This window comes from Pseudonocardia sp. T1-2H, assembly GCF_038039215.1.
Lineage (GTDB): Bacteria > Actinomycetota > Actinomycetes > Mycobacteriales > Pseudonocardiaceae > Pseudonocardia.
Genome location: NZ_JBBPCL010000001.1, coordinates 4,603,533 through 5,514,542 on the forward strand (window position 1 = coordinate 4,603,533; position 911,010 = coordinate 5,514,542).

At 72.0% G+C, this 911,010-nt stretch carries 831 protein-coding genes, 8 tRNA genes, 61 pseudogenes and 1 riboswitch (2 of these 901 running past the window's edge); of the genes and pseudogenes, 374 read left to right on the plus strand and 526 right to left on the minus strand.

Annotated elements, in window-relative coordinates:
* Nucleotides 1-223, minus strand: the beginning of a protein-coding gene (locus WBK50_RS22685) for a sugar kinase (protein ID WP_341337533.1). 773 nt of this gene lie to the left of the window's left edge; the window shows 223 of its 996 coding nt (coding positions 1-223); its start codon is at nucleotides 221-223; its stop codon lies beyond the left edge, outside the window.
* Nucleotides 224-353: 130 nt separating this feature from the next.
* Between WBK50_RS22685 and WBK50_RS22690 the strand changes: the two genes are divergently transcribed.
* From WBK50_RS22690 to WBK50_RS22705, 4 genes are read left to right on the plus strand one after another with little or no spacing between them, the layout of a single operon-like run.
* Complete coding sequence (locus tag WBK50_RS22690; RefSeq protein ID WP_341337534.1) at nucleotides 354-1,619, plus strand: alanine racemase; 1,266 nt, start codon at nucleotides 354-356, stop codon at nucleotides 1,617-1,619.
* The gene (locus tag WBK50_RS22695; protein ID WP_341337535.1) at nucleotides 1,619-3,199 is read left to right on the plus strand and encodes an N-acyl-D-amino-acid deacylase family protein; all 1,581 of its coding nucleotides are present in this window, start codon (nucleotides 1,619-1,621) and stop codon (nucleotides 3,197-3,199) included. Before WBK50_RS22690 ends, WBK50_RS22695 begins: the two co-directional genes overlap by 1 nt.
* Complete coding sequence (locus WBK50_RS22700; protein WP_341337536.1) at nucleotides 3,196-3,822, plus strand: bifunctional 4-hydroxy-2-oxoglutarate aldolase/2-dehydro-3-deoxy-phosphogluconate aldolase; 627 nt, start codon at nucleotides 3,196-3,198, stop codon at nucleotides 3,820-3,822. The genes WBK50_RS22695 and WBK50_RS22700 overlap by 4 nt, the downstream gene beginning before the upstream one ends.
* Nucleotides 3,822-5,279, plus strand: coding sequence for a GntP family permease (locus WBK50_RS22705; protein WP_341337537.1), 1,458 nt, complete (start codon nucleotides 3,822-3,824; stop codon nucleotides 5,277-5,279). The genes WBK50_RS22700 and WBK50_RS22705 overlap by 1 nt, the downstream gene beginning before the upstream one ends.
* Nucleotides 5,280-5,289: 10 nt before the next feature.
* On the opposite strand, the gene WBK50_RS22710 is transcribed toward WBK50_RS22705, so the two are convergent.
* The 7 genes and pseudogenes from WBK50_RS22710 to WBK50_RS22740 all read right to left on the minus strand — a co-directional run bounded on the left by WBK50_RS22710 (nucleotide 5,290) and on the right by WBK50_RS22740 (nucleotide 14,055).
* A complete protein-coding gene (locus tag WBK50_RS22710) occupies nucleotides 5,290-6,144 on the minus strand; it encodes a M23 family metallopeptidase (protein WP_341337538.1) in 855 nt (284 codons plus the stop codon).
* Between the two features lie 593 nt (nucleotides 6,145-6,737).
* The gene (locus tag WBK50_RS22715; protein WP_341337539.1) at nucleotides 6,738-10,169 is read right to left on the minus strand and encodes an indolepyruvate ferredoxin oxidoreductase family protein; all 3,432 of its coding nucleotides are present in this window, start codon (nucleotides 10,167-10,169) and stop codon (nucleotides 6,738-6,740) included.
* 72 nt (nucleotides 10,170-10,241) lie between these two features.
* Nucleotides 10,242-10,874 carry an IclR family transcriptional regulator gene (locus WBK50_RS22720; RefSeq protein ID WP_341337540.1) on the minus strand — a complete coding sequence of 211 codons (633 nt, stop codon included), beginning with the start codon at nucleotides 10,872-10,874 and terminating at the stop codon, nucleotides 10,242-10,244.
* A 12-nt stretch (nucleotides 10,875-10,886) separates the two neighbouring features.
* Nucleotides 10,887-10,952 (minus strand): annotated as a pseudogene (locus WBK50_RS22725) (hypothetical protein); the annotation flags it as partial.
* Between the two features lie 146 nt (nucleotides 10,953-11,098).
* Nucleotides 11,099-12,163, minus strand: a complete 1,065-nt coding sequence (locus WBK50_RS22730) for a histidine phosphatase family protein (RefSeq protein ID WP_341337541.1) — start codon at nucleotides 12,161-12,163, stop codon at nucleotides 11,099-11,101.
* Nucleotides 12,164-12,200: 37 nt separating this feature from the next.
* Nucleotides 12,201-13,130 carry a catechol 2,3-dioxygenase gene (locus tag WBK50_RS22735; RefSeq protein WP_341337542.1) on the minus strand — a complete coding sequence of 310 codons (930 nt, stop codon included), beginning with the start codon at nucleotides 13,128-13,130 and terminating at the stop codon, nucleotides 12,201-12,203.
* A gap of 10 nt (nucleotides 13,131-13,140) precedes the next feature.
* Nucleotides 13,141-14,055, minus strand: coding sequence for a catechol 2,3-dioxygenase (locus WBK50_RS22740; RefSeq protein WP_341337543.1), 915 nt, complete (start codon nucleotides 14,053-14,055; stop codon nucleotides 13,141-13,143).
* A gap of 109 nt (nucleotides 14,056-14,164) precedes the next feature.
* On the opposite strand from WBK50_RS22740, the gene WBK50_RS22745 reads away from it, so the two are divergent.
* The 7 genes and pseudogenes from WBK50_RS22745 (at nucleotide 14,165) to WBK50_RS22775 (ending at nucleotide 18,866) form a co-directional block, all read left to right on the plus strand.
* Nucleotides 14,165-14,875: a hypothetical protein gene (locus tag WBK50_RS22745; RefSeq protein ID WP_341337544.1), complete on the plus strand. Its 711-nt coding sequence runs from the start codon at nucleotides 14,165-14,167 to the stop codon at nucleotides 14,873-14,875.
* On the plus strand, nucleotides 14,872-15,663 hold the full coding sequence (locus tag WBK50_RS22750; RefSeq protein WP_341337545.1) for an IclR family transcriptional regulator: 792 nt from the start codon (nucleotides 14,872-14,874) through the stop codon (nucleotides 15,661-15,663). The genes WBK50_RS22745 and WBK50_RS22750 overlap by 4 nt, the downstream gene beginning before the upstream one ends.
* A 127-nt stretch (nucleotides 15,664-15,790) precedes the next feature.
* A complete protein-coding gene (locus WBK50_RS22755) occupies nucleotides 15,791-16,588 on the plus strand; it encodes a 2-keto-4-pentenoate hydratase (protein WP_341337546.1) in 798 nt (265 codons plus the stop codon).
* Nucleotides 16,585-17,343, plus strand: a complete 759-nt coding sequence (locus WBK50_RS22760) for a 2-keto-4-pentenoate hydratase (protein WP_341337547.1) — start codon at nucleotides 16,585-16,587, stop codon at nucleotides 17,341-17,343. The genes WBK50_RS22755 and WBK50_RS22760 overlap by 4 nt, the downstream gene beginning before the upstream one ends.
* Before the next feature lie 56 nt (nucleotides 17,344-17,399).
* Nucleotides 17,400-17,624, plus strand: a pseudogene (locus tag WBK50_RS22765) (tautomerase family protein); the annotation flags it as partial.
* Nucleotides 17,624-17,989, plus strand: coding sequence for a Rieske (2Fe-2S) protein (locus WBK50_RS22770; RefSeq protein WP_341337548.1), 366 nt, complete (start codon nucleotides 17,624-17,626; stop codon nucleotides 17,987-17,989). The pseudogene WBK50_RS22765 and the gene WBK50_RS22770, both read left to right, overlap by 1 nt.
* Before the next feature lie 94 nt (nucleotides 17,990-18,083).
* Nucleotides 18,084-18,866 (plus strand): SGNH/GDSL hydrolase family protein, encoded by a 783-nt coding sequence (locus WBK50_RS22775; protein WP_341337549.1) that lies wholly within the window; start codon nucleotides 18,084-18,086, stop codon nucleotides 18,864-18,866.
* 6 nt (nucleotides 18,867-18,872) lie between these two features.
* Here the strand turns inward: WBK50_RS22775 and WBK50_RS22780 are convergent, their stop codons facing one another.
* Genes WBK50_RS22780 through WBK50_RS22795 form a run of 4 tightly spaced genes read right to left on the minus strand, consistent with a single transcriptional unit; the run spans nucleotide 18,873 to nucleotide 22,394 of the window.
* On the minus strand, nucleotides 18,873-19,382 hold the full coding sequence (locus WBK50_RS22780; RefSeq protein ID WP_341339482.1) for a UGSC family (seleno)protein: 510 nt from the start codon (nucleotides 19,380-19,382) through the stop codon (nucleotides 18,873-18,875).
* A 5-nt stretch (nucleotides 19,383-19,387) separates the two neighbouring features.
* Nucleotides 19,388-20,842: a thioredoxin family protein gene (locus WBK50_RS22785; RefSeq protein ID WP_341337550.1), complete on the minus strand. Its 1,455-nt coding sequence runs from the start codon at nucleotides 20,840-20,842 to the stop codon at nucleotides 19,388-19,390.
* A gap of 59 nt (nucleotides 20,843-20,901) precedes the next feature.
* Entirely contained in the window at nucleotides 20,902-21,141 is a 240-nt protein-coding gene (locus tag WBK50_RS22790) for a hypothetical protein (RefSeq protein ID WP_341337551.1), read from the minus strand.
* Nucleotides 21,138-22,394 (minus strand): Rieske 2Fe-2S domain-containing protein, encoded by a 1,257-nt coding sequence (locus WBK50_RS22795; protein WP_341337552.1) that lies wholly within the window; start codon nucleotides 22,392-22,394, stop codon nucleotides 21,138-21,140. The genes WBK50_RS22790 and WBK50_RS22795 overlap by 4 nt, the downstream gene beginning before the upstream one ends.
* 83 nt (nucleotides 22,395-22,477) lie before the next feature.
* On the opposite strand from WBK50_RS22795, the gene WBK50_RS22800 reads away from it, so the two are divergent.
* Nucleotides 22,478-23,272, plus strand: a complete 795-nt coding sequence (locus tag WBK50_RS22800; RefSeq protein ID WP_341337553.1) for an IclR family transcriptional regulator — start codon at nucleotides 22,478-22,480, stop codon at nucleotides 23,270-23,272.
* A 10-nt stretch (nucleotides 23,273-23,282) separates the two neighbouring features.
* Here the strand turns inward: WBK50_RS22800 and WBK50_RS22805 are convergent, their stop codons facing one another.
* The 3 genes from WBK50_RS22805 to WBK50_RS22815 form a co-directional block, all read right to left on the minus strand.
* Nucleotides 23,283-24,212, minus strand: a complete 930-nt coding sequence (locus WBK50_RS22805; protein WP_341337554.1) for an NADP-dependent oxidoreductase — start codon at nucleotides 24,210-24,212, stop codon at nucleotides 23,283-23,285.
* A 99-nt stretch (nucleotides 24,213-24,311) separates the two neighbouring features.
* Nucleotides 24,312-25,445, minus strand: a complete 1,134-nt coding sequence (locus WBK50_RS22810; protein WP_341337555.1) for a PEP/pyruvate-binding domain-containing protein — start codon at nucleotides 25,443-25,445, stop codon at nucleotides 24,312-24,314.
* Nucleotides 25,442-25,933: a PEP-utilizing enzyme gene (locus WBK50_RS22815; RefSeq protein WP_341337556.1), complete on the minus strand. Its 492-nt coding sequence runs from the start codon at nucleotides 25,931-25,933 to the stop codon at nucleotides 25,442-25,444. The genes WBK50_RS22810 and WBK50_RS22815 overlap by 4 nt, the downstream gene beginning before the upstream one ends.
* A 134-nt stretch (nucleotides 25,934-26,067) precedes the next feature.
* Here WBK50_RS22815 and WBK50_RS22820 point away from each other — a divergent pair, with 134 nt between their 5' ends.
* From WBK50_RS22820 to WBK50_RS22845, 6 genes and pseudogenes are all read left to right on the plus strand, one after another.
* Nucleotides 26,068-27,258 (plus strand): hypothetical protein, encoded by a 1,191-nt coding sequence (locus tag WBK50_RS22820; protein ID WP_341337557.1) that lies wholly within the window; start codon nucleotides 26,068-26,070, stop codon nucleotides 27,256-27,258.
* A 220-nt stretch (nucleotides 27,259-27,478) separates the two neighbouring features.
* Nucleotides 27,479-27,637: pseudogene (locus WBK50_RS22825) on the plus strand (Rieske 2Fe-2S domain-containing protein); the annotation flags it as partial.
* Nucleotides 27,638-27,816: 179 nt separating this feature from the next.
* Entirely contained in the window at nucleotides 27,817-28,617 is an 801-nt protein-coding gene (locus tag WBK50_RS22830) for a hypothetical protein (protein ID WP_341337558.1), read from the plus strand.
* A complete protein-coding gene (locus tag WBK50_RS22835) occupies nucleotides 28,614-28,781 on the plus strand; it encodes a hypothetical protein (protein WP_341337559.1) in 168 nt (55 codons plus the stop codon). The genes WBK50_RS22830 and WBK50_RS22835 overlap by 4 nt, the downstream gene beginning before the upstream one ends.
* The gene (locus WBK50_RS22840; protein ID WP_341337560.1) at nucleotides 28,781-29,428 is read left to right on the plus strand and encodes an HAD-IA family hydrolase; all 648 of its coding nucleotides are present in this window, start codon (nucleotides 28,781-28,783) and stop codon (nucleotides 29,426-29,428) included. The genes WBK50_RS22835 and WBK50_RS22840 overlap by 1 nt, the downstream gene beginning before the upstream one ends.
* The gene (locus WBK50_RS22845) at nucleotides 29,425-30,159 is read left to right on the plus strand and encodes an SDR family NAD(P)-dependent oxidoreductase (protein ID WP_341337561.1); all 735 of its coding nucleotides are present in this window, start codon (nucleotides 29,425-29,427) and stop codon (nucleotides 30,157-30,159) included. The genes WBK50_RS22840 and WBK50_RS22845 overlap by 4 nt, the downstream gene beginning before the upstream one ends.
* A 27-nt stretch (nucleotides 30,160-30,186) precedes the next feature.
* Here the strand turns inward: WBK50_RS22845 and WBK50_RS22850 are convergent, their stop codons facing one another.
* From WBK50_RS22850 to WBK50_RS22885, 8 genes are read right to left on the minus strand one after another with little or no spacing between them, the layout of a single operon-like run.
* Nucleotides 30,187-30,612: a hypothetical protein gene (locus WBK50_RS22850; RefSeq protein WP_297501944.1), complete on the minus strand. Its 426-nt coding sequence runs from the start codon at nucleotides 30,610-30,612 to the stop codon at nucleotides 30,187-30,189.
* Nucleotides 30,609-31,442 carry a heavy metal-binding domain-containing protein gene (locus tag WBK50_RS22855; RefSeq protein ID WP_341337562.1) on the minus strand — a complete coding sequence of 278 codons (834 nt, stop codon included), beginning with the start codon at nucleotides 31,440-31,442 and terminating at the stop codon, nucleotides 30,609-30,611. The genes WBK50_RS22850 and WBK50_RS22855 overlap by 4 nt, the downstream gene beginning before the upstream one ends.
* A 25-nt stretch (nucleotides 31,443-31,467) precedes the next feature.
* Nucleotides 31,468-32,340: a heavy metal-binding domain-containing protein gene (locus WBK50_RS22860; protein ID WP_341337563.1), complete on the minus strand. Its 873-nt coding sequence runs from the start codon at nucleotides 32,338-32,340 to the stop codon at nucleotides 31,468-31,470.
* Entirely contained in the window at nucleotides 32,250-32,912 is a 663-nt protein-coding gene (locus WBK50_RS22865; protein WP_341337564.1) for a tautomerase family protein, read from the minus strand. The genes WBK50_RS22860 and WBK50_RS22865 overlap by 91 nt, the downstream gene beginning before the upstream one ends.
* Nucleotides 32,913-32,945: 33 nt before the next feature.
* Entirely contained in the window at nucleotides 32,946-33,362 is a 417-nt protein-coding gene (locus WBK50_RS22870) for a YkvA family protein (protein ID WP_341337565.1), read from the minus strand.
* Between the two features lie 5 nt (nucleotides 33,363-33,367).
* Nucleotides 33,368-34,024 (minus strand): nitrile hydratase subunit beta, encoded by a 657-nt coding sequence (nthB, locus tag WBK50_RS22875; protein WP_341337566.1) that lies wholly within the window; start codon nucleotides 34,022-34,024, stop codon nucleotides 33,368-33,370.
* Nucleotides 34,021-34,602: a nitrile hydratase subunit alpha gene (gene nthA, locus WBK50_RS22880; RefSeq protein WP_341337567.1), complete on the minus strand. Its 582-nt coding sequence runs from the start codon at nucleotides 34,600-34,602 to the stop codon at nucleotides 34,021-34,023. The genes nthB and nthA overlap by 4 nt, the downstream gene beginning before the upstream one ends.
* Before the next feature lie 13 nt (nucleotides 34,603-34,615).
* Entirely contained in the window at nucleotides 34,616-36,040 is a 1,425-nt protein-coding gene (locus WBK50_RS22885; RefSeq protein ID WP_341337568.1) for an aldehyde dehydrogenase, read from the minus strand.
* Between the two features lie 112 nt (nucleotides 36,041-36,152).
* Here WBK50_RS22885 and WBK50_RS22890 point away from each other — a divergent pair, with 112 nt between their 5' ends.
* Both WBK50_RS22890 and WBK50_RS22895 read left to right on the plus strand, forming a co-directional pair.
* A complete protein-coding gene (locus WBK50_RS22890) occupies nucleotides 36,153-37,739 on the plus strand; it encodes a thiamine pyrophosphate-binding protein (RefSeq protein ID WP_341337569.1) in 1,587 nt (528 codons plus the stop codon).
* A 139-nt stretch (nucleotides 37,740-37,878) separates the two neighbouring features.
* Nucleotides 37,879-38,658 (plus strand): PadR family transcriptional regulator, encoded by a 780-nt coding sequence (locus WBK50_RS22895; RefSeq protein WP_341337570.1) that lies wholly within the window; start codon nucleotides 37,879-37,881, stop codon nucleotides 38,656-38,658.
* A 129-nt stretch (nucleotides 38,659-38,787) separates the two neighbouring features.
* Here WBK50_RS22895 and WBK50_RS22900 read toward each other — a convergent pair whose 3' ends face one another.
* The 3 genes from WBK50_RS22900 to WBK50_RS22910 form a co-directional block, all read right to left on the minus strand.
* Nucleotides 38,788-39,183: an SCO5389 family protein gene (locus WBK50_RS22900; RefSeq protein WP_341337571.1), complete on the minus strand. Its 396-nt coding sequence runs from the start codon at nucleotides 39,181-39,183 to the stop codon at nucleotides 38,788-38,790.
* 79 nt (nucleotides 39,184-39,262) lie between these two features.
* Nucleotides 39,263-40,207, minus strand: coding sequence for an ATP-binding protein (locus tag WBK50_RS22905; RefSeq protein WP_341337572.1), 945 nt, complete (start codon nucleotides 40,205-40,207; stop codon nucleotides 39,263-39,265).
* A gap of 91 nt (nucleotides 40,208-40,298) precedes the next feature.
* Nucleotides 40,299-41,603 carry an MFS transporter gene (locus WBK50_RS22910; RefSeq protein WP_341337573.1) on the minus strand — a complete coding sequence of 435 codons (1,305 nt, stop codon included), beginning with the start codon at nucleotides 41,601-41,603 and terminating at the stop codon, nucleotides 40,299-40,301.
* A gap of 143 nt (nucleotides 41,604-41,746) precedes the next feature.
* On the opposite strand from WBK50_RS22910, the gene WBK50_RS35320 reads away from it, so the two are divergent.
* Entirely contained in the window at nucleotides 41,747-42,391 is a 645-nt protein-coding gene (locus WBK50_RS35320; protein ID WP_445942295.1) for a phosphatase PAP2 family protein, read from the plus strand.
* Between the two features lie 138 nt (nucleotides 42,392-42,529).
* Here WBK50_RS35320 and WBK50_RS22915 read toward each other — a convergent pair.
* A pseudogene (locus WBK50_RS22915) lies at nucleotides 42,530-43,834 on the minus strand (polysaccharide biosynthesis tyrosine autokinase); the annotation flags it as partial.
* A 133-nt stretch (nucleotides 43,835-43,967) separates the two neighbouring features.
* On the opposite strand from WBK50_RS22915, the gene WBK50_RS22920 reads away from it, so the two are divergent.
* Nucleotides 43,968-45,383: a polysaccharide deacetylase family protein gene (locus WBK50_RS22920; RefSeq protein WP_341337575.1), complete on the plus strand. Its 1,416-nt coding sequence runs from the start codon at nucleotides 43,968-43,970 to the stop codon at nucleotides 45,381-45,383.
* 17 nt (nucleotides 45,384-45,400) lie between these two features.
* Here the strand turns inward: WBK50_RS22920 and WBK50_RS22925 are convergent, their stop codons facing one another.
* On the minus strand, nucleotides 45,401-46,036 hold the full coding sequence (locus tag WBK50_RS22925; RefSeq protein WP_341337576.1) for a PIG-L deacetylase family protein: 636 nt from the start codon (nucleotides 46,034-46,036) through the stop codon (nucleotides 45,401-45,403).
* 95 nt (nucleotides 46,037-46,131) lie between these two features.
* Between WBK50_RS22925 and WBK50_RS22930 the strand changes: the two genes are divergently transcribed.
* The 8 genes and pseudogenes from WBK50_RS22930 (at nucleotide 46,132) to WBK50_RS22965 (ending at nucleotide 54,565) form a co-directional block, all read left to right on the plus strand.
* Entirely contained in the window at nucleotides 46,132-47,055 is a 924-nt protein-coding gene (locus WBK50_RS22930) for a GNAT family N-acetyltransferase (protein WP_341337577.1), read from the plus strand.
* A 118-nt stretch (nucleotides 47,056-47,173) separates the two neighbouring features.
* Nucleotides 47,174-48,604 carry a hypothetical protein gene (locus WBK50_RS22935; RefSeq protein ID WP_341337578.1) on the plus strand — a complete coding sequence of 477 codons (1,431 nt, stop codon included), beginning with the start codon at nucleotides 47,174-47,176 and terminating at the stop codon, nucleotides 48,602-48,604.
* A gap of 10 nt (nucleotides 48,605-48,614) precedes the next feature.
* Nucleotides 48,615-49,751 carry a glycosyltransferase family 4 protein gene (locus tag WBK50_RS22940; protein ID WP_341337579.1) on the plus strand — a complete coding sequence of 379 codons (1,137 nt, stop codon included), beginning with the start codon at nucleotides 48,615-48,617 and terminating at the stop codon, nucleotides 49,749-49,751.
* Nucleotides 49,748-51,097 (plus strand): O-antigen polymerase, encoded by a 1,350-nt coding sequence (locus tag WBK50_RS22945; protein WP_341337580.1) that lies wholly within the window; start codon nucleotides 49,748-49,750, stop codon nucleotides 51,095-51,097. The genes WBK50_RS22940 and WBK50_RS22945 overlap by 4 nt, the downstream gene beginning before the upstream one ends.
* Before the next feature lie 62 nt (nucleotides 51,098-51,159).
* Nucleotides 51,160-51,378 (plus strand): annotated as a pseudogene (locus WBK50_RS35325) (glycosyltransferase); the annotation flags it as partial.
* A 112-nt stretch (nucleotides 51,379-51,490) separates the two neighbouring features.
* Complete coding sequence (locus WBK50_RS22955; protein ID WP_341337582.1) at nucleotides 51,491-52,111, plus strand: hypothetical protein; 621 nt, start codon at nucleotides 51,491-51,493, stop codon at nucleotides 52,109-52,111.
* A gap of 22 nt (nucleotides 52,112-52,133) precedes the next feature.
* Nucleotides 52,134-53,402, plus strand: coding sequence for a lipopolysaccharide biosynthesis protein (locus WBK50_RS22960; protein WP_341337583.1), 1,269 nt, complete (start codon nucleotides 52,134-52,136; stop codon nucleotides 53,400-53,402).
* Nucleotides 53,399-54,565, plus strand: coding sequence for a right-handed parallel beta-helix repeat-containing protein (locus WBK50_RS22965; protein ID WP_341337584.1), 1,167 nt, complete (start codon nucleotides 53,399-53,401; stop codon nucleotides 54,563-54,565). The genes WBK50_RS22960 and WBK50_RS22965 overlap by 4 nt, the downstream gene beginning before the upstream one ends.
* Here WBK50_RS22965 and WBK50_RS22970 read toward each other — a convergent pair.
* The 8 genes and pseudogenes from WBK50_RS22970 to WBK50_RS23005 all read right to left on the minus strand — a co-directional run bounded on the left by WBK50_RS22970 (nucleotide 54,516) and on the right by WBK50_RS23005 (nucleotide 62,408).
* Entirely contained in the window at nucleotides 54,516-55,949 is a 1,434-nt protein-coding gene (locus tag WBK50_RS22970) for a nucleotide sugar dehydrogenase (RefSeq protein ID WP_341339483.1), read from the minus strand. The genes WBK50_RS22965 and WBK50_RS22970 overlap by 50 nt on opposite strands.
* Nucleotides 55,946-56,338: a Gfo/Idh/MocA family oxidoreductase gene (locus tag WBK50_RS22975; protein WP_341339484.1), complete on the minus strand. Its 393-nt coding sequence runs from the start codon at nucleotides 56,336-56,338 to the stop codon at nucleotides 55,946-55,948. The genes WBK50_RS22970 and WBK50_RS22975 overlap by 4 nt, the downstream gene beginning before the upstream one ends.
* A 73-nt stretch (nucleotides 56,339-56,411) precedes the next feature.
* Nucleotides 56,412-56,972 (minus strand): annotated as a pseudogene (locus WBK50_RS35330) (Gfo/Idh/MocA family protein); the annotation flags it as partial.
* Nucleotides 56,969-58,078: a DegT/DnrJ/EryC1/StrS family aminotransferase gene (locus WBK50_RS22985; RefSeq protein WP_341337585.1), complete on the minus strand. Its 1,110-nt coding sequence runs from the start codon at nucleotides 58,076-58,078 to the stop codon at nucleotides 56,969-56,971. The gene WBK50_RS22985 and the pseudogene WBK50_RS35330, both read right to left, overlap by 4 nt.
* Nucleotides 58,068-58,670, minus strand: a complete 603-nt coding sequence (locus WBK50_RS22990; protein WP_341337586.1) for an acyltransferase — start codon at nucleotides 58,668-58,670, stop codon at nucleotides 58,068-58,070. Before WBK50_RS22990 ends, WBK50_RS22985 begins: the two co-directional genes overlap by 11 nt.
* Nucleotides 58,667-59,254: a sugar transferase gene (locus tag WBK50_RS22995; RefSeq protein ID WP_341337587.1), complete on the minus strand. Its 588-nt coding sequence runs from the start codon at nucleotides 59,252-59,254 to the stop codon at nucleotides 58,667-58,669. The genes WBK50_RS22990 and WBK50_RS22995 overlap by 4 nt, the downstream gene beginning before the upstream one ends.
* 32 nt (nucleotides 59,255-59,286) lie before the next feature.
* Entirely contained in the window at nucleotides 59,287-60,525 is a 1,239-nt protein-coding gene (locus WBK50_RS23000; RefSeq protein ID WP_341337588.1) for a DegT/DnrJ/EryC1/StrS family aminotransferase, read from the minus strand.
* The gene (locus tag WBK50_RS23005) at nucleotides 60,522-62,408 is read right to left on the minus strand and encodes a nucleoside-diphosphate sugar epimerase/dehydratase (protein ID WP_341337589.1); all 1,887 of its coding nucleotides are present in this window, start codon (nucleotides 62,406-62,408) and stop codon (nucleotides 60,522-60,524) included. Before WBK50_RS23005 ends, WBK50_RS23000 begins: the two co-directional genes overlap by 4 nt.
* A gap of 370 nt (nucleotides 62,409-62,778) precedes the next feature.
* Between WBK50_RS23005 and WBK50_RS23010 the strand changes: the two genes are divergently transcribed.
* The 4 genes from WBK50_RS23010 to WBK50_RS23025 all read left to right on the plus strand — a co-directional run bounded on the left by WBK50_RS23010 (nucleotide 62,779) and on the right by WBK50_RS23025 (nucleotide 65,759).
* Complete coding sequence (locus WBK50_RS23010; protein WP_341337590.1) at nucleotides 62,779-63,756, plus strand: methionyl-tRNA formyltransferase; 978 nt, start codon at nucleotides 62,779-62,781, stop codon at nucleotides 63,754-63,756.
* Nucleotides 63,753-64,412, plus strand: coding sequence for a PIG-L deacetylase family protein (locus WBK50_RS23015; protein WP_341337591.1), 660 nt, complete (start codon nucleotides 63,753-63,755; stop codon nucleotides 64,410-64,412). Before WBK50_RS23010 ends, WBK50_RS23015 begins: the two co-directional genes overlap by 4 nt.
* A 38-nt stretch (nucleotides 64,413-64,450) precedes the next feature.
* Nucleotides 64,451-64,696, plus strand: coding sequence for a hypothetical protein (locus WBK50_RS23020; protein ID WP_341337592.1), 246 nt, complete (start codon nucleotides 64,451-64,453; stop codon nucleotides 64,694-64,696).
* A gap of 133 nt (nucleotides 64,697-64,829) precedes the next feature.
* Entirely contained in the window at nucleotides 64,830-65,759 is a 930-nt protein-coding gene (locus WBK50_RS23025) for a PAC2 family protein (protein WP_341337593.1), read from the plus strand.
* Between the two features lie 501 nt (nucleotides 65,760-66,260).
* Here WBK50_RS23025 and WBK50_RS23030 read toward each other — a convergent pair.
* A complete protein-coding gene (locus tag WBK50_RS23030) occupies nucleotides 66,261-68,555 on the minus strand; it encodes a transketolase-like TK C-terminal-containing protein (RefSeq protein ID WP_341337594.1) in 2,295 nt (764 codons plus the stop codon).
* Nucleotides 68,556-68,685: 130 nt separating this feature from the next.
* Between WBK50_RS23030 and WBK50_RS23035 the strand changes: the two genes are divergently transcribed.
* From WBK50_RS23035 to WBK50_RS23060, 6 genes are all read left to right on the plus strand, one after another.
* Nucleotides 68,686-69,159 carry an Lrp/AsnC family transcriptional regulator gene (locus WBK50_RS23035; RefSeq protein ID WP_341337595.1) on the plus strand — a complete coding sequence of 158 codons (474 nt, stop codon included), beginning with the start codon at nucleotides 68,686-68,688 and terminating at the stop codon, nucleotides 69,157-69,159.
* A gap of 88 nt (nucleotides 69,160-69,247) precedes the next feature.
* Nucleotides 69,248-69,799, plus strand: a complete 552-nt coding sequence (locus WBK50_RS23040) for a LemA family protein (RefSeq protein ID WP_341337596.1) — start codon at nucleotides 69,248-69,250, stop codon at nucleotides 69,797-69,799.
* 2 nt (nucleotides 69,800-69,801) lie between these two features.
* Nucleotides 69,802-71,196, plus strand: coding sequence for a DUF2207 family protein (locus WBK50_RS23045; RefSeq protein WP_341337597.1), 1,395 nt, complete (start codon nucleotides 69,802-69,804; stop codon nucleotides 71,194-71,196).
* A 90-nt stretch (nucleotides 71,197-71,286) separates the two neighbouring features.
* Nucleotides 71,287-72,636 (plus strand): serine hydrolase domain-containing protein, encoded by a 1,350-nt coding sequence (locus tag WBK50_RS23050; protein ID WP_341337598.1) that lies wholly within the window; start codon nucleotides 71,287-71,289, stop codon nucleotides 72,634-72,636.
* 231 nt (nucleotides 72,637-72,867) lie between these two features.
* A complete protein-coding gene (locus WBK50_RS23055) occupies nucleotides 72,868-74,637 on the plus strand; it encodes a BCCT family transporter (RefSeq protein ID WP_341337599.1) in 1,770 nt (589 codons plus the stop codon).
* A 153-nt stretch (nucleotides 74,638-74,790) separates the two neighbouring features.
* Nucleotides 74,791-76,515, plus strand: a complete 1,725-nt coding sequence (locus tag WBK50_RS23060) for a hypothetical protein (protein WP_341337600.1) — start codon at nucleotides 74,791-74,793, stop codon at nucleotides 76,513-76,515.
* Here the strand turns inward: WBK50_RS23060 and WBK50_RS23065 are convergent.
* The 7 genes and pseudogenes from WBK50_RS23065 to WBK50_RS23095 all read right to left on the minus strand — a co-directional run bounded on the left by WBK50_RS23065 (nucleotide 76,512) and on the right by WBK50_RS23095 (nucleotide 81,542).
* Nucleotides 76,512-77,522 (minus strand): C40 family peptidase, encoded by a 1,011-nt coding sequence (locus WBK50_RS23065; protein ID WP_341337601.1) that lies wholly within the window; start codon nucleotides 77,520-77,522, stop codon nucleotides 76,512-76,514. The genes WBK50_RS23060 and WBK50_RS23065 overlap by 4 nt on opposite strands.
* Before the next feature lie 75 nt (nucleotides 77,523-77,597).
* A complete protein-coding gene (locus tag WBK50_RS23070) occupies nucleotides 77,598-78,563 on the minus strand; it encodes an NADPH:quinone oxidoreductase family protein (protein ID WP_341337602.1) in 966 nt (321 codons plus the stop codon).
* Nucleotides 78,564-78,642: 79 nt separating this feature from the next.
* Nucleotides 78,643-79,380, minus strand: coding sequence for a hypothetical protein (locus tag WBK50_RS23075; RefSeq protein ID WP_341337603.1), 738 nt, complete (start codon nucleotides 79,378-79,380; stop codon nucleotides 78,643-78,645).
* Nucleotides 79,381-79,516: 136 nt separating this feature from the next.
* Nucleotides 79,517-79,801, minus strand: a pseudogene (locus WBK50_RS23080) (MFS transporter); the annotation flags it as partial.
* A 29-nt stretch (nucleotides 79,802-79,830) separates the two neighbouring features.
* Nucleotides 79,831-80,475 carry a GntR family transcriptional regulator gene (locus WBK50_RS23085; protein ID WP_341337604.1) on the minus strand — a complete coding sequence of 215 codons (645 nt, stop codon included), beginning with the start codon at nucleotides 80,473-80,475 and terminating at the stop codon, nucleotides 79,831-79,833.
* 44 nt (nucleotides 80,476-80,519) lie between these two features.
* Nucleotides 80,520-80,885: a hypothetical protein gene (locus WBK50_RS23090; RefSeq protein WP_341337605.1), complete on the minus strand. Its 366-nt coding sequence runs from the start codon at nucleotides 80,883-80,885 to the stop codon at nucleotides 80,520-80,522.
* 138 nt (nucleotides 80,886-81,023) lie between these two features.
* Nucleotides 81,024-81,542, minus strand: coding sequence for a hypothetical protein (locus tag WBK50_RS23095; RefSeq protein ID WP_341337606.1), 519 nt, complete (start codon nucleotides 81,540-81,542; stop codon nucleotides 81,024-81,026).
* Between the two features lie 163 nt (nucleotides 81,543-81,705).
* Here WBK50_RS23095 and WBK50_RS23100 point away from each other — a divergent pair, with 163 nt between their 5' ends.
* Both WBK50_RS23100 and WBK50_RS23105 read left to right on the plus strand, forming a co-directional pair.
* Nucleotides 81,706-82,740 (plus strand): DNA polymerase IV, encoded by a 1,035-nt coding sequence (locus WBK50_RS23100; RefSeq protein WP_341337607.1) that lies wholly within the window; start codon nucleotides 81,706-81,708, stop codon nucleotides 82,738-82,740.
* Between the two features lie 105 nt (nucleotides 82,741-82,845).
* Nucleotides 82,846-83,622, plus strand: coding sequence for a VOC family protein (locus WBK50_RS23105; RefSeq protein WP_341337608.1), 777 nt, complete (start codon nucleotides 82,846-82,848; stop codon nucleotides 83,620-83,622).
* A gap of 33 nt (nucleotides 83,623-83,655) precedes the next feature.
* Here the strand turns inward: WBK50_RS23105 and WBK50_RS23110 are convergent, their stop codons facing one another.
* From WBK50_RS23110 to WBK50_RS23130, 5 genes are all read right to left on the minus strand, one after another.
* The gene (locus WBK50_RS23110; protein ID WP_341337609.1) at nucleotides 83,656-84,369 is read right to left on the minus strand and encodes an EcsC family protein; all 714 of its coding nucleotides are present in this window, start codon (nucleotides 84,367-84,369) and stop codon (nucleotides 83,656-83,658) included.
* 43 nt (nucleotides 84,370-84,412) lie between these two features.
* On the minus strand, nucleotides 84,413-86,896 hold the full coding sequence (locus WBK50_RS23115; protein ID WP_341337610.1) for a DUF3427 domain-containing protein: 2,484 nt from the start codon (nucleotides 86,894-86,896) through the stop codon (nucleotides 84,413-84,415).
* The gene (locus WBK50_RS23120) at nucleotides 86,829-87,512 is read right to left on the minus strand and encodes a hypothetical protein (RefSeq protein ID WP_341337611.1); all 684 of its coding nucleotides are present in this window, start codon (nucleotides 87,510-87,512) and stop codon (nucleotides 86,829-86,831) included. The genes WBK50_RS23115 and WBK50_RS23120 overlap by 68 nt, the downstream gene beginning before the upstream one ends.
* Before the next feature lie 192 nt (nucleotides 87,513-87,704).
* On the minus strand, nucleotides 87,705-87,932 hold the full coding sequence (locus WBK50_RS23125; protein ID WP_341337612.1) for a hypothetical protein: 228 nt from the start codon (nucleotides 87,930-87,932) through the stop codon (nucleotides 87,705-87,707).
* A 327-nt stretch (nucleotides 87,933-88,259) separates the two neighbouring features.
* Nucleotides 88,260-88,697 carry a hypothetical protein gene (locus WBK50_RS23130; protein ID WP_341337613.1) on the minus strand — a complete coding sequence of 146 codons (438 nt, stop codon included), beginning with the start codon at nucleotides 88,695-88,697 and terminating at the stop codon, nucleotides 88,260-88,262.
* Between the two features lie 209 nt (nucleotides 88,698-88,906).
* Between WBK50_RS23130 and WBK50_RS23135 the strand changes: the two are divergent.
* Together WBK50_RS23135 and WBK50_RS23140 are read left to right on the plus strand one after the other, a co-directional pair.
* Nucleotides 88,907-90,066 (plus strand): annotated as a pseudogene (locus WBK50_RS23135) (peptidase M13); the annotation flags it as partial.
* A gap of 195 nt (nucleotides 90,067-90,261) precedes the next feature.
* On the plus strand, nucleotides 90,262-90,903 hold the full coding sequence (locus tag WBK50_RS23140; RefSeq protein ID WP_341339485.1) for a M13-type metalloendopeptidase: 642 nt from the start codon (nucleotides 90,262-90,264) through the stop codon (nucleotides 90,901-90,903).
* Between the two features lie 89 nt (nucleotides 90,904-90,992).
* On the opposite strand, the gene WBK50_RS23145 is transcribed toward WBK50_RS23140, so the two are convergent.
* Genes WBK50_RS23145 through WBK50_RS23155 form a run of 3 tightly spaced genes read right to left on the minus strand, consistent with a single transcriptional unit; the run spans nucleotide 90,993 to nucleotide 95,008 of the window.
* Entirely contained in the window at nucleotides 90,993-92,801 is a 1,809-nt protein-coding gene (locus WBK50_RS23145; protein WP_341337614.1) for a hypothetical protein, read from the minus strand.
* Nucleotides 92,802-92,824: 23 nt separating this feature from the next.
* Complete coding sequence (locus WBK50_RS23150; RefSeq protein ID WP_341337615.1) at nucleotides 92,825-94,405, minus strand: GMC oxidoreductase; 1,581 nt, start codon at nucleotides 94,403-94,405, stop codon at nucleotides 92,825-92,827.
* 42 nt (nucleotides 94,406-94,447) lie between these two features.
* The gene (locus tag WBK50_RS23155) at nucleotides 94,448-95,008 is read right to left on the minus strand and encodes a TetR/AcrR family transcriptional regulator (RefSeq protein ID WP_341337616.1); all 561 of its coding nucleotides are present in this window, start codon (nucleotides 95,006-95,008) and stop codon (nucleotides 94,448-94,450) included.
* A gap of 105 nt (nucleotides 95,009-95,113) precedes the next feature.
* On the opposite strand from WBK50_RS23155, the gene WBK50_RS23160 reads away from it, so the two are divergent.
* Entirely contained in the window at nucleotides 95,114-95,506 is a 393-nt protein-coding gene (locus WBK50_RS23160) for a hypothetical protein (RefSeq protein ID WP_341337617.1), read from the plus strand.
* 24 nt (nucleotides 95,507-95,530) lie between these two features.
* On the opposite strand, the gene WBK50_RS23165 is transcribed toward WBK50_RS23160, so the two are convergent.
* Nucleotides 95,531-96,088, minus strand: a complete 558-nt coding sequence (locus WBK50_RS23165) for a carboxymuconolactone decarboxylase family protein (RefSeq protein ID WP_341337618.1) — start codon at nucleotides 96,086-96,088, stop codon at nucleotides 95,531-95,533.
* Nucleotides 96,089-96,139: 51 nt separating this feature from the next.
* On the opposite strand from WBK50_RS23165, the gene WBK50_RS23170 reads away from it, so the two are divergent.
* On the plus strand, nucleotides 96,140-97,114 hold the full coding sequence (locus tag WBK50_RS23170; protein ID WP_341337619.1) for a ketopantoate reductase family protein: 975 nt from the start codon (nucleotides 96,140-96,142) through the stop codon (nucleotides 97,112-97,114).
* A 4-nt stretch (nucleotides 97,115-97,118) separates the two neighbouring features.
* Here the strand turns inward: WBK50_RS23170 and WBK50_RS23175 are convergent, their stop codons facing one another.
* From WBK50_RS23175 to WBK50_RS23185, 3 genes are all read right to left on the minus strand, one after another.
* Nucleotides 97,119-98,600, minus strand: coding sequence for a hypothetical protein (locus WBK50_RS23175; protein WP_341337620.1), 1,482 nt, complete (start codon nucleotides 98,598-98,600; stop codon nucleotides 97,119-97,121).
* A 206-nt stretch (nucleotides 98,601-98,806) separates the two neighbouring features.
* The gene (gene ilvD / locus WBK50_RS23180; protein ID WP_341337621.1) at nucleotides 98,807-100,495 is read right to left on the minus strand and encodes a dihydroxy-acid dehydratase; all 1,689 of its coding nucleotides are present in this window, start codon (nucleotides 100,493-100,495) and stop codon (nucleotides 98,807-98,809) included.
* An 18-nt stretch (nucleotides 100,496-100,513) separates the two neighbouring features.
* Nucleotides 100,514-101,269, minus strand: coding sequence for a DUF3152 domain-containing protein (locus tag WBK50_RS23185; protein ID WP_341337622.1), 756 nt, complete (start codon nucleotides 101,267-101,269; stop codon nucleotides 100,514-100,516).
* Nucleotides 101,270-101,591: 322 nt separating this feature from the next.
* Here WBK50_RS23185 and WBK50_RS23190 point away from each other — a divergent pair, with 322 nt between their 5' ends.
* On the plus strand, nucleotides 101,592-101,774 hold the full coding sequence (locus tag WBK50_RS23190) for a hypothetical protein (protein WP_297503219.1): 183 nt from the start codon (nucleotides 101,592-101,594) through the stop codon (nucleotides 101,772-101,774).
* Nucleotides 101,775-101,906: 132 nt separating this feature from the next.
* On the opposite strand, the gene WBK50_RS23195 is transcribed toward WBK50_RS23190, so the two are convergent.
* On the minus strand, nucleotides 101,907-103,124 hold the full coding sequence (locus tag WBK50_RS23195) for a CoA transferase (RefSeq protein WP_341337623.1): 1,218 nt from the start codon (nucleotides 103,122-103,124) through the stop codon (nucleotides 101,907-101,909).
* A gap of 515 nt (nucleotides 103,125-103,639) precedes the next feature.
* On the opposite strand from WBK50_RS23195, the pseudogene WBK50_RS23200 reads away from it, so the two are divergent.
* Nucleotides 103,640-104,014: pseudogene (locus WBK50_RS23200) on the plus strand (C40 family peptidase); the annotation flags it as partial.
* Here the strand turns inward: WBK50_RS23200 and WBK50_RS23205 are convergent.
* Nucleotides 103,993-104,493 (minus strand): hypothetical protein, encoded by a 501-nt coding sequence (locus WBK50_RS23205; protein WP_341339594.1) that lies wholly within the window; start codon nucleotides 104,491-104,493, stop codon nucleotides 103,993-103,995. The pseudogene WBK50_RS23200 and the gene WBK50_RS23205 overlap by 22 nt on opposite strands.
* Nucleotides 104,494-104,496: 3 nt before the next feature.
* Nucleotides 104,497-105,156, minus strand: coding sequence for a hypothetical protein (locus tag WBK50_RS23210; protein ID WP_341339595.1), 660 nt, complete (start codon nucleotides 105,154-105,156; stop codon nucleotides 104,497-104,499).
* 232 nt (nucleotides 105,157-105,388) lie between these two features.
* On the opposite strand from WBK50_RS23210, the gene WBK50_RS23215 reads away from it, so the two are divergent.
* A complete protein-coding gene (locus WBK50_RS23215) occupies nucleotides 105,389-106,030 on the plus strand; it encodes a pyridoxamine 5'-phosphate oxidase family protein (RefSeq protein WP_341337624.1) in 642 nt (213 codons plus the stop codon).
* A 1-nt stretch (nucleotide 106,031) separates the two neighbouring features.
* On the opposite strand, the gene WBK50_RS23220 is transcribed toward WBK50_RS23215, so the two are convergent.
* The gene (locus WBK50_RS23220) at nucleotides 106,032-107,264 is read right to left on the minus strand and encodes a glycosyltransferase (RefSeq protein ID WP_341337625.1); all 1,233 of its coding nucleotides are present in this window, start codon (nucleotides 107,262-107,264) and stop codon (nucleotides 106,032-106,034) included.
* A 267-nt stretch (nucleotides 107,265-107,531) separates the two neighbouring features.
* Between WBK50_RS23220 and WBK50_RS23225 the strand changes: the two genes are divergently transcribed.
* From WBK50_RS23225 to WBK50_RS23255, 7 genes are all read left to right on the plus strand, one after another.
* Entirely contained in the window at nucleotides 107,532-107,771 is a 240-nt protein-coding gene (locus WBK50_RS23225; RefSeq protein ID WP_341337626.1) for a WhiB family transcriptional regulator, read from the plus strand.
* A 10-nt stretch (nucleotides 107,772-107,781) separates the two neighbouring features.
* Nucleotides 107,782-108,684, plus strand: coding sequence for a LysR family transcriptional regulator (locus WBK50_RS23230; RefSeq protein WP_341337627.1), 903 nt, complete (start codon nucleotides 107,782-107,784; stop codon nucleotides 108,682-108,684).
* A gap of 16 nt (nucleotides 108,685-108,700) precedes the next feature.
* Nucleotides 108,701-108,991, plus strand: coding sequence for a hypothetical protein (locus WBK50_RS23235; RefSeq protein WP_341337628.1), 291 nt, complete (start codon nucleotides 108,701-108,703; stop codon nucleotides 108,989-108,991).
* A 180-nt stretch (nucleotides 108,992-109,171) separates the two neighbouring features.
* Entirely contained in the window at nucleotides 109,172-110,311 is a 1,140-nt protein-coding gene (locus WBK50_RS23240) for a zinc-dependent alcohol dehydrogenase (protein ID WP_341337629.1), read from the plus strand.
* A gap of 20 nt (nucleotides 110,312-110,331) precedes the next feature.
* The gene (locus tag WBK50_RS23245) at nucleotides 110,332-110,910 is read left to right on the plus strand and encodes a hypothetical protein (RefSeq protein ID WP_341337630.1); all 579 of its coding nucleotides are present in this window, start codon (nucleotides 110,332-110,334) and stop codon (nucleotides 110,908-110,910) included.
* A gap of 110 nt (nucleotides 110,911-111,020) precedes the next feature.
* The gene (locus tag WBK50_RS23250; RefSeq protein WP_341337631.1) at nucleotides 111,021-111,434 is read left to right on the plus strand and encodes a PPOX class F420-dependent oxidoreductase; all 414 of its coding nucleotides are present in this window, start codon (nucleotides 111,021-111,023) and stop codon (nucleotides 111,432-111,434) included.
* A gap of 309 nt (nucleotides 111,435-111,743) precedes the next feature.
* Nucleotides 111,744-112,262: a DUF1097 domain-containing protein gene (locus WBK50_RS23255; RefSeq protein ID WP_341337632.1), complete on the plus strand. Its 519-nt coding sequence runs from the start codon at nucleotides 111,744-111,746 to the stop codon at nucleotides 112,260-112,262.
* 379 nt (nucleotides 112,263-112,641) lie between these two features.
* On the opposite strand, the gene WBK50_RS23260 is transcribed toward WBK50_RS23255, so the two are convergent.
* Nucleotides 112,642-113,979, minus strand: a complete 1,338-nt coding sequence (locus WBK50_RS23260; RefSeq protein ID WP_341337633.1) for a M23 family metallopeptidase — start codon at nucleotides 113,977-113,979, stop codon at nucleotides 112,642-112,644.
* A 414-nt stretch (nucleotides 113,980-114,393) separates the two neighbouring features.
* On the opposite strand from WBK50_RS23260, the gene WBK50_RS23265 reads away from it, so the two are divergent.
* The 3 genes from WBK50_RS23265 (at nucleotide 114,394) to WBK50_RS23275 (ending at nucleotide 116,898) form a co-directional block, all read left to right on the plus strand.
* Nucleotides 114,394-114,546 carry a hypothetical protein gene (locus WBK50_RS23265; protein ID WP_341337634.1) on the plus strand — a complete coding sequence of 51 codons (153 nt, stop codon included), beginning with the start codon at nucleotides 114,394-114,396 and terminating at the stop codon, nucleotides 114,544-114,546.
* A 266-nt stretch (nucleotides 114,547-114,812) separates the two neighbouring features.
* Nucleotides 114,813-115,526: a response regulator transcription factor gene (locus WBK50_RS23270; protein ID WP_341337635.1), complete on the plus strand. Its 714-nt coding sequence runs from the start codon at nucleotides 114,813-114,815 to the stop codon at nucleotides 115,524-115,526.
* Between the two features lie 7 nt (nucleotides 115,527-115,533).
* On the plus strand, nucleotides 115,534-116,898 hold the full coding sequence (locus WBK50_RS23275; RefSeq protein ID WP_341337636.1) for a sensor histidine kinase: 1,365 nt from the start codon (nucleotides 115,534-115,536) through the stop codon (nucleotides 116,896-116,898).
* On the opposite strand, the gene WBK50_RS23280 is transcribed toward WBK50_RS23275, so the two are convergent.
* The 3 genes from WBK50_RS23280 to WBK50_RS23290 form a co-directional block, all read right to left on the minus strand.
* The gene (locus WBK50_RS23280; protein ID WP_341337637.1) at nucleotides 116,871-117,392 is read right to left on the minus strand and encodes a hypothetical protein; all 522 of its coding nucleotides are present in this window, start codon (nucleotides 117,390-117,392) and stop codon (nucleotides 116,871-116,873) included. The genes WBK50_RS23275 and WBK50_RS23280 overlap by 28 nt on opposite strands.
* A 259-nt stretch (nucleotides 117,393-117,651) precedes the next feature.
* Entirely contained in the window at nucleotides 117,652-118,119 is a 468-nt protein-coding gene (locus WBK50_RS23285) for a hypothetical protein (RefSeq protein WP_341337638.1), read from the minus strand.
* Nucleotides 118,120-118,590: 471 nt separating this feature from the next.
* Nucleotides 118,591-119,184: an antibiotic biosynthesis monooxygenase gene (locus tag WBK50_RS23290; RefSeq protein ID WP_341337639.1), complete on the minus strand. Its 594-nt coding sequence runs from the start codon at nucleotides 119,182-119,184 to the stop codon at nucleotides 118,591-118,593.
* A 221-nt stretch (nucleotides 119,185-119,405) separates the two neighbouring features.
* Here WBK50_RS23290 and WBK50_RS23295 point away from each other — a divergent pair, with 221 nt between their 5' ends.
* From WBK50_RS23295 to WBK50_RS23315, 5 genes are all read left to right on the plus strand, one after another.
* A complete protein-coding gene (locus WBK50_RS23295) occupies nucleotides 119,406-120,293 on the plus strand; it encodes a DUF2332 family protein (protein WP_341337640.1) in 888 nt (295 codons plus the stop codon).
* A gap of 35 nt (nucleotides 120,294-120,328) precedes the next feature.
* Nucleotides 120,329-120,532 carry a hypothetical protein gene (locus WBK50_RS23300; RefSeq protein WP_341337641.1) on the plus strand — a complete coding sequence of 68 codons (204 nt, stop codon included), beginning with the start codon at nucleotides 120,329-120,331 and terminating at the stop codon, nucleotides 120,530-120,532.
* A 30-nt stretch (nucleotides 120,533-120,562) separates the two neighbouring features.
* Nucleotides 120,563-121,441: a cation diffusion facilitator family transporter gene (locus tag WBK50_RS23305; protein ID WP_341339486.1), complete on the plus strand. Its 879-nt coding sequence runs from the start codon at nucleotides 120,563-120,565 to the stop codon at nucleotides 121,439-121,441.
* A gap of 327 nt (nucleotides 121,442-121,768) precedes the next feature.
* Nucleotides 121,769-122,797 (plus strand): LuxR C-terminal-related transcriptional regulator, encoded by a 1,029-nt coding sequence (locus WBK50_RS23310; protein ID WP_341337642.1) that lies wholly within the window; start codon nucleotides 121,769-121,771, stop codon nucleotides 122,795-122,797.
* A gap of 176 nt (nucleotides 122,798-122,973) precedes the next feature.
* Nucleotides 122,974-123,231 carry a helix-turn-helix domain-containing protein gene (locus tag WBK50_RS23315; RefSeq protein ID WP_341337643.1) on the plus strand — a complete coding sequence of 86 codons (258 nt, stop codon included), beginning with the start codon at nucleotides 122,974-122,976 and terminating at the stop codon, nucleotides 123,229-123,231.
* Nucleotides 123,232-123,237: 6 nt separating this feature from the next.
* Here WBK50_RS23315 and WBK50_RS23320 read toward each other — a convergent pair whose 3' ends face one another.
* Together WBK50_RS23320 and WBK50_RS23325 are read right to left on the minus strand one after the other, a co-directional pair.
* Nucleotides 123,238-123,636: an STAS domain-containing protein gene (locus WBK50_RS23320; protein WP_341337644.1), complete on the minus strand. Its 399-nt coding sequence runs from the start codon at nucleotides 123,634-123,636 to the stop codon at nucleotides 123,238-123,240.
* Between the two features lie 199 nt (nucleotides 123,637-123,835).
* Nucleotides 123,836-124,582 carry a DUF6319 family protein gene (locus tag WBK50_RS23325; RefSeq protein ID WP_341337645.1) on the minus strand — a complete coding sequence of 249 codons (747 nt, stop codon included), beginning with the start codon at nucleotides 124,580-124,582 and terminating at the stop codon, nucleotides 123,836-123,838.
* A gap of 163 nt (nucleotides 124,583-124,745) precedes the next feature.
* Between WBK50_RS23325 and WBK50_RS23330 the strand changes: the two genes are divergently transcribed.
* The 6 genes from WBK50_RS23330 (at nucleotide 124,746) to katG (ending at nucleotide 131,530) form a co-directional block, all read left to right on the plus strand.
* Entirely contained in the window at nucleotides 124,746-125,513 is a 768-nt protein-coding gene (locus WBK50_RS23330; protein WP_341337646.1) for an SGNH/GDSL hydrolase family protein, read from the plus strand.
* A gap of 300 nt (nucleotides 125,514-125,813) precedes the next feature.
* On the plus strand, nucleotides 125,814-126,779 hold the full coding sequence (locus WBK50_RS23335) for an AraC family transcriptional regulator (protein ID WP_341337647.1): 966 nt from the start codon (nucleotides 125,814-125,816) through the stop codon (nucleotides 126,777-126,779).
* A gap of 107 nt (nucleotides 126,780-126,886) precedes the next feature.
* Nucleotides 126,887-128,128: a cytochrome P450 gene (locus WBK50_RS23340; protein ID WP_341337648.1), complete on the plus strand. Its 1,242-nt coding sequence runs from the start codon at nucleotides 126,887-126,889 to the stop codon at nucleotides 128,126-128,128.
* Between the two features lie 135 nt (nucleotides 128,129-128,263).
* Nucleotides 128,264-128,575 carry a putative quinol monooxygenase gene (locus tag WBK50_RS23345; RefSeq protein WP_341337649.1) on the plus strand — a complete coding sequence of 104 codons (312 nt, stop codon included), beginning with the start codon at nucleotides 128,264-128,266 and terminating at the stop codon, nucleotides 128,573-128,575.
* Between the two features lie 257 nt (nucleotides 128,576-128,832).
* Nucleotides 128,833-129,264 (plus strand): Fur family transcriptional regulator, encoded by a 432-nt coding sequence (locus tag WBK50_RS23350; RefSeq protein ID WP_341337650.1) that lies wholly within the window; start codon nucleotides 128,833-128,835, stop codon nucleotides 129,262-129,264.
* Nucleotides 129,265-129,328: 64 nt separating this feature from the next.
* Nucleotides 129,329-131,530, plus strand: coding sequence for a catalase/peroxidase HPI (gene katG / locus WBK50_RS23355; protein ID WP_341339487.1), 2,202 nt, complete (start codon nucleotides 129,329-129,331; stop codon nucleotides 131,528-131,530).
* A gap of 166 nt (nucleotides 131,531-131,696) precedes the next feature.
* Here the strand turns inward: katG and WBK50_RS23360 are convergent, their stop codons facing one another.
* The 7 genes from WBK50_RS23360 to WBK50_RS23390 form a co-directional block, all read right to left on the minus strand.
* Complete coding sequence (locus WBK50_RS23360; RefSeq protein WP_341337651.1) at nucleotides 131,697-132,548, minus strand: chitosanase; 852 nt, start codon at nucleotides 132,546-132,548, stop codon at nucleotides 131,697-131,699.
* An 81-nt stretch (nucleotides 132,549-132,629) separates the two neighbouring features.
* Nucleotides 132,630-133,043: an ATP-binding protein gene (locus tag WBK50_RS23365; protein ID WP_341337652.1), complete on the minus strand. Its 414-nt coding sequence runs from the start codon at nucleotides 133,041-133,043 to the stop codon at nucleotides 132,630-132,632.
* Nucleotides 133,043-133,351 (minus strand): STAS domain-containing protein, encoded by a 309-nt coding sequence (locus tag WBK50_RS23370; RefSeq protein WP_341337653.1) that lies wholly within the window; start codon nucleotides 133,349-133,351, stop codon nucleotides 133,043-133,045. Before WBK50_RS23370 ends, WBK50_RS23365 begins: the two co-directional genes overlap by 1 nt.
* 72 nt (nucleotides 133,352-133,423) lie before the next feature.
* Nucleotides 133,424-134,707 carry a PP2C family protein-serine/threonine phosphatase gene (locus WBK50_RS23375; protein WP_341337654.1) on the minus strand — a complete coding sequence of 428 codons (1,284 nt, stop codon included), beginning with the start codon at nucleotides 134,705-134,707 and terminating at the stop codon, nucleotides 133,424-133,426.
* Complete coding sequence (locus WBK50_RS23380; RefSeq protein WP_341337655.1) at nucleotides 134,704-135,552, minus strand: GAF domain-containing protein; 849 nt, start codon at nucleotides 135,550-135,552, stop codon at nucleotides 134,704-134,706. The genes WBK50_RS23375 and WBK50_RS23380 overlap by 4 nt, the downstream gene beginning before the upstream one ends.
* Nucleotides 135,549-136,007 carry an ATP-binding protein gene (locus WBK50_RS23385; RefSeq protein WP_341337656.1) on the minus strand — a complete coding sequence of 153 codons (459 nt, stop codon included), beginning with the start codon at nucleotides 136,005-136,007 and terminating at the stop codon, nucleotides 135,549-135,551. Before WBK50_RS23385 ends, WBK50_RS23380 begins: the two co-directional genes overlap by 4 nt.
* A 194-nt stretch (nucleotides 136,008-136,201) precedes the next feature.
* Nucleotides 136,202-136,534, minus strand: a complete 333-nt coding sequence (locus tag WBK50_RS23390; protein WP_341337657.1) for a histone-like nucleoid-structuring protein Lsr2 — start codon at nucleotides 136,532-136,534, stop codon at nucleotides 136,202-136,204.
* A gap of 660 nt (nucleotides 136,535-137,194) precedes the next feature.
* Between WBK50_RS23390 and WBK50_RS23395 the strand changes: the two are divergent.
* From WBK50_RS23395 to WBK50_RS23400, 3 genes and pseudogenes are all read left to right on the plus strand, one after another.
* Nucleotides 137,195-138,364, plus strand: a pseudogene (locus WBK50_RS23395) (DUF4118 domain-containing protein); the annotation flags it as partial.
* 140 nt (nucleotides 138,365-138,504) lie between these two features.
* On the plus strand, nucleotides 138,505-138,888 hold the full coding sequence (locus WBK50_RS35335; RefSeq protein WP_445942387.1) for an ATP-binding protein: 384 nt from the start codon (nucleotides 138,505-138,507) through the stop codon (nucleotides 138,886-138,888).
* 361 nt (nucleotides 138,889-139,249) lie between these two features.
* The gene (locus WBK50_RS23400; protein WP_341337659.1) at nucleotides 139,250-139,663 is read left to right on the plus strand and encodes a cupredoxin domain-containing protein; all 414 of its coding nucleotides are present in this window, start codon (nucleotides 139,250-139,252) and stop codon (nucleotides 139,661-139,663) included.
* Between the two features lie 280 nt (nucleotides 139,664-139,943).
* Here the strand turns inward: WBK50_RS23400 and WBK50_RS23405 are convergent, their stop codons facing one another.
* The 5 genes and pseudogenes from WBK50_RS23405 to WBK50_RS23425 form a co-directional block, all read right to left on the minus strand.
* Nucleotides 139,944-141,938, minus strand: a complete 1,995-nt coding sequence (locus WBK50_RS23405) for an ABC transporter ATP-binding protein (protein ID WP_341337660.1) — start codon at nucleotides 141,936-141,938, stop codon at nucleotides 139,944-139,946.
* A gap of 101 nt (nucleotides 141,939-142,039) precedes the next feature.
* Entirely contained in the window at nucleotides 142,040-142,624 is a 585-nt protein-coding gene (locus WBK50_RS23410) for a hypothetical protein (RefSeq protein ID WP_341337661.1), read from the minus strand.
* Between the two features lie 699 nt (nucleotides 142,625-143,323).
* A pseudogene (locus WBK50_RS23415) lies at nucleotides 143,324-143,467 on the minus strand (transposase); the annotation flags it as partial.
* Nucleotides 143,468-143,512: 45 nt separating this feature from the next.
* Entirely contained in the window at nucleotides 143,513-143,818 is a 306-nt protein-coding gene (locus WBK50_RS23420) for a DUF3040 domain-containing protein (protein WP_341337662.1), read from the minus strand.
* Nucleotides 143,812-145,272: an ABC1 kinase family protein gene (locus tag WBK50_RS23425; protein ID WP_341337663.1), complete on the minus strand. Its 1,461-nt coding sequence runs from the start codon at nucleotides 145,270-145,272 to the stop codon at nucleotides 143,812-143,814. Before WBK50_RS23425 ends, WBK50_RS23420 begins: the two co-directional genes overlap by 7 nt.
* A 322-nt stretch (nucleotides 145,273-145,594) precedes the next feature.
* On the opposite strand from WBK50_RS23425, the gene WBK50_RS23430 reads away from it, so the two are divergent.
* From WBK50_RS23430 to WBK50_RS23440, 3 genes are all read left to right on the plus strand, one after another.
* Nucleotides 145,595-146,905, plus strand: coding sequence for a vanadium-dependent haloperoxidase (locus WBK50_RS23430; RefSeq protein WP_341337664.1), 1,311 nt, complete (start codon nucleotides 145,595-145,597; stop codon nucleotides 146,903-146,905).
* A gap of 285 nt (nucleotides 146,906-147,190) precedes the next feature.
* Entirely contained in the window at nucleotides 147,191-147,589 is a 399-nt protein-coding gene (locus WBK50_RS23435) for a BlaI/MecI/CopY family transcriptional regulator (protein ID WP_341337665.1), read from the plus strand.
* On the plus strand, nucleotides 147,586-148,539 hold the full coding sequence (locus WBK50_RS23440; RefSeq protein ID WP_341337666.1) for a M56 family metallopeptidase: 954 nt from the start codon (nucleotides 147,586-147,588) through the stop codon (nucleotides 148,537-148,539). The genes WBK50_RS23435 and WBK50_RS23440 overlap by 4 nt, the downstream gene beginning before the upstream one ends.
* A gap of 252 nt (nucleotides 148,540-148,791) precedes the next feature.
* On the opposite strand, the gene WBK50_RS23445 is transcribed toward WBK50_RS23440, so the two are convergent.
* Nucleotides 148,792-149,361, minus strand: coding sequence for a COG4315 family predicted lipoprotein (locus WBK50_RS23445; RefSeq protein ID WP_341337667.1), 570 nt, complete (start codon nucleotides 149,359-149,361; stop codon nucleotides 148,792-148,794).
* Nucleotides 149,362-149,568: 207 nt separating this feature from the next.
* Between WBK50_RS23445 and WBK50_RS23450 the strand changes: the two genes are divergently transcribed.
* From WBK50_RS23450 to WBK50_RS23460, 3 genes are all read left to right on the plus strand, one after another.
* The gene (locus tag WBK50_RS23450; RefSeq protein ID WP_341337668.1) at nucleotides 149,569-150,168 is read left to right on the plus strand and encodes a sigma-70 family RNA polymerase sigma factor; all 600 of its coding nucleotides are present in this window, start codon (nucleotides 149,569-149,571) and stop codon (nucleotides 150,166-150,168) included.
* A gap of 276 nt (nucleotides 150,169-150,444) precedes the next feature.
* The gene (locus WBK50_RS23455) at nucleotides 150,445-150,948 is read left to right on the plus strand and encodes an RNA polymerase sigma factor (protein WP_445942296.1); all 504 of its coding nucleotides are present in this window, start codon (nucleotides 150,445-150,447) and stop codon (nucleotides 150,946-150,948) included.
* A complete protein-coding gene (locus WBK50_RS23460) occupies nucleotides 150,945-151,643 on the plus strand; it encodes a QcrA and Rieske domain-containing protein (RefSeq protein WP_341337670.1) in 699 nt (232 codons plus the stop codon). The genes WBK50_RS23455 and WBK50_RS23460 overlap by 4 nt, the downstream gene beginning before the upstream one ends.
* A gap of 144 nt (nucleotides 151,644-151,787) precedes the next feature.
* Here the strand turns inward: WBK50_RS23460 and WBK50_RS23465 are convergent.
* Nucleotides 151,788-152,615: pseudogene (locus WBK50_RS23465) on the minus strand (MFS transporter); the annotation flags it as partial.
* A 44-nt stretch (nucleotides 152,616-152,659) separates the two neighbouring features.
* On the opposite strand from WBK50_RS23465, the pseudogene WBK50_RS35340 reads away from it, so the two are divergent.
* From WBK50_RS35340 to WBK50_RS23485, 5 genes and pseudogenes are all read left to right on the plus strand, one after another.
* Nucleotides 152,660-152,731, plus strand: a pseudogene (locus tag WBK50_RS35340) (hypothetical protein); the annotation flags it as partial.
* A gap of 97 nt (nucleotides 152,732-152,828) precedes the next feature.
* Nucleotides 152,829-153,194 (plus strand): NmrA family NAD(P)-binding protein, encoded by a 366-nt coding sequence (locus WBK50_RS23470; protein ID WP_341337671.1) that lies wholly within the window; start codon nucleotides 152,829-152,831, stop codon nucleotides 153,192-153,194.
* A gap of 85 nt (nucleotides 153,195-153,279) precedes the next feature.
* Nucleotides 153,280-154,200, plus strand: coding sequence for a DUF5996 family protein (locus tag WBK50_RS23475; protein WP_341337672.1), 921 nt, complete (start codon nucleotides 153,280-153,282; stop codon nucleotides 154,198-154,200).
* A 397-nt stretch (nucleotides 154,201-154,597) separates the two neighbouring features.
* A complete protein-coding gene (locus WBK50_RS23480; RefSeq protein WP_341337673.1) occupies nucleotides 154,598-154,876 on the plus strand; it encodes a transposase family protein in 279 nt (92 codons plus the stop codon).
* A gap of 506 nt (nucleotides 154,877-155,382) precedes the next feature.
* Nucleotides 155,383-155,991 carry a DUF1345 domain-containing protein gene (locus WBK50_RS23485; RefSeq protein WP_341337674.1) on the plus strand — a complete coding sequence of 203 codons (609 nt, stop codon included), beginning with the start codon at nucleotides 155,383-155,385 and terminating at the stop codon, nucleotides 155,989-155,991.
* On the opposite strand, the gene WBK50_RS23490 is transcribed toward WBK50_RS23485, so the two are convergent.
* Nucleotides 155,925-156,620 (minus strand): DUF308 domain-containing protein, encoded by a 696-nt coding sequence (locus WBK50_RS23490; protein ID WP_341337675.1) that lies wholly within the window; start codon nucleotides 156,618-156,620, stop codon nucleotides 155,925-155,927. The genes WBK50_RS23485 and WBK50_RS23490 overlap by 67 nt on opposite strands.
* Before the next feature lie 202 nt (nucleotides 156,621-156,822).
* On the opposite strand from WBK50_RS23490, the gene WBK50_RS23495 reads away from it, so the two are divergent.
* From WBK50_RS23495 to WBK50_RS23510, 4 genes are all read left to right on the plus strand, one after another.
* Complete coding sequence (locus WBK50_RS23495) at nucleotides 156,823-157,614, plus strand: class I SAM-dependent methyltransferase (RefSeq protein ID WP_341337676.1); 792 nt, start codon at nucleotides 156,823-156,825, stop codon at nucleotides 157,612-157,614.
* 197 nt (nucleotides 157,615-157,811) lie between these two features.
* The gene (locus WBK50_RS23500) at nucleotides 157,812-159,335 is read left to right on the plus strand and encodes a DUF2235 domain-containing protein (protein WP_341337677.1); all 1,524 of its coding nucleotides are present in this window, start codon (nucleotides 157,812-157,814) and stop codon (nucleotides 159,333-159,335) included.
* 592 nt (nucleotides 159,336-159,927) lie between these two features.
* Nucleotides 159,928-160,758 (plus strand): hypothetical protein, encoded by an 831-nt coding sequence (locus WBK50_RS23505; RefSeq protein WP_341337678.1) that lies wholly within the window; start codon nucleotides 159,928-159,930, stop codon nucleotides 160,756-160,758.
* Nucleotides 160,656-161,591: a phospholipase D-like domain-containing protein gene (locus WBK50_RS23510; RefSeq protein WP_341337679.1), complete on the plus strand. Its 936-nt coding sequence runs from the start codon at nucleotides 160,656-160,658 to the stop codon at nucleotides 161,589-161,591. Before WBK50_RS23505 ends, WBK50_RS23510 begins: the two co-directional genes overlap by 103 nt.
* 606 nt (nucleotides 161,592-162,197) lie before the next feature.
* Here WBK50_RS23510 and WBK50_RS23515 read toward each other — a convergent pair.
* The 5 genes from WBK50_RS23515 to WBK50_RS23530 form a co-directional block, all read right to left on the minus strand.
* Nucleotides 162,198-162,272, minus strand: a tRNA-Ile gene (locus tag WBK50_RS23515).
* 65 nt (nucleotides 162,273-162,337) lie between these two features.
* Nucleotides 162,338-163,582, minus strand: a complete 1,245-nt coding sequence (locus WBK50_RS23520; protein ID WP_341337680.1) for a protein rep — start codon at nucleotides 163,580-163,582, stop codon at nucleotides 162,338-162,340.
* Nucleotides 163,579-164,508, minus strand: coding sequence for an FtsK/SpoIIIE domain-containing protein (locus tag WBK50_RS35345; protein ID WP_445942388.1), 930 nt, complete (start codon nucleotides 164,506-164,508; stop codon nucleotides 163,579-163,581). Before WBK50_RS35345 ends, WBK50_RS23520 begins: the two co-directional genes overlap by 4 nt.
* 280 nt (nucleotides 164,509-164,788) lie before the next feature.
* Nucleotides 164,789-165,169: a hypothetical protein gene (locus WBK50_RS23525; RefSeq protein ID WP_341337681.1), complete on the minus strand. Its 381-nt coding sequence runs from the start codon at nucleotides 165,167-165,169 to the stop codon at nucleotides 164,789-164,791.
* Between the two features lie 274 nt (nucleotides 165,170-165,443).
* Nucleotides 165,444-165,923, minus strand: coding sequence for a hypothetical protein (locus WBK50_RS23530; RefSeq protein ID WP_341337682.1), 480 nt, complete (start codon nucleotides 165,921-165,923; stop codon nucleotides 165,444-165,446).
* 102 nt (nucleotides 165,924-166,025) lie between these two features.
* Here WBK50_RS23530 and WBK50_RS35350 point away from each other — a divergent pair, with 102 nt between their 5' ends.
* Nucleotides 166,026-166,250: a GntR family transcriptional regulator gene (locus WBK50_RS35350; RefSeq protein ID WP_445942297.1), complete on the plus strand. Its 225-nt coding sequence runs from the start codon at nucleotides 166,026-166,028 to the stop codon at nucleotides 166,248-166,250.
* A gap of 267 nt (nucleotides 166,251-166,517) precedes the next feature.
* Here WBK50_RS35350 and WBK50_RS23535 read toward each other — a convergent pair whose 3' ends face one another.
* Nucleotides 166,518-167,030 carry a hypothetical protein gene (locus WBK50_RS23535; protein ID WP_341337683.1) on the minus strand — a complete coding sequence of 171 codons (513 nt, stop codon included), beginning with the start codon at nucleotides 167,028-167,030 and terminating at the stop codon, nucleotides 166,518-166,520.
* A gap of 922 nt (nucleotides 167,031-167,952) precedes the next feature.
* Here WBK50_RS23535 and WBK50_RS23540 point away from each other — a divergent pair.
* A complete protein-coding gene (locus WBK50_RS23540; protein ID WP_341337684.1) occupies nucleotides 167,953-168,591 on the plus strand; it encodes a hypothetical protein in 639 nt (212 codons plus the stop codon).
* 264 nt (nucleotides 168,592-168,855) lie between these two features.
* Here the strand turns inward: WBK50_RS23540 and WBK50_RS23545 are convergent, their stop codons facing one another.
* The 12 genes and pseudogenes from WBK50_RS23545 to WBK50_RS23590 all read right to left on the minus strand — a co-directional run bounded on the left by WBK50_RS23545 (nucleotide 168,856) and on the right by WBK50_RS23590 (nucleotide 181,020).
* A complete protein-coding gene (locus WBK50_RS23545; RefSeq protein WP_341337685.1) occupies nucleotides 168,856-169,236 on the minus strand; it encodes a hypothetical protein in 381 nt (126 codons plus the stop codon).
* Between the two features lie 144 nt (nucleotides 169,237-169,380).
* Nucleotides 169,381-169,677 carry an HNH endonuclease gene (locus tag WBK50_RS35355; protein WP_445942298.1) on the minus strand — a complete coding sequence of 99 codons (297 nt, stop codon included), beginning with the start codon at nucleotides 169,675-169,677 and terminating at the stop codon, nucleotides 169,381-169,383.
* A gap of 857 nt (nucleotides 169,678-170,534) precedes the next feature.
* A complete protein-coding gene (locus tag WBK50_RS23550; protein WP_341337686.1) occupies nucleotides 170,535-171,275 on the minus strand; it encodes a hypothetical protein in 741 nt (246 codons plus the stop codon).
* 709 nt (nucleotides 171,276-171,984) lie between these two features.
* Nucleotides 171,985-172,194, minus strand: coding sequence for a helix-turn-helix domain-containing protein (locus tag WBK50_RS23555; protein WP_341339488.1), 210 nt, complete (start codon nucleotides 172,192-172,194; stop codon nucleotides 171,985-171,987).
* A gap of 1,645 nt (nucleotides 172,195-173,839) precedes the next feature.
* On the minus strand, nucleotides 173,840-174,559 hold the full coding sequence (locus WBK50_RS23560) for a hypothetical protein (protein WP_341337687.1): 720 nt from the start codon (nucleotides 174,557-174,559) through the stop codon (nucleotides 173,840-173,842).
* 780 nt (nucleotides 174,560-175,339) lie between these two features.
* Nucleotides 175,340-176,236: a tyrosine-type recombinase/integrase gene (locus WBK50_RS23565; protein ID WP_341337688.1), complete on the minus strand. Its 897-nt coding sequence runs from the start codon at nucleotides 176,234-176,236 to the stop codon at nucleotides 175,340-175,342.
* 344 nt (nucleotides 176,237-176,580) lie between these two features.
* A complete protein-coding gene (locus WBK50_RS23570; RefSeq protein ID WP_341337689.1) occupies nucleotides 176,581-177,018 on the minus strand; it encodes an SRPBCC family protein in 438 nt (145 codons plus the stop codon).
* A gap of 101 nt (nucleotides 177,019-177,119) precedes the next feature.
* The gene (locus WBK50_RS23575) at nucleotides 177,120-178,409 is read right to left on the minus strand and encodes a hypothetical protein (RefSeq protein ID WP_341337690.1); all 1,290 of its coding nucleotides are present in this window, start codon (nucleotides 178,407-178,409) and stop codon (nucleotides 177,120-177,122) included.
* 46 nt (nucleotides 178,410-178,455) lie between these two features.
* Nucleotides 178,456-179,031, minus strand: a pseudogene (locus WBK50_RS35360) (DUF3558 domain-containing protein); the annotation flags it as partial.
* Entirely contained in the window at nucleotides 179,028-179,444 is a 417-nt protein-coding gene (locus WBK50_RS23580) for a PE domain-containing protein (RefSeq protein ID WP_341337691.1), read from the minus strand. The gene WBK50_RS23580 and the pseudogene WBK50_RS35360, both read right to left, overlap by 4 nt.
* 50 nt (nucleotides 179,445-179,494) lie before the next feature.
* The gene (locus tag WBK50_RS23585) at nucleotides 179,495-179,728 is read right to left on the minus strand and encodes a hypothetical protein (protein ID WP_341337692.1); all 234 of its coding nucleotides are present in this window, start codon (nucleotides 179,726-179,728) and stop codon (nucleotides 179,495-179,497) included.
* A gap of 95 nt (nucleotides 179,729-179,823) precedes the next feature.
* Nucleotides 179,824-181,020, minus strand: a complete 1,197-nt coding sequence (locus tag WBK50_RS23590) for a DoxX family protein (protein ID WP_341337693.1) — start codon at nucleotides 181,018-181,020, stop codon at nucleotides 179,824-179,826.
* A gap of 111 nt (nucleotides 181,021-181,131) precedes the next feature.
* On the opposite strand from WBK50_RS23590, the gene WBK50_RS23595 reads away from it, so the two are divergent.
* From WBK50_RS23595 to WBK50_RS23610, 4 genes are all read left to right on the plus strand, one after another.
* Entirely contained in the window at nucleotides 181,132-182,085 is a 954-nt protein-coding gene (locus WBK50_RS23595; RefSeq protein ID WP_341337694.1) for an ROK family protein, read from the plus strand.
* Between the two features lie 25 nt (nucleotides 182,086-182,110).
* Nucleotides 182,111-183,529, plus strand: coding sequence for a DUF7800 domain-containing protein (locus WBK50_RS23600; RefSeq protein WP_341337695.1), 1,419 nt, complete (start codon nucleotides 182,111-182,113; stop codon nucleotides 183,527-183,529).
* A 95-nt stretch (nucleotides 183,530-183,624) separates the two neighbouring features.
* Complete coding sequence (locus WBK50_RS23605; RefSeq protein WP_341337696.1) at nucleotides 183,625-183,831, plus strand: hypothetical protein; 207 nt, start codon at nucleotides 183,625-183,627, stop codon at nucleotides 183,829-183,831.
* Nucleotides 183,828-184,391, plus strand: a complete 564-nt coding sequence (locus WBK50_RS23610) for a GNAT family N-acetyltransferase (RefSeq protein ID WP_341337697.1) — start codon at nucleotides 183,828-183,830, stop codon at nucleotides 184,389-184,391. Before WBK50_RS23605 ends, WBK50_RS23610 begins: the two co-directional genes overlap by 4 nt.
* Before the next feature lie 69 nt (nucleotides 184,392-184,460).
* On the opposite strand, the gene WBK50_RS23615 is transcribed toward WBK50_RS23610, so the two are convergent.
* Nucleotides 184,461-185,162 (minus strand): TetR/AcrR family transcriptional regulator, encoded by a 702-nt coding sequence (locus WBK50_RS23615; protein ID WP_341337698.1) that lies wholly within the window; start codon nucleotides 185,160-185,162, stop codon nucleotides 184,461-184,463.
* A 125-nt stretch (nucleotides 185,163-185,287) separates the two neighbouring features.
* Entirely contained in the window at nucleotides 185,288-186,058 is a 771-nt protein-coding gene (locus WBK50_RS23620; protein ID WP_341337699.1) for a maleylpyruvate isomerase family mycothiol-dependent enzyme, read from the minus strand.
* Between the two features lie 67 nt (nucleotides 186,059-186,125).
* On the opposite strand from WBK50_RS23620, the gene WBK50_RS23625 reads away from it, so the two are divergent.
* Nucleotides 186,126-186,425, plus strand: a complete 300-nt coding sequence (locus WBK50_RS23625; RefSeq protein ID WP_341337700.1) for a hypothetical protein — start codon at nucleotides 186,126-186,128, stop codon at nucleotides 186,423-186,425.
* Between the two features lie 126 nt (nucleotides 186,426-186,551).
* A complete protein-coding gene (gene icmF / locus WBK50_RS23630; RefSeq protein ID WP_341337701.1) occupies nucleotides 186,552-189,776 on the plus strand; it encodes a fused isobutyryl-CoA mutase/GTPase IcmF in 3,225 nt (1,074 codons plus the stop codon).
* Between the two features lie 88 nt (nucleotides 189,777-189,864).
* Here icmF and WBK50_RS23635 read toward each other — a convergent pair whose 3' ends face one another.
* From WBK50_RS23635 to WBK50_RS23655, 5 genes are all read right to left on the minus strand, one after another.
* Nucleotides 189,865-190,557, minus strand: a complete 693-nt coding sequence (locus WBK50_RS23635) for a PadR family transcriptional regulator (protein WP_341337702.1) — start codon at nucleotides 190,555-190,557, stop codon at nucleotides 189,865-189,867.
* Nucleotides 190,554-191,510, minus strand: coding sequence for a ParA family protein (locus tag WBK50_RS23640; RefSeq protein ID WP_341337703.1), 957 nt, complete (start codon nucleotides 191,508-191,510; stop codon nucleotides 190,554-190,556). The genes WBK50_RS23635 and WBK50_RS23640 overlap by 4 nt, the downstream gene beginning before the upstream one ends.
* Before the next feature lie 231 nt (nucleotides 191,511-191,741).
* Complete coding sequence (locus tag WBK50_RS23645; RefSeq protein ID WP_341337704.1) at nucleotides 191,742-192,686, minus strand: hypothetical protein; 945 nt, start codon at nucleotides 192,684-192,686, stop codon at nucleotides 191,742-191,744.
* Between the two features lie 459 nt (nucleotides 192,687-193,145).
* A complete protein-coding gene (locus WBK50_RS23650) occupies nucleotides 193,146-194,144 on the minus strand; it encodes a hypothetical protein (RefSeq protein WP_341337705.1) in 999 nt (332 codons plus the stop codon).
* A 548-nt stretch (nucleotides 194,145-194,692) separates the two neighbouring features.
* Complete coding sequence (locus WBK50_RS23655; RefSeq protein WP_341337706.1) at nucleotides 194,693-195,943, minus strand: MFS transporter; 1,251 nt, start codon at nucleotides 195,941-195,943, stop codon at nucleotides 194,693-194,695.
* A 67-nt stretch (nucleotides 195,944-196,010) separates the two neighbouring features.
* Here WBK50_RS23655 and WBK50_RS23660 point away from each other — a divergent pair, with 67 nt between their 5' ends.
* From WBK50_RS23660 to WBK50_RS23675, 4 genes are all read left to right on the plus strand, one after another.
* On the plus strand, nucleotides 196,011-196,940 hold the full coding sequence (locus WBK50_RS23660; protein WP_341337707.1) for a LysR substrate-binding domain-containing protein: 930 nt from the start codon (nucleotides 196,011-196,013) through the stop codon (nucleotides 196,938-196,940).
* Nucleotides 196,937-197,734, plus strand: coding sequence for a helical backbone metal receptor (locus WBK50_RS23665; protein ID WP_341337708.1), 798 nt, complete (start codon nucleotides 196,937-196,939; stop codon nucleotides 197,732-197,734). The genes WBK50_RS23660 and WBK50_RS23665 overlap by 4 nt, the downstream gene beginning before the upstream one ends.
* Nucleotides 197,735-197,852: 118 nt before the next feature.
* Nucleotides 197,853-198,914: an enoyl-CoA hydratase/isomerase family protein gene (locus tag WBK50_RS23670; protein WP_341337709.1), complete on the plus strand. Its 1,062-nt coding sequence runs from the start codon at nucleotides 197,853-197,855 to the stop codon at nucleotides 198,912-198,914.
* 77 nt (nucleotides 198,915-198,991) lie between these two features.
* Nucleotides 198,992-199,591 carry a trimeric intracellular cation channel family protein gene (locus WBK50_RS23675; protein WP_341337710.1) on the plus strand — a complete coding sequence of 200 codons (600 nt, stop codon included), beginning with the start codon at nucleotides 198,992-198,994 and terminating at the stop codon, nucleotides 199,589-199,591.
* A gap of 6 nt (nucleotides 199,592-199,597) precedes the next feature.
* Here WBK50_RS23675 and WBK50_RS23680 read toward each other — a convergent pair whose 3' ends face one another.
* From WBK50_RS23680 to WBK50_RS23690, 3 genes and pseudogenes are all read right to left on the minus strand, one after another.
* Nucleotides 199,598-201,160 (minus strand): GMC family oxidoreductase, encoded by a 1,563-nt coding sequence (locus WBK50_RS23680; RefSeq protein ID WP_341337711.1) that lies wholly within the window; start codon nucleotides 201,158-201,160, stop codon nucleotides 199,598-199,600.
* Nucleotides 201,157-202,721: pseudogene (locus WBK50_RS23685) on the minus strand (APC family permease). The gene WBK50_RS23680 and the pseudogene WBK50_RS23685 overlap by 4 nt, the downstream one beginning before the upstream one ends.
* 60 nt (nucleotides 202,722-202,781) lie before the next feature.
* A pseudogene (locus tag WBK50_RS23690) lies at nucleotides 202,782-204,247 on the minus strand (aldehyde dehydrogenase family protein).
* Between the two features lie 62 nt (nucleotides 204,248-204,309).
* Here WBK50_RS23690 and WBK50_RS23695 point away from each other — a divergent pair.
* Entirely contained in the window at nucleotides 204,310-205,098 is a 789-nt protein-coding gene (locus tag WBK50_RS23695) for an IclR family transcriptional regulator (RefSeq protein WP_341337712.1), read from the plus strand.
* 16 nt (nucleotides 205,099-205,114) lie between these two features.
* Here WBK50_RS23695 and WBK50_RS23700 read toward each other — a convergent pair whose 3' ends face one another.
* The 4 genes from WBK50_RS23700 to WBK50_RS23715 form a co-directional block, all read right to left on the minus strand.
* A complete protein-coding gene (locus WBK50_RS23700; RefSeq protein ID WP_341337713.1) occupies nucleotides 205,115-205,414 on the minus strand; it encodes a hypothetical protein in 300 nt (99 codons plus the stop codon).
* A gap of 681 nt (nucleotides 205,415-206,095) precedes the next feature.
* Entirely contained in the window at nucleotides 206,096-207,253 is a 1,158-nt protein-coding gene (locus WBK50_RS23705) for an aromatic ring-hydroxylating oxygenase subunit alpha (RefSeq protein ID WP_341337714.1), read from the minus strand.
* A 113-nt stretch (nucleotides 207,254-207,366) separates the two neighbouring features.
* Entirely contained in the window at nucleotides 207,367-209,784 is a 2,418-nt protein-coding gene (locus tag WBK50_RS23710; RefSeq protein ID WP_341337715.1) for a GcvT family protein, read from the minus strand.
* On the minus strand, nucleotides 209,781-210,140 hold the full coding sequence (locus WBK50_RS23715; RefSeq protein ID WP_341337716.1) for a bifunctional 3-phenylpropionate/cinnamic acid dioxygenase ferredoxin subunit: 360 nt from the start codon (nucleotides 210,138-210,140) through the stop codon (nucleotides 209,781-209,783). Before WBK50_RS23715 ends, WBK50_RS23710 begins: the two co-directional genes overlap by 4 nt.
* A gap of 302 nt (nucleotides 210,141-210,442) precedes the next feature.
* Here WBK50_RS23715 and WBK50_RS23720 point away from each other — a divergent pair, with 302 nt between their 5' ends.
* From WBK50_RS23720 to WBK50_RS23745, 5 genes and pseudogenes are all read left to right on the plus strand, one after another.
* Entirely contained in the window at nucleotides 210,443-211,312 is an 870-nt protein-coding gene (locus WBK50_RS23720) for an alpha/beta hydrolase (protein ID WP_341337717.1), read from the plus strand.
* A 281-nt stretch (nucleotides 211,313-211,593) separates the two neighbouring features.
* Nucleotides 211,594-212,196 (plus strand): hypothetical protein, encoded by a 603-nt coding sequence (locus tag WBK50_RS23725; RefSeq protein ID WP_341337718.1) that lies wholly within the window; start codon nucleotides 211,594-211,596, stop codon nucleotides 212,194-212,196.
* 160 nt (nucleotides 212,197-212,356) lie between these two features.
* Complete coding sequence (locus WBK50_RS23730; RefSeq protein ID WP_341337719.1) at nucleotides 212,357-213,157, plus strand: class I SAM-dependent methyltransferase; 801 nt, start codon at nucleotides 212,357-212,359, stop codon at nucleotides 213,155-213,157.
* 37 nt (nucleotides 213,158-213,194) lie between these two features.
* Nucleotides 213,195-214,836, plus strand: a pseudogene (locus tag WBK50_RS35365) (choline dehydrogenase).
* Nucleotides 214,837-215,082: 246 nt separating this feature from the next.
* On the plus strand, nucleotides 215,083-215,736 hold the full coding sequence (locus tag WBK50_RS23745; RefSeq protein WP_341337721.1) for an alpha/beta hydrolase: 654 nt from the start codon (nucleotides 215,083-215,085) through the stop codon (nucleotides 215,734-215,736).
* On the opposite strand, the gene WBK50_RS23750 is transcribed toward WBK50_RS23745, so the two are convergent.
* Nucleotides 215,711-216,661 carry an AraC-like ligand-binding domain-containing protein gene (locus WBK50_RS23750; RefSeq protein WP_341337722.1) on the minus strand — a complete coding sequence of 317 codons (951 nt, stop codon included), beginning with the start codon at nucleotides 216,659-216,661 and terminating at the stop codon, nucleotides 215,711-215,713. The genes WBK50_RS23745 and WBK50_RS23750 overlap by 26 nt on opposite strands.
* A 195-nt stretch (nucleotides 216,662-216,856) precedes the next feature.
* Between WBK50_RS23750 and WBK50_RS23755 the strand changes: the two genes are divergently transcribed.
* A complete protein-coding gene (locus WBK50_RS23755; protein WP_341337723.1) occupies nucleotides 216,857-217,807 on the plus strand; it encodes a ring-cleaving dioxygenase in 951 nt (316 codons plus the stop codon).
* Nucleotides 217,808-217,938: 131 nt separating this feature from the next.
* On the plus strand, nucleotides 217,939-218,262 hold the full coding sequence (locus WBK50_RS23760; RefSeq protein WP_341337724.1) for a DUF3140 domain-containing protein: 324 nt from the start codon (nucleotides 217,939-217,941) through the stop codon (nucleotides 218,260-218,262).
* 70 nt (nucleotides 218,263-218,332) lie between these two features.
* Here the strand turns inward: WBK50_RS23760 and WBK50_RS23765 are convergent, their stop codons facing one another.
* Nucleotides 218,333-218,782: an MmpS family transport accessory protein gene (locus tag WBK50_RS23765; RefSeq protein ID WP_341337725.1), complete on the minus strand. Its 450-nt coding sequence runs from the start codon at nucleotides 218,780-218,782 to the stop codon at nucleotides 218,333-218,335.
* Between the two features lie 330 nt (nucleotides 218,783-219,112).
* Here WBK50_RS23765 and WBK50_RS23770 point away from each other — a divergent pair, with 330 nt between their 5' ends.
* Entirely contained in the window at nucleotides 219,113-219,478 is a 366-nt protein-coding gene (locus tag WBK50_RS23770; protein ID WP_341337726.1) for an ArsR/SmtB family transcription factor, read from the plus strand.
* Complete coding sequence (locus tag WBK50_RS23775; RefSeq protein ID WP_341337727.1) at nucleotides 219,475-219,972, plus strand: SRPBCC family protein; 498 nt, start codon at nucleotides 219,475-219,477, stop codon at nucleotides 219,970-219,972. Before WBK50_RS23770 ends, WBK50_RS23775 begins: the two co-directional genes overlap by 4 nt.
* Nucleotides 219,973-219,999: 27 nt before the next feature.
* Here WBK50_RS23775 and WBK50_RS23780 read toward each other — a convergent pair whose 3' ends face one another.
* Nucleotides 220,000-220,266 (minus strand): hypothetical protein, encoded by a 267-nt coding sequence (locus WBK50_RS23780; protein WP_341337728.1) that lies wholly within the window; start codon nucleotides 220,264-220,266, stop codon nucleotides 220,000-220,002.
* Nucleotides 220,267-220,593: 327 nt separating this feature from the next.
* Between WBK50_RS23780 and WBK50_RS23785 the strand changes: the two genes are divergently transcribed.
* A complete protein-coding gene (locus WBK50_RS23785; protein ID WP_341337729.1) occupies nucleotides 220,594-221,325 on the plus strand; it encodes an alpha/beta hydrolase in 732 nt (243 codons plus the stop codon).
* Nucleotides 221,326-221,379: 54 nt separating this feature from the next.
* On the opposite strand, the gene WBK50_RS23790 is transcribed toward WBK50_RS23785, so the two are convergent.
* Nucleotides 221,380-221,619, minus strand: a complete 240-nt coding sequence (locus WBK50_RS23790; protein WP_341337730.1) for a fluoride efflux transporter FluC — start codon at nucleotides 221,617-221,619, stop codon at nucleotides 221,380-221,382.
* A 268-nt stretch (nucleotides 221,620-221,887) separates the two neighbouring features.
* On the opposite strand from WBK50_RS23790, the pseudogene fmdA reads away from it, so the two are divergent.
* The 3 genes and pseudogenes from fmdA to WBK50_RS23805 all read left to right on the plus strand — a co-directional run bounded on the left by fmdA (nucleotide 221,888) and on the right by WBK50_RS23805 (nucleotide 224,092).
* Nucleotides 221,888-223,101: pseudogene (gene fmdA / locus WBK50_RS23795) on the plus strand (formamidase).
* A gap of 28 nt (nucleotides 223,102-223,129) precedes the next feature.
* Entirely contained in the window at nucleotides 223,130-223,402 is a 273-nt protein-coding gene (locus WBK50_RS23800; protein ID WP_341337731.1) for an FmdB family zinc ribbon protein, read from the plus strand.
* A 24-nt stretch (nucleotides 223,403-223,426) separates the two neighbouring features.
* The gene (locus WBK50_RS23805; RefSeq protein WP_341337732.1) at nucleotides 223,427-224,092 is read left to right on the plus strand and encodes an AmiS/UreI family transporter; all 666 of its coding nucleotides are present in this window, start codon (nucleotides 223,427-223,429) and stop codon (nucleotides 224,090-224,092) included.
* A gap of 66 nt (nucleotides 224,093-224,158) precedes the next feature.
* Here WBK50_RS23805 and WBK50_RS23810 read toward each other — a convergent pair whose 3' ends face one another.
* A complete protein-coding gene (locus WBK50_RS23810) occupies nucleotides 224,159-225,259 on the minus strand; it encodes a substrate-binding domain-containing protein (protein ID WP_341337733.1) in 1,101 nt (366 codons plus the stop codon).
* Between the two features lie 102 nt (nucleotides 225,260-225,361).
* Here WBK50_RS23810 and WBK50_RS23815 point away from each other — a divergent pair, with 102 nt between their 5' ends.
* Nucleotides 225,362-225,826 carry a MarR family winged helix-turn-helix transcriptional regulator gene (locus WBK50_RS23815; protein ID WP_341337734.1) on the plus strand — a complete coding sequence of 155 codons (465 nt, stop codon included), beginning with the start codon at nucleotides 225,362-225,364 and terminating at the stop codon, nucleotides 225,824-225,826.
* A 257-nt stretch (nucleotides 225,827-226,083) separates the two neighbouring features.
* Here the strand turns inward: WBK50_RS23815 and WBK50_RS23820 are convergent.
* Nucleotides 226,084-226,156, minus strand: a tRNA-Asn gene (locus tag WBK50_RS23820).
* A gap of 152 nt (nucleotides 226,157-226,308) precedes the next feature.
* Between WBK50_RS23820 and WBK50_RS23825 the strand changes: the two genes are divergently transcribed.
* Nucleotides 226,309-226,497: a hypothetical protein gene (locus WBK50_RS23825; protein WP_341337735.1), complete on the plus strand. Its 189-nt coding sequence runs from the start codon at nucleotides 226,309-226,311 to the stop codon at nucleotides 226,495-226,497.
* 126 nt (nucleotides 226,498-226,623) lie between these two features.
* Here WBK50_RS23825 and WBK50_RS23830 read toward each other — a convergent pair whose 3' ends face one another.
* From WBK50_RS23830 to WBK50_RS23845, 4 genes are read right to left on the minus strand one after another with little or no spacing between them, the layout of a single operon-like run.
* On the minus strand, nucleotides 226,624-227,391 hold the full coding sequence (locus WBK50_RS23830) for a trans-aconitate 2-methyltransferase (RefSeq protein ID WP_341337736.1): 768 nt from the start codon (nucleotides 227,389-227,391) through the stop codon (nucleotides 226,624-226,626).
* Between the two features lie 58 nt (nucleotides 227,392-227,449).
* Entirely contained in the window at nucleotides 227,450-227,953 is a 504-nt protein-coding gene (locus WBK50_RS23835) for a hypothetical protein (protein WP_341337737.1), read from the minus strand.
* Entirely contained in the window at nucleotides 227,950-229,830 is a 1,881-nt protein-coding gene (gene dnaG / locus WBK50_RS23840; RefSeq protein WP_341337738.1) for a DNA primase, read from the minus strand. Before dnaG ends, WBK50_RS23835 begins: the two co-directional genes overlap by 4 nt.
* 43 nt (nucleotides 229,831-229,873) lie before the next feature.
* Nucleotides 229,874-230,065, minus strand: coding sequence for a hypothetical protein (locus WBK50_RS23845; RefSeq protein ID WP_341337739.1), 192 nt, complete (start codon nucleotides 230,063-230,065; stop codon nucleotides 229,874-229,876).
* A gap of 244 nt (nucleotides 230,066-230,309) precedes the next feature.
* Here WBK50_RS23845 and WBK50_RS23850 point away from each other — a divergent pair, with 244 nt between their 5' ends.
* Nucleotides 230,310-231,056 carry an HNH endonuclease family protein gene (locus WBK50_RS23850; RefSeq protein ID WP_341337740.1) on the plus strand — a complete coding sequence of 249 codons (747 nt, stop codon included), beginning with the start codon at nucleotides 230,310-230,312 and terminating at the stop codon, nucleotides 231,054-231,056.
* Nucleotides 231,057-231,453: 397 nt separating this feature from the next.
* Complete coding sequence (locus WBK50_RS23855; protein ID WP_341337741.1) at nucleotides 231,454-231,783, plus strand: DUF732 domain-containing protein; 330 nt, start codon at nucleotides 231,454-231,456, stop codon at nucleotides 231,781-231,783.
* A 155-nt stretch (nucleotides 231,784-231,938) separates the two neighbouring features.
* On the opposite strand, the gene WBK50_RS23860 is transcribed toward WBK50_RS23855, so the two are convergent.
* The 4 genes and pseudogenes from WBK50_RS23860 to WBK50_RS23875 all read right to left on the minus strand — a co-directional run bounded on the left by WBK50_RS23860 (nucleotide 231,939) and on the right by WBK50_RS23875 (nucleotide 235,590).
* Nucleotides 231,939-232,358: a YccF domain-containing protein gene (locus WBK50_RS23860; protein WP_341337742.1), complete on the minus strand. Its 420-nt coding sequence runs from the start codon at nucleotides 232,356-232,358 to the stop codon at nucleotides 231,939-231,941.
* A gap of 115 nt (nucleotides 232,359-232,473) precedes the next feature.
* A pseudogene (locus tag WBK50_RS23865) lies at nucleotides 232,474-233,777 on the minus strand (deoxyguanosinetriphosphate triphosphohydrolase).
* Nucleotides 233,774-234,439: a YdcF family protein gene (locus WBK50_RS23870; RefSeq protein ID WP_341339489.1), complete on the minus strand. Its 666-nt coding sequence runs from the start codon at nucleotides 234,437-234,439 to the stop codon at nucleotides 233,774-233,776. The pseudogene WBK50_RS23865 and the gene WBK50_RS23870 overlap by 4 nt, the downstream one beginning before the upstream one ends.
* Nucleotides 234,440-234,552: 113 nt before the next feature.
* On the minus strand, nucleotides 234,553-235,590 hold the full coding sequence (locus WBK50_RS23875; RefSeq protein ID WP_341337743.1) for an XdhC family protein: 1,038 nt from the start codon (nucleotides 235,588-235,590) through the stop codon (nucleotides 234,553-234,555).
* A 249-nt stretch (nucleotides 235,591-235,839) separates the two neighbouring features.
* On the opposite strand from WBK50_RS23875, the gene WBK50_RS23880 reads away from it, so the two are divergent.
* Entirely contained in the window at nucleotides 235,840-237,210 is a 1,371-nt protein-coding gene (locus WBK50_RS23880; protein WP_341337744.1) for a hemolysin family protein, read from the plus strand.
* On the plus strand, nucleotides 237,207-238,187 hold the full coding sequence (locus WBK50_RS23885) for a hemolysin family protein (protein WP_341337745.1): 981 nt from the start codon (nucleotides 237,207-237,209) through the stop codon (nucleotides 238,185-238,187). Before WBK50_RS23880 ends, WBK50_RS23885 begins: the two co-directional genes overlap by 4 nt.
* 139 nt (nucleotides 238,188-238,326) lie before the next feature.
* On the opposite strand, the gene WBK50_RS23890 is transcribed toward WBK50_RS23885, so the two are convergent.
* Nucleotides 238,327-239,724, minus strand: coding sequence for a glycine--tRNA ligase (locus WBK50_RS23890; RefSeq protein ID WP_341337746.1), 1,398 nt, complete (start codon nucleotides 239,722-239,724; stop codon nucleotides 238,327-238,329).
* A gap of 63 nt (nucleotides 239,725-239,787) precedes the next feature.
* Nucleotides 239,788-240,174, minus strand: a complete 387-nt coding sequence (locus WBK50_RS23895; protein WP_341337747.1) for an antibiotic biosynthesis monooxygenase — start codon at nucleotides 240,172-240,174, stop codon at nucleotides 239,788-239,790.
* 99 nt (nucleotides 240,175-240,273) lie between these two features.
* On the opposite strand from WBK50_RS23895, the gene WBK50_RS23900 reads away from it, so the two are divergent.
* The 3 genes from WBK50_RS23900 (at nucleotide 240,274) to WBK50_RS23910 (ending at nucleotide 241,785) form a co-directional block, all read left to right on the plus strand.
* On the plus strand, nucleotides 240,274-240,657 hold the full coding sequence (locus tag WBK50_RS23900) for an ArsR/SmtB family transcription factor (protein ID WP_341337748.1): 384 nt from the start codon (nucleotides 240,274-240,276) through the stop codon (nucleotides 240,655-240,657).
* Nucleotides 240,654-241,079, plus strand: coding sequence for a Fur family transcriptional regulator (locus WBK50_RS23905; protein ID WP_341337749.1), 426 nt, complete (start codon nucleotides 240,654-240,656; stop codon nucleotides 241,077-241,079). Before WBK50_RS23900 ends, WBK50_RS23905 begins: the two co-directional genes overlap by 4 nt.
* A gap of 103 nt (nucleotides 241,080-241,182) precedes the next feature.
* Nucleotides 241,183-241,785 carry a hypothetical protein gene (locus WBK50_RS23910; protein ID WP_341337750.1) on the plus strand — a complete coding sequence of 201 codons (603 nt, stop codon included), beginning with the start codon at nucleotides 241,183-241,185 and terminating at the stop codon, nucleotides 241,783-241,785.
* Between the two features lie 105 nt (nucleotides 241,786-241,890).
* Here the strand turns inward: WBK50_RS23910 and WBK50_RS23915 are convergent, their stop codons facing one another.
* The 6 genes from WBK50_RS23915 to recO all read right to left on the minus strand — a co-directional run bounded on the left by WBK50_RS23915 (nucleotide 241,891) and on the right by recO (nucleotide 247,003).
* A complete protein-coding gene (locus WBK50_RS23915; RefSeq protein ID WP_341337751.1) occupies nucleotides 241,891-243,033 on the minus strand; it encodes a multidrug effflux MFS transporter in 1,143 nt (380 codons plus the stop codon).
* 7 nt (nucleotides 243,034-243,040) lie between these two features.
* A complete protein-coding gene (locus tag WBK50_RS23920; protein ID WP_341337752.1) occupies nucleotides 243,041-243,451 on the minus strand; it encodes a hypothetical protein in 411 nt (136 codons plus the stop codon).
* Entirely contained in the window at nucleotides 243,448-244,233 is a 786-nt protein-coding gene (locus tag WBK50_RS23925; protein WP_341337753.1) for an isoprenyl transferase, read from the minus strand. The genes WBK50_RS23920 and WBK50_RS23925 overlap by 4 nt, the downstream gene beginning before the upstream one ends.
* A gap of 85 nt (nucleotides 244,234-244,318) precedes the next feature.
* A complete protein-coding gene (locus WBK50_RS23930; protein WP_341337754.1) occupies nucleotides 244,319-246,034 on the minus strand; it encodes an ABC transporter ATP-binding protein in 1,716 nt (571 codons plus the stop codon).
* The gene (locus tag WBK50_RS23935) at nucleotides 245,995-246,231 is read right to left on the minus strand and encodes a hypothetical protein (RefSeq protein ID WP_341337755.1); all 237 of its coding nucleotides are present in this window, start codon (nucleotides 246,229-246,231) and stop codon (nucleotides 245,995-245,997) included. Before WBK50_RS23935 ends, WBK50_RS23930 begins: the two co-directional genes overlap by 40 nt.
* Nucleotides 246,221-247,003, minus strand: coding sequence for a DNA repair protein RecO (recO, locus tag WBK50_RS23940; protein WP_341337756.1), 783 nt, complete (start codon nucleotides 247,001-247,003; stop codon nucleotides 246,221-246,223). Before recO ends, WBK50_RS23935 begins: the two co-directional genes overlap by 11 nt.
* 51 nt (nucleotides 247,004-247,054) lie before the next feature.
* On the opposite strand from recO, the gene WBK50_RS23945 reads away from it, so the two are divergent.
* The gene (locus WBK50_RS23945; protein WP_341337757.1) at nucleotides 247,055-247,765 is read left to right on the plus strand and encodes a HugZ family pyridoxamine 5'-phosphate oxidase; all 711 of its coding nucleotides are present in this window, start codon (nucleotides 247,055-247,057) and stop codon (nucleotides 247,763-247,765) included.
* 66 nt (nucleotides 247,766-247,831) lie between these two features.
* On the opposite strand, the gene era is transcribed toward WBK50_RS23945, so the two are convergent.
* The 10 genes and pseudogenes from era to hrcA all read right to left on the minus strand — a co-directional run bounded on the left by era (nucleotide 247,832) and on the right by hrcA (nucleotide 257,765).
* Nucleotides 247,832-248,758: a GTPase Era gene (gene era / locus WBK50_RS23950; RefSeq protein ID WP_341337758.1), complete on the minus strand. Its 927-nt coding sequence runs from the start codon at nucleotides 248,756-248,758 to the stop codon at nucleotides 247,832-247,834.
* A 76-nt stretch (nucleotides 248,759-248,834) separates the two neighbouring features.
* Nucleotides 248,835-250,058 (minus strand): L-2-hydroxyglutarate oxidase, encoded by a 1,224-nt coding sequence (gene lhgO, locus WBK50_RS23955; protein WP_341337759.1) that lies wholly within the window; start codon nucleotides 250,056-250,058, stop codon nucleotides 248,835-248,837.
* A complete protein-coding gene (locus WBK50_RS23960) occupies nucleotides 250,055-250,417 on the minus strand; it encodes a cytidine deaminase (protein WP_297498239.1) in 363 nt (120 codons plus the stop codon). The genes lhgO and WBK50_RS23960 overlap by 4 nt, the downstream gene beginning before the upstream one ends.
* Nucleotides 250,404-251,819, minus strand: coding sequence for a hemolysin family protein (locus WBK50_RS23965; protein ID WP_341337760.1), 1,416 nt, complete (start codon nucleotides 251,817-251,819; stop codon nucleotides 250,404-250,406). The genes WBK50_RS23960 and WBK50_RS23965 overlap by 14 nt, the downstream gene beginning before the upstream one ends.
* A gap of 37 nt (nucleotides 251,820-251,856) precedes the next feature.
* Nucleotides 251,857-252,408 (minus strand): rRNA maturation RNase YbeY, encoded by a 552-nt coding sequence (ybeY, locus tag WBK50_RS23970; RefSeq protein ID WP_341337761.1) that lies wholly within the window; start codon nucleotides 252,406-252,408, stop codon nucleotides 251,857-251,859.
* Between the two features lie 186 nt (nucleotides 252,409-252,594).
* Nucleotides 252,595-253,620 carry a PhoH family protein gene (locus WBK50_RS23975; RefSeq protein ID WP_341337762.1) on the minus strand — a complete coding sequence of 342 codons (1,026 nt, stop codon included), beginning with the start codon at nucleotides 253,618-253,620 and terminating at the stop codon, nucleotides 252,595-252,597.
* Nucleotides 253,621-253,791: 171 nt separating this feature from the next.
* Nucleotides 253,792-254,325: an isochorismatase family protein gene (locus WBK50_RS23980; RefSeq protein WP_341337763.1), complete on the minus strand. Its 534-nt coding sequence runs from the start codon at nucleotides 254,323-254,325 to the stop codon at nucleotides 253,792-253,794.
* A gap of 392 nt (nucleotides 254,326-254,717) precedes the next feature.
* Nucleotides 254,718-255,487 (minus strand): annotated as a pseudogene (locus WBK50_RS23985) (16S rRNA (uracil(1498)-N(3))-methyltransferase).
* 29 nt (nucleotides 255,488-255,516) lie between these two features.
* Nucleotides 255,517-256,686 carry a molecular chaperone DnaJ gene (gene dnaJ, locus WBK50_RS23995; protein ID WP_341337766.1) on the minus strand — a complete coding sequence of 390 codons (1,170 nt, stop codon included), beginning with the start codon at nucleotides 256,684-256,686 and terminating at the stop codon, nucleotides 255,517-255,519.
* A gap of 59 nt (nucleotides 256,687-256,745) precedes the next feature.
* Complete coding sequence (gene hrcA, locus WBK50_RS24000) at nucleotides 256,746-257,765, minus strand: heat-inducible transcriptional repressor HrcA (RefSeq protein WP_341337767.1); 1,020 nt, start codon at nucleotides 257,763-257,765, stop codon at nucleotides 256,746-256,748.
* 294 nt (nucleotides 257,766-258,059) lie between these two features.
* Here hrcA and WBK50_RS24005 point away from each other — a divergent pair, with 294 nt between their 5' ends.
* From WBK50_RS24005 to WBK50_RS24015, 3 genes are read left to right on the plus strand one after another with little or no spacing between them, the layout of a single operon-like run.
* On the plus strand, nucleotides 258,060-259,172 hold the full coding sequence (locus WBK50_RS24005) for a hypothetical protein (RefSeq protein WP_341337768.1): 1,113 nt from the start codon (nucleotides 258,060-258,062) through the stop codon (nucleotides 259,170-259,172).
* A 13-nt stretch (nucleotides 259,173-259,185) separates the two neighbouring features.
* Nucleotides 259,186-260,151, plus strand: a complete 966-nt coding sequence (locus WBK50_RS24010) for an ABC transporter ATP-binding protein (protein WP_341337769.1) — start codon at nucleotides 259,186-259,188, stop codon at nucleotides 260,149-260,151.
* Nucleotides 260,148-260,978: an ABC transporter permease subunit gene (locus tag WBK50_RS24015; RefSeq protein ID WP_341337770.1), complete on the plus strand. Its 831-nt coding sequence runs from the start codon at nucleotides 260,148-260,150 to the stop codon at nucleotides 260,976-260,978. The genes WBK50_RS24010 and WBK50_RS24015 overlap by 4 nt, the downstream gene beginning before the upstream one ends.
* A gap of 72 nt (nucleotides 260,979-261,050) precedes the next feature.
* On the opposite strand, the gene WBK50_RS24020 is transcribed toward WBK50_RS24015, so the two are convergent.
* Both WBK50_RS24020 and hemW read right to left on the minus strand, forming a co-directional pair.
* The gene (locus WBK50_RS24020) at nucleotides 261,051-261,845 is read right to left on the minus strand and encodes an esterase/lipase family protein (RefSeq protein ID WP_341337771.1); all 795 of its coding nucleotides are present in this window, start codon (nucleotides 261,843-261,845) and stop codon (nucleotides 261,051-261,053) included.
* 139 nt (nucleotides 261,846-261,984) lie between these two features.
* Nucleotides 261,985-263,239, minus strand: a pseudogene (gene hemW, locus WBK50_RS24025) (radical SAM family heme chaperone HemW).
* A gap of 49 nt (nucleotides 263,240-263,288) precedes the next feature.
* Here hemW and WBK50_RS24030 point away from each other — a divergent pair.
* The 12 genes and pseudogenes from WBK50_RS24030 to WBK50_RS24085 all read left to right on the plus strand — a co-directional run bounded on the left by WBK50_RS24030 (nucleotide 263,289) and on the right by WBK50_RS24085 (nucleotide 273,488).
* Nucleotides 263,289-263,390 carry a putative leader peptide gene (locus WBK50_RS24030; protein WP_341337772.1) on the plus strand — a complete coding sequence of 34 codons (102 nt, stop codon included), beginning with the start codon at nucleotides 263,289-263,291 and terminating at the stop codon, nucleotides 263,388-263,390.
* Nucleotides 263,391-263,526: 136 nt separating this feature from the next.
* Complete coding sequence (locus WBK50_RS24035; protein WP_341337773.1) at nucleotides 263,527-265,203, plus strand: nitrite/sulfite reductase; 1,677 nt, start codon at nucleotides 263,527-263,529, stop codon at nucleotides 265,201-265,203.
* A complete protein-coding gene (locus WBK50_RS24040) occupies nucleotides 265,200-265,388 on the plus strand; it encodes an Insertion element protein (RefSeq protein ID WP_297498191.1) in 189 nt (62 codons plus the stop codon). The genes WBK50_RS24035 and WBK50_RS24040 overlap by 4 nt, the downstream gene beginning before the upstream one ends.
* On the plus strand, nucleotides 265,385-266,089 hold the full coding sequence (locus WBK50_RS24045; RefSeq protein WP_341337774.1) for a phosphoadenylyl-sulfate reductase: 705 nt from the start codon (nucleotides 265,385-265,387) through the stop codon (nucleotides 266,087-266,089). The genes WBK50_RS24040 and WBK50_RS24045 overlap by 4 nt, the downstream gene beginning before the upstream one ends.
* Before the next feature lie 61 nt (nucleotides 266,090-266,150).
* Nucleotides 266,151-267,052, plus strand: a pseudogene (cysD, locus tag WBK50_RS24050) (sulfate adenylyltransferase subunit CysD).
* Nucleotides 267,052-268,332, plus strand: coding sequence for a sulfate adenylyltransferase subunit 1 (locus WBK50_RS24055; RefSeq protein ID WP_341337775.1), 1,281 nt, complete (start codon nucleotides 267,052-267,054; stop codon nucleotides 268,330-268,332). The pseudogene cysD and the gene WBK50_RS24055 overlap by 1 nt, the downstream one beginning before the upstream one ends.
* Nucleotides 268,333-268,590: 258 nt before the next feature.
* A complete protein-coding gene (locus tag WBK50_RS24060; protein ID WP_341337776.1) occupies nucleotides 268,591-269,337 on the plus strand; it encodes a sirohydrochlorin chelatase in 747 nt (248 codons plus the stop codon).
* Between the two features lie 243 nt (nucleotides 269,338-269,580).
* Nucleotides 269,581-269,727: a hypothetical protein gene (locus WBK50_RS24065; RefSeq protein WP_341337777.1), complete on the plus strand. Its 147-nt coding sequence runs from the start codon at nucleotides 269,581-269,583 to the stop codon at nucleotides 269,725-269,727.
* Nucleotides 269,728-269,816: 89 nt separating this feature from the next.
* Nucleotides 269,817-270,713 carry a sulfite exporter TauE/SafE family protein gene (locus WBK50_RS24070; protein WP_341337778.1) on the plus strand — a complete coding sequence of 299 codons (897 nt, stop codon included), beginning with the start codon at nucleotides 269,817-269,819 and terminating at the stop codon, nucleotides 270,711-270,713.
* A gap of 27 nt (nucleotides 270,714-270,740) precedes the next feature.
* The gene (locus tag WBK50_RS24075) at nucleotides 270,741-271,817 is read left to right on the plus strand and encodes an ABC transporter substrate-binding protein (protein WP_341337779.1); all 1,077 of its coding nucleotides are present in this window, start codon (nucleotides 270,741-270,743) and stop codon (nucleotides 271,815-271,817) included.
* A 5-nt stretch (nucleotides 271,818-271,822) separates the two neighbouring features.
* Nucleotides 271,823-272,611: an ABC transporter ATP-binding protein gene (locus WBK50_RS24080; protein WP_341337780.1), complete on the plus strand. Its 789-nt coding sequence runs from the start codon at nucleotides 271,823-271,825 to the stop codon at nucleotides 272,609-272,611.
* Nucleotides 272,601-273,488: an ABC transporter permease gene (locus WBK50_RS24085; RefSeq protein ID WP_341337781.1), complete on the plus strand. Its 888-nt coding sequence runs from the start codon at nucleotides 272,601-272,603 to the stop codon at nucleotides 273,486-273,488. Before WBK50_RS24080 ends, WBK50_RS24085 begins: the two co-directional genes overlap by 11 nt.
* Before the next feature lie 70 nt (nucleotides 273,489-273,558).
* Here WBK50_RS24085 and WBK50_RS24090 read toward each other — a convergent pair whose 3' ends face one another.
* Nucleotides 273,559-275,460, minus strand: a complete 1,902-nt coding sequence (locus tag WBK50_RS24090; protein ID WP_341337782.1) for an FAD/NAD(P)-binding protein — start codon at nucleotides 275,458-275,460, stop codon at nucleotides 273,559-273,561.
* Between the two features lie 392 nt (nucleotides 275,461-275,852).
* Here WBK50_RS24090 and WBK50_RS24095 point away from each other — a divergent pair, with 392 nt between their 5' ends.
* From WBK50_RS24095 to WBK50_RS24105, 3 genes are all read left to right on the plus strand, one after another.
* Nucleotides 275,853-276,104, plus strand: coding sequence for a hypothetical protein (locus WBK50_RS24095; RefSeq protein ID WP_341337783.1), 252 nt, complete (start codon nucleotides 275,853-275,855; stop codon nucleotides 276,102-276,104).
* A gap of 116 nt (nucleotides 276,105-276,220) precedes the next feature.
* Nucleotides 276,221-277,381 (plus strand): hypothetical protein, encoded by a 1,161-nt coding sequence (locus WBK50_RS24100; protein WP_341337784.1) that lies wholly within the window; start codon nucleotides 276,221-276,223, stop codon nucleotides 277,379-277,381.
* An 80-nt stretch (nucleotides 277,382-277,461) separates the two neighbouring features.
* Nucleotides 277,462-278,553: an LLM class flavin-dependent oxidoreductase gene (locus tag WBK50_RS24105; protein WP_341337785.1), complete on the plus strand. Its 1,092-nt coding sequence runs from the start codon at nucleotides 277,462-277,464 to the stop codon at nucleotides 278,551-278,553.
* 60 nt (nucleotides 278,554-278,613) lie between these two features.
* Here the strand turns inward: WBK50_RS24105 and WBK50_RS24110 are convergent, their stop codons facing one another.
* Together WBK50_RS24110 and WBK50_RS24115 are read right to left on the minus strand one after the other, a co-directional pair.
* A complete protein-coding gene (locus tag WBK50_RS24110) occupies nucleotides 278,614-279,474 on the minus strand; it encodes an LLM class F420-dependent oxidoreductase (protein WP_341337786.1) in 861 nt (286 codons plus the stop codon).
* 115 nt (nucleotides 279,475-279,589) lie between these two features.
* Nucleotides 279,590-279,985, minus strand: a complete 396-nt coding sequence (locus WBK50_RS24115; protein ID WP_341337787.1) for a PaaI family thioesterase — start codon at nucleotides 279,983-279,985, stop codon at nucleotides 279,590-279,592.
* 87 nt (nucleotides 279,986-280,072) lie between these two features.
* Between WBK50_RS24115 and WBK50_RS24120 the strand changes: the two genes are divergently transcribed.
* Both WBK50_RS24120 and WBK50_RS24125 read left to right on the plus strand, forming a co-directional pair.
* Nucleotides 280,073-280,900 carry a helix-turn-helix domain-containing protein gene (locus WBK50_RS24120; RefSeq protein WP_341337788.1) on the plus strand — a complete coding sequence of 276 codons (828 nt, stop codon included), beginning with the start codon at nucleotides 280,073-280,075 and terminating at the stop codon, nucleotides 280,898-280,900.
* A gap of 29 nt (nucleotides 280,901-280,929) precedes the next feature.
* Complete coding sequence (locus tag WBK50_RS24125; protein WP_341337789.1) at nucleotides 280,930-281,361, plus strand: VOC family protein; 432 nt, start codon at nucleotides 280,930-280,932, stop codon at nucleotides 281,359-281,361.
* Between the two features lie 4 nt (nucleotides 281,362-281,365).
* Here WBK50_RS24125 and WBK50_RS24130 read toward each other — a convergent pair whose 3' ends face one another.
* The 5 genes from WBK50_RS24130 to WBK50_RS24150 form a co-directional block, all read right to left on the minus strand.
* Nucleotides 281,366-281,527 carry a hypothetical protein gene (locus tag WBK50_RS24130; RefSeq protein WP_341337790.1) on the minus strand — a complete coding sequence of 54 codons (162 nt, stop codon included), beginning with the start codon at nucleotides 281,525-281,527 and terminating at the stop codon, nucleotides 281,366-281,368.
* A gap of 147 nt (nucleotides 281,528-281,674) precedes the next feature.
* Nucleotides 281,675-282,094, minus strand: a complete 420-nt coding sequence (locus tag WBK50_RS24135) for a glyoxalase superfamily protein (RefSeq protein WP_341337791.1) — start codon at nucleotides 282,092-282,094, stop codon at nucleotides 281,675-281,677.
* 173 nt (nucleotides 282,095-282,267) lie between these two features.
* Nucleotides 282,268-283,992 carry an alpha/beta fold hydrolase gene (locus WBK50_RS24140; protein ID WP_341337792.1) on the minus strand — a complete coding sequence of 575 codons (1,725 nt, stop codon included), beginning with the start codon at nucleotides 283,990-283,992 and terminating at the stop codon, nucleotides 282,268-282,270.
* The gene (locus WBK50_RS24145) at nucleotides 283,989-285,275 is read right to left on the minus strand and encodes an LLM class flavin-dependent oxidoreductase (RefSeq protein ID WP_341337793.1); all 1,287 of its coding nucleotides are present in this window, start codon (nucleotides 285,273-285,275) and stop codon (nucleotides 283,989-283,991) included. Before WBK50_RS24145 ends, WBK50_RS24140 begins: the two co-directional genes overlap by 4 nt.
* Before the next feature lie 70 nt (nucleotides 285,276-285,345).
* Nucleotides 285,346-286,356, minus strand: a complete 1,011-nt coding sequence (locus tag WBK50_RS24150) for a helix-turn-helix domain-containing protein (RefSeq protein ID WP_341337794.1) — start codon at nucleotides 286,354-286,356, stop codon at nucleotides 285,346-285,348.
* A 128-nt stretch (nucleotides 286,357-286,484) separates the two neighbouring features.
* Between WBK50_RS24150 and WBK50_RS24155 the strand changes: the two genes are divergently transcribed.
* Nucleotides 286,485-287,261 carry an enoyl-CoA hydratase-related protein gene (locus WBK50_RS24155; protein ID WP_341337795.1) on the plus strand — a complete coding sequence of 259 codons (777 nt, stop codon included), beginning with the start codon at nucleotides 286,485-286,487 and terminating at the stop codon, nucleotides 287,259-287,261.
* Here WBK50_RS24155 and WBK50_RS24165 read toward each other — a convergent pair.
* Nucleotides 287,248-291,716: pseudogene (locus WBK50_RS24165) on the minus strand (NAD-glutamate dehydrogenase). The gene WBK50_RS24155 and the pseudogene WBK50_RS24165 overlap by 14 nt on opposite strands.
* Nucleotides 291,717-291,940: 224 nt before the next feature.
* Here WBK50_RS24165 and WBK50_RS24170 point away from each other — a divergent pair.
* Entirely contained in the window at nucleotides 291,941-292,843 is a 903-nt protein-coding gene (locus WBK50_RS24170) for an NAD-dependent protein deacetylase (protein ID WP_341337798.1), read from the plus strand.
* On the opposite strand, the gene WBK50_RS24175 is transcribed toward WBK50_RS24170, so the two are convergent.
* A complete protein-coding gene (locus WBK50_RS24175) occupies nucleotides 292,819-293,016 on the minus strand; it encodes a hypothetical protein (protein ID WP_341337799.1) in 198 nt (65 codons plus the stop codon). The two genes, WBK50_RS24170 and WBK50_RS24175, sit on opposite strands and share 25 nt — an antisense overlap.
* Before the next feature lie 45 nt (nucleotides 293,017-293,061).
* Between WBK50_RS24175 and WBK50_RS24180 the strand changes: the two genes are divergently transcribed.
* Together WBK50_RS24180 and WBK50_RS24185 are read left to right on the plus strand one after the other, a co-directional pair.
* A complete protein-coding gene (locus WBK50_RS24180; RefSeq protein WP_341337800.1) occupies nucleotides 293,062-294,027 on the plus strand; it encodes a zinc-binding dehydrogenase in 966 nt (321 codons plus the stop codon).
* Between the two features lie 89 nt (nucleotides 294,028-294,116).
* Nucleotides 294,117-294,602 (plus strand): MarR family winged helix-turn-helix transcriptional regulator, encoded by a 486-nt coding sequence (locus tag WBK50_RS24185; protein ID WP_341337801.1) that lies wholly within the window; start codon nucleotides 294,117-294,119, stop codon nucleotides 294,600-294,602.
* Nucleotides 294,603-294,677: 75 nt separating this feature from the next.
* Here WBK50_RS24185 and lepA read toward each other — a convergent pair whose 3' ends face one another.
* Nucleotides 294,678-296,519 carry a translation elongation factor 4 gene (gene lepA / locus WBK50_RS24190; RefSeq protein WP_341337802.1) on the minus strand — a complete coding sequence of 614 codons (1,842 nt, stop codon included), beginning with the start codon at nucleotides 296,517-296,519 and terminating at the stop codon, nucleotides 294,678-294,680.
* Nucleotides 296,520-296,625: 106 nt separating this feature from the next.
* On the opposite strand from lepA, the gene WBK50_RS24195 reads away from it, so the two are divergent.
* The gene (locus WBK50_RS24195) at nucleotides 296,626-297,588 is read left to right on the plus strand and encodes a hypothetical protein (RefSeq protein WP_341337803.1); all 963 of its coding nucleotides are present in this window, start codon (nucleotides 296,626-296,628) and stop codon (nucleotides 297,586-297,588) included.
* A gap of 85 nt (nucleotides 297,589-297,673) precedes the next feature.
* Here the strand turns inward: WBK50_RS24195 and WBK50_RS24200 are convergent, their stop codons facing one another.
* Entirely contained in the window at nucleotides 297,674-298,480 is an 807-nt protein-coding gene (locus WBK50_RS24200; RefSeq protein WP_341337804.1) for a TSUP family transporter, read from the minus strand.
* Between the two features lie 170 nt (nucleotides 298,481-298,650).
* Between WBK50_RS24200 and cynS the strand changes: the two genes are divergently transcribed.
* On the plus strand, nucleotides 298,651-299,115 hold the full coding sequence (cynS, locus tag WBK50_RS24205; protein WP_341337805.1) for a cyanase: 465 nt from the start codon (nucleotides 298,651-298,653) through the stop codon (nucleotides 299,113-299,115).
* A 3-nt stretch (nucleotides 299,116-299,118) separates the two neighbouring features.
* Here cynS and WBK50_RS24210 read toward each other — a convergent pair whose 3' ends face one another.
* The 4 genes and pseudogenes from WBK50_RS24210 to WBK50_RS24225 form a co-directional block, all read right to left on the minus strand.
* The gene (locus tag WBK50_RS24210) at nucleotides 299,119-299,865 is read right to left on the minus strand and encodes an alpha/beta fold hydrolase (protein WP_341337806.1); all 747 of its coding nucleotides are present in this window, start codon (nucleotides 299,863-299,865) and stop codon (nucleotides 299,119-299,121) included.
* A 50-nt stretch (nucleotides 299,866-299,915) separates the two neighbouring features.
* Nucleotides 299,916-300,758 (minus strand): transglutaminase family protein, encoded by an 843-nt coding sequence (locus WBK50_RS24215; protein WP_341337807.1) that lies wholly within the window; start codon nucleotides 300,756-300,758, stop codon nucleotides 299,916-299,918.
* A 16-nt stretch (nucleotides 300,759-300,774) separates the two neighbouring features.
* Nucleotides 300,775-301,719: an alpha-E domain-containing protein gene (locus WBK50_RS24220; protein WP_341337808.1), complete on the minus strand. Its 945-nt coding sequence runs from the start codon at nucleotides 301,717-301,719 to the stop codon at nucleotides 300,775-300,777.
* Nucleotides 301,719-303,440: pseudogene (locus tag WBK50_RS24225) on the minus strand (circularly permuted type 2 ATP-grasp protein). The gene WBK50_RS24220 and the pseudogene WBK50_RS24225 overlap by 1 nt, the downstream one beginning before the upstream one ends.
* 308 nt (nucleotides 303,441-303,748) lie before the next feature.
* Here WBK50_RS24225 and rpsT point away from each other — a divergent pair.
* Nucleotides 303,749-304,015: a 30S ribosomal protein S20 gene (rpsT, locus tag WBK50_RS24230; protein WP_341337809.1), complete on the plus strand. Its 267-nt coding sequence runs from the start codon at nucleotides 303,749-303,751 to the stop codon at nucleotides 304,013-304,015.
* A 168-nt stretch (nucleotides 304,016-304,183) separates the two neighbouring features.
* Here the strand turns inward: rpsT and holA are convergent, their stop codons facing one another.
* Nucleotides 304,184-305,167 carry a DNA polymerase III subunit delta gene (gene holA, locus WBK50_RS24235; protein ID WP_341337810.1) on the minus strand — a complete coding sequence of 328 codons (984 nt, stop codon included), beginning with the start codon at nucleotides 305,165-305,167 and terminating at the stop codon, nucleotides 304,184-304,186.
* Between the two features lie 145 nt (nucleotides 305,168-305,312).
* Nucleotides 305,313-305,457: riboswitch (SAM riboswitch) on the plus strand.
* Nucleotides 305,458-305,463: 6 nt separating this feature from the next.
* Here holA and thrC (WBK50_RS24240) point away from each other — a divergent pair.
* Complete coding sequence (thrC, locus tag WBK50_RS24240) at nucleotides 305,464-306,735, plus strand: threonine synthase (RefSeq protein WP_341337811.1); 1,272 nt, start codon at nucleotides 305,464-305,466, stop codon at nucleotides 306,733-306,735.
* Between the two features lie 146 nt (nucleotides 306,736-306,881).
* Here the strand turns inward: thrC (WBK50_RS24240) and WBK50_RS24245 are convergent, their stop codons facing one another.
* The 11 genes and pseudogenes from WBK50_RS24245 to WBK50_RS24295 all read right to left on the minus strand — a co-directional run bounded on the left by WBK50_RS24245 (nucleotide 306,882) and on the right by WBK50_RS24295 (nucleotide 320,667).
* Nucleotides 306,882-308,258, minus strand: coding sequence for a sensor histidine kinase (locus tag WBK50_RS24245; RefSeq protein ID WP_341337812.1), 1,377 nt, complete (start codon nucleotides 308,256-308,258; stop codon nucleotides 306,882-306,884).
* Entirely contained in the window at nucleotides 308,207-309,109 is a 903-nt protein-coding gene (locus WBK50_RS24250; RefSeq protein WP_341337813.1) for a hypothetical protein, read from the minus strand. Before WBK50_RS24250 ends, WBK50_RS24245 begins: the two co-directional genes overlap by 52 nt.
* A 41-nt stretch (nucleotides 309,110-309,150) precedes the next feature.
* Nucleotides 309,151-310,554 (minus strand): hypothetical protein, encoded by a 1,404-nt coding sequence (locus tag WBK50_RS24255; protein ID WP_341337814.1) that lies wholly within the window; start codon nucleotides 310,552-310,554, stop codon nucleotides 309,151-309,153.
* Nucleotides 310,555-312,804: 2,250 nt separating this feature from the next.
* A complete protein-coding gene (locus WBK50_RS24260; protein WP_445942389.1) occupies nucleotides 312,805-315,216 on the minus strand; it encodes a DNA internalization-related competence protein ComEC/Rec2 in 2,412 nt (803 codons plus the stop codon).
* Between the two features lie 98 nt (nucleotides 315,217-315,314).
* Entirely contained in the window at nucleotides 315,315-316,346 is a 1,032-nt protein-coding gene (locus WBK50_RS24265; protein ID WP_341337816.1) for a ComEA family DNA-binding protein, read from the minus strand.
* Between the two features lie 143 nt (nucleotides 316,347-316,489).
* Nucleotides 316,490-317,344: a DegV family protein gene (locus WBK50_RS24270; protein ID WP_341339490.1), complete on the minus strand. Its 855-nt coding sequence runs from the start codon at nucleotides 317,342-317,344 to the stop codon at nucleotides 316,490-316,492.
* A gap of 11 nt (nucleotides 317,345-317,355) precedes the next feature.
* On the minus strand, nucleotides 317,356-318,114 hold the full coding sequence (octT, locus tag WBK50_RS24275; RefSeq protein WP_341339491.1) for a diglucosylglycerate octanoyltransferase: 759 nt from the start codon (nucleotides 318,112-318,114) through the stop codon (nucleotides 317,356-317,358).
* A pseudogene (locus tag WBK50_RS24280) lies at nucleotides 318,110-318,727 on the minus strand (histidine phosphatase family protein); the annotation flags it as partial. The pseudogene WBK50_RS24280 and the gene octT, both read right to left, overlap by 5 nt.
* Nucleotides 318,724-319,122 (minus strand): ribosome silencing factor, encoded by a 399-nt coding sequence (gene rsfS / locus WBK50_RS24285; protein ID WP_341339492.1) that lies wholly within the window; start codon nucleotides 319,120-319,122, stop codon nucleotides 318,724-318,726. The pseudogene WBK50_RS24280 and the gene rsfS, both read right to left, overlap by 4 nt.
* 132 nt (nucleotides 319,123-319,254) lie before the next feature.
* Entirely contained in the window at nucleotides 319,255-319,869 is a 615-nt protein-coding gene (nadD, locus tag WBK50_RS24290) for a nicotinate-nucleotide adenylyltransferase (RefSeq protein ID WP_341337817.1), read from the minus strand.
* 195 nt (nucleotides 319,870-320,064) lie between these two features.
* Entirely contained in the window at nucleotides 320,065-320,667 is a 603-nt protein-coding gene (locus WBK50_RS24295; protein WP_341337818.1) for an alpha-ketoglutarate-dependent dioxygenase AlkB, read from the minus strand.
* Nucleotides 320,668-320,938: 271 nt separating this feature from the next.
* On the opposite strand from WBK50_RS24295, the gene WBK50_RS24300 reads away from it, so the two are divergent.
* Entirely contained in the window at nucleotides 320,939-322,147 is a 1,209-nt protein-coding gene (locus tag WBK50_RS24300; protein ID WP_341337819.1) for an MFS transporter, read from the plus strand.
* Between the two features lie 15 nt (nucleotides 322,148-322,162).
* Here the strand turns inward: WBK50_RS24300 and WBK50_RS24305 are convergent, their stop codons facing one another.
* Nucleotides 322,163-322,747: a TetR/AcrR family transcriptional regulator gene (locus WBK50_RS24305; RefSeq protein ID WP_341337820.1), complete on the minus strand. Its 585-nt coding sequence runs from the start codon at nucleotides 322,745-322,747 to the stop codon at nucleotides 322,163-322,165.
* Between the two features lie 96 nt (nucleotides 322,748-322,843).
* On the minus strand, nucleotides 322,844-323,206 hold the full coding sequence (locus WBK50_RS24310; protein ID WP_341337821.1) for an SPW repeat domain-containing protein: 363 nt from the start codon (nucleotides 323,204-323,206) through the stop codon (nucleotides 322,844-322,846).
* 214 nt (nucleotides 323,207-323,420) lie between these two features.
* Here WBK50_RS24310 and WBK50_RS24315 point away from each other — a divergent pair, with 214 nt between their 5' ends.
* Nucleotides 323,421-324,260, plus strand: a complete 840-nt coding sequence (locus WBK50_RS24315) for a S41 family peptidase (protein ID WP_341337822.1) — start codon at nucleotides 323,421-323,423, stop codon at nucleotides 324,258-324,260.
* On the opposite strand, the gene WBK50_RS24320 is transcribed toward WBK50_RS24315, so the two are convergent.
* From WBK50_RS24320 to WBK50_RS24330, 3 genes and pseudogenes are all read right to left on the minus strand, one after another.
* Complete coding sequence (locus WBK50_RS24320; protein WP_341337823.1) at nucleotides 324,257-325,687, minus strand: vWA domain-containing protein; 1,431 nt, start codon at nucleotides 325,685-325,687, stop codon at nucleotides 324,257-324,259. The two genes, WBK50_RS24315 and WBK50_RS24320, sit on opposite strands and share 4 nt — an antisense overlap.
* A 10-nt stretch (nucleotides 325,688-325,697) precedes the next feature.
* Nucleotides 325,698-326,565 (minus strand): annotated as a pseudogene (locus tag WBK50_RS24325) (AAA family ATPase).
* A gap of 151 nt (nucleotides 326,566-326,716) precedes the next feature.
* The gene (locus WBK50_RS24330) at nucleotides 326,717-327,244 is read right to left on the minus strand and encodes a hypothetical protein (RefSeq protein ID WP_341337824.1); all 528 of its coding nucleotides are present in this window, start codon (nucleotides 327,242-327,244) and stop codon (nucleotides 326,717-326,719) included.
* An 82-nt stretch (nucleotides 327,245-327,326) separates the two neighbouring features.
* On the opposite strand from WBK50_RS24330, the pseudogene WBK50_RS24335 reads away from it, so the two are divergent.
* Nucleotides 327,327-329,463, plus strand: a pseudogene (locus WBK50_RS24335) (DEAD/DEAH box helicase).
* 68 nt (nucleotides 329,464-329,531) lie between these two features.
* Here WBK50_RS24335 and WBK50_RS24340 read toward each other — a convergent pair.
* The 20 genes and pseudogenes from WBK50_RS24340 to WBK50_RS24435 form a co-directional block, all read right to left on the minus strand.
* Nucleotides 329,532-329,819: a hypothetical protein gene (locus WBK50_RS24340; protein WP_341337825.1), complete on the minus strand. Its 288-nt coding sequence runs from the start codon at nucleotides 329,817-329,819 to the stop codon at nucleotides 329,532-329,534.
* Between the two features lie 760 nt (nucleotides 329,820-330,579).
* Nucleotides 330,580-331,155 (minus strand): annotated as a pseudogene (locus tag WBK50_RS35370) (methyltransferase domain-containing protein); the annotation flags it as partial.
* Between the two features lie 45 nt (nucleotides 331,156-331,200).
* Nucleotides 331,201-332,319, minus strand: a complete 1,119-nt coding sequence (gene proB / locus WBK50_RS24350; protein ID WP_341337827.1) for a glutamate 5-kinase — start codon at nucleotides 332,317-332,319, stop codon at nucleotides 331,201-331,203.
* Nucleotides 332,316-333,989, minus strand: coding sequence for a GTPase ObgE (gene obgE / locus WBK50_RS24355; RefSeq protein ID WP_341337828.1), 1,674 nt, complete (start codon nucleotides 333,987-333,989; stop codon nucleotides 332,316-332,318). The genes proB and obgE overlap by 4 nt, the downstream gene beginning before the upstream one ends.
* A gap of 86 nt (nucleotides 333,990-334,075) precedes the next feature.
* Nucleotides 334,076-334,333, minus strand: a complete 258-nt coding sequence (gene rpmA / locus WBK50_RS24360) for a 50S ribosomal protein L27 (protein ID WP_341337829.1) — start codon at nucleotides 334,331-334,333, stop codon at nucleotides 334,076-334,078.
* 12 nt (nucleotides 334,334-334,345) lie between these two features.
* Nucleotides 334,346-334,654, minus strand: coding sequence for a 50S ribosomal protein L21 (gene rplU / locus WBK50_RS24365; protein ID WP_297500744.1), 309 nt, complete (start codon nucleotides 334,652-334,654; stop codon nucleotides 334,346-334,348).
* A gap of 135 nt (nucleotides 334,655-334,789) precedes the next feature.
* Nucleotides 334,790-338,104: a translation initiation factor IF-2 N-terminal domain-containing protein gene (locus WBK50_RS24370; protein ID WP_341337830.1), complete on the minus strand. Its 3,315-nt coding sequence runs from the start codon at nucleotides 338,102-338,104 to the stop codon at nucleotides 334,790-334,792.
* Between the two features lie 181 nt (nucleotides 338,105-338,285).
* Nucleotides 338,286-339,095 carry a TIGR03936 family radical SAM-associated protein gene (locus WBK50_RS24375; protein ID WP_341337831.1) on the minus strand — a complete coding sequence of 270 codons (810 nt, stop codon included), beginning with the start codon at nucleotides 339,093-339,095 and terminating at the stop codon, nucleotides 338,286-338,288.
* Between the two features lie 45 nt (nucleotides 339,096-339,140).
* Complete coding sequence (locus WBK50_RS24380; RefSeq protein WP_341337832.1) at nucleotides 339,141-339,332, minus strand: hypothetical protein; 192 nt, start codon at nucleotides 339,330-339,332, stop codon at nucleotides 339,141-339,143.
* A gap of 45 nt (nucleotides 339,333-339,377) precedes the next feature.
* On the minus strand, nucleotides 339,378-339,935 hold the full coding sequence (locus WBK50_RS24385; RefSeq protein WP_341339493.1) for a GNAT family N-acetyltransferase: 558 nt from the start codon (nucleotides 339,933-339,935) through the stop codon (nucleotides 339,378-339,380).
* Nucleotides 339,918-341,849, minus strand: a pseudogene (locus WBK50_RS24390) (TIGR03960 family B12-binding radical SAM protein); the annotation flags it as partial. The gene WBK50_RS24385 and the pseudogene WBK50_RS24390, both read right to left, overlap by 18 nt.
* A gap of 255 nt (nucleotides 341,850-342,104) precedes the next feature.
* Nucleotides 342,105-342,983, minus strand: coding sequence for a 4-hydroxy-tetrahydrodipicolinate synthase (gene dapA / locus WBK50_RS24395; protein ID WP_341337833.1), 879 nt, complete (start codon nucleotides 342,981-342,983; stop codon nucleotides 342,105-342,107).
* Between the two features lie 58 nt (nucleotides 342,984-343,041).
* On the minus strand, nucleotides 343,042-343,833 hold the full coding sequence (locus WBK50_RS24400; RefSeq protein ID WP_341337834.1) for a hypothetical protein: 792 nt from the start codon (nucleotides 343,831-343,833) through the stop codon (nucleotides 343,042-343,044).
* Between the two features lie 108 nt (nucleotides 343,834-343,941).
* Nucleotides 343,942-344,466, minus strand: a complete 525-nt coding sequence (locus WBK50_RS24405) for a GNAT family N-acetyltransferase (protein ID WP_341337835.1) — start codon at nucleotides 344,464-344,466, stop codon at nucleotides 343,942-343,944.
* Nucleotides 344,463-344,873: a nucleoside-diphosphate kinase gene (ndk, locus tag WBK50_RS24410; RefSeq protein ID WP_341337836.1), complete on the minus strand. Its 411-nt coding sequence runs from the start codon at nucleotides 344,871-344,873 to the stop codon at nucleotides 344,463-344,465. The genes WBK50_RS24405 and ndk overlap by 4 nt, the downstream gene beginning before the upstream one ends.
* Nucleotides 344,874-344,979: 106 nt before the next feature.
* On the minus strand, nucleotides 344,980-345,375 hold the full coding sequence (locus tag WBK50_RS24415) for a DUF4233 domain-containing protein (RefSeq protein ID WP_341337837.1): 396 nt from the start codon (nucleotides 345,373-345,375) through the stop codon (nucleotides 344,980-344,982).
* Complete coding sequence (locus tag WBK50_RS24420) at nucleotides 345,372-346,904, minus strand: bifunctional folylpolyglutamate synthase/dihydrofolate synthase (protein ID WP_341337838.1); 1,533 nt, start codon at nucleotides 346,902-346,904, stop codon at nucleotides 345,372-345,374. The genes WBK50_RS24415 and WBK50_RS24420 overlap by 4 nt, the downstream gene beginning before the upstream one ends.
* Complete coding sequence (locus tag WBK50_RS24425; protein ID WP_341337839.1) at nucleotides 346,901-349,549, minus strand: valine--tRNA ligase; 2,649 nt, start codon at nucleotides 349,547-349,549, stop codon at nucleotides 346,901-346,903. The genes WBK50_RS24420 and WBK50_RS24425 overlap by 4 nt, the downstream gene beginning before the upstream one ends.
* Nucleotides 349,550-349,681: 132 nt before the next feature.
* Entirely contained in the window at nucleotides 349,682-350,374 is a 693-nt protein-coding gene (locus tag WBK50_RS24430) for a hypothetical protein (protein ID WP_341337840.1), read from the minus strand.
* A 187-nt stretch (nucleotides 350,375-350,561) separates the two neighbouring features.
* The gene (locus WBK50_RS24435) at nucleotides 350,562-352,100 is read right to left on the minus strand and encodes an alkaline phosphatase D family protein (RefSeq protein ID WP_341337841.1); all 1,539 of its coding nucleotides are present in this window, start codon (nucleotides 352,098-352,100) and stop codon (nucleotides 350,562-350,564) included.
* Between the two features lie 114 nt (nucleotides 352,101-352,214).
* On the opposite strand from WBK50_RS24435, the gene WBK50_RS24440 reads away from it, so the two are divergent.
* Nucleotides 352,215-352,652, plus strand: a complete 438-nt coding sequence (locus WBK50_RS24440; protein ID WP_341337842.1) for a PPOX class F420-dependent oxidoreductase — start codon at nucleotides 352,215-352,217, stop codon at nucleotides 352,650-352,652.
* A 21-nt stretch (nucleotides 352,653-352,673) separates the two neighbouring features.
* On the opposite strand, the gene WBK50_RS24445 is transcribed toward WBK50_RS24440, so the two are convergent.
* Genes WBK50_RS24445 through WBK50_RS24455 form a run of 3 tightly spaced genes read right to left on the minus strand, consistent with a single transcriptional unit; the run spans nucleotide 352,674 to nucleotide 354,553 of the window.
* On the minus strand, nucleotides 352,674-352,982 hold the full coding sequence (locus WBK50_RS24445) for a DUF6457 domain-containing protein (protein WP_297493521.1): 309 nt from the start codon (nucleotides 352,980-352,982) through the stop codon (nucleotides 352,674-352,676).
* 42 nt (nucleotides 352,983-353,024) lie between these two features.
* Nucleotides 353,025-353,159: an MFS transporter small subunit gene (locus tag WBK50_RS24450; protein WP_341337843.1), complete on the minus strand. Its 135-nt coding sequence runs from the start codon at nucleotides 353,157-353,159 to the stop codon at nucleotides 353,025-353,027.
* Complete coding sequence (locus WBK50_RS24455) at nucleotides 353,156-354,553, minus strand: OFA family MFS transporter (protein ID WP_341337844.1); 1,398 nt, start codon at nucleotides 354,551-354,553, stop codon at nucleotides 353,156-353,158. Before WBK50_RS24455 ends, WBK50_RS24450 begins: the two co-directional genes overlap by 4 nt.
* 139 nt (nucleotides 354,554-354,692) lie before the next feature.
* Between WBK50_RS24455 and WBK50_RS24460 the strand changes: the two genes are divergently transcribed.
* Nucleotides 354,693-355,886 (plus strand): CaiB/BaiF CoA transferase family protein, encoded by a 1,194-nt coding sequence (locus WBK50_RS24460; protein WP_341337845.1) that lies wholly within the window; start codon nucleotides 354,693-354,695, stop codon nucleotides 355,884-355,886.
* A gap of 152 nt (nucleotides 355,887-356,038) precedes the next feature.
* Here the strand turns inward: WBK50_RS24460 and clpX are convergent, their stop codons facing one another.
* The 5 genes from clpX to WBK50_RS24485 form a co-directional block, all read right to left on the minus strand.
* Complete coding sequence (clpX, locus tag WBK50_RS24465; RefSeq protein ID WP_341337846.1) at nucleotides 356,039-357,322, minus strand: ATP-dependent Clp protease ATP-binding subunit ClpX; 1,284 nt, start codon at nucleotides 357,320-357,322, stop codon at nucleotides 356,039-356,041.
* Nucleotides 357,323-357,527: 205 nt separating this feature from the next.
* Nucleotides 357,528-358,142, minus strand: coding sequence for an ATP-dependent Clp protease proteolytic subunit (locus WBK50_RS24470; RefSeq protein WP_445942390.1), 615 nt, complete (start codon nucleotides 358,140-358,142; stop codon nucleotides 357,528-357,530).
* A gap of 17 nt (nucleotides 358,143-358,159) precedes the next feature.
* Nucleotides 358,160-358,768, minus strand: a complete 609-nt coding sequence (locus tag WBK50_RS24475) for an ATP-dependent Clp protease proteolytic subunit (protein WP_341337848.1) — start codon at nucleotides 358,766-358,768, stop codon at nucleotides 358,160-358,162.
* Nucleotides 358,769-358,953: 185 nt separating this feature from the next.
* The gene (tig, locus tag WBK50_RS24480) at nucleotides 358,954-360,432 is read right to left on the minus strand and encodes a trigger factor (RefSeq protein ID WP_341337849.1); all 1,479 of its coding nucleotides are present in this window, start codon (nucleotides 360,430-360,432) and stop codon (nucleotides 358,954-358,956) included.
* A gap of 212 nt (nucleotides 360,433-360,644) precedes the next feature.
* Complete coding sequence (locus WBK50_RS24485; RefSeq protein WP_341337850.1) at nucleotides 360,645-360,941, minus strand: hypothetical protein; 297 nt, start codon at nucleotides 360,939-360,941, stop codon at nucleotides 360,645-360,647.
* A gap of 166 nt (nucleotides 360,942-361,107) precedes the next feature.
* Here WBK50_RS24485 and WBK50_RS24490 point away from each other — a divergent pair, with 166 nt between their 5' ends.
* Genes WBK50_RS24490 through WBK50_RS24500 form a run of 3 tightly spaced genes read left to right on the plus strand, consistent with a single transcriptional unit; the run spans nucleotide 361,108 to nucleotide 362,686 of the window.
* Nucleotides 361,108-361,755, plus strand: a complete 648-nt coding sequence (locus tag WBK50_RS24490; protein ID WP_341337851.1) for an RNA polymerase sigma factor — start codon at nucleotides 361,108-361,110, stop codon at nucleotides 361,753-361,755.
* The gene (locus tag WBK50_RS24495) at nucleotides 361,746-362,324 is read left to right on the plus strand and encodes an Asp23/Gls24 family envelope stress response protein (RefSeq protein ID WP_341337852.1); all 579 of its coding nucleotides are present in this window, start codon (nucleotides 361,746-361,748) and stop codon (nucleotides 362,322-362,324) included. Before WBK50_RS24490 ends, WBK50_RS24495 begins: the two co-directional genes overlap by 10 nt.
* A complete protein-coding gene (locus WBK50_RS24500; RefSeq protein WP_341337853.1) occupies nucleotides 362,321-362,686 on the plus strand; it encodes an Asp23/Gls24 family envelope stress response protein in 366 nt (121 codons plus the stop codon). The genes WBK50_RS24495 and WBK50_RS24500 overlap by 4 nt, the downstream gene beginning before the upstream one ends.
* Here the strand turns inward: WBK50_RS24500 and WBK50_RS24505 are convergent.
* Nucleotides 362,637-363,386, minus strand: coding sequence for a (2Fe-2S)-binding protein (locus WBK50_RS24505; protein ID WP_341337854.1), 750 nt, complete (start codon nucleotides 363,384-363,386; stop codon nucleotides 362,637-362,639). The two genes, WBK50_RS24500 and WBK50_RS24505, sit on opposite strands and share 50 nt — an antisense overlap.
* Before the next feature lie 535 nt (nucleotides 363,387-363,921).
* Here WBK50_RS24505 and gltB point away from each other — a divergent pair.
* Nucleotides 363,922-368,489 (plus strand): annotated as a pseudogene (gene gltB / locus WBK50_RS24510) (glutamate synthase large subunit).
* Nucleotides 368,482-369,933: a glutamate synthase subunit beta gene (locus WBK50_RS24515; RefSeq protein WP_341337855.1), complete on the plus strand. Its 1,452-nt coding sequence runs from the start codon at nucleotides 368,482-368,484 to the stop codon at nucleotides 369,931-369,933. The pseudogene gltB and the gene WBK50_RS24515 overlap by 8 nt, the downstream one beginning before the upstream one ends.
* A gap of 156 nt (nucleotides 369,934-370,089) precedes the next feature.
* Here WBK50_RS24515 and WBK50_RS24520 read toward each other — a convergent pair whose 3' ends face one another.
* Complete coding sequence (locus WBK50_RS24520) at nucleotides 370,090-371,112, minus strand: cation diffusion facilitator family transporter (protein WP_341337856.1); 1,023 nt, start codon at nucleotides 371,110-371,112, stop codon at nucleotides 370,090-370,092.
* 52 nt (nucleotides 371,113-371,164) lie between these two features.
* Here WBK50_RS24520 and WBK50_RS24525 point away from each other — a divergent pair, with 52 nt between their 5' ends.
* Complete coding sequence (locus WBK50_RS24525; RefSeq protein ID WP_341337857.1) at nucleotides 371,165-371,326, plus strand: hypothetical protein; 162 nt, start codon at nucleotides 371,165-371,167, stop codon at nucleotides 371,324-371,326.
* A gap of 234 nt (nucleotides 371,327-371,560) precedes the next feature.
* Here the strand turns inward: WBK50_RS24525 and WBK50_RS24530 are convergent, their stop codons facing one another.
* From WBK50_RS24530 to WBK50_RS24540, 3 genes are all read right to left on the minus strand, one after another.
* Nucleotides 371,561-372,007: a nitroreductase family deazaflavin-dependent oxidoreductase gene (locus WBK50_RS24530; RefSeq protein ID WP_341337858.1), complete on the minus strand. Its 447-nt coding sequence runs from the start codon at nucleotides 372,005-372,007 to the stop codon at nucleotides 371,561-371,563.
* Between the two features lie 90 nt (nucleotides 372,008-372,097).
* On the minus strand, nucleotides 372,098-372,364 hold the full coding sequence (locus WBK50_RS24535; RefSeq protein ID WP_341337860.1) for a hypothetical protein: 267 nt from the start codon (nucleotides 372,362-372,364) through the stop codon (nucleotides 372,098-372,100).
* Nucleotides 372,365-372,426: 62 nt separating this feature from the next.
* Nucleotides 372,427-373,098 (minus strand): DedA family protein, encoded by a 672-nt coding sequence (locus tag WBK50_RS24540; RefSeq protein ID WP_341337862.1) that lies wholly within the window; start codon nucleotides 373,096-373,098, stop codon nucleotides 372,427-372,429.
* Nucleotides 373,099-373,293: 195 nt separating this feature from the next.
* Between WBK50_RS24540 and WBK50_RS24545 the strand changes: the two genes are divergently transcribed.
* A complete protein-coding gene (locus tag WBK50_RS24545) occupies nucleotides 373,294-373,821 on the plus strand; it encodes a DUF1697 domain-containing protein (RefSeq protein WP_341337863.1) in 528 nt (175 codons plus the stop codon).
* A gap of 132 nt (nucleotides 373,822-373,953) precedes the next feature.
* A complete protein-coding gene (locus WBK50_RS24550) occupies nucleotides 373,954-375,285 on the plus strand; it encodes an ABC1 kinase family protein (protein WP_341337864.1) in 1,332 nt (443 codons plus the stop codon).
* Between the two features lie 3 nt (nucleotides 375,286-375,288).
* Here WBK50_RS24550 and WBK50_RS24555 read toward each other — a convergent pair whose 3' ends face one another.
* On the minus strand, nucleotides 375,289-376,449 hold the full coding sequence (locus tag WBK50_RS24555; RefSeq protein WP_341337865.1) for an MFS transporter: 1,161 nt from the start codon (nucleotides 376,447-376,449) through the stop codon (nucleotides 375,289-375,291).
* A gap of 147 nt (nucleotides 376,450-376,596) precedes the next feature.
* Here WBK50_RS24555 and WBK50_RS24560 point away from each other — a divergent pair, with 147 nt between their 5' ends.
* Entirely contained in the window at nucleotides 376,597-378,120 is a 1,524-nt protein-coding gene (locus WBK50_RS24560; RefSeq protein WP_341337866.1) for an AMP-binding protein, read from the plus strand.
* A complete protein-coding gene (locus WBK50_RS24565) occupies nucleotides 378,117-378,539 on the plus strand; it encodes a GNAT family N-acetyltransferase (protein WP_341337867.1) in 423 nt (140 codons plus the stop codon). Before WBK50_RS24560 ends, WBK50_RS24565 begins: the two co-directional genes overlap by 4 nt.
* 45 nt (nucleotides 378,540-378,584) lie before the next feature.
* On the opposite strand, the gene mdlC is transcribed toward WBK50_RS24565, so the two are convergent.
* From mdlC to WBK50_RS24600, 7 genes are all read right to left on the minus strand, one after another.
* Entirely contained in the window at nucleotides 378,585-380,186 is a 1,602-nt protein-coding gene (gene mdlC / locus WBK50_RS24570) for a benzoylformate decarboxylase (RefSeq protein ID WP_341337868.1), read from the minus strand.
* Nucleotides 380,183-381,421 carry an MFS transporter gene (locus WBK50_RS24575; RefSeq protein ID WP_341339494.1) on the minus strand — a complete coding sequence of 413 codons (1,239 nt, stop codon included), beginning with the start codon at nucleotides 381,419-381,421 and terminating at the stop codon, nucleotides 380,183-380,185. Before WBK50_RS24575 ends, mdlC begins: the two co-directional genes overlap by 4 nt.
* Before the next feature lie 471 nt (nucleotides 381,422-381,892).
* Nucleotides 381,893-382,510: a response regulator transcription factor gene (locus tag WBK50_RS24580; protein WP_341337869.1), complete on the minus strand. Its 618-nt coding sequence runs from the start codon at nucleotides 382,508-382,510 to the stop codon at nucleotides 381,893-381,895.
* Nucleotides 382,507-382,821, minus strand: a complete 315-nt coding sequence (locus WBK50_RS24585; RefSeq protein WP_341337870.1) for an ATP-binding protein — start codon at nucleotides 382,819-382,821, stop codon at nucleotides 382,507-382,509. Before WBK50_RS24585 ends, WBK50_RS24580 begins: the two co-directional genes overlap by 4 nt.
* A gap of 29 nt (nucleotides 382,822-382,850) precedes the next feature.
* Nucleotides 382,851-383,867 (minus strand): histidine kinase, encoded by a 1,017-nt coding sequence (locus tag WBK50_RS24590; protein ID WP_341337871.1) that lies wholly within the window; start codon nucleotides 383,865-383,867, stop codon nucleotides 382,851-382,853.
* Between the two features lie 37 nt (nucleotides 383,868-383,904).
* Nucleotides 383,905-384,558, minus strand: a complete 654-nt coding sequence (locus tag WBK50_RS24595) for a hypothetical protein (protein WP_341337872.1) — start codon at nucleotides 384,556-384,558, stop codon at nucleotides 383,905-383,907.
* Nucleotides 384,559-384,876: 318 nt separating this feature from the next.
* Nucleotides 384,877-385,281: a response regulator gene (locus WBK50_RS24600; RefSeq protein WP_341337873.1), complete on the minus strand. Its 405-nt coding sequence runs from the start codon at nucleotides 385,279-385,281 to the stop codon at nucleotides 384,877-384,879.
* 267 nt (nucleotides 385,282-385,548) lie between these two features.
* Between WBK50_RS24600 and WBK50_RS35375 the strand changes: the two are divergent.
* From WBK50_RS35375 to lepB, 8 genes and pseudogenes are all read left to right on the plus strand, one after another.
* Nucleotides 385,549-386,085, plus strand: a pseudogene (locus tag WBK50_RS35375) (response regulator); the annotation flags it as partial.
* A 121-nt stretch (nucleotides 386,086-386,206) separates the two neighbouring features.
* Nucleotides 386,207-387,514 (plus strand): sensor histidine kinase, encoded by a 1,308-nt coding sequence (locus WBK50_RS24610; RefSeq protein WP_341337875.1) that lies wholly within the window; start codon nucleotides 386,207-386,209, stop codon nucleotides 387,512-387,514.
* A 364-nt stretch (nucleotides 387,515-387,878) separates the two neighbouring features.
* A complete protein-coding gene (locus tag WBK50_RS24615; RefSeq protein ID WP_341337876.1) occupies nucleotides 387,879-388,955 on the plus strand; it encodes a lytic transglycosylase domain-containing protein in 1,077 nt (358 codons plus the stop codon).
* Nucleotides 388,956-389,073: 118 nt separating this feature from the next.
* On the plus strand, nucleotides 389,074-390,492 hold the full coding sequence (locus tag WBK50_RS24620; RefSeq protein ID WP_341337877.1) for a multicopper oxidase family protein: 1,419 nt from the start codon (nucleotides 389,074-389,076) through the stop codon (nucleotides 390,490-390,492).
* The gene (locus tag WBK50_RS24625) at nucleotides 390,492-390,650 is read left to right on the plus strand and encodes a multicopper oxidase domain-containing protein (protein ID WP_341337878.1); all 159 of its coding nucleotides are present in this window, start codon (nucleotides 390,492-390,494) and stop codon (nucleotides 390,648-390,650) included. The genes WBK50_RS24620 and WBK50_RS24625 overlap by 1 nt, the downstream gene beginning before the upstream one ends.
* Complete coding sequence (locus WBK50_RS24630; protein ID WP_341337879.1) at nucleotides 390,647-391,153, plus strand: hypothetical protein; 507 nt, start codon at nucleotides 390,647-390,649, stop codon at nucleotides 391,151-391,153. Before WBK50_RS24625 ends, WBK50_RS24630 begins: the two co-directional genes overlap by 4 nt.
* Nucleotides 391,154-391,176: 23 nt before the next feature.
* On the plus strand, nucleotides 391,177-391,380 hold the full coding sequence (locus tag WBK50_RS24635) for a S24/S26 family peptidase (protein WP_341337880.1): 204 nt from the start codon (nucleotides 391,177-391,179) through the stop codon (nucleotides 391,378-391,380).
* Entirely contained in the window at nucleotides 391,353-391,670 is a 318-nt protein-coding gene (gene lepB / locus WBK50_RS24640; RefSeq protein WP_341337881.1) for a signal peptidase I, read from the plus strand. The genes WBK50_RS24635 and lepB overlap by 28 nt, the downstream gene beginning before the upstream one ends.
* Before the next feature lie 106 nt (nucleotides 391,671-391,776).
* Here lepB and WBK50_RS24645 read toward each other — a convergent pair whose 3' ends face one another.
* Complete coding sequence (locus WBK50_RS24645; protein WP_341337882.1) at nucleotides 391,777-392,391, minus strand: TetR/AcrR family transcriptional regulator; 615 nt, start codon at nucleotides 392,389-392,391, stop codon at nucleotides 391,777-391,779.
* A 55-nt stretch (nucleotides 392,392-392,446) separates the two neighbouring features.
* Between WBK50_RS24645 and WBK50_RS24650 the strand changes: the two genes are divergently transcribed.
* Entirely contained in the window at nucleotides 392,447-393,688 is a 1,242-nt protein-coding gene (locus WBK50_RS24650) for an oxygenase MpaB family protein (RefSeq protein ID WP_341337883.1), read from the plus strand.
* 19 nt (nucleotides 393,689-393,707) lie between these two features.
* Here the strand turns inward: WBK50_RS24650 and WBK50_RS24655 are convergent, their stop codons facing one another.
* Nucleotides 393,708-394,922, minus strand: a complete 1,215-nt coding sequence (locus tag WBK50_RS24655; protein ID WP_341337884.1) for a family 16 glycosylhydrolase — start codon at nucleotides 394,920-394,922, stop codon at nucleotides 393,708-393,710.
* A 513-nt stretch (nucleotides 394,923-395,435) separates the two neighbouring features.
* On the opposite strand from WBK50_RS24655, the gene WBK50_RS24660 reads away from it, so the two are divergent.
* The 6 genes and pseudogenes from WBK50_RS24660 to WBK50_RS24685 all read left to right on the plus strand — a co-directional run bounded on the left by WBK50_RS24660 (nucleotide 395,436) and on the right by WBK50_RS24685 (nucleotide 400,424).
* A complete protein-coding gene (locus WBK50_RS24660) occupies nucleotides 395,436-396,713 on the plus strand; it encodes a sensor histidine kinase (RefSeq protein WP_341337885.1) in 1,278 nt (425 codons plus the stop codon).
* A gap of 199 nt (nucleotides 396,714-396,912) precedes the next feature.
* A pseudogene (locus WBK50_RS24665) lies at nucleotides 396,913-397,185 on the plus strand (response regulator); the annotation flags it as partial.
* 158 nt (nucleotides 397,186-397,343) lie between these two features.
* Entirely contained in the window at nucleotides 397,344-397,499 is a 156-nt protein-coding gene (locus tag WBK50_RS24670) for a response regulator transcription factor (protein ID WP_341337886.1), read from the plus strand.
* A 187-nt stretch (nucleotides 397,500-397,686) separates the two neighbouring features.
* Complete coding sequence (locus WBK50_RS24675; protein WP_341339596.1) at nucleotides 397,687-397,872, plus strand: hypothetical protein; 186 nt, start codon at nucleotides 397,687-397,689, stop codon at nucleotides 397,870-397,872.
* Between the two features lie 85 nt (nucleotides 397,873-397,957).
* Nucleotides 397,958-398,365, plus strand: coding sequence for a QcrA and Rieske domain-containing protein (locus WBK50_RS24680; protein ID WP_341337887.1), 408 nt, complete (start codon nucleotides 397,958-397,960; stop codon nucleotides 398,363-398,365).
* 460 nt (nucleotides 398,366-398,825) lie between these two features.
* On the plus strand, nucleotides 398,826-400,424 hold the full coding sequence (locus WBK50_RS24685) for a peroxidase family protein (RefSeq protein WP_341337888.1): 1,599 nt from the start codon (nucleotides 398,826-398,828) through the stop codon (nucleotides 400,422-400,424).
* Nucleotides 400,425-400,483: 59 nt separating this feature from the next.
* Here WBK50_RS24685 and WBK50_RS35380 read toward each other — a convergent pair whose 3' ends face one another.
* Nucleotides 400,484-401,578, minus strand: a complete 1,095-nt coding sequence (locus WBK50_RS35380; RefSeq protein ID WP_445942299.1) for a C40 family peptidase — start codon at nucleotides 401,576-401,578, stop codon at nucleotides 400,484-400,486.
* A gap of 615 nt (nucleotides 401,579-402,193) precedes the next feature.
* On the opposite strand from WBK50_RS35380, the gene WBK50_RS24695 reads away from it, so the two are divergent.
* On the plus strand, nucleotides 402,194-404,341 hold the full coding sequence (locus WBK50_RS24695; RefSeq protein WP_341337889.1) for a multicopper oxidase family protein: 2,148 nt from the start codon (nucleotides 402,194-402,196) through the stop codon (nucleotides 404,339-404,341).
* Nucleotides 404,342-404,379: 38 nt separating this feature from the next.
* Nucleotides 404,380-404,976, plus strand: a complete 597-nt coding sequence (locus WBK50_RS24700) for a hypothetical protein (RefSeq protein ID WP_341337890.1) — start codon at nucleotides 404,380-404,382, stop codon at nucleotides 404,974-404,976.
* A 42-nt stretch (nucleotides 404,977-405,018) separates the two neighbouring features.
* Here WBK50_RS24700 and WBK50_RS24705 read toward each other — a convergent pair whose 3' ends face one another.
* Entirely contained in the window at nucleotides 405,019-407,382 is a 2,364-nt protein-coding gene (locus WBK50_RS24705; RefSeq protein ID WP_341337891.1) for a lysylphosphatidylglycerol synthase domain-containing protein, read from the minus strand.
* A gap of 395 nt (nucleotides 407,383-407,777) precedes the next feature.
* Here WBK50_RS24705 and WBK50_RS24710 point away from each other — a divergent pair, with 395 nt between their 5' ends.
* On the plus strand, nucleotides 407,778-408,620 hold the full coding sequence (locus WBK50_RS24710; RefSeq protein ID WP_341337892.1) for an endonuclease/exonuclease/phosphatase family protein: 843 nt from the start codon (nucleotides 407,778-407,780) through the stop codon (nucleotides 408,618-408,620).
* 57 nt (nucleotides 408,621-408,677) lie between these two features.
* The gene (locus WBK50_RS24715) at nucleotides 408,678-408,884 is read left to right on the plus strand and encodes a DUF4177 domain-containing protein (RefSeq protein ID WP_341337893.1); all 207 of its coding nucleotides are present in this window, start codon (nucleotides 408,678-408,680) and stop codon (nucleotides 408,882-408,884) included.
* A gap of 79 nt (nucleotides 408,885-408,963) precedes the next feature.
* Here WBK50_RS24715 and WBK50_RS24720 read toward each other — a convergent pair whose 3' ends face one another.
* Nucleotides 408,964-411,057 (minus strand): chitobiase/beta-hexosaminidase C-terminal domain-containing protein, encoded by a 2,094-nt coding sequence (locus tag WBK50_RS24720; RefSeq protein WP_341337894.1) that lies wholly within the window; start codon nucleotides 411,055-411,057, stop codon nucleotides 408,964-408,966.
* Between the two features lie 125 nt (nucleotides 411,058-411,182).
* Here WBK50_RS24720 and WBK50_RS24725 point away from each other — a divergent pair, with 125 nt between their 5' ends.
* On the plus strand, nucleotides 411,183-411,452 hold the full coding sequence (locus tag WBK50_RS24725) for a hypothetical protein (RefSeq protein ID WP_341337895.1): 270 nt from the start codon (nucleotides 411,183-411,185) through the stop codon (nucleotides 411,450-411,452).
* A gap of 69 nt (nucleotides 411,453-411,521) precedes the next feature.
* Here the strand turns inward: WBK50_RS24725 and rph are convergent, their stop codons facing one another.
* A complete protein-coding gene (gene rph, locus WBK50_RS24730) occupies nucleotides 411,522-414,119 on the minus strand; it encodes a rifamycin-inactivating phosphotransferase (RefSeq protein ID WP_341337896.1) in 2,598 nt (865 codons plus the stop codon).
* 886 nt (nucleotides 414,120-415,005) lie between these two features.
* Here rph and WBK50_RS24735 point away from each other — a divergent pair.
* Nucleotides 415,006-415,245: a hypothetical protein gene (locus tag WBK50_RS24735; protein WP_341337897.1), complete on the plus strand. Its 240-nt coding sequence runs from the start codon at nucleotides 415,006-415,008 to the stop codon at nucleotides 415,243-415,245.
* Nucleotides 415,246-415,449: 204 nt separating this feature from the next.
* Here WBK50_RS24735 and WBK50_RS24740 read toward each other — a convergent pair whose 3' ends face one another.
* The 3 genes from WBK50_RS24740 to WBK50_RS24750 all read right to left on the minus strand — a co-directional run bounded on the left by WBK50_RS24740 (nucleotide 415,450) and on the right by WBK50_RS24750 (nucleotide 417,357).
* Entirely contained in the window at nucleotides 415,450-415,863 is a 414-nt protein-coding gene (locus tag WBK50_RS24740) for a type II toxin-antitoxin system VapC family toxin (RefSeq protein WP_341337898.1), read from the minus strand.
* Nucleotides 415,860-416,096 carry a type II toxin-antitoxin system Phd/YefM family antitoxin gene (locus WBK50_RS24745; RefSeq protein WP_341337899.1) on the minus strand — a complete coding sequence of 79 codons (237 nt, stop codon included), beginning with the start codon at nucleotides 416,094-416,096 and terminating at the stop codon, nucleotides 415,860-415,862. Before WBK50_RS24745 ends, WBK50_RS24740 begins: the two co-directional genes overlap by 4 nt.
* A gap of 370 nt (nucleotides 416,097-416,466) precedes the next feature.
* The gene (locus WBK50_RS24750) at nucleotides 416,467-417,357 is read right to left on the minus strand and encodes a LysR family transcriptional regulator (RefSeq protein ID WP_341337900.1); all 891 of its coding nucleotides are present in this window, start codon (nucleotides 417,355-417,357) and stop codon (nucleotides 416,467-416,469) included.
* A gap of 99 nt (nucleotides 417,358-417,456) precedes the next feature.
* On the opposite strand from WBK50_RS24750, the gene WBK50_RS24755 reads away from it, so the two are divergent.
* From WBK50_RS24755 to WBK50_RS24765, 3 genes are all read left to right on the plus strand, one after another.
* Nucleotides 417,457-417,822: a YybH family protein gene (locus WBK50_RS24755; protein ID WP_341337901.1), complete on the plus strand. Its 366-nt coding sequence runs from the start codon at nucleotides 417,457-417,459 to the stop codon at nucleotides 417,820-417,822.
* 610 nt (nucleotides 417,823-418,432) lie between these two features.
* A complete protein-coding gene (locus WBK50_RS24760; protein ID WP_341337902.1) occupies nucleotides 418,433-418,906 on the plus strand; it encodes a carboxymuconolactone decarboxylase family protein in 474 nt (157 codons plus the stop codon).
* A 28-nt stretch (nucleotides 418,907-418,934) separates the two neighbouring features.
* Complete coding sequence (locus tag WBK50_RS24765) at nucleotides 418,935-419,858, plus strand: RNA polymerase sigma-70 factor (RefSeq protein WP_341337903.1); 924 nt, start codon at nucleotides 418,935-418,937, stop codon at nucleotides 419,856-419,858.
* A 208-nt stretch (nucleotides 419,859-420,066) separates the two neighbouring features.
* Here the strand turns inward: WBK50_RS24765 and WBK50_RS24770 are convergent, their stop codons facing one another.
* Complete coding sequence (locus WBK50_RS24770) at nucleotides 420,067-421,023, minus strand: cyclase family protein (protein WP_341337904.1); 957 nt, start codon at nucleotides 421,021-421,023, stop codon at nucleotides 420,067-420,069.
* Between the two features lie 756 nt (nucleotides 421,024-421,779).
* Between WBK50_RS24770 and WBK50_RS24775 the strand changes: the two genes are divergently transcribed.
* Together WBK50_RS24775 and WBK50_RS35385 are read left to right on the plus strand one after the other, a co-directional pair.
* The gene (locus WBK50_RS24775; protein ID WP_341337905.1) at nucleotides 421,780-423,420 is read left to right on the plus strand and encodes a flavin-containing monooxygenase; all 1,641 of its coding nucleotides are present in this window, start codon (nucleotides 421,780-421,782) and stop codon (nucleotides 423,418-423,420) included.
* The gene (locus tag WBK50_RS35385) at nucleotides 423,350-423,802 is read left to right on the plus strand and encodes a serine hydrolase (RefSeq protein ID WP_445942300.1); all 453 of its coding nucleotides are present in this window, start codon (nucleotides 423,350-423,352) and stop codon (nucleotides 423,800-423,802) included. Before WBK50_RS24775 ends, WBK50_RS35385 begins: the two co-directional genes overlap by 71 nt.
* Before the next feature lie 32 nt (nucleotides 423,803-423,834).
* On the opposite strand, the gene WBK50_RS24785 is transcribed toward WBK50_RS35385, so the two are convergent.
* The 6 genes from WBK50_RS24785 to WBK50_RS24810 form a co-directional block, all read right to left on the minus strand.
* Entirely contained in the window at nucleotides 423,835-424,662 is an 828-nt protein-coding gene (locus WBK50_RS24785) for a LuxR C-terminal-related transcriptional regulator (RefSeq protein WP_341337907.1), read from the minus strand.
* On the minus strand, nucleotides 424,659-426,488 hold the full coding sequence (locus WBK50_RS24790; RefSeq protein WP_341337908.1) for a hypothetical protein: 1,830 nt from the start codon (nucleotides 426,486-426,488) through the stop codon (nucleotides 424,659-424,661). Before WBK50_RS24790 ends, WBK50_RS24785 begins: the two co-directional genes overlap by 4 nt.
* Before the next feature lie 661 nt (nucleotides 426,489-427,149).
* Entirely contained in the window at nucleotides 427,150-428,058 is a 909-nt protein-coding gene (locus WBK50_RS24795) for an IS5 family transposase (RefSeq protein WP_341335148.1), read from the minus strand.
* A gap of 192 nt (nucleotides 428,059-428,250) precedes the next feature.
* Nucleotides 428,251-428,448 (minus strand): FCD domain-containing protein, encoded by a 198-nt coding sequence (locus WBK50_RS24800; RefSeq protein WP_341339495.1) that lies wholly within the window; start codon nucleotides 428,446-428,448, stop codon nucleotides 428,251-428,253.
* A complete protein-coding gene (locus WBK50_RS24805; RefSeq protein ID WP_341337909.1) occupies nucleotides 428,433-428,708 on the minus strand; it encodes an FCD domain-containing protein in 276 nt (91 codons plus the stop codon). Before WBK50_RS24805 ends, WBK50_RS24800 begins: the two co-directional genes overlap by 16 nt.
* Complete coding sequence (locus WBK50_RS24810) at nucleotides 428,705-429,358, minus strand: GntR family transcriptional regulator (protein WP_341337910.1); 654 nt, start codon at nucleotides 429,356-429,358, stop codon at nucleotides 428,705-428,707. Before WBK50_RS24810 ends, WBK50_RS24805 begins: the two co-directional genes overlap by 4 nt.
* 32 nt (nucleotides 429,359-429,390) lie before the next feature.
* Between WBK50_RS24810 and WBK50_RS24815 the strand changes: the two genes are divergently transcribed.
* Together WBK50_RS24815 and WBK50_RS24820 are read left to right on the plus strand one after the other, a co-directional pair.
* On the plus strand, nucleotides 429,391-429,621 hold the full coding sequence (locus tag WBK50_RS24815) for a hypothetical protein (protein WP_341337911.1): 231 nt from the start codon (nucleotides 429,391-429,393) through the stop codon (nucleotides 429,619-429,621).
* Nucleotides 429,611-430,651: an NAD(P)H-dependent flavin oxidoreductase gene (locus tag WBK50_RS24820; RefSeq protein ID WP_341337912.1), complete on the plus strand. Its 1,041-nt coding sequence runs from the start codon at nucleotides 429,611-429,613 to the stop codon at nucleotides 430,649-430,651. Before WBK50_RS24815 ends, WBK50_RS24820 begins: the two co-directional genes overlap by 11 nt.
* Here WBK50_RS24820 and WBK50_RS24825 read toward each other — a convergent pair.
* A complete protein-coding gene (locus tag WBK50_RS24825) occupies nucleotides 430,632-430,850 on the minus strand; it encodes an AtuA-related protein (protein WP_341337913.1) in 219 nt (72 codons plus the stop codon). The genes WBK50_RS24820 and WBK50_RS24825 overlap by 20 nt on opposite strands.
* A 405-nt stretch (nucleotides 430,851-431,255) precedes the next feature.
* Between WBK50_RS24825 and WBK50_RS24830 the strand changes: the two genes are divergently transcribed.
* From WBK50_RS24830 to WBK50_RS24840, 3 genes and pseudogenes are all read left to right on the plus strand, one after another.
* On the plus strand, nucleotides 431,256-431,999 hold the full coding sequence (locus WBK50_RS24830) for an SDR family oxidoreductase (protein ID WP_341337914.1): 744 nt from the start codon (nucleotides 431,256-431,258) through the stop codon (nucleotides 431,997-431,999).
* A gap of 88 nt (nucleotides 432,000-432,087) precedes the next feature.
* Nucleotides 432,088-432,294, plus strand: coding sequence for a hypothetical protein (locus tag WBK50_RS24835; protein ID WP_341337915.1), 207 nt, complete (start codon nucleotides 432,088-432,090; stop codon nucleotides 432,292-432,294).
* Nucleotides 432,295-432,453: 159 nt separating this feature from the next.
* Nucleotides 432,454-433,345: pseudogene (locus WBK50_RS24840) on the plus strand (IS5 family transposase).
* Nucleotides 433,346-433,359: 14 nt separating this feature from the next.
* On the opposite strand, the gene WBK50_RS24845 reads toward WBK50_RS24840, so the two are convergent.
* The 5 genes from WBK50_RS24845 to WBK50_RS35390 form a co-directional block, all read right to left on the minus strand.
* Nucleotides 433,360-434,598, minus strand: a complete 1,239-nt coding sequence (locus WBK50_RS24845) for a PP2C family protein-serine/threonine phosphatase (RefSeq protein WP_341337917.1) — start codon at nucleotides 434,596-434,598, stop codon at nucleotides 433,360-433,362.
* A 95-nt stretch (nucleotides 434,599-434,693) separates the two neighbouring features.
* Entirely contained in the window at nucleotides 434,694-434,897 is a 204-nt protein-coding gene (locus WBK50_RS24850; protein ID WP_341337918.1) for a hypothetical protein, read from the minus strand.
* 44 nt (nucleotides 434,898-434,941) lie between these two features.
* Nucleotides 434,942-436,594, minus strand: a complete 1,653-nt coding sequence (locus tag WBK50_RS24855) for a C40 family peptidase (RefSeq protein ID WP_341337919.1) — start codon at nucleotides 436,592-436,594, stop codon at nucleotides 434,942-434,944.
* A gap of 44 nt (nucleotides 436,595-436,638) precedes the next feature.
* On the minus strand, nucleotides 436,639-437,361 hold the full coding sequence (locus WBK50_RS24860; protein WP_341337920.1) for a class F sortase: 723 nt from the start codon (nucleotides 437,359-437,361) through the stop codon (nucleotides 436,639-436,641).
* Complete coding sequence (locus WBK50_RS35390) at nucleotides 437,358-438,887, minus strand: ice-binding family protein (RefSeq protein ID WP_445942301.1); 1,530 nt, start codon at nucleotides 438,885-438,887, stop codon at nucleotides 437,358-437,360. The genes WBK50_RS24860 and WBK50_RS35390 overlap by 4 nt, the downstream gene beginning before the upstream one ends.
* Nucleotides 438,888-439,425: 538 nt before the next feature.
* Between WBK50_RS35390 and WBK50_RS24870 the strand changes: the two genes are divergently transcribed.
* Complete coding sequence (locus tag WBK50_RS24870; RefSeq protein WP_341337922.1) at nucleotides 439,426-439,929, plus strand: hypothetical protein; 504 nt, start codon at nucleotides 439,426-439,428, stop codon at nucleotides 439,927-439,929.
* 854 nt (nucleotides 439,930-440,783) lie between these two features.
* Here the strand turns inward: WBK50_RS24870 and WBK50_RS24875 are convergent.
* From WBK50_RS24875 to WBK50_RS24895, 5 genes and pseudogenes are all read right to left on the minus strand, one after another.
* Complete coding sequence (locus WBK50_RS24875; protein ID WP_341337923.1) at nucleotides 440,784-441,986, minus strand: AI-2E family transporter; 1,203 nt, start codon at nucleotides 441,984-441,986, stop codon at nucleotides 440,784-440,786.
* 83 nt (nucleotides 441,987-442,069) lie between these two features.
* On the minus strand, nucleotides 442,070-442,384 hold the full coding sequence (locus WBK50_RS24880) for an alpha/beta fold hydrolase (protein ID WP_341337924.1): 315 nt from the start codon (nucleotides 442,382-442,384) through the stop codon (nucleotides 442,070-442,072).
* Nucleotides 442,385-442,441: 57 nt separating this feature from the next.
* A complete protein-coding gene (locus tag WBK50_RS24885) occupies nucleotides 442,442-443,362 on the minus strand; it encodes a diacylglycerol/lipid kinase family protein (RefSeq protein ID WP_341337925.1) in 921 nt (306 codons plus the stop codon).
* A 458-nt stretch (nucleotides 443,363-443,820) separates the two neighbouring features.
* Nucleotides 443,821-444,653: pseudogene (locus tag WBK50_RS24890) on the minus strand (acyl-CoA desaturase).
* A gap of 866 nt (nucleotides 444,654-445,519) precedes the next feature.
* On the minus strand, nucleotides 445,520-445,921 hold the full coding sequence (locus tag WBK50_RS24895; RefSeq protein ID WP_341337926.1) for a DUF5997 family protein: 402 nt from the start codon (nucleotides 445,919-445,921) through the stop codon (nucleotides 445,520-445,522).
* A 43-nt stretch (nucleotides 445,922-445,964) separates the two neighbouring features.
* On the opposite strand from WBK50_RS24895, the gene WBK50_RS24900 reads away from it, so the two are divergent.
* A complete protein-coding gene (locus tag WBK50_RS24900; RefSeq protein WP_341337927.1) occupies nucleotides 445,965-446,672 on the plus strand; it encodes a LysR family substrate-binding domain-containing protein in 708 nt (235 codons plus the stop codon).
* A gap of 84 nt (nucleotides 446,673-446,756) precedes the next feature.
* On the opposite strand, the gene WBK50_RS24905 is transcribed toward WBK50_RS24900, so the two are convergent.
* Nucleotides 446,757-446,951: a hypothetical protein gene (locus tag WBK50_RS24905; protein ID WP_341337928.1), complete on the minus strand. Its 195-nt coding sequence runs from the start codon at nucleotides 446,949-446,951 to the stop codon at nucleotides 446,757-446,759.
* Between WBK50_RS24905 and WBK50_RS24910 the strand changes: the two genes are divergently transcribed.
* The 6 genes from WBK50_RS24910 to WBK50_RS24935 all read left to right on the plus strand — a co-directional run bounded on the left by WBK50_RS24910 (nucleotide 446,941) and on the right by WBK50_RS24935 (nucleotide 450,978).
* Entirely contained in the window at nucleotides 446,941-447,066 is a 126-nt protein-coding gene (locus tag WBK50_RS24910) for a hypothetical protein (RefSeq protein WP_341337929.1), read from the plus strand. The two genes, WBK50_RS24905 and WBK50_RS24910, sit on opposite strands and share 11 nt — an antisense overlap.
* A gap of 293 nt (nucleotides 447,067-447,359) precedes the next feature.
* A complete protein-coding gene (locus WBK50_RS24915; RefSeq protein WP_341337930.1) occupies nucleotides 447,360-448,403 on the plus strand; it encodes an alpha/beta fold hydrolase in 1,044 nt (347 codons plus the stop codon).
* Nucleotides 448,404-448,654: 251 nt separating this feature from the next.
* Nucleotides 448,655-449,095 (plus strand): FAD:protein FMN transferase, encoded by a 441-nt coding sequence (locus WBK50_RS24920; protein WP_341337931.1) that lies wholly within the window; start codon nucleotides 448,655-448,657, stop codon nucleotides 449,093-449,095.
* A complete protein-coding gene (locus WBK50_RS24925; protein WP_341337932.1) occupies nucleotides 449,095-449,637 on the plus strand; it encodes a ferric reductase-like transmembrane domain-containing protein in 543 nt (180 codons plus the stop codon). The genes WBK50_RS24920 and WBK50_RS24925 overlap by 1 nt, the downstream gene beginning before the upstream one ends.
* Nucleotides 449,634-450,638 (plus strand): SLBB domain-containing protein, encoded by a 1,005-nt coding sequence (locus WBK50_RS24930; protein WP_341337933.1) that lies wholly within the window; start codon nucleotides 449,634-449,636, stop codon nucleotides 450,636-450,638. Before WBK50_RS24925 ends, WBK50_RS24930 begins: the two co-directional genes overlap by 4 nt.
* A gap of 91 nt (nucleotides 450,639-450,729) precedes the next feature.
* Nucleotides 450,730-450,978, plus strand: coding sequence for a ferredoxin (locus tag WBK50_RS24935; RefSeq protein WP_341337934.1), 249 nt, complete (start codon nucleotides 450,730-450,732; stop codon nucleotides 450,976-450,978).
* Nucleotides 450,979-451,232: 254 nt separating this feature from the next.
* Here the strand turns inward: WBK50_RS24935 and WBK50_RS24940 are convergent, their stop codons facing one another.
* Nucleotides 451,233-451,775 (minus strand): hypothetical protein, encoded by a 543-nt coding sequence (locus tag WBK50_RS24940; protein ID WP_341337935.1) that lies wholly within the window; start codon nucleotides 451,773-451,775, stop codon nucleotides 451,233-451,235.
* Between the two features lie 486 nt (nucleotides 451,776-452,261).
* Between WBK50_RS24940 and WBK50_RS24945 the strand changes: the two genes are divergently transcribed.
* Nucleotides 452,262-453,332: a DUF6416 domain-containing protein gene (locus tag WBK50_RS24945; protein ID WP_341337936.1), complete on the plus strand. Its 1,071-nt coding sequence runs from the start codon at nucleotides 452,262-452,264 to the stop codon at nucleotides 453,330-453,332.
* Nucleotides 453,333-454,084: 752 nt separating this feature from the next.
* Here the strand turns inward: WBK50_RS24945 and WBK50_RS24950 are convergent.
* Nucleotides 454,085-455,083 (minus strand): ornithine cyclodeaminase family protein, encoded by a 999-nt coding sequence (locus WBK50_RS24950; RefSeq protein ID WP_341337937.1) that lies wholly within the window; start codon nucleotides 455,081-455,083, stop codon nucleotides 454,085-454,087.
* A 326-nt stretch (nucleotides 455,084-455,409) separates the two neighbouring features.
* Here WBK50_RS24950 and WBK50_RS24955 point away from each other — a divergent pair, with 326 nt between their 5' ends.
* A complete protein-coding gene (locus tag WBK50_RS24955) occupies nucleotides 455,410-456,399 on the plus strand; it encodes a Rieske (2Fe-2S) protein (RefSeq protein ID WP_341337938.1) in 990 nt (329 codons plus the stop codon).
* 384 nt (nucleotides 456,400-456,783) lie between these two features.
* On the opposite strand, the gene WBK50_RS24960 is transcribed toward WBK50_RS24955, so the two are convergent.
* From WBK50_RS24960 to WBK50_RS25000, 9 genes are all read right to left on the minus strand, one after another.
* Nucleotides 456,784-457,668 (minus strand): TetR/AcrR family transcriptional regulator, encoded by an 885-nt coding sequence (locus WBK50_RS24960; RefSeq protein ID WP_341339496.1) that lies wholly within the window; start codon nucleotides 457,666-457,668, stop codon nucleotides 456,784-456,786.
* A 182-nt stretch (nucleotides 457,669-457,850) separates the two neighbouring features.
* Nucleotides 457,851-458,369 (minus strand): sarcosine oxidase subunit gamma family protein, encoded by a 519-nt coding sequence (locus tag WBK50_RS24965; RefSeq protein WP_341337939.1) that lies wholly within the window; start codon nucleotides 458,367-458,369, stop codon nucleotides 457,851-457,853.
* 136 nt (nucleotides 458,370-458,505) lie between these two features.
* Nucleotides 458,506-461,388, minus strand: a complete 2,883-nt coding sequence (locus WBK50_RS24970; RefSeq protein WP_341337940.1) for a 2Fe-2S iron-sulfur cluster-binding protein — start codon at nucleotides 461,386-461,388, stop codon at nucleotides 458,506-458,508.
* Nucleotides 461,385-461,636 carry a sarcosine oxidase subunit delta gene (locus WBK50_RS24975; protein ID WP_341337941.1) on the minus strand — a complete coding sequence of 84 codons (252 nt, stop codon included), beginning with the start codon at nucleotides 461,634-461,636 and terminating at the stop codon, nucleotides 461,385-461,387. The genes WBK50_RS24970 and WBK50_RS24975 overlap by 4 nt, the downstream gene beginning before the upstream one ends.
* A gap of 49 nt (nucleotides 461,637-461,685) precedes the next feature.
* On the minus strand, nucleotides 461,686-462,939 hold the full coding sequence (locus WBK50_RS24980) for an FAD-dependent oxidoreductase (RefSeq protein WP_341337942.1): 1,254 nt from the start codon (nucleotides 462,937-462,939) through the stop codon (nucleotides 461,686-461,688).
* A gap of 97 nt (nucleotides 462,940-463,036) precedes the next feature.
* Complete coding sequence (gene glnT, locus WBK50_RS24985; RefSeq protein ID WP_341337943.1) at nucleotides 463,037-464,389, minus strand: type III glutamate--ammonia ligase; 1,353 nt, start codon at nucleotides 464,387-464,389, stop codon at nucleotides 463,037-463,039.
* A 32-nt stretch (nucleotides 464,390-464,421) separates the two neighbouring features.
* The gene (locus WBK50_RS24990) at nucleotides 464,422-465,855 is read right to left on the minus strand and encodes an FMN-binding glutamate synthase family protein (RefSeq protein WP_341337944.1); all 1,434 of its coding nucleotides are present in this window, start codon (nucleotides 465,853-465,855) and stop codon (nucleotides 464,422-464,424) included.
* 3 nt (nucleotides 465,856-465,858) lie between these two features.
* Nucleotides 465,859-466,542, minus strand: coding sequence for a GltB/FmdC/FwdC-like GXGXG domain-containing protein (locus WBK50_RS24995; protein WP_341337945.1), 684 nt, complete (start codon nucleotides 466,540-466,542; stop codon nucleotides 465,859-465,861).
* Nucleotides 466,530-467,210: a glutamine amidotransferase gene (locus WBK50_RS25000; protein WP_341337946.1), complete on the minus strand. Its 681-nt coding sequence runs from the start codon at nucleotides 467,208-467,210 to the stop codon at nucleotides 466,530-466,532. The genes WBK50_RS24995 and WBK50_RS25000 overlap by 13 nt, the downstream gene beginning before the upstream one ends.
* Before the next feature lie 197 nt (nucleotides 467,211-467,407).
* Between WBK50_RS25000 and WBK50_RS25005 the strand changes: the two genes are divergently transcribed.
* Nucleotides 467,408-468,130 (plus strand): FadR/GntR family transcriptional regulator, encoded by a 723-nt coding sequence (locus WBK50_RS25005; RefSeq protein ID WP_341337947.1) that lies wholly within the window; start codon nucleotides 467,408-467,410, stop codon nucleotides 468,128-468,130.
* Here the strand turns inward: WBK50_RS25005 and WBK50_RS25010 are convergent.
* The 4 genes from WBK50_RS25010 to WBK50_RS25025 all read right to left on the minus strand — a co-directional run bounded on the left by WBK50_RS25010 (nucleotide 468,113) and on the right by WBK50_RS25025 (nucleotide 472,949).
* Nucleotides 468,113-468,952, minus strand: a complete 840-nt coding sequence (locus WBK50_RS25010) for a hypothetical protein (RefSeq protein WP_341337948.1) — start codon at nucleotides 468,950-468,952, stop codon at nucleotides 468,113-468,115. The two genes, WBK50_RS25005 and WBK50_RS25010, sit on opposite strands and share 18 nt — an antisense overlap.
* 8 nt (nucleotides 468,953-468,960) lie before the next feature.
* The gene (locus WBK50_RS25015) at nucleotides 468,961-469,833 is read right to left on the minus strand and encodes a hypothetical protein (protein WP_341337949.1); all 873 of its coding nucleotides are present in this window, start codon (nucleotides 469,831-469,833) and stop codon (nucleotides 468,961-468,963) included.
* A gap of 195 nt (nucleotides 469,834-470,028) precedes the next feature.
* A complete protein-coding gene (locus WBK50_RS25020) occupies nucleotides 470,029-472,458 on the minus strand; it encodes a N,N-dimethylformamidase beta subunit family domain-containing protein (RefSeq protein ID WP_341337950.1) in 2,430 nt (809 codons plus the stop codon).
* 41 nt (nucleotides 472,459-472,499) lie between these two features.
* On the minus strand, nucleotides 472,500-472,949 hold the full coding sequence (locus tag WBK50_RS25025) for a hypothetical protein (RefSeq protein ID WP_341337951.1): 450 nt from the start codon (nucleotides 472,947-472,949) through the stop codon (nucleotides 472,500-472,502).
* A gap of 365 nt (nucleotides 472,950-473,314) precedes the next feature.
* Here WBK50_RS25025 and WBK50_RS25030 point away from each other — a divergent pair, with 365 nt between their 5' ends.
* Complete coding sequence (locus tag WBK50_RS25030; RefSeq protein ID WP_341337952.1) at nucleotides 473,315-474,583, plus strand: PucR family transcriptional regulator; 1,269 nt, start codon at nucleotides 473,315-473,317, stop codon at nucleotides 474,581-474,583.
* A gap of 100 nt (nucleotides 474,584-474,683) precedes the next feature.
* Here WBK50_RS25030 and WBK50_RS25035 read toward each other — a convergent pair whose 3' ends face one another.
* Both WBK50_RS25035 and WBK50_RS25040 read right to left on the minus strand, forming a co-directional pair.
* Nucleotides 474,684-476,978, minus strand: coding sequence for a N,N-dimethylformamidase beta subunit family domain-containing protein (locus tag WBK50_RS25035; protein ID WP_341337953.1), 2,295 nt, complete (start codon nucleotides 476,976-476,978; stop codon nucleotides 474,684-474,686).
* Nucleotides 476,975-477,448, minus strand: coding sequence for a hypothetical protein (locus WBK50_RS25040; protein ID WP_341337954.1), 474 nt, complete (start codon nucleotides 477,446-477,448; stop codon nucleotides 476,975-476,977). Before WBK50_RS25040 ends, WBK50_RS25035 begins: the two co-directional genes overlap by 4 nt.
* A 177-nt stretch (nucleotides 477,449-477,625) precedes the next feature.
* Between WBK50_RS25040 and WBK50_RS25045 the strand changes: the two genes are divergently transcribed.
* Nucleotides 477,626-477,784 carry a hypothetical protein gene (locus WBK50_RS25045; protein ID WP_341337955.1) on the plus strand — a complete coding sequence of 53 codons (159 nt, stop codon included), beginning with the start codon at nucleotides 477,626-477,628 and terminating at the stop codon, nucleotides 477,782-477,784.
* Here WBK50_RS25045 and WBK50_RS25050 read toward each other — a convergent pair.
* The 4 genes from WBK50_RS25050 to WBK50_RS25065 are packed head-to-tail and all read right to left on the minus strand — an operon-like array spanning nucleotide 477,757 to nucleotide 482,385.
* Complete coding sequence (locus WBK50_RS25050) at nucleotides 477,757-478,077, minus strand: transposase family protein (RefSeq protein ID WP_445942391.1); 321 nt, start codon at nucleotides 478,075-478,077, stop codon at nucleotides 477,757-477,759. The genes WBK50_RS25045 and WBK50_RS25050 overlap by 28 nt on opposite strands.
* Nucleotides 478,078-478,119: 42 nt before the next feature.
* On the minus strand, nucleotides 478,120-479,424 hold the full coding sequence (locus tag WBK50_RS25055) for an MFS transporter (protein ID WP_341337956.1): 1,305 nt from the start codon (nucleotides 479,422-479,424) through the stop codon (nucleotides 478,120-478,122).
* 17 nt (nucleotides 479,425-479,441) lie between these two features.
* Nucleotides 479,442-480,842 carry an FAD-dependent oxidoreductase gene (locus WBK50_RS25060; RefSeq protein WP_341337957.1) on the minus strand — a complete coding sequence of 467 codons (1,401 nt, stop codon included), beginning with the start codon at nucleotides 480,840-480,842 and terminating at the stop codon, nucleotides 479,442-479,444.
* 13 nt (nucleotides 480,843-480,855) lie between these two features.
* Nucleotides 480,856-482,385, minus strand: coding sequence for an aldehyde dehydrogenase (locus WBK50_RS25065; protein WP_341337958.1), 1,530 nt, complete (start codon nucleotides 482,383-482,385; stop codon nucleotides 480,856-480,858).
* Between the two features lie 147 nt (nucleotides 482,386-482,532).
* Between WBK50_RS25065 and WBK50_RS25070 the strand changes: the two genes are divergently transcribed.
* Nucleotides 482,533-483,213 (plus strand): GntR family transcriptional regulator, encoded by a 681-nt coding sequence (locus tag WBK50_RS25070; protein ID WP_341337959.1) that lies wholly within the window; start codon nucleotides 482,533-482,535, stop codon nucleotides 483,211-483,213.
* An 816-nt stretch (nucleotides 483,214-484,029) separates the two neighbouring features.
* Here the strand turns inward: WBK50_RS25070 and WBK50_RS25075 are convergent.
* A tRNA-Gly gene (locus WBK50_RS25075) sits at nucleotides 484,030-484,102 on the minus strand.
* A gap of 283 nt (nucleotides 484,103-484,385) precedes the next feature.
* Complete coding sequence (locus WBK50_RS25080; RefSeq protein ID WP_341337960.1) at nucleotides 484,386-485,813, minus strand: amidase; 1,428 nt, start codon at nucleotides 485,811-485,813, stop codon at nucleotides 484,386-484,388.
* A 279-nt stretch (nucleotides 485,814-486,092) separates the two neighbouring features.
* On the opposite strand from WBK50_RS25080, the gene WBK50_RS25085 reads away from it, so the two are divergent.
* The gene (locus WBK50_RS25085) at nucleotides 486,093-487,037 is read left to right on the plus strand and encodes a helix-turn-helix transcriptional regulator (protein ID WP_341337961.1); all 945 of its coding nucleotides are present in this window, start codon (nucleotides 486,093-486,095) and stop codon (nucleotides 487,035-487,037) included.
* A gap of 15 nt (nucleotides 487,038-487,052) precedes the next feature.
* On the opposite strand, the gene WBK50_RS25090 is transcribed toward WBK50_RS25085, so the two are convergent.
* Nucleotides 487,053-487,937: a hypothetical protein gene (locus WBK50_RS25090; protein ID WP_341337962.1), complete on the minus strand. Its 885-nt coding sequence runs from the start codon at nucleotides 487,935-487,937 to the stop codon at nucleotides 487,053-487,055.
* A 528-nt stretch (nucleotides 487,938-488,465) separates the two neighbouring features.
* Here WBK50_RS25090 and WBK50_RS25095 point away from each other — a divergent pair.
* Nucleotides 488,466-489,260, plus strand: coding sequence for a hypothetical protein (locus WBK50_RS25095; protein WP_341337963.1), 795 nt, complete (start codon nucleotides 488,466-488,468; stop codon nucleotides 489,258-489,260).
* A gap of 378 nt (nucleotides 489,261-489,638) precedes the next feature.
* Complete coding sequence (locus tag WBK50_RS25100; protein WP_341337964.1) at nucleotides 489,639-490,703, plus strand: hypothetical protein; 1,065 nt, start codon at nucleotides 489,639-489,641, stop codon at nucleotides 490,701-490,703.
* A gap of 619 nt (nucleotides 490,704-491,322) precedes the next feature.
* On the opposite strand, the gene WBK50_RS25105 is transcribed toward WBK50_RS25100, so the two are convergent.
* The 3 genes from WBK50_RS25105 to WBK50_RS25115 all read right to left on the minus strand — a co-directional run bounded on the left by WBK50_RS25105 (nucleotide 491,323) and on the right by WBK50_RS25115 (nucleotide 492,940).
* Complete coding sequence (locus WBK50_RS25105) at nucleotides 491,323-491,610, minus strand: BRCT domain-containing protein (protein ID WP_341337965.1); 288 nt, start codon at nucleotides 491,608-491,610, stop codon at nucleotides 491,323-491,325.
* 125 nt (nucleotides 491,611-491,735) lie between these two features.
* Nucleotides 491,736-492,341, minus strand: a complete 606-nt coding sequence (locus tag WBK50_RS25110; RefSeq protein ID WP_341337966.1) for an exonuclease domain-containing protein — start codon at nucleotides 492,339-492,341, stop codon at nucleotides 491,736-491,738.
* Nucleotides 492,338-492,940 carry a hypothetical protein gene (locus WBK50_RS25115; RefSeq protein ID WP_341337967.1) on the minus strand — a complete coding sequence of 201 codons (603 nt, stop codon included), beginning with the start codon at nucleotides 492,938-492,940 and terminating at the stop codon, nucleotides 492,338-492,340. The genes WBK50_RS25110 and WBK50_RS25115 overlap by 4 nt, the downstream gene beginning before the upstream one ends.
* Nucleotides 492,941-493,079: 139 nt before the next feature.
* On the opposite strand from WBK50_RS25115, the gene WBK50_RS25120 reads away from it, so the two are divergent.
* Nucleotides 493,080-493,757 (plus strand): spermidine synthase, encoded by a 678-nt coding sequence (locus WBK50_RS25120; RefSeq protein WP_341337968.1) that lies wholly within the window; start codon nucleotides 493,080-493,082, stop codon nucleotides 493,755-493,757.
* A 299-nt stretch (nucleotides 493,758-494,056) separates the two neighbouring features.
* Here the strand turns inward: WBK50_RS25120 and WBK50_RS25125 are convergent, their stop codons facing one another.
* A complete protein-coding gene (locus WBK50_RS25125; protein WP_341337969.1) occupies nucleotides 494,057-494,389 on the minus strand; it encodes a hypothetical protein in 333 nt (110 codons plus the stop codon).
* Here WBK50_RS25125 and WBK50_RS25130 point away from each other — a divergent pair.
* The 3 genes from WBK50_RS25130 (at nucleotide 494,361) to WBK50_RS25140 (ending at nucleotide 496,182) form a co-directional block, all read left to right on the plus strand.
* Nucleotides 494,361-494,894, plus strand: a complete 534-nt coding sequence (locus WBK50_RS25130) for a hypothetical protein (RefSeq protein ID WP_341339597.1) — start codon at nucleotides 494,361-494,363, stop codon at nucleotides 494,892-494,894. The two genes, WBK50_RS25125 and WBK50_RS25130, sit on opposite strands and share 29 nt — an antisense overlap.
* A complete protein-coding gene (locus WBK50_RS25135; RefSeq protein ID WP_341337970.1) occupies nucleotides 494,777-495,178 on the plus strand; it encodes an IS110 family transposase in 402 nt (133 codons plus the stop codon). The genes WBK50_RS25130 and WBK50_RS25135 overlap by 118 nt, the downstream gene beginning before the upstream one ends.
* A gap of 440 nt (nucleotides 495,179-495,618) precedes the next feature.
* Nucleotides 495,619-496,182 carry a dihydrofolate reductase family protein gene (locus WBK50_RS25140; protein WP_341337971.1) on the plus strand — a complete coding sequence of 188 codons (564 nt, stop codon included), beginning with the start codon at nucleotides 495,619-495,621 and terminating at the stop codon, nucleotides 496,180-496,182.
* A 268-nt stretch (nucleotides 496,183-496,450) separates the two neighbouring features.
* On the opposite strand, the pseudogene WBK50_RS25145 reads toward WBK50_RS25140, so the two are convergent.
* The 3 genes and pseudogenes from WBK50_RS25145 to WBK50_RS25155 form a co-directional block, all read right to left on the minus strand.
* Nucleotides 496,451-497,659 (minus strand): annotated as a pseudogene (locus WBK50_RS25145) (IS701 family transposase).
* Nucleotides 497,660-497,884: 225 nt separating this feature from the next.
* The gene (locus WBK50_RS25150; protein WP_341337972.1) at nucleotides 497,885-499,558 is read right to left on the minus strand and encodes a PHA/PHB synthase family protein; all 1,674 of its coding nucleotides are present in this window, start codon (nucleotides 499,556-499,558) and stop codon (nucleotides 497,885-497,887) included.
* Between the two features lie 228 nt (nucleotides 499,559-499,786).
* Entirely contained in the window at nucleotides 499,787-500,653 is an 867-nt protein-coding gene (locus tag WBK50_RS25155; RefSeq protein WP_445942392.1) for an IS982 family transposase, read from the minus strand.
* Between WBK50_RS25155 and WBK50_RS25160 the strand changes: the two genes are divergently transcribed.
* Nucleotides 500,534-500,911, plus strand: a complete 378-nt coding sequence (locus WBK50_RS25160; RefSeq protein ID WP_341337974.1) for a hypothetical protein — start codon at nucleotides 500,534-500,536, stop codon at nucleotides 500,909-500,911. The two genes, WBK50_RS25155 and WBK50_RS25160, sit on opposite strands and share 120 nt — an antisense overlap.
* An 85-nt stretch (nucleotides 500,912-500,996) precedes the next feature.
* Here WBK50_RS25160 and WBK50_RS25165 read toward each other — a convergent pair whose 3' ends face one another.
* Complete coding sequence (locus WBK50_RS25165) at nucleotides 500,997-501,896, minus strand: alpha/beta fold hydrolase (RefSeq protein ID WP_341337975.1); 900 nt, start codon at nucleotides 501,894-501,896, stop codon at nucleotides 500,997-500,999.
* A 390-nt stretch (nucleotides 501,897-502,286) separates the two neighbouring features.
* Here WBK50_RS25165 and WBK50_RS25170 point away from each other — a divergent pair, with 390 nt between their 5' ends.
* Both WBK50_RS25170 and WBK50_RS35395 read left to right on the plus strand, forming a co-directional pair.
* Nucleotides 502,287-502,778 (plus strand): hypothetical protein, encoded by a 492-nt coding sequence (locus WBK50_RS25170; protein ID WP_341339598.1) that lies wholly within the window; start codon nucleotides 502,287-502,289, stop codon nucleotides 502,776-502,778.
* 333 nt (nucleotides 502,779-503,111) lie between these two features.
* On the plus strand, nucleotides 503,112-503,339 hold the full coding sequence (locus WBK50_RS35395) for an ATP-binding protein (RefSeq protein WP_445942393.1): 228 nt from the start codon (nucleotides 503,112-503,114) through the stop codon (nucleotides 503,337-503,339).
* Here WBK50_RS35395 and WBK50_RS25175 read toward each other — a convergent pair.
* Both WBK50_RS25175 and WBK50_RS25180 read right to left on the minus strand, forming a co-directional pair.
* Entirely contained in the window at nucleotides 503,258-503,638 is a 381-nt protein-coding gene (locus tag WBK50_RS25175) for a hypothetical protein (RefSeq protein ID WP_341337976.1), read from the minus strand. The genes WBK50_RS35395 and WBK50_RS25175 overlap by 82 nt on opposite strands.
* An 82-nt stretch (nucleotides 503,639-503,720) precedes the next feature.
* On the minus strand, nucleotides 503,721-503,927 hold the full coding sequence (locus WBK50_RS25180) for a hypothetical protein (protein WP_341337977.1): 207 nt from the start codon (nucleotides 503,925-503,927) through the stop codon (nucleotides 503,721-503,723).
* A 185-nt stretch (nucleotides 503,928-504,112) separates the two neighbouring features.
* Here WBK50_RS25180 and moaA point away from each other — a divergent pair, with 185 nt between their 5' ends.
* A complete protein-coding gene (moaA, locus tag WBK50_RS25185; protein ID WP_341337978.1) occupies nucleotides 504,113-505,162 on the plus strand; it encodes a GTP 3',8-cyclase MoaA in 1,050 nt (349 codons plus the stop codon).
* Nucleotides 505,163-505,628: 466 nt separating this feature from the next.
* Here moaA and WBK50_RS25190 read toward each other — a convergent pair whose 3' ends face one another.
* Entirely contained in the window at nucleotides 505,629-506,030 is a 402-nt protein-coding gene (locus WBK50_RS25190) for a hypothetical protein (protein WP_341337979.1), read from the minus strand.
* An 838-nt stretch (nucleotides 506,031-506,868) separates the two neighbouring features.
* Here WBK50_RS25190 and WBK50_RS25195 point away from each other — a divergent pair.
* The 4 genes and pseudogenes from WBK50_RS25195 (at nucleotide 506,869) to WBK50_RS25210 (ending at nucleotide 509,329) form a co-directional block, all read left to right on the plus strand.
* Nucleotides 506,869-508,104 (plus strand): annotated as a pseudogene (locus WBK50_RS25195) (RNA polymerase sigma factor).
* A gap of 261 nt (nucleotides 508,105-508,365) precedes the next feature.
* A complete protein-coding gene (locus WBK50_RS25200) occupies nucleotides 508,366-508,761 on the plus strand; it encodes a DUF308 domain-containing protein (protein ID WP_341337980.1) in 396 nt (131 codons plus the stop codon).
* A gap of 160 nt (nucleotides 508,762-508,921) precedes the next feature.
* Nucleotides 508,922-509,044 (plus strand): hypothetical protein, encoded by a 123-nt coding sequence (locus WBK50_RS25205; RefSeq protein WP_297656122.1) that lies wholly within the window; start codon nucleotides 508,922-508,924, stop codon nucleotides 509,042-509,044.
* A gap of 57 nt (nucleotides 509,045-509,101) precedes the next feature.
* Entirely contained in the window at nucleotides 509,102-509,329 is a 228-nt protein-coding gene (locus tag WBK50_RS25210) for a hypothetical protein (protein ID WP_297656125.1), read from the plus strand.
* Nucleotides 509,330-509,343: 14 nt separating this feature from the next.
* Here WBK50_RS25210 and WBK50_RS25215 read toward each other — a convergent pair whose 3' ends face one another.
* Nucleotides 509,344-509,604, minus strand: coding sequence for a hypothetical protein (locus WBK50_RS25215; RefSeq protein WP_341337981.1), 261 nt, complete (start codon nucleotides 509,602-509,604; stop codon nucleotides 509,344-509,346).
* A 336-nt stretch (nucleotides 509,605-509,940) separates the two neighbouring features.
* Between WBK50_RS25215 and WBK50_RS25220 the strand changes: the two genes are divergently transcribed.
* Nucleotides 509,941-510,072 carry a hypothetical protein gene (locus WBK50_RS25220; RefSeq protein ID WP_341337982.1) on the plus strand — a complete coding sequence of 44 codons (132 nt, stop codon included), beginning with the start codon at nucleotides 509,941-509,943 and terminating at the stop codon, nucleotides 510,070-510,072.
* A gap of 77 nt (nucleotides 510,073-510,149) precedes the next feature.
* Here WBK50_RS25220 and WBK50_RS25225 read toward each other — a convergent pair whose 3' ends face one another.
* Nucleotides 510,150-510,275: a hypothetical protein gene (locus WBK50_RS25225; RefSeq protein WP_341337983.1), complete on the minus strand. Its 126-nt coding sequence runs from the start codon at nucleotides 510,273-510,275 to the stop codon at nucleotides 510,150-510,152.
* Between the two features lie 85 nt (nucleotides 510,276-510,360).
* On the opposite strand from WBK50_RS25225, the gene WBK50_RS25230 reads away from it, so the two are divergent.
* The 4 genes from WBK50_RS25230 (at nucleotide 510,361) to WBK50_RS25245 (ending at nucleotide 511,680) form a co-directional block, all read left to right on the plus strand.
* Nucleotides 510,361-510,621 (plus strand): GntR family transcriptional regulator, encoded by a 261-nt coding sequence (locus WBK50_RS25230; RefSeq protein WP_341337984.1) that lies wholly within the window; start codon nucleotides 510,361-510,363, stop codon nucleotides 510,619-510,621.
* Between the two features lie 30 nt (nucleotides 510,622-510,651).
* Complete coding sequence (locus WBK50_RS25235) at nucleotides 510,652-510,921, plus strand: hypothetical protein (protein WP_341337985.1); 270 nt, start codon at nucleotides 510,652-510,654, stop codon at nucleotides 510,919-510,921.
* A 286-nt stretch (nucleotides 510,922-511,207) separates the two neighbouring features.
* Nucleotides 511,208-511,519, plus strand: a complete 312-nt coding sequence (locus tag WBK50_RS25240) for a hypothetical protein (RefSeq protein WP_341337986.1) — start codon at nucleotides 511,208-511,210, stop codon at nucleotides 511,517-511,519.
* 17 nt (nucleotides 511,520-511,536) lie between these two features.
* A complete protein-coding gene (locus WBK50_RS25245; RefSeq protein ID WP_341337987.1) occupies nucleotides 511,537-511,680 on the plus strand; it encodes a hypothetical protein in 144 nt (47 codons plus the stop codon).
* 691 nt (nucleotides 511,681-512,371) lie between these two features.
* On the opposite strand, the gene WBK50_RS25250 is transcribed toward WBK50_RS25245, so the two are convergent.
* The 3 genes from WBK50_RS25250 to WBK50_RS25260 all read right to left on the minus strand — a co-directional run bounded on the left by WBK50_RS25250 (nucleotide 512,372) and on the right by WBK50_RS25260 (nucleotide 515,424).
* Nucleotides 512,372-512,815: a hypothetical protein gene (locus WBK50_RS25250; protein ID WP_341337988.1), complete on the minus strand. Its 444-nt coding sequence runs from the start codon at nucleotides 512,813-512,815 to the stop codon at nucleotides 512,372-512,374.
* A gap of 655 nt (nucleotides 512,816-513,470) precedes the next feature.
* Nucleotides 513,471-515,261, minus strand: a complete 1,791-nt coding sequence (locus tag WBK50_RS25255) for a tyrosine-type recombinase/integrase (RefSeq protein ID WP_341337989.1) — start codon at nucleotides 515,259-515,261, stop codon at nucleotides 513,471-513,473.
* 89 nt (nucleotides 515,262-515,350) lie between these two features.
* Nucleotides 515,351-515,424, minus strand: a tRNA-Gly gene (locus tag WBK50_RS25260).
* A gap of 183 nt (nucleotides 515,425-515,607) precedes the next feature.
* Between WBK50_RS25260 and WBK50_RS25265 the strand changes: the two genes are divergently transcribed.
* Nucleotides 515,608-515,684, plus strand: a tRNA-Pro gene (locus tag WBK50_RS25265).
* A 34-nt stretch (nucleotides 515,685-515,718) separates the two neighbouring features.
* Here the strand turns inward: WBK50_RS25265 and WBK50_RS25270 are convergent.
* The 3 genes from WBK50_RS25270 to WBK50_RS25280 all read right to left on the minus strand — a co-directional run bounded on the left by WBK50_RS25270 (nucleotide 515,719) and on the right by WBK50_RS25280 (nucleotide 517,848).
* On the minus strand, nucleotides 515,719-516,852 hold the full coding sequence (locus tag WBK50_RS25270) for a phosphodiester glycosidase family protein (RefSeq protein ID WP_341337990.1): 1,134 nt from the start codon (nucleotides 516,850-516,852) through the stop codon (nucleotides 515,719-515,721).
* 109 nt (nucleotides 516,853-516,961) lie between these two features.
* Nucleotides 516,962-517,255 (minus strand): hypothetical protein, encoded by a 294-nt coding sequence (locus WBK50_RS25275; RefSeq protein ID WP_341337991.1) that lies wholly within the window; start codon nucleotides 517,253-517,255, stop codon nucleotides 516,962-516,964.
* Between the two features lie 449 nt (nucleotides 517,256-517,704).
* Nucleotides 517,705-517,848 (minus strand): hypothetical protein, encoded by a 144-nt coding sequence (locus WBK50_RS25280; protein WP_341337992.1) that lies wholly within the window; start codon nucleotides 517,846-517,848, stop codon nucleotides 517,705-517,707.
* A 78-nt stretch (nucleotides 517,849-517,926) separates the two neighbouring features.
* Here WBK50_RS25280 and WBK50_RS25285 point away from each other — a divergent pair, with 78 nt between their 5' ends.
* Nucleotides 517,927-518,961 (plus strand): DUF6925 family protein, encoded by a 1,035-nt coding sequence (locus WBK50_RS25285; RefSeq protein ID WP_341337993.1) that lies wholly within the window; start codon nucleotides 517,927-517,929, stop codon nucleotides 518,959-518,961.
* 222 nt (nucleotides 518,962-519,183) lie between these two features.
* Here the strand turns inward: WBK50_RS25285 and WBK50_RS25290 are convergent, their stop codons facing one another.
* The gene (locus WBK50_RS25290) at nucleotides 519,184-519,933 is read right to left on the minus strand and encodes an HAD-IIA family hydrolase (protein WP_341337994.1); all 750 of its coding nucleotides are present in this window, start codon (nucleotides 519,931-519,933) and stop codon (nucleotides 519,184-519,186) included.
* A 126-nt stretch (nucleotides 519,934-520,059) separates the two neighbouring features.
* Here WBK50_RS25290 and WBK50_RS25295 point away from each other — a divergent pair, with 126 nt between their 5' ends.
* Nucleotides 520,060-520,788 (plus strand): hypothetical protein, encoded by a 729-nt coding sequence (locus WBK50_RS25295; RefSeq protein ID WP_341337995.1) that lies wholly within the window; start codon nucleotides 520,060-520,062, stop codon nucleotides 520,786-520,788.
* A 284-nt stretch (nucleotides 520,789-521,072) separates the two neighbouring features.
* Here WBK50_RS25295 and WBK50_RS25300 read toward each other — a convergent pair whose 3' ends face one another.
* The 3 genes from WBK50_RS25300 to WBK50_RS25310 all read right to left on the minus strand — a co-directional run bounded on the left by WBK50_RS25300 (nucleotide 521,073) and on the right by WBK50_RS25310 (nucleotide 522,822).
* Nucleotides 521,073-521,885, minus strand: coding sequence for an Fpg/Nei family DNA glycosylase (locus tag WBK50_RS25300; protein WP_341337996.1), 813 nt, complete (start codon nucleotides 521,883-521,885; stop codon nucleotides 521,073-521,075).
* Between the two features lie 6 nt (nucleotides 521,886-521,891).
* On the minus strand, nucleotides 521,892-522,359 hold the full coding sequence (locus WBK50_RS25305) for a ribose-5-phosphate isomerase (RefSeq protein WP_341337997.1): 468 nt from the start codon (nucleotides 522,357-522,359) through the stop codon (nucleotides 521,892-521,894).
* Nucleotides 522,360-522,453: 94 nt separating this feature from the next.
* Nucleotides 522,454-522,822, minus strand: coding sequence for a nuclear transport factor 2 family protein (locus WBK50_RS25310; RefSeq protein WP_341337998.1), 369 nt, complete (start codon nucleotides 522,820-522,822; stop codon nucleotides 522,454-522,456).
* Between WBK50_RS25310 and WBK50_RS25315 the strand changes: the two genes are divergently transcribed.
* From WBK50_RS25315 to WBK50_RS25345, 7 genes and pseudogenes are all read left to right on the plus strand, one after another.
* Nucleotides 522,821-522,982 (plus strand): hypothetical protein, encoded by a 162-nt coding sequence (locus tag WBK50_RS25315; RefSeq protein WP_341337999.1) that lies wholly within the window; start codon nucleotides 522,821-522,823, stop codon nucleotides 522,980-522,982. The genes WBK50_RS25310 and WBK50_RS25315 overlap by 2 nt on opposite strands.
* Complete coding sequence (locus WBK50_RS25320) at nucleotides 522,982-523,761, plus strand: MBL fold metallo-hydrolase (protein ID WP_341338000.1); 780 nt, start codon at nucleotides 522,982-522,984, stop codon at nucleotides 523,759-523,761. The genes WBK50_RS25315 and WBK50_RS25320 overlap by 1 nt, the downstream gene beginning before the upstream one ends.
* Nucleotides 523,762-523,818: 57 nt before the next feature.
* Entirely contained in the window at nucleotides 523,819-524,463 is a 645-nt protein-coding gene (locus WBK50_RS25325) for a TenA family protein (protein ID WP_341338001.1), read from the plus strand.
* Nucleotides 524,464-524,531: 68 nt separating this feature from the next.
* A pseudogene (locus WBK50_RS25330) lies at nucleotides 524,532-525,449 on the plus strand (carboxylate-amine ligase); the annotation flags it as partial.
* A 112-nt stretch (nucleotides 525,450-525,561) separates the two neighbouring features.
* On the plus strand, nucleotides 525,562-527,103 hold the full coding sequence (locus tag WBK50_RS25335; protein ID WP_341338002.1) for a circularly permuted type 2 ATP-grasp protein: 1,542 nt from the start codon (nucleotides 525,562-525,564) through the stop codon (nucleotides 527,101-527,103).
* Nucleotides 527,104-527,147: 44 nt separating this feature from the next.
* Entirely contained in the window at nucleotides 527,148-528,929 is a 1,782-nt protein-coding gene (locus WBK50_RS25340) for an N-acetylglutaminylglutamine amidotransferase (protein ID WP_341338003.1), read from the plus strand.
* 2 nt (nucleotides 528,930-528,931) lie between these two features.
* The gene (locus WBK50_RS25345) at nucleotides 528,932-530,893 is read left to right on the plus strand and encodes a S9 family peptidase (protein WP_341338004.1); all 1,962 of its coding nucleotides are present in this window, start codon (nucleotides 528,932-528,934) and stop codon (nucleotides 530,891-530,893) included.
* A gap of 22 nt (nucleotides 530,894-530,915) precedes the next feature.
* Here the strand turns inward: WBK50_RS25345 and WBK50_RS25350 are convergent, their stop codons facing one another.
* Both WBK50_RS25350 and WBK50_RS25355 read right to left on the minus strand, forming a co-directional pair.
* Complete coding sequence (locus WBK50_RS25350) at nucleotides 530,916-532,511, minus strand: serine/threonine-protein kinase (RefSeq protein WP_341338005.1); 1,596 nt, start codon at nucleotides 532,509-532,511, stop codon at nucleotides 530,916-530,918.
* 31 nt (nucleotides 532,512-532,542) lie between these two features.
* Nucleotides 532,543-534,408 carry an apiosidase-like domain-containing protein gene (locus WBK50_RS25355; protein WP_341338006.1) on the minus strand — a complete coding sequence of 622 codons (1,866 nt, stop codon included), beginning with the start codon at nucleotides 534,406-534,408 and terminating at the stop codon, nucleotides 532,543-532,545.
* 206 nt (nucleotides 534,409-534,614) lie between these two features.
* Between WBK50_RS25355 and WBK50_RS25360 the strand changes: the two genes are divergently transcribed.
* Nucleotides 534,615-535,049, plus strand: a complete 435-nt coding sequence (locus tag WBK50_RS25360) for a CBS domain-containing protein (RefSeq protein ID WP_341338007.1) — start codon at nucleotides 534,615-534,617, stop codon at nucleotides 535,047-535,049.
* A gap of 80 nt (nucleotides 535,050-535,129) precedes the next feature.
* Here the strand turns inward: WBK50_RS25360 and WBK50_RS25365 are convergent, their stop codons facing one another.
* On the minus strand, nucleotides 535,130-535,777 hold the full coding sequence (locus WBK50_RS25365; protein WP_341338008.1) for a mycothiol-dependent nitroreductase Rv2466c family protein: 648 nt from the start codon (nucleotides 535,775-535,777) through the stop codon (nucleotides 535,130-535,132).
* 179 nt (nucleotides 535,778-535,956) lie between these two features.
* Here WBK50_RS25365 and pepN point away from each other — a divergent pair, with 179 nt between their 5' ends.
* The 3 genes from pepN (at nucleotide 535,957) to WBK50_RS25380 (ending at nucleotide 540,164) form a co-directional block, all read left to right on the plus strand.
* Nucleotides 535,957-538,518, plus strand: coding sequence for an aminopeptidase N (pepN, locus tag WBK50_RS25370; RefSeq protein ID WP_341338009.1), 2,562 nt, complete (start codon nucleotides 535,957-535,959; stop codon nucleotides 538,516-538,518).
* A gap of 154 nt (nucleotides 538,519-538,672) precedes the next feature.
* The gene (locus WBK50_RS25375; protein WP_341338010.1) at nucleotides 538,673-539,395 is read left to right on the plus strand and encodes a hypothetical protein; all 723 of its coding nucleotides are present in this window, start codon (nucleotides 538,673-538,675) and stop codon (nucleotides 539,393-539,395) included.
* Between the two features lie 100 nt (nucleotides 539,396-539,495).
* On the plus strand, nucleotides 539,496-540,164 hold the full coding sequence (locus WBK50_RS25380) for a phosphatase PAP2 family protein (protein ID WP_341338011.1): 669 nt from the start codon (nucleotides 539,496-539,498) through the stop codon (nucleotides 540,162-540,164).
* Nucleotides 540,165-540,231: 67 nt separating this feature from the next.
* Here WBK50_RS25380 and WBK50_RS25385 read toward each other — a convergent pair whose 3' ends face one another.
* The 6 genes from WBK50_RS25385 to ctaJ form a co-directional block, all read right to left on the minus strand.
* Entirely contained in the window at nucleotides 540,232-540,594 is a 363-nt protein-coding gene (locus WBK50_RS25385; RefSeq protein WP_341338012.1) for a hypothetical protein, read from the minus strand.
* Nucleotides 540,595-540,717: 123 nt separating this feature from the next.
* Nucleotides 540,718-541,104, minus strand: a complete 387-nt coding sequence (locus WBK50_RS25390) for a sensor histidine kinase (RefSeq protein ID WP_341338013.1) — start codon at nucleotides 541,102-541,104, stop codon at nucleotides 540,718-540,720.
* Entirely contained in the window at nucleotides 541,047-542,210 is a 1,164-nt protein-coding gene (locus WBK50_RS25395; RefSeq protein WP_341338014.1) for a hypothetical protein, read from the minus strand. Before WBK50_RS25395 ends, WBK50_RS25390 begins: the two co-directional genes overlap by 58 nt.
* Before the next feature lie 95 nt (nucleotides 542,211-542,305).
* Nucleotides 542,306-543,001 carry a response regulator transcription factor gene (locus tag WBK50_RS25400; protein WP_341338015.1) on the minus strand — a complete coding sequence of 232 codons (696 nt, stop codon included), beginning with the start codon at nucleotides 542,999-543,001 and terminating at the stop codon, nucleotides 542,306-542,308.
* Nucleotides 543,002-543,201: 200 nt separating this feature from the next.
* Entirely contained in the window at nucleotides 543,202-543,702 is a 501-nt protein-coding gene (locus WBK50_RS25405; protein WP_341338016.1) for a DUF5130 family protein, read from the minus strand.
* A complete protein-coding gene (ctaJ, locus tag WBK50_RS25410; protein ID WP_341338017.1) occupies nucleotides 543,689-543,934 on the minus strand; it encodes an aa3-type cytochrome oxidase subunit CtaJ in 246 nt (81 codons plus the stop codon). The genes WBK50_RS25405 and ctaJ overlap by 14 nt, the downstream gene beginning before the upstream one ends.
* Nucleotides 543,935-544,172: 238 nt before the next feature.
* On the opposite strand from ctaJ, the gene WBK50_RS25415 reads away from it, so the two are divergent.
* Complete coding sequence (locus WBK50_RS25415) at nucleotides 544,173-545,471, plus strand: class I SAM-dependent methyltransferase (protein WP_341338018.1); 1,299 nt, start codon at nucleotides 544,173-544,175, stop codon at nucleotides 545,469-545,471.
* Nucleotides 545,472-545,482: 11 nt separating this feature from the next.
* Complete coding sequence (locus WBK50_RS25420) at nucleotides 545,483-546,592, plus strand: class I SAM-dependent methyltransferase (RefSeq protein ID WP_341338019.1); 1,110 nt, start codon at nucleotides 545,483-545,485, stop codon at nucleotides 546,590-546,592.
* 4 nt (nucleotides 546,593-546,596) lie between these two features.
* Here the strand turns inward: WBK50_RS25420 and WBK50_RS25425 are convergent, their stop codons facing one another.
* Nucleotides 546,597-548,003 carry a DUF2252 domain-containing protein gene (locus WBK50_RS25425; protein WP_341338020.1) on the minus strand — a complete coding sequence of 469 codons (1,407 nt, stop codon included), beginning with the start codon at nucleotides 548,001-548,003 and terminating at the stop codon, nucleotides 546,597-546,599.
* Nucleotides 548,004-548,045: 42 nt separating this feature from the next.
* Between WBK50_RS25425 and WBK50_RS25430 the strand changes: the two genes are divergently transcribed.
* From WBK50_RS25430 to WBK50_RS25445, 4 genes are all read left to right on the plus strand, one after another.
* Nucleotides 548,046-548,789 carry an IclR family transcriptional regulator gene (locus WBK50_RS25430; protein WP_341338021.1) on the plus strand — a complete coding sequence of 248 codons (744 nt, stop codon included), beginning with the start codon at nucleotides 548,046-548,048 and terminating at the stop codon, nucleotides 548,787-548,789.
* A gap of 70 nt (nucleotides 548,790-548,859) precedes the next feature.
* On the plus strand, nucleotides 548,860-549,804 hold the full coding sequence (locus WBK50_RS25435; RefSeq protein ID WP_341338022.1) for a PDR/VanB family oxidoreductase: 945 nt from the start codon (nucleotides 548,860-548,862) through the stop codon (nucleotides 549,802-549,804).
* Nucleotides 549,805-549,812: 8 nt separating this feature from the next.
* Nucleotides 549,813-551,009 (plus strand): cytochrome P450, encoded by a 1,197-nt coding sequence (locus WBK50_RS25440; RefSeq protein WP_341338023.1) that lies wholly within the window; start codon nucleotides 549,813-549,815, stop codon nucleotides 551,007-551,009.
* A 60-nt stretch (nucleotides 551,010-551,069) separates the two neighbouring features.
* Nucleotides 551,070-552,476 carry a hypothetical protein gene (locus WBK50_RS25445; RefSeq protein WP_341338024.1) on the plus strand — a complete coding sequence of 469 codons (1,407 nt, stop codon included), beginning with the start codon at nucleotides 551,070-551,072 and terminating at the stop codon, nucleotides 552,474-552,476.
* Here the strand turns inward: WBK50_RS25445 and WBK50_RS25450 are convergent, their stop codons facing one another.
* Genes WBK50_RS25450 through rfbB form a run of 3 tightly spaced genes read right to left on the minus strand, consistent with a single transcriptional unit; the run spans nucleotide 552,477 to nucleotide 554,580 of the window.
* Nucleotides 552,477-552,971: a MerR family transcriptional regulator gene (locus WBK50_RS25450; RefSeq protein ID WP_341338025.1), complete on the minus strand. Its 495-nt coding sequence runs from the start codon at nucleotides 552,969-552,971 to the stop codon at nucleotides 552,477-552,479.
* Between the two features lie 14 nt (nucleotides 552,972-552,985).
* Nucleotides 552,986-553,585 (minus strand): dTDP-4-dehydrorhamnose 3,5-epimerase family protein, encoded by a 600-nt coding sequence (locus tag WBK50_RS25455; protein WP_341338026.1) that lies wholly within the window; start codon nucleotides 553,583-553,585, stop codon nucleotides 552,986-552,988.
* Nucleotides 553,582-554,580, minus strand: a complete 999-nt coding sequence (gene rfbB, locus WBK50_RS25460; RefSeq protein WP_341338027.1) for a dTDP-glucose 4,6-dehydratase — start codon at nucleotides 554,578-554,580, stop codon at nucleotides 553,582-553,584. Before rfbB ends, WBK50_RS25455 begins: the two co-directional genes overlap by 4 nt.
* A gap of 20 nt (nucleotides 554,581-554,600) precedes the next feature.
* On the opposite strand from rfbB, the gene WBK50_RS25465 reads away from it, so the two are divergent.
* On the plus strand, nucleotides 554,601-555,446 hold the full coding sequence (locus tag WBK50_RS25465; protein WP_341338028.1) for an SDR family oxidoreductase: 846 nt from the start codon (nucleotides 554,601-554,603) through the stop codon (nucleotides 555,444-555,446).
* A 317-nt stretch (nucleotides 555,447-555,763) separates the two neighbouring features.
* On the opposite strand, the gene WBK50_RS25470 is transcribed toward WBK50_RS25465, so the two are convergent.
* Complete coding sequence (locus WBK50_RS25470) at nucleotides 555,764-556,627, minus strand: glucose-1-phosphate cytidylyltransferase (protein WP_341338029.1); 864 nt, start codon at nucleotides 556,625-556,627, stop codon at nucleotides 555,764-555,766.
* Between the two features lie 550 nt (nucleotides 556,628-557,177).
* Nucleotides 557,178-558,521, minus strand: coding sequence for a glutamate-1-semialdehyde 2,1-aminomutase (locus WBK50_RS25475; RefSeq protein ID WP_341338030.1), 1,344 nt, complete (start codon nucleotides 558,519-558,521; stop codon nucleotides 557,178-557,180).
* A gap of 112 nt (nucleotides 558,522-558,633) precedes the next feature.
* On the opposite strand from WBK50_RS25475, the gene WBK50_RS35400 reads away from it, so the two are divergent.
* The 6 genes and pseudogenes from WBK50_RS35400 (at nucleotide 558,634) to WBK50_RS25500 (ending at nucleotide 565,588) form a co-directional block, all read left to right on the plus strand.
* Entirely contained in the window at nucleotides 558,634-559,275 is a 642-nt protein-coding gene (locus WBK50_RS35400) for a dTDP-4-dehydrorhamnose 3,5-epimerase family protein (RefSeq protein ID WP_445942302.1), read from the plus strand.
* A gap of 521 nt (nucleotides 559,276-559,796) precedes the next feature.
* Complete coding sequence (locus WBK50_RS25480) at nucleotides 559,797-562,136, plus strand: UDP-glucuronate decarboxylase (RefSeq protein ID WP_341338031.1); 2,340 nt, start codon at nucleotides 559,797-559,799, stop codon at nucleotides 562,134-562,136.
* A 431-nt stretch (nucleotides 562,137-562,567) separates the two neighbouring features.
* Nucleotides 562,568-562,762, plus strand: a pseudogene (locus WBK50_RS25485) (GMC oxidoreductase); the annotation flags it as partial.
* Nucleotides 562,763-562,856: 94 nt separating this feature from the next.
* On the plus strand, nucleotides 562,857-564,008 hold the full coding sequence (locus tag WBK50_RS25490; RefSeq protein ID WP_341338033.1) for a right-handed parallel beta-helix repeat-containing protein: 1,152 nt from the start codon (nucleotides 562,857-562,859) through the stop codon (nucleotides 564,006-564,008).
* Between the two features lie 56 nt (nucleotides 564,009-564,064).
* Nucleotides 564,065-564,415, plus strand: a complete 351-nt coding sequence (locus WBK50_RS25495) for a hypothetical protein (protein ID WP_341338034.1) — start codon at nucleotides 564,065-564,067, stop codon at nucleotides 564,413-564,415.
* A gap of 213 nt (nucleotides 564,416-564,628) precedes the next feature.
* Nucleotides 564,629-565,588, plus strand: a complete 960-nt coding sequence (locus tag WBK50_RS25500; RefSeq protein ID WP_341338035.1) for a glycosyltransferase family 2 protein — start codon at nucleotides 564,629-564,631, stop codon at nucleotides 565,586-565,588.
* A 79-nt stretch (nucleotides 565,589-565,667) separates the two neighbouring features.
* Here WBK50_RS25500 and WBK50_RS25505 read toward each other — a convergent pair whose 3' ends face one another.
* From WBK50_RS25505 to WBK50_RS35405, 3 genes and pseudogenes are all read right to left on the minus strand, one after another.
* Nucleotides 565,668-566,633 (minus strand): hypothetical protein, encoded by a 966-nt coding sequence (locus WBK50_RS25505; protein ID WP_341338036.1) that lies wholly within the window; start codon nucleotides 566,631-566,633, stop codon nucleotides 565,668-565,670.
* A gap of 182 nt (nucleotides 566,634-566,815) precedes the next feature.
* Nucleotides 566,816-567,064 (minus strand): annotated as a pseudogene (locus WBK50_RS25510) (transposase); the annotation flags it as partial.
* Between the two features lie 277 nt (nucleotides 567,065-567,341).
* Nucleotides 567,342-567,575 (minus strand): annotated as a pseudogene (locus WBK50_RS35405) (IS256 family transposase); the annotation flags it as partial.
* Between the two features lie 399 nt (nucleotides 567,576-567,974).
* Between WBK50_RS35405 and WBK50_RS25520 the strand changes: the two are divergent.
* From WBK50_RS25520 to WBK50_RS25540, 5 genes are all read left to right on the plus strand, one after another.
* Nucleotides 567,975-569,780 carry a polysaccharide biosynthesis tyrosine autokinase gene (locus tag WBK50_RS25520; protein WP_341338037.1) on the plus strand — a complete coding sequence of 602 codons (1,806 nt, stop codon included), beginning with the start codon at nucleotides 567,975-567,977 and terminating at the stop codon, nucleotides 569,778-569,780.
* Between the two features lies 1 nt (nucleotide 569,781).
* A complete protein-coding gene (locus WBK50_RS25525) occupies nucleotides 569,782-571,377 on the plus strand; it encodes a lipopolysaccharide biosynthesis protein (protein WP_341338038.1) in 1,596 nt (531 codons plus the stop codon).
* Nucleotides 571,374-572,723, plus strand: coding sequence for an O-antigen ligase family protein (locus WBK50_RS25530; RefSeq protein WP_341338039.1), 1,350 nt, complete (start codon nucleotides 571,374-571,376; stop codon nucleotides 572,721-572,723). Before WBK50_RS25525 ends, WBK50_RS25530 begins: the two co-directional genes overlap by 4 nt.
* A complete protein-coding gene (locus WBK50_RS25535) occupies nucleotides 572,720-573,715 on the plus strand; it encodes a glycosyltransferase (protein WP_341338040.1) in 996 nt (331 codons plus the stop codon). Before WBK50_RS25530 ends, WBK50_RS25535 begins: the two co-directional genes overlap by 4 nt.
* Nucleotides 573,716-573,936: 221 nt before the next feature.
* Nucleotides 573,937-574,878, plus strand: a complete 942-nt coding sequence (locus tag WBK50_RS25540; RefSeq protein WP_341338041.1) for a polysaccharide deacetylase family protein — start codon at nucleotides 573,937-573,939, stop codon at nucleotides 574,876-574,878.
* Between the two features lie 97 nt (nucleotides 574,879-574,975).
* Here the strand turns inward: WBK50_RS25540 and WBK50_RS25545 are convergent, their stop codons facing one another.
* The 6 genes and pseudogenes from WBK50_RS25545 to WBK50_RS25565 form a co-directional block, all read right to left on the minus strand.
* Nucleotides 574,976-575,635, minus strand: a complete 660-nt coding sequence (locus tag WBK50_RS25545; protein WP_341338042.1) for a phosphatase PAP2 family protein — start codon at nucleotides 575,633-575,635, stop codon at nucleotides 574,976-574,978.
* 83 nt (nucleotides 575,636-575,718) lie between these two features.
* Entirely contained in the window at nucleotides 575,719-576,873 is a 1,155-nt protein-coding gene (locus WBK50_RS25550) for a hypothetical protein (protein WP_341338043.1), read from the minus strand.
* Entirely contained in the window at nucleotides 576,870-577,718 is an 849-nt protein-coding gene (locus tag WBK50_RS25555) for a WecB/TagA/CpsF family glycosyltransferase (protein WP_341338044.1), read from the minus strand. The genes WBK50_RS25550 and WBK50_RS25555 overlap by 4 nt, the downstream gene beginning before the upstream one ends.
* Nucleotides 577,705-578,442 (minus strand): NAD-dependent epimerase/dehydratase family protein, encoded by a 738-nt coding sequence (locus WBK50_RS25560; protein WP_341338045.1) that lies wholly within the window; start codon nucleotides 578,440-578,442, stop codon nucleotides 577,705-577,707. The genes WBK50_RS25555 and WBK50_RS25560 overlap by 14 nt, the downstream gene beginning before the upstream one ends.
* A 52-nt stretch (nucleotides 578,443-578,494) precedes the next feature.
* Nucleotides 578,495-578,668 (minus strand): annotated as a pseudogene (locus WBK50_RS35410) (NAD-dependent epimerase/dehydratase family protein); the annotation flags it as partial.
* 151 nt (nucleotides 578,669-578,819) lie between these two features.
* Nucleotides 578,820-580,376 (minus strand): sugar transferase, encoded by a 1,557-nt coding sequence (locus WBK50_RS25565; RefSeq protein ID WP_341339497.1) that lies wholly within the window; start codon nucleotides 580,374-580,376, stop codon nucleotides 578,820-578,822.
* Nucleotides 580,377-580,418: 42 nt separating this feature from the next.
* Here WBK50_RS25565 and WBK50_RS25570 point away from each other — a divergent pair.
* A pseudogene (locus WBK50_RS25570) lies at nucleotides 580,419-580,532 on the plus strand (IS5/IS1182 family transposase); the annotation flags it as partial.
* Between the two features lie 436 nt (nucleotides 580,533-580,968).
* Here WBK50_RS25570 and WBK50_RS25575 read toward each other — a convergent pair.
* The 6 genes from WBK50_RS25575 to WBK50_RS25600 all read right to left on the minus strand — a co-directional run bounded on the left by WBK50_RS25575 (nucleotide 580,969) and on the right by WBK50_RS25600 (nucleotide 586,355).
* Nucleotides 580,969-582,291, minus strand: a complete 1,323-nt coding sequence (locus WBK50_RS25575; RefSeq protein WP_341338046.1) for an HNH endonuclease signature motif containing protein — start codon at nucleotides 582,289-582,291, stop codon at nucleotides 580,969-580,971.
* 582 nt (nucleotides 582,292-582,873) lie between these two features.
* The gene (locus WBK50_RS25580; RefSeq protein WP_341338047.1) at nucleotides 582,874-583,392 is read right to left on the minus strand and encodes a zinc ribbon domain-containing protein; all 519 of its coding nucleotides are present in this window, start codon (nucleotides 583,390-583,392) and stop codon (nucleotides 582,874-582,876) included.
* 210 nt (nucleotides 583,393-583,602) lie between these two features.
* Nucleotides 583,603-583,779, minus strand: a complete 177-nt coding sequence (locus WBK50_RS25585) for a hypothetical protein (RefSeq protein WP_341338048.1) — start codon at nucleotides 583,777-583,779, stop codon at nucleotides 583,603-583,605.
* On the minus strand, nucleotides 583,776-584,114 hold the full coding sequence (locus WBK50_RS25590) for a hypothetical protein (RefSeq protein WP_341338049.1): 339 nt from the start codon (nucleotides 584,112-584,114) through the stop codon (nucleotides 583,776-583,778). Before WBK50_RS25590 ends, WBK50_RS25585 begins: the two co-directional genes overlap by 4 nt.
* Nucleotides 584,115-584,402: 288 nt before the next feature.
* A complete protein-coding gene (locus tag WBK50_RS25595; RefSeq protein ID WP_341338050.1) occupies nucleotides 584,403-584,777 on the minus strand; it encodes a hypothetical protein in 375 nt (124 codons plus the stop codon).
* A 633-nt stretch (nucleotides 584,778-585,410) separates the two neighbouring features.
* Entirely contained in the window at nucleotides 585,411-586,355 is a 945-nt protein-coding gene (locus WBK50_RS25600) for a GDP-L-fucose synthase family protein (protein WP_341339498.1), read from the minus strand.
* Nucleotides 586,356-586,701: 346 nt separating this feature from the next.
* Between WBK50_RS25600 and WBK50_RS25605 the strand changes: the two genes are divergently transcribed.
* Nucleotides 586,702-587,742 (plus strand): glycosyltransferase, encoded by a 1,041-nt coding sequence (locus WBK50_RS25605; protein ID WP_341338051.1) that lies wholly within the window; start codon nucleotides 586,702-586,704, stop codon nucleotides 587,740-587,742.
* A gap of 626 nt (nucleotides 587,743-588,368) precedes the next feature.
* On the opposite strand, the gene WBK50_RS25610 is transcribed toward WBK50_RS25605, so the two are convergent.
* From WBK50_RS25610 to WBK50_RS25640, 8 genes are all read right to left on the minus strand, one after another.
* On the minus strand, nucleotides 588,369-589,559 hold the full coding sequence (locus tag WBK50_RS25610) for a hypothetical protein (RefSeq protein WP_341338052.1): 1,191 nt from the start codon (nucleotides 589,557-589,559) through the stop codon (nucleotides 588,369-588,371).
* A 69-nt stretch (nucleotides 589,560-589,628) separates the two neighbouring features.
* On the minus strand, nucleotides 589,629-590,669 hold the full coding sequence (locus WBK50_RS25615) for a glycosyltransferase (RefSeq protein WP_341338053.1): 1,041 nt from the start codon (nucleotides 590,667-590,669) through the stop codon (nucleotides 589,629-589,631).
* A gap of 37 nt (nucleotides 590,670-590,706) precedes the next feature.
* Nucleotides 590,707-592,188, minus strand: a complete 1,482-nt coding sequence (locus WBK50_RS25620; protein ID WP_341338054.1) for a hypothetical protein — start codon at nucleotides 592,186-592,188, stop codon at nucleotides 590,707-590,709.
* A gap of 11 nt (nucleotides 592,189-592,199) precedes the next feature.
* The gene (locus tag WBK50_RS35415; RefSeq protein ID WP_445942303.1) at nucleotides 592,200-593,378 is read right to left on the minus strand and encodes a polysaccharide pyruvyl transferase family protein; all 1,179 of its coding nucleotides are present in this window, start codon (nucleotides 593,376-593,378) and stop codon (nucleotides 592,200-592,202) included.
* Between the two features lie 165 nt (nucleotides 593,379-593,543).
* The gene (gmd, locus tag WBK50_RS25625) at nucleotides 593,544-594,539 is read right to left on the minus strand and encodes a GDP-mannose 4,6-dehydratase (protein WP_341338055.1); all 996 of its coding nucleotides are present in this window, start codon (nucleotides 594,537-594,539) and stop codon (nucleotides 593,544-593,546) included.
* Between the two features lie 74 nt (nucleotides 594,540-594,613).
* Nucleotides 594,614-596,035, minus strand: a complete 1,422-nt coding sequence (locus tag WBK50_RS25630) for a polysaccharide biosynthesis tyrosine autokinase (protein WP_341338056.1) — start codon at nucleotides 596,033-596,035, stop codon at nucleotides 594,614-594,616.
* Complete coding sequence (locus WBK50_RS25635) at nucleotides 596,032-597,498, minus strand: polysaccharide biosynthesis tyrosine autokinase (protein WP_341338057.1); 1,467 nt, start codon at nucleotides 597,496-597,498, stop codon at nucleotides 596,032-596,034. Before WBK50_RS25635 ends, WBK50_RS25630 begins: the two co-directional genes overlap by 4 nt.
* A 109-nt stretch (nucleotides 597,499-597,607) precedes the next feature.
* Entirely contained in the window at nucleotides 597,608-598,714 is a 1,107-nt protein-coding gene (locus WBK50_RS25640; protein WP_341338058.1) for an LCP family protein, read from the minus strand.
* Between the two features lie 567 nt (nucleotides 598,715-599,281).
* Here WBK50_RS25640 and WBK50_RS25645 point away from each other — a divergent pair.
* Nucleotides 599,282-600,817 carry a sugar transferase gene (locus WBK50_RS25645; RefSeq protein WP_341338059.1) on the plus strand — a complete coding sequence of 512 codons (1,536 nt, stop codon included), beginning with the start codon at nucleotides 599,282-599,284 and terminating at the stop codon, nucleotides 600,815-600,817.
* A 307-nt stretch (nucleotides 600,818-601,124) separates the two neighbouring features.
* Nucleotides 601,125-601,700, plus strand: a pseudogene (locus WBK50_RS25650) (sugar transferase); the annotation flags it as partial.
* Nucleotides 601,701-601,788: 88 nt separating this feature from the next.
* Here WBK50_RS25650 and WBK50_RS25655 read toward each other — a convergent pair.
* Both WBK50_RS25655 and WBK50_RS25660 read right to left on the minus strand, forming a co-directional pair.
* Entirely contained in the window at nucleotides 601,789-602,430 is a 642-nt protein-coding gene (locus tag WBK50_RS25655) for an arsenate reductase/protein-tyrosine-phosphatase family protein (RefSeq protein ID WP_341338061.1), read from the minus strand.
* A 340-nt stretch (nucleotides 602,431-602,770) separates the two neighbouring features.
* Nucleotides 602,771-603,259 (minus strand): HNH endonuclease, encoded by a 489-nt coding sequence (locus tag WBK50_RS25660; protein WP_341338062.1) that lies wholly within the window; start codon nucleotides 603,257-603,259, stop codon nucleotides 602,771-602,773.
* A gap of 401 nt (nucleotides 603,260-603,660) precedes the next feature.
* On the opposite strand from WBK50_RS25660, the gene WBK50_RS25665 reads away from it, so the two are divergent.
* The gene (locus tag WBK50_RS25665; protein WP_341338063.1) at nucleotides 603,661-603,942 is read left to right on the plus strand and encodes a hypothetical protein; all 282 of its coding nucleotides are present in this window, start codon (nucleotides 603,661-603,663) and stop codon (nucleotides 603,940-603,942) included.
* Between the two features lie 6 nt (nucleotides 603,943-603,948).
* Here WBK50_RS25665 and WBK50_RS25670 read toward each other — a convergent pair whose 3' ends face one another.
* From WBK50_RS25670 to WBK50_RS25705, 8 genes are all read right to left on the minus strand, one after another.
* The gene (locus tag WBK50_RS25670) at nucleotides 603,949-604,599 is read right to left on the minus strand and encodes a hypothetical protein (protein ID WP_341338064.1); all 651 of its coding nucleotides are present in this window, start codon (nucleotides 604,597-604,599) and stop codon (nucleotides 603,949-603,951) included.
* A 145-nt stretch (nucleotides 604,600-604,744) separates the two neighbouring features.
* Nucleotides 604,745-606,046: a glycosyltransferase gene (locus tag WBK50_RS25675; protein WP_341338065.1), complete on the minus strand. Its 1,302-nt coding sequence runs from the start codon at nucleotides 606,044-606,046 to the stop codon at nucleotides 604,745-604,747.
* Between the two features lie 14 nt (nucleotides 606,047-606,060).
* A complete protein-coding gene (locus WBK50_RS25680) occupies nucleotides 606,061-606,990 on the minus strand; it encodes a polysaccharide deacetylase family protein (RefSeq protein ID WP_341338066.1) in 930 nt (309 codons plus the stop codon).
* Nucleotides 606,987-607,865 (minus strand): hypothetical protein, encoded by an 879-nt coding sequence (locus WBK50_RS25685; protein WP_341338067.1) that lies wholly within the window; start codon nucleotides 607,863-607,865, stop codon nucleotides 606,987-606,989. The genes WBK50_RS25680 and WBK50_RS25685 overlap by 4 nt, the downstream gene beginning before the upstream one ends.
* Entirely contained in the window at nucleotides 607,862-608,881 is a 1,020-nt protein-coding gene (locus WBK50_RS25690) for a hypothetical protein (protein ID WP_341338068.1), read from the minus strand. The genes WBK50_RS25685 and WBK50_RS25690 overlap by 4 nt, the downstream gene beginning before the upstream one ends.
* 134 nt (nucleotides 608,882-609,015) lie before the next feature.
* Entirely contained in the window at nucleotides 609,016-610,128 is a 1,113-nt protein-coding gene (locus tag WBK50_RS25695; protein WP_341338069.1) for a cystathionine gamma-lyase, read from the minus strand.
* Between the two features lie 65 nt (nucleotides 610,129-610,193).
* A complete protein-coding gene (locus WBK50_RS25700) occupies nucleotides 610,194-611,192 on the minus strand; it encodes an NAD(P)H-dependent glycerol-3-phosphate dehydrogenase (protein WP_341339499.1) in 999 nt (332 codons plus the stop codon).
* 5 nt (nucleotides 611,193-611,197) lie between these two features.
* Nucleotides 611,198-611,902, minus strand: a complete 705-nt coding sequence (locus WBK50_RS25705) for a lysophospholipid acyltransferase family protein (protein WP_341338070.1) — start codon at nucleotides 611,900-611,902, stop codon at nucleotides 611,198-611,200.
* Between the two features lie 122 nt (nucleotides 611,903-612,024).
* Here WBK50_RS25705 and cofC point away from each other — a divergent pair, with 122 nt between their 5' ends.
* Nucleotides 612,025-612,738: a 2-phospho-L-lactate guanylyltransferase gene (gene cofC / locus WBK50_RS25710; RefSeq protein WP_341338071.1), complete on the plus strand. Its 714-nt coding sequence runs from the start codon at nucleotides 612,025-612,027 to the stop codon at nucleotides 612,736-612,738.
* Between the two features lie 120 nt (nucleotides 612,739-612,858).
* Here cofC and WBK50_RS25715 read toward each other — a convergent pair whose 3' ends face one another.
* Nucleotides 612,859-613,203: a hypothetical protein gene (locus tag WBK50_RS25715; RefSeq protein WP_341339600.1), complete on the minus strand. Its 345-nt coding sequence runs from the start codon at nucleotides 613,201-613,203 to the stop codon at nucleotides 612,859-612,861.
* On the opposite strand from WBK50_RS25715, the pseudogene WBK50_RS25720 reads away from it, so the two are divergent.
* Nucleotides 613,181-615,308, plus strand: a pseudogene (locus WBK50_RS25720) (RNA degradosome polyphosphate kinase). The gene WBK50_RS25715 and the pseudogene WBK50_RS25720 sit on opposite strands and share 23 nt — an antisense overlap.
* A gap of 16 nt (nucleotides 615,309-615,324) precedes the next feature.
* On the plus strand, nucleotides 615,325-616,254 hold the full coding sequence (locus WBK50_RS25725; protein ID WP_341338072.1) for an NUDIX hydrolase: 930 nt from the start codon (nucleotides 615,325-615,327) through the stop codon (nucleotides 616,252-616,254).
* 93 nt (nucleotides 616,255-616,347) lie between these two features.
* Here WBK50_RS25725 and WBK50_RS25730 read toward each other — a convergent pair whose 3' ends face one another.
* From WBK50_RS25730 to leuC, 3 genes and pseudogenes are all read right to left on the minus strand, one after another.
* Nucleotides 616,348-616,971, minus strand: coding sequence for an HU family DNA-binding protein (locus WBK50_RS25730; RefSeq protein WP_341338073.1), 624 nt, complete (start codon nucleotides 616,969-616,971; stop codon nucleotides 616,348-616,350).
* 136 nt (nucleotides 616,972-617,107) lie between these two features.
* Nucleotides 617,108-617,698 carry a 3-isopropylmalate dehydratase small subunit gene (leuD, locus tag WBK50_RS25735; protein ID WP_341338074.1) on the minus strand — a complete coding sequence of 197 codons (591 nt, stop codon included), beginning with the start codon at nucleotides 617,696-617,698 and terminating at the stop codon, nucleotides 617,108-617,110.
* Nucleotides 617,698-619,109 (minus strand): annotated as a pseudogene (gene leuC, locus WBK50_RS25740) (3-isopropylmalate dehydratase large subunit). The gene leuD and the pseudogene leuC overlap by 1 nt, the downstream one beginning before the upstream one ends.
* Nucleotides 619,110-619,188: 79 nt before the next feature.
* On the opposite strand from leuC, the gene WBK50_RS25745 reads away from it, so the two are divergent.
* A complete protein-coding gene (locus WBK50_RS25745; RefSeq protein ID WP_341338075.1) occupies nucleotides 619,189-619,890 on the plus strand; it encodes an IclR family transcriptional regulator in 702 nt (233 codons plus the stop codon).
* Between the two features lie 4 nt (nucleotides 619,891-619,894).
* Here the strand turns inward: WBK50_RS25745 and WBK50_RS25750 are convergent, their stop codons facing one another.
* The gene (locus WBK50_RS25750) at nucleotides 619,895-622,642 is read right to left on the minus strand and encodes an ATP-binding protein (RefSeq protein WP_341338076.1); all 2,748 of its coding nucleotides are present in this window, start codon (nucleotides 622,640-622,642) and stop codon (nucleotides 619,895-619,897) included.
* 339 nt (nucleotides 622,643-622,981) lie between these two features.
* Between WBK50_RS25750 and WBK50_RS25755 the strand changes: the two genes are divergently transcribed.
* Nucleotides 622,982-624,100, plus strand: coding sequence for a class I SAM-dependent methyltransferase (locus WBK50_RS25755; RefSeq protein ID WP_341338077.1), 1,119 nt, complete (start codon nucleotides 622,982-622,984; stop codon nucleotides 624,098-624,100).
* Between the two features lie 307 nt (nucleotides 624,101-624,407).
* Nucleotides 624,408-625,535, plus strand: a complete 1,128-nt coding sequence (locus WBK50_RS25760; protein ID WP_341338078.1) for a hypothetical protein — start codon at nucleotides 624,408-624,410, stop codon at nucleotides 625,533-625,535.
* Nucleotides 625,536-625,697: 162 nt separating this feature from the next.
* Here the strand turns inward: WBK50_RS25760 and WBK50_RS25765 are convergent.
* From WBK50_RS25765 to gltX, 3 genes and pseudogenes are all read right to left on the minus strand, one after another.
* Nucleotides 625,698-625,770: transfer RNA gene (locus WBK50_RS25765), tRNA-Glu, on the minus strand.
* Nucleotides 625,771-625,806: 36 nt separating this feature from the next.
* A tRNA-Gln gene (locus WBK50_RS25770) sits at nucleotides 625,807-625,878 on the minus strand.
* A gap of 98 nt (nucleotides 625,879-625,976) precedes the next feature.
* A pseudogene (gene gltX / locus WBK50_RS25775) lies at nucleotides 625,977-627,472 on the minus strand (glutamate--tRNA ligase).
* 55 nt (nucleotides 627,473-627,527) lie between these two features.
* Between gltX and WBK50_RS25780 the strand changes: the two are divergent.
* Nucleotides 627,528-628,604, plus strand: coding sequence for an FAD-dependent oxidoreductase (locus WBK50_RS25780; protein WP_341338079.1), 1,077 nt, complete (start codon nucleotides 627,528-627,530; stop codon nucleotides 628,602-628,604).
* Nucleotides 628,589-628,798, plus strand: a complete 210-nt coding sequence (locus WBK50_RS25785) for a hypothetical protein (protein ID WP_341338080.1) — start codon at nucleotides 628,589-628,591, stop codon at nucleotides 628,796-628,798. The genes WBK50_RS25780 and WBK50_RS25785 overlap by 16 nt, the downstream gene beginning before the upstream one ends.
* Before the next feature lie 20 nt (nucleotides 628,799-628,818).
* Here WBK50_RS25785 and WBK50_RS25790 read toward each other — a convergent pair whose 3' ends face one another.
* Complete coding sequence (locus tag WBK50_RS25790) at nucleotides 628,819-629,784, minus strand: DivIVA domain-containing protein (RefSeq protein ID WP_341338081.1); 966 nt, start codon at nucleotides 629,782-629,784, stop codon at nucleotides 628,819-628,821.
* Between the two features lie 275 nt (nucleotides 629,785-630,059).
* On the opposite strand from WBK50_RS25790, the gene WBK50_RS25795 reads away from it, so the two are divergent.
* Nucleotides 630,060-630,374 (plus strand): EthD family reductase, encoded by a 315-nt coding sequence (locus tag WBK50_RS25795; protein ID WP_341338082.1) that lies wholly within the window; start codon nucleotides 630,060-630,062, stop codon nucleotides 630,372-630,374.
* Between the two features lie 60 nt (nucleotides 630,375-630,434).
* On the opposite strand, the gene WBK50_RS25800 is transcribed toward WBK50_RS25795, so the two are convergent.
* The 8 genes from WBK50_RS25800 to WBK50_RS25835 all read right to left on the minus strand — a co-directional run bounded on the left by WBK50_RS25800 (nucleotide 630,435) and on the right by WBK50_RS25835 (nucleotide 642,346).
* Entirely contained in the window at nucleotides 630,435-631,475 is a 1,041-nt protein-coding gene (locus WBK50_RS25800) for a 3-isopropylmalate dehydrogenase (RefSeq protein WP_341338083.1), read from the minus strand.
* A 193-nt stretch (nucleotides 631,476-631,668) separates the two neighbouring features.
* Nucleotides 631,669-634,482, minus strand: coding sequence for a S8 family peptidase (locus WBK50_RS25805; protein ID WP_341338084.1), 2,814 nt, complete (start codon nucleotides 634,480-634,482; stop codon nucleotides 631,669-631,671).
* Nucleotides 634,483-635,141: 659 nt separating this feature from the next.
* The gene (gene serA / locus WBK50_RS25810) at nucleotides 635,142-636,752 is read right to left on the minus strand and encodes a phosphoglycerate dehydrogenase (RefSeq protein WP_341338085.1); all 1,611 of its coding nucleotides are present in this window, start codon (nucleotides 636,750-636,752) and stop codon (nucleotides 635,142-635,144) included.
* A 56-nt stretch (nucleotides 636,753-636,808) separates the two neighbouring features.
* Nucleotides 636,809-637,639 (minus strand): class I SAM-dependent methyltransferase, encoded by an 831-nt coding sequence (locus tag WBK50_RS25815; RefSeq protein ID WP_341338086.1) that lies wholly within the window; start codon nucleotides 637,637-637,639, stop codon nucleotides 636,809-636,811.
* Nucleotides 637,640-637,703: 64 nt separating this feature from the next.
* Nucleotides 637,704-638,702: an LLM class flavin-dependent oxidoreductase gene (locus WBK50_RS25820; RefSeq protein ID WP_445942304.1), complete on the minus strand. Its 999-nt coding sequence runs from the start codon at nucleotides 638,700-638,702 to the stop codon at nucleotides 637,704-637,706.
* Nucleotides 638,703-638,839: 137 nt separating this feature from the next.
* Nucleotides 638,840-639,844, minus strand: a complete 1,005-nt coding sequence (ilvC, locus tag WBK50_RS25825) for a ketol-acid reductoisomerase (RefSeq protein WP_341338087.1) — start codon at nucleotides 639,842-639,844, stop codon at nucleotides 638,840-638,842.
* 40 nt (nucleotides 639,845-639,884) lie between these two features.
* On the minus strand, nucleotides 639,885-640,391 hold the full coding sequence (gene ilvN, locus WBK50_RS25830; RefSeq protein ID WP_341338088.1) for an acetolactate synthase small subunit: 507 nt from the start codon (nucleotides 640,389-640,391) through the stop codon (nucleotides 639,885-639,887).
* The gene (locus WBK50_RS25835) at nucleotides 640,391-642,346 is read right to left on the minus strand and encodes an acetolactate synthase large subunit (RefSeq protein WP_341338089.1); all 1,956 of its coding nucleotides are present in this window, start codon (nucleotides 642,344-642,346) and stop codon (nucleotides 640,391-640,393) included. Before WBK50_RS25835 ends, ilvN begins: the two co-directional genes overlap by 1 nt.
* 294 nt (nucleotides 642,347-642,640) lie before the next feature.
* Here WBK50_RS25835 and WBK50_RS25840 point away from each other — a divergent pair, with 294 nt between their 5' ends.
* The 3 genes from WBK50_RS25840 (at nucleotide 642,641) to WBK50_RS25850 (ending at nucleotide 646,102) form a co-directional block, all read left to right on the plus strand.
* Nucleotides 642,641-643,060, plus strand: coding sequence for a PH domain-containing protein (locus WBK50_RS25840; protein WP_341338090.1), 420 nt, complete (start codon nucleotides 642,641-642,643; stop codon nucleotides 643,058-643,060).
* Between the two features lie 64 nt (nucleotides 643,061-643,124).
* Complete coding sequence (gene ilvD / locus WBK50_RS25845; RefSeq protein ID WP_341338091.1) at nucleotides 643,125-644,963, plus strand: dihydroxy-acid dehydratase; 1,839 nt, start codon at nucleotides 643,125-643,127, stop codon at nucleotides 644,961-644,963.
* A 155-nt stretch (nucleotides 644,964-645,118) separates the two neighbouring features.
* The gene (locus tag WBK50_RS25850) at nucleotides 645,119-646,102 is read left to right on the plus strand and encodes an aldo/keto reductase (RefSeq protein ID WP_341338092.1); all 984 of its coding nucleotides are present in this window, start codon (nucleotides 645,119-645,121) and stop codon (nucleotides 646,100-646,102) included.
* Nucleotides 646,103-646,156: 54 nt separating this feature from the next.
* Here WBK50_RS25850 and WBK50_RS25855 read toward each other — a convergent pair whose 3' ends face one another.
* The 3 genes from WBK50_RS25855 to WBK50_RS25865 all read right to left on the minus strand — a co-directional run bounded on the left by WBK50_RS25855 (nucleotide 646,157) and on the right by WBK50_RS25865 (nucleotide 648,593).
* Nucleotides 646,157-647,023 (minus strand): phosphotransferase, encoded by an 867-nt coding sequence (locus WBK50_RS25855; RefSeq protein ID WP_341338093.1) that lies wholly within the window; start codon nucleotides 647,021-647,023, stop codon nucleotides 646,157-646,159.
* On the minus strand, nucleotides 647,020-647,610 hold the full coding sequence (locus tag WBK50_RS25860) for a DoxX family protein (protein ID WP_341338094.1): 591 nt from the start codon (nucleotides 647,608-647,610) through the stop codon (nucleotides 647,020-647,022). Before WBK50_RS25860 ends, WBK50_RS25855 begins: the two co-directional genes overlap by 4 nt.
* Nucleotides 647,611-647,675: 65 nt before the next feature.
* Entirely contained in the window at nucleotides 647,676-648,593 is a 918-nt protein-coding gene (locus WBK50_RS25865) for a 2-hydroxyacid dehydrogenase (RefSeq protein ID WP_341338095.1), read from the minus strand.
* Between the two features lie 96 nt (nucleotides 648,594-648,689).
* Between WBK50_RS25865 and WBK50_RS25870 the strand changes: the two genes are divergently transcribed.
* Nucleotides 648,690-649,859: a PQQ-dependent sugar dehydrogenase gene (locus WBK50_RS25870; protein ID WP_341338096.1), complete on the plus strand. Its 1,170-nt coding sequence runs from the start codon at nucleotides 648,690-648,692 to the stop codon at nucleotides 649,857-649,859.
* Nucleotides 649,860-649,944: 85 nt separating this feature from the next.
* Here WBK50_RS25870 and gatB read toward each other — a convergent pair whose 3' ends face one another.
* The 3 genes from gatB to gatC are packed head-to-tail and all read right to left on the minus strand — an operon-like array spanning nucleotide 649,945 to nucleotide 653,269.
* Nucleotides 649,945-651,444: an Asp-tRNA(Asn)/Glu-tRNA(Gln) amidotransferase subunit GatB gene (gene gatB, locus WBK50_RS25875; protein ID WP_341338097.1), complete on the minus strand. Its 1,500-nt coding sequence runs from the start codon at nucleotides 651,442-651,444 to the stop codon at nucleotides 649,945-649,947.
* Nucleotides 651,441-652,961, minus strand: a complete 1,521-nt coding sequence (gatA, locus tag WBK50_RS25880; RefSeq protein ID WP_341338098.1) for an Asp-tRNA(Asn)/Glu-tRNA(Gln) amidotransferase subunit GatA — start codon at nucleotides 652,959-652,961, stop codon at nucleotides 651,441-651,443. Before gatA ends, gatB begins: the two co-directional genes overlap by 4 nt.
* A complete protein-coding gene (gatC, locus tag WBK50_RS25885; protein ID WP_341338099.1) occupies nucleotides 652,958-653,269 on the minus strand; it encodes an Asp-tRNA(Asn)/Glu-tRNA(Gln) amidotransferase subunit GatC in 312 nt (103 codons plus the stop codon). The genes gatA and gatC overlap by 4 nt, the downstream gene beginning before the upstream one ends.
* 362 nt (nucleotides 653,270-653,631) lie before the next feature.
* Between gatC and WBK50_RS25890 the strand changes: the two genes are divergently transcribed.
* The gene (locus WBK50_RS25890) at nucleotides 653,632-654,291 is read left to right on the plus strand and encodes an ACT domain-containing protein (protein ID WP_341338100.1); all 660 of its coding nucleotides are present in this window, start codon (nucleotides 653,632-653,634) and stop codon (nucleotides 654,289-654,291) included.
* A 13-nt stretch (nucleotides 654,292-654,304) separates the two neighbouring features.
* Nucleotides 654,305-655,471, plus strand: a complete 1,167-nt coding sequence (locus tag WBK50_RS25895) for a PucR family transcriptional regulator (protein ID WP_341338101.1) — start codon at nucleotides 654,305-654,307, stop codon at nucleotides 655,469-655,471.
* Nucleotides 655,472-655,595: 124 nt separating this feature from the next.
* On the opposite strand, the gene WBK50_RS25900 is transcribed toward WBK50_RS25895, so the two are convergent.
* The 6 genes from WBK50_RS25900 to WBK50_RS25925 all read right to left on the minus strand — a co-directional run bounded on the left by WBK50_RS25900 (nucleotide 655,596) and on the right by WBK50_RS25925 (nucleotide 661,962).
* Nucleotides 655,596-655,892 carry a fatty acid desaturase family protein gene (locus WBK50_RS25900; RefSeq protein WP_341338102.1) on the minus strand — a complete coding sequence of 99 codons (297 nt, stop codon included), beginning with the start codon at nucleotides 655,890-655,892 and terminating at the stop codon, nucleotides 655,596-655,598.
* A complete protein-coding gene (locus WBK50_RS25905) occupies nucleotides 655,892-656,818 on the minus strand; it encodes a fatty acid desaturase family protein (RefSeq protein WP_341338103.1) in 927 nt (308 codons plus the stop codon). The genes WBK50_RS25900 and WBK50_RS25905 overlap by 1 nt, the downstream gene beginning before the upstream one ends.
* A gap of 47 nt (nucleotides 656,819-656,865) precedes the next feature.
* Nucleotides 656,866-657,963 carry a ferredoxin reductase gene (locus tag WBK50_RS25910; protein WP_341338104.1) on the minus strand — a complete coding sequence of 366 codons (1,098 nt, stop codon included), beginning with the start codon at nucleotides 657,961-657,963 and terminating at the stop codon, nucleotides 656,866-656,868.
* A gap of 186 nt (nucleotides 657,964-658,149) precedes the next feature.
* A complete protein-coding gene (locus tag WBK50_RS25915) occupies nucleotides 658,150-658,869 on the minus strand; it encodes a 3-keto-5-aminohexanoate cleavage protein (protein ID WP_341338105.1) in 720 nt (239 codons plus the stop codon).
* Between the two features lie 161 nt (nucleotides 658,870-659,030).
* A complete protein-coding gene (ligA, locus tag WBK50_RS25920; RefSeq protein WP_341338106.1) occupies nucleotides 659,031-661,355 on the minus strand; it encodes an NAD-dependent DNA ligase LigA in 2,325 nt (774 codons plus the stop codon).
* A 94-nt stretch (nucleotides 661,356-661,449) separates the two neighbouring features.
* Nucleotides 661,450-661,962 (minus strand): MarR family winged helix-turn-helix transcriptional regulator, encoded by a 513-nt coding sequence (locus tag WBK50_RS25925; RefSeq protein WP_341338107.1) that lies wholly within the window; start codon nucleotides 661,960-661,962, stop codon nucleotides 661,450-661,452.
* Nucleotides 661,963-662,028: 66 nt separating this feature from the next.
* On the opposite strand from WBK50_RS25925, the gene WBK50_RS25930 reads away from it, so the two are divergent.
* On the plus strand, nucleotides 662,029-662,508 hold the full coding sequence (locus tag WBK50_RS25930; RefSeq protein ID WP_341338108.1) for an SRPBCC family protein: 480 nt from the start codon (nucleotides 662,029-662,031) through the stop codon (nucleotides 662,506-662,508).
* 30 nt (nucleotides 662,509-662,538) lie between these two features.
* On the plus strand, nucleotides 662,539-663,159 hold the full coding sequence (locus tag WBK50_RS25935) for a TetR family transcriptional regulator (RefSeq protein ID WP_341338109.1): 621 nt from the start codon (nucleotides 662,539-662,541) through the stop codon (nucleotides 663,157-663,159).
* A gap of 46 nt (nucleotides 663,160-663,205) precedes the next feature.
* Here the strand turns inward: WBK50_RS25935 and WBK50_RS25940 are convergent.
* The 8 genes and pseudogenes from WBK50_RS25940 to WBK50_RS25970 form a co-directional block, all read right to left on the minus strand.
* Nucleotides 663,206-664,361, minus strand: a pseudogene (locus WBK50_RS25940) (methionine synthase).
* Nucleotides 664,362-664,436: 75 nt separating this feature from the next.
* Entirely contained in the window at nucleotides 664,437-665,516 is a 1,080-nt protein-coding gene (gene mnmA / locus WBK50_RS25945) for a tRNA 2-thiouridine(34) synthase MnmA (RefSeq protein WP_341338110.1), read from the minus strand.
* Nucleotides 665,517-665,529: 13 nt separating this feature from the next.
* Nucleotides 665,530-665,916, minus strand: coding sequence for an aminotransferase class V-fold PLP-dependent enzyme (locus tag WBK50_RS35420; RefSeq protein ID WP_445942305.1), 387 nt, complete (start codon nucleotides 665,914-665,916; stop codon nucleotides 665,530-665,532).
* A complete protein-coding gene (locus WBK50_RS25950; protein ID WP_445942394.1) occupies nucleotides 665,820-666,692 on the minus strand; it encodes a cysteine desulfurase family protein in 873 nt (290 codons plus the stop codon). Before WBK50_RS25950 ends, WBK50_RS35420 begins: the two co-directional genes overlap by 97 nt.
* 161 nt (nucleotides 666,693-666,853) lie before the next feature.
* A complete protein-coding gene (locus WBK50_RS25955; RefSeq protein WP_341338111.1) occupies nucleotides 666,854-667,747 on the minus strand; it encodes a lysophospholipid acyltransferase family protein in 894 nt (297 codons plus the stop codon).
* 11 nt (nucleotides 667,748-667,758) lie between these two features.
* Nucleotides 667,759-668,523: a GNAT family N-acetyltransferase gene (locus WBK50_RS25960; RefSeq protein WP_341338112.1), complete on the minus strand. Its 765-nt coding sequence runs from the start codon at nucleotides 668,521-668,523 to the stop codon at nucleotides 667,759-667,761.
* A gap of 736 nt (nucleotides 668,524-669,259) precedes the next feature.
* On the minus strand, nucleotides 669,260-670,210 hold the full coding sequence (locus WBK50_RS25965) for an electron transfer flavoprotein subunit alpha/FixB family protein (RefSeq protein WP_341338113.1): 951 nt from the start codon (nucleotides 670,208-670,210) through the stop codon (nucleotides 669,260-669,262).
* A 30-nt stretch (nucleotides 670,211-670,240) separates the two neighbouring features.
* Nucleotides 670,241-671,026 carry an electron transfer flavoprotein subunit beta/FixA family protein gene (locus WBK50_RS25970; protein WP_341338114.1) on the minus strand — a complete coding sequence of 262 codons (786 nt, stop codon included), beginning with the start codon at nucleotides 671,024-671,026 and terminating at the stop codon, nucleotides 670,241-670,243.
* A 390-nt stretch (nucleotides 671,027-671,416) separates the two neighbouring features.
* Here WBK50_RS25970 and WBK50_RS25975 point away from each other — a divergent pair, with 390 nt between their 5' ends.
* The 6 genes from WBK50_RS25975 (at nucleotide 671,417) to WBK50_RS26000 (ending at nucleotide 676,807) form a co-directional block, all read left to right on the plus strand.
* Nucleotides 671,417-671,557 (plus strand): hypothetical protein, encoded by a 141-nt coding sequence (locus WBK50_RS25975; protein WP_341338115.1) that lies wholly within the window; start codon nucleotides 671,417-671,419, stop codon nucleotides 671,555-671,557.
* A gap of 145 nt (nucleotides 671,558-671,702) precedes the next feature.
* A complete protein-coding gene (locus WBK50_RS25980; RefSeq protein WP_341338116.1) occupies nucleotides 671,703-672,689 on the plus strand; it encodes a DUF302 domain-containing protein in 987 nt (328 codons plus the stop codon).
* A 51-nt stretch (nucleotides 672,690-672,740) separates the two neighbouring features.
* Entirely contained in the window at nucleotides 672,741-673,064 is a 324-nt protein-coding gene (locus WBK50_RS25985) for a hypothetical protein (RefSeq protein WP_341338117.1), read from the plus strand.
* A gap of 763 nt (nucleotides 673,065-673,827) precedes the next feature.
* Nucleotides 673,828-674,454 (plus strand): GNAT family N-acetyltransferase, encoded by a 627-nt coding sequence (locus tag WBK50_RS25990; protein ID WP_341338118.1) that lies wholly within the window; start codon nucleotides 673,828-673,830, stop codon nucleotides 674,452-674,454.
* Complete coding sequence (locus tag WBK50_RS25995) at nucleotides 674,451-675,671, plus strand: FAD-dependent monooxygenase (protein ID WP_341338119.1); 1,221 nt, start codon at nucleotides 674,451-674,453, stop codon at nucleotides 675,669-675,671. Before WBK50_RS25990 ends, WBK50_RS25995 begins: the two co-directional genes overlap by 4 nt.
* Complete coding sequence (locus WBK50_RS26000; RefSeq protein WP_341338120.1) at nucleotides 675,668-676,807, plus strand: glycosyltransferase family 4 protein; 1,140 nt, start codon at nucleotides 675,668-675,670, stop codon at nucleotides 676,805-676,807. Before WBK50_RS25995 ends, WBK50_RS26000 begins: the two co-directional genes overlap by 4 nt.
* 19 nt (nucleotides 676,808-676,826) lie before the next feature.
* Here WBK50_RS26000 and WBK50_RS26005 read toward each other — a convergent pair whose 3' ends face one another.
* Nucleotides 676,827-678,341, minus strand: a complete 1,515-nt coding sequence (locus tag WBK50_RS26005) for a hypothetical protein (protein WP_341338121.1) — start codon at nucleotides 678,339-678,341, stop codon at nucleotides 676,827-676,829.
* 206 nt (nucleotides 678,342-678,547) lie between these two features.
* On the opposite strand from WBK50_RS26005, the gene WBK50_RS26010 reads away from it, so the two are divergent.
* Nucleotides 678,548-680,113 (plus strand): polysaccharide biosynthesis tyrosine autokinase, encoded by a 1,566-nt coding sequence (locus tag WBK50_RS26010; RefSeq protein WP_341338122.1) that lies wholly within the window; start codon nucleotides 678,548-678,550, stop codon nucleotides 680,111-680,113.
* A 504-nt stretch (nucleotides 680,114-680,617) separates the two neighbouring features.
* Here WBK50_RS26010 and WBK50_RS26015 read toward each other — a convergent pair.
* A complete protein-coding gene (locus tag WBK50_RS26015; RefSeq protein WP_341338123.1) occupies nucleotides 680,618-680,749 on the minus strand; it encodes a hypothetical protein in 132 nt (43 codons plus the stop codon).
* Between the two features lie 167 nt (nucleotides 680,750-680,916).
* On the opposite strand from WBK50_RS26015, the gene WBK50_RS26020 reads away from it, so the two are divergent.
* Nucleotides 680,917-681,270 carry a hypothetical protein gene (locus WBK50_RS26020; RefSeq protein WP_341338124.1) on the plus strand — a complete coding sequence of 118 codons (354 nt, stop codon included), beginning with the start codon at nucleotides 680,917-680,919 and terminating at the stop codon, nucleotides 681,268-681,270.
* Here WBK50_RS26020 and WBK50_RS26025 read toward each other — a convergent pair.
* A complete protein-coding gene (locus WBK50_RS26025) occupies nucleotides 681,255-683,921 on the minus strand; it encodes a hypothetical protein (protein ID WP_341338125.1) in 2,667 nt (888 codons plus the stop codon). The genes WBK50_RS26020 and WBK50_RS26025 overlap by 16 nt on opposite strands.
* Nucleotides 683,922-684,185: 264 nt before the next feature.
* Between WBK50_RS26025 and WBK50_RS26030 the strand changes: the two genes are divergently transcribed.
* Nucleotides 684,186-685,307 carry a hypothetical protein gene (locus tag WBK50_RS26030; protein ID WP_341338126.1) on the plus strand — a complete coding sequence of 374 codons (1,122 nt, stop codon included), beginning with the start codon at nucleotides 684,186-684,188 and terminating at the stop codon, nucleotides 685,305-685,307.
* A 25-nt stretch (nucleotides 685,308-685,332) separates the two neighbouring features.
* Complete coding sequence (locus WBK50_RS26035) at nucleotides 685,333-686,595, plus strand: hypothetical protein (RefSeq protein ID WP_341338127.1); 1,263 nt, start codon at nucleotides 685,333-685,335, stop codon at nucleotides 686,593-686,595.
* Nucleotides 686,596-686,617: 22 nt separating this feature from the next.
* Here the strand turns inward: WBK50_RS26035 and WBK50_RS26040 are convergent, their stop codons facing one another.
* From WBK50_RS26040 to WBK50_RS26070, 7 genes are all read right to left on the minus strand, one after another.
* Entirely contained in the window at nucleotides 686,618-687,898 is a 1,281-nt protein-coding gene (locus WBK50_RS26040) for a nucleotide sugar dehydrogenase (RefSeq protein ID WP_341338128.1), read from the minus strand.
* 33 nt (nucleotides 687,899-687,931) lie between these two features.
* On the minus strand, nucleotides 687,932-689,017 hold the full coding sequence (locus WBK50_RS26045) for a GNAT family N-acetyltransferase (RefSeq protein ID WP_341338129.1): 1,086 nt from the start codon (nucleotides 689,015-689,017) through the stop codon (nucleotides 687,932-687,934).
* Entirely contained in the window at nucleotides 689,014-689,994 is a 981-nt protein-coding gene (locus WBK50_RS26050) for a glycosyltransferase (RefSeq protein WP_341338130.1), read from the minus strand. The genes WBK50_RS26045 and WBK50_RS26050 overlap by 4 nt, the downstream gene beginning before the upstream one ends.
* Entirely contained in the window at nucleotides 689,991-690,620 is a 630-nt protein-coding gene (locus WBK50_RS26055; protein ID WP_341338131.1) for a sugar transferase, read from the minus strand. Before WBK50_RS26055 ends, WBK50_RS26050 begins: the two co-directional genes overlap by 4 nt.
* Nucleotides 690,617-691,450 carry a polysaccharide deacetylase family protein gene (locus WBK50_RS26060; protein ID WP_341338132.1) on the minus strand — a complete coding sequence of 278 codons (834 nt, stop codon included), beginning with the start codon at nucleotides 691,448-691,450 and terminating at the stop codon, nucleotides 690,617-690,619. The genes WBK50_RS26055 and WBK50_RS26060 overlap by 4 nt, the downstream gene beginning before the upstream one ends.
* Nucleotides 691,447-692,523: a DegT/DnrJ/EryC1/StrS family aminotransferase gene (locus WBK50_RS26065; protein WP_341339502.1), complete on the minus strand. Its 1,077-nt coding sequence runs from the start codon at nucleotides 692,521-692,523 to the stop codon at nucleotides 691,447-691,449. Before WBK50_RS26065 ends, WBK50_RS26060 begins: the two co-directional genes overlap by 4 nt.
* A gap of 62 nt (nucleotides 692,524-692,585) precedes the next feature.
* Nucleotides 692,586-693,680 (minus strand): Gfo/Idh/MocA family protein, encoded by a 1,095-nt coding sequence (locus tag WBK50_RS26070; RefSeq protein ID WP_341338133.1) that lies wholly within the window; start codon nucleotides 693,678-693,680, stop codon nucleotides 692,586-692,588.
* A 281-nt stretch (nucleotides 693,681-693,961) separates the two neighbouring features.
* Between WBK50_RS26070 and WBK50_RS26075 the strand changes: the two genes are divergently transcribed.
* The 3 genes and pseudogenes from WBK50_RS26075 to WBK50_RS26085 all read left to right on the plus strand — a co-directional run bounded on the left by WBK50_RS26075 (nucleotide 693,962) and on the right by WBK50_RS26085 (nucleotide 697,555).
* A complete protein-coding gene (locus tag WBK50_RS26075; RefSeq protein WP_341338134.1) occupies nucleotides 693,962-694,720 on the plus strand; it encodes a class I SAM-dependent methyltransferase in 759 nt (252 codons plus the stop codon).
* Nucleotides 694,717-696,192, plus strand: a complete 1,476-nt coding sequence (locus tag WBK50_RS26080; RefSeq protein ID WP_341338135.1) for a glycoside hydrolase family 57 protein — start codon at nucleotides 694,717-694,719, stop codon at nucleotides 696,190-696,192. Before WBK50_RS26075 ends, WBK50_RS26080 begins: the two co-directional genes overlap by 4 nt.
* A gap of 74 nt (nucleotides 696,193-696,266) precedes the next feature.
* Nucleotides 696,267-697,555, plus strand: a pseudogene (locus WBK50_RS26085) (glycosyltransferase family 4 protein).
* A 99-nt stretch (nucleotides 697,556-697,654) separates the two neighbouring features.
* On the opposite strand, the gene WBK50_RS26090 reads toward WBK50_RS26085, so the two are convergent.
* A complete protein-coding gene (locus WBK50_RS26090; RefSeq protein ID WP_341338136.1) occupies nucleotides 697,655-698,404 on the minus strand; it encodes an acyltransferase in 750 nt (249 codons plus the stop codon).
* Between the two features lie 78 nt (nucleotides 698,405-698,482).
* Here WBK50_RS26090 and WBK50_RS26095 point away from each other — a divergent pair, with 78 nt between their 5' ends.
* Both WBK50_RS26095 and WBK50_RS26100 read left to right on the plus strand, forming a co-directional pair.
* Nucleotides 698,483-698,695, plus strand: a complete 213-nt coding sequence (locus WBK50_RS26095; protein ID WP_341338137.1) for a hypothetical protein — start codon at nucleotides 698,483-698,485, stop codon at nucleotides 698,693-698,695.
* A 75-nt stretch (nucleotides 698,696-698,770) separates the two neighbouring features.
* Nucleotides 698,771-699,700 carry a nucleoside hydrolase gene (locus WBK50_RS26100; RefSeq protein ID WP_341338138.1) on the plus strand — a complete coding sequence of 310 codons (930 nt, stop codon included), beginning with the start codon at nucleotides 698,771-698,773 and terminating at the stop codon, nucleotides 699,698-699,700.
* A 37-nt stretch (nucleotides 699,701-699,737) separates the two neighbouring features.
* Here the strand turns inward: WBK50_RS26100 and WBK50_RS26105 are convergent, their stop codons facing one another.
* The 7 genes from WBK50_RS26105 to WBK50_RS26135 all read right to left on the minus strand — a co-directional run bounded on the left by WBK50_RS26105 (nucleotide 699,738) and on the right by WBK50_RS26135 (nucleotide 706,093).
* Nucleotides 699,738-700,376, minus strand: coding sequence for a response regulator transcription factor (locus WBK50_RS26105; protein ID WP_341338139.1), 639 nt, complete (start codon nucleotides 700,374-700,376; stop codon nucleotides 699,738-699,740).
* A 133-nt stretch (nucleotides 700,377-700,509) separates the two neighbouring features.
* On the minus strand, nucleotides 700,510-701,163 hold the full coding sequence (locus tag WBK50_RS26110) for a response regulator transcription factor (RefSeq protein WP_341338140.1): 654 nt from the start codon (nucleotides 701,161-701,163) through the stop codon (nucleotides 700,510-700,512).
* Between the two features lies 1 nt (nucleotide 701,164).
* A complete protein-coding gene (gene macS / locus WBK50_RS26115) occupies nucleotides 701,165-702,289 on the minus strand; it encodes a MacS family sensor histidine kinase (protein WP_341338141.1) in 1,125 nt (374 codons plus the stop codon).
* Nucleotides 702,290-702,387: 98 nt separating this feature from the next.
* Complete coding sequence (locus WBK50_RS26120) at nucleotides 702,388-703,347, minus strand: class I SAM-dependent methyltransferase (protein ID WP_341338142.1); 960 nt, start codon at nucleotides 703,345-703,347, stop codon at nucleotides 702,388-702,390.
* 98 nt (nucleotides 703,348-703,445) lie between these two features.
* Nucleotides 703,446-704,378, minus strand: a complete 933-nt coding sequence (locus WBK50_RS26125; protein ID WP_341338143.1) for a ribonuclease Z — start codon at nucleotides 704,376-704,378, stop codon at nucleotides 703,446-703,448.
* Nucleotides 704,379-704,469: 91 nt separating this feature from the next.
* Nucleotides 704,470-705,249: an enoyl-CoA hydratase/isomerase family protein gene (locus WBK50_RS26130; RefSeq protein ID WP_341338144.1), complete on the minus strand. Its 780-nt coding sequence runs from the start codon at nucleotides 705,247-705,249 to the stop codon at nucleotides 704,470-704,472.
* Between the two features lie 79 nt (nucleotides 705,250-705,328).
* On the minus strand, nucleotides 705,329-706,093 hold the full coding sequence (locus tag WBK50_RS26135; RefSeq protein WP_341339503.1) for an ABC transporter ATP-binding protein: 765 nt from the start codon (nucleotides 706,091-706,093) through the stop codon (nucleotides 705,329-705,331).
* A gap of 85 nt (nucleotides 706,094-706,178) precedes the next feature.
* Here WBK50_RS26135 and glgX point away from each other — a divergent pair, with 85 nt between their 5' ends.
* Complete coding sequence (glgX, locus tag WBK50_RS26140) at nucleotides 706,179-708,188, plus strand: glycogen debranching protein GlgX (RefSeq protein ID WP_341338145.1); 2,010 nt, start codon at nucleotides 706,179-706,181, stop codon at nucleotides 708,186-708,188.
* Nucleotides 708,189-708,291: 103 nt separating this feature from the next.
* A complete protein-coding gene (locus WBK50_RS26145) occupies nucleotides 708,292-708,519 on the plus strand; it encodes an FmdB family zinc ribbon protein (protein WP_341338146.1) in 228 nt (75 codons plus the stop codon).
* A 69-nt stretch (nucleotides 708,520-708,588) separates the two neighbouring features.
* Here WBK50_RS26145 and glgP read toward each other — a convergent pair whose 3' ends face one another.
* Entirely contained in the window at nucleotides 708,589-711,126 is a 2,538-nt protein-coding gene (gene glgP / locus WBK50_RS26150) for an alpha-glucan family phosphorylase (RefSeq protein WP_341338147.1), read from the minus strand.
* 400 nt (nucleotides 711,127-711,526) lie between these two features.
* Between glgP and WBK50_RS26155 the strand changes: the two are divergent.
* Nucleotides 711,527-713,498 (plus strand): annotated as a pseudogene (locus tag WBK50_RS26155) (alpha-1,4-glucan--maltose-1-phosphate maltosyltransferase).
* A gap of 58 nt (nucleotides 713,499-713,556) precedes the next feature.
* Here WBK50_RS26155 and WBK50_RS35425 read toward each other — a convergent pair.
* Nucleotides 713,557-714,699 (minus strand): annotated as a pseudogene (locus WBK50_RS35425) (dihydrofolate reductase family protein).
* Between the two features lie 136 nt (nucleotides 714,700-714,835).
* On the opposite strand from WBK50_RS35425, the gene treS reads away from it, so the two are divergent.
* The 3 genes and pseudogenes from treS to glgB form a co-directional block, all read left to right on the plus strand.
* A complete protein-coding gene (treS, locus tag WBK50_RS26170; protein WP_445942306.1) occupies nucleotides 714,836-716,599 on the plus strand; it encodes a maltose alpha-D-glucosyltransferase in 1,764 nt (587 codons plus the stop codon).
* The gene (locus WBK50_RS26175) at nucleotides 716,596-717,990 is read left to right on the plus strand and encodes a maltokinase N-terminal cap-like domain-containing protein (protein ID WP_341338150.1); all 1,395 of its coding nucleotides are present in this window, start codon (nucleotides 716,596-716,598) and stop codon (nucleotides 717,988-717,990) included. The genes treS and WBK50_RS26175 overlap by 4 nt, the downstream gene beginning before the upstream one ends.
* 160 nt (nucleotides 717,991-718,150) lie before the next feature.
* A pseudogene (gene glgB, locus WBK50_RS26180) lies at nucleotides 718,151-720,343 on the plus strand (1,4-alpha-glucan branching protein GlgB); the annotation flags it as partial.
* A gap of 878 nt (nucleotides 720,344-721,221) precedes the next feature.
* On the opposite strand, the gene WBK50_RS26185 reads toward glgB, so the two are convergent.
* The 3 genes from WBK50_RS26185 to WBK50_RS26195 form a co-directional block, all read right to left on the minus strand.
* Nucleotides 721,222-722,490 (minus strand): glycosyltransferase family 87 protein, encoded by a 1,269-nt coding sequence (locus WBK50_RS26185; RefSeq protein ID WP_341338151.1) that lies wholly within the window; start codon nucleotides 722,488-722,490, stop codon nucleotides 721,222-721,224.
* Nucleotides 722,491-722,576: 86 nt separating this feature from the next.
* On the minus strand, nucleotides 722,577-723,494 hold the full coding sequence (locus tag WBK50_RS26190; protein WP_341338152.1) for a tetratricopeptide repeat protein: 918 nt from the start codon (nucleotides 723,492-723,494) through the stop codon (nucleotides 722,577-722,579).
* Between the two features lie 100 nt (nucleotides 723,495-723,594).
* On the minus strand, nucleotides 723,595-724,503 hold the full coding sequence (locus WBK50_RS26195; RefSeq protein WP_341338153.1) for an SCO6745 family protein: 909 nt from the start codon (nucleotides 724,501-724,503) through the stop codon (nucleotides 723,595-723,597).
* A 268-nt stretch (nucleotides 724,504-724,771) separates the two neighbouring features.
* Between WBK50_RS26195 and WBK50_RS26200 the strand changes: the two genes are divergently transcribed.
* Complete coding sequence (locus tag WBK50_RS26200; protein ID WP_341338154.1) at nucleotides 724,772-725,059, plus strand: hypothetical protein; 288 nt, start codon at nucleotides 724,772-724,774, stop codon at nucleotides 725,057-725,059.
* Between the two features lie 295 nt (nucleotides 725,060-725,354).
* Here the strand turns inward: WBK50_RS26200 and WBK50_RS26205 are convergent, their stop codons facing one another.
* The gene (locus WBK50_RS26205; protein WP_341338155.1) at nucleotides 725,355-725,687 is read right to left on the minus strand and encodes a thiamine-binding protein; all 333 of its coding nucleotides are present in this window, start codon (nucleotides 725,685-725,687) and stop codon (nucleotides 725,355-725,357) included.
* Nucleotides 725,688-725,773: 86 nt separating this feature from the next.
* Between WBK50_RS26205 and WBK50_RS26210 the strand changes: the two genes are divergently transcribed.
* Together WBK50_RS26210 and WBK50_RS26215 are read left to right on the plus strand one after the other, a co-directional pair.
* The gene (locus WBK50_RS26210) at nucleotides 725,774-726,277 is read left to right on the plus strand and encodes a MarR family winged helix-turn-helix transcriptional regulator (RefSeq protein WP_341338156.1); all 504 of its coding nucleotides are present in this window, start codon (nucleotides 725,774-725,776) and stop codon (nucleotides 726,275-726,277) included.
* Between the two features lie 496 nt (nucleotides 726,278-726,773).
* On the plus strand, nucleotides 726,774-727,910 hold the full coding sequence (locus tag WBK50_RS26215) for a hypothetical protein (protein WP_341338157.1): 1,137 nt from the start codon (nucleotides 726,774-726,776) through the stop codon (nucleotides 727,908-727,910).
* Here WBK50_RS26215 and meaB read toward each other — a convergent pair.
* Together meaB and WBK50_RS26225 are read right to left on the minus strand one after the other, a co-directional pair.
* Nucleotides 727,876-728,934, minus strand: coding sequence for a methylmalonyl Co-A mutase-associated GTPase MeaB (gene meaB, locus WBK50_RS26220; RefSeq protein ID WP_341338158.1), 1,059 nt, complete (start codon nucleotides 728,932-728,934; stop codon nucleotides 727,876-727,878). The two genes, WBK50_RS26215 and meaB, sit on opposite strands and share 35 nt — an antisense overlap.
* 11 nt (nucleotides 728,935-728,945) lie before the next feature.
* Entirely contained in the window at nucleotides 728,946-730,136 is a 1,191-nt protein-coding gene (locus WBK50_RS26225; RefSeq protein ID WP_341338159.1) for an acetyl-CoA C-acetyltransferase, read from the minus strand.
* A gap of 140 nt (nucleotides 730,137-730,276) precedes the next feature.
* Between WBK50_RS26225 and mce the strand changes: the two genes are divergently transcribed.
* From mce to WBK50_RS26240, 3 genes are all read left to right on the plus strand, one after another.
* On the plus strand, nucleotides 730,277-730,756 hold the full coding sequence (gene mce / locus WBK50_RS26230) for a methylmalonyl-CoA epimerase (protein ID WP_341338160.1): 480 nt from the start codon (nucleotides 730,277-730,279) through the stop codon (nucleotides 730,754-730,756).
* A 244-nt stretch (nucleotides 730,757-731,000) separates the two neighbouring features.
* On the plus strand, nucleotides 731,001-732,332 hold the full coding sequence (ccrA, locus tag WBK50_RS26235; RefSeq protein WP_341338161.1) for a crotonyl-CoA carboxylase/reductase: 1,332 nt from the start codon (nucleotides 731,001-731,003) through the stop codon (nucleotides 732,330-732,332).
* An 82-nt stretch (nucleotides 732,333-732,414) separates the two neighbouring features.
* Nucleotides 732,415-733,494: a hypothetical protein gene (locus WBK50_RS26240; RefSeq protein ID WP_341338162.1), complete on the plus strand. Its 1,080-nt coding sequence runs from the start codon at nucleotides 732,415-732,417 to the stop codon at nucleotides 733,492-733,494.
* Nucleotides 733,495-733,506: 12 nt separating this feature from the next.
* On the opposite strand, the gene WBK50_RS26245 is transcribed toward WBK50_RS26240, so the two are convergent.
* From WBK50_RS26245 to WBK50_RS26255, 3 genes are all read right to left on the minus strand, one after another.
* Entirely contained in the window at nucleotides 733,507-733,770 is a 264-nt protein-coding gene (locus tag WBK50_RS26245; protein ID WP_341338163.1) for a hypothetical protein, read from the minus strand.
* 60 nt (nucleotides 733,771-733,830) lie between these two features.
* A complete protein-coding gene (locus WBK50_RS26250; protein WP_341338164.1) occupies nucleotides 733,831-735,615 on the minus strand; it encodes a 3-hydroxyacyl-CoA dehydrogenase family protein in 1,785 nt (594 codons plus the stop codon).
* Between the two features lie 109 nt (nucleotides 735,616-735,724).
* A complete protein-coding gene (locus WBK50_RS26255) occupies nucleotides 735,725-737,203 on the minus strand; it encodes an aldehyde dehydrogenase family protein (protein WP_341338165.1) in 1,479 nt (492 codons plus the stop codon).
* Between the two features lie 45 nt (nucleotides 737,204-737,248).
* Here WBK50_RS26255 and WBK50_RS26260 point away from each other — a divergent pair, with 45 nt between their 5' ends.
* Nucleotides 737,249-737,455: a hypothetical protein gene (locus tag WBK50_RS26260; protein ID WP_341338166.1), complete on the plus strand. Its 207-nt coding sequence runs from the start codon at nucleotides 737,249-737,251 to the stop codon at nucleotides 737,453-737,455.
* Here WBK50_RS26260 and nucS read toward each other — a convergent pair.
* From nucS to WBK50_RS26280, 4 genes and pseudogenes are all read right to left on the minus strand, one after another.
* Entirely contained in the window at nucleotides 737,407-738,066 is a 660-nt protein-coding gene (gene nucS / locus WBK50_RS26265; protein ID WP_341339505.1) for an endonuclease NucS, read from the minus strand. The genes WBK50_RS26260 and nucS overlap by 49 nt on opposite strands.
* A 65-nt stretch (nucleotides 738,067-738,131) precedes the next feature.
* Complete coding sequence (locus WBK50_RS26270) at nucleotides 738,132-738,869, minus strand: helix-turn-helix transcriptional regulator (RefSeq protein ID WP_341338167.1); 738 nt, start codon at nucleotides 738,867-738,869, stop codon at nucleotides 738,132-738,134.
* A 151-nt stretch (nucleotides 738,870-739,020) separates the two neighbouring features.
* Nucleotides 739,021-739,110: pseudogene (locus tag WBK50_RS26275) on the minus strand (HTH domain-containing protein); the annotation flags it as partial.
* A gap of 102 nt (nucleotides 739,111-739,212) precedes the next feature.
* Complete coding sequence (locus tag WBK50_RS26280) at nucleotides 739,213-741,048, minus strand: alpha/beta fold hydrolase (protein ID WP_341338168.1); 1,836 nt, start codon at nucleotides 741,046-741,048, stop codon at nucleotides 739,213-739,215.
* Nucleotides 741,049-741,178: 130 nt separating this feature from the next.
* Between WBK50_RS26280 and WBK50_RS26285 the strand changes: the two genes are divergently transcribed.
* Nucleotides 741,179-741,667 carry an NUDIX domain-containing protein gene (locus WBK50_RS26285; protein WP_445942395.1) on the plus strand — a complete coding sequence of 163 codons (489 nt, stop codon included), beginning with the start codon at nucleotides 741,179-741,181 and terminating at the stop codon, nucleotides 741,665-741,667.
* Here WBK50_RS26285 and WBK50_RS26290 read toward each other — a convergent pair.
* The gene (locus WBK50_RS26290; RefSeq protein ID WP_341338170.1) at nucleotides 741,644-742,879 is read right to left on the minus strand and encodes a cytochrome P450 family protein; all 1,236 of its coding nucleotides are present in this window, start codon (nucleotides 742,877-742,879) and stop codon (nucleotides 741,644-741,646) included. The two genes, WBK50_RS26285 and WBK50_RS26290, sit on opposite strands and share 24 nt — an antisense overlap.
* A 30-nt stretch (nucleotides 742,880-742,909) precedes the next feature.
* Nucleotides 742,910-743,611, minus strand: coding sequence for a TetR/AcrR family transcriptional regulator (locus tag WBK50_RS26295; protein WP_341338171.1), 702 nt, complete (start codon nucleotides 743,609-743,611; stop codon nucleotides 742,910-742,912).
* A 94-nt stretch (nucleotides 743,612-743,705) separates the two neighbouring features.
* Between WBK50_RS26295 and WBK50_RS26300 the strand changes: the two genes are divergently transcribed.
* Nucleotides 743,706-744,479 carry an enoyl-CoA hydratase-related protein gene (locus tag WBK50_RS26300; protein WP_341338172.1) on the plus strand — a complete coding sequence of 258 codons (774 nt, stop codon included), beginning with the start codon at nucleotides 743,706-743,708 and terminating at the stop codon, nucleotides 744,477-744,479.
* A gap of 23 nt (nucleotides 744,480-744,502) precedes the next feature.
* Nucleotides 744,503-745,384 carry an ectoine/hydroxyectoine ABC transporter substrate-binding protein EhuB gene (gene ehuB, locus WBK50_RS26305; protein WP_341338173.1) on the plus strand — a complete coding sequence of 294 codons (882 nt, stop codon included), beginning with the start codon at nucleotides 744,503-744,505 and terminating at the stop codon, nucleotides 745,382-745,384.
* 50 nt (nucleotides 745,385-745,434) lie between these two features.
* Here ehuB (WBK50_RS26305) and ehuA read toward each other — a convergent pair.
* The 4 genes and pseudogenes from ehuA to ehuB (WBK50_RS26325) form a co-directional block, all read right to left on the minus strand.
* Nucleotides 745,435-746,195: pseudogene (gene ehuA / locus WBK50_RS26310) on the minus strand (ectoine/hydroxyectoine ABC transporter ATP-binding protein EhuA).
* A 4-nt stretch (nucleotides 746,196-746,199) separates the two neighbouring features.
* On the minus strand, nucleotides 746,200-746,871 hold the full coding sequence (ehuD, locus tag WBK50_RS26315) for an ectoine/hydroxyectoine ABC transporter permease subunit EhuD (protein ID WP_341338174.1): 672 nt from the start codon (nucleotides 746,869-746,871) through the stop codon (nucleotides 746,200-746,202).
* Nucleotides 746,871-747,605 (minus strand): ectoine/hydroxyectoine ABC transporter permease subunit EhuC, encoded by a 735-nt coding sequence (ehuC, locus tag WBK50_RS26320; RefSeq protein ID WP_341338175.1) that lies wholly within the window; start codon nucleotides 747,603-747,605, stop codon nucleotides 746,871-746,873. The genes ehuD and ehuC overlap by 1 nt, the downstream gene beginning before the upstream one ends.
* Before the next feature lie 7 nt (nucleotides 747,606-747,612).
* Nucleotides 747,613-748,287 (minus strand): annotated as a pseudogene (gene ehuB / locus WBK50_RS26325) (ectoine/hydroxyectoine ABC transporter substrate-binding protein EhuB); the annotation flags it as partial.
* 439 nt (nucleotides 748,288-748,726) lie between these two features.
* Here ehuB (WBK50_RS26325) and WBK50_RS26330 point away from each other — a divergent pair.
* Nucleotides 748,727-749,665, plus strand: coding sequence for a hypothetical protein (locus tag WBK50_RS26330; RefSeq protein ID WP_341338176.1), 939 nt, complete (start codon nucleotides 748,727-748,729; stop codon nucleotides 749,663-749,665).
* 33 nt (nucleotides 749,666-749,698) lie between these two features.
* On the opposite strand, the gene WBK50_RS26335 is transcribed toward WBK50_RS26330, so the two are convergent.
* A complete protein-coding gene (locus tag WBK50_RS26335) occupies nucleotides 749,699-751,714 on the minus strand; it encodes a protein meaA (protein WP_341338177.1) in 2,016 nt (671 codons plus the stop codon).
* Nucleotides 751,715-751,911: 197 nt separating this feature from the next.
* On the opposite strand from WBK50_RS26335, the gene WBK50_RS26340 reads away from it, so the two are divergent.
* Entirely contained in the window at nucleotides 751,912-752,232 is a 321-nt protein-coding gene (locus WBK50_RS26340) for a hypothetical protein (RefSeq protein ID WP_341338178.1), read from the plus strand.
* 10 nt (nucleotides 752,233-752,242) lie between these two features.
* On the opposite strand, the gene WBK50_RS26345 is transcribed toward WBK50_RS26340, so the two are convergent.
* The 16 genes from WBK50_RS26345 to glyA form a co-directional block, all read right to left on the minus strand.
* Complete coding sequence (locus WBK50_RS26345) at nucleotides 752,243-753,064, minus strand: DUF1206 domain-containing protein (RefSeq protein ID WP_341338179.1); 822 nt, start codon at nucleotides 753,062-753,064, stop codon at nucleotides 752,243-752,245.
* Between the two features lie 168 nt (nucleotides 753,065-753,232).
* A complete protein-coding gene (murA, locus tag WBK50_RS26350; protein WP_341338180.1) occupies nucleotides 753,233-754,501 on the minus strand; it encodes a UDP-N-acetylglucosamine 1-carboxyvinyltransferase in 1,269 nt (422 codons plus the stop codon).
* Nucleotides 754,502-754,613: 112 nt separating this feature from the next.
* Nucleotides 754,614-755,213, minus strand: a complete 600-nt coding sequence (locus WBK50_RS26355; RefSeq protein WP_341338181.1) for a cob(I)yrinic acid a,c-diamide adenosyltransferase — start codon at nucleotides 755,211-755,213, stop codon at nucleotides 754,614-754,616.
* A 159-nt stretch (nucleotides 755,214-755,372) separates the two neighbouring features.
* A complete protein-coding gene (locus WBK50_RS26360) occupies nucleotides 755,373-755,798 on the minus strand; it encodes a DUF2550 domain-containing protein (RefSeq protein ID WP_341338182.1) in 426 nt (141 codons plus the stop codon).
* A gap of 25 nt (nucleotides 755,799-755,823) precedes the next feature.
* Nucleotides 755,824-756,204, minus strand: a complete 381-nt coding sequence (locus tag WBK50_RS26365; RefSeq protein WP_445942307.1) for a F0F1 ATP synthase subunit epsilon — start codon at nucleotides 756,202-756,204, stop codon at nucleotides 755,824-755,826.
* Between the two features lie 12 nt (nucleotides 756,205-756,216).
* Nucleotides 756,217-757,668, minus strand: a complete 1,452-nt coding sequence (gene atpD / locus WBK50_RS26370) for a F0F1 ATP synthase subunit beta (protein WP_341338184.1) — start codon at nucleotides 757,666-757,668, stop codon at nucleotides 756,217-756,219.
* Nucleotides 757,668-758,681 (minus strand): F0F1 ATP synthase subunit gamma, encoded by a 1,014-nt coding sequence (locus tag WBK50_RS26375; RefSeq protein WP_341338185.1) that lies wholly within the window; start codon nucleotides 758,679-758,681, stop codon nucleotides 757,668-757,670. Before WBK50_RS26375 ends, atpD begins: the two co-directional genes overlap by 1 nt.
* Nucleotides 758,682-758,695: 14 nt before the next feature.
* Nucleotides 758,696-760,342: a F0F1 ATP synthase subunit alpha gene (gene atpA / locus WBK50_RS26380; protein WP_341338186.1), complete on the minus strand. Its 1,647-nt coding sequence runs from the start codon at nucleotides 760,340-760,342 to the stop codon at nucleotides 758,696-758,698.
* A gap of 56 nt (nucleotides 760,343-760,398) precedes the next feature.
* Nucleotides 760,399-761,229 (minus strand): F0F1 ATP synthase subunit delta, encoded by an 831-nt coding sequence (locus tag WBK50_RS26385; protein ID WP_341338187.1) that lies wholly within the window; start codon nucleotides 761,227-761,229, stop codon nucleotides 760,399-760,401.
* On the minus strand, nucleotides 761,229-761,780 hold the full coding sequence (locus WBK50_RS26390; protein ID WP_341338188.1) for a F0F1 ATP synthase subunit B: 552 nt from the start codon (nucleotides 761,778-761,780) through the stop codon (nucleotides 761,229-761,231). The genes WBK50_RS26385 and WBK50_RS26390 overlap by 1 nt, the downstream gene beginning before the upstream one ends.
* A gap of 40 nt (nucleotides 761,781-761,820) precedes the next feature.
* Nucleotides 761,821-762,036, minus strand: a complete 216-nt coding sequence (gene atpE / locus WBK50_RS26395; protein ID WP_341338189.1) for an ATP synthase F0 subunit C — start codon at nucleotides 762,034-762,036, stop codon at nucleotides 761,821-761,823.
* Nucleotides 762,037-762,114: 78 nt separating this feature from the next.
* A complete protein-coding gene (atpB, locus tag WBK50_RS26400; RefSeq protein WP_341339506.1) occupies nucleotides 762,115-762,885 on the minus strand; it encodes a F0F1 ATP synthase subunit A in 771 nt (256 codons plus the stop codon).
* A 66-nt stretch (nucleotides 762,886-762,951) separates the two neighbouring features.
* Nucleotides 762,952-763,191: an AtpZ/AtpI family protein gene (locus WBK50_RS26405; protein ID WP_341338190.1), complete on the minus strand. Its 240-nt coding sequence runs from the start codon at nucleotides 763,189-763,191 to the stop codon at nucleotides 762,952-762,954.
* Nucleotides 763,192-763,552: 361 nt separating this feature from the next.
* Nucleotides 763,553-764,005 (minus strand): hypothetical protein, encoded by a 453-nt coding sequence (locus WBK50_RS26410; RefSeq protein WP_341338191.1) that lies wholly within the window; start codon nucleotides 764,003-764,005, stop codon nucleotides 763,553-763,555.
* Nucleotides 764,006-764,012: 7 nt separating this feature from the next.
* Nucleotides 764,013-765,266: a glycosyltransferase family 4 protein gene (locus tag WBK50_RS26415; RefSeq protein WP_341338192.1), complete on the minus strand. Its 1,254-nt coding sequence runs from the start codon at nucleotides 765,264-765,266 to the stop codon at nucleotides 764,013-764,015.
* A gap of 15 nt (nucleotides 765,267-765,281) precedes the next feature.
* The gene (gene glyA / locus WBK50_RS26420) at nucleotides 765,282-766,589 is read right to left on the minus strand and encodes a serine hydroxymethyltransferase (protein WP_341338193.1); all 1,308 of its coding nucleotides are present in this window, start codon (nucleotides 766,587-766,589) and stop codon (nucleotides 765,282-765,284) included.
* 102 nt (nucleotides 766,590-766,691) lie between these two features.
* Between glyA and WBK50_RS26425 the strand changes: the two genes are divergently transcribed.
* Complete coding sequence (locus WBK50_RS26425) at nucleotides 766,692-767,411, plus strand: TetR/AcrR family transcriptional regulator (RefSeq protein ID WP_341338194.1); 720 nt, start codon at nucleotides 766,692-766,694, stop codon at nucleotides 767,409-767,411.
* A 51-nt stretch (nucleotides 767,412-767,462) separates the two neighbouring features.
* On the opposite strand, the gene WBK50_RS26430 is transcribed toward WBK50_RS26425, so the two are convergent.
* The 10 genes and pseudogenes from WBK50_RS26430 to argS all read right to left on the minus strand — a co-directional run bounded on the left by WBK50_RS26430 (nucleotide 767,463) and on the right by argS (nucleotide 779,903).
* Nucleotides 767,463-768,125, minus strand: coding sequence for an L-threonylcarbamoyladenylate synthase (locus tag WBK50_RS26430; RefSeq protein ID WP_341338195.1), 663 nt, complete (start codon nucleotides 768,123-768,125; stop codon nucleotides 767,463-767,465).
* A gap of 32 nt (nucleotides 768,126-768,157) precedes the next feature.
* A complete protein-coding gene (gene prmC, locus WBK50_RS26435) occupies nucleotides 768,158-769,030 on the minus strand; it encodes a peptide chain release factor N(5)-glutamine methyltransferase (RefSeq protein WP_341338196.1) in 873 nt (290 codons plus the stop codon).
* 31 nt (nucleotides 769,031-769,061) lie between these two features.
* Nucleotides 769,062-770,156 (minus strand): peptide chain release factor 1, encoded by a 1,095-nt coding sequence (gene prfA / locus WBK50_RS26440; RefSeq protein WP_341338197.1) that lies wholly within the window; start codon nucleotides 770,154-770,156, stop codon nucleotides 769,062-769,064.
* 143 nt (nucleotides 770,157-770,299) lie between these two features.
* Nucleotides 770,300-770,515 (minus strand): 50S ribosomal protein L31, encoded by a 216-nt coding sequence (rpmE, locus tag WBK50_RS26445; protein ID WP_341338198.1) that lies wholly within the window; start codon nucleotides 770,513-770,515, stop codon nucleotides 770,300-770,302.
* A gap of 144 nt (nucleotides 770,516-770,659) precedes the next feature.
* Nucleotides 770,660-772,909 (minus strand): transcription termination factor Rho, encoded by a 2,250-nt coding sequence (gene rho / locus WBK50_RS26450; protein WP_341338199.1) that lies wholly within the window; start codon nucleotides 772,907-772,909, stop codon nucleotides 770,660-770,662.
* Nucleotides 772,910-773,270: 361 nt separating this feature from the next.
* Nucleotides 773,271-774,176, minus strand: a complete 906-nt coding sequence (gene thrB / locus WBK50_RS26455; protein WP_341338200.1) for a homoserine kinase — start codon at nucleotides 774,174-774,176, stop codon at nucleotides 773,271-773,273.
* Nucleotides 774,176-775,191, minus strand: a pseudogene (thrC, locus tag WBK50_RS26460) (threonine synthase). Before thrC (WBK50_RS26460) ends, thrB begins: the two are co-directional and overlap by 1 nt.
* A gap of 99 nt (nucleotides 775,192-775,290) precedes the next feature.
* The gene (locus WBK50_RS26465; RefSeq protein WP_445942308.1) at nucleotides 775,291-776,694 is read right to left on the minus strand and encodes a homoserine dehydrogenase; all 1,404 of its coding nucleotides are present in this window, start codon (nucleotides 776,692-776,694) and stop codon (nucleotides 775,291-775,293) included.
* Nucleotides 776,695-776,782: 88 nt separating this feature from the next.
* Nucleotides 776,783-778,245: pseudogene (lysA, locus tag WBK50_RS26470) on the minus strand (diaminopimelate decarboxylase).
* Between the two features lie 8 nt (nucleotides 778,246-778,253).
* On the minus strand, nucleotides 778,254-779,903 hold the full coding sequence (gene argS, locus WBK50_RS26475; RefSeq protein ID WP_341338202.1) for an arginine--tRNA ligase: 1,650 nt from the start codon (nucleotides 779,901-779,903) through the stop codon (nucleotides 778,254-778,256).
* 157 nt (nucleotides 779,904-780,060) lie between these two features.
* On the opposite strand from argS, the gene WBK50_RS26480 reads away from it, so the two are divergent.
* From WBK50_RS26480 to WBK50_RS26500, 5 genes are all read left to right on the plus strand, one after another.
* A complete protein-coding gene (locus tag WBK50_RS26480; protein WP_341338203.1) occupies nucleotides 780,061-780,861 on the plus strand; it encodes a DUF3105 domain-containing protein in 801 nt (266 codons plus the stop codon).
* The gene (locus WBK50_RS26485) at nucleotides 780,861-781,619 is read left to right on the plus strand and encodes a DUF305 domain-containing protein (RefSeq protein ID WP_445942396.1); all 759 of its coding nucleotides are present in this window, start codon (nucleotides 780,861-780,863) and stop codon (nucleotides 781,617-781,619) included. The genes WBK50_RS26480 and WBK50_RS26485 overlap by 1 nt, the downstream gene beginning before the upstream one ends.
* A 56-nt stretch (nucleotides 781,620-781,675) precedes the next feature.
* A tRNA-Arg gene (locus tag WBK50_RS26490) sits at nucleotides 781,676-781,750 on the plus strand.
* Nucleotides 781,751-782,034: 284 nt separating this feature from the next.
* The gene (locus WBK50_RS26495) at nucleotides 782,035-782,322 is read left to right on the plus strand and encodes a TIGR02611 family protein (protein ID WP_341338205.1); all 288 of its coding nucleotides are present in this window, start codon (nucleotides 782,035-782,037) and stop codon (nucleotides 782,320-782,322) included.
* 315 nt (nucleotides 782,323-782,637) lie between these two features.
* Complete coding sequence (locus tag WBK50_RS26500) at nucleotides 782,638-783,453, plus strand: methyltransferase domain-containing protein (protein WP_341338206.1); 816 nt, start codon at nucleotides 782,638-782,640, stop codon at nucleotides 783,451-783,453.
* A 304-nt stretch (nucleotides 783,454-783,757) separates the two neighbouring features.
* Here the strand turns inward: WBK50_RS26500 and WBK50_RS26505 are convergent.
* Nucleotides 783,758-785,367 (minus strand): annotated as a pseudogene (locus WBK50_RS26505) (solute symporter family protein); the annotation flags it as partial.
* A gap of 307 nt (nucleotides 785,368-785,674) precedes the next feature.
* Nucleotides 785,675-786,232 (minus strand): GNAT family N-acetyltransferase, encoded by a 558-nt coding sequence (locus WBK50_RS26510; RefSeq protein ID WP_341338207.1) that lies wholly within the window; start codon nucleotides 786,230-786,232, stop codon nucleotides 785,675-785,677.
* A gap of 126 nt (nucleotides 786,233-786,358) precedes the next feature.
* Between WBK50_RS26510 and WBK50_RS26515 the strand changes: the two genes are divergently transcribed.
* Both WBK50_RS26515 and WBK50_RS26520 read left to right on the plus strand, forming a co-directional pair.
* The gene (locus WBK50_RS26515; protein ID WP_341338208.1) at nucleotides 786,359-786,805 is read left to right on the plus strand and encodes a polyketide cyclase; all 447 of its coding nucleotides are present in this window, start codon (nucleotides 786,359-786,361) and stop codon (nucleotides 786,803-786,805) included.
* Nucleotides 786,802-787,134, plus strand: coding sequence for an ArsR/SmtB family transcription factor (locus WBK50_RS26520; RefSeq protein ID WP_341338209.1), 333 nt, complete (start codon nucleotides 786,802-786,804; stop codon nucleotides 787,132-787,134). Before WBK50_RS26515 ends, WBK50_RS26520 begins: the two co-directional genes overlap by 4 nt.
* A gap of 31 nt (nucleotides 787,135-787,165) precedes the next feature.
* On the opposite strand, the gene WBK50_RS26525 is transcribed toward WBK50_RS26520, so the two are convergent.
* Nucleotides 787,166-787,504 (minus strand): hypothetical protein, encoded by a 339-nt coding sequence (locus tag WBK50_RS26525; RefSeq protein WP_341338210.1) that lies wholly within the window; start codon nucleotides 787,502-787,504, stop codon nucleotides 787,166-787,168.
* A gap of 107 nt (nucleotides 787,505-787,611) precedes the next feature.
* Here WBK50_RS26525 and WBK50_RS26530 point away from each other — a divergent pair, with 107 nt between their 5' ends.
* Nucleotides 787,612-787,845 (plus strand): DUF397 domain-containing protein, encoded by a 234-nt coding sequence (locus WBK50_RS26530; RefSeq protein ID WP_341338211.1) that lies wholly within the window; start codon nucleotides 787,612-787,614, stop codon nucleotides 787,843-787,845.
* Between the two features lie 148 nt (nucleotides 787,846-787,993).
* Nucleotides 787,994-788,816, plus strand: a pseudogene (locus tag WBK50_RS26535) (helix-turn-helix domain-containing protein).
* Here the strand turns inward: WBK50_RS26535 and WBK50_RS26540 are convergent.
* A complete protein-coding gene (locus tag WBK50_RS26540; protein ID WP_341338212.1) occupies nucleotides 788,813-789,637 on the minus strand; it encodes an SAM-dependent methyltransferase in 825 nt (274 codons plus the stop codon). The pseudogene WBK50_RS26535 and the gene WBK50_RS26540 sit on opposite strands and share 4 nt — an antisense overlap.
* Nucleotides 789,638-789,810: 173 nt before the next feature.
* On the opposite strand from WBK50_RS26540, the gene WBK50_RS26545 reads away from it, so the two are divergent.
* The 5 genes from WBK50_RS26545 to WBK50_RS26565 all read left to right on the plus strand — a co-directional run bounded on the left by WBK50_RS26545 (nucleotide 789,811) and on the right by WBK50_RS26565 (nucleotide 794,418).
* A complete protein-coding gene (locus WBK50_RS26545) occupies nucleotides 789,811-790,329 on the plus strand; it encodes a VOC family protein (RefSeq protein ID WP_341338213.1) in 519 nt (172 codons plus the stop codon).
* A complete protein-coding gene (locus WBK50_RS26550; RefSeq protein WP_341338214.1) occupies nucleotides 790,326-790,961 on the plus strand; it encodes an alpha/beta hydrolase in 636 nt (211 codons plus the stop codon). The genes WBK50_RS26545 and WBK50_RS26550 overlap by 4 nt, the downstream gene beginning before the upstream one ends.
* Nucleotides 790,962-791,197: 236 nt before the next feature.
* Complete coding sequence (locus tag WBK50_RS26555) at nucleotides 791,198-791,395, plus strand: hypothetical protein (RefSeq protein WP_341338215.1); 198 nt, start codon at nucleotides 791,198-791,200, stop codon at nucleotides 791,393-791,395.
* Between the two features lie 849 nt (nucleotides 791,396-792,244).
* Nucleotides 792,245-793,324 (plus strand): DUF3616 domain-containing protein, encoded by a 1,080-nt coding sequence (locus WBK50_RS26560; protein ID WP_341338216.1) that lies wholly within the window; start codon nucleotides 792,245-792,247, stop codon nucleotides 793,322-793,324.
* Between the two features lie 242 nt (nucleotides 793,325-793,566).
* Complete coding sequence (locus WBK50_RS26565) at nucleotides 793,567-794,418, plus strand: hypothetical protein (RefSeq protein ID WP_341338217.1); 852 nt, start codon at nucleotides 793,567-793,569, stop codon at nucleotides 794,416-794,418.
* On the opposite strand, the gene WBK50_RS26570 is transcribed toward WBK50_RS26565, so the two are convergent.
* Entirely contained in the window at nucleotides 794,415-794,855 is a 441-nt protein-coding gene (locus WBK50_RS26570) for a hypothetical protein (RefSeq protein WP_341338218.1), read from the minus strand. The genes WBK50_RS26565 and WBK50_RS26570 overlap by 4 nt on opposite strands.
* A gap of 45 nt (nucleotides 794,856-794,900) precedes the next feature.
* On the opposite strand from WBK50_RS26570, the gene WBK50_RS26575 reads away from it, so the two are divergent.
* The 4 genes from WBK50_RS26575 to WBK50_RS26590 all read left to right on the plus strand — a co-directional run bounded on the left by WBK50_RS26575 (nucleotide 794,901) and on the right by WBK50_RS26590 (nucleotide 798,130).
* Nucleotides 794,901-795,086 carry an ATP-dependent Clp protease proteolytic subunit gene (locus WBK50_RS26575; protein WP_341338219.1) on the plus strand — a complete coding sequence of 62 codons (186 nt, stop codon included), beginning with the start codon at nucleotides 794,901-794,903 and terminating at the stop codon, nucleotides 795,084-795,086.
* 88 nt (nucleotides 795,087-795,174) lie between these two features.
* Complete coding sequence (locus WBK50_RS26580; RefSeq protein ID WP_341338220.1) at nucleotides 795,175-796,524, plus strand: sodium:proton exchanger; 1,350 nt, start codon at nucleotides 795,175-795,177, stop codon at nucleotides 796,522-796,524.
* 53 nt (nucleotides 796,525-796,577) lie between these two features.
* Nucleotides 796,578-797,603, plus strand: a complete 1,026-nt coding sequence (locus WBK50_RS26585) for a 6-phosphofructokinase (protein WP_341338221.1) — start codon at nucleotides 796,578-796,580, stop codon at nucleotides 797,601-797,603.
* A gap of 113 nt (nucleotides 797,604-797,716) precedes the next feature.
* The gene (locus WBK50_RS26590; protein ID WP_341338222.1) at nucleotides 797,717-798,130 is read left to right on the plus strand and encodes a hypothetical protein; all 414 of its coding nucleotides are present in this window, start codon (nucleotides 797,717-797,719) and stop codon (nucleotides 798,128-798,130) included.
* A gap of 154 nt (nucleotides 798,131-798,284) precedes the next feature.
* Here WBK50_RS26590 and WBK50_RS26595 read toward each other — a convergent pair whose 3' ends face one another.
* The 7 genes from WBK50_RS26595 to WBK50_RS26625 all read right to left on the minus strand — a co-directional run bounded on the left by WBK50_RS26595 (nucleotide 798,285) and on the right by WBK50_RS26625 (nucleotide 805,022).
* A complete protein-coding gene (locus tag WBK50_RS26595; protein WP_341338223.1) occupies nucleotides 798,285-799,253 on the minus strand; it encodes an AIR synthase related protein in 969 nt (322 codons plus the stop codon).
* Nucleotides 799,246-799,839 carry a helix-turn-helix domain-containing protein gene (locus tag WBK50_RS26600; RefSeq protein ID WP_341338224.1) on the minus strand — a complete coding sequence of 198 codons (594 nt, stop codon included), beginning with the start codon at nucleotides 799,837-799,839 and terminating at the stop codon, nucleotides 799,246-799,248. Before WBK50_RS26600 ends, WBK50_RS26595 begins: the two co-directional genes overlap by 8 nt.
* Nucleotides 799,840-800,137: 298 nt before the next feature.
* Nucleotides 800,138-800,485, minus strand: coding sequence for a glycerol dehydratase reactivase beta/small subunit family protein (locus WBK50_RS26605; protein WP_341338225.1), 348 nt, complete (start codon nucleotides 800,483-800,485; stop codon nucleotides 800,138-800,140).
* Nucleotides 800,482-802,308 carry a diol dehydratase reactivase subunit alpha gene (locus WBK50_RS26610; RefSeq protein WP_341338226.1) on the minus strand — a complete coding sequence of 609 codons (1,827 nt, stop codon included), beginning with the start codon at nucleotides 802,306-802,308 and terminating at the stop codon, nucleotides 800,482-800,484. The genes WBK50_RS26605 and WBK50_RS26610 overlap by 4 nt, the downstream gene beginning before the upstream one ends.
* A complete protein-coding gene (locus tag WBK50_RS26615) occupies nucleotides 802,305-802,880 on the minus strand; it encodes a propanediol/glycerol family dehydratase medium subunit (RefSeq protein WP_341338227.1) in 576 nt (191 codons plus the stop codon). The genes WBK50_RS26610 and WBK50_RS26615 overlap by 4 nt, the downstream gene beginning before the upstream one ends.
* Entirely contained in the window at nucleotides 802,880-804,574 is a 1,695-nt protein-coding gene (locus WBK50_RS26620; protein WP_341338228.1) for a propanediol/glycerol family dehydratase large subunit, read from the minus strand. The genes WBK50_RS26615 and WBK50_RS26620 overlap by 1 nt, the downstream gene beginning before the upstream one ends.
* 1 nt (nucleotide 804,575) lies before the next feature.
* A complete protein-coding gene (locus tag WBK50_RS26625) occupies nucleotides 804,576-805,022 on the minus strand; it encodes a diol dehydratase small subunit (RefSeq protein ID WP_341338229.1) in 447 nt (148 codons plus the stop codon).
* A gap of 413 nt (nucleotides 805,023-805,435) precedes the next feature.
* Here WBK50_RS26625 and WBK50_RS26630 point away from each other — a divergent pair, with 413 nt between their 5' ends.
* Nucleotides 805,436-805,837, plus strand: coding sequence for a GlcG/HbpS family heme-binding protein (locus WBK50_RS26630; RefSeq protein WP_341338230.1), 402 nt, complete (start codon nucleotides 805,436-805,438; stop codon nucleotides 805,835-805,837).
* A gap of 38 nt (nucleotides 805,838-805,875) precedes the next feature.
* On the opposite strand, the gene WBK50_RS26635 is transcribed toward WBK50_RS26630, so the two are convergent.
* Nucleotides 805,876-806,643, minus strand: coding sequence for a response regulator transcription factor (locus WBK50_RS26635; protein ID WP_341338231.1), 768 nt, complete (start codon nucleotides 806,641-806,643; stop codon nucleotides 805,876-805,878).
* Nucleotides 806,644-806,916: 273 nt separating this feature from the next.
* Here WBK50_RS26635 and WBK50_RS26640 point away from each other — a divergent pair, with 273 nt between their 5' ends.
* Nucleotides 806,917-808,458 carry a GAF domain-containing protein gene (locus tag WBK50_RS26640; protein WP_341338232.1) on the plus strand — a complete coding sequence of 514 codons (1,542 nt, stop codon included), beginning with the start codon at nucleotides 806,917-806,919 and terminating at the stop codon, nucleotides 808,456-808,458.
* 1 nt (nucleotide 808,459) lies between these two features.
* On the opposite strand, the gene WBK50_RS26645 is transcribed toward WBK50_RS26640, so the two are convergent.
* Nucleotides 808,460-809,629 (minus strand): MSMEG_0565 family glycosyltransferase, encoded by a 1,170-nt coding sequence (locus WBK50_RS26645; RefSeq protein WP_341338233.1) that lies wholly within the window; start codon nucleotides 809,627-809,629, stop codon nucleotides 808,460-808,462.
* Nucleotides 809,630-809,738: 109 nt separating this feature from the next.
* Between WBK50_RS26645 and WBK50_RS26650 the strand changes: the two genes are divergently transcribed.
* Entirely contained in the window at nucleotides 809,739-810,926 is a 1,188-nt protein-coding gene (locus WBK50_RS26650) for an MSMEG_0568 family radical SAM protein (protein ID WP_341338234.1), read from the plus strand.
* Nucleotides 810,927-811,020: 94 nt separating this feature from the next.
* On the plus strand, nucleotides 811,021-811,581 hold the full coding sequence (locus WBK50_RS26655; protein WP_341338235.1) for an MSMEG_0567/Sll0786 family nitrogen starvation N-acetyltransferase: 561 nt from the start codon (nucleotides 811,021-811,023) through the stop codon (nucleotides 811,579-811,581).
* Nucleotides 811,582-811,698: 117 nt separating this feature from the next.
* On the opposite strand, the gene glmS is transcribed toward WBK50_RS26655, so the two are convergent.
* From glmS to WBK50_RS26670, 3 genes are all read right to left on the minus strand, one after another.
* Nucleotides 811,699-813,549, minus strand: a complete 1,851-nt coding sequence (gene glmS / locus WBK50_RS26660) for a glutamine--fructose-6-phosphate transaminase (isomerizing) (RefSeq protein ID WP_341338236.1) — start codon at nucleotides 813,547-813,549, stop codon at nucleotides 811,699-811,701.
* Nucleotides 813,550-813,575: 26 nt separating this feature from the next.
* Nucleotides 813,576-813,845, minus strand: coding sequence for a hypothetical protein (locus WBK50_RS26665; RefSeq protein WP_341338237.1), 270 nt, complete (start codon nucleotides 813,843-813,845; stop codon nucleotides 813,576-813,578).
* Between the two features lie 146 nt (nucleotides 813,846-813,991).
* Nucleotides 813,992-817,804 carry an ABC transporter ATP-binding protein gene (locus WBK50_RS26670; RefSeq protein WP_341338238.1) on the minus strand — a complete coding sequence of 1,271 codons (3,813 nt, stop codon included), beginning with the start codon at nucleotides 817,802-817,804 and terminating at the stop codon, nucleotides 813,992-813,994.
* 97 nt (nucleotides 817,805-817,901) lie between these two features.
* Between WBK50_RS26670 and WBK50_RS26675 the strand changes: the two genes are divergently transcribed.
* Nucleotides 817,902-818,735, plus strand: a complete 834-nt coding sequence (locus WBK50_RS26675) for an aldo/keto reductase (protein WP_341338239.1) — start codon at nucleotides 817,902-817,904, stop codon at nucleotides 818,733-818,735.
* A 19-nt stretch (nucleotides 818,736-818,754) separates the two neighbouring features.
* On the opposite strand, the gene WBK50_RS26680 is transcribed toward WBK50_RS26675, so the two are convergent.
* Both WBK50_RS26680 and WBK50_RS26685 read right to left on the minus strand, forming a co-directional pair.
* Nucleotides 818,755-819,609 carry a hypothetical protein gene (locus WBK50_RS26680; RefSeq protein WP_341338240.1) on the minus strand — a complete coding sequence of 285 codons (855 nt, stop codon included), beginning with the start codon at nucleotides 819,607-819,609 and terminating at the stop codon, nucleotides 818,755-818,757.
* Nucleotides 819,606-820,514 carry an ATP-binding cassette domain-containing protein gene (locus WBK50_RS26685; protein ID WP_341338241.1) on the minus strand — a complete coding sequence of 303 codons (909 nt, stop codon included), beginning with the start codon at nucleotides 820,512-820,514 and terminating at the stop codon, nucleotides 819,606-819,608. The genes WBK50_RS26680 and WBK50_RS26685 overlap by 4 nt, the downstream gene beginning before the upstream one ends.
* Nucleotides 820,515-820,686: 172 nt before the next feature.
* Between WBK50_RS26685 and WBK50_RS26690 the strand changes: the two are divergent.
* The 7 genes and pseudogenes from WBK50_RS26690 to WBK50_RS26720 all read left to right on the plus strand — a co-directional run.
* Nucleotides 820,687-821,040, plus strand: a pseudogene (locus WBK50_RS26690) (AMP-binding protein); the annotation flags it as partial.
* 130 nt (nucleotides 821,041-821,170) lie between these two features.
* A complete protein-coding gene (locus WBK50_RS26695; protein WP_341338242.1) occupies nucleotides 821,171-822,244 on the plus strand; it encodes an AMP-binding protein in 1,074 nt (357 codons plus the stop codon).
* Nucleotides 822,245-822,272: 28 nt separating this feature from the next.
* A pseudogene (locus WBK50_RS26700) lies at nucleotides 822,273-822,671 on the plus strand (LLM class flavin-dependent oxidoreductase); the annotation flags it as partial.
* Between the two features lie 95 nt (nucleotides 822,672-822,766).
* Nucleotides 822,767-823,303, plus strand: coding sequence for an LLM class flavin-dependent oxidoreductase (locus WBK50_RS26705; protein WP_341339507.1), 537 nt, complete (start codon nucleotides 822,767-822,769; stop codon nucleotides 823,301-823,303).
* 199 nt (nucleotides 823,304-823,502) lie between these two features.
* Nucleotides 823,503-824,201 carry a hypothetical protein gene (locus WBK50_RS26710; RefSeq protein ID WP_341338243.1) on the plus strand — a complete coding sequence of 233 codons (699 nt, stop codon included), beginning with the start codon at nucleotides 823,503-823,505 and terminating at the stop codon, nucleotides 824,199-824,201.
* A 202-nt stretch (nucleotides 824,202-824,403) separates the two neighbouring features.
* Nucleotides 824,404-828,120 (plus strand): multifunctional oxoglutarate decarboxylase/oxoglutarate dehydrogenase thiamine pyrophosphate-binding subunit/dihydrolipoyllysine-residue succinyltransferase subunit, encoded by a 3,717-nt coding sequence (locus tag WBK50_RS26715; RefSeq protein ID WP_445942397.1) that lies wholly within the window; start codon nucleotides 824,404-824,406, stop codon nucleotides 828,118-828,120.
* Nucleotides 828,121-828,129: 9 nt separating this feature from the next.
* A complete protein-coding gene (locus tag WBK50_RS26720; RefSeq protein WP_297496241.1) occupies nucleotides 828,130-828,303 on the plus strand; it encodes a DUF6104 family protein in 174 nt (57 codons plus the stop codon).
* 113 nt (nucleotides 828,304-828,416) lie between these two features.
* On the opposite strand, the gene WBK50_RS26725 is transcribed toward WBK50_RS26720, so the two are convergent.
* From WBK50_RS26725 to WBK50_RS26795, 15 genes are all read right to left on the minus strand, one after another.
* Nucleotides 828,417-828,818, minus strand: a complete 402-nt coding sequence (locus WBK50_RS26725) for a hypothetical protein (protein ID WP_341338245.1) — start codon at nucleotides 828,816-828,818, stop codon at nucleotides 828,417-828,419.
* Nucleotides 828,815-831,520 (minus strand): FtsK/SpoIIIE domain-containing protein, encoded by a 2,706-nt coding sequence (locus WBK50_RS26730; RefSeq protein WP_341338246.1) that lies wholly within the window; start codon nucleotides 831,518-831,520, stop codon nucleotides 828,815-828,817. Before WBK50_RS26730 ends, WBK50_RS26725 begins: the two co-directional genes overlap by 4 nt.
* 14 nt (nucleotides 831,521-831,534) lie before the next feature.
* On the minus strand, nucleotides 831,535-831,789 hold the full coding sequence (locus WBK50_RS26735) for a hypothetical protein (RefSeq protein WP_341338247.1): 255 nt from the start codon (nucleotides 831,787-831,789) through the stop codon (nucleotides 831,535-831,537).
* Nucleotides 831,786-832,046: a hypothetical protein gene (locus tag WBK50_RS26740; RefSeq protein WP_297496237.1), complete on the minus strand. Its 261-nt coding sequence runs from the start codon at nucleotides 832,044-832,046 to the stop codon at nucleotides 831,786-831,788. The genes WBK50_RS26735 and WBK50_RS26740 overlap by 4 nt, the downstream gene beginning before the upstream one ends.
* 166 nt (nucleotides 832,047-832,212) lie before the next feature.
* Nucleotides 832,213-832,773 carry a DUF5134 domain-containing protein gene (locus WBK50_RS26745; RefSeq protein WP_341338248.1) on the minus strand — a complete coding sequence of 187 codons (561 nt, stop codon included), beginning with the start codon at nucleotides 832,771-832,773 and terminating at the stop codon, nucleotides 832,213-832,215.
* Nucleotides 832,774-832,925: 152 nt separating this feature from the next.
* On the minus strand, nucleotides 832,926-833,276 hold the full coding sequence (locus tag WBK50_RS26750) for a helix-turn-helix transcriptional regulator (RefSeq protein WP_297496233.1): 351 nt from the start codon (nucleotides 833,274-833,276) through the stop codon (nucleotides 832,926-832,928).
* A 166-nt stretch (nucleotides 833,277-833,442) separates the two neighbouring features.
* On the minus strand, nucleotides 833,443-834,252 hold the full coding sequence (locus WBK50_RS26755) for an MOSC domain-containing protein (protein ID WP_341338249.1): 810 nt from the start codon (nucleotides 834,250-834,252) through the stop codon (nucleotides 833,443-833,445).
* A gap of 27 nt (nucleotides 834,253-834,279) precedes the next feature.
* On the minus strand, nucleotides 834,280-835,212 hold the full coding sequence (locus WBK50_RS26760) for an ABC transporter substrate-binding protein (RefSeq protein WP_341338250.1): 933 nt from the start codon (nucleotides 835,210-835,212) through the stop codon (nucleotides 834,280-834,282).
* Nucleotides 835,213-835,254: 42 nt separating this feature from the next.
* Nucleotides 835,255-835,974: an ABC transporter permease gene (locus tag WBK50_RS26765; RefSeq protein ID WP_341338251.1), complete on the minus strand. Its 720-nt coding sequence runs from the start codon at nucleotides 835,972-835,974 to the stop codon at nucleotides 835,255-835,257.
* Nucleotides 835,971-836,633 (minus strand): ABC transporter permease, encoded by a 663-nt coding sequence (locus WBK50_RS26770; protein WP_341338252.1) that lies wholly within the window; start codon nucleotides 836,631-836,633, stop codon nucleotides 835,971-835,973. The genes WBK50_RS26765 and WBK50_RS26770 overlap by 4 nt, the downstream gene beginning before the upstream one ends.
* 12 nt (nucleotides 836,634-836,645) lie before the next feature.
* The gene (locus WBK50_RS26775) at nucleotides 836,646-837,731 is read right to left on the minus strand and encodes an ABC transporter ATP-binding protein (RefSeq protein ID WP_341338253.1); all 1,086 of its coding nucleotides are present in this window, start codon (nucleotides 837,729-837,731) and stop codon (nucleotides 836,646-836,648) included.
* A gap of 57 nt (nucleotides 837,732-837,788) precedes the next feature.
* A complete protein-coding gene (locus WBK50_RS26780; protein ID WP_341338254.1) occupies nucleotides 837,789-840,467 on the minus strand; it encodes a putative bifunctional diguanylate cyclase/phosphodiesterase in 2,679 nt (892 codons plus the stop codon).
* Nucleotides 840,468-840,481: 14 nt separating this feature from the next.
* The gene (locus WBK50_RS26785) at nucleotides 840,482-840,805 is read right to left on the minus strand and encodes a hypothetical protein (RefSeq protein WP_341338255.1); all 324 of its coding nucleotides are present in this window, start codon (nucleotides 840,803-840,805) and stop codon (nucleotides 840,482-840,484) included.
* Between the two features lie 202 nt (nucleotides 840,806-841,007).
* Nucleotides 841,008-842,186 carry an NAD(P)-dependent malic enzyme gene (locus WBK50_RS26790; protein WP_341338256.1) on the minus strand — a complete coding sequence of 393 codons (1,179 nt, stop codon included), beginning with the start codon at nucleotides 842,184-842,186 and terminating at the stop codon, nucleotides 841,008-841,010.
* A gap of 215 nt (nucleotides 842,187-842,401) precedes the next feature.
* Nucleotides 842,402-842,719 (minus strand): S26 family signal peptidase, encoded by a 318-nt coding sequence (locus WBK50_RS26795; protein WP_341338257.1) that lies wholly within the window; start codon nucleotides 842,717-842,719, stop codon nucleotides 842,402-842,404.
* A gap of 96 nt (nucleotides 842,720-842,815) precedes the next feature.
* Between WBK50_RS26795 and sodN the strand changes: the two genes are divergently transcribed.
* On the plus strand, nucleotides 842,816-843,229 hold the full coding sequence (sodN, locus tag WBK50_RS26800) for a superoxide dismutase, Ni (protein ID WP_341338258.1): 414 nt from the start codon (nucleotides 842,816-842,818) through the stop codon (nucleotides 843,227-843,229).
* A 692-nt stretch (nucleotides 843,230-843,921) separates the two neighbouring features.
* On the opposite strand, the gene WBK50_RS26805 is transcribed toward sodN, so the two are convergent.
* From WBK50_RS26805 to WBK50_RS26825, 5 genes are all read right to left on the minus strand, one after another.
* Entirely contained in the window at nucleotides 843,922-844,503 is a 582-nt protein-coding gene (locus WBK50_RS26805) for a sensor histidine kinase (protein WP_341338259.1), read from the minus strand.
* 1,430 nt (nucleotides 844,504-845,933) lie between these two features.
* Complete coding sequence (locus WBK50_RS26810; RefSeq protein WP_341338260.1) at nucleotides 845,934-846,071, minus strand: hypothetical protein; 138 nt, start codon at nucleotides 846,069-846,071, stop codon at nucleotides 845,934-845,936.
* Nucleotides 846,072-846,233: 162 nt separating this feature from the next.
* Nucleotides 846,234-846,404 (minus strand): hypothetical protein, encoded by a 171-nt coding sequence (locus tag WBK50_RS26815; RefSeq protein WP_341338261.1) that lies wholly within the window; start codon nucleotides 846,402-846,404, stop codon nucleotides 846,234-846,236.
* A 54-nt stretch (nucleotides 846,405-846,458) separates the two neighbouring features.
* Nucleotides 846,459-846,644, minus strand: a complete 186-nt coding sequence (locus WBK50_RS26820) for a hypothetical protein (protein WP_341339601.1) — start codon at nucleotides 846,642-846,644, stop codon at nucleotides 846,459-846,461.
* A 33-nt stretch (nucleotides 846,645-846,677) separates the two neighbouring features.
* Complete coding sequence (locus WBK50_RS26825; protein WP_341338262.1) at nucleotides 846,678-847,298, minus strand: hypothetical protein; 621 nt, start codon at nucleotides 847,296-847,298, stop codon at nucleotides 846,678-846,680.
* Nucleotides 847,299-847,564: 266 nt separating this feature from the next.
* Between WBK50_RS26825 and WBK50_RS26830 the strand changes: the two genes are divergently transcribed.
* Nucleotides 847,565-848,170: a histidine phosphatase family protein gene (locus WBK50_RS26830; protein ID WP_341338263.1), complete on the plus strand. Its 606-nt coding sequence runs from the start codon at nucleotides 847,565-847,567 to the stop codon at nucleotides 848,168-848,170.
* A gap of 9 nt (nucleotides 848,171-848,179) precedes the next feature.
* Here the strand turns inward: WBK50_RS26830 and WBK50_RS26835 are convergent, their stop codons facing one another.
* Nucleotides 848,180-848,680 (minus strand): L,D-transpeptidase, encoded by a 501-nt coding sequence (locus WBK50_RS26835; RefSeq protein ID WP_341338264.1) that lies wholly within the window; start codon nucleotides 848,678-848,680, stop codon nucleotides 848,180-848,182.
* A gap of 120 nt (nucleotides 848,681-848,800) precedes the next feature.
* On the opposite strand from WBK50_RS26835, the gene WBK50_RS26840 reads away from it, so the two are divergent.
* Nucleotides 848,801-849,277: a GNAT family N-acetyltransferase gene (locus WBK50_RS26840; RefSeq protein ID WP_341338265.1), complete on the plus strand. Its 477-nt coding sequence runs from the start codon at nucleotides 848,801-848,803 to the stop codon at nucleotides 849,275-849,277.
* A 12-nt stretch (nucleotides 849,278-849,289) separates the two neighbouring features.
* Here the strand turns inward: WBK50_RS26840 and WBK50_RS26845 are convergent, their stop codons facing one another.
* A complete protein-coding gene (locus tag WBK50_RS26845) occupies nucleotides 849,290-849,721 on the minus strand; it encodes a hypothetical protein (RefSeq protein ID WP_341338266.1) in 432 nt (143 codons plus the stop codon).
* 33 nt (nucleotides 849,722-849,754) lie between these two features.
* Between WBK50_RS26845 and WBK50_RS26850 the strand changes: the two genes are divergently transcribed.
* Together WBK50_RS26850 and WBK50_RS26855 are read left to right on the plus strand one after the other, a co-directional pair.
* The gene (locus WBK50_RS26850) at nucleotides 849,755-850,711 is read left to right on the plus strand and encodes a diacylglycerol/lipid kinase family protein (RefSeq protein WP_341338267.1); all 957 of its coding nucleotides are present in this window, start codon (nucleotides 849,755-849,757) and stop codon (nucleotides 850,709-850,711) included.
* A 482-nt stretch (nucleotides 850,712-851,193) separates the two neighbouring features.
* Nucleotides 851,194-851,445: a WhiB family transcriptional regulator gene (locus WBK50_RS26855; protein WP_297496215.1), complete on the plus strand. Its 252-nt coding sequence runs from the start codon at nucleotides 851,194-851,196 to the stop codon at nucleotides 851,443-851,445.
* Nucleotides 851,446-851,676: 231 nt separating this feature from the next.
* Here the strand turns inward: WBK50_RS26855 and WBK50_RS26860 are convergent, their stop codons facing one another.
* On the minus strand, nucleotides 851,677-853,176 hold the full coding sequence (locus WBK50_RS26860; RefSeq protein ID WP_341338268.1) for a sensor histidine kinase: 1,500 nt from the start codon (nucleotides 853,174-853,176) through the stop codon (nucleotides 851,677-851,679).
* 131 nt (nucleotides 853,177-853,307) lie between these two features.
* Here WBK50_RS26860 and WBK50_RS35430 point away from each other — a divergent pair, with 131 nt between their 5' ends.
* Complete coding sequence (locus WBK50_RS35430) at nucleotides 853,308-853,382, plus strand: 50S ribosomal protein bL37 (RefSeq protein WP_098958692.1); 75 nt, start codon at nucleotides 853,308-853,310, stop codon at nucleotides 853,380-853,382.
* A gap of 90 nt (nucleotides 853,383-853,472) precedes the next feature.
* On the opposite strand, the gene rsrA is transcribed toward WBK50_RS35430, so the two are convergent.
* Nucleotides 853,473-853,808: a mycothiol system anti-sigma-R factor gene (gene rsrA / locus WBK50_RS26865; protein ID WP_341338269.1), complete on the minus strand. Its 336-nt coding sequence runs from the start codon at nucleotides 853,806-853,808 to the stop codon at nucleotides 853,473-853,475.
* Nucleotides 853,805-854,431, minus strand: coding sequence for a sigma-70 family RNA polymerase sigma factor (locus WBK50_RS26870; RefSeq protein ID WP_341339508.1), 627 nt, complete (start codon nucleotides 854,429-854,431; stop codon nucleotides 853,805-853,807). The genes rsrA and WBK50_RS26870 overlap by 4 nt, the downstream gene beginning before the upstream one ends.
* Nucleotides 854,432-854,744: 313 nt before the next feature.
* Here WBK50_RS26870 and ybaK point away from each other — a divergent pair, with 313 nt between their 5' ends.
* Nucleotides 854,745-855,224, plus strand: a complete 480-nt coding sequence (ybaK, locus tag WBK50_RS26875; protein ID WP_341338270.1) for a Cys-tRNA(Pro) deacylase — start codon at nucleotides 854,745-854,747, stop codon at nucleotides 855,222-855,224.
* Here the strand turns inward: ybaK and WBK50_RS26880 are convergent.
* Nucleotides 855,205-855,828 (minus strand): alpha/beta hydrolase family protein, encoded by a 624-nt coding sequence (locus WBK50_RS26880; protein ID WP_341338271.1) that lies wholly within the window; start codon nucleotides 855,826-855,828, stop codon nucleotides 855,205-855,207. The two genes, ybaK and WBK50_RS26880, sit on opposite strands and share 20 nt — an antisense overlap.
* A pseudogene (locus tag WBK50_RS26885) lies at nucleotides 855,825-856,638 on the minus strand (SOS response-associated peptidase). The gene WBK50_RS26880 and the pseudogene WBK50_RS26885 overlap by 4 nt, the downstream one beginning before the upstream one ends.
* A gap of 178 nt (nucleotides 856,639-856,816) precedes the next feature.
* Between WBK50_RS26885 and aroA the strand changes: the two are divergent.
* From aroA to WBK50_RS26905, 4 genes are all read left to right on the plus strand, one after another.
* Nucleotides 856,817-858,094: a 3-phosphoshikimate 1-carboxyvinyltransferase gene (aroA, locus tag WBK50_RS26890; RefSeq protein ID WP_445942309.1), complete on the plus strand. Its 1,278-nt coding sequence runs from the start codon at nucleotides 856,817-856,819 to the stop codon at nucleotides 858,092-858,094.
* A 10-nt stretch (nucleotides 858,095-858,104) separates the two neighbouring features.
* Nucleotides 858,105-859,127, plus strand: coding sequence for a ribosome small subunit-dependent GTPase A (rsgA, locus tag WBK50_RS26895; protein WP_341338273.1), 1,023 nt, complete (start codon nucleotides 858,105-858,107; stop codon nucleotides 859,125-859,127).
* A gap of 61 nt (nucleotides 859,128-859,188) precedes the next feature.
* Complete coding sequence (locus tag WBK50_RS26900; protein WP_341338274.1) at nucleotides 859,189-860,007, plus strand: hypothetical protein; 819 nt, start codon at nucleotides 859,189-859,191, stop codon at nucleotides 860,005-860,007.
* Nucleotides 860,008-860,095: 88 nt separating this feature from the next.
* On the plus strand, nucleotides 860,096-860,239 hold the full coding sequence (locus WBK50_RS26905; RefSeq protein ID WP_341338275.1) for a hypothetical protein: 144 nt from the start codon (nucleotides 860,096-860,098) through the stop codon (nucleotides 860,237-860,239).
* A 20-nt stretch (nucleotides 860,240-860,259) separates the two neighbouring features.
* On the opposite strand, the gene WBK50_RS26910 is transcribed toward WBK50_RS26905, so the two are convergent.
* Genes WBK50_RS26910 through WBK50_RS26930 form a run of 5 tightly spaced genes read right to left on the minus strand, consistent with a single transcriptional unit; the run spans nucleotide 860,260 to nucleotide 865,102 of the window.
* Nucleotides 860,260-861,027: an SDR family NAD(P)-dependent oxidoreductase gene (locus WBK50_RS26910; protein WP_341338276.1), complete on the minus strand. Its 768-nt coding sequence runs from the start codon at nucleotides 861,025-861,027 to the stop codon at nucleotides 860,260-860,262.
* A complete protein-coding gene (locus WBK50_RS26915; RefSeq protein ID WP_341338277.1) occupies nucleotides 861,024-861,926 on the minus strand; it encodes a crotonase/enoyl-CoA hydratase family protein in 903 nt (300 codons plus the stop codon). The genes WBK50_RS26910 and WBK50_RS26915 overlap by 4 nt, the downstream gene beginning before the upstream one ends.
* Nucleotides 861,923-862,732, minus strand: coding sequence for an enoyl-CoA hydratase/isomerase family protein (locus WBK50_RS26920; RefSeq protein ID WP_341338278.1), 810 nt, complete (start codon nucleotides 862,730-862,732; stop codon nucleotides 861,923-861,925). Before WBK50_RS26920 ends, WBK50_RS26915 begins: the two co-directional genes overlap by 4 nt.
* 14 nt (nucleotides 862,733-862,746) lie before the next feature.
* Complete coding sequence (locus tag WBK50_RS26925) at nucleotides 862,747-863,859, minus strand: acyl-CoA dehydrogenase family protein (RefSeq protein WP_341338279.1); 1,113 nt, start codon at nucleotides 863,857-863,859, stop codon at nucleotides 862,747-862,749.
* Nucleotides 863,860-863,887: 28 nt separating this feature from the next.
* Nucleotides 863,888-865,102, minus strand: a complete 1,215-nt coding sequence (locus tag WBK50_RS26930) for an acyl-CoA dehydrogenase family protein (RefSeq protein WP_341338280.1) — start codon at nucleotides 865,100-865,102, stop codon at nucleotides 863,888-863,890.
* A gap of 127 nt (nucleotides 865,103-865,229) precedes the next feature.
* On the opposite strand from WBK50_RS26930, the gene WBK50_RS26935 reads away from it, so the two are divergent.
* From WBK50_RS26935 to WBK50_RS26945, 3 genes are all read left to right on the plus strand, one after another.
* The gene (locus WBK50_RS26935; RefSeq protein WP_341338281.1) at nucleotides 865,230-865,859 is read left to right on the plus strand and encodes a TetR/AcrR family transcriptional regulator; all 630 of its coding nucleotides are present in this window, start codon (nucleotides 865,230-865,232) and stop codon (nucleotides 865,857-865,859) included.
* 142 nt (nucleotides 865,860-866,001) lie between these two features.
* The gene (locus WBK50_RS26940) at nucleotides 866,002-866,973 is read left to right on the plus strand and encodes a DUF559 domain-containing protein (RefSeq protein ID WP_341338282.1); all 972 of its coding nucleotides are present in this window, start codon (nucleotides 866,002-866,004) and stop codon (nucleotides 866,971-866,973) included.
* A 116-nt stretch (nucleotides 866,974-867,089) separates the two neighbouring features.
* Entirely contained in the window at nucleotides 867,090-868,232 is a 1,143-nt protein-coding gene (locus WBK50_RS26945; protein ID WP_341338283.1) for an acetyl-CoA C-acetyltransferase, read from the plus strand.
* A 70-nt stretch (nucleotides 868,233-868,302) separates the two neighbouring features.
* Here WBK50_RS26945 and WBK50_RS26950 read toward each other — a convergent pair whose 3' ends face one another.
* Genes WBK50_RS26950 through WBK50_RS26965 form a run of 4 tightly spaced genes read right to left on the minus strand, consistent with a single transcriptional unit; the run spans nucleotide 868,303 to nucleotide 872,220 of the window.
* A complete protein-coding gene (locus tag WBK50_RS26950) occupies nucleotides 868,303-869,334 on the minus strand; it encodes an ABC transporter ATP-binding protein (RefSeq protein WP_341338284.1) in 1,032 nt (343 codons plus the stop codon).
* On the minus strand, nucleotides 869,331-870,335 hold the full coding sequence (locus tag WBK50_RS26955) for an ABC transporter ATP-binding protein (RefSeq protein WP_341338285.1): 1,005 nt from the start codon (nucleotides 870,333-870,335) through the stop codon (nucleotides 869,331-869,333). Before WBK50_RS26955 ends, WBK50_RS26950 begins: the two co-directional genes overlap by 4 nt.
* Nucleotides 870,332-871,228, minus strand: a complete 897-nt coding sequence (locus WBK50_RS26960) for an ABC transporter permease (protein WP_341338286.1) — start codon at nucleotides 871,226-871,228, stop codon at nucleotides 870,332-870,334. The genes WBK50_RS26955 and WBK50_RS26960 overlap by 4 nt, the downstream gene beginning before the upstream one ends.
* The gene (locus tag WBK50_RS26965) at nucleotides 871,225-872,220 is read right to left on the minus strand and encodes an ABC transporter permease (RefSeq protein ID WP_341338287.1); all 996 of its coding nucleotides are present in this window, start codon (nucleotides 872,218-872,220) and stop codon (nucleotides 871,225-871,227) included. The genes WBK50_RS26960 and WBK50_RS26965 overlap by 4 nt, the downstream gene beginning before the upstream one ends.
* A 662-nt stretch (nucleotides 872,221-872,882) precedes the next feature.
* On the opposite strand from WBK50_RS26965, the gene WBK50_RS26970 reads away from it, so the two are divergent.
* The 3 genes from WBK50_RS26970 (at nucleotide 872,883) to WBK50_RS26980 (ending at nucleotide 876,422) form a co-directional block, all read left to right on the plus strand.
* Entirely contained in the window at nucleotides 872,883-874,205 is a 1,323-nt protein-coding gene (locus WBK50_RS26970; protein ID WP_341339509.1) for an ABC transporter substrate-binding protein, read from the plus strand.
* A 201-nt stretch (nucleotides 874,206-874,406) separates the two neighbouring features.
* A complete protein-coding gene (locus WBK50_RS26975; RefSeq protein WP_341338288.1) occupies nucleotides 874,407-875,903 on the plus strand; it encodes an ABC transporter substrate-binding protein in 1,497 nt (498 codons plus the stop codon).
* 246 nt (nucleotides 875,904-876,149) lie between these two features.
* Entirely contained in the window at nucleotides 876,150-876,422 is a 273-nt protein-coding gene (locus WBK50_RS26980) for a DUF4242 domain-containing protein (protein WP_341338289.1), read from the plus strand.
* Nucleotides 876,423-876,532: 110 nt separating this feature from the next.
* On the opposite strand, the gene WBK50_RS26985 is transcribed toward WBK50_RS26980, so the two are convergent.
* The 10 genes from WBK50_RS26985 to WBK50_RS27030 form a co-directional block, all read right to left on the minus strand.
* Nucleotides 876,533-876,781 carry a hypothetical protein gene (locus WBK50_RS26985; protein WP_341338290.1) on the minus strand — a complete coding sequence of 83 codons (249 nt, stop codon included), beginning with the start codon at nucleotides 876,779-876,781 and terminating at the stop codon, nucleotides 876,533-876,535.
* The gene (locus WBK50_RS26990; protein ID WP_341338291.1) at nucleotides 876,730-877,578 is read right to left on the minus strand and encodes a phosphotransferase family protein; all 849 of its coding nucleotides are present in this window, start codon (nucleotides 877,576-877,578) and stop codon (nucleotides 876,730-876,732) included. Before WBK50_RS26990 ends, WBK50_RS26985 begins: the two co-directional genes overlap by 52 nt.
* Complete coding sequence (locus tag WBK50_RS26995) at nucleotides 877,565-878,332, minus strand: enoyl-CoA hydratase/isomerase family protein (RefSeq protein ID WP_341338292.1); 768 nt, start codon at nucleotides 878,330-878,332, stop codon at nucleotides 877,565-877,567. Before WBK50_RS26995 ends, WBK50_RS26990 begins: the two co-directional genes overlap by 14 nt.
* Nucleotides 878,325-879,143 (minus strand): class I adenylate-forming enzyme family protein, encoded by an 819-nt coding sequence (locus tag WBK50_RS27000; protein ID WP_445942398.1) that lies wholly within the window; start codon nucleotides 879,141-879,143, stop codon nucleotides 878,325-878,327. The genes WBK50_RS26995 and WBK50_RS27000 overlap by 8 nt, the downstream gene beginning before the upstream one ends.
* Nucleotides 879,122-880,048 carry a class I adenylate-forming enzyme family protein gene (locus WBK50_RS27005; protein WP_341338294.1) on the minus strand — a complete coding sequence of 309 codons (927 nt, stop codon included), beginning with the start codon at nucleotides 880,046-880,048 and terminating at the stop codon, nucleotides 879,122-879,124. The genes WBK50_RS27000 and WBK50_RS27005 overlap by 22 nt, the downstream gene beginning before the upstream one ends.
* Before the next feature lie 10 nt (nucleotides 880,049-880,058).
* A complete protein-coding gene (locus tag WBK50_RS27010; protein ID WP_341338295.1) occupies nucleotides 880,059-881,003 on the minus strand; it encodes an SMP-30/gluconolactonase/LRE family protein in 945 nt (314 codons plus the stop codon).
* Nucleotides 881,004-881,044: 41 nt separating this feature from the next.
* On the minus strand, nucleotides 881,045-882,598 hold the full coding sequence (locus tag WBK50_RS27015) for an AMP-binding protein (protein WP_341338296.1): 1,554 nt from the start codon (nucleotides 882,596-882,598) through the stop codon (nucleotides 881,045-881,047).
* 59 nt (nucleotides 882,599-882,657) lie between these two features.
* On the minus strand, nucleotides 882,658-884,049 hold the full coding sequence (locus tag WBK50_RS27020) for a phosphotransferase family protein (RefSeq protein WP_341338297.1): 1,392 nt from the start codon (nucleotides 884,047-884,049) through the stop codon (nucleotides 882,658-882,660).
* A gap of 31 nt (nucleotides 884,050-884,080) precedes the next feature.
* Nucleotides 884,081-884,737, minus strand: a complete 657-nt coding sequence (locus WBK50_RS27025; protein ID WP_341338298.1) for a TetR/AcrR family transcriptional regulator — start codon at nucleotides 884,735-884,737, stop codon at nucleotides 884,081-884,083.
* A 291-nt stretch (nucleotides 884,738-885,028) separates the two neighbouring features.
* On the minus strand, nucleotides 885,029-886,282 hold the full coding sequence (locus WBK50_RS27030) for an acyl-CoA dehydrogenase family protein (protein ID WP_341338299.1): 1,254 nt from the start codon (nucleotides 886,280-886,282) through the stop codon (nucleotides 885,029-885,031).
* A 71-nt stretch (nucleotides 886,283-886,353) separates the two neighbouring features.
* Between WBK50_RS27030 and WBK50_RS27035 the strand changes: the two genes are divergently transcribed.
* Nucleotides 886,354-887,952: a crotonase/enoyl-CoA hydratase family protein gene (locus WBK50_RS27035; RefSeq protein WP_341338300.1), complete on the plus strand. Its 1,599-nt coding sequence runs from the start codon at nucleotides 886,354-886,356 to the stop codon at nucleotides 887,950-887,952.
* 140 nt (nucleotides 887,953-888,092) lie between these two features.
* Here WBK50_RS27035 and WBK50_RS27040 read toward each other — a convergent pair whose 3' ends face one another.
* The gene (locus WBK50_RS27040; RefSeq protein ID WP_341338301.1) at nucleotides 888,093-888,605 is read right to left on the minus strand and encodes a DUF6912 family protein; all 513 of its coding nucleotides are present in this window, start codon (nucleotides 888,603-888,605) and stop codon (nucleotides 888,093-888,095) included.
* Between the two features lie 17 nt (nucleotides 888,606-888,622).
* Nucleotides 888,623-890,032 carry a WS/DGAT/MGAT family O-acyltransferase gene (locus WBK50_RS27045; RefSeq protein ID WP_341338302.1) on the minus strand — a complete coding sequence of 470 codons (1,410 nt, stop codon included), beginning with the start codon at nucleotides 890,030-890,032 and terminating at the stop codon, nucleotides 888,623-888,625.
* On the opposite strand from WBK50_RS27045, the gene WBK50_RS27050 reads away from it, so the two are divergent.
* The 3 genes from WBK50_RS27050 (at nucleotide 890,031) to WBK50_RS27060 (ending at nucleotide 892,432) form a co-directional block, all read left to right on the plus strand.
* Entirely contained in the window at nucleotides 890,031-890,825 is a 795-nt protein-coding gene (locus tag WBK50_RS27050; protein WP_341338303.1) for a TrmH family RNA methyltransferase, read from the plus strand. The genes WBK50_RS27045 and WBK50_RS27050 overlap by 2 nt on opposite strands.
* A 114-nt stretch (nucleotides 890,826-890,939) precedes the next feature.
* The gene (locus WBK50_RS27055; RefSeq protein ID WP_341338304.1) at nucleotides 890,940-892,160 is read left to right on the plus strand and encodes an alpha-hydroxy acid oxidase; all 1,221 of its coding nucleotides are present in this window, start codon (nucleotides 890,940-890,942) and stop codon (nucleotides 892,158-892,160) included.
* 44 nt (nucleotides 892,161-892,204) lie between these two features.
* The gene (locus tag WBK50_RS27060; protein WP_341338305.1) at nucleotides 892,205-892,432 is read left to right on the plus strand and encodes an antitoxin; all 228 of its coding nucleotides are present in this window, start codon (nucleotides 892,205-892,207) and stop codon (nucleotides 892,430-892,432) included.
* 53 nt (nucleotides 892,433-892,485) lie between these two features.
* On the opposite strand, the gene WBK50_RS27065 is transcribed toward WBK50_RS27060, so the two are convergent.
* Complete coding sequence (locus tag WBK50_RS27065) at nucleotides 892,486-892,869, minus strand: HAD-IA family hydrolase (RefSeq protein WP_341338306.1); 384 nt, start codon at nucleotides 892,867-892,869, stop codon at nucleotides 892,486-892,488.
* Between the two features lie 581 nt (nucleotides 892,870-893,450).
* On the opposite strand from WBK50_RS27065, the gene WBK50_RS27070 reads away from it, so the two are divergent.
* Nucleotides 893,451-894,032: an Rv3235 family protein gene (locus WBK50_RS27070; RefSeq protein ID WP_341338307.1), complete on the plus strand. Its 582-nt coding sequence runs from the start codon at nucleotides 893,451-893,453 to the stop codon at nucleotides 894,030-894,032.
* Nucleotides 894,033-894,089: 57 nt separating this feature from the next.
* On the opposite strand, the gene secA is transcribed toward WBK50_RS27070, so the two are convergent.
* The 6 genes from secA to mtrA form a co-directional block, all read right to left on the minus strand.
* Nucleotides 894,090-897,080 carry a preprotein translocase subunit SecA gene (gene secA, locus WBK50_RS27075; RefSeq protein WP_341338308.1) on the minus strand — a complete coding sequence of 997 codons (2,991 nt, stop codon included), beginning with the start codon at nucleotides 897,078-897,080 and terminating at the stop codon, nucleotides 894,090-894,092.
* A gap of 208 nt (nucleotides 897,081-897,288) precedes the next feature.
* A complete protein-coding gene (hpf, locus tag WBK50_RS27080; RefSeq protein WP_341339510.1) occupies nucleotides 897,289-897,957 on the minus strand; it encodes a ribosome hibernation-promoting factor, HPF/YfiA family in 669 nt (222 codons plus the stop codon).
* A 257-nt stretch (nucleotides 897,958-898,214) separates the two neighbouring features.
* Entirely contained in the window at nucleotides 898,215-898,883 is a 669-nt protein-coding gene (locus tag WBK50_RS27085; protein WP_341338309.1) for a ComF family protein, read from the minus strand.
* Nucleotides 898,884-898,979: 96 nt separating this feature from the next.
* Nucleotides 898,980-900,719: an LpqB family beta-propeller domain-containing protein gene (locus WBK50_RS27090; RefSeq protein WP_341338310.1), complete on the minus strand. Its 1,740-nt coding sequence runs from the start codon at nucleotides 900,717-900,719 to the stop codon at nucleotides 898,980-898,982.
* Nucleotides 900,716-902,488, minus strand: coding sequence for an MtrAB system histidine kinase MtrB (mtrB, locus tag WBK50_RS27095; protein ID WP_445942310.1), 1,773 nt, complete (start codon nucleotides 902,486-902,488; stop codon nucleotides 900,716-900,718). The genes WBK50_RS27090 and mtrB overlap by 4 nt, the downstream gene beginning before the upstream one ends.
* Before the next feature lie 22 nt (nucleotides 902,489-902,510).
* Nucleotides 902,511-903,188, minus strand: coding sequence for an MtrAB system response regulator MtrA (gene mtrA / locus WBK50_RS27100; RefSeq protein ID WP_341338311.1), 678 nt, complete (start codon nucleotides 903,186-903,188; stop codon nucleotides 902,511-902,513).
* 235 nt (nucleotides 903,189-903,423) lie between these two features.
* Here mtrA and WBK50_RS27105 point away from each other — a divergent pair, with 235 nt between their 5' ends.
* A complete protein-coding gene (locus WBK50_RS27105) occupies nucleotides 903,424-904,059 on the plus strand; it encodes a dTMP kinase (protein ID WP_341338312.1) in 636 nt (211 codons plus the stop codon).
* 14 nt (nucleotides 904,060-904,073) lie between these two features.
* On the opposite strand, the gene WBK50_RS27110 is transcribed toward WBK50_RS27105, so the two are convergent.
* The 3 genes from WBK50_RS27110 to WBK50_RS27120 form a co-directional block, all read right to left on the minus strand.
* On the minus strand, nucleotides 904,074-904,562 hold the full coding sequence (locus WBK50_RS27110) for an NUDIX hydrolase (RefSeq protein WP_341338313.1): 489 nt from the start codon (nucleotides 904,560-904,562) through the stop codon (nucleotides 904,074-904,076).
* 74 nt (nucleotides 904,563-904,636) lie between these two features.
* On the minus strand, nucleotides 904,637-906,148 hold the full coding sequence (gene ahcY, locus WBK50_RS27115; protein WP_341338314.1) for an adenosylhomocysteinase: 1,512 nt from the start codon (nucleotides 906,146-906,148) through the stop codon (nucleotides 904,637-904,639).
* A 433-nt stretch (nucleotides 906,149-906,581) separates the two neighbouring features.
* Nucleotides 906,582-907,904, minus strand: a complete 1,323-nt coding sequence (locus tag WBK50_RS27120; RefSeq protein ID WP_341338315.1) for a glutamate mutase L — start codon at nucleotides 907,902-907,904, stop codon at nucleotides 906,582-906,584.
* Between the two features lie 179 nt (nucleotides 907,905-908,083).
* Here WBK50_RS27120 and WBK50_RS27125 point away from each other — a divergent pair, with 179 nt between their 5' ends.
* A complete protein-coding gene (locus WBK50_RS27125; protein ID WP_341338316.1) occupies nucleotides 908,084-909,697 on the plus strand; it encodes a long-chain fatty acid--CoA ligase in 1,614 nt (537 codons plus the stop codon).
* Between the two features lie 3 nt (nucleotides 909,698-909,700).
* Here WBK50_RS27125 and WBK50_RS27130 read toward each other — a convergent pair whose 3' ends face one another.
* Together WBK50_RS27130 and WBK50_RS27135 are read right to left on the minus strand one after the other, a co-directional pair.
* The gene (locus tag WBK50_RS27130) at nucleotides 909,701-910,525 is read right to left on the minus strand and encodes a carbon-nitrogen hydrolase family protein (protein WP_341338317.1); all 825 of its coding nucleotides are present in this window, start codon (nucleotides 910,523-910,525) and stop codon (nucleotides 909,701-909,703) included.
* A 17-nt stretch (nucleotides 910,526-910,542) separates the two neighbouring features.
* Nucleotides 910,543-911,010, minus strand: partial view of a carbon-nitrogen hydrolase family protein gene (locus WBK50_RS27135; RefSeq protein WP_341338318.1) — the 3' portion only. 381 nt of this gene lie beyond the right edge of the window; the window shows 468 of its 849 coding nt (coding positions 382-849); the start codon falls outside the window, past its right edge; its stop codon occupies nucleotides 910,543-910,545.

Consider the following 911,010-nt stretch of genomic DNA (forward strand, 5'->3'; position numbering starts at 1 on the left):
CGACGTCGACCCCGCGGCGCTCCAGCTCGGACAGCACGGCCGCGCCGAGCGCGTCGTCCCCGAGGCGGCCGATCCACGCGACGGGGATCCCGGCCCCGGCCAGGCCGAGCGCGACGTTCACCTCGGCGCCCGCGGCGCGCGCCTCGACGGGGGCCGGTTCGCCGGTGGGCACGTCCGGGAGCAGCGCCAACGCCTCGCCCAGGCACACGACCGTCGGTTGCATACCTCGAAACCCCCACACGTTGACGCTCTGCCGGCGGCGATGCTACAACCAGCGCAGCAAATTCTGCAACGTACGTTGCTTCCTACGCAACGCATCAGTTCAACGTGTCTGTCGTCCGAGGAGACGCACCATGAGCGGAACGACCAGCCCGCCGGCGCACGCGGCCACGGACCTCCGACCGGGGCCGCTGGCGAAGTCCCTGCCGGATTCGGCGGGCGACGTGACCGTCGGCGAGTTCCTCGCGACCGGTCCCCGGCTCTCCGCGTTCGGCACCCCGCTGCTGGTGCTCACCGGATCGGCTCTGCGGGAGAACGCGGAGCACATGGCCGCGTGGTGCGCCGAGCGCGGCGTCGGCCTCGCCCCGCACGGCAAGACGACGATGGCGCCGACCCTCTGGGACCTCCAGCTGCGGGCCGGCGCCTGGGGCATCACGCTCGCCACGCCGTCGCAGGTCAAGGTCGGGCTCGAGTCCGGGCTCCGGCGGATCATGCTCGCGAACGCGCTGGTGGATCCGCACGGCGTCGCGATGGTCGCGCGGGCGCGCGATGCGGATCCGGAGCTGGAGGTCCTGAGCTGGGCGGACTCGATCGAGACCGTCGCTGCGATGGAGCGGGCGCTCCCGGAGCCGCCCGCCCGGCCGCTCACCGTGCTGGTCGAGCTGGGCGCTCCCGGCGGGCGCACGGGCGCGCGCAGCCGCGCGGAGGCGGAGGCCGTCGCGGCGGCGATCGTCGCGAGCCCGGTCCTCGCGCTCGGCGGCGTGAGCGGCTACGAGGGCGCGCTCGCCCACGACGCGTCCCCCGCCGCGCTCGACGCCGTGCGGCGCTACCTCGGGGACATGGCGGCGCTGCACCGGAGTCTGCGCCACGAGACGGACGAGGTCGTCGTCACGGCGGGCGGCAGCGCCTACTTCGACGACGTCGCGGACATCCTCGGCCCGCTCGCCGACGACCGCACGCAGGTCCTGCTGCGCTCGGGCGCCTACCTCGTGCACGACGACGGCTTCTACCGCGGCATCTCCCCCTTCTCCCGAGGGGCGTCGACCCCCTTCCGTTCCGCGATGCACACCTGGGCCCGCGTCGTCTCCCGCCCCGAGCCGGGCCTGGCGCTGCTCGACGCCGGGAAGCGGGACGTCCCGTTCGACGAGGGCCTGCCCGAACCGCAGCTCCTCGCGGACTCCCTCGGCGCCCCCGCCACCCCGCTGACCGGCGAGATCACCGCCGTCAACGACCAGCACGCGTTCCTGCGCACCGAGGACCCGATCCGCGTCGGGCAGGTCGTGCGGCTCGGCCTCTCCCACCCGTGCACGGCCTTCGACAAGTGGCGGTGGATCCCGGTGGTCGAGAGCACCGAGGAGGCCGACCCGGTCGTCGTCGACCTGGTCAGGACCTACTTCTGATGCGCACCCTCCTCCGCGGGGCCACCGTCGTCGACGGCACCGAGAGCCCCCGGTACCGCGCGGACGTGCTGCTCGACGACGACGTGATCGCCTCGATCGGCGGCGACGGCACGGCGGACCGGGTCATCGACGCGGACGGGCTCGTCCTGGCCCCCGGCTTCATCGACATGCACGCCCACTCGGACCTGCAGATCCTCACGGAGCCGGCGCATCTCGCGAAGATCAGCCAGGGCGTCACGACCGAACTGCTGGGCCAGGACGGGCTGTCCTACGCCCCCGTCGACGACGCCGCGCTCGCCGTCCTGCGCCGCAAGATCGCGGGCTGGAACTCCGATCCGCAGGACTTCGACTTCTCCTGGCGCAGCGTCGGCGAGTACCTGGACCGCCTCGACCGCGGCATCGCCGCCTACCTCGTCCCGCACGGTGTCGTCCGCGCGCTGGTCTGCGGCTGGGACGACGTGCCCGCGAGCGCCGCGGACGTCGAGGCGATGCAGCGGATCATCCGGACCGCGATGAAGCAGGGCGCCGTCGGCATGTCCGCGGGGCTGACCTACACGCCCGGGATGTACGCGGACAACTCCGAGCTGCTCGCGCTCTGCCGGACGGTCGGTGAGCTCGGCGGGTTCTTCGCGCCGCACCACCGCTCGTACGGCAGGGGCGCACTCGAGGCCTACGCCGAGATGATCGACCTGACGACCCGGGCGGGCTGCCCGCTGCACCTCTCGCACGCGACGCTGAACTTCGGCCCGAACAAAGGCCGCGCGGGCGAGCTGATCACGATGCTCGACGACGCCCTCGCGGCGGGCGCGGACATCACCCTGGACACCTATCCGTACCTGCCCGGCGCGACGACGCTGTCCGCGATCCTGCCCAGCTGGTCGTCCGCGGGCGGGCACACCGCGACGCTGGACCGGCTGCGGGACCCTGCCGCGCTCGCCCGGATCCGGGCGGACCTCGAGGTCCACGGCTCCGACGGCTGCCACGGCGTGGTCGCCGAGTGGGAGACGATCGAGATCAGCGGGGTCGCGAACCCGGCGCTCGGCCACGCCGTGGGCCGGACGATCCGGCAGCTGGCCGAGGGGAAGGACCCCTTCGACGTCTGCGTCGAGCTCCTCCTGGCCGACGACCTCGGCACCGGCATCCTGCAGCACGTCGGGCACGAGGAGAACGTGCAGGCGATCATGCGTCACGCCCGGCACACGGGTGGGAGCGACGGCCTGCTGGTCGGCGCCAAACCGCATCCGCGGGCGTGGGGGACGTTCCCGCGCTATCTCGGCCACTACTGCCGTGACCTGGGCATGTTCTCCCTGGAGGAATGCATCGGGCACCTGACCGGACGGGCCGCGGCCCGGCTCCGCCTGCGCGACCGCGGCCTCGTCCGCGAGGGCTACGCCGCGGATCTCGTCCTGTTCGACCCGGAGGTCGTGGCGGACACCGCGACGTTCGCGGACCCGGCGCGACCGGCCGCCGGGATCCCCTACGTGATCGTCAACGGCGAGCTCGCGATCGAGGACTCGCACCGGACCGACGCCCTGGCCGGGCGCGCGCTGCGCCGCCGGCCGGACGGGAGCACCTCATGACCCACCTGATGCAGGACCGCGCGCTCGCGGTCGTCCGCGCCGAGCGGATCCCGGACGCCCCCGCGCTCTGTCGCGCGCTCGCGGCGGGCGGGATCCGGACCGTCGAGCTCACCTTCACCACGCCGGGCGTGCTCGACCACCTCCGGGCGGCGGCCGGCGAGCCCGGCGTCGACCTCGGCGTCGGGACCGTCCTCACCGGGAACCAGGCCAAGGCCGCGCTCGACGCGGGCGCGACGTTCCTGGTCACCCCGGGTCTCCGACGGGCCGTCGTCGACGTCGGCGTTGCCGCGGGCGTCCCGGTGTACCTCGGCGCGTTCACCCCCACCGAGGTCGCCGAGGCGATGGACCTGGGCGCGAGCGCCGTCAAGATCTTCCCGGCCGGGCGGCTGGGCCCCGCCTATCTCCGCGACCTGCTCGGCCCCTACCCGCACGCGCGGCTGCTGCCCTCCGGCGGCGTCTCCGCGGACAACGCCGCGGAGTTCCTCGCCGCGGGCGCCTCGGCCGTCTGTGCCGGGTCCTCCGTCGTCCCCCCGGCGGCCGTCGCGGCGGCCGAGTGGGATCTGATCACCGATCGCGCCCGGGCCTTCGCGGCCGCCGTCACCCCTTCACGGCTGGAGAGCTGATGTCCTTCGTCGACTGGCTGCAACACGACACGGCAGGCCTGCTCACGCTCGCCGCCGTGAGCGTGGCGGTCCTGCTGCTGCTCATCATCAAGCTGAGACTCGAACCGTTCATCGCGCTGATCGTGGTCGGCGTCGCGGTGGCGCTGGTCGCGGGACTTCCGGTCACGAAGCTGGTCGGGACACCGATCAAGTCCGCGGACTCGCTGCTGGAGACGGGCTTCGGCAGCATCCTCGGGCACATCGCCCCGATCATCGGACTCGGCACCGTGCTCGGCGCGATCATGGAACGCTCGGGCGGCGCGGACGTGCTCACCACGCGCCTGCTCAAGCTCTTCGGGCCGAAGGGCGCACCGCTCGCGATGGGCCTGACCGGCCTCATCCTCGGCATCCCGGTCTTCTTCGACATCGGCATCTTCGTGCTCGCGCCGCTCGTCTACGTGGCCGCCAAGCGCGGTGGGCGCTCGCTGGTGCTCTACGCCCTGCCGATGCTCGCCGGCCTGTCCATGACGCACGCGTTCCTGCCGCCGCACCCGGGGCCGGTGGCCGCGGCCGGGCTGCTGGGCGTGGACATGGGCTGGATCATCATCATGGGCCTGCTCTGCGGCATCCCCGCGTGGCTGGTCAGCGGGGTGTGGTGGGGCTCGTTCGCCGGGAAGCGGATCCAGGTCGCGGTTCCGGAGGAGTACGTCCCCGAGCTGCCCGACGGCGGTCCGTCGACCGCGTCCGACCCCGACGGTCAGGCCGGAGGCGGCGGCACCGCAACCGCGACCGCCGTCCGCACCCGTCCGCCGTCGGTGGGACTGATCGGCGCGATCATCGTCGTGCCGCTGGTGCTGATTCTGGGCGCGACGGTCGGCACGATCGCCCTCGCCGAGGGCTCGGAGTTCCGTTCCGTGCTGCTGTTCCTCGGCACGCCGGCGATCGCGCTGACGATCGCGGTGCTGCTGGCGATGTACCTGCTCGGCATCCGGCGGGGCATGACCGTCGTCGAGCTGGGCCGGATCACCGGTGAGTCCCTGAAGCCGATCGGCATGATCCTGCTCGTCGTCGGCGCGGGCTCGTTCTTCGGCGCGGTGCTGCGGGCGACCGGGGTGGGCGACGCGCTCGCCGGTTCGATGACGGCGATCGGCCTGCCGGTGATCGTCTCGGCCTACCTCGTCAGCGCGGCGCTGCGGCTCGCGCAGGGCTCGGCGACGGTCGCGATCGTGACGACGGCCGGGATCATCGGCCCGACCGTCGCCTCCGGCGGGTTCTCCCAGGCGCAGGTGGCGCTGATCGTCGTCGCGGTGTCCGCGGGCTCGATCATCGCCAGCCACGTCAACGACGGCGGGTTCTGGATCGTGTCCAAGTACTTCAACATGTCCGTGAAGGACACGCTGAAGACCTGGACGGTGCTCGAGACGATCCTGTCCGTGGTCGGCTTCGCGATGGCCGGCCTCGTCTGGCTCGTGGTCTAGAGCCTGCGGATCACGTGTAGCGGAAGCCGTGCTCGTCCAGCCACGGCTGGGGGTTGATCTTCGTCCCATCGGGGGTGATGACCTCGATGTGCAGGTGCGGGCCGGTGGACTCGCCGCGGTTGCCGACCTCGGCGATCTGCTGGCCGGCCTGCACCTGCTGTCCGACGCTCACGAGCGAGCGGTTGATGTGTCCGTAGACGGTGATCGTGCCGTCCGCGTGCTGTACCCGGACCCAGAGGCCGAAACCGCTGGCCGGGCCGGAGCTGATGACGGTGCCGGCCAGCGGGACGTCGATCGGGGTGCCGATCGGCGCGGCGATGTCCATGCCCAGGTGCGGTACGCCGCCGCGGATGCCGAACCCGGACGAGACCTGTCCGACGACGATCTGGACCCCGCCCTCGGCGGCCGCCGGAACGGCTGCCGCGACGGTGTTCGCCTGCTGCGTCCTCAGCCGCTCGGCGGCCTGCGCCGTGGCCTTCTGCTCGGCGTCCACGGCCTTGACGGCCTCGGCCGCCTTCTGCGTCGCGGCGGCGGTCTGCTGGTGAGGTCCGGCCGCCTTGACGAGGTTCGCGACGTTCGGTGACTCGGCGACCGGCGCGGCGGCGACCGGAGCCGTGGCGAGGGCCGCGATGGCGGCGCCGTCCACCCTCGGCAGGGGGTGCGCACCGATCTGGGCCGCTGCGCCGCTCGGGGCCTCTGCACCGATCGGGGGCAGGGCCGGAGCCTCGGCGGCGAGGGCGTCCGTCGTCGTGAACTCGGCGGCGCCGAGCAGCATGGTGCCCACGCCGATGTCCGGGAGGGTGCCGGCGTAGGCGGCCTGGCCCGCCGCGGCCAAGGTGCCACCGGCGACGGTGACCGCAGCCATGCGGGCGAGCAGGGACGGGGTGAGCCCTGGGGTGGCGGACCGGAGCGTGTCGCCGGTCCTCGATGCCGTCACGAGGACGGGCAGCGAGGAACCGACGATCGCGCGACGGCCCCGGGGGAGCGATGCCGTGCCACGTCTTTCCTTCCGGATCACCGGCGGCCGGACGACCCGTGGGGAGCGGGCGAGCGACTGGGGTTCGACTCGTGTCCGTTTCGTGACCGCGCCGTGATCCGGGATGGAACGTAGCGGCGAAAACACGCCCGGCCAGACAGAGGTTGCCTCCGGCAGGACCACCGGATCGTGGACGGCGCCGAGCGGTCGAAACCGGCGCGTCGCGAGGACACGCCGGGCAAGCGTTCCCGTTCGGCGCAGGGAGCAACCCGTTTTCGCACCCAACACTGCTCTTCGTACGTCGATCGTAACTCAGTGTGACAACCGGTGCTGTGCGTCACGCGCCGCACGCCCGCCCGTCGCGCCCGGCCTCGTGGAGGACCGCCAGCGGACTCCACCAGGTGAGCTCGTCAAGCTTCGCGCGCGTTGATCTGCCCCACACGCGCGGACGACACCGCGCGACGCGCCGAAGCGCGCGGGCCTCAGCCGATTCCGAGCTCCGCGAGCCGCGCCCGGTACCGCGCGACCCCCGCGAGCTTGACGTCCTCGTACCCCCGCACCAGGTCGGCCGCCTCCGCCGCGGCTGCCGCGCTCTCGTACGACTCGGGCGTCAGGCCCGCGGCGAGCCGCAGCACCATCGCCCGGTACTCGTCCCGCAGCTCCCGCTCCAGCTTGCGGATCTCGGTCCGGCCGAACGGGTCCAGCGGCGTTCCCCGCAGCACCTTGCCGCGGGCGAGCTGGGTCAGCACCGGCTTCATCCACGGCCCGAACGCGATCTTCCGGTCCCGGCCGAGCGCCTTGAGGATCGGCGGGTGCAGCCGGTAGCGGAGCTTCGCCCCACCCGGCACCTCTGCGGCGAGCGCCGCCTCAAAGGCGGGGTCGGTCAGCAGCCGGGCGACCTCGTACTCGTCCTTGTACGCGGTCAGCCGGTGCAGGCCCCGCGCCACGGCCTCGGAGAACGCCGTCCCGGAACCCACCCGCTGCTCGGCACGCCACACCGTGACGACGTCCGCGACGTAGCGGCGCGCCGTCCGCTCGCCCTGGTACCCGACCAGCTGCGCCGCCCGCACCTCGACGAGCCGCCGGGTCTCCCCCGCCAGCTCTCCGAGCGAGATCGACGCGGGCAGCCCGGGTGCCGTCGCCACCGCCGCCGGCCGGGGCGTCGCCGCCGCGAAGGCCTCGGGGTCCGCGACCGCCACGCGTCCCCACCGGAACGCCGCGGTGTTGGCCGCGACCGCGACGCCGTTGAGCTCGATCGCCCACTCGATCGCCGCGGCGGACAGCGGCAGCGCCCCCGACTGGTACGCCGCGCCCACGAGCAGCAGGTTCGCGGGCATCGTGTCACCGAAGAGGGCCTGCGCGGCCGCCTGGGCGTCGAGCTGCACCACCTCGCGGGACGTGCCGGCGATCCGCGCCACCAGCCCGTCGACGTCCGGTGCGGTGGCCGTCGCGTCCCGCACCATCGTGCCGGTCGGGACCGGGCTGGTCGAGACGACCGCGGTCGTCGAGTCCGGGGAGGCGTAGGTGAGGTACTTCCCGTCCGCGCCGACCAGGACGTCGAAGGCGAGGTAGCAGGCGGCCTGTGCGCTGCCGACCCGGTTGGCCGGGCCGAGCGCGGCCTCGTCCGCGGCGATCCGCAGGTGCGAGACGACCGGCCCGGCCTTCTGCGAGAGCCCGGTCTGGTCGACGCCGTGGACCGCGAGCCCGTCGCGGATCGCGGCCGAGCCGAGCACCTGGTTCACGGTGACGATGCCGGTGCCGCCGATGCCGGCGAGGAAGACGTCCCCCTCCCGGCGCGAGGTCACGTCGGGGACCACCGGCGGCTCGCGACGCTCGGGGCGGGACGCGGCCGAACGAGCGGGCGCCTCCACCGTCACGAACGACGGACAGTCGCCCGCCAGGCACGAGTAGTCCGTGTTGCAGGACGTCTGGTCGATCCGGGTCTTGCGCCCGAACTCCGTGTCGACGGGCTGCACGGACAGGCAGTTGGACTTCACACCGCAGTCCCCGCAGCCCTCGCAGACCGCTTCGTTGATCACGACACGGGTCGCCCGGACCGGGATCGCCCCACGCTTGCGCAGCCGCCGGGACTCCGCGGCGCAGCGCTGGTCGTAGACCAGCACGGTGACGCCCTCGGTGGAACCGAGCACCTGCTGCGCCTCGTCGAGCCGGTCCCGGTGCCACAGGTCCACCCCGCGCGGCAGCGGCGTCAGCGCGCGGAAACGCTCCGGCTCGTCCGCGCACACGATGATCCTCGTGACGCCCTCGGCCAGCAGCTTCGCCGCGAGCTCGGGCACCTCGAGGCCGCCCTCGGCGTCCTGCCCGCCCGTCATCGCGACGGCGCGGTTGTAGAGGAGCTTGTAGGTGATCGTGACGCCCGCGGCGACGCAGGCCTGGACGGCGAGCTGCCCGGAGTGCGCGAACGTCCCGTCGCCCATGTTCTGGAACATGTGCCCGGCGGTGGTGAACGGGGACTGCCCGATCCACTGCGCGCCCTCCCCGCCCATCTGCGTGATCGACGTGACCTCGCTGGACTCGCGGTGGGTCAGCGCGACCATCGCGTGGCAGCCGATCCCGCCGCCGGCGACCGCGCCCTCGGGGACGACGGTCGAGCGGTTGTGCGGACAGCCGGAGCAGAAGTAGGGCGTCCGGGCCACGGGCAGGAGCTCGAGCTTCGGCGGTTCGCGGCGGGCCCCCGGGTCCGGGGCCAGCTCACCGAGCACCCGGCGCAGCGGCCCCGTCAGGGCCCCGGCCGTCAGCTCGCCCGCGACCGGGACCAGCGGCGCCCCGTTCTCGTCGGCGGACCCGATCACGGCGGGCGCGTCGGCGAGCCCGTAGAGCACGTCGCGCACGGCGGACTCGACGAACGGCGACTTCTCCTCCACGACCAGCACGGTCTCGAGCCCTGCGGCGAACTCGCGCAGCTGTCCGCGGTCCAGCGGGTGGATCATGCCGAGCTTCAGCAGCCGGACGGCGCCGTCGGCCACCCCGAGGTCCCGCAACGCCTGCCGGACGTCCGTGAACGCCTTCCCACCGGCCACGATCCCGATCCGCGCGCCGGGCGCCGCGTCCTCGACCGTGTTGATCGGGTTCGCCGCGAGGAACTCCCGCAGCATCGCCCAGCGCGGCCCGTACATCTGCGCCTCGGCCTCGAGCGACGCGGGCGGCACGAGCATCGGGATCTGCCGGTACTCCCACGGCCGCCCGTCCCACTCCAGCTCGGGGACGGTGATCGGGACGTCGGGTGCGCCGTCGAGGGTGTAGACGCCGTCCGCCACGTCGGCGGTGATCTTCATGCCGACCCACATGCCGGACGCCCGGGACATCGCGATCCCGTAGCGGCCGAGCCGGACGATCTCCGCGGCGTCGGAGGGGTAGAGGACGGGCAGGCCGAAGCCGGCGAGGGTGCGCTCGGAGATGCAGGGGATCGTGGAGGACTTGCAGCTCGGGTCGTCGCCGGCGAGGACGAGCACGCCGCCGGACGGGTGGGCGCCGCACATGTTGCCGTGCCGGAACGGGTCCCCGGCCCGGTCGACACCCGGCGCCTTGCCGTACCAGACCCCGACGGCGCCGTCGACGGTCCGCGGGTGCCCGGGCACCTCGACCTGGCTGCCCCAGATCGCGGTCGCGGCGAGCTCCTCGTTCAACCCGGGGACGAACTCCAGCCCGGCCGTCTCCTTCAGCTCGGGCGCGGCGGCCAGCGTCTTGTCCAGCCCGCCGAGCGGGCTGCCCTGGTACCCGGACACGAACGAGGCGGTGCGCAGCCCGGCCGCGGCGTCCGCGGCGTGCTGCTCGACCAGCAGCCGGGCGATCGCCTGCACTCCCGTGACCAGCACGGGGCCGGCCCCGGCGCGGTAGCGGGCGCCCAGGTCGAAGTCGACCTGGGCGTGCGGGGTGGTGTCTTCGAGCGTCATCGCCTCGAGCCTCACTTCGTTCGGCCCGTGCGCGGTGAGTGGTGTCGGGGCACCACTCACCGCGCACGGGCGTCAGCAGTTCGCGAGCATCGCGGACACCGTGGCCGCGGCCCTGCGGACACTCTGTACCACCGCGACCTTCCGCGCCCCGAGGACACGGGACGTCGACCCGACCACCGAGATCGCCGCGACCGCCACCCGCCGGTCCCCGCGCGTGACGACGACCGGCGCCGCGACCGACGACATGCCGATCGTGTGCTCCTCCCGCGACGCCGCGTACCCGTCCGTCCGGACCTGCACGAGGACCTGCCGGTACCGCGCGGGGTCGACGATCGTGAACGGTGTCTTCCGCTCGAACCCGCGCTCGAGGATCGCCCGCGCCATCGCCGGGTTCACCGCGGCCATCGCCTTGCCCGCGCTCGACGAGTGGCCGGGCCCGCGCCGGTACATCTCGGTGTGGAACATCGTCCCGGCCCCGGCACCCTCCAGCCGGTCGACGTAGAGCACGTCCGCCCCGACCGGGATCGCGAGCTGCGCGGTCTCCCGCAGGATCTCCCGCAGCTCGCCGAGCACCGGCAGGGACAGCTCGCGCAGCATCAACCGGTCGACGGCGAGCTGCCCGATCTCGAAGAGCCGCAGGCCCAGCCGGTAGCGGCCGCCGGGCGTCCGCTCCAGGAGGCCGCCGGAGGCCAGCGCCGCCAGCATCCGGCAGGCCGTGCTCTTCGCGACGCCGAGCCGCTGCGCGACCTTCGTCGCCCCAGCTCGGCCTCGTCGCCGAAGCAGTCCAGGACGGCCATCGCGATCGCGACCGAGCGGAGCGGGCCGTCCTGGGCGTCCGGCGCCTCGGGCACCGGGCCGTCCGGGACCAGCAGGGGTGGTGCGTTCTCGAGCGCTGCGCCGACTTCACTGGCGGTGAGCGTCATATCGCGTCAGGCCTCCCAGGCGGGGAACTCGTCTGCGGGCGGGACGTGCACCTCGGTCACGCGGTTGCGGTAGGAGACGAACGCGGTCTTGCCACCCTCGCGGAGCTTGACCCGGATCTCCTCGGTGTTCAAGGGCTCGCCCGGGTCGTAGCCGTGCGCCCAGGTCGCGAACGCCCGCATCGGCCCCGAATGGGTGGCCGCGACGATCCGCCGGTGATCGGGCGACTCGCTCATCAGCCGGTGGAACCCCCGCCAGAACCGCCGCACGCACAGCGCGGGCGGCTCGAAGTACATCATCGGGATGGTCAGCCACATCTCGATCGGGTCCGCCCCGCCGAGCTGGGTCCGGTAGAAGCGGTCGATCTCGACCAGCCAGCGCGGGCGGTCGCCCATCGCCATCCGCTCGAGCTTCTCCATCGTCGACTGGTACTGCCGGAAGGCCGACGTCACGTCGCGCAGGCCGTCCGGGGTCCAGACCCCGAAGTTCCGCAGCTCCGGGATGGGTTCGGGCTCGGACAGCTCGACGTCGTGACCCCACATCTGCAGCCCGTCGAGCGCGCCGCGGTGGATCTGCTCCGCGGTCTGCCGGGCGCGGTTGGTGTTCGCGCAGACGAGCCGGACCTTGTCCCCGGAGTCCCAGCGCCGGGCCAGCTCGTGGCCGCGGCGGTGGGCCTGCCAACCGCCCATCGGCGTCAGGCCCGCATCGGTGGAGTAGCCCTGGGTGATGCCGTGCCGGATGATCGAGATCTCGCAGACGATCTTCTCCGACGCCTTGCGCTCGACCGGCGCCGCGACCTCCTTGCCCCGGGTGGCCTCGGCGAGCGCGGGGGTGAAGGACTTCCCCTCGTACTCGACGACCGTGGGCGCGGACGAGGCCCGCTCCCGGAACCGCCGGAGGTAGAGCGGCGCCGAGTCGGGCGCCTCCTCCGCGGCCCCCGGTTCGACGGGCGCGGCGTACGACCGGCTCGACCCGTTGCCGTCCACGCCCTTGCGGGTCTGCCGGTCCCGGTACTTCGCGAGGTAGTTGGGCGCCTCGTACCGGTCGATCCTGCGCGGGTCCGTGGCCGTCACGACTGCGCCTCCGCGGGAAGAAGAACGTCGGCGCGGCTCATGAGTGCACCGTGAAGAAGCGCTCGTTGACCTGGCGGTGGTAGTAGAAGATCGCCCGGCCCATCTCCTCCTCGGTCCAGGTGATCGGCTCGAAGTCCGGGTCCACCCAGTAGCCGCCGGTGAAGAGCTCGTTGCGGTTGCCCACCGGGTCGAAGAAGTAGGTCGTGTAGCCGCGGGTCACGCCGTGCCGCGTGGGCGCCACGTCGATCGTCACGCCGTGGTAGGCGAGGGTGTCCGCGGCGTCCCGGATGCCGTTCCAGTCGTCCATCCAGAACGCGAAGTGGTGCAGCGCGCCGTTCGGACCGGTGATCACCGCGATGTCGTGCGGGGTGTGGCTGTGCTCCAGGAACGTCGCGAGCTGGTGGCCGTCGTTGGCCACGATCTGCTCGGTGAGCCGGAACTCCAGCAGCTCGGTGAAGAAGCGGGTGAACTCGCCGACGTCCTCGGCCATGACGAACACGTGGTCCAGCCGCGGCGGCGCGATCCCCACCAGGTCCTGCGGGCGGGGCGGGGGGTTGGTCATCGGCAGCATGTTTCCGACCCGCTCCATGCCGTGGACCAGCTCGACGAGGTGCCCGGACGGCGAGTCGAAGCGGATCGCCTCACCCCAGCCCGGTCCCAGCTCGCGGGCGGCGAACCGCTTCACCGGCACGCTGGCGGCCTGCAGCCGGTCCGTGAAGTAGTCCAGGTCCTCGGCGTCGCGGACCTTGAACGACATGTGGTCCAGGCCGTAGGTCGGGGCCTGGCGCAGGATCACCGAGTGGTGCTCGCGCTCGTCCCAGCACTTGAGGAAGACGCGCTCGGTGCCGTCCTTCTGGTCGCGCGCCGTCTCGATCAGGCCGAGGACCTCGGTGTAGTAGGCGGTGCACAGCTCCAGGTCCGGGACGCGGATCTCGACGTGCTGCAGCCGCAGGATTCGGTCGGTCACGATGAGCTCCTCAGGTGTGCATCCGCATGAAGCGCTGGCTGACGACGTTCTCGTAGTAGAAGAGGCCCTTGCCGAAGTTGTCCTCGGTCCAGGTGATGATCTCGGTGTCCGGGTCCACCCAGTAGCCGCCGGTGAAGACCTCGTTGCGGATGCCCAGCGGGTCGAAGAAGTAGATGGTGTTGCCGCGGGTGATGCCGTGCCTGGTCGGGCCCTGGTCGATCTGCACGCCGTTGTAGGCGAGGGTGTCCGCGGCCTTGCGGACGTGGTCCCAGTCGTCGAGCCAGTAGGCCCAGTGGTGCAGCGCGCCGTTGGGTCCGTTGACGATCGCGATGTCGTGCGGGGAGTTCGTCCGGCCGGCCATCCAGACGCCGAGCTGGTGGCCGTTGCCGTCGAGGATCTGTTCGGTCATCCGCATGCCCAGCACGTCGATGAAGAACGACGCGGCCTCGGCGACCTCCTCGGCGTTGACCAGCATGTGGTCCATCCGCGGCGGCGCGATGCCCGGCAGGTCCGGCGGCGGCGTCGGGCTCGGGTTGTGCTTGCCGAGGATGTTCCCGGTCTTCTCGATGTCCCAGACCAGCTCCATGATCTGGCCCGAGGGCACCTCGAACCTGATCGACTCGCCCTGGCCGACCGCGGCGCCCTTGGAGACGCGCGTCGTGGGGCAGCCGTAGGCCTCGACCTTCTTCTCGAAGTCGTGCAGGTCGTCCTCGGACTCGACGCGGAAGGTGAAGGAGTCCATTCCGGTGCGCGGGTTGTAGCGCATGCGCAACGAGTGGTGGTCCTCCTCGTCCCAGCACTTGAAGTAGACGGTCTCGGCGTCGCGCTGCACGGTCTGCAGGCCCATGACCTCGGAGTAGTACGCGGTGGCGAGGTCCAGGTCGGGTGTGCGGACGTCGATGTGGGCGAGGCGCAGGATCCCCACGGGTAGCCCCTCTCTCAGCAGCGGTGCCGGCGGGTTGACGGTGCGACCGTAGGCGGCCTAGCGTTCCGGAAGGAAGCCCACCCGTTCCGGAAATCAGAACGGACGTCGCATGACCCAGACCGATCCGATGCGGATGCGCGAGGCCGTCGCCGAGTACGTCACCGCCCTGCACCGCTCCTACCTCGCCCAGGCGGACACGTTCCCGCCCGCCGCCCGCGGCCGGATGCCGTTGCTCACCGGCGGTCCGCTGCACGTGGTGGCGATCGGGGTGCGCAACCTGCACCTGCTCGCGACGCGGGAGGATCTCGGCCCGCTCCGCGGCCAGGAGGTGCAGCACACCGGCGCGCTGCCGGGCCTGCAGTGGACCCTCCGCTTCTACGACCCGGTCGTCGTGCCGGCACTCGGGCTGGTCGACGAGTCCGTCGAACCGCAGTACGCCGAGGTCAGACACGCTCTCGGGCTGCAGACGACCGTCTACCACGTGGTCGCGCAGCCCGGCTCGGGCCTGACGCCGCACCACGCGGGCCACGTCGGCTCGGGCCTGGCGAGCGGCCACTCGGCCGCGATCCGGGACTTCGACACCATCCGCAGCCGGGTCCGCGGCCGGGAGTCCCTCGTCGACGAGCTGGTGGGTGCCTCGGTGGCCGGCCTCCCCCGCGCCCAGGCGTTGCTGGCCCGCGCCATCGCCCCCCGGGACCCGGCGGTGGCGGCCCTGGCGGAGAGCGCGACGCCGGACCCGGACGAGGTCCGCAAGGCCCTCCTCACCTCCCTCGGCGGCCGCCGCGACTGGACCCCGAGGCCGCCGGAGCCCCCCTCATGACGGACGCCCCCCTCGCCACCGTCACCAACGCCGCCCGCCTCCTGAAGGCCTTCCGCACCCGCGAGGCCACCCTCGGCGTCTCGGAGCTCGCGCGACGCCTGGGCCTGCACAAATCCGTCGTCCACCGGCTCCTCGTCACCCTCGCGGGCGAGGGCATGATCGAGCAGGACCCGCACACCGGTGGTTACCGGCTCGGCGTCGTCATGGTCGAGCTCGGCGAGGCGGTCAAGGTCCACATGGACCTGCACGCCGCGGCCGGCCCGGTGCTCGCCCACCTGCGCGACGAGACCGGCGAGACCTGTCAGATCGGGGTGCTCGACGGCGTCGAGGTCGTCTACGTGGACCGCCTGGAGAGCGCCCACTCGCTGCGCCTGTTCACCGAGACCGGCCGCCGGGTCCCCGCGCACTGCACCAGTTCCGGGAAGGTGCTGCTCGCGCACCTGCCCGAGGCGGAGCGCGAGGACCGCCTCGCCGGGCCCTTCGCCGCGCTGACCCCGCACACGCTCGTCGAGCCCGGGACACTGCGGGACGAGCTCGCGACCGTCCGGGCCCGCGGCTGGGCGGAGGCGGTGGACGAGCGGGAGATCGGGATCGCGTCGATCGCGGCGCCCGTCCGGGACCGCTACGGCGACGTCGTCGCGGCCCTCTCGATCGGCGCCCCGGGAGCCCGGTTCGGCGCCGCGGCCCGGCGGCGGCATGCGCGCTCGCTCGTCGAGGCGGGGGAGGCGATCTCCCGGCGTCTGGGCTGGTCGCCCGAGCCCGCCGAACGCGACGGACGGGGTGCGTGAACGCGAGGCCACCGCGTGCCTCGACTCGCGCGACCGTGGGTTCCGGTGAGCGGAACGGGGGCGGTGACGAGGTGCGCCCCGGACGACAGGATGATCTCGGACTTCGAACGACGAGGAGAGGCCTGCGATGCCCGTGACGGACGCCCGCGAGAAGGCGCAGGCGCTGTACGACGCCCGCCGCACCCGCATCCCGATCCCGCCCTTCACCGACGACGACCCGTCGCTCGGCATGGCGGACGGCTACGCGGTGCAGAAGGAGCTGGTGGCGCTGCTCCTCGCGGACGGAGACAGCGTGGTCGGCTACAAGGTCGGTCTGACCTCGGAGCCGATGCAGAAGATGGTCGGCGTCGACTCCCCGGACTACGGCCCCGTCCTCGCCTCCACCGTCTACCGCGACGGGGACGAGATCCCGCTCGACCGGTTCATCGCGCCGAAGGTCGAGGCGGAGATCCTCTTCGTGCTCGGTGAGCGGCTGCAGGGCCCGGGCGTCACGGTGACGCAGGCCCGGGCCGCGATCGCCGGCGCCGTGGCGGGCATGGAGATCGTCGACTCGCGGATCGCGGACTGGCGGATCAAGCTCGCGGACACGGTCGCGGACCTGGCGTCGAACGGGGCGATGGCGACGTCGAGCCGGATCGTGCCGGTCGAGGACCTGGACACCCGGCTGATCGGGATGACCCTCACCCGCAACGGCGAGCTGATCGACACCGGCGCGGGTGCCGCGGCGCTCGGGGACCCGGTGGCGGTCGTCGCCTGGCTGGCGAACGTGCTGGGCGAGAACGGCATCGCGCTCGAACCCGGCCACCTGGTGATGACGGGCGCGCTGCACGCGGCGGTCCCGATGACGCCCGGCGACGTGTTCCGGGCCGAGTTCGACCGGCTGGGCCCGGTCACGATCCGCGTCGGCGCGGGAGGCAACGCATGAACGTGTCCGAACTCGCGGCCCGGCTGAGCAAGGCCGTCGCGGACCGCACCGCCATCGAGCAGCTCTCCGCGGACGTCCCCGAGCTCGACCTCACCACCGCCTACCAGGTGCAACGCGAGCTGCGCGACGCCGCGGGCCCGCTCGTCGGCTGGAAGCTCGGCGTCACGAGCCGGGCGAAGCAGGCGCAGGTCGGCGTCAGCGACCCGGTGTTCGGCTTCCTGGCCGGGGCCAACGCCGTCGACCTCGGGGAGCCGCTCGACACCTCCGCGCTGATCCAGCCGCGCTGCGAACCGGAGATCGTGTTCGTCCTGGGCCGTGACCTCGCCGGACCGCACGTCACGGCGTCCGACGTCGTCGCGGCCTCGTCCGGCGTGGCCGTCGGTATCGAGGTCCTCGACTCCCGCTACACCGACTACAGGTTCACGATGGCCGACGTCGTCGCGGACAACACGTCGGCCGGCCGGTTCGTGGTCGGCACGCCCGTCCCGCCCGGGTCGATCGACCTCCGGCTGGTCGGCGTGGTGCTGGAGAAGAACGGCAAGGTCGTCGCGACGGCGTCGGGGGCCGCCTCGCTCGGCCACCCGGCCGCCGCGGTGGCGTGGCTGGTCCGCCAGCTCGCCGCCGACGGCGAGGGGCTGAGCGCGGGCGAGATCGTGCTGTCCGGCGGCCTCACCGCCGCGGTCCCGGTGGCCCCGGGCGACGTGGTCGTCGCCTCGATCGACCGGCTCGGCACCGTCGAGCTCGGCTGCAGGTAGAGCCCACCTGTGCGCGTGGAACCTCGTTCTAGCGAGGTTTCACGCGCACAGGGCGGGGTGAGCAGGGAGGACGCGACATGCCGTTGATCCAGGTGACGATCGGGCGCGGGCGCACGCCGGAGCAGCTCCAGGCCCTGGGCCAGGCGCTGACCGACGCCGCCGAGAAATCGATCGGGGCGAAGCGCGAGTCCATCCGCGTGGTCCTCACCGAGTGCGAGCCGGAGCACTGGTTCGTGGGCGGCGAGACCCTCGCGGAGCTGCGGGCGTCCGGGCGCAGGTAGTGAGCCTGGTCCGGCTGGACGGTCCGGGCGTCGTCACCAGCGACGACGGCCGGACCTTCGCGGTGTTCGCCGACGCCGGCGGCTACCGGGTCACCGACGCGCTCTGCCCGCACAACAAGGGCCCCCTCGACCAGGGCTGGCTGCGTAGCGGAGAGGGACAGGGGCGCGGCGCGACCGTGACCTGCCCCTGGCACTGGTACCGCTTCGACCTCGAGACCGGCGAGTGCGACGCCTCGCCCCGGCACCGGCTCGGGGTCTACCCCGTGCTCGAGCGGGACGGGGCGTGGTTCGCGGACGTGGGCGAGCCCGCGGCGGCGCTGTCCTGGGCGGAGCGGCTCCGGGCGCACGCCCGCGGCGACGCCTGACCTGCAGGGACCCGCCCGCCGATCACCGAGGATCACGACGCCGTGACCCCGACGGCGGCTTGTCCGCACGCGCACGCCCTGGCTGGATGAGGGAATGCCCCGGCGTGCCCTGGTCCTCCTGCTGAGCTGTCTGACCCTGCTCGGCGTGGCCACGGCCGTCGCCCCGGCCGCCTCGGCGGACGCCGGGCCGGAGTACGTCGCCCTCGGGGACTCCTACGCCGCGGGCGTCGGCGCCTCCCCCGACGGCGTGAGCGGCGCCTGCCTGCGCAGCCCGCATTCCTACCCCGCCCTCTACGCCCGGCCCCGGCCGCTGACCCACGTCGCCTGCAGCGGCGCGACCACGGCCGACGTCCTGCGCCACCAGGTCGAGGCCGTCACCGCCACCACCGATCTGGTGACGATCACCGTCGGCGGCAACGACGCCGGCTTCTCCCCGGTGCTCACCACCTGCTCCACCGCCGCGGCGGACGAGACGTGCGCGCGGGCCGTCCGGGCCGGGGGGTCGGTCGCGCGCTTCGCGCTCCCGGTCGGGCTCGCCGCCGACTACGGGACGATCCGGCTGCGCGCGCCGCACGCCCGGATCGTCGTCCTCGGCTATCCCCGGCTCTTCGACGAGACGCCGAACTGTGCCGGCGTCCCGAACCAGGCCCGCAGGGTCCTGCTCAACCACGGCGCGGACACCCTGAACGCCGCGATCCGCAGGAGCGCGGCGCGCCTGGGTGCCGAGTTCGTCGACGTGCGCCCGGCGTTCGAGGGCCACGGGGTGTGCAGCGCGGACCCGTGGATCAACGGGCCGGCGGCGGCCGGCGCCTACCACCCGACGGCGCGCGGCTATGCGCTCGGCTACCTCCCCGCGCTGGTCGCCGCGGCGGCCTGACCAGGCCTACTGCTCCCGCGTGACCGCCGCCAGGACCGCGGCCAACGCCCCGTCCGCGAGCGCCCGCATCTCCTCGTCCGTCCGGTCCTGGATCGGGTGCGGGACGAAGACCGACGGCACCTCGCGATAGCCCAGCGCCTTGGCCTGAGCGGCGGCGGCCACGACGAACTCCGTGGACGCGAGGAAGGCCGCGATGACGCCCCGGCCCTCGAGGGCGGCGAAGTCGTGCACACTGCACGACGTGCAGGATCCTCAATCGGCGAGGGCCTCGATCACCACGTCGCACCGGGCGGTGATCTCGCGCCGCAGGTCCGGCGGCATCGGCTTGGCGAAGGTCGGCTTGGCGTAGCGGCGCACGGCGATCCCGCGGCCGGCCAGCAACTCCTCGAGCCGGTCGAGGAACACGTCCCCCCGCGCCTTGGCGATGTCCAGCAGCCCCACCCGCAGGCCGTCGAGCGACGCGGGCCGCTCCAGGGGGGTGCGCGAGTCCGGCGCCCGCTCGTCGGTCGGGTCCATGATCGTCAGCGCCACGGGTCCACCTCTCTCGTCACGGGCCGGCTGCCGCCGGGGCCGCCCGCCCATCCGCCGATCACGGCGGAGAACATCCCCGCCCCTCCCCCGGCGTGCACGATCTGCAGCCCACCGGGCCGGAACTTGGGGAGCGGACGGTCGGAGTCCGACACCGGGACGCCCTCCTCGATGCCGCCCGCCCCGCGCTCGATCTCGGCCCGGTCGAGCAGCAGGAGCGCATCCAGCTCGGCCGTCAACCGCGTGCGGTCCCAGCCCGCGGCCGCGAACACCCGCGCGTGCTCGGGGCAGACGACCAGCGTCGCGTCGAACCCGATCACCAGCTTGGGATGACAGACCGCGCGCAGGCCGAGCGCGAGCGAACGGGCCAGCGACTCCGGCGTCCGGGAGATCTGGTCCACCACGCCGCGCGGTCCCTCGGCCGCGAACACCGTGACCGCCGAGCGGCCCGGGGCGACGCCGTAGGTCTCGGCGAGGGGCTCCCACGGGGAGCCTTCCTCGTCCTCGGCGAAGCAGAAACCGATCTTGCCGGGGTGCCCGAGCGCGGCCCGGTCGACCTCGCCCGGGCGCCCGCCACCGACGTTGCGGATGACGAGCTGCAGCGCGCGGCCGATCGTCGAGTTCGCCCGGTTGCCCTGGCCGAGTGCGTTGCCCCGGGAGTTCATCCCGATCTCGGGCGCGACCGGGCCGTTGACCACGATGGCCGGGCCGGCGCCCCAGGTCGTCGCGAGCAGACCGTGGGCGTTGAACTCGTCCGTGCACGCGGCCTCGACGGCGGCAAGCACCACGGGCAGGTAGTCGGGCTTGCACCCGGCGAGGACGGCGTTGATCGCGACCTTCTCGACGGTCGCCTCGGCGAGGTTCGGTGGGATGACCGCGACCACCTCCGAGGGCGCCCGCGACGTGCCTTCCAGCATCCGCAGGACCCGGGCGGGGGTCGGCGCGACGACCGGCAGGCCGTCGGAGTATCCGCGGTCGAACATCGCCTCGGACTCGTCCTCCAGCTCCGCGATCTCCAGCCGGCGCGACGACAGCGTGCCGCCCCGGGTGCGGACCAGCAGCTCCTCGGCGACCTCCGGATCGTGGGTGCGCGACCCGCAACCCGGCCGGTGCTCCGGCAGGCCGGCGCCGAGGTCGTCGATCCCGGTGAGCGCGGCCCACGACGCGCGCAGCCACCCGACGGTCCGCTCCACCTCGACGCCGCCCGCGAAGCGGATCAGCGTGGGGACGGTGTCGATGTCGAGGGCGAGGCTGCCGTCCAGCGCGGTGTCGTCGCGCAGGTCGGCGACCCCAGCGGGGAACGCGGGGTCGTCCTGGGTGAACACGGCCACCTGCGGCAGCGCGGCGAGGACGGGTTCGACCAGCCGGCACGTCGGACAGTCCTGCTTGACGACGGCGACGAGCCCGTCGGACGGGAGCGCGACCGTCGGATCCGTCTGTGCCGACATGTGATCACGCTAGCCCGCCCGACGACGCGGGCACAGTCCACAGGACGGCCGGCCGGCGGTCAGTGGTCCGGCTCGTGCCCGACCACCCCGCCGTCGGACGTCGTGATCTCCCCGCTCCAGCCGCAGCCGCCGCACCAGCAGTAGAACCGGCGCTCGTCGGCCTCCCAGAACTCCGTCGCCATCGGGAACCGGGCGGCGCACCGCGGGCAGAACCGGGGGGCGTCGCGCCGGTGGGCGTCCGCGTCCTCGGTGAAGCGCCGGTCCGGGCGCGCCCCACCGGGTAGCTCGGAGACGCTCACCCCGCCTTCTCCGCCGCGATCTTGTCCGCCGCGGAGATGTGGATCTTCTTGATCGTGTCCAGCATCGGCGAGAAGCGGGTGGAGCCCATGTCGCAGAAGTCGAGGGCGAACTGGGCGCCGCCGGCGTGGAACTTGTCCTTCTCGCACGGCAGGTCGATGCGCTCGTGCTTCTCCCGGATGGTGCCGAGCGGGTCCTCCCCGCGCTCGACGAGCTCCATCTGCTCGCGGAACATCTTGCGCAGCATCGCGACCCCGATGTCGCTGCGGCCCAGGTGCTCCGTGGTCCGGTCGGTGATCGGCCCCTGCGTCACCCAGGCCATGAAGTCCTGGCCCTCGACGTAGTTGGTGACGTGCCGGCCGGACTTGTCGATCAGCGGCAGCTCGTAGTCCGGGATCTGCGGCTGCTCGACGTGCTCGTAGCCGTCCGGGGCGTGCACGGTGTAGAGGTAGAACCGCGTGGTGGTGCGGTTGACCGGGACGCGGATCTGCATCTGGTGGATCCCGCCGCCGCCGACCCGCATGTTGTACGGGAAGACGAGCGGATGGCCGACCTTCCAGTCGTCGTTCTCCTCCGAGGCACCCTTGAGCACGCGGCGCTTGATGATCCCCCACTCGAACGCGGTGAAGCCGATCTTCACGTGCTCCTTGCCGAACGACGCGGGCGCGGTGAAGCCCTCGTGCCGGCCGACGAACTCGAAGTACCGCCCGTGCAGGAACTCGACGTGGTGCGGGTCGACCGCGTTCTCCATGACCTGCACGTAGTTGCAGGGCAGGTCAGCCCAGCCGATGTCGCGGAAACCCTCCATGACGTAGGTGTCGAAGCGCGGCAGCTCCGGCGCAGGCATCGGGCCGACGTACGCCCAGATCAGCCCGCCCAGCTCCTCGACCTTCCCCGCCTGCGCCCGCACCCGGTCCTGGAAGTTCGTGTTGTCCTTCTCCGCGGGCTGCTCGGTGCACGCGCCGTCGGTGTCGAAGACCCAGCCGTGGTACGGGCAGCGCAGCCCGTCCGCCTCGACCACCCCGTAGGCCATCGACGCCTTCCGGTGCGGGCACGCCTCGGGCATGATCCCGTACCGGCCGCTCGGGCTCTTCCACAGCGCGAAGAACTCGCCGAGCAGCTCGACCCGCTTCACCGGGAACTCCTCGAGCTCGCGGGTGAACGCGACCGGGTACCAGTAGCGGCGGAGGACCTCTCCCATCCGCGTCCCGGCGTCGACCTGGGTCAGCTCGTCGTTCTGCTCGGCAGTGAGCATCTATCGCTCCTCGCGGTGGTGGGGGGTGCGCTGCGAGGAACGCTAGGTAGCGCCGGACGCCCGCGACAAGGAAGCTTTCCCGCATGGAGGGAAGGCCACGCACGGAGGGAAAGCCGTCCTGGGAGCTGACGTCGGTCCGCAACGCGGCCCGGCTGCTCAAGGAGTTCTCCAGGACGGACCGCGAGCTGGGCGTCTCCGAGCTGGCCCGCCGACTCGACCTCGCGACGTCCACCGTCCACCGGCTGCTCGCGACCCTCGCCGACGAGCGACTCCTCGAACGCGGCCGCGCCCCCGGCCGGTACCGGCTGGGCCTGGCCGTCTTCGACCTCGGCGCCGCCGTCGGGCCCAACCTGGACCTGCACGAGGCGGCGATGCCGGTCATGGCGACCCTGCGGGCGTCGACGGGCGAGACGGTCCAGCTGGCGGTCCTCGACGGCCTGGAGTCCGTCTACATCGACCGGCTCGAGAGCCCGCACACGGTCCGCATCTTCTCCCGCGTGGGCACCCGCCTCCCCGCGACGACGACGAGCACCGGCAAGGTCCTGCTCGCCGCCCTCCCCGCCGACGAGCTCGACGCCCGACTCGCCGGCTGGCGGCCGAGCCGGATCACCCCGCGCACGATCGTCGACGCGCGGGTGCTGCGGGCCCGGCTCCACGAGATCGCGGAGCGGGGCTGGGCGGAGAACAACGAGGAGAGCCGGGTGGGCGTCGTGTCCGTCGGGGCGCCGGTGCACGACGCCGACGGGACCGTGATCGCGGCGCTGAGCGTCGCCGCCCCGACGGACCGCGCTGCCCCGGACACGCTGCGTCGCATCCGTTCCGGCGTGATCGACGCCGCGGGGGTCGTGTCCCGGCGGATCGGCGTCCGGCCCGGGTGATCGGCGGCGGTCAGATCGTCAGGACGATCTTCCCCGTCGTCCGGCCCTGCTCGCCGAGCCGGTGCGCGTCCGCGGCCTGCGCCAGCGGGAACGTCTCCGCGACGAGAATCCGCAGCTTGCCCTCGGTGTACAGCGCGACGAGCTCGGCGAGCCCGCTGCCGCCTGCCCGCACGTAGGCGCCGGACGCGTTCACCCCGCGCTCCTGCGCCGCCTCCAGGGCGGCGGCGACCGCGACCGTCGGGAGGCAGATCAGCAGGCCACCGGGCTTGAGGATGTCGAAGGACCGGACCGCCGTCTCGCCCCCGACCAGGTCGTACACGAGGTCGACGGGCTCGACCACCTTCTCGAACGCCGTGCTCCGGTAGTCCACGACCTCGTCCGCGCCGAGCTCGCGGAGCAGCTCGTGCTTGGCCTCCGACGCCGTCCCGATCACGTGGGCGCCGCGGGCCTTGGCGATCTGCACGGCGAGGTGGCCCACCCCGCCCGCCGCGGCATGGATCAGCACGCGCTGCCCGGCCTCGAGCTTCCCGACGTCGACGAGGCTCTGCCAGGCCGTCATCCCGGCGAGCGGCAGGGCGGCGGCCTCGAGCACGGGCATGCCCTCCGGACGCGCGACGAAGTGCCCCGCCGGGGCCGTCACGTACTCGGCGTAGGCGCCGTCCGGGCTCGGGAACCGGGCCATGCCGAGGACCGCGTCGCCCTCCGCGAAGCCGTCGGCGGCCACGTCGACCACGCCGGCCGCGTCCCAGCCCACGATGAAGGGCTTGCCGCCGAAGGACTTCGCCGGCCCGCCGCCGCCGCGGGTCTTCCAGTCGATCGGGTTGACGCCGGCGGCCTCGACCCGCACCCGGATCTCGCCGGGCTCCGGCTCGGGCACCGGGACGTCGACGAGCTGAAGGACCTCGGGCCCACCGGTGGATCCACAGACGATCGCGCGCATGTCCGCTGTCTACCAGGTCCACGGACGACGATGATGCGCACTTCGCCGCTCGTGCGCGGAAAGCGTCGCCCTGGCAACGGTTTCCGCGCACGAGCCGCGTCAGCGGCCGGGGATCGGTTTCCCGCTGAAGACGAACTTCGTCGCGAGGGCGACCGGGTCGTAGGCCGCGGGTGTCTCCTCCTCGGACGTCACGGTCACGGGGCGGGACTGGACGATGCAGACCGGATCGCCGGGGCGGCGGTGCCGGTCGATCACCCACTCGATGTCCACCGGGTAGCCGTAGTGGTCCTCGATGCACCTGACGGCGTCGGCGATCGCGCCGATCTGCTCGTCGTCGAGGACCTGACGGTCCGCCAGCTTGGCGGGCATGTCGATCTCGGTGACCCGGCCCTCGGCGAAGTCGAACGCCGAGACGACCGCCTTGTGCGCGACGTTGTACTTGAGGATGCGGCCGTCGGCCTTGCCCACCTCCACGTGGTCGGGATCGACAAGGCCCTGGACGATCGCCTCGCCCCAGCCCCACGACGTCTCGATGACGATCCGGTCCGTCTTGCCCGTGACCGGGTGCACCGAGAACGCGACGCCCGACGCCCGGGCGTGGATCAGCTCGATCACGCCGACCGCGATCGGCATGTCGTGGTGGCTGATCCCCTTGCGGAGCCGGTACGCCAGCGCCCGTCCGGTGAACAGCGATCCCCAGCAGGCGCGGACGGCATCGAGGACCCGCTCCGGCCCGGAGACGCCGAGGTAGGTGTCGAAGATGCCGGCGAAGCTGGCGTCCGCGGCGTCCTCCCCGGTGGCCGACGAGCGCACCGCGGTGGGCACGTTGACGTCGACGCAGCGCAGGCAGAGCTCCTCGTAGGCCTCGACGATCTCGGCCCTCAGCCCCTCGGACACCGGGGTGGCCTCGAACATCGCGCGGATCTCCCGGGACGCGGCCTCCACCTCCGCGTCCGACGGCCCAGGTCCCGTCGGGCCGCCGCCCAGACCGTCGATCACCGCCTGCACCCGGGCGTCCAGCCCGGACGCCGCGCAGTGCCGCAGGTAGGCGCCGACGCTCACCGCGAACCCCTGGGGCACGCTCACCCCGGCGCGGTGCAGCTCGGTCAGCCGGCCGATCTTGGACCCGGCCGCGGCGACCGCGCTGTCCGTGTCCACCTCGTCGATCCAGACGATCGAGTCCGTGCTGTGTGCGGCCCCGTCGGTCTCCGGCTCCACCAGAACCCCCGTCATCCGGCGACCCCCGCCGTGTCTGCGGCAGTCGCTTCCGCGAGCTCGGCGGCCCGCTTGAGGATCGTGACCCTACCGTTCGTGCCGTCGACCTCGACCGTGTCGCCGTCCTTGATGGCGACGGTCGCGACACCGACCGCGGTCACCGTCGGGACGCCGTACTCCCGGCCGACGATCGCCGCGTGCGAGAGCATCCCGCCGCCGTCGCAGACCGCGCCGGCGATCTTGCCGAACGCCGGGGTCCAGCTCGGCGACGTCGACTCGCACACCAGGATCGACCCCGGCTCGAGGCGGTGCATGTCGTCGCTGGACTGCAGGACGCGGGCGATGCCCGTCGCCATGCCCTTGGCCGCCGCGACCCCGGCCAGCGTGGTCTCCTCGGCCGCGTTCGGGTTCTGCACCGCGCGGATCGCCGCGGGGTTGAGCCCGAAGATCTCGATGAGCACCGGGTCCTCGACGGTGTCCGGGACCGTGCCGAGCACCTTGGGCATCGACGAGCGCAGCGCGCCCCAGTGGTCGAAGTACTGGCGGCGGTCGGCGACCAGGCTCTTCGCTCGCCCTGGTAGGGCTTGCCGTTCGCGACGTCCTGCAGCTCGGGCCAGAACAGGTAGAGCAGGTCGTCCTTGTGGTCGGCGCCGAGCCGGTTCGCCAGCTCCTGCGAGATCCGCCGGAGCGGGATCATGACCTTGAGGTCGATGTAGAAGTTGTGGTCGTCCTGCCACCACGGGAAGTTCGCGTCGAGGTTGGACTGCAGGCCGGCGTCGAAGACCGCCTGCTCCTCCTTGGTCAGCCCCGAGCGCGCCGTGTCGATCGCGGCCTCCCGCTCGGCCATCGCGTTGCGGGCGGCCGCCTCGAAGTCGTGGTCCTCCTCCTTGAGGACGAAGGTCTTGATCAGGTCGAGCGGGATCGTGTTGTCCTCGATCCAGCTGGGCACGCCGACGTCGCAGGTCGCCTCCTGGCGGTGGCCGTAGACCTGCAGGAAGTCGTCGAAGTCGGTGAGCCACACCGACGCGGCACCGCCGTGGGCCGAGAGCGCGGCCCGCAGGTTGCCACCGGTGTGGTCCGCGAACACCTGGCCGAGACCGGCCTGCCGGGCCTTGATCGCGAGCTTGTAGAGCTCCCGGTCGGTCTCCATGATCTTGGTGTCCTCGCCCTGGAGGAACTTGCCGATGTCGGCGGTGTTGATGCCCATCTCGGCACACGCCCCGTAGAAGCCCAGGAAGTTCACCAGCAACGGGTACATCACTCCGAAGTGGATCTCCATCGAGCGCTGGTGGTAGCGCCGGGCCTGGTTGAGCAGGGTCGGGAAGTCAGCGGTGGGCGCGGTGGTGAGGTCGATGCCCTGGAAGTACTGCCACGTGGCCTCCAGCTCGTCGCGGCCCGCCGCCCACGTCTGCTTGTAGTTCTGCAGGAACCGGGGGAGGTTCGTGCCGAGCCGGTTGGCCCGGGCCCCGATCTCGCGGGGGTCGGACTCGGGGATCGCGGAGCCGTAGAGGTGGGTGCCCGCGAAGCGGGACGTGATGCCACGCCCGGGCGGCAGCGGCAGCGCCTCGGCGGCGTGCTGGGTGCCCCAGCAGTAGCCGTCCTGCCCCCAGGCGAAGGCGGCAAGCGGGGTCATCCCGCGCGACCAGTGGAAGTCGAGGTACCAGAACTTGTCCTCGTCCGCACTCGTGAACGGCCCGGTGCCGTCGACGATGTAGGGCGAGGCGATGTGCTCGGGCTTGAAGCCCGGGTACCACTCACCCGTGTAGGGCTCGACTGGGACGACGTTGGCCATGACGATCTCCTGGAGGCTCGCGGTTGCGCAGGACCGTGACAGGCGCCACAACCCCCTCACAACCACCCCGTTCCGCCCTGCCGAACGCTCAAGTCCGTTCGCTCAGGCCGAACGGCGCCCTGTCGGGCCGCTGACCAGCGGATCTAGTTTCGGCGTCATGCTCAGCGCGGAGAAGAACCGACGGCTCACCCAGGTCGGACCGGGCACACCCATGGGTGAGCTGTTGCGCCGCTACTGGTGGCCCGTCGCCACCCACGACATGGCCACGCGCGTCCCGGTGAAGCGCCGGCTGCTCGGCGAGGACCTCGTCCTCTACCGGGACGGGAACGGGACCGTCGGGCTGCTGGCCGAGCAGTGCCCGCACCGCCGGGCCGCGCTGTGGCTCGGCTGCACCGAACAGGAAGGGCTGCGCTGCGGGTACCACGGCTGGCGCTTCGACGCGTCGGGGCAGTGCCTCGAGCAGCCCGGCGAACCCGCGGAGTCGACCTTCAAGGACCGGATTCGGGCGACCGCATATCCGGTGCAGGAGCTGGGCGGGCTGGTCTTCGCCTACCTCGGCCCCGCGCCCGCGCCGGGCTTCCCCGCTACGACCTCTTCGTGTGGGAGGACGCCTGGCGGGACATCGGGCACGCCGAGCTGCCCTGCAACTTCGTGCAGATCATGGAGAACTCGGTCGACCCGTACCACGTCGAGTGGCTGCACGGCCGGTACGGATCGTTCCTCCGGGAGCTCGACGGCCGCGGCGGACCCCTGCCCGTCGTCACGAAGAAGCACGTCAAGGTGGCCTTCGAGGTCTTCGAGCACGGCATCCTCAAACGCCGGGTGCTCGAGGGGCACACCGAGGAGGACGAGGACTGGAAGGTCGGGCACCCGCTCGTCTTCCCGCACATGCTCCGGGTCGGGGCGGCCGGGCTGGCCACCTTCCAGATCCGCGTCCCGATCGACGACGAGAACACCTGGCACGTCTGGTACCAGACGTACCGGCCCGAGGGCGGGGCGCCGCCGCAGGAGTCCGTGCCGGTCTACGAGGTGCCGCTGCGCGACGAGAAGGGCGAGTACCTGCGGGACTACGTCGACGGACAGGACATCGTCGCGTGGATCACCCAGGGCCGGGTGTCCGACCGGACCCAGGAGCACCTCGGGAAGTCCGACCTGGGCGTCATCCTGCTGCGCAAGCTCTACGCGGAGCAGATGGACCGGGTCGCGTCCGGGCTCGACCCGCTGTGCACCTACCGGGAGCCGCACGACGTGATCGACCTGCCGATGGAGAAGGACAAGTTCGGCTCCGCGGTGGAGTTCCGGCAGCTCTGGACCCGGGAGAGCTCGATCCGCTACTCCCCCATCAAGGACGAGATCTTCGAGCTGTTCGGGGACCCCGTGCCCGCCTGGGTGTCATGAGCTTCTGTCCCGGCTGCGGGGCCTCGCTCGACGCGGAGGCCAGCTTCGTGCAGGAGTTCTGGTCGGGCGCGGACCGGAACTTCCTGTGCTGGTGCGCGGCCTGCGACCTGCTGTCCACCGTCGTCCTGCCGGCGATGATCGTCTCCCACGAACCGGAGCACTGATGAACGCTTTGCTGCTCGACGTCGGCGGGGTGATCTTCCGGTCCGGCTCCGAGATGCTCGAGGTGCTCGGCGCCCGCGAGCCGGCCGCCCGCGCGGTCACCGCCCGCCGCGGGCCCCTCGGCCCGGAGCCGGACCCGGACTGGGCGGCGATGCTGCGCGAGGAGATCACCGAGCGCGAGTACTGGGCGCGGCGCTGCGCGGAGGTCGGCGGGGCGCTCGGCCGGGACTGGTCGATGCACGAGTTCATGCACGCCCTCTACGACCTCTCCGGCGAGGAGCTGATCCGGCCCGGGGCCGCCGCCCTGATCGCCGACGCCCGGGCCGACGGAGTGCCGGTCGGGGTCCTGACCAACGACCTGAAGGCCTTCCACGGTGCCGCCATGGCCTCGCATCCGGTGTTCGAGCAGGTCGACGTCCTGGTCGACGCCTCGGTCACCGGGATCCTCAAGCCCGATCCCCGCGCCTACGCCCTCGCGATCGCGAAGCTTGGCGTGCCCCCGCAGGACATCGTCTTCGTCGACGACATGCCCTGGAACGCCGCCGGGGCGCGCCGCGCGGGCCTGCGGGCGATCCAGCTGGACCTGCTCGACCCCGACCTGGCGTTCCTCACCGCCCGCGCCGCTCTGGGCCTGAAGATGGCAGCGTGAGCAGCGAGGTCGCGGTGGTGGTCGGGGCGTCCGGCGCGCTCGGGTCCGCGATCACGAGGCGGCTGGTCGACGCGGGGTTGCCCGTCGTCGCCGTCGCCCGGAAGGCGCCTGCGGACGGGCCCGGCGTCACCGGATGCGCGGCGGACATCGGCACGGAGGAGGGCGCCGCCGCGATCGCCGACGCCGTCGGCGGCCGACCGGTGCGGATGGTCGTGCAGGCGGCGGGGCTGCCGGCCACCGGGCCGCTGGAGACGATCGACCCGGACGCGCTCGGACACGTCGTCGCGCTCAAGGTGGGCGGGCTCCTCCGGCTGGTCCGGGCCGTCGACGGCCGGCTCCGGGAGGGCTCGCGGATCGTCGCGCTGGGCGGGCACTTCGGCAGCGAGCCCGCGCCCTACGCGTGCGCCGCGGGCGTCACCAACGCGGGCCTGGCCAACCTCGTCCGCCAGCTCGCCGTCGCCTACGGGCCGCGCGGGGTCACCGTGCACCTCGTCGCGCCCGGTCCGGCGGACACCCCGCGGCTGCGCGGGCTCGCCGGACAGGCCGCGCAGCGCCGCGGGGTGGCGGTGGAGGACGTGCTGGCGGAGCGGGCCGCGGAGTCCCCGCTGGGGCGTCTGGTCACGCCGGAGGAGGTGGCGTGGGCGGTCACGTCGCTGCTCGCGCCGGAGGCCTCGGCCCTGCACGGGGCCACCCTGGCACTCGACCTCGGCGCCCGGAAGGGGCTGTTCTGACGGGGCCGGGTAGACCTCCCCGTCCGCTCACGGCCGGATCATGCCCTCCAGCGCCGCCCGGGCGGCAGCGTCCCGCGCCGCGATCCGCTGGAGGTCCTCGGCCAGCGCGCGTAGCCACTCGTCGACGCCGAGGGGTCGCCTGCTGATCACCACGCCCCGCACGACCTGACGCAGCTCCGCGGTCAGCGTCCCGTGAGCCGCCTCCCGCAGCTCGAGATCGCGCTCGTGGCCGTGCACCACCATCGCCACGGCCCGGCCCTCCCGCCCGGCGAGCCGGTCCGACAGCCCCCGCCGGTACTCCACCTCGACCATGCCCGGGGGCAGCGCATCCGCCAGCGCACCGGTGAGCACCCGCGCCTGCGACGCGACGTCCGCCCGGTCCGCGCGGAGCATCGCCGCGAGGAGCTGGACGTCCCCGAGGGGGCCCAGACCGCTGGGTTCTCCGGCGTTCATTGGTCCGTGAGGGGCAGGACGAGCTGCGGTGTCGGGATCCGGTGGTCCGGGCGCAGCGGGCGCACGGCCGTCCCGATCGCGAAGAACTCCGTGGTGTGCCCGCCCCAGCGGTGCCCGTGCGAGAGCAGTTGCACCCCGACGATGCCCTCGGCGTGCAACTGCTCGGCCTCGGTCTGCATCCGGCTCATCGCGAGCTCGCGCGCGTCGTAGAGGGCCTCGGTGAACTGCGGGAGCTCCACGTTCTGCCCGATGTTGCCCATCGCCTGCCAGAACCGCTGGTGGGCGATGTGGTAGACGCAGGAGCCCATCGTCATCCCGAGCGGGGCGTAGCCGGCCTGGATCAGCGTCCAGAAGTCCTGCCCGGACAGGTCGGAGGTGAACGGCTGGTTCTTGTTGTTGCGCCAGGAGTGGCCGTCCGGCGTCATCGGCTCGTCCGCCTTCACCGCGGTGCCCACGGCGATGAACTCGGCGAGGTCCGAGCCGAACTCCTTGAACTCGATGTCCAGGCGCACGCCGACGATCCCGTCCGCGCCGAGCTGGTCCGCCTCGGCCTCCATCCGGGTCATCGCGAGCTCGCGGGCGTGGTACATCGCCTGGGACAGGACCGTGAGCTCCTGGTTCTTGTTCCACCGGCCCATCTGGAACCCGACGTGGTAGATGCTGGAGCCGAGGACGAGCCCGAGCGGGCGGAAACCCGCCTCCCGGACCAGCAGGAACTCGTTGACCGAGAGGTCGGAGGTGAACAGGCTGGTCGGCTGGCCCGGGCGCATCTCGGCGAGCCGGCGCATCGCGTCGTCGGGGATGCGCTGCTCGGTGGGGTCGGCGGTCACGCGGACGTCCTTCCGGAACGGGGGCTCATCGAAGAGGCAGGTAGGTCAGGGACCGGGTCGGCGCCGCCGGCCCGGCGTGGAAGCGGACCAGCGACGTGCCGAACACGGTCGCCTCCGCGACGTGGTCCCGGTGGTTCTCCCCGGGCTCGATCTCCCACGTCCGCAGACCCATCGACGAGACGATCGCGCCCTCGGCACCGGTGGCCCGCACGTGCGCGGCGAAGCGCTGCCGGGCGTCCGCACGGGCGTGGGTGACCAGCTCGGTGTACCCGGTGACCTCCACGTTCCCGGCACCCCAGGACGACTGCTGGCGGGTGGCCCAGTCGTCGTGCCGGATGGCGACGGAGATGCCGAAGACCAGGTCCGTGGGCATCCATCCCGCTCGCAGGAGCTTCGCGACGTCCGTCGCCGCCAGGGTGGTGCCGAAGACGCGGGCGGGCCGCGTCCGGCTGCGTGCCCGGACGGCGGTGCCGAGCGCCGTGAACTCGCGGGTGCCGCCCTCCATGTGGTCCTGGCGCACCGTCACGCCGACGACGCCGTCCGCGCCGATCGCGCTCGCCTCCTGTGCCATGCGGTGCATCGCGGTGGCGTAGCCGTGGTCGAGCGCAGCGACGTAGGGACCGAACCCGGCGAACCGCTGCCGGTCCGACGACGTGATCGTCGGCGCCGAGCCGTCGGAGAACGCGCCCCAGCCGGTGTACCCGCAGCCGCGGTACCCGGCCCAGCCGATCTGCTGCACGATGCTGCCCATCACCTCGCCCACCGGATCGAAGCCGGCGGCGGTGAGCCCGAAGGCGGCCGGGGCGGTCAGCAGCGATGTCCAGGCCCCGCCCGCGGCGGCGCGCCGCACCCGTTCCGCGGCGACGGGCGGCAGGCCCCGTCCGTCCCAGTCGGCCATCCGCGACCCCCGTCCGTCACGATCGACACTAGTGCCGCGAACGCCTCGGCGTGGGGAACGGGAAAGACCTCCCGAAGTGCGCCGATGCTCCCGATCGTCCGGCCTCGTCCGCACCCGGCACGTGACGCCCCCGTGCCTGGGCCGCTACCGCTCTTCCCGGGTCGGCTCGACTCGAGACCCCGCGCGGGCGTCGATCTCCGCCCTGCGTGCCGCCGCGGCGGGGACGCCGCCGATCCCCAGTCCGCCGCGTCGACCGGGACGATCTGCCCGCGGACCAGGGACCGTTCGCAGCCCAGCTGCGCGACGAGGACGTCGGTGAGCGCGGCGAGCAGCCGCGCGCGCTGATCGGCGGGGCGGTCGGCGAGCACCAGCGCGGTGAACCACGGGGCCTCGAGGCCGATCTCCCCACCCGTCGCCCAGTGTTTGGGCGCGTGCGGCACGACGGCCGCGCGGATCCGTCCGACCGGGGACCCCAGGACGGCCGCGTACCGCTCGGTCAGCGCGGCGAGCATCCCCGCCAGGCGCTCGGGCGGGTGTCGGCCGTCGAGCAGGTGGACCGTCACGATGGGCACGCCGGCGACGCTAGGCGCGCGCGACGGCCGGGCCTACCACGTCGTTCCCGAACCCGGAACGAACTGCTCGCCGTCGACGACGGACGGCGCGCGCTTCTCCCAGTCCAGGTAGCGCTGGGTCTCCACGAGGACGGCGCCGCCGAGCCAGAGCGCGACGACGCCGTCGTCGACCAGGCCGAACACCGAGAACAGCAGTTCGGGCACGACGTCGACGGGCGAGACGAGGTACGCGACGGCGAGCACGAGCATCGCGAGCCGGCCGCGGCTGAGCTCGGGGTACTTCCCGCTCAGTGCGGCGCCCGCCATCCGGGGGAGTGCTCTCAGCCGGTCCGCGAGCCCGGGGGCACCGGGCCTGCGGCCTTCCGACAGCGCTCGCCAGAGGACGCGCAACGCCGCGAGCTTCTGGGGGCCGTACCTGGTCGTCGCCACGATGCGGTCAACGCCGGACATCTCGCCTACGTTCCCGCGAGGTAGCTCTCGAACGCCTCGATCTCCACCGTGAGGCCCGGATCGGCCGCCTCGCCCCAGAGCTCGCGGCCCGGGAACCGGACCGTGTAGAGCCATTCCGGCTGCTCACCGGCACGGTGGGCGTTGCTGTCCGGCAGGACGTGCGCGCCGTGGACGCGTTCGATCACACCCTCCTTCCCGCGCGCGTACCGCGGCAGCCGGGTGTGGCCGAGCGGGTGGACGTTGCGGGTCCGGACCCGGTCGCCCACCGCGAAGCGCGAGGGCGAGTCGACCGGCCGTTCGGCGGGGCTCCCCGTCGCGAGGACGCCCGGGACCGCCGCCGCCGTGAGCACCGGCCCGGGCACCCCGGGTCTGAGCGCGCGGCGTTCGGCCAGTTCGTCGGCCCCGACCAGCCCCGCGCCGACGAGGAGCCGCTCGAGCGCCTTGATCCAGATCGCGTAGTAGCTCGACGTCAGGTACTCCCCCGGCGGCAGGCTCTCCCGGGCGGAGCGGGAGGCGTCGATGGTCCAGCCGCCGGGAAGGGCCGCGGCGAGGGTCAGCGCGAGCGCGCGGCGTTCCCAGTCGGCGTGGAACCGCTCGTCCTCGGGTTCGGGGCGCACCGGGCCGAAGCCCATCATCCCGCCCAGGTCGGCGACGGTGTTCACGCCGGGCCCTCGACGAGCCCCGTGCCGATCATCGAGTCCCGGGTGACGAGCGCGGCGAGGGCCCCCTCGTCCCAGCCGTCCGTGCCCCGCGGCCGCCGGGGCACCACGAGATACCGCACCTCCGCGGTCGAGTCGTGGACGGTGATCCGGGTGTCCGCGGGCAGGGTCACGCCGAAGTCCGCCAGCACGCCGCGCGGGTCGATCACCACGCGCGAGCGGTAGGCCGGGGACTTGTACCAGGTCGGCGGCAGCCCGAGCACCGGCCACGGGTAGCACGAGCAGAGTGTGCAGACGACGAGATGGTGCTCGTCCGCCGTGTTCTCGACGGCCACCATGTGCTCGCCCTGCCGCCCGCCGTACCCGAGCTCCGCGATCGCGGCGGTGGCGTCGGTGAGCAGCCGCTCCCGATAGGCGGGATCGACCCACGACCGCGCGACGACGTGGGCCCCGTTGCGGGGCCCGACGTCCTTCTCGTAGGTCTCGATGATCACGTCGAGCGCCGCCGGCTCGACGTACCCCTTCTCGACGAGGATCGACTCCAGCGCCTCCACCCGGAGCGTCATGTCCTTCTCGTCCATGCGATCAAGCCTGCTACGGCTGGATCGCCATCACAACCGCCTTGGGCTCGGTGAAGAACTCCCGGCTGAAGTTCCCGCCCTCGCGGCCCCAGCCCGAGTCCCCGACGCCGCCGAACGGGGCGCGCAGGTCCCGGACGAAGAAGCAGTTCGTCCAGACCGTGCCCGCCCGCAGCGCCGCGGCGACCCGGTGCGCGCGCGAGAGGTTCTCGGTGAACACCATCGCGTTGAGGCCGTACGGGGAGCCGTTCGCCAGCCCGACCGCCTCGGCCTCGGAGTCGAACGGGGTCAGCGTCACGACCGGCCCGAACACCTCCTCGCGCTGGATCGGCGCGTCCGCGGGAGCGTCGACGATCACGGTGGGCCGGACGGCCCAGCCGTCGCCGCGGCCGCCGGTCAGCACCTTGCCCGCGGGGTCCTCGAGGTACCCGCACACCTTCTTCCAGTGCGACTCCGAGGCCAGTGGACCGATCTGGGTGCGCGAATCCGCCGGGTCCCCGACGACGAGCGCTTCGGCGGCCGCGACGAACCGGGCGGTGAACTCGTCGAACACCGCGCGTTCGACGTAGAGCCGGCTGCCCGCGAGGCACACCTGCCCGGCGTTGGTGAAGATCGCCTTGATCGACCAGTCCACGGCCGCGGCGAGGTCCGCGTCCGCGAAGACGAGGTTCGCCCCCTTGCCGCCCAGCTCGAGGCTGACCGGCGTCAGGTTCCGCGCCGCCGCCGCGGTGATCACCCGGCCGGTACCGGACTCGCCGGTGAAGGTGATCCGGTCGACCCGGGGATCCGTCGTGAGGGCCTCGCCCGCGGAGTCCGGGCCGTAGCCGTGCAGGACGTTGAGCACGCCCGGCGGCAGACCGGCCTCCACGGCCAGCCGGGCGAGGATCGTCGCCGAGGCCGGGGTGTCCTCCGTGGGCTTGAGCACGACGGTGTTGCCCCAGGCCAGCGCGGGCGCGACCTTCCAGGACTCCAGCATCAGCGGGAAGTTCCAGGGGGCGATCGCGGCGACCACCCCGGCCGGTTCGAAGCGCGCGTAGGCGTGGTGGCCGGTGTCCATCGGGTAGGCCTCGGCGGTCGCGAGCCGGGCGTGGTCGGCGAAGAAGCGGAAGTTCTGGGCGGTCCGGGGGACGTCCTTGCCCGCGGCGTCCGCGACGGGCTTGCCCATGTCCCGGGAGTCCGCCCGCGCGAGCTCGTCCGAGTGCTCCTCGACGAGGTCGGCGAGCCGGTGCAGCAGCGCGCCGCGCTCGGCGTGCCCCATCCGCGGCCACGGCCCCTCGTCGAACGCCCGGCGGGCCGCGGCGACGGCGTCGGCGGCGTCCTCGGCGGTGCCGAGCGCGACGTCCGCCCAGGGTTCGCGGGTCCAGGGATCGACCGAGTCGAACCGGGCGCCGCGGCGCGAACCGCGCTCCTCGCCGTCGATGACATGCCCGAAAGACACCATGCGCCGAGGTTGGCAGCCGCTGCCCGGGCGAGGAACCGGGCCGTTCGCACGGGCGGAACGACCGGGCGCGAGACCGCCGGAGATCCTCTGACAGGCCCTAAGCTCGATGATCGTGAGTGACGTGACGGTCGCCCGGCAGGTGCTCGACGTGCTGGCGGACCACGGTGCGACGACGGTGTTCGGCCTCCCCGGGGTGCACAACCTTGCGTTCTGGGGCCCCGCTCGCGCGGAGCGTGGCACCGACCCCGCACCCGTCGTCGTCCGGCACGAGCAGACCGCCGTCTACGCCGCGGACGGCTGGGCGCGGCGGAGCGGGCGGCTGGGCGCGGCCGTCGTGACGACCGGCCCGGGCGCGGCCAACGCCGTCGCCGCGTTCGGCGAGGCCGCGGCCTCGCACTCGCCCGTCGTGCTCGTCGCGTCCGAGATCCCGGCCGCCGCGGCCCGGTCCGGGCGGTTCCGCGGTGTGCTGCACGAGTCCCGGAACCAGGCGGCGCTGTTCGCCCCGCTGGCCAAGGCGGTGTTCCGGCCGCGGACGCCGGAGGGGGTCGCGGCCGTGATCGCGGAGGCGGCGGCCACGGCGTTGCGGCATCCGCGCGGTCCCGTCTACCTCGACGTCCCGGCGGACGTCCTCGGCCGGCCCGCCGCGGTCGGGCCGGTCGCCGCGGGCCGCGAGGCCCGCAGGACGGAGCCGTGGGCGAGCATCTCCGACGCCGTCGACCTGCTCGCCGGGAGACGTGTCGCCGTCTGGGCCGGCGCGGCCGTCCTCGACGACGCGGAGGCGATCGGTGCACTGGCCGGTCGGCTGGGGGCGCCGCTGGTCACGAGCTTCCACGCGCGCGGGCTCCCCGGCGCCCTGGGTGTCCCGCCGCACGAGCCGGAGGTCGCGGCGGTGATCGGCGACGCGGACGTCCTGCTCGTCCTCGGCGGTGACCTCGACGGGATGAACACCCGGAACTGGACGATGCCGCGGCCGCCGGTGCTGGTGAGCGTCGACCCGGCGCCGCCCGCGGACCCGCCGGAGTGGACCGCGGACGTCGCCCTCACCGGCGAGCTCCGCGGGCTGCTGCGGGTGCTCACCGAGCGGGTACCGGCGCACGAGCCGTGGTTCCCGGCCGACCTCGACACGCGCGTCCGCCGCGGACTGGATGCGGACGCGTCGACCCTGCTCGACGCCCTCGACTCCCGTCCCGACGGCACCGCGCTGGTCTGCGACATGGCGGTCGCCGGGTACTGGGCCGGCGGCTACGCGCGGGTCACCGAGCCGCGCGGGCTCGCCTACCCCGTCGGCTGGGGCACGCTCGGGTTCGGGCTCCCGGCCGCGGTCGGCGTGGCGTCGACCGGGGTGCCGACACTCGTCGTCTGCGGCGACGGCGGTCTGGTGATGGGCGTCGGCGAGCTCGCGACGCTGGTCCAGGAACGCCTGCCGGTGACCGTCCTCGTGGTCGACGACGGCGGGTACGGGATGCTCCGCTACGACCAGGCCCGGGCGGGCGTCGAGCATCGCGGGGTGGATCTGGTGACTCCGGACTTCGTGGCCCTGGCCAGGGCGTTCGGGGTCGAGGCGACCGACGTGCCGGCGCTGGACGGACTCGGCGAGGCACTGCGGAAGGCGATCGGCTCGGGCGCGCCGCACCTGGTCCGGGTGGCGGCCCGGCTGACCCCGCCGCGCACCACGTCCCCGCGCTGGCACGAGGGCTGAGCCGGGGCTCCGAAACTTTCTCCTTGCGCATCAGCGCTATCGCGATATATCGTGATAGCACACGAGCTACTGAGATGGATCCACGATGGATCGTCCAACCCCAGGAGGCTCGATCCGAGAATCATCGAGGAGACATCTGATGAACGCCATGAACCCCGCGTGGGACCCCCACACACTCTTCGCCATGGGTCAGCAGTTCGCTGACCAGTTCGGCCGCGGGCGCCGCGGCCGGCCCCCCTTCGGTCCCCGGCACGGCGGGCCCCGCCCGGACATGCGAGCGGACTCCGACACCACTCCTCCGGAGCGTCCCGAGGGCGAGGAGCGCGGCCGGCGCGGACGTCGCCACGGCGGGCCCCGGTTCGGCCCGGGCTTCGGGCCCGGCGGTCCCGGAGGACCCGGCCGCGGCTTCGGCCCGGGCGGCCCCGGCGGCTTCGGCCCCGGTGGTCCGCGCGGTGGCGGCCGGCGCGGCCGGCGCACCAACCGCGGCGACGTCCGGCTGGCCGTCCTCGCCCTCGTCGCCGAGGCCCCGCGGCACGGCTACGAGATCATCCAGGAGATCGCCGAGCGTTCGGGCGGACGCTGGAAGCCCAGCCCCGGCTCCGTCTACCCCACGCTGTCGCAGCTGGAGGACGAGGGCCTGGTGCGCGTCGAGCAGGTCGACGGCCGCCGGGTCGTCCACCTCACCGAGGCGGGCACGGCCTACGTCGCGGACCACCGGGACGAGCTGGACAAGGTCTGGCAGTCCATGGACGCGGACGGCGAGGAGAACGAGCCCACCGGCGTCCTGTGGCAGCAGCTCGGCCTGCTGCACGCCGCCGCCCAGCAGGTGATCGCCACCGGCACACCGGAGCAGGTCGCCGCGGCGACCGAGGCCCTCACCGAGGCCCGCAAGACGATCTACCGCCTGCTCGCCGAGTGACCTGTGCGCGCGCAGCCTCGTTCTGGCGAGACTGCGCGCGCACGACCCTGGTCGACCTGAGAGAACGAGGGCCCCGACGCTCAGCGAGCGCCGGGGCCCTCGGCATGTCGACCGAGTCGTGGGAACCGATCAGCAGTCGCGCAGCTCGGGCGTCTGGTTCAGCACCTGGCCGCGCGGGGAGACGAACTCCCGGTAGACGGCCGAGTCGACGGCGGCCGGCGCGAAGGCGGCGACCCGGTGGCAGTTCTGGAACGCGAGCACCACGCCGAAGTGCCGCTCCAGGGCGCCGCGGATCGAGTTGCTGGCCAGGGCGCGCAGCAGCTGGCCGCGGGCCTGCTCCGACGGCGGCGGGACCTCGTGCTCGCCGAACGGCGCCTCGGGGCGCGCGGCCTGGTCGTCGGCCGCGGCGGAGATGACCTCCCACGCGTAGGGCAGCGAGTCGCGCACGACGGCGACGAACTGGGCGTCGTCCATCTCGCCGCGCTGGGCGGCGTCGATCACGGCGGTGGGGACGTCGAGGGACACGGGTTCTCCTTGAGTTGCTGGTCGGACGGGAATCGATGGTCGGACTGGGTCGTGAGTGCGCAACCTCGCTAGAACGGGGCTACGCGCTCACAGGGGTGAAGTCGGGATCGATCTGGGTGCTCAGGTCGGTGCCGGTCGCGGTGTTCGCCCAGGCCCGGGCGTTGCGCAGGTGGAACTCGACGGTGCCGCGGTGGTAGGCCGCCCAGTCCCGGTCCCGCGCGTCGAGGTCCGCGTGCAGGGTCTCCAGGACGGCGAGGTTCGCGGGTTCGAGCGCCTCGATCGGGAGCAGGTCCCCGCGCTCGGCGGAGCGGACCCAGGCGGACTGCCCGAGCCAGCCGAGCAGCGCGTCGCCGACCTGGGCCCGCAGGTACTCCACGTCGGTGTCATCGGCGACCTTGTTGCCCAGGACCCGGAGCGCGACGTCGTGGGCGCGCGCGTGCTCGGCGTACTGGGCGTAGACGCCCACGCCGCGCCGGGTCGGCTCGCTGACCAGCACCGTCAGGTCGAAGCGCGTGAACAGGCCGGAGGCGAACGCGTCCGCTCCGGCGGTCATGTCGACCACGACGTACTCCCCCGGCCGGTCGACCAGGTGGTTCAGGTAGAGCTCCACCGCGCCGGTCTTGGAGTGGTAGCAGGAGACGCCGATGTCGGACTCCTCGAACTCCCCCGTCACCAGGTACCGGACGCCGCCGGCCTCTCCTGAGTAGCGGGTGAGCAGCTCCCCGGACGGGTCGAGCCCGACCAGCCGCGATCCACGCCCCGGCGGGGTGGTCTTGATCATGACGTCGGCGGACGGGATGCGCGGGTTGTCGCCGCGCAGGTGTTCCTTCAGCCAGCCGAGGTCCGCGCCGAGCGGCCGCGGCGGGGCCGCCGCCGGGTCCGCCCCGAGCGCCACGCCGAGGTGCTGGTTGATGTCCGCGTCGATCGCGAGCACCGGGTGGCCCCGGGACGCGAGGTACCGGCTGAACATGGCCGCCGCCGTCGTCTTGCCGCTGCCGCCCTTGCCCACGAACGCGATCCGCACGCGTCATCCCCTCCATCCGTCGTACTGACGAGGGTAACGGTAACCATGTTCACTAAAGGCTGACGTCGTCGGGTGACCCCGCGACGGAGAGTCAGCTGGAGCGCGAAGAGCGGCGCGCCGCGAGGGCCGCCCGCAGCGACGGCACCGGGGTCCCGGCGAGGGCCATCCGGCGCCGGGCCCGTCGCCGGGCGACGACCACGCCCACCAGCGCGAACGCCCAGATCACGTACTGGACGGTCCAGGCGACGCGGAACGCCCCCGGGGTGTAGCCGCCCGTGCCGCCGACGGCGCTGAGCACCAGCCCGATCGCCAGCGACACCAGCAGCGACGCGGTGAATCCGCCGACGTTGACGATCCCGACGGCGGTCCCCCGCCGGCGCTCCGGGTTGAAGGTGCGCGCGAAGTCGAACCCGATCATCGAGCCGGGCGGGCCCAACGCGAGGACCACGACCAGCACCACCAGCAGCCACAACGGCGCCGGCGGCGGCACCAGGAGCACGATCGTCCAGATCGCGGCGTTCGAGCCGATCACCGCCATCACCAGGTTCGAGCGGCGCAGCGGGTGGCGGGCGGTGAACCTGCCGAACAGGGGACCGGCAACGATCCCGCCGGCGACCAGCAAGGTCAGCATCAGGCTCGCGGTCCCGCTCGCGACACCCTGGCCCGCCACCAGGTACGGCACGCCCCAGAGCAGGCCGAACACGGTGCCGGAGAACTGCGTACCCATGTGCGTCCAGAGCCCCAGCCGGGTGCCGGGCTCGGACCAGGACTCCTTCAGCCCGTCGAGGACCTCGCGGGGGGTCGGGGCGTCCGGGCGTTCCGTCGAGCCGTCCGGCCGCTCGCGGAAGATCGTCAGCACGGCGAGGGCCGCGACCACGCCGAGCGCCGCGGCGGAGAGGAACGCCGCCGTCCAGCCCGGGCCGTGCAGCAGCGCCGCGAGCGGGACCGCGCTCAGCACCTGCCCGATCTGCCCGAGCTGACCGGTGAGCTGGGTCAGAACCGGCACCTGGCGGGCCGGGAACCAGGCGCCGAGCACCGACAGGACACTGATGAACGTCAACGCGTCGCCCGCGCCGACGAGGACGCGCGCCGCGATCGCAAGCGGCAACGACGTCGCGAGCGCCAGCGCGGCCTGCCCCGCCGCCATCAGCAGCGCCCCGGCGACGACCATCGTCCGGGCGCCGAACCGGTCCAGCAGCACACCCACCGGGACCTGCAGCGCCGCGTAGACCAGCAGCTGCAGGACGACGAAACCGGACAGGATCGCCGGCGAGGCGTGGAACCGGGCCGCGGCGTCGAGGCCCGCCACCCCGAACGACGTCCGGTGCATCACGCCCACCAGATAGGCGAACAGACCGACGGACCAGACCACCAGGGGGCGACGCAGTACAGACATGAGGAGACAATGGTCCCCGATCCGCAGCCGGAACGGGTACGCGGTGCGGGCGGGGTCACGTCGGAGGCCTCGACCGCCGCACCGCGCCGGTACCGTCGGGGGTGGTCCTCCCCGGTGGTGTCCCGGCCGCACGACCGGTGCTGATGCCGCCACTGCGCCGTCCCGCCGTTCTCGCCGTAGTCCTGGCGGTGTCGCTGTTCACCCTGCTGGCGAGGCGGTACGGCGGGCAATCGACCCCGGGCCGGATCGACGCCCGGGTTCAGTCCCTCGTCCGACCGTCGGACCCGCTCCAAGCCCTGCTGCGGGCGTTCGTCGACCTCGGCGACCCGGTGCCCGTGATCGCGCTCGCCAGTGGCCTGGCCGTGCTGGCCCTGGCGCTGGGGCAGCGACGCCTCGCGGTGCTGGCCGTGCTGGGTCCGGGCCTCACCGGAACAGCGACGACGCTGCTGAAACCGGCCGTCGGCCGCACCCTCGAGGGCGACTTCGCCTACCCCAGCGGCCACACCGGGGCGGCCACCGCGCTCGGCCTGGTCGCCGCGCTGCTGGTAGTCGGCGTGTTAGGACCGGGGACGGGGGCTGGGACGGGTGCGGCCGTTCTCGCCGCCGGCGCCCTGCTCGGGGGCGGCGGCATGGCCGGCGCGCTCGTCATCCGCGACGAGCACTACCCCACCGACACCGTTGGCGGTTTCTGCGTCGGCGTGGTCGTGGTGCTCGCGGGTGCGCTGTTCGTCGACCGCTGTGCGGAACGGTGGTCGTTCCGCCGGCCCGGGCCGCGCAGCGGCGCCTGATGACCGGCCGGCCGTTGACGAGCTGGCCCCCGGCGCGGCGGAACCGAGCGAGTCGGACCTGCTCGCGACGGCTCGGGACGGGCCGGTCCGCGAGGCGCCGCGGCCGTACACGCGCTGCTGGTACCGGCGCGTCCCGGCGCGCGGCACCATCGTCAGCACCGATCCGAGCAGCCGCGCGGAGACCGCGTCGATCGCCTGCTTGGCCACCAGGACATGGTTCTCCGTCGTCCGGCCGTGCCTCACGACCAGGATCACACCGTCTGCTCCCGTGGCCACGACCGCGGCGTCGGTGACCGGCAGCAGCGGTGGCACGTCGACGAGCACCATGTCGTACGTCCCGCGCGCCTCGTCGAGGACATCGGCCATCCGCCGTGACCCGAGCAGCTCGCTGGGGTTGTCCGGGACCGGCCCGGCGGGCAGGACGTCGAGTTCCGCTCCCCAGTAACGGATCGCGTTCGTGAGCGGGAGCCCGGAGTCGAGCACCGCGACCAGGCCCGGGCCCGGGTCCACTCCCATCAGGTCGGCGAGCTGGGGCCGGCGGAGGTCGGCCTCGACGAGCAGGACCCGCTTGCCCCCCGCGGCGACGGCGAGGCCGAGTCCCGCGACCGTCGTCGTCTTACCCTCGCCCTCCGACGGGCTCGTGACGACGACGATCCGGGGCTCGCGCTCGTCGGCGAACCGCAGGTTCGTCCGCACCTGCCGGACCGCCTCGGCGAGCGGGGACCGCGGGTCGTCGTGGACGACGAGCGGGTTGGCCGACCGGGAGGGCCCGCGCCCGAAGGCACCGAGGACCGGCACCCCGAGCACCTCCGCCAGCCGCCGGCGGCGCCTGATCGACGTGTCGAGCGCGTTGCGCAACAGGGCGGCTGCGAGACCCGCCAGCAGCCCGAGGCCGAGCCCCGCCCCCAGGTAGAGCACAGGTCGGGGCGCCACCAGGTCCGCGGGTGGGGCGGCTTCCTGGAACACCTTCGCGGCGACGACGGGTGTCGTGGTCGTGTCGGTGGGCTGCTCCAGGTTTGCGACTTCCTCGATGAACTTCTCGGCGACCGTGTTGGCGATGTCGACGGCGCCCTCGGGCGCGCCGTCGGTGACCGTGGCCGTGAGCAGTGCCGTCTCCGGGGCCGAGCTGGCGGTGATCCGGGCGGCGAGGTCGTCGCCCGTGACGGGCAACTCCATCGTCTCCACGACCTCCGTGGCCAGCCTGCGGCTGTCGAGCAACTCGACATAGGTCCGCATCCGCTGCGCCGACAGCTGGCTGCCCTCGAGCGCGGTGGAGGTGTCCGCCCCGGCCGACTGCGCCGAAACGAAGATCGTCACGTCGGCGGAGTACTCCCGCGGCATCAGCACCGTGAGGGCCACCGCCGCCGCGAGCCCGGCCAGCACACCGGCCAGGACGAACCGCCATCGCTCCCGGGCGACCTCGAAATACTGCCGGACCGTCACCTGCTGCCACCCCTCGTCGTACCGTTTCCCGTCCTCGCCGACGGACGCGATGCCGGGAAGGCTGCACCGCTAGGGTCTGCGCGGTGCACCTGCGCGATCTGTCGGCTCATCGGAGCCCGCCCGGAGAACGCCGATGAGCCTCGTCGTCGAGACGCCTCCCGGGCGTGCGGCCGAACGCGGTTACGTGCTCGGCGTGGTGCTCGGCGACCGGCTGGGCCTCGACTGGCGGCTGGAGCAGTCCGGACGTGCGGACGTCCGCCTCCGGTTCGATGCCGACCCCGCAGGTCCCGCCGTGACCATGCCGGACACGCTGCTGGGCATCCCCGAGGAGGAGTGGCTCACCCCGGCCTCGCTCCGCGCCGACCCGCCCGCCACACTCCCGGTCGACGATCCGGGGTCGACCTCGCTCACGGCGGGCCAGCGGGTACCGCTGCTGCTCGGACCGGCGGCGGCCGACGGTCCCCTCGTCACGTTCGGTCCGAGGGGCGCCCGGCTCTCCCTCGACGTCTTCGGCACCGCGTTCTTCATGCTGACCCGCTACGAGGAGGCCGTGCTGCCCGACCGGGACACCTGGAACCGGTTCCCCGCGGCCGCGTCGGCCGTCGACCGGGCGGGCATGCTGCGCACCCCGGTCGTCGACGTCGCCGTCGAGCTGCTGTGGAGCGCGCTGGAGCGCGTCTGGCCCCGGCTCCGCCGCCGTACGGGGCCCGGTTACCGCGTACTGCTGACGCACGACGTCGACGATCCGCTGTCGACACTGGGCCGCGGCCCGCTCGACGTCGCCCACCAGTTCGCCGCGGACCTGGTGCTCCGCCGGGACCCGGGGCTCGCCGCCCGGCGCGCCCGCGCCCTGCTCCGCATGCGGTCGGACCACACCGGGGACCCGCACGACACGTTCGACCTCCTGATGGACGTCAGCGAGCGTCACAGCCTGGCGAGCGCGTTCTATCTCCAGTCGCACGAGCGGGCCGACCCCGGGGGCGGTGCACCCTACGCGCTGACCCATCCGCGGATCGTCGACCTGATGCGCCGCGTGCACGTCCGGGGGCACGAGCTCGGCTACCACGCGGGTTTCGGCACCTACCGGGACGCCGGGCGCACGGCCGCGGAGTTCGCCCGGCTGCGCGGCGCCGCCCGGACGCTGGGGATCGACCAGGAACGGTGGGGCGGACGGCAGCACTACCTGCAGTGGGACCCCACGGCGACCTGGCGGAACTGGGCGGACGCCGGGCTGGACCACGACTGCACCGTCGCCTACGCCGACGCCGTCGGCTTCCGCACGGGGACCAGCCACGAGTTCCCGGTGTTCGACCTCGCCGCAGGACGGCCGTTGCCGCTGCGGGAACGCCCCTTCCAGGTGATGGACGTGACCCTGTCCGGCTACCTGGGCCTCACCCCCGACGCCGCCGCGGACGAGGTCCTGGCGATCGCCGCGGAGTGCCGGCGCTACGGCGGCACCCTGGGCCTGCTGTGGCACAACGACACACTGCGCGGGAGCAGGACGAAGCGGTGGTACGCGGCGCTCGTCGCCGCCGTGTCGGCGGGGTGACGCGGGCGTCGGGGGGTTCAGAGCATCCACCGCAGCACGTCGAAGGTCTCGGCGTAGGTCGTCCCCGCCTGTACGCCGTGGAAGCGGAGCTGGGACCGCAGGAAGCCCGGGTCCGTGTAGGTGCGGTGCCCCTGTGACTTGTAGCAGCTCAGCGCGGTGATCTTGGCGTCGACGTGCCGCTCCTCGAGCTCGACGAACGCGGTGGTGCGGAACGCGAGGGTGTTCCACGCGATCTCGTAGGACAGGACCGAGGTGCGCTTGAACGCGCGCATGCCCTCCTCGGCGATCACCTGGTGGTCCTGGTGGAGATCCTCCAGGCTCGGCAGCAGGACGAGCCCGGGCCGCAGGTCGCGGCCGAGGTCGACCATCGCCTGCAGGATGTCCTGGCGGTCCCGGGTGAACTGCCGCACCTCGAACTCGAGCACGTGCAGCTGCTCGCGGGGGACGCCGAGGCTGCCCGTCGCATCGGCGACCTCGGTACGCAGGACGTCCGCCGGCCAGCCGGGAGGGACCGACGACTCGCACGCCGAGAACGCGACGTAGTGCAGGTCGTGGCCCTCCTCGGCCCATCGCGCGAGGGCACCGCCCGCCCCGAGCTCGCCGTCGTCCGTGTGGGGCGCGAGGACGAGGATCCGTGTGGGTCCTGCCAGCAAGGAGACCAACTCCTCGACATCTGTGATCGCGATTACAGTACTTTTGTCATCGATACGGAACTCAGCAGCGTTACCGGAGCGATCGGTGAGAGTGGGTGCCCGTGGTCCCGTCCGTCTTCCACGAACCGTGGTGGCTCGACGCCGTCGCGCCCGGCGGCTGGGCGGAGGCGCGCGTCGAGGAGGGTGGCGCGGCGGTCGCCCGGATGCCGTATGCCGTCCGGCGGCGGCACGGGTTGTCGCTGCTGCTCGCGCCGCCCCTGTCGAACCGTCTCGGCCCGCTCGTCGACCTCGGCGAGGGGCGCCAGGAGGCGCGGCTGCGCCGCTTCGACCATCTCGTCGACGCGCTCCTCGATCAGCTCCCGGCCGCGGATCTGGTCCGCCAGCCGCTACATCCGGACGTGCTGAGCTGGCTGCCGTTCCACCGCCGCGGTTTCCGGGTGGAACCACAGATCTCCTACGTGATCGACCGGCTGGACGATCTCGACGAGGTGTGGGGCGGCGTCGCGGGACGCACCCGGCGGGTGATCAAGAGTGCCGGGAAGGTGGTCGAGGTCCACCGCGACGAGAATGCGGAGCGGCTCGTGCGGATGGTCGGATCCACCTACCGGCGCCAGGGGCTCGACGTGCCGTACGACCCGCGGGTGCTCGACCGTGCCGTGGAGGCGGCGCTCGGACGGGCCCGTGGCACGGTGCTCACCGCCGTCGACGAGGCCGGGAACGTGCACTCCTCGCTGTTCTGCGTCTGGGACGACCGGCGGGCCTGGTACGTGGGCGGCGGCGGCGATCCCGAACTGCGGTCGAGCGGCGCCGGCAGCCTGCTGATGTGGGAGCTGATCAAGGAGGCGGCGAAGCACGTCCCGCGGTTCGACTTCGAGGGGTCGATGGTGCCCGGCGTGGAGCGCTACTTCCGGAACTTCGGCGGGCGCCAGGAGACCTACCACATGGTCACGCGCACGAGCGCGCGGCTGGCGCCGCTGTGGGCGCTGCGCGGGCTCCGCGAGCGCAGGCGGGCGCGGTAACGCCCCGCGCGGCCGGAACGATTCGGACATAGACGAGGTCGGCGGGCCTTCGAGCCGGCCTGCGTTCCCCGGACGCGGCTCCCCGCGCCGGTGCGGCACACGGGCGACGGAGCTGCGCATGGCGAACCCGGTCGACACCCTCGGGCACTGCCGGCCCACGGCGCGCCTGATCCTGTCCACACCGGACCCGCGTAGCGTCGCGCGGCTGCGCTATGCGTTCAGCGCCTACGCCGCCCTGCACGGTATCCGGGTCGTTGACGACGACTCGGCCGACGTGACCGTCGCGCACGGCGACGTCGACACGGCTGTGCAGGTCAGGCTGCCCGCGGGGTACAGGCTGCGGCCCGACACGGAGCCCGCACCGCCCCCGGTGCAGGTCGACGGGATGCCCTGCTTCCACCTGGCCCCGAGCGGCGAACCGGACGTCCTGGGCGAGGTCTTCGAATGGCTCGCCGCCCCGCACGAGCGGGCCAGTACCGAGCTCGACGACATCGGCCGGATCCCTCCCGAGCACACCCTCGCCGGCACCCACGGACTCGACCGGCGGGTGCCCTGGGCCAACCGCTGGCTCGCCCGGTTGCATCGGGCGGTCCGGACCGCCCTGCCCGGTCTGCCCGGATCCCCGCCCTCACCGTTCGGCGCGTCCCGCACCTTCGTCGCGAGCCACGACATGGACCATCTCTCGTCCCGGCGGCTCGTCAACGGTCACCGGGTGCTGAAGAACGTCGGAGTGGCGGTCGCGGGACGGCGCGACCTGCGAACCGGTGCCGCGATCCTGGGCGCGGCGGCCCGTCGGACGGTGCACGGACGGCCGACGATCGTCGGCGTGGCGGACCTGCTCGCGGGCGAGGCCGCGCGCGGCGTGCGGGCGACCTACACGGTCGTCGCCGAGTCGACGCACCGGCGCGACCCCGGCTACCGGCTCGACGACGACTTCGTCCGGCACACGCTCGCCGACATCGCCGAGGCCGGACACGAACTGGCGGTCCACGGCAGCTACCGCAGCCTCGAGGTGCCCGGCCAGCTCGAGCACGAGTACGCGCTGCTCGCCGACGCGGGCTTCCCCGCCACCGGCGGACGGCAGCACTGGCTCCGTCATCGCGGCGGCGAATTGTTCGCGGCGCTCGAACGGGCGGGAGCGGAATGGGACTCCACCTACGGACATCCGGACCTCGTCGGCTACCGGCACGGCGCCGCTTTCCCGTTCCTGCCGTACGACCTGGACCGCGAGCGGGCCCGCCCCGTCGTGGAGATCCCCATGGTCGTCATGGAGCGCGCCCTGTGCACGGCCGGGAGTCGTCCGGCGGACTGGGCCGCGACCGCGACCGAGGTGCTGCGCGCGGCCGGCGACGACGGCTGGGGCGGTACCGCCGTGCTGTGGCACGACTACGCCTTCCCGGGTGCCGCACTGCCCGCCGGGCTGGCCGAGACCTACTGGGCGGTCCTCGACGCCGGCGACCACTGGGTGACCGCGGCAGAGGTCGCGGCGGCCACCCGGACCCGGTGGGCGGACGCGGGGGCCCTCACCGGGCTGCCCGGCCGGACCTGAGGAGGAGCGAATGCCCGCGCCGAGATCATCCGGCCGCCCGTCCGTCGTCCACGTCTCGTCCGTGCACGCCTGGGACGACTCGCGGATCTTCCGCAGGATGTGCCTTTCTTTGGCGCGCAACGGGTACGACGTCACGCTCGTCGCGGTGGCCGACACCGAACGGACAGTGGAGGGCGTCCAGATCGTGCCGGTGGAGCGGGCGTCGGGCCGGCTGGCCCGGCTCCTGGCGGTCCCCCGCGTCGCGCGCCGCGCCCGATCGATGCGGGCCCGCCTCTACCACCTGCACGACCCCGAGCTCATCCCGATGATCCCGGTCCTGCGGCGAGGGGGCGCCAGGGTCGTCTACGACGCGCACGAGGACCTGCCGCTGCAGGTCCTGGAGAAGGAGTACCTGTCGTCCCGGGTGCGGCCCGCGGTCGCGGCGGGCGCGCGGCTGCTCTGTGCCACCGCGGACCGGTCGGCGGACCACGTGCTGGCGGCGTCGCCGGAGGTGGCCGACCGCTACCGTCCCGGCGGCTGCACGGTGATCCGCAACTATCCGGAACGGTCCGGGAACGGGGCCCCGGACACGGACTACGCCGCCCGGGAGCACCGGGTGGTGTACGCGGGCGGCCTGACCCGGGCCCGCGGCGTCGAACAGATGATCGACGCGATGGGGCACGCCGGGCTGCCCGACGACTGGCGCCTGCGGTTGGCCGGTCCGCACAGTCCGGACGACTTCCTCGACCGACTCCGTGCCCGTCCCGGCTGGGACCGCGTGGAGTTCCACGGGGAGGTCCCGCCGCCCGAGGCGCGGCGGCTGATGGCCGGCAGCCGCATCGGGCTCGCCGTGTTGCAGCCGATCGGGCAGAACGTCGACGTGCTGCCCACGAAACTGCTGGAGTACATGTCCGTGGGCATCCCGGTGGTGGCGGCCGACTACCCGCAGTGCCGCCGGATCGTCGAGAGCGCCGGGTGCGGCGTCGTCGTCGACCCGACCGATCCGCGCGCGATCGGCGAGGCGGTCGGCCGGCTGGCCGCACGTCCGGATCTCGCCGCCGAGATGGGTAGGCGCGGCCGGGCCGCGGTGGCGGAGCGCTACAGCTGGGAGGCCGAGGAGAAGCGTCTGCTCGCCGTCTACGCCGATCTGCTGGGCGCGGCCGTATGACCAGCCCGTCCCGGGCCGGGACCGTGCTCCACGGCGGTGTCCGCCCAGGCGGCCCGCTGAGCCGCGCCCCGCTGATCGCACTCGGCGTCCTCGCCTACGTCGCCGCCCTGCACGAGGTCCACCGGCTCAGCATCGCCCCGGCCTTCACCTACCTGCGCTACTCCTACCGCGAGCCCGGCACGGCGGCCGCGTTGATCGCCCTGGGGCTGGTCGTCGCCCTGGCCCTGGTCCTGCCGTCGCGGCTCTCCCGGCCCTCCCACCTCGTGGCGTGGACGTTGTTCGTGGTCGCGGTCGTCCCGAGCATCGTGGTGCCGCAGTTCTCGGACGTGCTGTCGGTCCCGGACGCGACCGAGCTAGGGCTCTGGGTGGCGGCGAGCTTCCTCCCGGTGGCGGTCCTGGGCACCCGTGGGGCGGTGCACGGGCTGATACCGGACCTCCGGATGTCGCACGGAACGTTCTGGGCGGTCGTCACGGTCACCTCGGGCGCCGTCTACGCCTACATCATCGCCACCGTCGGGGTCAGCTGGGAGCTTCCGTCCCTCGCGGACGTCTACGGCGTGCGGGACGAGTTCGCGGCCGAGGAGACCGCCTCCGGTGCGCTCCGCTACCTCGTGCCGCTGCTCGTGAGCGTGCTGAACCCGCTGATCGTCGCTCGGGGCCTGTTCGAGCGGCGGTGGACGTGGCTCGTCGTGGGCCTCTTGGGGCAGGTGTTCGTGTACTCGTTCACCGGGTACCGCTCCGCCGTCCTGTCGCCGATCGCGCTGCTCGGGGTGTACCTGCTGCTGCGGCGGGGCACGCGGTCGTCCGGATCGTTGCTGTTCGGCGCGGCCGGGCTGGTGGCCGCGATGTGGGTGCTGGACCGGCTGACGTCGTCGATCGAGTTCACGTCCCTGCTCGTCCGGCGCTTCCTCATCACGCCGGGCCTGCTCACGGCCGGCTACGTGTACGTGTTCGCCGACAGCGACAAGGTCGCACTGTCGCACTCGTTCCTCTCGGCCTTCTCCGCCTACCCGTACTCCCAGGAACCGCCGCTGCTCGTCGGAAGCCTGTTCTTCGGCGACCCCGGCACTAACGCGAACGCGAACCTGATGGCCGACGGGTTCGCGAACTTCGGCTACCCCGGGGTGCTGCTCGAGTGCCTGGTCCTCATGGTGCTGCTGTGGATCGTCGACGATGCCGTCCGCGGTGTCCCGTGGCCCTTCGCCGGAATGGTCCTGATCATGCCCACGCTCTCGCTGGCCGACTCGGGGATCTTCACCACGATGCTCACCCATGGTTTCCTCGCGGCGGTGCTGGCGTGCGCCTGCCTGCCCCGGACCGAACCGGACGAGGTCGCGGTCCCGTGAGCGCGCCGAGCATCTCCTTCGTCGTGGCCACCCTGAACGAGGAGCGGGCGATCGAGGAGTGCGTGCGCAGCCTGCTGGCCCAGGACTACCCGGCGGACCGGGTCGAGGTCGCCGTGGTCGACGGGGGCTCGACGGACCGGACCCGCGAGATCGTGGCGGCACTCGCCGCGACGGACGGGCGGGTGCAGCTGCTCGACAATCCCGGGCGGATCGCCCCGACGGCGTTCAACATCGGTGTCGCCGCCACGACCGGGTCCCTGATCAGCCTGGTGAGCGCCCACAGCGTCACGGCCCCCCGGTACGCCGCGCTGCTGGCGGAGGCGTTCGAGAAGCTCGGGCGCGTGGCTCGTGGGCGGGAGGATGGACGCGGCGGCAGGCCCCGGCGCGCCGCCGATGGCGGAGGCCATCGTACGGGCCACCTCGTCCCCGCTGGGCCTCGGCTCGGCTCGTTTCCACTACAGCGACCGACCCGGATGGGTGGACACCGCGTTCCCCGGGGCGTACCGGCGGGAACTGTTCGACCTCATCGGACCGTTCGACGAGACCCTCGTCCGGAACCAGGACGACGACCTGCATCTGCGGGCACGGCTCGCCGGCCGCACCATGTGGTTCGACCCGCGCCTCCGCTCGACCTACCGCCCCCGGGCGAGCCTGCGCGCGCTGTGGCGGCAGTACTACCAGTACGGCTGGTGGAGGGCCGTCACGGTGTGCAAGCACCGGCGGGTGGCCTCGGTCCGGCACCTCGCCCCCGCGGCGCTCGTCGCGGGGCTGGCGGGCGCCTCCACCGCGGTGGTGGCGACCCGCCACCGGTCCGCGCTCGGCGCACTCGGGAGTGGCGTCGCGGCGTGGGCAGGCGTGCTGGTCCTCGCCGGCAGGCGGGAACGCGGGGCGTCGAGCGGCGTCGCAGCGCGGGTGCCGGTGGCCGTGGGCTGCCTGCACCTCGCCTACGGGGCGGGCTTCTGGGCCGGTCTGCTCCGCAACGCGGTACACGGGCTCCCGGGCCGCTCGACGTGAGCGGGTACGCCGGACGTCGGCCGTGAAGCGGCCGCGCGCCCTCGGCGGGATCAGCCGGATCCTGGCGGGCTCCGCCGCGGGCCAGGGCCTGGTCCTCCTGGCCTACCCCGTCCTGGCGCGGCTGTACGACCCGACGGACTTCGGCGTGCTCGTGGTGTTCACGTCCGTGGTCGCCATGGTCGGCGTGCTCTCCACCCTCTCCCTCGAGGCGGCCGTCCTCATCCCGGCCGACGACCGCGAGGCCGCGACCGTGGCCTGGGCGAGCCTCGTCTCCGTGGCCGTCACCGCCGTCGTCACCGCCCTGGTCGGCCTGGCCTTCGGCCCGGCCATCGCGGCGTTCCTCGGGGTACCGGTGCTCGCCGAGCTCTGGTGGCTGGTCGCCCTGACGGTCCTGGCCCTCGGCGTGTACCTCGTCATGTCGGAGTGGATGGTGCGGGTCCGCCGCTACGGGGCGCTCGCCACCCGGAACCTGCTCCAGGGCGTCGGGCAGGTGACGGCGCAGATCGGGCTGGGGGTGGCCGGGGTGCGTCCGGCCGGCCTGCTCGTCGGGCTGGGGGTCGGCAGGCTGCTGGGAACAGGGGGCAGCATCTCGCGGGGCGGGCTGCTGCGGCAGCCCCGGCCGCGGCCGGCCGAGCTCGTCGCGGCCGTCCGCCGCTACCGCCGGTTCCCCCTCGTCGCGTCCTGGTCGAAGCTGCTGAACACCGCGGGCCTGCAGGTCCCCCTGCTCGTCGTCAGCGCTGCCTACGGGGAGGTCGGGGCGGGCCTGCTCGGGCTCACCGTGCGGGTCGTCGGCGGCCCCGTAGCGGTGATCGGACAGGCCGTGTACCAGGTGTTCACCGGCGAGGCCAGCGCGCGGGTCCGGGGGCCGGGCACCGGGCTCGCGCCTTTCACGAGGACGGCTGTGCTGCGGCTGCTGGCGACCGGCGCGGTGCCCGCGGTGCTGCTGATCCTGCTCAGCCCGAGCGTCTTCGGGTTCGTCTTCGGTCCGGAGTGGACCGGATCCGGCCAATTCGCGCAGATCCTCGCGATCGCCTATCTCGCCGAGTTCGCCGTTACTCCGATCTCGCAGACGTTGTTCATCCTGGAGCGGCAGGGCGTACAACTGATATGGGACGCGTCACGCCTCGTGCTGACGGCCGGCGGGGTGGGCCTGTGCTGGGTCCTCGGCGCGCCGATCATCACCGCGGTGGCCGTGCTCGCGGCCGCCCACGTCGTCAGCTACGGAACGCTCTACGTCCTGTCGATGCGGGCGGCAAAAGGGTCCGACCGAGCCGCGGAGGCAGCACCTTGACGCCGACGAGATCGCCGGGACGCGCGGTCGTCATCCTGTTCGTGGTCGTGCTCGCCCTCCTGGCCGCGTGCACCACGACCTCCGGGCCGGACACGGCGCCCGCGCAGCCCACCTATCCGGCCCCGGCGCCGGGACCGGCACCCGAGCCGTCCGGTCCGGTCCTGCACGTCGACCCCGGCGGCACCGACGAGGGCCCGGGCACCGCCCAGCGGCCGTTCCGGACCATCGCCGCGGCCTCGAGAGCGGCCGGTCCCGGCACCACCGTGGTCGTCGCCGACGGCACGTACACCGGGGCCTTCTCGACCCGCGCGAGCGGCACCGCCGAGGCCCGCCTCACCTATGTGGCGGCGAACAAGTGGGGGGCCCGGCTGGTCGGCGACGGCGCCGTCGCCGACGACGGCGTGGACGCCGTCTGGCGCAACTACGGCGACTACGTCGACGTCAGGGGCTTCGACATCTCGGGAACGACGACCGACGGGTACATCGAGACGGGATCCTGGTCCCGGATCCTGGAGAACCACGTCCACGGGTTCAGCGAGGGCACCTGCGTGTCGACCTACCGCAAGGAGTACACGCTGCACGACATCGACATCATCGGGAACGTGGTGCACGACTGCGGGAACTCCGCGCTCGACCACGGCATCTACCCCGGGCACCCCCGCGGGACGATCAGCAACAACATCTCCTACGGCAACGCCGGCTTCGGGATCCATTGCTGGCACAACTGCAACGAGCTGGTGATCACCAACAACCTGGTGTTCCGCAACGGGGAGGGCGGCATCCTCGTGGGCCAGGGCGACGGGCCCAACGACGGCGCCGTCCCCGCCGACAACATGGTGGTCGCCAACAACATCGCCTACGACAACTCCGGGTTCGGGATCCGGGAGAGCGGGGCGACCGGCGGCGGCAACCTGTACCTCAACAACACCGTGGCCGCCAACGGTCAGGACGGCCTCGACCTCGCGGCCGGCAGCGAGAGCGGGACGCTCACCGTCGACCCCGGCTTCGTGGACTACGAGCAGGACGGGTCCGGCGACTACCGCGTGCTCCCGGTCAGCCCGATGGTGGACGCGGGCACGGAGGAGGGAGCGCCGCCGTTCGACATCGACGGAGTCAATCGGCCCCAGGGCGGGAACGTCGACATCGGAGTGTACGAGCGGTAGCGCGGCGGCCGCGGTCACGGCCGCCGCACGACTCGCTCGTGGCCACGCCCTCGTCCTGCGCGGCGCCTCTACGTGGCCCGGTTCCCCCGTCCGAGCGTGAGGACGGACGTTCCCTCCCAGCGGGCGGGGTCGAGCACCCCGCGCCCGTCGAGCACGAGCCTGACGCCGGGCAGGTCGGTGGCTCCGAGTTCCCGGTATGCGGCGTGATCGGTCTGCACCATGGCGGCCGCCACCCGGGTACCCGGGAGGTAGGGCTCGAGCCCCAGGGCGGTGAGCTCGTCTGCGCTGTACAGCGGATCCTGCACCAGCGGCAGGGCACCGTGCCGGCGGAGCGCCTCGACGGTGGCGAACACCCCGAGAACGCCGTCTCCTTGACCCCGCCCCGGTAACAGGCGCCGAGCACCACGACCTGCGCGCCGGCCAGGTCCTCACCGGTCACCGCGGCGTACCGCTCGGCGAGCATCTCCACGCAGCGTGCGGGCATCGCGGCGTTGGCCTCCCGCGCCGTTCGCACGATGCTCGCCGACGGGTCCCCGCCGAGGTAGAGCCACGGGTACACGGGGATGCAGTGCCCGCCGACCGCGATGCCGGGCCGGTGCAGGTGGCTGAAGGGCTGGGAGTTGCAGGCCGCGGCGATCCGGGCGAAGTCGACGCCGATGCCGTCCGCGTAGAGCGCGAACTGGTTGGCCAGGCCGATGTTGACGTCCCGGTAGGTGGTCTCGGCCAGCTTCGCCAGCTCCGCGGCCTCGGCCGAGTCGAGATCCCAGACCCCGTTCGGTTCGGGGAGGTCGGTGCGTTCGTCGAACCGCAACACGGCGGCGTAGAACTCCGTGGCCCGGCGGGTGCTGGCCGGGTCGATGCCGCCGACCAGCTTCGGGTAGCGGGCGAGATCAGCGAACACCCGCCCCGACGAGACCCTCTCCGGGCTGAAGGCGAGGCTGAAGTCCGTGCCCGCCCGCAACCCACTGGCCGCCTCGAGCCGGGGCCCGAGGCGGTTCCTGGTCGTGCCGACCGGCAGCGTCGTCTCGTAGCTGACGAGCGTGCCCGGCCGCAGGCCGCGGCCGACGGAGTCCGTGGCGGCGTCGAGCACCCGGAAGTCCGGTGTGCCTGCCCCGTCGACGTGCAGCGGGACGACCACCACGACGACGTCGCTGGCGGCGACCGCCTCCGCGGTGTCCATCGTGGCCTCGAAGGCGCCGGACGCGACGACCTCGCCGAGCCGCCGGTCGAGGTCCGCTTCACCGGGGAAGGGCGGACGTGCGGCGCGGACGGCGCTCAGGACCCGTTCGTCGACGTCGGCGCCGATGACGTGATGCCCGCGGCCGGCGAACTGCACCGCGAGCGGGAGACCGATCTTGCCCAGCCCGACGACCGTGATCTTCACAGGGCCACCTCGGGCGTCCGGGGGGAAGCGGCCACCTCCACCGTCCGGCCCGTCGCGGCCGACTCGCGCAGCGCCTCGGCCACTCGGACCGTCGCGAGCCCGTCCTCCATGGTGACCAGGCTGTGCTCCTCGCCGCGCACGGCCGCCGCGAAGTTCGACAGCTCCGTCATCAGCGGTTCCGGTTTCGGGATCGCGTACCGCGTCATGTTCCCCTCCGAGACGCCGCGGAACGCCGCGACGCGGTCCCAGGCCATCTCCTCGGTCCCGTTCTGGTAGAAGGTCAGGTCCGCGGTCAGCGTGTCCGCGACGAAGCAGCCCAGCTCCCCCGTCACCGTGGTGACGCGTTCCTTGAGCGGGGAGAGCCAGTTCACCAGGTGCGTGACGACCACTCCGGTCGAGGCTCCCCACCGCGCTGACCAGGTCCTCGTGCGCGCGCCCGCTCCGGTGGGCGACCCTGGCGGACACCGACGTGTAGGCCGAGCCCGTGACCCACGCGGTCAGGTCGATGTCGTGCGTCGCCAGGTCCAGGACCACGCCCGCGTCCGCGATCCGCGCCGGGAACGGCCCCTGCCTCCGGGTGCTCACCTGGTAGATGGTGCCGAGCTCGCCGAGCGCGAGCCTGCGCCGCATGTCCTGCAGGGCAGGGTTGTAGCGCTCGATGTGCCCGACGCAGCCGATCACCCCGTTACGCGCGAACGCCTCGGCGATCGTCTGTGCCGCCTTCCCATCGTGCGCGAGCGGCTTCTCGACGAGCGTCGGGATTCCCGCCTCGGCGAGCTCGAGAGCGAGCGGCTCGTGGAAGGTGGTGGGTGCCGCGATCACGCAGAGATCGATCCGGCGGTCGAGCAGCTCGCGGACCGTGCCCAGCACGTCGACCCGCATCGCGGGGTGCTGAGGCGCGTCGAACCCCCGCGGGTCCACCGCGGCGACCAGATCGATGCCGTCCAGGGACTGCAGGGCCCGGGAGTGGTTGCGGCCCATGGCCCCGAGGCCGACCAGGCCCGCCCGCAGCCGGGCGCTCATTCCGCCACCGCCTGGGCCGTCGCGGCGACGATCCGCTCCAGGCCGTCCTGATCGAGCGCCGGGTGGACCGGTAGCGACAGCACCTCGCGGGCGGCGGCCGCCGTCACGGGGAGGTCCAGGTCGAGGTCGTACGCCGGCAGCCGGTGGATCGGCGTCGGGTAGTAGACGCCGGTCTGCACGCCCAGACCGGCGAGTGTCGCGACGAGCTCGTCGCGCCGTGGCGCCCGTAGGGTGTACTGATGCCAGACGGGCTCCGCCCCCTGGGCGATGGCGGGGAGCGTCAGACCGTGATCGGCCGCGACGTCGTCGAGGGCGGCGCTCAGGAACGTCGCGTTGGCGCGCCGCGTCCGCGTCCAGGCGGGCAACCTGCCCAGCTGGACCCGCCCGATCGCTGCGTGGATGTCGGTCATCCGGGCGTTGTAGCCGACGATCTCGTTGGCGTAGCGGCGCTCCATGCCCTGGTTGCGCAGCAACCGGACCCGCCGGGCGAGCGCGTCGTCGGCGCAGACCACGAGGCCGCCCTCGCCGCAGGTCATGTTCTTGGTCGGGTAGAAGCTGAACGCCGCGACCTGGCCGAGGGTGCCCACCGGCCGTCCGTCCAGCGCCGCCAGGTGTGCCTGCGCGGCGTCCTCGACCAGCGCCAGCCCGTGCCGTTCCGCGACTGCGGCCAGCTCGGCCGAGGCCGGATGCCCGTAGAGGTGCACGGGCATGACGGCCGCGGTGCGCGGTGTGAGGGCGGCGAGCACCGCGGCGGGATCGAGGCAGAAGTGTCTCGGCTCGATGTCCGCGAACACGGGCGTCGCCCCGGTGAGCGCCACGGCGTTGGCAGTGGCCGCGAAGCTGAACGAGGGCACGACGACCTCGTCGCCCCGGCCGATGCCGAGGGCCAGCAACCCGAGCAGCAACGCGCTCGTCCCGGAGTTCACCGCCACGCACGGCCTGTCGTGGACGTAGGCGGCGAACTCGGACTCGAACGTCGCGACCTCCGCGCCCTGCGCGAGCAGGCCCGACGACAGGACCCGGTCCACGGCCTCGCGTTCCTCCGCTCCGATGAGGACCCCGGTCGCCGGGACGAGCCCGACGGGCGTTCCGAGTTCAGATCTCATGCAACTCGCCTTCTTCCTCGACGTGGCCGCGGCCGGTCCGGGGACATCTCCAGATCGAGTCGTGGTCCTTCTCCAGCCGGACGCCGGCGCGTCCCACCCAGCCGACCCGCCGTGCCGGCGACCCCACGACGAGCGCGAAGTCCGGCACGTCGCCGAGCACGACGGCTCCGGCGCCGACCATCGCCCAGCGGCCGATCGTCACCGGGGCGACGCACACCGCGCGGGCGCCGATCGACGCGCCCTCCCGGACCAGCACACCCACCGGGGTCCACCCCTCGGCCCCCTTCGGCCGTCCGTCCGGGTCCACGGCCCGCGGGTTCAGGTCGTTCGTCAGGACCACCGCGGGTCCGATGAAGACGCCCGCCTCGAGCTCGGCGTGTTCGTACACGAGCGCGTAGTTCTGGATCTTGACGGCGTCGCCGACGCGGACCCTCGGTCCGATGTAGGCACCGCGCCCGACCGTGCAGGACGCCCCGAGCACCGCTCCGTCGCAGATCTGGGCGAGATGCCAGATCCGCGATCCGGCGCCGATCTCCGCCGACGCGGCCACGTCGGCCGAAGCGGCCGCCGCACAGGTTTCCGAGGTGGTCATCCGAGCAGCCCTCCCACGGTGCGCGCGAGGATCCGGAGGTCCCCGCGCAAGGTCCACTGCTGGACGTAGCCCAGCTCGATGCGGAGCTTCTCGGGCAGGACCCGGTCGACGTAGAACGCCTCGGTGTCCGCCGGGCCCGCACGCTCGATGAACGCCTGCTCGTCGCCGAACCGCAGGAACGCCAGGCTGGTGACGCCGGGGCGCACCGACAGCACCTGGCGCTGCTCCGCGTCGTAGGTCGCGACGTAACGGGGGTCCTCGGGGCGCGGGCCCACAAGGCTCATCTCGCCGCGCAGCACGTTGATCAGCTGCGGCAGCTCGTCGAGCTTGCTCGCCCGGAGCACCCGACCGAGAGGGGTGATCCGCGGGTCGCCCGCGCGAGTCACCGCCGGTCCTGCGCTGCCCTCCACCATCGTCCGGAACTTGAGAACGGCCAGCGGCCGCATGTCGCGGCCGACCCGATGAGCGCGGTAGAAGACAGGTCCCGGGCTGGTGAGGCGGACCGCGACGGCGATCGCCGCACCCAGCGGAAGCGTGACCGGCGCCGCGAGGAGGCAGAGGACGAGGTCGAGCGCGCGCTTCACGACGGCGGACCGTCGCGACCCGCCCGGCCGCCTCACGATCGCCGCCGGTGAGCGGCGACGACCTGCCGCACGGCGGCGGCCACGTCCTCGACGTCCGCGGCCGACATCCGCGGGTAGATCGGCAGCGAGATCAGCCGCTCGAACTCGGCGGAGGCCACCGGCAGGTCCCCGGACCCGTGGCCGTACCGGTCGCGGTAGTAGGGCTGCTGGTGCAGCGGGATGAAGTGCACGCTGGTGCCGATGCCGAGCCGGCGCAGCTCGTCGATGAACTCGGCGCGGCCGATCGTCAGCTGCGGCAGACGCAGCCGCACCGGGAACAGGTGCCAGGCGTGGGTGACGTGCGGGCGGCACTCCGGTACCTGCACCTCGTCGAGGCCGTCGAAGAGCTCCGTGTAGCGCCGGGCGATCGCGGTTCGGCGCTCCTGAAGGGCCCGCCACCGCCGCAGCTGGGTGCGCGCCAGGGCCGCCTGCAGGTCGGACATGTTGTACTTGAATCCGGGCACCACGACCTCGTAGTCCCACGATCCGCGCGGTCCGTACCGCTGCCAGGAGTCCCGGCTCATGCCGTGCTGGCTCCACAGCCGCGCGGTGTCCACCACCGGCCGGGCGCCGGTCAGGACACCGCCCTCGCCACTGGTGATGTTCTTCGTCGCGTACAGGGAGAAACAGACCGCGCGGTGCTCGTCCTCGCCCGGCACGGCACCGATCGGCGTGCCCCGGAACGCGGCCCCGAAGGCGTGCGCGGCGTCCTCCACCACCGGCAGACCGTGCACCGCCGCGATCCCGAGGATCTCGTCGAGCTCGCACGGGTGGCCGCCGTAGTGCACCGGCAGGATCGCCGCGACATCGTGCCGGCCGTGCTCCAGCGCCGCCCGCACGGCGACCGGGTCGAGGTTCAACGTGCCCGGTTCGACGTCGACGAACACGGGCCGGCAGCCGCTCTGCTCGATCACGTGCGCCGTCGAGCAGAAGGTCAGCGGCGTCGTGATCACCGACCGGCCCGGGGTGACACCGAGCGAGGTCAATGCGAGGTGCATCGCCGCGGTGCCGGAGCTCACCGCGAGCGCGGAGGCCGGGGTGACCTCGGCACCGAGCTCCTGCTCGAACGCCTTGATCTCAGGTCCGGAGGTGAGCCAGCCCGAGCGCAGGACGCCGACGACTTCCTCGATGTCCTCCTCCTCGACGGTGGGAAGGGCGAAGGGCAGGAACCCGGCTCGGCGAGCGGTCTCCGTGAGCGGGGTCTCGGCCGGTGGGATCTCGGTCTCCGTCATGCCGGCTGCCACCTCCACCGGTCACCGGTCACCGCTGTGGGCCGGATCGTGGGCGCCGGCGACGTCAGGTCGACCAGCGCGGCCGACACCCCGACCGCCGCCGCGTGCCTCGCGGCGCGCTCGGGGTCGAGGCAGGGCACGTCGACGTGGGAGACGGCCGGATGAATCGGGGTACGGCCGACCTCGTCGTTGCCGAAGAGCTCCTCGTGCAGCTTCTCGCCGGATCGCAGTCCGGTGTAGACGATCTCGGTCGTCCGGCCCGCGATCTCCATCAGCTGCCGGGCGACGTCGGCGATGCGGACCGCCTGCCCCATGTCGAGCACCAGCGCCTCTCCCGGCGCACCGATCGCAGCGGCGTAGATGACCAGCTGGACGGCCTCGGGGATCGTCATGAAGAAGCGCGTGACATCGGGATGGGTCACCGTGATCGGGGCACCTGCCGCGATCTGTTCCGTGAACGTGGTGAGGACGGAACCGCGGCTGCCGAGCACGTTGCCGAAGCGCACCGAGAGGAAGGTCCCGGGCGCCTCCTCGGCGACATGCGCGACCAGGCGCTCGCCGATCCGCTTGGAGTACCCGAGCACGCTCGTCGGGTTGGCCGCCTTGTCCGTGCTGATGTTGACGAAACGGTCGACCTCGGCGGCGACCGCGGCGGCGAGGACGACACGGGTGCCGACGACGTTGGTCTTCCACGCCTCTTCCGGGTACTGCTGCAGCAACGGCAGGTGCTTCAGCGCGGCGGCGTGGAAGACGACCTCCGGACGCCGCTCGAGGAAGATCGCCTCGATCGCCTCGGCGTCCCGGATGTCCGCGAGGATTATGTCGGGCGAGTCGAGCAGCGCGGTCCCGTAGATCGAGAGCTGGGTGCCGTGCAGCGCGGACTCGTCCCGGTCGAGCATCAGCAGTTCCGCCGGCCCGAACCGATGGATCTGCCGGCACAGTTCGGAGCCGATCGAGCCGCCCGCGCCCGTGACCAGCACGCGCCGGTCGGCGAGGTACCCCGCGACGGCGGCGATGTCGATGTCCACGGGCCGCCGGCCGAGCAGGTCTGTGATGTCGAGGTCCCGCAGGTCCGCGACGCCGACCCACGGGCGCAGCAGCTCGGAGAGCGGTGGCAGCACCTTGATCCCGAGATCGGCCGCCGCGGCGTCGCGGGCGAGGCTCTGCACGATCTCGGGGTCCGTCCCACGGCTGGCGATGACGAGCAGCTCGGCGCGGGTGGCGGCCGCGACCGCGGCGACGTCGCGGTGCGTCCCGCGGACCGCGACTCCGGAGACCCGGCGGCAGCGCGCGTCCGGCTCGTCGTCGAGCAGCCCGACCGGCAGGTATCCGCTGTCCGCATCGGACAGCATCGACCGCACGAGCTGTTGCCCGTCGCGGCCCGCGCCGAAGATGAGGACGCGCTGGGCCGAGCGACCCGGCCTGGAGCTGTGTTCCCGGTGCAGCCGCACCACCACCCTGGCGCCCACGCAGAGCAGCAACGTGATGAAGGTCGCGATCAGTGGGACCGAGCGGGGCAGCAGCGGCGGGGAGCGGAGAGCGTTGACCGTGAAGATCAGGATTCCGACGACGGCCGCGGCCGTGCCGACGTTGATCGCGTCGCCGACGGTGCCGGTGTAGTGCCGTCCCTGATAGGCGCGCAGCGTGCTTCCGACCAGGAGCGCCCCGGAGACCGTGGCGGCGGCGAGAAGCCAGAAGCCGGTGGTGTCGATCTCGTCGAGGTCGAGTTCGAGGCGTAGTGCAGCGCCCAGGAACAGCGCGAACACCCATGCGACGCCGTCCCAACCCGCCAGCGCCGCCCGGCGCAGCCGGTACCCGGAGAAGGTCGGCTCCTCATGTGGTGGGACGTCACCGGGTGGTCCGTGGCGCCTCCGGGTCCACATACGACTCCACGCCCCCACGTTTCCAGACATAGATCCTCCGGACTCAGCGATCGCCGACCTCGTGCCGTCCTCTAGCGGGGGGAGCAATCGGATAATCGAGGATTAACTAGTCTTCGTTACACCGAGTTCACCAGTGGATAATCCAATTTCGAGTGATCGAGGACTGTCACCGTGAATACATGACGAAGCACGGAGTGTGATGTCATTCACCTAGAAAGCGGCGCCGCCTTGCAACGAATGCAGCAGTTCCGAAATGCGCGGACACTCGCTGCACCCCCTCACTTACGCTCTGCTTCCGCGGACCACCGGGTGCGACCGGAGGAAGATTCAGGGGTGATACCGGCGCCGATCTCTGGCATGCTCGCCGATCATGCCGAGCATCGACGGAGCGACCGATGTAGAACGATCTTCGACGCCCCGGATCGTCTTCGTGGGCGCTGTCGCCGAGGGTCGCCGGTGCCTCGAATCCCTGCTCGAACGCGGTGAGCAGTTCGCAGGAATCGTCACCCTCGATCGAGACCTCGCGGAGGCGACGTCGGGGTGGGTCGCGTTCGACGACCTCGCGAAGGATCACGACATCCCGATGATCAGCGTGCGCGACCTCAACTCCGCGGAGAATGTCGACCGGGTCGCGGCACTCCACCCCGATCTGCTCCTGGTGATCGGCTGGACGCGACTACTGGGCGCCGAGCTGCTCCGGCTCCCTCCCCTCGGCGCCGTCGGTTTCCACGCAAGCCTGCTGCCGCGCTATCGGGGACGCGCGCCGGTGAACTGGGCATTGATCAACGGCGAGTCCGAGACCGGGAACACGATGTTCTTCCTCGACGAGGGCGTCGACACCGGCGCGGTGATCGACCAGCGCCGAATTTCGATCACCGATTCCGACGACTGCAACAGCATTTACGAGAAGGTGTCCACCTCCGCCCTCGACATGCTCACCGAGCACCTGCCCCGGTTGAAGGAGGGGACCGCGCCTCGTCACCCGCAGGACGAGGCCCTCGCCACCGTCATGCCGCGCCGCCGGCCGCAGGACGGGGTGATCGACTGGAGTCGCGGGTCGCGGCAGCTCTTCGACTGGGTCCGGGCGCTGACGCACCCCTATCCCGGGGCGTTCACGACGCACGGCGGGCGACAGCTGTTCGTCTGGCGCGCCACCGAGGTGGGGTCCGTGCCCCGGCCGCCCGGCGCGGTGCCCGGGCAGCTGCTGCCCGGGCCGGCGGGCCACGTCGTCACCGGGGACGGTGTGCTCCGGCTCGACCGCGTGCAGTGGGCCGGGCAGGACGAACAGCCCGGCCGGTGCCTCGCCGAGCTCGCCGGTGCCGTGCTCGGCGCCGAGGAGGCGGGGTGAACGTCCTGGTCGTGGCCGCGCACCCGGATGACGAGGTGCTCGGCCCCGGGGGCACGATCCTGCGTCACGTCGAAGCCGGCGACGCGGTGACGGCGCTCGTCGCGTGCACAGGCACGAATCTCCGGTACGACGACGCCGAGGCCGCCGCCCTCCTGGACGTCACCCGCGAGGTGGCCGGCCTGCTCGGGATCCGGCTGGTTCTCGGCGGGCTCCCGGACCAGGGCCTGGACACACTGTCCCTGCCGACCGTCGTCGACGTCGTCGCCCGGGAGATCGACGCCGCCGCGGCCGGCATGGTCTACGTGCACCACTGGGCGGACCTCAACCGCGACCACCGGATCCTGGGTGAGGCGACGGTGGTGGCGACCCGTCCGTACGCCGCCCCCGGCGTCCGTACCGTCCGCTGCTTCGAGACCCCGTCCTCCACCGAATGGGGCGCCCCGGCGGGCCTCGACCCGTTCGTCCCGGGCCTCTTCGTCGACATCTCCGGCACCCTCGAGAAGAAGATCGCCGCGTTCGAGCGCTATCGCAGTGAGGTCCGACCCGCTCCGCACCCCCGGTCCCTCGCCGCGCTCGCCGACCGCGGCCGCTTCTGGGGCTCGGTCTCGGGGTCGGACGCGGCGGAGGCCTTCGTCGTCGTCCGGGACCACTGGTGAGGACGGAATCCGGGGACCATCCGTGAGACACTCGGGCGGTGGCGGCATCTGAATCGGCGGGTGGCGATGCGCGGCTCGACGAGCCGGGCACGCCCGTCCGGGACCTGCCCTCCACTGTCGAGGGCGAACTCGGCGCCCGTATCCCGGGAACCTGGTGCAGCCTCTGCTGGCAGGAGCGGTTCGTCCGGCACGACGGGGTGTGGATGCTCGCCCATCGGGGTCCCCTCGACGAGTGCACCCACGGCTGTCACGACCAGGACGCCCTGCTGCCCTCCGTGAGCTGAGCTCGGCGGCCGGCGGTTCGCCTCGGCGACGATCCCGCCGTCGAAACAGGGATGCGGTACGGGCGGTCTCGCGTTGTCGGTGAAGATGGCGCCACACGTCGCGCATGCTGTCGGAGATTGTCGGAGGTATACGGTGCTGGATCCCGCGGAGCTGTACCGGATCGAGGAGGACGTGCCGAGCCTCGACGGGCCGGTGCTCCTGGTGGTGCTCGACGGTTTCGTCGACGCCGGAAGCGCGGGCGGTCTCGCCGTCGACGCCCTCGTCGAGAACAAGGAGTCCCGCAAGGTCGTCGAGTTCGACGTCGACCAGCTCGTGGACTACCGCTCGCGGCGGCCGCCGCTGCGCTTCGACACGGACCACTGGGCGGGCTACACACCGCCCCGGCTGGACGTCGTCGCGCTGACGGATTCGGCGGAGGCCCCGTACCTGCTGCTGTCCGGGCCGGAGCCGGACACCCAGTGGGAGCGGTTCGCCGCTGCCGTCGCGCAGATCGTCGAGAAGCTGGGCGTCCGGCTGGTGATCACACTGCACGGCATCCCGATGGCCGTGCCGCACACCCGCCCGATCGGGGTGACGGCGCACGCGACCCGGCGCGAGCTGACCGAGTCCCACGAGGCGTGGTTCGCCGAGGCCGAGGTGCCGGGCAGCGCGGCGGCGCTGATGGAGTTCCGGCTCGGCGAGGCCGGGGTCGACGCCATGGGCTTCGCCGTGCACGTCCCGCACTACCTCGCGCGCGCCGCGTACCCGCAGGCCGCGCGGACCCTGCTGGACCACGCCGCGCTCGCGTCCGGGTTGTACCTGCCCACCGAGTCGCTGTCCCGGGCCGCCGAGCGGACCGAGGCGGAGATCGCCGAGCAGGTCCAGAATTCGGACGAGGTGGCGCAGGTCGTGCGGGCGCTGGAGAAGCAGTACGACATGGTCGCGAGCGGGCGGGGCGAGCGCTCCGGCGCCGGGCTGGGCGGGCAGCTGCCGAGTGCGGACGAGCTGGCGGCCGAGGTCGAGCGGTTCCTCGCGGACCAGGACGACGCGGACGGCAAGGGCGAGAGCTGCTTCCCCGGCTGACTCCCCGGCTGAACTGCCGCGGGACCCGGCCCCGCGAGTCGCGATCTGACGCCGGGCGAGTCGCGCTCTCGGTCCGTCCGAGTGGCGGCATGGCGCTCGAGACTCGCGGCCTGGACGCGCACCGCGGCGTCGGGCGGCGGAACGCCGGAACCGAGCAGCTGCCGGCTCTCGTCGTCCTCACCCGGCTGTATCGCGCCCGGCTCCTGGGCGAACGTCACGATCCTGGAGCCCAGCGGCGCCCGACGGAGCTTCTCCGCGCCGGCCATGGCGTAGGTGCAGCATGGCGTAGGTGCAGCCCGGCGAGATCGACGCGAGAGTGGTTCGATCATGACACCGGCCACGCGCCCGTCGAACTCGACTCGTCCGGCCCCGGAGCGAGACCCGGGCGGTCTGGAGAGCGCGACTCGTACGGCCTGAGAGCGCGACTCGCGGGGGCTCGGACCCCGACTCGGGCGGTCTGGGAGCGCGACTCGCCTGGTCTGAGATACCGACTCGCGGGGTTTACAGCAGGTCGAGGGCGGCGGAGAGGATCGCGTCCGCGTCGAGGCCGTGGTGGCGGTAGACGGACTCGAGGTCGCCGGACTGGCCGAACTTCGTGACGCCCAGGTGGGTCGCGCGGACCTGGTTGATGCCGGCCAGGAACGCGAGGGTGTGCGGGTGGCCGTCGAGGACGGTGACCAATGGCGCCGCCCGGCGCCCGGGGAACGCCGCGTCGAGGATCCAGGTGTCGGCAGCACCCCTGCCCGCGCGGGCCTGCACGGCGTCGAACAGCAGGCCCGGGCTCGTCACGCACACGACGTCGACGGCCGTGCCCTGCGCCTCCAGCCGCTCCGCGGCCGCCAACGCCTCGGGCACCACCGCACCCATCGTCGCGATCGTCACGGCCGGAGCGTCCGATGACGACCGCCGGATCGGGTACGCGCCCGCCACCACCTGCTTGCGGCGGCGCTCCCGGGCGGCGGGATCGGCCGGCACCGCGGCGAGGGACTGGTCGATCGGGCGGGTCGAGAGCCGCAGGTAGGCCGAGGTCCCGTCCGGCTTGCCGAGCCGTCCGAGCGAGGCCAGCAGCGTCCACTCGGTGTCGATCGCGAACGCGGGCTCGTAGGCGATGCAGCCCGGCTGCTCCAGGCCCACCGACGGGGTGGTGATCGACTGGTGCGCCCCGCCCTCCGGCGCGAGCGACACCCCGGACGGCGTCCCGACCAGGATCGACTGCCCGCCGGCGTAGATCCCGAACGACCAGGGCTCGAGCGCGCGCTCGACGAACGGGTCGTAGAGCACCCCGATCGGCAGCAGCGGCCGGCCCCACCGCGACCAGGTCGCGCCGAGCTCGCCGAGCGCCCCGACGAGGTTGCCCTCGGCGATCCCGAGCTCCAGGTGCTGCCCGGTCGGCTTCTCGCGCCAGTGCAGGATCGTCTCGGGGTCGTCGTCGAACCAGTCCCTGCGTTCCGCCGGCGACCAGACGCCCACCTTGTTCACCCAGCCGCCGAGGTTGGTCGAGGACGAGACGTCCGGGCAGAGCGTCACCACCCGCCGGGCGGCCTCGGGCGCGGAGCGGGTCAGGTCCAGCAGCGCGCGGCCGAGCGCGGCCTGCGTGGTCGCCTTCCCCGACGGCGTCCGGCCGATGTCCGTGGGCAGTGCCGGGACCGGAACGGGCGCGGGTTCGGAGCGCCGCAGCCTCGTTGCGACCTCTCCGCAGAGCTTGCCCGCGGGCGTCGCCTCGTCGAACGCCACCCACGGCGCGTCGAGGCTCATGCCGACACGCTCCGCCAGCTCCCCCATCTGCTCGGCCGAGAGCAGTGACGAGTGGTTCTGCGGGTGCCCCTCCGACGCCAGCCCGTTGCCCTTCACCGTGTACGCGAAGATCACGGTCGGCCGGGTGTCGTCGATGGCCTCGAAGGCGTCCCCGACGGCGCGCATGTCGTGCCCCCCGAGGTTCCGGACCGCCGCGTGCAGCGTCTCGTCGTCGAGGGAGTCCACGAGGGCCTGCAGCTCGTCGGAGTCCGGGAGACGGTCCCGGATCTGCTCGGGCGTGCAGCGCAGGAGCCGCTGGTACTCGGGGTTGGGCATCTCGTCGATCCGCCGGCGCAGCGCGTCGCCGCCGGGCCGTTCGAAGAGCTCGTGCAGCAGCCGGCCGTACTTGACGGTCAGCACCTGCCAGCCGGCCGCGGTGAACATGCCCTGCAGCCGCGTCGCGCCGATGTTCGGGACGACCCGGTCCAGCGACTGGCGGTTCAGGTCGACGATCCAGCAGACCTCGCCCAGGTCATTGACCATCGGGTCCAGGATCGCCTCCCAGACCGCGCCCTCGTCCAGCTCCGCGTCCCCGACCAGCGAGTACTGCCGTCCGGTGCCGACGGGCTCGCCGAGCGTCGTCACGTAGCGCCGGGCCAGCGCGCCCCAGATCGGGGCGGTCGCCCCGATGCCGACCGAGCCCGTCGAGTAGTCGACGGGGTCGGGGTCCTTCGAGCGCGACGGGTAGCTCTGCAGCCCACCGAACTCGCGCAGCGTCGTCAGGTAGGACTCGTCCAGCTCGTCGAGCAGGTAGTTGATCGCGTGCAGGACGGGCGACGCGTGTGGCTTGACCGAGACGCGGTCCCCGGAGCGCAGGTGCTCGAACCACAGCGCGGTCATGATCGTGACCAGGGACGCGCTCGACGCCTGGTGCCCGCCGACCTTCAGCCCGGTCGGGTTCGGCCGGACCCGGTTCGCGTGGTCGACGATGGCGGTCGAAAGCCACAGCACGCGCTGCTCGATCTCCCGCAGCACGCCGAGCCGCTCGTCGTCGAGTCCCATCACGACCTCCCCGTCAGTGCGCAACCTGCCCGGACAGCCCACCACCGAGCGTACGAGTGCACAAGCGGGCGCCGAGCGACCGTGCAGAATGCTCACGAGACGCGATCGGGATCGGGAGAAGGCGGGCAGGATGCGCACCACCATCGACGAGCTGGACGCCCGCCTGCTCCTGGCGCTCGGCGAGAACCCGCGCGCCACCGTGCTCGCGCTGGCCGAGCGGACGGGCCTGTCCCGCAACACCGTGCAGGCCCGGCTCGCCCGCCTCGAGGAGCGCGAGGTGCTCACGACCTTCGAGCGGCGCGTCTCCCCGGCCGCCCTCGGCTACCCGCTCACCGCCTACGTGACGGTGACCGTGCTCCAGCGGATGCTCACCCCGGTCGCGGACGCGCTGGCGGCCGTCCCCGAGGTGCTCGAGGTGCTCGGCATGACCGGGGAGGGCGATCTCCTCGTGCACTGCGTCGCGCAGGACGCCGACGAGCTGTACCGGATCGCGGGCCGGCTGCTGGCGATCGACGGCGTGGAGCGGACGACGACCGCGCTCGTCATGCGGACCCTCGTCGAATACCGGATCGCCCCGCTGCTGAAGGGTCTCGCGGGTCCCTGACCGGCCGCGTTATGCTCCGCGCGCCGCCGTCCCGCACGGCGGACGGCGCTCGGGGGAGCCGCCTCGGTGCCGGCGTTCGGAGCCCTCCATGAAGACCCTGATCGTCGTGCTGGTGCTCGTCGTGGTCGCGGTGGTGCTGCTCGTCTCCCTCTACAACAAGCTGGTCCGCGGCCGCAACGCCGTGGACAACGCCTGGGCGCAGATCGACGTCCAGCTGCGGCGCCGGCACGACCTCGTCCCGAACCTCGTCGAGACGGTCAAGGGGTACGCCGCGCACGAGCGCGGGACCTTCGAGTCCGTGGCCGCCGCCCGCACCGCGGCGATGACCGCGACCGGCCCGGCGCAGCAGGCCGCCGCCGAGAGCCGGCTGACCAACGCGCTGAAGAGCCTCTTCGCCGTGGCGGAGGCCTACCCGCAGCTGCAGGCGGGGCGGAACTTCGCCGAGCTGCAGGCGGAGCTGAGCGACACGGAGAACCGGATCGCGTACTCGCGGCAGTACTACAACGACGCCGTGCTGACCTACAACAACTCGGTCCAGACCGTGCCGACGAACATCGTCGCGGGCATGACCGGGTTCTCGACGCGGGAGTTCTTCACCGCGCCGGACGAGGAACGGGGCCCGGTCCAGGTCCGGTTCTGAAGGTGCCGTCGATCCCGCTCGCGCTCGCCGTGGGCGTCGCCGTCTTCGCCGTCGCGGCCTGGTTCGGGCTGCTGGCCGTCCTGACGCTGGCCACCCGTACGCCGTCGATCCGGCCCGCGCCCCCGGTCGGCGCACTCGGGCCGGAGTCCCCGGCGCTGGTCGACCTGCTCACCAGCGGCTGGCAGCTGTGCGACGAGGCGGCGTCGGCGACCCTGCTCGATCTCGCGGCGCGCCGGGTCGTCACGATCGAGGAGGTCGGACCGGAGCTGTCGCTCGTGCGGCTCGGCCGCGGCCCGGTTCCCCCGCTGGCCCCCTACGAGCAGCTCGTGCTGGACCACGTGCGGCGGCTCGCCACCGCGGACCGGGTCGTCGCGACCGGCGCGCTGGCGGAGGGCGCCCGCAACCTCGGCAGCTGGTGGAGGTCCTTCACCAGGGCGGTGATCGTCGAGGCCCGAGCGGCCGGACTGTCCGAGCCGCGCTGGACAGCGGCGCACCGCACGGTCCTCGCGGGCGCGGGCGCGGGCGCGGGCGCGGGAGCGGTGCCGGCGGTGGTCGTCGGGGCGTGCCTGGCCGGTTACCTGCCGCGGGACGAGGGCGACGATCCGTTCGGCACGTTCGCGATCGGCGCTGTGCTCGTGTTCGCGCTGCTCAACGGCCTGGTGCAACGGATGAGCGGGGAACGCGGCACCGCCGCGGGCGCGGCCGCGGCGGGGCGCTGGCTCGGCGTCCGGGAGCACCTGCGGACGGGGCGGTTCGCCGAGGCGCCCGCGGCCGCCGTCACGATCTGGGGGCGGCCGCTCGCCTACGCCGCAGTCCTCGGGCTCGCCGGCCGCGCCGTCGTCAGCCTGCCCGTGAGCATCCCGGCCGACGACTCGCGCGCGTGGTCCGCCCAGGGCGGCATGTGGCACGTCGTGCGGGTGGACTACCGCGGGCCGGGGCCGTGGGGCCGGTTCTTCTGGGGCCGGGCGCCGTGGCCGGCCGTCGGGCGGGCCCTCATCGCGACGATCCCCTCGTTCGGGATCGCGTTCGTGCTCGGCATCCTCGGCCGGGCGCTGCTGGGCCTGCCGACCGAGCCGGAGCCGGTCGGGCTGCTCGGGGCCGCGCTCGTCGCCGGGGTTCCGCTGGTGGGAGCGGTGCTGGACCTGGCCACCCGGCACACGGTCGAGGGGCAGGTGGTGCGCTTGCGCCGGTACGTGAAGTCCAGTTCGAACCACTCGACCACGTACCACTACTTCGTCGCTCTCGACGACGGCCGCTCCCGCTCCGTGCACGCGTACGGCGTCGACGCGGAGCGCTGGGCCCGGCTCAGCGAGGGCGACATCGTGCGGGCGACCGTCGGGCGACGGCTCGGGTGGGTCCACGACGTCGAGATCCTGGAGCCGGTGCGGCGTCGCTAGCTCGACCGTCGTGCTCCACGCTGACGCGCCTGTGCGCGGAAACCGTTGCCCTGGCGACGGTTTCCGCGCACGAGCCCTTACCGTTCCGGAATGGCTCCCCTGCTGCCCTCGACCGAACGCACCCTGCTCGCCCGCGTCGCCCGCGCCCAGCGCGACGGGCGGTGCCCCTCGCTGGTCGCGGGGGTCGTACGGGACGGTGCGCTGGTCTGGTCGACGGGCCGGGGTGAGGTCGGCGAGCCGCACACGGACGTCCAGTACCGGCTGGGGTCCATCTCCAAGACCGTCACGGCGATCACCGTGCTCCGGCTGCGGGACGAGGGCCTCCTCGACCTCGACGACCGGCTCGACCGGCACCTCCCCGGCACCCCGCTCGGCGAGCGCACCCTCGGGCAGCTGCTCTCCCACCTCGGCGGGGCCGGGTCCGAGAGCCCCGGCGCCTGGTGGGAGCGGACACCCGGCGGGTCGCTGGACGAGCTCGGCCTGACCGACGCCGACCGCGTGCTGCCCGCGGCACGCCGCTTCCACTACTCCAACCTCGGCTTCGGCCTGCTCGGCGAGCTGGTCGCGCGGGCCCGCGGCCGGTCCTGGGACGAGGTCGCGCGGGACGAGGTGCTCCTCCCCCTCGGCATGACCCGCACCACGCCTCGTCCGGACGGCCGCGCGGCCCAGGGCTACGCGGTGCACCCCTGGGCGGACGTGCTGCAGATCGAGCCGGAGCACCATGCGGGCGTCATGGCGCCGGCCGGGCAGCTCTGGGCGACCGCGACGGACCTCGGCCGGCTGGGCACGTTCCTGCTCGGCGACTCCGACGGCGTGCTCTCCCCGGACACCGTCGAGGAGATGACCCACCCGGCCGGGATCGACTTCTCGTCCCCCGGCTGGTCGTCGTACGGGCTGGGGGTCCAGGTCCAGCGTCCGAGCCAGGAAGGCCGGCCCGGCGTGACGCTGGTCGGGCACGGCGGCTCGATGCCGGGGTTCCTCGCCGGCCTCTGGGCGGACCGCGAGGAGGGCACCGCCGCCCTGGCCCTGGCCAACGTGACGTCCGGACTCGACAGCGCCCTGCCGTCGCAGCTCCTCGCGGACCTGCGGGACGCCGAGCCCCGCGTCGTCGACGCCTGGTCGCCGAGCGGGACCGCGGTCCCGCTGGAGCTCCTCGGGCCCTGGTACTGGGGCCCGTCACCCTACGTCCTGCGCGCGATCGCGGGCGGGCTGCTGCACCTCGGCGGTCTCGGCCGGCCGGGCCGCTCGTCGCGGTTCCGGGCGCGCCCGGACGGCACGTGGGTGGGTCTCGACGGCTACTTCTCCGGCGAGACCCTGCGCCTCGGCGAGGACTCGCTGAACCTCGCGAGCTTCGTCTTCACGCGCACCCCGTACGACCCCGCGGTACCCGTCCCGGGAGGGGTGGACGAGCGCGGTTGGCACGCCGTGACGTTCGGGTAACGATCCGGAGCCTGACCCAGCTCCCATCGGCGCAGGTCAGGCGGGTGTTTCTGCAGCTCGTCCCGTTGCGCAACCCGATGCGAGGTGCGAAACAAGCGGGGCCACTCGGTTGACGGCGCCCGGAACGGGGCCGAAGGTGACGGGGTCAACGGACAACCCGGTCCGACGTGCGTATTCGCCCGTAGGCCCCGATCGACGTGAGGGGGACGCCCGCTCCGGCGGGAACGCCGCATGAGTCTCAAGGAACCCACCACCGGCCCGGCCCCGTCGGATCCACCGGAGCCGTCCGGCCCCGCCGAGGGGGCCGTGAGCGAGGCCGAGCAGCGCAAGCCGACCGACCGGATCGTCTTCGGCGTCGCCGCCGTGCTCGTCGTCGCGTTCATCGCCTGGGGCGTCTTCGGGACCGACTCGCTGAGCAACGCCTCCTCAGCCGCGCTCAGCGGCGTCATGAGCGGCGCGGGCTGGTTCTTCATCCTGACGGCCAGCGGCTTCGTGGTCTTCGCGCTGTGGCTGGCGGTCAGCCGCTACGGCAAGATCCCGCTGGGCCGTGACGACGAGCGGCCGGAGTTCCGGACCAGCTCCTGGGTCGCCATGATGTTCTCCGCGGGCATGGGCATCGGCCTGATGTTCTTCGGTGTCGCGGAGCCGTTGACGTTCTTCACCGATCCCCCGCCGGATACCGCGCTCCCGGGCACGTCGGCGGCCCTCGACACGGCCATGGCGACCACCCTGTTCCACTGGACGCTCCATCCCTGGGCGATCTATGCCGTCGTCGGACTGGCCATCGCCTACGGCACCTTCCGCAAGGGCCGTAGCCAGCTCATCTCCGCCGCGTTCGCCCCGCTGCTCGGCACCCGGCGCACGGAGGGCCCGTTCGGCAAGGCGATCGACGTCTTCGCGATCTTCGCGACCCTGTTCGGCTCGGCGGCGTCCCTCGGCCTCGGGGCACTGCAGATCGGCGGTGGGCTCAAGGCGGGCGGCTGGCTCGACAACCCCACCACCGGGCTGCTGGTCGCGATCATCGCCGTGCTGACGGTGGCCTTCATCGCGTCGGCGGTCAGCGGTGTCGCCAAGGGCATCCAGTGGCTGTCGAACATCAACATGGTGCTCGCGGCCGTGCTGGCGTTCTTCGTCTTCGTCGCCGGTCCGACGGTCCTCATCCTCAACCTGGTGCCCGGCGCGATCGGTCACTACTTCGCCGACCTCGCGTCGATGGCCGCGCGCACCGGGGCCGACGGGGCGCCCACCGCGGAGTGGCTGCAGAGCTGGACGGTCTTCTACTGGGCCTGGTGGATCTCCTGGACGCCGTTCGTCGGCATGTTCATCGCCCGGATCAGCAGGGGCCGCACGATCAAGCAGTTCATCACCGGCGTCATCCTGATCCCGAGCACGGTCAGCCTGATCTGGTTCGCGATCTTCGGCGGTGCGGCGATCGCGCAGCAGCAGGCGGGCAACGACCTGGCGTCGGCCGGCACCGAGGAGCAGCTCTTCGGCCTCCTGCAGTCCTTCCCGCTCGGCTCGGTCCTCAGCGTCGTGGCGATGCTGCTCGTGGCGATCTTCTTCGTCTCGGGTGCCGACGCCGCCTCGGTCGTCATGGGCACGCTGTCGCAGAAGGGCTCGATCGCACCCAGCCGCGGCATCGTGGTCTTCTGGGGCACGGTCATGGGCGCGATCGCGGCGGTGATGCTGCTGATCGGCGGCAAGGACGCGCTGGCCGGCATCCAGAACATCACGATCATCATGGCGCTGCCGTTCGTGGTCATCATGGTGCTGCTGTGCGTGGCCCTCTACAGGGACCTGCGCAACGACCCGCTGATCCGCCGCGACGACCGCTCGCAGGAGGCCATCGAGCAGGCCGTCGAGTACGGCATGAAGGAGCACGACGGGGACTTCGTCCTCAACGTGAAGCCGCTGACCATGGACGAGGGCGCGGACCAGGCGAACGCCCGCGGCCACACCGTCCTCCCGGGCGGCGGCGAACGAAACACGTCCCAGACGTAGGACCCCGAGCGGCAGGAAAGCCACTCTCCCGTCGGATCCCGGCGGGAGAGTGGCTTTCCTGCCATCAGGGGCCGGATGATCGCATCCTCCGGTCCGCGGCGTTATGGGGCCCCCTTGCCCGCGCCCGGGAGGAGCCTGCCAAGGTGGACGACGATGCGTCTCGTGTTCGCCCCAGGGGACGACCAGGGGTACGCCGGCGCGAGGGACCGCCTCCTGGAGGCCTTCCTCACCTGGGCCCGCCGTCAGCGGGTCGACGCCGACGTGTTCCTCGTCGCGGCCGCCCTGGACTACAAGTACGGCCTGGACCGCAGGCTGGGTCGATGGACCCGCGCCCACGTCGCGGACGCCCTCGGCATGTGGTTCCCCCGGCATGTCACCGTGCTGGACGCCGAGGAGGTCCCGGCGGCGTTCCACGCGCTGATCGACTTCCTCGCCGCCTGCGACGGGCTGGACAACCGCTCCGCGTCGCCGGCGGCCCTGCACGCCCAGGTCGTGGACAGCACCCCCGCGCTGCACGACGGGATCGCGGACGAGCGGAACTACGACCTCGGCAAGTTCTGGGGCGTGCAGTTGCGCCGCCACGGCGTGGACCCCGCGGACCCGGGCGCGGTGCAGCGTTTCCTGGACCGCGCCCGCTCGGGCGAGGTGGACATCGACCACGACGCGCTCGCCGAGATCACCCGGCGCGAGGTGAGCTCCTCCCCCGAGCCCGAGCCGGCGCCCGAGCTGCCGCCGGTGCTGCTGCCCAGCGCCGCCTCGATGGTGGCGGCGGCGGAGGAGAGCGTCGCGCTGGACCTGCTGCGCCGGCTCACCCGCTGGGTGCGCGTGCAGCGCCGGCTCACCCGCGAGGGACGCCTGGTGCTCTCCGACGCCCTCTCCCTGGCCGACGAGCTCGGCCTGGACCAGCTCTACCGGGGCTCCGCGCGCACGAGTGACGACCTGCCCGAGACCTCGTTGATGCTGCACTGGGCGAAGGCGGCGCGGCTGGTCCGCACGGTGCACGGCCGCCTGGTCCCGGTGAAGAGCGCCGCACCGGTCCTGAACCGGCCCATCGAGCTGTGGCGACGGGTGTTCGGCTCGGTCGGCCGCCTCGGGGACCACCTCGGCGGCACGGACGTGTTCGGTGCGCCGTCGCTGTTCGGCATGTCCCTGGCGGACGCGTTCCCGATCCTCTGGCTGGAGCTCTACGCGGCCGGCGGCGGCCCGGTCCCCGTCGAGCTGTTCCACCGCCTCGTCCGCGAGGCGGTCAACACGGAGTGCGGCTGCGTCGTCGACGACCTGGCCGGGGACGTCGAGCAGCGCCTCTGGCGCCGCGACGTGACGGCCCTGCTGGACGCCCTCGAGCTGCTGGGCGCGGTCGAGCTGGGCGAGACCCTGGACTCCGACGAGCTCGACGACCTGGTGGACCTGGCCGGGCGGGACGACCCGGACCCGACGCTGGTCTCGCTCACCCCGATGGGCCTGTGGGCGGTGCACGAGACGCTCGTGGACCAGGGCCTGCACGCGCCCCTGCCGGGCGAGCTCGCGGACGAGGACATCGAGTACGTGTGCGTGCGGATGTCGACGGTCCGCGCGGCCGTCGCGGAGGCGGAGCTGGGCGCGTGGGTCGCCGCGCGCGAGGCCCCCGTCGCCGCCCGCGAGCTCACCCGCTTCCTCGCCCGGACCGACGACCCGGTGCACCGCCGGCTCGCGCTACACGCGCTGGCCCGCACCGGTTCCGTCGGGCTGACCGCGGCGAAGCGGCTCCGGGCCCGGGGCGGCGACCTCGGCCGGGCGGCCGCCGCGTGGCTCGCCGCACCGCACCGGATCCCGGCGGTGCCGCAGGCGGGCCCGCCCGTCCCGGACGAGGAACCGCAGCCGGACCTCCAGCCCAGCTAGGGCAGGTAGCGCACCGCTCCCCAGTACTCGGCGTCGAACCGGGCCGGGGTGATCCGGACCGGCGTCAGGTGGTCGTACGCCTCGATCATCATGCCGTCGCCGGTGTACATCGCCACGTGGTGGATCGAGCCGGTGCCGTTGTCCCGCGCGTAGAACAGCAGGTCCCCGGGCTGTAGGTCCGCCCGGTCGACCTTGTGCGCGGCCGGGGAGGCGGACTGCGGGCCGGAGTCCCGCGGGATCGTGATGCCGTGGACCTGGTAGATCGTCGAGGTGAACCCGGAGCAGTCCACGCCGAAGCCGGAGCGCCCGGCCCACAGGTAGTCCGTGCCGACGAACAGCGAGGCGAACCGGACCAGGTCGGCGCCGGTCGGAGCGGGTATCGCGGCGTCGGAGGCGTAGACCTCGGCGACGTCGTCCGACAGCCACCGCGGACCGTCCGGCGTCCCCAGCAGGAGGGCGCCCGGCGTGCGGGCCAGGAGCGGCAACCGGGTGTTCACGCTGATCTCCAGGGCCGGGCGGTGCAGCGCCTGGTCCGCGTAGAGCCGGGCGGTGACGGCCTTGTCCACCAGGGCGAACGGACGCGACGCCACCAGCGCGCCGAACGCCGGGTCCGTCCGGACCTGGCTGCGCGGGATCCAGCCCGGATACCCCAGCGGGTTCTTCGGGTTCGGCTGCCCCGGCACCGCGACCTCGTACCAGTCCCCCTGCGTGCCCAGGATCTCCACGCGCTGCCCGTAGAGGGCCTGGGTCTGGGTCAGGTTGTCGTCGGTGAGGCCCTCCTGCTCGTGCGGTGTCATGTCCGCCAGCCAGCCGGGGATGTCGACGGGATCGGTCAGCGCCTTCTGGTCGACGGGCCGGGGGCTCGTCGGGGAGGTCCAGACGGTGGCGACGGAGACGCCGACGTACCCGCTCGACGGCTGCGGGGCGGCCTCGGCGACGCCCGCCGTGGCCAGGAGGAGCACGGCGACCAGCAGGCCGGCCGGCGCGGGGAGCCGTAGGCGGGACATCCGGTCATTCTGCGGCGACCGGTGTCCCGCCACCAAGGGCCCGTGACCGATCGAGGTACGGGCCCGCAGCCCGGGTCAGGGCGTGACGACGACCTTGCCCAGCACCGTCCGGGTGTCCAGCTGCGCGACGGCCTCACCCGCCCGCTCCAGCGGGAAGGTTCCGCTCACCGGCGGGTTCACCGAGCCCGCCTCGAGGAACGGGATCAGCCGGTCCCACTGGGCGCGGGTGTAGCCCGGGCGAGGCATCGCGTAGGCGCCCCAGCCGACGCCCCGGACGTCGATGTTGTTGAGCAGCAGGCGGTTGACCTTGACCGTCGGGATGTCCCCGGCGGTGAAGCCGACCACGAGCAGCCGCCCGAGCGGGGCGAGGGAGCGCAACGAGTCGGTGAAGCGGTCCCCGCCGACCGGGTCCACGACCATGTCGACGCCCTTGCCGCCTGTCAGCTCCTTGACGGCGTCCTTGAACCCGTCCGCGAGGACGGCCTCGTGCGAGCCGACCGACTTCACGAACTCGGCCTTCTCGGGCGTCGAGACGACGGAGATGACCCGGGCGCCCAGGGCCGCGGCGAGCTCGATGGTCGCCGTGCCGATCCCGCCCGCGGCGCCCTGCACCAGGACGGTCTCGTCCTTCTGCAGCTGGCCGCGGGTGGTCAGCGCGAACGTCATCGTCAGGTAGTTCATCGGCAGGCACGCGCCCGCCTCGAAGGAAACGTTGTCCGGCAGCGGGAACACGTTCCCCTGGTCCACGGCGACGAGCCCGGCGAACGCGCCGATCGCGCTGCTGAATGCCACCCGGTCTCCGGCCGTGAACTCCGAGCCGTCCGGGGCCTCGCGCACCACGCCCGCGCCCTCGCCGCCGAGGACGAACGGCGGCTCCGGCTTGTACTGGTACAGGCCCTTGGTGAGCAGCAGGTCCGGGAAGTTCACCCCGGCCGCCTTCACCTCGACGAGCACCTGTCCGTCACCGCGGACCGGGTCCGCGACCTCGCCGACCTCCACCGCACCCGGACCCTCGAGCCGGACCACCTGGACTGCGCGCACTGCGGGACTCCCTCGTCGTCGTCGACCACGTCATGCACCCGCATCGAATCACGGAACCGCACACGCGTGGACGTGACGTCTACACCGAAACGGTCTCCGCCGGCAGGTGCGCGCGCGAGTGCCGGACGATCACGGCTGTCCCGGCGAGCGCGACGAGCGCCAGACAGCCGAGCAGGACCGGGTAGCTCGCGACCCCGCTGAGCACCGCGAGCAAGGAAGGGACGAGGAAGCCGACGTACGCGAGCGCGTAGTAGGCGCCCGTCAGCCCGGCGAGCTCGTCCGGGCGCGCGAGGCGCTGCAGCTCCAGCAACCCCGAGACGACGGCGATCCCGTAGGCGGCGCCGAGCACGGTCGCGGCGCCGAGCGCGAGCCAGGGCGAGCGGACCTCCGCGGCCACCGCGCTCACCGCGAGCCCCGCGGACATCACGACCATGGAGACGACGACGGCGCGGGCGCTCGTCGTCCGGTCCAGCCGTTTGGCCAGCGGCTGGACCAGCGCGCCGGCCCCGAGCGTGCAGACCGTCACCAACGTCGAGTAGGCCAGCCCCCACGTCCCGAGCCGGTCCCCCACCAGCTGCGGCAGGATCGCGTAGGCGACCCCCGAGGCACCGAAGATCCACGGCGCCATGGGCATGATCACCCGACGGAACCGCGGGTGCCGGACGCCGGTGAGGCGACCGCCGCCGGCGGCGGAGGCGCGGGTCTCCGGAGCCCGCGTCAGGAAGGGGAGCGCGACGGCCGTCAGCACGACGTGGACGAGGTAGGGGAACGCCATCGGCCCGCCGGCCCACACCCGTGGGCCCCACTGAGCCAGCACCCCGGCGACGCCCGCACCGAGCGCGAACCCGAGCGTCAGCCACAGCGCCGCCCGGCGGGCACCGGCGCCCGGGCCGGCGTCCGCGTCGTTCTCGGAGAAGCTCCTTCACCCAGGTCGAGCCGACGGCCATCGCGACCGCCACCCCGACGCCGGTCACGAAGCGGCCCACCGCGATCCACCCCGCGCCGAGCGCGCCGAGCGCCAGCAGCAGGCTGGCGACCAGCGACAACACCGTGCCGACGAGCATGACGGGCTTGCGGCCGTGGCGGTCGGAGAGGCCACCCGCCAGCAGCAGACCCGGGACGAGCCCGAGGACGTAGGCACCGAGCAGCGCGTCGACGGTGAGGACGGACCAGCCCGCCTCCCGGTACATCACCAGCAGCGGGGTGAACTGGTTGCCGCCCCAGCCGCAGCAGAACATCGCCGCGGCGACGCCCTTCCACCTGCCGCTCACCGCCGGTGGGTCCCGTCCAGGTGGGCGCGCAGGGCGAAGGCGAACGCGGCCTCGTCGCCCTGCTCGACGATCCCGATCAGCTCCGCGTGCTCGCGCAGCACCACGGGGATCTGACCGGGGATCGGGCCGAGCGCGTGGACGCTCATCCGCCGCTGCCGGTCCGCGAGAGTGGCGTAGAAGCGCGTGGTCAGCGCGTTGCGCCCGGCTTCGACGAGCGTGCGGTGGAAGGCCTCGTCGGCCTCGGCGAAACCGTGCAGGTCCGCCGCGTCCGCCCGCTCCTGCTGCACGCGCAGCGCCTCTCGCAGCGCCTCGACGGCGGCCGGGACGAGTTCCGGACGGCGCAGCAGCCGACGGACGGCGCCGATCTCGACGGCCTCCCGGGCGTCGAGCACGTCCTCGGCCTCGCCGGGCGGCACCGGCACCACGACCGCGCCCCGCTTCGGGATCAGTCGCAGCAGGTCCTCGGCCTGCAGCCGCAGGAACGCCTCGCGCACCGGGGTCCGGCTCACGCCGAGCCGGTCCGCGATCTCGCCCTCGCTGAAGAGGTGCCCGCCGGGCAGCGCCCCGGTGAGCACGAGCTCCTTGGTCAGCGCGTACGCCCGGTCCGCAGCCGGGGGTGCCTTTTCCTCCGCATCGGTCACACGGTCAGGCTACAACCTGAGATGCAAGCTTGTATCTAAGGGCGTCAGAGGGGTGCGGCGTCTCCGTACCGGACGACGGGTGCGCCGCCGGAGAGCTCGTCGCAGAGGTCGGAGAGCCGGCTGTCGATGCGCTGCTGGACCCGTTCGAGGGCGTCCAGCTCGCACATGACCTCCAAGGCCGTGCGCGGGCCGTCGAGGCCGCTCAGCACTCGTCGGAGCTCGGTGCGCAGCTCTCCGATGCGGGCGCGGCACTCCTCGGCGGTGTGCCGGTGGGCGTCGAGCCGGGCCTGCTGGGAGGCGTCGAGGGACGAGGCGAGGGAGTCGATGCGGTCCTGCAACCGGTGGGGGTTCACGGGCGGGGGTTCTCCTCGGAGCTTGACGAGGGTCCGTGCGGCCGTGATGGCCGTCACGTGACGACGGACACAGCGACCGTAACCGATCGGCCGGACGCCCGACAGCGGGAAGCCGGAAAAGGACCCGTCGGAGACGACGACGCCCCCGCCCGCGAGAGGCGTGCGGGGGCGGGACGGAGTCGTCGCGGCAGTGGATCAGGCGGAGCGGCGGTCCCGCTGCTCGGGGATCGCCGGGCGGACGCCGCGCTGCTGCGGGATCGCGGTCGGCAGGGTGCGCGTCGCGGGGTTCTGCTGGCGCGGGATACGCGATTCGAGGTACGCGCGGTGACGCTCGGCGACGAGGTCCGTCGTCAGGTGGAAGTGGCCGTGCCGTGAACGCTTGCAGACGTAGGCGCGCTGCGGACGGGCACCGAGCTCCTCGAGCTCGCGGGCGGCGGCCTCGGCGGCCTCCCGGTCCGAGTAGATGACCTTGCCGTCGGCTCCGCGGCCCTGCCGGCGCGGGGCGGCGCCCTCCAGCTCGGCGCGGCTCGGCTTGCAGAAGACCGGCCGGCCGGCCGGCAGCAGACGGGCGTACTTGAGCAGCACCTTCGCCCGGGCGACGTCCCGGACCCCCGCGTCCACGCGGCGCACGACGCCGTTGGAGTCCACGACACCCTCGGGTCCGATCGGGCCGGGCGAGACGTCGTCCGCCGGTCCTGCGTAGCTCTCGTCCACTGTCGCCTCCACGAGTCCGTTGCCTGTGGATCGTCCGGACGATCCTCTCCTGTTACGGCTGGGCGTGGGGGTCCCACGATCGTGTCATTGTCGACTCCAAGAACACGCAGAGTCACGTTTCCGAGGCCCCACATGGCCGTGCGTGAGCAGGGAGACTGTCCGCGTGTCCCGCTGGGTGCTCCACGTCGATCTCGACCAGTTCCTCGCGGCGGTCGAGCAGCTCCGGCACCCGGAGCTCGCCGGCCGCCCGGTGATCGTCGGCGGCTCCGCGGACCCGACGGACCGGGCGGTCGTGGCGACGGCGAGCTACGAGGCGCGGGAGTACGGCGTGCGATCGGGTATGCCGCTGCGGCTGGCCGTGCGCAGGTGCCCGGACGCGGTCCTGCTGCCCGCGGACAACCCGACCTACGAGGCCGCGTCCGCCGAGGTGATGGCCGTGCTGCGGGAGTTCCCGGTGGTCGTCGAGGTGATCGGCTGGGACGAGGCGTTCCTGGGCTGGGACGGCGCGGGGTACGCCTCGCCGGAGGAGCTGGCGTTCGCGGTCCGGGCCGAGGTGAAGGAGCGGACCCGGCTGTCCTGCGCGGTCGGGATCGGCGACAACACCCTGCGCGCCAAGATGGCCACGGGATTCGCCAAGCCGGGCGGGATCCACCGGCTGACCGCGCACAACTGGTTCTCGACGCTCGGCGGCTCCCCCACCGAGGCGCTGTCCGGGATCGGCGCCAAGACGGCCCGCAAGCTCGCCGACCTGGGGTTGCACACCGTCAGCCAGCTCGCCGAGGCCTCCCCCACGGCCGTCGGGCGGACCCTCGGGCCGCGGATGGGGCCCTACTACGTCTCGCTCGGCCGCGGCATGGGCCGGACCGAGGTCGAGGGCACGCCGTACGTCCCCCGCTCCCGCAGTCGCGAGACGACCTTCCGGAAGAACCTCGACGACTGGTCGCGGGTCCGGGAGGAGATCTCCGCCCTGGCCCTGCGCGTGGCGGACGACGTCGTCGAGGAGGGCCGGGACGTGGCCCGGGTGGGGGTGAAGGTGCGCTACGCCCCGTTCCTGACCAGGACCCGCAGCATCACGCTGCCGGAGGCGACCCGGGACGCGGCCGTCCTGGAGGCGGCGGCCGCGGAGGTGCTGGGGTGGTTCGACCCGGCGAAGCCGGTGCGGCTGCTGGGGGTGCGGGCGGAGTTCGTGGAGCCCTGAAGGGCGGGGTGATCAGACCGGCCACCGATCGGCCGCAGATTTCTGTCGGGGGTCGGTGCCACTCTCGTCGCACCATCACCCGAGTCGTCCACTGCGGAGGCCGCGATGCCCTTCCACGACACGCCCTGGCCCACCGGAACGCCCTGCTGGGTGGACCTGGCCGTCCCCGATCTGGCCACGGCCACGGAGTTCTACGGCGCCGTCGTCGGCTGGTCGTTCGTCGACAGCGGCGAGGAGTTCGGACACTTCCAGGTCTGCCAGCGCAACGGCCGGGCCGCGGCGGGGATCGGCCCCGTCATGCAGGAGGGCCAACCGAGCGTCTGGACGCTCTACCTGGCGACCGAGGACGCGGATGCCGCCACGAAGCTCGCCGCGGACAACGGGGGCACCGTCCTCGCCCGTCCGATGGACATCCCCGGCAACGGCCGGATGGCGGTCGTCCTGGACCCGACGGGCTGTGCCTTCGGCCTGTGGCAGGCGCAGGGCCAGAACGGTGTCGAGATCTACAACGAGCCGGGGTCGCTGGTCTGGGAGGACGCCCGGGTGCAGGACGTCGTCCGGGCCCGCGAGTTCTACACCGCGCTCTTCGGCTACACCTACGAGCCGGTGCCCGGCCTGCCGCTCGAGGAGTACGGCACGTTCCACCGGGGCGGGGATCCGCTCGGCGGGATGGGCGGGATGATGGGCGCGCCCGAGGGAACGCCCGGGCACTGGATCGTCTACTTCGGGGTCGAGAGTGTCGACGCGGCCGTCGCGGCGGCGCAGGAGCGCGGCGGGCAGGTGATGATGGCCCCGGAGGACACGCCCTTCGGTCGGATGAGCGTCGTCGTGGACCCGTTCGGGGCGCCGTTCGCGCTGCACCAGCCATCCGAGGGCGGCTGAGCGGGCGGTCGCGGCGGTCGCCCGGTCCGGGCGTCACCGCGGGTCGACGTCGACGCGGAGCACCTCGGCGTCGATCGCGTCCGGAGCGTCGACCACGAACCCCGCCCGCGCGGGCAACGGCGGGAAGAGGCGCACCGCGTAGGCGGCGATCGTGCGGCAGCCGATGCCGTCGACCGCCGCGCCGACGGGGCCGCCGACCAGGGGGACGAGCTTGCCCAGGTTGATCACGCCTCGCTGCCCGGCCTTGGTGACGAGCCGGAAGCCGACCCGTTTGTTGATCTCGATCAGGGCCCGTCCGGGGATGCGCGCGAACGCCGCCGTCGTCGACTGCCGGCCGATCTCGATGCCGGCCTTCTTCAGCACCTCGGTGCCGCTGCTGCCGAGCAGCGACACGAGGACGGCACTGCGGACCTCCTCGGAGTCCACGTCGTACCCGCGCAGGTGCGCGATGCCGGCGGCCATCCGGCCGGAGAGGATGTAGAGCCCGGCGAGGGCGGCGGGGATGGCGACGGGCAGGGTCGCGACGCCACCGAGGCCCGTCACGAACCCGGACGCCGCGGCGAGCCGGGTGTGGGTCGCGATCAGCCGCCGGATCGCACGCTCGGGATCGTCCGGCGAGGTGGCGAGGTGTTCCTCGGCGACCTCGACCGCGCCCTTGAACAACCCCGCGCCGTTGATCCCGAGCTTCACGACCTGGCTGATCAGGTTCTCGCCGAGCGCGACGAGCGTCTCGTTCTCCACCGCCATGGGGTGATCGTGCCAGCGGTCCGGTCGTGCGGCACGGAGGCGGTCAGGAAGCGACGACGCTCGCGACCCGGAACGTCTCGCCCGGCATCTCCCGGCGGAGCTTCCAGGTGATGGCGATCGGCCTCTCCCCCTCGTGCTCCACGTAGTCGCAGAGCCCCAGGCAGAGGAACGGCGCCGGGCCGAGATCGTCCGTGGGCGCCTCCCGCACGAACAGCGCCACGTGCGTACCCATCGCGCGGTGGTTCAGGTACCGACGGCCCGTCTCGGAGGCCAGGGAGGTGGCGTTCTGCGATTCCCAGTGGAAGAGATCCGGGCCGAGGGCGAAGTCCCGGTACATCGTGCTCGGTGAGAAGTCCCGTTCCGTCTTGCGGAGGTTCACCAGGAGCGCGTCCGTCCGCACCTCCGGTGCCCACGCCACGCCCTGCGCGTGGCCGTAGGCCTTGCGCGTCATCGACGCCCAGCCCAGCCCCGCCAGGATCTCCTCGCGCCGGTAGTGGGCGTGGCTGCGCAGCGGCACGTGCTGCAGCCCCTCGCCCAGCGGCTTGGGCACGTGCCGGGCCTGATCCAGCGAGTACGCCGTCAGCTCCCGGATCTCCGCGCAGACCGCGGGGTGGAGCCTGAGGTGGGCGAACCCGTCGTCGTAGGACGCGAAGCCCCCGCGATCGGGCCAGAGCTGGAAGAAGAGCATCCGGGCGATCCACTGCTCGCGCTCGGTCAGCTCCGGGTAGGCGGACCCGTGCGGGTCGGCCAGTGCCGCGTAGACCGCGGCCCGCTCGGGATCGTCGACGTGGGCGAGCGTCCCGACCCGCTTGAGCAGCGCGGTCTCGGACGGCCCGGACGCCGCAGCGGGCAGGCCGGCGTCGCGGCGCAGGCCCGTCCAGGACCCGAGCCTGCGGTAGACCTCGGACAGCTCCCGTCCGGACTCGCCCAGGTAGCCGGCCAGCGAGAGGTCGCCGTGGGACCGGACGTCGTGGATCAGCTCCTTGCGGGTCAGGTTGAGCTGCTGGCGGACGTTGTCCAGCACGATCCGCCGGGCGACGCGGTCCAGGACCAGCGCGGATCCGGACGGGAGGAACGGGAAGCCCTGGGCGACGTCGTCGAGGAGGCCCTTGCGGGTGCTGCCGGTCAGGGCGCGGTACCGGAGGTCGAAGCGGAACTCCCGGCGGTGCTGGCCGATGAAGTCGAGCGCGGTCAGGACCGCCTTGCCCTCGGCCCGGCGCAGGCCGCGGCCGAGCTGCTGGAGGAAGACCGTCGAGCTCTGGGTCGGGCGGAGCAGGAGCACGGTGTCGACCTGCGGGAGGTCAAGGCCCTCGTTGAACAGGTCGACGGCGAAGAGGCAGTTGACCTCGCGCTTCTCGAGCCGGCGCAACGCGGCCTCGCGCTGCTCGCGGGGCGTCTGCCCGGACACGGCGAGGCTGGGGATGCCGGCGCGCGTGAAGACCTCGGCCATGTAGTGCGCGTGCGCCACGGAGACGCAGAAGCCGAGAGCCCGCATCTGCCGGACGTCGGTGACCTTGTCCTTGGTCTCGCGGACGATCTTGGCCGCCCGGGCGTCGTTGCCGGTGTAGACCGCGTCGAGCGAGGCGATGTCGTAGGCGCCGCGCTTCCACTCGACGCCGCTGAGGTCGACGTCGTCCGCGATGCCGAAGTAGTGGAACGGCACGAGCAGGTCGGCGCTCAGGGCATCCCACAGCCGCAGCTCGAAGGCACTCCGGCCGTCGAACTGGGCGCGCACGTCGACGCCGTCGCTGCGCTCGGGGGTGGCGGTGAGGCCGAGCAGCTCGCGGGGCTTCAGGTGGTCCAGCAGCCGCCGGTAGGTCGCGGCCTCGGCGTGGTGGAACTCGTCGACGACCACCACGTCGAAGTGGTCGGCCGGGATCCTGTCCACGCCGTACGCGGCGAGGGACTGGACGCCGGCGAAGACGTGGGTCCACCGCTCCGGACGGTCGCCGCCGACATAGGTCTCACCGAAGGTGCCGTCGGCGAGGACCGCCCGGTAGGTGCGGCGGGACTGTTCGAGGATCTCCTTGCGGTGCGCGACGAAGAGCAGCCGGCTGCTCGGCAGCGTCTCCCGCAGCCGGGCGTAGTCCAGCGCGGCGACGACGGTCTTGCCGGTGCCGGTCGCCGCCACGACGAGGTTCCGGTGCCGGTCGTGGACGGTTCGTTCGGCTTCGAGCGCTTCGAGGATCTGCGCCTGGTGCGGGAACGGCTGGACCTCGACCCCGGTGCCCGTGGGGACGCCTCCGGCCGGCGGGAACGACCCGGGCATCGCGCTCTTCTCGAGAGCCTTGCGCAGGCGCGCGGCGTCGACCTCGTCGTCCGGGTCGTAGGACACGAACCCGGGTTCGGCCCAGTAGCTGTCGAAGGTGCTGACGAACTTGCGGATCAGGTCCGGCGTCGCCACCGACGACAGCCGCACGTTCCACTCCAGCCCCTCGACCAGCGCGGACCTGGACAGGTTACTGCTGCCGACGAACGCGGTGTGGAAGCCGGACCGGCGGCGGAACAGCCAGGCCTTCGCGTGCACGGGTCGACCGGCTCGCATAACTGATCTTCATCTCGGCGCCGTAGCGGCGGACGAGCTCGTCGATCGCGCGCTGCTCGGTCGCGCCCATGTAGGTCGTGGTGATCACCCGGAACGGGACGCCCCGCGCGTGCAGGAGATCCAGCTCGTCGGCCAGCACCCGGATCCCGTGCCAGCGGATGAACGCGCACAGCAGGTCCACGCTGTCCGCGGACATCAGCTCGGAGCGCAGCTCCGCCGAGAGCGAGGGTTCGCCCCCGGTGTTGGTGAGCAGCGCCGCCGAGGACAGCGGGGTGACGGGCCGCTTCAGCTCGTGCACCCCGGGCGCGATCTCCCGGCTGAGCACCACGAGATGCTCGATCTCCCCCGCCAGCTGCTCGTCGTGCGCGGCGACGCCGGCCAGCAGGTCGTTGACCAGCGCCTGCCGGCTGTCCGCATCCGGCTGGTCGAGCAGCGCCCGCCGCACCACGGCCGCGACGTGCCGGGCCAGCACGTGCGCCTGGTCGGCGTCCTCGACCTTCGCGAAGCGCGGCACCAGCTCGGCGACCTGCTCGAGCTGCCGCTCCAACCGCGGTGTCCGCAAGGTCTCGTAGACACCGGATTCGAGAGGTTCGGTCACGCCGGAATGGATACCGCACGGCACGGGGGCGGCCGACACCGCGCCGGATCGGCGGCCGCGGCCGAGCGATAAGAGCACATCTGAGACTGCAGAAGGACACCTTCCGCCGCCGGATGCTCGGGGCCCTGCGGGAGACCGGGGCGTCGAGCAGCGGCTCCGGCGGGAAACCCGCGCGGCTGTTCACCCACGGCCTCACCGGGTGGCCGCGCGCTCCGCGCGCACCGCCTCGTCGAACGACTCCCGCGCGATGTCGATCCAGCGGCCCTCGCCCGTGTCGGGGAACCGGTCCGGGGCCAGGTGCTCGGAGTAGACGACGAAGCAGGCCTGGATCCCCTTGATCACCGACTCGAGCAGCGAGCGGGCCGGCCGCACCGGGTCGACGAGGGTGAACCGCGGCTCGTCGTGGGAGTGGGCGTCCACGAGCAGCATTCCCCGCCCGGCCAGGACGGCGGGACCGGCGAGCTTCCCGGGCCACCGCCACCGGGCTCATCTCCTCGACCATCTCGAGCACGTGGACGGCCGTCGTCACGTCGCCTCCCTGGGTCCGTTCGGCCTCCTCCAGGACGCCGACGGGGTCCAGGCCGCTCAGGGCGGCGGTCACGTCCGCGGCCGCGTGCAGCCACGGGATGGCGGCGGTGGCGGCCGCCATCCCGTCGACCTGCGTGAACAGTTCCTCGCTCCCCATCGGCACGTCCCGGAGGAACCCGTCCGCGACGGCGATCTGCGACGGGGACGCGTCGAGCCTGGTCAGAAGCACGGCCTGCCGCCCGCGGCCGGAGAGGTCGCCCCGCACCGCGCGCTCCACGGCCTCGCACTCGGCCTCGACCTCCTGCGCGACGGACCGGGCCAGGCCCGCGCTCCCGCTTCGCCCACCGCGCGCCCGACCTCGTGGGCGGAGTCCACGAGCGGGTCCCCCCGCCGCATCAGCACCCCGTCGAGCGGGAGATCGGGATGTCGCAGCCCGCGGAGTGCGAGCCGGGCGGAGGGCGGCCCGACGAGGTGCGGGTCCGTGTAGGCGTGCCACAGGATCGAGGACAAGCCGGTCATCGCCTTCGCGAGGCGCAGGACCGGCGGCTCCGTGGCGCGGGACGGGACGCGCGCGACCCGCTTCGCCACCGCGCCCGCGCCGGTCTCCCACACGGCGATGATCGACGAGGCGGTGCGGTCGTAGGCGTAGGTCGTCATGGCCGGGAGGATGCGCGGAGACGGGCCGCGCGCGGGGGCGAACGGGGATTCGGGAACCGGCAGCCGCGCTCAGCGCGGCTCTCGGCACCGTGCGGGCGAGGTCGAGAGCAGGCTCGACGAGGTGCTGGCCCTCCTGCGCTCCGTCCACCCCGCCGGGACCGATGTCACGGCTCGTGGCCGCGCGGCCCCGTTCCGGGGCAGGATGTGGCATGACCCTCTCGCCCCAGGCCGAGACAGCCACGTCCGAGCCCAGACCCTCCGGCCTCGACCTCCAGTGGGTCGACCCGGGGGTGCGCCCGCAGGACGACCTGTTCACCCACGTCAACGGCGCCTGGCTGCGCACCCACGAGATCCCCGACGACCGCTCCCAGGACGGCGCCTTCCGCGTCCTGCGCGACCGCGCGGAGGACGACGTCCGCGCCATCATCGAGCGCGCCGCCGAGACCGAGGCCGCCCCCGGCAGCGACGCGCAGAAGATCGGCGACCTCTACGCCTCGTTCATGGACGTCGAGCGGGTGGAGGCGCTCGGCGTCTCCCCCCTGCGTCCCCTTCTCGACGACGTGGCCGCCGCCCCGGACCGGGCCGCGCTCGCGTCGATCCTCGGGCTGCGTCAGCGCGAAGGTCGCGTCTCCCTGTTCGGCGCGTTCGTCAGCACCGACGCCAAGGACTCCACGCGCTACCTCGTGCACCTCTCGCAGTCCGGGCTCGGCCTGCCGGACGAGTCGTACTACCGCGACGAGGCCTCCGCCGGGATCCGCGCGGCGTACGTCGAGCATCTGGAGAAGCTCGCCGGGCTCGTCGGCCTGCCGGACCCCGCCGGCCTCGCCGCGACGGTGATGGACCTGGAGACCGCGCTCGCCGCCGCGTCCTGGGACCGCGTCACGAACCGGGACGCCGAGAAGACCTACACCCTGATGGCGCTTCCCGAACTGCGCGAGCTCGCGCCGGGGTTCGACTGGGACCGGTGGCTGGCGGCGCTCGGCGCCCCGGCCGGCTCGTTCGACGAGGTCGTGGTCCGGCAGCCGAGCTTCGTCGCGGCGGCCGCGAAGCTCTGGGCCGAGCGCCCGATCGAGCAGTGGCGGGCCTGGCTGGCGATCCGCACCGCGTCGGCCACCGCGGACTACCTGAACGCGGCGGTCGTCGAGGAGGACTTCGCGTTCTACGGCCGCACCCTCTCCGGGACACCGTCGCTGCGGGACCGCTGGAAGCGCGGGGTCGAGTCGTCGAGGGCGCGGTGGGCGAGGCGGTCGGGCGGCTCTACGTCGAGCGGCACTTCCCGGCGTCGTCGAAGGAGCGCATGGTCACCCTCGTCGCGAACCTCGTCGAGGCCTACCGGCAGAGCATCTCCTCGCTGGACTGGATGGGCCCGGAGACCCGGGACCGGGCGCTCGCCAAGCTGGACCGGTTCACCCCGAAGATCGGCTACCCGGACGTCTGGAAGGACTACTCCGCCCTCGACGTCCGCGCGGACGACCTGCTCGGCAACGTCCTGCGCGCCGGTGTCTGGCGGACGGACTTCGAGTTCGCCAAGATCGGCAGGCCGGTCGACCGCGACGAGTGGCTGATGACCCCGCAGACGGTCAACGCCTACTACCACCCGCGGATGAACGAGATCGTCTTCCCGGCCGCGATCCTGCAGCCGCCGTTCTTCGACCCGGAGGCGGACGACGCCGCCAACTACGGGGGGATCGGCGCGGTGATCGGGCACGAGATCGGCCACGGCTTCGACGACCAGGGCTCGCGCTACGACGGCGACGGCAACCTCACGGACTGGTGGGACGCCGAGGACCGGGCCGAGTTCGACCGCCGCTCGAAGGCCCTGATCGCCCAGTACGACGCGCTGTCGCCGGCCGGCCTGCCGGACCACAAGGTCAACGGCGCGCTCACGGTCGGCGAGAACATCGGTGACCTGGGCGGCCTGACGATCGCGCTCAAGGCCTACACGATCGCGACCGCCGACGAGGAGCCGCCGGTGATCGACGGTCTCACCGGGCTGCAGCGGGTGTTCTTCGGCTGGGCACAGGTGTGGCGCGCGGTCACCCGGGACGCCGAGGCGATCCGCCGGCTCGCGATCGACCCGCACTCGCCGCCGGACCTGCGCTGCAACGCCGTCGTCACGAACCTCGACGCCTTCCACGAGGCCTTCGGCGTCGAGGAGACGGACGCCCTGTTCACGGACCCGGGCGCCCGCGTCCGCATCTGGTAGTCGCCGACGCCCACGCTCGCGGGCCGACGCGCACGTTCCGGCGTGTGCGTCGGCCCGTGCACCCGTTCCTGAGCGGGAGGGCCTGGGCGTCAGCGGGAGCGGAACTCGCGCAGGTTCCCGGCCAGCAGCATGAGGGCGGTCAGGGTGAGGACCCCGGCGAGCACCCACTGCGCGTTCCGGACGAGCCCGAAGAAGACCACCGCGACCACCACCGCCGCGAGGACCAGCACCGTCAGCCCGGCCAGGTAGGCGAGCACCCGGCGGCGCAGCACGGCCTCCACGCCGACGAACAGCGCGAGGAACCCGGCGAACCCGAGCAGCAGGACCGGCGCCGGCCGGGTGAGCACCACGCCGGTCGCGAGGATGAGCAACGGCGCGCTGATCGCGGCCCACACCCGCAGCAACCTGGTGCGCCGGTCCTGGGCGACGACGTAGGGCACCGGCTTGTGCCGCAGGTGCGCGTCGGGCGGGGTGGGCGGGCCGGGGTTGCCGAGGAACTCGCGGTGCGCCGCGCGTTCCTCGGCGAGCCGGGCCCGGTCCGCGGTGGCCGCCGCGAGCTCCCGCTGCCGTCGCTCCAGCTCGCCGGCCCGTTCACGGCCCAGCGCCCGGGTGTCCTGGCGCGCGTTCAGCGACCGGACCTGTGCGTGCAGGCCGCGCAGCGCATCGCGTCCGGTCTCGACGTCCCGGTCGATCTCGGCGAGGCGCTCGGTGAGCTCCTCGACCCGCTCGGCGAGCATCGCCCGTTCCTCGCCCTCGGTCGGCGGGACCTTCTGCAGCCCGGCCCAGCCGAGGGGATCCGCCCAGGACGACCGGACGGTCCCGTTGCGCTCGTAGCGCGGCCCCGCCGGGGCGCGCTCCCCGCCGAAGCTGTCCCGGGTGTCCAGGCCCCACAGGCCCCGGAAGTCCCGCACCCATCCGGTGTCGTCGTCGACGAGCACGGGCCGCCACGTCCGCGGATGCCCGGGTCCGACGATCTGCCCGTCGCCGCGGGCGTAGTCGACGTACGGGATGCCGAACCCACCGGTCGCGGGCTCGGGCGCCCACGGTGCGAGCCGCCGGCGCACCCGTTCCAGAAGGTGGGTCACCCGGCGCAGCGCGGGAAACTGGACGGACACGACGTAGTCCCCGGGGATGAACGCGCCGGAGTGCGAGCCCGCGCCCGCGAAGACCACGGGATGATCGCCCTCGCGCCGCAGGTCCGGGTCGTCCCAGCGGCGGCGGAGGTCGTCGCCCGCGTAGTCGTGCGAGGAGAAGGCCACCCAGGCGGGCCGGTCGGACCCGTCGGGCCCGGGCGCGAGGTAGACCGACACCATCTCCCAGTCCGCCTCGTGGTCGTTGACGCCGTGGAACGTCGTGCGCCAGTCGTTGCAGGCGTAGAAGTACCAGTACTGCAGGACGGTGTAGCCGCCCTCACGCACCACCCGGCCGTAGTAGGGGCACCGTCCGTCGTCGAGGTGCTCGCGGGTCGTCCGCTCGGCCGCGGCGACCAGCCCGCCGGGCACCTTGCCGCGCACGAGCAGCGAGATCCGCAGCAGCGCGTCGATCAGCCGGGCGAGGACGCCGACCGTCGCGAAGCGGGCGGTGCCGCGCAGCCGCGGGCGCTCCTCCGCGTGCCATCTCCGCAGCTCACGCGCGCGCATCGGCTCCTGCACGAAACGCAGGTGGAGCGGCCGTTCGCGGTAGCGCCGGCCGGCCTCGCACAGGCCGTCGAGGGTCAGCTCGCCGGCCGGGACCAGCGGTGTGTCGCCGGTGGACCACAGGCTGCACTGCGCCACGTAGGGCTCGACGGCGATCGGCAGGAACAGCTCGCCCTCGGTGTGGCGGACGACCGGTTCGTACGCCTGCAGGAGAGCCAGGTCGCTCCGCTCCCGGCGCGGGGTCTCCGGAGTCGGCGTCACACCCCCGAGAGTAGGCGTCGCCGCTAGAAGACAGGGCCCACGTCCTGTGTGACCACGGCGTCCATGTTGCGTTCGGCCAGTGCGGCGATCGTCAGTGACGGATTGCAGGCGCCGGTGGAGCCGGGGATCAGGGCCCCGTCGGTGACGTAGAGGCCGCGCTGGCCGAGCACCCGGCCGTAGGGGTCGCAGACGTCGCCGATGGTCGCCCCGCCCAGCGGGTGGTAGGTCGTGGTGTCGAACGCGGTCGTGTCCAGCGTCGGGTTCAGCACGCCCCCGGTGAGGGTCCCGCCGCCCACGATGCTGCGGATCCGCTCCTGGATCGCGGCGGTGAGCGTCGCGTCGTAGGCCTGGGACCAGTGCAGCACCGCGTCGTCCTGCACCGGGTCGTAACGGAACTCCCCGCGCGGCTCGACGAGCCCGAACCCGATGACACTGGTGGTACCGAGGTCCACCGGGAACGGCACACCACCCTGGATGACCGTCAACGGCGCGGCCGGGTTCGCCCAGTCCTTCACCCCGACGCACGCGGGCCCGCCCTGCAGCGCACCCGGGCTGTCCCCGATCGGCGTCCAGGAGTAGATGCGGTCCCCGTTGTTGCCCCATCGGGAGCCGACGCCGTCCGGCAGGTCCGGCACGAGTTCCTTCGCCTTCGCCTTGACCAGCAGCCGGGTGGTGCCCGCGGACCCGGCGCCGAGGAACAGCGCATCGGTGACGATCCGCTTCCGTTCCTGCACGGCCCCGTCGGTGTCGATCCGATCGACGTGCACGACCCAGCGCCCGCTGCCGTCCCGCTCGATGTCCCGGACGACGTGCAGGACCGCCAGCTCGACGTGCCCGGTGGCCTCGGCGGCGGCCACGTAGGTGACGTCGACGGAGCGCTTGCCGCCGTTGTTGGCGCCGTAGATGACGTCTCCGGTGGTGTAGGAGCGCGCGGCCTCGCCGCGCAGCTCCTTGCGGGCGAACTCCCAGTCGAGCGGCAGCGGGACGCGGAAGCCCTCCAGCCCCGCCGCGGCGACGCGCCCGAGGAACTGCCGCGACGAGCGGTACTCCGGCGCGGCAAGCACGTCATCGGGGATCGGAGCGGGCTGCAGCACCGCGGCGACCCGCCGGTAGTAGTCGCGGTCGAACGCGTCGTGGTCCAGGACCGACGGCAGCGACCGGGCGAAGTTCTCGGCGTTCGGCTGGATTGTCATGCCGTGGTAGACGAGTGATCCGCCGCCGACGCCCGCGCCGCAGAGGATGTCCATGCCCCGGCCGCGGACCCGGTCGAGCACCCCGGTGTAGGGCTTCCAGAGCCCGGGCGGGGAGCCGGTGAGGACGGGGGTCGCGCTCAGCCAGGCGGCGCGTCGGTCCGGGGTGAACATCCGCGGGAACGTGTCCGCGTTCGGGCCGGTCGGCCAGCGGATGCCGCGTTCGAGCAGCAGCGTCGGGACACCGGCCCGGCCGAGCCGGAGCGCGGTGATCGCGCCACCGAAACCCGTCCCGACGACGACGGCCCGACGGCGGTCCTCGACGACCGCGGGCGCGGCGACCGCCCGGCCCGCGGCGCCGACACCGAGCGCCGCGGCGCCGGCGAGACCGCCGAGGAACGTTCGCCTCTTCATGATCCGACCCATGTGACGATCTTTACACAATGCGTCAGACTGTCAGCGGCCGGCCCGCGGCGCCAGCGCCGGGACGAGTCTGCGGTGCAGGTAGGCGCGCAACCGCTCGTCGGAGGCGGACAGGTCGCTCTCGAACATCGCGAGCGAGAGCGTCCACCGGATCAGCGTCTCCGCGATCTCGTCGATCTCCTCGGCCAGCGACGGCTCGTACTCCAGCAGCGGCGTCAGCACCGCCCGCGCCATCGCCATCGCCTCAGGTCCGATCGCCTCGTGGCCCAGGCTCGGGGAGCTGCGCTCCGGGAACGCCAACGGTGCGAGGGCGGGGCGGCTGCGGAACTCGGCGCGGACCGCGATGGTCGCCTCGACCACGAAGTCCGCAGCCGTGCTCGCCCGTCGCGCCTGAGCCGTGACCCGCTCGACCACCTCCCCCGCCTCCTGCCTCAGCGCCTGGGAGACCAGCTGCTCGCGGGTCCCGAAGTGCGCGTAGACCGAGGGTCGGGACAGCCCCGCCAGCCTGGCGACCGCAGTGATCGTCGTCCCGGCGTAGCCTCCGCGACCGAGACACTCGACAGCCGCCTCGAGAATCCTCTCCCGGGCATCCACCGGATCAGTATCGCCACCGCGCCTGCCGGCCCGGCAGGTACCTCGATCGTCCCCGGCCCTGCTCACGTCCGCGGCCTGCCCGCCGCCGTGTGCGAGAGTGCGGCTGTGGGTGAGGTGTCGCAGGGCGAGGTCTGGACGAGTGCGCAGTGCGCCGAGGCGTGGGGCGTGAAGCCGACGACGTGGCTCGGCTACGTGTCCCGCGGTCAGGCGCCGAAGCCGCTCCCGGACGTCGACGCGCAGCGTCGCAGGCTCTGGGACGCCGACGAGGTCCGGGCGTTCCCGCGGCCCGGCGCCGGTCGCTCCCGCGCGGGTTCCACGCCGGAGGCCGAGGCGCTGCTCGGCGAGATGACCGACGTCGCCACCCGGATCGACGAGCTGCGCGCCCGCCAACGCGCGCTGCTCACCGCCGGCCGGGAGCAGGGCCTGGAGATCCGGGCCATGGCCCGCGCGCTCGGGATCTCCCCGCAGACGGCGTACGGCTGGCTCGGCGAACGCTGACCGGGCTCGGCTCCGCGTTCCGGGCTACTCGACGGCGAAGAGCCGCATCTGCAGCGCGAGGGTGGCGTAGTAGCCGATCACGGTGGCGATCTCGAACAGCTCCGCCTCGGACAGCGCCCCGCGGAGCTCCCCGTAGGTCTCGTCCGGGAGCCGTCCGCCGGCGAGCAGCAGGTCCGCCGCACGGGCCACCGCGGCCTCCGCCGGATCGTCGAGCGCGGGGACCCCGCCTTCCGCGAGGGTGCGCAGCTCGGCCTCGGTGAACCCCGCCCGCGCGGCGATCAGCTCGTGCGACCGCTGCTCGAAGCCGCTCTCCCAGTGCGCGGCGACCTGCAGGATCACCAGCTCCCGGCAGCGGTCGGTGAGGATCCCCCGGTACCGGACGGCCGTGCCGAGCCGCTGCAGCGCGTCGCCCAGGGCGGGCTGCAGCAGCATCGCGCCGAACGGTCCGCGCAGGGCGCCGTCGTCGTCGGTGATCGGGAAGAGCTGCGGTCCGGCGGCGCGCGGGCCCCCGGCGATGGCGTCGTACACCGCCCGCTCGTCGGGGTCCAGCTCGTCGGGCCTGCGGCCCGGGATCCTGCTCACGTTCGCTCCAGGGGCTCCTCGGTGTCGACGCGGCGAGCCTAAGGTCGCGGGGTGCGATACGTGGTGATCGGTGCGGGTGCCGTCGGCGGCACGATCGGGGTCCGGCTGCACGAGGCCGGCCGGGACGTGGTGCTGGTCGCCCGCGGTGCGCATCTCGCGGCGATCCGGGAGCGCGGCCTGCGCCTGGACGAGCCGGAGCGCTCCCGGGCCGTGCGGGTTCCGGCGGTCGCGACGGTCACCGAGGTGGGCTGGCGCGAGGGCGACGTCGCCCTGCTCTGCACCAAGACCCAGGACACCCCGCCGCTGCTCGACGAGCTGCAGCACGCGGCGCCGGACGTCCCGGTGGTGTGCGTGCAGAACGGCGTGGAGAACGAGCGGCTCGCGTCCGAGCGCTTCGCGCACGTCCTGGGCGTGTGCGTGATGATGCCGACCGAGCACCTCGAGCCGGGCCGCGTCGTCGCCCACTCCGGCCCGGTCCCCGGGCGCCTCGACATCGGCGTGTACCCCGAGGGCACGGACGAGCTGAGCGCCGCGGTCGCCGCGGACCTCACCGCCGCCGGGTTCGCCTCCCGCCCGGACGCCGCGATCATGCGGTGGAAGTGGTGGAAGCTCGTGGTCAACCTGGAGAACGTGCCCGAGGCGGTCTGCGGGCTCGCCGACCCGGACCTCCGCGCCCTGGTCAAGGCCGCCCGCGCCGAGGGCCGTGCCTGTCTGGACGCGGCCGGCGTCGCGTACGTGTCCACCGAGGAGGCCCGCGAGCGGCGGGTGGCGGGGATGACGGTCCAGGCCGTCGACGGGCACGAACGGACCGGCGGCTCGACGTGGCAGAGCCTGCAACGCGGCGCCGGCTCGGTCGAGGCGGAGTACATCAACGGGGAGTTCGTGGCGCTCGGCGAGAAGTACGGCGTCCCCACCCCGCTGAACCGCCTCCTGCTCGAGACCATCACCACGATGGCCGCGGCCGGGGAACGCCCGGGGGCGCACACGGCGTCGGAGCTGCTGGCCGCCGCGGGGCTGCCCGGCTGACCCGTCAGGTCCGCGAGCGCTCCTCGACCTCGCCCCGCTCTCGGGCGAGCTCGCGACGCAGAGCGTCGAGGATCCGTGCCGCGCTGTCCCCTTCGCCGAACAGCCGCTGCACGATGTCCCGCTGCCGCGACCGCAGCGGGTCGGGTTCGCCGCCGAGGAACTTCTCCGCCAGCCGGCGCACCTCGTCGACGCCCGCCACCGGGTGGACCCCGGCGACGACCTGCTCGCCGACGGCGTTGAACGGCCGATGGCCCTCGCGCTCGAGGAAGAGGACCGGCTTCTCGAACAACTGGTACTCCACCAGCATCGACAGGCCGTCGGTCACCATCAGGTCCGACGCCGCGAGTGTCGGGCCGTAGTCCGCCTCCGTCAGCACGGCGGTGTTCGGCAGTTCCCGCCACGTCCGCATCCACCGGTCGAACTGCGCGCGGCTGATCGGGGAGACGTCGGAGTCCGGCAGCGGCAGCAGCGCCGGATGGGGCATGAACACGAACTCGGTGTCGTCCGACTCCCGGGCCCAGGCGAGCATCTCGTCCGCGACGAGGTGGAAGAGGCCGAAGTCCGTCCAGCCCTGCGCGATCGTGTGGTGGGCGGACCAGACGACCCGACCCGGCCGGTCGTCGTCGGGCGCCGAGCCGACCGGCCACCGCGGTACCGCGGACCGGAGGTGGTCCGCCTTCGGATGCCCGACCACGCGGAACTGGCCCCCGTTGCGGGCGCCGTCCCGGACGGCGGTCTCGAGGACCGCCTCGTTGGCGCAGAACACCAGCCACGCCGCCCGGTGGTAGGCGCTGTCGACGGCGGTGTTGCGCGTCCTCGCGTCCGGCACGTTCTCGACGATGTTCATCGTCTCGTACGGGACGAGGCAGGTCCGGGCGAAACCGAGCCGTTCGGTGGCGAGCTCGTCGGGGAGGTCGGCGTCCCACTGCGACTGGCGGAAGATCACGTCGGGCTCTATGGCCTTGATCAACTGCAGGATGTCGCCGTCGTCGCCGCCCGTGAAGCGCAGATGCGCAACGCCCTCCTCGAGCAGGCCCCGGTGCACGTCCTCCTCGCCGACGAGGCCGGCGGAGCCCCGGAACCGGTGCGGGATCGACGCGACGATCGGGTCGAAGTCCGCGCTGGCGGCCATCGCGTCCACCACCGCGCGGCACGAGCTCCACGAGCCCAGCACGTGGACCAGGAACAGGACCCGGGTACGGCTGCGCCGCAACGCCGTCCGGCGGGCCACGAGATGCACGGAGTCCTGCAGCTCCGCGGTCCGGGCGCGGGTCGCGTCGACCGTCGCCGCCACCGCGTCGAGGCGGGACCGCAGGTCGTCCACGTCCTCGTGCGCGGCCCGCACCACCGAGCCGATCGCCGTCAGATGCCGATCGAGCGCTTCGACCTGAGCGGGAAGCTCCAGCGCGCGGTGGATGCGGACACGAGTCCTCCCGACCCTCTCGCGGAGGCGCCGGGCGCGACGCCCGACGTTCACCGTGGCCATCCGGTGAACGGGAGGTGGACGGACACCGGACCCCCGCCGACGGGAACGCGAACGCTCATGGCGCCGCACGCTAGTTCGATCTCGGCCGCACCGTTGCATCGACGAACGGTTGATCGGTCTCGGGCACTCGTGTGCGGTGAACGGCGCCCTGGGCCCTGCCGGCGGGCCACCGACCGGCAGGAAGGCCACTCCTGCCGAAGGCAGGATCAGCCGCAGACCGCTCCCACACTGGCCGAGCGGACGAGCTTGGCGTACTTCGCCAGCACGCCGCGGGTGTACCCGTGCTGCTTAGGGGCCCAGCCCTCGCGGCGGGCCTCGAGCTCGGCCGGGTCCACGAGCACGTCGAGCAGGCCCTGGGAGACGTCCAGGCGGATCCGGTCGCCGTCCTGGACGAACGCGACCGGGCCGCCGTCCACCGCCTCCGGGGCGACGTGGCCGACACACAGCCCGGTCGTCCCGCCGGAGAACCGGCCGTCGGTCAGCAGCAGGACGTCCTTGCCCAGGCCTGCGCCCTTGATCGCGCCCGTGATGGCCAGCATCTCGCGCATCCCCGGGCCGCCCTTGGGGCCCTCGTAGCGGATGACGACGACGTCCCCGGCGGTGATCGTGCCGTCTTCCAGGGCATCCATCGCGAGCCGCTCGCCGTCGAACACGCGGGCCGTGCCCTCGAAGACGGCCTCGTCGAACCCGGCGGACTTCACGACCGCGCCCTCGGGCGCCAGGGAACCGCGCAGGATGGTGATGCCCCCGGTGGGGTGGATCGGGTCGGAGAGCGCGCGGATCACGGCGCCGTCCGGGGCGGGCGCGTTCAGCTCGGCCAGGTTCTCGGCCATGGTCCGGCCGGTGACGGTCATGGTGTCGCCGTGCATGAGACCGGCGTCCAGCAGCAGCTTCATGACGACCGGGATGCCGCCGATCCGGTCCACGTCGTACATGACGTGCCGGCCGAACGGCTTGAGGTCGCCGAGGTGCGGGACCTTCGCGCCGACCCGGACGAAGTCCTCCAGCGTCAGCTCCACCTCGGCCTCGTGCGCGATGGCCAGCAGGTGCAGCACCGCGTTCGTCGAGCCGCCGAGGGCCATGACGACCGCGATCGCGTTCTCGAACGCCTTCTTCGTCATGATGTCGCGCGCCGTGATGCCCAGCCGCAGCAGCTCGACGACGGCCTCGCCGGAGCGGCGCGCGTACCCGTCGCGGCGGCGGTCGACGGCCGGGGGCGCGGCCGAACCCGGCAGCGACATCCCCAGCGCCTCGGCCGCGCTGGCCATCGTGTTGGCGGTGTACATCCCGCCGCACGCGCCCTCGGTCGGGCAGACGGCCCGCTCGATGGAGTCCACGTCCTCGCGGCTCATCAGGCCGCGGGCGCACGCCCCGACCGCCTCGAACGCGTCGATCAGCGTGACCTCACGCTCGGTGCCGTCGGACAGCGTGGCCTTGCCCGGCATGATCGAGCCCGCGTAGAGGAACACCGACGCGAGATCGAGGCGGGCGGCGGCCATCAGCATCCCGGGCAGCGACTTGTCACAGCCCGCCAGCAGTACGGATCCGTCGAGGCGTTCCGCGCCCATCACCGTCTCGACGGAGTCCGCGATCACCTCGCGCGAGACCAGCGAGAAGTGCATGCCCTCGTGACCCATCGAGATCCCGTCGGACACCGAGATCGTCCCGAACTGCAGCGGGAACCCCTCCGCGGCGTGCACGCCCTCCTTGACCGCGGACGCGAGCCGGTCCAGGGAGAGGTTGCACGGGGTGATCTCGTTCCAGGACGACGCCACGCCGATCTGGGGCTTCGCCCAGTCGGAGTCGGAGAGGCCGACCGCCCGGAGCATCCCGCGTGCCGCGGTGGCCTCCAGGCCCTCGGTGACGTCCTTGCTGCGCGGTTTCAGATCGGCCACTCCGGGACCGTACCGCGATCAGGGGTACGGCCACGGGTTCTGCGTGCACCCGTTCAGCCCCAGCGTCTGCTGCTGCATCACCGGCGCGGGCATGCCGGCGCCGGGGCACGGCTCGTGACGGTGCCCGAGCACGTGCCCGACCTCGTGGTTGACCAGGTAGCGCCGGTAGCCGGTGGGGTTGCCGGCGTAGTCCTCCTGTCCGTTCACCCAGCGGTAGAAGTTGAGGACCGCGCGATTGCCGGAGCGGCAGGAGAGCTCGCCGGTGGTGTCGATCGGGCTGCAGAGCCGGTCCGACGTGCCCGGGCTGGCGAGGAGCACCTGGACCATCGCGTCGTCGGCGCCGGTCCGTACGAAGGTCATCCGGCCGCCCGCGCCCCAGCCGCGCGGATCATCGAGCGTGTCCATGACGAACCCGGCGAAGCGCTGCGCATCCACGGGAAGGCCCTGCTCGGTCTCCACCCGGACCGTCGTCACCGGGCCGGCGCCGGGCGCGGGGACGGTGCCCGGGACGACGTCGAAGGCGCCGGTCAGGGTCTGCGGGACGTCCCGGCTCGTCAGCCCGGCGAGCGCGTCGGGCGTGGGCCCGGAAGGCGTGGGCCCGGAAGGAGTCGCCCGGGCAGGGGGTAGGGCGTAGGCGGGCATGGCCGCAGCCTGCACGAGGACCGAGGGCGGGGCCTGGGGCACGTCACGCCGCGTCACGGCCACCGCGGGCCCGCACGCCGCGAGCAGCACGAGGGCGGCCAGGGCCCGGCGGGCCCCCGATCGTCGATGCATGCCCGACCCCCGTCCCGGACCCGGGAACCGACCGTGACCGCGGGCACCTCACCGGCGGCTGCACCGCGCGGGTTCCCTGCCCGGGAGACCCGTACGGGGCCGCGACCGCAGCGCGTGACCGGCGTGGGTCAACCGGTGCCATCCTCCTACCGGACCGGTCTCCCCCACAGGGGTCTGTTCACCCTCTTGTGGCGTCCGCGCATCCAGCAGGTTGAACGTTCTTGTCCGAACCTCGCCTATCGGGCGATGATGGATGAGCACCGTCCGGATGTCACCGGTCACGGAGCGTGTTTCTGTCGGGGTACACGTGAAGGAGACGATGATGTCGATGGATCAGGACGTCAGCGGTGACTACGGATACGACCTCGCCCACGAGATGAAGATCGCCCTGGGCACGCCGATGACCACGCGTCGGCGCCGTACGGTCTCCGTACCTGCACAGATCCTGCGTCGTGAGCTCGACCCGGACGCGGACTTCGGCTACGACAGCGCACACGAGATCTGACCTTCCACCCCGTCCCGAACTCGACGGGCCGGTGGTGCGGCGCCCTTCCCCCAGCGCCCCACCAGCGGCCCGTCGTGGCATGTCGGGGACCTCCGGGCGTGACGGGCGCGAGGCGCCGGCCTGCTTCCCCGCTCAGGACGTCGCGATGACCCCGCGTTGCCGCAGCCCGCCGATCTCCGCCTGCCCGAGCCCGAGGATCTCCGCGAGGACCTCCTCGGTGTCCCTGCCGAGCAACGGCACCCGGCCCGCCGGCCCGTGCTCGCCGTCGAAGCGCAGGGGTGAGCGCGCGGTGATCGCGGCGGCCCCGGAGCCGGGCAGCGCCATGTCCGCGAGGATTGGGTGCGTTCCGGTCCGATGTGCGGCGACGACGTCGGTCATCCCCTGGTAGCGGCCCCACAGCACCCGGGCGGCGTCGAGCTCGTCGCTGACCTGCTTGAGGTCCCGCGCCGAGAACCACGGCCGCAGGATCGCCGCGATCGTCTCCCGCAGCCGGTAGCGCTCGGACTCCTGGGTGAAGTCGGCGTCCAGCGCCGCCTCCAGCGCCGCGAAGACCTCCTCGGTGCCGGTGACCTTCCGCAGCGCGGACCACTGGCCCTCCGTCAGCGCGACGACCATGACCCGCTGCCCGTCGGAGGTCGCGAAGTCCACCCCGAAGCTGCCGTACACGTGGTTGCCGTGCCGCGGCCGCTCGTGCCCGCGCTCCTCCGCCTCGGACAGCCAGCCGAGGTTGGCGACGCCGGCGAGCGCGACGTCGGACAGGGCCAGCTCGATGAACGCGCCCTCGCCCGTCCGCGCCCGCTTGTGCAGGGCCGCGAGCACGCCCGTCGAGACGCTCAGGCCGGTGACCAGGTCCCAGGCCGGCAGCACGTGGTTGACCGGCGCGCCGCCCTCCTCGGTGCCCGTGATCTGCGGGATCCCGACCTCCGCGTTCACCGTGTAGTCGACGGCCGGGCGCCCGTCCGGGTATCCCTGCACCCGCAGGTGGATCAGGTCCGGACGCTTCGCCTCGAGCGCCTCGTGGGACATCCAGCGCCGCCCGACGACGTTGTCGATCAGCACGCCGCGGTCCTCGCCCGGGGCGGCGATCAGTGCGGTGACCAGCTCGCGGCCCTCGTCGGAGCGCATGTCGACGGCGACGGAACGCTTGCCCTTGTTCAGCGACGCCCAGTAGTAGCTCTCCCCGTCCCGGGCCACCGGCCAGCGCAGATGATCGCTGCCGCCGCCCACCGGGTCGATCCGCACGACGTCCGCACCGAGCTGCGCGAGCGTCATCCCGCCCGTCGGTCCGGCGACGAAGCTCGCGCACTCCACCACGTGCATGCCCTCGAGGGGCCGGTCGGTCCCCGGCATCGAACTCACGCTCCTCCTGATCGACTCCCTCCATCCTGCTCCCGGGGCGGGGATCCGGCGCGCGCGGCCGAGCCTTCGCCGGCGGATCAGCGGGCCGGAGGGTCGACGAGCTCGCGGCGCACCGGGACGCGGCCGAGCTCGCGGGCAGGCTGGATGCGGGCTGACCGACGCGGTGTTAACGCCCCGGCCGGCCGAGGCGAATCACCGGGTATGGCGGACGCAGACCTCCGCCGGGACCGGCGATGAGGCGCCGGCGCCCGGCCCCCGCCCGACACCTGCACCCGCTCACGGCGGGCGGCGCAGTGGTCGCCGTGGTGGGCCTGACGGTTCTCACCGCGTCCTCCGGCCCGAGCGCCGCCGTCCACGGCGGGCGAGCCGGGGAGTTCGGCCTGCCGCAGCCTGCCGTGACCGTCGCGGACACCACGACCGCCGGCTCCGTCCTTCCGGCGAGCACCCAGCCGCAGCCGCCGGCATCGGTCGTCGATCCGGTGCCGGTCTCGTTCACGACCGGGCTGCCGGACCGTCGCGCCGCCACGGCCATCGCCGCGGCGATGGCCCAGATCGGCCTGCCGTACGTGTGGGGCGGTAACGGGCCCACGGAGGGCGACGCCGGGTTCGACTGCTCGGGGCTGACCCACTTCGCCTACGGCGTCGCCGGGATCGACCTCCCCCGCACCGCCCACACCCAGTACTACGAGGGCCCGCACGTGCCCGCCACCGCGGGCCTGCAGCCCGGCGACCTGGTGTTCTACGGTGTTCCGGCCATGGTGCACCACGTCGGCATGTACATCGGGAACGGCAAGATGGTGAACGCGCCGACCTTCGGGGAGCCGGTGCAGGTCGCCTACTACCGCTGGACGGGCGACGACTACCTGGGCGCCACCCGGCCCGCCACCAGCGGCGTACCCGACACCGGACTGCTGTCCGTGGCGCCCGAGCCCCGCCCCGCCGCGCCGCCGGCTCCGGAGATCTTCGAGGCGCCGGTCGCGCCCGTGCCGACCGAGGTGCCGGACCCGAGGGTTCCGGAGCCGCCGCAGTCGGAGACCGCCGCGCTGTCGATCGCACAGTCGGCGACGAGCCCGGCCACGTCACCCGTCTCGCCCAGGGCCGCTGCGGTCGCACCCAGTTCCTCGGGCACGGCGCACGAGGCCCCGGCGGCGTCCTCGTCGGATCCGGGCTCCTCCTCGGCCGTGCCCGGTTCGTCGGCCGCGGCAGCCCCGTCATCGCAGGCACGGTCGACATCCGCCGAATCGGCGCCCCCGACCTCCACGAGCACGACCTCCCCGACCACGACCTCCCCGACCACGACCTCGCCCGCTCCCGCCGCGGCGCCCGCGGCCGTCGTCCCGACGACACCACCGTCGGTCACTCCTCAGACCCCCACGCCTCCGCCCACGACGCCCTCCCCAGCCACGAGCTCGGCGCCACCCACGAGCTCGGCGCCACCCACGAGCTCGGCGCCACCCACGAGCTCGGCGCCACCCACGAGCTCGGCGCCACCCACGAGCTCGGCGCCACCCACGAGCTCGGCGCCACCCACGAGCTCGGCGCCACCCACGAGCTCGGCGCCACCCACGAGCTCGGCGCCACCCACGAGCTCGGCGCCACCCACGAGCTCGGCGCCACCCACGAGCTCGGCGCCACCCACGAGCTCGGCGCCACCCACGAGCTCGGCGCCACCCACGAGCTCGGCGCCACCCACGAGCTCGGCGCCACCCACGAGCTCGGCGCCACCCACGAGCTCGGCGCCACCCACGAGCTCGGCGCCACCCGTCTCGTCCGCCACACCGACGCCGTCGAGCAGCACGACGAGCGCGTCACCCGCTCGCCCGAAGACCGTCACGTTGCCCGGCGGCGCCGTCACCGTCACGTCGGCCCGCACGGGTGCGGACGGCCTGCCGGTGCCCGGCGGTCTGGCGGCGACCAACGGCCGCAAGGTCCTCCGGCTCGCCACCGCCGCGCCCGCGGAGGGGGCGGCCGAGGGTAGCGCCGTGACGGTGACCGACACCGCCGGGGCGACGACATCCTTCACGGTCGCCACCTCCACCGCAGTGACCGATGCGCAGGCCGCGGTACAGGCTGCGCCGGCCGGGAGCCTCGTCGTTCTCATACCCGAGGCGGGGGGCGGTTGGACGGTCCTCGTCGCTTCGTGAGGCCCGTTCGGAGGGTTCCGGATGTTCTTCGCGATGGACGAGGGGTAGCACGGGACGAGAGTGCCGCCGCACCCAAGCCATCGTCCGAGAAAGGCCATAGAGTCCCACCCCGTGGACCGCACCGAGATCACCTCCCTGGACGAGCTCGTCGAGGTCGTGGGCGTCCCGATCCCCCACGTCGCCAAGAAGCAACGCCCTCGGCTGGACCCCGTGGACGTGCAGTGGATCTCCCACTCCCCGTTCCTGCTGATCTCGACGAGCGCGGCCGACGGCAGCTGCGACGTCTCGCCCAAGGGAGACCCCCGCGGGTTCGTCCAGGTCCTGGACGACCGCACGCTGGCGGTCCCGGAGCGCCCCGGCAACCGCCGTGTCGACGGCTACCGCAACGTCCTGTCGAACCCGCACGTGGGCCTGATCTTCCTGGTACCCGGTCGCAACGACACCCTGCGCGTCAACGGCACCGCCCGGCTCGTCCGCGACGCGCCCTACTTCGACGACATGGTCGTCAAGGGACACCGGCCGGTGCTCGCGCTGGAGGTCGACGTCGCCGAGGTCTTCTACCACTGCGCGAAGGCGTTCCTGCGCTCCGATCTGTGGAAGCCCGAGACATGGGAACCCGACGCGCTACCCCCGCGCGCGGCGATCGCCGCCGCCCTGGAGCGCCCGGACATGACCCGTGCCGAGCTCGACCGGTACTACGGCCCGGAGTACGCCACCCGGCTCTACCAGGACTCCATGCCCCAGCCCTCGTGAGTCACGGGCTCCGCGGCCCCGCCATGGCCTGGCCGCTCGCGGCGGCCGCTTCCGTGTGCCCCTCCACCACCTGGCAGTAGGCGGCAGCCGTGGCCGTCGCGATCCGGGGCCAGGCGTAGCGGGCCAGGATGCGGTCCCGGCCGGCGATGCCGTAGGCCTCGGGCATCGTGGCCTCGGACAGCACCGCGCGCAGGGTCCGGGCCAGCTCGTCCGGGCGTCGCGGCGGCACCAGCAGCCCGGTGATCTGGTCGGCGACGATGTCGCGGACCCCGCCGACCGCCGTCGCGACCACCGGACGCCGGCACGCCATCGCCTCCAGCAGCACCGATCCGAACGCGGTGAACCACGGCGCGTCGACGACCGTGTCCGCCGAGCGCAGCAGCGCGGGCATGGTCGAACGCTGTACCGGTCCCAGGAGCCGGACCCGCGCACCCACCCCGACCCGGCGGGCCAGGTGGTACAGCCGGACCAGGTCGGGATCCGGGCCGCCCCCGGCGGGTGGGCGGCCGCCGGCCACGAGCAGCTCGGCGTCGGGAACCGAGGGCAGGGCGCGGATCACGTCGTCGACGCCACCGGCCCGGCGCAGGGAGCCCGCGGTGACCAGCCGCGGCCGGAGGCTGCGCCGGCGCAGGGCCGGGCCGTCCGGGTCGAACGCGTCGACGTCGACGCCCCGAGGCACCACGGACACCGACCCCCGCGGCACCCCCAACCGGACGAGCTCGAACGCGTCGGCCTCGCTCGCCGCGAGCACCCGGTCCGCCCGGAGCGCGACGACCTGTTCGGCGGAGACCCGGCCGCGGGTGGCGGCGGCCCGGCCCACCTGGTCGCGCTCGAGCCGGCCCAGCCCGAGGAACGTCTGGACGAGCGGCAGTCCCCGCTCGCGGACCGCGGCGACGGAGGCGAGCCCCGACATCCAGCCGTGGGAGTGCACGACGTCCGGCGCGTCCGACCGCCAGAGCTGCGTGAGGTAGTGGGCCAGCTGGGGCATCACGGCGACGGCCCGGGATCCCTCCAGCGGCTCGGCCGGACCCGCGGCGAGATACCGGATCCACAACCCGGGCCGCGGGGTGGCGACCTCCGGCACGTTGCGGGCCGTCCGCCGGGCCAGGATCGTCACTCCGTGGCCCGCCTCGGTGAGGGCGACGGCCAGGTCTCCCACACAGGACGCGGGCCCGCACGGCGAGTCGGACACGGTGATCGGGTCGGCGTCGAAGGAGACGAGGGCGATGCGCACGAACCTGCTCCCTACCCGGCGGCCGCCGAGGTGACGGGCCGCTGTCCCAGACGTTCAGAGGTGACCGTGGGGCGTGACCGTGCTGCACGGTTCTAAACCTCCTGGCTCGTACGACTTCGCCCCGACGCGCGGGCCGGGCGGTGTACCGCGCGAGGGCTGGTCGAACGGGCCTGTACGGCACGGCCGAACGGCGCATCTTCCGGTCCTGATGCGTGGACGATCGCGCGGCGGGTAGCCGCGACCTCATCGAGACGAAGGAGCCGCCCCATGGACTGGCGCGAGCGGGGAGCCTGCCGCACCGAGGACCCCGACCTGTTCTTCCCGCTGGGCACCACCCGGCCGGCGCAGGCGCAGGAGGCGCGGGCCCTCGCCGTCTGCGCACGGTGCCCCGTGGTGGATCCGTGTCTCGCGTGGGCGATGGCCCGCGAGGACGAGGGGGTGTGGGGCGGGACCACCGCGCTGCAGCGGCGACTGACCCGGCACCGGAAGCCCGATCGGGTCGCGTGAGGCGCCTGCCGTGGAGCTGAGGCAGCTGCGCTCCTTCGTCGTCACCGCCGAACGGCAGCATTTCGGGCGCGCCGCCCACGCGCTGCACCTGACGACGTCCTCGCTCTCGCAGCAGATGCGCACGCTCGAGCGGGACCTGCAGGTGGCGCTGTTCGACCGGGGACCGCACGGCACGTCCCTCACCCCGGCGGGACAGGTCCTGCTCGTGCAGGCGCGGATCCTGCTCGCCCGGGCCGAACGGACCCGCGACGCGGTGCGGGACACCCAGCCGCCACTCCCGCTGGTCATGGTGCGGCTCGGCACCGGCCTGCCGGCCGTCCTCGCACCCGCGCTCGTCCTCCTGCGCGAGCGGACCGGGTTGGTGGTCGACGGGGCGGAGGCGCCGGAGTGCGATGCGGTCGCCGCGGTGGCCCAGGAACGGGCCGACGCCGCCGTCGTCTGGGCGGGAGCGGACGCCGACGGGCTCGAGCGCAGCCCGCTCGGGACGGTCGGCCTGCTACTGGTGGTCCCGCACGGGCACCCGCTCGACCGGCCGGGCGGCTGCCCGCGGGCGAGCCTCGCCGGGCACCGGATCCTCACCACCCCTCCCCTGCACCGGGCACTGCACCGAGCCGGCTCCGATGTGGACACCGCCTGCGTCACCGACCCGGCGGGGCGGCCCACCGGCGAGCTCCGGCGGCAGGTCCTCAACCGTCAGGGGCTCGGGCTGGTGGTCGATCCCGGAGGCGGGCGGGCCGAGGGCCTGGCGCTGTCTGCGCTGACGCCTCCCGTCCGGCTGCGGACGGAGATCCTCTTCCGCGGCCCCGCGGACGCGATCGTGCGCGAGCTGGCCGAGGCCCTTCGCCACCCGGTCCCGCCGGCGCCCGGCGGGTTCGAGCCGGTCCGCGCGGCCGCCGCCGCTGTCCACCGCTGACGGGACGGGAGCCCGGATGGCCTACGCGGTCGCGGCGTCCAGCCGTTGGGTCGACCCGGACGGTGTCCGCCGTCCCGGCGGGGAGGTCCACGCATGGGAGCCGGGCACGAACCAGACCCTCTGCGGACTGCCGCTGAGCCGGTCCCGGCTGGACCGGTACCCGCACGTCGACTGGGCGGACGTGCAGCCGGAGTCCGGGCGGCACGCCGACGCCGTCAGACGTGTCTGCCCGCGGTGCTCGGCGGCGGCCCGGCCGCGGCGTGCCCGACACACCCGACGCGAGGACCCCCCGCCCTGGCAACGGTAGGGCCGCGCTACCGCCGCGGTTCGTGCTTGACCGATTCCGGGGAGGTCCGAAGGCGAACGCGGGGTTAGACCGAAGGTTTCGGGCTACACGACCACGGCGTGCGTCGCCTCCCCTGAACGGGCGACGTCGAGTGGCCCAGCCAGTCCGACGAGCACGGATCGAGGAGGCACGATGCGAGCGATGGTCTACCGGGGACCGTACAAGATCCGGGCCGAGGAGAAGGACGTCCCGGCGATCGAGCACCCGAACGACGCGATCGTGCGCGTTCAGCTCGCGGCGATCTGCGGCTCCGATCTGCACCTCTACCACGGGATGTTGCCGGACACCCGGGTCGGCATGACCTTCGGTCACGAGTTCATCGGCGTGGTCGACGAGGTGGGCTCGTCGGTGCGGAACTTGCAGCGGGGCGACCGGGTGATGGTGCCGTTCAACATCTTCTGCGGGACGTGCTGGTACTGCGCACGAGGGCTGTACTCCAACTGTCACAACGTGAATCCCAACGCCACGGCCGTCGGCGGCATCTACGGCTACTCGCACACCTGCGGCGGCTACGACGGCGGGCAGGCCGAGTACGTGCGGGTGCCGTTCGCCGACGTCGGCCCCAGCCGCATCCCGGACTGGATGGAGGACGAGGACGCGGTCCTCTGCACCGACGCGCTCGCCACCGGGTACTTCGGTGCACAGCTCGGTGACATCGTCGAGGGCGACGTGGTGGTGGTGTTCGGTGCCGGCCCGGTGGGGCTCTACGCCGCCAAGTGCGCGTGGTTGATGGGCGCGGGCCGGGTCATCGTCATCGACCACCTCGAGTACCGGCTGGAGAAGGCGCGCACGTTCGCGCAGGCCGAGACGTACAACTTCACCGAGTACGACGACATCGTGGTGCACCTGAAGAAGCTCACCGATTTCCTCGGTGCCGACGTGGCCATCGACGCGGTCGGCGCCGAGGCCGACGGCAACTTCACCCAGCACGTCACCTCCGCCAAGCTCAAGATGCAGGGCGGTTCACCCGTGGCGCTGAACTGGGCCATCGACTCCGTGCGCAAGGGCGCGACCATCTCCGTGATGGGCGCGTACGGCCCGATCTTCAGCGCGATCAAGTTCGGGGACGCCATGAACAAGGGGCTGACCCTGCGGATGAACCAGTGCCCGGTGAAACGGCAGTGGCCGCGGCTGTTCGAGCACATCCGCAACGGCTACCTCAAGCCGAGCGAGATCGTGACCCACCGGATTCCGCTCGAGCACATCTCCGAGGGCTACCACATCTTCTCGGCGAAGCTTGACGGCTGCATCAAACCGCTCGTGGTCCCGACCGCCGGCTGAGAGAGAAGAGGAGACCCGCCATGACCTACACGCCGCAGAGGCCCCCGATCTCGGAGTCGAGCGACCAGTTGCGCGCCCGAATCCCCGGCTGGGGGGTGGACCTGGACCCGAAGAACCGGCCGTCGGTGCCGAAGCTGCAGTACCAGGAGGACCTGACCGGTGCGCACTGGGAGTTCCCGGAGCGGCAGCCGGAGAAGTGGCCCCGCGAGCGGTCGCCCGAGCACAAGTTCCTGACGCCCGTCTTCGGCACGGCCTGTCCGCCCCACGGGCTCTCCGGCGCGATCCGCAGGTTCGCCTACCACTACAGCGAGGGGCGCGCCGCGCACTGGCTGCTCCTGATGGCGGCCGACCGGGTCGACGCGGTGGAGAGCCACCTCAAGTCGTTCCTGACCCCGCATCCGGACAACCCCATCACCGAGACCGGGGTGCTGAGCGAGTTCTCCCACCACGGCCTCGCCTCCCGGTTCGGCCAGAAGCGCGCGGACCTGAAGCACCAGCCGCTCGACCCGATCATCGTCGGGGGCCCGTGGATCCTGGCCGGCGGCCTCGTCTACGTCGCCTGCAGGGCGCTCAAGAAGGGGATCGGCAGCCGCTCCTGAGGGAGAGCCGCGGCGCGGGACGACCTCGGCCCACGGGGCCGGGGCGCCGTCCGGGCGTTGGCCTCGCGGTGACCGTGCCGCCGAGAGGGAACCGCCCGGAGGATGACTCCATGCCACCGCCACCGTTGCCGCCCACCATCGTGGAAATGCTCAAGCAGCCCAACCCCGCGGTGATGGGCACCGTGCGCCCCGACGGCGCGCCCGTCACCGTCGCCACCTGGTATCTCTGGGACGAGCCGTCCGACAAGATCGTCGTCAACATGGACGCCAACCGGGCCAGGCTCCGCCACATCCGCAAAGACCCGCGCGTCTCGCTCACCGTGCTCGACACCGACGACTGGGGCACCCACGTCAGTGTCCGCGGCAAGATGACCCTGCTCGACGACCCGGACCTGGTGGTGATCGACCGGATCGCGCAGCACTACACCGGCCACGTGTACGGGGTCCGCGACCGGCCACGGGTGACCGGCTGGTTGGAGATCGAGAGCTGGCACGGCTGGGGCCGGTTCGGCCCCTCCTCCTGAGGCGCCGCCGCCTGCATCCGGCGCCCGTCATCCAGCCGCCGAAAGGCGCAACGCCCTCTTGCATTCAGCCCTCTCCACCTGCCGCTGATCAAGGGTGATGACATCGCCGTGACGATCGCGTCACCGCCGTCCGCGCACGGCTTCCCCTTCCGGGGGACCTCGTTTCCGAACGGTTGCCACCGGAAAACATGCCATCACGGGTGGACCCGGTCCGTTGCCGCCCGGCGCCGCACTCCACCACGCTTCGACCGTTCGGCCACCTGCTGTGCCCGCTTCGAGGGCACCGCACGAGATCGAGGAGTGAACTGGATGAAGCTGCCTGTTGCATTGGCATTGGTGATCGGCGTCATCGGCGCGATCATCACCTACCTGTACGTGGGCCCGCTGGGAAGCCTGGGGCTGATGGTCCCGGCGACGTTCCTCGGCGCCGCGAGCTACTTCGCCGCGGGCGGTGACAAGGCGGCCCTCGCCAAGTCGGTGCCGACGAACGTCTGGGGCATCGTGTGCGGCACGATCACGCTGGTCCTGCTGGGCTACGCGACCAACCCGCTGCTCGTCGGCGTCATCGTCGGCGGCCTGACCGCCGTGTTCATCCTCGGTGCACTGATCCCGGCCCTCGGATTCGTCCCCGGGTCCGTCCTCGGCTTCGCCACGACGGTGATGTTCGGGCTGCTCACGTCCGCCTCGGGAACCGACTTCTCACTCCCGACCGGCCCGTTCACGGTCATGCTCGTGTCGTTCCTGGTGGGTGCCGCCCTCGGCTACGTCAGCAGCATCCTCGCGGGGAAGCTCGTCGCTCCGCAGGTGGAGGCCAGCCCGGTGGCGTGACCGGGGCCGTGCACGAACCGGGATGACGGTGGGCCGCCGGACCACAGGTGGCGGACGGCTCCACCGGGCATCCCGCTCGATCTCCACCGAAGGAAGCATCGCCGGCGCCCTGCTTGGCGGCCCGGAGCCGGCGACACGCGATCGCGGCGATCAGCCGATCACAAGGCTGGTCGCCGCGACCGCCCCTTGTCAATCCACTCAGCGCGAGAGGTAGCGGATCACTGCCACCACCCGGCGCACCCCGAAGACGAGCCATCCGGTCCCCCGCCTCGCCGATCCGGGAGCGGGACAGCCTCAGCTCGTCCTCGCTCGCGGGCAGGTGTGCGGTCAGCCGTTCGTGGTACAGCAGCGCCAGCACGCGCTGCCGCACCGCGAGAGGTCAGGCGGGGAAGTCGACGATCGCACCGAACAGCGGCAGTTCGTTCGTGCGCGGCAGCGGCGTCGGCATCCGCCCCTGCAGGAAGTTCCCGCTGAGGTAGTCGTCGGCGTCGAGGAAGGCCCGGGCCGGAACCTGCCCCTCGTAGGTGAAGCCGTCGAGGACGTAAGGGACCCCGTCGCTGCCGAGCACGGACGGGCCGTTCATCAGGTGGAAGTGCATGTGCGAGGCGTTCGCGTTGCCGGTGTTGCCGAGCTTCGCGATCACCTGGCCCTTCGTCACCACGTCACCTGGCTTGACCAGCAACGATCCCCTCTGCAGGTGGGCGTAGAAGGCGTACAGACCGCCCCCGATGTCCTGCACGATGTGGTTGCCGTCGACCGTCTCGACCGTGATCTGGGGCCCGAGCACGGGGTCGGCGGCGGGCAGGACGCCCGGCGCGTTCGCGTCGAGCTTGTCGACGGTCGAGGTGATCGTCCCGTCGGCGACGGCGTAGATCGGTGCGCCGTAGTCCACGTAGCTCTCGTTCTTCGTCCGGTCGCCCTGGTAGAAGGCGCCGCTCTCGTCGGTCTGCTTCCAGTCGATGGCGAACCGCTGGCCGTTGACGAGCATCCCGTTGAACGTGGCCAGCGAAGTCCGGTGGGGGAACCCGGGCAGGCAGCATCCGTTGGCCGCTATCCACCGGTCGCCCTTGACCGGGGGGCCGATCACCCGCGGAGCCCCGGCGGAGACGGCGAACGGCGCGGCGAGGTAGTCCGTGGCGACCGGCTCCTTCGAACCCGGGTTGACGGCCGCGTGGGCGTAGAGATGGTGCAGAACCGTCACGGGTGCCTGTTCGGCCGAGTCGAGCATGAAGTCGACGAGCATCGCGCGCGACTCCTGCGCGGGGATCACGTTGTCGGCCGCGATCGACGAGGGCAGCCGTCGGAGCCGGTTGCAGTCCCCGGCCGGGCAGTCGGGCGCGACCAGCCTCGTCCCGGCGTAGGACGCGATGACGGTGTCCGGTTTCGCGGCGTCCACGACGTCGATCTTGTCGATCGTGGCCGGAATGGCCGCCGCGTTGGTGAGCTCCAGGTCGTAGACGATGTGGTACTTGCCGTCGGAGCCGAGGAACGGGAACGTCGGTGCCCCGAGCGGCCGCACCACGACCGCGGTGAACGCATCCGGGACGGCGACGTCCGCCGCGGCGTCGACCGGAACGGAGGGTGCCGCTGCCGGAGCCGCGGACGTGCACCCCGCGGCCAGGAGCGCGGCGGCGAGCACCGCCAGGGCGCCCGGTGCACCCCGGCCCGCGGCGGAGCCGGCCGGCCGGCCGGACGAGCTGGGAGGCGCGAGACGCATCGGGCCATGGTGCAGCACGCTGGGCCGAAGGCCAATGGACCAGGTCCCCTGTTCGGGGGCACACCCGAACAGGCTGCCTCCCGGAACCGGCTCGGGCGAAGCCGACCGACCAGCGCCGAACGGCGGGTTCCCGGCGCCCGAGTCCGAGTAGCCTCGGTCGGCGCCGGACCCGGACACGCGAGAGGACACCGATCATGTCGAAGGTCGTGCTGCGGGTCGCGCAGATCGTCGGAATCCTCGTGCTGGCCGGGATCGCGGTGGGCATCGTGGTCGGTCTCGTGCAGTGGCTGCTGGCCGCCGCGGTGATCGTGGCGATCCCCGTCGGCGGTTGGTGGCTGTACAAGCAGGTGTCCGGCCGCAACCGGAAGCCCGCGGTGCCGACCGGCGCGCCGCAGGCGGTGGCCGGTCCGTCCGGTGATCGACGCAGGGGAGCTCGAGGGCCGGGCGGTGCTGGACGCGTCGGGCCGCTGCGGCTGGTGCGGGTCCGCGACCCTGCACAAGGACGAATTCGGCTTCCCGACGACGCCGCTGAGCTACCACCGCGCCGAGATCGACGCGATGCTCTGACGCGGCGTGCCCCCGGCCGCCCCCGCGGGCGGTCCGGGCGCCACCAGCTCCTGCCCCCGGCGTCATAGGCGCAGCGAGGTGCCCACCTTCGTCCCTTCCGGGTCGGACGACATCGACCATGACCGAATGCGTCTTTCGTCCCTCGAGTGGCCGTCGCACACGTCTTTTACGAGCATGAGTCGTCGTCCGAACGGGCCGCGTTCGACGTCTGCCGTGGAAACGAAAAAAACCCGTAGATCATGAAAAGCCCCGGGTAGCATCCCGGAGTGGCAATTGTCCTGATCGTCGAGGACGATGCGACGATTGGCGGAATCGTCGAGTCGAGCCTACGCGCACACGGCTATGACGCCGTCTGGGTGACCGACGGGCGCACCGCGCTGGCCAGGGCAGCCACGATCGAGTTCGACCTCGTGCTGATCGACCTGGGCCTGCCGGATCTCGACGGCATCGAGGTCTGCCGACGCCTGCGGCGGAAGTTGCCGGCTGCGGTTCTCGTCATGCTCACCGCGCGCAGCGCTGAGATGGACGTCATCGTGGGGCTCGACGCCGGCGCGGACGACTACCTGACGAAACCGGTGCATCTCGGTGAGCTGCTCGCCCGTATCCGCGCACACCTCCGCCGCGTGGGTTCGCCGGCGGCGTCGCAGTCGCTGTTCCTCGGGGATCTCGTTCTGGACATGGGCAGCAGGCGGGTCACGATTCGGGGGACCGAGGTGACGCTCCGCACCAAAGAATTCGACCTGCTGGCCCGTCTGGCCCGAGAACCGGACGCCGCCGTGAGCCGGGAGGCCTTGATGGCCGACGTGTGGGACCAGAACTGGATCGGGTCGACGAAGACATTGGATGTCCACGTCGCTTCGCTGCGCAGCAAGATAGGCAGCGGAGGCACTTCTGCGCGTGTGCCGATGATCAGGACATTACGGGGATACGGCTACCGGCTAGAAATTCCGGAAGCGGGACGAAAAAGGCAGGGGGGGTGAGTGAGACATGCGCACCCGAATCGTCGCCCTCGCCGTGGCGGCGGCCACGCTCGCCATCGTACTGTTCGGTGTACCGCTCGCGATCGGGCTCGCACAGTTCGCGTTGACCGAGGAGCGCGGAGCCCTTCAGCAGGTCGCGGACTTCACGGCACAATCGGTCGTCACGGATCTGGCGCACGACGACATCCCGAGCGCCCTGCCCGTCTCGCGCGACGACACCGAACTCGCCCTGTACAACGACGAGGGGAAGCGCATCCTCGGCAGAGGCCCGCGCTCGGGCGATGCGCAGGTCGGTCAGGCGTTGTACGGCCAGATCTCCCAGACCAGGACCGCCCATGATCTGGTCGTGACGGTTCCGGTGAGGGGCGAACACGACATCAACGGCGTGGTCAGGGCGGCCAGGCCGCTCGCGTCGATCTATCGGGGACTCGTGCCGGTGTGGCTGGGAATGTTGGGGCTCGCCGGACTCGTGCTGGCCGTGGTGTGGGCCCTCGCACGGCGCCAGGCGACGCGCCTGGCCCGGCCGTTGAACGACCTCGCTCGTGATGCGGAGAGACTCGGTGACGGGGACTTCAGCGTGCAGTCGTCCGCCGCAGGGATCGCGGAGATCGACTCGGTCGGCCATGCCCTCAACAGCACGGCTTCTCGCCTCGACGCGCTCCTCGCGCGCGAGCGCGCGTTCTCGGCGGATGCGTCGCACCAGCTCCGGACGCCTCTTGCCGGGCTCCGCCTCCGGCTCGAGTCGACGCTGGACCAGCCCAGGCCGGACTGGCGTTCCGCGGTCGCCGACAGCATCGACGTGACGGACCGGCTGGAGAAGACCATCGACGAGCTCCTCCTGCTGGCACGGGAGCACGCGGGAAGGCACGGAGCCCCCGCCGACATCCATGCCCTCGTCGCCGAGATCGAGGGCGGCTGGACCCGACGACTGGCCGACTCGGGGCGAGCACTCGAACTCGTCGTCGCCCCTGCGCTCCCGACACCACAGGCGTCAGCGGCGGCGACCAGGCAGGTGCTGGCGGTTCTGCTCGACAATGCCGAGCTGCACGGGGCAGGCACCGTACGGGTCACGGTGCGGGAGGCGGGCGAAGCCATTGCGGTGGATGTCTCGGACGAGGGCGCGGGGCTCGATCCGGAAACTCTCCCGGCGGCGTTCAGCAGCCGCCCGGAAGGTGCACCGAGACATGGCATCGGTCTCGCTCTGGCCCGTCGTCTCGCCGAGGCGGAGGGCGGCCGTCTCGTCCTCGCGCAGGCGTCGCCCCCGGTGTTCACCGTGTTCATCCCGTCCCGGTGGGAGCAGGAATCGGACGCGGCCGAGGACCATCGGCGGGACGTCCCGGACGTTCAATTGTCCGGCGCCGAACGGGGATAGCCGGAGCACCTCGTCGAGCCGCGTGACAAACGCACATCGAAGACCGCGATCTCCACCATCTTCGGACGCATGCCGATCTCCTCGGAGAAGAACCTTCGATCGATCATGCGGACGAGCAGTCTCGGCCCGTCGATCGCCAGACCGATCAACACGGTCATCGTCCTGTCGAGAAGGATGGAGGGCCTCTCTGCGATCGACTCGCACGCCAGGCCCGATCGCCCGACGTGCACCGAAACCGTCAGGGTCCGGTGCACCGCGGCGCTCGAGATGCGCACGTCATCCTCCCAGCCCAGCACCAGAAATGCTCCGTCGTCCGGTATCGGCATTCCTCCCGAAGCCATGAGAACGCGCCCTCCGCCTATGCCGAGCCCCACGAGGACCGGATCGTCGGCGAGCAGGCGGCGGATCGTGGAGAGTGGCTGAGGAAATCCCGGTTCGCTCGACTCCCGTGCCGGAGGGCGAGGCGAGGACGCCAGACGTTCGAATAGCGCCATGCGCAATCAACCTCGCAATCGCCGACGTACACCCGTGATGACGGCCGCAGATTCCCTATTCATCGTACTGATCGGGCATCAGGCGAAGGAAAACTCGAGGTTAGGCTGATGCAAAATCTGGTTTCGGCCTCGCTGGGACGGCCTTCTTCACCGCGGGGCGGTGGCCGTCACCGCGCACCGTGCCGGCGTTGACGGGCCCTGGGCTACCAGGCGGCGGATCGGAACCCGGCGGTGGTGCGCCGATCCGCTCGCGGAACCGTCAACCGAGCTTCGCCTTGAGCAGCTCAGCCTGCTTGACCCCCACCGCCGTCACCACGTCCGCGGATATCGGGTCCGTCTCGGGGCTGCGGAAGTCCATCGCCACCGACGCCACACCCTGGCTCAGCAGCAGCAGCGTCGACTCCGTCCCGTCCACCCGGTAACCGGTGATGATCACAGCGGAGTCGCCGACCGGCACGGTCGCCGTGGTGGAACCCGGACGCTGGCTCCCGGTCGTCGAGACCGCCCCCTGCATGGCCGTCCGGGCCGCCGCGGCGTCCGGGAGGAGGACGATCGTCTCACCGAGCAGCCGCGTGCCGTCCGCAGTGCCGAACACCGCCGCGACGCCAGTGACAGGGCCCTCGGTGACGGGCCGGACGGACTGCCGGGAGAAGCCGGGCAGCGGGATGTCCCCGGCCTGGATGACCAGCTGACCGACGTCGACGCTCGGTGCGGCCGACGCCGGCACCGAAGTCGCCTGCGCCGGTGGAGGCGACTCGGCATCGGCGGACGAACCGCATGCGCAGACGCCGAGGACGCTGACGGTGAGCACCGCCGCCCTCGACAAGCGATGAGCGACATGACGCGACGAACGAACCACCGGAAATCCCCGTCCCCCGACGATGGTGCGCGGCCAATCGTCCTCCCGGTGTCGGGACGCGGTACAGCACCAGATGGGCCCCATCGCTCGGGAAGCGACGTCCTCGCGACGGCCCGGGCGAACTGGAGCCCGGCCTCACGCCGGACCCCAGCCGTGCCCGGCCGACCCACGGTCGGCCTACAACCGGGGAGCGGACGCGCAACCCGCGCGACGCGCTGCGAGCAGCTACGCCGCGCGAGGCCCTGTCCGAGTACCCGACGGCAGCCGCGCCACACCTCGCCGCCGTCCGCTGCGCCGAGCGGCAGCGGAGCGCCCGAGCAGGCCCTGACGGCCGCGGGCTCAGGAGGACGGATAGAGCCAGCGCCGCAGCAACCGGCTGACGAGCGGCATCACCACGTAGGTCATCAAGGTCAGGATGACCAGCGGGAACATCGCCGCCTTCGCCCAGATCGGCCAGTCGGCGACCCGGGGCACGACGAACGCCTGGAACAGCAGCACGAGCGGGTAGACCGCGACCAGCGAGACCAGCCACTGCTTCCAGCGAGGCGGTGGTTTGATCGTCTCCCCGGCATGGGCGGGGACGTAGAACCAGGTCTCCAGCCCCGTCCGTTGCTGCACGGCCGTGCGTGCCTCGGCGATGTCACGGGTCTTCTCGTGCCAGCGGGTCCGCTCCCGGGAGTTCAGCCAGCACTGCAGCGCCTCCCCGTCGACGAACTGCACGATGATGTGGAAGTCGCGGCTGCCCTGCTCGTGGATGACCGTCGAACCCAGGTTGCCGGGGAAGTGGGCCGCCGCCGAGGTGACGCCCTTGGCCCACTCGGCGAACTCGTTCTCCTTGCCGGGCTTGGCCCGCCAGCTGAAGACCACGGTGACCGGCCCGTCATCGGCCACGTCGTGTCGACGTGCAGATCTCGGGCCGCTCACCGTCGTCATCGCCTCAGTCTGCGCGCTTCGCCCGGGGCCGTTCAGGCGCCGACCGGGGCAGCCGGACGGCCGAGATCCGGCCTCGCAGGTCCTTGACCACCGGACCGCGGCCTGCTGCTCGTTCCGCGCGCGACACGTGCTCCGCCGGGGCACCCGGGTCGAACAGGATCGAAGCCTGATCGCCTTCACGCGCACGCTAACACCGCCTCGCCCACCGGCGAGGTCCGGAGATGACGGCAACCGGACGGTCGGTGGTGGCGGCCCAGGCTCGGGCGATCGCGGACGCGTGGTCGCCACCCGGCGCCCCGGAGAGCTGGTGGCTCACGGCCGCCACGTTGACCGCGATCGCCGAGGAGGATCCACTGCTGGACCTGGCCAGCGCGATCCCGCCCGACCGGCTGCCGCCGCTGTTGCTCGCCGCTGCCGTGAGGTTCCTGGCGTCCGGCAGCGACCTGGCCCGGCACTACCCGCAGCCCGGTGGCCCGCAGCCGCCGCGGGATCCCGCGTTCGGGGCCGAGCTCGCCACCTTCGCCCGCGAGCGGCATGCCGAGCTCGCCGCGCTGTGCGCGGGGCACCGCTACCAGATGAACGAGGTGGGCCGCTCCGCCGACGTCCTCCCGGTGTTGGCGCTGATCGGCGCCGCGGACGACCGGCCGCTCGCCCTGGTGGACCTCGGCACCGGGGCGGGGCTCGGGCTGCGCCTGGACCGTTACCACTACACCTACCGGGCTGCCGACGGCTCACAGCGCAGCACCGGCGACCCCGCCGCGGCGGTGCGGATCGAGTGCGCCGTGCGCTCCGGCGCACCGCCGGTCCCGGCGAGGATCCCCACGGTGGTCGACCGCGTCGGTGTGGACGTCGAGCCGCTCGACCTGTCCGACCCGCACGTGCTGGCCTGGCTCGCGGCGTGCGTCCCGCCCGAGGCGGGCGCGGTCACCCGGTTCGCGGCGGCGTCGGCGCTCGCGCGCGCCGAGCCGGCCCGCTCGGCGCGGGGCGACCTACTCGACGTGCTGCCCGATGTGATCGCCTCGCTGCCGGCGGAAGCGCTGGTGTGCCTGGTGGACACCTACGTGCACGTCTTCCTGCCTCCCCCGACCTGGAACGGTTCGACGGCCTGATCGCGGAGATCGGCCGCGGGCGTGACCTGGAGTGGGTGTCGGTCGACCCGCTCGTGCCGCTGGGACCCGACGCGCGGGCCACCGTGCAGGGTCTCGACGTGCCGGCCGCGTGGGTGCGCGAGAGCCGCGACGGCGGTGTGTCGGGGGTGATCGGCCGAGTCGGTGTGCGGAACGGGGTGCGCCGCGGCACGGTGCTCGGTCGGGCCCATCCCGGCGCCGCGTGGCTGGAGTGGCGGTGACGCCCGGGAAGCTCCGACCGGCGGACACTGCTGATCTCGGTCGCGGCCTCGGCCGCCTTCGCGGTGCTCGCGCTGGCCTGGGGGCTCGTCACCGGATCGCAGCTGATCGTGTTCGACGGGTTGTACTCCTTCGCGAGCGTGGGCCTCTCGCTGCTCGCGGTGCTGGCTCTGCGCACCGCCCGGAAGGGGCCCGACCAGCGCTACCCGTGGGGTCGTGAGGTGTGGGAGCCGCTCACCGTCGTGGTCAAGGCGGCGGCGCTCGGCGGCTTGTGCGTCTACGCACTCGTCGGCGGGGTCGCGGACCTCCTGGGCGGCGGCCGGGACGTGGAGGTCGGCTGGGCGCTGGTCTACGGCGCGGTCGCCACGCTGGGCGGCGCCGCCGTGACGGTGGTGCTGCGCAGGCGGCGCGCGAGGGGCTCCGACCTGGTCCGGGCCGAGGCCGCGGAGTGGGCCGGGGACACCCTGCTGAGCCTGGGTGTGCTCGCCGGCTTCGGGCTCGCGTTCGTGCTCGACGCCGCGGGCCGGGCCGACCTGGCCCGCTACGTCGACCCGGCGATGGTCGTGGTGGTCTCGGCGGCATTCCTGCCGGTTCCGGCCCGGCTCGTGGCGAGCGGCTTCCGCGAGGTGCTGACGATGTCACCGCCTCCTGAGCTGTCCGGCCGGCTCCAGGCCGTCGTGCGTGCGGTGGAGGACGAGCACAGGTTCGCCGAGTCGTTCGTGCGGGCGTCGAAGGTGGGCGGCCGGCTGGACGTGGAGATCGACTTCGTGGTGGCCGACACCTCCGCCGTGCAGACGGTGCGCGGGTTCGACGCCGTCCGGGCGTCGCTGCAGGAGCGGCTGGCGGAGCTGGGGCAGCCGGTGTCGATGTCGGTCGGGTTCACGGCCGACCGAGCCTGGGCCGCGCGGTGACCACTCCGCTCCCGTGGCCTCCCGGAGGCCGGTTCGGTGGTGGAGGACTCGCCGGGGAAGGAGCTTGCGAACGCCTTCGGTCAGGCGGCCGGCCATGCCAAGGTGACAGGAGGCCGGGGCCTCTCCTCACCCCCGACCTTCGCACCGAGCAGGGACGACACAGCGTGAACTCGCGGACGGACCACGCCGGGCTCGGGGTCCTCCCCGAGCCGTCACCCGTGTCGGGCGGAACGGGTCGGCGTAGCTCCCCGCGCCCGGGCCACCGGCCCGGCGGGCGGTTCGGGGACCGCGGACGACGAGCGCGTTCCGTGCGCGCCGGGGTGCGGAGTGGCTGAGCCCGCTTCGGCCCGGCTGCAGGTGGCGGTCGAGGTGGCCGGGATCGCGGCCACGCCGGCCGCTATCGAGGAGCGGGCGGCCGCGCTGCTGGAGTCGCTGCGCCGGGTGCTGCCGTTCCAGGCCGGCTGGATCGCCCTGCTCGACCCGGAGCGCCGCCGGCTGGTACCCCTGGTGAGCCCGGGCTACGACGACACGGCGCGCGCCTACCTCACCAGCCCGGCGGGCGTCGCAGAGATCGAACTGCTCGGCCTGGACCGGGCGCGCCCGCCGATGCGCCTGTGCGATTTCCCCGTCCCGCCCGGCGAGGTGCGCGGCTGGGCGGAGTACCTGCGCCCGGCGGGGTTCCGGGAGGGCCTCGGGGTCGGCCTGTTCGCCCCGGACGGCCGTCACCTGGGGCAGCTGACCCTGAACACGGAGAGCGCGGCGCATCCCACCGACGCCGCCCGGGACCTGATCGGCGTGCTCGCCCCGCTGATCGCACAGGCGGTCGACCCGCTGCGCTCGGTCGCGACCGCCGCGCAGCTCGTCCACGGCGCGCTGGCCGGGATCGTGCTGACCCGCGCCGGGCACCCGCTGCCGCTGCCCGGGCTGGGCGCCCACCCGCTGCTGCGCGAGGACTCCGCGCTGCTCGCGGTGGCCGCCCATCTGGCCGACGGACGCGCGCACACGGTGTTCCTGTGCCCGCAGGCCGGGCCCGACGCGGCCGTCGGGTACCTCCGGGTGACCGTGCTGGCCTGCGCGTCGCAGCCCCCGCACCACCTCGTGGCGGCGGTGCTGGTGGCCCTGCCCGGGGACCTGCACGGTCTGACCCGCCGGGAGCTGGAGGTCCTGGGGCTGCTCATCGAGGGCTGGACCAACGCGCGCATCGCCGCGGCGCTGGTCATCGCGCCGCGGACGGTCGCCACCCACATGGAGAACATCCTGGCCAAGCTCGGCGCCGAGACCAGGGCCCTGGCCGCGGTCCGGGCCCTGGGCCAGGGCCTGTACGTGCCGCGGCCCCTGACCGGCGTGCAGGGGTGAGAGACCGGCACCTCCCCGCCCGCCCCGACCGGGCGGATCGGTAGGTCTGCCGATGGACGCCGCCCGCCGGGCCGAGCAACCTCGACAGGTTCGGAGTCGACGGCTACCCGCGCCTGCAGCGCGGGTGGCGAGCAGCTTCCGCCGTCGACGCCGTCGCAACTGCCGGAGGTTCGCCGATGAAGTCCCGTGGCACACCCGGCGGGTCGGCGCAGCCCACGACCACCCCGGCGGACGAGCGCATGGCGCTGCTGGTGCGCACCCTGTGGGGGTATCGCGAACTCGGGTGCGACCTGGCCCGGGCCGCGGCCGCCCTCGGTGTCCACCGCAGCACGATGCGGTATCGCCTCTACCGCGTCCGCGAACTCACCGGGCACCACCCGGAAGACCCCGGATCCGAAGAGACACTGCACGCCATCGCGGGCCTGCACCCGTAGTCGTGCTCACGGCCGCCGGCTCATCGCGCGGAGCGCGCTGTCGGTGCTGCGGTGGATCTCGAACAGCCGGTGCACGCCGCCGGCAGCGAGGGCCTGGGCCACCGGCCGGTCGACGGCGACCAGGTACAGGCCGATGTCGGCCTCGCCGGCATGGCGGGCCAGCTCGACCAGTGCCGCCACGGCGCCGGGGGCCAGGCCGGTCAGCGCCCGCAGATCCAGCACGACCGCCCACGGGGCCGCGTCCAGCAATCCGCGGACGAGGTGCTGGAACCCGGGCACCGCGGCGTCGTCGAGGCGGCCCTGGACGTGCACGCACGGCACCCCGGGCCGTAGATGGCTGAGGCGAACGGGCGAGCTGCTGCCCTCAGGCGCTGTAGACCCGTCACCGCCGACGCCGTATCCCATCTGAGCCACCTCCTCGAAGCTTCCACAGCCGTCCTGTACCCCGTCGAAGCCGGGGTCACCAGCGATCGATGCGGGTCGGACAGGAGCAGGTTCGGTGCGCGCAGGACCGGACCATGCAGCCCGTCCAGGCCCGCCCGGCCGCGTGATCCAGGTCCGAACCCCTGATCCGACCGCCGCGGCAGGTGCGGTCACGGCCCCCTCAGACGTCGAGTTGGTCGAGCGCGCGCTGCGCCGCGTCGAGCTCGGCGCGCAACCGCTCGACACGTTCGCGCTGCCGTTGACGCGCGCCCTCCAACGACGACGTGATCACCTCGGCGACTGCGGGCGGCAGCGACCGGGAGGCGGCGGCCACGTCGGCCGCCTGCACCGGCACGGAGGGCACGACCCGCTTCGTGCCGACGAGCACCTCGACGCTCCACTCGCCGTCCACCTTCGCGGTGAGACTGACGGTCATCTCGGCCGGGCGGTCGGCCCGTCGTCGTGTGCTGACGGGCCGACGCGGGGCTGCGCCCGCGGACGCGGCAGGCCCTTCGGCCGGCACCGCGGCCTTCTCCTTCGGTTTCCTCGGCGCCGGAGGAGCCACGGACGCTGTCGCCTCGTCCGTGGGCTGTGCGGATACCGCGGCAGGTCGTGGCGTGGTCGGCTGCGGGGCCGGCGGCGTGACGGCCTCCTTCGCCTGCTCCGTCCGCGGGGCAGCCCGGCGGCGCGGAGGCTTGGTTCGCGTGAGCTCGTTCGGCGAGCAGAACATCGTGTCACGCGAGCCCGCCGGCCGGACCTGGATGAAGTCCCCCTCGGCGACGTCGCCGACCGCCACCACCTTGGCCGACCCGCCGGCGGGAACCCCGACCGCGGCCGCGGTGAACCAGACCGTCACCGGGCGGCCCGCTGCCGCTTCCCCGCGCACGGCCACCACGTCCTGCTCCGTGAGCGCACCCTGTGCAGTCATCCCTCGTCATCTCCCTCGACTCGCCCGCCGCATTGTGCCGTGTTGCACCGTCAAGATCTCGCCGCCCGCCGTGAGGCGGCGGGCGCACTCGCCCCCGGCAGTACCGCCCGGCCCGGTGGAGGGGGGTGCGGGATCCGCGCGCCGGTGCAAGGAGGATGTCGTCGTGCGATACGTGGCGATCGGAGACAGCTTCACCGAGGGAGTCGGCGACGAACTCCCCGACGGATCGTCCCGAGGATGGGCGGACCGGGTGGCAGCGGGCCTGGCGGCGACCCGCGGCGAGGGTGTGCGGTACGCGAACCTGGCGATCCGCGGGCGCCTGCTCGAACCCATCGTGACCGACCAGCTCGACGCCGCGCTCTCGCTCGACCCCGCACCCACCCTCCTGACCCTCAACGGCGGCGGCAACGACATGCTGCGCCCACGCACCGACGTCGCCCGACTCGTCGACCTCACCGCACACGCGGTGCGCCGCTGCACCGACGCAGGCATCCGGCTCGTGCTGCTCAGCGGGGCCGACCCGTCGGACCGGCTGCCCTTCGGACGGGCGGTGCGTCAGCGGGGCGAGGCGCTCACCGCGAAGATCGCGGAGCTGGCCGAGGCCCATGGACTCGACTTCGTCGACGTCTTCCACGACGCCGAGATCCGCCACCCCGCCTACTGGTCCCCCGACCGCCTGCACCTCAACGCCGCCGGCCACCAGCGCGTCGCCGCACTCGTCCTCGAGGCCCTCGGGGAACACACCGCTGCGCGGGCGGTGCGCTCCGACTCTCCCGAGACCCGCAGACCGCTCACCGAGCTGCGCTACTACCGCGAGCACGTCCTGCCCTGGATCGGGCGCCGGCTCCGGGGACGCTCCTCCGGGGACGGCCGCACGGGCAAGTACGTCGGCTGGATCCCCGTGCCACCCGGCCAGCCGTCGCATGCGTGACGCCCGCCGGTGCCTCTGCCCGTCCTTTCGTGGCGGCTGAGCCTGCGACCGGTGACGGTTTCCCGCCGAGGCGTGGCGCACTCCAGCCCGGCGACCGGCGATTTCCCGCCTTCGGAGGCGTCCGGAACGGCGGGCGCGATGGCACGATCACGGGCATGCCCTCAACGACGAGGCGGGTACCGAGCACGCCCGGGGCGGACGACGCCGTGGAACCGGTCCGAACGCCGGGACGAGCGGTGAGCGCCTGCCACGCTCCCCCACGGCGTCCGGCCCGAGGACCTGAACGAGGGCGAGGCGACGATGCCCGGCATCTCCATCCGGACCTGTGAACCCGACGAGGCCCGCGACCGCTGCGCGGAGGTGTACTTCCCGCACCGGCTGACCGTGCTGCACGACCGAACCCGCTTCGCGATGTCGCTGTCCGCCACCGACCTCGGGCCGGTGTCGGTCGGGCTGCTCGGCTACGCCGGTGAGGTCCGGCTCGAGACCGCCGAGCTCGAGACCGGCTACGAGGTCAACGTGCCGCTGGGCGGACGGTTGCGCACGTGGACCGGGCGGGACGAGGTGTGCGCGACGCCGGGCCTCGCCGCGGTCTACCGGCCGGACAGCCGGTCCACCCTGCAGGGCTGGGAGGGCGGCGGCCGGCTGCTCGGGTTGAAGATCGACCGGGCGGCCCTGGAGGAGGAGCTGGCCGAGCTCGTCGACGCGCCGGTCCGGTCGGTCGTCCGTCTCGGGCCCAGCCTGGACCTGCGCCGCGGCCCGGGCCGGCAGTGGTGGGCGCTGGCCCGCTCGCTGACCGAGCTCGTCCGGGATCCCGGTGGCCCGATGAGCCTGCCGATCGTGGCTCGCCCGCTCGCGCAGAGCCTGGTCGTCGCGCTGCTGCACGCCGTCGACCACCCCTATCGCGACGCCCTCGACCACCGTCCCACGGTGCCGCGGCCGGCGGCGATCCGACAGGCGGTGGACCTGCTGGAGGCGGAGCCGCAGACCCCGGTGACCGTCACCGACGTCGCGCGGCGGGTCGGGCTGAGCACCCGCGCCCTGCAGGAGGGCTTCGCCCGGCACGTCGGCGTCCCGCCCATGGCCTACCTGCGCCGGGTGCGGCTGCGCCGGGCGCACGCCGACCTGCGAGCCGCCGACCCGGCGCGGCACGGCGTCGCCGAGATCGCCGGGCGCTGGGGGTTCACACACCTCGGCCGGTTCGCCGCCGCCTACCGCGCCCAGTACGGGACGGCGCCGTCGGAGACGCTGCGGCCGAGGCCCTGAGCCGCTCGTGAATCGGCTCCACGCGCCGCGCGAAGTGGATCGCTCGTGACCTGGGTCACTCCTAGCCTTCGGAGCGACCCGTAACGAGCGCGAGGAGGCACCCCATCGTGACCACCCAGGAGGTTCCGGCCGGGCAGGCCGAGGTCGACTTCAACCCGATGGGCTCGCCGCACCGGGAGGACCCGCACCTGTTCTACCGGGCCGCCCGGGCGCGGCCGGTCGCGTTCAGCCCTTCCATCGGCGCCTACATGGTCAGCCGGTACGCGGATCTCCGGACCGTCATCGAGGACCCGGAGACGTTCTCCTCGAAGGTCGCGGTGCCACTGATCTACGGCAACCCGCCGGAGGTCGTGGAGGCGCTCCGCGCGGGCGAGGTGCCCGAGACGAGCATGGTCGTCAACGAGGACGAACCCGAACACGCGGCGATGCGCCGGGTGTTCGACGCCGGGTTCACCGGGGCGCGGGTGCGGGCGATGGTGCCGCGGATGCGGGAGCGGGCCGCGGAGCTGGTCGACGCGTTCTCCCGGGACGGGGCGGACCTGGTCGGCGAGTACGCCGCCCCATTCGTGCAGACGGTGATCAACGCGATCATCGGTTTCCCTGCCGAGGACGACGACCGCGTCCAGGCCTGGACCGACGACTTCGTGCTGCTGTGGAACCCGCTCGCGCCGGTCGACGGCAAGGTGGAGGCGGCCCATCGGATGGCCGACTACTCCCGCTACCTGCAGGCCCTCGTCGAGCAGCGCCGGACCGAGCCACGGGACGACCTGATCTCCGATCTCGTGCACGGCGCGAACGGCTACCCCGGCCTGCCCGACGAGTCCGTGCAGAACATCGTGCGCGGCGCCGCCCGGATCGCGGGCTTCGACACCACCCGCGACGCGATCACCTCGACGATGCTCGCGATGCTGCAGCATCCCGAGGTGGCCGAGCGCGTCCGCGCCGACCCGGCCCGGACGATCCCGAAGCTCACCGAGGAGGTGCTGCGCCGCGACGCGCCCCACCGCGGCCTGTTCCGGATCACCACCCGGGAGACCGAACTGGGCGGCATCACGCTGCCGGCCGGCGCGATTTGCCTGCTGCTGTTCGGTTCGGGCAACCGGGACGAGAACGTCTTCCCGGAACCGGACGCGGTGGATCTCGACCGGCCCAACGTGCGGGAGCACCTGGCGTTCGGCACCGGAGTGCACGCCTGCCCGGGCGCGCCGATGGCGCGGGCGGAGATCCGGGTGGCGTTGGAGACGCTGCTGCACCGCCTGCCCGGCCTGCGGCTGGCCGACGGCTACGAGCCGACCTACATCGCCAGCTACTTCTTCCGCGGGCTGGAACGCCTCGACGTCACCTGGTGACCGGGGCCGAGCGCAAGATCGACGCGCCAGCCCATTTCCCTGCGCTGATCAGCTGTTCCTGCAATGATATCGGTGTGCCCTCCTGCGCGACTCGCTTCGGACGCACGAACGTCCCCGTTCCGGGAGAGTGAGAGAATGTTCGATTCCCCGACCCCTCCGACTCTCCTCGCGAAACTCACCGCGCTGCCGGGCAAGGACAACGAAGTCGCCGCCCTCCTCGCCGAACTCGCCCAGGAGGTTCGTGCGGAACCCGGAAACGTCGTCTTCACCGTTCACCGGCTGCGCGACGACCAGAACGTCTTCCTGGTGTACGAGGTGTACGAGGACGAACACGCATTCCAAGCGCATATGTCCACGACGCACGGCCTCACCTTCAACGAGCGCATAGAAACCCTCGTCGAAGGCGGGGCGTCGCAGCTCACCTGGCTCACGAGCAACGCCACGTAACGGCGCGAAGATCGAACACGTTCGCCCACGAAGATTGCCCGGGTACTTGCCGAGTGTTCCGCCCGGCAGGGGCCCTTCGACCTGGATGCGGCCGTCTTCACCGACGCACATGAATCCGACTGTACGATCACGCCGACGAAGCGGACCCGTGCCTTCGGCCGCCAGCCGGCCACGTTGCGTGTTCTCCCCGCCCGATCAGGGGGTCGAAGGCGCCGCTGTTCTTGATTGATTCCAGGAAATGGGCCACACTTCGGACCGTGCCGACCACTGCGGACTTCGAGCGCATGCTGCGCGGGGTTGCCCTGCGTGTGACGCGTCCTCGACTGGCGGCGCTGTCCGCGGTGCACGACCATCCGCACGCCGACACGGACTCGATCATCCGTGTCGTGCGTGAGGATCTCGGTGAGGTGTCCCACCAGGCCGTCTACGACGTGCTGCGCGCGCTGACGGCCGCCGGTCTGGTCCGGCGCATCCAGCCGGCGGGCTCCCCGGCGCGTTACGAGTCGCGGGTCGGCGACAACCACCACCACGTCGTGTGCCGCTCGTGCGGTGCCATCGCCGATGTCGACTGCGCCGTCGGCGCCACACCCTGTTCGACCGCGTCGGACGACCACGGCTTCGCGATCGACGAGGCCGAGGTCGTCTACCGGGGCCTGTGCCCCGGCTGCTCCACCGCACACCCGTCCTGACCACCACCCCTTCGAGCCAGGAGGACCACCCGTGTCCGAGAGTCACACCACCGTCGAGACGAAGATGAACACGGAGGAAGCCGGCGGCTGTCCGGTCCACGCCGGACGCCTCGGCCACCCCACCGAGGGTGCCGGCAACACCGACTGGTGGCCGAACCAGCTCAACCTGAAGATCCTCCGCAAGCACTCGGCCGTGGCCAACCCCATGGACGCCGACTTCGACTACGCCGCGGAGTTCGCGACCGTCGACCTGGACGAGCTGGCCAGGGACGTCGACGCGGTGCTGACGGACTCGCAGGACTGGTGGCCGGCCGACTTCGGCAACTACGGCCCGTTCATGATCCGCATGGCGTGGCACAGCGCCGGCACGTACCGCGTCGAGGACGGCCGCGGGGGTGCGGGAGCCGGCATGCAGCGCTTCGCGCCGCTGAACAGCTGGCCGGACAACGGGAACCTCGACAAGGCCCGCCGGCTGCTGTGGCCGGTGAAGAAGAAGTGGGGCCGCAAGATCTCGTGGGCCGACCTGATGATCTTCACGGGCAACCGTGCCCTGGAGACCATGGGCTTCAAGACCTTCGGCTTCGCCGGCGGTCGCGCCGACGTCTGGGAGCCGGACGAGGACGTCTACTGGGGCCCCGAGCGCACCTGGCTGGGCGACGAGCGCTACACCGGTGACCGAGAGCTCGAGAAGCCGCTCGGTGCCGTCCAGATGGGCCTGATCTACGTCAACCCGGAGGGCCCGAACGGCAACCCGGACCCGCTGGCCTCGGCCCGCGACATCCGCGAGACGTTCGGCCGGATGGCGATGGACGACGAGGAGACCGTCGCGCTGATCGCCGGTGGGCACACCTTCGGCAAGACCCACGGTGCGGCCGACCCGGACCGGTACGTCGGCGCGGAGCCCGAGGGCGCCTCCCTCGAGGAGCAGGGCCTCGGCTGGAAGCAGAGCTTCGGCACCGGCAAGGGCCGGGACGTGATCACCAGCGGTCTCGAGGTCACCTGGACCTCCACGCCGACGCAGTGGAGCAACGGGTTCTTCGACAACCTGTTCGGCTACGAGTGGGAGCTGACCAAGAGCCCCGCCGGGGCCTACCAGTGGAAGCCGAAGGACGGCGCGGGCGCCGACACCGTGCCGGACCCCCAGGACGGCACGCTGAACCGCACCCCGACGATGCTGACCTCGGACCTCGCGCTGCGGGTCGACCCGGTCTACGAGCAGATCTCGCGCCGCTTCCACGAGAACCCGGACCAGTTCGCGGACGCGTTCGCCCGGGCCTGGTACAAGCTGACGCACCGTGACATGGGCCCGATCCAGCGCTACCTCGGGCCGCTGGTCCCGCAGGAGGAGCTGCTCTGGCAGGACCCGGTCCCGGCCGTCGACCACGAGCTCGTCGACTCCGCGGACGTCGCCGCGCTCAAGCAGAAGATCCTGGACTCGGGCCTGACGGTCTCCCAGCTCGTCTTCACCGCGTGGGCGGCGGCCGCGTCGTTCCGCATCAGCGACAAGCGCGGCGGGGCGAACGGCGGCCGCATCCGCCTCGAACCGCAGCGCGGCTGGGAGGCCAACGACCCCGACCAGCTGGCCCAGGTCATCCGCACGCTGGAGGGCATCCAGGCCGACTTCAACGGCTCGGCGACCGGCGGCAAGAAGGTCTCGTTCGCCGACCTCGTCGTGCTCGCCGGCGTCGCCGCGGTCGAGAAGGCCGCGAAGGACGCCGGACACGCCGTCGAGGTGCCGTTCACCCCCGGTCGGACGGACGCGACGCAGGAGCAGACCGACGTCGAGTCGTTCGCACACCTGGAGCCGATGGCCGACGGGTTCCGCAACTACCGCGGCAAGGGGCAGCGCCTGCCGGGCGAGTACCTGCTGGTCGACCGCGCGAACCTGCTGAACCTGAGCGCGCCGGAGATGGCCGTCCTGGTGGGCGGCCTGCGCGTGCTGGGCGCGAACACCGGACAGTCCACGGCGGGTGTGCTCACCGACAAGCCGGGCACGCTGACCAACGACTTCTTCGCGAATCTGCTCGACATGGGCATCGAGTGGAAGTCGGTGGCCGGCGACGACGACGCCTTCGAGGCCCGCGAACGCGCCAGCGGCGCGGTGAAGTGGACCGGCAGCCGCGTCGACCTCGTCTTCGGCTCGAACTCCGAGCTGCGTGCGGTCGCGGAGGTCTACGCGAGCGACGACGCGCGGGAGAAGTTCGTGCGCGACTTCGTGGCCGCGTGGGACAAGGTCATGAACCTCGACCGGTACGACATCGCCTGATCCGGATGTCCAGGCCGGCCGCTCGTCGGCCGGCCTGGACACACGGATCTCGTATACGCTGATCGGGCGGCCTCCGCGGTCGCGGGGGCCGAGCCCCTCCCCGTCCGGTGCCTCGCCGCCCCGTGAGTTGCCGACGACACCGGTGGGCCGGGCGCCGGGAGCCCGGTCAGCGCCCCGTCCAGCGGCGGATCGTCTCGGCGGTGTGGGTGACGAGCGACCCCAGGCCGCCGAGGAAGTCGCCGGCCCCGCCCGCGGAGTCGCCGTCGGGATCCCGCCACAGGAACCGTCCCCCATCGATGCCAGGTGGCGGCGAGGTGATCGCGTACTCGTCGCCGTAGACCCGCCAGTGCAGGGGGAGATCCAGGTCGAGGTTGCCGGCGTCGAGCCACCACTGCTGGGCGGTGTCGAGCCGGCTCGTGTCGGCGTGCGCCTCCTCCAAGTGCATCACCCGCCTTCGCGCGTCGAGGAAAACGGACAGGTAGGACCGCTCGTCGCCACCCAGTGCCGGTGGCCGGGACGCCGTCACGGCGGCGCGCCGGATGCCGCCGAAACTCTCCTCGTCCTCACCGGGGCCGTGCATCACGAGGGCGTCGTAGTAGACGAGCTGGCCCAGCCCCCGGAGTCCGTCGGCGCGCGCCTGCTCCACGGCAGGCCAGCGGTACTGCTCGTCGATCACCGTGTGCTGAGCCCGTCGGAAGGCCGGGTCCTCCGCGGCCTGGCGCCAGGCCGCCTCGAACGCCCGCCCCAGACCGTCGTGCGAGTCCGACCCGACGACCCGGCGCAGCGCGGGGACGAACGGCGCCAGCGCCGAGCCCCGGGAGTCCGCCGCACAGCGCTCGACGACCTCCAGCATGTCCCCGGTGCCCGAGCAGAAACCGATCAACCCGCCGGTGAGACCGCGGCCGTCACCGATGTCCTCGATGTAGCCGTACTGGGCGCGCCAGTCCAGCGAACTGTTCTCGGCGCTGCACACGATCTGCTGTGCGATGTCGGCGCCCACCGCTCCGGAGAGATCCACCACGGTGGTCCATCGGCCACCGGTGGGACTCCGTTACCGCCCCCCGCTGTCGCTGCCCGGGGCCCGGACACCCGGGCGGCCTCACACCGGGGCCGACTCGTCGCCCCCGTCGCGGGACAGCTCGAACCACACCTGTTTGCCGGTGCCGTGCCGCTCGCTGCCCCATCGGTCTGCGAGCGCGGCCAGCAGCCACATGCCGTGCCCGCCGGCCGCGCCGGGCTCCAGGGTGCGCGGTGGATCGGCGGAGTTGTCGGCCACGCTGACGCGCAGGACGGGCCCGGTCAGGTGAACCTGCACCTGCATGGCGGCGTCACCGACGACGTGCCGCATGACGTTGGTGACCAGTTCGCTCAGCAGCAGCAGCGCGTTGTCGCAGAACGACTCCGCAGCCCACGCGGCGAGCAGCTGCGCCACCACCGACCGTGCGGCGGGGACACTACGCAGCTCCGGGGGCAGGTCGATGGTGGCGCGCAGGGTGGTCGGGGCAACCGACATCACGCGGCACCGTCGGGCGCGGGCTGCGCCCCGGGGAGCACGTCGAGCTTCTCGAGCAGGCCGAGCGCGGCGAAGACCCGCAGAGCCGACCCCTCGCCGAGGCGGACGGCCAGCCGCCGACCCGCCTTGCGGGCCCGCACGTCGGCGAGCAGCACGAGCCGCACGCCGGTGGAGTCCACGAACGTGAGCCGGCTCAGGTCCACGACCAACAGCTCCGGGTTCGCATGCTCGGCCTCCTCGACGCGCTGCTGGGCCGCGTCGAAGGTCGAGATGTCGAGCTCGCCGTCGAGGACGACCTCCACGGTCATGATGCCGCCTCCCCGGGACGACGCACGTCGGCGGTCATGATGCCGCCTCCCCGGGACGACCCACGTCGGCGGTCACGGCGCAACCTCCACCACGAGCAGGGCGACGTCGTCACGCAGCCGCCCGCGCTGGAACGCGACGACGTCGGCCAGCAGCCTCTCGGCCAGCGCCTCCGCGCCACCCGGGGCCGGCGAGCCCACGACCCGTGCCAGTCGATCGGCACCGTAGAAACCGTCCACGCCCCGCGCCTCCGTCACACCGTCTGTGTAGAGCACCATCATGTCCCCAGGATCCAGACGCAAGGTGGTCGCGACGAGATCCACGTCGGGGTAGACGCCCAGCAGCGTGCCGAACAGCGCCACGGCCTCCACCCGGTCACCGCGTCGGATCAGCGCGGGCGGGTGCCCGGCCCCGGCCAGCCGGACGGTGGCTCCCGTTGCGTCGACGTCGACCTGGGCGTGGGCCACGGTCGCGAACCGGGAGGTGCCGGCCGCGGTGTCCAGCAGCATCGCCTCGTTGAGCCGACGCAGGGCCTCGACCGGCGCGAGCCCGTGGGCGACCTCGGAGCGCAGGGTGTGCCGGATCATCGCTGTGAGCGCGGCGGCTTCCGGGCCCTTGCCGCAGACGTCGGCCACCACGACCGACCAGCGCCCGGGCACCACGCCCGGCACGACGTCGTAGAGGTCGCCGCCGACGTGCACGTCCGCGCCCCTGCTCACGCTGTGCTCGACGCCGCCGGCGGTCTGGGCGCGGTAGCGCGCGGCCAGGCACAGCCCCGGCGCGACGGGCAGCGCCGCCGGGAGCAGGGCGGCCTGCAGCGTGTCGGCGATGCTGTGCTGCAGCTGGTAGAGCCGCGCGTTGTCCAGAGCGATGGCTGCCGTGGTGGCAACCTGACCGGCGAAGGCCAGGTCGGCCTCGTCGAAACGCCGGCCCGACTCGGCGTGCACGAGGGTCAGCGCGCCGAGGCTGCGACCGCGGACGAGCAGCGGCACCACCATGGCCGACCGCATGCCGATGGACCGGATCAGGGCGAGGTGCTCCTCGTCGACGGCTGCGGCGACCATCATCTCGTCGGGCAGGTCGGGAAAGAAAGCCGGCTCGCCGCTGCGGCTGACCGAGATCGCGCCGCCCGGGGCGTCCGGGTCCGGCGGGTAGCGCTCCTGCAGTCGGGTGACGAAGGTGATCTTGTCGGGGTCCTCGTGGGCCACCGTGATCTGCTCGACCCGCTCGTCGCGGACGAGGTGCACCGAGCACCAGTCGGCGATCTCGGGCACGACCAGATCGGCGAACTGCTGCAACCGCTCCTCCACCGACAACGGCGCCTCCATGAGACGTCCGGCGTGCGCGAGGAAGGTCATGCGCGCGAGCTGCTGCTCGGCGACCGCCCGCGCAGCCCGCTCGGCGACGAGCAGCCGGGCCCGGTCGAGCGCCTGCGCGCACAGCGCGGCAACGGCCTGGAGATAGTCGCGCTCATCCGGGGGAAGGCGCGCGTCCCGGCGAAGCTGAACACGACCGCCCCGAGGTCGCGATCCTCGACCCGCAGCGGGAGGCAGGCTGTGGCCTGGATACCCGAGGACGTGCCGATCGGGGCCATCTCCGGGTAGCGGGCCCGCCACTGCGCGGCGTCCTCGAGCCATACCGGCTCGCCGCGGAGCGCGGCGTCCGACAGCGGGCGCCCGCGGCGAAGCGCGAGGCGCGCGAACGGGCGCATGGTCTCCTCCGGCCAGCCGGACGCGTGGATGACGTCGAGGGTGTCGGCGTCGGTGCGGGCGTACGCCACGGCTGCGCCGGCGCCGAGCAGCGCCGCGGCCGTCGTCACGACGAGCCGGCCGATCTCCGTCGGCGTCGCGGCACCCAGCAGCTCACCGGCCAACCGCTGGAGGGTGACTCCGCGCTCGCGCGCGCCCGTCACCCCGGCCACGCCCGGGATCCCGTGCAGCACCGCCCCGCCGGCCATGGGCACCAGTCCGACCGTCATCGCGGGCTCGACCAGCTCGACGACGGTGGCCTCACCCCGCTCGACCACCCGGTCCAGCGCGGGCAGCAGGGGCGGCTGCGACCGCGCGTCCCGCAGCGGCCGGCCCACGGCCAGACCGGGCAGAGCGCGCCGCGCGGCCGGGTTCGCCCAGCTCACGACGTGCTGTGGACCGCGTGTCACGACGATCGGGAACGGCAGATCGTCCTGCGCGGTACCGGCGCTCACCGACCCACCTCGTCCACGGCGGGCGGCCACCACGACGCGGGGCCCGACGGCGGTCCGGTAGCAGCCGCACCGCTGACGGTGAAGGCGATACGCGTGCCGGCGTCGCCGGCGTCGAGCTCCACGTCGTGGCCGAGGGTGTCGATGAGCGCCAGGCCGCGTCCTCGGTAGCCCGGGTCAGCCGGCGGCGGGCGCCACCGACCGAAGTCCCGCACCACCGCACGCACCACGCCCTCGGGTCCCGGACTCACCGACAGCTCGAACTCACCCGGCTCGACGTCGCGGTAGGCGTGCTCGACGGCGTTGGAGGCGGCCTCGCTGACCAGCAGCGGGAGGTCCTCGACGGTCTCCTCGGCGAGCCCTGCGAGGACACCCCACTCCCGCACGGCCCGTCGCACCGTGGGCAACACCCGCGCTTCGGCCGGCCACCTCTGCTCCAGCGGGCCTGCGGTGCCCATGCGCCCACTCCTTGACCGCCGTCGTCCGGTTCCACCGCCGATCGGCCTCCGCGCCGAGCCGGGTCAGTGTGCCAGACGCGCCGCATCAGCGCTGGTTCGTGTACCGGTGCCGGCTATCGGCAGTCGCTCATTCGATCAGGCCGGTCCTGCCGCCGTCGAAAGGTGATCCGGGGCGCGGCAGGCAGTCGATGACTTCAGTAGGCTTGATTGTCGTAGCGAATCGCGATCTCCACGGGGATACGACCTCGGGACGACACCTGCATACCCTGTTGCCGAGCCCACTCCCGTATCGCCTGATTCCGCTCCCGATCACCGCCTCCGGCCCCTGCTGTCGGCACAAGTCGACGCCCTCGGCGTTGCCGTCGGCCAGCAGTCACGAAGGGATCGAAGATTGCTCGCAGACTCTCGGCGTTGGCATGCGAGAGGTCGATCTCGTACTGCCTGCCGTCGAGACCGAAGGCAACCGTCTCGTCGGCGGGGCCGCCGTCCTTGTCGTCGACCAGCATCGTGCTGACCTGCTGAGCCATCGCTGTCCTCGCCTCTCGGTTGCCGCTCCTACCGAGAGGTAGTTTCTACGGCAGCGCCCAGCAGACCCCGGACGGGACCTGAAGTTCCCCGCGAGTCGCGCCTACGGACCGGGTCGACCAAGCCGATATCGACTCCGGCGATGAGCCCCGGTCCGAGCAGCGACGACGGTCTGCGCGAGGCTACGAGAGGCGATCTGTGAGTTGGCGAACCGCGATGCCCACCCTACCTGCCAGCAGGAGCCCAGGGACTGCAGCCAGCACCAGGGTGCGACGGCCGCTGGTGGCGATGCACCAGGTCGGCGTTACCGCGACGCTGTCTGCGGCCCGGCGATGCCTTTCCGGTGTTGGAATACCGCGACGAGCACCACGCCGTCGCCGTGGCCGGGCCAAATCGATCCATCACGAGAGAAGCACCCAGAACCATGGCCGTGGACACCATTTCCACTCCCGTCCGGTCGGGCGTCCGTTTCCGTCGAGGAATCCGCGTGGCGGCGCTCCTCACCGAGCGCTGACCGCACTACCCGTCCCATTCCGGGACGTCGTCCGCGCGGGGCACGCCACCCGGCTCGTCTCGGGCGCCGGCCGTCGCGGCCGGCTGGCCCAGTTGCCGATGGGACCGGGCACCGGCGCTACCGGCCGGACGGGAAGGGCTACCCCGACATGCATATCGGCACCCACGAACCCGCGGCGAGTCGACGATGGCGAGCTGCCCGGCGCGCGGGGCTCTCCTGGCGGCGCCGGCTGGCCGGGGCGCTGACCGGGCTGGTCGTCCTTGCCCTGCTCACGGTGGGATTGGCCCAGCTTCGCAACATCCTGGGCCTGGCCAGCCAGACGCTGCTCTACCTGCTCGCCGTCGTGCTCGTGGCGCTGGTCGGCGGGCTGGTTCCGGCGCTGGGCGCCGCGGTCGCGGCCGCGGTGCTGCTGGATCACTACTTCATCCCGCCGCTCTACGACGACTTCGCCGCGGCCGACCCCGACAATGTGGTCGCCCTGGGCGCGTTCGTCCTCGTCGCCGGCGCGGTCAGCTCCCTCGTCGGCCTGGCCGCGCGCCGCCGGGAGGCCGAAATCCTCGCCACCGCGAACGCCGCGAGCCGCGTGGAGCTCCGCGGTCTCGTCGACGAACAGGCCGCGTTGCGCCGGATCGCCACGCTGGTCGCCCGCGGGGTGCCGGCGGCCGAGATCTTCCCCGCCGTTGCGCAGGAGGTCGGGCGCCTCCTGAGTGCCGACTCGACGACCATCGTCCGCCTCGATCCCGACGGCGCGACGACCGTCGTGGCCCGCCTCGGAGCAGAGCCCGACGACCTCCCGCCCGGCAGCCGCTGGGACCCCGAACCGCATCTGGCCGTGACAGCGGTCCTGCGCACGGGCCGCCCGGCCCGTGTCGACGACTTCGGCGAAGCGTCCGACGCGGACGGTGACGCCGTCCGCCGGCTGGGGCTCCTGTCGTCGGTCGCGGCGCCGATCATGGTCGAGGGGCATGTCTGGGGTGGGATCGTCGCCGGGGCGCGGCACGGGCATTTCCCGGCCGACACCGAAGAGCGCATGGCCGGCTTCACCGAGCTGGTCGGTACCGCGATCGCGAACGCCGACAGTCGCGCCGAGCTCACCGCGTCGCGGGCCCGGATCGTCGCCGCCGCCGACGACGCCCGCCGCCGCATCGAGCGCGACCTGCACGACGGCACCCAGCAACGCCTCGTCGCGCTCGGCCTCACACTGCGCCTGGCCCAAACCACTGTGCCTGCCGACCAACTCCGGCTGCAGATTCAGATCGGCCGGGTCGCCGACGAACTCACCGAGGCGACCGAGGAGCTTCGGGAGATCACCCGCGGCATCCACCCGGCGATCCTCTCGGAGGGCGGGCTGGGCCGGCCCTGCGCACCCTCGCCCGGCGCGCCGCAATCCCCGTGGAACTCGCCATCCGCACCGAAACCCGCCCCCCGGACCCGATCGAGGTGGCCGCCTACTACGTCGTGTCCGAAACGCTCACCAACACCACCAAACACGCCCGCGCCTCCCACTCCCGCGTCACCATCGAACAGCGCGACACCCACCTGCACCTGTCGATCCGTGACGACGGCGCCGGTGGCGCCGACCCCGCCGCAGGGTCGGGCCTGATCGGGCTGCGCGACCGGGTGCAGGCCCTGGGCGGGACGTTCGAGGTCATCAGCCGTCCCGGGGACGGGACGGCGATCCTCGTCGAGCTTCCGCTTCAGCCCGACCGACCCCTCGACCCACCGCGCGATACCAGGGCGCCGGTCGTGAAGCCGGCTGGCCTCCGGGGGCGGGGTTCCGGCCCTTCGGACCGATTCGCCCCTGACCCACCGGCTTCAACCCCGTCAAGTCAGGACGAGTAGGTGCGGTTGTTCTGGACGAATTGGTCGGTTCAGGCGTTTCAGCGGCCGTAGGCGGGACAGGACAGCGATCGCGTGTTGTCGCCGGGTTTGTCCCCGAGGGGCGACCGTTCACCCCCCTCGGGTGAGGTCTGCAGGCCGGGGTGATGGCTAGCGTCGCGCGGCGATACACGCGGAGTGGAGCCGGCGAGGGGACCAGATGATCTGGGCGCCGGCGGCGCACCTCCGAAACCGACCGGCCCGGGAGCAGGCGCTCGACGACCTGACCCGGCTTTCGGCGACCGTCCCGAGCGACGGGCACACGGCCACGACCGGCGCGGCCGCCGCCCCGGCGCCACTCCGAAGCGCGGACAGAAAGGTAGTAATGAAATTCTGCGCACGTCCCAGCACCTACCTCGGCGCGCTGTCGACGGCGGTCGCCCTGGCCGCGCTCACCGCCTGCGGCGGGCCGCCAGCCGCCGCGGTCGCGGCACCGCCGGCCGAGCACCCGATGGCCATGCCGGCACCGACGAGCACTGCGGCCATGCAGCCGGTCGCGGCCGGCACCGTGACGATCGCGAACTTCGCATTCTCGCCGGCGGCCGTCACCGTCCCGGCCGGGACCACGCTGACCTGGACGAACAACGACTCCGTGCCGCACGACATCTCCGGCGGGCCCCTTCACTCGCCCACCCTGAGCCAGGGTCAGACCTGGAGCTACACATTCTCGACGGCCGGGACGTACAGCTACATCTGCTCGATCCACCCGTACATGACCGGATCGGTCACGGTCACCTGAACGACGTCCCGAAGGACGCACGGAAATCGTCTACAAGGGCTGGGCACCGGTCAGCCCGTTGCCTTCAGTCATGGCTGGCCACTCACCGTGTTGCGCAATTGTCGGTCTGGGTGTCGTCGAGTGGCCTGGCTCGACCGTTGATCCATTTGTTCCGGCCAGGCGGGTGGCGCGCGGGCGCTGGAGTCGATGGCGATGAACTTCGTGCGCGGGCGTCGAGCCGGCTACGACGCCTGGGGCAAAGCCCGGTGCTAACGGCTGTCGCTCCAGCCGGACCACCGCCTCACACACGATCTTGCTGACAGTCCCCGTCACCGGGTTGGATCAGCGGGCGAGGATGCGGCGTCGGCCGTGGGCTAGAGCTGGGGCGAAGAGGGGGGCCGGGGCAGATCTCCGCGGGTCGTTCAGGCGGGTGCAGCGCCGGTGGTGCCTGATGGAGGCGGTAGAGCCGGGCGTAGCCGGGGCTGCTGGTGAGAAGTTGACTGTGGGTGCCGGCGGCGCTGATGCGGCCCTGGTCGAGCACGACGATGAGGTCGGCGTCGGTGACCGTGAGCAGGTTGTGGCTGATGATGATCGTGGTACGCCCGGCCATCAGCCGGCGCAGCGGTTGCAGGACGCGGCGCGTGGACTCGGCGTCCAGCCCGGTGGTCGGTTCATCGAGCAGCAGCACGGGCGCGTCGCGGATCATCGCCCGGGCGATGGCCAGGCGTTGGCGCTGCCCTCCGGACAACAGCCGACCACGTTGCCCGATCCGCGAGTCATACCCGCCGGGCAGCGCGGAGATGAACTCGTGTGCATCGGCCGCGACCGCCGCGGCGACGATGTCGGCGTCGGTGGCGTCGGGCCGGCCCCAGGCGATGTTCTCACGGACGGTGCCGTCGAAGACGAGAGTCTCCTGCAGCACGGTGGCGATGTTGCGGCGCAGGTCGGCCTCCGACAGGTCGCGCAGGTCGGTGCCGTCGAGCGAGATACTCCCCTGGTTCGGGTCGTAGAAGCGCAGCAGCAGCTTGGCCAGCGTCGATTTGCCGGCCCCGCTGGCCCCCACTATCGCGATGCGTTGCCCGGGGCGTACCTCGAGGTCGATGCCCGCGACCGCGGGGCGGTCGGTGTCGGGGTAGCCGAAACCCACCTCGCGCACGCGGAGGTATCCGCGGGCGCGGGGCAGGGGCACGGGGTGGGTCGGTTCGGTGATGGTGGGGGCGAGGTCGAGCAGCTCCATCACCCTTTCCGCGCTGGCGCTGGCCGCATACAACGAGTTGGTCAGCTGCCCCAGGCCTTGGAGCGGGCCGTAGAGCTGCGTCAGGTAGGCCACGAACACCAGGAGGCCACCCAGGGTGATGTTGTTGGTGCTGAGTTCCCACACCGCCAAGCCCATGACCAGCAGCACACCCACGACCTCGAGCAGCTCGGTGAGCGGGCCGAAGAGGGCCTGCAACCGGGTCGCCCTCATCTGCGCGACGAAGCTGCCCAGGTTCTCCTGGTCGAACCGGGCCGACTCCGAGGCCTGCCGGTGGTAGGCGCGGACCAGGGCGGCGTTGCTGAAGCTCTCCTCGGCGACCGTGGTGAGGGAACTCGCCCGGCGCCGTGTCTCCCGGGAGGCGTCCTTGATCCGGCGGGAGAAGGACCGCGCGATGAGCAGGAACCCGGGGGCGGCGATCAGCGAGGCGAGCGTCATCTGCCAGCTGATGTAGAACAGCGCGGCGGTGAAGAAGACGAGCTGGAAGGCGTAGGTCAAGCCCTGCGCGAGGCCGGAGAGCACGAGCTGCTCGATCGCACTGATGTCCCCGGTGAGCCGGGACAGGATGTCGCCGAGTTGGCGGCGTTCGAAGAACTGCGACGACTGCCGGTGCAGGTGGGTGAACAACCTGCTGCGCAGGTTGAGCACGAACCGCTCCCCCACCCAGGTGGACAGGTACCGGTCGGCGAACGACACGACACCCTCGAGAACCGAGATCCCGATGTAGGCGGCGGCCAGCGCCGGGAAGTAGCGGAAGCTGTGCGGGGTCAGAACGTCGTCGACGAGGATCTTGAACAACCAGATCGTCGCCGCGCTCAGCAACGGGCCGGCCGCGACGAGGAGCAGGCTGGCCCACACCCGCCCGCGGAACGGCCGGGTCTCCGGCCAGAACCGTCGGAAGACCGTCCACAGCCCCACCGCAGGGGTGTCTGCGAGCAGGTTGCTCGACACCAGCAGGCCGGTCACCGACAGCCGCGGCACTCCCGGTGCTGGCGGCCGCGAGGCGACCTCCACAGCCGAACCGGCAGTCGGCTCAGTCATCGCCGGCGCACTCCCCCGTCATGACCCGGGGAACGGCCCCGCCCGGCGTCGGGCGGAGCCGTCCCGAGGATCTACTCAGTTCCTCTCAGATCCCTCCGACCTCACCTGCGGTCGTAGTCCCGGTCGTCGCGGTCGCGGTCGCGGTCGCGGTTGCGGTCGTTCTTGTCGTTGCGACGCCAGTCATTCTTCGCCGGCGTCCAGCCCCACTTGTTGTCGCTCATTTCTCCTCCTTTGAATGGTGTCGGACACCATTCGGCGTCCTCCGAATTAACGTACCCCCGCCGTTTCTTGATCGCCAGGAAACTGAGCCCGCTCTCAGTAATTTCGTAGGTGTGACACAGGCGACTCTTCAGTGACAGATGCGCCCCATTCGTCCCGTTAGTGCAAAGATGGATCGAAAACTCACCGCGCGGGTTCCAATGCATATACCTTGCCGAATCTTTACCGATCCGTGCCACGCCCGTCCGATTTCCGCCGGGTCGTCCTGACGGTGGCCGAATAGGTGAGAACGGACAGAAATCACCGACCGGGGCCACGCTGTCGTCTACGCCCACCGCCACGGCCTCACGGGTCGCTCCGGCACCCCACCACAGACCCGCAGCGACCGCAGCCACGGCACCGGCACCGGCCGGCAACCCGAGCACCAGCAGTACGGCCGTGACCAGCACCAACAGCGCGATCATCATTCGCAGCAGGCGGTCCGGGTACGTGTCCGCGGGAGGCGGCGCTGCCCGTGCCGCAAACCGGCGGCGAACTCACGATCTGCGGCATTGATCTGCGGCTCGCTCTCTCATTTGTCCCGTTCGTCTCTATCAAGCATTTCGGTCTCCGCTGCGCGCGCACTTACCGTCGGTTACCGATCGCCGGCGTGGAGCAGCAGCGAACGCTCCTGGGCGGCGGCACAGCAACGCGAGCCGGGGAGTGGCCGCCCGCGGGCACCGAAGCTGCTCGAGCAGCTGCTCGGTGAGCTCGTCGAGCCGATCACGGATCGACTCGAGGTCCGGCGCGGCGGAGTAGGCCTCCACGGGGGCCCCGAGCGGAACTTCGTTGCGGCCACTTCGTCACTCACGAGAATGCGCTAAACAGCGAGATCGACCAGCGAACCGAAGCCGCCTGGCCCGACCAGGAGTCGACAGCCCTATCAGAGTGCTTACCCTTTCCTGCGTACTCCGTTGAACTCAGCCGACTTCGACGGCGGGGCCGATTACGCACCACACCCGAAAAGCGCGCCTACTCAGCCCACACCACGGATCGTTGTCGGCCCACGAAACACTCTGCGGTAAATCGACTAGCGCTGCGCCTGTCCGGTCATCCATTTCGCGCAGCCGTGAGGCGAGGTCTCTCCGGATTTCGGGATTGTCAAGAGAACGGTGTATCGCCATCTAAACGCACTCGAGGGCGGCCTGCTCGTTCGGGAAGTGCCCGCGGGCTTTGACCGCCCGCCGGATCCTGGCGTGGACCGATTCGATCGCGTTGGTCGAGCAGATGACCTTGCGGATCTCGGCGTCGAAGGCCAAGGACGGCACGAAACGGCAGACCGAGCAGACCGGCGACGATCGCCGGTCTGTTCGCGGTCACGACTCCCAGGTCCGACGGCATCGCAACAGCCCTCGGCCGGTCCGGGCCGGACGGCGTCGTGGTCGTAGGAAGAACATGACGACGGCGAGCACGGCGGCCACGACGGCGGCTCCGTTCACCGACAGCTCCAGACACAGCACAGCGGACAGGACGGCGACCACGACGACCGCGTCGTAGGGGAGGGCCGCCCGGCGCTCCCGAGCCGATATCGAACGTCGCATGGACGCCGCGAACCGGGGGTCCGTCTCCGCGACCCGGTGCTCGATCTCCCGCAAGACCCGACGCTCCCGCTCGCTCAACATGACGGCCTCCCGATTCCACCGGCCGCTGTGCTGTGTCTCGGGGCCTCGACCATCGGGCGATCGGTCGGCGCCGGCCGGCCGGCGCGCGTGCCCGCGGCCTCGGCGTACCGGCCTCGGCCGTCTGCGAACCCGGGCAACCAGCGCTCCGCGAGGCCGCGCGCAGCGGCTGTGCAGTCGAGCTGGGCCAGTGCGTTCGTCCATCCCGACAGCACCCGCACGACCAGCAGGTACTGGGCGGGCAAGGTCAGCGCGCGCCCGGTCTCCCAGTACGCCCGGCCGCGCAGGTTGACCACCCGCTCGCCCTGACGCTTCATCCACGCCCGATGGAAGTGGAACCGCTCGACACGGAGCGGATCGCCTAGCGCGCCGATGTAGCGCAGCACGTCGTCGGCCGCGACGTCCCGGGCGAGGAAGCCTTCGGCGCGCAGCAGGTCCATCATCGCGTCGGGCTCGGCGTCGGCGACGTGCCGCAGGATCCGCGCGAGCACCGGCGGGATCCCGCCGGGCAGGGTCGCGACCGCGCCATAGTCGATCATCGCGAGCCGCCCGTCGGCCAGTGCCAGGAAGTTGCCCGGATGCGGGTCGGCGTGCAGCAGCCCGAGGCGCGCCGGGGAGGAGAACATCGTCTCCAGGACGGTGTGCGCGTACCGGTCGCGGCGGGCCTGATCGGCGCCGTCGACGGCCGGACGCCCGATGATCGTGCCCAGCGAGACCCCGTCCAGCCACTCCGAGACGAGCACCTTCGGCGCCGACGCCACCACCGCGGGTACGACGAGCGCGTCGTCACCGGCGAACGCCGCCGCGAACGCGCGCTGCCGGTCGGCCTCGGCGCGATAGTCGAGCTCGTCGAGCATCCGCTCGCGTAGCTCCTGCATCACGGCCCGCGCGTCGAGCCCGGGGACGATCAGCGTGAACAGCCGGGAGCACCGCTCCAGGGTGCGCAGGTCGGCGTCGAGGGCGAGATCGGCGCCCGGGTACTGGATCTTGACCGCCACCGCTCGCCCGTCGGCCAACACCGCCCGGTGCACCTGTCCGACGCTCGCGGCCGCGGCCGGGACGTCGTCGAAGTCGCGGAACCGCCGCCGCCACTGGCCGCCCAGCTGCTCGTCGAGCGCCCGGTGCACTACGCGCGCCGGCATCGACGGGCCGGACGACTGCAGCCGGCTCAGCGCACGATGGTAGGGCTCGGCGATGTCGGCGGGGATCATCGCGTCGTAGACGCTCAGCGCCTGCCCGACCTTCATCGCCGCGCCCTTGAGCTGCCCGAGCACGGTGAACAGCTGCTCGGCATTGCGCGCCGTAGCCACCGCCGAGACCGCGTCGGCGTCGGCGCCGGCCAGCCGCCGTCCCCAGCCCGCGGCCGCGCGCCCGCCGAAGGCCAGCGGAAGCGCGGCGAGCTTCACCGACCGAGCCATCCCGCCGCTCGGGATCTCGCGGTAGGCCGTGTTCGTCATCGCCGTCCGCTCCCGGTCGCGCCCGGCTCATCCGGGGCCTGGTCAATGGCGTGGCGGCGCAGCGGGGGCGGCATCCCGGGTGCTGGCCTGCGGAAGGGGATGTGGGCGGTGGCCGCCGGGAGTCGCAGCGAACGGGCAAGAGACGTGGTCATGTCTACTAAAACGGATAGTAGCCCGGGGATGTTCAGCCGGCTCCGCGCCGCCAACCCGATGAACAGACGGGGTTCGCCACCCGTGCTAGTGACGTGCGCCGGCACCTCGTCCCCGGCGCCCGGCGTGGGGGAACTCGCGCCGACCCGACACGATCGGCAGGACTGCAGGCATGCGCAGGAGAACCACAACACTCGTCACCCTGGTCGCAGCGGCCGTCGCGGCGGGCATCGCCGTTCCGGCCCTGGCGGCGACGTCCAGCAGCGGCGTGCCGACCGCGGGCCCCGCGGACACCCCCGGATCCGGGCAGTCGGTGATCGACTGGAATCGGCAGCTGATCTCGATCCTCGGCGCCCCGAACGTCCAGCCGGGCACCGTCCATCCCACCCGCAGCTTCGCCATGCTGCAGGCCGCCGAGTACAACGCGGTCGTCTCGATCACCCACGCGGCGCCGGCCTACCGGTCCGCAGTGCCCGCGCCGAGCGGCGCCCGCCCCGACGCCGCGGCCGACCAGGCCGCGCACGACGTCCTCGTCGCCCTGTACCCCTCGATGCACGCCGGTCTGGACACCCAGCTCAGCGGCGAGCTGGCCGGCATGCCCGACGGGCAGGCCAAGCAGGACGGTGTCGGGGTCGGAGCGGCGGCGGCCCGTCAGATGGTCACGCTGCGGTCCTCGGACGGCTCGTCGGCGGCTGCGGCGCCGTTCGTGGCCGGAACCGCGCCCGGTGACTACCGGCAGACCCCGCCCAAGTTCCCCGCGCCGATGTACACCGGCTGGGGATCGGTCACCCCGTTCCTGCTCGACAACGCGAACCAGTTCAGTCCGGCCGCGCCGCCACCGGTGAGCAGCGCCGCGTACGCGACCGCGCTGAACGAGGTGAAGGACCTCGGGCGCGACTCCAGCACCACCCGCACCCCGGATGAGACCGTGGCCGGCAAGTTCTGGAGCGCCTCGCCGGTGTGGAACACCTGGAACCAGGTCGCACAGCAGCTGACCGCCGACCGGCACGCCAGCCTGGCGCAGGCGACCGGGGTGTTCTCGGCCATGGACCTGTCGCTGGCCGACACGACCATCGCGATGTACAACACGAAGTACCAGGACCACGTCTGGCGACCGGTCACCGCGATCCAGCTCGGCGCCACCGCCGGCAATCCGGGCATCGTCGGCGATCCGACGTGGAACCCGCTGACCCCGACTGCCGCCGATCCGTCGTACCCCGGTGCCCACAGCGCGCTCAGTGAGGCGGCTGCCACCGCGCTGACCGCCTTCTACGGCGCCCACCAGGCGGTCGCGGTCACCTCGGCGGCCGACCCCGGGGTGACCCGCAGCTTCGACAGCCTCGCGGCCGCCGCCGACGAGGCCGGCCTCAGCCGGATCTGGGCCGGGCAGCACACCCGGATCGACCACCAAGCGGGGCAACAGCTCGGCGGCCAGGTCGCCAGGCTGGTGCTCGGCGATCTGCACCAGCCCACCACCGGCTGACTCAGGTTCCCGGTCGCCTTCCCCGCCCGCTGCCCGGCCCTCGCCGACGGAGCGGGGTCGGTGGCCACCCGGATGACATCCCGCCGGGGCCCACGGCGTCATCCAGCTCGCCGTGGGTTCCGTCGTCCCGTCCGGCCCGTGACGCCTGTAACCCCTCCCCGTATCCCAAAGCGACCCTCATGCAGAGGGTGCACCGGTGCTGTGATGAACACCTGGGGGTCCCGGACCGTGTGAAGGGGTAGGGAGGCCGTCGGTCCCCCGCTCTGCCGAGTCCGGAGGTGCCCGATGCCGTCCCTGCGCCGATCACGCCCGTTCGGTGACCTGGAGGCCACGGTGATGGACCGGTTGTGGACCGCGGAACGCCCGCTGCTCGTGCGCGACGTGGTCAACCTCATGCGCCCACAGCGAACACCCGCCTACACCACCGTCATGACGGTGCTGGGAAACCTGCACCGCAAGGGATGGTTGCGGCGCTGCCGCGACGGCCAGGCCTGGCGCTACCAGCCGGTGCTCAGCCGACAGTCCTACACCGCCCTGCTCATGCGCGAGGCTCTGGCGGTCAGCGATGACCGGGCCGGGGTCCTGGCGCGCTTCGTCGAGGAGATCGACCCGGAGGATGCCGCGGCCCTCGCCGCGGCGCTGCGCGAGGCGCCCGAGGGGCACCGCCCGGGGACGGCGTCGTGACCGTCGGCGGCACCCTGATCCTCTACGCGATGGTGGTCGGCTTTGCCGGCCCGGCCGGCTTCCGCCGCGCGGTCTGGCCGCTGCGGGCGCCACGATTGGGCGCCGCGGCGGTGCTCGCCGCGGCCTGGTCGGTGCCCGTCGCGCTCATCCTGGCCGGCGTAACGATCGCGCTGCCCGCGAGCGCCCTGTCCACCGACCTCGGCCAGTTGATCGGCGCCTGCCTCGCCCGGTTGCGCGCCGCCTACGGCACGCCGGGCGCAGCCGGGGTCATCACGGCGGGGCAGGTCCTCTCCGTGGCCACCGCAGCGCGCATCGCGTGGGCCGCGGGCCGGGTCGCACGCCGGCGGCGTAGGCAGGGACGCCGCCACCAGTTGCTGGTCAGGTTGGTGGGCCACCGTCGGCCCGACCTCCCGGCGATGGTGCTCGACTGCCCCGGGGCCGTCGCCTACAGCATCGCCGGCCGGCACCCGGCCGTCGTCGTCTCCAGTGGGGCCATCGATCTCCTCACCGAGCCGCAACTCGGCGCCGTGCTCGCCCACGAGAACGCGCACCTGCTCGCCCGGCATCACCGCTGGCAGGTCACAGCGGCCCTCGCCGCCGCCGCGATGCCCATCGTGCCGATGCTGCGGGAGGCCCCCGCCCGGGTGGGCCGGCTCCTCGAGATGGACGCCGACGAGCTCGCCGCGGATCATCACGAGCCACGGGTGCTCGCAAGCGCGCTGGTCGCCGTCACCTCCGCGGGAGGAAGTACAGCAGGCGGCGCCCCGATCCGGCCGGCCGCGACGCCGACCTCCACCGGAGCCGACGCCGCCGCCCGGATCCATCGCCTCCTGTGCCCGCCGGACCAGCTGCCCCGCCGGCGCCGGACCCTGATGCGCGCGGCCGTCGTGGCCGTGACCGTGGCGCCACTCGCCCTCGCGACGGCGCCCGCCCTCGTCGCGCTGCATTAGCCGCCGCAGGCAGCCGCCGGAGCATCGACCGTCAGCCTCGGAGTGAGCGCGGGCCACACCCGTCCGGCGGGCGAGGAGCCAGGTCCCGAGGGGCCGGGGTGAAAGCAGCGCGCCGAGTCCGCGGAAGCCGAGCCAGGCCAGGGAAGGGCCCGGAATCGACGCGGTGAGGAGACGGGCAGCGCGTCGCCCCGGTCGTCCTCACGGAACCCTGACAGCACGCGGCAGCGGGGTTGGCGACCTTCTCCGGGTGGTCTAGTAGCCATAGCCGCTGGCCGAGCGCGCGGGCGCGGGCGGAACAGGCGCGGGCGCCGGGCTCGTCTCAGGTGACCTCTTGGAATCGATCTTGTCCCCGGCAGGGGTGACCACGAACCAGGCGGCGCCGAACTGGTCGAGGCCCTGCCCGCGGGCCTCGCCAGGGGCCTTGTCGCCCGCGAACGAGTAGAGCGGGTGGCCGTTGTAGGTGAGCTGCTGGGTGCCGTCGGCCCGCGGAGCGGTCCCGAACAGCCGGGCCTGCACGGCGCCGGACACGAGCGACGGGGTGCCGTGGGTGACCAGCGGCGGCCACACCTGCGCGCACGGCCCGGTACAGGTGGAGGTGGTGCCGGCATCGGCCTCGAACAAATACAAGGCGTGGCCGGTGCCGTCGACCAGCGCGGTCCCCGGCGCCAGCGTCGCGACACCGATCCCGGTCGCCGCTGCCGGCGCCGCGCCGTAGACCGCCGAGGACGGGCCGCCGTGGCCCGACAGCGCCGCGTCGAGCCCGACGCCGCCGGCCAGCACCGTCGCCGCGATGGCGCCTGCGAGGATGTACCTGCGCTTCATGGACGTTCCTCCTGTCCGGGCGTTCGCCTATCGAGGGTGCGCGGCCCACCGGCGGCGCCACCCCCACCTACTAACACGCCTAGTAGCCGGTCGGCGTTCACGTCTCGCTCGGGCCCGCTCGTCGGAGGGTCGTCGTGCCGACGCGGCGCCACCCCCAGCGACAGGGCAGGGTTGAACGCGGTGTAACTACTACACGTATTAGTAGGCATGACCACGGTTCTCACCCGTCCGCTGCGACCTCCCGCAGGCACCCTCCACGTCCGGACCGCCCCGGTCCGGCCCGACGCCGCCGGTTCCGGGGACGCACTGCGTGTCCTCTACCGCGACCATGCGGCAGCGCTGCTCGCCTACGCCGAGTGGTTCACCGACGACCGGCCGGCCGCCGAGGATGCCGTCCAGGAAACGTTCCTCCGCGCGTGGCGCAACCTGCCTCGTCTGCAGGTCGATGAGCGGCCGCTGCGGCCGTGGTTGCGGCAGGTGCTGCGCCACGTCCTGATCGACGCCGCCCGGGCTGCCCGGGCGCGCCCGGTCGGCCTGCCCGACGACACCCTCATGGACCGGGAGGTCGACGGCGGCTACGAGGACATGCTGGACCGCGGGATGCTCGCCCGGGCACTCCGCCAGCTGTCCCCCGCTCACCGGCAGGTGCTGGTGGAGATCTACTACCACGACGCCCCCGCCGAGCAGGTCGCCGCCGAGCTCGGCGTTCCGGCGGGTACCGTGCGGTCCAGGCTGTACTACGCCCTGCGCGCGCTCCGCCGGCAGCTCACCGACTTCACCGACGCGCCGCTGCCGGTCCGATGCTGAGACGCCGTCCCACCCGCACGACGCTGCTCGCGCGCCGTCTCCGGTGACGCGCAGGTCCCTCGACCTCGAAAGCAGTGCTGAGAATTCGCGCGGTGCAACCCTGCGGCCTCGCCATCGACGGATGCGGTGGCGCACTCCTCGGCAGGGGCAGGGTTCGGGGGTGGGTGGTGGGCCGGCAGCCCAGGTGCGGGCCGTCCGCCGGACGTTCCGTTCGCGACCTGCGCCGTCGTCGACGTCGAGGCTGGTGAGCCATCTGCGGGTGCGCCACAGTGGGGTGTGGTGACCGACGAGGTCTACCCGGACTGGGAGGCGGTGTACCGGGACAACATCGACCGGATGTACCGGTTGATGTTCGCGAAGGTGGGCAACCGGCCCGATGCGGAGGATCTGACGGCGGAGGTGTTCGTGGCGGCGCTTCGCCCGCTGCGGATGTCTGCCAGCGTCGGGGAGGTACGGGCATATCTGCTGGCCACAGCTCGGACGGTGCTGGCCGACTACTGGCGGCGCACCCTGGGAAGAGAGGTGACGACGATCGACGACGAGCACACGGAGACGGTGTTCGCCGATCCACCGGTCCCTTCGCAGGCCCCCGGCCGGATCGCGGCGATCCTGGGCGCGCTGCCCGACCGGTACCGCCGCATCCTCGAGCTGCGATTCCTCGATTCCTACTCGGTACGCGAGGCCGCGGCCGCCCTGGACCTGAGTGTCGCCAACGCGAAGGTGTTGCAGCATCGGGCACTGCGTCGAGCCGCGCAGGTAGCGCAGGAGGTGGACGGATGAGGGAGCGCGGGCTGGGCCGGTACGTCGAGGACCTGCTGCGCGGACGACGGCCCCGCCGCTTTCGCGCGGAGCCGAGCGACATCGCCGACCTCCGCACCGCGATCGGCTTGCGGGCCGCGCGGCCGGGCAGCGATGTGCCGCGGGAGGAGTTCGTCGCCGACCTTCACAGGCGGCTGGCCGCCGATCTCGCCGACGTCGAGCCCACCAGGAGCGTCGCCCCCCTCGTGGGCCGTCGGCGCATGGTCGCGCAAGGCGCGGCGATCGCGGCCGCGGCGGCGGCGGGCGCGGTCGTCGACCACACCCTGACCGCCGGCCGCAAGGACGCCGGGCCGGACACGGGCCGGGCTGCGGACACGCTGATGCCGACCCACGGGGACTGGCGCACAGTGGCGGCCAGTGACCAGGTACCCGACGGCGCGGTCCGGGCCTTCGACCTCGGCACCGTCACCGGGTTCGTGCAACGCACCGACGGCGCGGTGCGGGCGGTCTCCGGTTCGTGCACGCACCAGGGCTGCCGCCTGCAGCTCGACGCGACCTCCCGGCGGCTCGACTGCCCTTGCCACACCACCGTCTTCGCTGTGACCGGCGAGCTGCTCACCCACCAACTGCCCGTCGCGCCCGCTCCCCTGCCACAGTTCGCCACCCGGGAGGTCGACGGCGCCGTACAGGTCTATGCGCCTCCGGCGGCCACCTGACCGAGCCGGGCCCGGATCCTGCCCCGAGCCGCGTCGAACCAATGGCGCCAGGCTCTGCAGCAACAGGACCACCACCCCGGCTGTCGTCGCCGAGCCAGCATCTCAGGCGCCCGCAGTGCTGCGCGGATGCCCGGCGCCCGCCGGTCAACTCCGCTCGTTGCGCATCCTCACCTCGTCCGCGTCCAGCGTTGACGCCTCCGAGGTCTCGCGCATCGTCACGTACACGACCAGCGATACCAGGACACAGCCGGCGACGTAGTAGAAGAACCACGACTCGTGGCCGATCTGCTTGAGCCATAACGCGATGTACTCCGCCGTACCCCCGAAGATCGCGACGGTCAGCGCGTAGGGCAGCCCGACGCCGAGCGCACGGATCCTCGTGGGGAACAGCTCCGCCTTCACCACGGCGTTGATCGAGGTGTAACCCGTGACGATCACCAGCGCGGCGAGCATGATCAGGAACGCGAGGATCGGGTTGCTCGTCCCGGCTAGGATGGTCAACAGCGGCACCGACAACAGGGTCCCGGCGATGCCGAAGAACAGCAGCAGCGGGCGGCGCCCGATCCGATCGGACAAGCTGCCGGCCACAGGTTGCAGGATCACGAAGACCAGCAACGCGACGAAGTTGATCCAGGTGACGGTGCTGGTCTCGATGCCGGACGTGTTCTGCATGAACTTCTGCAGGTACGTGGTGTAGGTGTAGAAGGCGACTGTGCCGCCTAGGGTCAGTCCCGCCACCAGGAGGCATTCCCGTGGGTGGCGCAGCAGCACGCGTAGGTTGCCCCGCGACTCCGCCCGGTCCTCACGCTCAGCTTCGGCGCGGAAGCTGGCCGACTCGTCCATGCCCCGGCGCAGATACATCACGACGACTGCGCCGAGCGCGCCGACCGCGAAGGCGATCCGCCAACCCCAGCTGGTCAGTTCCTGCTTGGTGAGCATCTGCTGCAGCACGATCTGTAGGCCCAGTGCAAGGCGTGTCCGGGGTGTTCGCGCTGACGACGCCGTTCGAGGCCGGCGTGCACGCCGAGGTCCGCCAGGGGCGGGCCGTCGTGGCCGCGGCGCGCCAGGCGCGAGTGCCGCATCTGCTGTTCAGCTCGGTGGCCGGGGCCACCCAACACACTGGCGTGCCGCATTTCGACAGCAAGGCCGTACACCCTCGGGGGAGCTGCCCAGATCCTCGCCGGGGTGCTCGAGCTGCCGCTCTCGTCGGAACGGCCACTGCAGCAGCTGGCCCGACCCGACCTCGGCGCTTTCGCCGCCGAGGTTCTCGCCCATCCCGACCGGTACCTGAGCAGACGCATCGAGTTGGCCAGCGACGCGCCCACGCCCGCACAGATGGCCACCGCCCTGAGCGGCGCGCTGGGTCGCCCGGTGCGGTACGAGCCCGTGCCGCTGGACGCGATCGGCGACCTGGACATGCATGCCATGTGGGAGTTCCTGAACGGACCCGGCTACCGGGTCGACATCACCGCCTTGCGCGGCGCCCACCCTCACCTCAGCTGGACCAGCTTCGCCGACTGGGCCGGCCACGCCTTCGGAGCGGCATCATGACCAACTACATCCCCCGCGAACCCGCCTTCCCGCCGATCCCCCGACTTTGGCTCTCACGCACGCGACCGGCCAGTACGCTGTCCTGGTGTCTTCGAGATGGCCGGGGTGTTCCTACCGGCAGTGGGCCGCGACGTGCGACACGCTGCATGGACATGTCCAGGTTCTGGGCAAGCTCGCGGTCAGTCTCGCGCCGCCGGAACCGCAGCTGCAGCACGCGGCGCTGCGGCTGACGGCACGCGGGTGGGAGACCGCCTCGCTGCCCGCCCCGGACGGCTCGGGATCGCTGGTCGCCGGGCTGGATCTGCGGGCACATCAGGCGGTGGTCGAGCACAGCGGCGGGCAGGCCGAGCGCATCCCGCTGACCCCGGACCGGTCGGTCGGCGAGGTGGCCTCGGACGTGCTCGCGGCGGTGCACCGCCTCGCGGGGCCGGTGGACATCGATCCGACACCCCAGGAGGTGCCCTGGAGCGTGCCGCTGACCGAGGACCAGGAGCACACCCACTACGACCCCGCTCAGGTTGGCGACTATTTCGCCGCCGCGACCCAGGCCGCGCTGGTGCTCGCCGCGTTCCGCGCCCCCTACCGCGGCCGGTCGACACCGGTGAACGCCTGGTGGGGCTCGTTCGACCTGGCGGTGAACCTGTTCTCCGGGCAACCCGCGCAGCCACCTTCGGATGACTTCATCATGCGCAACGCTATGGATGCCCAAGAGGTCGCCGTCGGCTGGTGGCCCGGTGACCCGCGCTACGAGAGGGCTGCCTTCTACGCCTATGCCCATCCGGCGCCTCCTGGCTTTGGTCAGGCCCGAACACCGCCTGCGGGCGCCCGCTGGGACGCGGACCTGGGCGAGTACATCCTGGACTGGGACGACGTCCGCGCGGCGACCGACCCAGAGGCCGCCGCGCTGGAGTTTGCCCGCTCGGCGTTCCAACATGCCTGCGCGTTCTGCCAGTGGGACCCGGCGCTCGCCGCGAGCGCGGCCGGAACCCCGCCTCCCGTGAGATGAAGGACTGATTCGCGCGGGCGAACGCGGCCACGAACCCCGGACGCGAGCGCGACGCGGCCACATCAAGATCGCGCGGTTATCAGGCTCAGGAGTGGATCTCCGCGATATAGCCGCCTGGAAATCGCAGGATGGCTGTGGCCGTATCGCCGACCTTTACAGGCTCATCGTAGCTGAGCATGGTGTGCCGCTGTAGGACTCGATCTTCCGCCGGGGCCTGAACATGGGCCTGGGGCCTCATGATCCGTGGTGTTCAGGACACGGAGTTGGGAGGCCCCAGGTGGAACGAGAGCGTGGTGCCGCGGCAGCGGCGATGTTGGGCATGCCCGGGTTCGTCGTGTTGGCGGTGTCGGACTACGACGGCGAACTCGAGTAGGCGGTCGAGACCACCGCCGATCTGGTGGGCTGCTCGGACTGCGGCGCGGTGGCCGAGTTGCATGATCATCGGCCGTGCTGGGTGCGGGACCTGCCCACGGGCGGTCGCCCGGTGACGCTGGTGTGGATCAAGGGGGTGTGGCGGTGCGCGCACCCGGTGTGCCGGCGGCGGACGTGGACCGAGACCAGCGACCAGATCGCGCGAGCCCGCCTGGCGGGCCACGGTCGAGGTGGCCGCGCTGGGCTCCCTACCGCGGCTACGCCTCAGCGCTGCGCACCGCCCTTCCCGAGGCGGTGCGGGTAGCGGCCCATCGCCGTCGCATCGACGTCCAGCAGCCGCCCGACCTCGGTGGTGACTGCAGCAAACGTCTCCGCAGGTGGCGCCGCGCGAGCGACCAGGAGTGCTACCCGCCGCAGCGCGTCCTGTTCCGCGGCGAGTTCGATGAACCCTGCCAGGCACAGACAAGATGCGTGGCGTTGATGTCCAGCTGGGACAACCGATCGACACCGATGCGACCGACGAAATTGATCAAATTTACGGCGGACGAGATATCGATCCGAGGCGGGCGAAGCCGAGGGGCAAAACGGGCAAACGGCAGGGCGGTGACGTACGGCGACGACTCGCATCGGATGCGCGCACCAATGGACGCGGAATTGTCAGGCGCAGCGAACAAGTGTGGCCGCTCAATCTGCCCCTACGCTTCGGTTGATCGTGGGCAATTGAGACCTGAGGAGGCTGTCGACGTGAACGCACGTATGGGCCGTCCCGTGGGGCCTGTCGGTCGACGCGGGCTCTCGGCGCGGACGGAGGTGGGCGTCGCTTTCCTGGTCGGCGTGGCGGTGGCCGTGCCCACCGCCCTGGTCATCTCGGTTCCGTTGGGGTTGCTGATCGGGTGGGACACGACCGCGGTGGTGTACCTGATCTGGTTGTGGACCGCCATCGGTCCCCGCGATGCCGCGCAGACTGCGGCTCGAGCCACCACCGCCGACCCGGACCGGAGGATCACCGATGTGCTCCTGCTGACAGCCTCGGTCGCCAGCCTGGTCGCCGTCGGCTTCGTGCTGGCCCGTGCCGGGCAGAATCAGGGCGTTGAGGAATTACTCCGGATCGCGCTCGCCGTTGCGTCGCTGGCGCTGTCATGGGCCGTGGTTCATACCGTGTTCGCGCTGCGCTACGCCCTGCTGTACTACTCCGGAGCCGAAGGGGGCATCGACTTCAACGAGCCCGATCCGCCGACCTTTGGCGACTTCGCCTACCTTGCGTTCACCATCGGGATGACCTTCCAGGTCTCCGACACGCCGCTACGGTCCAAGGACATCCGCCGAACCGCGCTGCGTCACGGTCTGCTGTCCTACCTGTTCGGCACCGGAATCCTCGCCTCCGCTGTGAACCTGGTGGCGGGTCTCAGCAGCAGATGACTCGGTGCCAGGGCGGACGAGCCGCGGTCCGCTGTACTCCTGCCTGGTCCGCCCTGGCCACCGACTGTCCGGGCGGATGCCGGCACCACGCCGAGCGCGATCGACACGAGGCCGCCGAACGCCCTGGCCGCGCGCTCCCCGGCTTTCTCGCCGCGGCGGAAGGCCAGAGCGACCTCGACGACCCCGGTGAGGAACGCCCACACCACCACCCAGACGGTCAGTACGACGGCGGTGATCCCGGGCCAGAGCAATGCGCCCAATCCAGCGGCGAGCGACAGTAGAGCGAGCAACACATAGCCCATCACCGTTCCGGCGCGGTCGCTGCGGAACGCCCGAGCGATCGCCTGCTTGTAGGCGTCGAGGTTCGGGATCGCGAGGAGCGTGAAGTTCAGACCTTGCGCGCCTGCGCCGGCTGCGACGATCGTGCCATGAAGGCGTGTCGTCCACCGCGGGTGCCGCGTTACGCCTGCTGCCTTACGCCGAGCTCTACGACGACGCCACCGGGCTGTGGACCCGAACCAACGACGCGCACTATGCCCGGACGTCCCCGCCACGGCGCTGCTCGCCGACGGGCGCGTCCTCGTCACCGGCGGCGGCCGGCCCGGGTCGACGCTCGCCGTGACCGCCACAGCCGAACGGTCAGCCCTACCTGATCACGCACACGTCCCCCAGGCTGGCGACAGGTGGAGGTCCTGCCATGCCCGACAAGTTGGTCTCTCCGCCTTCGCGACCAGTGCGGGTTACCGCCGTCTCATGGGCAGATCCGTCAAGGTAGGTCGACCCAGAAGTCGTCGCGGGCGGCACTACCGGCATGACCGTATCGGAGACCTGATGAGCAGCCAGGACTATCTGTTCGCCAACGTGGCCGACGAGGCGGAGCTGCGTTTTGCCGCGCTGTCGGCGTTGTTCGACCCGGGCACGTTCCGTCACGTCGATCGACTCGGGATCGACCGAGGCTGGCGCTGCTGGGAAGTCGGCGCCGGCGGAGCGTCGGTGCCCAACTGGTTGGCCGCCCGGGCCGGGCCGAACGGGCAGGTCCTGGCCACCGACATCGACACCAGCCGGATCACCCGCGGACTCGATGCGCGTGTCGAGGTCCAACGTCATGACGTGGTGCTCGACGACCCACCGGATGGTGTGTTCGACCTGGTGCACGCCCGACTCGTGCTGAGCCACCTCCCCGCCCGCGACACCGCTCTACAGCGAATGGCGAGTTCGCTGCGCCCCGGTGGCTGGTTGCTGATCGAGGACTTCGACCAAGTACAACCGTTCGCCTGCTTGGACGCCTATCTACCCGAGCACCACCAAGCCAACAAGCTGCGCGATGGCTTGCGCACCCTGCTGACCCAGCGCGGCGCCGATCTGGAGTTTGCACGGACGCTGCCGCGGCGTCTCCGCGCGCAAGGCCTCACCGACGTAGGCGCGGACGCATACTTCCCGGTGGCCTCATCAGATGCCGGCGCACTCGACATCGCCAACCTCACCCAGGTGCGGGCGGCCCTGATCTCGAAGAGACTGGCCAGCGCCGACGACATCGCTGCTCACCTCGCCGCGATCCGCACCGGGCACCTAGATGTGGCGACCTCTCCCCTGCTCTCGGCATGGGCCCGAAGGCCAACGTGAACGTGGCCCCTGTGCCGGACAACGTGTCCGGCACAGGGGCCGAGCTCAGCACGATGCAATCTCGAGTGATGTCTCCGACGCCCGTGAGCCGTGGACGTACACCGCTGATTCCGGCGCGCGCACTACGTACTTCTGCCCCCTGCCCCCTGCCCCCCAGGTCGGAGAGGCTGGGTCTTGTTGTCGGCTTGGGGGGTCTGATGCGTCATCTGGTGGTGTGCTTCGACGGCACCTGGCAGGGCCGGATCGCGGACAGCAATGTGTGGAGGCTGTCGACAGCGTTCGTCGCGCCGGCCGGTGATCCGCCGGCGCATTACGTGCCCGGGGTCGGCGCGTCGTGGATCGGGGCCGCGAAGCTGCGGGCCGGGGTGACCGGGGCAGGTCTGGACGAGGCGATCCTCGACGGCTACGGCTGGCTGGTCGAGACGTTCCGGGCCGGCGACCGGATCTCGTTGTTCGGGTTCAGCCGCGGCGCCTACACCGCCCGCAGCCTCGCCGGCATGATCGGCCGGATCGGGCTGGTCGACGGCACCGGCCTGGACGAGCGGGAGCGGACGGCGGCCGTGCGCCGCGCGTACGCCCGCTACCGGGCGTTACGTGACACGCCCGTCGATGACACCTGGAGCGCGGACCTGCAGTTCGCCTACGCCGCCGGCGACAATGACATCCCGATCGAGTTCATCGGGGTCTGGGACACCGTCGGCGCCCTGGGCATCCCGGCCTACATCGGCGTTCCCGACCTGCTGCACTCCCGCGAGCGCTACGAGTTCCTCGACGTCGAGCTCGACCCACGCATCCCGCACGCGCGCCACGCCCTCTCCCTCGACGAGATCCGCGGGCCCTTCCGGCCCACCCTGTGGAAGGATCCCGCGCCCGGCCAGGACATGCGGCAGGTCTGGTTCCCCGGCGATCATTGCGACGTCGGCGGCGGCCACCCCGAGAAGCAGCTCAGCGACGTAGCGCTGGAGTGGATGACCCACGAGGCGACCGCCGCGGTCGGCCTCGCCTTTGACCTCGGGCTCATCGACGGGTTCGCGCCCTCGCCGCAGGGCCGCGCGCACGGGTTCGACACCGGCCTCAAGGGCGCCGTCCTCGAGATCGGCTACCAGCCCCGGCCCCGCGCGGTCCCGCGGATCGACGCGGCCCATCCGGACCCGACGGTGTCGGACTCGGCCCACGAGCGCCAGCGGCGCACCGGCTACCGCGCCACCGTCACCCCGGCCGTAGGCGACACCGCGACGGCCATCGTCTACGCCGACCGGGCCTGGACCGACACCGGTCTCTACCTGGACGCCGGCGAGTACAAGTTCTCCGCGACGGGCCGGTGGTCCAGCGCGGGGAACTCCAGCGGCCCCGAAGGCGAGACCGGGATGTGGCACCTGTCCGGCGGCACGTTCGCCGGGATCGTCGACCGGATCGAGAACCGGCTGCGGACCGTCCTGAACAACGACAAGGCCGAGCTCCTCGGGACCCGACGGGACAACGACCTGCCCTGGATGTCCCTGGTCGGGCGGGTGGCCAACGAGAGAACGGTGCCGATCGCGGGCGCACGACCGCCACAGGCGACGACCAGGGTCGAACCCGACGACACGCTCGCACTCGGCGCCGCCGGCGCCGCCCACCCCGACCGGCCCGGCTACCTCTACGCCTATCCCAACGACGCGCTCGGCTTCTACGGCAACAACTCCGGAGCCGTGACCCTGACCGTTACCCGGACCGGCTGATGAGCTCCGAGCGGGCGCGCTTGTCGCCGTGCATGCGCGCGTCATGGTTCGGAGTCAGTACGCACTTCTACTACTTGCCCCCTACCTGAGTCCGGAGTAGGAGCACCCGCGACTACGCCATTTGCATCCAGGGCGGCGTCCAACTGACGGCCCCAAGATCCGTCTAGTAACCAGGTCACCAGATATCACTTGAAACCACGTGAATTCAGGAGGATCGTTGCACCTGTGCATCACGGCTTTCGATCAGGATTCTGAAATTCGACCTCTTGTTCGTGCAACCGAATGCTCACCGATGCATGCATTGAGCTACTGATTGACGATCCGTCCAGGTGAAGGCTGTTCGAGGATTGCCGATCGAAGCCAGCCCATGCACCAGCACTCAAGAACGCTCCGCCGGGCCCTCGCAGACGATCTAGCAACCCGTGGGCACACGCTTCGCCGGTTCATCTCTCGGTCACAACCTGCCGCTCAGCCCAGTGGTGTGCACCGCCCGCAAGTGGAACCGGAACGAACATTCGGGGGAAGCGCTCCGCCATCCGGGGCCGGCGCGGAATGCGACAGCCCTAATTCGCACCTGAATGGGGGACCGTGAATGAAGGTCCGGGTTTACCACAACGGTGACGATGTCTTTATTGCCTGGAAACCTGACGGCTTCATATCCGATTGTCGCGGCTTCGCCTTGTTGCGGCGCCGCAATGGGATCGAGGAGACGGTCAGCACCTGGGTCGGCTTCGAGGACGATCAGGCCACGGACGGGGAGCGCCGCGCGTCGACCAACTGGCCGATCCAGAAGTACCAGTGGACGGACTACATGGCCAACCCCGGCGACGCGCTGCAGTACCGCGTCTTGGCGATGGTGGGCCCGAACAAGCAGAACCTGCGCCCGGATCCGGGCTCGGCGAGCGAGTGGACGGACGAGCTGACGCTCAGCCACGAGGTCTCCCCCGGGATCGAAGCCCTGTTCAACCGCGGGATCGTGGCCGCGCAGTGGGTGTCGCGGCGGCTGGGCGTCACCGGCCACGACCTGCAGAACACGAAGCTGGAGACGGTGATCGAGACCCCGGGCGACGCGTTCCGGGACTACCTCGCCGGGCCGCTCGGCTCCCGGCTGTTCGACGTGCTGGCCTCGGCGGCCCGCGAGCAACGGCACGTCTACGCCGCCCTCTACGAACTCGATGATCCACAGCTCTTGGCCGCCCTGACCGGGCTCGGCCCACGCGCGCACGTCGTGCTGGCCAACGGCAGCGTGAGACGGCGGGGGACGACCAGAACGCCGCCGCCCGCACCGCGCTGCGCGGGCAGGTCGACCTGCACGATCGGATGTGCTCACCGCGCGCCCTGGGGCACAACAAGTTCCTCGTCATCTGTGATCACGGCGAGGCGCCGCGCTGGGTGTGGACCGGCAGCCAGAACTGGACCATGACCGGGCTGTGCACTCAGGCCAACAACTCGGTCCTGATCGACGATGGGGAGCTGGCCGGCGAATACCGGCGACAGTGGGACCTGCTGCGCGACGCCGGCGACGCCACCCCGCAGACCTTGCGGGAGGAGAACACCAAGCCCCGCGACGTCCCCGCCGATCCCGCCCGGGTGCGGCTGTGGTTCACCCCCACCGTCGAGCAGGCCGATCTCGCCGACGGCCGCGAGATCATCACCGCGGCCCAGCGAGCCGTCCTGTTCCTGATGTTCAACCCCGGACCGCAGCAGACCCTGCTGAACACGATCCTCGACCTGGCCCGGGCCGGCCGGGACGGCGAGCGGCTCTACATCCGCGGGGTGCTCAACCAGGACCCCGGCACCACGGCTCACCCGGTGCACCTGTTCGACCAACAGAACACCCAGAAGGCCGACTTCGAGGTGGTGCTGCCCGCCGCCATCGACGCGCCCACCACCTTCTTCCGCGAGGAGCTGAAGAAGCTGGACCGCGCGTTCGCGATGGTGCACAGCAAGGTCATCCTGGTCGACCCGCTCGGGCCCGATCCCGTGGTGCTGACCGGCTCGCACAACCTGGGCCCCAAGGCCAGCGGGACCAACGACGAGAACCTGCTGATCATCCGGAACGCCCCCGCCCTGGCCGCCGCCTACGCGACCAACGTCATGGCCGTCTACAACCAGTACCGGTGGCGGTTCCGCCGGCACCTGCAGCCACCGGCCGAGCGGTGGAAGGGACTGGTCGACGGCGACAACTGGCAGCACGGATACCTACAAGCGGACAGCCCGGCGCTGCGCGAACTCAACTTCTGGGTCGGGGAGTAGCGGCAGGGCGTCAACCGGCTCAGCGGGCCGCTCGGCCCGCCCGGGATCAGCACCGGGCGGGTCCTCGACGGGCGAGGATGATCGACATTGACCGCGACCGGCTCAAGAAAGTCGAGCCGAAGCTCACCGCCGCGACCCGTTGCGACGAGCGGGGCCTGTCAGGCACCGCCGCCCACTGCGACCATCTGTTCGTGGCACCCGACGAGGGCGCTTCAATCGCCCGGCTGCGAGCAGGAGCGGCACGCCGTCACGACGCCTCACGCGCACCTGAACTACATCGTCGACGAGCTTGGCCACACTCTTGGCATCCCTCTGGAGCTCGCTCCACTGCACCTCTGTCGCCGCAACCATGGCGCCAGTTCTGAACTTTTCGGAAGTCTGCGCAAGCGAACGCCTGGCGTGCAACAAGCCATCGACAGGCGACCGCCGAAAACCGGCAGCCGACACCAGCTGCATGCGCGTTCGACGGGTGCCGCATCAGCCACGTTCCGCAGGTCTGCGAGGCCGCGGTCACCGCAGGCGTCGACGTTTCCGGGCACAATGATCTTGGAAGACGTTGCCGACGCAAGCACGCAAGGCTCTGACCTGTAGAAACAGTCGGCGGAGTGGGGCAGGTGGGGCTCGAACCCACGACCTGACGGATTATGAGTCCGCTGCTCTGACCAACTGAGCTACTGCCCCTCTGAGCAGCGAAAACGGGCTATCCCGTCGGAGCCACTCAGCCCGAATCCGTTGCTGTCGTGGGTTCAATCCGAAGATCCACCCGAACGGCTCACCAGACCCGGCCCCCCGATCGTATCGAGCGGCTTGCTAGCCACTAGCCGGTAGTCCAACCCTCGGGACCTAAGCCAACGTTCAGCGGCAGGGATGCCGCCCAGCTCGACGGCGTCCAGGAGGTCCGCGACCTCGTCCCGTACGGCCTTCCACGTCTCGGCAGGAAGGGCTATCTGATCCTCACCATGCATGTCCTCGGCGGTGATCTCGTCGTCAGACTTCTCCCGGCCCACGCGGGCCCACTCCCGCAGACCACGGCTGTAGGTGACCTGACGCTTGCCCAGGCTGGTGGCCTCCCAGAGCCACCACAGTTCGATGCTGTCCGCGTCTCCCTGGCAGGCATCAGCCAGGATCTCGAACGCGGAGCGGGAGTCCCCTCGACCCTTCTTGGTAGCGGAGGAAGCCACCTCGAAGGCGGCCTTACTCACGTACTCGGCCACCTGCTCGATTGACTCGCCGGTCATGTGGATCGGCCGCATGTCCAGGCCACCCTTGTCGGCGATGGCATGGAAGCCCTTGCGGGTCAGGGCACGCTCCCAACGGTGGAAGGCCCGATAGCTCATCTCGGCCATCATGTCGGCGCTCGTCAGCTCCGTGAACGTAATGACGGCGTGTACGTGCAGGTGATGCCCCGTCACGGGGCTGTGGGTGTACTCGACGGTTCTAATCCACCCTCTGATCCCGAACGTCTCCTGATCCACCACCCACCCACGGCCGGACGTGACAGAGCCCCAGGCGGCCGACAGAGCCGCCCACATGTCGCGGAGGGTGTCCTTACGGGAGTGGGACATGGTCAACGTCAGGAGGCCAGCAGAGCCTCCGGACTTGGCTACGGCAGTCAGGACGCCGGCAACGTCCTTAGCCCGCTGTGCGGCGATCCTCCGAGCGCATACCGGGCAGCTCCAGGGCGACCCGCACGACATCGTGCCCGCGATCCCTGCACGACGGCCCTGGTCCGTCTCAGACACCCGCAGCACGGTCCCGCCTACCGGGTTGACCGGCACACGGCCACACGCCTTCAGGCGGTCAATCGACGTGAAGCCCTGAAGTCGACGGCGCATCCCGTATGCCTCGGCCCGACGGCCCCGCCGTGCCCGATCCACGTCCTCGGGAAGAACCCGGCGTAGGTGCTTACCAAGAGGGCCGCCTTCGGCGGCCCGGCCTGCCCCTCCGGCCTTCGGCCTCGGGGCGGCCAGCGCCAGGCTGTCCCCTCTCATGCGGCAGCTCCACCGACACGACGGACGTAGTCCGCATACGGAAGCCACGGGGCCCGGACACGAGTGAGGCCCCGGCCTACGGCAGACATCAGCGCGACGCCAGGGAGGGCAGTCGAGTGTCCGGCAGCCATAGCCGGATCAGCGTCGGAGTGCAGGAGCCTCACGGACTCCACGGAATCGCTCCGGAATGACAGCCGTAGCCCCAGCTGTGCCCTCTCGGCCCCGCCAATCAGATTCGCTTCCGGCCTCTGCACGAGCATGAAAACCATCATTCGTACCTTCCTGGCCTCTGCTAGCAGCCTGGCAACGTGCCCACGGACACGAGCGGCAACTTTCTTGTCCAGGGCGTCCAGGGCCCTAAGAGTCGCGGGCCATTCTTCGAGAACGATTAGCGTTAAGGGGTGCTCATCGGTAATCGGCAGAATGTCGGATGCAATAGGCATCGCTTCTAGGCGATTGTCGAGATCCGTCACGAGGCGGTCTAAGGTCCGCTCGATTCGGGCAGGGTCCTTAAGGCCAAGGGAAATGTGTTCGGCGTGAGCCGTACCCGCGAATGGTCTAAGCGTGACTGACGAGGGGTCGACACCTGCGATTCGGATAGGTTCACCAGCCTTAGCGCGTTCCGCTGCCTGAGCCAGGAGTGAGTATCCGAAGGAAGACTTCCCGGAGCCGGTTTGTCCGGACGCAATTGTGTGCGGCATCGTGTAGAGATCCGCCGTGACGTCCTGGGCCTCTTCGTCCCGGGCCAGCAGAACGGGGCCCGTGATAGGGCCACGAGGAAGGGTGTAGACGCCTGCCAGCGGATCGGACGCTAAGAGCGTGATCACGGCATAGGCACCGTGGCCCCTAGATTCGACTCTGAGGCTGTGGCATCCCAGGTGCGGGCACAACCGGTCCGCTAGGTCCCGCACATCAGCCGCAACCATTCCGGGCTCCAGACGAACCGTGAGGACCGTCTGGGCGCCGAGAACGATATACACGATCTCGGGGACCAGCTCGGAGCTACCGACCACACTCTCAATGCGGCGGATAAGTCCGGCGCCACGGCAGGCCCTATCCCAGGCGTGCACAATCGCGTCCACCTCAGCGTTATCGGCAATATCGGCCTTATCGCGGCACCTGAACACAATTCCTCCTCACGGTTTTGGACAAACGAAAGGGCCCCGCCCCATTAAGAGGCGGGGCCCAGTAGGGAGCGGACTAGGCTTAGGCGGCCTTGTTGTCCGCCTTAGGGGCCTGAGCCTGGCCCTCGATTCCGTCGGCCCGCATGGAAAGAGCCACACGGCCACCCTGGTCCACGTAGGGGACCGCAACGAGGTTCACGAACCTGACCGGCTGCCACTTAGCCGTCTTCGGCTCGTCCCACGAGGAGACACGGATTCCAACAACCTCGGCACGGTCTGCGTCGGGGTCGTCGACCAGGACGTCGATCACCCAGACCGGGACGCCAGTGTCGTCCTTAGCCTGGTTTCCGGACCGCTTACGGGAGCCATCGGCCAGCTCCACGTACTCGGCACGAGCGGCAGCCTTACCGGTGCCGATCAGGGCAAAACCGGGACGGTTGGTGTCAACGGGAATGTTCCTCATGGCAGTCTTCTCCTGGGATGTGTTTGTGTGTGGGTTTGGCGGCATTGCCGCGATGATGCGTGGTCTAAGACCACATCGAATGACCCCGCAGGGCAGATATTGCTACTCGCGATTACGTAAGTGGAATCGAGGGGCTTAGCCCGGAAGCTAAGCGGCCGTAAGCGTTATGCGGCTAAGGACCGGTCCGGCATCTCGTCGGGGTGCAGTAGTTCCGCACCGGGGACGTCGGCACCGTGGACGGCACAGAACACCTGATCCCACGGCTCCCGCTCGTTCACCACCACCAGGACAGCCGGGGCCTCGCAGAACTCGCAGAGGTCCGCATCCGGGTCGGGCACCTCGTCGTGGACGTGGACAGGAGTCCCGGGACAGCCGTGCCCTCCCACAGAACCCCATCGGTCGCGCGCCCGTTCAGGGCCACAGCCTTACCGCCCGGCTTCGTGGCCGTGCTGTAGATCCGAGCATCCCGGGTGATCTCCACCGTGACGTCCTCGTGGACGATGGTCGTCCCCGCCTTCACGTCCTCGGCAGGCACCGTGTGCGGCGCGTCGAAGACCTCGGCTTCCATGGCCTCACAGACACGCTTGCCCTCATCGGTGAGGACGACGTCCGAACCGGCCTCCACGGCCAGGCCACGGGACACGAGGGCCTTCCGGGTAGCCGGGGCAACCTTCCTGTTCGCCCCGAACATGGCGGCGATCATGTGAGTGGTCAGCTTCAGCCGCTTAGCGGTCGGTGTCTCGTGGTGCTCCATCGTGGGCCTCCGTGGCTAGGTGATCCGATCTGGTCACCGAAGCTACATGACCCAATTGGGACAAGCAACAAGCGGGTCAGGTAAACCGCTAAGGTGCTGGTCATGCCCACAGGTCAGTACGAACGGCGATGGCAGGTCATCGCTGCTGACCTACGTGCCAAGATCCAGGCTGGGCGCTGGCAGCCGGGCGACAGGCTGCCTCCCATGTCACAGCTCCAAGAGGAGTACGACGCGGCCAAGGGCACCGTGAGGTTTGCGATCAACGCGCTACGAGACGAGGGGCTAGTGACCCCCCGTACCGGGTCTGGGATCTACGTCAACGGTTAGAGGGAAGCCACGGGCCGGCCACACGAGCTCGCGGACCTCGTCCAGGGGAAACGTCTCGCGCCGTTGTGCGAGACATACAAGCCATGCCCTCCGGGCGGGGCCTCTGCTCCCGGGTGGCCCCGCTACCCGCCCTCTTCCGGCCCACGAGGGCTAGCACGACCACGGCAGGTCCCGCACGGCTGGCATCTCGGGCGCCGGTCCCGCTCGTAAGGTGCGGGACCTACCGCGCCCGTGCCAGGGCTACGCCGCCGAAAGCGACCGGGTAGCTCAGTCGTAAGCCTCATAGTTGTGGAAACGACGACGGAACCGCCCCACCGGGCGATCTTCTCGCAAGACGCCGTCAGCCCGCCGCCGCCAGACGGCTCCCGAAGCATCCTTAAATGTTATCGCCAGCAGCGAATCTTTCTTCAGGCCGACATCACTGAAAACGAGCTTCTCGCCTGGACCGAGGACCTCAGCGAAACCGCGTTGCAGACCTACAGGCCCCCATCCCTCAGACGAATCATAAGCACACAGTAGGACATAGTAGATTGGCAGACTACTGTAGTTGTGCGCGGTGTACCGACCGTTCACAGAAGGATCGCCACTTATTACGATGCCATCAGAAAAACGGACCGTATTCCGCCTCAGAATGATCTGGCTGGCCTGCTTGCTGTGGTTATCCGCCACTTGCTGTCGATATACCTTTGCCGCAACGGCAAGGGCTCCTACCGTGCCTATCGCAGCGAACCAATCGGCGAGATTCCCAGTAACATCCCAAACGCTAATGGGGTCAACCACCCTGTTCCTCGTTCAGCTCTAGTGTTCGCCACAGCGAAGCGATGTAGGCGCCCACCCATCGGCCCAAAACAGTTCTTCAGTCTCCAAATAAGCGGACCGGAACGGCGTCCTCGTGAAGATCAATGCCGTAAATATCCGAGATGGTGAACGCTACGTCGTCGGGGCCGACACACAGCCATGCGGATAGTTCGTCAAGCGTCATAGTCATCGCCATAGCTACTCACCTAGCCGGAGGTGAACCCAGCGAGGGGACTTAGACGGTTCCCGGAGCGTCGGACCTAGCCGGAGATCCTGAGCGGCCAGCATCGTCGCACAACGGGCGTAGCCCTCCCGTAGCTCCACACCTCGTCGCACCTCGACCCCTCGACGGACGGTCCAGGCCCACTCTCGGAGGCCCATACGACGGACGAGGGTGGTCACCGGCAGATCATCCACGATGGGCATCCTACGGCTAACGAACGCCCGCCACGTGACGACCTCAAGCTCATGGAACCAGTCATTCTCACAGCTGCATTGAATGTGGCTACTGCCGCGTTGAGGATTGCGGCAATCCTAAGCGATATAAAACGTGCCGCTCTCGGCATTGCGATTATCGCGTTCAGCGTCCTCGGCCTCGCCTGTCTGCTGTTGTCCGGCCTGGTGATATCCAACGAGTGGTGGCGCTCGGTAATGATAGAACTCGGAGTGGGACTGATCTTCGCCGGAGTGATTGACCTGGCAATTCTCGGCTACATCGGAAGAATAGTGAAAGAGAGTGAGTCGTCCGGTCGAGGCTTACGCTTCAAGCCCCCGCCCTCTCAGACAGTCAGATTGCCAGCATCAATGAGCTCTTGCAAACTGGCCTAGTGGACGAGGTGCGCTTCCAGCGCCAATCTCCAGAATCCGCTGCTTAACCCCACCGTTCCTAAGCGAAGAGATTTCTGTGGCAGGAACGATCACGTGGTGGGACGCCTGGAGACTCTGGTTCAGCGGCCAGGAGGTGGACACCCAACTCAGGCTGGGGCCGTGGTCGATCCTCTGGTGGGGCCGGGTTGGCAAGATTGCGAGCTTTCTCGCCGGAGCCACAGTCGTTCTCGACCTCATTGGGCATGAGCGACTCCGAAGAATAGGTGAGACTTTGCCGAAACCTAACCCCGCTCGCAATCTCGGCTATTTTCTCGTCGGAGAGAACTTCGAGCTTTTCGATTGGAGGGTGACGCCTGATCCGACCGCTCGGCTCTACAAGGACGGCGTCCCAGTACCCATCAAGTTGTCCCCGCGAGCCAAGGCAACCTCTTTGGTCCTAGCGATTTTGTCAGTCCCGGTGACGTTAACGGTCCTGGTGCTTCTACCGACATCCTGGTGGATAGACATTATCCTCGCCCTCCCTGTCTACTGCGTAACCTTCTTCGTAGTAGGGCTCATTTTCTCGTCCGTAGTTGCGACTATCGTCTCGATTCCTGCATTTCTCCTTCTATCGGTGGCCCGGACTCTCGCATCTAAAACCCCCGGTCAGGCGCTGCGATACCTAGCCCTGGTTCTTCTAGTCACAGGCTTCCACTTCGACCTACTCGCCTCCTAGCGAGCCTCCCGGTCCTCGGGGAGACTTGCGGCCAGGGCCAAAAAATCAGCCAGGGTCGTCCCTAGTTCCTGCATAACATCTAACGTCCGTACGTCCTGGTGCTGATTATCCCTTAGCCATTCGGCAAGTTCGTAGTGATAGCGGTGGAATGATTCGAAAGCCTGATAGGCCCGAGTCGAGGAATCCGACTCAGGATCGAGGGCGATTACCGGCGTATAGAACCGTTCCGGCAGGTTCTCGGGAACCCTGGGCCTTAGCTGAGATTCACGAATCCGTACCGCCACGGCGGGCCTCCCAAGAAAGGTTTCCGAGCCGACGGAAGTATTCCGACGTTTGTGCAGCGCGCTCTAGGGCGCGTTCCTCATCATCCGGTAGGGATAGCTGACGCATGTAGCGGGCGTATGCGTCCCCGGCAACTCGCATTTCAGCAATTAGCGGGTTAATCACGGGCTGCTTCATAGAACCCTTAACCGTGTACTCCGGATCTGCATTGAATACCGACCGTAGCTCCGCGATCGTGTCTAGCTGACGACAGGCCAGCTCCAAGACCCGAAACTCATCAGACCTGAGCTGTAGCTTTTCATCGTTGACTACTTCGTCCCAAAGGGAGCCACCGGCGTAGCCGAGGTCTGCGGGCTTGTCCATTAATTGTCTCCTAGAATGGTGAATGGACCATTAGAATGGTCCTTTTCTTGAAAATTGGGGCTCTGTTCGTTCACCGAGTGGCTTTCCTGCTATACGAGCCGAGCAACAGGGCCACCGGAGGGGTCCCCCCGTAGGGAGCCTTACCTACTGGCGGCCAGGGTGCCGTTCCGGTCCACGCATTCTCAATTCACGCTTTCGTTTCTGTGCATTCATTCCTTCACGACTCGACTTCTGTGCGTGACAATTCGCACAAGCTGACTGAAGATTGGATTCGTCATTTGTTCCTGAACGCACAATGTGATCAACCTGATTCGCTCTGCCTGTGCACTTAGGTCCACGAATCAGACACTTATAGTTGTCACGAATGAGAACGCGCTTGCGGATGCGAGCCCAATCCCTCGGCAAAGAATCCCTTCGATTCGATGTACTCCAACCGGCCATGCGTACATTCCTCGGTATTGGTGTGGGTATGGGCCTGGCAGTAGTACAAGCCCTCGGCTACCTGACGGCGTGGGTCTTAGCTTCCCGCCAGGCGTCAACACTGGCGGCCACATCGAAGAGCGCCACCCATTGTCGATTAAGATTAGCCAGCTTCTCGACATTGTCCGGCTCACTCGCACGAACACGCCTAATCTTGTTCAATAGTCGACCCTGAGCCAGCATCAGATATCGGCAGAATTCACAGCAGAAATTGCTCTCCCGGCAGGGGTCAATAGTTCCTGGGCACCCCTCTCGACGACAGTCCACGGGGTCTCTCCTTAAGTAGTTGGGTGGGGGAACGAGAAAGGGGCCCCTCGGCAGAGAGGCCCCCTCGTCGTCAGACGTGCTAACAGGCGGGAAGTCCCTGGGTGAGGACAGCCAGCCTCTAGGGCAATAAGGAGGTTCTCCTTCCTCTAACAGGGTTTACCTCCTAGCCGATTGGCAGGAGGGGCTTTCGGGGAGTGACCAGCTCCAGGAGACGTTCCACGCTGTAGAGCGGAATCCCGGCGGTCTTAGCGTCCGGGTAGTGATAGCCCGCTACGTCGAGTACTCCACGTTCCTGCCAGCGCGCTATCCGGCGCGGGGCATTTCGAATGCGGAGGAGGCTCACGGCCTCATCTGACGTAACGAGCGTGGGTAGGTCTGAGTCGTCCATATTTCTCGGTTTCAAAGTCGCAGGTAGGAGGGTTTCCCTTTTGGCTCATTCGCTCTCTAAGGGCCTAGAATCTCGAGCTAGGGTGGTTGTACCGGGCAGGCCGGCGCGGGCCTTAGAAACGGCCTCAGGGGCCTGGTTTGTAGGCCAGGCCCCCCCGGGTCGATTAGTCCACGTCAATTGAACGGGCGAATGCGTCAGCCGGGGAGACGAGGTTAAGCGTCCCGCCTACCCGGATGATTCCCACGTGCGGAGCTAGGCCCCCGAGGAACAGACCACTATCGCCACGCGCATAGGCACGGTGCAGCTCCACGGCCCTGAGGGCCTGGGCCTGGTCCTCGAACGAACCGAGGCGGGCCACCGTGAGGGCCGCCGGTCCAGCCTGCTTCTGAACCCCTACCTCGTGCCCCTCAGCCTTCATGAGGGCCGTATATGCGGCCCATGCCTTAGCCAGCGGTACGACGGTCTGCTTAGCCTCCAGGAGGGCCGCTGAAACATCCGGCGAGATATCCAGCAGTCCCATGCCAGAAAGGTCGGGAATCCGCTCCACGACGGACACGAAAGCGGGTACAGCCGCGTTGTACTTGTCGCAGACAGCGGCAAAGAGTCCGTCCAGGTGCGGAGAGACTGCCGTACGTAGGGCACGCTCTCGGGCTGAACCGACATGTCCGGCCAGAACCTCCGGCAGCATCTGCTTAATCACCGCCGCGTGGGCCAGCTCCAGGACCGCCTTGTCAAACGCCCTCTGGTCCTTGGCCGCTGCTAGAGCTTCCTCAGCCTCATAAGTCGTCGGATGCGTAACCCTGAAGCTGCTTCGCTCTACGGCCGTGCGGATCTCATCCGGAACCGGAATGTCCAGAGCGGCGAAGGTGGAAACGATCGAACGTGCATCGTGGATAAGTGCCATTGTATTTTCTCCCTTAGACGTTGTTTAGACGGCGCCCGCCGTTGCGGGCGATATCGCGTAGCATTCGGTTAAACTGACCTTCGGCGGTATCAAAGTCCGCAAAGGGTGAATCTTCGACAGTCGAAACTCCCAGGCCCTGGGACGGATCGTAAGCCATTCGGCGCCACGATCCGTCAGGCTGTCGGCCGCCCGACTCGATATGGTCGGGAATCTCCACCGTGACAGGCTGTCCCTTATTAAGCTGAGCCTCGATAACGGCGCGTAGTTCGGCCTCAGGGTCAGAGTCGGTATCCGGATTAGCGTCAGCCGATGCCTGAGCTACATCCTGAAGGGTAATCGTCCGGTTAAGCTGAGCCCGGATAACGTCATTAAACGCCTGAAGCTCTGCCGGACTCGGTCCGCTAGTCATGCCTTACTCCTATCGTCGTCAATTAGTCGGCGCAGCCACTCAGCCAATTCTTGCCGGTCGTATTCCGGCAGTAGCCTCACCCAAAGCATTATCTCAAGTAGCGTCACAATCGCATTCCCCGTTAGGGCCGCAGTCATAGGCCCGCGTCATCAAAACGTCATTGATACTCGACACGAGGTGCGGCGACTTGTCGGGACTCTTTCGGAGCGCGATCAGCTCTTGGGTGGACATGCTCTCCAGGATTGCATCGGCGATAATCATTGGTGTCTCCTAATTGTTGGATTGAAACGGGGGGCTAACTCAGTCGTCGGTCTTCAGGTCCCGAACGTCGACCCTCAGGGCCTGGGCCAGCTTTGCCAGATTTTCGTGGTGGGGCTTGCGTAGCCCTGTCATGTATCGATGGATCGCCACATCGGAAAGTCCGATCTTTCGGGCTAGCTGGGCCTGGGAGAGTCCGGACTTATAAATGGCCGCACGGATCTTCGCCGTATCGGCAGGGTTGTTCTTCATCGTCACCCCTTACGGGTAATAGGTAGTTGGTCGGTAACAACCTGGGCATGCCGAAGAGGCCCCATCCCAGGATGGGAGGGGGCTAAGCCTGAGCTGTGGGGGACCGGCCTTACCGAAGGAGTAAGGCCGGTCCGGCTGACATCGCGGAGCGTGAACGTTCTACCGTCCCATCCATAGGGAATTACGGTGACGCTAGGGCTAGTTCCTTCTCGGCCTTCCTGCGTGCCCGATAGTCACGAGACTTCTGCCTGTTCCGTGCCCTCTGGCAGTCGAGGGCCTGGCAGTATTCCCGGGGCCTACCCGCACCCTGCCAATTCGCATTCGCCACGCACCAATTGCAACGGCACGTCTGCCCATTCGGGAAACCCGGCGCTTCCGTGACGTACTTCCCGTTACTGAACTCGCAGATCCAGCGATCAGACGGCACATAGATGCGGGTCTGGCAGTGAGCGCACCGCCTCGGCTCGGACGGGGCCTTAACGGACTCGACCATGAATCCGTGCCCGTTGGATAGAAGATCCGCAACAGCCACAGACCGGCGCTTGCCTAGCCCTAGCTTTACCGATGGATTCACTGACGCGCCGTCTAGGTCCAGATCCTCCGGAGAGCCGATCTCGTGATCATCGAGGTTGCTCCCGTCGTCATAGACGCGGAAGTCATCGGGCTCGGCGTCGAGGGTGCTTAGAGCGGCCTTCACGCTCTCGGGGGCCTCGTCAGGCTCCAGGCCCTTAGGCGGGTCCTGGGGCACTGTGGCGTTAATGCGTGTGTTCATCATGGGTCTCCTTCATGTTGTGTGCGGACAGCAGAGGACCCCGCTAAGCCCTAAGGCTCAACGGGGTCCTAAGCGTGGGTTAGCTCTTAGCTAGTCGGACGGCGACGGTCGGCAGGCTAAGCCCCGGCAGATCGAAACGGTGCGGACGGGATCGGCCGGCCGCTCTTAGAGCGGTGGACAGACCGGGCCTCATCGGGCCCGGAGAAGTTGACTCCCGGGACCTTAGGAGGTGCCGCAGTGGCCGTTAGGTCACGAGGGTCGGTAGCCCTTAGGTCTGCCTCCGGGGACTCTGTGGAGTGGACGAGGCGGGTAGGGGCCTCGTCGTGGTCCGTCCGGCCACCACGCCGGACTAGGAGTCGTGAATCCCGAGGCACCGTCAGGGTGCCTACGGTGGTGGTTAGCACGACGTCGTCGCCGCGTAGGCGACTCTGGATTACGTGCCGTTCAGCGGCACCCCCCATGAGTACTGTGTCGCCGATCTTAATATCGGCGCTAACGATTCGCTTAGCGCTCATCTCGTCCTTACGTAGAGCAGGGCGTTAGGCCCTGCCCCCAGGGTACAGAGGCCCGGCTGTGAGGGCCGACCCTCTCCACTAGGCAGCCCCTCTAAGGGGGCTGCTAAGGATGACTAGCTTGTTCCTTGCCTATTGGGACCTCCCTTGGTTCCGGTCCCTTGGTTGTTCCTTCCTCCATCCTAGGAGACAACCTCGGTTGTTAGACCTCGGTTGTTCCCTTGGTTGTTAGCGTCGTAAGAACTACCACCCTGGGTGGTCAGAACTACCACGGTCAGGGTGGTAGGAACTACCACGGTAGGAGCCTTCCCTGTCATCGCAACCGTGGTAAGAACTACCACCGTGGTAGAACCGACCACGGTTACCTGTGAGCCCCGCAATCACACGAGGGAATCGCCAGCCGGTACACCTTAGCCCGTCCTCGGGTGTCCCCCGTGTCCACGAGCCATCCCGCCTCCACGAGTGCAGCCCTGCGCTTCTTCGTGTTCCGGCGATCCCAGCCGGTTAGCTCGCATACCTGTTCGTTCCCGACGAACACAGTTCCACTGTCCGGATCGTCAGTCCTTACCCGGACGTGCTCGCGGATCACAACGCCTAGTAGCTTCACCATCGGTTGCGTCTTCGTGCACGAGGCAAGGGCAATCGTCCACTCCTTAGCGGACGCCAGGCCCTTAGCGGGGTCCCAGGACCAGGACCCCGTTTCCTCCCGAACCTTCAGAGGAGCCTCTGAGACCTCCGGAGAGGCTGATAGAGGTCCGTGGACGGGTTCCGATGCGTCCTCGGGAGGATCTGCCAGCAGAGGCAGCCTTAGAATCCCGCCCGTGGCGGTGAGCAGACCTAGGCGCCTTAGCTCACCAACGGCAATCGACATGTGCCGTTCCTCGCGTCGTGCCAGGGCCGCCAGCTCCCTAGCCTTGCCCTCCCACGCGAGATCCACTGCGTTCTCGGCCAGGGCATCGGCCACAGCGATGATGATATCCGTCGTACGTGGCGAGATATCCTCGGTCCAGCACTTAGCTGCGACTACTGCACCGTAATCGGTCCGGGCCTTGCCCTCAGGTAGTAGGTCGGCCGTGGTCATTCTTCGTAGTCCTTTGCTTCGCGGTCTTGCGGTCTAGCTGAGTAACGCCATGGGCTGGAATCAATCTGACTCCCACCATCCTCACGGTTTCGTATCGCCACGCGGGGCGCTTAGGCACGTTTAGCGGCGTAGGCATTGTCAACTCCTTTCGTCAGTGCGGTTTGCTTACTTGCGTCGGAACTTACGCATCCCCTCCCTTGCAGTGTTCCTGCGGCACGGGCGGCAACGGAGGTAGCCGCTACCGCACTCCCGGTACGTGTCCGCGTTGTCTCCGCGCGGCCTACCGCAGCACCTGAAGACGGGCGTCATCACTCGCTCCTTACGTGGGTGTGTTAGCCAGAGAAGGGCACGAAAAAGGGGCCGGGGGCCACCTGGTGGTGGCTCCCAGCCCTCTACCTACTACTTTACTCGGGCACGCAACACCCTCTGAACTGCGAGGATGTGCTAGGTGTTCGGGACGATGGTTCCGGACCTGCGGGAAGTAGCCGGCCTACCGCTCGCCCTCGGACCTCTTACGGTCCCTGATCTGCTCCGCCCTGACGGCGCGAACCTTCCCGGTCCCACCACATTCAGGGCATCTCGTCCTTGTGGGCGGGGCCATCGTGAGGCCTTTCAGTCGTAAGGAAACCGCCTGTCGGCTAGTGCCGAACATGCCTGCGATCTCGCCATGGGTGTAGCCCTCGCCAACCAGGCCGACGAGGATTTCCGTGCTCGGGAGCTTGCGATGTCCTGCCATGATCGGACGCTACAGCCGGGGGCCACTATCCCAATGGGACGAGGTCACAGCCGGTCGCCGAGGGCTGCCCTACGGTGGGCCTCCCGGGCTCGCTCATCCGCCGCACTAGCCGCGTATCGGCTAAGCATGTCCCGGGATCTCCAGCCTGTAAGCCTCATGAGGTCTGTCTCCCCTCCCCCGGATGCCAACCAACGGTGGGCGAACGTGTGGCGTAGTTGGTGGGGGTAGATGCGACCTAGCCCGGCCTGGTGACCGCGCCTTAGCAGGGCCTCCCGGATTCCCTGATCTGTCATCCAGCCCTTACGGCCGATCCACAGATACGGAGTATTGGACATAGAGTGCCGTTTCCTGGCCCTCAGATAGCGCGTAAGCGCCTCCCCGGTCTTAACTCCGAACGGAACCATCCGGGGCCGTCTCCCCTTACCCAAGACGGTTGCAACGTCCACGGTGAAGTCCAGGCCTTCAACGGTGATGTTCGATAGTTCAGCCACGCGGACCCCAGTATCGATCAGGAATCGGATTAGGGCGGTGTCCCTAAGCGCGTCAAAGTCTCGTCCCTGACAGGTGGCGAGTAGTCGCTTCAGCTTAGCGTCCGTTAGGACAGGGACGGGCTTCTCCGGAACGTGCGGAGCACTCATCCGAGCGAAAGGCGATTCCGGAATGATGTCCTCGGCCGTTAACCACCGATAGAACTGCTGAAGTGATCGGTAATGCCGTGCCACGTAGGAAGGGCTTAGCGGCTTACCGGTCCGGGAGTTCACCGACCCGCTGAAGGAGGCGAAGTAGTCCTCCAGGCCCTCGCGGTCTGTCCTGCCCTGGTGGACGGTCACGAACCGTTCGGCCGCCTCGACGTAGGAGTCGATCGTCCGGGGTGCCCGGTTGACGGCTCGAAGGTGCCGTCTCCAGTCCGGAATCAGCTCTGCCAGCTCCCGTGTGTCCACGGATCAGCAAAGTACGTTGCGGTAGTTCCAGAAGCCAGTACGCCATGTACGGCATATCCGTTGTGCGACAACGGGTTTCACTGCCTGAGTCTGTCGATCATGTTATGAGTCCGCTGCTCTGACCAACTGAGCTACTGCCCCGTCCGCCCAGGTTAGCGACCCCGCTCGACGTCCGGATCAGCCAGGTGGGCCGCCGCGACGCGCCCCGAAGCGCGTCGCGGGGCGCGCCGCAGCCACGCGACGGTCACGATTCCCGTCCACTCCTCGGCGCTGAGCGCGTCAGCGCGGAAGCGTCACGGGTAGCCGTCGAGGTGCGGAGTCGAGAACGACAGGGCGGACGACAGCTACTTCCCGAAGCGTTCCTGCAGCGCCGCGATGCCCGAACCGTAGACGCCGTTCGCGAACAGGTCGGTGAGCTTCTCCTCGTCCGCTCCTTCGGCGTCGAACTCCGACCACCACTCGACGAACGCCTGGCCGGTGTCCGTCACCGGGGCGACGCGGACGGTCGAGACGTAGCGGCGGCAGCCGAACGGGTTCTCGCCGATGAATGTGTAGGTGTAGCTGCGATCCGCGTCGTCGAGGGTGATCAGCTTCTCCGTGACGACGCCACCGTCACCGAGGGTCAGCCGCCGCACCGCGCCGACGGTGCCCTCGGAGCCCGCGGTCAGCTCGCTGCTCTCGATTGCAGCCAGCCATGCCGGCAGCCCGTCGAACTCGCGGACCACCTCCCACACCGCGTCGGCGGACGCGGGAACGACTCCACTGGCATAGGGACGAGGCATCATCGACTCCTTCGTGTACGGGTGTACTCGAACGCTAGCGCCTCCGCGGTCATCTGGGCGTCGGTGCGGGAGGCGAGCCGGAAGATCGGCCGGTCCCGCTTTCAGGAACGCTCGGGACGGATGACGGGCGGGGCCAGCGGCGGCAGACCCTCGAACCAGACCTTCTCGTCCTCCTCGACCAGCCACGCGGGCCGCGGGTGTTCCGCGCCGCCCGAACGCGCACCGCCACCGCCGGGCAGGAACGGCACACCACCCTGTCCCGCACGTCCCTCCGCCGCAGCCCGAGGACCGGCGGGCGTCGACTCGACAGGTGGTGGGGCCGCAGGCCGCCGGCCCAGTTCGTTGCCCGCCTCGCCCCGCACACCTGCCCCGCCCTCCGGGGAGAGGCGGCTGCTCCACGAGGTTCCGGGGGTCCAGCCACTGCCGCCCGGTGCCCGGGTGACGCCGACCGCGCCGCCCGGACCCGGCGTGGGGCGCGGTCCGCGGGAGGTCGCGCTGCTGCCGGCGAGCCCAGGCCTGTTGCGGAAGCCCCCACCCCCGGTCGTCCCGGCGGACCCGCCGTACCGGGGAAGATCGACGTCGGGCAGGCTTCCCGTTCCGCGTCCCCGCCCGGCCTGTCCGGTGACGCCGGCCGAGCCGCCACTCCGTGAGTTCGACATTCCTGTCGCGGCGACGCCCGGTCGGAACGGCGCCACCGGTCCGGCCGCGCCGGCACCCGTACCCCCAAGCCCGGAAGGCCCGGCGCTGCCACTCGGCGCCACACCCTCACTGCCTCCGGCCGGCAGCGTGCTCTGTCCGGGTCCAGCGCCGAGAGCACCAGCACTGTGCATCCCGACCGAGCCGGTGTCGCCCCCGGCGCCGGGGGCTGACGTGGCCTCCACCATGTTCGGGGTCGCGGCCGGCGGAGGATCGAAGGGCTGGAACGCCTGGTCGAGGTTCCAGTTCGTGTTGCTCTGGTAGAGGTTCGCCGCCTCGACGGCGAGCGGCTGGTTCCTGTCCGACACGAACGAGGTCGCCGGAACCGCCGGGTCTCGCCGGAACCTCTTCAGCGCCTCCATCGACGTCCGTACCCGGGCGTGGTACTCGGCCTGGTCCCCCAGTGCCCGCGCGGCCATGGCCGCTTGCGCAGCACCATGATCACCCTGTGCCGCGACGCTCTCGATGAAGCGTCGGCTCGCATCGGCGGCCTCACCCTCGCTCGCTGCCTGGGCGGCCGACAACGCCGACCGCACCCGCTCCGCGGTCCTCCCGATCTGCTCGCCCAACGCCCGGTAGGCCGCCACCGAGTCCTCGATGACGCCGACGCCGGGACCGTTCAGGACGGGGTCGCGAAGATCCTCCAGCGGAAGGGAGTCGAAGGACAGGTGGGTCTTCGGATACTCGCCGGGCATCGGGTCTCCTCGGGTGCTCAGCGGAGCGGGGAAGATTGGAGAGAATCATCTCCGCCATGCGGCGGGAGCGGGCGCAGGGATCTGGATCCCGGCCTGCGAAGTCGCCATTGGCAACGATTCCTTGGTAATCAGCGATCGCTACGACCAGTGAACAACCCGTCATGGGAGTGCGATCCGCTCGGCGCGCCGGGTAGCCTTTAACTTCTGTCGCCTCGAAGGTGACGAACGATTCTTTCACGAGATCGAGAGATTCGAGCACCGGGATCGCGAAGTCCGTTCGCACCTGGACTGAAGCAACGTTGGCTCGATCATCTGCTCGTTCCCAGCCGCACGTCGGAGCGCGGGAGACAGTGGTGGTGTCCTTCGCGCTCGCCGCGCGGAGACCCACCTCGACGAGTTGTCCTGAGGTGAACAGCTCGCAAGGGTTTCGCCCTCGAACATCTCGAGGATTGACCACGCGCTGGGTCGAGGACAACGGCGGCTGCGCCGACATGACGGCGGATGGTGCGACAGAAGGATCCGCAGTCGTCTCGGCGGCTCCTTCAGATTTCTGCGTCCGACTTACCGAGCAAGCGGCGAGAACCAGCAAGAGGACCACCAACGGTATCTGGCCGTGCCTCATAGTGTCAGAGCGCTCTCTGAATCCTGAGCTCTATACGCCTCCAATTGATGCTGCAGACCGTTTCGCGTGGATTCGAGCTGCGCTATCCAGGCCAGCATCCACTCCTGAGCGCGTGTAGCCATTTCACCAGCGTTCCTGGCCACGTTGATGCTGACCGGATCCTGGGAGGGGGGTGCGAAAGCGAGGGCAGAGCCTGCCGTGACGGCGAATCGCAGATCCCTGATCACCGCAGTCAACTCGTCGATACACGCCTGTGCCTTCTCCGGGTCGACCCGAAACCCCGTCCCCACCCCACCCGGCCCCGGCCGCAGCGACAGCTCGATCGCTACGCGCGACTCCGCGAGATCGTTGAGCACCTTCTGGCGGCTGTGCTCGTACGCCTCGCCCTCGAGCCCACCGGTCGACTCCCCCATGGCGGACATCGTGCCAGCCCGTGATCGATCCCGTGGCCGTTCGCCGAAACTCAGTCGTCGTCGCGGAGCCTGTACTCGCCGCCGTGCCCGGCGACCTCGTGCAGGTCGTAGTGGTGGACGATCTTCGGGCCGTCGTGCAGGTGGACGTGCCGGATCGTCGCAGGCACCTCCTCCTCGGCGGGGCGCTTCTCGGTGCGCCCGTCGAGCGGGCCGCCGACGTACCAGTAGACGTCGTGGGACTCGTCGAGCCCTCCGGCGTCGTTCTGGTCACCGTCCGTCGTCACGACAGGCACGGTACGCACCGCGGCGGGTGAACGCACGACATGACTCGGCCCCGCCACCGGACACAAGGTGGCGGGGCCGATGCTCACGTCAACGCTCAGCCGACGGCGCCGACGCGCTTCTTCGCATCGTGGGCCAGCCCGCGGGCCGCCTTGGCGCTGGCGAGACCGGCGTCGGAGGCACGGGCGGCGACGTCGCCGCCGAACTTCGCAGCCTGCGCTCCGGCCTGCGACGCCAGCGCGGAGAGGTGGTCGGCGTAGGCGGGTGCCTTCTTGCGGGCGATCTTCGCGGCCTTGTTGGCCTGCTTCTCCCACTCCGCGCGCTTCTTCTCGGCGGCCTTCGTCCAGCGGGCCCCCTGCTTGTCCGCGAGCTTCTCCCACTCGGCGCCGCGCTTGTCGACGATCTTCTGGAGCTTCGCCCCGCGCTTCTCGGCCTTCTTCTGGGCCTTCGCGGCACGCTTGGTCAGCTCGACGCCCCAGGTCGAGGCGCGATCCGAGGCGACCGCGCCCAGCCCGGCGGCCCGGGCCTTCACGACCGGCGCCTTCTCGGCGACCGTCCCGGCGACCGCACCGCCCAGCTCGGCGGCACGCGCGGCCACCATCGGCGCCCGGTCGGTGACCGCCCCGCCCAGGACCGCGGCGCGGCCGGCGAGGTCGGCACCGGCGGCGGACGCCTTGGTCGCGATCTCCGAGCCCTTGGACGACGCGAGACCCGCCAGGCCGGAGCCCTTCGACGAGCCGGCCGAGGCAGCGCTGCCGCCGAGACCGCCGACCAGGCCTGCGGCGACCCCGGACACGGTCTCGGCCAGCTCGTGGCCGGTGGAGGAGATCGCGTTGGTCTGCCGCTCGACGGCCTTGGACGCCAGCTTCGCGGCCCGCTTGCTCCGCCAGGCCACCGACGGCTTCCCGCCGGTGTCCGCCGCGGCGATCATGAGGCCGCCGAGCAGGCCGACGTTCTTGAAGAAGTGGATCTGCTGGGCCTGCTTGGCCTCCGGGTCCGTCTCCTCCCAGAACCGGTGGGCGGCGAGCGTGGTCGGGACGATCGAGGAGGCGAGTGCGACGGACGCGAGGCGGGGAGCCTTGCCCAGCGCGAGGAGGGAGCCCGCCGCGATCTTCACGACGCCGTCGATCTTGATCAGTGTCTCGTTGTCCGGCAGCTTCTCGATCGGCGCGACCTCCACCACCTTGTCGAGGGCCGGCGCTGCGTAGTCGAGTACGGGCTTGGCGGCCTCCGCGTGCGCCTGGGAGTAGCGCAGGGAGTTGATGCCGCCCTGGATGAAGATGGCCGCCAACATGGGACGGGCCACACGACGCAACAGAGGCATGGGGCGACATTCCCCGGATGCCCCACGGATCAAACCCGTTGCCAGTTGGCATGCGCCGGGCGGTACGGGAATCATGCCCGCGTGAGCAACGCACGACTGGCGATAGGCCTGGACATCGGCGGCACCAAGATCGCGGGAGCGGTGGTGGCCGAGGACGGCTCGATGCTGGCCGAGCTCACCGAGCCGACGCCGGACGTTTCCGACGCCGCGACGATGACGGCCCTGCTCCTCGACATGGTCGAGAAGCTCCGGGTCCAGCACCCGGACGTCGTCGCCATCGGGGTGGGCGCGGCCGGCACCGTGGAGTGGCCCACCGGGCGGATCCGCTGGGCGCCGAACAACGCCTACCGGGACTGGGAGATCCGCGCCGAGCTGGAGTCCGCGACCGGGCTGCCCGCCGTCGTGGACAACGACGCGAACGTCGCCGGCCTGGCCGAGGCCCGGTTGGGCGAGACCCGGTGGTCGGACATGATCCTGGTGACGGTCGGCACCGGCGTCGGCAGCGGGATCGTCCTCGACGGGAAGATCTACCGCGGCCCGCACGGCCTCGGCGCCGAGCTGGGGCACATCATCGTCAACCCGGACGGGCCGCGCTGCGGCTGCGGCAACTACGGCTGTCTCGAGGCGTACGCGTCGGGAACGGCGCTGACCCGCATGGGCCGGGAGTCCGCGGCGGACGACCCGGACGGCCTCATCGCGAGGCTCGCCCGCGAGGCGGGCGTCGAGGTCACGGGGCAGACGGTCACGAAGGCCGCGCTGCAGGGCGACCAGGCCGCCAAGGAGCTGTTCGGACGGCTGGGGCGCTGGCTGGGCGTCGGCATCGCGTCCATGACGACGATCTTCGAGCTCGAGGCGGTCGTGATCGGCGGTGGGCTGGTGCACACCGGCGACCTGCTCCTGGAGCCGACCCGGCTGGCCGCGCGCGAGTTCGCCTACGCGCTCGAGGCGCGCCCGCTCGTCCCGGTGGTTCCGGGGACGTTCGGCAGCGACGCGGGCAAGATCGGGGCCGCGTTGCTCGCGCTCGACCACGCCTGACCGGCTCACCCCATAGGGTGGCCCGGTGACTCTTGTGCTCGGACCGGTGCTCCGGCATGTCGGGGAGACCACCGCCACCGTCTGGGTGCAGACGGAGCAGAAGGCCCGCGTCGAGGTGCTGGGCTGCGCCGCGGACACCTTCGAGGTCTGCGGCCACCACTACGCCCTCGTCCCCGTCACCGGTCTCGAACCGGACTCGCGCATCCCCTACGAAGTGCACGTCGACGGCGCGAAGGTCTGGCCCCGGCCCAGCTCCCCGTTCCCGGACAGCATCATCCCGACCCGCGGGCCGCTGACGGCCGGGCACGCGCGGATCCTCTTCGGATCGTGTCGGTACGTGAAGGTGTCGGACCGCAAGCAGGCCGCCCTCTACGGCCTCGACGCGCTCGACGCCTACTCCGCGCGCCTCGCGAGCCGGCCCGTCGAGGAGCGGCCGACGGCGCTGCTCCTGCTCGGGGACCAGGTCTACGCGGACGAGCTGACGCCCCAGACGCGTCGCCGGATCGCGGGCCGTCGGGACCGGCACCCGGACTGGCCGGACGACGAGATCGTGGGCTTCGACGAGTACGTCGGCCTCTACCGGGACTCCTGGTCGGACCCGGAGATCCGTTGGATCCTCTCGACCGTCCCCACCGCGATGATCTTCGACGACCACGACGTCCGGGACGACTGGAACACCTCGGCCGCGTGGCGGCGCCAGATGGCGCAGACGCCCTGGTGGAAGGACCGCATCCGCTCGGCGCTGGCGTCCTACTGGGTCTACCAGCACCTCGGCAACCTGCCGCCGGAGGAGCTGGAGGCGGACCCGGACTACCAGCGGGTCCTGGAGGCGGAGGGCGACGTCTGGCCCCTCCTCGTGGAGCTGGCGGACCGCGCGGACGCCGAGATCGACGGCACCAAGGGCCTGCGGTTCTCCTTCCGCTGGGACATGGGCCGCAGCCGGCTCGTCATGATCGACTCACGCAACGGCCGGATCCTCGACGGCGGGCACCACCTGATGGTCGGGGACCACGAGTTCGCATGGATCGAGGAGCAGGCGACGGCACCCGGAGAGGTCGACCATCTGCTGCTCGGCACGTCCGTGCCCTGGTTGATGGCCCCCGCGCTCGGCGACCTCGAGACCGTGAACGAGATCGCCGCGGCCCGGCCCGGGTGGCGGGGAAGCTCGGCGAGAAGCTCCGGCAGGCCGCCGACCTGGAGCACTGGCCAGCGTTCCGGGAGTCGTTCGACCGGCTCGGCCGGCTGGTGGGTCGGGTCGCCGCGGGCGAGGAGGGCCGAAGGCCACCGGCCACGGTCAGCGTACTGTCCGGTGACGTGCACCATAGCTATGCCGCCCGCGCGGAGCTGCCGGACCTGCCGGCGGAGGCGGCCCGTGTGCATCAGCTCGTGTGCTCGCCGGTGCACAACGTCGTCCCGCTGCCCGTGCGGGTGGCGTTCCGGCTGAGCTGGTCCCGACTGGCCCGGCGGGCCGCCCGCCGCTGGGCCTCGCACAACGGCGCTCCCGCACCGGGTCTGAGCTGGCGGAAGCTGGACCGTCCGATGTTCGGCAACCTGATCGCGACGCTGGTCGTCGACGGCCGCGAAGCGGACGTGTTCTTCGAGAAGCCACTCTCGGCCGCGAGCCTGTGCGAGCTCGGCCGATTCGACCTCACCGCCGAGGAGAAGCCGTTGAGCGAGATCGCAAACGGATCGTCGGCTCAGCTGCAGAGCCGAACCCCGAGTTCACGCAGACAGGGAGAACGATGAGTTCGCTGGGACACGTGCCCGGACCCGCGCCGCTCCGCGCGGACGACGTCCCCGAGACCGAGGGCACGGACGCGCTCGCCGGCCAGACCGTCGTCCTGCGCCCGACCGAGCCCCGCCACGTCGGGGAGTTCCTGGCGATCCTGCAGCACCCCGAGGTCGCGCGGTGGTGGGCGGGGTACGACCTCGAGCGCGTCCGCCGGGAGCTCCTCGGACCGCACTGCTACGCCGTCGAGCTGGCCCGCGAGACCGTCGGCCTGATCATCTTCCACGAGGAGGACGACCCGGACTACCGGCACGCGGGACTCGACGTCGCCCTGCACCCGGACGCGCACGGCCAGGGCCTCGGCGCGGACGCCGTACGCGCGCTCGCCCGGTACCTGTTCGACGTGCGCGGCCATCACCGCATCGTGATCGATCCCGCCGCGACGAACGAGCGCGCGATCCGGAGCTACCGGCGCGTCGGATTCCGGGACGTCGGCGTGATGCGCCGCTACGAGCGCGGTGGCGACGGCACCTGGCACGACGGCCTGCTCATGGACCTGCTGCGCGAGGACCTCTGACTCGGGCCGCGAGGCTTAGCAGCTCGCGGCGCCGACCACCCCGCGCCGGCGGCGGACGACCCAGGAGGACTAGTCGGCGAGGGCCGCCAGGCCGCCGACCAGCAGGTCCAGCCCGAAGCGGAAGCGCTCGTCGGCGTCGCCCTGGGTCAGCAGCGGCAGCAGGCCGACGAACGTGGGGAACCGGTCCGGCGGCAGGCTCGCGAAGTACGTCGCCACCTGCCGGTAGTAGTGCGCGGGATCCTGCCCCTCGCCGGCCTTGCGGTCCTCGACGACCGCGCCCTCGACCGCGCTCGCGCTGACGTAGAGCCCGACGACGTCCACGGCCCACGCGACCGCCTGGTCCGGCACGCCGCCCATCCGGAGCAGGACCATCGTCACCTCCGCGATGCGGATGGAGTTCGGCCCCAGCGGGACCGACCCGAGCGCCACCCGGGCGATGTCCCGGTAGCGCTGCATCGCGGCGCGGGAGTCCATCCAGAGCTGCGTGACCTGCTCCCGCCAGCGCGCCGGGTCCGGCTCCGGAAGCGGGATCTCGCCCGCGACCTCGTCGAAGAGCAGTTCCAGCAGCTCATCCTTGTGCGCGATGTGCGCGTAGAGCGAGGCCGGGCCCGTCCCGAGCTCGGACGCGACCCGCCGCATGCTCACGCCGTCGATGCCGTCCGCCCGCAGCACACCGAGGGCCGCGTCGACGATCGTCTCCCGGCTCAGGGACCGGCGGGTGACCTCCTTGCGCGGGGTCCGCCAGGGAGGTTCGGGCATGTCCGTGCTCACGGCGCCGATTCTACTTGAGGCGAACACGGTTCGTGGAAAGAACGGCGTTCGCTTAGAACGCTGTTCGTCGAACGATCACTGTTCGCTCTCAGCAGGGAGGGCTCGTCGATGGGTCGTCGCCACCGTCAGAACGACGTGCGGGCGAGCCAGTCGGTGAGGACGTCCGCCTCGCCGACGACCTGCAGGCGCGGGTCGTCGGCCGGGAGGCGGCCGAGCATCATCGGGTAGAGGACGGCCGCGGGGCCGCGCACGGCGACCGAGCCCTTCGCGTGCCCCGGCTCCCAGGAGACGAGCCCGCCGGCGGGGCGGACCATCCACTCCCCCGCCTCGCCCAGGCCCTCGTCCGTGGCGTGCAGGTGCAGCGTCCTGCCCTCGTCGAGCAGCGGGCCGGGGTTGCCGGGGCGCTCCGCGGTGAGGAGGTCCAGCCACTCCGAGATCCCGTCGGCCGCCAGCCACGGTTCGAGGTCGACGTCCCGGTTCAGCGCGAGCGCGAGGTCCGCACGGTGCCCGGTCTCCTCGTGCAGGCGGCGCCGGATCCACCAGGCCGCGGGCTTCGGGCCGGTGAACGTCCAGATCGGGGTGTCCTCACCGGCGCGGTCCACGGCGTCGAGCACCGCCTGCGCACCGGTCCGCAGCCATTCGTCGAGCCCCTGAGGGTCGCCGGGCGGCTTCCCGTCGGGGACCTTGCGCGGGTCCAGCATCTCGGTGGCCCGGGCGCCGATCATCGTGGCGGCCCAGCGGTGACCGCGTCCGACGTGCGCGGAAAGTTTCGCCACCGTCCAGCCCGGACAGGTCGGGATGTCGATCTCCGGGTCGACGCCCCGGACGAGGTCCCTGAGCAGGGCGTTCTGCTCGATCAGCGCGGAGCGGTAGGCGGTGGTGCCCGGCTCGGTCATGGCCGTGAACCTAGCCCGCCCGCCGCGCGAACGCATACCTCTCGGCCAGGCGGGGTAAGGAATCGACATGGGGCGGGAACATCACGACTGGACGAAGAACGGGCCGGGCCGGGCGCTGCTGTGGTGGCCGCTGATCTCCTTTCTGCTGATGGCGGTGTTCCCGGACGCCGGGATCGTCCCCGTCTTCCTGGCCGGCGCCGCACTGGCGCTGCTCGGTTTCGCGGCCCGCGCGCTGGTGCTGCTCCTTCGCCGTCACCTTCCGGAGGCCACCGCCGGGCGGCCGGTCGTCGCCGCGCGGGAGATCGGCGCCGCCACCGAGGCTCCCGACGCCGACGCGGGCGAGCAGGAGCACCGTCGAGCTGCCTGACACGTCACACCGACTTCTCCCGGGCGACGGTTGTACGTCCGATACTAGGATGCCAAACTAAATCGTGCGGCCCGCTCCTCGACGAGCGCTGCGTCGCGCGACGGCAGCCCGGTAGGAGGAGTACTCATGGCCGAGTCGAACGAGCTCTACGTCCCGAAGAACCCGATCCGCTTCGTGACGGCGGCGAGCCTCTTCGACGGCCACGACGCCGCGATCAACATCATGCGGCGGATCCTGCAGCGCCAGGGCGCGGAGGTCATCCACCTCGGGCACAACCGCTCGGTCGACGAGGTCGTCACCGCGGCGATCCAGGAGGACGTCCAGGGCGTCGCCATCAGCTCCTACCAGGGCGGGCACGTCGAGTACTTCTCCTACCTGGTCGAGCTGCTGCGCGAGCGCGGCGCCGGCCACATCAAGGTCTACGGCGGTGGCGGCGGCGTCATCGTGCACGAGGAGATCGAGCTGCTGCACTCCCGCGGCGTCTCCCGCATCTTCTCCCCGGACGACGGCCAGAAGCTGGGCCTGCCGGGGATGATCAACCTGATGATCAAGGAGTGCGACACCGACCTGACGGCCGAGCCGCCGGCGTCGTACGACGGACTGTTCACCGGCGAGCCGGCCACGCTGGCCCGCGCGCTCACCCTGGCCGAGACCGGCGCGCTGCCGAAGGAGATCCACGAGCGGGTCGCCGCGAACGAGCGGCACGTCCCCGTCCTCGGCATCACCGGCACCGGCGGTTCCGGCAAGTCCTCGCTCACGGACGAACTGGTCCGCCGCTTCCGGCTGGACCAGGAGGACAAGCTCCGGATCGCCGTCCTCGCCGTCGACCCGACCCGGCGCAGGGGCGGCGGCGCGCTGCTCGGGGACCGGATCCGGATGAACTCCCTGAACGGCCACCAGGTCTTCTTCCGTTCCCTCGCCACCCGCGGCAACGACGGCGGCAGCCTCCCCGAGCGTCTCGGCGACACGATCGCGGTGTTGAAGGCCGCCGGGTTCGACCTGGTCGTCGTCGAGACCCCGGGCATCGGCCAGGGCGACGCCGGGATCGTGCCGTTCGTCGATCGCTCGCTGTACGTGATGACGCCGGAGTTCGGCGCCGCGTCGCAGCTCGAGAAGATCGACATGCTGGACTTCGCGGACGTCGTCGCGATCAACAAGTTCGAGCGCCGCGGCGCGGACGACGCCCGGCGGGACGTGGGTCGCCAGCTCGTCCGCAACCGGGATGCGTTCGGCGAGAGCTGGGAGGACATGCCGGTCTACGGCACCTCCGCGGCGACCTTCAACGACGACGGCGTCACCGCGCTCTACCAGCACCTCGGCTCGCTGCTCGCCGAGGACGGCCTGACCCTGCACGAGGGCCGCCTCGCCAAGGTGGACCGCAAGACGTCCAGCGAGTACGCCGCCGTCATCCCGCCGGAGCGCGTGCGCTACCTCGCCGAGATCGCCGACACCGTCCGGAGCTACCACGCCGACACCGAGTCCCAGGCCACGGCCGCACGGACCCGGCAGCACCTGCGCACCGCCCGCGAGATCGTGGGCGACTCGGTCGAGGAGGCGCTGACCAAGGCCGAGAAGGCGCTGCCCGGCGAGGCGGCCGAGCTGCTGGACACCTGGCCCCAGGTCGTCGAGGACTACTCGGGCGACGAGCTCGTCGTGAAGATCCGGGACAAGGAGCTCCGCACCCAGCTCACCAAGGAGACGCTGTCCGGCAACAAGGTCCGCCGGGTCTCGCTGCCGAAGTACACCGAGGACGCGGAGCTGCTGCGCTTCCTGCGCAAGGAGAACCTGCCCGGGAAGTACCCCTTCACGGCGGGCGTCTTCCCCTTCAAGCGCGAGGGTGAAGACCCGGCGCGGATGTTCGCCGGCGAGGGCGACCCGTTCCGCACCAACCGCCGGTTCAAGTACCTGTCCTCGGACTCGGACGCCAAGCGCCTGTCGACCGCGTTCGACTCGGTGACGCTCTACGGGCACGACCCGGCGACCCGACCCGACATCTACGGCAAGGTCGGCACCTCCGGCGTCTCGATCGCGACGCTCGAGGACATGAAGGCCCTCTACGACGGCTTCGACCTCTGCTCGCCGACGACCTCGGTCTCCATGACGATCAACGGCCCGGCGCCGACGATCCTCGCGTTCTTCCTGAACACGGCCGTGGACCAGCAGGTGGCGAAGTTCGTCGAGGAGGAGGGCCGGGAGCCGGACGAGGCCGAGCGGGAGGAGCTCACCGCGTTCGCCTTCGCCAACGTCCGCGGCACCGTCCAGGCGGACATCCTCAAGGAGGACCAGGGGCAGAACACCTGCATCTTCTCCACGGAGTTCTCGCTGCGGATGATGGCGGACATCCAGGAGTGGTTCATCCAGCACAAGGTGCGGAACTTCTACTCCGTCTCGATCTCCGGCTACCACATCGCCGAGGCCGGGGCGAACCCCATCAGCCAGCTCGCGTTCACCCTCTCCAACGGCTTCACCTTCGTCGAGAGCTACCTCGCGCGCGGCATGGACATCGACGACTTCGCGCCCAACCTGTCGTTCTTCTTCTCCAACGGCATGGACGCCGAGTACTCGGTGATCGGCCGGGTCGCGCGGCGGATCTGGGCCGTGGCGATGCGGGAGCGCTACGGCGCGAACGAGCGCTCGCAGAAGCTGAAGTACCACGTGCAGACGTCCGGCCGGTCGCTGCACGCGCAGGAGATGAACTTCAACGACATCCGCACCACCCTGCAGGCCCTCTGCGCGCTCTACGACAACGCGAACTCGTTGCACACCAACGCCTACGACGAGGCCATCACCACCCCGACCGAGGCCTCGGTGCGCCGCGCGATGGCGATCCAGCTGATCATCAACCGCGAGTGGGGCCTCTCGATGAACGAGAACCCGCTGCAGGGCTCGTTCGTGATCGACGAGCTGACGGACCTCGTCGAGGAGGCCGTGCTCAAGGAGTTCGACTCGATCGCGGAGCGCGGCGGCGTGCTGGGCGCGATGGAGACCGGCTACCAGCGCGGCAAGATCCAGGACGAGTCGATGCTCTACGAGCACCGCAAGCACGACGGCACGCTGCCGATCGTGGGCGTCAACACGTTCGTCCGCCCGGACGTCGACTCCGACGAGCCGCTGGAGATCGAGCTCGCGCGCGGGACCGAGGCGGAGAAGAAGAGCCAGCTGGACCGGCTCGCGGACTTCCAGGGCCGGCACAAGACCGACGCCGAGCAGGCGATCCGGAGGCTGCAGGACGTCGCGACGGGCGAGGGCAACGTCTTCGACGAGCTGATGAAGGCCGCCAGGGTCTGCTCCCTCGGACAGCTCACCGAGGCGTTCTTCGAGGTGGGCGGCCAGTACCGACGCAACATGTAGCCCAGGTGAGCTCCCGCGCTCGGCACTTTCGCTCACACCTGGTGAGCGAAGATGCCGGGCGCCGGCCCGCCCCGGGTTCGGAGCCGCCCTATCCCGGTGCGTTGCGGCCGCCCTCGCCGGCCGCCTCGAGCACCGAGTTCATGGCGCGGGAGAACGTCTGCCATTCTCGCCGCCGCGACGCGAGGACGCGCTCCCCGAACGAGGTCAACCGGTAGCGGCGGGACCCGCTCTGCCACGTGTCCTGCATCAGCCGGTCGTTCCTGAGCCGATGCAGCTCGCGGTAGACGGTGGCCGGGGACAGCACGAAGACCCCACCACTGCGGCCTCGGACGAGATCGACCAGCTCGCGGCCCGTGGCGGGACCCCGGGCGGCCATCGCGAGCAGCAGCATGTCGATGTGCTGCCGGTCCCGGATCCGCGTGATGCGAGGACGCCGGTGAGGCGCGGGATCGTGCGAACGCCGGGAGCCGACCGGTCGGCGCACCCGGCCCGCTGAAGGATCGCGCCGGTTCACCGGCACCCTCCGCTCATCCTCCACGACTTCCGGCGGCGGCAGGTCCGGCTCCTCCCGGACGGGCTCCCCGGTCCGCGTCGGGGGCGGGTCCTCGGCCACGTCGTCCGCGCGGGAACGGCGGGCGAGAACGCTGCGCCGCAGTGACGACGCGGCCGCGACGCCGAACGCGGACGAGAGGTCGAGGACGGCGCCGTTGCGGAGGGCACCGTCGCGGACGGCGCCGTTGTGACGGGGGTCCCCGGGCGAGGCCGGGCTCGGCGACGTCATGCGGGCGCCGACGCCCCGCCGGGGGTCCCGGCCCGTTCGGCCTCCTCGGCCGCCTGTAACGCGCTGAGCACCTCGACCCCCAGGGCGCGGTAGTCACCGGCCACGCTGGCGGCGCTCGGCGAGACCCGCGGGGTGCGGATGTCCAGCCGCAACGCCTCCCACCACGCCGGCTGCGCCGCCAGCTCGATCTCGAGTTCGTGTGCGAGCTTGCCGAGGCGACGCGCGTCCTGGGCGGTGCGCTCCGCGTGCCGGATGGTCGTCGCGAACCGCGGCGAGTCGCCACCGAACGCCCTGTCGATGGCTGCACGGGCCTCACTGTGGATCGCGCGTGAGCGGCTGCCGGTGTCGAAGAGCACCACGCCGAGCAACCCCAGACGCGGGTTGATCTCCCGCGCGAGCGTGAACCGTTCCGCGACGAGGCCCATCCCCACGAGGCCCCCGAGATCCGACTTCGTCGGCATCAGCACCCATCGCGACGCCGCGAGCGCCAGGTCGGAGAGGATCGTCGACTCCGGCGGACAGTCCACGAACACGACCTCGTAGTCGGTCGCGACCGGGGCCAGCACGTCCCCGAGCACGCGGAACGCCTTGCGTCCGTGGTGCTGCAGGCGCGACACCATGACCGGGGTCAGGTCCTCGAGCCGCGCGCCACCGCACACCACGTCCAGCTGCGGACGCACGTTCGGCGCCGGGACGAGCGGCGTGCCGGCCAGGACACTGCCGAGCAGACCGGCGCCCTGGTCGTCGACGTCCGTGCCGCGGTAGCCGAGGTCGTCGGCAAGGTTCGCCTGCCGGTTGAGGTCGATCAGGAGGCACCGATAACCCGCCCCGGCGAACTGGCCGCCGAGGTTCGCGGCGATTGACGTCTTCCCGACGCCACCCTTGTCGTTGACGATCGCGATGACGCGTCCCAATGCGAAATCGCGCACCTCGTCCTTCGAGCGCCTGGCCACGGGCACCTCCGCACCGATCGGCGACGGACGCCTTCGTCCGCGTTCCGCACCCCGTGCGCGCAGGGTGCAGCGCAGGCCTACCCGCGGACGAGGATCGACACGCCTCTGCCGCACCAGCACCATCGAAGTTCGCAGCGCTCAGCAGACCGGTCGGAGCAGAGCGCTACGCGGACCGGCCTACCAGGACCGAAGATTCACGCCGTCGGCTCCGCCGGGGCGGCACCCGGTCGCTCAGCGCTTCGGCCTCGCCGCTCGTTCGCTGATGGTCCGCCGACCGGTCTGCGTCCCACTTTCCGGGCGGGCGGCCTGACCACCCTTGCCGCGTCGGATGGGTGGTTGTTCCGCTCCCGACGCCGGCGATCCCGTCCGACGGGCCGGGCGCCCGGCCTGCGGCGCGTCGGCGTCCGCGCCGTCTCCTGCGCCGCTCGGGCGCTCCTCGGAGCTCCCCGTGGCCCGTTCGCGGGGCCGGGGTCGTGCCGGCGCAGGACCCTTGTCATCGACGTCTTCCGCTCGAGCGCCGCTGTCCGTCTCGGCGCTCTCCTTGCGGGCGGACCCACGCCGCCGGGGTCGAGGGCTGAGCAGATGACGGAGACTGCCTCTCTCGGGATCCGCCTCGTCCTGCTCGTCGGGTCCGGCGTCGCCTTCGGCCTGATCCTCGGGCTCCGAGTCGCCCTCGTCCTCGTCCTGCGCCGCGCTCTCGTCCTGGTCTTCGAGGTCGTCCTGGTCGTCGCCCTCCTCGTCGGCGTCCTCGAGATCCGCACCCTCCTCTTCGTCGAGGTCGGAGTCGTCCTCCTCGTCCTCGACGTCCTCCGCGTCCTCCAGTGGCGCGGTGTCCTCCTCGTCGTAGTCGTAGTCCTCCTCCGCGTCGACGGCCTCGTCCTGGTCCTCGACGTCGTCGGCGTCCTCGAGATCCGCACCCTCCTCTTCGTCGAGGTCGGAGTCGTCCTCCTCGTCCTCGACGTCCTCCTCGTCCTCGACGTCCTCCGCGTCCTCCAGTGGCGCGGTGTCCTCCTCGTCGTAGTCGTAGTCCTCCTCCGCGTCGACGGCCTCGTCCTGGTCCTCGAACGCGGCGGCGGAGTCCGTGTCCTCGAGGGTGATGTGGATGTTCAGCTTCTTGGTGCCGAACATGATGTAGCCACTGATGTCGGCGGCGTTGATCGGTGATGGTTCGCTCACGGCGGATGACTCCCTTGGTGCAGTGGCTGTCGGTCGGGGCCGTGCCGAGTTCGGGAGAAGGCCAGGATCGCGAGGCGGCGACCCGGTCGCGAGTCGAATCCCGGCGTCAGCGGTGGGTCCGCCGGACCGAGGGCGACGGAGACGTGATCTCGCGTGGCGCCGGCTCGGGCCGGTACCCGCCCCACGCGGCTCACCAATGGCCTTCTCCGATGCGCCTCGCTCCTCCGGGGACGCTTCTCGCGTGCCGGAGACGGCACACGTACTCGAAAGTCTTGTGTTGTCCGAATCACATACCCGTTCCGACGCCGCCGAACCTTCGGGCCCGGCGGGCCCGGACTCCTGACGCGCCCGTCGGCCGGCAGCGCCAGGAGGGTGCCGCAGGACCGACGCAACGGGTACCGGGACGGCGCCCCGCGACCCTGGTGACGGGTACGAGGCGCCGTCTGCGGAGCTCGCCGGTCAGGCGATGGAGCGCACGCCGGACCGATCGGCCGAGGATGCAGGATCGTCCTCGTTGGTGATCACGACGGCGCGCACCGCGAGGCCGCACTGCAGCTTGACGAGCCGGGAGGTCAGTTTCCGCCAGTACCTGTAGGTAGCTCGCGGGTCGATCACCGTGCGAGGTTTGACATCCACCGCTGCGCGAACCACATTGCGCACGAGTTCGCCGGCGCTCGGCACGGGGAAGGACGGGTGGCCGTCGACCTCCGAGCGACCTTGGACCCCGCGGATACCAGGCGGTCCGGGAGGACCAGCCGGGCCTTGGGGACCCTGCGGACCCTGGAGGCCGTCGATGCCCGGCGGGCCTGCCTCCCCCACCGGCCCACGTGGCCCCTGCATGCCACGTTCGCCCTGCTCACCGGTCTCCCCGATGACGCCGCGCTGCCCCGGCGCCCCCTGCTCACCCTGCTCGCCAGGCTTGCCGGGCGGGCCGGTCTCGCCCTGCGCGCCGGGCAGGCCCTGCGGCCCCACCGGCCCCTTGTCGCCCTGTTCACCCGGGAGGCCGGTGGAGCCGGGAAGGCCACGCGGGCCCTGCTCACCCGTCATCCCCTCGGGGCCCTTGTCCCCCTGCTCACCGAGCGGGCCGGGCGCGCCCTGCGGGCCCTTGTCCCCCTGCTCGCCCACCGGGCCGGGCGCGCCCTGCGGGCCCTTGTCCCCCGGCTCACCCACCGGGCCGGGCGCCCCCTGCGGGCCCTTGTCCCCTTGCTCGCCCACCGGGCCGGGCGCCCCCTGCGGGCCCTTCTCCCCCTGCTCACCGGTTCGACCCGGTACGCGCTTCGTGCGCTTGGACTCCGGCTCTCCGGCCGGTCCGGCTACTCGCTTGACGCCCTTGTCCGCTTTGCTGCGCGGCGCCGAGGCCGATCCGGCCACCCGCCGGAGGCCACGGCCACCGCGCTCGTCGTTCGAACTCCGGCCGCTCTTGCGGTCGTCCCGGATCACGTCTTCTGGTTGAGCCATCGGGTCACACTGCCTCTCGCGTGGTCATACTCGGGTCGCAGCTCGCTGACCTGTTGGTTCCCTCGGATCTTGAATTCCTCGCCCGCGGGCACCGCAATGGGCACCCTGTGCGCAGGCGGTACGCATCCGCCTTCTCCTGGGGGCCCGCATGGCGCCACCCCGCAGTTACCCGGACGAGCGGAACCAAACACGCCGACCCGAAAACAATCTTCGAATTGCCCGTCAGGACGGCGGGACATCCCTGCAGACCACGACGTCGCCACTCGACGATGCACCTTTTCGGACCAGCCCCCGCAAACCACCGACCCACACCGGACTGGTCCAGCTGGAATGGCAGTGAAATGGCCGACAGAATCCCGCGCGAGCCCGGAACGCCATTCCCACACAGGCTCAGGTGCTCCTGCACAGGTCGGACCCTGTGCAGGAGCACCTGAACTTGTGCGTGAGCGCTGGGTGGGCCGGGTGCGGCAAGGGCATCGAGGCGGGCCGCGACGGCTTCCTCGGCCGCATCCTCCGGGAAGCTCGGCACACGGCCGCGGCGGGCGGTCCTAGCGGGAGAAGGCCGCCCGAGGGGTCGGGATCCGGCGGAGCACCAGGGCGAGGCCGAGGGCTCCGAGCAGCAGCAGGCTGATGTAGCCGACGAGCCCGGGCCAGCCACCCAGGTCGTAGGCGATCCCGCCGACGGACCCGCCGATGCTGCTGCCCGCGTAGTAGCCGAACAGGTACAGCGACGACGCCAGGCCCGGCGACCCGCCCGGCAGCATCGACGACCGCCGCCCCACGAAGCTGCTGGCCACCGAATGCCCGGCGAAGAACCCGACGGTCACCAGGACCAGCCCGACGAGCACGCTCGGCAACCAGTCCGGCAGCGTGATCCACGCGCCGGCCAGGGCGACCGCCTCGCCGATCCAGAGCACGGTCCGCCGGCCGTAGCGATCCCCGAGCCGCCCCGCCGTCGTCGACGCCCAGGTGCCGGCCAGGTAGCCCAGGAAGATCAACCCGACGAGGGCCGGGGCCAGCGCGAAGGGCTCGCGCAGCAGCCGGAAGCCGAGGTAGTTGTAGACCGTCACGAACGCCGCCATCAGCAGGAACCCGATGCCGAACAGGCACAGCAGGCCCGGGTCCCGCAGGTGCCGCCGGATCGGCCCGCCGAGCTCCCGCACGCGGACCCTCGGCGGGTCCGGGGCGACCGACGGCGGCAGGAGCAGCCGGAAGGCGACGGTGCAGAGCATCGAGACCAGGCCGATCACGAACAGCCCGGCCCGCCAGCCACCGAGGTCCGCGACCAGCCCGGCGATCAGCCGTCCCGACATGCCGCCGAGGGTGTTGCCCGCGATCAGCATGCCGACCGCGCCACCGAGCCAGCGCGGGTTCACCTCGCGCGTCACGTGCGACATCGCCAGCGCCGGGAGCGCGGCGAGCGCGACGCCCTGCAGCCCGCGGAGGACGACCAGCAGCCAGAACGTGGGCGCCAGCGGGGCGAGCAGGCCGAGCACGGCGGACGCCGCGAGCGCGACGGTCATCACCCGCGCGCGGCCCCAGGACTCCGCGACCGCGGACAGCGGCACGATGGCCAGCGCGAGCATCCCGGTGGTCGCGGACAGCGCGAGGCTCGACGTCGACGACGAGACCCCGAACTCGTCGGCCAGCGCCGGGAGCAGTCCCTGCGCGGCGTAGACCAGCACGAACGTCGCCAGGCCGGCGCACCACAGCGCCGCGCCGAGCCGGCGGTAGCCGGGGCTGCCGCGCTCGTGGCCGGACGGTGCGGTGGCGGCGGGAACGGGCGAGGTCGTTGTCATCGCCAACGACCGTACGAGCCGATGTTCCATGCGTCCAATGCATCAGCCCGTCGTGCATGATGCAGATGTGGATGAGACGACCGTGCTGGCCGCGCTCGCGCCCCGGCTGCGCTGGTTCGCCGCCGTCGGGCGGGCCGAACACGTGACCCGGGCGGCGGACGAGCTGGGGGTGCCGCAGTCCACGCTGAGCCGCGGGATCGCCAGGCTCGAGGAGGAGCTCGGCGTGGCGCTGTTCGTCCGGGCCGGCCGGTCGTTGCGGCTCACCCGCGAGGGCCGCACCCTGCTGCGCGCCGCCGAGCGCTCCCTCGCCGAGCTCGCCACCGGGGCCCGGGACCTGGCCGGGGACGCGGACCGGCTGCGGGGACGGATCAGCCTCGCGTTCCTGCCCACGCTCGGCACCGACGTCGTCCCGCACCTGCTCAGCGAGTTCCGGGGCCGCCATCCCGGCATCCGCTTCGACCTCATCCAGGACGCGCACAGCGTGCTGCTGGCGCGGGTGCGTTCCGGCGAGGCGGATCTCGCGCTGACCTCTCCCCTCCCGGAGGAGGCCGCGCTCGCCGCGCACGCACTCGGGGAGGAGGAGTTGCGGCTCGCGGTCCCGGCCGGGCATCCGCTGGCGGACCGGGTCGACGGGCTGCCGCTCGCCGACGCCGCGAGCGAGGCGTTCGTCGGGTTCCTGCCGGGCTACGGGCTGCGCGGGACCGTCGACGCCTGGTGCCGGGAGGCGGGGTTCACCCCGCGGCTCGCGTTCGAGGGCGGGGACACGGCGACGTTGCGAGGGTTCGTGGGGGCGGGGCTGGGGGTGGCGCTGCTGCCGGTGTCGCACCGGGAGCCGCCGCCGGGCGTCGTCGAGCTCCCGGTGAGCAGCCCGCGCACCAGCCGCGTGATCGGGCTGGTCTGGGCCCGGAACCGGGCCGCGAGCACGCCCACGCGGGCGCTGCGGGACTTCGTCCGCCGCCGTCGCCGGCCGCTCTTCGCGGATAGGGTGACGACATGATCAGGGAGGTCACGGACGACGAGGGCCGTACCGTGCGGGTGTCCGCCGAGGTGCGGCGGGTGGTGTCGCTCGTCCCGTCGCTCACGGAGGCGGTCGCGGAGACGAGGCCGGGGCTTCTCGTCGGTGCGACGGACTGGTGCACGCATCCTGCGGACCTGGACGTCCCCCGGATCCGCGGGACCAAGAACCCGGACGTCGCCGCGATCCTCGCGCTGGCGCCGGACCTCGTCCTGGCCAACCAGGAGGAGAACCGGCTCCCCGATCTGGACGCCCTGCGTGCCGCCGGCGTCCCCGTGTACGTGACGGACATCCGGACCGTCGACGGCGCGATGGGTTCCCTGGGGCGGATGCTCGACGCCTGCGGGCTTCCCGAGCCCGGCTGGCTCGGCGAGGCACGGGAGGCCTGGGCCGCCGCCACGCCCCTCGAACCCCGGCTGCGCGCGGTGGTGCCGATCTGGCGGAAGCCCTGGATGGCCGTGGGATCGGACACCTTCACCGGCGCGGTCCTGCACCGGCTCGGCGTCGACAACGTGCTCGCCGGCGACCCCGAGCGTTACCCGAAGATCGACCCGAAGGACCTCCCGGAGCACGACCTCGCGGTCCTCCCGGACGAGCCCTACCTGTTCACGGCGCGCGACGGGCCCGAGGCGTTCCCGGACGTCCCCGTCGCGCTGGTCAGCGGGCGCCTGCTCACCTGGTACGGCCCCAGCCTCGTCGAGGCGGCGCGGGTGCTGCCCGCGGCGTTGGTGCGATCAGCGCGACACCGCAACACGGACGTCTCGTTCGGCGGGTAGACACGGCTCGTGACGACCACGAACGGACGACGCGTGGCGGAGGCCGAGTTCACCGGGAGGCTGATCTCCGGGATCCGGCTCGGGCGGCGCCGCGGTCCCGGGAGGTAGCGTCCCCGGAATGATCTCGGAACCGATGATCTCGGAATCGGTGCTGGTCCGTCGTCAGGGGGCGGTCGGCCGCCTCACGCTCAACCGGCCGCGCTCGCTGAACGCGCTGAGCCTGGACATGATCCGGCTGATCGCCGCCGCACTCGACGAGTGGGAGCACGACGACGCGGTGCGCACGGTGGTCCTCGACGGCGCCGGCGAACGCGGGCTCTGCGCCGGTGGCGACGTCCGGTTCATGGTCGAGGACGCGGCGGACCCGGCGAGCGAGGGCCACCAGGCCGCGGTGCTGCTGGCCGAGGAGTACCGGCTCGACGCGCGGATCGCCCGGTACCCGAAGCCCTACGTCGCACTGATGGACGGCGTGGTGATGGGCGGCGGGGTCGGGCTCTCGGCGCACCGGCGCCTGCGGGTCGCCACGCCGCGGACCCGGATCGCGATGCCCGAGGTGACGCTCGGGTACGTGCCGGACGTCGGGGGGACCTGGCTGCTCGCGCACACGCCCGGGGAGATCGGCACGCACGTGGCGCTGACCTCGGCCCGGCTCACCGCCGCGGACGCGGTGTACTGCGGGCTCGCGGACGTCGTCGTCGGGGAGGAGACGCTCGGCGCGCTGGTCGAGGGCCTCGCCGCCGGGGGTGATCCCGACGAGGTCGCCGGGCGGCTGGCCGTCGATCCCGGGCCCGCCCCGATCGCGGAGGCCCGGGATTGGATCGACGCGGCGTACTCCGCGGAGGACCCGTCGGAGATCGTCGCGGCGCTGCGGGACGGCGGCCACCACGAGCCGGCGGACGCGATCGGGAAGGCCTCGCCGCTCGCCGTCACCGTCACCCTGCGGGCGCTGCGCGAGGCGCGGGCGCTGCCGGACCTCGAACACGCCCTGGCCGCGGAGTACCGGCTCAGCCGCTGCTGCGTGCGCTGGCCGGACTTCACCGAAGGGGTGCGGGCGACGCTGGTGGACCGCAACCGGGCGCCGCGGTGGTGCCCGAGCACTCCCGAGGGCGTCACCGACGACGTCCTCGCCCGGTTCGCCGAGGGCACCCGGGACTCCGACCCCGTACTCGGCCTGACCTGACACTCGCGTTGCGGCGGCTCCGCGCGGGTCCGGACGCGAGCGGAGCCTCCGGGACGCGAGCGTGGGATCGTGCGCGGATGCTCGTCGTCCTGGACCTGACCGGGGTCGCCGTCTTCGCCGTCTCCGGGGCGCTCGCCGCCGTGTACGCCCGCCTCGACGTGTTCGGCGTCCTCGTCCTGGCCTGCGTCACCGCGCTGGGCGGCGGCGTGGTGCGGGATCTCCTGCTCGGCATCAGCCCGCCCACGACGTTGCGGCAGTGGCCGTTCCTGGTGACCCCGGTCGTCGTCGCGCTGGTGGTGTTCCGGTTCCATCCCGCGGTCGCCCGGCTGCGCCGCGGCACCCAGCTGGCGGACGCCCTGGGCCTCGCCCTGTTCGTGACCACCGCGACCTCGACCGGCCTGGCGACGGGCGCCCCGGGCATCACGTCCGCGATCGTCGGGGTGATCACCGGCATCGGCGGGGGCGTGCTGCGCGACGTGCTGCTCAACGAGGTCCCGCAGGTGCTGCGGCGGGAGATCTACGCGATCGCGGCGCTGCTGGGCGCCACGCTCGTCGTCATCGGGACGCGGCTCGGGATCACCCCTGTGGCCGTCACCCTGGTGGCCGCGGCGGTGGTCGCGGGCCTGCGGATCGTCGCGCTCTGGCGAGGCTGGAACGCGCCGATCCCCAGGTCCTAGGCCGGCCTAGAGAGCGTCGGCCTTCAGCATGTCCGCGCACTTCTCGCCGACCATCATCGTGGTGATGTTCGGGTTGATCGCGGGCAGGAACGGCAGCACGGACGCGTCCGCGACCCGCAGCCCCTCGACCCCCCGGACCCGCAGCTGCGGGTCCAGCGGGGCCGTCGGGTCCGTCGCCGGACCCATCTTCACGGTGCACGCCGGGTGGTAGACGGTGTTGTGGGTCTTGAGGATGTAGTCGATCAGCTCGTCGTCGGTCACCGCGTCGGGCCCCGGGGCGAGCTCGCGGGCGATCCAGTCCTTGAGCGCGGGCTGCTCGCCGATCCTCCGGGCGAGCTTGACCCCGGCGAGCATCACGCCCATGTCGTGGTCCTCGGGGTCGGTGAAGTAGCGCGGGTCGACCCTGGCCCGGTCCCGGAAGTCCCGGCTGCGCAGCCGCACCGTGCCCCGCGAGCGCCCACGGGTCACGTTCGGGGTGAGGCAGAAGCCGTTGTCCGTGGTCGGGTAGCCCCAGCGCACCGTGTTCAGGTCGAAGGGCACCGAGCCGTAGTGCATCATCAGGTCGGGCCGGTCGAGGTCCGGGGTCGTCCGGCTGAACAGCCCGATCTCCCACCACTGCGTCGAGTGGTCGACCATCGGCCGCGCGGCCTCCCACATCACCAGGCCCTCGACGTGGTCGTCGAGGTTGGAGCCGACGCCGGGGGCGTCGACCAGGACGTCGATCCCGAACTCCCGCAGGTGCTCGGCCGGGCCGATGCCGGAGAGCATCAGCAGTTTCGGGGTGTCGATCGCGCCGGCGGAGAGGACGACCTCGCGGCGCGCGTCCACCCGCATCCGGCCCGGCCCGATCCCCTCCTGGTACTCGACGCCGCTCGCCCGGCGGTCCGCGTCGAAGAGCACCCGGGAGGCCCACGCCGCGGTGCGGATCTCCAGGTTGTGCCGGGTCCCCAGGATCGGGTGCAGGTAGGCGTGCGACGACGACATCCGGACGTTGTCCGGTGAGGCGTTGATCTGGAAGAACCCGGCGCCCTCGACGATCGTGACGCCCTCGTTGAACCGTACGGTCGGCAGGCCCACAGCGGCGGCCGCCTCCAGCACCGCCACCCCGCAGGGGTCGTCGGGCGGGATCTGGCGCAGGTTCACCGGGCCGGTGCGGCCATGGCCCTCCCACGGTCCGTCGTTGGTCTCCAGGCGTCGGATGAGCGGCCAGCACTCGTCGGCGCTCCAGCCGGTGCAGCCCTGCGCCGCCCACTCGTCGAGGTCCTCGCGCGGGGTCCAGAACGCGATGCACGAGTTGTGCGAGGAGCAGCCGCCGAGGACCTTCGCGCGGGCGTGGCGCAGGAAGCTGTTGCCGCGCTCCTGCGGTTCGACGAGGTAGTCCCAGTCGTATCCGGAGTCGAGGAGCTCCATCCAGTCCTCGAGCCGCAGGATTGCCGGGTCCCCCACGTCGGACGGGCCGGCCTCCAGCAGGCACACGGTCACGGCCGGGTCCTCGGACAGCCGGGCGGCCAGCGCGCAGCCGGCCGACCCGCCGCCGACGACGACGTAGTCGAAGATCGCTTCGGTCACGTGTGCTCCCGAGGGACGGTGGGATCGACGGCGAGCGCCTCGGCCATGTGTTCCGGGAGGACGCCGACGTGGTGCCGCCCGCGCAACCGGTACCACAGCAGGCCCGCCAGCGCGACGATCCCGACGAACACGAAGGCGATCCACCGCAGGTACCAGGGGCCGTCCCCGTAGACCTCCGAGCGGGGCCAGGCGAGGTTGAGCGCCATCAGCGATCCCCACAGGACCGCCAGCACGTTGACCGGCAGGCCCCACCGGCCCAGCGAGAAGTAGCGCCTGCCGCTCGTGTCCGGGACCGGCCACCTGCCCCGCAGCCTGCTGATCAACATGGGCAGGGTGACCAGCAGGTACGCCAGGTAGACCATGATGATCGCGACGCTGGTGACCGCCGTGAAGATCTCCGGCGTGCGGATGTTGACCACCAGGATCAGGACCGCGACCGCACCGATCAGCACGGCGGGCACGATCGGGGTCTTGTGTCTCGGGTCGATCTTCGCCAGCGTCGCCCCGGCAGGCAGCGCGTTGTCCCTCGCCATCGCGAACATCATCCGGATCGCCGCGGTGTGCACCGCGAGCACGCACACCGTGATGGCGATGGCGATGCAGATCAGCAGCACCTTGCCGAGCGTGCCCCCGAGCACCAGCAGGACGATGTACTGCAACCCTCCGTCCTTCTCCCGATCCTCGGGTCGGCGAGGTCGGGTGCGGCGAGGATGCCGAACATCAGGATCAGTCCGCCCAGCACGAACGAGGCCACGATGGCGCGCAGGATCGCCCTGGGCGCGGTGCGCCGGGGATCGACCGTCTCCTCGCCGAGCGAGGCCGCCGTGTCGAAGCCGTACATGACGTAGGCGGACGCGAGCGCCGCGATCAGGAAGGCGCCGAAGTAGCCGAGCGGCATCCCCGCGCCCTTGTCCTGCGTGTCGAACAGGACGGTCGGCGGGTTATGGATGTTGATCGCCAGCAGCACGACGATCACCACCGCGGCGATCAGCTCGATGAACACGCCAGTGCTGTTGATCCGGGCCATCAGCTTGACGCCGAGTGCGTTGATCACCGTGGTGAACGTGATGAGCACGGTGCCGAGGATGACCGCGTTGATCGCGAAGTCGTACTCGCCGCTGCCGTCGCCGACGAGCTGGAAGCCGGACCAGATCTGCGGCAGTGTGATCTGGTAGGCGAGCGCCGTGGCCGAGATGCTCACGATCGAGGCGATCAGCATCATCCAGCCGGCCATCCAGGAGGTGGTCGGGCCGGCGAGGCGTTTGGACCAGTTGTAGACCGATCCGGCCACCGGGTAGCGGGCGGCCAGTTCCGCGAAGCTCAGCGCGACCATGAGCTGGCCGGCGAACACCATCGGCCAGGACCACCAGTAGGCGGGGCCGCCGAAGGAGAAGCCGAAGTAGAAGAGCTGGAACGTGCCCGTCAGGATCGAGATGTAGCTGACACCCGCCGCGAAGCTGGCGAACTTGCCGATGGATCGCTCGAGGGACTGGTTGTAGCCGAACTCCGCGAGCCCGTGCTCGCTCTCGCCCGTATCCGTGCTGTTCTCGGTCCTGCTCATCGCCTGCTACCTCCGCCTGCTGGAAGGAAAAGCGGGAACGTCACGTACGGGCCGGGTCGATCAACCCTTGAACCACCCCGACGGTTCCGGCGCGGTGTTCTGCCAGATGTGCTTGAGCTCCTGGTACTCGGCCAGCCCGGTGGGGCCGCTGCCCGGCCGTTGCCGGAACGCTTCATCCCGCCCCATTCGGCGCCCGGGACGTACGGGTGGAAGTCGTTGATCCAGACCGTCCCGTGCCGCAGCCCGTTCGCGACCCGGTGCGCCCGACCGATGTCGTTCGTCCAGACCGCGCCCGCCAGCCCGTACTCGGTGCCGTTGCCGAGTGCCAACGCCTCCTCCTCGGTGCGGAACCGCTCGACGGTCAGGATGGGCCCGAAGGTCTCCTCCCGGACTACCCGCATGTCCGTCCGGCAGTCCGCGAGGACCGTGGGCCGGTAGAAGTACCCGTTCTGCAGCTCGGGCTCCTCCGGGCGGCGCCCGCCGGCAACCAGGCGGGCCCCCTCGTCGAGCGCCGACTTCACGAAGTCCTCGATCTTCGCGAGCTGGGCCTCGGACACCAGCGGGCCCGACTCGGTCCCGGGGTCCAGGCCGTTGCCCAGCCGGATCAGCTCGGCGCGGCGGCCGATCTCCTCGACGAGCCGGTCGTGCAGCGGGTCCTCGACGATCAGCCGGGCACCGGCGGAGCAGACCTGCCCGGCGTGCAGGAACACCGCGAGCAGCGCGTAGTCCACGACGGTCTCGAAGTCCGTGTCCGCGAAGACGATGTTGGCGTTCTTGCCGCCGAGCTCCACGGCGAGCTTCTTCACCGTCTCCGCGCTCGCCCGGATGATCGACCGGCCGGTGTTCAGGCCGCCCGTGAAGGACACCATGTCGACGTCCGGGTGCTCGGTGAGCGGGGCGCCGACGCTGCGGCCGTCGCCGAGCAGCAGGTTCACCACGCCGGGCGGGAGCTCCAGCTCGGCCATCAGCTCCACGAGCTTGATCGTGGTGAGCGGGGTGACCTCGCTGGGTTTGATCACGATCGTGTTCCCGGCGGCCAGCGCGGGCGCGACCTTCCAGGACAGCTGCAGCAGCGGGTAGTTCCAGGGGGTGATCAGGACGCAGACGCCGACGGGCTCGTGCACGACCTTGGACACGATGTTCGCCTGCCCGGTGTCGACCAGCCGGCCGGCATCCTTGCCGGCGAGGTCCGCGTAGTACCGGAAGGCGTTCGCGACGTCGTCGACGTCGATCCGGCTCTCCACCAGTGTCTTGCCGGTGTCCAGTGTCTCCGTGTGCGCGATCTCCTCCTTGTCCCGCATCAGGAGCTCCGCGATCCTCCGCAGGATCGCGCCGCGTTCGGCGGCGGAGGTGGCGCGCCACGGGCCCGAGTCGAAGGCCGCCCGGGCGGCGGCCACGGCACGGTCCACGTCGTCCGGCCCGGCCTGGTCCACCTCCTGCACCACGCTCGCGTCGAAGGGGTTGATGACAGGCGCGCGTCCAGCGGACCCCGCGGTCCAGGAACCGTCGATGTAGAGGCTCGGCACGGCGTGAGGCTCCTCCGGGCCGGCAGGTCAGGTCAAGCGGAGGAGTCGCCTATAGTTCCGCCATGAGCAACACGGAGCGGCCCCGTGACTCAGGGGTGCAGTCCGTGGACCGCGCGATCTCGGTGCTCGAGATCCTGGCGCGGCACGGCGAGGCGGGCGTGAGCGAGGTCGCGCTGGAACTGGACGTGCACAAGTCCACGGCGTTCCGGCTGCTCGCAGCCCTGGAGACGCGAGGACTGGTCGAGCAGACCGTGGACCGGGGCAAGTACACCCTCGGCTTCGGGCTGATCCCGCTCGCGGGGGCGGTGTCCGGCCGGCTCGACGTGACCCGGCTCGGCCGCGAGCTGTGCGAACGGCTCGCGGTGGAGTTCGCCGAGACGGTCAACCTCGCCGTCCTGCAGGAGCAGTACGCGGTGAACGTGCACCAGGCGCGCGGGCCGTCCACCGTCCTGACCTACAACTGGATCGGCCGGATCACGCCGCTGCACTGCACGTCGAGCGGGAAGGCGCTGATCGCCTGGCTGGACCCGGCGGAGCTGGGGCACCTGCTCAAGGACGGGATCGCGGCGCCGGCCCGGTTCACCGAGCACACCCGGATCAGCCGCGAGGACATCGAGGCGGACCTCGGCCGGGTCCGCGAGCGGGGGTACGCGCTCGTCGAGGAGGAGTACGAGGTCGGGCTCAACGCCGTCGGCGCCCCGATCCGGGACCAGACCGGCGCGGTGACCGCGGCGCTCTCGGTGTCCGGCCCCGCCTACCGGCTGCCGGCCGAGCGCCTGACGGACATGGCGCCGGCGGTCGTCGACGCGGCGCACGAGATCTCCCGGCGGCTGGGCTGGTTCCCGGGCTGAGCCGCCGGTCGCGGCCTCATCGGGCCATCGCCAGCGCGTGCCGGACGGTGTCGACGACCCGTTCGGGCACCCACAGGTCGTGCCGGGTGACCCGGACGATCCGCCAACCGTCGTCGACCAGGGAGACCAGGCGTCCGGCGTCGCGCAGCACCCGGTCCGCCCGGCCGAGGTCCGAGTACTCGATCCCGATCCGCCGCTCCGGGTAGGCGAGGTCGAGCCGGATCGCGCCACCGCCGGCCGGGTCCGGGACGGCCGGGCGCACCTGCGGCGCCGGCAGCCCGGCGAGCACCAGCAGCAGCCGCAGCCGGCTCTGCATCGGCGAACCGGACCGCGGGTCCGCGAGCGCGACCACCCGGGGCAGCCGGGACCGCCCGCGCGCCCGCGGATACCGCTCGGAGAAGCTCCAGGACCTGCGCCGGGTCGAACGGCCCGACCCTCGCCAGGGCGTCCATCGCCACGACCGCCTCGGTGACGTCCGTGATCCAGCGTCCGATGTCGTAGGCCGTGCGCAGGGCGGTGGTGACCAGCGCGTCCGCGACCTGCGTGACCTCCCGGGGCGCCATCGCGTCGGAGTGCACCACCAGCCCCGGGTGCGCCCGGATCCCGCCGCGCCCGTCCGCGCGGCCGGTCAGGGTGATCTCGGCGGGGGCGCCGCGCGGGGTGCAGTCCGCGCCGAGCAGGGTCGCCGCCGAGTAGCCACACACGACCCCTCGGCCCTCGACGAGCGCGGCTGCGGCCAGGGCCGCCAGCTCCGGACCGAACTCGTCCGCCGCGCGGACGTAGACGTCCGGATGGACCCGCCGGAACCGCGGGGCCCGCAGGTCCCGCTGGGCGAGGAGACCCGCCCGCACCGCCGCCGACCCGCGGAACGCCACGGGCCACCCGAACACACCCCGGCGGGGCTCGGTACTCGCCACGCAGTGATGATCACCCGCCGACGGTGCTCACCGTGGGCGTTCGAGCGAATCCGTGGTGTGAGAATTCCGATCCGGCGAGCTCAGGCGAGCCGGTCCTGGACCCACCGGTGGAACTCGGCGATGTGGTGCTCGCTCGGCACGAGCGACCCGCCGGCGGCGTAGACCCGGCTGGACATGCCCGGCTGGGTGCGCTCGCAGGCGTCGAAGTCCTGGACGTTGACCCGGTGGAACAGCTCCACGGAGCGGTCGATGTCCGCGCCGGAGGCGATGACCTCCGGCAGGAACAGCCAGTCGACCTCGACGAGCGTGCGGTCCGTCGCGAGCGGCGTCATCCGGTGCACGATCACGTGGTCCGGCACGAGGTTCACGAACACCTGGGGCCGGATCGTGATCGCGTAGTAGCGGCGGTCCTGGCCCTCCTCGATCCCCGGGATGCGCGGATGCCCGGCGGACCCGTCGACGGTGAACCCGGCGACGTACTCGCCGAACTCCGCGCCGTGGCCCACGTAGTACTGGGCGGCGTAGCCGTCCGCGAACTCCGGCAGGACCTCGGTGAGCTCGGGGTGGATCGTCGCGCAGTGGTAGCACTCCATGAAGTTCTCGACGATCAGCTTCCAGTTCGCCGCGACGTCGTAGGAGATCCGGCGGCCGAGGGCGAGGTCCTCGATCCCGTAGTGCTCGATCGACTCGACGTCCCCGAGCCGGGTGACCACCGAGCCGATCACCTCCGTCTCGAACGACGGCGGCTCGGGCGCGAGGCAGACCCAGACGTAGCCGATCCACTCCCGCACGGCGACGGGCGCGAGGCCGTTGGCGACCCGGTCGACGTCCGGCATCGACGTCAGGTTGGGGGCGGCGACGAGTTTGCCGGACAGGTCGTAGGTCCAGGCGTGGTACGGGCACTGCAGGCTGCGCCGCACCTGCCCCTCGGGCTCCGTGCAGAGCCGCGCACCGCGGTGCCGGCACACGTTGTAGAAGGCGCGGACGGCCTGGTCCCGGCCCCTGACCAGGACGATCGACTCACGGCCCACGGTCACCGTCCGGTAGGCGCCGGGAGCGGCGAGGTCGCCGACGTGCGCCACGCAGGTCCAGCTCCGTTCGAGGATGCGGTCCTGCTCCGCGGCGAAGATCTCCGGGTCGGTGTACCAGCGGCCGCCCAACGTCGGGACGAGGCTCGAGGTGAGGGGTGGGCCGGTGGCGGGGCTGCCGGGCGCGGGGGCCGGGTCGAGCGTGGTCATGGCGTCTCCGCAGGCGCTGGGTGGTTCGAGTGCTGGGTGGTTCGATGTTTCCGCAGGTCGGATGCCCTTGCGCGCGGGAAACCTCGTTCTAGCGAGGTTTCCCGCGCACAGGGTCAGGTGCGCAGGCGTTTGCCCTCGGGATCGAAGAGCGGCTCGGCGGCGGTGACGCCGGGGAGCCTCTCGCCGAAGTACTCGATCTGCACGGCCGTGCCGGGTTCGGCCAGGGCGGGCGGGAGCCAGGCGTAGGCGATGCTCGCGTCGATCGAGTAGCCGTAGGCCGCGCTGGTCACGTACCCGACGGGCACGTCCCCGGAGTACACCGGCTCGGCGCCCATGACGACGTGCTGCGGGTCGTCGAGCAGGACCGGCACGAGCTTCCTCCGCGGCGGCGCGCCGACCGAGGCCGATCCGACGTACGTGCCCGGCTTCACCGCGAACTCGATCCCGGCCTCGGACGGGGTGTCCTCGCTCGACATGTCCAGGCCGGACGCGCGGTAGCCCTTCTCCAGCCGCAGGCTCGTGAGGGCGCTGCGGCCGGCGGCGACGATCCCGTGCTCCTGCCCCGCCGCCCAGAGCGCATCCCAGAGGGCGAGCCCCAGATCCGCGGTCGTGTACAGCTCCCAGCCCAGCTCGCCCACGTACGAGACGCGCAGGGCGGTCACCGGGACCGCGCCGACGGTGATCCGCCGGGAGCGGAAGTACCCGAACCGCAGGTCGTTGTCGGTCAGAGCGGCGAGGACGTCCCGGGCCCGCGGGCCCCAGAGGCCCAGGCAGCAGGTGCCCGCCGTGACGTCGGCGACGTGCACGTCCGCCGGGGCGAGCCGGCGCAACCGGTCGACGTCGACCTCGCCGTTGGCGCCGACCTGGAACCGGTCCTCGGCGAGCCGGGTCACGGTCAGGTCGGAGAGCACTCCCCCGGCCGCGGTCAGCATCAGTGTGTAGACGACGGCACCGACCGACTTGTCGACGTCGCCCGAGGTCAGACCCTGCAGGAAGGCGCACGCCCCGGGCCCGGACACCTCGACGCGGGTCAGCGGCGTCATGTCGTAGAGGGCCACCCGCTCGCGGGTCGCCAGCGCCTCGGCCCCCGCGATCGGGGACCACCAGCGCGACGCCCACTCCCCACGGCCGGGAATGCGCCCGACCTCGGGCAGCGCGGCGTTGGCCTCGAACCACAGCGGCCGCTCCCAGCCCGCGGCCTCGCCGAACACGGCGCCGAGCTCCACCTGGCGCGCGTGGAACGGGCTGACGCGCAGCGGGCGCGGCGAGGCGGGCGGGTCCAGCGGGTGCAGGATGTCGTAGACCTCGACGAAGTTCCGCGCGCTCCGCTCGGCCACGTAGGCCGGGCTGCGCTGGGCCTCGGTGAAGCGGTTGAGGTCGCACCCGTGGACGTCGAACTCGGGGTGGCCGTCGACCAGCCACTGCGCCATCGCCCGGGCGACGCCGCAGGAGTGCGTCACCCACACCGCCTCGGCCACCCAGTAGCCGCGCAGGCCGGGGTGCTCGCCGAGCAGCGGCATGCCGTCGGCGGTGAAGGAGAAGACGCCGTTGAAGCCGTCCGCGATCTCCGTGCCGTTCAGCGCCGGGAGCAGGGCCCGCGCGTCGTCCCAGGACGGGGCGAAGTCCTCCGGGGTGAAGTCCAGCGACGACGGCATGGACGTGTGCGCCGGCAGGTCCGCGGGATCCACCGGCATGGGCCGGTGCGCGTAGGAGCCGATGCCGATCCGGTCGCCGTGCTCGCGGAAGTAGAGGTCCCGGTCCTGGTGGCGCAGGATCGGGGCGCTCGCCTCCCGCACCGGGTCGGTGCGCCCGGCCAGGTCCGGGAGCGGCGTCGTGGTCACGTACTGGTGGGCCATCGGCAGCAGCGGTGTCGGCAGCCCGACCAGGGCACCGGTCAACGGGCCCCAGAAGCCGGAGCACTGCACGACGACGTCCGCTCCGAACTCGTCGGTCTCGGTGCGGACCCCGGTGACCCGGCCCTGCGCGCGTAGGACCTCGACCACGCGCTGCCCGCCGAGGAAGCGCGCGCCGCGGGAGATCGCCCGCCGCGCCTGGGCCTCGACGGCGCGGGGCGCCTTGGCCAGCCCGTCCGACGGGATGTGCAGCCCGCCGAGGATCTTCTCCTCGCCGAGCAGCGGGTGGAGGGCGGCCGCGTCGGACGCCGCCAGCACGGTGGACTCGACCCCGACCGAGGTCAGGAAGCCGTGCCTGCGGTGCAGCTCGTCGAGCCGCTCGGGGGTGGTGGCCACCTCGAGCCCGCCGACGGGGTTGAAGCACCACTTGCCGTCGACGTCGAGGCCGGAGAGCTTCTCCACCGTGTAGGAGGCGAACCGCGCCATCGTCCGCGACGGGTTCGCCTGGAACACCAGGCCCGGCGCGTGCGACGACGAGCCGCCCGGCAGGAAGAGGGCGCCGCGGTCCAGGACCGTGACGTCCGTCCAGCCGCGCTCGGTGAGCTCGTCGGCCACTGCGGCCCCGACGACCCCGGAGCCGATGACGACGACCCTCGGGATCCGCACAACCGGGGTCATGATGCGACGGTCCGGCGCGCTCCGGGCGGCAGGTACGGGACGGCCTCGGAGACCTGCACGTGCACGGCGCCGTCCTCGATCATCACCCGGTGGGTGCGGATCGGGAACTTCGCGAGCATGCCGTCGGCCTCGCCGGTGCGGAGATCGAAGATCGCCGCGTGCAGCGGGCACTCGACCGCGCAGTCCTCGACGAAGCCGTCGGCCAGCGAGGCGTCCTGGTGGGTGCAGGTGTCGTCGACCGCGTAGAGCTCACCGTCCTCGGTGTGGAACAGCGCCACGGGTGGGCTGCCGGGGACGTCGGTGAGCCGCAGGGAACCGCCTCGCGGGAGGTCGGCGAGCTGGCAGGCGTAGATCATGTCGCGTCCTAGGTGCGGGCCGGGCGAAGCGCAGTGCAGTCGCCCAAGGAGAAGCACAGGGCGAAACACTGAGCACGACACGCAACAAGGTGAGGCTCCACCGCCACCCCTGTCAAGAGCCCTGAGCCGAGCGGAAACGCTGTGCCCGAATTCGTCCCGGATAGGAAAACTGCTGGTAACACCACGAGACCGGACGGGCGACCAGCGAGGAGCCCGGTTGCCGTGGAGCGGCGGCTCAGTACCCCAGGGGCGGGCCTGCTTCAAGCCGTGACCCTGATCACCGCAGCCCGTAGGGTCGCGGCATGGCTCGCTCAGCGTTGATGCTCGGGGCGTCGGACGGCGCCCGCCTCGTCGGACAGCGGTGGTCGTGCGAGAGCGGGTCGCCACGCGCGGCCGTCGTCCTCGCCCACGGCATGGGCGAGCACTCGCTGCGCTACGACCGGCTCGGGGTCGCACTGGCGGCCGCGGGCTACGACGTGCTCGCCGTCGACCACCGGGGGCACGGGCGCACCGCGGGAATCGCCGGCAGCGCACTCGGCGACCTCGGCCCGCGTGGCTGGGACGGGCTGGTGGCGGACTACGCGCTCACCGTCCGCAGCACGCTCGGCGAGGTGGGCGTCCCGGTGGTCGCGCTGGGACACAGCATGGGGTCCTGGGCGGTGCAGCAGTACCTGCTGGAGCACTCGGACCAGGTGTCGGCCGCGGTCCTCTCCGGGACCGGGGCGCTGGACCTGCTCGCGACGATCGTCGATCCCGACGCGGAGGTGGACCTCTCCGCCTTCAACGCCCCGTTCGAGCCGGCGCGCACGGAGTACGACTGGCTCAGCCGGGACCCCGAGGAGGTCGACCAGTACGTCGCCGAACCGCTGTGCGGGTTCGGCCTGGACGGCCCGAGCGCCGCCGGGCTGTGGGCCAACGCGCAGCGGCTGGCCGATCCCGCGGCACTGGCCGCGATCCGGGACGGGTTCCCGCTCTACGTGCTGGCCGGGACCGCGGACCCGGTCAACGCGGCCCTGAAGTGGCTGGACCCGCTGGTGGAGCGGTACCGGGCCGCCGGAGTCGACGTCACGACGTCGATCTACCCGGACGGCCGGCACGAGATGTTCAACGAGACCAACCGGGACGAGGTCGTCGCGGACCTCATCCGCTGGCTGGACGGACTGACCCTGTAGCCGTCGGCACTGCAGCTCTCAGCGACGGCGGCGGCCGCGGTTCCAGCCGCCGAGGATCCCGATGGCCTCGACCATCCCGGTGGTGAACCTGCCGACGGCGCGTCCGAATCCCTTCACGGGGTCCTCCTTGTACTCGTACGTGTGCTGGGGCACCCGACAAGGTCTCAAACGGGTGACGGCCGCGCACGGACGGGACCGGCCACGGCGTGTCACCCCGCGTGACCGACGGTCGTCGCAGGTCACCCGCCCTCCGCGCGGCCGCCCCACCTCGACTCCGGAGGGTGTCCGCGCAGGTCACGTTCCGCGGCGCGATCGTCGAGCGTGCCCGAACGGGCGACGACCGGCACCTGGTCGGGGCCCGCGCCCCGACCGGTCCCGTCCCGGAGAAGATCACCGGGAGCACCGGCACCCTCGCGCGGGCGTCGCGATCGCCACCCCGGGGTGGGCGGTTCGTCGGGTTCGTGTGGTTTGCTCGTCCGTCCGAGACGAACCGGTGGAAGGCGCGAGTGGCCCACAATCGACAGGACCCGGCCGTGGAGTCCCTCGTGCTCCTCGGTGAGCAGCTGGATCGGACCCTGGCCGAGCTGCAGGCCGCCCGCGAACGCGTCGACCAGCTCCTGGAGCTGCGGACCACCGGGCACACCTGGCACGAGATCGTCGCCGCCGAGTCCCGCCCGCTCGTCATCGAGACCGTGACCCGGGCCCTGGACGATCTCGGTACGGTCGGCGGACGCTTCCGGCGGGACGAGGCCGTCGCGTTGCAGCGGGAGAACGTGAGCATCACCCGGATCGGCAAGCTGTTCGGCGTCAGCCGGCAGCGTGTGTCCGCCATCCTGCAGGAGCGCGCACGGCAGCCGGGCGAGGAGACCGCGGAGCCGGCCTGACGACGCCCGGAGCAGGCACGGCCGGGGTAACGCCCGCGGCGGTGATCGATCGGGCTAAGGTTCGGCGCAACGGGGGTTGCGGCTTGTAACCCTGGCGTGCCCTGTGCCGATATCCCCCGGCACACCACGTCCGCTCCCCGGAAAGTCCGAAAGGGTCCCGATGAACGAGCTGCCTCCCGCTCGCGCGCGGCGCGCCGTCCGGAACGCCGCGGACCGCGCCCTGCGCCTCGGCACCGTCGCGATCCGGCCGGCCGCCGCCGCGGGCCGCCCGGGCCCGGAACCGCTCGTCGCGCGCCTGAGCCGGCTCCGGCGGCAGGCCGGCGGTCCGCTCCCGGTCGAGTACCTGCGCACGACCCACGACGAGATCCTCCGGGTGATCGGCGACGGCCCCACCGGCCGCGTCCTCGAGATCGGCTGCGGCGAGGGACTGCTCACCGAACGCCTCGCCCCCGTCGCGGACGCCGTCGTGGCCGTGGACACCGCGGAGGGCCCCGTCGCCCGCGCGGCGGCCCGCTTCCACGAGAACCCGCAGGTCCGCGTCGAACGTCGAGCGCTGCCGTTCGACCGGTTCGACGGCACCTTCGACCTGATCGTCTGCGCGGACTCGCTGCACCACCTGAACCCTGCGCTGTTCCGCCGTGGCCTCGAGCACCTGCTCGCGCGGCTGCGCCCGGGCGGACGGCTGGTCCTGCTGCACCACACGGGCGGCACCGGCCGCGGGAACGCGGTTCACCACGCGGCCGCTGTCCGTGTCGGGGCCGATGCCCGTTTCGTCCACGACCACTGCCAGGCGCTCCCCGGCCTCGGGCCGGACGGCTCCGGGGTCCGGCTGGACGTGTTCCGCCGGGCCGGGGCTACCGTCTCCCCCGCTCCGGTCCGGGTGCCCGACGGCGAGGTCCCCCGTCCCCGCGGCGACGTGACGCGCCAGGACGAGGGCCGCTCCCGCACGACCGTGGCCTGAGCTCCGGAACTCCGGGGTTCGCGGCATCGAGGAGGACATCATCAGCGGGTCGTACGACTTCGTGATCGTCGGCGGCGGCTCCGCCGGACTGGTCCTGGCCAACAGGCTGAGCACCGACCCGGGCACGCGTGTGCTCGTGCTCGAGGCGGGCCGGCCGGACCACCGGTGGGACCCGATCGTCCGGGTCCCGGCGGCGCTCGCCTTCGGCTGGGGCAACCCCCGCTACGACTGGTGTTACGAGTCCGAGGCCGAGCCCGGCCTCAACGGGCGCACCCTGCACGTTCCCCGCGGGAAGCTCCTCGGCGGCTCCAGCTCCATCAACGGCATGGTCTACCAGCGCGGCAACGCGGCGGACTACGACGCGTGGGCGCAGCGCGAGGGCCTGGAGAACTGGGACTGGGCGCACTGCTCGCCGTACTTCCGCAAGCTGGAGAACCGGCTCGTCGACGGCGAGCCCGGCGGTCCGCAGCTGCTCGAGCAGGCGGATGCCGAGGGCCCGCTGTACGACGCGTTCTTCGAAGCCGTCCGGCAGGCCGGGCACGCCGTCCTGGACGACGTCAACGGCCCGCGGCAGCGCGGGTTCTCGCGGACCACCCGCACGATCCACCGCGGCCGCCGCTACTCCGCCGCCGACGCCTACCTGCACCCGATCGTCGCGAGCCGGCCCACGTTGACGATCAAGACCCGCGCCATGGTCACGGGCGTGGTCCTCGAGGGCGGCCGGGCGGTCGGCGTGCGCTACCGCGAGGGCGGCGGGCCCACCCAGGAGGTGCGCTCGGCGGAGGTCATCCTCGCCGGCGGCGCGGTGAACTCGCCGCAGCTCCTGCAGCTCTCCGGCATCGGGGACCCCGGGCACCTGGAAGGTCTCGGCATCCCGGTGCAGGCCGAGCTTCCCGGGCGTCGGCCGGAACCTGCAGGACCACCTCGACGTGCACCTGCAGCACGCGTGCAGCCAGCCGGTCTCACTCGGCCCGATGCGCAAGGCGCACAAGGTCCCCGGCATGGCCGCGGAGTGGCTGCGCCACGGCACCGGCGCCGCGGCCACCAACCACTTCGAGGCGGGCGGCTTCGCCTGCACGGCGATGGCCTCCGACGGCGTCCCGGACATGATGATGTTGTTCGCGCCGGTCGCGATGAAGTGGGCGGACTCGGAGCGGCTGCGCGGGCACGGCTACCAGGTTCACCTGTCCGTCATGCGCTCGCACAACCGCGGCACCGTCAGGATCACCAGCCGGGACCCGCTGCGGAAGCCTGCGCTCGAGGTCGGCTACCTGACCCACGACGAGGACGTGCAGCGCTGGGTCGAGGCCTTCCACGTCGCCCGGGACATCCTGGCGCAGCCGGCGTTCTCCCGGTACGAGGGCGGAGAGCTGCTTCCCGGCCCGGCCGTCCGGACGGACGCGCAGGTCGCCGAGTGGGTGCGCTCGTGGGCCCAGACCGGCCTGCACCCGACCGGCACCTGCCGGCTGGGGCTGGACGCGGAGGCGGTCACGGATCCGGACACGCTGCGTGTGCACGGGGTCGACGGGCTCCGGGTCGTCGACGCGTCGATCATCCCGGACCTGCCGAACAGCAACACCTACGCGCCCACGATGATGGTCGCGGAGAAGGCTGCGGACCTCGTCCTGGGGAACACACCGCTCGCGCCGGACGCGCCGCAGAAGCTCACGTCCGCCTGAGCCGGTGGCCGCGCTCCGGCCGTAGCCGTCGGAGCCGCATCCCGCCACGGCCAGGCCGAGCGCCAGCATCACGAACAGTTCCCCAGCCCGCCGCATCGTGTACCCCCGGGGTCGATCACGGCGTGTCGGCGGCAGCCTCGCACCGGGGAGATCGACGGAGCGGCCCATGAGACGGACCGTGACGTGGTCGTGTCCCGGGTCCGTCTGGCACAGTGGCCTGCACCCGAACCGGTGCGGAGGACGAACGTGGCCACGACGAGCAACCTCCACCTGCGGGAACCGGTCACGGTCGTCGGCGCACCGGCCGCCTCGGCGCGGGCCGCCGCGGTGGTGGTGCACGGCCGGGACCAGGATCCCGAGTACATGCTCGCCGTGCTGGACCGGGCGGGCGTCGACGACGTCGCGTACCTGCTGCCCCGCGCGGCCGGACGCAGCTGGTACCCGGGCCGGTTCATGGACCCGGAGCCCGCGAACCGACCGCACCTGGACCATGCCCTCGCGGCCGTCGAGGCCGCCGTCGACCGTGCGGCCGCCGAGGGTTTCGGGCCGGAGCGCACCGTGCTCGTCGGCTTCTCCCAGGGCGCGTGCCTGCTCTCGGAACTGCTGCTGCGCACGCCCCGCCGGTACGCGGGCGCGTCGCTGCTGACCGGCGGCTTCTTCGGACCGGCCGGCCACCGGCCCGGTCCGGGCGGCTCGCTGCAGGGCACACCGGTCGTGCTGGCGAGCAGCCGGTTCGACGCGTGGATCCCGCTGGACCGGGTGCAGGAGACGGCCGAGGTGCTGCGTGAGCGCGGCGCCGACGTCACGGTCGCGGTCTACGACGACCGCGAGCACCTCGTGAACGACGACGCCGTCGCCCGGACCCGGGCACTGCTCACGGCCGTCCGGCCCGTTCCCTGAACTCGCCGGGCGTGCAGCCCTCGACCCTGCGGAAGAGCCGGCTGAAGTGCGGCGCGTCGCCGAAGCCGCGGGCCGCGGCGAGCGCCCGGATCGGGCGCTCCGCCAGCCGCGGGTCCAGCAGATCGCGGCGGACCGCCGCGAGCCGCCGCTCCCGGATCCAGCCCGCGACCGTACGGCCCTCGGCCTCGAAGGCCTTGTGCAGCCGGCGCGGCGACACGAAGTGCGCGGCGGCGATCGTCCTCGGCCCGAGCCCGCGATCGCCGAGGTGCGCCTCGACGTAGGCGAGGACCTGCGGGAACAACGGGTCCGACGCCGGCGGCGGCTCCGGGTCGCGGGCGCCCGCGAACAGCAGCCGCGCCAGGTCGACCACGCAGTCGGCGAGGACGGCGCCGTCCGCGTCCAGGCTCCCGTCCTGCACCCGGTCCGCGAGCCCGCGGAGGAACGGGCCGGCGAGCGCCGCCGGCCCGCGCCGCCCGTCGAGGGCGACGGCCGTGTGCGCGCAGATCCTGTCCGCCTCGGCGCCGAGCATGGCCCGTGGCAGGGAGAACAGCAGCAGCTCGAACGGTCCGGCGGACTGGACCTCGTAGGGATGGGAGGTCTCGTACCCGGAGACGTCCCCCGAGCCGACGACGGCCACCCGGCCGGCCTGCTCGATGCGGAACCGGCCGCGGACGAGGTGGGTGATCTGGAGCTCCTCCGGGTCGTGCCGGGCGACGAGGCGGCGGGTCCGCTCGATGGTCGAGGCCTCGCCCTCGATCCGGTAGACGGTCAGCGGGCCGACGCCGTGGGCCCGGATCCGGCCGGTGAACGGCCCGTTCCCGGGTCTGCGCAGGGCGAGCGGATGCAGCACGCGGCCGTGCTCGGCGGCCCAGTAGTCGAACCGGTCGGGGCCGGGCACCGTGGAGGTGTCCACGATCAGGGGCATATGTGGTCGTTCTCCGGATCGGCGGGTGATCTCATCATGGCCCGTGCCACCAGGTCGCACCACTATCGTGTTGTCCGCCGCGGCACGGGTCGGACCCGCAGTTGTCCGTGCGCGCACGACCTGTCCCACGGACCTCCCGGTGGGCCTAGCGTGCGCAGGCGACCGGACGACGACCCCACCAGCGGAGGTAACCCCGTGGCCCATCTCGACGGCAGCCACCACGTGACGATGTCCGTGGGCTCGGCCCAGGAGGACGTCGACTTCCACGTCCGCACCCTCGGCCTGCGGTTCATCAAGCGCACCGTGCTCTTCGACGGCTCCACGCCGATCTACCACCTCTACTACAGCAACGCGGGTGGCGACCCGAGCGCCGTCCTGACCACGTTCCCGTTCCGGCAGGCGGGGCTGATGGGCCGACGCGGCACCAACCAGGCCCGCGAGGTCCTGCTCGCGGCGCCGTCGGGCTCGCTGGACTACTGGAGCGGGCGGCTCACCGAGCGCGGGGTCGAGGTCGCGGACGCCGAGGTGCTGGACCGCCGCCGGTTGCTGTTCCGCCACCCCTGCGGCATCGAGTACGCGCTCGTCGGCGTCGACGACGACCCGCGTGTCGGCTGGACCGAGGGCGGCGTCCCCGCCGAGTACGCGATCCACGGCATCCACGGCATCGGGGTGCACGTCACGAACCCGGAGAACATGGTGGAGTTCACCACCGGCTCGCTGGCCGCCAAGGACCTGGTCGAGGAGGGGGACCGGGTCGCCCTGCAGGTCGGCTCCGCGGCCCGCGGCGGCGCCGTCGAGCTCGTGGTCAACCGCACCGACGACCCCGGGACCTGGCGGTACGGCGAGGGCACGATCCACCACTTCGCGTGGAACGCCGAGACCCTGGAGAACCAGGACGAGCTCAAGTTCGAGATCGAGGGCCTCGGCTACACCGACATCTCCGAGCTCAAGGACCGCAAGTACTTCAAGTCCGTGTACGTCCGCAGCCCGGGCGGCGCGCTGTTCGAGCTGGCCGTCACCCACGCCGAGGGCGGCTGGACCTGCGACGAGTCCCCGAAGGAGCTCGGGAGCGCGTTCCAGCTGCCGGAGCAGTTCGAGGACCGCCGCGCCGAGCTGCTGGACCAGCTGGAGCCGATCGACGTCTGACGGGGACGGTGCGCGACATCGGGATGCCCGGGGACGGGCGCCCGCGGCTCCGCCGCCCGGCCCCGGCCGCCGGCGGAGCCGCGCCTCCCCACCTGCCGCATAACCGCGGTGCAGGCGGGTAGTCCTGTCCAATGTCCGCTCACGTCGACGACGCCCTCTGGAACGAGTTCCACCGGGTCGTGAACATGACGTCCCGAGAGCTCCAGGACTGGCTCCGGACCGACGCCGCCGGCACCGACGCCGAGGTGGAGCCCGAGCACGCCGGCACCCCCAGCGGCCAGGAGGTCCTGCGCAAGCGCCGGGCCGACCTCACCGAGCACGACGCCGACCGCATGCGGCGCGTGGTGGATCGTGTGCTCGCCGAACGCCGCGACGACCTCGAGCCGACGGCCGGCCAGCAGTACTGGCGGCGCCGGATGATGCGCATGGGGCACGACCCGCTCAAACCCGTCTGAGGCCGGGGCGGCTCCTGCCCGGGCCCCGTCGCGACCGTGCGGACATCCTCCGGGAGCGGCGGGCGGCCCGTCAGTCGCCCGGCCTGCACATCACCGGGCTCGCGCCGCGGACGAACATCTCCGCCACCTGGACCCCGTCGATCAGGATCCGGCAGGAGACCTTCGTGGCCCGGCCCGCCGCCTGGGCGATGACGAGAGCACCCGGCATCGGGCCGGCCGGGATCTGCACCTTCGTCGCCCAGGGGGCCGGGACGTGGGACAGGCTGTGCACGCCCGTCCCGTCGGCGTAGGTCACGTCGACCAGGGGTCCGTCGCTGGTCACCTCGTAGTCGACCGTGGCGAGCGCCGGAGCCGGCGTCGTGCTGGGCGCGGTGGTGGACGTCGTGCTGGGGCCCGGAGCGGCGGCGGCGGTCGGGGCGGCCGGCGCCGGCGACGGGCCGCGGTCACCGGAACGCAGGGCCACGACGAGAGCCACGCCGAGGAGCAGCACGACGGCCAGCCCGACCGCGGCCAGGACCACCCGCCGTCCGCGGGCAGGGGGTGCGGAGTGGCGACCGCCGTGGTGAGGGGTCACGAGCGTCGGCTCGGATCCCCGTCGGGAGTGCCGCCCCGCCCAGGTCCGGTGCCAGGGGTGCGACCGTCCGGCTCGCTCATGCTCGACCAGCTCCTACAGGTCGCCTTCCATGCTCGGCCTCCCCGCCACCGTGCGCAACGGCCCGGCGGGGGGTGAACGCCGGCAGGGCTCGCCGAGGTGAGCCGGCCGCGACAACACGTCCTCGCCGGTGGCTCGACGCCCACAGACCTCTCTCCCCCTTGTGCTCCTGCGCGCCTCGGACTAACTTACAACCCGATGGTTGTAGGAAATGTCGATGCGGAACACGCCGACCGGGTCTTCCACGCACTCGCGGACGCCACCCGGCGGGACATCGTCGCGGTGGTGCTGCGCGGCGAGCAGTCCGTGTCCGACCTCGCCCGCCGCTATCCGATGAGTTTTGCGGCCGTGCAGAAGCACGTCGTCGTGCTCGAGCGCGCCGGTCTGGTCACCAAGCAACGGCGAGGCCGCGAGCAACGCGTGCGCGGCAACGTCGACACCCTGCGCGAGGCCCATCGCCTGCTCGATCAGCTCGAAGTGGTGTGGCGACAGCGCCTGGACAGCATCGACGCGATCCTCGCCGACCCGCCCGAGGCCGGACCGAACGAAGGAGCGAGCTCGTGACACTGACCAGCGTCGACAAGGATCCCGAGACCAGGACGATGACCTTCACCGCGCAGTTCGACGCACCGGTCGCCCGGGTCTGGCAGGTGTGGAGCGACCCGCGTCAGCTCGAACGGTGGTGGGGGCCGCCGACCTACCCGGCGACCGTCGTCGACCATGACCTCACCCCTGGCGGCAGCGTCACCTACCTGATGACCGGGCCCGAGGGCGATAAGCACAGGGGATGGTGGCGTGTGCAGGCCGTCGACGCGCCCCACCGCCTCGAGTTCGAGGACGGGTTCGCCGACCACGCCGGCAATCCCAACGCCGACCTGCCGACCACGACGGTCCGCGTCACCCTCCGAGAACAGGCCGGGGGCGGGACCCGGATGGAGATCGCGTCGACCTTCCCGAGCCTCGAGGCCATGGAGCAGCTGATCGCCATGGGCATGGAGGAGGGCATGGCCGCCGCGATCGGGCAGATCGACCAGCTGCTCGCTCCGCAGGGCCGCTGACCGGCCGTTCCGCAGGTCACGGGGGCATTACCGCGGTCGTGGGCCGCGGCGCCTCGGTCGGAGAGCGTGCGCCGGCACGAGCTGATCCGTGAGAGGGAGGCCGGTCGAGGGCACCAGAGTCGCGTACGGGACGCGGAACGACACCACCCCGAGCCACTCCCCGGTGGTGCTCCGCAGCCAGCCGCGAAGCTCGCCCTCGACCGCGCCCCGGACGTCGAGCGTGCTGTCGTCCGGGCGGAAGCGCGGGGGCGGGAAGTTCATCTGGGGGTAGATCGCCGACAACTCCACCCACACCGGCCGGGGAGTCCTCAACCTGCGCACGCAACCGCCTTCGAACGCATGTGCGAAGGCTACGACGACGAGGAGTCGGAGCCAACCGCGGGAGCGATCGGAGCGGATCTCGCCCGAGCGAGCGGCTCCGTGGCGTCCTGCCACGGAGCCTGCGCGAAAACCCGTTGGCGGACCACGGCGACCACAGCTACATTCCCGGCGGCCGTGCGAGAGATCGAGGAGGTGGTACCCGTGAACGCAGTATCGACATGGGTGCATCCCTTCGGGGTCACGGTCGGGCGATAGGTCGTCCGGGAGCGCCGTTCACGAGCACTCCCGAAAGGCACGACCATGCGATTCACTTCCGAACAGCGCCTCGACGACGGCGTCGGAGAACGCGGGTTCACCCTCGGCGAGATCCCCGGCATCCTGTGGACGCCCGGATCCGCATCCGCACCGGCCCCGCTGATCCTGCTCGGCCATCCCGGCGGACTGCACAAGATGTACCCCCGACTGGTTGCCCGGGCCCGGCACTCCGCGGCGGAGGGCTACGCCGCGGCCACCATCGAGCTCCCCTGGAGCGGTGACCGGCCCCGTTCCGCCGCCGCCGAACAGGCCCGCGCCGACCTGCGCCGGGCACTGGAGGCCGGCGAGCCGGTCGACGACGAGATCGTCGACCGGCTCGTTCTCCCGCTGGTCGAAAAGGCGGTCCCGGAATGGCGGGCCGCCCTGGACGCCCTCCTTTCGCTGCCCGAGATCGGCGGCCCGGTCGGGTACGCGGGAGGGGTGATCGCCATCGGCATCCGGTTGGCTGTGGTCGAGCCGCGCATCTCAGCCGCCCTTCTGTTCGCCGGGAGTTTCGTGCCCCGCACCCTGTTCGAGGAGGCCCGGCAGGTCACCATTCCGCTGCAGGTCCTGCTGCAGTGGGACGACGAAGGAAACGACCGGAAGATGGCCCTGGACCTGTTCGACGCCTTCGGCGCCAAGGAGAAGACGCTGCACGCCAATATGGGCGGGCACACCGGCGTCCCGCAGTTCGAGGGGGACGCCGGGAACCGGTTCTTCGCCCGGCACCTGAAGTGAGGCCGGGCCGTCACGCCGGCAGCAGACGATAGGAGCTGCCGGCCCGGATGCCGCTCATCGAGGACAGGTCCAGGCCTTCCTCGATGGCGGTGGCCAGCACAGAGGGCGGGTCAGCGGGTGAGCGTCGACGAGCTCGGTGATCACGACCATCAGCACCCCGATCGGCACACAGTCGCTGATGTTGATCAGGAGGGTCGACCACGGCCACTGCGACGGTCGGTGCGGCAATGCCAGCCCCAGCCCGTACCGAGCCTCCGCGCCCGCGATACCGCCGACGGCGACCGCCGAGACCATGCTGATCAGCCGTGCTCCTTCCAGCGCGGGCCGGGATCGGCCGGCCCGAGATCCGCGTCGACATCCGAGGCCCCTGCGGCCACGGGGCGCCTGGATCAGGTAGCGACATGGCTGACGGAACCCGGGCGAGACACGAGATCTGGCAGCACACCTTTCGTTGACAGCTCCTTCCCGCAGGAATACTTTCGCGCGGAAGCATCAGCTGCACGCAGAGGCAGGAGGGATGACGGTGCCCGAGGTCGTGTTCAGCGTGGATCAGTCGAAGTCGATGCGAGATCAGGCGGTACCGGGGCACAACCGCTGGCACCCCGACATCCCGCCGGCGGCGTCCGTGCGGCCGGGCGCGGAGTTCCGGGTCGAGTGCCGGGAATGGACCGATGCGCAGCTCGGCAACAACGACTCGTCGAACGACGTGCGCGACGTCGACCTCAGCGTCGCGCACATGCTCAGCGGGCCGGTCGAGATCCAGGGCGCCGAGCCCGGCGACCTGCTCGTCGTGGACATCCTCGACCTGGGCCCCTGCCAGCCGCCGCAGGAGTACGGCGACGCGCCCGGCCAGGGCTGGGGCTACACCGGGATCTTCGCCAAGGCCAACGGGGCGGCTTCCTGACCGACCACTTCCCCGACGCCTACAAGGCGATCTGGGACTTCCACGGTCAGGACGCGACCTCGCGGCACGTTCCCGGGGTGCGCTACACCGGCATCACCCACCCGGGCCTGTTCGGCACGGCACCGTCCGCCGACCTCCTGGCGGAGTGGAACCGCCGCGAACAGGCACTGATCGACCAGGACCCGGACCGGGTGCCGCCGCTGGCCCTGCCGCCGCTCGAGGACGGGGTCCTGGCCGGCACGCTGAGCGGGGCGGAGCTCGAGCGCGTCGGCCGCGAGGGTGCCCGCACCGTCCCCGCCCGGGAGAACGGCGGGAACCACGACATCAAGAACTTCACCCGAGGAAGCCGCGTCTACTACCCGGTGCACGTGGCCGGGGCCAGACTCTCCGGCGGCGACCTGCACTTCTCGCAGGGCGACGGCGAGATCACCTTCTGCGGTGCCATCGAGATGGGCGGGTTCATCGACTTCGGCGTGGACCTGATCAAGGGAGGCATGGAGAAGTACGGCATCACCACCAACCCCGTGCTGATCCCAGGTCGCGTCGAGCCGCGCTACAGCGAGTTCCTCACCTTCATCGGCGTCTCGGTCGACGAGAACTCCGGAGACAACCTCTACCTGGACGCCACCGTCGCCTACCGGCGAGCCTGCCTCAACGCCGTCGAGTACCTGAAGAAGTTCGGCTACTCTGGGGAACAGGCCTATCTGCTGCTCGGGTCGGCGCCGATCGAGGGACGGGTGTCCGGCGTGGTGGACATCCCGAACGCCTGCTGTTCGCTCTACCTGCCGACCGAGATCTTCGACTTCGACATCCGGCCGAACAGCGAGGGCCCGCAGTCGGCGGACCGCGGCGCGTGCGCGACGAGCAGCTGAGGACACGCAGGACCCGGAGGAGATCGGAATGCCGGTCTACGTCTTCGCCTGCCCGGCCTGTGGGCGGTTCGAGCTGACCCGGCCGATGACCCGGGCAGGCGAGGCCGCGGCCTGTCCGGAGTGCGGCCGCGAGGCTCGGCGGGTGTTCACCCCGCCGAACCACCCCTTGCTGCGCAGTGAGGTGCGGCGCGCGCTCGGGGCGGAAGAGGCCAGCGCGCACGAGCCGCGCGTCGTCAGCCAGACGCGCGGCCGCCCACTCCGGCACCGGGCGGACCCGACCCCACCGTGGGTCCTGCACTGACCATCGAGACCGGGAGGCGAAGCGATGTTGCTCGCCGTTGTGTTGTTGTACGTCGGAGCCGTTCTCGGGGTGAACGGGATCTGGCTGGTCGGACAGGCTCGCGCGGCGGAGGACGTCGAGCGGGCCCCGGCCCACGCTGGCACCGGGGCCGGCGAGCCGGCGGAGGTACCGGCCTCGGTCGGCGGCCGCGGTGCCGAACCGGCCGCGGCCCGCAGGGAACGCTCGCCGCTGCTCATCCAAAATCGCGAAGTCGCGGTGCTCAACATCTTCACCGGCTTCATCGGCGTGGTGATCGCGCTGATCCTCCTGGTGCAGGGCGCCGTCGGCAACAACCTCGCCTCCGTACGCGGCGGAGGCTTCATCCTCCTGTTCGCGTTCACCTACCTCTGGGTGGCGTTCAATCAGTACCTCAACGCCGGCGGGCGGGCCTTCGGGTGGTACTGCCTGTTCGTCGCCATCACCGCGATCCCGGCGGGGATCTACACCCTGCAGAACGCGAACGGGAACATCGCCCTGATCTGGCTGGGCATCAACTGGTTCCTGTGGGCCATCCTGTGGGGGTTGTTCTGGGCGCTCCTCGCACTCGAGCTACCGATCGCCCGGCTCACCGGGTGGCTCGCCATCGTCGAGGGCATCGCCACGGCGTGGGCCCTCGGCTTCGCCGTGCTGATCGGGGTCTTCTCGTTCTGAACCCGACCACCGCGGCATGCACGGGCAACCGCCGTCCCACCGGCGACGGTTCCCCGCGTCGGTGGCTCAGCTCCGCGGTGGACCTGCGAGCTGGGCGATGACGTCGAACTCGAGCCCCTCTGCCCGCGCGAGGTACACGCTCTGCAACAGGTGGTTCCCCACCATGCGCACCACCCCGCGCGGGCTCTCGTAGGCCAGCTCGTCCGCCGCCGCACACAACCGGTCCAGCTCGATGCTCCCGGCCCGCTCGGCGAGCCTCGCCATGAACGTCAACGCCTCGTAGCAGGACTCCCCCATCGAGTTGAGCGCAGGCGCGGTGATCCCGAACCGCTCGACGTAGCGGCGGGAGAAGTCCAGCCCCGCAGAGGTCACCAGCGCCTCGAAGAACCCCGCCGTGGCGTACAGGTCCCGGGTGTTCGCCACGCCGCTGGCCAGCAGCATGTTCTCCTCCATCAACGGACTCAGGCGCACACACCGCTGGTCGAGACCAGCCGCGACGAAGGCACGGTTGAACCGCACCGCGTCCGACCCGACGAGGAACATCAACACACCGCGCGCCCCGCTGCCGCGCACGCGCCGCACAGCCGAGGCGAAGTCCTCCGTGCCGAGCGGCACGAACACCTCGTCGAGGACCCGGATGCCCGCCGAGCGCCGCGCGAACCGACGTGCCACCCGGGCCGACGCCCGCGGCCACACATAGTCGTCACCGACGATGCACCAGGTCCGCACGGCCAGCTCCCGCGCCATCCACGTCAGCGCCGGAAGAACCTGGCGGTCCGGAGTCTCCCCGGTGAGAAAGACGCCTTCCGTGCGTTCCCCGCCCTCGTACAACGTGGAGTACACGTACGGCACCCGGCCGGCCACCACCCGGTCGATCTGCTGGCGCACCGCGGAGATGTGCCACCCCGCGACCGCCTGCACCTTCCCGGCGCGGACCAGCGCGTCCACATCGCGAGCCACCCGCTCCGGGGCCTGCCCTCCGTTGACGACATGCAGCCGAAGCTCGCGCGTCAGCACCCCGCTCGCCGAGTTGATCTCGTCCACGGCGAGCTTCCCGCAGGCCTCGCAGGATGGTCCGAAAATTCCCTCCGGACCACTGCGCGGGATGACGAATGCGACATCCAGCGAGTCCTGACGCTGACTCACCAGGGCGGTTGCGCCTCGCATGGGATCTCCTCCCCCGGCAGGCGGCACAGCTTCACCCGACACTTCGAGACGTCAGTGTTTACGATGACAGTATCGCCGTTACTCCCTCGAGAGGACCTGTTCGTGGCCTCAGCGCCCCTCGTGCCCCACGGAGCGTCGACGGCACAACCGCTCAACACGCTGCTCGCCCGTGCCATGCACCGCGTGGCACGACATGTCGAGTCGACCCTCGCCGGCACCGGGATCTCCCTGGAGCAGTGGCGTGTGCTGGACCTACTCGCCGACGGCGACGGGCACTCCATGTCCGAGATCGCCGAGCACGCCATGGTGCCCGCCCCGACACTGACGAAGATCGTCGACCGGCTCGTCGACAACGCGCTGGTCCACCGCCGGGTCGACGAGCGAGACCGCCGCCGGGTCCTCGTCTTCACCACCGATCACGGAGCCGACCTGCACGCGGGACTTGCTCCGCAGGTCGGCAAGGCGGAGAACGACGCCATGTCCGAGCTCGGGCCGGACGACGCCGCGCAGTTCATCGAGCTCCTCACCAGCGTCGCCGCCCGACCCGCGCCGACAGGCGACGGGTGATCGAAGAGTTCGTGATCGGTTACTGGGTTCGTGCCAGGGCCGATTGCGAGGGACGAGCGCACCGGCGCGGGCCTGTTGCGAAAGGGCACTGAGAGCAGCGCTGGCGAGCGGACCTCACGGCTCCCGGCGTTCGCGGTCGCGATGCTCCGCCGTCACAGGGATGCCGCCGACGAGAGGGAGAAGAGGGTTTCCGGTCCGTGAGCGGTACGGTGATCTTATGGCTGGCCGGGCTGGAAGCCGCTGACCTGGAAGGGAAGCTCCTCCGACTGGACTCGAACCAGTAACCCTGCGATTAACAGTCGCATGCTCTGCCAATTGAGCTACGGAGGACCGCTGCCTGGAGCGGTACTCCGCTCACCGGCAGGCCGAACTTTACAGCACCCCTCCCGTGCCCCGATCGAGGCCCCCTCCCCCACACCGCCACCGCAGGTCGGCTGGGGCAGGATGGCGGTTCCCGCACTTCCCCGCTCCCGGAGGCGTCAATGCTCAAGTTCCTGCTGGGTGCCGCGGTCGGCTACGTGCTCGGTGCGCGGGCCGGCCACGAGCGGTACGAGCAGCTCGTCCGCACTTACCAGCGGGTGACGGACCACCCCGCGGTCCAGGGGGCCGCCGGAGTCGTGCGGGCCCGGGTCGACGAGGCCGTGCACAGCGCGAAGGGCGACCAGCACTGAGCCCTGGCCTCTTCCTCCGCTACGTCGAGATCGACGAGCAGGAGACCGGGGCCGGATACCCGTTCGATCTCCCGGCCGTCGCCGCCCTGCGGGGAGTGTGATGTCGAACTCGACGGGCGGACGCGACTAGCGTTTCCGGGCCACCGCGAAGATCCGACGGAACGGGAACCACGTCGTGCCGTCCCGCTCCCGCGGGTAGGCCTCGCGCAACCGGGGCGCGAGCCGGGCGGTGAACCGCGCGTAGTCCGCGTCGTCGAGCGCGTGCCGGACCGGGCGCATCGCCGTCCCGCTGATCCAGTGCAGGACCGGGTCCTCGCCGGTGAGGCGCTGCACGTAGGTCGTCTCCCAGGCGTCGACGTCGGCGCCGGCCGCGGACAGCAGCGACGTGTACTCCGTCGGTTCGAGCACCGTGCTCGCTCCCCGCAGGACGACCCGGCCGCGCCACTCGTCCTCCTCGGCGAGCTCGCGGAGCAGGCCATGGGAGGGCGCGCCGAAGTTCCCCGGGACCTGCATCGCGAACGACGCCCCGGCGGGCAGCGCGGCGATCCAACGCGGCAGCAGGTCCGGGTGCGACGGCACCCACTGCAGCACGGCGTTCGTCACGACGACGTCCGTGTCCGGGGTCGGCATCCACGCCACGACGTCCTGCTGCACGGCCTCGACGCCGCTCGCCCGGGCCGCGGCGACCATGTCCAGGGACGAGTCGATCGCGTCGACGACCGCGTCCGGCCAGCGCGCGAACAGCACCGACGTCAGGTGGCCCGGCCCGCACCCCAGGTCGACGACGCGGCGCGGGTCCTCGGCGCGCACCCGCGCGAGGAGGTCGTGAAAGGGCCGGGAGCGATGGTCGTCGAAGTCGAGGTAGAGCGAGGGGTCCCAGGTCGTGCTCGTCACCGGTGAAGCACCTCCGCGGGGTCGTGAGCGGAAATCGTCGCCAGGGCAACGATTTCGCTCACGGGGCGAGCTTGCGAGCCACATCCTGGGCGAGCGTACGGACGGCGTCCACATCGGTGCCCGGATCGGGGCGGACCTGCAGGACGGTGCCGTTGCGGCCGGGCACCTTGCGCTGGAGGAACCAGGCGCCCCCCGTCGCCAGGTCCCGGTGGTGCCGCGAGCGGATCGACTCGGTGACGCGGCGGTGCACGGCCTCGGGGACGGAGCCCGGCTCGGCGAGGCGGTAGCGCCGGGGAGGCAGGTCCGTGAGCAGTACTGCGCCGTCGAGGTCCTCCTCGACGGCCTCGACGACGCTCAGCGCGGCGTTCCCCCAGGTCGCCTTGCTGACCAGGTGCCAGCCGATCCGCCGCGCCGGCGGGACCCAGATCCCGCGGTTGGTGACGACGAGGTGGCCCCCGCCGGTCAGCGCCCCGACGGCGACGACGTGCTCCTCGGTCTCGAGCTCGCCCGCGAAGTCCTCGGGAATCTCGGCCTTCCCGAGCAGGCGCCTGAGGAAGCTCAATGGACGGCTCCGGACGCCTTGTCCCGCAACGCGATCCGGTACTGCTCCAGCGGGACGAGGTCCCCGAACAGCTCGTTGTAGGCCTCGAACTCCTCGACGGGGTTCGTCCGCTGCAGCCGCGACTTCACCTCCGCGATCTGCTGGTCGACGAGCGCGAGCCGGACCCCGGCCAGCACGCTCGCGATGTAGCGGGACTCGTCCGTGGCGGCGTCCCCGTTGCGCCGCCGGGGCAGCTCGAGGGGCTCGACGGCCAGCTCGCTGACCAGCCCGCGCTCCTCCGGACCGCACTCCGCGGCGGCGGCCTCGATCCACGCCGAGCCCTGCATCCCCGAGCACACGCCACCGGCGGCCTGGATGCCGCGGTGCACCGCAGCGAAGGCGGGGTGGGTGAAGGCCTGTTCGGGCAGCTCGTCGTAGGACGGGCCGGCGACAGCCGGGATCTGCAGAGCCGCCTTCAGCGCCTCGCGCTGCAGATGCAGCCGCGGGTCGTCCCGGCTCGGCAGCGGCACGGGCCGGCTCCTGCCGCGCGAGCGGTCCGCGGTCCCGCCGCCCGCGCTCTCCCGGACGCGCCGCACGACCATCGCGATGTCGTCCCAGCTGGTCCATCCCGCGAGCCGGCGCGCGTACTCGTCCCGCAGGTCCTCGCGGCGGATCTGCGCGACCAGCGGGACGCAGCGCTGCAGAGCGGCGACGCGGCCCTCGGCGGTGTCGAGATCGTGGTCCTTGAGGATCGAGCGGATCGCGAACTCGAACAGCGGCTCGCGGCGGGCGACGAGGTCGCGGACCGCGGTGTCGCCGTGGCTCTGGCGCAGCTCGCAGGGGTCCTGGCCGTCCGGCGCGATGCAGACGAAGGTCTGCGCGGCGAAGGACTGGTCCCCCTCGAACGCCTTGAGCGCCGCCGCCTGGCCCGCCGCATCGCCGTCGAAGGTGTAGATGACCTCGCCCAGGTCGAACGAGTCGTCCCCGAGCAGCCGGCGCAGCACGCTGACGTGCTCGGACCCGAACGCCGTCCCACAGGACGCGACGGCGGTGGGCACGCCCGCGAGGTGCATCGCCATGACGTCCGTGTACCCCTCGACGACGACCACCTGCCGTCGCTTGGCGATCTCGCGCTTGGCGAGGTCCAGCCCGAAGAGCACGTGCGTCTTGCGGTAGACGGGGGTGTCGCTGGTGTTGAGGTACTTGGCCTCGATCTGGTCGTCGTCGAACAGCCGGCGGGCGCCGAACCCGACGACGTCCCCGCCGAGGTCCTTGATCGGCCAGAGCAGGCGGCGGTGGAACCGGTCGATCGGGCCGCGGCGGCCCTCCTTCGACAGCCCGGCCTTGGTCAGCTCCTCGAACGTGAAGCCCTGCTTGAGCAGGTGCTTCGTGAGCATGTCCCAGCCGGCGGGCGCGTAGCCGCAGCCGAACTGCTCCGCCGCGGCGGTGCCGAACCCGCGGGCGGTGAGGAACTGGACGGCGGGCGCGGCCTCGGGGGTCCTGAGCTGTGCGGCGTAGAACTCGGCCGCGCGCCTGTTCGCCTCGAGCAGCCGGGACCGGGTCCCCCGGTCCCGCTGGACGGAGCTGCCGCCGCCCTCGTAGGTCAGCTTCAGGCCGATGCGGTCCGCGAGCCGCTCGACGGCCTCCGGGAAGCCGACGACCTCCATCTTCATGATGAAGTCGATGACGCTGCCGCCCTCGCCGCAGCCGAAGCAGTGGAACGTGCCGTGGGTGGGGCGGACGTTGAACGACGGGGACTTCTCGTCGTGGAAGGGGCACAGGCCCTTCAGCGACCCGGCGCCCGCCCGGCGCAGCGAGACGTACTCGCCCACGACCTCCTCGATGCGGGTGCGGTCACGGACCTCGGAGATGTCACTGTCCCGGATCCGGCCTGCCACGCGGCGGAGTCTAGTTCGTGCCGCCCGACGGGTGGGGCGCGCGTCAGCCCTGCGGCGTGAGGATCGCGGGGCGGGCGGTCCCGGCCGTGCGCTGGGTCGGGAGGTGCGGAACGGCGTCGGCCGGCAGGGCCGCCCTCCTGCGGTTCGGGAGGTCGGCGAGCAGGGGTGTGACGACGAGGACGGCGATCACCAAGATTCCGATCCAGGCTCCGACGGCGGTGAGGATCTCGTTCATGTCCTCGAGGCTGCCCCGTTCTCCTGTGCGTCACCTCGGCCGGAGGTAGGAATCCCGGGCGAAGCCTCGGCCGTTCGGCCGATCCCGCCGGCTGTGGCCGCCGCGCCGGGGTCGCGCCGTGGCGGACGGGTTCGAGGAGCACCGGGCCCGTCGAGGGCACAAGATCAGGGTGTAACCCATCGCATCCCGCGCGACCGGCGTGTCACGCACCGTGATCACCGGATGTCGGCGAGGATCTCGCGTCGTGCGAACGGCCCGGGTCATCCCCGCTCTCCTCCTGGTCCTCCTGACGGTGTCGGGGTGCGCCACGCTGGCGGATCGGCTCCCGGTCGACTTCCCCGGCGTCTCCGTCGAGACGGCCGCCGCGGCCGCACCGTCCGGCGCGGCCGCCGACGTGCTCGCCACGCTGCCGGTCAAGGGCCGCGCACCGAAGACCGGCTACACCCGGGACGAGTTCGGGCCGGCCTGGGCGGACGTCGACCGCAACGGCTGCGACACCCGCAACGACGTCCTGGCCAGGGACATGACCGGCGAGACCTTCAAGCCGGGCACCCACGAGTGCATCGTCCTCACCGGCACGCTGAACGACCCGTACACCGGGAAGGCGATCTCGTTCACCCGCGGCCAGGGCACGAGCGAGAAGGTGCAGATCGACCATGTCGTCGCGTTGTCCGACGCCTGGCAGAAGGGCGCCCAGCAGCTCGACGCCGCCGCCCGGCGCAACCTCGGGAACGACCCGCTGAACCTGCTCGCCGTCGACGGCCCGACGAACAACGCCAAGCGCGACGGCGACGCCGCCACCTGGCTGCCCCCGGCCAAGGCCTACCGCTGCGACTACGTGGCACGCCAGGTCGCCGTCAAGGCCAAGTACGCGCTGTGGATCACCCAGGCCGAGCACGACGCCATCGCCGACATCCTCCGCACCTGCCCCGGCGAGCCGGTTCCGGTGGACGACACCGTGCCCGGTCCGGTTCACTCGACGGGGACGTAAGTCCTCACCGGCGGTGCGCGATGTCCTCGGTGAGACGTCCGCACAGCCGGGGGAACGGATGGACACGCAGGGCACCTGGGGGCAGCGTCGGCAGGGTGCGATCCCCGTGCAGCGGGGCGCGCCGGACCGGAATTCGCCGGATCAGGGGCCGGGATACCGCCCGGCGGGGCCGGGCATCCCGCAGCAGCACGTGCCGCCGCAGGGATGGGGCCCCCAAGGGCCGGGCCTGCAGGGTCAGGGCCTCCCGCCACAGGGTGCGATCCCGCACCAGGCGGGGCCCCCGACCGGGTGGCGGCCGCCCGCCGGGCCGCAGTTCGGCCCGCCTCCGCCGGTCCACGGGCGCGCCCCGCACCTCCCGCCGCCGCCGAAGCAGCGGCCGGCATGGATCCTGCCGACCGTGCTCTCGGGCGTCGTCCTGCTCGCCGGTTGCGCGCTCGCCGGCATCACCACGACGGCGCTGGGCGCGACGAGCGCGCTCACCGCCTCGGCGGGCGCGCGCGGGGACGCCGCCTACCTGGCCGCCGTGGCGGACCGGCCCTCGTTCCAGGGCTACACCGACGCCCAGCTCGTCGACCTCGGGCACGAGGTGTGCACCTCGCTCGAGTCGGGGACGTCCCGCAGCACCCTGGTCGGCTCGGCGGTGTCCGCGGGTGTCGGGGCCCGGGACGCGCTCGTGCTGGTCGATGCCGCGAGCGACTCGTACTGCCCGGCCTACTCGCGCCGCTGATCAGCCGGTCCGCGCGGACCGCGGCGGGCAGGACCGTCCCGCCTTCTCGAACGCGGTCTCGGTGAGCAGGCCGGCCCGGAACAGCTTCGGGTGGTGCCGGACCGCGCTCCGGGATGTGACGACGAGTGGCCGGCGTCACTCCCGCGGCAGGGAGCTCAGCGGTGGGCGAGCGGGCGCGGCTCGGGGTAGCCGTACCGCAGCGCGTCGACGGGCACGATCCGTGCCCCCAGCGGGAGCAGCGCGGCGACGGCCAGCTTGAACGACGCGAGACCGAGCGGGATGCCGACGATCGTCACGATCATCGCGATCCCGGCCGCGACGTGGGCGAGCGCCAGCCACCAGCCGAAGAGCACGACCCACAGCACGTTGCCGATCATCGACGGCATGCCGGCGTACCGGTCGTGCGCGATCGTGCGGCCGAACGGCCAGAGCGAGTAACCCGCGAGCCGGAACGAGGCGATGCCGAACGGGATGGTGACGACGAGCAGGCACGCGACGATGCCGGCCGCGAGGTAGGCCAGGGCGAGCCACCAGCCGACGAGGACGAACCACAGGACGTTACCGATCGTGCGCACGCCTCCACGATGCCCGTGATCCCCGGTTCGTGCCGCTGACCTGGCGGATTCTCAGGGGACCCACAGAGTGGTGTGCCGACGCGAACGGCGCGACCCGCCGTCGGTGCGTGCGCCCTCAGCGGGGCAGGCGGGCGTGCCAGGCGACGGCCTGCTGGTCCGTGAGCATCGCGACCTGGTCCACGACGACGCGCAGGCGGGCGGCGTCGTCGGGGGCGGCGGCCCAGTCCTCGGCCCGGACGGGGTCCAGGCTCTGCGGGGCGCCGCGCAGCAGGGCCTCCCCCAGCTCGTGCAGGAGCTCCCGCTGCCGGGCCTGCATCGCGAGCCGCTCCGGGTCGCTCATCACGTACCGCAGCGCGACGGACTTCAGCACCGCCACCTCCGCGGCCGCCCGCGGCGGGACGACGAGGTCCCCGGAGTGCCGGATCAGCGGGGCCTCGCCCTGGACGTCCAGGGTCGCGTCGGTGGCGATCCGCACGAACCGGCCGACGAGCTCGCTGGTCAGCCGCTTGAGGGCGACGTGCCCCTCGGTCCGCGCGGTGCCGACGTCGAACCCCCGCACCGCCTCGACGGCCGGCAGCGTCGACAGGTCCGCGGCGACCTCCTCGCACGCCGCCCGGTCCGCGCCGAAGTGCCTGCTCGCGAGCTCGGCCAGCGCGCGGCGCTCGGCGGCCGAGCCCAGGGCCGCGAGGTCGATCCGGCCCGCGAGGATCCCGTCCTCGACGTCGTGCACCGAGTACGCCACATCGTCCGACCAGTCCATGACCTGCGCCTCGATACAGCGGTGGCCCTCCCGCATGCCGTCCCGGATCCAGTCGAAGACGTCCGCGTCGTCGGCGTAGGCGCCGAACTTCCGCTCGCCCCCGCGCCGCAGCCACGGGTACTTGCAGGACGCGTCGAGGGCGGCGCGGGTGAGGTTGAGCCCGCCCGCGGTCTCGCCGTGGCCGATCTTCGGCTCGAGCCGGGTCAGGATCCGCAGGGTCTGGGCGTTGCCCTCGAACCCGCCGCAGGCCGCACCGAACTCGTCGAGGGCCCGTTCGCCGTTGTGCCCGAAGGGCGGATGGCCGATGTCGTGGGCGAGCCCCGCGGTGTCCACGACGTCCGGGTCGCAGCCCAGTTCCTCGGCGATGCCGCGGCCGATCTGCGCGACCTCCAGCGAGTGCGTCAGCCGGGTGCGCGGGATGCCGCTGATCTCGGCGCCCTCCCCGGCCCGACGACCTGGGTCTTCCCCGCTAGCCGGCGCAGCGCGGCGGAGTGCAGGACGCGGGCGCGGTCCCGGGAGAACGGGCTGCGGCGCTCGCGGCGGACGCGTTCGCCCAGGCCCGAGCCCTTCGGCGGTTCGGGGAGGAGGCGGGCGCGGGCGTGCTCGTCGTAGGAGTCCGCAGCGGGGTGCGAACCGCCCTGTTCGACGGAGAGCGTCATCCGAGCCCGGTGTTCTCGGTCTCCGCGGACGCGTGGGTGAGCCGGTAGTAGAGCAGCGCCCCGGTCTCCCGGAAGATGTAGCGCGCCTGCGTCTCCCGGGTCTGCACGACCGGCCCGCTGCGGGTCGGGGACGTCCAGGCGTCCAGTCCCGCGTCCCGCGCCATGGTGCGGGCGCGCAGCGAGTGCCACGGGTCGCTGACGACGAGCGCGCTGCTCCACCCCTCCTGCCCGGCCCGGGCGGCGACGGACTTGAGGCTGCCGAGGGTGTCCGTGCCCTCGTCGACCATGTCGATCGCCGTGGCGGGGACGCCCCGCGCGGTCAGGTAGCGACGGCCCGCCTCGGCCTCGGTGTAGAGGTCCCCGACCTGCTTGCCCCCGACCGTGACGATCCGCGGGGCGAGGCCGTCCCGGTAGAGCGCGAGCGCGTGCTTGAGCCGGGCGGCGAGGACCGGGCTGGGCTCGCCGGCGTACTGCGCGGCCCCGAGCACGACCACCGCGTCGACGGGCCGGTCCCCGTCCACCCGGGCGACCTGCCAGACGCGGAACGCGGTGCCGCCCACGATGATCACGGCCATCAGCACCGTGCCGAGCAGCAGCCGCCGGATCCAGCGGGGCGCGGCGCGGCCGGGGACGGCGCGCGCCGCCGCGGGCTCGGGGCCCATCGGCACGGTCTCGGCCTCGGACCAGGGCAGACGCTCGGTGACGGGATCGGCGTCCGCGCTCTCGTAGCGGCGCCGCGGCTTCCCTCGTGCAGCCGGTCGACGGAGGGGCGCGTTCACCCCCCGATCCGTCCCTGCGAGGCGCCCAACGCGGTGGCGGCGCGGCCCGCCCGGGCGGCGATCACCTCGGCGACGATCGACACCGCCGTCTCGGCCGGGGTGCGGGCGCCGAGATCCAACCCGACCGGGCCGTGGATCGTGGCCAGCTGCTCCTCGGACACCCCGGCGGCCAGCAGCCGTTCCCGGCGGGCGGCCTGGGTGCGGCGCGAGCCGAGCGCGCCGAGGAACCCTCGGCCGTGCTCGAGGCCGGCGAGCAGCATCGCGTCGAAGCGGGGCGAGTGGTCCAGCAGGACGACGACGTCCGCGTCCGTGAACGCCGCGACGGCGTCCCGCGCCTCGTCGAGCCCGGTGACGGTGCGGCCGGCCCAGCCGAGCAGTGCGGCCTGGGCGAGCAGGGCCTCACCGATCGCGCCCGCGCCGACGACCAGCACGGACGGCACCGGCACCCACAGGTCGAGCAGCAGCTCGGCGTCCCCGGCGGTGACGCGTTCGGTGACGGTGCCGCCGCGGCGGAGGAGCCGGCGGGCGGCCTCCACGCCTTCCTCGTCCAGCCCGGCGGTGCCGAGCGAGCCGTGCACGACGTCCAGCGCGGGGCCGGTGAGGACGAGGGCCGCGGCGCCGTCGACCGTCGAGATCAGCGCGGCCGGGCTGGCGTGTTCGAGGGCCTCCCCGAGGGCCGCGGCGAGCGGGCCCGGCAGCGGGTGGCCGAGCAGGGTGGCGCCACCCGCGCAGGCGAGGCCGGCCTCGGCGGCGCCGGCCTCGGCGACGTGCGCCTCGCGGACCTCCGGACGCTGCGCGGCGACACTCGCGAGCGGGACGGCGGTGTCGTCCAGCGCGTGCAGATAGAGGACGCCGGAGGTCTCGCCGGACGCGGTGCCCGCCACGATCTGGCCGGACTCGACCGTGCCGAAACCGTGCCGGCCCAGCACCCGGACCACGCCGATCGAGCCGGCCTCACCCGCGCTCCAGCGGCGCAGGGCGGACCCCAGCTCGCGGAGGGTCTCGGAAGTGGACGGCACGGAGGTCGCGGTCACAAGGATCAGCGTAGCCACCACCCCCGACAGTTCGCGCCGACCTGCCGTCCGGCGGGTCGCGCGCCGCCCCGACGTCAAGGACGTCCGGGTGAACCGGCGGGCGCCCGGGGAACCCGCACGGCATGATCGCCGTTTGACCGGACGTACCACCCACTACAGACTCCCCGGAGCCATGGACCCCTCCTGCAGTACCGGCACCGTCCCCCATGGACGGACCTCCCCCACCGCTGACCGTCGCGCGGTGACGTCATGATCATCCTCAACATCCTCCTCGGCGTGCTCGTCGTCGTCGCGATCACCGCGCTGACCGGGTACTTCGTCGCCCAGGAGTTCGGCTACATGGCCGTGGACCGTTCGCGGTTGAAGGCGAGCGCCGCTGCCGGTGACGCCGGCGCGAAGCGCACCCTGGCCATCACGAAGCGCACCTCGTTCATGCTGTCCGGCGCACAGCTCGGCATCACCGTCACCGGCCTTCTGGTCGGCTACGTCGCCGAGCCGCTGATCGGCGACGGCATCGGCGAGCTGCTCGGCGGCGTCGGCGTCCCGACCGGTGTCGGCGTCACGATCGGCGTGATCTTCGCGCTGCTGCTCTCCACCGTCGTGCAGATGGTGTTCGGCGAGCTCTTCCCGAAGAACCTCGCGATCGCGCGGCCCGAACCGGTCGCCCGGCGGCTCGCGTTCTCCACGAACCTCTACCTCGGGCTCTTCGGCTGGCTGATCACGTTGTTCGACGCCGCGTCGAACCTGCTGCTCAAGGCCCTGCGGATCGAGCCCGTGCACGACGTCGAGCACGCCGCCACCCCGCGGGACCTCGAGGCGATCATCGACGACTCCCGGGACAGCGGCGATCTCCGCCCGGGCCTGTCGACGCTGCTGGACCGCGTCCTGGACTTCCAGGACCGTCCGGCGCGGGCCGCGATGATCCCCCGCCCGCGCGTGACGTCGGTGCGGCCGGACATCACGATCGCCGAGCTGTCCGACGCGATGGCGGCCGGCCACTCGCGCTACCCCGTCGTGGACGGGGAGGACCCCGTCGGCGTCATCTGCCTGCGGGACCTGCTCGCGATCGACGTCCCGGACGCCGCGACGCTGCGGGTCTCCGAGGTCATGCGCCCGGCCGTCATCGTGCCCGCGTCGCTGCCGCTGCCCGCGGTGCTCGACGCGCTGCGCGAGGCGGACGACGAGTTCGCCTGCGTCCTCGACGAGTACGGCGGCCTCGCCGGCGTCATCACCACCGAGGACATCGCGGAGGAGCTGGTCGGCGAGATCACCGACGAGCACGACGTGGGCGTCGACGACGACCCGCACGCCCTGGGCGACGGCTGGACCGTCCCCGGCGCGCTGCACGTCGACGAGGTCGGCCGGCTGCTCGACGCGGACCTGCCCGAAGGCGACTACCAGACCGTCGGCGGCCTGGTCATCGCCGAGCTGCAGCGCCTCCCCGAACCCGGGGACGTCATCACCGTGATCCTGCCCCGCGAGGCGGGCGCGGAGGACGACGAGGACGAGCACCGGCTCGAGATCGAGGTGCGTGAGGTGGAGCGACGGGTGCCGGAGACGGTGCGGCTGCGCCTGGTCACCGTGCCCGCGTCGCGCCGCGAGGCGGAGGAGAGGGCATGAGCGTCGGAGTGATCGTCGCGTCGACGGCACTGGTGGCGCTGTCCGCGTTCTTCGTCGCCGTCGAGTTCGCGCTCGTGGCGGCCCGCCGCTACCGACTCGAGGAGCTCGCCGACACCAGCGCGTCGGCCCGCGCCGCGCTGCGCAGCGCGAAGGACCTGTCCCTGCTGCTCGCCGGGTCCCAGCTCGGCATCACGCTCTGCACGCTGGGCCTCGGTGCGGTCGCCAAGCCCGCCGTCGACGCCGCGTTGCAGCCGGTGTTCGAAGGCTGGGGCCTGCCGTCGGGCACGGCAGGCGTCCTGTCGTTCGTGCTCTCGCTGATCGTCGTGACGTTCGTGCACCTCGTCGTCGGGGAGATGGCGCCGAAGTCCTGGGCGATCTCGCACCCCGAGCGCTCGGCCACGCTGCTGGCGCTGCCGATGCGCGGCTTCATGATCGTGACCCGGCCGCTGCTGCTGGGGCTCAACGGGATGGCGAACCGGTGCCTGCGCCGGGTCGGCGTCGAACCCGTCGACGAGATGGCGTCCGGTCGCACTCCCGCGGACCTGCGCGAGCTCGTCGACCACTCGGCGCGGGCCGGGGCGCTGGACGACGACCGCCGGAACCAGCTCGTCACCGTGCTGGAACTGGAGGACGCGCCGCTGCGGCAGTTCGTCCACCGCGAGCTGACCGGCGTCTCCGCGGACGACGACGTGGCCCGCATCCGCGACACCTCGCGGGCGAGCGGGCACCTGCGGCTGATCGTGCGGGACGGCGGCGAGCCCGTCGGGTTCGTCCACGTGCGGGACACGCTCGGCCGGGAGGGCACGGCCCGGGAGCTGATCCGCCCGGTGCTGCGGCTCGACGCGGACATGCCCGTCTACCAGGCGCTCGCGACGATGCGGGAGACCCGCAGCCACCTCGCGCTCGTCGAGGACGGGTCCGAGCTGCTCGGCCTGGTCACTCTGCACGACCTGGTGGACCGGCTGCTGCCGGCCTGACACGGCCCGTCCGGGTCGGCGCTTCGGCGCGGCGGCCCGGACGGAGCCTCCACCCTCTCGCTCACACGCGGGCAGCCTGATCAGCCCGTGGGGCCGATCTCAGCCGGACAGGGCCGCTACCGGTCCCACGGAGCGGTCCTCAGGCGCCGAGCAGGCGGGTGGCGAGGTAGCTCTCGACCTGGTCCAGGCCGATCCGCTCCTGGGCCATCGTGTCCCGCTCGCGGATCGTCACCGCGTTGTCGGTCAGGGTGTCGAAGTCCACCGTGATGCAGAACGGGGTGCCGATCTCGTCCTGCCGGCGGTAGCGGCGGCCGATGGCGCCGGCGTCGTCGAAGTCCACGTTCCAGTTCTTGCGCAGCTGCGCCGCGAGGTCGCGCGCCTTGGGCGAGAGGTCCGCGTTGCGCGAGAGCGGGAGCACCGCGGCCTTGACCGGCGCGAGGCGGCGGTCGAGCTTCAGCACGACCCGCTTGTCGACGCCGCCCTTGGCGTTCGGCGCCTCGTCCTCGGTGTAGGCCTCGATGAGGAACGCCATCATCGAGCGGCCGACGCCCGCCGCGGGCTCGATCACGTACGGCCGGTAGCGGGTGCCGCTGGCCTGGTCGTAGAACGAGAGGTCGACGCCCGAGTGGTTCGAGTGCGTCGTCAGGTCGAAGTCCGTGCGGTTGGCGATGCCCTCGAGCTCGCCCCACTCCTGCCCGGTGAACTCGAAGCGGTACTCGATGTCCACGGTGCGCTTGGAGTAGTGCGAGAGCTTCTCCTTGGGGTGCTCGTAGTGCCGCAGGTTCTCCGGCGAGATCCCCAGGTCCGTGTACCAGCGCGTGCGCTCGTCGATCCAGTACTGGTGGATCTCCTCGTCCGTGCCCGGCTCGACGAAGTACTCCATCTCCATCTGCTCGAACTCGCGGGTGCGGAAGATGAAGTTGCCGGGCGTGATCTCGTTGCGGAAGCTCTTGCCCATCTGGCCGATGCCGAACGGGGGCTTCTTGCGCGAGGTCGTCTGCACGTTGAGGAAGTTGACGAAGATGCCCTGCGCCGTCTCCGGCCGCAGGTAGGCCAGTCCCTCGTCGCTCTTCACCGGGCCGAGGTGGGTCTCCAGCATCATGTTGAAGTCCTGCGGCGCCGTGTACTGGCCGCGGGTGCCGCAGTTCGGGCACGGGACGTCGGAGAGGTCGTCCTCGGTCGCGGCCTTGCCGGTGCGCTCGACGTACTCCTCGGCGAGCTGGTCGGCACGGAACCGCTTGTGGCAGGAGAGGCACTCGACCAGGGGGTCGTTGAACACCCCGACGTGGCCGGAGGCGACCCAGACCTGGCGGGGCAGGATCACCGAGCTGTCCAGCCCGACCACGTCGTCGCGGCCGGTGACCATCGACTTCCACCACTGCCGCTTGATGTTCTCCTTGAGCTCCACGCCCAGGGGCCCGTAGTCCCACGCGGAGCGGGTGCCGCCGTAGATCTCCCCCGAGGCGAAGACGAAGCCGCGGCGCTTGGCGAGCGCGACGATGGTCTCGATCTTGGCGGAACTGGGCTTGCTGGCCACGGAGGTACTCCTGGGAGGGATCAGACGGAACTCACCCCCGCCGGATGCGAGGGCATTCCCAGACTATCCGCCGCCGAGGTGTGCCCGCCGCGGGGCACCGTCACCGAGAGTGCCGGTCCGGTCCTCCGTGAGCAGGCTCTCCCGCTCGACGACGAGGCCGTCGACGCCCGTCAGCAGGGTCTCGTACGCGGACGGCTCGTCCGCCAGGGCCTCGGACAGCAGCGGGACGACGTGCTCGCGCACCGGGAAGGGCGACAGTGCCCGGCGGTAGGCGTCGACGGAGTCGAACCGGACGGTGAGCACCCAGCGTTCGGGGTCGTCGACGGCGCGGCCCGCCTCGCCGCCCCGGCAGCCGGGCGCGGCACCCAGCAGCTCGAGGGCGCGGCGGGCCCGGGCGGCGAACGCCGGGGCCTGCGGGGCGGGCACGGCGAAGCGACAGACGAGCAGCACACCGCGACCTTAGTGAAAACGACTACCATGCGAGATGCGGCCCGGCGAGGTCTGTCGAACCACCGAGGGCGTGGCCGCCGCCCACGGGACTGGATGGTCATGCCGATCACCGAGCCGATCGCGGAGCCCGTCTCCGGAGACGAGCACGACGAGCACCCCTGCCCCGACGTGCGCCCCGCCCCCGCTCCGGTCGTCCGCACGCCGGCCACGCTCGCGGCGGCCGGAGACCTGCTGCGCGCGCTCGCCGCCCCGGTCCGGATCGCGGTCGTGCTGCAGCTGCTGGAGTCCTCGCGCTGCGTGCACGACCTGGTCGACGCGCTGCAGGTCACCCAGCCGCTGATCAGCCAGCACCTGCGGGTTCTGAAGTCCGCGGGGGTCGTCGAGGGCACCCGGCAGGGGCGCGAGGTCGTCTACTCCCTGGTCGACGACCACCTCGCGCACATCGTCGTCGACGCCCTGACGCACGTCGAGGAGGATGCGTGAGCACGACCCCACCGGCGGTAGCCGGGAGCCGCGTGCAGCGCGCGACCAAGCAACGCGCCGCGGTGTCCGCGCTGCTGGACCGGCTCGACGACTTCCGTTCCGCCCAGGAGATCCACGAGGAGCTCCGGCGCACCGGCGAGGGCATCGGCCTGACGACGGTGTACCGGACGCTGCAGGTCCTGGCGGACGGCGGCGAGGTCGACGTCCTGCGCACCGGCTCCGGCGAGGCCGTCTACCGGCGCTGCGAGACCGACGACCACCACCACCACCTGGTCTGCCGGCGCTGCGGCGCGGCCGTCGAGATCGAGGGGCCGGCCGTCGAGAGCTGGGCGCAGCGGATCGCCGAGGAACACGGGTTCACCGAGCTCAGCCACACCGTGGAGATCTTCGGACTGTGCCGGCCCTGCGGCGACGCCCGGTGACGGGCGTCTCATAACGAGATCCCCGCACGTCTCCGAGGCGGTTAGCGTCCTCCCCGACGTGCGCGACGGTGCGTACGGCGCCGAGCGTGGGGAGGCCGTCATCGTGAGCGACGACGGAGGCAGCATCGGGACCGAGGCCGCGCCCAGCACGGTGCGCGCGCTCGACAGCCCGGAGTCCGGTGAGCTGGCGCAGCTCGCCGCGGTGTTCGAGGACCTGCAGTACGTGCTGCGCTGCTGCGAGCACCTCGTCTCCGCACTGGCCGCGCCGGAGCAGGACCAGGTGCTCGTCGAGGCCTTGTGGACCGGCGCGCTCGTCGGCTACGTCCGCTGCTTCTCGGGCCGCACGAAGGTCCTCACCTCCGACGACGTCAAGACCCTGGACCTCGACGCGGAGATGGCCGGCCTGCATCCGCTGTTCCCGAAGCTGCGGGACCACTACGCGTCCCGGCACGTGAACCCGCGCGAGGCGTTCACGATCGGGATCGCGCAGGCGAACGACGGGCACCCGACGGGCGTCGCGATCGTCTCCGCGCCCCGTCCGCCGGTCGACGACCCGACGGTCCGGGTGCTCGGCCGGATCGCCTACGGCCTCTCCGGGCTCGTGGACTCGAAGATGGCCGCCGCGCAGGAACGGGTACTCGCGGCCGCGCGGGAGATGACCGCCGCGGACCTCGCCGGCCTTCCCCTGGTCCGCCTGGACGGCTGACGGCCGCCGCCGCATGAGTTGCTCGAGCGTCGACCAGTGACGCTCGAGCCGCTCAAGCAGCGGTTCGTGCCCGCAGGCCCAGACAGGCGAGCCCGCCGGCCACCCCTACGGCCAGGATCGCCACGGCCATCCGCAGCGCCGAGACCCCACCGAGCGACACCAACGGGGGACGACCGCGCCGAACGCGAACTGGGTCAGGCCCAGCAGCGCGCTCGCCGACCCCGCGGCCTCGCCCTGCCTCGCGAGCGCCAGCGCGGTCGCGTTCGGCGCCACGATCCCCACGCTGGAGACGACGAGGAACAGCGGCAGCAGGACCGCCCACACCGAGTCCGTCAGCAGGACCCCGAGCAGCAACGTCGCCCCGCCCGTCACGGACACCGCGACCGCCACGACGAGCGTCCGCGGCGCGCCGATCCGCCGGACGAGCGCGGCGCTGAGCCGGCTCGCGAGCGCGATCCCCACCGCGTTGACGGCGAACACGATCCCGTACGCCTGCGCCCCGAGTGCGTACGGCGCACCCTGCAGCACATAGCTGCCCATGGCGATGTAGACGAACATCCCGCAGCACACCAGCGCCAGGACCAGCGTCGGGACCAGGAACGTCCGGTCCCGCAGCACCCCCGCCAGCGCCCGTCCGGTGTCGGCGAAGCCCCCGGCCCGACGACGGGCGGGCGGCAGCGTCTCCCGCTGCGTGAGCGCGGCGACGAGCAGCACGGCCCCGATCAGCGCCAGCGTCACGAACAGCCCGCGCCAGTCCGTGATCCGCAGCAGCTGGCTCCCGAGCACCGGCGCGATCACCGGCGCCGTCCCGCCGACCACCATGAGCAGCGCGAACGCCCGCGCCGCCGCGTCCCCGGAGTAGAGGTCCCGCACCATGGCCCGGGAGACGACGAGCCCCACCGCGCCGGCGAGCCCGCCGATCAGCCGCAGCACGAGCAGCGCCTCGATCGTCGGGGCGAACGCGCACAGCAGGGACGTCACGGCGTACAGGGCGACGCCGACGAGCAGCGGCCGCCGCCGTCCGATCCGGTCGCTGAAGGGCCCGACCAGCAGCTGCCCGACGGCGAGCCCGATCATGCAGACGGACATCGACGCCTGGCCGAGCGCCTCGGTGGTGCCCAGATCGGCCGTGAGCCGGGGCAGCGCGGGCAGGTAGAGATCGAGCGAGAGCGGCCCGAAGGTCGAGAGGCCGCCGAGGGCCAGGACCCGGCCGAGCGGGATCTTCGGCCGGGCGGTCTCCGAGGTCATCGGCGGATCACGCCGGCTCACCCATCAGCTCCGCCCGCATGCTCGACGCGCTGCTCACCACCAGCATCAGCAGCGTCCCCATCGGCCCCTCGGTCAGGCCGGCGGCCGGGAACGCGTACCGGAGCGTGACGTCCCAGCCCGCCTCCCCGCGCACCACGCGCGGGGTGCCGAACAGGCCCTCGCCGACGCCCAGGGCGACCCGGGTGGGCACGTCCTTCGCCGGGTCCTCGTCGACGGGCAGGTCCCACGCGACGACGCAGGTCAGGTTGAGGACGGGCAGGCCCTCCTCCAGCTCCGTGCCCTGGACCACGCACAGCACGCCGCCGTGGGCGAAGGTGAGCGAGCCGTCGTCGTCGGCCTGGACGTCGTGGAAGCGCTCCAGGGCGGCCCGGGCGACATCGATCACGGGGGCGGTCATGGGGTGCTCGTCTCAGGTGTGTCGAGGGCGCCACCGAACCGGCGGTCGCGGCGGGCGTAGATCTCGATCGCCTGCCAGATGTGGCGGCGGTCGAAATCCGGGAAGAGCGTGTCCAGGAAGACCATCTCGGCGTAGGCGGACTGCCAGAGCAGGAAGTTCGACGTCCGCTGCTCGCCGGACGAGCGGACGAACAGGTCCACGTCCGGCATGTCCGGCTCGTCGAGGTAGCGCGCGATCGTCCGCTCGTCGATCTTCTCGGGCTTGATCCGGCCGTCCCTGACCTGCTCGGCGATCTGCTTGACCGCGTCCGCGATCTCCGCGCGGCCGCCGTAGTTGACGCACATGGTGAGGGTGAGGACGTCGTTGTGCCGGGTCTTCTCCTCGGCGACCTCCAGCTCCCTGATCACCGACCGCCACAGCCGCGGCCGACGCCCGGCCCAGCGGACCCGCACGCCCATGGCGTGCATCTCGTCGACGCGGCGTCTGATGACGTCCCGGTTGAAGCCCATCAGGAAGCGCACCTCGTCCGGGCTGCGCTTCCAGTTCTCGGTGGAGAAGGCGTAGGCGGACAGCCACTTCACGCCGATGTCGATGCACCCGCGCGCGACGTCCATGAGCGAGGCCTCGCCGCGTCGGTGCCCCTCGATCCGGGGCAGCCCGCGGGCGTTGGCCCAGCGGCCGTTGCCGTCCATGACGAGCGCGACGTGGTTCGGGACCAGCTCCGGCGGGATGGCCGGGGGCCGGGCTCCCGAGGGGTGGGGCGGCGGTGGCTGGAAGGGCACGTTGGGCACCCTACGGACCGGGTCGGGCGGTCCGGGCACCCGCCGTCCGAGTGACTCGAGCGGCGCCCGGTGGCGCTCGAGCCACTCAGGCGTCGGACGCGGCCGGTGCGCTCGTCGCCAACGTGTGCCCGTCCCGGAACACCACGCCGTCCGAGCAGCGCGCCTCGACGCGCCCGCCCGCGAACTGCTCGATGTAGAGCCGCGCGTAGAGCCCGTCGAGCTCCAGCAGCTCCGTGTGGGTGCCCCGCTCGACGATCTCGCCGTCGCGTACCGCGAGGATGAGGTCCGCGCCCAGCACCGTCGAGAGCCGGTGGGCGATCGCGATCGTCGTACGCTGCCGGGTCGCGGTTTCGAGGGCCTGCTGCACGAGCCGCTCGCTCGTGGTGTCCAGCGCGCTGGTCGCCTCGTCGAGGATCAGGATCGGCGGGTCCTTGAGCAGCACCCGGGCGATCGCCAGCCGCTGCTTCTCCCCGCCGGAGAGCCGGTAACCCCGCTCACCGACCACGGTGTCGTAGCCCTCGGCGAAGCTCACGATCCGGTCGTGGATGTTGGCCGCGCGGGCGGCCGCCTCCAGCTCCTCCCCGGTCGCGTCGGCCTTGGCGTAGCGCAGGTTGTCCGCGATCGTCGCATGCAGCAGGTAGGTGTCCTGGGTGACCATGCCGACCGCGGCCGCGACGGAGGTCTGGGTGAGGTCCCGGACGTCGACGCCGTCGAGCAGCACCGCACCGCGGTCCACGTCGTAGAGCCGCGGGATCAGGTACGACAACGTCGTCTTCCCGGACCCGCTCGGCCCGACGACGGCGACGAGCTGCCCGGGCTCGATCACCGCGCTGACGCCGTGCAACGCCCAGGTCCGCGTCGAGGTGATCTGCAGGCCGTCCTCGGAGCGATCGGCCGGCGGGTAGGAGAACCACACGTCGCGCAGCTCGATCTCGCCGCGCACGGTCGCGACGTCGAGCTCCCGCGCGTCCGGCCGATCGACGATCCGGGGCTCGTGATCCAGGTACTCGAAGATCCGTCGGAACAGCGCGAGCGAGGTCTGGACGTCGAGGGAGACCCGCAGCAGGTTGACCGTCGGGAACAGCAGCCGGGTCTGCAGCGTCGTGAACGCGACGATCGTGCCCGCGCTGACCCCGGATCCCATCGCGACGAGGAACCCGGCGATCAGGTAGACGAGTGCGGGCGTCACGCCGAGGAAGGTCTGGACGACGGCGAAGAACGTCTGCCCGGTCATCGCCTGCCGGACCTGCAGGCCGACCTGCTTCGCGTTCTCCTCACGGTAGCGGCGGACCTCGTACTCCTGGCGGTTGAACACCTTGGCCAGCAGCACACCGGACACCGACAGGGACTCCTCGGTGATCGCCGTCATGTCCGAGAGCGACTCCTGGGTCCGCCCGGCCAGCCGCCGGCGCACCCGCCCGACCCGGACCTGGAGCAGCACGAACAACGGCACCAGCGCCACGGCGACGATCGTCAGCTGCCAGGACAGCACGATCATGGCGATCAGCGCCGCGACCACGGTGACGACGTTGCTGAGCACGGACGTCGCCGTCTCGGTGAGGACGCTCTGCACGCCGCCGACGTCGTTGGCCAGCCGGGACTGGATCGCGCCGGTCCGGGTGGCGGTGAAGAACGAGAGGTCCATCCGCTGCAGGTGCTCGAAGAGCCGCCCCCGCAGGTCCGCCATCACCTGGTTGCCGAGCAGGGTCGTCCGGTAGGTCTGCCAGACGCCGATCAGCGCCGAGACGACCGGGATCGCGATCATGCCGGCGACGAGCCAGGCCAGCAGCGGGATGTCCACGACGCGGCCGGCGGGAACAGCGCCCTGTCGAACGCCGCCTGGGTGAGGAAGGGGGTGATGATCCCGAGGCCGCTCGTGAGGACGACTGCGGTGAGGATCGCGGCGAGGGTGCCGTGGTGGTCGTCGAAGAGGGTCCAGACGCGGCGGCCGAGGCCTCTGTCCGCGTTCTCGGGGTCGGTCGTGTCGTCAGCCGGCATGGGGGCCGCCGGTGACGGGTTCCCGCCGCTCCGGAGCCCGGCGCTCCACCAGCGGCAACGACCGCAGCTGGCGCTCCATGTGCCACTGCAGGTGCGCCGCGACCAGGCCGGACGTGTCCCGGCGGGTGAACGGCTCGGCGGCGTCCGCGACGTCCCAGTCCCCGTGCAGCAGGGCGTCGAGCAGCGTGAACGTCTCCGGTGACGGCGTCACCGAGCCCGGCGGGCGGCACCGCTCGCACACCGCTCCCCCGCCCTGCACGCTGAACGCCCGGTGCGGGCCCTGCTCCGCGCACCGCGCGCACTCCGAGATCGACGGCGCCCAGCCGGCGTGGCTCATCGCGCGCAGCAGGAACGCGTCGAGGATCAGCGAGGAGTCGCGCTCGCCGCCGGCCAGCGCCCGGATCGCCCCGACGAGCAGCAGGTAGACCCGCAGCGACGGCTCGCCGCCCTCCTCGGAGACGATCCGGTCCGCGGTCTCCAGGATCGCGCAGCCGGCGGTGTAGCGGGAGTAGTCCGCGACGACGCCGGAGCCGAACGCGTCGACGGTCTGGCACTGGGTGATGACGTCCAGGCTGCGGCCGGTGTAGCACTGGACGTCGACGTGGTTGAACGGCTCGAGCCGCGCGCCCCAACGGGAGCGGGTGCGGCGCACGCCCTTCGCAACCGCGCGGATCTTGCCGTAGCGCTTGGTGAGCAGCGTGACGATCCGGTCCGCCTCGCCGAGCTTCTGCACGCGCAGCACCACGGCGGTGTCGCGGTACAGGGTGCTCACCCCGACGAGCCTACGGCTCCTTCGCAGAACGGCGCCGTTAGCCTCGCGGGCATGGACGATCCGGAACTGGCCCGCACACTCGCCTCGCACGCGTCGAGCGGGGTGCTCTCGACGCTGTCGAAGGACCCGGCCGGGTTCCCGTTCGGCTCGGTGGCCGCACTCGCCGTCGACGCGACGGGCTCACCCCTGCTCCGGCTCTCGGACCTCGCCGAGCACAGCCGCAACCTCGCGGCGGATCCGCGGGCGTCCGTGCTGGTCACGGAGGACGGGGAGGGCGACCCGCTCGCGCTCGCCCGGGTCACGCTCCTCGGGACGGCCCGGGTCCTCGACGGCGCCGAGCGCGACGCCGCCCACGAGGTCTACCGCGCCGTCCACCCGAACGGCGTCTACTCGGACTTCCACGACTTCCGGACCTACCGGCTCGACGTCACGGCGGTCCGCTACGTCGGCGGGTTCGCCCGGATGAGCTGGGTCTCCGCCGCGGACTACGCCGCCGCCGCGCCGGACCCCCTCTTCCCGTACCGCGCCCAGATCGCCGGGCACATGAACGACGACCACGGGGACTCCCTCGTCGCCTTCTGCCGGACCTTGGCAGACCTGCCCGGGACGACGCGCGCGCGGATGCTCGACGTCGACCGACACGGGTTCGCCATCTCCTCCGACGCCTCCGACGAGCCCGTCCGGATCGAGTTCGACGAGGAGTGCCGCACGCCCGACGCCGTCCGGGCCGCGATGGTCGCCCTGGTCCGCCGCCTCCCCTGACCTGTGCGCGGGAAACCTCGTTCTAGCGAGGTTTCCCGCGCACAACCCGGGCTGACCTGCGGGAACTCAGAAGCCCAGCTTGCGGAGCTGCTTCGGGTCCCGCTGCCAGTTCTCCGCGATCTTCACGTGCAGCTCCAGGAACACCTTCGTCCCGAGCAGCGCCTCGATCTGCCGGCGCGCGTCCGTCCCGACCTGCTTGAGCCGGGCGCCCCCCTTGCCGATGACGATGCCCTTCTGGCTCGACCGCTCGACGTAGATCAGCGCGTGGATGTCCAGCATCGGCGCGGCCTTGGGGTGCCGGTCCTCGCGCGGGATCATCTCCTCGATCACCACGGCGATCGAGTGCGGCAGCTCGTCCCGGACACCCTCGAGCGCGGCCTCGCGGATGAGCTCGGCGACGAGGGTCTCCTCCGGCTCGTCCGTGAGCTCGCCGTCCGGGTAGAGCGGCGGCCCCTCGGGCAGCTTCGAGACCAGCAGGTTCGCCAGCTCGTCGACCTGGAAGCCGTCGACCGCGGAGACGGGGATGACGTCCGCGAAGTCCATCAGGTTCGTCAGCTCGGTGAGCCGGGTGACGATCTGCTCCTGGCTCGCCTTGTCCGTCTTGGTGACGATCCCGATCACCGGGGTGCGCCCGGCGACGGACCTCAGCTCGTTGACGATGAACTCGTCCCCGCGCCCGACGGGCTGGTCCGCCGGCACGCAGAAGCCGATCACGTCCACCTCGGCCCAGGTCTCGCGGACGACGTCGTTCAGCCGGGAGCCGAGCAGCGTGCGCGGCTTGTGCAGACCCGGCGTGTCGACGACGACGAGCTGCGCGTCCGGCCGGTGCACGATCCCGCGGATCGCGTGCCGCGTCGTCTGCGGCCGTGACGAGGTGATCGCGATCTTCTGCCCGATCAGCGCGTTGGTCAGCGTCGACTTCCCGGCGTTGGGCCGCCCGACGAAGCAGGCGAAGCCGGACCGGAAGTCGTCCGGCCAGGAGAAGCTGGTCATGTCTCGCTCCGCTCGGCTCGTGCACGGAAATCGTCGCCCTGGCAACAGGTTCCGCGCACAGGCCCGTCAGCGCACCTCACAGCGCACCCAGCGTCTCGCCCGTGAGCCGGTGCAGGATCTCCCGGCCGATCGGCAGGGCGGCGGTGGCGGCGGGCGAGGGCGCGTTGAGCACGTGCAACACCGAGCCGCGGCCCGTTCCCTGGTCCACGAACAGGAAGTCGTCGACGAGCGTGCCGTCCGCCTTCACCGCCTGGGCCCGGACCCCGGCGCCCGCGGGCACGAGGTGCTCGGCCCGGACGTCCGGCAGCATCCGCTGGATCTGCTTGACCATGGCCTTCTTCGACAGCGACCGGTGCACCTCGCCCAGCCCGTAGCGCCAGTGCTGCTTCGCGATCCGGAGCATGCCCGGGTAGGCGAGGGACCCGAGCAGCTCCTTGGGCTTGATCGTCCCCCAGGAGTAGCCCTCCCGGGCCAGCGCGAGGACGGCGTTCGGGCCGGCGTGCACGTGCCCGTCGATGCCGCGGGTGGCGTGCACCCCGAGGAACGGGAACGCGGGGTCCGGGACCGGGTAGATCAGGCCCTTGACCAGCTGTGCCGCGTCCTCGGTGAAGCCCGAGTACTCGCCGCGGAACGGGATGATCCGGACGCCCGGGTCCGCGCCGGAGGCCTTGGCCAGCTCGTCGCAGCGCAGCCCGCCGCAGACGACCACCTGGGTACCGAGGAGGTCCCCGCCGTCCGTGCGGACCACGACGTCGTCCGGCCGGCGGACGATGCGGGTCACCGCGCGGCCGAGGTGGACCTCGCCGCCCTCCTTGACGATCAGCTCGCCGATCTTCTCGGCCACCGCGCGGTAGTCGCAGATACCGGTCGAGGGCACCCACAGCGCCGCGATGCCGCGGACGTTCGGCTCGTGGTCGCGCATGCCCTCGGCGTCGAGGCGGTGGGTCTCCACGCCGTTGGCCCGGCCGCGGCGCTCCAGCTCCGCCATGCGCGGGAGCTCGTCGTCGTGCGTGGCGACGACGAGCTTGCCGCACACGTCGTGCGGCAGGTCGTGCTCGCGGCAGAACGCGACGGTCTCCGCGCAGCCCGCGACGGCGAGGCGCGCCTTCAGCTCGCCGGGCGCGTAGTAGAGCCCGGAGTGGATCACGTTGGAGTTGTTGCCGGTCTGGTGGTTCGCCAGCTGCGGCTCGCGCTCGACGACGGCGACGCTGCGCCCGGTCCGGACGACCGCGTGCGCGGTGGCCAGCCCGACGATGCCACCACCGACCACGACCACGTCGTACTTGGGGGTGGTGCTCATGCGGAGGCTCCTTCGAGCGTGGTGAGGACGGTGCCCGCCGGGTCGGCGACGATCACGAGGGCGGACGGTGAGAGGTCCCGGACAGCCGCCACGGACGCGTCGTCCGCGGCGCCGGACCCGGTGACGACGGCGGCGGCCTCCAGGCCCGGGGCACCGCTGGACACCGCGGCGGCGACGGCCGCCTGCAGCGCCGTGAGCCGCAACGACGGCAGGTCGACGGACGCGGCGGCGTACGTGCGGCCGTCCGTGTCCCGCACCGCCGCGCCCTCGGCGGCCCCGGTACGTGCCCGCGACGACCGCGCGAGCGTCACGATCTTGGCGTCCTCGGGGTCGAGTGTGGCGCCCTCACTGCCGGACATCTGATTCCTCCCGCTGCAGGGCCTCGGTGGTCCGGGCCCCTCCGTCCTCGTCGTCGGCCCGGTCGTTCTCGGCCCGGTCCTCGTCCTCGTCGTTCTCATCCGGCGTGTCCAGGGGCGTGACCAGCACCGTCGTGATGCGGATCCGGCCCCGCGCGTCCTTGCCGCCCTCGCCGCGCAGGTGCAGCAGGCCCTCCACCTCGGCCTCGGCCCCGGGGAGCGGGACCCGGCCGAGCCGCTGGGCCAGCAGCCCACCGACGGTGTCGACGTCCGCGTCCTCGAGCGCCTCGGCGAGCGCGGCCTCCCGGTCGGTGCCGGCGAACTCGTCCTGGAAGAGCTCCTCGAGGTCCTCCACCGGCAGCCGGGCGGCGAGCCGCAGCGTCCGTCCGTCCAGGTGCTCGACGTCCGGCACCTCGTCGCGGTCGTACTCGTCGGTGATCTCGCCGACGATCTCCTCGAGGATGTCCTCGATGGTCACGACGCCGGCGGTGCCGCCGTACTCGTCGACGACGATCGCCATGTGGATGCGCGTGCGCTGCATCTCGCGGAGCAGCTCGTCGATCCGCTTGGAGTCCGGCACGAAGAACGCGGGCCGCACGACCTCCGGGAGCGGGGCGTCCGGCCGCTCGTAGCTCGCCCGGACGAGGTCCTTGAGGTACGCGACGCCGATGATGTCGTCGATGCCCTCGCCGAGCACCGGGATGCGCGAGTACCCGCTCTTCAGCGCCAGCCGGACGACCTTCTCGACCGGGATGTCCCGTTCGGCCCAGACCAGGTCCGGCCGCGGCACCATGACGTCCCGGACGATCGTGTCCCCCAGCTCGAAGACCGAATGGATCATCTGGCGCTCGTCCTCGTCGACGACGCCGCGGGTGCTGGCCATGTCCACCAGCTCGCGCAGCTCGACCTCGGACGAGAACGGGCCCTCGCGGAAACCGGGGCCGGGGATGATCGCGTTGCCGACCAGGATCAGCAGCGAGGCCAGCGGCGACAGGACCGTCGCGAGCATCCGCACCGGGACCGCGACGACCAGCCCGACGGCGTAGGGATGCTGGCGGCCGACGGTGCGCGGGCCGACGCCGATCAGCACGTAGCTGACCACGACCATGATCACCGCGGCGAGCAGGACGCCCAGGCCGGGCGGGGTGATCCAGCTGGCGAGGGCGACGGCGAGCAGCACGGTGGCCGCGGTCTCGGCCATCAGCCGGAGCAGGAGCAGCAGGTTGACGTGCCGGGGCCGGTCCGCGACCACCTTCGACAGGGCGCGGGCGCCCGCCTTGCCGCTGCGGACCAGTGCGTCGACCCGGGCCCGGGAGACGAAGGTCAGCGCGGCGTCGGCGGCGGCGAACAGCCCGGCCAGCGGAACCAGGACGATGACGATGACCAGGAAGCCGACGGCATTCATCGGACCGGCTCCCGGTCGCCGGTACTCGGGGCGTCGCTCATTTGGTCGTGGGGCGGTCGTCCTCGAGGCCGACCGTGCCGAGCAGCCGGGAGTCGTTACGGCGCTGCGCCTCCCGGGCGGCGGTGCGCGCGCGGTCCGTCCGCCAGTCCGCGAGGAGCTTGTTCTGCAGCGCGAACATCTCACGCTCCTCGTCCGGCTCGTGGTGGTCGTAGCCGAGCAGGTGCAGGACGCCGTGCACGGTGAGCAGGTGCAGCTCGTCGTCCAGCGTCTGCCCGGCCTGCTTGGCCTGGTCCTTCGCGAACGCCGGACAGAGCACGACGTCCCCGAGCAGCGCGGGGCCGATGTCCGGCGCGTCCGGGCGGCGCGTGTCCTCCGCGAACTCGTCCATCGGGAACGCCATGACGTCCGTGGGCCCGGGCTCGTCCATCCACCGCTCGTGCAGCTCGGACATCGTCTCCAGGGTCACCGCGGTGATCGCGAGCTCGACGGCCGGGCTGACCTGCATGACGTCGAGCGCGTACCGGGCGACGGAGACGATCAACGACTCGTCCACGGCGACGCCGGACTCGTTGACGATCTCGATGCTCACTGACCAACCTCGGGGATCACGGCTACCTCTGCTTCGGGTGCCGGGGCCCCCGGCACTCACCGGTGACGAGGGTAGTCGCCGCGGAGCGGGAGGGGTCCCGACCCCCACCCGGCACAGGTCTCGTGGTCCTCGCACAGGTCCGGCCCTGTGCGAGGACGCCACTTCCCGTGTCAGGTCACCGTTCGCTCAGCGGCGCCGCGAGCGCCGGTCCTGGGGCGGTCCGGTCCGCGGCGCCGCGCTGCGCAGGTCCGGCCGCTGCGACGCGGCGTCGAAGCGGGCGTAGGCATCGACGATGTCCCCCACCAGCCGGTGCCGCACGACGTCGCTGCTGGACAGCTCCGCGAAGTGCACGTCGTCCACGCCGAAGAGGATGTCCTGCACGACCTGCAGCCCCGACCGCGCGCTGTTCGGCAGGTCGATCTGCGTGACGTCACCGGTCACGACGATCTTCGAGCCGAACCCGAGCCGGGTGAGGAACATCTTCATCTGCTCGGGCGTGGTGTTCTGCGCCTCGTCCAGGATGATGAACGCGTCGTTGAGCGTGCGGCCGCGCATGTACGCGAGCGGCGCGACCTCGATGGTCCCCGCGGCGATGAGCTTGGGGATCGACTCGGGGTCGAGCATGTCGTGCAGCGCGTCGTAGAGCGGGCGCAGGTACGGGTCGATCTTCTCGTAGAGCGTGCCGGGCAGGTAGCCGAGCCGCTCCCCCGCCTCGACGGCCGGCCGGGTCAGGATGATCCGGTTGACCATCTTGGCCTGCAGCGCCTGCACGGCCTTGGCCATGGCGAGGTAGGTCTTGCCGGTACCGGCGGGGCCGATGCCGAAGACGATGGTGTGCGCGTCGATCGAGTCGACGTAGCGCTTCTGGTTGAGGGTCTTGGGGCGGATGGTCCTGCCGCGCCGGGACAGGATGTCCAGGCTCAGCACCTCCGCCGGGGACTCGCCCCGGATCGTGGCGGTGGCGGGGTCGTCCTCGGTGAGCATCTCGACCGTGCGCCGGACGGTGTCCGAACCGACGTGCTGGCCGCGCTCGGCGAGGGTGATCAGCTCGGTGAAGACGCGCTCCGCGAACGCGACCTCCGCCGGGACACCGGTGAGGGTGAGCTCGTTGCCGCGCACGTGGACATCCGCCTCGAGCATCTCCTCGGCGGTGCGCAGGCTCTCGTCGTGGGAGCCGAGCAGCGCGAGCAGGGCGGTGTCCGGGACGGCCATGCGGGACTGGACGGGGTCGGGCTGTGTCTCAGGTGTCCGGGTCTCAGGGGTCCGCTGGCTCTCGGGAATCCGCTGGGTCAACTGCTTCGTCGCCTGCTCTCGGTCTCATGACGGGGACGGCATCGATGGTACCGGCCGGTTCCGACACTTCGCCGCGCATTCTCCGAGCGGTCAGCGGATGAGTTTCTGCACGTCCCGGAACTGCGGATGGGTGCTGGCGGCCATCCATTCGAACAGCACCATCTCGGTCGTGACGACCTCGGCGCCGTGCTCGCGGGCCCGCGTGAGCGCCGCGTCCCGGTTCGCCGGGACGCGGGACCCGACCGCGTCGGCCACCACGACGACCCGGTGCCCCTCCTCGCGCAGCCCGATGACGGTCTGCAGCACGCAGACGTGCGCCTCCGCCCCGGCGACGACGATCTCCTTCGTCCCGGGCGGCAGCAGCATCGCGAACCCGGGCTCACCGACCGCCCCGAACGCCGTCTTGGGCAGCACCAGCTGGGGATACGCGGTCAGCTCGCGAACGGTCGGGCCGAGGCCCTCCGGGTACTGCTCGGTGGCCGCGACCGGCACGCCGAGCAGCCCGGCGCCCTCCGCGAGCCGCACCGCGTTCGCGACGACCGCCTCGCCGCCGGAGATCGCCGGCATCAGCCGTTCCTGCAGGTCGACGAGCAGCAGCAGGCCGCCCTTGGCCGACATCAACATCGTTGTCCTCCCGGGATCGGTCCCCAGTTTCCCGTGTGCCGGGGTGTTCCGTCACCGAGTCGCGGATTTCCGTGCCGGCCGTGCCGTCGACCAGGTCGATCGCGAGCGGGCGGCCGAGCTCGGCGAACCGGCTCGGCCGGTCCCCGTACGCGATCCGACGGGGCGCGGGGACACCGGCGGGGGGAGGACCACGTCGCGGCGGACATGGAGGACACCCACCGCGACGTGGCGGCCACCGGCCGAGGGGGGCTCCTCCGGCGGCCTCGTGGACGCGAACGGCCACGAGCCCCTCCCCGCCACACGGCGGGGGCGGCCACACAATAGTTCGACCGGCCGCCGAGCGGGGGCCTTTCGCGCTCGGAATCGATACGGCCGTGCGTGTCGCGCAGGGACTAGCGGGAGGGCTCGGCGAACGGGTCGGGACGCGCGGTCCAGCGGCCCGTCAGCGCCCCGATCGCGCCGAGGGCGACGGCCGCGGCGGTGGACGCGCGCAGGACGTCCGGGCCGAGCCGGACGGTCCGGGCACCGGCGGCGACCAGCGTGTCGAGCTCGGCGTCGGAGATCCCGCCCTCCGGCCCGACGACCAGCAGGACGTCGCCGGACGCGGGCAGGTCGGAGGCGCGCAGGACGTCGTCCGCGCTCTCGTGGAGCACGAGCGTCCGCTCGACCTCGCCGACCCGACGGGCGAGCTCGGTGGTGGAGACGGGCTCGGACACGGGGGGCACCCACGGGCGCCGGGCCTGCTTCGCCGCCTCCCGCACGGTCGAGCGCCAGCGGGCGAGCGCCTTCTCCCCGCGCGGGCCCTGCTCCCACTTCGCGACGCAGCGCGCGGCCCGCCACGGGATCACCCCGTCGACGCCCGCCTCGGTGGCGGTCTCGACCGCCAGCTCGCCGCGGTCGCCCTTCACCAGGGCCTGGGCGAGCAGCACCCGGGGGACGGCGGGTCGAGGCGGACCGCGTCGAGGACGTCGAGCTCCAGGAAGTCCTTGCCCGCCTCACCGGCCGCGGCGCGTGCCAGCCCGCCCCGGCCGTCGGCGAGCAGCACGACCTCGCCCGGACGGATCCGCTTCACCGTGGCCGCGTGCCGACCTTCGGCACCGGTCAGGGTGTGCGCTCCGACCTTCGGCAGTTCCTCGACGAGGAACAGGGGTGCCGTACTCATGCGCCGGCGGCCCGGGCCGCGAGCCCCACTCAGCGGCCGCCGAAGGAGTCCCGCAGCCGGGAGAACAGCCCGTGCCCGTTGCGCGCCCCGACCGCCAGGTCCGGCTGCTCCTCGCCGCGGAGCTTCGCCAGCTGGCGCAGCAGCTCGGTCTGCTCCTTGTCCAGCTTGGTGGGCACCGTGACGTCGATGTGCACGATGAGGTCCCCGTACCCGTCGACCCGGCCGGTGGAGCGCAGCCGGGGCATGCCCTTGCCGCGCAGCGTCCGCATCGCGCCGGCCTGGGTGCCGGGTTCGATGTCCAGGTCCTCGAGCGCGCCGTCGAGCATCGGGAGCGGCAGCGTCGCGCCGAGCGCGGCGGCCGTCATCGGCAGCGGCAGGGTGACGTGGAGGTCCGCGCCGTCGCGCCGGAAGACCTCGTGCGGCACCTCCTCGACCTCGACGTAGAGGTCACCGGCCGGGCCACCGCCCGCGCCGACCTCGCCCTGACCCGCCAGCCGGACGCGCATCCCGTCGGCCACGCCGGCGGGGATCCGCACGCCGACGTTGCGCCGCGAGCGCACCCGGCCGTCCCCGGCGCACTGCCGGCACGGCTCCGGGATGACCTCGCCGAGGCCGCGGCACGTCGGGCACGGGCGCGAGGTGACGACCTGGCCGAGGAACGAGCGCTGCACGCTCTGGATCTCGCCGCGGCCGTCGCAGATGTCGCACGTCTGCGGGGAGGTGCCGGGCGCGCAGCCGTTGCCGCTGCACTCCGAGCAGAGCACCGCGGTGTCGACGGTCAGCTCGCGCTGCACGCCGGTCGCGCACTCCTCGAGGGTGAGCTGCATCCGGATCAGCGCGTCCGCACCGGGCTGGACCCGGCTGCGCGGGCCCCGGCCGCGGCCGCCCCCGGCACCGCCGAAGAAGGCGTCCATGATGTCGCCGAAGCCGAACGCGCTGAACGGGTCTCCCCCGCCGGCGCCACCGCCGCCGCCACGCCCGTTGTCCAGCGGGTCGCCGCCGAGGTCGACGATGCGCCGCTTCTCCGGGTCCGTCAGCACCTCGTACGCGGTGCTGACCTCGCGGAACTGTTCCTGCGCCGCCGGATCCGGGTTCACGTCGGGATGGAGCTCCCGGGCGAGCCTGCGGTACGCCCGCTTGATCTCGTCGGGACCCGCGCCCTGTTCGACGCCCAGGATCCCGTAGTAGTCGCGTGCCACCCTCGAATTCCCCATGATCCTTCAGCTCGACAGCTCGTATCCTGACCGCGCGCAGAAGCTCAGCGCCCCGTCAGGATCTCACCCACGTAACGAGCGACGGCATGCACCGCCGCGATGGTTCCCGGATAGTCCATCCGGGTGGGCCCGACGACGCCCATTCCGCCCAGCACCGTGCCCGGCCCGTAGCCGATCGACACGACCGAGGCGGTGTGCAGGTCCGAGGACTCGTTCTCCTCGCCGATCCGCACCGTCACCAGGCCCGGGTCCTTGGCCGAGGCCAGCAGCTTGAGCACCACGACCTGCTCCTCGAGCGCCTCGAGGATCTGCCGCAGCGACCCCGGGAAGTCCGCGGTGTTGCGGGTCAGGTTGGCCGTGCCGCCGAGGACCAGCCGCTCCTCGGGGTGCTCTACCAGCGTCTCGATCAGGACCGTGGACAGCGTCACCACGACGTCCCGCAGCTCGCGCGGCGCAGACTCCGGCAGCTCCGCCACCTCGGCGGACGCGTCCGCGAGCTTCCGCCCGACCAGCGCTCCGTTGAGGAGCGCGCGCAGCCGCCCGACCTCCTCCTCGCCGACGACCTGCCCGAGATCGACCACCCGCTGGTCCACCCGGCCGCTGTCGGTGATCAGCACCAGCATCAGCCGCGCGGGCGTGAGCTGGACGACCTCGAGATGGCGGACGGTGGAGCGGGTGAGCGTCGGGTACTGCACCACGGCGACCTGACGGGTGAGCTGGGCCAGCAGCCGGACGCTGCGGCGCAGCACGTCGTCGAGGTCCACCGCGCCTTCCAGGAACGACTGCACGGCCTTGCGCTCGGGGCCGGACAGCGGCTTGATCGCGGCCAGCCGGTCGACGAAGAGCCGGTAGCCCTTGTCCGTCGGGATGCGGCCGGCGCTGGTGTGGGGCTGGGCGATGAGCCCCTCCTCCTCCAGCGCGGCCATGTCGTTGCGCACGGTGGCGCTGGAGACGCCGAGATTGTGCCGCTCCACGATCGCCCGGGAGCCCACGGGCTCCTGGGTGGACACGTAGTCCGCGACGATCGCCTGGAGGACGGCGAAGCGACGCTCGTCCGAGTTCACCGGGCACCTCCTCGCGTATCGGGGACCGGACGGTCACCCACGTCCTCGGTCTCCGCTCAAGTGTATGCGGACGCAACCGCGTGCCGCCCCAATCGCGAGGTGTGACCCGGTCGACGCGGGTCTGCTTCTCCCCCTCGCGGTGGAACTCGAGGCGCACGATCATGCCGCCCTCCTCGCCGACGAGCAGTTCGTTCTCCACGACCTCGGTGAACGTCGCGTCCACCGGCTCACGGGTCGCTCGTCACCACCCCGACCACACCCGGGTCACACGCGGGGCGCGGCATGGTCGGCGCAATGGGTGGTCCGCCTCGGTTCAGCCGGCGCTGGGTGCTGGTCGCCGCCGGCGCCGCCGCCCTGCTCGGAGCCGGACCCGCGGGCGGGCTGCTCCCCGTCGGCCCGGACCTGCCCGCCGAGGACCTCCGTGCCCGGGTCCTCGCCGGCCCTCCGCCCTTCACCGGCCTCGCCCGCAGCACCGGGCGCCTCGGCCTCCCCGAGATCCCGCAGCTGCAGTCGACGACCGCCCTGCTGACCAGCACGACCACGGTCCGCTCCTACCGCGCGGGCCCCGACCGCTGGCGCGTCGACGAGTTGACGCCGGCCGGCGAGCGGGACACCTACCATCGCGACGGCGTCGAGTACGTCTGGGACTTCGGCGCGAACCAGCTCACGACCGTCTCCGGCAGCACGCCGGTCCGGCTCCCCCGCCCGGCCGATCTCGATCCGCCCGAGCTGGCGCGCCGGCTCGTCGGCCTGACCAGGTCCGATCCCGTCTCGACCATCCCGGGCCGGCGGATCGCGGGCATCGGCGCGTCGGGGTTCCGGGTGACGCCGGGCGATCCGGACACGACGGTCGCGCGGATCGACGTCTGGCTGGACCCGGACTCCGGGCTGCCGCTGCGCGTCGAGGTCGCCGGGCGCACCGACCCCGGCTTGCCCGTGTTGTTCACCGAGTTCCAGGAGGTCTCCCTGACCGCGCCCGACGACCGCACCCTCACCCCCGCCCTCCCGCCCGACGCGGACGCGGTGACCGCGGACGCCACGGACCTCGCCGGCGCCCTGCGCCAGCTCGACGCGCCCGATCCGCCGCCCCGGCTCGCGGGCCGCGCCCTCGTCCCGCTGGGGGGTGCCGCTCTTCCGGGCGTCGGCCTCTACGGCTCCGGCGTCTCCGGGTTCGCGCTGGTCCCGGCCAGCCGCGGGATCGCGGACCGGGTCATCGAGGGTGCGGCGATGGCGGGCGGCGTGACGGTCGAGGTGCCGGTCGGGCGCGCGGTGCGGGTCAGCTCGCCGCTGCTCACCGTGGTGGCCCGCGGGGGGATCCGGCGGGGCGGGAGGCTGCTGGTCGGCACGGTCGCGCCCGCGGTGCTGGAACAGGCCGTGCGCGAGCTGCCGACGAGGGCTCGGACATGACGGGATCACCGCTGTGATCATCTCCACGTCCGGGCTCACCAAGCGCTTCGGCCGGGTGACCGCCGTCGACGGCGTCGACCTGCGGGTGCCCGAGGGCGTCCGGTTCGGTCTGCTGGGCCCGAACGGCTCCGGCAAGACGACGACGGTCCGGATGCTGCTCGGGCTCGTCCACGCGACGTCCGGCTCGATCGAGGTGTTCGGCGAGCCGATGCCGCGCCGGTCCGCGAGCGTGCTGCCGCACGTCGGCGCGCTGGTGGAGGGCCCGGCCGCGTGGGGCCACCTGTCCGGGCGGGCGAACCTGCGGCTGCTCGACGCCGCCGGCCGCGGGGGCCGGCTGCGGGACCGGCGCCGCCGCATCGAGGACGTGCTCGGGCGCGTCGGGCTCGGCGGTGTCGACCGCCGCCCGGTGCGCGCCTACTCCCTCGGCATGCGCCAGCGCCTCGGCATCGCCGCGGCCCTGCTGCGCGGCCCGCGCCTGCTCCTGCTCGACGAGCCGACGAACGGGCTCGACCCGCGCGGGATCCACGAGATGCGGTCGCTGCTGACCGGGCTGAACGAGGCCGGGACGACGGTCGTGCTGTCCAGCCACCTGCTCAGCGAGGTGGAGGCGCTGTGCACGCAGGTCGGGGTCATGGACGCCGGGCGGCTGGTGCTCGACTCCCCGCTCGACGCCCTGCGCACACCGACGGGCCGGATCCTGCTGACGACACCCGACCCCGCGTCGGCCGTCGGGCTGCTCGACGGGCGGGTCCTGTCCCGGGCCGGGAACGAACTGGTGGTCCGCGGCGACGACGCGGCGGAGCTGAACGCGCGGCTCGTCGCCGGCGGGGTGCGGGTGAGCGGGCTGAGCGCGGAGAGGCGGACGTTGGAGCAGGTGGTGCTGGAGCTGACCGGACCGGGAGCGGACCGGGTGGACGGCCGCCCGCCGCCCGCCGCCCGCCCGACCACACCACTCCCGGCCTCCGGGGGCGACCGGTGATCGCCGTCGAGCTCCGGCTGATGCTGCGCCGACGCCGGGTCTGGTTGTGCTGGGTCCTGCTCTGCGCCCTGCCGACGCTCGTCGCGATCCTGCTGGCCGCCACCGACCTCACACCCCCGCCGGGCAGCGGCGGCGCGTTCCTCTCCGCCGTCGTGACCAACGGGCAGATCTTCCCCGCCGCCGCGCTCGCGCTCGTCCTGCCGGTGTTCCTGCCGATCACCGTCGCGATCGTCTCCGGGGAGGCGATCGCGGGCGAGGCGACGGCCGGGACGCTGCGCTACCTGCTCGTCCGGCCCGTCGGGCGGCTGCGGCTGCTCACCGCCAAGCTGATCTCCGTCGCGGTCTACGTGCTGCTCGCGGTGCTGCTGGTGACGGTCGTGTCCTACGTCGTGGGGGTGCTGGCGTTCGGGTTCGGGCCGGACGCGTCGCTCGGCGGAGGGGGCGGCATCCCGTCGCTCTCGGGCGCGACCCTGACCCCGGTGGACGTGGTGGTCCGCACCGGCGTGACCGTCGGGTACCTCGCGCTGTGCATGCTGGCCCTCGGGGCGATCGGACTGTTCTTCTCGACGCTCACGGACGCGCCGCTGGCCGCCACGCTCGGGGTGCTGGCGGTCGTCGTGGCGAGCGCCGCCCTGACCCCGCTCGACGCGGCCTCGGCGATCCAGCCGTACCTGCCGACGACCCACTGGCTCGCCTGGATCGACCTGTACCGGGACCCGATCCTCTGGGACCCGGTCCGCCGCGGCCTCCTCGTCGAGGGCGGCTACGTCGTCGTCGCGTTCGGCGCCGCGTGGGCCAACTTCGCGACCAAGGACGTCACCAGCTGACCTGTGCGCGTGGAACCTCGTGAGAGCGGGGTTTCACCCGCACAACCCTCACTGACCTGCGAGAACTCCGGGTCAGCGTGCGGGTGCGGCTCCGCAGCCCGCACCCGCGACGTCGACCGGCGCGGGCCCGATGGCTCGCAGCACCAGCCCGGTGACGGTCGCGTCCCGCGGCAGGTTCGAGTGCCCCACCCGGGCGCCCGGGCAGACGTCCTGGACCCGGACGTTCGTCGCCCCGGCGAGGCGGGCGGTCTCCGGCGGCATCGAGGTCTCGTCGTCGGCGGTCCAGATCGAGAGCCAGGGCACGGCGGCGCCGACGTCCGCCCGGTCCAACTCGGTGACCGCCGCCGACCCCGGGGCGAGCTGGCGGCACGCGACCGGGCAGGCGTCGGGGGCCTGGGTGATGGCGAGGGCGGCGAGCGACGTCCCGTGCAGCGGGGACCCCATCGTGACGACGCGCCGAGCCTTCGCCGCGCCGTCGTCCCGGGAGATCCACAGCCCGGCGACGACGCCACCGGCCGAGTAGCCGACCACGTCGACGGACGGGGCGCCCGCGGCGAGGGCCGCGTCCGCGGCGGCGTCGAGCACCTCGACCTGGGCCGACAGGTCACCGGTGCCGTCACCGACGAGCCTGAGCACCTGCGCGTCCCGGCCCGTGGCCTCGATCCGGGAGGCGAGCTGGAGCAGGGAGTCCCGGCTGCCGCCGTAACCGGGGACGAGCAGGACCGGGCCGGGCCGGTCCTGGGCGGGCCGGGCGACGGGATCGACGCCGCCGCCGGACGACGCCGCGACCCGGATGCCGACGACGACCACCGCGACGAGCACGACCAGCGCCAGGATCGCGGCGAGCAGCCGCCGCCGCGGGCTCACCGCCGGCTCCCGACTCGCGCGGCCCCAGGCCCCGACCTGCGGGGTGCCACGCCCCGAATCGCGCGCCACTGCCCGCGAGTCGGGATGTGGGACCACGCGAGTCGGGCCCTGTGGGTCACGGCGGCGCGACCTGGGTGGGTCACGCGCGCGCGGCCTCGACCTCGGAGGCGAGGAGGAGGTCCTGCACGACGCGGTCCGCGAGCAGGCGCCCCTGGCGGGTCAGGACGGCGCGGCCCTGCCGCAGCACGGCCGGGTCGAGCAGACTCTGGTCCGCGGCCCGGGCGGCCTCGGCCCGGGCGGCCTCGTCGAGCAGGTCCAGCGGGAGCCCGGAGGCCAGCCGCAGCCGCAGCATCACCCGTTCCGTGTGCTGCTCGTCCGGGGTCAGCTCCTCGCGGTCCAGCTCCGGGGAGAGGCCGTCGGCCAGCATCGACGCGTAGCGCGCGGGGTGCTTGACGTTCCACCAGCGCGTCCCGGCGAGGTGGGAGTGGGCGCCGGGGCCCGCGCCCCACCAGTCCCCGTCCAGCCAGTAGCCGAGGTTGTGCCGGCACTCCGCCCCGGGCGACGAGGCCCAGTTCGAGACCTCGTACCAGCCGAGGCCGGCCGCGCTCAGCAGGTCGTCGATCAGCTCGTAGCGCTCCGCGGCGACGTCGTCGTCCGGGGCGGGCAGCTCGCCGCGCTTCACCCGGCGGGCCAGCGCGGTGCCGTCCTCCACGATCAACGAGTACGCCGAGACGTGGTCGACGCCCGCGGTGAGCACCGCCTCGACGGAGGCGCGCAGGTCGTCCCCGGTCTCGCCGGGCGTCGCGTAGATGAGGTCCAGGTTGACGTGCTCGATCCCCGCCCGGCGCGCCTCCTGCGCGGCCTCGACGGCGCGGCCCGGCGTGTGCCGGCGGTCCAGGATGCGCAGCACGTGGGGCGCCGCGGACTGCATCCCGAGGGAGACCCGGGTGAAGCCCGCGTCCACGAGGCCCGCGAAGAACTCCGGCGAGGTGGACTCGGGGTTGGACTCGGTGGTCACCTCGGCGCCCGGAGCGAGCCCGAACTCGTCGCGGATGGTGTCGAGGACCGCACCGAGGCGCCGGGCGCCGATCAAGGACGGCGTCCCTCCCCCGACGAACACGGTGTCCACGGGCCGGTCCCCGACCGTGCGGTGGGCGAGCGCGAGCTTCCCGGCGGACCGCCTCCAGCCAGCCGTCCGGGGAGGCGCCGGACCCGTCCAGCTCGGAGGCCGTGTAGGTGTTGAAGTCGCAGTAGCCGCAGCGGGACGCGCAGAACGGCACGTGGACGTAGATGCCGAAGGGCGTCGCAGGGGTCACGACACCACGGTAACCGCGTCCGGAGGTGGCGAGGCTCGTCCCGATCACGGGGCCCGGTTGTGAATCCTCTCCCAGCATCCGGGCATGCGCTGGCCGTTGGTCCGGACAGCGTGGCACCCTGTTGGGCGTGACCGCGCTGACTCTGCACCTGCGGGCGCCTGGCCTCGTCGCCCGGCGCCACGTGGACCTGCACCGGGTGAGCAGCGCGCTCTGTCGACTCTCGCGCTGAGCGCGCACGCCGTCGACCTCGTCCTTCCAGACCCATCCGGCGCCGGAACCCTCATCGCGACGACGCTTCTTCAACGGCGTCGCGACGAGCCCAGGCCCCGCTTGTGTTCGATCCCAGACACGGGAAGCTCCACCACATGCCCCCCACCACCCCTGCACCCGCCAAGCGCAAGCGCGGCGAAGGCCAGTGGAAGCTCGGCTACCGCGAGCCGCTGAACCCGAACGAGCGCAGCAAGCGCGACGACGACGGGCTCAACGTGCGCGCGCGGATCGAGAACATCTACGCGAAGGGCGGCTTCGACTCGATCGACCCGGCCGACCTGCGCGGCCGTTTCCGCTGGTGGGGCCTGTACACCCAGCGGAAGCCGGGGATCGACGGCGGCCGCACGGCCAGCCTCGAGCCCGAGGAGCTGGACGACCGCTACTTCATGCTGCGGATCCGCTGCGACGGCGGCGCGCTCACCACCGAGCAGCTGCGTGTCCTCGGGGAGGTCAGCCAGCAGTACGCCCGGGACACCGCGGACATCACCGACCGGCAGAACATCCAGTACCACTGGATCCGCGTCGAGGACATGCCGGCGATCTGGGAGAAGGTCGAGGGCGTCGGCCTGCTGACCACCGAGGCGTGCGGGGACACCCCGCGCGTGATCCTCGGCTCCCCCGTGGCCGGGATCTCCGCGGACGAGAAGCTGGACCCCGAGCCCGCGATCCGGACGATCCTGGACCGCTACATCGGCAGCAAGGAGTTCTCGAACCTCCCGCGGAAGTTCAAGACCGCGATCTCGTGGCAGCAGGACGTCGCGCACGAGATCAACGACATCTCCTTCGTCGGCGTCGACCACCCGGAGCACGGCCCGGGCTTCGACCTCTGGGTCGGCGGCGGGCTGTCGACCAACCCGAAGATCGCGCAGCGGCTCGGGGCGTGGGTGCCGCTCGACGAGATCCCGGACGTCTGGGCCGGTGTCATCTCGGTCTTCCGGGACTACGGCTACCGCCGGCTGCGCCACCGCGCCCGCATCAAGTTCCTGGTCGCGGACTGGGGCGTCGAGGAGTTCCGCCGCGTCCTCGAGGAGGAGTACCTCGGCCGGAAGCTGATCGACGGCCCGGCTCCCGCGGTCCCCGAGGTCCCGATCGACCACGTGGGCGTGCACAAGCAGGTCGACGGTCGCAACTACGTCGGCCTCGCCCCGGCGTCCGGCCGCGTCTCCGGCAGCACGCTGATCTCGCTGGCCAAGGCCGCCGAGACGGCCGGCTCGAAGCGCGTCCGGCTGACGGCGCAGCAGAAGGTCGTCGTCCTCGACGTCCCGGACGCCGCCGTCGACGCGCTGAAGGCCGAGGCGGACGCGCTGGGCCTGCAGGCCGAGCCGTCGCCGTGGCGGCGCTCGACGATGGCCTGCACCGGCATCGAGTTCTGCAAGCTCGCGATCGTCGAGACCAAGGAGCGGGCGATCCGCCTGGTCGAGGACCTGGAGAAGCGGCTCGCGGACATCCAGGGCGACATCGACACCCCGGTCTCGATCCACCTCAACGGCTGCCCCAACTCCTGCGCCCGCACGCAGGTCGCCGACATCGGCCTCAAGGGCATGATCGTTCCCGACAAGGACAAGAACCAGGTCGAGGGCTTCCAGGTCCACCTGGGCGGCGGGCTCGGCCTCGACGCCGGGTTCGGCCGCAAGCTGCGCGGGCTCAAGGTCACCAGCGCCGAGCTGGGCGACTACGTCGAGCGCGTCGTGCGGACCTACGTCGCGCAGCGCGAGCCCGGCGAGCGGTTCGCCACCTGGGTCCTGCGCGCGGACGAGGACGATCTCAAGTGACGGAGCGCGTCGTCCCGTACCACTGCCCGTACTGCGGAGAAGAGGACCTGCGCCCCGCCGCGCGCAGCGAGAAGGTCCCGGGCGCGGCCTGGTGGTGCTCGAGCTGCCTCCGCACGTTCGTCGTGACCTTCGTCGGGATCGGCGTCCCGGAGACGGCACCGGAGAAGCTAGGAGCGGACTCATGAGCGTTGCCACCGAGACCGACCTCAGGGCCGTCGCCGAGCGCGGCGCCGCCGAGCTGGGTCCGGACGCCACGGCCCAGCAGCTGCTGGCGTGGGCCGCCGAGACCTTCGGCGCCCGGATGATCGTCGCGTCGAACATGCAGGACGCGCTGCTCGTCGACCTCGCCGCCAAGGCGCAGCCCGGCGTCGAGATCCTCTTCCTGGAGACGGGCTACCACTTCGCCGAGACCATCGGGACGCGGGACGCCGTCGAGCAGGTCTACGACGTGCGGATGGTCAACGCGCAGGCGAAGCAGTCCGTCGCCGAGCAGGACGCGAGCGAGGGCAAGGACCTCTTCGCGCGGGACCCGAACCGGTGCTGCGCGCTGCGGAAGGTCGCGCCGCTGCAGGACACGCTCGCGAAGTACGACGCGTGGGTCACCGGCGTCCGCCGCGTGGAGGCCCCGACCAGGGCGAACACGCCGCTGATCACCTACGACGAGAAGTTCGGCCTCGTCAAGATCAACCCGATCGCCGCCTGGAGCGACGAGGAGATGCAGGCCTACATCGACGAGAACGGGATCCTCGTGAACCCGCTCGTCGGGGCCGGCTACCCGAGCATCGGCTGCGCCCCGTGCACCGCGAAGCCGGCCCCGGGCGCCGATCCGCGCTCCGGCCGCTGGGCGGGCACGAGCAAGATCGAGTGCGGGCTGCACGTCTCATGACCCGTGCGCGGAAGACCTCGCCGGAACACCGTTATTCACGCCCGAGCACCGGAGGTGCCGCTTGACCGCGCCCGCGCTGGACGCGCTCGACGCACTCGAGTCCGAGTCCATCCACATCTTCCGCGAGGTCGCGGGCGAGTTCGACCGGCCGGTGATCCTCTTCTCCGGCGGCAAGGACTCGACGCTGCTGGTGCACCTGGCCGTCAAGGCGTTCGCGCCGGCGCCGGTGCCGTTCCCGCTGCTGCACGTCGACACCGGGCACAACTTCGACGAGGTCATCGACTTCCGGGACACCCTCGTCGAGCGCCTGGGCCTGCGGCTGGAGGTCGCGAAGGTCCAGGACTACATCGACGACGGCCGCCTGATCGAGCGCGCGGACGGCACCCGCAACCCGCTGCAGACCCAGCCGCTGCTCGACGCGATCGTCGAGAACAGGTTCGACGCGGTGTTCGGCGGCGGCCGCCGGGACGAGGAGCGCGCCCGCGCGAAGGAGCGCATCCTCAGCCTGCGGGACGCGTTCGGCCGCTGGGACCCGCGCAAGCAGCGCCCGGAGCTGTGGAACCTCTACAACGGACGGCACGCCCCGGGCGAGCACGTCCGCGTCTTCCCGATCTCCAACTGGACCAGCTCGACGTCTGGCGCTACATCCAGCGGGAGAACATCGAGCTGCCCACGATCTACTACGCGCACGAGCGCGAGGTCTACAAGCGCGACGGCATGTGGCTCGCCGAGGGCCCGTGGGGCGGCCCCCGCGGCACCGAGCAGCTCGAGCAGCTCTCCGTCCGCTACCGGACGGTCGGCGACGGCTCGTGCACCGGCGCCGTCCGGTCGACCGCCACCACCCTCGACGAGATCATCGCCGAGGTCACCGCCTCCCGGCTCACCGAACGCGGTGCGACCCGCGCGGACGACCGCATGTCCGAGGCCGCCATGGAGGACCGCAAGCGTGAGGGCTACTTCTGATGACTAGGGATCTGCTCCGGTTCGCGACGGCCGGCTCCGTCGACGACGGCAAGTCCACTCTCGTCGGGCGGCTGCTCTACGACACCAAGTCCGTCCTCGCGGACCAGATCGAGGCCGTCCAGCGCGCCTCGGTCGACAAGGGACTGTCCACGCCGGACCTTTCGCTGCTGGTCGACGGCCTGCGCGCCGAGCGCGAGCAGGGCATCACGATCGACGTGGCGTACCGCTACTTCGGCACGCCCACCCGGGAGTTCGTCCTCGCGGACACCCCCGGGCACGTGCAGTACACGCGCAACACCGTCACCGGCGCCTCCACCGCCGAGCTGGCCGTGCTGCTCGTCGACGCCCGCAACGGCATCGTCGAGCAGACCCGCCGGCACGCCACGGTGCTCGCGCTGCTGCGCGTCCCCCGGCTGGTGCTGGCGATCAACAAGATCGACCTGGTCGGCTACGACGAGGCCGTCCTGACGGCGATCGCGAAGGACTTCGCCGGGCTCGCCCGCTCGCTGGGCTTCCCGGACGAGGCCGTGCAGACGATCCCGGTGTCCGCGCTGGTCGGGGACAACGTCGTCGAGCGCTCGGCGCACACGCCCTGGTACGACGGCCCGACGCTGCTCGGGCACCTCGAGTCCGTCCCGGTCGTCGGGCCGGAGGTCGCGAAGCCCTTCCGCATGCCCGTCCAGTACGTCATCCGCCCCCGCACGGAGGCGCTGCACGACTACCGCGGCTACGCGGGCCAGGTCGCGTCCGGCTCGGTGCGGCCCGGCGACGCCGTCGTGGTCCTCCCCGAGGGCCGCCGCACGACCGTGACCAGCGTCGACACCGCGGACGGGCCGCTGGACGCCGCCACCGCGGGGCGCAGCGTGACGATCCTGCTCGCGGACGACATCGACATCTCCCGTGGCGACATGATCGTCGCGGCGGACGCCGAGCCGCGGGTCACCAGCGAGATCGACGCGACGCTCTGCTGGCTCGCCGAGAAGCCGTTGCGCCCGGGAGCCCGGCTACTGCTCAAGCACGGCACCCGGACCACGCAGGTGATCGTCGGGGCGCCGGAGTGCCGGATCGACACCGACACCCTGACCGAGGTCGAGGCGGAGACGCTGGAGCTCAACGACATCGGCCGGGTCACCCTGCGCACGGCGGACGCCCTGCCCGTCGACGACTACGCGGACGTCCGCGCCACCGGCAGCTTCCTGCTGATCGACCCGCCGACCGGCAACACGCTCGCCGCGGGGCTGGTCGGCACTCCGCTGGCGCTCACCCCGCTCATCTCGTAGGCGGCCGCCATCCCGTCCCCCCAGGCCGCGCGAGCCGGGACCCCGGGCCCCGCGAGTCGGGGCCCGGGGCCACGCGAGTCGCGCTCCGAGCCCGCGCAGGCGAGCCACAGCGGCGCGCCCCGCGCCACCGGGGACCCCGACTCGCGCGGCGCGAGCCCGCGACTCGCGGGGCCTCAGGGCCCGACTCGCGCGGGCACCGACCCCGACTCGCCCGGCGTGGGGTCGCGACTCGCGGGGGCGTGGAGCCCGACTCGCGGGGTGCCGGGTCGCGAGGCGCCGGGTCGCGAGGCGCCGGTACTGGTGCCGGTCGCGCACGGCAGCCGGGACCCGCGGTCCGCCTCGACGATCGCCGCGCTGGTCGACGTCGTGCGGTCCCGCGCGCCCGGGCTCGACGTCCGGCCCGCGTTCCTGGACTTCGACCACCCCCGCCTCGACGACGTGCTGGCCGCTCTCGACCGGCCCGCGGTCGTCGTGCCGCTGCTCCTCGGCGCCGCGTACCACGCCCGCGTCGACATCCCGGTCGTCGTCGAGCAGTCCCGGCGCCCGGGGCAGGACGTGCGGGTCTCCGACGTCCTCGGCCCGGACCCGGCGTTGCTCGACGTCGCCGCGCAACGGCTCGCCCGGCTCGGCGTCGCCCCCGGGGACCCCGGCCTGGGGATCGTCCTCGCGGGCACCGGCTCGTCGCACGCCGCGGCGAACGCCACCGTCGACGACCTGGTCCGCCGCTGGCCCCTCGCGGCCGCCGCGTTCGCCACGGCTGAGCCGGACGTCCCGGCCGCGATCGCCGGTCTCCGACGGCGCGGCGCCCGCCGCATCGCGGTCGCCTCCTGGTTCCTCGCCCCCGGACGCCTGCTCGACCGCGTCCACGCCCGGGCGGCGGGCGCGCCCGTCGCGGAGGCCCTCGGCGCCCACCCGGCCGTCGCGGACGTCGTCCTGTCCCGGTACCGCACGGCCGCCACCCGCCCCGCGATCGAGGCCGGCACGGCCCTCGCGGAGATCACCTGATCCCGCTCCGCCCTTGCCGGTGGAACGGATGGCCGGAAACGTCCGGGCCGAACGTCTGAGACCCCCACCACGCCGAATCCCGCTGTGCGAGCGGCGAATCGGCGTCATGCGCCCGTCACCGCGGCGTCCTCGCAGTTCACCCGGCACGCCGTTGATCACGCCGTTACGTCCGGACATTTCGCGGCGCTCCCGCATCACGGACGCCCAGTTGTTCCTCGGGCGCCCACGTCGCACGATTGGGTCATGTTCGTCGCTGCGCTGCACCAGCAGCCCGCCCGACCCGGTTCCCGCCGGGCCGGCGCGTTCGCGATGACCCCGCTGCGGGCCACGGACCTGGAGCTGTTCTGGCCGTCGCGCCGCGGCCACGCGTTCGACGAGTTCTGTCGCTGAACCTCCCCGCCCCGGTCGTCGTTCCCTGACGCCGTGGTGCCCCCGCGCGCCCGAACCATGTCACCACCACGCGAGAGATCTCCTTCCTCATGCGCACGCTCATCGTCTTCGCCCTCGTCGGGCTGGGTGCCCAGCTCGTCGACGGCGCCCTCGGCATGGCCTACGGGGTCACCTCGACCTCGCTGCTGCTGATCGCGGGGGTGAACCCGGCGGCAGCCAGCGCGTCGGTGCACCTCGCGGAGGTCGGGACGACGCTCGCCGCCGGCGCCTCGCACTGGCGTTTCGGCAACGTCGACTGGAAGCTCGTGCTGAAGCTGGGCGTGCCCGGCGCGGTCGGTGCGTTCCTCGGCGCGACGGTGCTCTCGGCCCTGGCCACGGACAGCGCGGCCCCGATCATGTCCGGGATCCTGCTGGCGCTGGGCGTCTACATCCTGCTGCGCTTCTCGGTGAGCCCGCCGGAGGTCGGGTCGGCCCGGGTCTCGCCGCACCGCGCGAAGTTCCTGTCCCCGCTCGGCCTGCTCGCGGGCTTCATCGACGCCTCCGGTGGCGGCGGCTGGGGTCCGGTCGCGACCCCCGCCCTGCTCACCGCCGGGAAGACGGCGCCCCGCACCGTGATCGGCTCGGTCGACACGTCGGAGTTCCTCGTCGCGGTGGCCGCCAGCGGCGGGTTCCTGCTCGGCCTCGGCAGCGCCGTGCTGGACCCGTGGACGATCGGCGGGCTGTTCCTCGGCGGTGTGATCGCCGCGCCGATCGCGGCGTGGCTCGTCACCAGGATCCCGGCGCCCGTCCTGGGCACCGCGGTCGGCGGGATCATCGTGTTCACCAACGCGCGCACCGTCCTGCGGGCCCTCGACCTCCCCGGACCGGCCACCACCGCGATCTACGTGCTGATCCTCGCGGCGTGGGCCACGGCGGTCACCGTCGCGGTCCGGAAGCTGCGGGCGACGACCGCCGCCACCGAGCGCGAGCTCGTCGCCACCTCCTGACTCCCCTTCCTCGAGAAAGCACCGGCCATGCGCCTCAGATCCCGGATCCCCGCCCTCCTCGCCGCGACACTCGCCGTCGTGTCCCTCGCCGCGTGCTCGCGCGCGCAGGAGGACACCGCGGCCGCCCCGGCCGCCACCTCCCCCGCCGCCGAGCTGCGCCTCGGCTACTTCCCGAACATCACCCACGCCCCGGCGCTGATCGGGGTGGACCAGGGCTTCTTCGCCGCCGAGCTCGGCTCCACGAGGCTCATCCCGCAGACCTTCAACGCCGGCCCCGACGAGGTCGGCGCGCTGCTCGGCGGCTCGCTCGACGCCGGGTTCATCGGCTCCAGCCCGGCGATCAACGCGTTCGCCAAGTCCAACGGCGAGGCGGTCCGGCTGATCGCGGGCTCGACGTCTGCGGGCGCCCAGCTCGTCACGTCACCGGACATCACCTCGCCCGCGCAGCTCAAGGGCAGGACCATCGCGACGCCCCAGCTCGGCAACACCCAGGACGTCGCGCTCAAGAAGTGGCTCGCCGAGAACGGGCTCGAGATCGGCGACGGCCCGGACAAGGTCACCGTCCAGAACATCGACAACCCCCGCACGCTGGACCTGTTCAAGCAGGGCCAGGTCGCGGGCGGCTGGCTGCCCGAGCCGTGGAGGCTCCGCCTCGTCGACGCCGGCGCCAAGGTCCTCGTCGACGAGAAGAGCCTCTGGCCGGACGGCAAGTTCCCGACGACGGTCCTGATCGTCCGCACCGAGTACCTCCAGCAGCACCCGGACACCGTCCAGGCCCTGCTGCGCGGCGAGCAGAAGGCGATCGACTTCGCCACCGGCCAGCAGGACCGGGCGAAGACGGTCACCAACGAGGCGATCAAGAAGATCACGAACTCGTCGCTGAGCCCCGCCGTCCTGGACCGGGCGTTCACCGAGCTGCAGTTCGACAGCGACCCGCTCGCCGCGACCTTCCCGCAGCTGTCCAAGGACAGCGTCACCGCGGGCGCCACGCCGACCGAGACGAACCTTCAGGGCTTCGTCGACGTCACCGCACTCAACGCCGTCCGCACGCAGGCCGGCCAGCCCACCGTGGACGCGGCGGGTCTCGACAAGGCACAGGGATGACCCGGATGACCGCAGTGATCGAGAACGCGACCGCCCGGCGCACCTCCGGCGAGCCCGCCGTCACCCTCGCCGGCGTCGGCAAGACGTTCGGCGCGGGCGCCTCCGGTGTCACCGCGCTGCACGGGATCGACCTCCAGGTGCGGCCGGGCGAGTTCGTCTGCCTGCTCGGGGCGTCGGGGTGCGGCAAGTCCACCCTGCTCAACCTGGTCGCCGGGCTCGACGAGCCGACGTCCGGCAGCGTCGCCCTGACGACGTCGCGGCCGTCGTTCATGTTCCAGGAGCCCGCGCTGCTGCCCTGGCTGACCGCGGGCCGCAACGTCGAGCTCCCGCTCCGCCTAGCGGGACGTTCGCGCGGCGAGCGGAAGCGCCGGGCCGAGGAGCTGCTCGAGCTCGTCCGGCTCGACGGGCTCGGCGCCAAGCGCCCGCACGAGCTCTCCGGCGGAATGCGCCAGCGGGTGTCCCTGGCGCGCGCCCTCGCCGCCGCCACCGCCGAGGACGGCGGCTCCGGCCTGCTCCTCATGGACGAGCCCTTCGCCGCGCTCGACGCGATCACCCGCGACGTGCTGCAGGGCGAGCTCCTGCGCGTCTGGGAGGCGACCGGGACGACCATCCTGTTCGTCACCCACGACGTCCGGGAGGCCGTCCGGCTGGCCCAGCGGGTCGTACTGCTGTCGTCGCGGCCGGGCACGGTCGTCGGCGAATGGGACGTCGACGGCGCGCACGGTCACGGCGAGGAGCTGCACGACGAGATCACCGGCCGGCTACGACAGGTGATCACCAGTCATGCCGCCTGAGAGCCCGACCGTCACCCCACCGAACGACTCCGCCGCGGCGCTCGCGGGCCTGGACGCGCTCGACACCCCCACGGACAACCGCCGTCCCTGGTGGCGGAAGGCCTTGACCACCGGCCTGCCGCCGCTCGTGGCCCTGGTGCTCGCCGTCGTCGTCTGGCAGGCGCTGTGGGCGTCCGCGATCTGGCCGGAGTTCAAGCTCCCCGCGCCGATCGCGGTGTGGGACTCGTTCGCGGCGAGGCTCGTGACCGGCGAGATCTGGTCGATCCTGTGGACCTCGATCAGCCGCGCGTTCCTCGGCTTCGCGATCGCGCTGGTGATCGCGACCCCGCTCGGCCTGCTGGTGGCGAAGGTCAAGGTCGTGCGGTCCGCGATCGGCCCGCTGCTCTCCGGCCTGCAGAGCCTGCCGTCGGTCGCGTGGGTCCCGGCGGCGATCCTCTGGTTCGGCCTCACCGACGCGACGATCTACTTCGTCGTCCTGCTGGGCTCGGTGCCGTCGATCGCGAACGGGCTGGTCTCCGGCATCGACCAGATCCCGCCGATCCTGCCGCGGGTCGGGAAGGTCCTCGGCGCCCGCGGGCTCACCAGCGCCCGCCACGTGCTGCTGCCCGCCGCGCTGCCGGGATACCTCTCGGGCTGCAAGCAGGGCTGGGCCTTCTCCTGGCGCTCGCTGATGGCCGCGGAGATCATCGCCGCCGGCCCGCTGCTCGGCGTCGGCCTGGGCGCGTACCTCAAGCAGGGCAGCGACTACAACGACATCAGCGCCGTGTTCGCCGCGATCGTGCTGATCCTGGTGGTCGGGATCGGGATCGAGCTGCTGGTGTTCCGCCCGATCGAGCGCCGGGTCCTGCGCGCCCGCGGGCTGGCGCTCGGGGTGTAGGCACCCCCTCTCCGGCAGATGAGCCGCGTTCACGCCCGGCGTGAACGCGGCTCTTCTGCGAGGCCGAGAGTCACGCCGCGGACGCGGCCTCGCGGGCCGTCGGCAGCGAGCGCAGCACGGCGCGGGCCACCCCGTCGTTGTAGCGCAGGCTCTGCGCGTTCATCCCGGGCCGTGTGAAGGCCCCGGCGACCTTGACGGTCGTGTGCGGACCCACCGCGAACCGGTGCTCGTGCGCCACCCCGGCGGTGTCGATCAGGGCGCCGTCCGCCGGACGCACCCGGATCAGCCCGGTGCGGCGCAGGACCGTGCCGTCCGGCTCGGTCAGGACGTCCTCGACCACCTCACCCGCCCGCACCAGCGAGGCGAGCAACGGGTCCGACGTGCGCTCCGCGCTGGAGTCCGGGAGGCGGGCGTCGATCAGGATCGTCGAGGTGACCGGCGGGGCCCCCGCGAGCGCGCCGCTCCCGGCGCGGAACCCCTCGTCGTCGACCTCGACCCACATGCCCGGGCCGAGGAACTCGACGAACCCGGCGCGGGAGAGCGCAAGCAGCTGCCGGACGCGGAACCCGGGCGGACCGCTCGCGACGGAGTTGAAGAAGCTCTGCCACCACGGGACGTCCCGGGCCCGGGAAGGCGCCGAGAGCACGTCGAGCCCCTGGATCCGGGTCATCTCGCCGTACACGGACAGCATCGCGACGAACGCGCCGAGGTGGGCGCTGTGCGCGGGGTCGACGTGCTGGCGGAGGTCCTCGGCGATCCGCTCCCGGACGAGCGGCTGCAGCTCCTCCAGGGACTCCGCGCGCAGCCCGTCGAAGGGCCGGTCGAGGGCGGCGAAGTCGAGGCGGAACAGCGGGTCCGGGACGGCCTCGGCGATCAGCGCGTCCATCTCCGGGGTGCCCCACTCCAGCGCCGCGTAGCGCTCCGCGAACACCTCCCAGGGCATCCGCGCCGGGTCGGGGTGGCCGGCGAGGAGCTCGCGGTACCAGCCCCACGCGATCTCCTTGGCCATCACCGGCCAGAGGTGGTCGCGCAGCTCGAGGGGCCGGTGGGCGGCGCTCAGCGCGTCGACGTCGTCCGGTCCGAAGAACCGCGGCAGCGGCGGACGGCCCGCGGCCAGCCCGTAGTGCGACTTGGAGTGGTACGGCGCGCCTCGCGGGGAGCCGACGACCAGGCGCGGCTCCTCCCCGGACGGAACGTAGGTGAGCTCCTCGGTTCCCTCGAACCGGCCGCCCCGGCCCTCGAACAGCAGCACCATCAGATCGATGAACGCGAGCCCCATCCCGCGGGCGATCACCGTCTCCCCCGGCTCGACGACGGACAGGTCCGAGTCCGTCGTCTGCTCCGGCGGGAGGTAGCGCAGGCCCGAGGCATCCGCCCGGGCCAGCATCTCCTGCTCGTCGGCGGTAGGGGCCGCGTCGAGGTGGCCGGACGCGAGGACGACCGTGTCGACGATCAGCGGCGCCTCCCCCTCGAGCGCGACGACCTGACGTCCGCCCTGCTCGGACAGGCCCGTCGCGCGGGTCTCGTGCACATGGACGCACATGCCCGCCGGGAGCGCGACGACGACGTCGCGCAGCACCCGTCCGAGGTACTCGCTCTGCAGGCGCCGGCTGGGGAAGGTCGACGCGGTGACGGCGCGCAGCTCGTCCGCCAGGTCCGCGGGCCAGCCGGCCAGGTCTCCGGCGCGCTCCTCCTGCGCCCAGTCCCAGAACGAGGGGCCGGTGCGGATCGGGCCCTCGCACACCACGGACTCGTCCGTGTACATCGTGACGTCCGCGGCCATGGAGTTCATCGCGAGCAGCGGGGACTGCGCGCTGCGCCAGATCCGGCCCGCCCCCGCGGGGTACGGGTCGATCAGGTGGACGTCGAGCGCGGTGTCCGGCCGCAGCTCGGACACGCTCGCGGCCAGCCGCTCGAGGATGCCCACGCCACGCGGGCCCGCCCCGACGATCGCGATCGCTGTGCTGTGCATCAACGCCGTTCCTCACGTCGAATCGACAACCAGGGACGGCGCTGCCTACAGCGCGGCGGCGGTGCGGCACAGATCGACGTGACGGCGCAGTGCCGGCCAGGTCGAGAGAGCCGCGGGGGTGTTCATCACCCTCGACGGTAACCCGCGCCCGGAGCATCCGCGAGCGATGCGGAGGGACATCACGTCCCCGCACCCCGCCGGGCGCCGAGCTCCGCGGCGTCACCGGGGGTGGGGACGACCCCGGCCGCGGGGGTTCTCCCCCGCCCGAGATGGGGGCGAACGAAGGTCGGTCGTAGGGAGCACTCGATCGTGCCGCGGCCGGATCGACGACAGAGTTCTGCTCATCGGGAGGGACGCACCGAAGGCCCTCCGTGAAACCAGAGGAGATCGAGATGTCCGGCTTCAAGAGCCACCACGACAGCAGTGGCCACAACGACAGCGGGTACGACGACAACAGCTGGGACGGCGAGGAGGACACCGGCGACACCGGTGACGACACGGGCGACGACGGCGGGGACGACGGGGGCTTCCAGGAGACCAGCTGGCAGGACGACAGCCCGGACGGTGGTTCGGACGACGGCTCCGACGACGGCTGGGACGACCAGAGCTCCTGGGACGACAGCTCGCACTACGCCTCCCACTGACCGGCACCGCATTCCCCCCGGCGTTGCGGCCGGCCCGCGGCGGCGTCCCTCCGCGGGCCGGCCACGCCGTCCCCCACGTCCGCCGCACCGCCTCGAGACGCCCCGGGAGGGCCACCATGCTCACCACCGGAAACCCGGTCCTCGCCCCTTCCGACGACACGATCGAGCTCCTCGACAGCGCTCTCGCGGGCGCCGAGGCCAACGACCGCCACGACCTGATCCGCCGGCTCACCGCCGCCCGCCGCGCGGTGACCACGACGGACCGGCCGGGTCCCCGACTCGCCGCGCTGCAGGGCGCGGTCCTCGAGGTCGGCCGCGCGGTCGAGTCCCTCGGCGCAGACCTGCGGTACCGTCGCGGTGCGCTCGCCGACCCCGGCCGGGCGGCCCGGCTCCGGGCCGAGCTCGAGCGGGCCCGGGCCCGCTCCGACGCGCAGCGCGCCCGTTCCCGCGACTGGTCGCCGGCCCTCACCGACGGGTTCGCCGGGATCGTGTCCGACGCCGAGTTCGCGCTCCGGAGCCGCGCCCGCGCGGTGGTCACCGAGACCGAGCGGGCCCTCGAGTCCGGGGACCCGCGCCGCAACGCCGACGAGATCGCCGCCGACCTGCGACGGCGGCTCGTCGCGCAGGCCGAGCAGACCCACGCCGACGCCCGGGCGGCGGTCCGCGACGTCGCCGCCCGGCTCACCACCCACCTGGACCTGCCCGCTCCGCTCCCCGTCCCGGATCTCCCGCTCCTGCCCCCCGCCACGCTCGTCGGCGCGCTGGCCGAGCCCGAGCCCTCGACCGTGGGCCGGCCTCCGGTCCCCGCCCGCCTGCTCACCGTCGTCATGCCCTCCTACGGCGGCGTGATGATGACCTTCGTCGTCCCCCGGTTCCTCGGCGTCCACCTCCCCCTCTGGGTACTGCTGACCGGGGCGCTGGTCGGCGCGCTCGCGCTGGGCGGTGCCGCCCTGACCGGGGAGCGCAAGCGGAGCCTGGACCGACGCCGCGGCGAGGCCCGGACGGCCGCGCGGGTCGTCGTCGACGAGTTCCAGCTGGTGCTCGGCAAGCAGGTCCGCGACGCCGTCCGGGGCGCGAGCACGGAGCTGCGCCGGAACACCCTCGCCGCGCTGGCCCGCCGGGACGAGAAGACCGCCGGGCAGCTCGACGCCGCCCGCAGAGCCGTCGACGGGCTGGGGCGGGTCCGGGCGGACCTGAAGGACATCGACGACGACCTCGCCACCCTTCGCGCGCTGCGGGGCCGCGCCCGGTCCCTGGCCGGTTCGCTCGCCTCCTGACGCGCCGCGGCGGGAACACCCGCGCAGCTCCGCGCCTTGTGCGAGGTGGCCCGCCCTCCACGCGACGAAGGAGCACCCTCATGCCCGTCGAGTTCCTCGGTATCGGCGCCACCAACGACGGTACGGAGACCCACCCGCGGTCCGGGCCGGCGTTCGACCCCGCCTACACCCTCGAGCTGGCCCGGGCGCACGAGGAGACCGGCTGGGACCGCGTCCTCACCGCGTACTCGTCCGGCAGCGCGGACCCGGCGCAGGCCGCCGCGTACATCGCGGACCACACCGACCGGCTGCAGCTGCTGCTCGCGCACCGGCCGAACGTCTCCTACCCGACGTTCACCGCGAAGACCGTCGCGACGCTGGACCAGATGAGCGGCGGGCGGCTGACCCTGCACGTCATCACCGGCGGGAACGACCACGAGCAGCGACGCGAGGGCGACGTCCTGCCCAAGGAGCAGCGCTACGCCCGCACCCGCGAGGCCATCCAGATCATGAAGCGTGCGTGGACGGAGTCCGAGCCCTTCGCCTTCCACGGGGAGCACTACTCCTTCGACGACTTCGTGCTCGACGTCGAGCCCGCCCAGAAGCCGCGTCCGAGGATCTCCTTCGGCGGGTCGTCGGAGGCGGCGTACCGGGTCGGCGCGGAGGAGGCGGACATCTACGCCCTGTGGGGCGAGCCGCTGGCCGGGACCGCCGAGCAGATCGCGACGATCACGCAGCTCGCGAAGGAGGCGGGGCGCTCGGCGCCGACGTTCCAGGTCGCGTTCCGCCCGATCCTCGGCCGCACCGAGGAGGAGGCCTGGGACAAGGCGTACGCGACCGTCGCGAAGATCCAGGAGCGCACCGCCGGCGGGCAGCAGCTCACCCGCCGGCACCGGTTGACGGACCCGGAGAACGCGGGGTCGCAGCGGCTCCTCGCGGTCGCCGAGCAGGGCGAGCGGCACGACCGCGCGCTCTGGACGGTGACGGCCGCGGCCACCGGTGGCGCGGGGAACTCCACGGCGCTGGTCGGCACGCCGGAGACGGTCGCCGCCGCGCTGATGGACTACTACGACCTGGGCGTACGGATCCTGTCCGCCCGCGGCTACGACCTCGTCGCGGACGCCCGGGAGTTCGGCCGGGAGGTCATCCCGCTGGTCCGCGCGGAGGTCGCGCGCCGCGACGCGGCCGCCTGAGGGGTCGTGCGCGGAGATCGTCGCCAGGGCAACGATTTCCGCGCACAGTCGGCGCAGCCGCTAGAACTCCGCGGCGGCCGGGATCACCTCGCGGCCCAGGACCCGCAGCGGCTCGATGTCCGCCACGTTCGGGACCATGCCCTGGATGTGCTGGACGCCGAGCGCCGCGTAGCCCCGGAGCTGCTCGACCAGCGCGGGCGGGTCGCTCGGGTCCAGCGGGCCCATGACCGTCTTCTCGATGTCGTCGTAGTTCCGGCCGACGTCGTCGCAGTGGCGGCGCAGGACGTCGAGCTTGTGCTCGAGCTCGGGGCCGGCGAAGAGGTTGCAGGCCTGCGCGTACTGCGCCACCAGCCGCAGCGTATTCTTCTCCCCGCCGCCGCCGATGAGGATCGGCGGGTGCGGCTTGGTCAGCGCCTGCGGGTGGTTCATGGTGCGGCCCAGCCGGTAGTACTTGCCCTCGTACGGGCCGTCGTCGTCGCTCCACATCTGCAGGCAGATCTGCAGTGTCTCCTCGAGCCGCGCGAAGCGCTCCGCGGTCGGCGGGAAGAACAGGCCCAGGCCTTCGGCCTCCTCCTGGTTCCAGGCCGCGCCGATGCCGAGCCAGGCGCGTCCCTTGGACAGCACGTCCAGGGTCGTGACGATCTTCGCGAGCAGCCCCGGTTCCCGGTACGTCACGCCGGTGACCCAGGTCAGGAGCTCGACCTTCGACGTGCGCGCCGCCAGGTAGCCGAGCGTCGTGTACGCCTCGAGCATGTCGTTCTCGATCGGCCCCACCGGGCGGATCTGCCAGACGTGGTCCATCACGCTGACCCGCGCGAACCCGGCCTCCTCGGCGGCGACCGCGATCCGGGTGAGATCGTCCGCCAGTGCCGTGGGCCCGTTCGGGTAGGTGAAGTCAGCGATGTGCAGTCCGAGCTTCACGGCTTCTCCGTCTTCATCGGGTTCTGTTGCAGGATGAACGCGTTCCCGACCGACGCTAGCCCTGTCCCCGCGGCTCTGCCCGGGCCCGCCGTGACCAGGATCCGCCCCGGGCTGGTCAGCGCAGGACGGCCTGGGTCTGGGTCACCCGGCTCGCCAGCCGGCCCTTCGCGTCCAGCACGTCGACGACCACGACGATCGCCGTGCGGCCGCCGTGCAGGACGGTGGCGACGGCCTCGGCATACCCCTCGGTCACCGCGCGCAGGAAGTGCGTCGACGACGACGTGGTCGCGGTCCGCGTCGCCCCTTCCGGGAGGTTGAGGAACGCGCACCAGCCGCCCGCGGCGTCGGCCAGGCCCATCAGCGCGCCCCCGTGCAGCAGGCCACCCGACGTGCAGCGCTGCGGCGTCCAGTCCAGGCGCAGCCGCACCTCCTCGGCGGTGGCGGTCAGGGCGGTCGCACCGAGGACGGCGGTGAACGGCATGGCGGCATGCATCTCCGCAGTGAGGGTCATGAGAGGACGATCTCGCGGCGGCCCGTCCACGCGCCATTACCTCCGACGTCATCGAACCGCGTCGCGCGCCCGGCTAGCGTCGGCGTCATGACAGCCGTGCTGGCCCGGAACAGTGGGATGACGGAGACCGCCTTCGGGGGGCTGCTCCGCGAGTGGCGCCGGCGCCGCCGGCTCACCCAGCTGGACCTGGGCAACAAGGCGGAGGTCTCCGCGCGGCACCTGTCGTTCCTGGAGACCGGGCGCTCGCGGCCGAGCCGGGACATGGTGCTGCACCTCTCCGAGCAGCTCGACCTCCCGTTGCGGACCCGCAACGAGCTGCTCGTCGCCGCCGGGTTCGCGCCCGGCTACACCCAGCACCCGCTGGAGGCGGCGGAGATGGGCGAGGTCCACCGCTCACTCAACCGCCTGCTCGCCGCGCACGACCCGTTCCCCGCGGTCCTGGTCGACGGCCAGTGGGACATGATCGACGGCAACGCGGCGGCCGCGCTGTTCGTCGAGCTGGCGGACCCGTCGCTGCTCGCACCCCCGGTCAACGTGCTGCGGGTCAGCCTGCACCCGCGCGGCCTCGCCCGATACGTCGCCGACCTCGACGAGTACGCCGCGCACCTGGTCTCGCGGCTGCGCCGGCAGGTCGACCGCTCCGCCGACCCGGCCCTCGGCGCCCTGCTCGACGAGCTGGTCGGCTACTGCCGCGAGCTGGGCCTCGACCCGTCCGCGCACCCCCGCAACCGGGTCGTCCTGCCGCTGCGGTTGCGCCATCCGGACGGCGAGCTCACCTTCTTCTCGACGATCTCAGTGCTCGGCGCGCCGCTGGACGTCACCCTCGACGAGGTGGCGGTGGAGTCCTTCTACCCCGCGGACGTGACGACCGCGGACTACCTCCACCACCGCTTCTCCGCCCGCGCCCGAAACTGAGCACCGACCGACGCCGAGGAGCACCCCGGATGACCGACCGCCCGCCCTTCCACCTCGCCATCCCGGTCGCGGACATCGAGGAGGCCCGCCACTTCTACGGCGAGGTCCTCGGCTTCCCCCGCGGCCGCTCGTCCGAGGTCTGGACGGACTGGGACGTCCACGGCCACCAGGTGGTGACCCACCAGGTCCCGGGACACAGCCCGGCCACCGCGACAGCCGGGCACAGCTCGGTCGACGGGCACGACGTGCCGGTCCCGCACTTCGGGGTCGTCCTCGGCGTCGAGGAGTTCACCGCCCTCGCCGAGCGGCTGCGGGCCACCGGGACCCGGTTCGTCATCGAGCCCTCCGTCCGCTTCGAGGGCGAGCCGGGCGAGCAGCGGACGATGTTCTTCCTCGATCCCTCCGGCAACGCCCTGGAGTTCAAGGCGTTCGCGGATCTCCACCAGCTCTTCGCGGGCTGAGCGCTCACCCCACCAGTTCCGCCGGGAGCCCCAGCACCCCGAACAGCGACGGGCCGAACGTCGTGATCTCCGCGATCGCGTCGCCCTCGACCCGCAGCACGTCGAGCTTGAACCCGCGGAACACCGTGTCCCCGGGGCGGCGCAGGTAGCTGGCCGCCGCGGGCATCCGGTTGACGCCGGTGGGCAGCAGCCGCCAGTCCCTCCTCGTAGGAGGCGAGCATGCGGTAGCAGTGCACGTGCAGCTCGCGGCGGTGCCGGTCCAGCCCCGCGTCCAGCACCGTGTTCATCGCACCGGGGCTCGTCGCGCCGGGGCTCATCGGGCCGGGGTGACGACCTGCTGCAGCGCCCACGAGTTGCCGTCCGGGTCGGCGAAGAACACGAACGACCCGTAGTCCGCCCCCTCGGGGTGCGGCCCCGGGGTCAGCACGCCGCCCTCGGCGAAGTGCACCGGCCCGCTGTTCTCCACACCCGCGGCCTCCAGCTCCGCGTGCGCGGCGACGATGTCCGTGACGACCAGGTGCGTGCCCTTCACGCTGCCCGGCTCCCCGTCGTCCATGCCCTTGCCGAAGACGATCGAGCAGGCCGAGCCCGGCGGCGTCACCTGGATCACCCGGAACGACTCGCCGGCCTGGTGATCGGTGTCGAGGCGGAACCCGAGCTTGTCGACGTAGAACTCCCGCGCCTTCTCGACGTCGCTGACCGGGACGACGACGACTTCCAGCCTGCACTCCATGACGGCCTCCTCCTGCCCCGCGGGGCGTGTGCTCCGTGGCGGTACGGAGGATGGAACGACCGCGTCCGGGAGACCTCATCGGTGTTCCGATGAGAGTTCTCCGCGGCCGAACCGACGAGCGGCACCCCCGCCCCGGGGCAGGGACGAGGATGCCGCTCGTCAACGCGGGAGGGCTACGCCAACGCGCGGCGGAGCGCCGCCGCGGCATGGTCCACGGTCTCCCGGGCGGTGTCCAGCACCCCGCCCATCTGGAAGAAGCCGTGGATCATGCCCGGACACGGCAGGTACTCCGCCTCGACGCCCGCCTCCCGCAGCTTTCCCGCGTACGCCGCGCCCTGGTCCCGGAGCGGGTCGTACTCCGCGGTGACGACGAGGGCGGGCGGCAGCCCGGACAGGTCCTCGGCCCGGCCCGGTGAGACCCGGACGTCCTGGCCCTCGTCCGGCGAGCTCAGGTAGCAGCCGAGGAACCACTCGATCCACGCCCGGGACAGCAGCGGACCCGCCGCGTTCTCGTGCATCGACGGGCTGTCGTCGTGCCGGTCCGTCGCCGGGTAGACGAGCAGCTGGTAGGAGATCCGCGGGCCGCCGCGGCTCTTCGCCTGCTGCGCGACGACGGCGGCGAGGTTCGCGCCCGCGCTGTCCCCGCCGACGGCGAGCCGCGACCCGTCGCCGCCGAAGTCCCCGATCTTCTCCGCCGCCCACACCGCGGCGGCGTACGCGTCGTCGACCGCCGCGGGGAACCGGTGCTCCGGCGCCAGCCGGTAGTCCACCGACGCCACGAGGCAGCCGGACCGGTTCGCGAGAGCCCGGCACAGGGCGTCGTGGCTCTCGATGTCCCCGATGACCCAGCCCCCGCCGTGGTAGTAGACGAGCGTCGGCAGGGGGCCGTCCCCGGTGGGGACGTAGACCCGGATCGGGATGTCCCCGCCGGGCCCGGGCGCCGTCGTGTCCTCGGTACGCGCGACGTCCTCGGGCTCGCCGGCCAGGCCCGCCAGCTCTGCGATCATCGCCCGGTTCTGCGCGACCGTCATGCTCTCCGGGGCCGGGGCGCCCTGCGCCACCATCTGCGCGATCAGCGCCTCGACCTGCGGGTGGAGCGGCATCTCAGGCGTCCTTTCCGGTGAGGAAGCCGAGCACGGGCGGCACGACGGCCGCCGTCTGCTCGAGCGTGGGCAGGTGCCCGGCGTCCGGGATGGTGACGAGCCGGGAGTCCCGCAGCCGCGAGGTGAACTCCTCGGCGTAGACCGGGTCGACGAGCCGGTCCTGCTCCCCCAGACGAGCAGGGTCGGGGCGGACACGCGATGGATGCGCCGGTCGAGGCCCTTGTCCGGGATGGGCCAGATGAAGTGCAGGATGCTCGCCATCCGCATCGCGGCCTCGAACAGGGCCTGCGGGTCGTCCGCGGGCGGGGTCAGCATCGCGGCCAGCGGGCTGGACGGGTCCGCCAGGACGAGCTCCACGAGCCTCTCCGGCGGCACGCCGGCGATGTCCGCGATCGGATGGTCCTCGCGCCAGAACCCGACGGGAGCGATCAGCACGAGCCGCGACACCCGCCGGGGGCTGTTCGCCGCCAGCTCGGCCGCGACCATGCCGCCGAAGGAGTGCCCGACGACGCGGACGGAGTCCAGCCCGAGCGTGTCCAGCAGCTCGTCGTAGAACAGCACGAGCTCCCAGATACCCGGGAGGTGCTCGAGGTCCTCGGACACGTTGCCGCCGGGGTGCTCGACCGCGTACACGGTGTGCTCGGCGGCGAGGGCGTCCAGGAACGGGTCCCAGAACAGCCCGCCCGCGCCGTGCAGGAAGAGCAGCGGTTCGCCGGTGCCGGCGACCAGCACCCGGGCCGCGATCGGTCCGACCTGGACGATCCGCTCGTCGACGGGGCTCTGCGTGGTCGTCATGCCTGGGCTCCCGTCGGCTCGGTGACGGCCCGGTTCGCCGCCCCGGAGGGCCACCATTCATGGGTCCAGCCCTCGGCGTCCCAGATGTGCCGGATCCGGGGCATGACCTCCTCGGCGAACAGCGTGATGTTCTTCTTCGTCAGCTCGTGCGGCATCGAGCCGATCTGCAGCAGCGCGTGCAGGTTGCCGACCCGCAGGGTCTTCGCGACCTCGATCAGCCGGTCCGCCACGGTGGACGGGCTGCCGGCGATGATGAAGCCCTCCTCGTTGAGGGTCTTCCAGTTCTTCTCCAGCGCCGCGGCCGCCGCGATCGCGCCCGGCTGGTTCGTCTTGATCGCGAACTCGGTGCTCTTGCGGGTGCGGTAGCCCGGCGCCTCGAAGAAGTACGGCGGGATGTGCAGGCACTTGTTGAAGAAGTACGTGACGTGCTCGAGGTACTCCTTCTCCGCCCGCTCGTCGGTCTCGGAGACGCAGATCTGCTGGGCGAACCCGGCGCGGAACGGGTTCTTCTCCACGCCGAGCTCGTCCATCTTCGCCCAGAAGCCGTCCATCAGCTTCTTGCCGAACTTCGCGCCGAAGAAGGAGAGGTAGCTGTAGGTGTAGTTCTTGGTCGCGGCCAGCTCCCAGGTCTCGACGGAGCCGCCGCCGGCCAGCCAGACGGGCGGGTGCGGCTTCTGCAGGGGCTGCGGCCAGGGGTTGACGTAGCGGAGCTGGTTGTAGCGGCCGTTGAAGGTGAACGGGCCGGGCCTCGTCCAGGCCTGGGTGATCAGCTCCTCGGCCTCGCGGAACCGCGGCCTGGTCTGGGTGGGCGGCACGCCGTAGCAGAAGTTGACGTCCATCGACGTCCCGACGGGAAAGCCCGCGGCGAGCCTGCCGTTGGACAGGACGTCGAGCATCGCGAACTCCTCCGCGACGCGCGTCGCGGGCGCGTACAGGGCGAGCGTGTTGCCCAGCACCATGATCGCCGAGTTGTTGGGGGTGCGCCGGGCGAGCGAAGCGGCCATCAGGTTCGGCGAGGCCATGAAGCCGTAACCGTTCTGGTGGTGCTCGTTGACCCCGACGCCGTCGAAGCCGAGGCGGTCCGCGAGCTCCAGCTCGTCGAGGTTCCACTGGTAGTACTGCGCGACCTTCCTGGGGTCGCAGAGCTCCGTGTTCGGCGGGGTGATCCAGATGCTCTCGTACCGCTTCTCGAAGTCGGCCGGGAGATCGCGGTAGGGCATCAGGTGGAAGAAGATGGACTTCATCGTCTCGGTTCTCCGCATCGTCGAGGTGACCCGGGTCACTGATGATCCTGCGGAGCCGGGAGGGCGCGGGCATGCACCTCCCTGCCGCGTCCGGGCCGATCCCTGCCAGCTACGGCCTACCGAGCACGCCCGCCCGGTAGGCCGTCGGCGAGCAGCCGTAGTACGCCTTGAAGGCCCGGGAGAAGTGGCTGGAGTCCGCGAAGCCCCACCGCCGTGCGATCAGTGAGATCGGCGCGCCGCCGGCGCACAGCTCGCTGCGGGCGCGGGCCAGGCGGCGGGCCCGGACCACGGCCCCGACGGTGTCCCCGGTGGGCTCGAACGCGCGGTACACGGTCCGGACGGAGACGCCGTGCGCCGCGGCGATGGCGGCCGGGGTGATCTCCCCGTGCAGGTTCCGGTCGATCCAGGCCTCCATGACACGACGGAGGGCCGGGGCCGGCGCGGGCCCCGGGGCGTCCGCGCCGGAGCGGATCAGGCCCGCGAACAGCTCGAGCGCGGCGTTGCGCGCCGGGCCCGCGACCGCGGGCGGCAGCGGGTCCGCGGACGCGAGGACGTCCAGGTAGCGGACGAGGAGCAGGGCGGCGGCCGACGACGGCGCCGGCAACTGCGTGCCGACGGACCAGCCCCGGCCCAGCACCTCGTCGAGGGCCGTGCGCCGGGCGATCAGCGTCCGCTTCGCGAACCGGCCGCGGACGGCGAAGCGGGCAGGCCGGTGGCTCTCCCAGATCAGCAGGCCGCCGGGGCGCAGGTCGGCCTGCACGTCACCACGCGCGAGGAACTCCCCGCCGGACCGGGTCACCATGACCGCGACGAGGTCGTCGTCGGAGCCGGCGATCCGGGCGCGACCGCGCACCCCGCCGCAGGGGTCGCACTCGGCGTCGACGAGCGCGAGGTCCCCGATGGCGCGCCGGCGGACGACGCCGTGGAAGGGACGCGGCGGCCGGTCCGCGGCGAAGCGCAGGCTCATCCCGACGTGGGTGTCCGAGACGATCCGTTCCCACAGCTCCTCGCGGTCGGACTCGGCCACGCCCGCGAGCGTGAACTCCTGCCGGCCCGCCGGCGGCTCGAACGGGGCCGCCGCCGCGGTCACGTCCCCCGATCCGCGCGCGGTGATCGTCATCGCGTCCTCCCGACCTCGTCGTCGAGCGAGCCCCCATCATCACCCCCCTCACGTACGTTCGTGAAGGACCATCCGGCGCATCGGACGCCGATCCCGGACGACCGGCCCGCCGCGTACCGTCCGGGATCGTGACCACCGACGCTCTCGTCCGCCTCGACGTCTCCGGCGGCATCGCCACGATCACCCTCGACTCCCCCGCGAACCGCAACGCGCTCTCCGCGCAGCTGCGTCGCGAGCTGATCGCCCACCTCGACTCCGCGATCGCCGACGCCGCGGTGCGGGTGATCGTGCTGACGCACACCGGGACCGTGTTCTGCGCGGGCATGGATCTCAAGGAGTCGAAGGGGGCGAGCGCGGAGCAGCAGGGGGTCACGGAGGTCCCGCGCATCCTGCAGACCCTCTGGACCTCGCCGAAGCCGGTCGTCGCGCGCCTGACCGGGCCGGCCCGGGCGGGCGGCGTCGGGATCGTGGCGGCGTGCGACATCGCCGTGGCCGCGGAGAAGGCGACGTTCGCGTTCACCGAGGTCCGGATCGGCGTGGTCCCGGCCGTCATCTCGGTGACGGTGCTGCCGCGGCTGCTCCCCCGGGCCGCGCACGAGCTGTTCCTCACCGGCGAGACGTTCGACGCGGTGCGCGCCAGGGAGATCGGGCTGGTCAACAGCGCGGTGCCCGCGGAGGACGTCGACGCCGAGGTCGCCCGCTACACCGGCATGCTCGCCCTCGGCGCGCCCGGCGCCCTGGCAGGGGCCAAGGAGATCCTGCTGCGCGAGCACCCGGCGTCGATGACGGACGACTTCGCGGAGATGAACTCGTTGTCCGCCGCGTACTTCGCCGGCGCGGAGGGCCAGGAGGGCATCCGCGCGTTCGGCGAGAAGCGCAAGCCCTCCTGGGTCACGCCGGGCTGACGGGCACCGGGCCGGCGGGCACGGGACCGCTCCGCCGGGCGGACAGCGCGTAGTAGAGGCCGGCGACCTCGTGGATCGGGAGCCGCGCGCCCTGGCCCGCCACCTCGACGACGTCGAGGAGGCCGTGGCCGTGCGGCAACGCCGCGAACCGGGCGGCGGCCTCGTGCGGCACCCCGCGCGCGGCCAGCGCCGCGGTCCGGCCGGCCGTCTCCTCGGCCTCCCACCCGCGCAGCAGGGACGGCAGCCGCGGCAGCAGGGCCCGCACCGGGGCGGCGAAGCGGTCCGTCTCCCCGCGCACCGCCGACGGCCGCGGGCGGTTGACCAACAGCCACCGTGTCGCATCGTCGAGCAGCCGGCGCGACTCGAGCACGAGCTCGTCGGTCAGCGCGGTGGGCACGGCCACCGGGAGCGCGGCGATCTCGGCCCAGAGCGCCGGCAGGTCGAACACCGCCGTCGCCACCCGGTACGCGCGAGCCGCGTCCGTGGGGCTCGCCCCGGCGTCCTCGCCCAGCCGGTGCGCGAAGGTGATGCCGCCGCCGTCGACCATCTCGTTGACCAGCGAGGTCGTCACGATCTCGCGGCGCAGCGGGTGGGCGGCCACGGCGCCGGGGAACCGCTCGGCCAGCGCCGAGGGCAGGAGACCGGCCAGCCGGTCGGTGAACTCGGGGAGATCGGGCAGGTCGCTGCCGAGGATCGCCGCCTTCAGGTCGAGCTTGGTGTGCGCGAGCAGGACGGCCAGCTCGGGCGAGCTGAGGCCCTCCCCCGCCCGCTGCCGCTCCGCGATCTCCTCCGGGTCCGGCAGCACCTCCAGGGCCCGGTCCAGGCCGCGGCGCCGTACCAGGTCGTCGATCATCCGCCCGTGCACCGCGAGCATCTCGGGGGCGTGCGACCGGGCGACCCCGAGCGCCGCGTTCTGCGCCCGGTTGTCCGCGAGCACCAGCTCGGCGACCTCGTCGGTCATCTCCACCAGCAGCGCGTCCCGGCCGGCGCGGTCCAGCTCGCCCGCCGCCACCAGCCGGTCCAGCAGGATCTTGATGTTGACCTCGTGGTCCGAGCAGTCCACCCCGGCGGAGTTGTCGATCGCGTCGGTGTTGACCCGGCCGCCGGCGCGGGCGAACTCGATGCGCCCGCGCTGCGTGAGACCCAGGTTGCCGCCCTCGCCGACGACCTTGACCCGCAGCTCCCGCCCGTCGACCCGGATCGCGTCGCCGGCCTTGTCCCCGACGGCCGCGTGGGTCTCGGCGCCCGCCTTCACGTAGGTGCCGATCCCGCCGTTCCACAGCAGGTCCACCGGCGCGAGCAGGATGGCCCGGATGAGCTCCGGCGGGCTCGCCACGGTGGTCCCGTCGGCCAGGCCGAGCGCCGCCCTCATCTGCGGCCCCACCGGGACGGCCTTCGCCGTACGCAGCCACACCCCGCCGCCCGGGCTGATCGCGCTCCGGTCGTAGTCGTCCCAGGAGGACCGGGCAGGCCGAACAGCCGGCGGCGTTCCGCGAAACCCGCCGCCGGATCGGGGTCCGGGTCGACGAAGACGTGCCGGTGGTCGAACGCCGCGACCAGCCGCACGTGCTCCGACAGCAACATCCCGTTGCCGAACACGTCGCCGGACATGTCCCCCACACCGACCACCGTCACGTCCTGGGTCTGCGGGTCCACGCCGAGCTCGCGGAAATGCCGCCGCACGCTCTCCCACGCGCCGCGGGCGGTGATCCCCATCGCCTTGTGGTCGTAGCCGACCGACCCGCCGGAGGCGAAGGCGTCGCCCAGCCAGAAGCCGTACCCGGCGGCGACGTCGTTCGCCACGTCGGAGAACCGGGCGGTGCCCTTGTCCGCGGCGACGACGAGGTAGGCGTCGTCGCCGTCGTGCCGCGTGACCCGGGGTGGCGGGACGGTCACGACGGCGCCGTCGTCGCCGGTCACCAGGTTGTCCGTCACGTCGAGCAGCCCCGAGATGAACGTGCGGTAGCAGGCCTCGACCTCGCCCGGCCCGGGGGCGGGAGCGGTGACGACGAACCCGCCCTTCGCCCCCACCGGCACGATCACCGCGTTCTTCACCGCCTGCGCCTTGACCAGGCCCAGGACCTCGGTGCGGTAGTCCTGCGGCCGGTCGGACCAGCGCAGGCCGCCGCGGGCGACCGGGCCGAACCGCAGGTGCACGCCCTCCACCCGGGGCGAGTACACGAAGATCTCGGCCCACGGCCGCGGCGCCGGCATGTCCGGTACCGCCGCGGAGTCGATCTTGAACGAGAGGTGCGGCCGGTCCTGGTAGGCGTTGGTCCGCAGGGTCGCCAGGACCAGGGCGAGCCGGCCGCGCAGGATCCGGTCCGCGTCGAGGCCCGCGACCTCGTCGATCAGGGCCTCCACCCGGCGACGCGCCTCGGCCGACCGTTCGGCGCACTCGGCGGGCGCGAGCGCCGGGTCGAACCGGGCCCGGAACAGGTCCACCAGCCCACGGGACGCGGCCGGGTGGGCCACCAGGATGTCCGCGACGTACTCGGCTCCGAACGGTCCGCCGAGCTGCGCGGCGTAGTGGGCGTAGGCCCGCAGCACCGCCGCGTCGCGCCAGCCGAGCCCGGCGGCCGGGACCAGGGCGTTGAACCGGTCCGCCTCCGCCTCCCCGTGCCACATCGCGCGGAAGGCCGCACAGAACCGCTCCCGGGTGCCGCGCCCGGCCATCGCCCGGGTCGTCCCGGCGTCCGCGGCCAGCCCGAAGTCGTAGATCCAGCAGCTGCTCCCGTCCGGCCGGACGATCTCGAACGGCTGCTCGTCGACCACCTCGACGCCGAGGCTCTGCAGGGCCGGCAGCACCGCGGACAGGGACACGCCGGGCCCTGCCCGGAACAGGCGGAAGCGCAGCTCGTCGCCGCCGGGGCCGCCCTCCGCCGACAGCTCGACGTGGGGCTCGTCGCCGAGGTCCCGGATCCGGCGCAGGTCGAGCAGGGCCTGGACCGGGTCCACGGCGTCCCGGTAGCTCTGCGGGACCCCGGCCAGGAGGTCGGCGAGGTCGTCGGCCGCGGCGCCCGCGGCGTCGAGCACCCAGTCGTCCCAGGTGAGAATGGCCGCCGCGAGCTGCGCCTGCAGCCGGGCGGGATCCGGGGCGCGCACGGCCGGGTCGACCTGGACCGTGAAGTGGACCAGCGCGGGGCCGCCCTCGCCGAGCTCCACGGTGTGGTCGACGCGCCACCCGTCGAGCTCGCGCAGGAGCACCTTCTGCATCGCCGACCGGGCCTGCGCGGAGTACCGGTCCTGGGGGAGGTAGACGAGGCAGGAGAAGAACCGCCCATAGGGCTCTCGGCGCAGGAACAGGCGCAGCCGCCGCGGGTGCTCGAGGTCCAGCGCCCCGACCGCGGTCTCGTGGATCTCCTGCGCGGTGACCCAGAACAGCTCCTCGCGTGGGTGGCGGGAGATCACGTCGAGCATGCGCTGGCCGGACCACGACTCCAGCGGGACGCCCGCGCGCCGGACGGCCGCGCGCACCCGCCGCTCGAGCACCGGGGTGTCCAGCACGTTCTCGTGCAGCGCGGTCGCCGTGAACAGCCCCACGAACCGGTGTTCGCCGGTGGTCCGCCCACCGCCGTCGACGATCGGGATCGCCAGGTCGTAGGGGTGGTCCGGGCGCAGCACCCGGCTCGGCGCGGCGGCCCGGGTCAGGACGACGGCGGCGCCCCCGCCCGCGCCGGGCGCGTGGGCGAGCCCGTCCGCCCCGTCCCGCCGCAGCACGCCCAGACCGGACCCCGGCACGGGACGGAACCGCCACGGCGCGCCCGGGTCGATCTCGTGGCGCCGGTACCCCAGGAACAGGAAGTGCCCGTCCGCCAGCCAGTGCAGCAGGCGGGCGACGTCCCGCCGCTCGTCCGGGTCGTCGCCGGTCGCGTCGGGCACCCCGGCCAGGTCGACGGCCACCGCCGACACGCTCGCGGCGATCCGCTCGCCGTCCTCCGCGAGGTCCCGCACGGCGTCGAGCACCTCGCGCAGCTCGGCCCCGAGCTCGGCGTTCTCCTCGTCCGAGATCGGGTCCAGCTCGAGCCGCACCCACGCCTCGACCAGGGCGTCCGGCGGCCGGTCCTCCGGGGTCACGGCCGGCAGGACCTCGGTCACCCCGCCGTCCGTCGTGCGGCGCACGACGACCATCGCGTGGACGACGCGCCGGACCTGCGGGCCCACCCGGCCTATCCCGGCGAGCACGGACCGGACGAGGTGCGGCACGTCGGCGCCGACCAGGTCGACGACGGCACCGCCGCCGGCCCCCGGGCGGATGTCGACGAGCCACTCGTCGGGACGCCGGTGCGCGGCGAGCCGGCGGTGGGCGCGGGCCGCGGCGGCGAGGGCGGGCCACGAGCCGTCCCGGTCCCCCGACCCGCCGGCGGCCTGCCGGGCGTAGAGCAGGCACAGCTCCGCGAACCGCGGGTCGAGCCGGCCCACCGCGGCGTCGGAGTCCACTCCGGTGCGCGTCATCGCCCCTCCCCGGGAAGCGTCGACGACGGGGCCCGGCCACCCTAGCGAGGATCCGCCGCATCCGGTGAGCCGTCCGCGCACGTGAAGAGGGGGCCCGTCAGCGTTCCCGGGCGGACCGGCCCGCGTCCCGGCCGCTGACGCCGAGCGCCTTCGTGATCCATGCCGCGAGCCTGCCGCGATGCGCGCCGGCGGCATGCAGGAACGCGACACCTATCCTGGATCGCGTGACGAGCACCGCCGTGACCCAGCTCGACCGGGCCCTCGAGGTCCTCTCCGGCCGACGGCTCGTCGCGCTGACCGGCGCGGGCATGAGCACGGACTCCGGCATCCCGGACTACCGCGGCCCGGGTTCGCCGCTGCGCCGCCCGATGACCTACGGCGAGTTCGTCTCCGGCGAGGTCGCGCAGCGCCGCTACTGGGCGCGCAGCCACGTGGGCTGGGCCCGGATGCGCCGCGCGGTGCCGAACGCGGGGCACCTCGCCCTGGCCGCGCTCGAACGCGCCGGGACGCTGCGCGGCCTGATCACCCAAAACGTCGACGGCCTGCACGACACCGCCGGGAGCCGGGAGCTGATCGACCTGCACGGCCGGATCGCGGACGTGGTCTGCCTGGGCTGCGGGCGGATCAGCCCGCGCGAGGTGCTGCAGGCGCGCCTCGCGGAGCTCAACCCGGGCTTCGTGGACTCGGCCGGCGCGGAGATCGAGACGGCCCCCGACGGCGACGTGCTGCTGGAGGCGACGGACGGCTTCCGCCTCGCCGCGTGCGAGGCCTGCGGCGGCGCTCTCAAGCCGGACGTCGTGTTCTTCGGCGAGAACGTGCCGAAGGAGCGGGTGGCGCGGGCCTACGCCATGGTCGACTCACTCGCCCCCGCCGACGGTGCGCTGCTCGTCGCCGGGTCCTCGTTGACCGTCATGTCCGGGCTGCGGTTCGTCAAGCGCGCCGCGAAGGCCGGCGTGCCCGTCGTGATCGTCAACCGTGGTGCGACCCGCGGGGACCCGCTCGCCACCGTGCTCGTCGAGGAAGGGTGTTCCGAGGTCCTGTCCACCCTGGCCGGTGTCGCACCCGGGCCGACGTACCGCGAACCGGCCGCCCCGGCGATCGGTCAGTGGCGGGACCTGGCGCCCTGACGGGAGCGGGCCACGGCCGCGAGACCGAGCCCGACCAGGCGATCCACCCCGGCCGCGGCGAGCCAGCACACCGGCAGCACCACCACGAGCGCGAGCAGCACCTGGAACGGGAACGCGAGCTGGGTCACCCACAGCTCCACCGCGTCCCACCAGTCCGCGACCGCCCGCCACACGGCCCATACGGTATCCGGCCGCGGTCCGGGCTAGATTCCGGGACTATGTTCGCCGTCTACGCCGCAGAGCCCAACGCCGACGCTCCGCTCGACTCGCTCACCGTCGGGGAGCGTCCCGATCCCGAGGTCCCCGAGGGCTGGGTCAAGGTCAACGTCAGTGCCGCCAGCCTCAACATGCACGACATCTGGACGCTGCGAGGCGTCGGGATCAAGCCCGAGCAGTTCCCGATGATCCTCGGCTGCGACGGCGCCGGGACGCTGGAGGACGGCACCGAGGTCGTCCTGCACTCGATCATCGGCGACCCGGACTGGACCGGGGACGAGACCCTCGACCCCAAGCGCACCCTGCTCACCGAGAAGTACCAGGGCGCCATGGCGGACACGATCGTCGTGCCCGCGCGCAACGCCGTGCCCAAGCCGGACGGGCTCACGGCCGTCCAGGCCTCCGTCATGGGCACCGCGTGGCTCACCGCCTACCGGATGCTGTTCACCAAGTCCGGCCTCAAGCCCGGCCAGACCATGCTGGTGCAGGGCGCCTCCGGTGGCGTGTCGACGGCGCTCGTGCAGCTGGGCAAGGCCGCCGGGATGCAGGTGTGGGTCACCGGCCGCAGCGAGGAGAAGCGCGCACTGGCCGAGAAGCTGGGCGCGCACCGGACGTTCGAGTCCGGGGCCCGGCTGCCCGGCAAGGTCGACGCCGTGTTCGAGTCCGTCGGGGACGCCACGTGGAAGCACTCCATGCGGGCGTTGCGCCCGGGCGGCGCGATCATCGTCTGTGGCTCGACGAGCGGCCCGAACCCGGGCGCGGACCTGCAGCGGCTGTTCTTCCTCCAGCTGCGCGTCGAGGGCTCCACGATGGGCACGCGCCAGGAGCTCGCCGACCTCCTGTCCTTCGTCGCCACCGCCGGGATCACCCCCGAGATCGGGCTCGAGGTACCCATGGAGCAGGCCGAGGAGGCCTTCCGGGCGATGCTGGACGGTGAGACTGCGGGCAAGATCGTTCTCACTCACTGAAACCGCACGCGCACAGGTATGGGGTGAGGTTCGGCCTTTTTCCTGCACAGAGCGGAAATCGGCCCAGGTTTTCAGTACAGTCGGTCACCGTGTCTGAACCAGCCAGTCGTCAGGCGCCGGGTCGCGGGGTTCCCCCGCTGATCCCGGCGCCGCGCGTACCCGGCCTCGTCGAGCTCCTCGACCGCGTGGAACGAGCCGTCGCCACGGCGCTCACCCCGGTCACCTCGGCAGAGGGAGTCAGCCGTGACGGCTGGCGGGTCCTGCTGATGCTCGCCCGCGGCGGTGGCCGCAGCATGGGTGAGATCGCCACACACACGGCGCTCCCCGCGCCGACCGCCACCCGCGTCGTCGACCGGTTGGTGGCCCAGCATCTGGCCTACCGCCAGGGCGACCCGGTGGACCGAAGACGGGTGCTCGTCCACCTGGCCGCGGACGGTCGGGCGGTGGTCGAGCGGGTCTGCGGGACGATCGAGCGTCGCGTGGGAACCGTCCTCGGCAACGCCCGGACCCCCCAACGAAGCCAGCTGGCCGATCTCCTCGAACAACTCGCGAAACCCGCCGACCAGCACGTCTGACTCCCCGCACCACCCCGGAAGCGTCTCCCCTTCCCCGCCGCGGGCAGCTTCCCGGTTCAACAGTGAGCCGCCGCGCTACTTCTTCGGCTTCTCCCCGGCCGCGTCCGTCGAGAGCGCTGCCACGAAGGCCTCCTGCGGGACGTCGACCCGGCCGATCGTCTTCATCCGCTTCTTGCCCTCCTTCTGCTTCTCCAGCAGCTTGCGCTTACGGCTGATGTCGCCGCCGTAGCACTTGGCGAGCACGTCCTTCCGGATCGCGCGGATGGTCTCGCGCGCGATGATCCGCGAACCGACGGCCGCCTGGATCGGCACCTCGAACTGCTGGCGCGGGATCAGCTCCCGCAGCTTCGCCGCCATCGACGTGCCGTAGCCGTACGCGTCGTCCTTGTGCCGGATCGCCGAGAACGCGTCCACCGGCTCGCCCTGCAGCATGATGTCGACCTTGACCAGGTCAGCCTCCTGCTCGCCGGCCTCCTCGTAGTCCAGGCTCGCGTAGCCGCGGGTGCGGGACTTCAGCGCGTCGAAGAAGTCGAAGATGATCTCGGCGAGCGGCATCGTGTACCGCAGCTCGACGCGCGTCTCGGACAGGTAGTCCATGCCGCCGAGCTGCCCGCGCCGGCTCTGGCACAGCTCCATGATCGCGCCGATGAACTCCGACGGCGCCAGGATGGTGACCTTCACGACCGGCTCGAAGATCTTCGCGACCTTGCCCGTCGGCCAGTCCGACGGGTTCGTCACGGTCATCTCGGTGCCGTCGTCCTTGATCACCCGGTAGACGACGTTGGGCGCGGTCGAGATCAGGTCCAGGCCCGCCTCGCGCTCCAGCCGGTCCCGGGTGATCTCCAGGTGCAGCAGGCCGAGGAAGCCGCAGCGGAAGCCGAAGCCCAGGGCCGCCGAGGTCTCCGGCTCGTAGGTGAGCGCCGCGTCGTTGAGCTGGAGCTTGTCCAGGGCCTCGCGCAGGTCCGGGTACTGCGACCCGTCCACCGGGTACAGCCCGGAGTAGACCATCGGGCGCGGCTCCCGGTAGCCGGTCAGCGGCTCGGTGGCCCCGTTGCGCAGGCTGGTGATCGTGTCACCGACCTTGGACTGGCGCACGTCCTTCACCCCGGTGATCAGGTAGCCGACCTCGCCGACGCCCAGGCCGCGCGACGGCTTCGGCTCCGGGGAGACGATCCCGACCTCGAGCAGCTCGTGCGTGGTGCCGGTGGACATCATCCGGATCTTCTCGCGCGGCGTGATCTTGCCGTCGACGACGCGGATGTAGGTGACGACGCCGCGGTAGGTGTCGTAGACCGAGTCGAAGATCATCGCGCGGGCCGGGGCGTCCGGGTCGCCGACCGGGGCGGGGACCTGGCGGACGACCTCGTCGAGCAGCTCGCGCACGCCCATCCCGGTCTTCGCGCTGACCCGCAGCACGTCGGAGGGCTCGCACCCGACGATGTGCGCGATCTCCGCGGCGTAGCGCTCCGGGTCCGCGGCCGGCAGGTCGATCTTGTTGAGGACCGGGATGATCGTGAGGTCCTTCTCCAGCGCCAGGTAGAGGTTCGCCAGCGTCTGGGCCTCGATTCCCTGTGCGGCGTCGACCAGAAGGATCGCGCCCTCACAGGCCTCGAGCGCCCGGGAGACCTCGTAGGTGAAGTCCACGTGGCCGGGGGTGTCGATCAGGTGCAGGACGTTCTCCTGCCCCTCCACCGTCCAGGGCAGCCGCACGTTCTGCGCCTTGATCGTGATGCCGCGCTCGCGCTCGATGTCCATCCGGTCGAGGTACTGCGCACGCATGTCGCGCTCGTCGACGACCCCGGTCATCTGCAGCATGCGGTCCGCCAGCGTCGACTTGCCGTGGTCGATGTGGGCGATGATGCAGAAGTTCCGGATCCGCTCCGGCGGGGTGAAGGTCTGGTCGGCGTACGAGCTCACTCAGTGATCCATTCAGCTACGGGGTCCCTCCATGGTCCCACGCCCACGGTGCACCCCGCGCACGCGGACCAGGTGTGAGCAGTCGCACCCCCGGGTACACGGCGCCATGACGAAACCGGCGGACCGGACCAGCTCTTTCGACGGCGCCTCGGGCGCCCCGGCTCCCCACTCCCCCACGGACACCGGGACGTCTCCCACCGACTCGCCGACTCCGGCGGGGCACTCGACCCACCCCGGCGCCGACTCGCTCGTCGGGCACCGCGTACGCAGCCGGGAGGGCAGCTCCCTCGGGCGGCTGACGCAGGTCCTCCCCGGCCCGGACGGCACGCCTGCCTGGGGTGTGGTGAAGCCGACCTTCGGCGGGAAGCGGATGATCCCGCTCGCCGGCGGCACACCGGGCGACGGGGCCGGCGAGCTGCATCTCCCCGTGGACCGGCGGGCCTTCCGCAGCGCGCCCACCGGCGGTTCGGACGACACCGTCGAGCTGGAGCGCCATTACGCCGGCCGCGGCGCCCTCACCGCCGCCCGCGCCCAGCAGTACGAGCGCTTCGGCGGCGTCAAGATCGGCAGCGCGTTCTTCGGCTGGATCGTCGCGGTCGGGCTGACGGTCATCCTCGCGGCGATCGCGACGGGCGTCGCGGCCCTCGTCGGCGCCGGGCCGGACCTGACGAACGCGGTGAACGGCAACGGGGTCAGCGCGGACGTGCAGACCGTCGGGCTGGTCGGCGGCATCGTCGCCGTCGCCGTCCTCTTCCTCTCCTACCTCGCCGGTGGCTACGTCGCCGGCCGGCTCGCCCGCTTCGACGGCGTCCGTAACGGCGTCGCGACCTGGGTGATCGGGTTCGTCGTCACGATCGCGGCGACGATCGGGACCGCAATCGCGGGCTCGCAGGCCGGGTTCGCCGCACGGCTGCCCGGGGTCGCGTTGCCGGAGAGCACCTTCACCGCCGGCGGGCTGGTCGCGCTGGCCGTCGCGGTCGTCGTCACGCTGGTCGGCGCCGTGCTCGGCGGGAAGGCCGGCGAGCGCTTCCACAACCGCGTGGACCGCGCGGGCGAGGCCGCCCTGTAGCCGGGCTCCCGCCCCGGCCCTCGGGACACGGCAGGACCGGGGCATCCCGCGGCCGAGCCCTGCGCCGGGCGGCCGGCGGGAGCACTCAGCCGAGCGCGAGCCGGGTGGCGAGCGTGACGATCAGCGCCGCCACCACGACGAGGAACACCTTGCGCACGAACGCCGAGCCCCGGCTCACCGCGAGCCGGGCGCCCAGGACGCTGCCGGTCAGGTTCGCGGCGGCCATCACCGCGCCGAGGCCGACCAGCACGGCGCCCGTGGGGAGGAAGAACGCGAGAGCCCCCAGGTTGGTCGCGGTGTTGACCACCTTCGCGGACGCCGAGGCCGTCAGGAACGCGAAGCCGACCAGACCGACCAGCAGGATCACCAGGAACGAGCCGGTGCCCGGGCCGGCCAGTCCGTCGTAGAACCCGATCGACGCGCCGCCGGCGACCATCACGGCGAGCTCCGCGCCCCGCCCGTACCGCGGGGTGTGCTCGACGCCGAGCGACGGGCGTCGCCACGTGTAGAGCCCGACGCCGACGAGCGCGACCAGCACCACGACCGTCAGGACCCGCGACGGCAGCGACGACGCGAGCAGCGCCCCGCCCAGCGAGCCGGCGAACGCGGCGGCCGCCATGGGGCCGGTGTGCGACCAGTCGATCCGCACGCGGCGCGCGTAGGTGATCGCCGCGGAGGCCGTTCCGACGACCGCGGCCAGCTTGTTCGTCGCCACGGAGAAGATCGCCTCGCCGCCGGGCAGGATCAGCAGCAGCACCGGCAGCTGGACCAGCCCGCCGCCCCCGACGATCGCGTCGACCGCGCCGGCGCAGAAGGCCGCGACGGCGAGCAGCAGCAGGGCCGCCAGGGTGACGTCGCCGAAGCCCGGCCAGCTCAGGGGGGCGGTGAGCACGGGGAACGACGCTACCCGGGCCTGCCCGACCGTCGGGGCGCGGTCCGCGCCGGCCGCTGCCGGGGCAGCGCCGGGCCGCTCCCGGTGGCCGTGACCGTCCCGGTGCACGAGCATCGGACCCGGCCCGCCGTCGTGCCCGTCCCGTTGCGCAGAACCTCCCGGAGGTCGCCATGGCCGTCACCCCGCTCCCGCCGCCCGACCGTGCCGAGGCGGCGCGCGCCGTGCTCCTCGCGAAGAAGCGCCTCGGCCTGCGCTGGGACGCGATCGCCGAGGCGGTGGGGAAGTCGACCGTGTGGACGACGTCCGCCCTGCTCGGCCAGCAGACCCTGACGCGGGAGCAGGCCGTGGCCGCCGGCAACCTCCTCGACCTGGAGGACGCCGAGGTCGACGCGCTGACGGATCCGCCGGTCCGCGGCGCCTCGGCCGTCGACACGACCGACCCGCTCGTCTACCGGCTCACCGAGGCCGTGCAGGTCTACGGGGCGACGATCTCCGAGCTCGTCCGCGAGGAGTTCGGCGACGGGATCGTCAGCGCCGTCGACTTCGAGATGGACCTCGAACGCGTCGAGGACCCGAAGGGCGACCGGGTGCGGATCACGCTGAACGGGAAGTTCCTGCCCTACCGCGTCTGGTGAGCCCTACAGGCTCGCCCAGAACCGGTTGAGGGCCTCGGCGCCGCGCTTCGGGTCCTCGGCCATCCACCAGTGCCCGAGCCCGTCGAGGCACTCGACCCGCGCTCCGGCACGGGCGGCGGCGCGGTGGCGCTGCTCCTCGGTGCCCACCCTGAAGTCCTCCGACGGCATGATCGCCAGCCCCGGTCGCTGCGCGGCCTTCTCCAGGTCCCGGCCGGCCTCGGCGAGCGCGGGCTGGGCCGCCGAGCGGTAGAGGCGCAGGATGCTCTGCGCCATCGCCTCGTCGAAGCCCGCGGCGACCCGGTCCGCCACCGCGGGCGCCATCCCGCGGTCGGCCAGGTTCGCGGCCCGCGCGGCGACCGGCGCCGCGGCCATCTGCGCCACGGCCTGCTCGCCGACCCCGGGCTGCTGCCAGACCTGGGCGAGGTCGTGCCAGACGTACTCGGGGTCGAAGACGCCGACGATGTCGCTCACCCAGCTGCGCAACAGGTCCGGCCGGGCCATGGCGACGTTCAGCACGTGCCCGCCGCCCCAGTCGTGCCCCACGAGATCGACCGGCCCCGCGTCGAGCGCCTCGATCTCGCCGATCAGCCAGTCCCGGTACTCGGGCATCGTGGCGCCGAAGCCCTCCGGCACCGGCGCACCGAAGCCCGGCGGGGACAGCCGGACGACCGGCGACGGCTCCAGCAGCGGGACCAGCAGGTCCCAGACGGCGGCGGTCTCGGGGTTCCCGTGGACGAGGACGACGGTCATGGGGGCACCGTAGCGACGCCGACCGACAGTCCGGAACGGCAGCGCACAGGTCAGGCCAGGCGGGTCATGTCGACGGTGACGTCCAGGGCCTCCGCGGACCCGCCCGAGTAGATGCCCTTGATCGGGGAGACGTCGTTGTAGTCCCGGCCAACCGCGACCCAGACGTGGCGCTCCCCGATCGGCATGTCGTTGGTCGGGTCGTAGCCCCACCAGCCGCCGGTGCGGGCCTCGATCCAGGCGTGGCTCTCCCCGCTGACCGTCTCGCCGACCGCGGTGTCCCTGCGCGGCAACAGGTATCCGGAGACGTAGCGCGACGGGACGCCCATCTCGCGCAGCAGCACCAGGGAGAGGTGCACGAAGTCCTGGCAGACGCCCTTCCCGGCCTGCAGGGCCTCCGGCGCGGAGGTGTGCACGCCCGTCGTCCCGGCCTGGTAGGTCATCTTCTCGTGCACCCACCGGCACGCGGCGTGCACGGCGTCGACGGGCTCGTGGGCGCCCTTGATGTCGCGGGCCACCTCGGTCAGCGCGGGGTCCTTGCTGACGTACTCGGTGAACTCGAGCATCTCGGTGTACCGGTCCCGGATCGCGACGCTCTCCAGGTCCTCCCAGGTGGCCTTGCGGACCGGCTCGACCTCGTCCCCGGTCTCCACCACCGAGGTGCCGGTGACCAGCAGCTCGGTGTGCGGCGCGTGCAGGTCGAACGCGGTGACCTGGCTGCCCCAGTAGTCCTCGTAGCGGTAGGACCGGGTGGCCGGCACGGTCTCGACGCGGTTGACGATCACGTTCTGGTGGCCGTCGCTGCGCGGGGTCAGCCGCACCTCGTTGTAGCTCTCGTGCACCGGCGCGTTGTACTGGTAGCCGGTCTCGTGCACGACCCTGATACGCCAACCCATCAGATCCGCCAGCCCATCACACGACCTCCGGTGCGGTCCACGCGACCCACGGGGCGGCGTGGAAGAACTGCAGGGACACGGCCTCGCCGACGTCCCGGATGGTCTCCTGCAGGCCCAGCAGCTGGGCGGGCAGGTCGTCGAGCAGCTCCTCCGGGCGGAGGAACTCCAGCTCGCTGCGGGCCCGGCCGAGCAGCCGCAAGGCCTCGGCGTTCGCGCCGACCCGGGCGGTGGGGCGATTGTCCAGCTGCTGCAGGCAGCTCTCCGCCTCCCGCAGCGAGTGGAACACCGACCGCGGGAACAGCCGGTCCATCAGCATGAACTGGACGACCCGGATGGCGTCGACGGCGCCGCGGTAGGTCCGCAGGTAGGTGTCCTGCGCGCCGGCGGAGCGCAGCACGAGCAGCCAGCCCGGGGAGCTCATCCGGTCCGAGACGCGGCTCATCAGCATCCGGACGATCATGTCGACCCGCTCGACGGAGCGGCCGAGCAGGTAGAAGCGCCAGCTGTCGTCGCGGCTCATCGTGGAGGCGGCGAGGCCCGAGAACATCGCGGCGCGGTCCTCCACGTAGGAGAAGAACGCGTGCGGACCCACCCAGCGGGCGTAGCGCTGCCGCTCCGGCAGCGCGTTCCACGTCGCGTTGAGGCACTCCCACATCTCCGAGGAGACCACCTCGCGCGCGCCCCGGGCGTTCTCCCGGGCGCTGGTCAGCGACGAGACGATCGAACCGGGCGACCCGTCGGCGTAGCCGACCGCCTCGGTCAGGGAGAAGGCGTCGAGCGGGGAGTCGGTGCCGGGCTCGATGCCGAGGACGCCGAGCAGCCGGCGGGCGGCCGCGTCGACGTCGATGGTGGCGTCCTCGAGGAGCTGGTGGACGGACACGTCGAGGATCCGGGCCGTGTCGTCGGCGCGCTCCACGTAGCGGCCGATCCAGTACAGCGACTCGGCGTTGCGGGCCAGCATCAGTGATCACGCCCCTGCTGTTGCTGTTGTTGCTGCTGCTGGCCGATCGTGAGCTCCGGGCCGTGCTCGGCCGCGGGGGCCTGCACGGGTCCGATCGCCGCGGCCAGGCCGGCCTGCCCGAGCTCGCGCTCGGCCTCCGGCGCCCGGTTCGGGGCCAGCACCCACGTGTCCTTGCTGCCGCCGCCCTGGCTGGAGTTGACCACGAGGCTGCCCTTCGGCAGCGCGACCCGGGTCAGGCCGCCGGGGAGCACGTAGACGTCCTCGCCGTCGTTGACCGCGAAGGGCCGCAGGTCGACGTGCCGCGGGACCAGCCGGTCCTCGACGCGGGTCGGGACGGTCGAGAGCTGGACGACGGGCTGGGCGATCCAGCCGCGCGGGTCCTCGCGGATCGCCTTGCGCGCGTCGCTCAGCTCCTTCTTCGAAGCGTCGGGGCCGAACAGGATCCCGTAGCCGCCGGAGCCCTCGACGGGCTTGAGCACCAGCTCGTCGAGCTGGTCGATGACGTGCCCGCGCTCCTCGTCGAGCCAGCACCGGAACGTCGCGACGTTCGGGATGACCGGCTTCTCGCCGAGGTAGTACTTGATCATGTCCGGGACGTAGGTGTAGACGAGCTTGTCGTCCCCCACGCCGTTGCCCACCGCGTTGGCGATCACGACGTTGCCGGCGCGGGCGGCGTTCATGATGCCGGCGACCCCGAGGACCGAGGTGGGCTTGAACTGCAGCGGGTCGAGGAAGTCGTCGTCGATGCGGCGGTAGACGACGTCGACGCGCTGCTCGCCCTCCGTCGTGCGCATGTAGACGACGTTGTCCCGGCAGAACAGGTCCCGGCCCTCGACGAGCTCGACGCCCATCTGCCGGGCCAGCAGCGAGTGCTCGAAGTAGGCGGAGTTGTAGACGCCGGGGGTCAGCACGACGACCGTCGGGTCCGCGACGTTCGGGGCGGCCGCGGCGCGCAGGGCGTGCAGCAGATGGGTGGAGTAGTCCCCACCGCCCGGACCCGCTGGCGGGTGAAGAGGTCCGGGAAGACGCGCGCCATGGTGCGGCGGTTCTCCATGACGTAGGAGACCCCCGACGGGTTGCGGAGGTTGTCCTCCAGCACCCGGAAGGTGCCCTCGGCGTCCCGGACCAGGTCGATCCCCGCGACGTGGATGCGGACGCCGTTGGGCGGGTTCAGCAGGTGCGCGGAGCGCTTGAAGTGCTCGCAGCTGGTGATCAGCCGGCGGGGGAGCACGCCGTCCCGGACGATCTGCGCGTCCCCGTAGACGTCGGCGAGGAAGGCCTCGAGGGCCTTCACCCTCTGCACGATGCCGCGCTGCAGCTTGTTCCACTCGGTCGAACTGATCACCCGGGGCACGATGTCCAGCGGGAACGGGCGCTCCTTGCCCGACAGGGAGAACGTGATGCCCTGGTCCAGGTAGGCCCGGTCCAGCGCCTCGGACCGCACGGTCAGGTCCGCCGCGGCGGTGGGGGCGATCGCGTCGTGCAGGGCGCGGTAGGGGCTGCGCACCGTGCCGTCGGCGTCGAACATCTCGTCGTACGCGTCCGGATGGGGCCGATCGGGCTCCAGGTAGCCGTCGAAGAGCGCAGACTCCGCCAGATCCGTGGTCCTGGTGCGGGCGACGCCGTTGCGGCGGGCGGGGGCGCCCCGGGAGGGTCTCGGTCTGCGATCCACTGCTCGGCTCACGAGGGTCATCTTGACCGTTCAGCGCAAGGTGGGCCATACGGACGCGTGCTACGAGCGAGTTACGGTCGGATCATCGGCCGATGCCCCCGTGACCTCCCGTCCCACATCTGGGCAGGGTGTTGCCGGCAGCGGGTCCGGGACGCCGACGGCCGTGTGTCAGGATGGGGTCGCCCCCGGCACCGCGGGAGTACCTGCACGCGGGAACGGGGCGGTGTGACCGTGCGTCTGGTGCGCTGTTAGCATGGTTGACCGAGTGCTCGGCGTGCTCGACCGGATTCCTATCACGTTCGGTGTCGCCTGGGCCCCCCGAACTGCAGGCATCTTCGACGACTCGAGGCAAAACGCGTGGCGAACATCAAGTCCCAGATCAAGCGGGTCAAGACCAACGAGAAGGCGCGTCAGCGCAACAAGGCGGTCAAGTCCTCCGTGAAGACGGCCGTCCGCCGCTTCCGTGAGGCCCTCGACGCCGGCGACGGCGAGAAGGCCCTAGAGCTGCAGAAGGCCGCGGCGAAGGCACTGGACAAGGCGGCCTCGAAGGGCGTCATCCACAAGAACCAGGCCGCGAACCGCAAGTCGGCGCTGGCCAAGCGCGCGAAGGCCGTCAGCGCCTGACGCACGCACTGCATCCGCCGAAGGCGCCATCCCCACCGGGATGGCGCCTTCGGTGCGTTCGGGGCCGCCGCCTCCCGCCACTTGAGTGGCTCGAGCGTCAGCCTGCGCTGCTCGAGCCACTCGAGCGGCGTGGTACCCGAGCAGGCCCGACGGTCGAACGGCAGGGGGTCAGTGGGGGTGGCGGGCCTCGACGATCGCCAGGACCGCACGCTCCAGGGCGTAGCCCGTGTCCGCGGCCGCGCCCTTCACGTCCGCGTTGACCTGCGCCGTCGCCGCGATCGCCACCGCGAGGCCCTCCGGCCGCCACGCTCGGACCTGTCCCTGGGCCTTGCGGACCTTCCAGGGCGGCATCCCGAGCGCACCGGCGAGCCGGTTGGGGTCCCCGCGCCCCGCGGCCCCGACCTTCGCCAGCGTGCGGACCGCGTCCGCCAGGGCGTCCGCCACCAGGACCGGGGCGACACCGAGCACGAGCGCCCAGCGCAGCGCCTCCAGCGCCCCCGTCCGGTCCCCGGCCACCGCCTTGTCCGCCACCGCGAAGCCGGAGGACTCGGCGCGGCCGCGGTGGTAGCGCCGGACGGCGTGCACGTCGATCGAACCACCGGTGTCCGCGACGAGCTGGCCGGTAGCCGCGGCGAGTTCCCGCAGGTCCGAGCCGACCGCCTCCAGCAGGGCCGCGACCGCGTCCCCGCTGATCGACCCGCCCGCGCGCCGGACCTCGGACCGGACGAAGTCCGCGCGGGCCTCGGCGCGGGTGATCCGGTCGCAGGTGGTGACGTTCGCGCCGCGTTTGCGCAGCTCGTCCGCCAAGGCCTTGCCCCGGGCCCCGCCGGCGTGCAGCGCGACCAGCACGATGCCGTCGGCCGGTTCGGCCGCATAGGAGGTGATCGCGGCGGCCATCTCCTTGTTCGCCTCCTGCGCGGCCTGGACGACGACCACGCGTCCCTCGGCGAACAGCGACGGGCTGAGGTATCCCGCGAGCTTCCCCGGAGTGATCTCGGAGGCGCGAAACCGGCGGATCTCCGCTTCGGGGTCCACGGCCCGGGCGGCGCGGAGCACGTCGATCACCGCGCGCTCGACCAGCAGTTCCTCCTCGCCCACGATCAGCTGCACGGGGGCGGGCGGCCGGGTGCGCGGAGAGGCTGCGGAGCTCACCCCTCCATCGTGGCCCACCGGGCCGGTGGATCGTGACCCGCCTCCCACATGCGGGACTCCGGCTTTCGCAGACCGAAACCCGTGCCGTAACGTCTCGGTCATCCACGTGGCGAGGTTCGCCTTGCCCGGTGGCACAACTGCATATGGCTCATCCAGAGGGGTAGAGGGAACGGCCCGTTGAAGCCCCGGCAACCGGCGTCGAGCGACGATCCGCGCGAACACATCCGTGTCCGCTCGTCGACGAACCAGGTGCCAATTCCGGCCCGCGAACCACGCGGGACAGATGAGGAGATCTCGTGACTCTCACTGCTGACATCCCTGCCGGCACGTCGTACGACCTCGGCCCCGCCCGCGCGCTCTCGTGTCGCGAGTGCGGCCACCAGATCCCGCTGGCCGCGGAGTTCGCGTGCCCCCGGTGTTTCGGCCCGCTCGAGGTGGCCTACGACTTCCCGGCCATCACCCGCGAGGCCATCGAGGCCGGCCCGAAGTCGATCTGGCGCTACAAGGACCTGCTCCCGGTCCCGACGAACGTGCAGACGTTCCCGAATACCGAGCCCGGCCTGACCCGGCTGATCCAGGCGGACCGGCTCGCCGCCGAGCTCGGCGTCCGCAAGCTGTGGGTGAAGGACGACACCGGCAACCCGACGCACTCGTTCAAGGACCGCGTCGTCGCCGTCGCCCTCGCCGCCGCCCGCGAGCTCGGCTTCAAGGTCCTGTGCTGCCCCTCCACCGGCAACCTGGCCAACGCCGTCGCCGCGGCCGCCGCCCGCGCCGGCTGGGACTCGGTCGTGCTGATCCCCTCCTCGCTGGAGCAGGCGAAGATCACCACCACCGCGGTCTACGGCGGCACGCTGCTCGCCGTCGACGGCAACTACGACGACGTGAACCGCCTCGCCACGGAGCTGGCCGCGGAGCACGAGGAGTGGGCGTTCGTGAACGTGAACGTCCGCCCGTACTACGCCGAGGGCTCGAAGACCCTGGGCTACGAGGTCGCCGAGCAGCTCGGCTGGCGGCTGCCCCGGCAGATCGTCGTGCCGGTCGCTTCCGGCTCGCAGCTCACCAAGGTGGACAAGGGCTTCGCCGAGTTCGTGAAGCTCGGCCTGGTCGAGGACACCCCCTACACGATCTTCGGCGCGCAGGCGACGGGCTGCTCGCCCGTCGCCGCGGCTTTCGAGAACGGGCACGACGTGGTCCAGCCGGTCAAGCCGGACACCATCGCCCGCTCGCTCGCCATCGGCAACCCGGCCGACGGCCCCTACGTGCTGGACTCGGTGCGGCGCACCGGCGGCGCCGTCGGGCACGTGACCGACGAGGAGGTCGTCGAGGGCATCCGGCTGCTCGCCCGCACCGAGGGCGTCTTCGCCGAGACCGCCGGTGGCGTCACCGTGGCGACGGCGAAGAAGCTCATCGAGGCCGGGCTCATCGACCCGGACGCCGAGACCGTCCTGCTGATCACCGGCGACGGCCTCAAGACCCTCGACGCGGTCTCCGGCCAGGTCGGCCCGACCGCGACCGTCCCGTCCACCAGCAAAGCCGTGCGCGAGGCTCTTTCCTTCCTCGACGACTGAACCCGCCCGGACCTTGTGCCCGCCCGGACCCGGAGCCCGCTCCGAGCCCGGGGCGGGCCGCATCCGCGGGGGCGGGCAGCGGGCTGCCCCGCGTCGAGCTCCGGTCCCGCCACCGTGCGATCTCAGCCTCTCAGCCGGCGTTCGCGTCAGGCGGGTCGGCTCCGTCCGGGATGCGACCCCAGAAGCACCGTCGCATCTCGGCGTACGGGCCCCGAACCGTCGGCCGATAGGGGGATCGAACCCTCGACGGTGGTACCGGCTCCCGGCCTGGAACGGATCTCCAGCCGACCACCGACCGCGCCCATCCGGGCCAGCACGTTGCGCAGCCCGCGGCCCGGCGACCCCGGCTCTGCCCCGAGGTCGTATCCCGGCCCGTCGTCGCGCACGGTGAAGCACAGCCACTCGGCGGCCTCCGCCAGGCGCACCGCCACGGCCGCGCCAGGCGCATGCTTGTGAGCATTGCTGACCGACTCCAGGCAGCAGAAGTACACGGCGGCCTCGACGTCGGCCGGGAATCGGCGGTCGGCGACGAGGCCGCCGAAGTCCAGGGTGACCGGCGGGTGCCCACCCGACAGCTCCAGCTCCAGCGCCGCTGCCAGACCCCGTTCGGACAGCAGCAGGGTCGACACCCCGGTCACGGTGTCGGCGAGCACCGCCTCCACCGTCTCGATCTGCCCGGGCATGTCGTCGAGCTGGTTCCGGGCCTGGTCGAACTGCGCAGTGGCGACCTGGTGCTGGACCAGGCCGAGGGCGAGACGCAGGGACACCAGACGGTGCTGGGCGCCGTCGTGCAGGTCACGCTCGATCCGCCGTCGTTCACTGTCCATCTCCGCAACCGCCCGGCGCCGCGACACCGCGATGTCCTCGGCGTGCGCCACCGCGGTCCGGAGCTGGCGCTCCAGCTCGAATCCGGCCCGGCTCGCCTGTACCACCACACCCAGGCTGTCAGCCATGTTCATCATCAGGCGACGTCGTTCCGCGTACATGCCGACGACTGCCCCGCGGTCCACGGCGATCGACCCGATGCGCTCCTCGCCGTGACACACGGGCACCTCGACCAGATCCTCGGTGCCCGGGTCGGTGCCGTCCTCGGTCCATGAGTAGCTGCGGTCGGGCAGTCCGGGCCGGACGACGCTCAGTCTGCAGCTGGCTGCCCCCAGGCTTCGTGCGATGGCCTCGGCGACTCGTGCCAGATCCGGAGCATCCCTCGGGGTGAGGCGCGACAGTGCCGCGAGGCCGGCGAGCACGCTGTAGGGCGTCGGCCGGGTCCCGTAGAGCAGCCGGTCGACCAGCCGCTCGGCGCGCATGTGTACGGGTAGGAACGACAGCGCTTCCAGCGCCGTGGCGAGCACCGTGACCAGAACGAAACCGCCCAGGACACCGGAGACGATCGAGGCGACGAGTATCCCCTCGACGACCACGAAGCCGCCGCCGACCAGCGCCACCACCAGCGTCGTGGTCAGCGCCAGGCTCAGCACCTGCTCGGTGTTCCACAACCCCGTCCGCCGCGTCGCGACCAGCACGGCTGCGGCGATCGCCGCCGATGCGAAGCGGGCGAACCAGAACAGCAGCGCGGTCGGCTCCCCGCTCCCGCCGCTGCCACGTGGCGTCGGATCGACGATTGTCGCGGGGGGCCAATACACCCCGGGAAACGCAACGCCAGCAGCGTGACCAATCCCAGTGCGGCCGCGATGGCGAGCACGGCCGCCAGCACCGTGAACAGCATCCGGGCCTGGCTGCGCTGCTCCATGGTCGTGCCGGGGCGGATCTGCCGCCGCGTCAGCGCGGCCAGCACGACCACCGGGACGAGAAACCCGAAGAACAGCACGGTGCCGATGCTCTCCGGGATGAGCCCGGCCCCCTCGCCGACCAGCATCAGAGCACTGACTCCCACGGCGATCAGGATCTTGCGCAATTCAGAACCCGGGCGCAGGAGCCGACCCCAGGGGAAGAGCAGCAGCCCCAGGAGATAGCTCGCGTAGGCCACGCCGCTCAGCAGAACCTGGGGCAGATTCCCTACGGGCAGGGCTCCCGCAGCCTGCACCGCGACCGCCCCGGCGTTCGCCTGCAGGTTGAACGCGCCCGCCGAGGCGACCATCGCGATCGTCAGCAGCCGGATGGGCCATTCCTGTGCGCGCGAGGCCAGCAGCATCGCGGCGATGGTCAAGTTGAGCGCACTGAACGCGTAGTCCAGCGCGGCTTGGGAGAGCGACTCGCAGCTCCGCTCCGCCTCGAGCAGCCCGCGCGCCCAGAAGTGGCCCTGCGCCCCAACTTCCAGTGCCGCTTTGATACCCGGTGCGGTATCCGCGGCCACCACCACCGCACCCAGAACGAGCGAGCCGACCGAGAGGACACCGGAGATCCCCAACAGCACGGCGAAGCCCACAGTGGCCGGCCGGGACCAGCTACGCCCCCTCATCGCACCTCCGCCACGACGGTGCTCGACTCGACGAGCGGGGGCTCGAGCCGGTCGGGCAGCCAGGCCCGCACGATGACCATCCGGCCCGGTGCTGCCCCACGGGGGGTCGCGACGTCGGAGCCCGGTTCGCATGCTGCCCCCTCGGCCTCGACTGCCGGCTCGTCGGTCAGGTCGAGGTCTCCACCCAGGGCCTCGAGCCGCTCCGTGTCGCCGGCGAGTGCGTCACGCAGTTGCTCCACAGCGACGGCGGGTGCGGCGTCCTCGATCTGCACGCTCAACCGGCCCGGGGTCTGTTCGAAGTGCACCAGCAACTCGCGCTCGGCTGGCCGGCCGGCCAGTTTCTGCACCGCGCAGGCCGCGACGTAGTAGATTCCGGACTCGATCTCCCAGGCCAGCCGTCGAGTGAGGTCGCCGGTCAGCCGCACCGGCCGCGGCAGGTCCGCGGCCAGCTCGTCGAGCGCCGCCACCGGTCCCTGCTCGCGCAGCACCGCCGGGTACACCCCACGAGCAATCACGCGGAACCGGTCGGTCAGGTCGTCCAGCCCGACGCGGGCCCGCTCCAGGGCATCTTTCACCCTGTCCGCCCGTTCCCGCCCGGGGTCGAGGTCCGCCCGCGCCTCGAGCACCTCGGTCCGTAGCGCCGCGAGCCGATCCGTCGTCGCGTGACCGAGCTCTGTGATCAAGCGGCGGCGTTCGACCTCGCGCGCCCGGGCGAGCCGCTGTCTGGACGCCTCGAGATCGGCAGCGAGACCATCGACCCGGCGGATCCGCTCCGCCACCTCGGCGTTGAGCGCGACGCAGCGCAGCAGTAACCCGGCGCCGTTCGCCATGTCCTGCACCAGCCGGTGGTCCTCCGGCGTGATCCCTGCGTCCGGCTTCTCGACGGCCAGCGCCGCGCGCAGCACCGTCCCCTCGAGTACCGGGACCACACAGCCGGTGCCCGTTCGGTCGAGCAGGACGGCGAGGTTCTCGATGGTCGGCGGTCCCGCGCCTTCGGGCGGCTGGGTGGCCGCGCTGTGCAGTTGGTCGCCGACGGCGAGCCACACCGCGGTCCGGCTGGCCCCGGTACCGTCCGCCAGCACCTTTGCGAGGCCGGGGAGAGCCTCCTCCAGGGAGGCTGCTCGCATCTGCGTCGCGGCCGCCGCCAGGGCCGAGTACGGGCTCACCTCACGGTGGTGGGTCAAATGGCCGATCAGCCGGTCGATCCGCGGCCGCAGCACACCGAGCCCGACCACGCACACTGCCGCAGCCACGAAGGGCAGCAGTACGGCGAAGGGCCCGAGTACCGGCGACTTCCGGAGCACCTCGCTGCCGATCCGCACCACGCAGATCAGGACCGCAGCGACGCAGATACTGATCAGCAACGGCCGCGCGAGCTGCGCCACGATCGTCCGGTTCATTCCGCACCACCGGTCCCACCCGGATCCCCCGTCGGCTGGTAAGGGGACACCCTAGGCCTCCTGTCGGACGGTGCCAAGGACGCCGCACACTGCAATCACTTCGGTTCCTCGCAGTGAAGCTGCCTCCACGAAGACGAATCCCCGCCATTCCCGGCAACGAACAAAGGCTGGAGTGGATTCAATCAAGCGCCTGCGAAAAGGGGAGCCGGAGCGAGCGGCCCAAGATGCGGCAACCCCTCCTCCGGAGGCACGAGCAAGGCATCCGTGCCCGGAAGTCGAACAGCGGAAACCGTCGACGCTTTATGACGAAATTCGCCTCGAAAACCGTCATCCTGTGTTCGATTTCGTCGACGACGTTACGTACACGGCGTAGCCGAGTACGGGGATACCGTTGCCGGAGCCGGCGTGACCGAGAGAAGCTGTGTGAGGCGCTGGCGTGGGTGGTCATGGGGAGCGAACGCGTCCCCGGGCGGTGCGGTACGGGGTTGTGCCGGGGCAAAGAGGAATCAGCAGCCGACGGAGTCAGACGTTGGTCGCAATCGACGGCGAGGCGATATGACTGCTTCCTCGATTCGCGCCCGGACGGGTCGTCCGAAGAGCCGGTCCCGCTGCCCCGGTGAAGATTCGCCGATGCACAGATCAAAGCTCTCCCGGACACCACCATGAAACGATCTCCGACGGAGGAGATGTACTGGCGGAGGCCATTCCTGGCCGCCGAAGCAGGTTGTCGCGGTCGACGGTCGGGCGGATCTGGACGACCGTCGGGCTCCACCTCCACCCGCCGCAAAGGAAGCTGGTCCCGTAATGGACGAGAAGAGCCGGATCGGGCTGTGGACCGTTCGACATTGATAGTGTCGACAATTCCGGGAAATTCCCCAGCGGCGCACCACGACTACGTCGGGCACGGCATCACGACGCTATCGGCCGCCGTCCACACGACCGGCGGGAGGTGGTCCGCTCAACCCCTCGCCGTCACCGCGCCGACGGCGTCAGTGAGTTCCTGATGAAGCCGGACGAACTGGTGTCGGCCGACACGGACGTGCACCCTGTGAGGTGCCGGTGGCTCGCGCCCGACCGCGGGCGCATCCGCGCTTCCACAGGCACTTCATGCGACCCGGCTCGTCCTGGCTCGACCTGGCCGAATGCCGGTTCGGGCTACTGACGGCGAGCAGCTGTTCCGTCGCGGGTTCCGCCATACCTCGAGGTCCTCGGACACGGCATCCGCGCCTGGGGTCAGGGTAGAACGCCGGACCGGCCCGTTCGTCCGGACAATGGCGCGACAAGACTCAGGCCCGGCTCGCCATCCATCTTGGTTGAATACCGGCACAGAGCGCTCGGTACGTAGAACTGCGTACGGTCGAGAGCGCTCTGATGCTCGTGCGGGCACCTTCCACCCGATGGTGTGGCCCGGTCCACAGGGGGACGTCGCGTCAGCCGGCCGGACGCTGGTGGCACCCCACGGCCCGGCGAGCGGGTCCTGGGTGTGGCGCCGGGAAGATCCACGTGGACCGCTGACCGATCAGCATTCCGGCCGCCTCTTGGAAGGCAGGTAGGGTTAACCCTCCCACGGAGGCGGGTGTCCCCCCGGCCTCCCGGGGGCGGACCCCATAGCGACGTGAATCTGGTATGGGCACGCTCGATGGGAAGGAGTGGGCCCGGAGGCCCCCAGGAGACGACGAGCCCTGGCGAAGGTCGCCGACAACCGGCCGGTGGGGTTTACCCCAACGCGGAAGTAGGGTTCGGCCCCCATTGTTCGGGGGTGCACTCCCTCCCGTTCTCGATGCGCGGCTGGCAGTCTCATCGAGGAGATGAACACCGAGAAGAGGAACCCAGGCCTGGGCCCCGCAGGAGACATCATGGCGAAGTACCTGAGCTGCTGCGAACTCAAGACCCAGCAATACATGGCGTCGCTGGTGAGGGCCTTCCTGGTGATGGCCTTGCTGGTCTCGGCCTTGCTGGTCTCGGCACCGACGGCATGGGCCACTACCGACCTCGTCGGTGCGATGAACAGCGGCGGCGTCCACGGTGCTGGCCAATCGGGCTGTGATACTCCGATATGGGTTCCTAAGCCGCCGGGCTGTCCCCCTGATGCAGCGACTGATGCTGCCGCGGCTCCGGTAGAGGCGCCCGCGGTGTGCGCTCCACCGTTCGCCGGAAGCCGCTCGACGTCGGCCTCGGTATCCCTCCGGCGGCGAGCCTGCGAAGGAGTTCGACGCGCTGCGGCCGATCCTCGGCTGACCGGCGGAAGGCTCAGCGGTCGTTGTCAGGTGCTCTCCCTCCTCGACGACCGAACCGCCCGGACCCGGACCGCCCGGACCGTGGCCCGCCCCGAGCCCGGGGCGGGCCCCGTCTGCGTGGGGCGGGCAGCGGGCTGCCCCGCGCGACGAGCTCAGGTCCCCGGTGCGTGTCCGGATCGGCCACGACCGCGACGTCCCCGGACTGATCCGTGCGCCGCACCGTCACCCCGGCGCGGGTCAGCGCCTCCATCAGCCCCGGGTTCGGGTGCCGGTAGCTGTTCCCCGCACCCACGCTGACGAGGGCGGCCCGCGGCCGGACGGCGTTCAGGAACTGCAGGCTCGAGTAGCGCGACCCGTGGTGCGGGATCTTGAGGACGTCCGCCTGCAGCGGCGAGCCCGATGCGAGCAGGTCCGCCTGGGCGTCGAGCTCGACGTCGCCGGTCAGCAGCACGCTGCCCGCGGGCGTCCGTGCCCGCAGGACGACCGAGGTGTCGTTGACCTGCGTGCCGTCGTCCGGGTCGACCGAGGCCACCGGGCGCACGGGCGCCAGGACGTCGAGGACGAGGCCCGGCCAGGTCAGCCGCCGTCCGCGGTCGAGCTCGACGAGCGGCGCCCCGGCGGCCGCCGTCTCCCGCACCACCCGCTCGAACGCCCACCGGGGCTCGCGGGCCGGGCCGACCGCCACACCGGAGACCGCGCGGCCGCGCAGCGCGCCGGTGAGCCCGCCGATATGGTCCGCATGCAGGTGGCTGAGCACGACCAGCGCCAGCCCACGGACGCCGAGCCGGCTCAGGCAGCCGTCGATGAGGCCGTCGTCCGGCCCGGCGTCGACGAGCACGGCCCAGCCCGGCGTGCCGGTGGCGAGGACGAGCCCGTCGCCCTGCCCGACATCGCAGGCCACCACGGTCCAGCCGGACGGCGGCCAGCCCGGTTCGCGGACGCGGGTGGGGATCAGCACGAGCAGCAGCCCGACCAGGATCGCCAGCAGCAGCGCGCGCCACCGCGGGGACCGGAAGAACACGAGCAGGACCAGCAGGATCCCGGCGAGCAGCGCGGCCCCGAGCACGCCGTCGGGCCACGGGACGACACTGCCGGGCACCGCCGCGGCCCGGTCGGCGACGAGGATCAGCCAGCCCACGGCCGGCTTCGCCAGCCAGGCGCACGCCGTGGCGACCTCCGCGCTCAGCGGTGACAGCGTTGCCGCCAGGACCCCGAGCACCGTCGCCGGGGCAACCGCCGGCACCACCACCAGGTTCGCCAGGACGGTCACCAGGCTGACCTGCCCGCTGAGACCCGCGATCAACGGCGCCGTCACGAGGCACGCGGCGGCCGGGACGGCCAGCGCCTCCGCGGCACCCTGCGGTACCCCGCGGCGCCGCAGCGCGCGGGCCCAGCCGGGCGCGATCAGCACCAGCGCCGCGGTGGCCGAGACGGACAGCGCGAACCCCACGTCGACGGCGAGCGCCGGATCGACCAGCAGCAGCACGAGTACCGCGACGGCCAGCGCCGGCACCGCCGAGCGGCCGCGGCCGAGCGCGAGGGCGAGCAGCGCCACGCCACCCATGACGGCCGCGCGGACGACGCTCGGCGACGGCCGGGCCAGCACGACGAACGCGGCGATCGCGAGCCCGCTGAGCAGCGCGGCCAGCCGGGGATCGGCCTTGGCGCGGCGCAGCAGGAACAGGACGGCCCCGCCCACGATCGCGAGGTTCGCCCCGGACACCGCCGTCAGGTGGGTGAGGCCGGCGGCCCTGAAGTCCGTCTCGACCTCGGCCGTCTGGTTGCGGGTGTCGCCCACCGCGAGGCCGGGCAGCAGTCCCGCGGAGCCCTCCGGGAGGGCGCGCGCGGCCGCGTCCCGCAGGCCGTCCCGGAGCGTTCCGGCGGCGGTCTGCCAGCAGGGGGCCGGCCCCACCTCGGCGGCGGGGCCTCGGACCCGAAGGACCGCGATCGTGAGGTCCGAGCGCTGGGCCGGCACGAGCAGTCCCTCGGCGCGGACCTCCTGGCCCGGCAGCAGCTCCCGCCAGCCCTCGGCCGGGGCGATCAGCAGCACGTTCCCGCCGGACGTCCAGTTCCCGTCGCCGACGGAGACGGACACGAGCTCGGCCGCCACGAGAACCCGGTCCTCGCCCGCTGACGCGCCGTAGCCCGCGGTCGTGATCGCCCGCGGATCGTCGAGGAGGACGACGCGCATGGTCGCCGCGGACCCACGTTCGGCGGCCACCCGGAGCGGATGGCCCTGCACCTGGACCGCGTGGGTCGTGACCAGCACGCCGGCGGCGAGCGCGCAGCCAGCGGCCGCGATCAGCGCCGGCCCGGTGCGGCCGGCCCGGCGGCGCGTCCTCGCGAGGGCGCCGATCAGGCCGACGACGGCGAGCGCGGCGCCGGCGATCCCGCCGAGCGGGCCGGCGGTGATCCCGAACAGCATGACCGCCCAGGTCGCGAGCGCCGCAGGGACCAACCGCAGGTCCGGCCGGGCGCGCGGCTCCTCGTCCTGATCGTCGGCCGGCCGGGTGATGCTGGGGCTCACACCGTCACCAGGTCCTTGAGCTGGGAGAACCGCCGCTCGCCGATCCCCTCGACCTCGCGGAGCTGGTCCACCCGGGAGAACTTTCCGCTGCGGGTGCGCCAGTCCAGGATGCGCTGTGCGGTGACCGGCCCGACTCCGGGCAGGCCGTCGAGCTGTTCCAGGGTGGCCTTGTTCAGGTCGACCTTCCCGCCCGACGCCGGGGCGGCGGCGTCCCCGGAGGCGGCAGGACCGGCGGGAGCGGCGTCGACCGCGGCCGGGACGCCGATCGACACCTGTTCACCGTCGGCGACCCGCCGGGCGAGGTTGACCGTGGCCAGGTCCGTGCCGGGGAGCGCACCGCCCGCGGCGTGGAGGACGTCCGCGACCCGGGAGCCGTCCGGGACGCGGACGAGGCCGGGCCGCCGGACCCGTCCCGCGACGCTGACGACCAGCTCGGCGGCCGGCGCCGCCGGGGTGGTGGCGGTCGCGGCGGCCAGGGGCGGCTGCGCCGAGGGCGGCGCGGACGGCACCGCGGTGTCGATCCCCACCGCCGGCAGCCCCCCGACCGGCTCCGCCTGCGGCCGCCCGCTCCACACACCGACCGCGGCGAGCACGGCCGCCACCGCCGCGACCAGCACGAGCGCGACGGCGCCGGGCCGTCCGGGGTCGAGGCGGGCACCGCGCCAGGCCTCGGGGACCCAGCGGCGGGCGAGCATCCCGAGCCGACCGGGCCAGGGCTGGGCGGGAACGGGCTGCGGCGTGTGCTCCTCCCGCTCCGGCCACGCCGCGTCCTCCCGCCCGTCCCACCTCGGCTCGACGACGGGCACCGACCTCGGCACGGGCAGCGGCAGCGGGATCGGCACCGTCGGCGGGTCCCCGGGACCTGGCGGGGCGGCCGCCACCCGCCCGGACCCCACCGCCGGGGACCCCGGCCCGGGAGCGTCGGGACCGGGGGTGTCGGCGGGGTCCGGGTAGGGGCGGCCCAGCGGCGTTCCCAGCACCGCGGCGAGCCGGGTGCCGGGATCGGGAGGAGCTGCGCGCCGGGCCACACCGAGGACGCTAGGTCCGCGCGGGCCCGGTTCCGGGACGAGTCGTCACGCTGTGGATGGCCGGAGCGGGGTGGGGACAACCCACCCGCGACGAGCCCGGATCCGGCAGAACCGTCGGTGCCGTGTGGCAGGCTGCGCGGGTCCTACCCGCGCGGCACCACGACCACCCCGAGCGCGCCGTTCCCCACGTGCGCCCCGAGCACCGCACCGACCTCGGAGACGAGCAGCCGCGACGCGCTCGGCAACCGCTCCCGCAGCCGGTCCGCCAGCTCCTCGGCCCGATGGGCCGCCCCGAGGTGGTGCACGGCGAGGTCCGCGCCCTCCCCTGCCGCCTTCACCGCGAGCTCGACGAGCCGCTGCGTGGCCCGGGCCGCGGTCCGCACCTTCTCCAGCGGCCGGATCCGCCCCTCCGCCAGGTGCAGGATCGGCTTGACGGACAGCGCGGTGCCCAGGAAGGCCGTGGCCGCACCGATCCGGCCGCCCCGGCGGAGCCGGTCCAGGTCGTCGACGCAGAAGAAGACGCGGCAGCGGGCGGCGACCGCGGTGGCGGCCTCCTCCACCGCGGCTCCGGCGCACCCGGACTCCGCGGCGCGGACGGCCGCGAGCACCGCGTACCCGAGGCCCATCGCGACCGCACGCGAGTCCACGACCCGGACCCGTCCCGGCCCGACCTCCTCCGCGGCGAGCCGGGCGGCGTCCCAGGTGCCGGACAGCTCCCGGGAGAGGTGCACGGACACCACGGACGGCGCGCCGTCCGCGAGCAGCGCGCGGTACACCTCGGCGAACGCGGCGGGCGTCGGCCGGGAGGTCTGGACGTCCAGGCTCCGGTCCGCGAGGGCCGCGCTCAGGTCTCCCGGGCCGATGTCGATGCCGTCGCGACCGGTCCGTTCCCCCATCCGGACCTCGAGCGGCACGATCGTGATGGCGCTGCGGGCGGCGACCCCCGACGGGAGGTCCGTCGTCGAGTCGGTCACGACGGCGACGGGCGAGGGGGGCATGACAGCCGACCCTAGCGGCCGGGCCGGGCGGGCAGCTCGCGCGCCAGGATCGACCCGAGCGCCTCGCCGACCCTCCGGTGCCCCTCCCATCCCCAGTGCATGCCGTCCGGGTTGCCGTGCCCGCCGAGCACGTGCGCCGCGACCAGCGTCGGGACGTCCAGGATCCGCGCCCCGACGTCCGCTGCCCAGTCCCGGGTGGCCCGCTCGGCGGGGACCCGCCCGGGGTGCGCGTGGCCGTAGACCGCGGCGCGGTGCACGGACGGCAGGGCCGCGACGACCGGGATCCCGGGGCGCAGCGCGAGCACCGCGTCGCGGCATCGTTGCAGGTAGGAGACGGTGAGCCGCGGTGGGAGCGCCACCGGGCCGCCGCCCGGGAGACGGGCGAACGCCCGCGAGAGGCCGGGCTGCGCGCGCAGGTAGCCGTCGCGCAGCACCCGTCGCGCGCGGGCGGGGCGGACCGCCGGGATCAGCTCGCGTAGTGCCGTCGGCAGCGGTGACGGGAGCGTGTCCATCCCGCCCGTGCCGAGCACCAGCGCGTCGATCCTCGGCATGAGGGCCCACACCCGCGGGTCGTGGGTGAGCGCGTGCCAGGCATGCCGGGCCGTCCAGCCGATCCCGGCGACGATCTCGGCGTGCCCACCCAGCGCGGCGGCGGCGATGTTGGGCCAGAGGCGCGGATCGTCCGACGGCTCGGCCCGCTCGGGTCCGTGGAAGGTCAGCGAGTCCCCGAGGACGAGGAGCGTGGGACGGCCCGAGAAGCCAGCTGACACCGATGTTGTACCCGGACAGCCGCCAGCGCGGGTGGTCCGCGCGCCTCGCGACGACCGCCCACTTGCAGTTGCCCATCCCGCCGATGATCGGCCACGTGGACTCGGGAAGGTCCAGCAGCCCGCACACCATCCCGGCGATCATCCCGCCGTGCGCCACGAGGAGCAGCGACTGCTCGCCGACCTCGTCCGCGTACTCCTCGTCGATCTCCTCGACGACGGGCAGCGAGCGCCGCACGACGTCGACGCGGGACTCGCCGCCGGGCGGGGTCCAGCGCGGGTCCCCGCGCCACTCGGTGATCGCGCCCGGGTAGTCGACCTCGACCTCGCCGACGCTGCGGCCCTGCCACTCCCCGAGGTGCGTCTCGCGGAGCCGCTGGTCCAGCTTGACCGCCAGTCCGGAGGCGGCGGACACCTCCTCGGCGGTGTCCACCGCCCGGGTCAGGTCCGAGCTGATCATGCGGTCCAGGGACATCCGCGCGATGACCGGGGCCGCGCGGCGCGCCTGCTCGCGCCCCTCCTCGGTGAGGTGGGAGTCCAGGTGGCCCTGCATGCGTCCGGCCACGTTGTAGTCCGTCTGCCCGTGCCGGAGCAGGACGACCCGGCGGAGGCTCACGGAGCCGTGACGGTGTCGTCGGGATCCGCCTCGACCCGGGCCTCCGGGAAGTCGATCCGCGGGCAGTCCTTCCACAGCCGGTCGAGACCGTAGGTGCTCCGCTCCTCGTTGTGCTGCACGTGCACCACGATGTCGGTGAAGTCCAGCAGGACCCAGCGGCCCTCGCGCGCACCCTCGCGGCGGGTGGGCTTCACCCCGTTCTGGCGCAGCTTCTCCTCGACCTCGTCGACGATGGCCTGCACCTGGCGCTCGTTGGGCGCCGACGCGATGACGAAGCAGTCCGTGATGACGAGCTGGTCGGACACGTCCAGCACGGTGATGTCCTGGGCCAGCTTGTCGGCGGCGGCCGCCACGGCCACCCGGGCCATCTCGAGTGCCTCTTCTGTTGCCGCCACTGCGGTCACGACTCCCTCTGTGCTCAGCTGCTCTCCGGCCCACCCGATGAGAGGATGCAGCCGGGTCCAGTGTGGCAGCCGCGCCCGGCCGCTCCCGAGGCGCGGGGGTCGGCGGGCACGGGCAGGACGGACCTAGGCGGGATGCGAGACGCCGACCGGCTGATCGGCGGCGTAGAGCCCCGTCTTCGAGATGTACTGGACGACGCCGTCCGGCACCAGGTACCAGACCGGGCGCCCCTCGGCGACGCGGTTCCGGCAGTCCGTGGACGAGATCGCCATCGCCGGTACCTCGACCAGCGTCACGGAGCCCTCCGGCAGGTGCTCGTCGCCCAGGTCGTAGCCGGGACGGGTCACGCCGACGAAGTGCGCGAGCTCGAACAGCTCGTCGACCTTGCGCCAGGACAGGATCTGGGAGAGCGCGTCCGCGCCGGTGATGAAGAACAGCTCGGCGTCGGGCATCGTGGCGGCGAGGTCCCTCAGGGTGTCCGCGGTGTACGTCGGTCCTCCTCGGTCGATGTCCACCCGGCTGGTGCTGAACCGCGGGTTCGACGCCGTCGCGATGACCGTCATCAGGTACCGGTCCTCGGCGGGGCTGACGGACTTGGCCGACTTCTGCCACGGCTGCCCGGTCGGGACGAACAGCACCTCGTCGAGGTCGAACCGGTCGGCGACCTCGCTGGCGGCGACGAGGTGCCCGTGGTGCACGGGGTCGAACGTGCCGCCCATGACGCCGATCTTGCGCTGCATCGACGCAGACTATGCGCCCGCGGGCGTTGCGTCCTCACCCGTTCGGCCACGTCCCGGCCGTCCGGCGCGTTCGGTCACGCGGATGTGCCGGAGGGAACCGCCGGGGCACCAGGTACCCAGACCCCTCCGCCACGACGATCGACGGCCGGCCCGGCCGGACGGGTCACCGGGAGGCGGGCTCGGGGGCCGGCGGACTCAGGGGACCGGATACGCGTGGCGGAACTGGATGCTGATCCGGGCCCCGGCCGCCCGCACCTTCGGCACCGAGTGCTGCCACGTGCGCTGACACGACCCGCCCATCACGAGCAGGTCCCCGGGCCCGGGCAGGAACCCGACCGACGTTCCGCCACCCGTCGGCCGGAGCCGGAAGGGCCGCATCTCGCCGAGCGACACCAGCGCCACCGTCGCCGTCGGGAGCTCGCGGGCCACCCGGTCCCCGTGCCAGGCCACGCTGTCCGCGCCGTCCCGGTAGAGGTTGGCGCCGACCTGGGTGAACTCCTCGCCGTAGCGGCCGGACAGGACGTCCGCCATCTCCCCCAGGATCGGCTCGGGGAGCCCGTCCGCCCGGCTCCACCGGTGGGTCAGCCGCGGCTCGGGCAGCGTGCACTCGTACATCCGGACCTCGCGGCTGCGCCACGGCGTTCCGGTGAGCAGCCGTTCGAACAGCTCGCCCGCACCGCGGAGCCACCCCGGTACGACGTCGACCCAGGCGCCGTCGCCGAGCTCGTGCCGCCGGAGCCCGTGGAACCCGGGGTCGAGCTGGGGGCGCCGGGAGTCTCCAGGAGAGACGGCTGCCACATCAGATCGACCAGCATGCCCTCGAACGTACACGGGATCGAACATCAGTTCGAGACAGTAGCCTGACAGTCCTCGACCTCGACCACGCACGGCCCCGGGAGCTGCGATGACGATGATGGTGTGGATCGTGCTGGCGATCGTCGGCCTGGCCACGCTGGCCGCCGTCGTCAAGGGGCTGCAGGACCGGAGGAGGCCGCCGCACCGGCCCGACGATCCCAATCTGTAGGACGAAGTTCTCAGCATCCGATATCCATGCGTAGGGTGCCGGACCATGACGACCCCGCCCGCGACCCGTGAGGACCAGGTGCGATCCCGGCGGCGGTGGGTCGTCCTCGCGCTCGGCGTACTGGCCCAGTCCTCCGCCTGCTCGTTCGTCTACGGCATCCCGTTCCTGGTCCCGACGCTGCGGGACACCCTGGGCCTGTCCCTCGCGGAGGCCGGCGTCTACGTCGCCGGGCCCACGGCAGGCCTGCTGCTGACCCTGATCCTGTGGGGCGCTGCCGCGGACCGCTGGGGCGAGCGGCGGGTCATCGCGTCCGGCCTCGGCATCCAGGCACTGGTCGTCGGGCTGGTCGCGTTCCTGCCACATCCCGGCACGGTCCCGCTGGTCGTTCTGCTGGCCCTGGGCGGCGCCGCAGCCGCGTCGGTGTTCGCGGCGAGCGGCCGGATGGTGATGGGCTGGTTCCCCCGGGACGAGCGCGGGGTGGCGATGGGGATCCGGCAGACCGCGCAGCCGCTGGGCGTCGGCGTCGCCGGGCTGACCCTGCCGAGCCTCGCCGCGCACGTCGGCGTGCTCCCGTCGCTCGCACTCCCGGCGGCGTTGTGCCTGCTCTCGGCGGTGCTCGTGGCCGCGTTCGCCCCTGACCCGGCCCGCCCGCCACGCGCCCCCGGGGAGGCCGGGCCAGGCTCTCCGTACGGCGCCCCGCTGCTGTGGCGGGTCCACGCGGCCAGCGCGCTGCTGGTCGTGCCGCAGTTCGCGATCGCGGCGTTCTCCACCGAGTACCTGGTCCGCGAGCACGGCTGGGCGATCGCGACCGCCGGCGTGTTCGTGGCCGTCCTCCAGATCGCCGGCGCGGCGGGCCGGATCGGCGCCGGCTGGTGGTCGGACCGGGTCGGCTCCCGACTGCGGCCGATGCGGCAGCTGGCGGTCGGCGCGACGCTGGTCCTGCTGTCCTTCTCCCTCGGGGACCTGGTGGCGCCCTGGCTCGCGATCGCGTCGCTCGCGGTGGGCGCGGTGGTGAGCGTCGCGGACAACGGGCTGGCGTTCACGGCGGTGGCGGAGATCGCCGGCAGCTCCTGGTCCGGGCGAGCGCTGGGGATCCAGAACACCGGCCAGAACGTGGTGTCCTCGCTGGCGCCGATCGTGCTCGGCGCGATCATCGGCGGCTCCGGCTACGCCGCGGGGTTCGCCGCGGCGGCGCTCGCGCCGGTGCTCGCGATCGGCGTCACGCCGGTGCGGGACGAGCCCGCCCCCGACTGATCGACGCGCCCCGGATCAACCGACGCCCGCGTCGAGTGCCTCGGCGAGGAACCGCAGCTCACGGGTCATCTCGGCCTTCGCGGCGGACTCGTCGTCCGCGTGCCGGGCGACGGAGTGCCGGTAGCTCACGGCGGAGGCCAGCAGCAGCGCCACGGTCTCGACGCCCCTCGGGTCACCCTCCCGCGCCCCCAGGACGACGTCCCGGATCACCTCGACGAGCCGGGCGAAGCGGTCGTGCAGCGCGTCCCGGACGGCCGGGTGGGTGTCCGCCTCGCGCCACAGCAGGTGCGAGAGCGTGGCGGAGGCGCCCAGCATCCCGTCGAGCACCGTGACGAGCCGGCAGAGGCTCTCGGTGACATCCCCCGGGACGATCACCGCGTATCGGTCCACCCGCTCCTCCGGGAGCCGCTCGACCAGCGCGCTCAGCAGGTCCGGCTTGCGGGTGAAGTAGTAGTGCACGAGCCCCTTGGGGACTCCGGCGCGCTCGGCGATGCGGGAGGTGGGCGTCGCGTCGAAGCCGCGCTCGGCGAAGAGCTCCTCGGCCGCGGCGAGGATGCGCTCGCGCGCCGGGCCGCTGTCGGGGTCGAGGGGTCCGGTCATCTCGGGTCCTTCACGGTGGGTCGGGATGCACGCACGCGGCGGCCGCGGCCAGGAGGCCGCGGCCGTCGAACCGCTGGTGCAGCCTTGCGTACTGCGTCAGTGCGAGCCCGCCAGCCCGCGGTGGGCGGTGGTGGCGGCCGGCAGTGCGGTGGCGGCCACGAGGACCGTCAGGACACCGGCGACCCAGGACGTCCAGGACGCCCCGCCGAGGTCGCTGAAGCTCATCACCCACGGGGCGATGAAGATCAGGACGCCGAGCACGCCGTGGGTGTACTCACTGGCGACGGAGCCGGGGACGGCGAGCGACCACAGCGCGCTCAGGGCCAGCACGACCCCCAGCACGACGGTGGTCCACGCGGCACCCGTGTCCGCGTCCGTCACGAGCGGGGACAGGGCGAAGAGCACACCGATCACCAGTGCGGCCCAGTCCTGCCAGCGGGTCCACGCCTTCGCGGTCATCACGATCACTTCCTTCTTCAGAAGCTTCTTACGACAACCACAGGTCTACGCCTTGATTGGCCGGCCGGTCAAGGCGTGTTCCGACGATCACAGGCCTCCTCGGCGAGGCCACTCCCCACCGCCGCCCTGCCGGATCTCACCGGTCTGCTGCTGAGACGGTTCGGCTCGCGCCCCGCGCCGCCCACACGAGGACCGGCACCGCCATACTGACCCCGTGATCGGGCGGGCCGGACGGGACCGGAAGGCCGTCGAGCGGGCGCTCGACGTGGTGCAGGAGCGGGCGTTGCACAGCGACCGCGTGGACTGGCCGCAGGCCCGCGAGGAGGTCGCGGCCGCGTTCGGGGACCCGGAGGCGCTGGAGCTCGCGCTGTTCCGGATCGTCCGCGCGGCGGGCGGGCCGCACAGCGGGCTGCGCGGGCGCGCGCTGGCGCACGGGGCGCCCGAGCTGCCGGCCGTCCGGATGGAGGGTGACGCGGCGGTCCTCACCCTGCCGGCCTGCGCCGCGCGGGACGCGCGCGAGTACGAGGCGGCCGGCCAGAAGGCGCTCGCAGGTGCGGGCGCGGCGCAGTGGGTCGTCGACCTGCGCGGGAACGGCGGCGGCTCGATGTGGCCCATGCTCGCGGTGGTGGCACCGCTGCTGCGCCCCGAGCCCGACGGGGCGATCGGCGCGTTCGTCGACCGCACCGGCGGGTCGACGCCGTGGCGGCTCCTGGGCGGCGTGCTGCTCCTGGGGCGCCGGCCGATGGCCCGCGCGGCGCGGGACAGCACGTCCGGGCCGGTGGCGGTCCTCATCGACGGCGCGACGGCCAGTTCCGGCGAGGCCGTCGCCGTCGCGTTCCGGGGCGCGCCGGACGTGCGCTCCTACGGCTCCCCCACCCTCGGGCTGAGTACCGGCACCGAGACGCTGCCGCTGCCGGGCGGCGTCGTCCTCACCGTCACCACCAGCCGGTTCGCCGACCGCACCGGACAGGTCCACGGCGGCCGGATCACCCCGGACGTGCCGAGCGAGGACCCGCTCAGCATGGCCCTCTGGGACAGCCAGGGTCTGTCCTAGACGGGCAGCAGCGCCTCGACGACGTCCGCCAGCTGGCCGGCCGTGCGGCACTCGTGCATCGGCATGACGTCCGCGTACCGCAGCGCCGCGGAGTCCCCGCTGCCCCACTGCCGCCGCGGCTCCGGGTTGAGCCAGTGCGCGTGCCGGGCCTGGGAGATCAACCGCCGCAGGACGGCGAGGTTCGGGTCCCGGTAGTTCGTGCGGGCGTCGCCGAGGATCAGCACCGAGCTCTTGGACGTGATGGCCTCGCCGTAGAACTCCGCGAAGCTGCCGAGGGCGCCGCCGTAGTCGCTGTGCCCGTCGAACGCGGTGAGGTCCGCCTCGCGCAGCACCCGCTGCATCACGCCCGACAGCTCGGCGCCGGGCTCGAACAGGTGCGTCACCTCGTCCGTCTTCTCGACGAACGCGAAGACCCGGACCTTGCTGAACTGCTCCCTCAACGCCTGGACCAGCAACAACGTGAAGTGGCTGAACCCGGCGACGGAGCCGGAGACGTCGCAGAGGATGACGAGCTCGGGGCGTCCGGGCCGGCGCGTCCGGTACGCGGGCTTCATCGGGACGCCGCCGGTGGACATCGAGCGGCGCAGCGTCCGGCGCATGTCCAGGGTGCCGCGTTCGGCGTGCTTGCGGCGGACGGCGAGCCGCGCGGCGAGGCGCCGGGCCAGCGGGTGCACCGTGCGGCGGAGCAGGGTGAGCTGCTCGGCGTAGGCGGAGAGGAACTCGACCTGCTCGGCCTGCTTGGGCACCGCGGTCTTCGCCACCTGCTCGCGGCCGCGCTGCTCGGCGGTGCGGCGGCGCACCTCGTCGGTCACCATCTTGCGGAACTGGGCGATGCGGTCCCGGATCTCCCGGCGGCGCATCTCGTCGGTGAAGTCCGAGTCGTCCGGCTGGCGGAGGCCGTTCATGATCGACGCGAGCAGGGTCTCGGGCGAGATCACCCGCAGCGCCTGGTAGGCGGACCAGCTGGGCTGCGCGCTCGACCCGCGGACGCCGGTGCCACTGGCCCCGGCCTGCCCCAGCGCGTCGACGACGGCGCGGGCGAGCGCCCGCAGCGCGTCGGTGTCGCCGTCCCGGAGCAGGTCCGCGAGGATCTCACGCAGGGCGTCGACGTCGACCGGCCCGTCGGGGGCGTCCGGATCCTCGGCCTCGACGCGCGGGACGTCGACCTGGCCGCTGCCGGCGCCGAGCGCGGCGGGCCAGTACAGCTCGAAGAGGGTGTCGAAGACCTCGCGCTGCCCGGAGCGGCGCAGCAACGCCGCGGCCAGCCCTTCCCGCAGCTCCTCCCGGCGCAGCAGGTCCAGGGCGCCGAGGACCTCCGCGGCGTCGACGGTCTCCCCGGGGCCGACGGAGACGCCGTGGGTGCGCAGCGCCGCGACGAAGTCGACGAGGTGCCCGGGCAGGCCGTGCTCGTTCGCGGTGACCGGCATCGGGGCGCTCCTAGTTGAGATGCAGTTCGGCCGTGGCCTTGACCTGGTCCGACCGGTGCTTGAGGACCACGCCGAGGGTGGCGCGCACCGCGTCGTCGTCGAGGGTGTCCATGCCCAGGGCGAGCAGCGTGCGGCCCCAGTCGATCGTCTCGGCCACCGACGGGGCCTTGCGCAGCTCCATCGCCCGCAGCACGCGGACCGTCCGGACCAGCGCGTCCGTCAGGTTCTCGGTGAGCTTCCGGGACGCGGGACAGGACGATGCGCCGCTCGAGGTCCGCGTCCGGGAAGTCCAGGTGCAGGAACAGGCAGCGCCGCTTGAGCGCCTCGGAGAGCTCGCGGGTGGAGTTGGAGGTCAGCAGCGCGAACGGCTTGCGCGTCGCGGTGACCGTGCCCATCTCCGGGATGCTGACCTGGTAGTCGGAGAGGACCTCCAGCAGCAGGCCCTCGACCTCGACGTCCGCCTTGTCCATCTCGTCGATGAGCAGGACGGTGGGCTCGTCGCGGCGGATGGCGGTGAGCAGCGGCCGCGGGAGCAGGAACTCCTCGCTGAACACGTCGTCGCGGGTCGCGTCCCAGCTCTCGTGGCCCTGGCCCGCGGTGATGCGCAGCAGCTGCTTGGCGTGGTTCCACTCGTAGAGGGCGCGCGCCTCGTCGATGCCCTCGTAGCACTGCAGCCGGACGAGCCCCGCGTCGGTCGCCTGGGCGACGGCCTTCGCGAGCTCGGTCTTGCCGACCCCGGCCGGACCCTCGACGAGCAGCGGCTTGCCGAGGCGGTCCGCCAGGTAGACCGTGGTCGCGACCGCGGTGTTGGCGAGGTAGCCGACGGCGGCGAGCCGCTCGGTGACCTCGTCGACCGAGCCGAACAACGGGGGCTGGATGGCGTTCACCGGATCATCCTGCCTTGCGGATCCGGGCTACGCAGCCCTGAGAACCGTACGGTCGTTAAGTTGAGGTGAGGGGTGCATCACACCAGCCGCGGATCGTCCATGGCGTCGCCCGCGCCCGTGGGTGCCGCGCCTCGACCCGGTCTCAGACGTCGTCCGCCGCCGGGCGCCCCGCGGACCTGCGCATCCCGACGACGAACGCCACGACCGCGAAGCCGACCGCCGGGACCCAGAGCCACCTGTTCGTCGCGGCACCGAGGCACTCGCCCTCCGCGGTGGTGCCCGCCTCGGCCGCGGCGGTGTCCAGGACCGGACCGGAGAGCCCGCCGAGGTCCTGGGCCCGCAGGGCCGCCGCCGCCACGACGCCGCTCGCCCGGCAGCGGTCCCCGGTCGGCGTGGCCTCGGAGAGGAACAGCTGCAGGGGCGTGGCGACGACGAGCGCCGCGGCGAGAGCCGCCACCCCGGACACCGCCACGAGCTGGCGACGACGCGGGGCCTCGCCCGGGGCCGGGAGGTGGAAGTACGCCGCGAGCACGGCCAGCAGCACGACGCCCGCGATCGACGCGAGCCACTCCCACGGCCCCTGTCCGCCGAAGGTCAGCGCGACGACCGCGGCCAGGGCCGCGCCGAGAAGCGCCGCACGGTCCACCTGACTGCCACCGGGCTGCTCCACGCGCCGGAGCCTGACAGACGACGGCAGCGATCGGGAGGTCCCGAGCCGGGGCGCCCGGGAACTGTCGGGGGTGCGCGCCATCATGGTGGGCGTGACCACCACCGAACAGGATCTGCGCACGCGCGCCGAGGAAGTGCTGGCCACCCTGGCCGGCGAGGGCGCGACGCTGCGCGAGGACCAGTGGACGGCCATCCACGCGCTCGTCGCCGAGCACCGGCGGGCGCTGGTCGTGCAGCGCACCGGATGGGGCAAGTCCGCGGTGTACTTCGTCGCCACGGCGCTGCTCCGCGAGCAGGGCGCCGGGCCCACCGTGATCGTCTCGCCGCTGCTCGCGCTGATGCGCAACCAGATCGACGCGGCGACGCGGGCCGGGATCGTCGCGGTCACGGTCAACTCCGCGAACCTGGACGACTGGGAGCAGACCTACGCCGAGATCGACGCCGGCGAGGTCGACGTGCTGCTCGTCAGCCCGGAGCGGCTGAACAACCCGGACTTCCGGGACCGGGTCCTCCCCCGCCTCACCGCGAGCGCCGGGATGCTGGTGGTCGACGAGGCACACTGCGTCTCGGACTGGGGGCACGACTTCCGGCCGGACTACCGGCGGCTGCGCAACCTCATCGCCGAGCTTCCCGGCGGGGATCCCCGTGCTGGCCACCACGGCCACGGCGAACGACCGGGTGGTCCACGACGTCACCGAGCAGCTCGGCCTCGACCCTGCCGACGGCCGCTCCGCCGACGCTCCGCGGAGGGGGGCTCCGCTGGTCCTGCGGGGTTCGCTCGACCGCGCGAGCCTGCGCCTGTCGGTCGTCCCGATCCCGAACCCCGCGCAGCGGCTGGCGTGGCTGGCGTCCCGGCTCGACGAGCTGCCGGGCGCCGGGATCGTCTACACGCTCACGATCCAGACGGCCGAGGAGGTCGCGGAGTTCCTGCGCGAACGCGGCTACGCCGTCCGCTCCTACACCGGCAAGACCGACCCCGAGGCCCGCCTCGACGCCGAGGCGGACCTGCTCGGCAACCGGGTCAAGGCGCTGGTCGCCACGAGCGCCCTGGGCATGGGTTTCGACAAGCCGGACCTCGGGTTCGTCGTGCACCTCGGCGCCCCGGCCTCGCCCGTGGCCTACTACCAGCAGATCGGCCGCGCGGGCCGCGCGCTGGACCGCGCGGAGGTCGTCCTGTTGCCGGGCCGCGAGGACCGGGACATCTGGGCCTACTTCGCCTCGCTGGCGTTCCCGCCCGAGCCGCTGGTACGCCAGACGCTGGCCGCGCTGTCGGAGCACCCGGTCTCGACGGCGTCGCTGGAGACCCGGGTCGATCTCTCCCGCACCCGGCTGGAGATGCTGCTCAAGGTCCTGGACAGCGACGGCGCGGCCAAGCGCGTCAAGGGCGGCTGGATCTCCACGGGCGGGGAGTGGACCTACGACGGCGAGCGGCACCGCCGGATCGCCGAGGCCCGCAAGGCCGAGCAGCAGGCGATGCTGGACTACATCGCCACGGACGAGTGCCGGCTGGTGTTCCTGCGCCGCCAGCTCGACGACCCGGACCCCACGCCCTGCGGCCGCTGCGACGTCTGCAGCGGCACGGTCTGGTCCCCGGACGTCACCGCCGAGAGCACGGCCGCGGCGGAGGAGCGGCTGCAGAGGCCGGGCATCGAGGTCGCGCCGCGGAAGATGTGGCCGAGCGGGATGAAGGAGCTGGACGTCCCGGTGTCCGGCAGGCTCAAGGCGGACAAGCTCGCCGAGCCCGGACGGGCCGTCGGCCGGCTCTCGGACATCGGCTGGGGCACCCGGCTGCGCGAGCTGCTCGAGGGCCCGGACCGGCCCGTCCCGTCCGAGCTGCTGGACGCGGTGATCCGCGTGCTGGCCGGGTGGGGCTGGGCGGAGCGGCCGGTCGGGGTGATCGGGATCGGTTCCCGCACCCGTCCCCACCAGCTCGAGCACCTCGCCGGGCGGATCGCGGAGATCGGCCGGCTCCCGCTGCTCGGCACGCTCCCGCCGGCCGGGGAGCGGCCGGGCGCGCACGAGAACTCCGCGCAGCGCCTCGCGGCGGTGTGGCACGGGTTCGACACGTCCGCGCTGCCCGATCTCTCCGGGGTCGGCGGGCCGGTGCTGCTGGTGGACGACGTGGTCGACTCGGGCTGGACGATGACGGTCGCGGCGCGGGCCCTCCGCAAGGCGGGTGCCCCGGCCGTGCTTCCACTGGCCCTCGCCCAGGCCGGGTGAGCGCGCCCGGATGTGGCCGGGTACCACCGGGTGGTACGCGAACCATCCCGGCGCGTCCTGCTCATGCCCTAGCTCGGCCCGTCCCCGAGCAGCTCCCGGATCAGCCGCTCGTGCAGCCCGTGGTCCGGCGAGCGCCAGCCCTGGTCCGCGTAGGAGTACAGCTCGCCCGCGAGGACCTCGCCGATCGGCCCGGGATAGACCTCGCGGGCCCGGCGGGCGGCCCGGCGGACCCGCACCCTCTGCTCGGGCAGCAACGGCGGCTGGCCGCCGCGGTTCGCCCACCACACGGGTCGGCTCGGGACTGGGGCGCGGGCCGGTTCCAGCCGGGCCACGACGCGGCGCTCCTGCTGCTCCATGATCCACTCCTTCCGGCCCGGCCCGCGCGTGCAGGGACGGACTCGGTGGGGCGCCGCTCGGCGTCAACCCGCCGCCGCGACGCTCAGCCGGACGTGCTCCTTCGCCACCACCGCTCCCCCCGGGAAGCTCCGCGCCGGCCGGGGCCGCGACGATGGCCAGGTCCGCGGCGTGCGGCCGGCCCGCGTCGACCCAGTCGGCGACCCGTTCCAGCAGCAGCGCGGCGAGCTCCCGGCCGCCCGGGCCGAACGCCTGCACCGCCGAACCGCTGACGGCCCCGCCCTCCCCGGCCGGCCCGGGCCCGCCCGGCCCCCACTCCGGCCGCGGGCGCGGTCTCGGGACGGGGGTCCGCCTCTCGGTCACCAGCGCCGCGAACCCGTCCCGACCGCCGAGCGCGACCGTCGCGCGGTCCCGCCGCACCGGGAACAGCGCGGCACCCACCCGGGAGTCGGCCGCCTCCCTCGTCGCGAGCAGCCGGAACACGGCCGGATCGCCGAGGGCCAGCCACAGCCCGAGGCCGTCCCACACGTCCACGGCGTCGAGGCCCGGATCCGGCACGACCGGCCACGCCGGTCCGGGCTCGGCCAGCCCGGCCCGCACCGCCGCCACGTCGATCTCCGCCTCCTCGGCCATCTGCACCGACCAGCCCTCGCAGTCCCCACCCAGCGGTGTCGAGACGTCGGGTCCCGCCCCGGCGCCGCGGAGCCGGATGAACGCGCAGCTCCGTACCGACGCGCTGCGCAGCAGGCCGTCGTCGAGCGCATCGAAGGCGATCGAGAGCTGGCTGCCCCGCACGGTGAGCGGCAGCAGGATCCGCCCGTACGGCGCGAGCTGCGCCACCCACTCCGGACGCACGTCCCAGCTGCCGACGGTCAGCACGATCCGGTCGTACGGTGCTCCCTCCGGACAGCCGAGCGCGCCGTCGCCGCAGACGACCCGTACGCCATCGACACCCGCGGCAGCGAGGTTGTCCTCGGCCTGTGCGACCAGCTCCTCGTCGATGTCGACCGAGGTCACGGAGCCTTCGGGGCCGACGATCCGGGCCATGAGCGCGGCGTTCCAGCCCGTCCCGGCGCCGATCTCCAGGACCCGGTGCCCGGGCCGCAGCCCGAGCTGTTCCAGCATGATGGCCACCATCGACGGCTGGGACGCGGAGCTGGTGGCGACGCCGTCGACGAACTGGGTGGCCACGGCCTCGTCCGCGTAGGCCTCGTCGAGCGGTCGTCCGGGCAGGAAGAGGTGCCGCGGTACCGCACGGAAGGCCTGCTCCACGGCGGTACCCCGGATGCGCCCGCCGCGGACGAGATCCTCCGCGAGCCGCTCCGCCTCGATGCTCATCGCGCCCGAGTGTGGCGCGTCACGGCGCCCGCCGCTAGGAACCGCTCAGAGCAGTACCAGGTCGTCCGCGTGCACGATCTCCCGGCGGTGGTCCGGCGGCAGCTCCGTCGAGCGCTTGCCGATCAGGGCCGGGAGCTCGGCGGAGTCGTAGTTGACGACTCCACGCGCGACGACCACGCCGTACGGCCCGACGAGGTCCACCACGTCCCCGGAGACGAAGTCCCCGTCGATCCCGTGCACGCCCGCGGCGAGCAGGGACCGCCGGCGGTCGACGACGGCGGCGACCGCGCCCGCGTCGAGATCGAGGCGTCCGCGCACGTCCGCGGCGTGCCGCAGCCAGAACCGGCGCGCGGACATCCGCCGCCCGGATGCCCGGAACGCCGTGCCCACCTTCGGTCCCTCGGCCCCGCCGTCCAGGGCCTGCGCGACGTCCTCGGCGGACGCGAGCAGCACGGGGATCCCCGAGGCGGACGCCATCGCGGCGGCGGTGATCTTGGTGCTCATCCCGCCGGTGCCGAGCGCACCTTGCCCCGGCCGGGCGACGGTGACCGCGTCCAGGTCCGACGGCGCGCCGACCTCGGCCAGCAGCCGCGAGCCGGGCTTGCGGGGGTCGCCGTCGTAGAGCCCGTCGACGTCGGAGAGCAGGACCAGTGCGTCCGCGCCGACGATGTGCGCGACGAGCGCGGCGAGCCGGTCGTTGTCCCCCACCCGGATCTCGTCGGTGGCGACCGTGTCGTTCTCGTTGACGACGGGCAGCACGTCCAGCCCGAGCAGGCGTTCGAGCGTGCGCTGGGCGTTGCGGTAGTGCGAGCGGCGGATCATGTCGTCCGCGGTGAGCAGGACCTGCCCGATCCGCTGCTCGTGCCGCAGGAACGACGCCGAGTAGGCGTGCGCGAGCAGGAGCTGCCCGACGCTCGCCGCGGCCTGCTGCGTGGCGAGGTCCCGCGGCCGCTTGACCAGGCCCAGCGGCGCGAGCCCGGCGGCGATGGCGCCGGAGGAGACCAGGACGACCTGCGAGCCCGCGGCCCGGCGGCCGGCCAGGGCGTCGACGAGGCGGTGCAGGCGGTCCGGGTCCAGCCCGCCGGCGAGGCTGGTCAGCGAGGACGACCCGACCTTGACGACGATGCGCCGCGCCGCCCCGATCTGCCCGCGGGTCTCGCTCACCGCGGCCGCCGGAGGCACTCGTGAGCCCGACGCCTCGCGAGACGGAGCGAAAGGGCCACAGGTGCCCCGGCGGAGGCGCTCATCGGGAGCTGTGGTCCTCCGAGTCGTTCCACACCTCGAGCTCGTCGTCCGGGAAGCTCGAAGGTCTCGTCCGAGACGTCGGCGTCCCCGTCGTCCGCGGCCTGCCCGCCGAAGGTCTGCTCGTACTCGTAGCTCGCGCCCGCGGCCAGCTCCGCGTCCGACAGGTGCCGGCGACGGGCGTTGCGGGCCGCCTTGCGCTCGGTCGCGCTGAGGCGGTTGCTCTCCTGCTCGAGACGCCGGTCCGTGCCGCGCCCGGACATCACCATGGCGATACCGGCGGGCGTGCTGGGCTCCCAGTCGAACGTGACGTGCCCGATCGTGACCGGGCAGCCGGGCCGCGCACCGGCCTTGGCCAGCGCGTCCTCGACCCCGAGCCGGGCCAGCCGGTCCCCGAGGTAGCCGACGGCCTCGTCGTTGTCGAACGAGGTCTGCCGGATCCAGCGCTCGGGCAGGGCGCCGCGGACGATGAACCCGCCCTCGAGCTCCCGGTCCTCCTCGACGGTGAAGCCCTGCTCGTCGACGGCGGCGGGCCGCAGGACGATCCGCGTGGCCTCCGCGACGGGCTGGGCCGCGCGGTAGGCAGCGACCTGCTCGGCCATGGCGAAGGAGAGCTCGCGCAGCCCGCTGCGGGTGGCGGTGGAGATGGCCAGCACCGGCCAGCCGAACCGTTCCCGCAGGTCCTCGGAGACGATCTCGACCATGTCCGCCGCGTCCGGGACGTCGATCTTGTTGAGGGCGATGAGCCGCGGCCGGTCCGCGAGCTCGCCACCGAGGGCCGGGGTGTACCTCGCCAGCTCGTCCTCGAGGGCCTGGACGTCCGCGACGGGGTCCCGGCCGGGCTCGAAGGTGGCGCAGTCCACGACGTGGACCAGCACCGAGCAACGCTCGATGTGCCGCAGGAAGTCCAGGCCGAGCCCGCGGCCCTCCGAGGCCCCGGGGATGAGGCCGGGGACGTCCGCGACGGTGTAGATCTGCTCGCCCGCGCTGACGACGCCGAGCTGCGGGACGAGCGTGGTGAACGGGTAGTCCGCGATCTTCGGACGGGCCGCGGAGAGCGCCGCGACCAGGGAGGACTTGCCCGCGGAGGGGAACCCGACGAGGCCAACGTCCGCCATCGAGCGCAGCTCGAGGACGAGGTCACGGGTCTCCCCCGGCTCGCCGAGCAGCGCGAACCCGGGGGCCTTGCGCGCGGCGGAGGCGAGCGCGGCGTTGCCGAGGCCGCCCCGGCCGCCCTCGGCCGCGATGAACCGGGTCCCGGGACCGACGAGGTCCGCGATGATGTTCCCGGCCTCGTCGAAGACGACCGTGCCGTCCGGGACGAGCATCTCCAGGTCGTCCGCGTTCGCGCCGGCCCGGAAGCCGCCCTGACCCTGGGTGCCGTTCCTGGCCGCGGCGTGCGGCCGGTGGTGGAAGTCGAGCAGGGTGTGCACACCCGGGTCGACGACGAGGACCACCGAGCCCCCGCGGCCGCCGTTGCCCCCGTCGGGGCCGCCCAGCGGCTTGAACTTCTCTCGATGGACCGACGCGCAGCCGTTGCCGCCCGCCCCTGCGGTGGCGTGCACCACGACCCGGTCGACGAACCGCGACATCGTTCTTCTCCTGTACATGAGAGAACGGCGGACCCTCCCGGTAGGGACGGCCCGCCGTTCTCGGTGCTGATCAGGGTGTGCGGGCCTCAGACCTGCGCCGGCACCACGTTGATGACCTTGCGGCCACGGCGGGTGCCGAACTCCACCGCGCCCTCGACGAGCGCGAACAACGTGTCGTCGCTGCCGCGGCCCACGCCGGTGCCCGGGTGGAACTTGGTGCCGCGCTGGCGGATGAGGATCTCGCCGGCGTTGACGGCCTGGCCGCCGAACCGCTTGACCCCGAGCCGCTGTGCGTTCGAGTCCCGACCGTTGCGGGAGCTGGACGCACCCTTCTTGTGTGCCATGGTGCGTCTCCCTTACTGGCTGATGCCGGTGACCTGGACCTTCGTCAGCGGCTGACGGTGCCCCTGACGCTTGTGGTACCCGGTCTTGTTCTTGAACTTGTGAATGCGGATCTTCGGGCCCTTGGTGTGCTCGACGACCGTGGCGGTCACCGAGGCCTTGGCCAGCGCATCCACATCGGTGGTCAGCTGGTCGCCGTCCACGAGCAGCACGGCGGGCAGGCTGATCTCGGCGCCGGGCTCACCGTCGATCTTCTCGACGGTGACCACGTCGTCGACGGCCACCTTGTACTGCTTACCGCCGGTCTTGACGATCGCGTACATCGTTGACGCACGACTCCTGAATATCGGGGGACTGAGGCGCGCTGGTCGCGCGCAGGCCACCTGCCGGAGACGTCGGACGACGCCCGCCTGCCATGGCTCCTTGCATCCCAGGGTACGGAAGGGTGATTCGCAGGGTCAAACCGGGTCCCCCCCGTTCGTCCCTGCCGTGTTCTCGGCGCTCACGTTCTCAGCGCTCGGGTTCTCGCTGCCTGTGGTGTCGCTGCCGGTCCCCGCCTCCACGGGCGGGCCCGCGGGTCGCGACGCCGCGCGACGGGACCGCCGTGGCCGCGTGGTGACGGCCGCAGGCTCCGGCTGGACCGGAACGGGCGCCGTGACGACGGCGACCTCACTGCCGGCGTCGACGGTACCCGTGCCGTTCGGCGTGCCGCCGGCCGGTGCGGTCAGGACGGCGGCCTCGGCGCCCGCCGGGGCGCCCGCGGACCGGGTGACCCGGGCCCGCTTGCGCCGCTCGGGCTTGGCGGGCGGCGTCTCCGGCTCGACGGTCGGGGCGTGGGAGTGCCCGTTGAGGTTCCCGTCGGTGACGGGGGCCTCGGCCGGCGCGGGGGCGTCGGGTACGGGAGCGCTCGGGGCCGCGGACTCCGCGACCTCGACGGCACCGTTCGTGGCGTCGACCGGCACCTCGGCCCGCTCCTCCCGGCGACGGCTCCGCCGCCGGCCACGCGAGGGTGCCTCCTCGGACGGGGCCTCCTCGGAAGGGGCCTCCTGCGCCTGCGCCGGAGCGACGGACGTGTCCTCGGCCGGCGTGTCCTCGACCGGCGGGACGGCGGGCGTCCCGGTCTCGACAGCGGCCGCGGCGGCCTTCTCCGTGCTGCGGCTCGCGGCGGCGACCGCCGCGGCACCGGCGACGGCGGCGACCACGTTCGGCGCGGTCACCTCGTTCACCGTGTCGACCGGCGCCTTCTCGACCGGCGCCTCCTCGACCGGGGCCGGCGTGCGGTCCTGGTCCTGGTCCCCGCCCCTGCGGCCGCGGTTCCGGCGGCGTCCGCCGACCTCGCCGCTGCCCGACCTGTTGTCGGAGCCGTTCGCCTGGCCGTTGGTCGAGCCGGGCCCGTGGTCCTGGCGCGCCTGCTCCACCGGGTCCGTCGTGATCACGACGCCGCGACCCCGGCAGTGCTCGCAGGGCGCGGAGAAGTGCTCGAGCAGCCCGCCCCCGACCCGCTTGCGGGTCATCTGGACCAGGCCGAGCGAGGTGACCTCGGCGACCTGGTGCCGCGTGCGGTCCCGGGCCAGGCACTCGGTGAGCCGGCGCAGGACCAGGTCCCGGTTGGCCTCGAGCACCATGTCGATGAAGTCGATGACGATGATGCCGCCGATGTCCCGGAGCCGGAGCTGGCGGACGATCTCCTCCGCCGCCTCCAGGTTGTTCCGGGTGACGGTCTCCTCGAGGTTGCCCCCGGAGCCGGTGAACTTGCCGGTGTTGACGTCGACGACGGTCATCGCCTCGGTCCGGTCGATCACCAGCGTGCCGCCCGAGGGCAGCCAGACCTTGCGGTCCAGGGCCTTGAGCAGCTGCTCGTCGATCCGGTACTCGGCGAAGACGTCCTTGGGTCCCACGTGGCGGTGCAGCCGTTCCTTCAGTTCTGGCGCGACGTGCCCGATGTAGGCCGACACGGTCTCCCAGGCCTCGTCGCCGGAGACGACCAGCGCGGTAAAGTCCTCGTTGAACTGGTCCCGCACGACCTTGACCAGCAGGTCCGGCTCCTCGTACAGGAGCGTCGGCGCCTTGGGCCTGTTCGGGCCGGTCTTCTCGGACTTCTCCTTGACGACCTCCCACTGCGCCTGCAGCCGGCGGACGTCGCGCTCCAGCGCCTCGTGGCTGACGCCCTCGGAAGCGGTGCGGATGATCACCCCGGCCTCGCTGGGGACGATCTCCTTGAGCATGTCCTTGAGCCGCTTGCGCTCGACGTCGGGCAGCTTGCGGCTGATCCCCGCTGCGCCACCGGACGGCACGTAGACGAGGAACCGGCCGGCCAGGCTGATCTGCGTGGTGAGCCGCGCACCCTTGTGCCCGATCGGGTCCTTCGTGACCTGCACGAGGACGCTGTCGCCGCTGCTCAGCGCCTGCTCGATGCGCCGGGCCTTGCCGTTGAGCCCGGCCGCGTCCCAGTCCACCTCGCCGGCGTAGAGCACGGCGTTGCGGCCGCGCCCGATGTCGACGAACGCCGCCTCCATGCTGGGCAGCACGTTCTGCACGCGGCCCAGGTAGATGTTGCCGACGATCGACTTGCTGGTGTTGCCGGTCTTGTCGTTCCCGCCGGAGCCGGCACTGGCCACGAAGTGCTCGACGAGGATGTCGTCCTCGAGCACGCCGATCTCGGTGCGCGAACCCTCCTGGCGGACGACCATCGTGCGGTCGACGCTCTCCCGACGGGCCAGGAACTCGGCCTCGGACAGGATCGGGACGCGGCGGCGCCCGGCGTCCCGCCCGTCCCGGCGGCGCTGGCGCTTGGCCTCGAGCCGGGTGGAGCCGCGGACGCTCTGCACGCCGTCGTCCGAGTCGTCCCGGGTGTCCCGCTCGCGGGTCTCCCGCGGCGCCCGGACCCGGGTGACGGTGTTGGGCGGGTCGTCGTCGGTGCGGTCGTCCGCCCCGTCCCCGGAGCCCTTGCGACGGCGACGGCGGCGACGGCGACGCGTGCCGCCGGCGTCCGCGCCGTCGGTCTCGTCCTCGGTGTCCTCGGAGTCGTCCGAGTCCTCGGCCTCCTGCTCGGCGGCGGCCGGCTCGGCCGCCACCCGCTCGGGGGCGTCCGCGGTGCTCTCGGCCTGCTCGTCGACGGAGTCCGGCTCGCCGTTCTCCTCGTCCTGGCCCTTGCCGCGGCCACGGCCACGGCGTCCGCGACGACGACGACGGCGGCTGTCCTCGTCGGAGTCCTGGTCCTGGTCCGCGTCCTCGGGGCCGGTGGTCGAGGGCCCCTCGGCCTCCTCCTCCGGGGCGGGGGCCGGCACGGCGGGCGTCTCGGCGGCGGGTTCCTCGACCGGCTCGGCGGCCTTGCGGCGCGAGCGGGCGGGCTTGGCCGCGGGCGGCTGGAAGACGGCGGCCGGCGGCGCGAACAGCGGCGCCAGCGGGCCGGTCTTCTCCGCGGGCGCGGCGGCGTCCTCCACCTCGCCGGCGGGGGCTGCAGCGGGCTCCACGACCGGCGCGGCCTCCTCGATGACCGGGTCGGCCGGGCTCTCCGCGAGGACCGGGCTCTCCGGTGCGGCGGCACCGCCGGAGTCCGGCACGAGGGCCGAGACGACCTGCTCGGCCGTCTTCCGGTCGACGCTGGACTGGGCGCTGCGCGCCGCGTTGCCGAGATCGGCGAGCGCGGTGAGCACCTCCTTGCTCGTGCGTCCGATCAGCTTCGCGAGGGCGTGCACCCGCAGCTTCTCGGGCAGCTCGGGCAGGGGGACAGGCCCACCGGAATCCCCGGTAGGCGCATCGTTGATCGACATTCAGCTCCTTCGCCCCCGGGCGCCCTCGGGTCAGAAGGCGGCCGCGCAGGGGCCGTACGCGTTCTCTCCCCACGCGGTGCGGGGGAGCAATCCTGTGGACAGCTAGCCGGCGGTGCTCGACGGCGTGCCACGAGCTTCGTCACCGGCCCGGTGGCGGGCCGGCGACGCACCGAACCGGCGGTCAAGCCTGGGCGGTGACCCGGCCAGGACCGAGAGGATCGGCGAGGGCACCCCGGTCGTCGAGCAGGCCCTGGGCCATCCGGGTCGCCTTCGCGGGCACCGGTGGCTTCAGCCCTGCGACAACGTCGAGTGCACCCAACACGTCGTCGGGTCGAACGGCGGGTGTCGTCTGCCGTACGACCGCTCCCAGTATCGCACATTCGGCGGACGAAGCGGCCACTCCAGGTGTGACACCGCTGTTGCCGTCGTCGTCCACCGGCCCCGTGGAGCCGTCGGAAACGGACGCGGAGACGAGCGCCGCACGCACGTCGACCTGGCGTCTCCCGTTCGGTGTGACGCGTTCGACGATCAACGTCTCCCGCGCCAGCAAGGCGTCGAGCGCCGCGCGCGCCGCGGCCGGTGCGACGCCCGGGAGCGCGATGGACCAGGAGCTCGCGTCGATCCGGTCCGCGAGCGAGGGCGGGGTGGCGACGACGGCCTCGAGGATGTCCAGCCCGACCGGGAGTACGGCGTCCAGCGCCGACCGGACGGTCTCCGGCTCGACCGGACGGGTGAGCCCGATCTCGAAGTACTCGGCCTCGCTCGCCGATCCGGTGGGCGCGGCCCCGATCCACGAGATGCGCGGGTGCGGGCTGAAGCCGTGGGAGTGCGACACCGGGACGCCGGACCGGCGGACCGCCCGCTCGACGCTGCGGGCGACGTCGCGGTGGGACAGGAAGCGCAACCGGCCCCGCTTGGCGAAGCGCACGCGGATCCGCTGCACCGTGGGGGGTGCGGGGTTCGCGGCCTCCCCGGGCCGGACTCGTGCCATGTGCTCCAGCGTACGAGCCCGGCCCGGGAGGGCGTGCGGCGGACCTCAGTCCCCGGGCCCGGGATCGTCGACGGGGCGGTCGGCCCGCACCGGGTCCTCGCCGGTGAGGCCCTCCCGTTCGGCCGCGACGGCGAGGACGCTTGCCCACGCGGTGGGGGATGTCCGGCGGTCCCGTGCGCCCGCGTGGAGACCGGCGCGGATCTCCGGACGCCAGGTCCGCGGTGCCCGGCTCGCCATCGGGAGCCGGTGCCGGTGTCCGGATGATCCGTCTCGGCGGAGAACTCAGCCGGGGTGGAACTCGCCGGGGTCGAGCGCGAGGAGCGTCTCCCCCGCCGGCCGGAAACCGGCGCGCCGGTAGAACTCGAGACTGCGCGCGGTCGGGGCGAGGACGAGGCGCCGGTAGCGGCGCTCCCGGGCGTGCACGATCACGGCCTCCAGCAGCGCCTGCGGGACGCCCTGGTCCGAGAACGCGTTCAGCACGAACGCGTTGCCGACCTGGCCGACCCGGCCGCCGCGCCCGCCCGGACGCGGCATGTGCACGATCTCGACGACGTTGATCGAACCGATCGCGGTGTACCCGGAACGCTCGGAACCGACCTCGGCCAGCCAGAACGTCCGTCGCGGCTGCTCGGTGCGCCACCACTGCTCGAAGCCGGCCTCGAAGCCCGGGTCGTCGACGGGCCGGCCGGTCCGCTCCTCGACCCACACGCGGCGGAGCTGGGCGAGAGCGGCGCCGTCCCGCTCGTCCGCGACCCGGACGCCGATCGTCCTGGAGCCGGGGGCCTCACGTGCACCGGGGCCGAGCTCGGCACCCAGCTCCCGCCCGACCGGGTTCACCACCGTCAGCGGGAGCAGGGTCGTCCCGCTGGGCCCGACCTCGATGTCCGCACCGGTCGACGGGCAGACGCCGCAGTCGAAGCAGGGGGTCCAGCGGCAGTCGTCCTGCTCGTTGCCGGCCAGCGCGTCCTGCCAGTCGTCCCAGAGCCAGTCCCGCTCCAGCCCGGAGTCCAGGTGGTCCCACGGGAGGGCCTCGTCGCCGTCGCGCTCGCGAGTGGTGAACCAGGCCAGCGAGACACCCCTCGGCTCGAGCTCGGCCGCCGCGGCGTCGATCCAGCGCTGGTAGGAGAAGTGCTCGCTCCAGCCGTCGAACCGGCCGCCCTCGCGCCAGACCCGTTCGATCACCGCGCCGACCCGGCGGTCGCCGCGGGCGAGCAGGCCTTCGATCAGCGACGGCTGGCCGTCGTGGTAGCGCATGCCGATGTTGCGGCCGATCTTCCGGTCGCTGTTGACGGCCTCGCGCAGCTTGCGCAGCCGGGCGTCGACGACGTCCGGGTGGGCCTGCGCGGCCCACTGGAACGGGGTGTGCGGCTTGGGCACGAACCCGCCGATGGAGATGGTGCAGCGGACGTCGTTGCGGCCCGACGCGGCGCGGCCGGCCTTGATCACGCGGTGCGCCATGCCCGCGATCTCCAGGACGTCCTCGTCCTCCTCGGTGGGCAGCCCGCACATGAAGTAGAGCTTGACCTGCCGCCAGCCCTGCGCGAACGCCTCGGAGACGGTGCGGATGAGGTCCTCCTCCGACACCATCTTGTTGATCACACGCCGGATCCGCTCGGAGCCGCCCTCGGGGGCGAAGGTGAGCCCGGAGCGGCGGCCGTTTCGGGAGATCTCGTTCGCGAGGTCGATGTTGAAGGCGTCCACGCGCGTGCTCGGCAGGGAGAGCGACGTGTTCGAGCCCTCGTACCGGTCCGCGAGGCCCTTGGTGATCTCGGCGATCTCGGAGTGGTCCGCACTGCTCAGCGACAGCAGGCCCACCTCGTCGAACCCGGACGCGCGCACCGCCTTGTCGACCATCTCACCGATGCCCTGCAGGGACCGCTCGCGGACCGGGCGGGTGATCATCCCGGCCTGGCAGAAGCGGCAGCCGCGGGTGCAGCCGCGGAAGATCTCGACGCTGGCGCGCTCGTGCACGGTCTCGGCCAGCGGGACCAGCGGCGCCTTCGGGTAGGGCCACTCGTCGAGGTCGCTGGTGGTGCGCTTCTGGACCGTGGCCGGGACGCGCTCGTCGGTGGGGGTGACGCTCTCGATCGCGCCGTCGTCGCCGTAGGTGACCTCGTAGAGCGACGGGACGTAGCAGCCGTCCGTGCGGCTCAGCCGGAGCAGCAGCTCGGCGCGGCCACCGGACCGTCCCTCGGCCTTCCACGCCTTGACGACGTCCGTGATGTCCCCGACGACCTCCTCGCCGTCACCCAGCACCGCGACGTCCACGAAATCCGCAATCGGCTCCGGGTTGAACGCCGCGTGCCCGCCGGCGACGACGACGGGGTGGCTCTCGTCCCGGTCCCGCGCGTGCAGCGGGACGCCGGCCAGGTCCAGCGTCGTGAGGAGGTTCGTGTAGCCGAGCTCGGTGGAGAAGGACACGCCGAGCAGGTCGAACGCGCCGACCGGGCGGTGCGTGTCCACGGTGAAGGCGGGGACGCGGTGCTCCCGCATGAGGGCCTCGAGGTCCGGCCAGACCGCGTAGCAGCGCTCGGCGAGGGCGTCGGGACGCTCGTTGAGGACCTCGTAGAGGATCATGATGCCCTGGTTGGGCAGGCCGACCTCGTAGGCGTCGGGGTACATCAGCGCCCAGTGGACCTCGGCGGTGTCCCAGTCCTTGGCTTGAGCGTTGAGCTCACCGCCGACGTACTGCACGGGCTTGGACACCCGGGGCAGCAGGGGCTCCAGGGCGGGGAAGACGGACGCGGGGCTCACGCCGACCCAGGGTAGCCCCGCGCCACGGCGGCTCGCCGACCGGGCGAACCAGCCACGACCACCCCGCGTGTCGGGGTCGCCCACCCTGCGAGTCGCGATCCCGGACCACGCGAGTCGCGATCTCAAGCCACGCGAGTCGCGATCTCCGGCCCGGTGAATCGGACCGGGAGGGTGCCGCGCTCACCCGTCGACGTCCTCGCTCAGGCGGCCCGAGGGCGCGGCTCGCCCGGTCCCGGAGCGCGACTCGCGGGGTCGTCAGGGGAGGAGGTGGGCGGCGCGGAGGGCGGCGCGAACGTCCTCGTGGTGCCACTCGTCGAGCGGGACCAGGGGGAGGCGGATGCCGTGGTCCATCAGGCCCATCTCGGCCAGTGCCCACTTCACGGGGATCGGGTTGGCCTCGACGAAGAGGGCACGGTGCAGCCCGGCGATCTCGGCGTCGATCGCGGCGGCGCCCTCGTCGTCCCCGGCGACCGCGGCCTTGCACATCCGCGCCATCGCCTCGGGCGCGACGTTCGCCGTCACCGAGATGTCCCCGTGGAAGCCCATCAGCATGCTGGCGCGGGCGGTGGCGTCGTCGCCGGAGTAGAGCGCGAAGTCGTCGAGGCCCAGCGCGACCAGGTCACGGACCCGGTCCAGGTCCCCCAGCGCCTCCTTGAGCCCGACGATGTTGGGCACCTCCGCGAGCCGCTCGACCGTCGACGGCAGCATGTCGCACGCGGTGCGCCCGGGGACGTTGTAGAGGTACTGCGGGAGGTCCACGGCCTCGGCCACGGCCTTGAAGTGCCGGTACAGGCCCTCCTGCGGCGGCTTGTTGTAGTACGGCGTGACGAGCAGGGCGCCGTCCGCGCCGGCCTTGGCCGCCGCCTTCGTGAGGTGGATCGCCTCGGCCGTGTTGTTCGCGCCGGTGCCGGCGATGACCGGGACGCGGCCGTCCGCCACGTCGATGGTGCGGCGGATGACCTCGGTGTGCTCCTCGACGGTCAGCGTCGAGGACTCCCCCGTGGTGCCGACGGAGACGATCGCGGACGTCCCGGCCAGGACCTGCCGCTCGACCAGCCGTTCCAGCGCCCCGTGGTCGATCGTGCCGTCCTCCCGCATCGGGGTGACCAGCGCGACGAGACTACCGGTGATCATGTGCTCGGCCCTTCGGACGCTCAGGTGGTGAGGGCCGACGGTAGCAAGTGCGACCGGTTCAGCCCCAGGCCAGCCGGGCCGGTTGGACCGACCGGCTCACCCGGCGGATCGTCGTCGTCACCACGACGACCAGTGCGACGACCGCCGCGACCACCACCGGCACGGGCGGGCGCGCCGCCGCGACCCCGACCAGGGCCCAGGCGACCGCGGCCGCGTACCCGACGACGGCGGTCCCCGCGTTGACGACCGCCGTCGCGATCACGGCCACGACCAGCAGGACGACGATGGCGGCGACGTCCGCCAGTGCCCCGTCCCCCGGCAGCCCGATCCGGACGCCGGTGGCCGCCGTGCCGAGGGCCACCGCCACGGAGACCCAGCCCGTGTACACCGAGACGGTCCCGCGCAGGACGATCCGTTCGAGCCTGCCCTCCGCGGGCTCGTGGCTCAGCCGGCCGAACACGAGCGCGAGGATCACCAGCAGCACGATGAGCAGGATCTCGGCCAGGAACACCTCTCGGCTGCCGAAGGTGAGGATCCACAGCGGGTTCGCGACGGCCGCGGCGGCGAGCCACCACCCCGTGCGCCGGTGGACCGTGCGTGCTCGCTGGCCGGGCAGCAGCTGGTAGACGGCGTAGGCGAGGAAACCGATGTAGATCGGCCCCCAGATCGCGAACGCCCAGTTCGCGGCGAGCAACGGGGTGGCATAGGAGCGGGCGACGTCGCCGACGGGTTCGCCGACGACGCCGCTGCCACCGAGCCCGGAGAGGACGAGCTGGGCGACGGCGAGCACGGCCACCACGACACCGCGGACGAGGTCCGCCGTGGTGGCACGTGGGGTCAGGACGGTCATGGCGCCATCCTCACCCCACGGATGTGTGACGGCCATTCGGTCCGGCCCGTCATCTGCCCGGGTGACCAGGTGGAGATCACGGGTGGCCGGGAACCCGACGGAAGCCGCTCAGTCCGCCAGCTGCCGCTGGAACCAGTGCTCGTCCCGGACGTCGTCCGGCCCGAGGCGCAGGGCGCCCGGGAACACGCCGACCTCGGTCCAGCCCTGCTTGACGTAGAACTCGGGCAGCCGCGTGCCGCCGCGGGTCGAGAGCAGCAGCTGCTCCAGGCCGAGGGCGCGCGCGAGATCGACGGCGCCGTCGAGCAGGGCTCGTCCGTGGCCCCGTCCCTGCAGCTCCGGGTGGACCATCAGGCGGACGACGGTGCCCCGGTGCGCGATCACCTGGCCGTCACCGGGAACGACGAAGACGACACCGCCGAGGTCGGCCGCGTCGCCCAGGACCAGCGGGTGCGCCCGGCCCGCCTCGACGTCGGCGATCGCCGCCTCCGCCTTCGCGCGGATGTCCCGTTCCGGGGCGTCGTGGGTGAAACCCACGGCACCGCCGGCGCGGGTCACCGCGAGCCAGAGATCACCGAGCGCCGCCGCCCCGGGCGCGACGCGGTGCGGGCCGGCGATCCCGGCCCCCGCCCTCACAGGTTCGGGAACCAGAGCTTGATCTCGCGGGCGGCGGACTCCGGCGAGTCCGACCCGTGGACGAGGTTGAGCTGGGTCTCGAGGCCGAAGTCGCCCCGGATGGTGCCGGGGGTGGCCTTCTCGACGGGGTCCGTGCCACCGGCGAGCTGGCGCCACGCCGCGATGGCGCGGGGGCCCTCGACGACCGCCGCCAGCACCGGGCCGGAGGTGATGAACTCCAGCAGCGACTCGAAGAAGGGCTTGCCGTCGTGCTCGGCGTAGTGCTGCGTGGCGAGCTCGCGCTCGACGGTCCGCAGTTCGAGGGCGACGAGGTCGAGGCCCTTGCGCTCGATCCGGGCGAGCACCTCACCGACGAGCTTGCGTGCCACGCCGTCGGGCTTGACGAGGACCAGGGTGCGTTCAGTCACGCCGATCAGGATATCGAGCGCCCGGACGATCTCCGTCACGGGACCTTCGCCCTGCGCATCTCGGCGCAGCGGTGGTGTGCGCAGAGCAAAGGGGCGGGAGGAGGACCTACTGCCGCTGACTCGGCAGCTCGCCCCGCGCCATCTTCCCCGCGACGTCCCGGCGCATCAGCAGCAGCGTGACCCACACGAGACCGAAGATCACCCCGACGGCGGCCAGCGACACGTGGATGAACCCGCACGCGATCAGCGCCACCTGCAGGACCAGGGCGAGCGGCAGGCCCCACGGCTTCCGCTGCACCCCGCAGGCGACGACCATCAGCACCGCGAGGACCAGGACGAGCGTGAGCCCCACGCCGTTCATCGCCCCGACCGTGAACTTCGAGACGACCAGCAGCGCGAGCAGCACCACGATCGTCTCGAGCACGAGCACCGCGGCGAAGATCCCGCGAATCCCCTTCATCGGGTCCTTCGCCGGGGGCCTGATCGCAGGTTGCTCGCTCACGACGGCTCCAGCCCGAACACCGACCGCGCCTCGCCGGCGGTCACCACGGAGCCCGTGACGATCACCCCGATACCGGAGTCGCCGGCCTCCTCGGCCAGCTCCCCCGCCTGCTCGATCGCCGTCCGGAGGTCGGGCTCGACGCTCACCCGGTCCCGGCCGAACACCTCGACGGCCAGCCCGGCCAGCTCGTCCGGGTCCATCGCCCGGGGAGAGGAGTTGGCCGTGATGACCACCTCGTGCACCGCCGGCTCCAGCTCCGCGAGCAGCCCGCGGGCGTCCTTGTCCTTCATGACGCCGATGACCCCGACGAGCCGGGTGAACCGGAACTCCGACATCAGCGACGCGGCCAGGGCGCGGGCGCCGTGCGGGTTGTGTGCGGCGTCGAGCAGCACGGTCGGGGCGCCGGGACCGCCCGCGACGACCTCGAGCCGGCCCGGCGAGCGGACGGACGCGAACGCCGCCCGCACCACGTCCGGGTCGATGGGCTGTTTCGGGCCGGCCCCGATCAGGGCCTCCGCGGCGGCCAGCGCCAGCGCCGCGTTCGACGCCTGGTGCTCGCCGTGCAGCGGGAGGAACACGTCGTCGTAGCGGCCGCCGAGGCCCTGCAGCTCGAGCCGCTGCCCACCGACGGCGATCTCCCGCTCGCGGACGCCGAACTCGGCGCCCTCCCGCGCGACCTGCGCGCCCACCTCGGCGCTGCGCTCGATCAGCACCTCCGCGACGGCCTTGTCCTGGGCCGCGAGGATCGCGACGGAGCCGGGCTTGATGATCCCGGCCTTCTCCCGCGCGATGCCGAGGAGGTCCGTGCCGAGGAACTCGGCGTGGTCCAGCCCGATCGGGGTCAGCACGGCGACGTCCCCGTCGGCGACGTTGGTGGCGTCCCAGCGGCCGCCCAGCCCCACTTCGACGATCGCCGCCTCGACGGGCGCGTCGGCGAACGCGGCGAAGCCCATCGCCGTCAGCACCTCGAACTTCGAGAGCGGCACCTCGCTCCTGGCGTCCACCAGGTCCACGAACGGCGCCACGTCCCGGTAGATCTGCACGTACCGCTCCGGGGTCACCGGGCGGTTGTCCAGGTTGATCCGCTCGGTGGCCCGCTGCAGGTGCGGACTGGTGTAGCGGCCGGTGCGCAGGCCGATCTCGGTGAGGATCGCGTCGATCATCCGGGCCGTGGACGTCTTGCCGTTCGTGCCGGTCAGGTGCACAACGGGGTACCCGCGGTGCGGCTCCCCCAGCACGTCGACGAGTGCGGTGATCCGCTCCAGCGACGGCTCCATGACCGTCTCGGGCCAGCGCTTGTCCAGCACGGCCTCGACGGCCAGGAACTCCGCGTACCCGGCGACCGACGACTGCGCCGGCACGACGTCCGGGGTCTCGCCGCCGCGGATCTGCTCCAGGACCGCGGAGATCACCGCGTCCTGGACGTCGCCCTCGGGCGTCGGGACCGCGCCCTCGCCCTCCGGCAGCTCCTCGGGGTGGTCCGGGAACTCGTCCGGGTACTCGCCCCGCTCCTCGTCGTCGCGGCTCATGACTCGGGCAGCGCGGCGAGGCGGCCGGAGACCCGCTCGATCTCCGCGACCGCCGCCTCGCGGCGCGCGCGGATCCCGTCGACGACGGTCGCCGGGGCCTTCTCGGTGAACTTCGGGTTGGTGAGCTTCTTGTCCGCCTGGTCCAGCTCCTTCTGCGCGGCCGCGAGATCCCGGCCGAGGCGGGCCCGCTCGGCGGCGACGTCGATCGCGCCGGAGGTGTCCAGCTCGACGTGGACCTTGCCCCCGGCCACCGTGACGTCGACGGTGGCGGTGGGCGCGAAGTCGTCCCCGGCGGGATCCAGCCTGGTCAGGAACCGGACGGCCGCGCCGTGCGCCTCGAGCCCGGCCGCGTCCAGGCCGACGAGCCGCGCCGCGACCGAGCGCCGGTCCGGCAGCCCCTGCTCGGTGCGGAACCGGCGGACCTCGGTGATCAGCTTCTGCGCCGCCTCGACCCGCGCGACCACACCGGCGTCGACCGGCAGGCCGGTGTCCTCGCCGGGCCACGCCGCCGTCACGACGGTCTCGCCGCCGGTGAGGGTGGTCCAGAGGGCCTCGGTGACGAACGGCGTGATCGGGTGCAGCATCCGCAGCAGCGCGTCCAGTGCGTGGCCGAGGACCGCGCGGGTGCCGTCCGCCGTCGCCGGGTCGTCGAACTGCGGCTTGGCGAGCTCGAGGTACCAGTCGCACAGCTCGTCCCACGTGAAGTGGTAGAGCCCCTCGGTGGCCTTGGCGAACTGGAAGTCCTCCAGCAGCGCGTCCGTCTGCTCGCGGACCTCGCGCAGCCGGCCGAGGATCCAGCGGTCCGCGTCCGTCAGGTCCTCGACGGCGGGCAGCGGCAGCGCCGGGGACGCGCCGTTGGCCATCGCGAACCGCGTGGCGTTCCACAGCTTCGTCGTGAAGTTGCGGGAGCCGGCGACCCACTCGTGCGAGAGCGACATGTCCGTGCCCGGGTTCGAGCCGCGCGCGATGGTGAAGCGCAGCGCGTCCGCGCCGTAGGCGTCGATGAGCTCGAGCGGGTCGATGACGTTGCCCTTGGACTTCGACATCTTCTTGCCGTGCTCGTCCCGGATCAGGCCGTGCAGGTACACGTCCCTGAACGGCGCCTCGCCCATCGCGTAGATGCCGAACATCATCATCCGGACGACCCAGAAGAAGAGGATGTCGTAGCCGGTGACCAGCACCGAGTTCGGGTAGTAACGCTCGAGGTCCGGCGTCTTGTCCGGCCAGCCCAGCGTCGAGAAGGGCCAGAGCCCGGAGGAGAACCAGGTGTCCAGGACGTCCTCGTCCTGCCGCCAGCCCTCGCCCGTCGGCGGCTCCTCGTCGGGGCCGACGCAGACCATCTCGCCGTTCGGGCCGTACCAGACGGGGATGCGGTGGCCCCACCACAGCTGCCGGGAGATGCACCAGTCGTGCATGTTGTCGACCCAGTCGAAGAACCGGGACTCCATCTCGGCGGGGTGGATCGTGGTGGCGCCGGAGCGGACCGCGTCGCCGGAGGCCTTCGCGAGGGACTCGACGCGGACGAACCACTGCAGGCTCAGCCGCGGCTCGATCGGGACGCCGGTGCGCGAGTCGTGGCCGATGGAGTGGATGTAGGGGCGCTTCTCGGCGACGATCCGGCCCTGCGCGGCGAGTTCCTCACGGATGGCGACGCGCGCCTCGAAGCGGTCCATGCCGTCGAAGCGCGTGCCCGTCCCGGCGATGACGCCGGACTCGTCCATGATCGTCGGCATCGGCAGGTCGTGCCGGCGGCCCATCTCGAAGTCGTTGGGGTCGTGCGCCGGGGTGATCTTGACGGCGCCGGAGCCGAACTCCGGGTCGACGTACGGGTCCGAGATGACCGGGATGTCCCGCCCGGTGATCGGCATCCGGATGGTCTTCCCGACCAGGTGCGCGTACCGCTCGTCGTCCGGGTGGACGGCGACGGCGGTGTCCCCCAGCATCGTCTCGACCCGGGTGGTGGCGACGACGATCGCGTCCTCCCCGTCCCCGTACAGCATGGAGACGAGCTCGCCCTCGACCTCCTTGTGGTCCACCTCGATGTCGCTGATCGCGCTCTGCAGCGCGGGCGACCAGTTGACCAGGCGCTCGGCGCGGTAGATGAGGCCGTCGTCGAACATCCTCTTGAAGACGGTGTTGACGGCGCGGGAGAGCCCCTCGTCCAGGGTGAAGCGCTCGCGGGACCAGTCGACGCCGTCGCCGAGGCGGGTCATCTGGCCCAGGATCGAGCCGCCGGACTCGGCCTTCCACTCCCAGACGCGCTGGACGAACTCCGTACGGCCGAGCTCGCGGCGGCCCGGCTCACCGGCCTCGGCGAGACGGCGCTCGACGACGCTCTGCGTGGCGATGCCCGCGTGGTCCATGCCCGGCAGCCACAGCGCGTCGTAGCCCTGCATTCGGCGGCGCCGGGTCAGGATGTCGATCAGCGTGTGGTCCATGGCGTGCCCGAGGTGCAGGCTGCCCGTGACGTTCGGCGGCGGGATGACGATGCTGTACGGCGGCTTGCCGGAGTCCGGGTCCGCGGTGAAGTAGCCGTTCTCGACCCACCGCCGGTACATGCCGGCCTCTACCTCGCCCGGGTTCCACTTGGGCGGGAGGTCGGCAGTGGCGCCTCTGATCGGGCGCGGCGGAAGGGTCTCGGTCACGCTGTCAAGTCTACGAGCCCGGCGCACCCCGATTCCTCGCCCCCGCGAGTCGCGGTCTGAGCCCGCGCGAGTCGGGATCTCAGCCCCCGCGAGTCGGGACCCGAGACCACACGAGTCGGGACCCGGCGCGGGTCACCTCGGGAGGAACGCCGTGTGGAGGCGGTCGAAGCCGAGGATCGGGCGGAGGCGGCGTTCGCGGATCGCGGCGGGGTCGAGGGGGCGGACGGTGGCGCTGCTCGGCTCGTACACCCGCCAGGTGCCGTCGTCGGAGATCCGCAGGGCGAGGCAGTAGTGGCGCGGGACCCCGGCTCCCACCAGCAGCGGGACCGGACGGCGGGCGCCGAGCGCGGCCTCGATCTCCCGGATCACCTGCTCGACGTCGGCGCCCGACAGGTCGTCGACGAACCGGATCCGGTACCGACCGACGCCCGGCGCGTACCTACGGAGCCAGCCCGCGAAGCCCCACGGGGTGGTCCCGAGGGCCTGCGGCCAGAGCCGGTTGGTCTGCCGGTGGACCCGCTTCTGCAGCGCGTCGTAGCGGCCGGCGAAGCCGTCCACGACCCCCGACGGCGTGGTCTCCCGGAATTCGAGCTTCTCCAGCTCCGCCGGATCGGCCCAGATGGCGAGGGCGACGAGGACCGCGCTGCCGCACGTCGTGCCGTCGACCTGGTCGAGCCTCGCGCCCTCGTGCCGCTTCTCGCCGAGCGCGTCGGTGACGAGCGCGCGGCGGGGGCCGTTCAGGGACCGGACCGCGGCGACCGGGACCGGGGCGGCCCGGTGGAACAGCCGCTGGACGGCGCTGCCGATGGCCGAGACCGTGCGCATCCGGGTCCTCCGTTCGTCGGGTGCACCGTGCCACGCCGCACGGCGACTCGCCGACGCGAACACGCCGACTCGGGCGGACTCAGAGCGCGACTCGCGCGGTCTCACAGCGCGACTCGCGGGGCCTCAGAGCGCGACTCGCGCGGCTTCACAGCGCGACTCGCGGGCGGTCCGGTCACGAGCCGGGAGTTCAGGTCGTCAGCGTCGTCGCCCACAGCTCCTCGCCCCGCTGCCCGCGCAGCGTGGCCCGCAGCTCCCGCCCGCCCGGCGCGACCTCCAGCTCGCCGAAGTTCTGGAACCCGTCGAGTGGCGAGGTGTTCTGTGCGGGCGGCGGCTGCACGAACACGGCCTCCGGGCCGAGCGAGGGATCCAGGTCGCCGGGCCCGAACGCCCCGGCGTGCAGCGGTCCGGACACGAACTCCCAGAACGGGTCGAAGTCCTGCACCGACGCGCGCTCGGGCGAGTAGTGGTGCGCGGCCGTGTAGTGGACGTCCGCGGTCACCCAGACGACGCCCCGGACCTCCCGCCGGTGCAGCCCCTGCAGCACCCCGGCGATCTCGGACTCGCGCCCGCTGGGTGCTCCCGGGACGCCGTTCGCGACGGCCTCCCAGGCGCCCTGGCCGTCCGCGACGCAGAGCCCGAGCGGCATGTCGGCCTGCACGATCTTCCAGGTCGCCCGGCTGGAGGCGAGCCCGTCGACGAGCCAGCGGGCCTGCTCGGCGCCGAGGATGTGTCCGTCCGCGCCGGTGTTCGGCCCGTTGGAGTCCCGGTAGGTGCGCATGTCCAGGACGAAGATCTCGACGTGCGGGCCGTACGGGATCCGCCGGTACACCCGCCCGTCGACGGCCCGGCGCGGGTCCAGCGGCACCCACTCGTGGAACGCCTGCGACGCGCGTGCCGCCAGGACGTCGACGCGCTTCTCCGTGTACTCCGGCAGGGTCAGGATCTCCCCGGGGTACCAGTTGTTGAGCACCTCGTGGTCGTCCCACTGGTTGATCTGGGCGACGGACGCGGCGAACGCGCGGACGTTCTCGTCGAGCAGGTTGTAGGCGAACTGCCCGCGGTACTCCGCCAGCGTCTCGGCGACCTTCGACTTCTCGGGCGTGACGACGTTGCGCCAGGTCCGGCCGTCGGGGAGCGTGACGGTCTCCTTCAGCGGCCCGTCGGAGTAGACGGTGTCCCCGCTGTGCAGGAACAGGTCGGCGTCCCGGGCGGCCATCGCGGAGAAGATCCGCATCCCGCCGATGTCCGGGTTGATCCCCCAGCCCTGCCCGACGACGTCACCGGACCAGAGCAGCCGGACGCGCTCGTCGCCGCCCGGCTGTGTCCGGAAGACGCCCGTCAGCGGCTCGCTCGTCGTACGGCCGTCGAGATCCTCCGCGGTGACGCGGTAATGCGTGGTCCGGGCCGCGGCCGGGACGCGGACCCTGCCGGTGAGGTCCGTGTCCGGGGTCAGGACCGGGCCGGGAATCCGCCGGACGCGGCGGAACTCCGGGTTGTCCGCGATCTCGACGACCATGCGCGACGGCCGGTCGGCGCGGGTCCAGACGAGCCCGGAGCCCGGCAGCACGTCACCGGCCTGGACTCCGTGGGTGAGGACCGGCCGTGCGCCGCGGTGCACGAGTGGGGCCGCGGTGCCGAGAGACGGGAGCGCGAGCGTGGCGGTGGCCGCCGAACCGGCCACCGCGGCGGTCCGGAGGAGGGTGCGTCGGGAGAACGGGGAGCTCATGCGGCCTGACATAACCCGTTCGAGTGATCACGTTCCGGAGCGCAGGGCGACGTCCGGGTGAACACCCGGCGACGTGATCCGCGTACCGCAGGTGGTCCGCAGTACGTTCCGGGCATGTCCGAACCGAGCACCGCGGCGTTCTCCCCCGAGGTCGTCGAGTTCCTGAGCCACGGCACCCGCACCGGGAAGCTGGCCTACACCGCGTCGGACGGGCGGCCGCTGATCGCGCCGGTCTGGTTCCTGGTGGAGGACGGTGCGCTCGTCTTCACCACCGCCACGGACACGGCGAAGGCCAAGGCGATCCGCCGCGATCCGCGAGTGGCGCTGGCCGTGGACCTGGAGGCGCCGCCGTACGCGTTCGTGCAGGTGCAGGGGGTCGCCGAGCTGAGCGAGGACCCGGACGAGCTGCTCCGCACCGCCACCGCACTGGGCGGGCGCTACATGGGTGCGGACCGCGCCGAGGAGTTCGGCAGGCGCAACGGGGTCCCCGGCGAGCTGGTCGTCCGGGTGCGGCCGACGAAGGTCATCGCCATGCTGGACATGACGGCCTGAGCCGGCCCGCACCCGGGAGGGTCAACCGCGGGCGTCCTGGTCGTTGGCCGGGACCCCGCGCTCGGTGTCCGCGTCCCAGCCCTCGGCGAGCTTGGACACCTTGCCCGCGTAGTCCCGCGCGGCGACGGCCGGATCGTCCGCCCGCCCCGCCGCCACCCCGATGAGGAACGCCGTGACGGGCGCCGCGGGGCGGCTGACCCCGTGCGCCACGTCCGACGTCATGTCGAGGACGAGATCGACGCTCGCGTCGCTGTCCAGGGCCCCTTCGAGGCCGAGCTCGCGGGCCACCGCGGTGACCCATTCGGACATGGCCTTCGCATCGTCACTCACGACGGGAACCTACCCGTGCGGCGCGGCTCCCATGCGCGGCGTTCAGCCGAAGAGCGCCGGGATCTTGATGACGAGCTGGTAGAGGCCGTAGAGGAACGGCAGCACCACCCACAGCCAGGCGATCACGACGAGCACGACCGGGGGCTTGCCGGTGGTGTCGGGGGTAGCGCTGCTCATGTCTGGGCCTCCGTCCTGTCCTCGGCCACGACCTCGTCCGGCTCGTGCCACTTCGTCGCGACCGGCCTGATCAGCTCGTTCGCCACGAAGCCGATCACCAGCAGGGTGATCATGACGGCGAACGCCGGTGTGTACTTCGCCGGACCGGGGACGTCCGCGCGGGCGTCCGCGATCGCGTTGACGACGATCGGGCCGAGCACGCCCGCGGTGGACCACGCCGTCAGCAGGCGGCCGTGGATCGCGCCGACCTGGTAGGTGCCGAAGAGGTCACGCAGGTAGGCCGGGGCCGTTGCGAACCCGGCGCCGTAGAACGACAGGATCAGGATCGCGCAGACGATGAAGAGCGGCCTGCTGTGGGCGCCGACGAGCGTGATCAGCCCGTAGAGAACGGCACCCAGCCCCAGGTAGAGGCGGTAGATGTTCTTGCGCCCCACGGTGTCGGACACCGACGACCAGATGAACCGGCCGAGCATGTTGCCCAGCGAGAGGATCGAGACGAAGGCCGTCGCCGCCGCGGCGATCGCCGCACTGGGCGGCACCGTGCCGAAGAAGTCCCGGAAGATCTGGGCGGCCCGCTCCAGGATGCCGATGCCGGCGGTGACGTTGAAGCAGAGCACGACCCACAGCAGCCAGAACTGCGGCGTCCTGATCGCGTTGGCGGCCGAGACGTTGTTCCTGCTGATCATGCCGTGACTCTTCTGGGCCGAGGGCTCCCAGCCGGCGGGCTTCCAGTCGTCCGCGGGAACCCTGATCAGCAGCCAGCCGAGCGACATGAAGATCGCGTAGGCGACACCGTGGATGAGGAAGGCCAGCGCGATGCCGTGCGGGTCCACGGAGGGCGCGGACGCGGACGCCCCGAACGCGTTCAGCATGGACGCCGTCCACGGGTTCGCGATGAGCGCCCCACCACCGAACCCCATGATCGCGATCCCGGTGGCGAGGCCCGGACGGTCCGGGAACCACTTGATCAGCGTTGACACCGGCGAGATGTAGCCGATGCCCAGGCCGATGCCGCCGACGCCGCCGTATCCCAGGACGACCAGCCAGTACTGGCCGGTGTACACGCCCAGCGCGGCGATGAGGAAGCCCGCGGCGAAGCAGGACGAGGCGACGACCATCGCCCACCGCGGCCCGTTCGCGTCGACCTTGGTCCCGAACAACGCGGCCGACAGGCCGAGCATCACGATGCCCAGGGTGAAGGGCAGCGCGCTCGCCACGCCTCCGATGTCCATGCCCTTCTCGAGCGACGTCTTGAACGCGCTCCAGGCGTAGACCTGGCCGATCGAGAGATGGATGGCCAGGGCCGCGGGTGGGATCAGCCACCGGCTCCAACCGGGTGGGGCGACTATTCGCTCCCGCTCCAGGAATCCGGGCTTTCCGGATGCTTCTGCCATGGCGGCCTCCGAGGACTCGTGACGCGCGCGAACAGTAAGCGATCTTGGGGTGCACCACCATCCGGAGGTATCCGTTCCGCCTACCGCGACCCGGCGGAGCCCCTCCGGACGTCGCGCCGGGCCGTGCTTTGCTGACGGGGTGACCGCTCCCCACCCCCTGCGCCCCCTCACCGGCACCCGGGTCGTCTCGTTCGAGCACGCCGTCTCCGTCCCCTACGCCGGCCGCCTGCTGGCCGATCTCGGCGCGGACGTGATCAAGGTCGAGCGCCCGGGCACCGGCGACTTCGCGCGCGGCTACGACGCGGCCTGCGGGGACGTCTCCTCCTACTTCGCCTGGATCAACCGGGGCAAGCGCTCGGTGGTGCTGGACCTCAAGGACGCCGACGGGCTCGCCGCCGCACACCGGCTCGTCGACACCGCGGACGTCGTGCTGGCCAACCTCGGCCCGGGAGCGACCGCCCGCCTCGGCCTCGACGGCGAGACGCTCCGGGCGCGCCGGCCGTCGCTGGTGACGTGCGAGCTCACGGGCTACGGCGAGGGCGGCCCGTCGGCCGGACGGAAGGCCTACGACGCGCTGATCCAGTCCGAGGCCGGGCTGCTCGAGATCACCGGCGACGGCCCGGTCACCGCCCGGGCGGGCATCTCCGTCGCCGACATCGCGGCCGGGGTGCAGGTGCAGTCCGCGGTGCTGGCCGCACTGTTGCACCGGGAGCGGACGGGCGAGGGCGCGACGCTGCGGATCACCCTGCTCGAGGCCCTCACCGAGTGGATGCACCAGCCGATGCTCTACGCGCTCGGCACCGGGACGGCGCCCACGCGCAGCGGCGGGCACCACCCGTCGATCGCCCCGTACGGGCCCTTCCCCTGCGCAGACGGCGCGGTGCACCTCGCGGTGCAGAACGAGCGCGAGTGGCTGCGGCTCTGCACGGTGGTGCTCGGGGACGCCGCGGTCGCCGTCGACCCGCGGTTCACGACGGTCCGGTCGCGGGTGGAGCACCGGGAGGAACTGCACGCCCTGCTCCACGCCCGCTTCGCTCCGCTCAGCTCGGCGCACCTCGGCCGGCTGCTCGACGGCGCCGACATCGCCTGGTCCGCGGTCGGGCACGTCGGCGAGCTGCCGCAGCATCCGCAACTCGCGGCCCGGGGCCGGTTCGTGCCGGTCGCGGTGCCGGGCGGGGAGCCGGTTCCGATGACGGTGCCGCCGGTGGACTCCAGCGCCTGGCCGCCACCGTCGTCGCCCGCGGTGCCCGCCCTGGGCGCGCACACGGCGGAGGTCCTCGCCGAGCTCGGCTACGAGGACAACGAGATCGCCGCCCTGACGGCCGGCGCCTGAGTGGCTCAAGCAGCGCACGACCCTTCGCCCACCTGCTGCTGGAGTGGCTCAAGCAGCGTTCATTGACGCTTGAGCCACTCGAGCGGCGGGACGGGGCACGCACGAACGCCCGCCCCGCACGAGGCGGGACGGGCGTTCGGGTCGTGCTCGAGCTACGCGGAGCGCTCGCGGCGCTCCCGGCGCGGGGGCTGCCGCGGGACGATCGTCGGGTTGACGTTCTCCTTCACGGTCTCCCGCGTGATGACGACCTTCGCGACGTCGTCCCGGCTCGGGATCTCGTACATGACCGGGAGGAGGACCTCCTCCATGATCGCGCGCAGGCCACGGGCGCCCGTGCCGCGCAGGATCGCCTGGTCCGCCACCGCGTCCATCGCGTCGTCGGTGAACTCCAGCTCCACGCCGTCCATCTCGAACAGCTTGCGGTACTGCTTGACCAGGGCGTTGCGCGGCTCGGTCAGGATCTTGACCAGGGCGTCCTTGTCGAGCGACGTCACCGAGGCGACGATCGGCAGGCGGCCGATGAACTCCGGGATCAGGCCGAACTTGATCAGGTCCTCGGGTAGCGTCTCGGCGAAGTTCTCCGTGGACTCCAGGTCGTTCTTGGAGCGGATCTCCGCGCCGAAGCCCAGGCCCCGCCGGCCCACCCGGTCGCTGATGATCCGCTCCAGGCCGGCGAACGCGCCCGCCACGATGAACAGCACGTTCGTCGTGTCGATCTGGATGAACTCCTGGTGCGGGTGCTTGCGCCCGCCCTGCGGCGGCACCGAGGCGGTGGTGCCCTCCAGGATCTTCAGCAGCGCCTGCTGGACGCCCTCACCGGACACGTCGCGGGTGATCGACGGGTTCTCCGACTTGCGGGCGATCTTGTCGACCTCGTCGATGTAGATGATCCCGGTCTCGGCCCGCTTGACGTCGTAGTCCGCCGCCTGGATGAGCTTGAGCAGGATGTTCTCGACGTCCTCGCCGACGTAACCGGCCTCGGTGAGCGCCGTGGCGTCCGCGATCGCGAACGGCACGTTCAGCATCTTGGCCAGCGTCTGCGCGAGGTAGGTCTTGCCGCACCCGGTCGGGCCGAGCATCAGGATGTTCGACTTGGCGATCTCGATGCCGTCGCCGTCCGCCCCGCGCCCGTTCTTGTCACCGGCCTGGATGCGCTTGTAGTGGTTGTAGACCGCGACGGACAGCGTCCGCTTGGTCTGGCTCTGCCCGACGACGTACTGGTCCAGGAAGTCGTGGATCTCGGCGGGCTTCGGGAGCTCGTCGAGCTTCACGTCGCCGGCCTCGGCCAGCTCCTCCTCGATGATCTCGTTGCAGAGATCGATGCACTCGTCGCAGATGTAGACGCCAGGTCCGGCGATGAGCTTCTTGACCTGCTTCTGGCTCTTCCCGCAGAACGAGCACTTCAGCAGGTCACCGCCGTCACCGATGCGTGCCATGAGTGCAGACCCCAGTCCCATCCGGCGCGCCCACCGAGGGCGACGCCACTTCGTGACGGTACCTGCCCGACCCGCTTCCCGGGGAGCGGTGAGTCGCTCCGGCGGACCACGTTTCGGCAGGCGGTCGAGAAACTGTTCGCGTCAAGCCGTGTCTCCGGCATCCACCAGGGTAGATGCCGGAGACCAGAACGGCAGTACCGAAAAATCAGCCGACAGCGGACAGCTTCCGGCTCTGGATGATCTCGTCGACGATCCCGTACTCCTTGGCCTCGGTGGCCGTGAGGATCCGGTCCCGCTCGATGTCGTCGTGCACCTGCTGGGACGTGCGGCCCGTGTGGTGCGCGAGCGTGGTCTCCAGCAGCGACCGCATGCGGGTGATCTCCGCGGCCTGGATCTCCAGGTCCGACACCTGGCCGTAGAAGCCCTCGGTGGCCGGCTGGTGGATCAGGATGCGCGCGTTCTGCACCGCGAGGCGACGCCCCGGGGTGCCCGCCGCGAGCAGCACCGCCGCCGCCGAGGCCGCCTGCCCGAGGCAGACGGTCTGGATGTCCGGGCGGATGAACTGCATCGTGTCGTAGATGGCCATCAGCGAGGTGAACGAGCCACCCGGCGAGTTGATGTACATCGAGATCTCGCGGTCCGGGTCCGCCGACTCCAGGCACAGCAGCTGCGCCATGACGTCGTTGGCGGACGCGTCGTCGATCTGCACGCCGAGGAAGATGATGCGTTCCTCGAAGAGCTTGTTGTAGGGGTTGGACTCCTTGACCCCGTAGCTGGTGCGCTCCACGAAGGACGGGAGGACGTACCGGCTCTCGGGCATCTGGAAACCACTCACGGTCAGCTCCCGTTCCCGTTGGACGGCGAGCCGGCGTCGGGCAGCTGACCGGCGCGGGAGATCACCTGGTCCACGAAGCCGTACTCGAGGGCCTCCTGCGCGGAGAACCAGCGGTCACGGTCGAAGTCCGCGGTGATCTTCTCGACGGTCTGGCCGGTGTGCCCGGCGATCAGCTCCGCCATCTCCTGCTTGTGCCGCCGGAACAGCTCCGCCTGGATGCGGATGTCCGACTCGCTACCTCCCACACCGGCCGACGGCTGGTGCATGAGGATCTGGCAGTGCGGCAGCGCGTAGCGCTTGCCGGGGGTCCCCGCCGAGAGCAGGAACTGCCCCATCGACGCGGCGAGGCCCATCCCGTAGGTGGCCACGTCGCACTCGATGAACTCCATCGTGTCGAAGATGGCCATGCCCGCGGTGACGGAACCACCCGGGGAGTTGATGTAGAGCGCGATGTCCGCCGTGGGGTCCTCCGCGGAGAGCAGCAGCATCTGCGCGGCGATCCGGTTGGCGATCTCGTCGTCGACCTGCTGGCCGAGCACCACGATCCGCTGCGCGAGCAGCCGCTCGTAGACCGAGTCGCCCAACGTCATGCTCGCGGATGCGGAACGCATCTCGAGTCGGTCCTGCTGACTCACTTCACCCTGCCTTCTGCTGGCTCGCTCGGGGTAGTTCGGCCGATTCCGGGCCGACCCTACGCGGACGCGGTGACCCGCGTCCGCGAACGGGGAAGATGTTCGCCCACAGCGCAGCGAACACCGGGTCGGGCCAGGTCAGCCCGACGATGGTGGCCGGAGGATCAGGCCTTCGCGGGCGTGTCGCCGGCGTCGACGACCTCGCCCTCGACGGTGTCGCCGGCCTCGGCGGTGTCGCCGGCCTCGGCGGTGGCGCCGGCTTCGTCCGCCGCGTCCTCGGCCCCGGGGACCTCGAGGATCTCCGGCTCCGCGGCCCCGTCCTCGTCACCGAGGAGGTCCGAGAGGTCCACGGGCTCGCCGGACTCGTCCGTCACGGTGGCCGCGCGGACCGCCGTGATGAGCGCCTTGCTGCGGCGCACGTCGGAGTAGATCGCGCCGAGCTGGCCGGCCTCCTGGATGCGCTGGACGAACTGCTCCGGCTGCATGCCGTACTGCTGGGCCTGGTAGACGATGCGCTCGGTGAGCTCCTGGTCGTTGACCTGGACCTCCTCGGCGTCCGCGAGGGCGTCGAGCACGAGCCGCGTCTTGACCGACTTCTCGGCCTCGGTGCGGGTCTCGGCGTCGAACTCCTCGCGGGTCTTGCCCTGCGTCTCGAGGAACTCCGCGAACTTCGCGTCGTCGTGGTCGAACGCGTGGACGGCGTCGTGGGCGCGGGACTCGACCTCGGCCGCGACGACGCTCTCCGGGAGCGGGACCTCGGTGCCGTCGACGATCGCGTCGAGGATCTTGTCCCGGGCCTGGGTGACCTGCTCCATGCGCCTGACCCGGCCCAGCCGCTCGCGCAGGTCCGCCACGAGCTCGTCCAGGGTGTCGAACTCGCTCGCGAGCTGCGCGAACTCGTCGTCCGCGTCCGGGAGCTGGCGCTCCTTGACCGCGGTGACCTTGACGGTCACCTCGGCGTCCTTGTCCGCGTACTCGCCGGCGACGAGCTTGGAGGTGAAGGTCCTCGACTCGTCCGCCGACAGCCCCTCGATGGCCTCGTCGATGCCGTCGATGAGGCCGCCCTGGCCGACCTGGTACGAGTACCCGGTGGTCGTGGCCTCCTCGATCTCCTCGCCGTCGACCGAGGCCGACAGGTCGATCTGGACGAAGTCGTCCGTCGCGGCGGGCCGGTCGACCCCGGTGAGGGTGCCGAAGCGGGCGCGGAGCTGGTCCAGCTGCTCGGTGACGTCGTCCTCGTCGATCGCGACGTCGTCGACGGAGACCGCGAGCCCGTCCAGGTCCGGGAGGGTGATCTCCGGGCGGACGTCGACCTCGGCGGTGAAGCTGACCTTGTCCCCGTCGGCGAGCTCGGTGACCTCGATCTCCGGGCGGCCGATCGGCTTGACCTCGTCGGACGCGGCGACGGCCTCGCTGTACTTGGCCGGGACGGCCTGGTTCAGCACCTCGTCCAGGACGACGCCGCGGCCGAGCCGGGCGTCGAGGATGCGGGCCGGCGCCTTGCCCGGGCGGAAGCCGGGGATGCGGACCTGCTTGGCCAGGGCCTTGTACGCGCGGTCGAAGTCGGGCTTGAGCTCGTCGAACGGCACCTCGACTGTGAGCTTGACGCGTGTCGGGCCGATGTGCTCGACGGTGCTCTTCACGGTGGAACTCCTCGGACTGCTTTCGGGCAATGGTCCTGCGGCGCGCGATGGGCACCCGGCCGGAACCGGGCGCGAACGAGCCGCTGCGGCCGGTGTGGACCGGCGCTGGCGAAACGTGCTCCGGCGAGTCTAGGCGAGAGCGGACCCGCGCGTTCGAAGCGGGTTTGCGCACCTGGGGCACAGTGCGGTCCGACCGGTGACGGCGGGTGGGTCTACCCGGCGACGTCGGCGACCGTCACCTCGACGTCCACGTCCCCCAGGACCTCCCGGACGAGGCCGGTGAGCTGCTCGGCGAGCCGCGGCAGCGGGCCGCCGCCCGCGTGGGCCACGACCGCGATCTCGACGGGTTCGTCCCCGACCCCCAGCCGGACCCCGAGCACGCGGCGCCCCGGCAGGTGCGAGGCGATGCTGCCGAACGGGCCGCCGTCGAGCCGGGCCACGCCGGGATGGGCCAGCACGGCGGAGGCGACGGCGGCGGCGCGCTCGGCGGGATCGGCGGAGGTCGGCATCGGCAGAGCCTAGGGGCGAACCCGCTCGGCTCCCGGCTCCCCGTGTCGACGGGCACCGACGGCGGCCGAGCACTACCGTCGACCCCGCTGGTGACCGCCTACCCGTCGGAGCGGCCCGCGGCCGCCGCCCACGGATCGCCCCGACGCACGACCCGAGCGGAGAACGGTGCACGCCACCCGGCCGACCGACGACGTGGCGCCGCGTCCGGCACCACCGGTCCGCGTCCCGGAGCCGGGTGCGGTGCCGCCGGAACGGGAACTGGACGAGGTCACGCTGGTCGTCCGCGCCCAGGAGGGCGACGTCCGGGCGTTCGAGGTGCTCGCCCGTCGCCACCAGGGGGTGCTGTTCCGGGTGGCGGTGCGGATCGTCGGCGACCCCGCCGACGCCGAGGACGCCCTGCAGGAGGCCCTGCTCGACGCGTGGCGGCGGATCGCGGGGTTCCAGGGGGACTCGGCGTTCTCCACCTGGATGTACCGCATCGTCACCAACCGCTGCCTCGACCTGCTCCGGCGCCGTCGACCCGTCGTGCCCGTCGACGAGATCGGCGAGGACCGGCTGGTCGCGTCGGGTCTGGCCGCGCCCGGGTCCGACGAGCCCGAACACGCCGCGCAGGTGGACGCCGGGCTGGCCGCGCTGCGCGTCGCCCTGGCCCGGCTGCCCGACGAGCAGCGCGTCTGCTGGGTGCTGCGCGAGCTGGAGGGCCTGGGCTATACCGAGATCGCCCAGATCACCGGGGCGACCGCGACGGCGGTCCGCGGACGCATCCACCGCGCCCGCAAGGAGCTGGCGGAGGTGATGCGGTCATGGCGCTAGACGCCCCCCCTTCCGGGGTGGGCCCGGAGGGGCAGATCGAGCCGCTCGCCTGCGGCCGCGACGCCGCGGACGTCTGGGACCACGCGGCCGACGGCGTGCTGGACGAGCACGAGCGGAGCTGCCCGCACTGCGCCGCCGCGGTCGCGGACGCGCGCGGGCTCGACGGCGTCGTGCACCGGATAGCGGACGAGGCACCGCCGCCTCCGCCGTCGCTGATGGACACCGTGATGGAGGCCGTCCTCGACACGGTCACCGCCGAGCTGCGCCCGCAGGACCTGCTCGCGCTGGACTCCCCTGCCGGCCCGGCCCTGCTCTCCCGGCCCGCCGCCGCGCGGGTGCTGCGCCACGTCGTGGACCGGATGGACGGGATGCGGGCCCGGAGCTGCCGGATCGAGCAGGACGGCCTCGCGCTGAGCGTGGCGATCACGGTGACCGCCCGGTTCGGCGTCGACCTCGCGTCCGTGACGGCGCGCGTGCGGCAGATGGTGGTCGCCGCCGGGGAGCAGGCGCTCGGCGCGCCGGTGGCCCGGGTCGACATCACGGTGGTGGACCTGTGGGAGGAACGATGAGCGTGCTGCACGTCGGTGACCTGGTCGTGGCGCGGGTCGCGGCGCGGGCCGCGCGGGCCGTGCCCGGCGTCGTCGCGCTCCGGCCGGACCTCACCCAGGCGCTGCTGGGGATCGCGGGGACCGTCTTCGGTCGGGACCGGAGCCGGCTCTCGGCGGACGGCGCGTCGGCGGTCGTCGAGGGCGGGCACGCGGAGGTGTCGCTGACCGTCGTCGCGCGGCTGGGGCACAACTGCCGGGACCTCGCCGCCGCGGTGCAGCGCGCGGTGACCGACGAGGTCGCCGCCTACACCGGTCTCGACGTGTCGGTGCGGGTCACGATCGCGGACGTGCTGATCGAGAGGCCCCGGCCCGGGGGCTCGTGAGTACGCAGTCTCCGCAGGTCCCGCCGCCGGGGACGCGGTAGTAGAGGCAGCAGGAACGCCGCCGGAAGCTCCAGCCGACGTCCGGAGGCGCGGCGGGGAGCCGGTCCCCGGCGCCGGCCAGGGCGGGATGGTCCAGGATCTCCGCGGCCACCCGCGCCGCCGCCCCGGCGCTGCCCGGACGATCGGCCGCCAGCACCCGCTTCGCGCCCGCCACGGACGACGCGACGTTGCCCCACAGGACCTTCGCCGAGACCCCGACCCGGGCCCGGACGGCACCGATCAGCGGCGCGAGGAGCTCGTCGACGAGCACATCCGGCAGCGGGGTCGAGGCCGGCCCGGGCGACGCCAGCCACAGCGGCCACGGGCCCGTCATCGAGACCCGCCACTGCAGCGCGTCCGCTGTCACCGCGGGCACGAGCCCGTGCAGCGCCGCCACCGCCAGCGGACCGGACACCAGCCGCGCCGCCAGCCCCTGCAGGGCGATCGACGCCGCGACCCGCTCCTCGACGGCGTCGGCCCCGCCCAGCACGGTCCGCACGTGCGCGATCCGCGCCCCCAGCGGCTCCGGGTCCTCGACGAGGTCCCGGAACGGCCGCCACGTCGGGTCGGCCTCCTCGGCCGGGTTCGTGCCGATCTCGAAGAACGGCCCCACCCGGGCGGCGTCGGCGAGCGCACTGCTCACGGTCGGGGTCGGGTCCATGTCGGGGAGTGTCCCCCGTGCGGGATCCCCGCCGCGACGGGCGCTCCGGCACGACCCGCGTCGTTCGGCCGGACGAGTGAGCTGCGCAGATCACACGTAGGGCCGACAACCGCCCCGGAATTGTCCGCCCGGATGGCTCCGGTACCGCCATTAGGGTGTAGGTCGCGCAGGTCACAGGCGTCATGGGGTCTTCGTCTGGCTTTTCGTCACCCCTCCGTGCGACTCTCTGCGGAGAGAGACCGCGCCCAGCGCTGCGTGCGGTCGCACCGTGAAACGGCAGGGATCGGGGCCGCAAAATCGCTCCCGGTCTACACACGTGTGTCCGGACACCCATACCGGCCCCGCGACGAGTCCGAACGGTGCACCCGAACGGAGTAGCACCACGCGATCCGGCGGAAGCATCGCTGTACCCTGGGCCCCTTCAGGATCCACCGAGCTGGACACAGCTCTGTGAACCGAGGGATCCACGTCGTCCCGATGCGACCGTCGGGGTGCACCGAGACGACAGGAGGAGCTGTTGGCTGCGACCAACGACCTGACCGTGCGTGACCAGATCACGCAGGGCGGTCTCTACTCCCCGCAAGACGAGCACGACGCCTGCGGCGTCGCGATGGTCGCCGACCTCAAGGGCCGACGCGACCACGGCATCGTGCAGAAGGCCCTCACGGCGTTGCTGCGCCTGGAGCACCGCGGCGCCCGCGGCGCCGAGGAGAACACCGGCGACGGCGCGGGCATCCTGATCCAGGTCCCGGACGAGTTCTACCGCGCCGTGGTGGACTTCGACCTGCCCGAGGAGGGCGCGTACGCCACCGGCATCGCGTTCCTGCCGCAGGACGAGGCCGACGCGGAGAAGGCCGTCGCCACGATCAACGAGCTGGCCGCGGAGGAGAACCTCCGCGTGCTGGGCTGGCGCGGCTCCCCACGGACCCGGAGAAGGCGGACCTGGGCCCGAGCGCGCTGGCCGCCATGCCCGGGTTCAGGCAGCTGTTCGTCGCCGGCATCGAGACCGGCATCGTGAAGCCGCCGCCCGTCGGCATCGAGCTGGAGCGGCGCACCTTCTGCCTGCGCAAGCGGGTCGAGCACGCCACCGGCGTCTACTTCCCGAGCCTGTCCCCGCGGACGATCGTCTACAAGGGGATGCTCGCGGAGCCGCAGGTCGAGGCGTTCTACCCGGACCTGTCGGACCCCCGCGTCACGAGTGCGATGGCGGTGGTGCACTCGCGGTTCTCGACGAACACGTTCCCGGCGTGGCCGCTGGCCCACCCGTACCGCTACGTCGCGCACAACGGGGAGATCAACACCCTGCGCGGCAACCGGAACTGGATGAAGGCGCGCGAGGCGCTGCTGGCGTCCGAGGTCCTGCCGGGCAACCTGGACCGCCTGGTCCCGATCGTCACGCCGGACGCGTCGGACTCGGCGACCTTCGACGAGGTGCTGGAGCTGCTGCACCTCTCGGGCCGGTCACTGCCGCACGCCGTGCTGATGATGATCCCCGAGGCGTGGGAGAACCACGCCGAGATGGACCCGAAGCGCCGCGCGTTCTACGAGTTCCACTCGAACCTGATGGAGCCGTGGGACGGGCCCGCGCTCGTCGCCTTCACCGACGGCACGCAGATCGGCGCGGTCCTGGACCGCAACGGCCTGCGGCCCGCCCGCTGGTGGCTGACCGAGGACGGTCTGGTCGTGCTGGCCTCGGAGGTCGGCGTCCTGGACGTCGAGCCGTCGAAGGTCGTGCGCAAGGGCCGGCTCGAGCCGGGCCGGATGTTCCTGGTCGACACCGAGGCCGGGAAGATCGTCGCGGACGAGGAGATCAAGGGCGAGCTGGCCGCGGCGCAGCCGTACGAGGAGTGGCTGCACGCGGGCCGCATCAAGCTCGAGGAGCTGCCCGAGCGGCAGCGCGAGATCCCCGCGCACGCCGAGCTGACCCTGCGTCAGCAGTCCTTCGGCTACACCGAGGAGGAGCTCACCCTCCTGCTCAAGCCGATGGCCGCCGCCGGTGCGGAGCCGATCGGCTCGATGGGCAACGACGCCCCGCTGGCCTTCATCTCGGAGAAGCCGCGGCAGATCTACGACTACTTCATCCAGCTGTTCGCGCAGATCACGAACCCGCCGCTGGACGCGATCCGCGAGGAGCTCGTCACCTCGCTGCGCTCGCTGCTGGGCCCGGAGCAGAACCTGCTCGACGCGGGCGCGGCCACCTGCCGGCGGATCGTGCTGCCCTTCCCGGTGCTCGGCAACGACGACCTGGCGAAGATCGTCCACGTCAACGACGACGGTGACCTGCCCGGTTTCGCCTCCTACACCGTCAAGGGCGTGTTCCGCGCGGCCGACGGCGGCGAGGGCCTGGTCCGGCGGCTGCAGGAGATCCGCGGCGAGGTCTCCGAGGCCATCGCGGACGGCGCCCGCCTGATCGTGCTGTCCAGCCGCGGCGTCAACGCCGAGTTCGCGCCGATCCCGTCGCTGCTGCTCACCGGCGCCGTGCACCACCACCTGGTGCGCGAGCGGACCCGCACCCAGGTCGGCCTGATCGTCGAGTCCGGGGACGCCCGCGAGGTGCACCACATCGCGCTGCTGCTCGGCTACGGAGCGTCGGCGGTCAACCCGTACATGGCCATGGCCACCGTCGAGGACCTCGCCGAGCGCGGAGACCTCGACGTGGACGCGAAGACCGCGGCGAAGAACCTGGTCAAGGCGCTCGGCAAGGGCGTGCGGAAGACGATGTCGAAGATGGGCATCTCGACCGTCGCGTCCTACACCGGCGCGCAGATCTTCGAGGCGGTCGGGCTCGGCAAGGACGTGGTCGAGGCCTGTTTCGCGGGCACCACGTCCCGCCTCGGCGGCGTCGGCTTCGAGGTGCTCGCCGAGGAGGTCCTCAAGCACCACCGCCGGGCCTTCCCCGCGGACGGCACCCGGGCGAGCCACCGGGCGCTCACCACGGGCGGCGAGTACCAGTGGCGGCGCGAGGGCGAGCTGCACCTGTTCAACCCGCAGACCGTCTTCAAGCTCCAGCACTCGACCCGCTCCGGCCGGTACGAGATCTTCAAGGAGTACACGAAGGCCGTCGACGACCAGTCGAAGCGGCTGATGACGCTGCGTGGGCTGTTCACCTTCAAGGAGGGCGCCCGCGAGCCCGTCCCGATCGACGAGGTCGAGCCGGTCGAGTCGATCGTCAAGCGGTTCGGCACGGGCGCGATCTCCTACGGCTCGATCAGCCAGGAGATGCACCAGACCCTCGCCATCGCGATGAACCGCCTCGGCGGTCGGTCGAACACCGGTGAGGGCGGCGAGGACCCGGACCGCTTCACCCCGGACGCGAACGGCGACAGCCGGCGCAGCGCGGTGAAGCAGGTCGCGTCGGGACGCTTCGGCGTGACGAGCGAGTACCTGGTCAACGCGGACGACATCCAGATCAAGATCGCGCAGGGCGCCAAGCCCGGCGAGGGTGGCCAGCTGCCCGGCAGCAAGGTCTACCCGTGGATCGCGACGACCCGGTACTCGACGCCCGGCGTCGGGCTGATCTCGCCGCCGCCGCACCACGACATCTACTCGATCGAGGACATCAAGCAGCTCATCCACGACCTGAAGAACGCCAACCCGAAGGCCCGCATCCACGTCAAGCTGGTCAGCCAGCTCGGGGTCGGGACGGTCGCGGCGGGCGTCGCGAAGGCGTACTCCGACGTCGTGCTCATCTCCGGGCACGACGGCGGGACGGGTGCCTCGCCGCTGTCGTCGATCAAGCACGCGGGTGGCCCGTGGAAGCTCGGCCTGGCCGAGACCCAGCAGACGCTGCTGGCGAACAACCTGCGGGACCGGATCGTCGTGCAGACCGACGGCCAGCTCAAGACCGGCCGGGACGTCGTCATCGCGGCCCTGCTCGGGGCCGAGGAGTACGGCTTCGCGACGGCGCCGCTGGTGGTGTCGGGCTGCATCATGATGCGGGTCTGTCACCTGGACACCTGCCCGGTCGGCGTGGCGACGCAGAACCCGGTGCTGCGCGAGAAGTTCGACGGGCGGCCCGAGTACGTCGTCAACTTCATGCGGTTCGTCGCCGAGGAGGTGCGCGAGTACCTGGCGCAGCTCGGCTTCCGGTCCCTCGAGGAGGCCGTCGGGCACGCGGAGCTGCTCGACACCGACGCGGCGGTGCACCACTGGAAGACCGAGGGCCTGGACCTACGGCCGGTGTTCTACACGCCGGAGCTGCCCGAGGGCGCGTCCCGGCACCAGACCCGCAGTCAGGACCACGGGCTGGACAAGGCGCTGGACAACACGATGATCCAGTTGGCCGAGGGCGCCCTGCGCTCCGGGGACAAGGTCCGGCTGGACCTCCCGGTGCGCAACGTCAACCGGACCGTCGGGACGATGCTCGGCTACGAGCTGACGAAGCAGTGGGGCCGCGAGGGCCTGCCGGACGACACGATCGACATCACGCTGACCGGCTCGGCCGGGCAGTCGCTCGGGGCGTTCGTGCCGAAGGGCATCACGCTGCGGATGATCGGGGACACGAACGACTTCTTCGGCAAGGGCCTCTCCGGCGGCCGGCTGACCCTGCGGCCGGACCCGGAGGCGCCGTTCGCCGCCGAGGAGAACATCATCGCGGGCAACGTCATCCTCTACGGGGCGACGTCCGGCGAGATGTACATCCGCGGCATCGTCGGCGAGCGCTTCTGCGTCCGGAACTCCGGGGCGGTCGCGGTCGTCGAGGGCGTGGGCGACCACGGCTGCGAGTACATGACGGGCGGCAAGGTCGTCGTCCTGGGCAAGGTCGGGCGCAACTTCGCGGCCGGCATGTCCGGCGGGGTCGCGTACGTGCTGGACCTGCACGCGGACGACAACTTCCTGGCCAAGCGGGTCAACCCGGAGATGGTGGATCTGGACCCCCTCGACGAGGAGGACCGCGAGTTCCTGCGGGCCGCGGTCGAGAAGCACCACGCCGAGACCGACTCCCCCGTCGCGCACGCGCTGCTGGCGGACTGGGACGCGGCCTGCGAGCGCTTCGGCAAGGTCATGCCGAAGGACTACAAGCGGGTCCTGCAGGCCCGCGAGCAGGCGGAGAAGGACGGCCGCAACGTGGACGAGGCGATCATGGAGGCGGCTCATGGCTGACCCGAAGGGCTTCCTGACCACCCCGCGCGAGAACCCGAAGCGCAGGCCGGTGGACCTGCGCCTGATGGACTGGCGCGAGGTCTACGAGGACTTCCCGCACGACCACCTGGAGAAGCAGGCCGGGCGCTGCATGAACTGCGGCATCCCGTTCTGTCACCAGGGCTGCCCCCTGGGGAACCTGATCCCCGAGTGGAACGACCTCGTGTGGCGCAAGGACTGGCGCGAGGCGATCGAGCGGCTGCACGCGACGAACAACTTCCCGGAGTTCACCGGGACGTTGTGCCCCGCCCCGTGCGAGGCGGCGTGCGTGCTGGCGATCAACAACGACGCCGTCACCATCAAGCAGGTCGAGATCGAGATCATCGACCGCGCCTGGGAGGAGGGCTGGGTCCCGCCGCAGCCCGCCGAGACGAAGACCGGCAAGAAGGTCGCCGTCGTCGGGTCGGGTCCGTCGGGGCTCGCCGCCGCGCAGCAGCTCACCCGCGCCGGGCACGACGTCGTCGTGTTCGAGCGGGCGGACCGCATCGGCGGGCTGCTCCGCTACGGCATCCCCGAGTTCAAGATGGAGAAGTCGCGGCTGGACCGCCGACTCGCCCAGATGCAGGCCGAGGGCACGCACTTCCGGGCCTCGGTCGACGTCGGGACGGACGTCACCGCGGCGCAGCTCCGCGAGGACTACGACGCCGTCGTGCTCGCCGCCGGGGCGACGGCCTGGCGGGACCTGCCGGCCAAGGGCCGGGACCTCGAGGGCATCTACCAGGCGATGGAGTTCCTGCCGTGGGCCAACCACGTGCAGCAGGGCGACATCGACGCCCCGAAGATCACCGCCGAGGGCAAGCACGTGGTGATCATCGGCGGCGGTGACACCGGGGCGGACTGCCTCGGCACGTCGCACCGCCAGGGCGCCGCGTCGGTGACCCAGCTGGAGATCATGCCGACGCCGCCGGAGCACCGGACCGAGGGCATGCCCTGGCCGACGTACCCGATGGTCTACCGGGTCTCCTCGGCGCACGAGGAGGGTGGCGAGCGGCTGTTCTCGGTCAACACCACCGAGTTCGTCGACGACGGCACCGGCAAGGTCAAGGCGCTGCGCCTGGTCGAGGTGAAGCGCGGGGAGAAGGGCTTCGACCCGGTCCCCGGCACCGAGAAGGAGATCCCGGCGGACCTGGTCCTGCTGGCGATGGGCTTCGTCGGGCCGGAGAAGGGCAAGCTCCTCACGGACCTGGACGTCGACCTGGACGAGCGGGGCAACGTCGCGCGGGACGACAGCTACATGTCCAGCGTCGACGGCGTGTTCGTCGCCGGGGACATGGGCCGCGGCCAGTCGCTGATCGTGTGGGCGATCGCGGAGGGCCGCTCGGCCGCCGCGGGCGTGGACGCGTACCTGACGGGCCGGGACTTCCTCCCGCGCCCGATCAACCCGACGGACCGCCAGATCGCTTGATCCGCACCCGGAGAGGGCCCGGCCGCCGACGCGGCCGGGCCCTCTCCGCGTTCCGGCCTCGGCCTCCGGCGCTCGAGTGGCTCGAGCAGCGCAGGCTGACGCTTGAGCCGCTCGGGCGGCGGGGCGGTCCGGCGGCGGGGCTCGGGCGTCGGGGCCTCAGGCGTCGGGGGTGGCGAACGTCGGGCCGTAACGTTCCAGGACCCTCGCCCGGACGGTCTCGTCGTTGCGCGGCACCGGCTCCAGGAAGATCTCCTCGAGGTCCGCGAACTCCGCCCGCAGCTGCGCGTCGATGTCCACGCAGGTCCGCTCGACGTCCGCGGCCCCGAGGGTGTCCACGAAGTCGATCCGGGCGCAGACCAGCACGCTGTCCGTGCCGAGCATCATCGTCAGCAGGTCGACGACGGCCTCCACCTCCGGGCGCGCCGCCAGCCGGTCCCGCACGGCGAACACGAGCTTGCGGTCCGCCTGCCGGCCGATCAGCAGGCCCTTGTTGGTGCGGCCCAGCACGTACGCGACGCCCGCCAGCATCAGCCCGATCAGCAGCGACGCCAGGCCGTCCCAGAACGCGGAGCCGGTGAGCTGGTGCAGCCCGACTCCCCCGAACGCCAGCAGCAGCCCGAGCAGCGCCGCGCTGTCCTCGAAGAAGACCGTCTTCACCGTCGGGTCGTCCGTGGTGCGCAGCCACGCGCGGAAGCCCACGTTCTCCGCGGCGGCCTCGTTCCGCACCTGCCGGACCGCCTGCAGCCAGGACGTTCCCTCCAGTAGGAACGACGCCCCGAGCACGGCGTAGGCCACCCACGCGAGCGTCTGCTCGTTCTCCCCGCCGAGGATCGTCGAGATGCCCTCGTAGATCGCGAACACCGCCCCGGAGACGAAGATCGACACTGCGGCGATGAGCGACCAGAAGAACCGCTCCTTGCCGTAGCCGAAGGGGTGCCTGCGGTCCGGACGTTTCACCGAGCGGCGCAGCGCCGTGAGCAGCAGGCCCTCGGTGGCCGTGTCCGCGGCCGAGTGCGCGGCCTCGGCGAACATCGCGGCGGAGCCGGTGAACAGCGCCGCGACGAGCTTCAGCACGCCGATCGCGAGGTTCGCCCCGCCCGCGATCAGGACGGTCAGGGTGCTCTCGCCGCCCCCGTTCTCCTTGTCCGGAGCCCTGTCGTCCGCCTCGGTGCCCGCCACGCGGCGACTGTAGCCCCGCGGATCCTCACCGACCGCGCGTAGCGTCCGCCGCGTGACCGCCACGCCCAGCCGTCGTCGCGCTCGCGGCGGCGAGCTTCCACGCCGTGGCCCGGACCAGCGGGGGTACGGCCGCAGCGACGCGCCGGAGGCCGTCGAGCCGGGGTGCGGGCACTGGACCCAGCAGGAACGCCCCGCCGAGGTGAGCACGCACTGATCGCGTTCGCCCGTTCGGTGGGGAGCTGAGCACCGAAGAAGTTGCACCGGCACGGAACTAGCCCCGGGTACTACCGGTCGTCGCGCACGGACCGCCGCTCGGCTGTGGAGGGGTGAGCGGGACGAATCAACCCACAACTCCCGTGCATCCGACGCGTTGAACTGATCACCGGTGCCGGTGGAACTGGGGAGCCCCCACCGGCACCGGACAGCAATCGCGCGGTGCCACCCGGGATCAGGACGCGATCCGGAACACCGGGAAGCCCGGTGCGACCGCGAGCAGCTCCTCGTCCGAGGACGTCGCGTCGATCCCGTCGAAGAACCGGCCGACCTCCCAGGCCCACCTGCGCAGGTACTCCCGCAGCACCGGCGGCTTGTCCGCATCCGGCAGCTCCACCGCGGTGAACGCCTCGGCCCTGCGCCCCCGCCGCAGCTCCCCGCCGCCCGCGGCCCGCATGTTGCGCACCCACTGGGTGTGCCCGCGCGGCGCGACGAGGTAGCGCTCGCCGTCGACCGTCATCGGGTTCACCGGGACCGTGCGCCACTCGCCGCTCGTCCGGCCCCTGACGGCCAGGACGCGGCTGCCCGCCACGCTCAGGCCCGTCCTCGTCAGCCGGGCGACGACCGTGCCGAACAGCTCGTCGGCGCGCTTCGGGGCGAGGTAACGGGGCTTCGCGTCCATGGCCATTGCTCCTCCTCAGATCGAGAGCAGTGCTCTCTGATGAGAGGAGTGAACACCCCGGACGACATCGAGTCAAGAGCAGTGCTCTCGTCACATACGACTGTTCTCCGCGAGTTCGAGCTCGAAGGCGTCGTCGCCGATCCAGACGCGCACGCCCTCGGCGTCGTCGGTGATGTAGCCGTCCTCCTCCTCACCGAGCTCGCGGGAGGCCCCCAGGGCGAGGGCGGAGAAGGCGATCCGGCCGCCACCGAGGTCGACGGGCCGGTACTCGCGGGCCAGCCGCGCGGTGCGGCTCTCCGTGGCGAGCCACTCCGCGTTCGCCTCACCGACGTCGACGACCCAGCTGTCATTGCGCACGAGCGCAGTGTCCGTGCCGCAGCGGGCTTCCGGCGTCTCAGATCGAGACGGTGATCCGAACCTCAGCGTCCGGAGAGCGCCGGCTCGGCAGCGGCCGCCGTGACGGCTGCGAGCTCGCGATCGAGCCCGCGGCGACGGCGGATCGCCCCGCGGATCCGGCGGACCAGCTCGAAGCCACCGCCGGTGAGGATCGCCATCGCGATGCCGGCTGCCAGGCAGAGCAGGGGGTTCCCGCGGGTCATCGGGCCGAGGACCAGCCCGACCAGCAGCATGTAGAGGCTCCACACGGCCGAGCTCGCGGTCGTCGCCGGGAGGAAGCGGCGCAGCGGTAGCCGCACCCGGCCCGCGGCGGCGGTGCTCACCAGGCGGCCGCCGGGCACCAGCCGGGCCCCGACGAGCGAGACCTCCGGCCGGGAGTGCAGGTTGCGGCGCACCCAGGCGCCGATGCCGCAGTTCTTCTCCGCACCGCGCAGGATCCGGTTCGACGAGCGGCCGAGGGAGTACACGAGGACGTCCCCGAGCACCGATCCGAGCATCGAGGCGACGAAGAGGCCGAGCACCGCGGCGAGGTCGTGCGTGCCGAAGGCGGCCGCGGCGGCGGACATCAGCAGGGTCTCGCTCGGGAGAACCGGGAACGGACCGTCGAGCGCGATGAGGACGACGAGGACCGGCAGCAGCCAGATGCTGTGCAGGACGGCGTCGAAGGCCGCGATCACACCGAACAGCTCGTGCACGAGTGCCCTTTCTGCATCGGGTGTGGCTCTGGCGGGCCCGTCGTGCGGCCGCCCTGTCGGGAGACGCCCTCCAGGGTGACAGACCTTTCCCGGAAGCTCGGTGGGGCTACCCCCCGCGTTTCACCTGTGGTCAGCCACACGCCCGCCGAGTGCGACGAACGGTGGCGTGTCGGGGACCGCGTGTACGTTCCGCGCGTGACCGGATACGCCGTCCTGCTCCGAGGCATCAACGTCGGCGGCAACAAGAAGGTTCCGATGGCGGACCTGCGGACGCTGCTCGAGGGTCTCGGCTACGGCGACGTGCGCACCTACCTGCAGAGCGGCAACGCGGTCGTCACCACGGACGAGCCCGCGGCGACCGTGGCGAAACGCTGCGAGGCCGCGATCACGGAGGCGTTCGGCATGGACGTGCGGTGCCTGGTGCTCTCCGGCGCGGAACTGCGGGAGCTGGCGGACGCGCACCCGCTGCGGGACGTCGCGGACAACGGCTCCCGGATGCTCGCTCTCTTCCTTCTCGATCCCCCGCCAGCCGATGCCGCGGATCCCGCCGAGCTGGACCCGCAGCGCATTCGGGTGGCGGACCGGGTGATCTACCAGTGGTGCCCGGACGGGATCTCGAACGCGCCGGACGTCGCGGCGTTCGTCCGGAAGAGCTGGAAGGTGCCCGTCACCGGCCGGAACTGGAACACCGTCGAGAAGTTGTTGGCCCTGCTCGGTGCCTGACGGCGGTGGCCACTCAGCGGGGCTCACGAAGGAGTGGGTTCCCGGGTTCGCCGCCGGACCCGCCGCGACGGGCAGATAAGGTCCGCCTGGCAGCCGCTCCGCCGAGGGCAGGGCACGACGGATCGGGGGATCATGACGGACCGGGGCGTCCCGCAGGGCGGCATCGGGCGGTCGGCGCGGCTGGCGTCGCTGCCGCTGGCCTTCACCGGACGGGCCGTGGCGGGCTGGGGCCGCACATTGGCCGGGGCGGACTCCGACGAGGTCGCGGCCGCGACGGTCGCGCGCAACGCCGAGCAGCTCTTCGCCGTGCTCGGCACGCTCAAGGGCGGCGCGATGAAGCTCGGCCAGGCGCTCTCGGTCTACGACGCGATGATCCCCTCGGAGTTCGCCGGGCCCTACCACGACGCGCTCGCGAAGCTCCAGACGTCGAGCCCGCCGATGCCCCGGCGCGACGTGCACCGGATGCTCGCCGAGCAGCTGGGCCGCGGCTGGCGGGAGCGCTTCACCGACTTCGACGACGAGCCGCGGGCCGCCGCGAGCCTCGGCCAGGTCCACCGCGCCACCTGGCGCGGCGCGGACGGCGGCGGCCGGGACGTGGCCGTCAAGATCCAGTACCCCGGTGCGGACGTCGCCCTGGACTCGGACCTGCGCACGCTCGAACGGTTCTCCCGGCTCTTCGCCGCGGTGTTTCCCGCCCTGGACGTCCGGGCGCTGATCCGCGAGCTGCGGGAACGGACGCTCGAGGAGGTGGACTACCGCATCGAGGCCGACCGCCAGCGCCGGTTCGCCGCGGAGTTCACCGGAGACCGCGACCTCCTGGTGCCGCGCGTCGTCGCGTCGGCCCCGAAGGTGCTGGTCACGGACTGGCTCGACGGCGTCCCGCTGCGGGACCTGCTGGGGGGCGCGGGCGACGAGGCGGACCGGGACCGCTACGGCCACACGATCGTCGAGTCCATGTTCGCCTCACCCGCGCGGATCGGGCTGCTGCACGCGGACCCGCACCCCGGCAACTTCCTCGTCCTCCCCGACGGCCGGCTCGGGATGATCGACTTCGGCGCCGTGGCGGAGCTGCCCGGCGGGATCCCGCCCGTCCTCGCGCGGATCCTCGTCCTCACCGCCCGGGGCGAGTCCGAGGCCCTGACCGCGCTGCTGCGGGACGAGGGCTTCCTCGCCGCGGACGCCGAGTCCGCGGACGTGCTGCGCTGGGTCGGTGCGCTGGCGGACCCGCTGCGCGAGGAGCGCTTCCACTTCACCCGCGAGTGGATGGGGCGCCAGGGATCACGGGTGGCCAACCCCGGCAACCGCGCGTACCGCGAGACCGGGCGGGCGCTGGCCATGCCGGCGGAGTTCGTGCTGGTCCTGCGGGTGCTGTCCGGCTGGATGAACATCCTCGCCCAGCTGGACTGCACGGTCGCCGCCCGCGGGGTCGCCGAGCGCTGGGTGCCCGGCTTCGCCTCCGTCTGACCGTCATCCACGCCGCAGGACCCGGGGCAGGAGCACGGCGATCGCGACCGTCCCTACCGCGATCCACGGCGAACCTCCCAGAGCCCAGGCCGCGAACACCGCCAGCGCCACGATCTCCGCCCCGAGCGCGGCCACGGACGTGGCGGTGGCGCGGGCCCGCCCGCTGACCCGCTCCTGCAACCGCGAGTCGACGACGACGAGCACGCACTGCTGCAGCCCGTGGAAGACCCCGAGCGCGACGAGCCCCGCCGCTCCCCCGGCGCCGGCGAACCCCAGCGCCAGACCCGCGACGCCGAACACGCCCGCGAGCGCGAGGGGGCCCAGGCGGCTCGCCCGCCCGCCGAGGCCCGCGCCGCCCGCCCCCGCGAGCGCGACGACGAGCAGCAGCAGCGGGACCGCGGCGATGGCGGCGCCGCCGGGTCCCTGGCCGACGATCAGCGGGAAGTACTCCTCGAGCGCGTCCATGCCGTTGACCAGCGCGACCGCGAGCAGGGCACCGCGCAGGAGGGGCAGGCCGGCGGCCTCGGCGACGCCGACGCGGAGGGTGGCGAGGTAACCGGGCCCGACCGCCTCCGGCGCGGCCGTCGACGGCCGCTCCCTGTCCGGCTCTCCGTCCGGCTCGGCGTCCTCGTCGGGCGGCGGGCCCGCTCGCGGCGGCTCCGGGAACGTCTGCGCGAGGGCCGCGGCCGCGAGGCAGGTACCGACGCTCACCCAGCCCGCCGCGGCGTACGCCCCGGCGGCGAACAGCAGGGTCGCGGCGGCCGCCGAGGGCAGCTGCGTGAGGTGCGCGGCCGCGGTGATCCGGCCCCGGACCGTCGGGTAGAGCTCTGGGACCCCGGCCTCGCTCAGGCCCTCGAAGACCAGCGCCTCGACGGTGCCGGAGAACAGCGACGTCCCGATCCCCCAGAGCACGAAGCCGGCGGCGAAGCCCGCGAACCCGGGCAGGGCCAGCCAGACCGCGTAGCCGCCGGCCTGGAGCACGCCGCCCAGCCCGAGCACGTGCCGCCGGGGGAACCGGTCCGAGAGCGCACCGGAGGGCACCTCGGTGAGCAGGCCGGTGACCGACCAGACCGCGAACAACGCGGAGATCTCGGTGTCCGACATGCCCGAGTCCGCGAAGAACAGGGCGTACAGCGGGTAGAGCGGGACGACGTCGGCCAGCATCGCCCACCCGACGACGCGCCGGGAGAGCCTGCGAGCAGGGGGCGGTAGCGGGCGTCAAGGGAACGGCACGGACGGAGGGTAGCGGCGGCCGCCGACGGCCGTCGCGGGAATTAGTGTCGGGGTGACCACCGGTGCAAGGGAGCACAGATGACCACGGCCGAGCCGAGCCCGGAGACCCGTACCGCCCTCGCCGTCCGCCTCCGCGAGCTCGTCGCCGAGAACCCGGACGCCCCCGCCGTCACCGACGACGACGCGACGATCACCCGCGCGGAGCTCGACGCGCGCACCAACCAGCTCGCCCGCCGGTTCGCGAGGCTCGGCGTCACGAAGGGCTCGCTCGTCTCGATCGCGCTGCCGAACCGGATCCGGCACACCGAGTCGTCGGTCGCGGCGTGGAAGCTGGGCGCGATCCCGCAGCCGCTCTCCCACCGGCTCCCGGCCGCCGAGCTGGCGGCGCTGCTGGAGGTCGGGGACCCGTCCCTGGTCGTGGGCCTGGAGCCGGCCGACGGCCGGGCGTGGCTGACCGGCGCCGAGGACGTCTCGGACGAAGACGACTCGCCGCTCCCGGACGTCGTCGGGCCGTCCTGGAAGGCGCCCACCTCGGGCGGCAGCACCGGCCGCCCGAAGCTCATCGTGGCCGGTCAGGAGGCCAGCGTGGAGTCCGTGCTCGGCACGAAGGCGGAGTCCCTGCGCTTCGACCGCGACGGCGTCATGCTCGCGACCGCCCCGATGTACCACAACGGGCCGAACATGTTCTCGCTGATGGCGCTGCTGCAGGGGCACCACGTCGTCGTCATGCGGCGGTTCGACGCCGAGCGGGCCGTCCGGCTCGTCGCGGAGCACCGCGTCACGTGGCTCTACGTCGTGCCCACGATGATGGGCCGGATGCTGCGGTTGCCCGAGGAGGTCCGGGCGGCGTCGGACTTCTCGTCGCTGCGGACCGTGCTGCACGTCGGCGCGCCGTGCCCGCCGCACGTGAAGCGCGGCTGGATCGAGTGGGCGGGCGCGGCGACGCTGATCGAGCTGTACGCGGGCACGGAGTCCCAGGCCAGCTGCGTGATCGACGGCGCGGAGTGGCTCGAGCACCCGGGTTCGGTCGGCAGGGTGGCGTCGGGCGAGATGCGGGTCTGCGACGACGAGGGGCGCGAGCTGCCCGCCGGCGAGGTCGGCGAGGTGTGGATGCGCCGGGCCGCGGACACCCCGCCGACCTACTACTACCTCGGTGCGCAGGCGAACGAGCGCGACGGCTGGGAGTCCCTGGGCGACATGGGCCACTTCGACGCGGACGGCTACCTCTACCTGGCGGACCGGCGCTCCGACATGATCCTCGTCGGCGGCGCCAACGTGTACCCGGCGGAGGTCGAGTCCGCGCTGGCCGAGCACCCGGCCGTCGTGTCGTCGGCGGTGATCGGGCTGCCGGACGAGGACCTCGGCAACGTCGTGCACGCGATCGTCCAGACTTCGTCCGAGGTGGGCGCCGACGAGCTGCGGGAGTACCTCCGCGGGCGGCTCGCGCCGTACAAGGTCCCGCGGACCGTCGAGTTCAGCCCCGAACCGCTGCGGGACGACGCGGGCAAGGTCCGGCGGAGCGCACTGCGGGCGGAGCGGCTCACCCGATCCGGAAACCCGTGCCGGTCTCATCCCGCCACCGTGACACCCTTCCATCCGTGATCACGCTGCACGACGGTTACGAGATCGACGACGATCCCGCCCGCATCGACCGCGACGCCGTGTGGGAGTTCCTCTCCACCCAGGCCTACTGGGGGCGCTGGCGCGCCCGCGCGCAGCTCGAGACCCAGATCGACGTCGCCTGGCGGGTGCTCGCCCTCTACGGACCCGGGACGGGCAGGACCGTCGGCTTCGCCCGCGCCGTGTCGGACGGCGTCTCCTTCGCCTACCTCGCGGACGTCTACGTGCATCCGGACGTCCGCGGGCACGGGCTCGGTGTCGCGCTCGTCCGCGCGATGCTCGACACCGGCGCGCACATGCGCTGGACCCTGCACACCCGGGACGCGCACGAGTTGTACCGGCGCTTCGGGTTCAGCGCCCCCGACGAGACCGCCCTGGAAAGGCCGGCGCCACCACGATGACCAGCGGCGACGGGTTCGGCGGCGACCACCGGTCATGAGGGCGCCCTAGGGCTCGAACACCGCGTCCGGCTCCACGGTCACCTCGAGCACCAGCGGCGTCTCCCGCCCCACCAACCCGGGCACGACGTCGTCGAGCGCCTCCTCCAGCGCGTCCCAGGTGTCGACGCGGCGCGCCGGGCAGCCGAGCGCCTCCGCCAGTCCGCCCACGCTGACCTCGGTGAACGCGGGCCACGGCGCCTTCCCGTCGCCCTGCTTCTCAGCCAGCCGGTCCATGATCGCGTAGCGGCCGTTGGCGAGGACGACGAACAGCACGCCCACCCGGTAGTGCGCCGCGCTCCACAGCGCCTGGATGCCGTAGAGCGACGACCCGTCCCCGACGACCGCGACCACCGGCGTGCCCGGCCGCGCCATCCGCACGCCGATCGCGGCGGGCAGGGCGAAGCCGAGACCGCCCATCGCCGCGCTCAGGAACCCGAGCGGGCGCCGGGCCGGGAGCAGGCGGTGCAGATCCGGCCGGCTCGACGGAGTCTCCTCGACCACCACGGTCTCCGCCGGGACCCGCGCGGCCAGCGCGGCGAGCACGTGCGCCGCCCGCAGCGGCTCCCCCGCCGTCGGTGGTTCCGGCGCCGAGGCGCGGACCGGGGAGAACGCGCCCCCGGCCGGCTCCGGCAGGCGCTCGGCCAGGGCCGCGCAGACCGCCGCCGGACCGGCGACGACGGCCAGGTCGACAGGGCTGTGCCGGGCGTCCTCCGGGTCGTCGGTGATCATCGCGAGCCTCGTCCCGGCGGCGACCAGGGGCCCGGGTTCGTAGGGGTACTGCCGGAACACCGGCGCGCCGACGGCCAGCACGACGTCGTGCGCGGCCAGTGCGTCCCGCAACCGGGCCCGGCCCGCGGGCAGGTGCCCGGCGAACTGCGGATGGTCCTGCGGGAAGCCCGCGCGCGCCGCGAACGGCTCCTGCCAGACCGGGCAGCCCAGCTTCTCCGCGAGTGTGACCAGCGCGGACCACGTCCCGGCACCGTCCGCGTCCGCCCCGACGACGAGCGCCGGGGACCGCGCGTCGCCGACGAGCGCGGCCAGCTCGTCGACGACCGACGGGTCGACGGCCGTCCCGTGGCGCAGCACGGCGGGCGCGGCGACCTCGCCGTCCCCGGCCTCGGCGGACCAGTCGTCCGACGGCACGACGACCAGGGCCGGACCCCGGCCGTCGCGCGCCTCGTGCCAGGCCCGCGCGACCGCGCTCGGGACGTCCTGGGGCCGGGCCGGGGTCGTCGTCCAGACCGGGTAGCTGCCGGCGAGGCCCTCGAGGTCGCCGGCCAGGAACGGCCGGAACGCGAGGTGCCGGCGGTCCTGCTGGCCGACGAGGACGACCAGCGGCACCCGGTTGACCCGCGCCGTCGCCAGGGCACCGACGGCGTTGCCGAGCCCGGCCGTCGTGTGCAGGTTGACCAGGGCGGGGCGGTCGTTCGCGGTGGCCCAGCCCGTGGCGATCCCCACCACCGAGCCCTCGTGCAGGGCCAGGACGAAGTCGATGTCGTCGGGCAGGTCGGTCAGGAACGCGACCTCGGTGGAACCCGGATTCGCGAAGATCGTCGTCAGGCCGTAGCGGCGCAGGACGTCGAAGGTGGCGTCCCGGACAGTTCTCATGCGTCGGCCTTCCGGGTGGGCGCGCCGATCCGGCCCACCGCCGCCACGGCGACCGCGCCGAGCGCCGCGACCAGCGCGAACACGTAGAAGCCCCAGGGGTAGGCGATCCCGGCGGAGAGGAGCGCGCCGCCGATCAGCGGCCCGGTGATCGCGCCGAGCCGGCCGATGCCGCTCGCCGCGCCGAGAGCCGTGGCGCGTACCGCGGCCGGGTAGTGGCGGCTGATCGCCGCGTAGACGAGCACCTGTGAGCTGAACACGAACACGCCGGCCAGCAGCACGCTGACGTACACGCCGACGCCCGGAAGCCGGATGCTGAGCAGCGCGAGGAAGACCGCCGCCGCCGCGAACCAGCCGATGACCGCCTTCCGCAGGCCGATCCGGTCCGCCACGCGGCCGGCGACGAGCAGCCCGACGATCGCGCCGACGTTGAGCACGAGCAGCAGGGCGAGTGCGGCACCGAGCTCGTAGCCCGCCGACCGCATGATCTCCGGCAGCCAGGTGTTCAGGCCGTAGACCAGGAGCAGGCCCATGAACGAGCTGACCCAGAAGGCGAGCGTCGCCCGGAGGTAGCCGCCACGGAACAGGGCGGCGACGGGGTTACGGGTGCCGGTGACCTCGGCGGTCTCGGCAACGGCGTCGCCGGTCAGGGACTCGGGCAGCCGCGCCGCGATCAGCGGGACCAGGACCAGTGCCGGGAGCGCGCCGATGACGAACATCGCCCGCCAGCCGAACGAGGGGATCACCAGGATCCCGAGCAGCGCGGTCGCGACCGCCCCGACGTGGTAGCCCGTCATCAGCGTCGTGGTCGCGCTGCCGCCCTTCCCCACCCGGGCGAACTCGTTGACCATCGCCAGCGCCACCGGCAGCACACCGCCGAGGCCGAGCCCCGCGAGGAACCGCAGGACCCCGAACATGACCGGACCGGTGGCGAAGGCACAGAGCAGGGTGAACACCGAGAACGACGTGACGGTGATCAGCATCATCCGGCGGCGGCCGAAGCGGTCCGTCAGCGGACCGATGCCGAGCGCGCCGACCATCACGCCGAGCAGCCCGACGACCGAGATCAGCGACGCGGTCCCGGGATTCAGTCCCCAGGCCGGGTCACGCAGCAGGGACGGCAGCACCACCCCGAGGACGACGAGGTCGAACCCTTCGAGCGCCACGGCGGTCCAGCACAGCGGCGCGACCCAGCGCGGCGACCCCCGTCCTCCCGGACCGGCCTTCTTGCCGGACATCGACACTGATTCGGTCACGGTCACTCCCCCGGTGAGCAGGTGCGGGAAGTATGGGTGCCGATGTCCAGCCTGTCAGGGCGCGCTTCCGTTGGACGGAAGCCGGGGGGTCAGATGCGAATACGCGGCGGTCGCGCGGCCTGCGACCGGGGGGTTCCGCGGCGCGCATCGGCTCCGCAGGAGACGCAGACGTTCGACGAGTACTCCGTCATCGACGGGCCGCCGCGCTTCGCCACGAGGGTGAGGCGATCCGCGTGCTCGAGGCAGAACTCGCCGCCACATCCGACGCACCGGCCGAGGGCCGCGCCCGGACATCCGGTCGCCTCGCCGGGCATCGGGACCGCGCAGTTCGTGGCCATCGAAGGGGCCCTCCGTCTCGGTGCCGACGAAACCGGACTCCTCGGCAGGAGGCTCACATTATCGATGGAAGCGACAATCCGGAAGAACTCTCGGCCACTCTCAGGAGGCGGCTGCTCACCGGAGGTGTTCGCGCGCCCAGATCGCCGCCTGGACCCGGTCGGTGACCTTGATGCGCTGGAACACGTTCGTCAGGTGGGCCTTGACCGTGCGCTCGCTGATGCCGAGCCGGCGGGCCACCTGCTTGTTGGCGAGCCCCTCCGTGACGAGCGTCAGGACCTCGCGTTCGCGCTGGGACAGGTCGGTGACCACCGAGCGCGCGCGCTGCCGGTCGAGCAGTACCCGGCCCGCCCTCGGGTCCAGCGGGGCCTCCCCGGCGTCGACCGCGCGGACGGCGTCGATCAGCGCGTCCGGCTCCACGTGCTTGAGGAGGTAGCCCCGCGCGCCCGCGTCGAGCGCCTCGAGGATGCGGGCCTCGTCACCGAACGACGTGAGGATGACGACCCGGACCTCGGGATGTCCGGTCACGATCCGCCGGGTCGCCTCGATGCCGTGCATGACAGGCATGTGGAGGTCCATGAGCACCACGTCCGGCAGGTGCTCCCCGACCAGGGCGACGGCCTCCTCGCCGTCCGCGGCCACCGCGACGACCTCGATGTCCGGCGCGGTCTCCAGCAGTTGGTGCAGGCCGTGCCGCACCACGGCGTGGTCGTCGGCCACGATCACTCTGATCATCCGAGCGGTACCTCCAACCGCAGCACCGTGCCGCGTCCGGGCACGGACTCGAGCTCGAGGACGGCGCCGAGCGCCTTCGCCATGTCCCCCAGGGACCTCAGCCCGAGGTGGCCGGGCCTGCCGGGCACCGGGCCCGGGAGGCCACGACCGTCGTCCGCGACGGTCATCACCAGCGCGTCACCCGCGCGGCCCACGGTGACCACGACCCGGCCCGCGTCCGCGTGGACGACGACGTTGCGGACACCCTCCCGGGCGACGCGGTACAGCAGTTCCATCTGCTCCCGGGCCAGGACCTCGACGGGTACCTCCACCCGCAGTTCGGCCTCGATCCCACGGGGGCTCAGGCGGGCCAGCAGGTCCGACAGCGCTGCTTCGAGGCCCTCCGCGTACAGGTTCGGGGGTAGATCTCCACCAGCAGCGAGCGGAGGGACCGCACCGCGTGCCGGATCCGCCACGCCGCGCCGTCCACCTCGGCGACGTTCACCGCACCTCCCGCGCGCACCACGGCGCCCAGCGCGAACGCCACCCCGGCGAGGTCCTGCACGACGCCGTCGTGCAGGTCCCCCGCGATGCGGCGGCGATCGGTGTCGGTCGCCTCGATCACCCGTCGCAGCAGGGTCTCACGCTGACGCTGGGCCCGCCGGAGCCGACGGGCGAGGGCGACGGCGATCGGCAGCTGGAGCAGCGCGAGCAGGACGAGCGCGCCGAAGAGGGAGGGGGCGAACCTCGTCCAGGTGCGCCTGCTCTCCTCGGTGATCCCCTCGTAGCGGTGGTAGGCCTCGAACAGCACCGGCACGCCCGACGGGGTCGTCAGCCGCTCGTAGACCTCCAGCAACGCGACGTCGTGGTCCTCGAACCGGTTCTCCGGACGGGTCAGGTCGCTGAGCCCCGCGTGCCTCTCGCCGGTCGCGAGCACCCGGCGCTCGTCGGCGCTGAACGCGAACTGCTGCCCGCGCAGGCGCGGCTCGTCGGAGTACAGGATCCTGCCGCCCTCGTCCCAGATCTTCACCCGGACGAGGGAGCTGAGCACCCGGGGGCGTACGACCTCGTCGAGGGCGGCCACGGCGCGGGGATCGCCCCTCAGGACGGCGTCGTCGAGGGCGGGCCGGACGGCCAGGTCGCCGACGAGGGCGGTGGCGCGAACCGCGGCGTCGATCGCCACCTCGGTGCTCATCGTGCGGCCGGCGTGGGCGGCGACGAGGGCGACGGCCAGGAGGGTGACGAGGCCGGTCAACGCGTAGCGCACGGCGAGGCCCGCGCTCGAGGGCTGCCGCTCGTCGTCGTGGACGTTGCGGCTGCGCCGGGTGCGCGACCTGCCGGCGGGCGCGTCGACACGGCCCGACCTCGTGCGCGACACGCTGCGGACGCTCATCGGCGCGGCACGGACCCCGCGCTCACCGCGGCCGCTCGGGGGACGACGGGTGACGGCCCGACGCAGCGATCATGGCCGCGGCGTCGTCGCCCTCGGCCTGTGCGCGCAGCGCGTTCCGGACCGCGATCGCGAGCTCGGCGGTCTCTAACGTCCCGACCGCGCTCACCGACCGGTTGAGACTGCGGTAGAACTCCTCGGTGCGGTCCGCCGAGCGGGGATCGACGCCGCTGACGACGCAGCCGGGCAGATCGCTGTCCTCCATGACGTACCCGAGGGACACGTCGCGTCCCACCTGCAACGGGGTGAGCAGCTCCGCCGTGGCGGAGAAGACCTCGGCCGCCTGCCCCAGCCGCGTGTCGCCCTCGAGGATCACGAGGGCCCCGGCACGCAGGTACGGGGCGAGCGCGGCCGCGGCCATCTCCGCGTCCGTCTCCGGCGCGGCGGCGGACAGCGGGCAGATCGCGACACCGAGACCGGCGCACGCGGCGGTGTCGCCGGTGATCAGGCACCGGCCGCGGCGCATCGCCCGCCGCAGCACCCCGGCCGCCCAGTCGTTCGCGGACAGGCCGCGGACGACCTCCCGGATCCATCCGGCGTCCTCGGCGAGGGCGGTGACGTGGTAGTTCGCCTCCAGCGCATCGACGATCAGGCGGACGCCACGCTGCCCCAGGTCCATGACCACGAGACGGGGCGAGTCGGCGCCCGTCCGTCTGTCGGGGACGGGAGAGGGGTGGGGCTCAGCGCACATCGGAACTCCAGGACTGGGGAGACGGCGCCCCACATCGGGGGCGTATTTCCAGACTGACCCGTCACCGCGTCACACACCATCGGACCTTGGTCGTAGGACCAGCCGGCCACCGCCCGGGCCTCGCGGGGTGGTCATGGTGGCTCCTCGAGAAGAAGGCGGCAATGAGCGTGCTCATCGAGAATCCGCCCGATCCACCCCGCCACGGGAGCCGTGCCGAAGGGGGCCGCCACCCCCCAAACGGAGGGGTCAGCGCTCGCGGCCCAGCGCGGCGGCCGCCGCGGGCGACCATGCGGTTCCGCCCGAGGCCACCCGTCGGATGGCGTCCACCACCTCGTCGGGCGGGGCCGACTTCGAGAGGTAGCCGACGGCGCCCGCGGCGTGCGCCCCGCGGACGGTGTCGCCCGACACCGAGGACGTCAGGAAGAGGACCCGGGAACCGGGAACCGCGGCGAGGAGCCGGACGGTCGCGGCGACGCCGTCGACACCGGGCATGGCCGCATCCATCACGATCACGTGCGGTTCCCGGCGTTTCGCGGCCTCGACGCACTCGGCGCCGTCGGCGCACTGGCCCACCACGGTGAATCCGCCGACCGAGTCGAGCAGCGCGCTGAGGCCGGAGCGGACGGCGGCACTGTCGTCGACCAGCAGCACCCGGATCACCGCGGAGCGGCCGGCGGCGGGTCCAGGGCGCCTCCCACCTCCGCAACGGTGTCCATGTGATCACCCCTCCCAGAGTCGACCGGGCACACAATCCTCTTCCAGGGGCCGAGCCGGACATCAGGTCGGACTGCCGGGGCCGATCCGGCTAAAAGCGGTGCCGGCAAACGGGGTGAAGGTAACACCTCCGTTTCCGGACCGACCCTCATCTTGACGCGTCAACGACGGAAGGGGGGGCACATGGACGACGCGAGCGTGGGAATGACCCGCGTGGAGACGGCGCCCGCCGAGTTGCGGGTGCTCGTCGTCGACGACCACACGACTTTTGCCGAGCTGTTGTCCTTCGCCCTCTCGACCGAGCAGGGCCTGAGCTGTGTCGGCACGGCCTCCAGTGCCGCGGAGGGGATCGTGCTGGTCCAGGAGCTGCGCCCGGACATCGTGATCATGGACATCGAGATGCCGCGCCAGGACGGGCTCGCCGCCTGCCGCAGTATCCGCGAGGTCGCCCCGGACACCGTGATCGTCGTCGTGACCGCGCACCGTGAGCCGGACTGGGTGGTGCGGGCGACCCAGGCGGGTGCCTCGGCGTTCATCCCGAAGAACGGTTCGCTCACCGAGATGCTGGACGTCCTGCGCCGGGCGCGCAGCGGGAGCATGCTCATCGCCCCGTCGGCGTTCGCCCTGACCGGCGCGGCGACCCGGCAGAACCCGGCGATGCCGAGCCTGACCCAGCGCGAGCGGGACGTCCTCGCCTGCCTGGGCCGCGGCATGGCGCCGAAGGCGATCGCGCGGGTGCTGGGCATCAGCGTGCACACCTGCCGCGGTTACGTGAAGTCGCTGCTGTCCAAGCTCGACGTCGAGCTCTCCAGCTGGAGGCGGTCGTCAAGGCGCAGGAGCTCGGCATGCTCGACGAGCCGCGATGAGGGCCGGGTCCCCGGTCTCCCCGGTCCGGCGGCAGGTCACGACGTTCATCACGGTCGGCGTGGTCGTCCTCGCGGTGATCGCGTTCGGCGCCGTGCTGGCGAGCCGGATCGTCGCGCGGGCCGAGGCGCTCCGGGACGCCGAGCGCGTCACCGACCGACTGGCCCACCTCGTCGTCGGACCGCTGCTGGTGGGCACGTTGGCCGAGGACCCCGGTGCCCGTGACCAGCTCGACCTGGCGATCTACAACCGGCTCGGCGACGGCTCGATCAGCGAGGTCAACGTGTGGCGGCGGGACGGCACGATCGTCTACGCCGACCAGGCCCGCATCATCGGGACGCAGAAGGCACCGCCCGCCGAGGTCGTCGCGGCGATCGATCGGGGCACCGTGAGCTCCGAGCTCCAGGACTCCGACGAGGCGGGCGTGCTGCCGGGTGACGAGCGGTTCGTCGAGGTGTACGTGCCGCTGGCCCTGGCCGACGGCAGCCGGTACGCGTTCGAGGCCTACTTCAGCTCCGCGCGCGTCGACAGCCAGGCCGCGTCACTGGTGGGGACGCTCGTCGCGCTCGCCGTCGTCCCGCTGGTCGTCCTGCAGCTGGTACAGCTGCCCATCGCGCTCTCCCTCGCCCGGCGCGTCCGCCGCCAGGAGGCGGAGCGGGTGCGGCTGCTGCAGCGGGCGCTGTCGTCGTCGGACAAGGAGCGCGCGAAGATCGCGGCCGACCTGCACGACGGGGTCGTGCAGGACCTCGCCGGGGCGGGGTACGCGCTCGCCGCACTGCGGACGTCGGTCGCTCCCGAGCGACGCGGCGTCGCCGACACGGTCGCGGGCGCGGTGCGTTCGGCGGTCGACGAGCTGCGCCACCTGATGGTCGACATCTACCCGCCCGACCTCTCGGGGCCCGGCCTCGCCGTCGCCGTCGAGGGCCTCGTCCGGCCTCTGCGGGAACGGAACGTCGACGTCCTCGTCGACGTCGCGCCGCTGCCCGCGATGGATCCGGAGACGGCGGCGAGCATCTACCGGGTGGCACGCGAGTCCCTGATGAACGTCTCCAAGCACTCGGGGGCGTCCCGCGTGCAGGTGGTCCTCGAGGTCCTGGGGCCGGAGCAGGAGGCCATCCGGCTGCGGGTGTGCGACGACGGCGTCGGCATCCCCGCCGCGGAGGCGGACCGGCAGCAGGACGGTCACTTCGGTATCCGGATGCTCTCCGACCGACTCATGGACCTCGGCGGCCGCTTCTCCGTGATGCCCGGGCCCGCCGGCGGCACCGTCGCCGAGGCGGTGCTCCCGCTGACGGTCGTCGGCTGACCCCCAGATCTGGGGGTCCGACCCACCCCCACCCTCGGCTGCCACCCGGCCGCGCTTCCGACCAAGATCGCCCGCGACGACACGGCGCGACGGTGGGAGACGAATGCTCGAGCGGGCAGGCGTGCTACGCCGCCGGATGGGGATCGCACTCGTCGTCTGGATGGTCCTCGGCCCGGCGACCTCCTCGCATCCGTCGGTCGGGAGCGTCGTGGCGCCGGCCGCGTCCGCCCTGCCCGCCTCCCTCCCCGCCGGCACAGGTGTGACCGGCGAAGGAACGGCCGGGAGTGGACCCGTCGACAGTGGACCCGTCGAGAGGGGACCCGTCGAGGGTGGACCCGTCGGCAGTGGAGCGACGCGAAGGACGGTGACCGCGGTCGGGATCGCGCCGATGGTCCAGGACGCGTACCTCGCCGCGGAGCGGACGCTCGCCGGTGCGGTTCCGGGCTGCAAGCTCACGTGGTCGCTGCTGGCCGGCATCGGCCGGATCGAGTCCGGCCATGCCGGCGGCGGCGAGGTCGACGGGGCCGGGAGGACGCTCGTCCCGATCCTCGGGCCGCAGCTCTCCGGGTCGAACGGGTTCGCGACGGTGTCGGACACCGACGGCGGATCGCTCGACACCGACCCTGCGTGGGACCGCGCGGTCGGCCCGATGCAGTTCCTGCCCGGCACCTGGCGCACATACGCGGCGGACGGCAACGGTGACGGGACCGCCGACCCGAACAACGTGTTCGACGCCGCCCTCACCGCGGGACGCTTCCTCTGCTCGGGTGGCAGGGACCTGTCCACAACAGACGGCGTGACAGCGGCCCTGCTGCGCTACAACGCCTCCATGGAGTACGTCCGAGACGTCCTCGCGGCCGCCGCCGCCTACGCGGACGGCCTCGTACTGCCACCGGCGCCGGTTCCCGCGGTGTCGGTGAGTGCCGCCAAGGTCCTCGCCGCCGAGGCCCCTCCGGTGCCCGCCGTGCCCCTTCCCGTCGCAGCGCCGGTGTCCGTGGCCGCCCCTTCCACGCCCGTGACCGGAGCCGCTGTGCCCGCGCCGGTCCCGGCAGCGCCCGTTCCCGCGGCGCCCGTCCCCGCGGCGCCCGTCCCCGCAGCGCCCGTCCCCGCGGCGCCCGTCCCCGCGACGCCCGTCCCCGCAGCGCCCGTCCTCGTAGAGACCCTGCCGCCGTCCGTCCCCGCAGAGGCGCCGCCGGCAGTCACCACCCCGCCGGCCCCGACGTCCGCACCCCCGACGTCCGCACCCGCCACGTCGTCCACGCCCCTGGCCGCGTCGACGTCCGCGCCGCCCGTCCGGCGCACCACGACGGTCCCTTCGGCCCCTGCGGCCGCCGTGTCGCCGAGCTCGCCCGCGCCCGATTGCTCAACTGCGGCAACGACATCCGCCGTGGCGACGCCCGCCTCGACGGAGCCCTCGCCTCCTCCTGTCACGCAGTGTTGATCGCACGGACCCCCCAGAGTCGGGGGGCACGGTTCCCCCAACCACGGCTGCCCGGTACGGCCTCCTCGCCGCAAACTCGACCAGGCCGACAGTCCGAACCAAGTCGAGGAGTACGACGATGTCCACCCGGGCCGTCTCCCGTCGCGACCTGCTGAAGGTCTCCGCGCTCGGCGCCGCAGCACTGGCTCTCCCGTTCGAACGCGTGGTGCGTGCGAAGGGAATCTCCCGCATCGCCGAGAGCAAGCTGCCGAAGCCGTTCACCGTCCCCTTCGTCGTCCCCCCGGTCGCCAAGCCCGTCCGCAGCGACGGCACGACGGACTACTACCAGATGACGATGCGCCAGGTGAAGGCCGAGATCCTGCCGGGCGTCGGAACCGACCTCTTCGGCTACGACGGCCAGGTCCCCGGCCCCACGATCATGGCGAGCCAGGGCCGGCAGGTCGTCGTCCGGCACATCAACGGGTTGCCCGCCAAGCACCCGCGATGGTCGTACACGCCGTGGACGTCGGTGCACCTGCACGGGTCCGCCTCGCTCCCGCAGTACGACGGCTACGCCAGCGACATCACCAACCCGGGCCAGTACAAGGACTACGTCTACCCGAACATGCAGCCCGCACGGACGCTCTGGTACCACGACCACGGCGCCGCCCACACCGCGGAGAACGCCTACATGGGCCTCGCCGCGATGTACCAGCTCACCGACGCGCAGGAGCAGGGCCTGCCGATCCCCACCGGCCGCTACGACGTCCCGCTGATCCTGTCGGACAAGATGTTCGCCGCGGACGGCCAGCTGATGTACGAGGACAACAGCCACTCGGGGCTCTGGGGCGACGTGATCACGGTGAACGGCAAGCCGTGGCCGCGCATGCCCGTGGAGCGGCGCAAGTACCGGTTCCGGATCCTCAACGCGTCCCTCTCGCGCGGGTACCGGTACAAGCTCTCCACCGGGGAGCCGATGACGGTGATCGCGACGGACGGCGGGCTGATGAGCGCCCCGCAGCAGGTCGCCGAGATCCGGCACGGCATGGCCGAGCGCTACGACATCGTGGTCGACTTCGCGAAGTACAAGATCGGGCAGCGGGTCGTCCTGCAGAACCTCGGCGTGAAGAACTCCACCGACTACGACACGACGAAGCAGATCATGGCGTTCGACGTGGCGGCGGAGCCGACCGACGGCACCAAGAACGAGGTCCCGTCCGTGCTGAACCCGAACCCGTCCGCGATGGGGCTGACCGAGTCGATGTCCACGGCGACCCGCAAGCTGGAGGTCATCCGCGGCAACGGCCAGTGGTCCGTCAACGGCGTCACGTGGGAGCAGATCGTCGCCTCCGGCTACCGCAAGGTCCTCGCCAACCCGGCGAAGGACGCCGTCGAGGTCTGGGAGGTCACGAACAAGTCGGGTGGGTGGTTCCACCCGGTGCACATCCACCTCGTGGACTTCAAGATCCTCTCCCGCAACGGCAAGCCGCCGCGACCCGAGGACTGCGGCCCAAGGACGTCGTCTACGTCGGCGAGAACGAGAGCGTCCGGCTGCTGATGAAGTTCGAGCACCAGACCGGCCGGTACATGGTCCACTGCCACAACCTGCCGCACGAGGACCACGACATGATGACGCAGTTCGAGGTCGGCACCGCCGGGCCGGACCCGATCACGGCCGCGCCCGCCCTCCCGTGGACTGAGGGGCTGAAGCTGTGACCGACCGGACGGGGACCCGGGACGTCGAGGAGGACGCCACGGCCGGCCTCCGGTCCCCGGGACCGACCGTCACCGCGGGCCTCGTCGCGGCCGGCGCGGTGACCCTCGCAGGGGTGCTGCACCTGCTCGCCGCCCTGGAACACGTGCAGCACCAGATGACGTTCGCGGTGTTCTTCATCGTGGTCGGCCTGGTGCAGACGGGCGCCGGCGCGGGGCTGCGCCGGGGGTCGACGCCCCTGCGGGTCGGCCTCGGCCTGGCCGCCCTGGTCGGGCTCGTCGTGCTCTACGTGTACAGCCGCACGATCGGACTGCAGATCGGGCCGCACGCCGACCGGCCCGAGGACCCCGACTTCCTGGGCATCACGGTCGTGGTGTGCGAGCTGGCCGCCATCGGGGCGATGATCACCCTCCTGCCCGACCGGCGGCGTCCGGTGGCGGGCAACGCGGTGCTGGTCGTCGGGATCGGTGTCTGGGTGCTGTGGGCGACCGGCGTAGTCGGCTGACCCGGCCGCGGTTCCGGACGGTCGTGACGGCCCTCGCCGTCACGGCCGTCGTCGCGGTCGGGCTCGGCTCCGCCACCGGCGTCGTGCCGTTCGAGCTGGTCCGCATACCCAGCGACAGCATGGCGCCGACCCTGGAACCCGGGGACCATGTCGTGCTGGACCACCGCGGCCGAGCCGTGTCCCGGGGGACCTCGTGGTCGTGCCCGACCCGCAGGACGGGATGCTGATCGTCAAGCGGGTCGTCGCCGTCGGCGGGGACATGGTGGGGATCTCGGACGGCGTGCTCGAGGTCGACGGCCGTGCCGTGGACGAGCCCTACGCGGACCGGAGCCTGGAGAACGGGGTGTACTACGGCCCCTACCCTGTGCCGGACGGCCGACTGTTCCTGCTCGGGGACCATCGCGCGGTCTCGGTCGACTCCCGTGAGTTCGGCCCGGTGCCCGCGACCGACGTCGTCGGCACCGTGGACGTCCGGGTCTGGCCGCGGCCGGGCTCGCTGGACGAGCCCGCAGGCTGAGAGGTCGTTTCGGAATGGCTCCGGCATGTCTGCTGTAGACGGACGGTGATCTCCGCCGGGCTGCCGCTGTTCCCGGTGACTCGACGCTGGAGATCCGACGCCTCCCTCACCGGAGGTCGAGGTACTGGGTGATCAGGACGGTGAGCTCGTCGATGACGGTGGCGCGGTCCAGCTGCGGGCGTTCCAGGACGTAACTGATCGTGACGTGCTCGACGGCGCGGACCAGGACCCACGCGATCGCGTCCGCCGGGCGCGCGGGGTCGTGGTCGGGTCGGGCCAGCAGCGCGGCGGTCATCATGTCGTCCATGCGGCGGGCGAACACGGCCCGCACGCTGTCCGGGGAGCGCGGCACCTGCTCGACGAGCACTCGCAGCAGGTCGGCGTTCTCCTCGAACGCGTCGAGCATCGCGGTCACGACCATCCGCTTGCCCTCCTCCGTGGGCGCACCCAGCGAGCGCAGGAACGCGTGTGACAGGCGAGCAACAAGCTCGTCGGCGTAGCGGTCGATGACCTCACCCAGGATGGCGGTCTTGTCCGGGAAGTACTGGTAGAGCGAGCCCGGGCTGATCCCGGCCGCCGCCGCGATGTGGTTCGTGGTCGCCGCCTCGTAGCCCCGCGCCACCAACACCTCCCGCCCCGCCGCGATGATGCGCTCCACCATCTGCTTCGAGCGGAGCTGCCGCGGCTCGCGGCGCAGCGCGCTACGGGTCCTGGGTGGCACGGCGAACCCCCTACGCGAATTGAACGCGAGCAATTGTTCGTGTCAGCATCGGATCATGGTCGCACAGCTCGCCGACGCCCACCCGAAGACCCCGGTCGCCCCGCACCGCTTCGCCAGCGCGCGGGAGCGAAACGGGCGGCTGGGCCGGTCGCTGCGGTTGATCGGCCGGGTGCGCACGGTGGACGAGCGGCTGGTCGATCAGATCGGTCGGCGGATGTTCGCCCGCGACGAGCTCGGAGCGCAGCTGGTCGCGGCGATGCGCCGGGAATCGGGCGACAGCGAGCGGGTCAGCATGGCGCAGTTCCAGCGCGTGCTCGCCGACGGGATCGAGGCCGTGCCCGACGCGCCGGCGGCGCTGCGCGAGTTCTTCGCGGTCGTCGACCGGGTGCCGGACTGGGTGGACGTCGAGCTGCTGGAGCACGGGGCACGGGCGTTCCGGCGGTTCGGGCACAGCCGCGAGGACGTGCTGCTGCAGCTGTCGCTGATCGGTGGCTACCGGTTCGTCGGACCGGCTGACCTGCTCGTGCTGACCGGCGGGCTGACCGGGTCGACCGCCATGCGCCGGCTCGGGGAGACCCAGAAGTGGGTCGACGAGCTCTGCGCCCCGGGCGGGATGGCGCGCACCGGCGAGGGCTTCAAGCTCACCGTGCACGTGCGCCTGATGCACGCGCTGATCAACCAGCAGTTCGAGGTCAACGGCCGCTGGGACGTCGACCGGTACGGGTTGCCGATCAATCAGAGCGACCTGGCCGGCACGCTCGCGCTGTTCAACAGCACGGTGCTGCTCGGGGTGCGCATGCTCGGCCGGGTGGTGACCCGGGCCGAGTCCCGCGCGGTCATGCACCTGTGGAAGTACGTGGGCTGGCTGATGGGCGTCGATGAGGACTGGCTGTTCGACACCGAGCGCGAGCAGAACGTGTTCAACTACCACCTGCTGCTCGCCCAGGGCGGCCCCACCCCTGCCGGCGCCGACCTGACCACCGCGCTGGTCGACGGGAAGCTCACCCTGGACTACGGCCGGTTGAGCCGGCTACGGGGCCGCTACCACCGGCTGCGCACGCTGAGCATGCTGCGCTACTTCCTGGGCTCCGAGAGCCTGCGCGACCTGGGTCAGCCGATCACCCCACTCTGGGCGGTGCCACCGGTCATGGTGCGCAACCTCGTCGAGTCCGTGCTGATCGCCCGAACCCGGGCCGGGCGCCGATACCTGGAGCGCGCGTCGGACCGCCACGGGCGGCGCCAGTCCCGGCTCCGATTCGCCGGCGCACCGGCCCGGATCGGGCCACTGCCGCACTGACCCCGAGCGGTGCTGCCGGTCAGCCCGTGGCGTTGAGGGGGTAGTAGCGCACCCAGTCGACGTGCATCGCCGAGGGCGTGACGCTGCCCCCCTTGGGGAACCAGTCGAGCTGGATCGTCAGGTGCATCGGGCCGGGCGGCAGCGTCGAGGTGTCGGTGGTGCGGAACCACTCCTGCCCGTCGACGAAGGCGGCGATGTGGTCGGGGGTCCACTCGACCGCCCAGTTGTGCCACTGCGTGGCGTCGATGTTCACCTGGCCGTGGAGCTGGGAGTTGTCGGCCCCGTAGTGGAGGAACATGTCCGTCTTCTGCCGGGCGGGGTCCGACATCTCCATGAAGTCGACCTCGCCGCCCTCGGGCCAGTTCTCCGCGTCGGGCCAGAGGAGCAGGAGGGCGTTGTAGGACGGGTCGCTCGCCGGGGCCATGACCCGGCCCTCCCAGCGGCCGTACTGCGCGCCCTTGCCCCAGGCCATCCCCCCGGTGGTGCCGGCGGAGTCGCCGCTGATGGTGAGGACCCCGTCCTTGATCGACGCCGCAGCCGGGCTGCGGGTGCCGTTGCCGGCGTGCCCGGGACCGTCGTAGAGGCCCCACTGGCCCAGGTCCCCGGTGAACTCGTCGCTGCGCGACGGCGTGCCCCACCCGAACTTCGCCGCCGCGGTGACGCCGGGGTCCGAGGTGGCCGTCACGGTTCCCGACGACGACGTGATGCCGGACGCGCCCGACCTGCCGGACGTCGTGGTGCCGTCGCCGCTCGTCCCCTGTCCCGCCGCGAGGCCGTCCGCGTAGCCCGCGGCGTACCCGGCCTGGTAGTCGGCGGAGGTGCTCGGGCCCGCGGTCGCCGGTTCGGACGTGGGGGCCACCGTCGCCGTGGTCTCGGGGGCGGTGGTCCCCGTGCCCTGAGCGGCGGGCGTCTCCGTGAGCGCCGCGGCCGGCGCGGGCTCCGAGGTGGGGGCGGTCGCCGAGGCCGTGGTGATCGTGGCGGACGAGGCCCCGCTCGCGATGTCCGCGGTGAGCGCGGGGTCGACGCTCACCGGCGCGGTGTCCGTGACGGTGCTCGCCGCCGGGTCCTCGGGGAGCAACGGCGCCGCGGCCGGGACCGTGCACGTGGAGGCGGGATCCGCCGCGGAGCAGGTGCCGGCCGGGACGAACGTCGCGGGCAACGTGGGCGCGACCGCGCCGGAGGCGACACAGACCGCTGCTGCCAGCCCTTTGACCACCGCGAACCTGACGACCATCGCCTACTCCCCTCGCGCATCCGGCCGATCGGACACATCGACCCTCACGCTGCTGCCTGGGCCGCTCCCGCGGCAGACCGAGGAGGGGGGTGGGAGCCCCCCGCACCTGGGGGGTGCGTCCCGGACAGTGCCTGGCGACCCCTCCGTTTGGGGGCCGATGGGCCGCTCGATTGAGGCTGTTCGGCCTAGCCGATCGGACCGATCATGTGCGCTCGTGAGCTCCCACGTGGGTCCCGAACCGGGTCGCCGGTCCGTTCCGACCCCGGGACCGACGGCCGTCCCGGACACCGCATGACCGACGTCGCGGGGCGCGTTCCGCCCGGTCCGCCCGGTCTCCGGATCATCGACACGGGCACCCACCGGTCCCGGTCGGCCGGACGTCACAGCAGGGTCGAGGCCGACGCCGGCCCGCTCCCGGATCGGCCGGCCGCCTCGACCCGCCCGCCCCTACCCGACCCGTCCCGACCCGCCCCGCCCCGATCCGGCTCGGACGTCCGCGGCGCCGAACCGGCCGTGCGGACGTCCCGCATCGCCGTCCAGTACGTCGTCACGGCACTGATCTCCGTGCTGGTGGTGGCGCTGTGCAGCGTGTGGGCGAGCCGGGTCGTCGCCGCCGACTACGCCGTCGACGGCGCGATCGCCGGGACCCAGCTCGCCGCCGACGAGGCGGTGGCCCCGGTCCTGACCGACGCCGTGCTCACCGGGGACCCGGCAGCGCTCGAGGGGCTCGACAGGGCGGTCCGGGAGAAGGTCCTGAACGTCTCGATGGTGCGGGTGAAGATCTGGGACGAGACCGGACGGATCCTCTACTCCGACGAGCCCGCGCTGATCGGAGAGCGGTTCGGGCTCGGTGCGAACGAGATCGAGGCGTTGCACGGCGGGGCCCCGGACGCCGAGATGTCGGATCTCTCGGCCCCGGAGAACCGGCTCGAGGACCGCAGCGTGCCCCTCCTCGAGGTCTACCTGCCGCTGCGCACCCCCGGCGGGGTGCCGGTGCTGTTCGAGGCCTACTCCCACTACGCCGGGGTCACCGAGGCGACCCAGCAGGTCTGGACCCGGTTCATCCCGCTCGGCGTGGGTGCTCTCGTCCTGCTGGAGCTCCTGCAGATTCCGATCTCGGCGGTACTGGCCCGCAGGTTGCGCCGGGCCCAGGTCCAGCGGGAGGAGATGCTGCGCCGGACACTGACCGCCCTCGAGGACGAGCGCCTGCGCATCGCCGCCGACCTGCACGACGGCGTGGTCCAGGACCTCGCCGGCGTCGCCTTCGCACTCGGGGCGGCCGCCCGCGTCGGCGGCCCCGCCCGGGTCGCACCCGCACAGCTCGCCGAGTCCGCCGACACCGTCCGCCGGTCGGTCCGCGCACTGCGGTCGCTCCTGGTCGACATCTACCCGCCGAACCTCTACGCCGAGGGCCTGCCGGCCGCGCTGTCGGACCTGGCGGCGAGGCTCGTCCCGCCGGGCACGACGTCGGTCCTCGACGTCCGGGACCCGCTGCCCCCGCTCCGCCGGGAGCAGGTCGAGCTGGTCTTCCGGGTGGCCCAGGAGGGTCTGCGCAACGTCGTGCGGCATGCCGCGGCGAGTGTCGTGGAGATCGCTCTCGGCCAGGACGGCGGCGTTCTCGTCCTGTGCGTCACCGACGACGGGAAGGGGTCCGCGCCCGACCGGCTCGTCGCGTCCGGGCACCTCGGGCTGAAGGCGTTGAGCGGGCTGGCCGCGCAGCACGGCGCCGTGCTCGTCCTGGACTCCGCCCCGGGCCGGGGAACGGCCCTGCGGCTGGAGGTGCCCCTGTGACCGGGGAACGGGGGCCCGGTGCCCCGTGCATCGACGGCCCGTCCCCCGCATTGAGGGTCCGCGGTCCCCCAGCGATGGGCTGGACGGATCATGCCCGAGACCGCGATCTTGTACACCAGCGGGCCACCCGGCCCCGCCCCTGTCGGCCCCCGGCCTGCAGGACCACCCGACGACGGGGGCCACCGCGATGATCAGGCTCATGGTGGTCGACGACCACGCCATCGTCCGCCGAGGACTCGTCCGGGTCGTCGAGACCGCCCCGGACATCGAGCTGGTCGGGACGGCGGCCAACGGCATCGAGGCGCTGCATCTCCTCACCAGGAGCCGGCCGGACGTCGTGCTCATGGACATCGGCATGCCCGTCCTCGACGGCGTCGGCGCGACCCGGCTGATCGTCGACCACGACCCGCAGGTCCGGGTCGTCGTCCTGACGGGTTCTGCCGACGACCGGGTCTCCGAGGCACTGGAGGCCGGCGCCTGTGCGGTGGTGCTCAAGGACGCCGAGGTGGAGGTGCTGCTGGAGGCGATCCGGCGGGCGGCGGGCGACCGCGGCTTCGCGCATCCCCAGCCGCCCGCCGCCCCGCGTGACGGCTTGAGCCCCGGGAGAGGGAGGTCCTCCGCCTGCTGGCCGTGGGCCGTTCCAACCGCGAGATCGCCCGTGCGCTCGGCATCACCGAGCGCACGGTCAAGGCCCATCTGCACCGCGTCTTCCGTGTCCTGGGGGCGACGGACAGGGTCCAGGCCGCGCTCCGGGGCCGCGAGCACCTCGCCCGGGCGGGGTCGTAGGACCAATGGCCAATGGCCGACGGCCACACCGCCGGGTGAGGGTCGTCCGAGCAGGCCCGGACCTGCCGGCCCACCGTCACGCTCAGGAGCTGCAGATGCCTCGCACGTCCTCGACCGAGCGTCCGACGGTGTTCGTCCGGCCAGGCCTGGCGGTCGTCGTGTCCACCGGGTGTCGGGGCACCGCCCGATGACCACCCTGCTGATCGTGCTCGCCGCCTGGGTCGTGGCGAGCGTCCCCCTCGGGATCGCGTGCGGAGCCGTCCTCGCCCGCGGCCCCCGCTCCTTCCGCGGGCCCGACAGGCGCCGGGTCCGCCCCTCCCCCCACCACCAGGAGACTCGATGCCCCAGGACAACACCCCTCTCCCTCCCGTGACGGACGCCCGGCGCCCCGTGCCCCGGCGCGCGGTCGTCGCCGGGACGGGTGCCGTCGCGCTCGGCGCCGGACTCCTCGCCGCCGGGTGCGCGAGCTCGGCCGCCCCGGCTCGGCGGCCACGACGACCTCGGCCGCGGCTCCCCCGACGGCGGGAGCCCCGACCGCGGCCGCCCCCACCACGGCCTCCGGCAGCACGGCCTCCGGCAGCGCGGGTGCACTCGGCTCCACGGCCGACATCCCGGTCGGCGCCGGCAAGATCTTCGCCGACCGGAAGGTCGTGGTCACCCAGCCGACCGCCGGAACGTTCGTCGGGCTGTCGGCGGTGTGCACGCACAAGGGCTGCGTCGTGAACAAGGTGGCCGACGGCACGATCGACTGCCCGTGCCACGGCAGCAAGTTCCACCTCGACGGCACCGTCGCGAACGGGCCCGCCCAGGCCCCGCTCCCGACGATGCCGGTGACGGTGGAGGGCACCAGCATCAACCTGGCCTGAGCATCCTTCGTCGTACCCGCGGACGACGTCCGGCGGCCGGATCCGCGGTGGTCACCCGGCTGGTACTAGGACCTTCGTCCACTGGGCCGGTCGGGCCGCAGCTGTCAGGCTCGAACTCTCGGCCGGCCCGTTCCCCGGGCCCGCCCGCCCTCGAGGCGGGCCCGCTCCGCCGGCCGTCGAGAGCCCGGTGTGCGGTCGTCCCCCTCCGCCGCACACCGGGGCCCTCGCCGAGCCGGTGCCTCTGGGTGATCGGCCGATACCCCCTGCTTTGAGGGCCGGCCGACCCCCTCCGTCGGGCTGCCCCCGGCGCCGCCCCCGTTGCGACAGTCGTCCTGGCGTCGGGACCGTTCGCACCACAGCAGGGCAGGCAATGACAGAGGACTGGAAATGCGGCGGAAGAGCCGACCCCACGAGGGGGAACGACTCCCGACCCGTCCGCCGTGGAGTGTCGCGCCGGCGGATGCTTGCCGGCTCTGCGCTGCTGGCCGCGGCAACGGTCGTCACCGGCGGCGCGTCGGAGGCCCTGGCGGCGACCGGTCCCGTGCAGGTACCGACGCCCCCACCGACGCCGCGACCGCCCGTGGGACCGGCGGACGGCAGCCCGCTGCCGGGTGTGGCGCGTAGCAGGCACGCCGTCGGTGACCCCCGGGGCAGCGACGTCGTGGCCAGGTTCGGCCGGGCGCGCGAGGCCCGCTTCGGCACCATGTTCAAGCAGCTCACCGGGTTCGCGCCGGACGACGACCTGCTGGTCGGGCTGTCGGAGAGGATGGTGGAGGCCCGCGGCGCCGAGGACGACATCCGGCCCGACGGGCTGGACAACCCGGACATGCCGGCCGGGTTCATCTACCTGGGCCAGTTCATCGACCACGACATGACCCGGGACCCCACGCCGCTGGCCGACCAGCGCGCCGACCCCCGTGGGCTGACCAACTTCGACAGCCCGCGGTTCGACCTCGGCTCCGTCTACGGCGACGGACCCGCCGCGAACCCCGAACTCTACGACCCGCAGCGGCCCGGTTACCTGCTGCTGCGCCAGAACGCCAACGGCCTCGAGGACCTGCCCCGCGGCGCGAACGGCTCGGCGTTCGTCGGGGACCCGCGCAACGACGAGAACCTGATCGTCGCCCAGATGCAGATGGCGTTCATCAAGCTGCACAACCACTTCATGGACACCGAGAAGAACTTCACCCGCGCCCGGCAGCAGACCCGCTGGCACTACCAGTGGGTCATCGTGAACGACTTCCTGCCGCACGTCGTCGGTCGGCAGCTTCTCGACGAGATGATCTTCGCCCTGGGCCGGCGGACCCGGGCCCGGACGCTGTTCTACCGGCCGGGGAACCCGCTGCGGCCGATGATGCCGATCGAGTACTCCGTGGCCGCCTACCGCTGGGGACACAGCGGCATCCGCGCCGAGTACGAGATGCACGACACGCCGCTGTCGCCCAATCCCGCGGTGCTGCCGATCTTCAGCACCGAGACCGGCCCGAACCCCCGCGACCTGCGAGGCTCCCGCCCGCTCTTCACCGACGCCACGGTCGACTGGAACTACTTCTTCGACATCCCCGGCGTCCGGCCGCCCGACGACCGCAACATGGCACGGCTCATCGACACCCAGGTCGCGCGGCCGCTGCATGACCTGCCCGACTCCGTGGTGGCCCACACCCCGGGCGCGATCATCGCGCTGGCCCAGCGCAACCTGCTGCGGGGCAAGCGGCTCGGGCTCCCGTCCGGCCAGGACGTCGCCGCCGCGATGCGCACCCGGGTTCCGACGATGCCCGCCCCGCTCACGAACGACCAGCTCGGGTTGGCCGACCCGCGGTGGGGAGGCAAGGCGCCACTGTGGTTCTACTGCCTCCGGGAGGCGAAGCTCGGTGGCGGGCGCCGTCTCGGCCCGGTGGGCGGGCGGATCGTCGCCGAGGTCATCCTCGGGCTGATGCAGATCGACCTCGGGTCGTACTGGAACACCCCCGCCGGCTTCACCCCGGTCGGCGGCCCGTCGTTCCGGATGGGCGACCTCATCCGGCTGGCCGGGGCGCCCGTGGTGGTGCCCGCCTCCTGAGGCGTTCGGCATCCGACACGGAATGCCGACGGCCTCCGTCCCGAGGCCGCCCGGCCCGGTTACGGGCTGGGTGGGAGGGCCGTGGTCGTGGTCGTGACCACGGCGGTCACGGTCGCCGAGGTTCCCGCCACCACGCTCGACACCACCGGCGGCGGCACCACCGGGGGCACGACCACCGGCGGTGGCGGCGGAGGCGCCGACGACGTGGTCGACGACACCGGCGGAGGAGCGGTGGTCGTCGTCGACGGCGTCACCGGCACGACGACGGGCGGTGTGGCCGCCGGTGTCCCCGGGCTCGGGACGACCGGCGAGGTGACCGGCAGCGTCGTGGCAGCCGGGGCCGGCACCGTCGCGGGCACCGTGGCGGCCGGAGCCGCAGCCGGCGGGGCGACGACCGCGGGCGCCACCACCGGCGCCGGTGCGGGAGCCACCGGGAGTGCGGTCGCCGGCACGGCCGGCACGGCCGCCGGCGGAAGCGCCGCCGGGGGCGCCACGAACTCGTCGGTCACGGGTGCGGTCGGCCCCGGTACCGCGGGGACGACGACCGTGTCGATCGGGCCGGTGATCAGCGAGCCCGGTCCGGCCGCCGGCCGGGTGGCGCCGAGATAGTCGTCGCCCTCCCACCGGACGGACGCGACCTGCACGAGCGCGCCGGTGTGCGGGGCGTTCACCATCCGCCCTCCGCCCAGGTAGAGCCCGACGTGGTGCACGCGTCGCGGCGTGCCGTAGAAGACCAGGTCACCGGGCTTGAGCGCGGCGTCGGCGGGCACGTGGGGCCCGGCGTAGAACTGCGTGTGCGCGGTGCGCGGCAGGTCGATCCCCGCCGAGTCGTAGGACGCCTTGGTCAGCCCGGAGCAGTCGAAGCCTCCCTCCCCGCTCGCCGGTCCGTCGCCGCCCCACACGTAGGGGATGCCGATCTGCTTCATCGCGAAGGTGATCGCGGTCCGGGCCCGCACGTCGGGATCGGCGGTCGTGACCGACACGTCGGCGCCCGGGCCGCCGTTCTCGGCCGCGAGGGCCACGGCCAGCGGCGGCGCCTCCGGGCCCGGCACGGGCCCGGCCGCCACATCGGCCAGGGCTCCCGGCGGGGCACCGCCGGGAGCCGTCGCCCCGCCCGGCGACGCGAGCAGGCCGATCAGGGCCGCGACGGCCACCGCCCCGGCGAGCAGCGCGTAGCGCGAGCCTCGGGCGGCGGGAGCAGCGGCCCCACCTCATCCGCACCGCAGCGTCGCCGGTCGCAGGTGCCCCACCAGTCGTTGTGCAGGGACCCGTCGTACTCGTCGTACTCGTCATCGGACCGGTCGAGTCCGACCTCGGCCTCGCTCCGGTAGTCAAGGCCGTCGGCCATTCGATCCCTCCGAAACCTGTTGCCTGCATGGTTCGGGGGACGCGGAGCTGCGGGAACCCGCAAACGGTGGCGGGCCGGACACCCAAATTTCGGGGTCGTCCCCGCCGCCGGCTGACGCGCCGTCCCACGCTCGACCGGACATAACGTCCCGAAATGACATATCGGCGAATCATGCTTTTCCGCCGATCTCCGCACCCCTATTTGCGGGTATCTCGCCCACCCCAAGAACGGCTGACGCAAATCGAGCGCGAGACGCATTCTTGCTCTCGACCGGCACGCGAACAGAAGGCTCGTAGGAGCTGAGCCCGCCGGCGCGGAGTCGTCCACGGAAGAGGTCGAGAACATGCCCGACGGGTCCGAACGGAATGGCGTCGATACCGGAATCGAAGACTCGACGAATGTGCCCGTGCACAGGAAACTGATGTCCCGGCGGGCCATCCTGCGGATCGGCGCGGCCGGAACGGCGGCCGTCGGCCTCCAGGCCGCCCGGTCACTGCTCGTCCCCTCGCTGTCGCAGGCCGGCCTGCTCTCCCCCGACGGCGTCGTCGGGGTGGCGTCGATCGCGTGGGCCGACGCCATCTACACCGAGGCCTTCCCGACGAGCCCGCTGATCCTCTCGCCCTTCACCGACAAGCTGCCGATCCCGAAGGCGCTGGCCCCTGTGCCGCAGTCGGTGTACAGCGGCTGGGCCAAGCCCCCCGGCCCGGGGAACGGGCAGCAGAGCTCGCTGGGCAACGAGCGGCACCAGAAGTGGCCGGACTCCGTCGGCTATCCGGACCCGATCGTCTACAAGATCGACGTGCTGGTGCGGGGCCACGCGTTCACGACCTCGAAGGTGCTGCCGATCGACGCGAACGGCAAGCCGACGGTCTCCTTCGACGTCGCCGGCAAGACCTACGCCGCGGGCACCCAGCGGACGCTCCCGCTGAGCACCATCTACGGCTTCAACGGCAGCTTTCCCGGGCCGCGGATCAACGCCGAGTACGGCAAGCCTGTGCTCGTCCGTTTCGAGAACCACCTCGACGAGAACCCGCTGGGCCTGGACCGCCAGGATTTCGGTGCTCCGGACTGGTCCTTTCTGACCCACCTGCACAATGGGCACACCGCGCCGGAGAGCGACGGCAACCCGCATTACACGATGAAGTACGGACCGAAGTCACACGGTTACCTGCCGCAGATGTTCGTCGACAACCTTTACCTGAACTGGCCGGCCGGTGGTGACGACCGGGAGAAGCAGAGTTTCTTCTGGTTCCACGACCACCGGATGGACCAGACCGGCTCGAACGTCTACAAGGGCATGGTCGGCCTCTACCCCATCTACGACCCCAAGGGCGGTCTGGACATGGGTGACGAGCGCCAGGGCTTCCGGCTCCCCGGCGTCCGCACGAACAACCCGGACGGCTCCTTCGACGTCGACTACGACATCCCACTGGCCATCTTCGACGCCCGGCTGGACGACGGCGTCACGCTCCACAACGACATCCACGACAAGGAGTTCCCGGACGCCAAGAACCCGAAGGTGCATCCGGAGTGGTGGGGGAAGACGTTCTTCAAGCACTTCCCGAACCACGGCTTCGTCGGCGACATCTTCACGGTCAACGGCACGGCCTACCCGACGCTGGAGGTGAAGCGCCGCAAGTACCGCTTCCGCTTCCTCGACGCGTCGGTCTCCCGGATCTACGAGTTCAAGCTGATGAGCTCGACGCAGGGCCCGAAGTCCGCGGCGTCCCTCGGCTACTCCGACACCGAGCTCGAGGGGCAGTACCGCATCCCCGACGGGCAGCAGTGCATGAAGTTCACCCAGATCGCCTCGGACGGCGGGCTGCTGCCGTTCCCGATCACCCGGGACTCGTTCGAGCTGTGGCCGGCTAAACGGCGGGAGTTCGTCGTCGACTTCACCCGGTACCAGGACGGCTCGCCGACGACCAAGGGCGACGTGATCTACCTGACCAACGTCATGAAGATGCCCGACGGGCGGATGTGGTCCACCTCGTCGCGCGCCTCGGCCGACCCCGACTACAAGGTCCCGGTCATGAAGGTCGTGATCGGTGACAACGCCCCCGACGACAGCCAGATCCCCACGCAGATGCGCCCCCTGCCGCCGCTGCCGAGCAACTGGCAGAACATGCTCGACGACCGGCTGATCTTCGAGGTGAAGCGCGGCAGCGCCGGCGGCGAGACGGAATGGCTCATCAACGGCAAGCAGTTCGAACCCGCGACGGTGTCCACCAGCCTGAAGAACAAGGCGGGCAACGCGCCGCCGGCCCAGCAGAAGATGAACAGCTTCAACCTGTGGGAGATCCGCAACGGCGGCGGCGGCTGGGTGCACCCGTTCCACCTCCACATGGAGGAGCACCGCACGGTCATGCGCAACAACAAGGACGTGACGGGCGGGGACCCGTCGCATCCCGACGACGTCTCGCGGGAAGACCTCGTGGCGCTCGACCCGAGCGAGTCGGTGATCATCTACCGCGGCTTCCGCGACTTCGTCGGCCCGTACGTCGCGCACTGCCACAACCTGGCCCACGAGGACCACTCCATGATGTTCGGCTGGGAGATCACGCCGTAGCGCCCTTCTGCCCACCCCACGAGACGAGCGAGATCACCATGTCGAACACCTTCAGGGGGGACCTCCTCCTCGCGCTCCGGCGCCGGTTGCCGGTCCCCTGGCCGACCGTGGTGTCCGCGGCGGTGCTGATGGCCTACGCCGACGGGTTCTGGTCCACGTCGCTGCAGGGCGCCGTCGGCGCGATCGAGCGGACCCAGGCGCCGTTCGCCGGCTGGTTGCTGCACTCCACACTCATGCTGCCGATGTTCCTGGTCGCCGTACTGTGGGCGTTCACCTTCGCCCGCCGACGGCTCGGGCCGGCGCCGGAGCCGCTCAAGCAGGTGCTGGTCGTCGGGATCCTCGTGGTGGCGGCCGGGACCCTGGTCGGCATCGCCCAGGTGATCGCCAGCGCGGCGTACGACTACACCCTGCAGTCCGCCCTGCTGCAGAACACCGGCTCGACCCACACACACTCGGCCACCCCCGCCACGGGCGGCCTCTGCGGAGCGACCTGCCAGGCCCAGAACCTGACCCTCCAGGTGCACGTCCGCGGCGCGGCCTACGCGAGCATCGTCCTGCTGGTCACGAACCTCGTGCTCGTCGTATGGGTCGCGGCGATGCGGGGTGGGCGGCTGGACACCCGGCGGGCGGGGTGAATGCCCGTCAGCTCGCGGAGCGCGGTTCCCGGGCGCCCGACGTCAGATGACGCCGTGGTGCTGCAGGTACCGGAACGCCGCGATCCCGGGCAGCACCGGAAGCCAGTAGGTCAGCAGCCGGCAGGCGAGGACCGACGCCACGGCCACCGTCGGCGCGATGCCCAGCGCAGTCAGCCCGCCGATCATCAAGGCCTCGACGGGGCCGAGGCCCCCGGGGACGGGGGCGATGTGGCCCAGGGTCTGACCGACCATGAACACGGCGAGGACGCCGAACAGCGGGACGGGAGCGTGGAAAGCGGCCAGACTGGCCGCCAGGCCCAGTCCGGACAGCAGCAGATGTGCCGTCGCCCCGCCGAACAGCTGGGCCGCCCGCACCGGCTGACGCAGCGTCGCCAGGAGCTCGCGGGTCACCTCCAGCGCCGGTCGGACGACCTTGCGGCGCCCGAAGGGCGAGGCGAGGACCGCCGCTGCGGCGGCCACGACGACGGCGGTCGCCGCCACCACGGGCCATCCGAGCGGGATCCGCAGGCCGCCCAGCGAGTTCGAGACGCCGATCCCGAGCACGCCGACGACACACCACACCCCGCCGACGACCCCGGTGGCGGTCATGTTCAGCACCGTCGCGCCGACCGCGCTGGAGCGGCGGATGCCGAGGCGCTCCATGAAGGCGATGTTGACGCCGAAGAAGCCGATGCCGCCCGGGGTGGTGCGCCCGGTGAACGCCGCGGCGAGCTGCACGGCCGTCGTCCGCCAGAACGGCAGTGGCGTCGGGCTCGACCCCAGCATCGACACCGCGGACGCCACGATGGCCAGGAACCCGGTGAGGGTCGCCACCGCGAGCCACCCCCGGTCGGCGGTCCGGAGCGAGGCGGCCACCTCGCGCATGCTCGACAGCTGCGGCAGCACCGTGTAGACGGCGGCGCCGAGCAGCAGCAGACCCACGACGGTCGCCGGACGCACCGGGGAGCGCAGGGGCGGGATCGGCCGGTCGATCCGTTCCGCAAGGGTCTCCCGCAGGTCGATGAGCAGGTAGCGCTCGTCGCTGAGCTGCGTGCGGATACGGCGCGGCAGGGCGAGCGGATACAGGTAGGCCAGCGCCGGCTCGAGCCGGTCCGGCGACAGGACACGGCAGGCGCTGTCGATCGTGCGGGTCACGCCGACGACCGAGGTGAGGGAGACCAGCGCGTCGGCGAGGTCCTGGGCGGTGCGCGCCGTCGAGGCGCCGATCTTGCCGAAGGTGAGGTTGAGCAGCCAGGGGTCGCCGGCGGTGTCGACGAGGACGTTCTTGGCGCGCAGGTCGTGGTGGGCGACGCGGGCCTCGCACAGCGTGGCCACCTGCTCCCAGATGTCGTCGAGCAGCCGGTCGTCGATCCCGTCGGGCGGCAGCTCCGTGAGCCGCCGTCCGTCGACCTGCCGGCGCACCAGCAGCGGTGGCCCGTGCCGCGTGGCACAGGTCAGCACGAGCGGCGGGGTGCGCACGCCGGCTTCCTGCGCGAACAGGGTGACGAGCGCTTCGTGGTCGGTCTCGTGGTAGATGCTCGACAGCGACGGCTCGTCCTCGACCTCGAGTGACGCCAGCAGCCTGCGCAACCGGTACAGGGGCCCGGCGCGACGATGCAGCCGTCGCACCACCTGCACGCGCAACCGGTGCCCGTCGGTGGTGGTGACCAGGAACTCCAGGGGTCCGAGCATGCGGCCGCGGATCGGGATGATCTCCAGCGGCGCGAGCCCGGCCTGTTCCAGGGCCCGCCTCACCGCGGGCTCGGACGTCTGGCGGCCCGGGGCACCGAACGCCAGGTGGAAAACGGCGCCGACGCCCGCACCGAGGAACGCCCCGGCGAACACGTCGAGGGGCAGGTTCGTGCCCAGGTACACGTCCGCGGCGGCGACCAGAACCACCACACCCCAGGCGATCCTGCGATACCGCGACCGGAGATAGGGCCCGGCCACCGCCACCATCGCCGCCGCGACCGCGGCGTGCAGGGAGGGGAACGCGAACCCCGCAGCACCGGGCAGCCGGACGCCCGCCGCGGTGAGCAACTCGGCGGGCAGTGGCCGCGGACCGACGAGCCCGCCCACGGCCCGGACGAGGAACCAGGCGAGCACGCCGGCCGCCGCCACCTGCAGCCCGAGCCTGATCCGTCTCAGGTACAGCGCCACCACGGTGGCCACCACGATGCCGGGCCAGCCGCCGGCCATGGCGAGCACCTTCCACACCACCGTCGACGCCGCCGGGATCTGCCCGATCTGCTCGAAGATCGCCACCTCGACGGGGTTGGCGCCGGGCCTGCGCGCCACCAGTGAGCACAGCACCACGACGGCGGTGGCGACGCCCAGGACGACCAGATCACGCGGGTGCCGGCCGATCGGGGTGACGGGCGGGGGCGGCCCGGTGCTGGTCGCCATCGATCCCCGCTCGGAGGTTGCGTCGCCCGACGACGCGGTTCCGCGCTCGTCGTCCATGCCGCCGTGCGCTCGGCGCCACCCGTGATCCGATGTGACCATGTGCGTTCCCCCGACGGACGAACGGATCCGAGTGACTGTTCACCCCGCTCCCCGGCACTGCAACAGGAACCGGCCTCAGGGCGTCGGGGACACGACCCCGGCGGGTGGTTTGCCGGCCCGCCGACCCGGGGACGCCTCGCACGCCCGCCCCGGTTCACTGCCGGGGCGACGGATCCTGGAGGGCCCATGCCGACCACCCGTCCCGAGTCCGCCGACGCCGAGCGCGAGGCCGCCGAGTTCGGCGGGGAGTGAGCGGACGCGCGAGACAGGCCGGACGCGCCACACGAGGAGTTCGGATGCGCGTGGGCAGGGCGGCCGTCGCGGTCATCGCCGCGTTGCTGTTCCTCGGATCCGCCGGCGGGTGCACCACCTCGCCGCCCGTGCCGGGGCTGATCCGGATGATGACCTGGAACGTGAACACGATCCACTTCGCCCCGCAGGACTGGGCGCCGGTCGTCGCGGCCCGGGCCCCGGACGTCGTCGCGCTGCAGGAGATCTGCTCGGGTGACGCAGAAGAGCTACGGGCGATCCTCGAGCGCGACCACGGCATCGGGTACCGGCTCGTCCCCGGCCCCGTCCCCACCTCGGTCGACGGCGGCAGGGTCTTCGCGAGCGTGGACTGCGATCGACGGAAGATCGGGACCGGCGCGTACGGCCAGGCCCTCCTCACGAGCCTGGAGGTCGTGCCCGGCTCGACGGCCGTGGTCTCGCTCCCCGTGGTCGGCGGCCTCGACGACGACGAACCGCGCGCCTACCTGGCGACGACCCTCCGGACTCAGGACGGCCGGGACATCCGGGTCGTCACCACACACCTCTCGACCCGAGGTGCGGTGCGCGGGGATCAGATCGCGGTCGTCGCGGAGGCCGCGCGCGCGTCTGCGACGGCGGTCGTCCTCGGTGATCTCAACACGAGCCCGGCCGAGACATCGCTGCTCGCGCCGCTGCTCAGGGACTTCGAGGACGTCGACCGCGCAGGGAACCGGTCCACCAGCCGCAACCAGGTCGACGGGCGCGAGTCCGAGCCGCAGGGCGAGAGGATCGACTACCTGTTCACCCGCGGCCTGGCCACCGTCGGCGAGCCCGAGACCTACCCGGTGACCTCATCGGATCACCGGCCGCTGGTCGCCGACCTCCGATAGGGCACGCCGTCACCCGGCCTTTTCGCGTCATCACCGGTGGCTGGGAGGGTGGAGGCCATGACGCGATACGAGTACCGGGTGTCGGAGATTCGGGAGAGCATGATCGGCGGGAAGCTCTCGGCGGACAAGCTGGAGAAGCTCCTCAACGAGGAGGCCCGTCAGGGCTGGCAGCTCAAGGCGATCACCAGCACCGAGGTGAAGGGCCGGGTCGGGCCGGGCGGCGTGGAGGGCCTGCTGGTCACCTTCGAGCGTCCGGTGGGGTGACCGGGCCGCAGCCGTTCCCTCATGACCGAGGGCCCCGTCGCGTCTGCGACGGGGCCCTCGGGATCAGGCTGCAGTGGGGTTACGGCACTGGCACCGCCGCGCTCTCGCTACCCGTGCTGAGCTTGGCGACGACCTGCGTCGCGGGCCGGGCGTTGAGCTTGGCGCCGCTGCGGGCGTCGAAGCTGGAGCCCGCCGGGGGTGCGGCCGACGTCAGCGCCGCATTCGAGATCAGCGGCTTCGTGGTGTCGGCCACCAGCTTGCCGGTGGCGGCGTCCGTCTTGGCCGCATAGATCGTGACCGTCCCGGTGGTCGCCGAGGTGCTGCCGATGACCCGCAGCTCGGCACCGGCCTTCCAGGTCACCTTGCTGATGGCCACCGTGTCCGCCACCGCCGTCACCGTGGCCGAGACCTGGGCGGACTCGGGGCTGACGGCGCCCGCGGCGTTCTTGGCGGTCACGGCGAACTTGTAGTCGCCGGCGGCCAGGCCGGTGATCACCTGCGCGGTGCCGGTGTTGGCCGGCGGCTGCGTCGCGAGCTTGGTGGTGCCGTCCGCCTGGTAGGCGACGACCTGGTAGCCCGTGGCGTTCGGGACCGCGGTCCAGGCCAGGGTCACCTGGCCCTGACCGGCCGTGGCCTTGAGGCCGGTCGGCCCCGTGGTCGTCCCCGCGGCGGCGTCCGGCGTGTACCACCCGTCCTGCGCCGCCTTCGCGCTGTTGCCCGCGGTGTCGAAGGCGGCGAAGCTCAGGTTGGTCGCCTTCGTGATCGCGACCGGCCCCGTGTACAGCTTGGCCGTGCTGGAGGGGCCGTCACCGAAGGTCGCCAGCGAGCCGTCGTCGGTGTAGAAGATCTGGCCGTTGTCGCTGGTCGCCGTCACCGAGGTGGCCGCGGCGGGTGCGGCCTCGGTACCGCCGGCCGGGGTGACGGTGAGGGTCGGGATGACCGTGTCCTTGGGTGCGCCCGTGGCGGTGCCCTCGACGGCGCCGATCGTGTACGGGGCGCTCAGGGCCGTTCCGGCGAGGGAGCGGACCTCGACGTCGTAGGTCACGGCCGGGTCCAGGGCGAGGGTGGTGCTGGTGGCGGCCGCACCGGTGCGGACGACGACCCCCGGCTTCTCGCCCGCGGCACTCGCCGTGGTGGCGATCGCCTCGACGCTGTAGCCGGAGACGGCGGTGGCGCCCGGCTGCGCGGTGGCGGCCGACCAGGTGACCTTCGCCGACGTCTTGTCCGCCGACCGGATCACCGCGGCGGTCCCCGCGGCCGGGGCCGCGGCGTTGCCGGGGCCGGCGGGGCAGCCCCCGAAGCCCGGGCCGCCGACCTCGCCCGCCTCGGCGATGCTGACGCCCTGCCGGTTGCCTGCGGGGTCGACCGTCTGCCACTGCAGCAGGCGTTGGCCCCCGCCGTCCCTGGCGACCGTGGCGACCGCCGGGTCCTCGAACACGTAGGTCGCCGTGAACGTCTTGCCGTCGGCGCCGACCGCGAGCTTGGACTTGTAGGTGCCCTGGGTCCCCGTCTTGGGCGCGGTGACGAAGTCACCCGGGACGGCCCGGATGTCGCGCTTGCCCAGGCTGGTCCGGAACCCGTCGGGGTTGACGATCCGCTGCTCCATGTTGGCGGGGTCGGGTGCGTTGTTGGCGGGGTCGATCACGCCCTCCACGGTGAGGGTGTCGTTTTCCACCGTGGTCGTGGTGATGGTGTTCGTCGTCGGCGTGGGAACGGCGCCCGCGAAACCCGCGCTCTGCACGGTGCTGTCGCCGAACGCCGTCCCGCCGAACTTGATGGTGGCGACGTCGCCGGGCTGGATGTCCGGGGTGACGTTCACACCGGTGCCTGCGCCCCAGCAGACGCCGCCGGGGTGGTTGATCTCGAACGCCACGTCGCCGCCGGAGACGATGCCCTGGGCCGAACCGACGATCTGACCGGCGCGGGTCAGCTCGATGGTGCCGACCTCACCGGCGTGGCTCTGGTAGCCCTCGATCGTGATGAAGTCACGGTTGGGGAAGACGAGCAGGTTGTCGGGCGCCGTGGGAATGGCCGCGAAGGCCGTTCCCGCGGTGAGGACGCCGGCCGTCGTGGCGACGAGCGCGACCGCGGTCAGTCCGGCGAGCGCGCGTCGGCGGCGCCCACGGGGGTGGGGGCCCGGAGCGGTCGCGCCGGGTGGCGGGTGGTGGATCATCGGTGCTCCTCGGCTCCGGGTTCGACCTCGTCACGCCCCTGACAAGGAGCGCAGTCGATGGGATGAGAGTCCGCCGGAAACGCTTTGTTCAGCAGCCGCGAGCGGGGGGTGCAAGCACCCCGCAAATGAGGGACAGGCAGCTCGAGACCATTTCTTTAATTCTCCTTTACCCCGTGCCGCCGATGGAGGACCCGCCGCCGGGTGACGGGCAGACCTACGAGTGGGCGGTCCGGTTCCCGGACAAGGTCCTGCGCGCGGCCCCGATCGCCGGCACCGCGCAGAACACGCCACACGACTACCTGTTCGGGAAGGCGCTGATGGAGGCGTCACGTCCGACCCGGGCTTCGCCGAGGGCGAGTACGAGTCGAACGCAGCCCGGCCTATTCGACCGCTGACCCAGAAGGACCAACTGCTTGGCATTGTATTGGCCGGACGCTACGGATGAGCCTTCTCGGTATGATCGGTCAAGGCAGAATCTCGACGTACCCGTCGGTTCCGTGCACGCGAATCCGCTGCCCATCGGGGATCAGCCGGGTGGCGTCCACCACACCGACGACGGCCGGCAAGCCGTACTCCCGTGCGATCACGGCGCCATGGGTCATCAGGCCTCCCACCTCCGTGACCAGGCCCGTGATCGCCACGAACAGCGGCGTCCAACTGGGGTCCGTGTAGGCCGTGACCAGGATGTCGCCCGCATCGAGATCGGCCTGCGCCATATCCAGGATGACGCGGGCCCGCCCTTCGATGACCCCGGCGGAGACCGGTAGACCGACCAGGGCGCCGGTCGGCACGTCGTCGCGTCGGTACGCCCCGGTGACGACCTCGCCGTCCGATGTGAGCACCCGGGGCGGCGTGAGTGCTCGATACGACCTGAACGCGTCCTTGCGCCGGCGGATGAGCTCGTCATCCACGTGGTTCGTACGCGCGACGTCGTGGAGCTCGGGGAACCTCAGGTAGAAGATGTCTTCCTTCTCACGGAGCACGTGGGCCTGCACGAGGCGCTCGGCCTCTTTCAGCAGGGCCTGCTTGTAGACGAAGTAGCGGCTGACCATGCCGTACTTCGGGTACTCCCGGTACCCGATGAAGGTCCGCACCCGGTCGATCATCTGCTTGGCCTCTTCGGACTTCCGCTCCCCGTCCGGCAGGGCCCGCAAGCGCTCCAGCACGTCCTGTTCCTTCGCCCATGCCTCCTGCCGCCCCTGCTCGAAGCGCCGCGCGCCGGCGCCCGGCTCGAAGTTCTTGATGTTGCCGAGGAGCACGGACACGAGCGTGGAGGGGCGCTCGCTCCACCTCGGCCGCGTGATGTCGATCTCGCCGACGCAGCGCATGCCGTACTTGTCGAGCCACGCCTCGATGGCGTCTCGCGCTTCCCGCCCGCCCGAGAGTTCGGCCAGTTCGTCGAGGAAACCCTCGTCCTCGACGTGGTGCAGAAACGCCACCACGTCCGGATGCGGGCGGATCACGTCCGCGACGTCCAAGAGCGCCAGCCCCATCTCCGAGGTGACGTTGTGGGGAACGGACTGCGTGAGCGTGTCAGCCGCGTTCTTCTCGCCCAGCCACGCCTGCAGCTGATCGTTGAGCCACCACGCGGCCTCCATCGCCGACATGAACACCTGATGGCTCCGCGGATCGAACAGGATCCGCTTCAGCTCCTGGATGTCCTCCTGGATGAAGTCGAGCAGCGCCTCTCCCGACTTCGTCCGGATGTCGCGTTCCGAGGCGGCGATCGATGCCTGGCTGCGCCCGATCAGCTCGGTGACGATGGCCGGATCGGTCTCGATCGGAGCCGGCGCGCCGCCGAACAGTGGCCCGGGGGGACCCTCGTCAGGGAGCGGCCGGATGAAGCCGTCGCGCTCGAGGATGGTCTGCAGCGCGTCCCCGGTCAGCGGATCGGATCTCCCCAGGGCCTCCAGGACGCCGGCGCGGCTCGCCGGCGAGGCCAGCCTCTGGGTGACGTCGACGAACAGGCGGCCGCCGGCCTCGGCCATGGGCGCGGGGGTCGTCATCTGCCAGAAGGACAGCCCGAGGGGCTTCATGGGGTCGGTCATCATCTGCTGATGACCGACGGAGACGTAGACGTGGTTCTCCCGGTCGCCGGACTCGGGGATGGGGAACAGCGTGGTGATCGGCCGGCTCTGAACGATCTGGAAGCCGTCGTCGACCAGGCACCATTCGATGTCCTGGGGGCGGCCGAAGTGCGCTTCGATCCGCCGGCCGAGCTGCGCGAGCCGCACGACCTGCGCATCCGTCAGCGCAGGCTGGTCCTGCAGCTCCGGGTCGATCGCCTGTTCCTGCGTCCCGCCCGCCGGCGAGGCGCGGATGGCGAGCTGCTTGGTGCCGACCGTCTTGGCGACGACCTCGCCGTCGCGCACCTTGTAGACGTCCCCGTTCACCAGGCCGGAGACCAGGGCCTCACCGAGGCCGAAGCCGGCCTCTACGGAGGCGACCCTCCGGTCGGACGTGACGGGGTCGGCCGTGAACAGGATGCCGGCCGCCTGCGGGAAGACCATCTGCTGCACGACCACGGCCATGTGGACCGTACGGTGGTCGATGCCCCTCCGCTGGCGGTAGGTCACGGCCCGCTCGGTGAAGAGCGAGGCCCAGCACCGGCTGACGTGCTGGAGGATCGCGGCCGGGCCCACGACGTTCAGGTAGGTGTCCTGCTGGCCGGCGAAGGAGGCTGTCGGCAGGTCCTCTGCCGTCGCGCTGGATCGGACGGCGTAGGCAGCCTGCTCGCCGAGCTGGGCGAGAGCGCGGGTGATCGCCGCCGCGAGATCGCCAGGGATGGCGATCTCTTCGAGGGTCTGGCGGATCTCCGCGCTGAGCGTGCGGATCGCCTCCCGGTCGTCCGGGTTCAGGCGCGACAGCTGATCGAGCCGATCATCGATCGACGGCGCTTCCGCCATGATCCGTCGGAAGGCGTCCGTCGTCACGCAGAAGCCTGCCGGCACGCGGATGCCGTCGATCCGCGATAGTCCACCCAGGTGCGCGCCCTTGCCGCCGACGACCGCGACCTGCATCTCGTCGACCTCTTGAAGACCCAACACGGACCGCTCGATCATCGCGATACCTCGGAGGCAGCCGTGCTCCGTTGCCCTGCACTGGCCGGTCGAATCACCGCCGTCTCGTGCAGTGTCGAACCTCTTGTTCGGCACGTCCTCATCGCTCGCTGCCTTCCCCCGACCTGTCGGGCGGCGTGCACACGCGCACCTCCCGCGCCCAGCGCCCGCACCGCACCGCCAGTCCCACCAGCGGTTCGTCACCGCGTCCCCCGTCCGCCGACAACAACACACGCACGTCGTGGCCCCATGGCTTCGTCCGTTCTTGGTCAGGCCGCCGATTCTGCGGCCCGACCCGGGTCTTGCCGCAAGCCCCCCGGTGCGCTATAGGTTGAAAGTGGCAGGAGTGAGATCTCCTTGCCTCAGAGCGACCGGCAAATGAGGCCGTCGGCGTGTCGTTCGTCGAGTCCTATCTCTACCTTGCTGCCGCACTGACCGTAATCCGGCGACTGAAACAGCGGGACGCGAAAGCTGAAGGGTCCGAAGTCGACCGCCGGCAAGCGGACCGTTGCTCTACCTGCGGCGCTCCTACCGGAAATCCGAGAGCACCTCGACCGCTACGCGGAGGCCGGACCGCATGACCGAATGTTCATCGGCCCGCAGAAGGCGTCGCCGCGCCGAAGCTCGTTCAACCCGATCTGGAGGAAGGCCCTCAAGGGCTCGCACGCACCTGGGCCGGAGCCTGTGGAGCGGGCGACGGGAATCGAACCCGCGCAGCTACTGTGGAAGGCAGCGGGTCGGGATGCTCCAGCGCTTCTACCAGTACCAACAGTCTCTGCGGGTCCTCCTCTGATGCCTTCTGAGCACCCCCGTGAACTCATGTTCACGCCACATGTGGTTCCACGTGTGAGTCGGTTAATGCGCACCGAAGCCGACTGTCCGGTCCCGCATGCTGGCCGCCCCGATCTCCCCCGAGCGCCTCGAGGAGCACTTCCGCGCCGGCCGCGTGTTGCTTGACGGCGAGCCGGTGGAGAGCCTCGACGTGCTGGCGCCGCTCTACCTGGCCGAGGTGCTCGCCATGGACGTCGCCGAGCTGATCACCATGCTGGCGTCCCATGAAGGCCGCGATCCGCTCGAACGGCTCGACGCGTGGGACCACGACGAGCTCCGCCGTCGATCTGACCGATAGCGTCGGATTCCGGACCTCAGGCCCGGGTATCTGCCTGCGGAATGGGCCCCGGGCGCTGTATCGGTGCGCAGCCGGAGTCGGCCCGCCGCGACGTGGCCGCTCGTAAAGGGGCGAGGCATGGTGAGCCGGCATTGCGCGCCGTCGTGCGGCACGCAAGGGTCCGGCGCGGGCGTGTCGGCCCGCTCACCGAGCTGGTCGAACGGATCATTCAGGAACCGGGACGGGAACGACCGTCAGCCCATCGATTCCCGCGAAGTCATCCGGGTTGCTGGTGTGCACGGGTAAGCCGCGGGCGAGCGCCACCGCGGCGATCATCGCGTCGTACGCGCGCGCCTGGGGCTTGCGCCCGCTGCGCCGCAGCGTGGCGGCCACCCTGCCGAACGCCCGCGCCGCCGCGGCGTCGAAGGGCAACGGGTCGAAGTCTGCCTCGGCCTGCTGCAGGACCGCCTGTCGGGCGGCACGCTCCCGTTCCGAAGTGGCCACCAGCGGGCCTACCGACAACTCCGCGAGCGTGATGGTCGAGATCAGTGGCACGTCGGGCAACGCCGTCGCAGCGGTCAGCCGCGGGAGGTTGATCACCGTGCTGGTGTCCAGGAGCCCCGCCACCGCAGCGGTCACAGCGACGGGTCCAGCACCGCGTCCACGTCGGCACGGAAGGCCTGCGTGTCGACCGCCGGAACCGAGCGCCAGCGCGCCAGCAGCGTGCTTGCCGTGAGCCGAGGACGTGGCAGTGGCCGCAGCTCCCCGACCGGCACCCCGGAACGGGTCACGGTCAATGTCTCGCCATGCTCGACCCGGTCCATCACTTCCCCGCCATGGTTGCGGAGATCGCGGATCGTGACCTCGTCCATGGCATGACTGTATCACGCGTGAGACGCAACTAGTCGTCGACGCTCGCAACTGCCCTCGCGCCCGACCGTCGAGCACGGGCTGGCAGTGTCGTGGAGTTAACTCCGCGCGGGCGTGGGCAGGACCGCTCGAAATTGGTCAAGGAGCGGCACGGTCAGGAACGTCGATGGCTGTGGTGAGCACGGCGGCGATCTGGCGACCGAGTTCGTCCGGCATGGCGGAGCCCGCCGGCCGGTACCACTTGTAGCAGCGCCCCCGAGGGTGCAGTGTGCTGCTCCCGGGAGCAGGGATCGGCTGAAGTCCGAGATGGCCCGGGCCTCCTCGGCGAGCGCGATCCAGGCGCGGGAGCGCGAGATCCTCAAAGGCGCTCCTCTAACCAGAGTCGGGCTTGGTGAATGCCCGTCGGCTGCACACGAGCAACTCGCGTACCGCGGGGCCGCTCGTGCTCTTCCAGATCAGGGCGAGCAGGGCGGGTGTTTCGACGTCGTCGATGGTGCGGGCAGTGAGCCGATCGCGGTAGTGCGCGGCCATCGAGTCGCTGAGGATGGCGACGGCGAGTCCGCGGGTGGCGAGGTCGGCGATGGCATCCGCGGCGCTGGCCTGCAGCGCGATCACAGGTTGGAGGTTCTGTGCAGCGCAGGCCTGATCGAATACCGTGCGCAGGCCGGTGCCGGGTGGCATGCACACGATCGGGTAGGCGACCAGGTCGCGCAGGGTGACCCGTCGCCGTTTCGCCAAGGGGTGCCCAGCCGGGACCGCCGCGACGAGCCGCTCGCTGATGATCGTCAGCGCGTCCAGCCCGTCCGGGGTGGCGAGCGCGGTCCCGACGAGAGCCAGGTCGACGGCGCCTTCGCGCACCCGCTCAACGAGCCGGTCGGAGTTGTCCTCCAGCAGCGAGATCTCCACACCTGGATGCGCCCGGTGGAACGCGGCGAGGGCGTCGAATAGCGGCGTGACGATGCACCCGATGACCATCCCGACGGTGAGCCTGCCCCGGATCAGGTCGGCCACCTCGCCCACCGCCTGGCTGACCGCCCCGGCGGCGGCGAGCGTGGCGCGGGCATGTTCGAGCGCGGCCTTTCCCGCGACAGTGAGGGTAGCGGTGCGGGCCGACCGGTCGAACAGTTCGGCGCCGAGCTCACGTTCCAGCTGGCGGATCTGGGCGCTGACACCGGACTGGCTGATGTGCACCCGCTCGGCCGCCCGAGTGAAGTTCTGCTCCTCGGCCACCGCGACGAAGTATTCCAGCTGCCTCAGTTCCATGACTACAAATTCTAGCTCCTAGTAGATCCATCTGTTGGACTTCTGATCGGCGGGCGACCACGCTGGGAAACGCTGTAGCCCACCGCCCAGGAGGAATCCATGCCGGAGTACGAGAAGGCCATGCAGCCCGATGACATCACCCGCTTGTTCGTCGAACGATCCAACGCCGGTGACGCGGCCGGGGTCGCCGCACTCTACGAACAAGACGCGGTGATGGCCTACCCACCCGGCGCCACGACGGTAGGCCGGGAGGCGATCCGCGCACTGTGGGAAAAGGTCCTGGCCAACGGTCCCCACTTCGAGCCGGAGCAACCGCTGCCGACGTTGATCAGCGGCGAGATCGCCCTCACCTCGACCCCGCCGAAGGACGGGAGCGGCGCCCGCGCGCAGGTCGTCCGGCGTCAGCCCGACGGAAGCTGGCCACGCCTGCTCGACCAGCCGGAGTTCGTTACCCCAACCCGCTGAACCACCCGCCACTACGTTGACCCACCTACCGACGCGGCAATGACACCGAGACACCGACAACCGATATGAGAAGCATGATCAGGCTTGCCCTCGGACAGTGGTTACGTCGTTCCGCACCATGGCACTTGGGCATGGCCTGGACACGGGTCGGGCTCCGGCATTTCCTCTGCTGTGGTGTCACACCCGCGAAACATCGGGAGTTCCGCACGGGCGGCGGGCGCCGTGCTGCGGCGTTCCGAGCTCGCGAACCTCCTGGTCGAGGATGTCAGCGCGCACGACCGCGGGCTGGTCCTCAGCCTGCCACGGTCGAAGACGAACCAGCGCGGCGAGGAGCACCAGCTCGTCGTGCTCCCCCGCGCCGGGCGCCGGGCACACTGCCCGGTCACCGCCGGCATCGCCAGCGGGCCGGTGTTCCGCAAGATCAGCCGGGGTAACCGGGTCCTGGGCCGCGCCCTGCACCCCGAGCCGATCAACGACCTGGTCCAGGCCGCGATCGGCCGGTCGACATGCGCCACGGCCGGGAGGCGCAGGTCACCCCCGCCCGTGTCACAGGGAGTCGCGCTACCCCGTCTCAGGAGGTGTAGCCACTCACGACCACGAGGAGCACACCATGGACGCGCGCCTGAACTTCTTCGCCGACCCGACCGCCGGCAAGGTCCTCAAGCACTTCCTGTCGACGGGCCGGATCGTCAAGGACTCGCCGCTGCCGGCCGCCACGCAGGAGCTGGTGGCGCTTCGCGTCAGCCAGATCAACGGCTGTGCCGTCTGCATCGATATGCACACCAAGGAGGCCGCCGCTGCCGGTGAGGCCCCGGTGCGGCTCAACCTGGTCGCGGCGTGGCGGGAGGCCACGGTCTTCACCGAGGCCGAGCGCGCCGCGCTGGAGCTGGCGGAGGAGGGGACCCGGGTCGCGGATGCGGGCACCGGGGTCACCGACGAGGTGTGGGCCTACGCCGGCAAGCACTACGACGAGGAGCAGCTCACCGCGCTGGTGATCGTGGTCTCCTTCATGAACGCGGTGAACCGGCTGAACATCATCTCCCGGCAGCCGGCCGGCGACTACGAGCCCGGGCAGTTCCACTGATCGGCATCGGCCTCGAGGAGGATGCGGTATGGGCAAGGCCGAGGAGTTCGAGGAGCTGCGGCCGTTGCTGTTCTCGATCGCCTACCGGGTCCTGGGCAGCGTGGGTGAGGCCGAGGACGCGGTACAGGAGACCTGGCTGCGCTTCGACGGCTCGGCGACGCGGCCCACGTCGACCAAGGCCTTCCTCTCGGCGACGGTCACGCGGATCTCGATCGACGTGCTCCGTTCCGCGCGGGTGCGGCGGGAGGCGTACGTGGGCTCGTGGTTGCCTGAGCCGCTGCTGAGCGATCCCTACCAGGATCCGGCGCGGTCGGCGGAGCTGGCCGATTCGGTGTCGATGGCGGCGCTGCTGCTGCTGGAGCGGCTCAGCCCGCTGGAGCGGGCGGTGTTCGTGCTGCGGGAGGTGTTCGCCTTCGGGTTCGACGAGGTCGCGGCGGCGGTGGGGCGTTCCGAGTCGGCGTGCCGGCAGCTGCTGGTGCGGGCGAGGCGGCACATGGAGGCCGGGCGGCCGCGCTTCGAAGCGGACCGGCAGGAGCGGCAGGGGCTGGCGGACCGGTTCTTCGACGCGCTGAAGGACGGCGATGTCGGCGGGCTGCAGGACCTGCTCGCCGCCGATGTGCAGCTGGTCGGCGACGGCGGCGGCAGGGCCCCGCAGCTGGCCCGGGCCGTCGCGGGGGCGGAGAACGTCGCCCGGGTGCTGGGCACGGTCTTCCCCTGGCTGATCCGGATCGACGTGTCGTTCGAGCCACAGGAGGTCAACGGCCAGCCCGGCGCGATCTTCCGCGACCGGGACGGCAAGGTGCTCTACGCCCTGGCTCTCGACGTGCTCGACGGGAAGATCCAGACCATCCGCGGGGTGATCAACCCCGACAAGCTCGGCCACATCGGGCCGGTCGCCGACGCCTGGGCCGTCGATCGCGAGGTCAAGCGGACCCGCCGGCAGCCCCACTGACCTGCCAGCCTCACCGCGATGACGTCGCTCCGCGGACACCCGGGTGGGCGTCCCGGGCCCCCGGGACCACGCCCGCGAGGGCGGCGTCAGCTTTGCGCGCCTATCCACAGCTGCGGATCGCCGAAGGCCGTAACCCGCAGCCCAGCGCAGGGCTGATCGACTCCCAGACGGTGAAGGGTGCCGACACTGTCGGGCGCGAGTCCCGCGGTCAGAATGTGGCGATCGGGTTGACCGGGCTGCCGGACGTACCGGCGAAGCGGACCGGCGCGACTGCGAGATGGAAGTCCCACTGGCCGAGCTCGGCAGCCGTCGTCGCGCACACCTCCAGGTCGCAGTTGTCGAGCAGCCACAGACCCATCGCAACGAGGCTCACGGCGTGAACCGGCATCAACACGTCTTCGTACCCCGACGGCTGAACGTCCTGGGGGGTGTCAGCGCCGATCAGCGCGACCTCCCGTTCATGCAGCCACGGCAGGCAGGACGCGTGCCAGCCGGCCTGCGTGAAACCGCTGGCCTCACCGGCCTCGTGCCGGACGCGGCCATAGCCCGTCCGCAGGAGTACCGCATCGCCGGATCGCACCCGCACACCCTGGCGACGCTCGGCCTCCTCGAGATCGTCGGGAAACACTCCCTGCCCCGGTTCCAACCACGGCACATCGCGGACCCTCGCAATGTCCAGCAGGACACCACGCGTGATGATCCCGTTCGCCGCCGCCGTGACGGCCGCCCACGCCGATCCCGTTGCGGCGTCGACCAACGAGTGCGACCGCCCGTTGTACATCGTGCCGTCCCAGAAGATGTGGCACGGCGAGTCGACGTGGGTGAGGGTGTTGCCGTGGAACGTGATGCCGAGCCGCTCGGACGAAAAGCCCCAGCGCCGGTCGGCGCGGAATCCGGGCACCGGCATGTCCTCGGCACCCGGCATGTCGGCGGCGCACGGGCACGTCGTCGTCGACCGCTCCATGTCTTCCGGTACGGCAACCTCCCATGCGCACGACACGCTCCTGCCGTGGCGCACGGCCCGCGCCGCCGCCAGCCGGACGTCGTCGGTGATGTGGTTCAGAGTGCCGAGCTCGTCGTCGTCGTCCCACCGTCCCCAGTTCGACAGCGTGTCGAAGTACCCGAGCACGTCGTCCTGTGTGGGCACCGGCCGCCCTGCCGTCATCCCAGCATCGACTCCCCCGGTCACGCGGTTCGAGGCACCAAGGCTCGCTGAACTGGCATGACACTAGATCAGCGGGCCAGCAGTCGGCCGGTCAGGAGATAAGGGACGGCACACCTGTGGTGCGGTGGCACCGGTAGCCGTTGATATTGCGTGCGAGGTACTGCTGGCGCAGTTACAGAATGACAAAGCTTTGTAAGAGCGTGTTTGAGGAGATCAACTACTGGTGGTGAAGGTGCGTCGCTGCTGGCGGGTGATGGTGTTGATCGCGGCCCAGCGGATCATGGCCTCGGAGATGGCGGGATCGCGTTCGTAGTCACGGCCGGCCTCCGGTCTTCACCTCCGGCAGCAGCGGCTCGATCAGAGCCCCCTGCGCGTCTCTGGTGTCCGAGGGGTACCGGCTGCGTCGTGCCACCCGCCCAGAGTTGATCACACGGCGGGTGAGTCACGCAGATACGCCGATCCTTCTCAAACGCGCTCTCAGCTAGATCACTGCAGGTCAGCCGCCATCGTTTCAGCCGTCCACATTGTTCAATCCGACCTAGGGAGCAGTCAGGATGGCGGGCAAGTTCGAGGTCTACCTGGACCGGGGCGGCAAGTACGAGATTTGATGCTGGCACCCCCGCCCCAGGTCACTACCCGCTCGGGTGGGTCGATGAAGCCGTGCTCCTCCCACTCTGAGACGGACGACACAGACGTCGCGGGTGATCGGCTGACGAAAGCCAACTCCGGGCGTCGCGGATCCGAGGAGTGGGAACGATGACGTCTGACACCGACGGGGCCGGCCGGAGCACGAACGGTCAGGTGACCGAGGAGCTCGATGCCGTGGTGCTGGGAGCCGGCGTGGCCGGCCTGTACCAACTCCATCAGCTGCGTGAGCAGGGCCTGCGCGTGAAGGCGTTCGACGCCGCAGGCGACGTGGGCGGCACCTGGTGGTGGAACCGCTACCCGGGCGCTCGGTTCGACTCCGAGGGCTACATCTACCAGTACCTGTTCGACGAGAAGCTCTACAAGGACTGGAGCTGGAGCCAGAAGTTCCCAGGCCAGCCTGAGATCGAGCAGTGGATGCACTACATCACCGATCGGCTCGACCTCCGTAAGGACATCACGTTCGGCACGAAGATCACTGCCGCCCACTTCGACGAGGAACGCGGCCGATGGACGGTGCACACCGACCGGGGCGACGTCGTCGACACCCAGTTCTTCATCTCGTGTGCCGGCATGCTCTCGGCGCCGCTCAAGAACATCGAGGGCACCGACTCCTTCAGCGGCGAGCTCGCGTTCAGCTCGTCCTACCCTGCCGAGGGTCTCGACTTGGCCGGCAAGCGGGTCGGCGTGGTCGGCGTCGGCGCCACCGGCATCCAGATCATCCAGACCATCGCTTCCGAGGTCGGGCATCTGACCGTGTTCGCCCGTGGTCCGCAGTATGTGCTTCCGATGAAGAACCCGACCTACACGAAGGATGATCAGGACTGGTACAAGAGCCGCTTCGAGGAGCTGCGCTCGACGATCCCGCACACGTTCACCGGTTTCGAGTACGACTTCGAGCACACCTGGGCGAACTGCACACCGCAGCAGCGCCAGGACATCCTGGAAGAGATCTACCAGGACGGGTCGCTGAAGCTGTGGCTGGCCGGGTTCGGCGAGATCTTCTTCACCGAGGAGGTCAGCGAGGCCGTCTCTGAGTTCGTCCGCGCCAAGATGCGGGACCGCTTGAAGGACCAGCATCTGATCGACACCCTGGTCCCGACCGACTACGGGTTCGGCACGCACCGGGTGCCGCTGGAGAACGGCTACCTGGAGGTCTACCACCAGGAAAACGTCGATCTGGTCAACGTGCGGGACAACCCGATCGCGCAGATCCGACCGGAGGGCATCGAGCTGTCGGACGGCACCGTCGTCGACCTCGACGTGATCATCCTGGCGACCGGGTTCGACGCCGGCACCGGCGCGCTGACCCGCATCGACATCCGCGGCCGCGAGGGGCGCTCGCTCGCCGACGAGTGGGGCCGCGACATCCGCACCACCATGGGACTGGCCAAGCACGGCTACCCCAACCTGCTCACCACCGCGGCCCCGCTCGCCCCGTCGGCGGCTCTGTGCAACATGACCACCTGCCTGCAGCAGCAGACCGAGTGGATCTCCGGCGCGATCAAGGATCTGAAGGCGGACGGCAAGACGACCATCGAACCGACCGCCGAGGGCGAGGACGCCTGGGTCGCCCACCACGAGGAACTGGTCAACGCCACCCTCGTGCCGAAGACGACCTCCTGGTACCTGGGCTCGAACGTGCCGGGCAAGCCGCGCCGGCTGCTGTCCTACATCGGCGGTGTCGGCACCTACCGACAGAAGTGCGACGACGAGGCCGCCAACGGCTACCCGACGTTCACGCGGACCTGACCAGATCCCCCTCACACTGAGAGAGAGCGGGCGGCTGGACTTCGACGCCCCCGTCGCGCAGTTCTGCCCGGAGTTCGCCGATCTTCAGGTGTTCGACGGGTTCGACGGCGACACCCCGCGGCTGCGTGCGCCGCGGACCCAGGCCACGGTCCGCAACCTGGTCACACACACCTCGGGTCTGGGCTACTGCCCCGGGCGGGCGAAAGGCCGGGACCGGCGCCTGGGCAGGCCTGTTCAACACGCACTTCTGGGTAGACCGCACCAGCGGTATCTGCGCGTCGATCTACACCAACTCGCTGCCGTTCGTCACACCGGAGGCGTTCGCGCTCTACGGCGAGTTCGAGCAGGCCCTCTACGCCTCGTTGTGAGGGCCTCCTCGTGAGCAGTGACCCGGGCCGGGCAACTAGGCCCGGGTCAGCCCAGCAGGCCCTGTCGGCGAGCCACCGACACGGCCTCGGTGCGGTTGCCGGCGCCGAGCTTGCTGTAGATGTTCTTGAGGTACCACTTCACCGTGTTCACGGTGACTCCGATCGCAGAGGCGATCTGCTGGTTGCCGCGACCGAGGTCGAGCATCTGCAGGATCTCGCGTTCCCGCCCAGTCAAATCCGCCGGCGAGGGAGCATCGTCCCGGTCCGCGACGGCGAGCACCGCTTCGAGTTGCTCGACGGCTGGCAGGGTGTCCGCCGAGGCCCCCTCACGCGCTCGAGCGGTGACTCGTTCGAGCACGGCTCGGACCTCCGGCCCACCTTCGCGCACGAGCTGGGGCGTCCCCCTGGCCACCACGCGGTCCAGGACGCCGGCGAGGGTGCGCTCGGCGGCCATGAACCGCGACGCCCGCTCCCGGATGCCGGCGAGCTGGACCGACATTTCGACCGCCGTCCGCAACTGGCCCCACCGCCGGGCCTCCACGATCAGGTCTTGGACCAGCGCGATCGCCCGCTCATGATCACCCTCGGCCGAGTGCACCGCGGCCAGCGACGAGGTACGGAGCTGGTCGATCCGGGTTCCGATGCCGCCGTGCCGGACGGATCCTTCCGGCAGATCCCTGGCCACTCGCCGAGCCTCCCGGATCCGGCCGCGCGCCAGGAGCTGGGATATCCGCTCCGCACCGACCGCGGTGCGTAACCGCGTCAGCCCGAGACGGTCGGCGACCTGCGCACCCTCGAGGAGCAGCTCGGCCGCCTCGTCCGCGGCGCCGCGACCGGCCTTGATCCGGGCGAGCAGAGCGAAGCTGGCGATCATGAAGTCGACGACCCCGCTCTCTGCGCCGCTTCCCCGCTCTCCGCCAGCAGCCGCTCCGCCTCGTCGAGCTGGCCACGCACATAGTGCAGCTCGCCGAGCAGTGCACCGGCCAGCTGCGCGGCGTGCGACCGCCGCCCGGCCGACTCCCGGGCCAGTACGACCGCACCCTGCAGGTGCGCTTCCGCACCGGTCGTGTCGAGTTGCGACAGTGCGGCCATACCGGCGAAGCAGCGCCCATAGACACCGGCGAACGGACCGGTCGTGCGGTCGTGGAAGCGACGCGCCCACTGCTGTCGCTCCCGCGCCGCCGCAAACCGCATCGCGTGGATGTCGCAGAACGACTGGATGTTCGCCGCGACAGCCACAACCCACGGCCGGTAGCTCTGCGAGCGGTCCAGGCTCATGCGGACCAGCCCCTCGGCCCGGTCGGTGCGGTCGCCGTAGATGTCGATGCACGCCTGAACGACGTCGGCCTCGCTGCGCATCTCACCGTGCTCGTCGTGACAATCCTCGTCGTCGCGGTGCCCGTCACCTCCGGGCAGCACCGAGCGCAGGACGTCGAGGGACGACTGCGCCGCCTCGGGGCGCTGCAGCAGGCAGTTCGCCCACGACACCGCCATCAGCAGCGCGGGGCGGTCGTCGGCGGCCGTAGCCGGCAACCGTCCGAGCAGGCCCAGGAGGCTGACCATCCGACTGTGCTCGACCAGCGGCATCGCGTGCTGCTCGACGAGATCGGTGGCCCGTTCGACATCACCACCGGCCAACGCGTGGTCGACGGCCTCGGACACCAGGTCGTGCTCGGCGAACCACACTGACGCCCTGGCGTGCAGTCCCGCCGCTCGGCCGGGATGGTCGCGCTCCAGCCGCCGCCGCAGGTAGTCGGCGAACAGGTGGTGATAGCGGAACCACTCCCGCTCGCCGTCCAGCGGGCGCAGGAACAGGTCCCGGCTCTCCAGCTCCTCCAACATCGCCTGCCCGTCGCCGCGCTCAGCGAGCACGCCGGCGAGATCCCCGCAGAGGCGATCGCACACCGAGGTCGCGAGCAGGAAGTCCAGGACGTCAGGCGCGAGCGCATCGAGCACGTTCTCCGCGAGGTACTCCCCGACCGAATGGTGCCGTCCTGAGAAGCCGCTGATCAGCGCGTTCGGGTCGTCGCTGTCCCGCAACGACAACGACACCAGCTGCAGGGCGGCGACCCAGCCGTCGGTGCCTTCGGACAGTCGCGCGACATCGGCACCGTCGAGCCGCAGGCCATTCAGCTCGACCAGGAACTCCCTGGCCTCGTCCAGGTCGAAGCGCAGCACGTCGGCGTCGATCTCCACCAGCTGATTCCGCACCCGCAACCGGCTCAACGGCAGTTGCGGGCGACGACGGCTGGTCAGCACGATCGACAGGTTCGGCGGCGCGAAGTCCAGCAGGTGTACCAACGCCCGTCGCACCGCGGCGTCCTCGACGACGTGCCAGTCGTCGAAGGCCAGCACGAATCCGCCCTGGTGCTCACCGATGAGCTCGAGCAGGACCGACAGCGTGTAGCCCTGCATGTCCTCGGAACCCTGCTCGATCAGCTCGACCAGATCGTCGATCGCCTCCGCGGCGCCCGGGAGCACCCGCCGTACCGCCTCCAGTAGGTGTGTCAGGAACCAGTGCGGGGCGTTGTCGTCGCGATGCAGCCCCAGCCACGCGACCGACGCGCCGGCGTTCTGCAGGACCTCCAGCCACTGGACCGCCAAGGTGGTCTTGCCGTAGCCCGCCGGGGCGTGGATCACCGTCAGCTGCCGCCCGGCGCTGCCACGCAGCCCGTCCAGCAACCGCCGCCGCTCGATCACGTTGCGGACGTGGGTCGGAGCCCGGAATCGGGCCGACGGGGTGCGGGGACGCCCCGCGGCGAGAAGGGCGCCCGGACCTGTGGCTTGGTCGTCGTCATCGACTGCCCTCCTCGCCGACGGCCCCGTCAGCGCGACCCTCATCACCGGCCCCGACTACGCGGTAGCCGACGCGGGAACCCCTCAGCGGACGAACTCGCTCACGAACGCCAGCCAGGTGACCCCGACCACAGTGTCCGCCCCGTCGAGCCGGTTGCCCACCCGAATGGGTAGTCGAGAGCACTGAGCTTTTTCCGACCTGGCCGGATCGGCGGACGATCGGACCGCCTCGAGGTGTTCCGGCACCGGCGCGCTGTCTCGACCGCAGGTCACGCCATTGCGGCCGACGGGCCAGCTTCCCAGTCCCTCTGGCCTGACCTGCGAGGATGTTAGGTTGGCAAAGGCTGAGCGGGTCTCGCCCGCCGTACACACGCACCCGCAGAGCGCCACTCGCGAGGGTCTCGATGTTCCCGCGAGCGCGCCTGGTTCCGGTGCCAGGAGCTGACCGAGGAGATCGTCATGGTCGATTTCCTACTGCCCCACTCGCACGGCGCTGTCTGGCTGTGCGGCAAGGCGCGGCGGAATCTCCAAGGCGTCGGGGTCGGTGACGACGTCTAGGCCGTGTTTAAGAAGTTCTGGCGGCGAGGGCGCGTAGCCAGATGTTGATGGTGGCGATGTGCACCGTGGCCTCGTAGCGCAGCGCCAACTTGTCGTACCGGGTGGCGAGGGCGCGGTGCTGTTTGAGCAGGTTGATCCCGCACTCCACGGCGTGGCGCTGTCGATAGACGATCTCGTCGAAGGCGGGTGGGCGTCCACCGGCAGAGCCTCGGGCTTGTCGGTGGGCGTGCTGGTCGACCTTGACCGGGATCGTCGCGGCGATCTTGCGGCTGCGCAGGTAGCCGCGGTTCGCCTTCGACGAGTAGGCCTTATCGGCCAGCACCCGGTCCGGGCGCGTGCGTGGTCGTCCCGGCCCGAGCCGGGGCACCCGCAACGCGTCGAGGACCGCGATGAACTGCGGTGAGTCACCGCGCTGACCCGCGGTGATCAACGCAGCCAGCGGGCCACGGCCCTGTTCACAGGCCAGATGGACCTTGGTGGTCCAGCCTCCGCGGGAGCGCCCCAACCCGTGATCGGCCGGTTCGTCACCGGGCGGCTCGACCTGAGCGGCCGGATTGCGGCGGGCCCCGGCGGCGTGGTGGTGGGCGCGGTTGATCGTGGAGTCGACCGAGACGTCCCAACGGATCAGCCCGCCGGCGTCGGCCCAGGCCAGCAGCGTCGACCACACCAACGCCCACACGTTCTGACGCTGCCAGCGTCGGAACAGCTGATAGATCGACTGCCAGTGTCCGTAGCGTTCGGGCACGTCGCGCCACGGGGCGCCGACGCGGGTCCGCCACCGGATGCCGTCGATCAACCTGCGGCGGGGCCACTTCCGCGGTCGGCCCCTGCCCGTCGGGGCCGGGAGCAGCGGTTCCAGGATCCGCCACTGCCGGTCCGTCAGGTCCTTACGTGCTCCGATCGATAGGCTGCGCAACGAGGTCTCCGGGCGGGCGGTCTTCTTGGTCGTTGATCACCTACCGGAGACCTCACCCATGTCCGCGCACCGACACGCCCACCGCGGCCGCCCGCCGACTTCTTAAACAGCTCCTAGCAGCGCCGGGCGGGGAGTGGCCAGCGCCCGCCGCGAGCGCCGCCGCGGCCCCCGCGTGACCGCGCAGCGGCTGGTTCAGCCCTCGCGCAGCAGCGCGGTGTCGGAGACTGCGGCCATCGCGGTCGCCGCCGCTTCAGCATCGCCGGCCCGGATCGCGTCGGCCACCTTGCGGTGCGCCAGCAGCGATTCCTCGGGCCGACCGGGCTGTGCCAGCGACTCGATGCGGCTCTCCCGGATCAGCTCGGCGATCTCGGTCATCAGGCCGGCGAGCAGCCCGGAGTGCGCCGCCGCGGTGACAGCGGCGTGGAAGTGCTCGTCTCCCCCACCCCCCGCTCGCCCTGGGCGATCTCGCGGGCCATCAGCGCCAGGGCATCGTCGATGGCCTCGAGATCCTCGAGCGTGCACCGCCGGGCGGCGAGCGCGGCGAGCTTCACCTCGAGGGCCTCCCGTGCCTCGATGACCTCCCGCAGCCGGTTGCGGCGAGCGCGCAGCGCGGCCAGGATCTGCCGCTCCGCCGGGACGTCGAGGATCACCGGCCGTCGCCGTGCCGCACGTCGATGACGCCCTGCACCTCGAGTGCGACCAGCGCCTGGCTCACCGATGCCCGGCTGACGCCCAGCTGGGTGGCGAGCTCGCGCTCGGCCGGGAGGTCGTCGTCGTCACGGTGCCGCTGGCGGCGCTCGGGTCGCACACCAACACCCTCGCGGGGCGGACCGCGATCGCGGTCGGGACGGACCGCGGCCCCCGCGACGTCGTCGGGACGCTCCTCGACGCCCTCGCCGCGAAGGTCGACGACTGCACCCCGGGTGACGCGAGCAGCAGCAAGGAGTACCTCGCGGACGCGATCGTCTCGCTGGTCATCGCCGAGCTGGTCGACATCGTCCCGCAGGGCGCAGGCGACGACCTCGCCGACCGCGTGCTCGCTCACTGCCTGGCGCACCTGCCCGATCCGGGGCTCAAGGTCGAGTCGGTCGGGCGGGCGCTCGGGGTGGCACCTGAGCCGCGCCCTGAAGGCCGAGTTCGGCATGACCGCGAGCGAGATCCGCCGGTCGGGCCGCTGGGAACGTGGCGGGCCTCGCCCGCTGCCGGAGCGGCCGCGCCTCGTCGGGACCGAGCCACTGCGCCGTCCGGCCACGGGCTGACCGGACGTCACCGGCAGACCCCGGTCGACACGACCGTCCATCACTGTCCACTGTGTACCGACAAGGAGTTCCCATGACCACGAGCGCGCAGAAGGTCGCGATCGTCACCGGTGCGTCGCGCGGCATCGGAGCCGGCGTCGTCGAGGGCTATCGCAAGCAGGTGGCGGCCGTCGTCAACGCCATCCACCATTCCGCCGGCGTGACGAAATCCAGATCGAGCTGTTCTACCGCGAGAACCACCCGTAGCACCGCCCGACGCGATCCGCTCGGTGGTCCGACAGACAGGAACCAGCATGTTCGGTGACGCATCCATCCCCACCCAGCTGACCCGCGAGTACGGGCTGCGCCACCCGTTCGTCAGCGCGGGCATGGGGTTCGTTGCCTACGAGCGGCTGGCGGCCGCGGTGGCCGAGGCTGGCGGGCTGGGGATGCTGGGCGCCACGCCGGATCCGCCGGAGAGCCTGGAGGTGATGGTGGGCCGGCTGCGCGCGGTGACCACTGGCGCATGGGGGGTGGACCTGATCCACGCGCAGACCGGGTTGGGCCCGGCCTGCCACGACGGGCACATCGAGGCCTGTGCGCGGCTGCGCGTGCCGTTGGTGGTCTTCCACCACGACCTGCCGTCCGCGGAGTGGGTGCGGCGGCTCGTCGCGGCCGGCGCCCGGGTGTGGATGCAGGTGTCCTCGGTGGAGCTGGCGGTCGGTGCGCTGCAGCTGGGGGTACACGGGCTGGTCGCGCAGGGCAGTGAGGCGGGTGGCCACGCCCGGGGCACGGTCCCGCTGCTCGCGCTGCTCGACCAGGTCCGGCGCCGGGCGGGGGACGTGCTGCTGCTGGCCGCCGGCGGCATCAGCGACGGTGCCGCGGTGGCGGCCGCGCTGCGGGCCGGCGCCGACGGGGTGTGGGTGGGCACCCGGATGGTGGCGGCCGAGGAGGCCTACGCCCACCGGGAGTACCAGGCCCGGCTGGTCGCCTCCCCCGGCGCCACGGTGCGCACCACCAAGTTCGGCCCGGAGTGGCCCGACCAGCCGTACCGGCTGCTGGCGACGGCCTTCGCGCAGGGCCAGCCGGCGCCGCCAACAGAGCAGGGCGCCGAGGCGCCGATCGGGCACACCCGGCTGTTCCCGCACTCCGCGAACGTGCCCTACGGCATGCCGCCGTACTGCGCGCTGCCGCCCACCCCCGACACCGCCGGCAACTGGGACCTGATGGCCTACCCCGCCGGGCAGGGCGTCGGCGCGGTACGCGCGGTGGCGCCGGCCGCCGACATCATCGCCGAGATGATGGCCGAGGCGGCGGCGGAGCTGGCCAGGCCGCTCACCCAGCCGGGCCGGTGAGGGGCGCCGGGGACTCGACGGGCGCGATCGGCAGGGCGGGCAGCCGCGAGGCGAGCGTCTTGCCGTGGCTGTCCAGGGCGAGGGAGGCGGTGATCCCGCCGTCCACCACCTGCTGGCAGACGAAGTGCAGCGCTGCCAGGATGGGCAGCTCGTAGCGCACCACCTGGCCCGCCACGAACCCGGCCAGATGCGCGCGCACCCGCGCCGCAGTGACCTCCCGTGGGCCGCGGACCGCGCGTGTTCCCTACGGGTCTTGCGCCGTGTTGGCCAGCGACGTCGTGTCCCTCTGTCCTCCTCGCGAGGTGCCGGTGTGTCGTGAGAAGGACAGGACAGGCGCCCGCCCCGTGACATGGGGGTTGTCACTGCCTTTCCTGCGGATCCGCCGTCACAGATCCGCGGGCCGTCCTGTCCTCGCCGCCGACGCCGCCCCGCCACAGCGTGGCGGCAGGACCGCGTTCTGCATTCGACCCGTTGCGGCCGCGCGGCCCTTCACCCGCCGCGGGTGATGAGCCGAAGCACCGGTCGGTAAACCGTGGTCGGGTGATCGACCTGTCGGTCGCGACGCGGTGGGGATGCCCGGGCCGTTCGGATGAAGGGATACGTCGTGAAGGTCGTTGTGATCGGTGGGACAGGGCTGATCGGGTCGAAGCTGGTGGCCAAACTGGGCGAGCACGGCCACGAGGCGGTGCCCGCTGCCCCGAACACCGGGGTGAACACGCTGACCGGTGAGGGGCTCGCGGAAGCTCTCGAGGGCGCGGCGGTCGTGGTGGACGTGGCGAACTCCCCGTCGTTCGCCGACGACGCGGTGCTGGAGTTCTTCCGGACCTCCACCACCAACCTGCTCAGGTACTCCGCGAAGGCCGGGGTCGGGCACTACGTGGCGCTGTCGGTGGTCGGGACGGACGGGCTGTCGGAGTCGGGCTACTTCCGCGCGAAGATCGCCCAGGAGCAGCTGATCCGCGAGTCGGGCCGCCCGTACTCGATCGTGCACGCCACCCAGTTCTTCGAGTTCGTCAAGTCCATCGCGGACCTCAGCACGGTCGATGGCAAGGTCCACCTCCCGCCGGTTCTGATCCAGCCGATGGCGGCCGACGACGTGGCCGCCGCGGTCGGCCGCGTCGCGGTGGGAGAGCCGCTGAACGGGATCCGTGAGGTCGGTGGCCCGGAGCAGTTCCGGCTCGACGAGCTGGTGCGCAAGGGCCTCGCGGCGAAGGGCGACCCGCGCGAGGTGGTCGCCGACGAACAGGCCCGCTACTCCGGGGCGCGGCTCAGCGAGCGAACGCTGGTCCCGGGTCCGGACGCCCAGCTCGGGGGGATCACCTTCGACATGTGGCTCGCCCCGCAGTGAGCGCAGGCCGATAGGACGCCGGGTACCGGCCGCCCGCAGCCGCGGTCGCCCGGTACCGCCCCGGCGCCGGCCGCACCCCTGAATGCTGGTGACGGGCACGTGTACCGATCCCATATGCACCGCGCGCGGCGGGCGTGTCACCCTGGCCTCGCCCGTAGTCGGCATCAGCCGGCGAGTACCGGCCGAGAACCTCCGCGACCCCGACAGCGTCGATCAGCGCCGCGCGGCCGTCGGCCTCGACCCGATGGCCAAGTACCTGGCGCTGATGCGCGAGCCACCACCGGAACAGCCGTAGGCCGGGCCGATTCGGCGAGGCTGGCGTCCTCATGGCCATTGCACCGGCTGTCCTGATCAACCCTGGCTCGCCTCCGGGTAGTCGGCCCGCGTCAAAGGCCGAGGCCATTTAGGGCGTGTCCTGTAAGGGATCTGAGCTGGTCTGATTGATCATGGCCGGGTGGTCGGTCGTGGCGAGCTGACAGACAGGGCGTGGGCACGGATTGAGCCGCTGCTGCCCGCGGTGGCCGGGAACGGCCGCCGCTGGCGCGACCACCGCCAGGTGATCAACGCGATCCTGTGGAAGCTGCGTACCGGTGCGCCCTGGAGGGACCTTCCCGAGCGCTACGGACCCTGGAAGACCGCCCATGAACGCCTGCGGCGCTGGACCGCGGACGGAACCTGGGACCGGATCCTCGACGAAGCCGTGATCAAGGACGACTCCGTCGGTGCCGTCGAGTGGACCATCAGCGTCGACTCCACCCACGTCCGAGCCCACCAGCATGCCGCCGGGGCCCGGAAAAGGGGGCTGCACCAGCGCCTGGATCGAAGACCTCGCCGTCGACGGCGAAGCCCTCGGCCGATCCCGCGGCGGGCTGACCAGCAAGATTCACCTTGCCGTCGACGGCCGCGGCCTGCCAATGTCGGTTCTACTCACCCCTGGCCAGGCCGGGGACAACCCGCAACTGCTGCCGCTGCTCGATGAGATCTCGGTCCGTCGCGATGGACCCGGCCGCCCGCGCAAGCGACCGGACCGGGTCGTGGCAGACAAGGCCTACTCCCACCCCTCCACGAGAGCGGCCATGCGTCGGCGCGGGATCGGGTTCACCAGCCCCGAACGCGACGACCAGATCGCCCGCCGCCACGCCAAAGGCTCCCGCGGCGGGCGCCCACCCGCCTTCGACCCGGCCGTCTACGCCGGCCGCAACGTCGTCGAACGCTGCTTCAACCGGCTCAAACAGTTCCGCGACCTGGCCACCCGCTACGCCAAGCGGGCCGCCTACTTCCGAGCCGAGATCACCATCGCCGCGACGATCCTCTGGCTCCGCCAGGACTTACAGGACACGCCCTAGCCGACCTGCCCCGTTCAACGGGTACGGCCCTCGGCGATGTTGGCACCGTGGAAGCTGTCCCGGCCTCGGGGTGGTCCCCCGTGCCAGTCCAGACAGACGACCGTCGCGTCATCGCGCAGGTCCCCACCCGTCGCCCGCATCACCGCCTGGCCGAGGGTGTGGACGACCTCGCGGGGATGCAGATTGCCACTGTGCGCGAGCGCCTCGGGGACGTCGAGATGTGCCGCGTTGCGTTCCAACATGCCGTCGGTGACGAACACGACCCGGTCGCCGGGCTCGAGCAGGAAGCGCTGCAACCGGAACGACCTGCCCGGATAGAGACCGAACGGGATGTCGATGTCGAGTTCGATCTCGTCGACCTGGTTCTCGCGCAGGCGCAAGGGAAACGGATGACCGGCATTGACGATGGTCGTGCGACCGGTGCTCAGGTCGACACACATGACTTGCCCGGTGACGAACTGCCCCGGCGAGGAGTGAGCGGCGAGCGCGTCGTTCGCGTTTCGAACCTGCTCGGCGAGACCCACGCCGCGCCGGCGTTCGTTGCGCAGGCTGCCGACCAGCAGGGTGGCCAGGAGCGCGGCCTGCACGTCGTGACCGGCGGCGTCGGTGATCGAGACCTGTAGCGAGTGCTGGTCGAGGGAGTAGTCGAAAGTGTCGCCACCCACGGAGCTGGCAGGTTCCAGCCAGCCGGCAACCGTGAACTGTCCTGCCTCACAGGTGAATGCGGCAGGCAACAGTCGCCGTTGGATTTCTGCGGCCAGGGTGAACGGCGTGGAACGTTGACCCCATTCGAACAGGTCTGTGTGACGACGGTTCGCGACCACGATATAGGCCAGGGCATGACCGGCCGCCGCGATGTCCGAGACGGTCTGCTCATCGGGAGCGTAGGGCAGGATTAGCTCGATCAACCCGATGGCGTCACCACGATCGGTGACGGGTACCACCAGGTGCGCCCCCTGATCCGTCGAGCACACGTCTACCTGCTGGGTCGTCAGCACCCGCTCGTAGACGGTGCCGCGGAGCTGGACCTGTTCCGCGCCCGGGAACCGTGTGGTCGTCGCGCCGACGACGGCTCTGCCCATACGGAACACCGCGTGCCCGGTGAAGTCGGCGATCAGGAAGCTGACCTTCCGGGCCCCGACCGCAGCCGCGAGCTCGTCCGCGACCACCTCGACCGCCTGAACCGGCGAGGCGGCCTCCGCCTTTTCCAGCAATGCGCGAAGGTCGGCCCGCGGGTCCCGGTGGTCTCGCACCAGCGAACCTTAGAGGGATCTCGTTCCAATTGCCTATCGCGGGGCCGTCGAGAAGTGCTCGGACCGTGAACGATCAACCTCACTGCGGAACTGAATCATCGCTCCTGATCGCGGCGCAGTAGGCGCGGTGGCGTCGCATCTGCGTCCGCCACGGCGTGCCTCTGCCTGCGCACTTCGATGAGCAGCCGGACCAGGCCGCCCCCGACGCCGTCATCGACAAGTGGATCCTCATGCGGCGCCGACGCGGCCATCGCGTCGATCAGGCGGTCGTCCTCCATCACGGCGTCGAGGCGGACCACTGGTGCGGTCCCGGCGGTCGTCTGCGGGGACTCCGAAGCCGGCTTCATGACAGATGCTGCCCGTCCGAACCGAGCAGGAGCGCAACGAGCTGGCCGGTCCGGGGATCGCGGAGAAGTACGGGTCGGGCCGGAGATGCCGGACGTCCCAGCACCGGGACGGGTGCTAACGGTGCCGGCGCCACAACGCTCGAACGCGATGGGGTTGGGATCGGTAGCGGTACCGGCGGCGTCCTCGTCGGGGCTGGCGGTCGCGGCGTCGTCGTCGGCGGAGAGGTCGGCGGAGAGGTCGGCGCTGGTTGAGTGGTCGGCGGCGTCTCCGTCGGCCGGGAGGTCGTCGGCTGCGGAGTTGCCGGTTGGGGTGTTGTCGGGAGGGGCACCGACGGTGCTGGTGCCGCCGGCGTCGAGGTGGTCGCCGTGGGCTCTGCTGGGCGCGTGGCCAAGGTCGTTGACGCCGCAGGCGATGGCGGGCGGGCGATGGCCGCCGGAAGTGCTGTCCTGGTCGGAGCCGGCACGGCCCGGGGTGACACGGCTCGGATCAGTTGATGTACGGGTTCGGGAACGAACGGCAGCAAGCCGGGCCGGCCGGACGGACGGGTTGCGCCGAGGTAGTCGTCACCGGGCCACCGGTAGCGGGCGGTCTTCACCAGCTCACCGAAAGTCGGCGCGTTGATCATCTCGTCGTCGCCGATGTAGAGGCCCACGTGGTGGACCCGGTCGGGCGTTCCGTAGAAGACCAGGTCGCCCGCCTGCAGTGGTGTTCCGGCCGGCAGCCGTGGCCCGGCCTCGTACTGGGTCTGGGCGGTCCGTGGGGTGAAGACACCGGCAGCGACGTAGGCCGCGTGTGTCAGGCCCGAGCAGTCGAAGCCGGAGTCGCCGCGGCCCGGCCCGTTCCCACCCCAGACATAGGGCAGCCCGAGCTGCGCGGTGGCGAAGTCGACCGCTGCCGTGGCGGCCGCAGCGCTGGCGGCGCTCATGTGGTCGAGAGCGGTGGCATCGGGGCCGGTGAGAGAAGGCACCACACCGCCGGCGTAGGCACGGGCCCACGCCAGCACGGCCGCGACATAGGTCGACGAGGGGTTGTAGCGGTGAAGTGCGGCAGCCAGCTGCGCCGGATCCGACAGCGTGCCTGCGCCCGCGCAGAGATAGCGGCCGGCGGCCAGGGCGGCGTCGTTGATGTTGTGCGGATCGCCGCGGCCGTAGGCCCTCCACGTGGCCGGGAGAAACTGCATCGGACCTCGCGCCCGCTCCCATTCCGCGCCGGCCGTGCTGGAGGGGATCGCCGCCCAGCCGTGTGAACCGTCCAGGCTCGGCCCGAGGATCGGTTCCAGGGTCGTCCCAGCGGAGTCGACGAGCCCACCGTTCGCGTGGTCGGACTCCATCTTCCCGATCGCGGCCAGCATCCACCACGTGACGGCGCATCCGGGCTCAGCCGCGGCGAGGACAGCCTCGGCGCGCTGGTAGGCGGTCAGGATCACATCCGGGATGTTCTGTGAGCGGTGCGCGAAGGGCGGCGCGGCGGACTCCTGCTGGGCGGCGGAGTGGAGCTCGCCGACGTCGGCGACACGGTGGAACGCCGCGCTGCTGTGCTGAGAGCCGGCCGTGTCGGCGCTCGACAGCGGTTCGGCGAGCACCGCTACAGCGACCACGACGCAGACCCGTAGAGCGTCACCCTTACGGGAGGCGGTGGTTCTGGACATGAGGCACGGCCCTTCGTCGACTTCCGGTGGTGCCGAGAACGGGCTCAGTTCTGAACTGCAGGTGGCGCGACGGTGCCGACCAGCGTGGTGTAGGCGACGACGTTCGAGCGGTAGCTCCGGGCCTCGTGGTCGAACTCGCCTCCGCAGGTGACGAGGACCAGCGCACTGTTGCCGTGTGCCCCGTAGACCTGCTCGGCCGGGAACTGGTCCTTCGGATACGTCGCCACCTCGGTGACCGCGAAACGAGCGACGGCGCCGTCGGTCAGGGTCACCTCGACCGCGTCGCCGGCCTGCAGGGTCCGCAGCCGGAAGAACACCGCGGGGCCCCGGAAGGAGTCGACGTGGCCGAGGATCACCGCCGAACCGAGCTGACCGGGTGCCGTCCCGAGCCGGTACCACCCCGGCTTCTGGAAATCGGTCGGCACCTCGACCGTCTCGTCCGGATTGAGCCCGAGCTCGGACACCGGCACCGAGACGTCGATGGCCGGAATCCGAAGCTCGACGGGGGCCGAGCGCTGAGCCAGGGGGAACACCGCGGCCGGATCGGCTCCGGTCTCTCCCAGCGACGGTAGCGCGCCGCCGACCCCGGCCGGCGCTGGTTCCGCGGTCGGCGCGACCGGGACGGGGAGCCCGGTCCTGTCCTGCAGGCCCGTGACGAACAGCCCGCCCGCGAGGAGCAGCAGGACAGCACTCGCGATCCACCATCGCCCCGCCCGCTTCCCTGCTCCCCCGCGCGGGCTCAGCACAGGCGATGTCATCTGCTTCATGCAGTCTCGCCGCGACCATCGGGACGAGAGCCCAGGTCGCCCACCCGTCGTCGGCGGACCGCTACACCGGCCGCCACTACAGCGCCGGTCAAGGCGACACCAACCGCGATGAACTGCGCGGCTGCCGGAACAGCCTGGTCACCGTCGCCGGACGCTCCGCCGGCTCCTGTCTCGGGATGGCCGCGAGGGATGATCACAGTGCCATTGCCAGAGCCGTTACCGGAGCCCGTACCGGACCCGCCGGTGCTCGAGCCACCGTCACCACCGCTGGCTGAGCCACCCTTGCCGCCGCTGGCCGAACCACCGGTGCCACCCGAGCCGCCGTTCCCGCCGGCTCCGCCCGCGCCGCCAGGGGCGGGCGCTGCAGTCGTGGTCGTGGTGGTGCTGTGACCGGGGTGGCCATGACCGTGCCCGTTACCCGGTCCACCCGGTCCACCCGGTCCACCCGGTCCACCCGGTCCACCCGGTCCACCCGGTCCACCCGGTCCACCCGGTCCACCTGGCCCACCCGGTCCACCGGGCCGCCTGGTCGCCGTCGTCGTGACCGGCGGCTGCTTGGTCGTCGTTGTGGTCGGCTCGGTGGTCGTGGTCGTCGTGGTGGTCGGCTCGGTCGTCGTGGTCGTCGTGGTGGGCTCGGTGGTCGTGGTGGTGGGCTCGGTGGTCGTGGTGGTCGGCTCGGTGGTCGTGGTGGTCGGCTCGGTGGTCGTGGTGGTCGGCTCGGTGGTCGTCGTGGTCGGCTCGGTCGTCGTCGTGGTCGGCGTCGTGGTGGTGGTCGGCGGGGTTCCAGCTCCCGGGCAGCCGGCTGACCCGATGACGTTGTTGTCCAGGGTGACTGCGCCGTTGCGGGCCAGCACGCGCCCCTGTACCGACGCACCGGTCTGCACGGTGATCGAGGCCAGTGCCATGACGGTTCCGACGAAGTCGGTGCCGGTGCCCAGGGTTGCGGAGCTGCCGACCTGCCAGAACACGTTGCAGGCGTTGGCGCCGTTGGTCAGCGAAACCCTGCTGTTGGAGGCGGTGATCAGCGTCGAGTCGGCCTGGAAGATCCATACGGCGCCGGGGATGCCCTGGCCGTCCAGGGTGAGTGTTCCGGTCAGGCCGAGAGTGCCGTTGTGGTAGACCCCGTCGGTCAGGGTCCTGCCGCCGAGTTCTACCGCGGCCAGTTCGGTCGCCGGCCGGCCGGCCGCGTTGTTGTACGCCGCGACCAGATCGGACTTGGCCTGGGCCGCGACGGCATCGGCGGAGTGCTGGGTCCCGTTGACAGTCCCCGGCGGGAAGCCGGTGATCGCGGTGCCCGGGTGGACCCCCAGATCACCGGTGACATCCGACGGCCCGGTGTTGGTCACCTCCGAGCCGGCCAGCACAGCGAAGCTGTCCGCCGTGCCCAGCGGAACCCTCGTTGTCGCCGCCTGCGCAGTACCCGCGAACACCACCATGAGCGTTGCCGACAACAAGGCGACGGCGCCCGCGAGCGCGGCGCCGACACACCGACGTTTCGAATCGTGCGTGACGGTGAAACGAGTCATTTCCGGTTACCCCTAGCCTGAGCGATGGTGACGACCCAGGCGTGGCGCCGCTTTCGATGAATGAGTGGGTTCAGGACGACGCCAACGGGCATGGTCGGACGACCGGAGCGGACTGCGGCGCGCTTGAACCAGCGGTGGCGGTGCGTGTGTGTGGCGCCCGAGGTCCGGGTGGTGGGGTCTGAGCGGGAGCACGTGACGTGCGAGCGAGCGGAGTCGCCCTCGTTCGGCTCGACGGCGCAGAGGTTCAGACGAGCAAGGCGTACGGATAGGCTATTTGGTGGTCAGTAACAGGACGTTGTGGCCTGTAGCGTCCGGCACTGCCTTATGTGTGTTCAGTCGTCCGTCTGTCAACTGCGGCTTGACATGTCACAGACTCCCGGTTGTCGAACCCCGTGTCAAGTGCAGCGGTACGATATGGCAAGCCGCAGTTGCGCCCCGGCAGGACGCACGAAGGCCACAACGCCCACGTCAGGGTGTGACACTGCACGCCGGCGCGGGTGTCCGGCACTTATCGCGACAGGACGAGCGAGGCTGATCGGTGACAGACCCGACCACGACCGGCGAACCGTCACTGACCCTTCACCAACTCATCCGCTCACGCATGGACGATCGTGGATGGTCCTACAGCGATCTGGAGCGACGCTCGGACCGGGCACTGAGTCGCGGACGATGGCAACAGCTGGGCTCCGGGCTACAGCAGAAGAAGTTCCCGGATCCCGCATCGCTCGTCGTCATCGCGCAGGTGTTGGAGGTCGACGTGACGACCGTCGTCCTTGCGGCGGCGGGAGGCCTCGGGTTGGACACCCGCATCCAGGGCAGCGAGTTCGCACGACTCCTGCCCGCCGGAACGGAACGGCTGTCCCCTCCCATGCGGGACGCGATTCTGGCAATGATCCGTGCCGCGGTGGCCGACGCCGAGGCGCAGCCAGGGTCGAACAGTCAGCAATCGAACGGCCTGAGGCTGGAGTGGTCCAAAGCTGCTGCGCCGTCGCGCCAACACCCTGATGGCCCTACCGAGCAGGCATCCCCTGACGCGCTGTAACGGAAAACGCAGCGGAATGCGAAAATTGCGCTGTCCAGGTGTTGTTCCAGTTCGAGTGAAACACTCGCCTCAGGGGTAGCGACATAGTCATATAGTGCTACGGCACCTTGCCCTCTCCGCTGGGTGTCCCGCACAGTGCTGACTAACCGCCCTGAACCCCGCGATAGCTGGCGCTGCACTCTGACGAAGGAGGCCCGAGTGCAGCTCGACGTCCAAGTATCAGGTCCCCATGTGGCGCCCGAAAGCTCGTGCGGACAGACGGCGGAACTCGTCAGAACATTGAGCCGGGCGCTCCATGTCGTCAAAACGCCAATGGTTGACGCAGTGGCACGTTTGGACACCTGCGGACCCAACTGGGTGCTCTACCTGGACTCCGGCTGCCCCCTGAAGATCAGTGCTGGGCACTGCTCGACGTACTTCGCGTCCTTGAACTCGGGCTGGCAGCCACGCGATGGGCAATACCGGCGCCCCGCTTGAAACTGCTGGGCGACTGCAGCGCAGCCGCCGAACCAACGCCGCGCACAGCAGGCTAGCGATCGCGGCCGGTCGACTGAGGGCCGCAGCCGGGGGCTCCGGCCGGGCCGCCTCGGCGTCCCCGGGGCACGGCCGAGCTCACCGCCCCGGGCTGGTCCGGGCGTTCGAACAGCAGCCGATCGGGCTGACCGGTATGCGTCGGTACCGCCCTGCGGGCGTTGAGCCTGGGCTCGTCGTCGGCGCCGGGCTGCCGACGCCGAGCCGGAGAACACGGACGGCCGTCACGAGCTGCGCGACACCGACCGAGCGTGGGACGACTCGCCACAGGGGTGCCGTCGTGCCGGCGGGCCAGCACCCCGGCCTGTTCGGACTCCCGGCCCTCAGCCGTGCCGGTCCGGCTCCTGCGCGGGGTCCAGGTCGAGTTCGGGTTGGCGGTCGAGTCCGGGTTCGTCGGGTCCGCTCTGTTCGGGTTCGCTGGTGTGCACGTCGCGCGGGTCGGTGTGCTCGTCGGCCTCGCTGCGCAGGGAGCGGATGCCGGAGTTGAGCACGGCCAGCAGCGGGACCGCGAGAAGCGCTCCGGCGACGCCTCCGACGAGCAGCCCGGTGGCGATGGCGAGGATGACGGCGAGCGGGTGCAGCTTGACGGCGCGTCCGAGTAGGAGGGGCTGCAGGACATGGCTTTCCAGCTGCATGATCCCGATGATGATCGCGAGCACGATCAGCGCCGAGACCGGGCCCTGCGCGACGAGCGCGACGAGCACCGCGACACCGCCCGCGACGACCGCCCCGATGATCGGGATGAACGCGCCGAGGAACACAAGGGCGGCGAGCGGGACGGCAAGGGGAACACCGAGGATGGCGAGCCCGATACCGATCGCGATCGCGTCGACGACGGCCACGACGGCGGTGGCGCGGACGTAGCTGACCAGGGCGGCCACTCCGCGGCGCCCGGCGACGTCGACCCGGGTGCGGACGTCCTGGGGGACGGCGCCGAGCAGGAACTGCCAGATCCCTGCTCCGCCGTGGAGGAAGAAGATGAGGGTGAATACCACCAGCAGGATCTCGGTGAGGACCTCGCCGATGGTGGCCGCGGTGGTCAGCGCGCCAGCGGTGATGGAGGCCTGGTTCGCGCTGAGCGTGTCGAGTACTTCCTGCTGGACGCCGGCGAGCTGCGCCTGGCTGATCTTCAACGGGCCGCTCGTCAGCCAGTTCACAACGGCGTCGACGCTCGTGGTGAGCTGGGCTCCGAGGGCGGGGACGCCTCGTACGAAGGTGATGACGACGAAGGTCAGGACCCCGCCGAGCGCGGCGAGTCCGGTGATCACCACCAGCGCGGTGGCGACTCCGCGGGGGACGCGTCGCGCCTGGAGCATGCGGACGGCGGGGGACAGGAGCGCGGCGAGGAGCAGCGCGATCGCGACCGGCACGACGATCGCGGCCAGGTAAGCCACGACCTGCCCGATGACATACAGGGCTGCCGCGACCACCAGCAACCGCCAGCCGATCGCGCCGCTGACGCGCAGTATCCGGGGTATGAGGACACGGACGTCGTCGGGATCTCGACCATTGCCGGAGCGCCTCACGGGAGCGGCGGCACGAACCCTGTGTGCAGCCGTCCAGCCGGGTGCCGGCGTCGATGCCTGCCCGTTCGCTTCTGCAGCGTCCTTCACTTGCCGGAGCCGTTCCTGCTCCAGGCGAGGAGTTGTCGGCGCAGCGCGGTGCGGTCGGCTCGCCGTGGGACGGTGGTGGCGAGGAAATCCGTGAAAACGTCGGCAAAGCGATCGGGCTGTTCGGAGTGGGGGAAGTGCCCGGCTCGGTCGAAGATCTCGAGACGGCTGCCGGGCAGCTGCTCGTGGGCGGCTTCGGTGTGGGCGACCGGGATGACGGTGTCCCGGGCGCCTGCGACGAGCAGGACGGGGGTGTCGGCGAGCAGGTCGAGGACTGGCTGGCATGAGGACGATGGGACTGCCGATACGGACATGGTCACCTACAAGAAGTGGAGTGGAGTCGAGTGGCGGGCTCGGTTGGCGCTGCGATGTCAGCCGAGCGTCGCCAGGGCGCCCGGCGCGATCTCGACGTGTACCGGGGTGTTCGCCTGCAGGGGGAGGACTTCTCCGTCGAGCTGCAGGGGAGTCGGCTTGTGGGTGACGAAGCTGTAGCGGGTGGCTGTGGGTTGCGGGCCGAGGCCGCGGGTCGCCGCTCTGATCGCGACGCCGAGGACCTTCCACTTGGAGGTGTGGGGGAGGGCGATCACCTCGAACCGGCCGTCGTCAGGCTGGTCGGTCTCGCTCAGTGTCGCGTACTTGGCCATCTGCGCGATGTTCGCGAAGAGCAGGCTGTCGAAATCGCGTCGCGTCCCGTCCTCCAGCGTGACGGTGAACGGGCGGAACCGCGCGAATGTTCGCACCACCGACACCATCTCCCGCAGCGAGCCCTTGCCGCCCTTCTCGAGGTCGACGGCGACGATCGGGGTCAGCCCCATCCCGATGTAGGAATGCGCGTAACGGACGACGGCGTCGGGCCCGTGGCCGATGGTGAGGCGCAGCAGGTCGAGGTGGCGGACCTCGCCCGCGACGATGGCGTCGGCGAGAGGCTCCTCGCCGGTGGTCCGGCGATGGTCGTTGGCGTTGCCTGCGGCCATGACCGCGCAGACCGTGCCGGTGTCACCGGCCTGCATGACCCCGTCGACGACCTCGTTGTAGCCGCCGTCCCCGCTCACCGAGACGATCAGGGTGCGCGGGGTCGGGGCCGCGTTCCCGGCCAGGTCTCGAGCGTGCCCGGCGTGCTCGGTGGGACTCAGGTGCACCGGTGTCCGCGGCAGTCGTCGTTCGAGATCGTTCCGCAGCTGTTCGGCGAGCTCGGGTGCGGATCCCGTGCTGTGCGGATTGAAGATCACCACGACCTGTTCGAACGGGAAGGTGGTGGTTCGGGCGGGGCTACCCGCGGCTTCGGCGGTCATCGACTGCTTCCTGTGATCATGAATGAGGAGAGGATCCGGCGAACCGGAGGTGGTGTGCATCAAGGCGTGGTCAGCGCACCCGTCGCCAGAGCGCATCGCCGCGGCCACGCCGACGACCGCCACCAGGGGGGATGGGTAGGCAGCACCCGCGACCTCCGACCGAGAAGCTCGGGAGCCCCGACGGATGCGGGTCGAGTAGTAGGGCACTGGCTGCCCCCACAGCCCCTGCTCATGTATGACTCCTTCTCATTTCGCCACCAGGTCCTGTCGCGTCCGGCTCACGCTGACCGAGCCGGTTGCTCCTGATGCGCGGTCAGCGACGGTCGTGTCTTGATCGGCTGCGGGTTCAACCTGCGGAGAGCCAGGTTCGCGAGCATCGTCATGAACGTGCCTCGGGCGTGGGAGAACGCTCGACAAGGCTTATGTGCCTCCGGAGCCCGACCGTCGGCCGGGGGCGGTCAACCGCGCGCAGCGAGGCGGGCGAGGCGAGCGGTGGTGGGCCAGCGGACGTGGTGGGCCCAGCCGAGCTTCTCGAACACCCAGATGACGCGGGCGGAGATGTCGACCTGGCCGGGTTCGACGCCGTGGCGGGCGCAGGTCGGGTCGGCGTGGTGCAGGTTGTGCCAGGACTCGCCCATCGACAGGATCGCCAGAGGCCACACGTTCGTCGCCTTACCGGGGCGGCCCAGGGCCGGTTCCCGATCATGTGGCAGATCGAGTTGATCGACCATGTGACGTGGTGCAGTACCGCGACGCGGACCAGCCCGGCCCAGAAGAACGCGGTCAGCGCGCCCCACCACGACAGGGTGGCCACGCCGCCGATCAGCGCGGGGGCGAGCAACGTGACCGCGGTCCACAGCGGAAACTGGCGGCTGATGCGGGTGAGGTCGCGGTCGACGAGCAGGTCCGGGGCGAACCGGTCGGCGTTGGTGGTGTTGCGGTCGAACAGCCAGCCGAGGTGGGCGTGGAAGAAGCCTCTGGCCAGGCCGGCGGGAGTGGTGCCGTGGAGCCACGGAGAGTGGGGATCGCCTTCCTTGTCGGCGAAGGCGTGGTGACGACGGTGGTCGGCGACCCAGGTGATCACGTCGCCCTGCATCGCCATGCTGCCGGCGATCGCCAGGCCGTTGCGCAAGCCGCGGTTGGCCTTGAACGCGCGATGCGTGAAGTAGCGGTGGAACCCGACGGTCACCCCGAGACACGACAGTAGGTAGAAGCCGGCCGCGAGCCCCACGTCGAGCCAAGTGAGACCCCATCCCCAGGCCATCGGAACGGCCAGGACGAGGGCGAGCATCGGGATCGCGGTGAACGCATACACCAACGAGGCCCGGCCACGAGGCTGCGCGTCCCCGTGCAACGGCTTCGCCGACCCGCCGCCTTCCGGCGTAGCGGTTTCAGGCCCGCGCAGGGGTGGAGTCGGCGGGTGAGCGCCTCGCGTGGCGGCGTCGTGGCCAGCCGATCGCGGACTACGCCAACGAGCTGTTCCGCGTCGCGGGGGTGATCTGAACTCGATGTCCGCGATGGCGGACGAGCTGGCACCGGTCGATTTCCCGCGGGGCGATAGGGTCATCGTGGAAAGGCTCCTTGTCGGTGGAAGTTGCGGCCGAGGATGCGCCGCGCGTGCTTCCGCCCAGGTCCGGAGCGGATGATGGCTAGCTCCCCTCGCGGGTGGCTCAGCCTCTTGTAGACGGGTTACCCGTTTCCGGCCGCTTCACGCTCCGCCTCGCCGTGATGTCGCCGACGAGTCCCCTACCTTCCGATGTGGATGCCGCCGGGGAGAGCTAGAAGCTCATCGACCGCGTCTAACCCGCTCTCGCCGGGGTTCTCGTCCGCAACGTCAGAGGCATCCACAGTGGCCGAGTCTTCGACCGTTATGTCAGTCATCGGTGCTGCTTCACATAATCAGGAGTTCACGGATCTTCTTACAGTCCCGTCCGATCCGGCAGGCGGGGGCGGCCGCTGTTGATGCTGCGACGCATGGAGCGGGTGTCCTCAGGTGTTCCGGCGGTTTCGTCGGATGACACCGGCAGTCACTGCGCCAGTTCCGATCAGGATCACGGCCCCGGCCAGCAGGTAGTACATCTCGCCGGAGCCAATCGATGTCGCCGACGCCGGTGTCAACGGCACCGCCGCCACCGCCACGCGCCGACAGGACCCCGCTCATCCCCCGACCGGATCGTCGCGACGCCTCCCGGACCGCTGGGCCCGCAGTCGGGCCTCCGCGCGCTGAGCCTCGGCCCGGGTGTTGCGCTCGCGGCGCAGCCACTCCGGCTGCTCCTCCTTCAACGCCGCGATCTGGGCGGTGGTCAGCGGCTCGGTGATCTCGGCACGGGCCAGCCCAGAGATCGACACTCCCAGTCGGTCCGCGACGACCTGGCGGGGATGCGGGCCGTTGCGTCGCAGCTCGCGCAACCACTCGGGCGGATCGGCCTGCAGGGCGTCGAGCTCGTCGCGCGAGACCACCCCGGCCCGGAACTCGTCGGGCGTCGCGTCGAGGTGCACGCCGAGCTTCTTCGCCGCCGTCGCGGGCTTCATCGTCTGGGTCGACCTCTGCCGCGTCATATGCCCAGGATATCGGGGCCGGGCCAGCCGATAGCCTGGGCCGGTGACCGAGCCGAGCGACACCGCAGTCTTCCGGCTCGGCTACGTCCCAGGCGTCACGCCGGACAAGTGGGTGCGGATCTGGGCCGAGCGCCGTCCCCACGTCCCCCTGGAGCTGGTCACGGCGACCACGGACGAGGCGGTGGAGCTGATCCGGACCGGCGCGGTGGACGCCGCCGTGGTCCGGCTGCCGATCGACCGGACCGGGCTCCACACGTTCCCGCTCTACACCGAGACCACCGTGGCCGTCGTCCCGAAGGAACACGTCGTCACCGCGACCGAGGAGACCACGGTCGCGGACCTGGCCGACGAGATCGTCCTCCGCCCGCAGGACGACACACTCGCCTGGCCCGGTGACCGGCCGGGGAAGGCAGCGGCGTTCGCCCCCGCGACGACGGCCGAGGCGATCGAGCTCGTCGCCGCGGGCGTCGGCCTGCTGGTCGTCCCCCAGTCGCTGGCCCGCCTCCACCACCGCCGGGACCTCACCTACCGACCGCTGGCCGACGCGCCCGGATCGGGCGTCGGTCTCGCCTGGCCGGACGCGGAGAACACCGAGCTGATGGAAGAGTTCATCGGGATCGTCCGCGGGCGCACGGTCAACAGCTCACGCACCCCCCGCCGGGACGGGACCCCGGCACCGGGCACACCCGCCCCCACGAAGAAGAGCGTTGCCCGACGCCCTCCGGCCCGGCGCGGTACGCACCGTCGTTGAGTTCACCCACCGACCCGGCCACGCAGCCCTCGGCGGTGAAGGCAGCGGCGGCCGCCATCGCGTCGACCGCGGCGGCCGGGATGATCAGCCGGCCGCGATCTTGGTCCCGAGTTGTGCGCCGAGACAGGTACTGTCCAGCTCCCCAGCTTGCTGAGCCGCGAAGACGATCCGGTGGCCCGCGATGTCGTCGAGGACCTGGCCCGCGTCCAGACGTCGGTCCCGGTCTGATGCGGAGTGGGCCGTCCCGACGCACATCTTCCGGAACGACGTGCTCTTCATCGAGTGGGGCGCGGCGTCGGAGAAGACCAAAGCCCTCGACGGCGTGGACACCTTCGTCTTCGCCGACGGCAAGATCACCGTTCAGACGCTGCCTTACACGGTCGAACCCACATAGGGCCGGCGGTGGCGGAGAAGACCTGGCCCCTGGTCCGCTACGACATCGGCCAGAGCCTCCGAAACGCCTCCGACGGGCCACGGGCGACGAGAACCTTCGGGCGACCGGGGTTGGAGCTGCGCTCCGAGTACGACGTCAGCACCGGGAGAAGTACGCCGCGTCCTGGCGGTCCGCTCCTGCGACCCGCATGAACCGGTCCCAACCCTTCTGGCGGTAGTCGCGGGGACCGGGGAGCGGGACGCTGCGGGGTTCCGGCGCCGTGCCGGAGCACGCTGCAAGGAAGAAGAGCCGTGATGGGCTACTACTCGGAAGAACTGCACGGACCGCACGAGACCTTCGAGCTCGGGAACTTCGAGCTGGAGAGCGGCATCACGCTTCCCGACGCGAAGCTCACGTACAAGACGCACGGGACCCTGAACGAGGCCCGGGACAACGCGATCCTGTTCCCGCACATGTGGTCAGGCACGCCGAAGGCCATGGAGATCTTCATCGGCGAGGACCGCCCGCTCAACCCGGGGAAGTACTTCATCGTCCTTCCCGGCCAGTTCGCCAATGGGTTCTCGTCCTCGCCGAGCAACACGCCCCCACCCTTCAACGGTGGCGCGTTCCCGAACGTCACGATCGGCGACGACGTGCGGGCGCAGCACCGGCTGATCTCCGAGCACTTCGGGATCGAGCGCCTGGAGCTGGTGCTCGGCTGGTCGATGGGCGCCGAGCAGACCTACGAGTGGGCGGTGTGCCATCCGGGCATGGTCAAGCGCGCACTCCCGTTTGCCGGCACCGCCAAGACGACGCCGCACGACTACCTCTTCGTGCGGGCCCATGAGGACGCCCTGAAGTCCGACCCCGCCTGGGCCGGCGGCTTCTACCGGGACCAGGCCGACGTCCACGTCGGGCTCCGCCGCCATGCGCAGCTCTGGTCCGTGATGGGGCTGTGCCAGGAGTTCTACAAGGCCGAGGCCTGGCGCGGGGTCGGGTTCACCTCACTCGACGACTTCGTGCACAGGTTCTGGGAGGCCTACTTCCTGCCGATGGACCCGAACAACCTGATCTGGATGGGGTGGAAGTGGCGCCACGGCGACGTCAGCCGGCACACCGGGGGCGACCTCGAGGCCGCGCTGGGCCGAATCAGCGCGAAGACCTTCGTCGTGGCCTTCTCCCACGACATGTTCTTCCCGCCGGAGGACTGCGAGGCCGAGCAGGGGCTCATCGCGAATAGCGAGTTCCGCGTCGTCGACAGTCTGTGGGCGCACTTCGCGATGTTCTGTCTCACTCCCTCGGAGCGCGAGCAGATCGACTCCTGCATCGGTGACCTGCTGAAGGCCGAGGTCGCCTGACCTCGGCGGTCCGCGCTGGGAAGCGCCCCGGCCTCTGCCGCGCGCTCGCCGGCGGACCGCCACCCCCCGGCGAGCGCGCCGCCGCCGGGATCGACGTCGCTACGCCTCGTCCGAGGCGAGCGGCGCCGTGGGCGCCCGGCTGCACCGTGTGCATGGTGGACGTGGCCCGCTCCTGACGCCGTCGTGCGCCTGTTCCTCGATCATCCGGCGCGGCGGGGACTCGAGCCGATCCCCCCGCCGCGCCGACCGGTGTGGCCCCGGGTCCCGCGCTCGACGCGCTCACCGACCACGACGACCTGCGCGACACGCCGCCGGCTCGAGCGGTCGCCGGGGGTGGCAGTGCACAGAAGTCGCAGGTCACGGCGCAGCTCGACGGCGCGGTCGCGCGCGCCGACGACGTCGAGGATCTCGCCACCTCGGGAACCGCCCGGCGCCGCTGGCGGCGCGGCCCGCTGGAGTGCCACCACGTCGTGGACCCGCGCACCGGGCTGTCGGCCGCCGGCCCGTGGCGGACGATCAGCGTGGCCGCTGTCTCCTGCCTGGATGCCAACACCGCGGCCACGGCCTCGCTCGTGCTCGGTGTGGGTGCCCCCGGCCGGCTGGCGGCCGAGCGTCTCCCCGCCCGGCTCGTCGATACGGACGGCGCGGTCCGTTCGGTCGCCGGTTGGCCCGCCGAGGAAGACGGATCCTGATGTGGACCTGGTACGCCAGCCGCGGCGCCGGCCTCGTCGCGTCGATCCTGCTCACCGGGACCCTGCTGCTGGGCATCGCGGGGACCGCCCGGGCCGGGACCGTCCGCTGGCCACGGTTCGTCCTGGCCCGGCTGCACCGCAACCTCTCCCTGTTGGCCGTCGCCTTCGTGGCCGCCCACGTCCTCACCGCGGTCCTCGACGGCTACGTGGACATCCGCTGGGCCGACCTCGTCGTCCCGTTCGCCGCCGCTTACGAGCCCTTCTGGCTCGGGCTCGGCGCCCTCGCCCTGGACCTGCTCGCCGCGGTGGTCGTGACGAGCCTGCTCCGGGCCCGCCTCGGGCTGCGAACCTGGCGCGCCGTGCACCTCGCCGCCTACGCCTGCTGGCCCCTCACCGTGGTCCACGGCCTGGGCATCGGCGGCGCCGACTCCGCCACCGGCTGGGTCCTGGCGGTGACCCTGGGCTGTGTCGCCACCGTCGTGGCGGGGCTGGTGTGGCGGGCCCGGGTCTGGGCTTCGGCGACCGCGGGGTCGACCCCGTGACCGGCGCACGTGCCGCGACCGCCGTCGACCCCGCCGCGATCACGGATCCGCTGGGCCTGCCCGCGCAGCCGCCCGTGCGGCTGCTCACCGCCTGGTACGCCGACCGGCGTCCGGACGACCTGGCCGCTCACCTGCGCCGGCACGGTCCGGTCCCCCGGGTCGACGCGGACGACCTCATCGCCGAGGTCGACGCGGCCGGGCTGCGCGGACGCGGCGGCGCCGGCTTCCCGACCGCGACCAAGCTGCGCGCCGTCGTGGCGGCAGGCCGTCGGCCCGGTCGGCCCGGTCGGCGCCACGCCGTCGTGGTCGCCAACGGGTGCGAGGGTGAGCCCGCGTCACACAAGGACGCCGCCCTGCTGCACTGCGCCCCGCACCTGGTCCTCGACGGCATCGCCCTCGCTGTCCGGGCAACCGGAGCAGGCACGGCGTACCTGTGCGTGCACGCCGGGTCTGCGAACGTCGGGACGCTGCGCGAGCAGGTCACCGCCCGACACGACCCGGTCCCGGTCCGAGTCGTGGAGGTGCCCGCCCGCTACATAGCCAGCGAGGCGTCCGCCCTGGTGCAGTACCTGTCCGGCGGGCCCGCCCTGCCCACCTCGACCCTGCCCAGGGCCGCCGAGCGGGGCGTGGGCAGGGCGCCGACGCTCGTTGACAACGTCGAGACCCTCGCCCACCTCGCCCTGATCGCCCGGCACGGGGCCGACTGGTTCCGTGCGATCGGCAGCCCTGAGCTGCCCGGCACCCTCCTCGTCACCATCGGTGGCGCAGTGCGCCGGCCCGGCGTCGTCGAGGTCGCCGCAGGAACCCCCGTCCGGGCCGTCCTCGACCTCGCCGGCGGCCCGACCGAACCGGTCCAGGCGCTGCTCAACCGCGCACGCCCGGTTGATCCGCCGCCTCGACATCGTCACCGGCCGGGGGGGCCTGTAACCACCCCGACGGTGCGGCCCGCCTCGCCCACAGCGCGCTGCGCGTCTTCGCCCGCGACCTGGACCGGCACCTGACGGGTCGGCCCTGCCCCGCCGACGCAGGCGCACCCGTCCTCCCCCTGCCCCGACCGGGCGTCCCGACCCTTCCGCCGCAGCGGGCGGCTCGATGAGGCACGGACGACGCGCCCGCGAGCTGCGCCTGTGCGTGGACCCGATCAGTTGCGCCGGACACGGCCTGTGCGCGGACCTACTGCCCCAGCACGTCGTCCTCGACGAGTGGGGCTACCCGGTCCTCGATCGCAGCCGGACCAGTGGCCCGCTCAGGGGCGAGGCCCTCCCCCTCGCCCGCACCGCCGTCGCCACCTGCCCCACCCTGGCGCTCCGACTCGAGCATGTTCCGACGGAGGACGAATGAGATTCGCCGACGCCGAGCAGTGGACGGGTGTGGCGCTCGTCGCGCTGTGGCTGGTCACCGCCTGCCTGTCGGCGACCGGGCGGGTGCCGCACCGGGGCCGGTTGTCCGCCGCGACGCTCGTCGGCACGGGGCGGAGCGTCGGGCAGGTCGGACTGACCTGCCCGTCCGCCAGGTTGGCAAAGGCTCATTGGTGCTGCACGCGTGGAGCCGGCCGTCGCGGCATCCCGGCGCTCAGGGCTGTAGCGGCTCGCTGGTCAGCCTCGGAGACCCACGCCGAGTACGTCTTGAGAGTCGTCGTTCGGACGCGGCGCGGGCGGCGGCTCGGCCCACGTCGTCGGGCTCTCCTTGATCCAGCCCCAGCGGATCGCTTTCTTGAAGGCGCCGGACAGGATGAAGTGGATGTGACGGATCGTCGTGGCCGCGAGGGGCTTGCAGCGGTGTGGTCGGCAGCGCTCGTCGCACTCGTGCTCCCGATCGGTCCGATGGTCGATCAGGCCACGTTTGCGAGCGCAGTGCTTCCGGCAGCGCCGGAGCTCGGCGTAGAAGGAGTCCAGGACCTCGGCGTCGAGGCGGCCGATCTTCACCTGGCCCAGTAACGGCCTGATGTGGTTCTTCACGTGCGTCTGGTAGAGCTGCAACGTGTTCTCAGAGCCCTGGAACTGGCTCAGGTAGCGCTCCAGCAGCTGGTCGAGCGTCGCGTTGGTCCTCGGGTTCCGGCGCTCGTTGATCTGGTTCACGAACCGGACGCGGGCCGCCTCCGCCTCGCGCGCGGCGTTAGGCCCCGGCTGGACGATCACGATCAGCTCGTGCCGGCGCTTCGTCAGCGGATCGAGGCCGGCGTAGACGCGGACCCGCAGCGCACCGCTCGGGAGCTTCTCGATGCTGCCCGTCCCGCGCTTCGTCCTGGTGCCCGGTCACCCTGCCATGGAACGGGAGTAAACCTCGTTCGTTCCATGCTGTCGCAAGTTGCGATCATGAACCCAGCGTTTCCGCTGGTCAAACGTGGAGCGGGCGACGGGAATCGAACCCACGTAGCTAGTTTGGAAGGCAGCGGGTCGGGGTGCTCACGCGCTTCTACCTGCATCTACGGTCGCTGCGGAGTGCCCTCTCATGGCCTTTGAGCACATCCGTGAACCCGTGTTCGTGCCACATGTGGTTCCACGCTGGCGGCCCGTTACGGCCCGCAGGCCGTGGGGAGCGCCCATTACTCCGCTCAGCCGCCAACCTCAGGAGGCGCAGCGACGTCTCCTAAGTGAGAGCAGCGAACCAGGAGGCGCAGCCCAGTGGATCTCTTCCATCGCAAGCGGGCAGAGGCTCTGGCTGCCAAGGTCAGGCAGCTCCCGGGCTACCCGGACTTCCCCGGCGCCGCGGCTGGCCAAGCGCGCTACGACCACATTGGCGCGCTCATCGCCGACGCCGCGCTGCAAGCCGCCATCGGCTTCAATTCGGTGGTGAGGCCGCGTGTCCAACGCCTCCTGGCCGCCTGGCCGGAAGCCGACACCGTGGATCTCTTTCTGGTTCGCGTCGCAGCTGAAGGGCTCCACGAGGTCCTCGACTGGAAGGATGCCGAGAAGCCTGCCCGGGCCCTCCGCCTCGCCAATCTCCTCGCAACCGAGGGTGTCCAGACCGTCGACGAGCTTCGGAACTGGTGCCGGCTTCCGGACAGCCGCGGCAAACTGCTGAAAGTCAAAGGGGTCGGCGAGAAGACCGCTGACTACATCGCCATGCTCGCAGGCGCGCCAGCCGTTGCCGTCGATCGTCGTATCCGCGCGTTCGTCGGAAGCGGCACCGACCAGGAGATCCGCGGTCTCCTTGCGGCAGTCGCCACCGCACTCGACCTCGACCTGGGTGTGCTGGACCGAGTCGTCTGGGCAGCGGGCAAGGCGGCTCTACCGCCGGACAGTCGCCCGGACACTGTCGATGTCACCGTCGCCGTCCCGGCTGATCGAGCGGCCAGATTCCACGATCTCGCCGAGCGGTGGCTTCAAGGCAGGGCGAATGCCGAATGGCGAGTGACCGACCACGAGCTGGCCATAGCCCTCTGGCAGCAGCTCGACGACCGCAGGCGACGACTTTTCGGGGTCCTCATCCAGCGTCCTGGCCACCGGTACCGCGCCGACGAACTGGTGGAGCTCTCCGGAGCCGCCATGACGCTCAAGAATCTGACCAGCCTCCTGTCCCAGCCCTCGGTGCTGAGCGAGCAGATGGGCAGGGCGTGGCCGTGGCAGTACGACTATCCGGAGGGCAGGCAAAAGCCCGCCGTCTACTGGTTCGAGCCCGACATCGCCGAGATGTTCGGAAAGGCGGGAGCGGTCGTTGAGGAGGAGAGCGACCCGGTCCACTCCATCGAGTGACGCAGTCGATGCACCCTTAAGGACTGCGTTACGGAGGATGGAGTAGGGCTGACTCCGAATCTGCTCATCCCGCGCCCCTGAGATGACCATGGACGAGAGTCTCTCGAAGATCTGCGCGAATTGTTGGGAAACGCTCGACATCCCTCTCGGCAAGAGCGGTGGCGTCCGCGCAGTAGCGTGGATGAACCACTGCGACGCCTGCGCGGAAGGTCTCGCAGACCAGATGACGCTCGTCGAGGACCAGCCCGGTCGCACCCGCGCACAGATCTGGCAGTGCACCTGGTGCGGGCTGATGCGGACCTGCCGCGCAGGCTGGACCACCCGCTGCCACGCCTGCCTTGACGACCGCACGAATCTGGGCGAACTCGAGCTCGGCAGCCTTCCCGCCAGCTCTCGAAGCGCGGTACCCCGACTACGTGCCAGAGGTCCGGCGAGGGCCCAGCTGAAGCCGAACGAGGAAGCTGGGGGACTCCGACGTCCACGAATGGCTCTCCACAGTCGCCTACGAGGACGAGCTCGAGTTCCGCGCCTACCCCGGTTGGAGGGTCATCGCGGGTGACATCAAGGGATTGCCCTACCTCCGCTGGGGCACCGAGTCACACGGCTTCTGGGGCAGCCACGACGCCTGCGGGCGCCCGCTGGTCGACCTATAGAGCCCGGAGGGTGTGCGACGCCGGAGGCCGCGCAAACCACCATCCGGGTGGCCTATCAGGCGGCTCCCGCTGTCGTCAGTGGAGCGGTCGGTGTCCCCCTTACAGCGTGAGGTGAGCACCGATAGCGCGATCGCGTGCGGCAGTGATCACCAGGCCGGCGGCGGCGGCGTCCTGGACCGCGACGCCGACTGATTTGTAGAGGGTGATCTGCTCGGCGGAGCTACGTCCGGGACGGGTGCCGGCGAGGAGTTCGCCGAGTTCGGCGTGCACATGGCTGGCGGTGATGATGCCGTCCCGGATCGGTTCGAGCAGGTCGTTGCTGCCGGCGGGGAACGGGGCCAGCGCGGCCTGCCGGGACTCCACGCATACCAGTGCGTCGGCGACGGTCGCGTCGTCGACTTCCCGACCAACCTGGTTGTAGCCCACGGAAGTGACGTGGACACCCGGGGACAGCCAGTCCCGGCGCACCACTGGTTCGTCTGAATGGGTGGCTGCCGCGACGATGTCAGCGCCGCGCAGTGCCTCGGCGTAGGAGGACGTCGCGACCACCTCGAGAGCCGGTATATCGAGCAGTTCACCGGCCAGCTCGGTGGCCAGCGCGGCTACCTTGGCCGGGTCCCGCCCGGCGATGCGGATCTGCCTGATAGGGCGGACCCGGCACATGGCTCGGGCGTGAGATCGGGCCTGCACGCCAGTGCCCAGGACGGCCAGGACAGTCGCGTCGGGCCGGGCGAGCAGCCGCGCCGAGAGCGCCGAGGATGCCCCGGTGCGGATCGCGGTGATCGCGGTGCCGTCCAGCAGCGCGGTGGGCTGGCCGGTGTCGGGATCGAAGACGATGATCACTGCTTGGTGGGTGGGCAGCCCGGTTTCGCCATTGCGCGGGAACAGCGACACCAGCTTGGTCATGAGCACCCCGGCCGACGGCACGAAGCCGGGCATCGCGGCCATGAACCCGTCACGGTCGGGCACCAAGGCGGCATTGCGGTCCGGCATCGACGCTGCCCCGGTGCTGAGGTCGAGCATCGACGCCGCCAAGGCGTCGATCAGCGCGTCCACATCCAGCAGCGCCTCGACCTCTTCCCGAGTCAGGATCAGCATCCTGCACTTCCATTCGTGATCGGCTTGCCGAGGGGTGGCCCGGCTGGCATGTCCGCCGGCCGTGCCGCCGTCTTGGTGGGCGCCACCGTCGCGCGGGGCGGTGGCGCCCATGGGACCGCCCTGCGCGGGCGCACTGCGCGCAGCGGCCGGTCCTGCTCGAGAAACGGCATGGTCTTCAGATGCCCCTTCGTCTCCGCGGTCTCGCTCCGCGTCCAGACCCCGTAAGGCGATCACTGGATCTAATCTTGACGCTACCAGTTAGAGTACTTACTCTAACCATGGTTTCACCAAGCGATCCCCGCTTGACAGCAGCCAGGAGGTCAATGATGACCGTGCTTCCCGATTCCGAAAAGAAGTCGGCACGGCTGCCGGTAGACGGCGAGCAAGACTACGCTCAAAGCTGGTATCCCATCTGTGCCTCGGATGAGCTCGCCCCCGGCGCGATCAAGGGTGTGGACCTCATGGGGGGCCGCGTTATCGCGTTCCGTCCAGCGAGCGGCGGACCCGCACAAGTACTCAGCGCGTACTGCCCGCATCTGGGTGCCGACTTGTCGGTGGGCGACGTAGTTGGGGATACCGTTCGTTGCGTGTTCCACCACTGGCAGTACGATACAAGTGGGAAATGTGTGGCAACCGGGTGTGGCGACCCCGTACACCCGCGGGCGCGTCTCTTCCGTTTCCCCACTGTCGAGAAGTTTGGATTTGTCTGGGCCTTCAACGGGGAGGAACCCCTCTGGGACATCCCGGAGTTTCCCTTCCCCGAGGACGAACTCCTCAGCAAGAAGACGGTGATTGCTACCTGGCCGTGCGATGCCTGGGTGTTCTACTGCAATACCGCAGATATTCAACACATCAAATCACTTCACGGCATCAGTTTCGATCGCGAGCCTCAGCCCGACGACATCGAATGGACCGATGTCAACTTCCTCTATGACTTCAAGGGGAAGTTTCGGGATGGATCCGCCATCGAGTTCAGGGTCGGCATCTGGGGGACGACGTACTTCTTTCAGGACAGCTACCTCAACGGCCGCTGGTACGGGTGCATGTTCGCCGGCCGGCCGATCGGGCCGAACATGAGCGAGCACGTGATGGCCGTATTCACACGTGCATCGGACGGCACGCCCGAGGAAAATGAGAAGTTCCTGGAGACTATTTACCAGATGGAATCAGCGATTGCACTGGACGACGACCCGGTGCTGAAGACCATCCGGTTCCGCTCCGGCCTGCTCACCAAGAGCGACCGACCGCTCGCCCGATATTTCAAGCTCCTTCGTTCCTATCCCCGTGCGAACCCTGCGCGTGACCACATCACCTGACCGGAGCAAGGTGAGCGCGCCGAAGGCAGCGGGCCTGCACGGAAATGCACGCGCACTCAGGGCGATTGATCGGGAGACGTCGGCCAGACGGGTTTGGACCCGGGGTGTGACAGGCCAGTGAGGGAGGCCGCGGATGCCTACCGTTTCTCGTATTGATGCGGTAGGCATCCATTGCACGAAGCAGTGCGTGATCTCGCGACATCACGTCGGATTTTCTGGTAGAAGGGACTTCGCGCATCGGCCTTGGGCTGCGATCCGAGCGATCCAGATTGGGTAAGCCTTCCGACACAGCTGGCGTTGGCGTAGATTCCGTCAACGCTATGACCTAGCACGCCTAGCGGCGCGCCCCGTCGCCTGAGAACCGGCCACGTGAAGATCGGAACTTCAGTTGAGATCTGACGTTTGGCTCCCAGTTGCCTCTGGCCGACCCGCTCTCTTGGCGATCTCAGCTTCGATAATGGTTCGCGTCTGGGCTGCGAACTCTGGATCCAGATGCGGCTCGAACAACAGGTGCCCATGTAGTGCACCCTCAGCTATGTCGGCGCCCTGCACCGCCTTGGAGCCGCGCGTGAGCCTGATGAAGGCCGGCCAGTTCCAGTACAGGATGTACCATGCGTTCGCCAACTGCTTCAGATCGTCGTGTCGCTCAGGTGGCCGCATTACACCCGCTTGCATGAGCGTTTCAAGCATGTTCAGGACGGCATCGATAATCCATAGCGCTAGGTCATGAACTCGGCGGCGGAGCCGGGGATCTCGGCTCGTAAGGTCCGTCAAGTTGGAAAACAGATACCGATTCTCCCAGACGGCGTTGATGCCGACGATGAAAGGTCTCGCCCACTCCTCTGGCGTGACGGGTTCGCGAAGTGGGCCGAGCGAAATCGGCGCCACCTCCTCCAGTCGGGAAAATAACGCGAGGACGATATCCTCCCGGCTCCCGAAGTAGTAATAGAGGTTACCCGGACTGATTCCCATTCGCTCGCAGATATGGTTCGTCGTCACCGATGCCACGCCTTGTTCGTTAAACATCGTGAGGCTGACAGTCAGGATCTCCGCCCGCCGTGTCCCACGAGTTCCGTGCCTTCGGATGCGATGAGCTGGATCACTGGGACGGTGCGGGCCCGTTGACATGACCGCATCGTACGAGTGGCGAGCACCTCCCGGTGCCGTACCGGTCCTGGGTCCCGGTGCCGTACCGGTCCTGGGTCGTGCAGTTGATGGGGATCGCTTCTCGCATCCGCCCACCACCGGCCACGCAGTGTCACCGTCCATGGCGTGCGGACCATCGACGTCGTGCGGGCCGTCGAGCCGTCCATGCCGCGTCGACTGCTGCGACCCCCCGCGCGGAGCGGCCGGCACCGTCGCCGAGTGACCGGGGATCGCCGGCACACCCGAAGCGTGCTCCTGATCGGCTCGGCCTGCCGCAATAGCCAATTCTCCCAGGTTTCCTCTACTCAGATCCCGGGCTGGGTGAACCGGTCGACGCCGATGCCGAACTCGGCGCCCGCGTCGAGCAGCGAGTCGGCCAGGTACTGGCCGGAGGACCGTTCGCAGTGCAGCAGGTAGGACCGCGCCGGACCGGTGTCGTCGCGGACCACGTCGGTGACCAGACCAGCCACCGACGAGCGGAAGGCCGCCCCGTTAGGCGTCACCAGGTCGGAAAGGTCCATGGCACAGACCTTGGCCAGCAGGTCGGGGGTCGCTGCTCCACGCAGCCGCACTAGCGCTCTGCCGTGGGTGAGATCCACGACTGACACGAACTCGCCGGTTTCGGCGCCGGTCGATTCCAGCCGCCGGCGCAGCCTGGTCTGGCATCCCACCTCGGCGAGGACAAGCCATCCCCCCGGGCCGGAACCGACGATCAGGGTAGGGCCCCCGCCAGCGGCTGTGATGCGGGCGGCCCGTCCGAAGCCGACTCCGAGCGCCTCCGCCATAGCGCCGTCGACCGGCGCATGGATGAGAATCTTGGTCAACGGAGTGAGGTCGGTGAGGGTGAGCGGGGCACCGCTGTGCCGCGTGCCTATTTCCCAACCATCGAGCTGCGTCAGGGGGCCGTCCGGAGCGATGGGACTCCGCGCGAGCGCCGCGGGCGACGCGGGCCGAGGTGCATCAGACACGTTGGCGTTTCCCTTCCGGGTCGACCTGCGCGAGGTGCGCGGTGACCTCGGCGCGGATATCGCTTCCGTCGGGTAGCCGGATGGTCACCTGGGTGCCTGGCTCGGCGAGGTGGGCGTCGAGATGCGCGAGGCAGATCGCGTGGCCGAGGGTCGGGGACATCCGGCTGGAGGTGATTCGCCCGACGATGTGCCCGCCGTCGCTGATGATCTGGCTGGCCTCCGCCGGCACCATCTCGCCGCGCACCGGCTGCAGCGCGACCAGACGGGCGTGGTCGGCGCGCTCGGCCTGCCAGGCCAGCTCGAGCCTGCCCACGAAGTCCGCCTTGTCCAGTTTGATCGCCCGCTCCAGCCCTGCGGCGTAGCCGTGGGTGAGGCCGTCGGTGTCCTGGCCGACGATGAGGTGGCCCTTTTCCAATCGCAGGATCCGTTGCGCCTCCACTCCGAACGGCGCCACGCCGAGGTCGGCGCCCGCTGCGATGAGCCGTTCCCACACGTGCAATCCGTAGCCAGCGGGGACGTGGATCTCGTAGCTGAGCTCGCCGGTGAATCCGATACGCCACAGCACGCAGTCCTCGACGCCGGCGACGGTTCCGGTGCGCACGTGCATGTAGCCGAACGCCTCGGGATCGAGGTCGACGCCGTCGGTGAGCCGGCCGAGGAGCTCGCGTGAGCGCGGCCCGGCGATGTTGATACTGGCGTAAGCGGCGGTGACCGGGATGACGTGGACCCGCCATTCGGGGTGTTCGGTCTGCAACCACCGCTCCACCCACTCCCACACGGTTCCTGCCCCGGAGGAGGTGGTGGACATCAGGTAGTGGTGTTCGCCGAGCCGCCCGGTCACGCCGTCGTCGAGGACGACCCCGTCCTCGGTGCACATCACCCCGTAGCGCACCCGCCCGACGCCGAGCTGCGACCACTTGTTGACGTAGAGCAGGTTGAGCAGCGCCGGAACGTCGGGGCCACGCAAGTCGAGCTTCCCGATCGGAGTGACGTCGATGATCCCGACACGCCCCCGCACCGCCCGGACCTCGCCGGCGGGGTCCCCGTAGTGGTCGGGTCGGATCCACTGTCCGGCCACGAGCGGTACCGCGCCGTGCCGGTCGTGCCACGGCTGCATGGGCGAGTACCGGACGGGTTCGTGGATCCGCCCGGCCAGGGCTCCCAGGCTCACCGGTGCGTACATCGGCCGCCAGGTGGGGACGCCGATCTCCGCGATGCTGTGGCCGGTGGCCGCCGCGACGAGGGCCACCGTGTTGATCGCCTCCAGCTTGCCCTGGGCGGGACCCATCGTCGCGGTCGTGTACCGCTTGACGAGCTCGACGCAGTCGTAGCCCTCCTGCACAGCGGTGACGATGTCCTTGCTCGTCACGTCCTCGGAGAAGTCCACGAACCCGTGGCTCGCGAAGAACAGCGCCGGGTGCGCGTCGAGGGGCAGCTCGGGGATCGCCACGGGGTCGGTGGACGGCTCGGGTTCCGGCGCGGCATTCCGCGGTCGGGTCGGCAGCGCTGCGTACCGTCGCCTCCGGACGTGCGCCGCCCGTCGGGCGGCCTCCCGGCCGACGGCGTCGGCATGCTCCAGCAACCGGACGAGGGTCCCGTCGCCCGCGATCCCGCCGGTGACGAGCACGTCGTCGGGGGTGCTCGCCGGATCGGGCACGAACCGGGCCGCCTCCGGCCGGTAGACGGGCCGGGCCCCGGCCATGTCCAGAAGCGACGTGGGTGCGGTCCAGCCGACGGCGGTGACGAGCAGGTCACAGTCGATCCGCGTGCCGTCGGTCAGCTCGACCGACCGCACTCCCCCGCGCCCCCGAGCGCGGAGCACCCCGCGGCCGAGGCGGACGTCCACGACGGAGGCGACGTCGACGCCGGTCCGGCGGAGGTCGGCGGCCGCGGCGTCACCCTCACGGCTGGCTGAGATCACCACGGCGCACCGGCCCGGCCGCACCGCGTAGAGGTTGATCAGCCGCCGAACAGCCGTCGAGAGCATGACGCCCGGCAGGTCGTTGCCCTCGAACACGTACGGCCGCTCGATCAGGCCGGGCGCCACCACGAGCGATCCGGCCCGCACCTCCACCAGGCGCTCCGCAACGTACGGGAGGTTGCGCTGCATCACGGCGATCCAGTTGTCGTCCCAGCGCCCGACCACGACGGAGTCGGTCAGGACCTCGACGCCCGACTCGGCGCGCACCTGCTCCTCGAGGTCGGCGCGGACGGCGCGTTCCACGTCGTCGCCCCACCGCAGGTGTCCCCCGAGCTGGTGCCCCTCCTCGACGAGCAGCACCCGCGCCCCGGATCTGGCCGCCGCCACCGCGGCCGCCATCCCGGCCGCTCCGCCGCCCGCGACCAGGACGTCGACGTGCGCGTAGCGCTTGTCGTAGTACTCGTGCGGGGTATCGGGGGACACGGAACCGGCGTGTACGAACCGCCGCAGCACCCGTTCGTAGACCGGCCACAACCGTTCCGGCTTGATGAAGGTCTTGTAGTAGAAGCCTGTCCCGAGGAACCGCCCGGCGAGCCCGTTGACGGCCTTCAGGTCGAACCGGAGCGAGGGCCAGGTGTTCTGCGAACGCACGTCCATGCCCGCCTCGACCAGCCTGTGCGCTGCGCGGACGTTCGGCTCGTCGCCGACCTGCACGTGGCAGCCCGGGTCGAGGAAGTCGGCCGTGAGCAGCCCGCGCGGGCGGTGGTACTTGTAGCTGCGCGAGAACACCCGCTCCCCGGCCGCGGCGAGTGCCGAGGCGATCGTGTCCCCCGGATAGGCAAAGTAGGGCCTGCCGTTCCACCGGAACGCGAGCATGCGGCTCCTGTCGATCACCTCGCCGGGTTGGGGCCCGAGACGCATCGCGGCTGCGGCCGTCGTCAGGGTCGACGTCATGAGCGTCCCCTTGCGGTGCGGACCTCATTGGTCACGGTGTGCCGCCCGACGGTGAAGTACCGGCGGCAGCCCGCGCCGTGGTACCAGTCCTCGCGCACCCAGCCGCGGGGGTTGGCGTGGAAGTACAGATACCGGCGCCACTGATCGCGGGTGGCCGTGGCCGGATCCGGCCGCGTCCCTGACTCGCCGACGTAGCGGAACTCACCGGCGTCGCGAGCTCCGCACCACGGACACGGCAGCAACATCATGGCTTGGCTCCTCCCTCTCGGCCGGAACGCCGGCGGGTGGGGTGTGGGGTCAGTGGCCCACGGCGGCAGCGCCCTTCTCGCCGACCAGGCGACCGGCGGTGAACCGGTCGAGCCCGAAGGCGGCGATGATCTCCGGCGGGCGGCCGTTCACGATGCAGTCCGCCATCGCCTCGCCGGACACGGGCCCGGCCTTGAACCCGTAGGTGCCCCAGCCGACGTCGACGTAGAAGCCAGCGACCGGGGTCGGGCCCATGATCGGTGAGAAGTCGGGGGTCATGTCGCACAGCCCGGCCCACTGGCGCAGCAGCCGCATCTTCGACAGCGCCGGCATCAGCTGCAGCACGTGCCCGGCCACACCCTCGGCGAACTCCAGCGACCCACGGGTGGAGTAGGACGCGTACGGATCGACGCTGGCGCCGAACACCAGCTCGCCCCGGTCCGTCTGACTGACGTAGACGTGCAGCGTGCCGGATACGACGACGGTGTCCAGGAACGGCCGGACCGGCTCGGTGACCCCCGCCTGCAGCGGAAAGGTCTGCACCGGCATGCGCACCCCGACCATGTCCGAGATCAGGGTGGACCAGCCGGCGGTGGCGTTGAGCACCGCGCCTGTGGCGATCCGGTGGCCATCGGCGGTGCGCACCCCGGTGACCCGGCCGCCGTCGACGTCGATCCCGACCACCTCGGTCCCCTGGTGGATGTGCACCCCACGCGCGTCGGCGGCCCGCGCGTAGCCCCAGACCACGGCGTCGTGGCGAACGATGCCGCCGGGCGGGTGATACAGCGCGCCCAGAATCGGATACCGGGTGGTGTTCGAGGTGTCCAGGTAAGGCACCAACTTCTTGATCTCGTCCGGGTCGATCATGTCGGAGTCGACGCCTTGCAGCTTGTTGACCTCGGTGCGCCAGCGCATGGTGCGCAGCGAGCTGTCGTTGTGCGCCAGCGTGAGGTGGCCGCGCTGGGAGAACATCACGTTGAAGTTCAGCTCGGCGGCCAGGTGTTCGTACAGCTTCACCGAGCGGTCGTAGAACCGCACGCCCTCGGGCGTCAGGTAGTTGGAGCGCAGGATCGCGGTGTTGCGCCCCGACCCTCCGGATCCGATGTAACTCTTCTCCAGCACGGCGACGTTGCGCACGCCGTAGTCGGCGGCCAGGTAGTAGGCGGTGGCCAGCCCGTGCACGCCACCGCCGACGATCACGACGTCGTAGCTTTCCCGACGGTCGTGCTGCCGGAGGATCGGTGGCCAGTCGTCGCCCGACACGCCGTGCCGGATCAGGCTCCACGCGGAGTACCTGGTCGGCATGGTCGCGCCTCGGTGCCGGTTACGGGCGGCCCACCGTCTCCTCGCGCCGTTGGTCGACCTGCTCACCTCTGGTTCCCCAGTCCTCTGGACGCCCGGCTCACATGAGCGTGAGATAGCGGTCGGTCTCCCACTCGGACACGGTGGCGTGGTAGGCGTCGAACTCGGCGTGCTTGACGTCGGCGTAGTAGTCGATGAAGTCGCCACCGGGCACTCTCCCCAAGGCCGCGCGCAGGACGTGGTCGACGACCAGTTCGTCGAGTGCCCGGTCGAGGGTCTTCGGGAGGCGGACGATGCCCCGGCGGGCCACCTCCTCGATGCTGAGCGCGAACATGTTGTCGGTCACCTGCTCACCGGGGTCGAGTCCGCGGTCGATGCCGTCCAGACCGGCGGCGAGCAGCACCGCGGAGGCGAGATAGGGGTTCGCCGACCCGTCCACCCCGCGGTGCTCCACCCGGCCGGCATCGGGCACCCGGAGCATGAGGCTGCGGTTGTTGCCGCCGTAGGCCACATACGCCGGGGCCCACGTCGACCCGGACAGCGGTGCTCCCACCCCGATCCGCTTGTAGGAGTTCACCGTCGGGCAGACCACCCCGGCCATCGCCCGCCCGTGAGCCACCAACCCACCGATGTAGGAGTAGGCCGTCTTGGACAGCCCGAGCCGGTCGGTCTCGTCGCAGAACAGTGGCTGGCCTTCGAGCGTCCACAGGCTCTGGTGGACGTGCAGGCCGTTGCCGGTGACCGTGCTGATCGGCTTCGGCATGAACGTCGCGGTCATGCCGGCCTCGTGGGCGAGCATGTGCACCATGTAGCGGAAGAAGATCGTGCGGTCCGCGGTGGTAGCGGCGTCGGAGTAAACGAAGTTGTTCTCGAACTGGCCGTTGCCGTCCTCGTGGTCGTTGGCGTAGTTGCCCCAGCCGAGGCTGTTCATGTACCGGGACACCGTCGACAGGAAGTCCCACATCCGGGTCAGGCCCTTGACCTCGTAGCAGGGCTTCGTGGAGGAGTCCAGGGCATCCGCGGGCGCCAGCGTCCCGTCCGGGGCCCGCCGCAGCAGCGAGTACTCGGCCTCGACACCGGTCATGAACGTCCATCCACGGTCGGCGGCCAAGGTGGCGAGCAGGCGTTTGAGGATCACCCGTGGGGCGTAAGGCCACGGCTCGCCGTCGACGTACGGGTCGCAATGCAGGACGGCGACCCCGTCCTTCCACGGCACCGGTGTGTAGGACGCCGGGTCTGGCATGGCCACGATGTCGGGGTCCGCCGGGCTCTGGCCGATATCGCCCACGGCGAACCCGGCGAACCCGGCCCCCCCGTCCATGAGCAGGTCGAAGCTGGACATCGGCACGGCCTTCGCGCAGGGCTTGCCGTGCAGGTCGACGAACATGGCGAGGAAGAACTCGATCCCGTCCTCCGTCGCGCGTGCCCTCAAGTCCTCGCGCCCATCACCCATGGCAACTCCTTCGTCGATGGGATCGTCCGGCGTCACCGACGACCGGGTACCCAGTCCGTGCCGGCCAACGGGACACCGGCCATGGCGGCCGCTTCGATGGAGAGCGCCACCAGGTCCTCGGGCTCCAGGTTGTGCACATCGGACTTCCCGCACGCCCGGGCGAGTGCGGTCAGCTCCATCGTCACCGACTTCAGGTAGTTGACCACGCGCTGCGCACCCCACTCGGGGTTGAGCCGAGACTCCAGTTCGGGGTTCTGGGTGGCGATCCCCACCGGGCAGAGCCCGGTGTGCATGTGGTGGCAGTACCCGGGCTCCGTGCCCAGGGCCCAGTAGTCAGCTGTGGCATCGTGCTCGATGCCGTCGCGGACCCAGGTACGACTGTTGCAGCCCAGCGCGATCAGCGGAGCGACGCCCAGAGAGACGGCGGTTGCGCCCAGCGCGAGCGCCTTGGCGACGTCCGCACCGGTGCGGATGCCACCGGAGACGACGAGCTGCACCTCGTCCTCCACACCGAGCTCGTGCAACGCCTCGGACGCCTGACGCACGGCGGCGAGCGTCGGGATGCCGGCGTGCTCGATGAACACGTCCTGGGTGGCGCCGGTGCCGCCCTGCATCCCGTCGACCACGACCACGTCGGCGCCGGCGGCGACCGCCAGCTTGACGTCGTTGACGACCCGGGTGGCGCCGAGCTTGACGTAGACCGGCTTCTCCCAGGACGTGGCCTCGCGCAGCTCCTCGATCTTGATGCGCAGGTCGTCCGGGCCGACCCAGTCCGGGTGCCGGGACGCCGACCGCTGGTCGATGCCGGCGGGCAGGGTGCGCATCTCGGCCACCCGCTCGCTGACCTTTAGCCCGAGAAGCATCCCGCCGCCGCCCGGCTTGGCTCCCTGCCCGATCACGACCTCGATCGCGTCCGCGCGCTTCAGGTGCGCGGGGTTGAAGCCGTACCGCGACGGCAGGCACTGGTAGACGAGCAGGTGCGACGCCTGCCGCTCCTCCTCGGTCATCCCGCCGTCGCCGGTGGTCGTCGAGGTGCCGACGGCGGTGGCCGCCCGCCCGAGGGCGATCTTCGCCGACGCGGACAGCGCACCGAAGCTCATCCCCGCGATGGTGATCGGGATGTCGAGCTCGAGCGGCCGGCTGGCCCGCCGGATGCCGAGCACGGTGCGCGTCTCACACTTCTCCCGGTACCCCTCCATCGGGTACCGAGAGACCGACGCGGTCAGGAAGACCAGGTCGTCGAACGTCGGCAGGGCACGCTTGGAACCCCAGCCTCGGATCTCGTAGTGCCCTTCCTGGGCCATCCGCTGGATCTGCGCGATCGCCTCGGGCGGGAAGGTGTGGCTGTGCCGTCGCGCGTCCATCGGCAGGGCGGCGCCGTCGACCGTGTCCGGCCCACCGGACCTGTCGCGACCAGCGCCCGCGTGTGTGCCGGCGTGCGCCGTGGTGTGGCTGGCCTCGGTCATTCCTCAGTACCTCTGGCGAGACAGCGCGTCGAAGTTGTACAGCTGGCGGGCCGATGCCACGCGGGTGACGTTCGCCGGGTCGATGTGGTCGAAGCCTGCGCGATCGGCCAGCCGCTTGACCGTGAGCACGTCGTCGTCGGTGAGGTCCTCGACCCTGGCGTCCGAGCCCAGTGACGCGATCGACCCACCGACGTAGATCACCGTCTCGTAGAGCGAGTCACCCAGCGCATGGCCGGCGTTCCCGCCGACGAGCAGCACTCCGGCCTGGGCCATGAACCCGCTCATGTGCCCGACGTCCCCCCCGATCAGCACCGTGCCGCCCTTCAGCGAGATGCCGGCCCGGGACGAGGCGTCGCCCTCCACGACGACCGTGCCGCCGTGCGCCGAGGCGCCTGCGCATTCGGATGCGTTGCCTCGCACCCGCACGGTCCCGCTCATCAGGTTCTCCCCCACCGACCAGCCGACGAATCCGTCGACAATCACATCGGGCCCGTTGCAGAGCCCGCCGATGAAGTAGCCGGCGTTGCCCTCGATCTCCACCGCGATGCGGTTCTCCAGCCCGACGGCCAGGTTGTGCCGGCCCCACGGCGCCACGATCCGAGCGCTCGCACCGTCCGGCAGCCCAGCGAGCGCCGCGTTGATCTGACGGGTGGACATGCAGGTGCAGTCCAGGATCACCGCGACCACGTGTAGACCTCTTCCGGTACGGGCTCGAACACTCGCGCGTCTGCGATGCCGGGCAGTCCGGCCAGGGCGTGGTACTCCGAGGCGACCGCGACGTAGTCAGGTGACTCGGCGATCACGGCCGGCTTGCAGGCGAACGAGTCCCGCAGCACCGCGAATTGCGTGCCAGTGGTGACCAGCAGGGTGAAGAAGCCGTCCAGTTCCTTGAGGACCATGCGCATCGCGTCGGCCAGGTCCGCGCCACTGGCGACCTGGTAGCCGATGAATCGAGCGGCCACTTCGGTGTCGTTGTCGGTCGTGCATCTGATCCCGTACCGCTCCAACCGTCGCCGCACCGTGGCGTGGTTCGAGAACGAGCCGTTGTGCACCACCGCCATGTCCGGAAGCGGCGAGAACGGATGCGAGTGCTGCGCGGTCACTGCGGATTCGGTGGCCATCCGGGTGTGGCCGATGCCCTGGAACCCGGCCCGGTCGACGATGCCGTGCCGGGCGCAGATCTCCGCGGGGCTGCCGACGTCCTTGACGACCACCATCGTGTCGCCGTCGTGCAGCCCCACTCCCGCGCTGTCCGGCCCGCGGCTCGACATGCACACGAGCATCGGCACCAGTAGCTCCCCGAGGTGCGGATGCAGCTCGGCGTTCTTCAGGTGCAGCCCGACGATCCCGCACATCTGCCACACCTCCCTCTCGTCCCGCTGGATCCCGGACGGTCACCGCCCGCCGGTGGTGACACCATCCGCCGAGACCGCCGCCGGCTGGCTCGCGCACAGAGCGACTCAAGGTCCGGACTTAGGACCTTTCATAGGACTCCGGGCCAGCGCGTCTGTCAAGGCCGTCGATCCCACCAGGTGGGGTATAGCCTCGGAACATGGTCCGGGTGGTCACCGCACAGACGTTGACCCAGGCCGTGGCCGAGCACCTGCGAACCCTGATCCATCACGGTGAGGTCGGCCCCGGCGACCGGCTGCCCGCCGAGCGCGAGCTCGCCGAACAGCTCGGGGTCGCCCGGATCAGCGTGCGGGAAGCGATCAAGATCCTGCAGCAGCACGGCTATGTGACGGTCCGCCGAGGAGCGCTCGGCGGCACCTACGTCACCGAGCTGACCGAGCCGCTGGAGAAGTGGCGGATGCGGATGCGGACCCAGGCCGGCGAGTTCGACGATATGATCGACTTCCGAATCGCGCTGGAAACCGACGCGGCCCGCCTGGCCGCGATCCGCCGGGACCGCTCGGATCTGGCGACACTGCGGGCCGCCATCGCGAAGCTCGGCGAGGTCGACAGCGGCCACGCCGCGTTCCGGCTCGCCGACTCCCAGTTCCACCGCGGGCTGGCACGGGCGGCGCGCAACGTCCGACTCGAGACCGCCATCGAGTCCGCCCGAGGCGAGCTGTTCAGCCCCCACGACCTGCTCCCCTACGTCGACCCCGTCGACGAGTCCCGACGGGACCACCAACAGATCTACAACGCCGTCCGGGACGGGGACCCGGACGCCGCGGCCGGTGCGATGCGCGAGCACATCGAGCGCACCCGCCACCAGCTGCGGGAGATCGTGTTCGGATCCGAGGACGGACCGTTACCGGCCACAAGCTGACCCGGTTTCGCCGCGGCCCGGCCGCACCGCGGCGAGCAGCGCAGCGGTGCGCTGCGGGTCGGGCGTGAGGGAGCCGACGAGCGGTACCGGGCACGACGCGCGGCCGATGCCGATCAGCAGCCGTCCCGAGCCGCTGTCCGGAGCGACGATGCCGCGCGGCAGCTCCAGCAGCAGGTGGAGCGAGAGCCCGAACCGGTCGAGGTTCGGGAACGCCGTTCCTGGGCCGGGGCGCATGACGAAGCCGGGGCCGACGATGAACAGCCCGATCCCATCAGGTGTCAGCCGCGAGCATGCCTCGAGCAGCGCGACGTTGGCCGGATCCTCGGTCAGGACCAGGGGTCCGCCTGCCGTCTCGACCTGGGTTTGCCTGGGCTGCCACCGCCAGGGTGGGCAGCCGAGCACGACGTCGATCCCGGGCTCGAGCGTCGCCACGACGGCACGCGGGTCGTCCGTGCACCAGGCGATCCGGCCGGCCGGGGCAAGGAGTTCCGCGAGCCTGACGGTGCGATCGTCGGGCACCACGCCGATCGCACGCGCCGGCGAGAACACCTCCACCAGCGGCGGGAGCATCCAGCCCGCCGCCGCCCACAGGTCGACGACAACACGCGGTCGCACCGACCGCCCACACAGATATGCGCATAGGAACTCGGTGATGAAGCCGGGCGTGGCGAAGACCTCGGGCGTCCCCACCAGGGCGAAGAGCGCGTGCAGATCCTCGCGGGCGAGGGCGAGCTGCCGCGCCCGGGCCTGGCGGAGTACCGCGGCGGGCTCCACGCCCTTGTTGCTCGCTCCCGCGACGAGCTCGCGTAGCACGGGCTGCATCCGGCTCCCTAGTGCAGGCTCGACCGACCCGTTGGCGCCCCGTCGTCGGCAATGCGGCCACGGGCGTGCGCGTGGATCGGCGAGCTGCCGGCCGGCTGCACACTCCGCGAGCGGGCGCGCGCCTCTGCTGTGACCGCGCGCCACCCCGCCACCAGCGCGGCCGCAGCCTCATCGACCTCCGTGCCCTCGGCCGGGCCGTACGCGAACAGCGAAACCACGAGCGCCACCCCGTCCAGCTTCGTGGGCTTCACCACGACGGCGGCCGCGTGGTTGGGCAGCGCGGCGAGGACCACGTTCGGGAACCCCCGCCACAGTCGCACCCCGCTGCCGTCGTCCAGTCTGAGCGGCTCCCACGCGGCCGCCGCCCCGGCGCTCCACAGCTCGTCGTGGGTGGCGCCTGTGCTCGGCACGACGGTGCTGGTGGCCAGGCGCTCCTCCAGCCGCCCGCTCTCCGGCGACGCGCCCAGCGCCTCGAAGAGCGCGTCGCTCGCCAGCTTCCAGTTGCAGTCGAGCACGGCCCAGAACCGCGCGACGTGCCGGAGCCGCCCGAGAGGCTCGCGGCGCGCTGCCGCCGCCAGTGTGCCGAGCTGGTCGTCCAGCGACGGCAGTGGATCGGCGAGCGTCACGAAGATCAGCGGACCGGCCGTCCGCACCGGTACGTCGGCGAGCTTGAGCGGGTTGAACCCGATGAACTGACGCATCTCCCTGGTGGGCGCGCCGTCCTGCGCACGCAGGGCGTCGGTGTCGAGCGAGTGGGCGCAGGACACGTACGGGCAGTTCGTCTTGTGGCCGTGCCCGCATTGGGCGGGGATCGTCCAGCATGAGCCCTGCTGGAGCACGTTGAACCCGGCCCGCAGCCCGCCGTCGGGCCGGCGCTGCACGTGCAGCCCGTGATGCCCGACGGTGGCGGGCAGGAGATCCCCGGGGCGGGGAGCTGTTGCTCCACGCCGGCGCACGTCCACACGCGCGTCCAGATGTGCTCATCCTCCAGGGCGAGCTCGCGCAGGCCGGTCGGCGCCGGCGAGCCCGCCATCGGGAGTGCGGTGGCCGACATCGCAATGACCTCCGGCCCCGCCCTAGGAGCCCTTTTCCGCCAGCGCCTGGATGCGCCTGCGGTTGAACTCGGGGTCGTACGCCGCCCGACCGCGGTGCACGAAGGCGTCGGCCGGCACGGCCGGCAGCGGGCCGTCCATCGAGAATCGGTCGAGCACGTTCTTGGTCAGGCGGGAGATGTTGTTGTCGTAGTTGTTGTGCGACAGCGAGCCGCAGTAGGCGATCGAGCTGAACGCGAAGCACGCGCCCCCGTTGGGTGTCTCGTGGTAGGCGATGTCGCCGCGCACGCGCGGATGCTCGGTGCCGGTGAGCCCGGCCTGGTTGAAGCCGAAGTCCTCCATCACGAGCAGGTAGCCGTCGGTGTGGCGGCCTGCCGAGGTCGCGGTGAGCAGCGTGTGCGGCGGAGAGCCGAGCGTGGTGTCGACGATGTCCAGCTCGGTGCCGGCCGCGCCGCCGCCGACCAGGCCGAAGTCGCCGAGGCGTTCGTCGTAGCCGATGCCGTCGAACGCCCAGGACACCCGGGGGTCGTTCGACTCCGGGGTGCGCGAGAAGTACGAGCTGATGTCGAATCCCTCGCTCGACATGCCCGTACCGGCAACGGAGTGCAGGTAGCGGCCGACGTAACGCCACATTCCGCCCAACTGGCCGTTGGACTGGTGGTGGTACTCGCCCGGATCGGCTCGCCAGGTGCGGATGCCGGACTCGCAGCGACGCATCTCGGTGACCTCGCCGCGTCCGTAGGCCGGGTGGAAGGTGTGGATCCAGTAGAAGCCGTCGGCGCCCATGTACATGAAGCGCCCGCCGCGCTCCTTGTAGGCGTGGATCGCGTCGAGGTAGTTGGCGTCCTTGTGCTCGGGGTGGCTACCGGTGATGAGGACGTTGTAGTCCTCGATCCGCTCCAACCCGTCATAGCTGATGTCCTCGTCGGTGATGACGTCGAACTCGTACTGCATCTCCGTCAGCCAGTCGATGAGGTGCAGATCAGCGGGGAACTGCCACGGTGCCTGCGTGAGGAAGTGGTCGTACTTCGGGCGGAACGAGAGCACCGGCCGCAGCCGCGAGGATAGGCACACGCCGCTCGTATCGGTGTGGGTGTCGTAGATCGAGCTGCCGTACTCCCGGTGCTCGGCCAGGAACATGTTCTGGGCCTGCATGATCGGGATCCGGTACACGAGAAGCTCGGCGCCTGCGGCATTGGCCGCCAGGTGCTCGTTGGCGTACGCCATGTAGTCGATCGTCGACATGATCACGCCGATCTTGGCCGTGTTCACCCCGAGCGGCGGACGAACGAAGAACGGCACGTAGTCCTCGTCGCCCTCCTCGGAGGTGAGTTTGACCGCGTACACGGCGCTGCGCAGGTCGTTCGGGACCTGGAACTCGAAGTCGACGTCCCAGCGGGCGTCATCGAGGTCGTCGTCGTGGAAGTGGATCGCACCGTACTCCCGGGGAGCGTGCTGCCAGTTCGTCTCGACGCCGCGCCAGTTGTAACCGGTCATCGCCCGCGTCGGCAGGTTCACCACATCGCCGTGAAGCCGGTACGGCCCATGGTCGGTGGCCCGCCGAGTGGAGATGCCGTCGGAGAAGTCCCAGGAGGCCACCAGGCAGGTCGAGAGCTCGCCGGTCGGGCCCGGCCCACGACGCTCGTCGAACTCGGAGCGTGCGCCGTGCTTCATCGTCTCGATCTGTAGGCGGGTCAGGGCCCGGTTGCACAGGCGCGGGCTGTCGATCTTGCCGTTGTAGTCGCCACCGAAGATCACCCCGGGCACCGGCGACGAGCGCCCGAGCGGCCCAGGGTCGAGGCGGTCCACGTAGCCGGCCATGACCAGCGGCACGTCGGAGTGCTCGATCCTCGTGTTGAGCGTCGCCTCGGCGGGCTCGATCACCGGGTCGAGCGCGTAGCGGATCTGCGGCTCGTGGTAGAGCACCGCATTGCTCGACTCGGCGTCGAACGTCGCGGCGAGAAAGTGCCACGCGCGGTCGCGGATCGGCGCACCCGTGGTGAGCCGCTCACCGTTGATGCGCAGCTCCACCGCGCCGTCCTCGTTGAGGAAGAGGCCATAGCCACGGTTGTCCGACCACTTCGTGATCAGCCCCTGTGCCCCCGGCTTCCAGTAACCGTGAGGCTTCGTCGGCATCGTCGGCCAGACCCAGCACTGCAGCGTGAAGCTGTCCACCCGCAACGGGCGGCGGTCCGCGACGACCACGTGCGAGCCGCTGTGGATGACCTGCTGGCGACCGTCGTGGCGGCCGTTGAACGGCGCATCGAGCGGGACTTCCTTGAGCCCTGGGCCGGCGGGATTCGTATCCCCATGGATCAGCTTGACGAGCTGGGCATCGTATGCGGAAGGCCCGTCACAGTTGACGTGGAAGCCGATCGGGTCCCCCTGCTGCACGGACCATTTGTCGCCGTAGGCCGTGATTCGCATCCAGTCCCTACCGTTGGCGCTGGTCATGACTGCTCCAAAGAATGATTGTCAAAGCGCTCACCGGGCAGTCAGCTGACAGCCCAGTTGTCGTCGTGGCGCTTCCAGCCCTCGTGGAAGTCCTTCGGCATCCCGTCGGTCTCGGGGTACTGGTCCAGCCGCAACAGGAAGATGTCGTGCTGCGGCTCGTGCTCGTCGGTGTACACCTTGTCGTTCACCAATCGCGGCGGCTGGCCACGAACCCCGGTGAGCCGGCCGATCCGCCACTGCCGATCCGGCTCCGTGCAGATGACGACGTACTTGCCGCCGTAGGCGCCCGGCTGCATCGCGCGCATGCGAACGAGCACCTTGGCGAGATCCATGTACTCATGGATGCCGCCGTGCGGCTCGATCGCGCTACCAGGCCGCTCGGTGCGCAGAATCGAACACCCGGCGACGCCCTTCATGTGATCGATGCACACGCGGTGCTCGGCGATCATTCGCTCACGCGCCTCACTGCTGGGCGGCGGGATGGGGATCATCGAGGCCTCCCTCTGGTAGCGACCATTTCGCCAGACCATTTCGCCGTCGCGGGCTACTCCGCGCCGGTACTCGGGACGGGATGGGATGGGCTGTTGGAAGCTTCGCGCAAGCGGTATCCGCGTCCAAGGCGCCCGGTGCAGGCTGCACCGACCGTGCCCGCTTCCGATGACCGACGGCGGACGGAGGCACCGGCCGCGCCCGGTGCCGACGGGAGGCCCTGCCCACTCGGAGGCGCCCACTCGGAGGCCGGGCCACCCGTCTCCCGGGGTTCGGGTCACCCGGCTCGCTCATCGACGCTCCGCCCGGCCCGGGATAGTGTTGTCCAGCCGTTGCATGGCCCCAGGACCACGAGGGGACCGTTGATATGGCGGACACCACCTCGGACGACGTCATTCAGCGATGTGGCAGCCTCGTACGGCTTGCGTCAGCCTCCGACTCACCGGAGGGCCTGGTGGTCGCCGCGTCCCACGCACTCGGCCGACCACTGGTACTCCTCGACACCAGCGGTGCACCCCTCGTCGCGTCGCCACCGTCCCCCCGCCTCGATGCATCGCTCGGCGCGCTCACCGCCGCAGTGGCCGGAAGCGACACGACACCCACCGGATGGCACGTCCTTCCGATCAAGCACGAGGGCGAGCGCCTGGCCCTGCTCGCCGTGCGCACCGGCGGCATGCGGCAGGCGGAGTCGCACTGCATGCTCGACCTCGTCCTCTCCCTGCTGGGCGAGCAGTTTGTGCGAGCCGCCCTGACCAGCGCGATGCGTGGCGAGCGACGTACCTCGCTCCTTCGCCGGCTCGTCACCGACAAGTCGATCACGGCTGCGGACATTCGTGCGGAGGGGAGGGCCGCCGACCTGCAACTCGCCGACTACTACTGGCCAGCCCTGCTGGTGTGGACTGTCGGACATCCCGGACCGAGGACGCTTGCCGAGCTGCACGGCGAGGCGCAACACCTAGCCGGAACTTTCATGGTGACGCTCAGTAACACGACTATCACTCTGCTCATCCCCGCACGTCGCCCGGCCGAGCCCAGTCGGGAGACCGTGCACCACGAGCTGGGTCGGCTGGTGCGCCATGCGCGTGGCCTCGGGCATCGCGACGTTCACGCGATCGCCGACGAGTGGCCCGTCGGCGTGACACACATCCCAGCGCGCGTCAGCCGGCTCCAGCGGCTCCAACGCTATCTGACGCACACGTCCGGCGAGGCGCTCGTCCGCCGCGCGCGGTCGTTCGCGCTCAATTGCCTGCTGAGCGACGGACTCGACCAGCAGCGCGCCGAGGATTTTATCCGCTGGCGCCTTTGCCGGCTGCTGCGTTACGACCTCGACCACGGAACCGATTTGGCGAAAGTGCTCGAGTTGGCCCTCGACTTCCCGCGGCGTGACGATGCAGCCCACGCCAGCTACATGCACCGCAACACGTTCCGTCGGCACCTGGCTCAGGCACTCGAACTCGTCGACACAGATCTCAAGGATCCCGACGACCGGCTCACGCTCCACGTGGCCCTCAAGCTGCGGAGAGTTCTTGAGGTGCCGCCGCAGGGGACCGACGTCGGGGACCACCGAGGGAGGGACCAGTGCCCGGCTGACGCCGCAACGCCCGCGCCGCATGGCGGAAGCGGGTCTCCCGGCTGAGCTACCGATCCCGCCCATTGCACCGCGACCGCCTCGGATCGGTAGCCGGATCTTCACGGGCGGGGCTGGAACGGCGAGTTGCGCGCCCGGACGTTTCAGCTCAGCTGTCCGAGGCGGCTGCCCCGGCGGGAACAGGCTCGTCTCGCAAGAACTGGTCGAGGACATTCTTGGTCAGCCGCGAGATGTTGTTGTCGTAGTTGTTGTGCGACAACGACCCGCAGTACGCGATCGAGCTGGCCGACCAGACGCCGCCACCGTTGGGTGTCGGGAAGTACGTGATGTCCCCCCGGACCTGACCGCTCTGACTGCCACTGACCCCCGGCACGTTGAAGTACAGCTCTTCGAGCACCTCGAGGTAGATGTCGGTGTGGGCTTCGGAGGTGGCACCAATGACGGTCTCCGGAGGTGAGCCCAACGTCGCGTCGAGAATGTCGAGCTCGAGGCCGGCGGCGCCGTGACCCACGAGTCCGAAGTCCCCGATCCTCTCGTCCGCGTCAATACCGTCGAACATCCATGAGGCGGGTCCGCCGTCTCGGGCGTCCTCGGCCAGGCGGAAGTACGACGAGACGTCGAACCCTTCGGCTCCGAAGCCGACCCCGACGAGCCGCTGGGGAGCACGCCCGCGGTGGCGCCACAAGGTGCCGTACTCCCCGGTGAAGGACAGGTGATACTCGCCGGGTGCGCACCTCCAGGCGTTGGAACCGTGGCCCTTGCGCACTTCGATGACGTTCAGGTCCTCAGGGTCGTAGTTGATGACCCAGTAGAAGCCGTTCGCGCCGAGATACATGAGGCGGCCGCCCGAGTCGACGTACTGGTGCACGGCGTCGAGCATCTGTTCGGAGTAGTACTCCGGGTGCGAGCCGGTCAGCACGACCTGGTAGGGCGAGAGCACGTCGACGCCCTCGTGGTGCAGATCCTCATCGGTCACGACGTCGAACTCGTAGCCGAGCTCGGTCAACCAGTCGATGAGGTGCAGGTCGGCGTTGAACTGCCACAACGACGGCGACAACCAGTGCCGGAAGCCGGGCCGCATGTTGAGGATCGGCCGCAGCCGGGTCGAGTAGGCAACGCCCGAGCCGTCGGCGTGGATGTCGTAGGTGGACAACCCGAACTCGCGGTGCTCGCTGAGCACGATGTTGCGCTGGTCGAGAACGGGATTCCGAGCGACGAACACCTGAGCCAGCGGTGCCCACAAGGTCACGTGGTCGTTCGCGTAGGCCATATAGCTCGCGGTGGGGGCGAGGAAGACGATCTTCTTCTCGCCGCCAGGTCGCGCACGCACGTAGAACGGCACGTGGTCGACGTCGTCATCGGCCCGCAACCGTGCCGCGTACAGTCCGGAAGGCAGGTCGTCCGGGACGGTCAGGGTGAAGTCGACGTCCCAGGCGGCGTCGGTCAGATCGTCGTCGTGGAAGTGGATCGCGCCGTACTGCTCAGGAGCATGCACGAAGTTCTGCTCCTTCGCCCGCCAGTTGTAGCCGGTCATCCCCCGCGCCGGCCCGTTCCATGCCCGGCCGTGCAGCCGGTTCCGGGAGACGTCGGTGATGTGCCGGGTCCTCTTGATACCGTCGCTGGTGATCTCCTCCTGGAAGTTCCACGCCGCTATGACGTGGTTGCCGCGCGGGTTGTCAACCGCCCCCTCGGCCCGCCCCGGGCTGAGGGCGACCGCATGGATGCGCGGGCGGTCGAGCTTGCCGTTGAAGTGACCGCCGATGACCTGACGCGAGCCCTCGCTCGCCGTGGTCTCGACATAGCCGGCCATCACGACGGGGACCGCGAGATCCTCCGATGCGCGCACTTCGGACGGCTCGGTGACGGTCGCGGTCGTGCTCTCCCAGGACGTCGCGAAGGAGAACCTGCTGTTGGTGACCGTGACGACCGGAGTCTGACTGATGGTCAAAGCGCCATCAGAGCCCTGGGACGCCACAGCGAGATACCAGACACCAGCGATGAGCGGCACACCCGCGCTCGTGCGCTGGACGTTTCCGGCGCCGTCGCCGACCCACACCTGCAGCGCCCCGTCCTCGCCGATGAACAGGCCGTGGCCTGCCTCGCGCGACTGCTCCCACTTGGTCACCAGGCCTTGGACGCCTCCGCCGGGTGCCGTGGGCGCCACCATGACCTGCAGCGTCCATTGCGCGCCGGGGCGCAGCTTGGGGTGATCGGGCACCTCGATGTGTGATCCGCTGACGACCGGCTGGACCCTACCCGGGAAATCCGCGTCGATGCCGGTCTGAACCGGCTCGATCTTCAATCCCGGACCCTCGGGGTTGGTGTCGCCATGGATGAGTTTGACGATGTCGGCGTGGTACTGCTCGGTGTCACAGCTGACCAGGAAGTCGACATCATCGCCGGGAAAGGCCGAGACTTGCCTGCTGTAGCCGAGGACCTTCATGCCGAGACCCCCGTGACGCCGTCCAGCAGGCCGTGGTCCCTGAGGCGTTTCAGGAAGATCGCGTGCTCAGCCTCGAAGCGATCCGTGAAGGCGTCGTCCAGGAGCACCGGAGGCTTGTCCGGCTCGCCGGTGATCACGGCGATGCGGTATTCCTCGTGGGGCTTCGTGCACACGAGGATGTACTTGCCCTTCATCTCCAGGTGGTTCTTGCGCAGGTACGTCAGAACCCGCTCCAGGTCGTCGCTGTGCTTGCCGATAGGCCTGACACGGTGCTCGTCGATGATCTCCGGAGTGACCCGCGGAACGATCTCGGTCTCGAAGATGTACCTCTCGACCTGGCGATAGGCGGCGTGCGCCCTGTTGTTCTGCTCCTCGAGCGAGGGAAGACGTGTCACGGGGACTCCCTTGGTTCGATCCCACGGAGCTCGATCCGGGTGCATCGACTGCACGGCGAAGGTGGCGTGGGTCATGGCTCGTGCCGACAACCTAGCCCGGCCCCCGGAAACTGCGCAGGGGTTCGGCAAAGTCAGTGCGTGCCGCTCCTGATTTGCCGGCGACACGCCGATGACGACGTGGTAGCCGGGTGAGGCGGCGGCGTACGGGCTCACCGCTGTGCGGCCACGGCCCGTGATCATGTTCCGGGCACCGTGCCCGCTGACGAGTGGGCCTCCAAGCACGAGCTGGCCATCGAGGTAGGCGGCGCGGTCGAGCTGCGCGAGCGCGTGCCGGAACGCGTCGAGGCGCAGCGCGACCAGTCAGTGAGCCTTTGCCAACCTGATCACGCGCTGGCGATCATCAGCGTTTGAACTGCGGCAACGAGCTCAGTGGCCCCGCTCGGGCAGGATCGGATCTTGCGCAGGATTCTCCAGTTCTTCAGCTCGGCGTTGACCCGCTCGCCTGGGCCACGTCGACGTGCGTGCGCGGCGTTGACGTCCTTCTGGTTCCGGGAGAGCCGCCGGTAGCGCCCGGTGTAGGGGTCGAGACGGCGCCGTCGCTGGGGAACAGCGACCGTCGGCCTGGTGCCCTGGTAGGCGGTATCGGCGACCGCGAGGAAGCTCCTCGACGCAGAAAGGGAGTTCGCCGGCTGACCGCGCCCCAGCCCCCGGCGAACAGCCTCCCGACACGTACCCGCAGTCGGCGGTCAGGTCAGCTCGCGTCCCTTCGTCTCGGGGGTGAGGAGGGTGGTGATCAGCCCGATCGACACGAGAACGATCATGTAGAGGGCGAAGACCCACTGCAGGTCGTGCGAGGTCAGCCAGGTCAGGACATAGGGCGCGGTGCCGCCGAAGATGGCGACGATGAACGAGTAGGGCACCCCGATCCCGGAGGCCCGCACCGCCGTGGGGAACAGCTCGGCGAAGTAGGCGGGCATGATCCCGACGAAGGCGCCGAGGAAGAACAGCGCGATCATCATAATCAGGGTCAGCCGCAGCGCGGAGTCGTTGAGCGCGTTGAGCAGCGGGAACGACAGCAGCACGAACGCAATGCCGTAGGTGAGGAAGACCGGTTTGCGGCCGAAGCGGTCCGACAGCTTTCCCCAGAGCGGCAGCGTGATCATGAAGAAGACGTTGGCGATGACGCTGCCCCAGAGCGCACCGCTCGCCGGCACGCCCTTGGCGCTGATCGCGAATCCGGACACTCCGACGGCCCAGATGTAGTAGACGACGGTGACGCCGAGGCTCAGCCCCAGGATCCGGGCGAGGCTGACCTTGTTCCGGGCCAGGCCGCGGAGAAGCTCGCGGGTGCTGCGGCTCGTGGAGGCGTCGTCATCCTGTTCGGCGAAGGCCTCGGTCTCGGGGAGGCTTCGACGGAGGTAGAGCCCGACGATTCCGAGGAGGCCGCCGACGAGGAACGGGATCCGCCAGGCCCAGTCCCGGAGGGTGTCGGTGCCGAGCACGCTCGTGGCTCCGGCGCCGATCAGGGAGGCGAGGACGATCCCGGCGGTGACGGAGATGTAGAGGCTGGTGGACCAGAGCCCGCGGCGGGCGCGGGGGGCGATCTCGGCGATGTAGGTGTAGGACGCCGCGATCTCGCCTCCGTGGGCGAGCCCCTGGCCGAGCCGGGCCAGGACGAGGATGACTGCTGCCCAGATACCGACGCTCGCATGGGTGGGGGCGACGCCGATGACCAGGCTCCCGGCCGCCATGAGCAGCATCGAGGTGGTCATGGAGAACCGGCGGCCGCGACGGTCGGCCAGCCACCCGAACACGAACCCGCCGATGGGTCGCATGAAGAACCCGACGGCGAACACGGCGAGGGTCGACAACAGGGCCCCGGTGGGGCTGTCGTCGACGAAGAACTGGGCGGCGAAGAACGGAGCGAAGATCGCGTAGACGCTCCAGTCGTACCACTCCAGGGTGTTGCCGACCCCGGCTCCGAGGAGGGTGCGGAACGGGTGCTGAACTGCGGGTGCGATGTGCTCGGGGGTCTGACTTGGAGCCGACATTGGCCCTCCAGATGAGGTCAGGTGGTGGCGGCCGGGGCCGCGGTGGACGCGGCGCCGGTGCGGGCGGCGTCGATGCCCGCGGTGCGACCGAAGATCATTCCGCGGAGCACGGAGGTTCCGCCGGGGTACTTGCCGTGGTAGAGCCCGGTGCATTCGCCTGCGGCATAGAGCCCGGCGATCGTGGAGCCGTCGTCACGGACGACGCGTGCGCGGTCGTCGGTGGCCAGACCACCGAAGGTGAACACGATCGCGCAGGAGACGGGCCAGGCCCGGAACGGCGGTGCGGCCAGCGGCACGGCCCAGTTGCTCTTGCGCGGTTCCAGCCCGGTGGTGGCCAGTCCGTCGGGTCGGCGCCAGTCGAACTCGCCCTCGCCCGTGGCCGCGTTGAAGGCCGTGACGGTGGAGGTGAGGGCATCGACCGGAAGACCGGTCGCGTCGGCGAGTTCGTCGAGGGTCTCGGCGACCACCGGTTTGACGCCGGTGAGCAGCCCTCGCTCGCGGTCGGTGACGCGGTCGAGTTGCGTGTCGGTGATGAACCAGGCCGTTCCCCCGTCGCGGGCCCAGACGGCCCGGGCAGTCGCTTCGTAGGTCTCGTCGACCGTGCCGCGCCCCTCGTCGACGAACCGCTCGGCGTGCCGGTCCACGAGGATCCCGTAAGGAAAGACCATCACCAGTGCTTCGGCGTCGGCACTACGGGGGTCGACGGGCTCGGCATGGAAGGAGTCCCACTGCCCGGCGCGGGCGGCGCCGGCGTCGAGCGCCATGCGGATTCCCTCGCCGCGGTTGCCGTGCACGCTCGGCGCGATCGGCAGCAGGGTGGACGCGTCGCGACCGAGCGCCTCGGTGAGGAACTCCGGGTCGCCCTCGAACCCGCCGGACGCGATCACCACCGAACCTGCCGCAATGCTCCCCGGCCCCTCGGGCCCGCTGACCCGGAGCCCGGTGATCTGCTGCCCCTCGATGACGAGGCTCTCGGCGGTGGTGCAGTAGCGGAACTCGACACCCAGTTTCCGAGCGGCCGGGCGCAACGCGGACAGCAGGGCCTCGCCTCCGCCGTGAGGCTGCAGCCGAGGCCGGGCGCTGTTGATGAAGTACGTGGGGAACCGGCGGAAGCGGGCGCCGTGGCCCTGGATCCACTCCATCGTCTCGGGCAGCCGCTCGAGCAGTTCATCGACGTACCAGCGGGGAGTGCGGCCGTCGGAGAAGCCGACCAGATCGTCGACGAACGTCGGATCCGGCTCGTAGACGTCGTCGAGCCGGAAGTACGCCGAGGTCCATCGGGTGTTGCCGCCGGCCTCGGACTCGGCGGCCCGGTCCACGACCAGGACACGCGCGCCTTCTTCGGCCGCGGCGACCGCGGCCGACAGGCCCGCGATCCCGGAGCCGACCACCACGACGTCGTAGGGGTTCTCGCTCATGGTTCCTCGCTCCTCAGGCACGCGGGTTGAAGGGGTCCTTGACACCCTGACCGGTGTCGACCCAGACGCTCTTCTCCTCGGTGTAGGCGTGGAGCGCGTCGGGGCCGTTCTCCCGGCCGACACCGCTCTGCTTGTAGCCGCCGAACGGGGTGGCGTAGCCGGTCTTGCGGTAGTTGTTGATCCAGACCGTGCCCGCGCGGAGCTTGCCGGCGACCCGGTGCGCGCGCTGCACATTTCCGGTCCACACGCCCGCGGCGAGGCCGAACTCGGTGTCGTTCGCCACCTTGATCGCGTCGGCCTCGTCGGTGAACCGCAGGACGGAGGCGATGGGGCCGAAGACCTCCTCGCGGGCGATCGTCATGTCGTTGGTGACGTCGGCGAACACGGTGGGCCGCACGAACAGCCCGTTCGGCAGGTCCGCGACGGTGGCCGGAACTCCCCCGGCGACGAGTCGGGCGCCCTCGGCCTTCGCCACGTCGATGTAGTGCAGGACCTTCTCCAGCTGGGCCTGGTTGGCGATCGTGCCCATCTGGGTGGTGTCGTCCTGCGGGTTGCCGACCACGATCGCCTCGGCGCGCCGGGCGAGCTCGTCGACGACCCGGTCGTAGATCTCGTCCTGCACCAGGATCCGCGACCCGGCCATGCAGGTCTGGCCACTGGCGCCGAAGATCCCCGCGATCACGCCGTTGATCGCGGTGTCCACATCGGCGTCGGCGAAGACGATGTTCGGGGACTTCCCGCCCAGTTCCAGCGACAGGCTCTTCAGCGACTTCCCCGCCTGCGAGGCGATCGCCTGCCCCGTCGCGGTCGACCCCGTGAAAGCGATCTTGTCGATCTCCGGGTGCCCCGTCAGGGCCGTGCCCGAGGGCCGGCCGAGCCCGGTCACGACGTTGAACACGCCCGGGGGCAGGCCGCACTCGGCGGCGATCTCGGCCAGCCGCAGCGTCGAGACCGGCGTGATCTCCGACGGCTTCGCCACCACCGTGCACCCAGCTGCGAGCGCCGGGCCAAGCTTCCAGATCAGCAGCAGCAGCGGCGAGTTCCACGGCGTGATCGCGGCGACGACGCCCAGCGGTTCGCGGACCGTGTAGTTGATGATGTCGGTCAGGTGCAGCGGGTTGGTGTGCCCCGCGGGCATCTGCGCCAGCCCGGCGTAGTAGGTGAAGTACTCCGGCAGCAGCTTGGCCTGCCCGTACATCTCGCGGTAGAGCTTCCCGTTCTCCCGCACCTGCAGCGCCGCGAGTTCCTCGGCGTGCTCCCCGACGGCCTGGCCGAACCGCACCAGGAACGCGGCGCGGTCCGCGGCCCGCCAGGTCGGCCAGGGGCCCTCCTCGAAGGCCCGACGCGCGCTGTGCACCGCGCGGTCCACATCGTCGACCGACGCGTCCGGGACCTGAGCCCAGACCTCACCGGTTGCCGGGTCGTCGACATCGACGTATCCGGGACCCGACGGCTCCACGAAGGCGTTGTCGATGAACAAGCCGTAGCGCGCGGGCGGGGCCTGCGGCGGACGGGCAACCGCGGTGTCGGCGGCGTGAGACATGCCAGAGCCTTTCTTCGAGATCGGTGAACGACAAGGACGCTAGCCGATTGCCCCACAATCGGGCAATGGGGCAGTTGGGCCATGGAGCCGTGGGACCGTAGGGCGATGGTGTTAGGCTCGGCCCCGGGACAGGACGAGGGAGCCAAGATGAAGATCACCCGCGTATACGCTCCGGTCCGCGAGCAGGTCGCGGACGCGATCCGGGCAGAGATCATCAACGGTGGCCTCAAGCCCGGCCAGCGGCTCATCGAACGAGAACTCTGCGCCGAGCTCGATGTCGGGCGGAACACGCTCCGCGAGGCCTACCGGCAGCTCGAGGTCGAAGGCTTCATCACCATCGCCCCCCACAAGGGGCCGACCGTCACCGTCCTGACCGACGACGAAGCCCGACAGGTCTACGAGGTGCGCGAAGCGCTCGAGTGCATGGCCGTACGCCTGTTCGTCGAACGTGGGAGCGACGCGGACATCGACCGACTGCGCTCGGCGGTGGACGCCGTGCGGAAGGCGCACACCTCCGGCGAGGTGGCCGCGATGCTCGAAGTCAAGAAGGACTTCTACGACGCGCTCTACGCCGGCTCCGGCAACGACATACTCCGCGACCAGGCCGCGCTACTCCAGAGCCGCCTCTACCGCCTCCGCGCCCGGTCACTCTCCAGCGCGGGCCGGCCCGATGCGAGCGTGACCGAGATCGAACGCGTCCTCGACCGGATCATCGCCCGGGACGCAGCCGGGGCCGCCGACCTCTGGGGACAACACATTCGTCGCGCGGCAGGAGCAGCGCTCGGCGGAGCGACGAATCACCGGACGGCCGACAACGTGCATGCTTGACGAGCGCGAGCCGGGTGCGGCTGGCATCTCCACCCCTGAGCGGAGGACAGCCACGGGGTTCGACCACCTCTCGAGATCGTCCGGACCTACCTACGAATGGGCGGTCCGGTTCAGATCGCGCCGGACTCGACGGTCGGGGCGGGCGGTGATCGCGACCTTTGCCGAGGCCGGGCCGCAACAGTGCGAGCGTCCCGGACGTATTGCCTAGTGATGCTCCGTCAGGTGCTCCGCGGTCCACCGGCCGCCTCTACAGCCATCCGGCAACGGCGGGAAGCGATGGCCCTTCACGTCCGTGCTCTCGAATCCGTGGCCGCAGCCCGCATCACACCGATAGATGCCGCTGGCCGGCACGATCTCGCCGGGCCGGAAGCTGTCGCCGCACTCAACCATGATCGTCCCTTCCTTGGTTCGGGTTCACGCCTACCCTGCGACCAGGCAGGCCACTCACTCGGCTTCGACACCTCACTCCGTGAGTGCCTCCAGGCCGACGAGAGGCTCGCGCTGCGCACCCGGCGGACGAGGCCACGGACGAGAAGCGCGGCTGCGGCGATTCCGGGCAGGCAGTGCACGGCCAGCACGCCGAGGAGGCCGTTGACCCCACTCAGCCGGCGCGTTGCGAATCGAGGAGTGGCCGCGCCGCGTATCGCTCCGGACACCCCACCTCGGCGATCCACTGCGGCCCGGCGTTGCCGCTCACGCGTTCCGCGCGCGCCTGGCGGGCCAGGCGCTTATGCGGGTCGTGAGTCCCAGAGTGCGCGTGCCGGGTTTCGTGGTGCGGAACCTGAAACTCCAGGCAGCGAATGGGATTCTCCTCCGAGCGGACGACGGGATTCGAACCCGCGACCCTCACCTTGGCAAGGTGATGCGCTACCAGCTGCGCTACGTCCGCATGCACTCGGTCTCCCGGTGCTTGCCGGGGCTGCTCGCTCCGGGTGAACCTTAGCGCAGGGGCAGGTGCGGTCCGCCGCCGGCTTCCGCCCGGCCCGTTCTGCGACAGACACGGGCCCTGGGCCCCGGCGCCCACGTCCGGAGGTGGTCGGGCGAGTACCGGCCGGGCGAGGTAGCGAGCGTGCTTGACGCGACGAGGCGGTCGTGGTCGTGCTCGGGATCCGGAATGCCGGGGGCAGCCGACGGGTCGGCCGCCCCGAACATCTCGGTCCCGATAGCTGCGGCTACAGGGCGGGTCGGTGCTGCCGCCACGGGTTGGCTGCCTCGTAGGCAGCTGCTGCAGCGAACACGGACAGGTCGTCGTAGGCGCGGCCCGCGATCTGCAGACCGGTCGGAACCCCACTGGTCGGAGAGAAGCCGCTCGGGATCGAGGCGACGGGCAAGGGGCTGGTCAGGTTGAACGGGTAGGTGAGCGCCCAGCCGAGGTAGGGCAACGCCGGCTTCCCGTTGATCTCGAACGTCTCGTCCTCGTTGCTGTGGTCGGCGGCCACCGACGGCACTGCGAGGGTCGGACAGATGAGCAGGTCGTAGTTCTCGAAGATCTTGCCGAGCTTCTGGTACATCTCGTACCGGACGCGGTTGACGTCGTAGAACTTCTTCACCGAGTGTGTCGCCCCGCGTTCGATGAGCTTGACCACGAACGGATCGAGCTCGAACCGCCACCGTGGCAACTGGTCACCGGCCAGCGCCCAGAACAGACCTTCCCAGTTGGTGAGCCAGGCGTCGAGGACGCTGAAATCCCAGGCGAGGTCCACGTCGTCGACGGTGGCGCCGAGGCTCTCGAACACAGCGGCCGCACGTCGAGTGTTCTCCTGGACCTCGTCGGAGATCTCGAAGTATCCGAGGTCCATCGACAGGGCGATGCGTGTACCCGCGATCGCGTCGAATTCCGCGAGGATGGGCATCGAGTCACGAAGCGAGTGGATGTCAGCAGGATGCTGGCCCGACATGACGTTCTGCATCAGGCCGGCGTCCGCAACGCTGCGCGTCAGCGGTCCGTAGTGCAGGACACTCTCGCTGGGGTGCTCGCGGTCCGTGGGGTTGCGGCCGAAAGGGGGCTTGTAGCCGAACACCCCGTTGGCGGACGCAGGGATGCGGATCGAGCCCCCGCCGTCGGTGCCGTCGGCCAGTGTCGTGATCCCCGCCGCGAGGGCGGCGCCCGCGCCACCCGACGACCCACCGGGGCTGAACTCGGTGTTCCACGGGTTCCGGGTGATCCCCCAGAGGGGGCTCTTCGTGACCCCTGAGTGAGCCTGCTCCGGTGTGGTGGTCCGGCAGTGCATGATGGCGCCTGCGTCGAGCAGGCGTTCGACGGTGGGAGCGGAGGTCTCGGGGCGGAAGTTCCGGAATGCCTTCGAGCCGTAGGTGGTGATCTCACCGGCGACGGAGTGCCAATCCTTGATCGCGCAGGGAACTCCCTCCAGCGGGCGGGCCTCCTCGGGGTTTCGTGCGTAGACGGCTTCGGCCTTGCGCGCCTGGTCGAGGGCTCGGTCGAAGTAGTCGTAGGTCAGGCAGTTCAGCTTCGGGTTGACCTCCTCCGAGCGCTTCACCACGGCCTGCATCAGATCCACCGGGGAGAGCGTCCCGCTTCTGAATGCGGCGAGCGCCTCCGTCGCCGTGATGTAGCAGAGATCCGAATCCGTGTAGTCCATTTGCAACTCCTGTGAGCGGAGGAAATGTTCGGCACGGAAGCTAGCCACCGCCGGGAGTTTCCCACATCCGTCGGATGACGTAGGCCGGAGGAGACGCTCAGGTGCCGGGTTCGTTGACCCCCGGACCGCCCGATGCGATCCTTCGAGCAGGGTCGACACCGCCCGGCTCTCGGCCGCAGACGGCTGGTCGCGCACTCCTGTGGAGGCCGGAAGGGAGGCGTTCGTGAGGGCCTCTCGCATCAAGGCCATCGCCCAGTCGGCGCCATCGTGGCCGGAGCCGTGCGGCACGCCACCGATCCGAGCGACATCCTGGCACCCCTGCGGGAGATCGCCTCCTTCGACGCAGCCATGCTCGCCGTCCGGGATCCGCTCAGCGGCCGGCAGCGCCCGCTGGTGAACCTGGGCTACGACAAAGGGTTGCTGGCCTTCATCAACCGTGAGTACCTCACCTGCCCCACCTATGACATCGCCCGCCGCTGCGACCTGCCCATGCGAATGTGCGATTACGGGCCGGAGTTCTATCGCACGCGGGTTTACCGCGAGTTCCTGGAATACGCGGGATACCGTGAGGGCATCACGCTCGTGCTCAGGTCCATGGAGGGCCATGGGCGGGTCACCGGACTGTTGACGATGAGTTTCTCGGACCCGCAGGCGGCGGACGACGGAGCGCGCCAGGGGATCGAACTCGTGGCCCCGGCGCTCGGGCAGTTGGTCGACGCCAGCCTCGCCCCCTCCTGGCTGGCCAGCCTGCTCGGCCGTACGGCGTCGGCGTTCGTCGTGAACGAGTGCGGCGCCGCGGTTTCGACCTCGCACGATCCGAGACGTGTACCGGAGCAACTCTCGGGGGCGGTCCTCGCGGCGGCTCGCGCCTTCCTGGCGACCGGCGCCGACTCGCTGCGGGGCTACTGCGCTCGGCTGGGGGACGCCCTGTGGGAACACGCTCACCTCGTGCGCCTGTCCGACCACCAGTGTGTCGATGGGCCCCGGGCGCTCCTGATGCTCGAGCTACAGCCGTTGCCGTTCGGGCTGACCGAACGTGAACTCGACGTGCTGACCCTCATCTCCCGTGGGCTGTCCAACCGCGCCATCGGACTGGCGTTGCGGGCAAGCCCGAGAACGATCGGCACCCACGTCGAGCACCTGTTACTGAAGACCGGGTTGGCGAACCGCGCGGCTCTCGCCTCCTACGCGATGGAGAACGCAGTGGTCCGGCTGGGTCTCTGACGCGCATAGACACGTTCACCGCGCGGTGCGTTGCTGGTGGGTCTTCAGGTCGCCCTCGCCCCAGCCCCAGCCGGGTTCGCGGCGGATCGCTCGCTCGAGCCAGAGGGTCTCGCGGCCCGGGGTGAAGTCCACTGACTCCACCTTCACCGCACAGAGCTCGCCTCGACGGACACCTGTCGTCATCGCCGTCCAGATCATCGCGCCCCAGTCGGCGTCCTTCCATGACTCATTGAGGATCTGGGCCGCCTGAGCGGCGTTGGGCGGTTTGGGGTTCGGCTTCGGAGCTGGCGGGGGCTCTGCCCAAGACGTCGGGCTCTCCTTGATCCAGCCCCACCGGATTGCCTTCTTGAACGCGCCGGACAGGATGAAGTGGATGTGGCGGATCGTCGTCGCCGACAGCGGCCTGCAGCGATGCGGGCGGCAGCGTTCGTCGCACTCGTGCTCCCGCTCGGTGCGGTGATCGATTAGGCCGCGCTTGCGGGCGCAGTGCTTCCGACAGCGGCGAAGCTCGGCGTAGAAGGAGTCCAGGACCTCGGGGTCGAGGCGGCCGATCTTGACCGGGCCGAGGAGCGGACGGATGTGGTTCTTCACGTGCGTCTCGTACAGCTGCAAGGTGTTGGGCGAGCCCTGGAACTGCGAGAGGTAGCGCTCCAGGAGCTGATCGAGCGTCGCGCTGGTCTTCGGGTTCCGGCGCTCGGCGACCTCGACGAGGAGGCGGTCGCGGGCTCGCTCGGCGTCGCGGCGGGCGTTCGTACCCTTCGGGATCACCTCGGTCAGCACGTGCCGCTGCTTCGTGAGCGGATCCAGGCCGCCGTACACACGCACCCGTAGAGCGCCGCTCGCGAGGGTCTCGATGTTCCCGCGAGCCCGCCTTGTTCCGGTGCCCGGACGACCTGTCATGGCACGGAAACTAGGGCGACTGGTGCCACATGTGGTGCCACGATGTCGGTACCGATGATCATGGTCCCGACGTTCGTGCTGGTCAAGCGTGGAGCGGGCGACGGGAATCGAACCCGCGTAGCTAGTTTGGAAGGTATCCAATCGTTATAGCTCGTGGCCTCTACCTGCAGCAACGCTCACGCGCCCGGCACCAGGAGCCGCCGTCGGGCCCACGAGACGACGTGGTTTCGCACCACATTTGATCCCACGTCGTCCGGCACTACCTGCCGATGATGCGCGACAGAGTCCGCGCCCGGCAGGTCGAATCGGCATTGGCGGCGACTTCGGGGATGACGGCATCGGCGGGGGTCGACTGCGGAGCGCCACGCGCACGCCAACGCGCCCGGGCGTCGCTGGTGTTCACGATCCCACCAGGTGATCACCAAACTTGATGAGATCTAGTAACAGGGCGGACAAAGGTCGCGACAGTGGGTCATGACCTCACCGCGCTGGACGCCATCGTCGGCGCCCGTCGACGAGTCACCCACGGTGCAGATCCCGGTCCAGCGGAACACGCCGCCATTGCCGGGGACGACCCAGCGGAACGGCCGCAGGCACAAACCACTCTGGGCGGCCCTCGCCGCTGTTCTCGTCGTCGGCGGTGCGGTCACCGCGGGTGTAGCCCTGTCGAGCAACAGCGCAGGCAGCGCTCCGACCGCCGCCGCGCCCACCACGCCGTTCCGGATCATTCACTCGGATCCGCCCGCCGCACCCACCACCACAGCGGCCGCAGCGGCCGCAGCGGCGACCGTTCCAGCGCAGAGCTACAGCGGCACCGGTAACGATGTGGTCACGCTGACAACGCCGGTAGACGTAGGCATCCTCGAATTTGACTGTCCGAAGTGCTCTGGCAACACGACCGTCAAGTCCAACGCATCGATCGACGCCGACCTGGTCTCAAAGTTCTCCGGCTCGTACAGCGGCAAGGTGTGGCTCGGAATGCGCGGAGGCACCACGTCGCGCCTGCAGGTCACCGCAAACGGACCCTGGTCGCTCAAAGTCGGCGGCCTCGACCTGGCCACCCTGTACGACGCAACGGAGCCGGTCAAGGGCACCGGTGACGATGTCGTCCTGTACCGGACCACGCCGCCGACGGTGGAACTGACGCACAGCGGGAAGTCGAACTTCTCGGTGCTCGTCATGACAGACACGATCGGCTACCCAGACCTCGCGGTGAACGAGATCGGGAAGTACAGCGGCCGGGTGATGTTCCCGAGCAAGGCGTCAGACGCTGTCCTCGTGCAGGTGACCGCTGACGGCGCTTGGACGATGACCCCGTCCTGACCACGGACATAACGTCGCGCACCACCCCGCAGCCGTAACGGCAACGGACCGGTGCTCTGTCATGCTGGGTTCAGCAAGCTCGTACCGCTGGGCGGGCTCCTCATCCGTGTCCTTCACGGGCAGGGCCTGAAATCAATCTTTGGATCGCCGGATTAGAAGTTCGAAAGTTCGTGGCAGCTGAGGCGTACTGCCTGGCCAGAGTGCCCTAACAGCTGCATAAGCTACTATTCACAGCACGTGGCCTGCCGCACGGCGCTCGTTCAGGTGCGCAGCGATCGCTTCAGACAGATTCCTTCCTAAGGTGCTTGAGGATCCCCCGAGCCCTCGCCCCAAGTAGGGAGCCGGCTTGTCATTTCGCTAAGATTGGACTAAGAGAGAATGTCACAATCCGACGACCAGACGTCGATTGCGCAATCGCTCGCAGATATTCTAGATGGACTGCATGACACGACAAGGCGAGCAATCGACGACTACGGGCTACAGAGCATGCATGTTGCTTCGCCGATAAAGGAGCGACTCACGACACTGCGCACCGTCCTAGGAAATATCTCGTTTATATTCACGAACCTGAGCACCGACGAGACGGATCTTCTAACCCGCGGCATAGACTACCCGCCCGCTCTGAGCCAGCTTGCCGCAAGTATCCCCGCGATAGCGCTAGACGCGAGAGAAGCTACCGCCGACCGCGATACTACCGCTAGTCGAGCTCAATACCTAGACGACGCCATATCGTGGCTCGGTCAGGCGGCATCGCGAATGTCCGCGAACGCCGAGTCCTTAACCGACACAAAACGGCGATCGGATGCCTTATCGAGGCTCGCTCAGGCCGGGCGCCTCGTTTCAATGTATTCCGCACTCGACGACATCACCGAGGCACAAAGGGAGGTTCTCCACGTACGCGACGCCGCCCGCGCCGCCATTGGCGAGACGAAGGATGCCGCAGCCGCTACCGGATCGGCCGTGCTGGCGAAGCACTATGATGGGATCTTCGACCGCGAGAACGCAATGGCCAACAGGCTTCGCCTGGTCACATCGGGTCTGCTTCTACTCCTGACGCTCGGGGCTGGCTACATCACGCTGACAGTTCCACACCCCGAGTTTACGGCGGTCGAACTGACACGGCTTTCCCTGGCTCTACCCATCGCCGTCCTCGCTGCCTACCTCGGCCGCGAGGCTGGGCGACATCGTGTCCGCGCCAACTGGGCCGAGGAACTCGCAATGCAACTCCGCACGTTCGACGCCTTCACCGAACCCCTCGCCGAGCGGCAGCGCGCAGACGCACGTCTGGCATTCACCAGCATCCTTTTCGCACAGATCGAACGCCCCTCGGATGGACCAGAACGCGGGCCATCGGTCGTCACTGAGGCGGCCAAGATCATTGACACAATGAAGAACGGCGCCGGGCACGCGAACGACAAGGGTGCCGCCGACGCGAAGCCGTGACCTTGCCGGTCGGCCACAGAGACCGGGACATCGAGTCAACGATCCGCTAGGCGATCAGACACTCCAGGCAGAAGATCTGCATTTCGTCGCCGTGATGAACCCGGCGATGTACCGCGAAATCTTCCCGATGACGCGGATTTGATGTTCATAGGTCCGCGTATTCGACCGGAAGCCTTCGTACACAGCTCAGCCCACGCCTTCCGCGCCGTGGCTGCGAGGCCCGCTCGTCCACACAACCGGCCACGGCCGCAAGCGCCGCGATGGCATATCAGATCCGGCAGGTTCGACGGGCGACCAATGGCTGGAACCCTTGCGCTGGTCTGGTGGACGCCGCAGGATTGGAACCTGCGACCACTCGGGCGTAAAGGGCGCCGACGACGCCAGATGTGGCCTCTACCAGCAACGATAGCCACGCTGCCGACCCCACCGAGGTACCGAAACCACATCGATCGACACAGTTTCGCGTCACATCCCATGTCACGGTGCGTGACGGCTGAGGTTGCATCATCAGTGCCTGTACGTCCATAGTGGACGTCGGTGGACGGCGTCTCGACGCTTACGCGCACTCATCAGACGATTATCGAGCGCCGCCTTCGGCCTGCCGGCACGATCCACCCGCCTAGCCGACGGCGACCACGGCTCGTACGCCTGAGGTTCGCGTCTCGGCGAGGAGGTCAACGAGGTCGGCCTCGGTGAGAACCTCAATGCGCTGCCCCTTCGCGCGCCACTGAGCCGCCTTCGCTGCCTTCCCGGTACAGAAGTCTGCCGGGTCGTGTCCTGCGAACCCGTCTCCGACAACCAGCATCGTGGTCCGCTTCGTCACGCCCTTGTCCACCACAGCCCCGCATGCGGCCACAGCTTCCCAAGCCTCCCTGCGTCGGATGCTCAAGGCGCCGGTGAAGACCACTACCTGCCCGAAAAGTGGGTGATCAGGATCAGCGTCGGCCGCAGCCTGCGGTGGCACAGGCTCCCAAGAAGGCGCGCTGTGGCACCCACGCCAGGCCGCTGCCTCCATGCGCCCGGCCAGCACATTTAGCTCGGTGAGTAGGTCGCCCAGGTGTCGATGTTCCGGCGTCGCGCAATCTCAAGGACCACACGGGCGCAAGCCAGTGCGTCCGCGCCAGCCTCGTGGTGATGGCCGAGCTTGATGCCGAACTCGGCGGCAACCACCGGCAGGCGATACGAGATCAGGTCCAAGGCCCGACGCGCCATGACCAGCGAGCACGCGTACTCCGTGCTCGGCCAGTCTCGTTCGACTGCAACGCAGGCCTCCCGCAGCACTCCGAGGTCGAAGGCCGCGTTGTGGGCAACCAGCGGAAGTCCGCTGGCCAGCTCCAGCAGCTGATCCAACCGCTCGGAAAATGTCGGCTGATCAGCCACCATCTCCGCGGTGATGCCGTGAATCATGGTGTTGAACCCATGGAAGAAGTCCAGACCCTCCGGGGGTCGGCTCAGCCACGAGTGGGTACTCACCACCACTCCGGCCCGAACCACGACGACCCCGAGGGCACAGATCGAACCGCGATGGGAATTTGCGGTTTCGACGTCGATCGCCACGAAACTCAGCCCGCTCTCACCGAGATGGCCCGGATCAGGCATGCCCACCAGCGGCGTCCGTGAACTCGGCAGGATTGTCATGCCGCGAGGCCGGGGCGCGCGGCCTGGAGCACAACCGGCAACACCCGTGCAGAGGGGCCACCGAGCGAACGCAGATAGCTGCGGGAGAGTCGCTGTTCCTCCACGGCTTCCCAGGCGACGCACAGGTCGTTAAACCATCGTGCAAGCGCCAGCGCGCGGGCTGCCCGGGGGTCCCCGACTGAGGTCTCTGCCGTCTCGACATCCAATGGCCCGGGCATGGCCGGCCACCGAAGTGGCGTCAGCGCGCGGCCGTTCTTTCTCGTTGCGACAGCGTGTTCGTAGGCGCTCTGCAGCTCGTCCCGGATACCGAGGACTGCGTCACGAGTCGCCTCGATGTTGAGGGCCTCATCACAGACGATCTCGTGCTCATTGAGCAGCGACCATCCAGAGGCGGTGGCCAGGGTCATGCGTGACACCGTCAGCGTCTGCAGCGTGGGTGCGCTGTCGGCAGCGTCGAGTACCCACGCGCCGCACAGTCGCGACATGCCCGTGATCCTCGGGCCGAGGTTCACCCACCAAACGACGGGCGCGCCTTCAAACCCGTCGACGATGGCCAGCACTGCGTTGCCCGAACTCTCATCCGTCACGTACGTCTCCATCCAGCGTCAGTCGAACAGCTGTCAGCTGGTGCCCGTGATCACGCAGCCTCACCTCGTAGTCGTCGGACGGGCACGGATCGTCACCGGTTCTCAGCAACTTTGGGGACAGTCGCGGGATGTTTGGGACCCCGCCGTCGCGGTGGACGTCCTGGAGGTCAAGCTCGGGGACGAGTTCCTGATGTCCAGCATGTTCACCGTGGCCGAGGAGGAGATGGCGCGCCTCGCCCTCGCCGGGCTCGCGGCGCGGGTCCGCCAGGCCGGGGGCCCGAGTCCGGACGGCACGGGCCCGGACGGTGCGCGCCTGGACGTGGTGGTCGGCGGCCTCGGCCTCGGCTACACCGCGCTGACGGTGCTGCAGGATCCCGGCGTGCGGTCCCTCGCCGTCGTCGAGGCGCTGGACCCGGTGATCGAGTGGCACCGCGAGGGGCTGATCCCCGCGGGACGCACCCTGACCGCGGACCCCCGCTGCACGCTGGTGCACGGGGACTTCTTCGCGATGGTCTGCTCCGGTGACGGCCTCGACCCGGCGGTCCCGGGGCGGCGTTTCCACGCCCTCGTCGTGGACATCGACCACTCCCCGCGGCATCTGCTCCACGCGAGTCACGCCGATCTGTACGAGCCGGCCGGGCTGCGGCGCCTCGCGGAGCTGCTGTACCCGGGCGGCGTGTTCGCCCTCTGGTCCAACGACCCGCCGGACGACGCCTTCACCCGCGTGCTCGGCGAGGTCTTCGCGACGGCCGAGGCCGAGATCGTCCGCTTCCCCAACCCCCTGCAGGACCGGGAGGCGACCAACACCGTCTACCTCGCCAGGAGCTGAGCGGACCGGTCACCGACCGGCCGCGGATCCGCCCGTGAGAGACTCGCCCACGGATCTCGTTCCCTCTCGCCAGGGTCGGGATCAAGGCCTCGGCCAGGTGGTCGGTTACGCCGGCCGAGGCCGCCCGACACGCGCGGTTCCGGTCACACGATTCGAGTCACACGGTTCAGGTCCTGCGGTTCAGGCGCCCCCGAGCCAGGAACGACCGAGCAGGGTCGCGAGGGTGCACCGGCGCCTCCGTCCCGCTGCGCGTCGAGGGCCTCCGGCATCCCGTGCCGCACGCAGCGCCCGCTCCCAGGTCAGCGCCCGCGCCACCTTCGCGACCCAGCAGGCCGCCTTGAGCGTCCCCACCAGGTCCTCCCCGGCGCGAGTTCCGCGAACCCGGCGAGGTAGGCGTCCCTGGCCCCGGTGAACCGCGGATCGTCGAGCCCGATCCCGAAGCGCCGCAGGAAGCCGAGCGGAACGAGCATCGTCGCGAACCGGTGCGCGACGACCGAGTCCCCCAGTCGTAGAACCGGGCTCCGGCGGGCCCGTCGAGGATGTTGTACGGGTGCAGGTCGTTGCGGTCCAGGGTGGCCGGCAGCGCGAACGACGAGAGCTGCGTTGCGCCAGCCCGCGAACGTCTCCCGCATCGCGGACACCCCGGCTGTGCAGCTCGGGATCCGCACCGGGCGCCGCGGCGGCGAGGGCCTCGTCGAACCCGTCACCAGCCTGCGGTTCCTGACCCGGTTCACCAGCCAGGACGACGCCGACTGTCTCACCCCGTCCCGGCCCGCGACCTGGCTGCGCAGCGTCGCCTACACCGGCCGCAAGGACCCCGCCGCGCTGCACGCCCACCTCACCGCCGCCGCGCCCGGCGTGACCGGTCCGGCCGGCGCCGCGGCCGCCGCCGTGACCCGTGCGTTCGTCGCGGCGCTGACCGCGATCGTCGCCCAGATCCACCCCCTCGACGTTCACATCGCCGCACTGCTGCGCGAGCACGCCGACGCGCACATCTTCCTATCACTGCCGCGCGTGCGGTGCGCGCGGCTCGGTTGCTGGCCGAGATCGGGGACTGCCGCGCCCGGTTCCCCACCCCGGAATCCCTCGCCTCGCTGGCCGGTGTCACCCCGTCCACGCGGCAGTCCGGGAAGATGAAGACCACCTCGTTCCGCTGGTCGGCCGACAAACAGCTGCGCGACGCGGTCTGCGACTTCGCCGCCGACTCCCGCTTCGCCAACCCCTGGGCGGCGCAGCTTTACCAGCAGGCCCGGGCCCGCGGGCACCGCCACCCTCACGCGGTGCGGATCGTCGCCCGGGCCTGGCTGCACGTGATCTGGCGCTGCTGGCAGGACCACCAGCCCTACGACCCCGCCCGCCACCGCGCGCTCCAGACACTGCTCCATGAGCCCGGCTCACCGGACGAGGCGACGGCGGCCTGATGTTCTGACCCCTCTCTGAAGCAAGGCCGGGTCCGGGCAGCGCCCGGCCCCCGGAGGGAGCCGGCCCGCCAGGGCCGGTGCCGTGAACCCAAGACCGGGCACAACTGTGGCCCGGTGATCAAGCGGGGTCTCTCCTCGCGTCGGCGCGACAGGTCCTTGCCCGGGGTTCCGGCGGCGGTCCAGGCTCGCCGCAGGCGACCGCGCAGCGGCCGCAGGGCCTGAACCGTCGCCGGGTTCCCGGGCACTGTCACCGCGCCGACGCGAGGAGAGACCTCCACCTACGGCTCGGCACCGACCCACCCGCCTGCCGGGCTCGATGACAAACGTCACGTCAACCAACCGGACCGATGAGTAAGCCACCCGTCGCCGGTCTCATCAGAACGACCTGCCCAATCGCCGAACCGGACGACAACGTAGGCACGACCAAGAAGGACCAGCGGATGACAGACACGGAACGGCAGACTGCGGCAGGCAAGGTGCTCTGGCACTTCACGATGTCGCTGGACGGGTACATCGCAGGCCCGAACCATGCGATGGACTGGATGGCGGGGACTTCGTCCCGGCCCAGCCTCATCGAGGAGTACGCCGAGACGACCGGCGCCGTGCTGGGAGGCCGGGACGGCTTCGATGCCTACCCCGACGTCAGCGGGATCTACGGCGGCGCGTGGCAGGGGCCGGTGTTCGTCCTCACCCACCACCCCGACGACGCGCGGCCCGCCGACGGCGTGACCTTCCTGAGCTGCGACGTGGCCGAGGCGGTCCGAATCGGGCTGAAGGCCGCAGGCGGCAAGAACCTCGAGGTCTTCTCGGCCACGATCGGCCAGCAGCTCCTCGTGCGTGGGCTGATCGACGAGATCGACCTGCACATCGCGCCCGTGCTGCTCGGCGACGGGATCCGGCTGTTCGACAACCGCGGGCGCGCGCCCGTCCGACTTGAGCTGCTCAACGGTGATGACAGCTCAGCCGCCGTGAACGTGCGATATCACCCGGTCCTGGCCACGTAGATCAGAAGCGCGTGCCCGATCACACACCGACTGAGAACAGCCCGCGAACCGTCGTCGGAACCGCAGGGGTTACTACAGGGCTCTAATACTGCAACGGCACTCGGTCAGGGTGGTGGTCGGTGACCGCGCCGTCGGTAGTGGCAGGTTCGGGCTTGGTGTTGTCGCTCGCGGCGCCAGCGCGACCAGTGCATGACGTGATTGATGCAGGTCAGCGGGGTGAGGGCGAGGGCGACGAGGAGTCGACGGATCTCGTTGGCCGACAGCGGGATCAGTCGGCGGATACCGGGTGGAGATCCCCCTTTTCGTCGCGGGTGTGCTCGGCGGCGTGTTCGGTGGCGCGGGTGGCGGCGAGGTAGGCCGCGGCGAGCATCGCGAGGGTGATGTGGGCGTACCAAGCTCGGAAGGACCGGACTTGATAGTGGTCGAGTCCGGCTTCGTTCTTCGCGGTCTGGAAGCACTCCTCGATCGCCCAGCGGGCCCCGGCGACCCGGACCAGCTCCCGTAGCGGCGTCTGGGCGGGGGCGGCGCAGCGGTAGAACGCCAACTCCCGGACCGTCTTTCCCGGGCTCGAGTCGGTCTGGCGGCGGACCAGCAGCCAGTGCCCCCAGCCCTCGGGCAGCCCGGCGGTGTCCAGGGTGACGGCGGTCCAGTCGTAGATCCGTTCCCCGTGCGCGCCGGCGCCGATCGAGCGCCGTTCCCACCCGTCCTGGCCGGTGTCGGGGTCACGTGCCCCGGCGAGGGTGGCGAGCACCTTGGCCTGACGGCGATGTCCGTCCGGGCTGGTCAACACGTCATCGTTGCGGGTGGCCAGCACGAACGGGACCTCGTGGTCGGCCAGCCACTTCCGGAAGGTCGGATTCTGGCCGTAGGCCTCGTCCGCGGTCGTCCAGGCCTCGCTGGTGAGCAGGCCGGCTCGCCAGGCGCGGGCGAGCATGGCGACCCCCAGCTGCGGTTTCGTCGCGAAGCCTGTCCCCTCCGGGATGCCCGCTGCAGCGCAGCGCTGCGGATCCTCGGTCCACGAGGTGGGCAGGTAGAGCTCGCGGTCGATCAACGCTCAGCCCTTGGTCGAGGCGTAGGCCAGGAACACCCCGAGCTGGCAATTGTCGATCTTCCCGGTGGTGCCGGTGTACTGGCGTTGCACCCCTGCCGAACGTAGGCCCTTCTTGATGAACCCGGTCTCGTCGACCACGAACACCCCCGACGCCTGGTCGCCGAGTTCGTCGAGGACGTAGCCGCGCACATCGTCACGCACGCCCTCGACGTCCCAGTCCGCAGTGCGCAGCAGCCGCTGCATCCCGTCCGGCGACAGCGCACCGGCGTGCTCGGCCAGCGTCCAACCGTTCTTGCGCTCGAGCCCGGCGAGCAGTCCGCGCACATAGACACCGGCCCGGGCCCGCGGCTCCGACCTGGTGAACCGCCGCCCGATCAACTCCGTGACCGCGTCCAACCTCGACACCCACCCAGCAAGATCGACCACACGTTGATCATCACCGCCCGACGCCGATCAGACTCCCACGACACGCCACGACTGCCGTTGCAGTACTAGTGCCGTCTCGTGCCGGCAGGCCGAGAGGTCGCCCCTCCAGTTGCAACCGCGGGCCGTGGATCGCGGGGGACGAGCGATCTGCAACCTGGCGCCTGCCCGTAGCGTGCCGACCCCGCGCCGGGCCGGACTCGACGCGGTGTGGGCCGGGCGCCCGGTTCAGGTGAAGACGTACTCGCCGGGGCCGTCGCCGAGTACCCGGTAGCGTGTGCTGCCCACCGGGGGCGGCTCGCCCAACGGGCCGGCGTGCTGCGCCGACCAGCGCGCCCAGTCTTCCCACCACGAGCCGCTGCGCCGCTGGGCGACCTCACGCCACCCGGCGCCGGTGGGCGGCAGGGTGGTTTCCGACTCCGCGACCTCGTACCAGGCTTTGGGCCCGGGCGGGTTCACGATGCCGGCGATGTGGCCGCCGCTGCTGAGCACGAACCGCACCGGCCCGCGCAGCAGACCCGTCGTCGTGTAGGCCGATTCCCAGGGCACGATATGGTCGTTGATCGCGCTGACCACGTAGCCGGGCGACGTGCCCGCGCTCAGGTCGATCAGCGTGCCGGCGATCTCCAGCGTGCCTGCGGCGAGCTTGTTCTGGACGTAGAAGTTGCGCAGGTAGAACGTGTGCATCGCGGCCGGCATCCGGGTGCTGTCGGCGTTCCAGGCCAGAATGTCGAACGTGGGCGGGTCCTGGCCCATCAACCAGTTCGACACCACATAGTTGAAGATCAGGTCATTGGCGCGTAGTACGTCGAACGCGCCGGCCATCGATCTGCCCTCGAGCAGGCCCTCGCGCTGCATCTTCTTCTCCAGCCGGGCGACGGTGCGCTCGTCGGTGAAGGTGCCCAGGACGCCCGGCTGGGCGTAGTCGAGCAGGGTGTTGAGCAGGGTCACGGTGCCGATACGGCTGTCCCCGGACTGGGCCAGATAGGCGGCCGTGATCGCGGTCAGCGCCCCGCCCAGGCACAGCCCGACGATGTCGATGGTCGCCACCGCGGTGATGTCGGAGATGACGTCGAGGGCGATCTGCGGCCCGCGCACCAGGTAGTCGTCCATGGAGGTGGCGGACATGTCCTTGGACGGGTTCTTGTAACTGATCGCGAACACGGTGCGGCCGTGCTGCACGGCCCATTCGATGAAGCTGCGCCCCGGGGCCAGGTCCATGATGTAGTACTTGTTGATCCACGGCGGGCTGCACAGCAGCGGCGTGGCGTGCACCTGCGGGGTCTGCGGCTCGTACTGCAGCAGCTCCATCAGCTCGTTGCGGTAGACGACCCTGGCCGGGGTGGCGGCGAGGTCCCGCCCCATGTGGAAGCCGCTGGCATCGACTTGGCGCGGCCTGCCCTCGTTGTGCAGCAGGTCGTCGACGAAGTTGCGGGCGCCGCGGGCGAGGCTGGCACCGCCGGTGCCGAACGCGTGCTTGAGCGCGGCCGGGTTGCTGGCCAGGAAGTTCGTCGGGGCGGCGGCGTCGAGCAGCAGGTCGAGCGCGAGCGTGGCCTTCCGCGCAGCGTCGGCCTCCAGAGCCGCCGATGCAACGACCTCGCGCGCGAACCGGCACGCCGCCAGATAGGCCAGCCGCAGCGAGTAGTAGGCCGGGTTGGTGCTCCAGGCCGAGTCGGCGAACCGTGGATCCTTCGGATCCACCGGCACCGGGGGTTCGGCCGGACCGCCGAGCCAACGGATCGCCGCGATCATCGGGATCCGCGCGAGGTCGCCCGCCAACTGCATCGACGCGCCCATCGCGCCGGCCGGATTGGTCAGCGTGGCGCGTGCCGCCTGCGACAGCGCCTCGCCGAAACCGGCCGCATCGAAATCCTCAACCAGATCGGACGCCGGGCCGAGCACACCCGCTGCCCGCTCCGCGCCATCCCGCTGCGACTCGGTAAACTCTGGAGCCATACTTCTATCCTCCCGGCGCCCGGCCCGGCTACTCAAGGACCCGGACGGCGACCTGGGCCGGCACGGCCGGGCAAATGCCACGCCCTGCTGACCGGCAAGGACCAGTTCCCTGCGACCGGCTCGCCGGACCGGGCGTCGAGCAGGACCGGTCTCTAGATGACTGATTCCAAGGGATCAGTGGTCGTAGGCCAGTAGCGATCGCTTGATCGGCTGGCCGGTGCGGTCGTTGTGCCAGATCGCGGCGGTCAGGGCCAAGACGCGTTGCACGACCCGGACCCAGACCCCCGCGGGGCTGCGTCCGCCGTGTCGTTCCAGGTCGAGCTGGCCCTTGAACGTGTCGTTGATCGACTCGATGACCTGCCGCAACGGCCTGAAGAACTCGGCCCCGGCCCGGGGGAGCTTACCCTTGCGGGCCGGACGCAGCAGAGCCAGCTCAGCCGCGGCGAGGGTGGTCTCGAACGGGCGGCCGTAGTAGTTCTTGTCCGCGATCAGGATCTGTCCGGGTCGTCCCCTGGTCAGCTCGGCGTCCGCGTCGAGGATCCCGAGCAGGGTCTGGCGCTCGTCGGCCTTCGCCCCGGTCAGGGCGAACCCGACCGGCAGCCCGTGCAGCGTGCACACCAGATGCAACCGCAGGCCCCAGAAGAACCGGGAGTGGCTGGCGCAGTAGCCGTACTCGGCCCACCCGGCCAGGTCCGAGCGCTGCACCGCCTCGCGGGATCGGGCGCACTCGACCGGGGTGGAATCGGCCACCCACACGTCATCGGTCCACAGACTCGTGTCCCGGGCCAGCACCCCCACCAGCCACCCGATCGTTGCGCCCAGGCGCCGCAACCGCTTGTTGTAACCGGGCTGCTTGGGCAGATACAGGAACAGATGCCGCAGGTGGGCGCGGGTGTAGCGCAGCCAACGCGCTTCGCTGGTGTGCCCGAGCAGGGCCTGCATCACCGCCAGGGTGATCAGCTCGGCATCGGTGATCTTCGGTGCGATCCCGATCTTCCGAGCCCGGACCGGCTCATCGACGACTGGTTCGACATCGCCGATGAGACGCTGACCGCCCAGCGCGAGTTCGCCAAAGCCCTGCTCGCCTTCGGGAGCCCCATGATCGACGCCGTGAGCCGCGCCGCCATGCGCACGATCGAAGCCACCCAGGAGGCGACGCGGGAGGCCACTCGGGAGGCGGCGGAGGCCACTACGCAGGCCACTCGGGAGGCGATGGAGGCCGCTACGCAGGGCTCTCGGGAGGCGCCCCCGGAGGCGCCCCGGACGACTCGGGCGAGCTCCGCGCGCAGGGACGGTTGAGCGCGGGCGCGTCCCCAGCCTCGGCCACGGCGCTCGCCGGGCGGCGGGCTGGCTCGGTGTCACCCAGGTGTCGCCCAGCCTGTCGTCAGGATGCGGTGCCCGTCGGCTCGTCCACGACCTGGTCCATCGCGGCGAGGGTCGCCGCATTGCAGGCGGCGAGCACGGCCGTTGCGAAGCGACCGGGAGCGTGGAGAAAGACGCCGTGGTCTCCGTCGATCTCGATGACCGTGCAGTCGGGCAGCGCGTGCGCCAGCTTCCACTGCCGCCGGGCCGGCACGATCCGGTCGTTCCTGGTGATCACCACCGAGGTGGGCACGTCGACGGATCCGATCCATTCGTGCGAGGTGAAGTGGCCCACGGCCTGCGCGGTGGACAGCGCGGTGAGCAGCGGGGTGTGACGCATCTGCGCGATCGCCCACCCGCGGGTTGTCGGGTTGATGTCGCGGTCGAGCAGGCTCGCGCCCAAGACGTCGGCGCCCAGGGGATACATCGCCGGGAAGAAGGCGGCGGCGGCGACCACACCCGGCATCATGAGCGCGACGGCCCGTTCCCATGGCGAGCCGGACACGTTGCGGGCCGTCGAGCACAGCACCAGCCCCGCGGTCAGGTCCGGATGCCGCCGCCAGATCAGTTGCGCGACGAGCCCACCCATGGAGAAGCCGACGGGGATCAGCCGGTCGATCCCGAGTACCCGAGCGAGGGCCGCGACGTCGTCGGCACAGTCCTCGAGCCGGAACGTCGAGCACGGGATGCCGCGCCCGTGCCCGCGCTGGTCGAGGGCGATGACGCGGTACCGCCGGCCCAGCACCGTCATGGCGCCGGACCAGTTGAGCTCGGCGGTAAGGGTGGCGCCGTGCAGCAGGACCAGCACGGGGGCGCCGGGCGGCCCGGGCCACTCCCACACCATTGTTCGCCCCCGCGCGGGCAGGTCGACCACGTACTCCCGCAGCAGCGCGGTAGGCGTAGCCGATGTTGCTCGCTGCATCGCGCCACCCCCCGCACCGGCCCCTCGGGTCATCCCCTCCCGGAGGCCCCAGACCGCCGCCGTTGGGACCGGGCAGGTACAGCCAGGTTACCTCGCAGGTTGCGTCCTTGGCGGGGGTGTGCGGCGGTGCTGTTGGTTAGTAGCGTGGCGTCGGGGACACCGAAGTGATGCTGCTCGTTGCTGTTGAAGCGGTTGTTCTACCGCGTCCATCGGCGACGCCGGTCGCGAGCCAAGATCCTCGTCTCCGACCGGTAGTCGCCCTCGACCGGCGTCACCGGGCTTGACGCCTCGAGATAGCCAGCCCGGTGTAGGTCGTGGCCGGCGAGGATGCCGACGCCACGGCCGAGGTTGTGCGTTATCACGGCCAGTGCGAGCCACGCGGCGTTGGCCATGAACCGCCCGGAGGGCAGGTGGGCCAGTCCGGTCGACGTCAGCTCGGCGATGGACTGCTCGACCGGTGACGGCCCGACGTTGAGCCCCGTAATGACCGGTGGCGCGCAGCCCGGCCAGATTGCAGTGACCATGGTCGCGCCCGCAATCTGGGAGATCCAGGACCCGCATGGGGGCGCAGAGTCTGCGTGGCGGCGGCTGCGGGCGGCGCAGAAGCGCCTGCAAGCCGGCGGGATCGAGGTCTCGTGCATGATCGGCGACCCGGACCCGATGACGGCGTTCGAGCGCGAGTGGAAGCGCGGTCGCTACGACGAGATCATCGTCTCCACGCTCCCGAGTCACCTGTCGAAATGGCTTCACACCGATCTTCCCCATCGCATCGGGCATGCCGCCGCCGGCGTCCCCATCACGCACGTGATCGCCTCTCGTGATTCGCGACCTTCCGCCCGTGGGCCGGAGCGTCTCGCCCGCGACCGCCCGAGCAGCAGCTAGGGCGCGCCGGCCGAGGGCCCGAGAGGGGCCGTCATCCGATGTCCTGCGGCGTGGGTCCGATGCTGCTGACGAGGTATGAGGTAGTAGGGAGCGGGTCGGTGTGCAGGCGCGGTTGCTGCGGCCCGGGGAACGGTGGGGCCATGCCCGACGCCGAAGATCTGGCGGATCTGCTGCGCGACGCCGCGCAGGTGCTGGAGCGGCTGGCATCGACTTCGGGATCGCCGAGCTCGGCCTGCTGCGCGCCGCGGTGACCGCCCATGCCCTCGCCCGCGGCGTCGTTCCCCACGCCGCCACCGCGGTGACATCGCCGTCAACGAGGTTGCCAGCAACAGCATCGAGCACGGCGCCGGGCACGGCACCTTCCGGATCTGGTACACCCCCATCGGGCTGACCTGGGAGATCCACGACCCCGGCGAACTGCGGCCCGGCCTGCTCGGACTGGCCCCACCCCCGGCCGCCGCTGCCCGCGGCCGGGGGCTCTACTGCGCCCGCGAACTCAGCCACGACCTACACATCTGCCACGACGAGACTGGCACCACCGTCCGCGCCAGCACCCGCTGACCATTTCCGGGCCACTGCTGCCATGCCCTGCGGCCGAGGACCCGCGCCATGATCTCCGCTTCGGATATGCCCGTTGACGTGCTCGCCTCCAGGCCCTTGGGGGCAGGGAGCGTTCCGTCGTAGGTGTACTCGTAGATCCGGCCGTTCCTCCGGAGCAGCGTGCCCACGGCTACCTCGATGTGGCCGCTGTTCTCGACGATTCGCCCGGCGATCATGCCGGTGATGCGGATGTGGCCACGGTTGTAGATATCCCCGGCCGCGTAGCCGTCCAGCCGAGCCGACACATCGGCGTTGAGCACTCGGCGAACGCGTTGCACCCGTCGGTCACCACCGCCTGAAGCTCGACCCGATCTTGCCGGCTTCGCCAGTCCAAGCCTTCAACTAGACCGCCTCCAGAGGCTCGACCCGCTTGAGGAACGCACGGACGGCGAGGTAGTCGGCGAGCGGCTGCTTGTGCTCACCGCAGGCCACCCAGACCTTCTCGCGGTCGGGAGCGTGCAGCCTGGGGTTGTTCCACACAACCGCCCAGGTCGCGGCGGCCTGGCACCCCTTGGCCGAGCAGATCGCTGGGCTCTCGTGATCGCTCACCGGGCCAGTCTGGCAAGCGGGGGTGACCTGCAGCCAGGAGAGCCCCGCCCGTCATCGGCCCACCCGGCTGCTGTTGTGGTCGCGGCAGGCCCGGCTGGGTGAACCGCCGCCCGTACAGCAAGATCCACTCAGTCCGTCGACTCACAACCGACGGCGGGTGATGGATCCGGGCCTACGCTGGGCGCATGGCGCAAGCATCGGGCGACGCAGGAGGGGACGCGGTCAGGCCGGCGGTCCGCGACCGCCGCGCCCGACCACTGCGCGACCTGCGGATATCGGTCACCGACCGCTGCAACTTCCGCTGCGGCTACTGCATGCCGCGCGACGTCTTCGGCCCCGACCACGCGTTCCTGCCGCGCAGCGAGCTGCTGTCCTACGAAGAGCTCGGCCGGCTGGTACGGGTCTTCGCCGACCTCGGCGTCAGCAAGGTCCGGCTCACCGGCGGTGAGCCGCTGCTGCGCCGCGACCTCGACGCCCTGGTGTCCCTCGTCGCGTCGACACCGGGCATCACCGACGTCGCGCTGACCACCAACGGCTCGCTGCTCGCCGCCCACGCGCGGAGCCTGCGCGATGCGGGGCTGCACCGCGTGACGGTCAGCCTGGACAGCCTCGACCCGACAGTGTTCGCGGCCATGGGCGACACGAAAGTCCCTCTGTCGAAGGTGCTCGACGGCATCGCCGCGGCCGCCCACGCCGGGTTGTCGCCAATCAAGCTCAACACCGTGCTGCGCCGAGGGATGAACGAGGCCGGTCTGCTCGACCTGGTCGAGTTCGCCCGCGACGGCGGCCATGTGCTGCGGTGCATCGAGTACATGGACGTGGGCAACACCAATGGCTGGGACCGGTCGGAGGTCGTCACCTCGGCCGAGGTGCTGGACCAGATCGCCGCAATGCACCCGGTCGAACCCGTGGCGGCGGCGCGCCCAGGCGAGGTCGCCCAACGCTGGCGCTTCCTCGACGGACGTGGCGAGTTCGGGCTGATCTCGTCGGTGAGCACGCCGTTCTGCAGCACCTGCACCCGGGCCAGGGTCACCGCGGTCGGCGAGCTCTACACCTGCTTGTTCGCCGCGCACGGGCGTGACCTGCGCGGCCTGCTCCGGGGTGGGGTCGACGACGACGCGCTGCATGCTGCGATCGCCGCCGTCTGGGGCGCCCGGGACGACCGCTACTCCGAGCTGCGTGGCCTGGGCACCGTAGACCTCCCGAAGCCGGAGATGTCCTATCTCGGCGGCTGATACCCGGCCTGGCGCGGACACCGGGCACGGCTGCCACGCCGCCGGCCAGCCGATATTTGCGACAGCGCGCTCATGGCGACGATGAGCAGCGGCAAGCGAGTCCGGGAACCGATCCCCGGCGGAACGTAGACCATATACGAGCGGCTGCCCACCGGTCCGCTGTAGCCGACCTTCTCCCACCCTGGCCGGACGGCACCTTGCCCGCCCGGACCCCTCCGTCGCGGCGCCGTCGGCCTGCGACGCAGGCCCCGTTTGCGCGGTGACATCGGGACTCGCATCGCGCCCCGAGCCTGCTTCTGTGTCCGGCGCGGCGGCATGCGCCCCCTCCGTGACGAAATCGGCTCCACTCCGGTCCGCTGAGGACACGGAACAGCCAGCTCACGGCACCTGGCGACGGCGAAGGCCGCCGCCAGGTGACAGCACCGGCCCGACGTCTACCGTCGGGTCGGGTCAGGTCGGATCGAAATCAGCCCTTGGTGGTGTTGCGCCCGCTGCGAGCGGTCCCCGACACCTTCTCGCCGGCGGCCTGACCGGCCTGGGCGGCCTCCTCGGTCACGGCTTCGGTTGCCTCGACCGCGTGCGTGGTCATCGACTCGGCGGCCTCCCGGGTCTGGCTGGTCGCGGCCTCGGTCGCCTGCGCTCCAGCCGACAGCAGGGTCTTAGTGAGTTCGCGCTGAGTGGCGAGCACCTGCTCGGCGAAGTCGAAGACCTTGTCGACGATCTGCTGGGGGTTGGGCAACCCCGACTGACCCCCGGCTGCGCCGGCCGTCAAGGCCTGGACGTTCTCCGCCCACGTGCGCATGGCGGTCGTGATCGCCTCCTGGCCGCGCTTGGTCGCGTCGGTGAACTGATTCTGCGGTGTGGTCATCTTCTTGTCCCCAATCTTGCTGTGCTTGAAATGAGACGCTTTGTCGTTCAGATGCCATCGCGCTGATCGGCACCAACACCGCTGGCCGTGGGCGGGCGTGCCACCTGCGGCCGGGTCGGCGACCAGATGGCTCCGCTGCCCGTCGTCGTCTCGCTCCAGCAGCCCGCCGCCCGCGCGTCCCGAGGCGCGCCTGTGCGGCCGACACCGTCCACGAAGCCATCCCGCGCCCTGCCGAGTTGCCCTGTCTCATCATCAAGGCGCCGGCTCCGCCGGCTGCGCCCGGCTGCGCCACCGGGTTAGCCAACGATGACCAAGAGCGATCCGGGCCAGAGCCCAACGGCCTAACGGAGCTGACCCTTCGCGGCTCATCAACGGTCCTACCGCACCACGCCGACCGCAAGGGCGCTGCGCGTCGCTCCGCGATGGCCTCCAGCGGTCAAGCCAGGCCCGGGCACTCTCGCTCACCGCCGACGGCAGACAACCGGAACGGGGCGCGTCATGCCTGCGAGGGAATTTCACCCTCCTCGCCCGGCCCACATGGGACGGGACAGGAGGGCGTTGCTGGAGAGCCGCAGCAGCTACGAGGTGGGCACAGCGTGGAGGCCGGTGCCGCACCTGCTCGCCCGGGCGAGCTGGCTGGGAGGCAGCGAGGATCCGGGATGATCCTGCGGCCGGGGCGACGCGGCGGCCGCAGGGCCACGACCGGTGATACGGGATCGTGTCTCGATGGTGACCGTGGCCCGGTTCAGGAGGAGGCTGCGGTGGCAACAACCCGCCGCGCCGGGCGAGGACGGGCACGAGAAATCACCGTGCGCCCGCCGGGCGGCCCGAACAGGGGGTGGGCTCGGTGACCGCTGTCGATTCGCCCGCACGGGACCCCGAGCCGGCCACGGCGGCCCGCACGAAGCGGGAGAAGGAGCCGCCGCCGCTCAGGGATGGGGACGTCGAGCGCGCCGCGCCGGACCCGGCTCCCCGCCACCGGGCGGACGGGGGTGCCGCGCTCGACGGGGAGGGTGTCGAGGCCAGCGCGCCGGACCCCGCGGGTCTGCCGCAGGAACGCAGCACCTCGGGCGGGGTCGGGTGGGACGAGGCCGAGCCCGAGGAAGACTCCGACGACGATCCCGCGGTGCTGCGCCAGGCCCGCCACGACGCCGAGCTCACCGTCGCGGTCGACCCGGTCCGGGCCTACCTGAAGCGGATCGGCACGGTGGCGCTGCTGGGTGCGGCGCAGGAGGTCGAGCTGGCCACGCGGATCGAGGCCGGGCTGCTGGCCGCGGAGCGGCTGCGGGGCCGCCCCGCCGGGGGTGTCCGCGCAGTTGCGCCGGGACCTGCGCCAGATCGTGCGCGACGGGGAGCGCGCGAAGGACCGCCTGGTGGAGGCCAACCTGCGGCTCGTGGTCTCGATGGCCAAGCGCTACACCGGCCGCGGCCTGGCGTTCCTGGACCTGGTCCAGGAGGGCAACCTGGGTCTGATCCACGCGATGGAGAAGTTCGACTACACCAAGGGCTACAAGTTCTCCACCTACGCCACCTGGTGGATCCGCCAGGCCATCACCCGGGCAATGGCAGGCCAGGCCCGCACCATCCGCCTCCCGGTGAACATCGTCGAGGCCATCAACAAGCTTCGCCGCGTCCAGCGCGAGCTGTACCAGGGCCTGGGCCGCGAGCCCACCCCGGGGAGCTCGCCGCCCAGCTGGACATCGCCCCGGAGAAGTTATCTACGTTGCAGCGCACCGCTCGCCAGCCGCTCTCGCTAGACCAGAGCGTCGGTGACGAGGGCGACGCCCGGCTCGGGGATGCCATCGAGGATTCCGAGACCGTGGGGGCCGCCGACGCGGTCGGCCTCACCCTGCTGCGCGATCAGCTGCAGTCGGTGCTGGCGACGCTGTCCGAGCGCGAGGCCGGCGTGATCCGGCTGCGCTTCGGCCTCACCGACGGCCGGCCGCGCACGCTGGAGCAGATCGGCCAGGTCTACGGGGTGACCCGGGAGCGGAGCCGACAGATCGAGTTGAGGGCGATGGCCAAGTTGCGCTGCTCGTCGCGCATTGCCCTGCTCCGGCACTACCTCGACTAGCTCGCCGAGCTGCCCACCGCTCGACCAGCGAGGCCGACCCTGGGCCCGGCTATGGCGCTGGCGGGGCGAGGTTTCCACGCTCCCCGGTAGGCAGGATCACCCGATGAGGCCACCAGCAGCCTCGCGGCCTGACGCACGCGGCGACACACGTTCCCCGCCGCGCGCCCACGGGCACAGCGATCCGACGTCACCATCATCTTCCACACCAGGACCAGGACCAGGACCAGGACCAGGACGGATCGTGCCGCCGAGGTGTTGCTGGTGGACCTGCGCCTGGCCTGGCCGGTGTTGGTGCGGGCGGTGTTCGCGGTCGCGCTGGGTCTGGTCGCGCTGATCTGGCCCGACATCACCGTGGTCGCCCTCCCCGTGGTGGTCGGCATCTGGGCGCTGGTCACCGGGGTCGTCGAGATTCATCCTCGCGGTCCGGCAGCGCCGCGAGCGGCGCCGGGCCGCATTGTTGGTGGTGGCCGAACTGCTCTCGGTGGTGGCCGGCGTGCTGGTTCTGGCGTGACCGGTCCCCGGCGCGCTGGCGCTGGCGGTACTGATCGGGGTGTTCGCCGTGGTGTACGGCTTCGTGCTCGCGGCGCTGGCGCTGGCGCTGCGCAACGCCGCAAACTCCCCGACCACCGGACCTTCTTCGGCCCGGCCCCACCCTGACCGGGGCCCGGATCGCTGACCGGCGGGAGAGCCGAGGACCCGACAAGCCGCAGCGACCGGACAGGCCGGCTGAGACCGCAGTTCCTACTCCCCGGGAGGCACCCGTGCCCAACGACGCCGAGCGTCGCCGGCTCGAAGCCCCCGAGCAGGCCGGCCCGCCGTGTGCTGGCCGCGTGACGCCGCCGGCCCACACCCCGTCGACCGCGGCGGCCTGCTCGAGGACGGTTCCTACATCAGCTTCGCTCGCCGCCGCAGCGTCCACCAGCTGCAGATCGACTACTAGTGCGGACGTCTGGTCATCTGTGCCTCGAGGGCACCCGCCGAGTCCTACGCTGTTCCGATGACGTGCCGCATCGAAGTCTTTGTCCGCAGCGGGCACACCGTTGATCTGGCACTGGAGGACGGCGAGGACCGCATCTTCACAAGCGCTCTGCACGAGGTCTGGGCATCCCCCGACACCGTCGGGTTCAAGCACCTCACGCTCGGCGAGAACACCGAGATTCTTGCCAGAGAGGTCGTCGGTTACCGGCTCCACGGCTCGGTGCTAAAGGACTCGGCACCGTTGTAGTGGCGCTCGAGGACCTAAGGAGGCTGCTGAAGAACCCGGTTGGCCAGGGGCTCGTCGATCGCTCCGCACCGGCTGTACTCCCGGCCGACGGTCTCGCAGGCCTGCGCCGTTGCCTCGAACGCCACCGCATCACGTGGCCGGATCCGCTCATCCGGGCGGCAGTCGATCACCACATCCGTCCCGTCCGAGCGCACAGTGAGACTGTGCATCGTCCCGCTGGCCTGCTGTTCGTCCTGTCGCCGATCAACCGTCGTGATGACCCTCGCGAACGGCACTGATGGCTCGTTCTCGTGCGGCACCCACTACTTTCCAATCCGGCTGCCCGGTTACCCAGTCGAGCCCGGACAGCGAATTCCGGAAGGTCAACCACGCCGAGTTCGGCTATATGCGGACCGCCGACGTGACGCGCCTCTGCGACAAGGCCATCGGACGCGCCATCCCGGTCGTAGCCTGGCTGGCAACCGTTGCCGGGGCGGCGGTGGCGCTTGTCAGTCTCCGAACAGCCGCTCGGAGCGGCGCGGCGTCGGCGGACCGGTCTGCGCGACCTTCGCCCGGATACCCGACCGGGCCGACGGGTTGAGCCCGAGCTTGTTGCGAGGCTCTCCATCTTCGTGCACGCCTTCAGCCACTGGTCGAACACCGGGTTCGGCATCAGCATGCCGTTCGCAGGGTTGCGGACGACCTCGGGCTCGCTGGTCATCCGGGCCCGCAGCCTGTCCAACTTCTCGACGATGACCACGTAGGCGGTGATGACCGCCGCGTCGGGCGCGTGCAGCAGGTTCATGATCCGGAGCTGCCGCGTGACCTCGTGCCGCACCCGCTACTGCCCCTCGGAGAGCCCGTCCGGCATCGGCGGCTCGCCGGGGCCGGGCAGCGGCTCGTCCAGGTTCAGCCGGTTCTTCCGGTCGCCGCGCAGCAGCGCGGTCGGCTTACGAGGAGGTGCCATTCGTGCAGGTTAAAGTCGTCCACACCGGACAGTCGACGGCTGGTCTAGGTTGTCGGCTATGCCTGCAAATAACCGGCCTCAGCGGTTGTACATCAGGCGCGCGGGCAAGATGGTCCGGGTCCGGCTGGGCGGGCCGATTCAGCCCACGTACCTAGAGGTGGCCGCCCGCATCGAGCGGGCAATCGAGTCCGGGGAGCTGCGGGGGGGTGACCAGTTGCCGAGCGAGTACCAGCTCGCGGCGGCGTTCGACACCTCCCGCGACACCGTGCGGCGCGGGCTGCTCCAGCTCGCAGACGGCCCCCTGCGCGGCGAACAGGGGCGCGGCTGGGTCGTCCAGGAGAAGTAACCCTGTAAGCACGAACGCGATGAAACCCCCATGAGCGACAACGAAGTCGAGGCCAACCAACCTAGCGTGGCGGGACTCGCGGTGCGGCTACACCGAATCGCCGACCAGCTGGCCCTTGCGCCGAGTGGCGCTCTCCGCGTCGTCAGTGTCAGTGACGAGTGCGCGCAGTCCGGACAGCACGGCGTGCCCCTGTTCATCCTGCAGGGCCAACAGCCAGCCCGCCGCGTAGCGGTCGCCGGCCTCCGCTCGGGAGCACAGTTCGACGAGCGCGGCGTCGTGACCCTGCACGCCGAGCACTGAGGCCAGCGCTTCGGCGGCGCGACCGTCGCCCGTGTCGGCTCGGCGCGCAGCTCGGCCAGCGCGGCCTCGTTCCCCCGCAGCCGCCGTCCTGGCCAGCAGGGGGACTAGCAAACCCTCCGGTCCCGCAGCTCGGCCAGTGCGGCTGTTGTTCCGGAATTGGGCGTGTGGGTGGTGCCGGCCTGCTGGCTTCTCCGGAGTCCTCGGTTGGTGGGTGGTCCTCGACGCCGCTGGTCGGCATGTCGAACGCCGGGTGCGGGCTAACCTGGGGGCGGTGAGAGGAGCCTCCATGCCTTCGACGCCGGAGCCCGTGCACCTAAACAACCATCACCGCCACACTCTGTTGCAGATTTTCCAGCATCCGGTGAGCCACAACATCACGTGGCGAGCCGTTCTGTCGTTGCTGGAGGTGGTGGGTTCTGTCGAGGGGAGCCACGACCCTAAGTTCCTTGTGACCCTGGGATCTGAGACCGAGACTCTCGAACGGCCCAGGCACAAGGACATCGATGCCCAGCAGGTGGTCGACCTGCGCCGGATGTTGAGCAATGCCGGCTACGCGCCCGAGGTCGAGCAGGCCGAGGCCAAGGGCCAGGAGGCTTGACCGTTGCTGAGCATCTGGTGGACGTCGAACAATTCCGCGGCAAGGACGTCATAGCTGCGATCGACTTCCACCACACGATCATCTATGCGGCCGATGCGACGCCGGGTCAGCGCCCCACCAGCTCCTGGCCGCGGCACACCGCACCCAGCGCGGTTGCCTAAACCGGCAACTTGCCCGCACTGGACAAGGGCGCAGATCTGGCAAGGTGCGCCGTTGAGGTTGTGGATGACATCGCGGACCCGGTCCGGGCTGGTGAAGGTGACCCTGCGCGATCGCGGGCACGTCCATGCCCTGGGCGGATAGCAGCACGATCTAGTACTCCGTCTCAGTGAGGTTCTCGCAGCGCTTGGAATCGACCCTGAAGAACCTTACGACTCCGAAGATCGTGACACGGTCAGTGCAATCTACGTTAGGCGTTCGGCTGAGAAGAGCGCAGAACGTAGCGATTGACATCTCGCCGATGGGCAGGTCTCTGGGATGGCCGGACGTGCCATCCCGTCGACCTCCCGAGGGCTACCACACGGTCACTCGTGGGCGGAGCGTGGCAAGGTCGGGTGCGGTGGCGTCGAGGGCCGCCCACGAGTGACCGCGCGGTCGGGCTGTGCCAGGACGGGATGGCACTCAGCAGGCAGGGGAGCGGGGAGCCCTCTCTTTACCCCCAGAAATCAACGGCAGATGTCGACGTTGAACGCCCTGGGAAGAGATGGTCTTGGGGCGGAGTCATGCAGCGTACGAGCCACAACGGAAGACGAGCGCAGTCGTCGAGCAGAGTGGATCTTGTTTCGCAGGGTTACTGGTTCAGCGGACAGGCGTCTACCAGCAGATCTGCCGATCGGATGGCCTGCCTGCCAGTCAACCGGATCGCTGGGACGCGCCGAGGGCTTCGGCGATGGTTTTCAGCTCCTCGGATAGAAGCGGGGTCGCGTAGGTCTTCAGGACCTCCGCCTCAGTCGGGCAGCGCGTCAAGTCAGGACATACCAGCGGGATTGTCACTCTGAACGCCTTCGATAAGTTCGCAATAGACGAAGCATCGAACGCCGTCTTCACGAGGAGCTTCGACCCTGATGCGAACGCCCGGGCGACGAGGTCGTCAACACCCAGCCTCTTGAGCCCCGCCTCCACGGTCTCGCCGGCAATCTTCTCGTACGTCCCAGAGTCGACCAACATGGCTGCTGTGTTGAGCATCTTGCAGAGGTCATGACCTCGGGTGGCCCGTCGCTTGAACGGCAGCCCTTCGATGAGCTTGTCGGCGATCCCCTCGTAGAAGCCGTCCTCATCGAAGAGGTACTGGATCACGCCTTCCGACGCCCCGGGCAACTTCGCTCGAAGTCGCTGCCGTGCGACTTTGCGTGCTTCGGTGATCGACTCCCGTACCCGCTCCCTCGTCGACTGCCATGGTGATTCGTCCTTGACGGGCTGGTGACGAGAGGGAACGGGCGACGTGGCCTCTGCCGCCCGTCGTGGAGCAGGAATACGAGACTTCGGCGACGGCAGAGGAGGTGTTCGTGCGGTAGTCCGCTGGACCTTCTTAGGCCTAGCGGCTCGCGTCGATTGGTGCGACCTCGCGGTGCTCACGAGTGGTCCGTACCAGGTTCGTCGGTACTGCCAATGGTCCCTGCCGTGGCCGGACTTCCGGTAGTGCCGGTGCTGACACCGCGTGCACCAGTAGAGCTTGCCAAGCTTGCCCACCGTGTTGACGCTACGTAGCCCGCGTGCTCACAACCCAGAGGCCATTCGACTGGAGGCGCCGAATGACCGCAGATCGCCGGAGGTAGGCGGCGGAGCATTCCCGGAGCAGGACGTATGAAAGTCGACGGCACGCGACGGCACGGGCCGCCACGAACCCCCAGCTCAAACGGCATGCGAAGACAACGGATGGCCGTACGGGGCAGTCTGCTTCCAGGTTCACACCGAAGAGGTCGTTGCACTCCTTGCGCGCCACCCGCCCCGCTCAGCTCGTCCAACCCGACGCGACGAACGTCAACAGTGCAGCCGACTCCGACGGCAGACGCACATCCATCTCGTACTCGCCGATCTGCCCAGTCTCCGCGCCAGCGCGGGCGACAGCAGCAGCGAGCACCTGGTACAGGTCGGATCCGTTAGTCGGGTCGGCGACCGTCGAGAACTGCGCGACCGTAGTCCCGTGGCGACGGACCGTAAGAGACAGCAGCGCCGCCCTGGGCATGCTCGTAGAGGGCAATTCGGTCGATGCTGATGCGGCTGCGGGCGCGCTGGGAGGGGCGGCAACGCGCAGCACGTCGTGACCGAGCCGCTCCAATAGTCCCCACTCGGTCAGAAGTACGAGCGACCGCTTCGCCGTTGCCAGGGACACTTCATGTCGGGCCGCCAGCTCGGCAGCCGGCGGCGCCGCATCGCCTGCAGCGAGCACCCCCTCCGTGATCTGGCGCGCGATCGCGGCCGCTACCACCTGGTACGGGAATCGCGGCGCTGCCCGGATTCGATCCGGTTCGGCGACATCGGCCGGGCGCTGCGGCATACCCGCGCCGAGTCCCTTCGCGGCGCGCTGGTCAGCCTCCGAAACCCAGGCCGTATAGGCCTTGAGGGTCGTCGTCCCGCCCCCGCTGTGGCCGAGCCGCCCGGCGACCGTACGCGGGTCTACGCCTCCAGCGATCAGCTCCGTGGCCGAATAGTGCCTCAGCTTGTGGATGGTCGTCTCGATTCCCAGGCGCTTGACCATGCGGTCGTACCGCTGAGTGACGCTGTCGGGAGTCAAGAACGTCGAGCCGTCTGGCGAGCCAGAGAACAGGTAGCCGTCAGTTCGATACTCGAGCCCGAGCGCAGCGGCCCGAGCTCGTAACCGCTCGATGTGCCGTCGAAGCACCTCGACAGTCTCCGCGTCGAGCGCGATCCGTCGCTGCTGATGGGTCTTGAGGTCCGCCTCGATCCACCCCGCACCCGGCTCACGGCGAATGGCTCGGCGCAACCACACCGTCTCTCGACCCCCGTCGAGGTCGACCGACGAGACACGCACTGCACACATCTCCCCGCGGCGCACACCGGTCGTCATCGCGGTCCAGACGAGCGCTCCCCAGTCCGGGTCACTCCACGACTCCGTGACGATCCGGGCCGCCTGGGCCGCAGATGGTGGCTGTGGGTTCGGCTTAGGTGCAGCCGGCGGCTCGGCCTGCGCCATCGGGTTCACGGCCAGCCACCGCCAACGCACAGCGCGCTTGTACGCGCCGGACAGGATGAAGTGGATGTGGCGAATCGTCGTTACCGCGAGGGGTTTGCACTGGTGGGGTACACACCGGCCATCGCACTCGTGCGCCTCTGCGACCCGGTGCTCGATCGTCCGCCGGCCCGAGCAGCGCCGGCGACACCTGCGCAGCTCCCCGTAGAACGAGTCGAGGATCTCGGCGTCGAGCTGGCCGACCTTCACGTGCCCGAGGACCGGCAAGATGTGATTGCGGACGTGCGTGCGGTACAGATCCAGCGTCGTCGGCGAGCCTGCGAACTGGTCGAGGTAGCGCTCCAGGAGCTGATCGACGGTGGCGCTCGTGCGCGGGCTGCGCTTCGCGGCGACCTCGGCCAGCAGTCGGCTCCGAGCGGCCTCGGCCTCGCGCTGCGCCTTCGGGCCCGCCTTGATGATCTCTTTGAGGTAGTGGCGGCGCCCGGTGACGGGGTCGATGCCCGCGTACACAGACACGCGCAAGGCGCCGCTGGGCAGAGCCTCGATACTTCCTCGTGCACGGCTCTGGCCAGCCGCGGTACGTCGCGCCATGGGGCGAGCGTAACCGGGTTTCGCACCACATTTGATCCCATGCGGGGCGGCTCGCAGCGAGCCGGTGGTGCGAAACCCCTGGTCAGAGGTGGAGCGGGCGACGGGAATCGAACCCGCGTAGCTAGTTTGGAAGACTAGGGCTCTACCATTGAGCTACGCCCGCGTGCTCCGCGTAGCGGAACGTGGACGACGATACCGGACGGCCGGGAGCGGCTCTGCAGGCGGACCCGAAGACCGCGCCGGATCGCCTTCCGACCACGTCCGGCCTGCGGTACGTGGCGGCCGACGACACGCTGCGGGACATCGGCGGGCGCCGGCGCACACGGGCCGCCTACACTCTCCCCGACGGGGTGTGGCGCAGCTTGGTAGCGCACTCGCTTTGGGAGCGAGGGGCCGTGGGTTCAAATCCCGCCACCCCGACCAGTCGGTCTGCCGTCGACCTGTCCGGCACCCGCCCTCACGTCCCGTTAGAGGTGCCGGTCAGGACCCCGAGCCCGTTGGCCACCGCTCGAGGCGCAGAGCCCGACGGGCTGTTCACAATCGAAACCGCCGGGGCGCCGGGCGCGCGGAACACCAGCGTGGAGGAGCCGCCGCCGTCGAGGTTCACGGCGTCGTCCGAGCCCAGGTCGCGCAGGATCGCGGCGAGCTCCGCCAGCGTCGGGCCGACGTCCGTCTCCTCGTTGCCGTCGACCGTCACGAGCCGGACGTGCCGGCCGTCGGCGCTCAGCCCGACGGCGCTGCGGGAGGCCCGACCCGTCGAGCCGAGACCGTCGACCGGCTGTCCGTCGCGCAGCAAGGGCGTCGCCCCGACGGCCTCCTGCGCAGCCACGCCCGACGAGGCCCTCAGCGCGTAGGTGACCTGCACCGACTCCCCCACGCGGACGTCGCGCAGGGTCGCCGCTCCCTGGTCACGCCCGACGAGCGCGAGCTCGTCCGGCGGGAGGCGGCCACCACCCGGTGTGCCCGCCGCGACGACCCGTCCGGCGCGCAGGCGCAGCTCCCACCGATCGGCGGCGCAGGGCGCGGCGGGGTCGGTGTCCGAGCCGCAGAGCGTCCGGCCGCGATCCGTGTCGCCCCAGTCCGAGGTGACGATCCCGATGCCGTCGGCCGGCACCGCGAGCTGGTTGAGGGCGCGGATCCGCAGCGGGCCGCGCGGGCCGCGCGCCTCCGCCGCAAGACTCAGCCGGTCGACGCGGACGACACCGTCCTCGCCGACGGCCAGGACGTACTCGGCCCCCGTCCCGGGGACCTGCGGTGCCAGCCGCCGTCCGGGCGGTTCCGCGGACTTGAGCGGCCGGCCACCGGACACGGCGGCTCCGGTCGGCGCGCCCGTGCCGTAGATGTCGAAGAAGTCGCCGTTGATCGCCGCGGTCGCCCCGGCGTGGTCCGCCAACGTCGCCACGGGGGCGCGCGCGGTGAGCACACCGGACGTGAGCAGCACGAGGCGGGCCCCCGGCATGGTCAGGTCGACCTCGACCACGTCTGCTGCCAGGCCGGCCCCGGTCGTGAACTCGCGGTGGGTGACACCGGACGCGGGCCGGGCGAGCGCGGGAAGGGGTGCGGAGACGGCCGCTCCGACGCAGAGGAGCACGAGCACACATCCGCGACGACACCGTCCGCCCATTTCCGTGCGTCCCTCTCCGATCGGCAGAGGAATGCGCCGGACCCCGTGCGAGGTCCGGCGCGTTCAAAAATTTCGCTCAGCCCCCGTTGCTCCCCGTGAGAGTGTTGCAGGTGATCGGGGCGTCCGCCGCGGTCTGGGCGACCGGGCCGCTGCCGAGGATGCCGAGCACATTGCCGAGCCCGAGCAGCGCGGTGACGTCCGGACAGACGTTCAGGCCGTTCAGTGCGTTGACGTCGCCCAGGTTGACCAGACCGGTCTGCGGGCCCAGGGGCGCGTCGTCCCCGATGACCTGCTCCGTCGAGCGTGTGGGACTCCCCGCAGCGAACGCCAGCGGGCTCACCGCGAAAAGCCCCAGAACGATTCCGGACACGACGATTCCAGCTTTTTTCAACACGATTGTCTCCTGAGGGTGACGACACCCGGATCGAACCTTGGCGCCCGGTATTCCGCACCGATTCGCCCCCGACAGGAGAGAAGCTAACCGGCGCCTCGCGCGGGTGAGAACAGTCGTCCTTCGATCGTGTGGCCCCGCTGCGTTCCGCGACACCCGCCGGTTTGAACGCGGGCGGTCCGGGGCACGGCCGCACGTCCGAGCACGTACCGTGTATCACCGAGCGGCTTTCGGCGCCGAATCTCACGGTCCGTGATCGACGGACAACGTCCGACGACGGCTCGAGGTCGGGTTCGCAGGCAGCCGGAAGGCCTCGCCGATGCAGCGAATGAGACCCGTCGGGTGATCATGGCCGGGCAGGTCGAGCGCGGTCGCCGGACGGGCGCCGAAGGACGGCCGCGGTCAGCCGCGCGGAGTGCTCAGGGGCCTCAGGCCGCGTCCCACTCCCACTGCTCACTCATCGCGCCGGGGCAGTCCGGGCACCCGATCTCGAAGCCCGCGGTCTCGTCCGCGGGCAGTTCTGCATAGGAGCCGCACTCGGCGCAGCTCCACCACACGGTCGTCACGCCCATACCACCGAGGCTAATCACAAGCGTGTAGTTCGCAAGTCCGGTCTTGCCGCAGGGCGCACGGGTGGGCACTCTCGGCGAATGGACGGACCTGCGTCGCCCGAGGATCCCGCGCTCGCACCCGCCCGCGTCCTCGCCGAGGACCTCCTCGCCGATCCGGACGCGTCCTGGAGCATGGGCACCATCGGCGCCCTCGCGGAGTTCACCCGGAACGCCGACGAGAGCGTATCGCGTGGTCCCGCATGCGTCGTCACCGAGCGCGGGGGGATCCGGTTGCGGCTCTCCGACGAGGTCGAGGCCATCGCCTACGAGACCCCCGCCGGCCCGGACCTGCACTGGAACCAGGCCGTCGCGTTCTGTCTGCCCGTCGCCGCCGCGCGGCGCAGCGGGCGGACCGTCGTCACCGAGATCGGGCCGGACACCGACGCGCTGCGCCCGCAGGACACCGCGGACATCCTGTTCGACCTCGGCCTGGACACCCCCAGCGTCGACGCCTGCGTGCGCACCGCCGATCCCGCGTTGCTGGAGGTACTGCGTGACGCCGAGGGCGAACAGCTCTTCACGACGCCGGCCGCGGCCGCGCTCGTCGAGCACCGGCCGCACCGGGTGTTCCTGACCGCGGCCGGACGCGTCGAGGTCTACACACCCATCCCTCCGCCGGAGGGCCGCTCGCCGCTCGGCCCGCACACGCACCTGCTCCCCCACCTGCTGGCGCGGGCGCGAGCGGAGGGACGCACCCACCCGCCGACCGTCCCGATCCCGGACGACCTGGTGCCGGTCGCCCACGTCTACCCGCCGCACCCGTCGGCGGACCACCTCGGACGCCCCCTGCCGTTCGATCCCGAGCGGCTCATGGCCTTCCAGCGGCTGCTCGACGCGTTCGGGGACCCCGTTCTGGGGGTGCTCAAGGCCGGGGTGGTCGCGGCCGTGCGCGCCGGGCGGGGACCGCGGGACGACGAGTTGCCGCGGGATCCCGCGGGCCGGGCGGCGGTCTCCGTCGCGCTGCGGCAGCTCGCCCGGACCGACGGGTCCTCCGCGGCGTTCCACACCTGGCGCAGCCGCCACCGCGAACCGCCGGAACTGCTCGATCCCGAAGGCGATCCGCACGGCGGCTGAACGCCGAGCGGACCGAGATAAGGTTAGGCAAAGACGCGCGGTTTTCCGGTAACGGTCCGAGTGAACCACGCGACTCCCACCCGGGGCGCGGCGCCGGACCCGGTTTCGATCGGGGACGTCGCGCAGCCACCCCCGGCGGCCGGGAGTACCCCTCCCTCACCGGCCGAAGGTCCACGTCGGCGTGCCCGCCGGCGTGGACCACCCGGGGGACTCCTCCTCGATCTAGATGTCGTCCACCAGCTCGGCGATCGTCGACACGACGCGGCTCGGCCGGAACGGATAGCGGTCCACGTCCTCGGCCTTCATGATCCCGCTCAGCACCAGCACGGTGCGCATCCCGGCCTCGAGCCCCGCCACGATGTCGGTGTCCATCCGGTCCCCGATCATCGCCGTGGTCTCCGAGTGCGCCGCGAGCCGGTTCAGGGCGGCGCGCATCATCAGCGGGTTCGGCTTGCCGACGAAGTACGGGTCGACGCCCGTCGCCCGGCTGATCAGCGCGGCCACCGACCCGGTCGCCGGCAGCAGCCCCTCCTTCGACGGACCCGTGGGATCGGGGTTGGTCGCGACGAACCGGGCGCCCTTGTCGACGAGCCGGATCGCCGTCGTCACCGCCTCGAAGCTGTAGGTGCGGGTCTCGCCGAGCACCACGTAGTCCGGGTCCGAGTCCGTGAGGACGTACCCGATGTCGTGCAGCGCGGTGGTCAGCCCGGCCTCGCCGACGACGTACGCGCTGCCCTGCGGGCGCTGGCTGTCCAGGAACGCGGCGGTGGCCAGCGCGGAGGTCCAGATCGACTCGATCGGCAGGTCGATCCCCGTGTGGCGCAGGCGGAACTGGAGGTCGCGCGGGGTGTAGATCGAGTTGTTGGTGAGGACGAGGAACGGGGTCGAGGTCTCCCGCAGCCGTTCGATGAACGTGTCCGCGCCCGGGATCAGCCTGCCCTCGTGGACGAGCACGCCGTCCATGTCAGTCATCCAACACGTAATCGGCTTCGACTCCGGCACGTGCCGGAGCGTAGACCGGATGGGGAACGTTTCGTGCCCGATGCCCGTTGTGGAAGGCAGAGAACAGTCGTTTCACGAAGCGGAGTTGAGAACCTGATGGGCACCGTCGTCACCGTGCTGGTGCTGCTCGCGATCGTCGCCGGCGTGGTGTACCTGGTGCGGTCGCGCCAGGCCGCGCAGACACGCGAGCTCGAGGACGCCAAGTCCGAGGCCCGGCGCTGGCTCGAGCGCCTCGGCGGGCAGGTGCTCAACCTCGTCGGGACGAACGAGCCCGCGAAGCAGGCCATCGCCGACGCCTCCGAGCGCTACAACGCCGCCGGCTCCCAGATGGAGCAGGCGAAGACGATCGCGCAGACCCGTGGCGTCACCGAGACCGCGTACGAGGGCCTCTACTACGTCCGGGCCGCGCGCACCGCGATGGACCTGGACCCGGGCCCCGAGCTGCCGCCGCTGCCGGGCCAGGCCCGCGCGGGCGCCGTCAGCGAGGACCGCACCGTCGAGGTCGAGGGGCAGGGCTACAGCGCCTCGCCGAACCCGTCGGACCGCAACTCGCACTACTACCCCGGCGGCAACGTCGCCGGACGCCCGGTCCCCGCGGGCTGGTACTCCGAGCCGTGGTGGAAGCCGGCGCTCGTCACCGGCGCGTGGGGCGTCGGATCGATGCTGCTGTTCAGCACGATGTTCTCCGGGATGTCCGGGGTCGCCTACGCGGACGGCTACCAGGACGGCCTCGCGGCCGACGGCGGCGACGCGGGCGCGGACGCCGGCGGCGACATGGGTGGAGACATGGGCGGCGGGGACTTCGGCGGGGGTTTCGACTTCTGACGTTTGCGGTTCACTCCGGCCGGGTACGAATGGCTTGACGCACTCGAGCCACGGCCGGTGAGAACCGACCCTTCCAGCCGACCCGCCCGGAGAACGCTTTCCCGGGCGGGTCAGTGCTTTTCCGGGACGATTCCCTACGCGACCTGGCAGCGCGGGCGGAAGAGGGCCTCGGCCCGAAAGACGTTGCCCCCGCCCCGCGATCGCCGACCCCGTGCGCCGACTGCCCTTTCCGCAGCTCAGTCGGGGTTGTGCGCGGGAAACCTCGTTCTAGCGAGGTTTCCCGCTCACAGGGCGGGTTGGCAGGTGGGGCACCAGAAGAGGTTGCGGGCGGCGTGGGTCGTGGTGAGGACGGGCGTCCCGCACACCAGGCACGGCATCCCGGCCCGGCGGTAGACGTAGACCTCGCCGCCGTGCCGGTCCTTTCGGCCGGGTTCGCCGCGGCGCCTGGGGTCGTGCTCGGGCGCGACGGTGTCGATCCGGCCGCGCCGCACCCCGTCGCGCATGAGCGCGACGAGGTCGGGCCACATCACGTCGAACGTCTCGCGCGGTAGCGCGCGCCCGGGCAGCTGCGGGTCCAGGTGGTGCCGGAACAGCAGCTCCGCCCGGTACACGTTCCCGACGCCGGCGACGACGGTCTGGTCCATCAGCAGCGTCGCGAGCGGCGCCCGGGACCTCGAGATCCGCTTCCAGACCTGCTCCGGATCGGCGTCGCGGCGCAGCGGGTCCGGCCCGAGCCGGTCCCGGATGGCCTTCACCTCGGCCACCCCGAGCAGCTCGCAGGCGGTGGGCCCGCGGAGGTCCGCGTAGTGCGTCTCCCCCGCCAGCCGCATCCGCAGCTGTCCGCGCGGCTCCGGTGCCGGTAGCTCGCCCTCGTCGAACGTGCCGTAGAGCCCGAGGTGCACGTGCACGACGAGTTCGGGCCCGAACCGGTGGAAGAGGTGCTTGCCGTGCGCCTCGGCCCGGGTCATGACCTGCCCGTCGAGCAGCGCCGCGGACTCCGCGAACCGGCCCTGCGGGCTGGAGACCGCCACCGGGCGTCGCGCGAAGAGCTTCTGGTGCAGCCGGGCGAGCCGGTGGAGGGTGTGTCCCTCAGGCATGCCGGGTCACGTGGGCAGGACGATCTCGCAGGTCTCCTCGTACTCCGCGAGCTGACCGATGCGACGGGCGTGCCGCGGCTCCTCGGAGAACGGCGTCGTCAGGAACGCCTCGACGATCGCCGCGGCCTCCTCGAACGTGTGCATCCGGGCGCCGACGCCGATGACCTGCGCGTCGTTGTGCTGCCGGGCGAGCCTCGCGATCTCCGGGCTCCAGGCCAGGGCGGCGCGGCAGCCCTTCACCTTGTTCGCGGCGATCTGCTCGCCGTTGCCGGACCCGCCGATCACGACGCCCAGCGAGCTCTCGTCCTCGACCACCCGGCGGGCGGTCTCGAGGCACCAAGCGGGGTAGTCGTCCTCGGGGTCGTAGGTGGGGGCGCCGACGTCGACGACATCGATGCCCTGCCCGCCCAGGTGTTCCAGGAGACGGGACTTGAGTTCGAAGCCGGCGTGGTCGCTGCCGAGGTAGACGCGCACGGGCAGGATCCTGCCTTATGCGGGAGATCGCCGGGGTCGACGGGGTTCCGCACGGCGGGGTCGACGAGCGCGGGCGGATCATGTAGGTCGTGGTCTAGCCGGGAACACGGTCCAGGAAGCCGAGCACGAGACAGACCCGGCCGTCCGCGGCGCGGACCACCGAGTCCGATCCGATGACCGGCGGCTCCTCCCCGTCCGGCCCGAGCCCCCAGCTGAACCGGACGACGTCGTGGTGCGCGACCGGCTCACCGACCGGCCGGAACACGAAGCCGGGGAACTGCTGCTGCACACCGCCGATCAAGGCGGCGATGGCCTCGTGCCCCGTCACGTCCGCGAGCGGGTCGACGTAGCGGGCGTCCTCGGTGAAGACCGCGGCCACGGCCTCGGCGCGGGCGTCGGGGTCGGTGTTGTTCCAGGCGTCGAGGTAGAAGATCACGCTGTCGAGGGAGATCGTGTTCGTCATGACCCGAAGCCTGGTCGCGGTCGGGCCCGGAGTCGATGATCTCGCAGGTAAAGTCCGCGCGGTGCAGGCCTCCGGGATCGGGCCCGTTGCAGGGGATCACGACGATGCGCTCGTCGAGATCGACACCAGACCGGTCCGAGCCATGATCGGACCAGCCTGATGTCGCGTTCGCCGGGCGACTGGCTCGAGCTCGGCGACGGCGTGTTCGCCCGGCGGAACGCGGAGCTGGACCTGACGACGGGGCTGGTGGTCGGCGCCGACCGGGCGCTGGTGATCGACACCCGGGGCGACGTTGAGCAGGGCGCCGAGCTCCTCGCCGCGGTCCGGGACGTCACGGGTCGGCCGCTCACGGTCGTCCTCACCCATGCGCACTTCGACCACTGCTTCGGCACGGCCGCTTTCCTCCCGGCGCCGGTGTACGCCCACGCCCGCTGTGCGGCGGCGATCACGGCGACGGCGGGCGCCCAGCGGGACCGCTGGGTGCGGCACTACCGCGACCGGGGAGACCGGCCGACGGCGACCGCGCTGGCCGCCACCCCCGACCCGCCGCTCCCCTCCGCCGCGCCGGACCTCCTCGACCTCGGCGGACGCGCGGTTGCCCTGCTGCACCCGGGCCGCGGGCACACCGACCACGACCTCGTCGTCCACGTCCCGGACGCCGGGGTCGTCTTCGCGGGCGACCTCCTGGAGCAGGGCGCTTCCCCGGACTTCGAGGACGCCCACCCGCGGGAGTGGGCCGCCGCCGTCGCCACGGTGACGGCACTCGGCGCGAGCACGTACGTCCCGGGCCACGGGAACCCGATGACACCGGCGGAGGCGGCGGCACAGCACGCCGAGCTGCGGGTCGTCGCCGAGCTTGCGACCGCCGTCGCCGAGGGCCGGAGCACCCCGGAGGAGGCGGCCGCTCGCTCCCCCTACCCCGACGTCCCCTGGCCCTGACCCCCGCGACTCGCCCGGCCTCAGATCGCGACTCGCGGACGACCTAGGGTCGGTGGGGTGGGGAAGTCGGAGAAGTTGCGGGGGCAGTTCGGGGCCGTCTGGGACGCCGCGGTCGGGCATCGGTTCGTCGACGAGCTGTGGGACGGCTCGCTCGAGCGGACCGTGCTCACCCGGTACCTCGTCCAGGACTTCCAGTTCTGCGACGCGTTCCTGGCGCTGATGGGCGCGGCGGTCGCGTCGTGTGACGACCCGGACGCCCGGGTCGTCCACGCCCGGCAGGTCGGCCTCGTCGCCGGGGACGAGAACGACTTCTTCCACTCCTCCTTCGACGCGCTCGGCGTCTCCACCGCGGAGCGGACCGCGCCCGAGCTCGCCGACCCGACCCGCGGGTTCGTCGCGTTGATGGACGGCGCGCGGCACACCGCGGACTACGCCTCGTGCCTCGCCGTGCTGCTCGTCGCGGAGTGGCTGTACCTCGACTGGGCCACTCGGCCCAACTTCGTTGCACCTTCGGACCCGATTACCCGGGAATGGATCGACCTGCACCGCGGTCCCGATTTCGAGGCGTGGGTCGCGTTCCTCCGAACCGAGTTCGACCGGGTCACCGAGCGCCTCGATACCGTTGCCGCGCAACGGGTTTTCGCGTTCTTTGGGGAGGCCGTCGGCCTGGAGCTGGCGTTCTTCGACGCCGCATACGGGTGAGGATCGGGGTACCCGCCACCTGCGCGGCGGCTACCTCGCTGTAACAACGGGCACCTAGCGTCATGGACATGGGTTCCGGAGAGAGATCGCTCCTCGGGGTGGAAGAGGAGTTCCACGTCGTGAACCTCGAGACCCGCCGCGCGGCGCCTCGCGCGGACCTGCTGCTCCCCGAGCTCGGTGGCGACGAGTTCGCCCCGGAGCTGCTGCGCTCGCTGGTCGAGACGAACACCCCGCCCTGCTACGAGCTCGACGAGCTCGGGGCCCACCTGCGGCGTCTGCGCACGCGTCTGGAGAGCGTCGCCGAACCGCACGGGCTCGGCGTCGTCGCGGCGGGGACCGTCCCGCTCGTCGACCTCACCGGCGACGACATCTCCGCCGGGGCCCGCTACGAGAAGATGCAGCACGAGTACCAGCTCCTGGTCCGCGAGCAGCACATCTGCGGCGCCCAGGTGCACGTCGACGTGCCGGACCGCGACCTCGCCGTGCAGGTCGTCCGCCGGGTCGCGCCGTACCTGCCCACGCTGCTGGCCATCTCGGCGAGCTCGCCCTACTGGCGCGGCCACGACTCCGGCTACGCGAGCTACCGCAACATGATCTGGTCCCGCTGGCCCACCGCGGGGCCCCCCGGCGACGTGGAGACGGCGGCGGACTACGACACGATGGTCGCCGAGCTGATCGCGTCCGGGACGATCAGCGACCCGGGGATGGTCTACTTCGACATCCGGCCGAGCGCCCACCTGCCGACCGTCGAGCTGCGCGTCTGCGACGCCTGCCCCGAGGTCGACGACGTGGTGCTGATCGCGGGCCTGTTCCGCGCCCTCGTCGCGCAGGCCCGCGAGGACACCGACAAGGGGCTGCCGCTGCCCACCCAGCGGCACGAACTGCTGCGCGCGGCGAGCTGGCGGGCGGCACGCTCGGGGCTGGAGGGCGACCTCGTCGACCTCACCGGGCCCACGCTCGTCAGCCCGCCGCTGCTGCTCGGCCAGCTCGTGGACAGGCTGCGCCCGCAGCTCGAGGAGCTCGGGGACCGGGAGCAGATCGTCGAGCTTCTCCCGGGCGACCCTGAGCCGGGGCAGCGGCGCCGCCCGGCAGCGCCGGATGTTCGGCCGGCGCGGGGAGATGGCGGACGTCGTCGACGCGCTACTGGCCCGCACGCAGGGCCGCACGGTCCGCAAGGACCCGCCGCAGGAGGTCCCGCGCGCCTCCGCGCTGCTCGGCGACTACCGGCCCGGCGGGTACGACGAGGCGGTGACGCCCGACGGCCGGGTCCTGCCGCACTACGGCTGGATGTTCCGCACGCTGGAGCGGATGGGGCCGCGCGGCATGGCTGCCGCGGAGTCCGCGCTGCGTACGGAGCAACGCGCGCGCGGCGTCACCTTCGGGGTGGCCGAGCCCGGCCAGGAGGAACGCCTGTTCCCGCTGGACCTGCTGCCGCGGATCGTCACCGCCGAGGACTGGGCCGGGCTCACCGAGGGGCTCACGCAGCGGGTCCGGGCCCTGGAGCTGTTCGTCCGCGACGTCTACGGGCAACGCCGGATCATCGCCGACGGGCTGATCCCGGCGTCGGTCGTGGACAACGCGCCCGGCCACAACCGCGAGGGTGAGATCGTCCCGGAGGACGTCGTCCGGATCGCCGTCGGCGGCATCGACCTGGTGCGCGACGCCGCGGAGAACTGGCTCGTGCTGGAGGACAACCTGCGGGTCCCGTCCGGCATCGGTTACTCGATCATGAGCCGGCGGCTGATCCGCAGCGTCATGCCGGACCTCGAGCCGCCCGCCGGTGTCGTCCCGCTGGAGGACGTGCCGGGCCGGCTGCGGGCGGCCCTGCTCAGCGCCACGGAGAAGGGCCGGGCGGGATCGGACGAGGTCGCGCTGCTGAGCGCCGGGCCGTCGGACTCGGCGTTCTTCGAGCACCAGCTGCTGGCCGAGCAGATGGGCGTCCCGGTCGTCACGCCGCGGGACCTGCAGGTCACCGAGGACGGCGTGTACCTCGTCGACATCGGCGCCCGGATCCGGCTCTCCGCGCTCTACCGGCGGATCGACGAGGCCGAGCTCATGTCGTCGAAGGGCGCGGACCTGCGGCCGATCGGCCGGGCGCTGGCGTCCGCGGTCTCCCGCGGGAAGGTCGCGCTGCTCAACGCGCTGGGCAACGGCGTCGCGGACGACAAGCTCGTCTACGCCTACGTCCCGGACATGATCACCTACTACCTCGACGAGCCGGTGCGCCTCGGCAGCGTGGCGACCTATCCGTGCGTGGACCCGGAGCGCCGCGAGGAGGTCCTGGACCGGCTCGACGAGCTGGTGCTCAAGCCCGTCGACGGCTACGGCGGCACCGGCATCGTCATCGGTCCGCACGCGCAGCGCAGCGAGCTGACCGAGGTGGAGAAGGCCATCCGCGAGGAGCCCGCGAGGTGGGTCGCGCAGGACATGGTGGCGCTCTCCACACATCCGACGTTCGCCGACGGCAGGCTGGAGCCGCGGGCCGTCGACCTGCGGGCCTTCGTGTTCCAGAGCCAATGCGGGGGACACCCCTACCTCGACGTAGTGCCCGCCGCCTTGAGCCGGGTTGCGCCGGCGGGGAGTCTCATCGTGAACTCGTCCCGCGGCGGCGGCGCGAAGGACACCTGGATCCTGCGCTGAGCGCACCGGCGCGGGACGACACCACTACCCGAGGGAGACCTGAGATGTGCGGGATCGCGGGCGAGATCCGGTTCGACGGCCGGAGCGCCGACCCCGGAGCGGTGGCCCGGATCACCGACGCCATGCACCGGCGCGGACCGGACGGCACCGGCGTCCACTCGGCCGGGCCGATCGCGCTGGGCCATCGCCGGCTGAAGATCATCGACCTGTCCGAGCGCGGCTCCCAGCCGATGGTGGACCCGGCACTCGGCCTGGCCGTCGTCTTCAACGGCTGCATCTACAACTACAAGGAGCTGCGGTCGGAGCTGGAGGCCGCGGGCTACCGGTTCTTCTCGGACTCCGACACCGAGACCGTCCTCAAGGCCTACGCGCACTGGGGTGCCGCCTGCGTCGAGCACTTCCTCGGGATGTTCGCGTTCGCCCTCGCCGAGCGGGACACCGGCACGCTCGTGCTGGGCCGCGACCGGCTCGGGATCAAGCCGCTCTACCTGGCCGAGGGGCCGGGACGGCTGCGCTTCGCGTCGTCGCTGCCCGCGCTGCTCGCCGGGGGCGAGGTCGACACGTCGATCGACCCGGTCGCGCTGCACCACTACATGACGTTCCACTCCGTCGTCCCCGCGCCGCGGACGATCCTGTCCGGGATCCGCAAGCTGCCGCCCGCGACCGTCCGCACGATCAACGCCGACGGGACGTCGAGCGACCACGTCTACTGGACGCCCGTGCACTCCCGGCGCAGCGAGTTCGCCGGGATGGGGGCCGAGGAGTGGAAGGAACGGACCCTCGACGCGCTGCGCCTCGCCGTCCGCCGCCGCATGGTCGCCGACGTCCCGGTCGGCGTCCTGCTCTCGGGCGGGCTGGACTCCTCGCTGATCGTGGCGCTGCTCGCGGAGGAGGGGCAGACCGCGCTCAAGACGTTCTCGGTCGGGTTCCACGCGGCCGGCGGCGAGAAGGGCGACGAGTTCGAGTACTCGGACCTGGTCGCCAAGGAGTTCTCGACGGACCACGAGCAGATCCTGGTGGACCCCGCGCGGATGCTGCCCGCCGTCGACGACACGATCTCCGCGATGGCCGAGCCCATGGTCAGCCACGACTGCGTGGCCTTCTACCTGCTCTCCGAGCAGGTCGCGAAGTCCGTGACGGTGGTGCAGAGCGGGCAGGGCGCGGACGAGGTGTTCGCCGGGTACGACTGGTATCCGCCGCTCGCGCGCACCCCGCGGAGCAAGGCCGTCGAGACCTACGCGGGCGTGTTCACCGACCGCCCGCACTCCGACATGGCCGATATCCTGGAGAAGGAATGGCTGCTCGACCACGATCCGTCGCGCGCCTTCATCGCCGAGCACTTCGCGGCGGAGGGGGCGGACGAAACCCTCGACGCCGCCCTGAGGCTGGACAGCACCGTCATGCTCGTCGACGATCCGGTCAAGCGGGTCGACAACATGACCATGGCCTGGGGACTGGAAGCGCGCGTTCCTTTCCTGGACCATGAGCTCGTGGAGCTCGCCGCCGCGTGCCCACCCGAGTTCAAGCTGGCGCACGGCGGGAAGGGCGTGCTGAAGGAGGCGGCCCGCGGGGTCGTCCCGGACGGTGTGATCGACCGGCCGAAGGGGTACTTCCCCGTTCCGGCCATCCGGCACCTCGAGGGTCCGTTCCTCGAACGGGTGCGGGACGCCGTGACCGACCCGGTCGCGAAGGCACGAGGCCTGGTCCGGAGCGAATGGCTGGACCGTATGCTCGCGGATCCGAACACCCAACGCACCAATCTGGGCTCGAACGCGCTGTGGCAGGTGGCACTGCTGGAGATGTGGTTACAGGAGAGGGGGATCTAGGGATGCACGACGGTCTCGACGTGGATGCCATGGCCTTCATGGCCTTCACCGACCGCCGCCGCGCGCAGCTCGCAGGCGAGATCGGTCCCTCGGCCGAGCACCTCTTCAGCCCGGCCTACACCGATCCCGTGCCCTCCCCGGACGGCACCCTGATCGCCTGGATCTCCGATCGCGACGGCCGGCCCCGCGCCTACGTCGCCGAGCTGCCGCCCACCGGCTCCGACCTGCCCGTCGAGCAGCCGTTGCAGGCCCTGGACACCGAGGTGGACCCGGACGCGCCCTGCGACGTCAAGGCGGTCAGCTGGTCCCCGGACGGCACGCTGCTGGCCTGCGAGGTCGCTCCCGGTGGTGGGGAGCGGACCCGGGTGCTGCTCCTGAGCCCGGACGGGGTCGAGCGCCGCGAGATCGCGCCCGGGGCCTGCGCGGTGACCCTCGGCGCCTGGTCCCCCACCGGGCGCCAGCTCGGCGTCACGATCTTCGCCGGGAGCGGCGACGGCAACGGCTCGGCCTGCCTGGTGGACCTGCGGGACGGCTCGTCGACGGTGCTGGCCTGCGGGCCCGCCGTCCGGGTCTGCGCGGTCAGCGGTGACGGGCGCCGGGCCGTGGTGCGCACCGGCCGCCGCGGCGCGCGGAGCCTCGAGCTCATCGACCTCTGGACCGGGCGCCGGACGGACCTGCTCGCCGGCGGCGAAGCGACCGTCGCGGACGGCCGCTTCGGCGTCACCGGCGGCACGCTCTACCTGCACACCGACGCCGGACGCGAGCGTCCGGCGCTGCTCGCCGTCTCCCTCGGGGAGGGCGACGAGGTGTCCCTGTCCTGGGAGATCGCCGCCCGCGCGGACGACGACCTCGACGTCGTCGCCCTGGACCCGGCGGGCGCCCGCGCCGCGCTCGTCTGGAACGTCGACGGGCGCAGCGAGATGGAGCTCGTGGACCTGCGGACCGGGCTCACCGGGCCGTTGCCGGAGCCGCCCGGGGACGTCATCACCAACGTGGCGTTCTCCCGGGAGGGGCACGCGCTGCTCGTCGCGAGCGAGGGACCGGCCGTGCCGCGGAACATCGCGCGCATCGGGCTGGACCCGGACGTCCCGTTCTCACAGGCCACGGCCCTGCTGCCGGCCGGGCCGGACGACGTCACCCTCGACGCGCTGGAGCAGTTCGTCACGCCCACGCTGCACGAGTTCACCGGCGAGGACGGCCTGAGGCTCTCGGGCTGGCTGTTCCGCCCGCGGACCGCCTTCGGTGCCCAGCCGCCGGGAAGGCTACCGACGCTGCTGTGGCTGCACGGCGGTCCCGAGGCGCAGGAGCGGCCGATCTTCCAGCCGCTGTTCCAGGCGCTGGTCGCCGAGGGGATCCAGGTGTTCGCGCCGAACGTGCGCGGCTCCGGCGGCTTCGGCCGCGCGTTCTCCCAGGCGGACGATCTGGACCGGCGGTTCACGGCGATCACCGACGTCCGCGCCGCGGTCACGTTCCTCACCGACTCCGGGCTCGCGGATGCGAACCGGGTCGGGGTCTCGGGCCGGTCCTACGGCGGCTACCTGACCCTCGTCGCGCTCGCCTGGTTCCCGGACCTGTTCCGGGTCGGGGTGGACGTGTGCGGGATGTCGGACCTCGAGACGTTCTACACGGACACCGAGCCGTGGATCGCCGCCGCGGCGACCACGAAGTACGGGGACCCGGAGACGGACCGGGAGCTGCTGCGCGCGCTCTCGCCGATCCACAGCGCGGACCGGATCACCGCGCCGCTGATGGTCGTCCACGGCCGCTACGACACCAACGTGCCGCTCGGCGAGGCGGAGCGGATCGTCGAGGTCCTGCGGGAGAAGGGCGCGGCCCCGAAGTTCCTGCTGTTCGACGACGAGGGCCACGAGACCCACGGGGTCGCGAACCGCGCGGAGTTCGTGGGCGAGGTCGTGCGGTGGGTCGGGGGGAACCTGCAGGAGGCGGACTCCCGGACCGCCTGACCGTTAACGCGGTGGAGGCGCCTCAGGCGCGGCCGAAGGACTGCAGGATCTGGTCCCCGTTGTCCGCGGTGGACACGACGAACGTGTACGCCTCGCGGGTGGTGGTGCCGTCCTTGCGCTCGAAGCGGATCGTCGCGCCCACCCGGCCGTCGCCCATCGAGCGCGCGTTCTCCACCCCGACCGAGTTCATCCCGGCGTAGAAGCCCCGGTAGCTGGAGATGCCGCCGGACTGAGCCTGCGCCGACGAGCTGAGCAGGGCGAACGCGGCGTCCGGGTTGCCCGGCAGCAGGCTGTAGTAGTTCTGCACGAACGCGACCGCGTCCCTGGAGTTCGCCGGGGCGGTCGCGCTGTCGCTCGTCGTCGTGGGCGGTGTCGTGGTCGTGGTCGTGGTCGTGGTGGGAGGCGTGGTCGTCGTGGTGGACGCCGCCGTGGTCGTGGTCACCGGGGCCGCCGGCGCGGACGTGGCGGGGGCCGCGACACCGTCCGACGGCGTGCCGTTCGCGCGGGCCACCCCGATCACGATGCCCCCACCGACCGCCAGGAGCACGACGACCGCGATCAGGATCGGGACGAGCCTGCGGCGCCTCGGCTTCCCGGCCGCAGCGGGGCCGTTGCCGCTCCCGCCGCCTCCGCCGGGCGGGATGACGAGCGGGCGCGGGACCTCGGTGAGGGTGCGCGGGCCCGGATCGGCGGGCTCCTCATCCACCGCCACGGCCGGGGCGACGACGGTGGCCGGGGAGGTCCGGGCGGGCGGCGCGACGCCGGCGGCCGAGCGCCCCGCGGCGATGGCCACCAGGGCGTCGCGCGTCTGCGAGGCGGTGGGCCGGTCCTCGGGCTGGTTGCTCAGCAGGCGCATGAGCAGCGCCGTCAGCGGGCCCGCGGACTGCGGCGGGCGGACCGCGCCGGTCGCGACCTTGTGCAGCAGCGCGTAGGGGTTGTCGTCGAGGCCGAAGGGCGGCTCGCCCTCCACCGCGGCGTAGAGCGTCGCCCCGAGGGCGAACACGTCTGAGGCCGGTGTGGGCTCCTGGCCGCGGGCGACCTCCGGCGCGAGGAACGCCGGGGTGCCCGCGATCATGCCGGTGCGGGTGAGCTGCACGTCGTCGACCGCGCGGGAGACGCCGAAGTCCGTGATCTTCGCGCGGCCGTCCTCGGCGATCAGCACGTTGCCGGGTTTGATGTCCCGGTGCACCACCCCCGCGGCGTGCGCGGCGGCGAGCCCGTCCGCGACCTGCTGGCCGATCGCCGCCGCGTCCGCGGGGTCCATCGGTCCCTTCTCCGTGAGCACGGCCGCGAGCGAGCTCGACGGCAGGTACTCCATGATCAGCCAGGGCCGTTCGTCGTGGACGACGACGTCGAACATGCTGATCACGTGGGCGTGCTGGAGGCGGGCTCCGATGCGGCCCTCGCGCAGGATGCGCTGGCGGGACTCCTCGATCGCGTCCGCACCGTTGCCGGCGATCCCGTTCGCGGCCGCTGCCAGCAGTTCCTTCACCGCGACGGACCGGTTCAGCAGCTCGTCGGTGCCCCGCCAGACGGCACCCATCGCCCCCGCCCCGATGCGTTCGTCGAGGCGGTAGCGGTTCCCGATCCGGATCGGGTCAGGGTCGGACGGGGTCATGACTGCCCAGGATAGGGAACCTCCGCGATCGTCACCGTGGCAGGCCCAGCTTCTTCGCGCAGGCGGGCCATGAGCCGTAACCCCCTCGGGCGTCCCGCACCCGGGTGGCGACCGCGATCTGCTCCTCCTTGGTCGCCTGGTCCGCCCGCGCCGCGAACTCGGTGCCGCCGAAGTCCGACCAGGTCCCCGAGTCGAACTGCAGCCCGCCGTAGTAGCCGTTGCCGGTGTTGATCGCCCAGTTCCCGCTCGATTCGCAGGTGGCGAGGGTGTCCCAGGACCCCGGCGCGGGTGCCGCCGGCCGGGCGGGCCGCGAGTGGTTCGGCGTCGGGGGTCCGGCGGGCTTCGCCGGTTCGGCCGGCTTCGTGGGTTCCGGCGTCCGGTCAGGGGTGGGTGCCGGCGTCGGAACCCGGGAGACCGCGGCGGAGGCGTCGTCGAGGACGTCACCCGCGGTGACCGGCTTCGATGTGGGTGATATCTCCGGGCGGGTCGGCTCGGCGGCGGTCGTGGGCTCGTCGTCGACCGGGCGGGGGCTGTCCGGGCCCTCCCAGACGTCCTGGCCGGGGTCGCCGTAGCCCGCGTCCAGGTCGTCGAGGACGAGGACCCAGTCCTGCTCGTCGCCGGTGCCGGTGGGCGCCTCGAACCGGGCCGTGCCGGCGCTGGGCAGCGGTTCGACGGGCAGGACGTCCCCGGAGCGCGGGTCGAACCAGGCGGGGCGGACCTCCTCGCCGGTGAGCATGTCCAGGTCGACCGTCACGTCCTGGCCCGCCGGGGTGTACGCGACGAGGAACGACCCGTCGGACGCCAGCGAGCCGGAGATGCGGTTCGTGCCCGAACCCCCGGTGCCGGCCAGGGCCTCGTCCGCGGGCTCCAGGGTTCGGTAGGGGCGCGACTCCATCAGCGCGCGGAGGTGGCCCAGCTGAGCCGGGTCCGTGGCGGCGCCGGCGTAGGTGGTGCCGGCGGCGCCGGCGAGGGCGTCCTGCCAGGCCCGGCGCCGGACGTCGAGGGCGCTGCCGGTGTCGCCGGCGCGGGTCCGGCTACCCGTGCCGGTTCCGTTCGAGCCCGCGGTCGGGCAGGCTTCGGCGCCCCCGACAGGCGACCCGGCGCGGAGAACCGGCATCGCCTCGCCGTCGGATGTCCGCGCCGACCGACCGGCGGCGAGCTGGTCCTCACCGCTCCCGGCGGCGCACCCGTCGTCCGCGACGGTCCGGAAGTCGTACGGACCGTGCGCGGGGGTGCTGCCGCCGGCGCGGGGCAGGTGGCCGATCAGGCCCTCGCTGCCGCCCGATCGCAGGCCGCCCGCGAGCTCGCGCCAGATGCCGTCCGACTCGGCCGTCGCGTCCCCGCCGAGGAGCCAGGACACCGGCGACGCGCCGTAGCGCTGCCCGAGGAACGTGCCGTACGCGCGGGCGTTGTCCTGCGTGACCAGGCTGCCGGCCTGGCCGTCCGCCCAGACCGGGGCGAGCGCGAGGGAGATCCCGCGCTGCTGGGCGGCCCCGACGATCGCGTCCACGTGGTCCCAGAAGTCGTACTGCGCCGGGTCGTCCGGGTCCGCCCCCGCGGTGGTGGCGAGCGCGCCCAGGTGGCCGGCATAGGCGGCGTCGCCGTAGCGGTCACGGGCGGCGCCCGGCATGATCAGCCCGGCCCGGACGACGGTGAAGCCCTGCTCGGCGCGGGTGGCGAGGTACTGCTCGGCCTCCTCGGTGCTGAGGTCCGTCACGAGGTCCCAGGCGGTGTCCGCGAGCCAGTAGAACGGCTCGCCGTCCGCGCGGGCGAAGTAGTGCCCGTCGACCGTGATCAGCCCCGCCCGCGGCGCCCGCGTGGTCGTGACGGCGAGCACCGCCGCCGCCACCGCGAGCACGGCGAGGACCGCACCCGCCACCTGCATCCGAATCCGCACCGCCGGACGATCACATCGCCTCGCTGATCTCCGTGGACGTTCGGGAGAACCGGTTGCGATCGTGAACGCTCAGCGGCCGCCGGCACGACCAGGACGCCGAACCCATGATCCCCCGAACCGACGCGGATCTTTTTCCGCCGAACGGGAGCATCATTGATCGGGGGGAGCACGAGCAGCCGGATTTCCGGACAGACCGGAGGAATTCCATGACCATTGCGGACGTCCTCGAGACAAAAGGACGAACGGTCCACACGATCCTGCCCTGGGCCACCGTGGCGGAGGCCGCCCAGCAGCTGAACCGTCACCACATCGGGGCACTCGTGGTGAAGGATTCCGCGCATCCGGTGCTGGGCATCCTCTCCGAGCGGGACCTGGTCCGCGAGCTCGCGCGGCGTGGCCCCGAGGTGCTCGACCAGCAGGTGGAGAGCGTGATGACGAAGTACATCGTGACCGTCGCCCCCGGCGAGTCCGTGATCCGCGCGTTGCAGACGATGACCCACGGGCGCTACCGGCACCTCCCGGTCGTCGACGCCGGGAAGCTCATCGGGATCGTCAGCATCGGGGACCTGGTGAAGAGCCGGCTGCGGGATCTCGAGCTGGAGGCGGGGGTCCTGCGCGACGGCTGGATCGCGGCCCACTGAGACCTCCGAATGGACCTGGAACACGAACGGCGCCGTCGGCGAACACATGCCGACGGCGCCGTTACAACGGAAGGGAATGCTCAGTAATCGAAGTCCGGGTCCTCGGTGCGGGTCCGCTTGAGCTCGAAGAAGTGCGGCCACCCGGCGAGCAGACGCGCGCCGTCGAAGACCTTCCCGGCGTCCTCGCCGTGCGGCACCTTCGAGATGACGGGGCCGAAGTAGGCCACGCCGTCGACGTGCAGGACCGGCGTGCCGACGTCCATGCCGACCGGGTCCATCCCCGCGTGGTGGCTGGCCTTCAGCTTCTCGTCGAACTCGGTGGAGGTCGCGGCCTCGGCGAGCGACGCGGGCAGGTCCAGCTCCGCCAGCGCCTCCTTGATGACGACGTCGAAGTCCTTGTTGCCACCGTTGTGGATGCGCTCGCCCATCGCGGTGTAGAGCGGGCGCAGGATCTCCTGGCCGTGGGCCTCGGCCGCGGCGATGCAGACGCGGACCGGCCCGTAGCCCTTCTCCATCAGCTCCCGGTACTGCTCCGGTAGGTCGTCGCGCCCGGAGTTGAGCACCGACAGGCTCATCACGTGGAAGCTCAGGTCGATGTCCCGGACCTTCTCCACCTCGAGGATCCAGCGCGACGTCAGCCACGCCCAGGGACACAGCGGGTCGAACCAGATGTCGACCGTGGCGGCCTTGCTGTCGGCGGTTCCGGCAGGACTCTCCGTGCTGCTCACGGGTGCTCCGTTCATCGGGGACGCGGGTGGCGGCGGACCCGCCACAGCGCACAACCTGCGATGTGCGGGACGTGTTCCCCACCGCCGTGGGAATGCCCGGGGCAGGTACGGGGCACACGTGATTGGATGCCAGACGTTGCCCATCAGCTCCGCTTCTCCGAGAGGACGCATCCGAGCCCATGGCCCCGCCCAACCTGACCCGTACCGACGCCGAGCAGCGGGCGGCGCTGCTCGAGGTGTCCAGCTACATCGTCGACCTCGACCTCACGGACGGCTCCGGCGGGCCCGGGGAAGCCCTGTTCGCCAGCACGACGACCGTCGAGTTCTCCTGCCGGGAACCCGGGGCGGACAGCTGGATCGATTTCGTCGGCCCCGAGGTCGTGTCGGCCACGCTGAACGGCGTCGTCCTGGACGTCTCCGGGTACCGCGAGGAGGACGGCATCGCGCTGCCCGGCCTGCACGCGCAGAACACGCTGACGATCGTGGCGGCCGGCGCGTACATGAACACCGGTGAGGGCCTGCACCGCTTCGCCGACCCGGTCGACGGGAGCGTCTACCTCTACTCCCAGTTCGAGACGGCGGACGCGAAGCGGCTCTTCCCCTGCTTCGACCAGCCGGACCTCAAGGCGCGGTACACGCTCACCGTGACCGCACCCCACGGCTGGAAGGTCGTCTCCAACTCCCTCGCCGAGATCGAGGTCGGCGAGGTCGCGACGATCCACCGCTTCGCCGAGACCGAGATCCTCTCGACGTACCTGGTGGCTCTGATCGCTGGCCCGTACGCCGAGTGGCGCGACGAGCACGACGGCATCCCGCTGGGCATCTACTGCCGCGCGTCGCTCGCCGAGTACATGGACGCGGAGCGGATCTTCACCGAGACGAAGCAGGGCTTCGACTTCTACCACCGCAACTTCGGCGTCCGGTACCCGTTCGGCAAGTACGACCAGCTCTTCGTGCCGGAGTTCAACGCGGGCGCGATGGAGAACGCCGGCGCGGTGACGTTCCTCGAGGACTACGTCTTCCGGTCCCGCGTGACCCGCTCCGCCTACGAGCGCCGCGCCGAGACGATCCTGCACGAGATGGCGCACATGTGGTTCGGCGACCTCGTGACGATGCGCTGGTGGGACGACCTGTGGCTCAACGAGTCCTTCGCCACCTTCGCCTCCGTGCTCTGCCAGTCCGAGGCCACCGAGTACAAGGAGGCCTGGACGACGTTCGCGAACGTCGAGAAGTCCTGGGCCTACCGCCAGGACCAGCTCCCGTCGACGCACCCGATCGCCGCGGACATCCCGGACCTGCAGGCCGTCGAGGTCAACTTCGACGGCATCACCTACGCCAAGGGCGCCTCGGTGCTCAAGCAGCTCGTCGCCTACGTCGGGCTCGAGCCGTTCCTCGCCGGGCTGCGGGACTACTTCGAGGCCCACAAGTGGGGCAACGCCACCTTCGACGACCTGCTGAGCGCGCTGGAGAAGGCGTCCGGCCGGGACCTCTCGGACTGGGGCGCGCAGTGGCTGCGCACCACCGGGCTGAACCTGCTGCGCCCCTCCTTCGAGGTCGCTCCGGACGGCACCTTCACCTCGTTCGAGGTGGTCCAGGGCGGGGCCCGGCCGGGTGCCGGTGAGCTGCGGACGCATCGCGTGGCCGTCGGCGTGTACGACGACGCGGCGGACGGCGCCGCCGCCGGCAAGCTGGTCCGGACGCACCGCGTCGAGGTCGACGTGACGGGTGAGCGGACCGCGGTCGAGGCCCTCGTCGGGGTGCCCCGCGGCAAGCTGGTGCTGGTCAACGACGACGACCTCACCTACTGCGCACTACGCCTGGACCCGGACTCGCTCGCCACGCTCGTGGACCGGATCGGGGACATCGCCGATCCGCTCCCCCGCACGCTGTGCTGGTCCGCGGCGTGGGAGATGACCCGCGAGGCCGAGCTCAAGGCGCGGGACTTCGTCACGCTCGTCGCGGGCAGGTTCGGCTCGGAGACCGAGATCGGCGTCGTGCAGCGGCTGCTGCTGCAGGCCCAGACGGCCACCGCCTCCTACGCGGGCGGGAACTGGGCGGCCGAGCGGGGCTGGCCGCTGCTCACCGACGCCCTGCGCTTCCGCCTGGACACCGCGCCGCCCGGCTCGGACGCCCAGCTCGCCGTCGTCAACTCCCTCGCCGGCAGCGTGCTCCCGGACGGGACGCTGGAGCAGATGAAGGGCTGGCTGGCCGGGACGGACGTCCCGGAGGGCCTGACGGTGGACACGGACCTGCGGTGGCGGCTGCTGCAGGCGCTCGTCGCCCACGGCAAGGCCGGTGAGGCGGAGATCGACGCCGAGCTGCAGCGGGACCCGACGGCCGCCGGCAACCGGCAGGCCGAGCGGGCCCGGTCGCTGGTCCCGACGCCCGAGGCGAAGGCCCGGGCCTGGGACCGCGCGGTGCACGACGACGAGCTGCCCAACGCCGTCAACGAGGCGATCATCGGCGGGTTCAGCCACCCCGCGCAGCGGCACCTGCTCGGCGAGTACGTCGAGAAGTACTTCGCCGAGGTCGCGGACGTGTGGGCGCGCCGGACGTCCGAGCGGGCGCAGAGCGTGGTGCTCGGCCTGTTCCCGTCGTGGGCCGTGGAGCAGTCGACCGTCGAGGCGGCGGACGCGTGGCTCGCCGACGAGTCGCACCCGCCGGCCCTGCGCCGCCTCGTCACCGAGGGGCGGGCGGGCATCGTCCGGGCCCTGGCGGCGCGGGAGTTCGACGCGAGCTGACCCTGCCGTCGCCCGATCTCACGCAGCGTCATGTCCGGGAGCGGTGATCCCGCTTCCGGGCGATCCGGGCGTCATGGCACACTGGTCGCACCCACGCTGCGCGACTGCCGTTCGGGGACGTCGGTCGTCCGGAAGACCCGGAGACCACCTGATCGTGCGCCCGCTTCCCCGCTCCCTGCGCTCGGCACCCGCCTTCAGACTCGGCGCGCCGTGCCTCCTGCTGTCCCTGCTCCTCGCCGCGTGCGGCGCGCCCGTCCCGGACGCGGCGCTCGTCGCGCCCGCCCCGACGGTCGCGGCGCCCGCACCGACGACGGCCCCCGCCGTCCCGTCGGCCGACCTGGTTCCCGGCGCCGCCGCGAACGTCCTGCGCTCCGCCTACGAGGCGAGCACCCGGCCTCCCACCACGACCGCCGCGCCGGCCCCGGGGACCGGCACCCGCTCCCCGGGCGGCGGCGCCACCGGCCCCGCGGGCCGCTCGATGAGCGCGAAGATCACGTTCTACGCGGCCTACGACAACGACCCCGCCGGCAGCACCCAGATCGCCTACCCGAGCGTGCACTCCGAGGCCGGCGGCACGGGCACCTTCGCGGACCCGGTCACCATGGCCTCGGACGCGGACCAGATCGCGCCCGGCACGCGGATCTACTACCCGCCGCTCCGCAAGTACTTCGTGATGGAGGACCAGTGCGCCTCCTGCCTGGGGTCGGGCTCCTTCTGGATCGACCTCTACGCCGGCGGGGCCACGGACAGCGGGGTGGAGGACTGCGAGGCGGCCCTGACTCCGGGCGGGAACGTGACGATCGAGATCGACCCGCCGGCCGGGCGCGCGGTGGACACCACGCCGCTCTACTCGAACGGGCGCTGCATCGCGGGCTGACGGGCGCTGCATCGCGGGCTGACGGGCGCTGCATCGCGGGCTGACGGCCGATGCGCGCGACCTCGCCCGATCGCCGCCGGATGTCGGTAGCCTGGGCGAGGTGCCGACCCCGAGCCCCGACGTGCGCGCCGCCCTGCCCGACGGGCTGCGCCGGCCGGCGATGGCGGTCGTCGGCGTCGCGATCGCGGTGTTCGGCGTGCTGGCCGCCCGGTACGCCGGGGACAGGCGGGCGGGCCGGGTGGACTGGCACGCCGAGAACGTCGTGGACTCCCTCGGCGGCGCGCACAGCTGGGTCTTCGGCCGGCTAACGACCTTCGGCTCGCCGCCGTTCGTCGTGATCGCGGCCGTGGTGCTGGCCGGGGTCTGTCTCGCCCTCGGCCGTCGGCGGCTGGCGGTCCTCGCGATCGTCGGGCCGGGCCTGACCGGGCTGGCGACCACGTTCCTCAAGCCCACCATCGGCCGGACCATCGAGGGCGGCTTCGCGTTCCCGAGCGGCCACACCGGCGGGGCCACCTCGATCGCGTTGGTGGTGGCATTGTTGCTGGTCAGCCTGCTCAGACCGGGGCGGCGGCTGTCCATGGCCCTCGTCGGCACGGTGACGCTGGTGGCGGGCGGGACCATCGGCGCGTCGATGGTGGTGATCGGGTCGCACTACCCCACGGACACCCTCGGCGGCTTCTGCGCCGCGGTCGCGATCGTGCTGAGCTGTGCGCTCCTGCTGGAACGGCTGGCGGCGGTCCACGCTCGTCGCCGCACCACCTCGTCGTAGCGTCCCGACGGGCGAGGGCCCGGTCCGCGAAGTGCGGACCGGGCCCTCGTCGTTCGTGGGGCGGGCGTCAGGCCCTGCGGCCGAACTTCCGCATCAGCCGGCTCGCGGCACCGCCACGAGGGCGGTACCTGGCACAGGCCTCGCGTCCGCAGAAGGCGCAGTCCGCACCCGGGCGGTAGTGCTCGTGCGCGTCCGGCTCGTGCCCGCACGTGCAGGTACGGGTGCTCACCGGCGTCCGCGGCGCGACGGGCGGCGGCGTGGTCGGAGCCGAACCACTCTGCTCCGGAGCGATCTGCTCGGAGGCGCGCTGGGCCGGAAGGCTCAGCCCCAGGTCGTCCAGCGAGGGAATGCCCGTCGGCGGGGTCAGGACCGACGAGGTGGACCTCCGCGCGCCCGGACGGCCGCCGGGTCGCTTCTCCGTCTCACCCATGTGGGCTCCTCTCCTCGGAGAACCGTTCACCGTCCGAACGGCTCCGCGACAGTATGCGTTCCCCTCACTCCGGAGGGGAATCACCGAAGGTGATGACGACGTGTACCCGTTGAGGAGGTTGCGTCACCGCGACAGAGAATCGCTGACCGGAAGTGTGGCGTCGACGGCCGGAAGAGTGACAGTGGCGACACAGCCGGTCGGGTCGCCCACCGAACGGAGGACGAGCGAGCCCCGCTGCCCCTCGAGCAGGTGAGCGGAGATGTAGAGCCCCAGCCCCGTGCCACCCGCACTCTCGTCCCGGACCCCGCGGCGCAGCACCTCCTCCTCGGCCCCGGCCGGCAGGCCGGGGCCCTGGTCCCGGACCTCGATGAGGACCTTCCCCTCGTCCTCGACCGCCCGGATCGCGACCGGCGCGCCCGGGGCGTGCCGCTCGCAGTTGGCCAGCAGGTTCGTCACCACCTGGGCGAGGACGGCCGAGTCACCCCGCGCGCGCAGACCGTTCTGCACCACGAGCGAGACCTCCCCGCCACCGGCCCGGCGCAGCCGCACCAGCCCGTCGAGCACGGGTTCGACGAGGTAGTCCCCGGCTCGGCGAGCTCGTCCGCCATCTCCGCCGTGCCGTCCAGGATGGTGTGCAGCCTGCTGAGCTCGGCCAGGACCGCCTGGCGCAGCCGGGCGTGGTCCGCGCCCTCGCTCTCCGCGCTGAGCAGGTGGGTGACCCCGGCCAGGCCCGCGAGGCCGTTGCGCAGCTCGTGGTTGCGTTCGGCGGCCGCCGCCATGGCCCGCTCCATGTGCAGCGCGGCCTCGGACAGCTCCTCCTGCTGCTCGTAGTTCTGGCTGTGCAGGTCCCCCAGCGAGCGCTGCACGACCTGCAGCAGGCCGACCAGGACCACCACGAGGCCCACGACGCGCAGCACCGGGAACACGAGGTCCTGCGGCGTACCCGCGACCACGCGGTACAGCTGCCCGGCCGCGAGCACGACCAGGCCGAGCCCGATCCGGGCGCGCGGCGTGCTCTGCCGGTGGTAGGCGTCGATGACGTAGAGCACGGCCACCGCCACCCAGCCCGCGAGGACGACGACCGTGGCCAGGGTGCTCGCGACGATCGTCGCCACCGGGCCCGTCCACTGCACGAGACGCAGCGCCGCGATGGCGAGGAGGCCGCCGACCAGCAGGATCACCCAGCCGCCCCACGTCCCCAGCCGCCGCGGCGGGCGCAGGGCCAGGGCGAGCAGGGCCAGCGCGGTCCCGTAGGCGACGAGGCGGGACAGCCGCATTCCCGGCGACTGCTGGGCGGCGAACGCGCTGACCGTCCAGGGCAGGACGACGAGGCAGTACATCGTGAGCGCGGCCGAGAACCAGGCCGGACGGGGATCGGTGAGCACCCGGGACCCCATGAGCGCGAGGATCGCGGCGCCGGCCCCGATCGCGGCCGCGACCAGCGTCAGGATGTCCTGGGTGCGGGTTCCGGGCACCCACTCCATGACGGTCATCGAGCGCGCCAGGCCACCCGCGACGAGCGCGACACCGAGCACCACGACGACGTCGACCACGAGCCGCGACGTGAACCGGACGCGGCGCAGCCTCCCGAAGGCGCTCGTGGCACCAGTCACCATGCCGGGACCCCTCCCCGCACCGTCCACCCGAGACGGACCAGGTGAATTCTAGGTGAGCCGGTCCGCCGCGGAGCGGGTGCCGCGCCCGCAAGCCGTCAGGAGCGCGTCGCCCTGCGGTAAAGGGCGACCGCCTCGAGCTGCGAGCCGACCTCGAGCTTCGTCAGCACCGCGCGGATCTGCGTGCGGACGGTCGCGAGCGAGACGACGAAGTGGTCCGCGACGGCCTGGGCGCGGCGGCCACGGGCCAGCTCGGCCAGCACCTCGCGCTCGCGCTGGGTGAGCCGGTCGAGCTTCTCGGTGAGCACCCGGCTCTCGGCGTCCCGCTGGTGGTAGAGGTCGATGAACTTCTGCCGGCGCTCCGGGGACATCACCGGGCGGCCCGCGACGGCTTCCCGGACGGACGCGAGGAGCGTCGGGAACGGGGCGTGCTTCGGCACCCAGGCCAGGGCGCCGGCGTCGAGCGCCGACCCGATCCGGGCGTGGTCCGCGCTGCCGGAGAGGACGAGCACCTGCCAGCCGGCGGCCATGAACGGGCCGACGAGGTCCACCCCGTCCACCCGGTTGCCCTCGTGGTCCCGACCCAGGTCGAGATCCAGCAGGACCAGGCCGGGCTCCAGGCTCGCCGCCTCGGCGAGGATCGGCGCGATCCCGCGGGCCTTGCAGAGCTGGGTGGCCAGGCCCTCGACGCGCAGACTCATCACGATCGAGGTGGCGACGAGCTCGTGGTCGTCCACGACGAGCACGGGCATGCCGGGGCCCCGGGGCGGCTGCTCCGGAGGGCCTGCCGGCATGCGATCAGTCATGAGTCCCGTCAATGGTCCGCCGTCGGCCGGTCACGTACGGACAACGATTCGCCCGGCGAGCGGCGCGGGTGGCACATCGTCACAAACCGTACAGGCGACCAGGTCCTTACACCATATGGCTTACCCACGAGGTCGCATCCGGCACTGGTGCCGGATGCGTGTGTGTGGTGGAGCCGCGAGCCCTCGGCTCAGGAGCGGCGCCGTGCGCCCGCCTGGTCCGCGAGCATGCGCAGCCCGCTGAGCAGCCCACCCAGCAGGTCGCTCTCCTTGAAGGAGGCCACCATGCTCATCACGGCGAGCTTCGCGCCGCGGTCCGGCAGCCGGGTGTGCGCCTCGGCGCCGGTGACGACCTCGACGACGCGCTGGCCGGGGCTCACCGCGACGAGCACCGCCTCGGCGGGGTCGGCCAGCGAGTCGTGCAGCTCCGACGAGCGCTTCTCCGGGTCGTCCCCGAGATCACCCAGGTAGATCGCGAAGTTCAGGCCCGTGTCCCGGCTCGCCAGCGTGAGCGCCTCGTCGAGGCGGGTCAGCTGGACGGGCGTGAAGGGCCGGTCGACCGCGTCCGTCTCGTCCGAGAAGATCTCGGCGGCCGACACCCGCCCGGAGGACGTGATGACCGCGCCCTCGGGCAGGTCGGCGGGATCCGCGTCCTGCGCCGTCGCCAGGGTGTTGTGCTCACCAGTGGCCACGAGCGCCTCCCTTGGGGCCAGAAGCGATACCGGACACGTGAGCGCCGGAGTGGGCGGGCAGGTGGGCGCCCTCCGGGTTGGCCGTCCAGAACAGCGGCTCGTGCGGCCACGGCTGCCCGGTGCGGTACCGGGGCCGCTTGGACTTCCTCGGCGCCATCACGAGCAACGCGACCGCCGCGTACAACACCACCGGCGGCAACACGAGGGTCAGCACCGTCTCCACCACGCTCACGTGGGAGAACCTAGCGGATCGACCCGAGTGGTTGCGTCTCGGGCGAGGGGGACGTCGGTCACGTGGACCACGCGCGTCAGGCCGGCGGATCTGCTGATCGCGACCTTCGCGTTCCTCAAAGGGGCTGGATTATTCGGACATATCCGGCGAACCCCCGCGAAAGCGGGTAACGCCGCTTGCCGGGACCTCGAAAGCCAGGCATACGGTGCCGCGAATCGGCGCGATCGAAGGGCGGGGAATGACCCAGAACGATGTGCTCGGGGAACGGATGACCACGGTGCCGGTTCCTCAGCAGAGCACGACATCGGCGAGCGTGTCGGCCTGCCGCGCCTGCGGAACGCCCGGGGTGCGGGAGTTCCTCTCCCTCGGTGCGACGCCGATCGCCAACGCACTCGTCGAGCCGGCCCGGTCCGCCACCCCCGATCCGTCGTACCCGCTGGCCGTCGGCTTCTGCCCGTCGTGCTCCCTGGTGCAGCTCACCCACGAGCTCCCCGCCGAGGCGATGTTCGACGCGAACTACCCCTACTACTCGTCCTTCATCGACGCCCTCGTCACGCACTCGGCGCAGCACGTCGACTCGGTCGTGGAGGAGCGCGGGCTCGGCGCCGGGTCGTTCGTCGTGGAGCTCGCGAGCAACGACGGCTACCTGCTCCGGCGGTTCGTCGAGCACGGCGTCCCGGTGCTCGGGGTGGAGCCGACCCCCGGGCCGGCCGCCGCCGCCCGCGAGGCCGGCATCCCCACGCTCGAGGAGTTCTTCGGCGCGGACTGCGGCGCCCGGATCCGGAAGGAGCACGGCGCAGCGGACGTGATCATCGCGAACAACGTGATGGCCCACGTCCCGGACCTGAACGGGTTCGTCGCCGGAATGGCCGCTCTCGTCTCGGACGACGGCATCGTGCAGGTCGAGAATCCGGGCGTCCGTTACCTGTTGGAGCATTGCGAGTTCGACACCGTCTACCACGAGCACTTCTGCTACTTCTCCACGATCGCGGTGCAGAAGCTGTTCGCCCGGCACGGGCTGAACCTGCTCGACGTGGAGTTCTATCCGGACCTGCACGGCGGCACGCTCCGCTGGACGGCGGGCCGGACGGGCACCCCGACCGAGCGCGCACTCCGTCACCTCGACGAGGAGTACGCCCTCGGCCTGGACGACTTCGCGGCCTACGCGGACTTCGGCGCCCGGGTCGCCGCCAACCAGACCCGGTTGGCGTCGCTCCTGCGCGAGCTGCGGGCCCAGGGCAAGTCGATCGCCGCCTACGGCGCCGCGGCCAAGGGCGCGACGCTGCTGAACTCCACGGGCATCGGCGCGAACGTCATCGACTTCGTGGTGGACGTCAACACCCACAAGCAGGGCAAGCTCCTCCCCGGCGCGCGGATCCCGGTACTCGACCCCGCGGAGCTGATGGAGCGCCGGCCGGACTACGTGCTGCTGCTCGCCTGGAACTTCAAGAACGAGATCATGCGGCAGCAGGAGGCGTATCGCCAGGCGGGCGGCAGGTTCATCGTGCCGGTGCCGAGCCCGCAGGTCGTGGGGTGAACACTTCCGCCATGCCAGACGACATCTCGTGCCGGTTCTGCCGGTCCACGGGCGGCGAGCTCGTGCTCGACGCCGGGCTGCAGCCGGCCAGCGACCTGTTCCCCCTCGTCACGGAGCCGGGCCCGGACCCGGTCCACCCGCTCCGCATGTGGCTCTGCAGCGGCTGCGGGCTCGCCCAGCTGATCGAGGACCCGACGGTCCCCGAGGAGCCACGGGGCAAGGAGCCGGACGCCTGGATCGAGCAGGCGAAGGAGGCCGTCGCGGACATGGCCGGTGCCGGTCTGCTGGCGCCGGGCAAGGTCGTCTTCGAGTACGGCAGCCCGCACGGCGGTGACTGGATGGACGTGCTGCTCGAGCGCGGGCTCACGTCCGCGGCGAGCGGGCAGCAGGCGGACGTGATCATCGACAACATCGGGATGATGCACGACGCGGACCAGGCCGCGGCCCTGCGCGAGCGCGTGGACCGGCTCGCCCCGGACGGCGTGCTGCTGTTCCAGTTCCACTCGTTCCGGGCGATCATCGAGCACGGGCAGTGGAACGCGCTGCGGCACGGGCACTACGCCTACTACTCCACGCCGGCGCTCATCACGATGTTGGCGAGCGTGGGCCTCACCCCGGTCACCGCGTTCCGCTACTCGCTCTACGGCGGCACGGTGCTGCTCGCCGCCCGGCGGGGCGGCGTGCCGGACGAGGCCGTCGCCCGGATCGTCGAGGGCGAGAAGGCCGTCGGGGTGCTCGATCCCGCGGCCGCGCGCACCCTGCAGGAGGCCTGCTCCGCCACGGCGGACGAGCTGCACCGGTTCGTCGCCGCGGAGAAGGCTGCGGGCCGCACCACGCTGGGCTACAGCGCCGCGTCCCGCTCCGTCGCCCTGCTGAACCGGGCCGGGATCGGCCCGGAGCTCATGTCGCACATCGCGGACGCCGCCGAGGCCAAGGCCGGCCGCCGGCTGCCGGGGAGCGGGATCCCGATCATCTCCCCGGACGAGCTGGTGGCCGCGAAGCCGGACACCGTCGTCCTGTTCGTGCCGGATCTGCTGCCCGAGGTCCGCAAGGCGATGCCGGAGATCGAGGCGAACGGGGGCCGCTGGGTCGTGGCGGAGGAGATGACCGGCTCCGCGTAGCCGGTCACACTCCGGCCTCGCACGGCAGCTCCCCGCGCCGAACAGCACCGAGCAACGCCTCGTGGTCCCGCTCCGTCTGGTCCGCGTAGGCCTTCGCGAACCGGCACAGCGCGGTCCGGGCCTTGCCGCCCCCGCCCAGGTAACCCGAGATCATCGACGCCCCGCTCGTCCGGGCGTGCCCCTTGGCCAGCAGCAGCCCGCAGACCGCCGCGTAGTCCGCCAGCGCCTCGGGCCCGATCCCCTCGAGGACGATCGCGCCCTTCATGTCCCGGAACTGGCGCACGTAGTACTGCCGCCGCCCGACCGTCGTCCAGCCGAGCAGCGGGTCCGAGACGGTCTGCAGGGCCTGCTGGTACTCCACCACCCGCTGTCCCTGGTGGGCGTGCCACGCGTCGTCACCGTGCACGTACGGCGCGACGACGGACCGCCGGGCCTCCTTGAGCTGCAGGAACAGCACGTCGTCCGGACCGGAGCCCTCGCACAGCGCGATGTAGGCGCGCAGGCCCACCGACCCGACGCCGACGACCTTGTGCGCGATGTCCACCACCCGGTACCCACCGACGACCCGCGCCCAGTGCGGCGGCAGCGTCTCCAGGTAGGCGTCGAGCGCGACGGCGATCCGCTCGTACTGGGCTTCGTCGGGCCGGGTGATGAGCGGCGGCTCCGCGACGAGCGCCCGCGCGCCGCCGGAGTCCCGCACGAACCGCGGGAGCGCGCGGTCGCTGGTGCGTTTCCTGGCCCGGCGCGCGGCGTCGTCGACGGCCCTGCGGGTGGACGCCCTCGGCGCCCGCTGGTGCAGCAGGTCCGCCCCGATCCGCTCGTAGGAGCGCGCCAGCAGCGGCTGCTCGGCCAGGTACGCGAGGTGCCCGCGGTAGGCGTCGACGCAGCGGGCGGTGGCGGCCTCGCAGTCGTCCTCCGACGCGTTGTTGTCCCGCCCGGCCACCCACACGCTGGTGACGAGCCGGCGCAGGTCCCACTCCCACGCCCCGGGATGGGCCTCGTCGAAGTCGTTGAGGTCGAAGACCAGGTCCCGTTCCGGCGAGGCGTAGAAACCGAAGTTGGCCAGGTGCGCGTCACCGCAGATCACCGGCTGGATCCCGGTGGCGGGCAGGCCGGCGAAGTCCGACGCGTGCAGCGCCGCGGCCCCGCGCAGGAACGTGTACGGCGAGACGCTCATCCGGCCGATCCGCACCGGGACGAGCCGCTGGACCCGGCCGGCGTTCGTCTCGACGACGGAGCCGACCGCATCGATCGTGCGGTTCGACGGCGACCAGTCCCCGAGCGAGGAGCGCGGCGCCCGCTTCCGCAGGTCCTTGCCGATCCGGTAGCGCTCGGGGCGCGGCGTCGCCGGGGCCGAGAGGGACGCGAAGCCGCGCCGGTCCACGGACGCGACGACCACGTGCGGCTGCATCGTGCGTTGATACCGCACCCGCGCGCCGTCCACACTGCCGGAATGGCCCGATCGCCCAGCGGGGAGTCCGTGCTCACCCGGGCGGTGCGCATCCTCGACGCCTTCACCCCCGACGAGCCCGCGCTCCCGGTCTCCGTGATCGCACGTCGTTCCGGGCTGCCGGTCGCGACGGCGTCCAGGCTGATCGCCGAGCTCGTCGGGCACGGGCTGCTCGCCCGGGAGCCGGACCGCCGCATCCGGGTCGGCGTGCGGCTGTGGGAGCTGGGCCAGCGGGCGTCGCCCACGCTGGGGCTGCGCGAAGCCGCGATGCCGTTCCTGGCGGACCTGCACGACGTCGTCGGCCACCACATCCAGCTCGGGGTCCTCGAGGGCGACGAGGTGCTGTTCGTCGAGCGGCTCTCCGCGCCGGGAGCGGTCGTCAACTACACCCGGATCGCCGGGCGGCTGCCGCCGCACGCGTCGTCGTCCGGGCTTGTCCTGCTCGCGCACAGTCCCGGTGAGCTGCAGGAACGCGTCCTCGCGGCGCCCCTGGCGCGGTACACCGCGAACACGATCACCGATCCCGGACGGCTGCGCGCGACCCTCGCCGGGATCCGCCGGGAGGGGTACGTGCTGTGCGCGGGGCACATCCACCCGGAGGCGACCGGGATCGCGGTGCCGGTCCGGTCGGACACGCACGTGGTGGCGGCCGTCGCGGCGATCGTCCCGAACGACGAGCACGCGCGCGCCGCCGTTCCGGCCCTCCGGGCCGCCGCGCGGGGAATCGGCCGCCATCTCTCTCATTGAATGGAAATCTGCTGGTGACGCCGCCGCGCCGAGCCGCATGCTCTCGGCACCCAACGACGGGAGACAGGCAGTGGAGAGAGCACTGGAGCTCAGGGTCGTCGAGAAGGCGGCCGCATCGGAGGGCGTCGTCACGCTGACGCTCGCGAGGCCGGACGGCGGCCGGCTCCCGGACTGGGCGCCCGGCGCGCACGTCGACCTGATCCTCCCGAACGGCGACACCCGCCAGTACTCGCTCTGCGGGGACCGCTGGGACGCCCACACCTACCGCGTCGGGGTGCTGCGCGAACCCGCCGGGCGCGGTGGCTCCGCGTACGTGCACGACGAGCTGCGGCCCGGCGACCTGGTCGGCGTGGGCGGGCCGCGGAACAACTTCCCGCTGGTCCCGGGTGAGCGCTACCTGTTCGTCGCGGGCGGGATCGGGATCACGCCGCTGCTGCCGATGATCCGGCAGGCGGACCTGCTCGGCGCCGACTGGACGCTGGTCTACGGCGGCCGCACCCGGGCGTCGATGGCGTTCCTGGCCGAGCTCGAGGCGTACGGCGAGCGGGTGCACGTCGTCCCGCAGGACGAGTTCGGGCTGATCGACCTGCCCCGCTGGCTCGCCGAACCCGACCCGGCGACGAAGGTCTACTGCTGCGGCCCCGGCCCGCTGCTCGACGCGGTGGAGAGGGGCTGCTCCGGCTGGCCCGAGCACGCGCTGCGGACCGAGCGCTTCGTCGCGCGCGAGCAGGGGGCGCCGGCCCGCTCCGCGCCGTTCGACGTCGAGCTGGCCCGGACCGGCAGGACGGTCACCGTCACGCCGGACGTGTCCGTGCTCGACGCCGTCGGGCGGGCGGGCGTGGAGGTGCTCTCGTCCTGCCGGCAGGGCACGTGCGGCACCTGCGAGACCGACGTCCTGGACGGCATCCCGGACCACCGCGACTCGATCCTCGACGACGCCGAGCGCGCGGCGGGCGACTGCATGTTCGTCTGCGTCTCCCGCTCCCTCGGCGACCGCCTCGTGCTGGACCTCTAGGAGACGTCATGACCACCGCCACGATCCCCGCCACAGGCATCGACCCCTTCTCCCCCGAGGTCCTCGCCGATCCCCTCCCGTTCCAGGCCTGGCTGCGCGACGCGGGTTCGGTCGTGCACCTGGCCACGCACGACGTCTACGCGTTCGCCCGCTACGAGCAGGTGCACGCCGCGCTCGTCGACTGGCAGGGGTTGCAGTCCGCCGCCGGGGTCGGGCTGTCGAACTTCCGGTTCGAGAAGCCCTGGCGCCCGCCGAGCCTGCTGCTGGAGGCGGACCCGCCCCGGCACGACGCCCCGCGCCGGGTGCTCTCCGGGATCCTCGGGCCCCGGGCGCTGCGCCGGCTGCGCGAGCGGTGGTTCGCCGATGCCGAGCGGCTGGTGGACGAACTGCTCGACGGTCCCGACGAGTTCGACGCCGTCCCCGCCCTCGCCGAGGCGTTCCCGCTGCGCGTCTTCCCGGACGCCGTCGGCCTCGGCCCGGACGGCCGGGAGAACCTACTGCCCTACGGCAACCACCTGTTCAACGCCTTCGGCCCGCCGAACGCCCTGGTGGAGGCGGGCAACGGGCGGGCTGCGGAGCTGGCCGCGTGGGTCGGCGCGCAGTGCACCAGGGACGCGCTGTCCGGCGACGGGTTCGGCGCCGCGATCTGGGCCGCGTCGGACCGCGGCGAGATCACCCCGGAGCAGGCGCCGATGATCGTCCGCTCGCTGCTGTCCGCGGGCGTCGACACGACCGTGCACGGCATCGCGGCGGTGCTGCACGCGTTCGCGACCCATCCCGAGCAGTGGCGCCGTCTCCGCGAGCGTCCGGACCTCGCCCGCGTCGCGTTCGACGAGGCGGTGCGCTGGCAGTCCCCGGTGCAGACCTTCTTCCGCACCGCGACGCGCGACGTCGAGATCGGCGGGACGGTGATCCCGGACGGCAGCAAGATTCTGATGTTCCTCGGCGCCGCCAACCGCGATCCCCGCCGCTGGACCGAGCCGGACGCGTTCGACCTGGCCCGCGACCCGTCCGGGCACGTCGGCTTCGGGATGGGGCTGCACCAGTGCGTCGGCCAGCACGTCGCCCGGCTCGAGGCGGAGGCGCTGGTGACGGCCCTCGCCGCCCGGGTGTCGTCGATCGAACAGGTCGGCGACGGCGAACGGCATCTCAACAACACCCTCCGGGCCTGGGCGTCGCTGCCGCTTCGCGTCCACCGAGCGTGATCGACCGGCCCCGGATCGTTCACCACCGCACCTTGTCTCGCCCGGCTCTTTCCTAGAAGCATGGCCCTCATGCATGTCCGGGGGCTCCGCCGCGCGCAGGTCGGCGCTTCGCGCGGGGCGTCGCGTCTCACGCTCGTCGGAGCCATGGTGACCGGGCTCGCCCTGGTCTCCGCCTGTTCCGCCCCGACCCCGTTGTGCGACCAGGCCGCCGCGCTCGTCCCGCAGGGCCAGCTGGCCCAGGCGGCCGAGCTGTACGCGCGCGCCCGGACCGTGGACGAGGGCGGCTGCGCGGACGACGGCCTCGGGACGGTCGGCGGGCTGTACCAGCAGGCGTTCACCGAGGCCGCGCGCGGCTCGACGGCCGAGCGGACGGAGAACGTCCGGGGCGCCGTCGAGGCCTACGAGGCGGCGTTGCGGATCGACGCCGGTAACCAGGCCGCCGCCACCGGGCTGGCCCGTGTCGGGCGGCCCGTCGCCGCGGCACCCGGACCCCTGCCCGCGCCCGCACCGTCGGCCGGCCCCGTCCCGACGAGCTGGTGGGCCGGCAACGGGCCGATCATGGTCGGAGCGATCCTGTTCGCGCTGCTCGCGGCGGCGGTGGCCGGATGGCTGGCCACGCGCCGTTCCCGGCAGGGCGACGAGTCCGTGCGCGAGCTCGTCGCCGGCTCCGGCGCGCAGGTGGAGGAGCGGACGCGCGGTTGGCTGTTCGGGTTCCAGCACCGGTTCCGGCAGCAGCAGGCAGAGATCCTCCAGCTGCGACGGGTGCTGGACCGGATGCTCGGCGCGGGCGTGGCGGCCGGGGGCCCCCGGTACTTCGTGACGCGGACGGACGGCACCGGGCTCGCGGTGGGGGTCACGGTCGAGCTGCTGCTCGTCAGCGTCGCGGCTCCTCCGGCTGCGGACACCGACCCCGACCCGGACCTCCAACCCGCCCTCGAACCCGGCCACCGGCTCGTCGCCCGCCGGGTCCTGGACGACTCCGCGCCGGCGCCGCGCTGGTCGCCGAGCGAGGCGCCGGTCTCGGAGGTCGAGCGGGCGGCGTCGGAGCGGCGCTTCTACTCGGAGTGGACCTGGGTGGAGGAGCTGTGGGTGACGCCCGTGCGCAGCTCCCCGTCGTTGCTGCCCCTCGACCTGGAGGACCTCGACGACCGCTGGTCCCCGCTGCTGCACGGGCTGTCCCCGGAGGACACCACCGGAACGCCGCTGTGCTCGCCGTCGGACGCGTTGCACGAGGCCGTCGGCAAGGCGCTGGCTGAGACGGAGCAGGCGGACGGGGTGCGGGTCCGCACGCTCGCCGCCGTCGACGGGATCGTGGTCGGCCTCGCCCAGCACTGCCCGGTGCTCACCAACGCCCGGGTCCGCGCCCTGTCCCCCGAGGTGCTCGGGCTGGCGGCGTTCGAGTCCGCGGAGCGGGCGTTGGGGCGGGAGCTGGACGCGGTCGGGGAGCGGAGCCCGGTGCGGAGCTGATCAGCGCGGGCGTGGTCCGGCGCCGCCGGCGTGCCGGGCCTCGTCCCGGAGCCGGCCGACGAAGTCCTCCACCTCGGCGACCTGGTCACGCAGCTTCCCCAGGCGCTCCTCGGCCCGGTCGAGGTAGTGCTCGAGGTCCCGGCGCAGCCGAGCGCCGCTGTCCTCGTCGGACGCCTGGCCGGTGCGGGGCCAGACCAGCGCGCTCTCGCGGTCGCCCGTCTCGGCCTCGGCGCTCAGCAGCTCGCGGATCTCGAGCAGGTGCCGCATCTGGTCCAGGGTGAAGTTGAGCGGCTTCATGTAGCGCAGGAGCTTGATCCGGGCGACGTCCTCCTCGCTGTAGAGGCGGAACCCGCCCGGGCTGCGGGAGCTGGGCTTGACGAGGCCCATCTCCTCCCAGTGCCGGATCGAGCGGATCGAGAGGTCCACGCGAGCCGCGACCTCGCCGATCTGGAGCAGCGGCCGCGGTGGGTCGTCGGTGCTCGGCTCGTCCCGCATCCGGACATCCTGCCTCAGCCGCGAAGCTCCTCGTACCAGGCCGTGCAGGCCTGGTAGGACGGCAACAGCCCCGCGTCGCGCGCCTCGGCCAGCGAGGGTGCGTCGCGGTCCTTGTCCGACAGGATTGGCGCGAGGTCACCGGGCCAGGGCAGGCCCAGGGCCGGATCCAGCGGGGAGATGCCGTGCTCTCCGCCGGGGTTGTAGCCCGTCGAGCACAGATAGGCCATCACCGTGTCCTCGGTCAGCGCGACGAACGCGTGCCCGAGGCCCTCGGAGAGATAGACCGCGCGCATCGACTGCGAGTCCAGCTCGACGGCGACGTGCTCGCCGAAGGTCGGCGACCCGACCCGGACGTCGACGATCACGTCCAGCAGCCGACCCGACGGGCAGTACACGTACTTGGCCTGCCCCGGCGGGGTGTCCGCGAAGTGCACCCCCCGGATGACCCCCCGCGCGGACACGCTGTGGTTGGTCTGCGCCACCGTCAGGTCGAAGCCCAGCGCCTCCCGGAAGGCGACACCCTGGAACGGGGCCGCGAAGACCCCGCGGGAGTCCGGGAACGACGGCGGCTCGAACACCCACGCCCCGGCGATGTCGAGCTCGGTGGCCTTCACCGGTGCGCCCCCGCCCCCTGTGAGGCAGCCTTGAGCGGCTCCCACCAGGACCGGTTCTCCCGGTACCACGCCACCACCTCGGCCAGCCCGGTCTCGAACGACACCGCCGGCGAGTACCCCAGCTCGTCGCGGATCTTCGACCAGTCCACCGAATAGCGCCGGTCATGCCCCTTGCGGTCCTCGACCGGCTCGATCATCGACCCGTCCGCGCCCACCGCGTCCAGAAGCCTGTAGGTGAGCTCCTTGTTGGTCAGCTCGGTCCCGCCGCCGATGTTGTAGATCTCCCCCGCCCGGCCGGCCTGCGCGACCAGCGCGATGCCCGCGCAGTGGTCGTCGACGTGCAACCAGTCCCGCACGTTCAACCCGTCCCCGTACAACGGGACCCGCTTGCCGTCCAACAGGTTGGACACGAACAGCGGGATGACCTTCTCCGGGAACTGGTGCGGCCCGTAGTTGTTCGAACACCGGGTGATGCACACGTTCAACCCGTGCGTGCGGTGATACGCCCGCGCCAACAGATCCGAGCTCGCCTTCGACGCCGAGTACGGCGAGTTGGGCTCCAACGGCCACGTCTCCGGCCACGAACCCTCCTCGATGGATCCGTACACCTCGTCCGTGGACACGTGCACGAACTTGCCGACCCCGGCGTCCAACGCGGCCTGCAACAGCACCTGCGTCCCCACCACATTGGTCGACACGAAGTCCGCCGCGCCCGAGATCGACCGGTCCACATGCGACTCCGCCGCGAAGTGCACCACCAGGTCCGTGCCGCCCATCAGCGTCGACATCAGCGCCGGGTCACGGATGTCGCCCTCCACGAACTCCACCCGCGGCGAGTCCAGCACCCCGGACAGGTTCGTCAACGTCCCCGCATAGGTCAGCAGGTCCAGCACCACGAACTCCGCACCGGCCAGGCCCGGGTAGGCACCCGACACCGCCCGCCGCACGAAGTTCGACCCGATGAACCCGGCCCCGCCCGTCACCAACACCCGCATACGCGGCAGAGTAACGAGCCATGCGCGCGATCATCCTGGGTGCTCGTGGCCAGCTCGGCTCGGCGCTGGCCGCCGCGATCCCGGACGCCACGGCCCTGTCCCGCACGGACCTCGACATCACCGATGCCGACGCCGTCGCCGCCTTCGACTGGTCCGGCCACGACACGATCCTGAACGCCGCCGCCTACACCGCCGTCGACGCCGCCGAGACTCCGGAGGGGCGCGTCGCCGCGTGGCGCGCCAACGCCGTCGGCCCGGCCAACCTCGCCCGGGCCGCCCGGGAGCACGACCTGCGGCTCGTCCACGTGTCGAGCGAGTACGTCTTCGACGGCACCCACGGCGGCCCGATCCCCGAGACCACGCCGCTGTCCCCGCTCAGCACGTACGGCGCGTCGAAGGCGGCGGGCGACGTCGCCGTGGCGCTCGCGCCGAGGCACTACGTCGTCCGCACGACCTGGGTCGTCGGGGCGGGCGGCAACTTCGTGCGCACGATGTCGGGGCTCGCCGGGCGCAGGATCTCCCCCGCTGTCGTCGCGGACCAGATCGGCCGGCCCACCTTCGCCACGGACCTCGCCGCCGCCATCCTGACGCTGCTCGACGGCGACGCCGAACCCGGCACCTACAACCTCACCAACACCGGCGAGCCCGTGAGCTGGGCGGACGTCGCCCGCGCGGTCTACGAACACGCGGGGCGGCCCGGTTCGGACGTCCGGGACACGAGCACCGCGGAGTACTTCGCGGACAAGCCGTCGGCCGCGGCCCGCCCGCTGAACAGCGTGCTGGACCTGGACAAGGCCGCGAAGGCCGGCGTCGTGCTGCCGGACTGGCGGCGGAGCCTCGCGGAGTACCTGCACGCTCTAGCGTAGGTCCATGCGCCACCGGTCGCGCACCTGGCGTGATCCCCAGCGAGCCGCCAGACCGACGCGCGCAGCCGGGATCACCGGGATCTGCCACCGGACCTGGTGGTATCGGGCTCAGCCGGGTGTTCCCGATGCTGCCGGCGCCCCGCGCGGGCCGGTCACGAGTCCTCCGCAATGGCACCTCGAGCCCCACGCCGCGCTGTACATCGCGCGACGGGAAGGCCATCGGGTCGCTGCACGAACGGTATCGGGGCGGTCGGGTCCGGCAAGTTCCTCCGCACGGCGCAGGTCGGCGCGTAAGGACGAGCAGTGTCAGTACGACGTTATAAGACGCCGATCCGCACGGATGCGGACGATCCGGGAGCCGACGACGAGACGGCGATCGGCTCCGGGAGCGGGTCGACGTCCTGTGCCCCCGCTGTCTCCCAGACCATCCAGGGCCTGAAATTCGCCTGATACGCGGCTTCCAGCGCGTTGCGCTCCTTGACCGTGTCCGCCGGCTGCCAGAAGCCACGATAGGAGTGCCCGAGCAGCCGACCCTCCTTCGCCAGGGTCCCACAGGCGTCGGCGACCAGGTCACAGTTCTCGGGGAGATACTCGAAGATCTCCGGGCGCAACACGAAGTAGCCACCGTTCTCCCACAGCGCCATCTCCTGCAGCGTGGTGATCGACGAGATGGTGCTGTCGTCGCCCACGTCGACGCAGTGGAACGCCGACTGCGGCGGCACCGCCAGCAGCGCACCGACCGCGTCGGACGCCCGGAATCGGTCGACCATCTCGTTGAGCGGCAGATCCGTGAGCACGTCGGCGTAGTTGGCGAGAAACATGTCCTCGCCCTCGACGAGTGCCTTCACTCGGCGCAGCCGCTCGCCGATTGGGCTGTCCAGCCCGGTGTGCACGAATGTGATCGTCCAGTCCTCAATGTCGCTGCCGAGCAGCTCGACGTCCCCGCCGCGCAGCACGAAGTCGTTGGACGCGGTCTCGTCGTAGTGCAGGAAGAAGTCCTTGATGTGGTGGGCGCCGTAGCCCAGGCACAGTACGAAGTCCCTGTGTCCGAAGTGGGCGTAGTACCGCATCACGTGCCAGATCAGCGGCCGGGGACCGACCGGATGCATGGGCTTGGGCAGGTCGGACACGCCGTCGCGCATCCGCATCCCAAATCCGCCGCAGAACAGGACGACCTTCATATCCGGCCACCTCCAGTATCGCGATCTAAGGACGCTCTTGGGTTCTCGTCATCGGAAGCACCCGACCGCTCGTCGGCCGCCCAGCAGCCGGGCTGCTGACGCGGCGCGGGGTGCATCACGGCGTAAGGCCGTTTGTGAACTCGCACGCTCGGTCACGTGTGTTACGCCGAACTCCAGGGAGCCACGCCAGATGTGGCCTGCCGTCGCACTGTTGATCGACCAGCGTGTACGGCCGCCGCTCAGTTTGCCACTTCCGGTCCGCCCGACGGTCGACCGCGAGCCGGACGTAATCGGGAGCTACGAAATTTGCCTATTCCATGAAGCATGCTCCTCACTGAAGCTTATCAGCTCCCTCTCCGTATTGTCACGGATGATTTCAGTCGTCGGCCTACCGGATCGTCGCATTTTGATGACATATTCTTCGGCCCGCCGAGCTGCTCGGGGGGCTAATTGCCGAGGAGCGTCTAGCGGAGGCGCGCATTGGAAACGAAGGGCATGTGATCGACGGCAGTACGGGAAACGGCGCTTCACATCTCGGCGGTGGGCATCGTCACGGGCGCAGGCCCCGGGGCTTTGCATACAGACGATGCGCGGGCGCCACGGGGCGGCCACTGAACAAGTCCTCCGGCCGGCCGGTCTCGAGGGCCTTCCGGTAGGCGACCACGGCACCACGAGCAGCCTCTACGGTCTGTTCGACGTCGACGTCGGTGTGCGCCGCCGAGATCACATAGGACTGGCCGAGGACCCCTCGCCGCAGGATCTCCTGCAGAAACAAGGTGCGCATCGCCTGCGACGGGGCTCCGCTCGCGTCAGTCGTCCGGAAGACCAGACACGCCGGTCGCCCGACGACCGACAGGTGCGCGGCGACGCCGGCCTCGGCCGCCACGGAGTTCACGCCGGCGGCCAGCGCTGCGCCTTGCCGCTCCATCGTGGCGATCGGGTCGGTCTCGGTGTAGGCGCGCGCCACTGCGCGGAACGCAGCCAGTGACATCGCGTCCCCTCCGTGGGTGCTCGACAGCAGGAAGACCCTGGGTCGGTCGGTCTTCAGCCCGCCCAACTCCATTAGCTCACGGCGCCCGGCGAGCGCGGCGATGGGGAAGCCGTTGCCCATACCTTTGCCCCATGTCGAGAGGTCGGGCCTTACTCCGTAGACCGACTGCGCTCCGCCGGCGGCCCAGCGAAACCCCGTGATGGTCTCGTCGAAGATCAGTACGACGTTGTGCTGATCGCACAGCTGGCGGACGCCGGCCAGAAAACCCGGCGCGGGCTCCGTCTGCCCGGTGGCCGCCTCCATGATGACGCAGGCAACCTCCCCCTCGTTCTCTCGAAGGGTCTGCCGTAGTGAGCCGAGGTCGTTGTATCCGAAGTAGCGGACGAGCGCCCGGATCGCCTCCGGGACCCCGGTATTGATCGGTAGAGTCCCGACGAACCAGTCCTGTGAGCTGAAATACGGCTGGTCGCGACACATCACCACGAGGTCGCGCCCAGTGGCGGCCCGGGAGAGCCGGATAGCAGCGCTGGTCGCATCCGAGGCGTTCTTGGCGAACTTGACCATGTCGGCCGAGGGGACCAGGCGAAGGAAGTCCTCTGCGGCGGCGAGCTCCACTTCTGTTGGGCGGGTGAACGATATTCCGTCGTCCAACACAGCCCGGACCGCATCCACCACGGGCTGGTAGCCATGCCCGAGAGTCACCGCGCGCATACCCATGCCATATTCGACGAACTCGTTTCCGTCAACGTCCCAGACCCGGGCTCCGCGGCCGCGGACCAGGATCGGAGCCATCTTCTCCGGGTACTGATCGGAGCCTTTGGCGAAGGTATGAGCCCCACCCGGAACAAGGTCGTGCAAGCGATCCTGGTAGACATTCGATCGCTCGAAACTCACACCCGTCATCAGTGATCCTCCGCGTCTCCGTTTGAGCAATTCCCTGCCAGTGCGGGCTCGCCCCACACTGGTCCTGGCCGACCGGAAGACTCTTCGTCCACGGAGGAGTCGCGACTTCCACATGATCATCGCGCCGACGGCGAGTCGTCCGTTCTCGACGAGACGCGGGTCGAGGCGAATCGACCGAGCGATCGCTGAATCTCATGGTCTTCGTCCAGAAAGCTTCATCCAAGACAGCCAGTCACAGTCCAGATACAGAACGTTGGGAGGGGTCGGCGGGCGATCCGGAGTGGGAGAGGCCGGTCTTGCTCGAGGTGCCCGCGGCAGCGTTTCGACGGTGCTCGTGGACGCCCGGCTTCGCTCGCCAACTTTCGGACAGCATATGACGAACCATCCTCGACGACCAAGGGCTCGCGCATGTCTATGCCCCCGCGAGCGTCCTGCACGGCCTTCAGGCCCGACCCGAAGCAGACCGGCCGATGATCGCGACTGCACATTCGCAGCCCTGCCGCCACGCACCAAGGTGATCAGCGAAAGGATCTATCGCGGTGCGTGGGTGAGCTGCTGCTGGATCGATTCCACCCTCACTGGCCGAGCCACTCGCTTCCTGCTCGTCAGGCAGAGGAAATTGATCGACTCATGGCGCCGAGCTGATCTAGTTCACGCTGCCGGAATCGCGTGGGACGGTGGCGGCACGCCGGGCTCCAAACTGACCCGACGAGTCATTTGTCCGCATTCCGGTCCGAGCAGAATAGGCCGGTGATCGTCAGTTGCCGACCGCATCGACCCTTGATCAATACTAGCCCAAGCAGGTGACGAATCGGCTGACCGAGCCGCGATAGGTAACACAGCGCGTCCCCGATCCGAGCCGAGCACCAGACCGCACGCCCGTTCGTGCTTCGATCGGTCACGAATTGCGTATGCAGTGTCACACACGGTTTGGATCAATCAGTAGCACCGAAGGATACCTATGCCTCTGCAGACGCACTCGGTGAGCTGCGCGCCGTCTGTGCGACCGAGGGGCACAGATGGAGGACCCCGAGTGAGCTGCGGTTTTTCTACGGCCAGACTGCCAGTCTGTTGCCGACCATCCTGCCGCTCCGGCTGTCCCGTGCTGATCACAGCACGCCTCGCCGCCCAGTTCCGAAGAGCCCGGAGAGCCCGTTCTGATCGGACAACCTTCGCCCGATACGGCGGCAGGTTCAAGCAAACACCAGAGAGCCCAGCTGATACGAGAAGCTTGTTCTTGTCTCAACTCCTCAGAGGGGAACGGAGTTCACTGCTATGAGGCAGCGTGCTGTAGTGACTGGGGGTGCGGGATTTCTGGGATCGCACCTTGTGGAGCGACTGCTCGGCGAAAATATTGACGTAGTATGTTTTGACAACTTCTCGACCAGCACACCGGACAACGTTGCACACCTGCAGGGATATGACGGATTCAGATTGGTGCGAGCCAACGTCACTGACTACATATCCGTTCCCGGTCCGGTCGATTTCGTACTGCACTTTGCCTCGCCAGCATCGCCAATCGACTACGCCGACCTTCCCATTCAAACTCTCAAGGTCGGCTCCATCGGCACCATGCATACATTGGGCCTTGCAAAGGAGAAGGGCGCACGTTATCTGCTGGCATCAACGTCCGAAACTTATGGCGATCCGCTGGTGCATCCCCAGCCGGAAACCTACTGGGGAAACGTTAATCCCGTCGGACCGCGGTCGTGCTACGACGAGGCAAAACGCTTCTCAGAGGCAATGACGACAGCGTACCGCACACGCCATGGCGTGAGCACTGCAATCATGCGGATATTTAATACTTACGGCCCCCGCATGCGGCCGAACGATGGTCGCGCTATTCCGACCTTCGTGCGCCAGGCCCTGACAGAACAGGCCATCACCGTTGCCGGCGACGGAAGTCAGACGCGCTCCGTGTGCTACGTCGATGATTTGATCGAGGCAACACTCCGGCTACTCTTCTCGGACTTGAGCGGGCCGGTGAACGTCGGGAACCCCCACGAGCTATCGGTACTGAAGCTCGCTGAGATCGTTCGTGAACTTGCCGAATCGTCGTCGCGCATCGCGTTTGTTGACCGTCCTACAGACGATCCGTCGGTGCGCCAGCCAGAGATCAATGTGGCGCGCAGTCAACTCGACTGGGAGCCCACGGTGAGCCTGGAGGACGGGCTCAAGAGGACCATCAGCTGGTTCAGGGATCGCCCCGACCTCCTAGATTTAGGGTTCACCACCGTCCGGAGTCCGGCAATATTGGCATCAGCTCAGATCGCGCATGAGCAAAAGCGTCACAAGATCGCTGTTGTTGGTACAGGATATGTCGGGGCGGTCACATCCACCTGCTTTGCGGCGCTCGGCCACGACGTCTGCGGACTCGACACGGACCCCGTGCAGACGGGGCAGCTCAATCGCGGACAGGTTCCGTTCTATGAGCCGGGGCTCCCGGAGTTGCTGACATCCGCCCTGGCAACAGGCCGGCTACGATTCACCGACGAGCCCACGAATGCACTTGCGGACGCCGATTTCGTCTTCTTATGCGTCGGAACGCCACCGTCAGCAAGCGGCATGCCGGACCTCGTCCAGATCGAGGCTGCCGTCAAGTCTCTAGCGCCGCACCTTCGTCCGAACAGCGTGGTGGTCAACAAGTCGACCGTACCGGTAGGGCTGGGCAACTGGGCACGCACGATGCTGGAAGACGCACTGCCGCCCGATCGACGCTCAGCTTTCCACGTGGTTTCGAACCCGGAGTTCCTCCGCGAAGGCTCCGCCGTCGCAGACTTCCTACATCCGGACCGTATAGTGCTCGGCGGCGATGATGCAGGAGTTCATCGAGTAGCGGAGCTGTACCAGCCAGTGCTTGATCAGGCCTTTACCGGCGGCCGAAGGACCCGAAAGCCCCAGCTGATCATGACGCAGCTCCAGTCGGCAGAGATGATCAAGTATGCGGCGAACGCATTTCTGGCATGCAAGATCAGTTTTGCGAACGAGATCGCCAACCTGTGCGAACTGGTCGGTGCGGACGCCCGCCAGGTCCTCCCGGCGATCGGCGCGGATCATCGCATCGGTCCGGCATTCCTGTCACCCGGGATCGGATGGGGCGGCTCCTGCTTCGGCAAGGACATCGCTGCCCTAGTGGCGACCGGCCAGGAATACGGATACGCGCCGCCGTTGCTGCACGCAGTCGTAGACGTGAACCAGATGCAACGCGCCGCAGCGATCCGCAAGCTGCAGCGGGAACTCCGTGTACTCAAGGGTCGCCGAATTGCCATCCTGGGCTTGGCGTTCAAACCCTGTACCGACGACCTGCGTGACGCACCTGCTTTGGACATAGCGCGGCGTCTACTCGCGGCCGGAAGTATCGTCTCCGCTTATGACCCCGTCGTGAAGAAGCTACCTGACGACCTCGCGGCGATAAGGCTCGCGACCGACGTATACGATGCCGCCGATCGCGTCGACGCAGTCGTCCTTGCTACTGAATGGTCCGAGTTCCTCGACATCGATGTGGACGCATTACGCCGAGTCATGAAGGGCGACCTCGTGCTCGATGGCCGAAACTTTCTCGCGGATGTAGCTTTTGCCGACTCGGGCGTGCGGCTTGAGGGGTTCGGCTGGTGATGGAGGCATCCGGTAGACGGTCCTGCTCAATGCGTGTTGTTCGGGCTCTCATCTACCGCCCTCCCGCGGGTACGTTTGGGGTCGGCGCAACTATCGAACGATGAAGGGATCGGACGGTGACCTCGGGGACCTCGGTGCCTTCGCTCGTGATCGCCTGATCCGGCCCGACGACGCCCGCGGCGTCCTCGCCCTGCGCGTCCGGGGCGAGCAGGCTCTTACGCCGGACTCCCGGGTGGCGCTAGGCACCCGGCGCGACCGGTTCGGCCTGCCCGGCGCCCGGGTCGACCGGCGCCCGGCCGGCTCGGGCCGCGCCTCGATCCGGGCGACGCAGGAGGCCATCGGCAAGGCGTCGCAGGGTCCGGGCTCGGCCATGTCGAGCTCGTGCTGGGTGACGAGCGCCCGCTGGCCCTGCTGGAGGCAACTTCCACCACCTCGGCGCTACACGGAGGCACACCGACCCAGACGTGGGGGTGGTCGACGCCGACTGCCGGGTGCACGGCGTCCGGAACCTCTACGTCGCGGGCAGCTCGGTGTTCCCGACCTACGGATGTTGCACCCCGACGCTCACCGTTGTGGAGCTGGCCCTCCGTTCGGCCGACCACCTCACGAAGCAGCTGGCCGGTTGAGCCGGCGCCGCCCCAGCGGGGCTCCGTGACAACGCAACCCCCCAGGCCCAAAAGAGACCTGCCGCGCCGGTGGGTCCTCGCCGCGGGGGCCCTGGTGCTCGGCCTGGTCGTCGCGGTCGCCCTCTTGGACCAGGCGCTCGGCCCGTCACCACGTCCACCGCAGGTGCCCGGCACGGCCCCGACGACGGAACCGCCGCTGCCCGCCTCGACATGCCTCAGCGAAGGCGGTGTGGGGATCGGCGCCGGGGACGACGCCCAGAGCGTGGTGAACCGGCACCGACCCGGCACCACGTACATCGTCAAGGCTGGTATCCACCTGCGGAACTTCAGCGTCCAGCCGAAGTCGGGTGACCGGTTCTGCGGTGAGCCGGGCGCCGTGCTGGACGGCGGACGGAGCCTCCCGTCGGCATTCTCGGGCGGGGCGAGCAACGTGACCCTGGACTCGATCACGGTGCGGGACTACGAGAGCGGCAGGCAAGGCGCAGCCATCCAGCCGGAGCCCGGTGCCAGCGGTTGGGTGGTCCGTAACGTGTCGGCCCTGCACAACTCCTGGGCAGGCCTTCTGGCCTCCGATGGCATGAAGATCCTCGGTGGCCACTACAACGACAACGACCAAATGGGGATCGGCGGCAACGCGACCACCGGGATCATCCTGGACGGCCTCGACGGCGATCCGGCCACCCTGGACGGGCCGGAGCTGGCCCACAATCACACGCTCCACGCCCCTTGCGACTTCGAGGGCGGGGGCATGAAGTGGGACGTCGGGCAGGTCACTGTCCGAAACGCTCATGTCCACGACAACGCCTGCAAGGGGCTCTGGGCCGACATCAACGCCCACGACGCGCTCATCGAAAACAACCTGGTCGAGGGAAACCGGGCGGAGGGGATCTTCTACGAAATCAGCCAGGGTGCTGTCATCCGCAACAATTGGGTCTACCGCAACGGATTTGGCGCCTCGAGTTGGTATTGGGGCGGCGGCATAACGGGGGCCTCCAGCTCAAACGTCGAGGTTTACGGCAATCGCCTGTCCGGCAACTACAACGGGATCACCGGGATCCAGCAGGACCGGCCCGACTCGACGCCGCCTCCCCACCTGCTTACCGGCTTCCACGTCCACGACAACTTGATCTGCGCCACGGGCGACGGGGGGTACCCCACCGGGGTGGCGGCCGACGACGGCACCGACCTCGCAGACCGAGGTATCAGTTTTACCGGCAACACCATCCAGCCGGCCGCTTGCGAGTAGAGAGGGTGGTAGACGCCCATGACCCGATTCGCCGTATCGGTGTTCGACCGCCACCGGTGACCAATCCTGCGCGCCGCGTTGCCGACTTGATCTGTGTCGCCATCAGCGCACCCGCCCAGGAGTTGCTGGCCTGTTGGTGCGCCCGCCTCGCGTTACCCGTCACCGCCGACAGCTACGAGCCCAGACGGCTGCGGCTGCACATCCTGGCCGTCCCCGGACGCATCGTGCACGCCGCCCGCCGGCGCCAGTTGCGTACCGACACCAACTGGCCCCGGGCCGAGATCATCACCACCACACACGCGTCTCGCAGCGCTCGCTGCCCCATGACCACCACACCACCGCCCGAGGACCAGGAACCTCGGAGCAGCGGCCGACCGCAGGGCCGGAAATCACCCCTGCCCACCTGAGAACAACGCGCCGGCGTGATCACCAGCGGCAACCAAGATCACAGTACGGACGTTACGAAAGATCGAGGCAAGCATGCCGAACGCCTTGTGACCTCGCCGGACGGCATGGTAGGAAGGCCCTTCTGCGACATTCCACCGTGCTCCGGATATCGTTGCCCTTTACACCGACACTTCGCCTTCCGGTCACCGAATCCCTTGTCTGGAGGTTTTGTCGTGGCGAGCGCTGTCCTTTCTATTACCATGCCCACCCGCAACCGTCCCGAATTGCTCGAACGAGCATTGCGCTCGCTCGTCACGGCGATGGCGCCGGTGGCGGAACACGTCGAGATCACTGTTTCGGACGGCTCGGACGACGACACCAGCGGGCACGTGGTGGAGCGTCTGCTCAAGGACTGGCCGGGCGGCCACCGCTACGTCCGGAACCGTCCGGCCCTGACGCTGGTCGAGAACATGAACCGCGCAGCGGAGCTGGCCACCGGCGAGTGGGTCCAACAGCTGGATGACGACGACCTCATGCTGCCCAGGTGCGGACAGCCCATGATCGACGGCCTCCGCCGCGCGGCACCCCAGGAGCAGGTCCTGGTGTTCGGGGCTCACATCGTAGATGCCGATGGCGTCACGCGGCGTAAGCAGATCTTCGAGCGGGAGCAGTACCTGTCGCCCAGAGAGGCGCTTCGGCGGCTACTACGCAACTCCTCCTTCGTGCGAGAACCGATGGTGGTCGTACGCAGGGCTGCGCTCGTCGAGGCGGGCCTGTTCGAGCTCGAGGTGGGCGACGCGGCCGACACCGACATGTGGGTCCGGCTGTTCTCCCGCCACGGCGTACGCTGCCTGCCCGTCACCACCTGCGCATACACGATCCACGAGGCTGCGGCCACCATGGGCATGTGGAACCCACGCACGATCGAGACGCTCGGCACCGTGTTCGACCGGGCCGTCGCTTCCGGCGTCGTCCCTGAGCGCGAGGTGCGGCGCTGGCAGGCAGACTTCATGCATCAGTTCATCCTGGCCGGTGCCTACCGCCGCCTGCGAGTGCGGCGGCGGACCGAGGCCAGGGACGTGCTGCAGCTGTTCCGTCTCCCGGCGGTCAGGGCGCTCGGCCCGTCGCCCAAGTGGCTGCCGGTCCGGCTCGCGTTCACGACCGCGGCCGCCATCCCGCTCTGGGCAGCCTAGCGGAGGTGTCCGCGACATCCGCGACGTGCAGGCCGGCCCCGGACCTCGTCGACGGCTGGGTCCTCCAGCGGGCTCACGGTCATGGCGGCCCGCGTCGCTCTGCCGCAGCAGCCAGGCGGTAAACGGCCTCGCGGAACCGATACTGGGCGGGTGGTGGGAGCGTGGCGACCAGCCGTCGCCCGAGCGGGAAGTTGTTCTTGAACAACGCACGCTCGAACCGGCTGTCCGGGGTCGTCGACGGCGGATGCCGCAGCGGGCGCTCGATCGGATGCGCGGGAACGGCACCCGCGCGACGCGACGGGCGCCTGGTATGGGTGGCCTCGCTGTCGAAACCGATGTTGGTGATGACGTTCCTGGCGGGCATCACCGACACCCCCCCGTTGATCAGAAGCGCCAGCGTCCACGCGAAGCCCCAGGAGTCGAGGCGGCCTTCATAGACACCGTCGAACTTCTGGCTGGTGATGCGGTACTCGCTGAGCGGCATCCTCGACCGGACCAGCGCACGCGCCTCCGGTTCCCCCCATCTGGTCATCGTCGGGTCGTACCGAGCCCACGCCCTCCGCCACGTCGCCCATCCCCAGATCGGAGCCGTCCGGCTGAAGAGGTAGCTGGCCTCGTTCCCGCCCCACGTCCCCAGCGGATTGTGCCCGCCGATCATCATCACCTCGGGGGTGTCGCGGTACCGCTCGAGCAGCTCGGCGCAGAAAGGGAAGAAGTCGACAGTGGGCAGACAGTCATCCTCGAGAATGATGCCGCTGTCCTCGTGGGCGAGGAACCAGTCGATCGCAGCGCCGACGCCACGCTTGCAGCCGAGATTGCCGGGCTGGTACAGCCGCTGCACCTCGCAGGGCCAGGTGACGTCGTCAAGCACCCGGCGCGTGCGCTCACAGCGATCAACATCTGAGGGGACGTCGGCACGAGGCCCGTCAGCGGCAAGGTACAGCCGCCGGGGGGCTGCAGCCCGAACAGCCTCGAACACACGCTGAGTCTTCTCCGGACGATTGAACGCGATCATCAGCAACGGGACGTCAGCGGCAGGACGCACGTGGAACGGACCTCCTTCTGCCACAAGGTCGCACAGTCGACATGCTAGTCAGCAGGCTTGGCGCTAGTAGACTCTTCGCCGCTTGGCGATCTGCGCCCCGCCTGAGCCTAATCGAACAAGCATTGGCTGGCCATGAGCCGGTCGGGGATTGTCAAGCAATGGTGCAACTGCTATTGGTGGGACTACTTGCGTTCGGCGGCGAGGCGGCCGTCGAAGGAGATCTCGAAGGCGTTGAGGGCCGGCTTCGAGCGCATCGTCCAGCGGCGTTGCTCGGTCCCGTGAGATCGAGGCTCATGATCGCCATGTAGACGCACTTCAGGGCGCCTGCTCGTTGCGGAGGTGCCCGCCGGCCTTGACCGCGCGCCAATCCGGGAGTTGACCGAGTCGATCGCGTTGGTCGAGCAGAGGACCTTGCGGATCTCGGCGTCGAAGTGTCTGTTACGAAGTCGGCGTGTCGGGGACTGCAAGAAGATCGACCTAAGTCCTGATCATGGAAGCAGCACCGATGACTGACATGACGGCCGCAGACTCGGCCACTGTGGATGCCTCTGACGTTGCGGATGAGACCCGGGCGAGAGCGGGTTGGACGCGATCGAGGAACAGTTGATCGACGGTTGGCCGACGAGCAATCGTCAATACTTGTGAATGAAGATCTTTTAGGCGGCTTCGGGTTGTAGGTGTTCGTCGGGCCGTTCGACGAGCTTGCCGGCCTCGAACAGACACGTAGACGTAGTCCACGTGCGACAGATCCCGCTGCGAGAAGGTGCGCTGCTCGGCTTTACAGGTCTCGGCCAGCTTCGTGATCACCGACGCCGACAACCCGGCCGAGCTGCGGCGGTCGTTCACCCGCGGTGCGACCACCTCGACCGCGCCGGCGCTGGTCAGGACCTCCCGAGGCTGGTGAGAGCCGTTGCGCACCCCCAGCCGGCGGCCGTGCTCGTCGCGCTCGGCCGAGGGCCACCGCCGTTTGATGATGCGTTGGAAAACCAGCACTCAACGCCTTCGAGATCGCCTTCGGCGGCGGCTTCACCGCCTGACGCATGTAACCCCTTCACCTGCAGTTACACCGCTCAATTGACGATCCGTCCCGCCCGCACGTGCACGACGATGAGCTGTGTGTTCCTCATTTCGCCTGGTCCATTCAGGTGGTTCGGCCTCGGGACGCTCACGCTCCGGCACCACTGGACGAGCAATGGGGGGAGTGCACGCAGGGCGGAGAGGGTCAGGGCATGAGCGTTGCCAGAACCGACGGAATCCGGCCGATACCGATCCGGTCACTCGTGGTCCGCTCCTCGCGCAGATCGTGGGAGCCGGGTTACGTCCGCGCGGTAATCGGGATCGATGCCATCACCTCCCTGGTCCCCGGGGTGCGAGTCCTTCAGACCGGGAGGGGGTTCGGTGGAAGGTAACCGCGAGTTCAGAGTGTCCGAGACACCATCGGGGCCGGACGGGAACAGCAATTGGGTCGGCGGACCAGGTCTCGTCAGGTCGCTGTGGCGATACCGGCTCGTCATCGTGGCCGTGGCAGCATTCGTCGCCGTCGCAGGGTTCGCCGCATCGTTTTTGCTTCCGGCCCAATACGAGGCGCAGGCCAGCCTGTACCTGCGCGATCCAGGCGGCGCCGAGGTCCTGACCCTGGACAAGTCCACCCCCCAGTCGGGCGACCACGCCGTCTTCATGGCCACACAGGCCGGGCTCGCCGGCTCAGACGAGGTGTACGGGCGGGCGCTGCAACTCCTCAATCTCAGCGGGACACCCGAGGACCTCAGGCGCTTCGTGGCGGTGGCGCCCTCAGCCGATCTCGCGTCCATCTCGATCCGTGCCACCTCGGGCGACCCCGTCGAGGCCGCGGACCTGGCCAACGCCGTCGGTACTGCCTACCAGCAGGTGTCCGGAGAGCGCATTGCCGCGGAGTCCGTTGCCGTGACCGAGCGACTGAGGCTGGTCAGGGCCCAACGGGAGGCCGAGTTCGACTCCCTCAGAGCGCAGGCCACGCAGGCGAGCGGTCCGGCGCAAGCCATCCTGGAGCAGAGGGGGTTGCACGTGGCCAATCTGATCGGCGCGTTGCAGGTCCACGAGGACAACGTCGCTGCCCAGACCGCGCTGTACGGATCGGGGGTCGAATCGTTCGAGCAGGCGGTTCCACCGGTTGCGTCGTCGCAGCCCACGCCACTGATGCTCGCCCTGGTAGGCGCGGCGATCGGGTTGATCGCGGCCGGTGGCTGGGCGTGGTGGGCGGCCGGGCGGAACCGCCGCGTCGAGGCGGAGGGCGATGCCGGGGCGGTCCTCGGGGTTCCGCTGCTCGGCGAGACGCCGCGGTTGGGCGTGAACCCGAGTGGGACAGGTGGACCATCGTCGACGCCGGACGAGTTGGATCCGGTCGCCGCGGAGGCCTACCACTTCGTACTGGCCTCGTTGGAGCATGCCCTCTCCAGGGTGGGCGGCAAGGTCGTCGCCGTGGCCAGCGCGGGGCCGGGCGACGGGAAGACCACGACCGTCCTCAACGTCGCGCTCGCGGCCAGGCGGGAAGGCTGCAGGGTGCTGCTGGTCGATGCCGACGAGCGCACGCGACGGCTGTCGAAGCTGAGTCGCGACAACGGACACTTCGACGTGATCGGCACGGGTCACGACGGCGACGAGTGCCCGGCGGTTGCCAGCAGTGGAACGGTGCTGCAGATCGGGCCGAGCGAGCGGAACGGGCACCACCCGGCCCTCTTCTTCCGGTCGCCGGCCTTCGGCAAGATGATCAGTTTCTCGGGTGAGCCGGCCGACCTCGTGCTGATCGACACCCCCGCGCTGCTCGGTGTGTCGGAGGCCGTCACGATCGCCGATCAGGCCGATGCCATTCTCCTGGTGGTCGACCGGGGCACCTCGTTGGCCGACCTGCGGCGCGCTCGCGAAAGACTCGGCTTCACCAACACCCCGCTGATCGGATACGTGCTAAACCGCGCGTCGCCGCGACGCGCTTACACGAGCAGCGGCAGCGCCGGTCGGGGCTCGCCCGCCGGGGGCCTGCTGCGCCACTGGGGCGGGAGACCGTCCTGGACGATGCCGGCAGTGATGGCGCGGCCCCGACCGTTCGGCCGCAGCCGGGCCGGTGCCGGCACCGCGGCGTCGCCGTCCGCGAACGGCGGCAGGTCGGCATGAGATGGCCGACCTAGAGCCGCCCGAGGCGGCCGGTCCGAGCGGGCGACGGACCAACCTGACGGCCCAGACCGCGTCGGGATTGAGTTGGTCGTACCTGGCCACAGCCACGCTGGTGGTCGCCAACCTGGTCTACACGGCCACCATCTCGCGGCTCCTCGAGCCGGCCGACTTCGGCCTGCTGGCCATGGCCAACCTGGTCGTGCTGTTCGCCCAGTACTTCGCGCGTATGGGACTGGCCTCGGCCGTGATCCAGAAGCCGGACCTGTCCGACGACGAGATCAGGGCCTCCTCCACCGCCGGCATCGCCATCGGGCTGATCTGCATGGCGGTGGTCTGGGTCCTCGCCCCGGCCGTAGGCGCCCTCTTCCATGCCCCGACGCTGCCGCCCATCCTGTGCGGCCTGTCGGTGTCGTTCGTGTTCATGGGCTGGTCGCAGACCGGCAACGGACTGCTCCGCCGCCAGCTGCGCTTCCGGGCACTGTCGCTGGTCGCGGTGGCCACTTACGTGTTCGCCTACCTCGTCGTCGGGGTCGGCCTGGCCCTATTCGGGGCGGGACTGTGGAGCCTGGTGGCCGCCTCGGTGACCGCCACCGCCGTGCAGTCGATCCTGCAGTACGCGCTCCTGCGCCACCCGGTCCGGCCCGTGCTGCGCTGGGAGCCGTACCGGGCGGTGTGCGGCTACGGGGCACGCCTCTCGGGCGCCTACCTCATGGACTACATCGGCGGCAACATCGACACCTTCACGGTCACCCGGATCGCCAGCACCGCGGTCGTCGGCCAGTACAGCCGGGCCTACTATCTGGTCTTCCAGCCGTTGGGCAACTACCTGGCCCAGGCACTGAGCACCGTGCTGTTCTCCCCTCTGAGCCGTATCCAGCAGGACCTGGTCCGCCTGCGCCGCGCCTTCCTCAGCGTCCTGTCGATCACCTGCGTCGTGCTCTTCCCGGTGTGCGCCGGTATGGCTGTCGCCGCCCAGGAGCTCGTTCTGGTCGTGCTCGGTACACAATGGACTTTGGTGCCGGGGCTGGTCCCCTGGTTCGCGATCGCCGGCGGCTGCCACGTCGCCTCCCAGTTGTCGCAGCTGCTGGCCGAGGCACGCGCCGAGCTGAACCGGTCCCTGGTCGTGCAGGTGACCTACCTGGTCGCCCTGGCCCTGCTGCTGCTGCTGGCGGCCGTGCCCTTCAGGGGCCACGGGGTGTGGGTGATCGGCGCCGCCGTGGCCGGCGCAGAGGTACTGCGCTATGTGTGCTACCTGCGTCTGACCCGGCGGGTCCTCAGACTGGCCCCCGGTGAGGTCTGGCGGGCCCACCTGCCGGCGGCGTTCGCCAGCGCCGGGGTCGCCCTGGCCGTCGCGGCCGTGCGGGCCCCCCTGACCGGCCATGCCCCCGCGATCCTGGTCCTGGCGACCGAAATGTGTGTCGGGATGCTCGCGCTGGCTTTGTGCATCAGGCTCTGCCCGCTGCCGGCCATCCGCCGCGAGCTGAGCCTCCGACTCGACGCGGCCGCCCTGCTGGGCGCGGCCGGCGGTGTGCGCTGGCGACTGGCCCGGCTGGTCCTCGGGGCGGAGGCGCCGGCGGCGAGAGGAGGCAACCCGTGACCGTCCTGGCCCTGCTGGGCGTTGTGCTCCTGGTCGCCGGGGCGGCCGGCCTGGTCCTGCTCGAGGTGCTCCTCAAGCGGGCCGACGTCGCGGCCGCAATGCTGTTCGCCACGATCCTGGTCCAGGCGCTCTTCGTGGACAAGGTACCGGCGCTGCAGCTGCCTGGCGAGACGCGCTTGTACGTCACCGACCTGGTCGCCGCCTCGATCATGGTCGCCGCCCTGGCTCGGGTCCTGCGCCTGAAGCGCTTCGACCGCTTCCAGCGCTGGCTGCTGCTCCTGGGCGTCGTGCTCGGCGTCTCGCTGCTGCGGGGGGCGGCCGCCTTCGGAATACATAGCGCGGTCAACGACGTCCGTCAGTACCTGTTCTTCTTCGGCGCCACCCTGTACTTCTCGACCTTCGCCCCGCTCCCGGGGCTATCGGCCCGGATCGGCCGCATCTGGCTGGTCATGACCGTGCCCATGATGCTGCTGGCAGGCTTGCGCTGGCTGCAGAATTTCGCCGGGCTCCACCTGGGCATTCCGGCCGCGAAGTGGGGCGCCGACGCCGCCATCAGGGTCCTCGACGGACCCTACGTCTTCTTCCTGTCCCAGGCCTTCGTACTCACTATCCCGGCCTGGCTGCGCGGGCAGCAGTCGCGCTGGCAGCGCGTGCTGAGCGTCGTGCTGCTGCTGATGGTGATCGCCCTCAACCGCCGTACAGCCTGGCTGGCGGTCCTAGTCGGGATCGCTGTGGTGATGCTGCGCGACCGGCGCCTGGGCCGCCGCGCGCTGACCCTGGTCGTGCTGGGCGGCGCGCTGGCGGTCGTGGGCTTCGTCGCCGTGGGCGGGCTCCAGGAGGGCGTTGAACAACCGGTGACCCAGGAGGACACCGGCAACCTCACCTGGCGCGTCCAGGGCTGGTCGGAGCTCGTCGGCGGCTGGGTCCACAACCCGGTGTCGTGGGTGCTCGGCGAGCCGTTCGGCAGTAGCTTCGCCCGCGAGATCGACGGTTCGAAGGTCACCTCGCACCCGCACGACTTCTACATCGAGACCATGATGCGGGCCGGTATCCCCGGCCTGATCGCCCTGCTGGTGCTGACCGTCGGGGTGATGCGGGCGCTGTGGCGGACGCCGACTCCCGCCCCCGGTCTGCTTGATGTCGGCATAATGCCAGCCTTGCTGGCCATGCAGGTGGTCTGGTATGTGACCTGGATCCCCGGCAGCGAGCAGGGCATTGTCACCGGCCTGGCCCTGGCCATGGCGGCCATGCCCCTGGCCGGCCGCCGGCCGGGCCTGATGCCGCCCCCGGCCCACGAGCTCGCCGGGCCATTTACCCTACCCGCCGACCGGAACGGCCGGTCATGACCGAGGCGACCAGCCCACCAGGGCACGCTGGCCGACCGCGGCCGCGGTCGATCAGCGTGGTGATCCCGGCCTACAACGCCGCCGCGACCCTGGGCGAGCAACTCGAGGCCCTGGCCGGGCAGGATTACGAGGGCGACTGGGAGGTCCTGGTCGTCGACAACGGCTCGAGCGACGCCACCGCCGACATCGCCCGCCGCTATGCTCAGCGCCTGCCGGCCTGCACGGTCGTCGAGGGCCGGCGGCGCGGACACGCCGCCCCCCGCAACGACGGGGCGTGGGCCGCACGGGGCGAGCTGCTCGCCTACTGCGACGCGGATGACGTCGTCGCTTCGGGCTGGCTCAGCGCGATGGCCGCGGCGGCTCAACACTACGACCTGGTCGGAGGATGGTTCGACGCCGAGCCCCTCAACGACGAGGCCACGCGCTCCTGGCACGGGGGGGCCTACCCGAGGGACGGGCTTAGGTCCTGGCTCCTGCCTTACTCGGGCGGTGGCAATCTCGCCATCTGGGCCGAGGTGCTGCGCGACCTGGGCGGCTGGTCGGGCAACTACGAGGCCGGTGCGGAAGACGTGGAGCTCTGCTGGCGGGCCCAGGTGGCCGGCTACCGCCTCGGCTTCGCCCCCGACGCCGTCGTCCGCGTCCGCTATCGGACCGGGCTGCGGCAGACCGCCCGCCAGGCCTGGGCGGTCGGCATCAACGCCGAGCGGCTCCTGCGTGATTTCGCCTTTCTGCGCGCCCTTGACCTGCCCGCCGAGGCGGCGGCGGTGCACGCGGTCGACGACGGCGGCGGCGCGCTCGGGCGCGCCCTGAGCCGCGGTATGTGGCTCGCAACCAGGCTGCACTACCTACTCGGCCCGCGCCACCGGCGCGGCCAGTGGATCTCGGTCGCCGCCGAGTACGCCGGGCGGCTGCGTGGCGCGCTCAGGTACCGGGTGGGGGACCGGCACCCCGGCGTGCCGGGTCGGGCCATGGACGGGAAGGGGGCGGGGTGAGCGACTGGCGGCTCCCTCTCGGCGACCGTGGCCGCCCTGCTCGTGCTGACCGTGGTCGTGCTGTGGCCAGTGCGCTCGGAGCCAGGCGGGCGCAGCCGGCCGAGCGCTCTGGGGCCAGGGTCGGCGCCGGCCAGGATCGCGCGAAGGCGAGACCAGCAGCCGTCGGCGAAGGCCAAGTGACGGCCCCGATCAGAACCTCCACGTCGCGGCCCGGGAGAACGATGATCCAGAGAATCACGAGTTGCGCGATGGTTACGCTCGTAGCTGTCATTGCCGCTTGCGCGCCCGCGCCTACCCTCAAGGCCGAGGCCACGGCGCTGTCCGGCGGGCAGCCGGTGATCGCGGTCACGGTCGACGACATTCCTGCCCATGGCGGGATGGCGCCGGGCGAGACGCGGCTCGACCTCAGCCGCCGCCTGGTCGCCGCGCTCAAAGCGGAGAGCGTTCCCGCTCACGGCTTCGTCAACGGCTCGCCTGCCCAGGTGAACCCGGACGCCATGGCCGCGCTCGAATATTGGGCCGACGCGTTTCCGGTCGGCAATCACACCTGGACGCACGCCAATCCCAACGAGCTCACCGCCGAAGCCTATGGCGAGGAGATCGCACGCAACGAGCCGTTGCTCGAAAAGATTTCGCGCGGCGACTGGCACTGGTTCCGCTACCCGTTTCTCGCCGAGGGCGACGACCCAGCCAAAAGGTTCGCAATCCGCCAATATCTCGCCTCTCACGGCTACAGGATCGCGGGCGCCACGATGGAATTCGACGATTGGAAGTATAATGACGCCTATACGCGCTGCGCCGCCAAGGGTGATCAGACCGAAATCGCGAAGCTCGAGGAGGATTGGCTCGACGCCGTCCGCTACAGTGCGGAGATGTCGCGGAAAATAGCCAAGGCGATCTACGGTGGCGACATCCCTTACGTGCTAGTCGCCCACATCGGCTCGTTCGATGCACGCATGTTCCCGCGCACGCTCGCCCTCTATCGTGAGATGGGCTTCCGCTTTGTCAGTCTGGAGGAGGCGCAGAACCATCCTGCCTATGCCGGCGATAATGATCCCGCGGCGCCGCCCGGACCAAATTTCTACGCGACGAGGCAGGTCGGCGGTATGCCTTTACCGGCTGAGCGTGTGCCGAAGATTGACCTTGCTGGCCTCTGCGTCTGAGACGGTCTCCGGACCGGGAAGGGGATTCGCGCGGAGGGGCGTTCGTCGTGGCCGGCCGGGGAGCGCCACGTCGTCCCGCAAGGGCGCGATCGAGCCGTTATGAGTAGCCTGACCGGCACCCAGCAGTGATCGCCAGCGCCACCCAGCAGGTCACGGCGAGGCCGAGGGCGGCGCCGCCGACGACGTCGGTCACGTAGTGGACAGTCTGCACCAGACGTGCCGCGGCGATGACGACGACGAGCGAGCCCGCCAGCCAGGCGACGCGCACTCTCGTCCTCCGTGGTGCCAGCGTGGCCCTGAGCACCAGCACAGCGGTCACAGCCGCCGCGGTCGCGACGGCGACATGGCCCGACGGGTACAGCAGGTCCGCGCCCTCCGGTCGCTGGCGGTGGACGACCTGCTTGAGCAACAGCTCGATGACGAGGGCGCCGGGAGCAGCGACGAGGGCGAGCACCACCGCGTCCCACCGCTTGGCACACCAGGCCAGCGCGGCGCCCACCAGCACGGCCAGCACCACTAATGGCCCGACCGCGTGTGCGATCGCCGTCGCGATGCCGTCGCCCTGGACCCTGACGGCCTCCTGCCAGCGCATCATCTCCGCGTCCACCGCATTCGGCCAGCGGGTGTGCCAGACGAGGGCGGCCAGGAGCGCGACCACAAACGAGGTGGCGACGCCGGCGACCAGGGCCAACGGCGGGCTGAGCGCCAACGACCATCCGTGCGGCGTGCCCCTGCGGCGCTCAGCGGGCGGCATCATGCCACCATTGCCCCGCGGACGGCGCCCGTCAGCAGCCATGCCGGGCCCGCCCGGTCGTCGAGTGCCAACTGCACGTCGAACTCTCAGGCTCTGTCCACTGCTTGTGATGTCCTCAGGGGTGCCGAGACTCGTTCCAACCAGATCTCCCTCCAGTACGGGTAGATGCCGCGCGGGCAGCTTCGGTGATAGTCAGAAGTGCAGGTGACGTCGGCCAGGACGATGCAGGGCGTCTTCATCGTCAGCATCTGACCGGACAGCTCGTCGATGATGTGGTCCACCCGACGTAGCACCTGCGCCGTCCGGCCGCAGTATTTGAGCATTTCGGCGTCGAACGACAGTCCGCGGTTGCAGTTGTCGGGTTTGAGGGTCGCGCTGATCTGTTCGAGGGACTTGACCCTGACCCACTCGCCCGGCTGAAGGTCGAGCTTCTCGGCGGGACTGTTGTCCGCCGTGCCGTGGATGAAGGGGTAGCGCCGACCATCCCGGACCCGGAATCTCTCGGGCAGCTTGCGACGCGTCAGGTCCTGCACGAGGTTGAAGGCCCCGATCGCGATGCCCCGCAGGACCTGACCCGCGGGAGCATTGCCGGTCCTGACGTCCTGCACGTACTGCCGTACATCCCAGAACGGGATCCCGCCGGGCGCTGCGCGGGTCAGCTCGGTGGCCTGACACGAGTACACGGGCGGGTCCGACGCGGCCGCGGCGTCCCGCGGGCGACAGGCGCCCAAGGCCACCTCGGTGAGCCGCTCCCGGGTGCACCCGGACCGCCCGGCCACATGCGGCGCTGTCGGACGAGCGTTCGTGCCGGACTGCCGCTGCACCGGCGACTCAGGCGTCGACTCTTCCGGCACGGTCAGCCGCTGCGCGGTCGGCTGCGCCGCACGCCCGTTCTGGCTCGGCCCGGAGATGCGGGTGAGCCAGGCGGTCTTCCAGAAGACCAGGCAGCCCGCCTGGCAGCCGCCGTGTGCCTGACCGTCACAGCGAACACCCGCCAGATGCACCGTGTCCGTCATCCGCCGCAGGCCCGTCCAGGTCACCGTGTCGCACGTCTTGAACGCGATCTTGTCCACGACGAAGCGCCGACCGCAGAACTGCAGCATCTCCGGCATGAACGGCAGGGCGTCGAGCTCACCCCGCTCATCGAGCCCGGCGAGGATCTCCTGTGCCGGTTTCACCTCGACGACGTCGCCGATCGCCAAGGCCGGCTTGGCGGCTGTTTGTTGAGCCGTCACGCTCATTGCGGTACTCCCGGTGTGATGCCGGACCCGACCGTGTCGGACGATCCGGGCGTGGTCTGGGCCAGTCGCGGCGGGCGGGCCAGGACGTTCAGCACGAAGGCCGGGTTGTTCCGGAGGTAGCGACGCCACAGTCGCCGCGGTTCCCGGCTCAGCCGGTAGGTCCATTCCAGTCCGCTGCGTTGCATCCACCGTGGAGCCTGAGGGACGGTGCCTGCGTGCAGGTCGAAGGCGGCGCCGACTCCGAACAGGGCGTTGGCCCGCAGCCTCCCCACGTGCTCCGCCATCCAGCGCTCCTGCTTCGGTGTGCTCAGGCCGACCCACACCAGCTGGGCACCGGAGTCGTTGATGACCTGGACGATGTTCGCATCTTCCTGCGGGGTGAGCGGCCGGAACGGCGGCGTCGAGGTGCCGGCGACCTGCAGCCCTGGGAACAAGGTGGTGAGCCGGTCCGCGAGCAGCTCCGCGGTCGCGGGACCGCCACCGTAGAAAAAGGACGACCAGCCGCGTTCGACCGCCCGGGCGAGGATCGCCAGCATCAGGTCCGGACCGTAGACGCGGCTGACCTCGCGCTGGCCGGCCCACCGGGCGGACCACACCATCGGCATGCCGTCCGGGGTGGTCAGGCCCGACCCATTGTGGATCCGCAGCAGCTGCGGGTCCCGCTGGCATTCCATCACGCCGTGCACGCCGGTGACGCACACGTATTTGTGCTCGCCGCGGCCGACCCAGTCCGTCACCTCCTCGACCGCGGAGTCGAGCGTCAAGCAGCTGACCCTCACCCCGAGCACGTCGACCCGCGGTGGACCGTCCGTCGGTGCCGGGTCGGAGTGATCAGGCGTGGTCATCGCTGGTCAGCCTCTTCTCGATCCACCGGTAGGTGGGGCCGAGCCCGTCGCGCAGGGACGTCGTCGGCTCCCACCCGAGGACCTTGCGCAGCAGCGAGTTGTCGGAGTTGCGTCCCCGTACCCCCTGCGGACCCGGGATTCGCTCCAGGCCGATGTCCCGCTTGCCGGCCACCTCGGTGACGACGTGCGCCAACTCCTTGATGGACACCATCTCGTCGGTGCCGAGGTTGAGAGGCTTGGCGTAGTCCGACTGCATGATTCGGTAGATGCCCTCGACGCAATCGTCGATGTAGCAGAACGACCGCGTCTGCTCCCCGTCGCCCCAGATCTCGATGCTGCCGCCGTCCTCGGCGAGCGCGACCTTCCGGCAGATCGCCGCCGGAGCCTTTTCCCGGCCGCCGTCATAGGTACCGAACGGCCCGTAGATGTTGTGGAACCGAACGATACGGGTCTGCAGCGGGTGCTCGTCGGCGTAATAGGAGCAGAGCAGCTCGGTGAACAGCTTCTCCCACCCGTAGGCATCCTGGGGCTGGGCCGGGTAGGCGTCGCTCTCCTTCAGCGGCACCACGTCGGTCTCGGTCTGCCGGTACTCGGGATAGATGCAGGCCGACGAGCTGTACAGGTACCGCTGCACGCCGTTGATCCGCGCGGCGTCGAGCGTGTGCAGGTTGATGAGAGAGTTGTTGCGCAGGATGTCCGCGTGGTGCGTGGAGATGTACCCCATCCCCCATGTCCGCGGCGAGCGCATACACCTGGTCCACCGCGCGCGTGGCCTGCAGCGCAGAGTCCCACCGGCGCAGGTCCAGCAGCTCGAACTCGTCGGCGTCCACCTCGGTGTACTCCGGGTACTTCAGATCGACCCCCCGGACCCAGTACCCCTTCTTCTTCAGGCAGGTGACGAGGTGATGTCCGATGAAGCCCCCCGCTCCCGTGACACACACTCGCTTCATCGCAGCCGTCCTTTCGTTGAAGGTGCCGTGCTCATCGAAGTTCTGGTCACTGGCCGGCGACGCGCGCCGGCCGCTGGAGCTGAGGTGCTTCGCCCCGTCCCAGCCTCCGGGCGAACCGTGTCGCGTGGTCAGTGCGTCGAAGGTCGGGGCGTCAGTAAGCGCCGTGGCTCTTCAGGACCGCGAAAATGGTCTTCCAGATGATCAGAGCGTCGAGAGCGAGTGACCACTGCTCGACGTAGCGCAGATCGAGACGAACCGACTCCTCCCAGTCGAGGTCGGAACGACCGCTGATCTGCCACAGACCGGTCAGGCCCGGCTTCACGAACAACCGTCGTCGTGCCTCGCCGTCGTAGGGCCGATCGGTGACCGGCAGCGGACGCGGGCCGACCAGCGACATCTGACCTCGCAGCACGTTGACCAACTGAGGCAGCTCGTCGAGCGACGTGCGACGCAGCCAACGCCCCAGCCCGGTGACCCGAGGATCGACGGGCACCTTGAACAGCTCCCCGGTCGCGTGCCGGTTCAGCTCCTGGAGACCGGGCCGCAGCATCTCGGCGTCGCGGACCATCGTGCGGAACTTCCACATCGTGAACTCACGCCCCTGCCACCCGGTCCGGGTCTGCCGGAAGATCGCCGGCCCGGGGCTGCTGAGCCGGATGGCCAGCGCGATCGCCACCAGCAGCGGCGCGAGAACAATCAGCGCGGTCAGCGCCACCAGCCGGTCGAGGAGCGCCTTCGCCACGCGGCGGCCACCCGCCAACTGTGGCTCGTCGACGTGCAACAACGGCAACCCGCAGACCGGCCGGATGGCGATCCGGGGACCGGCGACGTCGATCAACGCTGGGGCCACAAGCAGGTCGATCCCCGACTTGGCCAGACTCCAGGACAGCATTCGTAGGGCGCGACCGTCCATCTCCGGGCAGGGCAGCACGGCCACAGCGTCCGCGGAGGTCACCCGCAGCGCGAAGTCGACGTCCTCCAAGCCGCCCAGCACCGGCACACCCAGCGTCGTCAGGTCCGTGGAACCTTCCCCGCCGGGAACACACGCCCCCACGATCCGCATCCCGTGATGGGTGTCGCCGCGCATCTGTCGGGCCAGTTCAGCACCCGTTCGCCCGTGGCCCACCAGGAGGACGTCGCTCATGAAGAACCCCCGGCGACGCCTGCGGTGCACCCACTTGCGGACCAGGTAGCGTCCCAGCAGCGTCAGGGCCGCCGCCATCGGCAGAGCGACGAGGACGTAGCCACGCGCAATCTGCGCTTTCGTCGCCCAGGAGGCTGTGGCAACGGTTGCGATCACGACGACCGCGGCCGCGAGGACGCGACGGAACTCCTCGAATCCGACCGACAGGAAACGGGCCTCATAGGCACGAGCGGCCGTCATCGCCGCCAGCCACACCAGCGGAAGACCCGCGCTGAGCGCTATATATTCCCACCGCGGATCCTGCGCCGAGGGCTCACCGAAACGGACATCGTAGGCAGTCACCCCGGCCACCAGGGAGGCGATGGCATCGATCCCGATCACCGCGCGGACGTAACCCCGCTCCCACGATCTGCGCGAGGAGCGGACCACGACTGGCTGGATCGGTATCGGCCGGATTCCGTCGGATCTGGCAACACTCACGCCCTGACCCCCTCTACCCCGCGTGCACTCACCCCATTGCTCGTCCTGTGGCGCCGGAGCGTGAGCGTCCCGAGGCCCAACCACCTGAATAGACCAGTCGAAATCAAGAATGCACAGATCATCGTTGTGAGCGTGCAGGTCATCGGCGACCCGATCGGGCGGCTGGTGTGGATCTCGCCCCCGCCGCCGGGTGCCCGCCACGATATGGGCGCGGCCCGCGAGCACGGCATCATCGACGCCCGGTAACCAGAAGGACGCCAACGCCGCCCACGCCCGCCGCCACGGACTGGGCGAGCGGGTCAACGCCGAGCTGAAGAACTCCAGACCTCGTGACCGCCAATTCTTGATCAGGTCGGCAAAGGCTCACTGACGGTCCATGCCCAGCAGCGTCTCCTAAGAGTAACCGCGAAGTACCCGAGGCCGATGAAGTCTTCGACGTTGTTGACGACGCCATTGCCGAACATGGTGCCCCCGAAGACGTAGAACTCTCGATGCGGTATTCAGTGCCGTTGGCGACGAACACACTGCCGAGCAGCCGTAGATCGTGCAGCCGTTCACTCCGAGAAGGCCCATTCTGCGGGGGCCTCGAGAGGCCCGACGGGACGAGGCGGTGATCCGGAGGGCCGCCCGGTCCAAAGGCCTGCTCGACACGGATCTGCCCATGCACAGGTGCGGTTCAATCGAGTACGAGCTCCACCACTCGAGGTGGTGGTCGTTCCCGCGTCAGGAGCGCCGCGCCGACCAGGTCCGGTCGGTGGATCATGTTCCGGCGTGGTCCGCCCGGTATCCAGTACGGCGGCTCGAACACCGGGAACCCGCCGGCCATCGTGATCGTCCAGCCCTGTTTGTGGACCAGCCGGTGGTGGCGGCCGCACAGGAGTACCAGGTTGCCGACCTCGGTGGCTCCTCCGTCCGCCCAGTGGGTCACGTGGTGCGCATCGCACCACTGCGGAGGCGCATCGCAGCCCGGGAAGGCGCACCCGCCGTCACGCTGGGCCAGTGCCCGGCGCATCGCGCGGGTGGCCAGGCGCTTCTCGCGGCCCACGGCCAGCGGTTCACCGGTGGTGTCGCAGAGGACCACGGGCACGAGCACCGGGTCGCACGCCCAGCGCCGCGCGTCCTCCGCCGACACGATCCCCTGCCGCGTCCCCTGGCCGAACCCGATCAGGCCGGCACCGCTTCCGGACTGCAGGACCTGCAGCGGCACGGTGACCGTGACCTGCGGCCGGATCCCGCCCTCGACCCCGAGCGCGCCTTGGGTCATCGCCCGCCGGGCGAGTTCGACGAGCCCGTCCCCGGTCCGTTCGGCCGTGGATCGCTGGTCCCGTTCGGCGACCTCGCAGTCCTGCGAGCAGCCTTCGGACTCGCAGGTGGGTCTGGTCGGCCTGGTCAGCGGGGAGAGCGCCGTGCGGACGATCGCGGCAGATTCCTGGTCGAACCAGCCCTTGGCCTCGAATCCGTCGCCTCGCGGGCGGAACGTGAGCCGGGTGCGCGTCGGCGCGCCGTCCCGCGGGCGCGGTCCGTCCGGGTCCAGGAGCGCGAGCGCGTTCTTGCCCAGCTTCGCGACGGCGTCCGGATCCAGGGTGCGCGAGAAGTCGACCAGGTCGGCCTCGAGCGCCGGCCGGTGCGCCTCCAGGTGCGGCGGCAGCGATGTCAGCGTCCGTTGGATGACGGCGACGTGCTCGACGGAGATGGCCGCTTCCTGAAGCGCGGCGGCGACGGCGGACAGCTCGGCCGGTACGGCCTCGCCCAGCAACGTTCGCGTGGACGCGGTGGCAACGGCGGCCCGGCTCCGGAACCTCGCTGCGGACGGCGACACGTTCTGGGTGGCGACCAGCAGATCCGCCGTGTCCCGGAAACCCCTCGCCTCCGCGATCCCGCGGGACTCGAGTTCCGCGACGATCTCGAACATCTCCGCGAACATCGCGTTGATCGACCGCTGAGCAGCACCGGCCGCGAGGAGGAGCTCCTCGGGAGTGGAGTGCCAGTGATCGGTCACCAGTCCATGGTATCGAACATCTGTTCGAGTTGAACCTTCCTGAGCCGGGCGGGCAACAGGAGGCGACGAGCGGCTGTGATCATCGGTAGTGTCGGCAGCGGGAACAGGCCCCGTCCGAGCGTGCGGCCGAGCCAGGACAGGGTGACGTCGCGGTGCGCCGGGTGGGCGAGCCGGGCACCGTGGCCGGCCGGACGCCTTCGCTGCTCGCCAGGTCGGCGACGCGCCGGAGCGTCGCGGCGAATCGCTGGTCGACGGGCGTGAGCCCCTGCCTGCGGATTCCGCGACTCGTCGAGCAGCGCGTTGTGCAGCGAGCTTCCGACGAAGAGGGCGAGACCACGAGGTCGCCGGCCCGACACCCCGTCCCGCCCATCCCGTCCCCGGTGTCGGCAGGGCTTCCCGGTGCTCGCCCCTCACGTGTGGACAGACCGATGTGGAGCGACGGCGCGGTCACAACGCCGACGCCACCATCCGTCGAGCGCGAGGCCTACGTGGACGACGACAGCGTGGCCGAAACCGCCTGTGCCGCGCCCACAACGCTGACCTGCACCTCGGCCGTGACCGCGACGGTCCGCTCTTCGGGCCTCACCGCGCCACGGTGTTGCCCTGCGGACCCTCGGTGTGCGAGAGCCGCTTGGCGAAGCAGTCGCCCTTGTCGAACCCGTTCGCGTCGCACCAGGCGTTCACCTGCGCGGCGGTGGAGTGCGGCGTCGCGACCAGGACCACCCAGAACCCCGGGCGTCTGAAGGTCGGGTAGTCGTCCGAGCGCACCAGGATCGCGTCGGGATAGGTCCGCTCGAGGTCCTGGAACTCCTGCAGGATCCGCGCGTCGTCGTAGGTCCCGTTTTCCACGAGACCGGCCTGTCTCGCCGCGATCCGGGGCAGCCAAGAGCCGACGACCGACTCGGCGACCGACCGGTCCGACGCGACCTGGACGTCGAGCAAGGCGGGCGCCGGCGCGACGCCCTGGTCCGCGCCGGTCGGGGAGGGCGCCGCGGGCGCGATCGGCGCCGGGACCGCGGTGGTGTCGTCGCGTGGCGTGAAGTACCAGGCCGCTCCTCCGGCACCGGCGAGCACGAGGACCGCGACGACCGCGGCCGTCACGATCCGGGGCGACGGCCGGGCCGGGGCACGGCCTGGCGCTCCCCGGGCTGCGACCGCTCGGGCTGCCGGGCGCGGGCGGCGGCGCCGGCCCGGTCATCGTCGGCACGGTCGGCCCGGTCAGGGTCTGCTCCGCCACCTCGGCCGACGTGCCGCACCTGGTGCAGAATCGCGCGCCGGGGCGAATCACGGCGGCGCATCCCGCGCAGACGCTCACGAGAACAGGTCGATCACCGCGATGATCCCCTCGGCGTGGGTGCCCAGCGCGGTCCGGAGGTCTGCGAGGGTCGTCGAGGTCCCGGCACCCCGGTTCGACGTCACGGTCCCGATGCCGAACGTGCTGTCCCGCAGGTCCCCGCCGGTGATCGTGGTGGACTCCTTCTCGGTCATGACGGTGCCTCCTTGCCCGGGCTGCGGCGGGTGACCCGCCCGATGCCGAAGGTCGCTCCACGCAGGTCACCGGCCTGCACGTCGATGTGGTGGCTATCGACCTCGGCGCGGGCGACGTCGAGGACCGTCGTCGCGAAGTAGCCCCGGCGGCCAGGAACTCGGTGACGGCCCGGGGCACCGCCTGCTCGACGACCTGCGGGTACCGCACGGCGTCCGCATCCTGGAAGAACGCCCAGCATCCGCCGGAACGGCGATGTATCCGCGGTCCGGTCGATGCTGCGGAACCGTTCCCGGATCGGTAGCAGGACGCAGTGGGTCCATTTCAGGTAGAGCATCTGCTCGTCCGCGCCGACGGTGAAGAAGCATGACGTCGTGAGGTCCCGGCGCAGGCCTACACCCGAAAGCAGCGGTAGAGCCGGGCGATCTCCTCGGGCCGGTCGGCCAGACGCCGGCCCTGGCGGCCGGCATCGAGTTGCGGGGCGCGCGGCTGAGGTCCGGGAGGATGCCGTCGACGGCGGGGGCACTACGGTCACGCAGCAACCGTCCGGCGTGGACGAACACCATCTCGTGCGCGCTGAGCCGCCCCAACCGGCCGGACGGCGGCAGGGCAAGCACCTCGTCCCTCACGACGGTTCCGGACCCGACGAACGGCTCCGGGTTCCGGTGGACGACCACCTCCGCCTCATCGCTGCGCGGGCCGGACCTTGCGGTGTCGAAGCGTGCGAGCTCGGTTCCCCACAGCTTGCTGTCCCACATCCGGACCCGCCGCTCGCGGCCGGGCGGCAGCGGCGGGCGTCCGGCTCGAACGCCGTCCGGAACCGGTTCCGGGTCAGGTCCTCGACGATCGACTCGTCCGCCGCCAGGACGGCGAGCGTCGCGAGACCGAACACCGCCGCGAGGAACAGGCACAGCGCCGACGACCCGAGACCGATCCCGCCGGTCGGGCTCCCGAGCGCACCGCTCATGCCGAGCGCCGGGAGCACCACCAGCGCGAGCACCACGGCACCCGCCGACCATCACGGCGGTGACTCGCGTTCCCTCTCCGTGCCGAGCGACCGTCATGGCGACCGCGGTCAGCAGCCACAGGATCGCGAGCCACGGGATCGTGAACAGGAACGCCACCAGGAGCACGAGCAGCACCGCGTCCCGGATCTTCCGCCGGGCTCGCGCGGCGACGGCGTCCCGGAGCACCGCCGCGACGTCGAGCCCGACGTCCGGTGGGAGCGCCCGGGTCTTCTCGACCAGGTACTCGGCGATCGCCCGGTCCGCGAAGCCCGCGTCGATGTGCGCGGCGGCGCACAGGTACCGGGTCGTGCCGCCGTCGTCGCCGCCCGACGGTGTGGGCGGGGGGCGCAGGGCCGGGGGCGGGGTGGGCGCGGGGGCGGGCGTCCACTGCACCGGCGCCCGGCTGCGTTTGCCCTTCGGCCTCTGCTTCAGCGAGGCTCCGCAGCCGGCACAGAAGAAGATCTCCGTGGTCGTTCTGCACTCCGCAACCGCGCTAGCGCGCACGGCAGCACCACCGGTAACCGTCTCCGCCTCGCCATCGATCCGGTTACGAGGACGGTGCGGTGGGATCTCCGAGTAGCAACCACTGTTGAGACAGGCGGCGCCGGTTGAGCACGCGACGACCGCTACAACCGGGCTTCGGTGCGATGCTCGAGGAACCACTGGTACGTGCTCTCGATCCCCTCGCGCAGCGGGATCTGGGGCTCCCACCCCAACGCCTTGAGACGCGAGACGTCGAGCAGCTTCCGAGGCGTCCCGTCCGGCCGCGAGGTGTCCTGCACGATCTCGCCGGTGAAGCCGACGACGTCCGCGACGGTCTCGGCGAGCTCACGGATCGTGACGTCCTCCCCGAGCCCGACGTTGATCGTCTCCGGCTCGTCGTACACGTCGAGCAGGCGGACGATCGCGCGTCCGAGGTCGTCGACGTGCAGGAACTCCCGTCGCGGGGTGCCGCTCCCCCACAGCACTACCTTCTCGGCGCCGGTCTCGACCGCCTCGTGGAACCGCCGGATCAGCGCCGGCAGCACGTGGGAGTTCTCCGGGTCGAAGTTGTCGCCGGGCCCGTAGAGGTTCGTCGGCATCGCCGAGATCCACCGCACCCCGTACTGCCGCCGGTGCGCCTGGACCTGCATGATCCCTGCGATCTTCGCGACCGCGTACGCGTCGTTGGTCGGCTCCAGAGCCCCGGTGAGCAGACTCGACTCCCGGATCGGCTGCTCCGCGAACTTCGGGTAGATGCACGACGACCCGAGGAACAGCAGTCGCTGCACGCCGGCTGCCTGCGCCGCGTCCATCACGTTGACCTGGATCTGCAGGTTCTCGGAGAGGAACTCAGCGGGGTAGGTGTTGTTCGCGACAATGCCCCCGACCCGCGCCGCCGCAAGCACCACCACATCCGGGCGTGTCGACAGAAGGAAGTCGAACGTCGCGGCGCGGTCCCGCAGGTCCACCTCAGACGACCGTGCACCTACCAGGTCGCCGTAGCCCGCGTCCGTCAGCGCTCTCCAGATCGCCGAACCTGCGAGACCCCGATGCCCCGCGACGTACACCCGGGACTGTCGATCGATCATCTCAGTCTTGGCCGCCACTGGTCTCCCTCATCGTCGGCATCGCGGGCGTGTCGCCCTATTGACCTCGCTCCTCGAGACGCATGTGTTGCCACGGGCGCGAGTTTTCGTCGAAGGATCACACGACAGCGCAGCTCCCACCGCCGCGGGCGCGTGCGCTACTCGCCGGGTCCTCAGTGTTGAGGAGCTTGCGTGACGACCGCATCACCATCTGTAACAGGACCATCTGGCTGGTCGAAAGACGGCATGAGAGCACGGCGCAGACGACAGACGATCCAGCTCGGCCGATCGACGCCATCGGCGCTCATCCATGTCAGCACACCAAACCGCAGCGGCGAGAGGCTCCCACTTGAGCACCGAGGACACCAACACCCGCGTCGAGGAGACCAATCCGGTCCCTCTCGACCTGGTCTCGGCTCGACGGCCGCAGCAGCCCGAGGCCGACCAGGCGATCGTCGGCGCTGAGGGACGCCCGCTGCGCGTCCTGGCGGTCGGCATCAACTTCGGGCCGGAGCACACAGGCATCGCTCCGTACACCACGCAGCTCTGCGAGTACCTGGTCGCGCGTGGGGCGTCGGTGTCGGTGCTTACCGGGGTGCCGCATTACCCGGGGTGGACCGTCGACTCGGCGTCCCGGTGGCGCCTCCGTCGTGTGGAGAAGCGCGACCGGTTCGAGGTGCGTCGGCTGCGGCACTACGTACCGAGGAAGCAGACCGCTGTTCGGCGTGCGCTGTACGAGTTTTCCTTCGCGCTCCAAGTCGCGCTGCAGCGCCCGCAGGAGCGTCCCGACGTAGTCCTGGCTGTGGTCCCGTCGTTGTTGAGCGCCGTCGTTGCTCAGCGGATTGCCGCTCGCGCCGGTGTCCCGCTCGTCGTGTGGGTCCAGGACCTCATGGGCCGGGCCGCCGCGCAGAGCGGAATTGAGGGTGGGGCTCGCGTCGCGCGCATCGTGGGATCGGTCGAGAAGTGGGTCCTCCAGCGCGCAGACGAGGTGCTCGTCCTCAACTCGCATTTCGCCGACTACGTCCAGTCGATCGGCGTCGACGCCGGCCGCCTGACTCTGCGGCCGAACTGGACCCATGTCGCTACGCCGTCCGGCACCGACCGGGAGCAGACGAGGGCCCGGCTAGGGTGGAGCCCGGACGAGACGGTCGTCCTGCACACCGGCAATATGGGCCTGAAGCAGGGGCTCGAGAACGTCATCGCGGCAGCACGGCTCGCGGGCGACCTCGGAAACAAGAACGTGCGGTTCGTCCTCATGGGCGACGGCAGCCAACGCGAGGCCCTCCAGCAGGATGCCGAGGGGGTTGCTGCAGTCGCGTTCCTGCCCCCCGCTCCGAGCTCCCGAGTACGCAGACATCCTCGCCGCCGCGGACATCCTGCTGGTCAATGAGCGACCGTCGTCCGTCGACATGAGCCTGCCGAGCAAACTGACTTCCTACCTCCGAGCCGGGCGGCCGATCATCGCAGCGTCCCCATCTGACGGCGGGACCGCGGTCGAGGTAGCGCGCTCCGGGGGTGGTCTCGTCGTTGCGCCGGGACGGCCGCAGGTGCTGCTCGACGCAGTCGAGGGGCTCGTCGCGGCCCCCCAGTCGATGGATCTGATGGGCGAAGCCGGACGCTCGTACGCCGAGGAGCATCTCGATGCGACACGCGCACTTCAGGGATTGCTAGCCATCCTGGCGACAGCGGCCGCAAGCTCTGGGCGGAAAGCAAGCCTCGGATAGCTCGGCCCTCAAGACGGCCACAATCCTCTCGCTCGCGCAGGCATAGCATGCCCTGGCCGTACAAACGGCGCGCCCGCAGCAGCCACAAACGGTCTGCAATGGGTCAGCGATGAGTACGAACTGCAACGTCGCTCCACCCCTCCCTCGCCAGTTGACCGCAATATTCTATAGCCACCTGATAGTAGAATCACCAGCCCGAGTCAGGTGAACACTTGGACATCAAAAGGGGGCGCCCGAGAGTCAATTTACTTAGACCCTGCATCACCCGGCTCAATTGTCTCTTCAGTAAGCATCAGCCGCCTTCACGACCCTCATATGGCTGGATGCCGAGATCAACTGCAGCGAGCTTCGAGGAGCGGCGGGAAAATACTCTCAAGTAGACTACCCACCACACAATAGCCGAAGCCGCAGTCGCCGAACCCGCCCCAAGCAGAAGGCCACTTGCCTCACCAAATATCGCACCGCACGACGCCGATAGACAGACAAGCGGAGCGACAACGAGCCGAAGACGTAACCCTGTTGTTCCTGCCTCCATAGAGCGAAGGCCCAGAACGCCACCCATAGCAAGCGCGCTCGCAGCACTGTAGAGCCCTGCCTCCCACAGCACTTCGGACACCAGCGGCCATGAGTCCCCTGTCAAAGATTCGCCCCAGGCGGGCGAAAGAGATTTCAAGGTAACCGTCCATAGCAGGGCCACTGCCACCAGAACACCCGACAGCGCGAGGAACATACTTCGACTAGTACGAGATAGCACCCCACGCCGTCTAACCTCTGGCAAGAGGAACAGAGCAGCACCAGAAGAAAGAACAGTGAGTGGACCGAGCAGGAGCTGTGAACCCCGAATGCTTGCCGACGCATCGGCACCGTGAGCAGCAACTAGCACTACTTGCGCCGCCATCGCCGCAAAATTCAGCAGCATAAAGTCAACTAGGAAGCTAAGTGCAAGAGGACGCGACGAGCTCAGCCAAAGACGCAAGGCAACGGGGCGATAGGAAGCCGCAGAGAAGAACGCTGCTGCCCGAAGGACAAGGATTCCAAGTAGAGCACTAAACCCCCATACCACGACGTACCACGCCCCGGTGCGCACACCCGAGAACCAAAGCCCACAGCTGACAAGCGCCTGACCTGCAAATGAAAGAACATCCGCAACCGCCGCTCTACCAGACGCAAGGCATGCGTTCGCCCAGTATCTCCCAAAGTCTTCGACGACTACGAGCCCGCCCATTGCGAAGAAGACCACTGTCACGTCGGCGAATCCCCGCAGCAGTCCGGCAGTCGCGGCAGCTACCAAACAAAGAGGCGCAGAGACAAGAAGGGGGATCGAAACTGCAGCCCGCTTAACTTCACCACATTTACTTATTACCAGCAGAACCTCGCCCGACATCGCGCGCGAACAACCGAGCACAAAAACAAAGATGGCATAAGCGAGCCCGAAGGTGCCGAACTCAGTTGGGGAAGACGTCCGGGCGACGAAGAATGTCACTAGGAGATTACTTCCACTCACCGCCCCCTGGCTAGCCCCAGCCGCGATCGCTCTAAGCCTCTGATGCATCTAGCCTTGCCTTGCCACTGTTTCGATCAAGCGAGAATACTCCTCAGCGCACCGCGACCACCTGAATTGACCCGCGTACTGGACGCCTTCAGAAATCTTCGTTTCCCGCCAAGCTGGGTCGTTGAGCGCGCGCGCAACCGCTCCCGCCGCATGGTCTAAGTCCGTCCAATCGCTGAACACTGCCACTGTCCCACCCGCCTCTTCCATCCCAACATCCGAACTTGCAAAGACAACTTGGCCGCCAGCGAGAGCCTCAAGAACTGGGAGTCCAAATCCCTCGTAATTCGACGTGACAAGTTGGACTGATGCCCTCGCGCGAAGTTCTTCGAAGTCAGCTGATGAGCAGTAACCCAGCAAATCTAGACGTCCATCAACTTCAAGCTCCGCCGCCAGCTTCAATAGGTGACCTCGGGTATCACTATCTAGGCCAACAATTTTTAGCCGCCATGCCGGCGAAACACCGCGTTTCACGGTTTTCGCCCACAGTCTTACGGCAATGTCGGGCCTCTTGTTGTTCCAGTGACCATAAGCAAGCAGGTAATCGCCCTTAATCGTGGAACCCGTCGGCAATACATGATCCACTCCATGATAAATCACTGCCGCGGACTTTGGGCTGTGGCGTGGATAAAGTCTCCGAGTCGTTTCCCGGGTGCGTTCACTCACGCACACATAGGAACTGCATCTTCCAAGCGACATCGAATAGATAACATTTCGATAAGCTCTCACGGGAAGAGAAAAGTCCATAGGACGTTCGCAATGACGCCAGTCATGGATAACCTCGACCCAGGGGATTTTGCGGCCCAGAAGCGGCGAGACAGGACCTAGCGAGAATCCGACATCGGCCGATGCTCGCCTCGCCATCAATCCAACAGCAAACTGTTGCGATATTAGACGACGAAACTGGCTTGCGTCCTCGGTGATTGTTGACCAAATACCATGAGGCAATCGATGCTGTACCGACGCCGGCAGGATTCCATGGAACTCCCAACCCGGGTTCTGCTTCACAAGCTCCGGCAAGAGGTTCTCGGCGAACGTTAACATTCCGCCTCGTGCCGCAGTAGTGCCGTCAATATAGACACTAAGCATAAGATCTAGCCCCTTCTACCTCTCGTCCTCTGTGACGGCCCGTGCAGAACGACGTTCTTGCCAGTTTTAGGAAGATAAGCAGAATAGCGACGCGAACAAGGCCAACGCCCAGCTCGGTTAGGTCAGACCTAAGCACCGGTATTACGCACGCGAGTAGGTAGACGCCGATGTAGACTTGCAAGTAGTGGTTGGCCCTGACCCCCGACGTTGTTCTCGCCACTCCTGGAGATATAAGACTTGCGGTTAATCCTAAGAGAAATGCGCCAAATAGTACGATCACTACTCCGCCAGTTACATATAGATCGCCTAGGGCAGAAATCGCAAGATTCCCTCCTCGTTCATAGAGGCCAGGACGAAGGTGAAGCGTTACGAACTCCCCACCACGCAGAGGTTTATCGTCAAGTAAAGCCGACGGTACAGGCGAGAGTACGACAGCCTCTATCGTCTGCGTCCCCCGGTAGTTCAGCGGCTCCGGAACCTGCCTCATAATTGCAGCGAGGTAGTCGAAGGCGCTGGCCTCATCGCCAGCAAGAATATACCCCACTGGCCCGTTCAATGCGCCTAGACTCGCTTGCGCTTCTTGTATTTCGGCAGCACCCTGCGGATCACGAACGAACGACCGGTACGTGGCGAAGAATGAGCCTGCTAGCAAGACACCTATCGAAAGCACTGCAAGACGACGCGCTGGCGTTCGCACACGAAGCAAAACCAGAATTCCTAGCGGCAATAAGTTGCGGGTTACAAGTTCGCTGCGGCTGCCAGACACTAGAACAAGACCTGCGGCAAGGGGCCACGTCAAAGCCAACAACTGAATGGTTCGCCGCGACAGGAACTTTGAAGACAGGTTAGTCGCGAGAACGATAAACCAGCACGTGTTCATCGCGCCGAGCATATATACCAAATACGTTCGCCCGGCATATAGGTCCTGCCGCAGAGTGAGTGCTGCGCGCCAGCCACCGGGGAAAGAAATGATGGAAGGCACAATGAGAAGTGCGGCAATCAGACTTGCGCTGGCGCCTACTGCCAGCAGCCTGAACGACACAGACTCCGTCGGCGACCGGGCTACTAAATATGCGAAGAATCGACCTTTGAATGGGCTAATCCACAAACCCAAGGCAAGCAAGCAGATGGCAGAGAGAATAAGCCATTGCGCCTCAGCGGCACCTTTCGGGTCGGTCCAATAGCCCATCTGATGTGTACCAAGCTGTCCGCTGCTCAAAATATACAGCGGGCGCCCCACATAGAGAAGCAATAGGTATAAAAACAGTAGGGTTAAAGGATCGAAGTGTCGCCTTCCGTCGCTGGATGGTCTTCTAGCGACTTGAATCGCGCAGGCCACCACCACCGCAGTTGTGATAGCCAAACCAACGACCCAGTTGCTTGAGGCGTAAGTGCTTGAAAATGTACGACTTAGAGCGGTTACAAGATACCCTGCTACCATTGCTAATCCGCCGGCAGCCAACGTCCAAAGCATTACGCTTCTCGTTAACATGGGCACACGTTCATAAATATCTCAGGGGTGCGCGATGCACGGCTTCGAACTTCAGCTAGGGCATCAGAATCGAGAGCTGCATTCGTTTCTGTCGCGAGTAGGACCTCGAGAAGTTCGTCTACCCGACTGCCGCGGCCGACATCTTCTTGCGGAACCGAGAGGAGCCGCAACTGCTCGGCGTTTGCGACCATTTTTGCCGAGCGATTGACACTTAGCACGTTAGTGCCTTGCGTTGCCGCAAGAATAATCGAATGCATGCGAGACGAAACAACAGCTGCCGCACCCTTATGGAGGGCAACAAGGTTCTCAAGATGCTTTATATTCGATTGGGAGTAGACTAGTACGTTCGGTCCCGATATCTCCCTTAACAAGGGGTACAAGGAGCCCTCATAGTTCTCCCGCTGGTCCATTAGTAGTAGAACTGTCTGTAGGCCGCGATCCTCTGCTGCGCGGTTGACGGATCGCACCAATTCGATTGCGCCTGCGGTGGTAGACCGGCGCATGTCAACTGCAGGTGCACAAAGCAGGTAGGCGCCGTATCTTGGACCTAGCTTTTCAACCATCCATCTAGCTTCCGCCGCTCCCATTGACGTCCGGGAGAACACCGGGTCCGCTGTCACGGAGACTTTTGTAGTGTCAGCACCATATGCCTCGAGACGGCGAAACGATGCCGGGTCTCTAACTGTCACCCCTTGCGCGTTCTGGACAATTCTTCTAACCATCCAACGACCTTGTGGAGTTCGTAGATCGTCGACGCCCACCCCCCAGCAGAAAATAGGAACGTTAGCGCGCCGGGCGTGAACTGAAAGCATGTAACACTCTGCGAGTAGCCCCCAGAACGGGTTCCCGAACCTCGCTTCCTGCAGGAGTTCGCCGCCACCGAGGATCAGTGATTTTGATCGGCCAATCTCGGGGCTCCGCAGGCGCCCTCGCTTAAGATCTATACCAACTACAGAAGGCAGGCCGTGAAATTCCTGCGTATGTGCCGGGTTGCCTGATACGACACAAAGGTTCGCATGACCTTCCAACTGCCTACGAATACAGTCAAGAATCAGCTCGTCGCCCAGATTGAATCCCCCGTATGCCCCTGAAACTAGGACATTTTCCTTCGCTCCATTGGCCGGGCTGTTCATTGCGCGGCCCGGCAAAAATGGGCGCTGTAAGCGTTCCATCGCGAGGGATTAGTGCAGGGATCGCTACCGTGAAATCTTCCTTCAGAGGCCGGGGGCGCTGTCAGGTAACTGGTCACTCCGGACGTCATGACTCCTGATAAGATATAGTTCGCGAAGTTGATATTTCGAGCAATGTGAGCGCGCCAAGTGCGCTGCGGCGCACTATCAGGCACGAGCTCGCACCTCCGCCATCGCAAGATCGTAATCAGCATCGACCATGATCTTAGCGAGATCAGGCGGCATGGTCTTTGGCTTCCAGCCGAGTACCTCCGCAGCTTTGGAGGCATCGCCGATCAGCGCATCGACCTCGCTCGGGCGGAGGTAGCGCTCGTCGAACTTGACGTGCTTCTCCCAATCAAGGCCAGCATGGTCGAACGCAATTTGTACAAATTCTTTCACTGTATAAGCGGTGCCTGTCGCCACCACGAAGTCGGTGGGCTCGTCGGCCTGCAGCATTAGCCACATCGCCTCGACGTACTCTTTGGCATACCCCCAGTCACGAACTGCGTCAAGATTACCCAAATATAGGTCCTCATCGAGCCCAGCTTTGATGCGGGCCACAGCACGCGTGATCTTACGGGTCACGAACGTTTCGCCCCGCCGAGGTGACTCGTGGTTGAACAAGATGCCATTTACTGCGAACATCCCGTACGCCTCGCGGTAGTTCCGAGCCATCCAATATCCATATACCTTCGCCGCCCCGTACGGGCTACGCGGCCAGAACGGGGTCAATTCATTCTGCGGCGGCGGGGTAGCACCAAACATCTCTGAGCTGGAGGCCTGGTAGAAGCGGCAGTTCAGGCCAATCATGCGGATTGCCTCTAATATGCGGGTTGTACCTGTACCTGTAGTGTCGCCGGTGAACTCGGGCTCGTCGAAGCTCACACGCACGTGCGATTGCGCAGCGAGGTGATAGACCTCGTCCGGCTGGATCTTCTGGAGAAGAGTGACTAGACGCGATCCGTCGGTGAGATCGCCGTAATGCAGGAAGAACCTGACCCCCTCTTCGTGCGGGTCGGCGTAAAGATGCTCGACGCGACCGGTGTTAAAAGTGGAAGCGCGGCGAATCAGGCCGTGGACTTCGTACCCCTTATCCAGTAGGAGTTCTGCGAGGTAAGAGCCGTCCTGGCCGGTGACACCAGTGATTAGTGCTTTTTTCATGACGCCCCCGTGGCGATTGAGGATGCGAAGTTCAAAGATGCTGATGCGGACGCTGCAGTGCGTTGCAGGCCCCCTTATTGCCCACTCGACGACGACCAGGCAGCTGGCCCACTGCTCTTGGACAGGGGATCGATGTCCTGGTCAGTCGTGTAGTACGCGTTGTACTGCGCGTAGGCCCGTGGCCCACCGGCCGGCACCATGGTCAGCACCGTGCCGAGCAGGGGCGCCGAGACGGCCTCCATGGCTTCTCGAGCGGACGCGACCTGAGCTGTGGTGGTCTTGCCGAACCGGCAGACCAGCAGGGCCCCGTCGGTGGCCGGCGCGATCGCGGCCGCATCGGTGACCGGCAGCAGGGGCGGGGTGTCGATCAGGATCGAGTCGTACTCCGCCCGCAGCGCGGCCAGCAGCTCTCGCATCTGGAGCGACGCGAGGAGTTCGCTCGGGTTCGGCGGCAGCGGTCCGCTGGCCAGTACGTCGAACGCGCCGCCGCCCCACGGCTGCAGGGCCTGCCCGAGTCGGGCCTTACCGGCCAGCACGTTGGTGAGGCCGACGCTGCGCTCCAGGCCCAGGTAATCGGTGGCTTTCGGCCGACGCAGGTCCGCTTCGATGAGGAGCACCCGCCGCCCCGTCGAGGAGAGGGCGATCGCCAGGTTGCACAGGGTGGTGGTCTTGCCCTCCCCCGGCAGGGCACTCGTCACCGCGATGGCCTGCGGGGGCGAATCGACATCGATGAACTGCAGGTTCGTCCGCAGTTGCCGGAACGCCTCCGCCCGCGGCGACTGCGGATCCTCGTGCACCGTCAGCGGCCGTTTCGGCACGCCCGCGTCGAACGCGACCAGGCCCAAGTTCGGCGCCCCGGAGGCCTCGCGCAGGTCCTCCGGCGACTTGATCGACGTGTCCAACGTGTTGCGGGCCAGTGCTGCCCCGATCCCGACCGCGAACCCGGCGAGCAGCCCGAGCGCGAGGGTGACCGGCAGCCCGGTCGAGGTGGGCGTGGTGGGCACGTCGGCCGGCTCGACCACCCGGACGATCACCGGCGCGGCCGCCCCGGGCCGCGCCGGGCGCTCGATGTCCGCGACCAGCGGCGGGAACACCTCGCCGATCGCGTTGACGAGCTGCGCCGCCCGCTGCGCCGAGGGGTCGGTCACCGCCAGGTCGATCAACACCGAGTCCAGCTTGCTCGTCGCCGCGACCTGCTTCGCCAGCGCCTCCGGGGTCTCGGTGAGGCCGAGCCGGCTCACCACCTCCCCGCTCACCCGGGCGCTGGTCAGCAGCGCGGTGTACGACTTCACCCGCTGCTCGGACAGCTGCGCACCCTGGTAGGCCGCGTTCGGGGTGTCGCCGCCCTGCGCGGAGACATACAGCTGCAGCGTCGCGGTGTACTCGGCCGGGCGCAGGAACCACGCGGCCCCGGCCCCGGCGAGCCCGAGCACAACGGCCACCACGACGATGACCCACCGCTCGCGCAGCACCCGCAGGTAATCCTGAAGCGTCATGACCGGCCTCGCGTCGGGCTCTGCGGCCACGCAGGCCGGGGCTCGGGGTGCCGCCGTGGCGCACCGTTGGTCGTCCTGGTCGCCGGGCCGGCCGGCATGATCGGCTCGCTGCTGCGGTAGTAGGTGTTGTACTGGGCGTAGGCCCGCGGACCCGAGCTCGGGACCATCGTGAAGACCGTGCCCAGCAGCGGCGCCGACACCGCCTGCAACGCCTCGACCGCCGACGCGACCTGGTCGCGACTGGTCTCCTTGAACCGGCACACGAGGATCGCCCCGTCGGTCGCCGGGGCCACCGCGGCCGCGTCGGTCACCGGCAGCAGCGGCGGGGTGTCGATGAGCACCACGTCGTAGCGCTCCCGCAGCTCGGCCAGCACCGCCTTCATGTGCTGCGAGGCGAGCAGCTCGCTCGGGTTCGGCGGCAGCGGACCGCTGGCCAGCACGTCGAACCGCCCGCCCGCCCACAGCTGCACGGCCTGCTCCACCCGCACCCGACCGGACAGCACACTGGTCAGGCCGACCGAGCGCTCGATCCCGAGCAGGTCGGCGACCTTGGGCCGGCGCAGGTCGGCCTCGACCACCACCACGCGGGTCCCGGCCGACGCGAGCGCGATCGCCAGGTTCACAATCGTCGTCGTCTTGCCCTCGGCGGGCAGCGCGCTGGTCACGACGATGACCTTGCGGGGGTTGTCGACGTCGACGAACTGCAGGTTCGTCCGCAGCTGCCGGAACGCCTCCGAACGCGGGCTCTGCGGGTCCTCGTGCACGGTGAGCGGCCGCTTCGGGACGTTCGGGTCGTGCGCGATCGTCCCCAGGTTCGGCGCGCCGGCCGCCTCGCGCAGCTGCTCGGGCGACTTGACCGACGTGTCGAGCGCGTTCCGCGCGAGTGCCCCGCCGACACCGACGGCCAGTCCGGCCAGCAGGCCGAGCGCCAGCGTCACCGGCAGACCCGTCGACGACGGCACGGTCGGAACGGCCGCGGGCTGCACCACCCGCACCGCGACGGGTGCGACGGCGTTCGGCGCCGACGGCCGCTCGAGCTCGTCGACCACGCCGGTGAAGACCTCCCCGACGCTGTTCGCGATCCGGGCGACCTGCTCCGGCGAGGTGCCGACGACGGAGACGTCGATCAACACCGAGTCGAGCGCGCTCGACGCCGTGATCTGCCTCGACAGATCCTGCGGGGTACCGGGCAGGTTCAGCCGGCGCTGCACCTCGCGGCTGACTCGGGTGCTGCTCACTAGCTCCACATAGGAGGCGACGCGCTGCTGGGAGAGCTGCGCACCCTGATACGCCGCGCTCGTCGTATCGCCGGTCTGAGACGCGACATACATCGTCAGCTTCGCGGTGTACTCCGGCGGCCGCAGGAAGAAGACCGCGGCCGAGCCGAGCAGTCCGATGAGGACGGCGCCGAGCACGACGACCCATTGTTCGCGGAGCACCCGAAGGTAGTCCTGGATCGTCATACGCGGCACCTCTTCGATCGCGCCGATGGACGGCCTGTCGGGAGCAAACCGATGCGGACGCTACGCCGAACGGCCGAAAGGTGCCGGACGGAACATAAGGCGCAACTCGTCATGCCGGGGTGCCCCCGAGCGAATCGGCGGGATATCTCGCCGCGTAACTCGCGAGCGTTCCACTCTGCAGGGCGTTCCACAGTTCGGAACTGCGCTGGTCGTCGAGGTAGACCACAGATTGCGCACCCTGCCGGCCGAGCCCACGAACCGGGGCGCTCAGGAACGTCACCGCGCTCGGGCGCAGGCCGCGGAGATCGAACGCGAGCGAGCGCAAGCCGTTGTTGCTCAGGGTGTCGTCGACGCTCACCGTGCGGCTCGTGGCGTCGACGAGGTCGTAGAGCCCTGCCGGGTCGGAGAGCGCCCCGCCCGACGCCGCCTTGGCGAGCAGCGCGCGCAGCGCGTTCTGCTGGCGCTTCGCGCGGTCGAGGTCGCCGTTGGGCAGGTCGTACCGCTGGCGGACGTACGCGAGGGCCTGGGCGCCGTCGAGGTGGTTGAGACCCTCGTGGAAGTCCACACCCGCGTTGCTGGTCGCTCCGGCCACCCGGACGTCGATCCCGCCGACGGAGTCGACCATGGACTGGAAGCCGGCGAAGTCGATCACTGCGAAGTGGTCCACCCGCTGCCGCGTGAGGTTCTCGACGGTCCGGATCAGCAGGCTCGGACCGCCGAAGGCGTACGCCGCGTTGATCTTGTTCATCCCGCGGCCGGGGACGTCGACCCAGCTGTCCCGGGGAATGGAGACGACCGAGGCCTCGGAGCCGTCCGGGTTCACCCGGGCCAGCATGACGACGTCGCTGCGCTGTGAACCCGGGTCCACATCGGCCGGTGCATCGCCGCCGGTGGTGGGCTCGCCGGATCGTGTGTCGGTACCGACGAGGAGGAAGGTGAGGGCGTTTCCCGCGGGCGGACGCGCGTTCTCCTCGAGTGCGCCGAAAACGTTCGGCACCCGGGCGACATTGTTTCCGAGGCTTTCGCTCAGCAGGAGGAACCCGCCTGCGACCACCGCCCCGAGGAGGACGACCACCAGCGCCAGGACCCCGAGGACCCGGCGGCCTCGACGCGGCGCACGCACCCGTTCGCCCGGCCCGCCGTCGTCGAGGACGAGGTCGGCGTTCGCGCCTCCGGCCTGCAGATTCCCATGTGTGGGCCCCGACTGCCCGGCCATGACCTTGCTCCTCCGTGTGCGGGAGCGGCCCCTGCCGCGCCTTCGAGCGCTTGTCGCACTTCGTCCTCGTGATCGTTACGGTTCGGCTCGCGTGCTGACCCGAACAGGTGACACTGAGCGCTCACCGCCCGGGGTCGTCACGCCACGCGACGTAGGCGCGGCGGCGTCACGATAGACCACCACCATCGAGTGACTCGCGGTGCTGCGGCCTCCCCGCTCGACACCGGATCCGAGTAGCACGGCACTCACTCTCCTCCTGGGCGAAGTGGTCTCGGGCACCCTTCACCGGATCGAGGAGTGCCTTAGCACTCCCGTGCGCCCCGACTACTGCCCGCGTGGCCGGCATCACGCCCGTGAAGGGGTCGGCCTTCTCGATCGGTGGGCCGAATGGCGCAACTTGCGACGACTCACCTACAGCGGGTAACGAAGGCGGACCGAGTTACGAAAGGGACACCAGCGCTGTGATCACGCATGGCCATCCCGCGAGTGCGCGGAATTCCCCTGGCCATGCGCGGCTGCATCAACGCGACACCCTTTGTCACTGAGCACCCGCAGGGGGCGCACGGAGTGAGCACGAACCCGGAGACGGTCGGCGGTCCCCAGACGCCGGCCGCCGGCACAGCCAGGCCGATCACGCGCTTCGCCGTCATCCCCTCGCAGCGAGGTGTCGATCCCGACCGCGCGTCGTCGAACGGGCCGGCCCCGGTCCGCTGGCAGCGGCGTTTCGCCGCCCTCGTCGTCGGGACGGACCTCACGGTCGTGGCCGTCGCGACCACGACTGCCGTCCTCCTCGGACTGACCGGTGCCGAAGCCGCGGACCGGGCACGGATCTACTGTGGCCTGATCGCCGCGGCGCTCCTCGTCGCCACGCTTCCTCTCTGCCGCGCGTGGGACAGGCGGATCCTCGGGAACGGGACCGTGGAGTTCAAACGACTCGGCCGGGCGGTCGCCACCGCGGCGGTGCTGCTGGCCCTCGGCGGGCTCAGCCTCATGGTCGACTCGGTCCGGGTCTGGGTCTTCCTGATCGTGCCGCTGATCGGGGTCCTGCTCGGCCTCGGCCGGTTCGTCCTGCGCAAGTGGCTGCACCAGCAGCGGGGCAGGGGCCGCTGCCAGCACCTCGTGCTCGCCGTCGGCAGCCCGGAGTCGATCGCGGACATGGTGCGGCGCACCCGCCGCGATCCCCACTTCGGCTGGCAGGTCACCGGCGCCTGCACGCCCAGCGGCCGCGGGCCGGACGACAGCGGCACCATCGAAGGCGTCCCGGTCGTCGGGGATCTGGACTCGGTCAACACGGCTGTCCGCGCCGACGGTTACCGCGTCGTCTCGGTCTCGCAGGCCCCCGGCTGGGGTCCCGCCCGCCTGCACCGCCTCGCCTGGGAGCTCGAGGGCACCGACGCCGAGCTCGCCGTGGACCCCGGGCTGATGGAGATCGCGGGCCCCCGCATGCACATCACCCCGGTCGACGGTCTCCCGCTGCTCAGCCTCTCCAGGCCCCGCTTCACCGGCGTCTCCCGCGCCCTCAAGAACGTCATGGACCGCTCCGTCGCCTGCCTCCTCCTGCTGCTCACCGCGCCGGTCTTCATCGCGATCGCGCTCGCCGTGCGGGCGGACGGCGGCCCGGTGTTCTTCAGACAGGAACGCGTCGGCACCAACGGGCAGACGTTCCGGATGGTCAAGTTCCGCTCGATGGTCGTCGACGCCGAAGCCGGGCTCGCCGCGCTGGCGAAGGCCAACGAGGGTGCCGGGCCGCTGTTCAAGATGACCCACGACCCGCGGATCACCAGGATCGGCGCCCTGCTGCGGAAGTACTCCCTCGACGAGCTTCCCCAGCTGCTCAACGTCCTGGGCGGCACCATGTCCCTCGTCGGGCCCCGACCGCCGCTGCCGGCCGAGGTCGCGACCTACGAGGACGCCGCGCGCCGCCGGCTGCTGGTGCGTCCCGGGATGACCGGGCTCTGGCAGGTCAGCGGACGCAGCAACCTCTCCTGGGAGGAGTCCGTACGGCTCGACCTGCGCTACGTCGAGAACTGGTCCATGGCACTGGACTTCACGATCCTCTGGAAGACCGTCGGCGCCGTGGTCAGGAGCCGTGGGGCCTACTGAGGGGCAACCTCATGGGGGATGCCGCCTAGGCCTTCCGGTCGAAGGTCATCAATCTTGTTGAAGTCCGAACGAGGCGGCTAATGACCTTCGAGTGATCCACGACAGGCCAGTGAACGCGGCGCCACACCGGGCCGCCGAGCACATCGAGTTCGGGGAGAACAGCATGACCGCCGTAGTCGAGACCCTGATCCCGGCTGCTCGCACCGGAGCCGCCCGGATCGTCGAGGCCCCGATCGCGCCGGCCACGAACGCGGCACACATCGCCCTCGAGGTCGCCCCGGCACGGCGACCCGGCACCGCGTGGACGGTCCTCAACGCCCTCGGCGCGCTGGTCATCCTGCTCCTGCTGCTGCCCGTCCTCCTCGCGGTGATGGTCGCGGTCAAGCTCGACGGCGGCCCGATCTTCTTCCGCCAGAACCGCGTCGGCCTCGACGGCCGCGAGTTCGGGATGATCAAGTTCCGCTCCATGGTCGTCGACGCCGAGGCCGGGCTCGCCGAGTTGGCCGAGGCGAACGACGGCGCCGGGCCGCTGTTCAAGATGCGCAACGACCCGCGGATCACCGCCGTCGGCCGCGTCCTCCGCAAGTACTCCCTCGACGAGCTTCCCCAGCTCTTCAACGTCCTCGCCGGCACCATGCACCTCGTCGGGCCCCGCCCGGCCCTGCGCCGCGAGGTCGAGCACTACTGCCCCACCGCAGCCCGCCGCCTCCTCGTCAAGCCCGGCATGACCGGCCTCTGGCAGGTCAGCGGCCGCAGCGACCTCGGCTGGGACGAGTCCGTCGCCCTCGACGCCCGCTACGTCGACAGCTGGAGCCCCCTGCTCGACGCCAAGATCCTCGCCAGGACGGTCGGCGTGGTCGTCAGGGGTGGCGGCGCCTACTGACCCGCACCCGCTCCCCCACGGCCCGTCCCGGATCTCCGGGGCGGGCCGAACTCGTGTGCCGAGGCAGTACGGCGCCCGAGGCTCCTGCTCACCGCCGCGTCGGCACCATCACGTTCACGATCCGCGCCACCGCGTCCACGATGAGCATCACGGCCTCGTGGTGCGTCTTCTGCGGCCGTCCCATCGGGTCCGGGATCGTGAGCTCCTCCGGGTCCATCGGCACCAGGCCTCGCATCAGCCGCGCCTGCTCCACCAGCTCGTGAGCGCGGGAGACGGGATCGACGGGCAGCACGTCCGGATCGACCGCCTCGGCGAGGAGCGCGAACTCGCGGATGCTGAATGCCGTCCTCAGGCCCTCCGGGGCCCGCTCGGCGACTGCGCTGCGGTGTCGCGGGTTCGCGCCGAGCACGAGGTCGGCCTCCCGGACCATCGCGGAGCGCAGCTGGCGCGCGCGGAACCGGCCGGCGATCACGCCGTCCAGGCCCCAGGGCGCCAGCTCCTCCCGGGTGTCCGGGTGGATCTGGGAGTCGACGACCGCGCTCACGCCGGCACTCGACACGTCGAACTGCGAGGCCAGGCGGCCTCCCAGCTTCCCGATCAACAGGTGCCGGGTCATGATCTCGGCGACCGGGGACCGGCAGATGTTGCCCGTGCACACGTACATCAGGCGGAAGGTCTCCGTCCGCTGCCGGTGCCGTCCCACGTCGACGATCGTGTCGCCTGCCGCCATGTCCTGGTGTCCGATCCCGTCCCCCCGACGTCCGATACGCACCCCACCCTCGCGGACGCGACCCGGCCTGCACCACCCATCCAACCGAAAGAGCGATCAGGTTCTCATCAAGTCTGGGTATGTGCAGGCCGTGGGTTAACGAACCGCGCGTGGGGGACGACCTCCCGGTCATGACGGACCTCCGCCCCACGCTCCACGGGGCGGCGTACTGATCGGTCCACCGCCCCGATCAGTACAGGAACGGCCCGCCCCTGCAGGGGGCGGGCCGTTTCCATCATCCGACGGGATGAACGCTGCGCACTGCAGGAGGGCTCGTGACGAGCGGTGGTCCGGCTGCCCGTCAGGCGGCGACGTTGAGCCAGGGTTCCCAGGAAGGGAGCGGTTCGACCGCCAGTACGAGGACCCCGCCCGCGGCGCGGCTCGGCGGTCTCGGGACGGTCTTCAGTGTCCAGCCGAGCTCGTCGAGCAGGCGGTCCGCCTTCTTGGAGTTGCACGCCCGGCAGGCGGCGACACAGTTCTCCCAGGTGTGCCCGCCACCGCGGCTGCGCGGGACGACGTGGTCGATCGTGTCTGCCTTCCTGGTGCAGTACGCACATCGGCGCAGATCTCGGCGGAGCACTCCCGCACGCGTCATGGGGACCGCGCGGCGGTAGGGGACACGCACGTAGCGGGAGAGTCGCATGACCGACGGCCACGGAAGAGTCAAGTTCTCGGAGTGGAACGCGGCGCCCTCGAGCGCGGTCTGCACACACTCCGCCTTACCCGCGAGCATCAGCACGATCGCGCGTTTGGCCGTCACCACGGCCAGCGGCTCGAAGCTCGCGTTCAACAGCAGAACCCTGGACCCCGTCGGGACCGTGCACAGGTTCGGCACGGCCCCCGACACCTCCCCTGGCTCGGGGTCGGTGTCGATGGGGTGGAGTTGTCGTTCCGGCACGCGCGACCACCTCCGTCTCGGATGGGTGTAGTCGACCATACGGAGGCGAGATTACGCACGTGTGATATTGCGGGGGACGGTCGAGGAACCACCGGGGACGCCGACGTCCGCTCCGGCTCGGGGTTCCTCGCCACTCGGGCGGACCGGCAGTCGGCGGCGGCCGTCGGGCCATGACGCCCGGCACCGTTAGGCCGTTCGGTCCAGATCATCAGTCTTGATGATCCGGCGAACGGCCCCATAACGAGGTCCGGGGCGCCCGCGACAGAGGGGTACGGAGACCCCCTGGAGGACCGATGCGCACCACGACAGCCCCCGCCCATTTCCCGGACATCGAGCCGGCGACCATCGAGTTCTCCGTGATCCCCGCGCAGGCCCTGGATCTCCGCGAGTACTGGACGGCGGAGGAGCGCGCCGTCGACGGCCCGGTGTCCTGGGCCGAGGCAGAGGAGCTCGTCCGCAGCCGCAGCCGCAGGGGCGGGGTGGGGCGGAAGTTCGTGGTCCCCGCGGTGGGCGCCGTCGCGCTTCTCGGACTCGGTGTCCGGGCCCTGTTCGAGGCCGGCCTGCTCTCCTTCTGACCCACCTCAGACCGCCGAGGAGCCGCTCGAGGGGGGTTCGGTCTCCGGGGTCGTCGTGTCCGACGGTGTGGTCGTCGGCGGGACGGTCGTCGTCGGCGGGGCCGGCTCGCCTTCGGGTGTCGGCGCCGTCGTCTTCGGAGGGACGACGGGTGGGACCGTCGTCGGCTGCACCACCGGTGCCGGTTTCGATGTGACCACCGGTGCCGGTTTCGGTGTGACCACCGGAGCCGGTGCGACCGGCGGGCGGGGAGCCTGCGGTTTGACGGAGACCGGAGCCGCAGGGCGGGTGCGCACGGTCGGAGGCGTCTTGCGGACCGCCAGGAGACCGGTCGGCCGGCCCGCGGCGTCGTCCGCCGCCCCCACTGCCGCAGCGGGCCCGGGGAGGCCCACCGTGCCCTCGGACGGAGCGCTCGCGTTCGCCGTGCCGCCCAGCAACGGCAGCTCCAGCATCGGCGTCCGCTGGCCCGCGGCGACACTCACCCCGACCATCACCAACATCGCGATGCACACCGTCGCCACCACGTAGGCCGCAGCCTTGGCCCGGCGCGTCCTGCGGCCGGTGCTGTCGACGAAGACGGGCCTGTGTACCACCGGGATCTCGACCGTCGGCGCGTCAGCCTCCGGCGCGTCGTACTGCCACGCGCTCTCGGACTCCATCGTTGTCGCCACCTTCACCAGTTCGGGGATGTCTGCGCCCTCGGCCGTACAGACCAACGGACGTTCATCCTGTAGCTCGATCGGGTGAAGAAAAGCGTTATCGCGGAGAATCTGATGTATATGGCGGGTCGATGAACGGCGGGTTTCAGTTGTGGGGCGGAACCCGGGGCGGCACGGTCGCACGGACGGGGTGCGGCCCGGCCTGCCGGCGCGCACCGGGCGCCACCGCCTGGAACGAGCCCGTGTACACCTCCACCGACGGCGGCAGCGGCTTCGGGCCGGACGCCACCGGCACCCCGCCGAAGTCCCCGGTCCGCCGCAGCTTCTGCCACTTCAGCCGGATTCCGGTGACCGCCGTGACCACCGAGCGGATCAGCACCGCGTACATGAGCTGGCGGTAGACGATCTGCTGCAACGGCAGCAGCCACAGCACCCCGAGCTTCTCCTTCTCCAGCCGGAACGCGTAGACGGCCGAGAGCAGCTGGATCAGCTGCACGCCGCCCCACGCCGCCAGGGTGACCCACGGGTCCAGGAAGAACAGCCCGTAGACGAGGAAGACGTCCACCAGGGGCGCGAGCAGCGGCAGCAGGACCTGGAAGAGCGCGAGGTTCAGCAGCCCGACCCGGCCGAAGTGCCCCGAGGGCCCCTTGGCCGTCACCGCCGAGCGGTGCTTCCACATCGACTGGATGGTCCCGTAGCTCCACCGGTAGCGCTGGCGCCAGAGCTGGGTGAAGGTGGCGGGCGCCTCGGTCCAGGCGCGTGAGCTGTCGACGTAGGTGATCCGCCAGCCCGCGCGGCTCAGCGCCATCGTCAGGTCGGTGTCCTCGGCGAGCGTGTCCTCGCTGACGCCGCCGACCTCGCGCAGCGCGGACCTGCGGAACGCCCCGATCGCGCCGGGCACGGTGGCCATGCAGCGCCACTCGTCGTAGACGCGGCGGTCGAGGTTGAAGCCCATCACGTACTCGATGTGCTGCCACTTGGCGACGAGGGTGTTCCGGTTCGCCACCTTCGCGTTGCCCGCGACCGCGCCGACCTCGGGATCCACCATGTCCTGCACCAGCAGCCGGACGGTCGAGGTCTCGAAGACCGTGTCCCCGTCGACCATCACGATGACCTCGTTGCGGGCCGCCGCGATGCCGGTGTTGAGGGCGGCGGGCTTGCCGGAGTTGGGCTGGCGGATCAGCCGGACGTTCGGCATCGCCATCCGTTCGACGATCTCCGACGTGCCGTCGGTCGAGCCGTCGTCGACCACGATGATCTCGACGGGGTGGTCCCCCGCCGCGATCGAGCGCACCGTCTGCTCGATGCACTCCTTCTCGTTGTACGCGGGGACGATCACCGAGACCGGACGCGTGTACACGGGCCTGTTCGGGTCCCTCGTCATGCGGTCGGTCCGCCGCTTCTGCCGGCCGGCGACCACCAGCATGACCAGCAGCCGCAGCACCACGAGGCCGCCGACGATCAGCAGACACCACTCGAGGACCCGGACCGCGTTGGTGGAGAACGCGGTCGCGGCCAGCAGGACGGTGCCGGCGACGACGTCGAAGGTGCTGGCCTCGTGGTTGGCCGGGGCAGGCCGACGGCCCGGCTCGTCGTCGAGAACGTCCAGCCCTGGGCCTTGAGCTGCGGGATCAGCCGGTCCAGCGCGGCGACGGTCTGCGAGCGTTCGCCGCCCGCGTCGTGCAGCAGGAGCGAGCCGCCCGCGTCGTTCTCGGGCGTGGACGAGGCGACGATCCGGTCGACGCCCTTGCGCTCCCAGTCCCGGCTGTCGAAGTCCGTCAGGGCGGTGATGTACCCGTCCTTGCCGAGGCTCTGGACGATGTCGTAGTCCTCGTCGTCGAGGGCGTCGACGCGCGAGGAGTACGGCGGGCGGACCAGGTAGGTGATCTCCCCCGTCGCGCCGGCCACGGCGAACTGGGTGAGCGTGAGCTCGCGCTCGACCCGGTTCGGGGCGATGTGCGTCAGGTCGGGGTGGGTGAAGGTGTGCAGCCCGATCTCGGAGCCCTGGGCCCGGATGTCCCGGACCAGCTGCGGGTGCTTCGCGGCCTGCGAGCCGAGGACGAAGAACGTGCCGGGCACCTGGTGCTTCTTCAGCACCGCCAGGACCTGCGGGGTCCAGAGCGGGTCCGGGCCGTCGTCGAAGGAGAGCGCGATGGTCTTCGCGGGGTAGCGGATCGTGCGGACGGGGTCGTGGGTCGCGTCCACGACCGAACCACCCTCGGAGACGACCGCGGGGATCGCCCCGTCGGGCCCGCGGTCGCCGGCGCCCTCGGCGTCGTTGCCGAACTCGGCGTTGACGATGCCGTTGACCAGCAGGATCGCGCCGAAGGTGAGGAACGCGATGAGGACGAGGAACCAGCTGGGGCGGGGGACGTGCCGGGAGCGGCTCACGAGGTCACAGGGACGCCGGGTCCCGGGTTGTCGGTGGGCGGAGTCACGGTGGGATCGGTGGTCGGCCCGGCCGTGGTCGTTTCGGGCTGCGTGGTCGGGTCCGGGGTCGCCTCGCGCGTCGGTGTCCTCGTCGTCGGTGGATCCGCCGCCGGCGACGTCGTCACGGGAGCAGGGACCACCGGCGCGGGCGCGACGGGGGTCGTGGTGACCACGACGCGGGCCCGGGTGGTGGGCGCGGGCGCACGGACGGCGACACCCGCGGGCGCCGCGGCCGGCGCGGCGACCTCGGCCGGCTCCTCGACCTGGGTCTCCGCGGACGCCGTGCTGTCCCCGCCCAGCAACGGGATCTGCAGCATCGGCGTGTGCTGTCCCGCCGCGAGGCTGACCCCGACCAGCGCCAGCATCGCCACGCAGGCCGACGCGACCGTGTAGGCGATGACCTTGGTCCGCCGGGTGCGGCGGCCGGTCTCGTCGACGAACACCGGCTCGGCGACCTTGATCGTCGAGGTCTCCTCGACCGCCGACCCGGCGTCCTCCCCCGGCAGCAGCCGGTCCACGAGCGCGGTCGCGTCGACCGGCCGAACCGCCGGGACCAGGGAGGTCGGCTCCTCGAGGATCGGGTCGGACCGCAGCGCCGACGCCAGCTCTGCCGCGCGTGCGGCGGCCCGCTCGGCCGGGGTCGTCGGGGCGGGGATCGCCGTCGTCGGGGACTCGACGGAGCCGGTCGCCGGGACCGCGGTCGTCGCGGACTCGATGCCGGCCACCGTGCGCCAGGCCGCGGTCTCGTCCCCGGCGGGGCGGGTGGACGGGATCGCGGTGGTCCGGTCGGCGATCGGACGCAGGGCTCGGCGGGCCGTGGTGGGCTGGTCGATCATCGTGCGCTGTCCTCCGGGGGAGCAGTGTCCGCGAGGTTGTCGCGAACGATCTCGGTGAAGGCGAAGCGGGATTGTGCGATCCCGCTGCAGTCGTAGGCCGCGGCGGTGGCGTCGGGGCAGCCTCCGTTGTCGCGGCCCACCGACCAGAACCCGACCGACCCGAGTCCGCGCGCCCGGGCGTCCCGGGTGACGGCGGCGGCGGCGTCGAGGGTGGTGACCGCGCCGAGGTCGGTGCGGCCGAGCATGAAGGTGACACCGGTACGGGCGGCGGTCTGCGCCGCGGGCTCGTCCGGGCGGAGCTGCCGGAGCTGGCCGAGGACGGCACCGGTCGCGTCCGTCATCGCGGTGGCCCAGGCGCCGTCGGCGTGGAAGTTCATGATCATCGCGTTCACGTCCGCGGTGACGCCGGCCTCGTCGGCGGCGCGGACCAGCGCCAACGCGGCCGGGGTGAGGCCCGCGCTCTCGACGGGCAGGGTCAGCGAGACGCCGGTCCCCCGCTCGTCCTGCAGCTGCTTCAGCGCCGAGATCACGGTGGCGGCCGGGATGTCCGCCTCGATGTCGACGTCCAGGCGGTTGCTCCCGACCGCGTCCAGCGCGGCGCGGTAGGCGCCGGCCAGCGCGTCGGCGTCGGCGCAGGCGTTCTCCAGGTACGGGCCGCTCGCGCCGCCGGTCGCGACCGTGATCCGGCCGCCGCGGGCGGTCAGGCCCTTGGCGGCGTCGACGAGGGCGGGGTCCGTGAGCCGGCGGGTGCCGCCCCAGGCGGGGGTGCAGGAGTCACCGCTCGCCAGGGCGAAGGCGAGCACCGCGTCGTCGACGCCGGTGGTGCTCGCCATCTCGTCGAGGGCGGTGGAGGTGATCGACGCGTCGAGGTAGGGCTGGATGCGGGTTTCGACCGCCGCCGGTGCCGCTCCTGCCCCGGACGCGTCGCCGGCGGTGTCGCTGCCGCACGCGGCCACGCCGAGCAACGCCACGACCGCTGCCGCGGCGCAGACCTTGCCGGACCACCACACGTGCACGTTCCTCCACCATCTGGGCTAGGCCAGCAGGGCCGAACCGACGAATCGGTCAGCACATCTGTTGTTAGCCCATCGAGTGGGTGATCCAGGGCGTTACGGAGGAGTGAACGTCGCCACGATCCGGCAACCCTCTGTCATACGCGGATGCGGTCCAGCGCCCCCAGCACGTCGTGCACCAGATCGTCCGTGTCCTCGCAGCCCGCGGAGAGCCGGATCAGCCCGGGCGGAACCGCGTCCCCCCAGCGTTCCCGGCGGTCCGCGGTGGTCTGGAGGCCGCCGAAGCTCGTCGCGGAGATGACGAGACGGGACGCGGCCAGGAACTCCCCGACCTGCTCCTTGGACCGGAGCGTGAACCGCAGCACCCCGTTCCACCTGCGCATCTGCTTCGACGCGACGGCGTAGGACGGATCGTCCGGCAGCCCCGGCCACCGGACGTCGCTCACCGCGGGGTGCGTGGTCAGCGCCAGCGCGAGGGCGTGGGCGTTCGTCGCCTGCCGGGCCAGCCGCAGGTCCAGCGTGCCCAGGCCGCGGTGCGCGAGCCAGGCCTCCATCGGCCCGGGGACCGCGCCGCTGCGGGTCCGGGCGGCCTTGATCCGGTCCGCGAGGATCGGGTCCCGCGCGGTGACGTGCCCGAGGACGACGTCCCCGTGCCCGGCCAGCGCCTTCGTGTCCGACGCGACGACGAGATCGGCGCCGAGCGCGAGCGGTCGCTGTCCGAGCGGGGTCGCGGTCGTGTTGTCCACGGCCACCAGCGCGCCGCCCGCGTGCGCGCGCTCGGCGACGGCGCGGATGTCGCACACCTCGAGCCCCGGGTTCGACGGGGTCTCCAGCAGGACGAGCGTCGCGCCGTCCACGATCTGGTCGTCCCAGGCCCCGGCCGTCGCCACCTCCCGGATCTCGACGCCCAGCGGCACCAGCTCGTCCTGCGCCAGCACCCGGGCGACGTAGTAGCCGTCGCTGGGCAGGACGATCGCGGCGCCGGGCTGCGCGGCGAGCCGGAGCACCGCCGCGATCGCCGCCATCCCCGAGGAGAACGACGTGCAGACGCCGCCCTCGAGCTCGCCGACCGCGGACTCCAGCATCCGGAAGGTCGGGTTGTCCGGGCGGCTGTAGAAGTCGTGGGCGGGCGGGTCGTGCGGCAGCCCGAGATGGAACGTCGCGGACAGCACGGGGCCCGGGTGCACCGGCTCCCCCACCGCGCCGGTCTCCAGACCGCCGTGCACGCAGCGGGTGCCGTCACCGGTCATGGGGTGCCTCCTCCGTCGGCTCGTGCGCGGAAGACGTCGCCCTGGCGACGACCTCCGCGCACAGGCTATTCGGGGCGGGGCGCGCGGCTGATCAGCTCCTTGCCCATCGAGGTCGCGGACCAGCCCTCGTGGCAGACCCGGCGCACCGCGTCCGCGATGGGCAGCTCGACCCCGTGCCGCTCGCCCAGCTCGCAGATCGACAGGCAGGATTTCACGCCCTCGGCGACCTGCCCGTGGTTGGCCTCCCCCGCCTGCTCCAGGCTCTCGCCGCGGCCGAGGTGCTCGCCGAACGTGCGGTTGCGCGAGAGCGGCGACGAACACGTCGCGACCAGGTCCCCGAGGCCCGCGAGCCCGGCGAAGGTCAGCGGGTCCGCGCCGAGCGCCTGGCCGAGCCGCGCCGTCTCCGCGAGCCCGCGGGTGATCAGCGACGCCCGGGTGTTGTCCCCGAGCCCCATGCCCGCCGCGATCCCCACGGCCAGCGCGATCACGTTCTTCCCGGCCCCGCCCAGCTCGCAGCCCACGACGTCGGTGTTCGTGTAGGAGCGGAAGTACCCCGACGACGTCGCGCTCTGCAGGGCGACGGCCCGCTCGTGGTCCGAGCAGGCGATCACGGTGGCGGTCGGCTCCTCGGCGGCGATCTCGCGGGCGAGGTTCGGCCCGGACACCACGGCGACCTGGTCCGGCGTCACCCCGGCGACCTCGACGACGACCTCGCTCATCCGTTTGAGCGTCCCGAGCTCGACCCCCTTCGCCAGGCTGACCAGCGTCCGGCCGCGCGGGAGCAGGTCCCGCCAGTCGTTCAGGTTGGCCCGCAGGGTCTGGGACGGGACGGCGAGCACGACGGCGTCGACGCCGTCGAGCGCGGCGGCGGCGTTCGTCGTCGCGGTGATCCGCTCCGGCAGCACGACGCCGGGCAGGTAGTCCGGGTTGACGTGCCGGTCGCACACGGCGCGGGACACCTCGGGGCGGCGCGCCCACAGCACGACGTCCCGGCCGGCGTCCGCGAGGACCTTCGCGAACGTGGTCCCCCAGGACCCCGCCCCCAGGACGGCGACCCGCTGCAGCGCCCTCACCGGTCCACCCGCTTGTAGAACTCGGTGGGCGCGGCCCCGCCCCGGACCTCGGCCAGCAGGTCCCGCACCTCGCTCATCACGTGGTCGGTGACCTCGCGCAGGATCGTCGCGTCGAGCGGGCGCCCGCGGTAGGCGGACAGGTCGATCGGCGGGCCCGCCTTCACCGTCACCGTCGTCCGCGGCAACGGCCGGAACTTCCTGTTGTAGTGGTCGTAGATCTCGCGGGTCCCCCAGTGCACGACGGGGATCACCGGCACGTCCGACGACAGGGCGAGCCGGGCGACGCCCGTGCGGGACTGCATCGGCCACCCCTCGGGGTCGCGGCTGATCGTGCCCTCCGGGTAGATGACGACGACCTTTCCCCTGCCGAGCGCCTCGATGCCGTCGCGGAGGCTCTGCTGCGCGTCCGCGGAGTCCCGGTAGACCGGGATCTGCCCGCTGGCGACCAGGATCCGCCCGAACACCGGGATCTTCCAGAGGCTGTGCTTCGCGAGGAACCGCGGCACCCGCTTCCCCCGGTAGACGTACAGCGCGGTGTGCGCCGGGTCGAGGTAGGAGATGTGGTTCGCGACGATCAGCGCTCCGCCGTCGGCCGGCACGTTCTCCAGACCCAGGTACCGGTTGCGGCTGGTCAGGAAGTTCAGCACGGTGAACACCACCGCCGACACCCAGACCGAGAAGCCACCCTTCTCACGCGTCACCCACGACCTCCTGCTCCGTCGGCGCACCGCGGACGATCACCGCGGGCGAGTCTCCCGTGACGGTACGGGGCGGGTCCAGGAGTCTGCGCCCGCGCGCCGCGCCGGAGTGGAACGATGGGTGTGTGCCCCCGCGTTCCGGACCGGTCCCGTCGCGAACCGACGTCGTCGTGCCGGTCAAGCCGCTGCACGTCGCGAAGTCCCGGCTGCGCGGCGCGGCGGACCGCGGGATCGGGGACCCGCAGGCCCACGCCCGCCTCGCCCTCTCGCTCGCGCTGGACACCGTCGCGGCGGCCCGGGCGGCGAACCGGGTCGGCGAGATCGTGGTCGTGACGTCCGATCCGGAGGTCTCGGCGGGCGTCACCGCGCTCGGCGCGTCCGTGCTCGCCGACGAGCCCGCGGAGGGCCTGAACGCGGCATTGCGGCACGGCGCGGAGTGGCACCGCAGACGACGCCGGATCAAGAACCTCGCCGCGGCCGGAGTCGCTGCGCTGCAAGCGGATCTGGCCGCGCTGCACCCGGACGAGCTCGACGCCGCCCTCGCCGCGGCGCAGGCGCTGTTCGCCACCGGGAGCGCCACCCGGGCATTCTGCACGGACGCCCACGGGGACGGCACGACGCTGCTGGTCGCGGCCGTCGGCGTCGCGCTGGACCCCCGGTTCGGGCCGGGCTCGGCGGACGCGCACCGGGAGTCCGGGGCCGCGGCGCTGCCCGGGGCGTGGCCGGGCCTGCGCCTGGACGTCGACACCGAGGCGGACCTGCGGGAGGCCGAGACGGCCGGCATCGGCCCGCGCACCGGCCGCCTCCTCGCCCCGGATCGGGGCAGCCGTCCGGCGTGATCTTCGCGTTATCGTTCCGTGATTCGAAGTTCACCCGGATGTCAGTCCCCCGGAGCCGGTGCACCCCCCTCGGGTGCGGAAGAATCGCCGCGTGGGTGATCGCGAAGACGACCGGCAGGATCAGTCCGCCAACGGTTCCGCGTCCCCCGAGCCCACCGGCTCCGGGGGCGGCGCCGGCGACGGTTCCGGGCGCAGGCGCACGCGAGCCGCGGCCCGACGACCGGCCCGGCCGGCCACGCGACGGGTGAGTGCGAGCGCGCGGCCGTCGTCGAACTCCACCTCCGGCGCCGCGAAGGCGGGCGCCTCCGTGGCCAAGCCCGCCACGCGCGAGGGCAGCGGCCAGACGGAGCCGGAGAAGCCCGGACCGGCCGCCCCGCCCACGTCCGCGAGCACGGCGGTCAGCCCGCCGCCCCCGCCCCCCGCCGGATCCGGCGCGGCGCCGATCAGCCCGCCCGCGCCGATCACCGCCGCGGCACCCTCGGGCCTGCCGGACGACCGCTACCTCAACCGCGAGCTTCTCCTGGCTGGACTTCAACGCCCGGGTGCTCGCCCTGGCCGAGGACACCAGCCAGCCGCTGCTGGAGCGGGCCAAGTTCCTGGCGATCTTCGCGTCGAACCTGGACGAGTTCTACATGGTCCGGGTCGCCGGGTTGAAGCGCCGGGACGAGATGGGCCTGGCCGTGCGCAGCGCGGACGGGCTGTCCCCGCGCGAGCAGCTCCGCCAGATCGGCGAGCGCAGCCAGGCGATCTCGGAGGCGGCCGCCCGCGTCTTCCTGGACGAGGTCCGCCCCGAGCTCGCGGCCAGCGGTGTCCACATCCGCCGCTGGTCCGATCTCACGGACGCGCAGCGGCTGCGCCTCTCGGACTACTTCGCCGCCCAGGTCTTCCCCGTGCTCACGCCGCTCGCGGTGGACCCGGCGCACCCCTTCCCGTACATCTCGGGGCTGTCGCTGAACCTGGCCGTCACCGTGCGGGACCCGGAGGGCCGCACGGAGCGGTTCGCGCGGGTGAAGGTGCCGAACAACGTCCCGCGTCTCGTCCAGGTACGTGAGGACGAGGGCGACCCGGGCCGGGGAATCACGTTCCTGCCGATCGAGGACCTGATCTCCGCGCACCTCGGCGAGCTGTTCACCGGGCTCGAGGTGGCCGAGGTGCACGCGTTCCGGGTGACCCGCAACGCGGACCTCGAGGTGGAGGAGGACCGGGACGAGGACCTCCTGCAGGCCCTCGAACGCGAGCTGGCCCGCCGCCGATTCGGGCCGCCGGTGCGGCTCGAGGTCACGGAGACGATGAGCGAGCACGTGCTGGAGCTGCTGCTCCGCGAGCTGGACGTGCACCCCGGGGACGTCGTCACGGTGCCCGGCCTGCTGGACATGACCTGCCTCTGGGAGGTCTACGCCATTGACCGGCCGGACCTGAAGGACGAGCCGTTCCGCCCCGCCACGCACCCCGCGTTCGGCGAGCGCGAGACCCCGCGCAGCATCTTCGCGACGCTGCGCGAGGGCGACGTGATGGTCCACCACCCGTACGACTCCTTCTCGACGAGCGTGCAGCGCTTCATCGAGCAGGCCGCCGCGGACCCGAACGTGCTGGCGATCAAGCAGACGCTCTACCGGACGTCCGGCGACTCGCCGATCGTCGACGCCCTGATCGACGCGGCGGCGGCCGGCAAGCAGGTCGTCGCGCTCGTCGAGATCAAGGCGCGGTTCGACGAGCAGGCCAACATCCGCTGGGCGCGTGAGCTGGAGAAGTCCGGTGTGCACGTCGTCTACGGGCTCGTGGGGCTCAAGACGCACTGCAAGACCTCGCTCGTCGTGCGCCAGGAGGGCTCCACGATCCGCCGCTACTGCCACATCGGCACGGGCAACTACAACCCGAAGACGGCGCGGCTCTACGAGGACATCGGCGTGCTGACCGCGGACCCGACGATCGGCGCCGACCTCACGGACCTGTTCAACTCGCTCACCGGCTACTCGCGTCAGACCTCCTACCGGAGCCTGCTCGTCGCGCCCTACGGCGTGCGGCGCGGGATCGTCAGGCGCATCGAGGACGAGATCGAGGCGTTCCAGGCGGGCAACGAGGACGCGCGGGTCCGGATCAAGGTCAACTCCCTCGTCGACGAGCAGGTCATCGACGCGCTGTACCGGGCGTCGATCGCGGGGGTGCCCTGTGACGTCGTCGTCCGCGGGATCTGCGCGATCCGGCCCGGCCGGCCCGGGCTCTCGGAGAACATCCAGGTCCGCTCGATCCTCGGCCGGTTCCTCGAGCACTCGCGGATCTTCCACTTCGGCGCCGCCAACGAGTACTGGATCGGCAGCGCGGACATGATGCACCGCAACCTGGACCGCCGGGTCGAGGTGCTGCTGCGCGTCGCGGACCCGGCGCTGGCGGGGCAGCTGGGCGCGGTGTTCGACTCCGCGCTGGACCCGGCGACGCGCTGCTGGACGCTGCAGGCGGACGGCACGTGGGAGCCCTCGCCCCCGCCGGGCTCGGACCTGGAGAAGGTCCGGGACCACCAGGCGGAGCTGATGATCGCCCACGTCTCCCGCGCCTCGTCCGACAACGAATGAGGGACCTGGTCCGGCCGTGAGTCCCGATCCCTCCGCCCTCGAGGCCGACGTCCTCGCCGCGGGCACCGTCCTCTGGTGCCCGGGCGACGTCGGGCCGCTCGTGGCACTGGTGCACCGCCCCAAGTACGACGACTGGTCCCTCCCCAAGGGCAAGGTCGACCCCGGTGAGTCCCTCTCGGCCGCCGCCGTCCGGGAGACCTGGGAGGAGACCGGGCTGCGGGCGCGGCTCGGCGCCCTGCTCGGGGACGTGCGCTACGACGTGCCCGAGGGCCGCAAGCTCGTTAGGTACTGGGCGGCGGAGTGCCTGAACCGCGCCGACTTCGTGCCGAACCAGGAGGTCGACGAGCTGGTCTGGGTCCCCCCGGCGGAGGCGACGTCCCGGCTGACGCGCGACCACGACCGGGAGATCGTCGCGCGGTTCGCCGCGCAGGGGCCGCCCCGGTCCGTGGTGCTGGTCGTCCGGCACGCGAAGGCCGGCAGCCGCAGCGACTGGGACGGCGAGGACGACCTCCGCCCGCTCTCCGCGGCGGGCCGGCGCCAGGCGGAGCAGCTGGTCCCGTTCCTGGCGCGGTTCGGCCCGGAGCGGGCCGTCACCGCCCCGCCCGTCCGTTGCCGGGAGACGATCGCCCCGCTCGTCTCCGCGTTGGGTCTGGAGCCGCCGTCCGTCGAGCCGCTGCTCGGCGAGGAGGGCTACTGGGAAGCCCCGGACCGCGGCCTGGCCCGCTTCCACGAGCTCGCCGCGCAGCCGGGCGTCACGGTCGTGTGCAGCCAGGGCGGGGTGATCCCGGACGTGGTGGGCACGCTCCTGTCCGAGTGGGGTCTGAACCCGCCCGAGGTCGACGAGGAGAAGGGCGTCCCCTCGAAGAAGGGCAGCACCTGGGTCCTCTGCCTGTCCTCCTCTGGCGCCCTGACGAGCGCCGACTACTACCCCGACCCCACCGCGTAGCCCGCCCGCGACCGTCCCGCGAGTCGCGCTCTCAGACCCCGCGAGTCGCGATCTGAGACCCCGCGAGTCGCGATCTGAGACCCCGCGGGCCGGCTACTTCTTGGCCTTGCCCTTCGCCGGGGTCTTCTTGGCGGGCTGGGCGGCGGCCTTGGTCTCCTTGGTCTCCTTGGCCTTGGCGGCCGCCTTCTTGGGCTCGGCCTTCTTCGCCGGCTTCTTGGCGGGCTTCTCCGCGGGGGCCTCGGCCTGGGCGGTGAGCGAGCCGGACGTCTTGGCCGCGCGGCGGCCCGGCTTCGCGGGTGCCTCCGTGACGGCGGGCGTCGGCGCGGCGTCGGAGGCTGCGGCCGTGGTGGCCCGGCTCCGGCGAGCGGTCGTCGCGGGCGCGGCGGTCCCGGCGGCGCCGCCGCCGGTCCGACGGACCGGGGCCGGCTTGCCGGTGCCCGCACCGTTGGCCTGGACCGTCGCCTTGAACGCCGTCCCGGGGCGGAAGGCCGGGACCGTCGTGGCCGGGACGGGCACGGTCTCGCCGGTGCGCGGGTTCCGCGCCACGCGGGCTGCCCGGGCCCGGGGCTCGAACACCCCGAATCCGGTGAGCGTCACCGAGGAGCCGGATCCGACGGTGTCGACGATGATCTCCAGCAGGCCGTCCACAGCGGACGACGCGGTGCGCCGGTCTCCGAGACGGGCCGCCAGCGCGTCCACGAGCTGGGTCTTGTTCATGAACGGCACGGTAGAACGTTTCCGCAGCTCGCACCAGTGACGCGGCCGAAAAAGCCGTTGCGGCGCAGGGACTGCGACTGCCTCGTTCGTGCGCGGTGGCCATCGCCGGGGCAACGACCACCGCGCACGGGCGGCGTCAGCCGTGGGTGGTGGGCATCCGCGCGGGGCGGGCGGCCTCGAACGCGGTGATGTCCTGCTCGTGGCGCAGGGTGAGGCCGATGTCGTCCAGCCCCTCCAGCAGGCGCCAGCGGGCGTAGTCGTCGATGTCGAAGCGGACGGTCAGGTCCTTGGCCTGCACCGTCTTCTCCTGCAGGTCGACGGTCACCTCGGTGCCCGGCTCGTTCTCCAGCAGCTTCCACAGCAGCTCGACGTCCGGCTGCGCGACCTGCGCCGCGACCAGCCCGGCCTTCGCCGAGTTGCCCCGGAAGATGTCCGCGAACCGGGACGAGATGACGACCCGGAAGCCGTAGTCCATCAAGGCCCAGACCGCGTGCTCGCGCGACGAGCCGGTGCCGAAGTCCTGCCCCGCCACCAGCACGGAGCCGCGCGAGAACGGCTCCTGGTTGAGGATGAAGTCCTCCTCGCCCCGCCAGGCCGAGAACAGGCCGTCCTCGAAACCCGTGCGCGTCACGCGCTTGAGGTAGACGGCGGGGATGATCTGGTCGGTGTCCACGTTGGAGCGGCGCAGGGGCACGCCGATGCCGGTGTGGGTCGAGAAGGCGTCCATCAGTTCAGGTCCTCCGGCGAGCTCAGGGTGCCCCGGACCGCCGTCGCGGCGGCTACGAGGGGCGACACCAGGTGGGTGCGGCCGCCCTTGCCCTGGCGGCCCTCGAAGTTGCGGTTCGACGTCGATGCGCAGCGCTCCCCCGGGCGAGCTGGTCCGGGTTCATGCCCAGGCACATCGAGCAGCCCGCGGAGCGCCACTCGGCGCCGGCGCTGGTGAAGATCTTGTCCAGGCCCTCGTCCTCGGCCTGGAACCGCACCCGCATCGAGCCCGGCACGACGAGCATCCGCACGCCGTCCGCGACCGTGCGCCCGTCGATCACCTCGGCGGCGGCGCGGAGGTCCTCGATCCGGCCGTTGGTGCACGAGCCGACGAACACGGTGTCGACCTTGATGTCGCGCAACGGCATGCCGGCCTCGAGGCCCATGTAGGACAGGGCCTTCTCCGCGGCGGTGCGCTCGTTCTCGTCCACGATCGACTCCGGGTCCGGCACGCTCTCGCCGAGCGGCAGGCCCTGGCCGGGGTTGGTGCCCCAGGTGACGAACGGGGTCAGCGCGTCGCCGTCGATGTCCACCTCGGCGTCGAAGGTGGCGTCCTCGTCCGTGCGCAGCTCGCGCCACGCCTCGACGGCCTCGTCCCACTGGTCCCCCGACGGCGCGCGGTCGCGGCCCTTCAGGTACGCGAAGGTGGTCTCGTCCGGGGCGATCATTCCCGCGCGGGCGCCGGCCTCGATCGACATGTTGCAGATCGTCATCCGGGCCTCCATCGAGAGGTTCTCGATGACGTTGCCGCGGTACTCGAGCACGTAGCCCTGCCCGCCGCCGGTGCCGATCTGCGCGATCATGGCCAGCACGACGTCCTTGCTGGTCACGCCGGGCCGCAGCGTCCCGTCCTTGCTGTTGACGTTGATCGCCATGGTCCTGAACCGCTTGAGCGGCAACGTCTGGGTGGCGAGCACGTGCTCGACCTCGGACGTGCCGATGCCGAACGCCATCGCGCCGAACGCGCCGTGCGTGGACGTGTGGCTGTCCCCGCAGACGACGGTGGTGCCCGGCTGGGTGAGCCCCAGCTGCGGGCCGATGACGTGGACGATGCCCTGCTCGGCGTGGTTCATCGGGTACAGCTCGACCCCGAACTCCGCACAGTTGCGGCGCAGCGTCTCGACCTGCGTGCGGGACACGGGGTCGGCGATGGGCGCGAGCACGTCGAGGGTGGGGACGTTGTGGTCCTCGGTCGCGATGGTGAGGTCCGTGCGGCGCACCGGACGGCCGGCGAGCCGGAGCCCGTCGAACGCCTGCGGGCTGGTCACCTCGTGGACCAGGTGCAGGTCGATATAGAGCAGGTCGGGTTCCTGCCCCTCACCCTTGCGGACCAGATGCAGGTCCCAGACCTTCTCGGCCAGTGTGCGTCCCACCGCTGCCTCCCTCTCCTCGGCTCACCCGCCCCGAGTAGTGGTGTGGACTTCCCAGGATCTGGGAAGATAGTATCGAGGCGTGAGACAGTCTAGCGGTATCGGCGTGCTCGACAAGGCCGTGGGGGTGCTCCGGGCGGCAGCGGTCGAACCGGTCGGGCTCTCGGAGCTCTGCGAGGCCACGGGCCTGCCCCGGGCCACGGCCCACCGGCTCGCGGTCGGGCTCGAGGTGCACGGCCTGCTGCACCGCGGCAACGACGGCCGCTGGCGTCCCGGGCCCACGCTCGCCGAGCTCGCGGGCGGGCACGCGGACCCGTTGCTCGACGCCGCCGGCGCGGTCCTGCCACGGCTGCGGGACATCACCGGTGAGAGCGTGCAGCTCTACCGCCGGGACGGGATCCACCGTGTCTGCATCGCCGCCGCCGAGCCCGCGAGCGGCCTGCGGGACACCGTGCCCGTGGGCACCCGGCTGCCGATGACCGCGGGCTCGGGCGCGAAGGTGCTCGCCGCGTGGGCGGACCCGGTGACGCAACGCCTGGTCCTCGCGGACGCGACGTTCACCGAACGCGTCCTCGTCGACGTCCGGCGGCGCGGCTGGGCGCAGAGCGTCGCCGAACGCGAGTCCGGCGTCTCCAGCGTGTCCGCGCCGGTGCGCGACGCGGCCGGGCAGGTCGTGGCGGCGGTGTCCGTGTCCGGCCCGGTGGACCGGATCGGCCGACGGCCGGGGGTGCGCTGGGCGGCGGACCTCCTGGCCGCGGCGGAGGCGCTGCAGCACCGGTTGTGACCCGTCAGGTCGCGGCCGGCTGCGGGCCGGACGGCGCCTCGTGGCCCGGCCCGAGGGTGATCCGGCGGGCGAGCGCCAGCGCCTCGGCGTCACCCAGGGCCGCGCCGGCCGCGAGCCGGGCCTCGAACTCGGGGCCGAGCGCGGCCCGCGCGGCCCGCTCCACCGCCCGTTCCCGCTCCAGATCGGTGCCGAACGAGACGGTCGCCCGGGCGCTGGCCCGCCGGGCGCCGAGCAGTTCGGCCACCTCGGCGTGGCGGTCGAGCCGCGACAGCGTCTCGACCAGCGCCCGCACCGCCACCCAGAGATGCATCCACGCGCCGAACCGGTGCCAGTGCTCGATCAGGGGCCACAGGGCCGCCAGCCGTCCGGCGGGGTCCGCGCTGTCGCGCATCCCGGAGGTGAGCAACGTGTGCCGGGCGACGCCCTCGATGAACCGCGAGTCCGCCTCGGCCACCGTCGCGGCTGCCTCGCGGAGGTGGTCGGCCGCGCCGGGATCCCCCGCCTCGGCCCGCAGCTCCCCCCGCACGTAGGCCGCGAAACCGCGACGGGTCGGCGGGTCGGCCGGTCCCACGACGGCGTCGAGCTCGCGTTCGTACCGGGACGCGGCGGCCCGGTCGCCCGAGTACGCGGAACCGAGGGCGAGATCGAACAGGCTCAGCGTCAGCGTCGGCCCGTCCCCGGCCTTGCGGGCCAGTTGTTCCGCGGTCGCGGCCTCCCGCATCGAGCCGGCGAGGTCGCCGCGGAAGCTGAGCACGTTCGCCAGGGGTTCGTGCCCGTACCGGGCGGCGAGCGGGTCCCCGCCCGCGACGGCGATCTGCATGGCGTGCCGGGAGTACGCCTCGCCGAGGTCGAGGTCGCCTCGCTGCCAGCAGGCCGTCGCGAGCAGGCCCAGCACCCGCGCCGCCAGCGGCGCCGCGTCCCCGGCGTGGCCCGCCACCGTCCCGTCCGGCCCGAGGACGCCGGCGACCCGCAGCGACTTCTCGGTCAGCCGGACCAGGTCCGCGCGGCCCCGCAACCAGCCCAGCTCGCCGAAGAGCACGCCGAGCCGCAGCACGTCCTCGACGAGGCCGGCCCGGCAGAGCCGGTCGTGCGCACTGCGCAGCTCCGGCAGGTGGGCGTCGAAGCGGCGGACGGCCGACGCCTCGTCCGGTGTCTCCCGGGCCCGCAGGATCTCCTCGGCGAGCCGGACCGCCCAGCGGGCGTGCCGCGCCCGCAGCGCCGGGCCGGCGGGCCCCGCGGCACACCGGGCCCGGGCGAAGGCCCGCAGGGTCTCGAGCATGCCGAACCCGGCGGGGTCCTCGCCGGAGCGGACCACCAGCGAGCGGCCGACGAGGTCCGGGAGCGCCGCGCTGTCGTCGCAGACCGCGGCGACGGCCTCGCGCTCGACCGCACCGGCGAAGACCGACATCTGCTCGAAGAGCCGGCGCTGTTCGTCGTCGAGCAGCCCGTAGGACCACGCGATGACGTCCCGGAGCGAGCGGTGCCGCGGGTCCGCGGTCCGCCGGCCGCCGTGCAGCACCTCGAGCGGATGCTCCAGCGCGTCGACGAGCGCGCCGAGCCCCAGCGCGCCCGCCCGGGCCGCGGCCAGTTCGAGGGCGAGCGGCAGCCCGTCGAGCCGGCGGCACGCTTCGGCCACGAGCTCGGGGGCGAGCACGGCGGCGGGGTCGGCGGCGCGGATGCGGTCGACGAGCAGCCGGGCCGCCGGGCCCGAGGGCAGCGGCGCGACCGGCAGCACCTGCTCGCCGTCGACCCGCAGGGCCTCGCGGCTGGTGAGCAGCAGGTCGACCCGCGGCGCTCCCGCGCAGACCGCCTCGACCAGCGGGGCGAGCTCGTCCGCGACGTGCTCGCAGTTGTCGAGCACGAGCAGCGCGCGCCGCACCGCCAGCACCTCGACGATGCGGTCGAGCAGCGCGGTGTTCCCGGTACCCGAGCCGGGGGAGGCCAGGCGCAGCGCCGCGGCGACCGACGGCTCGACGTCCTGCGGTCCGCCCTTGCCCAGCTCGACGACGACCACGTCCTCGTAGCGGTCCGCGATCCCGGCGGCGAGGTGGCGGGCCAGCCGCGTCTTGCCCGCCCCGCCCGGCCCGCAGAGGTTGACCACCCGGCAGCGGCCGAGCAGGTCCGCACCCGCGGCGAGCTCCTCGGTCCGGCCGACGAACGAGCTGACCGGCAGGCGGACCACGGGCCCACCCCCGATCACGTGGGGCGCGGGGACCTCCTGGTTCAACACCTGCCGCTCGAGCTCGCGCAACTCGGGCGACGGATCGAGCCCGAGCTCGTCGGCCAGCCGGGTGCGCAGCCGGGTGTAGGCGCCGAGCGCGTCGCCCTGCCGGCCCGAGGCCACGAGAGCCCGCATCAGCCCCGCGACCGCCTCCTCGCGCAGCGGTTCGGTCGCGACCAGTGCCTCCAGCGCGGCCACCGCCTCCGCCGCCCGGCCGACCTCGAGCAGCGCCCGGGCCCGGTCCTCGACGGCACCGGCGCGGAGCGCGCAGAGCCGGGCCACCTCCGGTTCGACGGAGGGGTGGTCGAAGCTCCGGATAGGGGCCGCCGCGCCAGAGCCGCAGCGCCTCGTCGAGCCGGGCCAGGCGACGCGCCGGGTCCTCGCCCGGCACCGGCCCCAGCAGGTCGGTGAACGCGGCCACGTCGACGTCCCGCCGGTCGGCGACGAGGCGGTACCCCTCGGGCGTGGTGTCGATCCGCGTGCCCGGGGGCAGCACCCGGCGTAGCCGCGCGACGTTGGTCTGCACGGCACCGGACGGGTCCGCCGGGGTGGCCGGGTCCTCCCAGACCAGCTCGGCGAGCACGTCCGTCGGCACCGCGACGCCGAGCCGGGCGACGAGCGCGGCGAGCAACCGCCGCTGGCGCCCGGACCCCACCCGGACGGGTCCGTCCGGACCGGTCAGCGCCAACGGGCCGAGCACGGCGATCGTCGTCACCCGGCCATCGTGGCAGCGCCCGGTTCCGCCCGGTATGGACCGAATCGCCTCTTCCGGTGCCGGCCGGCGGTGGCAGTCAGCGGAGTGACAGCGACCTGGCAGCAGGCCTCCCTAGCGTCGTCCCCGTTCCCACGACCCTGCCCCGGAGGCCGGAGATGACCACGATCGACAGCACCACACCGACCACGACCGCCGCCGCGGAGGCGCTCGCCGAGCGGCTGTTCGGCTCCATGGTCGCCGCCTTCGACATCCAGTCGGTGTACCTCGGCGACCGGCTCGGCTACTACCGGGCCCTCGCGGACGCCGACGGTCCGCTCACCTCGGGCGAGCTCGCGGTGCGCACCGGCACGGTGGAGCGGTACGCCCGGGAGTGGCTGGAGCAGCAGGCCGTCACCGGCTTCCTCACCGTCGCCGACGAGCCCCCGGACGACGCCCCTGAGCACGCGCTGCACCGCCGGTTCGCCCTGCCGCCGGGGCACGCCGAGGTGTTCACCGACGAGCTGAGCCCGAACCACCTGGTCCCGCTCGCCCGCCTGTTGTGCGGGGTCGGGAAGCAGCTGCCGGCGCTGCTCGAGGCCTACCGCTCGGGCGGCGGCGTGAGCTGGGCGCAGCAGGGCGACGACGCCCGCGAGGCGCAGGCCGCGGCGAACCGGCCGCTGTTCCTGGGCACCCTGGGCCAGGAGTACCTGCCGTCGATCCCGGACATCGACGCGGCCCTGCGCGGCGGCGGGCGCCTGGCCGACGTCGGCTGCGGCGTCGGCTGGTCCTCGATCGGCATCGCGCTCGCCTATCCGGACGCGACGGTGGACGGCTACGACGTCGACGCGCCCTCGATCGAGGCCGCCCGGCGCAACGCCGCGGAGTCCGGCGTCGCCGACCGCGTGCGGTTCCACCTCGCCGACGTCGCCACCCTCACCGACTCCGGCGGGTACGACGTCGTGACCGCCTTCGAGTGCGTGCACGACCTACCCGACCCGGTCGGGGTGCTGTCGGCCGTGCGCGCCCTCGCCGGGGAGACCGGGACCGTGCTCGTGATGGACGAGCGGGTGGCGGAGACGTTCACCGCCCCCGGGGACGAGACCGAGCGGCTCATGTACGGCTACAGCCTGATGTGCTGCCTGCCCGACGGTATGGCGCACCCGCCGTCCGCGGGCACCGGCACGGTCATGCGACCGGACACCCTGCGCCGCTACGCGGTGGACGCCGGCTTCGCCGGGATCGACATCCTTGACGTCGAGGACGAGTTGTTCCGCTTCTACCGGCTCGCCCGCTGACGCGCCCCGGCGCAGGACCCTTCCTGCCGCTCGACGTGCAGATCGCGGGCACGGCGATCCGGTGACCCGCGGGCCCGGGGGCCGTTCGCCGGGGCCCGGCCACCGACCACCGAAGGAGACGCCGCCTTCCCGCGGCGGAAGCGCAGCGTGACGTTAGCGTGGTGCCGACCTGCACGAGAAGAGCACGACCGGGCCCGCTCCCCCACGGCCCGGGCGAGGACAGGATCACGGTGAGCGAGGAATCGACACGGCGTCCCGGCACGGTGGCCTCAGCGATCGGGTCGGCCTCCCGCCGCGAGGGAGAACGATGAGCTACCTGCTCGGGATCGATCTGGGCGCGAGCCGGACCATCGCGGCCGTCGGCCGGCCGGACCGGCCGGACGCGCCCGAGGTCGTGGCCCTGGGTGAACGGTCGATGGACGCGCCGACGGTGCTGTTCCTCGGCGAGGACGGCACCGTGACGGCCGGTGAGTCCGCCCAGGACCGGGCCGCGGCCGAGCCCGACCGGGCCGTGCGGGAGTTCACCGAGCGCATCGGCAGCCCGGAGCCGATCGTCGTCGCCGGGGTGACCTGGCCGGCCGAGGAGCTCTGCGCGCGGATGGTGCGCTGGGTCGTCAACGAGGTCGCGGAGCAGGAGGGCGGGCCCGCGGACGCCGTCGCGATCGCCCGTCCCGCGTCGTGGACCACCCACCAGCAGGATCTCCTCGCCGGCGCCCTGGGCGGGCACGGCATGGCGGTCACGTTCGTCGGCGGCGTGCAGGCGACGGGCGCGGTGCGCGTCCTGGCCGGCGGCGCCGAGCCCTACGCGCCGACGACCGTGACCCCGGTCTTCGACGAGTCCGGCTACGAACCGCCGCCGGCCTACGAACCGCCGGCCCAGCCCGGGTACGAGCAGCAGTACCCCCCCGCGCCGCGCCCGGACGAGCTGCGCACCAGCCGCCTCGCCGTCCCGCCCCCGGAGGCCTCGCCCGCCTGGGCCCATGCCGGTGAGCAGGAACCTGTCGGGTCGGACGTCGAGTACGCGCCGGAGGAGGAGCGCCGGCCGGCGCTGGGCCGCACGCCCGCGACGATGGTCGGCATCGGTGGTGCGCTCGGCGCGCTGGCGCTGGTGGGGACGATCGTGTTCTGGCCGTCGAACCGGGTGACGAACACCGCGTCCGTGATCACCCCCGCGACGACCACCTCGGCCCCGGCGCCCGCGCCGACGGCCGAGAACGTGGCGCCGTCCGCGGCGGAGGCGCCGGCGCCTCCGCCGCGGACGACGCGGCGAACGCCGGTCGCCCCGACCACGACCACGGAGGTCCTGCCGCCGCCGGTCGAGCCGACGGCGCCCCGGACGACGACGACCACCACCCCGCCGTCGTCGGACGCGCCGCCGCCGACGTCGTCGGAGGCGCCGCCCTCGGAGCCGCCGGACAAGCCACCCGTCCCGTGAGCACGAGAACGCCCCGCCGGAGCCCTCCGGCGGGGCGTTCTCCGCCGGTTTCGCGGATTGCTGTGATCTGCGCCCGAATGGTGGGCTCCGCCACACGACAATGGCGACCCCTCGAATACGACAATGCCCGCCCCGGATGATCCGGGACGGGCATTGTCGGTGTAGCCCCGACGGGATTTGAACCCGCGCTACCGCCTTGAGAGGGCGGCGTCCTAGGCCGCTAGACGACGGGGCCTCGTGGAAGCGCACATCCGAAAACTGTGCGTTTCCGCTGGGGTACCAGGACTCGAACCTAGACTAACTGAACCAGAATCAGTCGTGCTGCCAATTACACCATACCCCAAGGTTTCACTTTCACCGGGGCCCCTGGCTCGGTCGAATCTCTGGTGACCGTAGGCCTTGGCGCCGGGAGCCGGTGTCCGTGTCCTTGCAGAGAAGACTCTAGCTCACCCCTCCAGCGCGTTTCAAACCGGCCCCCAGTCGCGCCACGGAACGCTCCTTGCCCAGCAGTTCCATGGACTCGTAGAGGGGCGGCGAGACGGTCCGGCCGCTGATGGCGACCCGGATCGGGGCGAACGCCTTCCGCGGCTTGAGCCCCAGGCCGTCGACGAGCGTGGCCTTGAGCGAGTCCTCGATCGCGGCCGCCGTCCACTCCGGGAGGGCGTCGAGACCCTTGATCGCAGCCTCCAGGATCGGGGCGGCGTCCGCGCCGAGGTTCTTGGCGGCGGCGTCCTCGTCGAGGGTGAAGTCCGCGCCGTCGACGAAGAGGAAGCGGAGCATCCGGGCGGCGTCGGTGAGGACCACGCTGCGCTCCTGCACGAGCGGCGCGGCCACGGTGAGTATCTCCTGCTGCTCGGGGGTAGCTCGCCCGAGACGACGCCCTCGGCCCGCAGGTACGGGACCACCCGGCGAGCGAACTCGTCGGCCGGGAGCGCCCGCAGGTGCGCGGCGTTGATGGCCTCGGCCTTCTTGAGGTCGAAGCGCGCCGTGTTGGCCGAGACGCGGGTGATGTCGAACGCGGCGACCATCTCGTCGAGGGAGAAGACGTCCCGGTCCTCGGCGATCGACCAGCCGAGCAGGGCGAGGTAGTTCAGCAAGCCCTCCGGGATGAAGCCGCGGTCCCGGTAGTTGAAGAGGTTGGACTGCGGGTCCCGCTTGGAGAGCTTGCGGTTGCCCTCGCCGGTGACGAGCGGGAGGTGCGCGTAGGCCATCGGGCCCTTGCCGATACCGACGCGCTGCAGCGCCTCGAGCAGGGCGATCTGCCGCGGCGTCGAGGAGAGGAGGTCCTCGCCGCGCAGGACGTGCGTGATGTCCATCAGCGCGTCGTCGAGCGGGTTGGTGAACGTGTACAGCGGGGTGCCGTCGCCGCGGGCGAGGACGAAATCCGGGACCTGGCCGGCGCGGAAGGTGACGTCGCCGCGGATCAGGTCCGTGAAGGTGATGTCCCGGTCCGGCATGCGCAGGCGGAACACGGGCTTGCGGCCCTCCGCACGGAAGGCGGCGATCTGCTCGTCGGTGAGGTCGCGGTCCGAGTTGTCGTAGCCGAGCTTGGGGTCGCGGCCGGCGGCCTTGTGCCGGGCCTCGATCTCCTCCGGGGTGGAGTACGACTCGTAGACCTCGCCTGCCTGGACGAGGCGGCCGAGGGCATCCCGGTAGATGTCGTGCCGCTCGCTCTGCCGGTAGGGGCCGTGCGGGCCGCCGACCTCGGGGCCCTCGTCCCAGTCGAGCCCGAGCCACCGCAGGGCGTCGAGCAACGCCTCGTAGGACTCGACGCTGTCCCGGGAGGCGTCGGTGTCCTCGATCCGGAAGACGAGCACACCCCCCGTATGACGGGCGTGGGCCCAGTTGAAGAGGGCGGTGCGGATCAACCCCACGTGGGGCGTCCCGGTGGGCGAGGGACAGAAGCGGACACGCACGGGATCGGCGGAGGCATTCATGGTTTCGCCAGGGTAGCCCTGGCCGCTCCGCGCCTATCGGAGTATATTTCAACGCATGATGAATAACGAGCGCACCTCCGTCGCCGTCGCCGGTGGTGGTCCCGCAGGGATGGTGCTCGGGCTACTGCTGGCCCGCGCGGGCGTCGAGGTCACCGTGCTGGAGAAGCACGCGGACTTCCTGCGGGACTTCCGGGGCGACACCGTGCACCCGTCCACCCTCACGCTGCTCGACGAGCTCGGCCTGGGTGAGCGGTTCGCCGCGCTCCCCCAGCGGCGGGTGCAGCAGCTGCGGGGCGTGCTCGACGGCGGCACGGTCACGATCGCGGACTTCACCCGGCTGCCCGGCGCGCACCCGCACCTCGCGCTCGTCCCGCAGTGGGACTTCCTGGACCTGCTCGCCGAGGCTGCGGAGGCGGAGCCGACATTCACGCTGATCCGCAACGCCGAGGTCACCGGGGTGCTGCGAGCCGGAGGCAAGGTCACCGGCGTCCGCTGGACGGACCGGGTGGGCGGCGAGGAACACGAGCTGTCCGCGGCGCTGACCGTCGGCTGCGACGGGCGGGGCTCCACGCTGCGCGCCGCGGCAGGGCTGCGGAGCCGGGCCTTCGGCGTTCCGATGGACGTCTGGTGGTTCCGGCTGCCCCGGCACACGGAAGACGTCGAGGGCGGGGTCGGGCGCTTCTCCACCGGCCACTTCGCCGTCATGATCGATCGCGGGGACTACTGGCAGTGCGCCTATCTCATCCGCAAGGGCAGCGACGCCGAGCTGCGCGCCGCCGGGATCGCGACCCTGCGGAACCGGTTCGCGCGGCTCGTCCCGTGGATGGCGGACCGGGTGGGAACGCTCGAGTCCTTCGACCAGGTCCAGCTGCTCGACGTCCGGCTCGACCGGCTACGCCGCTGGTCGACCGACGGGCTGCTGCTGATCGGGGACGCCGCGCACGCGATGTCACCCGTGGGCGGCGTCGGCATCAACCTCGCCGTCGCGGACGCGGTGGCCACCGCCCGGCTGCTGGGGCCGGCCCTGCGCTCGTCCGGCTCGGTCACCCCCGCGGACTCCGGCGCGTGCAGGCCCGCCGGCTGTGGCCGACGGTGGTGCTCCAGTCCCTGCAGCGCGTGGCACACAAGGTGATCCTGGGCCGCGCCCTCGGCTTCGACCCCGACGCCGAGCACACGTCGGCGACGTCGCTCCCGCTGCCCGCGCGGCTGCTGGAGCGCTTCCCGGCGCTCCGCGGAATCCCGGCGCGGCTGGTGGGCATCGGCCCGCTCCCGGAACACGCTCCGGAGTGGGCGCGGCGGCCCCGCACCCTGCACGCCCACCGCTGACGCGGACGGGCGTGCGGCGGTCAGGTGGCGTGGCGCGGGGACGGGCGAGCGGTCCGCTCCGCCATCGGCACCGGGGACGGCCTGGGGACCGACGACTCGAGGGTGGAGGCGGCCGTGTCCGCGGCGTGGGACGGGCCCCCCGACGGGGCCTGCCGCGGGTGCGGCACCGGGACCTGCCGCGGCGCGGGCAGCGCGTCCGCGAGCAGCTGGCGCGTCGCGTCGAGCTGCTGGCCCAGCTGCCGGCGCAGGGCGTGCAGGCTCTCGACCTCGGCCCGGGCCTCCTCGACCATCCGACGGGCCGTCTCCTCGGCCTCGGCCACCCGGGCCGCACCCTGGGCGTCGGCGCGGTCGAGCACCTGCTGCGCGACGCGCGTCGCCTCGACCTGCATCGCGGTGATCTGGGCCAGCGCCTCGCGGCACCGGGCCGCGAGCGTGGCGCGGAACTCCTCGTCCGCGGCGGCCCGCCGGACCGCCGCCGCCTCGTCCAGCCGGGCCTGCTCCTCGGCGGCCTCGTGGCGCAGCCGGTCGGCGTCCTGCTGGGTGAACGGGGAGCGCCGGGAGAGGTCCGTGTCCGGGCCGAGCCCGACCCCGTCGGCCGAGAGGGCCGCCTGCGCGTCGAAGCCTTCGCCGACCTCGGCGATCTGCGCGGCCACCGCGTCCCGCACCCCGCTGAACTGGTGCTGCGCGAGCCTCAGCACCACCTGGACCCGCTCGCTCATGCTCTCGACGGTGTCCACCGGCCCGGCCATCAGCCGGAGCTCGCCGCGCAGCCGCTCGGTCTCGGCGCGCGTCGCGTCGAGCTCGGCGCGGACCGCGTTGCACTCGCGGGTGAGCTGGTCCGCCTGCTTCACCGCGGCCGCCCGGTCCGTCGCGAGGAGACTGACGTCGGTGTCGACCCGGTGCAGGTGCTCGTCGACCTGCTCGGGATCGTATCCGCGACGGACCAGTGCGAAGGACACGGACGAGCCCCGTTCGACTGCGCTCATGCCGATCATGCTAGGGAGACGGTCTCCACGGGCGGTAGTGATCGGCGCAGCGATGCCCCTATCGGGTCGCGACCCGCCGCGGACGAGTGTCGCAGGGGTCCGCGTTGCGTCACCCGCGGTCGCACCGCCGCGGTGGACGGGCCGGCGCCGACCTCCCGTGTCCCACATCGTGGGAAGTCCCCGTCCGGGCCTGTCGTCGGTGATGCACCCCGATCGATGATGAAGCCCCGAGTCGGCGGACACCGACGTCCGCCGACCACCTACCGGAGGTGTTCGTGTCTGTCACCCTGACCGTGCTCTACAACCCACCCGCGGACCCCGCGGCGTTCGACAAGCACTACGACGACGTGCACGCTCCCCTGGCCGCGAAGATCTCCGGCCTGGAGTCGTTCACGCTCGTCCGCCCGGGCCCCGGCCCCGACGGGTCCGCCCCGCAGTACCACCTGATCGCGACCCTGACCTTCCCCTCGCAGGAGGCGATGGCCGAGGCGATGGCCAGCCCGGAGGGCAGGGCCGCCACCGACGACCTGCCGAACTTCGCGATGGCGGGCGCCACGATGCTGGTCGGCGAGCGCACCGTCGTCGTCTGACCGGTTTCACGACGAAGGTCCCTCACCCGCCTCGGGTGAGGGACCTTCGTCGTACGAGGGTCAGGCGTTCGGGTCCGCCTGCTTGCTCACCAGGGCCGCGAGGCGGTCCCCGATGCTCTGGGTGTGGCCCGTGGCCTGGTGGTCCCGCGTCGCGAGGTCGAAGGCCACCGCCGCCTCGATCCGGCGAGCGGCGTCCGGGCGTCCGACGTGGTCCAGGAGCAGCGCGACCGAGAGGATCGCCGCCGTCGGGTCCGCGATGCCCTGGCCCGCGATGTCCGGGGCGGAACCGTGCACCGGCTCGAACATGCTCGGGTTCGCGCCGCTGGCGTCGATGTTGCCGCTCGCCGCGAGCCCGATGCCCCCGGTGACGGCGGCCGCGAGGTCGGTCAGGATGTCCCCGAACAGGTTGTCCGTGACGATCACGTCGAACCGGCCCGGGTCCGTGACCAGGTGGATCGTCGTCGCGTCGACGTGCTGGTAGGCGACGGAGACGTCGGGGTGCTCGAGCGACACCTCCTCGACGATCCGGGACCACAGGGCGCCGGCGAAGGTGAGCACGTTGGTCTTGTGGACCAGCGTGAGGTGCTTGCGCGGGCGCTTCTCGGCGCGGGTGAACGCGTCCCGGACGACCCGCTCGATGCCGAACGCCGTGTTCTGGCTGACCTCGGTGGCGATCTCGTGCGGGGTGTCCTTGCGCAGCAGGCCGCCGGTGCCGACGTACGGCCCCTCGGTGCCCTCGCGCACGACGACCAGGTCGATCTCGGGGTTCCCCGCCAGCGGACCGCGGACCCCGGGGTAGAGCCGCGCGGGACGCAGGTTGACGTGGTGGTCCAGCTCGAACCGCAGGCGCAGCAGCAGGCCGCGCTCGAGGATGCCACTGGGCACCGACGGGTCGCCGACGGCGCCGAGCAGGATCGCGTCGTGCTGCTTGAGCTCGGTGAGCACGGACTCGGGGAGCAGTTCGCCGGTGGAGTGCCAGCGCGCGGCGCCGAGGTCGTAGGTCGTGGTCTCCGCGCCCGGGGAGACCTCGTTGAGGACCTTCAGCGCCTCGTCGATGACCTCCGGCCCGATGCCGTCGCCGGGTATGACCGCAAGGCGCATGCCTGAGCTTCCTCTCTCCAGTTGGCTCACACTTCGGGGGAGCAACGAGACGCTACCCTCTGTGCCGCCGTCCGATGACCAGCGTCCACTCGTTCGAGGTCACCCGGGCGGGTGAACCATGGGCGTCCGGAGGCCGATCCCGGCCCGGACGCCACCCGTCACTACCCCGAGCGGGTCAGATTCTGCGCCCGGGCTATGCGGGCGTCGCGCCCGGGGTCGTCGGCGGCGTGGTCGGGAACACCCGACCGGGTGTCCACCGCATCGACACCTCCCCCTCCGACGACGGGGAACCGAGCGCGACGGCGTGTTCCCCGGCCGGGTTCTGGGTGAGCACGACGAGCAGCGGGGCGTCCGCCGGCGCGGCCAGCGTCGTCCCGTCGTCCGCGGGGCTCAACAGTTGCTCCGCCCCGGGCCCGTCGGCCAGCGGGTCCCACCGCCCGGGCACCTCCGCGACGTCGACGGGCGCGTCCGAGCCCTCCTCGTTCGGCCTGCTGACATCGATCGGCCCGTAGTCCCCCTCGACCCGCACCCGCATCCGCAGCGGCGCCGCCGCCGCGTGCGGGTCGATGCCCAGGGCGGACAGCGACACGGGCAGCACCCAGGTGTCGGTGTCGAACACGTTGGTGTCCGTGACGCCGGTGAACCCGTTGACGGGCCGGGCGTCGAGCTCGGAGAAGCCGCCGCCGGTCATCGGGTGCGCGAGGTCGACGGTGCGGGCGACGAGCACGTCCGTCCCCGCCTCCTTGACCAGCCCGGTCGCGTGGTCCGGCACCCCGTCGCCGTCGACGTCGAACTCGACGCTGGGCACCGTCGTCGCGCCGACGTCCGGGAGCGGGCCCCACATGGACACCGCCACCCCGATCGTGTCCCCGGACCGCGCGACGCCGACGTAGCGCAGGTCCCCGCCGTGCCCGGTCTCGTTCGCGACGCACTCGGTGATCCGCTGCGCGTCGCAGAGCGGCAGTTCCGGGCTGGTCGCGAGCAGCCGGAACACCCCGGCACGGGAGCGGTAGGCCTGCCTGCCGCTGCCCTGGTCCACCCCGGTGCCGCTCAGCCGGACCCCGTCGTCCTCCGCCGTCGCGGTGAGGGACGAGACCGGTTTCGGTGCCGAGGTGACGGGCACCCGCAGCGTCGGCGAGCCGTCCGTCGGGACCAGGGTGACCAGGCCCGACGCGTCGGCGAGGTACTGCCGCGCCTGGCCGTCCTGGGTGAGTTCCAGGGTGGGGTCCGGCGTCCGGCGCAGGGCTTGCGGGTCGACGGTCAGCCGGACGTCGACCGTCTCGTCGAGGCCGGGCAGCACCCGGATCCGCGACGGCGAAGCCTCGATCGTCACGCCCGGCATCGTGGTGATCGCCTTGAAATCGACGTCCAGCGCGGCCGGGGTGTCGCCGGTGTTGCGGACGCTGATCCGTGCCCGGCGTTCCAGCGGCTCCCCGGGCGGGGCCTCGACCGCGCCGAACGCGACGCCGACGGCCCCCGGGTCGGTCGCGTTCCCGGCGAGCAGGGTGGTGCGGACGGCCGCCGCCGCGTCGACCCGGCCCGCGCCGACCCGCATCGGCGCGAACACCGGGCCCGCGTGGTTCTCACCGGCGTGGACGTCGCCGTCCGCGGTGTCGACGATCGCGGCCTTGATCTCCTGCGGCGTCCAGTCCGGGTGGGCCTGCCGGACCAGCGCCGCGACGCCGGCGACGAACGGGGACGCCATCGACGTTCCGGTCTTGCTCGCCCGCCCGGAGCCGGTGCCGACGGCCGCGGACACGATCGACTGGCCGGGCGCCGCGACGTCCGGCTTCACGCCCGGGCCCCGGCCGCCGCGCGCCGAGCTCTCGCTGATCGTGTCCTCGATCGACGGCGCGCTCACGTAGCGCATCCCGGCGAGCGTGCCGTCGAGGTGCAGGCGCAGCGTGCCGGCGTCGAGGGCGGAGCGCAGGGCGCCCGTCGAGCCGGCGTCGAGCTGGAACATCGGCAGGTCCTTCGTGCCGCCGATCTGCGTCGACCCGAAGTCCGCCTGGGCCGAGGTGAGCACCGCGCCGACGGCGCCCGCCGCGGAGGCCTCCTCCGCCCGCTGGACGGAGCCGCAGGGGCGGGCCGAGTCGGCGTCCGGCCAGTCCAGCCAGACGATGTTGCCGGCGGCGCGGGCGGCGTCCGCGGCGGAGTAGGGCGCGCAGCCCTGGGCGTTGGCCGCGGAGAGCGCCACCACGTCCCCGGTGACGTCCGGGACGCGCGCGAAGTTCACGCTGTACTGCCCCGAGACGGTCCGGGCCTCGGGCGCGAGCTGCTCGGCGCCGTCGAGGAGGACGCCGGCGTCCCGCACGTTGCCGACCGCCAGGACGTCCGGGCTGTTGGAGGGGGCGGTCCCGGCGTCGAACACGTCGCCCGCGTTGCCGGCGGCCGCGACGACCACGACGCCGTTGTCCACGAGCTTCTGCACGAACTCGTTGACCGGGTCGTCCGGGGCGGCGAAGTCCGAGCCGAGCGAGAGGTTGACGACGTCGAGCCGGTCGTCGAAGTCGCCGTCGCCGTCGGGGTCGAGGGCACGGTCGAGCCCGGCCGGGGTGAGCGCGGTGGAACCCTCGCAGCCGAAGATCCGGATCGCGTAGAGGCTCGCCGCGGGGGCCGAGCCGGGGCCGATCCGCATGCCGTCGAGGGCGTCCGGGGTCAGCGCGCGGTAGTCCCCGGTGAAGGTGGTGCCGTCCGCGTTCTCACCGTAGCCCGCGGCCGTCCCGGCGACGTGGGTGCCGTGGCCGCCGCAGTCCAGCGGGTCGTCGTCCGGGTGCGGGACGGATCTCGCCGGGTCCGAGCTGCTGGAGTCGTAGTCGTCGCCGGCGAGGTCGACACCGCCGACGACCTTCTCGGTGGGGAACGTGCCCCTGCCGGCCCGTGCCGCCTCGTAGGCCTCGACCGTGCCGGGACCGCCGAGGTCCGCGTGGGTGTAGTCGATGCCGGTGTCGATGATCCCGATGCGGACGCCGTCGCCGAGCAGGCCGGTGTCCTGCCAGGTCTGCATCGCGCGGCCGAGCTGCGCCGCGGCGGAGTTGCTCGGGCGGGCGGGGGTGATCCGGCGGACCGAGCGGACGCCGGGTGTGGTGACCAGCCGGCGGACGGTCGCGGGGTCCGCCCGGACGGCGACGCCGGGGACGGCGTTGCTGGTCCGGTAGAGGCTCGCGCTCCCCCTCCGCTCCGCGCAGGGAACCCAGGATCCGGTTCACCGCGGCGTCGATGCGCGTGCGGGCGTCCGCGGCGGCGCGGCGGGCGATGTCCCGGCCCCGCGGGAGGGCGGAGCTGTAGTCGGCGAAGGCCGAGGTGTCGTCGAACTCGACGAACACGGCGTCGGTGCCCGGGCGGGGCGCCGCTTCCGCGGGGGCTGCTCCGAACGTGACGAGGGTGGCGGTGAGGCCGAGGCCCACGATCACCCTGGGCCAGCGCGACGGCCTCACCCGGCATCCCCCTTCACCGGACCGGCGGACGCGGGACGGCGAAGGTGAACCTAGGGCGACTGAGCGTCAGTGATCGACATCCGAGCGTGAGGCGCACCGGATCGGGGGTGGGATCTCACGCGGGCGGGTGGGCGGGGTTGCGCTCTCCCCTCCCGGGCACGAGCGAACGGCACTCTCGCTCACGAGGTATGAGCGAGAGTGCCGAACGCGGAAGATCCACCAGGCGCGGTCAGTCGTCGAACGAGATCAGGCGGGTGGTCCTGGCCCCCACCGACGCGCCGATCGGGCCCAGCACACCCGGGTCGATGGCGCGGTCCACGCGGAGCAGCATGATCGCGTCCGTGCCGTCGGTGGTCTGACTGATCTGCGCGGCCTCGATGTTCACCGCGGCCTCGCCCAGCAGCGAGCCGACGCGGCCCATGACGCCGGGCCGGTCCTCGTACTCGAGCAGCAGGACCTCGCCCTCGGCGCGCAGGTCGAAGTGGCGGCCGTTGACCTCGACGAGCTTCTCGGTCTGCGCGCGCCCGGTGAGGGTGCCGGACACGGTGATCGACTCGCCGTCGGGCATCGCGGCGCGCAGCTGCACGACCGAGCGGTGGTTCTCGCTCTCCGGCGCGGTGGTGAGCTCGACGGCGACGCCCCGCTCGGCGGCGAGCGCCGGGACGTTGACGAACGTGACCTGGTCCTCGACGACGTGGGTGAACACCCCGCGCAGCGCGGCCAGGGAGAGCACCGAGACGTCGTCCGACGCCAGCTCACCGGCGACGTCGACGGTCACCGACGTGGGCAGCCGGCCGGCGACGGCGTAGAGCACCGTGCCGAGCTTCTGCACCAGCGGCAGCCACGGCCGGACCTCCTCGCCGACCGAGCCGTTGATCTGCACGTTCACCGCGTCCGGCACGAACTCGCCGGCCAGGGCGAGCTGCACGGACCGGGCGACGTCCGTGCCCGCGCGGTCCTGCGCCTCGTCCGTGGACGCGCCGAGGTGCGGGGTGACGGTGATGTTCTCCAGCTCGAACATGGGGCTGGAGGTGGTGGGCTCCTTGACGTAGACGTCGATGCCGGCGCCGCCCACGTGCCCGGAGCGCACGGCCTCGGCAAGCGCGTCCTCGTCGATCAGGCCGCCGCGCGCGGCGTTGACGATCAGCACGCCCGGCTTGGTGAGGGCGAGCTGGTCCTTGCCGATCAGACCGAGGGTCTCCGGCGTCTTCGGCAGGTGGATCGAGATCGCGTCGGCGCGGCGCAGCAGGTCGTCCAGGCTCATCAGCTCGATGCCGAGCTGGGCGGCGCGGGCCGGCGCGACGTAGGGGTCGTACGCGATCAGCTCGACGCCGAAGGCCGCCAGCCGCTGCGCGACGAGCTGGCCGATCTTGCCGAGGCCGACGATGCCGACGGTCTTGCCGTTCAGCTCGACGCCGCTGTAGCTGCTGCGCTTCCACTGGCCCTGACGCAGGCTCGCGTCCGCGGCCGGGATGTGCCGGGCGGTGGCGAGCAGCAGCGCGACGGCGTGCTCGGCGGCGGAGACGATGTTCGACGTCGGCGCGTTGACGACCATCACACCGTGCGCCGTCGCGGCCGGCACGTCGACGTTGTCGAGGCCGACACCCGCGCGGGCGACGATCTTCAGCCGGGTGGAGGCGGCGAGGGCCTCGGCGTCGACCTTGGTGGCCGAGCGCACGAGCAGCGCGTCGGCGTCGGCGATGGCGGTTAGCAGGGCGGTGCGGTCCGTCCCGTCGACGTGGCGGATCTCGACGTCGGATCCCAGGAGCTCCACCGCGGAGGGCGCGAGCTTCTCGGCCAGGAGGACGACAGGACGGCTCGGACTGGTGACGGTGCTCACGGTGCTGCGATGCTCCCCGGATCGGGACGTGCGTGTGGACGGCGGACGCAGCGATTCTAGGTCTCCGACGCCGCGGCGCCTCCCCCGCCGTGGGGGATCGACACCGCGCATTCGTCACGGCCGGATGAACCGAGCGGCGCAACGGGCTTCGTCCCCGTCACCACGGCCGCCGCGACCCACGGCCCGCCGTACCAGAACCGCGGGCCGAGCCCACGCCGACGCAGGCCCGTGACACCGTGCTCGGCCAGCACGGACTCGTAGTCGTGGACGTGCCGGAAGTCGACGAGCGCGAGGCGGCCCCCGGGACGGAGCACCCGCACGGCCTCGGCGACGGCCGCCGCCCTGCCCTCGGCGGACGGGATGGTGTGGATCGCGAGGCTGGACACGACGACGTCGAACTCGCCGTCGGCGAAGGGCATCGCGGACATGTCGCCGGTGCAGAGATCCACCCGATCGGATACGCCCTCGGCGACGGCATTCGCGCGTGTCGCGTCCACCGAGCCGGGCCGGTCGGTCCCGGCCCACAGGTCCAGGCCGACCGCGCGGCCCGACCGCAGCCGGCCGGCGACGAGCAGGAGCACCGCGCCCCGGCCGCACCCCATGTCCAGCACGCGGTCGCTGCCGCGCAGCCACAGCCCCTCGATGATCTTCGCCCAGACGGCGTACCTCCCGCGCAGGGTCGTGAACAGGTAGGACGCGGCCGACGCCAGCAGGTACCCGCCGACGACCAGCTCCCAGACGAGCGCCGCGAGGGGCCATCCGGCGGAGGCCCCGCCCGCCAGGAGGGTGACGAGGGCCAGGACCAGCAGGGCGAGCCCGAGGCCGCCCAGCAGGGCCGGCACGAAGGGCGCGTCGACCCCGTACCGCCCGTGTCGCCTGCCGGCCATGCGCCCTCCTCCCCCGGAAGGTGCAGCCTGCCCCGAGCCGGCCCGGTGCGCCAGCGGGCCTCGCTCAGGCCGCGGCGAGCCCGGTCTGCTCGGCCAGCAGCTCGAAGGAACGGAACCAGCCCGCGCGGTCCACCACCGGGCACATCACGATCAGCTCATCCGCGTCCGCGCGCGCCGCGAAGTCCTCCAGGTAGCGGGTGACGACGTCCGGTGTTCCGGCCGCGGTGAAGCGCGTCATGGAGCGGACCTGCTCGCCGGCCGGCATGTCGAGGACCGCGTCGGCCTCGTCGTCGGTCAGCGTGCGCTCACCGGCGCGCAGGAACTGCTTGACCCGGGTGCGCTGGACGGCCCGCAGCCGCCGGGCCGCCTCGTCCGCGGAGTCCGCGGCGACGACGTTCACCCCGGCCATCACGTGCGGCGCGCCGAGCTGCGCCGACGGCCGGAACTCGCGCCGGTACACCGCCACGGCCTGCTCCAGCGCGTCCGGGGCGAAGTGCGAGGCGAAGACGTACGGCAGCCCGAGGACGGCGGCGACCTGCGCCCCGTACAGCGACGAGCCCAGGATCGACAGCGGCACCTCGGTGCCCTGGCCGGGGAACGCCTCCACGCCCGGCACGAGGCTCTCCTCCGACAGGAAGCCCTGCAGCTCCTGGACGTCCTGCGGGAACCGGTCCGAGGCCCGGGGGTCCCGGCGCAGCGCCGCGAACGTCTGCTGGTCCGTGCCCGGGGCGCGGCCGAGGCCCAGCTCGATGCGGCCGGGGTGCAGCGTCGCGAGGGTCCCGAACTGCTCGGCGACCTGCAACGGCGAGTGGTTCGGCAGCATCACGCCGCCCGCGCCGAGCGTGATCCGCTCGGTGTTCGCCGCGACGTGCCCGATCAGCACGCTCGTCGCCGACGACGCGATGGAGCGCATGTTGTGGTGCTCGGCGTACCAGATCCGGCGGAAGCCCCAGCCCTCGGCGCGCTGCGCCAGGCTGACGCTCGCCTCCAGCCCCTCCTTGATCGTCTCGCCCTTCCCGACGGAGGCGAGATCGAGTACGGACAGCGGCAGGGGCAAGGACACGACAGGAACCTCCGGGGAGACGACTACTAACGAGGACAACGCCGCGGCGCCGCCCCGTCTTCCGCCCCCGGACGCACGAACGGCACCCTCGTGCGGACCCACCGCACGAGAGTGCCGTTCTGAGGACCCCTACGGGGTCACTTGGCCTTCTCGCCCACCCAGCTCATGAGGCCGCGGAGCTTCTCGCCCGTCTCCTCGATGGGGTGCTCGGCACCCTCCTTCTGGAGGCGGGTGAAGTTCGGGCGGCCGTTCTCGTCCTCGCCCACCCACTCGCGCGCGAACGTGCCGTCCTGGATCTCGCCCAGGATCTTCTTCATCTCCTCCTTGACCGCGGGCGTGATGACGCGCGGGCCGCGGGTGAGGTCGCCGTACTCGGCGGTGTCGGAGATGGAGAAGCGCTCGTTGGCGATGCCGCCCTCGTACATGAGGTCGACGATCAGCTTGAGCTCGTGCAGGCACTCGAAGTACGCGATCTCGGGGGCGTAGCCCGCCTCGGTCAGCACCTCGAAACCGGTCTGGACCAGCGCCGCGGCACCGCCGCAGAGGACGGCCTGCTCACCGAACAGGTCCGTCTCGGTCTCCTCCTTGAAGGTGGTCTCGATGACGCCCGCGCGGGCGCCGCCGATCCCGGCCGCGTAGGAGAGGGCCAGCGCCTTGGCGTTGCCGGTGTAGTCCTGCTCGACCGCGATGAGCGCCGGGACGCCCTTGCCGTCGACGAACTGGCGGCGGACCAGGTGGCCCGGGCCCTTCGGGGCGACCATGGCCACGTCGACGTCCGCCGGCGGCTTGATCAGGTCGTAGCGGATGTTGAAGCCGTGGCCGAAGAAGATCGCGTCGCCGCTCTTGAGGTTCGGCGCGATGTCCTCGGCGTAGATGAAGCGCTGCTTGGTGTCCGGCGCCAGGATCATGATCACGTCGGCCCACGCGGAGGCCTCGGCCGGCGTGAGCACCTCCAGGCCCTCGTCCTGCGCCTTCTGGCGGCTCTTCGAGCCCTCGGGCAGGCCGATGCGCACGTCGACACCGGAGTCACGCAGCGACAGCGAGTGCGCGTGGCCCTGGCTGCCGTAGCCGATCACGGCGACCTTGCGGCCCTGGATGATCGACAGGTCGGCGTCGTCGTCGTAGTAGATGTTCACGCTCATGACGGGTGGGGATTCCTCTCAGCGGATCTTGGAATGGGGTCTAGCGGACGGCGCTGGCCGTGATCGAACGGGGACCGCGGCCGACGGCCACCATCCCGGACTGCACCATCTCGCGGATCCCGTAGGGCTCGAGCATGCGCAGCAGCGCGTTGAGCTTGTCCATCGTGCCTGTCGCCTCGATGGTCAGCGCCTCGGGTGCCACGTCGACCACCTTCGCGCGGAAGAGCTGCGCGGCCTCGAGCACCTGGCTGCGCACGCCGGCGTCGGCCCGCACCTTGACGAGCAGCAGCTCGCGCTGCACGGAGGCGGCGGGCTCCAGCTCGACGATCTTGATGACGTTGACCAGCTTGTTGAGCTGCTTGGTCACCTGCTCGAGCGGGAAGTCGTCGACGGAGACCACGATCGTCATCCGGGAGACGCCCGGCTGCTCGGTCTGCCCGACGGCGAGGGAGATGATGTTGAAGCTGCGCCGGGAGAACAGGCCCGAGACCCGGGCCAGGACGCCGGGCTTGTCCTCGACGAGGACGGAGAGCGTGTGCGTTTCCATCAGTCTTCCGCCCCGTCGTGCAGCGCCTGCTCGGTCACCGCGGACACCTCGTCGACGCCGGCCGAGCAGCCATCGCCCTCGAACAGCGGCCGGATGCCCCGCGCGGCCATGACCTCGTCGTTACCCGTGCCGGCGGCGACCATCGGCCACACCTGCGCGTCCGCCCCGACCGTGAAGTCGATGACGACCGGCTGGTCGTTGATCTCCATGGCCTGGGTGATCACGCGGTCCACGTCGTCCTTGGACTCCGCGCGCAGCCCGACGCAGCCCATGGCCTCGGCGAGCAGCTTGAAGTCCGGGATCCGGTGCTTGTGCGTGCCGAGGTCCGTGCTCGAGTAGCGCTGCTCGTAGAACAGCGTCTGCCACTGCCGGACCATCCCCAGGTTGCCGTTGTTGATCACAGCCACCTTGATCGGGATGCCCTCGATCGCGCAGGTGGCGAGCTCCTGGTTGGTCATCTGGAAGCAGCCGTCGCCGTCGATCGCCCAGACGACCGCGTCCGGCAGGCCGGTCTTCGCGCCCATCGCGGCCGGGACGGCGTAGCCCATCGTCCCGAGGCCGCCGGAGTTCAGCCAGGTCCGCGGCTTCTCGTACTTGACGAACTGCGCGGCCCACATCTGGTGCTGCCCGACCCCCGCGGCGTAGAGCGCGTCCGGGCCGGCGATGGCGCCGATCCGCTCGATGACGTACTGCGGGGACAACGAGCCGTCGTCCGGCCAGTCGTAGCCGAGCGGGAAGGTCTCGCGCCAGCTGTCGAGCTGGGCCCACCAGGCGGTCAGGTCCGCGGCGCCGTGGGTGTCGCGTTCGGCACGCACGGCGTCGATCAGCTCGACGAGGACCTCCTTGCAGTCGCCCACGATCGGGACGTCCGCACGGCGGTTCTTGCTGATCTCGGCCGGGTCGATGTCCGCGTGCACGATCTTCGCGCCGGGCGCGAAGGTCGAGAGCTGGCCGGTGACCCGGTCGTCGAAGCGGGCGCCGAGGGTGATCAGCAGGTCCGAGCGCTGCATCGCCCCGACCGCGGACACCGTGCCGTGCATGCCGGGCATGCCGACGTGCTGGCGGTGGCTGTCCGGGAAGGCCCCGCGCGCCATCAGGGTGGTGACGACCGGGATGTTCGTGAGCTCGGCGATCTCCATCAGCTCGGCCGTGGCCTCGGCCTTGAGCACCCCGCCGCCGACGTAGAGCACCGGACGGCGGGCGGCGGCGATCAGCTTCGCGGCCTCGCGGATCTGCTTCCCGTGCGGCCGGGTCGTCGGCCGGTATCCGGGGAGCTTCAGCTCGGGCGGCCAGGTGAAGGTGGTCCGGGCCTGCAGCGCGTCCTTGGAGATGTCCACCAGCACCGGGCCGGGTCGGCCCGTGGCGGCCAGGTGGAACGCCTCGGCGATCGCCCGCGGGATCTCCGCGGCGTCGGTCACCAGCATGTTGTGCTTCGTCACCGGCATGGTGATGCCCGTGATGTCGGCCTCCTGGAACGCGTCCGTGCCGATCAGCGGCCGGGCGACCTGCCCGGTGATCGCGACGATCGGGACGGAGTCCATGTGCGCGTCGGCGAGCGGGGTGATCAGGTTCGTCGCGCCGGGTCCGGAGGTCGCCATGCAGACGCCCACCCGTCCCGTGGCCTGCGCGTACCCGGTCGCCGCGTGGCCCGCGCCCTGCTCGTGCCGGACGAGGACGTGGCGCACCTTCGTCGAGTCCAGCAGTGGGTCGTAGGCCGGGAGGATCGCGCCGCCCGGGATGCCGAACACGGTGTCGCAGCCGATCGACTCCAGCGCGCGGACCAGCGACTGCGCGCCGGTCATGGGCTCGGCGTCGACGCGCGGACCGGGCGGGGTGCCGTTCTGCTCCGGCGCGGAACGCTGCACGGGAGCGCCCGGCGCGGGTACTCCGGCGCGGCCCGGCGGCGGTGCCGGTTTCGGTCCCGGCGGGCCGGGACGGGGCGTGGCGGTGGTCATCTGGGCTCTGCCTCGCTGGAGATCGATGGGCTGAGATCTGGTGCCGGACATGAAAAAACCCCCGCCGCCTGAACAGGCGTTGCGAGGGTGCGCGTCGTCGACCGAGTACTCGAAGCTACTCAGGCGGTGACGCGCCTGGGAAGTACGAGAATTCGGATCGCGGACATGCCGAGGACGCTAGCACGCTTCGGCGGCGCGGCGACAACCGGCTGGGACGGTCGTCCCGGATCGTGGGAGGCGTCACGCACCCCGGGCCGGTGCGCCCGGGGCGTGGCGCGGTGCGACGATGGGGCCGTGAGCAGTGCCGACGAGCCGAAGGACAGCACCCCGGAGCAGCCCGCGCCGCAGCAGCTCGTGTTCCAGCCCTCCCGGCTCACGATCCTCGCGGTGGTGGCGTTCTGCGTCTTCGCCGTCCCGTTCGCCTTTGGCGCCCCGTGGCTCTGGCTCGTCTACCTGCTGCCCGTCGCGCTCGTCGTGTGGATCGTCCGCGTCCGCACCACGGTGGACCCGGAGTCCGTCACCGTTCGGCGGGTGCTCGGAGGCAGGCGCGTACGGTGGGACGCGATCAGTTCGCTGCGACTGGGCAAGAAATCCCGGGTCAGCGCGATCCTGAACGACGGCGAGGAGTTACCGCTGCCCGCCGTCCGGGTCCGAGACCTTCCCGTGCTCGCCGTCGTCAGCGGCGGGCGGTTCACCTTCCCGACCGACGAGTGACCCCGGGGCGTCCCCAGAACGACCGAGGACGGCCCCGAGTGCCACCGGCACAAGGAGCCCACAGATGCCGGCCCTCCGTTCCCGAGTGACCACCCACGGCCGCAACGCCGCGGGTGCCCGTTCCCTGTGGCGCGCCACGGGCATGGGCGACGACGACTTCGGCAAGCCGATCGTCGCGATCGCCAACTCCTACACCCAGTTCGTGCCCGGACACGTGCACCTCAAGGACATGGGTGACCTCGTCGCCGGCGCGATCCGCGAGGCCGGCGGGGTGGCCAAGGAGTTCAACACGATCGCGGTCGACGACGGCATCGCGATGGGCCATGGCGGGATGCTCTACTCGCTGCCCTCGCGCGAGATCATCTCCGACGCCGTCGAGTACATGGTCAACGGGCACGCGGCGGACGCGCTGGTCTGCATCTCGAACTGCGACAAGATCACCCCCGGCATGCTGAACGCCGCCATGCGGCTCAACATCCCGACCGTGTTCGTGTCCGGCGGGCCGATGGAGGCGGGCAAGGCGGTCGTGGTCGGCGGCGTCGCGCAGGCCCCGACGGACCTGATCACCGCGATCTCGGCGTCGGCGTCGGCGGAGGTCGACGAGGACGGGCTGGAGAAGGTCGAGCGCTCGGCCTGCCCGACCTGCGGCTCCTGCTCCGGCATGTTCACCGCCAACTCGATGAACTGCCTCACCGAGGCGCTCGGCCTCTCGCTCCCGGGCAACGGCTCGACCCTCGCCACGCACGCCGCCCGCAAGGAGCTCTTCCTCGAAGCGGGCCGGACGGTGATGCGGCTGGCCAAGCGCTGGTACGACGAGGACGACGCGTCGGCGCTGCCCCGGTCCATCGCGACCCGGCAGGCGTTCGAGAACGCGATGGCCCTGGACGTCGCCATGGGCGGGTCGACGAACACCGTGCTGCACATCCTCGCCGCCGCGCAGGAGGGCGAGATCGACTTCACCCTCGCGGACATCGACGCGATCTCCCGCCGGGTGCCGTGCCTGAGCAAGGTCTCGCCGAACTCCAGCTACCACATGGAGGACGTGCACCGGGCCGGTGGCATCCCCGCGATCCTCGGCGAGCTGTGGCGCGCCGGACTGCTCAACACCGACGTGCACACCGTGCACTCGCCGTCCGTCGAGGAGTGGCTGAACACCTGGGACATCAGGGCGGCCGCGCCGTCGGAGACCGCGGTCGAGCTGTTCCACGCGGCGCCGGGCGGGGTCCGGACCACGCAGGCGTTCTCGACGGAGAACCGCTGGTCGTCGCTGGACACCGACGCCGCGGGCGGGTGCATCCGGGATCTCGCCCACGCGTACACCGTCGAGGGCGGGCTGGCCGTGCTCAGCGGCAACCTGTCCGAGAAGGGGGCCGTGATCAAGACCGCCGGCATCCCGGAGGACATCTGGCGCTTCGAGGGCCCGGCGCTGGTCGTCGAGAGCCAGGAGGAGGCCGTCTCGGTCATCCTCACCAAGCAGATCCAGCCCGGCGACGTGCTCGTCGTCCGGTACGAGGGCCCCGCGGGCGGGCCGGGGATGCAGGAGATGCTGCACCCCACGGCGTTCCTCAAGGGGGCGGGGCTGGGCGCGAAGTGCGCGCTGGTCACGGACGGCCGGTTCTCCGGCGGCTCGAGCGGCATCTCGGTGGGGCACGTCTCCCCCGAGGCGGCGGCCGGTGGCGTGATCGGGCTCGTCGAGAACGGCGACCGGATCCTGATCGACGTCCGGGAGCGGACCCTGCAGGTCCTCGTCGACGACGACGTGCTGGCCGAGCGCCGCGCGAAGATGGACGCGAGCGAGCGGCCGTGGCAGCCCAAGGACCGGGAGCGGGTGGTCTCCAAGGCCCTCCGCGCCTACGCGGCGATGGCGACCTCGGCGGACACCGGCGCCGTCCGCAACATCTGACCCCTGTGCGTGCGCAGCCTCGCTAGAACGAGGCTGCGCACGCACGACCCCGTCCGAGGTGTGCGGATCCGGGTTTTGCCTGGTCACCGCCGGTCGTGCGCGTGGAACCTCGTTCTAGCGAGGTTTCCCGCGCACAGGTGGGTAGCGTCTGCCCCATGACTCTTCCGACGCGCTCGCTCGGCGCCCTCGAGGTCTCCGCCCAGGGGCTCGGCTGCATGGGCATGTCCCAGAGCTACGGCAGCGGCGACGAGGCCGAGTCGGTCGCGACGATCCACCGCGCGATCGACCTCGGCGTCACCCTGCTCGACACCGCGAACGTCTACGGCGCCGGCGCGAACGAGGAGCTCGTCGGCCGGGCGCTCGCCGGGCGGCGGGACGAGGTCGTGCTCGCGACGAAGTTCGGCATCGTGCGGGACGCCGAGGGCAACCAGGGCGCGCGGGGCGACGCGGCCTACGTCCGGCAGTGCTGCGACGAGTCCCTGGCGCGCCTCGGCGTCGACCACATCGACCTCTACTACCAGCACCGGGTGGACCCGGACACCCCGATCGAGGAGACCGTCGGGGCGTTGAAGGAGCTCGTCGAGGCCGGGAAGGTCCGGCACATCGGGCTCTCCGAGGCCGGCGCGGACACGATCCGCCGGGCCCACGCCGTCCACCCGATCGCCGCGGTGCAGAGCGAGTGGTCGCTGTGGACGCGCGGGATCGAGGAGTCCGTCGCGCCGACGTGCGCGGAGCTGGGGATCGGCGTCGTGCCGTTCTCCCCGCTCGGCCGTGGCTTCCTGACCGGCGCGATCACGTCGACGTCGCAGTTCGGCGAGGGCGACATGCGCCGGAACATGCCCCGCTTCGGCGAGGAGAACCTCGCCGCCAACCTCGCGATCGTCGAGGCACTGAAGATCATCGCGGAGGAGCGGGGCGTGACGCCCGGGCAGCTCGCGCTGGCGTGGGTGCAGCACAGGGGCGAGAACGTCGTCCCGATCCCGGGGACGAAGCGGCGCACCTACCTGGAGCAGAACGTCCAGGCCGCCACCCTGGAGCTGAGCGCGGACGAGATCGCCCGGATCGAGGCCGCGGCGCCCGCGGACAAGGTCGCGGGAGCCCGCTACCCGGAGGCCATGCAGCGCAACGTCGGGCGCTGAGCCGCGGCTCCGCCGCCCGCGCGCGAACAACGTTGTTCCCGCGACGGTTTCCGCTCACAGGCGCGTCAGCGCACGTCCCGCGCGGTCCAGCATCTCCTCGACCCGGGCGGCGCCGAGGTGGTCCGCCGCGAAGCCGAGGTAAGCGACGTTGATCTGCACCTGCGCCCACGCCCACTCGACGGCGCGGAGCTCGGCGGGCAGTTTCAGGCCGCTGAGCTGCGTAAACGCCTCGTAGTACGGCGACGGATCGGCGTCGCCCTGAGCGGCGAGGGTCGCGACGTCCAGGCCCGCGGGCGCCACCCGGGCGTTGCCCCAGTCGATCAGCCGGGCCGCCCCGTCGTCGACGAGGACGTTCCCGCGATGCACGTCGCCGTGGCACAGGGTCTTCGGGAGGGCGGCCAGCGCCGCGCCGATCCGCGGGTCGCTTCCCCACCCGTCGACGAGGTCGGCGCCGGCCGCGTAGACCTGCTCGCCGGTGCGCCCGAGGGCGCCGCGCAGGGGGATCAGCGTCCGGTCGCACAGCGAGCGCCACCACCCCGCGTCGACGACCGGGATGCCGCGGGGCCGCTTGCGGAACCAGTGCGCGTGCACCCGGGCCAGCGCGGTCCACGCCTGCACCGGGACGTCGGGCCCCTCGGCGAGCGGCGTCCCGTCGACGAAGGAGAGCACGATCTCGTCGCCCGCCGCGGCCAGCATGCGCGGCGCGAGATCTCCCTCGACCACCGCGACGGCCCGCATCGCCGCGACCTCGGCCGGGCTCGCCCGCTTCACCACGACCGGGACGGCCTGCCCGTCGACGTCGAGGTCCACCCGCTCCACGACGCCCGAGCTGTACCCGCCGGCGAGCGGCGCGCGCCCCCCGACGACGGCCGTACCGCCCAGCCGCCGCCCCACCGCGGGCAGCCACGGGTCCGAGCTCACCGACGCAGGCCGAACAGCACCGCCAGCGCGACGCCCACCCCGATGACCAGGCACAACGACGCCCACGGCAGCGGCCGCCGCTGCCATGTCCGGCCCCGGTCGAGCGCGATCCGGCCCGCCCCGGTGAACAGCAGGGCGGCGGCGCCGAGGCCGAGCAGGACGTCGAGCTCCAGGGCGTTCGGCGCGGCCGCCGCGTAGAACGGCACCGTTCCCCACTTGACGACCACCGCGACGATCTTGATCGCGAGCAGTCCGGCCGCCGCGAACGGGGTGAGCAGGCCCAGCACGATCATCGCGCCGAGGATCAGCTCGCCGCCGCCGAGCAGCCACGCGAGCGTCGACGCCTGGGAGGTGAAGCCGTGGGCGGAGACGATGCCCGTCGTCGCGGACAGGCCGAGGCCGCCCCACATGCCGAACACCTTCTGCATGCCGTGGGCGAAGAACAGCCCGCCGACGCCGAGACGCAGCAGCAGCATCCCCAGATCCGCGCCGCCGGTCCAGCTGACCGGGCGGCGGTCCGGGCGTTCCTCCGGCGGCTGCGAGCCCCCCAGGGTGCCGAGGTCGAACTGCCGGGTCGGTTCGGTCATGCGCCGGAGGTTACCGGCGATCTCCAGCTCCGAGGTGCCCGCGACCTGGCGTTTCGGATAACGAGTCAGTACCCGTCGACGACGAGGTTGGGCGGCTCCTCGCCGCGCGCGAACACCGCGATCTGCTCGGCCGCCACGCGGTAGGCCCGCCGCAGCGCACCGGGGACGCTGCCGCCGACGTGCGGGGTCAGCAGCAGGCCCGGGGCCTTCCAGAGCGGGTGGTCCGCGGGCAGCGGCTCCGGATCCGTCACGTCGACGGCGGCGCGGAGCCTCCCGCTGTCGAGCTCCGCGGCGAGGGCGTCGGTGTCCGCGACCGGGCCGCGTGCCCCGTTGACCAGGACCGCGCCGTCCGGCATCGCGGCGAGGAACTCCGCGTCGACGAGCCCGCGGGTCTGGTCCGTCAGAGGGATGATCACGACGCAGGCGTCGTGGCGCGGGAGGAGGTCCAGGACCTCGTCGATCCCGTGGACGCCCTCGCGCGCGGTGCGGCCGACCAGCGTCGTCTCCACCTCGAAGGGCGTCAGCCGGCGCACCGTGTGCTCCGCGACGTCCCCCGCGCCGACGATCAGCACGCGCTTCCCGGCGAGCTCGTCCGTGGAGTGCTGGTCCCACTCCGCGCGCTCCTGCGCACGGACGAAGCCCGGGATCTCCCGGTAGACGGCGAGCAGCGCGGCGACGATCCACTCGGCCGTCGCACCGCCGTGCGCGCCCTTGGCGTCGGACAGCGCGACGCCGTCCGGGAGCCGGCCGATCCAGGCCTCGGCGCCGGCGGTCAGCAGCTGGACCAGCTTCAACGCCGGCAGCTTCTCGGTGATCCGGACGACGTCGCCCGAGGCGAGGAAGGGCGGGACGAGGACCGTGGCCTCGCCCGCCTCGGCGGGGAGCTCGCCCGTCGGGTCGTAGCGGACGGCGCGGACCCCCGGGACGTCGGCGAGGAACTCGAGCCCCTCGTCGTGGGGAACCAGGACCACGGTCGGACTCATCGCTCTCCCTGTCTGCGGGCTCGACCCCGTCATCGCTGTGACACCGACCGTAACCTGCTCACCGGACGCTCACCTGCCCCCGCCTAGCCTGGCTCCGTGCGATCACTCCGGCGGACCCGCGTGGCACGGGCCGTGCTCGCCGTCGGGATGCTCGGGGCCCTGCTCGCCGGCTGTGCGACGTTCCCGGACGACAGCCCGCGGGACTGGACCGAGAAGCGCGAGGGCCAGGGCGAGCTCGGCGGCCCGCCGTCGGTGCAGCAGGCGCCGACGCCGAGCCGGCCGGGCCCGAACGGCGGCGGCTCCGAGGAAGGTGGCGGAGGTGGCGAGCCGACGGGCTGCGTCGACGCGGACCCGCAGGTCGTCGCCACGTGCCTGAACCCCGTCGGCGCGATCGCGGTGCTGCCGGACGCGCAGTCCGCCCTGGTCGCCGAGCGGACGACGGGCCGCGTGCTGCGCGTGCGCCGCGGCGCGGACCCGGAGCTGGTCACGACGGTCCCGGTCGACGCGACGGGCGGCGGCGGGCTCACCGGCCTGGTGCTCTCCCCCGCCTACGCCGAGGACCAGCTCGTCTACGCGTACGCGACGACGGCGGCGGACAACCGGGTGCTGCGGCTCGCGCCGAACGAGGCCCCGAAGCCGGTCCTGACCGGGATCCCCCGCGGACCGTCCGGCAACCGCGGGGCGCTCGCCGTCGACGTCGACCGGTCCTTGCTCGTCGCGACGGGCGCGGCCGGGGACCCCGCGCCGCCGGCGACGTCGCTCGCCGGCAAGGTGCTGCGGATCGACACCCTGGGCCGGCCGGCGGCGGGGAACGCGAACCCCGCGTCACCCGTGCTGAGCTCCGGGCTCCGCGCGCCGGGCGGGATCTGTGTGGATCCGGCGTCGCAGTCGGTGTGGGTGACGGACCGGACGGGCACCCGGGACGTCCTGCAGCGGGTCGGGCCCGGCCCGTTGCCGTCGCCCGCGTGGAACTGGCCGGACCGGCCCGGGGTCGCGGGCTGCATCGCCCGGCCGGGCGTGATCGTCGTGGGGCTGACCGGCGGGACCGCGGTCTCGGTGCTGCACCCGGCGCCGGACGGGACGTTCACCGGCAACCCGGAGACGATGCTGACGGGGGTCTACGGCCGCCTCGACGCCGTCGCACCCGCGCCCGACGGGCTGCTGTGGCTGGGGACCGTGAACAAGGACGGCGGCAAGCCGGTCCCGAGCGATGACCGGGTCATCCGCATCCAGCCACCCTCGGGTGGGGGTGAGTCGCGCAGCTGACGCCGCCCGTGCGCGGACGACCTGTGGACAGAAGGTCGTGCGCGGATAACGTCGCCGGAACGACGTCACCCGCGCACGGGCAGCGTCAGCTGCACCTTTCGATGATCAGCTCTCGGACCCGCTTGGCGTCGGCCTGCCCCCGGGTGGCCTTCATGACCGCGCCCACGATCGCGCCCGCGGCCTGGACCTTGCCGCTCCTGATCTTCTCGACGACGTCCGGCTGGGCCGCGAGGGCCTCGTCGACCGCGGCGATCAGGGCGCCGTCGTCCGAGACGACCTTGAGGCCGCGCTTCTCCACCACGTCGTCCGGCTCGCCCTCGCCGGCGAGCACGCCGTCGACGACCTGGCGGGCGAGCTTGTTGTTCAGCTCGCCGGAGGAGATCAGCTCGATCACCCGGGCCACCTGCTCCGGCGTGATCGGGAGCTCCTCGAGTGCGACGCCGGCGGTGTTGGCCTGCTGGGTCAGGTACGCGACCCACCACGAGCGGGCCTCGCCCGCGGGCGCACCCGCGGCGACGGTGGCCTCGATGAGGTCCAGCGCCCCGGCGTTGACGAGGTCCCGGAGCTCCTCGGGCGTGAGGCCCCACTCCGCGGAGATGCGCCTGCGGCGCTCCCACGGCAGCTCGGGCAGCGTCCCGCGCAGCTCCTCGACCCACTCCTCCGAGGGGGCGATCGGGACCAGGTCGGGCTCCGGGAAGTAGCGGTAGTCCTCGGAGGTCTCCTTGCGCCGTCCGGCCCGGGTGGTGCCGGACTGCTCCTCGAAGTGCCGCGTCTCCTGGACGATCTCACCGCCGTCGAGCAGGACGGCCGCCTGGCGGGTCATCTCGTATCGGACGGCCCGCTCGACCGACCGCAGCGAGTTGACGTTCTTGGTCTCGGTGCGGGTGCCGAGCACGCCGGAGCCCTTGGGCGACAGCGACAGGTTGACGTCGCACCGCATCGAGCCCTGGTCCATCCGGACGTCGGAGACGCCGAGGGACTTGATCAGGTCCCGCAGCTGCGTGACGTAGGCGCGCGCCACCTCGGGCGCGCGGGCACCGGTGTCCGGGATCATCTTCGTGACGATCTCGATCAGCGGGACGCCCGCCCGGTTGTAGTCCAGCAGCGAGTACTCCGCACCGTGGATGCGGCCGGTGGCGCCGCCGACGTGCAGCGACTTCCCGGTGTCCTCCTCCATGTGCGCGCGCTCGATCTCCACGCGGACGACGGTCCCGTCGTCGAGCTCGACGTCCAGGTACCCGTCGACGGCGATCGGCTCGTCGTACTGGCTGGTCTGGAAGTTCTTGGGCATGTCCGGGTAGAAGTAGTTCTTCCGCGCGAACCGGCCCCACGGCGCGATCGAGCAGTTCAGCGCCAGGCCGATCCGGATCGCGGCCTCCACCGCGCTGCGGTTGACGACCGGGAGCGAGCCGGGCATGCCGAGGCACGTCGGGCAGACCTGGGTGTTCGGCTCGGCGCCGAACTCCGTGGGGCAGCCGCAGAACATCTTGGTGTTCGTGGACAGCTCGACGTGGACCTCGAGCCCGAGCGTCGGGTCGAACCTCTCCACGACCTCGTCGTAGTCGACCAGCGTCGGCGCGGTCATCGGGCAACCTCCAGCTCCGGGATGCGGGCGATCAGCGGGCCCGACTCGTCGGCGTTGCGGGCGGCCTCGAAGGCCGCACCCACCCGGTACATCACGGCCTCGCCCAGGGCGGGCGCCATGATCTGCAGCCCGACGGGCAGCCCGTCCTCCTCGGCCAGCCCCGACGGGACCGACATCCCGGCCACGCCGGCCAGGTTCGTCGGGATGGTCGCGAGGTCGTTGAGGTACATGGCCAGCGGGTCGTCCACCTTCTCCCCGAGCCGGAACGCCGTGGTGGGCGCCGTGGGCGAGACCAGGACGTCGACCTGCTCGAAGGCTGCGGCGAAGTCCCGGCTGATCAGGGTGCGGACCTTCTGCGCCTGGCCGTAGTACGCGTCGTAGTACCCGGACGACAGGGCGTAGGTGCCGAGCATGATCCGGCGCTTGACCTCGGGGCCGAACCCGGCCTCACGGGTGGCCGCCATGACCTCCTCGGCGCTGGCTGCCCCGGAGCCGTCGACGCGCAGGCCGTAGCGCATGGCGTCGAACCGGGCGAGGTTCGACGACACCTCGCTCGGCAGGATCAGGTAGTACGCGGCCAGGCCGTACTCGAAGTGCGGGGCGGACACCTCGACGACGTCCGCGCCCAGCTTCTCCAGCCGGCGCAGCGCGGCGTCGAACGAGGCGCGGACGCCGGGCTGGTAGCCCTCGCCGCCCAGCTCGCGGACCACCCCGATGCGCACGCCGGACAGGTCCCCGGACGCGCCGCGGCGCGCCGCCTCGACGACGGCCGGGACCGGCGCGTCGATGGAGGTGGAGTCGAGCGGGTCGTGCCCGCCGATGACCTCGTGCAGCAACGCGGCGTCCAGCACGGTGCGGGCGCACGGCCCGCCCTGGTCCAGCGAGGACGCGCAGGCCACGAGCCCGAAGCGGGAGACGCCGCCGTAGGTGGGCTTGACGCCGACGGTGCCGGTGACGGCCGCGGGCTGACGGATGGAGCCGCCGGTGTCCGTGCCGATCGCCAGCGGGGCCTCGAACGCGGCCAGCGCCGCGGCGGACCCGCCGCCCGAGCCGCCGGGGATGCGCGAGAGGTCCCACGGGTTGCGCGTGGGCCCGTAGGCCGAGTACTCGGTGGAGGAGCCCATCGCGAACTCGTCCATGTTCGTCTTGCCCAGGATCGTGATCCCGGCGGCGCGCAGCCTGGCCGTGACCGTGGCGTCGTAGGGCGGGCGCCAGCCCTCGAGGATCCGCGAGCCCACGGTCGTGGGCATGTCGACGGTGGTGAACACGTCTTTGAGCGCCAGCGGCACCCCGGCCAGCGGGGACACCGGCGGGGTTCCGGCGGCGATCGACTCGTCGACCAGCGCGGCGGAGGCGAGCGCCGCCTCACCCGCGACGTGCAGGAACGCGTGCACGTCCCCGTCGACGGCGGTGATGCGGTCCAGGTGGGCCTGCGCCACCTCGACGGCGGACACCTCCCGAGAGTGGATCTTCTCCGCGAGCGTGCTCGCGTCGAGCCGGGTCAGGTCGGCGCTCATGCCTCTTCTCCCAGGATGCGCGGCACGCGGAAGCGGCCGTCCTCGGCCGCGGGGGCCCCGGAGAGCGCCTGCTCCTGGCTGAGGCCCGGGCGACGGACGTCCGGCCGGAACACGTTCTGCAGCGGGACCGCGTGCGACGTCGGCGGGATGTCCTCGGCGGCGACCTCGCCCACGCGGGCGACGGCGCCGAGGATGACGTCGAGCTGGCCGGCGAAGACGTCGAGCTCGACGTCGGTGACGGCCAGCCGGGCCAACCGGGCGAGGTGCGCGACCTCGTCCCGGGAGATGGCCCCTGGTTCGGCGGACATGTCCCTCCTCGAGAGAACGTGAGCGGGCCCGAGGACCCTGGTGCGATGCTTGGCGGGCGGGGCGGCCGGCAGCGCGGGCACCTGCTCGTGACCGGCCTCGACGCCCGGGACGCCGGCGACGGCGAGCCCGTACACCCAGTCTAGGCCCGGTCGGCGACAGCGTTCGACACGGTTCCGTCCGGCCCCCGCGCGACCTGCCGCCCGGCGCACCACGGACCGGGCGTCGACGGCACCGCGCCGCTCGCCGACGGCGTTTGGCAGGATCACGGTGCAGTGCCCCGCCGGCGCTCCCCGGTGGCCGGGGCGCGTGCGTCCCGGAAGACCCGGTGCCGACGCCGGGGTGGACGAGGAGGCGTGGAGGCGTGTCGTTCCTGCTCCGGGTGGTTCTCCCGGACGAGCCGGGCATCCTGGGAGCGGTCGCCACCGCACTCGGTGGTGCCGGCGCGGACATCCTCGGCGTGGACGTCGTGGAGCGGACCGACGGGCAGGCCGTCGACGACCTCGCCGTCGAGCTCCCCTCGGGCCGGCCGCCGGACGTGCTGATCACCGCCGCGGAGGCCGTGCCCGGGGTGCAGGTCGAGTCCGTGCGCCCCTACACCGGCCGCCTGGACACCCATCGGGAGCTGGAGCTCGTCGACGAGATCGCCTCGGACCCCGAGCACGGCCTCCGCCGGCTCGCGGAGGAGGTGCCGCGGCTGTTCCGGGCCGGGTGGGCGATCGTCGCCGTCCGCGACGACGGGCGGTCCTACCGGCTGGCGGAGAGCCAGGCCGCCCCGGAGACCCGGGCCGGGGACCTGCCGTGGCTGCCGCTGAGCAAGGCGATGGTCGTGGACCCGGAGCAGCACTGGGTGCCGGAGCCGTGGTGCGCGCTGGACACCGAGATTGCGGCGGCCCCGTTCGGCACCCGTGAGCCCGCGAAGGCCCTGGTGGTCGGCCGCCCGGGCGGGCCGGGCTTCCGGCCGTCGGAGCTGGCGCGGCTCACCCACCTGGCCGGGATCGTCGCCACCGTGCTCGGCAGCTGAGACGCTGTCGACCATGGGTCGCCCCTGGGCGCGGGTGCCGGCGAGCGTCGGCGCGGCGTTGCGTCCCGCCTTCGTGGCGACGACGGACGCGATCGTCGCAGCGGTCCGCGTCCAGGTCCCGGAGTACGCGCGGCCGCTGACCGGGCGGTTCGGCGAGCGCATCACCGAGGGCGTCTCGGTGGCGCTGGAGCAGTTCATCGCGCTGCTGGGCTCGGACACAGAGCTGCCGGACACCCGCATCTACCGCGAGCTGGGCCGCATCGAGCACCGCGAGGGCCGCACGCTCGCCGCGCTGCAGTCGGCCTACCAGATCGGCACCCGCACGGCGTGGCAGGAGCTCGGCAGCCGCGGAGCCGCGCACGACCTGCCGCCCGAGACCATCTTCGCGCTCGCCGAGGCGCTGTTCGGCTACGTCGAGCAGCTGTCCGCGGCGTCGGTCGCGGGCTGGGCCGAGGAGGACGCCTCGCACGCCGGCTCGGTGCAGACCCGGCGGCACGCGCTCGTCGAGGCCCTGGCCCGGCGCCCCCCGACCGCTGCGCCGGAGATCGAACGGCTCGCCGTCGCCGCCGGCTGGACCGTGCCGGCGAAGGTGGTCGCGCTCGTCGTGCCGGACGCGGTGGAGGTGGCCGCGCGGGTGCCCGGCGCGATCGCGGCGGACCTGGACCCGGTGGGGCTCGCGGTCCTGCCCGCGGTGCGCGTGGGCGGGCTGGACGCGGCGCTGGACGCCGCGGTGGGTGCCCTGCGCGGTCGACGGGCCGTGCTCGGCCCGCTCGTGCCCGTCGCGGAGACGTTCCGGTCGGTCGCCCGGGCGCGGGCCGCGTGGCCGCTGCACGCGTCGGGGCTTCTCGGGAAGCCGGACGAGGCGCTGCTGCACGCGGACGCGCACCTCGTCGAGCTGCTGCTGGGCGCGGACCCGGACCTGGCCGCGGACCTGCGGGAGAAGGCCCTCGGGCCGCTGCGGGACCTGCCCGCGGGCGCCGCGGCGCGCAGCGAGGAGACGCTGCGGGCCTGGCTGGACGCGCACGGGGACGTCACCGTCGCGGCTGCCGCCCTGCACGTCCACCCGCAGACGGTGCGCTACCGCCTCGCGCAGTTGCGCGAGGCCTACGGGGGCGCGCTCGACGACCCCACCGCGCGGCTGGAGATCGAGGTCGGCCTCCGCGTCCGCGACGGCCGCTGAACCGGTCACGCCCAAGGTCGCTCACACACAGGGCCGCTCACACACCAGGGCCGCTCACGCCGATGGAAACGGGTCCGCGCACACGGTGGAACGTGTGCGCGGACCCGTGACCTGTGGGTGAGCGTCAGGAGGCGAGGCGGGCGGGGCCGGCCGCGTCCGCACGCGGGGCGACGGCCAGCGGGCGGACCCGCGGGGCCTGCTCCGCGACCGGGGTGCCGTAGCGCTCGTGTCCACCCGGGAACGCCAGGCGGGCGATCTTGCGGAGCACCTTGCCGTACTGCCGCGGCAGCGAGCCGATCGTGTACGGCAGGCCGTAGCGCTCGCAGATGTCCTTCACCCGCGGCGCGATCTCGGCGTAGCGGTTGCTGGGCATGTCCGGGAACAGGTGGTGCTCGATCTGGTGGCTCAGGTTCCCCGTCATCAGGTGGAAGGTCTTCCCCCGGACAGGTTGGCCGAGCCGAGCATCTGCCGGACGTACCACTGGCCACGGGTCTCGCCCTCGAGACGGGACTCGTCGAACGTCTCGGTGCCGTCCGGGAAGTGCCCGCAGAAGATGACCGCGTGGCTCCACAGGTTGCGCACGGTGTTCGCGGTGAAGTTCGCCGCGATCGTGTTCAGCGCCGACGGGCCGGAGAGCAGCGGGTAGACGACGTAGTCCTTCGCGAGCTGCTTGCGCACCTTGCGGAGGATCGTGCCGATGCTCTTCCTGGCCTCCTTCCACGACTTCTCGCCGGACTGGACCCGGTCCAGCTCGATGTCGTAGATCGCGATGCCCCACTCGAAGATCAGCGAGAGGCCGAGGTTCGTGAGCGGCTGGATCAGGTACTTCGGCGACCACTCCTGCTCGGGCGTGACGCGCATGATGGAGTAGCCGAGGTCGCGGTCCAGGCCCTCGATGTTGGTGAACGTGTGGTGCTCGAAGTTGTGCGACTTCTGCCAGAACTCCGACGGGTCCGCGTGGTCCCACTCCCACTTCGTCGAGTGGATCTTCGCGTCCCGCATCCAGTCCCACTGGCCGTGCAGGATGTTGTGGCCGAGCTCCATGTTGTCCAGGATCTTGGCCACGGACAGCGCCGCGGTACCGGCGAGCCAGGCGGGCGGGAACTTTGAGAACAGCAGCAGAGCGCGGCCGCCGACCTCGAGCGAGCGCTGCGCGAGCAGCACCTTGTGGATGTAGCGGGCGTCCCGCTCGCCGCGGGACCCCATGACCTCGTCCCGGATCGCGTCGAGCTCGGCGCCGAGCGCCTCGACCTGCTCGTCGGTCAGGTGGGCGGCGGCGCTGGTGCGCGGGGCCTTGGTCGGAGTCGTCGCAACGGGGGTCGGGCGGGTGCTGGCGGTGAGGGTCACTGGCATGTCTCCTGACGGCGCGAGCTCTGTGGTGACAGGTCGCGCGCTCACAGATCGAGGGTGATGTCGCCGGTGGGAGCGGTGACGCACGTTCGGACGGGACGGTCGGGCGTCTCCGCGGCGTCGATCAGCTCCCCGGTGTGCAGGTCGCGGACCGCACCGGCGCGGAGCTTGCCGACGCAGGTGTGGCAGATGCCCATCCGGCAGCCGTTGGGCAGCAGGGCGCCGGCGTCCTCGCCGGCGACCAGGACGGGGGTCTCGGGGGCGGCGTCGGCGGTGATGCCGCTCGCCGCGAAGGTGATCCGGCCGCCCGTGCCCTCGGTGCCGCGCAGGGCGGGCGGGCGGAAGCGCTCGACGTGCAGGGTGTCCGGGTCGGCTTCCCGGGACCAGAACTCCCCCAGGTCGTCGAGCAGGCCGCCGGGTCCGCAGGCCCAGGTCTCGCGGGCGGCCCAGTCCGGCACCTCGTCCGCGAGCGCGGCGGGGGTGAGCCGGCCGTGCAGCGCGGTGTGCCGCTCGACGAGCCGCAGGCCGCTCGTCGAAGCGAGCTCGCGGAGCTCCGGGCCGAACACGACGTCCGCCGGCGTGCGGTCGCAGTGCACGAGGACGGCACCGGACAGCGCGTTCCGCGGCAGCGCGCGGAGCATCCCCATGACCGGGGTGATCCCGCTGCCCGCGGTGACGAACAGCAGCTTCTCGGGCGTGGGCTCCGGGAGGACGAACTCGCCGGCCGCCGGGCCGAGGGCGACGACGGACCCCGCGGGGGTGCCGTGGGCGAGCAGCCCGGACATCCTCCCGCCCGGGACCGCGGTCACGGTGACGGCGAGCAGCTCGTCCCCGGGCCGCGACGTCACCGAGTAGGTGCGCCAGTGCCACACGCCGTCGAGCCGCAGCCCGATGCCGATGAACTGGCCGGGCCGGTGCGTGGCGAACGGCGCGCCGGGGCGCAGGAACAGCGTCGTGGTGTCCGCGGTCTCCCGGCGGACCCGCACGACCCGGGCCCGCGGATCGCGCCGGGACCACATCGGGTTGAGGGTGCCGAGGACGTCGTCGGGCAGCAACGGCGTCGTCAGCAGGTGCGCGGCCGACCGCGCACGGCGCCCCACGCGGCTGCCGAGACTGCGTCCGAACCGACCTACTGCACTCATGGCATCAACGGTATTGAGCGATCACCACAAGAGGCCACGGTCTGGCCCACGTCCTGGGTCCGGGATCTGTTGCGGGACCAACAAGACACGAGCGAGGAGTGACGACTCAGTCGTTTGCGGGCGGAACTCTGCGGGTAGCCGCCGCGTTCCGGTTGCGGGTTCCCGGCGTGGCACGTCCGCCGGGGCTCAGACCCGGATGGCGAGGGCGGCGCGGGCGAGGTCGTCGTTGCCGGTGGCGAGCCAGCCGTCCGGGCGGACCAGGACGTCCTCGAAGCCGATCCGGGTGTCGATGCCCATCCGCATCGCGTACTCCAGCACCGGCCAGGCCCCGTCCTCCTCGCCGTGCAGGAGGACCGGGACCGGGAGCTGCCCGAGCGCCCGCAGGATCCGGACGGCCTCGGCGACCGCCGTCTCCGGGTCCGTCACGGTGGACTCCGCGAGCACCCGCACGGTGCTCGGCGGGACGCCCTGCTGGCGCAAGGTCACCGCGTCCCCGCTGGTCCAGACGCCGAGCTCGACGCCGATACCCACCGAGGCGGCGGCGTTGCAGACGTCGATCCAGCCCTTCTCGTGGACGTTGACCGAGCAGACGTCCGGCTTGCCGACCCCGAGCCGCCCCCAGGCGAGGACGGCCTCGATGCGCTTGCGCGGGTCCGGCTGGATCCAGCGGCCGGTGGTCACGCCGATCTCCATGACCGGGGCCTCCTGGCGCATGAGCGCCACGGCGTCCCCGACGTGCACGGGTTCGATCGTCTCCTGGCCGTGGGGGTCCCGCGGATGCACGTGCACGGACGAGATGCCCAGGCGGGCCACCGCGCGGGCGTCCCGCGCCAGATGGCGGGCGAGCACGGGCAGCGCCGGGTGCGCGTCCTCCGGACGCGAACCGTTCAGAACCGCCTGCAGCACCGTGCTCCCACCTCTCGTCCCCGGAAAGCGGAGAGCCTAGTCAGTACGCGTACGACGGCGGAGCCAGGAGGAGCGGAACCGCACGAGCGTGTGTCACCCGCCCGCCGGGACGCCCTCGGTGGTCTTCGTTCCCGCTGGTGGCGCGGTTCATCACGGTTCGGTCACGACTGTGCGGGCGCCGCGCCGGCAGCGCCCAGCGCTGCGTCCGGACCCTGCTCGAGCAGTACCCGGAAGCCCGCCTCGTCCAGGACCGGCACCCCGATCTCGACCGCCTTGTCGTACTTCGACCCGGGTGCCTCGCCCGCCACCACGAACGCGGTCTTCTTGGAGACCGAGCCGGCCGCGCGGCCGCCGCGGGCCATGATCGCCTCCTTGGCCTCGTCCCGGGAGAAGTTCTCCATCGAGCCGGTGACGACGATCGACATCCCCTCGAGCGTGCGCGGGACCGAGTCGTCCACCTCGTCGACCATCCGCACGCCCGCCGCCCGCCATTTCGCGACGACGTCCCGGTGCCAGTCCACCGTGAACCAGTCCCGGACGGCGGCGGCGATGGTGGGGCCGACGCCGTCGACCTGCGCGATCGGGGCGAGCGCGGCGGCGACGGCCTTGGCCTGGGCCCGGGTGGCGGCCCTGGCCGCCTTCTCCGCCTCCGCGGCGAGCGCCTCCGGGTCCGGCTCCGCGTCGGAGGCCGCCACGTCCGGGCCGCCCGCCGCCGGCGGGACGGCGTCAGGAGCGTCCTCCTCGGTGCCGTCCGAGGTGATCTCCACCCCGGCCTTCTCGGTCTCCTCCGCGGCCCGCGCGGCCGCCTCCTCGATGGCCTCCATCGAGGAGAACTCCCGGGCCAGGGCCTGGGCCGCGGTGGGCCCGACGTGCCGGATCGACAGCCCGACCAGCACCCGCCACAGCGGCCGGTCCTTCGCCGACTCCAGGTTGGCCAGCAGCTTGCCGCCGTTCGCCGAGAGCGCGCCCGCCTTGGTGCGGAACAGATCGACCCGGAGCAGGTCCTCCTCGGTGAGGGAGAAGACGTCTCCCTCGTCCGTGACGACGCCCGAGGTGAGCAGCGCGGTGGCGGCCTCGTAGCCGAGCCCCTCGATGTCGAACGCGCCGCGGCCCGCGACGTGGAAGAGCCGCTCCCGCAGCTGCGCGGGGCAGGAGCGGGAGTTCGGGCAGCGCAGGTCCACGTCCCCGGCCTTCTGCCGCACCAGCTCGGTGCCGCACTCCGGGCAGTGGGTGGGCATGACGAACTCGCGCTCACTGCCGTCCCGGACCTCGATGACCGGGCCGAGCACCTCCGGGATGACGTCGCCGGCCTTGCGGATGACGACCCGGTCCCCGATCAGCACGCCCTTGCGGCGCACCTCGTCCGCGTTGTGCAGGGTGGCCATCGCGACCGTGGACCCCGCGACCAGCACCGGCTCCATCTGCGCGAACGGGGTGACCCGGCCGGTGCGGCCCACGTTGACCTGGATGTCCAGGAGCCGGGTGGTGGCCTCCTCCGGCGGGTACTTGTAGGCGATCGCCCAGCGGGGGGCCCGCGACGTCGACCCGAGGCGGCGTTGCAGCGAGACCTCGTCCACCTTGACCACGACGCCGTCGATCTCGTGCTCGATGTCGTGGCGGTGCTCGCCCCAGTACGCGACGAACGCGACGACCTCGTCGATCGCCTTCGGCCCGCCGAAGACCTTCGTCCGGCTGGAGACGGGCAGGCCCCAGGCCTGCAGCGCCTGGTAGGAGTGCGACTGCGTGATCGGGGTGAACCCCTTGCGCCTGCCGAGGCCGTGGCAGATCAGCCGTAGGTTCCGCGAGGCGGTGACGCGCGGGTCCTTCTGCCGCAACGAGCCCGCGGCGGTGTTGCGCGGGTTCGCGAACGGCGCCTTCCCCGCCTCGACGAGGGACGCGTTGAGCCGCTGGAAGTCCTCGAGCCGGAAGTAGACCTCGCCGCGCACCTCGACCAGCTCCGGCACCGGGAACTCGTCCGTCCCGGTCAACCGCTCGGGCACCTCGGCCAGGGTCCGCATGTTGAGCGTGATGTCCTCGCCGGTGCGCCCGTCCCCACGGGTGAGGGCCCGGGTGAGCAGGCCGTTCTCGTAGAGCAGGTTCACCGCGAGCCCGTCGATCTTGAGCTCGGAGAGGTAGTGCAGGTCCGTCCCGAGCTCCTTGGTGACCCGGTCCGCCCAGGTGCGCAGCTCCTCCTCGGAGAACGCGTTGTCCAGGCTGAGCATGCGCTCGAGGTGGTCGTACGCGGTGAAGTCCGTGGAGAACTTCCCGCCGACCTTCTGCGTGGGCGAGTCCGGGGTGCGGAGCTCGGGATGCTCCTCCTCCAGCGCGACCAGCTCACGCCACAGCGCGTCGAACTGGCCGTCGGACACGACCGGGGCGTCCAGCACGTAGTAGCGGAACTGGTGGTCCGCGACCTCCGTGGCCAGCCGGGCGTGCCGCTCCCGTACGGCGTCGGGAACGGAGCTCGTCGAGATCTCTGGACTCACGGGATGCAGGCTAGTGCGCGGGTCCGACAGTCACCGACGCACGCAGCCGACGACGTCCGCGATTCGCCCGACCCGGGTCCACCGGCGCGACGGCTCAGCCGCCGGCGTCCTCCAGGCCGCCGAGCAGGCGGCGCAGCAGGTCGTCGAGGCGGCGGCGGTCCGCGGCGGACAGGACGGACAACAGCTCCCGCTCGTTGTCGACGTGTTCCACCACCACGTCGTCGACCGTCCTGCGGCCGGCCGCGGTCAGTGTGACCAGCATGCTGCGCCGGTTCTCCGGGTCCAGCCGCCGCTCGACGTGCCCGGCGGCCTCGAGCCGGTCCAGCCGGTTCGTCATCGCGGCCGGCGAGAGCATGAGCGTCCGGGCGAGGACGGTGGGCGTCAGCGTGAACGGGGAACCGCTGCGGCGCAGGGCGGCCAGGACGTCGAAGTCCCCGGTGGAGAGGCCGAATCGGGTGAACGTGCGCTCGACGAGGGGCGCCGCGACCGCCGCCATCCGGCCCAGCCTGCCGAAGGTCGCCATCGCGTCCAGCGCGGCGGCGTCGAGGTCGGGGCGCTCGGTGCGCCACTGCTCGACGATCCGGTCGATCGGGTCCTGGTCCGCCACGGACGCAGCATAGTTCGACCACGAAACCCTTGACGTCGTACTTTTCGACGCCGTACTTTTTGGCACATGAACAGAGCAGGAGGCGTCGGCGGTCGCCCGTCTACGGTGATCGAGTTCTCCGCGGCTCTCGAGGCCGCCTGCCCGGCGGACGACGCGTGGGCCGTGCTCGCGGACTACGCACGGGACGCCGAGTGGCGCGGCGCCGTCGAGTCGATGGTCCCGACGCCGCCCGGACCCGCGACGCCCGGGACGGTCACGGCCGAACGGATGCGATTCGCGGGCCGGACCCTGCACAACGACGGCGAGGTGGTGACCACGGGCCCCGGCCTGCGGTTCACCTGGCGCACGACGTCCGGGGTCGACGCCGAGGGCTCGCGCGAGGTGACCCCGCTCGGCCCGGGACGCTGCCGGATCGCCCTGCACACCCGCGTGCGCCCGACGGGGGCGGAGCGCTTCTACGCCCCGCTCGCCCGGGCCGTCCTGCGGCGCGGCCTGCGGGCCGACCTCCGGCGCTTCCGCGACCTCGTCGAAGCGGGCCGCGGGTGAACATCGTCCCGACCGGCTAACCTTGGGTGCATGAACGATCGTTCCCCTGCGGTGCTGATCGCCGACACCGGCCGCGGGAACGAGGCGGCCATCCTCAACGCGGCGCTGGACGCGTTCGGCGCGGAGGGCTTCAACGGCGCCTCGATGCGGACCGTCGCGAAGCGGGCGGGCACCAGCCTCTCGAACCTCTACAACTACTTCCCGTCGAAGTCCCGGCTACTCGCCGAGGTGCTCCGGCACGCGAACGACGAACTGTCCGCCCGGATCCGCCGCGCGGTGGACGACGCGGGTGACTCCGCCGGTCCGCGGATGCGCGAGGCCGTGCGCGCCTACGTGGGCTTCGTGGTCGACCACCAGGTCGCCATGCTCGTGTCCACGAGCGAGGTGCGGTACCTGGGCGGCGAGGACCGGGACCGGCTGATCGCGGAGCGGGACGAGACCCAGCGGATCTTCGAACGGATCGTGGACCAGGGCGTCGAGGACCGGGAGTTCCGCACGCCCTACCCGGCGGACGCCGCGCGCGCCATCCTCTCGACGGTCGGCGCGATCGCCACCTGGTACCGGCCCGAGGGCCGGCTCTCCCGGGGCCAGCTCGCCGAGCAGCACGCCCGCTACGCGCTCGCTTTGCTCGAGGCCCCACTCGCCCACTAGTTGCGAACGTTCGTTCGTGTCCGCGCCCTCGCTGGGGGGCCCCGCGTCACTCGGGGTCGGTGAACGCCTGCCCGATGCGCCGGCACAGCTCCATCGCGGTGCGGGCCCAGTCCGGGGTCGCGTTCGCGAGCCCGGTGTTCGGGGTCGGGACGGCCAGCTCGGCGAGGCGGACGCGGGCGAAGCCCAGGCGGTCCGCGAGGTCGAAGGCCCGCTGGGCCAGGTCCTTGATCTCCGGGGTCCGCTCCATCGGGCGGGCCGGGACCATGCCGAGGAACAGCGGCATTCCGGTGTCCCAGATCCGGCCGATGGCGTCGAGGGCGGCCGGGACGGCCGTGGCCCCCGAGATCGACCGCCGGGTGGCGTCGACGGCCAGCGCGACCGCGCCGACGTCGGACAGGAGATCCAGCGGCGGCCGGTCCGCCCCGCAGCGGACGACGACCGGCGCCCCGATCGCGGAGATGAGCTCCCGCAGGCCGTCCGCGGCGTCCTGCTCGGAGACCGACCGGACGGTGCCGTAGCCCGACGCCGTCGGCAGCAACCCCGCCAGCACCTCCGGCAGCTGCGGCTCGTCGAGCTGGACGAGGACGCGCGCGCCGGTCCGGGCGGCGACCTCGGCGACGTGACCGCGGAGCCCCTCGGCCAGGCTCGCGGAGAACTCCCGGACGGCGCCGCGGTCGGTGAGGATGCGGTGGCCGCTCATCGTCTCGATCCCCGCCGCGAGCGACCACGGCCCCACCGCCTGCACCTTCACCCATGCGGGTCGCGGGCCGTCGCAGGCCTCGTCGAAGGCATCGACGTCCCTGCGCAGCAGGTCGACGGCGCGGCGATGGTCCTTGCCGGGGCGCGCGGTGACCCGCCAGCCGCTCGGGACGACCTCCACCGCGAGGTCCACGAGCAGGGCGGCGGTGCGCCCGATCGGGTCCGCGCCGACGCCGCGCGCGGGGAAGCGGGCAGGTGCGGCAGCAGCGGGAGCTCGCCGACGACGGTCGCCGCGGCCTCGCGCGGATCCGTGCCGGGGAGCGGACCGAGGCCCGTCGCGGCGCCGGGTGACCAGAGCTCGACCGGCCCGGTGTCCTCGGGCTCGGGCTCCTCGGTCACCTCGAAGCGGGGCGCCGGGGGCACGGTCTCCCCGGCGCCACCCCGCCGAGACCTGCCGCGGCGAGCGCGGCGGCGAGGGGATCGGGGCCTTCCGGAGTGCTCATCCGACGAGTGTCACACCCGACCCCGGCGCGTCCACCCCAGGGGGACGGCCGCGACCGCGATGTCGTCGACGTCGATCAGCCGGTGGACGCGATCGTCGCCGAGCCCAGCACGACGTCCCCGCCCGCGTCCGGCCGGTAGAACGCCACGGCCTGCCCGGGCGCTACCCCGCGCAGCGGCTCCGTCAGCGCGACGCGGACGTCGCCGTCCGCGGCCGGGACGACCTCGGCCGTGGTGATCCCCCCGTGCGCCCGGACCTGCACGGTCGCGGCGAACGGGCCGTCCGGCGCGGCCCCGGAGCCCCAGACCGGGCGGCGCGCCACGATCGTCGAGACGGCCAGGGCGCGCTCGGGGCCGACCCGCACGGTGCCGCTGACGGGCTCGATGCCCAGCACGTAGCGGGGCCGGCCGTCGGCCGCGGGGCGGTCCACGCCGATCCCCTTGCGCTGCCCGACGGTGAACCCGTGCACGCCGGCGTGCCGGCCGAGGACCTCGCCGCTCTCGGCGTCGACGATCTCGCCCGGCTTCTCGCCGATCCGCGAGGCGAGGAAGGCGCGCGTGTCCCCGTCCGGGATGAAGCAGATGTCGTGGCTGTCCGGCTTCTGCGCGACCCGCAGGCCGAGCTCCTCCGCCTCCGCGCGCACGTCCGGCTTGCGGGTGTCCCCGATGGGGAACATCGCGTGGGCGAGCTGGTGCTCGGTGAGCACCGCGAGGACGTAGGACTGGTCCTTGTCCGCGTCGACGGCCCGGCGCAGGGCGCCGTCCTCGAGCCGCGCGTAGTGGCCGGTGCACACGGCGTCGAAGCCCAGGGCGAGCGCCTTCTCCAGCACCGCCGCGAACTTGATCTTCTCGTTGCAGCGCAGGCACGGGTTCGGGGTCTCGCCCGCGGCGTAGCTCGCCACGAAGTCGTCGACCACGTCCTCGGCGAACTCCTCCGAGAGGTCCCACACGTAGTACGGGATGCCCAGCACGTCCGCGGCGCGGGCGGCATCCGCGGCGTCCTCGCGGGAACAGCAGCCCCGCGAGCCGGAGCGCAGCGCGTCCCGGGTGCGGGAGAGGGCCAGGTGCACCCCGACGACGTCGTGTCCCGCCCGGACGGCGCGCGCGGCGGCGACGGCGGAGTCCACCCCGCCGGACATGGCGGCCAGGATCCTCATCGGCGCTGCAGCCTCACGACGCGGCCACCCCCGCGGCCCGGCGCGCGCTGCCGGCGCTCGCGCGCCGCGCCCGCTCGACGACGGGCGCGATCACGTCGATCACCGCGCGCACGTCGGCGTCCGTGCTGGTGTGCCCCATGGAGAACCGCAGCGAGCCGCGCGCCACCGCCTCGCTCGCGCCCATCGCGAGCAGCACGTGGCTGGGCTGGGAGACGCCGGAGGTGCAGGCCGAGCCGGTGGAGCACTCGATGCCGTGGGCGTCGAGCAGCATCAGCAGGCTGTCGCCCTCGCAGCCGGGGAAGCTCAGGTGGGCGTTGCCGGGCAGCCGGGACGGCCCGCCGTCGACCGTGCCCGTGCCGGGATCCCCGTTGAGCGTCGCGTCCGGGACCAGCTCGCGCACCTTCGCGACCAGTTCGTCCCGCAGCCGGACGACTCCGCGGCGCGGCGCGGCATGTCCGCCACGGCGTGCTCGACCGCGGCGGCCAGCCCGATCACCGACGGCGCGTCGAGGGTCCCGGAGCGGACGTCCCGCTCCTGGCCGCCGCCGTGCAGCAGCGGGGCGCAGGGGACGTCGCGGCCCAGGAGCAGCGCGCCGGCGCCGTAGGGCCCGCCCAGCTTGTGCCCGGTGAGGGTGAGCGCGGCCGCGCCGCTCGCGGCGAAGTCGATCGGCAGGATCCCGACGGCCTGGACGGCGTCGGTGTGCAGCGGCACGCCGAACTCCCCGGCGACGGCGGCGAGCTCGCGGATCGGGTTGACCGTCCCGACCTCGTTGTTCGCCCACATCACCGAGACGACGCCGTTCGCGTCCGGGGCCTCGGCGAGCGCGGCCCGCAGGACCTCCGGGCGCACCCGGCCCAGCTCGTCGACGTCGAGCAGGCGCAGCTCGGCGCCCTCGTGCTCGACCAGCCACTCGGCGGACTCCAGCACGGCGTGGTGCTCGATCGCGGAGACCAGCACCCGGGTGCGGCGCGGGTCCTGCGCTCGGCGGGCCCAGAACATGCCCTTGACGGCGAGATTGTCGCTCTCGGTGCCACCGGTGGTGAGGACGATCTCGGACGGGCGGGCGCCGAGGGCCGCGGCGATCCGCTCCCGGGCCTCCTCCACCTCGCGGCGCGCGCGGCGGCCCGCGGAGTGCAGCGAGGAGGCGTTCCCGGTGCGGCCCATCGCCGCCGTCATCGCCGCGACGGCATCGGGAAGCATCGGCGTGGTCGCGGCATGGTCGAGGTAGGTCACGACCCGTGTCCCCCGTGTGGTGGTGCGGGCGTGACCGGCGCCCCTGCGTCCGGCTCGGTCATCGGTCATCAGGGTAGACGCCGACGGGAGCCGGGGCCGTCGGGCTACCCGGCTGCGAGCTCCGGCCCGCCGACCGGGGTCGCGGTGGTCACGCTGGGTGCTGTGCCGCTGACCGCCAGTTCCGCGCGGCGGGCCAGGGTCCGCCGGTCGCCCAGCGGGGCCAGCGCCGGGAGCAGCGTGAGCTCGCACACGAGGCCCGGCAGGCGCAGGACCCGGGCGACCGAGTCCCACAGCGTCTCGTCGCCGACGAACGCGCCCGCGGTCGTGGGCCGGCCGCCGGGGAGTTCCAGGGTGATCCGGACCGGACGGACGGGCACGCCGGCGTCGAGCGCGGCCTGGAACGCGGCCCGGCGGAACGGGCCGGAAGCCGAGCCGCACCACGTCGTCCCCTCGGGGAAGACGCCGACCACGGCCCCCGCCCGGAGCGCGCCGGCGGTCTCCGCGACGACCGCAGGCAGCCCGTGCAGGCCGGCGCGGTCGACGAAGAGCGTGCCGCAGCGCCGCGCCAGGTCGCCGAGGAGCGGCCAGTCCGCGACCTCCCGCTTGGACAGCATCCGGACGGGCGCCACGGCGCCGAACGCGACGACGTCGATCCAGGACAGGTGGTTGGCGACGACGAGCACGCCGCGTCCCGGCTCGGTGCGGTAGCCGGTCTCGCCGGCGAGCCGCAGCTCGATCCCGGCGGCGCGCAGGACGGCGCGGAACAGGGCGCCGACCGCCCGGTCCCGGCGCTCGTCGCCGAGCAGCGGGAGGAACGGCAGTGCGACGACGCCGGCCAGCAGCGTCGTGACCAGGGCGAGGGTGCGGTGGACGAGGCGCCAGGACAGGCCCGTCGTGCGCGGCGGCAGGCACTCGGAGCCGCACGGGGACGACGGGGCCCAGGCGGGCCGGTCGGCGTGGAGGCCGGGATGCGTCGGGTGCACCGCCGTGGTGGTCACCGCCGTGGGGCTCACCGCTCGCCGCCCAGGAAGAACCTCAGGTAGCGGTCGTCGGCGTGGTCCAGGCCGAGCAGGACCGGGAAGTCCGCGCAGTCGAAGTCCGGGTCGAACGCGGGGGCGCCGCAGACCCAGGCACCGAGCCGGAGGTAGCCGCGCAGCAGCGGCGGCATGCTCGCGCGCCGGTGCCGGGTGGCGCCGTGCACGTCCCAGGGGGTGTGCGGGCGGGCCCGGTACTCCTCGGGGGCGAGGTGCCCGGCGAGCACGCGGTCCCAGACGCCCGCGGCGAGCGCGCCCCCGTCGGACAGGGGGACGCTCGCGCAGCCGGTGAGCCAGCGGTTGCCGGTGAGCAGCATGTACCGGGCGATTCCGGCCCACACCAGCCCGACGACCGCGCCCGCCCGGTGGTCCGGGTGCACGCAGGAGCGCCCGGCCTCGACCAGCGAGGACCGGATCGGGGCGAAGGAGGCGAGGTCGAACTCGCCCTCGGAGTAGAGGGCGCCGGCCGCGGCGGCCCGGGCGGGCGGCAGCATCCGGTAGGTGCCGACGACCTCGCCGGAGGTGTCGTCGCGGACCACGAGGTGGTCGCAGAATTCGTCGAAACGGTCGACGTCCAGGCCCGGGCGCGGCGTGTGGAGCCGCGCGCCGAGCTCGTCGGCGAAGACGAGGTGGCGGAGCCGCTGGGCGGCTTCCACCTCGGACGCGTCGGTCGTGAGCAGCAGCGAGTAGCGCGCCGCGGCCGCCTGAGGGGTGCGGACCAGAACCTGTGAAGAGGTCACGGGCCCTGAGTACCGAGCCCGATCGACCGTCCCCGGCCCTCCCGTCGTCCGGCACATGACGATCACATGAACCCGCGAGTCAGGCCCGGCAACCGCGCGAGTCGCGGCCCGAGGCCCCGCGAGTCGCGACCTGAGGCCCCGCGAGTCGCGCTCTGGCGCCGCACGAGTCGCGCTCTGGCGCCGCACGAGTCGTGCTCTGGGGCCGCACGAGTCGCGGCCTGAAGCCCGCCGGTCGCGGCATCCCGTGGCAGGGCCACCGGCCGGCGGCCACCGGCACCTATTGGTGATCGCGATCTCGGGAGCGGCGGCGACGTCTCACGTCGCTTCCGCTCCCAGATTCGTGATCAAGGCGCTGTGCAAGGCGCACGATCACAGCCCGACGACTACCCGCGGCGACAGGGCTTGGCCGTCCCCTTTCACGAACATCCCCGCCCGGCCCGCGAGGAGCTCTCCTGCCGGTCGGGCGCCGCGCCCGCAGGAACACAGCGACTCGCTGACGGAACCGCCCGACTCGCTGACGGAAACCCCGACTCGCGCGGTCTGGGATCCCGACTCGCGCGGTCTGGGATCCCGACTCGCGCGGTCGGAGATCCCGACTCGCGCGGTCGGAGATCCCGACTCGCGCGGTCGGAGATCCCGACTCGCGCGGTCGGAGATCCCGACTCGCGGGGCGGAAACGCGACGGCGGCCCCGCACCCCCTCGGAGGGTGCGGGGCCGTCGTGGGCGTGCGCGAGGTCAGCTCCTGCGCTTCGCGACCTCGTCCTTGAGCTGCGGCGCGACCTTGAACAGGTCACCCACCACACCGAAGTCCGCGATCTCGAAGATCGGGGCCTCGGTGTCCTTGTTCACCGCGATGATCGTCTTCGACGTCTGCATCCCGGCCCGGTGCTGGATCGCACCGGAGATCCCGAGCGCGATGTAGAGCTGCGGGGACACCGTCTTGCCGGTCTGCCCGACCTGGAACTGGTGCGGGTAGTAGCCCGAGTCCACCGCCGCGCGGGACGCGCCGACCGCGGCACCGAGGGAGTCCGCCAGCGCCTCGACGACGGTGAAGTCGTCCGCCGACCCGACGCCACGGCCACCGGAGACGATGACCGAGGCCTCGGTCAGGTCCGGGCGGTCGCCCTGGGTCACCGGCTCCCGCGAGGTCACCGTCGCCGAGCGGCCGGACGCGGCCGGGATCTCGACGGTCTCCTCCGCCGCGGCACCCTCGGCGTTCTCCACCTCCACCGAACCCGGACGCAGCGTGATCACCGGGTGCGCGGTGTTCGCCTTGGCCTCGGCGATGAACGCCCCACCGAACACCGAGTGCGTCGCGCTCGGGCCCTCGCCGACCGCGACGACGTCACCCAGCAGCGCCGAGTCCGTGCGCACGGCCAGCCGCCCGGCGATCTCCTTGCCGTCGGCGGACACGCCGATCAGGACCGCCACCGGGTCCTTGGACTCGACGAGCGAGGCCAGCACCGACACCTGCGGGGTGAGGAAGTCGGTGGAGTCGGTCTCCGCGACGTAGACCTTGGCCGCGCCGTGCGCCTTCAGGCCGTCGGCCAGCTTCCCGGCGGTGCCGGCCGGGCCGACCACCACCGCGGACGGCTCACCCAGCGCGCGGGCCGCGGTCAGCAGCTCGAACGTGCTCTTCTTGTTCTCCCCGTCGACGTGATCGACGAGGACCAGAACCTCAGCCATTCCGGTTTCCTTCCTCTTCGTCTAGGGGGGTCAGATGAGCTTCTGCGAGACCAGGAACGCGGCGATCTTCGCGCCGCCGTCGCCCTCGTCCTCGACCTTCTCACCGGCCGACTTCGGCGGCTTCGGCTGCGCCGAGGTCACCGAGGTCAGCGCGTTCGCGAGCCCGACCTCCGACGCGTCGATCCCGGCGTCGGCCAGCGACAGGGTGGTCACCGGCTTCTTCTTCGCCGCCATGATCCCCTTGAACGACGGGTACCGCGGCTCGTTGATCTTCTCGTTCACCGAGACGACCGCCGGCAGCTCCGTGGTCAGGATCGTGACGCCGTCGTCGGTCTCCCGGCGCACCGTGACCGTCGAACCCTCGACCGTGAGCTCACGGGCGTGGGTCAGCGCCGGCAGGTCCAGGATGTCCGCGACCATCGCCGGGATCGCGCCCGAGCGGCCGTCGGACGCCTCGTTGCCGGCCAGGACCAGGTCCACCTCACCGAGGGTGCCGATCACCTTCGCCAGCGCCTTCGCGGTCTGCACCGCACAGGAGCCGTGCAACGCGGAGTCCGAGAGGTGCACCGCCTTGTCCGCACCCATGGACAGCGCCTTGCGGATCGCGTCCGTGGCCCGGTCCGGCCCCATCGTCACCACGGTGACCTCGGAGCCGTCGTTGGCCTCCTTGAGCTGCAGCGCGGACTCCACCGCACGCTCGTTGATCTCGTCCAGCACCGCGTCCGTCGCGTCGCGGTCCAGGGTGTGGTCACCGTCGGACAACTTCCGCTCGGAGTAGGTGTCCGGCACCTGCTTGACCAGTACGACGATGTTCATCGGACCTCTTCGACCTCCTGCCGGTGCGAGTCACGCCCCGTCGATGGTGCGTGCTCGTCGTTCGCCTGCGAACCTACTGCCGTTCCTGATGCCGTTGACATGTCGCGACGCTCACGGCTCCGTCAGGAGCGGAACGCACCGCGCCGATGACCTCGCGACCCGGTCGGCAGACCTCGAGATGGAATCGACTCTGCCAGCCGCCCCGCTGGTCCGCGCGGCGGACGTGGTCGCACGATTGTTACCGCGGGGTAGCGGCCCGGCAAACGACTGCGCAGGTGAGACTGCTCACGAGGGTGCGGGGCAGGAGGCCTGTCCGCACCGTCCCGTCGGTCGTGTTTGCCGGGGGCCGGGGGCCGGGTATGTCCGAATCCCCTACCACCGGAGGACGTTGTGCCGATCCTGGACAAGATCAAGAACTTCCTGCGCAGCCCGCAGGGCCGCAAGCTGGCGGATCAGGGCAGGCGCTATGCCTCGGACCCGAAGAACCAGGAGAAGCTGCGGCGGCTGATGAACAAGCGCCGCGGGGGCTGATCACGACCGCTCGGCGCTCTACCGTTCGGCGCTGTGACCCGCCGCCGCCGCGAGTGGCGCGATCACAGCGCTGGACAGCGGTCGCGGGGCGGATATGGTCACCGCGATCTCTCCCCACCCCGCTGACCGACCCCGCGGAGCAGCCATGACGGCCGTCGCGTCGCCTCCCCGTTCCCGGATCCGCGTGCGACGCCTCGCCGTCGGGCTGGTGCTGGTCGCCGGGCTCACCGCATGCGGTGAGGGCAATCCGGAAGCACCCCTCGGCCCGCTCAGGGACGGCCTGCCCGCCCTGGCCGGCCGGGTCCCCGGCACGGTCACCCGTGCGGGCGGCACGGACACCGCGGACGTCGTCGCGAAACTGCAGGCCGCCCTCACGTCGAAGGGCGGCGCGGTCGCGACCGTCGTCGACCACTCCGTCAGGGCCGCGCGGGCCGGCACCTCGTTCCCCGAGGTCGTCACCGTCGTCGGCGGCTCCCCCGCCAGCCAGGTCCCGCTGTTGCGGCTCGACCAGCGGGCCGGTGTCCTGCTGCCCGAGCGCTACCTCGTCCGGCAGGACGTCGAGGGTGGCGCCGTGACCGTCACCTACGACTCGGCCGACTACGTCGCGGCGGTCTCCGGCATCGGCGACGCCGCCGCGTCGGCCCCGCTGGCGGCCGCCGCCGCGGACGTCGCGTACGCGGCCACCGGGAACGACCCGCAGGCCCTGCCGACCCCGCTCATCGGCGTCACCCCGGCGAGGTTCGTGGTCAGCGTGTTCGGCAGCGCGGACGTCCCGGTCACCGTCGGCCGGCTCACCCGCGCCGCGGGCCTGGCGCCCACGAGCAACGCCGCGACCGTGGACCTCGCCGCGGGATCCGCGACGGACGGCCCGGCGATCCGGCCCACCACCGCGGTCCTGGTGAACGTCCCCGAGGCCGAGGGCCCGCTGCTGCAGGCGGCGCCGTCGATGGCGCTGGAGTTCCCCCTGCGGTTCCTGGTCTGGGTCGACGACCAGAACCGCACCCTGATCGGGTATCCCTCCCCCGCGTCGCTCGCCGCCCGGCACGGCGTGGCCGCCACCGACCCGGCAGTCGTGAAGCTCACGACCGAGGCCGATCGGCTCGCCCGGACGGCGGCGGGACTGCTCCAATGACCGTCCGGCCCGCCCGGCCACGGGTGGGCCGGCGAACGTGAGGAGGCTGCCGTGCTCGTGACCGGCTACGACGACCGGACCGGCCAGGGTTACGTCGTGAAGACCGGGAGCGACCGCTCCGCTCCGGAGCCCGGGGTCCGCGAGGTCAGCCACGACGGTGTGACGGTCCTCATGACCGACGGCCTCGCCCTGCTCCTCGACGACGCGCTGGCCCACCGGCCCGTCGCCCTGCTGTCCTGGTCCGGCCCCGAGGTGCCGCTGACCCTGGACGACCACACGCTCCTGGCGTGGCTGAACTCCGCGGTGGGCGGGGTGGTCACGGTGTCCGGGGACCCCGGACCGGATCCGCGGCTGAGCGGGGCGACACCCGGCTGACCGGCCGCAGGAGATGGGCTGTTCGCGCCGCCCGGTGTGGCGATCGACCTCAGCGGTCTTCCACTAAGGACGCCGGCCCAGGACCAGCCGCGTGATCGTCGTAACAGTCGCTCCCGACCCCGCGAGAACCCTCTAGTGCCTCCCGTGCCGTCACGCGGCGGGGCCCGGAGGTGACCGATGTGAGGGTGCGACCCCGCGACCGACAGCACCACGAGCCCGAACGAGACCAGCCCGCCAGCGCAGGCCGGGGCGATCTCCGTGTGCGGCTCCTCGCCGAGCCGGACGCGGCCGCCCGACGGTCCTGGGACGCCCTCGTCGACCGCACTCCCGGTACGGACGTCACCCAGCTCACCGCCTGGCCACGGGTCCGCGCCCTGTCCGGATTCACCGCGCGGTGGGTCCTCGCCGAACGGGACGGCGAGCTGGTGGGCGGCGCCCAGCTCCTGATCCGCCGGCTGCCGGTCCTGGGCGAGGTCGGCTACGTCCCCTACGGACCGGTGGTCCCTGCCGGCACGGCGGACCGTCCGGCGGTGGTCCGTGCCCTGGCGGGCGCGCTGGCCGGGCCGGGCGCCCGGGGAACCCGGGCACTGTTCGTCCAGCCCCCCGAGGACGGCGCGGACGTCTCGGCCGAGCTGCTCGCCCGGGGCTTCCGGCCATCGGAGGCCGGCATCGCGCCGGTCGGCTCGATCCGGATCGACCTGACCGAGGACCTCGACCTGATCCGCGGCCGGTTCGGCCGCAGGCTGCGTTCCTGGACGAACCGGTGGGAGAGCCGCGGGGTCCGCGTGCGCCGGGGGACGAGGCGGACGTCCCACTGCTCGCGAGCCTGTTGGAGCACACCGCTGCCCGGCAGGGCCACACGGCGCTCCCCGCCGGGTACGTGCAGGTGCTCTACCGCGAGCTCGCGGCGAGCGGGCACGCCGAGCTCTTCGTCGGGGAGGTCGACGGGACGCCCGTCGCCGCGGACCTCGTCACGCGCTGCGGTGGGATGGTGCGCGGGCGGCTCACGGGCTTCGACCGCTCCGGCGAGGCGGGGCGGCTGAGCGTGCCGGCCGCGATCCGCTGGGAGATCATCCGCTGGGGCCACGCGAAAGGCTTGCACTGGCTGGACTTCGGTGGCCTGCGCCCCGCCACCCTCGACGCGCTCGACGCGGGCGGCGGGCCCCCGCCGGGGGGCTGGCTGCCGGTCGACCAGCCCAAGCTGACGTTCGGCGGCACCGCCTTCCGCTACCCGCAGGCGATGGAGCTGCTCTCGCCGCGCCCGGTGCGGGCCGGCTACGACCTCGTCGCCCGCTCGCCGGCGGGCAGGCAGGCACTCGACCGTGCGCGGAACCTGCTGCGTGACGTCCGAGGCCTGCGAAGCCGACCCCCGCGCGAGGTGGCGACATGAAGATCACCTGCGTCGGCGGCGGTCCGGCGGGGCTCTACCTCGCGGTGCTCGCGGCCCGGCGGGACCCGCGACACCGCATCACGGTCCTCGAGCGCAACCCCGAGGGCGCGACCAGCGGCTGGGGCGTCGTGTTCTGGGACGACCTGCTCGACGACCTCTACCGCAACGACCCCGTCAGCGCCGCGGCGCTGCGCCGGGACGCGGTGCTCTACCAGGGCCAGACCGTCCTGCTCGACGGCCACCCGGCCGCGCACCTCGGCGGCTACGGCTACAGCATCGGCCGGCGGCGGCTGCTCGAGATCCTGACCGGGCGCGCCCGGGAGCTCGGCGTCGACGTCCGGTTCGACACCCCGGCCGACGACGCCGCGACGGCCGGGGCCGACCTCGTCGTCGCCGCGGACGGGGTGTCCAGCGGGCTGCGGAGCCGGCACGCCGAGGCGTTCGGCACCGCGGAGACGGTGGGCCGCAACTCCTACATCTGGCTCGGCACCGACAAGGTCTTCGACACCTTCACCTTCGCGTTCGCCCACACCGCCGCCGGCTGGATCTGGTTCCACGCCTACCCTTGCGCGGAGGGGATCAGCACCTGCATCGTCGAGTGCGCCCCGGAGGTGCGCGCGGGCCTCGGACTCGACGGGCCCGATCCCGACGCGCACATCGCCCGGCTCGAACAACTCTTCGCCGGGCCCCTCGGCGGCCGGCGGCTGCTCAACCGCGCCCCGGGCCAGCAGCCCGCGCCGTGGATGCGGTTCCACGAGATCCGCAACACGACCTGGTGCCGCGGGCGCACCGTCCTCGTCGGCGACGCCGCCCACACCACGCACTTCAGCATCGGGTCGGGCACGAAACTGGCGCTGCGCGACGCCATCGAGCTCGCCGCGCTGCTCCCGTCGGACACCACCCGGATCGACGAGCGGCTGCACACCTACGACGTGCGCCGGCGGGCGGCGCTGGGCCCGATCCAGGACGCCGCCCGCCGGAGCATGGCTTGGTTCGAGCACGTCGATGCACACCTGGGACCGGAGCCCGGAGCGGTCGACCCGGTGCTCTTCGCCTACGACCTGTGGCGGCGCCGGGGGCAGTACCCGCTCTGGCGCTACCACCTGCACCTCGCGACGCAGGTCGCGACGGTGCGGACGGCGCGCCGTGCGGTGGGCACGGTCCGCCGGGCCGTCCGCGAGCGGTGGCGTCCGCACGCGCCCGTGGGGACGCGATGAGCGCCGCGAAGCCGGCGTTCGACCCGTCGCCCCGCGCCCCCCTCGCACCGCGCGGCGTGCGGTCGGGCGCGGCGCTGCCGGTCGTCGTGCACGTCGGCGTGCACGGGGACGTCCCGGGTGGGATGGCGCAGGTGCTCGCGGAGTACCTGGCGTGGCCGTTCGAGGAGCTGCGGGTCCGGGCCATGGCCTCGACGCTCGGCCGCGGGCGGCGGTGGTCGATGTGGCGGGCGGGGGTGTGCGCCCTGCGCCTCCCGCTGCTGCGGCTCTCGGGCACCTCGAACGCCGTGGTCGTGCATCTCTCGAGCGGCGGGTCGTTCCTCCGGGAGGGCGCCCTCGCCGCGATCGCGCGCGCATGCGGCCTCCCGGTGGGGATTCATCTGCACGGCAGCGTGTTCCACCGCGACGCCGAGCGCAGGCCGCGGCTCGTGCGAGCGGTGCTGAGCCGCGCGCACGTCGTCTACGTGCTCAGCGACGAGGCCCGGCGGCTGGTGCGGGCGTCCCTCGGGCCCGGCGCCCCGGTTCGGACGGTGGCGAACGGTGTCGAGGTGCCCGCGGAGGGCCCCGTGAAGGAACCCCTGGTGCTGTTCGCCGGCGAGGTCGGCCCGCGCAAGGGCGTGGACGTGCTGTGGACCGCCTGGACCGCGGTCGCCGCGACCCACCCGGGCTGGCGGTTGCTCGTCGCCGGGCCGGTCGAGCCGGAGATCGCGGCGCTGCCGCTCCCGCCGGCGACCGAGTTGCTGGGGGCGCTCCCCCGGGCGGAGACGCTCGGCGTCACCGCCCGGGCCGCCGTGGCCGTCCTGCCGTCGCGGCACGAGGCGCTGCCGATGTTCCTGCTCGAGGCGATGGCCCGCGGATGCGCGACGGTCGGAACCCCGGTCGGCGACGTGGCCCGGCTCCTCGACGGATGCGGCGCGCTCGTGCCGGTGGACGACGCCGACGCGCTGGCGACGACGCTCGCCGGCCTGATCGACGACCCGGCGGCGCTCGCCGAGCTGGGCGCCGCGGCGAGGGAACGGGTGCGGGAGCGGTACTCCGCGCCGGTGCTCGTCCGGATGTTCGAGCGCGAGTGGGGGCTGCTGCTCGGTGCCCGAGGCGGCATCGCCGGGGGGCGGCGCGGCGCGAGGGGGGTCGGCTGACGTGCGCCGTTGCCCGCTCTCAGATCGTGTGGACCGGTTCGGCTTCCGGCTCGGGCTCGGCGGACTCCGCCGGCGCGCGGTCGCTCACCGCGGCGAGCACCCCGGCCAGGGCGAACAGCGGCCCGTAGGCGGGCGGGCCGGTGAACACGACCGTCGCCACGGACTCCACCAGGGACACCACCACCAGCCCGGCGGTGGTCAGCCCGACCCAGCGTGGCAACGGCCGCCCGCCCGCCCGCCACAGGGCGCGGCCGCGCCGGTACACCGCCACCAGCCCGGCCAGGAACGCCGCCGCACCCACCAGGCCGGTCTCCCCGAGCAGCGCGGGCCACTGGGTGTCCGTGAGGAACTGCCCGGTCTTCTCGGTGGTGCCGAGCCCGTAGATCGCCGGGTAGTTCCGCGCGACGTACTCCGGGCTGTAGGTGGCCGCGGCCGTCTCGGACCCGAACCGGCCGAAGCCCGCGCCCAGCGGGAACCGCTCGACGGCGAGCGTGGCGGCGTCCTCGGTGAGGACGGTGCGGGCCGCCGAGTCCCCGCCGACCACGTAGTCGTCGTAGGTGAGGCCGACGACGGCCGTGAGCGGACCGGCCAGCAGGACTGCCAGCAGGGGCGCCGCCGCCGCGGCCACCAGCAGTGCGCGCACGTCCCGCAGCTGCAGGCGCAGCCACGCGAGCACCACCAGCAGGCCTGCGATGGCGGTGCGCCGGAAGCTCAGCAGCGTCGCGGCGCAGGTGCCCACCACCAGGACGAAGGTAAACGCGCTGCGGCCCACGGTGGCCCGCCACGCGAGCACGGCGACCGCCGCGGCCGCCATGACGGCCCCGAGGTCCAGCGGGTGCACGAACGGGCCGACCAGGGAGGGCAGGCCGAACCGGACGTCGACCGAGGCGCGGTTGGCGAGCAGGGCGGACCACGGGCCGGGGGCGACGAGGTTCGCGGCGACCGCGACGAGCGACACGACGATGACGCCCGCGCCGAACCGGGCCGCGGTGCGCAGGTGCCGCTCCGCCCAGTCCACCTGGGCGACGGCCCAGCCGAACAGCCAGCCCTTGCAGAGCAGGAAGCCACCCACGAGCACGGTCGAGGCCGCCGCGCCCGCGACGAACCCGCTCACCAGGCCGAACACCGCGAAGACGGCGAAGAAGCCCAGTCCGGGCAGCCACCGCAGCCGCAGACCGAGCACCAGCCTGCGCAGCGGCAGCACCACCACGCAGAGCACGACGAGCCCCTCGTCGAGGTAGCCCAGAGCGGAGATCGGAACGAGATGCTCGAGGGTGCGGACGAAGAGGATCACCAGCAGCGTCAGCCCCACGGTGGTCCGTGGCAGCGCGACCGCGCCGGCGAGCACGACGACGCCGACGAGGGCGGGCACCGCGATCTCCGGACGCGCGGCGACGCCGGCGCCGGCGCCGGCGACCAGCACCGGCCAGGCGACCCACAGCCACATCGACCCGGACGTCGCCCGGGAGAGCGCGGAACGCGGCGTCGTGGTGCGGACGACACCCGGCAACGGCCGGTGGACCCGGATCGACACGGTCCCCCCTCTCGGCCCGGCGGCGACGGCAGGATACCCCGATCGAGCGACCGAGGTAGGGCCTCGTCGAATTCTTTGCCCAATTTCCGAAAAGCCGGGAATTCACCGGAGATCGTCCTCAGGAAATATCTCCGCGCCCAGTGGCTCGCACCTCCGGAAATGCTTAGACTCGGGTCGCCTGATCCGACGACCTCACGGAGCGGATCGTGACCGTCAATGATGTTCTCCGCGTTCTGCGCGAGCGCCGGCTGCTCGTCGTCGGCTGCCTCCTGCTGGGCCTGCTCGGGGCGACGGCGGCCACCAGGCTGCTGCCGCGGGACTACTCGTCACAGGTCACGATGTACGTCTCCGCGACGGCCACCCCCGCCGTGACGCCGGCCGCACCGGCGACCCCGGCCGCACCGGCGCCCGCGGCGCAGCCCGGCGAGTCGGCGTACCAGGCCAACCAGCTGGCCAAGGACCGGATGCCGTCGTACGTGCAGCTGCTCTCCAGCGACCGGATCACCAGTGCCGTGATCCGCACGCTCGCCCTGCCCACCACCCCCGCCGAGCTCGCCACGCGCATGACGGTGACGGCCCTGCCGGACACCCAGGTGATCACGGCGGCGGTCACGGACCGCTCACCGGAGCAGGCCGCCGCCATCGCCAACGCGGTGGCCAGCGAGTTCACCGCGCTCGTCGGGCAGCTGCAGCAACCCGGTACGGGCGAGATCAGCGTGCAGATCGTGCAACCGGCCGTGCCGCCGACGACGTCGCTCGCCCTGCCCGCCGCCCTGACGATCGGCCTGGGCGGCGTGGTGGGTCTGCTCCTCGGCCTCGTCGCGGCGTTCTTCCGCAACGCCGTCGACACCTCGGTGCGGTCCCCGGGCCACCTGCGCGACCTGACCGGGGCGCCGACGCTCGGGACCGTCCCGGCCGTGCGCGCCGTGCGGAAGTCGCCGCTGGTCACCGCGTACGACGCCAGCGCACCGCTCACGGAGGCGTTCCGGAAGATCCGGACGGCGCTGTACTTCCGGGGCGAGCGCGACCACGACGGCGCCGGCGGCACGGTCGTCGCGGTCACCGCCGCGGCGGCGGGCGAGGGCAGCACCACCACCGCGTGCAACATCGCGATCGCCGCGGCCGGTGCGGGCTGGACGGCACTCGTGATCGACGCCAACCTGCGGACCCCGAAGGTCTCGACCCTCTTCGGTCTCGACGCCTCGCCCGGCCTGACCGACGTGCTCGCCGGCCGTTCCGCACTCGGCGAGGCCCTGCAGTCCTACCGGCACGAGGACGTGATCGTCGACGTCCTGGCGGCGGGCAGGGTCCGCAAGGAGGACACCGGCCGGGTGACCAGCCTGCTGGACCTGACCGAGATCGTGGACGAGGCGCGCCGCAACTACGACCTCGTCGTGCTGGACACCCCGCCGATGGGCCCGGTCGCCGATGCCGCCGCCGTGGCCCCGCTGACCGACGGCGCCGTGGTGGTCGTGCGGCACGGCCGGACCCACTCTGCCGCGCAGGTCGACGGCGTCGTCGAGACCCTCCGCGCGGTGGGCGCCCCGCTGATCGGGTCCGTGCTCACGATGGTGCCCGCGGCGAAGCGGGCCGCCCGTCCGCGCAGGCCCGCGCCCCCGGTGAAGACCTCCACCTGGACGTCGTCCAGGAGGCGCAACGGGACCTCGGCCGAGGTTCCCGCGCCCCGTCGGAACGACTCCGTCCCGCGGGACCCCGTCCTCACGAGGAACGGCCGGCCGCGGCGGGAACCGGCCGCGGATCCCGACCCGTGACGGCGCCCCGCAGGCCACGGCCGGCCCGACCGGAGACGAGACAAGGTAGATCATGAGATCCCGATCGAGTTCCGCACCGCGCGACCCGGGGCCCCTCGGTCGCGGCCTCCGGGAGAGCCCGGGTGGCGGCACGCCTTCCTCGCGTCCGGGATCGGCCTTCCTCCGCACGGCGACGAGCGTGATCGTCGCCGCCGCCGTGCTCGCCGCCTGCAGCACCGGCACGCGGCCCGAGCCTGCGCCCCCGCCCGCTCCGCCGTCGGCCGTGCCGGGCATGCCGCTGCTCACCTGGGCGCCCCCGGTGCTCAACGACCCGGAGACCATCGAGCTCGACCGCGGGATGACCACGACCATGCTCGACCCGGCCAAGGACTACATCCTGAAGCTCCCGCGCGTGGGCAAGGGCGACACGTTCGTCCGCGGTGGCCACAACATCGTCCTCATCGGCGGCCACATCTCGACCGGCCAGGAGACGCCCCCGTGGGAGGCCCCGGAGCACCGGGCCCTCTACTTCGCGGACACCACGGGCACGATCCACGTCGAGGGCGTGCTCATCGACGACGTCGACAGCGGCCAGGGCGACGGCATCAACGTCGCCGCGCCCCTGGCCACCCTGCAGATCGAGAACGTCCGGGTCACCGGGCTGACCGGGTCGGAGCAGGGCAACCACGCCGACGTGATACAGACCTGGGGCGGGGTGAAGGAGCTGCGGATCGACCGCCTCACCGGGTCGACGGACTACCAGGGCCTGCACATCCAGCCGGAAGCTCGGCCCGATCGGCAGCGAGATCGTGAAGAACGCGAACGTGTCCTCCACCAGCACGACCGCGGGAAACTGGCTCACCTGGCTGGCCACCGGATCGAACACCTGCAGCACCGCGGGGCAGGTGAACCTGGACCAGGTCTACGTCACCCCGCGCAAGGGTCGCGGGCTCGGCAACTCGGTGTGGCCGCCGAGCAGCGCGTCGAACGTCGACGACGGGCCGAACCCGGTACAGGGCTGCCTGTCCTCGCTGTCCCCCGACGGGTCCGAGCTGACCTTCCCCGGGCTTCCCCAGATCTCGGGGTCGGTGAAGGAAGGCCCCCCGCCGGGCGGCGACTTCGTGCCCGAGGGCGTGGCGGGACCGGACTACGTGTCGCCGGGCTACCTCCCCGGGTGACGCCGGGCGGCCAGCTCCGCCGCCAGCCTCAAGGTGGCGGCGGGCAGGCCGGCCCGGCCCGCCCGCGGGGCGTCGAGGATGGTCAGCAGCAGCCGTGTACCCGCCCGGTGCCGCGCGGGCCGGCACGCCGGGCAGCCGCCCGGCCGGTGGCCCAGCACGCGCGCGACGGCCGCGTCGACCCCCGCGGCGTAGGCCTGGCGCAGCACCGTGACGCCGGACCCGCGGACGGCGTCGTCCGCGTTGGCGGGTGCCCAGGCCTGCTCGGCGACGGCGAACATCGGCAGGTCGGACCCGGTGTCGCCGACCGCGAACCGGACGGCCGGGGCGCTGTCCTCCGCGCGGCCGAGGAGCTCCACCAGCGCCCGTAGGCCCCGCCCCTTGTCGACCGCGGCCGCCACGACATCCGTCTGGTACCGGCCGGGCACGACGCGCAGCCGGCGGCGGTCCTCGCCCAGCGAGGCGAGCGCACCCTCCAGCGCCTCGGCCGGCACCGGGCCCCAGCCGTCGCCGGTCCGGTAGGCGCGGACGCTGTAGCGGTAGTCCTCATCGATGCGGGTGCCGGGCGCGCGGGACAGGGCCGCCCGGAGCCGGTCCAGCAGCGCCCGGTCCGCGTCGCCGACCACCTGCACGCTCACGCCGCGGGCCTGGTCGTGGACGACCGACCCGTACTCGGCCACGCCCCCGGCCAGGCCCAGCGTCGCGCACCGGTCCCGCACCTCCTCCAGGCTGCGCCCGGTCACCGGAACCGGGCGGAACCCGTGGTGCGCGAGCGCCCGCAGCGCCAGGACGGCCGTGGGGGTGATCACCGGGAAGCCGTACGCGAGCGACTCCAGCACGCCGTCGATGTCGAGGGCGCACAGCGGGCCGGCGGAGGGCTCCGGGGCGGGGAGGATCCCGGCGAGGTAGCGCTGCACCGCCCGGGCCGACGCCCGCCGGTCCCGCGACCAGCCCGTGAAGGAGTCCTGCAGGTGGACGAGCTCGTAGAGCAGGAAGCGCTCCGGGTCCGACGGGTGGGCGGCGCGCAGGGCGTCGACGAAGGCGCCGTCGGCCGAGCCGGGGTCCACCCCGGCCAGGTCGTACACCGCGTCGTAGCAGGCGTGGTCGAGGTTGCCGAAGGCGAGATCGTCCGCGCGGACCTTGCGCAGCGCGCCGTCGACGCGGAACCAGGTGTCCAGCCCGGTGGCACCGTCGACCACGGACGGCCGCGGCGACCGCAGCAGCCGGCGCGCGGCCGGGTCCAGCAGCGGCAGCCGCAGCCCGACCCCGAACCGGCCGTACCCGCGCTGCAGCAGCCTGCTCGCCTGTTCCCAGGCCGGTTCCCGGCCCGCCAGGCCCGCGGCGCGGTCCCGCACCGCGGGCATCGCGGCGGCCCGGTCGGCGACGTAGCGAGCGTAGTCCGCGGCGTCGGCCACCCGCGCCGCCGGCACCCTCGCCGCTCCCGGCAGCCATTCCCGGTAGACCAGCCCGTCCCGGAAGCCGTAGGTCGTCGCGACGTGCCGGGGCACCGCGGCCGCCACGGCGAGGGAGTAACGCCCCAGGTACCCGACCCCGGCGCCGGACACCACCACCCTGCGCCGCCGCCCGGACCCCAGCTCGGCCTGCAGCACCCGGGTGAGGTGGTGACGGCCGCCGCCTCCGTCTCTCCCCGCGCCGTCGACCCGCTCGACCGCGGAGACGGCCTCGCCCCACAGCGAGGCCAGCACCTTCGCGACCGAGTCCGGTTCCAGCAGCGCGTGCACCGCCCACCGGCGGAACGGGAGCTCCACGCGCCGGTACGCGGACAGGGCCGACGGCGCCGCCTCGCCGAACAGCGGGACCAGCAGCGTGATCGCCTCGGCCGGGGCGCCGTGCGCCTCGAGCAGCTGAGCCGAGTCACGCAGGGAGCCGCCGGTGTTCGGCGGATCGTCCACCACCGCGGCCGCCCCGCCCCCGGCCAGGACCTCGGCCAGCGCCCGCGCGTCCGCCGGGAGCAGCGGTTGTCCGGGACGGGTCGACGCCGCCCGCGCGCGGGAACCGGACGCCCGCAGCGCCGCGGCGACCAGGGGACCCAGGTAACTGCCCGAGGTGCGGACCCCGAGGACCAGCACCTCGCGGCCCTCGACCGAAGGCGCGTAGTCCGCGGCCAGCCGGACCGCGTCGGCGGGGAGCAGCCCGTGGCCCCGGAAGCACGCCGGGAGCCGCAGGACCTCCCCGTCCACGGCGGCCGGGAGCCCGTCGAGGCCATCCAGGAGGAGCCCGGTCCGGTGACGCAGCCGGCGCAACGACTCCTCGTCCGGCGGATCCCCGACGACGGCGTCGGCCAGCAGGTCGCGGACCGCGGCGGCCCCGGCGCACCAGGCGAGGGCCCGCCGTGTCGCCGGCCCGCGACCGGCGACGCCGACGACGGCCGCCGCCGCGGACAGCGGTAGCGCCGCGGGGCCGCCGAGGTACTTCGCCGAGCGGCGCAGGGACAGCGGGTCCCGCTGCAGGTGGTCCTCGACGATCTGCACCGCGCCGGCGGCGAAGAGGAACGCGTCGAGGAGATGGCCGAGCCGGACGCACGTGGCCAGCCGCTCGCAGACCTCGCGCAGGTCCGCCAGGAGGTCGGCGACGACCGGTCCCTCCGCGGCCCCCGCACCCGGCAGGCCGACATCCCGCACGACCTCCGCCATGACGAGAAAAACTAGCACGATGTCCGCCGATAAATGCTCGCACGCGCAATGACGTCGGTATGTCGCGCCTTCTTCCGGACACTTCGCGCGGGACCGGAGAAATCAGCTGGAATTCGACTTGACAGTCCGGACACGCCGCTTACGCTCGAACACGGACGGGTGCGGGCCAATCGTCGGGGCTGGCCTGCGAGAGATCCGTGAGGGGCGCGCCGGTCGGCCGGCGCCGGATTGCTCGACTTATGCCGACGACGGCCTGGAGGGATCATGGATCCGGACGTCCGGCGCATCGGGCTCGGGCGGCTCGAGATCGAGTTCTCCGGTCGGGACTTCATCGCCGAGGCGGCCGCGGCGGAGCTGGAGCACCAGAGCCGGGACTGCACCGGCTGCAAGGGGAGCCTCTGCTTCCGGTTCGGCCCGCACGTCGTTCCCGCGGGCGAGGCGGTCGAGGTGGACCGGTTCTTGGTGGGCCCGGACGCCGTGGCCGTCCGGGACCGGTACCTGTCGCACTCGCTGCGGTGGGACGGGCCGGCGCTGGAGGTGGCGGTGGAGTCGGCGCCCGGCTGGTGGCGGAGCCCGCCGGCCGCGCGCGCCGTGCGGCTGGTCGACCAGTCCTTCGACGACGCCGCGGGACGGCTGGCCAAGCGCTTCTACTACACCGTGTTCGACCAGGCGGTGCAGCTCGCCCAGGTGCCGCTGGGCCAGTCGTGGGTCCATTCCAGCGCCGTGACGAACGGCGACCGGACCGTCCTGTTCATGGCCTGGGGCGGCGTCGGCAAGACCGCCGCACTGCTCAAGATGCTCGAGACCGGGTCCTGGCGGTTCCTCTCCGACGACCTCTCCGTCCTCGACGTGTCCGGGACGGCCCACCGCACGCCGCAGCGGGTGCAGGTGTTCGCCGCCAACGTGGCGGGCCAGGGGGCGCTGCGCCGCGAGCTCCTCCGCGGCAGGTCGCGGGCGGACCGGTTCCACTGGGAGGCGCGCCGGCGTCTCCTGGGCGCGCGGAGCGTGCGGCGGCGGGTCCACGGCGAGGACCTCTTCTCCGACGGCGCGGTCGCGGAGTCGGGCCGGGTCACCGAGGCGGTCCAGCTCAGGCGGACGGACTCCGCCGACTTCACGCTGGACGTCTCGACCCCCCACGACCTCGCGCGGGTCGCCACGTCGGTGCTGGCTGTGGAGCTGGAGCCGCTGGGGCTCTGGCTGGCGGCCATCCACGCGGCCGGTCCCACCACGCGGTGGCCGACCGCGGACGCGATGATCCGGGAGACCGCGGCCGTCATCGAGGCGGGGCTGTCGGAGGCGCGGGCGCGCTGTCTCGTCGTCGGCGTGCCCCGGCACTGCGGCCCGGACGCGCTGCTGCGGTTCCTCGAGGACGAGGTCCTGGCCTGATGCCCGCCGGCGGGGTCTGCTGACCGTGGGCTGGAGCGAGGAGTCGGACGGCGGCGAGGAGCCCCGGCGGCGGACGACGGCCCAGACCGTGCGGCTGCTGGGCAACATCGTCGACCAGGGGCTGTCCAGCCTCACCAACCTGCTCGTCTCGCTCTTCGCCGCCCATCTGCTCGGGCTCGAGTCGTTCGGCGTCGTGAGCGTGGCCATGACCACCTACTTCGTGTGCGTCGGGATCGGCCGGGCCGTGGTGGGCGACCCGCTGCTGCTGACCAGGGCCGATGCGGCGCAGGACGTCGTCGGCCGAGCCGTTTCGGCCGCGTTCGCCCTGGGGGTCCTGTTCACCCTCTGCTCCTGGGTCGCGTGGTCCGTTGCGGGCGGGAGCGCGCTGATGGGCGCCCTCCTGGTGCTCGGCGCGGGGCTGCCGTTCCTCCTGCTCCAGGACATCGCCCGCTACATCGCGTTCTGGCGGGGGTCGCCCTGGCTGGCGGCGGCGAACGACCTGCTCTGGCTCGTGGGGGCGCTCGCGTCCCTGGCCCTGCTCCCCCGGGCGGCCACCTCGGCCTCCACGGTGCTCGCCTGCTGGGTCGTGTCGGGCGGGGTCGCGGGGCTGGTGTTCGCGGTGCGGCTGCGGTGGCGGCCGAGCATCCGGGCCGCAGCGGAGTGGCTCCGCGGGAACCGCACGATGATCCTGCCCATGCTCGGCGACTACGGCCTGATCGCGCTGCTGCAGCAGGGCGTCGTCTACCTCATCACCGCCGTGGCCGGCCTGCGCGCCACCGCCGCCTTCCGGGGCGCGCTGGTGGCCCTCGGCCCGGTCAACGTCCTCACGGCCGGGGTCTCGGTGTTCCTGGTGCAGCTCGCACGGCGCACCCAGGACACGACCCCCACGGCGTTCCCGGGCCGGATGCTGCGGCTCTCGGCCCTGATGGCGGCAGCCGTCCTGGTGCTGTGCCTCGCGGTGTACTTCATGCCGGCGCAGCTGGGGGAACTCCTGCTGGACGAGGTGTGGGCCGAGAGCCGTCCGCTCATCCTGCCGCTGGCGTTCGTCTTCGCGACGGCGGCGTTCAACTTCGGCGCGACGACCGGGCTGCGCGTCATCGGGCAGGCGGCCCGGTCGTTCCGGGTCCGCGCGATCGCGGCCCCGCTGATGCTCGTGGTCGTCGCGGTGGCGTGCTACCAGGGTGGGGTCATGGCCGCGGTGGTGGCGCAGGCCGTGGCCGGCGGGGTGGCGACGCTGCTGTGGTGGCGGACGTTCCTGGTGGCGCACCGCCGGTCCCTGCGCGGGTGACGGTCCCCGTCCGCGGGCGTCGTCAGAGCCGGTCCACCGCGGGCCCGCGGAGCCGGTTGCGGGTGTCCAGCACGTGCTCGGGCACGCTGCCGAGCAGCTCCCAGTCCAGCTCGTCGTGGTCGGTCAGCACGACGACGAGATCCGCGGCCGCGACCTGCTCCGCGTCGCACGGGACCAGCTCGACGCCCTCGGGCACGTCGGCCGCCGTCAGGAACGGGTCGACGGCGTGCAGGTCGGCGCCCAGAGCCTGCAGCCGCCGCGCGACGAGGATCGCGGGGGACGATCGGACGTCGCCGGAGTTGCGCTTGTACGTCAGCCCCGCCAGCAGGATCCGGCTGCCGTTCACCGCGAGCCGCCGGCGGTTGAGGTGTTCGGCGACGCGCGCGACGACGTAGCCGGGCATGTTGTCGTTGACGTCGTTCGCGATCTCGACGAACCGGAAGGTCCGGCCCAGCGCCCGGCGCACCTGCCAGGACAGGTACGAGGGGTCGATCGGCAGGCAGTGCCCGCCCACGCCGGGGCCCGGGGTGAAGCGCATGAAGCCGAAGGGCTTCGTGGCGGCCATGTCGATCACCGACCAGACGTCGATGCCGAGCTCGTGGCAGTAGATCGCCAGCTCGTTGACCAGCGCGATGTTCACGTGCCGGAAGGTGTTCTCGAGCAGCTTCGCGAGCTCGGCCTCGCGCACGGAGCCGGCGAGCACGGTCTCGTCGACGAGCAGGTCGTAGAACGCCCGCACGGCCCGGACCGAGGCCTCGTCGACCCCTGAGACGATCTTGGGCGTGTTCACCAGCCCGAACCGGGGGTTCGTCGGGTCGATGCGTTCGGGGCTGTAGCCGAGGTGGAAGTCCGGCCCCGCACGCAGGCCGGAACCCGCCTCCAGGATCGGGGCGAACACCTCCTCCGTCGTGCCCGGGTAGGTCGTGGACTCGAGCACCACGCAGCAGCCCGGGGTGACGTGCGGTGCGAGCAGCCGCGCGGCACTCTCGATGTGCCCCAGGTCCGGCGCGCCGTCGCGCAGCGGGGTCGGCACGCAGACCACGGCCGTGGAGAACCCGGCCAGCTCGGCCGCGTCGTCGCCCGCCCGGAACCGGCCGTCGGCGATCACCGTGCGCAGGTCCGCGTCGGTGACGTCGTCGACGAAGCTCTCCCCGCGCCGGAGCTTGTCGACCCGGTCCTTGTCGAGGTCGAAGCCCAGGACCCGGCGGCCCACCCGGGCCGCCCGCAGGGCGACCGGAAGGCCGACGTACCCCTGCCCGACCACGACGACGTCGGGGCCTTCGGCTGTTGCGGGTTCGGGCACGGTGACTCCCTCGTGCCGGCGCGGGGCCGGCGGTCAGCAGAACCAGCGGTAGAGCAGGGCGCCTGCCTGTTCGGTGATCGGGTCCGGCACCGAGGCGTCGGTGAGCAGCCGGGTGAGCTCGGCCAGGGTCGCCCCGAACGCGGCGTTCCCGGGGTCCGGCTCCCCCGCGCGCAGGGTGAGCAGGCTCCGCTCGGCGGAGGCCCACTTCCGTTTGAAGGCCACCAGGCCCGGCTGGTCGAGGTCGCTGAGCCCCCAGTCGACGAGTTCGAGCCCGCGCCCGAGGCCGTGGCCGAGGCCCGCCCAGTAGACGGCGTCGTTGGGCCGGGCCGCGAGGTGCTCGTGCCGGGAGGCGCCGAACTTGTAGTAGAGGACGCCGTCCCACTCCAGGAACAGCGCGCCGGCCACCGCTTCGCCGTCGACCAGGGCCAGCGCGGTGACCAGGTGGTCGTCCGGCGCGAACTCGGCCCAGATCCGCTCGAAGAAGGCGAGCGGCGGGGCGAGCATGCGGTACTTGTCCTTGCGCAGCCGCACGTGCAGGCCGTGGAAGGTGCGGACCGCGCCGAGATCGCTCCGCAGCTCGACGACGACGCCCGAGCGCCCCGCCTTGGCGACGGCGCGCCGGGCCGAGGGGTCGAGCCGCGCGAACAGCTCCTCCGGCGAGGTGTCCAGCCGGGTGCCGTGCCACGCCGCCCGTCCGGTGGTGCGCAGCCGCGGATCGGCCTCCGCGGACGAGCCGTCGAGACAGCGCAGGGCGAACGGGGGCGCGCCGGGTGCGGCGAGGCCGGAGGCGTCGAGCAGGTTCGCCCACGTCGCCTCGTCGGCGCACAGCGGGTCCGCGCGGTCCGAGAACGGCAGGCTGGAGGTCCGCGCGCCCCGGGGGTCGTCGAGCGGGACCCACGTCAGACCGCCGACCGGCGAACCCCCGCCGTCGCGCGCCACCACCGCGTGGGGCGTGAAGCCGTAGGCCCCGCAGACGGCCCGGAGCCACGGCGGTGAGGTGAAGAGGCTCCCCGGACCGGTGCGGACCAACCGTTCCCAGGCCGGGTCGGTCCGCGGGTCGACCTCCACCGTCTCCCGCACCGGGAGCCGGGGCCCGGGGGTGGTGCGCAACACGGTCATGTCCGCAGCTCGAAGGCCCGGACCGTCGAGACCCGGCGTACCGCCGTGGCCAGGGTGGCGAGCAGGTCCTCGACACCGAGGCCGCCGACCTCCCGGTGCAGGGCCAGCCCGCGCCCGTCGAGCTCGCGGGCCAGCTGGCGCTGGTGGTCGTCCCCCGCCTCGCCCAGCCGCGCCTCGCGCGGCACCACCACGGCGAACCGGCCGGCCTCGAGGCTGGCCAGCGCGGATCCCGTCCCGGCGTGGCTCACGACGACGTCCGCGCGGGCGAGCGCCGCCGCCAGGTCCGCCGCCGGGAGGAACGGGACGGCGTCGAGCCGCAGGTCCTCCACGGGCGTGCCACCGGTCTGCCACAGCACCTCGACCCGCCGGCCCGCCGCGCGTTCGAGCTCGCCACCCCGGCCGAGCAGCGCGGCCAGCCGGACGAACAGCCTGCGGAAGGGGAACTCGTGTGCCGTGCCGACCGTGACCACCACCCGCAGCGGCGTCCCGGCCGCCCGTTCGCGGTGGCAGGAGGCCGCCTCGTAGGCGTCGAACCCGTTGCCGCCGTAGTGCCAGTGGGCGTCGGCCCAGCCGCGGTGCTGGGTGTAGGTGTGCACCCGCGGCACCCGGCGGAGCAGCCGGCCGGTGAGCGAGGGCCCGCCCACGCGGGCGGCGCTCTCGATGTAGTGACACTCCACGCCGTGGGCCGCGAGGTAGGGCAGGAACCCCAGGGCGATGCCGGAGCCGGTCGACACCACCCGCGTGACGTCCCGCCGGCGCAGCAGGTCCCGGGCGACGGGGACGCAGCGCAGGACGCCGGGGACGTCGCGCACCCCGACGTAGGGCAGGTAGACGACCTCCCGGCCGTCGAGCAGCGAGCGGCTCTGCTCGTTGGCGTGCGTCACCCAGAAGCTGTCCGGGTCCTCCGGGATGCGCTCGGCGAGGGCGACCAGCTGGGTCAGGTGGCCCCCGGTCGTGGCGAGGAACAGCGTGCTCATCGGGCCCCGTTCCCGCCCAGCAGGGCCGGCACGGTCCGGACGAGGATGACCAGGTCCACCCAGAGCGAGCGGCGCCGGACGTACTCGAGGTCGAGGCGGAGCATGTCCAGCGTGCCGAGCCGGCTGCGCCCGCTCACCTGCCACAGCCCGGTGAGCCCGGGACGCACGCCGAAGCGGGGCAGGAACTCCTCGGGGAACAGCTGGGCCTCCCACTCCAGGCACGGCCGGGGCCCGACCAGCGCCATGTCGCCGCGGACCACGTTGAGCAGCTGGGGCAGCTCGTCCAGGCTGGAGCGGCGCAGGAAGCTGCCGAACGCGGTGACCCGCGAGTCGCCCGCGAGCTTGGAGCTGCCGTCGACGACCGTGTCCTCGCCGCGGAGCTCGCGGCCGATCAGGTCCCGCAGCCCGCCGTCGTCGACGCCCACCGACATCGTCCGGAACTTGAGCATGGTGAAGGGGCGGCCGCCCCGCCCGACCCGCCGCTGGCGGAACAACGCGGGCCCGCGGCTCTCCAGCCGGATCGCGGCCACGATGAGCAGCATCAGGACGCCCAGCAGGATCAGGAGCACGAGGGCGATCAGGACGTCGAGGACCCGCGCGAAGCGCCCGGTCGCGATCGGGGTCATCGGGGCCTCCCCGCCCGCACACCTCGCGCGGCGCCGATCGCGAACCGGGCCCAGCGGCGCAGCCGCGGCACTCGTCCCGCCACTCTGGACACCATCCGGTAACCGACGGTGAGCTTGAACCGGAACAGCGGCAGCGGGTCCCCGCGGCGGACGTAGACCCGGTCCACCCCGAACGGGCCCGCCTCGCGGGCCACGGCGAACGCCACCTCGAAACCCGCGTCGGCGACGGCGCGGCGGGAGTCGGCGTCGTGGGTGCCGAAGGGGTAGGCGAAGGAGCGGGCGTCGACGCCCGTCACGCTGCGCAGCAGGGACCGCGCGTCCGCGGTCTGCGCCCGGAGGACCTCGGGCCCGACCGCGGCGAGGCGGGTGTGGTCGAGTCCGTGGACGCCCAGTTCCATGCCCTGCGCGGGCAGGGCCGCGATCCGTTCGGCACCCGCCAGCGGCTCGTCGGGGTAGTGCTCGGACCAGCGCGCCCGGTCGCCGAGCAGCGCGGGGCAGACGAACAGCACGGACGGCACGCCCGCCTCGGCGAGCATCGGGGCCGCGACGTCCACGACGGACTCGTGTCCGTCGTCGATCGTCAGCAGGAACGAGCGGCGCGGGGTCGGCGCGCCGGCGACCGCCGCGAGGTAGCCGTCGAGGTCGAGCGGCCGCCAGCCGCGGGAGCGCAGGTCCGCGAGCTGGGCGGCGAACTCGTCCCGGCCGACGAAGAGCCGTTCCGGGTCGCCGGTGGCCGGGGGCTCGCCGAAGAAGTGGTACATGAGCACCGGCGGGGTGGCCGGGACCGTGAGCCCGCGCAGCGAGCGCGCCCGCTCCCGCAGCGCGCTCACGCGGCACCGCCGAGCGCCGGGACCGACGCGAGCACCGCGCACACCCGTTCGACCTGTTCCGCGGTGAGGGTGGGCGACATGGGGAGCGAGAGGACCCGCCGGGCCGCCGCGTCGGCGACCGGCAGGGGCACGGGGGGACGGCCGTCCCGCAGGAACGCGGGCTGCCGCTGGCAGGGAACCGGGTAGTGCAGGCCCCAGCCGATGCCCGCCTCGGTGAGGGCCCGGGTCGTCACCGCCCGGTCCTCGACCTGCACGACCGCCAGATGGTGTACCGGGTCGGCGGCGGGCCGGACGGCGAGGGGCACGCATCCGGGCGGCAGGGCGGCGCGGTAGTGCGCCATCGCCGCCACCCGGGCCGCGTTGGCGGCGTCGAGCCCGCGCAGCTTCACCCGGAGGACCGCCGCCTGCAGACCGTCGAGCCGGCTGTTGCGCCCGGACACCACGTGCAGGTGCCGGTCGTCGTCGGACCGCCCGTGGTCCGCCGCCCGGCGGACGCGGGCGGCGAGCGCGTCGTCCCCGGTGACGACCGCGCCGCCGTCGCCGAGGGCACCCAGGTTCTTGCCGGGATAGAAGCTGAACGCGGCGGCGACGCCGACCGAGCCGGCCCGCCGCCCGGACAGGCGCGCCCCGTGCGCCTGTGCCGCGTCCTCCACGAGCGCGAGGCCGTACCGGTCGGTCACCCGCGCGAGCGCCTCCAGATCGGCCATCTGCCCGTACAGGTGGACCGCGACGACGGCCACGGTGCGGGGCCCGATCGCGGCCTCGACCGCCGCCGGGTCGAGCAGCAGCGTGTCCGCGTCGACATCGACGAAGCGCGGCACCGCCCCCACCCCGACGACCGCCTCGGCGGTCGCGACGAACGTGGCCGCGGGGACCACGACCTCGTCACCGGGGCCGACCCCGAGCGCCTCCAGCACCAGCTCGAGAGCGTCCGTCCCGTTCCCGACACCGACACAGTTCGCCGCCTCGCAGTATGCGGCGAACTCGGCCTCGAACGCGGCGACCTCCGGCCCGCCGACGAACCGACCGCTGCCCAGCGTGCGGTGCCAGGCCTCGTCGAGCTCGGCTCGCATCCGGGCCGACGCCGCGAGGTCGGACCCGAGGTCGAGGAAGGGGACCGTCGCCGCCGGGGCCGTCACCAGTCCGCCCGCGGACGGGGCACGACCTGGCGCTCCTGGGGCGGCACCCGCCGGAGCCCCGGCCCGCCCATCCGGTCGGGGCCGCCGGGCACCACGCCCCGCTCGTCCCCGACCCAGGTGGCACGGCCCGACGCCAGGGCGCGGTCCGTCGCCTCGAGCACCCGGACGACATCGAGGCCGCGCCGGCCCGGGGTCTCCGGCACCGCCTCACCCCGGACGCACTGCACGAAGTGCTGGTCCTCGATCATCAGCGGCTCACCGAACGGGAGGTACGGCGAGGTGATGTCCCCGGTGCGGTAGCTCACCGGCATGTTCCCGGTCGACGGTTCGGCGTCGGCCACGTCGGGATCGACGCCGATGTCGTAGATGCGGATCCGCTCCTTGTCGGAGAGGTCGTCGTAGACCACCATCTGCCGTTCCCCGACGATCGTGGTCCGGCGCACTTTGTCCGGGTTCAACCAACTCACGTGAATGAATGTGTGGGTGTCCGGGAAATCCAGTCGTAGATACGCGACGTCCGGATGTCCGCGCCCGACGTTGCGCCACGCCCAGACGGCCGTGGAGATCGGCATCGCGTCCAGGACGTAGGAGGCGATGGAGATGTCGTGGGGCGCGAGGTCCCAGATGACGTTCACGTCACGCTGGTAGAGCCCGAGGTTGAGCCGGGCGGCGTCGATGTAGAGGATCCGGCCGAGCACCCCGGACCGGACGATGTCGCGCAGGCGGCGGACCGCCGGGTTGTACTCGAACGTGTGTCCGACCATCAACGTCAGCCCCGCCGCCTCGGCGGCGTCGACGAGCGTCTCGGCGTCGACCACGGACGTGGCCAGCGGTTTCTCCACGAGCACGTGCAGGCCGGCGGCGAGTGCCTCGGCCGCCAGGGCGTAATGGGTCGACGGAGGCGTCGCGATGATCACCGCGTCGAGGTCGTCGGCCACCGCGGCGAGGCGGCGCGCGGTCCGCACCGTCGGGTGATGGGAGACGGCGTCCGCCAGCCGGTCGAGGTCCGGATCCACCACGGTCACGTCGACACCGGGCACCGTTCCCAGCACCCGGACGTGTTTGCTTCCCCAGTAACCGAACCCGATCACTGCGATACGCGAAAACGTTTTCGCGCTCATACACCCACCCCCGCAGGTGATTGCCAGTCCGTCCTTCATGTGGCGCGCCGCTCCGCCCCCGCGAAGTGGCCGACTCGTCCGGTCCATGAACAGGATCGAAACAGCGGTGATCGGAGTTACAGCTCCAGGATGTCTTTCTGGTAATCCGCCCAAATAGCGGCCGAATGCAGATGATGTTCGTCCGATCGTTCTAGAACCACGACCCCGGACCCGGCCGCGGACGCCACCGGACGTCTGGCACCGTGCAGAGGGTGACGCCTTCCGCCGACGCACCCGCGGGCCTGCCCCTGACCGGGGAACGGACCGTTCCGGGGATCCCCGAGGAGAACTACTGGTTCCGCCGGCACGAGGCGGTCTACGCCGCGCTCGCGCCCCGCTGCGCCGGCGCGACCGTCCTGGAGGCCGGATGCGGCGAGGGTTACGGGGCGGACCTGCTCGCCCGGGTCGCGCGCCGGGTCGTCGCGCTGGACTACGACGTCGCGACGGCCGCGCACGTCGTCCGCCGCTATCCCGAGGTGGCGGTGGCGAGGGCGAACCTGGTGGCGCTGCCCCTGGCCACCCGGAGCCTCGACGCGGTGGTCTCCCTGCAGGTGATCGAACACCTGTGGGACCAGCCGGGCTTCCTGCGGGAGTGCCTCCGGGTGCTCCGCCCCGGTGGCACGCTCGTGGTCTCGACCCCGAACCGGATCACCTTCTCCCCCGGCCTGGACACGCCGCTCAACCCGTTCCACACGCGCGAGCTGGACCCCCGCGAGCTGGCCGGCCTGGTCCGCGAGGCCGGGTTCGACGCCGTCGAGGTGCGGGGGCTGCACCACGGGCCGCGGCTGCGCGAGCTCGACGTGCGGCACGGCTCCCTGGTGCAGGCGCAGGTCGCGGTCGCGCTGGGCGGCGGGGAGTGGCCCGCGGAGCTGCGCGCGGACGTCGAGGGCGTGACGACCGGGGACTTCACGCTGACCGCCGACGACCTCGACGCGAGCCTGGACCTCGTCGCGTTCGCCGTCCGCCCGTGAAGACCGTCGGGACGTTCTGCCTGGTCCTGCACAGCCACCTGCCGTGGCTCCCGCACCACGGCCGCTGGCCCGTCGGCGAGGAGTGGCTCTACCAGGCGTGGGCCCACTCCTACCTGCCGGTGACGGCGATGCTGCGGCGCCTCGCGGACGAGGGCCGCCGGGAGTTGCTGACCCTCGGCGTCACGCCCGTCCTGGCCGCGCAGCTCGACGACCCGTACGCCCTGCGCGGCGTCCACGACTGGCTCGGCGGCTGGCAGCTCCGCGCCCACGGCGCGGCGCCCCGGCTGGGCGAGCTGGCGGCCCACGAGCACCGGACGTCCGCGGCCGCCCTCACCGAGTTCGAGACGCGCTGGCGGCACGGCGGCTCGCCGGTGCTGCGGTCGCTGGCCGACTCCGGCGCGGTCGAGCTGCTCGGCGGCCCGGCCACGCACCCGTTCGGCCCCCTCCTGGACCCCCGGGTGCGCGCGTTCGGGCTCGAGGCGGGCCTCGCCGACGCCGCTCTGCGCACCGGGACGCGGCCGGCGGGCATCTGGGCCCCGGAGTGCGGCTACGCGCCCGGCATGGAGACCGGTTACGCCGCGGCCGGGGTGCGCCGGTTCCTCGTCGACGGGCCCGCGCTGCGCGGGGACACCGCGCTGGCCCGGCCGGTCGGGGACTCGGACGTCCTGTGCATCGGCCGGGACCTCGACGTCACCTACCGGGTGTGGGCGCCCCGCAGCGGCTACCCCGGGGGCAGGGACTACCGGGACTTCCACACCTACGACCACCCGTCCGGCCTCAAGCCCGCCCGGGTGACCGGCCGGAACGTCGCACCCGAGGACAAGGCGCCCTACGACCCGGGGCGGGCGGCCGCCGCCGTCGCGCGGGACGCCGCGGACTTCGTCGCGGTGGTGCGGGAGCGGCTCGCCGGCATCCGGGAACGGCTCGGCCGGCCGGGGCTCACCGTCGCCGCCTTCGACACGGAGCTGTTCGGACACTGGTGGCACGAGGGCCCGGCCTGGCTCGAGGCCGTGCTGCGGGCGCTGCCGGAGGCCGGGGTGCGGGTGACCACGCTGGCCGGGGCGGTCGACGCGGGGCTGGTCGGCGAACCCGTCGCGCTGCCGGAGTCGTCGTGGGGCTCGGGCAAGGACTGGCGGGTCTGGGCGGGGTCGCAGGTCGCCGACGTCGTGGCGCTGAACACACGGGTACAGGAGCAGCTGCTGGCGGCGCTCTCCCCGGGTCTCGTCCGGGACCCGCTGCAGGACCGCCTCGCGGACCAGGCGCTGCTCGCCCTCTCCAGCGACTGGGCCTTCATGATCAGCAAGGACTCCGCCGCCGGGTACGCGCGGGGCCGCGCCGAACGCCACGCGACGCGGGTCGCCGACCTCTCCGCCCTCCTCCTCGACGGCAAGCACACCGACGCCGCCGCCCTCGTCGAGAGCTGGGAGCACCCGGTCTTCGGCCACCTCGACGCCCGCTCCCTCGCCCCCTGACCCTCCGCGGGTCGCGGTGCCGGGCGGGCTACCCGCCGGTAACCCGGTTTGACGTGCCTGCCAGGATGCGCGGGGTGCGGGTGCTGATGGTGACGTGGGAGTACCCCCGGTGGTCGTCGGCGGGCTTGGCCGGCACGTGCACGCCCTGGCCCGCGAGCTGACGGCGGCCGGGCACGAGGTCGTCGTCCTGTCCCGGCAGCCGGCCGGCAGCGACGCCGGCACCCACCCGACCGCCGACGCCGCGGTCGACGGGATCCGGGTGCTGCGCGCCGCCGAGGACCCCGCCCACCTCGAGTTCGGCCGGGACATGGTGGCCTGGACGCTCGCGATGGGGCACGGCATGGTCCGCGCGGCGCTGACCCGGCTCGGGACCTGGCGCCCGGACGTCGTGCACGCCCACGACTGGCTCGCCGCGCACGCCGCCGTCACCCTCGCGGACGTCGCCGGCGTGCCGCTCGTCGCCACGATCCACGCGACGGAGGCCGGGCGGCACGCGGGCTGGCTGTCCGCGCCGCTCAACCGGCAGGTGCACTCCGTGGAGTGGTGGCTCGCCAACCGGGCGGACACCGTGATCACGTGCTCGGAGGCGATGCGGGGCGAGGTGGCCACGCTGTTCGACCTCGATCCCGCGCGGGTCGCCGTCGTCCACAACGGCATCGACGCCCGCGGCTGGCGGATCCGGAAGGACCGTGCGGCCGCGGTGCGCGCCGCCTACGCACCCCACGGCAACCCCCTGCTGATGTACCTGGGCCGGCTCGAGTACGAGAAGGGCGTGCAGGACCTGATCGCCGCGCTCCCCCGGATCCGACGAGACCATCCGGGCACGCGGCTGCTCGTCGCCGGCACCGGGACGCAGCGGGAGTTCCTGCTCGCCGAGGCACGGCGGCACCGGGTGCGACGCAGCGTCGACTTCCTCGGCCACCTCCCGGACCGGGACCTGTCCGGGCTGCTCGTCGCGGCCGATGCGGTGGTGCTGCCGAGCCGCTACGAGCCGTTCGGGATCGTCGCGCTGGAGGCGGCCGCCGCCGGGGCACGGATCGTCGCGTCGACAGCGGGCGGGCTGGGCGAGATCGTGGTCGACGGCGAGACGGGGCTGTCGTTCGCCCCCGCGGACGTCCCGGGGCTCGCCGCCGCGGTGGGCCGCGCCCTCGACGACCCGGCCGCGGGAGCCGTCCGCGCCCGCGCCGCCCGGGCCCGGCTCGCGCGGGACTTCGACTGGGGGCAGATCGCCGCCCGGACCGCTGAGGCCTACGCCGCGGCGCCGAACGGGGGCCCGCAGGACCTGCCCCGCCCCAAGATCCCCACGGGCAACGTCCTCGACACCCCCGCGAGTCGCGCTCCCGGGCCTACCGAGTCGGGGTGAGCGGCGGTCCGTCCGCCGCTTGAGTGGCTCAAGCGCCAGCGACGCCGCTCGAGCCACTCAAGTGGCGGGAGGCGCGCCCACAGACCCCGACTCGGGGGGTCAGGTGCGGTGGAGGCGCTCCTCGACCGCGACCCGGTGCTTGCGCGCCATGTCCGCGATCGCCGCGCGGCGTTCCGCGTCCGCCTCGTAGTCCGCGAGCCGGTTGCGGACCACCCTGGCCGGCGCCCCGACGGCGATCGAGTACTCCGGGATGTCCCCGCGCACCACGGCATGCGCACCGAGCACCGAGCCCCGGCCGACCCGGGCTCCCCGCAGCACCGTCACCTTCGCGCCGATCCACGTGTCCGGCCCGATCCGCACCGGCGACTTCACGATCCCCTGGTCCTTGATCGGCACGTGGACGTCCGCGGTGACGTGGTCGAAGTCCGTCACGTACACCCAGTCCGCGACGATCGAGGCCGCGCCGATCTCGACGTCGAGGTAGCAGTTCACCGTGTTGTCCTTGCCGAAGACGACCTTGTCCCCGATCCGCAGCGACCCCTCGTGGCAGCGCAGCGAGTTGCCGTCGCCGATGTGCACCCAGCGGCCGATCTCCAGCCGGCCGTACCCGGGCCGGGCGTGCAGCTCGACGCGGCGGCCGAGGAACACCATGCCGTTGAGGATCACGTGCGGGTTCGCGGCCCGGAACCGCAGCAGCCGCCAGTAGCGGACGAGGTACCAGGGGGTCCAGGCCCGGTGCCGCAGGACCCACCGCAGCGAGGCCAAGGTGAGGAAGCGGGCCTGCCGCGGATGGCGGCCGCCGTCCGGCCGGAGCCGTTCGCGCAGCGGCGAGCCCCACATCGTCGTCATGCCGAACGACCCTAATCGGGTGTGTGGTCGGGCCCCGGGACGGGCACTCCACCGAACCCGACCCCCAGGAGGACCCCTGTGAGCGACACCGAATCCCGCACCGGCGACGCGCCCGGCGACGAGGGCGACGCCAACCCGGTCACCGGCGCGGGCGCCCGTACCGTGCGCGGCGAGCTCGGCAAGCACGGCGAGAAGCGCACCGGGGACCTGCCGAGCGACGCCGGCGCGACGGACGAGGCGGCCGAGGACCTCGAGGGCGAGAACGAGAGCGAGCCGACCCGCTCCGAGTAGGTCGTCGCCTCGTACGCGGTCACCCGGCAGCGGTGATCGTGTACGGCCGTCGGACGGGCAGGCTAGCGTGATTCCGTGCCGACACCACTGATCATCGACACCGATCCCGGCGTGGACGACGCCGTCGCCGTCGTCCTCGCGTTACGCAGCCCCGAGGTCGACGTCCGCGCGGTGACCGTCGCGTTCGGGAACGTCGCGCTCGGGTTCACCCTGCCCAACGCCCGCAAGCTCCTCGCCCTCGCCGGCCGGACGGACGTCCCGGTCGCCGCCGGCGCGGCCCGTCCCCTCGTGTACCCGCAGGCCGAGGAGGCCGCGGACTGGCACGGCGCGGACGGCCTGGGCGGGCGGGCGGCGAGCCTGCTCGCCGAGGCCCCGCTGGACCCGCGCCCCGCCGTCGACGTCATGACGGAGGTCCTGCGGCAGGCCGCCGAGCCCGTCACGATCGCCTCGATCGGCCCCCTGACCAACACCGCGCTGCTGCTCGCCACCCACCCCGAGCTCGTCGGCCGGATCGGCCGGATCGTCGTGATGGGCGGCTCGCTCGGCGCCGGCAACACGACCGGCGCGGCGGAGTTCAACGTCTACGCCGACCCCGAGGCGGCCCACCGGGTCCTGACCCAGGTCGACGTCCCGGTCACCCTGGTGCCGCTGGACCTCACGATGCGCTGTGCGGCGCCCGGCCCGTGGGTCGACGCGCTCGCCTCGGGGAGCGCGGTCGGGGCGGCCCTGGCGGACATCCTGCTGGCCTACCGGGCCGCGTTCCGCGAACGCTACGGGCGCGACGCCGTGGCCCTGCACGACGCGGTCGCCCTGCTGGAGGCGATCGTTCCCGGCACGCTCCGCACCACCCCGCTGCCGATCCGGGTGGCCTGCGACCACGGCCCGGCCCGCGGCGCCACGGTCCCCGACGGGCGGCCGGACGCACCGGGCCCCATGGTCCACGTCGCCCTCGACGCCGACGTCGACGCGGTTCTGGAGGAGATCGCGCGCCGCCTGCGGGACTGAGGGGCTGCGGGGCCGAGGGTTGCGGGACCGGAGGGGCTCAGGCCAGGCCGTGCTCGATCGCGTAGCGGACCAGCGCGGCCCGGCCGGGCACGTCCAGCTTGCGCAGCGTGCGCTGGATGTGGTTCTCGACCGTCCGCGGGGAGAGCACGAGCCGGGTCGCGATCTGCCGGGCGGTGAGCCCCTCGACGACGAGGCGCAGCACCTCGGCCTCGCGCTCGGTGAGGTGCGGGACGACCTGCGCGCCCGGATCCGCGACGGACTCCAGCACGATCTCCGCGAGCCCCTGGCCGAACGCGACGCCCCCCGACGCCGCCGAGCGGATGATGTCCGCGGCGGCCGGGTCGTCCCGCAGCACGTAGCCGGTCGCGCCCGCACGCACCACGTCCAGCACCGCGGTGTGCTCGGCGCGGGCGGACACCGCGACGACGGGGACGTCCGGGGCCTCCGCGGCTAGGGCGCCGACCGCGATCGTGGCGCGCTCGTCCGCGTCCAGGTCCACCACGACGACGTCCGGCCGGACCTGGAGGACGCCGGGCACCGCGTCCGCCGACGCCACGAGGGCGACGACGTCGAACCCGGCGAGCGTCAACGGCTCGGCGCCCACCGGGATCCCGACCACCACCGCCGTGGTCGAGGCGCCGTCCACACCGGACACGCCACCGCCGCGCGCCGCCATCCCGCCCCCTCCGGAGCCGACGTGGTCCGGCTCCCGGCCGCGAATCCTGCCAGGTGGTTGATCACCGCGTGGCCGGCACGACGACCTTCACCCGCCCGGTGCACCGCCCGGTCACCCTGCGCGCACGCCCGGCTCAGTCGTCCGCCAGCCCCTGCTCGATCGCGTACCGCACGAGCTGGGACCTGTTGTGCAGCTGCAGCTTCCGCAGCGTGTTCTGCACGTGGCTCTCCACCGTCCGGTGCGAGACGACGAGCCGCTCGCCGATCTGCCGGGCCGTCAGTCCCTTCGCGACGAGCCGCAGCACCTCGGTCTCCCGCTCGGTCAGCGCCGGCACGGCGGGCTCCCCGGAGGCGCGCGGCCCCTCCCCCGCGAGGCGCCGGTACTCCCCGAGCACGAGCCCGGCCAGGCCGGGGGTGAAGACCGGCACCCCGTCCGCGGTACGGCGCACGGCGTCGATCAACTCGTCGACGCCGGCGGACTTCACCAGGTAGCCGGTCGCGCCGGCCTTGAGCGCCTCCAGGACGTCCGCATGCTCGCCGCTCGCCGAGAGCACCAGGACCCTGGTCCCCGGCAGCTTCGCGAGGATGCCCGCGATCGCCTCGACCCCTGAGCCGGCGCCCAGGTTGAGGTCCATGAGCACCACCTGCGGGCGCACCGCCGGGGCGATCCGCACCGCGGCCGGCCCGTCGGCGGCGGTGGCGACGACGTCGCAGCCCCGTTCGCCCAGGTCCCGGGCCACGCCCTCGCGCCAGATCGGGTGGTCGTCGACCACCATCACGCTCACCATGTCAGACCTCCACCGGTACCCGGATGATCCACTCGGTGCCGCGACCCGGCCCGGTGTCGAGCTCGAGACTGCCGCCCAGGTCCGACACCCTTCCGCGCATGGACCGCGCCACGCCGAGCCGCCCCTGCTCCGCGGCCTCGTCCAGCCGTCCTTCGGGGATGCCCGGGCCGTCGTCCCGCACGCTGACCTCGACGCTCCTCCCGAGGTCCTCGACCAGCACCCACGCCTGCGCGTCCGGCCCGACGTGGGTCTCGACGTTCGCGAGGGCCGCGCGCACGACGGCGTCCAGCTCGGCGACCGTCCCCGCGGACAGCTCCACCGGGTGCGCGGGCGCCGAGACCGTGACCCGGCCGGACGACAGGGCACGCAGCGCAGCGGCGAGGTCACGCTTGCCGCGCCGGTCCTCCGCCGACGACCCGCTGGTCAGGAGCGTGCGCAGGGCCACCTCCTGCTCCCCCGCGAGCATCCCCAGCTCGGCCGCACCACCGCCGAGCTCCGCCCCGCGGCGGCGGACGTGGGCGAGGACCTGCAGCACGCCGTCGTGGATCGAGCGGGCCAGCCGTTCCCGTTCCGCGGCCGCCGCCCGCTCCGCGACGGCGCGGCGCACCCGTTCCGCGGCGCGGCGCAGCACGAGCGAGGCGAACCCGACGGTCAGCCCGGCCAGCGTGAGCAGCTCGATGTCACTCAGCTCCGCCAAAGAGACCCGGGACTTGGAGACGACGAGCGCCGCCGAGATCGCCGCGGCGCCGGCCAGCCCCCCGGGCAACGTGTAGGCGACGGCGAGCGCCAGCACCGAGCCGGACGTCCAGATCGAGCCCATGCCGGGCGTCCCCAGGTCCAGCTGGTCCGGCGTGACCAGCAGCGGCGTGGTCATCATGATCCCGACGCACACCACGACGTCCGCGACCGCGAGGAGGCCACGCCGGTCCGGGGCGTCCGGCGGGGCGCCGAGGTACCCGCGGGCCAGCACCGCGGTCCAGACGGTCATCGCGAGCAGGACGGCGGTGACACCGACCGGCGAGGTGTAGGAGCCCAGGCGCCACAGCGCGACCCCGATGACGGTGACGAGCGTCAGCACCCGGAAGGCGATCACCCCGCGCCAGAGGGGTTCGAGGGGACGCTCCACGTCAGCCAGTGTGACCTGCGAGGTCAAGATCCCTCGAGGAGAGGAGGCGAGCACGCTGCCGATCCTCCCGGCCTGGTGAGGCCATCGGATCCGCAGGACTACGGACTCGGCTTCGTTCCTGTGACCAGGGCGTTGTAGAACCAGCCGCGCGGGACCACCCGGGAGAGCACGTGCTCGTCGAGCCAGGAGAGCCGCTGCCAGCCGTGGTAGGCGAACATCGCCCAGCGCAGGCCGAGCCTCCCCGCCGGGACGGCCGCCTCGAACGTCCGCACCGGCCAGCCGAGCATGGCCGCGCTGAACTCCTCGGTGGCGACGCGGACCTGCCGGGCGCCGGCGCGTTGCGCCGTGCGCTCCAGGTCGTCCGGGTCGAACGTGTGGATGTCCACGACGGACTCGAGCGCCGCGGCGCGCGAGGACTCGTCCAGCTCGGCCTGCGGGCGCCGCCAGCCCTTCAGCGGGCCGAGCTTCGTGAGCGTCGTCGTGGCCTTCCAGGTGAGCTGCCCGAGCTTGCGGGCGTAGGCGTCCCCGACGGTCGTCGGCTCGCCCGCGAAGACGAACCGGCCCCCCGGCCTGAGCACGCGCAGCACCTCGCGCAGGGACGCCTCGACGTCCGGGATGTGGTGCAGCACGGCATGCCCGACGACGAGGTCGAAGGTGTCGTCGTCGTAGGGGATCCGCTCGGCGTCCGCGACCCGGCCGTCGACGTCCAGGCCGAGGTGCCCGGCGTTGCGCAGCGCGGCCTGGACCATGCCGGGCGAGAGGTCGGTGACCGAGCCCTGCTTCGCGACGCCCGCCTGCATCAGGTTGAGCAGGAAGAACCCGGTGCCGGAGCCGAGCTCCAGCGCCCGCTCGTAGGGCCGGCCGTCCCAGCCGCTGACGAGCCGGAAGCGCCCGGCGGCGTAGTCGATGCAGCGCTGGTCGTAGCTGATCGACCACTTCTCGTCGTAGGTGCCCGCCTCCCAGTCGTGGTAGAGGACGTTGGCGAGCTTCGGATTGCGCCACGCGGCCTCGACCTGCTCGGCCGTCGCGTGCGGTGTGGGAGCCGGGTCCGTACTCATGAGTAGAAACCCTAACCCCTGTGCGCGCGCAGCCTCGCTGGAACGAGGCTGCGCGCGCACGACCCCTGCTGACCTCGGAGAACGCCCACCTGTGGGCCTCAGCGTTCTCCGTGCCGGCCGGGCTCGCTGACGCGCCGCTTCGGCACCGGGACCCGCATGAGGTCCGCGGCGACCACCACCTCGCCGCCGAACACCGCCCGCGCCTGGTCCGTGAACCGCTCCGGCTCGGTGTAGCGCTGCGAGAAGTGCGTCAGGACGAGCGTGCGCACCCCGCACTCGGCCGCCACGGACGCGGCCTGCCCGACCGTCAGGTGGCCGTAGTCCCGGGCGAGGGCGACGTCCTCGTCGAGGAAGGTGGACTCGATCACCAGCATGTCCACGCCCTCGGCGAGCGCGTAGACGCCGTCGCAGAGCCGGGTGTCCATGACGAACGCGAAGCGCTGGCCGGGTCGCGGTGCGCTGACGTCGGCGAGCCGGACGTCGCCGAGCCGGCCGGTCCGCTGCAGCTCCCCGACCGCGGGCCCGGCGATGCCGGCCGCCGCCAGTCGCTCGGGCAGCATCCGGACGCCGTCGGGTTCGACGAGCCGGTAGCCGAACGCCTCGACGGGGTGGTCCAGGCGTCGCGTCTCCAGCGTGCCGAAGGAGTCGAGGGCGATCGGGCCGTCCCCGTCGATCGGGTGTTCCCGCAGGTCCGCGGACTCCCGGTAGGACGACGCGTACCGCAGCCGGGCGAAGTACTCCGCGCCGGACGCGGGGTAGTGGGCGTGCACGGGATGCGGGACCTGGTCCAGCGAGAGCCGTTGGACGACGCCCGGGACGCCGAGGCAGTGGTCGCCGTGGAAGTGCGTGAGGCAGATCCGGGTGATCACGCTCGCGGGAACGCCGGCGAGCAGCATCTGGCGCTGGCTGCCCTCGCCGGGGTCGAGGAGGAACCCCTGGTCGTCCCAGCGCAGCAGGTAACCGTTGTGGTTGCGGTGCCGGGTGGGGGCCTGGCTCGCGGTCCCGAGCACCACCAACTCCCGCGCCGCCACGGACACGACGCTACCCGGCCGCCCGGATGCACGAGCGGCACCTTCGTGCGGTAGGTCTGCACAAGGTGCCGCTCGTGCGGAAGAAGCAGGGTCAGCGGCCGGTGAAACTCGCCTTGCCCGGGCCGTTCTCGACGAACGACGCCATCCCCGCGCTCGCGTCGTCGGTGGCGAAGACGCCCGCGAACAGTTCGGACTCGATGTCCAGGCCGGTGCGCAGGTCCGTGTCCAGGCCGCCGTCGATCGCCTTCTTGGCGGCCGCGTAGGCCAGCCGGGGGCCACTGGTGAACTGCGAGACGTACTCGACGGCGCGGGAGTAGACCTCGTCCGCGGGCACGACCTCGTCGACCAGGCCGATGGCGAGCGCCTCCTCGGCGCCGACGAAGCGGCCGGTGTAGATCAGGTCCTTGGCCCGCGACGGGCCGATCAGCCGCGCGAGCCGCTGTGTACCACCGCCGCCGGGAAAGATGCCGAGCAGGATCTCCGGGAAGCCGAGCTTGGCGTTGTCCCCGACGATCCGGCGGTCCGCCCCGAGCGCGACCTCCAGGCCGCCGCCGAGCGCGAACCCGGTGACGGCCGCGACCGTCGGCTTCGGGATCGTGGAGATCGCTCCCAACCCGGCGGACAGCTTGCGGGCGACGGGCGCCACGTCCGAGTAGGACATCGTCGCCATCTCCTTGACGTCCGCGCCGGCCGCGAGCACCTTCTCGCCGCCGTAGACGATCACCGCGCGCACGTCGTCCCGGACGGTGGCCTCCTCGGCCACGACGAGCAGCTCCTGCTGCACCTGGCGGTTGAGCGCGTTCATGGGCGGCCGGTCCAGCCGGATCGTGCCCACCCCGTTGTCGACCTCGAGCCTCACGAATTCGGTCACGCCGGGGACCCTACTTTGCGCCTGCGGCGCTCGTGCGCGGTTGTCGTCGTCCTGGCGACGAGAAGCGCGCACAGGCGGGTCAGCGCAACCAGGCGGTGAACCGGCCCCGGCGGCGCTGCACGGCGAGCGGCAGGCCGAAGGTCTCGGAGAGGTTGTCGTCGGTGAGCACGTCGTCGAGCAGCCCCGCCGCGACCACCCGGCCGTCCCGGAGCAGCAGCCCGTGCGTGTACCCCGGCGGGATCTCCTCGACGTGGTGCGTCACCAGCACGGACGCGGGCGCGTCCGGGTCCATGGCCAGCGCGGAGAGCCGGGACACCAGGTCCTCGCGGCCGCCGAGGTCCAGGCCGGCCGCGGGCTCGTCGAGCAGCAGGAGCTCGGGGTCCGTCATCATCGCGCGGGCGATGAGCGTGCGCTTGCGCTCGCCCTCGGACAGCGTGCGCCACTCCCGGTCCGCGAGCCGCCCGACGCCCAGGGCGTCCAGCAGGTGGCGGGCGCGGTCCGTGTCCTGGGCGTCGTAGCGCTCGCGCCAACGGCCGAGCACGCCGTACCCGGCGCTGACCACGACGTCGGACACGATCTCGTCCCCCGGCACGCGGGTGCCGAGGTTGGCCGAGGTCAGGCCGATCCGGGGGCGCAGCTCGGTGAGGTTCACCCTGCCGAGCCGGTCCCCGAGCAGGTCGACCGTGCCGGCGGTGGGGTGCATCTCGGCGGAGGCCAGGCGCAACAGAGTGGTCTTGCCGGCGCCGTTCGGTCCGAGGACGACCCAGCGCTCGTCGAGCTCGACGTCCCAGGCGACGGAGTGGAGCAGGGTCGTGGGGCCCCGCCGCACCGTCACGTCCTCCATCCGGATCACCAGATCCGAGAGCTCGGGTGTGACGCTGTCCGCGGCGGGCGATCCGGGGTGACTCACCCCCCTATCCTGACCGATCGTGCCGGTCTTCCCGTTGGGTGCCCACGCCGACTCTCGCGGCGTCCGCTTCGCAGTCGCCTCCACCAGCGCGGACGTCGTGGAGGTGTGCCTGGTCGACGGCGGCCCCGGCGCGCTGACCGAGCGGCGGGTCGAGCTGCTCGAGCACACCTTCGGCGTGTGGCACGGGCACATCCCCGACGTGCGGCCCGGGCAGCGCTACGGCTACCGGGTGCACGGCCCGTACCGGCCGTGGGAGGGCACGCGGGCGAACCCGCACAAGATCCTCGTGGACCCCTACGCCCGCCGGATCACCGGCCGCGTCGACGATCTCGACGCCGCGCGCGGCTGGGTCGGGGACCCGATGACCGGCCCGCCCAGCACGGTGGACTCGCTGGGCCACGTGCCGCTGTCCGTCGTCGAGGAGCCGTTGGCCCTGTCGGCGCCGCCGCGGCCGGAGATCCCGTGGTCCGAGACGGTGATCTCGGAGCTGCACGTCCGCGGGTTCACGAAGCTGCATCCCGAGGTGCCGCCGGAGCACCGCGGGACCTACCTCGGGCTCGCGCACCCGGCCGTGATCGAGCACCTGACGAAGATCGGCGTCACGGCCGTCGAGCTCCTCCCGGTGATGGCCAGCGCCGCCGAGCCCGCCCTCGTGGAGCGCGGGATGGCGAACTACTGGGGCTACTCGACCCTCGGCTTCCTCGCCCCGCACGGCGGCTATGCGAGCGTGCCCGGCCAGGAGATCGCCGAGTTCCGGACGATGGTCGAGGCGCTGCACGCGGCCCGGATCGAGGTGATCCTCGACGTCGTCCCGAACCACACGTGCGAGGGCGGCGTCGGCGGCATGACGCTCTCCTACCGCGGCCTCGACGCCCCGGCGTACTACTCGCTCGGCGGCAGCGGCCACGACGCGGACATCACCGGCTGCGGCAACACCCTCGACGCGGGCTCCCCGACCGTCATCCGGCTGGTCTGCGACGCGCTGCGGCACTGGGTGCTGGCGTTCGGCGTCGACGGGTTCCGGATCGACCTCGCGTCCGTGCTCGGCCGGCCGCGCTCGGGCGCCTTCGACCCGAACTCCGCGCTGCTCACCGCGATCGCGGTGGACCCGGTCCTGTCGACGACCAAGCTCGTCGCCGAGCCCTGGGACGCCACCGGCGAGGGCTACCGGGTCGGCGGGTTCGGGGTCGCGTGGTCGGAGTGGAACGGCCGCTACCGGGACGCGGTGCGGGACTTCTGGCGCGGCCACGGCCGGATCTCCGAGCTCGCCTCCCGGCTGACCGGCAGCTCGGACATCTACGGGCTCTCGGGGCGCCGGCCGTGGGCGTCGGTCAACTTCGTGACCGCGCACGACGGCTTCACCCTGCGCGACCTCGTGTCCTACGAGCGTAAGCACAACGAGGGCAACGGCGAGGGCAACCGGGACGGCACGGACGACAACCGGTCGCAGAACTTCGGCGCGGAGGGCGAGACGACCTCCCCGGTGATCAAGGAGCGCCGGCTCGCGACCACCCGCGCGATGCTCGCGACCCTGCTGCTCTCCATCGGGACACCGATGATCGTCGGGGGCGACGAGCGGTGGCGGACCCAGGGCGGTAACAACAACGCGTACTGCCGCGACGACGAGACGTCCTGGGTGGACTGGACGGACACCTCCGAGGCCGCGCTGATGGAGGCGTTCACCGCCCGGGTCGCGGCGATCCGCCGCGAGTCCCCGGTGCTGCACCGGGACCAGTTCTACGTCGACGGCGAGGTGCTCTGGTGGCACCCGTCTGGCCGGCCGATGGAGGACGGGGACTGGCACGACGGCGACGCCCGCACCCTCGCGGTCGTGCTCGCGGACTACTACCTGCTGCTGATGCACGCGGGCGACGGCGCGGCGGCCTGCACGCTGCCGAAGGACCACGACTACGAGCCCGTCCTGGACAGCACGGTCACGGACGGGACCCCGGCCAGCACCCGGCCGTTGAGGGGCGGGGCGACGATCACCCTGCCGCCGCGCTCCGTGCTGCTCCTCCGGAGCCTGTGAGCGTGGAACCTCGCGAGAACGAGGTTCCACCCGCACGACCCCAGCTGAGCTGCGAAGACGTCGGCGGTGACCGGCGTGCGGTCCGCGGCGTAATCTGCTGCCCATGCCGCGCTACGAGTTCCGCTGCCGGGAGTGCACCACGACGTTCGAGGTCGACCGGCCGATGGCCGCCGCCTCGGACCCAGCGGACTGCCCGCACGGGCACGCCGACACCGTCAAGCTGCTCTCGACGGTCGCGCTCGGCGGCCGGGCCGGCGGCGCCGGCGCACCCCGGCCCGCGATGGCGCCCGCCGGCGGCGGGGGCTGCTGCGGCGGCGGTTGCTGCGGCTGACGCGTTTCCCCTGGTCAGCGGGGGTTGTGCGCGTGGAACCTCGTGAGAACGAGGTTCCACGCGCACAGGTCAGGCCAGGACGACCTTCCCCAGCTCCGCCGGTGAGGCGAGGAGCGGGTGGGTCGGCAGGACCCGGACGGTGTACCCGGTGAGGCCCGCGTGCGGCAGCGGGACGACCGCCTCGAAGCGCTCCCCCTCGCCGTCCGGCCCGACGTGCTTCATCGCCACCCGCACGGTGTCCTCGAGCTCGTCGGTCTCGTGGACCCGCCCGACGACGGCCTCGACGATCACGTCGTCCGGCGCGAGCCCGGCGAGGTCGACGACCGCGCGCACGGTCATCGGCGCGCCGACCACCGGGGTGTCCGGCAGCCCGGATGCGTCGACCCCCGCGACCCGCACCTTCGTCCAGGACGCGTTCAGCTTGGCCCGGTACGCCGCGACCTGCTTGGCGCCCCCGAACGCCTCGCCGGTCTGCGACGGGCCGACGACGGCCGCGGCGGCCCGCGACGCCGGCGCATACCAGTCCTCGACGTACTCCCGCACCATCCGCGTCGCCTGCACCTGCGGGCGCAGCGTCTCCAGCGTGTGCCGGACCAGCTCGGTCCAGCGCGGCGGCACGCCGTCCCTGCGCTCGTAGAAGGCCGGACCGACCTGGGTGGCGAGCAGCTCGTAGAGGGCGTTGGCCTCGAGGTCGTCCCGCTTGTGGGGGTCGTCGATCCCGTCCGCGGTCGGGATCGCCCAGCCGTTCGCGCCGTCGTACATCTCGTCCCACCAGCCGTCGCGGATGGAGAGGTTGAGCCCGCCGTTGAGCGCGGACTTCATGCCGGACGTCCCGCACGCCTCGAGCGGGCGCAGCGGGTTGTTCAGCCACACGTCGCAGCCCCAGTAGAGGTACCGGGCCATGGACATGTCGTAGTCCGGCAGGAAGGCGATGCGGTGCCGCACGGCCGGGTCGTCGGCGAACCGGACGATCTGCTGGATGAGCGCCTTGCCGCCGTCGTCCGCGGGGTGGGACTTGCCGGCGACGATCAGCTGCACCGGGCGGTGCGGGTCGAGCAGCAGGTCGCGGAGCCGGTCCGGGTCCCGCAGCATCAGGGTGAGCCGCTTGTAGGTCGGCACGCGGCGGGCGAACCCGACGGTGAGGACGTCCGGGTCGAAGACGTGGTCGGTCCAGCTGAGCTCGGGCGTCGAGGCGCCACGCTCCAGCCAGGCCGCGCGCACCCGGCGGCGCACCTCGTCGACGAGCCGGGCCCGCAGGCTGTTGCGCAGGCCCCAGAGCTCGGCGTCGCCCACGCCCTGGGTGGAGTCGCCGGGCCGGCCGATCAGCTCGGCGACCTCGCGGGCCTCCCAGGTGTGCCCGTGGACGCCGTTGGTGACCGAGCCGATCGGCACCTCGTCGGTGTCGAAGCCCTCCCAGAGCCCGCCGAACATGCCGCGGGACACGTCGCCGTGCAGCTTGGAGACGCCGTTGGCGCGCTGGGCGAGCCGCAGCCCCATGTGCGCCATGTTGAACATCGACGGGTTCTCCTCGGCGCCGAGCGCGAGGAGCCGGTCCGCCGGGACGCCGGGCAGCAGCTCGTCGGACAGGTAGTGCCGGACCATGTCGACCGGGAAGCGGTCGATCCCCGCCGGGACCGGGGTGTGCGTGGTGAACACGGTCCCGGAGCGGACGGCGGCGAGCGCCTGGTCGAAGTCCAGCCGTCGGCCGGTCTGCAGCTCGCGGATGCGCTCGAGGCCGAGGAACCCGGCGTGGCCCTCGTTGGTGTGGAAGACCTCGGGGACGGCGTGGCCGGTCGCGCTGCAGTACGCGCGGACGGCGCGCACGCCGCCGACGCCGATGAGGATCTCCTGCTTGATCCGGTGGTCCTGGTCCCCGCCGTAGAGCCGGTCGGTGACGCCGCGCAGGTCCGCGTCGTTGGCCTCGATCTCGGAGTCCAGCAGCAGCAGCGGCACCCGGCCGACCGCGGCCTGCCAGATGCGCGCGGACAGCGTGCGGTTCCCGGGCATCGCGACCTCGACGAGCACGGGCTCGCCCTTCGCGTCCGTCAGCAGCTGCAGCGGCAGCCCCTGCGGGTCCAGGACCGGATAGTGCTCGAGCTGCCAGCCGTCGAGCGAGAGCGACTGCCGGAAGTAGCCGGAGCGGTACAGCAGCCCGACGGCGATCAGCGGCACGCCCAGGTCGGACGCGGCCTTGAGGTGGTCGCCGGCGAGGACGCCGAGGCCGCCGGAGTAGTTCGGCAGGACCTCGTTGACCCCGAACTCCATCGAGAAGTACCCCACGGCCGCCGGCATCGACGGGTCCGCCTCGCGCGCGGACTGGTACCAGCGGTCCTCGTCGAGGTAGCGCTGCAGGTCCTCGGCCAGCTCGCGGACCTCTCCGACGATCTCGGTGTCCTCGGCCAGCTCGGCGAACCTCGCGCTCGGGATCTCGCCGAGCAGCCGGACGGGGTCCCGCCCGGCGCGGGCCCACGCGTCGGCGTCGAGGGAGGCGAACAGGTCGCGGGTGGCGGGATGCCAGCTCCACCGGAGGTTGGTGGCCAGGGTCTGCAGGGGCGCGAGCTGGGCGGGCAGCTGGGCACGGACGGTGAACCGACGGAGAGCTCTCACCCCGGGAGACGATAGCGGTGGATCGGTGCCGGAATCGATCCCGGAGTCCCCTCGGGCCGATCCGGACACGCCGGGGCCCCTACCGGGTCCGAGCGGGCCCGGTCCACCGCACGATCGGGTGGACCCGGCCCGGGCCCGGGACGTCCCCGATCGCGTCGCCGGCCACCGAGCGCGTCCGGCCGTCGACCCGGCGAACCCGGACGCGCCGAGCGGGACGTCCCGAACGGTGAGGTGCCGATGAAATGCGTGTGAACGACCGGCGCAACGCCGGGTCCGGTTAGCGTCAGGACTGGACGGGGTAGGTACGGTTGTGACTCTCGCTGCTGGACAGGCCGAGACAATCCTTACTTCTCGACACTGTGGGTTCCTCTCGGAATTCCCGAAACTGGGGGTGGCGTCGATGACCGGTCGGCTCGGAATCGATGACGTCAGCCCCTCGGTGGGTGACGGCAGACATCCGAGCAAGGCGGTCGTCGGCGAGGTCGTACCGATCCGGGCCACGGTCTGGCGCGAGGGGCACGACGCCGTCGCGGCCAATGTGGTCTGGAAGCGCCTCGGGTCCCGTTCCGCGGCCGAGCACGTCCGTATGGTCCCCGACGGAATCGGTACAGACCGCTTCCTCGCCACCGTCGTGCCGGACGAGACCGGCCTCTGGACGTTCCGGGTCGACGCGTGGAGCGACCCGTGGGCCACCTGGCGGCACGCCGTCGAGGCGAAGCTGCGGGCCGGCCAGTCCGCGGACGAGCTGGCCAACGACCTGGAGACGGGCGCCCGGCTGCTGCAGCGCGTCGGCCGCCGCCCCTCCGAGCGCCCGAACCGGGACCTGCTCTTCGGCGCCGCGAACGCGTTGCGGGACACCGCGCTGCCGCTGCGCTCCCGGGTCGCGCCGGCGATGTTCCCGGCCGTCCACGCGATCATGACCGAGCGCCCGGTGCGTGAGCTGATCACCCGCGGTCGCACCCAGCAGGTCTATGTGGACCGTCCCCGCGCGCTCTTCGGCTCCTGGTACGAGTTCTTCCCGCGCTCCACCGGCGGCCGGGACGAGACCGGCCGCGCGGTGCACGGCTCGTTCGTCACCGCGGCCAAGGAGCTTGACCGCATCGCCCAGATGGCCTTCGACGTCGTCTACCTCCCGCCGATCCACCCGGTCGGCACGGCGCACCGCAAGGGCCGCAACAACTCGGTCTTCGCCGAGCCGGGTGACGTCGGCTCCCCGTGGGCCATCGGCTCGGCCGAGGGCGGGCACGACGCGATCGACCCCGAGCTCGGCACGATCGACGACTTCGACTCCTTCGTGGCCCGCACGAACGACCTCGGCATGGAGGTCGCGCTGGACTTCGCGCTCCAGTGCGCGCCGGACCACCCCTGGGTCTCCGAGCACCCGGAGTGGTTCACGGTGCGCCCGGACGGGTCCATCGCCTACGCGGAGAACCCGCCGAAGAAGTACCAGGACATCTACCCGATCAACTTCGACAACGACCCGGCCGGGCTCTACGCCGAGACGCTGCGCGTGGTGCTGTTCTGGGTCGAGCACGGGGTCAAGATCTTCCGGGTCGACAACCCGCACACCAAGCCGCCGAACTTCTGGCACTGGTTGATCTGGCAGGTCAAGGCGCGGCACCCCGAGGTGCTGTTCCTCGCCGAGGCGTTCACCCGCCCCGCCCGCCTGTTCGGCCTGGCCCGGCTCGGCTTCACGCAGTCCTACACGTACTTCACCTGGCGGACCGAGAAGGAGGAGCTGACCGAGTTCGCGCTCATGCACGCCGAGCGCGCGGACGAGGCCCGGCCCAACCTGTTCGTCAACACCCCGGACATCCTCCACGAGTCGCTGCAGCACGGCGGCCCCGCGATGTTCGCCATCCGGGCCGCGCTGGCGACGACGATGTCGCCCACCTGGGGCATGTACGCGGGCTTCGAGCTGTTCGAGGGCGAGGCCGTCAAGCCGGGCAGCGAGGAGTACAAGGACTCGGAGAAGTACGAGCTGCGCCCGCGGGACTTCCACGCCGCGCTCAACGAGGGCCGCTCGCTCGAGCCGTACATCACCCGGCTCAACGAGATCCGCCGCAGCCACCCGGCGCTGCAGCAGCTGCGCAACATCCACTTCCACGAGACGGACCACGACGAGCTGATCGCCTACTCGAAGACGGACCCGGCCACCGGGGACACCGTCATCATGGTGGTCACGCTGAACTCGTTCGAGATGCGCGAGGGCACCGTCCGGCTGGACATGCCGGAAGCTCGGGATGGACTGGGACGACTCGTTCCGGGTGCACGACGAGATCACCGGCGAGACCTGGCAGTGGGGCGAGCGGAACTACGTCCGCCTCGAGCCGTGGGCGAACGTCGCGCACATCCTCCGCCTGGAGAAGTAGACCGCACACCGCCACCGCGCCCGGCTCTCCCGAGCCGGGCGCGGTGGGTGTGTCCTCGCTACGCCACGCCGGGCAGGTGTGCGTTCGCGCGGCGGACCAGCGGCGCCAGGTCCGCCATCTCGACGACCTCGCGTCCCGCCGCCCGCAGCAGCTCCGCGCCCTCGCAGTACACGAACAGCGCGGGCTCGCGCCAGGCGAACACGACCCGCGGGATGCCGGCCCCCAGGATGAGCCGGGTGCAGCTCACCGGGTGGGACGTGCGGGCGCTGCAGGGCTCCAGCGAGCTGTAGATCGTCGCGCCCGCGAGCCGGGGGTCGGCCGGGTCCAGCTTGGCGAGCGCGGTCTCCTCCGCGTGGTCGTGCGGGTCCGCCTCGCGGGAGTGGCCGGTGGCGAGGACGGTTCCGTCCGCGCCGACGACGACGGCCCCCACCGAGAACGCGGTGTCCGACGGGGGGCACCGCTCGGCCAGCGCGATCGCCTGCAGGAGGTGGCCGCGGTCGTCAGGCACGTGGGTCTCCGATCAGGTAGCGCAGCAGGACGACGTCGCCGATCGGACGCGCCTCGGCGAGCGTCATCCGGTGCGCCGGGTCCTGGGGAACACCCCCGGCTGCACGAACCGCGGCGCCGCGGCGTCCCCGACGAAGAACGGCGCGTAGACGAGCTGCAGCTCGTCGACGACCCCGGCCGTCAGGAACAGGGTGTGCATCGCGCCGCCGCCCTCCACCATCAGCGTCCCGATCCCGCGGGCGGCGAGGTCCGCGAGCACGCGGTGCACGTCGAGCGGGTCCCCGGCGCCGACCACGGTGGACACCGTGCCGAGCCGCGCGCGGACCCCCGCGACGGCCGCGTCCGAGGTGTACACGAGCTTCTCCGCCTCCCCCGCGCTGAAGAACCGCGCGTCCGGGTCGACGTCCCCGCTCGCCGTCACGGTGACCTTGGCCGGGGTGGCCGGCAGCCCGGCCTCGACCCGGCGGCGTCGGAGCTCCGCGGACCGCACCAGCAGGCGGGGGTCGTCCGCCCGGATCGTCCCCGCGCCGACGAGGATGGCGTCGACGGACGCGCGGACCTCGTCCACCCGGTCCAGGTCCTGCTGGTTCGACAGGACCAGCCGGCGTTCCGACGCGTCGTCGATGTAGCCGTCGAGGGACGAGGCGACCGACAGGAGCACGCGGGGGCGCGCGGTGTCCGCCTGCTGGTCCACGGCCAACCCTCCGATCGCCCCGTGGCACACGGTAACCGACCCGCGACGCATGGCCGGCCCCGGTCGCGACCCCCGCACACCGTTGCGCACGGTCTCGTCCTGAAGATCCGGGTACGCCCGACTACTGTTGGCAGCGATGAGCGAGATGGTCGAGACGGGCAGCGGCGACGCCGGCGAGCACCTGACCGTGACCGAACCCCCCGCGGAGGATTTCGGGCATGCCCGGACCCTCGAGGTGGACCGGGACTGGTTCAAGACGGCGGTGTTCTACGAGGTCCTGGTCCGCGCGTTCAACGACTCGAACCGGGACGGGTTCGGGGACCTACGCGGGCTGACCGAGAAGCTCGACTACATCCAGTGGCTCGGCGCGGACTGCCTCTGGCTCCCGCCGTTCTACGACTCACCGCTGCGCGACGGCGGCTACGACATCCGGGACTTCCGCGCGGTGCTGCCCGAGTTCGGAACCGTCGAGGACTTCGTCTACCTCCTCGACGAGGCGCACAAGCGCGGCCTCCGGATCATCACCGACCTCGTCATGAACCACACCTCGGACCAGCACCCGTGGTTCGAGGCCTCGCGGCGGGACCCCGAGGGCCCGTACGGGGACTTCTACGTCTGGTCCGACGACGACACCCGCTACCCGGACGCCCGCGTCATCTTCGTGGACACCGAGTCGTCGAACTGGACCTACGACCCGGTGCGCGGCCAGTTCTACTGGCACCGCTTCTTCTCCCACCAGCCGGACCTGAACTACGACAACCCGGCCGTGCAGGAGGCGATGATCGACGTCCTGCGCTTCTGGCTGGACCTCGGGATCGACGGCTTCCGGCTGGACGCGGTGCCGTACCTGTTCGAGCGGGACGACACGAACTGCGAGAACCTCACCGAGACCCACCAGTTCCTCAAGCGCTGCCGCAAGGTGATCGACGACGAGTACCCCGGCCGGGTCATGCTCGCCGAGGCCAACCAGTGGCCGTCGGACGTCGTGGAGTACTTCGGGGACGCGGAGGTCGGCGGCGACGAGTGCCACATGGCCTTCCACTTCCCGCTGATGCCGCGCATCTTCATGGCCGTGCGCCGCGAGAACCGCTTCCCGATCTCGGAGATCCTGGCCCAGACGCCGGAGATCCCGTCGGGCGCGCAGTGGGGGATCTTCCTGCGCAACCACGACGAGCTCACCCTCGAGATGGTCAGCGACGAGGAACGCGACTACATGTACGCGGAGTACGCCAAGGACCCGCGGATGAAGGCGAACATCGGCATCCGCCGCCGGCTGGCCCCGCTACTGGAGAACGACCGCAACCAGCTCGAGCTGTTCACCGCGCTGCTGCTCTCGCTGCCCGGCTCGCCGGTGCTCTACTACGGCGACGAGATCGGCATGGGGGACAACATCTGGCTCGGCGACCGGGACGCGGTCCGCAGCCCCATGCAGTGGACGCCGGACCGCAACGCGGGCTTCTCGATGTGCGACCCGGGCCGGCTGTACCTGCCCGCCGTCATGGACCCGGTGTACGGCTACCAGGCGGTGAACGTCGAGGCGCAGTCGAACTCGTCGACGTCGCTGCTGAACTGGAACCGGCACATGATCGAGATCCGCAAGCGGCACTGCGCCTTCGGCATGGGCGACTACCACGAGCTCGGCGGCTCCAACCCGTCCGTGCTCGCCTACACCCGCACCTACGACGGTCCCGAGGGCCGGGACACCGTGCTGTGCGTCAACAACATGTCCCGCTTCCCGCAGCCCGTCGAGCTGGACCTGTCGGCCTGGCAGGGAAGCGTTCCCCACGAGCTCACCGGAGGCGTGCCCTTCCCGCGGATCGGTCAGCTGCCCTACCTGCTGACCCTGCCGGGCCACGGCTTCTACTGGTTCTCGATCAAACCCGCGGAGGAGAGTGCATGACGGCCCCGGACGCGGCCCTGGCCGAGGAGCTGCCCCTCCACCTGCCCGAGTACCTGGTGCGGCAGCGTTGGTTCGCAGCCAAGGGACGCCCGGTGTCCGCGGTCTCCGTGGCCGCGGTGACTCCGCTCGTCGAGGGCTCTGAGCTGCTCCTCGATCTGTGCCTGCTGCGTGTGGAGTTCGCGGACTCGCCCGAGCCGGACCACTACCAGCTGCTGCTCGGCCGCCGGACCGTGCCGGCAACGGAGCTGGAGTACGCGACGATCGGCGCCGTCGGCGGGCACGTCGCCTACGACGCGATGTGGGACCCGGAGGCCACGCGCTGGCTGCTGGACGCGATCCGGGAGAGCCGCGTGTGCGGGGACGTGCGGTTCGTGCCCGAGCCGGGCGCGGAGCTGCCGGTCGGGATGCCGGGGCGGATCCTCGGCGTCGAGCAGTCGAACACCTCGGTCGCATACGGGGACAAGAGCATCTTCAAGCTGTTCCGCCGGATCGCGCCCGGGCTGAACCCGGACCTCGAGCTGCACCGCGCGCTGCGCCGGGTCGGCAGCGAGCAGGTCGCCGGGCTGCAGGGCGCGGTCGAGGGCGTGCTCGACGGGCAGCCGGCCACGCTGGGCATGCTGCAGGACTTCGCGGGCAACTCGGCCGAGGGCTGGGCCATGGCGCTGGCGAGCGTCCGGGACCTGTTCGCCGAGGCGGACCTCTACGCGTCCGAGGTCGGGGGGGATTTCGCGGGCGAGGCCCACCGGCTGGGTCAGACCGTCGCCGTGCTGCACTCCGAGCTCGCCGAGGCGCTCGGCACGGGCAGCCGGGACGGCGCCGAGCTCGGCGCCGCGCTCGCCGCGCGGCTGTCCGTCGCCGCGGCCCAGGTCCCCGAGCTCGGCGAGCACGTGGCCGGCGTCCGCGCCGTCTACGAGTCGCTGTCCGGCACCATCCCGACCCAGCGCGTGCACGGCGACCTGCACCTCGGGCAGACCCTGCGCACTCCCTACGGCTGGCTGATCCTTGACTTCGAGGGCGAGCCGTCCGCGACGCTCGCCGAGCGCGTGCAGCCGGACTCGCCGCTGCGCGACGTCGCGGGGATGCTGCGGTCGTTCGACTACGCGGCGTACCACCAGGTCGCCCGCCAGGGCGCGAGCGAGGGCGAGGAGCACCAGCTCCACCAGCGCGCCGAGGAGTGGGCCACCCGCAACCGCACCGCCTTCTGCGACGGCTACGCCGTGGGTGCCGGAGCGGACCCGCGGGAGCAGCAGACCGTGCTCAAGGCCTTCGAGCTGGACAAGGCGGTCTACGAGGTCGTCTACGAGACCCGCTCCCGTCCGACCTGGGCGCCTATCCCGCTGGGCTCGATCGCCCGGCTGGTGAGCGACTCGGCACCCTCCGCCGCCCGCTGACCCGCGGGCCGGGGCGCAGGGACCGCCGAGCCGGTCGGCCGAAGTCCGCCGTGGACCCCGCGCTAGCAGCCGATCGTGTACCCCACACGGCGGCCCAGGGGGAGCGCACGGGGTGAAGGAGCAATAGGGTTCACGGGTGGAGCTCGAGGACACCCGCACGATCGACCCCTGCCCCCCGGACCAGGCGACGACCGACCGGCTGCTGGGTGGTGCCCACCACAACCCGCATGGCGTTCTGGGCGCCCACCCGCATCCCGACGGCACCGTCGTCCGCGTGCTCAGGCCGCACGCCGACGAGGTCGCCGTCCTGCGCAACGGCGACCCGAACGACGCGCACCCGCTGGTGAAGGTGCACGACGCCGGGCTCTTCTCCGGCGTCGTCGAGGGACCGGGCGGCGACTACCGCGTCCGGGTCCGCTACGGCGACCGCGTCGACGTCGTCGACGACCCGTACCGCTGGCTCCCGACGCTGGGCGAGATCGACCTGCATCTCATCAGCGAGGGCCGTCACGAGCGGCTCTGGGACGTGCTCGGCGCGCATGTGCGCCACTACGACACGATCTCCGGCCCCGTGACCGGCACCAGCTTCGCCGTCTGGGCGCCGACCGCCCAGGGCGTCCGGGTCACCGGGGACTTCGACGGCTGGGCCGGCTGGGCGCACCCGATGCGCTCGCTCGGCACGTCCGGCATCTGGGAGATCTTCCTCCCGGACGTCGGCGTCGGGACCCGGTACAAGTTCCGGATCCTCGGCCAGGACGGCCGCTGGCGGGACAAGGCGGACCCGATGGCGTTCGCCACCGAGATCCCGCCCGCTACCGCGTCCGTCGTGGCCGACCTGCACCACCGGTGGGGCGACGACGAGTGGATCGCCAAGCGTGCCCAGGGCACCCCGCACGCCGAGCCCATGAGCGTCTACGAGCTGCACCTCGGCTCGTGGCGCCAGGGCAACGGCTACCGGGAGATCGCGGACCAGCTCGTCGAGTACCTGGCCGAGACGGGCTTCACGCACGTCGAGCTGCTGCCCGTCGCGGAGCACCCGTTCGGCGGCTCGTGGGGCTACCAGGTCACCTCGTACTACGCGCCGACGTCGCGTTTCGGCACCCCGGACGACTTTCGATACTTCGTGGACCGGCTGCACCAGGCCGGCTACGGCGTCATCGTGGACTGGGTCCCCGCGCACTTCCCGCGCGACGAGTGGGCGCTGGCCAAGTTCGACGGCACCCCGCTCTACGAGCACGCGGACCCGCGGCGCGGCGAGCAGCCGGACTGGGGCACGCTCGTCTTCGACTTCGGGCGCAAGGAGGTGCGGAACTTCCTCGTCGCGAACGCGCTGTACTGGATCGAGGAGTTCCACGTCGACGGGCTGCGGGTCGACGCCGTCGCCTCGATGCTCTACCTGGACTACTCCCGGCCCGAGGGCCAGTGGCTGCCGAACATCCACGGCGGACGGGAGAACCTCGAGGCCGTCGCGTTCCTGCAGGAGATGAACGCGACCGTCTACCGGGCGCACCCCGGCGTCGTCACGATCGCCGAGGAGTCCACCGCGTGGCCGGGCGTCACCCGGCCCACGTACATGGGCGGGCTCGGCTTCGGGATGAAGTGGAACATGGGGTGGATGCACGACACGCTGGACTACTTCGGGCGTGATCCGATCCACCGCGCGTTCCACCACAACCAGCTGACGTTCTCGCTCATGTACGCGTTCAGCGAGAACTACGTGCTCCCGATCAGCCACGACGAGGTCGTGCACGGCAAGGGTTCGATGTGGACCCGGATGCCCGGCGACGACTGGAACAAGGCCGCCGGCGTGCGCGCCCTGCTGGCGTTCATGTGGGCCCACCCGGGCAAGCAGCTCGTCTTCATGGGCGGGGAGTTCGGGCAGGTCAGGGAGTGGTCCGAGCAGCGCTCGCTGGACTGGGACCTGCTCGCGGACCCGCTGCACGGCGGCATCAAGACGCTCGTCGGGGACCTCAACCGCGTCTACCGGGACAACCCGGCACTGTGGACGAAGGACAACACGCCCGAGGGCTTCGCGTGGATCGACGCGAACGACGCGGCCGGGAACGTGCTCAGCTTCCTCCGGTTCGGGAGCAACGACCCCGCGGTCGACGGGCGGCCGAACGTGCTGGCCTGCATCGCGAACTTCTCGGGGACGCCGAACGAGAACTACCGCGTCGGGCTGCCCTTCGGCGGCCGGTGGCGCGAGGTGGTCAACACGGACGCGAGCAGCTACGGCGGCTCGGGCGTGGGGAACCTCGGCGTGGTCGAGGCGGAGCCGGTGATGTGGCACGGCAGGCCCGCGTCCGCGGTGCTGCGGCTGCCCCCGTCCGGTGTGCTCTGGCTCGTCCCGGAGACGACCGGTGGTCCGGTCCACCCGAAGGCCGCCGCGGCCGGGGCCCGGGTCTCGACGCGGGTCGCCCCGGCGCCGATCACGTCGGCTCCGATCGCTTCCGCCCCGATCACCTCGAGCCCCGCACCGCTGCCGTCGGGCGGGCAGGTCACGTCGCCGGCGGCGGACCCGACGCCGGTGGACCCTGAGTTCGCGTCGGCACACACCCCGCCCACGGGCTTCCCGGCGGTGACGCCGGAGTCCCCGGCTGCCGACGCCGCGGTACCGGCCGAAGCGGAGGCCGAGACGGGCTCCGTTCCGGGCACGATGTTCGACGACACCGTGTTCGACGACGAGCAGGACGCGGAAGCGGCCACCGGTTCGGCCGTCACGACGGCAGATGCACCGGCGGCCGGCGCCCCGTCGTCCCAGGTCGGGATGTCGATGTCGGATGGTGCGCCGGAGTCCGAGCCGTCGGATCCGGGGACGTCGGAGGCCTCCACGGACCCGGTGGAGACGAGCGCGGACCCGGCCGTCGAGACGCCGGCCGCGCCGCAGTCGTCCGGGAACCGGACGTACGGGGCGGCGAGCCCGACCGAGGCGTCCACGCCGGACACGTCCGAGGTGGCCACACCGGATCTCGTCGGGTCCGACGCCCCGGCGGCCTCGACCGCGGACAGCCCCCCGGCCGAGGCGCTGGTCGAGGACATCGCGGCCGACGAGGACGGGGGTGCCGCGTCGCCCTCGGGGGCCGGGGTCTCGTCCGAAGCCGAGCAGCCGTCCGGGACCTCGCCCGAGGCCGAGGGCCCGGAAGGGCCGCGCACCACCGGCTGATCCTCGGACGCCGATCCACGCGCAGGCCCGGTCGCTCCCGGCGACCGGGCCTGCGCGCGTTCTCGCGGTCAGACCCGGGCGTCGGCCCGGTCGGTCCTCACCGGCGCACCCGGGCGGACCAGGGTGAACCAGTAGGCCAGCAGGATCGCGCAGTACAGCGACCGTCCGACCGGCGACCACGGGTTCTCCGGCGTCCACAGGTCGCCCCAGGACACCGGGATCACCGGGAGGGCCAGCAGCACGGCGCCCCACGCGCGACGCGGGCTCCCGGCGGGCGCCGCCGCGATCAGCACGAGCAGGCCGGGCAACAGCAGCAAGAGGTAGTTGTGCCAGGCGATGGGCGAGAACAGCAGCCCGGCCGCGACCACGGCCCAGGGCGCCGTGCCCGCGGGGTCCGTCCCGTGCGCCGTGCTCGCGATCGGGTCGATGCCGAACCGCTGGGCCCGCCGCCAGAACCAGGCGAGGGTCCCGATCAGGAGTACCGCGCCGAGCGCCGAGCCGACGGCCGAGGTGATGCCCAGCCGTAGCGTCAGCCCGGGCAGCGCCGCGTTGTCCAGGACGTCCGGGACGGGCTCGGTGGTCGCGATGCGGATCCACTCGGTGCCGCTCTTGAGCCCGGCCACCAGCACACCGACGAGCGTCGCCACCGCCGCTCCCGCGATTCCGGCCGCGAACGGCCGCCACCGACGCTGCACGAGGGGCAGCACGAGGATCGGGGCCAGCGAAGGCTTCAGCGCGACGGTGACCCCGTACAGGACGGCGGCCAGCACCGGGTGCCCGCGACGCTCGGCGACCCAGCCCGCGACCAGCCCCACGAGCAGCAACCCGTAGATCTGGCCGAGCACCAGGGTGCCGTGCAGCGGCGACGACGCCAGCAGCGCGAGCGTGGCCGCGACCGTCCAGCCCCGGGACAGCCGCAGCTCCCGGACCACGACCAGCACCGCCGCGACGATCAGGAGCAGCGTCAGCGTGGCGAAGACGCGATAGGCGGTCAGCGGATCGAGGGCCGCGAACGGCGCCAGCAGCACCGACAGCAGCGGCGGGTTCAGGTTGGTGAGCTTGGCCGGGGTGTCGTAGATGTCCTGGCCGTGCAGGAGCGCGACCGAGGACTGCCAGAAGGTGTCGAAGTCGACGTGCAGCTCGGTCATGTCCGTCGACGGCAGCAGCGTCACCAGCGCGTTCGGGTGCGTCCAGTGCAGGACGACCGTCAGCACCAGCACGATCCCGACGCCCAGCGCGGCGTACAGCCTCGACGGCGGCCACCGCCTCGGAGGCGTCGTCCCCGACGGGTCGGGGACACCCGGCACGGACGGCGCGGCGGTCGAGGTGTCGGACACGGTCGCCGACGGTAGCCTCGCCGTCCCGTGCGCTGGCGATGGCCTCCCCGTACCCGGACCGGCCCCCGCCCGCGCGCTCCGGCGGATCAGAACAGCACGCGGGCCAGCGCCCGGCGCGCGGTGGTGACCCGCGGGTCGTCCGCCGGGTAGAGCTCGAACAGGCCGACGAGGTGCTCGCGCACCCGGTCCCGGTCCTCGCCGAAGGTCCGGCCGGCCGTGGCGACCAGCCGGGAGAACGCGGCCTCCACCCGGTCGATCGCCACCTCGGCGTCCGCGGCGGCGAGCTGCAGGTCCACGTTGTCCGGCTCGGCGTCCGCGAGCTCGATCGAGGCCGGGTCCGCCTTCTCCGCGCGGGCCAGGAACCGGACCTGCGAGAGGGCCGCGAGGGCCTGCTCGTTCGCGGGCTCGGCAGCCAGGATCGCCTGGTAGGCGGCCTCGGCGGCGTCGAGGTCGCCTACCTCGAGGGCCTCCTCGGCGGCGGTGAAGCGCGGGTCCTCCGGCTCCTCCTCGGGCTCGGCGGCGGTGCCGGCCCGGGCCTCCGCCTCGGCGATCGCCGGCATGCGCTCCCGCAGCGCGTCGAGCAGCGAGGAGATCCACTGCTTGATCTGCGGCTCGGGCAGGGCGCCGTTGAACGCGTCGACGGGCTGGCCGCCCACGACCGCGACGACCATGGGGAGCGATTGCACCCCGAAGGCCTGCGCGATGCGGGGGTTGGCGTCGACGTCGATCCGGGCGAGCACCCAGGCGCCGCCGCCGGCCGCCGCCGCGCGCTCCAGCACCGGGGAGAGCTGCTTGCACGGCTCACACCAGTCCGCCCACAGGTCGACGACGACCGGGACCTGCATCGAGCGCTCGATGACGTCTGTCTGGAAGGTCTGTTCGGTGACGTCCAGGGCCCATTGACCACCGCCTCCGCCACCGGACGGCGCGGCGCCGCCGGCGGGCCGGCGCGCGGCGGCCTCCGTACGCGCCTTGAGTGCGGAGAGGTCGACGGCACCCGCCATCCTGGAGGACAGCGCCGCCGTCTGAGCTGCCTGACGTGGATCTGGTCGGGACACGCCGACCATCCTGGCACGATCGGGTCCGGCGCGGCCGACCTGCCCGTCAGCAGGGGGCGGGAGTCGCTGCGGAGACGAGCGGCCGCATGCCCATCGGGTTGGTGGGCAGGAAGTCCCCGGCCGCCAGGACCGCCCGCACCCACGGCCCCGCGAGCGCGATCAGCCGTTCGGCCGGCTCGTCCCCGAGGGCCGTCCAGGCCACGTTCGCGAGGGCGTCCGTCCGGGCCTCCACGTCCTGGTGGAGCGCCCGTCCGGCCTCGGTGAGGACCGTGGCCCCCGCCGACGTGGCCAGGCCACGCGCCACCACCCGCTCGGCTCCGGCTGTCCACTCCTCTGGCGTCCACCCACGCCGTTCCCGCAGGTAGTCGGGTTCGAGGTCCTGGGCGGCGGCGAACACCACCAACGTCTCCACCGGGTCCAGGCCCGCCGCGACCAGCGCCGCCACGTGACCGTCGCCGCGCTGCTCGCGCAGCAGGGTCTGGGCGTGCCAGAGCACGAGGTGCGGCGGCTCCGGCCACGGCAGCGCCGCATTGGCGGCGGCCAGTGCCCGCCCGGCCGTCGGGACGGCGAGCGCCGCGGCCCGGGCCAGCTCCGCGGCCTCGGCCAGCTCCGGTGAGCCGAGGACCTCGGCTCCCAGGGACCGGCGCAGGACCGCGTCGACCGCCCGCACCCGCAGGGCGCAGAACTCCTCGGGCGTGGCGAGGGACCACACCTCGGGGATCGCCCGGCGGACCAGGCCGGGGGCGAAGTTGTAGAACAGCGCCGTCACGACCTCGGCCGGGACCGCGCCGAGGGGTGCGGCGCGCTGGGCGAAGTAGCCCCGCCAGAAACCGCGGGCGCCGAGCTCCTCGCACGCGGCCTTGGGCTCCGGCGCGAAGTACGTCACCGCGTGCAACGGCTCCAGCGCCCGCCACAACCGGCGTGCCCGGTGCTCCCCGTCCTGTCCCCGCGTCACTCCTGGCCCCCTCCCACCAGGCCCGGCCACGGGGCCCCGGTCCCTGCACGGTAGGCCGGACAGGCTCTCCCGGACCAGTGATCGCATTGGGCCGATCCGGTCACGGCGGGCACCACACGTCTCCGGCGGCTCCTCGATTGATCACCGGTCTGGTGGAGCACCGGACGCGCCGCACCGTCGTTGAACACAGTGAAGTGACCAACTGTCACCGTGAGTAGCTTTTCCCGGGCCGCCGCCCCGCGGCCCGTCGCCTGACCGGAGGATCTGCATGAGCCAGGAGAACACCGTCGCCGACCGTCTCGTCACCGACGCGCGGAAGAAGACGGCGCGCCAGGAGGGCCCGGCGCTCGGCAAGGCGTCGCTGATCGTCGGCATCATCGCCCTGGTCGCCAGCCCGATCTCGATCGCGGGATGGGTCCTCGGACTCGTCGCGATCGGCCTGGGTGTCGCCGCCGTCCGCAAGCCCGCCACGGCCAAGCAGGCCAAGATCGCGATGGTGCTCGGCTTCGCCGCGCTGGTGGTCGGCACGTTCTTCTTCACCCTGAACATCGCCTGACACCCCGGGCGCGGGACACCGCGCCCGACCGGCGCGCGAGCGTCGACACCGGCCGGTGGTTCCCGGATGCACGATCCGGGGGTCGCCGGCCGTCGTCGTTCCCGGAGCGGTCCCCCGCGCCGGCGTGGCTCCAGGCATCTGCCCCGACTCCGCCGACGACTCCTCTGTGACGTCCCGGTGGAGGCCGCGGCGCGCCGACCAGGACCAGGGCGGACACCCAGCGGGGCCCGGCACGACGAGTCGTGCCGGGCCCCGTGCACGAGCACGACCGTCACCGGGCTCCGCGCCTGCCCACCTAGGACCCCGTCGGGTCGACCCCGTCCGGAGCGTCGCCGCCCAGGGCCGCCTCGATCCGCTCGACCTTCGCCCCGAGCTGGCCGGACCAGCCCGGACGGATGTCCGCCTTGAGCACGAGGCTGACCCGCGGGGCGCGGGCCTGCACGGCCTCGACCGCACGTTTCACCACGTCCATGGCCTCGTCCCAGGTCTCGGCCTCGATCGTGGTGAACATCGAGGTGGTCTCGTTGGGCAGCCCGGACTCGCGGACGACCCGCACCGCCTCCGCCACCACGTCGCCGACACTGTCCGACCCGCCCCCGGAGGGCGCCACGCTGAACGCTACGAGCATGGTCGACAGCCTGCCCCAGCCGGGCCCGGCCCGCCACGCACCATGATCGGAACCGTTCCGGCGCGGCACTGCTAGCGTCGCCCACCATGAGCTCGCGCGACCGGCTGCCCTTCGACCCGATCCAGCGGGCGGCCGAGCTGTGGGCCGAACGTGTGGGGCCCTCGGGGACCATGGCCGCCGTCACCAGCATCATGCGGGTGCAGCAGATCCTCCTCTCGGCCGTGGACGGGGCGCTGCGCCCGCACGGGCTGACCTTCGCCCGGTACGAGGCCCTGGTCCTGCTGAACTTCTCCCGGCGCAAGAAGCTGCCGATGCGGGTGATGGGCGAGCGACTCCAGCTGCACCCGACCTCGGTCACCAACATCGTCGACCGGCTGCAGGCGGACGGCCTGGTGCGCCGCACCCCGCACCCCACGGACCGACGCGCGACGCTCGTCGAGATCACCGAGGACGGCGTGCACCGGGTCGAGGACGCCACCAAGTCCGTGACGGACGTGGACTTCGGCCTCACCGGGCTCGACGCGGACGAGCAGGCCCGGCTCACGGACCTCCTCGGCCGGGTCCGCCGGGCGTCCGGGGACTTCGACTGACGACCGGGGCCGATGCCGGCCCTGCCGGCGCTCCGCGCCGCGCTCATCGCCTTCGCTCCTCACGGCGGGTTCGCCCTGCGCCCGGCCCGCCCGAGCCCGGCCCGCCGGACCCCGGGCCGTCCGAGCCCTGGCCGCCGGAACCCGGGCCCGCCGAGCCCGGGCCACCGGCGTCGGGACCGCTCGGGCCCGCGCCGCCCGGACCTCGGCCGACCGCGCCGGGCCCGCCACCGGACGGGCCGCCGCGCCCGTCCGGATGTCGCGTTCTCCGCCTGCGCCCCGGGGCGCCGCGGGTGGGCCCGGGCCAGCTGCGCATGACGCCCCCGGCTCCGCCCCGCCGCCTGCGCCCCACGACGTAGCCCGCCAGGCTCGCGCCGCCCGCGGCCGCCGCCACACAGACCGAGCACGTCAGCACTCCATCGCCGTCCTCCCACTCCGTTGACGCACTGTTGCGTCAACGGCGTTGACAGTAGGACGGGCCACCGACAGAATCGGCGGCGTGACCGCTCCCGCCACCCCCGAGGCCTCCCCGGAGGCCGGCCGCCCAGGCCTGCGCGCGGCCCGCGCGGCGCGGGGCTGGTCCCAGGCCGCGGCGGCCCGCGAGCTCGCTGCGCTCGGCCGGGAGCGCGCAGCTCCGACGGCGTCCGCCGCGAGCCTGAAGACCCAGCTCTCCCGCTGGGAGAACGGGCACGCCACGCCGGATCCGCCGTACCGCGCGCTGCTCGCGGAGCTCTACGGCACGGACGAGGCCGCACTCGGGCTGGCCACGCCCGAGGCCGTGCCGGGTCCGGCGGCGAGTCCGCTGCCCGCCGCGCTGGCCGAGGCCCGCGCGATCGACGACGCCGCCCTCGAACTCCTCGCCGAGCAGCTCCGGCTCGTCGCCCGCCTGGACCACCGGCTCGGCCCGGCGGGCGCGGCGGACGTGCTGACGGCGCTCGTCGAGCGGCTCGCCACGGTCCTGGACCACACGCTGCCGACGAGCCGTCGGCGGGCGGTCGCGACGCTGCTCGCCGAGGCCGCGGCCCTGGCCGGGGAGCTGGCGCTGGACCGCGGGAGGCCGGCCGAGGCGTGGGAGCTGCACGGACGCTCCCGCGCCGCCGCGCTGGAGGCCGGACACGAGGAGCTGGCCGAGCGCGGGGTCGTCGGCCGCGCGGCGGTGCTGCGGGAGACCGGGCTGGTCGAGGAGGCACTCGAGCTGCTCGAGGGCCGCACGAGCAGGTGGGCGGCCCTGGCCCGAGGCGAGGCCCACGCGGCGGCGGGGAGGGCGGGCCCGGCGAGGAGCGCCTTCGACGAGGCGCTCGCACCTCGCGCCGGGAGCACACCGGAGGTCGACGTCGCCACGGGGTCCCTGCCGATCGACGTGGACCTCGTGCACCGCCGACGCAGCCGGGCCCTCGCGTCCCTGGGAGACCTCGACGCCATGGACGCCCTCCGCACCACGGCCGAGGACGCCGCCGCCCCGGTCCGGGAACGGCTCGCCGCGACGAGCGGTCTCGCCCTGGGGCACGCTCACGCCGGCCATGAGCGGGAGGCCGGCGAGCACACCCGGCAGGCGCTGCTGCTCGGTCTCCGGATCGGCGCGGACGGGGTCCGAGACCGGCTCAGGCGCGCCCGGCCCCCGGAGGGGGCGCGGTGACGGACAGATCGGCCCCGAGGGTGCCCAGCAGCTCGTCCGCCGCCCGGTACGGGTCCAGGTCCCCGTCCACCACGCGCGCGGCGAGGGCGGGCAGGGCGGCGGACCCCCGGACGTCCTCGAAGCGGGTGCGCACCTGCTCCATGCCGATCGCCTCGATCTCGGACTCCGCGCGCCGACGACGCCGGCGGCCCCGCTCGCCGGAGCGGTCCAGCCAGTCCCGGTGCCGCTCGATCGCGGAGACCACGTCGTCGACGCCCTCGAGCCGGGCCGCCACGGTCCGCACCACGGGCGGCACCCACGGCCCGGGCCCCGCTCCGGCACCGGCGTCCGGAGCCGTCTCGGCCTCTCCCGAGCGGCCGGAGCGGTCCCCCAGGGAGAGCATGTACGTCAGGTCGCGGACGGTCTGGGCGGCGCCGTCCCGGTCCGCCTTGTTCACCACCAGGATGTCCGCCACCTCGAGGATGCCGGCCTTGGCGGCCTGGACACCGTCGCCCATCCCGGGGGCGAGCAGCACGATCGTGGTGTCCGCGAGCGCCACCACGTCGACCTCGGACTGGCCGACTCCCACGGTCTCGACCAGCACGACGTCGCAGCCGGCGGCGTCGAGCACGCGCAGGGCCTGCGGCGTGGACCAGGCGAGGCCACCGAGGTGGCCCCGGGTGGCCATCGACCGGATGAACACGCCGTCGTCCGTCGCGTGCTCCCCCATCCGCACCCGGTCCCCGAGCAGCGCGCCGCCGGAGAAGGGCGAGGACGGGTCCACCGCAAGCACCCCGACCCGCCGCCCCTCGGCGCGCAGCGCACCGACCAGCGCGGAGGTCGTCGTCGACTTGCCGACACCGGGCGAACCGGTGATGCCGACGACCTGCGCCCGGCCGGTGTACGGGGCGAGCGCCGCAGCCACCTCGCGCAGCTGCGGGCTCGCCCCCTCGACCAGCGAGATCAGCCGGGCGACGGCCCGGTGCTCACCCCGGCGGGCCCGTTCGACCAGATCGCCGGTGTCCTCGGTCCGTCGCCCGCCCACGGAAGGACCTCTCAGCTCGCCGCCGGCACGCGGATGATCAACGCGTCGCCCTGCCCACCACCGCCGCAGAGCGCGGCGGCGCCGACGCCACCGCCCCGGCGCTTCAGCTCCAGGGCGAGGTGCAGCGCGATGCGCGCACCGGACATGCCGATCGGGTGGCCGATGGCGATCGCGCCACCGTTGACGTTCACCTTGTCCTCGTCGAGGCCGAGCTTGCGCGAGGAGACGACGCCGACGGCGGCGAACGCCTCGTTGATCTCCACCAGGTCGAGGTCGGCGGGCGTGATGCCCTCCTTCTCGCAGGCCTTCGCGATGGCGTTCGCGGGCTGCTCCTGCAGGCTCGCGTCCGGCCCGGCGACCACACCGTGCGCGCCGATCTCCGCCAGCCAGGTCAGGCCGAGCTCCTCGGCCTTGGCCTTGCTCATCACGACCACCGCGGCGGCACCGTCGGAGATCTGCGACGAGGACGCGGCCGTGATGGTGCCGTCGGCGGAGAACGCCGGGCGGAGCTTGCCGAGCCCCTCCGCGGTGGTGTCGCCGCGGACGCCCTCGTCGGTGCTGAACACCACCGGGTCGCCCTTGCGCTGCGGGACCTCGACGGGGGTGATCTCGTCGTCGAAGACGCCGTTCTTGATCGCGGCGGCGGCGCGCTGGTGCGAGCGGGCGGCGAACTCGTCCTGGTCCTGCCGGGTGATCTCGTACCGGCCGTTGTACTTCTCGGTAGACGCACCCATCGCAACCTGGTCGAACGCGCAGAACAGGCCGTCGAGGGACATGTGGTCCGCCATGGTGACGTCCCCGAACTTGAAGCCCTCGCGGGACTTCGACAGCAGGTGCGGGGCCTGGGTCATGGACTCCTGGCCGCCGGCCACCACGATGTCGAACTCGCCCGCGCGGATGAGCTGGTCCGCCAGGGCGATCGCGTCGATGCCGGAGAGGCAGACCTTGTTGATCGTGAGCGCGGGGACCTCCATCGGGATGCCTGCCGCGACCGCGGCCTGCCGGGCCGGGATCTGCCCGGCGCCCGCGGTGAGCACCTGACCCATGATCACGTAGTCGACCTTCTCGGGCGCGACACCGGCGCGCTCGAGAGCGGCCTTGATCGCGACGCCGCCGAGCTGCGCACCCGAGAAGCCCTTGAGGGATCCGAGCAGGCGGCCGACGGGGGTGCGGGCTCCAGCAACGATGACGGATTCGGCCACGACGACCTCCAGCGACTACGGCGAGACAGGATTGTCACGAGGACCCTACCTCCCGAAGCGGGACCGTCCGACGGGCCGAACGGACGGGTGAGCAGCCACACAAGGAGAGGACGGGGTCGTCCCCGGTTACATTCCGCTCCATGACGGCTCATTCGAAGACGCAGGACGCCGGAACCGGCGGAACCCTCGGCGCACTGGTCACGGCGGTCGACCACGTCGGCATCGCGGTGCCGGACCTCGACGCCGCGATCGCCTGGTACGCGGACACCTTCGGCCTGGTCGCGACGCACACCGAGATCAACGAGGAGCAGGGCGTCCACGAGGCGATGCTCTCCGCGCCCGGCGAGGCGGACACCCGCGTCCAGCTGCTCGCGCCGCTCCGGCCGGACTCCGCGATCGGCAAGTTCCTGGACAGGAACGGCCCCGGCATCCAACAGGTCGCGTATCGCGTCGAGGACATCGACGCCGCCAGCGCGACCTTGCGGGAGAAGGGGCTGCGCCTGCTCTACGACGCCCCGAAGCGCGGCACCGCCGGGTCACGGATCAACTTCGTGCACCCGAAGGACGCGGGCGGCGTCCTCGTCGAGCTCGTCGAGCCGCCGGCGCCCGGCGCCCACTGACTCCCCCGGCGTTTTCCGCTGGGTGGAATCACCCGTTCGGGCTGGATCGATCCGCGACCCCTCCGGTCAGGCAGTTCACCCTGACCGGAGGGGTCGAGTCATCTGTGGCCTGCGCCACTATCGCTACCACGGCTCCGGCGAGCCGTCACAATCCCTGGGTACCATACTGAGCAGTAGGGTTTGAGATACCACGCAAGCTCAGCCGAGAACCGTTTACACGACTCACGCCAGCGGAGGCCCAGCCGTGCAGAAGATCCTCGACGCCATCCTCGCGGAACAGTTCGACGCCGTCGCCGAGCTCCCCGTGCCCGAGAGCTACCGGGCGATCACGGTCCACGAGGACGAGACCGGCATGTTCGACGGCATCGCGACGCGCGACAAGGACCCGCGCAAGAGCCTGCACCTCGACGAGGTCGCGACCCCCGAGCTCGGCCCGGGCGAGGCGCTCGTCGCCGTCATGGCCAGCGCGATCAACTACAACACGGTCTGGACGTCGATCTTCGAGCCGGTCTCGACGTTCGGTTTCCTCAAGCGCTACGGCAAGGAGTCCCCGCTGGCCAAGCGGCACGACCTGCCGTACCACGTGGTCGGCTCGGACCTCGCCGGCGTCGTCGTCCGCACCGGGGCGGGGGTGAACGCCTGGAAGCCCGGTGACCGCGTCGTCGCGCACTGCCTGTCCGTCGAGCTGGAGAGCCCGGACGGGCACAACGACACGATGATGGACCCGCAGCAGCGGATCTGGGGCTTCGAGACGAACTTCGGCGGGCTGGCCCACCTCGCGCTGGTGAAGTCGAACCAGCTGATGCCGAAGCCGGAGCACCTGACCTGGGAGGAGGCGGCCAGCCCCGGGCTGGTCAACTCCACCGCGTACCGCCAGCTCGTCTCGCGCAACGGCGCGGACATGAAGCAGGGCGACGTCGTCCTGATCTGGGGCGCGAGCGGTGGCCTCGGCTCCTACGCGACCCAGTTCGCGCTGAACGGCGGCGCCATCCCGGTCTGCGTCGTCTCCTCCCCGGAGAAGGCCGAGATCTGCCGGAAGATGGGCGCGGACCTCGTCATCGACCGCAACGCCGAGGGCTTCAAGTTCTGGAAGGACGAGACGACCCAGGACCCGAAGGAGTGGAAGCGGTTCGGCGCGAAGATCCGCGAGCTCACCGGCGGTGACGACCCGGACATCGTGTTCGAGCACCCGGGCCGCGAGACGTTCGGCGCCAGCGTCTACGTCGCGCGCAAGGGCGGCACGATCGTCACCTGCGCGTCGACCTCGGGCTACATGCACGAGTACGACAACCGGTACCTGTGGATGAACCTCAAGCGCATCGTCGGCTCGCACTTCGCGAACTACCGCGAGGCGTGGGAGGCGAACAAGCTGGTCGACAAGGGTCTCGTGCACCCGACGCTGTCGCGGGTCTACCCGCTGGCGGACACCGGCCAGGCCGCCTACGACGTCCACCAGAACCTGCACCAGGGCAAGGTCGGCGTGCTGGCCCTCGCCCCGGAGGAGGGTCTCGGCGTGACGAACCCGGAGCGCCGCGCCCAGCACCTGGACGCGATCAACCGCTTCCGCGGGGTTTGACCCTCCTTTCCGGGGTGACGGCCCTCACCGGGGCGCGTGCGCATGCGCGCCCCGGACGGGGTCGCCCGGTACGGTGACGCGCATGGTCGGTGCCTCGGAGAACCCCCAGCCAGACGCCGCTTTCCGCATCTCCCGGCGCGGGTACGACCAGGCTGAGGTCGACTCGCATCTGCGCCGGGTGGACGCGGACGTCCGCCTGCTCGCGGCGGATCGGGATGCGGCGATCGCCCAGGTGACCCAGCTCACCCACGAGCTCGACGACGCCCGTGGCCGCAGCGAGTCCCTGCGTCAGCAGGTCCGCAAGCTGGCCGGCTCGCCGCAGAGCGTGCAGGGCATGAGCGAGCGGATGCGCACGATGCTGCGGCTGGCCGAGGACGAGGTCGCGGAGATGCGCGCGCTGGCCGAGCGCGAGACCACACAGCTACGGGCGGAGGCCGAGCAGCACGCGACCCGGTTGCGCACCGAGGCGGAGCAGCACGCCGCGTCGCTGCGGGACGAGGTGGACCGGCACGCGTCCGCGCAGCGCCAGGAGATCGACGCGGAGCGCGAGCGCATCCTCGGCCAGGCCCGCGCCGAGGCCGAGCGCACGGCGGAGCGGAGCCGCCACGAGGCCGCGGAGCAGGCGAAGGCCCGGGTGGCGGCGGACGCGGCCCTGGCCGAGCGGATGGCCGTGGCGGAGGCCGAGCGCCGGGCCGCGGACGAGGCCGCCTCGGCGGAACGGGAGCGGCTGCGTGCCGAGGCGGAGGCGGAGCGCATCCGCGTCCAGGAGGACTTCGCGCTCGCCATGGACCAGCGCCGCGCCGAGGCGCTCGCCGCGATAGCGGCCCAGCGGACCAGCGCCCGGCAGGACGCGGCCCGGACCCGCTCGGACGCCGCCGAGGAGGCCCGCGTCGCCGTCGCCGCGGCCCGTCGCGAGGCGGAACGCCTGGTGGCGGAGGCCGAACGGCGCGTCGCCGAGCTGACGGACCTGCGGAACCGGATCGCCGAGCAGCTCGTCGGCACCCGTTCCCGGCTGGACCGTTCCCTCGAGGCACTCGCCCCGTTCGCGGCCGAGACGACCGGGCCGGCCGACCAGACCGCGGTGACCCCGGGCGCGTCCCACCACAGCCTCGCCTCGCCCCGTCCGAGCCCCGAACGGCGCGCGGCCGCAGCCGGCCGCTGACGCCGAGCGGGACTACCTCGGCCGGCGTATCCCCGGCCGTCGTCTCCCCCGCGCGTTCCAGCAGGGCAGGTGCCAGTGGCGTCGCTCCTCGACGGACCCGTACTCGCCGGACGGCCACGTCACGACGTGTCCGACGCCCGGCGGGATGAGCTGGTCACAGCCCGGGCATCGGTAGTCCTTGATCGACGAGCCGCCGGGGACGTGCCGGACCTGCCACTCGCCGTCCGGCCCGTACTCCGTGCGCGTGATGATCCCGGAGCTCAGCGGAGCGGACACGGCGCGGCCCCGCCCTCGTTCCGAGGGGCGGGGCCGGCGTGCACGTCCCATGCGTCGAGGCTACCGAGACGTGTAGTCCCGGAATCCGTGCCCGGTCTTGCGGCCGAGCCGTCCGGCCGTCACCAGGTGCTCCAGCAGCGGCGCCGGCGCGAATCCGGCCTGCCGGAACTCCTTGTACAGCGAGCGCTCGATCGCCAGCGACACGTCCAGCCCGACGACGTCCAGCAGCTCGAACGGGCCCATCGGCAGCGCACAGCCCGTCTTCATGGCCGCGTCGATGTCGTCCGCCGTGGCGTAGTGCGCCTCGAGCATCTTGACCGCGTCGTTGAGGTACGGGAACAGCAGCGCGTTGACGATGAACCCGGCGCGGTCGCCGCAGCTGACCGGCACCTTCCCCAGCTTCTCGCACAGCGCGAGCGCGGTGGCGGAGACGTCCGGTGCCGTACCGATCGTCGAGACGACCTCGACCAGCTTCATCACCGGCGCCGGGTTGAAGAAGTGCAGGCCCACGACGTCCGCGGGCCGCGACGTGGCCGCCGCGCACTCGACGACGGGCAGTGACGACGTCGTGGTCGCCAGGATCGCGCCCGGCTTGCAGATCTCGTCGAGCGCACCGAACACGGCCCGCTTGACCTCGAGCTCCTCGGCGATGGCCTCGACGACCAGGTCGACGTCCGCGAAGTCCTCGAGCCGCGTGGTACCGGTGATCCGGCCCAGCGTGGCGTCGCGCTTCTCCTCGGTGAGCCTGCCGCGGACGACCGCCTTCTCCAGCGACTTCTTGATGCCCGCGATCGACGCCCCGACCTTGGAGTCGCTCCGCCCGCGGACGACCACGTCGAACCCGGCCGACGCGAAGACCTGAACGATCCCGCTGGCCATGGTGCCCGTGCCGACCACGCCGACCCGCTGCACCTCGCGCACCGGAGCTTCGTCCGACACCAGGGCCCCGGGGGTCTCCGCGTCCGGAACGACCTTCGAGCTGTGCGGCTTCTCGTAGGTGTAGAAGCCGCGGCCACTCTTCCGGCCGAGCAGCCCGGCGGTGATCATCTGCTTGAACAGCGGCGTCGGGGCGTGCATCAGGTTGCGCGACTGCGCGTACATCGTCTCGAGGATCTCGTAGGCCGTGTCCAGGCCGATGAGGTCCAGCAGGGCGAGCGGGCCCATCGGGTAGCCGCAGCCGTGGCGCATGGCCGCATCGAGGTCCTCGCGGCTCGCGTAGCGCTCCTCGTACATCCGCGCCGCGTGGTTCAGGTAGCCGAAGAGCAGGGCGTTCGCGATGAAGCCCGCGCGGTCCCCGATGACGACCGGCACCTTGTCCAGCGTCGCGGCGAAGGCCTGCAGGTCCTCGACCACGTCCGGCTCGGTGACGACGGTGCGCACCAGCTCGACGAGCTTCTGCACCGGCGCCGGGTTGAAGAAGTGCATCCCGACGACCTTGCCGGGCCGCTGCGTGCGCACGGCCAGCTCCGTCACCGACAGGGACGAGGTGTTGGACGCCAGGATGGTGTCCGGCCCGACGTGCTTGTCCAGCTCGGCGAAGACGGACGCCTTGAGGTCGAGGCTCTCCGGCACCGCCTCGACCACCAGGTCCACGTCCGCCAGGTCGGCCATCGACGTCGTGGTCGTGATCCGACCGAGCAGCTCGCCGGCCTGCTCCTCGGTCATCTTGCCGCGGTCGATCGCGCGGCGGGTGGAGGTCTCGAGGTGCGTCCGGCCGCGCGCGACGGCCTCCTCGGTCACCTCGGCCGCGATGACCTGCAGACCGTTGCGCGCGAACACCTCCACGATGCCCGCACCCATGGTGCCCAGGCCGACCACGCCGACCGTCCGGAACTCCCGTGCCACGCCGATACCTCCCGCTGCTTCGAGGGCAGAAACTTCCCGGTGATCCTGCCATCCCGCGCCCTCCGGAGGCCCGGGCATGAGGTCGGGAACACCTGTCCCGTCGAACGGGTCAGCGCCCGCGCAGCACCTTGACCAGCCCCAGCAGGGCCTTCATCCCGCCCGAGGTCCGCCGGAAGCTCGTCACGGCGATCGGCAGCGGGAAGCGCTGGCGGGCCACGGCCTTCGGCCGGGTGAACTCGCGCAGCCCGTCCTCGCCGTGGATGCGGCCGAAACCGGAGTCGCCGACCCCGCCGAAGGGCAGCGCGGGGATGCCGGCGAACGAGATCACGCCGTTGACCGCGACCATGCCGCAGCGCAGCCGGGCCGCGATCGCGTCACCGTCCTTCGCGGAGAAGACGGTGGCGCCCAGCCCGTAGCCGGTCCCGTTGGCCCGGCGGACCGCCTCGTCGACGTCCGGGACGCGGTTGATCACGATCAGGGGCCCGAAAGTCTCCTCGGTGACGGCGCTGGAGTCCTCCGGCACGTCGACGATCACGACCGGCTCGACGAACGGCGGCTTCACCGACCCGGCGCCGCCGACGACCGCCCGGCCGCCCCTGGCCAGCGCGTCCGCGACGTGCCGGCGGACGACCTCGGTCTGCGACGACATGGTCATCGGCCCGATCTCGGTACCGGTCCGCACGGCCCGGGCCTTCTCCACGACCTTCGCCGTGAACTCCTCCGCCACCGACTCGACGGCGTACACGCGCTCGACGCCGACGCACGTCTGGCCGGCGTTGGACATCCCGCCCCAGACCGTCGCGTCCGCGGCGGCCTCGAGGTCCGCGTCCGCGGCGACGATCAGCGCGTCCTTGCCGCCGCACTCGATCAGCACCGGAGTCAGCGTCTCGGCACAGGCCGCCATGACCCGCTTGCCCGTGGCCGTCGAGCCGGTGAAGGCGATCTTGCCGACGCCCGGGGTGCGGCACAGCGCGGCGCCCGTCTCCCCCAGACCGGTCACGACCTCGATCAACGTGTGTCCCGGGACCGCCTCGGCCAGCATCGTCGCGAGCGCGTGGCCGACCCCCGGCGTCAGCTCGCTGGGCTTGAACACGACGGTGTTGCCGGCGGCGAGCGCATAGGCGATCGAGCCCATCGGCGTGAACACCGGGTAGTTCCACGGCCCGATGACGCCGACGACGCCGAGCGGGGGGTACGCGAGCGTCGCGGCCTGGTTGGCCATGAGCATCCCGGACGAGACGCGACGGCGGCCGAGCACCTTCTCGGCGTGCTTGGCGGCCCAGTCCACGTGGTCGATGGCGAGGACGATCTCGAGCCGGGCGTCGTCGAAGGGCTTGCCGGTCTCCGCCGAGACGATGCCGGCGAGCTCGTCGAGGCGCGCGACCAGCACCTTCCGCCAGGCCAGCAGCCGCTCACGGCGCCCGGCGAAGCCCAGCTCGTCCCACCAGACCGCGGTGGCGGTGGCGCGGTCGACGGCCGCGCGGACGTCCGCCTCGGTGTGGACCGGGTAGCTCGCGACGACCTCCCCCGTCCGTGGGTCGAGCGAGTCGAAGGATGCTGCGGACGCGACGTCGACGCTGGTGGTCACCCCGCCACCCTAGGGCTGCGGCGTGATCTCGGCGGCGGTCCGGGGGTGCCTGCTCCGGCCCGCCCGGACCACCCGTGCGCGGGAACCGGCTGGCTGTTCGCGTTCTTCGTGCTCACGGTCGTCGGCCCGGTCCTGGTGCCGGCCTACCTCGCGACGCTCACCCGGCTCGTCGTCGCCGTGGCCCGGACCCGGGACCGGACGCGTCAGAACAGACGCAGGTCCTTCGACTCCGTGCCCCGCAACGCGTCGTAGTCCACCGTCACGCAGCGGATCCCGCGGTCCTCGGCGAGCGTCCTCGCCTGCGGCTTGATCTGCTGCGCGGCGTAGACGCCGGCTACCGGCGCCAGCAGCGGGTCCCGGTTCATCAGCTCGAGGTAGCGGGTCAGCTGCTCGACGCCGTCGATCTCCCCGCGCCGCTTGATCTCGACGGCGGCGTGGCCGCCCTGGCCGTCCCGGCACAGCAGGTCGACGGGACCGACGGCCGTCATGTACTCGCGGCGGACCAGCGTCCACCCTTCGCCGAAGGTCTCCGGATGGGCGGCGAGCAGCTCCTGCAGGTGCGCCTCGACGCCGTCCTTGACCAGGCCGGGATCGACGCCGAGCTCGTGGCGCGAGTCGTGCAGCACCTCGTCGATGGTGATGACGAGGGACTCGTCCGCCTTGTTCTTCACCGTCCAGACCCCGGGCTGCTCCTCGAGCCAGCACGGTGGGCTCATCCAGTTCAGCGGCTTGTAGGCGCGGTCGTCCGCGTGGATGCTCACCGAACCGTCCGCCTTGACCAGCAACAACCGGGGCGCCATGGGCAGGTGGGCCGTCAACCGGCCGACGTAGTCCACCTGGCAACGGGCGATGACGAGGCGCACCCGCGCCACCTTAGGGGTGCGCCCGGCACGGCCCGTCACCCGGAGGTGGCGCCCGGCCGCCGCGGTCAGCGGGGCGCGTTCCGTTCCGCGAGGGCCCGGCCCGCGGACGCGAGGGCCGTCCGCAGCTCCGGCGGATCGAGCGCCTCGACCTCCCCGCCCAGCCCGGTGAGCTGCCCGGCGGCGACCGCCACGGACTCCACGTCCACGGTCAGCTCCCGCCACCCGTCGACGTCCGGTGGTCCGGCCCGGGCGATCGCCGCGGTCGCCGCGTCCGGGTCGACAGCGTGCGGGAGGGCGCGCAGGCCGCGCGGGGAGAGCCGCACGGTCACCTCCTCCCGCAGCATGGACGCGGCGAACCGGGCCGCCGAACCGGCCCACCAGGGCCCGAGGTCGAAGTCGTCGGGGCGGGCGAAGGTCTCCTGCTCGAGCTCGGCATGCCGGATCCGGGAGGCGCGGTAGGTGCGGATGTCGCCGTCCCGGCCGGACAGCTCGACGCCGGCGACGACGTACCAGACGCCGGCCTTCAGGACGAGTCCCAGCGGCGCGACGAGCCGCTCCACCGTCGTCGGGTCCCGATAGCCGCGGGCGTAGTGGATCCGGGCCCGTCGCTGCTCCCAGACGCCCTGGGCGAGCGTCGCGAGCTGCGTGACCTCGGCGGGCGCGTGGAACCAGCCGGGGGCGTCGAGCAGCACCCGTTCGGAGACGACGCGGGCGTGCTCGCGCAGCCCCTCCGGCAGCGTGGCCAGCACCTTCGCCTGCGCCGCGACCAGCGCCGAGCTCGATGCCGAGCTCCGCGAGCACATGCGGCGCGCCCATCGCCAGCATCGCCGCCGCCTCGGAACCGGTGAGGCCGTCGAGCCGGGTGCGCCAGCCGTCGACGAGCCGGATGCCCCCGCCCGGCCCGGGCTCGGTCCAGACCGGCACCCCGACCTCGATCAGCGCGGCGACGTCCCGGTAGATCGTCCGCTCCGAGACCTCCAGCTCGGCGGCGAGCTGCCCGGCCGTGGCCGCCCGTCGTCGCTGCAGGACGAAGAGCAGGGCCATCAGGCGGGAGGCGCGCACGCAGGCATGATCCCGCAGATCCACCGCGACTCGCGCGGCTTCAGACCCCGACTCGCGCGGCTTCAAATCCCGACTCGCGCGGCTTCAAATCCCGACTCGCGGAGGTTCCGGGATCGCCCGCGAGTCGGGGCAAGAGAACCCGCGAGTCGCGATCTGGCGCCGCGCGAGTCGGGGGCTGGGGCCGCACGAGTCGAGCCTCGGAGCGGGTGGGTCGGGCGGCAGGTCAGGCCTGGGCGAGGACGTAGGTGCCCGGGGCGTCGCCGAGGGAGGGGTGCTCCTTGCTCCCGGGCGGGCGGGGGCGCGCTTGAGGGGACCCGAGCGCTCCCCGATCCAGCCCGCCCAGTGCTCCCACCAAGTGCCCTCGTGCCCCGTCGCCTGGTCCCGCCAGGTGGTCGCGTCGATGCCGTGTGGCTCCGGGCCCGTCCAGTACCGGGACTTCGGGTTCCCCGGCGGGCACACGAGGGTCTGGATGTGCCCGGTGTTCGTGAGCACGAACGTGGAGTCGCCGCCGAGCAGGGTCGCCGAGGCGTAGCAGCCGTTCCACGGGGTCAGGTGGTCCGTGGTGCCACCGGTGATGTAGGCCTCGACCTTCACCTGCTTGAGGTCGACGGGCGAGCCCAGCACGGTGAGCTCGCCGGGCCTCGTCATCGAGTTGCGCGCGAACACGTCGAGGAACTGCCGGTGCAGGGCCGCCGGCAGGTTCGTCCCGTCGGCGTTCCAGGCGAGGATGTCGAACGACGGGGGCTCCTTGCCGAGCAGGTAGTTGTTGACCCAGTAGTTCCACACCAGGTCGTCCGGCCGCATCCAGGTGAACACCGAGGCGAGCGAGCGGGCGTCGAGGATCCCGACCTGCCGGGACCGGAAGTCCGCGATCCCCACGATGGGCCCGGCCGCCAGCATCCCGATCGGCGCCTCCGCGCCCCAGTCCAGGAGGGTGACGCCGAAGCTGACGCTGCGCACCCGGTCCTGCCCGGTGTCCGCGAGGTGGTTGAGCACCACCGCCGTGGTGATGCCGCCTGCGCAGAGCCCGAACAGGTTGACCTGCTCCGAGCGGGTGATCGCGGAGACGGCGTCGAGCGCGGAGAGGATCGCGCGGCCGTAGGTGTCCAGGTCCCAGTCCCGCTGGACCTTCGTCGGGTTGCGCCACGAGATCGCGAACGCCTGCTGCCCCTGGGACACCGCGTACTCGATCAACGAGCGGCCGGGGGCGAGGTCCATGAAGTAGTACTTGTTGATCTGCGGCGGTACCACCACCAGCGGGATCTCCCGGACCTGCGTCGTCGAGGGCTGGTACTGGATCAACTCCAGCACCTCGTCGCGGTAGACGACGGCGCCCGGCGTCACGGCCAGGTCCTCGCCGACGCGGAACTTCGACCGGTCGACCTGCGTGGGCAGTCCGCCGTTGCGCCGGACGTCGGAGAGGAAGTTGCGCAGCCCGCGGCGCAGGCTCCCGCCCCCGGTCTCCAGGGCCCGCTTCAGGGCGACCGGGTTGGCGAGGGTGTTGGTGGGCGACAGCGTGGACGTGATCACCGTGGCCAGGAACTTCGCCCGCTCGCGGTCCCGCCAGTCCGGCAGGTCCGCGGCCGACACGACGTCCCCGACGGCCTGGCACGTGGCCAGGTAGGCCTGCATCAGCCGGTGGTAGCCCGGGTTCTCGGTCCAGGTGGTGTCGGCGAAGCGGCGGTCCCGCTTGCCGGGCTCGATCTCGGACCGCCCGACGGCCACCCGCCCGAGCTCGCCGGCGAGACGGCCCGCGGCGCCGGCCACGGACGGCACGTTGCCGACCACCCTCGCCGCCGTGCCGAGCAGGCTGCGCACCCCCTCGAGGGCCTGGGGCTGAGCCGTCGGCTCCGGCGGCTCCTGCCCGGGTCGCAGCGGTCGTACCCGGGCCGAACTGGTTCCCGAACGCTGCGTGGTCATGTGATCCACCTCACTCCACCCGTTGGGGTGAGTCAAGTCGGAACGGCCTCGTCGCCGTGCTCCTGGCAGGGTGACCGGCGTGGAGCACCTCGAAACCGTGTCGACCCGCGAGGTCTACGCCAACAACTGGATGACGGTCCGCGAGGACGCCATCCGCCGCCCTGACGGCAGCGACGGCGTGTACGGCGTGGTCGACAAGCCGACCTACGCCCTGGTCATCCCCCGCGACGGGAGCCGCCTGCACCTGGTCGAGCAGTTCCGGTACCCGGTGGGCGAGCGTCGCTGGGAGTTCCCCGCCGGCACCGCCCCCGACCGCGCCGCCCAGGACCCGGCCGACCTGGCCGTGCGCGAACTCGTCGAGGAGACGGGAATGCAAGCCGGCCGGATGGAGCTGCTGGGCACCCTCGACGTCGCGCCGGGGATGTCCAGCCAGCGGGGGCACGTCTACCTCGCGACCGAGCTGACCCAGGGCGAGGCACAGCGCGAGCACACCGAGCAGGACATGCGGACGGCGTGGTTCACGACCGCCGAGTTCGAGGCGATGGTCCGCGACGGCGAGCTGACGGACGCGCAGACCCTCGCGGCGTACACGCTGCTACGGCTCCACGACCAGCGGTAGGGCGAGGACCCGCCGCATCCCCGGCGACTTCGCCCACTCCAGCTCGCCGGGCTCGACGGCGAGCCTCATGTCCGGGAAGCGCTCGAACAGCGCCCTCAACGCCACCTCGCCCTCCTGCCGGGCGAGTGCGGCACCGAGGCAGTAGTGCGGCCCGTACCCGAACCCGACGTGCCCCTCCCCGCGCTCCGACCTGCGGGTGATGTCCAGCCGGTCCGGGTCGGCATACTCGCGCGGGTCCGAGTTCGCGGAGACCAGCACCGGCTGGATCGCGGACCCCGCCGGGACGGGCACGCCCCCGATCTCGACGTCCCGGGTCGCGTACCGCGTGGACGCGGACTGCACCGGCCCGATCCGGCGCATCAGCTCGGTGACCGCGCCCGGCCAGAGCCCGGGGTCCGCCCGGAGGAGCTCGAGCTGGTCCGGGTGGGCGAGCAGCGCGATGACGGCCCGGGAGACCAGGTGCGCGGTCGTCTCGTGCCCGGCGATCACCAGCGAGAGGACCATGGTGACCAGCTCGTCGTCGGACAAGCGGTCCCCCTCGGCCTCCTGGACCCGGACGAGCTCGCTCAGCAGGTCGTCCGCGGGCTGCGCACGACGCCGCGCGATCACGTCCAGGACGTGCTCGACCATCTCCCGCAGCGCCGTCGGGATCCGGGTGGGGTCCATCGAGACCAGCACCCGCCCCCACTCGTGCCAGCCCGCCCGGTCCGCCTCGGGGATGCCGACCAGCTCGCAGATGACGGTGATCGGCAGCGGGTAGGCGAACGTCTCCACCAGGTCGACGGGCTGCTCGGCGGCCGCGAGCGCGTCCAGCAGGTTCGCCGTGATCTCCTCGACCCGAGGTCGCAGGTTCGCCACCCGCCGGACGGTGAAGGCCCGCGAGACCAGCTTGCGCAGCCGGGTGTGGTCCGCGCCGTCGGCGCTGATGATGCTGTCGATCAGGTAGTGCGCGAGGTCCGCCGGCACCCCCATGGCCTCCATGCCCTGCTGCCGGACGTCCACCGCGGAGTTCCCCGGTACCGACGCCGGATCGTTGGCGAACGTCTCGGGGTCGCCCAGGACGGCGCGGACGTCCGCGTACCGGGTCACCACCCACACCGGCGTCCGGCCGAGGAACGTCCCCTGCAGGACGGGCGCCTGCTCGCGCAGCCTCCCGTAGCCCGTGTACGGGTTCGCGAGCATCTCCGGCGACATCAGGTCCGTGGCGGTCATCGGCGTCTCCCCTCGTCTGCGCGGCCGGGATCACCGGACGCGGCGTTGCCATTCCTCGTCGATGTGGTCGAGCAACGAGCGGTGGAGCGCGGCGCAGTCCCGGGCGATCTCGACGTCCGGTGCGGCGCCCGGGATCTCCAGCGCGGAGGCGAGCGCGTGCTCCAGCAGGTCCGCGCGCCGGCCCGGATCGGCCGGCCCCGGCGCCGTCGCCATGCCGTCGAGGAAGAAGAAGCCCGTCGTGACGGCACTGAAGACGTGCATCTGCTCGTCGACCGTCAGGTCCGTGCGCATCAGCCCGGCGTCGCGCAGCAGGGTGAACCAGCGCCGGCCGACCTCGACCCGCCGGGTGCCGATATCGCCGAGCGTGTCTGCCGCCTCGTGCGCGAGCCGGCCGAGGATCTCCGGGTCCCCGAGGTAGAGCGGCCGCACGACCGGGTCCTCGACGAGCTCGCGGTAGAGGGACCGGACGGACCGGCCGGGCAGCGCCTCCGCGGGGTCCCGCTCCATCCGCTCGGCCATCCGCGCGACGACGGCGTGGTGGCTGCGCAGCAGGACGGTCAGGAACAGCGCGTCCTTGGTGCGGAAGTGCAGGTAGACGGTGCCCTTGCCGATCCCGGCGTGCTTCGCGACGTCCTCGATGGTCACCCGCCGGTACCCCCAGCGGACGAGCAGCTCCGCGGCCGAGTCGAGCACGCGCTCGACCCGCGTGGCGGGCTGTTCGGGTGCGGCCACCGAGACCCCCTCTGACGTCGTGACCAGGAACGCTCATCTGGTCACGACGTCACGCTAGCCCTCGATCATGAGGCCGTCCAGCTACCGTGACCGCATGGCGGACTACGAACACCTGCTGGTGAAGCAGGACGGGGACACGATCCGGATCACGATGAACCGGCCCGAGCGGCGCAACGCCCTGTCCGAGCCGCACCTGCGCGAGCTGCTGGCCGCGTTCGAGGACGCGGGCCGCAGCGACGCGACGGGCATCGTCCTGGGTGCCGAGGGCAAGGCCTTCTCCGCGGGGCACGACTTCGCGGACGTCGCCTCGCGGGACCTCGCCGGGGTGCGTGACCTGCTGAAGCTGTGCACGAAGGTCATGGCGACCATCCAGGAGGTGCCGCAGGTCGTCATCGCCCGCGTCCAGGCGATCGCGACGGCGGCCGGGTGCCAGCTCGTCGCCACCTGCGACCTCGCCGTCGCCGCCGAGTCCGCAGCGTTCGCGCTGCCCGGCGGCAAGGGTGGCTGGTTCTGCCACACGCCCGCGGTTCCGGTGGCGCGCAACGTCGGCCGCAAGCGGCTGATGGAGCTCGCGCTCACCGGCGACCCGGTCGACGCGCGCACCGCGGCCGAGTGGGGCCTGGTCAACTACGCCGTCCCAGACGCCGAGCTGGACGCGAGGACGGACGAGCTGCTGGCCCGGGCGACCCGCGGCAGCCGGTTCGGCAAGGGCGTGGGGAAACAGACGCTGTACTCCCAGCTCGACCGGCCGGAGGCGGACGCGTACGCCGTCGCCGTCGAGGTGATGGCGTCGATGTCGCAGTCCCCCGGCGCCAAGGAGGGCATGGCGTCCTTCCTCGAGAAGCGCCCCGCCGTGTGGCCCGACTAGGACCCCCTAGGGTCGATCGCGTCATGATCGTGCTCAACCGGAGACACCTGTTCGCGCTCGCCGGCGCGGGCCTCGCCGGTGCGGCGACGGCCGGCTGCGGCTCCCGGTCCGCGTCCGCGCTGCAACGGGGCCGGGAGGACGGCGTGCTGCGCGTCGGGCTCGCCGGCGAGCGGCCCTACGGCTACTCCGCGCCGGACGGCACGGTCACCGGCGAGCAGCCGGAGGTCGCCCGCGCCGTGCTGGCGAAGCTGGGCATCGGCGGGATCGAGGCCGTGCAGGTCGGCTTCGACGGGCTGATCAGCGGCCTGCAGCAGGGCCAGTTCGACGTCATCGCCGCGGGCATGACGATCACCCCCGGCCGGTGTGGACAGGTCGCGTTCTCCCGCCCGGACTTCCTCGCGCCGCCGGCGTTCCTCGTGCCGGACGGGAACCCGCGCGGCATCCGGACGTTCGAGGGCGTGCACCGGGCGCGGCTGCGGCTCGGCGTGCTGCGCGGCTCGGCCGAGGAGGAGTACGCCTCCGCCGCGGGTGTCGCCGCGGAGAACGTCACCGCCTTCGACGGGCAGAGCGAGCTGTTCCGCGCGGTCGCCACGGGCAAGGTGGACGCCGGCGCGCTGACCCGCATCTCCCTGCTCGACGAGCTCTCCCGCAACCCGGGGTCGGGCCTGACGGTGACCCCGGGCGTCACCGCGCTGGTGAACGGCGCCCGTGTCGTCCCGGCCGGGGCGTTCGCGTTCGCCCGGACCGAGACGGACCTGCGCGACGCGTTCGACGCCGCCCTGGCCGAGCTGCACTCGTCCGGCGAGTGGGAGAAGCTCACCGCGCCCTTCGGCTTCACCTCGGACAACCTCCCACCGAGGGACCTCACCACCCGGGCGGTCTGCTCCGGCACCGCCACCCTCTGACCCTCGTGCGCGGAAAACGTCGCCGGAACAACGTTATCCGCGCAGAGGGGTCAGTGGTTCAGCACGGCCTGCAGGAAGTCCTGGGTGCGCCGGTGGTCCGGGTCGCTGAAGATCTTCTCCGGCGGAGCGTCCTCGAGCACCCGGCCGCCGTCGAACATCATCACCCGGTCCGAGAAGTCCCGGGCGAAGCCCATCTCGTGCGTCACGCACAGGATGGTGATGTCCGTGCTCTCCCCGATGTCCCGCAACAGCTTCAGCACCCCCGCGACGAGCTCGGGATCCAGCGCGGACGTCACCTCGTCGAGCAGCAGGACGTCCGGCCGCATCGCCAGGGCGCGCGCGATCGCGACCCGCTGCTGCTGACCGCCCGAGAGCTGGGTGGGGTGCGCGTCGATCTTCTCCCCGAGGCCGACGAGGTCCAGCAGGTCCTGGGCCCGCGCGTTCGCCTCGTCCTTCGAGAGACCGAGCACGCGGGTCGGCGCCTCGATCAGGTTGCCCCGCACGGTCATGTTCGGGAACAGGTTGAACTGCTGGAACACCATGCCGATCCGCATGCGCACGTCCCGGCAGTACTTCTCGTCCGACGGGACGAGCTTGCCCCCTTCACCATGTGCGAGAGGTACCGCCCGGCGACGGAGATCGTCCCGGAGTTCACCTTCTCCAGGGTCATGAGCAGCCGCAGGATCGTCGTCTTGCCGGAGCCGGAGGGCCCGATCAGCGTGACGTGCTCGCCGGGGGCCACGTCGAAGCTCAGCTCGCGGAGGACGACGTTGTCCCCGAACCGCTTCTCGACGGCGTCGAACGTGATCATGGGGTCAGCGGACGGCGGCACGGCGCTCCAATCTCCGGACCAGCATCGAGGCCGGATAGCTCAGGACGAGGAACAGCACGCCGGCGATCGTGTACGGCTCGGTGAACCGGAAGGTCTCCGAGCCGAGCTCGCGGCCCGCGTTGACCACCTCCACGACGCCGATCGCCAGCAGCAGCGGGACCTCCTTGAACATCGAGATCGCGTAGTTGCCCAGCGCCGGCAGCACCCGCGGGATCGCCTGCGGCAGGATCACCCCGGTCCACACCCGGGAACGGGGCAGGCTCAGCGCCGTCGCGGCCTCCCACTGTCCCTTCGGGACCGCGTCGATACCCGCCCGGTAGACCTCCGACGTGTAGGTCGCGTAGTGCACGCCGAGTGCGGTCACCCCGACGACGAAGGCGCTGAGCGTCAGCCCGAACTGCGGCAGCACGAAGAACAGGAAGAAGATCTGGACCAGCAGCGGGGTCGAGCGGATGACCTCCACCAGCGCCCACAGCACCTGGTCGACGACCGGGATCCGGGCCCGCCGGAGGACCGCGATCACCAGCCCCAGCACGAACGCGACGATCGAGCCGAGCACCGTGATCTCGATCGTCGTCACCAGCGCCCTGAGCAGGTCCGGAAGGATCGAGAACGCGTAGTCCCAGTCCCAGAGTGGTGCCGACCCGGTCGCCATCAGATCCCCGCCATCCGGTCCGAGACCCCCGGGCCGGCCGCCCGGGCCGCGACCCGAGCCGCCCGCGACGGGCGCCGCCCCACCCTCCGCGACGCGATCCGCTCGGCGAGCCGCATCAGCGCGGTGAGGATCGCCGCCAGCACGAGGTAGACGAGGAACACCAGGCCGAAGATCAGGATCGTGTCGTCGCCGTAGTTGGGGATCAGCACGTCACGGGCCTGCCGGGTCACCTCCGGCACCGTGATCAGGGCGAGGATCGCGGTGGACTTCAGGAGCTGGATGAACAGGTTGTTCATCGGCGGGAGCATCTCCACGAGGGCCTGCGGGAAGATCACCCGCCGCATCCGCTGCGCCGGGGAGAGGCTGAGCGCGATCGCCCCTTCGTACTGTGCCCGCGGCACGGACTGCACGGCGCCGCGGACGATCTCCGCTCCGTACGCGCCGTGGTTGAGTCCCAGGACCAGCACGCCGGCCCAGAGCGGCACCAGCTGGAACCCGATCAGCACCGGCAGCACGAAGTAGATCCAGAACAGCTGGACCACCTCCGACGTGCCGCGGAAGCCCTCGACGTAGATCCGTACCAGGACACGGACCCACCGCCGCGGCGAGAGCAGCAGCAGACCGGCCGCGACGGACAGCAGGATCGTGAGCACGATCCCGCCCACCGTCGCGATCACCGTCGGCGGCAGGCCCTGCAGCAGTACCGGGACGATCCGCGACAGGTTGTCGGACACCTTCGTGTCAGGCCGCGGCGCACAGCGACGCCGTGGTCACGTCCGGGCCGGGGATGTTGTCCTTGGTGAAGCCGAAGGGCTGCGCGATCGTGAGCCACTGCCCGTTGTCGTGCAGCTTCCTGAGCTCGGTGTTGAAGGCGTCCACGAAGTCGGTGTCCGCCTTGCGGAAGACGAACGCGCCCGCGGAGACGGTCGGCTTCCCGTCGACGGTCGGGAAGAAGCCGCCGGTGACCTCGACGGCCGATCCGGGGTTCTTCTTCACCACGTCGTTCAGGGAGATGTTGGTGAGGGCGGCGGCGTCGGCCCGGCCCGTGGCGACCGCCTGCAGCAGCGTGTTCTGCGTGTCGAACACCTGGATCTGCGAGTCCGGCACCCCGGCCTTCTGCGCGTAGCCCTGCTCGACGGCCCCGCTCAGCACGGCCAGCCGGAGGTTCTTGTTCTTGACGTCGTCGAAGGTCGCGACGCCCTTCGGGTTGCCGGTCGGGACCAGGAACGCCGTCGGCGCGGTGTAGTCCGGCTCGGAGAACGCGGCGCTGGCGCACCGGCTCGGGTTGATGAACATGCCCGCGGTGACCATGTCGAACTGGTTGGCGTTGAGGCCCGGGATCAGCGAGTCGAAGCTGACCTGGGTGGCCTGCAGGTCGTTGATGCCCAGGGCCTTCATCACGGCCCGGCCGACCTCGACGGACTCGCCGGTGACCTTGCCGGTGTTGTCGGTGAAACCGTAGGGGGCCTCCCCGCGATCCCGACCTTGATCGTGCCGTTCTGCCTGGCCGTGGCGAGGGTGCCGCTCGCGCCGCTACCCCCGGGGTTCGTCGCGGTGCACGCGGACAGCAGCACCGGCCCACCCACGGCCACCGCCCCCGCCACGGCGGCTCGTCTGAAGAAGTCCCTGCGGCTCCACCGGTACTCGGACATGGGCTCACCCTCCGGATGTCTTCGTCGACACCGGCCGTTCCGGGCATCTGCGCCGGCAACCGGCAACGTCGATCGAACGTAGGTGGTCGATCAGGGGCCGTCAAAGGATCTCGGCGGTACTCGGCGGTCGTTACGCGACCGCAACACGGTGCTCCCCCGACCGTGACCATGCCGCGGGGGCACCGATAGGAGAGGATCGGCCCATGCTGCGCATCGCGGGACTGCCCGTACCCGGCCCCGGGGACCTCGTCGCCGGAGCCGTCGACGGCGTGAAGGCGCTCGCGGGCTGGACGGAGGACGCGGTCGGCGTGGCCGCCTCGCTGCCGGAGCGCGCCACCGCCCTGCTCGACGACGTGTCGGGGCTGGTCGGGCGGATCGGCGGGATCGCCGAGCGGGTCGAGACCCTGCTGGACCGGGTCGAGGGGGTCGCGGAGCGGGCCGAGGGGCTGGTCGGACGGGTCGACGTCGTCGCCGGGGAGGCCGAGACGATGGTGACGCGCATCGCCGTCGTGGCCGGTGACGCGGAGGTCATCGTCGGCGGGGCCCGCACCGTGGCCGACGGCGCCGCCACGCTCGTCGCGCGGGCGTCGCTCGTCGCGGACGAGGCGGCGGGGCTGGTCGGACGGGCCGGTCAGGTCGCGGACAGCGCGGCCGGGGTGGTCGCGGGCGCGGCCGAGGTGGCCGCCGAGGCGAGGAGCCTGGTCGGCAGCGCGGGAGGGGTCGCGGGCGAGGCGTCGGGCGTCATCGAGAAGGCGGCCGCCGTCGCGGACCTCGCGCGCGGCGTCGTCGAGGAGGCCTCCGGGACGAGCTCGGCGGCGAGCGAGCTGCTCGACACCTACGCCCCCCTGGCCAAGCGTGCGGCGCCGCTGGCCACGAGGTTCGTCGACGAGTTCTCCGAGCAGGAGCTGCAGGCCGCGATCCGGATGGTCGACCAGCTGCCGGCGCTCACGAACCAGCTCGAGACCAGCATCATGCCGATCCTCGTGACGCTGGACCGGGTCGGCCCGGACGTCCACGAGCTCCTCGACGAGCTGCGCGGAGTCCGGATGGCGATCAACGGCATCCCGGGCTTCACGTTCTTCCGCCGCCGCGGCGAGGAGAGGGACGAGGAGAACGGCGGCCGCCAGCCGGACAGGGGGTAGGAACGGTGCTGAACGACGCTGTTCAGCACCCTCCTACAGGCCGTTCGCCTCCCGGACCAGGGTCACGATCGCGTCCATCATCTCCGTGAGCCGGTAGTCCTTCGGCGTGAAGACGGCCGCGATCCCCTTGGTCTTCAGCGTCGCCGCGTCGTCGGCCGGGATGATCCCGCCGACCACGACCGGGATGTCCTCGGCGCCGGCGGCGCGAAGGCCGTCGACGACCGCCGGCACGACCTCGAGGTGCGAGCCGCTGAGCACGGACAGCCCGACGACGTGCACGCCCTCCTGCACCGCCGCGGACACGATCTGCGCGGGCGTGAGCCGGATCCCCTGGTAGACGACCTCGAACCCGACGTCGCGGGCCCGCACCGCGACCTGCTCGGCGCCGTTGGAGTGCCCGTCCAGACCCGGCTTCCCGACGAGCATGCGGAGCCGGGTACCCAGCTCGTCGCCGGTCGCGCGGACCCGCTCCCGGACCGTCGCGATCTCGGCGGCCGCCTCCCCGGACGCGACCGCGGCGGAGACGCCCGTGGGCGCCCGGAACTCGCCGAAGACCTCCCGCAGCGCGCCGGCCCACTCGCCGGTCGTCACGCCTGCCTTGGCGCAGTCCACGGAGACCTGCATCAGGTTCTCGTCGGTCTTGGCGGCGTCGCGGAGGGCGTTCAGCGCGGCCTCGACGGCCGCGTTGTCCCGCGAGGAGCGCCACTCCTTGATGGCCGCGATCGCGGCGGCCTCGGTCTCCGGGTCCACCGTCTCGATCGACGCGGCCCCCTCGGCCTGCAGCGGGCTCGGCTCGGTGGTGTCGAACTTGTTGACGCCCACGACGATCGCCTCGCCGGTCTCCATCCGGCGGCGCCGCTCGGCCAGCGACGAGACGAGCTCGCCCTTCATGTAGCCGTTCTCGACGGCCGCGACCGCGCCGCCCATCTCCTGCACCCGGTCGATCTCCGCCTGGGCGCCCTCGACGAGCTCGGCGACCTTGGCCTCGACGACCTTCGAGCCCTCGAACAGGTCCTCGTACTCCAGCAGGTCCGTCTCGTAGGCCAGCACCTGCTGCATCCGCAGCGCCCACTGCTGGTCCCACGGGCGGGGCAGGCCGAGCGCCTCGTTCCACGCCGGCAGCTGGATCGCGCGGGCCCGGGCGTCCTTGGAGAGCGTCACGGCGAGCATCTCCAGCACGATGCGCTGGACGTTGTTCTCCGGCTGGGCCTCGGTCAGCCCGAGCGAGTTGACCTGGACGCCGTAGCGCAGGCGCCGCTGCTTGGGGTTCTCCACGCCGTAGCGCTCGAGCGTGATCCGGTCCCACATCCGGCCGAGCGCCCGGAGCTTGCACATCTCCTCGACGAACCGCAGCCCCGCGTTGACGAAGAACGAGATGCGCCCGACGACGTCGCCGAACTTCTCCGGCGGCACCTGCCCGGAGTCCCGCACGGAGTCCAGCACCGCGATCGCCGTCGACAGCGCGTAGGCGAGCTCCTGCTCGGGCGTCGCGCCGGCCTCCTGCAGGTGGTAGCTGCAGATGTTGATCGGGTTCCACTTCGGGATCTCGGTGACCGACCAGGCCACCATGTCCGTGATGAGGCGCAGGCTCGGGGCCGGCGGGAACACGTAGGTCCCGCGGGAGAGGTACTCCTTGACGATGTCGTTCTGCGTCGTCCCCGCGAGCTTGGACCGCATCTCCTCGATGTCGATCCCGGCGGCCTCGGCCTGCTCCTCCGCGACGGCGGTGTAGAGCGCGAGCAGCCACATCGCGGGCGCGTTGATGGTCATCGAGGTGTTGGCCTCGGCCATCGGGATGCCCTCGAAGAGGGTCCGCATGTCCCCGATGTGGCTCACCGGCACGCCGACCTTGCCGACCTCGCCCTTGGCCAGCTCGTCGTCCGGGTCGTAGCCGGTCTGGGTGGGCAGGTCGAACGCGATCGAGAGCCCGGTCTGGCCCTTGGCCAGGTTGCGCCGGTAGAGCGCGTTGGACTTCTCCGCCGACGAGTGGCCGGCATAGGTCCGGATCACCCACGGACGGTCGCGCTCACGATCGGTCGGGTACGGCACCGGACACCTCCACGTCGAAGAACGGCCTGATCGTACTGGCCGGTAGCGACTCGCACCCCGGGGAACGGCCGTCGTCACACCCTTCTGGGTGGAAAAGTACGCGATGTGCGCGAGAAAGTACGCGCCTGATCGATCCAGCGGCCGGCGCGAGCGGGATGAACGGGCCGGTCGGGCAGGTGGGGGCGCACACTTCACGGATGGGGATTCCGTCCGGGCTCGTCGAACTCGGGGGCTCGCTGCTCGCCATCGGCCTGGTGATCGCGCTGCTGCGCTGGGCCTTCGACACGAACGCGACCCAGCCCTCCCCGCCCAGCGACGATCCCGACGACCCGATGGGCGTCGGCCTGCTGGAGCAGGTCTCGGAGGTCCCCACGGAGTCGGCGGCACAGGTCCTGGCGGGCCGGCTGCGCTCCGAGGGGGTCCGAGCGACGATCGCGAAGCCCGCGGCGGACTCCCCCGGCTACCGCGTCCTCGTCTTCCCCCAGGACGTCCCGGTCGCCCGCCTGATCCTGCACTGAGGCGCCTCGGTCAGACCTTGTGGTACTTCGCGTCCAGGAAGCAGAAGACCCCGTAGGCCGCGATCCCGATCGCCACGGCGATCAGCAGGAACATTCCGAACGGCTGCTGCCCGAGCGTCTTCAGCGCGGAGTCCAGGCCGTTGGCCCTTTGCGGGTCGAACTTGACCGCGGCGGTGACGATCAGGATGCCCAGCACCCCGATCGCGATCCCCTTGGCGATGTAGCCGATCTGCCCGGTCCGCTCGTCGACGCGGCGGGCGTGCGGGTCGGCTCCCGTCAGGTCCTGGTCCTCGAGGAACTTCTTCTTCCAGCCCTCGTAGATCATCACCCCGCCGCCGATCAGCACGCCGATCCCCACCAGGGCCACGAGCACCCGGCCGCCCGGCAGCCCGAGCAGGCCCGCGGTCGCCTTGCTGCCGCCGGTGCCCGACGAGGCGCCGCGGACCGCCGTGGCTGCGGTGACCGCGGCCAGCACCGCGTAGATGAGGGCCTGCCCCGCATTGACCACCCTCTTCTGGAGGCGCTTCTTCTCGTCGGTGATGTAGGTGAAACCCCAGACGGCCGAAGTCGCGCGCCACAGCACCACGCAGACGAACCCGAGGAACAGCACCCAGAGGAGGACCTTCCCGAAGGGCTCCGCGGCGATGGCCGTGAGTGCCCCGCTCTGGTTCGCCTTCTGCCCTCCTCCGCCGAGCGCGACCTGGATCGCGAGCCACGCGATCAGCAGGTGCAGCACGCCGTTCGCGGCGATGCCGACCCGCGCACCCTTCTTGACCGGCTCGCTGCGCGCGACCTGTCTGGGGCTCCGGTGGGTGGATGCGGCGTCGGACATGGGACCTCCTGGGACCGTCTCCCGGGGACCGCCCGGGCAGTGACCCGGACGTTCCCACGCCCGTTATGTCCCGGCATCCGCTGCTACTCCGTCCGGCCCAACGACGTCGCGGGAGAAGCCCGGCGTCGATGTCCCGGCCTCGAGCGTCGGTGCTCCCGTCGACGCACCTCAGCGCTCGGGGTCGCTCGTCACCCGCGACACGTCCGCGCCCAGGGAGGCCAGGTTCTCCACGAACCGCGGGTAGCCGCGGTCGATGTGGTCGACGTCCCAGACCTCGGTCTCACCGTCCGCGCACAGCCCGGCGAGCACGAGCCCCGCGCCGGCCCGGATGTCGCTCGCCCACACCGGGGCGCTGGAGAGCCGGTCGACCCCGCGGACGACGGCGTGGTGCCCGTCCGTCCGGGCGTCCGCGCCGAGGCGCACCATCTCGTCGACGAACCGGAAGCGCGCCTCGAACACGTTCTCGGTGATCATCGAGGTGCCGTCCGCGACCGCGGAGAGCGCGATCGCCATCGGCTGCAGGTCCGTGGCGAAGCCCGGGTACGGCAGCGTCACGAAGTCCACGGCCCGCGGACGGCCGGGCATGGCGACGGTGAACGCGTCCGGCTCGATGCTCGTCTCCGCGCCCGCGGTGCGCAGCTTGTCCAGCACGAGGTCGATGTGGTGCGGGTCGACGCCGCGGACCGTCACCTCGCCCCGGGTCATCACGGCGGCGAACGCCCAGGTCGCCCCCACGATCCGGTCCCCGATCACCCGGTGGGCGGTCGGCTGGAGCCCGGTCACGCCGTGCACGGTGAGCGTGGACGAGCCGACGCCCTCCAGCTTGGCGCCCATCTGCTGCAGCATGAGGCAGAGGTCGACGATCTCGGGCTCGCGCGCCGCGTTGTCGATGATCGTGGTGCCCTCCGCGAGCACCGCCGCCATCAGGATGTTCTCCGTCGCGCCGACGCTGGGGAAGTCCAGCCAGATCTGCGCGCCGTGCAGGCCCTCCGCCGTCGCGACGACACGGCCGTGCTCGATCTCGGTGGTCGCGCCCAGCTTGCGCAGGCCCGCCTGGTGCATGTCCAAGGGCCGGGAGCCGATCGCGTCCCCACCGGGCAGCGGGACGACCGCGCGCCGGCACCGGGCCACCAGCGGCCCGAGCACGCACACCGACGCCCGCAGCTTCGACACCGAGCGGTAGTCCGCCTGGTCGCCGGGCTCGGCCGGGACGTCGATGGTGACCGTGTCCCCGACGACCTCGACGGTGCAGCCGAGGCTCCGCAGCACGTCCGCCATCAGCGGGACGTCCAGGATCTCCGGACAGTTCGTGAGCGTCGTCGTGCCCTCGGCCAGCAGCGCCGCGGCCATCAGCTTCAGCACGCTGTTCTTGGCGCCGACGACGTCGACGGTCCCGGTCAGCCGGGCCCCGCCACGCACCGCGAAATGTTCCACCACGACGCGCGACGGTAGCGGTTCCCGAGGACGGCCCCCACCGTCGCCCCCGCCCGTCCCACCCACCGCGAGGCGCGGTATCCCGCTCACCGGGGCGCGGGATTCCCCGGCGCCGTCACGTCGTCCCGGCCTGCGGGCCCCCCGGCTGCCACAGCACGTCGCCGTCCGGGTTCGCGGCCCGGCCGAGGATGAACAGCAGGTCCGAGAGCCGGTTGAGGTACTTGGCCGTGAGCGGGTTGGTCTGCTCGGCGTCCACCTCGAGCAGCGCCCACACCGTCCGCTCGGCCCGCCGGGCGACCGTCCGGGCCACGTGCAGGTACGCCGCGCCGGGGGTCCCGCCGGGCAGGATGAAGGACGCGAGCTTCGGCAGGTCCTCGTTGAACTCGTCGCACCAGGCCTCGAGCCGGGTGACGTAGTCCTCGGTGATCCGCAGCGGCGGGTACTCCGGCTGTTTCGGATCATCCGGGGCGACGATCGGGGTGCACAGGTCCGCACCGACGTCGAAGAGGTCGTTCTGCACCTGCGCGAGGGGCACGAGCAGCCGGTCGGAGAGCCCACCCACGGTGACCGCGAGCCCGACGGCGGCGTTGCACTCGTCGGTGTCCGCGTAGGCCGCGAGCCGGGTGTCCGTCTTCGGGACCCGGCTGAAGTCCCCCAGCGCGGTGGTCCCGGCGTCGCCGGTCTTCGTGTAGATCCTGGTCAGGTGCACGGCCATACCCAGACCCTAACCCGGGTCGACGGCCTGAGACCCCGGCTCGTGCGGCTCCGAACCGCGACTCGCCCGGCTCAAGAGCGCGACTCGCGCGGCCTGAGAGCGCGACTCGCCCGGCTCGAGAGCGCGACTCGCGCGGCCTATGAGCGCGACTCGCGGGGTCTAGGAAGCTTGGCGGTAGCCGGTGGAGCGGCCGGGCGGGGCGGCCTCGAGCCAGGAGAGGAAGCCCGTGAGCACGTCCCGGGACATCGCGAACTCGATGTCCTCGCCGTGGCTGCGGCAGCGCAGGACCGCGGCCGCGTACGGGATCGCGAAGGACTCGGACGCCAGCGGTTCGCGCCGGTCCACGATCTCGACCTCGGTGCGGTCGATCGCGACGGACGCGCCGACCCGGAAGCTCGTCAGCCGGTACCAGGCGAACTGGTCACCCTGGTAGCGGCCGACGCCGAAGTGCCAGTCCTCGACAGCGAAACGGCGGCGCAGACACAGGTCCACGCCGCCGCCCCGCATGAGTCGTACCCGCCGGATCGCGAGCCAGCCCAGCAGGAGACACGCGCCCAGCAGCAGGACGCCGACGACGAGTGCCACGGTCCCCACTGCTGTCCGGTGCCCGCTACTCGCTGCGCGCCGACTCGGCGGCTTTGAGGCGGGCCTCGGCCCGGCGCCGGGCCGCGATCCCCTCGGGCTCGGACGAGTCCGCACGGTCCAGCGCAGCCTGCGCCCGCCGGACGTCGATCTCGTGCGCCAGCTCGGCGAACTCGGCCAGGATCGTCACGCCGTCGGGCGTGACCGACAGGAACCCGCCGTGCACCGCGACCGTCAGCGAGGTGCCGTCGGTCGGGTCGATGCGCACGACGCCGCCCTCCTCGAGCTGCGCCAGCGTGGCCTCGTGGCCCGGCAGCACGCCGAGCTCGCCCTCGGTGGTCTTGGCCAGGACGAAGTTCGCCTCACCCGACCAGAGCCGCCGCTCGACGGCGACGAGCTGAACCGTCATCTCTGCCAAGGATCAGCCCTCGAGCTTCTTGCGGTTCTTCTCGAGGTCCTCGAGGCCGCCGCAGAGGAAGAACGCCTGCTCGGGCACGTCGTCGAACTCGCCCTTGGCGATCTTGTCGAACGCCTCGATGGTCTCCTTCAGCGGGACCGTCGAGCCCGGCTGGCCGGTGAACTGCTCGGCCACCAGGAGGTTCTGCGAGAGGAACCGCTCGATCCGGCGCGCGCGGCCGACGAGCTGCTTGTCCTCCTCGGACAGCTCGTCGATACCGAGGATCGCGATGATGTCCTGCAGGTCGTTGTACTTCTGCAGGATCCGCTTCACCTCGTTGGCGACCCGGAAGTGCTCGTCGCCGATGTACTGCGGGTCCAGGATCCGGGACGTCGACGTCAGCGGGTCGACCGCCGGGTAGATGCCCTTCTGCGAGATGGGGCGGGAGAAGCTCGTCGTCGCGTCCAGGTGGGCGAACGTGGTGGCCGGCGCGGGGTCGGTGTAGTCGTCCGCGGGCACGTAGATCGCCTGCATCGAGGTGATCGAGCGGCCACGGGTCGAGGTGATCCGCTCCTGCAGCTCGCCCATCTCGTCCGCCAGGGTCGGCTGGTACCCCACCGCGGACGGCATGCGGCCGAGCAGCGTGGAGACCTCGGAGCCGGCCTGGGTGAACCGGAAGATGTTGTCGATGAAGAGCAGCACGTCCTGGTTCTGCTCGTCCCGGAAGTACTCGGCCATCGTCAGGGCCGACAGGGCGACGCGCATACGCGTGCCCGGCGGCTCGTCCATCTGGCCGAAGACGAGCGCGGTGTTCTCGATGACGCCGGACTCGGTCATCTCCGTGATGAGGTCGTTGCCCTCACGGGTGCGCTCGCCGACGCCGGCGAACACCGAGGTGCCACCGAAGTTCTGGGCGACGCGCTGGATCATCTCCTGGATGAGCACGGTCTTGCCCACGCCGGCGCCGCCGAAGAGGCCGATCTTGCCGCCGACCACGTACGGGGTGAGCAGGTCCAGCACCTTGATGCCGGTCTCCAGCATCTCCGTGCGACCCTCGAGCTGGTCGAAGTTCGGCGCCTTGCGGTGGATGCCCCACAGCTCGCCGGTGATCTCCAGGTCGGGCTTGTCCAGGCACTCGCCGAGGGCGTTGAACACGTGCCCCTTGACCTGGTCCCCGACGGGAACCGAGATCGGCCGGCCGAGGTCGGTCACGGTCTGGCCGCGGACCAGGCCGTCCGTGGGCTGCATCGAGATCGTGCGGACCATGTTGTCGCCCAGGTGCGTGGCGATCTCCAGGGTCAGCGTCTTGGCCAGGTCGCCGAACTCGACGTCGACCGTCAGGGCGTTGTAGAGCTCCGGCAGCGAACCGCGCGGGAACTCGACGTCGACGACCGGGCCGGTGACCCGGACGACCCGGCCGGTCCGGGCCGGGGTCGGGGCACTGGTGGCTCCTGCTGTGTCAGCGGTGGCGGTCATCAGCTCTCACTTCCTGCGGTCACGAGGGCGTCGGCGCCACCGACGATCTCGCTGATCTCCTGGGTGATCTGGGCCTGACGGGCCTGGTTGGCCTCCAGCGTCAGGTTACGGATGAGTTCGTTCGCGTTGTCCGTCGCGGCCTTCATGGCCCGCTGGCGGTTCGCCGACTCCGACGCCGCGGACTCCAGCATCGCGGCGAACAGCCGCGCGCCGATGTACTTCGGCAGGAGCGCGTCGAACAGGACGTCCGCGCTGGGCTCGAACTCGTAGAGCATTCCCGGCCCGTCACCCGCGGCGGGGCCGGACTCGTCCGGACGGACGCCGGTGGCGCCCCCCGTCCGCGTCTCGGAGACCGTGGCGTCCAGACCGTCGCCGTCGCCGGCGTACTCGACCTCCATGGGCGCCATCCGCCGCGACTGCGGCGTCTGCGTGATCATGTTCTTGAACTGGGTGTAGACGAGGTGCAGCTCGTCGACGCCGCGGATGCCGTCCTCGCCGGGACCGTCACCGTCGTCGTCCGCGCCGGCCATGAAGGCCTGCACGAGTACCTTCGCCGCGTCCGCCGCGTTCTCGTACGTCGGCTGCTCCGAGAACCCGGTCCAGGACCGCTCGACCGGGCGCCGGCGGAAGCGGTAGTAGCTCACGCCCTTGCGCCCGACCACGTAGAGGAGCGGCTCCTTGCCCTGCTCGCGCAGGAGCGTCTGGAGCTGCTCGGCCTCCTTGAGGACGTTGGCGTTGTACCCGCCGGCCTGGCCGCGGTCGCTGGTGATCACCAGCACCGCCGCCCGCCGCGGGTTCTCCCGCTCCACGAGCAGCGGGTGGTCCAGCGCGGAGTTCGAGGCCAGCTCGGAGAGCACGGCCGTCATCTGCTCCGCGTAGGGCTTCGCCTCTTCCACCCGGGCCCGGGCCTTCGCGATCCGGGAGGTCGCGATCAGCTCCATGGCTCGGGTGATCTTCTTGATGGACTGCGTCGACCTGATCCGCCGCCGCAGCACCCGGATCTGTGCCGCCATCGGTTATCTACCCGTCAGCTCTCGGAGGGGGCCGGCTTGTTGACCTTGACGGTCTCCTTGTCGACCTCTTCCTCGTCCAGTGCGTCGGCCTTGGCCTCCTTGACCACGGACGAACCGTCCGACGCGGTGAACTGCTTCTTGAACTCGTCCACCAGGCCCCGGAGGCGCTCGATGTTCTCGTCCGTCAGCTTGCCGGTGTCCCGGATCTCGGCGAGGACACCGTCGTGGTTGCGCCGCAGGTGGTCCAGGAACTCCTTCTCGAACCGGGTCACGTCCGCGACCGGCACCGAGTCGAGCTGGCCGGACGTGCCGAGCCAGATCGAGACGACCTCGTCCTCGACCGAGTACGGCGAGTACTGGGCCTGCTTCAGCAGCTCGACCAGCCGCTCGCCACGGCCCAGGGCGCGGGCGGAGGCGTCGTCGAGGTCCGAGCCGAAGGCGGCGAACGCCTCCAGCTCGCGGTACTGCGACAGGTCCAGGCGCAGCGAGCCGGAGACCGTCTTCATCGCCTTGATCTGGGCCGAACCGCCGACGCGGGAGACCGAGATACCGACGTTGATGGCCGGCCGGACACCCTGGTTGAACAGGTCGGACTCGAGGAAGACCTGTCCGTCGGTGATCGAGATGACGTTCGTCGGGATGTAGGCCGAGACGTCGTTCGCCTTGGTCTCGATGATCGGGAGGCCGGTCATCGAGCCGGCGCCCTTCTCGTCGGACAGCTTCGCGCAACGCTCGAGCAGGCGCGAGTGCAAGTAGAAGACGTCGCCGGGGTAGGCCTCGCGGCCCGGCGGGCGGCGCAGCAGCAGCGAGATCGCGCGGTAGGCCTCGGCCTGCTTGGACAGGTCGTCGAACACGATCAGGACGTGCTTGCCCTGGTACATCCAGTGCTGGCCCAGGGTCGACCCGGTGTAGGGGGCGAGCCACTTGAAGCCGGCGGGGTCCGAGGCGGGGGCAGCGACGATCGTCGTGTACTCGAGCGCGCCCGAGTCCTCCAGCGACTGCCGGATACCGGCGATCGTGGAGCCCTTCTGGCCGATGGCGACGTAGATGCAGCGGACCTGCTTCTGCGGGTCGCCGCTCTCCCAGTTCTGCTTCTGGTTGACGATCGCGTCGACGCAGACGGCGGTCTTGCCCGTCTTGCGGTCACCGATGATCAGCTGGCGCTGACCACGGCCGATCGGCGTCATGGCGTCGATCGCCTTGATGCCGGTCTGCAGCGGCTCGGAGACGCTCTGCCGGTCGATGACCGACGCGGCCTGCAGCTCCAGCACGCGGGTGGTCTCGGCCTCGATGTCGCCGAGGCCGTCGATCGGGGCGCCCAGCGGGTCGATGACCCGGCCGAGGAACTTGTCGCCGACGGGCACCGAGAGGATGTTGCCGGTCCGCTTGACCTGCTGCCCCTCCTCGATCCCGCTGTAGTCGCCGAGGATGACGGCGCCGATCTCGCGCACGTCCAGGTTCAGCGCGACACCCTGCACGCCCCCCTCGAACTCGAGGAGCTCGTTGGTCATCGCCGAGGGCAGGCCCTCGACGTGGGCGATTCCGTCACCGGTGTCGGAGACGGTGCCCACCTCTTCGCGGGTGGTCTCGGTCTCCAGCGACGAGACGTAGCTGGAGATCGCACTCCGGATCTCCTCCGGGGAGATCGTCAGCTCAGTCATGGCAGTCGTGTCGTTCCTTCTACTCGAAAGCGTGGTGTCGGCTGGCGAGGGCGGTGTCAGTGGGGCAGTGCTCGACGAGCGGCGGCCAGCTTGCCTGCCACGCTGCCGTCGATGACCTCGTCGCCGACCCGGATGACCATGCCGCCGAGCAGGCTCTCGTCCAGCTCGACCTGCAGCGACATGTCACGGCCGTAGAGCCGCGTCAGCGAGCCCGTGAGCCGCTGCTCCTGGGCGTCGGACAGACCGACGGCCGTGCGCACGCGGGCGACCGAACGGTCGCGCCGGGCGGCGGCCAGGTCGGCCAGCTCCTCGGCGGTGACGTCCAGGTGCCGTCCGCGCGGGGTCCGCACGGTTTCCCGCAGCAGGGCCGCGGTGACCGGGTAGACCTTGTCGCCCAGCACCTCGTCCAGCAGGGCGACCCGCTTGTCCGCGGGGACCTCCGTGTCGGACAGCAGGCTCGCCAACGCCGGCTCGCGGTCCAGGATCCGGCCGAACCGGAACAGCTGGTCCTCGACGCCGTCGAGCGCGCGCTGCTTCTCGGCCGCGGCCAGCAGGGCCTGCCGGGCCAGCGACTCGGCGGCCTCGACCAGGTCCGCGGGGCCGGACCAGCGGGCGGACACGAGATCCCCCACCGTCTCCAGCGCCACCGACGAGATCTTGCCGTTCAGCACGCTCTCCGCGAGCCGCTTGCGCTGCTCGCTGGAGGTCGCCGGGTCCGACAGTGCCCGCCGCAGGGTGCGCTCGGCGGCCAGCAGCCGGGTGACCGCGTACAGCTGCTCACCGAGCTGCTGACGCTCCCCCGCGCTCAGCGGAGCGATGCGGCCCTCGAGCCGCTCCGCGACGCGGGCGAGGGAGTCCCGGCTGGTGGCCTGCAGGTGGAGCGCCATCAGTTCGCCCCGGTGGGCTGGCGCGAGCCCAGGCCCTCGAGCTCCTGCAGGAAGCTGTCCACGGTCGCCGAACGGCGGGCCGGGTCGGACAGCTCGGAGCCGATGATGCGCTCGGCCAGCTGGGTGGCCAGGCTGCCGACCTCGGCGCGGAGCGAGCGCACCGCGGCCTCGCGCTGCGCCAGGATCTGCTCCTCGGCCCGCGCACGGATGCGCTCGGCCTCGGCCTCGGCCTCGGCCCGCAGCTCGGCCTTGATCTGCTGGCCCTCCGCCCGGGCGTCGTCGCGGATGCGCGCCGCCTCGGCACGCAGGCCGGCCAGCTGCTCGTCGTACTGCTGCTTGATCCGCTGAGCCTCGGCCTGGGCCTCCTCGGCCCGCTTCAGCCCACCCTCGATCTTGTCCGTGCGCTCTGCGTAGATCTTCTCGAACTGCGGGAAGACCGTCTTCGCGAGCACCCAGAGCAGCAGACCGAAAGCGATGAGACCGACGATGATCTCGACGGGGTGCGGCGCGAGGGGATTCACTCCCTCCGCCGCGAGCAGAGATGTGTTCATACGAATGTGCTCCTCCGCCTACGACCGGCGTCCGGTCGGATCAGGCACCCAGCGCGAACGCGAGCACCAGGCCCAGGATGGCGAGGGCCTCGGAGAGGGCGAAGCCGATGAACGCGATGCCCTGGAGCTGGCCGCGGGCCTCGGGCTGACGCGCCACGCCGTTGATGAAGGCGGCGAAGACGATGCCGACGCCGATACCGGGGCCGATGGCCGAGAGGCCGTACCCGAGCGTGTTCAGGTTGCCGACGATGTTCACGGTTCGTTCTTCCTTTCGATCCGGGTCCGCGGGACGACCGCGGCTCCGTAGGGTCTCGTGTGGGGGACGGAGGAGGACCTAGTGGTCGTCCGCGAGGACGGTGCCGATGTACGACGCCGTGAGCATGACGAAGATGTAGGCCTGCACGACCTGGATGAACGCCTCGAAGAACGTGAAGACGATCCCCATCAGGAAGGCGAACGGCGACAGGATCTTCAGCAGGATGGAGTCCGCCGTGAACAGCATGTACTCGCCGCCGAGGATGAACAGCAACAGCAGCAGGTGACCGGCGAACATGTTTCCGAACAGTCGCAGCGACAGCGTGACCGGCCGCAGGATGATGTTCGACAGGAACTCGATCGGCGTGAGGATGATCCGTACCCACCACGGCACGTCCGGCGGCCAGGTGGAGATGCGGAGGTATCCACCGACACCGTGGTGCCGGATCCCGACGGACGTGTAGATCAACCACACCACGAGCGCGAGCGCGTACGGCACGCCCGGATGCGAGAACGTCGGGAACTGGATGAACGGGATGATCCCGAACAGGTTGTTCACCAGGATGAAGGCGAACAGCGCGGTCAGGAACGGGACGTACTTGAGGAACTCGGGCCCGATCATGTCCTTGGCGATGCTGTTCCGGACGATGCCGTGGAACGACTCGCCGAGGAACTGCGTCTTACTGGGGACGAGCTGCGGCTTGCGCACGGCAAGGCGGAACAGCACCACGACGATGATCGCCGCGAGAACGAGCTCGAGGACCGGCTTCGTGACAGGCCCGAAGACAGGCGGCAGTTGAAAGTCCTCTACCCCGGGGGCATCGAAGCCCGGCGCCGGGGCGGTGGCCATCGTGGTCACCCAGTGCTCCTTCCGGTTCCGCCGGCCGGGGGACCGGAATCGGCAGAATCGTGATGATCAGGACTTAACGTACCTGAGGTAGATCAAGTACATCGAGGCGGCCGCGCCGATCAGCAGACCGGCGACGACGAAACCCCGTAGGTCGAACAGCGCATCCACCGCCCATCCGATGCCTCCGAAGAGGAGGATCCCGGAGAGCAGGTGGGACAGAGCGGTCCAGGCCTCGGCCGGCGGCGGCGCGTCATCCGGCTTGCGACCGGTGGCGCCGCCTGCCTCGCGCGGCTTTTCCTGCTCCATCGGGACGGACCATATCAGCCGGGTTACGCGGCACTTACCTAGGACGACCTGCCGTGACCGGCGTTCACACCTCCTTCCTTACCCTCCGACACCCCGAACATGCCCCGACGTCGCTCTATCACCTGTAGAAGTTGCGAAGGGGGTGTGACCGGGGTCGCAAGGAGGCGGCGATCACGGACATCTCGGACACTACGGACGAGTTCCGAAGTTTCACTCGTTCAGCCTATCGAGCGGCTGCGGGGCGTCTGGTCCGGACGGTGGCCGTAGACGACCCCTGAGGCGCCGTCCTCGGCTCGACCTCACTCGACAGGAGCAACGAACCGAGCGTCGGGCACGCCGGCGCCCCTCGTCGACTCGCGGATCAGACGTCGACCGAGGGTGCCTTCGCCCGAATGAATCCGACGACCTCGCCGCCGATCCAGCCGACCGTCACGGCCAGCAGGGTGAAGGCGAACGCCTCGTTGTCGAAGAGCGTGGTGCCCCGGAAGACGATCAGGAACACCAGCAGCACGATGAACTTCGCGCCGAACGACGCCATCGCGCCGATCATGACCCCGGTCGGGGACGCCTGAGCCGTTCCCTTCATGACTCCCGTGCCGACGAAACCGAGGCCCAGCCCGATCACCGCGCCGATCAGCCCGCCGATCAGCCCGCTGCTCCCGCGGAGGACCAGGGACAGCACGACACCGATCACCGCGAGCGGCACTGCGATGACGATCGCGTTGCGCTGCATGGCCTTCGCCAGCTTCAGCACGGTCTTCACGTGCGGGGCCGGGGCGGGTGCGGCGTTCTCGGCAGGGGTCTCGTCACTCATCGTCGTCTCATCTCCGGGATTCGGGTCCGGGCCCTGACAACGGACCCGGGGGCAGGGGGCTCGGGGGCAGGGGACTCGGCGGCGGCGTACGGGTCCGGTTGCGCGCCCGCGGGACCAGGGAGGCCAGCACGGCCACCCCGAGCCCCACCGCGACCGCCCAGAGCACGAAGAACGGGTCGTCGATCAGGGCCAGCGCCACCGCGCCGAACGCCAGGACCGCCGCCCACAGGTAGATCAGCAGGACCGCCCGCCGGTGGCTGTGCCCGATCTCGAGCAGCCGGTGGTGCAGGTGCATCTTGTCCGGCGCGAACGGGCTCATGCCCGCGCGCGTCCGCCGCACGACGGCCATCAGCAGGTCCAGCAGGGGCACGAACACCACCGCGGCGAGCACGATGACCGGCGCCAGCAGGGCCAGGATATCGGTGCCGTCGGTGGTGGTGGAGATGGCGAGCTTGCCCGACGCGCTGGTGGTGACCGCGGCGAGCATCAGACCGATCAGCATCGAGCCCGAGTCGCCCATGAAGATCCGGGCCGGGTTGAAGTTGTGCGGCAGGAACCCCAGGCACGCCCCGGCGAGCACGGAGGCGAGCAGCGCCGGCGGGTAGGCCGTTGCATCGTTGCCGTTCTGCTGCACCAGCCCGATCGCGAACACCCCGGTGGCGGCGGCCGAGATCAGGCCCAGGCCGGCGGCCAGCCCGTCGAGGCCGTCGACGAAGTTCATGGCGTTGACCAGGGCCACGGTGATCAGCACGGTCAGCAGGACGCCCTGCTCCGGGCCGAGCACGAGCAGCGAGCCGGAGATGCCGCTCCCGCCGCCGCCCCACGGGATCCAGAAGACGGACCACTGCACGCCGAAGAGGATCAGCACCCCGGCCGCGGTGATCTGGCCGGCGAACTTGGTGAGCGCGTCGAGCTCGAACCGGTCGTCGAGCGCGCCGACCGCGACGATGAGCAGGGCCGCCAGGAGGACGCCCTGGACGTCGGTGGAGTAGTCGAAGGCGAGCCGCAGGGCGGGGAGCTGGGCGGCCAGGCCGATCCCGCCGAGGACGCCGCCGAGCATCGCGAGGCCGCCCCAGCGGGGCGTCGGGGTGACGTGGACGTCCCGGCCCCGGGGCCAGGCGACGGCGCCGAGCTTGAGGGCGAGCACCCGGACCAGGCCGGTGAGCAGGAACGTGACGACGGCGGCGGTCAGCCCCGCGAGGAGGTACTCGCGGATCGGCAGGCCCAGCCCGAAGGACTGTGCCGCGACGAGCGGGACCATCGTCGGTACGCCCGGTCAGCCGCGCGGGTAGGCGGGGGCCCGCGACACCAGCGTGGACACCGCCTCGGCGACGTCCGACAGCTCCCGGTCGCCCGCGGGCGTGCCGTGCTCCGCCTTGACCGCGCGGGCCAGCAGCAACCCGATCTCGGCCATGTCCTGCTCGACCATCCCCTGGGTGGTGACGCTCGGCGAGCCGACCCGGATGCCGGACGGCTTCATCGGTGGGGCCGGGTCGTACGGGATCGCGTTCTTGTTCAGCGTGATCCGCGCGAGGTCGCAGCGCGTCTCGGCGTCCCCGCCGGTGACGCCGACGGGCCGCAGGTCGATCAGCGCGAGATGGGTGTCCGTGCCCCCGGACACCGCGCGCATGCCCTCGGCCTCGAGGCTCTTGGCCAGCGCCTGCGCGTTGGAGACGACCCGGTTGGCGTAGGCCTGGTACTCCGGCTGCGCCGCCTCCCGCATCGCGACGGCCTTGGCCGCGACCGCGTGCATCAGCGGGCCGCCCTGCGAGAAGGGGAAGACGGCCTTGTCGATCGCCTTCGCGTGCTCCTCCCGGCAGAGGATCATGCCGCCGCGCGGGCCCCGCAGGACCTTGTGCGTGGTGGCCGTGACGACGTCCGCGAACGGCACCGGCGACGGGATGGCCTGGCCGGCCACGAGGCCGATGAAGTGCGCGGCGTCGACCATCAGGACGGCGCCGACCTCGTCCGCGATCTCCCGGAAGAGCGCGAAGTCGATGAGCCGCGGGTACGCTGTGGCCCCGGCGATGATGATCTTCGGCCGGTGCTGCAGCGCCAGGTCCCGGACCTGGTCGTAGTCGATGAGCTCCGAGTCCTCGCGCACGGTGTAGGACACGGCGTGGAACCAGCGGCCGGAGAAGTTCACCTTGCTGCCGTGGGTGAGGTGGCCGCCCTGCTTGAGGTCCATGGCCAGCACCGTGTCCCCCGGGCGCGCGAAGGCGGCATAGGCGGCGAGGTTCGCGCTCGCCCCGGAGTGCGGTTGCAGGTTGACGTGCTCGGCGCCGAAGAGCGCCTTCGTGCGGGCGTTGCCGATCTCCTCGGCCTGGTCCACGACCTGGCAGCCGCCGTAGTAGCGCCGGCCGGGATAGCCCTCGGCGTACTTGTTCGACAGCGTGGAGCCCAGGGCCGCGAGGACGGCCGGGCTCGTGAGGTTCTCGCTCGCGATGAGCTGGAGGCCGCCGCGGAGCCGCTCGAGCTCGCCGAGCACGACGCCCGCGATCTCGGGGTCCTCCCGCTGCAACGCACCGAAGTCCGGGCCCCAGAACGGTACGTCCGGGCTGGTCGTCTCGCTGGGCTGGCTCACGGTGCACCAGGCTACCTGCGGCGACCCTCCGGACCGGCCGCGCGTCGTGGATCGGCGCTCTGATGCGTTGCCGCTGCTCTCGCACGGTGTCATGCTGCGACCGTGTCGCCGTCCGAGAGCCCTGCGCGTCCGTCCGCGCCCCGCACCGCACGGGCCCGCGTCCGGGCCCAGCTGACGGCCGAGATCGTCGACGTCGCCCGGCAGCATCTCGCGTCCTCGGGCGCCGCGGCACTGTCCCTGCGCGCCGTCGCGCGCGAGCTCGGCATGGTCTCCTCCGCGGTCTACCGCTACTTCCCCAGCCGGGACGACCTGCTCACGACGCTCATCGTCGAGGGCTACGACGCGCTGGGCGAGGCCGCCGAGCAGGCCGAGGCCGCCGTCGCGCGGGAGGACCTGCCGGGCCGGTGGCACACCGCGTGCCGGGCCGTCCGGGAATGGGCGCTGTCCCGGCCGCACGAGTACGCGCTGCTCTACGGCTCCCCCGTCCCCGGCTACACCGCCCCGCAGGCCACCATCGCCCCGGCGGGGCGGGTCGGGATGCTGCTCTGCCGGATCCTGGCCGACGGGCTGGCCTCCGGCGCCGTCGCACCGCCGGGCGACGACGCGGACGCCGCCCTGCATCCGGGTCTGCTCGCGGACCTGGGCCTGCCGGAGGGCACCGGGATCGGCAGCCGCGCGATCCTCGCCTGGTCCGGCCTGTTCGGCGCGGTGAACTTCGAGCTCTTCGGCCACACGAACAACGTGGTGGACGACCACGAGGCCCACTTCGACCACGTGGTGACGCGCCTGGCGGCGGAGGTGGGCCTGACCCCCGACGCTTGAGTGGCTCGAGCGCCACTCTGCGCCGCTCGAGCCACTCGAGCGGCGGGGGGCTCAGGCGACGGGGACCTCGCGCCCCAGGACCTCCGCGACCTGGGCGGCGGTGACCTCACCTTCGCGGAGGATGCGCGGGGCCGTTCCGGTCAGGTCGACGATCGTGCTCGCCACCGGCTCCCCGGACGGGCCGCCGTCGAGGTACACCGAGACGGAGGAGCCCAGCTGGTCCACGGCCTCGGCGGCGGTGGTCGCGGGCATCCTCCCGGAGATGTTCGCGCTGGACACCGCCATGGGCCCGACGTCCCGCAGCAGCTCCAGCGCCACCGGGTGCAGCGGCATCCGCAGCATCACCGTGCCCTTGGTCGAGCCCAGGTCCCAGCTCAGCGAGGGCGCGTGCGGCAGCACGATGGACAGCCCGCCCGGCCAGAACGCCTCGATCAGCGCCCGGGCCGGGGCGGGGACGCCGAGGACCAGGCCGTCGATCGTCGACCAGGAGCCGACCAGCACCGGGACCGGCATATCCGGGCCGCGGTGCTTCGCCGCCAGCAGGGCGCGCACCGCGGTGGCGGAGAAGGCGTCGCAGCCCAGGCCGTAGACCGTGTCCGTGGGCAGGACGACGAGCTGACCAGCGCGGACGGCGCGGGCAGCGGCCTCGAGGCCGGCAACGCGGGCATCGGGGTCCGCGCAGTCGAAGGTGGGCGGGGTGTCGGGCTGGGTCACGGTTCCGGAGCGTACGACTGCCCCGGCCGGCGTCAGCGAACGGGCACCCGACGGGCCGTCGCGAACCGCGGCCGGCCGGCCAGGTCCGTGTGCTCGACGACGTCGGCCAGCACCTTCCGCCTGCGCAGGAGCTCGGGGACGGCCTCGCCGTGGGTGTCGTCGTGCTCGATCGCGAGCCCGCCGCCGTAGCGCAGCAGGCCCGCGGCCGCCGCGATCACGGCGGGGATGATCTCCAGGCCGTCCGGACCGCCGAAGACCGCGCCCGGCGGGTCCCACTCGGCCACCTCCGGAGGCACCGGCGTGTGGTCCGGGACGTAGGGCGGGTTGCAGACCACCAGGTCCACCTTCGCCTCGAGCTCGACGAGCAGGTCGTTCCAGCGCACGTCCGCGTGGTGCAGCGTGACCGGGGTCCCGCCGGCGGCGACGTGCGCGTCGACGTTGTGGGCGGCCCAGCTCAGCGCCGCGGGGTCCGCCTCGACGGCGTGCACCCGAGCCTCCGGGCGGCTGGCCGCGAAGGCCAGCGCGAGCGCCCCTGAACCGGTGCACAGGTCCACGACCAGCGGATTCGGCACGTCCGCGATCGCCTTGAGGCCCCACTCGAGCAGCAGCTCGGTCTCCGGCCGCGGGGTGAACACCCCGGGCCCGACGGCCACCGTGACCGGCCCGAGGACGGCGGTGCCGAGCACGTGCTGCAGCGGCTCGCGCGCGGCCCGCCGGACGACGAGCCTCCGGTACGCCTCGACGACCTCCGGCTCGACCAGCGGCTTCATCATCAGCCGCCCCCGCTCGACGCCGACCACGTGCGCCGCGAGGATCTCCGCGTCCACCCGGGGCGACTCGATCCCCGCCGCCGCGAGCATCCGCTGAGCCTCGGCGATCGCGAGCCGGAGCGGCTGCTTGGTCACGCGGCCCTCCGCAACGGCAGGGCAGCCGGGGTCACGACCGCTCCTCGGCCGCCGCGATCGCCTCGGACCGCTCCGCCTTCGCGAGCGCGGCCACGAGGTCGTCGAGCTCGCCGTCGAGGACCGTGGAGAGGTTGTGCGCCTTGTAGCCGATCCGGTGGTCCGAGATCCGGTTCTCCGGGAAGTTGTACGTGCGGATCCGCTCCGACCGGTCCACGGTGCGGATCTGCGACTTCCGCTCGGCCGACGCCTGCGCGGCCAGCTCCGCCTCGTGCAGCGCCTGCAGCCGGGACCGCAGGACCTCCATCGCGCGGGCCCGGTTCTGCAGCTGCGAGCGCTCGTTCTGGCAGCTCACCACGATGCCCGTGGGGAGGTGGGTGATCCGGACCGCGGAGTCCGTGGTATTGACGCTCTGCCCGCCGTGCCCGGACGAGCGGAACACGTCCACCCGCAGGTCGTTCTCGTCGATCTCGACGTCCGCGTCCTCCCCGGTGTCCGGGTAGACGAGGACGCCGGCGGCGGAGGTGTGGATGCGGCCCTGGGACTCGGTGACGGGCACGCGCTGGACGCGGTGCACACCGCCCTCGAACTTCAGGGCGGACCACACGCCGTCGGGGGTGGGCGTACGGGACTTCACGAGCACCGTGACGTCCTTGTACCCGCCCAGGTCGGACTCGGTGGCGTCGAGGATCTCGGCCTTCCAGCCGCGACGTTCGGCGAAGCGCAGGTACATGCGCACGAGGTCCCCCGCGAACAGCGCGGACTCCTCGCCGCCCTCGCCGGACTTGACCTCCATGACGAGGTCGTCGCCGTCGTGCGGGTCCCGCGGGACGAGCAGCTCGGCGAGCCTCGTCTCCAGCGCGGTGATCCGCCCGGCGAGTTCCTCGGCCTCGACCGCGAATGTCGGGTCCTCGGCGGCCAGCTCACGGGCGGTCTCGATGTCCGCCCGCGACGACGCCAGCTCCCGCGCGACCGCGACGACCGGGCCGAGCTCGGCGTAGCGGCGGCCCAGCTTCCGGGCGACGGCGGGGTCGGCGTGCACGGTGGGGTCCGCGAGCCGGTGCTCCAGCTCCGCGTGCTCGTCGACCAGCGCGTCGACGCCCGTCTGTCCGGCCGGTGCTGCCGCCATCGTCCTGCCTTCCTTCCGTCCCTGCCCTGCCCGACGGTCCGTCCAGCCTGACGGTCCGTCCTGCCCCTGACAGGCTCCCACCACCCCTGACACGCGAACGGCGCCCGGCCACCGGTGAGGGTGGACGGGCGCCGTTGCGGGTGCTACTTGGCGGCGCGCTTGCCGTAGCGGGCCTCGAAGCGCGCGACGCGGCCACCGGAGTCCAGGATCCGCTGCTTGCCCGTGTAGAACGGGTGGCAGGCGGAGCAGGTCTCCGTGGTGATCGAGCCGCTGGCCTTGGTGCTGCGCGTGGTGAACGAGTTCCCACAGCTGCAGTTGACCTGGGTCTCGACGTACTGGGGGTGGATACCCTCACGCATGGTGTGTTTCCTCTCGAGATGGCCGCCGGGTCCTGCTGTCACATCGATCTAGCAGGTGAACCGGAACCAGATGCGTTGACATGTCATTCAACCATCCGGGCCCGGCGGGTGTTCCCACCGGGCCCGGAGGCTGTCACGGCCTGATCAGTCGTCGTCGTTCTTGGTGTTGCCGGGGGTCGTCTTGGCCACCTGCATCAGGAACTCGATGTTCGTGCGCGTCTTGCGCAGCTGGCCGAGCACCAGGTCGATGGCCTGCTGGTGGTCCAGCGCCGAGAGCACCCGGCGGAGCTTGACGCTCACCGCGAACTCGTCCGGCGACATCAGCAGCTCCTCCTTGCGGGTGCCGGAGGCGTCGACGTCGATGGCCGGGAAGACCCGCTTGTCGGCGATCTTGCGGTCGAGCTTGAGCTCGGCGTTGCCGGTGCCCTTGAACTCCTCGAAGATCACCGTGTCCATCGTCGAGCCGGTCTCGACCAGCGCGGTGGCGAAGATGGTCAGCGAGCCGCCGTCCTCGATGTTGCGCGCCGCGCCGAGGAAGCGCTTCGGCGGGTACAGCGCCGTCGAGTCGACACCACCGGAGAGGATCCGGCCCGACGCGGGGGCGGCCAGGTTGTAGGCGCGGCCCAGGCGGGTGATCGAGTCCAGCAGCACGACGACGTCGTGCCCCATCTCCACCAGGCGCTTCGCCCGCTCGATGGCGAGCTCGGCGACCGCGGTGTGGTCCGACGGCGGGCGGTCGAAGGTCGAGGCGATGACCTCGCCCTTCACCGATCGCTGCATGTCGGTGACCTCCTCGGGCCGCTCGTCGACCAGGACGACCATGAGGTGGCACTCGGGGTTGTTGGTGGTGATCGCGTTGGCGATCGACTGCAGCACCATCGTCTTGCCGGCCTTGGGCGGCGAGACGATCAGCGCGCGCTGCCCCTTGCCGATAGGCATGACCAGGTCGATCACGCGGGTCGTGAGCTTCGTCGGCTCGGTCTCGAGCCGCAGGCGCTCGTTCGGGTACAGCGGGGTGAGCTTGGTGAACTCCGGGCGGCTGCGCCCGTCCTCCGGGCTGCCGCCGTTGAGGGTGTCGATGCGCACCAGCGGGTTGAACTTCTGCCGCGACTGCTCGCCCTCGCGGGCCTGCCGGACGGCGCCGGTGATCGCGTCACCGCGGCGCAGGCCGTACTTGCGGACCATCGACAGGGACACGTAGACGTCGTTCGGGCCGGACAGGTAGCCGGTGGTCCGGACGAACGCGTAGTTGTCCAGGATGTCCACGATGCCGGCGACGGGCAGGAGCACGTCGTCGTCGCGGACCTCGGTGTCGACGTTGTTCGCGCCGCCCTGGCCACGGCCGCCGCCGCCGTCACGGTCCCGACCGCGGCGACGGTCCCGGAAGCGGCGCCCGCGGCGGCCGCGGCCGTCACCGTCGTCGTCCGAGTCGTCCATCCGGTCGTTGTTGCGGTCATTGGTGCGGTCGTTGGTGCGGTCGTTGGTGCGGGCCGCGCGGTCGTTGCGGTTGTCACCGCGGTTGTTACCGCCGCCGCGGTTGTCGTCGCGGCCGCCGTCCCGGTCCCCGCGGTCGCCACGGTTGTCCCGGTCGCCACGGTTGTCCCGGTCGCCACGGTTGTCCGTGCGGTCGCCCCGGGCGTTGCCGTCCGTGCGCTCGCCACGGTTGTCGTTGCGGTTGCGGTTGCCGCGACCGCTCGAGTCGCGCTCGACCTTCTCCGGGGTGGCGGCCGCGGCGGCCGCGGCGATCTCCGCGCTCTCCGCGGCGCTCACCGAGCCGTTCTGCTCGCCGCCGCGACGACGGGTCTGCCGGCGACGGCCGCCCTCGTTCTCAGCGGGCGCCGCGGTCTCGGCGGGGACCCCGGAATCCGCGGGGGTGTCGTTCGACGTGCCCGCGACCTGCGGGGACTCGACGGGCGCGTTGTCGTCGGACGACGTCGCGGCCGGGGCGGCGCTCGTGGGAGCGGCCGGCTCGGGCGTCGTGGTCTGGGTGTCGGTGCCGTTCACCGTGGCCGGCGCACCGGCCGGGCGGGTCGCCGCGCGACGACGGCGCGCCGGCTTCTCGGCGGGGGCCTGCTCGACGGCCGGCGGGGTGCCGGCGTCGGCGGCAGCCGACTTGTCGGCGGGGGCGGGCTTCTCGGCGGGCGCGTCCAGGGGCAGCTGGTCCGTCGCGGCCTTGCGGCCACGGGCGGGCGCGGTGCCGCCTCCCTGACGCTCCTTGATCGCAGAGATCAGGTCGCCCTTCCGCATCCCGGCGATGTCGGGGATGTTCAGCTCGCCCGCAAGTTGACGCAGGTCCGCGAGGACCATGCCGGACAGCCCGCCACGCCGCTTGGGCGCTGGGCTGTCCTCCGCCGGTGCGGCGGTCTGGGTGCTGACGAGATCGGTCTCGCTCACGAAGATCCTTCCTGACCGGCCCGTAGCTCGTGCTCGGACCAGCGGATTCACACGTCTCGTCCGGACTCCTCTGCCGGACGACGACCGACGACGGAACGGTCCACGCGAGACCGCCAGTCGGCGATGTGCAGGGGCGGCGACCAATGCGACGGGTCGCGGGGAAGAGGCCGCTCGGTCCGAAACCAGGATCCGTCCGCAGCTCGTTTCAGAACTGTGAGGCGAGATTCCGGCTCGAGAGGCCACGCGGATGACGCGTGGTTCGCCGTGCGACGCCGAGAGTAGACGCTCCCGGGTCCGGCGGCAACAACACCCCTCCCGCGGCGCGTCGTCGACCTGCACCGATGGTGGGACCGGAGTGGTCTCAGCCGATCTCGACCAGCGCGCCCGCCGTGTCGACAGGCAGGGGCATGACCGAGAATCCGTGCAGGTCGAGCGCCGCCGGAAGCTTTCCGTCCGCGGTGAGGGCCAACACCGTCGGGCCCGCGCCGGAGATGGTGGCCGGGATGCCGTGCGCACGGAGCGAACCGACGAGGTCGGCGGACTCCGGGTAGGCGGGGCGACGATAGCCCTGGTGCAGCCGGTCCTCCGTCGCCGCCATCAGCAGCTCGGGCCGCTGGGTGAACGCCAGGACGGACAGCGCGGTCCGGCTGCCCGTGAAGGCCGCGTCGACGAGCGGCACGGATTCCGGGAGCAGACCACGGGTCGTCTTGGTGGAGGACTCGACCCCTGCGACGAGCGCGACCGGTCGAATCCCGTCGTGCACGTCAAGTCGTACAGCGTGGAAACGCCCGGAAGTATTCCCGGGCTCCTCCCAGGCCACCACGAAACCGCCCAGCAGGCTGGCCGCTGCGTTGTCCGCATGACCCTCCATACCGGCCGTGACCTGGAGCAAGGTCTCCCGTTCCAGGCCCGGCTCGCGCCCGGCGAGGACGGCGGCGGCCACCGCGCCCGCGACGGCCGCGGCCGCCGAACTACCCAGCCCGCGCGAGTGCGGGATGGCGTTGTGGCAGCGCAGGCGCAGGCCCGCGGGGGCGTCCCCGAAGGCCGCCCAGGCCGTCCGCATGGCCTGGACCACGAGGTGCGACCCGTCGCACGGGACCTGCCCGGCGCCCTCGCCGGTGACCTCGACGTGCACCCCGTCCGCCGGAAGCGCCGTGACCTCGATCTCGTCGTAGAGCCCGAGCGCCAGGCCGAGCGAGTCGAACCCCGGCCCGAGGTTGGCCGACGACGCCGGCACCCGGACGCGGACCTCGGTGGGCCTGCCCATCAGGCGAGGTCCAGGGCCGCGGCGACGGCCACGGGGTCGATCGGGACGACCACGGGGTCCGGCGCGGCCTGCAACGCGGTGTCCGGGTCCTTGAGCCCGTGCCCGGTGACGGTGCACACCACCAGGGAGCCGCGCGGGAGCGACCCGTTCGCGTGGGACTGCAGCAGGCCGGCGACGCTCGCCGCGGAGGCGGGCTCGACGAACACGGCCTCCTGTGTGGAGAGCAGGCGGTAGGCGGCGAGGATCTCGTCGTCCGTCACCGCCGCGAACAGGCCGTCGGACTCCTCCCGGGCCGTCGTCGCGCCCGCCCAGGACGCCGGCGCGCCGATCCGGATGGCCGTCGCGATCGTCTCCGGGTTCTTCACCGGGGCGCCGTGCACCAGGGGCGCGGCGCCGGCCGCCTGGAAACCGAACATCCGGGGAAGCTGGGGATGAGCCCGTCGGCGTGGTAGGAGCGGTAGCCCTTCCAGTACGCGGTGATGTTGCCCGCGTTGCCCACCGGGAGGCAGTGGACGTCCGGGGCGCGGCCCAGGGCGTCGCAGATCTCGTAGGCGGCGCTGGCCTGACCCGCGATGCGGGTCGGGTTCACCGAGTTGACCAGGGCGATCGCGGGGTAGTCCGCAGTGGTCTTGCGGGCGAGCTCGAGGCAGTCGTCGAAGTTGCCGTCGATCTGCAGGATCCGGGCCCCGTGCGCGACGGCCTGGGCGAGCTTGCCGAGCGCGATCTTGCCCTGCGGGACGAGGACGGCGCTGGTCATGCCCGCGCGCGCGGCGTAGGCGGCGGCCGAGGCGGACGTGTTGCCCGTCGACGCGCACAGCACGCTCTGCTTGCCCTCGGCGAGCGCCGCCGTGACCGCCATCGTCATGCCGCGGTCCTTGAAGGAACCGGTGGGGTTGGCGCCGTCGACCTTGAGGTAGACCTCGCAGCCGGTGCGCTCGGAGAGCCGCGGGGCCGGGAGCAGCGGCGTCCCGCCCTCGCCGAGGCTGACGATCGTCCACCCCGGCTCGACGGGCATCCGGTCCCGGTAGGCCTCGATCACGCCCGGCCAGCGGGCCGGGACCCGCCTGAGCTGGGGCGCTGCGAGCCGCTCATCAGAAGTTCTTCCCGTCGTTCCTCATCCGGCCACGCCGAGGGCGCTGACCGTGCGGCCGAGTCCTTCGACGCGCAGCACGCTCTCCACCGCCCGCACGACGTCCAGCTTCGCGATCGCCTCGACCGTCGCGGCCAGCGCGGAGTCCTCCGCCCCGTGTGTGACCACGACGAGCCGCGCGGACTCCTCCTCGCCCGGCGGCGTGGTGATCTCCTCGCCGGTGACCGGGGAGAACCCGTCCTGCCCGCCGGTCTGGCGGACGGCGGCGATGCTGACCCCGCGCCGGGAGAACTCCCCGGCGATCGCGGAGAGCACGCCCGTGCGGTCCGCGACCTCGAGGCTCACGTGGTAGCGCGTCGGGACGTCCCCCATGGGGCGCACCGGCAGGCTCGCGTAGGCGCTCTCCCGGGGCCCGCGCCCGCCGCCGACCCGGTTGCGGGCCACTGCGACGAGGTCCCCGAGGATCGCGCTGGCGGTGGGGGCGCCACCGGCGCCCTGGCCGTAGAACATGAGCTGACCTGCGGCTTCGGCCTCCACGAACACGGCGTTGAACGCGCCGTCGACGCTCGCGAGCGGATGGCTCAGCGGGATCATGGCCGGGTAGACGCGCGCGGAGACGGACTCCGGGCGCAGCCCGGACGCGGGGACGCGCTCGCAGATCGCCAGCAGCTTGATGGTGCAGCCCAGGCCCGCGGCGGCCGCGATGTCCGCGGCGCTGACCCGGCGGATGCCCTCGCAGTGGACGTCCGCGGCGGTCACCCGGGTGTGGAAGGCCAGCGTCGCGAGGATCGCGGCCTTGGAGGCGGCGTCGTAGCCGTCGACGTCCGCGGTGGGATCCGCCTCCGCGTAGCCGAGGCTGGTGGCCTCTTCCAGCGCGTCCGCGTAGCCCGCGCCGGAGGAGGCCATCGCGGAGAGGATGAAGTTGGTGGTGCCGTTGACGATCCCCGCGACCCGGGTGATCGCGTCCCCGGCGAGGGACTCGCGCAGCGGGCGCAGCAGCGGGATCGCGCCGGCGACGGAGGCCTCGTAGTAGAGGTCGACGCCCGCGGCGTCCGCGGCCTCGGCCAGCGTCGCGCCGTCCTCGGCGAGGAGCGCCTTGTTGGCGGTGACGACCGACTTGCCGGACTTGATGGCCTGCAGCAGCAGCGTCCGGGCCGGCTCGATGCCGCCGATGACCTCGACGACGACGTCCACGTCGTCCCGCGCGACGAGCGCGGTCGCGTCCGTCGTCACCAGGTCCGGGTACCGCTGGATGAGGTCCGGGTGCCGGTGCGGGCGTCGCACCGCGACCCCCACCAGCTCGACCGGTGCGCCGACACGCGCCGCGAGTTCACCCGCCTGGTCCTGCAGCAGCCGGACGACCTCGCCGCCGACCGTGCCACAGCCCAGCAGCGCCACCCGGACGGGCGCGCCCTCACCTCTCGTCACCACTGGCCCCTCTTCACGTCTTCCGACCCCGTCCGGCCGCAGATCATCCCTGGTCCGGACACCGTCGCACACCCGTGGGTGGGACGGTTCACTCCCCGGCCCCCTCGTCGGCGACCTCGAGCCGGAACTGGTCCTCGATCGTCTCCCGGCGCAGCAGCACCCGGGCCTGCCCGTCCTTCACCGCGACGACCGCGGGCCGCGGGAGCCGGTTGTAGGAGCTGGCCATGGAGTAGCAGTACGCACCGGTGGCGGCGACGGCGAGCAGGTCCCCGGGGAGACGTCCCCCGGCAGCCAGCAGTCCCGCACGACGATGTCCCCGGACTCGCAGTGCTTGCCGACGACGCGGGACAGCGCGGCGGTCTCCTCGCCCGGCACCGAGTCCTGCGCGGACGAGCGCGACACCAGTCGGCAGTCGTAGAGCGCGTCGTAGAGCGCGGTGCGGATGTTGTCGCTCATGCCGCCGTCGACGCTCACGTACCGCCGGGAGATGCCCCCGAGCGGGACGTCCTTGAGCGTGCCGACCTCGTAGAGCGTGATCGTGCCCGGCCCCGCGATGGCCCGGCCCGGCTCGACGGCGATCTCCGGGACGTCCAGCTCGGCCGCGTGGCACTCCTTCTTGACGATCCCGCGCAGCTCCTCGGCCAGCGTCGGGACGGACAGCGGGGTGTCGTCCGGGGTGTAGGCGATGCCGATGCCGCCGCCGAGGTCCAGGGTGGTCAGGTCCCCCAGCGCGTCCGCCCCGTGCTCGCGGTGCAGCTGGGCGAGGAGGGTGACGACGCGGTGTGCCGCGATCTGGAAGCCCTCGGTGTCGAAGATCTGGCTGCCGATGTGGCTGTGCAGCCCGACGAGCTTCAGGTTCGTGGACTTCAGCACGCGCCGGGCGGCCTCGGCCGCGTCCGACGTCTCGCCGCCGGCGATGGAGAACCCGAACTTCTGGTCCTCGTGCGCGGTGGCGATGAACTCGTGCGTGTGCGCCTCGACGCCGACCGTCACCCGGATCATCACCGGCTGCACGACGCCGCGCTCCCGGGCCACCGCGTCCAGCCGGACGATCTCGTGGAACGAGTCCAGCACCACCCGGCCGACGCCGTGCTCGACGGCCGCGACCAGCTCGTCCGTGGACTTGTTGTTCCCGTGCAGCGCGATCCGGCCGGCCGGGAAGTCCGCCCGCAGCGCGACGGCGAGCTCGCCGCCGCTGCACACGTCCAGGGACAGGCCCTCCTGGGCGACCCAGCGCGCGATCTCGGTGCTCAGGAACGCCTTGGCGGCGTAGTGGACCGAGCCGGCGCCGAACGCGGCGGCGAACTCGGCCGCGCGGGAGCGGAAGTCGTCCTCGTCCAGCACGAACAGCGGCGTGCCGTACCGCTCGGCGAGGTCCCGGACGTCCACGCCCGCGACGCGCAGGACGCCGTCCTCGCCGCGCGCGGCGTTGCGCGGCCACACGGCCGGCGCCAGGTGGTCCAGCTCGGCGGCACTGCGGGGGCGCGGGCCCGCGGTCTCCGGCGCGGCCTGCAGCGTGTTGTGCATCGGGCCTGCGGGATGGGCTCTCATGGTGACTGCTACATCCGTTCCGGCGCGCTCACACCGAGCAGCGCGAGGCCGTTGCCCAGCACCACGCGGGCGGCCTCGCAGAGCGCGAGACGGGCCCGGTGCAGCTCGGAGATCTCCTCGTCACCCATCGGCAGGACGCGGCATGCGTCATAGAACTTGTGGTACGCGCTGGCCAGGGACTCGAGGTAGCGCGCGACCCGGTGCGGCTCGCGCAGTTCCGCGGCCGAGCGGACGACCTCCGGGAACTCGCCGAGGGTCCGGATCAGGTCCCCCTCGCGCGGGTGGGCGAGCAGGCCGTACTCGGTGCCGGGTGTGAGGCCGAGGTCCGCGGCGTTGCGTCCGAGCGAGGACAGCCGGGCGTGCGCGTACTGCACGTAGAAGACCGGGTTGTCGTTGCTGCGCTTGACCAACAGGTCCAGGTCGATGTCCAGCGAGGAGTCCACGGACGAGCGGATCAGCGAGTACCGCGCGGCGTCCACGCCGACCGCCTCGACGAGGTCGTCCATCGTGACGACGTTGCCGGCGCGCTTGCTCATCCGGACCGGCTCGCCGTTCTTGACCAGGTTCACCAGCTGCCCGATGAGCACCTCGACGACGGCCGGGTCGTCCCCGAACGCGGCCGCGGCGGCCTTGAGCCGGGCGACGTAGCCGTGGTGGTCCGCGCCGAGCATGTAGAGGCACAGGTCGAAGCCGCGGGCGCGCTTGTCCCGCAGGTAGGCGATGTCCCCGGCGATGTAGGCGGGCCGGCCGTCGCTCTTGATGACGACGCGGTCCTTGTCGTCCCCGAAGTCCGTGGACCGCAGCCACCAGGCGCCGTCCTTCTCGTACAGGGCGCCGGTGTCCTTGAGCTGCTGCACGGCCGTCTCGACGGCGCCGGAGTCGTGCAGGGACTGCTCGTGGAACCACACGTCGAAGTCCGTGCCGAAGGCGTGCAGGGACTGCTTGATCTCGGCGAACATGAGGTTGACGCCGACCCGGCGGAACACCTCGTCCCGCTCGGCGTCCGGGAGCTCCAGGGCGCCCGGCTCGGCCGCCGTGACCTTGGCGGCGATCTCGGTGATGTACGCGCCGCCGTACCCGTTCTCCGGCGCGGGCTCGCCCTTGGCCGCCGCGACCAGGGAGGCGACGAACCGGTCGATCTGGCCGCCGGCGTCGTTGAAGTAGTACTCGCGGGTGACCTGCGCGCCGCGTGCGGAGAGCACCCGGCCGAGCGCGTCGCCCACCGCGGCCCAGCGGGTGCCGCCCAGGTGCAGCGGGCCGGTGGGGTTGGCCGAGACGAACTCGAGGTTGACGTTGCGCCCGCCCAGCTCGTCCCCGGCGCCGTAGGACCGACCGCTCGCCAGGACGTCCCCGACCAGGGCGCCCTGCGCGGCCGCGGCCAGCCGCAGGTTCAGGAAGCCGGGGCCGGCGATCTCGGCGGACTCGATGCCGTCCGTACTCGCGAGCGCCTCCGCGAGCCAGCCGGCGAGCTCCCGCGGCGGCACCCCGGCCTTCTTGGCGGTGCGCAGCGCGACGTTCGTGGCGTAGTCCCCGTGCTCGGGGTTGCGGGGACGCTCGACGCCGACGTCCGGCGGGAGCGCCGCCTCGTCCAGGCCTCGCTCGCGCAGCACGTCGAGAGCGGCGGCGCGGACGAGTTCGGCGAGGACGTCGGGAGTCACCCCACGATTCTAGGAGGTGACACGGACCGCTCCACCGGCGCTCTCCGTGCTCCGCTCACGCTCGTCTCAGGCGACCCTCCTAGACTCGTTCCCGCGGCCGCACGCCCGAGATCCTTCTGGCTGAAGTGGTCGCCTTCCCGGGAGACTTGGACGGTCGATGGTCAGCGGTAAGAACAGCAAGTCAGCCAGGAACGCCCGCAGCGCGGTCGTCGCCAAGCGCTCCACCCCGTGGGGCCTGATCGCCGGGATCCTGGTGGTCGTGCTGTTCGCCGGCGGCATCTTCGGCTACGCCTTCTACAAGAACGACGAGAAGAGCGCCGCCACCGAGGCGCTCGCCCCCTTCACGCCGACGGACGCGAACAAGGACCCGTCGGCGCAGATCCCGGGCGTGCAGACGATCTCCTACACCGCCGGTGACCACGTCACCCCGGACGTGCGGGTCGCCTACACGCACTCCCCGCCGTTCGGCGGCAAGCACGACGGCTTCTGGGCCGCCTGCAACGGCGTCGTCTACCCGACGGCGGTGCGCCAGGAGAACCTCGTGCACTCCCTCGAGCACGGCGCCGTCTGGATCGCGTACAACCCGGACCAGGTCAGCGGGGCCGCGCTGGACACGCTGAAGGCCAAGGTCCAGAACCAGCCGTACAGCGTCCTGTCCCCCTACCCGGGTCTCGACCAGCCGATCGCGCTGCAGTCCTGGGGGCACCAGCTCAAGCTGAGCGACGCGAACGACCCGCGGGTGGACCAGTTCATCACCGCGCTGCGGCTCAACCGGTTCACCTACCCCGAGGTCGGCGCCAGCTGCGACTCCCTCGGCCCGGGCCGGTTCGACCAGGACAACCCGCCGCCGTTCGTCCCGACGCCCGCGCAGTCCGAGATCAACGGCACCACGATCCTCCCCGAGACCAGCCAGACCACCGGCGTGCAGCCCGACCCGACCGGCACCGCAGGGTCATGATGGGTGGGGTGAGCACCTCCCCGTCACAGCAACGAACGGCGTCGCCCCCCGAGGAGCCGCCGGGTCCCGGCGGTTCCGGGGGCGGCGGCGGCCGGGAGCCGCGCTGGGTCCGGGCCTTCGTCGTGGCCCTCGCCGCGGTGGCCCTGCTGCTGCTCGGCGCCGCGGGCGGCCTGCTGATCGGCCTGCCCGGCTCGTCGTCGGACACCGTGCCGGCCGCGGACTCCGTGGACGTCGGCTTCGCGCAGGACATGTCGGTGCACCACAACCAGGCCGTGCAGATGGCGTCCTGGGAGCGGGACCACACCGCGGACCCGGCCCTGCACCAGCTCGCGTTCGACATCGAGTCCACGCAGGGCCAGCAGATCGGCCGTATGCAGGGCTGGCTGGCGCTGTGGGGCGCCGCACCGTACCCCGTCGGCGGGCACTACATGGCGTGGATGACGGACTCCTCCTCCGGCCACGCCGGCATGGGCGGCATGAGCTCGGCCGGCGTCACCCAAATGCCCGGGATGGCGTCCGAGGAGGACCTCCGGAACCTGCGGGCGGCCTCCGGCCAGCAGCTCGACGTGCTGTTCCTGCAGCTCATGCTGCGCCACCACCAGGGTGGTGCCTCGATGCTGCAGTACGCCGCGGACCACGCGACGGTGCCGGACGTACGCAACCTGGCGTCCCACATGCTCAGCTCGCAGACGTCCGAGGCGCAGTACATGGAGCAGCTCCTGGCCCAGCGCGGAGCCGCTCCCCTGCCGCCGAACTGATCACCCGGGCCCCCGGGAACCCGGGGGCGCGGGTGTTGTAGTGTCATTCCTGCACGGCCCCCGTAGCTCAGGGGATAGAGCACCGCCCTCCGGAGGCGGGAGCGCAGGTTCGAATCCTGCCGGGGGCACCACAAGTGCCAACAGCCAGAATCGGCCCCTCACCTGCTGAGACAGGGTGAGGGGCCGAACTTGTTGTGTCCGACTGGCGGTGGCCGTGAGCGAGCCTGGCCGGGTGGATTCTCCCAGGATGTTCCCAAGATCGTTCCCATGCCGCATCGAGCGATAGCCACCAGACGTAGCAGCCGGAGACCGGGTGCTGTCCGTGCTGATCGGCGGTTCGCCGCTGTCCGGGTCACGCCCTTACCCACGGTCCACACCGACCCGATAATCCTCCCGAGGCCACCAAGGGAGAGCCATGCCCGCTGAACCCGAGAACCCCGACGGCACCGACCTCCGACGCCCCACACTCAAGGACCGCTACCGGCGCTACCGGCATGGGCTGCGCCGGAACCCCGCCACGGACCGGGCCTGGCGCACCGGGGTCGGGATCGCCGGCGGCGTGGTCGTCATCGCCGGGATCATCATGATCCCCTACCCGGGCCCGGGTTGGCTCGTCGTCCTCGCCGGGCTCGCCCTGCTCGCCACCGAGTTCGAACGCGCCCAGAGGGTCCTCACCTTCGTCCGCACCCGCTACGCGCGATGAGACGTCCTTGAGCCCACCAAGGACGAACTGCTCCACATCGTGGAAGCAGCCAGTCACTTGGAGACTTGACCGAACGGGCCCGGGCCACCACCATGCCAGCGGCGCGAGCGGCAGGAGCATCGTGGGCGAAGCGGGGCGCCGCGATTCTGGGCGAGGCGTTCGGCGGCGGAGCGGGAGTGCAGGCCCCGGTTGCTGTGCGGACTCGCGGACGGTGCCGATGCCGAGTTCTGGGAACTCCATCGGGTGCGACACGACCACTCCGCGAAGCGGACCTTCACTCGGCTGCCCGGTCGACGACCACTAGCGAGGCGCGCAATGGCCACGAGCGATGATCTTCAGCTCTCTTCCCTCGGATGGCTCTTGGACCACCATGAGGCGAAGTACTTCGACAGGCGGCGGATGGTCGACGACCTCGGGTTGAAGCCGGGGGACGCCGTACTCGACCTGGGCTGTGGACCCGGCCTGTGGGCGCCGATGTTCGCCGAGAAGGTCGCGCCTGGTGGGCGCGTCACCGGGTTCGATCTTTCCAGTGAGCTGATCGGCTATGCCGTCTCACGCCTCGCCGATCACCCCCTACACGAAAGCATGAATTTCGAGGTGGGCAATTTTGAGGCGATGTCGTTCGACGACAACCTTTTCGACGCCGTCTTCCTCGGGAACTGCTGCTGCTATGCCTCTGACCTGTCCGTGGTCCTGGGGGAGGCGATGCGTGTCTCCCGGGGGCGCGTGTTCTCGAAGGACTTCGACGGAGGGGCAGTGATCTTCCACCCGGTCGAGGAGCACTTGGCGGCGAAGGTGATGGAAGCGGCCGCAAGGGCGTTGAAGGAGAACCCGCCGGAGCCACCGTTCGACAACTTCATCGGCCAGAAGATGCACGGGGCCTTCCGGTCTGCAGGATTCCAGGACGTGACGACGCGACCGTACGTGATCCAGATGACTTCTCCACTCAGGAACGCGGAGAAGCGGTATCTGACGAAGAACGCGACATGGCTGGGGACTACGGCGGAGCCGTACCTGTCCGAGGACGACCGGAAGCGGTGGGAGGCCACGTTCGACCCGGCGTCCGGGATCCTGGACGACGAGAACTTCTACTTCTGCATGGTAGAGATGATCACGGTGGGAAGGGTGTAGCAGGGAGTCGAGGCAACCCGGGCGTCATCGGTCACCTCCGTCCTCACGCAGCGGTGTCATGGCGTCGGTCGTCACGGGAGATGCAGTCACGTCGGCTTGCGGCTCCATCGCCGCACGGAGCGAATCGGCGAGGTCCCGGATCGTCCGATCTGCGGGACCTCGCCCTGCTCGTCGTGCGGCTCGACCGCGATCCCGGTCAGGCCTTCGACTACGGCCGCGACCGGTGCCCCGCCGGTGTTCGGGGCACGAAGTGGGACGGGGACGGCGACCGGGGCGCAGGTTCCGGCTGGGACTGGGACCCCGCGGCGCCCGCCCCGGTCAGGGCCCGGACCTCCATCTCCGCGAAACGCTGCGCGTCCCCCGGGTCGCGTCGCCCGTAGTGCGAACCGAGCGCGCCCAGCAGGAACGACAGCGGGATCGACACGATGCCGGGGTTGACCAGCGGGAAGAACGCGAAGTCGGCGTCGGGCAGCATCGACGTCTTCGCCCCCGAGACCGCCGGCGAGAAGATGACCAGCACGATCGCCACGGTCATGCCGCCGTACATGCTCCACAGCGCACCGGTCGTGTTGAAGCGCTTCCAGAACAGCGAGTAGACCAGCGACGGCATGTTGGCCGAGGCCCCCACGGCGAACGCGAGCGCGACCAGCACCGCGACGTTCTGCCCGATGGCCACGATGCCGCCCAGGATCCCCAGCAGTCCGACGACCAGGGCCGTCCGCCGCGCGATCCGCACCTCCTGGGCCGGCGCGGCGTCCCCCGCTTGAGGATGTTCGCGTACACGTCGTGGGCGAACGACGCCGACGCGGTGATGGTCAGGCCCGCGACGACGGCGAGGATGGTCGCGAAGGCGACGGCGGCGACGATGCCGAGCAGCAGCTCGCCCCCGAGCCGGTAGGCCAGCAGCGGGGCCGCCGAGTTCGACGCGCCGGGCGACGCCGTGATCGCCTCGGGCCCGACCAGCGCTGTGGCGGCGGTGCCGATGGTGACCACCATCAGGAAGAACCCGCCGATCAGCCAGATCGCCCACACCACCGACTGGCGGGCCTGCTTGGCGTTGGGCACGGTGTAGAAGCGCATCAGGATGTGCGGCAGGCTCGCCGGGCCGAGGATCGCGGCCAGCGACAGCGAGATGAAATCGATCTTCGAGAGGTCGGTCTTGCCGTACTGCAGACCCGGGCCGAGCAGCTTGTCACCGTGAGGGCTCGTCGCGGCAGCCTGCCCGAGGAGCGAGGAGAAGTTGAAGCCGAACCGGCCCATCACCCAGAAGGTCAGGACGAGCCCGACGACGATCAGCGCGACGGCCTTGAGGATCTGCACCCACGTGGTGCCCTTCATGCCGCCGACGAGCACGTAGACGATCATGAGGCCGCCGACGACCGCGATCACCATGGCCTGCCCGCCCTTGTCGGTGATCCCCAGCAGCAGGGCGACGAGCCCGCCCGCGCCGGCGATCTGGGCGATCAGGTAGAGCACCGAGACCAGCAGGGTCGACGTGGCGGCGGCCGCCCGGACCGGGCGCTGGCGCATCCGGAAGCTCAGGACGTCGCCCATCGTGTAGCGCCCGGTGTTGCGCAGCCACTCGGCCACGAGCAGCAACGCGAACAGCCACCCGACGAACGAGCCGATGGCGTAGAGCAGGCCGTCGTACCCGAACACGGCCACCGCGCCGGCGATGCCGAGGAACCCCGCCGCCGACAGGTAGTCGCCGGCCAGCGCGACACCGTTCTGCGTCCCGGTGAACCCCCGACCTCCGGTGTAGTAATCGGATGCCGTGCGGTTGCCACGCCCGGCCCGGAACACCACGACCAGGGTCAGCAACACGAACGCACCGAACACCGTGATGTTGACGGCGGGGCTACCGACACCGTTCTGGGCAAGGGGAATCGACACCACTGTCTCCTCTCGGACCATGTGGCGGAGTCGCACGAGGCACGTGGTCATGCCCCGGAATGTCCGTATGGCCCTGCGGCTGCTCAACGAGAGTTCCGCCCGGAGGTCACGTTCGAGTTACCTCGGAAGTGTGGGGCGCCCCTCCCTACGGCACGGACGGCTCAGCCGAAACGTGGTTGCTGCCGGCAGCTCGTCCGTCCGGGAAGGTGCCGGCGAGGGCCAGGGACCGGAGACGGAATGGGGCGACCTCGTCACCGAAGAGGAGTACCGCGGCCGGTGGCGGAGGGCCTCGGCCACCGGCCGATCGGGCCACGGGCGGACCCGGTCCTCAGATGGGGGCGCAGTGCCAGAGCAGGTCGCCGTCCGGCCAGTCGTCGAGGCCCGCGGTGACCGGCAGGACCAACGTGTTCCTCTCGATCTCGTCCACGAACGGAGCGGCCTCGGTGGTGTCGTCGCGGGAGAAGACCGCCCGCCGCGGCGGCGAGAGCCGGTGCCAGCCCGCGCGCTGGTAGAACGCGACGCGCTCGTCCGCGCAGGTGAGGATGCCGAACGGGACCCGGAGATCCGCGAGGTAGGCGTTCACGCGCTTCATCAGGTCACCGCCGACGCCGTGCCCCTGCAGCGCCGGCCGGACCGCGACGAGCCCGACCACCCCGACCAGCTGGTCGGTCGTGCCGACCTGGATCACCCGGCGCAGCACGCCGGCCGCGGCGGCCGCCCCCTCGTCGTCGTGGCCGATCACGCGCGCCTCGGGCCGCAGGGAGGACCAGGTCCGCACGCCGGGATAGAGGCCGGGGAGGTGGGCGAAGGCGCCCCGCAGCAGCTGCCCCAGCTCCGCGTGCTGGGCCATCGTCACGTCGCCTTCGCGGATCGCGGTCCAGTCCATCACCCCACTGTCTTGCGCCCCGTCGCCCCGCGCCACTTCTGCTCCGGAACGTGCCACCAGCCGGTTGCGCGTTCGGCTCGCACCTGCAACCGTGGAGTGGCACATCACCGGCCGACGGAGGACGTCATGGAGATCGTGGACCGGATCGAGCGCGAGATCGTGATCGCCGCACCCCCGGAGCGGGTGCGGGAGCTCGTCAGCCGGCCGGGCTGGTGGATCGGGGACGGCGACCGGTCGAAGCAGGTCGTGACGTGGGAGGGAGGCGTCGCGGTCGTCGAGGCGCCGCCGTACGGCCGGTTCTCCGTGCTCCCGGTCCCGAGCGACGACCCGGATCGCATCGCGTTCCGCGGCGCGGAGTACACCGCCGAGCCGCTCACGAAGGGCACGTCCACGCTGGTCGAGTTCGTGCTGGCCGCGCACGGGACGGGCACGCTGCTCCGCGTCGTCGAGAGCGGGTTCGCCGCGCTCTACTCCGCGGAGGAGGACAACGCGATCGCCGTGGAGGGCAACACGGTGGGCTGGCGGTTCCAGCTCGACGTCGCGAAGCGGGAGTGCGAGCGCGCCGCGGCATGACCGAACCCGTGGCGGAGGCCGCGGTGGGCGACGTCCTGGCGGCGCTCGCGGACCCCACCCGGCGGTGGATCGTGGGGGCGCTCGGGGAGGCCGGCGGGGCCACCGCGACGACCCTGGCGGGGTCGCTGCCCGTGTCCCGGCAGGCCGTCGTCAAACACCTGCAGGTCCTCGAGGGCGCGGGGCTCGTCGAGGGGGTGCGGCGGGGGCGCGAGGTGCGCTACGAGGTGCGACCGGACCCGTTGGGCGTCGCGGCGCGCTGGCTCGTCGACCTGACCGCCGCCTGGGACCGCAGGCTGTCCGCCCTGAAGAGGGACGCCGAGGATCCGTGAAGGGCCGGGGGTCGTGCGCCGACGGGACGGCTCAGGCGAGCAGGCGCCGGAGGCCACTGCGGCCGCGGCGCGACCGCGCGGGCGGCGAGACGATCGCGGCGCAGGTCCGGCAGGGCTCGCCCTCGGGCTGGACCATCGGCGCGGCGGTGACGACACACCCGCAGACCGCGCGGTAGCGGCCGCTGCGCAGCGCGTACGGGGCGGTCAGCTCGGAGTCCGGGATCTGGTGGGCCTGACTGTCCAGAGCACAGGTGACGGTGACCGTGTCGCTGATCCCAGCGGAGTCTCCCCTGTGCTCGTCGTCCACGCCCGTGCCCCTCCGCTCCCCGACGTCCGGACGATGATCCGAACCCACCTTCTGCTCGCCCATCGTCCGGGACGTAGCGTGCACTTGCAAGGCCATCTGCAAGAACGTTTGCACGAACGCGACACCGCGCGGGACCCCGTTCCGCCGCCGGACCGACGGAGTCGGAGGACATGACCCACCCGAACGGCACGCCCGCCCCCGCCCTCGGCCCCGTGAGCTGGAAGAAGAGCGCGATCAGCAATCCGAGCGGGGACTGCGTGGAAGTCGCGGACCTGCCGGGCGGGAACGTCGCCCTGCGCAACTCCCGTGATCCGCAGGGCCCGACCCTCGTCTACACCCGCGCCGAGATCTCGGCGTTCCTGCGCGGCGCCAAGGCCGGGGAGTTCGACGACCTCCTCCTGTGACGCCGCCGCCGGGCCTCCTCGCCCGGACGGCTCGCCGGGGTGGGAGGCGGTAGGGTCGCCTGCCATGACCAGCGACGGCTCCGACTCCCGCTCGCGGCTCGCCCGGTTCGACGCCCCGGGCCAGGGCGGCCCGACCGTCCTGCGGATCATGCTCGGCACCCAGCTCCGACGCCTGCGCGAGGAGCTCGGCATCACCCGCGAGGCCGCCGGGGACGCCATCCGCGCCTCGCACGCCAAGATCAGCCGCCTGGAAGCTCGGTCGTGTCGGCTTCAAGGAACGGGACATCGCGGACCTGCTGACCCTCTACGGCGTCGACGACGCCGAGGAGCGGGACCGCTGGCTGCAGCTGGTCCGCCAGGCCAACGAGCCGAACTGGTGGCACCGCTACACCGACGTCCTGCCCAGCTGGTTCGAGCTCTACCTGCGGCTCGAACAGGCCGCGTCGATCATCCGCAGCTACCAGGTCCAGTTCGTGCCCGGCCTGCTGCAGTCCGAGCAGTACGCCCGTGCGGTGATCATGCAGGGCCACGGCGGCGAGGACGCCGAGGAGATCGACCGCCGGGTGAACCTGCGGATGACCCGGCAGAAGCTGCTGACCGAGCCGGACGCCCCCCGTTTCTGGGCCGTGATCGACGAGGCGGCGCTGCGCCGGGCCTTCGGATCGCCCGCGGTGATGCAGGAGCAGATCGGCCACCTGCTCGAGCTCGCGGAGATACCGTCCGTGACGATCCAGGTGCTGCCGTTCAGCAGCGGCGGACACGCAGCCGGGGGCGGCCCGTTCACCGTGCTGCGGTTCGCCGAGCGAGACCTGCCGGACATCGTCTATCTCGAGCAGCTCACCAGCGCGATGTATCTGGAGAAGCGCCCCGAGGTGGAGGTCTACCTCCGGACGATGGAGCGGATCACCGTGCAGGCGGAGACGCCGAACGCCAGCAAGGACATGCTGCGGTCCCTGCTGGACGAACTCTAGGAACGCTTGATCCCGACCGCGCCGGCCAGCAGCGTGTGCACCGGGCTGTCGGTGGGGGTGTCCGCATCCGGGCGCCAGTCGTTCGCGTAGACCAGGCCGGGCTCGACGAGCTCGAGGCCGGCGTAGAACGGCCGCATCTCCGCCCAGGTACGGAAGCGACCCGTGCCCAGCCCGCCGTCGAGGAACGCGCGCTCCAGTGTCCGGGCGCGCGGCTCGTCGTCGTCCAGGAAGTTCGAGATGAAGACGTAGGTTCCCGCCGGCAGCCGCTCGACCAGCCGCGCGACGATGCCGGCCGGGTCCGCCTCGTCCGGGAAGTGGTGCAGCACACCGGAGATCAGGACGGCCGACGGCTGCTCCGGGTCGATCAGCCGCCCGGTCTCGGGGTCGCCGAAGATCGAGTCCGGGTCCGTGAGGTCCGCGGTGATCACGGTGCTGACCTCGCCGCTGCTGAGCAGGGCCCGCCCGTGCGCCAGCACGACGGGGTCCTTGTCCACGTAGACGACGTGGGCCGCCGGGTCCAGCGCGTGCGCGACCTCGTGGACGTTGCCCTCGCTGGGCAGCCCGGACCCGATGTCGAGGATCTGCTTGATGCCGATGTCCGCCACCAGGTACCGGACGACGCGGTGGACGAGGCTGCGGTTGTCCTGGGCGAGGACGGTGCTCTCCGGGACCGCGGTGAGCAGCGCGTTCCCGGCGCGGCGGTCGACGTCGAAGTTCTCCTTGCCGCCCAGCACGTAGTCGTACACGCGGGCGATCGAGGGGCGGTCCAGGGCCGCGCCCGGCGGCCGCGGCCACCCACCGTCGTCGTCCGCACCCGTCACCGCGCCCACTCCTCCGCCCGCCGCGTTAATCGACTTCCAGCGTAGTGGGACAGGCCCTGCAGGCCCCCGGTGGTTCGCCGCGCACGCCCGGGCGAAACAGCGTCAGCCGAATCTGATTGAACTTTCAGCTATATTGGCCGGGGACAGATCCTCCGTCACCCCCTGGAGCCGTCATGACCACGCCGATCCCGGCGGTCCGCCTCAACCACGCCGTCCTGTTCGTCACCGACCTCGAGCGCGCCGTCACCTTCTGGACCACCGCGTTCGGGATGGAGGTGGCCGCCCGCGAGCCGCGCGCGAACGCCGCCTTCCTGCGCCTGACCCGGTCCGGCAACCACCACGACCTGGGACTGTTCGGCCTCGGGGCGGGCGCGGCGCCGAAGCGGCCGGGCGCGGTGGGCCTGTACCACCTGGCGTGGCAGGTCGACACCATCGACGAGCTCGAGGCCGCCCGCACGACACTCGCCGAGCTGGGTGCCTACACCGGCGAGTCCAGCCACGGCGCGACGAAGAGCATCTACGGCGCGGACCCGGACGGGAACGATTTCGAGGTGATGTGGATGCTGCCGCGCGAGGACTGGGGCGTGCACGAGAACGCCGCACCCGTCGAACGACTGAACCTGAGCGGCGAGGTCGAGCGGTGGAGCGGCGTCGGCACGTCCGCCACCGTCGGAACCGGGACCCGTTCGTGAGCGCGCCGGACACCTTCGAGGCACCCACCGTCGTCACGCGCGGTGACGCTGACGCGGAGGCGCCGCTGGTCGTCCTGCTGCACGGCCGCGGGTCGCACGAGCGGGAGATCATCGGCCTCGTCGACCTCCTCCCCGAGGGCCCGGCCTACGCCGCCGTGCGCGCCCCGATCGCCGAGGGCGGCGGGTACGCCTGGTTCGCGAACCGGGGGATCGGGCGGCCGGTACCGGAGTCGCTGCGGTGCACGATGGACTGGTTCCGGGACTGGCTCGACGCGGTCGCCCCGGCCGGGCGCCCGGTCGTCCTCATCGGGTTCAGCGGTGGCGCCGCGTTCGCCGGCGGGCTGCTCCTCGACGAGCCCGCCCGCTTCGCCGGCGCGGCCCTCCTCGCAGGCACGCTGCCCTTCGACGGCGGGGTCCCCGCCACCCCCGGACGACTGGCGGGGCGCCCGGTCTTCGTCGCGCAGGGTGACGACGACGCGGTGATCCCGCGCGAGCTGCTGGACCGCACCTGGGAGTACCTGACGGGTGAATCCGGGGCCACGACCGTCGCGCGGCGGGACCCCGTCGGCCACGAGATCGCCCGCGAGGCGGCGATCGAGCTCGGGAAATGGCTGGGCGACGTGGTGGCGTGACCCCCGGTGCGGCGGGGCCGATCGGCACGGGAACGCCCAGACGGCGCAGCTGCGCCGTGGTTCGATCGGCGGATGTTCCAGCCGTCGTCCGGCCTGCACGGCTCCCGCCCCGGGACTACGGAGAGTTCACCGAGGTGTCCTCACCCCGGCTTCCGCCGAACGGAGCAGGCCCACTAGCGTCGCCGCCACATTCCTGGAGGTGACAGTCAGTGGCGCTCGCGTCCATCTTGTCCAGCATGCCCGACCTGCTGCAGCGCACACTCGCCCAGCACACTCCCGATGCGCACGGCTACTGCCGTGAGTGCAGGGAGTCGTCCGGCGTTGCGGCCGGTTGGCCGTGCGTCACGCGGGAGCTGGCCGAGGAAGCGGAGTACATCCACCGTGGGGGCCTGCCCGGCACCCTCGGCGGGCGGCACCGCTCCGGCCGGGCCTGACCCCGGCCCCGCGGCGCCCCGACCGTCGAGCGTCGGGGTGTCGCGCCCGCCCGGAGGCCGAGCGGCCCGGGTGCCGGGCGTCGTCCTCCGGTCAGCAGGTGGACCGGGCCCGCCGCACTCTGTGATGACGATCACTCCCGACTCCGGGAGCATGCCGCGCCACCGTGTCCGCCACTGCGCCGAACGGCCCGCCCCTTGAAGGGCTCGTTACGCTTTCCGGAGCAACTAATGACCGTTCATCGCGATCGCCGTCGGTCGCCGGTGCCGGATTCCGGACGAACGGCAACGTTGCCGCGGCGATGACCAGGCGGACGGCTGCTCACCTTCGGTGACACCGTTCGGCTCGCCGTAGATCACGATCGGCGCAGCCGAGACAACCGGACGCGGTACGCGCCGAGGCAACCCCCTACGTTCGGTCGCGGGTCGATGACGGCCGCATCACGAACGGGAAACGGACCGCCCCCGGGTCCGCCGGTCCCCCCGACCGGAACCCGTTGCGACCGTCGACCCGTAGGGAACCGAAAGGTTGCAGGTAAGTGGCACGGCACCGCTCCCCACGAGGCCGCTCCGCGATCCCCCACCCGCGTTCGCCGCATCCCCAGCCGGCGAGAAGGGTGGGGGACGCGGTCCGGTCCGCTCCCCAGGACGACCCTCCGGAAGGTCGCCGGTCATGGTGGATCGGGCGACCGGGGACTCCCTCGCCGCCTGCGCCGTGCAGCACCGGGAACCACTTCGACCACGTCCACGTGTCCTTCGAGAAGAGCGCGCCGAGCGGCACGCCCGTCACCTGCTGACGCTGTCTGGTCACGAACCCACCGCCGAACCGCCCGGAGGCGGTAGAAACGTCGGATGGGCGTCGAGATGCGGGTCGAGAGGCAGGTCGAGCTGCACTTCGGCGGGGACACGGTCCGCACCGGGAACCACGTCAACCTCTCGGCCGTGTACGTCGAGGGCTCCTCGCTGTGGCTGGCCGGGGACGAGACCGCGACCGTCGAACGCCTCGAGCTGGACTCGCCCCACACGCCCTCCGTCGCGGACCGGGCGACGACGTTCTCCCTCGCCGAGCTCGTCGAGCTGCCCGGTGGGCCGGACGAGGAGGTCGACGTCGAGGGTCTGGCGCGCACCGCCGACCACCTCTGGGTCGTGGGCTCGCACAGCCTGGTGCGCAAGCCGATCAAGCCCCACCACCCCCCGGAGAAGGCGTTCAGGCGCCTGGCCAAGGTGCGCCGCGAGCCCAACCGCTTCGTCATCGTGCGCCTCGCCGTGCAGGCCTACGCGGACGGACCACCGGCGCCGGTCCGCGCCACTCCTGCCGGGGAGCACTCCGCGCTCGTCGGCGCGCGCGGTTCGGTCGGTCTCACGGACGTGCTGGCCGACGACCCGCTGATCCGCCCGTTCCTGAAGATCCCGTCCAAGGACAACGGCTTCGACGTCGAGGGGATCGCGGTGCACGGGGACGCCGTCTACCTGGGACTGCGCGGGCCGGTGCTGCGCGGCTGGGCGATCGTGCTGGAGGTCGCGCCGCACCCCGATCCGGACGACGCCGGCCGGCTCGTCCTCGGCGAGCTGCCCGGCGGCAGCCGCTACCGCACCCACCTGCTCGACCTCGGCGGCCTCGGGGTGCGGGACCTCTGCCCGCACGGCGACGACATGCTGGTCCTGGCCGGGCCGTCGATGGCGCTCTCCGGCCCGGTCCGGCTCTACCGCTGGCGCGACGCCGCGGCCACGGACGCGTCGCGACTGGTGCGCGGGGAGGACATCAGCCTTGTCGGCGAGCTGCCGCACGGCGCCGGGGAGGACCACGCCGAGGGCATCGCCCTGCTCCCGGGTCCCGGGCCCGCGCGGCTGCTCGTCGTGCACGACAGCCCGGGCCAGGACCGCCGACCCACGCCGAGCTCGGTGATCGCGGACGTCGTCGCGCTCGGCTGACGGAGCCCGAAATGACAGCGCTGTAGTTCCGGTTGCACGCTCGTCGATCCGCGGCGACCGCTGACCGCGGCGCGCTACCCGGTCGACTCACCGAAAGTCACGGGTCCTCCGCACACCGTGACGGAATCGCTACCGTATGCACAAGCACGAGGCCCGGATCCCCGACGGACCCGGATCACGAGTGATCCACCGGCTCCCCCGAGGCCGGTGATCCGACCGGGCCCCGCGCGAGGAAGGCAGTCGTGTCCCGGCACCGCTCCCCCGGCGGCCGCGGCGCGCATCCCGGCCCGCAGGCGGACGTACGCCGTCTGTTCCAGGGCCGGGGCGCCGCGGCCTTGCCCGCGCGCCGGCACGTCCCGCCCTCCCCCGGCATCTCCCTCGGCCCCGCCGGGCGGAGCCGCTCGGTCGCGGACCGGGCCGGCCTGCGCCGGGCCATCGGGGGTGCCGCGCTCACCGGCGGGGTCCTCACCGTCGTCCCGAGCGCGGACCTGCTGGTCGCGGCCCCGGCGACGATCGTGACCGACGCCGCCGCCGTCGGGCCGGCCTCCGAGGACGTCGCCTCCGTGGAGGAGCCCGCCGGGCAGCGCGCCGGCGTCCTGCCGGTCACGTTCCTGCGGGACGCGGGCGACCGCGCGGACGCGGACGGGCTGCTCAAGGCCGTCGGGCTGGCGGACGTCGCGCGGCGGGCCGAGGAGGAACGCGCGGCCCGGGCGAACTGCGCCGCCGACCTGTCCGCCCTCACGGGCGTCCGCACCTGGGTGCGCGACGCCGCCCGGTTCCTGTCCTGCCTCTACGACGAGCCGGACCTGATCGGCATCGCGGGACGCGGCCGCGTCTCGGACCATCCGCGCGGCCTCGCGATCGACCTGATGACGACCGGCGCCGAGGGCGACCGGATCGCCGCCTGCGCGTTGCGGAACCAGGAGGCGCTCGGCATCTCCTACGTGATCTGGAAGCAGCGGGTCAACTACGGCGACGGGTGGGAACGCATGGAGGACCGCGGCGACGCCACCGAGAACCACTTCGACCACGTGCACATCTCGTTCCAGCCGGGCGCGGGGAGCGGCGTGCCCGACCCGCAGCTCTGCACCTAAGTGTCCTGCGGCGTGGCATCGTGGTGCGGCTCGCCGTGGGTCCGCCGGCGCTGCTTCATCTCCGCCTCGAACACGTGCCGGCGCCCGCCCATCGTGTCCTTGCGGACGCCGCGTTCGAGGGCGCGCAGGACGTCGTAGTAGCCGTCGTCGAACTCCTCGACGATCTGGAAGCTCCAACGGCCGGGGATCACGTTGCGGCCCACCAGCTCCCTCTCGATCCGCTCCGCCCAGCCGTCGTGCCCGGTCTTGCGCAGGCCGTCGACGACGTCGTCGAGCATGGCGTCCGCACCACCGATGAGCTGGTGGAACTCGTACAGCGCGCCGCGCGCCCGCTCGATGCGTTCGAGCATCTCGGAGAACGCTCCGACGGCGGCGACGAGCTCGTCGGGGACACCTTCGGGGCGGGCATGAGCGGTGTCGAGATCACGTGAGGCCACGGGCGGGTCGTACCCGGAGTTCGCCTCCGGTGAACGTTCGCGGTTGTGGGCGAACACGGCCCTGCCCGCGGCGCCGGATCCCTACTGGCCGCGTACCGGTGGGAGTGCGCGGAGATCACCGCACGACACAGCGGCCGGAGCGTCGACGAGGTGCTCGCCGACACGGAGGCCGAGCGCTGGTTCACCGCCGAGGAGGCGGTGGACGCAGGGCTCGTCGACCGGGTGGGGTGAACCCGCCTTCCGGATCCCCGGCGGACGCGGATCCGGAAGACGGCCCTCGTCCCGTTTGCCCGGACCGCGCCGAGGGCACCAATGAGGCATGCCCGACTCCCTGCGGCGGGTGCCGCTGCAGCTCCTGTTCGCGATCGTGATCGCACTACCCGGCGCCTATCTCGGCGCGGCGTCGTATCTCGGTCTGCCGCACCCGGAGCTCACGCCACCGCTGGCGGCGGCCGTCTACGGCCTCGCGATCATCGGGGCGGCGTTCGTCCTGTCCTGGGCGGCCGAGGCGGCGCAGGTGGACATCAGTGCCGGGCTCGCCCTCGCCGTGCTGGCGCTGCTCGCGGTGCTGCCCGAGTACGCCGTCGACTTCGTGTTCGGCTTCCGCGCGGGGCAGGTCTTCGAGGAGTACGGGTCCTGCGTCCCGGACGCCGCCGGCACCAACCCCTGCTCGCTGGCCCTGGCCAACATGACCGGGGCCAACCGGGTGCTCGTCGGCGTCGGCTGGCCGCTGGTGGTGCTCGTCGCGACGCTCGCGGTCCGGCATGCGAAACGCAACGGCGGCCAGGACAGCGTCTCGACGCACACCGGCGCCGTCACCATGCCGCGCGCGATGTCCGCCGAGGTCGTCTTCCTCGGCATCGCCACGATCTACTCGCTGACGCTGCCGCTGCGGTGGTCGCTCACGCTCGTCGACGCCGCCGTGCTCGTGGCGATCTTCGCGGCCTACGCGTGGCGCCTGGCCAAGGCGCCCGCCGAGGAACCGGACCTGCAGGGGGCGTCGGCCTGGATCGCGGAGCGGCCGAAACGCCGCAGGCGCTGGCTGGTCGGCGGGCTGTTCCTGCTCGCGGCATTCGTCATCCTCACCACCGCCGAGCACTTCGCGGAAGGGCTGGTCGCGACCGGGGCGGAGCTAGGCGTCGACCCGTTCGTGCTGGTCCAGTGGGTCGCGCCGCTCGCGAGCGAGTCCCCGGAGCTGATCGTCGCCTGCCTCTACGCGTGGCGGCTCAAAGCCGGGGACTCGCTCGGCACGCTGCTGTCCAGCAAGGTCAACCAATGGACGCTGCTGGTCGGGACGCTGCCGATCGTCTTCGCGGTCTCCTCGACGTCACTGCACGGGCTCCCGTTGGACACGCATCAGCGTCTCGAGCTGCTGCTGACGGCGTCGCAGTCCCTGTTCGCGGTGAGCCTGCTGGTCACGCTCGGGCTGAGCCTGCGCGGCGCGGTGGCACTGCTGGTGCTGTTCCTGGTGCAGTTCGCCACGTCCATCATGCTGCCCGCCGAGACGGACCGGATCGTCGTCGTGGCGATGTCCGGGGTGTACCTCGTGCTGGCGGTGGCGCAGTTCGTCCAGCACCGGGCGCTGCTGGTTCGGACGACGAAGGACGGGCTCGCGACCCCGTTCGACGAGCTGGAGAAGGCGGACGAGGAGGCGGCCGCCCGCCGCTGATGTGACGGGACTAACATCGAGCTTCTTCTGCATCGATGGAGAGGACCTGCTGCATGCGCGTCGGAGTGTTGACCGGAGGCGGCGACTGTCCCGGTCTCAACGCCGTCATCCGGGCGATCGTCCGCAAGGGCGTCCCCGGGTACGGCTACGAGTTCGTCGGGTTCCGGGACGGATGGCGGGGTGTGCTCGAAGGCGACACCAAGCCGCTCGACGTCTCGGCCGTACGCGGGCTGCTGCCCCGCGGAGGCACGATCCTCGGTTCCTCACGGACCAACCCGTTCGCCCTCGACGACGGCCTCGCCCGGATACGCGGGACGCTCGCCGATCTCGGGGTGGACGCCCTGATCGCGATCGGCGGCGAGGACACGCTCGGCGTCGCGGCCACGCTGCACGAGAACGGGGTGCAGGTCGTCGGGGTGCCGAAGACGATCGACAACGACCTCTCCGGCACGGACTACACCTTCGGCTTCGACACCGCCGTGAACATCGCGACCGAGGCCATCGACCGGCTGCACACCACGGCGGAGTCGCACCACCGGGCGTTGATCGTCGAGGTCATGGGGCGGCACGCGGGGTGGATCGCGTTGCACGCGGGGATGGCCGGCGGCGCCAACGCGATCCTCATCCCGGAGGTGCGGTTCGACATCGACCAGGTCTGCGAGTGGGTCGAGAGCCGGTTCCGGCTGGACTACGCGCCGATCATCGTCGTCTCCGAGGGCGCGATGCCCGAGGAGGGGGACGAGGTGCTGATGTCCGGGGAGACGGACGCGTTCGGCCACGCCCGGCTCGGCGGGATCGGGGACTGGCTCGGCAAGGAGATCGAGCGGCGCACCGGCAAGGAGGCGCGGACGACCGTGCTCGGGCACGTGCAGCGCGGCGGCACGCCGACCGCCCGGGACCGCTGGCTCGCGACACGCTTCGGGCTGCACGCGATCGACGCCGTCGCGGCCGGGAACTGGGGCGTGATGACCGCGCTTCGGGGCACGGACATCGTCACGGTGCCGCTCGCCGAGGCGACGAAGGAGCTCAAGCTGGTGGACCCCGCCCTGTACGCGGAGGCCGCGATCTTCTTCGGCTGAGCGGCGCCCTAGATCGCGTTCATCCGGACGAAACCGTTCGGAAACGGGTGTGCCGCGGGTCTGACCTAGAACTGAGGGCGTCCGCCGTTCCTCGTCGTTCCGGAGGTCCGCCCGTGCCGGAGAAGCCCCGCACCGCGCCCGCGAACGTCGCGTGCCCGGCCGAGTGCCGCCGTGACCACGCCCGCGCCGCGCACCACGACCGGTTGCTCCGGATCGAGACGGATCCGGACGCGATCGTCGACCTGTTCGAGGTCGCGGTGACCTGGGCGGAGCTCGAGTACCCGGTCGACGAGATGATCGCGCCGGCGAGCTGGCCCGCCTTCGCGGAGAAGCACCGCTGGCAGGACCCGGACCGGGCCCTGCGGGTCCTGGCACTCGCGTCGGACATCGCCCTGCGGGGCAGCAGGACACCCGCGTCGGCGCGGAACACGACGCTGAGCATGGCCTCGGGCGACGGGATCTGCCCCACCCTCGTCGGCACGCCGTCGCCGCCGGGCACCCCGCGTCTGCGTCTCGCCCGCCCCTGACGGAGACCTTCCTCCCGCGAGTCGCGGTTTGAGACCCCGCGAGTCGGGGTCCCAGGCCCCACGAGTCGGGGTTTCAGGCCCCACACGTCGGGCCGAGCGCCGGGAGCCGCGCGGCGACGTGGTCGTTCAGACGGTGATCACGATGCAGCGGGGGTCAGGCGCGGGGGAGGCCGGTGACGCGGAAGTCGTGCAGGCTCAGGACCTCCACGTGATCGTCCGGGCGGGAGAGGGCGAGGGTGCCCGTGTCGTCCAGGGTCCCGACGACCGCCGCCGCCAGGTCCCGCTCGGCGAACGCGGCGAGGCACTCCGGCTCCCGGCCCGCGGGCACGCAGAGCAGGAAGCCGAAGCTCGGGAAGCAGTTGAACCAGCGCGTCAGGGGCACACCCGGCGGGGCCGGCACCGCGTCGACGTCGAGGGTCACGCCGAGCCGTCCGGGTTCCAGGAGCATCGCCAGCGATCCGACGAGCCCGGCCATGCTGATGTCCTTCGCCGCCACCACGACGCCGGAGTCCGCCAACGCACCGAGCAGCCGGACGTCGCCCGCGCTGCGCCGGCCGCGCGATTCGAACGCCGGGAAGAACGGGAAGTCCGCGCGCATCCGGCCGTCCAGCGCGGCGGCCACCACGAGCGACTGGCCGGGCGCGGCGCGGGTCACCGACAACGGCGCCGCCGAGGCCCCGACGGCGAACGCGGAGATCGCGGGGTCCCCGTCGTGGATCGTCAGGTGCCCACCGATGATCGGCACGTCGTAGAGCTCGGCGGCCTCCCGCATCCCGGCGAGTGCCTTGCGGGCCACGGGTTCCGACGCGACGACGGTGTCCACGATGCCCAGCGGCACCCCACCCATCGCGGCCACGTCGTTGACGTTCGTGAGCACCGCGGCGAACCCGGCACCGTGCGGGTCCGCGGCGACGAACGGGGGGAACAGCGCCTCCCCGCACGCGATGACCGGGCCGCCGTGCGCGGTGACCACCGCGCCGTCGTCGCCGGGACCGCCCATCCAGTCCGTCCCGCCGAGGACCTCGCCGACGAGGGCGATCTCGGCCTTCGCGGTCAGTCCCGGATTCGCCAGGCAGGCGGCGGCGATGGCGGACAGGGAGTCGGGCCCGGACGGCTCAGGCACGGATCGTCACCCACACCGCGCGCGCGGGCTCGTCGCCCTCGTTGCTCCACCGGTGCCCGCGGTCCGTCGGATAGTGCAGGGTGTCCCCCGGCTCGACGTCGTACCGCTCCCCCGCCACCTCGACCCGCAACGCACCCTCCAACACCAGCAGGAGCTCCTCTCCCGGTCGGCGGGGCCGGGTGTCCCCGCTCTCCCCGCCCGGTTCGACGACGGCCATCACGCCGCCCGCACGCAACGTCGCGTCCGCCTCGGCGATCCCCTCCGCGGTCACGCCGAGCGCCGCCGGGGCCCACTCCTTGGGCACCCTGCCCCGCGTGCCCGCCCGGACGTACCGGGCGACGGGCTCGCCGGGCAGCTCGTCGACCAGCGACGCGACGGTGGTGCCGAGCGCGCCGGAGAGCTTCAGCAGCGTGGTGATCGTGGGCACCATGTCCCCCCGTTCGACCTTGTGCACGGCGGCGGCGGACACGTCGGCCCGGACCGCGAGCTGTTGCAGGGACAGGCCAAGTCGCTGACGCGCCTCCCGGACCCTCGGCCCGATGGCGTCGACGATGGGCTCCCAGGGGCCCTGGCTCGGCTGGGTCACACTCGTCCCCTCCGGTCACGGACACGTACGCATTGAGCATCATAAACGGCTCTCACCTATCGTGAACACACCCGCAGCACGCCCCGGAGATTCGATACCCGACCAGCGGCGCTACCGGCCGTCCCGGCCGCCGTCGGGGTTCGCGGTGCAGCTCGGGCGCGCACGACGAGCTCGAGCGCGCGGTCCGGGCCCGGGACGCGGACACGCTTCTGCGCGCGGCGGCGGCGCACCACGACGAGCTGTGCCGCGCGGTCGCCTCCCTGCCCCCGGACCGGAGCGTTTCCGGGGCGGACCCGGCTCACGCCAGCGGGAGCACCTTGACGATCCGGGCGGCGAGGTGCCCGACGTTGCGGCGGTCGGCGCCGGCGGCGTCCGGCCCGGCGAGCCCGACGGGCGCGTCCGCGGGCAGCGTGGCGTGGTGGACCGCGACCGCGCCGTCCTCACCGATGCCGATGCCGGTCCGCAGCGCGGACCGGCCGGCGGCCTCGTGCGCGAGCCCGACGGCGTCCCCCTGCGGGGCGGGATCCACGCGCGTCGGCACGCCCTCCTCCTCGGCGCCGGCACACACCTCGTGCAGGAGCGCCGGATCGGCGCCCGCGGCCAGGAGTACGACGACCGCGGGCCGCTCGGCGTCCCCTCCGCTCACCCGGACACCGCACCGGCGTGCGCGTCGACCAGCCCCGCGGCGACGGCGTTGCGCGGGCCCTCGTTGCCGTGCACGTTGCCCGTGCCGCAGACGACACCGTGCCCGGCGAGGGCGTCGGCGATCAGGTCCGGGATCTCGAAGTCCAGCGCGGAACCCCCGAGCAGGACCACGAAGTCCAGCATCCGCAGGCTGCCGCGGGGCGCGACCTGGCGCAGCGCGCGGAGCGCGTTGACGACGAACACCCGCCGCTTCGCCTCCCTACGGATCCGCCGGACGTGGTCGACCGAGGCCCTCGTCGGGATCGGTGCGGGCCCCTCCGGGGTCATCGCCACGACGCGGGCGAACACGTGCGGCGGCAGCGGCTCGGTGAAGAACTGCACCGTCCCGTCCTCGTGCCGGATGTGGAAGAAGCTCTCCACCTTCGCCAGCGGATGCCGCTTGACCGACTCGGCGACCTCCCGGTCCTCGAGCGCCAGCTCGGAGGCGATCAGCTTCGTGACCAGCTCGCCGGCCCCGGCGACGTGCACCGCCGTGCACACGCCGTCCCGGTCGAGCAGGGCCGCGTCCGTGGATCCGCCGCCGAGGTCGAGCACCGCGATCGGGATGTCGGTGCCCGGCGTGGTCAACGCCCCCCGGACCGCCATCTCGCCCTCGATGCCGCCGATCTCGGCGCGGCAGCCGAGCGCCTCGGCCACCTCGTCGGCGACGACCTGCATGCGGCTGCGGCTGGTCCGGACCATCGCCGCGAGCGCGACGGCGTTCTCCAGCGCGACCTCGCCGGCCAGCCCGCCGCGCACCTCGTTCGGCACGAACGTGTCGACGGCCAGCACGTCCCGGATCTGGATCTCGACCGCCGGCTGCCCGGTCACGTCCGTCATGGTGTCCCGGACCTGCGCGAGCATCCCGCCGACGTGTGTGCCGGGCTCACCGGTCGCGTCGTCGAGGGGCTGGACCCGGCCGAGTGTGTCCATGATCTCGTCGGCGCCCGCGTCGACGTCGACCTGCAGGGTCTTGCCGGCGCCGGTGAGGGTCAGGGTGCCGACCGGGATCCGCCGGTCGGTGACGTCACCGGTGGGCGTCCGGACGACGACGGCCGAGCGGTTCCCGGTGAGCGCCCGGGCCACCGGCGAGACCTGCCGCGTCTGTTCCGGATCGAGCCCGAACACCGACGCGAGGCCGTAGGAGTCCGACAGCGTGCGGATGGTGCGCCCCGGGGCCGCGACCTCGACGGCGGCGTGCATCCCGAGGGGCACCTTCTCCACCGCTGCCACCTCGTCGACGACGGGGATGGGCGTGCGGAGCCGGTTCACCACCAGCACGGCGTCGTCGTGGGCGAGGACGGCCGCGACGACCGGGACGCCGCGCTCGGCCGCCGCGTTCAGCTCGACGGCCACGTCGTCGAAGTCCCAGCCGCCCGGGACCACCACGACCACCGGCTCGTCCGGCGGGGCCCCGGCGAGCCCGTCGAGCGAGACGGTCGTGCCGACCCCCAGCCCGACGCCGCCCGGTGTCTCGGGGTTGTGCCCGATCATCGTGGACTCGGTGATGATCGTCTCGGAGATGGTCTCCATGGCCAGCCCGCTGATCACCGGCGTGGCCTCGTTCAGCAGGACGATTTCGAGGTCCGCCGGCGAGCGCCGGGCCCCCACGAGGGCCCGGCGCACGGCGTCGACGGCGCCCTCGGTGTTCTCGGGCGTGCCCTTGACCCCGGTCGTGTGGGTCAGGGCCGTTCCCAGGTACTCCACGGAACCGCCCGAGACCGAGGCGACGCACGCCTCGGTGGTCGAGTTCCCGATGTCGACCCCGACGACCAGACGTTTCATGCCCGGGAGATCACCGGCTCGACCTCCACCGGCCTGCGTCCCGCCACGATGCACTCGAACTCCTTGAGGTGCAGCAGCGCGGCCTTCGCCTGCCAGCGGGGGCGCGCCATCTGGTCGTTACGGGTCGGCACCGGGGCCGGCGACTCGCCCTTGGCGTACTGGGCGGCGTTCGACCCGATGCGGCGGAACACCTCGGCGTCGAGCAGCGGGGACTGCGGGAACAGCTCCAGGTTGCTCAGCCGCGGCAGGTCCCGCTGGTGGATCATCGTGGTCCCGCGGGAGAGCAGCCCGATGGAGATGCCGGAGCCCGAGAGCCGGGCACCGGTGTGGGCGATGGCCGCGAGGTCGGCGGTGTCCCACACCTTGACCATCCGCGCGGTGACGCCCTGCTCCTCGATGCCGGCCAGGACCTGCCGGATCACCTCGGCGTGCGGGACGTCGACGATGGTCCTGGTGAACGTGTCGGCGAAGGCCGGCGAGACGGCGACGACCACCTCGTCCGGCCGCGACGCACGCTGGGCCGGGCCGATCTCCTTCAGGGTCAGGGTCCGCACCGCGGCGGGAGCGGTCATCACGACACCTCCGTCTCGGGGTTCTCGGCGCTCGTCACGTGCCGCAGTTTCTTGAGCTGTTCCCACCGCTCGCCCTGCAGCCGGTAGCCGGTGCCCGGCCCGGCGTAGTCGTTGGCGTCGTTGATCGCCGAGAGCGGGACGAAGTCGTCGGTGAGGATGGCCGAGGTCTGCAGCAGGTCGCCGGAGACGCGCTGGCGCAGCACGGTCAGCAGGTTCTCGGCGACGTCGTGGAATCCGGTGCGCTCCAGCGCCGTGACCAGGTCGAGGCCGGTGATGCCGCTGTCCATCACCGACTGGGCGCCCTTGAGGTCCTCGAGCACGTCGCGCTCGGGGTAGTCCTCGCTGCCGTTCGCGTAGGTGGCCGCCTCGACCTCCTCGTCGGTGATCCGCGGCAGGTCGAGCTCGGCGAACAGGGCCTGCAGCGCGCGGGCGGCCTTGTTGCGGACCTGCAGGATCTCGTCCTCCCGGATGTGTCGCAGCCCGCCGTCGACCTGCAGGTCGCGCTGGATGGTGTTCCAGTCGTCGTAGTCGTCGGTGTCGAAGTTGGATCCGGCGAACATGTTGTCGGCGTTGGGCACCCCGGAGTAGCCCGAGCAGACGAAGTCGGTGCCCGGCAGCAGCTGGGGCATCATCCGCGCGGTCCGGCGCATCGCCGAGTGCGAGAACGACTGGTCGTTGCCGGAGGCGCACTCGAGGTCGACCATGCTCGCGACGAGGTTCTCCGCCGCGACCGCGCGGATGCCGCCCGGCATCGCACCGGGTACGCCGATGCAGCTGATCGAACCGTTCTGCAGGCCCTGCACCCCCGCGCCCTTGGCCATGAGGACGCAGCGGATCTCCAGGTACAGCATGGACTTGCCCTCGGCGTTGCCCATCTGCACCTCCGAACCGGTGCCCGAGGTGAAGCGCATCTTGATACCGCGCGAGGCGTAGGCGGAGGCGAGGAAGGACTTGGACCACGGCGTGTCGTCGCCGTCGACGAACACCGACTCGGTGCCGTAGATCGAGATCGTCTCGGCGTAGGCGGTGATGCCGCGCATGCCGAGCTCCAACTCGGTGGCCTCCTCCAGCGCGCACTGGGTGAGCACGCCGCCGCGCCCGACCTGCGCACCGATCTGCAGCGCGATCGCCACCAGCGGGGCGTAGCGCAGGACGCCCAGCGTCGTCTCGAGCTCGGCGAACCCGCGCAGCGCGCCCTCGGCGGCGTCCACGGCGACCTGGAGGGGGTTGTCCCGGGCGCTGGTGGAGTGCCCCTGGTTCGCGGGCGTGCGGCGGGCCCGCATCTTCTGCATGCCCTGCATGATCTCGACGACGTTCATCAGCTTGACGACGTCGAGGATCTTGGCCGGGGTGAGCCCGCGGGTCACGGCGAGCACATCCTGGCGGGAGACGGTCGGGTTGATCAGCATGCGGGCGATCTCGTCCGACGGGACCGCCATCGAGGCCTCCGTCGTCCCGACGTCGATCGCGTGGTCGGCGATGAAGGCGTCCATGAAGTCGAAGTCGGCGCGGGCGCGGCCGTCGAGCTCGACGATCCGGGCGTCCTCGACCCGCACGCTCGGCGCCGGGTCGAAGTCCGACTCCATGGCGACGAGGCCCTTCTCGGGCCACTCCTCGACGAAGCCGTCGAGGTTGACGGGACGGTCCTCCAGGATCTCGGTGCGCCGCGAGTGCCGGGGTTGGGTGGCGGTCATGTCAGTCCTCCTCGCGGGCCAGCAGGTCGCGCCGCTCGTAGACCTCGGCGGCCTCGCGGACCAGCGCGCCGCAGACGGGGGCGTGGTACTTGCTCTCCAGGTTCTCGGCGATCGCCAGCAGCTCGTCCCTGCTCGACGCCCGGGGCCGCAGCGCGTTGTACATCGCGAGGACCTCGGCGTCGGGGACCGCCGTGAGCTCGGCGGCGCGGCGGAAGTTCGCGGCGAGCTGCGGGCGCTGCACCGACTCGGCCAGCGTCGCCTGCAGCTGCAGCGTCTCCGGCGCGATCCGCAGGTCGTCCGCGACGATCTCCCCCGCCACCACGGCGTTCATCGTCAGCGCCGAGAGCGGCTTCCCGGTGGGGGTGCGGAGGAGGTCCTGACGATTGACCGAGAGCGGATAGTCGGCCGGCCCGAGATCGGGGCGGGACTGCGGGGCTGGAGCGGACACGCGCATCACCTCTCGTCGTTCACCGGTACGCAGAAGGGCCACGGCTCCTCGACAGTGACACCGGCCACGTCGCACGATCGTTGCGCACGTACGCACGCAGCGAGAACCCCTCCGAGCCCGCCCTACCCGAACGGCCGCCGGACACGCGCCCGGTCCGTGGAGCCGCCGACACGGTGAGGCCGCCAGTTGCGGGGGCCTCGTCGCCCGCACGGCGGTGGCGGTTGGTCCGGCCGACGGGTACGCCCCTGATTCGACGTCCGGATGGGGGGCCCCGCTCGCCACCGGCGCCACCCCACCATCCGGTCAGGGGCGGACCCACTCGCCCGAGAGGAAGGCTGCCGCGCGCGGCTCTCGTCCTGTTGGGTGGGAGCACGGGTCGGTGACCCGCTCGACGACGAGGGAAGGACACCACCATGAACGGGCTGACGTTGGCCGAGGCGCAGAAGGCGCTCACCGCGGCACTGGAGAAGGCGGAGGAGATCGGCCAGCCGATGAACATCGCGGTGGTCGACGCGGGCGGGCACCTCCTGGCGTTCGCCCGCCAGGACGGCGCCATCCGCGCCAGCATCGACATCGCGCAGCGCAAGGCGCGGACGTCGATCCTGATGAACCTGCCCACCAGTGCGCTCGCGCCGCTGGTCCAGCCGGGGCAGGAGCTCTACGGCCTGGAGCAGCTCTCCGGCGGCATGGTCGCGTTCGGCGGGGGCCTCCCGGTGTACCGCGACGGCGAGCTGGTCGGCGCGGTCGGGGTCAGCGCCGGGACCGTCGACCAGGACACGACGGTCGCGACGGCGGCGGTGACGGCGCTGAGCTGAGCCGGCCCGCGTCGACGACGGCCCGGGGGCGGCGACGGTCAGACGATCCCCTGCCGGGTCGCGGTGTAGACGATCTCCGTGCGGCGGCGGACATCGAGCTTGTCCCGCAGGTTCCGGACGTGGAACTTGACGGTCGCCTCGCTGATGACGAGCTCGGCGCCGATCTCGCGGTTGGACATCCCGGTGGCGAGCAGGCGCAGGACCTGGGTCTCCCGGTCCGTCAGCAGGGCGCCGCGGGGTCCGGTCACACCGGGAGCCGGGCGCTCGGTGTCCCGCAGCGCGTCCATCACGATCGCGGTGGTGCGCGAGTCGAAGACGCTCTCGCCGCGGAGCAGCGTCCGGGCCGCCTGCACGATCTCGGCCGTCTCCGCGCCCTTGCGCAGGTAGCCGTGGACCCCTAGGCGGATGGTGCGGAGCATGACGTCGCGGTCCCGGCAGGCGGTGAGCACGAGGATCTTGGTGCCGCGGTGGCGTTGCAGCAGCGCGCGGGCGACGTCCAGGCCGGCGGCGTCCCCGCGGCCGAGGTCCACGTCGAGCAGCACGAGGTCCGGGCGGACGCGGTCCGCGGCGAAGAGGGCGTCCCGCGGGGTGGCCGCCTCGGCGACGATCCGCAGGTCGGGCTCGGCGGCGAAGAGCTGGCGCAGCCCCAGCCGGACGATCGCCTCGCTCTCCACGACGAGCACCCTGGCCGTTCGCAGGGCGAGGTCGCCCTCGGGCACGCGAGCGGTGACGGGCGGCTCGAGGTGCGGCCGGGCCGGCCGGGCGGGAGCGGCGTCCAGCAGGGTGTCCGAGGACAACACCGTCATCGCGTACCTCCGATGTGTGACGGGGACCGTGCGCACCGCACGGTAAGTTGTGTCACGTTGCCCGTTCGTTGCACGCCCGCCGCCGGCTGGGCCTGACCTATCGGCCAGGCGTTCGTCGCCTTGCCTATCCGGGTGGGGGTGGCCGATGATGGCCGCGGACGAGGGTCCCGCGGGGCAGCGTGGGCCTGCGGCGGAGTCTCCGCCGCGGTGGTGCGCGTGACGGGAACGAGGACGGTCCGGGACTACACCGGAACAGCGACATACGGGGTGCGGATGCCAGTCGACGGCGTGGTCGAGCGGGACACCGGTCCCGCCGGGGATCCCGGCCGGGCCCGCATGCTCGACGAACTGTACGCCGCCGTCGTGCACGACCGCTCCGGCGGCACGCCGCTCCGCAGCCTGGTCTCGGAGTCCTGGCAGCGCAGCCTCGCCGCGGACATCGATCCCGAACGCCGTACGCCGCCGATCACCTACGACCGGCGCGAGAGCAGGGCCCGCCTCTCCGCCCACCCGCTGCACACCGTGATGCCGCTGCTGCGCAGCAACCTGGTGAGCATCGCGGACGAGGCCATGCACGTAGTCCTGGTCACGGACGCGGACGGCGTCGTCCTGTGGCGCGAGGGCGCCAGTGCGGTGCTGCGCCCGGCGGACCGGGTCGGCCTCGTCGAGGGGTCGCGCTGGTCCGAGGACGCGATGGGCACGAACGCGATGGGCACCACGCTCGCGGTGGGCCGCCCCGTCCAGATCCATTCCACCGAGCACCTCGTCCGCACGATCCACGCCTGGACCTGCGTCGCCGCCCCGGTGCACGACCCGGACACCGGCCGGATCATCGGCGCCATCGACATCACCGGCCCCCGGCGGACCATCCACCCGGCGATGCTCGCGCTGGTCACCACCACCGCCCAGCTCGCCGAGAACCAGCTCCGGGCGCAGCTCGCGATCGCCGACGAGCGGATGCGGCTGCGGAACATGCCGCACCTGCAGAGCCTGCGCGGGACCGCGGGCGCGCTGGTCACGCCCAGCGGCCGGGTCGTCGCCGGCGAGCCGTACGGCTGGTGGCCCGAGCGCGTCCCGATCGTCGACGGCGCGGACCGCATCGAGCTCGCCGACGGCCGCCGGCTGCTGGTCGAGCCGCTGGCCGAGGGCTACCTGCTGCGGGAGATCTCGCGGAGATCCGTCCTGCCGCACGGCTCGAGCCGGGCGACCGCCGTGCCCGAGGCGCCGGCGCCCGAGCGGCACGCCCTCGCCCTGCGGTTCATGGGCGACGGCACCCCGCGCGCGGTGTTGGACGGCACCCCCATCCCGATGACGTTGCGTCCCGCGGAGACGCTCGCGGCGCTGGCCCTGCACCCGGAGGGCCTCACCGCCGAACGCCTCGCCTACCTGCTCTACGGCGACGACGGCAACCAGACGACGGTGCGCGGGGAGATCCACCGGCTGCGCGCCTCGATCGGCGCGGACGTCCTCAAGACCCGCCCCTACCGGCTGGACGCGACGGTCGAGACGGACTTCGGCGCCGTCCGGCGCGCGCTGGAGAGCGGCCGGGTGGCGGACGCGATCCGGGCCTGCGCCGGTCCGCTGCTCCCGCGCTCCGACGCCCCCGAGATCCGCGCCGTCCGGGACGAGCTGGAGGCCGCCCTGCGCCGGGCCGTCCTGGACTCGGACGACGTGGACCTGCTGCACACCTTCGGCGCCCATCCGCTCGGCCGGGACGACCTCGAGGTGCACGAGCGGCTGGCGGACCTGCTGCCCGCCGGGGACCCGAGACGGTCGGTCGCCGAGTCCCGGGTCGCGCGGCTGCTCGCCGAGTAGGTCAGGCCGGTGCCGGGACGGCTTCCCGGTAGATGCCGCGGTGGACGTCCGCCGAGTTCTCCCAGGTGAAGCGGCCCGCGGTCAGGCGTCCGGCCGTTGCCAGCCGCGCGCGGAGCTCCGCGTCGGTGACCATCCGGCGGAGCGCCGCGGCGAGCGCGTGGTCGTCCCCGACGGCAGGGAGCAGCGCGTCGACGTCGTCCATCAGGTGCTCGCGGAACACGGGCAGGTCGCTGGCGACGACCGGCAGCCCGAGCCCCATCGCCTCGATCGCGACCAGCCCGAAGCCCTCCGCCGTCGACGGGTAGCAGAGCGCGTCCGCGGCCTCGTACCAGCCGCCCAGCTCGGCGTCGGAGACCGTGCCGAGCTCGACGACGTCGCGGCCGAGCTCGAGCCCCAGGCCCGCGAGCTCGGCGAGCGCGGCGTCCCGGTACGGCGCGAAGTCCTGGAACGAGTGCCCGCCGACGATCGCGAGCACCGGGTCGAGCCCCTCGGAGCGCAGGTGCGCGAGCGCCCGGAACGCGTGGACCGTCCCCTTGCGGGGCTCGATCCCGCCCACCGCGAGCAGCAGGAACCGCTCCCGGGCGCCGACGCGCTCCCGTAGCGCGTGCGTCGCCTCCGGGGCGGCCGGTGGGAAGCGGCCGGTGTCGACGCCGTTGGGCACGATCGTCGTCGACACCCCGAAGTCCGCGGCGAGGATCCGCCGCCACTGTTCGCTCACGACGAGGACGCGGTCCGGCTCGGTGATGGCACGGCGCTGGCAGTCGACCAGGACCGGGGTGGTGAAGTCGTCCACGTGGTGGGCGGTGCGCAGCACCGTGACCGGCGCGCCGGTGCGGGCGCGGGCAGCCAGCGCGGCGCGCGCGGCGATGCAGTCCTGGGCGTGCAGGACGTCGAACTCCCCGATCCGCTCGGCGAGCCCGGCGGCGAGCAGCTCGATCCCGGCGAGGGTCCGTTCGGTGAGCGTCGTGCCCGCCCGCGCGGGCCCGCGGACGACCGTGTGCGGCACGTCGACCGGCCGGTAGAGGCCCTTCGCGGGGTCTCCCAGCGCGACGAGGTGGACGCGGTCACCGGCCCGGTGCAGGGCCTCGGCCAGCCCGATCGTGTGCACGTGGCCGCCACGGGGGGTCGTCGAATGGCTGATCAGGGCCACTCGCGGGCCGGGGTGTGACACATCCGCTCCGTTCACCATGTTGCATCCTCGTCCACCATAGTTGACTATCGGACATCTCCTATAGGAGACGGACGCCTCCTATCCGAGTACGTGCGAGGAGAATCATCGGATGACCGTGCTCGACCGGACTCCTGCCGGCACCTCGGCCCATGTGGCCGAGCTGATCATGGATCTGCAGAGCGTCGGCCTGCGGATCGAGACCACCCTGGAGACCTCCCGCACAGGCGGCGCGGGCCCCTCGGACTCGGGGATGCTGTGGATCGAGGGCGTGCCCGTCACCGTCCCACCGAGCGCTACCTCGCCGTACTCGCTGCGCGCCGAGGACGACGGCCAGGGCATCTTCCGGGACGGCGTGAAGGTCGCCTCGGTGGCCGGGACGCGACGGCCGCGGTTCTACGACCTCGCGACCGCCGACGGCGTCCCGTACCACCAGATCGCGCTGCTGCACCTGGACTCGCTGGCGTCCACGGTCGTGCAGGCCTGCAACTACTGGGGCAACTCGGACCAGTGCGGCTTCTGCGGGATCGGCGTCTCGCTCGCCGCCGGGAACACGATCGCGAAGAAGACCCCCGAGATGCTCGCCGAGGTGGCCGTCGCCGCCCGGGACCTCGACGGCGCCGTCGACGCCACCCTGACCACCGGCTCGTCGGTGGCGCCGGACCGCGGCGCGTTGTACGTCGCGCGCTGCGGGCAGGCCGTGAAGGAGGCCGCGGGGCTGCCCGTCGAGGTGCAGTTCGAGCCGCCGCGGGACCTCTCGGTGCTGGACCAGGTGCACGACATGGGCGTCGACTCGGTGGGGGTGCACGTCGAGTCCTTCGACCCGGCGGTGCTCGCGCGGGTCGCGCCGGGCAAGTTCCGGACCGGGATCGACGCCTACTTCCGCACGTGGGAGCGGGCGGTGCAGCTCTTCGGCGAGGGCCGCGTCTCGACGTACGTGATCCTCGGGATGGGCGAGGACCCGGACCTGACCGTGGAGATGTGCCGGCGCGCCGTCGACATCGGGGTGTACCCGTTCGTCGTCCCGCTGCGGCCCGTCGCGGGGTCGCTGATGGAGGACGTGCCGGCGCCGTCGCGGGAGTACACGGAGCCGATCTACCGCAAGGTCGCCGGGTTCCTCGCCGAGCGCGGGCTGGGCGCGGACACCGCGGTCGCGGGTTGCGCGCGCTGCCAGGCGTGCTCGTCGCTCAACCTCGTGCAACAGTCCGGCCAGGGGGATCAGCGCGGCGGCACGCCCTGCGGCACCGGCGCGCCCGGCGCCGCCCCGCTCCTGCAGATCGGAAGGCGCCCCGACGCATGACCCCGCGCCCCACACGCCTCCGCACCGCAGGAACGGCACTCTCGTGCGGACCTCGCGCACGAAAGTGCCGTTCGTGCAGGTCAGGAGGAGCTCGGTGACCGCTGCACCGGCGGAGCGGGTCCGACCCGTGCGGGCGTCGAACGTGCTGGTCGGGGTGGATCCGGTCGCCTGCCGGCCCACCGGCGGCCCCGACGCCCGGGCCTGGCACCACCGCATCCGGCACGCGGTGTTCGTCGAGGAGCAGGCCGTGTTCGACGGCTCGGACATCGACGCGCACGACGCCCGGGACGACGTCGTCCACGTCCTCGCGACGCACGACGGCCGCCCCGCCGGCACCGTCCGCCTCTATCCGACGGGGGTGCCCGGGGAGTGGCTCGGCGACCGGCTGGCGGTGCTCCCGGAGTTCCGGACCGCGGGGATCGGCGGCCCGCTCGTGCGGTTCGCGGTGGAGACGGCCGGGGCCCGGGACGGGATCCGGATGCTCGCGCACGTCCAGCTGCCCAACGAGCGCTTCTTCCACCGGCTCGGCTGGCGGACGGCGGGCCCGGTGGAGACCTACGTCGGGCACCCGCACGTCCCGATGGCGACCGCCCTGACCGGCCCGATGACCGAATGGCTGGCCGGCCCCCGCCGTGGAGCCACGACGCGCACCTGAGTGCCGACCATCCGGCTCATGGAGCCACGACGCGCTGCACCGGCCCCGTTCCTCGCGTTGTGGAGCCACGACGCGCTCGCACGAAGCTGTTCCGCGCGTCGTGGCTCCACGGTGCGGTCACTCGACGGTGACGGACTTCGCCAGGTTCCTCGGGCGGTCGACGTCGCGGTCCAGGGCCACGGCCGCGTGGTAGGCCAGGAGCTGCAGCGGGACCGACATCAGGATGGGGTCCAGCTCCGGCTCGTTCCGCGGGACCACGATCGTGCGGTCCGCGAGGTCCGTCGAGAGCTCCCGGTGGGCGAGCGCGACGACGGGGCCCTTGCGCGCCCGGATCTCGGCGAGCGTCGAGACGTTCTTCTCGAAGAGATCGTCGTCCGGGACGCAGGCGACGGTCGGCAGCTCGGGGCTGACGAGTGCGAGCGGGCCGTGCTTGAGCTCGGCGGACGCGTAGGCCTCGGCGTGCACGTACGAGACCTCCTTGAACTTCTGCGCGCCCTCCTTGGCGACCGGCCAGCCCCGCCTGCGCCCGATGAACAGCACGCTGGAGCGCTGGGCGACCTCGGCCGCGGTCTCGGCGATGAGCCCCGTCCGCTTCTCCTCGTCCAGGATCTGCTCGATCTGGGCCGGGAGCTGGTTGAGGCCGTCGATGATCCGGCGGCCCTCCGTGGGCGCGAGGTCCCGGACCCGGCCGAGGTGCAGCGCGAGGAGCGCGAACGCGATGAGGGTCGAGGTGAAGGACTTCGTCGCGGCCACGGACATCTCGGGGCCGGCGTGGATGTAGATGCCGCCGTCGACCTGCCGCGCGATCGTCGACCCGACCACGTTGATGATCCCGATGACCCGGCCGCCCTTGCGCTGCAGCTCCTGCACCGCGGCGAGGGTGTCCACGGTCTCGCCGGACTGGCTGACCGCGACGTAGAGCGTGTCCGGCTCGACGACCGGGTTGCGGTAGCGGAACTCCGACGCGGACTCCGACGTCGCGGGCACGCGGGCCAGGTCCTCGATCAGCTGGGCCCCGAGCTCGCCCGCGTAGCAGGCCGAGCCGCAGCCGAGGATCTTGACGCGCTTGAACTCGCGGGCCTCGCGGATCGTGAGGTTGAGCCCGCCGAGGTGCGCGGTGGAGAACCGCTCGTCGAGCCGGCCGCGCAGCGCCCGCTCGATCGAGCGCGGCTGCTCGGCGATCTCCTTGACCAGGTAGTGGGCGTGGTCCCCGATCTCGGCGCCGACGACGTCCCAGTCCACCTCGGACGGCTGCTTGGCGGTCGAGCGGTCGTCGAGGGTGAAGGTGCGGTAGCCGGTGGCGGTGATCGTGGCCAGCTCGCCGTCGTCCAGGTAGACGACCTGGCGGGTGTAGCCGACGAGCGCGGAGACGTCGCTCGCGACGAACATCTCCCGCTCCCCGACGCCGAGCAGCACCGGGGACCCGTTGCGCGCGACGACGATCCGGTCCGGGTGCTCGGAGTCCAGCACGGCGATCCCGTACGCGCCGACGACCTGCTTCAGCGCGGTCCGGACGGCCTGCTCGAGGTCCGCGGCGCCGTTCGCGAACGCGGCCGCGACCAGGTGCGCGACGGTCTCGGTGTCCGTCTGCGAGGTGAACTCGACGCCGTCCGCGGTCAGCTTGGCCCGCAGCTCGTCCGCGTTCTCGATGATGCCGTTGTGGACCACCGCGATCCGCTCGGACATGTCCGTGTGCGGGTGCGCGTTGGCCACGCTCGGCTCGCCGTGGGTGGCCCAGCGGGTGTGCCCGATGCCGGGCGCGCCCTTGAACCGGGCGGGCAGATCGGCGGCGAGGTCCGCGACCCGGCCGCTGGCCTTGCGCACCTTCAGCGTCGCCGGGCCCTTACCCGTGCGGTGCACCACGGCGACGCCCGCCGAGTCGTACCCGCGGTACTCCAGCCTCCCGAGACCCTCCAGGAGGATCGGTGCGGCGTCCTGCGCGCCGACGTATCCCACGATCCCGCACACTCAGGCGTCTCCTTCTCGTTTCTGGATCATCCGTAGACGATCCGGCGCAGCTGACGGGCGGACAGCTCCGGTGGAGCGACCCGCCGGGCGGCCAGTTCGGCGCCCAGCCGCGCGAAGATCCGGTCGTTGGTGAGGCCGCGCCCCTGCAGCTCGGAGTGCCGGCGGCGGACGAAGGCCTCGGTCTGCTCGCCGAAGTACGCGAGTACCTCGCCGACCACCCGTAACGCCTCGCCCCGGCTCAGCGATGTGCTCTGGACCAGATGCGCGACCAGGTCCTCGTGCTGCACGGCGCCCACAGCGGGAGCTTGCCCGAACGAGGAGGCCAGAAGCAAATTCCTGCCCGAATTCGGGCAGGAATACTTCAAAACTCCCGCCGCGGCGGCACTATGTCACAAATCGATACTCGTGCCCGCCGGAACCCGCGCTTCCGCGATCGGCCGATTCAGGCCGAACGGGCCGCCGAGACGTCCTCCTCGGCGACCTCCGCGGCGGGTTCCAGTTCACCGGCCCGCCAGAGCGCGGCATATCGCCCTCCGGCCGCGACGAGCTCGGCGTGCGGCCCCTCCTCGACGATCCGTCCGCCGTCCAGCACGACGATCCGGTCCGAGCGCGCGGCCGTCGCCAGCCGGTGCGCGACGACGAACGACGTGCGCTTCGACGTCAGCCGGTCCCCTGCCTCGAGCACGGCGGCCTCGGTGGCGGGATCGAGCGCCGCGGTGGCCTCGTCGAAGATCAGCAGATCCGGGTCCACGAGCTCGGCCCGGGCCAGCGCGATGAGCTGGCGCTGCCCCGCCGACAGCCCCTGGCCGCGCTCCCCGACCCGATGGCGGAACCCGCCCGGGAGCGAGCGCACCAGGCCCAGCGCGCCGACGGCCCGGGCCGCCGACTCGATCTCCGCGGGGCTCGCGTCCGGCCGGCCGTAGGCGATGTTGGCCGCGACGTCCCCGGTGAACAGGTGCGGCTCCTGCGGCACGAACCCGAGCCGCTGCCGGTAGCGCTGCAGCGGGTAGCGCCGCACGTCCACGCCGTCGACGAGCAGTGCCCCTTCGCCGACGTCGTAGAACCGGGCGATCAGCTTGGCCATGGTGGACTTGCCCGCCCCGGTGGCGCCGACCAGCGCGACCGTCTCCCCCGCCGCGACGCGGAGCCGGACGTCGGAGAGCGCGGGCTCGTCCGTGCCCGCGTAGGTGAAGCCGACGTCCCGCAGCTCGACCTCCCCGCGCAGCCGCTCCGGCACGGCGATCTCCTCCGCGGCCGGGACCTGCGAGAGCGACGTCGGCGTGCGCAGCAGGTCCGAGATCCGGCGCAGGCCCACGCGGGCCTGCTGGTAGCCGTCGAAGACCTGGGAGAGCTGCTGCACGGGGGTGAAGAACAGGCCCAGGTAGAGCAGGAATGCCGTCAGGATCCCCGGGGTGAGCCCGCCCGAGGCGACCCGCGCCGCCCCGACGCCGAGCACCGCGGCCTGCGCGATGTCCGACATGAACGCGACGGCCGGGAAGTACCCGGCGATGTAGCGCTGCGCGCGCATCCGGGAGCGGCGGTAGGCGTCGCTGCGCTCGGAGAACGCCTCGGCGCTGCGCTCCTCGCGGACGTAGGCCTGGGCGACGCGGACCCCGGACACGTTCTCCTGCATGTCCGCGTTCACCACGCTGACCTTCTCCCGGGCCTCGGTGTAGGCCCGCGAGGACAGCCGGCGGAACACGACCGTCACCACGACCAGGATCGGCACCACGGCCAGCGCCACCAGGGCGAGCGCGAGGTCCGTGACCAGCAGCGCGACCGCGACCCCGCCGACCGTGAGGAGGCTGACGACGGCCTGCGCGAGCCCGGTCTGCAGGAACGTGGACAGCGCGTCGACGTCCGTGGTCATCCGGGTCATGATCCGGCCGGAGAGCTCGCGCTCGTAGTAGTCCAGCCCGAGCCGCTGCAGGTGGGCGTAGCTGCGGACCCGCAGCAGGTAGAGCAGGCTCTCCCCGGCCCGGGACGTGGTAACCGTCTGCGCGGCGACGACGAACGCGTCCGCCGCGACCACCCCGATCCCGATCAGTGCCGCGATCGCCAGCACCCGGCCGGACCCGGCGGTGATGCCGCCGTCCACCGCGTACCGCGCGATGCTGGGCAGCGCGAGCGTGGCCGTCGCATCCAGGGCCACGAACGCCATTCCGGCCGCGAGCAGCCAGCGGACCGGCCGCATCAGCCTGCCCAGCCGGAACGTCGGGTCGGGCGCGGCGGGGTCCTCCCCGCCGAGGCGGGGATCATCGGTGGCGGGAGGCAACGCGGCGACGGCCGCGAGCAGTTCCGGGGTGGCGGCGATGCCGCCGGCCATGGCCGTCACCCCGCCGCCGCCGCGGCCCGCCGGACCGCCGCCGTGCCCCGCGGCCGCGCTCCGCAGCGCGGTGTCCGAGCCGGTGTCCCGGACCGTCCCCGGGTCCGGCCACAACGACGCGGTGACGCCGTCGACCGCCGCCTCCGGCACCACGGGCGCGACCCGTCCCGCGTCGTCCTCGGCGGTGCTCGCCGCGAGGAGCTCGCGGAACAGCGGGCTGCGGGCCCGCAGCTCCGCCTCCGTGCCGACGTCGACGACCCGGCCCTCGTCCAGCACGGCCACCCGGTCCGCGAGCGCGAGCGTGGAGCGCCGGTGCGCGACCAGCAACGTGGTGCGGCCCTGCATGAGCGTGCGCAGGGTGGCGTGGATGGCGGCCTCGGTGGTGGTGTCCACCGCGGACGTCGCGTCGTCCAGCACGAGGACGCGGGGGTCCGTGAGCATCGCCCGGGCCAGCGCGATCCGCTGCCGCTGCCCGCCGGAGAGCGTGAGCCCGCGCTCGCCCACCTCGGTGTCGTAGCCCTTCGGCAGGGAGTCGACGAACAGGCCGATCTGCGCGGCCTCGGCCGCGGCCCGGATCTCCTCGTCGCTCGCGTCCGGTCGCCCGTACGCGATGTTCGCGCGGATCGTGTCCGAGAAGAGGAAGGCCTCCTCGAAGACGATGCCGAGCTCCTGGCGCAGGTCACGGAGCCGCAGGTCCCGCAGGTCCACGCCGCCGAGCCGGAGCGCGCCCGACTGCGGCTCGTAGAAGCGGGGCAGCAGCAGCGCGACGGTCGATTTGCCCGAGCCCGCGGTGCCGACCAGCGCGAGCGTCTCGCCCGGCTCCACCCGCAGGGACACGCCGTCGAGCACCGGTTCGCGGCTCGTGTAGCCGAAGCGCACCGCGTCGAGCTCGACGGACAGCGGCCCGTCCGGCAGGGCCGCCGGCCGTTCCGGGTCCGTCACCTCGGGCATCGAGTCCACCAGGTCGTACACCCGCTCGACGCCCGCCCGGGCCAGCTGCGCGCTCACGACCAGCGAGCCGACCAGCCGGGCCGGCCCGACGAGCTGCGCGACGTAGGTGGTGAAGGCCAGGAACGTGCCGAGGGAGATCGAGCCGTTCAGCGCCATCCAGCCACCGAAGCCGATCACCGCGACCTGGCCGAGGCTCGGCAGGGCCAGCAGCATCGGGTTGAGTCGCGCGGTCATCCGGGCCGCGCGCATCCGCTCCGCGAACAGCTTCCGGGCCAGCCCCTCCAGGGTCCCGACCTCGCGGGACTCCTGCCCGAACCCCTTGACGACGCGGACGCCGGTGACCGTCTCCTCCACCTGCTGCGCCACGTCCGCGGCCCGCTGCTGCGCCGACCAGGTGGCCGGGAACAGCGAGCGCCGGGTGCGCTGGGTGATGTACGCGGCGAGCGGCAGCATGATCAGCGAGATGACCGTGAGCAGCGGCGACAGGTAGAGCATCGCCGCCACCGACGCGACGACGAGCGCGATCGTGCCCGCCGTCAACGGGACCATCGACAGCAGCGACTGGACGAGCTGCAGGTCCGTGATCGAGCGCGAGACGACCTGGCCGGTGCGCAGCGCGTCCTGTTTCTCCCCGTCCAGGCGCTGCACGGAGGCGAACACCTGGCGGCGGAGGTCGTGCTGGACGTCCAGGGCCACCCGGCCGGCGAGGTAGCGGCGGGCGAAGGACGCGGCGAAGCGGACGACGGCCAGCCCGAGGATCGCCAGCACGATCGGGAGCAGCACGTCCGTGACGCCGCGGACCGCGTCGTCGACCGCGACGCGGGTGAGCAGCGGGCCGAGGGCGTCCAGGCTGACGCCGAACACCGACGCCAGCAGCGCGCCGACGGTGACGCCGCGGTGGGCGAAGCAGGCGCGGGCCAGCCGTCGGATCCAGCCCGTTCCCTTCGACTGCTCGGGCGCTGAGGGGAGCGAGGACATCTGTGAAGGTTATGCCCGGCCGTCGACACTTTCCCCCGGCGCGGTGAGCCCGGCCACCGGCGGGAAGCCGGACGCCGGAGCGCGGGTTGGGCGGATCATGAGCAACGTTCCCGGTATCACCCTGTCCGGCGGGGTCGAGATCCCGCAGCTCGGCTTCGGCGTCTTCCTCGTGCCGCCGGGTGAGACCGAGGCGTCGGTGAGCACCGCGCTGGAGATCGGCTACCGGCACATCGACACCGCCCGGATCTACGAGAACGAGGGCGAGGTCGGCGCCGCGATCGCGAGGTCCGGCGTCGCGCGCGGCGACCTCTTCGTCGCCACCAAGCTGTGGAACTCCGACCAGGGCCGGGACGCCGCCCTGAAGGCGTTCGACGCCAGCCTCGACCGGCTGGGCCTCGACTTCGTCGACCTCTACCTCATCCACTGGCCCGCGCCCGGCGCGGACCGCTACGTCGACAGCTGGCGCGCGCTGCAGGAGATCCGGGCGTCGGGCCGGGCCCGCGCGGTCGGCGTCTCCAACTTCGGGGTGCCGCACCTGCAGCGGCTGCACGACGAGACCGGCGTGACGCCCGCGATCAACCAGATCGAACTGCACCCGAACCTGCCGCAGGCCGAGCTGCGCGCCTTCCACGCCCAGCACGGCATCGTCACCGAGGCGTGGAGCCCGCTGGCCCGCGGCGGCCTGCTGGAGGACCCGGCGGTCGCGAAGCTCGCGGCGAAGCACGGGAAGACCCCGGCGCAGGTGATCCTGCGCTGGCACCTGCAGCTCGGCAACGTCGTCATCCCGAAGTCCGTGACACCGTCGCGGATCGCCGAGAACTTCGACGTCTTCGGCTTCGAGCTCGACGCCGACGACCTCGACGTGATCGACACCCTGGACAACGGCGGCCGCATCGGCCCGGACCCGGACACCATGAACGCGGGCGTCTGAGACTCCGCAGCCGGAGGGCTCAGGTGACGTCGCGGCGGTCCCCCACCACCCAGGCCGTCGCGACGCCCGCCCCCGCCCAGAGCGCGAGGACGATCAGGCACGCCCAGCCGGGCGGCGGCGACGCCACCCCCGCCAGGCTCTCGACGGCCTGGGTGCCGTAGCGCGGGCCCGCGAGCTCGACGGCCGGGATGTCGTAGAGCGCGACGTCCGCGGCGTTCCCGGGCAGGTACGAGGTGATCCGGGCGATCGCCGGAGGGCCGGTGCCGAGGCCGGGGTCGGCCCCCGACCGCAGGATCAGCGACAGCACGTTCTCGATCGCCAGGACGTAGACGAGCAGCAGCACGACCGCGCCGGCCTGGTTCGTCACGAGCGTCCCGACGGCCACCCCGAGCACGGCCCACAAGGCGCAGACGGCGATCCCGGTGCCGATCAGCCCGAACAGCGGCCCGGGCGACGGGAACGTCGCGCTGCCCTGTCCCAACAGGCCCGCCACCAGCCCGAACGCGATGGTCCCCAGCGCGTAGACGGCGCCGACGGCCGCGCCGACCGCGCAGCGGGCCAGCAGCACGGGGACGCGCCCGCCGGTGAGGTACGTGGTGGTGATCGTCCGGTGCCGGAACTCCCCCGTCGCCTGCACCGCCCCGTGCACGGCGGCGAACACGCTGCCGAGCGAGAGGGAGTAGGCCAGCGACGCGAGCAGGACCCCGGGCGTCTCCCCGCCCAGCCCCGAGAGCGACGAGCTGAAGACGCCGCCGAACACGTTGATCGACAGCGCCAGCAGGACGACCGGGATGAGCAGCGCCCACCACATGCGGACCGAGGTCGTCCGCCGGAGCTCGGCCCGCAGCATCCGGGACGCGACCGGCGCGGTCATCCGGGGACACCCCCGGTGAGCTGCAGGAACAGCTGTTCCAGATCCACCTGCTCCTCCACCAGCCCGTACACCGCGACTCCCGCCGCCAGCGCGGTGTCCCCGACCAGCACCGCGTCCGCACCCCCCACCGCGAGCCGTCCGTCCGGCAGCGTGTCCACCTCCATCAGTCCCTTCGCGACCAGCGCCTGCGCGAGCGTCACCGGCTCCGCGCAGCGCACGAGCACCCGCCCCCGGCGGCCGCCGCCGAGCCCCGCCAGCTCGCCCTGGTACACGCACGCGCCGCGGTGGATCACCACGACCCGGTCCGCGCTCTGCCCGATCTCGGCGAGCTGGTGGCTGGACACGAGCACGCTGCGGCCGCTGCGGGCGAACCCGCGCAGGAAGTCCCGCAGCCAGGCGATGCCGGCCGGGTCCAGGCCGTTGCCCGGCTCGTCGAGGACGAGGATCCGGGGGTCGCCGAGCAGCGCGGTCGCGAGCGCGAGGCGCTGCTTCATGCCGAGGGAGTAGCCGCCGACCCGGCGGTCGGCGTCCGCGGCGAGCCCGACCAGGCCGAGCACCTCGTCGACGCGCCGGTCCGGCACGCCGATCGCGGCCGCGCAGACCAGCAGATGACGGCGCGCGGTGCGGGAGGGGTGGAAGCCCTGCGCCTCGAGCACGGCGCCGAGGACGCGGCCGGGCGAGCCGAGCGTCTCGAACGGGACGCCCTCGACGAGCGCGGTCCCGGACGTCGGCACGACCAGCCCGAGGATCATCCGCAGGGTCGTGGTCTTGCCGGAGCCGTTGGGCCCGAGGAACCCGGTGACCAGTCCCGGCTCGACGGCGAACCCGAGGTCGCGGACCGCCTCGACGGTGCCGAACCGCTTGCTCAGGCCGTCGACGGCGATCCGCCCGGAGTGGTCCTGCACGCGTCGTTCCCCCCGATCGTCGATGCGGCTCCATCCTGCCCACCACCGCGCGAGTCGGCGCGTCCGGGGCGGCCGACCTGCCGGATTCGTCCTGTTCCGAGGGGTGTGCCGGACGCTACGATCCGCCCCGATCGTGTGGCCCCGACCACACCCCGCCGTCGAGGAGTCCCCCATGACCGACGTGTCGCTGATCTCCGACCTGCTCCCCCACTGGACGGCCGCGCGGCCCGACGCCGAGGTCCTGCGGTTCGGCGACCTCACCCGGACCTGGACGGAGCTCGACGAGCGGGTGCGCCGCCTCGCGGGCGCGCTGCGCGCCGCGGGGATCGGCCCCGGGGACCGGGTCGCGGTGCTCGACCTCAACCACCCGTCCTGCATCGAGCTGACGCTCGCGTGCGCGCGGATCGGCGCCGCCAATGCCGTCGTCAACTTCCGGCTGGCGCCGCCGGAGATCGTCTACGTGATCGACGACGCCGCGGCGCGGCTGCTCTTCGTCGGGCCCGAGTTCGCGCCGGCGGTGGAGCAGGTGCGGGAGAAGCTGGCGGCGGTCGAGCGGGTCGTGCGGGTCGGCGGCGGGGACGACGAGTTCGAGGCCTGGCTGAGCTTCCCACGAGCCGGACCCGGACCTGCACCCCGCGGCGCCGGACGACTGCGTCGTGCAGCTCTACACCTCGGGCACCACCGGCTTCCCCAAGGGCGCGATGCTGACCCACCGCGGCCTGCTCGAGCACGCCCGCAACAGCGCGGCGGAGTTCGGGATGACCGCCGACGCGTCGGTGCAGGTCGCGATGCCGCTGTTCCACGTCGGCGGCACGAGCTACGCGCTGGTCGCGCTCACCCACGGCGCGCGGATCGTGCTGCAGCGCGTCCCGGACCCCGCCGCCGTGCTGGAGGTGCTGGAGCGGGAGCGGATCACGCACACGTTCCTCGTCCCCGCGCTGATGGCGGCGATGGCCCAGGTGCCCGGCGCGGCGGACCGGGACTACTCGGCCCTGCAGGTCCTCTCCTACGGCGCGTCGCCGATGCCGCTGCCGGTGATGCGGGCGAGCCTCGCCCTGTTCCCGGGCACCCTCGCGCAGGTCTACGGGATGACGGAGGCCTGCGGCGTGGTGAGCACGCTGCCGACCGCCGACCATGAGGACCCGGCCGTCGCGCACCGGCTGGTGTCCGCCGGGACGCCCATCCACGGCGTCGAGATCGAGATCCGGGACCCCGCGAGCGGGGAGCCGGTCCCGACCGGCGAGCCCGGCGAGATCTGGGTCCGCACCCCGCAGCTGATGAGCGGCTACTGGCGCAAGCCCGAGGCGACCGCGGCCGCCGTCACCCCGGACGGCTGGCTGCGGTCCGGCGACGGCGGGCACGTCGACGCCGACGGCTACGTCTACGTCACGGACCGGATCAAGGACATGATCATCAGCGGCGGCGAGAACATCTACCCCGCCGAGATCGAGCGGGTGCTGGCCGAGCACCCGGCCGTCGCGGACGTCGCGGTGATCGGCGTGCCGCACGAGCGGTGGGGCGAGGTGCCGAAGGCGATCGTGGTCGCGATGCCGGGCGCACAGGTGGACCGGGAGGAGATCCTGGCGTACTGCCGCGCGCAGCTCGCGTCGTTCAAGTGCCCCGCGAGCGTCGACGTGGTGGACGAGCTCCCGCGCAACCCCACCGGCAAGATCCTCAAGAAGGACCTCCGGGCGCCCTACTGGGCGGGCCGGGAGCGGACCGTCGTGTAGGAGTTGACTCGCCGGTAACCTTCGTCGGATGAAGCTCTCGACGCAGCTGCAGTACGGCGACGACCCGGTCGCGAACGCCGAGTCCGTGGTCGGCCTGGAGAAGGCCGGCCTCGACGTCGTCTGGGTCGCGGAGGCCTACAGCTACGACGCCGTCTCCCTGATGGGGTACCTCGCGGCGCGCACCGAGCGGGTCGAGATCGGCTCCGGGATCCTGCCGATCTACAGCCGGACCCCCACGCTCACCGCGATGTCCGCGGCCGGCCTGGACGCGCTGTCGAACGGCCGCGCCATCCTCGGTCTCGGCGCGTCCGGGCCGCAGGTCATCGAGGGCTTCCACGGCGTCCCCTACGACAAGCCGATCACCCGCACCCGGGAGATCATCGACATCTGCCGCAAGGTCTGGCGCCGCGAGCGGCTGGAGCACGACGGCCTCTACCCGATCCCGCTCCCCGAGGGCCGGGGCACCGGGCTCGGCAAGCCGCTCAAGCTGATCAACCACCCGAAGCGCGCGAACATCCCGATCTGGGTCGCGGCGCTGGGGGACAAGAACGTCGAGATGACCGCGGAGCTCGCCGAGGGCTGGCTGCCGCACGTGCTCGTCCCCGAGAAGATCCGCGACGTGTTCGGCCCGGCGCTCGACGCCGGGTTCGCGAAGCGCGCCCCGAGCTCGGCCCGCTGCAGATCACCGGCGGCGGCATCCTCGCGCTCGAGCCGGAGATGTGGGAGCCGGCGCGGCAGCTCGCCCGTGGGATGTACGCGCTGTACATCGGCGGCATGGGCGCGCGGGGCAAGAACTTCTACAACACGGTCATGCGGCGGCAGGGCTGGGCCGACGCCGCGCAGGAGGTGCAGGACCTCTATCTCGACGGGAAGAAGGAGGAGGCCGCCGCCGCGCTGCCGGACGAGTTCATCGAGAAGGCGACGCTCATCGGCGAGCCCGCGTTCGTCCGCGAGCGGATCGCCGCGCTGCAGGAGGCCGGCGTCACGCATCTGCACGTCAATGCGGTCACGGCGGACGCCCCGAAGATCTTCGGTCAGGTCAAGGAGTGGATCTCCTGAGAGGTGGGCACACCCGCGGGTGATTCGCGGGGCGGGGGTGGTGTGACGGGCCGTGCCGGGCTCGTTCCACAATGTATGGGCCGACCCGTCCCGTTCACCGACCCGCGGGAGCAACCTGGTGCCCGTCCCGTTCGTCCGTACCGCAGACGAGCCGCTCACAGCGGAGCAGTACCGGTATATCGCTACCCACGCGTGGTGGATGGGTACGTTCGCCACCGCGGAGGCGATCCACGTCCATCTCTCGGAGCACCTGATCCAGCAGTGGACGCCGGTGGACCGGGACGCGGACTGGCTGCTCGATCGCGAGCTCACCGGCCGCGTCACCTGGCTCGTCGGCTCCGGGGACGACGCCGTCTCCGAGGGGTTCGACCTGAACGACCACTGGCCCAGCGGTCGGTTCCGGGCGCCCTACGGGGACTTCTACGCCGAGCTCAACGAGACCTCGCCGCGCCGCCCGGCGGGTGGCTGGGCGGCACCCACCCCGGAGTTCCTCGCGCTGCTGCCGCGGGACCCGGACGCGCTGATCGCCCGCCTGCGCGAGGACGTGCCGCAGCGCACCTACACCGGCCCGTTCCGGGCGGCGGTGGACACGCTGCGCACCTGCACCGTCCCGGCGGACCTGCGCGAGGCCCTCTTCGCCGCGCTGCTGCTGCTGCCGGCGGTGACGGTCGTCGACGAGGTGAAGGACCTCGACGGCAACCTGTGCGCCGCCCTCGTGCACGACGACGGGCCCACCCGCACCGAACTCCTCGTCGATCCCGTCGACGGGCAGTACGCCGGCGAGCGGGACACCCTGCGCCGGGACTCCTCCTGCGGGCTGGCGACGGGCACCGTGATCGCCGAGACGGCGGTCCGGACCGCGGTCGTACCGGGCATCGGCGCGCTGCCCGTCTTCTGACCCGGCGTGCGCCGGGGCCCTCACCGGGGTTTGTGTGATCCCCCTGGCGCGGTACCCCGTGATCCGACGCGGGGACTACCCTGGTCCCCGGTCGTCGGCGACCCGACACATTAGCGGAACCAAGGCGGTTGACAGCGTGTCCACCAGCAGTACGTCAAGCCCAACGGACCAGTTCGGCCCCAACGAGTGGCTCGTCGAGGAGATGTACCAGCGCTTCCTCGAGGACCCGAACGGGGTCGACCCGGCGTGGCACGACTTCTTCGCGGACTACCGGCCGGGCGGCGGCCTCTCCGACACCGGAGCGGACGACGACGGCGACGGGTCCCCGCCCGCCGAGGAGCAGGACGCCGAGCAGGACGCGCCGACGGCGTCGCCGAAGACCGCCGAGAAGACCTCCACTCCGACCGGAAAGCAGGACGTGTCCGCCGCCGCCGCCAGCTCCACCGCCCCGTCGAAGACCGGCTCCAACGGTTCCGCCTCCACGAAGGCCGCCGCCTCGAAGGCCCCCCAGAAGCCCGCCGCCGGCAGCACCTCCCAGGCCGCCAAGCCCACGCCCATCGGCAGCGACGGCGAGGTGACCCCGCTCCGCGGCGCCGCGAACGCGGTCGTCAAGAACATGAACGCCTCGCTCGCGGTCCCCACCGCGACGAGCGTCCGCGCCGTGCCCGCCAAGCTTCTGGCGGACAACCGGATCGTCATCAACAACCAGCTGCAGCGCACCCGCGGCGGCAAGATCTCCTTCACCCACCTCATCGGCTACGCCGTGGTGAAGGCGCTGGCGGACTTCCCGGTGATGAACCGGCACTTCGTCGAGACGGACGGCAAGCCGACCGTCGTGCAGCCCGAGCACGTCAACCTCGGCCTGGCCATCGACCTGCCCGGCCGGAACGGCCAGCGCTCGCTCGTGGTCGTGTCGATCAAGGGCTGCGAGAACATGACGTTCGCGCAGTTCTGGTCGGCCTACGAGGGCATCGTGCACAAGGCACGAGGCGGGAACCTGACCGCGGAGGACTTCGCCGGCACCACGATCAGCCTCACCAACCCGGGCACGCTGGGCACCAACCACTCGGTGCCGCGGCTGATGCAGGGCCAGGGCACGATCATCGGCGTCGGGGCGATGGAGTACCCGGCCGAGTTCCAGGGCGCCAGCGAGGAACGGCTCGCGACGCTCGGCATCAGCAAGATCATCACGCTGACGTCGACCTACGACCACCGGATCATCCAGGGCGCGGAGTCCGGTGACTTCCTGCGCCGGATCCACCACCTGCTCCTCGGCGGGGACGGTTTCTACGACGAGATCTTCACGTCGCTGCGGGTCCCCTACGAGCCCGTCCGCTGGGTGCAGGACATCCCCGAGGGCGAGGTCGACAAGACCGCGCGCATCCTCGAGCTGATCGAGTCCTACCGCACCCGCGGGCATCTGATGGCGGACACGGACCCGCTGAACTACCGCCAGCGCCGCCACCCGGACCTGGACGTGCTCAGCCACGGCCTCACCCTCTGGGACCTGGACCGCGAGTTCGCCGTCGGCGGCTTCGGCGGCAAGAAGCACATGAAGCTCCGGGACGTCCTGGGCCTGCTCCGGGACTCCTACTGCCGCACCGTCGGCACCGAGTACATGCACATCGCGGACCCCGAGCAGCGCGCCTGGCTGCAGGAGCGCATCGAGGTCCCGCACCAGAAGCCGTCGGTCGTCGAGCAGAAGTACGTGCTCAGCAAGCTCAACGCGGCCGAGGCGTTCGAGACCTTCCTGCAGACCAAGTACGTCGGGCAGAAGCGGTTCTCGCTCGAGGGCGGCGAGACCGTCATCCCGCTGCTGGACGCCGTGCTGGACAAGGCCGCCGAGCACGAGCTCGACGAGGTCGTCATCGGCATGCCGCACCGCGGCCGGCTCAACGTGCTCGCCAACATCGTCGGCAAGCCCATCAGCCAGATCTTCCGCGAGTTCGAGGGCAACCTGGACCCGGGTCAGGCGCACGGCTCCGGCGACGTCAAGTACCACCTGGGCGCCGAGGGCAAGTACTTCCGGATGTTCGGCGACGGCGAGGTCGTCGTCTCGCTGGCGTCCAACCCGTCGCACCTGGAGGCCGTGGACCCGGTGCTCGAGGGCATCGTCCGCGCCAAGCAGGACATCCTGAACAAGGGCGACGGCGCGTTCACCGTGCTGCCGCTGATGATGCACGGCGACGCGGCGTTCGCCGGGCAGGGCGTGGTGGCGGAGACGCTGAACCTCGCGCTGCTGCGCGGCTACCGCACGGGCGGCACCGTGCACGTCGTCGTCAACAACCAGGTCGGCTTCACCACCGCCCCGGAGGCGTCGCGCTCGTCGCAGTACTCGACGGACGTCGCGAAGATGATCGGCGCGCCGGTCTTCCACGTGAACGGCGACGACCCGGAGGCCTGCGTCTGGGTCGCCAAGCTGGCGGTCGAGTACCGCGAGCGCTGGAACAACGACGTCGTGATCGACATGATCTGTTACCGCCGCCGCGGCCACAACGAGGGCGACGACCCCTCGATGACGCAGCCGGCGATGTACGACGTGATCGACGCCAAGCGCAGCGTCCGCAAGATCTACACCGAGTCGCTGATCGGCCGTGGTGACATCACCATGGAGGAGGCCGAGCACGCGCTCAAGGACTTCTCCAACCAGCTCGAGCACGTCTTCAACGAGGTCCGGGAGCTGGAGAAGACCCCGCCCGCCGTCTCGTCGTCGGTGGAGAAGGAACAGCTCGTCCCGAGCGACCTGGACACGTCGGTCACGCTGGAGGTCGTGCACCGCATCGGCGACGTGCACGCCAACCTGCCGGAGGGCTTCACCCCCCACCAGCGCGTCAAGCCGGTGCTGCAGAAGCGCGCGACGATGTCGCGCGAGGGGAACGTCGACTGGGCCTTCGGCGAGCTGCTCGCGTTCGGCTCGCTGGTCATGGACGGCAAGCTGGTCCGGCTCTCCGGGCAGGACACGCGGCGCGGCACGTTCGTGCAGCGGCACTCGGTGCTCATCGACCGCAAGACCGGCGAGGAGTACACCCCGCTGCGCAACCTCGCCGAGGACCAGGGCCGTTTCATGGCCTACGACTCGGCGCTGTCGGAGTTCGCGGCGGTCGGCTTCGAGTACGGCTACTCGGTGGCGAACCCGAACGCGCTGGTGCTGTGGGAGGCCCAGTTCGGGGACTTCGTCAACGGCGCCCAGTCGATCATCGACGAGTTCATCTCGTCCGGTGAGGCCAAGTGGGGCCAGATGTCGGACGTGGTGCTGCTGCTGCCGCACGGCCTCGAGGGCCAGGGCCCGGACCACAGCTCGGGGCGCATCGAGCGCTTCCTGCAGCTGTGCGCCGAGGGTTCGATGACGGTGGCGCTGCCGTCGGAGCCGGCGAACTACTTCCACCTGCTGCGCCGGCAGGCCCTCGACGGCGTCCGCCGCCCGCTCGTCGTCTTCACCCCGAAGTCGATGCTGCGGAACAAGGCGGTCGTCTCGCCCGTCTCGGACTTCACCGGCGGCCGGTTCCGCCCGGTGATCGACGATCCGCGCTACCGCACCGACGACGGCCCCGCCGCCTCGGTCCAGAAGGTCCTGCTGTGCAGCGGCAAGATCTACTGGGAGCTCGCGCAGCACCGGGATAAGCAGGACATCGACAACGTCGCGATCGTCCGCCTCGAGCAGCTGTACCCGGTGCCGGACCGGCAGCTCAGCGGGGTGCTGGAGCGCTACCCGAACGCGAAGGACATCCGCTGGGTCCAGGAGGAGCCGGCGAACCAGGGCGCGTGGCCGCACATGGGCCTCGAGCTCCCGGAGAAGCTGCCGGAGCGCCTGTCGGGGCTGACCCGTATCTCGCGTCGCCGGATGGCCGCGCCGGCCCCCGGGTCGTCGAAGGTGCACGAGGTCGAGCAGCGCGAGCTGATCGCCAAGGCCTTCAGCTAGGCCGTCGGCGTGTACTTCACCGACCGTGGCATCGAGGAGCTCGTCGAGCGGCGCGGGGAGGAGGCGGTCAGCGTGGAGTGGCTGGCCGCCCGGCTCCGCACGTTCGTCGACCTGAACCCCGCGTTCGAGGACGCGGTGGAACGCCTCGCGACCTTCCTGGCCCGCGACGACGAGGACGACTGACGGGTCGTCGGAGCCCGCCGCCTGCCTGCCGCCAGGCTTCTACCGCCGCCTGAGTGGCTCAAGCGCCAGTGGTTGACGCTTGAGCCACTCGAGCACCGGAGAGCCGGAGCGGGTCAGCGGCGGAGCCCGAAGCCCCGGCGGCGGACCAGGTCCCTCAGCGCATCGAATGTGCTCGCGACCTGCCGGTCCAGCTCGTCCAGCTCGTTCGGGTCCGCCGCCTCGTCCGGGGCCGGGAAGGTCCGCAGGGTCATCCAGGACTCCCCCCACAACGCCTCGAGCGCGGCCTCCCAGTGCAGGTCGACGGTGAACCGGGTCAGGGCCGTGCGCTCACCCGCCCGGGCCATGACGTCGTCGAGCTCGCCGAGGCGGCGTTCGAGCGTCAGGGCCCGCTCCCGGTCCTTGGCCCGCAGCTCCTCGACGGCCGCCGCGATCCCCGCGGTCACCTCGCGGTACCGCGCCGCGGCGTCGTCGCGTTCCGCGCCGCGCGCAGGCTCCGGGTCGATCGGCTCGTTCACCGCGTCACCTCCGGCACCAGCACGACCTCCGGGCGCGAGTGCTGCGCGCGGTCGAAGAACAGCCCCCGGCCCGGGCGGGGCGCCCAGGTCAGGCCCATCCCCGGGGCGAGCGGCGTCAGCTCGGAACCCTGGACGTCCAGGGCGATCCACGCGCCGACGTCGTCCGGGCTCGCGGACATGCTCAGCAGGGACCGCAGCCGCGCGGCGCTGCGCCACCAGCCGATGACGTGCACGCCCACCTCCGGCCCGAACCGCAGGACGCTCCGCAGCGCCTCGGTGCCGGGCCGTTCGAGCAGGGGGTCCGCCGCATCCGCGCCGAGGAGCAGCACGTACAGCGGGGGCCGGTCGTTGCCGGCGGCCCGGGCCGCGACCTCCTTGGCCAGCAACTCGACCCGGTCCCGGATCTCGTCGAGTCCCACCGGGTCCGCCCGGTCCCCGAGCCGATCGAGGACCACGTCACCGTTGTCGACCAGCGACGCGACGACGAACGACGCGTTCGGCGGAGCCGTCGCCACGAGCGACTGCGCGGCCGCGCCCATCACCCGCATCGCCTCGTTCCCGTCCGACGCCAGCACGGCGACGTTGCGGCCGGGCGTGTCCGGCAGCCGGACGGCCGCCGCGCTGCCCTCGACGTCGATCACCTGGCCGAGCAGCGCCCGCGGCCCGCCCTCGCGGCCCAGGACGTCGAGCAGGTCGCCGACCCACGGGGCCCGGGAACCGTTGAACAGCCGCGGCGTCGGCCGGCCCGGGGCGAAGTAGGCGTGGGTCTCGTGCTGCACCTCGTCGATCTCGGTGCGGGCGCTCGCGTCCGGGATCCGCGCGACCTCGTTGCCGTGCTTCATCCCGGACTCGTGGTTCACGATCGCGTGCCAGCGCGGCAGGGACAGCGCGGCGTCGTTGAGATTCGCGAGGACCCGGCGGGCCCGCGGCAGCGCGATCCGCAGGACGAACTGCTCGAAGATCGCCGGACGGCCCCAGAACGCCTCGATCCCGGACACGTCCTGGCTGGCCAGCACCAGGTGGATGCCCTGCGAGCGGCCGCGCCGGGCGACGTCCTCCAGCAGCGCGGTCGCCTGCTTGGTCAGCTGGTCCCGCTCGGCGAAGAGGTACTGGAACTCGTCGATCACGGCGACGATCCGCGGCCACCGTCCGTCCGGGTCCGCCCGCCGGAGCTCCTCGAGCTTCGTGACCTCGTGGCGTTTCGCGGCGTCCGCCCGCCGGCGCATCTCCTCCGCCAGGAACTGCAGCAGCGCGAGCCCGAACTCCCGGTCGGTGTTGATGTTGATGCCGATGAGCCGGGCGTGCGGCAGCCAGGTCCCGTCCGCCCGGCCCGGGGCGAACTGCGCGAACGAGACGCCCTCCTTGAAGTCGAGGAGGTAGAACTCCAGCTCGTCCGGGTCGTACCGGGCGGCCATCGACCCGATCATCGCGAGCAGCAGGTTCGTCTTGCCGGAGCCGCTCGGGCCGCCGATCAGCGCGTGTGGGGAGCCGTCGTCCAGGGCGATCTCGACGGGCATGCCGTCGGCGAAGCCGATCGGCGCGTACACCCCGGCCGCCGACGACGTCCGGTAGTCCCTGGTCAGCGGCAGCAGGTCCGCGAACGTGCTGACCTGCGCCCGCCACTCCTCGTGGGCGCGCACGATCTCGGTGCACGCCGCGGTGACCTCGCCGCGCGGCAGCGGCGGGTCGGGCGTGACCGCGACGTTCGGGCCCGTCATCGAGCAGCGGGCGCCGTCCGGGGTGAACCGCACGGACTCGACGGGTGCCCCGACCGTCATCGGCACGTCCAGCAGCACCAGCTGGATCCCGCACGCCAGGCCGCTGCGCGCCACCCGCTGCAGCTGGCGGTGGTGCTCGTCGGAGAGCGACTGCCTGTTGCCGGCCAGGACCGCGACGACCCACGGTTCGCTGCGCTTGCCCTCGTGCTGGGCGTGCGCGCGCAGCGACGGGTAGCCGCCGACGAGCACCCGGCTGTGCACCTTGCGGATCCGGTCGGACAGCTCGTCGAGGAGCTCGGCGAGGCGGCCCGGGTCGTGCACGGTGAGCAGCCCGGTGCGGGTCAGCGGGTAGAGGCCGGGCAGCGCTCCGGTGAACTGTCCGACGTCCCAGACGTGGACGTTCACCATCCCGGGCCGGAAGGTCGAGAACACCCGCAGCAGCACCTGCTCGACGAGCGCCTCCGCGGCCCCACGGGTCTCGTGCGTGGAGTCGATGCGCAGGTGGGACTCGTCCAGCAGCGGGATGCCCACGGGGAACGCCTCCCCGACGTCCAGGCGGCCGCTCCCGATCCGCCACAGCCGCGGGTACGGGTCGTGCACGCCCTCGTACTTGCCGACGGCGCCGAGCCACTCCCGCGGCTCCTGCCCGGCGGGCCCGGTCGCCGCCTCGGCCATGATGTCCGCGAGCCGGCGCGGGCCGTGTTCCAGCCAGGGGTCGAACGCCTTCCGACGGTCGGACTCCGCGCGCTCCACGGCGGCGGCCAGCACCCGCGAGCCGAACGCGGGCGCCAGCGCGGGGTCCGCCTGCGCGGCCTCGATGCCGTCCCGGCGCAGCCAGAGCTCGAACATCGTCACGGCGTGGGCGCGGACGGCGTCCGCCCGCAGCCGCGACGCCGCCCCGAGCGCCGCCGCGCACGCGTCCCGGAACTCGTCGAAGGCAGCGGTGATGCGCTCCCGGCGGCCGGACCTCCCCAGACCTGACATACGAGGCGCCACGGCTACATCCGTGCGTCGAGATCGGCGATCGCGTCCGCCGCGGCGGAGACGCTCACGCCCACCTCGGCGACGTCGTCCCGGGCGCGCGCCAGGGCGTCCACCGGCAGGTCCTCGTGGGTCTGCTCGACGAGCTCGGCGAGGGTGCTCACCGCCTCGCCGAGGCATTCCGCGGCGAGGTCCACGTGCCGTCGCGCGTCCGCCGTCAGCCCACCGACCTCGGCGAGCGCGATCCGGATGTCACCGAGGGACGAGGTCACAGCCGGGCCGCGACGCCCTCGGCGGCCTCGATCGCGGCGTTGACCGCCTGCTGCACGTCACCGATCTTGCTGGCGGCGTCCGCGTAGTAGGCGTTGGCCTGGTCCACGTCACCCTGGCTGCTGCCCTCGGTGACCTGCTGCAACGCGCTCTGCGCCTGCTCGATGCAGTTCTGCGCCTGTTGCAGGGCGCCGAGGCTCTCCGAGGCCTTGTCGTTGGCCGTCGCGATCCCGGACCGGACCTCTTCGATGCTCGCCATGACGCGCTGCCGTCCTCCGCCTGTCGTGTGCCCGAACCCGGCTACCCCGGGCCACGGCGCGTGTGCGCCGCGTGCGGAATCTAGCGCCCATCGTCGCCGACGGCCGGAGGCCCCGCCAGCGGGTCCCTCGCCGACCCCGGATCGATACACGCAGACCGTCCGGCGGTCACACCATGCCCAGGAACATCACACCCATGGACGCCGCCATCACCAGGTGGGCGAGCGCGCCGACGTGCGGGGCACGAAGTCCCGCTCCCCCGCCCGGCGCGGGGCAGCCCGCGTGCCCGGCGGCCACCGGGGACCGGCGCGCCGCGACGAAGCGGTCCGAGCAGCGGAGCACGTGCCAGCCGAAGTATCCCGCCAGGACGACCGCGACGAGGGACACCCACGTCGAGCCGGCATGGCTGTGCTCGTGCCCGCCCAGGGCCAGCATCAGCAGCATCGCCACGCCGCCGACGACGTGGTGCGCCGCGTCGTCGGCCCGGGGACCGGCGCGCAGCCAGCGCAGGCCGAACCACGTGGCCGTCGAGGAGAAGACGGCGACCCACACCACCGACGGGAGCGGGTCGCCGAACGGCGAGAACATCGCCGCCATCCCCAGGCCCATCGCGGCGTGGGACGCCTCTCCGAGCACCGGTCGCCCGTCCCGCCGGGCGGTGGCCACCCGCAGCAGGTGCAGCAGGCCGAGCCCGAGCGAGACCATCGCGAGAACGGCCGTGAAGGCCATGCGGGGTGGACCTCCTCCCGGACCCGAACTCATCGTCCGATCGAGGATGGCAGCCACGACCTGGCGAATCCATACGGCCCGGGGGTAGTGACAACGCGCCACCGAGCGGTTACACGGCCGGCGCGGGCCCTCTCGGCCACTGCCGAGGGCGGCTAGCCGACGGGCCTCGCGACCGCGGCGACCCGCGCGTAGCGGTCCAGGAAGACGTGGATCGCGTCGTGGACGCTCTCCAGGCCTCTGGCCTGTCCGTCGAGCATGGCGGCACCCTCGCCGGTGACGTGGTAGATCCGCCGCGCCGGGCCGGTGGCGGAGGTCTGCCACTCGGACCGGACGAGGCCGAGTTTCTCCAGACCCCGGAGCGCGCGGTACACGCCACCCGGATCCCCCGCTCCGTCGTGCATGGGACGGAGCCGGTTGGCGAGTTCGTAGCCGTGATCGGGCCGCTCGCGCAGAAGCAGCAGCAGACAGGGTTGCAGAAAGTTCCTCGGTTCGAGCTCGGCCATGCCCCTGGCCCTCTCGCTGGAGAACGTACGTCGGACCGAGCCGATACTTCCACCGGGTGAGACACCTCACAACCAGAGGGGCGGCGACGTCACCCGGACGCGATTCACGTTGTGCGCCACCGGCCTGCCGGGCCGGCTCCGCCACGCCCCGGGCTCGGTGGCGCCCTCAGCCCACCGCGTCCCCGATCCGGATCGTGCCCCCGGACAGCACCTCGGCGTACACCCCGGCGCACGGGAGCACCCCGAAGCCCGGGACGTCCACGCGGTTGCGCTCCAGCAAGGGGCGCACCGCCTGCGGGGCCCGCGGCAGGTCCCCGTGCTCCAGGGTCGGCACCGAGCAGCGCGGCGTGGGCAGGGTGCCGCGCAGCCGGACGTCGCCGATCGTGAACTCGGCCCCGCACCAGTCGTTCTCCGCGAAGGGCGGGTATCCGGGCGGGGTCCGGACCACGACGTTCGGGCGGTAGCGCAGCGCCTCCACGCCCAGCTCGTCGAGGGTCGCGGTGGTGATCAGGTGGATCGGCGCGTAGTCCACGAACGCGCCGCCCGGCGTGCCCTGTGCGATCTCCAGGACCCCGTACTCGACCTCGGCGTCCACGCCCTCGGCCAGCACGTCCACCGGGTCCGGACGTTCCACGGACGCGCCCTCGGCCCGCTCGGCCGACACCCGGACCTTGCGGCCGAGCAACTCGGAGAGCTCGTCGGCCGCCTCGTCGACGGGGAGCACGTGCCCGTCCGGGAACGTGATCCGCGCGCCGGCCCCGGCCGAGACGGCGGAGAACTGCAGCAGGGTGCGCCACAGCCGCGGGTGCTTGGCCGTCGCGACCCGGCCGGTGTCGCTGTCGACGAGCGCGAAGCGGCGGTCCCCCGCCACCCCGCGCGCGTCGACGACGATCGCGTCCACCGGCTCTCCGAGCATCGACTTCACCGGGTAGCGGTGCAGCGACGTGACGGAGCCGGCGGGCGTGGTGTCATTCATCGCTGATACCTATCAGGGCCGGGCGGGTCAGGCCAGGCCGTTGGCCGTCAGCCAGTTCTTCGCGACGGTCTCCGCGCTGGGCTTGGTGTCGCTCGCCGCCTCGGCGTTGAGGTCCGTCAGCCCCTGCGTGGTCAGCTTGGCCGAGATCGCGTCGAGCACCTCGGTGACCTGCGGGGTCGCCTTCGCCTTGGTGATCAGCGGAACGACGTTCTGCGCCGCGAAGTTGCTCTTCGGGTCGTCCAGCACGACGAAGTCGTTCGTCTTGATCGACGCGTCCGTGGAGAAGATGTCCGCGGCCGCAACGTTGCCGTCCTTCAGCCCGGCGACGGTCAGCGGGCCGCCGGCGTCGAGGGGCAGGTAGCTCTTGAACGTGCAGTTGTAGGTCTTCTGGATGCCCGGGATGCCGTCGGGCCGGGTCTGGAACTCCGGCGGGCCGCCGAAGGCCATCTGGCCGCAGACCGGCGCCAGGTCGTCCATCGTCTTCAGGTTGTGCTGCGTCGCGGTGGCCCGCGTGACGACCACGGCGTCCCGGTCCTCGGCGGCGGACTTCTGGAGCACCGTCAGCGTCGGCGGGAGCGCGGCCTGCAGGGCGGTGTAGACGGCGTCCGGCTCGGTCTCGGTGGCGTCCTTCTTGACGTACTGCAGCAGCGTGCCGGTGTACTCCGGGATCAGGTCGATCGAGCCGTCCTGCAGGGCCGGGTAGTAGGCCTCGCGGCTGCCGATCGGCGGCGTCGTCTCGACCTTGACGCCCTTGGCCTGCAGGGCCTGGCCGTAGATCGCGGCGACGATCTGGCTCTCGGTGAAGTTCGCCGAGCCGATCTTGATGGTGTCCGCGGGCGCGGCGCTGCCCGTGCTGCCGCTGGACAGCGGGTCCCCGCCGCCACCGCCACCGCAGGCGGTGAGCGCGAGCGCGGAGATCGCCGCGACGGCGGCGACGCGGGCGATCAGGGTGCGTCTCATGGTGAAGGTCCTCCGGGGCGGGGTTCGGGTGGTGGGGAGTTCTCAGGCCGCCTCGGCGGCGGGCACCGGCTGCTTCGGGGGCGGGACGGCGCGCAGCCGGCGCGGGCCGCGCGGTGCGGCCTGCAGCCCGGGCGAGACGAGCAGCTTCTGCAGCCCGCCGAACAGCAGGTCCAGGGCGACGGCGAGCACCGCGACCAGGATCGACCCGCCGATCATCTGCGGGAAGTCCCGCTGCGCGAGGCCGTCGAAGATGAAGCGGCCGAGGCCGCCCAGCCCGACGTACGCGGCGATCGTCGCGGTGGAGACGACCTGCAGCAGCGCGCTGCGGATCCCGCCGATGATCAGCGGCAGGGCGTTGGGCAGCTCGACCTTGAGCAGCACGTCCTTGCCGCGCATGCCCATGCCGGTGGCCGCGTCGACGATCGCGCGGTCGACGTTGCGGATGCCGGCGTAGGTGCCGGCGAGGATCGGCGGGATGCCGAGGACGAGCAGCGCGATGAGCGGGCCGGTGAAGCCGAGGCCGATCCACGTCACCAACAGGACGAGCAGGCCGAGCGTGGGCAGCGCACGCAGGCCGTTGGCGCCGCTGACGACGAAGCCCCCGCCGGAGCGGTGCCCGATCCAGGCGCCGACCGGCACCGCGACGACCAGCGCGATCACCATCGTCAGGGCGGTGTAGCCGAGGTGCTCGATCAGCCGCTGGGTGATGCCCTGGGGGCCGCTCCAGTTCGCGCCGTCGAGGAGCCAGCCGAGGTAGTTCACGCCTCCGCCCCCCGCCGCGCGGTCTGCCCGGCCCGCTGCCAGGGCGTGAGGGCCTTGCCGCCCTGCACCAGGAGCGTGTCGACGACGAGGGCCAGCGCCAGCACCAGCACGATCCCGGCGATGATCTCCGCGGTGATGACGCGCTGGAAGCCGTCGGTGAACATCCGGCCGAGGCCGCCGAACCCGACGGTCGAGCCCACCGTCACCAGGCTGATCGACGACACGGCCGCCACCCGGAGCCCCGCGACGATCACGGGGACCGCCAGCGGGAGGTCCACGCCGACGAAGCGGCGGACCGGGGTGAAGCCCATCGCCGTCGCCGAGTTGACGACGAGGTCCGGCACCGCGGACAGCGCGTCCGCGATGGTGCGGACGAGCAGCGCCACGGTGTAGACGCTCAGCGCCACGATCACGTTGACCGGGTCCAGGATGGACGTGCCGAGGACGGCCGGGAGGAACACGAACAGCGCCAGCGACGGGATCGTGTAGAGCAGCCCGGACAGGTTGATCACGATGGTGCGCCCGGCGGGCGTGCGGTTGGCCAGCCAGCCGAGCGGGATCGCCAGCACCAGCCCGATCACCACCGGGACCAGCGAGAACACGATGTGCTGGACGAGCAGGTCGCCGATCAGCGGCAGGTTGCCGAGAACCCAGGTCACCGGTGCGCTCCCCTACGCGGCCGCGTCGTCGCGGCGGGCGACGGCCAGGGCGGCGAGCACGTCGTCCGCGCTGATCGAGCCGCTCACCCGGCCGTCCGCGTCGACCGCGACACCCTGGCCCGACGGCGACGACAGGGCCGCGTCGAGCGCGCTGCGCAGGGAGCCCGACGCCGCGTCGTACAGGGAGCCGCCGGGGACGAGGTTCTCCTCGCCGGCCGTGCCGCCCGCGGTCGCGCCGTGGTGCCAGCCGAGCGGGCGCCGTTCCCTGTCGACCACGAGGGACCAGCCCTCGGGCGCGCTGCCCCCGACCTCGACCGTCCGCAGCTCGCCGACGGGCAGCCCGCTGGACGACACGAACCCGAGCCCGCGGTAGCCGCGGTCCCGGCCGACGAAGTTGTCCACGAAGTCGTCCGCCGGACGGGCGAGCAGCACGCCGGGCTCGTCGTACTGGGCGAGGTGGCCGCCGGTGCGGAACACCGCGACCCGGTCGCCCAGCTTGATGGCCTCGTCGATGTCGTGGGTGACGAACACGATCGTCTTGCCGAGCTCGGACTGCAGCCGCAGCAGCTCGTCCTGCAGGTTCTCCCGGACCACCGGATCCACGGCGCTGAACGGCTCGTCCATCAGCAGGACCGGCGGGTCCGCGGCGAGGGCGCGGGCCACGCCGACGCGCTGCTGCTGGCCGCCGGAGAGCTGCGCCGGGTAGCGGCTGCCCATCTCCGGGACGAGTCCGACGGTCTCCATCAGCTCCATCGCCCGCTCGCGGGCCTGCTTCTTGTTCCAGCCCAGCAGCATCGGGACGGTGGCGATGTTGTCCCGGATGGTGCGGTGCGGGAACAACCCGGCCGCCTGGATCACGTAGCCGATGCCGCGGCGCAGCTCGGCCGGGTCGCCGGCCATGATGTCCTGCCCGTCGACCTCGATGATGCCGGAGGTGGGCTCGATCATCCGGTTGACCATCCGCAGCGAGGTGGTCTTGCCGCAGCCGGACGGCCCGACGAACACCGTGATCCGGCCGGTCTCCGCGGTCAGGTTCAGCGTGTCCACGGCGACGGTGCCGTCGGGGAACCGTTTCGTGACGTCCCGGAACTCGATCACCCGGGTAACCCCGTTCGTCGCCGACGACCTCTTGCCGGCCGCCGCAGTCGAGCGAGGCTATCCCGCCGAGATCCGGGTGGCGAACCGGGAACCGGGGACCGTGACCAACCCGCGACGTGTCCGGACAGGTGCCCGCGACGTGGGATTCAGGCGCCGATCGCGGTCGCCGGCGTCGGGAGGCGCTCGGCGAGCAGCACCCGGCGCATCGCGTCCGCCCGCAGCGGGCGGGCGAAGAGCCAGCCCTGGTAGGCGTCGACGCCCAGGCCGCGCAGCACGTGGAACTGCTCCGCGGTCTCGACGCCCTCGGCCACCGTCGAGCGGCCCATCGCGTGCGCCAGGTCCACGACGGCCCGGGCGACGGCGAAGTCCGCCGGGTCCTCCGCGACGCCTGTGACGAACGACCGGTCCACCTTCACCGTCTGCGCCGGGAAGCTCCTCGAGCCGCGCCAGGGACGAGTAGCCGGTGCCGAAGTCGTCGACGGCGAAGCGGACGCCCCGGTTGACCAGCTCGGCCATGGCGTCGAGCGCGTGCCGCGGGAGCGCCACCATGGACGTCTCGACGAGCTCGAGCACCAGCTGGTCCCACATCAGGCCGGCGCCCGCGACGGCGGCGCTCACGTGGGCGAGGAAGTCCGGCTCGCTCGGCAGCAGCCCGGCGAGGTTGACGGCGACGGCCACGCCGCGCCCGCTCGGCGTCGTCCAGCCCGCGGCCTCGCGGGTCGCGGTGCGCAGCACCCACAGGTCCAGCTCACGCAGCAGCCCGCCGCGCTGCGCGACCGGCAGGAACTCCCCCGGCGGGATCAGCCCGCGCTCCGGGTGCGGCCAGCGGACCAGCGCCTCGGCGCTGTGCACGACCCCGTCCGGCCCGACGACCGGCTGGTACTCCAGCAGCAGCCCGTCGCCGGAGATCGCGGCGCGGAGCTCGGCCTCGAGCTCCAGCTGCCGGGTCGCGGTGGCGACGACCCCCTCACAGGCGATGCCGACGCCGCCGCGGTCGTTGCGCTTGACGTCCTGCATGGCCGCCTCGGCGTAGCGCAGCAGGTCCGACGCGGTCACGTCCTCGTGCGGCTTCGGGGTGGCCAGCCCGACGGAGGCCGTGAGGTGCACCGGCCGCCCGTGGACGGTGACCGTGGTCCGGAGCATGTCCGCGACGGTCCGGGCGAGGGCGTCCGGGCCGCCGGCCTCCGCGTGGTCCGCGCAGATCACCACGAACTCGTCCGCGGAGAGCCGGGCCGCGGTGCAGCCGAACGGGAGCTCCCGCTGCAGCCGGGCCGCGAGCGCGACCAGCATGTCGTCGCCCGCCTCGTGGCCGAGCGAGGAGTTGACCCGGGCGAAGTCGTCCAGGTCCCCGCAGACCAGGGCCACGCGGTGCCGGCCGGGCCCGGCGAGCAGGGTGTCCAGCAGTTCGAGGGCGGCGGCGCGGTTCGGCAGCCGGGTCAGCTCGTCCGTGGTCGCGGCGCTGCGCAGGAGCTCGGCGGCGCGGCGCTGCTCGCCGACGTCCGTGCAGACGATCAGCCAGAACACGCCGCCGTCGTCCGCCATCGACGCCGTGACGCCGACCTCGCACCACACCCGGGTGCCGTCGGCGCGCAGCAGGGCGAGGGCGTCGATGCGGTAGCCGTGCTGCGAGCCGGGCGCGATCCGGCGCAGCCAGCGCGGCAGGCCGTCGGGGCTCGCCTCCGGTTCCGCGGTCAGGTCCAGCGCGGAGACGCCGCGCAGCCGCTCCAGCGGCGAGTCCAGCAGCGCGCACAGGGCCGGGTTCGCGTCGACGAGCCGGCCGGACGCGTCGAGCAGCCCCACCCCTGCGGTCACGGTGGCCATGAGGTCCAGGAACCGCTGCCCGGAGTGCTGCACCCGGCCCTCGGCGACGCGCTGGGCGCTGACGTCGCGCACCATGCCCACGAGCCGCACCGGCGTGCCGTCCGCGGAGCGCTCGATGCCGGCCCGGCAGCTCAGCACCCGGTCCCCGGGGAGCCGCATCTCGACGTGGTGGTCCTGGGTGCGGGCACCGGACCGCAGCCCGCGGCAGAGCAGCGCGACCTGGTCCCCCTCCACGGGACCGCGGTCGGTGTCCGCGGCGACGCCCACCGAGCGGTACAGCTCGTCGAGGGTCTCGGTGCGCGAGAGCGTGGCCGTGGTGAGGTCGAACGTCCAGGTACCGACGCGGGCGATCCGCTCCAGCTCGGCCGTCCAGCGGCGGTCCGCGCCGGTTCCCGCATCGCCCTGGGGCTGCTCCAGCTCGATGAAGAGCACCGCGCGCAGGGCGCCCGGCAGGTCCCAGCGCACGACGCGGACCCGCACCAGCGAGTGGTCCGGCCGGACCAGGCGGGCGTCGGCGTCCGGGCCGGCGACGAGCTGGTTGACCCGCATCCCGAGGGGGCCGTGCACGGGGTCGTCGGTGCGTCTGTCCGCCAGCCGCAGGAACGCCTGGTTGACGCGCACGATCCGGTTCGAGTCGTCGCACACGACGGCGGGCGCGGACGGCAGCGGGACGACCTCGACGCCGCCGGGGCCGAACCCGTCGAGCGTGCCGGGGGGCAGGGTCGAGGTGCCGAGGGCGGCCTCGCGGAGCGCGGGGAGGATGCGGGGGAAGCTGCCGACGGGGTCGGTGAGCTCCGGGTCGGACCCCGGCTCGGCGAACCCCGGCTCGGCGAACACCGCCGGGGCCTCGAGCGGCTCGGCCGCGGGCGCCCCCGCGAACCCGGAGGGGGCGGCTCCGGCGCCGACGACCTGCATCGGCCGCGGGTCCGTCACCGCCTCGGCGAGCTGCGGCGCCCCGGCCGGAACCTCGTCGTGGACGTACTCGACGGCCCGGGGGCGGCGTCCGGCAGCTCGTGCGGTTCCCGGCCCGACGAGCGCACCAGGCCGCCCGGCGCGTCCGAGATCGCCTGCGCGAGCTGGCTCGCGAACCGCGCCACCTCGGGGCGGACCCCGCCGCCGAGGACGGCGTGGCGCGAGCGGCGGAGGTCCGCGCGCTGCACGGCCTCGGCCGAGGCGTCCTCGTCCGTGCCCCGGTCGCGGTCGTCGCGCAGGGTCTCCTCCGTGTGCGCCGACTGCTCGTCGAACTCGTCCACTGCGCCCCCCAGGCGTCGTGTGCCGAACCCCCCGTTACGTAGGGCACAACGAGGTGGTCGCCCGGTCGATCCGCCGACTTACCCCGAACGAACCACCACGCCCCGTGTGGGTGACTCCGATCGGGTCACCGGGAGTCACCATTCGGGCCGTTCGACAGAAGCCGCCCAGTTCGCCGGACACACGCCCGACTACAGTGCGTGACTACCGTCCGCTCGCCCGTTCGGCGACAGCTCGCACCGCGGCCGCCACCTCGGGCGCGACACGCGGGTCGAACGGGCTCGGGACGATCCGGTCCGGCGCCAGGTCGTCGCGGGCCACCAGGTGGATCGCCTCGGCCGCGGCGAGCTTCATCTCGTCGGTGATCCGGCGCGCCCCGGCGTCCAGCGCGCCCCGGAAGACACCCGGGAACGCGAGCACGTTGTTGATCTGGTTCGGGAAGTCGCTGCGGCCCGTGGCGACGATCGAGGCGTACCGGGCGGCGATGTCCGGCGCGATCTCCGGGTCCGGGTTGGACAGGGCGAAGACCATGGGCCGCGGCGCCATCGTGGCGAGCAACTCCTCCGGGAGCCTCGCGCTGGACAGGCCGACGAACACGTCCGCGTCCCGCAGCGCGGCCGCGATCCCGCCGGTGACACCCCGCGGGTTGGTCTCCGCCGCGAGCCGCGCCTTCTCCCCGCCGCGCGCGGCGTCGATGACGCCCCGCGAGTCGAGCACGACGACGTCCCGCGCTCCGGCAGTGACCAGCATCCGGGCGCAGGCGACACCCGCGGCGCCGGCACCTGAGATCACGACCTTCAGGTCCGCGAGCTCACGCCGCTCGACCTCGCAGGCCCCGCGCAGGGCCGCGAGCAGGACGATCGCCGTGCCGTGCTGGTCGTCGTGCATGACGGGGCAGTCCAGCGCCTCGATCAGCTTCGCCTCGAGCTCGAAGCAGCGCGGCGCCGAGACGTCCTCCAGGTTGACCGCGCCGAAGCTCGGGCGCAGCCGGACCAGGGTCTCGACGATCTCGTCGACGTCCGTCGTGTCCAGCACGAGCGGGATGGAGTCCAGCCCGCCGAACGCCTTGAACAGCGCGGACTTGCCCTCCATGACCGGCAGCGAGGCACGCGGGCCGATGTCCCCGAGGCCGAGGACCGCCGTGCCGTCGCTGACCACCGCGACCAGGCGGTTCGTCCAGGTGTAGCGGGCGGCGAGGGCCGGGTCCGCGGCGATGGCGCGGCTGACGTCGGCGACGCCGGGGGTGTAGGCGATGGCCAGGTCCCGCGCGTCGGACAGCGGGGCCGACAGGCCGGTGGAGAGCTTGCCGCCCACGTGGGCGGCGAAGATCTGGTCCTGGGTGATCGGTTCGGTCTCGAGGACGCGCTCGGGCACGACGGTCATGGGAGGGCCTCTCCTGAGAGGTGTGCGGTGTCCGGGGCGCACGTCACGTGCGGCCCACTCGCCGTGCACCGGAGGCCTCGGGTCGACCCTCTCGCGGTGCCGGACGGCCCCCTCCGCCATCCCGTCCGGATGCGGCGGGGCGAGGCGAGGGATCGGTCGTCGGGTACTGACCGGTCACCTTACCCGGCCCACAGCGCCCGGGCACGTCGCTTCCGTCACCCCCGGTCGGGTGTCCTGCGCAGCCGATGTGGCGTGGGCCACAGCCGGGCTCCGACGACGGCCAGCACCTCCGCGGGTCCCAGGAGACCCGAGTCCGTCGAGCCGTAGGGGTTGTCCCCGAGCACCCACCAGCCCGCCCCCTCCGGCCGGACCGCGCGCTTCACCGACAGCTGCCCGGGCCGCGCCGACCAGCGGACGAGCACCACGTCGCCCCTCCGGACGGGGGCACCGAACCGGGCCAGGACGACGTCGCCGTCGGCCAGGGTGGGAGACATCGACGGTCCCCGGACCGCCACCCGGCGCCATCGCCGCATCACACCTCTCCGTCCTGCTGAGCCCGGGGGGCCGGGAGTAGGGTTGGCCCCGCCAGAACGATCACCACCCAGCAGGATCATCATCAGGGAGGACCCATGCGGCTGTCCCGCATTCTCCGCCCGCGGCTGGAGGCCACCGCGCACTGCGACCTCCCCTGCGGCGTGTACGACCCGGCGCAGGCCCGGATCGAGGCCGAGTCGGTCAAGGCGATCCAGGAGAAGTACCAGGGCAACGAGGACCCGGTGTTCCGGGAGCGTGCCATCGAGATCAAGGAGCAGCGCTCCGACCTCGTGAAGCACCACCTCTGGGTGCTGTGGACGGACTACTTCAAGCCGCCGCACTTCGAGAAGTACCCGGAGCTGCACGAGCTGTTCAACAAGGCCACCAAGAAGGCCGGCGGCGGCGCGGGCGGCACCAAGGCCTCCGTCGACCCGGCCACGGGCCAGGAGCTGCTGGACTACATCGCGCAGATCGACAAGATCTTCTGGGAGACCAAGCAGGCTGCCTGATCCGGGCCCTCGTGAAGCGGCGCCGACCAGCGGGACGATCCTCGCCGGTCAGCGCCGCTTGCCGCTGTTGGGCAACTTTTCACGGCCCCCGAACGGCCCGAACGGCCCCCTGACGGCCCAGAACAGACCACTTGGACAGTCGCTGAGAGCGATAAGCCTGGTTCCTTCTGCGCTGCCGAACCTCAGATGTGGGAACACCCCACGGGACCGCTTCGAGCGCCTACCGCCGTCAGCCCGGCCGACTGCCAATCGCATCGAGAAGATCCCGTGCGAGGACGGCGACGGACGCCCCGACGGTCGCCGGATCGCCGACCTCTTCCTCGGCCCGACCAGCCATCACCGAGCCCATAGCGGCAGGCCCGCGGGCGAACAGCCCTCCAGGTGAGCCCGGCCCTGAGCCGCGGCCGCGTCGCGGCCAGGACGTCACGCGACACCGTTCCGAGAGACGATCTTGGATTCTCTAGTTCCCACGTCCTCACACGGCCTGCGCTGGTCTGGCGACTCGGGCGGAGGTATGGCAGAACCGGCGACGGTCGGGCAGGCTGCGTGGCTCGACGTGCGGCGACCCCGGCGACAGGTGGGTTCGGCTGGAGCCGAGAGCGGGAGCCAGACCTGCAATGTCGTGCCCTCACCCGGCGGGCTGTGCAGGGTGATCGTTCCGCCGAGCGCCTCGACCCGGTCGGTGAGCCCGGTCACCCGGAGCCGTTGGCCGGATCTGCGCCGCCGACGCCGTCGTCGCGCACGCTCAGCCGCAGGCGGCCGTCCACCACGTCGGCCGCAACCCAGATGGCCGTGGGTCGCGCGTGTTTCGCGGCGTTGGTGAGCGCCTCTGCGACCACGTAGTAGGCCGCGACCTCGACATGGTTCGGGAGGCGGCCGTCGAGGTTGATGTCGAGTTCGACCGGGAGCGGCGAGCGGCGGGCCAGCGCTTCGAGCGCTGGATGCAGGCCGCTTGTGGCAAGCAATGCGGGGTGAATGCCGCGGGCGATCTCCCGCAGGTCGTCCAGCGCGGCGACCAGGCCGTCGGCGATGTCAGCCAGCTCGGTTTTCAGCTGGGGCTGCGCGTCGAGGACGCTGGCCTGCGTGTTGCGCACCTCGAGTGCGAGTGAGACGAGCCGCTGCTGAGTGCCGTCGTGCAGGTCGCGCTCGATACGGCGGCGGATGTCGTCGGTGGCGGCCACCACGCGCGCCCGCGACGCCGTGAGGTCGGCCCGCGCCTGGGCGTTGGCGATGGCGGTGCCGACGAGGTCGGTGAAGTCGGCCAGCCTCAGCACGATGCCCGAAGGGAGCGGCAGGCGGCGCGGCCAGTTTCCGTCCCGCCGCGGCAAGGGTCCGCAGCAGGAAAGAGGACGACGATGTCAGCGATCCAGACCGCACGCCGGGGACTGTGGCTCGCCGCCCCTCTCGCCGCCACCGGGGTGCTCCTCCTGGCCGGGTGCGGCTCGTCCGCCGGTAGCACGCAGAGCACGACGGGTGGCGACGCGAGCGAAGCGCTGGCGCCGAGTAGGGACATGCAGGCGTTCACCAGTTGCCTCGCCGAGAACGGAGTCACGCTGCCGAATGCGGGGACTGGCCGAGGAAGCTCCGTCCTCCGGTGGCGCCCGTCCTTCAGGAGCGGCGCACGCACCCGGAACCCCGCCGGCCGGCGGAAACGGGGCGGCCGGAGCGACACCCCCGCCTCCCCCGGGCATCGACCCCGAGACGTGGGACGCAGCAATGAAGGCGTGCGGCGACGTGGCGCCTGCGAACCTGGGCACGCGTGGCGCAGGGCCCGCGGCCGGGGGCGCACAGCCGACGGCTGCACGGATCGCCCAGGCACCAGCGGAGTGAAACCCCCGACCGTTTAACGTCAGAATGTCACTCCGCTGGCCAGTTCACAGGACAGCCGGATTCGGCTATTGCCGGTATGGCTGATGCCGTGGCGGCGCCAGGCCATTAAATCGCCTGCCGGTAGATTGCGCGGGCATTATCACCGGCAAGGCGGGATGCGGCGGCTTCCTGGTTCGCAGTCGCCTCGGTGAAGCGTTCCCGGAAAGGGGATCGGCAGTGGATTCGTGTCCGTACTGGTCGACGATAATCCATCGTCCGGTGCGGGCTCTGTCGACGGGCACGCGTGCTTCCGCGGAACGGGACTGCCAGGCCATGCTGGCGTCGGGCGGTTGGGTACGGCCGCAGGGGGCGGCGGGCACGGACGGTGCGACGTGCCCGGGTCGTCCGCAGGTGGCCGGTCGCTGCTGTCACAACCGCCGGACGCCTTACGCGGCTTGACTTCCGACGGTGCCGTCCGGTCGGGCAGCCCGTTGGCGGTGCGATTCCGCGCTACTGCGTCGCGGAGTGCAGGCCACACAGCTGAGTTCTCGGCGACCGGGCTTGGACGCCAGAACCACTCCGACGGGCTGTGGCTGGATCGGGGTGATGGCTGCGTGCTCGTGGCAGACGCTCGCGCCGCAGTATCCGCAGACACCGATCGCGGGCCGCTTGAGCGAATTGGCGGCCAATGCGCATTCCAGGCAGTTCATTGCATCTCCAACTTGTGTTGAGGCGGGTTGCGTGACGATGACGAGCGGCGGTACACACCTATACGCGCCATGACGGCTTTCGTCGGTATACGTAGTGGCTGAGAGGTCGCTCCGGCCATGCTGAAATCTGGCCGGGTCAAAACCGAGGCTGTTGCCAAGCCCAGCTGCTTCCGGGCCTCATTGCGTCACCCGGTGTGATTCTCCGCGCTGATCATCCAGGCGTGGTTCTCCAGGTCGTCGATGAAGAGCCGCGACGAGAAGGTGCCTCCGTCTCCAACGAGTTTCCCGGCGGGCATCCCGCAGCACATCACCGCCAGCGTCACACGGATCTGAGTGCTGACCCCAGTTTCTGTATGCCTGCTACCGGGTGGCGGAGTCACCATTCGTCGCTGCCTGCGGCGACGGCGTGCTGCAGGCCGGGACGAGCCGCTGATCATCATCGGGCCCACGGCCACGCTGGAGGTCCGCGATGAGTGGTTCGAAGCTCACACCCGGCCTAGGAACAGTCCGACGCCGACGATGAGCGCGCCGCCGAGAGCGACCTGCACCAGCGAGGCGGTGGCCAGCCCGAGGAACAACGCCGCACGCGGGCCGGCGAGCAACGCCGCTGCGAAGATCGGCGCCAGCGCGGACAGGGTGCCATCGATCAGCGGCACAAGCCCGCCCCGGAATGCGCACCCGAGAAGGGACCGCGCGGGGCTCTCGCTCGACTATTCGGAGCCGGGTACGCCGGCCGCAGCGCAGTCGGCCGGCGGCACCGGGTCCGTGGGCCGGACGTAGGCGCCGAAGGTCAGCGCCATCGCCGCGCAGCTCGCCGTCCTGCCGACCGCGAATCCCCACCCGGCCAGGAACCCCCAGACCGGGCCGAGCCGCCGCACCAGCCGCGGTTCCGCCACGTCCGGACGGTACCGAGCGCGGGTGAACGCCGGTCAGACGCTGGCGGCGGCGCGGAGCTCGCTGTGCCGGGCCTTGACGACCAGGTTCTTGTTCACCGGGTTCTGCGCCTGGTCCGGCACGCACCCGGACTCGATCGCGATCCGGTTCATCGTGCCGAGCATCCGGACCATGTGGGCGAGCCGCGCCTCGGTGCCGTCGACCGGCTGCTGGTCCCCGGACGCGAGCGCGAGCGTGCGGTCCACCCACATGCTCTCGGCGTGCAGGCCGGCCTCGTGCAGGACGGCGCGCAGCCGGTCCTCGAGCTGGCGGGATTCGAGATGGAGCCAGTCCTCGAGCGTGCGCGCGTCCAGCGGGAACAGCCGGCCCTTGTCCCGGAGGTAGACGAGCTCCAAGGCGTAGCCGTGGCCGAACGCGCAGTAGACGCAGTCGTTGTAGAGCGAGATCGCCATGCCGGCGAGGTGGAACCGCACCGGCCCGAGGACGTAGAGCGAGAGCAGGTAGCGCGGCATGTTCGCGACGAACCACCCGAGGGCACCGAACGCGCCCTTGCGGCCGACGATCTTCGGGATCATCGCCGGGGCGAAGCCCCACAATCTGCGACAGCACGCCTCGAGCATCCCGACCATGACCCGGTCGAGCGTACGACCGGCCATGGTCCGACTCCTTACGCTGGGTGATCCACAGACTACTCGGTCATGATTCCCCGAGGTAGAGGGCATCTGCTTTCGGCCGCAAGCATTGACGCCGTTCGCCGAGCAACCTGCTGCCGTACGGGGGAGTCGATTCGTGGCGAACGGTGGACCGGGGCTCTCAGGTGGCGGAGGTGCCCGTCTGTCACCTGCGCAGGGTGACGACGACGGCGTCGGGTCACCCCCGCGGGACCCGGCGTCGACACCTCCGGAGCACTAGCCTCGTCGCCGTGGCCTCGAACGACAGCCAGGGCCGGCTGTTCCTGCTCCGGCACGGCGAGACGGAATGGTCGGCGACCGGCAAGCACACCGGCCGCACGGACATCCCGCTCACGGACCACGGACGGGAGCTCGCCCGTGCCGCCGGCCGTACGTTCGCCGCGCTCCGCGGCGACTCGCCGCCGCCCGTCCGCGTGCTGGTGAGCCCGCGCAGCCGGGCCCAGGAGACCGCCAAGCTCGCGGGCCTCACCCCCGACGCCGTCGACGAGCGGCTCGTCGAGTGGGACTACGGGGACTACGAGGGCCTGACGACGCCCGAGATCCGCCGTACGGACCCCGGCTGGACGGTCTGGAGCCACCCGACGCCGGGCGGCGAGTCCGCCGAGCAGGTCCGCGCCCGCGCGGACGCGGTGCTCGCGGACGTCCGCTCGCTGCGGTCGGAGGGCGACGTCGTCCTCGTCGGGCACGGCCACTTCAGCCGCGTCCTCATGGCCCGCTGGATCGGCCTCCCGCCGGCGGGCGGGGCGCACCTGGCCATGGACCCCGCGGCGTGGAGCGTGCTGGGCGACGAGCGGAGCGAGCCGAGGCTCGACCACGTGAACCTCCGCCTGCCCTGACCGGCAGGCTCAGTGGACCTGGACCTCGTCCCCCACCTGCAGGGTGTGGAAGAACGCCACCGCGTCGTCGTGCTGCAGGTGCACGCAGCCGTAGGACGGGTTGGTCATGCTGCCCTCGTGGAAGGCGACGCCGCCGTCGGCGAAGAACACCGAGAACGGCATCGGTGCGCGGTTGGGCATGTCGCTGACGTGGTTCTGGTCCTTCCACTGGACCTCGAACGTGCCGACGGGGGTGGGGTCCTGCGCGTCGCCGGGCTCGATCCGCACGGGGCCGCGGGTGACCGTGCCGTCGGCGATCAGCCAGGCCTGCTTGAGCGTGAGGTCGACGCACGCGTGCGCGCTCGCCGTGCACGGCGTCCCCGCTACGCGCGCGGGGGCTGCGGAACCCGCGGGCGACGTGGTCGCCGCCTGCGCGGCCGGACCGGCGAGGATCGCGACGATCCCGACCGCCGCGAGCGAACCCGCGGCGAGCGCCGCGCGCGCCCCGCCCGACCTGCTGTGCCTACCCATCGATCACCTTTCCGCCGCTGTCCCCACCGGAGAAGACGAGCGAGAAGGGCCGAGGTTGCTCCGTTCAGCCGAAGAGACTAGGCCGATGACGCGCAGTTACGGTAAGGCGTGACGCAGGAGATGACGAACGGCATCAGACGGGCCGAACCGGGCGACGTGCCCGCGATCGTGGGCCTCGTCGAGGAGCTGGCCGAGTACGAGAAGCTGCGCGAGGAGTGCCGGCTGACGCCGTCGCAGCTGCGCACCGCCCTGTTCGGGCCCGATCCGGCGCTCTTCGCGCACGTCGCGGTCCGTGACGACGTCGTCGTGGGGTGCGCGCTGTGGTTCCTGAACTTCTCCACCTGGGAGGGCGTCCACGGGATCTACCTCGAGGACCTCTACGTGCAGCCGGCCCACCGTGGGGCCGGCCTGGGCAAGGCCCTGCTGGCCGCCCTGGCGGCCCTCTGCGTCGAGCGGGGGTACGCCCGGCTGGAGTGGTCCGTGCTGGACTGGAACGCCCCCTCCATCGCCTTCTACCGCGCGATCGGCGCCGTGGGCATGGACGGCTGGACGACCTACCGGCTCACGGGCGAGCCGCTGGCCGAGCTCGGCGCCTAGGACGGACCCTGGTCAGCCGTCGTCCCCGAACAGGTCCATCGACCAGGCCCGGGACGGCTCGCTGATCAGCAGCAGGAACGTCCCGATCACGACGAGGCCGGCGAGGATCCCCAGGACCAGCTGCTGCGACGGCCCGATCAACGAGTAGACGACGGGCAGCAGCAACAGCTGGGCGACGATCGCCGGCGTGCGCGCCCAGCGCTTGCCCCGCAGCAGCCCCGTCCCGGCGAAGAGCACCGCGCCACCCACGAGCAGGAAGTACACGGCTTCCGCGATCCCGGCTCCCGGGGCATCGGAGCCGATGGCCCGCACCAGGAACACCAGCGCGACCGCGACGCCCACCAGCCCCTGGGCCCCGACGATCCCGCCGGCCAGGAGCACCTGACGGGGCGGTCGCACGGGCTGTTCCGGGGCCGGGCGGGGCTCGGGCTGGTCGGACGTCACGGGCCCGAGAATAGGCCGGGATACCCTCGTGGTGTGCGCGCGCTCCTCGTGGTCAACCCCCGGGCGACGTCGACGACCCCAGCGGGTCGGGACGTGCTCGCGCACGCGCTCGCCAGCGAGCTGAAGCTGGACGTCCTGCAGACCGCCTACCGCGGGCACGCCGCGGAGGCCACCGCGGAGGCCGTCGCGGCCGGGATCGAGCTGGTCGTCGCCCTCGGCGGGGACGGGACGGTCAACGAGGTCGTCAACGGCCTGGTGCGGCACCGGACCCGCGCGGACGGCTCGGGCATCGACGTCACCCCCGCGGACGCCGGGACGCCCGCGCTCGCCGTCGTGCCCGGCGGTTCCGCCAACGTCTTCGCCCGCGCCCTCGGCATGCCCCGGGACCCGGTGGAGGCCACGGGCGCGATCCTGGCGGCGCTCGAGGCGAGGCGCAGCCGGCTCGTCGGCCTCGGCCGGGCGGACGACCGCTGGTTCACCTTCAACGCCGGCCTGGGCTGGGACGCGGACGTCGTCGCCGCGGTCGAACGGGCCCGCGCCGACGGCCAGGAGGCCTCCCCCGGCCGCTACTTCCGCACCGCCTTCTCCGAGTACGTCAGGCAGCGCCGCAACCCCCCGTCGATGACCGTCGAGATCCCGGGCGCCGCGCCCGTCGAGGACGTGCGGATGGCGTTCGTGAGCAACACCGACCCCTGGACCTACCTGGACGGCCGGGCGGTGCGGACGAACCCCGGGGCGTCGTTCAGCGGCGGCCTGGCGCTGTTCGCCCTGCGCCACCTCGGCCTGCCGACGATCGCGCACACGCTGACGCACCTGCTCGCGCGCGAGGGCAATCCCCACGGCCGCAACGTCCTCCGCCAGGACGCCGTGCCGCTCGTGCGCATCCGCAGCGCCGAGCCCCTGGCCCTGCAGCTCGACGGGGACCACCTCGGCTCACGGACCGACGTGGAGTTCGTCTCCGTGCCCAATGTGCTGCGCGTGGTCGTCTGAGGAAGGTTCCGGGCCCTCCGGGCGTTGACCCTGTGCAGCGGCGGCGCTACGCGTCGTCGTGCCAGAGACACAGCTCGTCGCAGTCCGAACGGCATGATCACCCCGCCGGGTGACGGCAGCCGTCCACTCACCGCGACGAATGGACCGCCGAGCCGCTAGGGGCTCGCACCAGGCCAAACGGTGATCCAAGGTAGGTCCTGCGACACCGAGGGACGGCGAGGGAGATTTCCTCGCATGGTCCGACGGGAAACGGGTATCCCGGTTTCCGTTGGGCAGGGACACTGATAGCTCTTCGTAGCGGTTGACCGGCGTAGTAACCGATCGTGTCGGCCATCGTTGCGTAGTGTGGGTGAGTCGCCTCACCTGGACGGACCTTGTCCCTTGAAGACCGACCGCGCTCGTGAAACCATTCACAAGCGCGGAAACACCGTGACGGACGATCGGCGCGACCCCGATCGCGCAGTACGAGGAGCAGAAACACCATGGATTGGCGTCACCACGCGATCTGCCGCGACGAGGACCCCGAGCTGTTCTTCCCCGTGGGGACGAGCGGCCCGGCCCTTCTGCAGATCGCCGAGGCCAAGACCGTGTGCCGCCGCTGCCCCGTGGTCACCGAGTGCCTTGCCTGGGCCCTCGAGAGTGGCCAGGACGCGGGTGTGTGGGGCGGCATGAGCGAGGACGAGCGACGTGCGCTGAAGCGGCGCAATGCTCGGACCCGCGCTCGCACGGCCTGAGCATCGACAGCCCGGACGACCCGGGCACCTGAAGAAGAAAGTCACACCCCGAATCTCTCGGGACAACAGCATCTCGCTTCCCCTTCGCGGGCCCGTAGCCGGACGCCACCGGCCACGGGCCCGCGATGTGTCATCCGGGCGCTCGCTGTGGCGTGCAGCTCCGGACCGGGAGACCGTCGACCACGGCACCGACGCGACCACGGCACCGGGATCAGCGATCACACGAGAAGGTTATCGCCCCGCCATCGGGACCGTGATGAGGGCCTCGGTTCCGCCTCCCTCGCGGGGCCGGACCACCAGGTGGGAGTCCAGTTCCGTCAGCAGCGTGCGGACGATCTGCAGGCCCAGGCCGTCGGACCGGTCGTAGTCGAAGTCGTCCGGCATGCCCCGGCCGTCGTCGGCCACGATCACCTCGAGCCGGCCGGCCGAACGGCGGGCCCTGACGACGACCTCGCCCGCCTGACCCGCGTCGAAGCCGTGGGCCAGGGCGTTGTGCACCAGCTCGGTGAGCACGAGGACGAGCGGGGTCGCCATCGCGGAGTTGAGGGTGCCGAGCGAGCCGTCGCGGCGGACCTTCGCCCGCACCTCGGCCGTGGCGCCGTCCCCGATCACCGGCAGCACGGTGTCCACCAGCTCGTCGAGGTCGACCTGCTCGGCGAGCGAGTAGGCCAGGGCCTCGTGCACCAGCGCGATCGACGTCACCCGGCGGACGCTCTCCGAGAGCGCCTGCTTGGCCTCCGGGATCGACGTCCGGCGTGCCTGCAGCCGCAGCAGCGCCGCGACCGTCTGCAGGTTGTTCTTGACCCGGTGGTGGATCTCCCGGATCGTCGCGTCCTTGGTGAGCAGCGCCTGGTCCCGCCGGCGCAGGTCCGTGATGTCCCGGACGAGGACGAGCGCGCCCGCTGCGTCGCCCCGTGGGCGCAACGGCAGGGCGCGGACGAGCATCGTGGCGCCCCGGGCCCGGACCTCCATGCGCATCGACGTCCGGCCGTCCAGCGCCGCCTGGATGCGGCTCGCGACCTCGACGGCGTCGAACGGGTCCCCGACCAGCTCCTTGGTGGCCGCGGCCAGCGGGAGGCCGACGAGGTCGCTCGCATGGCCCATCCGGTGGTAGGCCGAGAGCGCGTTGGGGCTGGCGTAGGCGACGAGGCCGTGCGCGTCGAGGCGGATCATCCCGTCGCCGGCGCGGGGGCTGGTGTCCGCGCCGGCGACGGCGGACGACGACGGGAACGTGCCGTCCGCGATCATCTGGCACAGGTCCGAGGCGCAGCCGAGGTAGGCGATCTCCATCGGGCTCGGCACCCGCGGCATCGCGAGGTTCGTGTCCCGGGAGAGCACCGCCAGCACCCGGCCGTTGAAGCGCACGGGGATGGTCTCGCGGCGCACCGGGACCTCGAGGTTCCAGCGCGGCTCCTCCTCGCGGCAGATCCGGCCCTCGACCACCGCGCGGCGCAGCTGCGGGTTGTCCTGCGGGGACACCCGCTGGGTCACCGCGTCCTCGGGGTGCGCGGTCGGCCCGGTGGTCGGGCGGGCCTGCGCGACGCAGAGGAACTCGACGGGCGCGCTGGTCATCGACTGGTCCGCGTCCTGGGGCAGCGGGATCCAGAGCAGGAAGTCCGCGAACGACATGTCGGCGAGCAGTTGCCACTCCGCGACGACACGCTGGAGATGGTCCACCGCATCCCCGGGGAGGTGTGTGTGCTCGGCCAGCAGGTCGCTCAGTGTGGACACCCGTTCGGACCCGCCGTTCCTCGTCGCTGCGCGCACCCCACCGCCCGGGGCCCGTCCCATGCCGTTCCGGGCCCCATCCAATCACGTGGGACACTCATGGCAGAGCAGCCGCAGACGAAGGAGGTACGACCATGTCGAAGCGTGGACGCAAGAAGCGCGACCGCAAGAAGAACGGCGCCAACCACGGCAAGCGCCCCAACAGCTGAGGCGCAGCGTGACGACGCCGAAGGGGCGGCACCGGTTACCCGGTACCGCCCCTTCGCTGTGTCGTGGCTGCGCCTGTGTGTCGAGCCGTCTCAGCTGCGGCGCTCGAGACGCGTCGTCCTGACCTCGACGGTCGTCCCGCCCGGCCCGGACTCGACGGTCACCTCGGCCTGCTCCAGCACCAGGGTGCGGATCTGGTGGCGCAGCCGGTTCTTGAGGCTGTCGGGGGCCTGCTCGCCGCCGCACTTGCGGGCCAGCAGGGCCTTCAGCTTCTCGTCGATGCCGTACTCCGCGAGGCACGGCCCGCACTCGTCGAGGTGCTGGACCAGAAGCTTCTTGCGGCTCTGGTCGCACTCGCCGTCGAGGAAGAGCCACACCTCGGCGAGCACCTCGGAACAGTCAGTCTCGTGGTGGTTCCCGCAGCTCATCGGGTGGTCACCTCCTCGGCCTGGCCCCGGATGAATCCCCGCTCCCGCGCGGTATCGGTGAGCATGTCGCGCAGCTGGCGACGCCCGCGGTGGAGCCGGGACATCACCGTACCGATCGGCGTTCCCATGATGTCCGCGATCTCCTTGTAGGCGAAGCCCTCGACGTCGGCCAGGTACACGGCCATCCGGAAGTCCTCCGGCAGCCGCTGCAGGGCCTCCTTGACGTCGGAGTCCGGGAGGTTGTCCATCGCCTCGACCTCGGCGGAGCGCAGCCCGGTCGACGAGTGCTCGCTGGCCTGGGCGAGCTGCCAGTCCGTGATCTCGTCCGTCGGGGACTGCAACGGCTGGCGCTGCTTCTTACGGTAACCGTTGATGTAGGTGTTGGTGAGGATCCGGTACAGCCAGGCCTTGAGGTTCGTGCCCTCGCGGAAAGTGCGGAACGCCGAGTACGCCTTGAGGAACGTCTCCTGGACGAGGTCCTCGGCGTCCGCGGGGTTGCGCGTCATCCGCAGCGCGGCGCCGTAGAGCTGGTCCAGCATCGGCATGGCGTCGCGCTCGAACCGCGCGGTGCGCTCGTCTGCCGTCTCGCCGGGGGACGCGCGGTCCTCCGGGCGCTCCCCGATCTCGGGTGTCGCCACGTCCGCCGTCGCCGCAGCTGTGTGCGCCGCACCGATGTTCTCGGGGCTGTGCTCAGGCACCGCGCTCCTCTCCTGCAGATCCGGCCCACCGGGGGAAGGCCGGACATCCGCGGCCCGGGCGACCACGGACCGCGCCGAGAGTACGCGCCCACCCCTTCGGCGGCGCGGCCGGACGTGGGCCTCGGCCACCGCCGGCGCTTCCATCAGAGCGTGTGTCACGTACTGTCCGAACGCCGTCCGCGCCCCCGGCAATTCCCGTGGCAGGCGGCAGTCCGTCGGGCAGCCGAGGAGGAGATTCATGGCAGGGCAGGGGACGCCGGCGACCGCACTGCTGGCGAAGCGGAAGATCACCCATCGGGTGCATTCCTACAGCCACTCCGACGGCCAGGCGTACGGTCCGGAGGCCGCCGTCGCGCTCGGGCTCGAGCCCGGCCGGGTGTTCAAGACTCTGGTCGCCGAGGTGGACGGCGCGCTGACCGTCGGGATCGTGCCGGTGGATTCGACGCTGGACCTGAAGGCACTCGCCGCGGCCGTCGGCGCGAAGAAGGCGCGGATGGCCGACGTCGCCGCCGCCGAGCGGGCCACCGGCTACGTCGCGGGCGGGATCTCGCCGCTGGGGCAGAAGAAGCGGCTGGCGACGGTGCTCGACACGTCCGCGCTGGAGTGGGACACCGTGTTCTGCAGCGCCGGACGCCGCGGCCTCGAGGTCGAGCTGGCCCCCGCGGACCTCGTCGCGCTCGCGGGCGCGCGCACCGCGGCTATCGCGGTCCGGGGCTGACCTCCTCCAGCCACTCGCCCACCGCCGCACCGACCCCCGGCACGTCCGACTTCAGGCTGTGGTCCCCCCTCAGCACCACGACCTCGCGGCCGGGCGCAGGTTCCGGGCGGCCGAACGGGTCCCGCTCGCCCTGCACGACCAGGACCGGCACCTCGACACCGTCGAGCTCCGCCAGCCGGTGCTTCTCCGGCTTTCCCGGCGGATGGACGGGAAAGGCCAGGCAGAGGACGGCGACCGCCTTGCCGTCGGCGGCGTTGCGGCAGGCCACCCGGGCTCCCGAGCTGCGGCCGCCGAAGAGGAACGGCAGCCCCTCGAACTCCTCGCCCGCCCACGCCGCGACGGCGAGCCACGCCGCGTCCAGCTGCGTCGCGGGGGCGGGCGCACGACGGCCGGCGACCCGGTAGGGCTGTTCGACGAGCGTGACGTGCAGCCCGGCGGCGAGCGCGGCCGTCGTCGCGGCCTTCAGGTCCGGGGCCTCGACCCCGCCGCCGGCCCCGTGGCCGAGCAGCAGGACCGCACGGGGATCGCCGTCCGTGCGGTGCACGTGGACCCGGGCGGGGCCGTGCGGGGTGTCGACCTCCGTCGTCGTCGGCCCGGCGGTCATCCGAGCAGGTCGAGCTGGATCGGCTCCTCCACCTGCGCCGGGTCCAGTGGCGTCAGCAGGTCCGCGGAGTTGTTCTTGACGCTGTTGACCCGGTCCGACACCGGGACGATCTCCAGGGACGCGACGAGCTGCTCCGACGGCGGCCGCAGCCAGGCCTGCACCGAGTCCGCCTTCGCGTCCGTGTCCGGGTCCAGCCAGGTGTCCCACGCGTCCCGGGGGAGGACGAGCGGCATCCGATCGTGCACCTGGGCGAGCGGCCCGACCGCCCCGGTGGTGAGCACGGTGGCCGTGACCAGGCCGTCCGGGTACTTGTCCAGAAGCTCGCCCTCCTTCGGCCGCCAGAACTCCCACAGCCCGGCCATGGCCAGCGAGCTCCCCGTCCGCGTAGTGGGTGAAGTACGGCTGCTTCGACGCCTTGTGGTCCTTGGTGGCGGCCCGGCGCTGCCACTCGTACCAGCCGTCGGCCGGGAGCAGGCAGCGGCGCGACGCGAGTGCCTTGCGGAACGCGGGCTTCTCCGCGGCCGTCTCGGAGCGGGCGTTGATCATGCGCGCGCCGGCCGAGGGGTCCTTGGCCCAGAACGGCACCAGGCCCCAGCGGACCAGCCGGAGGCTGCGCTCGGTGGTGTCCGGGTCCGCGTTGCCCTCGGCATCCCGCGGGTGCCGCTGCACCACCGCGATCACGTCCCGGGTGGGCGCGACGTTGTAGTCCGGCCGGCGTTCCTCCCCGGCCTTCTCCGTCACGGCGTCGACGGCGGTGAACTCCTCCGCCAGGTCCGTGGGTGCCTTCGTCGAGGCGTACCTCCCGCACATGTGCCCATCGTGGCACGCGGCACCGACGGTCCTCCCCCGCCGCGACCGTCCGTGATCGGTTCCGGGGCGACCGGAGCGTCGTCGGCACAGCATCGATGTGGCTGCCGGAACGATCACCCCGGCCGGGCTCGCCACCTGCACGGGCCCCGCGGCGGAGGGATGCGGAATCATGGGGCCCGTGGCCGACACAAAGTTCTATGCGGCGCCGGTGGCGGGCGGGCCCGTGCGCGGCATCGTCGCCGTCCCCGGGTCCAAGTCCGTGACCAACCGCGCGCTGCTGCTCTCCGGCCTCGCCGCGGGCCCGTCCGTCGTGCACGGGGCGCCCGCCACCCGGGACACGGCGTTGATGTGCGGCGCGCTGCGGTCCCTCGGCGTCCCGGTCGAGGTCGACGGCGAGCGGGTCGCCCTCGGCGGGGACGGCACGCTGACCGGCGGCGGGACCGTGGACTGCGGGCTCGCCGGCACGGTCATGCGGTTCGTCCCGCCCGCGGCCACGCTGGCCGACGGCGCCGTCCTGTTCGACGGGGACCCGCACGCCCGCACCCGCCCGATGGGCGCCGTGCTGGAGGCGCTGCGCGCGCTCGGCGCGGTCGTCGACGGGGACCGGCTGCCGTTCGTCCTGCACGGGGCCGGCGGCCTGGCCGGCGGGGACGTGACGATCGACGCGTCCGCGTCGTCCCAGTTCGTGTCGGGCCTGCTGCTCTCCGGGGCCCGGTTCGACAAGGGCGTCACGGTGCTGCACGACGGCGCGCCGGTGCCGTCGCTGCCCCACATCGACATGACCGTGGCGATGCTGCGCGAGGCGGGCGTCGCGGTCGACGACTCGCAGCCCGACGTGTGGCGGGTGGAGCCCGGACCGATCGCCGCCCGGGAGTGGACCGTCGAGCCGGACCTGTCCAACGCGTCGGTCTTCCTGGCCGCGGCGGCGGTCACGGCGGGCGAGGTTACGGTCGCGGGCTGGCCCGCCCGATCCACCCAGCCCGGGGCCGAGGTCCTGCCGGTCCTCGAACGGTTCGGCGCGACGGTCACGCCGTCGGGCGCGGGCATGACCGTGCGCGGGCCGGACCGGCTCACCGGGGTGGACGTGGACCTGCACGAGGCCAGCGAGCTCACCCCCACGGTCGCGGCGATCGCGGCCCTGGCCGCGACCCCGTCGCGGATCCGCGGGGTCGCGCACATCCGCGGGCACGAGACGGACCGGCTCGCCGCCCTCGTCGCCGAGCTGACGGCGCTGGGCGCGGACGTCAACGAGACCGAGGACGGCCTGGAGATCCGCCCACGCGCCCTCACCGCGCCGGCGGACCGGCCCTGGGGCGCCTACGCGGACCACCGGATGGCCACGGCCGGGGCCGTCCTCGGGCTCGTCGTCCCCGGCGTCACGATCGACGACGTGGCCTGCACGACGAAGACGTTCCCGGACTTCCCGGGCCGGTGGGCCGCACTGCTGTCCGGATGAGCCGGCCGAGATGAGCCCGCGCGAGTACGACGAGACGGACGTCCGCATCCGCCCCGGGCGACGGGGTTCCCGGCCGCGCACCAAGCGCCGCCCGGACCACGCGGACGCCGAGGAGGCCATGGTCATCGCCGTGGACCGCGGCCGCTGGACCTGCGCTCCGGGTGGGGACGCGAAGGCGCCCCCGGTCACGGCCATGCGGGCCCGCGAGCTCGGCCGCACACCGATCGTCGTCGGCGACCGGGTCGGGCTGGTCGGGGACCTGTCCGGGGCCCCGGACACCCTCGCCCGCATCGTGCGCGTCGAGGAGCGGCAGACGGTCCTGCGCCGCACCGCGGACGACACCGACCCCTTCGAGCGGATCGTCGTCGCCAACGCGGGCCAGCTCGTGATCGTGACCTCCCTGGCGGACCCCGTCCCGCGCACCGGGTTCGTGGACCGCTGCCTGGTCGCCGCGTTCGCGGGTGGTCTCACGCCCGTGCTGTGCCTGACGAAGGCGGACCTGGCCGACCCCGCGCCGTTCGCGGCGCACTACGCGGAGCTGGAGTTCCCCGTCGTCGTGACCCGGCGGGACGAGCCGCCGGACGCGCTCGCCGAGCTGCTCGACGGCGGCGTCTCGGCCCTGGTCGGGCACTCCGGCGTCGGCAAGTCCACGCTGGTCAACGCGCTGCTGCCGGAGGCCCGCCGGCTCACCGGCGTCGTGTCGGGGGTCGGCAAGGGGCGGCACACCACGGTGGCCGCGGTGGCGCTCCCGCTGCCGGACGGCGGCTGGGTGGTCGACACCCCCGGCGTGCGGTCCTTCGGGCTGGCGCACGTCACGCCGGACGACGTCATCAAGGCCTTCGACGATCTCGCGAGCGCCGTCGAGGAGTGCCCGCGCGGCTGCGGGCACCTCGGACCGCCCGCGGACCCGGAGTGCGCGCTCGACGCGCTCGTCGCGGCGGGGACGTTGCGGCCCGGACGGCTCGACGCACTGCGCCGCGTGCTCGTCGCACTGCGCCCGGGCCACGCGGGGGCGCCGACCGCGGACCGATAGCCTCACCTGGGGAGATCGGACCGGAGGCGGAGCCCAGGTGGACGGAGCTGGACCGAGGTCGATGCCGACCTGGATCTTGTTGCTGGCCGTGCTCGGCGCGTCACTCACCGGATGCGCGGGCGCCCCGCCGCAGCAGACCGCCGCCCGCGGGCTTCCCAAGGTCTACGACGTCCGCGAGCTGCTGGACGCCGTCACCGCCCGCCAGCGCACGGACCGCACCGCGATCCTGCAGGTCGCCGGGCACGTCGAGGACGGCACGCACGGCCCCGGCGAACCGGCGATGACGGTCGGCGGCACCGGGGCGCTGCGGATCGAGGACTCCGGGGTGTCCGTGGACTTCACCCAGACCCTCACCCACTCCGGCGAGGCGCCGAAGAGCACCGGGTTCGTCGTGCTGCCGGGCCAGGTGTTCCTGCGGCTGCCGTCCGCGCAGCCCGGGGACCCGCGGCCGTGGACGAAGGTCGACGCGGCGAGCGGGGACGCGGCGGAGCGCACCCTCGCGACGCTCGCCACGAACATCGTCGACAGCGCGGACCCGACGGCGGACATCAGCCGCTTCGCGGACGCGAGCCTGGTCGCGGACGCCTCGGACGACCCCGTCGACGGGACGCCCGCGGTCCGCTACACGATCGTCGTGGACCTGAACCGGGCCGCGGAGCTGGAGCGCGAGCCCGACGTCCGCGCGCAGCTGCAGCAGCAGGTCGCGGGCGGGATGACCCGGATCAGCAGCACGCTGTGGGTCGACGCGGAGAACCGTCCGGTGCGCAGCGAGGCGCGGCAGGACATGCCCGGGATCGGGACCCTGGCGATGACCGCGGACTACCGGAGCTGGGGCACCCCGGTGCTGATCACACCGCCCCCGGCGAGCCAGGTGCGCTGAGGTCCCGGCCTTGGGGCCCACGTCATGGAGCCAGGACGGATTTCGGGCCCCCGGGACAGCGTCATGGCTCCATGACGCGGCTCCCCGAGTGGCGCGCGCCCGCACAATCCTGTTCTTCGTCTTCGTCGGCGTGGTCCCGCAAGCCTGGATGTTCTTCCTGCTCATCCCGCTGATGGGCGCCCTGGGCTTCTCGAAGGGCCACCACGACCGGGAGGACCGCAAGGACGACTGAGCCGACATGGCAGGTCGGGGTCAGAACAGGGAGTACCCACCGTCGACCAGGAACGTGTCCCCGGTGTGGAACGTCGTCCCCGGACTCGCCAGGTAGACCGCGATCGTCTCGAAGTCCGACGGCTCGCCCCATCGCCGGACCGGCATTCGCGGCATCACCCTCGCCGTGAAATGCGGGTCGTTCAACGCGACGTCCGTCATCGTCGAGTGTGTCCAACCCGGCTGCAGGGTGTGCGCCCGGATCTTGTACCGCGCCAGTTCGACGGCGAGCCCGCGCATCATCGACAGCAGCGCGCCCTTGCTCGCCGCGTACGGGTGCCCGCGCGGTTGGCCCTGCTCGGCAGCCAGGCTGGACGTGCCGACGAGCACGCCGCCCTCGCCTCGTTCGATCATGTGCGCGGCGGCCGCCCGCATCGTGAGGAACGCGCCCTCGACGTTGACGCGAAACACCCGGCGCAGCTCGTCGAGCTCGAGGTCCTGGAACTTCGCGCCCCGCCCGCCCACGCCGGCGTTGGCGAAGCAGGAGTCGACTCTGCCGAACTCCTCGAGGGTCTCGGCGAAGCTCTCCGCAACGGCCTGCTCGTCCCCGACGTCGCACCGCAGGGCGCGCACCTTGGTGCCGTGCTCGGCCAGCGAGGCCGCCGCCTTCTCGTTGTTCTCCGCGTTCGTGCCCCAGATGCAGACGTCCGAGCCGGCCTTCGCCAGCCCGTGCGCCATGCCCAGCCCGATCCCGGAGTTGCCCCCGGTGACGAGCGCGACCTGCCCCGTGAGATCGAAGTACGGATTCACTCCATCGTCTCCGGGCGGACGGGCCACGGCGGGACGGCGGCCGGGTAGTCCCTGCTGACGAGGTCCGGGAACGACGGCGGCCGCTTCTCCAGGAAGGACGTGACGCCCTCCTTGACGTCCTCGCCCTGGCCGAGCGCGTAGATCGCCGCCGAGTCCAGCCGGTGCGCCTCCCATGGCGTCGACGCGCCGAGCATCGACCAGAGCAGCTGCCGGGACGCCGCCACGGAGATCGACGACGTGTTGTCCACGATCTCCTTCGCGATCGCGTACGCGGCGGGCAGCAGCTCGTCGTCCGGCAGGACCTTGGAGACGAGCCTGCCGGCGAGCGCCTCCTCGGCCGTGAAGACGCGGCCCGTGGCGACCCACTCCATGGCCTGCGAGATCCCGACGACGCGGGGCAGGAACCAGCTCGACGCCGCCTCCGGCACCAGCCCGCGCCGGGCGAAGACGAACCCGAACTTCGCGGACTCCGCGGCGAGCCGGATGTCCATCGGGAGCGTCATCGTGGCGCCGATGCCGACCGACGGGCCGTTGACAGCGGCGATGACCGGTTTGCGGCAGGCCGCGACGCGCAGGGAGACGATGCCGCCGCCGTCCCGCGGGACGCCGCCGATGGTCTCGAAGTCCTTGCGCTCGGCCGCGCGCTCCGGGTCGTTCGCGTTGAAGGTCGCCCCGCCGCGGCCCAGGTCGGCGCCCGCGCAGAACCCGCGGCCCCGGCCGGTGACGACGACGACCCGGACCGAGTCGTCCGCGTCGATCTCGTCGAAGGCAGCGACCAGCTCCCTCGCCATGGTCGTGGTGAAGGCGTTGAGCCGGTCCGGCCGGTCGAGGGTGATCGTCGCGACGTGGTCCGCGACGTCGTAGGCGATCTCCGTGTAGGTGCTCTGGGTCGTCGTCACTTGACCGCCCACTTCCCCGTGAACTCGGGATCGCGCTTCTCGATGAAGGCGTCGAACGCGGCGGGCGCATCCTCGGTGGCGAAGTTGATCGACTGTGTGCGCGCCTCGCTGGACAGGGCGTCCCGCATCGTGCGGTCGGCGTTCTCGTTCAGCAGCTGCTTGGACTGGCGAACGGCGACGGGAGCCGCGTCGGCGAGCCGCTCGGCCAGGTCCGCGGTGAAGCCGTCGAGCTCGCCGGGCTCGACGAGGTAGGTGACCAGGCCGAGCCTCTCCGCCTCCTCCGCGCCGATGATCTCGGCGAGCAGGGCGAGCCGCTTGGCCTTCTGCAGCCCGACGATCTTGGGCAGCAGCCAGGAGCCGCCGAAGTCCAGCGAGAGGCCGCGTTTGGCGAAGATCTGGGAGAACCGGGCTGTGCGCGAGGAGACGACCAGGTCGCAGCCCAGCGCAAGGTTCCACCCCGCCCCGACGGCGACGCCCTCGACCTTCGCGATCGTCGGGATCGGCAGCTCGTGCAGCAGCAGCGCGACCTCGTTGACACCGCGCATGCGCTGCAACGGGTGCGTGTCGCCGCGGTCGCCGCTCAGGTCCGCACCCGCGCAGAAGTCCCCGCCCGCCCCGGTGAGCACCAGGACGCGGACCTCCGGGTCGTCGCCCGCCCGCGTGAAGACGGCACGCAGGCCGTCCCACGTCGCCGCGTCCAGGGCGTTCTTCCGCCGCGGCCGGTTCAGCGTGACCGTGAGGATGCCATCGTCCAGGCTGGTGAGAACCGCCTGCTCCGATCCCGAATCTGGCGCAGTGTCCGGCACTTCGAACCCTTCTCTCAGACGCCGAGGCGGTCGGCGAGCCGGGCGCGGTTCCGCGCCGGCGAACCGAACAGCAGCTCGGTGCTCTTCGCGCGCTTGTAGTACAGGTGCGCGTCGTGCTCCCACGTGTAGCCGATCCCGCCGTGATACTGGACGCAGAGGGTGCCTGCGCGGAAGTACGCCGGGCCCACGTAGGCCGCGACGAGCGCGGCCGCGAGCGGCAGCTCGTCCCGGGCGTGGTCCGCGGCCCAGCTCGCGTGGCGCAGGGCGGAGAGCCCCTGCTCCCAGTCGCTGTAGACGTCCGCGAGGCCGTGTTTGACGGCCTGGTACGAGCCGACCGGCCGGCCGAACTGGACGCGCACCTTGGCGTAGTCGACGGCCATCTCGAGCGCGCGCTGCAACCCGCCCAGTTGCTCGGCGGCCAGCGCCACGGCGCCCAGGTCCGCGACGAGGTCGAGCACGGCGGCCGCGTCGGCGCTGGCCAGCGCGGTGGCCGGGGCTTTCGCGAAGGCGACCTTCGCGAGCCGACGGGTGGGGTCGAGCGTCGTCAGCGTGGTCCGGGTGACCCCACTCGCGGAGGGGTCGACCCGGAACCAGCCCGGGCCGTCGGACGTCGAGGCGAGCACGAGCAGGACATCGGCGACGTCCCCGGCGACGACCGCGGTCTTGGTGCCGTCGAGGGTCCAGGCATCGCCCGACCTCGACGCCGTGGTGGCGCCGCCGGTGCGGTCCCACGCGCCGCCGCCCTCGGCGACCGCGACCGCGGCGATCAGCTCGCCCGCGACCATCCGGGGCAGCAGCTCGGCGCGGGCGGCCTCGTCGTCGAGGGCTAGCAGGGTGTCGGTGGCGAGGACGGCCGAGCCGAGGAACGGCGACGGCGCGAGGGAGCGCCCGAGCTCCTCCTGCACGATCGCCCGTTCGACGTGCCCGGCGCCCGCGCCGTCGTACCGCTCGGGGACGGCGAGCCCCAGCAGGCCGAGCTCGGTCGCCATCCGGCGCCAGAGCTCGCGGTCGTAGCCGTCGTCGGACTCCATCGCGCTGCGCACGCGCGCGGACGGGGACTGGTCGGTGAGGAACTTGCGGACCGCGGAGCGGAGCTCCTGCTGCTCGGGGTCGAGTACCAGCTGCATTTCAGTCACCTTTCGTCGCAAGAGGGGCTCAACCCCGCTGGGTACCGACCTTGAGCTCGCGGAACGGGATGTCCCGGTCCACCTGGGGCTCCTTGGGGAGGCCGAGGATCCGCTCGCCGATGATGTTGTGCTGCACCTCGTTGGTGCCGCCGGCGATGCTCGACGCGGGTGCGGAGTTGATCCCCAGCGCCAGCTCGGCACCGCGGGCGTCGCCCGGCTCCCAGGCGATCGTGTCCGAGCCCGCGATCTGCCCGGCCGTGTCGATCGCTCTGCGCAGCAACAGCGCCCCGGCGAGCTTCGCGACGGAGCCGCGGGCGCCGGGCGGGTTCCCCGCCATCGTCTCCTGCCGCATCCGGACGTTGAACAGCTCGAGCACGCGCTCGTGCGCGTAGAGCTCGGCGAGCCGCTCGCGCTGCGCCGGGTCGCCGGTGACGCCGTGCCGGCGGGCGAGCTCGACGAGCGAGGCGAACTCCATCGGGTTCGTCTTCGGCTTGCGGGTCGCGCCGATCGAGACGCGCTCGTGGCCCAGCATCGTGACGGCGGCGTTCCAGCCCGCGTTGACCTGCCCGATCACCGCGTCGACGGGGATCCGGACGTCGTCGAAGTACACCTCGTTGAACGGGGCGCGGCCGGACATGTCCTTCAGCGGCCGGACGGTGACGCCGGGCGCGTGCATGTCCAGGATGAACATCGTCAGGCCGGAGTGCTTGGGGCGGTCCGGGTCCGTGCGCGCGAGCAGGGCGCCGAAGTCCGCCCACTGCGCGTTGGTCGTCCAGACCTTCTGGCCGTTGACGACCCAGGCGTCCCCGTCGAGCACCGCCCTGGTCTGCAGGCTCGCGACGTCGGATCCGGCGCCGGGCTCGGAGAACAGCTGGCACCAGATGTCCTCACCCCGGAGCAGCCGCGGGAGGTAGCTGGTGCGCTGCTCGCCCGTGCCGAGGTCGTTGACCGTCGGGCCACACATGCCCATGCCGATGATGAACGGATAGGTCGGCAGCTCGTACGCGGCCGCCTCGTCGCTGTAGACCTGTTGGTACGCGGCGCTCAGCCCCTGCCCGCCGACGTCCTTCGGCCAGGTGATGCCGGCGTACCCGGCGTCGAACAGGGCGGCCTGGAACGCCTTCGCCGCGGGGATCAGCTCCGCCGCCGACGGCATCGACGCCGGGGCGTTGGCCTTCAACCAGGACCGGACACCGTCCCGGTACTCCTGGAGCTCGGTCGGCGAGCCGTTGGGCACGGACATCCGCGACATCCTCTCGACATCCTCGGCGCGGGCATCCTCGAGGGACGCCCCAACTCCTATCGAACAATCGTTAAGTTAACACCGGTGGGCGACTGGTCCAAGGGCCTTCCGGCCCTACACTGAACGGGTGACGACGGCCCAGGAGACGTCCCCCGGCGGGGAACCCACGCCTGCCGTACCGCGTGGCGGCGGTCGGGAGGCCATCACGTCGGCGGCCCGTGAGGTGTTCAACGAGCGCGGCTACCACGGCGCCTCGATCCGGGACATCGCCAAGCGCGCCGGCCTCTCCCTCTCCGCGCTCTACTACTGGCACCCCAGCAAGCAGGACCTGCTGGCGGCTCTGGTGGAGGAGAGCACGATGGACTACTTCCGCCGCTGTGACGAGGCACTGGCCGTCGTCGGGGACGATCCGGCGGACCGGTTGCGCGCCATGGCGCGCGCCGCCGTCGAGTACCGGGTGGAGCGGCAGACCGAGAGCAACATCGCGGCGCGCGAGTGGCGCAACCTCGATCCTGACAACCGGGCACGCCTCGAGGGCCTGCGCGTCAACGCCACCAGGCTCTGGTCGGACATCGTGGACGAGGGCGTCCGGCAGGGCGCCTTCCACTGCGAGCACCCCACGGACGCCCGCCGCGCGGCCCAGGCCGCCTGCAACGCGATCGCCCAGTGGTACGACCCCTCCGGCCCCCTCACCCCCGCCGAGCTGGTCGACCATTACACCGCGATCGTCATGCGCATCGTCGACCACCGGCCGTAATCCCCCACCTTCCCGCGAGTCGGGGTCCACGGGCCACCGAGTCGGGGTTTCCCGTCGCGAGTTGTCCACATGGGGCCTGCGCCATCCACAGGCGTGGAGATCATCGGTCCCGGCCACCGCCGCTCCCGGATCGTTCCGGGACATGGATCTCGCCGCGTTCGGACGCCATGGCGCCCTACCCCGCACCCGCGCCGCCGAGCTGTTCGGCGAGCATCACGTGCGTGCCGCGCTCCAGTCGGGACTGGTCGTCTCACTCTGGCGGGGCGTCCTCGTCGACGCGACGAGGCTCGCGGACCCGGTGACCCGCGCGTCCGCGGCCGCCCACCTCGCCGGGATCGACGCGACGATCAGCGGCCCGACCGCCGCCCGCCTACAGGGGTGCACCGCGGCCGAGGCGCTGCCCACGCACGTCCTCGTCCCCTACGGCCACTGGCTGCGGTCGCGGCCCGGGCTCGTCGTGCACAATGGCCCTGACCGCGACGCCGACCGGATCGACCTCGACGGACTCCCCGTCCTCGCGCTCGAACGCGTCGTCACGGACCTGCTCTGCACCGCGTCCCCGCCCGACGCGTTCGCCGTGCTCGACCAGTGCCTTGCCCTGGCCCTGGACCCCGAGGCCACCCGGAAACGGATCGACGAGCGGATGGCCTGCCGTACGGATCCGCGCGGCACGCGCCGGGCGGCGGCCATGCTCGCCGTCGCGACCGGGGCTGCGTTGTCTCCTCCGGAGAGTTGGGCGACCTGGCACGTCGTCGATCTCGGGTTCCCTCCCCCGCAGGTCAACTGGCCGCTCCGAAGTCCGGACGGGACCACACTGTTCCTGCTCGACCTGGCCTGGCCGGAGCACCGCATCGTGGTCGAGTACGACGGCTGGGCCACGCACTTCGGCCGGGAGATCCCGGACGCGGAGCGCCAGGTGCATCTGGAGCGCCGCGGCTGGATCGTGATCCGGGCGGACGTGGCGGATCTGCGGGACCGGACCCGGCTCGCCGCGGACCTCGACGACGCCTTCCGACGACGCGGCGTCCCGTTGCGTCGCGCGCCGGGAGCCCTGCGGGGACGGCGTCACCGCGAGCCGGGGTTCGACAGCCGCCGGTACACCGCGACTCGGTAGCCGCCAGACCCCGACTCGCGGGGTCGGGAGGGTTCATCGCACTCTCCCGATCACCGTGTCACTGAATGTACGATCGTTCAGTTGGCGTTGTTCCGAGACGCAGGGGAGACCTTCCGGTGGCTGATGCATTCATCGTGGGCGCAGTTCGCACGCCTGTCGGGACCCGCAAGGGTGCCCTGGCCGGGGTGCACCCGGCCGATCTCGGTGCGCACGTGCTCAAGGAGCTGATGACCCGCACGGGTGTGGACCCGGCCGCGGTCGAAGACGTGATCATGGGTTGCGTCAGCCAGCTCGGACCCCAGGCGGGCGACATCGCGCGCACCGCGTGGCTCTCCGCCGGGCTCCCGCAGACCGTCCCGGGCGTCACGATCGACCGGCAGTGCGGCTCGTCGCAGCAGGCGCTGCACTTTGCGGCGCAGGGCGTCATGTCCGGAACGCAGGACCTGGTCGTCGCGGCCGGGGTCGAGCAGATGGCGATGGTCCCGATGACCTCGAACGCCATGGTCGTCAAGGAGCTCGGCGCGAGCACCAAGGGCGACGGCTGGAACGCCCGGTACGGGGACCAGGAGATCTCCCAGTTCCGCGGTGCCCAGCTGATCGTCGAGAAGTGGGGCTTCTCCCGCGAGGACCTGGAGAGGTTCTCCCTGGAGAGCCACCGGCGTGCGGTCACGGCGATCGACGAGGGCAGGTTCACCGACCAGATCGCGCCGATCGCCCACCTCGACACGGACGAGGGCGCCCGCCGCGACACGACCCTGGAGAAGCTCGCCGGCCTCAAGGCCCTCCGCGAGGGCTGGGCGATCACCGCCGGCGTCGCGAGCCAGATCTCCGTCGGTGCCGCGGCCCTGCTCGTCGCGTCCGAGGACGCGATCCGTCGCTACGACCTGACCCCGCTGGCGCGGGTGCACACCCTCGCCGTCGTGGGCGACGACCCGGTCTACATGCTGACCGGCCCGATCCCCGCCACGCAGGCGGCACTCAAGCGCTCGGGGCTCGGCATCGACGACATCGACACCTTCGAGATCAACGAGGCCTTCGCCCCGGTGGTCCTGGCGTGGGCGCAGGACACCGGCGCAGACCTGGCGAAGACCAACCCCAACGGGGGCGCGATCGCCCTCGGTCACCCGCTGGGCGCCACCGGTGCGATCCTGGCGACCAAGATGATCCACGAGCTGCACCGCACGGGAGGCCGCTTCGGCTTGCAGTCCATGTGCGAGGGCGGCGGTCAGGCGAACGCCACGATCCTCGAGCGCGTCTGACCCTCTTGATCTTCACGAACGGCACTTTCGCTCATCAGGGAGGGATGAGCGAAGGTGCCGTTCGTGCACTTCAGGGCTGCGCAGACCCGTGGAGGTGGCAGCGGACCGTGCCTCCACCCGGGGCGTCGACGGGGGGCGGCGCCACCGTCCGGCAGATCTCCATGACGTGCGGGCACCTCGTGTGGAAGGCGCAGCCCGACGGCGGGTTCGCGGCGTCCGGCATCTCCCCGGTCAGGATGATCCGCTCCCGCTCCCGCTGCCGGCGCGGGTTCGGCACCGGGACCGCCGAGAGCAGGGCCTCGGTGTACGGGTGCGCCGGCCGGTCGAAGAGCCGGTCCGTCAGTCCCGTCTCGACGATCTCTCCCAGGTACATAACGGCCACCCGATGCGCGATGTGCCGGACGACGGCGAGGTCGTGCGCGATGAACAGGTACGAGAGCCGGAACTCGGACTGCAGGTCCTCCAGCAGGTTGAGGATCTGGTTCTGCGTCGACACGTCCAGCGCGCTGACGGCCTCGTCGCACACCAGCAGCCGCGGGTTCAGCGCGATCGCCCGGGCGATCGCGAGCCGCTGGCGCTGCCCGCCGGAGAACTCGTACGGATACCGCTGTGCGTACCGCTTCGAGAGCCCGACGTGGTCCAGCAGGTCCGCCACCCGTTTCGAGCGCTCGGCCCGCGAGAGCGTGTCGTGCGTGTCCAGGGGCTCGGCGATGCTCTCCCCCACGACCATCGAGGGGTCGAGCGAGCTGTACGGGTCCTGGAAGACCATCTGCATGCGCCGCCGTGCGGCCCGCAGCTCCTGGCCCTTCAGCGCCGTGATGTCCTCGCCGTCGAGCCGGACGACCCCCCGCGTCGGTTCGACGAGCCGGAGCATCGCACGCCCGGTCGTCGACTTGCCGGAACCGGACTCGCCGACGAGCCCGAGCGTCTCCCGCTCCCCGATCTCGAAGCCGACGTCGCGCACGGCCCGCAGCGATCCGCTCCGGCCCAGCAGCCCGCCCCGGATCGGGAACTCGACGTCGAGTCCCTCGACCTTCGAGACCGGGGTACCGCCGGCCGGAGCCGGGTCCACGAGCTCCTCGGTTCCCATGGCCCTGCTCATGCGCTCCCCTTCAGTACCAGGTCGCCCACACGCAGGCAGCGGCTGGTCCCGCCGCCGCTCAGCGTCCGTTCGGCCACCCGCCCGTCCCGGTCGCCGCTGCTGCACACGTCGACGACGTGGGCGCAGCGCGGATGGAACCGGCAGCCGGTGGGCATCGATCCGGCGGGCGGCGTCGCGCCCGGGATGGTCGCGAGCCGCCCGGATCGGGCCGTGAGCTGTGGCATCGCGCTCAGCAGGGCCTCGGTGTACGGGTGCCGCGGCCGGTCGTAGAGGTCGTCGATCCCGGCCTGCTCGACAACCTGGCCCGCGTACATCACGACGGCCCGGTCGCAGATGTCCGCGACGACGCCGAGGTCGTGCGTCACGAACACGACCGCCGTGCCGAACTCGTCCCGCATGGCCCGGAGCAGGTCGAGCACCTGGGCCTGGATCGTCACGTCGAGGGCCGTGGTCGGCTCGTCCGCGATGATCACCTTCGGCTCGCAGGACAGGGCCATGGCGATCATGACCCGCTGCCGCATGCCGCCGGAGAACTCGTGGGGGTAGCTGCGGGCGCGCGTCTCCGCGTGCGGGATGCCGACGGTCGTCAGGACCTCCACCGCGCGGGCCCACGCCGCCTTCTTCGAGCACCCGCGGTGCCGCCGGACGACCTCGGCGATCTGGTCCCCGACGCGGAAGGCCGGGTCCAGGCTGGTCATCGGCTCCTGGAAGATCATCGAGATCTCGTCGCCGCGCAGCAGCTCCAGCTTGTGCGCCGGCATCCCGACGAGCTCGACGCCGTCGAGCCGGATGCTCCCGCCCACGACCCGGGAGGACTCGCGGGGCAGGAGGCCGAGCACCGACAGGCTGGTCACGGTCTTGCCGGAGCCCGACTCGCCGACGAGGCCGACGGTCTCGCCCCGCTCCACCGAGAAGGAGACCTCGTCCAGCACGGTGACCCAGCCGTCCTCGGTGGCGAACTGGACCTCGAGCCCGTCGACGACGAGCAGCGGATCTGTCATGACCCCCTCCGGGTCTCACGGCCGAGCGAGTCCCGCAGCCCGTCGCCGAGGAGGTTGAAGGCGAGCACGGTCAGCGCGATGAGCAGACCGGGGAAGATCGTCAGCCACGGCGCCGCCGCGGTGTAGCGGAAGCCGCGCTCGATCATGGAGCCCCAGCTCGCGTCCGGCGGCTGCACGCCGAGCCCGAGGAAGCTCAGGCTGGCCTCGGCGAGCATCGCCATGGCGGCGGTCAGCGAGATCTGCACGATCAACGGGGACAGCGCGTTAGGCAGGACGTGGCGCCGGATCACCCGCGCGGTCGGCGTGCCGATCGAGCGGGACGCCTCGATGAACGTCTCCTCGCGGATGCTCAGCACGGTCCCCCGTACCAGCCGGACGAACCGCGGCGCGAAGATCACCCCGATCACGAACATGGCGTTGGTGAGGCTCGGCCCGAGGACGCCGACGAACGCGATCGCCAGGATCAGCGGCGGAAAGCTCATCAGCGCGTCCGTCACGCGCATGATCACCGCGTCGACGCGACGGCCGGCGTACCCGGCGATCAGGCCCGGGACGACGCCCAGCACGACGGCGACGGCGACGGCCTGCGCGGCCGCGAGGAGCGAGATCCGCCCGGCGTACAGGGCCCGGCTGAACACGTCCCGTCCGAGGTCGTCGGTACCCAGGACGTGTCCGCCCCCGGGCGGCTGCAGCACCCCGGAGAGGTTCTGCTGCAACGGGTCGTGGGTCGCGAGCAGCGGCGCGCAGAGCGCCGACAGCACGACGAGGACCAGGTAGCCCAGGGCGATCAGCCCGGGGACCTGCCGCCGGAAGCGGCGCAGGAAGCGGGCGCGCGCGGACTGCTCCGGGGCGGAGATCGCCTCGCGCGCGTCGAGGGACGCGGTGGCGGTCACGCCTGCCTCACCTTCGGGTTCAGCCAGCCGTAGCTCAGGTCCACGACCAGGTTGACGAGCATGACGACCAGCGCGGTCACGACGACGATGCCCTGGATCATCGGGATGTCCCGCTGCAGCACGGAGCGGATGGCGAGGTCGCCCAGGCCGGGCAGGCCGAACACCCGCTCGACGATCACGGACCCGCCGAGCAGGAAGCCGATCTGGAAGCCGATGACGGTCACGACCGGCACGGCGGCGTTCTTCAGCCCGTGCTTGGCGACGACGGCGCGGCCGCGCAGCCCGTTCGCGCGGGCGGTCCGGATGAAGTCCTGCTGCAGGACGTCGGAGAGCGAGCCGCGCAGCTGCCGGGTGATCTCGGCGGCCACGGCCATGCCGAGGGTCAGCCCCGGCAGCACGAGGCCCCGGGCCCACTCCCCCACGCCCTCCGAGAGCGGCGTGTAACCCACCGCCGGGAAGATCGGGAAGGCGAGCGCGAACGCCATGATCAGCAGGATCCCGACCCAGAAGTTCGGCAGCGAGATGCCGACCGAGGCGAACAGCGTCGCCCCGCGGTCCTGCCACCGGCCGCGGCGCAGGGCCGCGACGATCCCGGCGGGCACGGCGATCAGCAGTGCGACCACCATCGCCGCGAGGGTGACGGCGACAGTGACCGGGAAGCGGGACATGATCGCGCCGGACACGGACTCGTTGCTGAACAGCGAGCTGCCCAGGTCACCGGTCAGGGCATGGGCGGCCCATCCGGCGTACTGCACCAGGACGGGGTCGTCGAGCCCCAGGCGTTCCCGGGTGGCGTCGATCTGGGCCTCGGTGGCGTTCTCGCCCGAGATCGTGATCGCCGGATCACCGGGGATCAGCAGGACCAGGGCGAAGACGCCCAGGGACACCAGGAACAGGAGCGGGACGATCATCAGGACACGTCTGAGCGTGTAGCGGAGCACTACTGAGCCCTCCCTACGGACGTCGGTGTCGCGAGGGTGGAGAAATGCCACCTCGCTGTGGCGGAAGGTGTGGGTCCGGTCGGATACTTCGCCGGCAATACGTGGTCAATACGCATGCCGAATAGGCCCGCGGCGGAAATCGTACGACTCCGCAGGCAATGGAGAGATCAACTTAACGATCGTTCATAAAGTAGCGTTCGATGCGCTTCCGGTCAACGACCGTTTCACGTCGAGACGCTCGGGAGGCCCGGAGCTGCGCCTTCTGAGATGATCAAGGCGACCCGGGAGCTTGCTCCAGATTGGAGCATGATCCAGCTGGTGTAAAGAATTCACACTTGTAAGCCTGTTCGAAGCATGCACAGAATGACGCCCACGTCGCATCACGATGCATCCGCGTCACGCTCGCGATCCGCCACCCGCAATGTCGCGGAACCGGAAGGTGGACCCAGGAAAATGTCCGTCCGTCACATCCGATCAGTCTCCACGGCCGTCCTGTCCGGACTCCTGGCCGCCACGCTCGTCGTGGCCTGCTCCCCCTCGCACCCACGGGCGGAGGTGGCACCGGGGGCTCCGCGGAGGTCGTCGCGAACTCCGATCTCGACCCCGAGGCCACCATCCGCTACGCGGACGCCGTCGGGCCCAGCCGGTTCGACCCGCACCGGTCGACGAACGGACAGGACATCCGCTTCCTGGCGCCGGTCTACGACCGGCTGATCCACCTCGACACCGCCGGCGATCCCGTTCCCGGCCTCGCGACCGCGTGGGAATGGCAGGACGACGGGCTCGCCCTGAAGCTCGCCATCCGCGAAGGCGTCCGCTTCCACGACGGCACACCCTTCGACGCGTCGTCGGTCAAGGCCAACATCGAACGGGCCAAGACCGTCGAGGGCTCCTCGGTCAAGTCGGACCTCGCCTCCATCGAGACGGTCGAGGTGCCCGACGCCAGGACCGTCGTGCTGAAGCTGAACCAGCGCAACAGCGCCCTGCTCGGGCTGCTCTCCCACCGCGCCGGCTGCATGGTCAGCCCGGCCGCATTCGCCAATCCGGACCTGGACCTCAAGCCGGTCGGCACCGGCATGTACAAGGTGAGCAGCTACCGCCCCGGTGACGTCATCCAGTACGTGCGCAACGACGACTACTGGGACTCCGGCGTCGTCGGCGTCCGCAACCTCGAGCTGCGGATCCTGCCCGACGAGGTCACCCGGATGAACGCCATGCGCACCGGCGAGGTCGACGTCGCGCTTCTGTCCGGCCGGCTCGTCCCCGAGGCCTCCGGGCTCCCGGGCGTCACCGTGCACCGCAGCACGACCCTGACCTACCTGGTGCTGTACCTGAACCGGGCGCGCGCCGAGTTCGGCAACCCCAAGGTGCGCCAGGCGCTCAACTACGCCGTGGACCGCAAGGCGATCGCCGAGGGCATCTACTTCGGCGCGGCACAGCCGACCGTCCAGCCCTTCCCGCCGAACTACTACGCCTACAACCCGGCCTTCCCCGGCGACTACTACCCGCACGACCCGGCCAAGGCGAAGCAGCTACTCGCCGAGGCGGGGCTGCCGAACGGGTTCGAGTTCGAGATGCTCGTGACCGCGCTGTCGACCTACACCCAGGCGGGCGAGGCGGTGCAGAACATGCTGGCCGAGGTCGGCGTCAAGGCCAACATCCGCAACGTCGAGGCCGCCCAGACCGCGGACGTCTACTACGGCCAGCAGCAGGGAGACGCCCTGGTCTCGCAGTGGGGAGGGCGTCCGGACCCGTCGATGACGATCGGTCTGCAGTTCACCTCGACCGGCTTCTCCAACCCGGGCCGGCAGACCACGCCACGCCTGGAGGAGCTGCAGAACGAGGCGCTGGGCAGCCTCGACCCGGCGGTGCGCTCCGAGCGCATCCACGACGCCGTCGGCGAGCTCGTCGAGCAGGCGTTCCAGGTGCCGATCGTGATGGACGAGTCCGTGATCGCCACCGGCCAGAAGATCGCCGGCTTCGAGACCCTGGTGACGGGGCAGATCAACTTCCAGAAGCTGGGCGTCAGGAAGTGAGGCGACGGCTCCTGCCGCTCGCCCTCACGTTCGAGCCGGGGCTTGCGGACCGGCCGGAGTTCCGTGGCGTCGCCAAGGCCGCTGCCTCCCTGACCTCCCTGCCCGGGCAGCTCGGCGTTCCCGGCATCTCCACCACGAGAGGAGCGCGATGAGGCGGGTCATGACCGGAGCCGCGGTGCTACTGCTGGGGCTCGTCGCCGCGTGTTCCCCATCTCCGGCGGAGGCTCGCAGGTCGCGGCGGCGAGCGGGCCGGCTGATCCGCAGGCGATCTTCCGATGGGCGCACGTCGTCGGGCTGAGCCGGTTCGACCCGCACAAGGCGACGTCGAGCTACGACAACACCTACCTGTTCCTCACCTACGACCGGCTGGTCCACACCGACAACGACCTCAGGCCCGTCGCCGGCCTCGCCACGAGGTGGGAGTTCTCGCCGGACGGCAAGGCGCTGGACCTGCAGCTGCGCGAGGGCGTCACCTTCCACGACGGCACGCCGTTCGATCCCGCGGCCGTGAAGGCCAACATCGAGCGGGCCAAGACCGTCGAGGGATCGTCCGTGCGCAACGAGCTCGCGACGGTGCAGTCCGTGGAGGTGACCGGCCCGAACAGCGTGCGGCTGGTGCTGAGCGCGCCCACGGCGTCGCTGCCGCTGGTCCTCTCGGACCGGGCGGGCTCCATGATCAGCCCGGCCGCGTTCGACAACCCGGACCTGGACCAGAAGCCGGTCGGTGCGGGGATGTTCACGGTGGCGGGCTACCAGCCGCAGGCGAAGATCGAGTACCGCGCCGCGCCGAACTACTGGGACCCCGACTCCGTCAAGGTCGCCGGGATCGACATGTTCATCTACACCGACCCGGCGACCAGGTTGAACGCGCTGCGGACCGGGGCGGTCGACGGCACGCCCATCTCGCCGGACCAGCTGCCGGAAGCCGAGGCCGCGGGCCTGCGGATAGAGCGCGGCCGCACCAACAACTTCTACTTCTTCCACCCCAACCGGGCCCGTTCGGAGTTCGGTGACGTGCGGGTGCGCCGCGCGCTGTCCCACGCGATCAACCGCAAGGCGCTCGTCGACTCGCTGATGCGCGGGTACGGCGAGGTGACCACCCAGCCGGTGCCGTCCTGGAGCTTCGCCTACAACAAGGACCTGCCGGCGGAGACCTACCCGTACGACCCGGCGAAGGCCGAGGCGCTGCTGGCGGAGGCCGGGCTGCCGAACGGCTTCACCTTCGAGGCGCTGGTGCCGGTCAACCCGGACTCCCAGCGGCACGCCGAGGCGATCCAGGCGGACCTCAAGGCCGTCGGCGTCACCATGACGATCCGGTCGATGGAGGGCCAGCAGCTCACCGACGTGTTCTTCGCGCGCAAGGAGGGTGACCTGCTGATCGGCACCGGCGGCGGCCGCGCGGACCCGGCGCAGACCACCGGGCTGCGCTACCTGCCGCAGGGCTTCAACAACCCGTCCGGCATCAGCACGCCGACCGTCGAGAGGTTCCAGCAGGAGGCGCAGAGCACGACGGACCCGGCGAAGCGCGCCGAGGCCTTCCACAGCCTGATGAAAGAGGTCATGGACCAGGAGCTCGACGGCGTCCTGTACTTCCTGGCGTCGCCGATCGCCCTGTCCGACAAAGTGATCACCTACAGCCCGGCGCTCTACGACCGCCCGGAGTTCCGCGGCGTGGAGAAGGCCGCCGAGGGCGCCTGAGCTGACCGGCGAACGGCACTCTCGTCACTGTGCTGGCCGGCTGCCCCCGGCCAGCCCCTTCCTCGTTCAACGAGCCGGTGTTCTCCGACGGGCAGCTCTGAGGACGCAACGCGGCGCCGCCCGGTGCTGCCCGACTCGGCAGCGGCACCCTGGCGGTGTCCGGCTCCGCCGGGTCTCGCCTAGGGTGGCTGACGAGTCCTCCGTTCGGAGGGCGCGCCGCGCCAGGACGTGTGCGAGCGTCTTCACATGCCGAGGTACGTCATCGAGCGAGACTTTCCCGGTGCGGGCTCCCTGCCCGCCGAGGAGATCGGCGCGATCAGCGCGAAGAGCAACGACGTGCTGTCCCGGATGCCGGAGCTGCAGTGGGACCACAGCTACGTGACCGACGACAAGATCTTCTGTGTCTATGTGGCCCCGGACGCTGACAGCATCCGTCGCCACGCCGAGGAGGGCGGGTTCCCCGCGAACGCGATTCGCGAGGTCGCGCACACGATCGACCCGACGACCGGCGGCCGCTAGTCGTGAGCCTCCGCGGGCGTTGAGGCGGCGCGGGCCTGCTCGGCACGCTCCCACAGCGCCGCGCAGGACGCGGACACCCGCTCGGTCGGCTCTGGCCCACGCCGGGATGACTACCCGAGGCCCGCGGCCTTCAATGCCTGGACTGCGGACTCGCCGAGGCGCGGACGGGACTGCTGCGCCTCGGCGAGGTAGCCGTCGTCCGCCATGACGCCCGCGAGGTACCGCGCCCGGACCCCCGCGAGGATGCAGGCGGAACGCCAGCGGTTGAACGCGATCCAGTACGGCAGGCCGGTGACGTCCCGTCCGGTCAGCCGCGTGTAATGGGCGACGAGCTCGTCGCGGCTCGGGAAGCCCGGCACCGAGGTGGGGCCGGGCTCGACGCCCTCGGCGACCTCGTCGCCGGGCTCGTGCCAGGCAGCGACCAGGTAGGACAGGTCCGCCATCGGGTCGCCCAGGGTGGAGCTTCCCAGTCGAAGACCGCCCGGACCGTGCCGTCCGGCCCGAAGGCCATGTTGCCCGGCCGGAAGTCCCCGTGGACGACGCCGCGGGTCTGTTCCGGGATGTGCGCGGCGAGGACGTCGTGGATCTCCTCGAGCTGTCCGAGGTCGGGGTCGTCCGCGGCCAGCGAGGCGTGCACCTGGCGGTTCCAGCGGCGCAGCTGCCGCTGCACGTACCCCTCCTGCGGCGCCGTCGCGCCGAGCCCCACGGCGTCCGGGTTGACCGCGTGCAACGCCGCCAGCACCTCGACGACGTGCTCCCCGGCCCGCTTCCGGGCGGCCGGCTCCAACTCCTCCGCCGCGGCGCGGTCCGTCAGCACCCGGCCGTCGACGAAGCCCATGACGTAGAAGCCGGCGCCGGTCACGGACTCGTCGTCGCAGAAGGCCAGCGGCGGCGCGACCGGGACGGCCGTCGGGGCCATCGCCGAGAGGAACCGCCACTCCCGGCCCATGTCGTGCGCGGTGCTCAGCACCCCGCCGAGCGGCGGGCGGCGCAGCGCGTAGTGCGTCCCCTCGGCGTCCGTGACGCGGTAGGTCAGGTTGGAGCGGCCGCCCGCGACGAGCCCGAACCGCACGGGCGCGACCAGCCCGGGGACGTTGGCGGCCAGCCACTCCTCGACCGGTCCCGTGTGCAGGCCCGCGAGCTCAGCGACCGACATAGTTCGGCTCGCGCTTCTCCAGGAACGACTTCACGCCCTCCCGGTGGTCCTCGGTCCGGAACAGCTCCCCGAGCCGCGTGCTCACCCAGCGCCCCAGCTCCGACCAATCCGGGTCGAGCGCCTCGCGCAGCCCGGACTTCAGCGCCGCGACGGCCAGCGGCGGGTTCGCCGCGATCTTCCGGGCCAGCTGCAGCGCGGCCGGCATGAGCTGCTCGTCGTCCACGACCCGGCCGACCAGCCCGATCCGCTCCGCCCGCTCGGCGTCGATCACCTCACCGGTGAACAGCAGCTCCGCCGCCCGCTCCCGCCCGACGAGCTGCGCGAGCCGAGCGATCCCCGCGACGTCGCTGCACAGCCCGCGCTTCACGAACAACTCGCCGAACTTCGCCCGGCGCGCGGCCACCCGGAGGTCCGCCATCAGCGCCATCTCCATCCCCCACCCGACAGCGGGGCCGTTGACGGCGGCGATCACCGGGATGTTCGTCTGCAGCAACGCGCCCGCGGCCGGGGTGAGCCGGGGCGCGGGCCGCGGCGCCGAGTTCTCCTCGCCGCCGTTCATCAGCTCGCGGACGTCGTCCCCGGAGCAGAACGAGCGGCCCTCCCCGGTGATCACCAGGACCCGGGCGGTCGAGGTCTGCACGAGCTCGGCGAGCTCGTCGTAGGTCTTGCGGCGCAGGGCGTTGTGCACCTGCGGCCGCGCGATGGTCACGATCCCGACGTGCCCGTCGAGCTCGTACCGGACGTCCTCAGGCACCCTCGGCCTCCCCTGCCACGGCGGCCCGCAGCTCTCGTTTGAGCACCTTCCCGCTCGGTGTGCGCGGCAGCGGCTGCTCCCTGAACACGACGTGCTCGGGCACCTTGAACTCCGCCAGCCGCTCGCGGACGTGCTGTTGCAGCTCCTCGGCGGTCACCGGGATCCCCGCCCGCACGTTCACGACGGCGACGGCCTGCTCGCCGAGCCGGGCGTGCGGCAGCCCGACGATCGCGACGTCCGCCACCGCCGGGTGCTCGAACAGTGCGCCCTCGACCTCGGCGCAGTAGATGTTCTCGCCGCCGCGGATGACCACGTCCTTCATCCGGTCGACGACGTACACCCAGCCGTCGCGCGTCAGGCCCAGGTCGCCGGTGTGGAACCAGCCGTCGGTGAACGCCGCCGCGGTGCCCTCCGGGTTGTTCCAGTAGCCCCGCACCACGTTCGGCCCGCGGAACCACAGCTCCCCGACGCCGCCCGGCTCCGCGTCCTCGCCGGTCGCGGGGTCGACCACGCGCACGTCCGCACCGGGCGCACAGCGGCCGACGCTGTCCGGGTGGGTCACGTAGTCCTGCCCGGAGTTCGAGACGACGGCGGACGTCGTCTCGGTGAGCCCGTAGCCGTTGGCCGGGGCGACGAGCGAGGTGAAGGTGTCGTCGATCGTCCCGATCAGGTCCGGCGGGATCGGCGAACCGCCCATGCTGATCGCGGCGAGTGTGCCGAAACCGTCCGGGTCCGCGATCGCGTCCTCGACGAGCTGCCGCATCACCGTCGGCACCCCGGAGACGCCCGTCAGCGCCTCGCGGCGGACCAGCTCCCGGGCCTCGGCGCGGTCCCACCTGTACTGCGTGACGAGCTTCCCCCGGTCAGCGGCGTGTACGTCAGGCTCGTGATCCCCGCGATGTGGAACAGGGGGAACGTGCACAGCGCGCCGGCCTGGGGAGCATCGGGATCCGGCTCGGGTGGCTCGCCACCGTTGGCGATCGCCAGGCCGACCGTGGCGCCGAGGAGGGTGTTGAGGATGTTCGTGCAGTGGTTGCGGTGGGTGCCGATCGCCCCCTTGGGCCGGCCGGTGGTGCCGGAGGTGTAGAGGATCGTGGCGTCGTCGTCCGGCGCGATCTCGACGTCCGGCAGGGGCGCGTCGAGGTCGAGCGAGGCCAGCACGTCGGACCAGGCGCGGACGCCGGAGACCGGGTCGCCGCCGCGGACCTCGATCAGGGGCGGGAGCTCCGCGAGGTACGGGGCCAGCAGCGCGGTGCGCTCGGCGTCCGCGACCACGAGCTTCGCCTCGCAGTCACCCAGGGCGTAGCGCAGCTCCGCCGCCGTCCACCAGGCGTTGAGCGGGACGAACACGATCCCGGAGACCTGCGCGGCGTAGAACCACGGCATCCACTCGGGGAAGTTCCGCATCGTGACGGCGAGCCGGTCGCCCTGGCGGAGGCCGTACTCGTCGTGCAGAAGCGTGGCGAGGCCCGCGACGATCCGCGCGTGCTCGGCGTAGGTGACCCGCTCGTGCTCGAAGACGGTGAAGACCCGGTCGTCCCAGGTCGCGCTGAGCTCGAACAGCTCGCGCAGGGTGTGCGGGCCCCGTTCGTAGACCCGCCACGGGACGCCGCGCACGGTCGTGTCGGTGAGGGCGAAGGGCGCGCCGAGAGCGGTGAACCGGGCGGTGAGCTCGGAGCGGACGCTGCCACCGAAGTCCGTCGAGACCGTGGTCATGCCGCCCTCCTCAGGCCGAGAACGCGAGGTCGAGCCCGGGGTACGGCCACTGGAGCGTGTAGAGCTTCCCCAGGCCGGACGAGGTGATGAACGCCGTGCGGGAGTCCCCGCCTGCGAAGCAGATGTTGGTGACGTACGGGTCCGGCTCGGGCACCGGGATCTGCCGGAGCAGGGTGCCGTCGTCCGCGATGATGCTGACCGCCCCGGTGACGAGCGTGGCGACGCAGACGTTGCCCGCGCCGTCGACGGCCAGGGAGTCCAGCAGCTGGTAGCCCGCGAAGCCGTGCAGCAGCATCGCGCCGCCCGGGCCGCGCGGGGGTTCGCCGGGCGGCGAGACGCGGCCGGGCCCGTCGACGTTCCAGGCCCAGACCCGGCCGGGACCGGTCTCGGCGACGTAGACACAGCTGCCGTCCGGGGACAGCCCGACGCCGTTGGGCGTCATCAGCGGGTGCACGACCTCGGTGATCGACGAGCCGTCGGGCAGCGCGTAGCAGAGCCTCCCGATGTCCATGTCCCGCCCACGGTTCTTGCCGAGGTCGGTGAACCAGAAGCCGCCGCCTGCATCGAAGACGATGTCGTTGGGGCCGTTCAGCGGGAGCCCGTCGACCTCGGTGTAGAGGTCGGTGACCTGCCCATCCAGGGTGACCCGCTGGATCCGGCCGCCGATGTAGTCCGCGGGCTGGTGGCCCGGCGCGGTGATCCCGTCCCGGTCGTGCCACTCGAAGCCGCCGTTGTTGCAGACGTAGAACGCGCCGTCCGGGCCGATCGCGGCGCCGTTCGGGCCGCCGCCCAGCTCCGCGATCACCTCGGTCTTGCCGTCCGGGTGGACCCGGGTGAGCGTCTGCCGCTTGATCTCCACGAGGACGACCGAGCCGTCCCGCATCGCGATCGGGCCCTCCGGGAACTCCAGTCCCGAGGCGACCTCGCGGAGCTCGAGCTGATCAACGCTGACCATCGACGTCCTTCCAGTGCTGAACGATCGTTAAGTACCCGACGCTAGGAGCGGGCGGTGGCCTTGTCAACGCCCGTCACGAGCGCGCGGAGCTCGCGCTTGAGCACCTTGCCGACGGTGTTGCGCGGCAGCTCCGGCACCAGCAGGACCTTCCGCGGGCGCTTGTAGCCGGCGAGGCGGTCCCGGCAGAACTCGCGGATGTCTTCGGCCGTCGGCTCCCGGCCTTCGTGTGGCTCGATGACGGCGACGACGATCTCGCCCCACACCTCGTCCGGCTCGCCGACGACCGCCGCCGCGGCCACCGCCGGATGCTGGTGCAGGACCTCCTCGACCTCGCGGGAGTACACGTTCTCCCCGCCCGTGAGGATCATGTCCTTCTTCCGGTCGACGATCGAGAAGTAGCCCTCGGCGTCCCGTTTGGCCAGGTCACCGCTGTGGAACCAGCCGCCGCGGAACGCCTCGGCGGTGGCCTCGGGGCGGTTCCAGTAGCCCGCGCAGACCTGGTCCCCGCGGATCACGAGCTCGCCGACCTCGTCCGGGCCGGTGTCCTCGTCGTGCTCGTCCACCACGCGCACCGCGGAGAGGAACATCGGCTTCCCGACCGACGTCAGCAGCTCGGTCCGGCCCTCCGCCGCGGCGACGTGGTCCGCCGAGCCGTGCACCATGACGTTGCCCGCGAGTTCGGTCATGCCGAACCCGGTCTGGAACCTCGCGTTCGGGAACGCGGCCATCGCCTCCCGCAGCACGGCCGCGGGCATCGGCGCCCAGCCGTAGCCGATCCGGGTGATCGACGACGTGTCGTACTCCGCGAACGAGGGGTGCCGCAGCAGCATCGCGAGCATCGTCGGCGCGACGGACGTGCTGGTCGCGCGGGTCTCCTGGACCGCGGCGAGGAAGCCCTCGGGGTCGTAGCGGCGCAGCACCACCACGGCGTCCCCGTGCACGTGGGCGACCAGCACGCCGTAGCCGGCGATGTGACAGAGCGGCCAGGGCTGCAGGGAGACGCCCGGCTCGTCGTCGTGCTCCCAGCTGACGGCCGAGTTCAGCACCGCCGCGGTGACGTTGCGGTGGGTCAGGACCGCGCCCTTGGCCCGCCCGGTGGTGCCGGAGGTGTAGATCAGCCAGGCCGGGGCCGTCTCCTCGGGGGGCTCCGGCTGCCCGGGCTCCGGCCCGTCGAGCAGGACCCGGAAGGGCAGGGCCCCTTCGGGTGCGCCGTCGATCACGATCAGCGTGGTGATCGAGGGGACGGTCGCCATCGCCGTCCGCGCCGTCTCCAGGTACTTCATCTCGGTGATCAGCACGGTCGGCGTGGAGTCGCTCAGGTTGAGCTCCACCTCGCGCGGGGTGAGCCGGTAGTTGACGAACACCAGCGCCATCCCGGCGAGCGGGACGCCGTAGTAGGCCAGCACGTACTCGGGGTTGTTCTCGGTCAGCATCGCCACCCGGTCCCCGGAGGCCGCGTGGTACGCCAGCCCGCGGGCAAGGCGCCGGACCTGGTCGTCGAGCTGCGCGTAGGTCCAGCTCTCCCCCTCGAACCGGAGCGCGATCGCGTCGGGGACACGGGCGGCGCCGAACTCCAGGACGTCACTGATCCGCACGGAAGCTCTCCTCTCCGCCGACTCCCTCGTCGGCGACCCGGGTCTTCGGATCCGGGCGGTCAGCCCGGGTGGGTCAGGTACTTCGGGTTCGCCACGGCGAGCCGGTCGGTGATCGCGGTGCGGACGGCGGCGAGCAGGTCCGGGTCGTCCGGGGCGAGGACCCCGGAGCGGATCGCGTCCGCGAGCGCCCGCTGGTCCGCCTGCCCGAACCGGGCCAGCCGCTCGCGGTGCCGGCGCTCCTGGTCCGCGCCGAACGCCAGCTCCCGCTCGACGCCGTCGACCACGTTGGCCGCGACCCGCGCGTTGAACCGGAGTCGTCCCTCCGTGCCGGGCATGACGTCCTCGCGGAGGAACATCGCGACCGCCGCGAGCAGGTCCCGGCCGGCCGGGAGGCCGTGCAGGTCCGAGCGCGGCGCCTCGGCGAGCACCGGCGCCTCCGCCGGGATGCCCAGGGCCAGGAAGAGGTCGTGCTCCTGCTCGCAGACCCGGCGGCCGATCGCCACGAACTCCACGGACGGCGTCTCCCCGGACAGGTGCCGCTCGGCCATGCTGCGGCAGCCGACGGCCCAGCGGGCGGTGCCGTAGACCTGCCACCAGCGGACGGCCTCGGGATCCGGCCGCCACCCGGCGACCTCGGCGTACCCGTCGAGCAGATCGTCGACGATGCCGAAGCCACCCACCGGAGGTGCCGCACCGAAGCGCCAGCACTTCACGCACAGCCAGCCGAGGTCCTCCCGCGGGTCCCCGCGGTGCACGAGCTCCCAGTCCAGCACGGCCGCGAGGCCCTCGGGCGAGATGATCAGGTTGCCGTTGCGGAAGTCCCCGTGCACGACCGTCTCCGCGACCGGCTCCGGGCGGCGGGGCTCCAGCCACGCCAGCGCGATCTCGATCGAGGGCAGGGGCTCGCCGAGCGCGTCGTAGGCCTGCCGCAGGTGCTCAACGGGGTCGTAGGTCTCGGCGCCGGGGACGGTGTCGACCGGCATCGAGTGGATCCGGGCGAGCGTGCGCCCCAGGTCCGCGGCCATGCCCTCGCGGGCGGGCGCGTACTGCGGCTCACGTAGCAGGCGGCGGGCGATCGTCTCGCCGTCGACGTGCTTCGTGATCAGGTACGGGGCCCCGACGACCGCCGGGTCCACCCCGTGGTCGACCAGGTGGGGTACCGGCACGCCGGCGCGCTCGGCCGCCGCGATGGCCGCGGCCTCCCGGGCCATGCCCTCCGGGCGGCCGGGGCCTGGCGGATCCCGCCGGAGCACCAGCCGCCGCGGCGCGCCGGTGGCCGGTACCGCCTCGAAGGCCCAGGTCTCCCGGCTCGCACCGCCGGTGAGCCGGCGCAGGTTCGCGACGGACACCTCGCCGTCGAGCACCGTGCGCAGACGCCGGGCCAGCAGCTCGGCCAGGACCGCCGGATCACCGCCGCCCGCGCGTTCGTGGACCGTCGCCGATGCGGTCATGACACCCTCCCGCCGCCCGCAGGCGCGACGGTCAGGAGTCGCGCGCGCCCACCATGTCCAGCGCCAGCCGCTGGTACCGCTCGACCATCTCCGGTCGCCCGACCGGGCCCTTGTCCGAGAACCAGGCGGCCACGCCGGTGCACATCACGACGATCGCCCGGGCGGCCTCGTCCGGCAGCGGCGTGCGGAAGACGCCCCGCTCGACGCCCTCGCGGACCACGGTGTCGAAGAACCGTTGCTGCGCATGCCGCTTGGCCAGGTGCGGGGTGCGGACCGGCTCCTCCAGCGCACGGAGCTCGCTCGTCCCGAGCAGGGTTCCGCGCTGGTCCTCCAGGTGGAACAGCACCTGCACCTCGACCAGGGCGCGCAGACGGTCCGCCGGGTCGTCGCCCGCCGCACCCAGCGCCGCCGAGGTGCGGGCCAGCAGCGCCTCGATCCCGCGCTCCATGATCGTCGCCAGGACGGCCTGCTTCGACGGGAAGTGGTGGTACAGCGCGGCCGGGCTCAGGCCCGCGCGCAGCGCGATGTCCCGCACCGAGGTGCCGTGGTAGCCGTGCGCGGCCATCACCTCGATCGACGCCTCGATGATCGCCGCATCGCCGGGAGGGGCGTTCGCCGCCCGGCCGACGTGCCTGCGGCCGCGCGGAGCCACCGGGCCGGCCGGCTCCGATCTTGCGGGACCCGCCACGCGGCCACCTCCCTCTGCTTGCATCCTCCGTGGCCACGGAGAACGGCAAGGGTACCCAGGCCGCCCCGCGCCTCCCCGCACGGCGCACCTGATGGCCGGCGGATTGATCGGCGAGCCCAGGACGGCGGAACTGGATGGGCGGCGCGGTGAGGAAGAAGTCGTACCGGCCGCCGCCCGCCGCGCCGCGGTCCGGGGTGAGCAGGTTCGTGGTGCCTCGCTCGTCCTTCACCCCGTCGACGTCCCAGCGGCCCCGGTTGGACAGCCGCGTCCCGATCTCCCTGAAGTCCCGCATCAGCGCTTGCGCGGGCCGGCGAAGCCGAAAAGGTAGCCGGCCACCTTCCGCATCTGGATCTCCTCGGAGCCCTCGGTGATCCGGTAGCGGCGGTGGTGGCGGTAGATGTGCTCGAACGGCGTATGCCGGGAGTAGCCCAGCCCGCCGTGCACCTGCATCGCCCGGTCCGCGGCCTCGCAGACGAAGCGGTTGGCCCGGTAGTTGCACATCGAGACCTTGTCGCTGATCTCCATGTGCGGCACCCGGTCGAGCTCCCAGGCGGTCTTACGAACCAGCCCGCGCAGCATCTCCGCCTCGGTGTGCAGCTCCACCAGCGGGAACTGGATCGCCTGCCGCGTCGCCAGCGGAGCCCCGAACGTCACCCGGTTCCGGGCGTACTCCACGGCCCGGTCGATGCAGTACTGCCCGGCGCCGACCCCGGAGGCGGCCTGCCGGATGCGGTTCTCGTGCACGAAGGTCTGGGCGACGGCGAGCCCCATGCCCTCCTCGCCGAAGATCGCCGAGTTCGGCACCCGCACGTCGGAGATCGTGACCTCGGCATGGTCGGTGGGCATGTTCAGCGTCCACCAGTGGAAGTCCACCGAGAAGCCGGGGCTGTCGGTCGGGACGAAGAACGCGGTGATGCCCCGCGCCGCCCCGTCGTCACCGCTGGTGCGGGCGAACACAACGTCGTGCGTCGCCGAGTGCATCCCGGAGTTCCAGCGCTTGGCGCCGTTGAGGATCCAGTCGTCGCCGTCGCGGACCGCCCGGGTCTCCATCCACGTCGCGTCCGACCCGTGGTCCGGCTCGCTCAGCCCGAAGCCGATCCGTGCCTTCCCGGTCAGCATCGGCTCCAGGTACTCCTCCTTCTGCTCCTGCGTAGCGAAGGCCAGCAGCATGTGCGCAAAGGGGAAGTTCCCGACGACCGACGACTCGTTCTGCAGGTCGTTGAACAACCCCAGGCCCTTGTGCGCCAGATGCTCGCGGATCACCGCCATGTCGAAGTTCGTGCCGTCCTGCCCGCCGACCTCCTTGGGCAGCGCGTACCGGAGCCAGCCTGCGGCGTCGGCGCGGCGGCGCATCTCCCGCAGCAGCTCCTCCCACTCCGGCCGGGGCGTGCCGCCGGCCTCGAAGTCGGTCCGCGCCCACTCCCGGCGGTGGTCGAAGAAGCGCTCGTTGTCGTCCTGCGCCTGCAGCGGCAGGATCTCGCGCTCGATGAACGCGTCGAGGTCCGCGAGCTTCTGCGACAGCTCCACGGGGAGTTCGAAATCCACCAGGCCTCCTAAACGATCGTTCAGCTAGGATGGCATCGTCACCGGCCGCGGGGGAAGGGTTGAGGTCGAAGATGCGCGAGATCCGCTACGAGGTACGCGACCACGTCGCGACGCTGACGATCGACCGGCCCGAGAAACGCGGCGCCATGACCTACGCGATGCTCGACGAGTTCGCCGCCTCCGTGGCCCGGGCCGGCGACGATCCGGACGTGGTCGTCCTGCTAGTCACCGGGGTACCGGGCAGCTTCTGCGCCGGGATCGACCTCGCGGACCTGGCCGGCCGGGATCCGTCGAACCGGGGCCGTGGCGACGGCGACGGCGTCCCCCTCCTCATGGGCTGCCCGAAGCCGGTGGTCTGCGCCGTCGACGGGATGGCCGTCGGGATGGGCGCGGAGTTCGCGACCCAGGCGGACGTGCGGTTGGTCTCGTCCCGGGCGCGGTTCCGGTGGAACTTCGTGCATCGTGGGCTGGTGTCGGACACGGGTGCCGGAACGTGGCTGCTGCCCCGCCAGATCGGCGTCGCGGCGGCTTCGAGGCTGCTCTACACCGGCGACGACCTCGATGCGGACGAGGCGCTCTCGCTCGGCTTCGCGGCGAGTGTCCACGAGCCGGACGAGCTTCCCGGCCGCGGCGGCCGCGTTCGCCGCAAGGATCGCCACCGCATCGCCGTTCGCGCTGGTCAGGACCAAACGGCTACTGCTCGACGGCGCCGGCCTGGACCTCGACCGGCACGTCCGGGCGACCCGGATCACCATGGCCGAATGCTTCGCCTCGGCGGATCATGCCGAGGGGATCGCGTCGTTCCTGGAGAAGCGGCCGGCCCGGTTCACTGGCCGTTGATCATTCGAATCGGAGAGGACACCATGACCGAGCAGCGCGTGCTGATCGAGATCACCGACGGCGTCGCGGACGTCCGGCTCAACCGGGCGGAGAAGCGCAACGCGCTGGACCCGGCCATGTTCGCCGGGATCGTCGAGGCCGGGGAGACGCTGAAGAAGGATCCGTCGGTGCGGGTCGTCGTGCTGTCCGGCGAGGGCCCGGACTTCTGCGCCGGACTGGACTTCGGCTCCTTCCGGGCGATGCGGGACGGCGAGCGGCTCTCCGCGAGCGCGGCCGTCCCGCCCGGTAACGGGCCGGCGAAGGCGACCGGGCAGCGCGCCGCGTACGTCTGGGCCGAGCTCGAGGTCCCGGTGATCGCGGCCGTCACGGGCAACGCGCTCGGCGGCGGGCTGCAGATCGCGCTCGGCGCGGACATCCGGATCGTGTCGCCGGACGCGACGCTCTCGGTGTTCGAGGTGGCGTGGGGGCTGATCCCGGACATGACGGGCTCGCAGCTGCTCCCCGAGCTGGTGGGCCGGGACGTCGCGAAGGAGCTGACGCTCACCGCGCGGAAGGTGGGCGGGGAGGAGGCCGTCGCGATCGGGCTGGCCACGAAGCTGGACCCGGAGCCCCGCAAGGCCGCCCTCGCGCTCGCCCGCTCCATCGCCGAACGGAACCCGCACGCCGTCCGGGCCGCGAAGCGCCTGCTGGACATGGCGGGCCGGGTGGACCTGGACACCGGCTTCGCCGCGGAGCAGACGGAGATCGGCGCGCTGATCGGGAGCCCGAACCAGGTGGAGGCCGTGACGGCGGCGTTCGAGAAGCGGGCGCCGGTCTTCAAGGACGTCTGAGTACCGCGGCGCTCCCTGTGCACCGCCCCGCCCCCACCCCGCGAGTCGGGGTCTCCCGACTACCGAGTCGGGGTTTCCCGTGTCCGGAAACCCCGACTCGGTGGCCCGTGGAGCGCGACTCGCGGGATGATCTCGGGCGGTCAGAGGTCGCCGAGGTCCACCAGGAACGAGATCTCTGCGGGGGCGTACCAGGCGAGCTCCTGGTCCTCCGCCTCGCCGACCAGGAACTCCGCGTCCAGGTCGCCCAGGTCCGCCTTGTCCACCACCGAAGCCGCCTCCCGGACGGCGTGCTCCGCCTCCTCGGAGTCGACGTGGATCGAGGCGATCCGGTCCATGGGGACGGGCCCGGAGATCCGGACCGCCGCGTCGTCGAGGTCGGGGCGCAGGGTGACGTCGTCCATGTCCGCCGCCACCACTACGCGTCTGGCCGGGGTGGAGTCCTCCCCCAACCCGAACTCGACGGCGAGCAGCCGGAGCGAAGCACGGGCCGCCTCGTTCATCGCGGCGTACTCGAGCTCCTCCTCGTCCCCGGCCGTGTAGGCCTCCCGCAGCCGCGGGGTCAGGGCGAAACCCGTGCCGCCCATGGGTTCGAACCTTCCGGACTTGACCAGCTTGCGCAGCATCGGCCATGTCCCGGGAAGATAGATCCGCATGCGTCAGCTCACCTTCTTCACCGGCTCGAGGCCAGCAGTTCGTCCAGCGACTCGTCGACGAGCCCCGCGAGGACGTCGACGTCGGGCATGGCGTCGCGATCGCCGTTGAACCCGTAATACACCCCGCCGTCGTAGCTCGTCAGCCCGATCGCGAGAGCCTGACCCTTGGCGAGCGGAACGACGGGGAACATCTCCAGCATGCGCGCTCCGGCGGCGTAGAGGGGGAACTGGGGACCCGGAACATTCGTCACGACGAGGTTGAAGAACAGTTTGGACATCCCGCTGGCCGCCCGCGCCCCCAGCGCATGCAGGGTCGGCGGGGCGAAACCGCCGATCCGCACCAGGGTGTCCGCGCCGACGTTCCGGCCGTTGGACGTGTGTTCGCGCATCGCGTGCGTGACGTGGTGCAGCCGCACGACCGGGCTCGGTTCGCCGACGGGGAGGTCCACGAGGTACGACGACACGCGGTTGCCGAGCGAGCCCGACGCCGCCGAGCTGGGCACGTCCGCCTCGCCGCGCACGGACAGCGGCACCATCGCGCGCACCGAGGCCGACGACGTCACCGGCTCGCCGCGGGAGAGCAGCCAGTTCCGCAGGGCGCCGGACACCACGCTGAGCACGACGTCGTTGACGCTGCAGCCGTGCGCGGCCCGGATCCGCCGGTAGGACTCGAGCTCGGTGCGGGCCATCGCGAACCGGCGCTGGGTGGAGATGTCCACGTTGAGCGGGGTGCGTGGCGTCGGCCGGGTGGCCGTGCGGGCCATCGTCAGGAACTTCCCCGCCATCCCGACGACCTTGTCCACCGTGGCGAGGGCGTCCCCGGTGGCGGCCCGGACGTTGTCCGCGATCTCGCTCGGCCGCGCCACCGCGTCCCCGATGGCCTCGGCGATCAGCTGCCCGTCGCTGGGTTCGGGCCGCGGCATCCACACCTCCTCGGTGGCCGGCCGCGGATCGGGCGACACGTCGAGGATGACCTGGCTGATGTCGATCGCGGAGATCCCGTCGACCATCGCCTGGTGGGTCTTCGTGACGACGGCGATGCGCCCCTTCGCCAGCCCCTCGACCAGGTACATCTCCCACAGCGGACGGGTGTGGTCCAGTGGGCGGGACATCAGCCGTGCGACGAGCTCGGTGAGCTGCGCGTCGCTGCCCGGACGCGGCAGGGCCGAGCGGCGGACGTGGTAGGCCACGTCGAACTCGGTGTCGTCGATCCAGACCGGGCGCGCGAGGTTGCCGGGGACGTGGCGGACCTTCTGCCGGTATCGCGGGACCAGCGAGATGCGCTGCTCGACGAGCTCCACCAGCCGGTCGTAGTCCAGGCCGTTCTTCGGCCGGCGGAAGATCGCCACCCCGCCGACGTGCATGGGCGTGGTCGCCTGTTCCAGGTACAGGAAGGAGGCATCGAGCGCGGAGAGCCGGGGCGGCATGACGATGATCCTATCGCCGCGTGCGACCCTTGCCCGCGTGACCGAAGCTTCCTCACCGAAGGACCGGTTCATCACCGTCTACGGCCGCAAGCCGGTCCTCGAGGCGCTGGCGGACGACACCCTGACCGTGGACAAGGTGATCCTCGCGGACACCGCGCGCGGCGAGCCGGTCAAGGAGATCACCGCGGCGGCCCGGCGACGGGGCGTGGAGGTGCAGCGGGCGAGCGCGCACCGGGTGAAGGTGCTGGCGGGCAACGGCCGGCACGACCAGGGCGTGCTCGCGGACGTCGTCGCGCCCCGGATGACCACGGTCGCGTCGTTCCTGCGGGACCTCGGTTCGCGCCGCGGCGCGTCCGTGCTGGTCCTGGACCGGGTCACCAACCCGTCGAACGTCGGGATGGTGCTGCGCTCGGCCACCGCCGCCGGGCTCGACGGCGTACTGCTCCCCCGGCGCGGCGTCCCCGCGATCGACCCGCTGGTCATCAAGGCGTCCGCGGGCGTCGCGTTCTCCGCACCCGTGCTGCGCTCGGGCACGGCCGAGGAGGGCTGTGTCGCGCTGCGGGAGGCAGGTTTCGCCGTCTTCGGCCTCGACGCCGGCGGGGCGTCTCTGCTGGACGCCGAACTCCCCCACCGGGTGGCGCTGGTGCTGGGCAACGAGACCGACGGGCTGTCCGAGCCGGTGCGCAAGGAGCTCGACGGGGTGTTGTCGATCCCGATGTTCGGGGGCGTCGAGTCGCTGAACGTGGCCAGCGCCGCCGCCGTCGCGGCGTACGAGCTGCTCCGCCGCCGCTGACCGGTCCTGCTCGCTGCACGAACGGCACCTTCGTGCGGGAGGTCTGCACGAGAGTGCCGTTCGTGCATGAAACTGGCGGGTGGACGACGCGGCGGTGACGACTACGGTCGAGCCATGGTGCAGCGTCGGATTCCCCGGTTCAGCGAGCTGAAGCCCCTGCTGCGGCCCGCACCCTTCGTCCGCGACGCCACGGAGCGCCGGTTGGCCCGCGCCGCCTCCATCGCGGACCTGCGGGACATCGCGCGGCGGCGGACGCCCCGGGCCGTCTTCGACTACACCGACGGCGCCGCGGACGGCGAGCTGAGCCTGAGCCGGGCCCGGGACGCCTGGTCGCGCGTCGAGTTCAGCCCGAGCGTGCTGCGCGACGTCTCCGGCGTCGACACGTCGCGGGAGATCCTCGGGCAGCGCTCCGCCCTGCCGTTCGCGTTCGCCCCCACCGGGTTCACCCGGATGATGGGCAGCGAGGGCGAGCCCGCGGTCGCGGCCGTCGCCGAGCAGGTCGGCATCCCGTACACGCTCTCCACGATGGGCACGACGACGATCGAGGACGTCGCCGCCGCCGCGCCGGGCGCCCGCAAGTGGTTCCAGCTCTACCTCTGGCGGGACCGCAGCTTCGCCAAGGACCTCGTCCAGCGGGCGGAGGCCGCCGGCTACGACACGTTGATGCTGACGGTGGACACCCCCGTCGGCGGCAACCGGCGGCGCGACGTGCACAACGGGCTCACCGTCCCGCCGGCGCTCACGCTCCGCACCTTCGTCGACGGGGCGCTGCACCCGCGCTGGTGGTTCGACCTGCTCACCACCTCCCCGCTGACGTTCGCCAGCCTGGAGTCCACGGAGGGCACCGTCGCGGACCTCATCAACCGCGTGTTCGACCCCGCGCTGACCATGGACGACGTGACCTGGCTGCGGAACGCCTGGCCGGGGAAGCTCGTGATCAAGGGCATCCAGAACGTCGACGACGCGCGCCGCGTGGTCGACGAGGGCGCGGACGCGGTGCTGCTCTCCAACCACGGCGGCCGCCAGCTGGACCGGGCACCCGTGCCCCTGGAGCTGCTCCCGCCCACCGTGCAGGCCGTAGGCGGACGCGCGGAGGTCTTCGTGGACACCGGGATCATGCACGGGGCGGACGTGGTCGCGGCGATCGCGATGGGCGCGAACGCCGCCCTGGTGGGGCGCGCGTACCTCTACGGGCTGATGGCGGGCGGACAGCAGGGGGTGCGCAAGGCGGTCGACATCCTCACCGGGGAGATCGTCCGGACCCTGCAGCTCCTCGGAATCACCCATGTCGATGATCTTCGGGCAGAACACGCGCGGCTACGCCCGATCGGGTGAGGCCCGACGTGCGCGCGGTCCGGCGCAGGGCCATGGTGGGCCCCATGGGATTCATGGACAAGGCCAAGGAAATGCTGGGTCAGCACGACGACAAGGTCGACCAGGGTCTCGACAAGGTCGGGGACATGGCGACGGAGAAGTACGGCCACGGCGAGCAGGTGGACAAGGGCGTCGACTTCCTGCAGCAGCGCACCGGTGAGGGCGACACCACCGGTGCTCGCGGCGAGGCCCCGGCGCCGGAGGGTGAGCAGCCCCCGCCGCCCCCGGCGTGACCCCTCCCGCCTGACGTTCGACGGCGCCACCCCGACTCGGGGCGGCGCCGTCGTCATGCCGGGGGCAGGTCCAGCAGGATCCCGAGTTCGCCCAGGGTGGCGTCCGGTGCGGAGTGCAGGACGCCCACAGCGCCGGCCGCCGCGGCACCGCGCACGTTGACCGGCACGTCGTCGACCACCACGCACTCGCCCGGCTCCAGGCCGAGGAGTTCCGCGGTGCGCCGGAACACCTCGGGATCCGGCTTGCGGGCGCCGACCACCGCGCCGAGGACGACGACGTCGAACGCCTCCCGCAGCTCGTCCGGGACCGCGTGGGCGTCCGAGACCAGCGCCAGGCGCAGCCCCGCGGCGCGGGCCCGGCGCGGCACGTCCGCCATGTCCTCGCCGTCGGTGAGCACGCCGCCGTAGTCCAGGATCAGCCCCCGCAGGTCCGCCATCCCGGCGACGCTACCCAGCTCGCCGGACTCATGCACCGTCCTCGCCGACCGCGTCGAGCACCGCGAGGAGGTAGCGCCGGACGACGACATCCTCGGCGGCCGACGGGCGCGGCAGCCGTTCCCGGTACACCGCCTCGACCTGCTCGTGCGCGGTGCCGAGCCGCCGCCGCCCGGCGGCGGTGATCCGCAGCCGGACGACCCGTCGGTCCGCCGGGTCCCGCTCGCGCCGAAGCGAGCCCTCCTGCTCGAGCGTGTCGACGACCGGGGTCAGCGTGGCGGGCGTGACGCCCAGCTCCGCGGCGAGCTTCCCGGTGGGAGAGGCCGTCGGTGTGCGCGAGCACGCCGAGGCCGGCGAGCGAGGTCGTCGTGAGGCCGTGCCCGGCGGTGATGCCGTGCCGGAAGCGGCCGAGCGCGGCGCCGGTGCGGGCCAGGAGCGCGGGCAAGGGCATGTGCTCCGGCCGGGACTCGAAGTGCGGGGAGGTCACGCGGAGACCGTACAGATCCGTACGGCGACGAATCATCCGGCGCCGTACGGACCCGAAACTGCCGCTGGTCCCGGGGCGGGCCCGGATCCTCGGCGCATGACGACGGTCCTCACCGCCCCCGCAGACACCGCCCCCACGGACACGACCACCGGACGCGCCGCGCCGACGACCGCACCGGCGGTACCCGAACAGCGCTGCGCGACCCGGCCACGCCTGCGGCGCGTGCGCTACGAACCCGAACCCGAGGACGTCGTCCCGCCCCGGACCGGCCGCGGGACCGCCTGGCCCGGGGCCGCGCCCGCTCCCCCGCCCCCGTCCACCTTCGCGGCGGCCGCGGAGCGGAGGGCGACCGAGCGGGAGCTCGCCGCCCGGCGGCGGGCCGGGACGACGATGCGGCTGGTGGTCGAGGTCGTCGACGGGCGACGGCCCGTGCGTCAGCTGCACGGGCTCGTCGGGCCGCGGGTGCTCCGCTACGTGACCGCGGCGATCCTGGCGCCGCACGCCCGGCGCGCGACGGCCCGGCTGACCAGCGTGCACGTCTCGCTGCCCGCCCGGGACTGCGCGGAGGTGACGGCGGTGTGCAGCATGGGCGGGCGGGTGCGGGCGATCGCGGCCCGCTTCGAGCTGGGCGGGCCGCTGCCGGGTGAGTGGACGTGCACCGCCCTGCGGGTCCTGTGACCGGCCCGAACCGCAGTCGATCGGCGGGGCCCGGAGAGCGGCGACCGCCTGCGCGGGTCAGCCGCTCTGCTTGCGCGCGGCCCGCTCCTGCCGGCGCCGGTCCGCACGGTTGGCGCCGCCCGGGCCGCCGGCGCGGCGCTGCGCACCGGTCTGCGGCCGGCCGCCGTTGCCGCTGCCGTTCCCGTCGCGGCGCACGGACTCGCCGCCGTCCTCGTCCGGTCCGCTGTACTGCAGGTTCTGCGGCGCCTGGCCGCGGAACGCGGCCGGCAGGACCGAGGTGGGCGTGTCGTCGTCCGCGCCGTCGGCCTGGATCCCGTTCGCCTGGGCGGCCGCGGGGACGTGGCCGATCGGCGCGGTCGCGTCGGCCGGGACCGAGGCCCGCCGCTGCGCTGACGCCGGGTTCCGGACCGGTGCGGGCTGCTGCTGCGTCGACTGCTGCTGGGCGGACTGCTGCTGGGCAGCCATCGCGGAGAGCGCTGCCTGCGCCTGCGCGACCCGATCGGCCGGCTGCGGCGCGGGGGCGGCGGGCTCGGCGACCTGGACCTGCACGTTGAACAGGTGCCCGACCGTCTCCTCCTTGATGCCCTCGAGCATCGCGGAGAACATGTCGAAGCCCTCCCGCTGGTACTCGATCAGCGGGTCCCGCTGGGCCATCGCGCGCAGCCCGATGCCCTCCTTGAGGTAGTCCATCTCGTAGAGGTGCTCGCGCCACTTGCGGTCCATGACCTGCAGCAGGACCTGCCGCTCGAGCTCACGCATGCCGCCCTGGGTACCGATCAGGGTGTCCATCTCGGCCTCGCGGGCGGCGTAGGCCCGCTCGGCGTCGGCCAGGATCGCCTCGGTCAGGGACTCGCGGGTGAGGTCGTCCAGGCCGCCCTCGGCCGGGTCCCCGTCCGCGAGGTCCTGCCAGCGGATCTGGAGCGGGAAGAGCTGCCCGACCGCGGTCCAGAGCTTGTCCAGGTCCCAGTCCTCGGCGTAGCCCTCGGCCGTCGCCCCCGTGACGTAGGCGGTGACGACGTCGCGGAGCATGTTCCGGACCTGCTCCTGGACGTCCTCCCCGTCGAGCACGCGGCGGCGCTCGGTGTAGATGACCAGGCGCTGCTGGTTGAGCACCTCGTCGTACTTGAGGACGTTCTTGCGGATCTCGAAGTTCTGCTGCTCCACCTGGGTCTGCGCGCTGCGGATGGCCCGGGTGACCATCTTCGCCTCGATCGGCACGTCCTCCGGCAGGTTGAACCGGTTCATGATCGACTCGACCACGGCACCGTTGAACCGGCGCATCAGCTCGTCGCCGAGGGAGAGGTAGAAGCGGGACTCCCCCGGGTCTCCCTGCCTGCCCGCGCGGCCGCGGAGCTGGTTGTCGATGCGACGGGACTCGTGCCGCTCGGTGCCGAGGACGTAGAGCCCACCGGCCTCGCGGACCTCCTGCGCCTCCGCCTCGACCTGCTGCTTCATCTTCGCGACGGCGGCGTCCCAGGCCGCCTCGTACTCCTCGCGGTGCTCCACCGGGTCCAGCCCGCGGCTGCGCAGCTCGAGATCGGCGAGGAAGTCCGGGTTGCCGCCGAGCATGATGTCCGTACCGCGGCCGGCCATGTTCGTGGCGACCGTGACCGAGCCCGCGTGACCCGCCTGCGCGATGATCGCGGCCTCGCGCTCGTGGTGCTTCGCGTTCAGCACCTCGTGCGGCACACCCCGCTTGAGCAGCAGCTTCGCCAGGTACTCGGACTTCTCCACGCTCGTCGTACCGACGAGCACCGGCTGGCCCTTCGCGTGCTTCTCGGCGATGTCGTCCGCGACCGCCTCGAACTTCGCCGGCTCGGACTTGTAGATCAGGTCCGCCTGGTCGGCACGGATCATCTCGCGGTTGGTGGGGATCGGCACCACGTGCATCTTGTAGATCTGGTGCAGCTCGGCCGCCTCGGTCTGGGCGGTACCGGTCATCCCGGAGAGCTTGTCGTAGAGCCGGAAGAAGTTCTGCAGGGTGATGGTGGCCAGCGTCTGGTTCTCCGCCTGGACCTCCACCCCCTCCTTGGCCTCGATGGCCTGGTGCATGCCCTCGTTGTAGCGGCGCCCGGCCAGCACGCGGCCGGTGAACTCGTCGACGATCAGGACGCTGCCGTCCCGGACGATGTAGTCCTTGTCCTTCTTGAACAGTTCCTTCGCCTTGAGGGCGTTGTTCAGGTAGCCGACGAGCGGGGTGTTCGCGGCCTCGTAGAGGTTGTCGATGCCGAGCTGGTCCTCGACGAAGGTGACGCCGTCCTCGGTGACGCCGACGGTGCGCTTGCGCTCGTCGACCTCGTAGTGGACGTCCTTCCTGAGCATCGGCGCCATCCGCGCGAACTCCTGGTACCAGCGCGCGCTCTGCTCGGCCGGACCGGAGATGATCAGCGGGGTGCGGGCCTCGTCGATGAGGATCGAGTCCGCCTCGTCGACGATCGCGAAGTTGTGGCCGCGCTGGACCATGTCCGCGGCGTTCCACGCCATGTTGTCGCGCAGGTAGTCGAAGCCGAACTCGTTGTTCGTGCCGTAGGTGATGTCCGCGGCGTACTGCTCGCGTCGCTGCGCGGGCGCCATCTCGGACAGGATGACCCCGACCGTGAGCCCGAGGAAGCGGTGGATGCGGCCCATGTTCTCGGAGTCGCGCTTGGCCAGGTAGTCGTTCGTCGTGACGACGTGGACGCCCTTGCCGGAGATCGCGTTGAGGTAGCACGGGAGCACCGAGGTGAGCGTCTTGCCCTCACCGGTCTTCATCTCCGCGACGTTTCCGAGGTGCAGCGCGGCTCCACCCATCAGCTGGACGGTGAAGGGGCGCTGGCCCAGGGTGCGGCGGGCCGCCTCACGGACGACGGCGAACGCCTCCGGGAGCAGCTCGTCGAGGGACTCGCCGTCGGCGTGGCGCTGCTTGAACTCGTCCGTCTTCGCGCGCAGCTCGTCGTCGGTGAGCGACTCGACGTCCGGTTCCAGCTCGTCGATGTGGGCGGCGATCCTGCCCAGCCGCTTCACCAGCTTCGTCTCCCCGGCACGGAGCAGTCGGTTCAACAGCGGCACTGGTCGACCTCATTCACCATCGCGGTCAGGTGCCGATCGTGGCGGACCCGCGAGGGCCCGGCCGATCGGCCGCGGCGCCGTGGGACGACGCCCGCTCCTCACCATGGTAGAGCCCCCCGGGTAGTGCTCCCCACACACTCGGCGACCCGCACCCGGGTGAGGTGCGAGCCGCCGGTGAGGGTGGTGTCTCCTGCGGTGAGCGGTGCGATCAGCCGCCCAGCCGGATCACCCCGTAGTCGTAGCCCTTGCGTCGGTACACCACCGACGGGGCGCCGCACTCGGCGTCGGAGAAGAGGTAGAAGTCGTGCCCCACGAGCTCCATGCGCGAGAGCGCCTCGTCGATGCTGATCGGGTCGGACGGGTGCGTCTTGCGCCGGACGATCTGCCCGGGCCTGGCGGGGTCGCGGTCCTCGGCGAGATGGTCGCCGTGGTCGCGCGGTGAGGGGATGTCGTAGTCGTAGCTCGTGCGGTCGTCCTCCAGCAGGTCCTCGCGGCGGTCGGTCCCGGGCATCTGCTCGAGCAGCGCGACGGCGGCGGGTACGTCCCGGCCGATGGTGATTCGCGTCCGGCGGCCGGTCACCCGGCGGCGGTCGTGCGAGCGTCGGAGCCTGCTCTCGAGCTTCGAGACGGCGCAGTCGAGCGCTCCGTAGAAGTCCTGCGCACAGGCTTCCGCGCGGGCGACCGGGCCGCATCCTCTGCCCGTGATCTCCACCCGCTGGCAGTTCTTGCTCTGCCGGCGGTTCGGCTCGTGGAAGAGTTCGACCTCCATGCCGACGATCTTGTGGTCGTAACGCTCCAGGCGCCCGATCTTCTCCTGGACGTGGATCCGGAAATGCTCCGGGACCTCCACGTTCCGGCCGGTGACAACGATCTCCACTCGACTTCCCTCGCTCTCCGTGCTCATCGGCGTCGGGTCGTAGTCCCGGGCGTCGCGGGGGCTGTCGGATCGGTTCCCGCGACTCCGGAACGGTCGATCGGTGTTTCCCATTCGTTGTGTTGTGGGTAACTGATTGGAGGGACGGTAGTGCGCATCACGGTCCGGCAACAGACCCGGGCGGTGAGTGACATCAGGTTGGAGGATTTCGCCGAACGAGGTTTCCCACGTGCCCTGGACCAGGTACTTTGGATGGGTTGTCACGAAACGGCAACGATCCCGGCCGCGCCGCCCGTGGCGTCGCAGAGCACCAGCGCCGCCGTGACCCGTAGGGCCGAACGGGTGAGTACCGCGGTGCACGCGCGGAGCGTCGCCCCGGTCGTCACGACGTCGTCGACGAGGACTACGGGCGTTCCCGGCGGGGGCCTGCGGGCCACCGTCCGCAGGCTCCCCGCGAGGTTCGCGGCCCGCCCCGCCGCGTCCAGCCCGACCGAGTCCCGGGTTCCCCGCGCGGCTCGCAGCACCGGCGCCACGGTGACGGCCCCGGTGCGCAACGGTGCGCGGGCGAGCGCCCGGCACAGCCGTAGGACGTGGTCCCCGCCGCGGGCTCGCGCCGCGGCCGGACGGGACGGCGCGGGGACGAGCACGAGCGGCCCCGGCAGCTCTGCGGCGGCCTCGGCGAGCAGCGCCGCGAGCGCCGGCGCGAGGTCCCGCCGGCCGCGTTCCTTGTAGCCGAGCAGTGCCGTCCGCAACGGCCCGCGGTACCGGCCCACGGCCCGGACCTGCGGTGCCCCGGGAACGCGGACCGGGTAGGGCGCCGGTAGCTGGGCGGCGCAGCGGGCGCACCACGGTGTCCCGGGTTCCCCGCAGCCCCCGCACGAGGTGGGCAGGACGAGATCGAGCAGGCCGGCGGCGAGGGAACGCGTCATACGAGGACTCTCTCGCGCCGCCCCGACGACGGCACGGTTCCGTGTTCCGGGCGGCCGCGGTTGTCCACAGGCCCGGTTCTCGACCGGCGGCCGGGGTCAGCCCGGGTAGAGCGGCACGGCGTCCGGCACCCCGCCGACGACCTGGCGCCAGGTGTTCAGCTCACCGCCGTCGTAGCTCCAGACCCCGCCCTGGTCCGCCACCAGGAACGCCCGGCTCGACGCCGCGGCCACCGCGTGCAGCGGCGGTGTGAGGTTGCTCGACGGCACGAACTGCAGCGTCAGACCGTCCGAGGACACCAGGGAGACGGGCCTGCCCGCCCGCGTGCCGACCACGATGAGTGACTCCGCCGCCCGCCAGTCGACGGACACGACGTCACCCAGGTCGCTGGCGCGCAGCCGGCGGACGTTGCGGATCGCGACCTCGCCGTCCGAGGACCGCTCGACCGCCGCCGTGACCAGCTGCCCGCCGACCACCGCCGCGACCCGCAGCCCGTCCCGGGAGAGCCGAAGGTCCTGGATCGGCCCGGACGTCGCGAGGTCCGCGGTGTTCACCTGGCCGGTCCGCACGCTGCCGTTCTCGTCGACGACGACCCGGGCGACCACTGTCTTCCCCAGCACCGTCCACACCTCGCCGCCGGTGGGCGTCCAGGTGGGACGGGTCAGCGTGGGTGCGGAGAGCTGCACGGACTGCAGTTCCCCGTCGGTGGGGCCGAGCAGCAGCCGCTGCCGGTCCCCGTCCCGGACGACGGCGGCGATGCGCAGGCCGTCCGGGGTCACGGCGGCCTGCGCGACGTCGTAGGCGCCGTTGCCCGCCTGCCCCGCGAGGGGGACGCCCGCCTGCGGCCCGGTCAGGTTCCGGACCCGGCCGCCCGAGACCACGAAGCCCGCCACGTCCGCGCTCGGCTGTACCTCACCGACCATCGCGACGACGTTCTCCCGGGTCAGGTCCGCGCGCCCGTCGAGCAGCGGGGCTCCGTCGACGAGCAGCCGCACCCGGGGCACGTTGATCTCGGCGAGGGTGAGCAGCACCTGCGCGGCGAGCAGCCGCCGGCTCTGTTCGTCCAGGTCGCCGAGCTGCGTGAAGTCCACGACGACGGCGCCGTCGGGCGTCTCGCCGACGTTGCTGCGCAGCCGGGCCCCGCGCGGGATCGCGCTCTCGGCCGCGCCCTGCAGGGCCGCCGACGGCCCGGCGAGCAGCATGTCCACCGCGCGCGACGGCAGCGCCTGCGCCGGGACGGCCGGCAGGTAGCGCAGGTCCGCGACCGTCACCCGGCGCACCGGGTCCACGAAGTAGGCCTTCAGCGAGCGGGTGTTCGCCCGGAAGTCCGAGAGCCGGACGACGACGCCGTCCGGGAGTCGGTCGATCCGCCACTGGCCGTCCCGCCGGACCACCGTCACGTCCGTCTCGACGGGGGACTCGGCCGGTTCGAACGCGCCGGCGGCGGTCACCGTGCCGACCCGGCTGCCGCGGATCCGCACGGTGGCGACGTCCGGGTCCTTGGAGGCCGGGGTGGGCGGGTAGACCGTGTCGAACTGCTCGTCGAGGATCGTCAGCGAGACACCGTCGTTCCAGGCGCCGGCCGCGGCCGGGGTGAGGAAGCGCCGCGCCGCGCCGTGCCGCTCCACGGTGCTCCCGGAGGCGTAGACGTAGCCGCGGACGAGGTCGAGGGGGTTGCTGCCGGCGGCGGGGCCCGCGGGCAGCTCGGGGGCGTCGCCGCCGGTGACCTTGCGCAGGACCTGCACGGTGGACTCGTCCGGCACGCTGGCACAGCCCGCGGTGACGAGCAGCGCCAGCACCAGGCACACCACGGCGGCGAGTCGGGAACGGGGCCTCACCGCTCGCTCCCCTGGTCCAGCACGGCGGGTTCGGCCGGGACGGTGCGCACCTCGTCGGCGTCGTCCTCCTCGTCGAGCCCCGGGGGCGGGGGCCAGTCGATCCGCGGCGTGCCCAGCGGCGGCGTCGGCACGGACGCGGGATGCACGGGGACCTCCGTGTCCCCGTCCGGCTGCAGGGCCAGCGGGCTGCTCTCCAGCAGGTCGCCGACGGTGCGCGGCAGGGTGAGCCGGAACGCCGAGCCCTCGCCCGTCTCGCCCCAGGCCTGCAGCCACCCGCCGTGCAGCCGGGCGTCCTCCAGGCTGATCGAGAGCCCCAGGCCGCTGCCCCCGCTGCGCCGGGCCCGGGACAGCTCCGCCCGCCAGAACCGGTTGAACACCAGGTTGGCCTCGCCGGGCCGCAACCCGACGCCGTGGTCCCGCACCACGACGGCGACCGCGCGCTCGTCGCCCCGCAGGGTGACCTCGACCGGGCGGCCCTCGCCGTGGTCGATCGCGTTCGCGACGAGGTTGCGGACGATCCGCTCGACCCGCCGCGGATCGACCTCCGCGTAGGTCTCCGCCGGGAGGTCCAGCACCAGCGGGGTCCCGCTCTCCTCCGCGAGCCCGCGCACGGCCTCGACCGCCCGCGACACCACGTGCTGCATGTCCATCCGCTCGGCGCCCAGCTCGGCGACCCCCGCGTCCAGGCGGCTGATCTCCAGCAGGTCCCCGAGCAGCGCCTCGAACCGGTCCAGCTCCGTGACGAGCAGCTCCGAGCTGCGGCGCAGCGCCGGGAGGAGGTCGTCCCGGGAGGCGTAGAGGACGTCCGCCGCCATCCGGACCGTGGTGAGCGGGGTGCGGAGCTCGTGGCTGACGTCCGAGGTGAACCGGCGCTGCAGGGCACCGAACTCCTCGAGCTGGCTGATCTGCGTCTGGATGCTGGTGGCCAACTCGTTGAAGGACTCGGCGAGCCGGGCCACCTCGTCGTCCCCGTGCACCGGCATGCGTTCGTCGAGATGGCCGTCCGCGAAGCGCTCGGCGACCTCCGCGGCCTGCCGGACCGGGCGGACGACCTGCCGGGTGACCAGGCTGGCGATGCCGACGAGCAGCAGGATCAGCACGAGCCCGCCGACGATCAGCGTGCTCTGCACCAGCCCGAGCGTGCGTTGCTCGGCGTCGAGCGGGAAGAGCAGGTAGAGCTGCAGCTCGCGGCCCGCGGTGCGGACCGGCTGCCCGACGATCTGGTTCGGGATGCCGTCGACCGTCGTGTACTTCGACGTCAGGGCCCCGGTGGCGACGAGCTGGCGCTGCTCGGACGAGACGTCGGCGAGTGATCCCGTGGAGATCTCCGGGCCCGAGCCCGTGCCCGTGGTGAGGACGGCGCGGAACTCCCCCGCCGTCGGGGTGCCGCCGCTGTCCGAGGCCGCGAAGTTGCTGAGCCGGTCCAGCGCGTTGTTCAGCGTGCCCTGGGCGCCCTCGCGGTCCGGGTCCACCCCGGACAGGTCCCGCTCCAGGACGACGCGGGCCGACTCGGCCTGGGCCACCGCGGCGTCGAACTTGGCCTGCAGCAGCCGGTCCGCGATCTGGGTCTGCAGGACGAGGCCGAGGACCAGCACCACCGCCGTCGACAGGGCGAGCGTGCTGACCACGATGCGCAGCTGCAGCGACCGGCGCCACGCCGCCATGAACACCGCGCGGACGTCGCTGAACAGCAGCGCGGCCCGCCCCAGCGCCCGCCGCACGGCGGGGGCGAACGGGAGGCGGGCCAGCACGGCGGGCAGTCTCGTCATCGCCGCGGTCTCGCGTGCCGGATCACGGGGGCCCGGCCTTGTACCCCACGCCGCGCACGGTCAGCACCACCTCGGGGTGCTCGGGGTCCTTCTCGACCTTCGACCGCAGCCGCTGCACGTGCACGTTCACCAGCCGGGTGTCCGCCGCGTGCCGGTACCCCCACACCTGCTCCAGCAGGACCTCGCGGGTGAACACCTGGCGCGGCTTGCGGGCCAGCGCGACCAGCAGGTCGAACTCCAGCGGGGTGAGCGCGATGTGCCGGCCGTCCCGGGTGACCTGGTGGGCCGGCACGTCGATGGTGACGTCGCCGATCGAGAGCTGCTCGGCCGGCTCGGTCTCGGTGCGCCGGACCCGGGCCCGGATGCGTGCGACGAGCTCCTTGGGCTTGAACGGCTTGACCACGTAGTCGTCCGCGCCGGACTCCAGGCCCAGCACGATGTCCACGGTGTCGCTCTTCGCCGTGAGCATGACGATCGGGACGCCCGACTCGGCGCGGATCGCCCGGCAGACGTCGATCCCGTTCATGCCGGGGAGCATCAGGTCGAGCAGCACGACGTCCGGGCGCATCTCCCGCACGGCCGGCAGCGCACGGGTGCCGTCCCCGACCACCGCGGTGTCGAAGCCCTCGCCCCGCAGGACGATGGTCAGCATCTCGGCCAGGGCCGGGTCGTCGTCGACCACCAGAACGCGCGACTTCATGTGCGCAGCATCCCATCCTGCACCGACAGCCCTGCCGCGACCCGCAGGTTCGGCGCAGGCCGCACCCGTCGGCGGCCCCCGCCGTGATCGTTCCGCAGCGACCCGGCGTCGGTTCGGCGACGCCCGGAGGAACAGGTCGACCATGATCTCCGCGAGAGCCATGTCCGGTGCGCCGGTGGACGTCGCGGTCGGATCGACCACAGCCGGCGCGGCGGGCGTCGGTACTGTCCGGCGGGTGGGACGGTTGATCGTCGTCGAGGGTCTCGACGGTTCGGGCAAGGCGACGCTGACGGCGGCGCTGGTGTCGGCGCTGGCCGCGCGCGGCGCGCAGATCGCGACCCTGGCCTTCCCCCGCTACGACGACGACGTGCACGCCGAGCTGGCCCGCGACGCCCTCTACGGACGGCTGGGCGACCTCCGGGACTCGGTGCACGGGATGGCGACGCTGTTCGCGCTGGACCGGCGGGCAGCGGCACCGTCCTTGCGGGGCCTGCTCGACGACCACGACGTCGTCCTCGTCGACCGGTACGTCGCCTCGAACGCCGCCTACAGCGCCGCGCGGCTGGGCCAGGACGCCGCCGGGGAGGTCGTCTGCTGGGTGCGGGAGCTGGAGATCCGGCGGTTCGGCATCCCGGTCCCGGACCACCAGCTGCTGCTCGCGACACCCCGCTCGGTCGCGGCGGACCGGGCTCGGGCGCGGGCGGCGGCGGACCCGGGCCGCGAGCGCGACGCCTACGAGTCCGACGACTCCCTGCAGGAGCGCACCGACGCCGTCTACCGCGCGCTGGCGGCCTCGTCCTGGCTCAGCCCGTGGACGGTGCTCGAGGGCGACGCGGACGCCGCCGTCCTCGCCGCCGCGCTCCTCCCCTGAGCACGGCCCGCGACTCAGCCGATGTCGCGGACCCGCGGCCAGGTGTCCGCGAAACCGGGGTGCAGCAGCGGGCCCTCGTCGGTGCCGAGCACCTCCGCCGGGAACCACGCGAACTCGACGCTCTCGCCGCCCCGGATGGCCACCGGCAGCGCCTCGTCCACCCGCACGACGACGGTGGTGTAGCTCCAGCCGCCGTGGTCGTCGACGAAACGACCGGTCACGTGCATCGGCGCGGTGTCCAGGTACGACTCCTCGGCGACCTCGCGGCGGGCGGCGACCTCCGCCGTCTCCTCCGAATGCCGGGCGCCGCCCGGGATCCCCCAGGTGCCGCCGTGATGGTTCCACAACGCGCGGTGCTGGAGCAGGACGAGCTCGCGGCCGTCCGGGGCGTGGTGGCGGACCAACAGTCCCGCGGCCCCGTAGACGCCCCAGTGCTTGTGCCCGAGCGCGCAGAAGGCCCACCCGTCGCCGCTGGATCCGAGGGGCTGCGGCGCTGCGGTCACGCGGCCGAGCCTAATACGGAAAGGGCGGGTGGTGGCCGCTCTCGCGACCGCCACCCGCCCGGGGATCCGGTGGGTCAGTAGCGGTAGTGCTCGGGCTTGAACGGGCCCTCGACGTCCACGCCGATGTACTCCGCCTGCTCCTTGGTGAGCTTGGTCAGCTCCCCGCCGAGCGCCTCGACGTGGATCTTCGCGACCTTCTCGTCCAGGTGCTTCGGCAGCCGGTAGACGTCCTTGTTGTACTCCTCGTGCTTGGTGAACAGCTCGACCTGCGCGATCACCTGGTTCGAGAAGCTGTTGCTCATCACGAACGACGGGTGGCCGGTCGCGTTGCCGAGGTTCATCAGCCGGCCCTCGGAGAGCACGATGATCGTGTGCCCGTCCGGGAAGACCCACTCGTCGACCTGGGGCTTGATGTTGACCCGCTTGACTCCGGGGATGCGGCCCAGGCCGGCCATGTCGATCTCGTTGTCGAAGTGGCCGACGTTGCCGAGGATCGCCTGGTGCTTCATCTTCTGCATCAGGTCGGTGGTGATGATGTCCTTGTTGCCGGTCGTCGTGATGACGAGGTCGGCCTTGTCGATCACGTCCTCGATGCGCGCGACCTGGAAGCCCTCGAGCAGCGCCTGCAGGGCACAGATCGGGTCGACCTCGGCGACGATGACGCGCGCGCCCTGGCCCTGCAGCGCCTCGGCCGAGCCCTTGCCCACGTCGCCGTAGCCCGCGACGACCGCGACCTTGCCGCCGATCAGCACGTCCGTCGCGCGGTTGATGCCGTCGATCAGCGAGTGCCGGATGCCGTACTTGTTGTCGAACTTGCTCTTGGTGACCGAGTCGTTGACGTTGATCGCCGGGAACAGCAGCTCGCCCTGCTCCGCCAGCTGGTAGAGCCGGTGGACGCCGGTGGTGGTCTCCTCGGTGACGCCGCGGATGTCCGACGCGACGGTCGTCCACTTCTGCGGGTTCGAGGCCAGCGAGCGGCGCAGCGTGTTCAGGATGATCCGGAACTCGTCGGCGACGGTGAGGTCGTCGTCGTCGACGGTCGGGACCACGCCGGTCTTCTCGAACTCGACGCCCTTGTGCACGAGCAGGGTCGCGTCGCCGCCGTCGTCCAGGATCATGTTCGGGCCGACGAGCTCACCGTTGGAGTCGGTGAAGTCGAACAGCTTCTCGGTGGCCCACCAGTACTCGTCGAGCGTCTCGCCCTTCCAGGCGAAGACCGGAACGCCCTTGGGCTCCTCCGGCGTGCCGTGCGGGCCGACGACGATCGCGGCCGCCGCGTGGTCCTGGGTGGAGAAAATGTTGCAGGACACCCAGCGCACGTCCGCGCCGAGCGACACCAGGGTCTCGATCAGGACCGCGGTCTGCACGGTCATGTGCAGCGACCCGGCGACCCGGGCGCCGTGCAGCGGCTTCGCGTCGGCGTACTCGCGGCGCAGCTCCATCAGGCCGGGCATCTCGTGCTCGGCGAGCCGGATCTCCTTGCGGCCGAACTCGTGCAGCCCCAGGTCGGCGACGGCGAAGTCGATCCCGTTGCGGACCTGCAGCTTGCCGGTCGGGTCGGTGACGGTGTCGGGAGTGGCGGTCATGGGGTGGAGAAGCCTCCTCGGCTGAAGTACCGGATCCGACGTGCACACGGCACGCCGGGTCCGTCGGAGGTGGAAGTGGAAGGTGACACGGGTGCCTCCTCTCGTCGTTCGAGGGAGGCGCCCTTCATGTCAGACGGCCTGGAAACCGAGCGTGGCGGACGAAGATCCGCTGCAGCGCCTCTCGGACCCGGCGATGTGCGCCATCCAGGATCGTGGGGCCGGCGCGGCCTGTCAACGTGACACGGCACCGGCGGCCGGAGCGTCGTGTCCGTCGTCACAGATCACCCTGCAACGTGGGGCGCGTCCCGTCGCGTCACACCGGCGACATCGGTGGCGACGGAACGGGGAACGCCGGGGCGGGCGCGGTCGCGCTGGACCCGACCGCCGAACCGCGGCTCAGCACGCGCGCACGGGAGGCGGCGGTGCCGAGCGCTCAGCCCAACAGGTGATCCCGGAGCAACGCCTCCGCCGCCTCCGCCCGGCCGTTCGCCACCAGCAGCCCGGCGGGGGCGACGGCGAAGTCCGCGTCCACGAGGATCGGCGCGTCCGCGACGAGCGGGCCCAGCACCTCGTCGCAGCGCAGGGTCCCGGCGACCGCGGCCAGCCCGCCCGGGTCCCGGCGCCGGAACACCCCGCCGGCGAGCACGACCAACCCGATCGGCGGGTGCGCGTCCGCGGGGTCCGCGAGCACGGCGCGCAGGTGCCGCCGGGCCGCGACGACGGCGGCGAGCGCGGCGATCCGCCGGTCCTCCGCCGCGCCGCCCGCGTCCTTCGGGACGTAGCCGGGCTCGGTACTCATCCGGCGGACGGTCGGGGCGAGGAGGTCGGCCTCCACCGGGTCCACCAGCTCCTCGGTCTGCGCCTCGACGAGCACCCCCTCGGCAGCGGCCCGGACCCCGAGGTCGCCCTCGACGGTGCGCAGCGCGTCGCCCCCGCCCGGCACGGCCGAGTGGACGTCCGTGGTGGCGCACCCGACGTCGACGAGCAGGACCGAGCGGCCGGAGAGCCGGGTGAGCTCCGCGGTGCCGCGACGCACGGCGTCCGGCGTCATGGTGCGGACCATCCGCCGGAAGCGGGGCGCGGCGGTGGGCCCGCGGCCGCCGAGCACGTGCCGGGCGAAGACCTCCGCGAGGGCCGCGCGGGCCGACTCGGGGACCAGCTCCCCGGGCCGCGGGGCGACGTTGTCGCAGGCCACGACCGTGCGGCCGGTGGCGCGGAGCAGGGCCAGCGCGTCGTCGCGCGCGGCGACGTTGCCGGCGAGCACGATCGGGTAGCGGATCCGGGCGCGCGCGAGCTTGCCCGCGTTGTGCAGCAGCAGCGAGGGATCGTCCCCGTCCGCGCCGCCGGTGAGCAGCACCGCGCCGGGACGGCTGCTGCGCAGCAAGCGGACGTCCTGCGGTTCGAGCGGGCCGGAGTGGACGTGCACGACCCGGGACCCCGCGGACCGGGCGGCCCGGTAGCCGGCCTCGGTGGCGGTGAGCCGCTCCGCGCCGACGACGGCGAGCCGCAACCCCCCGCCGACGGACGAGCAGGCCAGCAGCTCCGGGTCCGCCCGCTGGTCCGGCGAGCGCGCCGCGCCGACCGCGCGGACGGCGGCGTCGACACCGGTCAGGACGTCCGCGGACGTGGTGGGGTGCTCGGCGAACCCGGCGAGGCCGCCGTCCGGTCTCACCAGGACGGCCTTCGTCCAGGTCGATCCCACGTCGAGGCAGATGGACCCGGTCCCCGCGCCGACCCGTGGTCCGGCACCCGTCATGAGACCCGAGCGTACCGGCGACGACGCCCGCGACGGCCGCGAAACGTGTCCCCCGGTCCGGTGGCCGGTCGCGGAGGGTGCTCGAGCGGCTGCGTTCCGCGTGCCTTCCAGCCCCTTCGTCCGACCGGTACCGTCTGGTGATCGACACCACAGAGCCGGGAGCATCGATGCACGGACTCATGCAGGACAGACCGCTGTCCCTCACCCACGTCTTCCACCGCGCCGAGCAGCTCTTCGGCCACAAGAAGATCGTGACGGCGAGCCCCGCGGGCGAGCGGGTCACCCCGGTGGCCGACTGGGCGGTCCGGGTCCGCCGGCTCGCGACGGTGCTGGACACCCTGGGCGTCTCCGCCGACGCGCGGGTCGGCACGTTCTGCTGGAACACCGACCGCCACCTCGAGCTCTACCTCGCCGCGCCGTGCACCGGCCGGGTCCTGCACACGTTGAACATCCGGCTCTTCCCCGAACAGCTCGTCTACATCGCGAACCACGCCGAGGACGAGATCGTCTTCGTCGACCGCTCGCTGCTCCCGCTGCTCTGGCCGCTGGTGGACAAGCTCGAGACCGTGCGGCGCTACGTCGTGATCGACGACGGCGCGGACGTCGAGATCCCCGACGACCCGCGGATCGCGGACTACGAGGAGCTGCTCGCCGCGGCCGAGCCGTACCGGGGCCGGTTCGTCGTCGAGGACGAGAACGCGGCCGCCGCGATGTGCTACACGTCCGGCACCACGGGCAACCCGAAGGGCGTGGTCTACAGCCACCGCTCGGCGACGCTGCACTCGCTGATCACGCTGGTCTCCGACGGGCCGGGGCTGCGTGAGCGCGACGTCGTGCTGCCCGTCGTCCCGATGTTCCACGCCAACGCCTGGGGCCTGCCCTACGGCTGCCTGCTCGCCGGCACGGACATCGTCTTCCCCGGCCCGAACATGACGCCCTCCGCGATCCTGGACCTGCTCGCCCGGCACCGGGTCACCGTCACCGGCGGCGTGCCGACGATCTGGATGGGCGTGCTCCCGCTCGTCGACGGCCAGGACCTCGGTGCGTTGCGGACCGTCCTGTGCGGCGGCTCCGCGGTGCCGCGCTCGCTCTCCGAGGCCTGGAAGGAGAAGGTCGGCATGCCGATGCTGCAGGCCTGGGGCATGACCGAGACCTCCCCGATCGCGACGCTCGGCGTCCTGGCCGGCCGCACCGACGCGCTCACCGAGGACCAGCGCGCGGACCTGCGGGCCCGGCAGGGGGTGGCCGCGCCGCTCGTCGAGCTGCGGATCGCCGACCCCGGGACCGGCGAGGAGCTGCCCTGGGACGACGCCACCAGCGGCGAGCTGCAGGCCGCGGGCCCATGGATCGCGAAGGAGTACTACCGGGGCGAGGGCGGCGGCGCCCAGTTCACCGAGGACGGCTGGCTGCGGACCGGGGACGTCGCCGTCGTCGACCCGTACGGCTCGGTGAAGCTGGTCGACCGGACGAAGGACCTGGTCAAGTCCGGTGGCGAGTGGATCAGCTCGGTGGAGCTGGAGAACGAGATCATGGCGCACCCGGCCGTCGCCGAGGCGGCGGTGATCGCGATCCCGCACGAGAAGTGGGTGGAGCGGCCGATGGCCTGTGTCGTCGTGCGACCCGGGCAGAGCCTGACGCCGGACGAGCTGATCGAGTTCCTGACGCCGCGGGTCGCGAAGTGGTGGCTGCCGGACGCGGTGGAGTTCATCGACGAGGTGCCGAAGACGAGCGTCGGCAAGTTCTCGAAGAAGACCCTGCGGGACAAGTTCGCGGGCTACTCGCTGCCGTCGTAGCGGTCAGCGGTAGGTCTCGGGTCGCCGTTCGGTGAGGTGCGAGAGCACCTTCCGGACGGCGCCGAGCGGCTTCTCGACGTCGACCTCGGCCACGGCGATGCCCGCTTTGGCCCAGGTCCGAGCCAGGATCTCGCCGTCCGGGCCGACGACCTTGGCCTGCCCGAGGAACCGCATCCTGCCGATCGTCCCGGTCTGGTTCGACGACACCAGGACGACCTGGTTCTCCGCGGCGCGCGAGCGGTCGTAGAGGTCGAAGAGGCGGGACTGGCGGTCCTGCGCCATCCGCGGGGCGCGGTTGGTGATGCTCGTCGGCCAGGCGGAGAGGCAGGCGACGACCTCGGCGCCGTCGAGGGCCAGGGTGCGGGCGGACTCGGGGAAGGTCTTGTCGTAGTCGACGAGCATGCCCAGCCGGCCGACGGGGGTGTCGAATGCGCCGAACACGCCGCCCGCCGCGTAGACGCGGTCCTCGCCGGCGGGCTGGTGGACCTTGCGGTGCAGGCCGAGCAGCCCGTCCCCGCAGACGCAGGCCGCGGTGTTGTACGGCCCGGTCTCCGCGGCCTCCCGGAACCCGATGCAGACGACCATCTCCCCGGCCATCTCGGCGACCTTGCGCAGCTCGGGGCCGTCCCGGTCCAGCGCCGGCGGCAGCTCGGCGGGGTCCGGGTCCGCGAACTCCGGGATGTAGCCGCCGAGCGCCGCGTCCGGCAGCACGAGGAGGTCCACGCCGGAGCGACGGGCGTGTTCGATCAGGGTCGCGACGCGTGCGAGCGCGGCCTCGACGTCGCGGCCGAACGCCGCCGCGACCGCCCCGATCCTGATCGACCCCACCCGAGTCCTCCGGCCCGCTACGCCGCGACGTACGGCGTGCCGCCCGTAGCAGGGTACGTGTCCGGGCGGCGGTCGCGGAGGAAGTCCATCCCCCCGCGCGCGGCGTCCACGACGGCGTCGACGTCGAACTCCGCGACGGCCAGCCCCTCGCGCTGCTCCGTCCAGGCGACGATCTCGCCGCCCGGGTCCACCACCTTCGCGCTGGCGGCGAACCGCATGGCCCCGAAGGCGCCGAACTGGTTCGACGCCACCCAGACCAGCTGGTTGTCCAGGGCACGGGCCCGGTCGAACAGGTCCATCCGGCGGGTCCAGCGGTCCTGCGCCGGGTCCGGGTGCCGGTTGGTCGCGCTCGTCGGCCAGGCGGACAGCGAGCAGACGATCTTCGCCCCGTCGAGCGCCTGGGCCCGCGCCGCTTCGGGGAAGGCCTTGTCGAAGCAGATCTGCATGCCGATCCGGCCGACCGGGGTGTCGAACGCGGTGAACCG

Coding starts and splice junctions, on each gene's coding strand:
- WBK50_RS24765 (WP_341337903.1), top strand. CDS start 418,935: ATGGGCAAGGCCGAGGAGTTCGAGGAGCTGCGGCCGTTGCTGTTCTCG.
- WBK50_RS26500 (WP_341338206.1), top strand. CDS start 782,638: ATGGCCACGAGCGATGATCTTCAGCTCTCTTCCCTCGGATGGCTCTTG.
- WBK50_RS25800 (WP_341338083.1), bottom strand. CDS start 631,475: ATGCGCCTTGCGGTCATACCCGGCGACGGCATCGGGCCGGAGGTCATC.
- WBK50_RS25910 (WP_341338104.1), bottom strand. CDS start 657,963: ATGAGTGCAGTAGGTCGGTTCGGACGCAGTCTCGGCAGCCGCGTGGGG.
- WBK50_RS22690 (WP_341337534.1), top strand. CDS start 354: ATGAGCGGAACGACCAGCCCGCCGGCGCACGCGGCCACGGACCTCCGA.
- WBK50_RS23730 (WP_341337719.1), top strand. CDS start 212,357: ATGAACGAGCTGCCTCCCGCTCGCGCGCGGCGCGCCGTCCGGAACGCC.
- era (WP_341337758.1), bottom strand. CDS start 248,758: ATGACCAGCTTCTCCTGGCCGGACGACTTCCGGTCCGGCTTCGCCTGC.
- WBK50_RS23720 (WP_341337717.1), top strand. CDS start 210,443: ATGGCTCGCTCAGCGTTGATGCTCGGGGCGTCGGACGGCGCCCGCCTC.
- WBK50_RS22795 (WP_341337552.1), bottom strand. CDS start 22,394: ATGCTCACTGCCGAGCAGAACGACGAGCTGACCCAGGTCGACGCCGGG.
- WBK50_RS23605 (WP_341337696.1), top strand. CDS start 183,625: ATGTTCGGCAACCTGATCGCGACGCTGGTCGTCGACGGCCGCGAAGCG.
- WBK50_RS22840 (WP_341337560.1), top strand. CDS start 28,781: ATGAACGCTTTGCTGCTCGACGTCGGCGGGGTGATCTTCCGGTCCGGC.
- WBK50_RS27040 (WP_341338301.1), bottom strand. CDS start 888,605: ATGCGGATCTATCTTCCCGGGACATGGCCGATGCTGCGCAAGCTGGTC.
- WBK50_RS25950 (WP_445942394.1), bottom strand. CDS start 666,692: ATGACGGCGGCGATGGGCCGCACCGGGAACGCCTCCTCGCTGCACTCC.
- WBK50_RS26675 (WP_341338239.1), top strand. CDS start 817,902: ATGAGCAACGTTCCCGGTATCACCCTGTCCGGCGGGGTCGAGATCCCG.
- WBK50_RS24130 (WP_341337790.1), bottom strand. CDS start 281,527: ATGCCCGCGGCGGCCAGCTACCTGCGCCGCCCCGGGGACACGGTGTTC.
- WBK50_RS24820 (WP_341337912.1), top strand. CDS start 429,611: ATGTTCGGTGACGCATCCATCCCCACCCAGCTGACCCGCGAGTACGGG.
- WBK50_RS26030 (WP_341338126.1), top strand. CDS start 684,186: ATGGATCCGGACGTCCGGCGCATCGGGCTCGGGCGGCTCGAGATCGAG.
- WBK50_RS24725 (WP_341337895.1), top strand. CDS start 411,183: ATGAGGGACAGGCAGCTCGAGACCATTTCTTTAATTCTCCTTTACCCC.
- WBK50_RS25965 (WP_341338113.1), bottom strand. CDS start 670,210: ATGGCTGAGGTTCTGGTCCTCGTCGATCACGTCGACGGGGAGAACAAG.
- WBK50_RS23510 (WP_341337679.1), top strand. CDS start 160,656: ATGTGCTCACCGCGCGCCCTGGGGCACAACAAGTTCCTCGTCATCTGT.
- WBK50_RS27055 (WP_341338304.1), top strand. CDS start 890,940: ATGGTGCAGCGTCGGATTCCCCGGTTCAGCGAGCTGAAGCCCCTGCTG.
- WBK50_RS26205 (WP_341338155.1), bottom strand. CDS start 725,687: ATGCTCGTAGCGTTCAGCGTGGCGCCCTCCGGGGGCGGGTCGGACAGT.
- WBK50_RS35350 (WP_445942297.1), top strand. CDS start 166,026: ATGCCCACAGGTCAGTACGAACGGCGATGGCAGGTCATCGCTGCTGAC.
- ybaK (WP_341338270.1), top strand. CDS start 854,745: ATGGCAGGGCAGGGGACGCCGGCGACCGCACTGCTGGCGAAGCGGAAG.
- WBK50_RS24220 (WP_341337808.1), bottom strand. CDS start 301,719: ATGCTGGCCCGCAACGCCGAGTCGCTGTACTGGATCGGCCGCTACGTG.
- WBK50_RS23400 (WP_341337659.1), top strand. CDS start 139,250: ATGAAATTCTGCGCACGTCCCAGCACCTACCTCGGCGCGCTGTCGACG.
- WBK50_RS24695 (WP_341337889.1), top strand. CDS start 402,194: ATGTCCCGGCGGGCCATCCTGCGGATCGGCGCGGCCGGAACGGCGGCC.
- nadD (WP_341337817.1), bottom strand. CDS start 319,869: ATGCAGCGCAAGATCGGCGTCATGGGCGGCACGTTCGACCCCGTGCAC.
- WBK50_RS25430 (WP_341338021.1), top strand. CDS start 548,046: ATGGCCCGATCGCCCAGCGGGGAGTCCGTGCTCACCCGGGCGGTGCGC.
- WBK50_RS25340 (WP_341338003.1), top strand. CDS start 527,148: ATGTGCGGGATCGCGGGCGAGATCCGGTTCGACGGCCGGAGCGCCGAC.
- WBK50_RS24925 (WP_341337932.1), top strand. CDS start 449,095: ATGTGGACCTGGTACGCCAGCCGCGGCGCCGGCCTCGTCGCGTCGATC.
- WBK50_RS26200 (WP_341338154.1), top strand. CDS start 724,772: ATGAGCCAGGAGAACACCGTCGCCGACCGTCTCGTCACCGACGCGCGG.
- WBK50_RS23810 (WP_341337733.1), bottom strand. CDS start 225,259: ATGCGAGGCGCAACCGCCCTGGTGAGTCAGCGTCAGGACTCGCTGGAT.
- WBK50_RS24990 (WP_341337944.1), bottom strand. CDS start 465,855: ATGACCGAGGCCAGCCACACCACGGCGCACGCCGGCACACACGCGGGC.
- WBK50_RS26120 (WP_341338142.1), bottom strand. CDS start 703,347: ATGAGTACGGACCCGGCTCCCACACCGCACGCGACGGCCGAGCAGGTC.
- WBK50_RS24685 (WP_341337888.1), top strand. CDS start 398,826: ATGCTTGCCGGCTCTGCGCTGCTGGCCGCGGCAACGGTCGTCACCGGC.
- WBK50_RS25350 (WP_341338005.1), bottom strand. CDS start 532,511: ATGACCCCGTCCGACCCTGACCCGATCCGGATCGGGAACCGCTACCGC.
- WBK50_RS27060 (WP_341338305.1), top strand. CDS start 892,205: ATGGGATTCATGGACAAGGCCAAGGAAATGCTGGGTCAGCACGACGAC.
- WBK50_RS23750 (WP_341337722.1), bottom strand. CDS start 216,661: ATGCCCCTGATCGTGGACACCTCCACGGTGCCCGGCCCCGACCGGTTC.
- WBK50_RS26630 (WP_341338230.1), top strand. CDS start 805,436: ATGAACGGGCTGACGTTGGCCGAGGCGCAGAAGGCGCTCACCGCGGCA.
- rph (WP_341337896.1), bottom strand. CDS start 414,119: ATGATCGAGCGGTCCGTGTTGGGTCTTCAAGAGGTCGACGAGATGCAG.
- WBK50_RS22850 (WP_297501944.1), bottom strand. CDS start 30,612: ATGAACGCCGGAGAACCCAGCGGTCTGGGCCCCCTCGGGGACGTCCAG.
- WBK50_RS24625 (WP_341337878.1), top strand. CDS start 390,492: ATGAAGTTCGAGCACCAGACCGGCCGGTACATGGTCCACTGCCACAAC.
- WBK50_RS23255 (WP_341337632.1), top strand. CDS start 111,744: ATGAAGCTGCCTGTTGCATTGGCATTGGTGATCGGCGTCATCGGCGCG.
- WBK50_RS26340 (WP_341338178.1), top strand. CDS start 751,912: ATGGGGATTCCGTCCGGGCTCGTCGAACTCGGGGGCTCGCTGCTCGCC.
- WBK50_RS23460 (WP_341337670.1), top strand. CDS start 150,945: ATGAGGGAGCGCGGGCTGGGCCGGTACGTCGAGGACCTGCTGCGCGGA.
- obgE (WP_341337828.1), bottom strand. CDS start 333,989: ATGTCGCGGTTCGTCGACCGGGTCGTGGTGCACGCCACCGCAGGGGCG.
- WBK50_RS24340 (WP_341337825.1), bottom strand. CDS start 329,819: ATGGAGCAGCAGGAGCGCCGCGTCGTGGCCCGGCTGGAACCGGCCCGC.
- WBK50_RS25415 (WP_341338018.1), top strand. CDS start 544,173: ATGACCCAGAACGATGTGCTCGGGGAACGGATGACCACGGTGCCGGTT.
- WBK50_RS24745 (WP_341337899.1), bottom strand. CDS start 416,096: ATGGACGAGGTCACGATCCGCGATCTCCGCAACCATGGCGGGGAAGTG.
- WBK50_RS22785 (WP_341337550.1), bottom strand. CDS start 20,842: ATGTCGGCACAGACGGATCCGACGGTCGCGCTCCCGTCCGACGGGCTC.
- WBK50_RS23590 (WP_341337693.1), bottom strand. CDS start 181,020: ATGTTGGCGGCCATCTTCATCCAGGGCGGCATCAACTCCCTGCGCTAC.
- dapA (WP_341337833.1), bottom strand. CDS start 342,983: ATGATCACCGGTAGTCTCGTCGCGCTGGTCACCCCGATGCGGGAGGAC.
- WBK50_RS24735 (WP_341337897.1), top strand. CDS start 415,006: ATGCTGGCCGCCCCGATCTCCCCCGAGCGCCTCGAGGAGCACTTCCGC.
- WBK50_RS24705 (WP_341337891.1), bottom strand. CDS start 407,382: ATGGCGACCAGCACCGGGCCGCCCCCGCCCGTCACCCCGATCGGCCGG.
- WBK50_RS23785 (WP_341337729.1), top strand. CDS start 220,594: ATGCGATTCACTTCCGAACAGCGCCTCGACGACGGCGTCGGAGAACGC.
- WBK50_RS24955 (WP_341337938.1), top strand. CDS start 455,410: ATGACCGTGCTTCCCGATTCCGAAAAGAAGTCGGCACGGCTGCCGGTA.
- WBK50_RS26840 (WP_341338265.1), top strand. CDS start 848,801: ATGACGAACGGCATCAGACGGGCCGAACCGGGCGACGTGCCCGCGATC.
- WBK50_RS23240 (WP_341337629.1), top strand. CDS start 109,172: ATGGTCTACCGGGGACCGTACAAGATCCGGGCCGAGGAGAAGGACGTC.
- WBK50_RS35390 (WP_445942301.1), bottom strand. CDS start 438,887: ATGACTCGTTTCACCGTCACGCACGATTCGAAACGTCGGTGTGTCGGC.
- WBK50_RS25620 (WP_341338054.1), bottom strand. CDS start 592,188: ATGCTTTGGACGTTGGCTGCCGGCGGATTAGCAATGGTAGCAGGGTAT.
- WBK50_RS24195 (WP_341337803.1), top strand. CDS start 296,626: ATGACGAAACCGGCGGACCGGACCAGCTCTTTCGACGGCGCCTCGGGC.
- WBK50_RS24550 (WP_341337864.1), top strand. CDS start 373,954: ATGACGGACCGGGGCGTCCCGCAGGGCGGCATCGGGCGGTCGGCGCGG.
- WBK50_RS23525 (WP_341337681.1), bottom strand. CDS start 165,169: ATGAGGAACATTCCCGTTGACACCAACCGTCCCGGTTTTGCCCTGATC.
- WBK50_RS23580 (WP_341337691.1), bottom strand. CDS start 179,444: ATGGGGGAGTCGACCGGTGGGCTCGAGGGCGAGGCGTACGAGCACAGC.
- WBK50_RS25225 (WP_341337983.1), bottom strand. CDS start 510,275: ATGGCACCTCCTCGTAAGCCGACCGCGCTGCTGCGCGGCGACCGGAAG.
- WBK50_RS24090 (WP_341337782.1), bottom strand. CDS start 275,460: ATGCACAGCACAGCGATCGCGATCGTCGGGGCGGGCCCGCGTGGCGTG.
- WBK50_RS25780 (WP_341338079.1), top strand. CDS start 627,528: ATGATGAATAACGAGCGCACCTCCGTCGCCGTCGCCGGTGGTGGTCCC.
- WBK50_RS25110 (WP_341337966.1), bottom strand. CDS start 492,341: ATGACAATCCTGCCGAGTTCACGGACGCCGCTGGTGGGCATGCCTGAT.
- WBK50_RS23245 (WP_341337630.1), top strand. CDS start 110,332: ATGACCTACACGCCGCAGAGGCCCCCGATCTCGGAGTCGAGCGACCAG.
- WBK50_RS26365 (WP_445942307.1), bottom strand. CDS start 756,204: ATGACGGTTCAGCTCGTCGCCGTCGAGCGGCGGCTCTGGTCGGGTGAG.
- treS (WP_445942306.1), top strand. CDS start 714,836: ATGAGCGAGATGGTCGAGACGGGCAGCGGCGACGCCGGCGAGCACCTG.
- WBK50_RS23010 (WP_341337590.1), top strand. CDS start 62,779: ATGCCGAGCATCGACGGAGCGACCGATGTAGAACGATCTTCGACGCCC.
- WBK50_RS25635 (WP_341338057.1), bottom strand. CDS start 597,498: ATGACGATCCAGGACTACCTTCGGGTGCTCCGCGAACAATGGGTCGTC.
- atpA (WP_341338186.1), bottom strand. CDS start 760,342: ATGACTGAGCTGACGATCTCCCCGGAGGAGATCCGGAGTGCGATCTCC.
- WBK50_RS24375 (WP_341337831.1), bottom strand. CDS start 339,095: ATGGCACGAGTCCGGCCCGGGGAGGCCGCGAACCCCGCACCCCCCACG.
- WBK50_RS22990 (WP_341337586.1), bottom strand. CDS start 58,670: ATGACCACCTCGGAAACCTGTGCGGCGGCCGCTTCGGCCGACGTGGCC.
- WBK50_RS24775 (WP_341337905.1), top strand. CDS start 421,780: ATGACGTCTGACACCGACGGGGCCGGCCGGAGCACGAACGGTCAGGTG.
- WBK50_RS23675 (WP_341337710.1), top strand. CDS start 198,992: ATGCTCGTCGTCCTGGACCTGACCGGGGTCGCCGTCTTCGCCGTCTCC.
- WBK50_RS25165 (WP_341337975.1), bottom strand. CDS start 501,896: ATGCAGCGAGCAACATCGGCTACGCCTACCGCGCTGCTGCGGGAGTAC.
- WBK50_RS24045 (WP_341337774.1), top strand. CDS start 265,385: ATGAGCGTTGCCACCGAGACCGACCTCAGGGCCGTCGCCGAGCGCGGC.
- WBK50_RS23040 (WP_341337596.1), top strand. CDS start 69,248: ATGAAGACCCTGATCGTCGTGCTGGTGCTCGTCGTGGTCGCGGTGGTG.
- WBK50_RS22935 (WP_341337578.1), top strand. CDS start 47,174: ATGGCGAACCCGGTCGACACCCTCGGGCACTGCCGGCCCACGGCGCGC.
- WBK50_RS23805 (WP_341337732.1), top strand. CDS start 223,427: ATGTTGCTCGCCGTTGTGTTGTTGTACGTCGGAGCCGTTCTCGGGGTG.
- WBK50_RS24455 (WP_341337844.1), bottom strand. CDS start 354,553: ATGGCAGAAGCATCCGGAAAGCCCGGATTCCTGGAGCGGGAGCGAATA.
- WBK50_RS23140 (WP_341339485.1), top strand. CDS start 90,262: ATGACCCCGCAGACGGTCAACGCCTACTACCACCCGCGGATGAACGAG.
- WBK50_RS25850 (WP_341338092.1), top strand. CDS start 645,119: ATGACTCTTCCGACGCGCTCGCTCGGCGCCCTCGAGGTCTCCGCCCAG.
- WBK50_RS24180 (WP_341337800.1), top strand. CDS start 293,062: ATGTTCGCCGTCTACGCCGCAGAGCCCAACGCCGACGCTCCGCTCGAC.
- WBK50_RS26855 (WP_297496215.1), top strand. CDS start 851,194: ATGGATTGGCGTCACCACGCGATCTGCCGCGACGAGGACCCCGAGCTG.
- WBK50_RS23420 (WP_341337662.1), bottom strand. CDS start 143,818: ATGTTGAGCGAGCGGGAGCGTCGGGTCTTGCGGGAGATCGAGCACCGG.
- WBK50_RS25020 (WP_341337950.1), bottom strand. CDS start 472,458: ATGACCAGCGCCAACGGTAGGGACTGGATGCGAATCACGGCCTACGGC.
- WBK50_RS35415 (WP_445942303.1), bottom strand. CDS start 593,378: ATGGAACGCTTACAGCGCCCATTTTTGCCGGGCCGCGCAATGAACAGC.
- WBK50_RS22750 (WP_341337545.1), top strand. CDS start 14,872: ATGACGGACGCCCCCCTCGCCACCGTCACCAACGCCGCCCGCCTCCTG.
- WBK50_RS26795 (WP_341338257.1), bottom strand. CDS start 842,719: ATGCGGCGATGGCGCCGGGTGGCGGTCCGGGGACCGTCGATGTCTCCC.
- ilvD (WP_341338091.1), top strand. CDS start 643,125: ATGCCGGCCCTCCGTTCCCGAGTGACCACCCACGGCCGCAACGCCGCG.
- WBK50_RS25560 (WP_341338045.1), bottom strand. CDS start 578,442: ATGGGGTACATCTCCACGCACCACGCGGACATCCTGCGCAACAACTCT.
- WBK50_RS25030 (WP_341337952.1), top strand. CDS start 473,315: ATGGCGGACACCACCTCGGACGACGTCATTCAGCGATGTGGCAGCCTC.
- WBK50_RS26290 (WP_341338170.1), bottom strand. CDS start 742,879: ATGACCGCCACGGACCTGATGTCGCCGGAGATGCTCGCGAACCCGTAC.
- WBK50_RS23295 (WP_341337640.1), top strand. CDS start 119,406: ATGACGGCAACCGGACGGTCGGTGGTGGCGGCCCAGGCTCGGGCGATC.
- WBK50_RS26330 (WP_341338176.1), top strand. CDS start 748,727: ATGCTGCGCATCGCGGGACTGCCCGTACCCGGCCCCGGGGACCTCGTC.
- WBK50_RS25790 (WP_341338081.1), bottom strand. CDS start 629,784: ATGAGCGCAGTCGAACGGGGCTCGTCCGTGTCCTTCGCACTGGTCCGT.
- gmd (WP_341338055.1), bottom strand. CDS start 594,539: ATGAAAAAAGCACTAATCACTGGTGTCACCGGCCAGGACGGCTCTTAC.
- WBK50_RS26715 (WP_445942397.1), top strand. CDS start 824,404: ATGTACCAGCGCTTCCTCGAGGACCCGAACGGGGTCGACCCGGCGTGG.
- WBK50_RS26135 (WP_341339503.1), bottom strand. CDS start 706,093: ATGGAGGACGTGACGGTGCGGCGGGGCCCCACGACCCTGCTCCACTCC.
- WBK50_RS24260 (WP_445942389.1), bottom strand. CDS start 315,216: ATGCTGTTCGGGATCACCGCCGGCCCGCTCGGCGGGATCGCCGGCGCC.
- WBK50_RS23065 (WP_341337601.1), bottom strand. CDS start 77,522: ATGTCCCGCCTACGGCTCCCCGCGCCGGCCGGCCTGCTGGTCGCCGTG.
- WBK50_RS27010 (WP_341338295.1), bottom strand. CDS start 881,003: ATGGTCAGCGTTGATCAGCTCGAGCTCCGCGAGGTCGCCTCGGGACTG.
- WBK50_RS23695 (WP_341337712.1), top strand. CDS start 204,310: ATGAGCAACACGGAGCGGCCCCGTGACTCAGGGGTGCAGTCCGTGGAC.
- WBK50_RS23670 (WP_341337709.1), top strand. CDS start 197,853: ATGATCTCGGAACCGATGATCTCGGAATCGGTGCTGGTCCGTCGTCAG.
- WBK50_RS23870 (WP_341339489.1), bottom strand. CDS start 234,439: ATGGGCCCCGAGCCCGCGGCGGCGCGCGCCGTCCCCGGCCGCGCCGCG.
- WBK50_RS27065 (WP_341338306.1), bottom strand. CDS start 892,869: ATGGCGGACCTGCGGGGGCTGATCCTGGACTACGGCGGCGTGCTCACC.
- WBK50_RS26710 (WP_341338243.1), top strand. CDS start 823,503: ATGGGTACGTTCGCCACCGCGGAGGCGATCCACGTCCATCTCTCGGAG.
- WBK50_RS25190 (WP_341337979.1), bottom strand. CDS start 506,030: ATGACCACACCGCAGAATCAGTTCACCGACGCGACCAAGCGCGGCCAG.
- WBK50_RS23060 (WP_341337600.1), top strand. CDS start 74,791: ATGCGTCTCGTGTTCGCCCCAGGGGACGACCAGGGGTACGCCGGCGCG.
- WBK50_RS26670 (WP_341338238.1), bottom strand. CDS start 817,804: ATGTCCTCGCTCCCCTCAGCGCCCGAGCAGTCGAAGGGAACGGGCTGG.
- WBK50_RS23920 (WP_341337752.1), bottom strand. CDS start 243,451: ATGACCGCCCCCGTGATCGATGTCGCCCGGGCCGCCCTGGAGCGCTTC.
- WBK50_RS25550 (WP_341338043.1), bottom strand. CDS start 576,873: ATGAGCGTGACGGCTCAACAAACAGCCGCCAAGCCGGCCTTGGCGATC.
- WBK50_RS22945 (WP_341337580.1), top strand. CDS start 49,748: ATGACCAGCCCGTCCCGGGCCGGGACCGTGCTCCACGGCGGTGTCCGC.
- WBK50_RS25070 (WP_341337959.1), top strand. CDS start 482,533: ATGAAGATCACCCGCGTATACGCTCCGGTCCGCGAGCAGGTCGCGGAC.
- WBK50_RS25000 (WP_341337946.1), bottom strand. CDS start 467,210: ATGTGCGGGATCGTCGGGCTGCACCTGAAGAACGCCGAGCTGCATCCG.
- WBK50_RS26585 (WP_341338221.1), top strand. CDS start 796,578: ATGCGCGTCGGAGTGTTGACCGGAGGCGGCGACTGTCCCGGTCTCAAC.
- WBK50_RS24035 (WP_341337773.1), top strand. CDS start 263,527: ATGCCCCCCACCACCCCTGCACCCGCCAAGCGCAAGCGCGGCGAAGGC.
- WBK50_RS26980 (WP_341338289.1), top strand. CDS start 876,150: ATGCCGAGGTACGTCATCGAGCGAGACTTTCCCGGTGCGGGCTCCCTG.
- WBK50_RS24970 (WP_341337940.1), bottom strand. CDS start 461,388: ATGACGTCGACCCTGACGACGGCCGCAGCCGCGATGCGTCTCGGGCCC.
- WBK50_RS24135 (WP_341337791.1), bottom strand. CDS start 282,094: ATGGAGTGCAGGCTGGAAGTCGTCGTCGTCCCGGTCAGCGACGTCGAG.
- rfbB (WP_341338027.1), bottom strand. CDS start 554,580: ATGCGGGTGTTGGTGACGGGCGGGGCCGGGTTCATCGGGTCGAACTTC.
- prfA (WP_341338197.1), bottom strand. CDS start 770,156: ATGGCGGCAGCACCGGCCGGACAGACGGGCGTCGACGCGCTGGTCGAC.
- WBK50_RS26405 (WP_341338190.1), bottom strand. CDS start 763,191: ATGGAGCAGGAAAAGCCGCGCGAGGCAGGCGGCGCCACCGGTCGCAAG.
- WBK50_RS25100 (WP_341337964.1), top strand. CDS start 489,639: ATGTCACAATCCGACGACCAGACGTCGATTGCGCAATCGCTCGCAGAT.
- mtrA (WP_341338311.1), bottom strand. CDS start 903,188: ATGAAGTCGCGCGTTCTGGTGGTCGACGACGACCCGGCCCTGGCCGAG.
- WBK50_RS24975 (WP_341337941.1), bottom strand. CDS start 461,636: ATGATGTTGCTGCCGTGTCCGTGGTGCGGAGCTCGCGACGCCGGTGAG.
- WBK50_RS25010 (WP_341337948.1), bottom strand. CDS start 468,952: ATGCAGCCCGTGCTACGCGAGCTCGTCGCGGGAGCGAGCAACAAGGGC.
- WBK50_RS25065 (WP_341337958.1), bottom strand. CDS start 482,385: ATGTCTCACGCCGCCGACACCGCGGTTGCCCGTCCGCCGCAGGCCCCG.
- ehuD (WP_341338174.1), bottom strand. CDS start 746,871: ATGGCGACCGGGTCGGCACCACTCTGGGACTGGGACTACGCGTTCTCG.
- WBK50_RS25295 (WP_341337995.1), top strand. CDS start 520,060: ATGGGCACCGTCGTCACCGTGCTGGTGCTGCTCGCGATCGTCGCCGGC.
- WBK50_RS23545 (WP_341337685.1), bottom strand. CDS start 169,236: ATGGACAAGCCCGCAGACCTCGGCTACGCCGGTGGCTCCCTTTGGGAC.
- WBK50_RS23495 (WP_341337676.1), top strand. CDS start 156,823: ATGAGCAGCCAGGACTATCTGTTCGCCAACGTGGCCGACGAGGCGGAG.
- WBK50_RS23105 (WP_341337608.1), top strand. CDS start 82,846: ATGCCCTTCCACGACACGCCCTGGCCCACCGGAACGCCCTGCTGGGTG.
- WBK50_RS25170 (WP_341339598.1), top strand. CDS start 502,287: ATGAACCGCCCGGAGGGCAGGTGGGCCAGTCCGGTCGACGTCAGCTCG.
- WBK50_RS24215 (WP_341337807.1), bottom strand. CDS start 300,758: ATGGGTTGGCGTATCAGGGTCGTGCACGAGACCGGCTACCAGTACAAC.
- gatC (WP_341338099.1), bottom strand. CDS start 653,269: ATGTCCGCCGAACCAGGGGCCATCTCCCGGGACGAGGTCGCGCACCTC.
- ilvC (WP_341338087.1), bottom strand. CDS start 639,844: ATGAGCGTGAACATCTACTACGACGACGACGCCGACCTGTCGATCATC.
- katG (WP_341339487.1), top strand. CDS start 129,329: ATGAACACGGAGGAAGCCGGCGGCTGTCCGGTCCACGCCGGACGCCTC.
- rsgA (WP_341338273.1), top strand. CDS start 858,105: ATGAGCCCGCGCGAGTACGACGAGACGGACGTCCGCATCCGCCCCGGG.
- WBK50_RS25420 (WP_341338019.1), top strand. CDS start 545,483: ATGCCAGACGACATCTCGTGCCGGTTCTGCCGGTCCACGGGCGGCGAG.
- WBK50_RS26580 (WP_341338220.1), top strand. CDS start 795,175: ATGCCCGACTCCCTGCGGCGGGTGCCGCTGCAGCTCCTGTTCGCGATC.
- WBK50_RS27005 (WP_341338294.1), bottom strand. CDS start 880,048: ATGACCACGGTCTCGACGGACTTCGGTGGCAGCGTCCGCTCCGAGCTC.
- WBK50_RS26410 (WP_341338191.1), bottom strand. CDS start 764,005: ATGAGTGACGAGACCCCTGCCGAGAACGCCGCACCCGCCCCGGCCCCG.
- WBK50_RS24115 (WP_341337787.1), bottom strand. CDS start 279,985: ATGACCCTCACTGCGGAGATGCATGCCGCCATGCCGTTCACCGCCGTC.
- mce (WP_341338160.1), top strand. CDS start 730,277: ATGACGGCTCATTCGAAGACGCAGGACGCCGGAACCGGCGGAACCCTC.
- WBK50_RS25815 (WP_341338086.1), bottom strand. CDS start 637,639: ATGGCCGGCAGGCGACACGGGCGGTACGGGGTCGACGCGCCCTTCGTG.
- atpB (WP_341339506.1), bottom strand. CDS start 762,885: ATGGCCACCGCCCCGGCGCCGGGCTTCGATGCCCCCGGGGTAGAGGAC.
- WBK50_RS23190 (WP_297503219.1), top strand. CDS start 101,592: ATGTCGATGGATCAGGACGTCAGCGGTGACTACGGATACGACCTCGCC.
- WBK50_RS26345 (WP_341338179.1), bottom strand. CDS start 753,064: ATGTCCGACGCCGCATCCACCCACCGGAGCCCCAGACAGGTCGCGCGC.
- WBK50_RS23530 (WP_341337682.1), bottom strand. CDS start 165,923: ATGGAGCACCACGAGACACCGACCGCTAAGCGGCTGAAGCTGACCACT.
- WBK50_RS26520 (WP_341338209.1), top strand. CDS start 786,802: ATGACCGAACCCGTGGCGGAGGCCGCGGTGGGCGACGTCCTGGCGGCG.
- WBK50_RS23760 (WP_341337724.1), top strand. CDS start 217,939: ATGTCCGCTCACGTCGACGACGCCCTCTGGAACGAGTTCCACCGGGTC.
- WBK50_RS25310 (WP_341337998.1), bottom strand. CDS start 522,822: ATGACGAACACGATCTCCCTCGACAGCGTGATCTTCTACCTCGACGCC.
- WBK50_RS23980 (WP_341337763.1), bottom strand. CDS start 254,325: ATGTTGATGTCGGCCAAGGGCGGCCTGCTGCTGCTCGTCGACCTGCAG.
- WBK50_RS26615 (WP_341338227.1), bottom strand. CDS start 802,880: ATGACCGCTCCCGCCGCGGTGCGGACCCTGACCCTGAAGGAGATCGGC.
- WBK50_RS23965 (WP_341337760.1), bottom strand. CDS start 251,819: ATGAATGCCGTCGGCTTCCTGGTCATCGTCATCGTCCTGGTTCCGCTG.
- WBK50_RS24420 (WP_341337838.1), bottom strand. CDS start 346,904: ATGAGCCGCGACGACGAGGAGCGGGGCGAGTACCCGGACGAGTTCCCG.
- WBK50_RS26780 (WP_341338254.1), bottom strand. CDS start 840,467: ATGCAGGTCGTCGGCGCCGGAGCCGCCCCCTCCGGGTTCGCGGGGGCG.
- WBK50_RS25240 (WP_341337986.1), top strand. CDS start 511,208: ATGCCTTCGACGCCGGAGCCCGTGCACCTAAACAACCATCACCGCCAC.
- ilvN (WP_341338088.1), bottom strand. CDS start 640,391: ATGGAAACGCACACGCTCTCCGTCCTCGTCGAGGACAAGCCCGGCGTC.
- WBK50_RS24770 (WP_341337904.1), bottom strand. CDS start 421,023: ATGACGGCAGGGCGGCCGGTGCCCACACAGGACGACGTGCTCGGGTAC.
- WBK50_RS22920 (WP_341337575.1), top strand. CDS start 43,968: ATGAGCCTCGTCGTCGAGACGCCTCCCGGGCGTGCGGCCGAACGCGGT.
- WBK50_RS24915 (WP_341337930.1), top strand. CDS start 447,360: ATGGGCTACTACTCGGAAGAACTGCACGGACCGCACGAGACCTTCGAG.
- WBK50_RS26900 (WP_341338274.1), top strand. CDS start 859,189: ATGCCGACCTGGATCTTGTTGCTGGCCGTGCTCGGCGCGTCACTCACC.
- WBK50_RS26065 (WP_341339502.1), bottom strand. CDS start 692,523: ATGCGAGCCGAGCTCGACGAGGCCTGGCACCGCACGCTGGGCAGCGGT.
- WBK50_RS26355 (WP_341338181.1), bottom strand. CDS start 755,213: ATGGCCGTGCACCTGACCAGGATCTACACGAAGACCGGCGACGCCGGG.
- WBK50_RS23825 (WP_341337735.1), top strand. CDS start 226,309: ATGCTCAAGTTCCTGCTGGGTGCCGCGGTCGGCTACGTGCTCGGTGCG.
- WBK50_RS23055 (WP_341337599.1), top strand. CDS start 72,868: ATGAGTCTCAAGGAACCCACCACCGGCCCGGCCCCGTCGGATCCACCG.
- WBK50_RS25685 (WP_341338067.1), bottom strand. CDS start 607,865: ATGATCGACCAGCCCACCACGGCCCGCCGAGCCCTGCGTCCGATCGCC.
- WBK50_RS22940 (WP_341337579.1), top strand. CDS start 48,615: ATGCCCGCGCCGAGATCATCCGGCCGCCCGTCCGTCGTCCACGTCTCG.
- WBK50_RS25140 (WP_341337971.1), top strand. CDS start 495,619: ATGACAGACACGGAACGGCAGACTGCGGCAGGCAAGGTGCTCTGGCAC.
- WBK50_RS23385 (WP_341337656.1), bottom strand. CDS start 136,007: ATGGGCACCGCAGGCCCGCTGGAGCAGAGGTGGCCGGCCGAAGCGCGG.
- WBK50_RS26090 (WP_341338136.1), bottom strand. CDS start 698,404: ATGACGACGATGTGGGGCTCGCCGCTGCGCGAACGGCTCCGGCCGGAC.
- WBK50_RS25930 (WP_341338108.1), top strand. CDS start 662,029: ATGAACAGAGCAGGAGGCGTCGGCGGTCGCCCGTCTACGGTGATCGAG.
- WBK50_RS23000 (WP_341337588.1), bottom strand. CDS start 60,525: ATGACGGAGACCGAGATCCCACCGGCCGAGACCCCGCTCACGGAGACC.
- WBK50_RS26050 (WP_341338130.1), bottom strand. CDS start 689,994: ATGAGCACGCTGTTCCTCGCCACGACCGGGGGCCACCTGACCCAGCTG.
- WBK50_RS24560 (WP_341337866.1), top strand. CDS start 376,597: ATGACCACGGCCGAGCCGAGCCCGGAGACCCGTACCGCCCTCGCCGTC.
- WBK50_RS25545 (WP_341338042.1), bottom strand. CDS start 575,635: ATGATGCCGCCCGCTGAGCGCCGCAGGGGCACGCCGCACGGATGGTCG.
- WBK50_RS23320 (WP_341337644.1), bottom strand. CDS start 123,636: ATGGGATACGGCGTCGGCGGTGACGGGTCTACAGCGCCTGAGGGCAGC.
- WBK50_RS25290 (WP_341337994.1), bottom strand. CDS start 519,933: ATGACTGACATGGACGGCGTGCTCGTCCACGAGGGCAGGCTGATCCCG.
- WBK50_RS25320 (WP_341338000.1), top strand. CDS start 522,982: ATGTCGCGTTCGCCGGGCGACTGGCTCGAGCTCGGCGACGGCGTGTTC.
- WBK50_RS23195 (WP_341337623.1), bottom strand. CDS start 103,124: ATGCCGGGGACCGACCGGCCCCTCGAGGGCATGCACGTGGTGGAGTGC.
- WBK50_RS25555 (WP_341338044.1), bottom strand. CDS start 577,718: ATGACCACGCCTGATCACTCCGACCCGGCACCGACGGACGGTCCACCG.
- WBK50_RS23665 (WP_341337708.1), top strand. CDS start 196,937: ATGATCAGGGAGGTCACGGACGACGAGGGCCGTACCGTGCGGGTGTCC.
- WBK50_RS23450 (WP_341337668.1), top strand. CDS start 149,569: ATGACCACGGTTCTCACCCGTCCGCTGCGACCTCCCGCAGGCACCCTC.
- WBK50_RS26925 (WP_341338279.1), bottom strand. CDS start 863,859: ATGCAGCTGGTACTCGACCCCGAGCAGCAGGAGCTCCGCTCCGCGGTC.
- WBK50_RS23575 (WP_341337690.1), bottom strand. CDS start 178,409: ATGCCCGGCGAGTATCCGAAGACCCACCTGTCCTTCGACTCCCTTCCG.
- WBK50_RS23635 (WP_341337702.1), bottom strand. CDS start 190,557: ATGACGTCGCCGAGCCCGGCCTCGCCCGGGGACCCCCGTCACAACGGC.
- WBK50_RS35345 (WP_445942388.1), bottom strand. CDS start 164,508: ATGGTTGCGGCTGATGTGCGGGACCTAGCGGACCGGTTGTGCCCGCAC.
- WBK50_RS23500 (WP_341337677.1), top strand. CDS start 157,812: ATGCGTCATCTGGTGGTGTGCTTCGACGGCACCTGGCAGGGCCGGATC.
- WBK50_RS23880 (WP_341337744.1), top strand. CDS start 235,840: ATGATCATCCTCAACATCCTCCTCGGCGTGCTCGTCGTCGTCGCGATC.
- WBK50_RS22720 (WP_341337540.1), bottom strand. CDS start 10,874: ATGCTGGCGGCGCTGGCCTCCGGCGGCCTCCTGGAGCGGACGCCCGGC.
- WBK50_RS26545 (WP_341338213.1), top strand. CDS start 789,811: ATGACCACGCCGATCCCGGCGGTCCGCCTCAACCACGCCGTCCTGTTC.
- WBK50_RS26515 (WP_341338208.1), top strand. CDS start 786,359: ATGGAGATCGTGGACCGGATCGAGCGCGAGATCGTGATCGCCGCACCC.
- WBK50_RS24210 (WP_341337806.1), bottom strand. CDS start 299,865: ATGACCGTCGTCCTCGTCCACGGGAACCCCGAGACCGCCGCCGTCTGG.
- WBK50_RS35400 (WP_445942302.1), top strand. CDS start 558,634: ATGATCATCGCGCCGACGGCGAGTCGTCCGTTCTCGACGAGACGCGGG.
- WBK50_RS23915 (WP_341337751.1), bottom strand. CDS start 243,033: ATGACCTCGGAGACCGCCCGGCCGAAGATCCCGCTCGGCCGGGTCCTG.
- WBK50_RS25035 (WP_341337953.1), bottom strand. CDS start 476,978: ATGAAGGTCCTCGGCTACAGCAGGCAAGTCTCGGCCTTTCCCGGCGAT.
- WBK50_RS24475 (WP_341337848.1), bottom strand. CDS start 358,768: ATGCGTTCCGCATCCGCGAGCATGACGTTGGGCGACTCGGTCTACGAG.
- WBK50_RS23960 (WP_297498239.1), bottom strand. CDS start 250,417: ATGTCCGGCAGTGAGGGCGCCACACTCGACCCCGAGGACGCCAAGATC.
- WBK50_RS23325 (WP_341337645.1), bottom strand. CDS start 124,582: ATGACTGCACAGGGTGCGCTCACGGAGCAGGACGTGGTGGCCGTGCGC.
- WBK50_RS22710 (WP_341337538.1), bottom strand. CDS start 6,144: ATGGCTGCGGTCACCGTCGCCGGTGGCACCTTGGCCGCGGCGGGCCAG.
- WBK50_RS24055 (WP_341337775.1), top strand. CDS start 267,052: ATGACTAGGGATCTGCTCCGGTTCGCGACGGCCGGCTCCGTCGACGAC.
- WBK50_RS25895 (WP_341338101.1), top strand. CDS start 654,305: ATGGGTCGCCCCTGGGCGCGGGTGCCGGCGAGCGTCGGCGCGGCGTTG.
- WBK50_RS25445 (WP_341338024.1), top strand. CDS start 551,070: ATGGCCCTCATGCATGTCCGGGGGCTCCGCCGCGCGCAGGTCGGCGCT.
- WBK50_RS23290 (WP_341337639.1), bottom strand. CDS start 119,184: ATGACGACGGTGAGCGGCCCGAGATCTGCACGTCGACACGACGTGGCC.
- WBK50_RS27045 (WP_341338302.1), bottom strand. CDS start 890,032: ATGCCGCCCCGGCTCTCCGCGCTCGATGCCTCCTTCCTGTACCTGGAA.
- WBK50_RS26620 (WP_341338228.1), bottom strand. CDS start 804,574: ATGACCGCCACCCAACCCCGGCACTCGCGGCGCACCGAGATCCTGGAG.
- WBK50_RS25450 (WP_341338025.1), bottom strand. CDS start 552,971: ATGCGGGACGAGCCGAGCACCGACGACCCACCGCGGCCGCTGCTCCAG.
- icmF (WP_341337701.1), top strand. CDS start 186,552: ATGGCCGAGTCGAACGAGCTCTACGTCCCGAAGAACCCGATCCGCTTC.
- WBK50_RS23625 (WP_341337700.1), top strand. CDS start 186,126: ATGGGGCGGGAACATCACGACTGGACGAAGAACGGGCCGGGCCGGGCG.
- WBK50_RS24755 (WP_341337901.1), top strand. CDS start 417,457: ATGCCGGAGTACGAGAAGGCCATGCAGCCCGATGACATCACCCGCTTG.
- WBK50_RS24370 (WP_341337830.1), bottom strand. CDS start 338,104: ATGTCGATCAACGATGCGCCTACCGGGGATTCCGGTGGGCCTGTCCCC.
- ahcY (WP_341338314.1), bottom strand. CDS start 906,148: ATGACCGCCACTCCCGACACCGTCACCGACCCGACCGGCAAGCTGCAG.
- WBK50_RS23410 (WP_341337661.1), bottom strand. CDS start 142,624: ATGATGATCGCGCTGTTGGTGCTGGTCACGGCCGTACTGCTGGTGCTC.
- WBK50_RS24905 (WP_341337928.1), bottom strand. CDS start 446,951: ATGAAGAGCACGTCGTTCCGGAAGATGTGCGTCGGGACGGCCCACTCC.
- WBK50_RS26510 (WP_341338207.1), bottom strand. CDS start 786,232: ATGGACTGGACCGCGATCCGCGAAGGCGACGTGACGATGGCCCAGCAC.
- WBK50_RS24760 (WP_341337902.1), top strand. CDS start 418,433: ATGGACGCGCGCCTGAACTTCTTCGCCGACCCGACCGCCGGCAAGGTC.
- WBK50_RS24885 (WP_341337925.1), bottom strand. CDS start 443,362: ATGACCGCCGAAGCCGCGGGTAGCCCCGCCCGAACCACCACCTTCCCG.
- WBK50_RS25005 (WP_341337947.1), top strand. CDS start 467,408: ATGGTCCGGGTGGTCACCGCACAGACGTTGACCCAGGCCGTGGCCGAG.
- rplU (WP_297500744.1), bottom strand. CDS start 334,654: ATGTACGCGATCGTCAAGACCGGCGGTAAGCAGTACAAGGTGGCCGTC.
- WBK50_RS25360 (WP_341338007.1), top strand. CDS start 534,615: ATGACCATTGCGGACGTCCTCGAGACAAAAGGACGAACGGTCCACACG.
- WBK50_RS23430 (WP_341337664.1), top strand. CDS start 145,595: ATGCGCAGGAGAACCACAACACTCGTCACCCTGGTCGCAGCGGCCGTC.
- WBK50_RS24595 (WP_341337872.1), bottom strand. CDS start 384,558: ATGGACCTGGGGCAGCGTGGCGTCCGCCTGATCGTCGATGCGCTGGAG.
- WBK50_RS24440 (WP_341337842.1), top strand. CDS start 352,215: ATGTCCGAACCGAGCACCGCGGCGTTCTCCCCCGAGGTCGTCGAGTTC.
- WBK50_RS26190 (WP_341338152.1), bottom strand. CDS start 723,494: ATGGCGGGTGCCGTCGACCTCTCCGCACTCAAGGCGCGTACGGAGGCC.
- WBK50_RS24140 (WP_341337792.1), bottom strand. CDS start 283,992: ATGACGACCACGCAGAGCCCCGTCGACGAGCGGATCGTCCAGGTCGGA.
- WBK50_RS25900 (WP_341338102.1), bottom strand. CDS start 655,892: ATGACGGGGAACCTGAGCCACCAGATCGAGCACCACCTGTTCCCGGAC.
- WBK50_RS24715 (WP_341337893.1), top strand. CDS start 408,678: ATGACGCGATACGAGTACCGGGTGTCGGAGATTCGGGAGAGCATGATC.
- WBK50_RS23175 (WP_341337620.1), bottom strand. CDS start 98,600: ATGGCCACGGTGAACGTCGGGCGTCGCGCCCGGCGCCTCCGCGAGAGG.
- WBK50_RS24435 (WP_341337841.1), bottom strand. CDS start 352,100: ATGAGCTCCCCGTTCTCCCGACGCACCCTCCTCCGGACCGCCGCGGTG.
- WBK50_RS25590 (WP_341338049.1), bottom strand. CDS start 584,114: ATGCTCTACCTGAAATGGACCCACTGCGTCCTGCTACCGATCCGGGAA.
- WBK50_RS26375 (WP_341338185.1), bottom strand. CDS start 758,681: ATGGCGGCACAGATCCGGGTGCTGCGGCGGCGGATCAGGTCGACGCAG.
- WBK50_RS22895 (WP_341337570.1), top strand. CDS start 37,879: ATGAACGCCATGAACCCCGCGTGGGACCCCCACACACTCTTCGCCATG.
- WBK50_RS23845 (WP_341337739.1), bottom strand. CDS start 230,065: ATGAACGAGATCCTCACCGCCGTCGGAGCCTGGATCGGAATCTTGGTG.
- cynS (WP_341337805.1), top strand. CDS start 298,651: ATGGCCGTCACCCCGCTCCCGCCGCCCGACCGTGCCGAGGCGGCGCGC.
- WBK50_RS25465 (WP_341338028.1), top strand. CDS start 554,601: ATGCGCGCGATCATCCTGGGTGCTCGTGGCCAGCTCGGCTCGGCGCTG.
- WBK50_RS23370 (WP_341337653.1), bottom strand. CDS start 133,351: ATGACCGTGGAGGTCGTCCTCGACGGCGAGCTCGACATCTCGACCTTC.
- WBK50_RS26110 (WP_341338140.1), bottom strand. CDS start 701,163: ATGGTGAGCGTGATGGTGGTCGACGACCACCCGATCTGGCGCGAGGGC.
- WBK50_RS26280 (WP_341338168.1), bottom strand. CDS start 741,048: ATGACCACGCAGCGTTCGGGAACCAGTTCGGCCCGGGTACGACCGCTG.
- WBK50_RS22705 (WP_341337537.1), top strand. CDS start 3,822: ATGTCCTTCGTCGACTGGCTGCAACACGACACGGCAGGCCTGCTCACG.
- WBK50_RS25025 (WP_341337951.1), bottom strand. CDS start 472,949: ATGATCCCCATCCCGCCGCCCAGCAGTGAGGCGCGTGAGCGAATGATC.
- WBK50_RS25805 (WP_341338084.1), bottom strand. CDS start 634,482: ATGCAGACCTGGCAGGACACCGGCCTGCTCGGCGACGGCGTCCGCATC.
- rpmA (WP_341337829.1), bottom strand. CDS start 334,333: ATGGCACACAAGAAGGGTGCGTCCAGCTCCCGCAACGGTCGGGACTCG.
- WBK50_RS24575 (WP_341339494.1), bottom strand. CDS start 381,421: ATGTCCGGCAAGAAGGCCGGTCCGGGAGGACGGGGGTCGCCGCGCTGG.
- WBK50_RS23110 (WP_341337609.1), bottom strand. CDS start 84,369: ATGGCGGTGGAGAACGAGACGCTCGTCGCGCTCGGCGAGAACCTGATC.
- WBK50_RS24980 (WP_341337942.1), bottom strand. CDS start 462,939: ATGCCGACCAGGTACTCCGCGTGGAGCCTGATCCGGCACGGCGTGTCG.
- WBK50_RS23435 (WP_341337665.1), top strand. CDS start 147,191: ATGCCGTCCCTGCGCCGATCACGCCCGTTCGGTGACCTGGAGGCCACG.
- WBK50_RS25090 (WP_341337962.1), bottom strand. CDS start 487,937: ATGACAGGTCGTCCGGGCACCGGAACAAGGCGGGCTCGCGGGAACATC.
- WBK50_RS25695 (WP_341338069.1), bottom strand. CDS start 610,128: ATGACCGGTGACGGCACCCGCTGCGTGCACGGCGGTCTGGAGACCGGC.
- WBK50_RS26390 (WP_341338188.1), bottom strand. CDS start 761,780: ATGAACACATCTCTGCTCGCGGCGGAGGGAGTGAATCCCCTCGCGCCG.
- WBK50_RS26530 (WP_341338211.1), top strand. CDS start 787,612: ATGACCCACCCGAACGGCACGCCCGCCCCCGCCCTCGGCCCCGTGAGC.
- WBK50_RS27050 (WP_341338303.1), top strand. CDS start 890,031: ATGACGATGATCCTATCGCCGCGTGCGACCCTTGCCCGCGTGACCGAA.
- WBK50_RS24305 (WP_341337820.1), bottom strand. CDS start 322,747: ATGACCGGACCCCTCGACCCCGACAGCGGCCCGGCGCGCGAGCGCATC.
- WBK50_RS26485 (WP_445942396.1), top strand. CDS start 780,861: ATGGGTGGGGTGAGCACCTCCCCGTCACAGCAACGAACGGCGTCGCCC.
- WBK50_RS25440 (WP_341338023.1), top strand. CDS start 549,813: ATGACCACCGCCACGATCCCCGCCACAGGCATCGACCCCTTCTCCCCC.
- WBK50_RS26825 (WP_341338262.1), bottom strand. CDS start 847,298: ATGGCCGGTCGTACGCTCGACCGGGTCATGGTCGGGATGCTCGAGGCG.
- WBK50_RS23945 (WP_341337757.1), top strand. CDS start 247,055: ATGGACGATCCGGAACTGGCCCGCACACTCGCCTCGCACGCGTCGAGC.
- WBK50_RS24720 (WP_341337894.1), bottom strand. CDS start 411,057: ATGATCCACCACCCGCCACCCGGCGCGACCGCTCCGGGCCCCCACCCC.
- mtrB (WP_445942310.1), bottom strand. CDS start 902,488: ATGACGAGACTGCCCGCCGTGCTGGCCCGCCTCCCGTTCGCCCCCGCC.
- WBK50_RS25060 (WP_341337957.1), bottom strand. CDS start 480,842: ATGAGCGAGAACCCCTACGACGTCGTGGTGGTCGGCTCCGGGATCGCG.
- WBK50_RS24675 (WP_341339596.1), top strand. CDS start 397,687: ATGACCACCCTGCTGATCGTGCTCGCCGCCTGGGTCGTGGCGAGCGTC.
- WBK50_RS23505 (WP_341337678.1), top strand. CDS start 159,928: ATGAAGGTCCGGGTTTACCACAACGGTGACGATGTCTTTATTGCCTGG.
- lhgO (WP_341337759.1), bottom strand. CDS start 250,058: ATGAGCACCACCCCCAAGTACGACGTGGTCGTGGTCGGTGGTGGCATC.
- WBK50_RS24150 (WP_341337794.1), bottom strand. CDS start 286,356: ATGACGATCACCGCGCGCGGATCGGGGGACGTGACCGCGGCGGCGGCC.
- WBK50_RS25115 (WP_341337967.1), bottom strand. CDS start 492,940: ATGGAGACGTACGTGACGGATGAGAGTTCGGGCAACGCAGTGCTGGCC.
- WBK50_RS23770 (WP_341337726.1), top strand. CDS start 219,113: ATGGTTGTAGGAAATGTCGATGCGGAACACGCCGACCGGGTCTTCCAC.
- WBK50_RS24085 (WP_341337781.1), top strand. CDS start 272,601: ATGCCGCCTGAGAGCCCGACCGTCACCCCACCGAACGACTCCGCCGCG.
- WBK50_RS23035 (WP_341337595.1), top strand. CDS start 68,686: ATGCGCACCACCATCGACGAGCTGGACGCCCGCCTGCTCCTGGCGCTC.
- WBK50_RS24710 (WP_341337892.1), top strand. CDS start 407,778: ATGCGCGTGGGCAGGGCGGCCGTCGCGGTCATCGCCGCGTTGCTGTTC.
- WBK50_RS23900 (WP_341337748.1), top strand. CDS start 240,274: ATGCCGATCACCGAGCCGATCGCGGAGCCCGTCTCCGGAGACGAGCAC.
- WBK50_RS24960 (WP_341339496.1), bottom strand. CDS start 457,668: ATGGACGGTGACACTGCGTGGCCGGTGGTGGGCGGATGCGAGAAGCGA.
- WBK50_RS25400 (WP_341338015.1), bottom strand. CDS start 543,001: ATGCCGGCAGGCCCTCCGGAGCAGCCGCCCCGGGGCCCCGGCATGCCC.
- WBK50_RS24270 (WP_341339490.1), bottom strand. CDS start 317,344: ATGCCCCCCTCGCCCGTCGCCGTCGTGACCGACTCGACGACGGACCTC.
- WBK50_RS25730 (WP_341338073.1), bottom strand. CDS start 616,971: ATGAACAAGACCCAGCTCGTGGACGCGCTGGCGGCCCGTCTCGGAGAC.
- WBK50_RS24320 (WP_341337823.1), bottom strand. CDS start 325,687: ATGCCGGTCACCGCGAACGAGCACGGCCTGCCCGGGCACCTCGTCGAC.
- WBK50_RS24300 (WP_341337819.1), top strand. CDS start 320,939: ATGACGACCCCGCCCGCGACCCGTGAGGACCAGGTGCGATCCCGGCGG.
- WBK50_RS23130 (WP_341337613.1), bottom strand. CDS start 88,697: ATGACGACCTACGCCTACGACCGCACCGCCTCGTCGATCATCGCCGTG.
- WBK50_RS24505 (WP_341337854.1), bottom strand. CDS start 363,386: ATGGACCCGACCCCGACCGTGAGCAGTGCGCTCGCCGACGCCGCCCGG.
- WBK50_RS24120 (WP_341337788.1), top strand. CDS start 280,073: ATGACAGCCGTGCTGGCCCGGAACAGTGGGATGACGGAGACCGCCTTC.
- WBK50_RS24530 (WP_341337858.1), bottom strand. CDS start 372,007: ATGGACGCGAAGCCCCGTTACCTCGCCCCGAAGCGCGCCGACGAGCTG.
- WBK50_RS25235 (WP_341337985.1), top strand. CDS start 510,652: ATGAGCGACAACGAAGTCGAGGCCAACCAACCTAGCGTGGCGGGACTC.
- WBK50_RS26300 (WP_341338172.1), top strand. CDS start 743,706: ATGGCGGACTACGAACACCTGCTGGTGAAGCAGGACGGGGACACGATC.
- WBK50_RS26560 (WP_341338216.1), top strand. CDS start 792,245: ATGGGCGTCGAGATGCGGGTCGAGAGGCAGGTCGAGCTGCACTTCGGC.
- WBK50_RS23550 (WP_341337686.1), bottom strand. CDS start 171,275: ATGGCACTTATCCACGATGCACGTTCGATCGTTTCCACCTTCGCCGCT.
- WBK50_RS24855 (WP_341337919.1), bottom strand. CDS start 436,594: ATGTCCAGAACCACCGCCTCCCGTAAGGGTGACGCTCTACGGGTCTGC.
- WBK50_RS25315 (WP_341337999.1), top strand. CDS start 522,821: ATGACCCGAAGCCTGGTCGCGGTCGGGCCCGGAGTCGATGATCTCGCA.
- WBK50_RS23700 (WP_341337713.1), bottom strand. CDS start 205,414: ATGCAGAGCCGGCTGCGGCTGCTGCTGGTGCTCGCCGGGCTGCCGGCG.
- WBK50_RS26730 (WP_341338246.1), bottom strand. CDS start 831,520: ATGTCAGGTCTGGGGAGGTCCGGCCGCCGGGAGCGCATCACCGCTGCC.
- WBK50_RS24555 (WP_341337865.1), bottom strand. CDS start 376,449: ATGCTGGCCGACGTCGTCCCGCTCTACCCGCTGTACGCCCTGTTCTTC.
- WBK50_RS24895 (WP_341337926.1), bottom strand. CDS start 445,921: ATGACGCGGCAGAGGTCGACCCAGACGATGAAGCCCGCGACGGCGGCG.
- WBK50_RS23030 (WP_341337594.1), bottom strand. CDS start 68,555: ATGGGACTCGACGACGAGCGGCTCGGCGTGCTGCGGGAGATCGAGCAG.
- WBK50_RS25540 (WP_341338041.1), top strand. CDS start 573,937: ATGATCCAGAGAATCACGAGTTGCGCGATGGTTACGCTCGTAGCTGTC.
- WBK50_RS24400 (WP_341337834.1), bottom strand. CDS start 343,833: ATGACCGTCCTGACCCCACGTGCCACCACGGCGGACCTCGTCCGCGGT.
- WBK50_RS25280 (WP_341337992.1), bottom strand. CDS start 517,848: ATGGGCGTGACGACCGTGTGGTGGAGCTGCGCCGAGTGCGGCTCCTAT.
- WBK50_RS23425 (WP_341337663.1), bottom strand. CDS start 145,272: ATGACGAACACGGCCTACCGCGAGATCCCGAGCGGCGGGATGGCTCGG.
- WBK50_RS23570 (WP_341337689.1), bottom strand. CDS start 177,018: ATGCCTCGTCCCTATGCCAGTGGAGTCGTTCCCGCGTCCGCCGACGCG.
- WBK50_RS27035 (WP_341338300.1), top strand. CDS start 886,354: ATGCGCGAGATCCGCTACGAGGTACGCGACCACGTCGCGACGCTGACG.
- WBK50_RS26105 (WP_341338139.1), bottom strand. CDS start 700,376: ATGGCGGCGCGCGGCGGTGGCGTGTCCGGTGTGGACGGCGCCTCGACC.
- WBK50_RS24935 (WP_341337934.1), top strand. CDS start 450,730: ATGAGGCACGGACGACGCGCCCGCGAGCTGCGCCTGTGCGTGGACCCG.
- WBK50_RS25345 (WP_341338004.1), top strand. CDS start 528,932: ATGCACGACGGTCTCGACGTGGATGCCATGGCCTTCATGGCCTTCACC.
- clpX (WP_341337846.1), bottom strand. CDS start 357,322: ATGGCACGCATCGGTGACGGCGGTGACCTGCTGAAGTGCTCGTTCTGC.
- WBK50_RS25475 (WP_341338030.1), bottom strand. CDS start 558,521: ATGACGGGTGTGAGTTTCGAGCGATCGAATGTCTACCAGGATCGCTTG.
- WBK50_RS23555 (WP_341339488.1), bottom strand. CDS start 172,194: ATGAAGAACAACCCTGCCGATACGGCGAAGATCCGTGCGGCCATTTAT.
- WBK50_RS26045 (WP_341338129.1), bottom strand. CDS start 689,017: ATGACCGTGTTGCGCACCACCCCCGGGCCCCGGCTCCCGGTGCGGGAG.
- WBK50_RS24610 (WP_341337875.1), top strand. CDS start 386,207: ATGAGGGCCGGGTCCCCGGTCTCCCCGGTCCGGCGGCAGGTCACGACG.
- WBK50_RS23710 (WP_341337715.1), bottom strand. CDS start 209,784: ATGACCCCGGTTGTGCGGATCCCGAGGGTCGTCGTCATCGGCTCCGGG.
- WBK50_RS26650 (WP_341338234.1), top strand. CDS start 809,739: ATGACCGTGCTCGACCGGACTCCTGCCGGCACCTCGGCCCATGTGGCC.
- WBK50_RS24860 (WP_341337920.1), bottom strand. CDS start 437,361: ATGAAGCAGATGACATCGCCTGTGCTGAGCCCGCGCGGGGGAGCAGGG.
- WBK50_RS24105 (WP_341337785.1), top strand. CDS start 277,462: ATGCCCGTCGAGTTCCTCGGTATCGGCGCCACCAACGACGGTACGGAG.
- WBK50_RS22695 (WP_341337535.1), top strand. CDS start 1,619: ATGCGCACCCTCCTCCGCGGGGCCACCGTCGTCGACGGCACCGAGAGC.
- WBK50_RS23705 (WP_341337714.1), bottom strand. CDS start 207,253: ATGACCACGCTCGACCCGGCCCCCGCGCCCGGCAGCCCCGCCACCGGC.
- WBK50_RS23280 (WP_341337637.1), bottom strand. CDS start 117,392: ATGGCGCTATTCGAACGTCTGGCGTCCTCGCCTCGCCCTCCGGCACGG.
- WBK50_RS25615 (WP_341338053.1), bottom strand. CDS start 590,669: ATGTTAACGTTCGCCGAGAACCTCTTGCCGGAGCTTGTGAAGCAGAAC.
- WBK50_RS25600 (WP_341339498.1), bottom strand. CDS start 586,355: ATGATCGATCGACAGTCCCGGGTGTACGTCGCGGGGCATCGGGGTCTC.
- WBK50_RS25210 (WP_297656125.1), top strand. CDS start 509,102: ATGACGTGCCGCATCGAAGTCTTTGTCCGCAGCGGGCACACCGTTGAT.
- WBK50_RS26480 (WP_341338203.1), top strand. CDS start 780,061: ATGGTCAGCGGTAAGAACAGCAAGTCAGCCAGGAACGCCCGCAGCGCG.
- WBK50_RS23885 (WP_341337745.1), top strand. CDS start 237,207: ATGAGCGTCGGAGTGATCGTCGCGTCGACGGCACTGGTGGCGCTGTCC.
- WBK50_RS22910 (WP_341337573.1), bottom strand. CDS start 41,603: ATGTCTGTACTGCGTCGCCCCCTGGTGGTCTGGTCCGTCGGTCTGTTC.
- WBK50_RS24580 (WP_341337869.1), bottom strand. CDS start 382,510: ATGATCAGAGTGATCGTGGCCGACGACCACGCCGTGGTGCGGCACGGC.
- WBK50_RS22810 (WP_341337555.1), bottom strand. CDS start 25,445: ATGACGGGGGTTCTGGTGGAGCCGGAGACCGACGGGGCCGCACACAGC.
- WBK50_RS25520 (WP_341338037.1), top strand. CDS start 567,975: ATGCCATCACCTCCCTGGTCCCCGGGGTGCGAGTCCTTCAGACCGGGA.
- WBK50_RS24450 (WP_341337843.1), bottom strand. CDS start 353,159: ATGAGCAGCGCTACCCCCGACACCACCGGCAAGCCCCCGGTCGTGCTC.
- WBK50_RS26145 (WP_341338146.1), top strand. CDS start 708,292: ATGCCGCGCTACGAGTTCCGCTGCCGGGAGTGCACCACGACGTTCGAG.
- WBK50_RS25755 (WP_341338077.1), top strand. CDS start 622,982: ATGACCACGATCGACAGCACCACACCGACCACGACCGCCGCCGCGGAG.
- WBK50_RS22715 (WP_341337539.1), bottom strand. CDS start 10,169: ATGACGCTCGAAGACACCACCCCGCACGCCCAGGTCGACTTCGACCTG.
- WBK50_RS23405 (WP_341337660.1), bottom strand. CDS start 141,938: ATGACTGAGCCGACTGCCGGTTCGGCTGTGGAGGTCGCCTCGCGGCCG.
- WBK50_RS23315 (WP_341337643.1), top strand. CDS start 122,974: ATGAAGTCCCGTGGCACACCCGGCGGGTCGGCGCAGCCCACGACCACC.
- WBK50_RS24750 (WP_341337900.1), bottom strand. CDS start 417,357: ATGGAACTGAGGCAGCTGGAATACTTCGTCGCGGTGGCCGAGGAGCAG.
- WBK50_RS26385 (WP_341338187.1), bottom strand. CDS start 761,229: ATGGCGCTCCACCTGCAGGCCACCAGCCGGGACTCCCTCGCCCGCGTC.
- WBK50_RS26025 (WP_341338125.1), bottom strand. CDS start 683,921: ATGGCGGAGGTCGTGCGGGATGTCGGCCTGCCGGGTGCGGGGGCCGCG.
- WBK50_RS27120 (WP_341338315.1), bottom strand. CDS start 907,904: ATGACGGGTGCCGGACCACGGGTCGGCGCGGGGACCGGGTCCATCTGC.
- WBK50_RS26495 (WP_341338205.1), top strand. CDS start 782,035: ATGCCCGCTGAACCCGAGAACCCCGACGGCACCGACCTCCGACGCCCC.
- WBK50_RS22755 (WP_341337546.1), top strand. CDS start 15,791: ATGCCCGTGACGGACGCCCGCGAGAAGGCGCAGGCGCTGTACGACGCC.
- WBK50_RS25935 (WP_341338109.1), top strand. CDS start 662,539: ATGAACGATCGTTCCCCTGCGGTGCTGATCGCCGACACCGGCCGCGGG.
- WBK50_RS26680 (WP_341338240.1), bottom strand. CDS start 819,609: ATGACCGCGCCGGTCGCGTCCCGGATGCTGCGGGCCGAGCTCCGGCGG.
- WBK50_RS25585 (WP_341338048.1), bottom strand. CDS start 583,779: ATGACCGAGAAGGAGTCCACCACGATCACCGGCGGGGACCTGCGGGAC.
- WBK50_RS22815 (WP_341337556.1), bottom strand. CDS start 25,933: ATGCCCAAGGTGCTCGGCACGGTCCCGGACACCGTCGAGGACCCGGTG.
- WBK50_RS25385 (WP_341338012.1), bottom strand. CDS start 540,594: ATGGGTGAGACGGAGAAGCGACCCGGCGGCCGTCCGGGCGCGCGGAGG.
- WBK50_RS22835 (WP_341337559.1), top strand. CDS start 28,614: ATGAGCTTCTGTCCCGGCTGCGGGGCCTCGCTCGACGCGGAGGCCAGC.
- WBK50_RS23650 (WP_341337705.1), bottom strand. CDS start 194,144: ATGGCTCAACCAGAAGACGTGATCCGGGACGACCGCAAGAGCGGCCGG.
- WBK50_RS27085 (WP_341338309.1), bottom strand. CDS start 898,883: ATGACGCGTTCCCTCGCCGCCGGCCTGCTCGATCTCGTCCTGCCCACC.
- moaA (WP_341337978.1), top strand. CDS start 504,113: ATGGCGCAAGCATCGGGCGACGCAGGAGGGGACGCGGTCAGGCCGGCG.
- mnmA (WP_341338110.1), bottom strand. CDS start 665,516: ATGAGGATCCTGGCCGCCATGTCCGGCGGGGTGGACTCCGCCGTCGCC.
- rsrA (WP_341338269.1), bottom strand. CDS start 853,808: ATGAGCTGCGGGAACCACCACGAGACTGACTGTTCCGAGGTGCTCGCC.
- WBK50_RS25670 (WP_341338064.1), bottom strand. CDS start 604,599: ATGGAGTCCGAGAGCGCGTGGCAGTACGACGCGCCGGAGGCTGACGCG.
- WBK50_RS23050 (WP_341337598.1), top strand. CDS start 71,287: ATGGCTCCCCTGCTGCCCTCGACCGAACGCACCCTGCTCGCCCGCGTC.
- WBK50_RS24880 (WP_341337924.1), bottom strand. CDS start 442,384: ATGTCCGTATCGGCAGTCCCATCGTCCTCATGCCAGCCAGTCCTCGAC.
- WBK50_RS23345 (WP_341337649.1), top strand. CDS start 128,264: ATGTTCGATTCCCCGACCCCTCCGACTCTCCTCGCGAAACTCACCGCG.
- gatA (WP_341338098.1), bottom strand. CDS start 652,961: ATGAGCGCCGACCTGACCCGGCTCGACGCGAGCACGCTCGCGGAGAAG.
- WBK50_RS23375 (WP_341337654.1), bottom strand. CDS start 134,707: ATGACCTTCCTCGCGCACGCCGGACGTCTCATGGAGGCGCCGTTGTCG.
- WBK50_RS26175 (WP_341338150.1), top strand. CDS start 716,596: ATGACGGCCCCGGACGCGGCCCTGGCCGAGGAGCTGCCCCTCCACCTG.
- WBK50_RS24785 (WP_341337907.1), bottom strand. CDS start 424,662: ATGATCGCCAGCTTCGCTCTGCTCGCCCGGATCAAGGCCGGTCGCGGC.
- WBK50_RS24075 (WP_341337779.1), top strand. CDS start 270,741: ATGCGCCTCAGATCCCGGATCCCCGCCCTCCTCGCCGCGACACTCGCC.
- WBK50_RS24080 (WP_341337780.1), top strand. CDS start 271,823: ATGACCGCAGTGATCGAGAACGCGACCGCCCGGCGCACCTCCGGCGAG.
- WBK50_RS26525 (WP_341338210.1), bottom strand. CDS start 787,504: ATGGGCGAGCAGAAGGTGGGTTCGGATCATCGTCCGGACGTCGGGGAG.
- WBK50_RS22985 (WP_341337585.1), bottom strand. CDS start 58,078: ATGAGATCTGAACTCGGAACGCCCGTCGGGCTCGTCCCGGCGACCGGG.
- nthA (WP_341337567.1), bottom strand. CDS start 34,602: ATGGACGAGAAGGACATGACGCTCCGGGTGGAGGCGCTGGAGTCGATC.
- WBK50_RS26610 (WP_341338226.1), bottom strand. CDS start 802,308: ATGAAACGTCTGGTCGTCGGGGTCGACATCGGGAACTCGACCACCGAG.
- atpD (WP_341338184.1), bottom strand. CDS start 757,668: ATGACCGCCACCGCTGACACAGCAGGAGCCACCAGTGCCCCGACCCCG.
- WBK50_RS26835 (WP_341338264.1), bottom strand. CDS start 848,680: ATGGGTAGGCACAGCAGGTCGGGCGGGGCGCGCGCGGCGCTCGCCGCG.
- WBK50_RS25480 (WP_341338031.1), top strand. CDS start 559,797: ATGAGGCAGCGTGCTGTAGTGACTGGGGGTGCGGGATTTCTGGGATCG.
- WBK50_RS22800 (WP_341337553.1), top strand. CDS start 22,478: ATGGAGGGAAGGCCACGCACGGAGGGAAAGCCGTCCTGGGAGCTGACG.
- WBK50_RS23655 (WP_341337706.1), bottom strand. CDS start 195,943: ATGACAACGACCTCGCCCGTTCCCGCCGCCACCGCACCGTCCGGCCAC.
- ehuB (WP_341338173.1), top strand. CDS start 744,503: ATGATCGTGCTCAACCGGAGACACCTGTTCGCGCTCGCCGGCGCGGGC.
- WBK50_RS23150 (WP_341337615.1), bottom strand. CDS start 94,405: ATGAAGAGGCGAACGTTCCTCGGCGGTCTCGCCGGCGCCGCGGCGCTC.
- WBK50_RS22775 (WP_341337549.1), top strand. CDS start 18,084: ATGCCCCGGCGTGCCCTGGTCCTCCTGCTGAGCTGTCTGACCCTGCTC.
- WBK50_RS26750 (WP_297496233.1), bottom strand. CDS start 833,276: ATGGCCGAGCTCGAACCGAGGAACTTTCTGCAACCCTGTCTGCTGCTG.
- WBK50_RS25665 (WP_341338063.1), top strand. CDS start 603,661: ATGCGCACCACGACAGCCCCCGCCCATTTCCCGGACATCGAGCCGGCG.
- WBK50_RS25640 (WP_341338058.1), bottom strand. CDS start 598,714: ATGGCCGGGCAGTCGGGGCCCACACATGGGAATCTGCAGGCCGGAGGC.
- WBK50_RS24815 (WP_341337911.1), top strand. CDS start 429,391: ATGACCACGAGCGCGCAGAAGGTCGCGATCGTCACCGGTGCGTCGCGC.
- WBK50_RS26555 (WP_341338215.1), top strand. CDS start 791,198: ATGCCCGACCTGCTGCAGCGCACACTCGCCCAGCACACTCCCGATGCG.
- WBK50_RS24495 (WP_341337852.1), top strand. CDS start 361,746: ATGGCGCTAGACGCCCCCCCTTCCGGGGTGGGCCCGGAGGGGCAGATC.
- WBK50_RS26270 (WP_341338167.1), bottom strand. CDS start 738,869: ATGTGCTCGCGGAGCTCGGCATCGAGCTCGGCGCTGGTCGCGGCGCAG.
- WBK50_RS26000 (WP_341338120.1), top strand. CDS start 675,668: ATGAGCGCCGCGAAGCCGGCGTTCGACCCGTCGCCCCGCGCCCCCCTC.
- WBK50_RS25655 (WP_341338061.1), bottom strand. CDS start 602,430: ATGGCGGCAGGCGACACGATCGTCGACGTGGGACGGCACCGGCAGCGG.
- WBK50_RS23250 (WP_341337631.1), top strand. CDS start 111,021: ATGCCACCGCCACCGTTGCCGCCCACCATCGTGGAAATGCTCAAGCAG.
- WBK50_RS25125 (WP_341337969.1), bottom strand. CDS start 494,389: ATGCGGGAGACGTTCGCGGGCTGGCGCAACGCAGCTCTCGTCGTTCGC.
- WBK50_RS24100 (WP_341337784.1), top strand. CDS start 276,221: ATGCTCACCACCGGAAACCCGGTCCTCGCCCCTTCCGACGACACGATC.
- WBK50_RS25995 (WP_341338119.1), top strand. CDS start 674,451: ATGAAGATCACCTGCGTCGGCGGCGGTCCGGCGGGGCTCTACCTCGCG.
- WBK50_RS23365 (WP_341337652.1), bottom strand. CDS start 133,043: ATGTCGGTTGCCCCGACCACCCTGCGCGCCACCATCGACCTGCCCCCG.
- WBK50_RS24810 (WP_341337910.1), bottom strand. CDS start 429,358: ATGGACGGTCGTGTCGACCGGGGTCTGCCGGTGACGTCCGGTCAGCCC.
- WBK50_RS35355 (WP_445942298.1), bottom strand. CDS start 169,677: ATGGCCGGTTGGAGTACATCGAATCGAAGGGATTCTTTGCCGAGGGAT.
- pepN (WP_341338009.1), top strand. CDS start 535,957: ATGGCCCCGCCCAACCTGACCCGTACCGACGCCGAGCAGCGGGCGGCG.
- WBK50_RS24255 (WP_341337814.1), bottom strand. CDS start 310,554: ATGAACCGGACGATCGTGGCGCAGCTCGCGCGGCCGTTGCTGATCAGT.
- WBK50_RS23445 (WP_341337667.1), bottom strand. CDS start 149,361: ATGAAGCGCAGGTACATCCTCGCAGGCGCCATCGCGGCGACGGTGCTG.
- WBK50_RS26990 (WP_341338291.1), bottom strand. CDS start 877,578: ATGTCGGTCGCTGAGCTCGCGGGCCTGCACACGGGACCGGTCGAGGAG.
- WBK50_RS26740 (WP_297496237.1), bottom strand. CDS start 832,046: ATGGCGAGCATCGAAGAGGTCCGGTCCGGGATCGCGACGGCCAACGAC.
- WBK50_RS26635 (WP_341338231.1), bottom strand. CDS start 806,643: ATGACGGTGTTGTCCTCGGACACCCTGCTGGACGCCGCTCCCGCCCGG.
- WBK50_RS23935 (WP_341337755.1), bottom strand. CDS start 246,231: ATGCCGGCTGACGACACGACCGACCCCGAGAACGCGGACAGAGGCCTC.
- WBK50_RS25080 (WP_341337960.1), bottom strand. CDS start 485,813: ATGGACTACACGGATTCGGATCTCTGCTACATCACGGCGACGGAGGCG.
- WBK50_RS24950 (WP_341337937.1), bottom strand. CDS start 455,083: ATGCTGATCCTGACTCGGGAAGAGGTCGAGGCGCTGCTGGATGTGGAC.
- WBK50_RS23225 (WP_341337626.1), top strand. CDS start 107,532: ATGGACTGGCGCGAGCGGGGAGCCTGCCGCACCGAGGACCCCGACCTG.
- WBK50_RS23275 (WP_341337636.1), top strand. CDS start 115,534: ATGCGCACCCGAATCGTCGCCCTCGCCGTGGCGGCGGCCACGCTCGCC.
- WBK50_RS24125 (WP_341337789.1), top strand. CDS start 280,930: ATGACCGACCGCCCGCCCTTCCACCTCGCCATCCCGGTCGCGGACATC.
- WBK50_RS25980 (WP_341338116.1), top strand. CDS start 671,703: ATGACGGCCGTCGCGTCGCCTCCCCGTTCCCGGATCCGCGTGCGACGC.
- WBK50_RS27020 (WP_341338297.1), bottom strand. CDS start 884,049: ATGACCGCATCGGCGACGGTCCACGAACGCGCGGGCGGCGGTGATCCG.
- WBK50_RS24650 (WP_341337883.1), top strand. CDS start 392,447: ATGGTCGCACAGCTCGCCGACGCCCACCCGAAGACCCCGGTCGCCCCG.
- WBK50_RS22860 (WP_341337563.1), bottom strand. CDS start 32,340: ATGGCCGACTGGGACGGACGGGGCCTGCCGCCCGTCGCCGCGGAACGG.
- mdlC (WP_341337868.1), bottom strand. CDS start 380,186: ATGAGAACTGTCCGGGACGCCACCTTCGACGTCCTGCGCCGCTACGGC.
- gatB (WP_341338097.1), bottom strand. CDS start 651,444: ATGACCGCGCCGACGCTGGTCGACTACGACGAGGTCGTGGAGAGGTTC.
- WBK50_RS23335 (WP_341337647.1), top strand. CDS start 125,814: ATGCCCGGCATCTCCATCCGGACCTGTGAACCCGACGAGGCCCGCGAC.
- WBK50_RS22870 (WP_341337565.1), bottom strand. CDS start 33,362: ATGTCCGGCGTTGACCGCATCGTGGCGACGACCAGGTACGGCCCCCAG.
- WBK50_RS26930 (WP_341338280.1), bottom strand. CDS start 865,102: ATGTCCGTGCCCAACGGCTCGCCGACCGAGCTCCAGGAGTACCGGGAC.
- WBK50_RS24515 (WP_341337855.1), top strand. CDS start 368,482: ATGGCTGACCCGAAGGGCTTCCTGACCACCCCGCGCGAGAACCCGAAG.
- WBK50_RS23560 (WP_341337687.1), bottom strand. CDS start 174,559: ATGACCACGGCCGACCTACTACCTGAGGGCAAGGCCCGGACCGATTAC.
- WBK50_RS25835 (WP_341338089.1), bottom strand. CDS start 642,346: ATGACCACCGCCACGCCCCGTCCCGGCCCGCCGGGACCGAAACCGGCA.
- WBK50_RS23520 (WP_341337680.1), bottom strand. CDS start 163,582: ATGAGAGGGGACAGCCTGGCGCTGGCCGCCCCGAGGCCGAAGGCCGGA.
- sodN (WP_341338258.1), top strand. CDS start 842,816: ATGCGGCTGTCCCGCATTCTCCGCCCGCGGCTGGAGGCCACCGCGCAC.
- WBK50_RS22955 (WP_341337582.1), top strand. CDS start 51,491: ATGGCGGAGGCCATCGTACGGGCCACCTCGTCCCCGCTGGGCCTCGGC.
- WBK50_RS25335 (WP_341338002.1), top strand. CDS start 525,562: ATGTTCGGCCGGCGCGGGGAGATGGCGGACGTCGTCGACGCGCTACTG.
- WBK50_RS24700 (WP_341337890.1), top strand. CDS start 404,380: ATGTCGAACACCTTCAGGGGGGACCTCCTCCTCGCGCTCCGGCGCCGG.
- WBK50_RS24065 (WP_341337777.1), top strand. CDS start 269,581: ATGTTCGTCGCTGCGCTGCACCAGCAGCCCGCCCGACCCGGTTCCCGC.
- WBK50_RS26415 (WP_341338192.1), bottom strand. CDS start 765,266: ATGGTCCCGCTCGTCGCGGCACAGTCCTTCGGGCTGGGCCTGCCGATC.
- WBK50_RS25300 (WP_341337996.1), bottom strand. CDS start 521,885: ATGCCTGAGGGACACACCCTCCACCGGCTCGCCCGGCTGCACCAGAAG.
- WBK50_RS26880 (WP_341338271.1), bottom strand. CDS start 855,828: ATGACCGCCGGGCCGACGACGACGGAGGTCGACACCCCGCACGGCCCC.
- WBK50_RS26055 (WP_341338131.1), bottom strand. CDS start 690,620: ATGACCCCGATCGCGACCGGGCGCTTCGCGCGGGTCCTCGACGTCCTG.
- WBK50_RS24070 (WP_341337778.1), top strand. CDS start 269,817: ATGCGCACGCTCATCGTCTTCGCCCTCGTCGGGCTGGGTGCCCAGCTC.
- WBK50_RS25285 (WP_341337993.1), top strand. CDS start 517,927: ATGGACGGACCTGCGTCGCCCGAGGATCCCGCGCTCGCACCCGCCCGC.
- WBK50_RS22805 (WP_341337554.1), bottom strand. CDS start 24,212: ATGCGCGCGATCGTCTGTGGATCCACCGGTGGGCCCGAGGTCCTTCAG.
- WBK50_RS23715 (WP_341337716.1), bottom strand. CDS start 210,140: ATGATCTACGCCTGCCAGCTCGCCGACCTCCCGCGAGGCGGTTCCCTG.
- WBK50_RS23005 (WP_341337589.1), bottom strand. CDS start 62,408: ATGTGGACCCGGAGGCGCCACGGACCACCCGGTGACGTCCCACCACAT.
- WBK50_RS24500 (WP_341337853.1), top strand. CDS start 362,321: ATGAGCGTGCTGCACGTCGGTGACCTGGTCGTGGCGCGGGTCGCGGCG.
- WBK50_RS35320 (WP_445942295.1), top strand. CDS start 41,747: ATGCCGCCACTGCGCCGTCCCGCCGTTCTCGCCGTAGTCCTGGCGGTG.
- WBK50_RS26955 (WP_341338285.1), bottom strand. CDS start 870,335: ATGACAGATCCGCTGCTCGTCGTCGACGGGCTCGAGGTCCAGTTCGCC.
- WBK50_RS26950 (WP_341338284.1), bottom strand. CDS start 869,334: ATGAGCAGGGCCATGGGAACCGAGGAGCTCGTGGACCCGGCTCCGGCC.
- WBK50_RS24430 (WP_341337840.1), bottom strand. CDS start 350,374: ATGCGCACGGTCTCGGCCATCGGCAGCGCCGTCCAGCGGCTGTTCCAC.
- WBK50_RS26640 (WP_341338232.1), top strand. CDS start 806,917: ATGCCAGTCGACGGCGTGGTCGAGCGGGACACCGGTCCCGCCGGGGAT.
- WBK50_RS24470 (WP_445942390.1), bottom strand. CDS start 358,142: ATGCCCGAGAGCCGGTACGTCCTCCCGTCCTTCGTGGAGCGCACCAGC.
- WBK50_RS23610 (WP_341337697.1), top strand. CDS start 183,828: ATGAGTTCGCTGGGACACGTGCCCGGACCCGCGCCGCTCCGCGCGGAC.
- leuD (WP_341338074.1), bottom strand. CDS start 617,698: ATGGACGCCTTCTCGACCCACACCGGCATCGGCGTGCCCCTGCGCCGC.
- WBK50_RS25760 (WP_341338078.1), top strand. CDS start 624,408: ATGAGCTACCTGCTCGGGATCGATCTGGGCGCGAGCCGGACCATCGCG.
- WBK50_RS25865 (WP_341338095.1), bottom strand. CDS start 648,593: ATGAGTCCGACCGTGGTCCTGGTTCCCCACGACGAGGGGCTCGAGTTC.
- WBK50_RS23390 (WP_341337657.1), bottom strand. CDS start 136,534: ATGGCTCAGCAGGTCAGCACGATGCTGGTCGACGACAAGGACGGCGGC.
- WBK50_RS27125 (WP_341338316.1), top strand. CDS start 908,084: ATGCAGGACAGACCGCTGTCCCTCACCCACGTCTTCCACCGCGCCGAG.
- WBK50_RS24380 (WP_341337832.1), bottom strand. CDS start 339,332: ATGGCGAGCCGGGCACCGCGGACCTGGCGTCCGGAGATCCGCGCCGGT.
- WBK50_RS23975 (WP_341337762.1), bottom strand. CDS start 253,620: ATGGCCGTCCCGGACACCGCCCTGCTCGCGCTGCTCGGCTCCCACGAC.
- WBK50_RS25630 (WP_341338056.1), bottom strand. CDS start 596,035: ATGACGCTTCAGGATTACCTGCGGGTGCTGCGCGAGCGGTGGGTCATC.
- WBK50_RS26240 (WP_341338162.1), top strand. CDS start 732,415: ATGGTCGGTGCCTCGGAGAACCCCCAGCCAGACGCCGCTTTCCGCATC.
- WBK50_RS23260 (WP_341337633.1), bottom strand. CDS start 113,979: ATGCGTCTCGCGCCTCCCAGCTCGTCCGGCCGGCCGGCCGGCTCCGCC.
- WBK50_RS24620 (WP_341337877.1), top strand. CDS start 389,074: ATGTCCACCCGGGCCGTCTCCCGTCGCGACCTGCTGAAGGTCTCCGCG.
- WBK50_RS26940 (WP_341338282.1), top strand. CDS start 866,002: ATGGATCTCGCCGCGTTCGGACGCCATGGCGCCCTACCCCGCACCCGC.
- WBK50_RS25425 (WP_341338020.1), bottom strand. CDS start 548,003: ATGCAGCCGCACGTGGTCGTCGCGTCCGTGGACCGGCGCGGCTTCGCG.
- WBK50_RS23185 (WP_341337622.1), bottom strand. CDS start 101,269: ATGCATCGACGATCGGGGGCCCGCCGGGCCCTGGCCGCCCTCGTGCTG.
- WBK50_RS24485 (WP_341337850.1), bottom strand. CDS start 360,941: ATGCCGACCTCCGCCGATCCCGCCGAGCGCGCCGCCGCCGTCGCCTCC.
- WBK50_RS25395 (WP_341338014.1), bottom strand. CDS start 542,210: ATGGTGACTGGTGCCACGAGCGCCTTCGGGAGGCTGCGCCGCGTCCGG.
- WBK50_RS25525 (WP_341338038.1), top strand. CDS start 569,782: ATGGCCGACCTAGAGCCGCCCGAGGCGGCCGGTCCGAGCGGGCGACGG.
- glnT (WP_341337943.1), bottom strand. CDS start 464,389: ATGGGTGATGGGCGCGAGGACTTGAGGGCACGCGCGACGGAGGACGGG.
- WBK50_RS25055 (WP_341337956.1), bottom strand. CDS start 479,424: ATGTCGGCTCCAAGTCAGACCCCCGAGCACATCGCACCCGCAGTTCAG.
- WBK50_RS24310 (WP_341337821.1), bottom strand. CDS start 323,206: ATGACCGCGAAGGCGTGGACCCGCTGGCAGGACTGGGCCGCACTGGTG.
- WBK50_RS26285 (WP_445942395.1), top strand. CDS start 741,179: ATGACGGTCCGCGAGGACGCCATCCGCCGCCCTGACGGCAGCGACGGC.
- WBK50_RS22760 (WP_341337547.1), top strand. CDS start 16,585: ATGAACGTGTCCGAACTCGCGGCCCGGCTGAGCAAGGCCGTCGCGGAC.
- WBK50_RS25970 (WP_341338114.1), bottom strand. CDS start 671,026: ATGAACATCGTCGTACTGGTCAAGCAGGTGCCGGACACCTACTCCGAG.
- WBK50_RS25860 (WP_341338094.1), bottom strand. CDS start 647,610: ATGACCGAACCGACCCGGCAGTTCGACCTCGGCACCCTGGGGGGCTCG.
- WBK50_RS24655 (WP_341337884.1), bottom strand. CDS start 394,922: ATGGTCGTCAGGTTCGCGGTGGTCAAAGGGCTGGCAGCAGCGGTCTGT.
- WBK50_RS27070 (WP_341338307.1), top strand. CDS start 893,451: ATGACGACGGTCCTCACCGCCCCCGCAGACACCGCCCCCACGGACACG.
- WBK50_RS26755 (WP_341338249.1), bottom strand. CDS start 834,252: ATGAATGACACCACGCCCGCCGGCTCCGTCACGTCGCTGCACCGCTAC.
- WBK50_RS24005 (WP_341337768.1), top strand. CDS start 258,060: ATGGGTGGTCCGCCTCGGTTCAGCCGGCGCTGGGTGCTGGTCGCCGCC.
- WBK50_RS25535 (WP_341338040.1), top strand. CDS start 572,720: ATGACCGAGGCGACCAGCCCACCAGGGCACGCTGGCCGACCGCGGCCG.
- WBK50_RS25040 (WP_341337954.1), bottom strand. CDS start 477,448: ATGACCCACGCCACCTTCGCCGTGCAGTCGATGCACCCGGATCGAGCT.
- WBK50_RS22885 (WP_341337568.1), bottom strand. CDS start 36,040: ATGGTGTCTTTCGGGCATGTCATCGACGGCGAGGAGCGCGGTTCGCGC.
- WBK50_RS22700 (WP_341337536.1), top strand. CDS start 3,196: ATGACCCACCTGATGCAGGACCGCGCGCTCGCGGTCGTCCGCGCCGAG.
- WBK50_RS26210 (WP_341338156.1), top strand. CDS start 725,774: ATGAGCTCGCGCGACCGGCTGCCCTTCGACCCGATCCAGCGGGCGGCC.
- thrB (WP_341338200.1), bottom strand. CDS start 774,176: ATGGGCAGGCCCACCGAGGTCCGCGTCCGGGTGCCGGCGTCGTCGGCC.
- WBK50_RS24095 (WP_341337783.1), top strand. CDS start 275,853: ATGTCCGGCTTCAAGAGCCACCACGACAGCAGTGGCCACAACGACAGC.
- WBK50_RS25470 (WP_341338029.1), bottom strand. CDS start 556,627: ATGAAGGTCGTCCTGTTCTGCGGCGGATTTGGGATGCGGATGCGCGAC.
- WBK50_RS25255 (WP_341337989.1), bottom strand. CDS start 515,261: ATGGCGCGACGTACCGCGGCTGGCCAGAGCCGTGCACGAGGAAGTATC.
- WBK50_RS23235 (WP_341337628.1), top strand. CDS start 108,701: ATGGCCTACGCGGTCGCGGCGTCCAGCCGTTGGGTCGACCCGGACGGT.
- WBK50_RS23800 (WP_341337731.1), top strand. CDS start 223,130: ATGCCGGTCTACGTCTTCGCCTGCCCGGCCTGTGGGCGGTTCGAGCTG.
- rpmE (WP_341338198.1), bottom strand. CDS start 770,515: ATGCGTGAGGGTATCCACCCCCAGTACGTCGAGACCCAGGTCAACTGC.
- WBK50_RS23620 (WP_341337699.1), bottom strand. CDS start 186,058: ATGACCGAGCCGGGCACCACCGCCTACCGCTCCGCGCTGATCGAGCAG.
- WBK50_RS26760 (WP_341338250.1), bottom strand. CDS start 835,212: ATGAGACGCACCCTGATCGCCCGCGTCGCCGCCGTCGCGGCGATCTCC.
- WBK50_RS23790 (WP_341337730.1), bottom strand. CDS start 221,619: ATGGTCTCGGCGGTCGCCGTCGGCGGTATCGCGGGCGCGGAGGCTCGG.
- WBK50_RS26745 (WP_341338248.1), bottom strand. CDS start 832,773: ATGGCCTTCACGGCCGTTCTCGCGATGGTCTCGCTCGGGCTCGGCCTG.
- WBK50_RS26790 (WP_341338256.1), bottom strand. CDS start 842,186: ATGACCGTCGTGCCCGAGCGCGTCCTCGAGACCGAACCGATCACCCAG.
- WBK50_RS22745 (WP_341337544.1), top strand. CDS start 14,165: ATGACCCAGACCGATCCGATGCGGATGCGCGAGGCCGTCGCCGAGTAC.